The sequence below is a fragment of the Janthinobacterium sp. 67 genome, assembly GCF_002797895.1.
Taxonomy (GTDB): Bacteria; Pseudomonadota; Gammaproteobacteria; order Burkholderiales; family Burkholderiaceae_D; genus Janthinobacterium.
Genome location: NZ_PGES01000001.1, coordinates 2,393,787 through 3,316,532 on the forward strand (window position 1 = coordinate 2,393,787; position 922,746 = coordinate 3,316,532).

The window sequence follows — 922,746 nt, forward strand, 5'->3', positions numbered from 1 at the left end:
TGAAGGCACCGTGTTCGGCTTCCCGGTCACCACCGACAACGGTGAGTACACCATCGTTCAAGGTCTGGAAATCGATGCATTCTCGCAAGAGCGCATCAACCTGACCCTGAAGGAACTGACCGAAGAGCGCGAAGGCGTGAAACACCTGCTGGCCTAAGTCCAGTTTTGGCGGCGCGGCAATGCGCCGCCCGCCAAGAAGGCCGCTCCGCGAGATTCGCGGCGCGGCTGTTTTCTCAAGTAGTTTTTACCTGCAGAAATGCCTTAAGCATGCACCCTTCCGAGGTTTTATTCCAAGGCAAACGCCAGCCGCTGTTGCTCGCCGCTTGCGACCACTACGCCGGCTCCGAAAAGCTGATGCGTAAATCGATTGCTTTGCAACAAGAGCTTGGCCCCCTGTTCGACATCACCTTCGACTGCGAAGACGGCGCCAGCGCCGGCAATGAAGAAGCCCACGCGCTGATGATCGCCGGCCTGCTGGCCAGCGACGAGAACCAGTTCAACCGCATCGGCGTGCGCGTGCACGACGTCGACAGCCCGTTTTTCGCGCGCGACGTGGAAATCATCTGCGGCGCCGCATCGCGCCTGGCCTACATCGCCGTGCCCAAGGTCGCCGGCGTGCAGGACGCCATGCTGGCCATCGACCTGATCAACCTGCACGCGCGCCGCGCCGGCCGCGACAACCTGCCCGTGCACATCCTGATCGAAACGCATGGCGCGCTGCGCGACGCCTACGCCATCGCCGCCCTGCCGCAGGTCGAATGCCTGTCCTTCGGCATCATGGATTTCGTTTCGGCCCATTACGGCGCCATTCCCGCGGCCGCCATGCGCACGCCGGGCCAGTTCACGCACCCGCTGGTGGTGCGCGCCAAGCTCGAAGTGGCGGCCGCCTGCCACGCGCACGGCAAGGTGGCGTCGCACAACGTGACGACGGACGTGCGCGATTCGGCCGTGGTGGCGAACGACGCCCAGCGCGCGACGGCCGAGTTCGGCTACACGCGCATGTGGAGCATCCACCCGGACCAGATCAAGCCCATCATCAAGGCCTTCACGCCGCGCCTGTCCGAAGTCAACGAAGCGAGCAACATCCTCAATGAGGCGCTGCGCGCCAACTGGGGACCGATTGCGCAAAATGGCCGCTTGCACGACCGCGCCAGCTACCGATATTATTGGACCGTTTTGCAACGCGCCAAACTGGCGGGCCTCGGCCTGCCCGAGGCGGCCGCCGCATTACTCAACACCCCCTCTTCCAGCACCACTGAAAACTGACAGGAATTACACGATGTCCCTCTCCAAATTAGCCATTGCCTGCAGCGTCGCGCTGGGCGCCATGTCCCTCACGCTGGCGCCAGCCAGCTTCGCCGCCACGGCAGAGGCAAATCCCAAGGCCGTCAAGGCTGTCAAGGCCAAGCCAAAGGCCAAGACCGCCAAGGCCAAGGCAGCCGCCAAGGAAGCCCATCCGCTCGCCATGTCGGTCGCCGACAAGGAAGAGTCGGACGAACCGGATACCGCGGGCTCGGCTTCCACCGATTTCAATTGTGAACTTGGTAACAAAATTACCATCTACACCAATGCGACTGACGACAAACACATCGCCCTGCGCTGGAAGAAGCGCCTGCACCGCCTGAGCCGCGTCGGCACCACGACCGGCGCCAACCGCTTCGAGAACCGTCTGTACGGCCTCGTGTGGATCGGCATCCCGGCCAAAGGCATGCTGCTCGATTCCAAGCAGGGCCGCCAGCTGGCCAATGAATGCAAGGATGCGGAGCAAGCCAAGCCGGCGGCAGTGGTGGAAGCCGCGCCATCGCTGGGCGTGCTGCCGGCCGCCGGCGGCTGATGTGCGTAGCAAGGGCCTCTTCGGGGGCTCAGTCATGTTTTGTAATTTGAATAATCAATAAATAGACGATACCCAACAAGGAGAGGTCATGTCCCGCAACACTCTGAACACGCTCAAGGACTTTAATATTTCGGATAGCAAGAAGGGCAAGCTGTACTCCCTGCCTGCGCTGGAAAAAAGCCTGGGCATCAATGTCTCCCGCCTGCCAGTGTCGATTCGTATCGTGCTCGAATCGGTATTGCGCAACTGCGACGGCAAAAAAGTCACCGAAGAACACGTCAAGCAATTGGCGAGCTGGGGCCCGACCGCCGAGCGCACCGACGAGATCCCGTTCGTAGTGGCGCGCGTCGTGCTGCAGGACTTCACCGGCGTTCCATTGCTGGCCGACCTGGCAGCGATGCGCAACGTGGCCGCCAAGATGGGCATCAACGCCAAGAAGATCGAGCCTTTGGTGCCGGTCGACCTGGTGGTCGACCACTCGGTGACCATCGATCACTACCGCGAAAAGAAAGCGCTGGACCTGAACATGAAACTGGAATTCTCGCGTAACAACGAGCGTTACCAGTTCATGAAATGGGGCATGCAGGCATTCGACACCTTCGGCGTCGTGCCACCAGGCTTCGGCATCGTCCACCAGGTCAACCTGGAATACCTGGCACGCGGCGTGCACCACGCAGGCAAGAAAGCCGGCGACGTGTACTACCCTGACACCCTGGTCGGCACCGACTCGCACACCACCATGATCAACGGCATCGGCGTGGTCGGCTGGGGCGTGGGCGGCATCGAGGCGGAAGCGGGCATGCTGGGCCAACCGGTCTACTTCCTGACGCCTGACGTCATCGGCGTGAACCTGTCGGGCGCATTGCGCGAAGGCTGCACCGCCACCGACCTGGTACTGACCATCACCGAATTGCTGCGCAAGGAAAAAGTCGTCGGCAAGTTCGTCGAATTCTTCGGCGAAGGCACCGAGTCCCTGACCCTGACGGACCGCGCGACGATCGCCAACATGGCACCGGAATACGGCGCGACCATGGGTTTCTTCCCGGTCGACGAAGCGACCATCGATTACTTCAAGGGCACCGGCCGCAGCAAGGCTGAAATCGCCGCGTTCGAAGGCTACTTCAAGGCGCAAAACCTGTTCGGCGTGCCAAAAGCGGGCGACATCGACTACACCCGCGTGGTGGAACTGGACCTGGCATCGGTCGCTCCGTCGCTGGCCGGCCCGAAACGCCCGCAAGACCGTATCGAGATCGGCAACGTCAAGGCGAACTTCGCCGAGCTGTTCGCCAAGCCAACCACGGAAAACGGCTTCAACAAGAATCCGGCCGACCTGGCTGCCGTGTACGAAACGACGAACGGCGTGAAAGTGTCGAACGGCGACGTGCTGATCGCCGCGATCACCTCGTGCACCAACACCTCGAACCCGAGCGTCATGCTGGCTGCCGGCCTGCTGGCCAAGAAAGCCGTCGAAGCCGGCCTGAAAGTCGCTCCGCACATCAAGACCTCGCTGGCCCCTGGCTCGCGCGTCGTGACCGAGTACCTGACCGCTGCCGGCCTGCTGCCATACCTGGAAAAACTGGGCTTCGGCGTGACCGCCTACGGCTGCACCACCTGTATCGGCAACGCGGGCGACCTGACGCCCGAGCTGAACGCAGCCATTGCCACGCACGACATCGTCGCGTCGGCCGTGCTGTCGGGCAACCGCAACTTCGAAGCGCGTATTCACCCGAACATCCGCTCGAACTTCCTCGCTTCGCCACCGCTGGTCGTCGCTTACGCCATCGCCGGCAACATGACGCGCGACCTGATGACGGAACCGGTCGGCAAGGGCAAGGGCGGCAAGGACATCTACCTGGGCGACATCTGGCCGACCTCGGCTGAAGTGTCGGCCATGATGAAGTTCGCCATGAACGCCAAGGTGTTCAAGGACAACTACGCTGACGTCAAGGGCGCGCCAGGCAAGCTGTGGGAAAAAGTCACGACCGTGTCCGGTCAAGTCTACAACTGGCCGAAATCGACCTACATCGCGGAACCACCGTTCTTCGACAACTTCTCGATGACGCCAGCGGCAGTGGCCACCGGTATCGAAGGCGCGCGCGCACTGGGCGTGTTCGGCGATTCCATCACCACCGACCACATCTCGCCAGCCGGCTCGATCCAGGAAAACGGTCCTGCAGGCAAATGGCTGAAGGAAAACGGCGTCCTGAAAGCGGACTTCAACTCCTACGGCTCGCGTCGCGGCAACCATGAAATCATGATGCGCGGCACGTTCGCCAACGTGCGCATCAAGAACCGCATGATCCCTGCCAAGGCAGACGGTTCGGCGGTCGAAGGCGGCATCACGATCCACCAGCCTTCCGGCGAACAGATGTCGATCTACGACGCGGCGATGAAATACGTTGCCGAAGGCACGCCAACCATGGTCTTCGGCGGCGAAGAGTACGGTACGGGCTCGTCGCGCGACTGGGCGGCAAAAGGTACGCAACTGCTGGGCGTGAAAGCCGTGATCACCCGTTCGTTCGAGCGCATCCACCGCTCGAACCTGGTGGGCATGGGCGTATTGCCGCTGCAATTCATCGGCGACGACAGCGTGCAAACCCTGGGCATCACCGGCAAGGAAACCTTCGACCTGAAAGGCCTCGAAGGCGAAATCAAGCCACAGCAACTGGCTACCCTGGTGATCCACCGCGCCGACGGCTCCAGCCAGGAAGTCAAAGTCCTGCTGCGCATCGATACGCCGATCGAAGTCGATTACTACAAGCATGGCGGCATCCTGCCATTCGTGCTGCGTCAACTGCTGGCCGAGTAATCGATCAGTTGTGATGCAAGATAAAGGCGCCGGTTTCGACCGGCGCTTTTTTTCGTCCCTGCATCCTGTTCCGACTTGAAATTTCGACTATTGGCATGATCTAAGGACAGCTTACGTATTGCGTGCGGCTGAATCCTCTACAATACGGTTATAAGGGTTTATCATTGTTTGACTGATCCATTTTTTTCACTTTCCGAGACTCTTATCCCGCTATGCGTCGTCCTTCCAAAGATTCATCCCATAAACTGACTGCCGACAGCCAGCGCCTGGTCACCTTTGCCCAGGCGATCGTACAGGCAGCCAGCCGTCTCGAAGAGCGGTCCTGGGAACACAGCCTGGATACGCAGCTCCAGAAATTACTCAAAACCGGCCACCAGGACACCATCGACAACACCCTGGGCAGCCTGTTCAAGGAAGACTTGAACGCCTACGACGTGCTGATGGACTGCGTTGAAGCCGTCAGCGAATCGACCGTCATCGTGCATGAAGACGTGCGCTACGACGCCTTGCTCGTCGCCGTGCCCATCCTCGCGTGGACGCGCTTTTCCATCGCCTCCGGCCCCATGGCCGGCGACGCGCACGGCGTGCTGTCGGCGCATTTCGCCGCCCACCTGCTGGCCGACGGCACCAAGATGGCCATGGCGCCGACGCTCTACTCGATCGACCAGTTGCCGCGCAGCCACGTCGAGACCTATGCCAAGACGCAAAAGCTGGCCCTGGCCGCGCTGAAAGGCACGGCCGTCAAGCCCTCGGGCAAAGAGGCGGAAACGGCACCGTTCCTGGCCGACACGCGCTACCTGCTGGCGGCCGTCGTGGCCCCTGCCGGCGCCCCGCTGTTCCGCTGGCAGACGCCGGCCAGCCAGCTCGACTTCATCGCCGAGCGCAGCGCCGCCCTGGAACAATGGCGCACGCAGGCGACGCCGACGATTGCCCGCCTGCTGCCCGGCTGCGGCCTGGAACTGCTGCTGCCGGAAGCGTACTACGTGGCCTGCCGCGAAGCGGACAAGCTGATACGCCCCGTCTCCGTGCGCGCCGCCGTGCACTACCTGACGCATACCCTGGCCATCGAGCCGTCGGAATTGCGCGCCGTCATCGCCGGCTTCGGCGAGGAAGCTGCCGACGGCCAGGTGGACGAGTACCGCATCGCCTTCACCCTGCGCCAGGCGCCGGACGTCATCTACGGCATCGTCTGGCCTTTGTACGGCCAGGAAGACGAGGATGGCACGCCGATCGAAGGCCTGATCCAGGTCGGCATCGCCGCGCTGGACAAGCAAAAGACGCCCGCCGATGAAATCATCGAGCACCTGAACGCCGCCGGCGTGACGCAGATCAAGCGCCACGCGGAACGTTTTGTCGGTGAATACTGCGACGATTGCGGCGCGCCCCTGTTTGCCGACCCGGTCGGCGAGCTGGCGCATGCGGAGATGCCGGAAGATACGCCGCAGGGCACGGAACACTTCCATTAATGCGGGCTTGTCGGATTACGCGCTGCGCGCTAATCCGACCTACGATGCTGTCATAGGCCGTAGGTCGGATTAGCCGGCACAGCGTAATCCGACAGCAGCGTTGGCGCACAAAAAAAAAGGCGGAACCGAGGTTCCGCCTTTTTCATTGCAACGTCATTTACAACGCCATCACCACTGCGAAAACGGATGGCGGATCAGATTCGCGTTGTAATAGCGCGCGTCGCCCGACACTTCCGCGCCTATCCAGTCCGGCTTGTCGAAAGGCTGGTCTTCCGAGGCCAGTTCGATCTCGGCCACCACCAGGCCCGCATTGGCGCCCAGGAACTCGTCGACTTCCCACACCATGCCCGCGTGTTCGATGCGGTGGCGGACCTTTTCGATCAACGGCTGTTCGCACAGGCCGTCGAGCAGTTCGGCAGCGTCGGCCAGCGGAATCGGATACTCCCACTCGCCGCGCGTGGCGCCCACGTTCGCGCCCTTGATGGTCAGCATCGCCTGTTCGCCCTCGATGCGCACGCGCACCACGCGCTCGCGCGCGGACGACAGGTAACCCTGGCGCAGCAGCACCGCCTGCCCCAGGCCGCGCCAGGCATCGCCGGCCAGCAGGAATTTACGCTCGATCTCGACGCCCATGATCAACGCCGTTCAATCGAGCGACAGCAGGATGGGCTGCAGCATGGCTGCGCCCAGTGCCGCGCTGCGCGCGCCGTTCCAGCCCACGGCCGGATCGGGCAAGTCCGCGTTTTCCTTGAACGGCATTTCCAGGGTCAGCGCCAGGCAGCCGAAGTGGTGGCCGATGTATTTCGACGCCAGGGTCAGCATGTCCGACTTGTACTTGCTGGCCGCATAGCCGAACTTGTCCTGGAAGTCGGGGCTGGCCTGCTTGTAGCGCTCGATGAAGGCCTTCTGGTGCGCCGCTTGCGCCGGCGTGAAGTTTTCCAACATTTCATTGCCGGCCACAAAGTTGTACGGCAACGCTTCGTCGCCGTGGATGTCGAAGAACATGTCGACGCCCGTTTCGTGGATCTTGTTTTTCACGCACAGCACTTCCGGGCTCGATTCCAGCGATGGCGTCATCCATTCGCGGTTCAGGTTGGCGCCGGCCGCATTCGTGCGCAGGTTGCCGCGGATGGAGCCGTCCGGGTTCATGTTCGGCACGATATGGAACACGGCGCGCTGCAGCAGTTTTCGCGCGATCGGGTTGGCGTCGTCGAGCAGCGAGTCGATCAGGCCTTCGACGAACCATTCGGCCATCGATTCGCCCGGATGCTGGCGCGCGACGACCCAGATTTTCTTTTCCGCTTGCGGGTTGCCGATGGTGACCATGTTCATGTCGCGGCCGTCGACCGTGCTGCCCAGGTCGGATACGCGCGCCAGCGGATGCTCGGCCACTTCGCCCAGTAGGCGCAAATGGCGTTCCCACGAATACGGTTCGAAATAGGCGTAGTACACGCTGTCGAGTTCAGGCGTATGCGAGATCGTCATGACCTGGCCATCGAACGAGGTCGGCACGCGGAACCAGTTTTCGCTGTCGTAGCTGGCCACGGCCTGGTAGTCTTCATAGCCGGCCGGATAGGTGGCCTGGCCCGCGTTCAGGAAGCGCATCGTACATGCCTGTCCACGCGCGCCCTGCAGGCGGAAGTGGAACCACTGGTGGATGTCGGCGTGGCTATCCTTGCGCAAGTTCAGGTCGATGGCGCCGGCACTGGTGGCGCTCACCACGTCGATGGCGCCCGAGTCGAAGTTCTGGCTGATTTTAATGGTCATGTAATGATCCCGTCCTAGGTAAGTGTCCCGGCGCGGCCTCGTGGGCCACCGCCGTCGCGCTAAAAAACGCAGTGTAAGCTATCCCGCTATTTTCCGCCCTTTGACTCCGATCGCAAAGCCTGACCCGGCGATTTATGCACCATTCCGGGGCATCGATGGAAAAGTGCCGGGCAAAAGCGCGAAAAATCGGTCCGCTGTCGCATCTACCGGACAAAAAACTGAATTGTAACAATGTCAGAAACATTGGCGGCCCATCATCCCCCTATAATTCCTGCTTTCATAGAGTCGCCAGGAAAGAGTCGTGGACAAGAAGCTGACCAATATTCAAGAAAGAAAGTTACGCGAGGCACAAGCGCGGCGCGAGCACATCATCGACGTCGTCAAAGATCTCATCAAGAAGGGCGGCGCGCGCGCCGTCTCCATCCGCAAAGTGGCCGAGGCGGCCGGCTTTTCCACCACCGTCGTGTACGCCCTGTTCCGCGACAAGGCCACCCTGATCGCCCAGGCCATGGACAAGGATTTGCTGGAACTGGTGCGCGCCATGCGCACGGCCTGCGACACCAGCACTGACCCATGGGAACGCATCAGCCTGGTCGGCCGCGCCTACATCGAGTACGGCTTCCAGCATCCCGACGAATACTCGCTGATCTTCATGGAGCTGCGTCCGCACGCGGAAGTCGACGCCGTCGAAGTGGAACACGGCAATATCGAGCAAGACCCGTATGCCTACGCGCTGCACCTGTTCGGCGAGCTGGCGCAGGCGGGCCAGGTACGCCAGGATGAACCGGCGCTGCACACGATGACGCAAATCTTCTGGCAATCGCTGCACGGCCTCGTGTCGCTGCGCATCGTCATGGATGCGGGCGACCCATGGACGCCGCATCCGGAAATGAACGCGCACATCGACGACTTGCTCGCCGTCGTCACGGCAGGCATCCGCCTGCGCTTTGCACCGGCGGTCTGACCCTTAATCTGGCGCAACATGCGCCAGGCGAAAAAAAGGCAGGCGCGGTGCCGCAGCGCCCTGCCCTGTCCTTGCGCTGACGAGGATTTACTGCGCGGCCAGCATGCTCTGCGTTTCCTGATAGCGCACATGCCAGGCCAGCGCCTCTTGCAGGATGTGCGGCGTGTGGCCGCCGCGCTGGCATGCCGCGTCGTAATAGGCACGCAGCTGCGCGCGGTAATCGGGGTGCGTGCAGCGCTCGATGATCAACGGCGCCCGTTCGCGCGGCGCCAGGCCGCGCAAGTCCGCAAAACCCCACTCCGTCACCAGCACGTCGACGTCATGCTCCGTGTGGTCCACGTGCGAGACCATCGGCACGACGCTGGAAATGCGTCCGCCCTTGGCCGCCGATTTCGACACGAACATCGACACTTGCCCATTGCGCGCAAAGTCGCCCGAGCCGCCGATGCCGTTCATCATGTGCGTGCCGCACACGTGCGTGGAATTGACGTTGCCGTAGATATCGAACTCGAGCGCCGTGTTCAGGGCGATGATGCCCAGGCGGCGCACGATCTCGGGGTGGTTGCTGATCTCTTGCGGGCGCAGCACGATCTTCGAGCGGTAATGGTCGATATTGTCCATCAGCTTTTGATGCACGGCGGCCGACAAGGTGATCGACGAGGCCGAGGCAAACGCCAGCTGGCCCGAATCGAGCAGCTCGATGGCGCTGTCCTGCAGCACTTCCGAATACATGGTCATGTTCTGGAAAGGCGAACCGATCAGGCCATGCAGCACGGCATTGGCGATGGTGCCGATGCCCGCTTGCAGCGGCAGCAATTCCGGCCCCATGCGCCCGGCCGCCACTTCGCCTTCCAGGAAGGCGATCACGTGGCCGGCGATCGCCTGCGTTTCCGCGTCGGGCGGCAAGGCGTTCGACGGGCTGTCGGGGCTGTCCGTGATGACGATGGCGGCGATGCGGGCCGGGTCGATGGCGATGGCCGTGCTGCCCAGGCGCTGGTCGACGCGCGTGAGGGGAATCGGTTCGCGCCCCGGCAAGGTGTGTGGTATATAAATGTCGTGCAAGCCTTCCAGCGCCAGCGGCGTGGACAGGTTGATTTCGATGATCACTTGCGTGGCTTGCTGGGCAAAGGCGGCGGAATTGCCCACCGACATGGTCGGAATGATGGCGCCGGCCGCCGTGATGGCTGTTGCTTCGATGACGGCGATATCGACGGCGGCCAGGTTGCCTGAACGCAGCTGCTCGGCCGTTTCCGACAGATGCTGGTCGATGAACATGACCTCGCCCTTGTTGATCTTGCCGCGCAGCACAGGGTCGACCTGGAACGGCATGCGGCGCGCCAGCACGCCCGCCTCGGCCATCAAGCCATCGCTGCCATTGCCCAGCGAAGCGCCCGTGATCAGGGTCAGGCTTAATGGATCTTGCAGGGCGCGCTCGGCCAGCGCGCGCGGCAAGGCCTTGGCGTCGCCGGCACGGGTAAAACCGCTCATGCCGACACGCATGCCGTTATGGAACAATTTGGCTGCCTCATCGGCGCTCATGATTTTGCCGAGCAAGCCTGGGTGGCGGATACGGTCTTCGTACATCGGATGCTCCTGATCTTCTTCATATTCTCAAACTGGATGGCTGTCATACACCAGCCCCATAAGTGGAATCAGTATAAAATCGCGGTCACATGCATGGCATGAATTAATTTCGCCACATCCAGTCGATATTTTCATGGCTTGCCAACGCCGAGCACCTACCTTGGATATCCGTTCCCTGCGCTATTTCGTCGAAACCGTGCGCCTGTCGAGCTTTACGCAGGCGGCCGAATCGCTGCACCTGACCCAGTCGACCATCAGCAAGATGGTGCGCCAGCTGGAAGATGAAGTGGGGGCGCAGCTGCTGGTGCGCGACGGGCGCAAGCTGACCCTGACGGACACGGGCCGCATCGTCTACCAGCACGGCCAGGAAATGCTGGCGAACATGCGCCAGCTGACACTGGAAGTGCGCGACACGCAGGCCTTGCAGCGCGGCAGCCTGACGGTCGGCATCCCGCCCATGATCAATGTGCTGTTCACACCTGTATTAAAGGCCTTCCGCGCGCGCCACCCGAACATCAGCCTGACCCTGCAGGAAGATACGGGCCAGCAGATCGAACGCCAGGTGGCGGCCGGCGAGCTGGAAATCGGCATGACGGTGCTGCCAGCCGATCCGGAACTCGATCTGGTGGCCGTGGAAGTGGCCAACTACCCGATCTGGGCCCTGGCCGAGCCGGGCACGTTCCAGAAAAACCGCACGACCTTGCCCTTCAAGGCGCTGGCCGAACTGCCGCTGGTGTTATTGAAGGATGACTTCGCCCTGACGCGCAGCCTGCGCCAGCATTTCGCGCAAGCGGGCTTCGCGCCGACGATCGCGGCCCAGAGCGGGCAATGGGACTGGCTCGTGGCGATGGCGTCGGCGGGCCTGGGCGTGGCCCTGCTGCCCGAGCCCTTCATCCACCGCCTGGCCGGCGAACCGCTGGAGGCGGTGCGCATCGTCGAGCCTGAGGTGGCGTGGCAGGTGGCGCATGTCTGGAGCGGGCGCTATCTGTCGCATGCGGCGCGCGCCTGGCTCGAGGTATGCCAGGACGTATTGGGCACGCCGTTCGCCCCCTGACGAAAAAAGGGTGGCCGAAGCCACCCTTTTGCCTGATCACGCCACCTTGCTTACTTGGCGCTGTCGTTGTACATGCTGGCGTACTTCCAGCCGAAGTACAGAATGAAGGTGTAGCACAGGGCCGGCACGAGGAAGGACAGTTGCAGGTTGATGTGATCGGCCAGGAAGCCCTGGATGAACGGCACGATGGCGCCGCCGACGATGGCCATGCACAGGATGCCCGAACCTTGTCCCGTTTGCGCGCCCAGCTTGTTCAGGGCCATGCTGAAGATGGTCGGGAACATGATGGAATTGAACAGGCCGACGGCGATCAAGGCCCACATCGCCGTGTGACCGCTGGAGAACACGGCGACGAGGATCAGCGCGATGACGACGGCGGCGTTGAAGGCCAGAGTCTTGCCCGGGCTGACATAGCGCATCACGGCAAAGCCGACGAAGCGGCCCAGCATGGCGCCACCCCAGTAATAGCTGACGAAATAGGCTGCGTCGGCATGGCTGAGGCCAGCGATATGGCTCTCGCCCAGGAAGTTGATCAGGAAGCTGCCGATGCTGACTTCACCGCCCACGTACAAAAAGATGGCCAGCGCGCCCAGCACCAGGTGGCGGTGCGACCAGATCGAGACTTTATTGCCATCGTGCGCCAGGGCGGCCGCATCGTCGGCATGCGAAATCTTCGGCAGTTTTGCCAGCGCAAACAGCACGGCCAGGATCACCAGGGTGGCGGCCAGCACCAGGTACGGGCCTTGCACGGAGGCCGCTTCCTTGGCGCGGTAAGCCAGTTGCTCGGCCGCCGGCAGCAAGTCGAACTGCTGCACCGTCAGCACGGTGCCCGACAAGATCAGCATGCCGCCCAGCGCAGGCGCCACGGTGGTGCCCAGTGCGTTGAACGCTTGCGTCAAGGTCAAACGGCTCGATGCCGTCTGCGGGTCGCCCAGTTCCGTCACGTACGGGTTGGCCGCCACCTGCAGCACGGTGATGCCGGCCGCCAGGATGAAGAAGGACAACAGGAACAGCGCATAGCTGCCGGTCGACGCCGGGTAGAACATGGCGCAGCCTGCGGCCGCGATCAGCAGGCCGGCGACGACGCCGCGCTGGTAGCCGATCTTCTTGATCAGCATGCCGGCCGGCAGCGAAACGATGGCGTAGGCGCCAAAGAAGCAGAACTGCACCAGCATCGCCTGCACATACGTCAGGGTGTAGATCGAGCGCAGATGGGGAATCAGCACATCATTGAGCGATGTCAGCAGTCCCCACATGAAAAACAGCACCGTGACAATGATCAGGGCGCCCGTATTGTTTTGCGTGCCGGCCTGTGCGGACGGTACGCCCTGGCCTTGCTTTACGTATTCCATACCTTCTCCATTTTTCAATTCCAAGTTGATCTTGCCAGGCATGGAAGCGTTTCCACCCGGCAGCACCAGGACGCGCAAGCGCCACGCAGATATCAGCGTGGGCCATGACTGCCATCAGCAAAACAGGGGCAGGCATGGCGTCTCTTGCGCGCGGCAGGCGCACGGCCGACCGTTTCTCGCCAAAATGATGTCTTGTGGGCGCGGCACGCCTGCGGGCTGCGTCTGAAAACAACATTCAGGACAAAACAGTCTTGTAGTAAAACTACGATACTGCGCCCGCATTATGCCTTAAAGCCCCGTATTGCGCAGCTTTCGCAGCTGTTATTCTAAAAATGAATAGCCGACATTTGAAATCAAAAGTAGCCTTATAACTTGGAATCGCTATACTTATATTGCAGTGCAGCACAACGCGGCACGCCACATAAGGAGTCTGCCATGTCTACCGCATTTACTTACCACACCACGCAAAACAGCAATATCGTCGCCACCCTGGTCCACGCCGCCAAACGTGTTGGCGCCTGGCTGAACCAAAGCAGCGACCGCCGCGAACGCGCCTACGAAGAAGCGTACCTGGCCGAATCGACGGACCGTTACGACCTGGAATACCGCATGCGCGAACTGGCCCGTGCCAACCCGCAGCCAAGCTGGATGAGCGGTCTGAGCCGTTAATATTGCCGCAGTCCCCAGTCGCTCACCGGCTGTTGCAACATCGATAGCGCCATCCTGCTCGCCTTGCGCTTGAGCACAGGATGGGCTATACAGGCGGGATGCATACGCCCATGACCATTCTCGCCATCGCCGGCAGCCTGCGCGCTGCCTCGCTGAACACCGCCCTGCTGCGCGCCATCGCCGGGCTTGCGCCACCGCCATTCGACATCCGCATCTATTCGGGACTCGGTGAGTTACCGCTGTTCAATCCCGACCTCGACGCCGACAGCCTGCCGGCCGTGACGGACCTGCGCGACGCCATCCTGGCGGCCGACGTGCTGATGCTGGCCAGCCCCGAATACGCGCATGGCGTGAGCGGCCCCATGAAAAACGCGCTGGACTGGATGGTGGGAAATGAATCGTTCATCGACAAGCCGCTGGTGCTGCTGAACGCCTCGCCGCGCGCCACGCATGCGCAGGCGGCCTTGCGCGAAACGGTGCGCACCATGTCGGCGCGCCTGATCGACGACGCTTGCATCAGCCTGCCCCTGCTGGGATCGGGTCTCGATGCGGAAGGCATCGCCGCGGACCCGGCATTGCGCCGGGCCATCCTCGATATGCTGCAGTGCATCAGGTCATTTTCATGACCTTCTGCACGTTTTACTATCAATTCATCTAGTTTTACTACGTACTTCTACGGGCCGCTCAATGCGGGATCATGCCGGTGAACACGTAGGCCTGCAGCATGGTGATGATGCCGATGATGACGGCAAACAACAGGCTGTGCTTCAAGGTGAAGCGGAACAGGTCCGATTCCTTGCCCACGAGGCCGGTCGCCGCGCAGGCGACGGCGATCGACTGGGGCGAAATCATCTTCGCCGTCACGCCGCCCGTCGTATTGGCCGCCACCATCAGGGTGTCGGACACGCCGATCTGGTGCGCCGTCGTGTTTTGCAATGAGCAGAACAAGGCGTTCGACGAGGTGTCGGAACCCGTCAGGAAAACGCCCAGCCAGCCCAGGAACGGCGAGAAGAACGGGAAGGCGGCGCCGCTGCCGGCCAGCAGCAGGGCCAGGGTGGACGACATGCCCGAGTAATTGGCGACAAAGGCAAACGCCAGCACGAGACCGATCGACAGCACGGGACGGCGCAATTCCACGATCGTTTCCACAAACGCCTTCCAACCATCGCGCGGCTTCATGCGCAGCATCAGCATCGACAGCACGGCCGTCAGCAAAATCGCCGTGCCCACGGCCGACAGCAGATCGAGCTTGAACACGGCGTCGTACGCCTTCGGCTCCGCCACGATGGGCATGGTCTTCATCACCAGCTTGTCGAGATAGGGCACGTGGATCTTGATGACCAGGCCGGACAAGGCGCCGCCGGCGGCGAACAGGGCCTTGAAGCCGGGCAGGCTCCACACGGTGACGATGGCCGTCAGCAGGCCGAACGGCGCCCAGGCGCGCATGGTCTGCGCCATCGTGTAGGGCGAGGCGGCGCGGTTGCCGGCACCGCGCACGGCCCCAGCACCGCCGAAGCCGGACAGCGCAGCCGTACCGCCGCCGACGGCGTGCGCCACTTTCGCATTCTTTGGCTGCCACACTTTCAGGAACAGGGTCAGCGACACGAGGCTGACGAGGGCCGAGGTGATGTCCGGCAGTTCAGGGCCGATATGGTTGGACGTGAAATACTGCGTGACGGCAAAGCTCAAGCCCGTCACCAGGGCGGCCGGCCACACTTCGCGCACGCCGCGGAATCCATCCATCATGAACACCAGCCAGAACGGCACCAGCAGCGACAGCAGCGGCAACTGGCGGCCCGCCATGGCGCCGATCAGGAAGGGGTCGATGCCCGTCACCTGGCCCGCCACGATGATGGGGATGCCCATGGCGCCGAAGGCCACGGGCGCCGTGTTGGCGATCAGGCACAGGCCCGCCGCGTACAGCGGATTGAAGCCCAGGCCCACCAGCAAGGCCGACGTGATCGCCACGGGCGCGCCGAAACCGGCCGCCCCTTCCAGGAAGGCGCCGAAGGCAAAGCCGATCAACAGCACCTGCAGGCGCTGGTCGTCCGTGACCGACAGCACGGAGGCGCGGATGATGTCGATCTGCCCCGTTTTGACGACGATCTTGTACAGGAAGACGGCCGTGACGATGATCCAGGCGATCGGCCACAAGCCGTACGCAAAACCGTAGCCGGCCGCCGCCAGCGCCTGCGGCACGGGCATGCCATACGCAAAAATCGCCACGGCCAGCGCCAGCGCCAAGGTGACGGCGGCGGCCACGTGGCCCTTGATGCGCAGCGCCGCCAAGGCGATGAAAAAGAAAATGATGGGAACGGCTGCCGCCAGCGACGACAGCCACAAGCTGCCGAGCGGTGTATAAAGTTGGGTCCAGGTTTGCATGTCGGGTCTCCTCCGGTGGATGCGGGTTAAATGAAAAAACGGCTTTTGATGTAATTGTGTGTAGCGTGTTTTTTGCGGTGCTCCGGGAACGGGCTATTCTTCCTGTCCCCGTGCATTGAGCAGGTCGGCCAGGCTGCGCGGCGCCGGGGTCAAGGGCTTGCGGTGCTGCGTCCAGCCCAGCTGCTTGCGCGGTGCCAGCATGCGCAGCCGCGTGGCGGCCCAGCGGAACAATCGGTAGCTGGCGGGGTGTGCGAAGGCGCCGCTCCAGAAGCGCCAGATCAGACTTTCGCCGCGGCTGAACTTGGCGCCCTGCCCGCGCAGCGGATGGCTGACTTCCTCATGCGGATTACGGTTGGCCTCCGTGCGCAGGCGCACCAGCAGCTGCGGAATCGGGATGCGCACGGGGCACACTTCGCCGCAGGCGCCGCACAGGCTTGATGCAGTGGCCAGGTCCGCCGTCGCGTCGAGTCCCAGCAAATGCGGCGAGATGATCTTGCCGATCGGCCCCGGATACGTGGTGCCGTAGGCGTGGCCGCCGATGCGCGTGTAGACGGGACAGTGGTTCATGCAGGCGCCGCAGCGTATGCATTGCAGGGTGGCGCGCAGCTGCTCGTCGGCGTAGGCCTGGCTGCGTCCGTTGTCGAGCAAGACCAGGTGCACTTCGCGCGGCCCGTCCTTTTCACCGGCGCGGCGCGGGCCGGAAATCAGGTTGAAATACGTGGTGATGGCCTGGCCCGTGGCCGAGCGCGTCAGGAGGCTGGCCAGCGGCACGATATGTTCGAGCTTGGCCACCACTTTTTCCATGCCCATGATGGCGATGTGCACGTCCGGCACGGACGTCGTCAAGCGGCCATTGCCCTCGTTTTCCACCAGCCACAGGGTGCCCGTGTCGGCCGCCGCGAAATTCACGCCCGACAGGCCGATATCGGCGTCGACGAAGGCCTGGCGCAGGGCGCGCCGTCCAGTCTGGATCAGGCTGTCGACGTCTTCCGTGTAGGGCGCGTCGGGGATATGCTCGGCGAACAGGCCGGCGATATCCGCCTTCGTCTTGTGAATGGCCGGCATGACGATGTGCGACGGTTTTTCGCCGGCCAGCTGCACGATGTACTCGCCCATGTCCGATTCCAGGCACGTCATGCCGCGCGCTTCCAGATAGTGATTGAGCTCGATTTCCTCGCTGGCCATCGACTTGCCCTTGATGAAGCGCGTCGCCTGATTCCTCTCGGCGATGGCGTGGATGATGGCGTTGGCCTGTTCGCCATTCTCGGCCCAGTGCACGTGCACGCCCGCCGCCGTCAGCTTGTCTTCCAGCTGCACCAGCAAATCGGGCAGGCGCGCCAGCGCGTGCCGGCGCACGGCTTCGCCGATGTCGCGCAGGCGTTCCAGTTCGTCACCATCGGGGAATTGCGTCTTGCGCTTGTCCTGTAAAAAATCCATGGCGCCGCGAAAGCTCTGGCGCAGTTTCGGGTCGTCCAGCGCGGCGCGCGCGCGCGCGTGGAAGTCGGCCGGCGTGACGAATTGCAGGGGCTTGGCGTTCATGGCTGGCCTCCTTCATGGGCAGATAAATCATCGATGATCAACACCCACAACCAGCGCGGGCCGTGCGCGCCATAGGCCAGCGTTTGCTGGATGTCGGAGGTTTTCGAGGGGCCCGACACCAGCACCAGATTGGCCGGCATGCCGTCGCACCAGCGCTCGGCGCGCGCCGCCGCATGCAAGTCCACGTGCAGGCTGCTGGCGTACACGAGGCAGATATGCAGGGGCGGCGCCAGGGACACCGTGCGCGGCGTGGCCGCATCGGGCGCGATGACCAGGGTGCCCGTGGCGGCGATGCCGGAACGCGCGACGGTGAACCCCGCGTCGACGGTGTCGAACAGCTCACTTTTCCACTGCGCCAGCGGACGCGCGAATGACAACGTCTCCACGCCAGCCGGCAGGGCGGCGCGCAAGGCCTGCCCTTCGGCGCTGCCGGCATCGAGCAGCAAACGGCGCACGCCGTGTTCACCGAGGCGCTGCGCCAGCAAGGCGGGCCAGGCCTCGCTACTGATGCAATCGACCTCCGCATGCGAGGCGCGCAAGGCGGCCTGCATGGCGTCTATCCTGTCCCGTGCCGGCAGCGGCGCGGCGGCGCGGCGCGCCAGGTAGTGCTGGTCGATGGCCGCATCGATGGCATCCACCGCTTCGGGTGCGGCGGGCGCGGCGGCGCGCAGGCGCCCCAGCATGCGTTCGCGGGCGGTCAAGGCTGCGCTCATGCCGCGCCTCCCGTGCGGCGCCACAGGAAGCTGGCCATATGCTCGACGGCCAGCGGCGCGCCCTGGTGCTGCGCGGCGTGACCGATATTGAGCAGGCAGCCGCAGTCGGCCGAGACGAGCCGGTCGCAGGCCGTGGCGCAGGCCGAGGCGATCTTGTCGCTGACCATGGCGCCGGAAATATCGGGGTGTTTTAGTGAGAACGTGCCGCCGAAGCCGCAGCATTCGGATTCGCGCTGGTGTTCGATGCGCGTCACGCCGGGCAAGGCGTCGACCAGGGCCACGCCGTGGGTGCGCGTGCCCATTTCGCGGCGCGCCCCGCACGAGGTATGCAGCACCACCTTTTCATCGGCCTGCGCGGCGGCACCCATACCGCCAAGATCGAGCTGCAGCACGCAGACGAGAAATTCGCTCAGTTCATATACACGTTCGGCCAGTTCCGCCGCCTTGGGGCCGGCGACGGGATCGTCCTGGAACAGCTGCGGCCAGTGGTGGCGCATCATGCCAGCGCAGGAACCGGACGGCACGATCACGGGCCACGGCTGCGCAAACAGGTCGAGCTGGGCGCGGGCCACGGCGCGCGCCTGTTCCGGATTGCCGCTGCTGTAGGCGGGCTGGCCGCAGCAGCTCTGGCCGCGCGGATAATGCACCAGCAAGCCTTCCCGCTCCAGCAGACGCACCGCGTCGAGGCCCGCCTGCGGCACGAACAGGTCGACGAGGCAGGTGGCGAACAGGTACACCTGTGGCGGTGGCGATGGATAGTGGCGTGACTGGCGCGAGTCTGGCTGCGATTCTGGCGGCATGGCTGTGTCTCCCCGGCGCTCTGTGTGTTGCTGCGGCGCCGCTGTGTGTTGTTAAGAATGACCGGTTCACGCATAATTCCAGCTTCCGCAAGCCACTTCAAATTGCTCGGACCACTTTAAAACAACACCGGAAGACATCGATGGCGACAGGCATGCAAACGCGGGGCAGGGTCGAGATGGTGATGCGCAGGCTGGAAACGGCGCTGCTGGACGGCAGCTTGCCGGCGGGTGCGCAACTGCCGGCCGAGCGCCTGCTGGCGCAGCAATATGAGGTCTCGCGCAACACCGTGCGCGAAGCCGTGCAGCGGCTGGCGGCGCGGGGTCTCGTGCGCAGCCGTCGCGGCGCCGGCGTGTTCGTCACGGATCAATTACGCACCGGCATGGCTTCGCCGTGGAGCCAGCTGGTGGCCGACCACCCCGCCCTGCGCGACGACATCCTGGAATTTCGCCGCGTGCTGGAAGGGGCGACGGCCTACTTTGCGGCGCAGCGGGCCAGCGGCGGTGAGCGCGCGCAGATCATGGCGCTGCTGGCCGAACTGGAACAGGCACGCGCCAGCGACGACAAGCACGGCGAGGCGCAGGCCGACGCGCGGCTGCATGAAGTCATCGCGCAGGCCTCGCACAACACCATGTTTTTGCACCTGCACACCAGCATCATCGGCATGCTGCGCGAACACATCACCATCAATGGCACGGGCTTGCGCCAGCAGGACGAGGCCACCTCGCTGCACCTGCTGTCGCAGCACCGCACCCTGTGCGAGGCGATCTGCGCCAGCCAGCCCGAGGAAGCGCGCACGGCCATGCAAAGCCACATCGACTTCGTGCGCACGCGCGTCACCAGTGACGAATAAGGGCTGCTGGTAGGACCAATCTGATAGGCAGCATGATGGGCAACGCGTCGCGGCTTGTCGCAGGGTCGGGCAAGAATGGGGTCCCGATTCGCTATCCGACAGGTTTCCATGCATTTGCACCATGCAACTGACGATATCCGCATGCCGGCGCCGCTTCCCTTGCTGGCGCTGCATGCCGGCGCCAGCGCCACCCTTGCCACCGCGCTGCTGCCGCCCGGCGGCTGGCCGCTGGCCCTGGCCTGCTGCCTGGCCATCCTGGCCATGCTGCTGCGGGCCTGGCACGCGCCTGCCGCAAGGCCGGGCCGCCCCGCCTCCGCTACCGCGCTGCTGGCGCTAGACCTGCTCGTGTTCCTGCTCTGCTATGCATTGCGCGAGACCGATGCAAGCTGGCACGCAACCGCCTTTTGCATCCTGCTCGTCGCGCCCTATGCCGGCGTCACGCCGCATCTGCTGGCCGGCACCGGCCTGGCCATCGTGGCGAGCCTGGCCTGGCTCGGCATGCAGGATGACTTTCAAGCCGGCAACGCCGCCAACTTGCTGCTGCTCAACCTGACCGGCCTGTGCGCCGGCCATGGCCAGCAGCGCCAGCGCCGAGCACGCATCCTGCAACACGCCATCCTCGCCGAACAGGCCGTGCGCGACCACCTGACCGGCTGCTACAACCGCCGCTACCTCGACGAGCACCTGCTGGGCGCCGAACTTGCGCGCTCACAACGTCATGGCCTGTGCCTGACGGCCATCCTGTGCGATATCGATCACTTCAAGCGCATCAACGACGCCCACGGTCATGCCGCAGGCGATGCCGTGCTGCGCACCTTTGCCGCCCTGCTCGGCAACGCCACGCGCCATGGCATCGACAGCGTGGTGCGCCACGGCGGCGAAGAGTTCCTGCTGATCCTGCCCGAAACGGACCTGACTGGCGGCGTGCGCCTGGCCGAACGCCTGCGCGACGGCTTGGCACAGCACATCGGGACGACGGCCAGCTTCGGCGTGGTCACGCTCGCGTGTGCGCCGGACAGCCAGGCGCCCTGCGCTGCCACCCTGGTCAATGCTGCCGACCGCCTGCTGTACCAGGCCAAGCACGCGGGGCGCAATTGCGTCAGGGCAGCCATGCTGGACGCCCTGTAATTGCCATCGAATCAATGTTACCATTCGTTAACTTGTGTACTTATCAGTACACATCCTGCCATTGACATCGAACGGAACCACCATGTCTGAACACACGACCCGCCCTTCCACCATCATGCGCCAATGGCAAATGCTGCGCCTGATACCGCCAGCGCCACGCACCATCACCGTCGCCGAATTGCACGACAAGCTCAAGGCCATCGACTTTGCCATCGGCATCCGCACCATCCAGCGCGACTTGCTCGACCTGGCCGAAATTTTCCCGCTGACCATGCCAGCCGATAGCAAGCCGTTTGGCTGGTGCTGGATGGAAAATGCGGCGCGCATGGACATGCCGGGCCTGTCGACGCCGGCCGCGCTGACCCTGGCCCTGATGGAGCAGCACATGCGCCATGCGTTGCCGCCATCCACCCTGGACAGCATGCAGCCGTATTTCAGCGCGGCGCGCCAGACCCTGAACGCGGCCAGCGAGCGTGCCAGCGCGTCTGCCTGGCTGGACAAGATACGTGTCATCGCCCCCATGCAGCGGCTGCTGGCGCCCGACATCGACGAAGCTTGCCAACGCATCGTGTATGAAGCGCTGATGCAGAACCGCCAGCTCAAGCTGAGCTACAAGAAGCGCGACAACGACAAGCTCGTCAGCTATGACGCCGTCCATCCGCTGGCCATCGTGCAGCGCGGCCAGTTGCTCTACCTGGTATGCCTGTTTGCCGACTACAACGATGTGCGCACCCTGGTCCTGCACCGCGTGCAGCAGGCGGAAATGCTCTTCCTTACCGCGCGCGCGCAGCCAGGCTTCGACATCGATGCCTATATTGCTTCGGGCGCCATGGGCATCCGCGATGGCGAACCGCTGCTGCTCGAAGCCGTGTTTGCCCGTCGCAGCGGCGAGCACCTGTACGAGACACCGCTGAGCGCGGACCAGCAATTGCAGGAGCGCGCCGACGGCTCGCTGCACCTGACCGCCACCGTGCCCAGCACGCGCGAACTGCAATGGTGGTTGCTGGGCCTGGGCGATGGCGTGGAAGTGCTGGCCCCCGCCGCGCTGCGCGAACAGATGAAAAGCACCATCGCCAGCATGGCCAGCCGCTACGCCGCCTGACGATGGACCCCGGCGGCCGCAAAAACTGCTACCATCGCGCGCCGCCAACTGATCCCTCCCGCCATGACCGTCCTCGCCCACACCCATCCGCTGGTACGCCAGCTGGAAAACGACTTGCTGCCGCTGTTCCGCGCCGCCCTGCCCGCACTGGCGGCCGCCGCGCCACAGGCGCTCGCCTCCGTCTTCGCCTTTTCCAGCGGCACGGCCAGCGCCTTCCAGGATTATCACTTCGGCATTTCCTGCCTGCTCGACGACGTGTCCGACGATGCGCCGGAAGAAGTCGCCCTGCTGGTCAGCGTCACGGGCCTCGAGTCGGATGCCCGGCTCAGCGCCCAGGTCGTGTGGGGCCAGCCATCGGGCCGCGTGGAAATGCAGGCCGAACTGCAGGCGGATGACTTGCCTGCCTTGCATGCCGCCCTGCCCGGCTTGGTGGACGGCTTGCAGCAGGCAGCCAGCCGGGGCACCCCAGCCATATGACAGGCGCATGAAAAAGTGCCAAGAAACAACAACTTACGATTTCCGTAGCGCAACTTTATTGACTTCCACTGGCCCCACGCCCTATCCTTCCGGTTACGTTTGGTGAGAATGCCTGCCTGTTCATGCGAGCATGCACACTAGCCATCTTGCCTCCCCAAAAAAGTCCATTCCGCATTTTTATTGCAACCATCAGGGCAACGCGCCTGGACGGCCGCTGCCAGCAAATACGGAGCTGACTGCCATGCCATCGCACCACCATTTTCCTGCCATATCCTTGCTCGGCTGCCTCTTTTTTCTGGCCGCCCTGCCCGCGCAGGCCCAGACCACGGACAGCCCTGCCGCCACCTTCAGCGCCAATGCCAGCCTCACCTCGCAATACATTTCGCGCGGCTTTCGCCAGACCTGGGGCAAGCCCGCGCTGCAGGCGGGTGCCGACTACGCGCACCCGAGCGGCTGGTCGCTGGGTACGTGGGCTTCCACCGTCAGCGACCGCTATATCGAGGATGCGACCGTCGAATGGGACGTGTACGGCGGCTACGGCGGCACGGTGGGCGAACTGGGCTATAGCGTGCTCGCCTACTATTACAAATATCCGGGCGCCGTCTACCGCGCCACGGGTGTCAAGTACGACTATGGCGAACTGTCGCTGGGCCTCAGCTACAAGATGCTGTACGCCAAGTACAACCGCACGGTCACGCGCGACTTCTTCGGCATCACGAATGCGCGCGGCACGGGCTACCTGGACGTGGGCGCGAATGTCGACCTGGGCAATGCCTGGACCTTGAACCTGCACGCCGGCAATGGCCGGGTGGCGGGCACGGGCAACGCCATGTGGAACTGGCGCGACGCCAAGGTGGGTGTCACCCGGACCTTCGACGGCGGCTGGAGCGCCAGCGCCGCACTCACGCGCGCCTGGGGCGCCACCGACGCCTATGACCATTACACCCTGGGCATCCCGAATGCGGCCGGCCAGTTCGACACGTCGAACCCCGCCGCCGCCACCTTCGTGCTGGCCGTCAGCAAGACGTTCTGAACCGACATATCTCCCCATCAAGGAACAGCACCATGCAACTTTCACTGAACAGTAAAATCTGCGTCGCCGCCACCGCGCTCGCCGTCCTCAGCCTCGGCGTCACGGCGGCCGTGATCGGCTACAAGAGCAGCGCCAGCGCCGAAGCGGCCGCGCTGGACCTGGCGCGCACGTCGGCGCGCGAAGTGGCCGGTGCCTTGCAGGCGCGCATCGCCAGCAACCTGTCCAGCGTGTCCAGCCTGGCCGGCGCCATGCGCGGCACCAAGAGCGCCAGCCTGCCCCTGCAGCGCGAACAGATCAATGAACTGACCAAGGCAACGTTGACCAGTTCGGAAGACTTGCTGGGCTCGGCCGTGACGTGGGAGCCGAACGCACTCGACGGCAAGGATGCGGAGTTCGCCAACCAGAAACCGAACTACGACGCCAGCGGCCGCTTCATGCCCTACTGGACGCGGGGCGCCGGCGGCAAGCTGCAGGTCGAGCCCATCGTCTTCGACCCGAAACCGGGCGCCAACGACTGGTATGACGTGCCCAAGCGCACCGGCAAGACCTACTTTACGGAGCCGTACATCTACCCCGTCGATGGCAAGGATGTGCTGATGGCCTCGCTGGTGGCGCCCATCATGATCGACGGCAGCTTCAAGGGCACGGCCAGCGCCGACTTCATGCTCACGCGCCTGGCGAAAATCCTCGCCGACCTGAAAGTGATCGAAGGCGGCAAGCTGGCCCTGATTTCGAACGGCGGCCTGTACGCGAGCCACCCGCTGCCTGAGCGGCTGGGCAAGAAGGCGGACGACGTGCCGGCGGCCGGCCTGGACAAAGTGCGCCAGGGCCAGCCGTATGAATACGAGGACGGCAAGGGCTACATCCACTTGCTGCAGCCGCTGCACATCCACCCCGACATCGCGCCCTGGAGCGTGGAGCTGAATTTCCCGAAAAGCGTGGCCACGGCCTCGGCGCGCGACCTGATGGTCTATACCCTGATCGTCGCCCTGCTGTGCGCGGCGGCCACGGCAGGTATTCTGATCCTCGTCGTCAACCAGCTGACGCGCCCGCTGCGCACCCTGGGCCGCACCATGACGGATTTGTCGAGCGGCGACGCCGACCTGCGCGTCAAGCTGGAAGTCAAGGGCACGGACGAGCTGGCCATCATCGGCAAGGGTTTCAACCAGTTCGTGGAAAAAATCCACGCCGTGCTGCTGCAAGTGCAGGCGAGCGCCGACAACGTGGCGCGCGCCAGTGCGGAAATTGCGCAAGGCAATAACGACCTGTCGGCCCGCACGGAGCAGCAGGCCAGTTCGCTGGAAGAAACGGCCGCCTCGGTGGAGGAGCTGACGGGCACGGTGAAGGAAAACGCCGACCATGCGCGCCAGGCGAATCAACTGGCAGCCTCCGCATCCAGCGTGGCGCAAAAGAGCGGCGAAGTGGTCGGCAAGGTGATCGAAACGATGACGTCGATTAACGATTCGTCGAACAAGATCGTCGACATCATCAGCGTCATCGACGGCATCGCCTTCCAGACGAATATCCTGGCCCTGAACGCGGCCGTGGAAGCGGCGCGCGCGGGCGAACAGGGGCGCGGTTTCGCCGTCGTCGCCACGGAAGTACGCAACCTGGCGCAACGCTCGGCGGCTGCCGCCAAAGAGATCAAGCTGCTGATCGACGATTCCGTCGGCAAGGTGGCGGCCGGCAGCAAGCTCGTCGATGAGGCGGGCGCCACCATGGAACAGGTGGTCGACAGCGTGCGCCGTGTCACCGCCATCATGGCCGACATCAGCGTCGCCACCACCGAGCAAAGCGACGGCATCGCCCAGGTCAACCAGGCGCTGGCGCAGATGGATGGCGTGACGCAGCAGAACGCGGCCCTGGTCGAGGAAGCGGCGGCTGCCGCCGAAAGCCTGCAGGACCAGGCCAGCCATTTGGCCGACGTGGTCAGCGTGTTCAAGCTGGGTGCACAGCAACAAATGACACCGCAGGCAGTGCTGGCGGTGACCAAAGTAGCGCCGCCAGCCCGGCGCCTTGCCCCGGTCAAGCCGGCGCCCGCGGAAAGAACGGCAGCCAAGGCGCCGGCCGGTGATGACTGGGAAGAGTTTTAAGCCAGCAACGTGCGCATCGACAAGCTGAACCTGTCCATCCCCGCGTATAGCTTCAACGTCACGGGACCTGGCGTGCCATAGGGGAAGGAGGACGGCAAACACAATGCTGCATCGAATATGAAGGCGGCGCCAGCTGCCCGCTCGACGAAGGCATGCGCCCGGCGCAAACCATCAAGGGTGGCATCTTCTTGCGCGACAACAATCTCTACACCTTCTCGCATAACGGCAGCAGTTATGTGCCCGACATGCTGTACGTAAAAAATAAGCGCTGGACTTGCTGCGGCGCTCACGGCCTCGAGTCCGTCGGCGACGGTAGGTGTAGAATCGGACGGACATTGCAAAAGCACAAAGCTATCCTGTTTAAAAGGAGCTTGTCATGTCGCCCAACGCTTTCTCCCTGCCGTCCGACGCCGCGCTGGCCACCCTGCTACAGCCGCAGGACAGCGCTGTCACCCCCATCGAAGGCTTGCGGCGCCTGCGCGACGCGGGGCTGGACCAGCTGCCCCTGCCCGGCCACGGCGCCACCTTGCGGCGCTGGCAAATGCTGGCCGCCATCGCCGCCATCGACCTCTCCCTGCTCAAGCTGTATGAAGGCCATACGGATGCGCTCGCCATCCTGGCGGAACTCGGTGGCCCCGGCGTGCCGGCCGGCGGCAGCTGGGGCGTCTGGTGCGCGGACGTACCGGACGCGCGCGTGCGCTTGCGGCAGATGGCAGACGGCCGCCATGTGCTCGATGGACGCAAGGCCTGGTGTTCCGGCGCGCATGGCCTCGGCCATGCCTTGGTCAGTTGCTGGAACGACGATCACCAGGCTTGCCTTGCCACCGTAGACTTGTCGCAGCCTGGCGTGCACGTCACGGACGAAGGCTGGCAAGCCGTCGGCATGCGTGCCTGTGCCAGCGTGGACGTGACTTTTTCCGCCGCGCGCGCCTTTCCCGTCGGTACGCCAGGCGCCTATCCGAGCCGCCCCGGCTACTGGCATGGCGGCGCCGGCATCGCGGCCGCCTGGTATGGCGCCGCCTGCGCCATCGCCGGCCACCTGCATGCGCGCGCGCAGCACGCCGCCCCCGATCCCGTGCGCCTGGCGCAACTGGGCCAGATCGACTGCGCCTTGCGCGCCGCCGGTGCCCTGCTGCGCGAAGGCGCCGCCGAGATCGACGCGCATCCGCAACGCGACGCCACGGGCCTGGCGCTGCGCCTGCGCCTGGCCGTGGAAGACGCCGCCACCCTGGTGCTGCACCTGGCCACGCGGGCGCTGGGCGCCGGCCCATTGTGCCGCGACGCCCATTTCGCGCGTCTGGCGGCCGACCTGCCAGTCTTTCTGCGCCAGAGTCATGCGGAACGCGACCAGGCCGTGCTGGGCGGCATCGTCGCCGGCGCGGAAGAACATCCGTGGAAGCTGTGACGCGCGCGGACAAAAAAATGGCTCTGTCATCGGCAAGTAGGGGAAATGCCGGAATCTTCCTGTGGCCGTGCTGTCTGACTCTGCATACTCACTCTGCGGGAGCCAATCATGCGGCCAGCCGAATGGATCACCTTGATTGCGCAGTTTGTCCGGTTGAGCCAACGCCAGCGGCATATGGGCATTGCCCTGCTGCATGGCAACTCGCCACACGACGCGACCATCGCGCTGCTGGAAAGCGTGGCCCAGCCGCGATTGGCCTGTCCCGCCTGCCATTCAGACCACTTGCACCGGCACGGCCATGCGCACGGACTGCAGCGCTACCGCTGCGTTCCCTGCGGGCGCACCTTCAATGCCTTGACGGGCACTGCGCTGGCGCGCTTGCGCCACAAGACCTTGTGGCTCGCCTATGCCAATTGCCTGCTGGCATCGGATTCCGTGCGCAAGGCGGCATTGCAGCTGGGCGTGCACCGCAATACCACCTTTCGCTGGCGCCACCGGTTTTTATCGTTGGCAAAGACGGACCGGCCGCATGGCCTGCATGGCATCGCTGAGGCCGACGAGTTATATCTGCTGGAATCGGAAAAGGGGTCCAGAACAATGACGCGTCCGGCCCGCCGCCGGGGCGGCCATGCCCACAAGCGCGGCATATCGAACGAACAGGTCTGCATCCTGGTGGCGCGCGACCGCACGGGCCAGACGCTCGATTTCGTCACGGGCAAAGGAGCGCTAACCAAGGCGCAGTTGCACCACTGTTTGTTGCCCATGATCGACAAGGATGTCTTGCTGGTCACCGACGGCCATGCCGCCTACCGGGCTTTTGCCCGGGAAGCGGGCATCAGTCATCACGCCGTCAACTTGCGCGCCGGCATCCGCGTGCAGGGCGCCGCCCATGTGCAGAACGTCAATGCGTATCACAGCCGATTGCGACAATGGCTGGGGCCGTTTCATGGCGTGGCGACGCGCCACCTGCCGAACTACCTGGGGTGGCGCTGGATCCTCGACGCCGGGCGCATCCGTTCGCCGGAAACGTTATTGAAGGCAACACTGGGCGCATTCCCACATCTGACGGTGACATAGCCAAAAAAATCGCCGGACCGGATGAACTCCGGGCCGTCGATCAGTGCTGGCTGACTGATTACTTCAATGGCATGGCGATGCCGAACATCACCGACTGGGTACGCCCGCTATCGATGTTCAGATTGCTGTTGTAGTCCAGGGTGAGGGTCATGCCGTTCGACAGCAGCAGCTTGACGCCCAGCCCCGCCGTCCAGTTGCCCGTCTGCTGCGGTACCGTGCGGATCACGTACACGGGGCCGTCGGCCACTAGGTCGGCATATGCCAGGCGCGCATCGTCGGCACCCTGGAACTGGTGGCGATACTCGAGCCGCGCGCGCGGGAACCACGTGCCCAGGCCACCCACATAGATGCCCTCGGCCCGCACGCCGAGCGCGCCGATGCGCGAACGCACGGTCTGCTTGAAGTAGCTCAGGGCGTTGATGCCGCTGGCCTTTTCCGTGTACGGATCAAGTTTGGCCGACATCAGTTCCACTCGGCCGTAGGGCGACCACATCCAGGTGTCGTGGCGCATCTCGATGCCGCCAACCAGCGCGCCGAAGACCTGCTTGCCATCGCGCTCGCCCGTGGCGAAACCGCTGCCATCGCTGAGGTAGCGCGACGCGTCGTACTGCAAAGTGCCGTAGCCGAGCACGCCGTCGAGGAAGACACCCTTGCTCGGACGCAGGCTGCCATACACGGCCGCGACGGCGCTGTCGGCCGTGCTGCGGCTGCCGTTCTGGCCCACGTCGCTGCGGTCATGGCTGAAGCCGGCGCCCACGCCCAGGGTCGCCAGGTCGCTGAGACGGTAATCGCCGCCCACGCTCACGCCGTTGGTGCGGAAACGGAAGCCCGTCTCGCGGCCATTCACATAGTGCTGGCCGAAGTCGACCGCGCCACCGAGCCACAGAGACAAGGCCTGCTTCTGCGTGTCGGGTTTTTGCGGCATGTCCGGCAAGCCGCTGGTGGCACCGCTGACGTCCACCTGCTGCCGCGCATCGCTGCTGAAACCAGCGGCTGGCTGGCGCAAGGCCGCCTTGCGCATGAACGGTTTCACGGCCGTGCCAAACACGCGGTCCGCTTCGTCCGCCTGCCAGCGCGCCAGCGCCGCCGTCGGGTTGCCGCTGTCGTTCGGCGGCGTCAGGCTCAGGCCAAAGCTCGAGCGTCCCCAGCCATCGCCATGCAGGCTTTCCAGGCGCTGCGTGAAGTTCGACAGCTGTGCGCTGGCAAAGCGCCGCGCCGCATCGGCTTGCGCCGCCTGCAGGCCGATCACTTCCGGATCGACCGACGGGTCGCGCCGCGCCGTCACCGTCACGTTGACGACGCCCGGCTTCGAGGTGGCGAAGGCATTGCTGAGGGTATAGCTGACGACGGCCGCGCCGGCGAACTTGCCCGAGGCCGCAAAGCTCAGCTGGTACGACGGCTTGCCGGCCGTGCCCACATCGCGCACCACCACCTTGCCCGCTTCCGCCGGCGCCACGCTCAGCACATTCGCCGCCGTAAACGGGCCACCGGTGGCGCCCGCCGTCAGGTCGACAGTGACCGTCAGGCCAGCCACCACGGTGACGCTCTGGCTGAGCACTTGCGGCATCGGATTGACGGTGATGGTCGATTTCACCGGCGCCGACGTGCCGAACACGTTCGACACGGTGTAGCCGATGCTGATCTCGCCGCTGGTGTTGATGCCTGGCGTGTAGACGATGTCCATGCCGCTGACCGCTGCCGTGCCGCTGGCAGGCTGCGTCGTGATGGCCACGGCCGTGAATGGGCCGCCCGTGGCGCCTTCCGTCACGGGCAAGGTCACGGGCGTGCCGGCCAATACCGTCGCCGTCTTGGCGACAGGTGCCGGCACCGGTTGCGGCGCCACCACAAGGCTGAACGTGGCCGGAGCCGATACGCCGCCAGGGCCCGTCAGCGTATAGCTGAAGCTGTCCGGACCAAAGTAATCCTTGTTCGGCGTGTAGGTGACGATGAAGCGGCTGACAGCGGGAGCCGCGGCAGCGATGCCCCGCGCCAGGCCGGCCATGCGCGCCGACGAAACGATATCGACCCGTCCATGGCTGGGCGGCGTGACGATCGTCACTGCCGTGATGGGGCTGCCGTCGGTTGCATCAATAGTCAGGCTCACTTCCTGGTTCGCCGAGATGGTCGCCGCTTCATTGGCCACGGCCGGCGGTGCCTGGTTCACCTGCAGGGTCAAGGCATGCTGCACAGTGAACTGATGCGCGTCCTTCGCCTGCAAGATGAAGTTGTAGCTGCCCGCCACCGTCGGCGTGCCGCTGACGGTGCCGGTCGCCGCATCGAGCACCAGGCCGGTCGGCAAGGCGCCGCCGCTCACCGAATACGCATACGGCGCCACGCCGCCGCCTGCCGTGAATGGCTGGCTGTACGCATCGCCGGCGCGGATCGCCGCCAAGCTGGCCGGCGTCAGGGTCAGGGTTGGCGCAGCGACGGCCAGGGTATAACTGTTGGTGGCGCTGAACGGCGCCCCCACGCCCGTGCTGCTGTCCGTGACCTTGATGCTGACAGGGAAGCTGCCCGCCACATTGGTGGTGCCGGACAGCACGCCGGTCGCCGCATTCAGGGTCATGCCGGCAGGCAAGGTGCCGCTGCTGATGCTGAAGGTATGCGGCGCCGTGCCGCCCGCCGCCGTGAGGGTTGTGGTATAGGCCAACTCCGCCGTTGGATTGGGCAGGCTGGCTGGCGTCAGGCTGACCGTGGCTGACGCGACAGTCAGCGTATAAGCTTGCGTGCCGGTGAACTGGTGGGCATCTTCCGCCTGCACGGTCAACGTAAAACTGCCGGCCGCCGTCGGCGTGCCACTGAGCAAACCGCTGCCGTTCAGGGTCAAGCCCGCAGGCAGGTTGCCGCTCGACACCGTATAGGCATACGGAGCGACGCCGCCGCTGGCCGTCAATTGCTGACTGTAAAGCGTGGCGACTGTCGCCGCCGGCAAGGTGCTTGGCGTCACCGTGATGGCGGGCGCGCCAACGGCCAAGGTATAGCTGTTGGTGGCGCTGAACGGCGCGCCCGTCCCCGTGCTGCTGTCGCTAACCTTGATGCTGACAGGGAAGCTGCCGGCCACATTGGTCGTACCGGACAATACGCCCGTGGATGCGTTCAGGCTCAAGCCTGCAGGCAGGCTGCCGCTGGCCAGGCTATAGGTGTACGGCGCCGTACCGCCCGCCGCCGTCAGCGTCGCCGTGTAAACAGCTTCCGCCGTCGGATTGGGCAAGGTCGCTGGCGTCAGGCTGACATTGGCCGATGACACCACCAGAGTATAGCTTTGCGCGCCGGTGAACTGGTGCGCATCTTCCGCCTGCACGGTCAAGGTGACGCTGCCGGCCGCCGTCGGCGTGCCGCCGAGCAGACCGCTGCCGCTCAGGGTCAGGCCCGCTGGCAGGCTGCCGCCCGACACCGTAAAGGCATACGGGGCGATGCCGCCACTGGCCGTCAATTGCTGGCTGTATGCGGTGGCCACTTTTGGCGCCGCCAGCGTTGCCGGAGTCACCGCGATGGTCGGCGCGGCAACGCTCAAGGTATAGCTGTTGGTGGCGCTGAATGGCGCCCCCGTGCCCGTGCTGCTGTCGGTCACCTTGATGCTGACAGGGAAGCTGCCGGCCACATTGGTCGTCCCCGACAATACGCCAGTAGATGCATTCAGGGTCAAGCCCGCAGGCAAGGTGCCGCTGCTGATGCTGAAGGTGTATGGCGCCGTGCCGCCCGTCACCGTCAGGGGCGCGGCATATGTCGCTTCCGCTGTCGCATTGGGCAAGGTGGCCGGCGTCAGTGCAACAGTAGGGTTGCCCACCGTTACTGTCACGGTGGCCGGCGGCGAGGTGCCACTGACATTGGTGGCCTTATAGGTAAAACTGTCAGGGCCGGCATAACCGGGCGTCGGCGTATAGGTGATGCTGGTGCCGCTGGCCGTCGCCGTACCATGCGCAGCGGCGGAGGCCACGGCCACCGACGTCGCCGCGCCACCGCCCAAGCTCAACGTGATCGACGTGGGGCCGCTGCCGTAAGCTACCGTGGCGCTAACGGCGCCGGCAGTCGGCGCACCGGCCGCCACCGTGCCGGAATAGGCGCGCGAGCCCGAATAGGGACCGGCGCCGGTACTGCTGTCGGTCGCTGTGACGGTAAAGCTGTACGCGCCTGCCGCAGTGGGCGTGCCGGACAGGGTACCGTCCGCTGCCAGGACCAAACCTGCGGGCAGGCTGCCAGCCGTTTTGGCATAGGTGTACGTACTGGTTCCGCCGCTGGCGGCTATAGTCTGGCTGTAGGCAACACCGGACGTCATCGCCGGCAGGGTCGTCGGTGCGATGCTGATCGTCGGTGCCGCCACCGTGCCGGAATAGGCGCGCGAGCCCGAATAGGGACCGGCGCCGGTACTGCTGTCGGTCGCTGTGACGGTAAAGCTGTACGCGCCTGCCGCAGTGGGCGTGCCGGACAGGGTACCGTCCGCTGCCAGGACCAAACCTGCGGGCAGGCTGCCAGCCGTTTTGGCGTAGGTGTACGTACTGGTTCCGCCGCTGGCGGCTATAGTCTGGCTGTAGGCGACACCGGACGTCATCGCCGGCAGGGTCGTCGGTGCGATGCTGATCGTCGGTGCCGCCACCGTCAGCGAATAGGCACGCGCGCCGGAATATGGGCCGCTGCCCGTCGAACTGTCCGTTGCCCGCACGGTAAAGTTGAAGACGCCGCCCGCCATCGGCGTACCAGACAGCGCGCCGGTGGCGGTATTCAGACTCACCCCGGCCGGCAAGGCGCCGGCGCTGATCGCATAGGTGTATGGCGCGATGCCGTTCGCGGCCGTCACGTTCTGACTGTAGGTCGTCCCTAAGGTCGCTGCTGGCACGGTGCTTGGCGCAATCGTGATGGTGGGTCCGCCGACGGTGATCGTCACGGTGGCCGGTGCTGACGTGCCGCTGCCGTTGGTAGCGGTATAAGTAAAGCTGTCTGGCCCGCCGTAACCTGCCGTCGGCGTGTAGCTGATGCTCGTGCCGGTGGCAGTCGCCGTGCCATGCGCAGCTGTGGACGACACGGCCACCGAGGTCGCGATACCGCCGCTCAGGTTCAGGGTGATCGGATTGGCGCTACTGCCGTACGCCACCGTCGCGCTGACGGCGCCGGCAACGGGTACCGTCACGTAGGTGAACTGGTCCGCCGCACTGGTGGCGCTGGTGCCGCCCGTCGTGGTCACACGCACATCGACCGTGCCCGTGCCGCTTGGCGCCGTCGCCGTGATCTGCGTGGCGCTGTTGACGGTAAAGCCCGTCGCCGCCGTGGCGCCGAAGGTCACCGCCGTCGTGCCGCTAAAGCCCGTGCCGGTAATGATGACCGTGGCGCCCCCGGCAGTTGTGCCGGAGGTTGGGGAAATACCGCTCACCACCGGTGCGCCCACATACGTAAATTGATCGGCGGCGCTGGTGGCGCTGGTGCCGCCCGTCGTGGTCACGCGCACATCGACCGTGCCCGTGCCGCTTGGTGCCGTCGCCGTGATCTGCGTGGCGCTGTTGACGGTAAATCCCGTGGCTGCCGTGGCGCCGAAGGTCACCGCCGTCGTGCCGCTGAAATTCGAACCGGTGATGGTGACCGTGGTGCCGCCCGTCGAGGGACCCGCCGTCGGCGAAATGCTCGTCACCGTCGGTGTTGCCACGTAGGTGTACTGGTTTGCCGCGCTGGTGGCGCTGGTGCCGCCCGTCGTGGTGACGCGCACGTTCACCGTGCCGGCGCTGCCCGCTGGCGCCGTCGCCGTGATCTGCGTGGCACTGTTGACCGTGAAACCCGTCGCCGCCGTGGCGCCGAAGGTCACGGCCGTGGTGCCCGTCAAGCCCGTGCCCGTGATGGTGACGCTGGTGCCGCCGGCGGTAGGCCCTGCCGTCGGCGAAATGCTGGTGACCGTTGGCGCGGGAATATACGTGAACTGGTTGGCGGCGCCAGTGGCACTGGTGCCGCCAGCCGTGGTAACGGTGACGTTCACGGTGCCTGCGCTGCCGGCCGGTGCCGTCGCCGTGATCTGCGTGGCGCTGTTGACGGTATAGCCGGTAGCGTTGGTGGCGCCAAACTTCACCGCCGTGGCGCCCGTAAAGCCGGTACCGGTGATCGTGACGGACGTGCCGCCCGTCGTGGGGCCGGACGCAGGAGACACGCCGGTGATGGTTGGCGGCGGCTGGGCGTTGATCACCAGGGAATAGCTTCTGGACGTGTTGTACGGCCCGTTGCCGCCCGTGACATCCGTCGATTTCATCACAAAGTTATAGGTGCCCAGGGCGGTGGGTGTACCCGATAACAAGCCGCTGGACGACAAGTTCAGGCCAGGCGGCAAACTGCCCGACTCCACCACATACGTATAGGGCGCGGTGCCATTGGAAGTGGACATCTGCTGGCTGTAGGCCACAGACTGCCCGCCAGCCGTCAGCGTGGTCGGCGTGATGGACAAGATCGGTATGGCGATCGACACGGAATAGTTCTTGGTGACGGTCAGCGGCGTGCCGGCCGTCGAATCAGTGACCTTGACGCTGAACACATAGGCACCGGTAGCCGTCACGGTGCCGGAAATCACGCCGCTGGCCGATACGGTGATGCCAGGCGGCAAGGTGCCGGAATCAAACGCGTAGGTATAGGGCGCCACGCCGCCGCTAGCCGACATGGCCTGGCTGTACGGCACGCCGATCACGGGCGCCGTCAAACTGCCCGGCGACACGGTGAAGGCGGCGGAGGGAGGCAAGACGGTCACCGTAAAAGTCACGGCCTTGCTGTCCTCGTCCCACAGAACAAAGCTGTCGGACAGCGCCCCGTCGCCGTTATTGATATAGGTCGCAATACCGGTACCGTTACCGACAAGGCCGGTAATCGTGCCGTGCAGTGCCGTCGCGTCATTGTCCGTCAAGCCAAATTCGCTACAACTCGACAAATCAACCACATAGGAAGCCCCTGAAGCGACGGTAAAACTTCTCTGATTGGGAATACATTTCGTGCTCGGATCACCATTTGCAGCCTGTGCCGGGTTAATGCCGAGCGCCAGCATCATCAGGCACAGCGAAGCGCACCAGTGCACGAATCGGCCGGATACTGGCGGCCTGTCAGCGGCACGATCTGGCATTCGGCCCTTGTTTCGATCAAAAAAAGAAAGCAGGAAAGAAAATGCCGGGCGGGTGGCGACATCGTTGCAAGTGCGCAACATGATTTCTCCAATACAGAGTTTTTCAGATGAAAAAGGAAAGGGAATTCAGGCGGCTATCGAAGCCTGTCCAAGGCTCTTTTACAGGGCCAACAGCTGTTGACGCTTGCCATATGTCAACGTATGCTACTCCGAGATTTCAATAAAGTAACTATGACAAAAAGGGTTTTTCAAAAAACAATATTGATTGCAAACGGAAAATATTATTCCTTTCGCATTTGATGGCATTGCAACCGTGGGAGAGTGATGATGGCTGATGTATATCTGGGACAAATCATGATGAGCGGCTTTGGTTTTGTGCCGCGTGGATTTGCAGCATGTAACGGGCAATTGCTACCAATTGCGCAGAATCAGGCGCTATTTTCACTGCTGGGTACGTACTACGGGGGTAACGGCAGTACCACCTTCGCCTTGCCTAACTTGCAAGGCACCACCCCGGTCGGCGCAGGCAGTTCTGCGGACGGTTCCTGGCAGCCCAGCCCCTACCCGATCGGTACGCGTGCCGGTGCGGAAGCTATCACTTTGACATTAAGTCAGATTCCACCGCATACGCATGCGCTCAATGCCTCGACCGCTCCCGGCACCACGAAGAACCCCACCAACACGCTGTATGGCGGCAGCGGCGCGGAAGCCATCTATGGCACGGCGGGCCCGCAAGTACCCTTGAACAACCAGACATTGGCCCAGACAGGCGGCAACCTGGCGCATACGAATATGCAGCCATTCCAGGTACTCAATTTCAATATCGCCCTGAGCGGCACCTACCCTTCGCGCAACTAACGTGTCCGCCACTTCCCACGGAGCCCAGTCATGTCCACACCCTATGTCGGCGAAATCCGCCTGTTTTCCTTTCCCCGCATTCCCACCGGCTGGTTTGCCTGCGACGGCAGCCTGAAACCGATCTCCGAATACGAAGTGCTGTACATCCTGCTGGGTACCACCTACGGTGGCGACGGCGTCAATACCTTCGGCGTGCCCGACCTGCGCGGCCAGGTTCCCCTGCACCAGGGTACGGGCCCGGGCCTGACGCCACGCGTCATGGGGCAAAAAGGCGGCAGCGAAACGGTGACCTTGCTGCAGACCCAGCTTCCCGCGCATACGCACGTGGTCAGTGCGCTCAGCTCGCTGGCGACGGTGAATACGCCAGCGGCCAACACACAGCTGGCAGCCCCGGTCAATAACGACAAGATGTACACCAGCAGCCTGACTGGCCTCACCACCTATGCATTGGCGCCTGCGGCAACGGGCAGCGCTGGCGGCAACTTGCCGCATGAGAACACCATGCCCACCCTGACGGCGTCATTTTGCATCGCATGGGCAGGCATTTTCCCATCCCAGCAATAACATCAGGCAGGCAAGCGCAGCCCATCAAATCGATCAGGAGAACCTACCGTGACAACACCATACCTTGGCGAAATACAAGTCTTCGGTTTCAATTACACCCCCTACGGCTGGGCCAGCTGCAATGGCGCCACCCTGCAGATACGGCAAAATACCGCGCTGTTTTCATTAATTGGTACGCAATATGGCGGCGACGGGGTCAACACCTTCCAGTTGCCCAACTTCACGGGACGCGCGCCTTGCAGCCAGGGCCAAGGGCCGGGCCTGACACCACGCGTGATGGGCGAAACATTCGGCACCAACACGGTCCAGCTGGACGCCACGCAGATCCCCGCGCACACGCATCAACTGACCTTGAGCCGCCAGACCGATCCCAGCCTGCAACGCAACGTGCCGCAAACGGGCGATGGCCTGACCAGCATCACCGGTACGAACGCCTTCGTGCCGGCGGCAACGCCCAACACCACCTTGTCTCCCCAGGCAGTCGCCTCGGCCGGCAGCGGGCAGGCGCACGAAAATCGCCAGCCCATGCTGGCCCTCAATTTCTGCATCGCCCTGCAAGGCGAGTTTCCCGCGTTTGATTGACGGTTGAACGGCGGACAGGCGGCGCCACACGGCGCCCGCCTGGCCCGCCCGGCGTCCGCGCCGTTCGACAAGCAGCTCAGTTGAACACGGCCTGATACAGAAAACCGTGGCTGTCACGCGCCACCGGCACCAGGAATATCCCCACCTCGCCAAATGCATCATGCTGCAGCTGAAAGATTTTTTGGCTAAAGACGATGGCGGAGCTATGGTGGAACAATAAGCTGAACGGCGCGCGCAGCATGCCCTCCAGCGTAGCGGACTGCAAAGGACGCACCTCCTTCAGGATGAAAGCGGCATGCCCGTCGCTGACCGAGACAAATGTATCGTTGACGCGCGTGGCGAAGTGTTCCAGAGTCAATACATTCATCATTGCAGGTATTCCATTCCATGAGCGCTGTGACTGAAGCAATGATTTATTCTAATGCAAGCATTACCGCTTTGGCACAGCTTTTGGCATGAAATTCTCCCCTTCCGCGCGCGGCAACAATGCGGCGGCCCGGGCCATCAAGCCCGTCCGCCCACATCGTTTCGCCAACTAGCGCATAGCCTCCAGCAAGCCCGGCGCGAACTCGGCGCCATGCTTGACCTGCGCGGTGGACGCCTTCAGGGTGGCGCCAATCGGTTCGGCGCGGCCAGACAGGCATTGGCCCAGGAAGTTTTCCGTCACCGCATTGAAGGCGATGTTGTTGACGGGCCGGGCAAAGCCGTGGCCTTCATCGGGGAACAGCACATACGTGACGGGAATATTCTTCGCCGCCATGGCCGCCACGATCTGGTCCGACTCCGCCACGTTGACTCTCGGGTCGTTCGCGCCCTGGCCGATCAGCAGCGGACGCTGGATGTTGTGCGCAAAGTTCAGCGGCGAACGTTCCTTCAGCAGCGCCTTGCCCTCTTCCGTCGTCGGGTCGCCCATGCGCTTGTAGAACTGCTGCTTGCCCGCTTCCCAGTACGGCGGGATGGTTTGCAGCAAGGTAAACAGGTTCGACGGGCCGACGATGTCGACACCGCAGGCAAACGTCGTCGGCGTGAACGCCATGCCGGCCAAGGTGGCGTAGCCGCCGTACGAACCGCCCATGATGGCCACCTTGTCGGCCGTGGTCACGCCGCTCTTGACGGCCCATTGCACGGCGTCGAGCAGGTCGTCATGCATCTTGCGGCCCCACTGCAGGTCGCCGGCCGAGATGAACTGCTTGCCGAAGCCCGTCGAGCCGCGGAAGTTCACCGACAGCACGGCATAGCCGCGGTTGGCCAGCCACTGGTGGTAGCCGTTGTAGCCATAGGTGTCGCGCGCCCACGGGCCGCCGTGCACCAGCAGCACCATCGGCACGGCCTGCATGGCCTTGCCGCCGGCGGTGGCCTTCGACGCCTGCGGCAAGGTCAGGTAGGACACCAAAGTCAGGCCGTCGCGCGCCTTGATCTGCTGCGGATACATGGGCACCAGCGGCGCGCCTTCCAGTTCGGGCCGGGTCACGTATAAACGCGTGAGCTTTTTGGTCTTGCGTTCGTACAGCCAGCTCGATGGCGGCGCCGTGACGGCGTCGACGGACACCAGCCACTTGTCGTCGGCGTCCGTGCGCGACGTCACCGTGAACTGGCCCTGCGTGTTTTTCTTCAGGAAAGCCAGATCGGCTTTCAGTTCGTTCGTCAGCGGCAGATATTCCTGCTGCAGATAATTGACAGTATAGGCTTGCACCTGGCCCGTGCGCGTATCGTACAGCGCATCGGCGATGTCGGAACGCGGGTCTTGCGCCACCACCGTGCTCTTGCCGCTGGCCACGTCCTGCGCCAGCAGCGCCGAAGTATTGCGGCCGCGCGAATCGGTCCAGTACAGGGTCTTGCCGTCGACCGTAAACGCCAGCGGCGCCGTCGTCTGCGAGTCTTCCAGGCCCACTTCGGCCAGCGGCGTACTCTCGACCTTGCCATCGGTCAGGCGAAAATACTGCATGCCGCCATCGGCGCGCGCCTTGCTGCCGATGCGCAGGTTGAGCAGTTCGTCGGCCAGGTAGCCGCCATAGCCATCGTTCTGCTGCACCAGGGTCAGCTTGCCGCTGGCCAGGTCCAGGCTGTACACGTCGTGCCAGCGCGCATCGCGGTTATTGATGCCGACGAGGATGCGGTCCTTCACCTTGCTGCTGATCTGCACGATCCGCACGCGCGTCTTCTCGAACGGCGTGTAGTTGACCTGTTTGCCGCTCGCCACGTTCACGCCGTACAGCAGGAAATTCTCGTCGCCGCCCTTGTCCTGGATAAACAGCAGGGTCGTCGAATCGGGCGACCAGAAGCTGCTGCGGATGGGCCGCACTTTTTCTTCCGTCAACGGCCGCGCCTGTGCCAGGTCATTGGCCGGCGCCACCCACACATTGAGCACCCCGTCGCGCGGCGCGATCCACGACAGCCACCGCCCATCGGGGCTGAGCTTGCCGCCGGACTTGCTGGGATTGCCGAACAGCTTGGCCCGTTCGATCAGCGGCGTTTCCTTGACAGGGGCTTGGGCGTGCGCCGGCAGTGCGCCAGCGAACAACAGGACAGGCAGGACATAGCGAATCATGGATACCTCATGGTTGTGAAATGAAGGAAAACTTGATAATTGTGCATGTGCCTGCACATCATAGGCCAAAGCCATATCGCCGGGTTGATGACAGTGATGGAGGACGCAAATCGAGGGATGGGATGCGGGAAAGGGAGCATGGAATGCGATGCGGACGACCCCCTCAAGGCCGGGCCGCCCTCGATGGGCTAGGCCTGCGGCACAGCCGTCGTCGTTTTCTTCGCCTCGGCCAGTATCCATTGCGTGAATGCCTGGATGGGTTTTCCGCTCAAGCCGATGGGCTCGGGGAGGACGATGCAAAAGGTCTTGGAGATGGTTTTCCCATCGGGCCACGGAGCGGCCAAGCGGCCTTGCGCCAGCTCCGTTTCCACGTAAAGGCGCGGCACCAGGGCGACGCCGAGACCGGCCAATGCCGCCTCGATCAGCATGGCATGCAGATCGTAGCGCGCACCGGTCGCAGGATTGCCCAGCGCGACTCCAGTTTCCCTGGAATAACGTTCCCAGGCATCCGGGTTCTGCCGCCGATGCAGACGCGGCAGCGTGTCCAGTGCGGTTGCGCCTTTCAGAAGCGCGGGATGGCAAACCGGAACCAGCACCTCATGCGACAGTGGGTACGTACGCATTCCTGTCCAGGCCGGGTGCTCGAAATGGAGCGCGGCATCGAAGCCGCTGCCGGCAAGAACGAAGGGGTGCATGCGTTCGGTGAGATGCACAGTGATGTTCGGATGCTGCCGCTGGAATTGTGGCAGGCGGGGAATCAGCCACCGCATGGCGAACGTCGGGATGACGGCAATGTCGAGGCTGGCACCATCGATGGGTTGTCCCATCAGGTACTGGCTGTCGCGCTCCAGCCGGTCGAGCGATTCGCGCACTTGCGCCGCATAACGCTCGCCGTTCGGCAACAGCCGCACGCGATTGCCGACTCGTTCAAACAAGGTAACGCCAAGAAAGACTTCCAGCCGGCCAATCTGGCGGCTGATCGCCCCTTCCGTCAGCGACAACTCCGCCGCCGCCCGGGCGAAACTGCCATGGCGGGCGGCCGCCTCGAAGGCCATCAAAGCGGCGTTGCTGGGGATCTTGCGGCGCATGGGAGTTCCTGGGACGGAGCCAGGCAAACGGCTCACCTTGATGTTTAATCATGGAAGCATACCAAAAAATCGATTTATATGGCGAAACTCAGGGTGCACAATGACTGAACATCAACAAGGAAGGCCGGTGCGCAAAGCGTCCGGCCACGAACGATCTCATGATATATACCGTCGAATGCAGCTTTGCCGATCCCGCCAGCGAAGCGCAGTGGAATCATTTCTATAGCCTGGAAAAACTGCCCGCCCTCATTTCGGTGGGCGGCTTCCATACCTCGCAGCGCTTCAAGGCCTTGAGCGCCGGCTGCCCGGCCTACCTCGCCATGCATACGATCGACAGTCTCGATGTGCTACAAGGAGAAGAGTATCGCCAGAAAGGCGGCGGCAATTTCGCGCGCTGGCAGCAGCACATCAGCGACTGGCACCGCAATCTGTATGCCGGCCTTGAGCGCGCCCCGGCCATCGGCGCAGACGACTATCTGGTGACGAGTACGGTCGGCCCGGAACCGCTCATCGACATGGGCCTCGCGCCCTGTCGGATGCAGGCTGTTGCATTGGAAAGATTTCCCGAACATCGATGGGTGGCGAAGATGGAGCGCGCCATTGCCCCCGGCATGGAAGCGCTTCCCGAGGGCGTGCATCTGTATGCGCCCATGACCGCTCAATTGACGAATGGCAGCGATATCGCCGTGCACATTTCGCGGTAGAGGCCACATGCCCAACGTGACGATTTTCATGCCAACAGAAAAGATGCCGCCAGATACGAATCTGGCGGCGCTCACCGACCAATGTACGCAACTCTGCACAGGGATGCTTGAAGCCGCGCTGGAGAACGTGCACGTCATCTATGTCGGTGTCCGTCATGGCCGGGGGAATCCGGCTTATGCGGAAATCCGATACCGGCTTGTACCGTCCAGGACGAAAGCCGTCATGGAGGCGTTCATGGAAAGGCTGGAGGCCATCATCAAAGCAAATACGGGCCTGGCCGCACGCATCCGCTGTTTTGGCTATGCGCCCCCGGCCATCCATGCACGCAATTGATTATCAGATAGGAATACGGCAATGGATCACATACTATTTCCCAGCCAGCAGATAGGCGAGTTTTCGATCACGGCCATCAGTGACGGCTACCTGTCCGCCAGTCTGGATTTGCTCTCCAATATCGATAGGATGGATGCGTCAAAATTGCAGCAGGACGCGGGAGTGAACGATCCCTCTTCCATCCATATCAACTGCTATCTGGTGCGCGGCCTTGGCCGCACGATCCTGATTGATGCGGGTGCAGGCGGATTCAAGCACTGGGGCGGCAAGCTGAAAGTCAATCTTGCGCTGGCTGGCGCACTACCTTCCGACATCGACACGATACTACTGACGCATGCGCATCCCGATCATGTCGGCGGGCTGCTTGATGCGTCAGGAGAAGCCGCCTTTCCCGACGCGCAGCTGGTGGTCCACCAGCACGAGGTTGCTTTCTGGGAGGACGATGGCAATCTCAGCCGGGCAAGTGAGCGCGCTCGCGGCAACTTCCTGTTTGCCCGCAAGGTGTTTGACAAGTACCGGGAGAAGATGCGCCTGTTTACCGGGAACGAAGTTCTCCCTGGCATTAGTGCCATGCCCCTACCGGGGCATACCGCAGGGCATTCCGGTTATCGCATCGAATCCGCTGGCCGCAGTCTGTTGATTTGGGGGGATATTGTCCACTTCCCTCAAATCCAGATTGCGCGGCCCGAGGTATCCATTGCATTCGACCAGGATCCCCTGCTGTCGGCCGCAACACGCTCGACACTGCTCGATGTGGTCAGCGCCGACAACATCCTTGTCGCCGGCATGCACCTTGGCGAACTCGGCTTCGCACACATCCGGCGCAAAGGCGCTCTCTACAGGATAGTCTACGAAGCCTAGCGCCGGCGCGCGCACAGGCAGGTCAAGGCCTGCCGGCGAGTTGCTTCGTCCGCGGAAGCGACCCGGCGCCTTCACAGCCGTCGCTTGCCTGCGCGCAGATCTCCCAGCCGCCGCCCAGCGCCTTGTAGATGCTGACAACGGCAAGCCGCTGGTTGGTGCGGGCGACGGCCAGCGCACGCCGGCTGGCGAAGTCGGCCCGTTCCGCTTCGAGCACGTCCAGGTAGAGGCCGGCGCCTGCCGAAAATTGTAGCCTGGCAAGACGCGCAGCCTCGCGGTTTGCCGCCGACTCCAGCATCCGCAAGCCTAGCGTGCTGCCTGCCGTGTCATAAGCCTTGAAGGCATCGTCCGTTTCCTGGAGTGCGCGCAGGACGGCCCGGTCGTAGGCGATCAGGGCTTCCCGGGCGCGTGCCTCGCTGGCGGCGACGCGGGCGCGCACGCGCCCCGTGTCGAGCAGATTCCAGCGGATGACGGGGCCGAGAAAGCTCGATTGCATGCCGGCGTCGCCCATCGCATCGAGGCTGCCCGCGACGAGTCCGATGGAACCCGTTACCTGGACCTCGGGATACAGGCCCGCCGTCTCCACCCCGATGCGGGCGGTCGCCGCGGCAAGGTTGCGCTCGGCCTCCGCGATATCGGCGCGCCGCGCGAGGAGCCCGGCGGGATCGCCCACGGCAATCGTCCGCACCGTCAGCGCGTCCCTTGGCGGCGTGGCGGCGGGAAGGCTGAACGTCTGCGGCACTTCGCCAAGCAGGACGGCCAGTGCGTTGACGGAGGCCGCGCGGCGGCGCTCCAGTTCCGGCGCGGCCACCTCCACCGAGCGCAGCAAGGCCTCGGCACGGAGCCGGTCGAGTTCACTGGCAGTGCCTGCGCTCACCATGCGTTCGACCAGCGCCAGGCTGTCGCGCTGGCTTTGGGTGATGCTGGCCACGACAGCGAGTTCAGCTTCGATGCCGCCCAGCTCGAACCAGGTGGCAGCCACTGCGGCGGCGACGCCCGCCTGCACGCCGCGCAGCAAGGCCTCGCGCGAGCCCGCCTGCGCCTGGCCCGCCTCCACGGACCGCCGCACGCGGCCGAACAGGTCGATTTCCCAAGACGCATCGACGGTGCCGCGATAGCTTTCGCTCTGGCGCGGCTGGCCGGGCAGCGTTTCGCTCTTGCTCAGGCGGCGCTTCTCATACCCGAGCGCGGCGCCGCCTTGCGGCAGGAAGCCCTGCCTGTCTTCGCGCAGCAAGGCTTTTGCCTGCGCGAGCCGGGCGGCAGCGATGCCGACGTCGTGGTTGGCCGCCAGCGCCCGCTGGATCAGGGCGACCAGCGCCGGGTCGTCGAAGCTGCGCCACCACTCTACCTCGACCGCTCCCGGCACAAGACCGGCGTAGGCCTGGCCTGCGCTGCCGGAAAACTGCGATGCGGACAGCGGCGGCGGCAAGGGCGGCGCATAATCGGGTCCGACCGCGCAGCCGGCCAGCAACGTGAGCCCACTCAATGAGACTAAAATTGTTTGATACGGGCGATTCATGTCGTGCTCCTGTGCATGCTTGTCTGGGTCGTTGGCTTGTGGCGTTCGAAGCGGACCGCCAGGGCGCGCATCACCACATAAAACACGGGCGTGAGGAACAGTCCGAACAGTGTCACGCCCAGCATGCCGGCGAACACCGCGATGCCCATGGCCTGGCGCATCTCGGAGCCGGCGCCACTGGCGAAGACCAGCGGCACGACGCCGGCGATGAAGGCAAGCGAGGTCATCAGGATGGGCCGCAGCCGCAACCGGCAAGCCTCGATGACGGCATCGAGCGCGCTCGCCCCTTCCATTTCCAGGCTACGGGCGAACTCGACAATGAGGATGGCGTTCTTGGCGGCCAATCCGACAAGCACGATGAGCCCGATCTGCACGAAGATGTTGTTGTCGCCACCCGCCAGCCACACGCCGATGATGGCGCTCAGCAAACACATCGGCACGATCAGCAGGACGGCCAGCGGCAACAGCCAGCTGTTGTACTGCGCGGCCAGGATCAGATAGGCGAGCAGCACGCACAGCGGGAAGATGAACAGCGCCGAATCGCCGGCCAGCTTTTGCTGATAGGTAAGGTCGGTCCATTCAAAGCTCATGCCTTCAGGCAGCACCTCCTTGGCCAGCTGTTCCATGACCGCCACCGCCTGTCCCGAACTGACACCGGCCATCGCGCCGCCCGAGATGTCGGCCGAGGGATAGCCATTGTAGTGAACCACGCGGTCGGGACCGGAACTGGGCGTGACGGTGACGAACGACGACAAGGGCAGCATGTCGCCGGCCGCATTGCGCACCTGCAAGCGGCCGATGGCCTCGGCCTGCATGCGATGCTCCGCATCGGCCTGGGCCGTTACCTTGTAGGTCCGGCCGAAGCGGTTGAAATCGTTGACATAGAGGGAACCGAGATAGATCTGCAGCGACTCGAACACGTCGGCCAGGCGCACGCCCTGGCTCTTGACCTGGGTGCGGTCGATGGCGACCTCGAGCTGCGGGGCATTGACGTCCAGGCTGGTCATGAGTCCGGCCACCTGTCCCGACTCGCTGGCCTTGGTCATCAGGATATGCGTCTGCCGCACCAGGGCATCGAGCCCGGCGCTGCCACGGTCCTCGACCAGCATCTTGAAGCCGCCGGTCGCGCCAAGGCCGGGCACTGGCGGCGGCGGGAACACGCCGAGGAAACCGTCGGGAATGCCGGCGAACTTCGCCTGCAGGCGCCCGGCGATCGCATTCGCCGTGAGATCGGGCGTCGTGCGCGCCTTGAACGGGTCAAGCATGACGAACATGACGGCCGCGTTCGGCACGTTGACGAAGCCGTTGATCGACAAGCCGGGGAAGGCGACGACGCTTTCGACGCCAGGCTCGGCCAGCGCAATCCTGGACATTTCCTTGGCGACCGCGTCGGTCCGGTCCAGCGATGACGAGTTGGGCAACTGCGCGATCGCCACCAGATAGTATTTGTCCTGCATCGGCACGAAGCCGGGCGGCACGGCCTTGAAGCCGAAGAAGGTCAGCGCGAGCAGGCCGCCGTAGACGAGCAAGGCCACGCCGCTGACCCTGACGACTTTGCGCACCGTGTTGCCATAGGCATCCGGCGCGCGCTGGAACGGCCGGCCCAGCATCTGCAACAGGCGCTCGGCGCGGCCACGCAGGCTGCGCGGGTCAGGCACGGCGCCAGCCTTGCGGGGTTTGAGCAGCAGGCCGGCAAGCGCCGGGCTGAGCGTGAGCGAATTGACGGCCGACAAGATGGTCGAGATGGCGATCGTCAGCGCGAACTGGCGGTAGAACTCGCCCTGCAAGCCACTCAGGAAGGCGGTCGGAATGAACACGGCGGCAAGCACCGAGGTGATCGCGATGATGGGGCCCGTGACCTCATCCATGGCGCGCCTTGCCGCTTGCCTGGGCTCCTCGCCATTTTCGATGTGGCGTTCGACGTTCTCGACTACCACGATGGCGTCATCGACGACGATGCCGATCGACAGCACCAGGCCGAACAGGGACAGGGTGTTGAGCGAGAAGCCCATCAGATGCATGACGGCGAAGGTGCCGATCAGCGACACAGGTACCGCCATGAGGGGAATCAGCGACGCGCGCCAGTTGCGCAGGAACAGCACCACCACGATGACGACGAGAATGATCGCCTCGAGCAAGGTCGTTGCCACCGATTCCAGCGAGGCACGCACAAACACCGTCGGGTCATAGGCGATGCGCGAGCTCAGTCCTGCCGGGAAGTTTTCCTCCAGCCGCTGCATGGTATCGCGTACCGCCTGCGCAACGTCGAGCGCATTGGCGCCTGGGCTTTGAATGATTTGCAAGGCGACGGCCGGCTCGCCGTCCAGCAGGCTGCGCAGCGCATACGCGTCGGCGCCCATCTCGATGCGGGCCACGTCGCGCAAACGCGTCACCTGGCCTTCGGCGCCCGTGCGGATGATGATGTCGCCGAACTGTTCCTCGTCGGTCAAGCGTCCGAGCGTGTTGACCGTCACCTGGAAGGCGGCGCTGGAATCGGGCGACTGGCCGACGGAACCGGCGGCCACCTGCACGTTCTGTTCGCGCACGGCGGCAATCACCTCGCCGGCCGTCAGGCCGCGTGCGGCGATCAGGTTCGGGTCGAGCCATAGCCGCATGCTGTATTCGCCCGCGCCCCAGACGAGGACGTCGCTGATGCCGGGAATGCGGGACAGCTCGTCGCGCACCTGCAGGTAGGCGTAATTCGAGATGTACAGGGGATCGTAGCGCTTGTCGGGCGACAGCAGGTGCACCACCATCAGGATGTCCGGCGAGGTTTTCTGCGTGACGACGCCCTGCCGCTGCACTTCTTCAGGCAAACGCGGCAGCGCACGCGCGACCCGGTTCTGCACCTGGACCTGCGCCATGTCGGCATTCGTCCCCTGCGCGAAAGTGACGGTCAGGGTCATGCGGCCGTCGGTTGCCGATTGCGACGACATGTACTGCATGCCCTCGACCCCGGTGATGGCCTGCTCGAGCGGCGCCGCCACCGTTTCGGCGATCACCTTGGGATTGGCGCCAGGATAGGCGGCGCTCACCTGCACGGTCGGCGGCGTCACGGCAGGATACTCGCTGAGAGGCATCTGGAAGAAGGCGACGATGCCGGCGAGCACCATCAGGACCGAGAGGACGATGGCAAAGATCGGACGGTCGATGAAGAAACGTGGGAAGGACATTACGCGGCTCCCGAGGTTTTCGGCACGGCGACGGGCGTGCCGTCGATGCCGGCCGGCTGCGGCGTCACCTGCATGCCAGGGCGCACGAGACCCTTGACGACGATGCGCTCGCCCGGCTGCAGCCCCTGCTCGATCACGCGCAAACCGTCGACCATCGGACCAAGCTCGACGGGACGGAACTCCGTCTTGTCGCCTTTGCCCACCACCAGCACATAGCGGCGCCCCTGGTCCGTGCCTATCGATTGATCGGACACCAGCACCCTGGCTTGCTGCGCCCCCGTCTCCAGCCTGACCTTGGCAAACAGGCCGGGCGTGAGTTTCCCATCGGGGTTGTCGACCACGGCGCGGACGCGCACCGTGCCCGTGCCGCGGTCGGCGGCGTTGGCCAGGAAATCGACGCGGCCGGGACGTACATATGTCTTGTCCGTGGCCAATGCCACCATGACCTTGGCCGCCTGCGCCCCACGCGCGGTGGCGCTGGCGCGGCCGGCGGCGAGCGAGCGCAAATAGGTGCGTTCATCGACATCGAAATACACGTGCAGGGGATCGATGGAAACGATCGTCGTCAGGGGCGTCACGCCGCTGGCGACGTAGTTGCCCTCGGTCACCAGCACTTGGCCGACACGTCCGCTGATCGGCGCCGTGACGCGCGTAAAACTTAGCTCCAGCTGCGCGGCGTCGAGCGCGGCCTTGGCGGCGTCGACCTGTGCCTTGCCCGCATGCAGGGCCGCCGTCGCCACGTCGAGACGGTCGCGCGCGACAATCTTCGTGGCGAACAGCTGTTCAGCCCGTTCATGCTCGGCCTGCGCCAGCATCGACGCCGCCTCGGCCTCGCGCAGGCGCGCCGTGGCGGCATGCACAGCCGCCTGGAACACGCGCGGATCGATCACGAAGAGCTTGCTGCCCTTCTCAACAAAGCGGCCTTCCGGCACGCTCACGTCCTGCAGGTAACCGGCCACCTGCGGGCGCAACTCGACCCGCTTGACGGCGGTCAGCGAGCCGTTGAACTCGACGTACGGTGTTGCCTGGCGCACGATCACTTCGGCAACGGGAACGCCGGGCGGCTTGGCCGCAGCGGCAGGCGATGCCGTCTGCTTGCATCCGCTGACGGCAAGCGCGGTACCCAGCACCGCGGTAATCAGGGTTATTGGTGTGACTTTCATCATTGTGCCTTTCGCGACTGGAGTCGACATGGTTTTGTTGAGCTGAAACAACTCCCATGACCTTTATCCGACCTGACACACTAGGAAGGTCAAGCATTTTCAAGTTTGCGCGCTGTACCGGACGGAGTTGTTATCGACAATGTGCCGGGCGGGCGCCTGGCCGGGCGCAAGGGTGCGGACTTTGCCGTACTTGGGCAAGCTGATTGCGGTGCGCAGATTGCCCCGCCGCCGAGTTGCCCGGTTCGTTACAATGGGGATGAAACTGCCGGTCGAAATTGCCTTGGCGTCACCCCTATCACTTTGCGCATCAGGCGCCGAAGTGCCGTCGTATCGACATAGCCCACGCGCTCAGCCACTTGCTCAACCGTCAGTTTGCTCGTTTCGAGCAGCATGCGTGCCTTGTTGAGCCGTACGCTCTGCAGCAATGCCGACGTACTGCGCCCCGTGGCGAGGCGCACGTGCCGCGAGAGCGTGCGCTCGGACATGCAAAATTCCGCCGCCAACGCCGCAACGCCGGGCGGATCGGGCAAGGCGGACTCGAAACGTTCCACCAGCTTCGCGATCAATGCATTGCCATTGGCGAGCATGGCAGGAACGATGAATTGTGCCTGGGATTGTCTGCCATCGATCAACAGCGCGCGCGATACGGCGTCGGCAAGCACCGGGCTGAACTGCGTGCTCAACAGGTGCAGCATCAAATCGGTCTGCGCGAGCGCCGCTCCGGCGGTCACGACCGTTCAATCGCGTATCACCATGCGGTCGGCATCGACCACGCAGCGCGGCTCGAGCTGCTGCAATAGCGGCGCCAGCCACCATGACGTACTGACCCGTCGTCCTGCCAGCAGACCGGCGGACTGCAGCAGAAAAACGGCCGAGCACGACGCTGCCACGGTACCTCCTGCTTGCACATGCGCTTGCAAGGCCTGCACGGCCCGCAGCGCGTCGGGCTGCGCCAGGCGCTCCTTGATGGCGGGCGGACTCTCCAGGCCGAGGCCGGGAATGATCCAGGTAGAACCATCCGGACGAGCGGTTTTCGGCAGAATTGTGGCGTCGATGGTCATGCCGTGCCCAAGCTTGATGGCGCCCTGCGTTGTGACCACACGCCAACGCGGCGTCGCGCAAGCGGCAGTGGCAGCCAGCGACGCGGCGGCCGATAACATATCGAGGGTCAGCGCGACACTCGACGCAAAGGCGCCTGACAAGACCAGAACCGTGAAATCATGCATTGGCTGAAATAGCTCGAAATATGTCAAAACAGACACTGTGAGTCTGCATCAATCGAGGTTGTAATACAAGCTCCGATCCACACACAGAAAAGCTGACCATGCCTAACATTCTCGTCAAGATACCGAAAGGTGCATTTCCAAGCGAACATCGCGCCATCCTGGTACAAAAGCTCAACGACGCTGCCGCCGCCGCGGAGCAAATTCCCGACGACCCGCGGAAACGGTCAATGTGCTGGGTGCTCATCGACGAAGTGGAGCCAGGCGCTTGGACCTGCGGCGCAAGCGACATGAGCGCACGATTGCTGCCCTGCCTTGCCGTGATCTACGTTCCGGCCGGCGTCCTGGACGACGCGTCCCAGGCCATGTATGTCGATTTGGTCCACGCGGCGTTCCAGCAATCTCTGCCAGCGGCCGAGAAACGGCAGTTGGCGACATCCGTCATCCTCCACCATGTCGTCGACGGCACCTGGGGTGTCAATGACGCCATCTGGCGACTGCCCGACTTCGCACAGGCAGCAGGCTATGCGCACCTTCAGGCATTGCTTCCCCGCGCCTGACGCGGTCAAAACGCGGCCTGGCTGCGCCGGCACCATCCGGCGGCAGTTCGCTGCCGGACTCGATGGACGAGCCGGGCGCCATTGCATTACGCCACGACGACCGACTCCATTTGAGAGCAGACCGCCGCGACAGCGGTATCGGGGGCATGGTATCGAGTTCCAGTTCTGCCTTGGTAATGTCCCTTTAACCCCGGACCACACGAATAGGCCACCGCTCACCCGATGGAGCCATGATGTGACGGCAGGGTTGAGCTTGACGCGAGCGCTGGCACGCCCACCTGATCAATCTGGTGTAGGCGGTCGGAAGGCCTGAGCTATCAAGGCGTGCAAGCGAAATTCTCCGCCTTTTCGGGATCGCCATTGCCGCGGTAGCGCGCCACTTGCGGATACGGGCAAAGTGGGCGGGTCCGGCCCGGCCATGGCGTGTCCGGTCCGGCGCTGGCCTCGAGACGGTCCGGCGCGCGGCCGTGCTCCACCCAGTCCACCATCGCCGCCAGGGAATCGAACTGCGTCGTGGCCGGACCGCCCGAGCAGTGGCACATTCCCGGCACAGGAAACACCCGCGCGAACTCGCCGGCCCGGCCATGCTCGCGCCGGTTCAACTGCTCGAACCAGTCGAGCGTGTCGGCCAGCGAAAACACCGGATCGGATTCGCCATGCGGAACCATCAGGCGGCCGTGACGCGCCTTGAAGCGCGTCAGGTCGGTCGAGCGCGCGGAGATGTCTTCCCAGGCCGAGTGCCGGAATGGCGCCGCCACCGCCTGGACCTTGGCCGCCGCGCTGTCGAAGTCAAGTCCGACCTGATAGTCGGCCAGCGCCTGCGGTCCCGGCGGCAACATCACCGGCGGCGTGCTGAACACCGAGGCCAGCGCCTGGCCACCCAGCACCACGTTAAGCGGCGGCACCTGGCCATCTTCCGAGCCGATCTTCCATACGCGCCACGCCGGACTATCGATCCCGGACGGCCAGTACCAGCGGCTATAGAGAGACTGACCGGCGCTGCCCAACGGCCCGCGCATCGATTCGACCAGCGCGTCGATCTGCGTCACACTCAGGCAGCCGGCCGTCGCGCCACCGGCCGTACAGGTCTTTTTGCGCAGCTGCGCCAGCACCTTCGGATCGGTGCAGCGGTCCACGTCGGCGACCATCCCGTCGCGCAGGCCATCGTCGGCGTCGCAGGCGTCGAGGACGGCCTCGCGCACCAGCTTGAGCTGCACGCCGTTGAAGGCGGTATGCAGGCGCGACACGTCGAAGCCGGCGCCGCCGGGCGCCTGGATAACACGGCTGAAGGCGCGCGTGTCCCAGGCCTCCGCCAGGGCCGCCTTGGGCAGCGCGAAGCCCGGTGCGGAAGCGATGATGCCATCGAATATTTCGGGGTAGCGCTGGGCGAACGCCATGCCCTCCTGCCCGCCCTTGGAACAGCCGACGAAATAGTTATAGCGCGGTTTTTGTCCGTAGTACTGGCGCACCAGCCAAAGGCCGGCGTCGGCGCTGCGCTTGAGCGACGCGTGGCCGTAGTCGCTGCGCGCGGTCGGATCGGAACCGAACACCATCGCTCCGCCGCGCAGCGGGTCGTTGTTGCTGGCGTTGTCGTGGCCGGAGTCCTGGCTCAGCACCGCGTAACGCCGTTCGATGGCGGTGTCGTCGGCGCCATACAGCTTGCCGGTGGCGTCGCCGATGTCGCCGTTGCTGCCGCCACCACCCTGGAACAGGAAACGGTTGTTCCAGTCCGACGGCAGCCTCAGGCGGAAACGCAGGGAGTAACGCTGGCCGTCGGCCTGGCGCGCCGGCGTCTCGGCGATCAATTCGCAGTGGGCCGGCAATTTGGCCATGCGCGCGCCGCCCTGCTCCAGGCGGATTTCCTGGGGCTCGCCCTCGGCATGATAGATCGCCTGCCGCACGCGGAAAGTGCTGGAGGTACTGGACGGTGGCGCCTTGTCAGCCATCGCCAGGCAACGTTGCTCGAAGCTGGCGCCGAAGGACGGTGCGGTGGCGATGGCGCCCAGGCAGGCGAGCAGCACCGCGGCGGCAGGCGGGCGTTGTTTGTATCGAACGAAGCAGCGTGTCATGGTGTTATCCCGATGTGATTAACTTGATAAAAGCGAAGCCGGACGGCACCCCCTTGATTCGGCAGGGCGTGGCGTCAGGATTCGACGTGGCCGATTAAAAAGGCCACCGTCTTGGCGATGGCGCGCCGGGCTTCCGGGCTGGTGTCGGCCATCGTCTGATGCACGTGCGGCATGCCCTCGTAGGCATCGAGCGTCACGGCGACGCCGCCGGCGGCCATCGCCTGGTACAAGCGCACCGAGTCCGACAGCAAGACCTCGCGCAAGCCGCATTGCACCAGGGTCGGCGGATAGTTTTTGCTGTAGTTGCCATACACCGGCGAGGCGTACGGATTGCGCCGCTCGCCTGCGCCGACATAGGCGTCGCGGCTCGGCCGCAATGCTTCCTTGGAAACGATGGGATCGGCGGTGGCCAGGGTGAGCAAGGTGTCGCCCTGGAAGTCGAGATCGGCCCAGGGCGACCACAGCGCGGCGGCGGCCGGCAATGGTATGTTGCGGTCGCGCATGCGCAGCAAGGCGCCCGCCAGCAGGCCGCCGCCGGCCGAGTCGCCGAAGCAGCCGATCCGGCGCGGCGCGTAGCCATTGGCGTAGAGTGCGGAGAACACCTTGCCCACGTCGTCGGTGGTGCGTTCCCACTTCGCGCGCGGCGCCGTGGTGTAGTCGATCGAGACGACGCAAAAGCCCGTCGCCAGCGCCATTTGCGCCGGCGCCAGCAGCGTCGAGCCGGCCGTGCCGAGCGTGTAGGCGCCGCCGTGGGCATACACGATCAGGCAGTCCCGGCGCCGCACGTGCGGCGGCTCCAGCCATATCACCGGCACGCCGCCGAGCGTGTCCTTGCGCGATCGCACGCCGGTGGCGGCGACGCGCTCGCGGCTCATTTCCTCGAACATCGCCGCCAGGCGCTGGCGCAGGGCATCCCAGGCTTCCACATCGTCCGGCGACGGCAGCGCCGGTTTGGGGAAGGCCGCCAGGTCCGCGAACATCTTGGGCCAGCCGGCCGACACCGTCGGGGGCAGCGGTATCAGCCCCGGCGCCGCCGAGACTGGCGTCGCCGCCCGGGCCGCTCCGTGCGCCGCAACGGCGGCCGCCAGCGCGCCGCACGCGCTTAAAAAGGCGCGCCGTGGCGCCGTCTGCACTGCCTTGAAATCGGACTCGCTCATGCTGTTACTCCTTGACGGTAGGTGTGGCGGCGCGCCCGGTTGACGATCCCTTCTCGGGCAATCGGCTGAGCGCCGATTCCAGCACGCTTTTCATGCGCGCATAGCCCCGGTTGTTCGGATGGACGCCATCGTTCGAAAAGTCCGCGCGGAACGCGCCATCCGGCGCCGCCAGCACGGCATGGTAGTCGACGTAGACCAGGCCCTCGGTGACCGCCAGCGCCTTGAGCCAGCGGTTCAGCGACTCGATGCGCGCCGGCGTGCCGGGACTGGGCCGCCAGGGCATGCTGGCCGCCGGCGGGATGCTCGCCAGCAGCACGGCTATGCCCTGACGCTTGGCGATCGCCACCATGGCCTCGATGTTGTCCTGATAGCGCCGCGCCGAAGTGGGACCGGTGTTGCCGGCGATATCGTTGGTGCCCGCCATGAGGTGGACGAAACGGGGCCGCAACGCCACCACGTCGGCGGCAAAGCGCAACAGGATCTGCGGCGAGGTCTGTCCCGCGATGCCGCGATTGAGCCAGCGGTCGCCGAACACCCGGGCCGCCGACTCGGACCACAACTCGGTAATCGAGTCGCCCAGGAAGACACCGTCGACGGCGGTGCCGGCCGCCTTCACGACGGCGTTGGCGGCGGCGTAGCGGCACAGGTCCGGCCAGTCGAGCTGGCGCCGCGTCTCCTCGGCCCGCGCCCGCTGCGCCATGACCGGTCCGGTAAGCAGGCGCTCCAGTTCGGCGGGACGCATGGCGCCGGGCTCGATGAACATGTCGACCAGCGCGCGCGGCACGTCGGGCAGCGCCGGCAAGCCGTCGCAAGGTGCCTCGACCATGCCTTGCGTGTTCGGGGATGGCGTCGCGGCGGCCGCCGGCAGCGCGCAGCACAGCGCGGCGGCAGCGGCGGCCAGGCGCCTACGCGCCAGAGTTGTCAAGTGAGTCGTCATGATGATCCTCATTAAATAATGTAGCGACAAAATCGATGAAATTGCGCCGCCAGACGGGCCATGCATGCGCGCCATCGACCACTTGCCAACGGTGCGCGACGCCGCGTGCGGCCAGCCAGTCGGCGAAGCCACGGACGTCGTCGAACAAAAAGTCGTCGCGCCCGCAACTGAGGGACAGGTGCGGCACCGCCACCGGCGATGGCGCCTGCCGCAGGCAGGCCTCGAAGTCGCCCTCGAACATGAAGGTGGCGGGGCTGAACGCGCCGACATGGGCAAAGCGGTGCGGCGCGTTCAGACCGACGAACAGCGCCTGCGCGCCGCCCATCGACAAGCCGCCGACCGCCCTGCCCCGCCGCCCGACATCGACCGAGTAGCTCCGCTCGACCAGCGGCAACACCTCGTCGAGCAGACTGGCGCCCAACAGCTCGATATTGCGCAGCGCTACCCCGGCGGACGGCGGCGGCAGGTCGCTGGCCATGCCTGGATCGCAATGCCCGGACGGGCATACCACCAGCATGGGCCGGCAGCGGCCGTCGTGAATCAGCGCGTCGAGCATGACGTCGGCGCGGCCGGCGTTGAACCAGGCGCCGGCGGTATCACCCAGGCCATGCAGCATATACAGCACCGGGTAGGCGCGGCCGGAACGCCGGTCATAACCGGGCGGGGTGTAGACGTGGAACTCGCGGTCGCCGCCGATGGCGGCGGAGCGGTAACTATGGCGCGCCACCAGCCCGCGCGGCACGTCGCCATGCTGCCACGGCAACGCAGCGGCGTCGGGCTGGCCCGGCAGCAAGACCATGCTCTCCCCCAGGCCCGTGCTGGACGGCTTGATCCACGGGTTGGCGGGGTCGAGTACGGACACGCCGTCGATGACGAGCCGGTAGCAATACAGGTCTGGCGGCAGCACCGGGCTGCTGCCGCGCCAGATGCCGTCGGCGGCGCGGTCCAGCGGCAGCGGCACCGCCAGCGCGTCGAGCTCGACCCGCACCTGACGCGCCGCCGGCGCCTCCACCCGGAAAATCAGCGAGCCGTCGCCGCCCACTTCGGGCGAACGGATGGCTGGCCGAAAGACTTTACTTAGCATGCGCTGGACTCCGTTGGTTGGATATTGTTGAATGCGCGGTCACGTTCAATAAAAGGTGTAGCCGACACGCAGGCCGAAGCTGCGCCGCGGCATGTACGACGCGATACTGAGCGCCACGATCTGCGTGTTGGTGGTGTAGACCTTGCGGTCCTCGGCGTTGTAGACGTGGGCGTTGACGTTCCAGCGCCTGTCCTGGCTTTGCCAGTCGAGGTTGAGGTCGGTCTTGCTGTAGGCCTTGCGGTAGCCGAGCAGCGGATCGGTGCTGGAGAGGCTGTCGATGACCGAATGGCTGCCGCTCTGCCAATACGTCTGGATCGATGGCGTCCATTGCCCGTTGGCGCCCAGCTCGACGGTATGGGCGTAGCGCAGGCGTGCGCTGACCTTGGGCGCGTTGGGCAAGCGGCGGCCGCTGTTGTCGAGCGGGGCGGTGTTGATCGGCGTCGGCGCGAAATTGTTGTACAGCGCGTCGACGGCGTTGGCGTTGTCGATGCCCGGCGCGACGGTGCCGAACTTGGCGTCGAGCAGGGTAAGAAAGCCCTGCAGATGATCCTGGCGCGTGACCCTCCAATCGAGCTCGGCCTCGATGCCGCGCACGCGCGCGGTGGCCGCGTTGCCGGTCACGACGGTGTTGTTGCCCGACAGATTCTTGCCGATGGTGCTCACCTGCAGATCCTTGTAATCCATGCTGAAGGCCGTCAGATTCAGACCCAATGTGTCGCCCCGCAGCCGGCCACGCCATCCCGCCTCGAAGCTGGTCAGGGTCTCGGGCTTGTAGGTCAGGTACGGAGTCGCCACGTTCGGCGTGACGCCGCCGCCGCGATAGCCGGTCGACACGGTGGCGTACAACATGTCGGTTTTGCTCAGGTCAAACTCGGAGGTCACTTTGTAGCTGGTGTTGCGCGAGCTGGTGGTGCCGGAAGCGTTGACCGCCGGGCCGAACGGCACGCCGCACGGCAAGTTGGCCGCCAGCGCCTGCATGGTCCCGTACTGGCAAGCCTGGGTGTCGGTGTCGGTCAGCGCCGTGTCGCGCGTGCCTCGCAGGCCCAGGGTCATGCGCCAGACATTGGAGACGCTGTAGGTGGCTTGGCCGAAGGCTGCCCGGGAGGTATTCTTCAACGCGTTGTTGCGCACTGCCGCGTCGAGGTTGCCATAGCCGGACGGCAGGTTGCCCACACCGGGGGCGAAGGCGAAGCCCGGCGGCAGCACGCCCGCCAGCGGCGCCGGCAGCACGTTGCCGATGCGCACCCCATAGAGTCCGGTCTGCTTGTCACGGTAATCGTACAGGCCGCCGACCAGTTTGAGGCGGTCGCTCTCGTAATTGACGTTCAATTCGTGGCTGCGGGTGATGGTCTTGTTGTCTTTGTTGTAGAGACTGAAGATGCCGGAGTTGAGGTCGACGCCGTTGTTGACCAGCTTGGTCAAGCCGGCCAGGTAGGTCACCGTCCAATCGTCGTTGACGGCCCACACCAGCGATGAACGCAGCCCCGTCTGGGCCAGATCCTTGCGGATGCCGGTGCCAGTACCGCCGCCGCCGATGCCGCCGACGTTGGTGTCGACCGGCACGGTGACACGCTTGCCCAGGGTGCCGGCGGCGATGTTGGCGTCGGGGAAGTAGTTATAGGCGACGCTGTGGGCCGCCGCAATCGTGCCCTTGTCTTCCAGCTTGCTCAACGACACGTTCCATTTCAGGCTGTCGCTCAATTGCCAGGCCGCAGCCAGACGCGCGCTCGACAGGTCGACCTTGCCGTAGCGACTGGAGACCGCCCTGCCCGGCTCGTCACCATCGCTGGTACGCCGCAGTGCGGAGGCGCGCAGAAGCAGCGTCTCGGATACCGGCACATTCACCACGGCGCGCGCGGTCACGTCGTTGTGGTCGCCATAACTGACGTCGCCGAACAGTTGCTGGCGCGCGGTCGGACGCGCGGTGATCACATTGACGACGCCGACGGTGGCGTTGCGGCCGTACACCGTGCCCTGCGGGCCGCGCAGCGCTTCGATGCGGCCGACGTCGTACAACCCGAGGCTCAGCACTTGATAGTTCGGTTCGTAGATGCCGTCGACATGGACCGCGACCGTCGAATAACCGCCGAAAGAGGCGTTGCTGCCTATGCCGCGCATCGAGAAGCCGTTGCTGGCAACGGCCATGTTGGGCACCGACGAGGCGATGTCGGTCAGCGAAGTGATGCCCTGGGCATCCAGCGCCTTCTGGCTGACCACGCTGACCGCGAGCGGCGCCTTCGACAGCACTTCCGAACGGCGCTGGGCGGTGATGGTCACCGCTTCGAGCGTGCCCGTGTCGGCTGCCTTGACCGCGGCCTCCTGCGCGTGGGCGCCAGCGGCCTGCACCAGCATGGCGCACGCCAGGGAAAGGGGGGTGAGTTGAAACTTCATCTGGTCTCCTTGATTTTTTAGTTTCCGAGCTTGTCCTCGTGCTCGACGCGCCGCCACCCCGGTCGTACCGGGTTTTGATGGCTAGCAATCTGAATGTCGCTTTTGCGCAATCGATTGCTCACTATCGCATTTCCGGGGATTGCCTGCAATAACTTAATTTTTTGTTGTTAAAAGCTAACAATTCAAATGGGAAGAAACTTTTATAATGATTTTGAAGCTGAAAACGTGTATGCAGGAATGGGCATTTTGCGCAATCGGTTGCCTTTTCATCGGACACGTGCGTTGCGAAGGTTGGGCACGCCCGGTGTAAGATGCCCGGCGAGCGAGCATCGCCATTTTTAAATAGTTATCGGGATTCACAATGACTGACAAGAAGCAGCCGGACGACAGCTTGGTTTCACCTTTCCAGCGGCCATCGCGCACGCAGATGGAAGACATCGCGCGCATGGCCGGCGTGTCGCGCTCGACCGTGTCGCGGGTGCTGTCCGGAACCGGGCGCATCGGCGAGGAAACCCGCAAGCGCATCACCGAACTGGCCAAAACGAGCAATTACAGCGTCGATGCCAGCGCCAGGAATCTGCGCCTGAATCAAAACCGCACCATCTCGGTGGTGGTGCCGTACGACCCGGTCGAGCAATTGCCGCTGTCGGAACCGTTCTTTCTCACGCTGATCGGCAGCATCGCCGATGCCCTGACCGCATGCGGCATGGACATGCTGCTGTCACGGGTGTCGGCCGACCGTCTCGATCTGGCGGCGGAGGCGTACAAGGGAGGGCGGTGCCTCGGCTTTATCCTGATCGGCCAGTGGGGGCATCATGACCAATTGACGGCGATGGCCGTGCAAGGCTTGCCCTTCGTGGTGTGGGGCGCGCGGCTGCCCGGGCAATTGTACGGTTCGGTGGGCGGCGACGACGTGCAGGGCGGCTTCCTGGCGACGTCGCACTTGCTGGACGCGGGCGTGCGGCGCATCGCCTTCCTGGGCGACACGGCGCTGCCCGAGATCAGCCAGCGCCACACCGGCTATCTGCAGGCCCATCACGCGCGCGGGCTGGTTCCCGCCGCCGACCTGACGCTGGCGGCCAACCAGTCGCGCGAATCGGTGGTCGCCGCGATCACCGAGCGCTATCCGCGTGACGGCGGCTTCGACGGAATTTTCGCCTCCACCGACCCGATGGCGATGAACGCGATCGGCGCATTGGCGGCGCTCGGCAAAAAAGTGCCTGACGACGTGCGCGTGATCGGCTACGACGACATCATCACCGCCTCCAATTTTCAGCCGCCACTCAGCTCCGTGCGCACGCCGATGATCGACGCCGGCAAGGCGCTGGTCGACAGTCTGCTGGCGCAATTGTCGGGCACGCCGCCGCGGCAGTTGCAGCTCGCATCGTCGCTGGTGATACGGGAGAGCAGCGGCAGCGGACCGCGCGCCGCAAGCTAGCCGTTCGCGACCACTGGCATCACGATTTGCCCGCAGGTTCGCCCGCAGGTTCGCCCGCCCCTGTATGCATCCGCCACCAGATCGAGCCGGTCGGCTGACGCACCGCCCTGCCCTCGTCCTGGCGGCAGACGCCGTTCACTGCTGCCCCGGCACACCCTTGCGCAGCAGGATGTTGCCGTACTTGCGGCGCTCGCCGGTGACGACGATGGCGAAGGCGGCGCGCGAGCGTGCCAGAAACTCCTGGCGCCCAATGCGGGCGATCGCCGGCGTGTCCGGCCAGCAGCGGTCGATGGCGGCGCGAAAGTCGCGCTCCAGCTCCGGGTCGCAGCGGTCGTGCGCTTCGGGCTGCATCATCGCCACCGGCGCGGCGACGTAGTCGTCCAGGCACAGCAGCGGCAGCACGCCGGCCAGCAGCTCGGCAGCCGTGCTGCCGTCGCAGCGGATCACCAGGTCGTTGTTGCTGTGGCCCGGATAGTAGGCGTCGACCACAGCGATCTCGTCGCCATGGCCCATGCGCGCCAAGGCGTAGAGCAGCTCGGGGCTGACGCAGGGATGGATTCCAACAAGCATGTTCGTCTCCCTTATTCGCCGCTGGCGGTTTTTTTCATGTCGAAGTAGACGGCGACGATGATGATGCCGCCCTTGATCACCAGCTGGAAGTAGGAGTCGACGCCGAGGAAGGTCATGCCGTAGTTGATGATCCCCAGCGTCAGCACGCCCAGCACCATGCCGCCGGCGGTACCGATGCCGCCGCTTTGCGAGACGCTGCCGATGGTCACGGCGGCGATGGCGTCGAGCTCCATGCCCCGTCCGGTGAGGGCGTTGGCCAGGCCGAGCCGGCTCGACAGCAATACGCCGGCGATGCCGTACAGGACGCCCGCATACAGATACACCAGCACCAGTTCCCGCTTGACGTTGATGCCCGACACCCGCGCCGCGGCAGGGTTGCCGCCGATGGCGTACAGGCTGGCGCCCTGGCGCGTGTGGGCCAGCATCAGGTACACGGCGGCGGCGGCCAGCAACGCGAACAGCGCCAGGTGGGGCACGCCGAACAGCGCGCCCTGGCCGATTTCCTTGTAGGCGTCCGTCAGGCTGCCGACCACGTTGGCACGGGTGTAGATCAGCTGGCAGCCGAAGGCCACCGACATCGTGCCCAGCGTGGCGATGAAGGGCGGGATGCGCGCCAGCGCCACCAGCAGGCCGTTGAGCAGGCCGAAGGCGGCGCCGGTCAGCACGCCGGCCACGACCGGCAACCACAACGGGAACACGACACCCGGATACAGTGCGGCGGCGTAGTCGCTGTTCTGGGCGAACGAGGCGGCCACGCTACTGACCAGGCACACGACCGCGCCGATGGACAGGTCGATGCCGCGGGTGATGATGATCATGCCCACGCCCAGCGCGGCCAGGGCGCGCACCGACTCGGCCACGGCCAGATTCTTGATCGATTCCGGCGACAGCGAGGCGCCGTCGGTGAGCAGTGCCAGCGCCGTGGCCAGCACGACAAAGGTCAGCAGGTTGGTGCGCGCGCGCAGGTAGGCGAGCAGGCGGCGGCCCGGCGCTAGCGCCGGGGTGGGATGGGGCGCGGGTGCGCCGGGCGTGGCGGGCTCGCCGGCCGCCTTGGTCAGGGTGTTCATGCTAGATTGTCTCCGTATGGTGTGTGGGGTGTGGGACGGCGCGGGCGGCGCCGGCGTCATCGGTATTGCGTAGCCAGGCGCATGATCTCTTGCTGGCTGGCGTGGGCGCGTTCAAGGGTGCCGGTGTGGCGGCCCTCGCACAGCACCATGACGCGGTGCGACATGGCGATCAGCTCGGGCATTTCGGATGACACCATGATGATCGACTTGCCTTGCCGCGCCAGCTCGGCCATGACCGAGTAGATCTCGAACTTGGCGCCGACGTCGATGCCGCGGGTGGGTTCGTCCATGATCAGGATGTCCGGATCGGTCATCAGCCAGCGCGCGATCAGCACCTTTTGCTGGTTGCCACCCGACAGGCTGCCGATCGGCGTCTCCATCGAAGCGCTGCGGGTGCCGAGCTGGCGGTTCAGGCGCGCCGCCTCGGCGCCGGCGCGGGCATGCTGCAACGTGCGCCAGCGGCCTGTATAGCGTCCCAGAGAACAGATCACCGTGTTGCGGGTGATCGACAGCTGCGGGAAGATGCCGGAGCCGCGGCGGTCCTCGGTGACCAGGCTCATGCGCTGGGCTATGGCCTCGCCGCTGCTGCGGATGCGCACCACCCGGCCGTCGATCTCGATGCTGCCAGAGGCCACCCGGCGCAGGCCGAACAGGGCCTCGACGAACTCGCTGCGGCCGGCGCCGATCAGGCCGCCGATGCCGAGGATCTCGCCGCGGCGCAACTCCAGGCTGACCTGCTGGAAGGAGCGCGGGTCGGGCGAACTGAGCGCGGTCACCTTCAGGCGTGCCGCGCCTGGCACACTGTCGAGCGGGGGAAAGCGCTGGCTCGACTCGCGCCCGACCATCAGCTGGATCAATCGCTCCTCGTCGATCGCGCCAGCGTCGTAGGTGCCGAGCATGCGTCCGTCGCGCATCACCGATACCTCGTCGGCGATCTGGAAAATTTCGTGCATCTTGTGTGAAATGTAGACCACCGCCACGCCGCGCCGGGTCAGCTCGCCGATGATGCGGAACAGCTGCTCGGCCTCCTTGTCGGTGAGCGACGAGGTCGGCTCATCCATGACCACGACGGAGGCGTCGCAGGCGACCGCCTTGGCGATCTCGCACGCCTGCTGGTGTGAAATCGACAGCTCGCCGATGATGGCGTCCGGATCGATGTCCATGCCCAGCTTGCGCATCAGCGCGGCGGTGTCCGTACGCATCTTGCGATGGTCCAGCAGGCGCAGCGGCCCGACCCGGCGGGTCGGCTCGCGGCCCAGCCACAGATTACTGCGCACCGAACGCGCCGGTGCGTTGGCCAGCTCCTGATGGATCATCGCCACCCCGGCGTCGAGGGCGTCGCGGGAATGCTGGAACTGCCGCACCTGGCCACGCAGGCGCACCTCGCCCTGATCCGGTCGGACCATGCCGAACAGGCACTTCATCAGCGTCGACTTGCCGGCGCCGTTCTCCCCCATCAGCGCATGCACCTTGCCCGGGCGCAGCCTCAGCGTGACGCCGTCGAGCGCCTGCACGCCGGGAAAGCGCTTGCTGATGTTGTTCATCTCAATAACGTAAGGCTTGCCATCCATGTTCGTCCCCTCCAGTGACGCAGCGCGCGGCCGGCGGCGTGGCGCGCGCTGCCGGTGCGCCTCACTTCTTCGTGAAGCTCTTGTAATTTTCCTGCGTCACGGCCTTGAAGGGCACCAGGTAGACCTGCCCGATGATCGCCGCGTTGTTGGCGGGGGCTTCTTCGATGGCGACGGCCAGCGGCTTGTAGCCGCGCACCGTGGCGCCGCCGACGGCGCCCTTGGTGGCCATCAGATAGGCAAGCTCAAAGGCCGTCGCCGACTGCTCGCCGGCGTCCTGCAGCACGGTGGCGTAGAGTTTTTTCTCGGCCATCGAGCGCAGCGCCACCGGGGTGGCGTCAACGCCGATCACCGGCACCTTCAGCGAGGTACCGTCGCCGTCGACGTCGACGCCCGGCCGGGCCGGGTCATCGACGTACTTGGCGGTGACCAGCGACTCGACCGCGCCCAGCGCCATCGAATCGTTATTGGCCAGCACCAGGTTGAACTTGCCGCGGTAGGCGTTGAGCCAGGCGTCCATCTTTTGCTGCGCTTCCTCCGGCTGCCAGTTGGCGGTGTCCTTGGCCAGTACATTGACCTTATAGCCCTTCTGCTGCAGCGACGCCAGCACCGCCTGCGTGCGGTAGATCTGCGCCGGGTGACCCAGCTGGCCGAGCAGCATCAGCAGGTTGATCGACCTGCCGGGACCCAGCTTGGCGGGAAATTTCTTGAAGTAGTCGTCGACGATGCCGGCCTGAATCTGCCCTGCCACCGATTCGGGCGAAGAAGCGAGGAAGAAGTTGCGCCCCGTCTTGAGCGCCTTTACCGTCGGTGCCGTGTTGGAAAATGCCGCGCCGCCGCCCTTGGCCGCGATCGCCTGGGCGATCTGGTCGCTGCCTTCGGTCACCACCGGCACCACCACGAAATACTTGACGCCCTGGCTAAGCAAGGTGTTGAGCTGGTCGAGCTGGGTCGCCATGTCGCCGTGGGCGTCCATCAGTTTCAGCTCGGCGCCCTTGGCGGCGGCGATCTTTTTCAGATTGCTGCCGTAGTCGCCGAGGAACTGGTCGTCGAGGTTACGGATCAGGGCGCCGATCACCGGCTGGGCGGCTGCGGCGTTGCCGCCGAGCACGGTCAGTCCGGCCAGCGCCAGGGCGCTTACGAATGTTTTCATCTGTCTTGTCTCCATATAGGTAGTACTGGTCCGCCAAGTCGGCTGGTGCGGAGGCCGCGTCTGCGCGCGGTGTCATGAAACGGACTCGCCGCGATGCCGCGGCTTTCCTCATTTCAAGCTCCGAATAGATAGTACGACACATACAAGCGCTTGCGCAAGCGCTTGCGCGGCAAAAATAACCACTATTTCTGACAGTTGGCAATTTTTCCATCCTCTGCGCGCAAGCGCTTGCGCCTGGCCGTGCTATCCTGCACGACCAAACACAAAACAATGGAAGGGCCGCTCTTTGGCTAACATGAACGACGTCGCCCGGGTTGCCGGCGTATCCGTGTCCACCGTTTCTCACGTCATCAACGGGACCCGGCGGGTCGACCCGGAAACCGAGCAGGTGGTGCGTCTGGCCATCGCCTCGGCCGGCTACATCCCCAACTCGCTGGCGCGCTCGCTGGCGCGCTCGACCACGAGCACGATAGGCGTGGCCATCTCGACGTTCGCCAACCATTATTTTTCGGAAATCGTGCGGGCCATCGACACCGCCTGCGGCAAGGCCGGCCTGATGATGCTGTTTGCAGACACCCACGACGACCCCGAGCAGGAACTGCGCGTGGTCCAGGCCTTCCACCAGCGCCGGGTCGACGGCATCCTGATGGCGCCGACCAACGACGGCGCGCTGCGCTCGCTGAAGTACCTGGAGGCCAACCAGATCCCGGCGGTGCTGGTCGACCATCTGCTGCCGACACCATTCGACCAGGTCGGCGTCGAAAACACCGAGGCGATGCAGGCGCTGGTGGCGCACCTGATCGGACACGGCCACACCCGCATCGGCTACCTGTCCGGGGCGCAGTGGAACTCGACCAGCGGCGAGCGGCTGACAGGCTACCGCAGGGCGCTGGCGGCGGCCGGGGTGGCCATCGACGAGCGCCTGGTGGCATACGGCGAATCGAGCATCGAACCGGCGCGCCTGGCCGTGCACGCGCTGCTGGCCCTGCCCGACCGGCCCAGCGCCATCGTCTCCGGCAACAACCTGATGACCTTGGGCGCGATGCGCGCATTGAAGGAAGCTGGCGTGGCGATACCGGGGGAAATAGCCTTCGCCGGTTTCGATGACCTCGACTGGGCCGACCTGCACAGCCCCAGCCTGACTGTCACCGCCCAGCCGCTGGAAGACATCGGCGCGCGCGCGGTGAGCCTGCTGATCCGGCGCATGAGGGAGCCGGACGCGGCGCGCAGCGTGGTGCGCATGCCCGTGACCATGCGCATCCGCCGCTCGTGCGGCTGTCCTTAGGGTGCGCCTGTAACGGGGCTGCAGGTACCAGCACGTCGGTATCGCCGGTGCGCTCATCCTGCTCATGACATTGCGTGAGCAATTGGAGGGATCGATGTGGCATTACTCGGCATTATCCGACGCTGGCAAGGTCGCGGCGTTCACGAGGACATGAAGGGAGGGTCAATCGTCAAGAGGAAGAACCTGTTTCAACCCATGCCAAATGATTGCAAACAAGCCCATGTTTTCGTAGGGGGAAATGCAGGGGTAAAAAACTAGCACCAAAAGAAAAAGGCCACTCCGAAGAGTGGCCTAATTCCTTGAATCTAATGGTCGGGGCGAGAAGATTCGAACTTCCGACCCCATGCACCCCATGCATGTACGCTACCAGGCTGCGCTACGCCCCGACGAGGTGGGAATTATAGCAGACGCTTTTAGGTTTTTGCCATGCTTTGCGCATGATTCATGTCGAACTGCGCAAACTTTTTTGCATGGCCCGGCCAGACCCTCTATTCGCTCAGCAGCAGCGCCCTCAGGACGATGCGGAAACCGGCGATCAGCGGTTCGACCTTGACGTCCGGATGATGAATGAAGCGCACGGGCAAGCCCTGGTAGAGGGCCACCAGGGCATCGAGACGCCCTTGCAGCATTTCCTCGTCGGCCGGCAAGCCGCGCTTGATGCGCGCGTCGCGGACGATGGCAAGGAACAACTGGCGCGAGCGCACGTCCGCCGAGCGCAGCATTTCGGCGATCACCGGATTGCGCGACGCTTCGGCAAAAATCTCGAGCGGCATCAGCCACGTTTTCTGGTCCAGCGCCTCGAGCACGTGATCGCCCGCATTGTCGATCACGGACTGCAGCGGGTCTTCGCGCTGCGCCAGGTCCTGCATCAAGTTCGACACCCGCTCCGTATTCTGCATGACGAAGGCGGCGATGATCGCATCCTTGCTTTCAAAATAATTATAGATGTGGCCCGCGCTCATGCCGGCCGCTTTCGATATCTCGGCCATGCTGGCACCGTGGAAGCCGCGGCGGCTGAAGCAGCTTTCGGCCGCATCGAGCACCTGCTTGCGCCGCGTGTTGGCGCGCTCGGGGTCCGGATGCTTCTTTTCAACTTGGTTCATGATTTTCCAGTAGCGCGCCGGCCCTGCCCCTGCGAACAAGGGCAAGGCCGGCGTCGGCGTCCCCGTGGTTATTGGGCGCCGCCAGCCGCCGCGACGGCTGTCTGCTCAGGCTGCCAACCGCCGCCCAGCACCTTGTACAGGGTGACCAGGTTGGTCGACTTGGCCAGGCGCGCCGTGATCAGGCTTTGCTGCGCCGTGTACAGCGCGCGCTGGGCCACCAGGGCGTTCAGGTAGGACTCGGCGCCCTGCTTGTAGCGCGCGTCGTGGATGGTGTAGCTCTTCGTCGACGCCTCGACCAGCGATACCTGCGACTGCAGGCGCTCGTCGATGGTGCCGCGCTGGGCCAGCGCATCGGACACTTCACGGAAGGCGACCTGGATCGCCTTTTCGTATTGCGCCACGGAGATTTCACGCTGCACCTTGGCGATATCGAGGTTGGCGCGGTTCACGCCGCCATCGAAGATCGGCAAGCTGATCTGCGGCAGGAAGCTCCACGTGCCGCTGCCGCCCTTGAACAGGCCGGACAGGTTGTCGCTGACCGAACCCGCCGTCGCCGTCAGCGAAATGCGCGGGAAGAAGGCCGCGCGCGCCGCGCCGATGTTGGCGTTGGCCGCGCGCAGGGTGCGCTCGGCCGCCAGCACGTCGGGACGGCGTTGCAGCACGTCCGACGGCAGGCCGGACGGAATGTCCGCCAGGGCCGTCACGGCGCCGAACTCGCCTTGCGGCAGCAGGTCGGCCGGCACGGGGCCGCCCACCAGCAGCACCAGCGCGTTCTGGTCGAGCGCCACCTGGCTCGTGTAGACGGCCACGTCGGAACGGGCCGATTCCACGCTGGTCTGGGCATCGTACTTGTCCAGGCCCGACGTGGCGCCGGCACTGAAGCGGCGCACGGCCAGGTCATACGACGATTGCTGGCTCTTCAAGGTGTCTTGCGCCACGCGCAGGCGCTGCTGGTCGGCCACCAGGTTCAGATAGGTGCTGGCCACTTCGGCCACCAGGCTGATCTGCTGTGCACGGCGTGCTTCTTCCGTGCCCAGGTATTGTTCCAGCGCGCTGTCGGACAGGCTGCGCACGCGGCCGAAGAAATCCAGCTCGTAGGCCGACACGCCCAGGTTCGCCGTGTACTGGCGGTTGATCGACGCTTCGCCCGTCGGACTGGCGTTTTTCGAAATGCGCGTGGCCGACTGGCCGCCCGAGGCCGACAGGGTCGGGATCAGGGCGGCGCGTTCGATGCCGTAGGTGGCGCGCGCCTTCTCGATGTTCAGGATCGAGACGCGCAGGTCGCGGTTGTTGGCCAGCGCCAGTTCCAGTACCTGGCGCAAGCGCGCATCGGCAAAGAACTCGCGCCAGGCGACGTCCGCCACCGGCTTGGCGTCGGCGGCGGCCGCGTCGGCCTTGTAGGAAGGACCGGTCGGCCACGCCGTGGGCGCCGGCGCTGCCGGACGCTCGTACGTGGGAGCCAGGCTGCAACCGGCCAGCAAGGCCAGTGCCGCCATGGAGAGTAGCGTTTTTTTCATATTAATGCGCATCCTTAGAAAGCGTGACGGCTGGCGAACCAGGCGTCGCCGGCGTGGCGGGCGCGTCCGACTTCGAGAAGAAGCCGCGCACCAGCACGAAGAACACCGGCACGAAGAAGATACCGAGGAACGTGGCCGTCAACATGCCGCCCAGCACGCCGATACCGATGGCGTTCTGGCTGCCGGAACCGGCGCCGCTGGAGATCGCCAGTGGCAACACGCCCAGGCCGAAGGCGATCGAGGTCATCAGGATCGGACGCAGACGCAGACGCACCGCATGCAAGGTCGCGTCCAGCAGCGACATGCCCGATTCCTGCATTTCCTTGGCGAATTCGACGATCAGAATCGCGTTCTTCGCCGACAGGCCCACCACCGTGAGCAAGCCCACCTGGAAGTACACGTCGTTCGACAGGCCGAAGAACCACGTGCCCAGCACGGCGCCGATCACGCCCAGCGGTACCACCAGCAGCACGGAGAACGGAATCGACCAGCTTTCATACAGCGCGGCCAGGCACAGGAACACGATCAGCAGCGACAGCGCATACAGCTGCGGCGTCTGCGAACCGGATTCGCGCTCTTCCAGCGACACGCCGGTCCAGCTGAAGCCGATGCCAGGCGGCAGCTTGGCGACCATCTCTTCCATCGCGTTCATGGCGGCGCCCGTGCTTTGGCCCGGCGCCGGCGTACCGAGGATCTCTACCGACGGCAAGCCGTTGTAGCGTTCCAGGCGTGGCGAAGCGTAAATCCACTTGCCCGTGGCGAAGGCCGAGAACGGCACCATCTGGCCAGCGCTATTGCGCACGAACCACTTGTTCAAGTCTTCCGGCTGCATGCGCGATTCGGCATTGCCTTGCATGAACACTTTCTTCACACGGCCGCGGTCGAGGAAGTCGTTCACATACGAACTACCCCAGCCCACGCTCAGCACGCGGTTGATTTCCGAGATCTGCAAGCCCAGCGCGGTGGCCTTCTGCTGGTCGATGTCGATCTTGTACTGCGGCGTATCTTCCTGGCCGTTCGGACGCACGCCGACCATGGCCGGATTCTGCGACGCCATGCCCAGCAACTGGTTACGCGCCGCCATCAGGGCGTCATGGCCGACACCGCCGATATCCTGCAGCTGCATGTCGAAACCGGTGGCGTTACCCAGTTCCAGCACGGCAGGCGGAGCGAACGTAAACACCATCGCGTCCTTGATCTGCAACAGCTTGCCCATGGCGCGGCCGGCCACGGCCGGCGCTTTTTGCGCCACGTCCTTGCGCAGCGACCAGTCTTTCAGGCGCACGAAGGCGATACCCGTATTCTGGCCGTTACCGCCGAAGCTGAAACCTGCCACGGCAAACACGGAAGCGACGTTGTCCTTCTCGCTGTTCATGAAGTGGTCTTCGACCTGCTCGATCACTTTCAGGGTGCGCTCTTGCGTGGCGCCCGTCGGCAATTGAATCTGTGTAAACAGGATGCCCTGGTCTTCTTCCGGCAGGAAGGAGGTCGGCAGGCGCATGAAGATGAACACCAGGCCGGCCAGCAACAGCACGTACAGCAGCATCGAGCGGGCGCGGTGGCGGATCATGGCGCCAACCATGCCCTGGTACTTGTTGCTGCTGCGATCGAAACTGCGGTTGAACCAGCCGAAGAAACCCTTGTTCGTCGCGTGATGGCCCTTTTCGACCGGCTTGAGCAAGGTGGCGCACAAGGCGGGCGTAAACACCAGCGCGACGACGACGGACAGCACCATCGACGAAACGATCGTGATCGAGAACTGGCGGTAAATCACGCCCGTCGAACCGCCGAAGAAGGCCATCGGCACGAACACGGCCGACAGCACCATGGCGATACCGACCAGCGCGCCCGTGATCTGCGTCATGGACTTGCGCGTCGCTTCCAGCGGCGACAAGCCCTCTTCGCTCATCACGCGCTCGACGTTTTCCACCACCACGATCGCATCATCGACCAGCAGGCCGATGGCCAGCACCATGGCGAACATGGTGAGGGTATTGATCGAGTAACCGAAGGCATTCAGGATGCCGAAGGTACCGAGCAGCACGACCGGCACGGCCATGGTCGGGATCAGGGTGGCGCGGAAGTTTTGCAGGAACAGATACATCACCAGGAAGACCAGGATGACCGCTTCGACCAGGGTTTTCACCACTTCTTCGATGGACAGTTTCACGAACGGGGTCGTGTCGAACGCCACCTGGTAGCTCATGCCTTCAGGGAATTGCTTGCTCAGGTTGCCCAGCATGGCTTTCGCCGCATTGGCCGTATCGAGCGCATTGGCGCCCGTTGCCAGCTTGATCGCCACGCCGGTGGCCGCATGGCCGTTGTAGCGGGCCACGGTGTTGTAGTTCTCGCGGCCCAGTTCCATGCTGGCCACGTCCTTCAGGTACACCATGGCGCCGTTGGTCGTAGTTTTCAGCAAGATGGCGCCGAACTGTTCGGCCGTCTGCAAGCGGCTTTGCGCCGAGACGGTGGCGTTCAGCTGCTGGCCCTTGACGGACGGCGTGCCGCCCAGCTCACCGGCCGACACTTCCGCATTCTGCGCCTGTACGGCCGTGATCACGTCCGCCGGGGTCAGGTTGAAGCTTTGCAGCTTGGCCGGGTCGAGCCAGATACGCATGGCGTACTGCGAACCGAACAGGGTCACGTCGCCCACGCCCGGTACGCGGCTGAGCGGATCGACGACGTTGGCGGCCACATAGTCGCTCAAGTCGGTCTGGTCCATCTTGCCGTTTTCGGAAATGAAACCGAACACCATCAGGAAGTTCTTCGTCGCTTTCGACACGACCAGACCCTGTTGCGTGACAGCCGTCGGCAGCAGCGGCGTGGCCAGCTGCAGCTTGTTCTGTACCTGCACCTGGGCGATGTCGGGATTGGTGCCGCTGGTAAACGTCAGCGTAATGCTGATGCCGCCAGTCGCATCGCTCGACGAGGACATGTAGCGCAAGCCGTCGATACCCTTCATCTTTTGTTCGATGACCTGGGTGACGGCATCTTCCACGGTCTTGGCCGAGGCGCCAGGGTAGGAGCCGCTGATCGAAATCGACGGCGGAGCGATGCTCGGGTACTGCGCGATCGGCAGGCTGAGGATCGAAATCACGCCGGCAAGCATGATGACGATCGCGACCACCCAGGCAAAAATCGGGCGGTCAATGAAAAAACGGGCCATTAATATTCTCCTGAATTAGTGGGCGCTGGCAGCCGATGCTGCGGCAGAGGCGGCAGCGGCGGGCGCAGGAGCGGCTTCGGCCTTGGCCGGCACGGCAACGGCTGGGGCGCCTGGCTTGACTTTTTGCAAGCCTTCCACGATCACGCGGTCGCCTGCGGCCAGGCCGGACGTCACCAGCCAGTTGGTGCCGACGGTGCCGCTGGTGGTCAGCACGCGCTGCTCGACCTTGTTTTCCTTGTTCAGTATCATGGCCGTGGCCTGGCCCTTCTGGTTGCGCGTCACGCCCACTTGCGGCACGGTAATGGCTTTCTCATCCACGCCCGTTTCCAGCTGCGCACGCACGTACATACCTGGCAGCAATTCGCCTTTCGGGTTCGGGAACAGCGCGCGCAAGATCACGTTGCCCGTGGTCGGATCGACCGACACGCCGGCGAACTGCAGCTTGCCCGATTCGCTGTACTTGCTGCCGTCCGGCAAGATCAGATCGACCTTGGCCTGGCCTTCGCCCGCTTTTTTCAGCGAGCCGTCGGCCATCTGGCGTTTCAGGCGCAGCAGGTCGGTGCTCGACTGGGTCACGTCGACATAGATCGGGTCCAGTTGCTGCACGGTCGTCAGCGCGTCGGCCTGGCCTGCCGTCACCAGCGCGCCGGCCGTCACGGTCGAGCGGCTGGTGCGGCCGCTGATCGGCGCCGTCACGGTGCTGTAGCGCAGGTTGATGTTGGCCGATTCCAGCGCCGCGGTGGCGGACTCGACGTCTGCCTTCGCTTGCTCGAACGCGGCGACGGCATCATCGTATTCCTGGCGGCTCACGCCTTCGATGGCGACCAGTTCCTTGTAGCGGGCCGCTTTCGGGCCGGCCGTCAGCAAGTTGGCCTTGGCTTTCGACAGTGCGGCCTTGGCCGAATTGGCGGCAGCCTGATACGTGGCGGAATCGATCTGGTACAGGGCCGCGCCCGCTTTCACATCGCTGCCTTCGACGAACAGGCGCTTCTGGATCAAGCCACCGACTTGCGGGCGCACATCGGCGACCTGGTAGGCATTTGTACGGCCGGGCAATTCGGCACTCATCGGCAACGCGGCCGGATTAACAGTAAACACGACCACCTGTGGCGCTTGCTGCGCGTGAGGTGCTTCCTGTTTTTTACTGCAGCCGGCCATGATTACAGTGGCGCACAGAACGGCAATAGCGCCGCTCGTACGCGGCGACGTCAGGGAAAAGGTTGGTTGCATCTTGGACTTTCTGAAAAAGAAGCTGGCTAGTGTCGTTAGAAATGACTAAATTTATTAACGCAGATCAAAGAATGAACGATCATTCTAAAATCGTCAAGCATCGTTACAATTGAAACATAGTAACCATCAAGCGAATTAAATTATCAATGAGGCAATAAAATGAAGACAGCAACAGCGGCGGCACGCCAGAAAAGTCATCCTGGAACCTGGCGGGCGGTGGCAAAACGACAATGCGGAAAAGGTGGATTGAGTGAATACTGTAGCAGGGTCAAGATTTCTTTGCTGAACTAACCGAAGCGGACGCAACGCTATTCCTAGCGGCAGGCGCGGCAGAATAATTATTTACCAATGGTATCGAAAAGACATGTTCCGGCAGACGCGCTACTATATTGGCCACGGCGTGGCGAAGCGGGGTGCGATGATGACGGCACAGGCGCATGGATGGGCACAACACGATGGCGCGAACGGCCCGGACGCGCTGCTGTCAACGGGCGTGCCCGGTCTCGACGCCATTCTCATGGGCGGCCTGCTGGCCGAGCGCCTGTACCTGGTTGAAGGCGTGCCCGGCACGGGCAAGACCACCCTGGCGCTGCAATTTCTGGCCGACGGGGCGCGCAGCGGCGTGCCCGTGCTGTATATCGCCCTGGCCGAGTCCGAGATCGAACTGCGCGCCGCCGCCCTGTCGCACGGCTGGGACCTGGCCGGCATCGCCATCGAAGAAGTGGCGCCCAACGACGACATGCTCGACCCCGAGCGCCAGTACACGATCTTCCACCCGTCGGAAATCGAACTGGCCTCGACCAACCAGCGCATCCTGGCCGCCATCGAAAAACACCGCCCGGCCCGCCTCGTGCTCGATTCGCTGTCGGAACTGCAGCTGCTGGCGGAAAACCCCCTGCGCTACCGGCGCCAGGTCGTGGCCTTGAAACAATACCTGGCCAGCCGGCACTGCACCACCATGCTGATCGATGACCGTTCCGCGCTCGACGACGGCTTGCAAGTGCGTAGCGTGGCCCACTGCGTGATCTCGCTGGAGCTGCAAAACCAGGCATATGGCAATGACCGGCACCGCGTGCGTATCGTGAAATACCGGGGCGTGCCGTTTCGCGGTGGCGCACACGACTACAAGATCGCCCAAGAGGGCCTGGTCGTCTATCCGCGCCTGGTGGCGGCCGAGACGCGCCGCGACGGCGAGCACCGGCGCCTGTCGAGCGGCGTGCCCGAACTCGACGCCATGACGGGCGGCGGCCTGGAAGAAGGCATGAGCACCCTCATTTCCGGTCCCGCCGGCAGCGGCAAGTCCACCCTGGCCGCGCAATTCGTGCACGCGGCAACAAAGCGCGGCGAACCGTGCGCCATGTTCCTGTTCGAGGAAGCGCGCAGCAAGCTCCTGAGCCGGGCCGACAGCGTGGGCCTGCACCTGCAGGCGGCGCTCGACACGGGGCTGCTCAGCGCCCAGCAGATCGATCCGGCCGAACTGACCCCGGGCGAATTCGCCCAGGCCGTCGTCGACGCGGCGCAGCGGGGTGCCAGGGTGATCGTCATCGATAGCCTGAATGGGTACATGCATGCGGTGCCCGATGAACGCTTCCAGAGCACCTATCTGCACGAACTGCTCAATTACCTGAGCCAGCACGGCGTGGCCACCCTGCTCGTCGGCGTGCAGCAAAACATGCTGGGCACCTCGATGACGACGGCGGCCGACGCCAGCTATCTGGCCGACAGCGTCATCATGCTGCGCTATTACGAAACGGAAGGCGAGGTGCGGCAAGCCATTTCCGTCTTCAAGAAGCGGGGCAGCGCGCACGAGCGCAGCATCCGCCGCTTCGAGATCAGCCCGCAGGGCATCCGCATCGGCCCGGCCCTGGCCGGCTTTCACGGCATCCTGTCGGGCTTGCCCACCATCGGCGGCACGCCCTTCCCCTAGGAAACGCCATGGAGCAGCGCATCCTGATCTACGCGCCAGCCGGCCAGGATGCCGCCCTGGCCGGCACGGTATTGGCGGGCAGCGCCATTGCCAGCCATGCCTGCCGCTCGCCCGGCGAACTGGCCGAGCAGCTGGCGCTGGGCGCCGGCGGCGTGCTGACGGTGGATGAAGCCTTGCATGCGGGCGTCTACGCCGTGCTCGATGCCTATACCCGCCATCAGCCGGACTGGTCCGACTTGCCAATTACCCTGCTGACCCATGCGCGGCTCGATTCCCTGCCCTTGCGGCAAGCCATTGCCACCCTGGGCAACCTGACCCTGCTGGAACGCCCCGTCCACATCCTGACCCTGATCACCTCGGCCCACGCCATGCTGCGCGCGCGCCAGCGCCAGTACCAGGTGCGCGAGACGCAGCGGCGCAAGGACGAATTCATTGCCAGCCTCGGACATGAACTGCGCAATCCGCTGGCGCCCATCAAGTCGTCGGTGGCCTTGCTCAAGCACCTGTTTCCCGCATCGGAGCAGGTGGGCAAGCTGAGCGACGTGATCGAGCGCCAGGTAACGCACCTGACGCGGCTGGTGGACGACTTGCTCGACGTGGCGCGCATCACCAGCGGCAAGGTAGTGCTGCAACGCAAGGCGTTTGAACTACAGCAAGTGCTCGAACATGTCATCGAATTGTGCCAGCCTGCGGCCGGCAGCCGGCACATCGGTATCACGCTGGAATTGCCGCCGCATGCCGTGACCTTGCACGCCGACTATGCCAGGGTGGTGCAGATCTTTGCCAATATCGTGTCGAACGCCGTGAAGTTCACGCCGGAGGGCGGCCACATCCACATTACGGCGCGCCTGGAACAGGGGCAGTTGCAGGTGAGCATCGAAGACAATGGCATCGGCATCGCCCCGGACGCCATCGCGCGCATCTTTTCCATGTTCGAACAGGGGCGCACGGTGGCGGGCCAGATAAAAAGCGGCCTGGGCATCGGCTTGAGCCTGGCACGCCAATTTGCCGACATGCATGGCGGCAGCATCGAAGCCTGCAGCGACGGCCCGGGGCGTGGCAGCCGCTTCGTCGTCACCTTGCCGGCCAGCGCCGGCGCTGCCCGGGGCGCTACGATGGCCACGCCCGCCGCCGCCGGGAGTGAATCGCCCGGCAGCGCCAGCCAGCCCGTGCAAGTGTTGGTGGTGGACGACAACCGCGACGCGGCCGATTCCTTGCAAAGCCTGTTCCAGCTCGAAGGCTATGCGGCCACCGTCGCGTATGACGGCGCGCAGGCGCTGGCGGCCGTCGACATGGCGTGGCCGCAACTGGTTGTGATGGATTTGGGGATGCCGGACATGGATGGCTACGAGACGGCGCGCCAGATCCGCCAGCGCGCGCAGGGGCGCGACGTGCTGATGATCGCCCTGACGGGCTGGGGCCAGGGCGAAGCGCGCGCACGGACCGAGCAAGCCGGTTTCGACCATCACCTGACGAAACCGGTGGATTTCGACGCCATCACCGCCCTGCTCCGCGCGCACCTGGAGCGACAGGAAGGGACGGCTATGCGAACGGAGTGACGCTTACTTCCACTTGCCGCGCAATTCCTGCACCTTCTGTTGCAGCAACTCCGGCGTGGCGGCCTCGGGCGCCACGGGCATGCCCACGGCCAGCGACAAACGCGAGCGCAAGCCCGCCTTGAAGGCGCGCTCGAACAAATGGCCGTTGCGGTGGCTCAACAGATGACCCCACAAGCCGCGCAGCGCCAGCGGAATCACGGGCACCTTGCTGCGCTCGACGATCTTGGCGATGCCGCCCTTGAATTCGCTGATCTGTCCCGTGCGCGTCAATTTCCCCTCGGGGAAGATGCATACGAGTTCGCCTTCGTGCAGCGCCTGCGCGATATCGATGAAAGCCTTTTCCATCAGGAAGGGATCTTCCTTGGCTGGCGCGATGGGAATGGCCTTGGCCGTGCGGAAAATCCAGCCCATCAGCGGCATCTTGAAAATGCGGTGATCCATGACGAAACGGATGGGGCGGGGGCTGGCCGCCATGATGACGATGGCGTCCACATAGCTCACATGGTTGCACACGAGCACGGCCGCGCCTTCCGTCGGGATGCGCTCGCCATCGACGACTTTGACCCTGTGCACGGTCTGGATCAAAATCCACGCGAGGAAGCGCATGAGGAATTCCGGCACGAGGGAGAAGATATAGGCGGCCACCAGCGCATTCAAGATGGCCGTGACGAGGAACAGCTGCGGGATGGTAAAACCTTGGCCCAGCAGCACGATGGCCACGCCGGCGGCCGCCACCATGAACAGCGCGTTGAGGATATTCATGCCGGCGATCGTGCGCGAAATGTGTTTCGGGTCGCAGCGCGTCTGGATCAGGGCGAACAGGGGCACGATGAAGAAGCCGCCGAACACGCCGATCATGACGATGTCGATCAGGATGCGCGGCACGCCCGCCTGGCTGACAAACGCCAGCGCATCGACCACTTGCGTATTCGCATACGCATTGCTGGCGAAATACAGATCAATGCCGAACAGCGACAGGCCGATGGAGCCGAACGGCACCAGGCCGATCTCGATCTTGTGGCCGGACAACCTTTCGCACAGCAGCGAGCCCGTGCCGATGCCGACGGAAAACACGGTCAGCAGCAGCACGAATACGCTGTGGTCGCCATGCAGGAAATCCTTCGAGTAGACGGGGAACTGGGCGAGGATCAGGGCGCCGTAAAACCAGAACCAGGAATTGCCCAGCATGGCCAGGAAGACGGGCCGGTTCTTGCGCGAAAAATTCAGGTTGCGGAACGATTCGGCGACAAAATTCAGGCTCACCTTCAAGTCCGGCTCGGGCGCTGGCGTGCGCGGCACGCGGTAGCTGGCGATCAGGCCGAACACGGCCACGGCAATCGTCGCACCGGCCACCAGTTCCACGCCCAGCGGCTTGTGCACGATCAGCACGGCGCCGAGAATTTCGCCCAACAAGATACCGACGAACGTGCCCATCTCGATCAGGCCATTGCCGCCGACCAGTTCCTCGGGTTTCAGTTGCTGCGGCAGGTAGGCGTACTTGACGGGGCCGAACAGGGTCGAATGCACGCCCATGCCCACGACGGCGGCCACCAGCAGCCACAAGGTATGCGTCATCCAGCCGGCGGCGGCGACCGCCATGATGGCCAGTTCCATCCATTTCACGAAACGGGCCAGGCCCGCCTTTTCGAACTTGTCGGCCAACTGGCCCGCCGTGGCCGAGAACACGACGTAGGGCAGGATGAACAGGCCCGGAATCAGGTTGGTGATGGTGGACGGGTCGAGCGTGGTCCAGCTCAGCGCATCGTAGGCGAGGATCACCATCAGGGCCGTCTTGAACAGATTGTCGTTGAAGGCGCCAAAGAACTGGGTCCAGAAGAAGGGCCCGAAACGGCGCTGCGACAATAAGGAAAACTGGCTGCTTTGACTCATGGCATGGGGAACCGGCAATTAAGGAATTGCTAAAATACAGCACTATCTTGCGCACGACAATCTGAATGTCGTCATCTTGCTTGGCGTCAATACGGAAAGCGCCGCGCCGCGCCATGCTGGCCTCGCGTCTTGTTACTTTCCCTATCGCAACAGAAATCGCCTGTTTCTTGATAATAAGGTAATGTGCGCATACTGTGGGCGCCTTCGCCCTGACCATCCCGGAAAGCTGCCCCCATGTTTGGATTGATAACGCTGATCATATTTGGCTTGCTGATCACCGCCTTCGTGCAGGTGCTGCAATACCGCAGAAAGGTGGCCGATCTGGAATTGCTGACGGCCCGCCTGCGCAAGGAAGTCGACGGCATCCAGCAGCGCCTGCTGACACTGGAAGGCCAGGACCTAGCGCCAGCTCCCTCCTCTGCCGTGCCAGCCGCCGTAGCGCCAGTAGCAGTGCCGACTCCTGCTCCGGTTCCTGTTTCCGCGCCTGCGCCGCAGGCGGCCGTGATCGAGCCGGTCGAACTGGCAAAGGCCGCGCCTGCCGTTCCCGTGCCGCCGAAGCCATCGCCCCCCACTGCGCCAGCTCCCGCCAAACCTGCCCCAGCCGCCCCCAACACCCCGTCCTGGATCGCGCGCCCGGACGGCCTCGTTGCCAAGGCAAGGAACTGGCTGTTTACCGGCAACCTGGTCGCCAAGCTGGGCTTGCTGATCCTGTTCCTCGGCGTCAGCTTCCTGCTCAAGTACGTGTCGGCGCAGGTCACCGTGTCCATCGAACTGCGCCTGGCCGGCATCGCGCTGGCCGACATCGCCCTGCTGGCCTGGGCCTGGCGCATCCGCACCAGCCGCCCCGGCATCAGCCTGCCGCTGCAGGGCACGGCGCTGGCGATACTGATGCTGGTGACGTTCGGCGCCTTCCGCCTGTATGAACTGATCCCGGCCGGCATGGCGTTTGCCGTGCTGTTCGTGCTGACGGCGTTCACGTGTTTGCTGGCGGTGCTGCAAAACGCCGTCTGGCTGGCCGTCTTCGGCATCGTCGGCGGCTTTGCCGTGCCCCTGCTCGTGTCGACGGGCAGCGGCAACCATATCGGCCTGTTCAGCTATTACGCGCTGCTCAACGCGGGCGTCTTCGCCATCGCCCTGAAACGCGCCTGGCGCGTCCTGAATGTGCTCAGTTTTGGCTTTACCTTCGTCGTCGCCACCACCTGGGGCCTGCTGCGCTACTCGCCCGAGCACTACCTGTCGACGCAGCTGTTTTTGATCATCTTCGTGCTGTTCTATATCGGCATCGCGATTGCCTACTGCGCGCGCCAGGCGCCGCGCTTGAAACATTACGTGGATGGCACCCTCGTGTTCGGCACGCCGCTGGCGGCGATGGGCCTGCAATACGGCCTGGTGCGGCACTTTGACTTCGGCCTGGCGTTTTCCGCGCTGCTTGCCGGCTTGACCTACACGGGACTGGCCGTGGCCCTGTGGCGCAGGAACGGCTTCAAACTGCTGGCCGAAGCCTTCCTGGCGCTGGGCATCGTGTTTGGCACGCTGGCCATTCCGTTTGCATTGGATGGCCGCTGGACGTCCGCCGCCTGGGCGCTGGAAGGCGCGGGCATCGTCTGGGTCGGCTTGCGCCAGCGCCAGACCCTGGCCTGGGCCTTCGGCTTGCTGGTGCAGGGGGCCGCCTGGATTGCCTTCCTCATCGCCATGCAGGAACTCAATACGGCAGCGGCCCTGGACGCCAACATCTGGCTCGGCTGCGCGCTGCTGGCCGCCGCAGCGCTGGTGATGGCCTACAATTTCCGCCGCCATGGCAGCCACTTGCATCCGGAATTCATGCGCAGCCTGTCCGTGCTGTTCCTGACGGCGGCCACGGCCTGGCTGCTGGGCGGCATCTGGACCGAAATCCTGCTGCGCACGGCTGCCGCCACGCAACTGAACCTGCTGACCGTCAGCGCGCTGGCGGTGGCAGCCTTGCTGGCGGCGCTGGCGCGGCGCGAACAATGGCATGCGCCGCGCGCCCTGCTGCTGGCCGTGCAGGTGCTGGCCGGCATGGTCATGCTGAGCCGCGCCAGCTGGGCCTGGGACCAGCACCCTGCCAGCCTGTTCGACGGTTCCTTCCTCAGCGCCCTGCTGCTGGGCGCCGCCGCCTTTGCCAGCGCCCGCTTCCTTGCGCTGCGCGCACGCGGCGGCGACGAACTGCTGGCCCTGGTAGCGCGCCCCCTGCTGGTGTGGAGCGGCTTGCTGTGGTTTGCCGCCATCGTCGTGCCCTTCACCAGCTGGCTGCTGCGCTTGATCGACGGCGACCTGACGCTGCAGCCGCACGCGGGCGAACACTGGCTGGCGCTGTACCTGATCGCCGTGTGCGTCACGACGCCCGCGTTCGCCCTCCTGGCGCGGCGCCTCGACTGGCCACAGCTGCGCTGGTTCACTGTCGCCGCCTGGCTGGGCCTGGGCCTGTGGAGCGCCAACCTGCTGCTGGCGCTGTACCTGCGCGATTACCTGCCGACGGGCTTGAGCTGGCTGGCCTTGGGATGCGCGCTGGCGGCCGGCGAATACCTGCTGCTGGCCTGGCCAAAAGCGGGCTGGCAACTCGACGCGCGGGCGCTGCGCCTCTTGCATACCTTGCGCGCGGCCGCGCCATGGCTGATGCTGTGGCCCGTGGGCGCCATGCACGTGGGCGCCTTGCTGGCGCGCCACGAAGGCAGCGTCAGCCCCGCCTGGGCCCGCTATTTGCCGGCCTGGGCCATGATGCTGGTGCTGGCCTGGCTGATCCGCCGCTGCCGCGCCGGCGCCTGGCCGGTGGCGCCGATTGCAGCGTGGTACCAGCGCACCCTGATACCGCTGGGGGCGCTATGGTCGCTGCTCTTGATCGCCGCCTGGAATATTGTCGACGACGGCGCCATGGCACCCCTGCCCTACTTGCCGCTGCTCAATCCGCTGGACTTGAGCACGGGTTTTGCCGTCCTGCTGGCCATTGCCAGCTACCGCTTGCTGCCGGCAAAACAGTCACCGCTGCCCGCCCTGTGGCAGGCGCGCTTGCCCGTCGCGGCCGCCTGCTTGCTGTACGGCTGGTTCAACCTGATGCTGCTGCGCACCGTCTCGCACTATGTCGGCGTGCCCTACACCTTTGACGCCATGCTGGCCTCGCAGTTCGTGCAAGCGATGCTGTCGCTCGTGTGGAGCGTCACTGCCCTGCTGCTGATGCGCCACGCGGCACGCCAGCAGCGGCGCCAGCAATGGAGCCTCGGTGCCGTGCTGCTGGGCTTGGTTGTCGTGAAACTGTTCCTGATCGACCTGTCCAACGTGGGCGGCATCGAACGCATCATTTCCTTTGTCGGTGTCGGCTTGCTGATGGTCTTGATCGGCTACCTGGCCCCCTTCCCCAAGGCTGCCGCGCCAGCGCCAGCCGAACCGCAACCGGGAGCAGCATGAAAACCACACTCATGTTCGGCATTGTGTTGATGGCAGGCGCCGCGCTGGCCGCGCCGCCCCAGGACCGGCCACACGACTACGGCTGGAGCATGCCGGTGACCGTGCCGGCCGGCGCGGGCATCGTCCAGCTGTCATTGCCCAGGGAAGTCTACCTGCACGCCAGCTCGCCCAGCCTGGCCGACGTGCGCCTGTTCGATGCCGACGGCAAGCGCCTGGCCTACGCCATGGCGGCGCCGCCCGCGCAATCGGCCACGCAACGCAGCAACATTCCAGCCCGCATTTTCCCCGTCACGGGCGCGCAGCACACTGGCGATGGCTTGCAAGGCATCGATATCCGCACGGCTGACGATGGGCGCTTGCTGTCGGTCAGCACCCGCGCCGGTGCGGCGGCCAGCACGGCGGCGCTGCAAGCGCTGATCCTCGACCTGGGCAAACAAACGCAAGACAGGCGCATCGCCGCCTTGCGCTTCACACCACCGGCCCGCACGGACAATTACAGCGCCCAAGTGCTGCTGGAAGTGAGCGATGACCTGAAGCAATGGGACGCCATCGGCACCACCACCCTGAATTGGCTCAGCAACAGCGACACGCAAACCCTGGCCAACGACAGCATCGCCTTCGCGCCGCGCGCGTTTCGCTATGCGCGCCTGAGCTGGCAAGCGGGCGAACCGCTGGCCTTTGCGGCGATCACGGCGCAAGCCGTCAGCGAAACGGACATCGCCCCTCCGCGCGCCGCCGTCGTGCTGCAAGGCGCACCCGGCAAGCAGGCCAATGAATGGCGCTACGCCACTCCGTTCGCCATTCCTGCCGACAGCATCGCCCTGCAATTGACGCAGACCAACACGGTCCTGCCCGTGGCCTTGGGCGTGTATCGCCAGAACAGCTATGTTCCCCGGCACCGGCTGCACCTGCGCCAACAGGCACGCCCCGCGCAAGGCGCGTATTTCGATCCCCTGCTGAGCACCACGTTTTACCGCATCGGCCTCGACGGCAAGGAAAGGATCTCGGGCGACCTGGCCATGCCGGTGACGCAGACAAACGAGTGGGTGCTGCAGACGGCCACGGAACTCCCTTTCTCCGCCAGCAGCGCGCCCGCCCTGCGCCTGGGCTGGACGCCGGCCACCGTCGTCTTCCTGGCCAGCGGCAAGCCGCCTTATCAACTCGCGTTCGGCAACAGCAACGCCACCGCCGTCGCGCAGCCGCTGTCGCAGGTGGCGCCCGGCTTCAAGGCGGATGAATTGCTGGCGCTCAAGACAGCGAGCGCGGGTGCGCTCCAGCCCAATACCGGCGCGGCGGCGCCGGCTCCCGCCACAAAGGACGGGGCACCGTGGCGCCTGGCCGCGTTGTGGGCCGCACTGCTGCTGGGCGTAGGTGTGCTGGGCTTTTTTGCCTGGCGCCTGCTGTCGCAAATGAAAGAGGAACAAGGCAATACGGACAAACAGTAACCTTAGCCACAACGTTTGCCACTAGAACGCCCCACTCGCCGCCTCACTGCCGTAGCAGCGCCTTGAACGTCTGCGGCATCCAGGGACGCGCCGCCAGCATGAAGCTGATGGCCAGGCGCTCGTCGCCGGGCAGGCGCGCGTCTTCCTGGTGTTGCTGCGAGAATTCCACCGCCACTTGCTTCAGGCGTTCCAGCAAGGCGGCCGTGGATTTTTTCGACAACATCACGTTCACCAGGCGCAGCAATTCCGTCTCGCCATCGAACTGCGAATTCAAATAGTCGCCATAGGCTTCCTTTTTGAAATACGAATGGATGGGGCCATTCGGTATCCACGCAAACGTGCGCGCCACCAGCAGTTTGACCCGGTTATTCGGCAGCAGTTCCAGAAAACCGATCTTGTCGAGGCGCAGCAGGTATTTCACGGCTTGCGCTTCGCTGATGTCGTAGATGGCGACGATCTGTTCCAGCGGCAGCAAATTCAGGGCGGAGACGGCCACCACGAACAGCCGGGTGTCGTCGATGATTTCCTTTTCCTGCGCATACGTCAGGCGCGTGATCAGGGTGGGCGCGGCCTGGGCGGACTGCACGGCCAGCGCCAGCTGCTGGAAATCGCTGCCGATGGCGACCAGGATCTGGTCCAGGCGCTGCAAGGAGAATTGTTTCAGCGAGAACATGCGCTTGACGCTGGCTTCGGACATGCCGATGCGCTGCGCCAGTTCGGCATAGGTCACGGAACGCGCTTTCAACAGGCGCTTCAGGGCTTCGATCAGGGCGTGGGTTTGTGGCATCGCTATCCTTTGCAAACGGCAGAGCAATATAGTATCAAATAGTAATACCCAAAGTATGGCCGGCCACTACGAGTCGCGTTCCGATTGACCGCAGCGCCGCGCTAGACAATCATGCGCTTGCCAATCAGGCACATAAAGGAGATACCCATGAAACGCTTGCTGCCCCTCTGCTTGTCCTTGTCGCTGTTGACGTTCTCCGCGGCCGCTCCCGGCCTCGTCCACGCCGCCGCCTCCGAGAACCTGTCGAAAGGCTCGCAAAACCTCAGCGAGGGCTCCGCCGTCGTCGTCGCCGGTTCCATGTCGATGCTGGTCGCCTCGGGCCAGGTCGTCGTTGCCAGCGTGGAAACGGTGGGCGAAGGCATCGTCATCGTGCTCAAGGGCGCATCCGAAGCGGGCGGCGCCTCCATCCAGATGAGCGGGCAAGCGGCCAAGGGCCTGTCGCTGGCGGCCGGCACCGTGGTCAATGTGGTGGCGCTGTCCACCGGCCACATGCTGGTGCTGTCCGGCAAGGCCATCGCCTTCATCCCGAACGAACTGGGCAAGGCGCTGCTGCACCACTCCCAAGTGTAATCACCAATAAGGAACGGAAATCCCATGAAACATCTGCTTGCTACCGCCCTGCTGTGCGCCGCCACCATGACGCCGCTGGCCCAGGCCGCCAACTCCGACACCACCAACGCCTCCGACAACGCCAGCATGGCTTCGGCCATCGTGCTCGTCGGTTCCATGTCGGTGCTGGCCGCCGCCGGTGAAATCGTCATCGACAAGGTGGAAGACGTGGCTGACGGCAGCGTCCTCGTGCTCAAAAGCGCGGCCAGGGGTGCCTCGCAGGCAGCCACGGCTACCGTCAAGCTGAGCCAGAAGGCCACGCAAGGCCTGTCGCTGGCGGCCGGCACCGTGGTCAACGTGGTGGCCGTCTCGACGGGCCACATGCTGGTGCTGTCGGGCAAGGCCATCGCCTATGTGCCGAATGCGGCCGGCCAGGCGATCCTCCACCATTCGAAAGCGTGAACCCATGAAACGCCTGACCGCCATTATCATCAGCCTGGCCCTGGCCGGCGCCGCCCATGCGGGGCGCTCGTGCGAGGACAAGCCAACGGATGCCGCCACCCTCGTCAAGTCGATGGACCTGGCAAGCAAGACCCTGCAGGCGCTCGATGCTTCGGGCGCGCAGGTGGCGCTGGTGGCGCGCGTCGGCCAGGACCTGTCGAAATACAATTTGCGCTATTCGCATATGGCGCTGGCCTGGCGCGACCACCCGAAAGGACGCTGGCTGGTGGTGCATGAGCTCAACGAATGCGGCACGGCCCAATCGTCGCTGTACAACGAAGGCTTGGGCAATTTCTTCATGGATGATGTGTTCATATATGAAACCCTGATCGTGGTTCCCGGCCAGGATACGCAGCAGCAACTGGTGCGCCTGCTGGCGTCGAACACGCCCAAGCGCCTGCATGAGGCGCACTACAACATGCTGGCCTACCCGTTTTCCACCAAGTACCAGAACTCGAACCAGTGGGTACTGGAAACCCTGGCCGCCGCCAGCAACGAGCCCGGCAAGATCGAAACGCGCGCCGAAGCGCAAGGCTGGCTGCGCAGCGCCAGCTACGCGCCGCAAACGCTGAGCATACCGGCCGCCACGCGCCTGGGCGCGCGCATGTTCCGCGCCAATATCGCTTTTGACGATCACCCGTTCGAACGCCGCATGACGCGCCAGATCGACGTCGTCACCGTCGACTCCATCGTGCGCTTCATGCGCCAGCGCGAACCGCAGGTGCAGGAAATCGTGGTGCGGGGGAACTAAGGCCGTTGCAGCAGGCGAAACAGCGGCCCCGTCAGCAATACCAGCACCACCATGCGCGCCACGTGGAAGGCCGTGACGATGGGCACGCCCAGGTGCAGGGTCTTGGCCGTCAGCGACATCTCGGCGATGCCGCCGGGCGAGGTGGCCAGGATGGCCGTGCCGGGGTGGAGACCCAGCCAGTATGACAAGCCCAGTCCGAAGGCGGCGGCCAGCAACAGCATCAGGATGCTGCACAGGGCAACGCCGGCCAGGTAGCGCGGGGCAGTATGGAGGAAGGCGGGGCTGAAGCGCGTGCCCAGGGCGATGCCGATGAACAGCTGGCCCGCGCGTATCATCGATTCGGGCAGGCGCGACAGATGGAGGCCACAGGCCGTCAGCAGCAGCGCGGCCAGCAGCGGGCCGATGACCCAGGCGTTGGGCAACTGCCACCGTTTCAATGCAAGGGCCGCCAGCACGGTGATGCCGACCAGCAGCGCCAGCCCGCCGTAATCGACCAGCGCGGCGCCGGGCACGAAAGTCTCATGCCCTGCAGCCAGGCCATGGCTGCCCCAAAAGCGCACGCCGAACGGGATGATCGCCACCACCAGCATCATGCGCAGGCTGTGTGCGGCGGCGACCTTGCCCACGTCGGCGCCATGGCGCTCGCTCTGTACCGCCATTTCGGAGGCGCCACCGACGGCCATGGCAAAGAAGGCCGTCGCATCATCGACGCCGCAGAGGCGCCGCAGCAGCATGGCGCCAGACGCTCCCAGCGCCAGCGCGAACAGCACGGCGCCGGCGATCCACGGCGTATAAATAGTGAGGACGGCCAGCACGGGCGCCGTGAAGTACAGGCCCAGGGCCGTGCCGATGGCCCACTGGCCCGCCTCGCGCACGCGCACGGGGCAAGCCAGGTCGCTCCCCGCCAGGCGCAGCGCGGCCGTGGCAAACAGGGGGCCGATCATCCACGGCAGCGGCGTATGCAGCCACAGGCAGACGGCCGCGCCCGCCAGCCCGGCGGCCAGCGCCGCGCAGAACGGGCAATGGACTGCGCGCCAGCGTGGCCGCCAAGGCACCGTTAAAACACCCAGAGCTTGTCGGCCGGCATGTGCAGCCAGTACTTGCCCGCTTCGAGCTTGTGGCGCGAATACGCGCGCAGGCTGATGTTCTCGGCGCCGCCCCGTTCGAACAGGCATTCCCAGCGGTCGCCCAGGTACATGCAGGTCAGCAGCGGCAGCTCGATGGCGTTGTCCACCTGCGTGGCGCTGATCTTCACTTCCTCGACGCGTATCATGGTGGTCACTTCCGTTCCCACGTTGGCGCCGCGCGCCACGCCCTGCATGGAAGCGCCGTCGACCAGCAGGCGCACCTGATTGCCTTCGCGCTGCACCACCTTGCCGGGCAGGCGGTTGTTACTGCCCATGAATTCGGCCGTGAACAGGGTGTCCGGCGTTTCATACATGCTTTGCGGCGTGCCCTGCTGCTCGATCTTGCCGTTATTGAGCAGCAGGATGCGGTCGGAAATGGCCATCGCCTCGCCCTGGTCATGCGTCACCATCAGGGCCGACAGCCCCAGGCGCACGATCAGTTCGCGCAGGAAGGCGCGCGCTTCCTCGCGCAGCTTGGCGTCCAGGTTCGACAGCGGTTCGTCGAGCAGGATCACGGGCGGGTTGTACACCAGCGCGCGGGCGATCGCCACGCGCTGCTGCTGGCCGCCGGACAGCTGATGCGGATAGCGCTCGCCCAAGTGTCCCAGGCCCAGCTGCGTGAGCACTTCCTTCACGCGTCCGGCGATATCGGACGTGCCCATCTTGCGCAACTTGAGGCCGTAGGCGACGTTGTCGAACACGGTCTTGTGCGGCCACAGCGCGTACGACTGGAACACCAGTCCCAGGTTGCGCTGCTCGGCCGGCATCTCGAAGTGCTTCGCGCCATCGAAGACATTGCGCTCGCCGATCTCGATGGTGCCCGCCTTCGGGCTTTCCAGCCCGGCGACGGCGCGCAGCAAGGTGGTCTTGCCGCTGCCCGAAGGCCCCAGCAGGGCGACCACTTCGCCTTTTTTCAGGTGCATCGAGACACCTTTCAGGATCGGGTTGGCGGAGGCGCCGGTGCCGTAGTCCAGGTGCAGCTCATTGACGGTCAGTTCATTCATGATGTGGTCTCAGTCTTTGTATTTAGTTATGCAGCTTGACGCCAAAGCGCAGCGCGATGCCCAGGCCGATGGCCACCAGGGTGATATTGATGAAGGACAGCGCCGCCACCAGGTCGGTCGAGCCGCCTGCCCACAGCGACACCAGCATGGCGCCGATCACTTCCGTGCCCGGCGAGAGCAGGTACACGCCCGTCGAGTATTCGCGCTCGAAGATCAGGAACACCATCAGCCAGGCGCCCAGCAAGCCGTATTTGATCAGCGGCAGGGTGACGTCGCGCGTCACCTGGCCACGGCTGGCACCGACGGCGCGCGCCGCCTCTTCCAGTTCCGGCCCCACCTGCAGCAGCGCCGTGGAAATGAGGCGCATGCCGTAGGCCATCCACACCACCGAGTACGCAAGCCACAGGGCGAAGATCGTCGAGCGCAGTTCGCGCAGCACGGGGATCACATGGCCGCTCAGCCACAGGGCCACGCCGTTGTCCATGCCTTTCAATACCCCGTCGAGCCAGGCCGGCACGAACAGGAACACCCACAGGAACGACAGGCCGGCCAAGAGGCCCGGCACGGCACGCGGCACCAGCACGCTGTAATCGAGCAGGCGCGTGATGCCGTCCTGCTTGCGGTGCATGGCCAGCGCGATGAAGCTGTAGCAGCCGACGGCCAGTGCGCCGCCGACGACGCCGATCAGGATGGTGTTGACGATGCCGCGCACCAGCGATGGCTGGTCGAAGATATCGCGGAAATGCTGCAGGGTCAGCACGTCGGCCAGGTGCACGCCTTCGCCCCAGTACTGCACGAAGGAACGCAGCACGATGCCCGTCAACGGCAGGATGATGGTGAAGATCAGCCAGCCGGCCAGCAAGGCAAACGCCAGCCACTTCCAGCGGCCCAGCGGCATGGCCTTGCTGCGCGCGCCCTTGCCCTTGATCGACACGTATTTGTTGGCCGATTTGAGCAGCCAGCGCTGTATCATCACCAGCGGCATCGTCACCATCACCAGGCACACGGCGACGGCGGCCATCAGGTGGTACGACGGCGTGCCCAGTTTATTCGTCAGCTTGTACAGATAGGTCGGCAGCACCAGGTGGCCTTCCGGATCGCCGAGCACCAGCACCAGGCCGAATACTTCGAAGCCGAGGAAGAACACCAGCACGCCCGCATACGCCAGCGCCGGCATGATCATCGGCAGCGACACGTTGAGCATCACCTGGATCGGCGAGGCGCCGGCCACACGGGCTGCCTCTTCCACGTCCGAACCCAGGCTTTTCAGGGCCGACGAGGCGTACAGGTAGACGTGCGGCACGTGCGTCAGGCCGGCGATGATGACGATGCTGGTGAAGGAATATATATTCCAGGGCACGAAGCCGAGCAGCTCCTTGGCCCAGATCGAATAAAAGCCCACGGGTCCCATCGACACGACGTAGCCGAAGCCCATCACCATCGGCGAGACAAAGATCGGCACCAGCAGCATCGGTGCTACCCAGCCGCGGCCCGGCAAGTCCGTGCGCACCATCAGGAAGGCCAGCATGCCGCCCAGCGGCACGGCGATGACGGTCAGGCCAAAGGCCAGCATCAGGCCATTCTTGAAGGCCATGGCGAAATCGGGATCATCGAAGATGAAACGGTAGGAGTCAAAGCCGAATTCGCGCACCGGCATGAAGAAGGGCGCGTTCAAAAAGCTTTGATAGAAAATCAGGAACAGCGGCAGGAAAATGGCGACCACGGTGAGCGCCACGACCACGCCGCGCGGCCAGTTCAGGCGCGACAAGGGAGAGCGCGACCGGGCAGGCAGCGGCAAGATAGCAGTTTGCATGATGAATCCAATGAATGAAGGGTGCGGCATCCGTCCGCAGGCACGCGCCCGCGGACGGCCAGAACGGCATTATTTTTTGCCGGCTGTTTCTTTCCACTGCTTCAAGAAGGCCATGCGCTTGGCTGGCCCCAGGAATTGCAGGATGATCGGATGCACGGGAATCGGCTTGACGTTGGCCGCGCCGATTTCCTTGATCAGGTCCGCCGAAGTGGTCTCGCCCGTGACGTCGGCGCGGATGGCGAACAGCTTGGCGCCGTTGGCGATGATGGTCTGGCCGCGGTGCGACAGCACGTAATCGAGCCACAGCTTGCTGGCGTTGACGTTCTTCGCGTTCTTGTTGATGAACTGTACGCGCGACAGGATCAGCGTGTAATCCTTGGGCAGCACCACGCCGATCGACGGGTCGGTCTTGGCGCGCACCAGCGCATAGGAACCGAGTACGTTGTAGCCGATCAGGTTTTCACCCGACGAGATACGTTCCATCATCGTGCCCGTCGACGACTGCACGCGCACCTTGGCCGTGCCGAAGGCGTTTTCCAGCGCCAGGAATTGCGGATACTCCTTCGCATCCTGCGCCATGAACATGAAGCCCACGCCCGATTTTTCGATATCGTAGGTGGTGACCTTGTCCTTGAATTTCGGCGTGGCGATCAGCTTGACGAAATCGTCGTGGTTCTTCGGCACTTCCTTGGGGTCGAGCAAACGCTTGTTGTAGACGATGGCGGCCGGCTCGAACGTGGTGCCGTAAGCCTGGTCGTCCCACATGGCCCAGCCGGGAATCTTCGCCGCTTCGACCGACTTGTACTTGAGCGCGTAGCCATCGGAGGCGAGGCGCATCTGCAAATCCATCGCCGACGACCACATCACGTCGGCCGTGTTGCCGCCGGCGGCCACCTCGGAAATGAAGCGGTTGTACACTTCGGTGGAATTCATGTCGTTGTATTCGACGGAAATACCAGGATACAGGGCGCTGAAATCCTTGATCAGCGGAGCGGCGGCCTTGCTGTCCGTGGCGCTGTAGATCACCACCTTGCCTTCCTTCTTGGCCGCGTCGATGATCTTCTGGTAGTCGGCCGGATAACCTGCCGGTACCTGGGCGAAAGCGGCGCCGGTGGTACCGGCGAAAGCGGCGGCCAGGGCGATGGCGAGTAGGGTCTTGGTTTGCATGGTTAGTCTCCGTCTGTGATTGTTGTATGGTTTGCTATTGGCTTCAGCGCATCAGGCCCAGTTCGGCGGCCTGCCTGGAATAGCGTTCGACTGCCTGGTTCACGTACTGCGTCAATTTGTCGCCCGTCAGCGCGAACGGATACATGCCCGCCTGCGTGCGCCACTGGGCAAACTGCGGCGTGGCCATGGCACGGTCGAACGTGGCCACCCAGCGCTGGTAATCGGCTTCCGGCACCTGTGGCCCCATCCACAAGCCGCGGATGATGGGCCACACCACGTCGATGCCCTGCTCGCGCGCCGTCGGTACGCCGGCCAGCACGCCGGGCAGGCGTTTTTCCGACAGCACCGCCAGCACGCGCGCATGGCTGTCGCCCGCATTCAGGGTCGCTTCCGACGTATCGCCCGACATCACCTGCACGTAGTCGGCCTGCATCGCCGTGAAGATCTCGCCGCCGCCCTCCAGCGCCACGAAGCGCAGCACTTTCGGGTCGATGCCGGCCTGGCGCGCCACCAGCGCCATCTTCAGCCAGTCCTGGCTGCCGATGGTGCCGGACACGCCGATCAGCACCTTGTCGGGGTGGCGCTTGAGCGCCGCGATCAGGTCGGACAGGCTCTTGTAGGGCGAGTCGCTGCGCACGGCGATCATGCCGTAGTCGGCGCCCAGCGCCGCCACCCAGCGCACGTCGCGCGTCTTGGCGTTGCCGAACTTGCCTTGCGCCAGGTTCAGCAGCGAACCGCCCGAAAACACCACCAGGGTGTTGGCTTCGGCGCGCCGGCGCTGCGAACCCATTGAGCGCCACGCCACCGCGCCGATGCCGCCCGGCAGATAACTGATGCGCACCGAGGACGCGAACGGCGCCGCTGCCGCCGGATCGGGCTGCAGCAGCCCTTTCTGCGCCAGCTTGCAGGTCAGGTCCATGGCGCCGCCCGGCTTGGACGGCACCACGCAATCGACTTCAGGCACGGGCGCTGTTGCCAGCGCGGGCAGCGGCGCGGACAACAACAGCAGCGACAGGAACGCGGTGCGCAGCATGGTCATGCCTTAGAAGCGGTGCTGGATGCCGGCGATCAGGCCACGCTGCGTGTCGCCGAAACCGGCATCGTCGCGCGACAGGCTGACCAGCTGGTTGTGCTTGGCCTTGGCGTAGGCGCCGGCCACGTACAGGTCGGTGCGCTTGGACAGGGCATAGCGCACGCGCGCCACGTACATGATCGGATCGGCATCGAGGTTGGCGGCCACGTTTTTCACGTCCTGGTAGTAGATCACGCCCGTCAGGGTGATGACCGGCGTGGTCTTGTAGCTGACGCCGCCCCAGTACAGGGTGCCGCGCACGTCGGCCTTGCCGGCTGCAGCAGGATCGAGCTTGTAGTCGCGCGCCGCCGCCTGCACTTTCCACGGGCCGTCGTCGTACATGGCGCCCAGGTGGTACACGGTGGTCTTGTCGCGCGCGCCGCCGGCGATGGTGTTGCCGTTCACTTGTTCATACGTGGCCAGCAGGCTGACCGGACCGGTCTTGTAGGTGACGGCCGTCGACAGCTTGGCGCTGTCCGAGGTGCCCGTCGACTGTTCGCCGAAGCCGTACGATGCGCCGTAGCTGAAGTCGCCCGTCTTGCCCGAGTACTTGACCATATTGTCGAAGGCCGTCGTCATGCCGTATTTGCTCGGCCCCGTTGCGTTGCCCGAAGTAGCCCACGAGTAGAACGGCGCATACGCCATCGGATCGAATGGCAGCACGAAGTCGTATACGGTGGTGAAAGAGCGTCCCAGCACGACACGGCCGAACGCGCCTTCCAGGCCCACGTTGGCCTGGCGCTTGAACAGCGCGCCATCGGCCGCGCCCGTGTCGACCAGGATGCCGCCTTCCAGATTGAAGACGGCTTTCAGGCCGCCGCCCAGGTCTTCGCTGCCCAGGATGCCCCAGCGCGAAGTGTTCATGCCGCCCGAGCTCACCTGCGTCATCGAGCTTTTGTTCGGACCGGCGTTGCTGGTGTTGCTGATGCCGGCGTCCAGACGGCCGTACAGGGTCACGTTCGACTGTGCCTGGGCGGCGCCGGCTGCGGCGGCAAGAACGGCCATGGCGGCCAGCGAGAATGCGGTTTTCTTCATGTGGGATCCCCTTTAGATATAGTTATTGGTGATAAGCCTGATCAATTTCATGAATCAGGATCACACTATATGATCGCCATCCTTTCAATTGGCTTTCAGAATGACAGGTGTCGTCCGCCAGCCACAAGAGAGGCAAACATATTCATCGCCGCCCCTGTCGGTGGCGCGCCGACAGGCTTACACTGCACCAATTCAAACGAATGGCGGAGACCATGCGCATATTATTAGTGGAAGACCATCTGGAACTGTCGCACTGGCTGGCAAAGGCCCTGCGCGACGCGCACCTGACGGTGGAGACAGCCCACAACGGCGCCGATGCCGACGCCCTGCTGCATACGCAGGAATATTCCCTGGTGCTGCTCGACCTCTCCCTGCCAAAAATGGACGGCCTGGACGTGCTGCGCCGCCTGCGCGCGCGCGGCGGCACGCGCGGCAAGACTCCCGTCATGATACTCACGGCGCGCGGCGGCCTCGATGAAAAAGTGCAGGGCCTGAACCTGGGCGCGGACGACTACATGGCCAAGCCCTTCGAACTGGCCGAACTGGAAGCGCGCGTAAAAGCCCTGCTGCGCCGCAGCCAGGGCAACGAAGCGCTCGTGCACACCTGCGGCGCCCTCAGTTTCGACACCGTCACGCGCATGTTCAGCTATGGCGGCGCGGCGCTGGCCCTGACGCCGCGCGAACACGCCGTGCTCGAGGCGCTGATCACGCGCTCGGGGCGGGCCGTATCGAAGGAAAAGCTGTTCGACGAAGTCTTCGCGCTGGCCGACGACGCCAACCTCGATGCCATCGAACTGTACATCCACCGCGTGCGCAAAAAACTCGAAAACGGCGTGGAAAGCGGCTCGCCCGACGGCGCCGTCATCACCACCCTGCGCGGCATCGGCTACCTGCTGCAACCACGCAGCGCCATGGCGCCGGCCGCGTCAAAATGAACATCGCCAGGCAACGCCAGCCCCTGATCGAGCGTTTGCGCCGGCACTGGGCGCGGGGCCGCCCGCTGGGCAGCCTGCGCAGCCAGCTGCTGCGCTGGCTGCTCATCCCGCTGGTGATGCTGGTGCTGCTCGATGCCGTTTTTGTGTACCGCAACGCGCTCGACGCGGCCGACATGGCCTACGACCGTTCCCTGCTGGCGTCGACGCGGGCGCTGGCCGAGCGCGTCTCCATCGTGGGCGGCAAGGTGGTGGCCGACGTGCCCTACGTGGCGCTCGACAGCTTCGAGACCGACACCCTGGGCCGCATCTACTACAAGGTCACGGGCATCAATGGCGAGCTGGTGTCGGGCTATGGCGACTTGCCGCCCGTGCCGAAAAACGTGCCCCGCTCGCAGAATTATCCGGCCCTGGTGCGCTTCTACCACGCCGACTACCACGGCAAGCCGATCCGCATCGCCGCCCTGCTGCAACCCGTGTATGACGACTCGATGCGCGGCATCGCCCTGATCCAGGTGGGCGAGACGCTGGACGCGCGGCGCGGCCTGTCGAACCAGATCCTGTTCGATACCCTGATCTGGCAGGCGGCGATGATACTGGCAATGGGCGCCCTCGTGTGGTTCGCCGTGCGCCTGGTGCTGCGCCCGCTGATGCGCTTGAAAACGGAAGTCGAGACGCGCACCCTGTCCGACCTGTCCGACGTCGATCCCACGCTGGTGCACAAGGAAATGCGCCCGCTGGTGAGCGCCATGAACGGCTCCATGTCGCGCCTGCAGCAACTGATCGCCAGCCAGCGGCGCTTCATCGCCGATGCCTCGCACCAGCTGCGCACGCCCTTGACGGTGCTGAAAACCCAGGCCGAACTGGCCATGCGCGAATGCGACCGCCAGGCGGGCGCGCCGCCGGACATCGCCGCCCTGCGCGATATCGTGCGCTCGATCGCCACCACCACCGATTCGACCGTGCTGCTGGCCAACCGCCTGCTGACCCTGGCGCGCATCGAGCATGGCGGCGAGAATCTGGCCATGGACACCGTCGCGCTGCGCGACGTGGCGCAGCAGGTGGGACTGGAAATGGCCGTGGTCTCCGTCGGCAAGCATATCGACCTGTCGCTGGAAGCGCCCGACGAAGCGCACGTGCATGGCCAGGACCTGCTGCTGCACGAACTCGTGGCCAACCTGGTCGACAACGCCTTGCGTTATACGCCGCAGGGCGGCAGCGTGATCCTGCGCGTGCGCGCGGGCGGCCATGGAAACGAAACGGTGCTGGAAGTGGAAGACAGCGGCGCCGGCATCCCGCCTGCGGAACGCGAACGCGTGTTTACACCGTTCTACCGGGTCGGCGCGGCGCTCGAGAGCAACCCGGGCGGCGCAGGCCTGGGCCTGGCCATCGTGCGCGACATCGCGGCCCTGCACGGCGCACGGCTGGAACTAGCGACGGCGGCGAATGGGCATGGACTGAAGGTCGGCGTGTATTTCAGCGGCGCCCCGTGAGGGCCGGCGCATATATGCATTGCATATTGCGCGTTGCTCAAAAACAACAAATATTCTATTTGTAATATTTTTTAAATAATTGCCTTACATAAACATATTCATCCCTATACAATTCGGCTCCCATTAAGCGGTGAGATAGTCTCTCCGTATTAATTACCTAGGATTAATATGAAAAAGCAATTGTTTGCAGCAGTCATCGGCGCCGCCCTGGCATTCCCATTGTTCGCGCAAGCCCAAGGCGCCTACATCGGCGCTAACATCGGCCGTTCGGAAATGAAGCTGTCCATCGATCAAGAAGGTTCGACCAAGAAAAGCAATACCGGCTACAAGGCTTACGCTGGCTACGACTTCACGCAAAACTTTGGCGCGGAAGCTGGCTATGTCGACTTCGGTAAAGTAGACCGCACCATCGACGGCACGAAACTGGAAGCGAAAAACCACGCATTCTACGTCGCCGCGACCGGCACCCTTCCACTGAACGAACAGTTCTCGCTGTTCGCCAAGGCTGGCGTTGCGCAAAACCGCACCAAAATCACCATCAGCGAATTGAATTTCCGTGAAAGCGATTCGAAAAACAAAACCTCCGCCATCTTTGGCATCGGCGCTGCTTACAACATCAACAAAAACCTGTCGGCTGTTGCCGAATACGAAAACTTCGGCAAGGTAGCAAGCGAAGGCGGCGACAAATTGAAAGCCGACCTGCTGTCGATCGGCCTGCGCTACAAGTTCTAATTCACGCTTGCGTGAATCAGCCCCCCGCCGTTTTAATGGCGGATAAAAAACCGGCTGCAATAAACTGAACCCCAAAAGTTGGACACCAACTTTTGGGGTTTTTCATGTCGAAGTACAGTGAGCAATTTAAGCTCAGCATTATCGAGCAATATTTGTCCGGTTCGGTGGGGCATAAACAGATTGCCGACAAGCACAATCTTCATCATTCAACTGTGAGATTGTGGATTAAATTGCATGCAGCGCATGGCATTGGAGGTCTGGTAAAAAAGTTCAGCCATTACAATGCAGAGTTCAAACTCTCTGTGTTGCAGCATATGTGGGCCGCTGATTTGTCTTGCTGGCAAGCCGGCTTGCTTCCGTATGGCTATATCCTTGATCCAGTACAAGGCATGCCGCCTGCTGTTTGAACTCAGGGGAAAACGTACGTCTTTGCTTGCTCATCAAACACCTCTCCATGGCGAGCATTCTCGCCTAAATCAGTGTCCGGGTACATTAAACCACTACAGTTCAGCAAAGCCGGTTTTTTCATGGGCGCGTGGCGCGTCACTGACACCGATGTTAAGATCGCGCCCTGAAATCGACTGAAAGATCCCGCCATGATGACCAAAGAAGATGTGACCGAACTGTTTGCCAATATCGCCGAGAACGCGCCGTGGGATTTGTCCCGGCCGCTGCTGTGGGGCTATTACTTCACCAACCCCACGTCCGAACCGCTGGAACAGGCCGCCGCCCTGCTGGCGATCCAGGGTTACCGCCCCGTGGAACTGTACCAGCCGGAACTCGACGATCCGGCCGCGCCGCCCGTGTGGGTGCTGCACGTGGAAAAGGCCGAAGTGCACGGCGTCGACAGCCTGCACGCGCGCAACGGCGAACTGATGGCATTTGCGCAGGAAAACCGGCTGGCCAGCTATGACGGCATGGACGTGGGCCCGGTCGCCGCGCCTTGAACAGCGTAGGCGCAGGTCGGATTAGGTCCGAAGGGCCGTAATCCGACAGCATCATCGGCCATGCCAACAATGTTGTCGGATTACGTGCGGCCTTGCCGCACTAATCCGACCCACTGGCCATGACCACATGGACGTGGACGCCGTAATCCGACAACATCACGCATAAAAAAACGGCGCCTGCGGGCGCCGTTCTGCATGGCTCGCCGCAAACGATCAGCTGAGGTTTTCCAGGCGGATCTTGGTGACGGTGCCCACCACGCTGTTCAAGGCTTCCATCTTCTCGATGGCGGCCGTGACGTTCTTTTCCTGCGTCTGGTGCGTCAGCATGATGATGTCCGTATGCGTTTCGCCCTCGGCCGGCTCTTTTTGCAGCATGGCGTCGATCGAGATGCCGCGTTCGGCCAGGATGCGCGTCAGGTCGGCCAGCACGCCCGGCTGGTCGGCCACGTGCATGCGCAGGTAGTAGCTGGTGGTGATTTCCGACATTGGCAGGATCGCGATATCGGTCATCGCGTTCGGCTGGAACGCCAGGTGCGGCACGCGGTGTTCCGGGTCGGCCGTGGCCAGGCGCGTGATGTCGACCAGGTCGGCAATCACCGACGAAGCGGTCGGCTCGGCGCCCGCGCCGCGGCCCGAGTACAGGCTGGCGCCGACGGCGTCGCCATGCACCAGCACGGCGTTCATGGCGCCTTCCACGTTGGCGATCAGGCGCTTGGCCGGGATCAGGGTCGGATGCACGCGCAGCTCGATGCCTTCCACGCCGTTGACGGTGGCGCGCTTGGTGATGCCCAGCAGCTTGATGCGGTAGCCCAGCTGCTCGGCGTAGCGGATGTCAACGGCATTGAGGTTGCTGATGCCTTCCACGTAGGCCTTGTCGAACTGTACCGGGATGCCGAAGGCGATGGCCGACATGATGGTCGCCTTGTGCGCGGCGTCGACGCCTTCGATGTCGAAGGTGGGGTCGGCTTCCGCGTAGCCGAGTTCCTGCGCCTGTTTCAGCACGGTGGCGAAATCGAGACCCTTGTCGCGCATTTCGGACAGGATGAAATTGGTGGTGCCGTTGATGATGCCGGCGATCCATTCGATGCGGTTGGCCGTCAAGCCTTCGCGCAGCGCCTTGATGATGGGGATGCCGCCGGCGACGGCCGCTTCGAAGGCCACCATCACGCCCTTGTCCTGGGCGGCGGCGAAGATTTCGTTGCCGTGCACGGCCAGCAGGGCCTTGTTGGCCGTGACCACGTGCTTGCCATTGGCGATGGCCCGCATCACCAGGGTTTTCGACAGGTCGTAGCCGCCGATCAGTTCGACGACGATGTCGATCTCGGGATCGTTGACGATCAGGTGCGGGTCGTTGACGACCTTGCAGCCGCCGGCGACGAGCGCTTCGGCGCGCGCCACGTCGCGCACGGCGACGGCGACGACTTCAATGCCGCGGCCAGCGCGGCGCTTGATTTCTTCCTGGTTGCGTTTCAGGACGCTGAACGTGCCGTAACCGACATTGCCCAGGCCCAGCAGGCCGATCTTGATGGATTTCATAGTTGTGCTTGACTGCTCATAAGTGGCGCCCCCTAAGGCGGCGCCAGGTTGATCGAGATTGCTGCTGCTGGCTGATTCAGCCCCGGCCGTGACGCTTGCGGTAACCTTCGAGGAAACGCGCAATGCGCCCCATGGCCTCGGTCAAGTCATCGGAATTGGGCAGGAAGACGACGCGGAAATGGTCGGGCGCGATCCAGTTGAAGCCCGTACCCTGCACGATCAGGACCTTCGCTTCGGCCAGTAATTCATAGGCAAACTGCTGGTCGTCGGCGATCGGGTAGATCTCCGGGTCCAGGCGCGGGAACATGTACAGCGCGGCCTTCGGCTTGACACAGGTGACGCCCGGGATATCGGTCAGCAGCTTGTGCGCCAGATCGCGCTGTTTCAACAGGCGCCCGCCGGGCCCCACCAGGTCTTGTATGCTCTGGTAGCCGCCAAGCGCCGTCTGGATGGCAAACTGCCCCGGCGCATTGGCGCACAGCCGCATCGAGGCCAGCATGTTGAGGCCCTCGATGTAATCTTTTGCGTGGCGCTTTTCGCCCGACACCACCATCCAGCCGGAACGGTAGCCGCAGGAGCGGTAATTCTTCGACAGGCCGTTCATGGTGATGAACAGCACGTCGTCGGCCAGCGAGGCGATCGACACGTGCTCGGCTTCGTCGTACAGCACCTTGTCGTAGATCTCGTCGGCGAAAATGATCAGTTGATGCTGGCGCGCCAGTTCGACGATCTGCAACAGCACGGACACCGGATACAGCGCGCCCGTCGGATTGTTCGGGTTGATGACGACGATGGCCTTGGTCTGCGGCGTGATCTTGCGGCGCATGTCCTCGATGTCGGGATACCACTCGTTCTGCTCGTCGCACACGTAATGCACGGGATTGCCGCCCGACAGGCTGACGGCGGCCGTCCACAAGGGATAGTCGGGCGCCGGCACCAGCACTTCGTCGCCGCTGTTGAGCAGGGCGTTCATCGACATGACGATCAGTTCCGAAGCGCCATTGCCCAGGTAAATGTCTTCGATGGTGACGCCGGCGATGTTCTTGCCCTGCGTGTAGTGCATGACGGCCTTGCGCGGCGCGAACATGCCTTTCGAATCCGTGTAGCCGGCCGCATTCTGCAGATTGAGCATCATGTCGCGCACGATCTCGTCGGGCGGATCGAAGCCGAATACGGCCAGATTGCCGATATTGAGCTTGGTGATCTTGTGGCCTTCTTCTTCCATTTGCCTGGATTTTTCCAGGACCGGGCCGCGGATGTCGTAGCAGACGTCCGCCAATTTATTCGATTTCTGAATCGGTCGCAAAATAAATCCCTGTCGTGATGCGGCGCGGTGAGCAGAGCTTGCAGCATGGTCGCCGCGCCAGAACTATGAACCCGTGAAACTGCGATGCGAAAGACTGCAAGGCGAAAACAACCATTCTCGCCGAAAACAGGCCATTTTATCAAATTAAACATGGCGAACCGCAGCATTTGACGCCGATTCTGCCACGTTGGCCCATCCGGACACCAATCCGGCGGGCGCCATCTTCATCTTCCCTTAATCTTGCGCCATTACCATGGCGCAAGCATGCGGCGCCACTGTGGCGCCGAACATTGCGATTTGGAAAGGAAGTTGCTTTTTAGTCGCTCTTTTTTGTCATTTATGGCATGCTTGCGCCCTTGGCCGCGGCACCCAGTTTGGCCGCGCGCGCACCGATCAACCGACACGACCAGCCCCGATATCGCCATGAAACTCCACGCCAGCAGCACCCAACAATACCAGACTGTCACCGGCTATGACGAAAACGGCGTCGAGATCAATGCCCAGCCGTACAACTACAGCCTGATCGTCATGCCGGAAACAGCGCCGCGGGCCTGGGACGTCGCCAGTTTCGAAGAATTGACCGAGGCGCATTTCGCGCAAATCCTCGCCGACGCTCCCGACGTGGTCATCCTCGGCACGGGCGAACGCCAGCGCTTCGTGCACCCGAAACTGACGGCCGCGCTGACCATGCGCCGCATCGGCGTCGAATGCATGGATAGCCAGGCCGCCTGCCGCACCTACAATATCCTCATGGGCGAAGGCCGCAAAGTCACCCTGGCGCTGATCCTGGCCCCGGCCGCAGGCAAGGCCGCATGAAAATCAATGTCAACGAACTGCACTCGTCGCGGGTGCTGATGTGGTCCCTGCTGGGCATCTTCATCGTCGTCACCCTGTACGCATTGGGCGTGCGCACCCTGGTGCCGCCCGACGAGGGCCGCTACGCCGAGATGGCGCGCGAGATGTTCGTCACGGGCGACTGGATCACCACGCGTCTGAACGGCATCAAGTACTTTGAAAAGCCGCCGCTGCAAACGTGGATGAATGCGCTGACCTTCGCCGCCTTCGGCCTGGGCGAGTGGCAGGCACGCCTGTGGACTGGCCTGTGCGGCATCATCGGCGTGTGCATGACGGCCTACGCGGGCAAGAAAGTCTTCGGCCCGCGCGTGGGCCTGTATGCGGGCCTGGTACTGGCGTCGAGCCTGTTCTGGCTCGCTTCGGGCCAGATCAATTCGCTGGACATGGGCCTGTCGGGCATGATGACCCTCACCCTGGGCAGCCTGCTGGTCGCCCAGCGCGACGACGCCACGGCGACCGAGCGGCGCAACTGGATGCTGGCCTGCTGGGCCGCCATGGCGCTGGCCGTGCTGGCCAAGGGCCTGATCGGCATCGTCCTGCCGGGCGCCGTGCTGGTGCTGTATTCGCTGTGCGCGCGCGACTGGCGCATCTGGACGCGTCTGCACCTGGCCAAGGGCTTGCTGGTGTTCTTCGCCATCGCCACGCCATGGTTCGTGCTGGTCGCCCTGCGCAATCCGGAACAGCCGCATTTCTTCTTCATCCACGAGCATTTCCAGCGCTTCCTGATGAAGGGCCACAAGCGCGAAGGCGCCTGGTACTACTTCCTCGTGCTGCTCGTTCCCGGCATCCTGCCATGGATAGGCCTGCTGCCGCAAAGCCTGGCCGCCGCCTTCCAGCGCCAGGAAGGCGCCTTCCAGCCCCGTTTGATGCTGCTGGTCTGGGCCGTCTTCATTTTCTTCTTCTTCAGCTATTCGACCTCGAAGCTGCCTGGCTATATCGTGCCCATCTTCCCGGCGCTGGCCTTGCTGGTGGCGCTGTATCTGGAATCGGCATCGCGCCGCCAGCGCCTGTTCGCCGCCGGCCTGCTGTGCGTGCTGGGCGCGGCCATCCTGATCGGCGGGCCGATCGCGTTCGGCAAGGCCAGCGCGCGCGATCCGGCCGCCCTGATCGCCTTGAAAGGCTATCAGCCATGGCTGATGGCGGCCGGCTTCTTCGCCCTGGCAGGCGGCGCCCTGGCCCTGCTGCATGCACGCCAGCTGCGCCGCGACATGACGGTACTGACGATTGCCGGCGCCGGTTTCCTGGCCACGCACTGCATCCTGGCCGGCTCCGAACTGTATGGCCAGAACCGCGCGGGCACCGACATGCTGCCGCAGATCCAGGCCGAACTGACGGCCGATACCAAGCTGTATTCGGTCGGCATCTATGAACAGTCGCTGACGTATTACCTGCAGCGGCCCGTGATCCTCGTCGATTACTGGGATGAATTCACGTTTGGCCTGAAACAGCAGCCGGAACTGTCGATCCCGACCATCGAACCTTTCATCACGCAATGGACGAACGATGCCAACGCCGGCGTGCACGACATGGCCATTATCAGCCTGGACCGTTACAAGGAACTGCAACAACGTGGCGTGCCCATGCGTGTGATTGCCGAAGATGCGCGCCGCATGGTCATTGCCAATAAATAAATGGATAACGGGGCGCGACGCAGCACGGATCGCGCCTCCCGGCCCAGCTTGCCCCGCCCCCCGCATCAGCGAGATTTTTCACCGCTGAAGGGGCTGCGCCGCCATACTGACGATATAAAATAGCCATGCCTGCCAGCGTCTTTTGACCGCACTGGCAGCCTCGGCGACACTGATACCCTGACACAATACCGACCCAAGAACCGCGCCATGACCTCTACCCTGCCCTTTTTGCCCTTTTCCAAACCCACCATCGACGAGGCGACCATCGCCGCCGTCGGCGACGTGCTGCGCTCGGGCTGGATCACCAGCGGCCCGAAAGTGCAGGCCTTCGAAGCCCAGCTGTCCGAATATTTCGGCGGGCGTCCCGTGCGCACCTTCAATTCGGGCACCTGCACCATGGAAATCGCGCTGCGCATCGCCGGCATAGGCCCCGGCGACGAAGTCATCACCACGCCCGTGTCGTGGGTAGCGACGGCCAACGTCATCATCGAAGTGGGCGCCACGCCCGTGTTCGCCGATATCGACCCCGTCACGCGCAATATCGACCTCGACAAGCTGGAAGCGGCCATCACGCCCCGCACCAAAGCCATCATCCCCGTCTACCTGTCCGGCCTGCCCGTCGACATGGACCGCCTGTACGCGATTGCTGAAAAATACAATTTGCGGGTCGTCGAAGACGCGGCGCAAGCGTTCGGCTCCACGTGGAAAGGCAAGCGCATCGGTGCATTTGGCGACTTCGTCTCGTTCAGCTTCCAGGCCAACAAGAACATCACGACGGGCGAAGGCGGCTGCCTTGTCCTGAACAACCTGGAAGAAGCGAAGCTGGCCGAGAAATACCGGCTGCAGGGCGTCACCCGCAGCGGCGTCGACGGCATCGACGTCGACGTGCTGGGCGGCAAATACAACATGAGCGACATCATGGCCGCCATCGGCCTGGGCCAGTTCGCCAATATCGACGCCATCACGGCCCACCGCCGCGCGCTGGCGCGCCATTACTTTGAGCAATTCGGCAGCGACTTCGAAGCGCAGAGCGGCGCCCAGCTGCCCGTGCAGGATTTTGACAACAGCAACTGGCATCTGTTCCAAATCATCCTGCCCGACAACGGCCCCGGCACGCGCGCCGCCTTCATGCAGCAAATGGCACAACAAAACGTGGGAACGGGCTATCATTACGCACCGATCCACCTGTTTACCATGTACCGCGAACGCGGCTTTACCGAGGGCATGTTCCCCGTCTCGGAAAAGATCGGCCGCCTGACCGTGACCTTGCCGATGTTCTACGCCATGACGACACAGGACGTGGAACGCGCCGTCGCCACCGTCAAATCCATACTCATCAAATGAGCAGCGCGCCGATGAAACCTGAACTGTCCGTTATCATTCCGATCTACAACGAGCAGGATGGCCTGGCCAGCCTGTTCGCCCGCCTGTATCCGGCCCTCGATGCCCTGCAGACGAGCTACGAGATCATCTTCATCAACGATGGCAGCCGCGACAATTCGGTGGCCATCCTGGCGGAACAGTTCCGCCAGCGCCCCGACGTCACGCGCGTCGTCCTGTTCAACGGTAATTATGGCCAGCACATGGCCATCCTGGCCGGGTTCGAGGCATCGCGCGGGCAGATCATGGTCACGCTCGACGCCGACCTGCAGAATCCGCCCGAAGAAATCGGTAACCTCGTGGCAAAGATGCGCGAAGGCTACGATTACGTGGGCTCGATCCGGCGCAAGCGCCAGGATTCCGCCTGGCGCACCCTGGCGTCGAAGATGATGAACCGGCTGCGCGAGCGCATCACCAACATCAAGATCACGGACCAGGGCAACATGTTGCGCGCCTACGGCCGCAACGTGATCGACCTGGTCAACCAGTGTGCCGAAGTCAACACCTTCGTGCCCGCCCTGGCCTACACGTTTGCCCGCAAGCCCACGGAAATTACCGTCGAGCACGAGGAACGGGCAGCCGGCGAGTCGAAATACTCGCTGTACAGCCTGATCCGCCTCAATTTCGACCTGGTCACGGGCTTTTCCCTGATTCCGCTGCAAATCTTTTCGATGCTGGGCATGCTGCTGTCGCTCAGCTCCGCCGGGCTGGTGATCTATCTGCTGGCGCGCCGCTTCCTGTTCGGCGCCGAGGCGCAGGGCGTGTTCACCCTATTCGCCATCGCCTTCTTCCTGATGGGCGTGATCCTGTTCGGCATCGGCCTCGTGGGCGAATACGTGGGACGCATCTTCCAGCAAGTGCGCGCCCGTCCCCGCTACGTGGTGCAAACCATCTTGCAGGACGGCATGGTCCAGGCGGAAGCCGAGGCGCCATCGTACGTGCGCCTGGAAAAACGCCAGGTGGGCCGCTGATGGGCGCCCCGCGCGCCGTCGTCTTCGGCTACCACAATGTGGGCGTACGCTGCATCAAGGTGCTGCTGGCCGGCGGCGTCGATATCGCCCTCGTCGTCACGCACGAAGACAGCCCCACGGAAAACCTGTGGTTCGAATCCGTGGCGGACCTGTGCCAGGCCGAAGGCATCCCCTATATCACGCCATTGGACGCCCGCGCGCCCGAACTGCTGGCCCAGGTGCAGGCGGCAACACCGGACATGCTGTTCAGCTTTTACTACCGTCACATGCTGCCGGCCAGCATCCTGGAAGTGGCGCCCGCCTACAATATGCACGGCTCGCTGCTGCCGCAGTTCCGCGGCCGCGCGCCCGTCAACTGGGCCGTGCTGCAAGGCGCCACGGAAACGGGCGCCACCCTGCATGAAATGACGGTCAAGCCGGACGCCGGCGCCATCGTCGCGCAGACGGCCGTGCCCATCCTGCCCGACGACACGGCGTTTGAAGTCTTCGGCAAGGTCACCGTGGCGGCGGAGCAAACCTTGTGGGGCGTGCTGCCAGCCTTGCTGGACGGCACCGCGCCGCGCCAGCTCAACGATTTGCGCCAGGGCGGCTATTTTGGCGGACGCAAGCCCGACGATGGCCGCATCGACTGGAAGTTACCCGCGCAGCAGGTTTACAACCTGCACCGGGCCGTCGCGCCGCCCTATCCCGGCGCCTTCACCGAAGTCAACAATGTCATTTACATCATCGAAAAAGCCCGTTTAAGCAAGCATTCAGCAGGAAGTTTGCCACCGGGCTTGGCGGTAGTGGATAATTGCGTCTTTGGCGTCTGCGGAGACGGCCGCATGCTGGCCATTTCCGCGCTGAGGGCTGGCGGGGAGCCGATTTCGGCTCAGCAATTGCAAGCAAGTCTGACCGCCCGCGTCAGCACACACTGATATCACTCAAGAGAATCTCACATGAAAAAAGTCCTCATCTTAGGCGTCAACGGCTTCATCGGCCACCACCTGTCCAAGCGTATCCTGGAAACCACCGACTGGCATGTCTACGGCATGGACATGAACACGGACCGCATCACGGAATTGCTGGAAGATGACAACTACAAGTCGCGCATGCACTTCTTCGAAGGCGACATCACGATCAACAAGGAATGGGTCGAGTACCACGTCAAGAAATGCGACGTGATCCTGCCGCTGGTGGCCATCGCCACGCCGTCGACCTACGTCAAGCAGCCGCTGCGCGTCTTCGAACTGGACTTCGAAGCCAACCTGCCCATCGTCCGCTCGGCCGCCAAGTACGGCAAGCATCTGGTCTTCCCGTCGACCTCGGAAGTGTATGGCATGTGCCATGACGAAGAATTCGACCCGGAAAACTCGGAACTGATCTGCGGCCCGATCAACAAGCCGCGCTGGATCTATTCGAACGCCAAGCAGCTGATGGACCGCGTGATCTGGGGCTACGGCATGGAAGGCCTGAACTTCACCCTCTTCCGTCCATTCAACTGGATCGGCGCGGGCCTCGATTCGATCCACACGCCGAAAGAAGGTTCCTCGCGCGTGGTGACGCAATTCTTCGGCCATATCGTACGCGGAGAAAACATCTCGCTGGTCGACGGCGGCGCGCAGAAACGCGCGTTCACCTACATCGACGACGGCATCGATGCGCTGATCCGCATCATCGCCAACAAGAACGGCATCGCCAGCGGCAAGATCTACAACATTGGCAATCCGACCAACAACTATTCGATCCGCGATCTGGCCGGCATGATGCTGACCCTGGCCGCCGAATACCCGGAATACGCCGAAGGCGCGAAACACGTGAAAATCGTGGAAACGACCTCGGGCGCCTACTATGGCGCCGGCTACCAGGACGTGCAGAACCGCGTGCCGAAAATCACGAACACCTGCGAAGAACTGGGCTGGGCGCCGACCACCACGATGGCCGATTCCCTGCGCAATATTTTCGACGCCTACCGCAGCCAGGTAGCCCAAGCCAAAGCCCTGATGGATTAATGTTGAGCAAGCCGTTCCTGACCCTGAAAATCGACGTCGATACCTATCGCGGCACCCGCGAAGGCATGGGCAATCTGGTGCGCATGCTGGCCGCGCACCAGGCCAAGGCCACCTTTCTGTTCTCGCTGGGCCCCGACCACACGGGCTGGGCCCTGCGGCGCGCCTTGCGGCCCGGCTTTTTCAGCAAGGTGTCGCGCACGTCGGTGGTCGAACACTACGGCTTGAAAACATTGATGTACGGTACCTTGCTGCCGGGACCCGATATCGGCAAGCAATGCGCGGCGCAATTGCGCGCCGTGCGCGATGCCGGTTTCGAGTGCGGCATCCACACCTGGGATCACACCCTGTGGCAAGACAACGTGGCCAGGCGCAACGCCGCCTGGACCATCAACATGATGCGCAAGGCCGCCAATCGCTACGAGCAAGTGTTTGGCGCCAAGCCGCACACGCACGGCGCGGCCGGCTGGCAAATGAACGTCAGCGCCTTTGTCGAACACGACACGGCCGGCTACCGCTTTGCCTCCGATGGGCGCGCCATGCTCGACGCGCGCGGCGCCATGGCGCAGCCGTCGCAAGGCCCGCACCGCGTGCGCAACGGCAACACCATCCTGCAATGCGTGCAACTGCCCACCACCCTGCCCACCCTGGACGAGCTGCTGGGCTGCGAAATCGACGGCAAACTGATCACCACCGGCAATGTTGCCGCGCACATCCTGTCCTTGACGGCGGACAATCCGCGTGATCACGTGTATACCTTGCACGCGGAACTTGAAGGACAGAAACTCGCCCCCATTTTCGAACAGCTGCTGGCTGGCTGGAAAGCCCAGGGCTACCAGTTTGCGGCGATGGGCGATTATTATGAAAAGATAAAAGAGTCGGACTTGCCCGTGTGCCCCATCACCTGGGATGAGCTGCCCGGGCGTTCGGGACGCCTGATTGTGCAGGGCAAAGCGGCCTGAATGCTGTATTGTTGCATCTGGATGCGTTGCCAGATTAAAAAAACAGCGCTGATGATCACCGTTCAGGAGAGAACCTGTGGCTGATAGCCAATCCCTCGTTAGCATACCCGACTTTAGCGCCGCCATGACCAGCGGCAAAACCTTTCAATTGCTGGGCCGCCCGGCCAAGGCCACGGTGCTGTTTTTCTATCCGAAGGACAACACCCCTGGCTGCACCACTGAAAACATCGCCTTCCGCGATGCCTATCCGCAATTTGTCGCCGCCGGCGTGGAAATCTACGGCGTCAGCCGCGATTCCCTGCGCTCGCACGAAAGCTTCAAAGCCAAGCTGGAGCTGCCATTCGAGCTCATTTCCGACCCGGACGAAGCCGTTTGCCTGCTGTTTAACGTCATGAAGATGAAACAGATGTACGGCAAGACGGTCCGTGGCGTCGAGCGCAGCACGTTTGTGATTGACGCCCAGGGCCGATTGGTGAAAGAATGGAGAGGCGTGAAGGTCGCAACTCACGTGGAAGAAGTGCTGGAATTCGTAGCGCATCTGAATTGATCGTCCATGTTGATCCAATGCGTGTTGCCGGCTTCCAGCGAGCCTAGTTCAACCGCAGTTCAGTTCACGGTACCTATCGCCATTTTGAGTCAACGAAGCGCCTCCACCCACTCCGCCAGGCGGGCCTGCAGCCCGGCTATGGCGTCCATGACCGGCCTTGCTGCCGGCCTCCCGGCAGTTATTCGTCCTGTAGCATTGTTGTTCCCCTCGCATCCCCCCATGAGAAGTGCCGCCAGAAGCTGGCTGCCCATGGGAGATTCATTCCAGAAATTTTTTGATTGAGATCCTGATGCCACTGCCAAAATTACCGAGCAAGCCAGCCACCATCCTGGCCACCCAAGATTACCCAACCGCAGGCGCAGCGCGCCCGGCCACCAAAACCCCGGCAGCCAAGAAAGTGGCTGCACCGATCATTGAAGCGGCAATCGCCGACGTCGCCAAACCGGTCCGCAATGCGGCCACGAAGATCAAGCAAGTGGCGGCCCTGATGGTCGCCAAGCCGGCGCCTGCGCCAGCCGTCGCCGCGCCTGCGGCCGTTGCTCCTGCGGCGAAAGCCAAGCCTGCGGCAAAAAGCAAGGTCACGCCGATCAAGTCCGTCAAGCAAGCCGAGCAACCGCACCCGGCCAAGCACAAGCCTGTGGAAGTCCAGCTCAAGTCGTCCGCCAGCCGCGCCGCCGACCAGCGCGGCATCAGCAAGCTGTTCGTGCTCGACACGAACGTGCTGATGCACGATCCATCGTCGCTGTTCCGCTTCGAGGAACACGACGTGTATCTGCCGATGATGACCCTGGAAGAGCTGGACAACCATAAGAAGGGCATGACGGAAGTGGCGCGCAATGCACGCCAGGTCTCGCGCACGCTCGACGCCCTGATCAGCAACACGGACGACGACGCCATCGAACACGGCATCCTGCTGTCCAAGCTGGGCAACAAGGACGCCAAGGGCCGTCTGTTCTTCCAGACGCGCTTGCAAAGCGCCGACCTGCCGGCTGGCTTGCCAGTGGGCAAAGCCGACAACCAGATCCTCGCCGTCGTGCGCTCGCTCGAGTCGGAACAGGAAGGCCGCCCTGTCGTGCTGGTGTCGAAAGACATCAACATGCGCATCAAGGCGCGTGCCCTGGGCTTGCCGGCCGAAGATTACTTCAACGACCATGTGCTGGAAGACACGGACTTGCTGTACTCGGGCATCGTGCAATTGCCGGACGACTTCTGGAACAAGCATGGCAAGGACATGGAATCCTGGCAGGAAAGCAAGAACGGCTACAGTTCGACGTTCTACCGCGTGACGGGCCCGTTCATTCCATCCTTGCTGGTCAACCAGTTCATCTATCTGGAACCGAAAAACGGCGAAACGCCGTTCTACGGCCAGGTGAAACAGATCAACGGCAAGACGGCCGTGCTGCAAACCCTGCGCGACTTCAGCCACACGAAGAACAATGTGTGGGGCGTGACGGCGCGCAACCGCGAGCAAAACTTCGCGCTGAACCTGCTGATGAATCCGGAATGCGACTTCGTCACCCTGCTGGGCCAGGCCGGTACCGGCAAGACCCTGCTGGCCCTGGCCGCCGGCCTGGCGCAAGTGCTGGAAACCAAGCTCTACAATGAAATCATCGTCACCCGCGTGACGGTGCCGGTCGGTGAAGACATCGGTTTCCTGCCAGGCACGGAAGAAGAAAAAATGTCGCCATGGATGGGCGCCTTCGACGACAACCTGGAAGTGCTGAACAAGTCCGACTCCGATGGCGGCGAATGGGGCCGTGCGGCAACGCAAGACCTGATCCGCTCGCGCATCAAGATCAAGTCGCTCAACTTCATGCGCGGCCGCACCTTCGTCAACAAGTTCCTCATCATCGATGAAGCGCAGAACTTGACGCCGAAACAGGTGAAGACCCTCGTCACGCGCGCCGGTCCCGGCACGAAGATCCTGTGCCTGGGCAACATCGCGCAGATCGACACGCCATACCTGACGGAAGGCTCGAGCGGCCTGACCTACGTGGTCGACCGCTTCAAGGGCTGGACCCACAGCGGCCACGTCACCCTGGCCCGCGGCGAGCGTTCGCGCCTGGCCGACCACGCCAGCGAAGTACTGTAAATCGTAGCGGGCGGCGCGAGCCGCCCCGTCATTCGAAGCCCCGGCTGCAGCGATGCAACCGGGGCTTTTTTCATGTGCGCAGCTTTTCGTGGCGGCATGTTCTAATACCGCTCCTTTCTTTCAGGAAACCATATCCGATGGCTCCCGCCCTCCAGTTACTGCTCTGTTTCATCCTTTTCATGCTGATCCACATTTCCGTCATGGCCGCGTGCGCCCGCGCTATGGGCATCACCGTGCGCAGCATCAGCTATGGCGTGGGCCCGACTTTGCTGACCTGGGGGAAAGTGCACGTCAAGCTGCTGCCCCTGGCCGGCAATGTGGTGCTGAAAGATACGCGCGAGGAAACCTTGTATGACGATGATCGCTGCCTGGACGCCTATAACTTCCAGCCGCTGTGGAAGCAGGTGCTGCTGCCATTGAGCGGCGTGGGAGTGCTGCTGGCCTTGTCGCTGGGCATCCTGGAAGCCTCGGGCTGGGAGCGCTTTGCCGCTGCCTTCGGACAAATCATCCACGGTGCACTGGCACCGTTGTCGACGGCGCAGGCATTGCTGGGTGATGGAGAACGGTTTGTCCGCACGCACGGCTTTGCGCTCGTGTTCGCCCTGTTCTCGTTGAAACTGTGCGCGTTCAACCTGCTGCCGTTTGCCGGCCTGAACGGGGGCCAGGCACTGCTGGCCATCGCGCGCGGCGGCAAGCCGTACGTGGCGTGGGAAGAAACGGCGACAAAATGGCTATTGCTGCCGGGGCTGGCGATCTTGCTGGCGTGGGTGGTCGCGTTCGGCTGGTATGGCTGGAAAATCATGGCTACCTAGGCCGCTGGCGCTATTATTTTTTGGACACTTGTCGTATGCTCGCACCACCGTCTTGACGCCCCCGGCAAAGGAGCTGGCATTTTCTCATTCGACACTTGTGGCAAACACCTGGCCCTGTGGGCCATCCGCGCCTACCAGCACTACCTGTCACCATGGAAGGGGTTCTCCTGCGCCTACCGCGTGCTCACGGGACGCGACAGCTGTTCCGCCTACGGCGACAAGGTCATCGCGCGCCACGGCTTGCGCGCGGGCCTGCCTTTGTTGCAACGCCGCTTGCGCGCCTGCGGCGAGCGGCATCGCCAGCACCTCGCGCTGCATCCGCAGGCGCGGCGCAGTGCGCGCCGCCAGGCACAGGCAGGGTATTGCGATTGCGACATACCCATGGTCGACTGTGCCTGCGACTGCGCCGACGTGGCCAGCCTGGCTGATTGCTCCCGGCCGGGCCGAGGCAAGACATGGTTTCGCAACGACTATGCAGCCAGTGCCGCACTGAAACGGCAGCAGGAAGAACACCGCAAGAAGATACGGCAGGGACAGACCCCGGAAAGCTGAAATTTACACATATAAATGAAATATTCATTCATGAAATGAATAATACCCATTATCACTGTGAATTGGCCTGAAGAGAAACGGCGGCCTATACTCAAGCCGTCTCCCCTACTCTGCTTCCCATGCACACCCAGCTCAGCCCGCATACATCGCGGGCTTTTTGTTCCCGGCAATTGCCGTTTCGTCTTTCCCCTCTTAGCGATCACCGGCCCCGTGTTTCCCCGCCAGCCCAATCCCAAACCGGGAGCACAGCATGATCGTGCGCGAGCGTCCGTCGGCGCTAAGGCTGTTCCTCGTCGTACGCGGCTCCGTCCTGCCGCGCATCCGCATCACGCTGATCGTCAATACCCTGATCGCCACGCTCGTCACCTGGTGCCACGGCACCCTGTTCGACCACAAGGTGATCCTCACGACCATCCCGTTTACCCTGATCGGCTTGCCGCTGGCCATCTTCCTCGGCTTTCGCAACACGGCAGCCTACGACCGCTACTGGGAAGCGCGCAAGCTGTGGGGAGAACTGGTCTTGCGCAGCCGTAATTTCTCGCGCCAGTGCCAGACCATGATACGCAGCGACACGCCGGCCCACGCCAGACTGGGCCTGGAAGACGTGCGCGTGCGCATGATTTACCGCACCATCGCCTTTTGCCATGCGCTGCGCCACCAGCTGCGCGACACGCGCGGACCTGCCGACTTGCAGCCGCTGCTGCGCCCGGCCGAATGGGCAGCGGCCTGCAGGGCGGCGAACCCGTCCGACTACCTGATGCTGCAGATGGGTCACGACCTGGCCGACTGCGTCCGCCAAGGCCGCATCGACAGCATCCTCGCCACGCAGATCGATAACACGGTCTCCGCCATGGTGGGCGCAGGCGCTTCGTGCGAACGCATCCGCAGCACGCCGATTCCGTTTTCGTATTCGCTGCTGCTGCACCGCACGGCCTACCTTTACTGTTTCCTGCTGCCCTTTGGCCTCGTCGATTCGCTCGGTTTCATGACGCCGTTCGTCGTCGCCATCGTCGCCTACACCTTCTTTGGCCTCGATGCGCTGGGCGACGAGATCGAGGAACCGTTCGGCGAGGATGCCAACGATCTGCCCCTGTCGGCCATGTGCCGCGCCATCGAAATCAGCCTGCGCGAATCCGTGCAGGACGACAATGTGCCGCCGCCCATGCAAGCCGTCGATTTCCTGCTGAATTGATTCCTGCGGCAGCTTTCCCCTTGACCTTACCATCGGGGGAAGGCTTACAGTGGACACACTTAACCATTGAAGGAGTGCTTGCCATGTACCAGTTACAAGTTGAAAACATGAGCTGTGGCCATTGCGTCGGCTCGGTCACGAAAGCGGTGCAAGCCATCGATCCGCAAGCCCAGGTGCAGATCGACCTGGCCAGCAAGCGCGTCACGGTGGAATCGCCCGCCGAACTGGGCGCCATCAGCGCGGCCATCGTGGAGGCGGGCTTTCCCGTTACCAGCGCGCAATAAACCACACGCACACAAAATAGCCGGCCTTTGCGCCGGCTGTTTTTTTATCCGTCCAGTTCGGGGTAATTGCGGAAGATGCCGTCCTGGTTAAATGGGATTCTGCGCTTCGAGCGCAGGTAACGGGCAATGTTCGGCCGCGCCGCCACGGCATCGTGCAAGTCGGACAAGGCGGAATATTCGGGCGCAAGACGCGCCATGGCTTGCGGAAAGGCATAGCGCAAGCCGGCCAGCATCTGGAACAGCGACAGGTCGCCATACGTGAGTTTTGACCCCACCAGATACTGACCCCGGCTGTTCAGCAGCACTTGCGCGAAATAATCGAGAAACTTGGGCAAGCGTGCTTCTCGGAAATCCGCGCTGCGCAGCAGGGCTGCCTGTTTTTGCTCTTCGTAATATTGATTCACCGACAGCGGATGGTGCGTGTCGTGCACTTCCGTCAGCCAGTCGGCCATCGTCAGTTGCAGCTGGTTCAGCCACAAGCGGCCGCTTTCCGCGCGCGGCGCCAGGCCCAAACGCCGTCCCAGGTAGAACAGGATGTTCGTCGTCTGGCCGATCAGCAGCTCGCCATCGCGCAGCACGGGTGGCGCGTAGGCCGCGTGCGGCGTGCTGCCGCCGTCGAGGCAGGCCAGCATGGCGGGAACGCCCCGCCCCTGGCGTTCAGGCAAACGGGCGACGTCGCGGTACTCGGCGCCTGCCTCTTCCAGGGCCAGCCGGATGAATTCGCCGCGCCCCTGTATCGTGGGCCAGTAGTACAGTTCAAACGCCATACCCACCTCCGTCGATTTACCTCAATGGCAACATGCTGTCGCTTCCGTATCGCCGGCCAGGCCCAGGCTTTGCAGGATGGGGCAATCGGGCTTGTCGTCGCCGTGGCACGATTGCGCCAGGTGGGCCAGGGTATCGCGCATTTCCGTCAGTTCGGCGATACGCTGATTCAAGTCCGCCACGTGGGCCAGGGCGATGCCTTTTACGTCCGCGCTGGCGCGCTGGTCGTTTTGCCACAGCGACAGCAGTTCGCGGATCTGCTCGAGCGAAAAGCCCAGGCTCCGCCCGCGCTTGATGAAACGCAGGGCGTGCAAGTCATTCGGCGTGTAGATGCGGTAACCGGCGTCGCTGCGCGCGCTGGGTTTTAACAAAGTAATGCTTTCGTAATAGCGTATCATTTTTGCCGATACGCCCGTTTCGCTTGCCGCTTGGCCGATATTCATCCTATGACTCCTTGGTATGCGCACTGCGGGCTTTCCAGCGGCGCAGCAACAGGGCATTGCTGATCACGCTGACCGAACTGAAGGCCATCGCCGCGCCCGCCACCATGGGGTTGAGCAGGCCGAAGGCGGCCAGCGGAATGCCGATCAGGTTGTAAATGAAAGCCCAGAACAGATTCTGCCGTATCTTGCTGTAGGTGCGGCGCGAGATATCGATGGCGTCCGCCACCAGGGCCGGATCGCCGCGCATCAAGGTAATGCCGGCCGCGTGCATGGCCACGTCCGTGCCCGTCGACATGGCGATGCCCACGTCGGCGGCCGCCAGCGCGGGCGCATCGTTGATGCCGTCGCCCACCATGGCCACCTTCGCGCCCTCGCCTTTCAGCGCGACAATCTTAGCGGTTTTATCGGCCGGCAGCATTTTCGCCGCCACCGTGTCAATGCCCAGCAACTGCCCGACGGCGTCCGCGCTGCCCTGGTTGTCCCCGGTCAGCATCACCGTCTGGATACCGAGGCTATGCAAATGGGCAATGGCGGCCTGCGCGTTCGGCTTGACCTGGTCGGAAAAGGCGAACAGCCCCAGCAATTGCGTGCCCGAGGCCAGCCACGAAATCGTGTTGCCCGTGTTTTCCAGCGACAAGGCCTGTGCCGCCAAAGGCGTCATGTCTACATTCAATTCCTGCATCAGCCGCGTGCTGCCCAGCTTCAACTCCAGGCCATCGACGTGGGCCGCCAGGCCGCGGCCCGGCAAGGCCGACAGGGCCGTGGCTGGCAAGGGTTCGATATGGCGCGCGGCAGCCGCATCGAGCACGGCCGTAGCCAGGCTGTGCTCGCTGCCGCGCTGGATGCTGGCCGCCAGTTGCAACAGGCGGGCATCGTCGATGCCGTGCGCATGCAGGGCTGCCAGCGCGGGTTTGCCCACCGTCAGGGTGCCTGTCTTGTCGAACACGACGGTATTGACGGCGTGCGCCACTTCCAGCGCTTCCGCATCCTTGATCAGGATGCCGTAACGGGCAGCCACGCCGGTGCCGGCCATGATGGCCGTCGGCGTGGCCAGGCCCAGCGCGCAGGGGCAGGCGATGACCAGCACGGCCACGGCATTGATGATGGCGTTTTCCAGCTCGCCGGTGGCGAACCACCAGCCCAGCATGGTCAGCAGCGCCAGCACCAGCACCACGGGCACGAAAATCGCGCTGACCTTGTCGACCAGATGCTGGATCGGCGCCTTGGCCGCCTGCGCATCTTCCACCAGGCGGATGATGCGCGACAAGGTCGTCTCGCCGCCCACGGCTTGCGTGCGCACCAGCAACAAGCCGTCGGCATTGATGGCGCCGCCCGTGACCTTGTCGCCCGGGTGCTTATCGACGGGCAAGCTTTCGCCCGTGATCAGCGACTCATTGATCTGGCTGGCGCCTTCCACCACGACGCCATCGACGGCCACCCGCTCGCCGGGACGGATGACCACCAGGTCACCCACTTTGACTTGTTCCACGGGCAGATCGATTTCCACGCCGTCGCGGCGCACGCGGGCCGATTCCGGACGCAAGACTTGCAGCGCGCGAATGGCCGAGGCCGTCTGGCGCTTGGCGCGGCTTTCCAGCCATTTTCCCAACAGCACCAGGGTGATGACGACGGCCGACGCTTCAAAGTACAGGTGCGGCAGCATTTCGCCCGCCGTCAGCCACTGGTAGACGGACAGGCCGTACGCGGCGCTCGTCCCCAGCGCCACGAGCAGATCCATATTGCCGCTGCCGGCGCGGGCCGCCTTCCAGCCCGCCTTGTAGAAACGCGCGCCAAAGTAAAACTGCACGGGTGTCGCCAGCGCGAATTGCAGCCAGCCGGGCAACATCAGATGGATGCCGGCCCATTCGAGCAGCATGGGCAACATCAAGGGGAAAGCCAGCACGGCAGCGAACGCCACTTTCATGCCGTCGCGATTCGGCGCCACGGCGGGCGCGCTGGCCTGGCTGGCGGCGGGCACCCTGGCTTCATAGCCGGCCTTGCCGATGGCCGCGACCAGGCCAGCCGCATCGGCCTCGCCCGTCACCTTGACGCGCGCGCTTTCCGTGGCCAGGTTGACGCTGGCGGCCAGCACGCCAGGCACTTTCAGCAAGGCTTTTTCCACCCGGCCCACGCACGAAGCGCACGTCATGCCGGCAATGTTCAGGTCGATTTCGCGCTGCGCCACGCTGTAGCCGGCCTTTTCCACGGCAGCCTGCAAGGTGGCCAGCGGAATCGGCGTGCTGGACGTGACTTTGGCCATTTCCGTGGCCAGGTTGACGCTGGCCTGGCTCACGCCGGGCACGGCGGCCAGGGCCTTTTCCACGCGGCCCACGCACGAGGCGCAGCTCATGCCTTCGATGGCCAGCGCCTGCGCATGCGCGGCGGCGGGAGGGGAAGCGGCGGGAGCGAGTGCACTCTGGTTCATGGCAGATCCTGTACGAAAGATTGACTAATAAGGTCAGGATCTGCTATCCAACGATGGGAAGGTCAAGCCCTATTTCAAAGCAAACAGGGGCCAGTCCAAGAAATCTAGCGCACCACGCAGTCGATGGCGGCAGGCTTGGTGCCGCCTGCAGGACCGCCGCCGCTTGAGGCCGATGGCAAAAAGGCCGGCGGCAGCGTGAACTGCAGGCCTGGATTGACGGGCAACAGGGCGGGAGGTTGCCGGAAGTTGGGTGTGTAGCCAAACTGGCCCGGGGCAAAGTTTTGCGAGCCCACTGGATTCGTCACATGAATCATGCCGTCGATCACGTGCACATACAGGCCGGGAGCCATTCCCTGCCCTGCCGATGACGGCGCCGTCGGCAGCGGCGCCGAGGGAGCAACATAGCTGGCAACAAACGTCGTGCCGCGGATGCCGATGGTGGCAGCCGGCGTCTTCATCTCGAAGCGTTCCTTGTTGCGCTTGCCCAGCAAGCCCGTGACGGAGCGCAGGCCGCCCTTGAGCAAGCTGAAGATGGCGTGGTCGCCGTCGGGCTGCTCGGCCGTGTAGCTGAATTGCTCGATCACGAAACTGGTATTCGGTTTCAAGATGATTTCGCTATTGTCGATCAGCTTGATCAAGGCATAGGTTTCCTTTTCCGTCAGCAAGGTATCGCCCTGCTCGACCTCGGACTTGATGGCCAGGATTTTCACCTTGCCGTCCATCTTCTTGGCCATCAGCGGACCGCTCAATTGCATCACCGTGCCGGCCACCTGTCCGGCCCAGGCGTGCGCGCCCACGCACATCAAGGCCAGCCACAACAAGGCCTTAATTGCAGTACATTTTTTTAGTAGGTTCATCGAATTTGTATCCTGTTGGTTTATCTGTGGCACCGGCAACCTCCTTGCTGTCTTTCTTTTTATCGTCAGCCGTGGTGGGCGAAGTCGACGCGAGCGCATCATTGGCGCGGTCGGCTTGCTTGATGATGCGCAAGGCATCGTCGATGGCCGCGCTCGTGACGGTGTCGATCACGGGCTTGTCGATGGTCGTGGCGGGCAGGAAGATGGCGTCCGCCATGTTCACCGCGCCATTCGGTGCCAGCAGGGTCACGCCGCTGCGCTGGCGATTGACGCGCACGCCCGCGTCGCCCGTGATGCTGCCCGTTTTCGCCAGCACGCCGATGCTGCCCGCTGCCGGCAAGGTGACGCTGGCCGTGTCCGCAAAGCGCACATTGGTCCCCGCGATGGCGCTGAAATTGCCGGCGCCAGCGATAGTCGCATTGCCGCCGACGCGGATATCGCCGCCAGCCACCACGCTGATGTCGCGCGCGGCGGCCAGCTGCGCACCATCGCCCAGCAGCACGTCCGTGCTGGCATTGAGCGTGATGTCATTGCCCGCGATCTTGCCGTTGACGGTGACGGGGCTGTGCGCCGTCACGCTGACGTTGCCGCCATTCGCATTGATATTGCCAGCCGCGACGCCGCCCGTATTGTCGATGGCGATATTGCCCGCGCCCGTGACCAGCGTTCCCAGGGTCAAGGTGCCCGGCGCCGAGGTATTGTTCAGCGCAATGCCGCCCCCTGCGCTATTGCTGGCGGTAAAACTGCCCACCTGGTTGCCAGCATTGCCCAGCACGATGCCATCGCGCGCTTGCGCAGCCACGCTGCCGGCGAGCAGCGCGCCGTCCTGGGCGATGGCGCCGTTCAAGGCGCTCAGCTGTACGGTGTTCGCCGCCAGGCTGGCGAAGCGCAAGTCGCCAGCCGCTTGCGTGATGGCCAGCTGGCCCGCCAGCCGGATGGCGCCGGCAGTCTGATTGAAGCTGTTGGCGATGAGCAGGTTGCCATTGCCGCTCAGCAGGCCGCCGCCCTGCGCATAGCGGTCCGCCGACAGGCTGCCGTTCAGCAGCAAGCTGCCGCCGTTGATTTCCAGACCAGCCAGGCCGCCCAGCACGGAGCGGTCCAGCGCGCTTTCACCCAAGGTCAAGCTGCCGCCCGTCAACAGCAAACCCGTCGCCGAGTTCAGGTTTTTCAGAATGGTGTTGCCGGCCGCCGCGCTGTAGGTAACGGTGCCCTTGCTATTGCTAAAGTCGACGGCCAGCACGTTCGAGCCTTCCGGCACCACGCCGCCGTCCCAGTTGGCCGCATCGCTCCACAGACCGTTGCCGCTGCCGACCCAGGTGGACAATTGTTTTTGTGCAATCGATGCCTGCGCCGTGCCGCCCGTCGTCTCCAGGGTATAGTTGCCCGCATCGGCGCCCGCCAGACGGAAGCCGCTGGCCGTCACCAGTTTTCCGGCACCCGCGTTCTTGTCGGCAAAGCTGCCGCTGCCGCCCACCACGCTGACCACATCCTGACCCAGCACGCCGTTCGCCGACGCGCTGACGGTGGCGGAAGTCGTGCCGTCATACACCTTGCCGGCCGCGCTCACGCCTGCCAGGGTCAGGCTGGCGGGCGTGATACTGGCCAGCAAGCCTGTCGGCAAGACGATAAAATAATTGCCCGCATCGGCGCCCGTCACGGTCGCGCCGCTCAGCTGCACCGCCTTGCCGGCACCCACGTTCTTGTCCGCAAAGTTGGCGACTGCCGAGGCAGTCAAGATGTCGCCGGCGACACGGTCATCACCCAGGCTCAGCTGCGCAGCCGTCGTGCCATCGTAGACCTTGCCGCCCGCCACGCCGGACAGGTTCAGCGCGCGCGCACCAATGTCGGACGTGGTGCTGCCAGCATTGCTGCTCAGCACATAGTTGCCTGCATCGGTACCGCTCACGCCCACATTGCTTACATTGACGGCCTTGCCGGCACCCGCATTCTTGTTGCCAAATGCGGCATTGCCCGCCACCGTCAGGACGTCGCCCTGGATACGGTCGTCGCCAAAGCTCACCTGCGCGCCGGTCGTGCCGTCATACGTCTTGTTGACGCCATTAAAGCTCACGTTCAGGGTACGTGCCGCGATATCGGCCGTGGTGCTACCGACATTGCTGCCCAGCATATAGTTGCCCGCATCGCCACCGCTCAGCGCCACATTCGTGACATTGACGGTTTTTCCAGTCCCTGCGTTCCTGTTGCCAAAGGCGGCGCTGCCGCTCACGCTCAAGGTATCGCCCTGGATGCGGTCGTCGCCAAAGCCGACTTGCGCGCCCGTCGTGCCGTCATACGTCTTGTTGACGCCGTTGAAACTCACGTTCAGGGTACGCGCCGCGATATCGGCCGTGGTGCTGCCAGCATTGCTGCCCAGTACATAGTTGCCAGCATCGCCGCCGCTCAGCGCCACGTTCGTGACATTGACGGCCTTGCCGGTGCCCGCATTCTTGTTGCCAAACGCGGCATTGCCCGCCACCGTCAGGACGTCGCCCTGGATACGGTCGTCGCCGAAGTTCACCTGCGCGCCTGTCGTGCCATCGTAGGTCTTGTTGACGCCACTGATATTGACGTTCAAGGTGCGTGCCGTGATGTCGGCCGTCGTGCTGCCAGCATTTCCATTGAGCACATAGTTGCCCGCATCGGCACCCGTCAGGTGGCCGGTCGATACCTGATAATCGACCGTTTTGCCGGTGCCGACATTCTTGTCGCGGAAGCTGCCCTGCAAGCCTTCCATGCCGACCTGGTCGCCCGTCGCGAGACCTTCGAAGTAGCCGTTCAGGGCCGCCTGCAAGGTACCGTCGTAGACGCGGCTTTGCGCACCCGAGACGCCATAGTTCAGCAGGCGCGCCGTGATGGCCGCCGTACCGTCCGCCGTCGTCGCGGTCAGGCTGTAGTTGCCCAGTTCATTGCCGACCAGGGCCAGGCCGCTGGCGTGCACGGCCTTGCTGCCGCCCACGTTCTTGTCGAGGAAGGCGGCGCTGCCGCTGGCGCTGATGTTGTCGCCCGTCACCAGATTGCCCAGCACGAAACTGGCGCCGTCGTAACCGAGTGTGCCGTCATAGACCTTGCCGTTGCCGCCGATGCTCACCGTCAGCGCGCGCGGCGTGATGGCGAAGGTCGTCGTGCCGCCCAGGGTGATGTCGTACTTGGTCGACCAAAGGCCCGTCGCCGCATAGCTGCCCACGTTGCGCGCATTGCTGCCGTAGCCGAGGCTGCCATTGACGCCCGTGTCGCCATCAAGCAATCCCACATAGCCGATCGAGCCGAGGAAGGCGGCCAGCTGGCCATCGTAGACCTTGCCTGCGGCGTTGCCCGACAGGTTCACTTGCAGCGGCTTCAGGAAAGCCTTCAGCATCGGCGTCGTATAGCCTTCGTAGATGCGCCACACGCTGCTGAAATTGTAGTCGTTGAAGCTGGCCTGCTGCCGCATCTGCGCCGTACTGAGGCCGGTGGAGCCGCCGCCACCGGCCTGCACCAGCGACGTTTCATAATTGAAAAAACCATAGCTGAACGGGGAGCCGGCGGACACGCGGCCGGCCACCGCGCCCACGTCCGCATAGCCGTCGCCAGTCACGGCGCCGCTGCTGAAGACATGGCTGACGCTGCCCGTGCTTTCACCGACCAGCCCGCCCATGTTTTCCCTGGTCAGGATGGGATCGGCAGTGGCGGCCCGGCCCACGGCGCCGCTGGCGTACGCATCGTCGATGCTGCCGCCGTTCAGGCCCACCAGGCCGCCGATGCTGCGCGCGCCGCTGACATTGCCGGTGGCATAAGACTGGCTCAACGCGCCCTGGTTGTTGCCGACCAGGCCGCCGATCATTTCACGCGCGCCCGTCACCACGCCGGTGGCATACGAAGTCGCGATGCTGGCGCCGGACGCATTCCATCCCGCCAGGCCGCCGATGGCGCCGCCGCCATCGGCATTGACGCCGGTGACGGCGCCGCTGCTGCTGGACATGGTGACGGCGCCGCCGTTGCTGCCCACCAGGCCGCCGACATTGCGCTGGCCGCTGACGGCCACGCTGCTGTTCACGTTCTCGATAGTGCCGCTGACCACATTGCCGGCCAGCGCGCCCACGTTCGCCGTGCCGGCGACGCTGCCGCCGCTCAGGATCAGGTTGCGCAAGGTGCCGCCCTGCACGGTACCAAACAGGCCTGCCGCCGAACCTGGCACTTGGCTGCGGTCGATCACCAAATTGCTGAGCGTAAATCCGCCGCCATCGAACACGCCGGAAAAACCGCTGCCGCCGCCAATCGGCACGAAGCCTTGGCCATTGTTCCAGTTCACGGTGCCGCTGGCGTCGAGATTGCCGGCCAGGCGATAGTTGTTGCCTAGACCCAGGCTGGCAATGCCTTGCAAGCCGTAGATATCGGCGATCAGGTAGGGCGAGGAGGCGCCGTCGCCGCCGGTCACGCGCAGGAAGCTGGCGCCGCTGCCGATGGCAAAGCTTCTGGCGCTAAATCCTGGCAAGGCCGCCCCGTTTTGCACCCAGTTGCCGCCGTCGAGCACAAAGCTGCCGTCCACCGTCACGGCGCTTGTGGCCGTGATGGCGGAACCTGAATTGAGGTGCAGGTCGCCAGCCCTGGCAAGCGTATCCGATATCCGTATGCCAGCCGTGTTCGTGCCGTCGCCGATGGTCAGCGATGCGGCCGAGATGCCGGCCAGCTCGACCGCGTTCAGGCCGAGGGCTGTGCCCGATTTGGTGCCCAGGTCGATGCTGCGCGAACTGCTCAGCGGCTTGATGATCACGTTCGCGCTGCCGGCCGTGCCGCCAAAGTTGAGCTTCCCGTTAATGCCGATATTATCTGCCTGCAACGTCACTGTTTGGCCAACGTTACCGCTACCGAACAACTGGTCACCGCTGCCGGTCAGGTCGATAGTGCCGTCCTGGATATTGCTGGTCAGGGCCAGATTTCCGCTGCCCACATTGACCACGCCAGCACCGCCCACGCTGGCACCGGACAGGGCAACGCTGCCGCCATTCGTGCTGATCGGCGCGGCCAGGTTGACAATCGAACCGGCACCGTAAGGTGTGCCACTGCTGGCATCGTTGGCCAGCAGCGTGACGCTACCGCCGTTGGTGGTGATCGATGAGTTGACGTTGATCGTCTCACCCGCCCTGGCGGTCAAGCCTATGCCGGACTGCGTCATACTGATGGCGCTGTTGAAATTGATGCGATGCGTGGCTTGCAGCATGACATTGCTGCTGGCGCCGGAGATGAGGTCGGCGCCGATGTTGCTGCTGCCGGTGGCCGGCGCGTCGGCGAACTGGTCCACGTCGCCCAGCTGGCCGGCGCCGCCGGCCACCACATTGATATCATACGGATCAAGCAGCCAGTTGCCGCGCTTGCCACGCGCCGCGCCCGTATTGACGCGGATGCCGTCGACGGCCAGGTAGTGGCCGGACGTTTCCACGACACCGCCGTCGCCGCCTTGCGCGCCGCCGCGCGCGGAAATGCTGCCGTGCACCTGGGCCGATTCATTACCCCAGGCGATGACCTTGCCGCCATTGCCGCTGTCGATGCCATCGGCAGCGACGCTGGCATCCTTGCCGACGAGCACTTGGCGCGCATTCTGCACGGCCGCGTTCTTGCCCTGGTAGTCGCCGCCCAGCAAGACCGTGCCGCCGCCCGTGGCGCCGCTGGCGTCGACCTTCGCATTGCCCAGCAAGCCCACCTGCTCGCCCAGCACCTGGATGTCGCCGCCTTTGCCCGCCGCGCCCGTGGCGCTGGTGACGCTGCCCGCTTCGAGCAGCGCCTTGCCGCTGGCCTTGAGCACGATCTTGCCATGCTCGCCGACGACGGCGCTGTTGGCATTGAGCACGCCGCGCTGGCTGACCAGCGCGCCGGCCATGCCGATGCTGCCGCCCTGGGCGATGATCTGGCCCAGGTTCAGCGCCTGGTCGCTTGGTGCCGAGACGAGCACGCGCAATTGCGGATTGCCGGGGTCGGCCAGCTGCACGCTGCGCCCGGCCGCCAGGATCACTTCGCCGTTCGGCGCCGTGATGATGCCCGTGTTTTCCACGTTCGGCGCGATCAAGAGCACTTGCCCGCCCTTGCCCGCATTGATGGTACCCGCATTGCCGACGGCGCCGGCCACGCCGCCGGCCGTGAACTGGCGCTTGCCCGCCAGGAAATCCTCGTTCGTCATGCCCAGGCTGGACGCGACCAGCCCGTTCACGTCCACTTTCGCGCCCTGGCCGAAGACGATGCCGTTCGGGTTGATCAGGAAGACCTTGCCGTTCGATTCCAGGCTGCCCAGGATCTTGCTGGGGTCTTGTCCCGTGATGCGGTTCAGTACGGCGCTATTGCCGTTTTGCTGGATGAAGCGCGTGATTTCGCCCGCATGGATGGAAAAGCTCTGCCAGTTGATGATGGTGTTGGGCGTGTTCGTGATCGAAAAGATGTTGCCCTGCTGATTGAACGTCGCTTGGCCGTTGACCACCTGCGGCAAGGCGGGGTTGGCTTGCGCGGCGCCGAAACAGCCGGCCAGCAGCAGCGCCAGCGCCGTGCGGCGCAGGGGCGGCGCATAGGGTGGCGTCAGGATGAAAAGGGAGGCGTGCTGGACGTGGTTGTGCATGGTGTTCATCCTGATGCTAGTAGGCCAAGGCGAGGCGGAAATGCAGGCGGTTGGCGCCCCGCTGTCCCGTGTCGCCGCCATTGACGACATGGGCGTAATCGAGTTGCAGGTTGGCGTAGCGGCTCAGCAGCAAACGCAGGCCGAGGCCGCCGCTGCTGACGCCTTGCGACGCGCTTTCGCCGGGCAGCGCATGGTTGCGGCGCAGCCAGGCCGTGTCATGGAAGGCCAGCGCGCGGCATTGGAAGCCGAGCGCCTCGCCGCACCAGTTCGGCGTGTACAGTTCCAGGTTCAGGTTGACGCCCGAATCATTCGATACTTCGCGCTCGGCGAAGCCCCGCACGGACGACGCGCCGCCGGCGCCGAACTGCTCGCCCGGCACCAGCGCATCCGGCGTGACTTGCGCGTTGACGAGCGCGCGCCACTGCCAGTCGTTGGCCAGCACGCGCCCCGAGCTGGCGCTCAGGCGCAAGGTGTTGTAGGCGGCCTTGGCATGTGCGCGCACCCGGTCGAAATCGGCTTGCGCGCCGTGCTTGCCGCCGGGGATATTGTGCGCGAAGGTGACCGCCACGCTGGTCTCGCCCGTGGGCAAGGTCCAGTTGCCGATGTAGCTGACGCTGAGCGGATGCACGGTGACGTCGGCGCCCAGTTCCATGCCGAACAGCTGCACGCTGTTGCGGTACGCCTTGTAGTCGACGCCGTACACGAGCTTGGGTTCGAAGTCGCCGCTGCGGGCAAAATTCTGGTTGTAGCGGATGCCGGCCATGCTGCCCTGGCCGCTGACGGCCAGGTCGAAGATGCCGGCCGAGACGCTGCCCGAATCGACGTTCGAATAACTGGCGAAAAAGTCCATCGAGTCGCCCAGCGCATACAGGGGCAAATGGTAGCCGGCGCCATACACGCCCACCTTGTCCGGTTTTTCCAGGCTGCTCGTGTATTGCAGGCTGGCCACATGGTCGAGCCCGAACAGGTTGGCATGCTGGAGCACCACGCCCACGTGCGTCTTGCCCGTTTGCGCATTGCCCGTATTGTCCACGTTGAGCATGGCTTTCCACGGCTTTTCATCGGCCACCGTGACGATGGCGTCGATGGCGCCCGCCGGCTCGTCGGCTTGCAAACGCACTTCGATCTTGCGCGCCGGGTTTTCATTGGCCAGCCTCAGATTTTGCGACAGGGCCGGCAGGTTCGGCGTCTCGCCTTCGCGCAAGGCCGGCAAGGCGCGCCGCACGTTGGCCTCGTCCACATGCGTGTTGCCGCTGATGGCGAGCTTGCCCAGCGGCGTTTGCAGCACGTTCAGGCGCACCACGCCCTGTTCCAGTTCCTGTTCCGGCAATTGCACCTGCACGGCGCTGTAGCCGCGCTCGCGGTAGGCCGTTTCCAGCGCCTCGACGGCGCGGGCGATGTCGGAAAAATCGCGCTGCACTCCCGTAAAAGGCGCCAGCAAGGCTTGCACCTGCGCGGGCGCGAGCAGGGTATTGCCCTGGACGTCGAAGCGGCGGATCTCGAAGCGCGGCACGCCGTCTTCCTGCGCGGCAGGAGCGGCATCATCCATAGGAGCGGCAGCGCCGGCGGCGCCGACGGCGAACAGCAGCGCGGAACCCGCAAGCAGGTGCACCAAACGATATGTCATGTGAAGGATTTCTTGTGTAACAGGACAAGCGCGCGGCCCGCAGGCGCCAGCGTGTCCGGCAATGGGTTGAAGACAAATTTTAGACGGCTTTTAGTTTCCAGTCAGAAATTTCTAACATTTCTCCCTGATTTTTATCGCAACGCAACAAACAGCGCGCCCACGATGGTAAAAAGTGCCGCAACGGCCGGCCTATTTGCTGTGCAATTCCGTCACCCCATCCCAGCCGGCGGACGGCGGCGCATTGCGGTACTGCGCCAGGCGCGCCGCGTACAGGCGGTACAGGCCATCGTCGGGGAAGTCCGCCTGCAAGCTAGCCAGCTGCGCGCCCGCCGCCGCCCAGTCGCGCGCGCGCAGACTGGCCAGCGCCGCGTGCCAGCGCTCGAGCTGCGCCAGCTCGGCGGCAGGGGCATCGGCCAGCAGGCAGCGCGGCTCGAAGATGGCCACCGCTTCCTGCTTGCCGACCACTCTGACGCGGTCCAGCTCGCGGTACAGGAAATCCGGCGCCGCGGCGCGCGTGGCCTCGCCCACGACGATGCCCACGCCATACAGCTTGCTGGCCCCTTCCAGGCGTGCGGCCAGATTGACGCTGTCGCCCATCACGGTATAGGCGCGGCGGATGCGCGAACCCATGTCGCCCACATGCATGGGCCCCGTATTGAGGCCGATACCGATGCGCAGCGCCGGCCAGCCGCGCGCGCAAAACTGCCGGTTCAGCCGCGCCGCGCTGGCCTGCATCAGCAGCGCGCTGGCCACGGCGCGGCTGGCGTGATCGCCAAAGGCGACGGGCGCGCCCCAGAACGCCATCACGGCGTCGCCGATGTATTTGTCCAAGGTGCCGCCATGGCTGTCGCGGATATCCTCCGACATGGCCGTCAGGTATGCATTGATGTATTCGCGCAGCGCGGCCGGCGCCAGCTGCTCGGAAATGGCCGTGAAACCGCGCACGTCGGCAAACAGCACCGTCAGTTCGCGGTTTTCGCCTTCCATCGTGTAGCGCTGCGGATCGTCGGCCATCTCGGCCACCAGTTCGGGCGCCACATATTCGCCGAAGCGGGCCACCAGCGCGCGTCCCTTGCGTACCTCGAAAAAGTAGCCCCACGCCAGGTTGGCGATGAACAGCGCCAGGATCAGCAACAGCAGCACGGCGCCGCCCAGCACCAGGTCGTGCACGGCGTACAGGTACAGATTGATGCCGACGGCGGCCGCCAGCGCGCCCACGGTGGCCAGCATCACGCCAGCCGGCGGCAGCACGGCCAAGGCGCCCGCCAGCAGCAGGCCAAACAGCAGTATCTGCACCAGCTCCAGGGCCAGCGCATAGTCGGGCCGCGCCTTGAAGCGCCCGTCGAGCATGGACTTGATCAGGTTGGCGTGCACCTCCACGCCCGGATATTCGGCATTCACGGGCGTGGCGCGGATATCGTTCAAGCCGGGCGCCGTCGTGCCCACCAGCGCGATGGCGCCCTTCAGCAGCGCCGGCGCCACCGTGCCGGCCAGCACGTCGGACGCCGAGACATAGCGGAAGGCGCCGCCATCGGGGCCGCCCGCGCCGCGGTATTGCACCGTCGTCGTCAAGGCTTCGCCCACGGGGATCGCCAGCGCGCCGCGCGGCGTAAACAGCATGATGTGTTCGAGGCCGCCGCTGGCCAGTTCGCGCGCCGAGAGGGTATCGGCCGTGCCCGTGAAACGGGGAGCGATGGCGCGCGCCTGCAGGTAGACGGCGACGGTCGCCAGCGACAGCGACGGGTAATAGCCGTCGCCGATGCGCTGCAGCAGGGTCGAGGAACGCACGACGCCATCGGCATCGGTCAGCGCCGTGAAGATGCCGGCGCCCTGCGCGGCCGCCTGCAGGGGCGCGATATTGGCTTCGTAGCCGCGCGCCACGTAGGCCGTCACCGTGCGGCCGTTCAAATCGGCGACCGTGAAGGCGGGTTTGGGCAGCACACCCTTGCGCTGCTGCTCCGAGACGCTGTAGCCGAGCACCACGGGCTGGCCGCGCATGGCCTCGGCGAACAGGCCATCGTAGTCCATGGCCGGGCGCAGCTTTTCCAGCTGCGCCGGCAAGCCGGGCACGCCCGCCAGTGCGCCATGCGCCAGTCCTTGCAGCACGGCGTAGCCGGAACTGGTGTCCGCTTCGGGAAACGCAATATCGAAGCCCAGCGCGGCCACGCCGTAATGGCCGGCGAGCTGGCGCACCAGGCGCGCCTGGACGTCGCGGCTCCACGGAAAGCGGCCCACCTTGGCCAGGCTTTGTTCGTCGATGTCGACGATGACGATGCGGCGGTCCAGCTGCGGCGTCTCGGCACGCATGCGCCAGTCGCCCAGCATGGCGTCCAGGCGCGCGATGTTCTCGTTGCCGGCCAGGCACAGCACGGCCGCCGCCACAGTCAAGAGCACGCCCAGCAGCGAGCGCGCCCCATGCTTGCGCAAGGCCTGCGCCAGCTTCAAGGGGTATAGCCCGGAATGGCCGCCTCGTCGACGGCATCGATCTGGCTCGGATGCATGTGCTTTTCAGCGAAGGTCAGATAGACTTTGCTGCGGATAAAAACGTCGAACAGCTCCGGGTCGATATGCCCGTTCAGGCTGAAATTGCCGAGGATGCGCAAGGATTCGGACAGCGACTTGCCCTTTTTGTAGGGCCGGTCGCGCGCCGTCAGCGCCTCGAAAATGTCGGCGATCGCCATCAGCCGCGCCGGCACCGACATCTGCTCTTTCGTCAGCCCGCGCGGATAGCCCTTGCCATCCATGCGCTCGTGGTGGCCGCCCGCGTATTCGGGCACCTTCTGCAGGTGCTTGGGCCACGGCAGCGCTTCGAGCATGCGGATCGACACGCTGATATGGTTGTTGACGATGGCGCGCTCGGCCGCCGTCAGGGTGCCGGCGCGGATGGTCAGGTTTTCCGTCTCGTCGGCGTCGAGAAAGTCGCGCAGTTCGCCGTCGGCCGCGCGCCAGCGGCGCCTGGCGATCTGCCGCACGCGTTCCTGGTCGGCCTGCGCCATGCTTTCGCCGCCGATATTGACCGTGCGGATGAAGTCGCGTTCTTCGCGCAGCGCCGCCCGCTCCTGCTCCAGCGCGCGCGCGATGGCCTCTTTTTGCTGCGGCTGCGCCGCCTGCTGGCGCAGGGCCGCGATCTCGGCGTCGCGCAGCAGCACTTCGTAGCGCGTGTCGATCAGGGCGATGCGGTCGAAAATGGTTTCCAGCTTGGTGGCCTTGTCGACCACGTGCACGGGCGTGGTGATCTTGCCGCAGTCGTGCAGCAGACCGGCCAGCCACAGCTGCTTGCGCTCGTTGTCGCTGAGCCGGAAATCGGCCAGCGGCCCCGTTTGCGTGGCGTGCGCGGCGTCGGCCAGCAGCATCGTCAGCTCGGGCACGAACTGGCAGTGCCGCCCCGTGTAGGGCGACTTTTCATCGATGCCGATATTGATCAGGGTCACGAGCGATTCGAGCAGCTCTTCCAGCTGCGAAATGAGCAGCTGATTCGTCAGCGCCACGCCCGCCTGCGCGGCCAGCGCCTCGATGAAGCGCTGGTCGGTGGAGGAAAAGGCGCGCACCTGGCCCGTCTCGCCATCCTTGGCATTGACCAGCTGCAGCACGCCGATCAGGTCGCCCTCATGGTCGCTCATGGGCACCGTCAGGATCGATTGCGTGTGGTAGCCGTGGTGGCGGTCGAACTCGCGCATGCCGGAAAAGTTGAAGGCCTCGTCGCGGTAGACGTCGGCGATGTTCACGCTGCGGCGCATGTTCGCCGCATACGCGGCCACGGACGCCAGATTCGGCTGGTCCGCGCCATCGAACAGGGGCACGCCCGGCAAGCCCATGTCCGCGCCCTGCGCAATGCCCAGGCTGTCGTTGACGCTGATATCGAACGCCAGCTGGCGGCCCTCGAGCACGGGCCGGTACAGGGTGGCGCCGTCGGCGCCGCTCATGCTTTTTGCCAGCAGCACAATGCGCTGCAACAGCGCGCCGATATCGTGTCCCTCGCCGCCCAGGCCGTGGCCGAGCGCGACGCTGAGTTCGGTCAATTGCTCCAGTCTGTGGGCGATTTTCTCAGGGTGCAACTGAGGCATATTGGTGACAATCAGGTAATGGGCAAGCAAAAAAGGGGAAGTCGGCAAGCGCCAGTGTAACGGCCGTCCCGCGCACTGTACATTACTTACTCACAACAAAATGAAATAACTTTCCGTATCGCAACACACATAAATGTTGCCGCCAATCTCATTAATTAGAATAGAATCAACAATAATTACACCGTAACAAGGTACTGAATGAAATTCACGTTCAGGGGCGTGCGCGGCTCCATCCCCTCCCCCGGCCCGCGCACGGCGCGCTATGGCGGCAACACCACATGCATCGAAGTGCGCACCGATAACGACAGCCTGATCATCCTCGATGCGGGCAGCGGCATCTTTTCGCTGGCGCAGCAGCTGCCGCCCGGCCAGCCCGTCGATGCGCACGTCTTCATCACGCACAGCCACTGGGACCACATCCACGGCTTGCCCATGTTTTCGCCCCTGTTCGTGGCCGGCAACCGCATGCGCCTGCATGGCGCCTTTGACGGCATTAACGGGCGCGGCATCGAGCACGTGATGGCGGTGCAGCTGCAAGGCAGTTATTTTCCCGTCAGCGAAGCGGCCATGGCGGCCAGCATCGAGTACCGCACCCTGGCGCCCGGCGAAGCCGTCGACGTGGGCGGCGCGCGCGTGCGCGGCGCGGAAATGAACCATCCCGTCGTCAACCTCGGCTACCGCATCGACTGCGCCGGCGCCTCGCTGTTTTTCAGCGGCGACCATGAACCGTTCTACAACCTGCATCCACCCGGCCACACCGAACACGCGGCGTGCGCGGCGCGCAATGCGCAGCGCCAGGCCGGCATCGACGCGCTCGTCGCCGGCGTCGACGCGCTGATCATGGATTGCTCGTACACGCGCGAAGAATACCCGGGCAAGCAGGGCTGGGGCCACGGCACCTTCGACGCCGCCTTCGACCTGGCCCTGCGCTGCGGTGCGCGGCGCCTGTACTGCACCCACCACGAACCGACGCGCAGCGACGAGCAGCTCGAAGCCGTCTTTGCCGACGTGATGGGGCGTTACAGCAGCCGGCTCGACGGCTTGCAAGTATTCCTCGCCTGCGAGGGACTGACGGTGGAACTGGCCGGCGCATAAAAAAAGGGAGCCGCAAGGCTCCCTTTTTACTGGCGTCGGCTATCCATTACATTATATGGTGGCCGATCCACCAGGCGACTGCCGCGACGAACGCGGAGGCGGGAATCGTGAAGATCCAGGCCCAGACGATATTGCCCGCCACGCCCCAACGGACGGCCGACATTTTTTGCGACGAGCCGACGCCGACGATGGCGCCCGTGATGGTATGCGTGGTCGACACGGGAATGCCCAGCGCCGTCGAGACGAACAGGGTGATCGCGCCGCCCGTTTCGGCGCAGAAGCCGCCGACCGGTTTGAGCTTGGTGATCTTCTGGCCCATGGTCTTGACGATGCGCCAGCCGCCGAACAGCGTGCCGAAGCTGATGGCCGTGTAGCACGAGATGATGACCCACATCGGCGGCATCTGGTCCGCTGCGTTCGAATAACCGGCGGCGATCAGCAGCATCCAGATGATGCCGATGGTTTTTTGCGCGTCGTTGCCGCCGTGGCCCAGGCTGTAGGCGGCCGCCGATGCCAGTTGCAAGCGGCGGAACCATTTATCGACCTTGCGCGGCGTCGATCGGACAAAAATCCACGACACGATCAGCATCATGATCGAGCCGAAGACAAAGCCCAGCACGGGAGCGATGACGATGAAGGCGACGGTCTTCCACAGGCCGGCCGCGACCAGCGCGCCCGTACCGGACTTGGCGACGGCCGCGCCCACCAGGCCGCCGATCAGGGCGTGCGAGGACGACGAGGGAATGCCGTAGTACCAGGTAAACAAATTCCAGAAGATGGCGCCCATCAGCGCGCCGAAGATCACGTACTGGTCGATCACGGCCGGATCGATGGTGCCTTTTCCCACTGTGGCGGCCACGGTCAGCTGGTGGAACACGAAGATGGCGACGAAGTTGAACGTGGCAGCCATGGCAACGGCGGTCTGCGGTTTCAATACGCCCGTCGAGACCACCGTGGCAATCGCGTTGGCGGCATCGTGGAAGCCGTTCATGAAGTCAAACAGCAGCGCCAGGACGATCAACAGGCCTAGCACATAGATGCTGATTTGTATGGTCATTATAGTTTCTTTTCTGATTCTGGTTCAGGACAGGCCCAACGCTTACGCGTTTTCGACGATGATGCCTTCGATAATATTGGACACGTCTTCGCAACGGTCGGTCACGGTTTCCAGAATTTCGTAGATCGCTTTCAGCTTGATCAGGTTGCGCACGTCCGGTTCGTCGCGGAACAGCTTGGACATGGCGGCGCGCATCACGTGGTCGGCATCCGATTCCAGGCGGTCGATCTCTTCGCAGATGGCGACGATCTTGCGCGAGTTGTCCATGTTGTGCAGCATGGCCACGGCGTCGCGCACTTTTTCGGTACAGGCCAGCACCAGTTCGGCCAGGCGCTTGGCTTCCGGCGTAACGGCTTTCAGGTCGTACAGCGAGACGGTTTGCGCCGCATCTTCCAGCAGGTCGAGGATGTCGTCCTGGCGCGTGATCAGCTGATGGATGTCATCGCGGTCGATCGGCGTGATGAAGGTCTTGTGCAGCATTTCCACGGTGGCGTAGGTGACTTTGTCCGCCTGTTTCTCGATGCTTTCGATCGCATGCACGCGGTTTTCCAGGTCGTCGAAATTGGTCATCAGGCCGAGCATCTCTTTGGCGCCCTTGACGCACAGTTCCGCGTGCTGGTTAAACAATTCAAAAAACTTGCCCTCAGTGGGCATCAAGCGTCCAAACATGTCATTCTCCGTTAAGCATTGAGTCGTGTTATTTACTACAGAAAGCCGCCCCGTTGTCGGGGGCGGCCGATGGAATTGCCAGTGCTGCTGAGTCTTAGTCGCCTTGGTAAAGCGCCAGGCCACCACTGTAATTGCCAAATTTGGTGTACTGCCCCATGAAGGTGAGGCGGATGCTGCCGATTGGACCGTTACGCTGTTTACCGATGATGATCTCGGCCGTTCCCTTGTCGGGCGAGTCGGGGTTATACACCTCGTCGCGGTAAATGAACAGGATCACGTCGGCATCCTGCTCGATAGCGCCCGATTCGCGCAAGTCGGACATGACAGGACGTTTGTTCGGGCGTTGCTCCAGCGAGCGGTTCAGCTGGGACAGCGCGATCACGGGGCATCCGAGTTCTTTCGCCAGGCCTTTCAAGCCCCGCGAAATCTCGGAAATTTCCGTGGCGCGGTTGTCGCCCGGCGTATTGGCCGACATCAGTTGCAAGTAATCGACGATGATCAGGCCCAGCTTGCCGCATTGACGCGACAAGCGGCGCGAGCGGGCGCGCAATTCGATGGAATTGAGCGCGGGCGTTTCATCGATGTACAACTGCGCGTCGTTCATCTTCTGGATCGCATTCGTCAGGCGCGGCCAGTCTTCGTCGTTCAGGCGGCCAGTACGCAAACGGTGCTGGTCGAGCTGTCCGACGGAGCCGAGCATACGCATGGCCAGCTGGGCGCCGCCCATCTCCATCGAGAACACGGCCACGGGCAAGCCGCTGTCGATGGCCACGTTTTCGCCGATGTTGACGGAAAACGCCGTCTTGCCCATCGAAGGACGGCCCGCCACGATCACCAGGTCGCCCGGCTGCAGACCGGAGGTCATGCGGTCGAGGTCGATGAAACCGGTGGGCACGCCCGTGATTTCACTCTGGTTGTCGCGGCTGTACAGCTCGTCGATGCGCTCGACCACCTGCGTCAGCAGGGGCTGGATGGCGGTCCAGCCCTGAGCGCCGCGCGCGCCTTCTTCGGCGATGGCGAAAATCTTCGATTCGGCCTCGTCAAGCATCTGCTTGACTTCCTTGCCTTGCGGGCTGAAGGCCGTGCCGGAGATATCGTCGGCGACGGTGATGAGCTTGCGCAGCACGCCGCGGTCGCGCACGATCTCGGCGTAACGCCGGATATTCGCGGCCGATGGCGTGTTTTGCGCCATGGCGTTCAGGTAAGCGAGTCCACCCACGTCATCGGCCTTGCCGAGCTGGGTCAGGGTTTCAAAAACAGTAATGACATCGGCTGGCTTGGAAGCGTTAACCATCTTGACGATTTGCTCGAAGATGATGCGATGGTCATAGCGATAGAAATCCTCCGCATGCATGAAGTCGGCGATGCGGTCATACGCGGCATTGTCGCGCAGCAGACCACCGATGACGGATTGTTCTGCTTCGATCGAATGCGGCGGAATACGGAGGGAATCCAGTTGCGGATCAGAGGGGGCGTTCATGGCGCGAATTATACCCGCTTCGGCGTGCTGGCAAAAATAAAGGGCTGAAATTGAGCGAAAAAAAGGCCACAAAAAAGCCGGGCGAACCCGGCTTTTCATAGTGCGGCAATGCTTGCGGGCCAGGCCCGCAGACAATTACGCGTTCGCGTCTGGAACGACAGCGATAACAACTTCCACGACCACGTCGGTGTGCAGAGCAACCGAAACGTTGTGCTCGCCAACGATCTTCAGCGGGCCGGTAGGCATGCGGATTTGTGCTTTTTCAACAGCAAAACCTTGCTTGGTCAGCGCTTCAGCGATGTCGAAGTTGGTGACGGAACCGAACAGACGGCCATCGACGCCAGCTTTTTGAGCAACTTGAACGGTCAGGCCGCTCAGTTTTTCGCCCTGGGCTTGCGATGCGGCCAGTTTGGCGGCAGCAGCTTTTTCCAGTTCAGCGCGCTTGACTTCGAATTCAGCCACAGCGGTTGCCGTAGCACGACGTGCCAGGCGTTGCGGGATCAGGAAGTTACGTGCGTAACCGTCTTTGACTTTGACGACTTCGCCGAGGTTACCGACGTTAACAACTTTTTCTAACAGAATGATTTGCATAGTTCTTCTCCAGGAATATCTGACCGATTAAGCGTGGTGCAGATCGGTGTATGGCAGCAGCGCGAGGAAGCGAGCGCGCTTGATTGCGGTGTCGACTTGGCGCTGGTAGTGCGCTTTGGTACCGGTCAGGCGTGCTGGCATGATCTTGCCGTTTTCCTGGACGAAGTCTTTCAGCGTGTCGACGTCTTTGTAGTCGACTTGCTCAACGTGAGCTGCCGTGAAGCGGCAGAACTTCTTACGTTTGAACAATGGGTTTTGCTGTTTGCGTTTTTCTTTAAGCTTGAGCTTATTTTTGTCGAACTTTTTACCGAATGCCATGTCAGGCTCCTGTATCTAAAATGCGCTAGTCGGGAATGACTGCACTAAAATCAATGATGTGAAACACCAAACTCTTGCTGTTGCGGCTTTTTCTGGCCAGGAAACCCGTGAACTGATAGATCCCGCCCAAGCTTGCCTGACTGAACCGGCCTGAGATTTCGCCAGCGGCTAGCGCGGCAACATCAAACTCGGTCAAACGGGCAATCCCTGCTTCCATCTGCTGCGAACTGTGTTGCAATACTGCATTCACAATCGGCAGCCCTGCCGGGGTGTAGCGCAATATTTCGCGCTCGGCAATGATGGCGGTAACTTGTAGCTGGTTCAGCGCACGATCCTGGTCAAAAATTAAGCGGCTGCGGCTGGAGCGGCTGCTGGTGCTTCGGTGCGGTGGCTTTTGGCCGCGTCTTCGCGTTGTACCGATTTCATCATCGGCGAAGGAGCTGTTTCAGCTTTCTTCATTTTAACGGTCAGGTGACGCAACACGGCATCATTGAATTTGAATGCTGTTTCCAACTCGACCAGGGTCTCGTTGTCGCATTCGATGTTCAGGCAGATGTAGTGTGCTTTAGGCAGCTTTTGGATCGAGTAAGCCATTTGACGGCGGCCCCAATCTTCCACGCGGTGAACCGAACCGCCGCGGGTGGTTACGCTGGCTTTGTAGCGTTCGATCATCGCGGGCACTTGCTCGCTTTGGTCCGGATGGACGATAAAGACTATTTCATAATGACGCATGCAAACTCCTTCAGGTCGGATTGATAATCGCCCACCCCGGCGTCAAGACGGGTGTGGGAAGGTCAGCCGAAGATTATAACCGCCTTTCGCAAACTATTCAATCATTGCTTGCGCCGCGCCCGCCAAGCCGCCCCTTTCTTGCCCGGATAGCAGTATTTCTTTCAAAATCACGCAAAAAGGCCGAAATCCCCTTGCATAGTGCGCGATACTGTACAAAAATACAGACTGTTCATATAGACAGCATTTTAGTATGCACCCACCGCTCATGATCAAGCTGACAGCACGACAAGAACAAATCCTGAACCTGATCAAGGACGCGATTGAAAACACGGGTTTTCCTCCCACCCGTGCCGAAATCGCCAATGAACTGGGTTTCAAATCGGCCAACGCGGCCGAAGAGCATTTGCAGGCCCTGGCCCGCAAGGGCGCGATCGAGATTTCGCCCGGCACCTCGCGCGGCATCCGCCTGATCGGCGCGGCCGCCGAAGCGCCGCCGTCGAAAGTGCCGGCAGCGCTGCTGATGTCGCTGCCCCTGATCGGCCGGGTGGCTGCGGGCTCGCCCATCCTGGCGCAGGAAAACCTGGAAGCGAGCTACAACGTGGACCCTGCCCTGTTCTCGGCCAAGCCCGACTTCCTGCTCAAGGTGCGCGGCTGGTCCATGCGCGACGCCGGCATCATGGATGGCGACTTGCTGGCCGTGAAAAAAGTCGACAGCGCCAAGAATGGCCAGATCGTCGTCGCCCGCATCGGCGACGAAGTCACCGTCAAGCGCTACAAGAAGACGGGCTCCGTCATCGAACTGCTGCCTGAAAACCCGGACTTCAAGGTGATTACCGTGTCGCCGGAAGATGAGTTCGCCCTGGAAGGCTTGGCGGTAGGACTCATGCGCAGCTGGCATTAAGCTTTTAGCGTAAAAAAAGGGCCGCGACAGCATGACTGTCGCGGCCCTTTTTTACATTATGCGCGGCTGCTTATGCGTCCAGCGCATTGCTGAAATCCTCGAGCAGATCGGCCTCATCTTCGATGCCCACCGACACGCGGATCAGGGATTCGGCGATACCCATGCTGGCGCGACGCTCGGCCCCCATCTCGTAGAAAATCGTGTGGGCGACGGGAATGACGAGGGTGCGCGTGTCGCCGAGGTTGCTCGCTGGAATGGCCAAGTTCAAACGGTTGAGGAAATCGAAGCAGTCGATGCCGTCTTTCAGCTCAAAGCTGAACAGCGAGCCATAGCTGCGGAACAAGTCCGTCGCCAGCGCGTGCTGCGGGTGCGACGCCAGGCCCGGGTAATGCACGGCCGCCACTCTCGGGTCGGCGGCCAGCATGGTGGCCAGCGCCAGGGCGTTCGAGCAAGTGCGGTCCATGCGCAAGGCCATGGTTTCCGCGCCGACGGCGATATGGTGCGCCGCCTCCGGCCCCAGCGAGGCGCCGAAGTCGCGCAAGGCCTTGGCACGGATTTGCGCGATGCCCCATTGCGCGGGCGCCGCCTTTTTGTAATTCTCAAAGATATTCGGATATTGCGTCCAGTCGAACACGCCCGTGTCCGTCAAGCTGCCGCCCAGGGCATTGCCGTGGCCGCCGATCGATTTCGTCAAGGCATTGACCACCAGGCCCGCGCCCACGGCTTTCGGGCGGAACAGATATGGCGTCGTCATCGTGTTGTCGACGATGTACAAGATGCCTTTTTCGCGGCACAGGTCGCCGATTTTCTTCAGGTCGGCGATCTGCGTGCGCGGATTGGCGATGGTTTCCACGAACACGATGCGCGTGGCCGGCGTGATGGCGGCCGCCACGTTGGCCACGTCCGTGGCGTCGACGAAGGACACGCCGATACCCTGCCCCGTCACCGTTTGCCACAGGCTGTTGGTGTTGCCAAACAAGAAGGCCGACGACACGACATGGTCGCCCGCGCGCAGCAACGATTGCACCACGGCGCCGATGGCACCCATGCCGGTGGAGAAGCACAGGGTCGCCACGCCGTCTTCCATCTGGTTGACCTTGTCTTCCAGCGCGGAAACGGTCGGGTTACCCTGGCGGCCGTAGCGGAAGCCCGCTTCCTTGCCTTGGAACACGGACGCCAGCTGGCGCGCATCGGCGTAGCCAAAGGCAACGGAGGTATGCACGGGCTTGTGCAAGGAGCCGTGCTCGATGCCCTTGCGGCGGTCGTTATGCAGGATGGTGGTGGTGAAGCCGTAGTTTTTTTTGGTGGTCATGGTGGAAGTTCCAAAATACTCGTCTTGCCGCTTAACCCAAGGCAAGTGCTGGGGTCAGACCTGAAGGTCCGACCCCAAAAAAAGCCCGGCATCGGCCGGGCAGGTACTTATGCTTCCGTTGTCGCCAGGTTCAGGTTCAGTTGGGAACGTGGCGTATCTTCGGGCGCTGCCGCCTTCGGATGGTGGCGCGCATATTCCAGGCGGTCCAGGTATTCCTGCGACACGTCGCCCGTCACGTAGACGCCATCGAAGCACGAAGCCTCGAAGTTCGTCAGGGCCGGGTTGACGTCGGCGATGGCCTGCTTCAGCGCGCCGATATCCTGGTAGACCAGGTAATCGGCCGTGATTTCGCGGCACACCTCTTCCGTCGTGCGGCCGTAGGCGATCAGCTCGTCGCGCGTCGGCATGTCGATGCCGTACACGTTCGGGTAGATCACCGGTGGCGCGGCCGAAGCGAAGATGACCTTCGTCGCACCGGCTTCACGCGCCATCTGCACGATTTCACGGCTGGTGGTGCCGCGCACGATGGAATCGTCGACCAGCAGCACGACTTTGTCCTTGAACTCGGACGGGATCGCGTTGAGCTTCTGGCGCACGGATTTCTTGCGCGCCGCCTGGCCCGGCATGATGAAGGTGCGGCCGATGTAGCGGTTCTTGATGAAGCCTTCGCGGTACTCGATGTTCAGCGCCATGGCCAGCTGGATGGCGGCCGGACGCGAGGAATCGGGAATCGGCATGACCACGTCGATATGCACGCCCGGCAATTCGGCGCGGATCTTCTCGGCCAGGTATTCGCCCATTTTCAGGCGCGTGGCGTACACGGAAGCGCCGTCGATGACGGAGTCGGGACGGGCCAGGTAGACGAATTCGAACACGCACGGGTTCAGGCTGGCGTTGTCGGCGCACTGGGCGCTGTGCAATTGCTTGTCGGCGTCGATGAACACGGCTTCGCCGGGACCGATGTCGCGCACGAAGCGGAAACCCATGCCTTCCAGGGCCACGGATTCGGAAGCGATCAGGTATTCGGGACCTTGCTCCGTTTCATTGATGCCCAGGCACAGCGGACGGATGCCGTGCGGATCGCGGAAGGCCAGCAAGCCCACGCCGGCGATTTGCGCGACGGCGGCATAGCCACCCTTGACGCGGCGGTTCAGCACGGTAACGGCCTTGAAGATGGCTTCCGGGTCCAGGTTCAGGCCCGTCGTCGCTTCCTGGATTTCATGCGCGAGCACATTGAGCAGCACTTCCGAATCGGAATCGGTATTGATGTGGCGGCGGTCGTTCTTGAACATTTCCTGTTTCAACTGTTCCCAGTTGGTCAGGTTGCCATTGTGCGCCAGGGTGATGCCGAACGGCGCATTCACATAGAACGGTTGTGCTTCCTCTTCGCTCGACGATCCGGCCGTCGGATAACGGCAGTGGCCGATACCCGAGTTGCCTTGCAGCGAACGCATGTTACGCGTGCGGAAGACGTCACGCACGAGGCCGTTGGCTTTGTGCATGGAAAACATACTGCTGTGATTGGTCGCAATCCCTGCCGCGTCCTGACCGCGATGTTGCAGGAGCAACAATGCATCATAGAGCAATTGATTGACAGGTTGATGGGAAACGACGCCGACGATGCCACACATGGTGTGCTCCTAAACTGTGCTACTGATTTTAAAAAAATTCAAAATTTCACATGCTGCGCGTAAGCGGCAGGCAGATAAGGCTTGATGGCGCGCGCGCCCTGCTCCGCGAGCGGGCTGAACTGCGCGTTTTTCCAGAATGGCTGCTGCGGTATGGACGTCATGCCACACAAGATGACGGCGGTCAGCACGATCACAAGGCCCCGCGCCACGCCGAACAGGGTGCCCAGGGTGCGGTCGGCCAGGCTCAGGCCCGTCACCTTGACGAGCGCGTCGACCGTCATGGACAGCAATCCCATCAAAATGCGCACGCCGATGAACAGCACGACGAAGGCCAGCAGCAAACGGATGGCTTCGCCCGGCACGGCTTCCGGCAGGAATTTCGCCAGGGTGGCGCCATACGCGTTGGCAATGACGAAGGCCACGATCCAGCTGATCAGGGACAGTATTTCCTTGACTAGGCCACGCATCATGCTGATCAGCACGGACGTCACCAGCACGAACAGCACTAGGTAATCGAAGATCGTCACGCCGATTCAGCCTTGCAACATCACGCCGGTACCAGGCTGCCGCCCAGGCCCAGCTTTTGCAGCTTGGCGCGGGTCTTTTCAGCGTCTTCGCGGCTGCCGAACGGCCCCACGCGCACGCGGATGCGCTCGCCCGCCGGGCTGGACACCTTTTGCGTGTACGACTTGATGCCCGCGTCGCGCAGCTTGTCCTGCAATTCATCGACCTTGTCCTGCGTGGCCAGGGCCGCCACCTGCACCACGAACTTGCCGCCGCCGGCGTCGTGCGCCTTGTCCTGCGCTTTCTCTTGCGGCTTGCCTTCCAGAATCGCCAGCGCGCGCGCGGCATCGTCGGCCGATTGCGCCGGCTTGGCAGGCTTCGGCTCGGGCTTGGCTTCCGGTTTTACTTCATGCTTGGGCTCAGGCTTGGGTTCGGGCTTGGCCTCGTGTTTCGGCTCGGGCTTGCTTTCGTGCTTCGGTTCCGGTTTCGGCTCCACCTTGACCGGCTTGGGCTCAGGCTTGGGCTCCGGTTTCGGCTCCACATAGGCAGGCTTGACTGGTGCGGGCTGGGCGGCGGCCAGCACGGGCGCCGGTGCGGGAGTCGGCTTGGCCGCGGCCGGCAGCGGCGCATCGACGATTTCCTCGGACTGGTCCAGGCCATTCGCCGCAGCCCTGGCAGGGGCCGCCGGCACGGGCGCCGGCGCAGGCGCAGCCTTTTCCTTCGACGGAATGTCGATGGCGATATCGTTGAAGGGCGCCTTCGGCTCGGAGTCGAGCAGCATCGGCAGGCCGACAGCGACGCCCAGGGCCAGGGCGATGGCCCCGACCAGGCGGCGGCGTGCGCGCTTTTTTTCAGGCAAGACCGGGTCCGGCGCTTCCTTGCCGCCACGGCGCGATCCGCCGCCACCGGCCGTGTTGGCGGCGCGCTTGCGGGTCGGCGACTGTGCTTCGCCAGGGACATAAAAGCCGCTGTCTTCGCCAGAGGATTCTTGCTTGTTTTTAAACAGTTTCGAGAACAAGCCCATGCGTGATTTTCAGTCGAGTGCGTTTCAGTGAAGTGAGGATTTTCGGGCCTTCATCACGCCGGCAACGGTGAGGAAAGAACCAAAGACCACAATTCTATCATTCTCACCGGCCCGGCTCATTGCATTTGCAAAAGCTTGTGCCGGATCATCGAAAATAGACACAGTATGTTCGCTGCTGTCGGGCTTGTCTTCGAGCATGATCTGCACCTTGGCGGCCAGCTCGGAAGCCGTGGCCGCGCGCGGCGAAGGCAGGCCCGTCAGGCACCAGTGGTCGACGTGTTCGCGCATCGCGGCCAGTACGCCATCGATATCCTTGTCCTGCATGGAACCGAACACGGCATAGGTGTACGGGTGGAAACCCATGTTGCCGAGGTTCTGGTTCAGCGCCGACGCCGCATGCGGATTGTGCGCCACGTCGAGGATTACGCTGGGACGGCCAGGCAGGACCTGGAAGCGGCCCGGCAGTTCCACCGTCACGAGGCCCGTGCGCACTTCCTGCGCGCCCACGGGCAGTTTCAGCTTCAGCACCTCCAGCGCGGCCAGCACGGCCGTCGCATTGAGGATCTGGTTGGCGCCGCGCAAGCTTGGATACGCGAGCGAATTGCGGCGCTGCTCGCGCCCGCCGTAGTTCCACTGCTGCTTGTCGCCCGAATAATTGAAGTCGCGGCCCATCAGCCACAGGTCGGCGCCGATGGCCTCGGCATGATCGATCAAGGATTGGGGCGGCACGGGGTCGCTGCAGATGGCCGCCTTGCCCGGACGGAAGATGCCTGCCTTTTCAAAGCCGATCGCTTCGCGCGTGTCGCCCAGGTAATCCGTGTGGTCGATATCGACGCTGGTGACGATGGCCACGTCCGCGTCGATCACGTTGACGGCGTCGAGACGCCCGCCCAGGCCCACTTCCAGGATGGCCACGTCCAGCTGCGCCTGCGACAGCAGATGCAAAATCGCCAGGGTGGTGAATTCGAAATACGTCAGCGGCGTATCGCCGCGCACGGCTTCGACGGCGTTGAAGCTGGCGACGATCTGCTCATCGCTGGCCATCTCGCCCAGCACGCGGGCGCGCTCGTTAAAATCGAGAAAATGCGGCTTGATGTACAGCCCCACTTTGTAGCCTGCACGCAACAGTACGGATTCCAGCATGGCGCAGGTGGAACCCTTGCCATTCGTGCCCGCCACCATGATCACGGGGCAAGCAAACGCCAGCTGCATGCGCGCCTTGACGGCTTGCACGCGGTCCAGGCCCATGTTGATCTGGGTTTCCGAATGGCGGGTTTCCAGCATGGCAAGCCAGTCCGGCAAGGTGGTGGGGAGGTTTTGCATGGGAGACTTCTTGTGTAAGGATGCGCGAGGCAGAGAAACAGGCAACCCTAAACAACATCTGGGGTCGGACCCTCAGGGTCCGACCCCAGCGGTTCATGGGTTCGGGTAAATGGACATTATTCCATTCAATACAATCAAGCCAGGACTTCCACAGCCTGGTTTTGCAACAAGGCCAGCAGGCGGGCGATTTCTTCGCGCATCTGGCGGCGGTCGACGATCATGTCGACGGCGCCCTTGGTGACGAGGAACTCGGCGCGCTGGAAGCCTTCCGGCAGTTTTTCGCGCACGGTGTTTTCAATCACGCGCGGGCCGGCAAAGCCGATCAGCGCTTTCGGTTCGGCGATCACCACGTCGCCCATGAAGGCGAACGAGGCGGACACGCCGCCCATGGTCGGGTCGGTCAGCACGCTGATGAATGGCAATTTCTTTTCCGACAGCTTGGTCAGCATGGCCGTGGTTTTCGCCATCTGCATCAGCGACAGCAAGCCTTCCTGCATGCGCGCGCCACCGGTGGCGGTGATGCAAATGAACGGCACTTTCTGTTCCAGCGCGATTTGCGCGCCGCGCACGAAGCGCTCGCCCACGACGGAGCCCATGGAGCCGCCCATGAATTCGAATTCGAAGCAGGCCACGACCACCGGCAGGCTCATGATGGCGCCGCCCATGACGACCATCGCATCCGTCTCGCCCGTCGCTTCCATGGCGGATTTCAGGCGGTCTGGGTATTTCTTGCTGTCCTTGAATTTCAAGGTATCGACGGGCAGGATTTCCTGGCCGATTTCATAACGGCCGCCCGCGTCGAGCAGGCTGTCGAGGCGTTCACGCGCGCGGATGCGCATGTGGTGATCGCATTTCGGGCACACGTGCAGATTCGATTCCAGGTCCGTACGGTACAGCACGGCTTCGCACGACGGGCACTTGACCCACAGGCCTTCCGGCATGGTCTTGCGCGCGGCAGCATCAGAACGCTGGATGCGCGGTGGCAGCAGTTTTTCCAACCAACTCATATTTTCTCCTTGGGCCCTTGTAGGGGTAGCGTCGGTGGACGCCCCCGGCAGACGGTAAACGGCGACGCCCCCATAGGGCGCCACCAGAAATTTTATCTATTGCACAATTACAGGCAAATCAGTGGCCGAAGTGTAGCCGTTTATCGCCGGGCTGTCGAACTTTGCCGCCAACGCATCTTGCGTAAACGGCAAGCTTGCTCAGGCGTCCAGTGCGGCGCGGATGCCTGCCGTAAAGCTGCGCACGGCGTCGACGGCGCCGCCTTCCGGGGCATTTTCAATCTCCTGGATGATGCGGCTGCCGATGACGACGGCATCGGCCACCTTGGCAACGGCCTTGGCCGTGGCGCCATCGCGTATGCCGAAGCCCACGCCGATGGGTAATTTTACATGCTGGCGGATGGCCGCGAGGCGCTCCGCCACCTGTTCCGTATCAATGTTGCCGGCGCCCGTGACACCCTTGAGCGACACATAATAGCTGAAGCCGCCGCCAACCTTGGCCACTTGCGCGATGCGCTCTTCCGTCGAAGTCGGTGCCAAGAGAAAAATCAGGTCCAGGCCCGCTTCGCGCATGGCGGCCGCGAATTGCTCGCACTCCTCCGGCGGATAGTCGACGACGATGGCACCGTCGGCGCCGGCCGCTTGTGCGGCGGCAATAAAGGCGGCGCTGCCGATGCGTTCGATGGGATTCGCGTAGCCCATCAGCACCACGGGCGTCGTCTGGTTGGTTGCACGGAACTGGCGCACGTAGCCGAACACGTCGTGGATGCCGACGTTGAATTTCAAGGCCCGCTCGCACGCGCGCTGGATGACGGGGCCTTCGGCCATGGGGTCGGAAAACGGCACGCCCAGTTCCAGAATGTCGGCGCCGCCCTCGACGAGCGCGTGCATCAGGGGTACGGTGGCGTCGGGGCCGGGGTCGCCGGCGGTGATGAAGGTGACCAGGCCGGTCTTGTTGTTCGATTTCAAATTGGCGAAGGTGGTGGCGATACGGGACATGGTGAGCTTTCGTGGTGATGGATAGAGGAAGTAATTTCAACCCAGGAGCAAAGACCGGGGTCGGACCCTGAGGGTCCGACCCCGGCCGTTATTGAGGCCTTAGGAGAAATTGAGTCCCATGCGTTCCGCCACGGTATGCATGTCCTTGTCGCCACGGCCCGACAGGTTGGCCAGCACGATCTGGTCTTTCGGCAAGGTGGCCGCCAGCTTGGCAGCGTAGGCCAGCGCGTGCGACGATTCCAGGGCCGGGATGATGCCTTCGATATGGCAGCAGTCGTGGAAAGCCTGCAAGGCCTCGTCATCGGTGATCGACACGTATTGCGCGCGGCCCGAGTCTTTCAGCCACGCATGTTCCGGACCCACACCCGGATAATCGAGGCCGGCCGAGACGGAATGCGTCTCGATGATCTGGCCGTTTTCATCCTGCAGCAGATAGGTGCGGTTGCCGTGCAGCACGCCCGGGAAGCCGGCCGTCAGCGAGGCCGAATGCTTGCCCGTGTCCAGGCCTTCGCCGGCCGCTTCCACGCCGATCAGTTTCACGTCCTTCTGGTCGATATACGGATAAAAAATGCCCATGGCGTTCGAGCCGCCGCCGATACAGGCCAGCACGTAGTCGGGCTGGCGGCCCGTCATTTCCGGCATCTGCACCAGGCATTCCTCGCCGATCACGGACTGGAAGTCGCGCACCATCATCGGATACGGGTGTGGTCCCGCCACGGTGCCGATGATGTAAAAAGTGTTTTCGATGTTCGTGACCCAGTCGCGCATCGCTTCGTTCAGCGCGTCCTTCAAGGTCTTGGAGCCGGACTCCACGGGCACGACGGTGGCGCCAAGCAGTTTCATGCGGTACACGTTCTGCGCCTGGCGCTTGACGTCTTCGCTGCCCATGTAGACCACACATTCAAGGCCGAAGCGGGCGCAGATGGTAGCGGTGGCCACGCCATGCTGTCCCGCGCCCGTCTCGGCGATGATGCGCGGCTTGCCCATGCGCTTGGCCAGCAGGGCCTGGCCGATCACGTTATTGATCTTGTGCGCGCCCGTGTGATTCAAGTCTTCGCGCTTGAAATAGATCTGCGCACCGCCCGCCAGCTCGGACCAGCGCTTGGCGTGGTAGATCGGCGATGGGCGGCCAACAAAATGTTTCAGCTCGTAGCGGAACTCTTCAAGGAATTCAGGGTCGGCGCTGTAACGGGCGTAGGCGTCTTTCAGCTCGGCCAGCGCGTGCGTGAGCGTCTCGGCGACAAAGGAGCCGCCGTAGGGGCCGAAGTGGCCGCGCAGGTCGGGAAACGGATAATCGGTGGCGTGGAACAATGCGGCGGCTGCGCCGGGCGCTGTGGTGTGGTCATTCATGGTTGTTTCCTCTGGCAATGATGGCATCGGCATCCTGCACCGCGGCGATGAACGCGCGGACACGGGATGCGTCCTTGATGCCCTTGGACGCTTCGACACCACTGCTGATGTCGACGGCGTAAGGGCGCACGCGCACCACTGCGTCAGTCGCGTTTTGTACGCTCAAGCCACCACTTAAAACGACCCGAGGCGCGAGTTCTTCTGGAATGAGGGACCAATCGAATACCTTTCCTGCACCGCCATACGCATCCACATAGGTATCCAGCAAGAGGCTGGCAAACAAGGGACTGGCGGCGCGATAGCGCTGTTCGTATTCTAGCAAATCTTCAAAGCTGGTGTCAGGTTTCACCCTGAACACTTGCGTAAACGGCATATTCACGGCCGCGGCCAGCGCCGCGCTGTGCTCGGGCGTCTCGTCGCCATGAAATTGCAGCAGGGACAAGGGCGCAACGGCCCTGGTCGCCTGTATTTCTTCCACGCTGGCGTTGACGAACAGGCCTACCGCCGTCACATAGGGCGGCACGGCGGCGATCAGGGCAGCCGCCTGTTCGGGCGTCACGTAGCGGGGGCTTTTCGGATAAAACACGAAACCGATGGCGTCGGCGCCCGCCGCCACGACGGCCTGGATATCTTCGGCGCGGGTCAGGCCGCAGATCTTGATGCGTGTGCGTGGCATGGCTTTTCCTTGAAGTAAACGTCAGAACCAGGGCAAGGCACTGCTGCTGTCTTGCGGCAATGCCCACTTCGGATCGTAATCGATCTGCGCCAGGTACAGGCCGTCCGGCATGAAGGTGGGCGCGGCCGCGTGGCGGTCCTTGCTTTCCAGCAAGTGCCCGAGCCATTCCGGCTTTTCGCGCCCCGTGCCGATGTAGACGAGCGAACCGACGAGGTTGCGCACCATGTGGTGCAGGAAGGCATTGGCCGTTATCGTAAAGATCACGCAATCGCCGCGCCGCTCGATGCGGATGTCATGCATGAGCTTGACGGGAGACTTGGCCTGGCATTGCGCCGCGCGGAAGGCCGTGAAGTCGTGCCAGCCCAAGAGCGGCTGCACGGCCTGGCGCATCAGTTCCACGTCCAGCGGACGGAAAAAGAAGCCGGCGCGCCCTTCCACCAGTGGCGAACGGGTGGCGTTGTTGTACAACACATAATGATAGGTGCGCGCGCGGGCGCTGAAGCGGGCGTGGAAGAAATCGTTGACCGTCGGGTCGCCTTCGAGTTCCCTGGCCCAGCGCACGGCGATGGATTTGGGCAGGAAGGCGTTGACGCCGCGCACCCACGAGTGCACGTCGCGGCTCAGTTCCGTATCGAAGTGCACGACTTGCTCGAGCGCATGCACACCCGTATCCGTGCGGCCGGCGCAGGTGGTGGCCAGGCGCACGCGGGCAAACTGCTCCAGCGCGTTTTCCAGCTGGTCCTGCACCGTTTGCCCGTCTTCCTGTTTCTGGTATCCATGCCAGGCCGTGCCGTCGTACTGCAGGCCGAGGACGATGCGCTTCAATGGCGTTGCTGTCGTAATATTTTGCATCGAAGCATTATACCGGCGCGACAGCCTGCCGCGCCGGCGGGCATTGCTAGCTAAGCAGCGCCTTCATTGTGTTCGCCTTGGCGACCTGCTCTTCGCTACCGCCCTTGATGACCTCATCGATCAGCTCGCGCGCGCCTTCCTTGTCGCCGATTTCCTGGTAAGCGATCGCCAGGTCCAGCTTGGTATCCATTTCCATGTGGATGGCCGACAGCGGGTCGTCCACGCCCACGCTGGCCGTCTTGCCGTCGTTGAGGTCCAGGTCGATGCCGGACAGGTCGAACTCCTGTGCCGGCGGCATGGCTTCTGGCAAGCTCGCTGGCGTTTGCGCATCGTCGAACAGGCTGTCGATGGAAGGCTCGGCCGCCGCGACCGGCGCGGCAGCCGGCGCCACGGGCTCGTCGAGGTCGAAATGGGCCAGGTCGATATCCTTCAGCGGATCAGGCAGCGGCGCCAGGCCGGCACCCACGCCATTGACGGGGCCGGCAGGCGGCTCCAGGTCCAGGCCGAAATCCATGCTGGCGTCATAGTGCGCATCGTGCGCGGCGGAGACCGGCTTGCTGTCCGGTCCCGGCATGACGATCGGGTCGCCGGTGGTGACGGGCTCGAAATCGAGGCTGTCGAGGTCGAAATCGAGGGGATCGCGCGCATCGCGGGCCGTCACGGAGGACACCGGCTCGGCCGGCGGTGCTGGCGGCTCGTCGGGCAAGTCCATGCTCTGGCCATGCAAGTCGTCGCCGGCGCCCTTGCTCAGGCTGACGACGGCGTCGTCTTCCGTATCGCCATACAGGGGATTGGTGGGATCGAGCGCCAGGCCCAGCGCGGCCGCTTGCGGCCACTCTTCGCCCTGACCCCGCGTCAAACTGTACAGTTCGCTGGCCTGGTCTTCAAACGCGCGCACGTCGCTGCGGGCGGAATAGATTTCCAGCAGCTTCAGGCGGGCCGCATGGCGTTCCGGATGGATGCGCAAAGCTTCCTTGAGAATATCTTCCGCCTGGCCATCGCGGCCGTAGGCGATATACACGTCCGCTTCGGCGACCGGGTCCGTTTCATTCGCGTCGAGCATGCTGGCGCCCGCCGCGGCAGCCACGCCGGCAGCGACGGTGCCCGTGCCGAACAGGTGGTTGCTCGCTTCGGACTGCTGGTCTTCCGGCGCCAGGCCGGCTGGCGGCGCGACGGGCGCTTCCGGTTCGAAGACGGGGGCCACGCTCTCTGGCGCGGGCGGCGGCACGTCCTTGCGGCGGCGCGCGACCACCAGCGCCGCCACGGCGGCCAGCAAGGCGGCGATGCCGATGCCGATGGCGCCCAGGTGGTCATTGATCTTGTCGGTGATGGTCGGTTCCAGCGGCGACGGTTTCTTCGCCAGCGGCACCGGTTTCGCTTTCGGGACGGGCGGCTGCGCCTCGGCTGGCACGCTGGCAACAGCCGGCGAGCTTGCCAATGCACTGGCGGCGGTTTCGGCCGGCTTGGCGGGCGCGGGAGCGCTCTTGTCGGCCATGGCCTTGTTCTTGACCGCCATCAGCTTTTCCAGGTCGCTGACGTTCTTTTCCAGCTCCTTGACGCGGGCCGCCGCTTCATCGACCTGTTTCGCCTTGGCGATCTTGTCTTCCTCGCTGGCGACGGCGCTCTTGCCGGCCGACTTGGCCGCCGGCTCCGCCTTCGACAGTTTCAGCTTGTCTTGCGACTCGCTCACGGCCGTCGGCTTTTCCTGCACCTTGGTCGCGCCGATCTTGCCGGCCGTGCTTTGCGTCGCTTCCGCCGCCTTGGCCGGCTTGCTTTGCGACACCTGGCCCGCCAGCTTGTTGCGGTAGGCTTCGAAATCGATGGCGTGCGCCGTCACGATACTCTTCGCTTCGGCCGCGCCCGTGGCGCGCACGGAGTCCGCGCCCGGCACGGCCAGGATGCGCCCGGCCTGCATGCGGTTCATGTTCTCGCCCCTGAAGGCGTCGGGATTGGCGCGGTACAGGGCGACGAGCATCATGTCGAGCGAGACGCCCGCCGGCTTCAGTTCGCTGGCGATGCGGCTCAGCGTATCGCCCGTCCTGACCTTGTACTCGCCTGCCGCCTTTTTCGGCGCAGCATCGGCGGCCGCGGCAGCCGGCTTGGCCTTGCCTGGCTCGACTGGCGCCGTCACTTGCGCGCCGCGCGTCTGGCGCGCTTCGGGCGTGTCGAGCACGAATGCATATTCGCGCACCTGGCGGCCGCTCTTGCTGCTCAGTTCCAGCAGCAGGTCCACCATCGGTTCGGCCACCGGCTGCGCCGAACTGATGCGGATGAAGGGCTTGCCATTGCGGTTTTCCACGGCAAACGTCAAGGCATTCAGCGCAGGATTGAATTCCACGTTGGCCTGGCGGTAGGCGTCCGGCGGCGCCAGCTTGGCCAGCAGGCTGGTCGCCTCGCCTGGCTTGACGGCCGACAATTCGACCTCGGCGCGCAGCGGCTGGCCGGCGGCGGACAGCACCGTGATCTTGCCCAGCTCGGCTGCGGATGCCGCCGGTGACAACAACACCGCACAGGCGACAGCGCTGCTGAGTGTTTTAATGGCAAGGGAGGCGACCCGGGGACGAGTGTGTACAGGCATAGTTGGCGGCATCTTAGTTGACATGGGAAAACTGTTACTTTTCCAGAGGTATCAACATATCATCATGCCCAGAGCTATGCAAGCTCCGCATGGTTGAGCCTTGACGGGCTCGGGACGAAAAAAAAGCCGGGAAAACAACCCCGGCTTGATCTTGATCAGCAATTTGTGGCGATTACGCGTCGAGCAAAATACGCAGCATGCGGCGCAGCGGCTCGGCCGCGCCCCACAGCAACTGGTCGCCCACGGTGAACGCGGACAGGTATTCGCCGCCCATGCTCATCTTGCGCACGCGGCCGACGGGAATCGTCAGGCTGCCCGTCACGGCCGCCGGCGACAGGTCGCGCACGGACGCTTCGCGCGTGTTCGGCACGAATTTCACCCATTCATTGTTGCTGGCGATGATGTCGTTGATTTCATCGAGCGGCACGTCTTTTTTCAGCTTGATGGTCAAGGCTTGCGAATGGCAGCGCATGGCGCCGATGCGCACGCACAGGCCGTCGACGGGAATTTCCTTGGTGCCGAAATCGATGCCGCGACCGAGGATCTTGTTCGTTTCCGCGCCCGCCTTCCACTCTTCCTTCGACTGGCCGTTGCCCAGGTCCTTGTCGATCCACGGGATCAGGTTGCCGGCCAGCGGCGCGCCGAACTGCTTGATTTCGTCCGGGGAATAGCCGTGCTGGGTAGCCAGCACCTGGCGGTCGATTTCCAGGATGGCGGAAGCGGGATTGTCCAGCAGCGCCTTGACGGAACCGTTGATGGTGCCGAACTGCGTCAGCAGTTCGCGCATGTGCTGCGCGCCGCCGCCCGATGCCGCCTGGTAGGTCATCGACGTCATCCAGTCGATCAAATCGTGCTGGAACAGGCCGCCCAGGCCCATCATCATGCACGAGACGGTGCAATTGCCGCCGATATAGTTCTTGACGCCCTTGCCCAGCGCATCCTTGATGACGTGCAGGTTGACGGGGTCGAGCACGATGACGGCGTCTTTTTCCATGCGCAAGGTCGAGGCCGCATCGATCCAGTAGCCATTCCAGCCGCTGGCGCGCAGCTGCGGGAAGACGGCGCTCGTGTAGTCGCCGCCCTGGCAGGAAATGATGATGTCGCACTTGGACAGTTCGGCGATGTTGTTGGCATCCTTCAGGATGGTTTCATTCTTCGCCATGGCCGGCGCCGAGCCGCCCGTGTTCGAAGTGGTGAAAAACACCGGTTCGATGTGGGCGAAATCGCCCTCTTCCTGCATGCGTTGCATCAGGACCGAACCGACCATACCGCGCCAACCTACCAAGCCAACTAATTTCATTACCATTCCTCAAGATGAGACGGCGACTGCCGTCATTAGACTATTTTATCCCAGTGCTTTTACAACTGCATCACCCATGGCCTCGGTACCGACCAAAGTCGTGCCCGCTTCGTGGATGTCGGCCGTGCGCAAGCCCTGCGCCAGCACTTGCTTGACGGCGGCTTCCACCCGGTCCGCCTGCTCTGCGCGGTTCAGCGAATAGCGCAGCATCATGGCGGCCGACAAGATCGTCGCCAGCGGATTGGCGATGCCCTTGCCCGCGATATCGGGCGCCGAACCGTGCGATGGTTCGTACAGGCCCTTGTTGTTGGCGTCCAGCGAGGCCGACGGCAGCATGCCGATCGAGCCCGTCAACATGGCGGCCGCATCGGACAGGATGTCGCCGAACATGTTGCCGGTCACCATGACGTCGAACTTCTTCGGCGCCCGCACCAGTTGCATGGCCGCGTTATCGACATACATGTGGTCGAGCGCCACGTCCGGGTATTCCTTGTGCACGTCGGTGACGATGTCTTTCCAGAACTGGAACGTTTCCAGCACGTTCGCCTTGTCCACGCTGGTCAGGCGCTTGTCGCGCTTTTGCGCAGCCTGGAACGCCACGTGGGCGATGCGGCGGATTTCGCCTTCCGCATAGCGCATGGTGTCAAAACCTTCGCGCTGGCCCTTGAACGGACCATCCGGGCACTCGCGCACGCCGCGGGGCTGGCCGAAATAAATGTCGCCCGTCAATTCGCGGATGATCAAAATGTCCAGGCCGGACACCACTTCCGGCTTCAGGGTCGAGGCGCCCGCCAGTTCCGGATACAAAATGGCCGGACGCAGGTTGGCGAACAGCCCCAGGTTCTTGCGCAAGCCCAGGATCGCTTGCTCCGGACGGAACTGGCGCTCCAGGTTGTCATATTTATAGTCGCCGACGGCGCCGAACAGCACGGCATCGGCCGCTTTCGCCAGGGCCAAGGTACCTTCCGGCAAGGGGTGGCCATGGGCCGCATAGCCGGCGCCGCCCACGGGCGCCGTTTCCAGCTCGAACGATTCGCCCAGCACGTTCAAGACCTTGACGGCTTGCGCGACGATTTCAGGACCGATCCCGTCGCCGGGTAAGATTGCAATTTTCATGGAGTGATCTTTAGATGACGTTGGCCAGCCAGGGCTGATTGTTCAAATGGCGTTCTTCGAAGGCGCGGATGTCGTCGGCGTGGCGCAGGGTCAGGCCGATATCGTCGAGGCCATTCATCAGGCAATATTTGCGGAAGGCGTCGATCTCGAATGGATACGACACGGAACCATTGCTGGTGCGCACGCACTGCTGCTCCAGGTCCACCACCAGCTTGTAGCCGGGGAAAGCCTTGACTTCATTGAACAGGTGCTCGACCTGGCTTTCCGACAGCACGATGGGCAGCAAGCCGTTCTTGTAGCAGTTGTTGAAGAAGATGTCGGCAAACGATGGCGCGATGATGGCGCGGAAGCCATATTGATCGAGGGCCCACGGCGCGTGTTCGCGCGAGGAACCGCAGCCGAAGTTCTTGCGCGTCAGCAAAATGGAAGCGCCCTGGTAGCGCGGCTCGTTGAGCACGAACTCGGGGTTCAGCGGGCGGCGGCTGTTGTCCTGGCCCGGTTCGCCATGGTCGAGGTAGCGCCATTCGTCGAACAGGTTGGGGCCGAAGCCGCTGCGGTGGATCGATTTCAGGAATTGCTTCGGGATAATCGCGTCGGTGTCGACGTTGGCGCGGTCCAGCGGGGCCACCAGGCCTTCGTAAATCGTAAATTTATCCATGCTGTTTCTACTCGGTAAGACGCGCGGCGCAGGGCGCCCGCACGTCACGGTTTATTTTCCGCCGGCGCCAGTGACAACCTGGCCGACTTTCTGCACGTCGCGACCGATGCCGGAGACGGTGTTGCAGCCAGACAGGATGACGGTGGCGATGAGGAGGGCGAAGAGTTTTTTCATGATGATTTCGGTCTATGTGCTAATGGTTGCAAATTCCGTTAGTGTAAACCACCGGCAGATGCTGGGGTCAGTCCTACGGATCGGAATTTTTTCCACTGGAAAAATTCCCCCGGCGGGTCTGACCCCAAATTCATCGCAATCCCCGCACGTCGACAAAGTGGCCGGCGATGCCCGCCGCGGCCGCCATCGCTGGCGACACCAGGTGGGTACGGCCGCCCTGCCCTTGCCGGCCTTCGAAGTTGCGGTTCGACGTGGAAGCGCAGCGTTCGCCCGGCTCGAGGCGGTCCGCATTCATGGCCAGGCACATGGAGCAGCCCGGCTCGCGCCATTCGAAGCCGGCATCCTTGAAGATGCGGTCCAGTCCTTCGCGCTCGGCCAGGTCCTTGACGAGGCCGGAACCGGGCACGACCAGCGCCAGGGTAACGTTCGAGGCGCGGTACTTGCCGCGCACCACGGCGGCGGCGGCGCGCAAATCCTCGATGCGCGAATTGGTGCAGGAACCGATGAAGACCTTGTCGATGCGGATGTCTTCGATGGCCGTGTTCGGCTTGAGGTTCATGTAGACGAGCGCCTTTTCCATCGCATCGCGCTTGACGCTGTCTTTTTCCAGGTCGGGATCGGGCACGCGGCCATTGATGCCCGTCACCATTTCGGGCGAGGTGCCCCAGGTCACTTGCGGCACGATGTCGGCGGCATTGAGGGTGACGACGAGGTCGAAGCGGGCGCCCGGGTCCGAATGCAGGGTGCGCCAGTAGGCCACGGCGCGCTCCCAGTGAGGACCAGCCGGCGAAAACGGACGGCCCTTGACGTAATTGATGGTGGTGTCGTCCACGCCGATGATGCCGGCGCGCGCGCCCGCCTCGATGGCCATGTTGCACACCGTCATGCGCCCTTCCATCGACAGCGCGCGGATGGCCGAGCCGCCGAACTCGATACAGTAACCCGTGCCGCCGGCCGTGCCGATCTTGCCGATGATGGCCAGCACGATATCCTTGGCCGTCACGCCGGCAGGCAATGCGCCGTCGACTTGCACCAGCATGGATTTGGATTTCTTTTGCAGCAAGGTTTGCGTGGCCAGCACATGTTCCACTTCGGACGTGCCGATGCCGTGCGCCAGCGCGCCGAAAGCGCCATGCGTGGACGTGTGCGAATCGCCGCAGACGACCGTCATGCCGGGCAGGGTCGCGCCCTGTTCGGGGCCGATCACGTGCACGATACCCTGGCGCTTGTCGTTCATGTTGAAGTAGGTCAAGCCGTAGTGCTTGGCGTTCTTGTCCAGGGTTTCCACCTGCAGGCGCGAGACCGGATCGGCAATGCCGTCGACCCGGCTGGTGGTGGGCACGTTATGGTCGGCCACGGCCAGGTTGGCGGAAATGCGCCACGGCTGGCGGCCCGCCACGCTGAGGCCATCGAAGGCTTGCGGGCTGGTGACTTCGTGCAGCAGGTGCCGGTCGATGTACAAAATTGTCGTGCCATCATCTTCGGCCCGAACAACGTGGGATTCCCAGAGTTTGTCGTAAAGCGTCTTCATCATGATTTATGCAGCGTTGCCACAGCCTGTAGTAAGTGATCAAGTGATACCAGGTCATACGGTGATCCACGAGGATTATGCCATATATTGCGCGGCACAGAACCGAAACAGGCAAAATCGTGGGATTGGCGATACAAAGTTTGGCGGCATTGTTGGATATGAGCTGAAAATTGCCGATATTGGCTTGCCTGCGGCATTACAAGCCCATCCGCGCGCGGCCTGCCGAAGGACTGACGGCGGCGACAGAAATACATGTTTTTTCCTCAACCTTTCGTGTATTGTGTTTCAACAATCATGACCGGCGCATGCGCGCCATCACACAGGGGACTTCGATGAAACTGAACTTGTTGGCGCTGGCCGCCCTAACCCTGGCCGGCAGCCATGCGGCGGCGGCCACGCCGGGAGACACCTGCGTACAGGACTTGCGCGCCATGGCGCCCTTCCTGCTGGAAAACGACACGGGCGCGCGCCAGCACCTGGAACAAAAGGGACAGGCATATTTCGACCTGGCGCTGGCCACGGCCGCCACGGCGGCGGCCAACGCAGCCGATGGCAAGGCCTGCGATGCGATCCTGGAAAACTATGCACGCACGTGGCGCAAGGGCCACCTGCACGTAAAGCCAGGCAGCACGCTCGATATCGCCAAACCGGCGCCGGCGCGCCCCGCCGCACCGGGACAGGCAGCGCCATCAAAGGCACCGGCGCTGCAGATATTGTCGGACTCGACTGTGCTGCTGACCTTGCCCAGCTTTCACGGCAGCTACCGGGCCGCCATGGCCAGCCTGCTCGAGACGCACCGCGCGGCCCTGGCGGCGCGTCCCAACTGGATACTCGACGTGCGCCGCAACGGCGGCGGCAGCGACAGCACGTATACGCCGCTGCTGTCCTGGATCAGTTCGGATGAAATCGTCACGATGGGCGCCGAATGGCTGTCCACGCCAGCCAATATTGATGGCCAGGAAAAAGTCTGCGCGCTGCTGGCGCCCGGCGACGAGGCCTGCACCGCCTTTGCGGCCCAGGCCGTAGCGCAGATGCGCAGCGTCAAGCCTGGCCAATACGTGCCGCAGCAAAGCGGCGGCACCATCAGCTATACCCGCCTGGACACGCCGGAGCCGCGCCGGCCGGCGCGCGTGGCCATACTGGTCGACCGCGACTGCGCCAGCTCCTGCGAGGAATTCCTGCTGGCGGCGCGGCAAAGCTTTCATGTGAAATTAATCGGCCGCAACAGCTATGGCGCACTCGATTATTCGAACATGCGCCTGCACATCCTGCCGTCGGGCCAGCGCCACCTGCAATACGCCACCTCGCGCTCGGCCCGCCTGCCGCAACTGCAGGTGGACCTGGCCGGCATCATGCCCGACATCTATTTGCCGCCACCGAAGGACGAGGTGGGCCGCGCCGAGGAAGTGCTGCGCGTGCAGCGCTGGCTGGAAGGCGGCACGCTACGCCCGGACAATATTTGACACCGCTGGCGCCATTAAAAAAGCCCGCTATATCTAGCGGGCTTTCTAACGAATCAAGCAAGCCTCAGGCAGCTAAACGCACGCTACCCCGGCACCCATCCATCAGGAACGACAGGCCCACGACCAGCACCAGCTCGCCTTCGGCCGAGCGGGCCGTGCCCGTGATGCCTTCCACAGTGATGGCCGTCATCGGCTTGATGACCAGGTCGGCCGTGCCATCGACGGCTTCCACGGCCAGAATGTACGGCTGTGGCGCGGCGACGACAATGCCGACGCGCTCGCTGCACGATTCGTAGCCCAGCGAGCCGGCCAGCGACCGCACGGGCAATGGCCGGCCCTGGTCTTTCAGCACGGGCGCGCCGCCCACTTCCATGAAGGTTTCCGGCAATTCGACGACGCGCTGCACCACGGCCATCGGCAGCGCCAGCGCGGCGCCCGAGGTCGAGACCAGCATGGTCGGCACGATCGACAGTTCGATCGGCAGGCGGATGGCGAACTTCGTGCCCTTGCCCAGCATGGATTCGATGTGGATGGCGCCGCGGTTTTTCTCCACGGCCGTCTTCACCACGTCCATGCCCACGCCGCGCCCGGAAACGCTGGAGGCGACTTCCTTGGTCGAGAAGCCCGGCAGGAACACCAGCTGGAAGCATTCGTCGTTGCTCAACTGCGCGTTTTCGCTGATCAAGCCCTTTTGCTGGGCCTTGCTGCGCAGGAAGACAGGGTCCATGCCCTTGCCGTCATCCTGCAGCACGATCATGACGCTGTTCGCTTCCTGCCATGCCTTGAGTGAAATATACGATTTGGCGGGCTTGCCTGCGGCCAGGCGCGCTTCCGGCGATTCCACGCCATGGTCGAGCGAGTTGCGCAGCATGTGCACGAGCGGATCGTACAGGCTGTCCACGACGACGCGGTCGACTTCCGTCTCCGCGCCTTCGATGGTCAGCTCGACATCCTTGCCCAGGTCTTTCGCCAGTTCGCGCACGAGGCGCGGAAACTTCTGGAACAGACGGCCGACGGGCTGCATGCGCGTGGCCAGGGTGGCCCGCTGCAGTTCCGTCGAGTAGCGCGAAGCGCGTTCCAGGGTTTCCGCCAGGGTCGCCATCAGGGTGGCGGCCTGGCCTTCGAATTTGAATTGCAGCAAGCGCTCGAGCAGCACGGCGGCCTGGTTGGCGGCCTGTACGGATTCGCCGGCCACTTCCAGCAACGCGTCGAGCTTGACGGCGTCGACGCGGATGCTGTCTTCCTTGACGGGCGCGGCATGGCGCACTTCCGGACGCTCTTCGCGCCGTTCGTTGCCATCCCAGGCCTTGGCGGCCGGTTTGGCGGCGGCAGCGGCAGGCGCGGCGGCCACGGCGGCAGGCGCAGCGGCGACGGCGGACACGGGTGCGGCGGCGATCTGGCTAGCGGCCGGCACGACGGCGTTGTACATGGCTTCCCAGTCCAGGCCATCGGCGCTGGCGGTGGACACGGCGGCGGCAGGCGCCGCAGCAGGAACTTCGACGGTCTCGACAACGGGCACGGCCACTTCCGCCACCACGGCGGCGGCAGGCGCAGGCGCATCCATGCCCTTGCCTTCGATGGCGTTCGTCAGGATGTGTTCCAGCTCTTCCGGCATGGCCGGCAAGCTTTCCGGCGCGGAACCATTGGCCAGTTCCGTCAGCTGGTCGGCCACGAAACCGGACGCCTGCAGCGCCGCCTCGATGGCGATCGGGGTGACGGGCGCGGCGCCCGTGCGCAAGGCGTCGAACAGGTTTTCCGTCAGATGGCAGGCCGCCACCAGCGCGGGCAAGCCCATGAAACCGGCGCCGCCCTTGATGGTGTGGAAGGAACGAAACACGGCATTCAGTGTTTCCTTGTTGTCAGGATCGCGCTCGAGGCGCAATAAGTGCTCTTCAACATTAACTGCAAGATCCATCGCCTCGACGACGAAATCCTTGAGCATATCGTCCATTAGAATCCCAAATCCGCAAGAAGGTCGTCTACATTATCCTGGTCCAGCGCCACCGATGGCACGGACGGGCCCTGCATCAGCGGCACCGGCTTTTGCGCCAGTTTCTCGCGTACTTCGGCCGGCGCGTTGTCGCGCAGCAGCTGGGCCAGTTCGTTTTCCACCGTCTTGGTGATGTTGACCACTTTTTTGATCAGCTGGCCCGTGATGTCCTGGAAGTCCTGCGCCATCATGATTTCCAGCAAGCGCGCTTTTTCCGCTTCCGTTGCTTCGGCAACGGCTTGCGCGAACTGGCGCGAGTCGCCGGCCAGGGCCTTGAATTCTTCCAGGCTCAGCTTGCCGTCGAACAGGGCCGTCCAGCGGCCGTCCATGTCCTTGGCCTTCTTCGACAGCACGTCTTGCGCCGGCATGCCTTCATCGAGCGTGTTCAGGACCTTGTTGGCGGCCTGTTCCGTCAGGGTGGCGACGTATTCCAGGCGGTCCTGGGCGTCGACGATTTGCGACGACGCTTCCGTCAACGCCTTGTCGTAGCCCAGTTCGCGCAGCGAATCGTGCAGCAGGCGCACGATGCCGCCCAGGCGCTCGAACATCGGCTTGTCGGACTGGTCGACGGGGTCGGCCGCGTCGCCAGACGCGTCGGCGCTGGCCGCGGACGCCGCTTCCGGCGCGGCTGGCGTTTCGGCTGCGGCGGCTGCCGGCACGGCGGCGCTGGCCGACACGGAGTCGAACAGCGCGTCGAAATCGTCTTCCGCAATCACGGCGGGAGCGGGCGCGGCAGGCGCGGGCTGAGCCGCAGCCGCACTTTGCGCAGATACTTCATCGAATAATGCATCGAAATCATCAGCGGCGTTGGTCATATCCCTGCTTCTCCATAATTTGTCAAAATTCCGCCTGAACTGTGCGTTTTACAGACTGATACCCACAATTTCTCGATTAAGATGATTTGAGGCAATACCGCTGCGATGGTGCGAGTGTAGCAGGGCGCCGCCCTGTTGGTAAATCTCAAAACGCGCTTCCTGGTGCAAAGCTGATCCACAAGAGCTTTTCCGCCAGGAAATAAGTGTTCCTGCTGTTGTATTTTGAAATACTACCATTGGCGTGCGTGCAAGACCACGCGCCGCGCAAGAAATCCTGCTTCCGGGAACCGGTACAACAGCGCCGTGCGGACATCGTTGCAGCTAAACACGATCTTTCTGCCAATGTTGTCTATACTGAAGGTGCAGTTGTGTTGATAATTATCAAGTCTTTACATGAATACAATGCTGCCGCCGCGTCTACAATAAGAGGCGTTGCGGGCGCTCAGTCACCGTCAAAGGATCTGCCATGTATAAGAAAATTCTGATCGCCACGGACGGCTCCACCGTCTCCAACTTGACGGCCTGTGCCGGCGTTGCCTTTGCCGAACAAATGCACGCCGACATCCTTGCCGTGTACGTCGCACCCGAATACCAGTACCCGGTATACATCGAAATCATTCCGCCCAGCTATCCCAGCGAGGAGGAATACCGCATCGCCATGCGCAAGGCGGGCGCCGACCACTGGCAGCCCATCCTCGACGCGGCCGCCAAGCGGGGCCTGGAAGCGACGGGCCTGACGGCCTTTTCCGACAGCCCGGCCCTGAAAATCGTGGAAGTGGCGCAACTGCAGCATTGCGACCTGATTTTCATGGGCTCGCATGGCCGCAGCGGCTGGGGACAACTGCTGCTCGGCAGCGTGACCAACAAGGTACTGTCGCACTCGAAATTGCCGGTGCTCGTGCATAGGCTGATCAAGGAACCCCCATCGAAATAAGGGGGTACATGCCACAGGGCCGCCGCTGCCGGCAGCTGCATTAAACGGCAAACGTGCGGCCATTTCAGTTAAAATGACAACGTTTTTCGCCTCTCAACATTTGATAGTCCGGTGACGGACACCCCTGCAGATTGCACGCCTATGATACGTATTGTGATTGCCGACGACCACACCATCATGCGAGAAGGATTGAAGCGCATCCTTGACGGCGCGCCGGACATCGATATCGTGGGTGAGGCCATCGACGGCTTCGAGGTGCTCAATCACGTGCGCCAGGGCGGCTTCGACCTGCTGCTGCTCGACCTGTCGATGCCGGGCCGCAGCGGCGTCGACCTGATCCGGCAAATTCTCAGCGAAGCACCCAAGCTGGCCATCCTGATCCTTACCATGCACGAGGAAGAACAATATGCGGTGCGCGCCATCCGCGCCGGCGCGCAAGGCTATCTGACCAAGGAAAGCGCGGGCACCCAGCTCGTGGGCGCCATCCACAAGGTGGCGTCGGGGCGTCCCTACATCAGCGCCGAAGTGGCGGAGCAGCTCGTGCTCAACATCATGATGCCGAATGAAAGCTTGCTGCACAAACAGCTGTCGGACCGCGAGTTCGAAGTCTTTTCCCTGCTGGTGGCGGGCAAGTCGATCACGGAAATCGCCAACAACCTGCACCTGAGCGTCAAGACGGTGAGTACACACAAGACGCGCATCATGCAAAAGATGGGCATGAGTTCGCTGTCGGAAATGGTGCAGTACGCCGTTGCGCACCGCCTCTTATCCCCCTTCAAGACTTGAGCACGGCGGCGCGCGCCCGCGCATCGACCGTAGGAACAATCCTACTTCACCTACCGCAGCTCCTACTGCCATATTCAGCCACTGCTGATATTAATTGGATACGGTTGTTGGCATACTGAAACCAGTAATCAAGTTGCTGGGAAGTTATTTCATCACACAGCAAGTCGTCAGCGAATCGAGCTTTACCTGCCTGGACGCGCGCCGCCCCTTCCCTGCCCGCCGTCCTGCACACCCCGTCATTCAACTCTGAACTACCTGTCACCAGGAGATGAACATGCTGTCCACGCAAACGCCCGAAACCCGCGCTGCCGCCCCATCGCTGGCCCCCTCCTCCTCGATGGAAGCAGGGCGCCAGCGCCAGGGGCGGCTCTGGTCGAACCTGAAGGAGGTGTGCGACCTGCTGCATATCTCCAGCGCCTGCACCATCGCCGCCGACGAACTGCTGTTCCAGCACGTGCAATTCAAGACGGGCCAGCGCGTGCACACCATCGGCCAGCCGTTCGACACCCTGTACATCGTCAATTCCGGCTTCCTGAAAACCGTGCTCATCGATGAATTCGGCAATGAACAGGTATTAAGTTTTCCCATGAAGGGCGACATGCTGGGCGTCGACGGCATCCACTCGCGCCATTACTCCTCGGAAGCGGTGGCGCTGTCCGACTGCGACCTGATCCTGCTGCCGTTCAAGAAATTGACGGCGCTGGGACGCGTGCACCTGGAACTGGAAAACGTCATGTACGGCGTGATGAGCCGCGAACTGGTGCGCGAACAGGCAATGATCGGCATGCTGGGCGCCTTGAGCGCCGAAGCCCGCGTGGCGCGCTTCCTCGTCTCGCTGGCCGACCGCTTCGCGCAGATGGGCTACTCGAGCAAGCTGTTCAACCTGCGCATGACGCGCCATGAAATCGGCAGCTATCTGGGACTGACCCTGGAAACGGTGAGCCGCACCTTGTCCGCCTTCAATGAAATCGGCCTGATCACGGTTGACCAGCGCACCATCGGCATCAAGGATCCGGACGCCCTGAAAACCCTGCGCCGCCTGCCGCCCTCGCGCTCGCGCGCCAAGCAGCTGGCCGCCGCCAAGCTCAAGGCCGACACCACGGCGGCGGCCACCGCCTCGGCGCAATTGCTGGCCACTATTTAAGTCACCCCGCTTTCTTCCAGCTTGGCACAGGCTTGACCCGGCAAGGCGCGCACCGCCTTGCCGGGTCTTTTTTGCTGCCGCCTCCCCCTCCGTGCCGCGCCAGCGGCCGCCTTTGTACGACCTCCTCGTCGAAGGTGCCGTGCCGTCATAAAAAAGCGCGGATTCCCTACAAATAAACCTTGCTTTTCGGGCCACATTCAACAATAATGCAAATACGAATCATTCTCAACTGAGATAAAGAAAGCCCAACATGCAAAGCTCAAAACCAGCCTTGATCCAGGATGCCGCTACCGCCCACGTCCGTCCTCCCGTCAGCATGGCCCAGCCTGCGCGCCGCATCACCAGCGAAGCGCTGCTGCAGCAGGGCCGCGAAGTGGAGATTGAGCACAGCGGCAAGATCTATCGCCTGCGCGTCACCCAATTGAACAAGCTGATCCTGACTGCCTGAAGCAGCACGGCAGCCAGTCACCACACTCGCCAGCCAGTCGCGCCCCGTGCGCGCAGCCAGCCAAACCACCGCACAGGAGTGTTTGATGGCGCACGACCGACCTTCCCCGATGTTTCCTTCCCCGCAAGACCAACAGCCTGAATTGCTGCTGTCGGCCGTGCTGCACCTGATGTCGCACTACCATGCGGGCAGTCCGTGCGAGAAACTGGCCGGTGTCATCGAACGCCATCTGCAAGCGCTGGCCGGCTCGCCCGGCCTGAGCCCCGTGCTGCAAGCGACTTGCCAGCAACTGTCGCAGCAATGGGCCGCCCTCGTGGCACTGCACCAGCCCACGCCGCCGAAGACCACCTTGCTGGAGCGCCTGGCACGCATGCTGAGCGCCAAACGCCCTGCCTCGCCCCTGCCGCAATAATTCCTCTTCAACCTCCCCGCCGCCCAACAGGATACCGCCATGTGTGACAAAGATCAGTCCCTGCCCGTCATCAGCAATTGCGCCCACGCCGGCACGGAAACGGCGGCGCTCGCTTCGCGCCGCCGCCGGCTGTGGGAACTGTCGCACACCTGCCATTGTCCGCTGGTCGGTGTGGGCTTGCCATTGGGCTACCTGCGTAAACTGGTGGGCAAGATGACGGGCGGGCGCGTGCTGGCCGACGACTACGAAGTGCACGTGGGCGCCGTGACGGAATGCGGCGCGCGCAACCGCCTGTCCGAAGCGCTGCAAAAGGAACTCGAACGCCGCTACGCTCCCGTGATCCTGCGCTTTCGCGGCGCCAAGACGACGGAACAGGTAGCGCAACTGTGGCGCACGGCCGTCGCCAACGGCGACGTGTCGGGCGCTTTCTGGGCCGGCCTGACGCACCCGCGCTGCGATGCCGAGCTGGAAGAGCAGATGTGCCGCGACTTGCACATGATCCAGCACCAGGCCGGCGCCTGCGTGCGCGCCGACATGGGCAAATTTACGGCCTTGCAGGAAGAAAACGCGCGCCTGACACACGAACTGGCCAAGCTGCAACAACGCAGCCAGGCAGCACTGATGGAAAAGACGGGCGAGCTGGAACGCCAGGAAGCCGTGCTGCTGCGCACGCGTGCCGAGGCCATCGGCAAGGACAGCGTCATCGATGGCTTGCGCGCGGAACTGGCGCAATTGCAGGCCGCCATCCCCGCGCTGGAATCGCGCACGCGCCTGGTCGAGCGCCTGGCGCAAATGGACGAGCGCGAAAAGGAATTGCGCCAGCAAATCGCGGAATTGAAACAGGCCCAGCCGCGCCCGGCCGCTGTCGCGCCGCCACCGGCGCCGAAGCTGGAAGTGCCGACGGGCGGCAAGCTGAAGATGCCGATCCGCCTCGTCGATCAAAGCGTCTTGTGCGTGGGCGGACGCAGCGGCAATGTCGCCACTTACCGCGCCCTGATCGAGCGGGTCGGCGCGCAGTTCGCCCACCACGACGGCGGCCTGGAAGACAATGCCAACCTGCTCGACTCGAGCCTGGCTGCGGCCGACCTGGTGATTTGCCAGACGGGCTGCATCAGCCACAGCGCCTACTGGCGCGTGAAGGATTATTGCAAGCGCACGGGCAAGCGCTGCGTCTTCATCGACAACCCCAGCATCTCGAGCCTGGCGCGCGGCTTGCAGGAAGTGAGCGGGGAAATGGAAGCGGCACCGCAGGCCGCCACCCTGCCCTAAGCAGCCCCTTCCTGACTAATACACGTCGCGCCGGTAGCGCCCTTCGGCTGCCAGCGCGTCGAGTGCGGACCGGCCCAGTATCTCTTGCAGCGCCTGGTCGACGCCGCCTGCCATGCCGGCCAGGCTGCCGCAAATATAGATGGCCGCGCCTTGTTCCAGCCACAGCTTGACTTCATCGGCATTGCCGCGCAGACGGTCCTGCACGTAGGTCCGCTCAGCCTGGTCGCGCGAAAACGCCAGGTCCAGACGCGGCAGGTCGCCGCTGGCGTGCCAGCCTTCAATCTCGTCGCGATAATGGAAATCGTGGGCCACATTGCGTTCGCCAAAGATCAGCCAGTTGCGCCGCTGCCCTGCCAGCACGCGGCTTTTCAAATGCCCGCGCAAGCCGGCGATGCCGCTGCCGTTGCCGATCAAAATCAATGGCCGCTGGGCATTGTCTTCCAGACGGAAACGCCGGTGCTGGCGCAAGCGCAGCTGCACCACGTCGCCCACCTTGGCCTGCGCCGTGAGCCAGCCCGAGGCCAGGCCCAGGCTGCCATCGGGATGCGCATGCTGGCGTACCAGCAAGTGCACGCCGCCATCGCGCGGGATCGAGGCGATCGAATATTCGCGCGGCTGCGACGGGTCGGCGGGCGCCGTCACCTGCACCAGGTCGCCCGACTGCCACTCCGGCAAGCTGCCGGCCACGGGCGCCAGTTCCACGTGATAGATGGCGCCGCCGGCGCTGCCGGGATTCAACAGGCGCCGCTGCGTCAGCCGCCAGTCGCCAAACGCGGGCGCGCTCCAGTCGGGTGCGTCGCTGGTGCCGGCCAGGTGGCTCAGGTGCTGGAACCATTGCTCGATGGCGGCGCTGGCGCTGCGGTCCACTTCGATGCGCTCGAACAGGCGCGACGCGCCCTGCGCCGCCAGCCAGGCGTCGAGCGCGCGGCCGAAGCCGCAGAACTGGCCATAGCTGCGGTCGCCCAGGGCCAGCACGGCATAATGCAATTGCGACAGCGCAATCTCGCCCGTCATCAAGCGGCCCATGAAGGCGGCCGCATTGTCGGGCGCGTCGCCTTCGCCATACGTGCTGACCAGGAACAGGGCCCGCTCGGCCTGCTGCAGGTCGATGGCCGTCACTTCGGCCAGCGCGCACAGGCGCACGGGGATGCCGGCCAGCTGCAGGCTGTGCGCCGTTTGCGTGGCCAGTTCCTCGGCATTGCCCGTCTGGCTCGCATACGCCACCAGCCAGGCGGGACTGTTGGCCAGCGCCGCCTTGGCCGCATCGGACGTGCGGCGCTTGGCGCGCGCGCGCAGCCAGGGCGCCAGGCACACGCCCGCATAACTGAGGGACAGGGCGGCCAGCAAGGCCAGCCGCGTCGTATCGTGCGTAAAAATCATGGAATTAATCGTTCATTCGTCGAGCATGGCCAGCATGTGGCTGCTCAGCGTTTCATGGTAGCCGTGGCCGTCGCGCTGCAGGAAGCGCGCGGCCAGGCCCTGCTCTTCGGCCAGCGCCATGCCGGCCTCGGCACCCAGCACGGTCAGGGCCGTCGACCAGGCGTCGGCCGCCATGCATTGCTCGTGCACGACGGTGACGGAAGCGAGTTGATTGGCGATCGGCATGCCGCTGCGCGGATCGATCGTGTGTGAGAAACGCACCGTGCCGTCCTCGAAGAAACGCCGGTAGTCGCCCGACGTCGCCACGGACAAGCCGTGCAGCGCCAGCAGCATTTCCGCCGGATGCCGCGCATCATCGGCACTATCGGCGCCATCGACCTGTTCCAGCATGACCCACCACGGCTGGCCGTCGGGCTTGCTGCCGGCGCCGCGCAGCTCGCCGCCCACTTCGACCAGGTAATGCTGGATGCCCTGGCTGTCCAGGTAGCGGGCCAGGCGGTCCACGCCATAGCCCTTGGCGACGGCGGACAGATCCAGCTGCAAGCCGCCCGGCTGGCGTGCGCGGCGGGCCGGCAAGTCCAGTTCCAGGCGGCGGCGCTGGCGCTGCGCCAGCAACAGGGCCACGGTGTCGTGCTTGGGCGGAAGAAAACCGGGCTCGTCATAACGCTTGCGGGGACCAAAGCCCCACAGGTTGACAAGCGCGCCCGCGCACGGGTCGTACGCGCCGCCCGATGCTTGCGACACGTGCATGGCAAAGCCCAGCACCTCGCAAAATGCGGCGGGCAGGCTGTGCCAGCTGCCCGGCTCGGCCCGGTTGTAGCGGCCCAGGTCGGACTCGTCGCTCCAGTGGCTCATTTGCGCCACCACCAGGTCCAGCTGCTGCTGCAAGCCCTGCTGCAAGTCGGCGCTGCCCGCGCGTCCCGGCATGGCGGACTCGAGCAGGCGCACCGACCAGCTGGTGCCCATCGACAAGCCACGCAAGTCCCGGATCACGGCGCCGGAGGGCGCGGCCTGATCGGAAATATGCTGCGGCAGCAGGACCCGGCGCATCGGCGCTCTCGTGACGATGCCGCCGCTTACTGCGGCAACACTTCCACGGTGGCCGCGTACGTCATGCGGCGCTCGGGCATCACCGGCGGCTGGCCAGCCACGGCCGGTGCGGCCGCTGGCCAGGTGCTGCTCAGGTAATACATGCCGGCCGCCGGCACCGTAAACGTGATCTCGCCCTTGGCATCCGTGCTCTGGCGAATTTCACCGAGCACGCCACGGTAGCGCACGCCGCCTGGCACGAGGCTGAACGCCTGGTTCGCCGCCGGCTTGCCGTCGACGAGGAAGCGCCACGTGGCCTTCTCGCCCGCGCGCAAGTCATTCGGATGCGTGACGGGCACGAATTCCAGGCCCACGCCGGTCGGCTTGAACACTTCCGTGCTCGTTTCGCCATTGCTGAAGAAGGTTTCCAGTCGCGCTGCCGTGCGCGTGATTTTCAGCTCTTGCGCGTCGGCCGGCACTTCCTTCCTGAACGTCTCTTCGTTGCCACGGAAACGCTTCTGCTCGCCATTGAGCTTGTAGCTGCCCATGACGTTTTGCGACACGATGGCTGCCTTGTACGTGCCCGGCTTTTCCATTTTGACGTCGAAGACGCTGCGCAAACGGCCCGTAACCGTGTTCGCCGGCGTGACTTTCGCGCCGTCCGGACCGATCACCTGCAGCGCGTCCAGGCGCAGCGGCTGGTGGTCGATCTCGAACAGGCCGTCGGACACGGCCGCATCGACCGTCACCCAGGCGTCCTTGCTTTCCACCATCGTGCTCGATGGCACCATCCAGCCGCGGTGGGCGTGGGCGTTCATGGCCAGGCCGGCCAGGGCCACGGCGATCAGGGATTTGTTGAATTGCTTGAACATGATGTGCGCCTTATGGTTTGAGTTGGACGACGACATTGCCGAGTTCTTCCTTGCCCTTGCCAGGCACGGACTGGGCCGATTTCAGCGGCCACTGGAACGGCACGCGCACCAGTTCGCGTCCGCCCGCTTCGCGCGCCGCTTCCACCACCACCTGGTATTCGCCGGCCGGCAGCTTGTCGAGCAAGGCCTTGGCGCCAGGGAAAGTCAGGGTATGTTCGCCGGGCGCGCGCGTGGCGCCGCTGACGCCGTCTACGGGCATGGCCAGGTCGCGGCCGCTCTTGCGCCACCATTGACGCATGTCCTTCAGCCATTTCTCGCCAGCCTTGTCCTTCTTTTTCACGTCATACAGCACGGCCAGGTTGCCAACGACCTTCTGGTCCGCCGTTTCCAGCCACGCCGCCACGTAAGGACGGTGGTATTCCGCCACGTTCAATTGCGGCAGTTCAATCTTGAGGGACAGGTCGGCAGCCATCGCCGACGTACCGATCAGGGGAAGGCCAAGCGCCAGGGAGTAGCGTAATTTCATGGTGTGCCTGTAAAAAGGAAAAAACATCAGTGGATAAACAGCAAGGCGATCGCGCAAGGTATCAGGATACCGAGGCCCACCATCGGCCAGGTAAATGGCCGGTTGGCCGCATGGAACTTCAAAATCAATAGCCCCGTCAGGCAAAACACGATGCAGGCGCCAGCAAAGATATCGATGAACCAGCTCCAGGCCACGCCCGTGTTGCGGCCCTTGTGGACATCGTTGAGCCAGGACACCCAGCCCCGGTCCGTCAATTCATATTCGGCGGCCCCGTCTTCCAGGCCGATGCGCACCCAGGCGTCGCCCCCCGCCTTGGGCAGCGGCAAATACACTTCGTCGCTTGACCATTCGGCGGGACGCCCGCCCGCATTAAGCGACCACTGCTGCTGGAGCCAGGCTTCGGCGGCAGCCGGCATGGGCGCATTGGCGCCATCGTGCCTGGCGGCATAGGCGGCCAGTTCCGTGACGAGGGGCGCCGGCAGCTCGGCCTTCTGGCGCGTGATCGCCGGCTTCGCTTCGATCTGGCCGGCGTGGTTGAGGGTGATGCCCGTAATGGCGAACAGAAACATGCCCAGCAGGCAAAGCGCCGAGCTGATCCAGTGCCATTGGTGCAGATTCTTCAGCCAGACGGCGCGGCTGGCATTGTTCCTGGCCTTGTCGGCGGCGCCCGCACTATTCATGGTCCGCTTCCGGCAAGGAGCGGGCCAGGTGGCGCGACAAGTCAGTGTGCTTCATTCCCATCCTTCAATCAAAGTGTATGCTGATATTTTCAAACAAATGATAATGATTATCATTTATTAAGTCAAGACATGGGGCGCCCGCCGGGCCGGCGTTTTGTAACAGCTTTGAAACAAAGCTGGCCTGCTACGTAAGCTGCCGTACAGAACCGACTGCCACGCCCGCCTATGCTGTTGTTCAGGACAACCACCAAGGGAGCATCCCATGCAACAGTATTCCAGCGAACAACTGGCCAGCATCGCGGCCAAGATCAAGGACGTCAAATTCGGCATGCTGACCACGAGCGACGACATGCGCACGCTCACCAGCCGGCCGTTGACGCAGCAGCAGGTCGACAGCGAAGGGCAAATCTGGTTTTTTGTCTCGGACGATGCCGCCTACACGCGCGACTTGCCGAACAATCCGCAAGTCAACGTCAGCTTTGTCGACACGGGCGACAGCCTGTACGTCTCCGTCTGCGGCCATGCGCAGCTGCTGAAAGACCGCGCCAAGGCGGAGGAATTGTGGAACCCGCTGGTGAAAGCCTGGTTCCCGGGCGGACTCGACGATCCGAAGCTGTCGCTGATCAAGGTGACGATACAGTCGGCCGAATACTGGGATAGCAGCGCCAGCAAGATGATGCAATTCTATGAAATGGCCAAGGCCGCCATCACGGGCGAGCCGCCGAAGGATATGGGCGAACACGGCCGGGTCGATCTGTAGCAACACCAGCTTATTTTTAAGAAGGAGTGCGCATGCGGGAATGGCCAGCCGGCATGCGCGAACACATCTGCGGCTGGCCTTGCGGGGATGATCAGAAAGTCAGGATGGAAAGCTCACACGCCCGTAGTGCCCGTGGTGTCGGGCGCATCGTCGGCGCTCTGCCGGCTCTGGCCTGCGGCGCCGGACTGGTGATGGGGCAAGCGGTCGGCGCGCCGCACTTCGCCGATGGAAAACAGATCGTCGCCGATATCGAGGCCTTGCTCGCTATCGACCAGCACAAAGTTTTCGGCCGAGTCGGCCGTGCTTTGCTTGTTGCCTGCCATGGACGGCGCGCCACCCTGGCTATTGCCGGGCTGCGGCGTAGTGGAGTTGCCCATCATCTTCTCCCTGGTCGTGAGTACGTGAGTGCATGAGTAAATAAAAATTGACTGCGCGTTAAAAATTGACGGCGCGTGCGCCGTGGCCGGCGCTATTTCATCATAGTCCATGCCTGCTGCATTGCATCAAAAATTTGTGGTCGCCAGCGGTAGCCAAACAAGCGTGGCCCTGGCCAGCGGCGTGCCTGCTTGCCGCTGGCCAGGGCCATGCTAGTGCTTACCAGACACTACTTGTTGCGCGACCCCGAGCTGGAACCCGAACCGCCGCTTTGCTTGTTGCCACTGTCGCGGCCGCCATCCTGGTTCATGCTGGCATTGTCGCGCGAACCGCTGGAGCTGGAAGCGCTTTGCCGGTTGGCATCGTTCTTGTGGCTTTGGCTGCCTGCGCGGCGTGCCTCTTCCGACGTGAATTCATGGGCCGTGCCTTTTTCATGCGCGGCACGTCCGCCTTCGCTGGCGATTTCACGCTGCTGGGCGGGGTCCATGGAAGCGAAACCCCGTTTGCTGGTATCGCTTTGCTTGTTGCCGCCGCTACTGCTGCTACTGGTTTTATTACCTTGCTGTTTATTGTCGCTCGATGTGGCCATGATGATCTCCTTGATCGATGGAATCAGAAACAATGCAAAAAACAATGCAAACCATGCAAATCTTCCCCCTCGCATGGCAAGGGAACCGTCATCTTAGTGCGCGCATGGGCCACAAGAAATAGGAGGATGGCAAGAGCGCATGTAGGATGAGTCCCGCCTACGGTAGTGTAGTTACTTTTAGTTTTCCACCAAAAGTACCAGACACTCAGCAGTTTGCGGGCAGCGGGAAAATCGCCGCATCGGCCGTCACGTAGACGCGCTCGCCAACGCCCGGGCGCACCGCATGGCCCCCCGTGAAGGCGCCAAACGAAGGCAGGATGGCGCGCTCCTGGCCCAGCAGAAAACACGGCAGGCGCAAGCCGCCAATATCTCCGCGCAAGTGGAACACGGGATGCACGTGACCGGCCAGCACATAAGCGGGCGCCACGGTATCGGGATGATGGCAGAACGACAGCTTGCCCACCTGGTGCGGTTCATCGACCATGCGTATCTGCAGCGTGGCGGCCGGATCGCCCGCATGCGCATCGTGGTTGCCGCGCACCACCGTCAGGCGCAGGTCCCGATGGCGCGTGCGCCAGGCCAGCATGGCGGCCACGGTGGCGGGCGCATGCGCGGCGCGCGCGTGCAAAAAATCGCCGAGAAAGACGATTTCCTCGCAGGCGTAACTGGCCAGCAAGGCGTCGAGCGCCAGCAGGTTTTGCGTCGTGGTGCCGCGCGGCACGGGCACGCCCAGCGCGCGAAACGCGGCCGCCTTGCCAAAATGAATGTCGGCGATGACCAGCATCTTGCGCGCCGGCCAATAGATGGCCTTGTGCGCCAGCAACCAGACCATCTCGCCGGCCAGCTCCACCACGCAGTGCGCTTGCGAGCCGCTCATGCGGCTGCCTTTTCCAGCGCGCTGACCAGGCGCGCCACCCGGTCCGACAGCTTCTCCGTCGTCAGCTGTTCGCGGAAGCGCTCGACCATCAGGCCGAAGGCAAATGGCGAGGCCCGCTCCAGCGCTTGCAGGCTGATGCGCCGTCCATGCAGCTCGCGCAAGGTGGCGCGCAGGCGCGTCAATTCCAGTTCCTGTTCCAGCACTTCGCGCTGCGCCTGCGTGAGCAGCAGATTGGCCGCATCGTGCTTGCGGAACACTTCAAAGAACAGCGAAGACGACGCCTGCAACTGGCGCGCGCTTTTCGGCTGGCCCGGATAGCCCTGGAATACAAGGCCGGCGATGCGGGCGATTTCGCGGAAGCGCCGCTGCGACAGCTCCGTCGCATTCAGGCTGGCCAGCACGTCTTCGAGCAAGTTGTCCGTGCTGAACAGGGCAAGATCGGCGCCGCTGGCGCCCGTCAACAGCGGCGCAAAATCGATATCGTCCGCACCCAGCAATTCAAAGCCGTAATCGTTGACGGCGATCGACAAGGTTGCCGGCTGCACGCGCGCGATGCGGTAGGCCAGCAAGGACGCCAGGCCCAGGTGCACGGAGCGTCCCGCAAACGGATACACGAACAAATGATGGCCTTCGCGGCTGGAGAGGGTTTCGAGCAAGAGGGTCGCGCGCGTGGGCAGGCTCGACCATGCCTGCTGGATGGCCAGCAGCGGCGCCAGCGCGCGCATTTCCGGACCGCTGGTCTTGCCCTCCTGCGCCAGCTGCAACTGGTCCAGCACGGCATGCGCCAGTTCCGACGACAGCGGCATCTTGCCGCCCTGCCAGCGCGGCACGGCGCCGCGGCTGCCTATTGCGCGCCGCACATAGGCCGTCATCTCGTGCACGCGCACGAATTCCAGGATGCGCCCGCCAAACAGAAAATGGTCGCCCTGCTTCAGGCGCGCGATGAACGATTCCTCGATGCTGCCGATGCGCCCGCCACCGAGGAACTTGACCTGGATCGCCGCCTCCGACACGATGGTGCCGATGCTCATGCGGTGCCGCCGCGCCAGCGCCACGTCGGGCACGCGGTACACGCCTTCCTCGTCCGGCAGCACTCTCCGGTATTCCGGATACACGGTCAGGCTTTGCCCGCCGCGCGCGACGAAATCGAGCGCCCATTGCCACTCGTCCAAAGTCAGGTGGCGATACGACCAGGCCGCGCGCACTTCCGCGTACAGCTCCGGCGACGCAAAACCGCCGCCCAGCGCGATCGTCACCAGGTGCTGCACCAGCACGTCGAGCGGCTTGTCCGGCACGGGCCGCGCTTCCACGTGGCCCTGCGCCAAGGCAGCGCGGGCGGCGGCCGCTTCCAGCAATTCCAGGCTGTTGGTGGGCACCAGGGTCACGCGCGAAATGCGCCCCGGCGCGTGACCGCTGCGCCCGGCCCGCTGCACCAGGCGCGCGATGCCTTTCGCGCTGCCCACTTGCAGCACCCGCTCGACGGGCAGGAAATCGACGCCCAGGTCCAGGCTGGACGTGCACACGACGGCTTTCAGCTCGCCCGTTTTCAGGTGCTGCTCGACCCACTCGCGCACTTCGCGGTCCAGCGAACCGTGGTGCAGGGCGATCAGGCCCGCCCAGTCGGGCCGCGCATCGAGCAAATGCTGGTACCACAGCTCGGCTTGCGAACGCGTGTTGGTAAATACCAGGGTGGTGGCGCTACCCTCGATCTCGGCGATCAGGGGCTGCAGCATCTGGATGCCCAGGTGGCCGCCCCAGGGAAAGCGTGTGGGGTTGACGGGAATCAGGCTGTCGACGAGGATGCGCTTCTTGACTTTGCCTTCGACCAGCACGCCGGCGTTTTCCTCGCCCAGCAAGACGTCCTGCGCCTGCTGCAGATTGCCCAGGGTGGCCGACAGGCCCCACGTCATCAATGCGCCATGCCAGCGGCGCAAGCGGGCCAGCGCCAGCTGCACCTGCACGCCGCGCTTGCTGCCCATCAATTCATGCCACTCGTCGACGATCACGGTTTCCAGCAGGCCGAAACGTTCGCGGGCGTCCGCCTGGCTCAGCATCAAGGACAGGCTTTCCGGCGTCGTGACGAGCACATCGGGCCAGGCTTTCGCCTGCCGCGCCCGCTGCGCGGCGCTCGTGTCGCCCGTGCGCGCCTCGATGCGCCAGCCGGGCGCCAGTTCCGCGCCGGACGCCTGCAAGGCGCGCACCGTGTCGGCCGCCAGCGCCCGCATGGGCGTGATCCACAGCACGCGCAAGCCCTGCTTTCGTCCCTTGCGTTGTAGTCGCTCGGCGCGCAGCAAGGCGCCGAACCAGACGGCATACGTCTTGCCCGAGCCCGTGCTCGCATGCAGCAAACCCGATTGCCCCTGTGCGGCCGCGCGCCAGACGGCGCGCTGGAACGGGAACACGGCCCAGCCGCGCGCGGCAAACCAGGCATCGATGCGCTGCGCCAGCGCGCTTTTGCTCATGTGGCCTGGGCCAGCATGGCCTTCAGGGTGGCCAGGGTGTCCGCGTCGGCGACGGCCTTGTCGTCACGCCGGCGCAGGATGCGGGGAAAGCGCACGGCGATGCCCGCCTTGTGGCGGCTGGACGCGGCGATACCCTCGAAGCCGATCTCGAACACCATCGTCGGCTGGACGCTGCGCACGGGGCCGAATTTTTCTATCGTCGTCTTGCGGATGGCGGCGTCGACTTGCCCGATCTCCACATCCGTCAAGCCCGAATACGCCTTGGCGAACGGCACCAGCTTGCGCTCGCCTTCCGCTACGTCATCCCACACGGCAAACGTGTAATCCGTGTACAGCGACGCGCGCCGGCCGTGGCCCGCCTGGGCGTAGATCAGCACGGCGTCGATCGAATACGGGTCGATCTTCCACTTCCACCAGGTGCCCACGTCTTTCGTGCGGCCCACGCCATACGCGGCCGACTTGGCCTTGAGCATCATGCCTTCCACGCCGCGCGCCCGCGATTCGGCGCGGATGGCCGCCAGTGCCTCCCAGCTTGCCGCCGCTATGCGCGGCGACAAACGCAGCGCGTCAGAACCGATGCCGGCCACCACCGTTTCCAGCAGCGCGCGGCGCTCGAGCTGGGGCAGCTGGCGCACGTCCACGCCATCCATTTCCAGCACATCGTAGGCCACGAGCACGGCGGGCAGCCCGGCCAGCAGCTTGGGCGACACGCTCTTGCGGCCCATGCGCTGTTGCAAGTCAGCAAATGGCGCCGGCACGTCGCCCGGCTGCCAGACGAGGATTTCGCCATCGAGCACGGTGCCCTCGGGCAAAGCCAGCTGTGCCAGTTCGGGAAAGCGCTCCGTGATCAATTCCTCGCCGCGCGACCACAGCCAGTTCACGCCCTCGCGGCGCAGCAGCTGGGCACGCATGCCGTCGTATTTCCACTCGGCCAGCCAGTCGCCGATGTCACCGAGGCTCTGCGGCTCCGCCTGCAAGGGATGGGCGAGGAAAAACGGATACGGCTGGCCGCCGCGCAGCGCATGTTCGCCATCGGACTGCGCGGCGATCAGTTTGAGAAAGCCCGCGCCCGTGGGGCTGACCTTGCCATCGGTCCAGCCCATCAGGCGCTGGGCGATCAGCTTGCTGTCAACGGCGGCAATCGACGCCAGCGCGCGCGTCACCAGCAGTTTGGACACGCCCACGCGAAAGCCGCCGCCGATCAGTTTGATCAGCAGGAAGCGTTCGCGCGTTTCCAGCTCGTCCCAGTAGGCCAGCAAGTCGGCGCGGATGGTCTCGGGCGGCGCGCCGCGCAACGGTGCGATGCGCTGCTCGACCCACTCGGCCAGGCCGACGTCGCTGCGCCTGGCGGGCGCGGGCAGGATCAGGGCGATGGTTTCGGCTAGGTCGCCCACGGCGTGATAGGCCTCGTCGAACAGCCAGGCATCGAGGCCCGCCCGCTCGGTCGCGTACTCGCGTAGCAATTTGGTGGGCACGGCCTGGCGCGGCTTGCCGCCGGCCAGGAAATACACGGCCCAGGCCGCATTCTCGGGCGAGGCGCCGCGAAAATAGGCTTGCAGCGCCGCCAGCTTGCGGCTGGTGGAGGTGGTCTCGTCGAGTTCCGCGTACAGCCGGGCAAAGTCACGCATGGGCGGCGTCCTCCGCTGCCGTGGACGCACCGGGCACGCCGTCATCGGCCTCGTCGTCGCCATACTCCGTCTCGAAGCCGCCCGCCTGCCAGCCGTTCTGCTGCAGCCAGCGCACCATCACGGGAATCGAGCCGTGCGTGACGATGATGCGCTCGGCCTGCGTGGCCGTGATCGCTTGCATCAGGCCGGGCCAATCCGCATGGTCGGACAGGACGAAACCCCGGTCCACGCCGCGCCGCCGGCGCGCGCCGCGCAGCAGCATCCAGCCGCTGGCGAACGCATCGCTGTAGTCGCCGAAACGCTTCATCCACGGCGAACCGGCGGCCGACGGGGGCGCAATCACCATCGCCGTCTTCAGGGCCGCCTTGTCCGTCACGTCGCCCACCATCACGGTCGCGGGCAAGGCCACGCCCGATTCGCGGTAGACCTGCGTCAGCGCTTGCGCCGCGCCATGGCAGATGATGGGGCCGATGGAAGGGTCGAGCCCGGCCAGGATGCGCTGCGCCTTGCCGAAGGCATAGCAGAACAACACGCTGGTGCGCCCTTCGGCCGCATTCCTGCGCCACCACTGGTTGATGTCGTCATACACTTCCTGCGGCGCCTGCCAGCGGTAGATGGGCAGGCCGAACGTCGATTCCGTAATAAAAGTATCGCAGCGCACGGGCTCGAACGGTACGCAAGTGGGGTCGGGCTGTAGCTTGTAGTCGCCCGACGCCACCCACACTTCGCCACCGACTTCCATGCGCACCTGGGCCGAGCCCAGCACGTGGCCGGCCGGGTGCAGCGACACGCGCACGCCGTGGTGGTCGATGGACTCGCCATACGCGAGGCCCTGGATGGGCACGGCGCCCAGGCGCGCGCGCAATACTTGCTCGCCGGGCGCGGCGCACAGGTAATGCCGGTGGCCAACTCTTGCATGGTCGGCGTGCGCATGCGTGATGATGGCGCGCTCGACGGGGCGCCACGGGTCGATGTAAAACCGACCCGGCACACAGTACAAGCCTTCCTTGCGCACCACCACCATGTCTGCCATGCCCTGCCCCCTGCGTTAAAAAAGCGCGTTGGAATGGGCCGATTCTAGCGCGCTTGCGCCAGATCACTGTTCGGCAGCGCACCATGGCTTCACGAGGGGACGACGAACTCCGCCATGAAGGTGCGCGTGGTGTTTTCCGGAAAGGCAATGGTGATCTGGTCGCCAGCCACGGACAGCACGGTGCCGATCTGGTAGCGGGGCACGCGCACGCGGCTGCCGACGGCGATCTGGGGCGCCGGCGCTGGCGCAGGTACTTGAGCAGGCGCTGGCGGGAACTCGTCCAGGGAGATGGGTGCGGCCAGCGCGGGCGGCGACTGGCAATTGTCGCAGTTGCAGCAGCGCTCGAAATCGCCCGCATCGCCGAAGTAATCGAGCAGCAGTTTCCAGCGGCACAGGCCGCTTTGCGCGTACGCCACCATCTGCTCGAGCGCCTGCTTGTCGCGCTCCTGCTTGTCGACATAGATCTGCGCCAGCTGCGCATAGGAAGGCGTGGCGGGCGACGGCGCTGTCAAACGGTAGCCCAGCTTGCGGTCCTGGCGCAGCAGCTTGCCGTCTTTCAATAGTTTCAGACAGACCTTCAGGTGGCCGTCGGAAAACTCGGGCAGGTGCGCTGCCAGGGCAACGAACGCAAACGAAGCCGGCAAGTCTTGCGCGGCCGCCACGATGGTCGCCAGTTCTTCGGCCGTGGGATAGTGCTTGGCCAGGAAGAATTGCTGCACCCGCTTGTCTTCCTGAAAATACAGCAAGGTGCAGTCGGCGGGCAAGCCGTCACGCCCTGCCCGGCCCGATTCCTGGTAGTACGCTTCCAGGTTGGCCGGCACCTGCAAGTGGATGACGAAGCGCGTGTCGGGCTTGTCGATGCCCATGCCAAACGCGTTGGTGGCGACCATGATGCGGCGCTCGCCATTCATGAACAAGTCCTGGTTGTGCTTGCGCTCGCGCGCCGCCAGCTTGCCGTGGTAGCAGGTGGCGCTCTCGCCCAGTTCCCCCAGCCGCGCCGCCAGCTCTTCGACGGCCTTGACGGTGGCCGCATACACGATGCCCACGCCGGCTGTCTCGCGCAGCAGGCGCAGGACTTCGTCCTGCTTCTCTCCCGCATTCGTGACCTGGATCACGCGGTAGCGCAAATTGGCGCGGTAGATGCCCGTATTGATGACCTGCAACTTGCGCGCTTCCAGTTGCGTGTCGATATCGGCTATCACTTCCCCCGTGGCCGTGGCCGTCAGCGCCAGCACGGGCGGACGGCCCAGCACGCGCAGGGCGGCCGCGATTTCCAGGTAGGCGGGACGGAAGTCGTGGCCCCACTGGGAAATGCAATGGGCTTCATCGATGACGACCAGGCTGGGCGGCGCGCCGGCCAGCAGCGACAGGAAATCGGCGCTGGCCAGGCGTTCCGGCGTGCAAAAGATGATGAGCCTGCCGCCCTGGCCAATGCGGGCGATAGCGTCGTCCTCTTCGGCGCGCGACAGGCTGCTGTTGAGCTGCACGGCCGTGATGCCCAGTTCGTGCAGCTTTTCCAGCTGGTCCTTCATCAGCGAAATCAGCGGCGACACGACCACGGTGGCGCCCGGCAACAGCGCGGCGGGCAGCTGGTAGCACAGCGACTTGCCGCTGCCGGTGGGCATGATGGCCAGGGTATCGTGCCCGGCCAGCACGCTGTCGATGACGTCCTGCTGGCCCGCGCGCAGCCGCGCCACGCCAAAAACGGAGCGCAGCAGGCGCTGAATGTGTCGACCGGACTTGTTCGCAGTAGCCTGCATCATTGCCATCCCGAAAGTAAACCGCCATGCCGGCGCCCGTGCGCCTGGCTGCAGCTACTTTACGGCCGGGCCTGGCGCTCCGCCATAGGACGGGCGCCACAGCTGACGTAGGAATTCAGGAAGCAAAGAGGATGGCCCAGAACAGCATCAGCAAGCCGGCAATCGACACGCACCATACGAGCGTGCGCACGACGGGCACGCCAAACGCGTACAGGGGCAGATACAGCACGCGCGCGGCCAGGTAGAGGGCGGCGCCGTACAGGGTCAGCGCGCTTTCCTGCACCGTCACGTGGGCAATCAGCACGGCGGCGGCGAACAGGGGCAGGGTTTCAAACAGATTCGCCTGGGCCCGCCGCAAGCGGCCCGTGATCTTGCCCACGGGCGGCCCGTCGCCATCGCGCGCGCTCACGTTATAGGCCGTGCCCGTTTCGCGCGTGCGAAACAGCGCGGGCAGCAGGATTTGCACCAGCGCCAGCACGAGGGTACAGGCCAGCATCGTCAGTTCAGGAGTCATCCTTGCCTCTGCGTGTGAGACGGGCAAGCCGTGCCGGCGCATGCCCGTCAGGGTTGGTCGAGTGCCGCTTGCAACTCCAGCAAATCATAGGGCTTGCGCAAGACGCTGGCGGAAAAGCCCAGCTCATCCATCGACTCCTTGCCATAGCCCGTGGAAAAGATGATGCGCATGCCAGGTTTATCGCGCAATACCATGCGCGCCAGCGCGATGCCGGACATGCCGGGCAGGCTGACATCCGTAAACAGGATATCGAAGTCTTGCTCGTTGAGCAATTTCCACGCCGCCTCGCCATCGGACACGCCGCTGACCGTGTGGCCCAGCATGCCCACCAGTTCGCACACCATCAGCTGCGAATCGAGATTGTCTTCCACCACGAGTATCTTCATCGATGTCGGCATGTCCCCCTGCGGTTCTGGCGCATGCCCCGTCAAGTCCAGCCCCGGCGTGCCGCCTGCCAGCACGCTGGCCGCCAGGCCGCCACCCGCCTGGGTGCCGGCCACCGGCGCGCCGGACCGCTCGAACTGGCGCGCGCGCATTTGCTGCTGGCGGTTGGCCAGCACGTGGCGCAGCTTGCGCGCCAGCTCTTCGCGCCGGTACGGCTTGCTGAGCAATTCCACGCCCGCGTCGAGACGCCCCTCGTGCACGATGACGTCCTGCGCATAGCCCGACGTAAACAAGACGGCGATATCGGGCTGCAACTCGCGCGCCTGGCGCGCCATCTCCGTGCTGCTGACGGGACCGGGCATGATCACGTCCGTAAACAGCAAATCGATCTGCGCGCCGCTGTGCAGCACGGCCAGCGCGCTTTCGCCATCCTCGGCCTTGAGCACCTTGTAGCCGAGCGCGCCAAGCATGTCGACGACGGTCGTGCGCACGCCCACGTCGTCTTCCACCACGAGCACGGTTTCCGTGCCGCCCGTGACGACGCCGCTCAATTCCAGTTCCTCGTCCGCTTCCGCCATCAGGGAACGGGGCAAATAGATTTTGACTCCCGTGCCCACGCCAGGTTCACTGTAAATGCGGATATGGCCACGGCTTTGCGTGACAAAGCCATACGCCATCGACAAGCCCAGGCCCGTGCCCGCGCCTTCCGGCTTGGTCGTGAAAAAGGGCTCGAACGCGCGCTGCAGCACGGCGCCGCTCATGCCGCGGCCCGTGTCCGTCACCGACAGCATCACGTACTGGCCGGCCGGCACGTCGACCAGGTTGTGCACATACTGCTCGTCGAGCACGACGTTGCCCAGCTCGATGGTCAGCTTGCCCACGCCATCCATGGCGTCGCGCGCATTGATGGCCAGATTGAGGATGACGTTCTCGATCTGGCTGCGGTCGACCAGGGTATTCCACAGCCCGCCGCCGCCCACCAGCACGATGTCGATCGCTTCACCGAGGGCACGCCGCAGCAGCGCATCCATGTTGCGCACCACGCGCGCCAGGTCGGCCACCACCGGTTGCAAGGGCTGGCGCCGCGCAAACGCCAGCAGGTGCGACGACAGCTTGGCGCCCCGCTCGACGGCGGCAATCGCCGTATCGAGGCGCTGGCGCATCACGCCATCCGTGCCCGCCAGGTGCTGCAGCAAATGCAAATTGCCGGAAATGATTTGCAGCACATTATTGAAATCGTGCGCGATGCCGCCCGTCAGCTGGCCCACGGCTTCCATCTTTTGCGCCTGGCGCAAGGCGTCTTCCGCCTTCGTGCGCTCGTTCACTTCTTGTTCGACCCGGTGTTCCAGCGTTTCGTTCAATTCATGCAGCGCTTTTTCCACGCGGCGCCGGTCCGTGATGTCCGTCTTGACGGCGATCAAGGAACGCGTATGACCCTGCTCATCGACCAGGCGGCTGACATTGCTCGAGACCCACACTTGCGAGCCATCGGGCTTCAGGTAGCGCTTTTCCAGCGAGAACGACTCGCCCGTTTCCACCAGGCGCCGGAACAGCACGCTGTTGCCGGGCACGTCCGCCGGATGCATGATGTCGTTCATGTTCAGGCTCAGCAGTTCTTCGGCGGACCGCCCCAGCATGCAGCACAGGGCACCGTTGACCCTCTGGAAACGGCCATCGAGGCCCAGCTCGGACAAGCCCACCGAAGCCTGGCCGAAAATGGCGGCCATGCGTTCCTGGCTGGCGTTCAGTTCATCTTCGATCTGGCGCCGTTCCGTCACGTCGAACGACACGCCCACGTAGCGGCGCTGGCCCGGCATGCGGCCAGCCACCACCTCGCCCTGGCGCGCGATCCAGCGCAGCGCGCCGTCGGCAGGACGGCGGATGCGGTACTCCACGTATTCGAGGGGGTTGGGCGCCACGTCAAGCTTGCTGGGTCCGACCTTTTGCTGGTCGCGCGCGTCGACCAGGCTCACCAGCAGGCCTTCCGTCACTTCTTCCTCGTCGGCAATGCCCCACAGACGGCGGAAGGTGGGCGACACGAGCATCGCGCCCGTCTCGGGGAACCATTCGAAGGTGCCAATGCCGCCCGCCTGCTGGGCCAGGCGCAATCGCTCCTCGCCTTCCATGCGCTCGGTGACGTCGATGCCTTCGACGAGAATGCCCGTGACCACGCCCTCGTCATCCTTGATGGGCTGGTAGACGAAATCGATCTGGCGCTGGCCCGTCTGCCCGTCCGCCGTCCGCAGATCCACGGTCACCTGGCGCCCTTCGTACGCTTCGCCCGTGCGGTAGACCTGATCGAGCAGCGCAATAAAACCTTGCTCCTTGACTTCTGGCAAGGCCGCTTCGACCGTCTTGCCCAGCAAATCGCGGTGGCCGACCAGGCGCAGATAATGTTCATTCGCCAGTTCGAACACGTGCTGCGGTCCGCGCAGCAAGGCCATGAAGCTGGGCGCCTGCTGGAACAGGGCGCGCAGCAGCGCGCGCTCCTCGCCCAGGCGGCGGTTGGCCGCTCGCACGGCCTCGCTCTCGGCCTGCAAGGTCGTATTGAGTTTGCCCAGCTCGGCCGTGGCCAGCTTCAGCTGGCGCCCCTCTTCCATGCGCGCCGTCAATTCCAGCGCCGTGCACAGCACGCCGTCCACCTGGCCATCGGCGCCATGCACGGGCGTATAAAACAGGTCGAAGCAGACGTCGGCGCGCTGTCCGCCGCGCAACAGCGGCAAGCAGCATTCGCGGTGCACCTGCGTCTCGCCGCGCAGCCCCGTTTCGAGGATGCGCGCATTCCAGTCCCAGATTTCGGGCCAGATGCCCGGCACCGTGCCGCCCAGCGCCGCCGGATGGCGCTCGCCTGCGATCTGGATGTAGTCGTCGTTGTAAATCATCACGTGCTGCGGGCCCCACATCAGCACCATCGCCATCGGCGAATTGAGCACGATGTCGACGCTGGTGCGCAAATGGGCGGGCCAGCCATCGAGCGGGCCCAGGCTGGTGGCGGACCAGTCGTGCTGACGCACCAGCTCGCCCATGCTGCCGCCGCCGCGCGGCCAGGCTGGCGCGCTCATGTGGCCAGTCCCGCTTGCACGCACACCTGGCACTGGCGCGGGATGCGCACGGTCGCCAGCGTGCCCTGCGCGGCCGTCGAACTGATCTCGACCGTGCCGCCGTGGGCCTTGACGAACATGTTCACCGTGTACAGGCCCAGTCCCAGGCCCTGCCCCGTCCGGCGCTTCTCGCCCGCCTGCTGGAATGGCTCGAACAGGGTCGGCAGCAAGGCGGGGGGGATAACGCCGCGATTGGCGATGCGCAACTCGATGCGCTCGGCATCCCGTCCATCGAGGGCCAGTTGCACGGGCGCCCCCGCCTCGCCATGCGTGATGGCATTGTTTAACAGATTCGACATGACTTGCGACAGCAGGCCCGCATCGCATTGACCGTGCAGGTCGCCCACGCTGCTGACTTCGACAAGCGGGGCCTGCCCTGCCGTCTCGCACTCCTCGACGATGGCGCGCGCCAGCGCCAGGTAGTCGTGCGTGCTACTGCGCAACTCCATCGTGCCGGAACGGATGCGCGCCAGGTCCAGCAACTGGTCGACCATGCGCCCCATGCGCTTGGCGCTGCTTTCGATGCGCTGCGCCGTGACGATCACCTTCGGGTGGTCGCTCATCATCGGCAACAGCATGGCGCCGTTCATCACGACGGACAAGGGCGTGCGCAAGTCGTGGCCCAGCACGGCCGTGAACAGCTCGTTCAGGTGCAAGGCATGCTTGAGCTCGTCGAGCTGGGCCGACAATTCGCGCTTCTGCTGGTACAGCTGGACGAGCACGGCCACCTTGCTTTGCAAGGCTTTCACGTCGATGGGCTTGTACAGGAAATCGACGGCGCCCGCCTCGTAGCCGCGGAAGCTGTAGCTCGGCTCGCGCGACGCGGCCGTGAGGAAAATCAGGGGAATGCTGCGCGTGCGTTCGCTGCCGCGTATCAGCTCGGCCAGCTCGAAGCCATCCATCTGCGGCATTTGCACGTCGATCAGGGCCAGCGCCACTTCATGCGTCAACAGCAATTCCAGCGCTTGCGCGCCAGAGTTTGCCTTCAGGATGACAATACCGGGCCGTGCCAGCACGGCTTCGGCGGCGACCAGGTTTTGCGCGATGTCGTCAACGACGAGGATATGGATAGGTGCGGTCACGGGGTCATCTTCAGGCATCGCAACGGCAAGATGCCATCGTGTTTCGATATGGACATAAACATTGTTTCAATTCTCACATATATTACACGCACTACACCACTCCCATTCACTTGTGTTCGCCATTGCCCAACAATGCCAGGCTGGCCGCCATCTGCGGCAAATCGAGCACGCGGTCGGCGCCGGCCCGCTTGAGCGCGGCGGCCGGCATGATGCCACAACTGGCCCGCTGCGGGTCTTGCACCCAGGCACTGCCGCCCAGTTGCCGCACGCGCGCCAGGCCCGCCGCGCCATCGGCCGAGGCGCCCGTCAGGATGATGGCCAGCATGGTTCGCCGGTAAGCCAGGGCCGCCGTTTCCAGCAAGACATCGATGGACGGGCGCGAAAAATACACGGGTTCTTCCTGCGACAGGGAAAAACAGCCATCGGGTTCCACCTGCAGGTGGTAGTCGGGCGGCGCGAAATACACAACGCCGGCCCGCAGCGGCTCCTTGTCCTCGGCCTCGCGCAAGGGCAGCTGGCAACGTTCCGCATACAGCTGCGGCAACTGACTGGAGCGGCCCGGCGCCAGGTGCAGCACCACCACGACCGTTGCGCGGCAGGTCGCGGGCAAGGCGCGCAGCACGATGCCCAGCGCTTCCACGCCGCCGGCCGAAGCGCCGATGGCGATCAGGCGCAGGCCGGCGGGCGGCGGCGCAACGTCGCAGGTCGGCAGCATGTCAGGCACGCTGGAAAATGCGTTCGGCCGGGCTCAGCTCGTTGAAGCTGGCCGCATGGCGGCTGAAATGCAGGCTTTCCTTCATGCCCAAGCCCAGGAAGCCCCGGTTCACCAGCGCTTCATGGAACAGGCCCAGGCTGCGGTCCTGCAAGTCTTTATTGAAATAAATCATCACGTTACGGCAGGAAACCATGTGCACCTCCGAAAACACGCTGTCCGTCGCCAGGCTGTGGTCGGCGAAGACGAACTGGCGCCGCAAGCGCCGGTCAAAGATGGCGCCCTTGTAGGCGGCCGTGTAATAGTCGGACAGCGAGCGCTTGCCGCCCGCCAGCTGGTAATTCTCGCTGAACTGGGCGATGCGCTCGATCGGATAGATGCCCGCTTCGGCGGCGGTCAGCGCTTCGACGTTGATGTCGGTCGCATAAATCATGCTGCGCTCGAGCAAGCCCTCTTCTTCCAGCAAGATGGCCAGCGACCACACTTCTTCGCCGCTGCTGCAGCCGGCCACCCATATCTTGATGGAAGGATAGGTATGCAGGATGGGCACGACTTTTTCGCGCAGGGCACGAAAATACGCGGGATCGCGGAACATCTCGCTCACTTGCACCGTGAAAAACTGCAGCATCTGCGCGAACATGGCGGGCTCGTGCAAGATGCGGTCCTGCAATTGCGACAGGCTGGCGCAGCCGAAGCGCTCCATGGCCTGGCGCATGCGCCGGCGCAGGGAGGCCACGGAATAATCGCGGAAATCGTGCTGATAGCGCAGCAGTATTCCCTCAAGCAATAACTTCAGTTCTATATCGAAAATATCGTCATCTAACAACATCCACCTCATCGGATACCTGACCGTTGAACAGCGTGCAAAGCGCAGCGCGCAGTCACTGCCAAATGCTAGCAGATCGCCGGCAATTATCCTGTAGAGAAAGTTTCAGTTAGGTACGCTGGCGTACACTCGCGCGTTTTTTCTGGCTCTGTCATCGATAAATAGGGGAAATGCCGGAATCTTCCTGTGGCCGTGCTGTCTGACTCTGCATACTCACTCTGCGGGAGCCAATCATGCGGCCAGCCGAATGGATTACCTTGATTGCGCAGTTTGCCCGGTTGAGCCGACGCCAGCGGCAGGCAGGCATTGCCCTGTTGCATGGCAACTCGCCACACGACGCGACCATCGCGCTGCTGGAAAGCGTGGCCCAGCCGCGATTGGCCTGTCCCGCCTGCCATTCAGACCACTTGCGGGCAAAGGGGCGCTGACAAAAGCGCAGCTGCATCGCTGTTTATTGCCCGTCATCGACAAGGATGTCTTGTTGGTCACCGATGGCCATGCCGCCTACCGGGCTTTTGCGAGGGAGGCGGGCATCAGTCATCAGGTCGTCAACTTGCGCGCCGGCATCCGCGTGCAGGGCGCCGCCCACGTACAGAACGTCAATGCTTATCACAGCCGATTGCGACAATGGCTGGGGCCGTTTCATGGCGTGGCGACACGGTATCTGCCGAACTACCTGGGGTGGCGCTGGATACTCGACGCCAGACGCATCCGCTCACCCGAAACGTTATTGAAGGCAACACTGGGCGCATTCCCACATCTGACGGTGACATAGCCTTTTTTTTTCAGGCATCCACGCCCTTCATCCCTTCTTCCGTATAGCGCGCGCCGGCCGCCATGCCCAAGGGAAAGGCCGCGTTCATCGCCGCCAGTTCCGCCCCGTCCAGCTGCACGGCCAGCGCGCCGAGGTTGTCTTGCAAATACGCGATGCGCTTGGTGCCGGGAATCGGAATGATGTCGTCGCCTTGCGCCAGCAGCCAGGCCAGCGCCAGCTGGGCCGGGGTGCAGCCTTTCGTGCGCGCCATGTCCTTGACCTGCGCGACGATGGCCTGGTTGCGCGCCAGGTTCTCGGCCGCGAAGCGGGGATTGAAGTGGCGAAAGTCGCCCGCGTCGAGGCTGGCCGCATCGGCGATGGCGCCCGTGAGGAAACCGCGCCCCAGCGGGCTGTAGGCAAAGAAACTGGCGCCCACGCTGCGGCAGGCGGCCAGCACGCCCTGCTCCGGTTCGCGCGTCCACAGCGAGTATTCGCTCTGCACGGCCGCCACGGGGCAGATGGCCGCCGCGCGCCGCAAAGTGACGGCGCTCACTTCGCACAAGCCCACGGCGCGAATCTTGCCCTCTTGCCGCAGTTGCGCCAGCACACCCATCGACTCTTCCAGTGGCGTCTCCAGGTTCAGGCGGTGCAGATAGAACAGGTCGATGCGCTCGACGCCCAGACGCGCCAGCGACGCTTCGCAGGCCTGGCGGATGTAGGCCGGGGAATTGTCGACGCGGCGCGCATAGCTGCCCGCCTCGCGCGCCAGGCCGCACTTGCTGGCGACCAGGGCCTGGCCCGGGTGGCGCGCCAAAAAGCGCCCCAGCAATTGCTCGTTGTGGCCGAAACCGTAGGCGTCGGCCGTGTCGAACAGGGTCACGCCCGCCGCCAGGGCCGCTTCCAGGGTGGCCAAGGATTGCGCCTCGTCCGTGGCGCCATAGAATTCCGACATGCCCATGCAACCCAGGCCCAATGCCGAACTGCTCATACCGCTATTGCCGATGCGTCGTTGTTGCATGCTGCTCTCCTCGGTGGTTGACTCGATGCCGCCAGTCTGGACCGCGCCGGCTGGCAAGGGAATGCCCGATTTCGTGATACCTTTCTGGTATGAGAGCCCTCGATACCCATGCCTTGAGCCTGTTTTGCGCCGTCGCCCGCTGCCTGAACTTCCGCCAGGCGGCGGAGCAATTGCACATGACCCAGCCGCCATTGTCGCGCGCCATCAAGGGGCTGGAAGACAGGCTGGGCGCGCGCCTGTTCGAACGCGACACGCAAGGCGTGGCCTTGACGCCAGCGGGCCGTACCCTGCTGCCGCAGGCGCTGCACATCCTCGATTTGCTCGATATTGCACAGCAATCGCTGCGACAAGACAGCGCCCCCGCGCGCCTGCGCCTGGGCTTGACGAGTTCCGTGGCGGCCGGCCTGTTCCGTCCTTTGCTGGCGGCGCTGGAGGAGCAACTGGGCAATATCCGCCTGGAATTGACGGCCGCGCCGTCGCCGCGCCTGGTCGCCGCCGTGCGCAAGGGCCAGCTCGATGCGGCCCTGCTTGCGCTGCCCAGCGCCGCGTTCGAACTGGCAGTGCAGCCGCTGGCGCGCCAACCCATGATGCTGGCCCTGCCCGCCGGGCACCGGCTGGCGAAAAAGCGCAAGCTGAGCCTGCTTGACATCGCCCAGGAACCCATCTACTGGTTCGAACGGGCGCGCCAGCCCGCCTTTTTCGACCATTGCCAGCAAGTATTCCGCCGCCATGGCTTCGCGCCGCATTTCTTGCGCGAAGCGCCCGACCACCATGTGCTGCTCGGCGACGTGGCGGCCGGCAAGGGCATGGCGCTGCTGGCCGACTCGTTCCGCGCGCTGCGCATGGATGGCGTGGCCTACCGGCAACTGGCGGAGGGTGAGGAATTGGCGGCCGGCATCGGCCTGGCCTGGCAGCCTGATGCCGGTCATGCGGCCCTGCCACTGCTGCGCCAGCTGGCGCAGGAACACCTGACAAAGTAAGGGCCGCGCGCGGATGCGCCAGACGCGCTACCATGTCGCCTTCCCCATTTTCAAGCGCCACCACGACCATGACGTTTACCATCAGCGACGCCGCCTACGGCACCGACACCCCCGCAGCAAAACAAGCCATGTACGCGGACTTGCGCTCGCAGCTGCAAGGCTTGCTGTCGGGCGAGAGCGACCTGATCGCCAATACGGCCAACTTCAGTTCGCTGGTCTTCAACATCATGCCGGGCCTCAACTGGGCCGGCTTTTATTTCCTCAAGGGCGATGAGCTGGTGCTGGGACCGTTCCAGGGCAAGCCGGCCTGCATCCGCATCAAAAAGGGACGCGGCGTGTGCGGCACCACGGTGGTCGAAGGCAAGTCCATCTTGGTGCACGATGTGCATGCGTTTCCCGGCCACATCGCCTGCGACGTCAATTCCCGTTCGGAACTGGTGGTGCCCGTGTTTGCGCACGGCCGGACCATCGGCGTGTTCGACCTCGACAGCCCGTTGACGGGCCGTTTCGACGACGTCGACGCGCAAGGCGTGGAATCCTTGGTGCGCGTGCTGGAAGCGGCTATCGTTGCTGAATAACTAGTTGCCTGCCTTGACAGCGATGAATTCGCCCTTGCCGACGGTGGCCAGGCACGTCGTGTAGCGGCTGTCGGCGCGGATGGCCTCGATAAAGTCGGCCATGTCCGCGTAGTGCGAACTGGCGTTGTCGACCACCAGCACGCCGCCGGGCGCCAGCGCGCGGTCCAGCTGCGGCCACCACTGCGCGTATTGCTGGCGCGCGGAATCGAGGAAGATGAAATCGTAGGCGCCGTCCGCCGCATCGCGCAGCACGTCGCCCGCATCCGCCAGCAATTGCCCGATCACGCCCTGCAATTGCGCGCGCACGAAGTTGTCGTGCGCCATGTCGAACTTGTCCTGCGCCTTTTCCACCGTCACGACACTGCCGCCCAGCGCGTGTACGGCGCGTGCCAGCCACAAGGTGGAATAACCGTTCGAGGTGCCGAGTTCCAGCACCCGCCGCGCGCCGCGCGCATGCACCATCACGGCCAGCAATTCACCCGTGTCGCGCGTGATGTTGAGCATGCGGCTGGCGCGCGCCGTGTGCGCCGCATCATTGGACACGCCAAACGTTTCAAGTTCACTCAACAGTGTATCGATGCTGGGCATGGCGCCTCCTTGTTCAAAACACCAGCATAGCAAAAAAACTATGCCGGTGCGCGGCGCAGCGGACGTTTCAGGTATTGCACCATCACCACGCCCAGCAGGGTCACGCCGCCGCCGATCACATCGTAGCTGTGCAGGGTTTCACCAAGGAACAGCATGGCGATGATCACCGTGAAGACGGGCAGCAGATTCATCAAGGTCGTCGCGCGGCTCGGACCCAGCTTGGCCAGGCCATGCATCCATAAAAACGGCGCGATGATGGAGGCGGGGATGCCGGCAAACAGCACCAGCGGCAAGCCGGCGCCCGTGACGGACGGCGCGGACTGGCTCAGGTAATACACGAACAGCACGGGCACGGCGCACCAGACCTGGATCAGCAGAGAGTGCCAGTTATTCAGGGGAATCTTCCAGCGCTTGAGCAGCACGCCATAGCCCGCATACGACAAACACGCCAGCAACATCAGGGCGTCGCCCACGGCCGCGCCGTGCGCAATCAGGGCGGCCGGGTCGCCATGGCTGAGCAAGTAGGCGAGTCCCAGCAGCGACACGAGACCGCCAAACACGCCGCCCACGGTGGGCGTCTCGCCCAGCAGCAGCACGGACAGGCCCACGGCCAGCAGCGGCATCAGCGAGGCGAGGATGCCCATATTGGTCGCCGTCGTCGTTTGCGCGGCGATGTAGGCGAGGCACTGGTACATGACCATGCCCAGCATGCCCAGCACAAACAGCTTGCCCAGATACGGCCGCACCACGGCCCGCTGCTTCCACACGGCGCGGCCGAACACGAGCGCCAGCAGCACGCCGGCCAGCAGCCAGCGATAGAACGAGATGGCGGCCGGGTCGATCACGCCGACGGCCATCTTGCTGACGATGGTATTGATGGCCCAGATCAGCACGGCGATCACGGGTAACAGATAGTGCTTGGCTTGCATGTGGCGTACTCCAGTATTCAAGACCGCCATTTTCGCATGGTCTGATTCCATGGATATAATGAAAATCGGACAAACGATGCGAAGAACAGGACAAAGACACCATGGCCAGCAACCAGCATTTCCCCGCCGTTTCCGACGTCCTGCCCTATCCCGTGTATTTCCGCCTCGACGATTACCACGCGCACCAGCAATTCGATTACCAGAGCCATCCGTGGGGACAGCTCACGTATTGCTCCACAGGCGTGATGGAAATCATGGTGGCGGGCCAGCGCTACCTGTCGCCGCCCCAGTACGCCGTATGGATACCGCCCGAGACCTTGCACGACGGCTATATCCGCCAGGATGTCGTATTTCACTCCGCCTACATCGACGCCAGCCTGTGCGCGCAGCTGCCGGCCCAGCCGTGCGCGCTGGTATTGAGTCCCCTGCTCAAGGCCATACTCGGCGACTTCGCCGCGCGCAACGTCACCACGCCCGCCACCGAAGCCGACCAGCGCCTGGCGCAGGTGCTGGTCGACCAGCTGCGGCTGGCGCCGTGCAGCCGCAACTACCTGCCAGGCAGCGACGAGCCCGTCATCGCGGCGCTGCTGACGGCCCTGCAGGCGGAGCCGGGCAGTAACCGCTCACTGGCCGAGTGGGCCGCGCAACTGCACGTGACCGAGCGCACCCTGGCGCGCCGCTGCCAGCGCGAACTGGGCATGCCGTTCGGCGAATGGCGCCAGCGCCAGCGCTTCCTGGCCGCCCTGCCCCTGCTGGAAAAAGGCGACACCGTGCAGGCGATCGCGCTGGAACTGGGCTACAGCACGGCTTCCGCCTTCATCGCCATGTTTCGCCGCCAGGGCGGCGGCACGCCCGACCAGTTCCGCCGCGGCTTGCGCTGAAAAAGCGGATCGGCTTTGTCATGGTTTGTCATATGGGGATGCTAAAATTCAAACATCTTTCCAGAGAGCAAAAGGACGCGCATGAACCCCAGCACCGAGACGGCCACCGATATCCAGGGCAGCGAGGACATGCCCCAGGCATCCGCAATGGCCGTGACGGCGCCAGCGCCCATCAAGCTCGACAAGGAAGAGATACCGACGGTGCTGGGCAAGCTGCGCACCTTGGTGCAGGACAAGACGCGTTTCGAACCGCACGACATCACGCCGCTGGACGAGGAAGACGTGCTGCAGGAGTTTTCGCTGCAAGCGAACTACGCGCTCGAGGCGCGCTTCGAGCAGCGTGTTATCAATGGCTATTTCACGCCAGCGGGCAATGACTGCCGCTGTGGCTCGCACGAGGTGGGAGCGCTCGCTCACGCGCAGGAGAAGGAAAGGCTGCGCCGCGCGGCGGGCAAGCTCGACAATGTCTTGCGCCAGCCAGGCCAGGCCTACAACGGCGTCGAGGCGGGCGTCTACCTGCCGCACGCCGTCAAGTACTGGCACCTCGATACCTGCAGCAACTGCACCGGCAGCGGCCGCATCAGCTGCCACACCTGCTACGGCGCGACGACGGAAACATGCTGGAACTGCCACGGCGGGCGTACCGTCAGCTGCGACGGCTATGGCTGCTACGGCAGCGGCAAGGTGTCGTGCTCGTATTGCAGCGGCAGCGGCACCGTGTCAGAGCAAGTCACCGATTACATCACGGTGCAAGTACCCACTACCACCTACAGCAACGGCAGCTCGCACACCAGCTATCACAGCGAAACGCGGCCCCAGTACCGCACCGAATATCGCTCTTGCTACCATTGCAGCTACGGCAAGGTCAGCTGCAACACTTGCCACGGTTCCGGCAACATCAATTGCGGCACCTGCCGCGCCAGCGGCAGTGTCACTTGCCGCACCTGCAGCGGCGTGGGCGACTTGCGCTGCAACCCGTGCGACGGTTCCGGCAAGGTGGGCAAGGCGGCATGGGTCGATGTGCACGTGGCGCCTAGCTACAGCGTCAGCCTGCCCAAGCAGGCGCCCGACGACGCGCGCCGCATCCGCGACAAGGAGAGCGTGCACTCACTGGCGGCCATTGCCAGCAGCCTCGCCCTGGCGAAAGTGAGCATTTACAATGAAGACCAGCCGCAGGAAGTCGACGCCCTGTATGCGGCCAAGCTGCGCATCGTGCGCCTCGACGCCGCGTGCAACGCGGAAAAGCACCATCTGGTGGCGTACGGCACGGACTTGCGCTGGCTGACCCTGGACGACATTGTGGAAAAGCTGCTGCGCGGCGACCTCAAGGCGCTCAGCGACGCGCTGGCCGGCAGCGCCGACGACGGCCTGTTCTCGGCCCATGTACAGGGCTTACTCACGCCGCTGCGCGACGTGGCCGCCTCGGAACTGAATGCGGACGTGATCGAATCGGTGCTCAGCGGCGACGCGGACCACGCGCACGTCGATGTCGTCTCCGCCGACTATGCCAACAATGTGCGCACCTGCGTGCTCGGCGCCTTGCGCCAGGTCTACACGCGGCTGGCCAAGCAATTCTGGTGGAAAAGCGCGCTGGCCGCGCTGGCCGCCGCCATCGCCACCTGGTTCTTCGCCGGGCGCGGTGCGGCCGCCGTCGCCGGCTTGCTCGTCACGGGCGCCGGCTACTGGCTGTTCAACCGCAAGGTCAAGGCTGTGCTGAGCGAAGCGCTGGGCGGCGAGCGGCAAGCCGAACGGGCCATGGGCATCGCCGGCAAGGGACGCCGCAACCAGCTGGCGCAGGTGCTGATCCTCGCGCCCGCCAGCCTGGCCGTGCTGGCCGCCAGCTATGGCTTGCCCGTGCGCGTGCGCCCGGCTGCTCCACCGCCGCAAACGGCCATGACCTCGGCGCCCGTTGCGCCCCATGCGCCAGCCATCGTGCAGCAGGATGCAAGCAGCGCCAAGGCCGTCAAGCTGTACGAAAATGGCGACAAGGCGCAGGCGCTGGCCATGCTGGAAAGCCTGGTCGGCAAGGGCGACGCCGGTGCGTATGGCCTGTATGGCTGGATGCTGCTGATGGGCGAAGGCAAGCCCGGCCCCGTCACCGCGCCAACGGCGCAGCAGCGGCAAGCGCGCCAGGTGGCCGCCAAGCCCCTGATCGGCAAGGGTCTCGTGAAGAACGACAGCTATGCGCTGACGGCGAAAGGCGTGATGCTGGCCGAAGGCTGGCAGGAACCGCGCAACATGGCGCGCGGCCTCGATTTGCTGAAACAGGCCGCGAACAAGGGCAATGCGCAAGCCATGCACTTATTGGGCCTGTACCACGTGCGCGGCTACCAGATTCCCGTCAACCACAAGGAAGCGCGCAAATGGTTCACCCTCGCCGCCGACAAGGGCAGCGCGGGCGACATCTACAACCTGGGACTGATGGACTGGGAAGGCGCGGGCCTGGCGCGCCCCGACCGCGCCAGCGCCATGCAGCGCTGGAAGATCGCCGCCGCCATGGGAGAAGAACGGGCCATCAAGGCGGTGGCGCAAGGCAAACCTTAAGCTGCCGCCGCCAGTGCCTGCAAGGCCATCGGGTTCGGCGTCGGCTCGGCGATTTTCGTCAGCAGGTTGCGGTCAGTGTGGTGGAACGGTTCGTCCTTGCCGCGAATGAGCATGACCGTGTCCTCGTCGTAGCCCCACGTGCCATCGGCGTGGATATCGACCTTGATCCGGTATTCGACGGTGGTGAACGCGTGTTCGAGGAAGGGATTCGAGCAGATGCCGTACGCCGTCGAATCGCGCTTGGCCACCAGTTCGAAACTGGTGGCGTCGGCCGTCGTCGTGCCGGACGCCATGGCGATCTGGCCGCGCGGGATGGCCAGGGTCTGGATCACGGCGCCCGTGGCCGGTTCCCACAGCCAGTAGCCGACCTGCTCATGATACGTCTTGACTTGATCCGGCTTGGTGATGTGGATGTAGTAGCGCAAGCCGTAGAACAGTTGCGGGCCGTTGGTGACGGGGTCGATCGGCTGCAGTTCGATGCGCTCGACGAAGGCCTGCTTGCGCGGGCCGTCCGCTTTCGGCTTGACGTCCAGGCCGCGCGTGCCCGTCCAGATGCCGGCCATGCCCGTCAAGGGGCCCAGGTTGTTCAGGGTGTGCACGTCGGCGGACGGCTCGGTGTAGATATCTTCGGGAAAATCGCTCATGCGGAAGTCTTCAAAATGGGGCAACAGTGCTTGCCGCCATTGTAAGACGCAGGGCACTCTCAGGGAAAGAGCGCGATGTGGCGTTCGATGAACAGCAGGGCGGCGGCAGCCAGCGCGGAGCGCTGCGCTTCGAACACCGTTTCGTCGCGCGCCTGCAGCAGATTGGCGGCCACCTCGGGCAGGTCCAATGCCCCCCCGATGAACACCGCCACCGCGTCGATATTGGCGTACAGGGCGCTGTCAAAACCTTCCCAATCCACATAGGCCAGCCACTCGGCCAGCATCACCATGCCAGCGACGGGCGGTGCCAGGGCCGCGATGCGCTCCGCGCGCAGCACGCTGTCGCTGCCGATGCCTTCCTGCTGCAGCACGGCCAGCGCCACGTGCTGCAGCGCGTCTTCCGGATCGCGCCGGTATTTGTTCAGCAGGCGCTGCGTCAGCGTATAACGTTCGGCGTCGATGCCGCGCAGGGCGGCCGCCACGTCGCCGTCATGCAGCGCCAGGTGGCGCGCCGCGCAAGCGACATCCACGCCGGCTTTCGCGGCGACGATATCGGTGAGCTGCTGCCGGCGCGCGTCATCCATGCTTACACCAGCGGCTCGGTCGAACCGGTCAGGGTAAAGATTTCAAAGCCCGTGTCCGTGACGGCCAGCGAGTGCTCGAACTGCGCCGACAGCGAGCGGTCCTTCGTCACCGTCGTCCATTTGTCCGGCAAGACCTTGACCTGGTAGCTGCCCACGTTGAGCATCGGTTCGATGGTAAAAATCATGCCCGGCTCCAGCACGATGCCCGTGCCGGCGCGGCCATAGTGCAGCACCTGCGGCGTGTCGTGGAAGACCTGGCCCACGCCATGGCCGCAGAAGTCGCGCACGGAGGAAAAGCCCTGCGCCTTGGCCACCGCTTCGATGGCGGCGCCCACGTCGCCCAGGGTCGCGCCCGGACGCACGGTGTGGATGCCGGCCATCATGGCTTCATATGCCGTGTTGACGAGGCGGTTTGCCAGGATGGAGACGGCGCCCACCTTGAAGGTGCGGCTCGTGTCGCCGAACCAGCCGTTGAACTTCGGCGTCACGTCGATGTTGAGGATGTCGCCCACTTTGAGGATCTTGGTGTCCGACGGGATGCCGTGCGTGACCACGTGATTGACGGAGATGCAGCTGGCGTGCTTGTAGCCGTGGTAGTCGATGGTACCCGGGATGGCGCCGGCAGCGCGCATGAACTCTTCGCACAGGGCGTCGAGCTTGGCCGTCGATACGCCCGGTTTCACGAAAGGCGCGATGTAGTCGAGCGTGTCGGCGGCGATGCGGCCGGCCGCGCGCATGCCGATGAAACCTTCTTCATCGTGCAGGGGGATTTTCTTGCCGTGTTCAAGCTGGGTGGAATAGCGCATGGGGATTCTTTTCTTTGTTAGTGTGAGGTGGGGTGGGCGGCCCAGCCGCGCACGGCGTCGTGCGAGGCGCGCAGCATGGCGTCGACGCTGGCCGGTATCGGTCGCTCCTGGGTCAGGTAAGGCTTGACGACGGCCACGGGCGCGTCGATCAGCACGAATTTGAGCAGCATGTGATCGAGGTCCAGCTCCGTCGTGGCGGGCATGGACTCGGCGCAGCGGGCAAAGCAGGCGTCGAGCGCGGCCTGCTCTTCTTCCACGGCGGCCAGCAATTCCTCGCTGAGGCCGTTGCTGAAATCGGGGCTGTCCGCGCATTGCAGCAGGAAGCGCGCATACACGGGCTTGCGCCGGCACCAGTCCAGCAAGCCGTGCACGCCGGCCCAGGTGTCGCCGCCGAGCCAGCGGCTGGCCACTTCCTCACGGAAGTCGCTTTTCACGCGCAGCCAGGCGCGCGCCAGGATGGCGTTGCGCGAATCGAAGCGGTGATACACGGAGCCGATGGGCGCGCCGGCCTTGACGGCGATGGCGGCCATCGAGACGGCGCCCACGCCGCACTGGGCGGCGACGGCGATCGCGCTGTCGATGAAGTTGTTTTCGTTGAATTTGGCTAGTCTGACCATTCAAATAGAATACAGATTCTATTTGAATCCGTCAAGCGGCCCCAGATGCGCCGACAAGAGTTGCCCCGCTGCCTTACAATGGTATGCACGAACCGCTACAAGGAGAATCCGCTTGCTTACGCCCCCCTTCATCGCCTCCTCCCGCTTCGACGATCCACGCCTGGCGTTGGAACAAGTGCAAGCCATTTACCGCAGCAGCATCGAACATTTGCGCGATGCACTGCAGCGCTTTGTCGCCGGCGAAGACATGCACGAAAGAGTGCGCGCCTGCTACCCCTTCGTGCGCATCCAGACCGATACCGTGGCGCGCGCCGACTCGCCACTGGCTTACGGCTTTGTCGCCGGCCCGGGCGTGTTTGAAACCACCCTGACGCGCCCCGACCTGTTTGGCGATTACTACCTCGACCAGTTCACCCTGCTGCTGAAAAACCATAACGGCGGCCAGACGGTGTACCTGGAAGTGGGCGTCAGCGCCCAGCCCATCCCCGTGCATTTCTCGTTCGCCGAGCATGACCATATCGAGGGCAATATGGATGCGGGACGCCGCATGGCCATGCGCGACCTGTTCGACCTGCCCGACCTGTCGGCCATGGACGACGGCATCGCCAACGGCACGCACGAACCGGCGCACGGCGAAGCGCAGCCGCTGTCGCTGTTCACGGGACCGCGCGTCGACTACTCGCTGCAGCGCCTGCGCCACTACAGCGGCACCTCGCCACAGCACTTCCAGAACTTCGTCCTGTTTACCAATTACCAGTTCTACATCGACGAATTCATCCGCCTGGGCCACGCCATGATGGAGCGCGCGCCCGATGCGGCCGCGCCCTCGGACGACGATGGCTACATCGCCTTTGTCGAACCGGGCAACGTGGTCACGCGCAGGGTCGGCCAGACGGTAGCAAGCGAGGATGCGCTGGGCGCCGCGCCGCCGCGCCTGCCGCAGATGCCCGCCTACCATTTGCTGCGCGCGGACGGCAGCGGCATCACCATGGTCAATATCGGCGTGGGACCGGCCAATGCGAAGACCATCACCGACCATATCGCCGTGCTGCGCCCGCACGCCTGGCTGATGCTGGGTCATTGCGCCGGCTTGCGCACCACGCAAAGCCTGGGCGACTACGTGCTGGCGCATGCGTACGTGCGCGAAGACCACGTGCTCGACGAAGACTTGCCGCTGTGGGTGCCGATCCCGCCGCTGGCGGAAATCCAGCAGGCGCTGCAAACGGCCGTGGCGGAAATCACCCAGCTGACGGGGCATGACTTGAAACACATCATGCGCACAGGGACGGTGGCCAGCACGGACAACCGCAACTGGGAACTGCTGCCGCAGCGCACGCCGGAGCGCCGTTTCAGCCAGAGCCGCGCCATCGCGCTGGACATGGAAAGCGCGACGATCGCCGCCAACGGCTTCCGTTTCCGCGTCCCCTACGGCACCCTGCTGTGCGTGAGCGACAAGCCGCTGCACGGCGAAATCAAGCTGCCCGGCATGGCCAACCACTTCTACCGCGAACGGGTCGACCAGCATCTGCGCATCGGCATCCGCGCCGTGGAACTGCTGCGCCGCCAGGGCGTGGATCGCCTGCACAGCCGGAAATTACGCAGCTTTGCGGAAGTGGCGTTTCAGTAAGCGTGCGTCAGGGGAAAAACCGGGGATCGTAGCTCCATCGCCTGACGGTGCTGGCGGTGACCGCCGCGGCATCGGCATGGCGGGGGTTGAGCAAGACATTGTATTCGTCGGGCACGATCACGGAAGGCACCAGCAACAAGGCGGATTTTCCCGCTGCAATCCAGCCATCGCCAGCCCGCTTGCCCGACAAGCCGGCCGGTATGGCGTCCCAGCCGCCAGGAAATGGATCGAGTACCTGACGCGCACTCCACACGCCATCGGGAATGGCGATACGCACCAGGTAACGGTTGAATGGCAGGCCGCCGCCCCGCAGGTAATGCACGGTTTCCAGGGTGGCCAGGGCGATACTCGTCGAGCAATACACGACGGGCGCGCCCTTGCTGTTCCAGCGGCCACCCGTGATCCTGGCGCCGGTGCCGCTCAGGTCACTGGCGGCATAAGCTGGCGTCTCGACGGCAATACGCCAGAGCACGTTCATGCATAGGCCCCGCTCTGCGTCATGGACAGCAATTCCGCCACCAGTTTTTGCCCCTCGAAGGTGTCCATGTAGCTGGCCGGCGTGGCACCCGCCAGCGCAGGCAGCGGTTTGCTCAGCCAATCGGAGACCCAGCGCGCCGCGTCAAAACCGGCGGGATCGCCCGATTGTTCGACCATCGCCTGCACCATGCCAATCAGGGTTTCAATCCCCAGCACGCGCTCCGATTCATCCTTCGACAGCAAGCTGGCGTCTTTTTCCTTGCGGCTGATGGTGGCGCGCGACAGTCCCAGGCTGGACAACAGGAATTCCTTGCTCATGCCCATGCGCGCGGACAGCCGGCTGATCGTCGAGGCTGGAATACCCCGCCGTATCAGCGCAATGCGCGCATCAGTATCAAAACCGTACAGCGCCATGCCTTCGTACAGCGTCCTCGATTGCTGAGCCGGGACGGGAGCATCAATGTGTCGTTCCATAGTCACCTCCTTTAAGACGTTAGTATAGCTCAAATGAGGCAAGCCACAAGGAAAGCACAAGGTCAAAAAAATGCCGCTCAGCGCAAGCTGAACGGCATGAGCGGCGGCGCCGCACCGTATTCCAGGAGGTTTCTTACAGGAAGCGGTCCAGTATCTTGCGCGTCGTCTTGTCGATATTGAACATGTCGCGTATCAAAAAGTGGATGCCGTGGTTATCGGCGATCAAGAGCGAGGTGGCGCCGATGCGGCGGATGTCTTCCTCGCCTTTCAGCACGAACTGCGTCTCGCCCCGGTCCGTGTCGACATGCCAGGTGCACGGCGTGGCGAAGCTGGAAACGCTTTTCACGCGCGCGATCTCGGGCATGAATTCGCGCCCTTCCAGTTCTTCCTGCAGCAGGCTGCGCGCCGGTTCCGGCAAGGCGTCGAGGCGGTCGATCCACGCCACTTCCTTGCCATCGCCCAGCACCAGCGAAATGCCTTCCGACGGCGACTGGATGGGGAAGGCGCGCACGGGCGCCACGCCCTCAAAAACCTGGCCGTCCGCGTCCGTCATCACCAGCTTGCCGAAGGTGTCGCGGTGTAATGTAAAAGTTGTGCTGGCCATGCTTATTCCTTGTCGTCGAGCGCGAGTTCGTTGTTGCGCGCCTGTGCTTCGTAGAGGCGGAAATAGGCGCCCTCTTTCGCCATCAGTTCATCATGGCTGCCCACTTCAACGACCTGACCGCGGTCCAGCACCACCAGGCGGTCGGCGCGGTGCAGGGTCGACAGCCTGTGCGCGATGGCGATCGTCGTGCGGCCCTGTACCAGGTTGTCCAGTGCCTTCTGGATTTCCTTTTCCGTTTCCGAGTCGACCGACGATGTCGCTTCATCCATGATCAGGATGCGCGGATCGATCAGCAGCGCGCGGGCGATCGAGATGCGCTGGCGTTCGCCGCCGGACAAGCCCTGGCCACGCTCGCCCACCATCGAATCGTAGCCTTGCGGCAGGCGCAGGATGAATTCGTGCGCATGCGCGGCGCGCGCGGCGGCGATAATTTCCTGGCGCGTCGCGTGCGGCTTGCCGTAGGCGATATTCTCCGCGATGGTGCCGAAGAACAGGAACGGCTCCTGCAGCACCAGGCCGATGTTGCGGCGGTAATCGGAGACGGCGAACGAGCGGATGTCCACGCCGTCGAGCAGAATCGCCCCTTCCGACACGTCGTAGAAACGGCAGATCAGGTTGACCAGGGTGCTCTTGCCCGAACCGCTGTGGCCTACCAGGCCGATCATCTCGCCGGCCTTGATGTTCAGGGTGATGCCGCGGTTGACGGCGCGGTTGCCATAGCGGAAACCGACTTCGCGCAGGTCGATGCGACCTTCGATCTTGTCCAGTTTCACCGGTTGCGCCGGTTCCGGCACGCTCGACACATGGTCGAGGATGTCGAAGATGCGCTTGGCGGCCGACGCCGATTTCTGCGTCACGGAGACGATGCGGCTCATCGAGTCGAGACGGCCATAGAAACGCGTGCTGTAGGCGATGAAGGCGGTCAGCACGCCGACGGTGATTTCGCCGCGCGACAGCTGCCAGATGCCAAAGCACCAGATGACCAGCAAACCCATCTCCGTCAGGAACGAGACGGTCGGCGAGAACAGCGACCAGACCTTGTTCAATTTGTCGTTGACGGCCAGGTTGTGCGCGTTGGCGTCGCGGAAGCGGGCCGCTTCGCGTTTTTCCTGCGCAAACGCCTTCACCACGCGGATGCCGGGAATCGTATCGGCCAGCACGTTGGTCACTTCGCTCCACACGCGGTCGATCTTTTCAAAGCCCGTGCGCAGGCGGTCGCGCACCAGGTGGATCATCCAGGCGATGAAGGGCAATGGCGCCAGGGTCATGATGGCCAGCCACGGATTCATCGACCACAGGATCACGCCCGTCATGATGATCATCAGCACGTCGGAAGCAAAATCGAGCAGATGCAGCGAGAGGAAGACGCAGATGCGGTCACTGCCGCTGCCGATGCGCGCCATCAGGTCGCCCGTGCGCTTGCCGCCGAAAAATTCCAGCGACAGTTTCATCAGGTGTTCATACGTGGCCGAGCGCAAGTCGGCGCCCATGCGTTCGGACACCAGGGCCAGCACATAGGTCTTGCCCCAGCCCAGCAGCCAGGCCAGCAGGGCCGAACCGAGCAAGCCGCTCATGTAGTACACCACCAGCCACGGGTCGATGTGCTTGCCGTTTTGATACGGAATCAGCACATTGTCCATCAGCGGCGCCGTCAGGTACGGTGGAATCATGTGCGCGGCCGTACTCAGCAGCATCAGTATGAAGCCCAGGGCCAGCTGGCCGCGGTAGGGATGGGCGAAGCGCCACAGGCGGAACAGGGTCCAGGTCGATGGCGGCGTGTGCAGCACCTTGGCGCAGATCGGGCATTCTTCCTGCTCCGGCTCCAGCGGCGCCTTGCAGCTGGGGCACACTTCCTGTTCCGCTTCCAGCACGGGCTGGCCCGTCAGGTGGCTGTCGAGGCGCTCGACGAACTGTTCCAGCACGCGGATCGCATGCAGGTTCTGGCCCAGGGTGAAGCGCCACGACGCCAGGCGGCCGTGGTCGTCGAACAGTTCCAGGTGGCCGACGCCGGCGTGGTCGTGGTGCGTCAGGCGCAATCCGTGGCGGAAAGACCAACTTTTCCAGACGGTATCGCCCGGCGAACGGGCCAGCAACCGCTTCTCGGTGACAACTATTATGCCTTTTGTGAAACGTAATCGCGCATCGAGGTCAACCTCAACGCTACTTAAAACGTTCTCCCCTGGAGAAAGGTTGCTTTCCACTTCCGCCAGCCAGTGTTCCGGCAGCGAAGTGAGGGGAATAGTTGTTGCAGGAACACTCAGTTCAGTTGTCATCGTAAAGCATACTCCGGCTCGAGGCCAAGCCCTTCAGGGCGGGATTTGGGGGATGGGGCAGTCGCCCGATCAATGTTTGTGTACTGCGCGATGGCGAGGTGGATGCACCAGTGGCAATTTCCTGTATTGTATCGAATGGATGCCTGCCGGTAAGGAATGATGGCAAAACGAAGCAAAAAAATCAGCGGCCAACGTACAGGAGCAAGTATACAACAGCCCGCTGTTGCGCAAATGCTCCAGCTTGGCCCGGAGTCGGTATCTTTATAACAAGTATGGCAACAATTAGTAACAATTAGAATGGCAACACCAGCAGAATACGAGAAGCAAACGCGACAAGAGACCACTAAAAGTGGCACACTGCGCATACCCGGGATAAAGAACCAAGCAAGAGCCTGAAAAGACTCTGTAGAGCCAACATAAAGTATCTGGCGCCCAGACGCCTGGCTTGTTATCAAGAAACCACTTACATGATCAAGAAGAAGAACATCGAATTCGTCCGCGTCACCCACTTGCGCGGCCCCAACATCTGGACTTACCGCCCGGTGATTGAAGCCTGGGTCGACATCGGCGAACTGGAAGACTATCCATCCAATACCCTGCCCGGCCTGTACGAGCGCCTGGTGGCGTGGCTGCCCGGCATGATCGAGCACCGCTGCGGCGTGGGCGAACGGGGCGGCTTTTTCGAGCGCCTGCGCGAAGGCACGTGGTCGGCCCACATCCTCGAGCACGTGGTGCTGGAGCTGCAAAACCTGGCAGGCATGCGCACGGGCTTCGGCCAGACGCGTTCGACCAGCCAGCGCGGCGTCTACAAGATGGCCTTCCGCACGCGCGAAGAGCACGTGGGCCGCGCCGCCCTGGCCGCCGCGCGCACACTGCTGATGGCCGCCATCAACGATGAAGCCTACGACCTGGAAGCGGCCCTGGCGCCGCTGCGCGACATGGTCGATTCGCGCTGCCTGGGCCCGAGCACGGCCAGCATCGTCGATGCGGCCACCGAGCGCCGCATTCCTTCCCTGCGCCTGAACGACGGCAACCTGGTGCAACTGGGCCACGGCGCCGCGCAGCGCCGCATCTGGACGGCCGAAACGGACCGCACCAGCGCGATTGCCGAAGGCATCGCCAGCGACAAGGATCTCACCAAATTCCTGCTCAAATCGTGCGGCGTGCGCGTCCCTGAAGGCAGCCTGGTGCGCAGCGCCGAAGCGGCCTGGGAAGAAGCGCAGGACATCGGCGTGCCCGTCGTCGTCAAGCCCTATGACGGCAACCATGGCCGCGGCGTCTCGCTGAACCTGATGACGGAAGCGGACGTGAAGGCCGCCTACGCGCTGGCCGCGCGCAAGGGCGACAGCTCGGCCGTGCTGGTGGAAAGCTTCATCACGGGCGACGAACACCGTCTGCTCGTCGTCGGCAACAAGCTGATCGCGGCCGCCAAGGGCGAGTCGCTGTGGGTCGATGGCGACGGCACCTCCAGCGTGCTGGAACTGGTGAACGCGCAGATCAATATCGACCCGCGCCGCGGCGAAGGCGAAGACTTCCCATTGGGTACCGTCAAGCCGCACGAATCGGGTGAAATCGTGCTGGAACTGCAGCGCCAGGGCATGACCGCCCTGTCCGTGCCGCAGGCGGGCCAGAAAGTGCTGATCCAGCCGAACGGCAACGTGGCCATCGACGTCACGGACGACGTGCATCCGTCCGTCGTGCATGCGGCCCTGCTGGCCGCGCGCGTGGTCGGCCTGGACATCGCCGGCATCGACCTGGTCACCACCGACATCACGCGTCCGCTGGAAGAGCAGCGCGGCGCCATCATCGAAGTCAATGCCAGCCCTGGCCTGCTGGCGCACATCAAGCCGGGCGTGGGCCAGCCCCGCCCTGTCGGCGCGGCCATCGTCGACCACCTGTTCGCGCCCGAGGAAACGGGCCGCATTCCGCTGATCGGCGTGACGGGCACGCGCGGCGCCAGCCTGATCGTGCGCATGCTGTGCAAGCTGCTCAACCTGTCGGGCCTGCACACGGGCGCCGTCTGCAGCGAAGGCATGTATCTGGACCAGCGCAGAGTCGTCAGCAGCGATTGCGTGAACTGGGACGCGGGCCAGCGTTTGCTGCTCAACCGCACCGTGCAGACGGCCCTGTTCGAGAGCAATCCGCGCATGATCCTGGCCGAAGGCCTGGCCTACGACAAATGCCAGGTCGGCATCGTCACGGACATGGGCAGCCTCGATAGCGTCAAGGATTTCGACGTGCTGGATGAAGCGGGCCTGTACAAGGCCGTGCGCAGCCAGGTCGACGTGGTGGTGCTGACGGGCGTGGCCGTGCTCAACGCCGCCAACGCGCACGTGCTGGAACTGGCCGAACTGTGCGACGGCACCGTGACCCTGTATGCGCAGGATGGCGGCTTGCCAGCCATCGCGGCGCAACTGGCCGCCGGCCAGCGCGCCGTCTTCGTGCGCGGCAACCACATCGTGCTGGCCGAAGGCGGCATCGAAACGGTGTTGCTGTGCCTGGACCTGCTGAAACCGGCCACGGCCGGCAATGTCGACAGCGTGCTGGCCGTCGCGGCCGCCGCCTGGGCCATGAATCTGCCCGTCGATCTGATCTGCGCCGGTTTACGTACCTTCGACGCGGCTCCCGGCTGCATCGGCAACTGAGGCAAAGCAGCACTCAAGCCCGGCCAGGACGGCCGGGCCCACAAGAACACAACAGGATTACGGTTTAATTATGGAAGTATCTCGCGTACGGGCCTTGCGTGGCCCTAACCTCTGGAGCCACGACACCGCCGTGGAAGCCATTGTTTCCTGCACCACGCAGGAACTCGACATCGCCCAGCTGCCCGGCTTCGAAGCCCGCCTGCGCGCACTCTTTCCGCAACTGAGCCCGCTGCAACCGCTGGGCAACTACAACGCCGCGCCGATGGCGCAGGTGCTGGAACTGGCGGCGCTGGGCCTGCAGGCGCAAGCCGGCTGCCCCGTCACCTTCAGCCGCACCACGCCGACCCTGGAAACGGGCATCTTCCAGGTCGTCGTCGAATACTCGGAAGAAGCCGTCGGCCGCCTGGCTTTGGCCCTGGCGCAGCAGCTGTGCCGCGCCGCGCTCGACGATGCGCCGTTCGACCTGGCCGGCGCCCTGCAGCAGTTGCAGGAACTCGATGAAGACGTGCGCCTCGGTCCATCGACGGGCGCCATCGTCAACGCCGCCGTGGCGCGCAACATCCCGTTCCGCCGCCTGACCGAAGGCAGCCTGGTGACGTTCGGCTGGGGCAGCAAGCAGCGCAAGATCCAGGCCGCCGAAATGGACGGCACCAGCGCGATCGCCGAAGCCATCGCGCAAGACAAGGAACTGACCAAGAAGCTGCTGGACTCGGCCGGCGTGCCCGTACCGCAAGGCCGCGTCGCCATCGATGCGGACGATGCCTGGGCCGCCGCCTGCGAGATCGGCCTGCCCGTCGTCGTGAAGCCAAAAGATGGCAACCAGGGCAAGGGCGTCACCGTCAACGTCACCACGCGCGAACAGCTGACGGCCGGCTTTCTCGCGGCGCAGGAATTCCGCGACGATATCCTCGTCGAACGCTATCTGCCGGGCCACGATTTCCGCTTGCTCGTCATCGGCAACAAGATGGTGGCGGCGGCTCGCCGCGACCCGCCGCAAGTGGTGGGCGACGGCCAGCATACGGTGCGCGAACTGGTCGACCAGGTCAACCTGGATCCGCGCCGCGGCAGCGGCCACGCCACATCGCTGACGAAAATCCGCTTCGACGACATCGCCCTGGCCAGCCTGGCCAAGCAGGGCTACGTGGCCGACTCCGTGCCGCCGGTCGGCCAGCGCGTCATCCTGCGCAATAACGCCAACCTGTCGACGGGCGGCTCGGCCACCGACGTCACCGTCGACGTGCACCCGGAAGTGGCGGCGCGCGCCGTCGCGGCCGCACACATGGTGGGCCTGGACATCTGCGGCGTGGACGTGGTCTCCGACAGCATCCTGAAACCGCTGGAAGAGCAGAACGCCGGCATCGTGGAAGTGAACGCCGCACCGGGCCTGCGCATGCACCTGGCGCCGTCGTTCGGCAAGCCGCGCCCTGTGGGCGAAGCCATCATCGCCGCCATGTTCGCCGAAGGCGACGATGGCCGCATTCCCGTCGTTGCCGTCACCGGCACCAACGGCAAGACCACCACCGTGCGCCTGATCGCCCACCTGCTCACCACGTCGGGCCTGCGCACGGGCATGACCAACACGGATGGCGTGTACATCGAAGGACGCCAGATCGACAGCGGCGACTGCAGCGGCCCGCGCAGCGCGCGCAACGTGCTGCTGCACCCGGACGTGGACGCGGCCGTGTTCGAGACGGCACGTGGCGGCATGCTGCGCGAAGGCCTGGCTTTCGACCGCTGCCAGGTCGCCGTGGTGACGAACATCGGCGCGGGCGACCACCTGGGCCTGAACTACATCACTACCGTGGAAGACCTCGCGGTCCTGAAGCGCGTGATCGTGCAGAACGTGGCTGACAGCGGCGTGGCCGTGTTGAACGCCACCGACCCGGCCGTGGCCCGCATGGCCAAGAATTGCAGCGGCACGGTGACCTTCTTCGCCGCCGACAAGACGCATCCCGTAATGGCCACGCATCGCGCGCAAGGCAACCGCGTCGTGTACGTGGAAGACGGCAAGCTGGTCGCGGCGCAAGGCAAGGAACGCCACGAAATCGCCCTGTCGCAGGTGCCGATCACGCGCAACGGCGCCATCGGCTTCCAGGTCGACAACGTCATGGCCTCCCTGGCCGCCGCCTGGGCCGTGGGCCTGGACTGGAAAACCATCGCGCTGGGCTTGAAAACCTTTGCCAATGAAGCCGACAATGCGCCGGGCCGCTTCAACGTGTTCGATTACAAGGGCGCCACCCTGATCGCCGACTACGGCCACAATCCGGACGCCATCCTGGCACTGGTGCAGGCGGTGGAAAGCATGCCGGCCAAGCGCCGCTCGGTCGTCATCAGCGGCGCCGGCGACCGCCGCGACGAAGACATCCGCCAGCAGACGGAAATCCTTGGCGCCGCCTTCGACGACGTGCTCCTGTACCAGGACCAGTGCCAGCGCGGCCGCGCCGACGGCGAAGTCGTGGCATTGCTGCGCCAGGGTTTGAACGGCGCCAAGCGCACCAGCCATATCGATGAAATCAACGGCGAATTCGTCGCCATCGACAAGGCCCTGGCACGCCTCGGCGAAGGCGACCTGTGCCTGATCCTGATCGACCAGGTGGAAGAAGCGCTGGCGCACATCGCCAAGCGCGTCGCCGAAGCCTAAGCACAGCATCGCTGCGCACGAGGGCGGCCTGCGGGCCGCCCTTTTTCATCCCTGCGCCTCAGTCGGCACCGGCTTTCCCGATCGCCTGCGCGGCCAGCGCGCCGGCCCGCATCTCGCTGGCAAACAGCGTCGCCGCATGCGCGATGGCGCGGGTGGCACGCGCGAGGAAATGCGTCCAGTGCTGCTGCTCGAGCAGCAGCATCTCGATGCAGAACCACACCTGGCCGCGCTGCACATGGCCTTTCACCAGCTTGATGCGGCGGTTGACTTCATCGAGCGCGGCATGCACGCGCAGCAGCTCTTCCTGTGTATCGATACTCCACACATTCGGCAACAGCAGTTTTCCAAATTGCGCGTCATCGGCGTCAAAGCACAGGACATAGCCCATGCCTTCGAAACGGAAGACGATATCGCCATCGCTGTCGATCTGCGCCTGATATCCGTCCGCTTGCAAGTGCCGCAGCAACGGTTCGGTGATAGTGGATGCCAACATGGTGCTTCCTTTCATTGAGTGGGATGGCGACGCCCCGTCTGGTGCCGCTGCATCGCTACCTCAACGCCGCCGCCGGCAAAAAATACAAAACTATTTTCGCCACGTGTGGAGAGCGGGCAAGGCCGGCAGGCGCATGAATGCGGCAGGGATACCGGAATTGATATGGACATCGCAAAAGAAGTCATTTGTGGCGCAAAGTCATTCCCCCCTACCATGCTTCCTGAGCCAGTTCCTGCTCTGGCGGCGACTGCCGCAGCGTTCTCAACATAACTAAAATACAGGTGGAGACAAGATGATGCAATTGATGGCACCGGGCACCCGCACGTCCCGACAAAACACACGCTTGACCTTGAAGGCGACGGTGGCCGCCTTGGCCGGCGCCGGCCTGCTGAGCAGCGCTTCCGTACGGGCGCAACAGGCGCCCGCAGTGGAAACACCGGTGGAAGAAACGGCGGCGCCGGCGCCGGCCGACAATGCCGGCATGGCCGTCGTCGCCGTCACGGGCGTGCGCAGGGCGGCGCAAAGCGCGCAGACGATCAAGAAAAACAACGACCAGGTGGTCGACTCCATCGTCGCCGATGAAATCGGCAAATTCCCCGACAAGAACGTGGCCGAAATCCTCGGCCGCGTGACGGGCGTGCAGATCCGCCGCGAAGGCGGTGAAGCGGGCACCGTCATCATCCGCGGCTTGCCTGGCGTGGTGACCCTGCTCAACGGCCGCGAAATGTTCACGTCCGTGGGCCGCAGCCTGTACCTGGCCGACATCCCGACGGCCATGCTGCAGCGCGTGGACGTGTACAAATCGCAGGGCGCCGACATGGTCGAAGGCGGCACGGCCGGCGTGGTCGACGTGCGCACCAACCGCCCGTTCGATTTCAAGGGTTTTACGGCATCGGGCAACGTGCGCGCCGAACACCGCGACAAGTCCGGCTCGACGGACCCGAACGTCGGCGGCATGGTCTCGAACCGCTGGAAGACCCAATACGGGGAATTCGGTGCCCTGCTTGGCCTGTCCTACCAGCGCGGCAGGTACTATGACGAGACGATCTGGAACGCCGAACCCGTCAAGCGCCCCGACGCGGGCAACATCACGGGTCCCGATTCCGTCGGCATGATCCCTACCGTGGGCGACCGCAAGCGCTACGCGGCCAACGCCGCCTTCCAGTGGCGCCCGAACTCGCAGGTGGAAGTGTATGCGGAAGGCATGTCGACCCTGATCAAGCACGCCTTCGACAGCCAGTTCTTCGTCGGTTCGCTGCCCTGGGGCCAGACCCCGGACATCACCCTGATCCCCGGCACCAATCAGGCGGCCACGGTGGGCAAGATCGACGGCCCATGGTCGCCGTTCACGCTGGGCTCGACCCAGGCGCGGCGCGACCGCTCGATCGGTTCGCAAGGCGCCATCGGCGCGCGCTGGGACATCACGCCGCAGCTGCGCGCCACGACGGAGCTGGCGCGCACGGTGAGCAACTTCGAGCGCGAATTTCCCATCCTCGACTTCCTCGCCCATCCGACCAGCATCATCGGCAGCACGAACGTGAACGGCGGTGCGCAGATCAGCTACCCCGGCTACAACATGACGGATCCGAAGAACTACACCCTGCTCGGCTTCTACGACAATCACAGTCACGACGAAGGCAGCTCGACCGACTGGCGCGGCGACGTCAGCTACGACATGGACAGCACGGGCTTCTTCCGCGAATTCTCGGGCGGCGTGCGCCTGGCCAAGCGCAAGGCCGAATCGGTCCGCGAAAAAAATGGCCAGGGCGGGCTGACGTCGACGATCTATGCGGATGCGATTCCCGGCCTGGCGTGCACCTCGCACGAGAACACGGGCAACTTCGGCCTGCAAAGCTGGCTGACGCCATGCCGCGACTTCATGCTCAACAACACGGCCGCGCTGCGCCAGCTGTTTACGGGCAGCAGCGAACGCAGCCCAGACGATCCGATGACCCATTACAAGGATGTGGAAAAAACCAATGCCGTCTACGGCAAGGCGCGCATCGGCTTTGACCTGGCGCAAGTACCGGTCGACGGCACCCTGGGCGTGCGCGTGGTGCAGACCAAGCAGGACTTGCAAGGCAATTCCTCGCAAAACGGCACCATCACGCCCGTGCGCGTAAAAACCTCGGACACGGACGTGTTGCCCAGCATGACCTTGAAAGCCATGCTGCGCCAGGACCTGATCGCCCGCATGACGGCCGGCAAAGCCGTGCAGCGCCCGAACTTCGCCGACTTCAACCCCGGCGTGAGCCTGGGCCAGAGCCTGGAAATGGTGCGCCCGACGGGTAGCGGCGGCAATCCCGACCTCAAACCCGTGGAAGGCAGGAACCTCGACGTGGCGCTGGAATGGTATTTCGCCCAGACGGGTTCCGTCACGGCCACCGTGTTCCGCCACAACTTCAAGAATTACATCCTGTCCGGCTCGGCCAAGGAAACGTATGGCGGCATCGAGTACGACATCACGCGTCCGCGCAACACCTCGAAAGGCCATCTGCAAGGCCTGGAAATGGCGTACCAGCAGTTCTATGACAAGCTGCCCGGCTGGATGAGCGGCCTGGGCCTGCAGGCGAACGCCACCTACATGACGGGCGAACTGGAAGAATTGAACGGCAGCGTGCACCCGTTCACCGGCATGTCGAAGTGGTCGGCCAATATCGTCGGCCTGTACGAACAGGGACCGTGGTCGGCGCGCCTGGCCTACAGCTGGCGCGACAAATACGTCGACGACTACAACTACCGCGGCAAGGGCATCCACCTGACAGTGGCGCCAACCAAGACCCTGGACGCGTCGGTCTCGTACAAGCTCAACCCGAACACCACGGTGACCCTGGACGCGAACAACCTGCTCGATTCGACCTACCGCGACTACCACGACACGCCGGACTATGTGCGCGACGTGCGGCGCTATGACAAGGTCGTAGGTTTATCCGTCCGCTGGAGCTACTAGTGAACACCTGACCAAACCGGCTGCGCGGCGCGCTTTGCGGCCGGCGATGCACACGGCACTACAGTGCCGCTGCGCTTCTCGGCCACAAATCACTGCCGCTCGCGATGGTTTTGTCAGGCGTCGAAACGTCGTTGAAATACATGTCTTCTTCCTTGAGGAGTTTCAGCGCCAGCTGGCAACGGCTGGCGTTTTTTTGCCTTGAGGAATCTATCCGACACAGGAATTGATTTAACGCAAAGTGGCGGCGCCGGGGCGCTTTTATGCTGGCAGCTTGACCATCGAACCCGGCGGGGACAGCATGCGCGATGCACGGCACGTCGATACACAGCTATTTCAACCCGATATCCCCGTGCGGCTCGACATGCGCACGGCGGCGCTGGTCGAGCATGCGCTGGCCTTGCAGGAAATGGCCGGCACGGGCGCCGCCGCCCTATTTTTGCACTGCCACGACGTGCCGCTGCCCACCGCCTTGCGCGTGCTGACGACGGGACCGCACCGCAAACCGGCCGCGCCGCACCTGTTTGCCCGCCTGCGTCCGCGCACGGCCGCCCTGGCGCAAGGCGCGCCGCTACCGGCGCGCTGACGAATCCTGTACCATCGCCGCAACCTATCAAATGAGGCACGGCGATGCAGGCAGCGACACCCCACGATTCCTATGCGGCACTGATGGACCTGATCAAGGCGCGCCATGCGGAACTGAGCCCGCAATTCCAGGCCGGCGCCCGCTACCTGGCCGACCATCCGGACGAAGTGGCCGTGTCGTCGATGCGCAGCATCGCCGCGCGCGCGCAGGTGCAATCGGCCGCCCTCGTACGCCTGGCGCAGCAACTGGGCTTTGCCGGCTGGCCGGAACTGAAAGCCATCTTCGTCGAACGCCTGCGCGCGGGACAGGCCGGGTATGCGGCAAAAGCGGGCGCGCTGGCCGGCAAGGACGGGGACCTGGTCACCGAAGTGTTCACTGTGCAGCAGCGCAACCTGGTCGCCACGGAAAGCGCCAACCACGCCGCCCTGGAGGCCGCCGCCGCTCTGCTGCAGGCAGCGCCCCGCGTGCACGTGGCCGGTTTCCGCGCCGCCCACCCCATCGCCTACACCCTGCATTATCTGTACCGCTTGCTGCGCCCCAGCGTGCAGCTGCTGAGCGGCCAGGGCGGCACCCTGGAAATGGACTTGCGCGCCCTGCAAGCGGGCGAAGCCGTCGTCGTCGCCAGCTTCGCGCCGTATTCGAGCGAAGCGCTGCTGGTGGCGCAGGCGGCGCGCCAGGCCGGCTGCCAGGTGGTCGCCATCAGCGACAGCGCCATGTCGCCGCTGGCCCTGCTAGCCGACGCCAGCATCGTCATCGCCGTCGACAGCCCTTCGTTCTTCCCCTCCATCGTGGCCGGCGTCGCGGCCGTGGAAAGCCTGGTGGAATTGCTCGTGGCGCGCGCGGGGCACGATGCCGTACTAGCCATCGGCGCGGCGGAAAACCAGTTGCGGACGCTGGGTGCCTATGCAAAAACATCAAATGATGTAACTTAAAGATAAATACATCGAACGTTGCAATGCGGCGCAACGCAGCCTATAATCGGCCATCTCCTCCTTGCCGATAAGAAAGCGATGCCATGAGCCACGTCTTCCACCGCAGCCTGACCGCCAGCTATCCCGTCGCCGTGGGCGGCGACGGCCCTTACCTGATCGATGCCGATGGCAAGCGCTACCTGGACGCCTGCGGCGGCGCGGCCGTCTCCTGCCTCGGCCATTCGGATGCGGCCGTGATCGCCGCCGTGCAGCAGCAGATTGCCACGCTGGCGTACGCGCACAGCTCCTTTTTTACCACCGAACCGATGGAGCAGCTGGCCGACTTCCTCGTCGCCCGGGCGCCAGCCGGCATCGACAGCGTGTATTTCGTCTCGGGCGGTTCGGAAGCGGTGGAAAGCGCGCTCAAGCTGGCGCGCCAGTATTTCGTGGAACGGGGCCAGCCGCAGCGCCGCCACGTCATCGCGCGCCGCCAAAGCTACCACGGCAATACGCTGGGCGCGCTGGCCACGGGCGGCAACGCCTGGCGCCGCCAGCAGTTCGAACCGCTGCTCATTGGCGTCACCCACGTGTCGCCCTGCTACGCCTGGCGCGACCAGCAGGAAGCTGAAACGGATGGCGACTACGTGGCGCGCCTGGGCCAGGAACTGGAAGACCATATCGCCGCACTGGGCGCGGACAACGTCATGGCCTTCATCGCCGAACCCGTCGTCGGCGCCACGGCCGGCGCCCTGCCCGCCGTCGCCGGCTATTTTGCGCGCATGCGCGAGATCTGCCAGCGCCACGGCATCCTGCTGATCCTCGACGAAGTCATGTGCGGCATGGGCCGCACGGGCAGCCTGTTCGCCTGCGAGCAGGAAGGCGTCACGGCTGACCTGATCTGCATCGCCAAGGGCCTCGGTGCCGGCTACCAGCCCATCGGCGCCGTCATGGTGTCGCGGGAAATCCGCGACACCCTCCGCGCCGGCACAGGGTTCTTCCAGCATGGCCACACGTATATCGGCCACGCCACGGCCTGCGCCGCCGCCCTGGCCGTACAGCGGCAGATCGAGGAACGCGATTTATTGGCCAACGTGCGCGCCATGGGCGGCCTGCTGCAAGAACGGCTGCGCCAGCGTTTCGACGGCCATGCGCACGTGGGCGACATCCGCGGCCGCGGCCTGTTCCTCGGTCTGGAACTGGTACAGGATCGCAATACCAAGCAGCCGTTCGACCCGGTCCGCCGCCTGCACGCGCGCATCAAGGCGCAAGCCATGCAAAACGGACTGATGTGCTACCCCATGGGCGGCACCATCGACGGCCTGCACGGCGACCACATCCTGCTGGCGCCGCCCTACATCGTCGACGCCAGCCACGTCGATGAGATCGTCGGCAAGCTGGGCATGGCCATCGATGCCTGTGTGGCGTAACCGCGCATGCCTGTGGCAGAAACGCGCAAAGGCGACTGCCAGCAGTTTCTGTTCACTCCTTGCCAATATTAATTGACTTATTCTAAACAATCGTTTTAAATCAGGAAGTTACTCAAAATCAATCATCTTGGGCATTCAATCATCGCATTACCCCTTTTCGATGCTTGACGCCCACGTTGATGCACTCTGAAGCCAAGGTATATGGAACTGCTCGACTCCCTGCGTCAGCCCCCACTGCAAGACGACACGATCAGCGGACACTATGAAGTGCGCCGCTTGCTGGGCGAAGGCGGTTTCGGCCATGTATTCGAAGCGTGGGATGCCAAGCTGTGCCGTAGCGTGGCGCTGAAACGCCTGAAACCGCAAGCCGACGTGCTGCATCCGGAAAAACTGATCAATGAAGCGCGCCTGGCCGCTTCGCTCAGGCATGCGGCTTTCGTGCGCATTTTTGCCATCGAGGGCCAGGGCACGGGCCAGTCTATCGTCATGGAACTGGTCGAAGGCCAGACCCTGGGCCAGTTCATGCACAGCGGCAAGGCGGACCTGCAAACGGCGCTCGACATCGCCTACCAGATCGCCGACGCGATGGACGAGGCGCACGCCATGGACCTCGTCCACGGCGACCTGAAACCGTCGAACCTGATGCTGGAAGCGGACGGTCAAGTGCGCATCCTCGATTTCGGCCTGGCCCGCCACATCGACCCGCAAGCCACGCAAACGACGACCCTGTGCGACCTGCAAGGCACCATCGCCTACATGGCGCCCGAGCGCCTGATGGGCCGCCTGCCCGACACGCGCGGCGACGTCTACGCGCTGGGCGCCATGCTGTACGAAATGCTGGCCGGCCAGCGCCACTTCGCCCACCTGAACGGCCTGGCCCTGGCCTCCGCCCACATGCAGGCGACGGAACCGTGGCCCGACCTGCCGGACTCCGTCCCGCCCGCCATCAACGCCCTCGTGCGCGCGATGACGGCGCACGACCCGGCCGAACGGCCACGCACCATGCGCGACGTGCGCGAGGCGATAGATGGGCAGCGCACACTGGCGGTGCCAGCGCCAATACTGGCCGCCAAGACGGTTCCCGCCAAACCACCGGCCTCGATTGCGATTCGCCTGCAGGTGCCGGTCAAGCGCGCCGTGGTGGCCGCTGGCGCCGTTGCTATACTGACTCTGGCAGCGTGGCAAGGCCCTAGCCTGCTTGCAGCTTTGCGTGGTCATTACTCCACGGCGCAGTTTTCGGAAATGGCTGCGATGAAGGCTGGCATGGATGCCTTGCGAGCATTTGACCTCGACAGCAGCCAGAAAATACCCATTGAGCAGTTTACTGCCGTGCTACATCATAATCCGGCCAATGCGACCGCGGCAGCAGGACTATCCATTGCGTCGACTTTACGCTACCTGGGCGATGGTCGCGATGAGACTTGGCTACAGCGGGCAGATGTCAATGCGAAACAGGCACTGGCTGCGGATGACCAGCTAGCACTTGCCCACGTGGCCCAAGGCTGGGTCCACGAATACCATGGCAAGAATGAGGATGCGCTGCGTGAGGCAACCATTTCATTGAATTTGGAACCAAATAATTTCTTGGCACTGTACGGCAAGGCACGCCTGTATATCGTCAGTTACAAGTTTGAGCAGGCCAAGCAGGTATTAGACCAGGCCATCCTTGCCCATCCGCAGGAGTACTTGCTCATTACATTACTCGGCTATATGTACTATAAGAAAGGCGATTACGTTGGTGCGGAACAAGCGTTCCGTCAAAGCATACGCATGAACCCGCGCTCCCCCGCGACCTACGCCTATCTGAATGCCGCCCTGTTACGCCAGAATCGCGATGACGAGGCCTTACAAGTGCTGCAGCAAGGACTGCAAGTAAGCCCCTATTGGGAACTCTACTCCAATCTGGGCACATCCCTGTTTGCAAAAGGTGACTATCTGGGCGCAGTCCAAGCGTTTAAGAGTGCCGTATCGGAACGAAAAGGCGGGCCTGGCATCTATTTATTGTGGGCTAATCTGGCCGATGCCCAACGCTGGGTGCCTGCCCAAGTGGGGGCCTCGAAACAATCGTATCAGCGTGCCATTGCACTAGTACAGCCGATGCTTAAACGAATGCCAAACGACATCACACTGAATTCGCGAATGGCGCTCTATCAGGCCTACGCAGAGGAAAAGCAACAGGCGCTTGCCGGAGTACGGCATGCACTCAGCCTGGCGCCACAAGTAGCGGATGTGCAATTTCGCGCCGCCCTCACGCATGAACTGATCGGCAACCGTAGCGAGGCGCTTGATGCATTACTCAAGGCCAGCAAACTTGGCTACCCACGCAACCTGATCGAGTCCGCCCCCGATCTTTTAAACCTGCGGCGTGATTACCGCTATCAACAACTTCTTATCAACCTGGAAAGAGACAGTAAAAAATGACGCCTGTAAGCCCCTGGATGAAGTTATCCGTGCATTTTGATGCAGATCAGATTACCAATCAGCTCGACTACAGTTTCACCTCGTGCGACGGCACGGCCGATCCGCGCCATGGCCCCTACATGGGCGGCGTGCACTTCCAGAAGGGCCAGCATGTCTATCTCGACGTTACTTGCTGCGGCTCTAAGGACAGTGGTTTCACCTCGTTCCAGATCGTCGACTGCTGCATCGTTACCGTACCACAACTGACGCAGATCGGTCCAAAAGTACCGACTATCTACTCGCCACCATCGCCATTTTTGCAAGCAGTGGGCGCCACCTATCAGTTGCCGCTGGACTTCGAAATCCAGCAACTGCTGGGTGAACCAGAACGGCCGAACCTGCACCACATTCGCCAGGAATGGAAGCACAACCTGGACGTGGGTTACGCAAGCGGCCGCTGGGAATTGTCGTTTGTCATGACCGTACGCATCATGCGAGGCGAAGACGTCCAGCCAGAGCTGCGCGTGTTCTCCTTCGACCCAGAAAGCTCTGTTGGAGGCAACGGTAGCCTGTAACCGTGCCAGTATTCCGTCACGGCCCGGTGGCACCGTGCCCCCCCCCCAGGCCGGGATGTATATACTGCCTTCTTGAAGCATATACAGTGAATCAGACAGGGTGAACTGCGCATATGCGGTCGCAAGCATGCAAGCGGCATTTTATGGCATCACTGCATCAACGGCCTTATCCTTGGCCGTGCCCTCCCTGTTGCGCTTCCCTACTCCCAGCCGACCAAGGCAATTCCGCTTGCCTGGTGTCTCAACGGCACAGCCGCAACATGCTGCTTGCTCACATCCGCACGCAATACGCCGCCCTGCCCGCCGAAAGCGGTAAAATGACGGCCTTGAACCCAAGCTCCGCCACATGGCGCGGCCTAGAATGCACATAGCACCACACACAGCCCGGCAGGCATACGCCTCCCTGCCGCCGGACCAACGACAAAGAACACATGACCACCGTCCCAAAAGAAATCAACGCCGCCGCGGCAAAGAAAAATTCGGCTGAAAAGCTCACTCCCATGATGCAGCAATATTTAGGCATCAAGGAGAACCACCCGACGATGTTGGTCTTCTACCGCATGGGCGATTTCTACGAGCTGTTTTTCGAGGATGCGGAAAAAGCGTCGCGCTTGCTGGGCATTACCCTGACGGCGCGCGGCGTGGCCAGTGGCAACCCCATTAAAATGTGCGGCGTGCCATTTCATTCGCTCGACGGCTATCTGGCCAAGCTGGTCAAGCTGGGCGAGTCGGTGGCCATTTGCGAACAGATCGGCGACCCGGCCACCAGCAAGGGTCCCGTCGAGCGCAAGGTCATGCGCGTCGTCACGCCCGGCACCCTGACGGATGCGGACTTGCTGCCCGAAAAGGCCGAGCGCCCGCTGCTGGCCATGTGCAGCATCACGCAGCGCAAGACGGTCACGACGGGCCTGGCCTGGCTGTCGCTGGCCAGCGGAGCCTTGAAACTGATGGAGTTTTCCGGCGACAGCAGCACCGTGGCCGTGCGATTGCAGCAGGAACTGGAACGCATCGTGCCGGCTGAAATTCTCAGCGGCGACAATGGCAACCTGTTTGACGACTACGCGGGCACGCACATCAACCGCGTGCCGGACTGGCATTTCGACGTGGTGGGCGGCCACAAGGCCCTGCTCGACCAGTTGGGTGTGGCGACTTTGACGGGCTTTGGCGCCGATGGCCTCGGCGCCGCGTTCGGCGCGGCCGGCGCGCTGCTGCGCTATGCGCAGTCGACGCAGGGACGCGGTCTGCAGCACGTGCGCTCCCTGACGACGGAAACGGAAAGCGAATTCATCGGCCTGGACGCGGCCACACGCCGCAACCTGGAACTGACGGAAACCATCCGCGGCCAGGAATCGCCGACCTTGTTCTCCCTGCTGGATCATTGCCGCACCGCCATGGGTTCGCGCATGCTGCGCCACTGGCTGCACCATGCGCGGCGCGACCAGAACGTGGCGCGCGCGCGCCATGAAGCCATCGCCGCGCTGGCGCAAAGCGAAGCGGCCGCTCCGCTCGCCGCCACTCTGGCGCAAGTGCCCGATATCGAACGCATCACCACGCGCATCGCGCTGCTGTCGGCGCGTCCGCGCGACCTGGCCGCCCTGCGCGACGGCCTGCTGCAACTGCCGGCCCTGCGCGGCGACGTCGTCCGCTGTTATGGTCCTGGCCAGGGCGGCGAGAACGGCTTGCTGGCCACCATCCACACGGCCCTGGCGACGCCGGCCGCCTGCCTGGACTTGCTGGTGCGCGCCGTGGCGCAGGAACCGGCCGCCATGGTGCGCGACGGCGGTGTATTTGCCACCGGTTTCGATGCGGAACTGGACGAATTGCGCGCGCTGTCGGAAAACGCGGGCCAGTTCCTGCTCGACCTGGAAACGCGCGAACGGGCCCGTACGGGCATCGCCAACCTGCGCGTCGAATACAACAAGGTGCACGGCTTCTATATTGAAGTCACGCACGGCCAGACGGACAAGGTGCCGGACGACTACCGCCGCCGCCAGACCCTGAAAAACGCCGAGCGCTACATCACGCCGGAATTGAAGGTGTTCGAAGACAAGGCCCTGTCGGCGCAGGACAAGGCCCTCGTGCGCGAAAAAATGCTGTACGACCTGCTGCTGGCCGACCTGGCGCCGCACATCGGCACCTTGCAGACGATTTCGCAAGGCCTGGCCCAGCTCGACACCCTGAATGCGCTGACGGAACACGCGCAGCAGCACAACTGGGCCGCGCCGCAACTGGTCGACGAGCCGTGCATCAACATCGTCGAAGGCCGCCATCCCGTGGTGGAAAAGCAGATCGAGCGCTTCATCGCCAACGACTGCCGCTTCGTCAACGAGCGCCGGCTGCTGTTGATCACCGGCCCGAACATGGGCGGTAAATCGACCTTCATGCGCCAGGTGGCACTGATCACCCTGCTGGCCTACGTGGGCAGCTACGTGCCGGCCGCGTCCGCCACCATCGGCCCCATCGACCGCATCTTCACGCGCATCGGCGCCACCGACGACCTGGCGGGCGGACGCTCGACCTTCATGGTGGAAATGACGGAGTCGGCCGCCATTTTGAACGGCGCCACCGAGCATTCGCTGGTGCTGATGGATGAAGTGGGCCGCGGCACCTCGACCTTCGACGGCCTGGCGCTGGCATGGGCCATCGCGCGCCACCTGATCGACACAAGCCGCAGCTTCACCCTGTTCGCCACACATTACTTTGAGCTGACGCAATTGCCGGACAGCCACCCGAGCGCCGCCAACGTGCACTTGTCCGCCGTCGAGCACAAGGACAGCATCGTCTTCCTGCACGCCGTGCAAGCCGGTCCCGCCTCGCAAAGCTACGGCTTGCAGGTGGCGCAACTGGCCGGCGTGCCGCAACCCGTGATCAAGGCCGCGCGCAAGCACCTGGCGCGCCTGGAAGCGCAGGCGCTCGACGCCACGCCGCAGCGCGACCTGTTCGCCGCCCCGGCCGCCGATCCGTATGCGCAGGAGGAAGAAGAGGAAGCATCGGCGCCGCTGGCCGCGTTGAACGCGGCGCAGCAAGCCTTGCTCGACGCCATCGCCGACCTCGATCCCGATGCGCTCACGCCGCGCGATGCGCTCGAGCAGCTGTACCAGTTGAAACGGCTGGCCGCCGCATGACCTGCCGGCGCGGCGCGATCCACCTGCTGGCCGCCGGCTTGCTCGCTGCCAGCCTGCCGTGGCAAGCGGCGCTGGCCGCCCAGAGCGACCAGGCCGGCTTCGAGTTTGCCGTGCTGGGCCACTCCTTCAACGCGGGACCCGACGATGGCCCCCTGAAAAAAGCCATCGCCGACACGAGCGCCTTCAATGCATCGTTCGTCGTGGCCACCGGCATCAAGGCGGCCAGCGAATCGTGCAGCGACAAGCTGTACAGCCAGCGCAAGGACTTGCTCGACGCCAGCGGCCCGCCGCTGATCGTCTCGCTGTCGGCCAGCGATTGGGCCAACTGCCGCAACTCGCGCGGCAGGGTCAACGCCATCGAACGCCTGAACCGCTTGCGCGACGTGTATTTCGCCGACGACCAGAGCCTGGGCCAGCGCAAGCTGACCCTGTCGCGGCTGTCATCGACGGCGAAGTTCCGCAGCTATGCGGAAAACGCCCACTGGGAATACGGCGGCGTGCTGTTTGCCACCATCAACCTGCCCGCGAATAACAACCATTTCCTGCCGGAAGCGGGACGCAACAGCGAATTCGAAGACCGCCTGGTCGCCAACCGTTCCTGGCTGCAGCGCCTGTTCGCCATGGCGCAGCGCAAACAGCTCGACGGCATCGTGCTGTTTTCCGATGGCGACATGGGCGTGCTCGATGAAGACGACAATTCGTTGCTGCCCAGCTTCAGTTCGAAACAGGACGGCTTTGCCGGACCGCGCAAGCAGGTTCGTACCCTGGCGAAGAAGTTCAGCGGCAAGGTGTTGCTCGTCGATACGCAGCGCGATGGCGACGCGGACGGCAAGGAAGGGAAGAGTAAAAAGGCCGCGGCCAAGGCAGGCGGGCCGAAAATCAGCTGGAAAGGCGACCTGGGCCACGTCAGCATCGACAACGACTGGTCCGCCATCGCCGTACGGCCAGGCAAGACGCCATTCTTTGAGGTGCGTCAACGCGCCACGCGCCCATCGGCGCAAGCGCGGGTTAAGGCGTCGACTGTGCGCCGTTAATAACAGCGGCACAAACGAACAGGCCGGCATATAGCCGGCCTGGAACAAGCAGTATTAATGAATCGGATGCGTACGGAAGTGGTCGCCCTCTTCGCCTTCGCCTTCATCATCTTCATCGCCATGGTCATGGCCGTGTGCGCCATGCACGTGGCCATGGGCGATTTCTTCGTCGGTGGCGGCGCGCACGTCGGCGACGGTCAGCGAGAAGCGCAGCGCGATGCCGGCCAGCGGATGATTACCATCCAGCACGACCTTGTCGTCGGCGATGTCGGTGACCGTGAAGATCATCGCTTCTTCGTCCGGCGAATCGCTTTCCGGCATGCCTTCGAACTGCATGCCCACTTCCAGCGGCTCAGGCAGGCGGTTGCGCGGCTCGACCTTGACCAAGGCGGGATCGTATTCACCGAAAGCATCATCCGGTTCGATCTGGATCGTGTTGGAATAGCCAACTTCCTTGCCGTCGAGTTCTTCTTCGATCTTCGGCAGGGTGTTTTCATAATCACCGTGCAGGTAGACCATCGGCTGGCGGCCGTCTTCGATCAGATTGTCTTGCGCGTCTGACAGTTTGTAGTTGACAGTCACGACCGTATTTTTGGCAATCTTCATTATGCTTCCTTTCATTGTATAAGCTGGCAAATTATACCTTCACGCCGCCAACGGCAGGCGCATTCCTGCATTTCCGGTTGTTATAATGGGCGCATGAAAACATTAACTCTCCTCGGCGATATCACGCCGGCGCAATTCCTGCGCGACTACTGGCATAAAAAGCCCCTGCTGATCCGCCAGGCCGTACCCGGCTTCAAGGCACTGTTCGATTTCAAGGCGCTGGCCGAGCTGGCTACCCTCGACCACGTCGAATCGCGCCTGGTCAGCCATGCGGATGGCCACTGGAACATGCAGCAAGGTCCGCTGACCAGCCTGCCCTCAGTGAAACAGAAGGAATGGACCCTGCTGGTGCAGGGCGCCAACCTGCACAGCGCCAAGGCCGACGCCCTGCTGCGCCAGTTCCGCTTCCTGCCGGACGCGCGCCTGGACGACCTGATGGTCAGCTTTGCCACCGATGGCGGCGGCGTGGGCCCGCATTTCGATTCCTATGATGTGTTCCTGCTGCAAGGTCAGGGCAAGCGCCACTGGCGCATCGGCGCGCAGAAAGACTTGAGCCTGATCGACGGCTTGCCGCTGAAAATCCTCAGCAACTTCACGCCCGACGAAGAATTCACCCTGGAACCGGGCGACATGCTGTACCTGCCGCCCCACTACGCGCACGACGGCGTGGCCATCGGCGACTGCCAGACGTATTCGATCGGCTTCCGCTCGCCTTCGTTCCAGGAACTGGGCGAAGCTTTCCTGCAATTCATGGCCGACTCGATCGACTTGCCGGGCATCTACAGCGATCCAGACCTGAAAGCGTCGGGCAAGCCGGCGGAAATCCCCCGTGAAATGCTCAGCACCATCGCGGAAGAACTGAACAAGGTGCGCTTCACGGAAGAAGACGTGACGATTTTCCTCGGCGAACACCTGTCGGAACCGAAGCACAATGTGTTTTTCACGCCGCTGTCGAAACCGCTGACGGTGGGCCGCTTCGCGGACGCCGCGCAGAAAAAGGGTGTCGTGTTGTCGCGCAAGACGCTGATGCTGTATCGTGGCAAGAATGTCTTCATCAATGGCGAATCGTTTGCCATTGGCAAGGCCGATAAAGCGGCCCTGGAAACCCTGGCCAACGAACGCGCCCTGGATGGCGCCGCCGTGGCCCAGGCTTCCGATGACGTGATGGATGCCTTGTACACCTGGTATCAGGATGGCTGGATCGAACTGGCTTGAATGGGTGCGGCGTAGCAAAGTGGTATTACAGTAGGCAAAATAACAGCTTCTGCGCCAGCGCAATGAAACATATTATTTTTATATCGTTTTGTCGCGCTTTCGCAAAACACTTACACTTGCTTGCAATTTGCTTCGGCAAATATTGCGATATCACAAAATAGTTGCGAATTTGCCTCTTGCTCCTATTGCGACGCACCAAAAATCGCTATAATATTCGGTTAGGAAGTTTCCGTTGTCTGGCAGGCACCACCTGGTACGAAAAGCCTTCGAAGACGACCTAACGAGCGATAATTACCGGTAATTATTCATCGCAACAATGTTGATTTATTTTTTGAAATAATTAAGGAAAACAAATGAAAAAATCCCTGCTGATCGCCTCCCTGATGGTTGTTGCTCTGGCTGCTTGCAGCAAAAAAGAAGAAGCTCCTGCACCAGCACCAGTAGTTGAAACCCCAGCACCAGCACCAGCAGTTGAAGCTGCTCCAGCTGCTGCTGCTGACGCTGCTGCTTCGGCCGCTACCGACGCTGCTGCTGCTGCTTCGAGCGCTGCTTCGGCCGCTTCGGACGCTGCTGCTGCCGCTTCGGCTGCTGCATCGGCTGCTAAGTAATTTAGCACCCCGCAAGAAAGAAAGCCGGCCTTCGGGCCGGCTTTTTTGCGTCCGGCGTGTTATCCGCAGGATATGACGCCGGACGCAGGCAATAAAAAGGCTGGCCCGGTTTCCCGGGCCAGCCTTTTTTAATGCGCGGCAGGTTTGGATACCTGCCGCGTAGCTGACGCTTATTTCAACTGATCGTTCAGCAGACCCAGGATCTTCTCTGCCACTGGCGAAGTATCGGGTTTGCCTTCGTTGCTGAGGATGCTGACCAGGCTGGTCGAACCCGTGCCGGCCTTGACGAGAACGCGGTAGCGCTGCGCTTCCTTGTCCTTGTCGGACGACGAACCCCAGCTGAACAGTTTCGAGAAGAAACCATCTTTCTTGACGGCGTCCGGATCGACGTAACGCACGAAATACGTGCCTTGCGTGCGGTCGCGGTCTTCCACGGTGAAGCCGACGCGGTCCAGCGCCAGGCCGACACGGCGCCAGGCGCGGTCGAACGCTTCATCGACTTCGATGGCGCGCGCAGGCGTGGCGGTGTCGCCGACCAGCTTGGCGTGCTGCGGCTGCACGATGGCGGCGTCGACAGCCGTCTTCGCCTGCGCATCGTCGCTGGCCGCGCCCAGGCGCGTCATCAGCTTGGCCAGGAATTGCGCTTCCAGGCCCGGATCGTTCGGGCGAGCGGTCCAGGTGGTGGTTTCCTTGTCGCGGCCCGTAACGACCTCTTCCACGCCGCGGTGGCTGATGTAGATCTCGGTCGAACCGTCGGCCAGGCGCTCCACGCGGGTGCGGAACTTGTCTTTTTCACCGGTCGAGTACAGCGAGTCGAAAGCCTTGCCGATGGTGCTGCGGATAAAGTCCTGCGGCACCTTGGCGCGGTTTTCGTTCCACTCGGTTTCCATGATGCCGGCCGTCGGCTGGTCGACGGCGATGGAAAAGCCCGAATCTTCCCAGAACTGCTTCAGTTGCGGCCACAGCACTTCAGGCGACTGCTTGACGACCAGCCAGCGCTGGTTGCCCGCGCGCTCGACCTTCACGCCGCCTGCCGTGACCGGCACGACACCGACCACGCCATCGGCGCCCACGACGACAGGCGTACCGGCCGTGGCGTTGCGCTGCGCGTTGTAGCCGGAAGCGGTGGCCACGCCGTTTTTCGCATCGGGCAAGGAGTAGCGGTTGTCCTGCTGCAACTGCGTCAAGTCAGGCGGCACGTCCAGGGTGCCGGCTTTCTTGACCGACTTGTAGTCGACCTTGTCGCCGCCTACTACCGAACTGATCATGCCGCAGCCCGCGAGGCTGGCTGCGATGGCGCCGATGACGATGCCGCGGACGGCGATGGTGGCAGGCGCCGATTGGTTTTTCTTGCAATTAGTCATGTCGTAACTGGATAAGAAGCTAAGTAGCAGCTGGAATCAGGGAAGGTCCGGACTGGTCGAGTCCGGGCTTGAAGTTCGGCCTTAAGACAGGATACCGGCGTCGCGCAAGGCATCGCGCACGGTGGCATGGCAGTTTTCAGCCAGCGGCACCAGCGGCAAGCGTATGCCGGCAGGCATCAGGCCCATTTCAGCCATCGCCCATTTGACGGGCACCGGGTTGGGCTCGACAAACAGCTTCTGGTGCAGAGGGAAAACCTTGTTATTGATGGCGATTGCCGTGGCGCGCTCGCCCGCCATGGCCGCGACGCACAGTTCGTGCATGGCGCGCGGCGCGACGTTGGCCGTCACGGAAATATTGCCGTGGCCGCCGCAGAACATCAGCGCCATGGCCGTCGGATCGTCGCCCGAGTACACGGCGAAGTCCGCTGGGACCAAACGCAGCAGGTCGATGCCGCGGCCGATATTGCCGGTCGCATCTTTCACGCCAACGATATTCGGGATGGCGGACAGGCGCACGATGGTCTCGTTGCTCATGTCGGCAACCGTGCGGCCAGGCACGTTGTACAGGATGACGGGAATGTCGACGGCTTCGGCGATGGCCTTGAAGTGCTGGTACATGCCTTCCTGGGTAGGACGGTTGTAGTATGGCACCACTTGCAGGACAGCATCGGCGCCCGCTTCTTTCGCGTAACGCGTCAGTTTGATGGCCTCGGCCGTGGAGTTGCCTCCGGCGCCGGCGATGATAGGAATGCGTCCCTTGGCATGTTCGACGGTCAACTGTATCAGTTCGCAGTGTTCTTCCACGCTGACTGTTGCCGATTCGCCCGTTGTGCCAACGATGACGATGCCGTCCGTACCCTCGGCGATATGCCAGTCGATCAGCTTGCGCAGACCTGGAAAGTCCAGACTGCCGTCTGCGTGCATCGGGGTGACGATTGCTACAATGCTGCCCTTGATCATAGTAAGTTTATAGCGCCGATAAATAAAACAACGATTGTAGCGGATAGCCCGCGCCTGTGGTGCATTCTGACATAGTATGGCCGCTCAAAACGTCGGCAGCAGCGCTGCCAACCGTGGAAAATCCGGCCGGACGGCACAAATTCGTTGCACCAGAGCAGCTTTTGGCTGTTCCACGCGCCCATCCTCATACGCTACCACACGCAAGCCCTGCTGCACCGCCCAGGTCAGCATTTCGCCTTCCTTCAGCAGGAATTTCGGATTCGACGGCTTGCCGAACTGCTCATTGCCTTCGGCAAACGTTTCGTACAACAACACGCCATCGGGTGCCAGGCTGGCAACCATGGCGTCCAGCAGCGGCCGGTGCAGATAATTGGTGACGACGATGCCGGCAAAGCGGCCGGGTGCGAAGGGCCACACGGCTCCCGGCGCCTCCAGGTCCACCAGCGAAGTGGTGATGCCCGTGCCGGCCGCCTTTTCCAGCATTTCCGGATCATGGTCGAGCGCGATCACGGGGTGGCCCAGGCTCACCAGGTGGCGCGCATGGCGGCCTGCGCCGCAGGCCAGGTCCAGCACTTCGCCGCCCGGGATCAGGGGCGCCCAGCGGCGCAGCCAGCCGGAAATCGCTTCGGTTTCTAATATTGGTTCAGTGACTTGCATCGGTACTTCCATCAATTATTTGCGTATATCCAGTTGCTTGTTTCACGTCAACAGGGCCGTCAGCGGCGTGACCACGGTGACAAAAATGCCGATGACAAATTCGATCGCCGCCAGCAAGGCGCGGTTCAAGATGCCCGTATACATCAGCAGCACCAGGGCGCCGAACACATACAGGCTGTAGCGCTCGATGCTGGCGTAAGGGCGCGCCAGCTGCATCGGCAGCAAGCCCGTCATGATGCGTCCGCCATCGAGGGGCGGCACGGGAATCAGGTTAAAGACGAACATGGCCGCATTCACGCTGACGCCGGCGCCCGCCATCTTGCGGAAAAACATGCCCATTTCCGTCGGCGGCATAACGCTGAGCACGACAAAGGCGATCATCCAGCCCAGGCCCATGGCGAAATTGGCGCCTGGCCCGGCAAAGGCCACCCAGGCCATCTGCTTCTTCGGATTGCGCAGCCGGCTGAAATCGACGGGCACCGGCTTGGCATAGCCGAACGGCACCTGGATCGTGAAATACAGCATCAAGGGCAGCAAGATCGTGCCGAAAGGATCGATATGCCGGATGGGATTGAGGCTCAGCCGGCCCTCGTTCGAGGCTGTGGGATCGCCGAAATAGCGGGCCGCGTAGCCGTGCGCCGCCTCATGCAGGGAAATGGCAAACAGCACCGGCACCAGGTACACCGCAACGGTCTGGACTATCGTATTGAAATCACTCATGACCGCGATTCTACCAGAGGCGCCATAGCCTCTTTCTTACGTTGTCATTAAGAACAGATGAAGAGCGGCGCGGCAAGGACGCACCCTGCCCCTCTACAAGCCCAGCACGGCCGGGTCGCCGCGTCCCACGCGCACCACTTCCGGCTCCGGTCCCGTCAGGTCGATCACGGTGCTGGGGCCATGCGCGCAGACGCCGCCATCGATGATCAGGTCGACCAGCTTTTCCAGGCGCTCGCGGATGGTGTCGGCATCCGTCAGGCTCTCTTCGTCGCCGGGCAAGGTCAATGTCGCGCCCAGCAGCGGCTGGCCTAGCTCTTCCAGCAGGCATTGCACGATGCGGTGCTGCGGCACGCGCAGGCCGATGGTCTTGCGCGATGGGTGGCTGAGGCGGCGCGGCACTTCCTTGGTCGCTTCCAGGATGAAGGTGTAGGCGCCCGGCGTGGCCGCCTTGAGCAGGCGGAACTGGCGGTTGTCCACGCGGGCGTACACGCCCAGCTCGCTCAAGTCGCGGCACAGCAAGGTGAGATGGTGCTTTTCATCCACGCCACGGATGCGGCGCAGGCGCTCGACGGCGCCCTTGTCGTCGAGCTGGCATACGAGCGCGTAGCAGGAATCCGTGGGCAAGGCCACGACGCCGCCGGACTGGATGATTTGCGCCGCCTGCTTGATCAGGCGCAATTGCGGATTATCAGGGTGAATCTGGAAAAATTGACTCATGTGTAAGCGTTCTGGCGGACCAGCTTGTTAAGTTAGCATTATTGTACGCCGCGCAGCGCGGCGATGCGTTGTTCGATCGGCGGATGGGTGGCGAACAGCGCGCCCCAGCCACCATTGCCGCCGCTGATGCCCAGCGCCTGCATCGATTGCGGCAGCTCGCCCGGATGCACGCCGCCCAGGCGGGCCAGCGCGTGCATCATCGGCGTGGGACTGCCCAGCAGCTTGGCCGAACCGGCATCGGCGCGGAATTCGCGCTGGCGCGAGAACCAGGCAACGATGATGGAAGCGAGCAGGCCGAAAATGACTTCGCACACCATCACGGTCACAAAGTAACCGATGCCACGTCCGCCGCCCTCGCGGTTGTTATTTTTCAGCAGCACATTGTCGACGAAGAACCCCACGACGCGGGCCATGAAGACGACGAAGGTGTTCACCACGCCCTGGATCAGGGTGAGTGTCACCATGTCGCCATTGGCGACGTGGGCGATCTCATGGCCCAGCACGGCCTCGACTTCATCGCGGTTCATGCTTTGCAACAAGCCCGTGGAGACGGCCACCAGCGCCGAATTCTTGAAGGCGCCTGTGGCAAACGCATTCGCGTCGCCTTCGTACACGGCCACTTCCGGCATGGCGATGCCGGCCCGCTCGGACAGCGCGCGCACGGTATTGACCAGCCACAATTCCGTCGACGAGGTCGGGTTGTCGATCACGCGCGCGCCCGTGCTCCACTTGGCCATCGGTTTGCTGATCAACAGGGAAAAGATCGATCCCGTGAAGCCCACCACCAGCGAAAACACCAGCAGGCTGCCCAGGTTCAGGCTGCTGCCGCGCGCCGGATTGCCCACGCCCAGCAAACTGAGCACGAGCGACAGCACCAGCATCACGGCCAGGTTGGTGGCGATAAAAAGGACGATACGTTTCATGGGCAATGGCTCCGGAAAAAACAAGAATAACTAAAAGATAAGTATGCTGCCGCGACTTTTCAAGCCCGCGCGGCAGGCGCAGGCCAGCCGCGTCCTAGAACCAGTCGTGCCAGATGGGCGTAACGCTGGCAGGTAAAGGCGGCAACTTGGCAAAATCCACGCGCGATTCGCCCGGCGCATGGAAATCCGTGCCGCGCGAGGCGAGGAAGCCGTAGGCGTTGGCCAACTGCGCGTATTCCGGATACTGGTCCGGGCTATGGCTGCCCGTGACGACTTCGATGGCCACGCCGCCGAGCTGCTTGAATTCATCGAACAGCACGCCTTGCGCCATGTCGCTGAAACGGTAGCGGCCCGGATGGGCAATGACGGCCACGCCACCCGCGCCGCGTATCCAGCCCACCGCTTCGGCCAGGGTGGCCCAGCGGTGCTCGACGTAGCCAGGCTTGCCTTCCGACAGGTACTTCTTGAACACGTCGGGGATGTTCGCGCATTTCCCCATTTCCACGATGTAGCGGGCAAAGTGCGTGCGCGACATCAGGTCCGGGTTGCCGACGAATTTCAAGGCCCCTTCATAGGCGTCGGGGATGCCGGCCAGGTCCAGTTGGCGGGCGATTTCGCGGCCGCGCGCGTCGCGCCCCGAGCGCGTCTGGTGCAAGCCCTGCACGAGGCCCGGATTGTTTTCATCGACTTGCAAGCCCACGATGTGCACGGTTTCGCCGGCCCACGTAATGGAAATTTCCACGCCGGCCACGAAGCGCATGCCCAGGTCCAGTGCGGCCGCGCGCGCGGCGGCCACGCCCGACACTTCATCGTGGTCCGTCAGCGCCCACACGTCGACACCGGCCTTGCGTGCGTAGGCGGCCACGGCGGCGGGCGCAAGTACGCCGTCGGAAATATTCGAATGACAATGCAGGTCGACTTTAAGCATGTGAAAACAATACCCTGCACGGGCTCAGCATGGAAGAAGTTTTCATTGTACGCTGCTTGTCCAATCGCGCTGCGGCGTTCCCGACACACATCAGGCCAAAAAGGCTTCCACGAGACGCGCCAGTGCCGCCGGCTGGTCATGGTGCAGCATGTGGCCCGCGTCCAGCATCATCTCGCAGCGCACATCCTTGATGCAGGCCAAACGCCGGTCGATTTCGATGCGGGCCTGCTCCTTCGGCCCCATCCATTGCCACATATTCGTGTCATCGGCCTCCACCCACAGCACAGGTGCCGTGATGCGGCGCCAGCACGCCATCACTTCTTCCACCTGGTACAGGATGGGATTGACCCGCTTGTGCTGCGGGTCGCCCATGATGTCCCACTCACCCGCCTCGTTCTGCGCCGACCAGTGCTCGGCGAGGAAAGCGGCGCGTTCGTCCGGCAGGCGCGGGTTGGTCTTTTGCAGGCGCTCGGCCACAGCCTTTTGCGTGGGATAGCTGCGCATGGCGGGCGGCTCGCGCAATTCGTCCAGCCACTTGGCGTAGCGGCCCGGCGCCTGCTCCGGCCTGGTTGCCATCATGCCGAAGCCTTCCAGGTTGATGAAACGGCTGATGCGCTCGGGCCGCACGCCCGCGTACAGGCCGGCCACGTTGGCGCCCATGCTGTGACCGAGCAGCTTGACGGGGGCATCGGGCGAATAATGCAGCAGCATGGCGTCGAGGTCGGCCAGGTAGTCGGGGAACCAGTAAGTGTCCGATTGCGTGTAGTCGCTGAGGCCAAAGCCGCGCCAGTCGGGCGCGATCACGTGCCAGTCGCCTTGCAACTCGTCGACGACGAACTGGAACGAGGCGGCCACGTCCATCCAGCCATGCACCATGAACAGGATGGGCGCCCCTTCGCGGCCCCAGTGGCGCACGTGCGTGCGGGCGCCGCGGATGTTGATGAATTCGGAACGGGAAAGTTTCATGGGTTTCATCTCATTGCCTGCCTTGAAAGTGGCGCGAATGGCGCCACATGCTGTGTCTGTAGATAGTGCGGACATAAAAGTACGACCGTTCGATAATTATACCGGATTGACGGCCGGCGCCCGGACTTGCCCTGCAACAGCGTAAAATAGCGCAAAACTTCCGCGTCCGGCCGCGCCCGGCGCTTCCACCACCGCCACAGGCTAACGATGACACTCTACCAATTGGGCGCCGATGCGCCGCAGATTGATGCTTCCGCTTTTGTTGCCGACACGGCCAACGTGATCGGCAAGGTGACCCTGGAAGCGAATACGTCCGTATGGTTCGGCGCCACGATTCGCGGCGACAACGAACGCATTACCGTGGGCGCCAACAGCAATGTGCAGGAAGGCGCCGTGCTGCACACGGACCCGGGCTACCCGCTCGACATCGGATCGAACGTCACCATCGGCCACCAGGCGATGTTGCATGGCTGCACGATCGGCGATGGCGCCCTGATCGGCATCCAGGCCGTGATCCTGAACGGCGCGAAGATCGGCAAGAATTGTCTGGTCGGCGCGGGCGCCCTGGTCACGGAAGGCAAGGAATTTCCCGACAATATGCTGATCCTCGGCTCACCGGCAAAAGCCGTGCGGGCCCTGACGGCAGACGATATCACCAGGCTACAAGGCAACGCCGTGAACTATGTGCAGCGCGGCCAGCTATTTAATACGCAACTCAAGAAGATTGGATAAAAGTATGACGACTGAAACCACGGGCGCCGTCAGCGCTGCCGCCACCGGCCAGGATACCCTGCAAAAATTTATTTTCGACAACGCCGCCGTGCGCGGCCAGTTCATCGACGTCTCCCACACCTGGCAGGAAGTGGTGTCGCGCCACGCCTACCCGACGGCCGTGAAAAAAGTGCTGGGCGAAATGGTGGCTGCCGCCGCCCTGCTGTCGGCCAACCTGAAATTCAACGGCTCCATCATCATGCAAATCCATGGCGACGGTCCCGTGCGCCTGATGGTCGTCGAGTGCGACTCCGACCTGCGTTTGCGCGCCACGGCCAAGCTCGACCCGGACGCCGTCATTGCCGACGGCGCCACCGTGCCGCAACTGCTCAACGCCACGGGCAAGGGCCGCTTCATCATCACCCTGGACCCGGCCGACAAGGTGCCGGGCCAGCAGCCGTACCAGGGCATCGTGCCGCTGGACGGCGACGACATGGCGACCGTCATCGAAAACTACATGTTGCGCTCGGAACAGCTCGACACGCGTCTGTGGCTGGCCACGGACGACACCGTCTCGCGCGGCCTGCTGCTGCAAAAACTGCCCCACCATGGCGGCAAGGCCGAAGCGACACCCGTGTCGGAGGAAGATGCCCTCGACACGTGGAACCGCGCCGTGATGCTGGCGTCGACCCTGAAAGAGGAAGAAATCCTCGCTACCGACATCGATACCCTGATGCAGCGTTTGTTCTGGGAAGAAACGATCCGCGTCTTCGACCCGCTGCACCCGAGCTTCCACTGCACTTGCACGCGCGAAAAAGTGGGCAATATGCTCAAGATGCTGGGCGAGCAGGAAGTCAACGATACCCTGGCTGAAATCGGCCACGTGGGCGTGAACTGCGACTTCTGCGGCCAGCACTATGATTTCGACAAGGTCGATTGCGCGCAGCTGTTCATCACGGATGCGCCGGCCGAAGTCCTGATTCCGCCAGCCGCCAGCATCAACTAAGCTCGACCCAGCATTACAGTTTCGCCATCATCGTTCCGCGCCGCCCCTGAGGCGGCGCAATTGTTTCTGCTGTCATCTTCCCGTCATCAGTTCGTCATCAGCCCGTCACGCGCCGCCGTTACGCTGCGCAACTTGCATTACCCACACTACTTTCCACAGGCTGATGATGACCACCCACTTGACGCTGGCCTTGCGCCGCCATTCCTTCCACGTATTGCTGGGCGCTTGCGCCGCAGGCTTGAGTTTGCCTGCCCTGGCGCAAACGGCCGTGGCCGCCGCCGTGGCGTCCGCCGCCACCGAGATGGCCGCGCCTGCCGCTGCCGCCGACGACGGCGCACCGATAACCACCGTGGAGATTTCCTCGCGCAAGACGCGCTCCTCGGTCGCCCTGAGCAAGAATGAAATCCAGAAAATCCTGCCCGGCACGAATCCCCTGAAAGCCTTGCAAACCTTGCCTGGCGTCAGCTTCCAGACGGCCGATCCATGGGGCAACAACGAGCAGAACCTGTCGCTGTTCGTGCATGGCTTTTCCGGCCAGCAACTGGGCTACACCATGGATGGCGTGCCGCTGGGCGACCAGCAGTACGGCAACTACAACGGCCTGTCGCCGCAGCGCGCCGTCATCAGCGAAAACGTGCGCAGCGTCGTGCTGTCGTCGGGCGCGGGCGATTTGGCCACGGCCTCGACCAGCAACCTGGGCGGCACCATCGAAACCTATTCCAGCGACCCGCTGGCCACGCAGGGCGCCAGCGTGCAGCAAACGGTGGGCAGCCACCGCACTTCGCGCACGTTTGCCCGCTACGACACGGGCGCCTTCGGCGACGGCGGCAGCGCTTATTTTTCCATCCTGCACCATGAAGCGCGCGCCTGGGACTTCGATGCGCGCCAGGGCGGCGACCAGTTCAACGCCAAATACGTCAACCGCAGCGACGCGGGCAAGCTGACCCTGTTCTTCAATTACTCGGACAAGATCGAGCCGAACGAAGACAGCACCGTGCACGTGGCCGGCGAAACGAGCGCGCCGTACACGCGCCCCTTCCTGTACCCGGATTTCAAGGCGGCCCTCAATTATCTGTCGCCGACGGGCGCCACGCCTGCCGCCGACGGCAACAATTACCGCAATTACTACAGCGATGCGCAGCGCACCGATTACCTGGCCTACGCCAAGTTCGACGCCAACTTGTCCGAAGGCATGACGTGGTCGAACCAGGTGTATTACCACAAGGATGACGGCGCGGGCGTGGTGGCCGGCCCCATCGGCGTGGCCGGCTTGCCGGGCCTGTTCAGCGTGTACTATCCGAAACAGAATTTGAAGGAAGTCTTCGGCAACTCGGGCTATGCCGTGCGCACGACGGAATACGACATCAAGCGGGGCGGCTTCATTTCCACCTTGCGCAAGGAAATCGGCGAGCACCAGATCGAAGCGGGCCTGTGGCTGGAACAGAACCGCTCGTCCGCCTACCGCCGCTGGTACGCGCTGGACGTCAACAACCCAACGTCGCCTTACGACCGCCCCAGCAATCCTTTGATCACGCAATACGGCAGCGAGATCGACAACAAGGTGGTGCAGCTGCACTTGCAGGATGAATGGCGCATCCGCCCCGATATCGCGCTGCAGGCCGGCTTCAAGTCCAGCCTGCAGTTTGCCGATGGCCAATTCCCCGTGCAGCCGGCCAGGGGCGCCATCGCCGGCGGTTCGACGGCCTTGCCGGTCGGCACCATCAACACGAAAAAATGGTTCTTGCCGCAAGTGGGCGCGCGCTGGGATGTCACGCCGCAAGACCAGCTGTACTTCAATATCCAGAAAAACATGCGCCAGTTCGTCACCTATGGCGGCGGTGGCGCCTCGCCATGGAGCTTGTCGAGCCAGGCCGCTTTTGATTTGTTCAAGCGCGACGCCAAGCCGGAAACGGCCCTCACCTATGAAGTGGGCGTGCGCGGCAGCCATCCATTGAACCTGGGCGCCATCACGGCCATCGATGGCCAGGTCAACGTCTACCACGTCGACTTCAGCAACCGCTTGCTGCAGATCAGCCCGACGCCCGTGATTTCCTCGATCATCGGCGGCAACCCCGTGCTGGCCAACGTGGGCAGCGTGCGCACGGATGGCATCGACATCGCCGGCACCGTTCACTTCGGCAACAATTTTTCGTTCTACAATGCCCTGTCGTACAACCGTTCGCAGTACGCGGACAATTACAACAATGGCGCCGCGCTGGTCTTGACTGCTGGCAAGAACGTGCCCGGCTCGCCGGAATGGCTGAACAAGTTCGTGGCCTCGGCAACGTTTGGCGATATCGAAGTGCAGCTGACGGGAGACTATGTGGGCAAGCGCTACGCGACGTACACCAACGATTTGTCCGTGCCCAGCTATTTCCTGATGGGCCTGGGCGTGTCGGGCAAGCTGCCGGCCATGGCCAGCTGGCTGAAAAATCCGCGCTGGCGCCTGAACGTCAGCAACCTGGCCAACCGCGAAGGCGCGCTGAACGTGGTCGTGGGTGCAGCAGACAAAACGTATAACACCTTCCCGATCGCCCCGCGCCAGGGCTTCCTCACCTTGACGGCGGACTTCTGATGCGTACGCCAATCTTGCCGCAACGGCATTTTTCGCGCCGCAGCTTCGTCCGGGCGGCCGCCGGCGGCCTGGCGCTGGCCGCCGCGCCCGGCTTTGCGGCCGGCCTGCTGGCCACTCCACCTGCCCGTCCGCTCGTGTTCGCCCACCGGGGCGCCAGCGCCCTGCGTCCCGAGCACACCTTGGCGTCGTACGCCAAGGCCATCCTCGACGGCGCCGACTACGTCGAGCCGGACCTGGTCGCCACGCGCGACGGCATCCTCGTGGCGCGCCATGAAAGCAATCTGATCGACACCACCGACGTGGCGCGCCGTCCCGAGTTCGCCAGCCGGCGCGGCAAGAAGATGGTCGACGGCGAATGGCACGAAGGCTGGTTCGTCGACGACTTCACCCTGGCCGAACTGAAAACCCTGCGCGCCATCGAACGGCTGCCGAAGGTACGCACCGGCAACACCCTGTACGATGGACAATTCCAGATCCCTACCTGGGAAGAAATCATCGATTTTGTTGCAGCGCAATCAGCCGCCAGCGGACGCATCATCGGCCTCGTGCCCGAGCTGAAAAGCTCGACCTACTTCCGCGATGCGGGCCTGGCGCTGGAAGACCGTTTCCTCTCAACCCTGCTGGCGCACGAATACACGCGCCGCGCGCCGATTGAAATCCAGTCCTTCGAAGTGGCAAATTTGAAATACTTGCGCGAGAAGCTGGGACGGCGCGCCAACGTGCGCCTGATGCAGCTGGTGGTGGGCGGCGACGTGCGTCCGATGGACGTGGCCAAGGCGGGCGGCAAGCTGACGTTCGGGCAGATGACGACGCCGGCCGGCCTGCGCGACATCGCCGCCTATGCGGACGTGGTGGCGCCGCCCACGCGAGCAATCATCGCACTGGGCGCCGACCAGCGCCTGGCCCAGCCCTCGTCCATCGTTGACGATGCGCACCAGGCGGGCTTGCTGCTGCACACGTGGACCTTCCGTCCGGAAAACCGCTTCCTGGCGGCCGACTTCCGCGACGGCAACGGTGAAAACGCGCGCAACGAAGCCGGTTCCGTGGCCGAAATGCGGCGCTATATCGAAACGGGACTGGACGGCTTTTTCAGCGACGATCCGGGACTGGGACGCATCGCCGCCGGATAAACATTTCGTAACAAATTCTTTTTCAGGGCGTGGCCGGCGGCTACGCCCTTATTATTCGTTTCTTGAATTTCTGAAATTGGAATTTGGAATTAGACATATATCGCGAACTCCATTATTGTGCAATGCAACAACAGACCATTCATGGAGGGCATATGTCCACTTTTACCAACACCTACAGCAACGACAACGACAATTACTTCAGCAACCTGGGCCGCGCCACGCGCGCCTTCCTGGGCGCCCTGCTCGCTTCCAAGCCGTACAGCGCACTGGCACAGAAGGAAGTCATCGCCAGCAGCGTCACCGATGAAGAGCAGCGTTATGTGCGTCCAAGCAAGCGCGACATCGCCCTGCTGAACTCGGAAGCTGCCCGTTACGAAAACCTGATGCCGAACTTGGCTTCTGAACTGCGCTTCCTCGCTTCGCGCGGCTAAAAAATCACGACTAATTTAAAAGGAAATTTTATGATGTTTCTCGAAACCGCATTGATCGCCGTAGCCGTCGTCGTTACCGGCATCCATTTCTACCTGATCTCGACCGGCAAGGCCCGTTTCTGATCAGCAAGTAGCAAGGCAGTTGCAGTAATAATGTGATATGTCAGCCTGGCAATCGGTCCAGGCTGACAAGTGGGAAGTAGCAAGTACTCAGTGCGGCGCGGCAGCGTCCACCGGCGTTTCCATCAGTGGCGGGGTTTGTCCCTTGCGCACGATCTGCACGAAAATCTCATTCTGTTTGACCATGCCCAGCTCATAGCGGGCACGCTCCTCGACGGCGCCCGTACCATCTTTCAGGTCGCGCACTTCGGATTCGAGCTTGGCGTTTCGCGCCTTCAATTCCATATTCTTTTTATTGGCCACCGCCACCTGGGCTTCCATGTCGGCAACGCGCAGCCAGCCGCCTTTACCCAGCCAGAGGGGAAATTGGATCAGCAGCAGCAGGGCTGCCAGGGCGAGCGTAATCAGGCGCATGGGGTAGTCGGTTAACAAACCGGCCGGATATCTCCGGCCGGCCAGTGGGTTTTACATCAGCTTACTTCAGATTATAGAACGCATCGCGGCCAGGGTAGCTGGCGATGTCGCCCAGGTCTTCCTCGATACGCAGCAGCTGGTTGTACTTGGCCATGCGGTCCGAACGCGACATCGAGCCGGTCTTGATCTGCAGGGCGTTCGTGGCAACGGCGATATCGGCGATGGTCGAATCTTCCGTTTCGCCCGAGCGGTGCGAAATGACGGCCGTGTAGCCGGCGCGCTTGGCCATTTCGATGGCGGCGAAGGTTTCCGTCAGGGTGCCGATCTGGTTGATCTTGATCAGGATCGAGTTGGCGATGCCTTTCGAGATGCCTTCTTTCAGGATCTTGGTGTTGGTGACGTACAGGTCGTCGCCGACCAGTTGCACTTTCTTGCCCAGTTCGGCCGTCAGGATCGCCCAGCCGTCCCAGTCGCCTTCGTGCATCGCGTCTTCGATCGAGATGATCGGGTACTTGTCGCACCAGGTCGCCAGCAGGTTGGTGAACTCGGTAGCGGTCAGGCTCAGGCCTTCGCCTTCCATTTCGTACTTGCCGTTCTTGTAGAACTCGGACGCGGCGCAATCGAGGCCGATGGCGATCTGCGTGCCTGGCTCGTAGCCCGCTTCTTCGATGGCCTGGATGATCAGCTTGATGGCTTCTTCATGGTTGGCCAGCGATGGCGCGAAACCGCCTTCGTCGCCCACGTTGGTGTTCAGGCCCTTCTTGTGCAGGATCTTTTTCAGCGTGTGGAACACTTCCGCGCCGTAGCGGACGGCTTCCTTGAACGACGGGGCGCCCACTGGAATGATCATGAATTCCTGGATGTCCAGGTTGTTGTCGGCGTGCGCGCCGCCGTTGATGACGTTCATCATCGGCACTGGCATCTGCATGGCGCCCGAACCGCCGAAATAGCGGTACAGCGGCAAGCCTGCTTCTTCGGCGGCAGCCTTGGCAACGGCCATGGAAACGGCCAGGATGGCGTTGGCGCCCAGGCGCGATTTGTTTTCCGTGCCGTCCAGGTCGATCAGGGTACGGTCCAGGAAAGCCTGCTCATTGGCGTCCAGGCCCATGATGGCTTCGGAGATTTCGGTATTGATGTTTTCGCATGCTTGCAGCACGCCCTTGCCGAAGTAGCGCTTGGCGTCGCCATCGCGCAATTCCACGGCTTCGCGCGAACCGGTCGAGGCACCCGACGGCACGGCCGCACGGCCCATCACGCCCGATTCCAGCAACACATCGCATTCGACGGTCGGGTTACCGCGCGAGTCCAGGATTTCGCGACCGATAATATCAACAATAGCACTCATGTCATTCTCCAAAGTTAAGCGTAACAGGGGCTGCACACTGCGTTCTGATGCGCAATTGCACAAAGGGGGCAAAGAAACTCCCGGCGGTAACCATCGGGCCGGGAGCTGTCTTACGGGTAATACTGTCGCTATCGACCGGCGTTATTCAGCGACGGCGTTGGCTTCCTTGTGCGCCAGCGCTGCCTTGATGAACGAGGTAAACAACGGATGGCCGGTACGTGGCGTCGACTTGAACTCGGGATGGTATTGCACGCCCATATACCATGGGTGGGCATTATCACCCGTGCGCGGCAATTCCATGATTTCGCACAAATCTTCGCTCGGCGTGCGGGCCGAAACGATCAGGCCAGCCGCTTCGACACGGGCCAGGTAGTGATTATTGGCTTCGTAGCGATGACGGTGACGCTCGGTCACCACGCTGCCGTAGATCTCGGCGGCGAGGGTGCCCGGATTGACGGCGCAGGTCTGCGCGCCCAGGCGCATGGTACCGCCCAGGTCCGAGTTTTCATCGCGCAACTCGACTTTACCATCGTGGTTTTGCCACTCATTGATCAGTGCAACGACAGGTTGATCCGTATCAAGATCGAACTCGGTCGAATTCGCGTTCGGCATGCCTGCCTTGTTGCGCGCATATTCGATCAGGGCCACTTGCATGCCCAGGCAGATGCCCAGGTAAGGGATCTTGTTTTCACGGGCGAACTGGGCCGCCTTGATCTTGCCTTCCACGCCGCGCTTGCCGAAGCCGCCCGGTACCAGGATGGCGTCGTACTTGCCCAGGTTGTCGCAACCGGTCGTTTCGATTTCTTCCGAATCGATGTACTCGATGTTGACGCGGCTTTCCGTGTGGATGCCGGCGTGGCGCAGCGCTTCGATCAGCGACTTGTACGACTCGGTCAGTTCGACGTACTTGCCGACCATGCCGACGGTCACTTCCGCCTTCGGATGTTCCATCGTGTAGATCAGCTTGCTCCAGATCGACAGGTCGGCCGGTGCCGGATCGAGGTCCAGCGCGTCGCAGATGATCTTGTCGAGGCCCTGGTCGTGCAGCATTTGCGGCACTTTGTAGATGGTGTCGACGTCCCACACGGAAATGACGGCGTCTTCCTCGATGTTCGAGAACAGCGAGATTTTCGCGCGCTCGTCTTCCGGGATGGCGCGGTCGGCGCGGCACAGCAGCGCGTTTGGCAAGATGCCGATTTCGCGCAGCTTTTGCACCGAGTGCTGGGTCGGCTTGGTTTTCAGCTCACCGGCCGAGGCGATGTAAGGCACCAGAGTCAGGTGGACGAAAGCCGTGTTCTTGCGGCCGGCGCGCAGGCTCAGCTGACGCGCCGCTTCCAGGAATGGCAACGATTCGATATCGCCGACGGTGCCGCCGATTTCGCACAGGGCCACGTCGTAGCCTTCGGCGCCACGGCGGATGTAATCCTGGATTTCATTGGTGATATGCGGAATCACCTGCACGGTCTTGCCCAGATATTCGCCCCGGCGTTCCTTGCGGATCACCGATTCATAGATCTGGCCGGTGGTGAAGTTATTCACCTTTTTCATGCGGGTGGAAATGAAGCGCTCGTAGTGACCGAGGTCGAGGTCGGTTTCGGCCCCGTCGTCGGTGACGAAGACTTCACCGTGTTGCATAGGGCTCATCGTGCCAGGATCGACGTTGATATACGGGTCGAGCTTGAGCATGGTGACTTTAAGGCCGCGCGATTCGAGGATCGCGGCGAGGGAGGCGGCGGCAATCCCTTTTCCAAGGGAAGACACAACGCCACCAGTGACGAAGACAAATTTGGTCATTGCAGATGGTGCCGAACGGCACGTGCGGGAAATTGAAATTATACACTAAAGCCCGCCGGCGTCGCCCCCCGCGCGCGGAAATTTGCGCCAAATACCGACTATCCCTCCCCCTCCTGCTGTCTACGCACAACAAATGCGCGATGAGAAGAATTGAAATATTTCCCATTCAATATTTTGTGTGGGAGAGCGAACAGACCCTGCCGCACCCTGGCGGCAGACTGGCATTTTCAACAGGAGGTCCATCATGAGCTACGAAGAACGCGACGCCTACGGCATGTATGTCAACCGCGGCCACAAGGGTCCCGGCCCGGAACTGATGGGTGCCGACACCCTGATCGGCGACCATGTGCATAACGCCAAGGATGAGCATCTGGGCGAAATCAAGGAAATCATGATCGACATGCGCAGCGGCAAAATCGCCTACGCCGTCATGTCCCACGGCGGCGTTTTCACCATCGGCGAAAAGCTGTTCGCCGTGCCGTGGGAAGCGCTGCTGCTCGACACCGTCAACAAGCGCTTTATCCTCAACGTCGACAAGGAGCGCATCGAAAACGCACCCGGCTTCGACACGGATAACTGGCCGAACATGGCGGACCAAGCCTGGGCGACGTCGATCCATAGCTATTATGGAACGACGCCACGCGAGTATTAAGAGAGTATTAATTAACCCAAAACGAAGAGCTGGGGTCGTACCCTGCAGGGGGAATCCGGCCCAATGGGCCGGATTCCGATTCCGAAGGAAACGACCCCAGTATTTGCACTTGGGCTTAACTAAAACCGGTACTCCAGCCCCGCCACATACGTCCTGCCCCGCGCCGTACTCATCGGCGTATTGTCGTTCGACTGCGACGGCATCGAATTCAGGCGGTTCAGCGCTTCCGAATAATTCTTGTCCATGGCGTTCTGCACGGACAGGCGCAGGAACAGGTTTTTCGTCACCTGCCAGCTTGCATACAAATCGATCACGGCCGGGATCTTCGGATTGTCCACCTTCGCCACCTCCCCCGTCACGGCATCGGCTTCGTTGTCCGGCGACAGGCGGCGGTACGATCCCGTGTGCTTGATGATGGCGCCGATTTCCATTTTATTGTCCAGCAGGCGCGTGCCCACGTCGAGGTTGTAGTAGGTGCTGGGCAGTTCGCTGATGTCGGACGCGCCAAACCACGCGCTGGCGATCGAGGTGGGCTGGCTGGTCTTTTCACGCGTGTACGACAGGCGCGCATAGGCCGGGCCCAGCTGGTACTGCGCTTCCAGTTCCCAGCCGCGCGTATGCACGGGCGTGGCTGAGTTGATGTAGATATACATGTTCGTCACGTATTCGTCGACCGTTTCCCAGTCCGTGGCGATCACTTCCGCCATATTGCACTTGCGCCCGTTGTCGCACACGAGGAAGGACTGGCTGGTGATATAGCCATCGATCTTGCTCTTGAAATACAAGGCCTTGAAGTTCAGCGCATCGGTGGCGCTCAGCAAACCGTGCAGGCTGGAATTGAAGCCCAGCTGGTAGGTCGTCGCCTTTTCTCCCTTCAGGAAGGGGTTCATCGACGCCCCGCCGTCATTCGAGAAAAATACTTCCTGCGGATTCGGCCCGCGCATGGTGCGCTCGGCGCTGGCGAATGGCTGGAACCATGGCGTCACCTGCGCGGAAACGAGCAGCGAGGGATTGATCCCGTGTTCCTTCAACGCGATATGCGCCGCCCCTTGCGGGAAGCATTTCACGCGCTCGTCGCAGGCCGGCTTGTAGCCAGTCAATTCAAAACGCGTGTAATTGAGCCCCGCGTTGAGCTGAACAATGCCGCGGTTGTATTGCAGGCCCGCATACAGGCTGTCGATCTTTTGCTTGCCGGCCGGGCCAAAAGTATTGTTTTCAATCGACTGCCGGTTCGCGTCCGGATTGTCGGGATCGTCGACGAGGCTTTCCACGTGCTTGCTGTATTGATTGCGCATCCGCTTGCCGCCCACGGTCACCAGCGCGTCGCCGCCCGCCAGCTTGAAACTGCTCGTGTTGTTGACGTCGAACGCGTCGGCGCGGTTGGCCGTGCTCGTGTTGACGAAATTGATCAAGGCTTCCGGCATGTATTTCTGCTTGCCGCGGCTGCTGCTGGCCACCACATTGAGGTCGATCAATTCCGAAAACGGCGTGTAGTGATATTTCACATAGTAATCATCGCTACGGATATCGCGGCGCGTAAACGTATTGCGGTAATCGCGCACCGACAGTTCCAGCGCATGGAAGTCGCTCAGTTTCAGGTCCAGCTTGAGCAATTGCGACTTCGGCTTTTGTTGATAGAAACGGTTGTAGCCGAAGCCGAATTGCTCGCTGTCCGTGCCCTTGCCATTCTTGTAGTTGTTGCCGATCACGCTCGCGCTGGTGGCGGCCATGAAACCGACGCTGCCGCCATCGAAGGCGGGATTTTTCATGGCCACGGCCAGCATGGCGCTGCGCCCCACGCCGTTATTGCCAGCGGACATCTTCGTGCGCGCGCCCATCTTCTCGCCCGCAAACACCACGTCATCGACGCCGATGGTGCGGAAGTTGGCGCTGCCGCCCAGTGCATTGACACCGTCGCCGCCGACGGCATTACCGCGCGACACGTCCACGCCGATGATGAAATTCGGGTCGATCAGGGCGCCGAACTGGCTGCTGGGCACGCTACCATGCGCCACTTCCGACGGGGCGCTGCCATAGTAATTCTGCGTCACGCCATCGACCATGGTGTTGACCCGGCCAAAACCGGACAGGCCGCGGATGTTGACGCTGACAGCCCCTTGCGCGGGATCGATCTGGGTAAACGTGCCCGGCATGCCGCGCAGTATCTGGTCGACGGGCTGCAAGCGCGTATCGGCGCCGCGCGCGCTGACGGCGCCCGGTTTTTCCAGCGCCTGCTGTTCCACGGGCACCGTTTCACCCGAGACATTCAGTGGCGAAAACACGACCTTGCCACTGTCTTGTGCCTGTTGCGCCCATCCCTGCTGCGCGAGCAAGGCCATGCAGATGCCCACGGCCTGCGTCATTGTCTTGATATGCATACACCCTCGATTTCTTATGTGATTGAAAATTCAGCTGGCGCCGTGGCCGCTCCCGGCGTCGAGCTTGAACGACACGGGCAAGGTCACCGTCACCGTGCCCTGGTGCAGGACGTTGTCGGGCGGCGCCGGCAGCGGTTGCGCGCGCTCAAGCACTTGCAAGGCTTCGCGGTCGAGCAGCACCGTGCCCGATGAAGTGACCAGTTCGCTGGCCAGCAGCTTGCCGTCGCGGTCCACCTGGAAACGTACCCAGGCGGCGCCGGCCCGCTTGCGCTGGCGCGCATCACCCGGATAGCGCTTGAAATGGGCCAGATGGCCCAGCACGCGGCTTTGCCAGCTGGCCGGCGCGGCATTGGTCGACGGCGTATCGCTATCGAATGGCGCCGCCTGCGGACCACGCACGGCGGCGGGCGCTGGCGTGGCGCTGCTGCTGGCTTGCGCGGGTAATGACGCTTCCCTCACGGCATCCTTGCCCGGCTCCGTCGACGGACTGGTTTCTGCGTTCGCCTCTTTTTCCGCAACGACAATCTCTGGCGCGGCGGCGCGCGCCAGCACGGGCGCCGCCTCTTGCCGGATCGCACTCTTTGGCGCCCGGGCCGCGCTGGATGCTGCCGACTGGCGCGCTCCTGCCGCTGCCGCCTGCCGTGTTTCCGGCGACATCGCTTGCGCGGCAAATACCACCATCACGCTGGCGGGCGGCTGCGTGCGCACGACGGTGGCGGGCCGCCAGCCCGCCCACAGCAGCAGCGCCAGCGCGGCAGCCGCCACCAGCGACGTGGCGATGCCCCAGTTCAATATCGGACGCGGATTCATCCGCCCTCCCGGCCCACCAGGCCCACTTTCAGATAGCCGGCCTGGCGCAAGGCATCCATCACGCCCAGCACGTCTTCATAGGCCGCTTGCTTGTCGGCCTGGAAAAACAGGGTGCGCTGGCGGTCGCCGCCCGTCTGCGCGTCGAGCAGGCTGCCCAGCTGCTCGCGCGCCACGGGCGACTCGCCCAGGTACAGGCTGCGGTCGGCTTTCAGGGAAACGAACAGGGGCTTGTCGGGGCGCGGTTCCGGCTTGGCCGTGGCGGCCGGCAAGTCGATTTTCAGGTCGACGGTGGCCAGCGGCGAGACCACCATGAAGACGATCAACAGCACCAGCATCACGTCGATGAAGGGCGTGACATTGATCTCGCAGAGTTCCGGCATGTCGGCCGTGTCGTCGTCCGGCGTAGGAAACAGGGACGCCATGGCTCAGGCCTGCTGGCGCGTGTCGAGGTCGCGGCTCAGCATCAGCAGCACTTGCGCGGAAGCGGCGCGCAGCTGCGCCTTGTACTGGTTGATGCCCCGGCTCAAGACGTTATAGATGACGACGGCGGGAATGGCCGCCACCAGGCCCAGGGCGGTGGCCAGCAAGGCTTCCGCGATGCCGGGCGCGACAGTGGCCAAATTCGTGCTCTGGCTGACGGCGATGCCGATGAAACTGTTCATGATGCCCCACACGGTGCCGAACAGGCCGACGAAGGGCGCGACGGCGCCGATGCTGGCGAGCAGGCCGATGCCCTGCGTCATGCTGCGTACATTGTGCGCAATCCACTGTTCCTGGCGGAAACCGGCCCGCTCCTTCAGGGCCGGCGCCGGCGCGCTGGCGTGCGACAGCTTCAATTCCTGCTGCACATCGTCGAGCAGCCGTTGCGCCAGCACGGACGCCCCGCTCTTTGCCGCCGCGTCCGGCAAGGAGGTGGCCATCTTCAGCATGGCGACGGCTTGCGACGCTGCGCGCCGCGCCTGCAGCAGACTGGCGCCCTTCACCAGCAAGACCACCCAGGTGGCCAGCGCGGCGACCAGCAAGCCGACGAGCACGCTTTTGACGACCTGGTCGGCAGCGAAGAACATGCCCAGCGGCGACATGTCGTGCGGCAAGGCGGACGCTTGTGCCGTGGCATGCAACAGGGAAAGAACGACGCCGCAGGTAGCGGCTTTGGCTTTGAGACAGGAGATACGCATGGAAGCTTCAACAGGTAACAGGCATGGCTGCGCCAACGGCGCGCACGCGCATGCAAAAAAATCGGACGGACTACCTGGCTGCTGCGAAGAAGCTTGCTGGGGGAGAATGCCGGGCTGAACGCCCGGCGGAGGTGCTACGGCTTACTTGGCGCTGGCGACGGCGGGCGCAACAAGCGGCGTGAACCAGACGAAATCGGCCTGCGGCGCCTGGACTGCCGCGCCCTGCTGCGCCAGGACCAGCACCAGCGGCGCGGGGCCGCCCGTCAAATCCTGCACGTGCAGCGGCACGCCCAGGTCCTTGTGCGCATGGTAGGCGCCGGCGATCAGCACGGCAGGCGCGGGCGCGGCCAGCAGGCGCTCGGCCATCCGGCGGTCGCGCTGCTGCTGCACCGACAGCATGGCGGCCAGGCGCGGCTCGTCGATCTGGTTGTCGTGCATGACGCGGATGATGTCTTTCAATTTGTCATGCACCTTGCCATCGTTGGCCAGGTTCGAATGCTTGCCCTGCACGGCCGGCTTGTCGATGAACATTTGCTTGATCTCGCTGCGGTCCAGGTTGGCCGACCAGACGGGATACGGCGCGCGCATCACGGTCATGACCAGGTCGCCATATTGCGCCCACTTCCAGTTCGGCTGCCAGGCCAGCAGCTCGGCCACGTGTTCGGGGCGCACGACGGGGTCCGTCTGCAGCCATGGCTTGACCTTGTCCACCTTGGCTTGCTGGTCCGGGTTCAGCATTTCCAGCAGCACGCTGCCTTGCGGACGCTGGCCCTGCAACTGCTGCAACAGCCATTGCTCGATCTGGTGATGGCTGAGCTGGTCATGCTGCTCGCCCACGATGACCCGCGGCGCGGCGGCCAGCTGGGCCAGCAATTGCTCGGCAGTCAAGCGCTGGCCGCTGCGCAGGTCGACGATCTGGCCCAGCTGGCGCACGTCTTGCGCAGCGGCAGGCGCAACGGCGGTGGCGCCGGCACCGGTGACGGGCGTGACGCTGCCGCAGGCGCTCAGGGCCAGCACGCAGGCGGGCAGGACGGCGGCGAAGGACAGGGGAAATCTCATGGGCATGGCCTTTCGGGTGGAAGCACGCATTGCAAAATAACTACTGGCGGGCATTTTAATAGAAATGATTCTCATTTACAACCACTGCACGGCGCACCATGCGGAATTTTTTACAACTGGCAAAAGTGGTGCTTCAGTGAAATCCCCGGGCGCGGAGTAGAATAAAAAAAACGGAGGACTTGCGTGAATCAAACTGACCAGTTGGCGGTACTGAAAAAACCGCTGCCAGACTCTCTTGCTGCCGTACTTTCCCTGATCTTTGCCGACCGCTTTTCCATGACGCAAGCCATGCGCGCACACCATGGACGCGACGAGTCGAGCTATCCCCCCATGCTGCCGGACGCCGTCATCTTCGCCCATTCCACCGAGGAAGTGGCGGCCGCCGTCAAGCTGTGCAGCGCGCACGACGTGCCCATCATCGCCTACGGCAGCGGCACCTCGCTCGAAGGCCACGTGCTGGCCCTGCATGGCGGCGTGACGATTGATCTGTCGCAAATGAATCAGATGGTCGCCGTGCATGGTGAAGACTTGACGGCCACCGTGCAGGCGGGCGTGACGCGCAAGCAGCTCAATGAGGAAATCCGCGACACGGGCCTGTTCTTCCCCATCGACCCGGGCGCCAATGCGTCCTTGGGCGGCATGGCGGCCACGCGCGCCTCGGGCACGAATGCCGTGCGCTACGGCACCATGCGCGAAAACGTGCTGGCCCTGACCGTGGTGACGGCCGATGGCCGCATCATCAAGACGGGGACCAGGGCGAAAAAATCGTCGGCCGGCTACGACCTGACGCGTCTGTTTGTCGGCAGCGAAGGGACGTTGGGCATCATCACGGAAGTGACCGTGAAACTGTATCCGCTGCCGGAAGCGATCTCGGCCGCCGTGTGCTCGTTCCCCGGCACGGGCGACGCCGTCAGCGCCGTGATCCAGACCATCCAGATGGGTATTCCTGTGGCGCGGGTCGAGTTTCTCGATGAAAATGGCGTGAAAGCCATCAATGCCTACGACAAGATGGCGCTGCCGGAAAAACCCTTGTTGCTGTTTGAATTCCACGGCACGCCGGCCAGCGTGGCCGAGCAGGCGCAGCTGGTGCAAGCCATCACGGCCGAACACGGCGCCAGCGATTTCGAATGGGCCAGCCGCCCCGAAGACCGCTCGCGCCTGTGGGCCGCGCGCCATAATGCGTATTTCGCCCTGCTGCAGATGCGCCCCGGCAGCCGTGCCATTTCCACCGATTGCTGCGTGCCCATTTCCCGCCTGGCCGAATGCATCCTCGCCACCAAGGCCGATTGCGAGGCGCAGGGCCTCGTCTACGCCATCATCGGCCACGTGGGCGACGGCAATTTCCACGTGCAGATGCTGGTCGATCCCGACGACCCGGCCGATATCGCGCGCGCGGAAAAGGTCAACAGCGACATGGTCACGCGCGCCATCGGCATGGACGGCACGTGCACGGGCGAGCACGGCGTGGGCATGCACAAGATGGCGTTCCTCGTGGAAGAACATGGTGTAGGCGCCATCGACACCATGCGCGCCCTCAAGCACGCGCTCGATCCGAAGAACATCATGAATCCTGGCAAGATCGTGCGCTGGTAATCAATACCAACCCAAAAAGCAAATGCCGGGGTCGTACCCTGAGGGTACGACCCCAGTCTTTGTCGTTGGGGTGATTTTTACAATTCCATGCGCATCGGCACGAAGGCAATCCCGCCCGTCTCCACCTTCGGCCCCGTGGCGACAAAACCCAGGCTTTGGTACAGGGGCAAGGCATACATCGAGGAATTGACGGTAAAGGCCGTCACATCGCCCCTGGCCAAGGACGCATCGCGGGCTGCCTGCCACAAACGGCGCGCCATGCCGCGCCGGTGCAGGGCGCGCGGCACGAACATGTGGAACAGATGCGTGTTGTCGCGCATGGCCACGACGCCGGCCAGTTCGCCGTCGATATGCGCGAGCTGGTAATGATAGTTCGGCAGCGACAGGTAATTTTCGATGGCCGGCTGGCGGCAGTTTTCAATGAACTTTTCCGCCCCCGCACCGTCCGGATGCAGGGTCAAAAAGGGCATCAAGTCGTCAATCAGGGCGACGATGGCGGGCGCGTCGGCGACGAGGGCGGGACGCAGTGTCGGTTCGGGGAATGTTGTCATTCTTAAATAATGCCATGCCTTGGTCAAACAAGACAATTCTCAACAGAAATCACGGCTGCTGGTGCGCAAGCGTCCCAGCAGATGCGACATGTCGACCAGGCGCTTGGCCACCAGGTTGCGCACGATGCCCTCGCGCTGCCACACGCCGTACACGCCCAGCAGCGGCGCACTCAGCACTTCGCGCCGCTGGCTTTCCACCAGGTCGGGCCAGACGATGACGTTGACCGTGCCCGTCTCGTCTTCCAGTGTCATGAAGATGACGCCCTTGGCCGTCCCCGGCCGCTGGCGCACGGTGACGATGCCGCAGGCGCGCGCCACTTGCCCGCTCGTGTACGTCATCAGCGTGGACGCCGGCATGAAACGCTGTTCCAGCAATTGCCTGCGCAGCAGCGCCAGCGGGTGGCGGCCCAGGGTCAGGCCTTGCGCGCGGTAATCGCTGACGATGCTTTCGCCTTCCGTGGGCGCGGCCAGCACGGGCAAATCTTCCTCTTGCGTCGTGGTGCGCAGCAAATCCTTGTCGGGCACGGCGCCGGCCGCCTGCCACAGCGCCGCGCGCCGGTGGCCGGCCAGCGCGTGCAGCGCATTGCCGGCGGCCAGCACCTGCAAGTCATGACGATCCAGGCCGCCACGCCGCGCCAGGTCGGCCACGTCGACAAAGGCGGCGATGGCGCGCGCATCCTCGATGCGCCGGGCCGCCTCGGCACGCATGCCGAACAGGCTGTTCAAGCCCAGGCGCACGGCGGGCGGGGCGTCCTGCCCTTCCTCCAATGCCGCTTCCCAGGCGCTGACAGCCACGTCTGCGGGCAGCACTTGCACGCCATGCCGGCGAGCATCCTGCACCAGTTGCGAGGGACTGTAAAAGCCCATGGGCTGGCTGTTAAGCAAGGCGCACAGAAAGGCGGCAGGTTCGTGGCATTTCAGCCAGGAACTGGCATACGTCAGCAGGGCGAAACTGGCCGCGTGCGACTCGGGAAAGCCGTATTCGCCAAAGCCCTCGATCTGGCTGAAGATGGCCTCGGCAAACTTTTTCTCATAGCCATTGTCCACCATGGCATCGACGATGCGGTCATGGTAATTGTTCATGCCGCCCTTGCGTTTCCAGGCAGCCATGGCGCGCCGCAACTGGTCCGCTTCGCCGGGCGTGAAATCGGCCGCGATGATGGCCACCTGCATCACTTGCTCCTGGAAAATGGGAATGCCCAGAGTGCGTCCCAGCGCCTTTTCCAGGCCCTTCGGATACTCGACCGGTTCTTTCTGCTGGCGGCGCTGCAGATACGGATGCACCATGCCGCCCTGGATGGGGCCGGGGCGCACGAGCGCCACCTCGATGACGAGGTCGTAGAATTCACGGGGCCGCAGGCGCGGCAGCATGCTCATCTGCGCGCGCGACTCGATCTGGAACACGCCGATGGTGTCGGCCTCGCACATCATGTCGTAGGTGGCAGGGTCTTCGCGGGGAATATCCTGCAGGCGGAACTCCTCGCCACGCCGTGCACCGACCAGTTCCAGGGCGCGGCGCAGGGCCGACAGCATGCCCAGCGCCAGCACGTCGACCTTCATCAAGCCCAGTTCCTCGAGGTCGTTCTTGTCCCACTCGATGACGCTGCGTTCGGCCATGCTGGCGTTTTCAATCGGCACCAGGCGCGACAACTTCCCGTGCGCAATGACGAAGCCGCCCGGATGCTGCGACAGATGGCGTGGAAAGCCCAACAACTGCTGCGCCAGGCCGGCCCACTGCTGCGACAATGCCGCTTCCGGGTCCAGACCGCATTCGGCCAGACGCTCCAGCAGATCGCGCTTGCCGTCGAACCAGCGATGCGCCTTGGCCACTTTTTCCACGATGGCCAGGTCGATCCCCAGCGCCCGGCCGCTGTCGCGCAAGGCGCTTTTCGGCCGGTAACTGATCACCACGGCGGCCAGCGCGGCCCGCTCGCGCCCATATTTGCCGTAGATATATTGGATCACCTCTTCGCGCCGCTGGTGCTCGAAGTCGACGTCGATGTCGGGCGGCTCGTTGCGCTCGCGCGACATGAAGCGCCCGACCAGTGAATTGCCGCGCGCCGGATCCACTTCCGTGATGTGCAGGCAATAGCAGACGGCCGAATTGGCGGCCGATCCCCTGCCCTGGCACAGGATGTTTTGCGAGCGGGCAAAGCGCACGATGTCGTACACGGTCAAAAAGTACGCTTCATACGACAGCTCGGCGATCAGTTCCAACTCCTGCTCGATCTGCTCCTGCACGTTGGCTGGAATACCCAGCGGAAAGCGGATACGGGCGCCCGCATACGTTTCCTCGCGCAGATAGGTGGCCGGCGTGTGGCCGCCCGGCACCAGTTCGTCGGGATAGTCATAGCACAGGCTGCCAAGGGAAAATTCGCACAGCTTGGCGATGCGCACGGTTTCCGCCAGCGCTTGCGGCGGATACACATTGGCCAGGCGCAGGCGCGCGCGCAGATGCTGCTCCGCGTTTTGCGCCAGCGCATAGCCGCACTCGCTCACAGGCTTGCCCACGCGGATCGCGCACAAGGTGTCGAGCAAGGGCTTGCGCGAACGCACGTGCATGCACACGTGGCCGATGGCCACCACGGACAAGCCCAGCGCCTGCGCCGCCTCCTGCACGGCGCCGCGGTGCGCGTCATCCTGCGCCCGCTGCAGCAGGTTCAGGCCAATCCAGCTGCGCTCGCCGCCAAAGGTGGCCGCCATCCACGCGCCTTGCGCGCGCAGCGTTTCGGGCTGGGCCGGATAGCTGGGCAGCAAGATCATCAGGCAGCCGGGCAGCCCCCGCAAATGGGCAAACTCGGCCGAGGGCGCGGTGAAATCGTCTGGCGTCAGCAGATAGCGCCCCTTGGCCGCCCGCGTGCGCGCCATCGTGATCAGCTCCGACAAGTTGCCATAACCGTCGATGTCTTGCACCAGCGCCAGCAAGGACAGGGCCGGACTGCCATCGGCCTGCGTCAAATGAAAGTGCGCGCCGATAATCAGCGGAAACCCGGCCCGCTTGGCCGTCGCATGCGCCCGCACGACGCCCGCCAGCGAGCACTCATCCGTAATGGCCAGCCCCTTGTACCCAAGCTGGACGGCGCGCGCCACCAGCTCTTCCGCATGCGAGGCCCCATGCAGGAAGCTGAAATTGCTCAGGCAGTACAGCTCAGCATACTCGGGTAAGACGGCGCCCCACATGATCTACCTCAATACTGTATATAAACACAGTATATTATACTCATCTGCAATCGGACTTATCGTTTATGCTCGTGTTTTACCTTGCACATCGCGCGCCATGATCGTCCACTTATTAAAATGTTTCGGCGCCGCACCCGGTGGCGGCAATGCGGCGCTGGTCGTGGAAAATGACCATGGCAGCGAAACGGCGCGCCAGCAATTCGCCCGCGAGCGCAATGTGAGTGCCTGCGTCTTCCTCGACCGGCAAGCGGACGGCGGCATCGTGCTCGACTATTTTTACCCGCACACGCGCAGTCCCCTGTGCCTGCACGCCACCCTGGCCGCCGCGCACGTGCTGCTGACGGCGCTTGGCGCCCCGGCAGCCTTGACGGTCACCACGGCCATGCGCGGGCAAGCCTTGCGGCTGCTGCGCCGCGCAGAAAATTTATTCATTGGCCTGGCACAGCAGCCGGCGCCGGCCGTCATGGTGGAAAAATATGTGCCGTCGGAACTGATGGGCCAGCACATGCACTTGCTGTCGCCGCCCGTGGTCGCCTCCGTCGGCAGCCCGAAGCTGCTGCTGGAAGTGGCCGACAGCACCATCCTGCGCGCGCTGCGGCCGAACCTGGAACTGATCGCCGACTGGAGCGCCTTGCACAAGGTTAACGGCTGCTATGCGTATTGCCGCACGGGCGAGAACACATACGAGGGACGCAATTTCAACCACCTCGACCCGGCACTGGAAGACAGCGCCACGGGCGTGGCGGCGGGCGCGCTGTCAGCGCACAGGCAACAGTCGCTGCATCTGCATCAGGGCCACGTGACGCAGCAGCCGTGTCTGATCGAAGTGCAATACAGCCCTGCGGAAATCCTGGTGGGCGGCATGGTGCAGCGCAGCACCTGAACGGGGCATGCCGCACCAGTACAAGGCAAGCCGGGCAGCGGCGAAAAGATAATCAACCAGGAAACAACAGTTACTACAAATTTGTAATAACAAAACAAAGTATCGCTGGTGAATGATGAAATGATGGCACTAGAATCAAGTCACAATACCACTTGGAGATACTGCGTGCCGACCCTCACCACCTTGCGTAAAGCAGTCCTCATCAGCCTGTACGGCAGCGCCGCCCTGGCCGCCTTCAGTCCCGCCGCCATGGCGCAGAGCAACGATCCTGCGGCCACGGAAGGGCCCGTGCAAACGGTCAGCGTGGTCGGCTCGCGCCGCGTCGCCAGTTCCGCCACCGATACCATGGTGCCGGTCGATATCATTCCCATTTCCAAGGTAGCCGAGCAAGGCGGCCAATTCGACCTGGCGCAATCGTTGCAATACATCTCGCCTTCGTTCAATTCCACGCGCCAGACGGGCGCCGACGGGGCCGACCTGATCGATTCGGCCGCCCTGCGCGGCCTCGGCTCCGACCAGACCCTCGTACTGGTCAATGGCAAGCGGCGCCACACGACGGCGCTCGTCAACCTGTTCGGCGCGCGCAACCGCGGCAATACAGGCACGGACATGAATGCGATTCCCTTGTTGGCGATCAAGAACGTGCAAGTGCTGCGCGATGGCGCCGCCGCCCAGTACGGCTCGGACGCCATTGCCGGCGTGATCGACATCGAACTGAAGAAAAGCCTGGGTTGCGAAGCGGTGGCCGGCTACAGCCAGTATTCCGCAGGCGACGGCAAGAATTACATGACCTCCGCCTACTGCGGCATCGCGCTGGGCGACAAGGGCACGCTCGCCATCACGGGCGAATACCTGGACCGGGGCCGCTCGAACCGCGCCGATTCCGACAGCATGCGCATCATCGGCGACACCAAGTCCAAGAACAAAACCCTTTACGTCAATGGCGACTACGCCACCAGCGGCACGGGCAAGCTGTACTTCACGGCCGGCACGCAGACGCGCGACGCCTCGAGCGCCGCGTTTGGCCGGGGCGGCATCGGCAGCGACGACATTCCGTCGCGCAATTCGGCGGCCATGTACCCGGACGGTTTCGTGCCTTTCATTAACGGCAAGATCGACGACCAGTACGCCACCATCGGCCACCGCAGCCAGATCGGCGAATGGCATGCGGATTTCTCGCAAACCTATGGCTACAACAAGATGCGCTACGACATCAGCCATACCCTGAATGCCTCGATCGCCAACCGCGATCTGATGAACGGCGGCAAGGGCATCAGCGCCAGCAACTTTGACGCGGGCGGCTTTTCGTTCCAGCAGCTGACCAGCAACGCCGACTTCAGCCGCTACTACGACACGGTAATGAGCGGCATGAACGTCGCTTTCGGCGCCGAATACCGCAGCGAGGAATACAAGATCATGGCCGGTGAAGCGGCTTCCTACATCGACGCCGACGGCGTGGGCGTGGGCGGCAATGCGGGCAGCCAGGGCTTTCCCGGCTTCCAGCCCGGCGACGCCACCAAGGCCCGGCGCCACAGCATCGCCGCGTATGGCGACGTGGAACTGGACTGGACGGAACGCCTGAAAACCCAGGCCGCCCTGCGCTATGAAAAATTCAGCGACTTCGGCTCCACCGTGACGGGCAAGCTGGCCGCCAGCTATAAAGTGGCGCCGAACGTGCTGCTGCGCGGCTCGGCCAGCACGGGTTTCCGCGCGCCATCGTTGCAGCAAGTATATTTCTCGTCCACCTTTACCGACTTCATCGGCGGCGTGCCCACCGACGTGGTGCTGGCGCCGAACGGCGGCACCGTCGCCAACGCGGCCGGTATTCCCAAATTGAAAGAGGAAAAATCCACCAGTTTTACCTTGGGCACCACCTGGACGCCCACGCAAGCCATTTCCGTGACGGCCGACTTGTACAACATCAAGATCAAGGACCGCATCGTGCTGTCGGGCCGCTTCAATGCCGACAATTACCCTGACCTGGCCGCGCGCCTGGCCCTGCTGGGCGTGGGCGAGGCGCAATTCTTCGTCAACTCCATCGACACGCGCACGCGCGGCCTGGACCTGACGGCGTCGCACAAGGGCGAACTGGCAGGCAACCGCCTGACCACCTTCCTGGCCTTGAACTTGAGCAAGACGGAAGTGACGAAAGTCAAGACGCCCGCCTCGCTGACGGGCTTCGAGGATGTCCTGTTGTCCGAGCGCGAACGCCTGTTCATCGAACAGGGCGGCCCCCGTTCGAAAGCCACCCTGGGCTTCGACTACGTCACGGGCAAGCTGGAATCGGACTTGCGCATCATCTACTTTGGCCCGCAAACCCTGGGTACCTTCAGCGGCACGGCCGCCGGCGTGCCCAACGCCCATTACGCGGCCAAGACCTCGGCCGACTTGAGCTTTACCTACAGCATCAACAAAAATACCAAGCTGACCTTTGGCGGCAACAACATCTTCAACGTCAAGCCGACCACGCAAAACGCGGATGAAACGGACAACGGCTTCAAATACGACAGCGTGCAGTTCGGCCTGAACGGCGCCTCGTATTTCGGACGGCTGTGGGTGAAGTTCTGATCACCGTGTCCGCCTGAAAAAACAGCGGCTGCGCCAGCATGGGCAGCCGCTGTTTTTATGTCGGCATCACCATTCAATGCTCCTCGCCCGCATAGATCCACATGGGCTCTGTTTTCCCGGCGCGCACGAAACCCACGGATTCGTAGAACGCGATGGCCCTGCCGTCCGCCGTCAGCATTTGCTGGTGAAACCCCGCGTATCTTTCCAGCATGGCCGCCATCATCTTTCTGCCGACGCCCTGGCCTTGCGCCATGGGATCGACAAGCATATGCGGAAAGTAGACAACCAGATGGCCATCGGAAATGGCATTGCCGATGCCAATCAATTTGCCATCGGCACGGGCCGTCACCAGGCTGTGGGAATTGCGCAGCGCGGCCATCAACTCCCTGGGTTTTTCCGCGGACGACCAGTGATTGGCCTTGTAGAGGGCTATCACTTCTTGCTCAGCGATCACATCATTCATGGAAATTTGCATCGGCACGGCCTTCTTTATGGATGACGCTGACCTTCGCAACGGGACGGTCCCAGCGTTTCGATCACATCACCATCTATTGTATCGATCCACGCCCACAAGTTCTCACAGCTCATACACACCCATGCTCCAGTAGCGGCTGCCTTGCCTGTTGCGGGCAAGCCAGCCCAATGCCTGCAGTTCCTTGCCGATCAAACGATTCATGATGCCATGCCCGACCAGCAGCACAGGCCCTTTGGCGGCCAGCGCAACAAGCCGCCCGGCGGCAGCCCTGGCACGCTGCCGGGTGATCGTCAGCGAGTCCGACCCGCGCGCATAACCGCAAAGCCAGAGCAGGCGAAAAATCGCTGCCCAGGCTGGAGGCGGCAGCCAGGGCGCTTTCCAGAGGGCAAAGGGAAGCTCCGCTTCCGTGAAAATCGCCTCTTGCGTAAAGGGGAAATCGCCCAGCGCCCTGGCCGTCGAGCATGCCCTGGGCGCCGTACTGGCCACGATGGTCGACGCGGAAAACGCTGCCACGGGGCACTCCGCAGGGATGCCGCCTTCCTTGATCAGCGATTGATTGTAGAGATCAATCCACTGTGCCATTTGCATGGGCGCTATCCAGCCACCCTTGGCGAGTTGCGGCTCGCCGTGACGCATCAATGTTATTCGCATGTCGTCAGATCACCTCGCACATTTATCAGTCCGTTTCATTGCCCTGCCGCTCCCGGCCAGCACGGCCGTCATGAACAATCTTTGCCCTGCGGCGGAAAGCACGGATAATAGCGCCTAACTCATAAGCACTGTATTGGATTACCTCATGGAAATTAAAGTCAACTTTCTCGACAAGCTGCGTCTCGAAGCCAAGTTCGACGATTTTACGGTCATCGCCGACCAGCCCATCCGCTACAAGGGCGATGGCTCGGCGCCTGGCCCGTTCGATTACTTTTTGGCATCGTCGGCCCTGTGCGCGGCCTATTTCGTGAAGTTGTATTGCGATACACGCAATATTTCCACTGAAAACATCCGCCTGTCGCAAAACAATATTGTCGATCCGGAAAACCGTTACCAGCAGATTTTCAAGATCCAGGTCGAGTTGCCGGCCGATATCTCGGCCAAGGACCGCCAGGGCATCCTGCGCTCGATCGACCGTTGCACGGTGAAAAAAGTGGTGCAGACGGGCCCCGAGTTCGTGATCGAAGAAGTCGAGAACCTGGACGCCGATGCCCAGGCCTTGCTGGCCCTGAATCCGGCCCCTGGCGCGAATACCTATATCGTGGGCAAGGATTTGCCGCTGGAACAAACCATCGCCAATATGTCGGGCCTGCTGGCGGGCCTGGGCATCAAGATTGAAATCGCCTCGTGGCGCAACATCATTCCGAACGTGTGGTCGCTGCATATCCGCGATGCGCATTCGCCCATGTGTTTCACCAACGGCAAGGGTGCGACCAAGGAAAGCGCGCTGGCGTCGGCCCTGGGCGAGTATATCGAGCGCCTCAGCAACAACCATTTCTACGCCGGGTCGTTCTGGGGCGAGGACATCGCCAACGCGCCATTCGTCCACTACCCGAACGAGCGCTGGTTCAAGCCGGGGCGCAAGGATGCGTTGCCGAAGGAAATTCTCGATGAGTATTGCCTGGACATCTACAACCCCGATGGCGAGCTGCGCGGCTCGCACCTGATCGACACCAACTCCGGCAATGCCGAGCGCGGCATCTGCTCGCTGCCGTACGTGCGCCACTCCGATGGCGAGATCGTGTATTTCCCGTCGAACCTGATCGAAAACCTGTACGTCAGCAATGGCATGAGCGCCGGCAATACCCTGGTCGAAGCGCAGGTGCAATGTCTGTCGGAAATTTTTGAGCGGGCCGTCAAGCGCGAAATCCTCGAAGGCGAAATCGCCCTGCCCGACGTGCCGCAGGCAGTGCTGGCGAAATACCCGGGCATCGTGGCCGGCATCGCCGGCCTGGAAGAGCAAGGCTTCCCCGTGCTGGTCAAGGATGCGTCGCTGGGCGGCGTGTACCCGGTGATGTGCGTCACCCTGATGAACCCGCGCACGGGCGGCGTGTTCGCCTCGTTCGGCGCGCACCCGAGCCTGGAAGTGGCGCTCGAGCGCAGCCTGACGGAATTGCTGCAGGGCCGCAGCTTTGAAGGCCTCAACGACTTGCCGCAGCCGACGTTTGCCAGCGAAGCCGTCACCGAACCGAACAACTTCGTCGAACACTTCATCGATTCGAGCGGCATCGTCTCGTGGCGCTTCTTCAGCGCGAAAGCCGACTACGATTTTGTCGAGTGGGATTTTTCCGGCCACGGCGAAAACTCGAATGCCGAGGAAGCGGCGACCCTGTTCGGCATCCTCGCCGGCATGGGCAAGGAAGTGTACACGGCCGTGTACGACCAGCTGGGCGCCACGGCCTGCCGCATCCTCGTGCCCGGTTATTCCGAGGTGTATCCAGTCGAAGATCTGATCTGGGACAACACCAACAAGGCGCTGCTGTTCCGCGCCGATATCCTGAACCTGCATAAGCTGGACGATGCCGGCCTGGAAGACTTGCTCGATCGCCTGGAAAACAGCGAGCTCGACGAGTACGGCGACATTGCCACCCTGATCGGCATCGAATTTGACGAAAACACGGTCTGGGGCCAGTTGACGACCTTGGAATTGAAGCTGCTGATCCATCTCGCCCTGCAGCAGTTCGAGGAGGCGAAGGAACTGGTGGAAACCTTCCTGCAGTACAACGACAACACGCTCGAGCGCAAGCTGTTTTACCAGGCCATGAACGTGGTGCTGGAAGTGGAGCTCGACGACGCGCTGGAACTGGACGACTACGTCGTCAATTTCCGCCGGATGTTTGGCAACGAACGCATGGACGCGGTGCTGGGCTCGGTGGAAGGCAGCGTGCGCTTCTTCGGCCTGACCCCGACCAGCATGCAGCTGGAAGGCCTCGACAGGCACCAGCGCCTGATCGACAGCTTCAAGAAACTGCACACGGCGCGGGCCAAGGCGGCGGCCCGCTAGCATCACCACCTGGAAGCGATGCCATGGCCACACTGGAATTCTGGTTCGATTTCGGCAGCAACTACAGCTACCTGAGCGCCATGCGCATCGAAGCTCTGGCGCGTGAAAAGAAGGTGCACGTGATCTGGAAACCCTTCCTGCTGGGCGTCGTCTTCAAGGCGCTGGGCTGGCAGACATCGCCCTTCATCTTGCAAAAACTCAAGGGCGACTACACGTGGCGCGACATGGCGCGCCAATGCGAAAAGTACGCGTTGCCATGGCAGCAGCCGAGTTCCTTTCCCCGCACGGCCCTGTTGCCCATGCGTGTCGCCTTGATCGGCGCGGACCAGGGCTGGATTGCGCCATTCGCGCGCCGCATGATGGCGATGAATTTTGCTGCGGACCGCGATATCGACAACATCGAGGCCGTCAGCGAAGCCTTGGAGGAGCTGGGTCTCGATGCGCGCGCCGTCCTGGCGCTGGCTTTAACACAAGACAACAAGCTGCGGCTGCGCCACCAGACCGAGCAGGCACAAGCGCTGAACCTGTTCGGCGCCCCCAGCTTCGTCAGCGCTGGGGAATTATTCTGGGGCAATGACCGGCTCGAGGATGCACTGCTGCATGCAGCAGCCAGCCACCGTTAAGCTCAATTCCCCGCCAGCGCCGCGATCTCTTTGCGCATGTTGTCTATCGCCCGCTCGTTATACTGGTCGGCGAAATACGCGTCGCCAAACAGCTGGCCCGCCTGCGCCTTGGCGCTCAGGTGCTGCAGGGCCAGGCCCCGCTGTTCGTTGAAGCGCACGGGGTCCACGTGCGCGTATTCTCTTCCGATGGCTTGCGTATACGCTTGATACACTTCTTCATCCTGCCCCAGGATGGCCAAGTCGGCGCTGAGCATGGCGTCCTTCAGCGCGTGGCTGATGCCGGGTCCCTGGAAATGGTCCGTGGCGCGTATCAATTGCGCCACATCGAGGTTGTCGCCCGCATCAAGGCCGCTGGCCAGCCACAGCTGGGCACTGGCCTCTTCGCTCGAATACAGGGCGTCTTCGTCGTGGCTGTAGACGGCGTCGTGGAACCAGAACGCCTTCTTGACCAGCGCGCTGTCGCGCTTGGGCGCATAGGTATTGTCGGCCCACACGCGGATTTCGGACAGGCCGTGCACCAGATGGTCGAGGTTGTGATAGTGGCGGTCCGCGCCGCCATACGCCTGCGGCCCCGTCAGGTGCGCAAACCAGTGGTCGGCCAGGGCGATGTCGGCCTGCGACGCGGTGGCATAATTCCACAGCGCTTCCCACTCCTTGCGCAGACAGTCGAGTATCCACGCCTGGTAGGCCGGGCCGGGGACGAATTTCTTCATGGTCCAGTTCCAGCCGACGGGCCCTTCCAGCGCCTTGACGAAGCTGGAACTGACGGAGCCGAGGTCGCGCGGCGGCATCACGAAGATGGTCTTGGCGCCCTGCAGCACATCCACATTGGTTTGCTGGATCAGGTTTTCATAGTCGAAATCGGCCGTCGTGCGGATGCCGCGTATCAGGTAGTCGCAGCCATGCTTTTTCGCCGCGCGCGCCGTGTAGTCGCCCTTGACGATGACCACCTGCACATTGTCCCAGCCGCACTCGCGCGCGCTCTGCTCGATGATGCGCTTGCGGTCTTCAGCGGGAAATTGGGGGCGCTTGGCGGGGTTTTGCGACAGGAAGACGATCACCTCGTCGGCGAGCGAACGCGCTTCGCCGATCACCCACATATGGCCGTTGGTGATGGGGTCGAGGGTTCCTGAAAAGCCGATCTTCTGCATGCTGCGCTCCGTTTGCTTGATTGCTTATTGCGCAGACAATATATGCCAGCGGCGCGCGCGTCAATGCAACATGCCAAAGATCATGATCAAAACGCTATTTTTTCACGGCTTGCGGGAATTCCACGCGCACGCACAGGCCGCCCAGGCGCTCGGATTTGTCCAGCACCAGGCGCGCGCCGTGGCGCTCGGCGATGGCCTTGATGATGGCCAGGCCCAGGCCGCTGCCGTTGGCGTCCGTGCCGGGCACGCGGTAGAAGCGGCTGAAGACACGTTCGCGTTCCTCGGGCGGGATGCCGGGGCCGCTGTCCTCCACCGACAAGGTCACGCCGACGGGGCTGGCGCGCAGGTCGATGTCGACCGTGCCGCCCTGCGGCGTGTATTTGATGGCGTTGTCGACCAGGTTGCGCAGCATGATGTTGAGCGCGTCGGCCTGCCCCGCCACCTTGGCCGCGTCCATGTGATGCAGGCCCAGGTCGATCTTGCGCGCCTGCGCGATGCCGGCCATGTCGCCCAGCGCGCGCTTGACGACGTCGTTCAAGTCCACCGCCTGCAACTGGTCGCCGCTGGCGGCGCTCGCTTCCTGGCGCGCCAGCACCAGCAACTGCTCGACCAGGCGCGTGGCCCGCTCGATGCCGGCGCTCACGCGCGAAATGGCCAGGCTGCGCTTTTCCTGCGATTCGGCCCGCTCCAGGCTCAATACCTGCAGCTTCAATGCCGCCAGCGGCGTACGCAATTCATGCGCGGCATCGGCGACGAAATGCTGCTGCGCGTCGAATGCCGTTTTCACGCGGCCGAACAGCAGGTTCAGCTCATGCACGAGGGGACGCACCTCGTCGGGCAAGCCCGCTTCCGAAACGGGCGACAAATCGTCCGCCTGGCGCGCCGCCACCTGTTTGCGCACGCGCGAAACGGGCGCCAGCGAACCGCTGACGACCCACCACACGACGAGCATCAATATCGGCGCCATCAGCGCGATGGGACCGACCGTGCGCAGCGCCAGGCTGCCGGCCATGCGCTTGCGCACGGCCATGTCCTGGGCGATCTGCACGGTCTGGGAACTGGTTTGCACGGAGAAGATGCGGTAAGTGGTGCCGTTGGCCTTCACGTTGGAAAAGCCCAGCACGGCGCGCTGCGGCAGTTCCGCGCGCGTGATCGAACGGAACACCTGCACGCCGTCCGGCGTCCACACCTGCACCACCATGTCGTTGTTGACGGGGTCGGCCGGCAAGGCTTGCGCATGGTTGGCCAGCGGCGCGCCGGAGCGCAGCGACAGGGCCATCTGCTGCATGTGATAGTCGAATATCTGGTCGGCGTCATACAGGGCGCTGCGGTAGGCGATCGATGCCTGCGCCAGGGCCGCCATGATGATGGCCGCCAGCAAAAACCACAGCAGGCGGCCGCGCAGCGAGTGCGTCACCGTGACCTTCATCCTCATGCCTTGGGCACCATGTAGCCGAGACCGCGCACGTTCTGGATCAAGTCGCTGCCCAGTTTCTTGCGCAAGCCATGGATATACACTTCCACGGCATTGCTGTTGACTTCATCCTTCCAGCTGTACAGTTTTTCTTCCAGCTGCGCGCGCGACAGCACGATGCCGGGACGCGCGATCAATGCTTCCAGCACGGCCCATTCGCGCGCCGACAGGTTGACGGGATGGCCTTCGGCGATCACCTCGCGTGTCAGCGGATTGATGGAGACGCCCTGGTGTTCGAAGACCGGTTCCGGCCGCCCCGAGGCGCGCCGCAGCAGGGCGCGGATGCGCGCCAGCAGTTCGTCCAGATCATACGGTTTCAAGACGTAATCGTCGGCGCCCGCGTCGAGGCCGGCGATGCGCTGCTCGATGGCGTCGCGCGCCGTGGCCACCAGCACGGGCGTGTCGAGCTTGCGCAAGCGCATCGAGCGCAGCACGTCGAGGCCATCCTTGCGCGGCAAGCCCAGGTCCAGCAGCACCAAATCATAGGTCTGCGTCTGCAGGGCCGTATCGGCCATGTCGCCATCCTTGACCCAGTCCACCGCGTAATGCTCGGCGCGCAGCAAATCGAGCACCACCTCGCCGATCATCGTATCGTCTTCTACCAGCAATAAGCGCATGGCTTGCCTTTCTATCTCGTTACTCTTGTTTTCAGCCTAAACGCACCGGAATAAAAATCTTGTCGGGTCCGCGCTGTATCAGCAAGGCGACCGACTTGGCGGATTTTTCCACCACGTCGCGCACCTGCTCGACCGTGTTGACGGGGCGGCCATTGACCGACAATAGCACGTCGCCCGGCTGCACTCCGGCATTCGCGGCAGCGCCGCCCGCGTCTTCCACCAGCAGGCCGGCGCTGATGCCCGCCTCGCGTTTTTCATCCGATTGTAACGGACGCAGGGCCAGACCCAGCTTTACCTTGCCGGCGGCGCTGTCGCCCTTCGCCACTTCGGCCACCTTGTCGGCCGCATTGCCCAGGGTTGCCGTCAGGCTCACGATCTTGCCGTCACGCCAGACATCCATGGTGATCTTGTCACCTGGCAAGGACGTGCCCACCAGCGCCGGCAAGTCGGCCGAGCCGATGATGCGCTGGCCATTCACCTTGCGCACCACGTCGCCCGATTTCAGGCCCGCCTTGTCGGCCGGGCTGCCCCGCTCCACGTTGGCCACCAGCGCGCCTTCCGGCGTGGCCAGCTTGAACGAATCGGCAAAGCCCTGGTTCACTTCCTGCACCGTCACGCCCAGCTTGGCGTGGCTGGCCTTGCCCGTGGCAACGATCTGGTCCTTAATGCGGCCGGCCAGGTCGATGGGGATGGCGAACGACAGGCCCTGGAAGCCGCCCGTCTGGCTGTAGATCTGCGAATTGATGCCGACCACTTCGCCACGCGTATTGAACAGGGGGCCGCCCGAGTTGCCGGGGTTCACCGCCACGTCCGTCTGGATGAAGGGCACGTTGCTGTCGTCCGGCAGGGAACGGCCCTTGGCGCTGACCACGCCGGCCGTCACCGTGCTGTCGAAGCCATAAGGGGAACCGATGGCCAGCACCCACTCGCCCACTTTCAGGTCGCTCGAATGGCCGAGCGGCACGACGGGCAGGTTGTTGGCGTCGATTTTCAGCACGGCGATATCGGTCTTCGGATCCGTGCCCAGCACCTTGGCGCGGAATTCGCGGCGGTCGTTGAGCTTGACGGTCACTTCGCGCGCATCGCGCACCACGTGGGCGTTCGTCATGATGACGCCGTCCGGGCTGACGATGAAGCCGGAACCGAGGCCGTGCGTGGGCACGTCGCGGCCACCGCGCTGCCCGCCTTGCGGCCCCTGGAAGCGGCGGAAGAATTCGAAGAAGGGGTCGTTGCCGAAGTCGTCATTGCCGGCCTGGGCCGATGGGTCGTAGGCCACCTTGGTGCTGCCCGTGACGCTGATATTGACGACGGCAGGGCTGTTGCGCGCGGCGATCTGGCTAAAGTCGGGCAAGGCCACCAGCGGCGCGCTGGCGGCGGGCGCCACGGCGGCGGCCACAGGGGCGGCGGGCGAGCCAGCGGCGGCGTTCGCGCCGGCATTGTTCTGATGCACCACCATGGCGCCACCGGCACCCAGCACACCGATCGCGGCCAGCGCGGCTACGGTGCGTTTGATTTTCAGGGATGCGGTATTCGTTTGCTGTTCCATGAATTGCTCCTCATTCAATGAGATTTTGATGTATGCAATAGTGGGCCACGAGTCTTAGGCGGTGCTTAACATTTTTCCATTTGGAAACAGGCATTTGCGCCTTTAAGCATGGCTTAATCTGGCCTGCCGCACGCACCTTGCATGGCGCTCAATGAAGGGCCCGAACGGGCTCCAGACGTGACACTGGCCGGATCAACCGGCCAGTATTTTACTGCATGGGGAGGGAGAAAACCCTCCCGGCCGCCAAGGCGCCCGGAGGGACGCCGGGGTCAGCTCACCTCAGATCAAGCTGCCTGACGCTGTTCCAGGGTGCTGACGGTGGCGCCAGTGCTGGTGCCGATCTCGATCTTGCGCGGTTTCAGCGCTTCCGGCACTTCACGCACCAGGTCGATGGTCAGCATGCCGTTTTCAAACGTGGCGCCCGTGACCTTCACGTGGTTGGCCAGCTGGAAACGCTGTTCGAAATCGCGGGCAGCGATGCCGCGGTGCAAGAACGTGCGTTCGACGCCATCTTTCTGCTTGCGGCCCGTGACGTGCAGGGAGTCGCGTTCGGTGATGATGTCGATCTCTTCACGCGAGAAGCCGGCCAGTGCCATCACGATGCGGTACTTGTCTTCCGACACCAGTTCGATGTTGTACGGCGGATAGCTCGGTTGCGCATCGGCGCGTTGTTCGTTGAGCAGCTGTGCCAGGCGGTCGAAGCCAATGGCGGAACGGTAGAGGGGAGCAAGGTCAAAAGTACGCATGATAAATATCCTTTTCAAATGAAGCGATAAGAGAGGCGGACCTCACCGTGAGCATCCGCTTGTTACCGATATACGGCCTCTCCAGCCCCTTTCAAGGCCTTGAAATTGGCGAAAAACGCCCCAGAGACCGCTCAATTTGTAAGAAATTTTTACATGGCCAGCCCAGGGGGGTTTTGCATGACCGCCCCTATGCGCGGCCGGCTTTTGGTGTATGCTGGCGGCATGAACAATGACACCGACATCCAGCTCAGCGGCCCCTTCAAGGCCACCGACGGCTCCGGCCGTGCCCACGACATCAAGGCCATCCGCATCTTCGACGAAGGCTACGGCATCATCGACGTCTACGTCGATTTCGCCGCCCCGCTCGAAGCGGGCGCCTACAAGGACAAGACCCTGGTCGGCCACATCCTGGCCCGCCTGCGCAGCCTCGGCTACGTGGGCCCCGACTTCGGCCATGGCGACCTGGGCTTGCAAGACAAGAAACTGATCGTTCTGGAAGCGCCCGAGGAATTCTCGGCCTTTGCCGTGAGCAAGGGCTGGAAAGACTTATCAGCAGAGTTTGACGAGGACTGATCCTTCACCTTTTCAGCCAAAACGCCGCGTCTGCATTTGCAGAGGCGGCATTTTTTTTTAGCTAAAACAGTAATTAAATATCTAGGAAGACAATACTGGTACAGTAGAATCACCAGGCATTCTTTCAATTATTCAAATTCATGAAGGAGCCTGGCTATTTCCTCAGAAAATACACAATCCGTGACAGCATTTCGCCATCAAGCCGTCGCCGATCGCCAAGTTGACGAGCTCATCGGCATAATAAAAGGCGTACTTGCTGATAACGTGGTCACGCAAGACGAAGTGAAGTTTCTGTTAGCTTGGATGGAAGCCAATCGTAAAGTGGCATTGCTATGGCCAGCCAAAGCCTTGTATCCACGTCTGGCTGCTGCGCTTGCTGGAGGTGCCATGCAATCAAACGATGCTACAGAAATACTCAGCCTATTGAGAAATACGGTCGGTAGCGCAGTTATTCCAGACACACATGATCCCTCGGCGCAACCTAGTACACGTTTGCCGGTAAACAACAATTCTCCCGTCACATTCAAAGGGAAATATTTCTGTTTTACAGGAACATTTCAGTCTGGCACACGCTCGTGGTGTCAAGCACAAATCGAGCAACGTGGCGGCATCTGCCTGAGTGGGATCACCAAGAAACTCAATTATCTGGTGGTTGGTGTCACCGGCAATGAGAACTGGCTACATTCGACACATGGCAGAAAAATAGAAAAAGCGATTGCATATCAGGAGTCAGGTTGCGAACTCGCCATTCTGAGCGAAGAGCATTGGTATAGCCACTTGCACTACGTAGAATCTGCTGCAATTGTCTCAGAGGCTATTACAGCACCCGCAACTATAAATACAATCACCATTGCAAATGACATCGTCCCCATCATTACGGGGGATGGAAAATTCGGCATCGAAGTGGCAGGAGTATTTACGCATCAGGAACAAATAGCCCGAAGCGTTCTTACCTATGGTGCACAGTTTGCCAACAATAGCTTGCCAGCCATTCTGCGCCGGCATCCCGATGGTACGATATCGGTAGAAATGTCCGGCAGTATCACTGGTTACCTGTCCAAGTACATTGCCCGCGATTTTCTCGCCGCACTCGTCACTGGCGACCTAAACGAATACTCAGTATTTGAATGCTGTGCCCGCATCCTAATACACAATGGCTTGTACCAGGTATGGCTGGACCTGCCTGAAGATGAATAAAAGGCAGCCAACCATTAATCATGCATGGAGGTAAAACAACCTCATACCTTAAACCTCGCAGTCATCAGCCATCGATTACGTTAAATAGCGCGCGCTCCACGCGGCGATGACGTTGGCGACGTAGGCCGCGTCATCGCGCCCCGTCAACAGATGGTCGGCGTCGTCGAGCGAAACGAAGCTTTTCGGGTGCTTGGCCGCCGTAAAGATATCCATCGCATTCGACAAGCTGACCGTCGTGTCGTTCGGCGCGTGCATCACCAGCAGGGCGCGGCGCAGGCCGGCGATGTGCTCTTTCAGGCTGTGGCTGCCCGCGTCATCGACGAATTGCTGGCGGATGCGGAAGGGCCGCCCTTCCAACTGCACCAGCGCTTCGCCCTCGGTGGCGATTTTCTCGAGGTGGTCGCCAAACATGCGCGTCACGTAGGCAGGCGTGCCCGGTGCGGCCAGGGTCACCACGGCCGTCGCTTCCGGCACTTGCGACGCGGCGGCCAGCACGGCGGCACCGCCCAGGCTGTGGCCGATCAGCAATTGCGGCGCGGCGTGCCTGGCCCGCAAAAAGTCGGCGGCGGCGACCAGGTCGGCCACGTTCGACGAGAAATTCGTGGCGGCGAACTCGCCCTCGCTGGCGCCCAGCCCCGTGAAGTCGAAGCGCAGCACGGCGATGCCGTGTTCCGTCAAGCCTTGCGCGATGCGCCGCGCGGCCAGCACGTCCTTGCCGCAAGTAAAACAGTGGGCGAACAGCGCGTGGGCACGGATGGCGCCGTCGGGCGCATCGAGCCGCGCCGCCAGCACATGGCCGTGCGCGCCGGGAAAATCTTGCCTGGTCGATTTCATTGTCTCGTATCAAAGCTGCCGCGCAGCGCGGCCGATGGCGCATTGTAGCGCCGCCCGGCCACTGCCTGCGTTAATCCCTCTTCGGAATATTGACGCCTTTGGCAACGGCTGGCCTGGCCAGGAACGCATCGAGCACGCGCTGCACGTTCGGGAAATTTTCAAAACCGACAAGGTCGCCTGCGCCATAGAAACCCACCAGGCAGCGCACCCACGGGAAGATGGCGATGTCGGCAATCGTGTACTGGCTACCCATGATCCAGTCGCGGCCCTGCAGGCGCTGCTCGAGCACGCCCAGCAGGCGCTTGGCCTCGCCGATGTAGCGTTCCAGCGGACGCTGGTCCTCGTAATCCTTGCCGGCAAATTTATGGAAGAAGCCCACCTGGCCGAACATGGGGCCGATACCGCCCATCTGGAACATCAGCCACTGGATGGTTTCATAGCGCAGGCCCGCGTCCTGCGGAATGAACTTGCCCGTCTTTTCGGCCAGGTACAGCAGGATGGCGCCTGACTCGAACAGGGCCAGCGGCTTGCCGTCGGGACCGTTCGGGTCGAGGATGGCGGGAATCTTGTTGTTGGGATTGAGGGACAGGAACTCGGGCGATGTCTGGTCGTTCTGCTCGAAGCTGACCAGGTGCGGCTCGTACGCCAGGCCCAGCTCTTCCAGCAAAATCGAAACCTTGATGCCGTTCGGCGTCGGCAGCGAATACAGCTGCAAGCGTTCGGGATGCAGGGCAGGCCATTTTTGGGTGATGGGGAAGTCGGAAAGCTGTGTCATGGATATCCTTCGTTTCAATTAAGATGCGGCGCCGGGAAGCCAGTATAGCCAAGCACGGCAGTTTCAGCAGGACAGCGCATTCAGCCAAACAAACCATGCAAAAACCAGCGCGGCGCGGCGTCTTCTCCGCTGCCGGCGATGCGCTCGCGGTAGACCCAGTAATGAGCATGGTCGCGGCCTTCGGCGATGAAATAATCGCGCGCTTGCGACTGGCCCCACCAGCCCGCCTCTATGCGTTCGGCAACGGACACCATTTTCAAGGGCGAGCCATAAAACGGCCGGTGCTCGCGCATCAGCAGGGCGATGGGCTGGGCCAGCAGCCAGCCGGGACGGGGCATGCCGGCCAAGCCGGGCGGCAAGTCCGGCTGGGCGTTCCTGGCGCCAGGCTTGGTCGGCAGCGGCAGCCACTGGTTGGCCGCTTCGGGACGGTAATCGGCGCGTGGTGCTGCCTGCAAGACATTGTCGCTCCCCAGGCGCGCCACCAGCAATTCCAGCAAGCGCTGGCGCTCCTGCGGCGTGCCGCCCGGCTCGGGGAACAGGCTGTCGCTGGGCGGCGCCATCGGCTGCACCTGCAGCGCTTCCAGGGTCAGGCCGATCACGGGGGCGTCCAGCGCCAGCTGGGCCAGGCGCTCCTTGAGCAGGCGCACCAGATGCTCGTCGCGCCACACGGCCTCGCCCAGCGCCAGGTCGATGATGGTGGGAGGGCGCGCCACCCTGCCCCGCTCGTGCGCCAGCAACAGCTGGATGCGCTCGACGGCAAATTGCCGCGCGCACAGCCAGCCCGTCATTTGCTGCAGCAGGCGGCGCGCGCCGAACAGCAGCGCGTCGGCGTGCTCCACGCGGTCGAACAATTCCAGGCTGGCGCGAAACGTGGGCGGCGCTTCCAGCCACACGAACAGTTCCGTGCTGTGGCCATGCGCATCGTCGAGCATGTCGAGCAAAGCCCCGCCGCAACGGCGCTGCAAGCCGGGCCGGGGCAAGTGGCGCAGCTGCCCCAGGGTGCGGCAGCCGATGCCCTCGAACCAGTCGAGCCAGGGGCGCGCGGGCGGCAGCAAGGCGCACGGCAAGCGGTCGAGGCGGCGCACGAGACTGGCCATGCCCAGCACGCGGCCCTGGCGCGTACCAGCGCGCGCCAGCAGCCAGGCGCCGCGCGCCGTGGGCGCGCACGACAGCTGGGCCGTGTAGCCGAGTGCGCGCAGGCTGGCCGCGATGTGCCGGCACAGGGCGCGCACGCCGCCGAACAGGCGCAGGCTGGCGCCCGCATCGACCAGCAGGGTCGCTTCCTCGCCTTGGGCCACCAGCGGCGAATATTGCAGCAGCGCCAGCGCCACCGCTTGCAGGGCTTGCGCTTCCAGTTCAGGAGAGCGCTCGTGCAGGCGCGCCTGCGGCGCCAGCATCAGCGCGCCCGCGCGGCGCATGCCCGGCCGGATGCCGGCCGCCAGCGCCAGCGGCGACACGGCCATCACTTGCTCCTGCTCCAGTACCACGCCCAGGTGGTCAGCCGACCAGCGCGGGCAAAATACTTCGAGCGGGAGCCGGGGCAGGCACAGGCCGATCCAGAGTCGCATGACGCAGCAATAAAGAAGGTGGTTGCAGGGGCAGGAACAGGGGCGCGTCGCGCTGCGGTCCCCGGCGCTTGATGAAACCGATGTCGATACCGCCGGCGGCCGGGCGCACGGACAGGCGCAGCGGCGCCGGCGACGCATCCTGCGCGCCGTGCAGGGGGCGCAGCATGCAGAACAGGGTGTTGCCGCTTTGCGCGGCCAGGTGCAGACGGCGCAGGCTGTCGGCGCGCACGTGCTGCTGCCAGAACAGCAAGGCACCGCACGTACCGCTGCGCAAGATGTTTTCCGCCGCCCACAAGGCATCCTTGCTGCCGGCGCTTTTGAGCCACAGCAGCTGCGACGGCGCCAGCCCCTGCGCGGCCAGGGCCAGCGCTTGCGGCGGATGGGGCGGCTGCAGCAGCACGATGGGCAAGCCCTGCAGTTGCGCCAGCGCGGGCGCCAGCAGCCGCAATTCGCCGCTGCCCGGCTGCTGCACCAGCAGGTCGATCAGGCTGCCGCTGGGCCAGCCGCCACCGGGCAACTGCGCGGACAGGGCGGCAAAACCCGTGTCCAGGCAGCGCGTGGCGCCCTGCCCCAGCTGCGATGCACGCCATAAAGACGGGTGCAAGGCTTCCGGCGAGGCCATCAATTGAGAATGTTGCATCATTGGCTAGATAGATCAATACTGTATGCATATACAGTACTATCCAGGCCCGCTTTTGGCAAGGTTTATCTCACTGCCGCTGGCGCCGGGGCCGCTCCGCCATGTCCGAAAAACCCCGTTTTTGGTATCGATTGCTGTACCATAAGCACTCTCCTTACCGCTCGGCAATGCACCGGGCGGCTTCCTCCGTCCATAAGGAAACGCATTTGACCACCATCCAAATCATCAGCGCCATCGTCTTCGGCCTCGCGCTCATCCACACTTTTGCCGCCAAGTCGTTTGAAACCTTGTCGCGGCGCCATCCCCGCCATGCGGGCTTGCTGCACTTGCTGGGCGAAGTGGAAGTCGTGTTCGGCTTCTGGGCCTTCATCCTGATCATCATCATGGCCTTTGTCTCGGGCAGCGATGCGGCCATCGAGTATGCCGAGTCGCGCCATTACACGGAACCGCTGTTCGTCTTTGTCGTCATGGTCGTGGCCGCCTCACGCCCTGTGCTCGACGCCGTGCAGCGCCTGTTGAAAGGCGTGGCGCGCGTCATGCCGCTGCGCACGGAACTGGCCCTCGTCTGGCTGGGACTGGCGCTCGTGCCCCTGACGGGTTCATTGATCACGGAACCGGCCGCCATGACCCTGGCAGCGCTGATGCTGGCGCCGCAAATCTTCCGCCCGGGCATCCCCGAATGGCTGAAATATGGCGCGCTGGGCGTGCTGTTCGTCAACGTTTCCATCGGCGGCACCCTCACCTCGTACGCGGCGCCGCCCGTGCTGATGGTGGCCACCACGTGGAACTGGGACAGCGCCTACATGGCCAGCCACTTCGGCTGGAAAGCCGCCATCGCCGTGCTGATCAACGCCACGGGCGTGAGCATATTGCTGCGCAAATATCTGCACAGCAACACTTCCGACATCAAGCCGAAGGCCGGCGAGGTGGAAGCGCCAAAAGTGCCGCTGGCCGTCAGCCTCGTGCACATGATCGTACTGGCCGGCGTGGTGACACTGGCGCACCATCCCGTGCTGTTCATCGGCCTGTTCCTGTTCTTCCTCGGCTTCGTGCAGGCGTACGAACGCTATCAAAGCCCGCTGATCCTCAAGGAAGGCTTGCTGGTCGGCTTCTTCCTCGGCGGCCTGGTGGTACTGGGTGGCATGCAGCAATGGTGGCTGCAGCCCATCGTTTCGAGCCTGAAACCGCTGGCCCTGTTCTTCGGCGCCCTGGGCTTGACGGCCATTACCGACAATGCGGCCCTCACTTACCTCGGTTCGCTGATCGTCGGCATGACGGATGAAGCGAAATACATGCTGATGGCCGGCGCCGTGGCCGGTGGCGGCCTGACCGTCATCGCCAATGCGCCGAATCCGGCCGGCGTGGCCCTGCTGCGCCGCGGCTTCAAGGATGAATCGATCGGCGCCGTCGGCCTGCTGGCCGGCGCCCTGCTGCCGACGGCCGTGGCCGGCCTGGCCTTCCTGGCCCTGTAAGTCTTCACGGGGCGGCTGCCGGCCGCCCCTGCTCCCTTCAGTTTCCCGCCTCAGTTACCCTCATACACCAGGAAATGCAGCCGGTCATAGAACAGGCTGTAGGCATAGTCGAACGTGCCCACGCTGCGAAAACCCTTGTGCAGATACACTTGCAGCGCTTCGCTCTTTTCCCACACGGTCAGGGCGATGCGCGCGCAGCCCTTGCGGCTGGCCAGGTCGCGGATCTCATGGAACATTTGCCTGAATAAACCCTGGCCCCGGTATTTCTCGTCAATGGCCAGGCTGCTGACGAAACAGTCGTCGGCACGCGCATGCGCGAGCACGAAGGCATCATACGCATCGTCGAGCGCCTTCATGTCGTCGCGGTAATAGGAGACGGCGCCGCAGGCCTGGAACTCGTCCATCGTCGCGGCCGTGAAGAAGCCGATGAAGCGCCCGTCCTCGTCATGCAGGCCGTGGATGTGCGCCAGGTACGGATCGATGTTTTGCCGCCGCTGCAATTCGACGAATTGCAGATTGAGTTTATTGCCGAACGAGCAGTATTCCAGGTAGCTGGTGGCAAACAGCAGCTTCGCCATGCGGTTCTTCGTCTCGTCGTCCAGCAGTTCGCCCGGCACCAGCGTGAGCGGCGCATGCGACAGCAAATCCGCCTGCGCCTCGTCACTTGGCGGGGCGGCATCGCTGGCGGCCGGCATGCGGCTGCCGTGGCGGCCCACGGTGGGACGCCAGAAATTGCCGGCGGCAATATGCTGCGAACGGTGGGCCAGCAGGTAGCGGCAAAAGACGCTATTCACGCGGTCGAGCTGCGGGTCGTCCGACAGCACCGAGTAATAGTGAAAATGCTCGATGTCGGCCCGCAGCTGGGCCGCATACGCCATGCGCGGCACTTCCTCGATGTCGAACACGTCGACGATGTCGGGCAGGCGCAAAGGATCGTCGAGCCGCCAGCCGATTTCATCGAGCCGCGCCACGCAGCGGGCATACGCGCGCCGTTCCTCGTCGCTCAGGGGAATGTGCATGCCGGTAATGATATCGTCCAGCAAGCGCATGCCGCGGATACCGCCCGCCACCGCTTCGCGCGCGCCGTCATACAGCACGCCATAGCGCTGGTAGAACTCGGCATGGCTGAGCACGGTCACGCCCAGGTTTTTCTTCCATTCCGCATAGAACTGGCCAAACAGCTGCCCCTCGAATTGCGGGCAGGAACGGGGAACCTGCGCAGCGATGCCCGCATAGGCAAGGTTCACATTGCGCTGGATCTCGCGCAGCGCCGCATCGTTCTTCTTGGCGATCAGCATGCCCGTTTCATCGAGAAACAGATTCATCCAGCTGACGTGCCGTCGCTCCTCGCCCTCGCCTTCCCCGCGTTGGAAATAGTCGGGCACTTCCGGCTTCATCAGGAAAATCGTCGCCGGATTATGCGGAATCGTATCGACATCCATATACAGGCCGCCGTATTCGCACATGATGAGGATGCGGAAATAATCGGACAAGGTGGCGAAGTAGCGCTGCGTGTGCAGCGTGTCGAGGATGTCGAAGCGGGCCGGCGCGAAATCGAGCGCCAGCGCGCGCAGCGAGTTGATGTGCAGGGTCGTGCCGCCGATGGCGTAGCGACCTATCGTGTAGCGCCCGGCGCCGCCCGTGGGACTGAAGCGCTCGTCATTGCGTAGCTGCTGCGCATCCCACACCCACAGGATGGAGACGTACGGCGCGCCGCCGTTGCGCCGCACTTCTTCCAGCGCCGCGCCCCACTGCCCGATCGCTTCCGCTGCGATGGCCGGCAAGGGTCCGCCCATCCAGATGCGGTGCAGGTAGCGCTCGTCATCGCCGAGCGCGCGCGTGGGGATGCAGCTGAGCGAGGAGCAGCTTGCCGCGTTGAAATGGTTGAAATTCTGGGCGACGAAGCTGCGCAGGGCCGCGATGCCCGCCTGGTGCTCCGCGGCCAGTTGCCCCAGGTCGCTGCCGGCCGGCCGGACGTCGGCCAGCGTGATGTAATCGAGTTTCAGCCGGTGGATGCGAAACTCGTATTCGAGGTTGAAAATCTTTGCTTGATCGTGTTTCGAGGCCAGGTCATCTATTTTCATGGGCGCACCATTTTCCGCAGGAGAGTGTCAATAAACTTCGCAGGAGGTAAAACAAGGTCGAGAGCAAGCGCATCGTTGCGCCATCAGTGCCGGGCCAGCCGCACCCCGCTTTCCCGGCGTCCCGCCATGCCCCGCGTAAACAGCAGCAGGCAGGCCGTGATGACCACGATGACGGGGATATTGAGCAGCGCATACGTTTCCAGCGCATAGCCGAAGCGCTGGCACAGCACGTTGTACAACTGCAGCCAGGCGGACAGATAAATGCAGTACAGCAAGCTCATGGCGGCCGTCGTCAAGGTCATCGCCTCCTTGCTGGCCGTGATCGCGCTGCGTATCAACGCGCCGTTGAACAGGCCGAAGCCGATGGAATAGACAAACATGCAGGCGGCAAACACGCCGACGTGGTGGCGGCCCGCGCCGGCGCCCAGCATGCCGGCGGCCGCGACCAGCCCGCCCAGGCGCAGCAGGGAGACGAGGGGGAAATCCTGGCGCAGGCGCTGGATGGCAATGCTGCTGAGGACAAAGCCAGACAAGATCACGCATTGCAGGGCGATATACGTGGCGTACGAGGCGCCCATTTCCTGCAGCACGAAGATGGGCGAAAAGCCGATCCAGGCCGTCAGGGGCACAGTGGCCAGACCGGCCGTGAACATGCCGAACATGAAGCGCCCGTTGCTGAAAATGGCCGCATAGCTGCGCACGATGGCGGCCAGGTCCGGGCGCGTGACCGGCGGCGCCGTGCGCGGCATGGTCTTGAACAGGCCCAGCAAGGACAGCAGCGCCAGCAGGCCCGAGAGGAAAAAGACGTAGCGCCAGTCCAGCCGGCTGATGATGGCGCTGCCGAGGATGGGGCCGGCCAGCGGTGCGAGGATGGTGGTGCTCGACAGGATGCTGCTGAGCTTGACGGCCGCCATGTCGTCGAACAGTTCATGGATCATGGCATAGCCGACGAAGATGAAGCAGCAACCCATGCCCTGGATGAAACGCACGGCGAGAAATTGCTCGATCGAGGCCGTCAATGGCACGGCCAAGGTGGCCAGCAGGAACAAGGTATTGCCAGTGAGTACGAGCTTGCGCTTGCCGATGCAGTCGGCCAGGGGCCCCAGGAAAATCTGCAGCGAGCTGCCGCCCAGCAGATACAGGCTGAGGGACAGGGGAACGAACTTTTTCTCCGCCTGGAACTCCTCGACGATGCCCAGCATCGCCGGCATGATCATGTCGTTCGACAGATAGATGTTCAGCTCAAAGACGAGGAAAAACGCAAAAAACCACAGCAACTGCTTGGACTTGATGGACATGGCGCGTTCCGTAACGTGGGTGGCTGCCGTCAGTGCGTATCTGCCGTCGGGGCATGGGACGGCGGACACGGCTTCACACTGAAACGTGTACCAATTGTATACCAGTTCGTATTTTTAACGCCTATTTTTGTGTTTTTTAAATACCGCAGCAATACCACTTAAATGAAATACAGGGAGCTGCGGGATGTGGAATCTGCGCTGAAAAAGGCGCGGCCAGCGTGCCGGCGCGCGGCAGCGGCCCTGCGGAGGAAGGGAAAAGCGATGCGTACCAGTGCCTGTCGCACCGTTGCGGCGCGGCAGGCACTGCCGCTTACCGGCGGCGGTGGCTGGCGAAGAAATCGAGCAGCATCTTGCTGGCGTCGGGCTTGGCCTTGTCGTTGAATGGCAGGCTGGCGTCGCCGCCGCTCCACGCGTGCTCGAGGTGCTCGACCTGCGCCACGCGCAGCAGCACGTCCTTGCCCACCTGATACTCGTGCAGCGCATAGGCATGGGCAGGATTGCGCCCGCCCGCCGCGCCGCCGGGCAGGCGCTGCGCCGTCACCACGGTATCGGACGGCAAGCGGTTGACGCGCACGCTCTGGCGCACCAGCTGCGTCTGGTTGATGGGCCGCACCACCTTGTCGGCCAGCCCTTGCAGCAGGATGGTGGGCAGGCGGGGAAACGCGGGCTGGCGCGCCAACACTTCATCGATGGCCGCATCGGCACGGGCGCTAGCGCCATGCTGCATCACGCCCAGCGCGCCGATCAGGTTATGCCCGGCGCCAAACACGGGCCCGGAATGCAGGCCCAGCGCCGCGAACAGATGGGGATGGTTCAAGGCCACGATATGCGCCATGCCGGCGCCGGCGGAAATGCCGCAGATATAGATGCGCGCGCGGTCGATCGCATAGCGGGCCGCTACCTGCTCGATGGCGCCGACGATCAGGCGCACGTCGCCGCCGCCCTCCTGCGTCAGCTTGTCGTACCACTTCCAGCAGCGGCGCGCATGCGAGCGCAGCGATTGCTGCGGATACAGCACGGCGTAGCCCTTGCGCTCGGCCAGACGGTTCATGCGCGTGCCGTCGGCAAACTGCGTGGCGCTCTGCTCGCAGCCGTGCAGCATCACCAGCAGCGGCCGGCCCCGGCTGCGCATGGCGGCGCTCGGCGCCTTCTCGGGCAGGTACAGGAAATACGGCAGGCGCCGGCCCGGCAACTGCCCCAGTTCCGGCAGCGGCGCATAATGGGCGGCCAGCCACTTGCCCGGCGGGGGCGCCGTTCGCTTGCGCACGCGCGGCGGCGACAGGGGCGTGGCAAAGGGCGCCAGCGAGGGCGTCGCATCGCCAGCCGGCCTGGCACGCGGCTTGGCGATTGTTTTGGCCTTGCCCTTGGCCACGGGCTTGCTGCGGGGTTTGGCCGTGGGCTTGGCCGGCACGGGGCCGAACAGCACCTTGGCCAGCCGGGTCGCCGTGCGCTGCTGCGCCTTACCGGCGCGCAATAGCCCGCGCAGCCATTTGGTGGCGGGCTTTACCATGACACGCGGCGCGCGTGTCGTTGTGGAGCATACCGCAAGTTCATCCTACTGCAGCGTTGCGTCATCAGCATGTGCGGCTCCTCCTTGGAACGCATAGAGTACCGCAATTGGCTGACAGCACCGTACGTTTGCACACGGATAAAAGTGCCGCTGGCACCATTGAGGCAGATCAAACGCGACATAGTGCGTATGCTTAATCTGGATGTTCGATCAGCACTTCACACGAGGAGAGAACACCATGAGCTATCTGGACCGCGATATCCTGGGCATGTACCGCAACCACGACGGCCCGGGGCCGGCCCTGATGGGGGCCGATACCCTGATCGGGGACGATGTCTACAATCACAACGACGAGGAGCTGGGCGACATCAAGGAAATCATGCTCGACATGCGCACCGGCCAGATCGCCTATGCCGTGCTGTCCTTCGGCGGCGTCCTGGGCATGGGCGACAAGCTGTTTGCCGTGCCTTGGGAACGCCTGACCCTGGACACCGTCAACAAGCGCTTCCTGCTGAACGTGGACAAAGAATTGCTGAAAAACGCTCCCGGCTTCGACAAGGACAACTGGCCCGACATGGGCAGCGAAGCCTGGAACCAGCAGATGGAAGCGTTCTACGGCAGCGGCACGCGCTACGGCAGCATGGCAGGCAGCCACATGCCATCGGGCAGCGACCTGCGCGGCGGCGCCAGCCTGCAATCGGGCAGCGAAGGCAGCATGTCCGGCAGCTCCATGAGCGGCAGCCGCGCCGGCACGGGCAGCAGCCAGGGCGACCTGGGCTCGCGCTCCTCGCTCGGCGACGATGATGATCTCAATAGGCGCACTTGAGAAACCAGGTGAAGGCAGGTCGGGTAGATCAGGTAGGTCGGGTAGGTCGGATTAGCGGCGCAGCCGCGTAATCCGACACCACCGGCGACACTATTAACACCACTAAACCGCCAAACCGTAACCCGGCTGGCACCGCTAATCCTATCCACCGTCGCGCCAACGATATTGTCGGATTACGCGCGCCTTTCGGACGCGCTAATCCGACCTACCGCTGCATCGACTCCCATATCTTTTGCAGGCGCTTGGCCGACACCGGCATCGGCGTGCGCAATTCCTGCGCAAACAGCGACACGCGCAGCTCTTCCAGCATCCAGCGGAAGTCGACGAGTTTCGGGTCCGTGTTCTTGCCGGCCTGGCGGTCCTTGGCCTGGCGCAGATACGGCGCGGCGGCCGATTGCCATTCGGCCATGAGCTTGGTGTCGCGCGCAGGGTCGGCGCGCAGCTTTTCCAGGCGCACGTTGATCGCTTTCAGATAGCGGGGGAAATGCGCCAGCTGCGTGTACTCGTTTTCCGTCAGGAAGCGTTTATGTACGAGTCCCTGCAGCTGCGACTGGATATCGGTGGCGGCCGCGGCCGGGATATTTTGCAGGCGCTTGGGCAAGCCGTGGAATTCCGTCAGCACTTGCGACAGCAAACGGGCGATTTCATTGACCAGCAAGACGAGGCGCGACTTGCCCTCCGCCTGGCGCTTGGCGAACGAGGCGGCATCCAGCGGCAGCGGATCTTGCAGGCAGGCGATGTCGAGCGCCTTGTTGATGATTTGCTCGCGCAACTCTTCCTGCGAACCGAGGGCCATGAATTGCATGCCCATCTGCTGCAGGCCGGGAATGCTTTTCTCGACGTACTTGATCTGCTCCTTCATTTGCAGCGCGAACAAGCGGCGCAAACCGATCTTGTGCGTGCGGGCGGCCACGGTCGGGTCGTCAAACACTTCCAGGTCGCAATGCGTGCCCTTGTCCACCAGCGCGGGGAAACCGATCAGTGTCAGCTTGCCCTGCACGATTTCTAGCAGCTCCGGCAATTCGCCGAAGGTCCAGGCCGTCAAGCCCATGTGCTGCGAGACGGTGGCGTTGCCTGACGCCGGCGCGGCCGCAGCGGCTGCGCCCTTGGCCGGCGCGCCACCCTTGCCCGCCGCCGCGTTGACGGCGGCGCCCTGCGCTTGCGCCTGCAGCCGCGACGCCACTTGCGCGCCCGCCACCTTGGCACCCGGTGTGCCCGTGCCGGACACGCCCGATACTTCGGCCAGCTTCTGGAAACTCTGGCGCGCCTGGCCGCCGAATTCCGCTTGCAGGGTGGCCAGGTTGCGGCCCATGTCGAGCTGGCGGCCATGCTCGTCGATCACCTTGAAATTCATGAAGTGATGGGCAGGCAGGGTTTCCGGCTTGAAGTCCGTCGTCAGCACGTTGATGGTGATCTGCGTGCGGATATCAAGAATGATGGCGTCGACCAGGTCACCGCGGCCAAACACGCCCGCTGCATGCACGCGCTCGCAGAATTTCGCGGCGTAATCGGGCAGCGGCACGCAGTGGCGGCGCAGCTTTTGCGGCAGGGATTTCAACAGCAGGTGCACTTTTTCCTTCAGCATGCCCGGCACCAGCCATTCGCAGCGCTCGCGCGGCAACTGGTTCAAGGCATACAGCGGCACGCTCAAGGTCACGCCATCGCGCACGCTGCCCGGCTCGAAGTGGTACGTCAGGCCCATTTCCAGGCCCGTCACGGACATGGTTTTCGGGAACAGGTCGGTCGTCACGCCGGCCGCCTCGTGGCGCATCAGCTCTTCGCGGTTCAGATACAGCAGCTTCGGATTGTCGCGCGTGGCTTCCTTGTGCCATTTCTCGAAACCGGCGCCATTGCACACGTCCGCCGGCAGCAGCTTGTCGTAGAAGGCGGCGATCAGTTCATCGTCGACCAGCACGTCCAGGCGGCGCGATTTATGTTCAAGGTTTTCGATGTCCTTGATCAGCTTGTGGTTGTGCGCAAAGAAGGGCGCGCGCGTGTCGAAGTCGCCGCCGACGAGCGCGTCGCGAATGAAGATTTCACGCGCTTCCGGCAAGTTGAAATTGCCGTAGTTGATGCGGCGCTGGCTGTACACCACCAGGCCATACAATGTTGCCCGCTCGGACGCCGTTACCTGCGCCGAGCGTTTTTCCCAGCGCGGCTCGCCCCACGATTTCTTCAGCAAATGCACGCCGACTTTTTCCAGCCACTCGGGCTGGATCTGCGCCACGCAGCGCGCGTACAGGCGCGTCGTGTCGACCAGTTCGGCCGCCATGATCCACTTGCCCGGTTTTTTCAGCAGCGAGGAACCGGGCCAGATATGGAACTTGATGCCGCGCGCGCCCAGATAGCCGGCGCCCGGCTCGTCCTCGCCCTTGAAACCGATATTGCCCAGCAAACCGGTCAGCAAGGCCATGTGCAGGTTATCGTAGGTGGCCGGCGCTTCGTTCAAGCGCCAGCCCTGCTCCTTGACGATGGTCAGCAGCTGCGAATGCACGTCGCGCCATTCGCGCAAGCGCATCTGCGACAGGAAATTCGTGCGGCAATTGTCCTGCAGCTGGCGGTTGGTTTTCTTGTGCTCGATGGCGGACTCGAACCAGCGCCAGATTTTCAGGTAGCTCAAGAATTCCGACTTTTCATCGGCGAATTTCTTGTGCGCCTCATCGGCCGCCTGCTGGTGTTCCATCGGACGGTCGCGCGGGTCCTGCACGGACAGGGCCGAGGCGACGATCAGCACTTCCGTCAGGCACGCGTTATCGAGCGCGGCGAGTATCATGCGGCCCACGCGCGGGTCCAGCGGCAGCTTGGCCAGCTTGTTGCCCAGCGGCGTGAGTTTATTGACTTCATCGACGGCGCCCAGTTCCTGCAGCAACTGGTAACCGTCGGCGATCGCGCGCGCCAGCGGCGGCTCGATGAAGGGGAAGGTTTCCACGTCCGTCAGGTGCAAGGACTTCATGCGCAGGATGACGGCGGCCAGCGAGGAGCGCAGGATTTCCGGCTCCGTGAATTTCGGGCGCAGCAGATAATCCTGCTCTTCGTACAAACGGATGCAGACGCCGTCGGCCACGCGGCCGCAACGCCCGGCGCGCTGGTTGGCGGCGGACTGGGCGATCGGTTCGACCTGCAATTGCTCCACTTTATTGCGGTAGCTATAGCGTTTCACGCGCGCCAGGCCAGCGTCGACCACGTAGCGGATGCCGGGCACGGTCAGCGAGGTTTCCGCCACGTTGGTGGCCAGCACGATGCGGCGCGCATTGCTGGTCTTGAAAACGCGTTCCTGCTCTTCGGCCGACAGGCGGGCGAACAGGGGCAAAATCTCCACGTGCGGCGGATGGTGCTTGCGCAACGCTTCGGCGCAGTCGCGGATTTCGCGCTCGCCCGGCAGGAACACCAGCACGTCGCCCGAACCGATGCGGCACAGCTCTTCCACGCCATCGACGACGGCATCCATCAGGTCGCGCTTTTCACGCGCGGCGGCCGTCCTCTGTCCTGGCTTGTCGGCGTTCGCGCCCGAGCCGGGCATGGCCACCTGTTCGCGCTCGACGGGACGGTAGCGCACTTCCACCTGGTACAGACGGCCCGACACTTCGATCACGGGCGCCGGTTTTTCCGGCGTGCCGAAATGGCGCGCAAAACGTTCCGCGTCGATGGTGGCCGACGTGATGATGATTTTCAGGTCGGGCCGGCGCGGCAGCAGCTGTTTCAGGTAGCCGAGCAGGAAGTCGATGTTCAGGCTGCGTTCGTGCGCTTCATCGATGATGATGGTGTCGTAATTTTTCAACAACGGATCGGTCTGCGTCTCGGCCAGCAAGATACCGTCCGTCATCAGCTTGACGGACGCGCCCTTCGTCAGGGTGTCGGCAAAGCGCACCTTGAAACCGACCGTTTCGCCCAAGGGCGTACCCAGTTCCTGCGCGATGCGCTTGGCCGTCGACGAGGCGGCGATACGGCGCGGCTGCGTGTGGCCGATCATGCCCTTCTGTCCGCGTCCCAGTTCCAGGCAAATCTTCGGCAGTTGCGTCGTCTTGCCGGACCCCGTCTCGCCCGACACGATGATGACCTGGTTTTCCATCAAGGCCTTGGCGATTTCCGCGCGCCGGCCCGAGACGGGCAAGTCTTCCGGATACGTGATCGGTGGCAGCGGGTTGCGGAACGCCTTTTCCGCTTCGCGCGCGGCGCGGGCGGCATCCCGGCTTTCCCGGCTTTCCTGTCCCTCGCGCGGCGCGCGCTGCTGCTGTTGCTGCCGCTGTTGTTCTTTCGGCTGCTCCGCGCGCGCCGGCTGCCTTTGCTGGCTCACGGGCGGGCGCTGGCGGCCCTGCGCAGGCGTGGCGGCAGACGTGGAAACACCCCCGCTGACGGGCACATTTGCAACGTTGGAAGGAGGGGAAGACTTATTGCTGGCTGAAGACATTGTTTTTTTACAGGTATTTTAAGCGCGCACATCGCGCAGCGAATTATAATGCGCTTAATGGAAAACCCTACCCAATTCGTCCAATGGCTGCGCTCCGTCGCGCCCTACATCCACGCCTTTCGCGGCAAGACCTTCGTGGTCGCCTTCCCCGGTGAACTCGTCAGCGCCGGGGCGCTGCAGGTGCTGGCCCATGATTTGTCCCTGCTGCATGCGCTGGACATCAATGTCACCGTCGTCTACGGCTCGCGGCCGCAGGTGGCGGAACAGCTGGCCCTGCGTAACGTCGAAGGCCGCTTCCACAACGGCGTGCGCATCACGGACATCGCCGCGCTGGAATGCGCGAAAGAGGCCGCCGGCGAGCTGCGCCTCGATATCGAGGCCGCGTTCAGCCAGGGCTTGCCGAACACGCCCATGTCGCATGCGGCCATCCGTATCATTTCAGGCAACTTCATCACGGCGCGTCCGCTGGGCGTGATCGATGGCGTGGACCTGGAACTGACGGGCATCACGCGCAAGGTCGACGCCGAAACCATCCATTCCATCCTCGGTTCGGACGGCCTGGTGCTGTTGTCGCCGCTGGGCTTCTCGCCCACGGGCGAGGCGTTCAACCTCACCATGGAAGACGTGGCGTGCAGCGCCGCCATCGCCCTGCACGCGGACAAACTGATTTTCATTACCGAAACGCCAATGATGGAAGACGCGACGGGCGTGGAAATCCGCGAACTGTCGTCGCACCAGGCCGAAGCCGTGCTGATGGCAGGCTTCCTGCCCGACGCCACGGCGTTTTATTTGAAACATTGCGTCAAGGCTTGCCACAACGGCGTCGAGCGCTCGCACATCGTGCCATTCTCGATGGACGGTTCGGCCTTGCTGGAATTGTTTACCCATGATGGCGTCGGTACCATGATCAGCCATGAAAACCTGGAAAGCCTGCGCCAGGCCACCATCGAAGACGTGGGCGGCATCATCAAACTGATCGAGCCGCTGGAGGCGGACGGCACTTTGGTGAAACGTGGCCGCGAGCTGATCGAGCGCGAGATCGATTATTTCTCCGTCATCGAGCATGACGGCGTGATCTTCGGCTGCGCCGCCCTGTACCCGTTCCCCGCGCAAAAGATGGCGGAAATGGCATGCCTGACCGTCAATCCTGAAGTGCAAGCCCAGGGCGACGGCGAGCGCATCCTGAAACACATGGAAAACCGCGCGCGCGCCGCCGGCCTGAACAAACTGTTCGTGCTGACCACGCGCACCTCGCACTGGTTCAAGAAACGCGGCTTCGTGCCGGCCACCGTCGACGATTTGCCGAAGGACCGCCAGCATATGTACAACTGGCAGCGCAAGTCGCAGGTGCTCATCAAGACCCTGTAACCCTGAACAAAGAAAAAGCCCGGCATGCCGGGCTTTTTTACGTTGGAACCGTTATTTGATATTCAGCGGCGCAAACGATTTGACCAGGTCGTCGAGCGCCTTCAATTGCGCCAGGAACGGTTCCAGCTGGTCCAGCGGCAAGGCGCTGGGACCGTCGCAGCGGGCGTTGTCCGGGTCAGGATGGGCTTCCAGGAACAGGCCGGCGATGCCGACGGCCAGGCCGGCACGGGCCAGGTCCGCCACTTGCTGGCGGCGGCCGCCCGATGCGGCGCCACCAGGGTCGCGCTGCTGCAGCGCGTGCGTGACATCGAAGATGATGGGCAAGTCGTCGCACGTCTTCTTCATGACGCCAAAGCCCAGCATGTCGACCACCAGGTTGTCGTAGCCGAGGCAGGTGCCCCGGTCGCACAGGATCAATTGATCGTTGCCCGCTTCCTTGAATTTCTCGACGATATTGGCCATCTGGCCAGGGCTTAAAAATTGCGGCTTCTTGATGTTGATGACTTTGCCGGTTTTCGCCAGGGCCACGACGAGGTCCGTCTGGCGCGCGAGGAAGGCGGGCAATTGCAGCACGTCGACCACTTCGGCCACCTGCTGCGCCTGCCATGGCTCATGCACATCGGTAATCACGGGCACGCCGAACGCCGCCTTGACGTCCTGGAAGATGCGCATGCCTTCTTCCAGGCCCGGGCCGCGGTAGGAATGGATCGATGAACGGTTGGCCTTGTCGAAGCTGGCCTTGAACACATAGGGAATGCCCAGTTTTTGCGTCACGCGCACATATTCTTCGCAGGCGCGCATGGCAAGATCGCGCGATTCGAGCACGTTGATGCCGCCAAACAGCGCGAAGCTGCCCGTATTGCTGACGTCGATGCCATGGACTTTCACTGAGGTCATAGGGATTCCATATTGGTTAATTGTTACTACTTGCTTGGAAGAGGCGCTGCCAGCGGCTGGCGCGATAAGGCATCTTACTAGCTGGGGCGTCGCAGATCAAATTTGATCCAGCGCAAGGGCGCGGCAAACGGCGTGTCGCCAGGCCGCGACGGCCCCGCGAGGGCCGGCGCAAAGTGCCTTATAATCACGCTTTATCTCTACACTGATTCAGGAGCACAGATGGCCCGCACGATCCACTGCATCAAACTCAACAAGGAAGCCGAAGGACTGGATTTCCCGCCGTACCCGGGCGAACTGGGCAAAAAGATTTACGAATCCGTGTCGAAGGAAGCATGGGCTGCCTGGCTCAAGCACCAGACCATGCTGGTCAATGAAAACCGGCTGAACCTGGCCGACGCGCGCGCCCGCAAATACCTGGCCACACAGATGGAAAAGCATTTCTTCGGCGATGGCGCCGATGCGGCCATGGGTTACGTGCCGCCAACGGAGTAAGTTTTATCGCTTGCCCGTGACCACGTCACGGGCAGTTTCCCCTGCGTTTCACGCCCGCCCCCGCCGATTCACGGCCATCCTTCCCCGTTTCGTCGCACACCGCTCGCCGCCCATGCCACCCGCTGGCACAGTACGTCCATCGACAACCTCATTCCAAGGCGGACACCATGTTGCAGCAAATCTTCAGCCACACTCCCCTCTACGTCTGGGCCATCCTGGGCTTTCTCGTCTACCGGGGCGTGCTGGCCAGCCGGGCGCGCGAAGTGACCTTGCGCAAGCTATCCATCATTCCCCTGGTGATGCTGGCGCTGTCGCTGAGCGGCGTGCAGGGCAGTTTCGGCTTCGATGGCGTGGCGCCGTTCGCCTGGATAATCGGCGCCCTGGCCGGTGCGGCGCTGGCCTGGACGCTGACCGATGCGCGCAAGATCGTCGCCATACCCGAGCGGGCCAGCGTGCGGCGTCCCGGCAGCTGGGTGCCGTTGGCCCTGATGATGAGTATCTTCTGCATGAAATATGCGGTGGCCGTGACCCTGGCCATCGCCCCGGCCTATGCCCACGCGACCGGCTTCATCGCACCCGTGTGCCTCGCCTATGGCTGCTTCAGCGGCATCTTCCTCGGCGGCTTGCTGCGCACCATGGCTGTGTACCGGGCTGTGCAAAGTGAAGGCTGGGGTCAGACCCGGCGGGGGAATGCGCCCCAGTGAGGCGCATTCCGATCACGCAGTGACTGACCCCGGATTTCTGCTGCGTATCAGTATGCCAAAGTACGCACGCCTTCCGGCATGCCCAGCAGGCAGACATTGGCGCCGCGCACGGCAAACAGGCCGACGGCGATGACGCCGACGATCTGGTTGATCTGCTGTTCCAGCGCCACCGGGTCGGCAATTTTCAAGCCCAGCACGTCGATGATTTCGCCGCCATTGTCGGTAATAAACGCTTCCGTGCTGCCAGCTTTCAGGCGCAAGCGGGGCGTGCCGCCCAGCGCAGCCAGCTGGCGCGAGACGGCGGCGCGCGCCATCGGCACCACTTCCACGGGCAGCGGGAAGGCGCCCAGGGTTTCCACCAGTTTCGAGCCGTCGGCGATGCAGACGAACTGTTTCGCGACGGACGCGACAATCTTTTCACGCGTCAATGCCGCGCCGCCGCCCTTGATCATGGCGCCGCTGGCCGTGATTTCATCGGCGCCGTCGATGTAGACGGCGATCGATTCGACGTCGTTCAGGTCGAAGACGGGAATGCCATGGCCTGCCAGACGGGCGGCCGTCGCTTCGGACGACGCGACCGTCCCCCTGATGCGGTCCTTGATCTTGGCCAGTTCATCGATGAAAAAGTTGGCGGTGGAACCGGTGCCGACACCGATGATTTCACCGTCCACCACATAGTCTATGGCGGCGCGGGCTACGGCTTGCTTCAATTCGTCTTGGGTCATGGCAAAAAAAGGCTAAAGTGAGGAATACCGCTATTTTAACGGATTGCCGGGCCGGCCAGCCGGCCATGATGACGGGCCATGCGACGGGATACAACAGGCAAGCGGGAAAACTTTGCCCCAGAGCAATTCCCAAGCCGATTACTCTCTATGCCCTTTAAAATATGCGAAAATGGCACGATAGCCCGATATGACGTTCCAGGAATAGCACATGAATCACAGTAAACAGGTACTTGTTGTCGATGACAGCCGGGTTTCACGTTTGATGTCGCATCAGTTCATCCTCAGTAAACATGCCGACTGGCAAGTGATTGAGGCGGCGACGGGTGAAGAAGCCCTGGAAAAAGTCAAGACCGTCAGCCCTGTGCTGATATTACTGGATGTCAACATGCCCGGCATGGGCGGCGTGGCGGCGGCGGAACAATTGCGCGCGCTGTGCCCGCAAACACACATCGTTCTCGTTACGGCCAACGTGCAAAACGCCATCCGCAACCGCGCCACTGAACTGGGCGTCGGCTTCATGGAAAAACCGATCACGGAAACGCGCATTCACCAGCTGATCGAGTCACTGGGACTGTGAGCATGGTCAATCTCTCCGAACTCGAGAACGACGCCCTCGTGGAGATATTCAACATCGGGGTGGGCCATGCGGCCGCCGCGATGAGCGAGATCGTCAATGAAGAAGTCACCATGTCGGTGCCGTCGATCACCTTCCTGAACCGTGCAGACGCGGCTGCCTTGCTGGGCAGCAAGAAGGATGGCGAACGCATCTGCGGCGTCAGCCAGCATTACGATGGCGCCTTCGCCACCGAAGCCATCCTGATGTTCCCCGAAGACAAGAGCCTGGAAATCGTGCGCCTGATGGTGGGCGACGCCATGCCGCTGCAGGAGCTGACGGAGATGGAACAGGAGGCGATGAGCGAAATCGGCAACATCATCCTCAATTCCTGCGTGGGAACCCTGGCCAACCTGTTCGACAGTGAACTGCATGGCTCGCTGCCCCTGTACCACGTGGGCACCAGCGCGGAAATCCTGTCCTCGTTCGGCGGCCACGACGACGACGCCGTCGTGCTGATGCTGCATATCGACTTCGTGCTGTCCAAGCACCAGATCCACGGTTATGTGGCATTCGTGCTCGACCTGTCCGCCTTGCACGACCTGAAGCAGCAGGTCAGCCGCTATCTGGCCAAGGTCCTGGGACAGGCGTGACGATCATGCCGGATGCCTTGCACCGCCTCGCCCTGCTCGAAAGCATCATCGGCGCCGTCAACCTGGGCGCCATCGTGCTCGACGAGCAGCACCGGATCGTGCTGTGGAACCACTGGATGGCGCGCCACTCGGTGTGCCGGGCCGGCGCCGTGCTGGGCCAGGATTTTTTCGCCGTCTATCCGGAACTGCGCCACAAGCGCATCGCTTCGGCCATCACCCAGGCCCTGCGCGACAATTTCCAGTCACTGCTGTCACAAACCCTGCACAAGGCGCCGTTTCCCCTGTACACGCATGGCACGGCCGAAGGGCGGGAGCGCATGCAGCAGGCGATTGCCGTCACGCCGATCAATTTGCCCGGCTCGCCGCGCCACTGCCTGATCCAGATCAATGATGTCACCATCGCCGTGGGCCGCGAAAAGCTGCTGCGCGAACAAACCATGGTGCTGCGTTCGCAAACCTTTGCCGACGGCTTGACGGGCATTGCCAACCGCCGCCACTTCGACGTGGCCATCGAAAAGGAAATGCGGCGCGCCATGCGCACGGGCAGCCCCCTGTCGCTGCTGATGATCGACATCGACCATTTCAAGGATTACAACGACCATTACGGCCACCAGCAGGGCGACGATTGCCTGATACGAGTGGCGGCCGAACTGGCCGCCATGCTGCAGCGCCCTACCGACCTGCTGGCGCGCTATGGCGGCGAGGAATTTGCCGCCATCCTGCCAGACACGGACGCGGCGCAGGCGCTGCGCATGGCCGAGACGATCCGCCAGCATGCGGCCGGCCTGCGCATTCCCCACGCCAAGACGGGTAATGACCTCAAGCACATCACGGTCAGCATCGGCATCGCCACCCAGCATCCGCAGCAGCAGCCAGCCGTCGCCGCCCTGATCGGCGCCGCCGACCGCGCTCTGTACCTGGCCAAGGGCGCGGGGCGCAACCGCGTGATGGTACAGCCGCTGTAAAAAGGCTATGTCACCGTCAGATGTGGGAATGCGCCCAATGTTGCCTTCAATAACGTTTCGGGTGCGCGGATGCGCCTGGCGTCGAGTATCCAGCGCCATCCCAGGTAGTTCGGCAGATAGCGCGTCGCCACGCCATGAAACGGCCCCAGCCATTGTCGCAATCGGCTGTGATAGGCATTGACGTTCTGTACGTGGGCGGCGCCCTGCACGCGGATGCCGGCGCGCAAGTTGACGGCCTGATGACTGATGCCCGCTTCCCTCGCAAAAGCCCGGTAGGCGGCATGGCCGTCGGTGACCAACAAGACATCCTTGTCGATGACGGGCAACAGGCAGCGATGCAGCTGCGCCTGCGTCAGCGCCCCTCTGCCCGCAAGTGGTCTGAATGGCAGGCGGGACAGGCCAATCGCGGCTGGGCCACACTTCCCAGCAGCGCGATGGTCGTGTCGTGTGGAGAGTTGCCATGCAGCAGGGCAATGCCTGCCTGCCGCTGGCGTCGGCTCAACCGGGCAAACTGCGCAATCAAGGTGATCCATTCGGCTGGCCGCATGATTGGCTCCCGCAGAGTGAGTATGCAGAGTCAGACAGCACGGCCACAGGAAGATTCCGGCATTTCCCCTACTTGCCGATGACAGAGCCTAAAAAAGCAACGCAGGCCAAAGGATTCCAGTAGACATCTTTACGGCGTGTGCGTAGACTCGTCAGTGATTGCAGCAACAATAACAAGAATTTATCTGTGGTATCTATCCCTGCGCATGGCTCGCCATGCGGGACACGGCCAGGAGCGCTTGTGAATCTCGATCCTCCCCTCAGATCCGGCTTGCCGGGTGCCGGCATGGATACGACCATGGTGAACGGCATGCGCCTGCTGCTGTCGAGCGCCACCTTGCTGACCCTGTTCATCGATCCCGAAAGCGCCGGCAAGCTGAGCAAGATCACCTGGCTGATCTTTTCCGCCTACACCATGCACAGCCTGCTGCTCTACGCGCTGGCCGTCCTGGGCTTCAGCCTGCCTCAGGATATCTTGCTGTATTGGCTGGACGTGGCCTGGTATGCGCTGATCGTGTTTTCCACCAGCAGCCATAACAATTTATTCTTCCTGTTTTTTTTCTTTGCCATCCTGACCTCGTCGTTCCAGCGGGGCTTCGAGGAAGGCGCGCGCGTCACGCTGGCCTCGGCCGGCCTGTTCGCCGCCACGGCCCTGTTCGGCGAAACGGATGCGGAACTGTCGCGCCTGCTGCTGCGCACCACCTTCCTGCTGGCGCTCGGCTACATGATCGCCTACTGGGGCGGTTCGGCCATCACGCAGCGCAGCCACCTGGCGCTGCTGCGCGATGTCAGCCAGCTGTCCAATCCGCGTTTCGGCGTCGACCAGACCATTACCTCGGTGCTGGAAAAAACCCGCAGTTATTTTAACGGCCGCAGTTGCCTGCTGGTCATGCAGGACAAGGGGACCCGGGTCTGGTCGCTGCGCAGCGTGCTGCAAACGGCGACGGGCGTCGTGCACACCAGCTCGCTCCTCAGCGACGACGCGGCCAGTCCCCTGCTCGCTTTCCCGCACGATAAAATCGCCCTGTACAACCAGCCCGCCGGCCCGTGGCTGCCGTGGATAGGCGGCGCGCGCATGCTCGACCCGGACAGCGGACGCTGGCTGCGGCACGACGACGCGGCGGGCGCCCGCCTGGCGGAACTGCTCGAGGCGCACGCCTTCATCAGCGCGCCGCTGCCCCTGCGCAATGGCAAAGGGCGCATCTTCATCGTCTCCGCCACCAGCATGAGCAAGACGGACGCCCTGTTCCTCAGCCATATAGGCGCGCAGGCGTTTCCCGTCATTGAAAACATCGATTTGCTCGACCGCCTGGCGTCGCAGGCGGCCTCGCGCGAGCGCGAAAAGATCGCGCGCGACTTGCACGACACGGCCGTCCAGCCGTATATCGGCTTGCGCCACGGCCTGGCCGCCCTGCGCAACGAAGCCACGCCGGGCAATCCGCTGCTGCCGGAACTGGAAAAGCTGATCATCATGTCGGGCCAGGTAATCGCCGACCTGCGCAGCTACGCGCGCACGTTCAAGAACGGGCAAGTGCAAAGCGAGCCGGAACTGCTGGTCGCGCTGCGCCGCCAGGCCACGCAGATCCGCGAATTCTATGGCATCGACATCGCCCTGCAGATCGAAGGCGACCTGCACATCAACGACCGCCTGGCAGCCGAGGTATTCCAGATCGTCAACGAAGGCATGAGCAATATCCGCAAGCATACGTCGGCACGCCACGGCGCCGTCAAGCTGACCTGCGTGCAGGGCGCGCTGCACATCAGCATCGACAACGAATGCGCCGCCGCGCACGTCCCCGATTTCCTGCCCGACTCGCTGGCCGAGCGCGCCGCCGCCCTCGGCGGCACGGCCCGCGTCACGCACGGCATGCTGGGCAACACCTCCGTGCAGATCGAGATCCCCATATGAATGACTTACGCCACATGCCGCCGGCCAGCCACGTCATCAGCGTGATGCTGGTGGACGATCACAAGACCATGCTGTGGGGCCTGGAGCGGCTGATCGGCGGCGAGCACTCGGGCATGCGCGTGGTCGCCACGGCGTCCGACAGCAGCGAGGCGCTGGAGCAGGCGAAGGCGCTGCAGCCGGACGTGATCGTGCTGGACCTGGACCTGGGCGGCATCAGCTCGCTGGCCATCCTGCCCGCGCTGGCGCAGTGCGGCGGCACGCGTGTGCTGGTGCTGACGGCCAGCCACGACCAGGCCATCCTGGACCAGACGGTGCTCAAGGGCGCGCGCGGCATCGTCAGCAAGGATGCGCCGGCGGAAATGGTCCTGAAGGCCATTGAAAAGGTGTACCAGGGCGAGCTGTGGCTAGAACACGCGATGCTGGGACGCATGCTGACGCAACTGACCCAGCCCGGCGGCGGCTCGGCGCAGGCGATCGCCATCGCCAGCCTGACCCTCAAGGAACGAAAGATCATCGCCGCGCTGGTACACGGCAGCGGTACGCCGGCCAAGCTGCTGGCGGACCAGCTGTTCATCTCCGAACATACCTTGCGCAATCACCTGACGTCGATCTACCGCAAGCTGGGCGTGTACAACCGCCTGGAACTGTACGCCTACGCCACCAAGCACCAGCTGGGCCAGTTGCCGCCCGGCACCTGATCCCGCCGCTACCCTGCGCGGCCACGGCCGCGCACTCCCGCCCTGCTCCCCCTTCGCCAGCCGCTGCACGGCCTGCGCCCCTGCGCACGCATGTGCGCCAGACTCGACCATGACAATTGTCACGAAAAAAACAAGCAGTTCCTCCTTGCAATAAAAGGATGTTCTTCTGATGTAGATCAAGGTGCCAACTTCTATAGTGGTTTTACCGGAGTGCAAATCACCGCACGGCCCACCACGACACGGAGCACAGCATGCGCCTTGACAAGTTTCTTCCGACGTCCCTGATCGCCTATTTCCAGGGCAAGGAAAAAGCTGCGTTCTACCGCTATGCGCTCGTGGCGGCCCTCATGGCGGTGGTGTGCATCATCGGACTGCTGGCACTGGGCGAAAGTCCATGAACGCGCCAGGTCGTAGCACCAGGAAGCAACACCGCCATGCCGTTTCATCCACCGCTGTACCTTAACCACCACCAGGAGCTGTCATGAACCTCATCAAAAACTTTATCCGCGAAGAAGATGGCGTCACCGCAATCGAGTACGGCCTGATCGCTGCCCTGATTGCCGTCGTGATCATCGCCGCCATCACCATCGTCGGCACGCAGCTGAAAAAGACCTTCAGCACGATCGGCACCAAGCTGACCACCGCCAACTCCGCGGCAGCCTGAACACGGTAACCGGGCTGGAACAACGTCAGCCCGGTTACCGCCCAGTTAGCACCACAGGCCAGTTTTTCCTGCTTACCTATCAGAGGCCCATCGTGAAATCTCTCTTCAGCCGTTTATCCGACGACTCCGCCGTCACAGCGATCGAATACGCGCTGCTGGCGGGCCTGATCGCGGTAGTGCTGGTCATCACGATCACCCTGCTTGGCGACCAGGTCAAGCAGCTGTTTGTCTACGTCAAGGACCAAGTGGTCCTGGCCCTGTCATGAACGCCCTGCGCGCCTCGCTGCGCACCCACCGCGTCCTGCTGCTGATCGTGCTGCCATACGCCGCCGCGGCGATGCTGCTGGCCGGCGGCCTGCCCAGCGCATCGGAGATCCTCAACGTGCTGGCCGGCTTCCTCGTGGCCATCCTCACGGGTCCCGTCTTCATTCTGTGCGGCTACACCATCCACGTCATGGTGATGAAACGCCCGCACCGCCTGTGCCACTATCTGTACCACGACCTGCGCCGCTACCTGAGCAACGAGCGCCTGCTGCACGCGCTGCCGGCCATGCTGCTGATCCCCGTGTTCGCGTCCAGCTTTACCGTCTTCAAGAGCGCCATCCCGCGCCTGCATCCCTACACCTGGGATACCACCCTGTCCGCCTGGGACATCGCGCTGCATGGCGGCAAGGCCCCGTGGGAAAGGCTGCAGCCGCTGCTGGGCCATCCGCTGGTCACGGGCTTGCTCAACTTCAGCTACCACTTCTGGTTCTTCCTGTTCTACGCCATCCTGTACTGGCTCATCCTCGACACGCGCCGTCCGCTGCTGCGCATGCAGTTCCTGCTCAGCTTTGCGCTGACCTGGATCGCCCTGGGCAGCATCCTGGCCGTGCTGTTTGCCTCGGTCGGCCCCTGCTACTACGGCCACTTCCACAGCAGCGACCCGTATGCGCCACTGATGGCCTACCTGCATGAGGCCAACCAGCACGTCCCCGTCTGGGCCCTGCAGGTGCAGGAGATGCTGTGGCAAGGCTACCAAAGCAAGGGCGCGAACGGCGAACTGGGCATCTCCGCCATGCCCAGCATGCATGTGGCCACGGCCGTGCTGATGGCCCTCATGGGCTGGAACGTCAGCCGCGCCGCCGGGATCGCCCTGTCCGCCTTCGCCGTGCTGATCCTGCTCGGCTCCATCCACCTGGGCTGGCACTATGCGCTCGACGGCTATGTCGGTGCGGCCGGCGCGGCGCTGGTGTGGCGCCTGGTGGGGCGGATGCTGGGCAGCCAGGCCACGGTACCGGCCATGCACATGGCCACGGCGCCCTGCATGAGCAAGGAAGGACTGACATCATGAACGCCCACCTGCCCATGCTGCTGTGCCTGGCCGTACTGGCCACCCTGCTGGCCGCCGCCCTGTGGCACGACCTGCGCACGCGCCGCATCCCGAACCGGCTGGTGCTGTGGGGCACCCTGGCGGGATTGATCCTCAACAGCTTCGTGCCATCGGGCGCCGGCCTGTTCGACGCTTCCTTCGGCGGCCTGGGCCTGCTGCAGGCGCTGGCAGGCGCCGCTGCCGGACTGGCCCTGCTGCTGCCCATGTACCTGCTGCGCGCCCTGGGCGCCGGCGACGTCAAGCTGATGGCCATGTGCGGCGCTTTCCTCGGCCCCGACGCCGTGCTCGAAGCGGCCCTGCTCACCTTCCTGTGCGGCGGCGTGCTGGCCCTGGCCGCCGCGCTGGCGGGCCAGCGCCTGCGCCAGGTGCTAAAAAACACCTACCACATGATGCTGGGCGCGCTGCTGCACAGCCTTGCCGGCGGCGCCGCCACGATCGCCGAACCGCCGCCCGCCACCGGCAAGCTGGCCTACGCCTTCGCCATTGCCGGCGGCACCGGCTTGCAGGTGTTCCTGCAATACAACCACCTGTGGAGCCTGCGCTGAAACGCGCCGCTCCGACGACCCGCCACCATAGGACCTGACCATGAACGCCCTCGCCACCCTCTGCCACTCGCGCCACGCCAGCCTGTTCACCAGCATCGCCATGACTTGCCTGTGGACGTTCTTCGCCAGCGCCCACGTGCTGGGATTCCTGCACAGCGGCGACTGGAGCTATCTGCTGTTCTGCGCCGCCGAAACCCTGGCCGCCCTGTTCTTCATCGTGCGCTCGACTCCCGTCAGCGTCTCGACCGATGCGGGCGACTGGCTGCTGGCCATCGGCGCCACCTTCGCCCCCTTCCTGCTGTCCCCCGCCGACATGGCCATCTGGCCCGGCGCACGCTACCTGCTGGCCGTCGGCAGCCTGCTGCAGATCGCCGGCCTGCTGTCGCTGAACCGCAGCTTCGGCCTGGTGGCGGCGCAGCGCGAGATCAAGACGGGCGGCGTCTACCGCGTGATACGCCATCCGCTGTATGCCAGCTACCTGATTTCCCTGAGCGGCTACCTGCTGTCCAACACCTCGCCCGCCAACGCCGTCATCTATGTCGCGACGATGAGCATGATGGTGATGCGCCTGCTGCGCGAAGAGCGCTTCCTGTCCACCGACGTGCGCTATCGCGTCTACATGCGCCAGGTGAAGTACCGCCTGCTGCCTTTCATCTTCTGATATCCGGCCACCCGAGCGAGGAGTACCCATCATGCCTGACACCTATCCAGAACGCAGCGACGGCGGCGGCGTCGAACCGGCCGCCAAGCGCGCGCCACGCACGGTCGAGGAAACGGGATTGCCCTTCCTGTTCCTGGTCGAACTGCTGGTCAAGATACTCTTCCTGCGCGGCCAGATCGGCCTGCCCGCCCTGTCGACGCACGTGAAACTGGGCGCCGGCGTGCTCGAACCGCTGCTCACCTTCATGCGCGCCGAAAAACTGTGCGAAGCGCGCCGCAACGGCGGCAGCGGCACCGACGCCGACCTGTACTACCTGCTGGGCGACCAGGGCCGCCTGCGCGCCGCCGAGTACATGCGCCGCAATGCCTACAGCGGTCCCGCCCCCGTCACCCTGGCCGATTACAGCAACCAGGTGCTGGCGCAAAGCGTGGCGGACATGCAGGTCACCCGCGACGATGTGCAGCGCGAATTCCGCGACGTGGTGGCCAGTTCGGCCGTGCTCGACCAGCTGGGCGCGGCCATGAATTCCGGACGCGCCCTGTTCTTCCACGGCCCCGCCGGCAGCGGCAAGAGCTACCTGGCCGAGCGCCTGAACGGCCTGCTCAGCGGCGCCATCGCCCTGCCCCATGCCGTGATGGTCGACGGCGAAGTGCTGCCCTTCCTCGACCCCATGCTGCATACCCTGTCGCGCGGCGGCCCCGTGCCGTCCGACCCGCGCTGGGTACGCGCCGAGCGCCCCGCCGTGCTGACGGGCGGCGAGCTGACGCTCGACATGCTGGATCTGCAATTCGACCAGGGCAACCGCCTGTACCAGGCGCCGCCGCACCTGAAGGCCAACAACGGCATCTTCATCATCGACGACCTGGGCCGCCAGCGCTGCTCGCCCGTGGAACTGATGAACCGCTGGATCGTGCCGATGGCGCGCCACATCGATTACCTGTCGCTGCACACGGGCTACAAGTTCCCCGTGCCCTTCGACGTCATCGTCGTGTTCTCGTCGAACCTGGCGCCGCAGCACCTGGCCGACGACTCCTTCCTGCGCCGCATCGGCTACAAGATCCATGTCGGCCCCCTGAGCGCCTACCACTACCTGGCCGTGTTCCGCAGCACCTGCGCGCAGCTGGGCATCAATTTCGACGAAGCCTCGTACACCTACCTGCTGCACCTGCACAGCCAGTACGGGCGGCCCCTGCTGGCCTGCTATCCGCGCGACATCCTGGCGCAGGTCTGCGACCAGGCGCGCTATGAAGACCACGCGGCGCAGCTCAATCCGGAAGTGCTGTTCTGGGCATGGCAAAACTATTTCGGCAGCGATGACGACCTTGCAAGCACACATAACGGACCGGCAGCGGTCCAGCACAAAGGGGAAGCAAAATGAGAAACGCACGCGCTCTGACGATGATGGCCATCGCGGTCATCCTGGCGTTCGCCGCGGTCATCGTGGCCGCGCGCTGGATCAATGCCCAAGCCTCGGGCAACATCAACAAGGTGGCCGTGGCCCAGGTCGACATCAGCCTGGGGGCACGTCTCACGCCCGACATGGTGCGCATGGTGGACTGGCCATCGAACGCGCTGCCGCCCGGTGCCATCAACGATCCGAAACTGCTGGAAACGCGCGTCACGCGCACCAGCATCCAGCACGGCGAACCCATCATGGAAGGCAAGCTGGCGCCTCCCGGCACGCAAGGCGGCCTGTCGGCCGTCGTCGCCGAAGGCAAGCGCGCCATGACCGTGCGCGTTAACGACGTGGTGGGCGTGGCCGGCTTCGCCCTGCCCGGCAACTTCGTCGACATCCTCGTCAACACCCAAGGCGAAGGAGCCCGCAAGACGCCGGACCGCGATCCGAACATTTCCAAGATCGTGCTCGAACGCATACTCGTGCTGGCCATCGCCCAGGAATCGAACCGCGACGACACCAAGCCCAAGGTGGTCAACGCCGTGACGCTGGAACTGACGCCGGACCAGGCGGAAAAACTCGACCTGGCCCGCAGCGTGGGCACCCTGTCGCTGGTGCTGCGCAACCAGGTCGAGGACAAGCCCGTCAACACGGAAGGCGCCACCAAATCCAGTCTGCTCGATGAAAAAGTCGCCGTTGCCGCCCCCGCCGCCATGGTGCAAGCCAAGCCGCTGCCACGCCGCCGTCCCGCCGCCGCACCAACGGCACAGGCCGGCCCGCGCGTCGATGTCATCAAGGGGCTGGAACGCAGCTCCCAACAATTCTAACCTGCACCAGAGGAGTCACGCCATGAGCACATATTGCACAGCAAGCGGAAGCCGGGTACTCAGCCTGGCGCTTGCCCTCGCCATGATCGGCGCCCTGGCGCCCCAGGCACGCGGCGAACCCGTCGCCGCTGCCGCCACCGCCGTTGCCGCCGTTGCCGCCGACACGGGCACCGCCCGCGGCAGCCGGGCCGCCGCCCGGCCCAAGGCCACGCCGCCGCAAAGCGAATCGCGCGCCGGCCGCACCGAGATGGCGCCGCAAATGAGCCTGGCCGAAGGCAAGTCGACCCTGATGCGCCTGCCGTTCGCCGCCAGCCGCATGTCCGTCGGCGACCCGCGCATCGCCGACGTCATCCTGCTCAATCCCAACGAGGTATATCTGCTGGGCCGCTCCGTCGGCACCACCAACCTGATCCTCTGGAACAAGAGCAATGACGCCACCATCATCGACCTGGCCGTCGGCATCGACAGCAGCAGCCTGCAGGCCCGCATGGCCGAACTGCTGCCGAACGAAAAGATCCACGTCACGGTGGCGGGCGACACCCTGATCCTGTCGGGCATGGTCAGCGACGTCGTCAAGGCCGACCAGGCCCTGTCGCTGGCGAACGCCTACGTGCAGCGCGGCGCCCGCAGCGGCGGCGCCACCTCCGGCGCGGCACCAGCGGCCGGCGCCGCCGCGCCCGCCCCCGCCGCCACACCCGATGCGGGCACGCCGCGCGTGATCAACCTGCTGTCGATCGCCGCGCCGCAGCAGGTGATGCTGGAAGTGAAAGTGGCCGAAGTGTCGAAGGTGCTGGTCGACCAGCTGGGCGCCAGCCTGGGCATCAACAAGACCATCGGCAGCTGGTCGTATTCGCTGCTGTCCAGTCTGCTCAGCAACAATCCCAGCGGCTTGAGCGGCGCCAGCAAGAACAACTTCTTCAACCTCGACGCGCAAAAACGCGATGGCCTGATCAAGGTGCTGGCCGAACCGAACATCATGGCCATCAGCGGGCAGGAGGCCAGCTTCCTGGCCGGCGGCAAGATCTTCATCCCCGTCAGCCAGACCAACAATGGCGGCGTGCCCACCATCACGCTGGAAGAGAAGGAGTTCGGCGTGGCCGTGAAATTCACGCCCACCGTGCTCGAAGGGGGGCGCATCAATCTGAAGGTGGCGCCGGAAGTGTCGGACCTGAACAAGGACGGCATCGGCATCACGGCCACGGGCATCTCGGCCACGGCCGTCCTGCCTTCGTTTACGACGCGGCGCGCCACCACGACGGTGCAGCTGTTCGACGGCCAGAGCTTCGCCATCGGCGGCCTGATCAAGAACAACGTGACCAGCAATATCAAGGCCCTGCCAGGCCTGGGCGAAGTGCCCGTGCTGGGCGCCCTGTTCCGCAGCACGGACTTCCAGACGGACCGCTCGGAACTGGTCTTCATCATCACGCCGCACCTGGTCAAGCCGCTGCCGGCCGACTACAAGCTGCCCACCGACGGCTACATCCAGCCGACGCGCGGCGACATATTCATGCAGGGAAAAATGGAAGGCAGCGCACCCGCAGCGGCACCAATGCCTGCGGCAACGGCCCCCATGCAACCGCAAGCGGCCGCGCCCCAGCCTGCCGCCGGCTTCGACCTCAAATAGGAGAACACCATGAAAACCGCACATTGCCTGCCTTGCGCCACCCTGTTGTCGTTGCTGTCACTGCTGGCCGGCTGCGCCGCCACCACCACGCCCGTGCTCGATTCGCACTTCGGCGAATCGGTGGCCCTGCTCAAGGCGCAGCAGATCATGTATCCGGATGCCTACCGCAATACCGACCCGGTCAGCGGCATCGACGGCAAGGCCGGCGCCAGCGCCTACCAGCGCTACCAGAAATCGTTCGCGGCGCCGGAACCGCAACCGAATGTCTTCACCATCGGCGTGGGCGGACGCCAGTAGGCGCCGGTTCCGCCACGCACTCCCCCCAGGCCACCAGGAGACAGCCATGAACACCGCATTTCGCAGGCACGACAAGCAGCAGGGCGCGATCGCCATCGTGCTGGGGCTGACCCTGGTGGTGCTGTTTGCCATGGGCGGCCTGGTGCTGGACCTGGGCCACCTGTACATCGCCAAGACGGAACTGCAGAACGGCGCCGACAGCGCGGCCCTGGCCGGCGCCGTGGAACTCAACCAAAGCGCCACCGGCATCGACAATGCGCAGGCCAAGGCCATCGCCATCGCGCAAAAGAACCGCTACGACTTTTCCACCGCGCTGACCATCACGGCCGCCAACATCGAGTTCGGCCCCAGCCCGGACGGCCCCTGGTCATCCGGCGCCAGCGCCCGCACCAGCCCGGACGGACAGACCTTCATCCGCGTCGACACGGGCAGCAAGACCTTCGCCACCTACCTGATGGGCATCGCCGGCATCGCCAGCACCAGCACCTCGGGCGTGGCAGTGGCGGGCCGCTTCGTCAACGACGTCACGCCCATCGGCGTGTGCGCCGTCGATCCGGCCAACAAGACGGCGCAATACACGTATCCGGCCGCGCCGGCCGGCACGGGCCTGACGGAGCTGGTGGAATTCGGCTTTCGCCGCGGCGTCACCTACAATCTGTTCGGTCTCAATCCGCTGGGCGGCTCGTCCGATCCCTACCTGATCAACCCCGTCGACGCGCCGCCCGGCAGCTGCAGCGCCTCGCATTCGAGCGCCAACTCCACCGCGCCATTCATGTGCACGGGCAGCAGCGCCGTCATCACCAGCGGCACGGGCCAGGTCTACACGAACACGGGGCTGACGGCCTCGCTGGCCGCCTCGCTCAATTCGCGTTTCGACGATTATTCCTCGCCCTCCGTGTGCGATCCCGTGACGGCGCCGCCCGACACCAACATCAAGGAATATCCATGCGTGGGCGCCGCGTCGCCCTGTACCGCCACTGCCGCCAACTCGCCACCCACGGGCTGGATGGAACCGGGCGCCAGCACCCTGCCCAGCCAGCAGCCCGTCAGCCTGGCCGGCAACAAGCCGAATTACCAGCTGCCGTCGGCCGGCAGCGTGCCGGCCCCCTCGGCCACGTTCGCCCAGTTTTCCGGCTACGGCGTGCTATGGTCCTACGGCCCCGCCTACCAAAGCAATGGCGCCACCCCGGCCAAGGCCGGCACGGCGTACAGCGTGGCGGACGGCAACGCCAACCCCCTGTACAGCACGGCCAAGGCGAATTACTTCGACACGGCCAGCTACCCCGTCAGCCCCGGCGCAGGCTTTCCTGCCAGTACGCCGCCTTCGCCGTACAACCAGACCAGCGGCCCCACGTTCCAGGCGCCCTCGGTGGCCCATCCGGGCCAGCGCAACCGGCGCATCCTCAACGTGGTGCTGATCGACTGCCGCACGGCGCCCGTGGGGCCGGCCTCGTGCGGGACCATGAACGCGGTGGGCATCGGCAAATTCTTCATGACGATGAAAGCCGATTTCAGCGGCGGCACCAAGCGCCTCGACGTCGAGTTCGCGGGCCTGATCGAGCCCGTGCCGAATTCCGAAATCAAACTCTACAAGTGAGGCGGCCATGCGCAACCACTTTTCCCATCCCAGGCAGCACGGCGGCGCCGCCGTCGAATTCGGCATCGTGCTGGCCCTGCTGATCACCTTGCTGGCCGGCATCTTCGGCTTCGGCCGCGCGTTCTGGTACTACGACGCGCTGACCAAGGCCACGCGCGACGCGGCGCGCAACATGTCCGTCAAGGCCAAGGCCGGCATCGCCTCGCAGGGCGTGCCGGCGGCCAAACAGACGGTGGTCGACGCGGCCATCAGCGCCGGCATCAGCGACTTCGTCACGGCCAACGTGACGGTCACCTGCCTGGACGCGAGCTTCAACGACAGCAGCTGCACCGATGGCACGGCGCCGGGCGGCATCCGCGTCGAAGTCGTCAACTACACGCTGTCGGTGGGCCAGTACCTGCCCTTCGTGATCGGCGCGGCCAGCAGCTATGCCACGCCGCTCTCGCCGCGCACCACCATGCGCTACATGCTGTAAGGAGAACGCCATGCGCCACCTTCCACCTGCCCCCGGGACCGGCCGCCAGCGCGGCGCGGCCGCCGTCGAATTCGCCCTGGTGGCGCTGCTGTTTTTCACCCTGCTGTTCGGCATCCTCGAATTCGGCCGCATGCTGTACCTGTACAACACGGTGCAGGAAGTGAGCCGCCGCGCCGCGCGCGAAGCGGTGGTGCGCTGGATCGACCAGACGGACGCCGTCAAGACCCTGGCCCTGTTCGGCGGCACGGCCCTGCCGGCCGCGCCGGAACTGACGGCCGCCAACATCACCATCAGCTACCTGAACAAGAGCGGCGCCGAAGTGACCTTGCCGCCGAGCGACCCGGGCGACAACCTGTCGGCCTGCGGCGACAACACGCGCACGGCCAGCTGCATCGACAGCGTGCGCGTGTCGATCGACAACGTCAGCTATACGCCGATGGTCAGCCTGTTCGGTTTTCTCAATATTGCCGTGCCGGCCTCGGTGGTGGTCATGCACGCCGAAAGCCTGGGCTTCCAGATCAATTGAACACCTTACCGTACACTTTACCGGGGAGTACCAAGTGAATATCGTCATCGTCTCGAAGAATGAAGCCCAGCTCAAACGGCTGACCCGCCTGCTGCGCGAACGCAGCTCATCCGACCGCGTCGCCCTGCTGGCGAGCATACCGGATGTATTCGACAACGGCGCCACGCCGGAAGTGCTGCTGCTGGAGCAGGAACAGACGGGCGAGACGGAGCTGGAACAGCTCGAACTGCTGGGCGGGCGCCATCCGAACCTGGCCATCATCGTGCAATGCCCGCAGCAAAGTCCGCAATTCCTGCTGCGCTCGATGCGCGCCGGCGTGCGCGAAGTGCTGCAACCGGACGACGACGCGTCCCTGTGCGCCGCCTTGCGCCGCATCGAGGAAAAGCTGCAAAAGCAGGTCACGCGCAAGGGCCAGGTGCTGGCCTTCGTCTCGTGCAAGGGCGGCAGCGGCGCCACGTTCATCGCCGCCAACCTCGGCTACGCGCTGGCCGCCGGCGAGCAGCGCAAGGTGGCGCTGTTCGACCTGAACCTGCAGTTCGGCGACGCCGCCCTGTTCGTCTCGGACCACAAGCCGGCCGCCACCCTGTCGCAACTGTCGCAGCAGATCGTGCGCCTCGACGCCTCGCTGCTGGCCGCCAGCATGATCCAGATCACGCCCGCCTACAGCGTGCTGGCCGCCGCCGACGATCCGGCCCATGCGGCCGACGTCGAAGCCGACCATATCGACCGCCTGCTGACCCTGGCGCGCAGCCAGTACGACTACATCCTGCTCGACGTGGGGCGCGGCCTCGACCCCGTCAGCGTGCGCGCGCTGGACCGGGCCGACCTGATCTTCCCCGTGCTGCAGGCAACCTTGCCGTACGTGCGCGACGGCAAGCGCCTGCTCGACGTATTCCGCGGCCTCGGCTACCGCGAAGACAAGATCCGCCTGATCCTGAACCGCTATGCCAGCAGCGACAACATCCGCGTGGCCGACCTGGAAGCGGCGTATGGCAAGCACGTCTACAAATCCATCCCCAACCACTACGAGGCGGTGGCGGCCTCCGTCAGCCAGGGCGTGCCCATCCTCAAGCTGACGCCGCACAACGCCGTCTCGCGCGCCCTGCAGGAACTGGCCGCCAGCCTGGCCGGCGAAACCCCGCCCGCCGCGCAAAGCTGGGTTTCGCGGCTGCTGGCGCGCGCCTGATTCCCTACATTTACCGGAGACCGACCATGACTGCCGAAAAACTCACCCTGCGGGACCGCCTGGGCTATGCCCAGGATGACGCCAGCCAGAATGACGATGCCGCGCACCAGGGCGCATCGAGCCAGAGCTACCAGCAACTCAAGCACCGCACCCACCAGGCGCTGCTCGACCGCGTCGACCTGGAAAGCATGCAGCGCCTGTCGCGCGAGCAGATCCGCGAAGAGCTGAAGATCCTCGTCAGCGACGTGCTCACGGAAGACAATGTCGTGATCAACGAACTGGAACGGCGCTCGCTGATCCGCGACATCCAGGACGAGGTACTCGGCTTCGGCCCGCTCGAGCCGCTGCTGGCCGATCCCGGCGTATCCGACATCCTCGTCAACACCTACCGCCAGGTGTATGTCGAGCGCCACGGCCGCCTGGAGCTGAGCGACGTCTGCTTCACCGACGACGCGCATTTGATGAAGATCATCGACAAGATCGTCTCGCGCGTGGGCCGGCGCATCGATGAATCGAGCCCCATGGTCGATGCGCGCCTGCCCGACGGTTCGCGCGTCAACGCCATCATCCCGCCGCTGGCCATCGACGGGCCCGTGATGTCGATCCGCCGCTTCTCGGCCCAGCCCCTGCGCCTGGCCGACCTGCTGCTCAAGCACAGCCTGACGGAGGAAATGAGCACCACCCTGCAGGCGCTGGGCAAGGCCAAGGTCAACATCCTGATCTCGGGCGGCACGGGCAGCGGCAAGACCACCATGCTCAATGCGATTTCCGGTTTCATCAGCACGGCCGAGCGCATCGTCACCATCGAGGACGCGGCCGAACTGCAGATGCAGCAGCCGCACGTGGTGCGCCTGGAAACGCGGCCAGCGAACATCGAGGGCAAGGGCGAAGTGACGCAGCGCGCGCTGGTGCGCAACGCGCTGCGCATGCGCCCCGACCGCATCATCCTGGGCGAGGTGCGCGGCGCCGAAGCGCTCGACATGCTGGGCGCCATGAACACGGGCCACGAAGGCTCGATGGCCACCATCCACGCCAACACCCCGCGCGACGCGCTGACGCGGCTGGAAAACATGATCAGCATGGCCTCCGCGGCCCTGCCCGTGAAAGCCATGCGCCAGCAGATCAGTTCGGCCATCAGCGTGGTGGTGCAGGTGTCGCGCCTGACGGACGGCAAGCGCAAGGTCACGTCGATCCAGGAAATCACGGGCATGGAAGGCGAGATGATCACCATGCAGGAAATCTTCACCTTCCGCCAGACGGGCATCGGCGAAGACGGCACGGTACAGGGGCATTTCCATGCCAGCGGCGTGCGGCCGCGTTTCCTCGAACGCCTGCGCGCCTTCGGCATCAGCCTGCCGGAAACCCTGTTCGATCCCGCCCGCCAGTACCATTAAGGGGAGCATCATGGACTATCTCTATTACGTATTCGCCATCCTCACCTTCATCGCCGTGGTACTGCTGATCGAGGGCGTGTACCTGGCGTGGAACACTTCGCGCGGCCCGGAAGCGGAAAGGGTCGCGCGCCGCCTGCGCATCATGTCGGCCGGCGCGCATGGCGACGCGGGCAGCTCGATGATCAAGAAGCGCCTGCTGAGCGACACCCCGGCCCTGCAGCGCGTGCTGCTCAGCGTGCCCCGCGTGCATGCGCTCGACCGCCTGCTCGAGCAGTCTGGCCTGAGCTGGAGCGTGGCCAGCTTCGCCGGCGTGATGCTGGCCACGGCCGGCGCCGCGTTTTTGCTGCTCAGCTACATCAGCGTGCCGTGGCTGCTGCGCCTGCCGCTGGTGGCCGGCGCGGCCTTGCTGCCGCTGCTGGTCGTCTTGCGCGCCAAGGCCAAGCGCCTGCAGCGCATCGAGCAGCAATTGCCCGATGCGCTGGACCTGATGGCGCGCGCCCTGCGCGCCGGCCACGCCTTCCCCACGGCCCTGAAAATGGTCGGCGATGAAATGAACGCGCCGCTGGCCGTGGAATTTCGCGCCACCTTCGACGAAGTCAATTTCGGCATCGCCATGCAGGACGCCCTGATGAACCTGGCCACGCGCGTGCCCAGCACGGACTTGCGCTACTTCGTCATCGCCGTGCTGATCCAGCGCGAAACGGGCGGCAACCTGGCCGAGCTGCTCGACAGCATCAGCCGCATCATCCGCGAGCGCATCAAGCTGCTGGGACAGGTGCGCGTGCTGTCGGCCGAAGGCAAGCTGTCGGCCTGGATCCTGTCGCTGCTGCCCTTCGGCGCGGCGGCCATGATCCACCTGACCAATCCGCAATTCCTGGAAATGCTGTTCGTCGACCCGGGCGGACGCAAGATGCTCGTCGGCGCCCTGGTGATGATGGTGTGCGGCATCCTGGTCATGCGCAATATCATCCGCATCCGCGTCTGAGCCCGCAAGGAGAACTCTCATGAATCCCGTCCATTACGCCTTTCTCGCCCTGCTCTTCATCGCCGTCTTCGGCACCGTGCTGGTGGCCATGCGCAGCTTTGCCCCCGATCCACTGCGCCAGCGCATGGACAACGCCACCGGCAAGAGTGCGGCGGCGCCTGGCGTCTCCGCGCCCAGCCCCTGGCTGGCGCGCATGGTGCGCCTGAGCGGTCCGCTGGCCAAACTGTCGATTCCCGACCAGGGCTGGGAAGGTTCCGTGATGCGCCGGCGCTTCATGAATGCCGGCCTGCGCCAGGCGTCGGCGCCCATCCTGTTCTTTTCCGCCAAGACCATGCTGGCCATCGGCCTGCCCCTGCTGCTGTTCCTGGGACTGAGCGCGTCGGGCAGCCAGGTGGCGGGCAAAGCTCTCTTGTTCTGGCTGCTGATCGTGGCCGCCATCGGCTACTACCTGCCCAATATCGTGCTGGCGCAAATGATCAAGCGGCGCCAGCGCGACATCTTCGAAAGCTTTCCCGATGCGCTGGACTTGATGACGGTGTGCGTGGAAGCGGGCCTGGCCATGGATGCCGCGCTGGCCAGGGTGGCGGCCGAGATCGCCCTGAAAAGCGCCGTGCTGGCCGAGGAATTGCATCTGGTGATGCTGGAACTGCGCGCCGGCAACACCAAGGAGCGGGCGCTGCGCAACCTGGCCCTGCGCACGGGCGTCGAGGATGTCGACGCACTGGTGGCCATGCTGATCCAGGCCGAGCGCTTCGGCACCAGCATCGCCGCCTCGCTGCGGGTGCAGTCGGACCAGCTGCGCACCAAGCGCCGCCAGATGGCCGAGGAAGAAGCGGCGAAGATCGCCCTCAAGCTGCTGTTCCCGCTGATCTTTTTCATCTTTCCTTCGCTGCTGGTCGTCCTGATGGGACCAGCGTTCCTGCAAATCTACCGCGTGCTCCTGCCCAGCATGGGCAGCGGCAGCTGACCGGAGAACCGCCATGTCACAGCACACCACCCTGATGCTCATGCTCGCCTGCGCCGGCCTGCTGCCCGCCTGCGGCCACCTGCCCGGCCCCGCCAGCCAGGGCAACCATGCCGCGCCACCGCAGGCGCGCATCGATGACAGCCCCGCCACCCGCAGCGCCGCTTTCTGCAAGCTGGGCAAGCGCATGCAGGAACTGGGCGACCCGCGCGCGGCAATGGAGGCGTACCGCGAAGCGCTGCTATTGACGCCCGATTCGGCCGATGCCCGCAATGGCGCCGCCGTGCTGCACGCGCAACTGGGCCAGCTGGAAACGGCGCGCGGCATGCTGCAGGCGCTGGCGCAAGAGGCCCCGGCGGCCAGGACCTACAACAACCTCGGCTACGTGCTGTACCTGCAGGGCGATTACGCGCAGGCGGCCAGCGTGTTGCGCCAGTCGCTGCAGCTCGACAACGGCCAGCAGCCGGCGCGCGCCAACCTGGATCTCGCCATTGCGGCGCTGGCGCGCAGCGTAGGAACAGCCGATGCGGTCGACACCGCCGCAGAGGCCATCGCGCCCGACCTGGCGCCGGCACCTGCGCCAGCGGCGCCCGCCAGTCGCTTGCAGCTGACGCAGTTACAGCCGAATATCTTCACGCTGAGCTGGCGCGACGCGCCCGTGGCCGCGCGCACAGCCTTGCCGGCCCCGGCAAAACCGGTGGCGCCGGTGGCAACCCTGCCACGGCTGGAAGTCATCAACGGCAATGGCGCAACGGGGATGGCGGCGCGCATGCGCGGCATGCTGGGCGGCATGGGCATCAGCGTCCTGCGGCTGGGCAACCAGCGGCCATACGTGGTCCGGGCCAGCAGCATCGTCTACCGCCCCGGCCACGCCGAGGCGGCGGCCACACTGGCCCTGGCGCTGGGCGGCATGCCGCAAGTACAGGCATCGGACGACAGCGGCGTCGGCGCGGGCGCCGACCTGCGTATCTTGCTGGGCAAGGATGCGGTAGCCAGCCTGGCGGCGTCAGCGCGGCAGCAGTTGACGGTCGCCGGGATTGAGTAGAAAACCCTGCAGGATGTCCTGCAGCTGCGGCAGCTGCGCCACATAGGCGGGAATGCCCAGCTGGCGCGCGCCGAAGTAGTGGGCGATGATGTCGCCCTGCTGTTCCATGTTGAAGTCGGACAGGACGCCGCCCGCCTGCGCATCGTAGCGGTAGGCGCGTTGCCCGATGTAGCCGCCGCGCAGCGCCAGCAGCACGCCGTGCAGCAGCACGCTGTAGCCGAGCTGGTACTGCCACACGTGCACCATTTCGTGGATGAAGAACAGCTTGCCGCCATTGCCTTCGCGGGAAAAATCGTCGCGGTACTGGGCCGGCATGAAGTGCAGGCTGCCGCGCGGCGTCATGGCCGTGTTCTGGTCCTGCAAGCCGAACGGAAGAAAGGAGCCGCGCACGACGCGCACGCGCGCGTAGTCGATGGCGCCCTGGAAGACGCTGCGGGCCATGGCGGTTTCGCCGATGGTGAGGGGGCGGCGCAAGACTCGCATAAAGAATAGGGAAGAAAGCGCGGCAAGCGGGAAGCCTGCCGCGCGGGTACCGCTTAAACCGAACGCAGGCCGCTGGCAGCTTTCGCGATTTCAGTGATGCGGTCCCAGTTGCCGGCCGCGATCGCGTCTTTCGGCGTCAGCCACGAGCCGCCCACGCAGGCGACGTTTTTCAGCGCCAGGAACTGCGACGCCGTCTCTTGCGAGATGCCGCCCGTCGGGCAGAACGTCACGTCCGGCAGCGGGCCGTAGATCGCGTTAAGCATGCCGATGCCGCCCGCCGGCACGGCCGGGAACAGTTTCAGCTGCTGGAAGCCGTTTTCACGCGCCGCCATCACTTCGCCTGGCGTCATCACGCCTGGCAACAATGGCAGGCCGCTGCTTTTCGCCGCCGCCACCAGGGCGGACGTCAACCCTGGCGACACGCCGAAGACGGCGCCCGCATCGCGCGCCTGCGCGAATTCCTCGGGACGCGTCAGGGTGCCGACGCCGACGATGGCGCCCGGTACTTCCGACATGGCGCGGATCGCTTCCAGGCCGTGCTTGGTGCGCAAGGTTACTTCCAGCACGCGGATGCCGCCCGCCACCAGCGCGCGCGCCAGCGGTACGGCGTGTTCAGGATCGTCGATCGCAATCACGGGGATCACGCTCGAGGTGCGCATAATTTCCAGTAGTGTCATGGTCATCTCTTATTTCCTAGCCAAAAAGTCTTCATCGGAACCCGGTACGGTGTCACCGACATTGTCGGCGTCGTGCAAGGCGACGGTGGTGGGAATCGGCGACGGCAGGCCGAAGGTGGTGGCACCTTCTTCCGCCGCGCTGACGGTGGAACGGAACATGGAAAACAGCTCGCGGCCCATGCCGACGTGGTTCGGCGACAAGTCGGTCGTGACCAGCGAACGGGCATGCCAGACGTCGGCAGGCACCAGCGCCTCGAGCACGCCGGTAAACGCGTCGAGACGGATGATGTCGCCGTCGCGCACGAGACCCAGCGGGCCGCCGGCGAGGATTTCAGGCGATACGTGGATGGCGGCCGGCACCTTGCCCGACGCGCCCGACATGCGGCCATCGGTAACGAGCGCCACGTGGCGGCCCGCATCCTGCAGGTTGGCCAGCGCCGGCGTCAGCGCATGCAGTTCCGGCATGCCATTGGCGCGCGGGCCCTGGAAGCGCAGCACGGCCACGAAGTCGCGGTCCAGCGTACCGGCCTTGTAGGCGGCCATGAATTCTTCCTGCGAATTGAACACCAGGGCTGGCGCTTCGACCGTGCGGTGCTGCGGCTTGACGGCCGAGACCTTCATCACGGCGCGGCCCAGGTTACCGGCGACCAGGACCATGCCGCCGTCCGGCGCGAACGGGTTCGAGGCGGGGCGCAGCACATTCTCGTCGGCGCTGGCGGCCGGTGCATCTTTCCAGAAGACCTTGCCGTCTTCGCCGAGGAACGGTTCCATGCAGTGCGCGCGCAAGCCGTGGCCGAGGATGGTGTTGACGTCTTCGTGCAGCAAGCCCGCGTCCAGCAATTCGCGGATCAGATAACCGGTGCCGCCGGCCGCGTGGAAATGGTTCACGTCGGCGTCGCCGTTCGGGTAGATGCGCGTGAGCATGGGCACGATGGCCGACAGTTCATTGAAATCGTTCCAGTCGATGACGATGCCGGCCGCCTTGGCGATGGCCACCAGGTGCAGGGTGTGGTTGGTCGAACCGCCCGTGGCCAGCAAGCCCACGACGGCGTTGACGATACATTTCTCGTCGACGATATGGCCGACCGGCAGGTAGCTGCCGCTTTGCGCCGTGATGACGGCCGCGCGCTGGGCGGCGGCTTTTGTCAGCGCATCGCGCAGCGGCGTGTTCGGCGTGATGAAGGCGGCGCCCGGCAAGTGCAGGCCCATCACTTCCATCAGCATCTGGTTGCTGTTCGCGGTACCGTAGAAGGTACAGGTGCCGGCGCCGTGGTAGGCTTTCGATTCGCCTTCGAGCAAGTCTTCACGCGTGGCCTTGCCTTGCGCATACAGCTGGCGCACCTTGGCTTTTTCCTGGTTCGACAGGCCCGACGTCATCGGACCGGCCGGCACGAAGACGGCGGGCAAGTGGCCGAAGTGCAGCGCGCCGATCAACAGGCCCGGCACGATCTTGTCGCACACGCCCAGGTACAGGGCGGCGTCGAACATATTGTGCGACAGCGCCACGGCCGTCGACATGGCGATGGTGTCGCGCGAAAACAGCGACAGTTCCATGCCCGGCTGGCCTTGCGTCACGCCATCGCACATGGCGGGCACGCCGCCGGCGAACTGGGCGACGGCGCCCACTTCGCGCACGGCTTGCTTGATGATCTGCGGGAAGCCTTCGAAAGGCTGGTGCGCCGACAGCATGTCGTTGTACGAGGACACGATGGCCACGGACGGCTTCTTGTATTCCTTCAGCGACAATTTGTCGTTGGCGGGAAAGGCGGCAAAGCCGTGCGCCAGGTTGGTGCACGACAGGGCGCCGCGCTGCACGCCTTGGATGCGGGCCGCATCCAGGTGCGCCAGATAGGCGCCGCGCGATGGCCGGCTGCGCGCGATGATGCGCGCTGTTACGGATTCGACTACTGGATGCAGCGCCATATGGATTTCCTTAAAAATGAGTATTTCGTGAAATTTTACTACAAAACGGTGAAGAAGAAGCACTCTTGCATGGGCCGACAACAGAAATAAGCGACGGATTGCGGCGTATCAAGGCAAACCCAGGCCATATCGCGTATCGGCGCCTGCCAACATGGCTCTTATATGTCACTGGCGCAATCGCTAAAAAAAGCACAACAAAATCCGCTTCGCGTCACAAACTGTAGTGAAATTACGTTTTTCTGATGTATTATTCTCATACCAACGCCCGATCCGCTGTTCGCCACGACGAACGCGCCGCGCTCCTTTCAACCGAGACAAGCACCCAAGCCGACCGCCATGCGCCAGCCAGCACCCACTCCCGCCATCACCGCCACCGCCAGTTTCCAGTCCCTGCAAGCGCATAGCGCCAGCCTGCGCGACGTGCATCTGCGCCAGCTGTTCGCGGCCGACCCCGCACGTTTTTCCAGCATGACGGTCGATGCGGCCGGCCTGCTGCTCGATTACTCGAAGAACAGGGTCGACGCCACCGCCATGCGCCTGCTGATGGACCTGGCACGCGAGCGCGGCGTGGAAGCGCAGCGCGAAGCCATGTTCACTGGCGAGAAAATCAATCTTACCGAACATCGGGCCGTTCTGCATACCGCTTTGCGCGCGCCGCGCGGCACCAGGCTGGTCGTCGATGGCCAGGATATCGATGCCGACGTGCAAGATGTGCTGCAACGCGTCAAGACGTTTACGGACAAGGTGCGCAATGGCAGCTGGCTCGGCTACACGGGCAAGCCGATTTGCGACATCGTCAACATCGGCATCGGCGGCTCGGACCTGGGTCCGAAAATGGCGTGCCTGGCCCTGCGCTCCTACGCCAACCCGGGCCTGGAAATGCATTTCGTTTCCAACGTCGACGGCCACGACATGGAAGCGACATTGTCCAGGGTCGATCCGGAAACGACCTTGTTCATCGTGGCATCGAAAACTTTCGTTACGGCTGAAACCATGCTCAACGCCAACACGGCGCGCGCCTGGTTCCTGCTCGAAGGCGAAGAAAGCGACTTGGCCAAGCACTTCGTGGCTGTCTCGACCAACACGCAAGCCATCGTCGACTTCGGCATTTCACCGGACAATATGTTCCCGTTCTGGGACTGGGTCGGCGGCCGCTATTCCGTCTGGTCGTCGATCGGCCTGGCCGTGGCCCTGTCCGTGGGCTTTGAATACTTCAGCGATTTCCTCGCCGGCGCGCATGCGATGGACCAGCATTTCCGCCAGGCGCCGCTGGAACAGAACATGCCCGTCGTGCTGGCCATGGTCGGTTTCTGGAACCGCCAGTTCCTCGACTGCGGCTCCGTTTCCATCGCGCCGTATCACCAGGACTTGAGCCGCTTTGCCGCCTATCTGCAACAGCTGGACATGGAAAGCAACGGCAAGCGCGTCACCAAGGATGGCGTGCCCGTCGATGTGCCGACCGGCCCCGTCATCTGGGGCGATTGCGGCACGAATGCGCAGCATGCGTATTTCCAGCTGCTGCACCAGGGCACGGACATCACGCCCATCGATTTCATCGCCGCCCTGCGCGCCACGCACGATTTGCCGGGCCACCACGACGCTCTGCTGGCCAACTGCTTCGCCCAGTCGGAAGCCTTCATGACGGGCAAGACGGGCGAGGAAGTGCGTCTTGACTTGCAGGCGCAAGGCTTGCCGGACAGCGAGATCGAAGCGCTGGTGCCGCACAAGACTTTCCCAGGCAACCGCCCCAGCAACACCATTTTGATGGATCAGCTGACCCCGACCACCCTGGGCGCCCTGATCGCGCTGTACGAACACAAAACCTTCGTGCAAGGCGTCCTGTGGAACGTCAACAGTTTCGACCAGTGGGGCGTGGAACTGGGCAAGGTGCTCGCCAAGAAAATCCAGGCCGAACTGACGGGCGAAGCCCGTCCCGACCACCACGACAGCTCGACCAATGGCTTGATTGCCCTGGCGAAAGCCGCCAAGGCGGCGTACTAACTTAATTGAGGTTTATGAATATTTACGAAATCAAAGTAGTGAGCGACAAGCCCATGCAAGTGGGCGAATGCCCGCTATGGCATGGCAAGGAAGCGGCCCTGTACTGGGTCGATATCGATGGCCGCGCCGTGCACCGCTTGCACCCGGCCAGCGGCAAGCATGAGCAATGGAGCATGCCGACGGAACCGTCAGCGCTGGCCATCAATGCGGGCGGCGGCCTGATCGTGGCCTTGCGCAGCGGCTTTGCCCACCTCGACACGAAGACGGGCAGCCTGGCGGAAATCGCCCCGGCGCCTTTCGACATGGCCACCACGCGCTTCAACGATGGCAAGGTCGACCCGGCAGGCCGTTTCTGGGTCGGCACGATTTTCGAACCGCGCAACGCTGACGCTGCAGAGATGTTTGTGCTGGAAAAGGGACAAGTGCGCAAGGTCTGGTCGGGCGGCATGACCGTGTCGAATGGCCTGGGCTTCAGCCCGGACAAGCGCACCATGTACCACTCGGACACCACCACGCACCGCATCGACCGCTTCGATTTCGATGCGGCCTCGGGGGCCATTTCCGCGCCGCAACCGTTCCAGCGTTTTTCCACGGACAAGAAAGCGTTTGATTACGGCGGGCGCCCAGATGGCGCGGCCGTTGACAGCGAAGGCAATTACTGGTCGGCCATGTTTGAAGGCGGCAAGATCTTGCGCTTCGCACCCGATGGCCATCTGCTGGGCGAAATCAGCGTGCCCGTGCGCTGCCCCACCATGGTGACGTTCGGCGGGCCCGACCTGCGCACCCTGTACATCACCAGCGCCAGCCACAACCGTTCGGCTGCGGAGATCGCCGACTACCCGTTGACGGGCCACGTGCTGTCCGTGCGCGTGGACGTGGCGGGCCAGCCGGAAACAGCTTACCAGGCGTAATCCTTGCCAGTCACGTAGGTCGGATTAGCGGGGCAAAGCCCTGCGTAATCCGACACCATTGTTGAGCGTGGCGGCGTCGGATTACGCGCAGCTTCGCTGCGCTAATCCGACCTACCGGACTGCCCGTGCCCAGAGACGTGGCGGACCGGCCGTAATCGTTTGCCAGCAAGAAAAAGCGCCGGCACCCGCAAGGGTCAGGCGCTTTTTCTTGTGCAACGGCGTAGGTCGGATTAGCGGGACGAAGGCCCGCGTAATCCGACACCATTGTTGACCGTAGCGGTGTCGAATTACCGCGACAATACCTTGCGGATCGTCTCGGCCAGTTCAGCCGCCACAAACTTGGCCACATAGCCATCGGCGCCCACGCCCTTGACGTGGTCTTCGTTGGTCGAACCCGTCAGCGACGAATGGATCACCACGGGGATGTTGGAGAAACGGCCATCGTTCTTGATGTTGCGCGTCAAGGTAAAGCCATCCATTTCCGGCATTTCCAGGTCGGTCAGCACCAGCGCGACCTTGTCTTTCGCCGTCTTGCCTTCCGTCGCCGCCTGGGCCGAGATCGCCTGCAGGCGTTCCCATGCTTCCTTGCCCGTCTTGGTCATGATGAAAGGCACGCCCATCGCTTCGAGACCCTTTTCGATCAGCGAGCGGGCCAGCGAGGAATCGTCGGCCGCGAGGATCACGGCGCCGGCCGGCAAGCGCACTTGCGGGCCGATGCTGTTCTCGTCCACGTCCGGGTCGCCCGACGGCAGCACATTGCGCAGGATTTGCTCCACGTCCAGCACTTGCGCCAGGCGCGTCTTGTCCGTGTCGCCATCGAGGCGCGCGATGCTGGTGACGAGGCCGCCACCGACACTCGATTCGGCCGACAGCACCTGGTTCCATTCCAAGCGCACGATTTCATCGACCTCTTCCACGGCAAACGCCTGTGTCGAGCGGGCAAATTCGGTCACCATCAGGATCTTCAAGCCGCTGCTCTTGCAGCCGACCGCCATCGGCAAGTCGATCACGGGCACGATCTGGCCACGGATATTGACCACGCCCAGCATGTGCGGGTGCGAACCGGCCACGGCCGTGATGGCCGGCATTTCCATGATTTCGCGGACTTTGAACACATTGATGCCGAACAGTTCGCGGCTGGTCGAGTGATCGCTGGTGCCCAGCTTGAACAGGAACAGTTCGAATTTGTTATTGCCCGTCAGGCTGGTGCGTTCATCGACATCTTGCTGCATTGAATTCATTGTGTCCCCTTGAGCCGTCTTGTAAAGTTAAGTCGCCTGCCCCTGATGCTGCGGACAGTGCGGACTGCACGTCGCACGGACGTCGGATGGCGGGTTCGGGGCATGGCCGGCGCTAGCGGTGCAGTGTGTATCGTGCAATTTCATACAACCAATAGTTGCTATCGATTCGAGCTTGAATTATACGGTTTTTTACTTTCCTCAAAGCTACTTTACGCTGCCAACGGCGATACTGGCAGCATTTCTTGATTTGCCTGTTGCTACAGCGCAAATGATGATGGAGAGAACTAGAAATTTCCCTGGCAACCATGGTTGCTTTGAAAAGCCATGTGACAAGCACGACGCTGCGCCAGCGCCGGTGAACGGCATATAATGGCCATGCCGGCATCGCTGGCAGGCATAGCGGGCAAAATGGCGACGGCAGCGGCTGGAATGTAGTAAAATTTCTTGCAATTGCCTGTTCTACGTAGTAAATTTACACCATCGATTATAGTAGCGACAGACTGGCACTTCCGGTCGGTTTCCTCCCCGCTCCGGCCCTTTTACTTTTGCGACGACACTCACTTATGGCACTTACCGATTTTGACCTGGTCCTGTTTGGCGGCAGCGGCGATTTAGCAATGCGCAAGTTGTTGCCTGCAATGTATGCGCGCGACGTCGCGAACGATTTGCCGCCGACGGCGCGCATCATCTGTGTGGGCCGCCAGGACAGCGGCCAGGATGCTTTCCTGAAAATGGTGGAAACCAACTCGCGCCCGCATATCAAGGCCAGCACCCTGAATGCCGCCACCTGGAGCAAATTCTGCGCGCGCATCGTGTACGTGTCGCTCAACGCCAGCGATGCGGCCACGTATGCCCCACTGGTCGAAGCGCTGCGCGGCGATGCCGACCTGACGCGCGTGTACTACCTGGCGACGCCGCCCCATCTGTTCGCCCTGATCTGCGACAACCTGGAAGACAACGGCCTGGTGACGCCGAACTCGCGCGTGGTGCTGGAAAAACCGCTGGGCCGCGACCTGGCCAGCGCCAAGCAGATCAACGCCGAAGTGGGCAAGGTCTTCCAGGAATCGCAGATCTACCGTATCGACCATTACCTGGGCAAGGAAACCGTGCAGAACTTGCTGGCCCTGCGCTTCGGCAACATCCTGTTCGAACCGCTGTGGCGCCGCGAATGGATTTCCGACGTGCAGATCACCATCGCCGAGAAACTGGGCGTAGGCAACCGCATGGGTTACTACGACACCTCGGGCGCGCTGCGCGACATGCTGCAAAACCACTTGCTGCAACTGCTGTGCATCGTCGCCATGGAGCCGCCGACTTCGATCGCGCCGGACGCCGTGCGCGATGAAAAGCTGCAAGTGCTGCGCTCGCTGAAAAAATTCACGCCCACCACCCTGGCGCAAAACATCGTGCGCGGCCAGTACCGTGCCGGCCACGTGGACGGCGCCACCGTGCCGAGCTACCGCGACGAGCCCGATGCGCCGGAACATTCGCGCACCGAGACCTTCGTTGCCCTGAAGGCCGAAATCGACACCTGGCGCTGGGCCGGCGTGCCGTTCTACCTGCGCACGGGCAAGCGCATGGCCGACAGCCTGGCCGAGATCGTCGTGCGCTTCAAGCAGATTCCGCACTCGATCTTCAACCAGCCGACGTCGAGCTTCCAGCCGAACTGCCTGGTGATCCGTCTGCAGCCGGACGAAGGCCTGCGCATGAATCTGATGGCGAAGACCCCGGGCGACGGCATGCGCTTGAAACCGGCGGAACTGGAACTCGATTTCCGCGAATCGTTCAAGACCCCGCGCATGGACGCCTACGAGCGTTTGCTGCTCGACGTGCTGCGCGGCCAGCTGACCCTGTTCATGCGCGGCGACGAACTGGAAGCGGCCTGGGAATGGGTCGAACCGATTCTCGACAGCTGGGAACAGAACGACAGCGCGCCGATTCCGTACACGGCCGGCACCTGGGGCCCGGCGGCCGCCAGCGCCCTGATCGGCCGCGATGGCTTGCAGTGGCGTGAAGAAGCATTACCCGAGGATTAACAGGCAAGACAAGGGCCTGCCCGCAGATGGGCAGGCCCTTTACCTGTCATCCCCACACTCCTGAACACCTACCAGAAGACTACCCTGATGCTGCTTGATTCCATCCGCACCCAGCTCGATTCGCTCTCCAAGTCGGAGAAGAAGGTCGCGCTGGCCGTGCTTGACCAGCCTAACCAGACGGTCAGCCAGAACATCACGGCGCTGGCGAAAAGCGCGCAGGTGTCGGAACCGACCGTGGTGCGCTTTTGCCGCACCCTGGGCTATGACGGCTGGCATGAATTCAAGCTGAAGCTGGCGCAGGGCCTGGCCCTGGCCATGCCGGGCGCGAACGAGCAGCCGGCGCAGGATGACCTGGCGGCCGACCTGGTGAATAAAATCTGCAGCCGCTCGATCAACACCCTGCTCGACCTGCGCAACAACCTGAACCCGGAAGCGATCCAGCGCGCGCTCGACATCCTGTCGCGCGCCAGCAAGATCGAATTCTATGGCCAGGGCACGTCGGGCATCGTGGCGGCCGACGCACAGCACAAGTTCTTCCGCTCGGGCGTGCCGACGGTCGCCTACAGCGATCCGAACATCCACAGCATCGCCGCTGCCCTGCTGCGCGGCGGCGACTGCCTGGTGGCCATCTCGCAGCGCGGCAACAGCCCCGCCCTGGTACGCTCCGTGAAACTGGCGCGCCGCGGCGGCGCCGACGTCGTCGTGCTGGCCCCTTCGGGCACCCCGCTGGCCGACCTGGCGACCGTGCTGATCCCGATCGACCTGGTCTTCAACACCGATCCCTACACCCCGATTTCCGCGCGCCTGGCCTACCTGGTCGTGATCGACGTGCTGGCCGTGGGCCTGGCCCTGCAACGGGGACCGGAGTTCCGCAAGAAGATGCAGAATGCGCAGAAGGCGCTGCAGGAATTCGACATGCAGTTTGATTCTTTTATTGGCTGAGGGGTATAGTTCCGGAGTAGCAGCAGACGGCTGGGGTCAGACCCGGCGGGTCTGACCCCGACTCCGACCACTTTAACTATCATCTTTCGCCATGAACCAACTCGAACAACTGAAGCAATTTACTACCGTGGTGGCCGACACCGGCGACTTCCAATCGATCCAGGCCTACACGCCGCGCGATGCGACGACGAATCCGTCGCTGATCCTGAAGGCCGTGCAGAAGGATGAATACAAGCCGCTGCTGGAAAAGGCCGTGCGCGACCATCCGAACGCCTCGACCGCCGAAATCATCGACCGCCTGCTGATCGCGTTTGGCGTGGAAATCCTGCAAACCATCCCCGGCCGCGTCTCCACCGAGGTCGATGCACGCCTGTCGTTCGACACGGAAGGCACCGTCGCCAAGGGCCGCGACCTGATCGCCCTGTATTCGAACGCGGGCATCCCGCGCGAGCGCGTGCTGATCAAGATCGCCTCCACCTGGGAAGGCATCCGCGCCGCCGCCATCCTGGAAAAGGAAGGCATCCGCTGCAACATGACCCTGCTGTTCTCGCTGGCGCAGGCGATTGCCTGCGCCGAAGCGGGCGCCCAGCTCATTTCACCGTTCGTCGGCCGCATCTACGACTGGTACAAGAAATCGACGGGCATCGACTACATGGGCGCGGAAGACCCGGGCGTGCAATCGGTCCGCCGCATCTACAACTACTACCGCAAGTTCGGCTACAAGACCGAGGTAATGGGCGCGAGCTTCCGCAACACGTCGCAAATCCTCGAACTGGCCGGCTGCGACCTGCTCACCATCAGCCCCGACCTGCTGCAAAAGCTGGCCGACAGCGATGCGCCGGTGGAACGCAAGCTGAGCGCCGAAGCGGCGCCGTCGACCAACATCGTGCAAATGTCGCTGAACGAAGAAGCCTTCCGCTTCATGATGAATGAAGACGCGATGGCGACGGAAAAACTGGCCGAAGGCATCCGCGCCTTCTGCGTCGATTCCGGCAAGCTGAAACAGATGATCGCGGCACTGCGTTAATTCCGGCACGCGAAAAAAAAGCGGCGTCCGTGCATGGCACGGCGCCGCTTTTTTCATGCCCGCGCGATCAGGAGCAACGGAACGTGGCCACGCCCTGGTAATTGGCGCCATTGGCCAGCTGCGCCTTGTAGGCGGCGATCAGCAGATAGCGGCCGGCGCCGCCGTCGCCCAGCATCAGCTGCGCGCCCGTGCCGCTCGACAGGTAGCCGCCGATAATGCTGCTCGACGCGGCCGAAGCCATGCTCGTTGACGCGCTGACCTTGCCCGTGCTGCCACCGGCGCTGGCATCGATGGACAGCGCCACCTTGGCGCCGGATGCATCGAACGACACGCTGGCGGTACCGCTGGCCTTGCCGAAGTTGGCATCCGAGGAGACGCTGGCGCCACCCGTGTAGGCCGGCGCCGTGAACGTACCCGCGTCGCAGCTTGGCGTGCCGCTGGCAGGCAGCGCGGCGAGGGCATTGTAAGCAACGTAATGGGCGCTGGCGTTATTGCCAGGCAAGCTGGTGGCGCCAAAGGTGTTGGTAAACGTCCCCTTGAACCAGCGTCCCTGCGCGAAGCTGGCATCGCCGCTAATTTCGCGCGTGACGGCCGGATTGCCGGTGAAGACGATGCCATTGATGTCGCTCAGGGCGCCAGCAGCGTCCTGCACCAGTGAACCGGCCTTGCCACTGCTCTGCAAGCCGATCGAGGCAAAGACAAAACGGGCACTGTCGCCTTTGACAAAGCGCGCGCTGACGGCGCCCGTGTTTTCGCCAGTGGCTGTGGGCACGACAGGAACGACGGGCGCCACCGGATCGGCAGGCTTGGCCGTGTTCACGGCAACCGACGTGTCGGATGGGGAGGACGAGCCGCCACCACCGCAAGCGGCAAGCGAAGCGGCGATCAGGGTCAGAACAACAGCGTGATTCAGTTGCATACGATTCCAATAAAAAAAGCAAGACATAAGGAATCCTTGGCACATGCCAAAAATTCAACGTCCAATATTATGCAACATTTCTCAGGAGAATGGTTGCCTTAAAGAATTTTATTAATACTAACAATGCGACTATAGCTAGCGCGACTGTGTCGTGGCGCCGCGCTGGCGGTAAAATACCTGGCTACAGGCCGCCAACGACTACTCATGCAATCACCGATCACCATCCGCCTGGGCCGCCGCGCCCGGGCCCGCATCGCCGAAAACGGGGTGCGCGCCGCCGATATCGCCATCGTCCCTGCCGCCGCGGGCGGACCGAAAGGCTTGATCCTGCACCAGCTCGATTGCTGGCTGTTCGGCGATTTCCTGCCGCAGGCGCCGCGCCAGCGCCACTTCGTCGGCGCCTCGATCGGCGCCTGGCGCATGGCCGCCGCCGTGTTCCCCGATCCGGTGGCCGCGCAGCGCCGCCTAGTGCGCGAATACGTGGGCCAGCGCTATCCCGACAAGCCCGAGGCGGCGCACGTCAGCCGCACCTGCCGCGCCCTGCTCGACGCCGTGCTCGACGGCCAGGATGCGCAGCTGCTGCGGCATGCGCAACATAGCCTGTCGGTACTGGCCGTGCGCGGCGTCGGCGCGCTGGCGCAGCCGGGCAAATGGCGCGACCGGCGCGGCTTCCTGCTGGCGGCCGCCGGCAACGCCGTGGCGCGCGCGCGCCTGGCCGCCTCGCTGGAACGCGCCGTGTTCCATGCCGGACCGGACGGCGCCAGCTGGCTGCGCTCGCGCTTCGACGCCTTTCATTCCCATTTCGTGCCGCTGGCGCAAGACAACCTGCGCGACGCGCTGCTGGCCTCCGGCTCCATCCCGCTGGTGCTCGACGCGGTCACGGACATCGCCGGCGCGCCGCCCGGGCGCTACTGGGACGGCGGCCTGGTCGACTATCATCTGCACCTGCCCTACCAGCGCGAACCGGACCTCGTGCTGTATCCGCATTTTGCCGACCATATCGTGCCGGGCTGGCTGGACAAGGCCATGCCCTGGCGCCGCGCGCGCAGCGGCGATAGCGCACTCGACAACATGATCCTCGTCTCGCCCTCGCCCGCCTTCGTGGCCAGCCTGCCCAATGGCAAACTGCCGGACCGGCGCGACTTCCCCCATTACGGCCAGGACCACGCGGCGCGCATGCGCGACTGGCGCCGCGCCATCGCGGAAAGCGAGCGCATGGCGGCCGCCTTCGCCCGTTGGGCGGAGCAGCCGGACCTGCGCCAGGCGGGAAATCTGTAGCACGGGCGTGGCTGCAACAGGCGCCGAAACAAGCGCGCTTTTCCCTCGCTTCTTGGTCGCTTCTCAGTGCATACTATGTCGCACAGGCAATTAAATCCCCTCTGCGACAGGAGCTCCTACCATGCACGCCCTCTCCCACCTTCGTATCGGCACGCGCCTGGCTGCAGGCTTCGCGCTGGTGCTGTTGCTGTCCGTCATTTCCACCTCGTACGCGCTGTACAGCGCCAGCGTGAATGCCGAGGCGACGCGGCAAATGATGGAAAAACCACTGGCCAAGGAACGCCTCGTATCGGACTGGTACGTGCTGATCTATTCGGCCATCGCGCGCACCTCGATGATCGCCAGGAGCACGGATGAAACCCTGTCGAACGTGTTTGCCGACACCATCGCCGACAGCACGAAACAGGGCAGCGAACTGCTGAAGAAAATCGAGGCGCTGCTCGACAGCGACGAAGAAAAAGCCATTTTCAAGGCGTCCATCGCCGAACGCGTCAAGTACCAGGATGCCAAGACCCTGGTGATGAATGCACGCAAGGCCGGCAACGCGGCGCAGGCGGAAAGCACCTACCGCGACAGTTTTGCCCCCGCCGCCACCAGGTACCAGAACAACGTCAAGGCCCTGCTGTCGCAGCAGCGCCAGGCCATCGACGCGACGGCGCATGCGATCGAGGCGGCCAACGGGCGCAGCTTCACCCTGCTGCTGACCTTGTGCGCACTGGTGGTGGCGCTGGGCAGCGTCTGCGCCTGGCTGATCACGCGCTCGATCACGCAACCGTTGAAGGCCGCCGTGAAGGTGGCCGAAACGGTGGCCGACGGTGACTTGCGCACGCATTTCGGCAAAGCCGCCAGCGATGAAATCGGCGACCTGATGCGCGCGCTGCACGGCATGAACGAGGCGCTGCGCAAGGTGGTGTCGGAAGTGCAGACGGGCACCAATGCAATCGCCACGGCGTCGGGAGAGATCGCCGCCGGCAACCAGGATCTGTCGGCGCGCACGGAGCAGCAGGCCAGTTCGCTGGAAGAGACGGCGTCGTCGATGGAAGAACTGACCAGCACCGTCAAGCAGAATGCGGACAATGCGCGCCAGGCCAACCAGATGGCGGTGGCCGCGTCCGGCGTGGCCGAACGGGGCGGCAGCATCGTCAGCCAGGTGGTCGACACCATGGGCGCCATCGATACGGCATCGACGAAAATCGTCGACATCATCGGCGTCATCGACGGCATCGCCTTCCAGACGAATATCCTGGCCTTGAACGCGGCCGTCGAAGCGGCGCGCGCGGGCGAGCAGGGACGCGGCTTTGCCGTCGTCGCCACGGAAGTGCGCAGCCTGGCGCAGCGCTCGGCCGCTGCGGCGCGCGAAATCAAGACCCTGATCGGCGACTCGGTGGAACAGGTCAACAACGGTACGCGGCTGGTGCATCAGGCCGGCAGCACCATGGGCGAAGTGGTCGACAGCGTGCGCAGGGTCACCGACATCATGGCCGAGATCACCGCCGCCAGCGCCGAGCAAAGCATGGGTATCGACCAGGTCAACCAGGCCATCGCGCAAATGGACCAGGTGACGCAGCAGAATGCGGCCCTGGTAGAAGAAGCGGCGGCCGCGGCCGAAAGCATGCAGGACCAGGCGGCGCGCCTGGCGCAAGTGGCGGCCGGCTTCCAGCTCGAACACATGACTGCTACTGCGCCGGTGCGCGCCACGCGGCCGGCCAAGACCGCCATTGCCAGCACGCCAAGGCTCGCGCCACGCCCCCCTGAGGCCAAGGCAAGCAAACCGGCAGCGCCGAAGGCGGCCGGTGCTGCGGCGCACAAAACGCCATCGCACATCGCCGGCGACGACTGGGAAGAATTTTAAGCCCGGCTTTCAAGCACAGTTTCAAGCGCCGCGCCGGCGGCGGCAAGGCGCTTGAAACTATTTGACAGCGGCGCCAGGCGCGCCGATACTGGTTTCAGGTGGGACTGGCGCGCCACCGCGACATGAGACAGCCGGCGCCTCCAGGGAGAGACCATGCGCCCCTATCTTGTTGCCGCCCGTTGTTTCAAGCATCTGGGCGCCGCCCTGCTCTGCGGCGCTTTGGCGGCTTGCAGCGTCGCACCGCCCGCCAGCCTGCCCCCCATCTTCAACGACAGCGATTTCGCGCCGGCCGCCGCCATCGACGCCAGCCAGGTCTTTGCCATCGACGAGACCATGCGCCAGTATGTGGGCACGCAAGTGCGGCGCGAGGCGCGCAACAAGAATAACCGCGCGGCGCTCTATGACGCCCTGTACGACAAGAGCAGGCTGAAACTCGAATACGATGCGGCCCTGACCCGCAATGCGCGCGAAACGTTCGCCGCGCGCCAGGGCAACTGCCTGTCGCTGGTGATCATGACGGCGGCGCTGGCGCATGAACTGGGCTTGCAGGTGCGCTACCAGGAGGTGTTGGGCGAAGAAAGCTGGAGCCGCAGCGGCGACATGTATTTTGTCGCCGGCCACGTCAACCTGATGCTGGGCCAGCGCCTGGGCGAAAATAGTAAATACGATACCAAGGGCATGCTGGTGATCGACTTCCTGCCGTCCGGCGACGTGGCGGGCTACCACACGCGCGAAATCAGCGAAGCGACCGTGCTCGCCATGTACATGAACAACCGCGCCGCCGAAACCATGAGCGAGGGCCAGCTGGACCAGGCGTACTGGTGGGCCCGGGCGGCACTGCTGCAAGATACCTCGTTCAGCGGCGCCTACAACACCCTGGGCGTGATCCAGTTCCGCCATGGCGACCTGGCGCAAGCGCGGCGCACGCTCGCCCATGCGCTGCTGCGCGCGCCGGACAATACGGTGCTGCTGTCGAACCTGGCGCAGGCGCTGGAAGCGTCCGGCCTGCCCGATGAAGCGCTGCCGCTGCGCCGGCGCCTGCTGGCGCTGCAGCCGCAGCCGCCCTTCCACTATTTCAACCTGGGCAAGGCGGCCATGCAGCGTAACGATTACGTGCAGGCGATACAGCTGTTTTCACGCGAAATCGCGCGCGACCCGTACTACCATGAATTCCACTTCTGGCTGGCGCAGGCGTATGCGCGCCTGGGCCAGCTGGAGCAGGCCGGCAAGCAGCTGGAACTGGCGATGAGCAACAGCACCACGCGCGGCGACCACACGCTCTATGCGGCCAAGCTGCAGCGCCTGCGCGCCGTCACCTCGCATTAATCTTCCAGGAACATTTGCTGCAGGTCGTTCAAGAAGCACAATCCCCGTTCCGTCGGGCGGATGACCTGATGGTCGCGGTACAGCAAGCCTTTCGCTTCGGCCGCATTCAGTGGCTGCTCGATGGCGTTGAGAGCCACGCCCGTGCGCTCGGCAAACAGGTTCGGCGCAAAGCCCTGCGTCAGGCGCAAGGTATTCAACATGAACTCGAAACCCATTTCCTCGCGCGCCAGTTCGCGCTCTTCCTGCACCGGGTTGCCGGCCAGTACCGCGTCCATGTAGGCGCGCGGCTGCTTGTAGCGGGCCTGGCGCAGCACGCGGTGCGGGAACGATATCTTCGAATGCGCGCCCGCGCCGATGCCCAGGTAGTCGCCGAATTCCCAGTAATTGCGGTTGTGCCTGGCCTGGCGGCCCGGCTGCGCATAGGCCGACACTTCATAGCGGCCATAGCCCGCCTGCGCCGCGCGCGCGGCCACCATGTCGGCGATGTCGGCGCTCTCGTCGTCGTCCGGCAGCACGGGCGGATACTTGGCGAACAGGGTGTTCGGTTCCAGCGTCAGGTGGTACAGCGACAGGTGCGGCGGCGCGAACGCCAGCGCCGTGTCCAGGTCCTGGCGCGCCTCGTCCAGCGTTTGCGTGGGCAGCGCGTACATCAGGTCGAGGTTGAAATTGTCGAAGTTGGCGTGCGCGATCTCCACCGCGCGGCGCGCCTCGTTGTCGTCATGGATGCGGCCCAGCGCCTGCAGATGGCGGCCATTGAAGCTCTGGATGCCGATCGACAAACGGTTGATGCCGCTGGCCCGGTAAGACTTGAATTTTTCCGCTTCAAAGGTGCCCGGATTGGCTTCCATGGTGATTTCGCAATCGGGCTCCAGTGGCAGCAGGGTGCGCACGTCCGACATCAGGCGGTCCAGGCCCGCCGCCGACATCAGGCTGGGCGTGCCGCCGCCGATGAAAATCGTGTGGATCTTGCGGCCCCAGATCAGCGGCAGCGCCATTTCCAGGTCCAGCCGCAGGGCGGCCAGGTATTCGGCTTCCGGCAAGTCGCCGCGCACCTCGTGCGAATTGAAGTCGCAATACGGGCATTTTTTCACGCACCACGGGAAATGGATGTACAGCGACAGCGGCGGCAGGGCCGTCAGGTTCAGCGCGCCCGGCTGCAGGTATTTCAGGGCCGCCCCGGCCGCGCCGGAAATGCCTTCCTGCGGCGCGGGAGCGGCGCCGGGCCTGGCTGCCGACTTGGCAACGGCGCCCACCAGTTTGATCGGGATCATCGCAGCTTTTCCACCAGCGCGCGCAGGGCCTGGCCACGGTGCGACAGCGCGTTCTTTTCATCGGACGTCAGTTCGGCCGCGCACTTGCCCAGCGCGGGAATGAAGAAGTGCGGATCGTAGCCGAAGCCGCCGTTGCCGCGCGGCGTGGCGATCATCTCGCCATTCCAGCGGCCGTCGGCGATCACGGGCTGCGGGTCGTCCGCATGGCGCACGTACACCAGCACGCAATAGTAATAGGCAGACTTGTCGGCATGCGCCTCGAGGTCGGCGATCAGCTTGGCGCTGTTGGCCGCATCCGATTTCGGCTCGCCCGCATAACGGGCCGAGTACACGCCCGGCGCGCCGCCCAGCGCATTGACGCACACGCCGGAATCGTCGGCCAGCGCCGGCAAGCCCGTCAGGCGCGATGCGTGGCGCGCCTTTTGCAGGGCGTTTTCAACGAAGGTGTGGAACGGCTCGTCGCTTTCCGGGACGTCATACTCGCCCTGGGCGTGGACGGAAAAACCGATGGTCGAGAGCAGCTCGTTGAATTCCTTGAGCTTGCCGGCGTTGTTGGAGGCGAGGATGAGGCGTTGGGTCATGTCAGTAGTCCGGTTGAAGTGCCGACATTGTAAACCTTTTGCGTCCCCCTCACCTTGCCCCGCCGCTGCCGGAAAAATCGGCAGGTGTGGGCTTTTTGCCCGGCGCGGCGGGCAATGACATGTAAATCTGTGTAAAGATTACATGCCGAGGGCCTGCTTTTGCAGGGCGATCAGATCGGCGATGCCGCCCTGCGCCAGGTCCAGCAAGCGGTTCATGCCGGCGCGGTCGAAAGCGGCGCCTTCGGCCGTGCCCTGCACTTCGATGAAGTGGCCCGCTTCCGTCATCACCACGTTCATGTCCGTGTCGCAGCCCGAGTCTTCCACGTAGTCCAGGTCCAGCACCGGCATGCCCTGGTAGACGCCCACCGAGATGGCGGCGACAAAGCTTTTCACGGGAATGGCGGCGATCGCGCCGCGCGCCTGCAGCTGGGAAAACGCGTCATACGCGGCCACCATGGCGCCCGTGATCGAGGCCGTGCGCGTGCCGCCATCGGCCTGGATCACGTCGCAATCGAGGTGCAGGGTGCGTTCGCCGAAGGCCTGCAAATCGAAGGCGGCGCGCAGCGAGCGGCCGATCAGGCGCTGAATTTCCTGCGTGCGGCCCGACTGCTTGCCGCGTGCCGCTTCGCGGTCCATGCGCGTGTGCGTCGAACGCGGCAGCATGCCGTACTCGGCCGTCATCCAGCCCTGGCCCTTGCCCTTCAGGAAACCCGGCACCTTGTCTTCGATGCTGGCGGTGCAGATGACCTTGGTATCGCCGCACTCGATCAGCACCGAACCTTCGGCATGCTTGGTGTACTGGCGGGTGATGCGGATGGCGCGCAGCGCGTCGACGGCGCGGCCGCTCGGGCGGGATTCGAATGTCATGGGATGTCCTGTGTGATTGGGGTTGCGGCAGCGATTCTACCACCGCGCGCCCGTCTATTTGCGGCCATGCAACAGCGCAAGGCGCAATGGCAGGCGGTGCACACATGATCCATACAATCCTGCCCCGCCAAACACAATTTTCTTTACAATGCCGTAAAACGCACACTATTCAGCAATTTTCAGGCCATCGTGCTCTTCGGTCTGTTTTGCGGCGCGGGCGGTATTGCCTGCGCTGGCTGATTAAGTGTATAAGTGACTGTATACAAGATCAAATCGGGGAATCCTTTGAGCATTTCAAGCATGACAGGCTACGCGGTTGCCACCAGCGAAGGTGCTGCAGGCACACTGACAATTGAAATCAAGAGCGTCAACTCGCGCTTTCTCGACCTGCAATTCCGGATCAACGACGATCTGCGGGCCCTGGAGCCCGACTTGCGCGCCGCCGTCATGTCCGCCATCACGCGCGGCAAAGTCGAGGTACGCCTGAGCTTTGGCCGCAAGGCCGCGACCGCCGGCACGCAGGCGCTGAACCTGCCCCTGCTGACGGAGCTGGCGCGCCTGCAAGCCGAAGTGGGCCAGCATTTTGTCTCGGCCCCCGTCATGACGGTGGCCGAACTGCTGCGCTGGCCTGGCGTCATCGAAGAAGCGCAAGTGGGACAGGAATCGCTGCAGGCGGACGTGGGCGCGCTGACCCGCCGCACCGTGGCCGCCTTCGTCGAGAGCCGCAAGCGCGAAGGGGCGGCGCTCGAAGCCGTGCTGGTGTCGCGCATCGAGGCGATGGAAGCCATCGTCAAGCGCATCACGCCGCTGATCCCGCAAGTCGTCGCCGCCTTCCAGCAAAAAGCCATCGAGCGCATGCAGGATGCGCTGGGCCTGGCCAGCCAGGGCTCGAATTCGGCCCTGTCGCGCCAGGACGCCATGGAACGCATCCGCCAGGAAGTGATCTTGTACGGCATCCGCATCGACGTGTCGGAAGAACTGGCGCGCCTGTCGGCTCACCTGGGCGAAACGCGCCACATCCTCACCAAGGGCGGGCAAGTGGGCAAGCGCCTCGACTTCATGATGCAGGAACTCAATCGCGAAGCCAATACCCTGGGCGCCAAGGCGTCCGTCAAGGAACTGGCCGATGCGTCGATGGACTTGAAGCTGCTGATCGAGCAGATGCGCGAACAGGTGCAGAACCTGGAGTAAGCCATGACCGCACCACGCATCCTGACGCTCGCCAGCGTCACCCTGGCGCTGCTGGCGGCAGGCGCGCAAGCGCAACCTGCGCAGCAGCCGTCGCCGTATGCGGTTGAAGGCTGCACCTCCGGGTGTTTCGCTCTCAAGGAACGCGGCGCCGCCATCTACACGGGCGCCGACGCCGCCTCCTACCGCATCTGCTCGCGCAGCAACTTGGGCGCGGAAGTCTCGGTCGACAGCGCCATCGTGCGCATCAGCAACCGCGACTGCACCGATGTGAATGGACGGGCCATCGTTCTCAATAGCGGCGAAATCGCCCTGGGCCGGCTGCCCCGCTGAGGCAGGGCACGCAACTTACGTCAGGCGCGCTCCGGCGCGCCCCCTGTCGCTGGCGGCGATGACGACGCAGGCGACAAACAGCACGATGCTGTATTCCACGCCGCCGGCGCCATGCTCGCCCACGAACCAGCCCTTGGCCGCATGCACGATGACGATGCCGCCGACGCAGATCACCATCAGCCCGGCCGCCGCCCAGCGCATGTATTTGCCGGCGATGAGCAAACTGCCGCAAACGATTTCGACGACGGTAATCGCCCACACGACGGCCAGGCCGTACATGAATCCCTTGTCTTCCAGGAAACCGGCAAAGCGGGGAATGGTGCCGTTGGCGATGCGCACGATGGCATGCGCCATGAACATGACGGCGATGGCCACGCGCAGCAGCAGCATGGCCTGGGCAACACTGAGAAATGGGAAATTTTTCATGCACGCATCCTGTCGGCAAATAGTTATCAAGAAAAAACCATTCCAAATTAAATAACTATTTCTTCAGGATCACAAGCAAAATATGCGCAGGCCTGGCGGCATCGCGCATCGCGGGGCTGGCTCGCCGCCTTGCCTCTTGGTAAAATACCGAATTGGGCGGCGCCCATGCAAGCGCAAACGCCGCCATCACACGCATATGGAAAGATCCGCATGAGCCACCCTACCGCCTTCTCCGGCAGCCTGTTCGTGGTCGCCGCGCCATCGGGCGCCGGCAAATCGACACTGGTCAATGCATTGCTGGCGCAAGAGCCCGGCATCAAACTGTCGATCTCGACCACCACGCGCGCGCCCCGTCCGGGCGAGCAGCATGGCCGCGAGTACTATTTCACGACGGCGGAAGACTTTGTCGCGCGCGCCGACCAGGGCGAGTTCCTGGAATGGGCGGAAGTGCATGGCAATTACTACGGCACTTCGCGCATCATGGTGGAACAGCAAATGCTGGCCGGCACCGATATCCTGCTGGAAATCGACTGGCAGGGCGCGCGCCAGGTGCGCAAGCAATTTCCCCGCGCGGCCGGCATTTTCATCCTGCCGCCATCGATCGATGCGCTGGAAGAACGCTTGAACAAGCGCGGCCAGGACGAGCCGCACGTGATCACGCGCCGCCTGCTGGCGGCCGGCGGCGAAATCGCACACGCTCCCGAGTTCGAGTATGTTATTATCAATGAAGAGTTTACGGTCGCTTTGTCCGAACTGAGCGCGATCGTGAGAGCGGCCCGTTGCCGGTTTGCGCAACAAGCGGCCCGCAACGCATCGCTATTCGCCCAGCTGGGCCTGCACGCAGAGTAATCCAGCCTGCACGCCAGTTCATACACAGCACCACGCAAAAATTTTAGGAGTTACTATGGCCCGTATCACAATCGAAGATTGCCTGAAGCAGATCCCTAACCGTTTCCAGCTGACCCTGGCTGCGACTTATCGCGCACGCCAGTTGTTGCAAGGCCACACCCCTAAGGTGGAAGCCAAGGACAAGCCTACCGTAGTCGCACTGCGTGAAATCGCTGCCGGTAAAGTCGGCATCGAAATGCTGAAAAAGGTCCCGATGTAGTGGGAACCCGCGTGCCGGAACAGTGCTGACCCCTGGTTCTACCGTATCCTTTATTCACACTGTGAAGCAACGCGACGTTTTATGAGTCTGACCCCAGCCGACACGACTTCCGCAGCACTGCCGCCCCTGGCCCCGCGCCAGGCGGCAAAATCGCAGGGCGCTTCCGCGCCCGGCGTCGGCACGTCCGGCGGCAATCCCTCCGCAGTGCCGCCGGCACCCGCCTTGGGCGTGGCCTCCGTCAGCCACCTGGCCGACAAGCTGGCCGAATACCTGTCTCCCGCCGACCTGAAAAAAGTCAAGGAAGCCTACCGCTTCTCCGACGAAATGCACCTGGGCCAGATGCGCCGCTCGGGCGAGCCGTACATCTCGCATCCGATCGCCGTCGCTGAAATCTGCGCCGACTGGAAACTCGACGCGCAAGCCATCATGGCAGCCCTGCTGCACGACGTGATGGAAGACCAGGACGTCAAGAAGGATGAATTGATCGAGCGCTTCGGCGCACCGGTGGCGCACCTGGTCGACGGCCTGTCGAAACTGGAAAAGATCGAATTCCAGACCCAGATCGAAGCGCAGGCGGAAAACTTCCGCAAGATGCTGCTGGCGATGGCGTCCGACGTGCGCGTGATCCTGATCAAGCTGGCCGACCGCCTGCACAATATGCGCACCCTGGACTTCATGACGGCGGCAAAAAAACGCCGCATCGCCAGTGAGACCATGGAAGTGTACGTACCGATCGCGCACCGCCTCGGCCTGAACAATATCTACCACGAGCTGCAGGACCTGTCGTTCTCGCACCTGTACCCGATGCGCTACCGCACCCTGGCGAAAGCCGTCAAGGCGGCGCGCGGCAACCGGCGCGAAGTGGTCAACAAGATCATGGAAGCGGTGAAAAGCACCTTGTCCATGGCCGAACTCGAGGCCGACGTCACGGGCCGCGAAAAGACCCTGTACGACATCTATAAAAAGATGCGCAGCAAGCATTTGTCGTTCTCGCAAGTGCTGGACGTGTACGGCTTCCGCGTGGTGGTGAGCAGCTTTGCCGACTGCTACGTGACCCTGGGCACCCTGCACAGCCTGTACAAGCCCATGCCGGGCAAGTTCAAGGATTACATCGCGATCCGCAAGCTGAACGGCTACCAGTCGCTGCACACGACCGTCATCGGCCCCTACGGCACGCCCGTGGAATTCCAGATCCGCACGCAGGAAATGCACCGCACGGCCGAGTCCGGTGTGGCGGCGCACTGGCTGTACAAGAGCGGCGAATCGAACCCGTCCGACCTGCAGCAGCGCACCCATGCGTGGCTGCAATCGCTGCTCGACATCCAGCAGCAGACGGGCGACTCGGCCGAATTCCTCGAACACGTCAAGGTCGACCTGTTCCCCGATTCCGTCTACGTGTTTACGCCGAAGTCGAAGATCATCGCCCTGCCGCGCGGCGCCACGGCCATCGACTTCGCTTATTCGATCCACACGGGCATCGGCGACCAGACCGTGGCCGTCAAGATCAACAACGAAACCTCGCCCCTGCGCACCGAGCTGCACAACGGCGACATCGTGGAAATCATCACCGATTCCTCGTCGCGCCCCAGTCCGACGTGGCTGTCGTTCGTGCGCACCGGCAAGGCCCGTTCGGCCATCCGCCACCATCTGCGCACGATCAACCTGCCCGAATCGATCGCCCTGGGCCAGCAGCTGCTGTCGCAGGCGCTGCAGACGCTGAACATCGACGCCGACCTGCCAGCGCCATTGGTCGAACGCCTGCTCAACGAATCGAGCGCCAATTCCATGGACGAGCTGTATGCGGACATCGGCATCGGCAAGCGCATGGCCACCCTGGTGGCGCGCCACATCTTCGGTTTGATCGGCGGCGAAGCGGCCAGCATGCCGGTGGAACACAACAGCGGCAGCGAGCTCGACCCCGTCACCATCTGCGGCAGCGAAGGCGTCTCCGTGCAGCTGGCGCCATGCTGTTTGCCGATTCCCGGCGACCAGATCATCGGCCAGCTGCGCCGCGACCAGGGCTTGCTCGTGCACACGAGCGACTGTTCGCAAGCGAAGCGCCAGCGCGCCAAGGAACCGGACCGCTGGATCGCCGTACGCTGGGGAACCGAACTGAACCGCCGCTTCGACTGCCGCATCAAAGTGCTGATCAACAGCGAACGGGGCATCCTGGCCAGAGTCGCCGCCGAAATCGGCGAATCCGACGCCAACATCATCTACGTGGGCATGGACGAAGACAAGGACAACGTCCTCGACCAGCTGCGCTTCACCGTGCAAGTCAAGGACAGGGTCCACCTGGCCGCCCTGCTGCGCAATGTACGCAGAGTGGCCGGCGTGAACCGCATCCTGCGCGAACGTAACTAAGAATTGTTGGCAAAAAGCTGGGGTCAGACCCTCAGGGGGAATCCGCCCCAATGGGGCGGATTCCGATCGCGAAGCGACTGACCCTGGATCTCCGCTGCGGGCTACCGGCTTATTTCCGCAACTCGCTGTAAAAACGCTTGGTTTCCGGTGGCGGGCGTGAACCGAGTCTTGCGCGAACGCAATTAAACCCCACGGCAAATACTGGGGTCGGACCCTCAGGGTCCGACCCCAGCACTCACGCTTTGCGGGTTTGCAGTTCCCTCACAAATTTGGCACTTCCAACGACCGCATTGCCACGGCTGGCGGCACGCAATGCCTGAACAGCCGTTTCTTCGTCCGCATGAAATAAAGCAGCGTAGGCTTGCCGCCGCTCATCCGGATTGTTACCCATGCTTAAATAGAGTGGATGCGGCCTTACCAGGGCATCCTCGCGCCCCTCCGCATTACAACGATAGCTGGACCATCGGTAATGCCCCGGATAGCGCACCATGCCCGCACGCACGGGATTGAGCTCAATATAGCGCTGGCATACCAGTAAATAGGTTTCGTCTTGCACCACGCAGGATTTGTAGCGCCCGTCCCACAGCGGCCCGGTCCGACGGCGGCGCCAGTTGATGTAATGCGCATATTCTTGCCCCAAGGCTTTCATCATGCGCGACACGGCAAGAACGCTATCCGCCGAGAGCAACAGATGCACATGATTCGTCATCAGGACATAGGCATGCAGCGCGCAGCTTTGCGCATGTGAGTGCCGCTGCAGTTGTTGCAAATACCAAAGGAAATCGGCGGGATCAAAGAAGCAGATTTGCCTGTCCGCTCCTCGCTGCACCACATGCAAGGGCATACCAGGCACAAACAAACGCTGGACTCTGGCCATGATGAGACTCCCATCAAGAAAAGTCCCAGCGTGACAGGCTTATCAAGACGACCCCTGCGTCACCGCAAACTACCCCTCCCCCGGCGCCGGATACGTCACTTCCAGCAACTCCAGCTCCTGCTCGCCCAGCGGCGTGTTGAGGGTGATCACATCGCCCTCGCGGGCCTTGGTGATGGTGCGGGCCATGGGCGAGACCCAGCTGATCTTGCCGTTCAGAGGGTCGAACTCGTCGATGCCGACGATGGTGATGGTGTGCGTTTCGCCGTCGCTGGTGCGATAGGTTACCGTGGCGCCGAAAAATACCTGGTCGTTGCCATGGTGCACGCTGGGGTCGACGATGGCGGCCAGGTCCATGCGCTTGGTGAGGAAGCGGATGCGGCGGTCGATTTCGCGCAGGCGGCGCTTGCCGTAGATATAGTCGCCATTTTCCGAACGGTCGCCATTCGACGCCGCCCAATGGACGATGCGCACCACTTCCGGACGGTCGACGTCGATCAGCTGCAGCAGCTCATCCTTGATGCGCTGGTAACCGGCCGGCGTGATGTAGTTCTTGGCGCCGGCGGGAATGGCCAGCGCCAGCGCGGCCGCTTCTTCATCGTCGTCGTTGTCGGATTCTTTTACAAAGGCTTTATTCATCCGCCTATTGTAGCCCCGCCGGGGAGCGGCGGGCACACGGGATACGGGGGCGGGCGGGCTTTTTTGACGTATCATCGTGGCAATCGCGGCAAACCTGCGCCGCACACGGAGACGGATGAAAAAATTCTACAGAGTCAGGCGCTGGCTGTTCGCGCCGCTGGTCTACCTGGCCGCCATCTTTCTGCTGATCGAGGAGTGGCTGTGGGCGACCGGGGCGCGCATCATGCAGGTAATCGCGCAGTTTCCGCCCCTGCATGCGCTCGAAGCGTGGATCAAGCGCCTGCCGCCGTACTGGGCGCTGGCCATCTTCGTGCTGCCGGCCGTGCTGCTGTTTCCCGTCAAGCTGCTGGCCCTGCTGGCGATCGCGCGCGGCCATGCGTTTTCCGGCATCGGCGTGATCGTCATCGCCAAGCTGGGCGGCGCGGCCACCGTCGCGCGCCTGTATACGCTGACGCGCCCTACCCTGCTCAGTTTGCCGTGGTTCGCGCGCTGGCACGGCCTGTTCATGGAAACCAAGGACCGCTGGATCGCCCGCCTGCGCGCCACGCGCCCATGGCGCAGAGTCAGCCGCCTGTCCGCAGCGCTGGGCCGCGCCCGCCGCGCTTGGTGGCAACGCCTGCGTACGCGCGCCGCCGCCGGGCGCCACAGTTCGCGTCCGGCACGGGTGCTGCGCCGCTTCGTCGCCTTCTGGCGCGCCCGCCGCTGATGAAGAAAGGCCACTCCATGCACGACACTCCCCGGCTGGCGCCCGCCATGCGCGCGGCGGCGCCGGAAATCTACCTGTACGACGCGGCCAGCTTGCAATTGCTGGACGCCAACGATGCCGCCTGCGACAACTTGCAGTACGCGCGCAAGGAATTGCTGGCGATGACGCCGTTCACCCTGGCGCCGCAACTCGACGCGCAGCAGCTGGCCGCCGTGCTGGCCACCCTGGACGACAGCATCGGCGCGCAAGCCCGGCTGCACGTGCAGCAACGCCGCCGCGACGGCAGCCTGTATTCGCTGAGCCTGCACCTGTCGCGCGCCCACCGCCAGGGGCGTTCCCTGCTGCTGGCCGAGGGCGAAGACTTGCGCACGCCGCAGGCGACGGCGGCCGCCCTGGCGCAGGTGCAGTCGCGCTTCAACGCCATCGTGTCGAACACGCCGGGCCTCGTGTACCAGTTCTGCCTGCATGCGGATGGACGGGCCTCCTTCCCCTACCTGAGCGACGGCTGCCAGGCCCTGCTGGGCTTGAGCCCGGCACTGCTGCACGCGCGCCCGGAACTGTTCTACCAGTTGATCCTCGCCGACGACCGCGCCTCGTATCTGGAATCGATGCAGGCCTCGAAAAACGCCTTGTGGAGCTGGAACTGGGAAGGCCGCATCTGGATCGATGCCTGGAAGGACGTCAAATGGATCAACCTGCGCTCCACGCCGCGCGCGCTGGCCGACGGCACGGTGCAGTGGGAAGGCATCATGACGAACATCACGGAAAGCCGGCTCGAGCAGATCGAAGTACGCCAGTCGCGCGCCCGCCTGGCCGAGCTGACGGCGCACATCGACAAGGTCAAGGAACACGAACGCACGCGCCTGGCGCGCGAACTGCACGATGACCTGGGCGGCAACTTGACGGCCATCAAGATGGCGCTGGCCATGCTGGCGCGCCGCCTGCCGCCCGACGACCCGCAATTGCAGGAAAAGGCCGACTATGTCGACGCCCTGGTCGACCGCAGCATCGACGCCGTGCACCGCATTTCGCTGGACTTGCGCCCCTCCATGCTGGACCTGGGCCTGGTCGCCGCGCTGGACTGGCAAGTCAAGGAATTCGCGCGCCAGGCGGGCATCGAATGCCAGTTCATTTCCAACCGCCAGCACATCGAGCTCGAGCTGGACCAGGCGACCAGCCTGTTTCGCATCGCCCAGGAAGCGCTGACGAATATCGCCAAGCATGCGCAGGCAAGCAAGGTCACCGTGCGCCTGGCCCGGCAGCGCCAGCATATCAGCCTGTCGATCGCCGACAATGGCGTCGGCATGCGCCTGTCCGACCGCGCCAAGCCGCAGTCGTTCGGCATCCGCGGCATGGCCGAACGGGCCAGCGCGCTGGGCGGCACCCTGAGCCTGATGGATGGGCCGGGCGGCGGCACCGTCCTGAGCATAAAAATCCGGCTGACCACGCCGCGAGAGGCGATAATAGCGGCTGCAGCCAGCGCACCAGCGCAAAGCGGATCGCCATGAGGCCACAGGGCCGCCGCAGGGCGCAGAGATTCAGATAGGAAACAACGCAGTCATGAAAGAAAAAGCCACCATCCGGGTATTCATCGCCGACGATCATGCGATCGTGCGCGAAGGCTTGAAACAAATCCTCGCCGACACGAAGGACATCATCGTGGCCGGCGAAGCTGAAAATGGCCACGACGCCATCAAACTGTTCCGCGGCTCGAAATGCCAGGTGTTGCTGCTCGACATCTCCCTGCCCGACCGCAGCGGCATCGAGGTACTCAAGCAGATCAAGAAGGAAAAGCCGGAACTGGCCGTGCTGATGCTGTCCATGCACCGCGAGGACCAGTACGCCATCCGTTCGCTCAAGGCGGGCGCGGCCGGCTACCTGACGAAACAGAGCGCGCCGCGCGAGCTGGTCACGGCCATTCGCCAGGTAGCGCAGGGCTTGAAATACATCAGTGCCTCGCTGGCCCAGGAATTGGCCAACACGGTGGGCGAAGACCACGAAACGGCCCTGCACGACACCTTGTCGGACCGCGAATACCAGACGCTGGTGATGATCGCCTCGGGCAAGGCCGTGGGCGCCATCGCCGAAGAGCTGAAATTGTCCGTGAAAACCGTCAGCGAATACCGCGCCCGCCTGCTGGTCAAGATGAAACTCAAGAATAGCGCCGAACTGACGCATTACGCCATCCGCAACCAGCTGGTGGATTGACGCAAAGCGGCATGCACGCTGGCATCGGGCGAATTGACAGGACTTCTCCTTGCTTCTCGCACAATAAGTTCTTTGCCAACTCGCATATCATGAGGATAATGAGAAATATCTGAAAAGGCTGTGCCTACATGTCCAGTAAATTGCCATCTTCACCAGCAAGCGCTCCCGCTGGCGCCACGAATGCCGCCGCCGCGATGAACCCGGCCGATATCGCCCGCGAAGCGTTTCGCCGCCTGGCCACGCGCCGCATCGCCCCGACACCGAGCGCCTACCGCGATATCTACAATGAAATCGCCGGCATCAGCGAACCTGCGGACACGCCGGCCGCGCCGGGCGCCGTGCTGGCCGCCAGCGCACCAACGGAGAGCGGCGCGGAAAACGTCCTGACGCAATTTGCCGCCAAGATGAGCGAATCGGCGGGCGAACTGGGCGACTTCGGCCGGCGCTTCCAGCGCGCCCTGAAAGCGCGCGACTGGGACAGCTATGCGCGCACCCTGGCGCAGCTGGCGGAAAAACAGGTCAAGAAAGGCGGCGGCATCGAATTGCCGCCCTTGCCGGACGGCGAACAGACGCGCACCCTGCGTGAATTGCTCAGCCGCACCCTGGGCTTTGCCGTCGCCACCTTGCTGACGGGCACGCCCGCGCTGGTGGAAGAGGCCGAATCGCTGGGCGCGGCCATCAAGCAGGCCCATACGGAAGAAGCACTGAACGAAGCTGCCCTGCGCCTGAAGCAGCTGTGCTACCAGATCGAACTGAAAAGCGGCGACACGGCCGAGCAGCAGGAATTGCTGCTGCGCCTGTTCAAGTTGTTGCTCGATAACGTCAGCCAGTTGCTCGACGACGACAGCTGGCTGCGCGGCCAGGTCGATGCCGTGCAAAACCTGATCGCCGGCCCGCTCGACCAGCGCGCGCTGGAAGACGCCACGCGCAGCCTGAAGGAAGTCATCTACAAGCAAAGCCAGCTCAAACACAGCCTGTCCGACGTCAAGCTGACGGTCAAGAACATGATGATGACCTTCATCGACCGCCTGGGACAAGTGGCGGCCAGCACGGGCGACTTCCATGAAAAAATCGGCGGCTATTCGGAAAAGATCAGCCAGGCGGAAAATATCACCGAACTGAACAGCGTTCTCGACGAAGTCCTGCGCGAAACGCGCATGGTGCAGAACGAAGCCTTGCGCGCACGCGACAAGATGGTGCTGGCGCGCCAGGAAGTGCAGGATGCCGAGCAGCGCATCCACACCCTGGAAGCGAAGCTCCAGCATATGAGCGAACTGGTGCGGGAAGACCAGCTGACGGGCAGCCTGAACCGCCGTGGCCTGGACGACGTGTTCGAGCGCGAGACGGCCCGCTCCGACCGCCGCGGCACGCCGCTGTGCATCGCCATGCTGGACCTGGACGATTTCAAGCGCCTGAACGACACCTACGGCCACCTGGCCGGCGATGCGGCGTTGAAACACCTGGTCAAGATCGTCAAGGAAACCCTGCGCTCGATGGACGTCATCGCCCGCTTCGGCGGCGAGGAATTCCTCATCCTGCTGCCGGAAACGACGGTCGAGGCGGCCTCGTCGACGATGACGCGCCTGCAGCGCGAGCTGACCCGGCATTTCTTCTTGCACGACAATGAAAAAGTCTTGATCACCTTCTCCGCCGGCGTAGCCCTGCGCCTGCCCAACGAAGACCAGGCCGAACTGGTCAAGCGCGCCGACCGCGCCATGTACCAGGCCAAGCAGACGGGCAAGAACCGGGTGGTGGTGGCGGAGTGAACCCTGCCTGCGTCATGCCATGCCGTCCCGCCGCCAGGCCGGACGGCATTTTTAATGGCAAGAACAACAACACACATCTCTCCCCAGTACGCCGCGAGCATGCGCGCGATATAAAAATAAAACTATTTTTTACCCTAAAGTTTCCTTAAATCGTGTCGTCTAGCGCACGGTCAACGACAAACTGAAGGGCCAAAAATTAAAATTTAAAGCACTTTTCGCCATAAATTTTCCCGCAGAGCAACCGTTACCCTAAACAACAGCGGCTTGATTGTCCCGGAACAGCGGGGCAGGCCAAAGTGACTAGCACATAGCGCAATGTAGTACCTGTCTGGAGAATCATCATGGCTGCAGTAATTAATACCAACATCTCGTCCCTGAATTCGCAACGCAACCTGTCGACCTCGCAGTCGGCCCTGAGCACCTCGCTGCAACGCCTGTCTTCCGGCATGCGCATCAACAGCGCCAAGGATGACGCCGCCGGTCTGGCAATTTCCGACCGCATGACGTCGCAAATCCGCGGCATGACCCAAGCTACCCGCAATGCAAACGACGGCGTCTCGCTGGCCCAAACGGCTGAAGGCGCGTTGGCAAGCTCGGGCGACATCCTGCAACGTATCCGCGAACTGGCAGTGCAATCGTCGAACGCCACCAACTCGGCCAGTGACCGCCAGGCGCTGCAAACCGAGGTAGGCCAGTTGGGTTCGGAGCTGAACCGCATTGCCACCACCACATCGTTCAACGGCCAGGCGCTGCTGGATGGCACCATGGGCACCGCCAACTTCCAGGTCGGCGCCAACGCCAATCAGCTCATCTCCGCCACTGGCGCCAACTTCCTGACCAGCACTTACGGTAACAACCAAGTGCAAGGCAGCGGCGTGGCTCCAGGCACGGCAACGGCAATGGTTGCCGCCAAAACAATCGATGTAGCCGGCTCTACCGGCCTGGCAACCTACACCACGACAGCCACCGACACTGCCCGCTCCGTGGCCGCCGGCATCAATGCCCTGACCTCCAAGACCGGCGTCACAGCCACCGCCAGTACCGATCTGAACTTGACGATGGCCGCTGGCTCGCAGTCGTTCACGCTCCAATCGGATAACGCCACTGCCGTGACGATGTCCTTTACCGTGACCGGCACCGGCTCCACCGCCAGCGATTACGCCGCCGGCATCAACGCCATCAATGCGCAAACGGCGAACACCGGCGTCACCGCCCAGTACGATTCGGTCAAAGGCGGCATGAAGCTGACCAATTCGACCGGCAATGACATCAAGATCGTCAATGGTGCGGCAGCCAGTGGCGCGAACTCGTTCACGCCTTCAGGCTACAGCAACACTGGCGCACTGGTAGCAGGCTCGGCTACAGCTGCTGGCGCGACTGCGTTTGCCAACGGCACGCTGACCTTCGACTCGCCAGGCGGCTTCTCCGTCACCGATGCTGGTTCCGGCTTGGCCCTGAGCGGCACTTCGAAGCTGCAATCGGTTTCGTCGCTGGATGTCACTACCTTCGCTGGCGCGCAAACGGCCCTGAAAATCACCGATGCAGCGCTGGCCTCGGTGAACAGCCAACGCGCCCAGTACGGTGCATTGCAATCGCGCTTCTCGTCGGCCATCTCCAACCTGCAATCGACGACGGAAAACCTGTCCGCTTCGCGCAGCCGCATCGTCGATACGGACTTCGCGTCGGAAACTGCCAACCTGACCCGCGGCCAGATCCTGCAACAAGCTGGTACTGCCATGCTGGCGCAAGCGAACTCGCTGCCAAACGGCGTGCTGAGCCTGCTGCGCGGCTAATCTTCGATTAGTCAGGTAACAGCGTTGGACTTTGATTCCCCTGCCGGATTTTTTCGGCCGGGGAATTTTCACTAGGAGAGCACCATGACTATCGACACGATAGCGGCCGCCTCCGCGGCCAGGATAGACAAGAGTTATGCGTCCGCGGACACGCCGGCTGCACGCGCGGCAATGCCACGCGCCGCCACGGAAAACGAGACGGTTGCGCCAAAACAAGCCAGCAAGGAACCGAGCCGGGAACAGTTGAACAAGGCAGTGTCGGAGCTAAACCAATCGTCGCAAATAAAGACGCAAGGCATTGAGTTTTTCATCGACGAGGACAGTCAGCGCACGGTGGTCAAGATCATCGACCAGGAAACCAAGGAAGTGCTGCGCCAGATTCCCACCAAGGAAGCCCTGGAGCTGGCCAAGACCTTCGACTCGGCCAAAGGCTCCCTGATCAGCCAGAGCGCATGAGATGGGATTGCCCACGGACACACAGCATCGTGGCAATACGCATCGGCGGGACACCGGGGCCCGATAGCCTGACTATCCGGCCCCGCATTTTTACCATAATTGCAACGACATTTCCCGCCGCACACCCGATTTTTCACTCCTGCTGAAAACAGCGCGGTAAATCCCCCTCTCAAGTCCTGATTGATTCTGCCGATAACAGCTTATATTAGTGTTTTCCTAGGAGCATGCCGTGGCCATTACCCCTACAATCTCATCCGTTGGCATCGGCGCCGGCGCCAGCGGCCTGGATGTGAACTCCATCATCGACAAGCTGATGACGGCCGAGTCAGCGCCACTGGCCACTTTTGACAAGAAAACGGCTTCCTATCAAGCCAAGCTCAGCGCGATGGGTACCCTGAGCGGCTCCGTTGGTGCCTTTCAGGGATCGCTTTCCGCACTGACCAATTCGAATAACTTCCGTGCCGTCAGCGCCACTCCATCGGATCCGCTGGTGCTGTCGGCCAGCGCCGGCGCCAAGGCCGTGGCCGGCAGCTACAACATCAATGTTTCCCAGCTTGCCCAGGCGCAGACGCTGACGTCGGGCGGCATGGCCAGCAAGCTGTCCACCATCGGCAGCGGCGCCAAGACGACGGTTTCCTTCCAGCTCGGCTCGCTCGCTGGCGGCACCTTCGGCGTTTCGGGCACGGCACTGAGCGGCGGCGCTCTGCTCACAGGGATCAGCAATGGCTCGCTGAACATCAACGGCACGGCCATTCCGACCGATGCCGGCACCAAGAGCGCGCGCGCGCTGGCGGACGCCATCAATGCGAAGAGCAGCACCACGGGCGTGACTGCGACGGCCCAGCCGACGGCCAGCAATGCCGCCATGTTCACCGGTTTCGGCAATATCGCCACCGGTGCGGACGGCACCTATGCGCTGTCGGTTGGCGGTATCGAAATTGTGACCCAGGGCAACGGCGTCGCCGCAGGCGGCGGCATCACTGCTGCCTCGCTCGATACGACACTTGCCGGTCCGAATGCCGTCTCGAACGCGCTGGCGGCGGCGAATATTACCGTCACCGGCACCGCAGCCGGCGGCAACCTGCAGTTTACGCGCGCCGATGGTTCCAACCTCAATATTGAAGAAGTCGTCACGGGCAGCGTCATGGGCGGCATCGGGCATGCCGCCAGTGCTGTCAACGATGGCTCCAACGTCACCATCGCCAGTTCGATCACCCTGGCGTCGGGCAATGCCAGCCCCATCACCATCGCCGGCAGCAATCCGGCTGCCGCCGGGCTGACGGCTGGCACGGGCGGCGCCTACATGAATACGGGTTTCACCCAGGACGGCACTCAGGCAACGGGATCGGTGGTAATCGATTCCACCAACAACACCCTGCAAGGCATCCGTGATGCCATCAATAACGCGGGCCTTGGCGTCACCGCCAGCATCATTTCCGACGGCACCGACAAGCCATATCACCTGGTGCTCAGTTCGACCAAGACGGGCGCCAATTCAGCGATGAAGATTACGCTCAGTGGCAGCAACGGACAACCAGCTGACAGCGCCCTGAATGATTTGCTGTCTTACGATGCCTCTGGCACACAGAATCTGAAGCAGAACACCGCAGCGCAAAACACCAACTTCAGCGTCAACGGTATTCCTATCACCAGCAGCTCGAACAGCGTCGATACGGCAATCGAAGGCGTCACTTTGGGCATTACCAAGGTCGGCACGTCCAATTTATCGATAGCCAAAGATACATCGACGGTCAAGACCAGCATCACCGCCTTCGTCAAGGCCTACAACGATCTGAATACCGCGATCACCAAGATGACGGCTTACAACCCGGACACCAAGACCGGCGCCATCCTCCAGGGAGACGCGACTGTCCAGTCTATCCAGAGCCAGCTGCGCAGGCAATTGGGCGCGCCGATTACTGGCCTGAGCGGCGGACTGAGCAACTTAAGCCAGGTAGGCATTGCGTTTCAAAAAGACGGCAGCCTGACCTTGGATGCAAGCAAACTCGACAAGGCCATCGGCGCCAATTTCGGCGATATCGCCGGACTGTTCTCGGCCATCGGCAAAGTTAGCGACAGCAATGTCGCCTTCACCAGTTCCACCGCCGCCACCAAGCCCGGCACCTATGACCTGACCATCACCACCATGGCCAGCCAAGGTTCGCTCACATCGGATACGGTACTGCCAGCCAGTACCACGATCGCCAGCGATACCACCTGGAATGTCACGCTGAACGATACGGATCCCTCGGCGGCAAAAAATACTGCCAAGGTAACCATTCCAGCCGGCACCTACACCGCTGCGCAACTGGCTTCGATGGTGCAGTCCTCGATCAACGGCGTCAAGGCGTTTTCGGATAATGGATCAACCGTGTCCGCTTCGATCGATGGCACCGGCAAACTGGTGCTGGCCTCGAGCCGCTACGGCTCCGTATCGAACTTGGCATTAAGCAACGGTACAGGGACGGGCATAGAAACCCTGTTTGGCACCGCCAAGCCTGTCAAGGGCACAGACGTGGCCGGTACCCTGGGCGGCCAGCCTGTCACTGGCTCAGGCCAATCCCTGACAGGGGCACCTGGTTCGCCGGCCGACGGGTTGAAGATTGAAGTGACGGGCGGTGTCATCGGATCACGGGGCACGGTCAGCTTCTCGCAAGGCTATGCCTATCAGCTGAACAACCTGGCGACATCGTTCCTCGGCACGAACGGCATGATCACCAACAAGTCCAAAGGCATCAATGACAGCATCAAGTCGGTTGCCGACCAACGCGACAAGTTCAGCGCGAAACTGACCGACATCGAGGCGCGCTACCGTGCCCAATACACGCGCCTGGACGTGTCCCTGAACAAATTACAGGGTACGCAAACCTATCTGACCCAGCAGCTGGCCGCCATCGCCGCCAACCGTTAAGCGCCATCATCAGGAGAATTACATGTTTGGAACCCAACAACGCGGCGTCAATGCCTATGCCAAGGTCGGCCTGGAAACGGGGATCGGCTCGGCCTCGCCGCACAAGCTGATCGTGATGCTGTACGACGGCGCCCTGGTGGCCGTGCTCAGCGCGCAGATGCACATGAAGTCGGGAAATATTCCGGAAAAAGGCAAGTCCATCTCGAAAGCCATCCAGATCATCGACAACGGCCTGCGCGCCAGCCTGGACAAGGAAGCGGGCGGCCAGATCGCCGAAGGCCTCGACGCGCTGTACGAATACATGAGCGCGCGCCTGCTGATGGCCAACCTGAACAATGATATTACCCTGCTGGAAGAAGTGCAGCGTCTGCTGACCGACCTGCGTGAAACCTGGAATGCCATCGGTTCCACGCCGGCCGCCATCCCCGGCGCCGATTTGAAACGTATGCCCAGCCTTGCGAGCGCCTGACCCATGATGACCAATCAAGAAGTCCTGACCACCTACGAAACCATGCAGACCCTGACGGGCCGGATGGTGACCGCCGCCAGCAACGCCGACTGGGACGAGCTCGAAGCGCTGGAACAGCAAGTGAGCGCGCATGTCGAGGCGTTGAAGGCGAATGAAGAAAAAGTCGTGCTGGAAAGCGCGGGCCGCCAGCGCAAGGTCACCCTGATCAAGCAGATGCTGGAAGACGACCGCAAGATCCGCGACCTCACCATGCCGTGGATGGCGCAATTGTCCAAGCTGATCAACAGCACCGGCACCGAACGGCGCCTGGCCAGCGCCTACGGCCTCTAAGCGCCCACGGGGCAAGGTCACTCATGTTGCCGAAGATGGATGCGATCGGCATGACGCCCTTGACCCCGGTCAAGGTCACGCGGGCGGCAGATGCCGTCGCCGACCCGCGCCAGGCCGAGTTCCAGCGCTCGCTGCAGGGACTGATCGGCAAATCCATGCAGGGACAGGTGCTGGCCCGCATGGGCGACGGCAGCTACCTCGTGCGCGTGGCCGGCACGCCGGCCCGCATGCAGCTGCCCGCCGGCGCCCAGCCGGGCACGGAAATCCCGCTGACCCTGATCGGCATCAATCCCCGCCCCTCTTTTCAAATCGGCAATAACCGCGACCAGCCCGCCAGCGCCCTGCTGACCTATGCGGACGCGGACGCGGAGCCCGAAGCGGCGGAAACGCGCGGCCCCCAGGCCGGCGCCGCCCAGGCGGGCACGCGCGCCAGCAGCACGGCCGCCACCCTGCTCAGCCGTGCGCCCCTGACACCCGCCAATCTGCTGCCCGCCCTGGCTGGCGACACGCCCGCGCCCGAGCTGAGCACCACCGCGCGCGCCATCAGCACGGTGCTGAGCCAGGCGGAAAGCGTGCCCGGCGCACCCCTGTCGCTGGTCGGCAAGACGCCGCTGATGGCCACACCCGGCGCTGCTCCCGCCCAGGTGGCCCAGAAACTGCAGGATGCGGTCGGCAGCAGCGGTCTGTTCTATGAATCGCACGTGGCCGAATGGGCCGAGGGCAAACGCCCGCTGGCCTCGCTGCTGCTGGAGCCGCAGATGCAGAAGGCGGCCCAGGGCGACATGGCCAGGACGGGTACCGACCTGGCTTCGGCGCAACTGATCAATTTGCAGCTGCATACGCACGAACAGGCGCGCGTGCAGTGGCAGGGCGAAGCCTGGCCAGGCCAGAAGATGCAGTGGGATATCAGCCGTGATGCGCCGGAAGGGCAGCAGCACGAAGGACGCGATGGCGACGGGGAAGCGACGGCCTGGCGCAGCAATGTGCGCTTCCAGTTCCCCCTGCTGGGCGACCTGGCCGCGCATGTGGTCCTGCAGGGCGGCAGAGTCGCCATCCAGTTGCAGGCGGGCAGCGAAGGCAGCGCCGACACCTTGCGCCAGCATGCGGCGCGGCTCGAAGCGTCGCTCGACGCGGCGGGCTGGCCCTTGTCGTCCTTGACGATTGCCGGCAAGCCGGATGCGACAGGAGCAGACGATGCTTGACGACACCAGGCGCAAGGTGCCGCAGACGGCCGTCGCGCTGGCCTACCAGAGCGGCACGCCGGCGCCCAAGGTGGTGGCCAAGGGCAGCGGCCTGATCGCGGACCAGATCATCAGCACGGCGCGCGAACACGGCGTCTTCGTGCATGAATCGAAGGAGTTGGTGGCGCTGCTGATGGATGTCGACCTGGACCGCCAGATTCCGCCCGGCCTGTATCGGGCGATTGCGGAACTGCTGGCCTGGTTATATCATATTGAATCTGCGAATGGCGGGCCGATTCCGCCGCCGCCCGACACCAGCGTCAACCTCACCGATACATAGACAGGCATCAATGCAAGCACATATTATGGATTCCGGCCTCGAAAACTGGCATGATTTTGAAGTGGAATCGCGGCGGGAAATCATCGCCTTGCTGCGCGGCATCAGCGAAAAGAACCAGCTGATCCGCATGCTGATCCACGGTGAATCCGATGTGTGCGTCACGTCCATCCTGGAAGTCGATGCCGACCACAATACCGTCATCCTCGACCGTTCCGTGAATGCCGACCAGAACCGGCGCATGGTGGCCGCCACCGGCATTTCGTTTGAAACCTCGCTCGACAAGATCCGCATCCTGTTTGCCAGCGCCCTGGTGGAAGAGTGCAATTACGGCGGCACGCCCGCCCTGAAAATTGCCATTCCAGAAACACTGATCCGCTTGCAGCGGCGCGAGTACTACCGCATGACGACGCCCGTGAGCAATCCCGTGCGCGTCTCGATTCCCCTGCCGCCCTCGCTCGGTGGCGCCGACACGCTGTTCCCGCTGGCCGACATCAGCTGCGGCGGCATTGCCATCCTCGACAATAAACTGATGCTGGGCGAAACCATCGGCAGGGACTATCCCGGCTGCCGCATCGACTTGCCTGACGTCGGCATCGTCACCGCGACCTTGCAAATTCGCAATTCGCTGGACATGACCCTGCTGAACAACAAGCTGAACCGCCGCCTCGGCTGCCAGTTCGTCGACCTGCCGCGCAGCATGCTGGCGCACGTGCAGCGCTATATCACGCGTCTTGAACGCGAGCGGAATGCTCGCATGGCTGGGTTGGGCTGATATTCAGTTAAGTTAACCCAAAACGACGACTGGGGTCGAACGGGGACGCCGAGTCCCTGAGGGTTCGACCCCGGCCCTTGCGCTTGGGGTGCCATAATTTAAACCTGCATATTCATGATGTCATGATATGCAGAAACCAGCTTGTTCCGCACCTGCACCGTCGCCTGGAATTCGATGCTCGACTTTTGCATCGATACCATCACGTCCGACAGGCTGACCTTTTCGTCGCCCATGGTAAAACGCTGGCCCAGCGCCGATGACGCCTGTTGCGCGCCGCTCACGGAGTCGAGCGCGCTCTTGAAGGCATCGGCAAAATTCACCTTCGCCGCCGGCATCTCGGTCTGGATCGCCGGTATTTTCGCCTCCGGCCGCGTGGCCGCCGACTTCAGTTGCGCGATCATCGCCTCGATCCTGCTGCTATCGATACCGCCTGTTTTCACTTTGCCTCCCGATTCTGGTCTGCTTCATATCTGTTCCATGCCTGTTGCACCCAGAGAACAAAACCCTGGCTTGCAAGGCAACGACGGGTACAATAACTTCCGTCACATGTTGCCAGGGTTCCACAATACCAGCGCCAACGCCAGCCGCTCGGCCGAGCAGGCGGCAAAAGCGCCTTCTATTTGGACGATTGAAGCGCGTGACAGTGGCGGATAATTCTGCATATCGCCCCCTCCTCCTGTGGAAGCGGCCCCCACTCAATACCCAATATACGCGCCCCGGAAGGCAATCATGGCTGTAGCCGAAGAAATCGATGTGAACCGCATACCGCCGGAACCGGCGCCTGCCCGCTCGCCCGTGGAGTCCATCCAGGCGTTCGCCAAGACGCCGATGGGCAAGAATTTCCTGCGCGGCCTGGGCGTGGCGGCACTGGTCGCCATCGGCGTGGCGCTGTACATGTGGAACCAGCCGCCCGAATACAAGGTCCTGTTCTCCAATTACACGGACCGCGACGGCGGCGCCATCACCGCTTCGCTGGACCAGCTGGGCATCAAGCACAAGTTTTCCGAAGGGGGCGGCGCGATTCTCGTGCCGTCCGAGCAAGTCCACGATGCGCGCCTGAAACTGGCGGCGCAAGGCTTGCCCAAGGGCGGCAACGTGGGCTTCGAGCTGATGGAAAACCAGAAGCTGGGCGTGTCGCAATTTTTGGAACAGGTCAATTTCCAGCGCGCGCTCGAGGGCGAGCTGGCGAAATCGATCGAATCCGTCTCCGCCGTCGATACGGCCAGAGTCCACCTGGCCCTGCCGAAACCATCCGTCTTCGTGCGCGAACAGCAAAAACCGACGGCGTCCGTGCTGCTGAACCTGCACCCGGGCCGCGGCCTCGACCAGCTGCAAGTGAGCGCCATCGTGCACCTGGTGGCGTCCAGCGTGCCGGAATTGCTGCCAATCAATGTCACCGTCGTCGACCAGGCGGGCACCTTGCTGTCGAACCAGGAAAAGGACAAGGACCGCGCCAACGGCATCAAGAGCCTGGACCCGAACCAATTGAAGTACGTGCAGCAGTTGCAGCAAAGCGTGATCAAGCAGGTCGAATCGATCCTGCTGCCCATCGTCGGCGAAGGCAATGTGCGCGCCGAAGCGACGGCCGATGTCGATTTCTCGCAAAGCGAGCAGGCGGCCGAAACCTACAAGCCCAATTCGCCGCCGGAAGCGTCCACCATCCGCAGCCAGCAAACGAGCGAATCGACGGGCGCAGGCAATGCCAACCCGTCCGGCGTGCCGGGCGCGCTGTCGAACCAGCCGCCAGGCGTGGCGACGGCACCGCTGACGGCCGAGGCGCCGGGCGCACCGGGCGGCACGCCGACGGCGCCGACACAGAAGGAATCGACGACGAATTATGAAGTCGACAAGACCGTGCGCTACGAGCAGAAGTCCATGGGCGGCTTGCGCCGCCTGTCGGTGGCCGTCGTCGTCAACTATCGCCGCAGCTTCGACAAGGATGGCAAGGTCACGGTCAAGCCGATTTCCCCTGCCGAAATGGTCCAGATCAATAACCTGGTCAAGGAAGCGATGGGCTACAACAAGGAACGCGGCGACAGCTTCAGCGTGGCCAACTCGCCCTTCGACGGCATCGACCGCGCGCCGGAAGGCAAGCTCGAGTGGTGGCGCGACCCGGCCAACTTGCCGCTGGCCAAGGAACTGGCGAAATTCCTCATCACGGCCCTGATCCTGCTGTATATCTTCATCAAGATCGTGCGTCCGATGCTGCGCCCCGTAATGCGCAAGATCGACGATTTCGGCGCCCCGCCGCCCGTCATCGAGCCGGAACTGGAGAAGACGGACGAAGAAAACGAAGTCCTGCTCAGCGAAGCGGAGCTGGAAGAGCTGGAAGAAGACACTGCCCGCGGTTATCGCGAAAACCTGGCGATGGCCAGGAAACTGGCGCAGGAAGACCCGCGCGTGGTGGCCAACGTGATCAAAGCATGGATAGGCAATAATGACTGAGACAACGGGACTGCAAAAAGCGTCCATCCTGATGCTGGCACTGGGCGAGAGCGAAGCGGCCGAAGTGATGAAATTCCTCGGCCCGCGCGAAGTGCTGAAACTGGGCGCCGCCATGGCCACCATGAAGGGCATCGCGCACGAGCAGGTGGTCGAAGTGCTCGACGACTTCCGCGCGCAGACGGAACTCAATTCCACCGTCGGCCTCGATTCGGACGAATACATCCGGCAAGTGCTGACCAAGGCGCTGGGCGACGACAAGGCGTCCGTGCTGCTGTCGCGCATCCTGGGCGGCAAGGATGCGTCCGGCATCGAATCGCTGAAATGGATGGATTCGCAATCCGTGTCCGAGCTGATCCGCAACGAGCACCCGCAGATCATCGCCACCATCCTCGTCCACCTGGAACGCGACCAGGCGTGCGAAATCCTCGGCCATTTCACGGACCGTTTGCGCAACGACGTGGTGCTGCGCATCGCCACCCTGGACGGCGTGCAGCCGGCCGCCTTGCGCGAACTCAACGACGTGCTGACGAAACTGCTGTCGGGTAACGAAAACATCAAGAAATCGTCGCTGGGCGGCGTGCGCGCGGCGGCCGAGATCCTGAACTTCATGAGCGGCGAGCAGGAAGGCTCCGTCATGGACAACATCAAGAACTACGACAACGACATGGCGCAAAAGATCATGGACGAAATGTTCGTGTTCGACAACGTGATCGATATCGACGACCGGGGCATCCAGCTGCTGCTGCGCGAAGTGCAGTCGGAAATGCTGATCATCGCCCTGAAAGGCGCCTCGCAAGAGCTGCGCGACAAGATCTTCAAGAACATGTCGCAGCGCGCCGGCGAAATGATGCGCGAAGACCTCGAATCGAAAGGCCCCGTGCGCCTGTCGGAAGTGGAATCGCAGCAGAAACAGATCCTGCAGATCGTGCGCCGCCTGGCGGACGAGGGGCAGATTGTCCTAGGCGGAAAAGGCGAGGATTCGTTTGTCTAATTTGATTCCCAAAGAGCAGCAAACCGCCTACCAGCGCTGGGAAATGACCTCGTTTGGCGACGAACGTCCCAGCGTGGTGGCGGCGCGCAAGCTGCTGGAACCGGATCCGGAACCCGAGCTCGACCCGTTTGCGGAAATGCACGAGGAAGAGCTGGCCCCGCCGCTCGAATACCCGACGCAGGAAGAACTCGACGCCATCCGCGAGGAAGCGCGCGCCACGGCCTTCGAGGAAGGCCGCGCGGCCGGCTATGCGGAAGGCCATGCGGCCGGGCATGCCGATGGCCATGCCGAGTCGTATGCGCAAGGCAAGGCGGCCTCCGCCGTGGAACTGGCGCACCTGCAGACCATCGCCGTCGACTTCGGCACGGCCGTACACCAGGCCGACGAACTGATCGCCAACGACGTGATGGAACTGGCCCTGCAGCTGGCCAAGGGCATGCTCAAGACTGCCTTGCCCGTGCGCCCCGAACTGATGCTGCCCGTGGTGCGCGAAGCCATCGAATACTTGCCCGTGCTGCAACAACCGGCCTTGCTGATGCTCAACCCGGAAGATGCGCAAGTGGTGCGCGACGGCATCGGCGATGAGCTCGACAAGGGCGGCTGGCGCGTCATCGAAGACCCCAGCGTGGAACGCGGCGGTTGCAAGATCGACACGGCCAGCAACCAGATCGACGCGCAAAGCTCCACCCGCTGGCAGCGCCTGACGCATGCGCTGGGCAAGGACCTGGACTGGCTGGCGCCGTGAGCGATCCCGTCAAAGGCCCCACTGCCCATGCGGCGCGCTGGCGCGCCTACCTGAACGACTGTTCGGCCGTCGTCGGCTTCGTGGAACCGATGCAAATCTCGGGCCGGGTCACGCGCGTGGCCGGCCTGGTGATGGAAGCCGTGGGCCTGCGCCTGGCCGTCGGCGCCGCCTGCACCGTGCCGCTGCCCAATGGCGGCCGGGTCGAAGCGGAAGTGGTGGGCTTTGAAGGCGACCGCCTGTTCCTGATGCCGCAAAGCGACGTCGAAGGCATCGTGCCCGGCACGCGCGTGTTTTCCGTCGAACCGGCCATCCCCCGCCCCGGCAGCGTGGCGCACCCGCGTCGCCGCCCGAGCGACCGCGCGCGCCACCTGCCCGTGGGTCCGCAACTGCTGGGTCGCGTGCTCGACGGCGCGGGACGGCCGCTCGACCAGCTCGGTCCGCTGCACACGGTCGACAGCGCCCCCATCAATGTCCGCCCCGCCAATCCCTTGGGCCGCGCGCCCATCGTCGATACCTTGGACGTGGGCGTGCGCTCGATCAACGCCATGCTGACCGTGGGCCGTGGTCAGCGCATGGGCCTGTTCGCCGGTTCCGGTGTCGGTAAAAGCGTGCTGCTGGGCATGATGGCCCGCTACACGGAGGCGGACGTGATCGTCGTCGGCCTGATCGGCGAACGGGGCCGCGAGGTGAAGGAATTCATCGAGCAGATTCTCGGCGCCGAAGGTCTGGCCCGCTCCGTCGTCGTGGCCGCGCCGGCCGACACGCCGCCCCTGATGCGCCTGCAAGGGGCCGCGTATGCGACGGCGATTGCCGAACACTTCCGCGACCAGGGGCAAAACGTGCTGCTGATCATGGATTCGCTGACCCGCTACGCCATGGCGCAGCGCGAAATAGCCCTGGCCATCGGCGAGCCGCCCGCCACCAAGGGCTATCCGCCGTCCGTCTTCGCCAAGCTGCCCGTGCTCGTGGAACGGGCCGGCAATGGCGAAGAAGGCGGCGGCTCGATCACGGCCTTCTACACCGTGCTGACCGAGGGCGATGACCAGCAGGACCCGATCGCCGACTCGGCGCGCGCGATTCTCGATGGCCACATCGTGCTCAACCGCCGCCTGGCCGAAGCGGGACATTATCCCGCCATCGACATCGAGCAATCGATTTCGCGCGCGGCCCACTCGATCACCACGCACGAGCACCAGCAGCAGGCGCGCAAGCTGAAACAGCTGTATTCGCGCTATGAACGCAGCCGCGACCTGATCAGCGTGGGCGCCTACAGCGCCGGCACCGACCCCGTGCTGGACCAGGCCATCGCCCTGCATGAAAAGATCGAGGCGTTTTTGCAACAGCAAATCACGGAGCGGGTCAGCATGGACGAGAGCTTGGGGCAACTTACCGCTCTATTCGACTGATTAGGACTTGCATAGCGGGAATATAATCAGCCATGGCTTCTCCTTCCCAACTTGCAACCCTGATCGACCTCGCCCAGCGCGAAACGGACGATTGCGCCAAGCGCCTGGGCGCGGCCCTGAAAGCGCTCGACGATTGCCGCCAGAAGCTCGACATGCTGTCCGGCTACCGCGACGACTATGCCCAGCGCTTCGAGGCGAGCATGAGCAACGGCATCACGCCCATGGCTTACCGCAACTTCCAGGCATTCATGACCAAGCTCGACAGCGCCATCATGGGCCAGCAGCAAGTGGTCGAGCATGCGCAAGCGCGCAGCGACAATGAAAAGATGCGCTGGCAACTGGCCGAACGCAAGCGCATGTCCTACACCACCCTGAACAACCGGGCGCAGGAACAGGCGCTGAAGCTGGAAAACAAGCGCGACCAGAAGGCAATGGATGAGCACGCGGCGCGACAAGCCTATTACAAACGCTAAGCAACACTAAGGCAGCATCATGCAAACCCAGCCAACCCCGATTTCCCAGATTATCTCGCCGAACGCCACGCCGGGCGCCGCCAACCGCAGCCAGCCGTCCACCAGCGGCGCGGCGGGCGACTTCCAGCGCACCCTGAACCGCCAGATCGAACAACGCCAGGCCAGCCGCAACGTGGCGCAAACGCCAGCGCCAGCGCCGGCGGCCCGTCCTGCCAGCCCTGCGGCCACGCCAGCGCCCGCCAATGAAGCAAAGCCGGCGCAGGCGGGCACCGAGCAGGCGGCCAGCAGCGACCAGCCGCCCGCGCCAGTTGCCGAGGCCGCCACACAAGCCGCCGCCGATGGTTCCGGCACCACGGCCGAGGCCAGCGCGCCCGCAGCCCCCGTCGAGACAACACCGCCGCCAGCCGATCCGGCCGCCGCGATGCTGGCCCTCGTGGGCAGCATCCAGCTGGCCATCCAGCCGCCAGCGGCCAAGGCCGCGACGGAACTGCCCGTGCGCGCCGCCAGCGTCAAAGCCGACGGCAAGGGCCTGGCAACGGGACCATTGGCCGCCGCCACCGCCGCCGCAGTGCAAACCGACAGCGGCGACTTTGCCGACAGCCTGGGCAAGGCAGCCGCCACGCGTGGCGCCAGCGTGCCGGCAGGCAAGACCGAACCGGGCAAGCTGGCCATCGACGCGCAGCTGGCGGCGACCGCCAAGGCGGGCAGCGCCGCGGCCGAAGCTATCCTCAAGGAAATGCCTGCCGACCTGAGCCGCCTGGCGGCCCAGTTGCAGCCGAGCACGCTGCAACAGCCCGCGGCCGCCGTGGCCGTGCCGGCCGACAAGCTGACGGGCCGCGTCGGCACGCCGGCCTGGGACCAGCAACTGGGACAGAAAGTCGTGTGGATGGCGGCCGGCGGCGACCAGAGCGCCACCCTGACCCTGAATCCGCCCGACCTGGGGCCCGTGCAAGTGGTCCTGACGGTCACCAATGACCAGGCCGATGCCGCCTTCATGTCGGCCCAGCCGGAAGTACGCCAGGCGCTGGAAGCGGCCATGCCGCGCCTGCGCGAGATGATGAGCGAAGCGGGCATTGCCTTCGGCAGCGCCACCGTCTCGGCTGGCACGCCGGAACAGCAAAACAATGGCGAACGGGCCGCCTCGGGCGAACGCCGTGGCAATGGCCAGGGCGGCGGCATCTCCGGTGGCGAGATCGCCATCGCGCCGGCGGCAGGCGGACGCAGCCGGCCCAGCCTGAGTGCTGTGGATACCTTTGCCTGATGACAATTCGTCGTCCGCAGGCCACAGGCGCGCCCCACGGCATAACTTTTCGTATAAAAACAGCGAGTTGAAGGCGCTTCCTCCCTCTTTTCACCGCATCCTTCTGCGCAGAATTTGCCGATAATGACATAATGGCGTCGTGATCCACTTCCATGCACTCGAGTACCATTGAAAGCAAATCCAAAAATGAAAGCAGATCCGAAAGCAGATGCAGGCCTGGCCCCCGCCGGCGCCTCGAAAAAGAAGCTTCTGATCATAGTGCTGGCCGCGGTGCTGGTCGCCGGCGGCATTGGCGGCGGTGCCGCCTGGTACTTCCTGCATGGCAAGGCCGATAAAGAAGAAGCGGCGCCCAGCAAGAAGAAACATGCCGCTTCGAAAGCAGGTCCGCCCGTTTTCGTGCCCATCGATGCCTTCACCGTGAACTTGCAGCCGGAAAATGGCGAGCAATATCTGCAGATCGCGTTTACCCTGCAGGTGGGCACGCCGGAAGAGATGGATAGCATCAAGCTGAACATGCCGAAGGTGCGCAGCCGCTTGCTGTTGCTGCTGTCCGGCAAGAAGGCGTCCGAACTCAATACCGTGGAAGGCAAACAGCAACTGGCGGCCGAAATCATCAATCAGGTGAACCAGCCGTTCGAAGACAAAGGGCCGGAGCAGGACGTGACGGACGTATTATTTACCGCATTCATCATTCAATAAGCAGCCATGGCCGATAATTTCCTCTCCCAGGAAGAAGTCGATGCCCTTCTGAAGGGCGTCAACGGAGACCAGGACGACGCGCAGGCGCCGGAAGACGTCACGGGAGTTCGTACCTACAACCTGGCAACCCAGGAGCGCATCGTGCGCGGCCGGATGCCAACGCTGGAAATTATCAACGAGCGTTTCGCCCGGCTGCTGCGCGTGGGCCTGTTCAACTTCCTGCGCCGCAGCGCCGAAGTGTCGGTCGGTTCCGTGCGCGTGTCGAAATACAGCGAGTTCATCCGCAACCTGGTCGTGCCGACCAATCTGAACCTGGTGCACATGAAGCCGCTGCGCGGCACGGCCCTGATGGTCTTCGATCCGGGCCTCGTCTTCCTGCTGGTCGACAACCTGTTCGGCGGCGACGGACGCTTCCATACGCGCGTCGAAGGGCGCGACTTTACGCAGACGGAGCAGCGCATCATCCTGCGCATCCTCGACATCGTCTTCGAAGCCTATACCAAGTCGTGGGAACCGGTCTTCCCCGTCGAGTTCGAATATATCCGTTCAGAAATGAACACGCAGTTCGCCAATATCGCCACGCCGAACGAGGTGGTCGTAGCGTCCACCTTTACGGTGGAACTGGGCTCCGTTTCCGGACAAATCCACTTCTGCATGCCGTATTCGATGATCGAGCCTATCCGCGATTCGCTGACCTCAAGCCTGCAGGGCGAGGCGCTGGAAGTGGACAAGCGCTGGATCCGCCTGATGACGCAGCAGATCCAGATCGCCGAAGTCGAACTGGTGGCGTCGCTGGGCACGGCGCGCGTGTCGTTCGATGAAATCCTGAACATGAAGGTGGGCGACATCATCCCCCTGAATATTCCCGAGCTGATCGCCGCCACCGTCGACGGCGTGCCCGTGATGGATTGCACGTACGGCGTGTTGAACGGACAATATGCATTGAAGGTGGAGAAACTCCTCGCTAATGCCGATAACATGAACAACCACTAAACACCTGACCAAACCTACTGCGCGTCGCGCTTTGCGGCCTGCGATGCTCACCGTGCTCCAGCACGGTTGCGCTTCTTAGCCACAAATCACTGCCGCTCGCTACGGTTTTGCCAGGCGTTACAATTAATATATACACTGGCCGCTCGGCGGCCAACTCTGTACAACAGGAGAAACACATGTCTGACAACCAAGACGACCAAAGCGCGGAAGACGATTGGGGCGCGGCCATTGCCGAGCAGGCCAAGGCGGAAGCCGAAGCGCTGCAGAACCAGGCGGCCAATACGGCCAGCGCGGCCAGCGCCGCCGTGTTCAAGGACTTTTCCAAGCAGGCGTCGAAGTCGGAAACGCACAACGATATCGATTTCATCCTCGATATTCCCGTGCAGCTGACGGTCGAACTGGGCCGCACCAAGATCGCCATCAAGAACCTGCTGCAGCTGGCGCAGGGTTCCGTGGTCGAGCTCGACGGCCTGGCCGGCGAACCGATGGACGTGCTGGTCAACGGCTGCCTGATCGCCCAGGGCGAAGTGGTGGTGGTCAATGACAAGTTCGGCATCCGCCTGACCGACATCATCACGCCTTCCGAACGCATCCGAAAATTGAATAAATGAAGCCTGGCCTGTTGATTTCCACCGTGCTGCCGCTCATGGCGGCATGCAGCATTGCCCTGGCTGAAGCGCCGGCCGCGTCCGCGCCAGCGGCGGCTAGCGCCGCCAGCGCTTCCGTCGCCATGGCAAGCGAGACACCACCAGCCGCCGCAGCGCTGCCTGCCGCATCGCCGGCTGCCTCACCTGCAAGCTCGCCGGCCGCCGCCCTGCCCGCCATGCCGCCCGGTGCGCCGGCGACGATGGCGCCGGCAAGCTCGGCCGGCAGCCTGCTGCAAACCATCTTCGCGCTGATGTTCGTGCTGGCCCTGTTGATCGGCCTGGCCTGGTTCATGAAACGCTATGGCCCCAAGGTCATGGGCGGCAACAACAAGATGCGCGTCGTCAGCTCGCTCAACCTGGGCGGGCGCGAACGCATCGTCCTCGTCGAAGTGGCCGACCAGTGGATCGTCGTCGGCGCCTCGCCCGGCAGGATCAATGCGCTGGCCACCATGCCGCGCCAGGAAGGCGATCTGCCGCAGCTGGCCACGGCGCAAAACGGCCCCGCGGCCGCCAATTTTTCCGAGTGGCTGAAACAGACCATCGAAAAACGCAATGGGAAATAAGCAGCAGATGGCGTGGTCCACCTTGAAGACTCCCCTGACGTGGCTGCTGGCGGCCGCCGCCCTGGCCTTGCCGCTGTGGGCGCTGGCCGAGCCGGGCATCCCGGCATTTACCAGCACGCCGGCGCCGGGCGGCGGCCAGAATTATTCGCTGCCGGTGCAGACGCTCATCCTGATGACGTCGCTCACCTTTTTGCCGGCGGCCCTCTTGATGATGACCTGCTTTACGCGCATCATCATCGTGCTGTCCCTGCTGCGCCAGGCCATCGGCACGCAATCGGCGCCGCCGAACCAGGTGCTGGTGGGCCTGGCCCTGTTTTTGACCCTGTTCGTCATGGGCCCCGTGTTCGACAAGATCTATACGGATGCGTATCTGCCCTACCAGGAAAACAAGATCACCATGCAGCAGGCGATGGACAAGGGCGTCGATCCCCTGAAAACCTTCATGCTCAAGCAGACGCGCCAGGCCGACCTGGCCCTGTTCGCCAAGATGTCGCGCTCGCCCGCCCTGCAAGGCCCGGAAGACGTGCCGCTGCGCATCCTCGTGCCCGCCTTCGTCACCAGTGAACTGAAGACGGCCTTCCAGATCGGCTTTGCCATCTTCATCCCGTTTTTGATCATCGACATGGTGGTCGCCAGCGTGCTGATGTCGATGGGGATGATGATGATGTCGCCCGCGACGATCTCGCTGCCGTTCAAGCTGATGCTGTTCGTGCTCGTCGATGGCTGGCAATTGCTGCTGGGCTCGCTGTCTCAGAGTTTTTACTAGGGGAAGCAGATGACACCCGAAAGCGTCATGACCCTGGGCCGCCATGCGATGGAAATCACCCTGATGGTGGCCGCGCCCATGCTGCTCGTCGCCCTCATCATCGGCTTGATCGTCAGTATCTTCCAGGCGGCCACGCAGATCAACGAGGCGACCCTGTCCTTCATCCCCAAGCTCGTCGGCATCTTTGTCGCCATCGTCGTGGCCGGCCCGTGGATGCTGTCCGTCATGCTCGACTACATGCGCCAGGTATTTACGGGCATCCCGAACCTGGTGGGCTAGTGCCGCGATTGCTGCCATGCTGACCCTGTCCAGCATCGAACTGAACACGTGGATCGCAGCATTGCTGTGGCCGCTTAGCCGCATCCTCGGCCTGATCGCGGCCGCGCCACTGTTCGGCAACGCGGCCGTGCCGGCCACCGTCAAAGTGAGCCTGGGCGCGCTGCTGGCCATGATCATCGCCCCCACCGTGCCGGCCTTGCCTGCCGTCAACCCGATGTCCCTGCCCGGCTTGCTGATCCTCACGCAAGAGATGCTGGTGGGCCTGGCCATGGGTTTTTCCATCCGCATCGTGTTTTCCGCCATCGAAATGGCGGGCGAACTCAGCAGTCTGACCATGGGCCTGGGCTTTGCCTCGTTCTTCGACCCGCAAACCAAGGGCAGGTCGTCGGCCATCAGCCAGTTCCTCGTCATGCTGGCCACCTTGATGTTTTTGACCGTCAACGGCCACCTGGTCTTGCTGGCGGCGCTGGCGGAAAGCTTTGTCAGCCTGCCCATTTCGGCCAGCCCCATCAACGGCGGCGGCTTCCAGCAATTGGCGGCCTGGGGCGGAGAAATCTTCCGTTCCGGCCTGCAAATCTCGCTGCCCATCATCGCCGCCCTGCTGCTGACCAACGTGGCCCTGGGCATATTGACGCGGGCCGCGCCGCAGCTGAACATTTTCGGTATCGGTTTTCCCGTCACCCTGGGCGTAGGCTTGCTGGTGATCGGCATGGTCCTGCCCTACCTGGCCACGCCCTTCCAGAACATGTTCCTGCGCGGCATAGAAACGGCGCGTTTGCTGCCGCGCGGCTTTGCCACGCGCGACCGGCCACCGCCGCCGGCGCCGCCGAATCCCTTGCGCCCGGCGCCACCGGCGCCGCTGCCTGCCGCGCGCTGATCAGGGCTATCGGCCCAGCGCATGGCGCAGCAGCAGCGCCGACAGTACGAACATGGTCACGCCGATCAAGCCATCGAGCACTTGCCAGGCCCGGGGCCGCGCAAACCACGGCGCCAGCCAGCGCGCGCCATAGCCGAGCGAGGCAAACCACAGCAGGCTGGCCGCGCTGGCGCCCGCGATAAACCAGGCGCGCAGCGCGCCCGGCTGCTGGGCGCCGATGCTTCCCACCAGCAATACCGTATCCAGATAGACATGGGGATTGAGCAAGGTAAAGGCGGCCGCCTGCGCCAGGATGGCAGCCAGGCCGAGGCCGGCACCGCCCTCGGCAGCGTGCAGCTGCTGGGGACGGCGCGCGCGCCGCAGGGCTTGCCAACCGTAGACGGCCAGGAAAATGGCGCCGCCCAGCGCCAGCGCGCTGGCCAGCATGGGACGCTGCCCCAGCGCCCGGGACATGCCCAGGACGCCGGCGGCAATCAGCGCCGCGTCCGCCAGGGCACAGAACAGCACGATGGCGCCCACGTGGTCGCGGCGCAAGCCTTGCCGCAAGACAAAGGCATTTTGCGAACCGATGGCAACGATGAGTCCCAGGCCCAGGGTCAGGCCCTGCGCAAAGACGGAAAAAACCAGTGGTGTGGTGGCGGTCGAGAGTGTCATGCAACGATCTTGCCAGCCGCATGGAATGAAGGCAAACTACCTTTTCTACAGTCAGTTAAGAAAAACTTCATTCATGCTCGATTATGCCGCCCTCGCCGCACTGGCCGCCGTCATCCGCGAAGGCAGTTTCGAGCGCGCGGCGCGCGCCTTGCACGTGACGCCATCGGCCATTTCGCAGCGCATCCGCCTGCTGGAAGAGCGCGTCGGCTGCGCGCTGGTGATACGCGACCAGCCCTGCCGCGCGACGGAAACGGGCCGGCGCCTGTGCCAGCACGTGGACCAGGTGCAATTGCTGGAACAGGATTTGCAGGGCACCTTGCCGGCGCTGGCAGCGCAGGGCATGTCGCGCGCCAGCGTGCCCGTCGCCGTGAACGCCGACAGCCTGGCCACCTGGCTGGCGCCCGCCATCGCCGCCTTCGCGGCCGCGCATCCGGTGCTGCTGCAAGTGGCCGTCGACGACCAGGACCATACGGCCGAGTGGCTGCGCAGCGGCGCCGTGCTGGCGGCCGTCAGCGCCACGGCCCGGCCCGCCTCGGGTTGCAACAGCCGTCCGCTGGGCGCCATGCGCTACCTGGCGGCCGCCAGTCCCGCCTTCATGCTGCGGCATTTTTCCCATGGCGTGGGCGCCGCCAGCCTGGCGCTGGCGCCCAGCCTCGTCTTCAATGCCAAGGACGAGCTGCAGGCGCGCTGGGTGCGGCGCCTGTGCCACCGCCACGTGGAACTGCCACGCCACGCCCTGCCCTCGTCGCACGCCTTCGTCACGGCCGCGCTGGCCGGCATGGGCTGGGGCTTGCATCCGCAGACGCTGATCCAGTCCCATCTCGACAGTGGCAGCCTGGTCGAACTGCTGCCCGGCACGCCGCTGGACGTGTCCCTGCACTGGCATACGGCGCGCGCCGCCTCGAGCCTGCTCGACGGCTTGAGCGCCGCCATCCTGGCCGCCGCCCGCACGGATCTACTGCCGCTCTGACAGCTGGCGTCAGCGCTGGTCGCTGCTGAGTGCGAAGCGCCAGCGCCGCAGGTCGACGTTCAAGCGCAACTGGTGATGCCTGACCAGGTAGCGCACGCCGACGAGGGCCGCCGCCAGGCCCGACAAAGCGCCGATGCCCAGCGCCCAGCGCGGGCCGAAGGTGTCTGCCACCCAGCCCACGATGGGCGCGCCCAGCGGCGTGCCGCCCGCCGAGATGGCCAGCACGATGGCCATCACGCGGCCCCGCATGGCGGGCGCCGTCGACAGTTGCACGCTGCTGTTGACGCTGGTGGTAAAGGTTTGCGCGGCAATGCCGATGACCACCAGCATCATGCCGAACAGCCAGTAATTGGGCATCACGGCGGCCAGCGCGCACGCCAGGCCGAACAGCGCTGCCGCCCCCAGCAACAAGGCCAGGGTGGGCTGGCCGCGTCCCGCCGCCAGCAGGGCGCCGGCCACGGAACCGCAAGCCATGATCGAGCTGAGCACGCCATACTGGCCGGCGCCCGCATGGAAGGCCGTCACGGACATGGTCGAGAGGAAAATCGGGAAGTTCAAGCCGAAGGTGCCGATCAGGAACAGCATCAGCAGGATGGCCATCAGGTCGGGCCGCTGGCGCACGTAGCGGAAACCCTCGCCCAGGCTGGCGCGCGTGGCCTTCAGGCGCGGCGCGCGGCGAAGCAATTCCACGCGCAGCAGCAACAGCGAACCGATCACGGCGGCAAACGAGACGGCGTTGATGATGAAGACCCAGCCGCTGCCGACGCTGCTGATGAGCAAGCCGGCCACGGCCGGGCCCAGCATGCGGGCCGCGTTGAACGAGGTGGAATTGAGCGCCACGGCATTGGTCAGGTCTTCCTCGGCGACGATTTCGGAGACAAACGTCTGGCGCACGGGCGAATCGAAGGCCGTCACGCAGCCGAGCAGGAGGGCAAACACATACACGTGCCACAGTTGCACGAGCCCGCTAATACAGAGCAAGCCCAGGCCCAGCGCCAGCAATCCCATGGCCGCCTGCGTGCACAGCAGCAGTTTGCGCCGGTCGAGCAAGTCGGCCGCCATGCCCGTCAGGGGCAGCAACAGCAGTTGCGGGCCGAATTGCAAGGCCATGACGATGCCGACGGCGCTGGCATTGTGCTGCGTCAACTCACTGAGCACCAGCCAATCCTGCGCCGTGCGCTGCATCCAGGTGCCGACATTCGACACGAGGGCGCCGCCGGCCCAGATACGGTAATTGGGATTGCGTAGCGAACGGAATGTGTTGTTCATCTGCGGGGGTAAGGCCTCCTTGCCTTGGGTTTCAGGGTAGCAATGACGAGCTCATTGCGCCAAACGGTTGAGTAGCGCCACCGCCCTTTCCAGTTCGGTGACTTCGGCCGGCGCGAGCCGGGTTTCGATGGTGCGCGCCAGCCAGTCTTCGCGCGCGGCGCGGCTGGCCGCGATCCAGGCGCGGCAGCTGTCCGTCAGGGTCAGGATGGTTTGCCGGCCGTCAGCCGGATCGGGCGCGCCCGTCACCATCCGCGCTTCCGTCAAGGCTTGCACGGTGGCGGCCATCGACTGGGGCCGCATGCCTTCGGCGCGGGCCAGGCTGCTGGCCGTGGCGGGGCCGTCGCGCTCGAGACGGCTCAGGACGGATGCCTGCGACATGCTGACGTCGCCAAGGTGCGCTTCCTCGCGCAGGCGGCGGCGCAATTTGCCGATCAGGATGCGTAATTCTCCGGCCAGTTGCAGCACTTGTTCGTGGTCTTCTTGCGGGGTGCTCATGGTAGCCGTGTGGTGGATCAACGGGCTCCACTATAACAGATAGCCAGTTAGACTGCACAGTTTGCCTGTACATATTATCCAAGTGACCAGATTGCGGACGCAAAAAAGCCGGGGCGGGAGATGCACTCCCTGCCCCGGCCCGGCTGGCCGTCGTGCTGAAATGACGGCTTAGCTGATGTAATTGAACAGCGACAAACCCGAGATCGAGGTGAACGATTTCTGCGCCGCCTGCAGGGTCACCTGCTGCTGGCTGAAGGTGGAAATGGCTTTGACCATGTCCAGGTCTTGCAGGTCGGACAGGGTGGTGGCGTACTGGATGTCGAGGTCGTCGCCGGCACTGTCGAGGTAATCGAGTTCCTTCATGCGGGCGCCCACTTCCGCGCGCACGGACAGCACGTTGTCGTAGGCCGTGTCGAGGATATTATGGGCGGCATTCAAGCCGTTCGTCAGGCGCGCCTGGCCCGCATCGCCGCTGCCTGGCTGGCGCAGCACGCCGATCAGGTTTTTCACGGTGGTAAACAGCGATTCCTTGGCGCTCGGCTCCAGGGTGAAGCTGTCCTGGTCGGCCGGCTTGCCCGTGATGCTCACTTGCTGGCCGTCGAAGGTGATGGCGTCGCCCGCCTTGTAGGGAACGGGCACGGCGGGGTTCGGCACCGTCTGGCCCAGGGTGGCGTCGGTGACGGTATAGGTGGTGACGGCGTCCGTCCCCGTGCCCGTGACCTTGAAGTCGATCGAATACTTGTGCCCCGTCAATGCCGACGGGTCCGTCACCGTGCCGCCCGAGACCACGCCCGAGCCGCCGCGCGTGAAGTTGGCGGTGGCGGCGGCCGTGGTGAACTTGCCGTTGCCCGTCAGGTTGTTTTCAAACACGGCGGCGCCGGAATCGCTGGTGGCCAGGTAGCGCGCCGAACCGACCTGCAGTTCGCGCTGGCCCTGGTCGCCCACGTAACTGGCGCCCGTCGGCGTCTGGCTGAATGGCTGGGTCGTGGATTTATAGCCGGAAAACAGGTAGCCGCCCGCGCCGTCGGCCGTATTCGCGATGCCCAGCAAGTCCGTCAGCCGGCCTTCCAGTTCCCTGGCCAGGGTATCGCGATCGACGTCCTTCAGGGAAGGATTGCCGGCCTTGACGACCAGGTCCTTGACGTCGGCGATCAGCGACGTGGTGCTGGCCAGCGCCAGCTCTTCCTGCGACAGGAAATTCTTCGCGTTCGAACGGTTCGTCACGAACTGGGTATTGATCGATTGCGACTGCGTCACTTCGAGCGCGCGCGCCGAGGCGATCGGATCGTCGGCCGGCGTCAGGTTGCGGCGGTTGGACGACAGTTGCATCTGCGTGCGGTTCAAGGCGCCCTGCAGCGTATTGAGCTGCGAGCTGCCCTGGTCATAAATCATTCGTGTGCTGATGCGCATGATGCTGCCCTTCCAGAAAGCCGCCGCGCGCTGCGCCGCGGCAAAAAATTGATTAACGTCCCAGGCCGATCACCACGTCGAACAGGGTGCTGGCGATCTGCATGACCTTGCCGCACGCCTGGTAGGACTGCTGGTAACGCAGCAGGTTGGCGGCCTCTTCGTCGAGGTTGACGCCGGAAACGGCCTGCTGCTGGGTGCTAACCTGCTGCAGCAGGGCCAGGCTGGCCAGGCCGCTGACCTGCACTTCGCGCGTCTTGTTGCCCACGAAGCTGACGGTTTGCGCATACGAACCCTGGAACGTGGTATTGCCGCCATCGAGGATATTCTTCGTCTGCAAGCCCGCCAGCAGCGCCGCATTGCGGTTGTCGCCCACGCCGCCCGTATTGGGCTTGATGCTGAAGGTATCGCCCTGCGCCGGCGCACCCGTCATGCTGACGTTGATGCCGCCGAAGCTGAAGCTGTCGCCTTCCGTGTAGGGGATGTTGGCCGTGCCGGCCGGATAGGTCGTGGTGGCGCCATTCAAGCCCTTGACCGTCACCGCCTGGCCTGCGGGGAAGCCCGTCAGCGAGGTGGTCGCCTTGTCGTACGTCAAGGTCACGGGACCTGCCAGGGCATTGCCCGGGGCCAGGTAAGCCTTGTCGACGGAGCCGGCGCTGAGCTTGCCAGAACCCGTATTGGCGACGGGCGCCGACGTGGCGATGGGCGCCGCGGCGGCGATCTTGTTGCGGTCGGTGATCAGCACGTTCAGGCCGGCCGCGCCATTCGCCGTCGGCCGGATGACGTAATTGTCGCCCTGGGCGGCCGTGCCCGAGATCGAGAAATCGACGCCGTCGATGGTTTGCGGCCCCGTTTGCGGATACGGATTGATGATGGTGTGGGTACCGTCGGATTCGCGCGTCACCACATAGTTGCTGCCGTCGTATTTCAGGCTGTAATCGCTGGCCGTCAGCTTGGTCGGATCGCTGACCTTGGCCGACAGCACGGTGGTGCTGCTGGTGTTGTTGCCGCGGTCGGCGCCGATCACGGGGTCGGGTATCTTGAAGAAGTCGCCGCCCATGGCGCCATTCAAATCCTGGCCCAATTTGTGCTGGTCGTTGAAGGTGCTGGCCAGCGCGATGGCCACCTTGCCCAGCGAGTTCTGGACGTTGTCCAGGGTGCCGCTGCGAAATTCCAGCAGGCCGCCCAGCGAGCCGCCGGTCAGGGAACTGTCCGGCAGCACGGTGACGGTACTGCCCGTGACATAGCCCACCTCGATGCGGTTCGGGTCCGTGCGCGAAGGCGTGGCCGCCAGCTCGAAGCTGCGGTCCGCCACCACCAGGGGCTGGCCCGCGCCGATGGAAATGGTGACGGTATTGTTGGCGGCGGGCTGCACCGTCGCCTTGACGTATTTGTTCAATTCCGTGATCAGCTGGTCGCGCTGGTCCAGCAGATCGTTGGGCTGGTTGCTGGCGTCGACCGACAACTGGGAAATCGATTTGTTCAGGTCGGCCAACTGCTTGGCGTAGGTATTGATGACCGTCACGTTCGACGTGATCTGCGAATTGACGCCGTCGCCGATCTCCGTTAGGCGCGCGCTCAGGCCCTGGAAACGCGAAGCGAGCGAGCCGGCGCTCGACAGCAGCGCCTGGCGCGACGCGACCGACGAGGGATTGGCGCTGAAATCCTGCACGCCCTTGAAGAAATCCTGCATGGCGGGCGACAGGCCCGCCGTGGGATCGGCCAGCAGGTTGTCGATCTGGCTGATCTGCGTGTAATACGTATCGAGGGCGCTGGTCGCGCTTTGCGCGGCATTGACCTGGGTGGCCATGAAGCTGTCGTACTGGCGCTTGATCTGCGACACTTCCGTGCCCGTGCCGACGAAGCCATAGCCGGCAAAGTTGGACTGCGAAGTCTGCTGCAGCACCGTCTGGCGATTGTAGCCCGGTACATTCGCATTGGTGATGTTATGCCCGGTCGTCGACAGGCCCACCTGCGCTGCAAGCAAACCGCTCTTACCGATGCTGAGGAGATTCGAAGTCATGGTGTCTTATTGGTTACCGTCAAATGTATTTACGGCAGCCGCGGCGAAAACTTGAAGCGCGCGGCCTGCACAAGGGACAGGCGGGGGATTAGCCGACCAGCGAATTCTTGATAATTTTTGTCAATTTGGCAGCGTAATTCGGGTCCGTCGCGTAGCCGGCCTTCTGCAGGCCATGGGCGAACGTGCTGGCGTCGCCCGCGCTGGCCAGGACTTTTTCGTAGCGCTTGTTGTTGGTAATTAACTGCGCATAATCCTTGAAGCTGTCCGCATAGCTGTCGTAGGCACGGAACTTTTCCACCTTGCGCTGCGCCTTGCCATTCACGTATTCCGTGGTGACGGCTTCCGTCACCTTGCCCTTCCAGTCGCTGGAGGCCTTGATGCCGAACAGGTTGTGGCTGCTGCTGCCGTCGCGGGCGATGATTTCGCGCTTGCCCCAGCCCGTTTCCAGCGCCGCCTGGCCCAGCATGAACTTGGCCGGGATGCCCGTCGCGCGGCTCGCTTCTTCCGCATGCACGCCCAGCTTTTCCTGGAAGGCGCGCACGTGCGGCGCCTGCGTGGCGTTGGCCTTGTCGCTCAGCGTCTTGACGGTGGCGCCGCCTGCGCCATCCGTCAGGGCGCCCTGCTGCTGGCGGAACGCGGCCAGCGCCTGCGCCATGCTGGAGGAACGGGGCGACGGCGCTTCGGCGCCATCGGCGGCCAGCGCCTGGTTCGACGACGACAACTGGCGGATCAGCATGTCCGCCAGGCCCGTGCCCCGCTTGGCCAGGTTCTGGCTGGTCTGCTGGTCCAGCATCGAGGTGTACATCTTGCTTTGCTGGCTATCCATGATGCCGTCCTGCGGCGTGGCTTCGCGCATGCTTTTCATCATCATGTTGATGAACATGGCTTCGAATTGCGTGGCCGCCTCTTTCAGGGCGGCGGGGTCCTTCGCCTTGGCGGACTGGCGCAAGCCATCCATGCCCTTGACGTCATAGGCGGCGGTATTGCTGAGGTCGGTTTGGCTGATCATGGCAAGCCCATCAAATGATTTCAAGTTCGGCGCGCAGCGAACCGGCCGCCTTCATCGCCTGCAGGATGGCCAGCAAGTCTTGCGGCGAGGCGCCGATGGCGTTCAAGGCTTTCACCACGTCGGACAGCGAAGCGCCACCCTTGACCAGCATGACCTTGCCCGGTTCCTTCTTGATATCGATCTGCGCCGTCTGCGTAACCACCGTGCGTCCGCCCGACAATGGCGGCGGCTGGCTTACCTGCGGCTCGACATTGATGGTGACGGACAGGTTGCCGTGCGAAATGGCGCACGTTTCCAGGGTCACGGACTGGTTCATCACGACGGAGCCGGTGCGCGCGTTCATGATGACCTTGGCCGCCAGGCGGGCCGGATTGACTTCGATGCTTTCCAGCTGGCCCAGGAAGGACACGCGCTGGTCGCTGCCGCCCGGCGACTGCACCTGGATCACGCGCCCATCGAGCGCGGCGGCCGTGCCGGCGCCGTAGCGGCTGTTGATGGCGTCGACCACGCGGCTGGCGGTGGCAAAATCGGTGGCGTTCAATTCCAGGCGAATCGTGTTGTTGGCGCCCAGCGCCGAAGGCACGCTGCGCTCGACGGTCGCGCCGCCCGAGATGCGTCCCACGCTCAGGTGATTGATGACGACCGAGCTGCCGGCCGCCTGCGCGCCCACGCCGCCGACGAGCACGTTGCCCTGCGCCATGCCGTACACCTGGCCGTCGGCACCCTTCAATGGGGTCATCAATAAAGTGCCGCCACGCAAGCTTTTCGCATTGCCCATCGACGACACCGTCACGTCGAGCAGCTGGCCCGGCTGGGCAAACGCGGGCAAGGCCGTCGTCACCATCACGGCGGCCACATTTTTCAGCTGCAAACTCGTGCCTTGCGGCAAATTGATGCCCTGCTGCTGCAGCATGGCCGCCACGCTCTGGATGGTAAATGGCGTTTGCGTGGTCTGGTCGCCGCTGCCGTCGAGGCCGACGACGAGGCCATAGCCCATCAGCTGATTCTGGCGCACGCCGGCGATGCTGGCCAGGTCCTTGATGCGCTCGGCTTGCGCCACGGGCGCGAGCAGGGAGAGTGCCAGGCCGCACAGGGCCAGCAAGCGGGGAAAGGTCACGGTCGCCATGGTCAGAACGGCAGCAGGCTGAGGAAGAAGCGCGACGCCATCGAGGCCATTTCGGCGCGGTCGATCTGGCTGTTGGTGCGGTACTCGACGCGCGCGTCGGCCACCTGGGTCGATGGCACGACGTTGCCCGTGCCGATGGTGTCCGGATTGACCATGCCCGAGAAGCGGATGAATTCCGTGCCCTTGTTCATGGCGATCTGTTTTTCGCCGGCGACGATCAGGTTGCCGTTCGGCAGCACTTCAATCACCGTCACGCCGATCACGCCGGAAAAGGTGTTGCTGGCGGACTGGTTGTCACCATCGGCAAATTTCGTCGCGCCATTCGCCGCCACGGTGGCGCCGAAGCGGCCCTGGGCGATGCCGGGCGTGGAAAAGCCCACGCTGCCCGACTTGTTGCCGGAACTGGCGCCCGCCTTGACGGCATTCGTGCGCTCGGTGATGGCGATCGTCATGGTGTCGCCCACGTGGCGCGCGCGGCGGTCTTCGAAGGCGGGGCGGTAGGTCGACGGCTGGTAGATGGAGCCATTGTTGACGACCACGGGTTCCGGCATCGGCGCGCGCGTGGTGGTCGGATATTGCACGATGGACGTGGGCGTGATGGCGCAGCCGGACAGCAGGACTGCAGAGAACAAAGCGATGATGGGGTATTGCATGGCGAACCTCCGCTGCCATCCGGCAGCGGATGGCATGACGACTATGAAAATTAAAGTTGCGACAATTTCTGCAGCATTTGATCGGACGTGGTGATGGCCTTGCTGTTGATCTCGTAGGCGCGCTGCGTCTGGATCATGTTGACCATTTCCTCGGCCACGTTGACGTTCGACGTTTCGATATAGCCCTGCATCAGCACGCCGGCGCCGTTGGTGCCCGGGGTGTTGGTCTGCGCCACGCCCGAGGCGCCCGTTTCCATGTACAGGTTTTCGCCCTTCGACTCGAGGCCGGCCGGATTGACGAAGGTGGTCAGCTGCAGCGAGCCGATCTGCGATGGCGCCACGGTGTCGGGCAAGGTGACGGAAACGGTGCCGTCGCGCGCCACGGTCAGGCTCAGCGCATTGGTCGGCACGGTGATGGCGGGCTGGATGACGAAGCCTTCGGAAGTGACGAGCTGGCCGTTGCTGTCCGTCTGGAACGAGCCGTCGCGCGTGTAGGCGGTGGCGCCGTCCGGCAGCAGCACCTGGAAGAAACCGGTGCCGTTGACCATCACGTCGCGCGAATTGCCCGACGCCTGGGGATTGCCCTGGGTATGGATGCGCTCGGTAGCCACGGTGCGTACGCCCGTGCCGATCTGCAAGCCCGATGGCAGCTGGGTCTGCTGCGACGATTGCGCGCCAGGCTGGCGCACATTTTGATACAGCAAGTCTTCAAACACGGCGCGCGACTTCTTGAAGCCCGTCGTGCTGACGTTGGCCAGATTATTGGAGATCACGTCCATCTGCGTCTGCTGCGCTTCCAGGCCGGTCTTGGCTATCCAAAGGGAACGAATCATGTTTTTTCTCCAATAACAGCGCTAACCAGCCCTGTAGACTATTTCTATGCAAGCATTATGCGGTGGTCCCCATCAATTCAAAGCGAGGATCTGGGTAGCTTTCGCCGCGTTATTCTCGGCATTCTTCAATAAACTCATTTGCGTTTCGAACTGGCGCGCCAGGGCGATCATGCTGACCATGGAGTCGACGGGGCTGACATTGCTGCCTTCCAGTGCACCGGTGGTCAGCTTGACGGCCTGGTCGGCCTGGGCCACCGTGCCGTCCTTCAGGCGGAAGAGACCGTCGTCGCCGCGCACCAGTTGCTGCTCGGGCGGGTTGACCAGCTTGATGCGTCCCAGCACCGTCGATGGCCCCGGCGGCACGTCCGTGGAAATCGTGCCCACGGTGCCGTCGCTGGCGATGGATACCGTCACGCCGGGCGGAATGGCCATGGGGCCCGTATCGCCCTGCACCATCAGGCCCGACTGCGTTTGCAGCATGCCGTTTTCATTGAGCTTCAAGGCGCCGTTGCGCGTGTAGGCTTCGGAACCGTCGGCCGACTGCACGGCGATCCAGCCCCCGTTTTCCACGGCCACGTCGAGCGCGCGGCCCGTGTGCTGCATGGGGCCTTGCGTGAAATCGGAACCGACCGTCGAATCGACGACAAAGGCGCGCGTCGGCATCATGCCGTCGGCCACCACGGGCACGGCGCGGAACGAGTCAAGCTGGGCGCGGAAACCCGTGCTGGTGGCATTCGCCAGGTTGTTCGCCGTGGTCGCCTGCTTGTCCAGGATGTGCTTGGCGCCCGAGCCGGCGGTGTAGATGAGACGGTCCATGTGTTTCTCCGTGCAAAACGAAAGCTGGGGTCAGACCCGGCGGGGGAATGCGCCGCAATGCGGCACATTCCGGTCACGAAGTGACTGCCCCCGGTACCATTAACGCAGGTTAACCAAAGTCTGCAGGACCGAGTCCTGCGTCTTGATGGTCTGCGCATTCGCCTGGTAGGCGCGCTGGGCCGTGATCATGTTGACCAGTTCAGCCGTCAAGTCCACGTTCGACACTTCCACGGCCGAGGCCCGCAAGTCGCCCAGGCCGCCCGAGCTCGGCTCACCCGTCATCGGGCTGCCCGAGGTCGAGCTTTCCGCCCAGGCATTGTTGCCCAGCGGTTCGAGGCCATTCGGATTGGAAAACTTGGTCAGCACCACCTGGCCCAGGTCGCGCGTCTTGCCATTGTTGTACTGCCCCTGGATCACGCCATCGCTGCCCACGACGAAACGGTCCAGCTGGCCGGCCGCGTAGCCATCGGCCACGGTGCGCTTTTCGCTGGTGGAGGAACTGAGCTGCGTCGAATTGGTGAAGTCGACCTTGATCGCCAGGTTCGCGTTCGCGCCCGTGGCGGGGAAGACGGGCAGGTTGACCGTCACCGGCAAGGTTTGCGGCGGCGTCAGGGCCAGCATGGCGGCCTTGTCCAGGCTGCCGACGCTGTTGAATACCAGCGACGCGGACCGCACGGCGGGCACTTCCGTCACAGCGGAGATCCTGCCATCGATCTGGTCTGGCGTCAGACTGGAATTGACGCCGTCCGGCACGGCGCTGCCATAGGTGGCGCTGATGGCGGCCAGCTGGGCGGGGCTGGCGCCAGCCGCCGCCGCGGCGGTGCGTATGGCGGCACCGGCCGCATTGCCGTAGGCAACGGCGGCGGCCGTGATATTGGCCGGCACCAGCGGCACGGCCGTGACGGCGGCCTGGTAGGCGGCGCGTGCGGCCAGCGACGCGGCATCGGTTTGCGCCGCGGCCACTACTTTCGCGCTGGTAATTTCCTTGCCGTCAGTGGCCGTGTAGACGTCCCAGGTATTGGTGCCCGTCTTGACGTAGAAGTTGGACATGGTGTGCGAGTTGCCCAGCGAATCGTAAACGGGCACGGGGAATTGCTTGGTCCACGATTTTTGCTCGCCCACGGTAAACGGCACCACGGTCGGCATGGCCGAGTTGGAATCGAGGTTGACCTGGGTATCGACCTTGGTGGTCGCCTGCGGCGCCATGTCGGCCGGGTCGATCTGCAGCGGCACGGTGGCGCCGGCCAGGATCTTGCCGTTCGCGTCGGCCGGATAGCCGGTCAGCTGGGCTTTCTGCGCATTGATGATGAAGCCGCTCTTGTCGACCTGGAACTGGCCATTGCGCGAATACTGGATGGCGCCGTTCACGCTGGTGCGGAAGAAACCGCCGCCGTTGATGGCGATGTCGAGCGGATTGGACGAACTTTCCAGGTTACCCTGGTTGAACAGCTGCGCCACTTGCGACACGGATACGCCGATGCCCGGCTGGTTGCCGCCCACGCCATACAGCGAGTTGGCATAGATGTCGGCGAACTGCGCCTGCGATTGCTTGAAACCCACGGTGGCCGAGTTGGCGATATTGTTGCCGATGACGTCCAGCGATTTGGCGGCACCGTTCAAGCCGCTCAGGCCTTGTTGGAAAGACATTGTGTTCTCCTGGTAGAAAATAGGGGTAGAGGGTCTACGCTACAAATGAGCGGCTTACAAAATCTGCTTCACATCGGCCATGGTGATGCTGCCCACGCCAGGCACGTTCAATTTCACGCCGCCGGCGCCCGTCGACACGCTGGCGACCGAACCGAACATCAGCGCCGCCGCATCGGTCAGCTTGGCGCCGCCCCGCTTGGCTTCCACGGAAAACGTGTAGGCGCCGTCAGGCAGCACGATGTTTTTGCCGTCCTTGTCAAGCTCGGCCGTGGAACCGTTCCAGCCCAGCGGCAAGGTACCCGCATCCTGCGGTCCCAGGTCGATGGAATGGACTTCCTTGCCCGTGCTGTTGTAGATGATGACCTTGACGCTGTCGACCGGCGTCGCCAGGTCGACGCCCAGCAGGGCCGCGCTCTTGCTCAAGGTGATGTTCTTGCCTGCCGTGAGCACGCCGTGGCCGATGATATTGGCCGCCTGCATGGATTCGGCCTGCTGGTAACTGGTCTTGAGCGTTTCCAGCGTGGTATTGAGCTTGTTGACGCCCGTCACCGTGGACAGCTGGGCCAGCTGGCTGGTCAGCTGTGCATTGTCCAGCGGGTTCATCGGATCCTGGTTTTGTAGCTGGGTCACCAGCAGGGTCAGGAATTTATTCGTTTCTTCCTCGACGCTGCCTTTCGCGGCCGTCGTCTTCTTCGGATTCATCGTCGCCATCAGGTCGGTGACTTTGGCGGTGCTGGTATCGATGGTTGCCATAATGATCAGTCAGCCTTATTGGCCGATGGAGAGGGTTTTCAGGAGCAGCGACTTGGCCGCGTTCATGGTTTCCACGTTGGTCTGGTAGGAACGCGAAGCCGACAGCATGTTGACCATCTCGTCGACCGTGTTGACGTTGGGCATGGTGACGTAGCCCTTCTCGTCGGCGAGCGGATTCTTCGGGTCGTAGACCAGCTTCATCGGCGACGGATCCTCGATCACCTTCTGCACCTTGACGGCCGTGGCGCCGTTGGCCATGGGCACGGCCTCGAACACCACCTGCTTGGCGCGGTAGGCTTCGCCCGTGGCGCTGGTGGCGCTGTCGGCATTGGCCAGGTTGCTGGCCACCGTGTTCAGGCGCTGCGCCTGGGCGCTCATGGCCGAACCGGACACATTGAAGATATTAAACAGCGACATGATTATTGTCCTCCCTGGATGGCCGTCAGCATGCCCTTGATCTGCGAGTTGAGGAACGTCACGGCCGCCTCGTAGCGGATGGCGTTGTCGGCAAAGGCGTTGCGCTCGAGGTCCATGTCGACCGTATTGCCATCGACGGCGCCCTGGGCCGGCGCGCGGTACAGCAGCGGCGTGCCGTCGGCCAGGGTCTCGACCTTGCCGCCACCGGTCGCGCCCGCAGCTGCGGCCACGCCCTTGCCCGGCATATGCTGCGGCGCCGTGCCCTTCAGGGCTGGCGGCACGCCGTCCTTGCGCGCCATCGCGCCCTTCAGGGCGGCGGCGAAATCGACGTCGCGCGCCTTGTAGTTGGGCGTGTCGGCATTGGCGATGTTCGAGGCGAGCAATTCCTGGCGCGTCGAGCGCAGGCTCAGCGCCGCCTCGTTGAAGCGCATGTAATCGTCGAGTTTCCCTATCATGTCAGGCTCCGGAAAGATCTGCCACTGGCGCCCGAGATGGCGGAAGGATGGCGGTATAGTGATGACAGGAAACATAGTACGGCGCCCACCAGCAAGACCATCGCCGGATCAGACCGTACTTTTACCCCTTAATCGGCGCTTCGAACGGCGCGGCGCGCACTATCATGGCACTATTCCAGAGGCCTATCACCATGAAAACACCGCTTGCTTCCCTCTTCGCTCTTGCCGCCCTGCCACTGCTGGCCCAGGCGCAAAACGCCGGCCGGCAAACGCCGGAAGCGCTGCGCAACAGCGTGGAACAGTTCCTGCAGGTGCAAAGCAATGGTTTACCGGGCAAGGTGACGGTCACCGTCGGTGCCGTCGATCCGCGCCTGAACCTGGCCGCCTGCCCCGCGCCGCAAGCGTTCATGGCACCGGGCGCCCGCGCCTGGGGCAAGACCACCGTCGGCGTGCGCTGCACGGCGCCCAGCAACTGGACTATCTATTTGCAAGCGAACGTGGCCGTCGTCGGCGACTACGTCGCCAGCGCCGTGCCGCTGGCGCAGGGACAAGCCATCGACGCCAGCCAGCTGGTGACGATGCAGGGCGACTTGGCCGCATTGCCGGCAGGCATCGCCACGGACATTGCCCAGGTCGTGGGCGCCAGCACGAATATTTCCTTGCCGCCAGGCACGCCTATGCGCCTCGACACCCTGCGCCGCAAGCCGGTGGTGATGCAGGGACAGCTGGTGCGTGTTGTTTCCAGTGGAAACGGTTTCCAGGTGGCATCAGAAGGACGCGCCATCGGCAGCGCCGGCGATGGCCAGACGGTACAGGTACGCACGCAGAGCGGCCAGCAGATCAGCGGCGTGGCGCGGGCTGGCGGCATGGTGGAGGTCGCTTTTTAAACTCGAATGGACAGCGATATTGTGGTCCGGCGCACTAAAGTTTCGGAAGAAGGTGCCGATAATGACACATATCCCGGAGTTTTTTGACTTCGACCAGACGAGGATCACGCTGTGAAAATTACCGATAACACCATTAAAAGCAATCCCGGCCTGCCGGTGGCGCCCGCGAGTACCTCGGGCGCCCGGAATGCCGAGAAAGCCCAGGCAACACCGACGACGTCGGACAATGTACGCCTGTCGCCGCAAGGACAGGCATTGGCGGCCAGTGCAACTGCCGGCAGCGGCGCCGTGTTCGACACGAAAAAAGTCGAACGCATCAAGCTGGCGATCGCCGACGGCCAGTTCCAGGTCAACTCAGAAAAAGTGGCGGACGGTCTCCTCGACACGGTCAAGGACTTGCTGCACTCACGAAATAGATAGGTTCCCTCATGCAATCAGTGACTCCGTTTTCCAGCCTGCGCGACGAGCAACAGCTCATGACCACATTGCTGGCATTGATGAAAGAAGAACAGCGGCATCTGGTTGCCGCTGACATCGATGCAATCACGGAGCTCACGGCGCGCAAGACGGCACTGGTCGGACAATTGAGCCAGCTGGCGGCGCAACGCCACCAGGCACTGGCGGCAGCGGGTTTTATGGCCGCCGAAGCGGGCATGGAAGACTGGATGGTCGGCGCCAGCGAAGCGGAAGCGGCGCCGCTCTGGAAAGCCCTGCTCGAGACGACGCGCGAAGCGAAGGAGCAGAACCGGCTCAACAGCCTGCTGGTCAACAAGCACATGCTGCACACGCAAGGCGCCCTGAACGCCATGCGCCCCACGGCCCAAAGCGGCAATTTCTACGGCCCCAGCGGCCAACCGATGACGAACACGGCCAGCCGTCGCGTCGTGATCGGCTAAGTTCTCACTCGACGTTCACTACTCCAGGCCAGGAAACAGCAGCGACAGGCACAGCAACAAGCCATTGCTGCTCGCATGCGCCGCAGCCGCCGCCACATAGGCGGGCGCCACGCCCATGCTGCGCGCCGCCAGGTAGCAGGCCGCGAAGAAGCCGCCTGCAATGAAAGTCATGCCAGCGTGCAAAATGCCGGAACCACCCATGACATGCAACAGGGAAAACAGTGCCGCGCTGGCCAGCAGGCTGTATCCGGCACGCACCCTGTAGCGGCGCAACACCTCAAGCGGCAGCCACTGCCCGATGATCGTCTCGAACAGCGGTGCCCAGACGACGACCATCCAGAAGATCGTCGCCATGCCGGCGCCTTTCAGCGATGACGCAGCGGTGCCGCCCAGCTGCTCCGGCGAAAACAGTGCCATGGCTGCCAGCAACAACAATATGCAAATGAGACAATTCACGGCGCCTGCGCACAAGCCCAGGCATATGGCACCCCGCATGGGCCGCGCCGCCATGCGCGCCCGCAGCGCGGCCAGGCTCACAGATGGTTGCAATATTGGCAAATTCATCGTTTTCAACATCCGTGTGCCGCTCCTCATGCGTATCTTGCCCACCCAGGCAAATGTGCGGCCATCATAGCCCGGCGCGGCAGTCACAAACTACGCCAATTGTTGCAAGCCAATGCGGACACGGGAGCAGCAGCCATTCCCTCCAGAACGCCGCACACAGAAACAACAACGGCAGCCCTTCGAAGCCGCACCTTTGAGCGCGCTCAAACTTGAGACGGATGATGACTATATGCTAATCCCTAGCATACGCCGCACATCTCCAGGTGAGACTTTCCTCGCCGACACGAACATCGTTCCGCAGGCATAGCTAATCCATTTCACGCGTCCAGCCTGCGCTTTGCGCTGCGCCATGACGCACTCCACTTCAATCGCAAGTAGACAGGAGCATGATATGAACTCTCTCTCAGTAAGCAAGGCTGGCGCGGCGCTGTTGCTCGGCTGCACCCTTCTGGCGCCGGGCGCCCAGGCCGAAACGCAAGCCGTGTTCTACAACCATCTCGTCTCGACGGCCGTGGTGGCCGCGCCGCTGCTGGCGCAAGACACCTTGTTCGTCGACACCTTCACGACGGAGCGCGGCTCGCTGCTGCAAACGACCACGTTTACGATCGGCGCCGGCGTGCAGTCGTTCGTGGGGAATGCCGCCTGGCTGGTCACGGGCGCCAACGAAGTCGGTCCCCGCCTGACTGGCGTCAACATTGACTTGTTCGACTCCAGCAATAATCTCGTGCAATCGGATACCTTTGCCGGCATGCTGGGCGCGTTTGCCCATTCGACTTTCAACGGCCTGCTGGGGCCCGGCACCTACACCCTGGTGGCAAGCGGCACCGGCGTGCGTGATTCCGTGCTGGACATTTCCATCACGACGGCCGTACCCGAACCGGCCACCTATGGCATGCTGCTGGCGGGAATCGGCCTGATCGGCTATAGCATACGGCGCCGCAAGACGGCTGACTGAGCGGCATCCGGGCGTCTGCAAGCACTGCCATTGCCGGCAGACATGGGGCCGGCGAGGCGGCTCCATGCACGGACTGTGGCTTATGTACGGCTTAGTTTGTGCATGGCTTCGCTCATGCAGGAGCCGCTTCATGCAAGCGCTGGCTTAACACGGGCCAGATTGCGCAGGGGCGGGCTCACGCACTCAACCGTGTGCGGGCCGGCCCGTATGCTGGCGAAATTTCGCCGCGATGCCATTCGCCTTGATGAGGGCGGCGGCCTGCTGTTCCGGCGTCAGCTCGTTTTGCAGCCAGTGCCAGTACTCATCCTGGTAAGGGTTCGTCGTGCCCGGCGTAAGAATATCGCTGTACACCATGCGCAGGGCCAGCAGGTAGCCATACGCTTGCGGCGCGTCTTTCTGCACCACGTCGCCATCGCGCAGATACGCCATCATCAGGGTCGACACGCTGGTCAGCTCCGCCTCGTCCGCCTGCGCCGTCAGTTGGGCGATGGCTTGCCGTTTCCATGCCTGCACCAGCGGATCGTCGGGGCGGTTGCGCAGCGCGCTGCGGTCGCCGAACGGGCCTTCCGACAGGAACAGGGTAGCCGCGCCCGGCACGCCGGCCTTCGCGGCGGCGGCCAGGTAGCCGAGGCGGTCTTCGCGCTGGCGCTGCGTCAGGCCCGCGCACAGCTGCTGCTGGGCCGTCTTTTCTTCCGCCGTCATTTCGCGCCCCAGCTCGAATTCCAGCCCCGGCAAGCGGCTTTCCTGCTGGAAGACGATGCAGTCGTCGATCAGGTTGTAGGCCGCATACGCGTCTTCCGGCTTGCCGCTGGCGGCCAGGCGCGCAAGCTGCTGCGCCAGGGTCACGGGAGCAGGCCCGGCATCGGCGGCCGGAGTGGCGTCGATATTCAGATACGACGCCAGGCTGCGGCCCGGCGGCGCGCTGGCGACAGCGGTGGCGGCAGTGTCCGGCGCGTCGTCATCAGGCGCCGGCCAGTAAGCGAACGCCAGCACTGCCGCGATGGCGGCGGCGATGGCGATACCGGTCAGTTTGCTATTCATGATGAGGTGGCGCGCGTGATGGGAAACGCACGTTACCACAGGCGCGCGGCAGCGGGCCGCACGCCTCCGCACGCACGCGTCCCGCCTAGCCGCCGGCCTTTTTCGGCTGGTGCCCCAGTTTCACCAACGCGGCCAGGATGATGTCGACATGGTCGCCCTGCACTTCGATCACGCCATCCTTGACCGTGCCACCCGAGCCGCACTGCGTGCGCAGCTGCTTGCCCAGCAGGGCCAGCGCGATGGCGTCCAGCGCCAGGCCCTTGACCACGGTGACGCTCTTGCCGCCGCGCCCCTTGGTCTGGCGCGACACGCGCACCACGCCATCGCCGGCGGGCGCCGCCTTCGCTTGCGCCTTGCACGCGCATTGCGCCAGCGGCTGGCGGCAGGCGGGGCACATGCGGCCCGTTTCGGTGGAATAGACGAGACCGCCCTGGGAGCTGCTTTTCATGATGAAGAAATAAAAGAAAGAAGGCCGCGATTGTACCAAGCGGGGACGGTGCGGGATCAAGCGGGATCCCGCACCGTCCGGCGGCGCACGGCCGACGATGCTATTAACGCAAGGTAAGGAACACGGGATTCGCATAGAACCACAGGCTGCGGTAATTGCGGTCGTTGATATCATTGAAACGCTGGGTGCTGTCCGTCGTGCCCGTGCGCTGGTCGGCCAGCGGCTCGCCACCCTGCGTCAGGCCGGCGACATCGGTTCCCAGATTGGTGCCACGCAGACGGAAATACTGGTTCTTCGTCGCCGTCGTTTCGTAGCTCACGCTGTAGTAGCCGTCAGCCCCGAGTTTCCAGTCCGCGCTGGTAAAGCGCTTGAGCACCCGCGTGCTGGCATTGGCGGCAACATGGTAGGCCGGCGTGCCCGCCGCCGCCTTCGCTCCCACATCACCGACGATCAGGTCGACATGATCGACCACGGGCTTGACGCTGGCGGCCACGCCGCTGTCGACGGGCTTTTCGTAGTTGTTTTTGGCCGGGCTGCGGAAGCGGATGGTGATGGTGACTTTCTCGCCGCTGGCCACTTTCAGCTCTCCGCCCATCTCCTTGCGGTCGTCCTTGCTGGCCAGGTTGAAATCCAGCGCGTTGATCAGGTCGCCATAGGTGGAAAACATCTTGCCCGAACGCAAACCGGCCAGCAAGTCCTTCGCCAGCGGCGCACCCTGCGCGCCGTTGAACACATAGTTCTTCGCATATTCGCCAGGGAAGTAACCGCTGCTGTTGCCGCCGACGATCTTGAAGTGGGTATCCGAATCGGTCAGGTTCCAGATGCGGCGTCCCTCGCCCAGCAGCGCATCCCATGGCCCGCCCAGCTTGGCCACCACGTAATCGACACCGCCATATACGCGCAGCAGCGCATTGTCGTCCGTGTAGGCAGCCGTATAGCCGCCGCGGTCCGGCTCCATCTGGTTGCCGACCATGCCTTCGATGGCGAACATGATGTTGGGGGCGGCATCGTTAAAGGCGCGGAAATCGGCAATGCTGTAGCTGCCCTTGTTGCGCGACGGATGGTTGATGACGGCGTAGCTGGTTTCCGGGTAATTCTGCTTGAGCCAGTTGATGGCTTGCAGTGCATCGGCGGCCGTCCTGTTATAGCGGGCCTCGCCATATTTGCCTTTCCATGCCGCGACGTCGGCGGCGTCGAACATGGCCGCGTCGCGTGTGGTAAACAGATATTCGAACTCCTTCATGCCCCGGGTGCTGGTGCTGAGCTTGTCGGCGCCGTCGAACAGGCCGATGCCGATGTGATCATGGGTCGGCATGTCCCACTCGAAGCCGGAAAAGATCAGTTTGTCGGCGTAGGTGCCGGTGGCCTGCAGCGCCTGGACGCGTGGAATTTCATAGCGCTCGGCGCCGATGGACATCGGGATGGGCGCCGCCAGCGGCGCGCCCAGCGCGTCGCGCGTGGAGACGCGCAAATGGTTGGACAGCGCCATCCAGTCGAGTCCATACGTGGTGAACGACTTGGCCAGCACCTTGTCCAGCGTCTGGCTGACATCGGCGTCGGCCGATTGCGTGGTGTGGGTATGCAGGTCGCCGGCGATCCAGCGGCCGGCCGGTAGCGGCGGCACGCCGCCAGCGGGATCACTATCGCCGCCGCAAGCGGCAACGCTCAACAGGATGGCGATGGCCGAAGGAAGCAACGTTCTGGAGTAAGACATGGGATCGACCTGGAGGCTGAAAAGAAGTGCGACAGCCTAGCATTCCAGTATGACCAGCGAATGACACGCGCCCGGTCCGCCGGACTGGCGCCGGTCCGCAAGCCCGTCCTAGTTGGCCGGCGGCGCCGTCGGCACTTCCGTCACCGTTTCGGGGATGCCCGACAAGATCGTCACGGCGACCCGGCGGTTGCGCGCGCGCCCTTCCGCCGTGTCGTTGGGGGCCACGGGAATGTTGTCGGCGTGGCCGACGGCCGTCAGGCGCGACGCTTGCACGCCGCTGGCGATGAACAGGCGCACCACGGCGCTGGCGCGCGCGGCCGACAATTCCCAGTTCGAGGCGAAATTGGAATTGCTGATCGGCTGTACGTCCGTATGCCCTTCCACCTGCACGTCGTGCGTATCGTCCTTGAGCAGCACGGCAACGGCGCGCAGGGCCTGGTCCGACTCCGTCGTCAGGCGCGCCGCGCCCGGGTCGAACAGCACGCTGGCATTGATTTCCACGCTCACGCCGCGGCTCGTCTGCGTGACCCGCACCTTGCCTTCCTTGACCAGCGGCGCCAGCGTGGACGTCAGGTCTTGCGCCAGGCGCGTCATGTGTTCGCGCTCGCGGCGGATGGCTTCCGTGCGGCGTTTCAGGGCGGGGTTCGGCAGCGGGATCGCTTGCGGCGCTTCCATGACGATGGGCGGCGCACCCTTTTCCAGGCTGAAGGCCTGGCCGATGGCATTCTGGAAGACGCGGTACTTGCCTTCGTTGACTTGCGAAATCGCGTACATGACGACGAAAAAGGCGAACAGCAGGGTGATGAAGTCGGCGTACGAGATCAGCCAGCGGTCCTGGTTGTCCGGTTCCTCGTCATACTTCCTGCGCGCGCGCCGCATCATGGTCAGTGCTCGCTCAGTGCTCGTGAAGCAGGCTGGAAACGCGCTCTTCGATGATGCGCGTATGGTCGCCCGTGGCGATGTCGTACAGCACGGCGGCCGTGATTTCGTACTGCAGCACGCGGCGCGAGACGATGGCCTTGAGTTTGTTCGCCACCGGCAGGAACAGCAGGTTGGCCAGGCCCACGCCATAGATGGTCGAGACAAACGCCACGGCGATGCCGCTGCCCAGTTTGCTTGGGTCGGTGAGGTTTTCCATCACGTGTATCAGGCCCAGCACGGCGCCCAGGATGCCGATCGTGGGCGAATAGCCGGCCGCCGATTCCCACACCTTGACGGCCTGGCGCTCGGCCATCTCATAGGCGGAGATTTCCACGTCGAGCAGCTGGCGCAGCTTGTCGGGCGCGATGCCGTCGACGATCATGCGCAAGCCCTTGGCGTTGAAACGGTCGGCCGTGTTTTCCATCAGGCGCTCGAGCGCCAGCGGGCCGTCGCGGCGCGCCGTCAGGCTCCATTGCCCGATGTCGCGCGCCAGCGCGGCGCGCGTGTCGGCCGGCGGCAGGAAGACCCAGCGCAGCATTTCCAGGCCGCGCACGAAAGTACGCAGCCGCGTTTGCAGCAGTACGGCGCCGAAGGTGCCGATGATGACGATGGCAAAGGCGGCCGGCTGCAGCAGGGAGGCCATCTTGCCGCCTTCCAGTGCCTGGCCGACCAAGAGGCCCGCCAGCGCCAGCGCCAGCCCGATTACGCTGGACCAGTCCACGCCTGCTCCCTCAAGGTTGCGCGCAGGCGCGCGACGGCCTGGGTATGCAGCTGCGAGACGCGCGATTCCGACACGCCCATCACCGCGCCGATCTCCTTCAGGTTCAGCTCTTCTTCGTAGTACAGGCCCATGAGTATTTTCTCGCGTGGCGGCAGCGCATCGATGGCATCGATCACGGATTGCCGGAAATCGGTATCGAGCAGGGACCGCAAGGGGTCGCTGTCCTCGTCCACGCAGTGGCGGTCGAGGAAGCTGTCATTGCCGTCCGGGTCGTGAAAGTCTTCGTAGTACACGAGCTGGTGGCCGCCGCCGTCGCCCAGCATTTCCTGGTAGTCGGCCAGCGACATTTTCAGCAGTTTCGCCACTTCCGACTCGGTCGGCGGGTGGCCGAGGCGCTGCTGCAAGGTGCTCATCGCCTCCTCGATCTTGCGCATGTTCTGGCGCATGCTGCGCGGCAGCCAGTCGCTGGTGCGCAATTCGTCGAGCATGGCGCCGCGGATGCGCAGCACGGCATACGTCTCGAACTGCGCGCCATGCGTTTCTTCATAGCGGCTGATGGCATCGAGCAGGCCGATCATGCCGGCCTGGATCAGGTCATCGACCTCGACCGAAGGCGGCAATTTCGCCTTCATATGGTGCGCCAGACGCTTCACCAGCGGAATGTGCTCCGTCAGCAAATAGTCCTTGTTCGATTTCCCTTTGACCGTGTACATAGGCTGCTTATTGTTTTCTCGTCTTATCTGGTGCTACGGTTGGCTTCAGGCGCTGAACTGGTGGGCGCTCCCCGTCTGGTACAAGGTGCCGCCCAGCACCGGCGCCGCCGAACGGGCCAGCCGCTCGGCCAGTCCGCGAAACGCCACCGAGGCGCCGGCCAGCGGAAACGCATCGACCACGCTGCGGCCCAGGCGCGCCGCGCGGTGCAGATACTCATCGGCAGGCACCGAACCCATCGACGTCAGCTTCACGGCCAGGTAACGGCTCGCCGCCTGTGCCATATTATCGTATACCACTTTTGCCTCGGATTCGGAAGCGCCGGTGACGAGAATGCCGAACGGACGGCGTCCCAGTTCCTGGCTCAGGCGCTTGATCAGGCAGTAGGCCGCCTTGATCGAGGTGGCGCTGGTGGACACTTGCACGACGATATCGGACGACGCCATCAAGGGCACGGGGAAACAGGCGCCCTCTTCTGCCACGACGCCGTCGACGAGCACGATGCCGCTCTGGCGCGCCAGCACGTCGAAGGTCTTGCCCAGGCGGCGCAGTTCATCTTCGCCCGCGTAGTCCATGCTGTCCATCAAATGGTTGCGCGCGCCCAGGCTGGCCACGCCGAAGCCTTGCGGCACCTGATGGATGACCTGGTTCAAGCCGCACTGCTGGCGCGCCACGTCGCGCAGGCTGGCGCCGTGCGCCAGTCCCAGGCGCGCGGCCACGCCATCGCTGCCGCCGCTGGCGTCGAGCAGCAGCACGTCATTGCCGCCGTAGGCGAGCGAGGCGCCCAGGTTGACCAGCATGGCGCCCTTGTCGTCCTGCGGCGTGGCCGACAGGAACGTCATGACGCGCGGCTGCGGGCCGGCCAGCATGCGGCGCAAGCCTTCGGCCTGGTCGAAATCAAAATTAGCCAAGGTGCACCCCGCGCGCTTCATTGTTGCGGGCGGCCGCCTGCGCCATCAGCAGCGGCAGTTCGGCATCGGAAAACTGTGTGGCCGCCGAGTCGCGCTTGAGCTTGAAGGCGCGGTCGATCAGGTAACCGCGGTCGGCCAGGTACAGGTCTTCCGGCACGCGCTGGCCATTCGACACATAGAACAGGTTCAGCTTCTGGCGGATCACCACGTCGAGCACGTTGCCGATCGAGGCCGCTTCATCGAGCTTGGTCATGATGCAGCCGGCCAGGCCGCTGCCTTGATACGCGCGCACCACTTCGTTGAGGGTTTCCTGCGTCGCCGTGGAGTTCAGGCACAGCAAACGCTTCACGTCGGCGCCGGCGCCCGACAGCATGGCCACCTGCTCCGTCACCATCTGGTCGCGCTGGCTCACGCCCACCGTATCGATCAGCACCGTGTGCTTGTTCTTCAATTCTTTCAGGGCGATGCGCAAGTCCGCTTCATCCTTCACGGAATGCACCATCACGCCAAGGATCTTGCCGTAGATGCGCAGCTGTTCATGCGCGCCGATACGGTAGGCGTCCGTGGTGATCAGGGCCAGCTTTTCCGGGCCATGGCGCATCACGCAGCGGGCCGCCAGCTTGGCCGTGCTGGTGGTCTTGCCCACGCCGGTCGGGCCGACCAGGGCGAACACGCCGCCCTGCTCGAGCATGGCGTCTTCATTGGCCACCGTATTGAGGTTGCGGCTGAGGACCGTCTTGATCCAGCGCATGCTTTGCGCGCCGTCGAGGCCGGCGGGCAGCTTGTCGATCAGGTAGCGCGCCAGGCTGGCGGAAAAACCGGCGGCCAGCATTTCGCGCAGCACGACGGCTTTTTGCGGTTCGCGCTGCTGCGTCGAACCCCAGGAGATTTCCGCCAGCTGGGTTTCCATCATGCCGCGCATGGCGCGGATTTCATTCATCATGCCGCTCATCTCGGCGGCGGCGTTCTCTTTGACGTGCGCCAGCGCGCTGGCCATCATCTGCTGCATGCGGGCCATGTCCACTGGCTCGGAGGCAGCCTGGCGCGGCGCGGCAGGACGTGGCGCGGCCGGGCGCTGGGCCGGGGCGGCCGGACGCTGCGGCGTGGCGAACTGGGTCTGCAACTGGGGACGGGGCTGGGCCATTTCGGACGCGGCCGGCGGCGAAGCGAGCGAAGCGGCATCGTCATTGGCCAGCGCGAGGATTTCCACCACGCCATCGGCCTGGCGGTTCGACAGGATCACGGCATCGGGGCCCAGCGCTTCGCGCACCTTGCGCAGCGCATCGCGCGACGAGGCGCCCGTAAATTTCTTCACATTCATGACCGGCCTCCCAAGGCGGGGGTGGCGCAATATTGGCTGAACTGTGTGACCATCATCGACTCCTGTTGCTTGAGTGCTGTCTTCCACATGGACACAGATCACCCGGACAGTTTCCATTATTAGCGATGCTTGCAGGAAACGATCGAAGGAACAGGGCGGGAAAGTACCCGTTATTCAGTTTGCCGGGAGGAAATTGATGTTTTTCTTGACCCAAACGAAGGCTGGGGTCAGACCCGGCGGGTCTGACCCCGGTACTAATGAAGATAACTACTGCGCGCCCACCAGCGCCGTGACGCGGATCGTCTTGGTTTCCGGCACTTCCGCATGCGACAGCACCTTGAGTTGCGGCAAGGCGCGGCGCAGGAAGCGCGACAGCAGGGCGCGCAGCGGCGCCGGCACCAGCAGCACCGGCGTCAGGCCCAGCGCTTCCTGCTGCTGGGCAGCCAGGCCCGCCTGGTGGGCGATGGTGTCGGCCAGGCCCGGCTCGATGCCGGCGCCGTCGCCGCCATTGCCCATCGCCTGCATCAGCAAACGCTCGAGGCGGCTGTCGAGCGTCATCACGGACAGTTCGGCCGCGCCGGGGAACAGTTGCTGCACGATGGCGCGGCCCAGGGACACGCGCACCAGCGCCGTCAGCTCGTTCGGGTCTTGCGTGCTGACCGTGTACTCGGCCAGGGTTTCGATGATGGTGCGCATGTCGCGGATGTGCACGCCTTCGGCCAGCAGGTTCTGCAGCACTTTCTGCAGGGCCGACAGCGACAGCATCTTCGGCACCAGGTCTTCCACCAGGCGCGGCGCGTCCTTGCCCAGGTGATCGAGCAAGGACTGCACTTCCGCGCGGCCCAGCAACTCCGACGCATGCGAGGTGATCAGGTGATTCAGGTGCGTGGCCACCACGGTGCCCGCATCGACGACCGTGTAGCCCATCGATTGGGCCTGGTCGCGCAGGCTGGCGTCGATCCAGGTGGCGGGCAAGCCGAACGCAGGGTCGTTCGTGGCCAGGCCCGGCAAGGTGCCGCTGGCCATGCCGGGGTTGATGGCCAGGAACTGGCCGTTGAACGCTTCGCCCACGCCCACTTCCACGCCCTTCAGGGTTATGCGGTAGGCGGACGGCTTGAGTTCCAGGTTGTCGCGGATGTGCACGGGCGGCGCCAGGAAGCCCACTTCCTGGGCGAACTTCTTGCGGATGCCTTTGATGCGCTTGAGCAATTCGCCACCCTGCGTCTTGTCGACCAGGGGAATCAGGCGGTAGCCCACTTCCAGGCCCAGGGTATCGACGGGCATGATGTCTTGCCAGCTGGCTTCTTCCTGCTCGGGCGCCACGGTCGCTTGCGGCGCTTCGGCCGGCTTCTCGGCCGCCTCCTTCGCCTGCTCGCGTTTCTTGCTGATCAGATAGGCGGCTCCCGCCAGCATGGATGCCAGCAGGATGAAGACCATGTTCGGCATGCCGGGAATGAGGCCCATGCCGCCGATGATGCCGGCGGTAATATACAGCACTTGCGGTTTCGCAAACAGCTGGCCCACCAGCTGGGTGCCGATGTCCTGTTCGCTGGCCACGCGCGAGACGACGATACCGGCCGCCGTGGAAATGATCAGCGAAGGAATCTGCGCCACGAGGCCGTCACCGATGGCGAGCAAGGTGTAGTTCTTGAGCGCATCGGCAAAACCCATGTCGTGCTGCAGCAAGCCCACCAGCAGGCCGCCGATGATATTGATGACGGTGACCATGATGCCGGCGATGGCGTCGCCGCGCACGTATTTGCTGGCACCGTCCATGGCGCCGTAGAATTCCGCCTCCTGCGCCACTTCCGTGCGGCGGCGGCGCGCTTCGTCTTCGCCGATCAGGCCGGCGTTCAGGTCGGCATCGATGGCCATCTGTTTACCTGGCATGGCGTCCAGCGCGAAGCGGGCGCCCACCTCGGCGATACGGCCCGCGCCCTTGGTCACGACGGTAAAGTTGATGATGGTCAAAATAATGAAGACGACGATACCGACCGTGTAATTGCCGCCGATCAGGAAGTGACCGAACGCTTCAATCACCTTACCGGCCGCGTCGGCACCCGTGTGGCCTTCCGTCAGCACCACGCGCGTGGACGCCACGTTCAGCGACAGGCGCAGCATGGTCGACACGAGCAAAATGGTCGGGAACGCCATGAAGTCGAGCGGCTTGACCGTATACAGCGCCGTCAGCAGCACGATGATCGATAGCGCGATATTGAAACTGAAGAAGATGTCGAGGATGAAGGCGGGCAGCGGCAGCACCATCATCGCCAGCAGCATGATGATGATGACCGGCGCGGCGATGCCCTTGCTGGCGTTGCCTTTCAATCCGCTGAGCCAGGCTGGCATGGTCAGGCCGTTCATGGTGTGCTTCCTTTATTCTTGTCTGCCGCGTCTGCCGCGGGTTTGGTCTGCGACGCGGGGTCGAGCGGGTCGAGCTCGGGCGGCACGTCGAGTTTTTTCGGCTTGTCGGGGCGTTCGCCGTGGCCGCTGCCATAGCTGCGCAACTGGAACACATAGGCCAGCACTTCGGCCACGGCGCCATACAGCGCCTCGGGAATCTCGTCGCCGATGTCCGTGTGCTTGTACAGCGCGCGCGCCAGGGCGGGCGCTTCGAGGATGGCGACCTTGTGTTCGCCCGCCAGTTCACGGATCTTCGCCGCCACTTCGTCGATACCCTTGGCCACCACCTGCGGCGCGCCGCGCGAATTCTCGCCATACTTCAGCGCCACCGCGTAGTGGGTAGGATTCGTTACCACCACGTCGGCCGTCGGCACGTCGGCCATCATGCGGCGGCGCGACATTTCATGCTGCATCTGGCGTATCTTCGCCTTGATCTGCGGATTGCCGTCCGATTCCTTCGACTCTTGCTTGACTTCCTGCAAGGTCATTTTCATCTTGTTGGCGTAGTGCCACATCTGGTACGGACCGTCGATGGCGGCGATCAGGCCCAGCGCGCCGACGATCAGCAAAAAGGCCGTGATCAGCAGGCTGATCAGATGGGCCGAACCGGCGCGCAAGGATTCCACCGACAGGCCCAGCACGGCGTCCTTTTGATGCTGCATCACCATCCAGGCGACGACGCCGACGACGAGGGTCTTGGCGATGGCCTTGAGCAACTCCACCAGCGCGTTCTTCGAAAACATATTGCCCAGGCCGCGAATCGGGTTGAGCTTGCCAAAATTCGGGGTAAATGCCTTGGAACTGAACAGCCAGCCGCCCACCAGCACGGGCGAAGCCAGGGCGACGAGCATGATGGCTGCGGCGTACGGCAGACAAGTCAGCAAGACCGAGCCCACGTCATAGCCGATGCGCAACATCATCGCATCCGGATTGAGGATTTGCTCGCGGTCCAGCGTCAGTCCGGAAACCATGACGGCCGTCAGCCGCCGCACGATGGCGTCGCCGGCAAACCACAGGCAGCAGCCGGACGCCATCAGCACCGTAAACGTGGCCACTTCACGCGATCGCGGAACGTCGCCTTCCTCACGCGCCTGCTCGAGGCGCTTCGGTGACGCGGCTTCGGTCTTTTCTGCGTCGCTGTCTTCCGACATCAATCAACTCCGGTGAAGTCCTGCAGCCTGGCTAGGCGCAATACGGACTGGGCATGGAGCATTATCGGTTCCAGCGAGAGAATGCCATCGGGGGAACAGGGGGGCAATTCCCCTGTATTTCCTTTGCTCCTCAGAAACCTTAGCGCGACTTCCTGGCTTCCGCCTGCTTCACCGTCTGTTCGATGGCGCCAAACAGCGATTTGCCGTCATCACCCAGCATTTCCAATCGAACAACATCACCAAACAGCAGATACGGTGTGCTGGCGACACCATCGGCGATCATCTCCTGGTTACGTCGCTCAACGATACTGGAAAAGCCCTTCTTGACTTCCTTGTTGGCGACGCCGCCCGCGCTGACCACGCTGCCGGCGCGCGCATTGCGCGTCTGGCACAGATGGGCGAGCAATTGCGGGTAATTGAAGGCCATGTCGGCGCCCGCGTGGGGCTGGCCCGTCAATTTGCCGTTCAGGCTGCAGCGCAAGGCGTAATGCACCTTGCCGCCGCGCCAGGCGTCGCCCAGTTCGTCGGGCGTAATCGCCACGGGAGAACAGGCCATGGCCGGTTTCGCTTGCAGGAAGCCATAGCCGCTGGCCTGCTCGTCGGGCGCCAGGTTGCGCAGGGTGATGTCGTTAACCAGCATCAACAGCTTGATGTTCAGGTGCGCCTGGTCAGGCGTCGACCCCATGGCCACGTCGTCCGTGATGGCGGCGATGCCGGCCTCGTAATCGATGCCCCACTGCTCGTGCGCCAGGATAATGTCATCGTGGGCGCCGAGGAAATCGTCGCTGGCGCCCTGGTACATCCTTGGCGCATCGCGCAAATTGGCGGGCGTCTCGACTCCCGCCGCCTTGCAGGCCCGCTCGATCTGCTGCAGATAGGATGCGCCTGCCACGCGCAAGCTGCTGCGCGGCAAAGGCGCCATGCAGTTGGCAGGATCGAACTCGAAGGCGCGATGGCCGCGGCCGCTATTGATGGTCTGGTACAGCAAGTCGAGCTGGGGCGCGATGAAACTCCAGTCGTCGAGCGCCTTTTGCAGGGTCGAGGCGATGCCATCGGCCAGGTGGGCCGTTTTCAGGTCGCGCGAGACGACAGCCAGCTGGCCATCGCGCGTGCCATCTTTTAGAGTTGCTAATTTCATGTGCGGGAAACTTCGTCAGATGCGGGCAGTTGGAGGCTAAAGACGCCAAAAAGCCGGGACATCCCCGGCTTTGGCGATCAGGAAGAGATTACGCCAGCAGCGCTATTTGCTCAGGCGTGAGATAGCACCACTCGCCTTCGGCAATGCCCAGCGATTCCAGGGTCAGGCTGCCGATGGCGGAACGGTGCAGCGCGCTGCAATGGTTGCCGGCGGCGGCCAGCATGCGCTTGACCTGGTGGTATTTGCCTTGTTCGAGCACGATTTCCAGCTGGTGCTCTCCCCGCTTGATGCAGACGAGGGCCGCCAGCGGGGCCGGCTCATCGTGCAATTGCACGCCAGCCAATAGCTGCGCCACCAGTTCATCCGTCACGGGCTCTTGCGTGGTGGCCTGGTAAATTTTCGGAACGTGGCGCTTCGGCGACGATTGTGCATGGATAAACGGGCCATCGTCGGACATCAGCAGCATGCCGGTCGTATCGTGGTCGAGCCGGCCGACGGGCTGGACTTCGCGCCAGGTGAACTGTTCCGGCAGCAGGGTCAGCACGCCAGGATGATGGCTGGGCTTGCGCGAGCATTCGAAGTTGGCGGGCTTGTTCAGCGCCAGGTACAGGTGCGCGCGGTAGACCCACTCTTCTTCGAACACGTGCAGCACCAGGCCTTCAGTCTCGACGGTGGTGCGGTAATTGGTCTGGGTGACGCCATCGATGACGACATCGCCATCCTCGATAAGGGAACGACAGTATTTACGGGTGCCAAAACCCTGCGATTGCAGGATGCGGTCTAGGGATAATTTACTCATGGGCGTGACTTTACCAGAAGCGGCTGACAGCGTGAAGCGGCGCCGTAGCGCGCCTGCGCCAGGCTGCGGAGGTCGCAGCAGGCTTGCGCACGCACAGATAAGCTGAAGTACAAGGTGAGATTTCGATATAAATGGCCAATTCCTTTGAGAAATATCAAGCGCTCGGAATATCGCATTGATAGACTGAAACTTCGTTAGGAATCCGCCTAATGAGCTTTAGGAATAATAACCAAGCAACGACTCACAAGGACATTGTATGAAGCATATCGATACCATCGCCTTACAAGGCAGCATCGCCGACATGCGCCAACGCATCGCCGAGGAACAGGCGGCTATGCACAAGGTGAGACTGGGCGTGGCGCGCTGGAGCAGCGCCCCTGCGCCGCAGGATGAGGACGCCCCCCCATCGCCAGCGAGCCAGACGCATTGGCATGCCGAAGCGCAATGCCATTTCATGTGCTGGCTGGAACTGGGCGGTTTTGCGCACGCGGATGCGGATGCCGACGACGTGACCACGCCCCCCATGGCAAACACGGCGTCCGACAGAGGCTCCAGCAACAGCGTCAGCACCAGCGCTGCGGCAGCCCGTCAGGTCAACGCGTCTCCCCTGCCCGTCCACTGCAACGGCTGCGCCGTCTGAACCCGGCCCACCCGACCAGCCATGCCCCGCCCTCGCATGCCTGCCTTGCCGGCACATCCAGAGTACACATCCAGCGCCGTCAACCCATACGGCACGCACGACGCACAAAAGGAAACGGCGGCATTGCGCCGCCGTTCCCAAGCCCCATCGGGACTTTAGTGAGGAATGTAAATTCACTCAAAACCACATCTGCGATGCGGCGAGTAGTTCCAAGACCTGCCAATCAAGTTAGTACTGACAACATAGTTGATATATCGCCCCTCCTTGAAAAGAACTACGTCTTCACTATAGCCCAAGCGGCCCCATTTTCAAGCCAATTTACCACCTTATTGAAAACGATTCTCGATTGGATTGCCTGCCAGTCAAGAGTGATGTCCTCAGCGCAACGCCGGTTGTGACTGCTGTACGGCCGCCTTCATGGCGCCCGCACCCATGGCGGCGCCAAATTTCTTGAGCACCCGTTCCGGCAAGCCTTCGTGCTGCGTGTAGTCGACGATGTCTTCCGCCTTGACGACGTCGCGCGCCACGCTGTCAACCGTGCCGAAATCGTCGGCCAGACCCATTTCCACGGCTTTCGCACCCGTCCAGTACAAGCCGGAGAAGGTATCGGCCGTTTCCTTCAGGCGCTTGCCCCGCCCCGCCCGTACCACCTCGATGAATTGCTGGTGGATTTCATTGAGCATGCCTTGCGCATACGCCTTGTGTTTTTCCGTCATGGGGCTGAACGGGTCCATGAAGCCCTTGTTCTCGCCCGCCGTCAGCAAACGCCGCTCGACGCCCACCTTTTCCATCACGCCCGTAAAGCCGAAACCATCCATCAGCACGCCGATGGAGCCGACCACGCTGGCCTTGTTGACGTAGATGCGGTCGGCGGCCGCCGCGATGTAATAGCCGCCCGAGGCGCACATTTCATCGACCACCACATATAAAGGCTTGTCCGGATAGCCCTTGCGCAGGCGCTGCATCTCGTCGACGATCATGCCGGCCTGCACGGGACTGCCGCCGGGACTATTAATATGCAGCACCACGGCCACGGAGCCGCTATCGGAAAACGCCTTGTCCAGCGCGGGGATGACGACGGCGGCCGAACCGCTGCCTTCGGACTCGATGGCGCCGTTGATGTCGATCAGGGCCGTGTGGCGGCCCAGGGTTTCGCCGTCGTCGGCCGTGTTGTAGTCATAAAACACCCACAGGGCGAACAGCACGATCAGCAGACCGAAGACCTTGAAAAAGATGCTCCAGCGGCGGTGCGCGCGTTGCTCTTGCAAAGTGGCAAATACCAGCTTTTCCAGCACGTCGCGCTCCCAGTTCCCCGCAGGGGCGCCGTGACCGGCCGCTGGCGCGCTGCTGCCCAGCTTGTCATTCGTGTTATCGCTCATGATTCACTTTGCTTAAATTACAATAAGGCCGGCAACGGCTGGACATACTCGTCGGGCTGCCAGTACAGCTGGCCGTCGCGCTCGACCACGGCGATCGGACGCAAGCGCCCGCCCTTGCAGGGGCCGCCCGCGCAATAGCCGCTTTCCGGCACATAGATGGCGCCATGGGTCGAACACATCAGGTACAAGCCGCTGGACTCGAAAAACTCGCCCTCCGCCCAGTCCAGTTCGATGGGCACGTGGGCGCAGCGGTTCAGGTAGCCATACGCCTTGCCGCCGTGGCGCACGACAAAGCCCGTGGTCGTTTCGCCACCGGCCGAGACGGGAAAGCGCACGCCCTTGCCGCCATCGGCGACGGCGTCGGCGGCACAGATGAAAACGTCGACAACATCGCTCATCATGCGTGCTCGCTCAGCCATTGATGCAGATCGGCCACCGTGGCGGCCGAGTACAGGGGCTTGCAAGCCTGCAATTGCTCCACAGGATGCGCCCCATACTCTACGGCAATACCCGCCGCGCCTGCATTGCTTGCCATCAATAAATCATGACTGGTGTCGCCGATCATCACGGTACGACGCATGTCTTGCCCCAATTCGCGCGTCAGTTCCTGCAACATGGCCGGATGCGGCTTGGAAAACGTTTCATCGGCGCAGCGCGTCGCATCGAACAGGGACAGCAGCTTGACGGCATTCAGGGAACGGTTCAAGCCGACACGGCTCTTGCCCGTGGCCACCGCCAGGAAATACGCCTGCTGCGACAGTTCCTCCAGCATTTCGTAGACGCCGGGAAACAAAGCCAGCTCATGGTCGCGCGACAGATAGTGATAGCGGTAGCGCTCGGCCATGCGCGCATGGTATTTCGGCTCCACGTCCGGCATCACCAGCTGCATGGCTTCCTGCAAGCCCAGGCCGATCACGTGCGAAGCGAGCAACTCGGTGGGAATAGGCAAGCCCAGGTCTTTGGCCGATGCCTGGATACACTTGACGATGGTCGAGGTACTGTCTATCAGGGTACCGTCCCAATCGAAGACGATCAGATCAAATTGCTTTCTTGCCATGTTTCCCGACGATATAGCCGCCGGCTCCTTGAGAATGAATGATGGCGACTGACTACCTTGTGAGTAGTGTCGCGCGCACGCGGTGGATACTATACTTATCGTGCGGCAACGGCCAATGGTTTGCCCAAGCTTACCAAGAAACGCTCGCATTCGGCAGCCAGCGGCGCATTCAGGGTCATCGTCTTGCCGTTTTCCGGATGCACAAACGTGATCTGGTGCGCATGCAGGAACATGCGTTTCAGGGCGCCGCGCGTGCTGTCGGCTTTCAACAGGGCACGGTTGAGGGCGAAGTCGCCATATTTATCATCGCCGGCGATGGGGAAACCGGACGAAGACAGGTGCACGCGGATCTGGTGCGTGCGTCCCGTCTTCAATTCCGCTTCCAGCAAGGCGAAGTTGTGATATTTATGCAACAGTGAAAACACCGTGTGCGAGGCCAGGCCATCGGCCTGCACGGCCACCCGGCGTTCGCCTTCGGCCGTCGTATATTTGTGCAATGGCAACTTGATATGCTGGCGCGCATTCTTCCAGTCGCCGGCCACCAGCACGAGGTAACGCTTGTCCGTGACGCCGTCGCGCATCTGTTCGTGCAAATTCGTCAACGCGGAACGTTTCTTTGCCAGCAACAACAAGCCGGACGTGTCGCGGTCCAGGCGGTGCACCAGTTCCAAAAACTTGGCGTCGGGGCGCGAAGCACGCAATTGCTCGATCACGCCGAAGGACACGCCCGAGCCGCCATGCACGGCCACGCCCGCCGGCTTGTCGATGACGAGCAGCTGCGCATCTTCGAAGATGATCTTGAATTCGGCGGCCGGCGCGCCCGTAGGCGCCTTTTCGGCCACGCGCACGGGTGGAATGCGCACCACGTCGCCGGCGGCGAGACGGTACAGCTGATCGATACGGCCTTTATTGACCCGCACTTCTCCCGATCGCAATATCCGGTAGATGTGGCTTTTAGGCACTCCCTTGCACACTCTTAATAAGTAGTTGTCGATACGCTGGCCTGCTTCTTCTTCGGCGATCGTGACGAATTGCGCTTGCGGCTGAACCGGGGGTGTTGAAGGGGGAACAACATCATTTTGACTCTTCATTTACTATGTCTTCCCAGAAATCTCTCTAAGTCCTTCATTTTGAATATATAATTGTTTTTGCTGCGGCCCTGGCTGCTGCGAGTGTAAGAATAAAAGCACATTTTACACAGGGGCGTCTCCACCGGCCTCGCCAAATTGCAAATTCGGTGGAAAAAAATGTATATGCACCATCCCTGCGCGAATCAAGGTTGCACCGTAGTTGTAATCGGATAACGCGTGGAGATGCTGAAGTGAGTGTGGGATTATAAGGATAAGTACCCGTTAGCGCGACTTATCGAGTCGGGCTCGCGGGTTGATGAAGTTGATAACGCTTGCCGTTTTCGCCAAACCCCGTATGTGGCCAAATACTGAGGGTTGTCGATGATAGGCTGAGGCCAAGCCTCGCCATCGCGATCCCTGTAATGAGCCGGCTAACGATTTTGGCTCTGAATTTGCTGACCACTTGCATTCTCTGTCCCCGATGCAGTTCATTCTCATCCGGGCTGTTTCAGATGAGTTGCAAGTGTCCCGTGCACTCGGCATGACGATCGACCTCACCGCGCCTGTTGCGGCCGTAACGTATACCTCGTACGCGTTGTTGCTCCGCACGCCTGGGCATTTCCCCCGCCAGCACTCCCGTTCTCGCATATATCCCTGTACTTCGCCGCTTCCCCGGAAGCGGCTTTGAGATGGCCTACGGGTCGCGGAGTTATAAAAATGAAACGCATGTTGTTTAATGCCACGCAGCAAGAAGAACTGCGCGTAGCGATTGTCGACGGACAAAAACTGATCGACATCGATATCGAGACAGCCGGGCGCGAACAGCGCAAATCCAACATCTACAAGGGCGTGATCACGCGCATCGAGCCATCGCTCGAAGCGTGCTTCGTCAGCTATGGCGAAGACCGCCACGGCTTCCTGCCTTTTAAGGAAGTTGCCCGCACGTATTTCCGCGAAGGCGTCGACGTCCGTAACGCCTCCGTCAAGGAAGCGTTGCGCGAAGGCCAGGAAATCATGGTCCAGGTTGAAAAGGAAGAGCGCGGCAACAAGGGCGCCGCCCTGACCTCGTTCGTTTCCCTGGCCGGCCGTTACCTGGTATTGATGCCGAACAACCCGCGTGGCGGTGGCGTATCGCGCCGCGTGGAAGGCGAAGAGCGCCAGGAATTGCGCGAAACCATGGATAAACTGGACTTGCCAGCTGGCATGTCCGTGATTGCCCGCACGGCAGGCATCGGCCGCAACGTCGATGAACTGCAGTGGGACTTGAATTACCTGATGCAACTGTGGCGCGCCATCGAAGGCGCCGGCAAGTCGGCCAACGGCGCTTTCCTGATCTACCAGGAATCGTCGCTCGTCATCCGCGCCATCCGCGACTACTTCCAGCCCGACATCGGCGAGATCCTGATCGACACCGACGAGATCTACGACCAGGCGCACCAGTTCATGAGCCACGTGATGCCCGACATGGTGCACCGCGTAAAACGCTACAGCGACGACGTGCCGCTGTTCTCGCGCTTCCAGATCGAACACCAGATCGAAACGGCCTACAGCCGCACCGTGCCGCTGCCATCGGGCGGCGCCATCGTGATCGACCATACCGAAGCGCTGGTGTCCGTCGACGTCAACTCGGCCCGCGCCACGCGCGGCTCGGACATCGAGACGACCGCCTTCAACACCAACTGCGAAGCGGCCGAAGAAGTGGCCCGCCAGCTGCGTCTGCGCGACCTGGGTGGCCTGATCGTCATCGACTTCATCGACATGGAAGTGGCGAAGAACCAGCGCGAAGTGGAACAGCGCCTGAAAGACGCGCTGCACCATGACCGCGCCCGTGTACAAATGGGCAAGATTTCCCGCTTCGGCCTGATGGAACTGTCGCGCCAGCGCTTGCGCCCTTCGCTGTCCGAAGGTTCACACGTGACGTGCCCGCGCTGCTCCGGCACCGGCCACATCCGCGATACGGAATCGTCCGCCCTGCAGGTGCTGCGCATCATCCAGGAAGAGGCGATGAAGGAAAACTCGGCCACCATCCACGTGCAAGTACCCGTGGACGTGGGCGCCTTCCTGCTCAACGAAAAGCGCGGCGAAGTGCTGAAGATCGAGAACCGCCACCGCATCGCCGTGATCCTGATCCCGAACAAGCATCTGGAAACGCCGCACTACAAGCTGGAACGCATCAAGCACGACGATCCGCGTCTGGAAGACAGCCAGGCCAGCTACAATCTGGCGGAAAGCGCTGAAACCGACATGGCGTACAGCAAGCGCCAGAAGGAAGAAGCCAAGCCGCGCCAGGAAGCCGTCGTCAAGACGATCACCCCTGACCAGCCGGCACCGATGGTCGAGCGCAAGCCCGTCGAAGCGAAACCGGCTCCCGTGGCCGCGCCTGCCGCGCCACAGGGCCTGATCGCCAAGATCATCAGCTTCTTCACCGGCGCTCCGGCACCGGTGGCGCCCGCACCCGCCCCTGTCGCACCGGCCAAGCCGGCCGGCGCCGACCGTGGCGACCGCAACAGCCGTGGCCCGCGTGGCCGTGGCCGCAACGGCAAGCCAGGCCGCGAAGAACGCGAACCGGGCCAGGGCCGTCCAGCCCAGGACGATGCAGCGAAAGAAGCGGAAGCACTGGAAAAAGCGGCACGTCCGCCACGCCCACCGCGTCCGCCACGCGAACCGCGTGAAGCGCGCGAGAACGGCGATACGGCAGCAGCACCACGCGAACGCGGTGAACGCCCTGAACGCGCCGAGCGTCCGGAACGCGCGGAACGTCCAGAGCGCGCCGAGCGTCCGCCACGCCAGCCACGCGAAGCGCGCGAACCACGCGCCGACAAGGCTGTTGTTGCTGAAGTGAAAGCTGAAGAGCTGGCACTGGTTGGTGCCACCGCCAGCGCAGTCAACGTCGTCGTGACGTCGAACGGCCCTGAATTCGACGCCGCACCGGCCAATCTGCTGAAAGCGCCGGCGAATGCCGGCCCTGAAGGCGAAGAGACGGAAAGCGACGTGGAAGGCGAAGAACCGCGCCGCCGCCGTCGTCGTGGCGGCCGCAACCGCAACCGCCGCGACCGCGAAACGGGCGAGCTGATTGAATCGGCAAACGGTGACAACGAAGGCCAGGACGCGCCAGTGATCAGCTTTACGGTTGCTCCGGCGCCGGAAGCCGCCGCTGCCGCCGCTGCCGCCGTTGAAGCCGCCGCACCGATCGCCGTCGTCGCTGCCGCTACTGTCGTGGCCGTCGCTGCGCCAGTGGAAGCTGCTGCCGAAGCCGCACCAGCCGTCGTGACTGAAGTAGTCGAAGTAGTCGAAGTGGTCGAAGTGGTCAAGGCCGTGGAGATCGCCAAGGTCGAAGAAGTCGCTCCGGCTGCTGAAGTGATCGTGCCGCCAGCTCCTGTGGAAGCCGCCGTTGCTGCCGAACCAGCGCCAGCTGCCGAGTACAGCTTTGCCGAGAAGACGGAAGTTGCGCCGACTCCAGCTCCAGCGCCAGCGGAAGTGAACGCCGAAGCGGCACCAGCCGTGGAAACGCCAGCTGCCGTGGAAACCGTCGCCGTGGCGGAAGAAGCGCCAGCAGCCGCGCCAGCACCAGTAGCGGAAGCTGCCCCGGCGGTTGCCGAAGTTGCTCCTGCGCCTGTCGTTGCTCCCGCTCCTGCTCCGGCGCCAGCCCCTGTGGCGGCGCCGCTGGACTTGAGCGCAGTGCTCGGCTCGGCCGGCCTGACCCTGGCTGCCACCGATCCGGAAAAACTGCGCCTGGCGCAGGAAGCGGCCGCCAAGGCAGTCGCTCCGGTACGCAAGCCACGCGAACGCAAGCCATTGCCGCCGCAATCGGATGAGCCGTTGATCCAGGTCAACACGCAGCGTCCATAAGCGCGCCGGGTTCGCCCAGCCGCCAATGATGAAAGGGGAAGCTCAGGCTTCCCCTTTTTTATGTCCACTTTTTGCTGCCATCCGCCCGCCATGCACGAGAACGCCAATCTGCCTCCCGCCCCCGTCAGCCTGCGCAACGCCTTCTGGTACTGGCTCAAGCTGGGCTGCGTCAGCTTTGGCGGCCCGGCCGGGCAAATCGCCATGATGCATGCGGAACTGGTGGAAAAGCGGCGCTGGATTTCCGAGCAGCGTTTCCTGCACGCCCTGAACTACTGCATGCTGCTGCCGGGGCCGGAAGCGACCCAGCTGGCCATCTACATCGGCTGGCTGATGCACCGCACGCGCGGCGCCCTGGTGGCGGGCCTGCTGTTTTTGCTGCCCTCGCTGCTGGTGCTGATCGTCCTGTCCTGGCTGTATATGGCGTATGGCCACGTGGGCGCCATCGCCGGCGTCCTGTACGGCATCAAGCCGGCCGTCGTCGCCATCGTGGTGGCGGCCGCCTGGCGCCTGGGCCGGCGCACCTTGCGCAGCCCCGGTCTGATCGCCATCGCGGCGGCCGCATTTGCCGCCATCGCCGCGCTTCATCTGCCATTTCCGCTGATCGTGCTTGCCGCTGCCCTGCTGGGCATGGCGGGCGGGCGCTGGCTGCCCGCGCACTTTCATGCCAACGGCGCGTCGCATGGCGGCGCGGCCCGCTACGGCGCCGCCCTGATCGATGACGACACGCCCACGCCGGACCACGCGCGTTTCAGGTGGCCGCGCCTGCTGGCCACCTGCGCACTGGGCCTGGCGCTGGCTTTCTTTGTCTGGCTGGGCCTGGCACTGGCGGGCGGTACGGACCAGCCGCTGGCGCAGATGGGCGTGTTTTTCAGCAAGGCGGCCCTGCTCACGTTCGGCGGCGCGTATGCCGTGCTGCCCTACCTGGTGCAGGGTGCCGCCGACCATTACCACTGGATCACGAGCGCGCAAATGATGGATGGCCTGGCCCTGGGCGAAACGACGCCCGGCCCCCTGATCATGATCGTTGCCTTCATCGGTTTTGTCGGCGGCTGGAGCCATGCGGCAGGCATCGCGGGCGAGCAGCTGTGGCTGGCGGGCGTGTGCGGCGCGCTCGTCGCCAGCTGGTTTACTTTTCTGCCTTCGTTCATCTTCATCCTGGCCGGCGCGCCGCTCGTGGAAGCGTCGCGCGGCAATTTGCGCCTGAGCGCGCCCCTGACGGCCATTTCGGCGGCCGTGGTGGGCGTCATCGCCAGCCTGGCCCTGTTCTTTGGCCGCCACGTTTTCTGGCCGGACAACCCGCTGCCGCACTGGGACTGGCTGGCGACGCTCATCGCGCTGGCGGCCGGCGTGGCGCTGATCAAGTTTCAAATGGGCACCATCAAATTGCTGCTCGCCTGTGCCATCTTCGGCCTCGTGCTATCGTATCTGCCTTGAACGACTTTACGTAAGCGCATTACCTTTCATGGCTGACAAGATTATCTACCTCGCCGAGGCCCGCAATGGGGCCGTGGCGATACCCGAGCGCCTGGAAAGTCCCAGCGGCAACGTCGCCGACCGCCTGGGCAGGCCCCTGCACGACTTGCGCATCTCGATTACCGACCGCTGCAATTTCCGTTGCGTGTATTGCATGCCGAAGGATGTGTTCGACAAGAACCACGTGTATCTGCCGCACACGGATTTGCTGTCGTTCGAGGAAATCACGCGCGTGGCGCGCCTGTTCGTTGAACACGGCGTGGAAAAGATACGCCTGACGGGCGGCGAACCGCTGCTGCGCAAGAATATCGAAAAACTCATCGCCATGCTGGCCGCGCTGCGCACGCCGTCGGGCCAGCCGCTGGACCTGACCCTGACGACCAATGGTTCCTTGCTGGCCAGAAAAGCGCAGGCGCTCAAGGATGCGGGCCTGAACCGGGTCACCGTGTCGCTCGACTCGCTCGACGACGCCACCTTCAAGCGCATGAACGACGTCGATTTCGCCGTGGCCGACGTGCTGCACGGCATAGCTGCGGCGCATGCCGCCGGCCTGGGGCCCATCAAGATCAACATGGTCGTCAAGGCCGGCATGAACGAGCAGGAAATCGTGCCCATGGCGCGCCACTTCAAGGGTACGCCGTATATCCTGCGCTTCATCGAATACATGGACGTGGGCGCCTCGAACGGCTGGAACTTGCAGGAAGTCATCCCTTCGGCCGAAGTCGTGCGCCGCATCGCCGCGCACATGCCCTTGCTGCCCATCGACCCGAACTACACGGGCGAGACGGCGGCGCGCTGGCGCTATGCGGATGGCGGCGGCGAAATCGGCCTCATTTCCAGCGTCACGCAAGCGTTCTGCGGCGACTGCAGCCGCGCCCGCCTCTCGACCGAAGGCAAGCTGTACACGTGTCTGTTCGCCAGCAGCGGCCACGACTTGCGCAGCCTGCTGCGGGGCGGCCATAGCGATGCGGAAATATCCTCGGCCGTCGCGCAACTGTGGCGCGGCCGCGGCGACCGCTATTCGCAATTGCGCACCAGCCAGACGGATTTGACGGGCGGTGCACTTGAGCACGGTAAAAAGAAAGTGGAAATGTCGTACATCGGCGGCTGAATCCGGGGCGGCGCACGCCCCGCGCTGCTACCATGGCGCATGCACCAATTTTCCTACCTGACATGATCAACAAACACGACATTACCGGCCTGATCCTGGCCGGCGGCCTCGGCACGCGCATGGGCCAGCGCGACAAGGGCATGCTGCCACTGCATGGCCAGCCCCTGGCGCGCCACGTGCTGCAGCGCCTGGCGCCGCAGGTGGGCCAGCTGGCCATCAGCGTCCACGCCGATGCGGGCGAGTACGCAAGCTTCGGCCTGCCCGTGTGGCCCGATGCGCTGCCGGGCCAGCTGGGCCCGCTGGCTGGTTTACACAGCGGCATGCGGCACGCCGGCACGCCCTACCTGCTGACGGTGCCCTGCGATTCGCCATTGCTGCCACCCGACCTGGCGGCGCGCCTGGCGGCCGGTTTGATCGACGGCGATGCCGACCTGGCCATCGCCGTCACCGAGGAGATCGACCCGGCGACGGGCTTGGCCGTGCGCCGCCCGCACCCCGTCTTTTGCCTGGTAAAAACCTCGGCCCTGCCCCAGTTGGACTCGTATCTGCGCGCCGGCGAGCGCCGCATGCGCACCTGGCACGGTCCCTTGAGACTGGCCGAAGTACTGTTCGAGGACGGCGCCGCGTTCGGCAACATCAACACCCCGGACGAACTGGCCGCCCTGCAGGCGCAGGGATTGAGCGTGCCGATGGCGCAAGCCATCCTGGCCGACACGGTCGCGCCCGTCGCCGAGATCGAGGAACTGCCGCTGCCGCAAGCGTTCGAACGCATCCTGGCCGCCGACATCATCTCGCCCATCAGCGTGCCCGCGCACGACAATTCCGCCATGGATGGCTATGCGCTGCACGGGGCCGACCTGGGCGGTAGCGTGCCGTTGACCCTGGCCGTGGTCGACACCATCCTGGCGGGCCGACCCGGCACGGTCACCGTGCGGCGCGGGCAATGCGCGCGCATCATGACGGGCGCCGTCATGCCCGATGGCTGCGACAGCGTCGTGCCGCAGGAACTGGTGCGGCAAGCCAGCGAGCACAGCATCACCATCGCGCCGGACAGCATCCGCCCCGGCGACAACCGCCGCTTCAAGGGCGAAGACCTGATGCAGGGCCAGCCTGCGCTGCTGCAGGGCAAACTACTCGGACCTGCCGAACTGGGGCTGCTGGCCTCGCTGGGCATCGCCACGGTGCCCGTGCGCCGGCGCCTGCGCGTGGCCTTCTTTTCCACGGGCGACGAGTTGCGCTCGATCGGCGAGCCGCTCGACGCCGGCTGCATCTACGACAGCAACCGCTACACCCTGCTGGGCATGCTGACCCGTTTGGGCTGCGAAGTGCTCGACATGGGCATCGTCAAGGATAATCCGCAAGCGCTGGAAGCGGCCCTGCGCGGCGCCTGCGCCCAGGCCGACGTCATCGTCACCTCGGGCGGCGTGTCCAGCGGCGCGGCCGATTTTACGCGCGAGATCCTCGCCCGCCTCGGTGAAGTGGCTTTCTGGCACATCAACATGCGCCCGGGCCGCCCCATGGCCTTTGGCCGGATAGCCAGCCACGGCGACACGGCATTGCTGCTAGGCCTGCCCGGCAACCCCGTGGCCGTGATGGCCGCGTTTTATTTTCTCGCCCGCCCCACCCTGCTGCGTCTGATGGGCGCCGATGCGGACACATCCACCCTGCCGCTGCTGCAGGTGGCGGCGCAAGCGCCCATCCGCAAGAAACGGGGCCGCACGGAATACCAGCGCGGCATCGTCGAACGGGGCGCGGACGGACGCCAGCACGTGCGCGTGACGGGCGCGCAAGGCTCGGGCATCCTGCGCTCGATGACGCAAGCCAATTGCATGATCGTGCTGCATGAAGCGCAAGGCCACGTGGCGGCCGGCGACCTGGTCGACGTCGTGCTGTTCCATGGATTGATATGAAACTGCTGCTGGTGATGGCCCTGCTGCAGGGCATGACGGCATATGCAGGCGAAGTCCGCAGCAATGGCTACACGGCGCGCTTCGACGAACGCATCGAAACAGCGCCAGGCGACTTGCACGGCGAAACCGTGGGCGGCATCCGCCTCGTGCGCACCGCCGACCAGGCGCTCGTGTGGCAGGAAAACACGCCTTTGCGCCCCGGCTGCGGCAACGTTGCGGCCGTGACCGCCATTAATGATCGCTACATGGCCCTGTGCGGCCACCTGGGCGGACGCCATTACACGCAGAAGATCATCTTTACGCAAGGCAGCTCACTCTCCATGGCCAGCGTCGACCAGTACGATTCGCCCAGTCCCGTGCGCGTGGAGCGCAACGGATCGCTGGCCATCGACGTCCTGCGACGCGACCTCTTCCCTGGCGAACTGACGGGTCCGCATTACTTCCCCACTGTGTACCGCTTGCGCCACGATGACGCCATGTTCGGCTTCCTCCCCAGCTTTGATGGCGACGTCGCCGAGCGCTACTGGCTGCACTACCGGGCCACGCGCCAGGCGGCGCCGGCGGCTGAGGTGCTGCCAGAACTGCTGGCGTCGCTGCTGGCGGCCCAGTCCGGCAAGCAATCCATCTGCGCGGAACTGGACACCCTCGCCGCAGATTTGCAACAAGGGCGACAGTACGATGCACAAGGCGCGCGCACCTTGATGCGCACGTGGCTGCACAAGCTGCCCGCCGTTGGCTATCCCGCCTTCGATACGCAAGCCTGTCCAGACCGCATCTAACACGCATTTCCGGCCTCACCGCCGTCTGCCGACGGCGCGCCCGCCTCACCTTCACCTCATTCCCACCGGCCCGCCCTGCGCGGGCCGTTTGCATTTCCCCTTTGCACGAATTTTCCCTGTGCAGCAGGCGCTTGCCTATCGAGATAAAAATATTAACCATTTCCACTTACAATAGATCAATAAACACAACACTAATTGTAATAATTTTATTTATTAGTTGATATTGAAGTTTCTTCGGTGATAACATTCGGACTCGCATAAAAAGTTCAATTTTGATATTGTTTTCACGAGGAAACTAAGAATGAGACACAGCTCTTGGATCGCGGGAGTCAGCTTGCTGGGTGCGGCATGCCTGCTTGCCACCTTGTCCCTGGCGCCCTTGCCCGCCAGCGCGAAAGGCATCGCGCGCGCCGACGTGCTCGACAACTGCAACTGGAACCGTCCCGGCGTCGACCCGTTCATGGGTGACGTGGTCGCGGCCGTGGACCGCTATACGGATATCGCGCCGCCCGTGCGCGAACAATTGAAGGAGCGCATGCGCACGCGCCAGTACGATGAGATCGTCGTGATCAGCCGCGACGCCATCCGCGGCAAGGGCAATTACAACGCGCGCATCAGCGACATGCATTTCGGCCCGGGCCGTGTCTGCCGCAATGTCACGCGCGCGGGCTGGAGCGAGCAGATGCAGGAAAGGGGACTCGTGTATTGCGTGCAGGGCCAGTGCATCCTCGTGCCGACGATTTGCCGCAACGTCAGCCGTATCACGCAGGCGCTCGCATCGGCGCCGCCGGCGGCCGGTGCCGCGCCCGGCGGTGCGGCACCCGTCGCCGCCGTGCCCGCCGCGCCGGAAGCGGCAGGCGTGCCCGTGATCGACAATCCCGACGCCTTGCGCGGCGGTTCTTTCACGGGCGGCACCATGCCGCCCGCAGTGACCAGCATTCCCTTCCTGCCCTTCGATCACGTGCGTACCGTCGGCAGCATCACGCCGCCGGCCGGATTCGGCGGCGGAAGCGGCGGCGGTGGCGGTGGCGGCATGCCGCCAGACCAGGGCAGCAGCATCATCGTGCCGCCCACGGTGATCATCCCCACCTTGCCGCCCACCGGCCCGACAGTCTTGCCGGCCGTGCCGGAACCGCAAACCTGGGGCATGTTGCTGGCAGGACTGGCGTTTCTGGCCTTCGGTGCCAGAAAAAACCGTGCCGGCAAGCATGCCGCCTGAGGCGTAGCCAGCCGTGTGCGGACTTGTTACTATGGTGCATTCCAGACAAGGACCGCCATGCCCGACATCGATAGCCGTTCGACACGTCTCATTGCACTGCGCAACGAGGGCCGGCATGCGGAAGCGCTGCCGCTACTGCAACAGCTGTTCGCCGAGGCCGGGCAAACCCTGAATCCGGCGAGGTCGAGCTATTTCATGATCATGCTGGAGTGGAAGTTTTTGGCCGAGGCATACGCGCCGGCGTACGCCGCCCTGCAGGCGGAGCGTGATGCGCAAATCCAGTTGCTGCTGTCGGGCCAGCATGATTTCGGCCGCCACGACAGCCGCGCGCCGCAGGCAGGCAACACGTTTGGCCGCAGGTCGCGCTTCTCGCTCATCGCCGAAATGAACGACACGCTCGGCGATGCCCGTTCCACCGCCGAGCTGTTCGCCCAGCTGGACACATGCGCCCCCGAACTGGCGCGCCAGTACGCCTGGCAAGCCTTGCCAGCCGTCGTCGAAGCGGGCAATTTCGCGCTGGCGCAGCGTTATCACCGCGCCCCGCTGGAACACCTCGATATGGTCAATGCCCTGTCCGCCAGCCTGCCCCTGTTTCCTGCGCCGGACACGGCGCCGCGCCTGGCGGCGGAGTTGATGAATCTGGTAAAAGACGTGCGAATCGCCGCTGCCATACTGCGCGGACAGGGACAAGCCGCCGAGGCGGACGCACTGTGCGCCGCCTTGCCAGCCGGCCTGGCAAATGACGCCATGCGCGCGCTGGCACAGCGCGAACTCGATGCGCCGGGCAGCATCACCGCTGAACTAGTCAACCATCAGATGGCGCAGGAACAGCAAGACCAGCAGACTTAGCCGGCCGCTGCGGCGAACGAGGCGGCGCTATTCGGCGTCCGCCTTACCCAGCAGCAAGGCGGCCGCCTCGCCCGGCAAGGCTTCCACGGATTTCAATTTGCGCGCCATCTGCCGGCTGCGCACTTCCGCGCTTTCGATATTTTTCGCCGCCTTTTCCAGGGTCAGCCGGGTTTGCGACAGCACCTCGCCGAACTTGCCGAATTCCGTCTTCACGGCGCCCAGCACCTGCCACACTTCGGACGAGCGCTTTTCCAGCGCCAGGGTGCGGAAACCCATCTGCAGGCTGTTGAGCAAAGCCGTCAGGGTGGATGGCCCCGCGATGCTGACCCGGTGCACGCGCTGCAATTCGTCGGCCAGCCCCGGGCGGCGCAGCACTTCCGCATACAGCCCTTCCGTAGGCAGGAACAGGATGGCAAAGTCGGTGGTCAGCGGCGGCGCCAGGTATTTCTCGGCGATGGTTTTCGCTTCACCGCGCACGGCCCGCTCCAGCTCGCGGCCGGCCAGGGCCACGCCATCGGCATCGGCCCGCTCGGCCGCCTCGACCAGGCGCTCGTACTGTTCCTTGGGGAATTTCGCGTCTATCGGCATCCACACGGGCGGTCCGCCGTCGACCATGCCCGGCAGTTTCAAGGCGAATTCCACGCGCGCGCCGCTGCCCGGCACCGTTTCCACGTTCTTGGCGTACTGGTCGACAGTGAGTACCTGCTCCAGCAGCATTTCCAGCTGCACCTCGCCCCACGTTCCCCGCGTCTTCACGTTGGTGAGCACCCGCTTCAAATCGCCCACGCCCAGCGCCAGCTGCTGCATCTCGCCGAGGCCCTGGTGGACTTTTTCCAGCCGCTCCGACACTTGCTGGAACGAGGCGGACAGGCGCGTTTCCAGGGTCGCGTGCAGTTTCTCGTCGACCGTCTTGCGCATCTCTTCCAGGCGCGCGCCATTGTCGGCCTGCAAGTCGCGGATCTTGTTCTCGAGCGTGGCGCGCACTTCCAGCATGCGCTGCGCATTCGATTCCGTCAGCTGCGCCAAAGTTTGATTGGTACTCTCGGCAAAGCGCGCCAGGCTTTGCGCCTGTTCTTCGCGCCCGACCTTGCCCTGCGCCTGCATCTGCGTGCGCAGGCTGTCGAGCTGCTGCAGGGTGGCCGCCTGGAATTGCGCCAGGCCGGCCGCCAGGTCTTGCCGCGTCGCTTGCGCCGACGCCTGCAGTTGCAGCCGCACTTCGCGTTCGACCCGGTCGATGCGTTCCAGGCTTTGCTGCTGGTGCTGCTGCACCAAGGCCAGGGTGGTGGCGCCATCGCCGGCCGCGCCACGGGGGCGCAGCAAGATCAATAGCAACAGGACGATGGCGACGATGGCGGCGCCCAGCAGGCTGTAAAACTCGATTGGGCTCATGGGTGTCAGTCAGGTTTGTTGCGCATCCAGTCGGCCGTCTGATAGAACGATTCCATCAGGCGCACGCGCAAGGACTCTTCGATGCCCGTGTCTTCCATGGCCCAGGCCATGGCGCGCAGCCACTGGTCGCGCTCGCTGGTGCCGATGGCATACGGCAAGTGACGGGCGCGCAGGCGCGGGTGGCCGAATTTCTCGATATACAAATCCGGTCCGCCCATCCAGCCTGTCAAAAAGAAATACAGCTTGTCGCGCGAGCCGTCCGTCGACGGCGGATGCATGAGGCGGATGCCGGCGAACTCGTGCTCGAGCTCCATCAAGTCATAAAAACGGTCGACCATTTCGCGCAGCACGGGGGCGCCGCCGATGGTCTCGTACAGGGTGGGGGCAGTGGTATCAGTCATGGCCGCCATGATAGCGCAAGCGCCGGCGCCCCATGCGGCGCCGGCGCTCTCTGCCACAATAAATGGCGATATACTTGACCAATCAAGCTTTTATCAAATACCATGCAATTTTTAACGAGAGATAAAACAGCATGTCAACCACCGCCCAACCTCCTTTGCTACGCAATACCAACTTCCGCTGGCTGCTCGGTGGCGGCCTCGTGTCCATGCTGGGCGACCAGTTCAGCATGCTGGCCCTGCCCTGGCTCGTGCTGAGCCTGACAAACGATAGCCTGAGCCTGGGCATCGCCGTGGCCCTGATGGGTGCGCCGCGCGCCGTGCTCATCTTGTTGGGCGGCACCGTCGCCGACCTTTACTCGCCCCGGCGCGTGCTGCTGCTGAGTAAATATGCGAACGCCGCCATCCTGCTGGCGCTGTCCGGCCTGCTGATGCTGGACCAGGCCAGCCTGGCGCTCGCGTATGCGGCCGCGCTGGCGCTGGGTATCGCGTCCGCCTTCGCCATTCCCGCCGGCACGGCCATCGTGCCGCAAGCCGTGCCGCTGCAAACACTGCAGACGGCCAACAGCCTGCAGATGGGCGCACGACAGCTGTCCTTGCTGGCCGGCCCCTTGCTGGCGGCGCTCGTGCTCGGCGCCCACGATGGCGGGCAACAAACCGGCATGGCGGCGCTGGCCGCCGCCTTTGCCATCGATGCGCTGACGTTTCTGTTTTCCGCCTGGACCTTGCGGCAAGTCAGCCTGCGGCCACCGGCGGCCGCGGCGGCGCAGGGCATGTGGCGCGACATGGCGGCGGGCCTGGCCATGGTGTGGCGCGACATGGCCTTGCGCAGCTGCTATGCCTACTGGGCCGTGGTGGCCTTCTTCGTCATGGGTCCGTTGCAAGTGGCCTTGCCCGTGCTGGCCAGCGAACGCCTGCACGGCGCCCCGGCGCTCGGTTTATTGATGGGCACGCACGGCGCCGGCACCCTGGCCGGCATGCTGGCGTCCAGCCTGGGCGGCGCCTGGCTGCGCCGCCGCTTCGGCGCCGCCCTGCTGCTCGTCGATGCGGTCGTGGGCTTGCTGCTGATGGCGCTGGGCCAAATCGATACCGCCTGGCAGGGCGCGGCCTTGCTGGCCGTCACGGGATTGCTGGGCGGCTACGTGCAGGTGGCCATCTTTACGTGGATACAGCGGCGCGTGGCGCCCGCCATGCTGGGCCGGGCGATGGCCGTGTTCATGGGCATCTTCCTGGGATTGGCGCCCCTGTCGGCGGCGGCCACGGGCGCGCTGCTGCGCCACCTGAGCGTGGGCGAACTGTTCTGCGCCGGGGGCGCCCTGCTGCTGGCCGCCGCCATCGCCGCCGCCCTGTGCACGGATATTGCGCGCATCGCAAGCACCGACCACGTCACCCAAACTTGAGGAAACCACACCATGGATAAAACACAGCAAGCCGCCCTGAAGGCAGCTTACCGGCAACAAGCGCCCGCGCTGGGCATCATCGCGCTGCGACATGTGCCCAGCGGATGCACCCTGCTCGAACGCAGCCGCAACGCGCCCGGCGCGCTGAACCGCCACCGCTTCGAACTCGCGCTGGGCTCGCACCGCAATGCGCGCCTGCAGGCGGACTGGCGGCGCGACGGCGAGGCGGCTTTCCGCTTCGACATCATCGACACCGTCATGCCATCGGCCGATCCCGCTTTCGATGCGGATGCCGAGCTGGATGCCCTGCTGGCACTGCACCTGGAACAACTGCAGGAGCGGGGGCAGCCACGCTATTGAGCGCCCATGCTTTACACTTGCGCACTCACGCACCACGCAGCAAATGAAAAGGACGTCATGACCGATCACACTTCCCCGCCGCCGGACGGCGGCAGCGCGCTGGACTTTTGCCTGCGCCTGGCGCGCGCCCAGGCCATGCTGGTGCGCCGCTTCGACAGCACCCTGGGCAATCTGCATGGCCTGAGCTTTGGCGATTATCAATTGCTGTACCACTTGCAGCGGGCGCCCGGCGGACGCCTGCGCCGCATCGACCTGGCCGAGCGCCTGGCGCTGACGGCCTCGGGCATCACGCGCTCGCTGATGCCGCTGGAAAAAATCGGCCTCGTGGCGCGCCAGGCCGATGCGCGCGATGCCCGCGTCGGCTACGCCGCCATCACCGAGGCGGGACTGGCATTGCTGGCGCACGCGAATACGACGGCGCAGGCGCTGGGCCAGGAATTGCTGGGCAATGCCAGCGCGGAACAGCTGGCGCCCCTGTCCCTGCTATTGAACGGCATCGCCGGCAACCTGCCTGGCCAGGCCTGACGTTTACACCAGCGCCAGCTTGCGCAAACGCCGCGTCGATGGCCAGCGCGCCATGCTCGTCTCGTCGCGGATCGCGGCGCAGGCGGCCAGCACTCTGGCGCACTCGTCCTCGCGCAAGCCCGCATTCAGGGTCAGCCGCACCAGCGAACGGTTTTTCGGCGTGGCTGGCGCGCAGAACACGGCGCCATAAATGCCATGCCGTTCCAGCGCCTTGCGCAAAATTAAGGTATCGGGTTCGCTGCCCGCTTCCAGCGCGATGATCTGCTCGGTCCCGTCGCTGACGTTGTAGCCCAGATCCATCAGTCCCTGGCGCAGCTGCACGCTGTGGCGGCGCAAGGCGGCGCGGCGGACGTCGGCGACGCGGATGAAGTCGAGCGCCGCATCGAACCACGCCAGCTCGTGTTCGAGCAGGCAGGAGCTGAAGATGGCGGGCCGCGAGGCGGACAAAAAATACCCCTTGAAGCGGGCCGAACAGGTGATCAGCCCGGCCCGCCCCGCAAACGCCTTGGCCAGCGACGCCGTGCGGAAATGCACGCGCTCGGCCAGGCCCAGCTCCACCACCAGGCCCGCGCCCTGCGGGCCGTGGGTGCCCAGCGAGTGCGACTCGTCGACGATCAGCATGCTGCCGCTGCGCTCGGCGATGTCCACCATCTCCAGCAGCGGCGCCACGCTGCCATTCGTGCTGTACAGCGCATCGACGACGATGATGCCGGGGCCATGCTTGTCGAGCTGGCGCTGCAAATGGGCGCCATCGTTGTGCAGAAAAGCAACAGGCACGGCTTGCGCCGATTGCACGCCCTCCCACAGCGACGCATGGGCCTGCATGTCGAGGTACACGGGGATGCCGGGCCCGGCCAGGCTTTGCAGCAAGCCCACGTTGGCGGCCCAGCCCGACTGCGCCAGCACGCACGCTTCGCTGCCCAGATAGTCCGCGAATTTTTGTTCGAGCCGGTGCTGGCGGCTGCCTTCCTGCAGGAATACGGACGACATCAGCATCGCGCCGCCGCCCTGCAAGACGCGCGCCTGGGCCGCCAGCAGGGCCGCCTCGCCGGCGATGTTCAGGTAATCATTACCTGCCAGCATGACCGCACGGGCTGGCATGGCTTGCCATTCATGCAAGTGCTGGCCGCCGAGCAGCTTTTCAATGCGCTCGACGTAATGTTCATCCATGCGCGCACACACAAAGGCGGGCATCATTTGTTCGGCGCGGACGGCGGGGGATTGCAGGGGGGAAATGGCGTTTAACATAAGAACTCCTGATTGGTTGCGAGGGAACTACCGCGTCCAACATGCGCGAGCCATCCGGCAAGTGTTTGATACAGCTCAACAGTTATGTCGATATTGTGCAGATACAGAGGGAACCCGCCGATCATGGTGTATTGACCCGCCTCAACGAACACGCCCCCCTGACCATGATGCATGCGCAGTCCCCTTCCGGAAAACAGTGGCAAGGCAAGCTGCTCCAGCCTTTCCTGCATTTCCACGACGCCATCGAACACACGCCCGCGCGGCGCGCCCAGGTGCGTACGCTGGCGCTCATCGGTGCGCTGGGCATGCCCCTGTACTACGCGCTATGGCATTATTTCTTTCCACAAGAATACGAATCGCCGCTGCTGCGCACCGTGGCGGCCCTGCTGTTCCTGCCCGCGCTATGGCCTGACCGCTTCAGCAATACCTGGTTCAGCGTCTACCTGTTCCTGGGACTGACCTTTGAACTGCCGTTTTTCTTCACGTACATGTTCCTGATGAATCACGCCTCGCCCATGTGGATGCATTCGCTGCTGGTGGCGCTGGTCGTGCTGTTTCATTTCGATACGCGCATCGCCATGCTGGCCTACCTGAGCGGCACCTTGCTGGCCTGCCTGACGTTTGCCGTGGCCGGCGATCCCGCCTTCCTGCTCAACCGAGACGTCTTGGAACAATTGCCCGTGCACTGGTTCACGATTGCCGTGCTATCCGTGGTCAAGGTGGGGCGCAACGTGGGCGCGCAAGAGAAACTGGCAGGGCTGGCGGCCGGACTGGGCAGCGTGGCGCACGAATTGCGCACACCCCTCGTCAGCGTCGAGGCGAATGTGCGCGGGCTGCAGCGCAACCTGCAAGGCCAGCCGCCGGACGCTGCCAGCCGGGAAGCGCTGGCGCGCATCCAGTTCGAAGTGCGGCACATGCACCACATGATCGACCTGTTCCTGCTCAGCGCCAGCGCCGTCAACCGCAAGCTCGAAGCCAACGAAGCCGTGGCCATGCACGACAGCGTGGCGGCCGTGCTGCGCCGCTATCCGTTTACCAGCACGGCCCAGCGCGACATCGTCAAGGTCGACGTGCGCGCCGATTTCACGTTTCCCGGCCAGTCGGAACTGTGCGTGGTGATCCTGCTGAACCTGCTGCGCAATGCCTTGAAAAGCATCCACCGCGCCGGCAAGGGGCGCGTGCGCATCATCATCGATGGCGCCCATCCCGTGCCGCGCGTGCTGTTCATCGACACGGGCTGCGGCATCGCCACCAGCCGCCTGCCGCTGATCTTCGACCGCTTCTATTCCTATCCCTCGCACAACGGCAGCGGCATCGGCCTGGCCCTGTGCCGGCAAATCATGCAAGCCTGGCAGGCGCGCATCCGCTGCGTCGCGCGCGAAGGCGCCTACGCCATCTTCGTGCTGGAATTTCCCCAGCCCCTGCCCGTGCCCACGCACAGCCGTTTTCCATCCATCCACCGCGCGAGGTGACGCATGCAACTGCCCGTCTACACACATCCGACCCTGACCGTATTGATCGACGACAGCGATTCCTTCCTGAAAAGCCTGGCGTTCCAGCTCGATCCCTGCCTGGCGCGCAAGACGTTCCACGACACGAGCAGCGCGCTGCACTGGCTGCGCCAGAGCACGCAGCCGGGCGAGACGCCCCTGCACGTCAACTTCGACACGCAAAACCTGCCGCCCGACCAGTGCAACGTGGCGCTCGACATCGAACGCATCTGGCGCATCAGCGGCCAGGCGCAGCGCTTTGCCATGCCCTCCGTGCTGGTGGTCGATTATTCGATGCCGCAGATGAATGGCCTGGAATTCTGCCAGGCCGTGCGCGACCTGCCGTGCAAGAAGATTTTATTTACGGGGGCGGCCGATGAAAAGGTGGCCGTGACGGCCTTCAACCGGGGCTTGATCGACCGCTACATCAAGAAGAGCGACGACGATGCGCTCGACATCCTGGAACAGGAAATCCATGCCCTGCAGCGCGAATTCTTTATGCAGCAGACGGACACCGTGCGCGACTTGCTGATGCTGCACGACTACAGTTTCCTGCAAGACGAAGCGCTGGCCGCCGTCGTGCACGAGCTGTGCCAGCGCCATGGCTTTGTCGAATACTATATTTTCCCCAATCCCAGCGGCATCCTGTTCTTCACGCGCGACGGCCACGCCAAGCTGATGATCATCGAGACGGAACGTAGCCTGCACACGCAGTACGAAATGGCGCGCGACAGCGACGCGCCAGAATCCCTGCTGCTGGCGCTGCTGGAAATGCGCGTGATCCCCTACTTTTCCGACGCCGACAGCGACGGCATGTACGCGGCGCAGATCGGCGAGAACTGGTTCCGCTACTGCGCCGCGCCCACCATCTGCCTCGGCCGCGTGACGTACTTCTGGGCCCTGTTCGACGTGCCGGCGCACCAGCTGGGGCAACCGGTCATGTCCTATGCGCAATTCTTGCGCGCGGGGGCGGGCGACAGCGTCAGTGCTTAGCCTTCCCTCAAGGTTTGCAACGGCGGATGTTTCAAGACATTGCGCAAGCCCAGCCAGCCGCCGGCGATCGCGCACAGGGCGCCGGCCAGCAGGCCGAATGCCCACACGCCGGGCGCGAAGCTCCAGGCGAACTTGAACTGGTAGGTCGCCAGGGCCCAGCCCATGGCGGCCGCGCCCGATGCCGCCAGCAAGCCGGCCAGGGCGCCGACGAGCGAGAATTCGATCAGCAGCGCCTGCGCCAGTTGGCGCCGTGTGGCGCCCAGCGCGCGCAGCAATCCCGCTTCGCGCGTGCGCTCGTCCTGCGAACCCATCAGGGCCGCATACAGCACCAGCAAGCCCGACGCCAAAGTGAACGCGAAGAGGAATTCGACGGCCGTCACCACCTGGTCCAGCACGCCCTGGATCTGTTTGAGCACGCCGCCCACGTCGACCACCGTCAGGTTCGGATAGTCGCGCAGCAGAGCATTCCCCAGGTCCGCCTGCGCGGCCGGCAAGTGGAAGGCCGTGATCCACGTCTGCGGCGTGTCCGCCATGGCGGCCGGATTGATGATGACAAAGAAATTGACGCGCATCGAACCCCATTCCAGCTTGCGCAAACTGGTAATGGCCGCTTCCACGGGCTGGCCGGCGATGTCGAAGCGCAGCTTGTCGCCCAGTTTCAGCTTCAGGGTCTTGGCGATGCCCTCTTCCACCGACGCTTCGGCAGGCGCGCCCGCTGCGTTGCTGAACCACTTGCCGGCCACCAGCTTGTTTTCTTCCTGCATGGTGGACATCGTCGACAGGTTGAACTCGCGGTCGGCCAGGCCCTTGGCACGGTCATCCTCGTAGGTGGTTTCCGTGATCGCGTTGCCGTTCACGGCCACCAGGCGCCCCCGTATCATCGGATACAAGGGGGCATCGGCCACGCCGGCCTTGGCCAGGCGCGCGGCGATCGGGTCTTTCTGTTCCGGCAGGATATTGATCATGAAGCGGTTCGGCGCATCGGGCGGCGTGGCGTTGCGCCAGGCCACCATCAAGTCGCCGCGCACTACCGTCAGCAGCAGCAAGGCCATCAAACCCAGGGCCAGCGACACGACCTGGATGACGGTGGCGCCCGGACGGCGCTGCAAGGACGTGACGGCAAAGCGCCAGCCCTGGTGCTTGAAAGCGCCGCGCAGGGTTTTCAGCGACTTGATGCCCAGCCAGCCGGCCAGCGCGAACAGGGCGAAGCCGCCGAGGAAGCCGGCCGCCGTCAGCAGCGCCAGTTTCACGTCGCCCGCCTGCCACAAGAGCAGCACGACGAAGGCGGCGATGCCGAGGCCATACGTGGCCACGGCCAGCGCCTGCGGCGGCTCCTGTTCGCGGCGGATCACGCGGTTATGGGGCACATTGCGCAACTGCAAAATCGGCGGCAGGGCAAAACCCAGCAAGAGCAGCATGCCGGTGGCCACGCCCTGCAAGGCGGGCAGCATGGAAACGGGCGGCAAGTCGCTTTGCACCAGTTTTCCCAGCAACTCGAGCAGCACCAGGTGGCCGCCGAAGCCTACCACCACGCCGACGACGCTGCCGGCCAGCCCGACGAGCAGGAATTCGATCACGTACATGGCCGTGACCTGGTTTTGCGTCAGGCCCAGGCAGCGCAGCATGGCGCAGGCGTCCAGGTGGCGCAGCATGAAGCGGCGCGCGGCCATGGCCACGGCGACGGCGGCCAGCATGGCCGACAGCAAGCCGACGAGGGACAGGAAACGGTCGGCGCGGTCCAGGGTCGATTGCATTTGCGGGCTGCCCGATTCCAGCGACTCGATGCGCACGCCCTTGATGGCCTGCGTCTTGATCTGGCTTTCCAGCTTGGCTTGATATTGCGCAAGCTCGGCGGCCTTGGCCGGTGGCGCCGACAGCAGCAGCCGGTACGACACGCGCGAGCCGTTCTGCACCAGCGCCGTGGCGGCCAGGTCGCCCAAGGGCAGCATCACGCGGGGCGCGAAGTTCAAAAAGGACGCGCCGCGGTCAGGCTCGCTGGCGATCAGTTGCGTGACGGTAAATGCCTTGTCGCCCAGGGTCAGGGTGTCGCCCAGCTTCGCGTTCAGGCTGGACAGGATCGCCGCATCGACCCATACGGTGCCGGGCGCCGGCACCTGGTCCGTGGGCCGGCCCACGGCATCCTGCGCTTCGCTGGCGCTGGTCGTGATTTTCAGCTTGCCCCGCTGCGGGTAGCCGGGCGAGACGGCCTTGATGGACGCCAGTTGCGACAGCGATTGCTCGCCCTCGCCCGCCTGCGCCATGCTGGGAAACGTCACCGTGTCGGCCAGGATGAACCCGCGCTTCTGCGCCTCGGCGCGCCACGCGGCATTGACGGGCTGGTCGGCGTTGATAACGAGGTCGGCCCCCAGCAACTGGTGCGCATCGCGGTTCAGGCCCGCGCGCAGGCGGTCGACGAAGAAGCCGACGGCGGACAAAGCCGCCACGGCGACGATCAGCGCGACGAGCAGGAAACGCAGTTGCCCGGCGCGCCAGTCGCGGCCGGTCATTTTCAGGGAGAGGCGGAACATGGGCGGCGGGTCTTTATGCGAGTTGATTGTGATGCGTTATTGCGCGCTGCCGTGGGCGGCCGCGTGCTGGGCGAAATATGCATCGACGGTGGCGAGGAAGGCGTCTTTCTGTGCCTGCGGCAGAAAGGCGGCGATAAAACCGTTGCGCGCCAGGCGATGCGCGTGGGACAGGCCCAGTGGCAAGGCGTCGAAGATGGCGTCGAAATTGTCGTTCATGTAGCCGCCGAAATACGCGGGATCGTCCGAATTCACCGTCACCAGCAGGCCGGCGTCGAGCAGTTGCACCAGGTTATGGTCATGCATCTGGTCGAACACGCGCAGCTTGGTGTTCGACAGCGGGCACACGGTCAGGGCGATCTGTTCGCGCGCCAGGCGGGCCGTCAGTTCCGCGTCTTCCAGGCAGCGCACGCCATGGTCGATGCGTTCGACCTGCAAGTCGTCGAGCGCCGTGCGGATGTAGGCTGGCGGACCTTCCTCGCCCGCGTGGGCCACCAGGTGCAGGCCCAGCTCGCGGCAGCGGGTGTACACGCGCGAGAATTTCTCGGGCGGGTTGCCCACTTCCGACGAATCGAGGCCGATGCCGATGAATTTGTCGCGGTGCGGCAAGGCGTCTTCCAGGGTCTCGAACGCTTCTTCCTCGCTCAGGTGGCGCAGGAAGCACAGGATCAGGGCCGCGCTGACGGGGCTGTCCTGGCAGGCGCGATGGATGCCGTTGATCACGTCGGCCATGGCCACGCCGCGCGCCGTGTGGGTTTGCGGATCGAAGAAAATTTCCGTGTGCAAGACGTTATCGGCCTCGGCGCGCCGCAGGTAGGCTTGCGTCATGTCGTAGAAATCCTGCTCTTTCAAGAGCACGCTTGCGCCAGCGTAATAAATATCGAGAAAAGACTGCAAATCCGTAAAAGCATAGGCGCTGCGCAAGTGTTCCACCGATTCATAGCCCAGAGGCACGCCATTGCGCGCCGCCAGTGCGAAAATCAGTTCTGGCTCCAGCGAGCCTTCGATATGGATATGCAATTCGGCTTTCGGCATGCCGCGGACGATCGCGCGCAATGGGGAGTTCATCATGGGTGTTCCTTATAGGGTGACGATAAAAATGCTGGCTCGCGCACGCGCGGCGCGCGGGGCCATCAGACATGCAGGCATCTTAGCGCAAGATGGCCGGCCTCACCGGCGAGCGGCCGCCATGGCGCCAGCTGCGGCAGCGCCATGGCACGCACCGGCACGCGCTGGCGAATTGTCGTATGATGGTTTAAAAGGTATATAAAGGTTCATTGGAATCGATGAAAAATTTGATGATTTATCCAATTAAATCAACAATTTACAAACAAGTATTAAGGATATGCTGACATATCTTTTGACTTCCTGATCCTTTAGAGCAATAATTAATTTCATCGGGTAAAGGTAAGTGCAACAAGCGCTATCAACAGTGAAAAATAAGCCGGCTGGCCACGTCAGCACACGGCATCAAGCGCCAGTTTTTTGGTCCGGGCAATCCGGACTCGCAAAGACAGCCGGGCTTGAAACAACAATAAAAATCGGTACGGGGTACAGGAAAAGTTCAGACGGCAAGCCCAGGCGAGTGCCAGGCGGGCGGCCATGGTGACTGGCAGTTCAGGTTTACATTAAAGGACATTGACATGACCATTTTTGATAACTATGCAGCACGCTACGAGCGCACCCGCGAAGAGGAAATGTCGCTCACCGAATACCTGGCCCTGTGCAAGAAGGACAAGCTGACGTATGCCAGCGCGCCCGAACGCATGCTGGCCGCCATCGGCGAGCCGCAGCTGGTCGACACGCGCAACGACACGCGCCTGTCGCGCATCTTCGCCAACAAGGTGATCAAGATCTATCCCGCCTTCCGCGAGTTCTACGGCACCGAGGAAGTGATCGAGCAAGTCGTCTCGTATTTCCGCCACGCGGCGCAAGGCCTGGAAGAACGCAAGCAGATCCTGTATTTGCTGGGGCCTGTCGGCGGCGGCAAATCGTCCATCGCGGAAAAACTCAAGTCCCTGATGGAACACGTGCCCTTCTATTGCCTGAAAGGCTCGCCCGTCAACGAATCGCCGCTGGGCCTGTTCAACGAGGAAGAAGACGGCACCATCCTGGAAGAGGATTACGGCATCCCGCGCCGCTACCTGCGCAACATCCCCAGCCCGTGGGCCGTGAAACGCCTGCATGAATACAATGGCGATATCAATCAGTTCCGCGTCGTCAAGCGCTATCCGTCCGTGCTGAAACAGATCGCCATCTCGAAAACGGAGCCGGGCGACGAGAACAACCAGGATATTTCGTCCCTGGTGGGCAAGGTCGACATCCGCAAGCTGGAAGACTATGCGCAGGACGATCCGGACGCCTACAGCTATTCGGGCGGCCTGTGCCTGGCCAACCAGGGCTTGATGGAATTCGTGGAAATGTTCAAGGCGCCGATCAAGGTCTTGCACCCGCTGCTGACGGCCACGCAGGAAGGCAACTACAAGGGCACGGAAGGTTTCGGCGCCATTCCGTTCGACGGCATCATCCTGGCCCACTCGAACGAGTCGGAATGGAAGACGTTCAAAAACAACCGCAACAACGAGGCGTTTCTTGACCGTATCTATATAGTCAAGGTGCCGTACTGCCTGCGCGTGTCCGATGAAATCAAGATCTACGACAAGCTGGTGGCCAATTCCTCGCTCGTCAAGGCCCCGTGCGCGCCCGGCACCCTGCGCATGATGGCGCAGTTCGCCATCCTGTCGCGCCTGAAGGATCCGGAAAACTCGAGCATCTTTTCGAAGATGCTCGTCTACGATGGCGAAAACCTCAAGGATACGGACCCGAAAGCCAAGTCCATGCACGAATACGTCGATTACGCGGGCGTGGACGAAGGCATGAACGGCCTGTCGACGCGCTTTGCCTTCAAGATCCTGTCCAAGGTATTCAACTTTGACAATTCCGAAGTGGCGGCCAACCCCGTGCATCTATTATATGTACTGGAACAGCAGGTCGAGCGCGAGCAGTTCGCGCCGGAACTCGAGCAGCGCTACTTCTCGTATATTAAAGAGCACCTGGCGCAGCGCTACGTGGAATTCATCGGCAAGGAGATCCAGACGGCTTACCTGGAAAGCTATTCGGAATACGGACAAAACATTTTCGACCGCTACGTGACGTTTGCCGATTTCTGGATACAGGACCAGGAATACCGCGATCCGGACACGGGCGAAAGTTTCGACCGCGAATCGCTGAACAATGAACTGGAAAAGATCGAGAAGCCGGCGGGCATTTCCAATCCGAAGGATTTCCGCAATGAAATCGTGAACTTCGGCTTGCGCGCGCGGGCCTCGAATGGCGGCAAGAATCCCGCCTGGACCAGTTATGAAAAGTTCCGCACCGTGATTGAAAAGAAAATGTTTTCGAATACGGAGGAATTGCTGCCCGTGATTTCCTTCAATGCCAAGGCCAGCGCCGACGATGCCAACAAGCACGCCGACTTCGTGGCCCGCATGGTGGAAAAAGGCTATACGGCCAAGCAGGTACGCCTGTTATGCGAATGGTACTTGCGCGTACGCAAGTCGTCATAGCGCGGACAGCGAAGGCGCGCTCCCGCCTGACGACCGGCGGGGCGCGCAAGACGAGAGGCAAGGAGGCACCCTTTGACATATCTCATCGACAGGCGCTTGCAAAGCAAGAATAAATCCGCCGTCAACCGCGAGCGTTTCCTGCGGCGTTACAAGGGCCAGATCAAGGATGCCGTGGGGCGCGCCATCAAGGGGCGCTCGATCACGGACGTCGAGAATGGCGAGAAGGTCAGCATCCCCGTCAAGGACGTGGGCGAACCATCGTTTGGCCATGCGCATGGCGGCGTATGGGAAGTGGTCAATCCCGGCAACAAGGAATACCTGAAAGGCGACCAGATCGCCCGGCCGAAAGGCGGCGGTGGCGCCGGACGGGGCAAGGCGGGCAATAGCGACGAGACGACGGAAGACGATTTCATCTTCGAATTGTCGCGCGAAGAATTCATGAATTACTTCTTCGAAGACTTGGAATTGCCGCACATGGTAAAAACCCAGCTGACGACCACCACGGAATTCAAGAACCAGCGGGCCGGCTACAATATGTCGGGCACGCCATCGAACATCCACGTGCTGCGCTCCCTGCGCGGCGCACTGGGGCGGCGCATCGCCGTCGGCGGCGGCGCCCGCAAGCAGCTGGCGCAGGCCGAGGAAGACCTGGCGACCCTGCTGCATGAAGGCGCGCCCGACAGCGATCCGCTGGTGGTGGAACTGCGCCGCCTGATCCATCACCTGCACACGCGCTTGCTGGCGATTCCCTTCATTGACCCGTTCGACTTGCGCTACAGCAACCGCATCAAGGTACCCAAGCCCATGACGCAAGCCGTCATGTTCTGCATCATGGACGTCTCCGGCTCCATGGACGAATCGCGCAAGGACACGGCCAAGCGCTTCTTCATCCTGTTATATCTGTTCCTCAAGCGCGTCTACGACAAGATCGAGGTGGTCTTCATCCGCCACCATACGGCGGCGGCCGAGGTGGACGAGCATGAATTCTTCAATTCGCGCGAGTCCGGCGGTACCGTCGTGTCCTCCGCGCTGCACTTGCTCAACACCATCATCGACGAACGTTATGGCGCCGGGCAATGGAACAGCTACGTGGCGCAGGCGTCCGACGGCGACAACTGGGACAACGATTCCATGCTGTGCCGCCAGTTGCTGATCAATACCATCATGCCCAAGGTGCAGTACTACACCTATGTCGAGATCACCGACGGCCCGCAGCAAAACCTGTGGGAGCAATATGCGGGCGTGCTCGACCATCACGCCCATTTCGCCATGCAAAAGATCGTCACGCCGGCCGATATCTACCCGGTCTTCCGCGAACTGTTCAAGAAACAGGTGAAATGATGAGTGCAGCCTTTGACCGCGCCAGCAATACTCCGGGCGAACCGTTCGTGCGCCTGCGCCACCCGAACGCCCTGCCCGAGCAGTCGGAATGGACGTTCGAGCTGATCGAGCAAATCCACGAGGAAATCCGCAGGGTGGCGAAACAGTTTGGCCTCGACACCTATCCGAACCAGCTGGAAATCATCACGGCCGAACAGATGATGGATGCCTATACGTCGGTGGGCATGCCCGTCTCGTACAACCATTGGTCGTTCGGCAAGCACTTTCTGTCCACCGAGAAAAGCTACAAGCGGGGCCAGATGGGCCTGGCCTACGAGATCGTCATCAACTCGAACCCGTGCATCGCCTATTTAATGGAGGAAAACAGCCTGACCATGCAGTCGCTGGTGATCGCGCATGCGGCCTACGGCCACAATTCCTTCTTCAAGGGCAATTATCTGTTCCGCGCCTGGACGGATGCGGACGCCATCATCGACTATATGGTGTTTGCCAAGAATTACATCGCCGAATGCGAGCAGCGCCATGGCGTCGACGCCGTGGAATTGCTGCTCGACTCGTGCCACGCCATCCAGAACTATGGCGTCGACCGTTACAAGCGTCCGGCGAAACTGTCGATGGCAAAGGAATATGCGCGCCAGAAAGAGCGCGAAGCCTATGTGCAGTCGCAGATCAACCAGCTGTGGCGCACCCTGCCCCGGCGCGACGAAGACGAGGACGAGGACGACCAGCGCAAGGCCGCGCCCCGCTTTCCGCCCGAACCCGAGGAAAACCTGCTGTACTTCATAGAGAAGTACGCGCCGCTGCTGGAACCGTGGCAGCGCGAGATGGTGCGCATCGTGCGCAAGATTTCCCAGTATTTCTACCCGCAGCGCCAGACCCAGGTGATGAACGAGGGCTGGGCCACCTTCTGGCACTACACGATATTGAACCAGCTCTATGACGAAGGCGTGGTGGGCGACGGCTTCATGATGGAATTCCTCAAAAGCCATACCAACGTCGTCTACCAGCCCCCCATCGACAGTCCTTATTACAGCGGCATCAATCCGTATGCGCTGGGTTTTGCCATGATGAGCGACATCCGCCGCATCTGCGAGCACCCGACGGACGAAGACCGCGCCTGGTTCCCCGACATGGCCGGCAGCGACTGGCGCAAGAGCCTGGACTTTGCCATGCGCAATTTCAAGGATGAAAGCTTTATCGCCCAGTATCTGTCGCCGCGCCTCATCCGCGAATTCCACTTCTTTGCTGTCCTCGACGACGACAAGAATGAAAAGCTGGCCATTTCCGCCATCCACGACGATGCCGGCTACCGCTACGTGCGCCAGCAGCTGGCCGAGCAGTACAACCTGGGCAACCGCGAGCCGAACATCCAGGTCTGGTCCGTCAATACGCGCGACGACCGCGCATTGACCCTGCGCCACACGCAGTTCCAGCGCCGCCCGCTGAACCAGCAGGCGGCCGAGGTGCTCAAGCACGTGGCGCGGCTGTGGGGCTTCGACGTGCACCTCGATACGGTCGACCCGCAAGGCGTCGTCCTGGGCACCTTGAATTGCCGCAGGGAAAAGCGCAACCGGCGCGATGATCCCGTTGTCCGGCCATGAAATGATTTGTTGATAATAATCAATGGCAAGAATATAAGCGTTTCCTATGCCTACATAGGAATTCCGTATGGCCTGGCGGCCTCAAATGGGCCGCCAGGACCGCCTTTTTTGACCTGGGTGAAGACCGTTCCGCACTTGTTTGGTGCGCGCGTACGGCTAAGTGGTCTGGTTCCGGCGCAAAACATTTCCAAAAAGAAAGATTTTCCTCCAAATTTAGCGGTTTCCATATTGAATATCACGAAATATAATTCCGCCATATGGGCACATCGGAGAACTTAGCAGTGGTAGCCCAAAACGGCTGTAAAAAACCGATAAGACCGCCTTTTTTTCTGTCCGAAAGCGTGCAAAGATGGCATAAGCAAGTACGTTTTCAGGGCGCAAAAGCGCCAAAAATTTAACCGGTTTTAGGCGTTAAAAATCTGTGTAAAATAAAGAATTCGTATGTATAATTCGGCGACGTCCCGGATACGGCTGGAGCTTTGTGTCGTCATTTTGGGGTTCAGTTGCAAGACAAGAGATGGTATTTGGAGAAAGCAGGCATGAATTTTTCGAACGAGAAAAGTCCCAAGAACTACACAGGCATCACTATCGTTGTCCTGCTGCACGTTCTCGCGGCTTACGGGATCGTGACGGGCTTGGGCAAGCGGTTGGTCACCAAAATGATGGAACCGGTTGAAACCAAGATTATCGAGGAAGTCAAACCGCCTCCACCGAAGGATCTTCCACCGCCACCACCGCCGCCAGAAATGAAGGCGCCACCGCCGCCATTCATTCCGCCAGTCGAGGTGAACGTGCAGCAGCCGCCACCACAGCAGAACGTGATTGCAAATACGACTGCCGTGAAGCCAGCCACGAATGTATTGGCACCGCCATCGCCGCCTGCACAGCCTGCGCCAACTCCTGGACCAGCCAAATCGGTGCGTACACCGGCCGTGGTTGACTTCAGTGTCTGCGAAAAACCGGCTTATCCAAAGTCGTCGCAGCGCAACGAGGAAACCGGTGTGGTGACACTGTCGTTCCTGATCGGTGTAGACGGCAAGGTCGCTGATTCGAAGATCGTGAAGTCCAGCGGCTTCAGAGACCTGGACAAAGCCGCGGTGCAAGGTATCAGCCGCTGTACATTTAAGCCGGCAACAGTAGACGGCAAGCCGGAACAAGGCTGGCAGCAAATGCAATACGTTTGGTCGCTGGATTAAAACCCGAGACAGTTATCCCCTGTCTCACACTATGATTTCGTTGTCATTACGTTCAGCGATCTGTTATTTTTAATTTTGGAGGAAGCATGTTTAAGAATACCCGTTTGTCCGCATTTTTTGCCGCGGTTCTGTTGTCCGTTACCGCTACTACCGCTCTGGTAGCAGCTCCGGCATTCGCTGACGCGCCAGCATCGGCTGCCGCTTCGGCTCCAGCGGCAGACGCTGCAGCAGCACCAGTACCAGCTGCTGATGCAGCAGCTCCAGCAGCAGACGCAGCAGCTCCAGCCGCTGACGCAGCAGCTCCAGCCAAAACCGAAGAAGTCCACAACCCGTTCGGCCTGCAAGCAGTGTGGGACGGCGGCTTCGTGCCACGCGCCACCCTGATCATCCTGGCCATCATGTCGATCGGCAGCTGGTACATCATCATCACCAAGCTGATGGATCAAATGAAGATCTTCAAGCAAGCCAAAGAAACCGCTGCCAAATTCTGGAAAGCTCCTTCGATCGCTGCCGGTTCGGCAACCTTGACCGAAGGCTCGCCATTCCGCTTCATCGCTGAATCGGGCACCAAGGCAACGGCTCACCATGACGGCGCCCTGCTGGAACAAATCGACCTGTCGACCTGGGTGACGATGTCGATCCAGCGCGCTTCGGACAAAGTCCAATCGCGTCTGCAAGATGGCCTGTCGTTCCTGGCAACCGTTGGTTCGACCGCACCGTTTATCGGTCTGTTCGGTACCGTTTGGGGTATTTATGGCGCGCTGACCAACATCGGCATGACCGGTAACGCTTCGATCGACAAAGTTGCAGGTCCAGTTGGTGAAGCACTGATCATGACCGCTTTCGGTCTGCTGGTCGCCGTTCCTGCCGTTCTGGGTTACAACTGGCTGGTGCGTCGTAACAAAACCGCAATGGAAGACGTACGCTCGTTCAGCGCCGACGTTCACTCGGTACTGATCTCCGGCGCAATGTCGACCAGCGAAGCTGGCCGTGCTGCCGGCGCTAAAAAGATCGGATAAGAATCATGTCGATGTCCGTCGGCTCCGACAGCGGAGATGAAGATCAAGTAATGTCAGAAATCAACACGACGCCGCTCGTCGACATCATGTTGGTTTTGCTGATCATTTTCTTGATCACCAGTCCGGTTGTCCTCAAATTGCAGAAAATCGATCTGCCGATCGAGGCCAACCAAGCCCTTCAAAGCAAGCCAGAAAACGTCAACATCGTTGTCAACAAGGATGGCGAGATTTATCTGGGCCAGAAGAAACTGAAAGATACGAGCGAACTGTTCGATTATCTGAAAGTTGAAGCAGTGAAAGTACCGCAGCCGGAAGTACACGTTCGTGGCGACCAAGAAACACGCTACGAATCGATCGGCCGGGTTATTTACACGACCCAACGTGCCGGGATCCAGAAGGTCGGCTTCATCACCGAACCACCTGACAAGGGCTGATAGCAACTGGCGGCGGCGCCCCGGCAACAAGGGCGCGCCACTGCCGGAAGCTGACCGGGCGGCAGTTTCGCCCGGTGCTTCGTTGGACTTCTTAAAGGAAACACTATGAGTATGAATGTCGGTTCGGGAAGCGCTCCAGGCGCGGATCCGGAACCAATGATGGAACTGAACATGACGCCCCTCATCGACGTGATGCTGGTGCTGATTATCATGTTGATCATCACGATTCCTAAGCAAAACCACTCGGTGAACTTGAACATGCCGGTCGGCACCCCGCCGCCACCGACAACCGAACCAGTGGTCGTCACGATCGATGTCGATTTTGACGGTACGATCTTGTGGGACAATCAGGTCGTTCCTGACCGCGCTTCGCTGGAAGCCAAGCTGAGCAACGTTGCTGCGCAAGCAGACCAGCCGGAAGTGCATCTGCGTCCGAACAAGCTGGTGGAATACAAAGTCGTCGCCGGTGTGATGGCGTCGGCGCAGCGTCTGGGCGTGACCAAAATCGGTCTGGTCGGCAACGAGCAATTCCAGTAAGCTGCAGCAATCAGGTTCTCTTTACATCCGAATAGGCAGGACTTCCTGCCTATTCGCTTTTTACTGAAAGACTTTCTTATGTCCAAGTTTCGTCTCGCTCATCTCGGCCTCGTCATGGCCGCTATCGGTTTTACCGCAGCAACTCCCGTAATCGGCCTGGGCTCGCTGGCATACGCCGCGGACACCGTGCGTGCCGAAGTGGGCAAGCCACTGCAAGAAGCGCAAAAACTCGCTAGCAGCGGCAAAAACAAGGAAGCGCTGGCCAAGCTGCGCGAAGCTGACAGCGTCGGCGGCAAGACCGCCTTTGAAAGCTACCAGATCGAGCGCGTGCGCGCCTCGGCCGCTGCCGCCGCCGGCGACAACGGCACCGCCATCAAGGCTTTCGAAGCCGTCATCAATTCCGGCCGCCTGAGCGCCGCCGAAGCCCCCAAATTTACCCAAGCGCTGGCAGGCATGTACTACCGCGCCAAGGACTGGCCGAATACCATCACCTGGATCAAACGTTCGCTGAAAGACCGCGAAGATCCACAGATGCGCGAACTGCTGATCCAGACCTACTACGTCAGCGGCAACTACGCCGAAGCGGCGAAAGAACTGCAGTCGCGCGGCGGCAACTCGGAAGCGAGCCTGCAAATGCTGGCCAACATCCAGTTGAAACAGAACGACAAGGCCGGCTACGTGGCCACCCTGGAAAAACTGGCCGGCAGCTATCCGAAGACCAGCTACTGGGCCGACCTGCTGAACCGCGTGTCGGGCAAGCCTGGTTTCTCGCAGCGCCTGGGCCTGGACGTCCAGCGCCTGCGCCTGGCTAACGGCCTGTTCAGCAAGCCATCCGAATACATGGAAATCAGCCAGTTGGCCTTGCAAGCAGGCAATCCTGGCGAAGCGCTGAGCATCATCGAGCAGGGCTACAAAAAAGGCGTGCTGGGCACCGGCGCCGATGCCGCCCGTCACCAGCGCCTGAAAGACCTGGCCCTGAAGACCCAGGCCGACCTGAAGGCCAATGCCGCCAAGTCGGAAGCGGAATACGTCAAGAACAAGGACGCCGACAGCTTGAGCAAGCTGGGCTTCGCCCTGGTCTACGATGGCCAGGCAGAAAAAGGCCTGGGCTTGATGAATGACGCCGTGAAAATGGGCACCGCCAAGTATCCGGAAGAAGCCAAGCTGCACCTGGGCATCGCCTACATCCACGCCGGCAAGAAATCCAACGCATCGACCGCGCTGAAAGCCGTCAAGGGCACGGATGGTGCTGCGGACCTGGCCCGCTACTGGGCATTAATGAACAAGTAAGACAATATCGCCAAGATATTGTCGGGCAGCTAGTCGAGTGCCCGCCGCGAAAAGCGTTGCCAGCACACCCGCCGGCAACGCTTTTTATCATTTCAGCAGGGAAATTACCCCTGCGCCCGCCCTGCCGGGTGTGCATCCCTGAAACAGTCCGTATAATCCCCCTTTTGGCACAGTTTTTCATCAGATTCCTATGAAGGTATTCCGCGGACTTCCCAATGCCCAGGCACGAGCGCCTTGCGCTCTGACCATCGGCAATTTTGACGGTGTCCACATCGGCCATCAGGCCTTGCTGGCGCGCGTGCGCGAAGCTGCCACCGAACTCGGCATCGAAGCGGCCGTGATGACGTTCGAACCGCACCCGCGCGAGTTCTTTGCGCAGCGCGCGGGCGACCTGTCGAAGGCGCCGCAGCGCATCGCCAACCTGCGCGACAAGCTGCAATCGCTGGACGACGCCGGCATCGACCGTGTCGTCGTCGAGCACTTCAGCGCCCAGTTCGCCGCCCTGACGCCGCAGGAATTCACGGAAAAAGTCCTCGTCGACGGCTTGCACGTGAAATGGCTGATGGTCGGCGACGACTTCTGCTATGGCGCCCGGCGCGCCGGCGACGTGGCCATGCTGCAGGAAGCGGGCCGCCAATACGGTTTCCACGTAGAAACTCTGCCGACGGTGATGAATGGCAGCACGCGCATTTCCTCGTCGGCCGTGCGCCTGGCGCTGGCCGCCGGCGATTTCCCGCTGGCCACGCAATTGCTCGGCCATCCCTACGCCATTTCCGGCCATGTGATCCACGGCCAGAAACTGGGCCGCACCCTCGGTTTCCCCACCCTGAACCTGCGCGTGGCGCACCGCCCCGCCCTGTCCGGCATCTTCATCGTGCAGGTGCACGGCCTGGGGCCGGCGCCGCTGCCGGCCGTGGCCAGCCTCGGCGTGCGCCCTACCGTCGACGACAGCGGCCGCGTCTTGCTGGAAGTGCATCTGTTCGATTTCGCCCAGTCCTGCTACGGCAAGCTGGTACGCGTGGAATTCCTGGAAAAGCTGCGCGACGAAGAAAAGTACGACGACTTGCCCACCCTGACGGCCGCCATCGAGCGCGACTCGAACCAGGCGCGCGCCTACTTCGAGCAGCGCAGCGGCGCCATTACCGCCACCGACCGAATTTGACGCCGGCCAACTCCGCCGCCTGGCGGCACCCGCCGCCGCAAACCATTCAATATCATTAAAGAAGATTATGTCCGATCAAAACAAGCCAGCCACGCCCAAGCAGAACAAGAAGCCAGAAAGCAAATACCCGGTCAACATGACGGAAACCCCGTTCCCGATGCGCGGCGACATGGCCAAGCGCGAGCCGCAATGGGTACAGCAATGGCAAGACAAGAAAGTCTACGAGCGCGTGCGCAAGGCCGCCGCCGGCCGTCCGAAATTCATCCTGCATGACGGCCCGCCGTACGCGAATGGCGATATCCACCTGGGCCACGCCGTCAATAAGATCCTCAAGGACATGGTCGTCAAATCGCGCTCGCTGGCCGGCTTCGACGCGCCGTATGTACCGGGCTGGGATTGCCACGGCATGCCGATCGAGATCCAGATCGAAAAACTGCACGGCAAGAACCTGCCGACGGCCGACGTGCTGGAAAAAGCGCGCGCCTACGCCAACGTGCAGGTCGAGCGCCAGAAGAAGGATTTCATCCGCCTGGGCGTACTGGGCGAGTGGGACAACCCTTACCTGACGATGGCGCACGGCAATGAAGCGGACGAATTGCGCGCGCTGGGCAAGCTGCTGGAAAAAGGCTATGTCTACCGCGGCCTGAAACCCGTCAACTGGTGCTTCGACTGCCAGTCGGCCCTGGCCGAGGCGGAAGTGGAATACGCGGAAAAACGCGATCCCGCCATCGATGTCGGGTTCAAGTTCGCCGAGCCGGCCAAACTGGCGGCCGCCTTCGGCCTGCCATCGCTGCCGACCGATAACGGCTACATCGTCATCTGGACCACGACGCCGTGGACCATCCCGTCGAACCAGGCGCTGAACGTGCACCCGGAAGTCAAATATGCGCTGGTGAAGACCGAGCGCGATGGCCAGCCACTGCTGCTGATCCTGGCGCAAGACCTGGTCGTGGCCAGCCTGGCCCGCTTCAAGCTCGAGGGCACGACGATCGCCACCTGCGACGGCGCGGCCCTGGCCGGCATCAGCTTCCGCCACCCGCTGCATGCATCGGACGCGTTCTACGACCGTTTGTCGCCCCTGTACCTGGCCGAATACGTGACCACGGAAAGCGGCACCGGCGTGGTGCACTCGGCGCCAGCCTACGGCCTGGACGACTTCATCTCGTGCAAGGCGCACGGCATGAAGGACGACGACATCATCAAGCCCGTCATGGGCGACGGCAAGTTCGCCTCGACCCTGCCCCTGTTCGGCGGCATGACCATCTGGGAAGCGTCGAAGCCGATCTGCAACGCCCTGCGCGAAGCGGGCGCGCTGTTCGAAGTCAAGATGTTCGACCACAGCTACATGCATTGCTGGCGCCACAAGACGCCGATCATCTACCGCGCCACCTCGCAGTGGTTCGCCGGCATGGACGTGACACCAAAAGACGGCGGCGCGACCCTGCGCGAAACGGCCCTGAAAGGCATCGCAGAGACCGAGTTCTTCCCGGACTGGGGCCAGGCGCGCCTGCACGGCATGATCGCCAACCGTCCCGACTGGACCCTGTCGCGCCAGCGCCAGTGGGGCGTGCCGATGGCCTTCATCGTGCACAAGGAAACGGGCGACCTGCATCCACGCACGCCGGAATTGCTGGAGCAAGTGGCCAAACTGATCGAAAAAGACGGCATCGAGGCATGGCAGGCGCTGGACCTGCAAGACCTGATCGGCGACGAAGCGGCCATCTACGCGAAGAACAAGGACACCTTGGACGTGTGGTTCGATTCCGGCGCCACGCACCAGACGGTGCTGGGCGGCCCGCAAGGCCACGGTTCGCACTCGACGCAGCTGCAATTCCCGGCCGACCTGTACCTGGAAGGCTCGGACCAGCATCGCGGCTGGTTCCACTCGTCGCTGCTCGTGTCGTCGATGCTCAACGGCCGTCCGCCGTACAAGGCCCTGCTGACGCACGGCTTCACGGTCGATGGCGAAGGCAAGAAGATGTCGAAGTCGCTGGGCAATACGCTGGCGCCGCAAAAGATCTCGGACACCCTGGGCGCGGACATCCTGCGCCTGTGGATCGCCTCGACCGACTACACGGGCGAGCTGTCGATCTCCGACGAGATCCTGAAGCGCGTGACGGAATCGTACCGCCGCATCCGCAACACCCTGCGCTTCCTGCTGGCCAATACGTCGGACTTCAATCCGGCCACGGACGCCGTGCCGGTGGCGGAAATGTTCGAGATCGACCGCTATGCGCTGGCCAACATGGCATCGCTGCAAACGCAGATCGAAAACAACTACGCGCGCTACGAATTCCACCCGGTCGTGTCGAAGCTGCAGACGTACTGCTCGGAAGACCTGGGCGGCTTCTACCTGGACATCCTGAAGGACCGGTTGTACACCTCTGGCTTGAGCTCGCACGCGCGCCGTTCCGCGCAGACGGCCCTGTGGCACATCACGCAAAGCCTGCTGCGCCTGATGGCTCCTGCCCTGTCGTTCACGGCCGAAGAAGCATGGGCCGTCTTCGCCGGCAGCGAAGCGTATGCCGCCAGCGATGAAACCATCTTCACGCAAACCTGGTGGCAGCTGCCGGCGGTGGCGGATGCGGCCGAGCTGCTGGAAAAATACACGGCCCTGCGCGCCGTGCGCACGGATGTCACGAAACAGCTGGAAGACTTGCGCACCTCGGGCGCCATCGGTTCGTCGCTGCAAGCGGAACTGACAATCAAGGCCGCGCCGATGAAATACAAGCTGCTCACCACCCTGGGCGAGGACCTGAAGTTCGTCTTCATCACCTCGCAGGCAAGCGTGGTCGAAGTGCTTGAGGAAGCGGCAGAAGAGGTGGTCGTGGCCGCGTCGACGGCGCCGAAGTGCGAGCGCTGCTGGCACTACCGTGCGGACGTGGGCACGGACGCCGCGCATGCTACCCTGTGCGGCCGCTGCGTCAGCAATCTGTTTGGAAAAGGCGAATCGCGCCGCTTCGCCTAAAGCAGCAAACCGGGACGGGATGACTCCCGCCCCGCTCCCACCGCCGCTGCCCGCAAGAGTAGCGGCGGCTTTATCTTCCCTGGAAAAATATGGCCACTAAAAACCGTTTTTCATCGAAATCGTCATCCTCGGCGTCGCTCGTGCCCTGGCTGGGCATTGCCGCCATCGTCATCCTGTTCGACCAGATCACCAAGATCACGATCCTGAAGACCTTCCGCTACGCGCAAGAGATGGTCATCACCTCGTATTTCAACCTGGTGCTCGCATATAACAAGGGCGCCGCGTTCAGTTTCCTGTCCGACCAGGGCGGCTGGCAGCGCTATTTCTTCACCGGCATCGCCCTGGCGGCCGCCATCTACATCATCTATCTGCTGAAAAAGCACGCGGGCCAGCGCATGTTCTGCTGGGCCCTGGCGCTGATACTCGGCGGCGCGCTGGGCAACGCCATCGACCGCCTGATGTATGGCCACGTGGTCGATTTCCTCGACTTCCACTGGAAAAGCTGGGGCCACTTCCCCGCTTTCAATATCGCCGACAGCGCCATCTGCATCGGCGCGGCCCTGTTCATCATCGATGAACTGCGCCGGGTAAACAAATAAACACGCGGGAGAACGGCATGGAATTGTCCGGCAAAAAAATCGTCCTGGGACTGTCAGGCGGCGTCGCCTGCTACAAGGCGGCGGAACTGTGCCGCGCGCTGACCAAGGCCGGCGCCTCGGTGCAAGTGGTGATGACGGATGCCGCCAGCCACTTCATCACGGCCGTCACGATGCAGGCGCTGTCCGGCCACCCCGTGCACACGAGCCAGTGGGATGCGCGCATAGCCAACAACATGGCGCATATCGATCTGACGCGCCATGCGGACGCCATCCTGATCGCGCCGTGTTCGGCAGACTTCATGCGCAAGCTCGCGCACGGCGTGTGCGACGACCTGCTGTCAACCCTGTGCCTGGCCCGTCCCGCCCACCTGCCCCTGCTGGTGGCGCCGGCCATGAACGTGGAAATGTGGCAGAACCCCGCCACGCAACGCAATGTGCAGCAGTTGCGCGACGACGGCATCAAGCTGTTCGGCCCGGCCGCCGGCGAACAGGCATGCGGCGAAGTTGGCCTGGGCCGCATGCTGGAACCGGAGCAATTGCTGACGGAGCTGATCGCCGCCTTCCAGCCGAAAGTCCTGGCGGGCAAGCGCGTGCTGGTCACGGCAGGACCCACGTTCGAGGCCATCGACCCCGTGCGCGGCATCACCAATCTGTCTTCGGGCAAGATGGGCTATGCGGTGGCGCGCGCGGCGCGCGAAGCGGGCGCCGAGGTGCTGCTCATTTCCGGCCCCACGGCCCTGGACGCGCCATTCGGCGTGCGCCGCATCGACGTGCAAAGCGCGCAGCAGATGCATGACGCCGTGCTGGCCCACGTCGACGGCCAGCACGTCTTCGTCGCCGTGGCCGCCGTGGCCGACTGGCGCGTGGCCAACGCCAGCGACCAGAAGATGAAAAAGCAGGCCGACGGCTCCGTGCCCGAACTGCAGTTCGTGCAAAACCCCGACATCCTGGCCACCGTGGCGGCACGCACGAACCTGGCCGGCTACCCGTATTGCGTGGGCTTTGCCGCCGAATCGGAAAACCTCGTGGAATTCGGCTCGACCAAGCGCGAGAAAAAGGGCATTCCCCTCCTTGTCGGCAATATCGGCCAGAACACGTTTGGCCAGGACGACAACACCATCATCCTGTTCGACGAGGAAGGCCATACCGTGCTGCCGCGCGCCTCGAAACTGAACCTGGCGCGCCAGCTGATTTCGGAAATCTCGAAGCGCATTGCCAAGAATTCGCTGCTCAAATAATCCTTTTAAACGACTTAGCTTAGTTAGTTAGATTCATGAAAAATATCGACATCAAGATCCTCGACGCCCGCATGAAAGAACTGCTGCCGGCCTACGCCACGCCAGGCAGCGCCGGCCTGGACCTGCGCGCCTGCATCGATGAAGCCATCACTATCGAAGCCGGCCAGACGGTGCTCATACCCACCGGCCTGGCCATCCACATCGGCGACCCGTCGTATGCGGCCATGATTTTGCCGCGCAGCGGCATGGGCCACAAGAACGGCATCGTCCTGGGGAATCTGGTAGGCTTGATCGACTCCGATTATCAGGGCCAGCTGATGGTATCGACCTGGAACCGGGGCCAGAGCGCTTTCACGCTCAACCCCATGGAACGCCTGGCGCAGCTGATTATCGTGCCGGTGCTGCAAGTGGGCTTTAACGTCGTCGAGGAATTCGGCGACAGCGAACGCGGTGTTGGCGGTTTCGGCAGCACCGGCAAACATTAAGGACTTTTTTATGCCAGGTTTCCGCCATCTGATCCCAGCCCCAACCTCGCTGCGCCGATTGGCCACTCCTCTCCTGTTGGCCACTGCGGCCATCCTTGCCGGCTGCACCACGCCGGCGACGAATGTCAGCGGCCCGTTCAACATCGTGCCGGCGCCCGATGCGCCCGCGCCGACGGCGCAGCAAAAGGCGGCGCAGGAAGAACTGGTGAAGATGGTGGCGCTGCAGGACCGCCTGTCGAAAGTCTCGGCGCCCCTGCTGATCAACAATGCGGACCTGTGCAAGACGTATGCGCGCAACCTGCTGGGCTTCACGGCGCAGAACAAGTATTCCTACCCTGGCATCTATGCCGACGCGGCGCAGGCAGCGCTCGGCTACGGTGAACAGATGCAGGTGTCCGGCGTCTTGCCGGGCAGCGGCGCCGCGCGCGCCGGCTTGCGCAAGGGCGACGGCTTGCTGGCCGCCGAAGGCAAGCCGCTGCCGGCCGGCCCGAAAGCGGAAGGCCCGTTCGGCGCCATCGTCGGCCCGCTGGCCTCGAAAAGCGCGAGCCTGAACATGACCATCGCCCGCGACGGCCAGCAGCAGGACATCAAGATTCCCGTCACGCGCGCCTGCGCCTTCCGCGTCGCCCTGGGCAATGCGGACAATATCAACGCGTATTCGGATGGTTCGCGCATCATGCTCACGCGCGGCATGATCAACGCGGCGCAAAACGACGAAGGCATCGCCTTCGTCATCGCCCGCGAAATGGCCCACAACATCCTCGACCACGCGCGCAGCCAACGCACGGCAGGTACGGCCGCCACCATCATCGACAGCCTGGGCGCCGTGCAGCCCGACGTGTCGATGCTGACGGGCACCGCCGGCATCAAGGCCATGCCGCAGGAACTCGACGTGCAGGCCGACACCCTGGCCATCTACCTGCTGGCGCGCGCCGGCTACAACGTCGACAATGCCGCCCGCTTCTGGCAGCGCCTGGCCACGCAAGTGCCGGCCACGGTCGCCAACGGCTACACGGCCCTGCATCCGGGCACCAACTCGCGCATGGCGGCCATCAACCGCGCCGTCATCGACGTGCGCGCCAAGCAGGCGGCGAAGAAGCCGTTGAAGCCTTAACGCGACAGTTTAGTTCAGGCGCCCGGGAAATTCGGGAAATACGTTCCCATGATCCAGGTCAGGGCGCCGCAAAACACCACCGCCAGGAACAGGGCGATGAGCAGTTTGCCAAACTTGGGGATGCCGTCGTCTTGCGTTTTTTGGTCGTTCGACATGAAAACTCTCCGCAGGCTGTTGGAGAGCGTAGTATAGCCACAATATTGAAGAATATTCCATACTTTGCCGCGTACTTGCGGCTTTCCTTCCGCGCCCCATGGACAGCATCGACCTTGAAGTTCTGAAAACCAGCGCCGCCTGGCTCGCCGCAGGACACCGCTGCGAACTCGTCACCGTCATCAAGACCTGGGGCTCCAGCCCCCGCCCCGTGGGCGCCACTCTGGCCATCTGCGACGATGGCACGGTGGTCGGTTCCGTCTCCGGCGGCTGCATCGAGGATGATCTGATCGACACCGTGCGCGTGCACGGCATCGTGCGCACGCAGCCTGAAATCGTCAGCTACGGCATCAGCGCCGACGAAGCGCACCGCTTCGGCCTGCCCTGCGGCGGCACCATCGAACTGGCCATCGAACCGCTGCATGCGGGCAGCGGCGTGGCCGAACTGCTGGCGCGCCTGGAAGCGCATGAACTGGTCGAACGCCGCCTGGATCTCGAAAGCGGCGCCGTCACCCTGCGGCGCGCCACGCCGGGCGCGGTGCTGGCCCTGGAAGATGGCGTGCTCACCACGCAGCACGGCCCCCGCTGGCGCTTGCTGATCATCGGCGCCAGCCAGCTGTCGCGCTTCGTCGCGCAAATCGCCACAGCCATGGACTACCACGTCATCGTCTGCGACCCGCGCGAGGAATACCGGGGCGGCTGGAACGTGCCCGGCGTGCCGCTGCTGCACGCCATGCCCGACGACCTCGTGCTGGAATTGAAACTCGACAGCCGCAGCGCCGTCGTCGCCCTCACGCATGACCCCAAGCTCGACGACCTGGCCCTGATGGAAGCGTTGAAATCGCCCGCGTTCTACGTGGGCGCCATCGGCTCGCGCGCCAACAATGCCAAACGGCGCGAGCGGCTGCTGCAGTTCGACGTCAGCGCGGAACAGCTGGCGCGCCTGCATGGCCCCATTGGCCTCTACATCGGCAGCAAGACGCCGGCCGAAATCGCCATTTCCATCCTGGCCGAACTGACGGCCGTGAAAAATGGCGTGCCCGACGCCCTGCAGATCCAGCATGCGGCGGCCCTGAGCCCGCCCACCACCGACATCTGCGCCCGCTAAGGCAAAAAGCAAGAAACGCGGTGCGCCCGCAGCGCTTCCCTGATACGCTCCCTGATTTCCCGCCCACCATGACCCTGCTGCACTGGACCCTCCCCCTGCCCGCCGGCTACCGCCGCGACGACGTCATCGCCTTCCACAGCCGCGATGGCGAAGCCGTGGCGGAACAAGTCACGCCGACTGGCCTGCGCAAGGGCATCCTGCTGCACGGCGTGCCGGTCGTGCTGGACGTCGCTTTCACGGATGCTGCCGCCGTCTGCCGCGCCGAGGTCGATGGCGATGCGGACCTTCAAACACCGCTGCACGGCGCCTTGCTCAACATCCTCGGCCTGCGCATCGACCCGCAGCCGTTCGCGCAACTGGCCGCCGGCGACCCGCTGCTGGCGCCCCTGGTGCGCGCCAACCCGGGCCTGCGCATCGTGCAGTCGGCCAGCCCGTTCGAGGCGCTGACCTGGGCCATCATCGGCCAGCAGATCAACCTGCCGTTCGCCATTTCCCTGCGCCGCACCTTCATTCTGCAGGCGGGACGCCGGCACGACAGCGGCTTGTGGTGCTATCCCGAGGCGCGCGACGTGGCCCGACTGGCGGTGGAAGAGCTGACCAGCCGCAAATTCTCGCGCGCCAAGGCGGAAACCGTGCTGCGCCTGGCACGCCTCGTCGATGAGGGAGAACTGTCGCTGGAACTGCCCCCTTCCGGCGACGTGGCCGCCATATCGCAGGCGCTGCTGGCCGTGAAGGGCATCGGCCCGTGGACCGTCAACTACGCGCTGCTGCGCGGCTACGGCTATGCCGACTGCTCGCTGCACGGCGACGTGGCCATCCGCGCCGCCCTGCAAAAGCTGCTCGGCGAAGAGAGCAAGCCGGACATGGCGCGCACGGAACAGTGGCTGCGCCAGTACGCGCCGCACCGCACCATGGCGGCCGCCCACCTGTGGGCCAGCCTGCATGCAAAAAATAATCCGACGGCGGCGGAATAAACGGCGGGCGGCATGCGTCTATCCCTTGCAAGCCCTCAAAACCTCAAGGAGACCATCATGCGCTTTACCACTTTTGCCGCCACCGCCCTGTTCACCGCCTTGTCCGCCCCGCTGGCTTTCGCCGCTGACGTCATGCCCGCCAACGGCATGCTGGTCAACTCCAGCGGCATGACCGTCTACGTGTTCGACAAGGACGTCGCCGACAGCGGCAAGAGCGCCTGCAGCGGCGGCTGCCTGGTGGCCTGGCCCGCCGTCATCGCCACCGATGCGGCGCCCACCGCCCCGTACGGCAGCATCAAGCGCGAAGACAATGGCGCCATGCAGCTGACCTACAAGGGCAAGCCCCTGTACCTGTACAAGGAAGACAAGAAACCGGGCGACGTGGCCGGCGACAATTTCAAGAACGTGTGGCACGTCGTCAAGCCATAACAAAGCTGCGCCGCCATGACCGCGTTCGATGACAACCGCCAGCTGCAAGCGTGCCTGCCCGGCCTGCGCCGCTATGCGCGCGCGCTGGCGGGCGCCCTGCACGCGGACGACCTGGTGCAGGACACGGTGGAGCGGGCATGGCGCAAGCTCGACCAGCGCAGCGGCGAGATGCGGCCCTGGCTGTTTTCCATCATGCACAACCTGCACGTGGACCAGTTGCGCCGCCCCGGCCTGGCGCTGCAGGAACTCGACGATGACGCCCTGCTGCCCGCGCCCGAGCGCGCGCCGGGGCAGTTGATCGCCATCGGCGAAATGGATGCGGCGCTGGCCCGCTTGCCGCTGGGGCAGCGCGAAGTGATCCTGCTCGTCGCGCTGGAACAGATGCCCTACGAACAGGTGGCGGCCACCTTGGCCATCCCCGTCGGCACCGTGATGTCGCGTTTATCACGCGGGCGCGAGCGGCTGCGCGAACTGCTCGACGGCCGCCCCGTTGGCAGCCATGGCGCCCCCACCCTGAAAGTCGTGAAATGACAACGCAAGCCATCAGCGAAGCGCAATTGCACGCCCTGGCCGACGGCGTCCTGCCCGAGGAGCAGCAGGCGGCCATCGACGCCCACCTGCGCGCGCATCCCGAGGATGCCGCCAGGGTCGACGCCTGGCGCGAACAGAACCGGCAACTGCGCGCCCTGTTCGATCCCGTGCTGGACGAAGCCGTGCCTCCGGCGCTGCTGCAATCGGTATCGCCACCGGCGACAAACGGCGCCTGGCGCCGCCACGCCATGCAGACGGCAGCGGCCGTCGTGCTGGTGATCGCCGGCGGCGCGGGCGGCTGGCTGCTGCGCGGCGACGGTGGCGACATGCCGATCGCCAGCGCCAGCCCGATCTCCCTGGCGCGCAGCGCCGCCATCGCCCACGCCGTCTACACGCCCGAAGTGCGCCACCCCGTGGAAGTGGGGGCGGAACAGGAGGCGCACCTGGTGCAATGGCTGTCGAAACGCCTGGGCACGAAATTGCAGCCCCCCGCGCTGTCGCCGCTCGGTTATCGCCTGATCGGCGGACGCCTGCTGCCCGGCGATGGCGACGGCCCCGTGGCGCAATTCATGTACGAGGATGCCGGCGGCAAGCGCCTGACCCTGTACGTGGCGAAAGAGCGGGCCGGCAGGCAGGAAACAGCCTTCCGCTACACGCAGGAAAAGGACCTGAGCGTGTTTTACTGGATCGACGGCCAGCTCGGTTATGCCCTCTCGGCGAACCTGCCCAAGCAGGCACTGGGCAAGATCGCCGACGCCGTGTACGCGCAGCTGGAGCAGCCGCGCTGAAGCAGGTCGGACAAGGGACAAGCATCGCTACCCTTGACATGACGCGCGGTGAAACTGGGCGTCAGCCCAGCGCGCGTTTGAGCTCCGCATACGCGTCGACCAGCCGCTCCTTCGAATAGCCGCGATTGAGGCCGCTGGGATTGGGCAGTATCCACACGCGCACGCCGCCGAAGCGCTCCGCCTGTTCGCCCCATTCCAGCTGGCGCTTGCCCGTCATCGCCGCGTAGGCGGCCTTGCCCAGGAAGGCGATCCACCGCGGCTGCGTCACGGCCAGTTTGTCCCGCAGGCCCGCCGCCGCTTGCGCGAATTCGTCCGCCCCCACCTGGTCCGCGCGGCTGGTCGGGCGCCCGACGGCCGCCGTCAGCCCCAGTCCGAAAGCGAGCACGCTGGCATCGTCCTGCGGCGCCAGCAGATGCGGCGTGAAACCGGCCAGGTGCAGCACAGGCCAGAAGCGGTTGCCGCGGCCGAGAAAATGGTGGCCCGCGACGGCCGCGTCCACGCCGGGATTGAGGCCACAAAAAACCACCTGCAAGCCGGGCGCGAGGATGTCCGGCAAGCCATGCGCCGCTGCGATGTATGTCATGGAGAACTCCAATATCAGAAGCCGCAGTATGCCACCTGGCCCCACGGCCTGCAGAGCGCGGCGGCTGGTGCTACCATCCCCTACTGATGCGCTAATCCGTCCGGAGGATGGCCGTCGCGCTTTCCCGCACCATCCCCCACAGAGGAATACACATGACGACCCTGACCATCAATGGCAAGCAGCACGACCTTGCACTGCCTGAAGACACGCCCCTGCTGTGGGCCCTGCGCGACGAACTGGGCATGACCGGCACCAAGTTCGGCTGCGGCATGGCCCTGTGCGGCGCCTGCACCGTGCACCTCGATGGTGTAGCCATCCGCTCCTGCGTGACGCCGGTGTCGGCCGCCGCCGGCAAGAAGATCACCACCATCGAAGCCGTGGGCGAAGACAAGGTCGGCCTGGCCCTGCAGCAAGCGTGGCAGGAACACGGCGTGCCCCAATGCGGCTACTGTCAGGCCGGGCAGATCATGTCGGCCACGGCCCTGCTGCACAAGACGCCGGCACCGAACGACCAGCAAATCCGCGAAGCGATGAGCGGCAATATCTGCCGCTGCGGCACCTACACGCGCATCCACGCGGCCATCAAGCAGGCCGCCACCAGCATCAACGCAAAAGGAGCGGCCAAATGAGCATCCATGACACTCCCGCCGTCCATTCTCCCGCGCGGCGCAACTGGCTCAAGGCCGCCGGCGCGCTGGCCGGCCTGACTTTGGTGGCCGGCCCTTCCGGCCTCGTGATGGCGGCCGATGCCGTCAAATACGGCGGCGACAAGATGGCCGGCGGCGTGGTCGACGACACCCTCGTCTTCCTGTCGGTGGCCGCCGACGGCATCGTCACCATCGTGGTGCACCGCTCCGAAATGGGCCAGGGCATCCGCACCAGCCTGCCCATGGTGGCGGCCGACGAACTGGGCGCCGACTGGGCACAGGTGCGCGTACAGCAGGCGCCCGCCGACGAGGCGCGCTACGGCAGCCAGGATACGGACGGCTCGCGCAGCATGCGCCATTCGTTCCGCGCCATGCGCCACGTGGGCGCCACGGCGCGCCTGATGCTGGAAACGGCGGCCGCCGTGCGCTGGGACGTGCCCGTCACCGAGGTCAAAGCCGTCAATCATGCCGTCGTGCATGGGGCCAGCGGACGCTCGCTGTCGTTTGGCGCACTGGCCGAGGAAGCGGCCAAATTGCCGGTGCCGCCGCGCGCGCGCATCAGCCTGAAAACGGCGGACGAGCTGCGCTACATCGGCCAGACCAGCACGCGCGGCATCGACCTGCGCGACATCGTCACGGGCAACACCCACTTCGGCATCGACACGCGCCTCGACGGCATGGCATATGCCGTCATCGCCCGTCCGCCCGTCTTCGGCGGCAAGCTGAAAAGCGTGGACAAGACGGCGGCCCTGAAGGTGCCGGGCGTGCTGCGCATCGTCGAACTGGCGGGCAGTCCGCCGCCGGCCATGTTCAATCCGCTGGGCGGCGTGGCCGTCATCGCGCGTAACACCTGGGCCGCCATCAAGGGCCGCGAAGCGCTGGTGCTGGAATGGGAAGATGGCCCGAACGGCGATTACGACTCGAAGGCCTTCCGCAAGACGCTGGAAGCGGCCGTACGCCAGCCGGCCAGCCCCGCGCGCGACCAGGGCAAGACGGTGGCCACCCTGGCCGCCGCTCCCGCCGCGCGCAAACTGAGTGCCGAATACTATCTGCCCCACCTTGCCCACGCCACCATGGAGCCGCCCGCCGCCACCGTGCGCATCGCCGGCGGCAAGGCCGAAGTATGGGCCTGCGTGCAGGCGCCGCAAGCGACGCGCAGCAACGTGGCCACGGCGCTGGGCTTGTCGTACGACGACGTCACTGTGCACGTGACCCTGCTGGGCGGCGGCTTCGGGCGCAAATCGAAGCCCGATTTCGCCGTCGAGGCGGCGCTGCTGTCGAAAGCCATGGATGGCGCGCCCGTCAAGCTGACGTGGACGCGCGACGACGACCTGCAGCACGATTACCTGCACACGGTGTCCGTCGAGCGGCTGGAAGCGTCGCTGGACGCGAAAGGCATGCCGACGGCCTGGCTGCACCGCACGGCCGCGCCCACGATCACCTCGACCTTTGCGGCCGGCGCGAACAAGCAGGCGCCGTTCGAGCTGGGCATGTCGGCCATCAACGTGCCGTTCGCTATTGCGAACATCCGCGTCGAGGTGCCCGAAGTGCCGGCGCATACGCGCATCGGCTGGTTCCGTTCCGTGTCGAACATCCCGCACGCGTTTGCCATCCAGTCGTTCACGGCCGAACTGGCCCACGCGGCAAAGAAGGACCACCGCGACTACCTGCTGGCGCTCTTGGGCCCCGCGCGCAAGATCAACCCGGCCGACCTGTCCGACGGCTGGAACTATGGCGAAGACCCGGCGAAGTATCCGGTCGATATCGGCCGCATGCGTCACGTGATCGAGCTGGCGACGGCCAAGGCGGGCTGGGGCCGCAAGCTGCCCAAGGGACGGGGGCTGGGCCTGGCCGTGTCCTACAGTTTCGTCACCTATGTGGCGGCCGTGATCGAAGTGGAGATCAACGCGGCCGGCGAAGTCATCGTGCCCAGGGTCGACATCGCCATGGATTGCGGCCCGCAGATCAACCCGGACCGCGTGCGCTCGCAGATCGAGGGCGCCTGCATCATGGGCCTGTCCTTGGCCATGAGCGGCGAGATCAGCTTTAAAAATGGCCGGGTCGAGCAAAGCAATTTCCACGACTATAGCGTGCTGCGCGCCGCCGACGCGCCGCGCGTGATCCACACGCATCTGGTGCCTGGCACCCTGGACATGGAGCTCGGCGGCGTGGGCGAGCCGGCCACGCCGCCCATCGCCCCGGCCCTGTGCAACGCCATTTTCGCCGCCACGGGCAAGCGCATCCGCGCCCTGCCCGTGGGCATGCAGCTGGCGAAGAAAGGCTAGGAGCGCCGCGCCACTGGCAACTGCAGCAACAGCGCCGCAGCTGCCACGGCTGCGGCGCCGGCCGCCAGCAGCCACATGGGCCAGTTGAGCAGTAGCAGTACTGCGCCCATGGCGGCGCCGATGGCGCTGCCCAGGTAGAGCGCCGATTCGTTGAGGGCGATGGCCAGGTTGCCGTCACCCTGCCGCGCGCGCACGGCCAGCAGCTGCTGGTTTTGCGGCACTTGCAGGGCCCAGCCAGCCGCGCCCCACAGCGCAATCGGCGCCAGCATCAGCCAGGCCGACCAGCGGGCCGCCAGCGGCAGCGCGCACAAGGCCAGCGCCAGCAGCAGCAAGATGACGCAGGTCAGCTTCGGCGCCGCCACCTTGTCCGCCCATGGCCCGACCAGCACGCTGCCCACGATCCCCCCAACGCCCCACGCCCACAGAAAGGGCGTGACGGACATCGCCGCGCCCTGCGCGGACCACGCCAGCAGCGGCGCGATAAACGTGTACATGCCCAGGCTGGCGATGGCCGCCAGCAAGGACACGAGCAGGATGGCCAGCACCTGCCCATCGGCCAGCAAGGCCAGCTTGCGGCGCAGCGAGATGGCCGGTGCCGCCGGCAGCGCGGGCAGCTGCCACAGCAAGCCCGCCAGCGCCAGCCCGCCCAGGATGGCGACCAGCCACAGGGCCGCCGTCCAGCCCAGCTGCTGCGCCAGCAGCAAGCTCAATGGCACGCCCAGCACCGTGCCGCCCGCCATGCCGCCCATGATCAAGGCGATGGCCTTGCCCCGCTGCCGCGGCGCCGACACGCCCGCCGCCGCGGCGATACCGAGCGCCAGATAGACGCCCGCACCGATGCCGGCAATGGCCCGCCACGCGAGCAAACTGCTGAAACCGGGCGCCAGCGCGCTGGCCCCGTTCGCCAGCACGAACATGGCCAGCGCGGTCAAAAGGCCCGAGCGCTGCGCGCGCGCCGGCAGCAAGGCCACGGCCAGCGGCGAACCGAGGCCATAGGCCAGGGTGAACGCCGTCACCAGTTGCGCAGCCATCGCCAGGGAAACGGAAAACGCGCCGGCGATCATCGGCATCAAGCCCGCCGTCACATACGACGCCATGCCCAGCGCGAACGCACCGATGGCAATCAGGTAGACGGTGGCGGGCAGCGCGGCAACAGCAGATACAGGCGTGCGGGAAGATGAATAGTCAGACATGGGCCAGCCCTCAGGAAGAAAGCAGGCATTCTGGAATACAATATAAACAATTACAATTTAACTGTTTATGCTATTACTGGCAGCAACAGACTCACAGGAACAAGCTCACCATGCGCACTTTGGCCCGCACCCGCCACGAACTGGCCGCCTACCTGCAGGCGCGGCGCGCGCGGCTGTCGCCGGAAGACGTGGGTTTACCCGGCGGCGGACGGCGCAGGACACCGGGCTTGCGCCGCGAAGAAGTGGCGGCGCTGGCCGGCGTGGGCCTGACCTGGTACACGTGGCTGGAGCAAGGGCGCGACATCGGCGTCTCGAGCGCCTTTCTCGACAAGCTGGCCGAAGTGCTCAAACTGGACGCGGCAGAACGCCGTCACCTGTTCCTGCTCGCGCATGCGCGCCCGCCCGCCGAAGAGGGCAAGACCTTTTGCGTGGTGCCGCCGCCGGTGCGCCGATTGATGCACGAGCTGGCGCATCCGGCCTATGTGCTCAACCTGCGCTGGGACGTGCTGGCGTTCAATGCGGGCGCCGACACCCTGTTCGGCTTCGGCGCGCATGGGCCATCGCGCCGCAATCTGCTGTGGCTCTTGTTTACCGACCCGCTGCTGCGCTCGCGCTTCACGGCCTGGGAAGAGCAGGCGCCGCTGATGCTGTCGAGCTTTCGCCGCGACTACGCGCGCGCCACGCAGGAAGCCGATATCCACGCGCTGGTGGAGGAGCTGGAAAAAGTGTCGCCCGAATTCAAGCGATGGTGGCGCCGCCACGACGTGCATGCGCCGTGTGCAGGCGTGCGCCAGCTGACAATCGACGGCGAGCAGGTCGCCTATGAGCACACCTCGCTGACCATCGATGCGGACCGCCATCTGCGGCTGGTCGTGTATGCGCGCCAGGCGCCGGAGTAAACGGGACGCACAACGGGGCGCGCAACGAAAAAACCGCTGGCCCTCTTGCGAGGAACCAGCGGCTTCGAATTGGTTGCGGGGACAGGATTTGAACCTGTGACCTTCGGGTTATGAGCCCGACGAGCTGCCAGACTGCTCCACCCCGCAGGCGAATTATATACCAGTTTGCTGCACTGCGGGGAGCTAATCGCGGCAGGCGGCTGGACAAGCTGCATGGGCGGCCCGGAAATGGAAAAAGCCGCTGATCCTTTGCAAGAATCAGCGGCTTTCCGGTATTGGTTGCGGGGACAGGATTTGAACCTGTGACCTTCGGGTTATGAGCCCGACGAGCTGCCAGACTGCTCCACCCCGCACAAGAATTATAAGGGCAAACGGGTGGCTTAGGCAATAGCTATCTCAAATTCAACCGCAATAGACCAATCTAATGAATGCGCGGGCGATATGAGCGGCAGCCAATCGTGCCTGCACAGCTCGCCACGCGGCACGCAATCGGTGTACAGTAAGCGTTACACTAGACATCTCTTATCCTAAGCCTGCCCATGAAATTCTGTTCCGAATGCGCCCATCCTGTCAGCCTGTCCATTCCGGAAGGCGACAACCGTCCCCGCTATGTGTGCGCCAACTGCGACGCCATCCATTACCAGAACCCGAAAATGGTGGTCGGCTCGATTCCCGTCTGGGAAGAGGATGGCCAGTTGCAGGTCTTGCTGTGCAAGCGGGCCATCGAGCCGCGCCTCGGCTACTGGACCCTGCCGGCCGGCTTCATGGAAAACGATGAAACCACGTCCGACGCGGCCGAGCGCGAAACGGTGGAGGAAGCGGGCGCGAATATCGAACTGGGGCCCCTGTTTTCGCTGCTGAACGTGCAGCGCGTGCACCAGGTGCACCTGTTCTACCTGGCGCGTTTGCGCGACCTCAATTTCGCGCCCGGCATCGAAAGCCTCGACGTGCAGCTGTTTACGGAAGCGCAGATACCCTGGGACGACCTGGCCTTCCCCACCATCCGCGCCACCCTGGAACTGTTCTTTGCCGACCGCGTGAAAATCCGCGAAGGCGGCAGCTACGGCGTCCATACGGGCGACATCACGCGCCCGATGGCCCGCGCGGACGCAGAGTAAGCCACCACGCCGCATGATTCCCTGGCTCGATATCCACACCCCGTTCCCCGACGTCGCGCGCGCCCTGACCGACGAGGCACCCGGCCTGCTGGCGGCCGGCGCCGACCTGTCGCCCGCGCGCCTGCTCGACGCCTACCGGCGCGGCATCTTCCCCTGGTTTTCCGAAGGCCAGCCCATCCTGTGGTGGAGCACCGATCCGCGCATGGTGCTGATGACGGAAAACTTCAAGGTGTCCGACAGCCTGGCCAAGGCGATCCGCAAGGTCGAGCGCAGCGCCGCCACGGACGGGCGCTGGCAGCTGCGCTTCGACGGCGATTTCGAGGCCGTCATGCGCGCCTGCGCGGCGCCGCGCAAGGATGGCCCGGGCACCTGGATTTCGGACGAGATCATCGCCGGCTACACGGGCTTGCACAAGCTGGGCTACGCGCACTCGTCGGAACTGTGGCTGGACGGTGAACTGGTGGGCGGCGCGTATGGCGTGTCGATCGGACGCATGTTCTATGGCGAATCGATGTTCGCCCGCGTCTCGGATGGCTCGAAGATCGCATTGGCGCACCTCGTACGGTTTTTGCAAGCGCGCGGCGTGACCATGATTGACTGCCAGCAAGAAACCAGACACCTGGCCTCGCTGGGCGCGGCGCCCATTTCGCGCGCGCGCTTCCTGGCCCATGTGCGGATCGCCATTGAAGCAGCGCAAATCACGGATTGGCATGCTGCGCCACCGGCGTAAAAAAGCTATGATAGCTCCAGGCACACCGACAGGCACACCGCCGCGGACAGACCAGACAGGACCAGCATGACGCACCTGAACGAACTACCGTTTGCCACCCTGCAGTTCTACACGACGGCACCGTACCCGTGCAGCTACCTGGACGACCGCCAGGCCCGCTCGCAGGTGGCCACGCCTTCGCACCTGATCAACAGCGACGTGTATTCGGAACTGGTGCGCAACGGCTTTCGCCGCAGCGGCATTTTTACCTACCGCCCGTATTGCGACGGCTGCCAGGCCTGCATCCCCGTGCGCGTGGTGACGGGCGATTTCACGCCCAACCGCAACCAGCGCCGCGCCTGGAGCCGGCACGCCGGCCTGCAGGCGGGCGTGGCCACCCTGTCCTTCCTCGACGAACACTACGAGCTGTATCTGCGCTACCAGAGCACGCGCCACGCGGGCGGCGGCATGGACCAGGACAGCCGCGACCAGTACGCGCAATTCCTGCTGCAAAGCCGGGTCAATACCCGCCTGGTGGAATTTCGCGACGCCGACGGCACCCTGCGCATGGTCAGCATCATCGACGTGCTGGCCGACGGCCTGTCGTCCGTCTACACGTTCTTCGATCCGGACGTGCCGGGCGCCTCGTACGGCACCTACAACGTGCTGTGGCAAATCGCCCAGGCGCAGGAACTGGGCCTGCCCTACATCTACCTGGGCTACTGGATCGAACAGAGTCCGAAGATGGCCTATAAAATCAACTTCAAGCCGCTGGAAGCACGGATCAAGGGGCAGTGGGTGATCCTGTAAATTAAACCCAACGGCGAAGGGCCGGGGTCGGACCCTCAGGGTCCGACCCCAGTCTTTGCATCGGGGGTTTCCGTTTTATTTGCTCTTGTCCGGAAACGCAGGACGTGCAGGCCGCACGGGCGGATTTTTCGCCAGCTCGGCCTGGATCACTTCAATCGCCTTTTCCAGCTGCGGATCGCGGCCCGCAATGACGTCGGCCGGCGTTTGCTCGACTTCGATATCGGGCGGCACGCCCTCGTTCTCCACGCCCCAGCCGTTTTCGCGGGTCCAGAACGCCAGATTCGGCGCCGTGATGGTGCCGCCATCCATCAGCACGGGGAAGCCGAGGATGCCCACCAGGCCGCCCCAAGTCGCCTTGCCGATCAGCGGACCCATGTTATTTTTGCGGAACATCCACGGCAGCAGGTCGCCGCCCGAGCCGGCCGTCTCGTCGATCAGCATGGCGCGCGGACCCTGGATCGACGCGGACGGCGTCTTCATGTCGGCGCCGTAGCGCATCGTCCACCAGGCGATTTCCTTCTTCTGCAGGATCTCGATGTAGTAATCGGCCACGCTGCCGCCGCCATTGAAACGCTCGTCGACGATGATGGCCTGCCTGTCCGCCTGCGGGAAGAAATAGCGCTTGAAGTAGGTGTGGCCCAGGCCCGCCGTATTGGGCACGTACACGTAGGCCACCTTGCCGCCGGTTGCCGCATTCACCTTGCGCATATTGCCTTCGATCCAGTCGCGGTTGCGCAAGGCATCCTCGGTCGGCACGGGCACCACGGTGATCGTGCGCGCACCCTTGCCGTCGGCCGATGGCCCCACGGTCAGGTCGATGGCCTTGCCGGCCGTGTTCTCGAAGGCGCTGTACAAATTGGTGGGCGGCGCCAGCGGGCGGCTGTCGACGGCCAGCAGGTATTCGCCCGCCTTGACGTTCAGGCCCGGTTCCGTCAGCGGCGCGCGCAGGGCCGGATTCCAGTTCAAGCCGCCATACACCTTCCTGAAGCGGTAATGGCCATCGCTCACTTCGTAATCGGCACCCAGGAGTCCACCCGGCACCTTCTTCGCCTCGATGAAATCGTCGCCGCCACCGCCGCGGTGGTGGCCCACGGCCAGTTCACTGCACATCCACTGGATCAGGCGGTTCAGGTCCGCGCGGCTCGACAGCTCGGGCAGGAAGACGGCGTACTTGTCGCGCATGGCCTTCCAGTCCACGCCATGCATGCCCGGGTCATAAAAATAATCGCGGTTGATGCGCCATACCTCGTTGAAAATCTGCGTCCATTCGGCGCGCGGGTCCGCTTTCACTTCGATGGCGTCGACCTTGATCTTGCCTTCGCCCGGCATCAGCAGCTTGCCCGTGGCGGAGCCCATGGCCCAGTTGTCCTTCTGGCGGTACAACAGCTTCTTGCCGTCGGCGGAAACGTCGAAGTCGTCGGCGTCGGCCACCACGGTTTCCGCCTTGCGCTCCTTCAGGTCGAAGCGCTGCACGGCCTTCTTGCCATCGCTTTCGCGCAGCAAAAATATCTGCCCCGCGGCGCCGGCGGCCAGGCTGGAAAACTGCGCGGCCGGCAGCGGCAGGTCGACGATGCGCGTGGCGATGCCGTCGAAGTCGATGCTGATCGGCGCCACCGGCGCCACGACCACTTTCGGATCGTCGCGGCCCGTCTTCGGATCGATCTTCGGTTCAGTCTTCGACTCCGCTTCCGCCTTCGCCGTGTCTTTTTTCGCGTCCGTACCGGCGGCCTTTTCCTCGTCGCTCTCCTTGATCAGGGGCGACGGCAAGTCGCGCCGCAGCACGGCCATCCATACGGTGCGCGTCACCAGATTGTCTTCGTTCTGCTGCGAAAACCAGTTGTTGCTGGGGCCGGCATTCGTGGACGCGAAGAAGTACAGGTACTTGCCGCTCTTGTCGAACACGGGTTGGGCCACGTCGGACAGGCCATCGGTCACCGGCATCGACTTGTTCTGCTCGACGGAATAGATGTAGGCGCTGCGCGTGTAGGTGGGCGAATTGAGCGTGTAGGCCAGCCAGCGCGAATCGGGCGCCCACGAGGCGCGCATGCTCTTGTCGACGCCATACATCGGCTCCGTGGCGACCTTCTGCACTTTGCCCGTGCCGACGTCGATCACGTACATGCTCCAGCCATTGTCGGCAAACGCGATCTTCCTGCTGTCGGGCGACCAGACGGCATTGTCATAGAAGCCGCTGCCATTGAGCTTGAACTTGCGCACGGCGCCCTTGCCATCCTGCGCCCGCACGTGCAGTTCATATTCGCCCGACTCGTCCGAGAAATACGCGACCGAGCGGCCATCGGGCGACCAGATCGGCGTGCGCTCGTGGGCGCCGGCCGTCTGCGTCAGGTTGCGCACGTCGCCCTTGTCCGCGGGAATGGTGACGATCTCGCCCCGATACTCGAAGGCGATGCGCGCGCCCGACGGCGAGATCGACGCGTCGCGGATATATTTCGCATTCTTGACCCAGCGGGGGCGCGTCTGTCCCAGGTCGCTGGCCACGCCGATGGTCAGTTTGTGCGCCTGGCCGCTGGCGATGTCGAACGCGTGCAGGTAGCCCGCCTGCTCGTAGACGATGGTGCCGTTCGCGGCCGATGCGTTCAGCACGGGGAAATCCGTGTGCCGCGTCAGCTGGCGCACGGCCTTGCTCTTGACGTCATACGCGAACAGGTTGAATTCGCCGTTGCGGTCGGAGCGGAAGTAGACGGTGTCCTTGATCCAGATCGGGGCGACGTCGTTCGAGCGCGTCGTCGGCTGGGGGATTTTTTCAATCGACTTGTCGCTGGACGAAAACAGCCACAGCCAGGAATTGGTGCCGCCCCGGTAGCGCTTCCACTGCTTGAAGGCGGGCGCCAGCGGGTTGTAGGCGATGCGCTTGCCATCGGGCGAATACGTGGCGCGCGAGGCATTCGGAATCTCCAGCTGCGTTTCCACGCCGCCCGCTACCGGCACCGTAAACAGCTTCTGGAAGCGGTTGTTGAAGGCGGCGCGGGGCGAGGTAAACATCACGGACTGGCCATCGGGCGTGAACGACTGCGCCAGGTCCACGCCCGGGTGGAAGGTCAGGCGGCGCGGCACGCCACCGGCCGCCGCAATCACGTACACGTCGATATTGCCGTCGATATTCGCGCTATACGCGATCAGGCTGCCGTCGGGCGAGAACACGGGATGCGACTTGTCGCCCAGGTCGGAGGTCAGGCGCCGCGCGCCGCCGCCATCGAGGTTCGACAGCCACAAATCGCCCGCATAGATGAAGGCGATGTGGCGGCTGGAAACGGCCGGTTCGCTCAGCATGCGGGTGTCTTGCGTATTGGGCAGGGCCAGGGCCGGGTGGCTCAGCAGCAGTGCGCTGGCGGCCGCGATGGCCGTCAAGATGCGTGTCTTTTTCAATCGATGTCTCGCTTATGAAGTCAACAGAACAGAGAAAAAACAGGAAGGTCCGCGGCCCGATGCGAATTATGAATGAATTAATGTTGCATTAGACAAAAGAGAACTATACACCCGGCAGCCACGCGGAACACGGTAAAATACGGCACTTATTTCGCGCGCCGCCAGCCCTTCCCGGCGGCCCGCACACCTACTCAAAGCGCCCCATGTCTGAAAAATTCCTGTACTCCCTCGCCCGCCCGCTGCTGTTCTCGATGGATGCCGAAGCGGCCCATCATCTCACCCTGCCCGCCCTGAAACGCGCCAGTGCGCTGGGCCTGACGAAGCTGGCCGGCAAACCGGCGGCGGATCCGCGCACGGTGATGGGCATCACCTTCCCCAACCCGGTCGGCCTGGCCGCGGGCCTGGACAAGGATGGCGCCTACATCGACGCGCTGGCCGACCTGGGTTTCGGTTCCATCGAAGTGGGCACCGTCACGCCGCGCGCGCAGGCGGGCAATCCGAAACCGCGCATGTTCCGCCTGCCGCAGGCGCAGGGCATCATCAACCGCATGGGTTTCAATAATGGCGGCGTCGACGCCTTTGTCGCCAACGTGCAGGCGTCGAAGTTCTACCAGAACCGCGCCGGCGTGCTGGGACTGAACATCGGCAAGAATGCCGACACGCCCATCGAGCGCGCGGCCGACGACTATCTGCTGTGCCTGGAAAAAGTCTACCCGTATGCCAGCTATGTGACGGTGAACATCTCGTCGCCGAACACGAAAAACCTGCGCCAGCTGCAGGGCGCGTCCGAACTCGACGCCCTGCTGTCGCAGCTCAAGGAAGCCCAGGCGCGCCTGGCGGACAAACACAAGCGCTACGTGCCGCTGGCCCTGAAAATCGCGCCTGACATGGATGGTGAACAGGTGAAAAGCATCGCCGAGTCGCTCACGCGCCACAAGATCGACGGCGTCATCGCCACCAACACGACCCTGTCACGCAGCGCCGTCGAAGGCATGCCGCACGGCGCGGAAGCGGGCGGCCTGTCCGGCGCGCCCGTGTTCGAGCTGTCGAACAATGTCATCCGTCTGCTGAAGGCGGAACTGGGCGACGCGCTGCCCATCATCGGCGTGGGCGGCATCATGCAGGGCAGCGACGCCGTGGCCAAGTTCGAAGCGGGCGCGCAGCTGGTGCAGCTGTACAGCGGCCTGATTTACGCAGGCCCCGCCCTGATCAAGGATTGCGCCCGCGCGCTGCGCGGCAAGCAGGCAAAATGATCGCCAAGGTCAAGCTGGGTTCCAGCAGCCTGGAAGTGAGCACGATCTGCCTGGGCACGATGACCTTCGGCGAGCAGAATAGCGAAGCCGAAGCGCACAGCCAGCTCGATTACGCGCTCGAACGCGGTATCAACTTCATCGACACGGCCGAGATGTATCCGGTGATGGCCAGCGCGCAAACGCAGGGCAGCACCGAGCGCTACATCGGCAGCTGGCTGAAGAAAAGCGGCAAGCGCGACCAGATCGTCCTGGCCAGCAAGGTAGCCGGACCGAACTCGCGCATGCACTGGATACGCAAGGGCAAGACGGACCACGACGCCGTCAACATCCGCGCCGCCGTCGAGGACAGCCTGCGCCGGCTGCAGACGGAGCATATCGACCTGTACCAGTTGCACTGGCCCAGCCGCAACCTGCCCATCTTCGGCGCCAGCGTGTACAACCCGCGCAAGGAGCACGCCTCGGTCGCCATCGAAGACACCCTGGCCGTGCTGGGCAAGCTGGTCGACGAGGGCAAGATCGGCCACATCGGCGTGTCGAACGAATCGTCGTGGGGCGTGTGCGAATACATCAAGCAGGCCGAGCTGAAAGGCTTGCCGCGCATCGCCTCGATCCAGAACCTGTACAACCTGACGGCGCGCCATTTCGAGACAAGCTTGCTCGACGAAACCTGCCACCGGGAAAACGTCAGCTTGCTGGCCTACAGCCCGCTGGCGTTCGGCCAGCTGACGGCGAAATACCTCGACGATCCGCAAGCCAGGGGCCGCCTGACGATTTTCCCGCCCGGCTGGAGTCCCCGCTACGTGCGCCCCGCTACCATAGCAGCCGCCGCCCAGTATGCGGCGCTGGCCCGCGCGCACGGCTTGACGCCGGCGCAGCTGGCCCTGGCCTGGTGCTACTCGCGCTGGTTCGTGGCCTCGACCATCATCGGCGCCACCAGCGTGGCGCAGTTGCAGCAAAATATCGATGCCCATCAAGTCAGCCTGTCGCCGGACCTCGTGGCGGCCGTCGACGCCATCCACGCCAGTCTGCCCAATCCGGGCCAGTAAGCGCGCTCCGCCTGGCGGCGCAGGCCGCCGCCAGGCTCCCCCCCCTCTCATCGCAACTAGTCGTATTTATACAACAGCTGGCAATTTACTGCTGTGCAGCATTGCGGCCTTGCCCTGCGCGGTCGTATGCTGGAAACGAGGCCATATGCGCTACTCGCGCCATGTTGACGTCTTTCAGATATTTATTGCATATCGATAGACAGAACGATTCGTAAGCACGCCGCGTGCCCACTGTTAATCTGATTGCATCACCGGACCGCCATGGTCCGCGCAACCACCAACCGAAGAGATATCGTCGATGAGTTCAAGCACCGCCCGCTCCCAGCTTCCCGCCCTCCCCGTGAAAACCGTTATCGCCGCCAGCCTGGTCGCCTGCTTCAGCCTGCCGATGCAGGCGCAAGCGCAGCAAGAACTGCCGGCCGAAGGCGAATTGCAGTCGGTCGTGGTCACCGGCACCTTCGCCAAGAACCGCCGCACCATCGATTCCGAGTCGCCGATCGACATCCTCACGTCGCGCGACCTGCAAAGCACGGGTTCGGGCGAACTGGCCACCGTGCTGGCGCGCCTGCTGCCATCGCTGAACTTTGCCCGCGCCACGGGCGCCGACGCCAGCGACGCCGTGCGTCCGGCCCAGCTGCGCGGCCTGTCGCCAGACCAGACCCTGGTGCTGGTGAACGGCAAGCGCCGCTACACGTCGGCCGTCGTCAACGTCAACGGTTCGCTGGGCCGCGGCTCGGCGCCCGTCGACCTGAACGCCATCCCGCTGGCCGCCATCGACCACGTGGAAGTGCTGCGCGATGGCGCGGCGGCCCAGTACGGTTCCGACGCGATTGCCGGCGTGATCAACATCATCCTGAAAAAAGGCGCGGCCGGCGGCGACGTCGAAGTGAGCTATGGCCAGACGCAGGAACGCGACGGCAAGCAGAAATCCATCAAGGGCTCGGCCGGCTTCGCGCTCGGTGACGACGGCTGGGTGCGCGTCTCGGCGGAAGTGGCGGAACGCGATCCGACCAACCGCGCCGGCGCCGACTTCCGCAATCCGCTGGAGCCGCGCTACGGCAAGGTCAACCAGCGCTATGGCGATCCGGAAAGCAAGCCGGCGACGATTTTCCTCAACAGCGAATACCGCATCAATGACAACATCGACTGGTACGCCTTCGGCAACTATGGCAAGCGCGACACGTCGGCCGCCGCCACCTGGCGCACGGCGCTGATCGCGGACCCGAATAATTCGAAGCAGTTCGTCCAGCGCACGCCGCTGTTTCCGGAAGGCTTCCTGCCGCTGCAAAACAGTACCCTGACAGACCAGTCCATCGTCACGGGCTTGCGCGGCGAAGCGGCCGGCTGGCGCTGGGATGCCAGCCTCAATTACGGCAGCAACAAGTTCGAACTGGACCTGGACAACACGGTCAACCAGTCGCTGGGCGCAGCCAGCCCCACGCATTTCTATGCCGGCTCGCTGAAAAACGAACAGACCGTCTTCAACCTCGATGCGGCGCGCGAGTTTCCCGTGTCTTACTTTACGGGTCCGCTGACGGTGGCCGTGGGCGCCGAAGCGCGCCATGAAAAGTACAGCATCGGCGCCGGCGACGCAGCGTCGTACACGGGCGGCGGTTCGCAAGGCTTTGCCGGCTTCCGTCCCGCCAATGCGGGCAGCCACTCGCGCCACAACGAGTCGATCTATGTGAACCTGGAAGCGGAAGCGACGAAAAACCTGTCCGGCGGCGTGGCCCTGCGCCATGAGCGCTACAGCGATTTCGGCAGCACCACCTCGGCCAAGGGTTCGGCCCGCTATGCGTTCACGGACGCCCTGTCGCTGCGCGGCACCGTGTCGAGCGGCTTCCGCGCGCCATCGCTGGCGCAGCAGTACTACACCATCACCACCACCAACTTCCAGGTCGTCAACGGCGTCAACACGCCGATCGAGACGGGCACCTTTGCCGTCAACACGCCGCAGGCGCGCGCTCTGGGCGCACAGGATCTGAAACCGGAAAAGGCCCGCAACTACAGCCTGGGCCTGCAGTTCCAGCCCAGCCGCAACTTCACCACCAGCATAGACGCCTACCGCATCGACATCGACAACCGTATCCTGTTCTCGGCCAATCTGGTGCTCAACAATGCATTGAAAAGCGTCCTGGCCGCGCAAGGCACGCCTGTGGGCTCGGGACGCTACTTCACCAATGCCGTCGATACGCGCACGGAAGGCGTGGACATCGTCAGCACCTACCGCATCGACCTGCAGGACAAGAACCGCCTGGACCTCACCGTGGCGTACAACCACAACAAGAGCAAGGTTCAGAAAATCGCCGACAATCCCGCCATCCTGACGGCCAACAACCTGAAACTGATCGACCGCCAGAGCATCGACCGCATCACGGTGGCCTCGCCGAAGGACAAGTTCAGCCTGGCCGCCGACTACGGCTTCGGCATCTGGAATGCGCACGGCGTCGTGACGCGCTACGGCAGCTTCACCGTGCCGCAAAACGACGTCAAGCTGGACCAGACGTATGACCCGCAATGGGTGCTGGACGTGTCCGGTTCCGTGAAACTGGGCAAAAACTGGCGCCTCGTGGCCGGCATCGACAACGTCACCAACCGCTACCCGGCGCAAGTGACGAGCGCCGGCAACCTGAACGTCAACGGCACCCAGCCCTACAGCATCTTCGCGCCGAACGGTTTCAACGGCCGCTATTACTACGCCAAGGCTGGCTATAGCTGGTAAATAACGCTCTGCCATGCAAAAAGCCCGGAACGCATTGCGCGTTTCCGGGCTTTTTCATGTCTTGCGCCCGCAGGCGCATCAGGCTCAGGCTCAGGCGCGGCGGCGGCGCGCGGCAAAACCGACCAGGCCCAGGCCCAGCATCAGCATGCCGTAGGTCGCTGGCTCAGGCACGGCCGAGACCGAGTTGAACGCGCGGAAATTGCTCAGGCCACGCGGCAAGTTGGCAATGCTGAAAACCGTATTGGCGGCCAGCGGCGTATCCCAGTGGAACAACAGTTCGCCACGGCCATAATGCACGGCCAGGTAGTCGAAGCTGGAGTTGACGGTGAAGGAACCGGACTTGCTGCTGGCCAGGTCGCCCTGGGCGGCAAAGACCAGCGAGCCGGTGCCGCTCGATGGCAGACCAAACTTGCTGCTGACCAGGCTCTGGATGGCGGCCGCACTTTGCGGGCCGGACGGGTTGGCGCCGTCATAGACCCAAACCGAGTCCGCAGCCACGCTGCCGTAGGTGACGGTCTTGCCGCCCACCGCAAAGCCGCTCATGGCAGGATCGGTGATTTCCACCCAGCTCGCCGCTTGGGCCAATGGTGCGAGGCAAGCCGAGACAGCGAGGCAGAGACCCAGTACAGCACGTTTAGTCATGTTCATAGTTTCCCCTGTTAATAAATTTCAAAAATTACAATGTTGTTTATATTTTTATTACACTTCTTTGCGATTGGACAAAAGATATCATTCAGGAAATCAAAATGCAATAAAAGAAACATCTTCAGTCATTGAAAATTTCAATCGCTCTCATGCATTGATTGCATCAGCCCGCTTTGCGCGGCGTCATGCTTCGTGCAAGCCCGGCCGTGACATTGGCGGGCTGGACTGAAGTGTTGTTAATTCACACTGGCGCAGGCGCCGTTCAGGCAAGCCCGGCCTGCGTTATCGCACGCCGTCTTGCGCCAGCGCAGACAAACGCCATCCTTCCTGCCGGACGGCCCGTCGCCGCGCCCTATCATGCATGCTCCTGCCGACATCCATCACGGAGCACGCCATGCTGACTTTAAGCAAATTGAGTCCCTCCATCACCGACATGATCCGCTTCGACCATAGCCACGTGCTGCTGGCCTTCCATCAGTACACCACCAGCAAAAAGCCCGCCGTCAAAAAAGCCCTGGCCGACACCATCTGCAGCGCGCTGGAAATCCATGCGAACCTGGAAGAAGAAATTTTCTATCCGCAGATGCGCCTGCTCGACGGCGATGCGGCCGTACGCCAGAAAAGCGTGCCCGAGCACCAGGAAATGCGCCGCCTGATCGCGCAATTGCGCGCGACGGATGCCGCCGCCACGCGCCATGACGCCTTGCTGCTGGAACTGATGCGCGACGTGCTGCACCATGTGGCCGATGAGGAAACCGTGCTGCTGCCGGAAGCGGAAGCGCAGCTGACAGCAAGGCGCTTGAGCGAGCTGGGCGCGCAGATGAGCAAGCGGCGCATGGCCCTCGTCAAGCCGCAAGCGGGCAAGATCGCCGCCAATACACTGATCGGTTTTTCCGGCAGCACCGCCGCCTGGGTCATGGGGGCGGCCGGCGTGCTGCTGGCGGCCCGGCTGTTTTCCCGCAAGACGGCCTGAACTGGCCAGGCGAGTAGCCAGGCCGGCGGGCAATCGGCTACCATGGGAGTTCTTCGACTCCGATGACGGACCACCATGCCCAGCTGGCACTTGGCCGACGCCGCCGAACTGGCGGCGCGCCACCCCTATACTTTCTATAAATCGCCGCCCGAGGCCATTGCCCAGGTGCGACCGGGCGAGGTAGTCAAGCTGATCTTCGCCTTCCACAGCGACGACCCGCAGGCGCCGGGCGCCGAGCGCATGTGGGTGCTGGTCGATACGGTCGAGCCAAATGGGCACTTCACCGGCAAGCTCGACAACATGCCCGGCTACATCGCCGATTTGCATGCCAAAGACCCCATCGCCTTCGATGCGCGCCACATCATCAATACGCAGCACGACGATGACGACAACCTCGTCAACCGCTACGCGGGCCTGTGCTTCGTGACGAAAAAAGTGCTGGAAGACGGTGCGCCCGTCGGCTATCTGTACCGCGAGGAACCGGACAACGACGGCGACAGCGGCTGGCGCTTCACGGCCAACGACGAAAGCGACGACTACATGAACGACAGCGCCAACGTGGCCCTCGTGTCGCTGGGCGCCGTACTCAGCGTGGACGACCGTTTTATTGCGCTACTGGATGCGCCTGCCGGATCGGCCTATGCCTTCCACCACAGCACGCAACAATTCATGGCGGTGGACGAATGACGACAGATGAACTGAAGGATTTTTGCGCGGCCCGGCCCGGCGCGCAAGCCGTGCTGTACGGAGCGCCGTCGAACATCCTCGTGTTTGAAGTGGGCGGCAAGAAGTTTGCCTATTTCAAGACCAGCGCGCCCGAGCAGTGGCGCTTCAGCCTGCGCGTCAGCGCCGAACGCTTCGTCGAACTGACGGACATGCCGGGCGTCAAACCGGCCCGCTACATGGGCCGCTTCCACTGGGTGACCATCGTCGACGTGGCGCGCTTCCCCGCCGATTACCTGACGGAACTGGTGCGCGATAGCTACGCGCGCGCCTTGGCCAGCCTGACGCGCGCGCAAAGGGCCGAGCTCGCAGCGGCCTAGAGCGCTTCCTCTCCCGCCATGGCGCGGTCGATGTCTGCGCGCGTCAGGTCCGGCGCCAGTTGCAGGATGAACTCGTAGGCGTAGGCGCGCAGGTAGGCGCCGCGGCGCACGGCCAGGCGCGTCGTGTTGGTGGCGAACAGATGCGACGCTTCCACGGCCCGCAAGCCCTTGTCGCGGCCATGATCGAAGGCCATCGAAGCGACGATGCCCACGCCCAGGCCCAGCGCCACGTACTGCTTGATGACGTCGGAATCCATGGCCGTCAAAATGATGTCGGTCGCCACGCCCGCCTTGGCAAACGCGTCGTCGATATGGCCGCGCCCCGTGAAACCCTTGTCGTAGGTAATCAAGGGATACTTGGCCAGGTCTTCCAGGCGGATCGGCGAGTGATCGAGCAGCGGGTGGCCGTCCGGCACGACGATCAGATGGCTCCAGCGGTAGCACGGGAACGACACGAGGTCGGGGAACTGGCTCAAGCCTTCCGTGGCGATGCCGATGTCGGTCTTGCCCGACAGCACCCATTCCGCGATGTGCTCGGGCGCGCTTTGCTGCAGCGCGATGCGCACGTCGGGGAAGGCGGCGCGGAAGCTTTGCACCACTTTCGGCAGCGCATAGCGCGCCTGCGTGTGCGTGGCCGCCACGGATAGCGTCCCGCTGGTCTGGCCGCTGTATTCGAGGCTGGCCTGCTGCAGGTTTTCCGCCTCGATCAAGAGGCGGTCGACGATCTTCAAAATGCCCTTGCCCGGCTCCGTCAAGCCCGTCAGTCGCTTGCCGTTGCGCTCGAAAATCACGACGCCCAGCTCGTCCTCGAGTTCGCGGATTTGCCGGCTCACGCCCGGCTGCGACGTGAACAGGGCATTGGCCACTTCCGTCAGGTTATAGCCGCGGCGGGCCGCTTCGCGGATGGAGCGCAGTTGTTGAAAATTCATGGTGTTCCAGCCTCTCAGGTTCTTGTCGGTTCAACGAACACGTGCAGACGTTTCGGGCGCACGACCAGGGTCTCGCCTTCCTTCAGTTGCAAATGCGTAAAACGCTCGTTCGACATCACCGCTTCGATCAGCTCGCTGTTGTCGACGCGCTGCAAGTCCAGCTGGGCCAGCGGACCGATCGCATGCGCGCGGCTCAATTTCACGACGATGCCTTCAGCGCCCTGCGTGTAGCGGTCGATTTCCAGGTCGTGCGGACGCACATAGGCCGTGCCCTTACTGTCGCTCACGCCCGCATAATCGGGCACTTCGAAGCTGGCGTCGCCCGTCGCCATCACGCCGTCATGCACGCGGCCGTGGAACAGGTTGACGTTGCCCAGGAAGCCATACACGAAGGGCGACGCCGGGTGGTTATAGACTTGCTCAGGGGAACCGAGTTGCTCGACCGTGCCCTTGTTCATCAGCACGACCTGGTCGGCCACTTCCAGCGCTTCTTCCTGGTCATGCGTGACGAAAATGCTGGTCACGTGCAAGTCGTCATGCAGGCGGCGCAGCCAGCGGCGCAATTCCTTGCGCACCTTGGCGTCAAGCGCACCGAATGGTTCGTCGAGCAGCAGCACGCGCGGCTCGACGGCCAGGGCGCGCGCCAGGGCGATACGCTGGCGTTGCCCGCCCGACAGTTGCGGAGGATAGCGGTCGGCCAGCCAGTCCAGCTGCACCAGTTCCAGCAAATCTTTCACTTTGCGGCGGATCTGGTCTTCCGAAGGACGCTCGCTGCGCGACTTCACGCGCAAGCCGAAGGCCACGTTTTCAAACACGGTCATGTGCTTGAACAGCGCATAGTGCTGGAACACGAAACCGACTTGCCGCTCGCGCACATGGCGGTTCGATGCATCTTCCGCGTCCAGCAGCACCTGGCCGCTGTCCGGATGTTCGAGGCCGGCAATGATGCGCAGCAAGGTGGTCTTGCCGCAGCCGGACGGGCCCAGCAGGGCCGTCAGTTCGCCGGCGGGAAAGTCCAGCGAGATATTGTCGAGGGCGACGAAATCGCCGAAGCGCTTGTGGATGTTTTTAACTGCGATGGTCATGTCAGTGCTCCGTAGAACGTAAGGCGGAATCGTCGGCGTCGCTCTCGTTCAAACGCCACTCAATGAAAGCTTTCAGGGCCAGGGTCACCAGGGCCAGCAAGGCCAGCAGGGAGGCGACGGCAAATGCGGCGGCGAAGTTGTACTCGTTGTACAAAATTTCGACTTGCAGCGGCATGGTGTTGGTTTCGCCGCGGATATGGCCGGACACGACGGACACGGCGCCGAACTCGCCCATGGCGCGGGCATTACACAGGATCACGCCATACAGCAGACCCCACTTGATGTTCGGCAAGGTGACCCGGCGAAAAGTGTTCCAGCCCGACGCGCCCAGCACGATGGCGGCCTCTTCCTCTTCGCTGCCCTGCGACTGCATCAGCGGGATCAGTTCGCGCGCCACAAACGGGAAGGTGATGAAGATGGTGGCCAGCACGATGCCGGGTACGGCGAACAGGATCTTGATGTCGTGCGCCTGCAGCCACGGGCCGAACCAGCCCTGGGCGCCAAACATCAGCACATAGATCAGGCCGGAAATCACCGGGGAAACGGAAAACGGCAAGTCGATCAGGGTCAGCAGGATGCTCTTGCCGCGGAACTCGAACTTGGCGATGCACCAGGAGGCGGCCACGCCGAATACCAGGTTCAGCGGCACGGCGATGGCGGCCGTGATCAGGGTCAGCTTGATGGCGGAAATGGCGTCCGGATCGATGATGGCGGCGATGTACGCTTCCCAGCCCTTCTTGAACGCTTCCGCAAACACGGCCACCAGGGGCACGATGAGGAAGGCCGTCAGGAACAGCAGGGCGACGGCGATCAGGACCGTGCGCACCCACAAGGGTTCCAGCACGACGGGGCCGACGTTCGGCTCGAAGCGGCGCGCCGTCGGCAGCGCCTTGTCCACGCCAGCGGCGGCAGTCGTATTCGTACTCATGATTTCTTCGCCTTTCCGCGCGTCCATGCTTGCAGCAGGTTAATCGTCAACAACAGCAAAAAGGAGACCACCAGCATCACCACGGCGATGGCCGTGGCACCTGCGTAATCGTATTGCTCCAGCTTGGTAATAATGAACAGCGGCGTGATTTCCGACACCATGGGCATATTGCCGGCGATAAAGATCACGGAACCGTACTCGCCCGTGGCACGGGCAAAGGCCAGCGCAAAGCCCGTCAGCAGGGAGGGCAAAATCGTGGGGAAGATCACGCGGATAAACGTTTGCAGCGACGAGGCGCCCAGGCTGGCGGCTGCCTCTTCCAGTTCACGCTCCGCGTCTTCCAGCACCGGTTGCACGGTGCGCACGACGAAGGGCAAGCCGATAAAGGTCAGCGCCACCACCACGCCCAGCGGCGTGAACGCCACCTTGATGCCCAGCACGCCTTCGATGAACTGGCCGAACCAGCCGTTCGACGAATACAGGGCCGTCAGGGTGATGCCGGCCACGGCCGTTGGCAGGGCGAACGGCAAATCGACGAGGGCGTCGATGATGCGCTTGCCGGGAAATTTATAGCGCACCAGCACCCAGGCCAGGATGCCGCCAAACACCACGTTCAGCAGCGCGGCGATCAGCGAGGCGCCGAACGTCAGGCGGTAGGACGCCATCACGCGATCGGACGTGACGGCGCTGAAGAAGGCGTCCCACGTCATGGTGAAGGTCTTCAGGAACACCGACGACAGCGGAATGAGGACGATCAGAGCCAGGTAAAAGAGCGTGAAGCCCAGTGACAGCTTAAACCCCGGCATGACCCGAAACGGCGCTCCCCGCGCCTTGAACGGTGTTGCTGATGCTGCAGACATAGAAACCCCTTCTTATTACATTTTTGAGTTATAGGGCGCAATAATCACATGCAAGCGTTATAAAAAGAACTAACCATTTCTCATTTGCTTAGATGGATTTTGCATACTTGCTGGCGGAATCTATGGGCGAAAAAAAGGGGTCGGACCCTGTGGGTCCGACCCCGGCTTTTGGGGTGGGGTTGGGGTGGGCACACACTTAACCCAACACCTTGACGGCTGGGGTCTGACCCCGTTCTTACTTGTTCGGCTGCGGCGTGAGGCGTAAATACGGCTTGGCGGCCGTAAAGCCCTTCGGATACTTCTGCTTGATCACGTCCGGGTCTTGCACGGTCAATGGAATGATGACGTCGTCGCCATCCTTCCAGTTGCCGGGCGTGGCAACCGTATAGCCATCCGTCAGCTGCAGGGCGTCGATGACGCGCAGGATTTCGTTGAAGTTGCGGCCCGTGCTCAGCGGATACGTGAGGATCAGCCGCACTTTCTTGTTCGGGTCGATGATGAAGACGGAGCGCACGGTGGCCGTGACGGACTGTTCCGGGTGGATCATGTCGTACAGCACCGACACTTTCTTGTCGACGTCGGCGATGATGGGGAAGCCCACCACCGTGTTTTGCGTCTCTTCGATATCCTTGATCCAGCTCTTGTGCGACTCGGCCGCGTCCACGGACAAGGCGATGGCCTTCACGTTGCGCTTGTCGAATTCCGGCTTGAGCTTGGCCGTCAGGCCCAGTTCCGTCGTGCACACGGGGGTAAAGTCGGCCGGGTGGGAAAACAGCACCACCCAGGAATTGCCCGCCCACTCGTGGAACTTGAGCGGGCCGATCGAGCTGTCTTGTTCAAAATCAGGGGCGACATCGCCCAGGCGTAAAGTCATCGTGATCTCCTGTGAGGTTATGTGGCAATCGAATTGTCGAATCAGGCTGCCTGACGGTGGCGCTTGTCGCTTTGCGCCAGATCAAACAGCGTTTGTAATTGCGCCTGGCCGTAGACCCAGTCGCCAAGGCGCGACTCGGCGTTGATATGGCCCAGCGCACCGCCATCAATATACTTGCAATTCCAGCGCCGTGCCCACTGCGCCGCATGTTCGGCCGTCATCCACGGATCGGTCTGGCTGGCGATCAGGATGCCGGGGCAAGGCAGCCGCTTTTGCGGCAATGCCTTCGCCACGCCAAACTTGTCCGGGTCGGCCGGCCCCACCAGCAGCACGCCGGCCACGCCCTGCGGGTCGCGGGCCAGGCTGTGCGCCGTCGTCAGGCAGCCGAAGCTGTGGGCGACGATCAGGGTCGGGCGCGCATCCTGCCGCCGCACCTGGTCCAGGCGCGCCGACCAGGTGGCCAGGTCGGGCGCGTTCCAGTCGTCCTGCTCGACCCGCTCGAATTGCGGATACAGGCGCTGCCAGCGGCTCTGCCAGTGCTCGGGACCGCTGTTATGCAAGCCCGGCACGATCAGTACCCGGTAATCGGAAAAGCTGCGCAGCGCCATGATGTGTCCTTTTAGTAACGGTCTGGCAATCGTGCCATCCGGTATTACTTGGGCTGGTAGATCTGGTCGAAGAAGCCGCCGTCGGCAAAGTGCGCCTTTTGCGCGGCCGTCCAGCCGCCCGCCACTTGCTCGATAGTGAACAGGTTGACCTTGGCGAACTGCGACGCGTATTTCTTCGCCGCTTTGTCCGTTGCCGGACGGTAGTAATTTTTCGCGATGATGTCTTGTGCTTCATCCGTGTACAGATAGTTCAGGTAAGCCTCGGCCACCTTGCGCGTGCCGTGCTTGTCGGCAAACTTGTCGACGACGGCCACGGGCGGCTCGGCCAGGATGCTGACGGATGGCGTGATGATGTCGAACTTGGTCGGGCCCAGTTCCTTGACGGCCAGGTAAGCCTCGTTTTCCCAGGCGATCAGCACGTCGCCGATGCCGCGTTCGACGAAGGTGGTGGTGGCGCCGCGCGCGCCGGAATCGAGCACGGGCACGTTTTTATACAGTTTGCCGAGGAAATCCTTGGCCTTCGCTTCGTTGCCGCCCGGCTGGCGCAGCGCGTAGCCCCACGCGGCCAAGTGGTTCCAGCGGGCGCCGCCCGAGGTTTTCGGGTTCGGCGTGATGACGGAGACACCAGGCTTGATCAGGTCGTTCCAATCCTTGATGCCTTTCGGGTTGCCCTTGCGCACCAGGAAGACGATGGTCGAGGTGTAAGGCGAGCTGTTGTGCGTCAAGCGCTTTTGCCAGTCGGCGGCCAGCAGCTTGTGCTCGGCCAGCGCATCGATGTCATAGGCCAGGGCCAAGGTGACGACGTCCGCTTCCAGGCCGTCGATGACGGCGCGCGCCTGCTTGCCGGAACCGCCGTGCGATTGCTTGATCTTGACGTTGTCGCCCGTCTTGCCTTTCCACTCCTTGGCAAATGCCGTATTCACATCCTGGTACAGCTCGCGCGTCGGGTCGTACGACACGTTGAGCAGGGTGATATCGGCAGCCTGCGCCGTTTGCAGAATGGCAAACGCGCTGATGGCGGCGGCAATGATGATTTTTTTCGACAGCATCTAAGATCCCCGTGTGGTTGAACTTGCAGAGCCACCAGATTACGGCGCCATGGCCGCAAAGAGAACGAAGCGTTTCGCCGTTTGATATGCGTTTTTCACATATGGACGGCGCGCAGCGGGGATTTAGTGCTTAATAAAAACGGTTGAACAGGATGACGGACCAGGTGGCGAAGGCCAGGATGCAGGTCAGCAGCACGGCCGCGCTGCCGAAGTCCTTGGCGTTTTTCGACAGCGGATGGCGTTCGAGCGAAATACGGTCGACCACGGCTTCGATTGCCGAATTGATCAGTTCGACGATCAGCACCAGCAGCAGCACGCCGATCAGCACCAGCTTTTCAAACGCGGAAATGCGCAGCAGCAAAGCGATCACCGTGCCGACGAGGAACAGGCCCAGCTCCTGGCGGAACGCATGTTCATGACGCCAGGCCGCCTTCAAACCGTCGAGCGAGTAGGAAAAGGCGGAGAAAATCCGTTTCAAGCCGCTTTTGCTCTTGAATTCATTCACAGGTTGCATGGTTTTCCAAAGTTACACACGTGGTCACATTATGATGGCCGGCATAGGGATTGTGACAATTTTTTCGCTATCCATCTCGGAACATTTCACTATTTTTTCACATCATGGTATAAAGAAGGATGAATACTGCATTGCACCAAATCCATCATGAAAATTGAACCGGTCGCTGCCCCGAAGACGACGATCCAGGTGATCGAGCGCATGGTCGCCCTGCTCGACGCCCTGGCCAAATATTCCGACCCGGTCAGCCTGAAGGAATTGTCAAAAGTTTCCGGTCTGCACCCCTCGACGGCGCACCGCATCCTCAACGACATGGTGCTGACGCGCTTTGTCGACCGCATCGAACCGGGCACGTACCGGCTGGGCATGCGCCTGCTGGAACTGGGCAATGTGGTGAAAAGCCGCCTCAGCGTGCGCGAAGCGGCGCTGGACTTCATGCGCCAGCTGCACAAGAAAACCCAGCAAACCATCAACCTGTCCGTGCGCCAGGGCGACGAGATCGTCTATATCGACCGCGCCTTTTCCGAACGCTCGGGCATGCAGGTCGTGCGCGCCATCGGCGGCCGCGGGCCATTGCACCTGACCTCGACGGGCAAATTGTTCCTCTCCGTCGACGAACCGAAAGCCATCCGCGCGTATGCCACGCGCACGGGACTGGCTGGGCACAACAAGAATTCCATCACGGATCTGCAAAAGCTCGAACGCGAACTGAGCCTGGTGCGCGAACGCGGCTATGCGCGCGACAATGAAGAGCTGGAACTGGGCGTGCGCTGCATGGCCGCCGGCATCCGCGACGATTCGGGCAAGCTGATCGCCGGCCTGTCGATCTCGGCCCCGGCCGACCGTCTGCAGGATGAGTGGCTGGTGGACCTGGTGGAAACGGCGAACCAGATTTCAGTGACTTTGGGGTTTATTCCTCAGGACTAAAGCTGGGGTCTGACCCGACGGGTCAGACCCCGGTCAACGCCGCCATGGACATTTTTAGCCGCCGGGCAAGCTCATGTTGGCAGGTTTCAATGCTTCCAGCCACTTGCGCATGCGTCCCGCATCGGCCGTACGCGACTGTTTACCCTTGGAATCAAGGAAAACCATGATCACGGCCCGTCCTTCGATGACGGCCTGCATCATCAAGCAACGTCCAGCCTCATTGATGAAGCCCGTCTTTTGCAGGCCGATCTCCCAGCCCGGGTTGGCCACCAGGTGATTCGTATTGCCGAACTGCATGGGCTGGCCGCTGGCTTCGACGATGGCTTTCGGGTCCGTCGAGTACTCGCGCAGCAACGGATGGCGGAAGGCGGCCATGGCCAGCTTGCCCAGGTCGCGCGCGCTGGCCACGTTCATCTTCGACAAGCCGCTGGAATCGACATAATGCGTATCCATCATGCCCAGCTGGCGCGCCTTGCTGTTCATGGCGTCGACAAAGGCCGGCAAGCCGCCCGGATAATTGCGACCCAACGCCGAGGCGGCGCGGTTTTCCGAGCTCATCAGGGCGATGTGCAGCATATTCGCGCGCGTCAATTGCGAGCCCACTTTCAGGCGCGAGCTGCTGAACTTGGCCCGGTCGACGTCCTCGTCCGTGATCGTCAGCAATTCATCCATGTCCTGGTGCGCTTCGACCACCACCAGGCCCGTCATCATCTTGGTGATGGAGGCGATGGGCAGGGCAACATTTGAATTCTTTTCAAACAGCACTTCCGAATTGTTCTGGTCCAGCACCAGCGCCACGCTCGATTTGAGGTCGAGCGGATCGCGCGTGAGGTTCAGGCCGGCCAGGTCGCCCATGGTGGGCATCGGCGCGGCCATGGGAACGGCCACGCTGCTGACCTTTTGATAGATGACCTTGCGTTTGCCGCGCACCATGACGACCCGGCGCACGGTCTTTTCGCGCGGTGCGGCCGTCGCGCCCTTGCGCAGCACGACTTTGACTTTCTTGGTGTTGTGTTTCTTGGAGGCTGAGGATTTGCCGTTCGCTTCCTTGGCGTGCACGGCCGCAGCCGGCGCCAGTGCAAACAGCAGGGAAGCCAGGACACCCAGCGCAAGTTTAAACTTAGCCATTCGATAATTCCCCGTGAAGCTGTTGCCTAATTGCAGTGTAGCGAAATGCAGAGTAATCGCAAGCCCATTTAACAGTTAGGACAGTATTTATTGCAGTACTGAAAGACAAATCGTTGGCGATCAGCAAACAAGCTCATCCTTAATCGGCTGTTTGCTTGTGCTCATCGCTGGCATGTCTATTTGTCCATGAATTTAACAAAGCCGGCCAGCGGCTCGCGTTCCGTGCTCAGGCGGTTTTCGATCTTGTCCGGATCGGCATAGCCGAGGGCCATGCCGCACACCACCATTTCGCTGGCCGGCACGTCCAGCTCGTCGCGGATGATGTCATGGTAATGGATGAAGGCTGCCTGCGGGCACGTGTCGAGCCCACGCGCGCGCGCCGCCAGCATGATGTTTTGCAAGAACATGCCATAGTCGAGCCAGGAACCCTGCTCCAGCACCCGCTCGATGGTAAAGATCAGGCCGACGGGCGCATCGAAAAACTGGAAATTGCGCCCATGCTGGGCCGCCATGCCGGCCGTATCGCCCCGCTCCAGGCCCAGCAGCTGGTACAGGTCCAGGCCGATCTTGCGCCGGCGCTCGATGAACGGCGCCGTCCACTGGCGCGGGTAATAGGTGTACGACGCCGTGCGGGCGGGCGCATCGGGCACTTTCGGCGCCGCATACGCTTCCAGGATGCGGCGCGACAGGCGCGCGCGCGCCTCGCCCGACAGCACATACACTTTCCACGGCTGCATGTTGGCACCCGAGGGCGCGCGCGCCGCCACCTCCAGGATGCGCGCGATATCGTCCTGCGCCACCGGCGTGGGCAAAAAGGCGCGGATAGAACGGCGCGACAGAATGACGGCGTCGACGGCTTGCTGCGCCGCCCGGGTTTCAGATGCTTGCTTGTTCACTGCCCTGCTCTCCTGCTATAGCTTATCTATTTCTTGACCACAAACACGACGCCGATCACGGCCACCAGCATGCCGGCGATGCCCAGCATATTGAATGCTTCGCCAAACATCAGCCAGGCCATCACGGCCGTCGTGGGCGGCGTCAGGTACAGCAAGCCCGTCACTTTCGTCGCGTCGCTGCGGCGGATCAGGGCGAACAGCAGGAAGATGGCGCCGATGGACAGCACGAGTACCGACCACAGCAAGGCGCCGATGAAGTTCGCCGTCCATTGCACATTGCTGAAATGCAGGTCCAGCCCTTCGAAATACAGGACGAATGGCAAGACCACGACGATGGAAGCGGCAAACTGCACCACCGTGCCGGTGCGCAAGTCGAATTGCGGACAGTGGCGTTTTTGGTACATGGTGCCGGCCGTCATCGACAGCAAGGCGAATACGCACAGCAGCACGCTTTCCACGGTCAGGCCCACGAGGTTGATCTTCGCATACACGACGAGGGCCACGCCCAGCAAGCCAAAGAACAGGCCCAGCCACTGGCGCGGGCGCACGGATTCGCCGATCAGCGGTGCGGCGCAGGCCGTCAGCACGGGCTGCATGCCCACGATCAGCGCGGACAGGCCGGCCGGCATGCCCAGCTTGATGGCACACCAGACACCGGCCAGGTAACCGGCCTGCATCAAGATGCCGGCCACGGCGATCTGGCGGAACTGTCCCACGGGCCACGGCGCGCGCAACAGCAGCACCAGCGGCAGCAGAATCACCAGCACGCCCAGGAAACGCAGCAGCAAAAAGGTCAGCGGGGGGGCGTACGGCAGGCCAAACTTGGCCACGATAAAACCTGTGCTCCATAACAACACGAAGAAACCGGGCAAGGCCATCGGCGTCAGAGTGGTCAGAAGAGAGGCTTTGCCGCTGGCGCCAGCCGCGGCGGGAAGATTGGACATGGTATCAACTCGGGAAACAGGATCGGCACAGGGGCGCTGCGCCAGTGCGGGAGCCAAAGTCTAGCATGCTGCGCCGCAATCGTCCCCGTAGCCGCTGGAAACAATAGTTTAGACATAAACCATTGACACGCAGAAATCAAATATTTCTCTTTAGAAACAACGACTTTTGATCCAAATCTATTCAATTGTTGCATCGCACAAGAAACGCTTGACTTCGTTTTTTTTCACCGTAGAATAGAGTTTGTTGCGTTGCACAATTCTTGTTCAGCTTGAAAAATTTAGATTCACCTGCTTTCCCAAACGGTACACGCAGCATCAAATTAACCAGATTTCGATTTTTTGGAGATTTATATGTTTTCAATTCCTGAGCAATTTTCGTCCGCTACCAAAGCCAACCTGGAAGCCCAATTCGCCCTGTTCTCGTCGCTGACGGGCAAGGCCTTCGAAGGCATCGAAAAGATCGTCGAACTGAACCTGACGGCCGCCAAGGCGACCCTGGAAGAATCGACCGCCGCCGCCAAGCAATTGCTGTCGGCAAAAGATCCACAAGAATTCTTCTCGCTGAGCGCTGCTCAAGCCCAGCCTAGCGCCGAAAAAGCCATCGCTTACGGTCGTCACCTGGCTGCCATCACGTCCGGCACCCAAGCCGAGTTCAGCAAAGCAGCCGAATCGCAAATCGCTGAAACCAACCGCAAAGTGATTTCGCTGGTGGAAGAAGTCACCAAGAACGCGCCAGCCGGTTCGGAAAACGCCGTCGCCATCCTGAAAAGCGCCATCGGCAACGCCAATGCAGGCTACGAGCAATTCTCGAAAACCAGCAAGCAAGCCGTCGAAGCCATCGAAGCGAACCTGACGTCGGCCGTGAACCAGTTCACGCAAGCAGCTGAAAAAGTCGTGCCACGCGCTGCCGCCAAGTAATTCTTGCGTGACCGCTCCGGCGGTCCGCTGCACTGGCTCCTCCAGGCATCCATCCCGCACTTCCCCGACGGATGCCATTATGCCCCAGCCCAGCTGGGGCATTTTTTATGTCTGATCGTTCTTATTCCCCCAGATATGCCGCCTTCACGCGCGGGTCATCGAGCATGGCGGCCGCGTTGCCGCCCATGGTGACGAGGCCGGAATCCATCACATAGCCGCGGTGCGCCGCCTGCAGGGCCAAGCGGGCATTCTGTTCGACCAGCAAGATCGTGATGCCTTCGGACGACACCTTGCGGATCACCTCGAAGATTTTCTCGACCATGATGGGCGACAGGCCCATCGATGGCTCGTCGAGCAGCAGCAGCTTCGGATGGCTCATCAGTGCGCGCGCCATGGCCAGCATCTGCTGCTCGCCGCCCGACAGGGTGCCGGCCATCTGCGCCGCCCTTTCCTTGAGGCGAGGAAACACGTCGAACCACTTGGCGATATCGTCCTCGACACCGGCCTTGTCCGTGCGCGTGTAGGCGCCCATCATGAGGTTTTCGCGGATCGACATGCGGGTGAATACGCCGCGCCCTTCCGGCACCATGGCCAGTTTCCTTTCCACCAGATGGAACGATTTCGTGCCCTTGAGCGTTTCGCCCAGGTAGCTGATCGTGCCCTCGACCTTGCAGGCAGGCAAAGTCCCAGTGATGGCTTTCAAGGTCGTCGTCTTGCCGGCGCCGTTCGCGCCGATCAGCGCGATCAGCTCGCCCTGGTTCACTTCCAGGTCGATGCCTTTCACCGCCTTGATGCCGCCGTAGGCCACGTGCAAACCAGATACCTTCAATACATTCTTGTTCAAGCCATCGTTACTCATGCGTGCGATCCTCCCAGGTAAGCCTCGATGACGGCAGGATTTTGTTGTATTTCGGCCGGCAAGCCTTCCGCGATGCGCTTGCCGTATTCGAGCACCGTGATGCGGTCGCACAGTCCCATCATCAGTTTCACGTCGTGCTCGATCAACAGCACGGTCTTGCCTTCGGCCTTGATTTTCACCAGCAACTCGCGCAGGGCCAGCTTTTCCGTCGCGTTCATGCCGGCCGCCGGTTCGTCGAGCGCCAGCAGGGTGGGATCGGTGGCCAGCGCGCGGGCGATTTCCAGGCGCCGCTGGTCGCCATACGACAAAAAGCGCGCCGTGCGGCTGGCGAACTGGGCGATGCCGACGAAGTCGAGCAGCTCCATCGCCCGCTTGCGGATCGATGCCTCTTCCTCGCGCGCCGCCTTGTGGCGGAAGATGGCGCCGAACACGCCCTGGTGCGAACGCACGTGGCGCCCCACCATGACGTTTTCCAGCGCCGTCATGTCGCCAAACAAACGGATGTTCTGGAAGGTGCGCGCAATGCCCGCCTTGGCCACCTTGTGCGGCGCGGATGGCGAATACGGCTTGCCGGCCAGCTCGAAAGTGCCCGTGTCGGGCTGGTACAGGCCGGTGATGACGTTGAAAAACGTCGTCTTGCCGGCGCCGTTCGGGCCGATCAAGCCATAGATCTGCCCTTGCCGGATGGTGATGCCCACGTCGGTGAGCGCCTGCAAGCCGCCAAAACGTTTATTCACGCCGGCAATATTGAGAATGATCTGTTCGCTCATGCTATCCCTCCCTTAAGCGGACACGACGCCGGTGGATTTGTTCGGCTGGTCGACGTCGTGGTCGGGCCGGTCTTCGTGCTTCGGCGATGGCCACAGGCCGGCAGGACGGTTGAGCATGATCAAGACCATGGCCAGGCCGTACAGCAACTGACGCAGCACTTCCGCCTCGATCACCACGCGGCCGAACAGCGCCTGTTGGGCCGGTTCCACCACGTGGCGCAGCACTTCCGGTATCGAGGCGAGGATCACGCCGCCGAGGATCACGCCGGGGATGTGGCCGATGCCGCCCAGCACCACCATGGCCAGCACGGCGATCGATTCCGTCAGCGAAAACGATTCCGGCGAGACAAAACCCTGGAACGAGGCAAACATGGCACCGGCCACGCCGCCAAACGAGGCGCCCATGGAAAAGGCCAGCAGCTTGACGTTGCGCGTGTTGATGCCCATGGCCTTGGCGGCGATCTCGTCTTCGCGGATGGCCACCCAGGCACGGCCCAGGCGCGAATGCTGCAGGCGCTTGGTGACGAACACGACGGCGATGCACAGGAACAGGAACAAAAAGTAATAGGCGTTCACGGACGGCATGGAAAAGCCGGCCACCGTGACGGTGCTGTTGGTGCCTGCCTCGCCCGCCAGGTTGACGCCGAAGATGCGGATGGGGTCGATCAGATTGATGCCTTGCGGCCCATTCGTGAAATTGATCGGGTCATTCAAATTGTTCATGAAGATGCGGATGATCTCGCCAAAGCCCAGGGTGACGATGGCCAGGTAGTCGCCGCGCAACTTGAGCGTCGGCGCGCCCAGCAGGGCGCCGAACAGGCCGGCCACGGCTGCGGCCAAGGGCACGATGATCCAGATCGACAAATGAATGCCGTTTTCGCGGATTTCCGGCCCCATCAGCTGCACCAGGGTTTCGCCCAGCACCGGATATTGATTGACCACCGATTCGAGCAGGATGGCGAACTGGGGCGACGCCAGCAAGGCCGTCAGATAGGCGCCCACGGCATAGAAGGCGATGTAGCCGAGGTCGAGCAGGCCGGCAAAGCCGACGACGATGTTCAAGCCCAGGGCCAGCATGATGTACAGCAAGGCCATGTCGATGATGCGCACCCACGAGTTGCCGAACTGGGCGGCAAAAAACGGGAACACCATCAGCAGCGCGGCCAGGCCCAGCATGCCGGCGTAGGCTTTGGTCGGATTTTTCTTAGCGTCAAAGTCGAGTAGTGCCATGATTTAATCTCCCAGTTTTACATCAGGCACGGTCGGCCACACGTTCGCCCATGATGCCGGACGGGCGCAGGGTCAGCACGATGATCAGCACGACGAAGGCAAAGATGTCCTGGTAGTGGCTGCCCAGGAAGCCACCCGTGATGTCGCCGATATAGCCGGCGCCGAGGCTCTCGATAATGCCCAGCAAGATACCGCCCAGCATGGCGCCATAGATATTGCCGATACCGCCCAGCACAGCCGCGCAAAAGGCTTTCAGGCCGGGAATGGCGCCCATGGAAAATTGAATGGAGGCATAGTTGGCGCCCCACATCACGCCCGCCACGGCCGCCAGCGCGGCGCCGATGGCAAAGGTAGCCACGATGACCTTGTCGGAATCGACGCCCATCAGCCCTGCCACGCGGGGGTTTTCCGCCGTGGCGCGCATGGCGCGGCCCATCTTCGTTTTTTCCACCAGCAGCACCAGGCCGCCCATCGACAGCGCGGCCAGGGCCAGCAGCAGCACTTGCGTTTGCGAAATCACGGCGCCGCCTATGTTGATGGGGTCGGTCGACAGCAATTGCGGGAAGGGCAAGGGATTGCGCGTCCAGATCATCATGGCGAAGGTTTGCAGCAGGATGGAGACGCCGATGGCGGTAATCAGGGGGGCGAGGCGGGGGGCGTTGCGCAGGCGGCGGTAGGCGACCCGCTCGATGAGAATATTGACCAGGATACAGATGGGAATGGCGCCGAGGATGGCGGTGGCCAGTTTCAGGTAGCCGGGCCAGTCCGGCACATAAATACCCAGCAGCTTGAGGATGGTCAAGCCCACCATGGCACCGATCATGAGCACGTCGCCGTGGGCGAAGTTGATCAGGTTCAAAACGCCGTACACCATGGTGTAACCGAGGGCGACTAAGGCATACATGCTGCCCAACACCAAGCCGTTAATGATCTGCTGGATGAATGTATCCATGATTGCCCTATCAAATATGCATTTTCGGGAACAACTTCCGCCAGAACATGGGCCGCTGATACAAAAACGGCACCGGAGGAAGAATTCCTGCAGTGCCATCCCTGACCGTTCTCACCAGCATGGTGCACGCACTCAAAACGGGCGTGACCGTGCTTGGCTATAACGACAACACATTCAAGCTTGGAACAATCATAACGATCTTTTGCGAAAACTAAACTTGGAATAAAACGATCATTTCCGAATTAAATTCGGTTTTGAGGCGACTATTTCATCGATAGTCAGTCGCAGAACAGACTCAGGCGACGTCGCGCTTGATGCCGTCGAGGCCTTTCGGCATCGGGAACGTGACGGCTTCCTGCACCCCGTCGAGCGGACGCACGCTCTTCACGCCGCACTCTTTCAAGCGGTCGATAACGGCCTGCACCAGCACCTCGGGCGCCGAGGCGCCAGCCGTCACACCCACGCGCAGCTTGCCTTCCAGCCAGGCCGGGTCGATCTGCGAAGCATTGTCGACCATGTAGGCAGGCGTGCCCATCTTCTCGGCCACTTCGCGCAGACGGTTCGAATTCGAGCTGTTCGGGCTGCCGACGACGATCACCACTTCCACTTGCGGCGCCATGAATTTCACGGCTTCCTGACGGTTCGTGGTGGCGTAGCAAATGTCGCCTTTTTTCGGCTCGGCGATATTCGGATATTTCGCTTTCAAGGCCGCAATAATGTCGCTGGTGTCGTCAACTGACAACGTTGTTTGCGAAACATAGGCCAGGCTGTCCGGATTGGCAACCTGCAAGTTCGCCACATCGTCGAGCGTTTCCACCAGATGCATGCCCATATCGGCCTGGCCCATCGTGCCTTCGACCTCGGGATGGCCATCGTGGCCGATCATGATGATCTCGCGGCCTTCGCGGCGCATCTTGCCCACTTCCATGTGCACCTTGGTGACGAGCGGGCAAGTCGCGTCAAAAATGCTCAGGCCGCGCGATTCCGCCTCGGCACGCACGGCTTTCGACACGCCATGGGCGGAGAACACGAGCGTATTGCCAGCAGGCACGTCATCGAGGTCGTCGATGAAGATGGCGCCCTTGTTGCGCAAGTCGGCCACCACATAGGCGTTGTGGACGATTTCATGGCGCACGTAGATCGGCGCGCCAAATTGCTGCAAGGCGCGCTCGACGATTTCGATCGCCCGGTCGACGCCAGCGCAGAAACCGCGGGGCTGGGCCAGTAACAGTTCTTTATCCATCGCTACTCCTTACAGGACCGAAATGAGCTGGACTTCAAAACGCAGCGGCTGGCCGGCCAGCGGATGGTTGAAGTCGAACAGGGCCGAATCGTCGCGCATTTCGCGCAGCACGCCGGCAAAGCGGCCGCCGCCCGGCGCGGCGAAGTCGACCAGGTCGCCGATCTTGTAGTCGGCGCCCGGCACCGAGTTCTCGTCCAGCGTCGCGCGCGAGACGGACTGCACCAGCTCGGGATTGCGCTCGCCAAAGCCTTCGCCAGCGGCCAGCTCGAAGGTCTGGTGCGTGCCTTCTGACAAGCCCAGCAGACGCTGCTCGAGGAATGGCGCCAGCTGGCCCTGACCCAGCATCAAGGTCGCGGGATTTCCGCTGAAGGTCGTGACAATATCAGTACCGTCAACAGTAGCAAGACGATAATGCAGGGTGAGGTAAGCCGCTTCGGTGACGACTGCTGGTTGCTCGTTGGACATAGTAGTTTTCAGGTAACTGGTGCAAAACGATATTGTAAGCCACACTGGCCGCGCCTGCCCCATGGCTTCGTCAAAGAAGGCCATGCTGGGGCACGCGCCGATGACAAACAGGAGAACAGCATGGGCATCAAGGACTGGCCGGTCGGCGAACGGCCGCGCGAACGCCTGATCGAGGATGGCGCGCAATCGCTGTCGGACGCGGAATTGCTGGCCGTCTTCCTGCGCACGGGCGTGCGCGGCAAGAGCGCCGTGGAACTGGCGCGCGACACGGTCGAGCACTTCGGCTCCTTGCGGGGCCTGTTTGGCGCCAGCCTCGTGAGTTTTTCCGCCGTGCATGGCATGGGCAGCGCCAAGTTTGCCCAACTGCAAGCCGTGCTGGAACTGGCGCGGCGCGCCATCATCGAGGACTTGCAGGCCGGCCAGGCCCTCAATTCGCCGCACGCCGTCAAAGACTATTTGCGCCTGACGCTGGGCAACCTGGCGCATGAAGCGTTTCACGTGTTGTTTTTGGACGTCAAGAACCGCTTGATCACCACCCAGGAAATGTTTCGCGGCACCCTCACCCACACCAGCGTGTATCCGCGCGAAGTGGTCAAGCAGGCGCTGCTGCACAACGCGGCCAGCGTCATGCTGGCGCACAACCATCCGTCCGGCACCCCCGAGCCCAGCGAATCGGATCTGTTACTGACGCGCGCGCTGATGCAAGCGTTGTCGCTGGTCGACGTGCGCATCCTCGACCATTTCATCGTGGCCGGACGGCAAGTACATTCGTTCGCGGAACATGGACAAATCTAGGCCAGAGCCCGCTACAGCGCAGTTAACCATGTGTAAACAAGGACATACGTGACAAGGGCAGCAGGCTTGCCTAGCAGTAAACAACGCTGTTTACAAGTGCTTTTCCCCATGAGGAAAGGTAAAAGCCAAATTGTTAAATTATATCAACACAACATGACACAATTGTTTTTCGCAAGTCATTGATAAATCTGCTTATTTTGGATATACTCTCGTTTTTCCAATTTGGAATATCTTTAAGGAGTGCGCCATGGCACGTGTTTGCCAAGTCACTGGGAAGAAGCCGATGGTCGGCAACAATGTTTCCCATGCAAACAACAAAACCAAACGTCGTTTTTTGCCTAACTTGCAGAATCGTCGTATTTTTGTTGAATCTGAAAACCGCTGGGTCTCCCTGCGTTTGTCCAACGCCGGTCTGCGCGTCATCGATAAAGTCGGCATCGACGCCGTATTGGTCGATATGCGCGCTCGTGGCGAAAAAGTCTAATTAGCAGAATAAGGGAGCTATCATGGCAAAATCAGGCCGCGACAAAATCAAGTTAGAATCGACCGCCGGTACGGGTCACTTCTACACGACCACCAAAAACAAGCGTACGACGCCTGCGAAAATGGAGATCATGAAATTCGATCCTAAAGCACGCAAGCACGTCACGTACAAAGAAACCAAAATCAAGTAATTGATATTGTGTTCTGTAAAAAGAGCCGCTCCGATGAGCGGTTTTTTTTCGCCCTGCTTTTTACGCCCTTCCCTTTCCCTTTTGCCTGAACGAAAAAAAAGCCCTGGAAACCAGGGCTTTCATGTGCGGCAGCAGCTTACTCAGGCATAGCTGCGCAGGCGCAAGGAAAAATCCTGCAGCGACTTGATGCCCGACGCTTCGGCACGCGCGCACCAGTCTTGCAGCTTTTGCAGCAACTGTTCACGCGTAAAGTGCGAACGCTCCCAGATGGCACCCAGTTCCACGCGCATGTGGTGCATGGTTTCCAGCGCCTTGCTGTGCTGGAACAATTCGGACAGTTGCTCGTGGTGCGCATCGGCCAGCTTGCCCGGTTCGCGCTGCATCAGCTTGCGCGACGACTTCAGGAAGCGCTTTTCCAGCTCGGCCTTGTGCTTCAGGTGTTCCAGTTCTTCTTTCCAGGCATGCTTGATCGATTTTGCATACTTGGCCATCACGTCATAGCGGTTGGCGATGACGGACTGCAAGGTCTCGAAGTCCGCTTCCAGCTTGCCATGGGAAAACTTCGGTTCCGGCGCCAGTTTTTTCACCTTGGCCAGGCCCAGCATTTCCAGCGCGCGGATATACGCCCAGCCGATATCGATTTCATACCATTTCGACGACAGCTTGGCCGACGTCGCATACGTATGGTGATTGTTGTGCAACTCTTCGCCGCCGATCAAAATGCCGAAAGGAATGATGTTGGTGGCCGCGTCGGCGCAATCGTAGTTGCGGTAGCCCCAATAGTGGCCGATGCCATTGATGATGCCGGCCGCCGTGATCGGGATCCACACCATTTGCACGGCCCACACGGAAATGCCGATCACGCCGAACAGGACGAAGTTCACGAAGAACAGGATGACCACGCCCAGCCAGCTGTATTTGGTATACAGATTGCGTTCGATCCAGTCCGTCGGCGTGCCGTGACCGTACTTGGCCATGGTTTCCATGTTCTTCGATTCAGCACGGTACAGCTCGGCGCCTTCCCAGAACACTTTCTTGATGCCGCGCGTCACGGGGCTGTGCGGATCTTCTTCCGTATCGCACTTGGCATGGTGCTTGCGGTGGATAGCCGCCCACTCCTTGGTGACCTGGCCCGTCGTCAGCCACAGCCAGAAACGGAAGAAATGGCTGGGAATCGCATGCAATTCCAGCGCGCGGTGGGCCTGGTGGCGGTGCAGGTAAATCGTGACGCTGGCGATCGTGATATGCGTGACCACCATGGTGTACAGGAAAACTTGCCATGCGGACAGATCAGTAATGCCAGTTGCCATGAACTGCAAAACGTCGTGTAAAACGGAACTCAATGTCATTACTACTACTCCAAGTGGACAGGGCGAACGCACGGTCGCTCCAGTGACTCTGGAGGTCCGGCAGAGTTAATTTTAGGCGTGATTGTACGCCCTAATGGGTGCTATCAGGCAAAATCGGAGGCAGGCAGCGAGGTTAAGGCTGGGTGCCGGATGGGGCGGACTCACCGTCTGCCGCGCTGGCGAGCGGGGCAGGAGGCGTACCAACAATACGCAATTCGCGTTGCGGAAACGGTACAGTAACCTTATGTTCCTGCAAGGTGCGCCAGATGGCGCGGTTCACGTTCGACTTCACGCCGCCCGTGCCGTTTTCCGGATCCGCGATCCAGAAGCCGATCTGCACATCGAGGCCGTCGGCGCCGAAACGCACGAGGGTAGCCGATGGCGGATTACTTTGCGACACACGCGGCACCTTGGCCGTCGCCGCTTCCAGCAAGGGGAAGATGACGTCCAGGTCCGTTTCGTAACCCACCGACACGGCCGTCGACAGCCAGACCATGCGGTTGCTCAGCGACATGTTCTGCACGCCGCCGGAAATCAGCATTTCATTGGGCACGATGGATTCGACGCCATCGCCCCCCAGTAACACAGTATAGCGCGTATTGATCTGCGTGACCTTGCCCGTGAATTGGCCCACCGTGATCATGTCGCCGATGGTCAGGCTGCGGTCGAGCAGGATGATGAAACCGGACACGAAGTTGGCGGCGATCTTTTGCAAGCCAAAGCCCAGCGCCACGCCGAAGGCGCCGCCGAACACGGACAGCACCGTCAGGTCGATGCCCACGAGCGACAGGCTGACCAGCACGGAAACGAGGATCAGCACGGCGCGGCCCATGCGCGACAGCACCACGCGCAAGGACGTGTGCAGGCCCTGCATTTTCATCAGGCGCTCGTCGAGCGACGTGCCGGCCCACATGGCCAGCACCAGCAGCACGGCCACGGAAATAGCGGCTTGCAAGATGGCAGCCACGGATACTTTGTTGCGGCCCAGCGGCACGACGATACCTTCCAGGAAGGCATGCAGGTCCGGCCACAGGCCCGTGATGTACAGGGCCATGCCGGCCCACACCACGACCGTGAAGATCTTTTCCAACAACAACATGGTGGGACTGATCTCGCCATGGCGGGCAAAAATGCGGCGCAACACGTAAAAACCGAAGCGCACGAGCGCCATCGACGTGCACAGGGGAATCGCAATGCTGAGCAGATTCACCGACTGGAACTTGGCCAGGAAATGCTGTGCAATACCCAGCAGCATGGCCGCCAGCACGGGCGTCAGGATACGGATGAAGCTGTCCGTGCGCTGCAAGGTTTCCGGCGTGGCCGGCGTGGCGGCCGCTTCCGCCCGCTTGTGCAGGAACTCGCGCAACTGCCGCACCAGCAACCAGCTCAAGGCCAGGCAAGCGACGATGACCAGCGCCTGCCACAGGATGGCAGGTTGACGGAAATCGTCGACAAAGTCGGTGATCAGGTTGAGCAGCGGGGTTTCATTCATGGCGGTCGGAATCTGGAAGATGGTGCGGGGAGATCAAGGGGCGGGGCGCCCACAGCCTGTGCCAGACAGGCTGGCGCAAGTGCATGGCCACCGCTGCGATGCTGCGGCGGTGGCGCGTGAAAACTTACTCGGCTGCTTCAGCGTCAACGTCGTCGGCCGGTTTTTCATCGGCGTAGACTTTTTTCGGCATGACCTTGCGCTCGAACACGGCGGCGAAGAAGCCGTCGGTCTGGTGCAGGTGCGGCAACAATTTCAGGTAGTCGCCCATTTCCAGGTCGATCTTCTGTTCGGCCAGCACCTTGTTCATCGGCACCAGGGTGAAGTCCGGATGGGCTGCCAGGAATTGCTCGGCGATAAAATCGTTTTCTTCGTTCAGGAAGCTGCAGGTGGCGTACACCAGGCGGCCGCCGCCCTTGACCAGGCGCGCCGCGCCGGCCAGGATGGCTGCCTGCTTGGCTTGCAGCTCGACGATCGAGTTCGGCTGCTGGCGCCATTTCACGTCCGGATTACGGCGCAGGGTGCCCAGGCCGCTGCAGGGGGCATCGACCAGCACGCGGTCGATCTTGCCGGCCAGGCGCTTGATCTTGGCATCGCGCTCATGCGCGATCTGTACCGGATGCACGTTCGACAGGCCGCTGCGGGCCATGCGTGGCTTCAGCTTGGCCAGACGCTTTTCCGACACGTCGAATGCATACAAACGGCCCGTGTTGCGCATCAGCGCGCCCAGCGCAAGGGTCTTGCCGCCTGCGCCGGCACAGAAATCGACGACCATCTCGCCGCGCTTGGCGCCGACGATCTGCGACAGGATCTGGCTGCCCTCATCTTGCACTTCGATGGCGCCGCTCTGGAACAGGGGCAGGTTTTGCAATGATGGTTTTTTGATGACGCGCAAGCCCAGCGGCGCATATGGCGTCGGCGTGCTGAGGATAGGCGCTTCGGCCAAGGCCAGCATCACGTCGTCGCGCGTGGCCTTGAGCGAGTTCACGCGCAAGTCCAGCGGCGCCGGCGCGTTCAGCGCATCGGCCAGCTTCATGGTTTCCGCTTCGCCGAACTGGGCGATCAGCTTGTCGAACAGCCAGGTCGGCATGTTGGCGCGCATGTTCGCCGGCATCAGGCTGCGGTCGATCTGCGTGATGCGTTCCAGCCATTCCACTTCTTCTTCCGTCAGGCCGCCCAGCGAATCGGCGCCCACCGCTTCGGCCAGGCCGAGGATGGTCAGGCGGCGCATGGTCGGGCCACTGCCCGCTTCGGCGAAGTCCGTGAAGAACGATTTGTTGCGCAAGACGGCATAAATGCCTTCGGCGATGGCGCCGCGTTCGCGCGAACCGAGGCGCGGATGGTCGCGGAAATAGCGCGACAGGGTGGTGTCGGCCGGGGCCGTGAAACGTAAAATTTCGCGCAATACTTCTTCAGCATTGGCAAGTATCGCTGGTGGCAATCTCATTGTTATTCTTTCTAAAATATTTTATTGAGGGTCCACGCGGACCTGGCCATGCTCGACTGACAGTTTATCGTCAATGAACAGGCGGATGGCGCGCGGGTAAAGCAGATGTTCCTGTACCAGCACGCGCGCCGATAAGCTCTCTTCTGTGTCGCCTGGCAAGACGGGGACTGTCGCACTCGCCACGGCCGGGCCATGATCGAGCTCGGCAGTCACGAAATGCACGGTCGCGCCGTGTTCCGTGACACCCGCCTCGAGCGCCTGGCGGTGTGTCGCCATGCCCGGGAACAGCGGCAGCAGCGACGGGTGGATGTTGAGCATGCGCCCGGCGTAATGCTCGACGAAGGGCGGCGTCAGGATGCGCATGAAACCGGCCAGCACGACCAGGTCGGGGGCGAAGCCGTCGATCACGGCTTGCAGCGCCGCATCGAACTGTTCTCGGCTGGCATAATCCTTGTTGGCAACGACTGCGGTCGCTATCCCATGTTCCGCGGCAAAAACCAATCCCTGGGCGTCGGCCCGGTTACTGATGACGGCGGCAATACGGGCGGGCCATTGCTCGGCTTGCGCCGCGCGCACGACCGCTTCCATGTTGCTGCCGCGTCCGGAAATGAGGATAACGATATTTTTCATAGCGCGCATTGTACCCGCTATGGCGATGCGAACCAAGAAAGGCCGACGATATTGTTGCGCCGCAACATGCTCGCGCAACAAGCGCTTCCACCGGACGAGGCTGCCTTTCAGGCCGGAAAAAGGCTGACTTTACGCTACTACAACGAGAGTAAGTATTTACTCGAAGGAATAGAAGACGCGGAACGGGACTTTCTTCTCGGCCCAGTAGTCGGCCGCGTCGCGGAACACGTCGAGCAGGATCTCGCGCGCCTCCTTGTCGAATTTTTGCGTATTTGGCAATTGCTCGAGCACGACCAGGAAACCCGTCTGCGTGCCTGCCTTGAACATGGTGTCCGTCAGGCACAGGCGCAGCGCATCGAAATTCTTCGCCAGGTTTTTCGGAAACAGGAATGCTTCTGCAATAATGCCGATGACTTGTTGTTTGGTCTGTCCAGCGTTGCAATGCGCATATAAAAAGTGCTGCCCGAGACGGATCGCCTCGTCTTGTAATTCGGTCACGCGGAAGGCACGGATGGACTGGACAAGGTTGGGCGGCACGGTTAGTAACAAACTCATTTTTCCCTCAAATCGACCTGTTATGTATGGATCTCTTCTAGCTGCTCTTCTTATTGCATCCCCGCACGCGGGTCAATGCGCACGCGGTGATTCGATCTGTATCAACTTTTATGCGATTCAGTGCGATTTTATATAAGCCATACGCGTATTAGGGTAACGTGTTGTCCTGCATGAATCAACCCGAATATGATGTCAAACGCAAGATTTGTTACAAACCGCTGGTTTCAAGTCATTTCAACATCTTGTATCGATTGAAAGTGCATGTTACAGACTGTGGGGCAAGGGGCTTGGGCTGTTACATTTTGTTGCCATGCGAAACACTTGCCCCGGCCTGGCGGGATTACTATAGTCCCAAGTTGTAAAAAATACCCTGAAAGATTCTCTAGATAACGAGGTTACAAATGAACTTGCAAGCCAAATTGATGATGTCAGCCCTTTGTATCGGTGCATTGCCACTCGCCCAGGCCGCCGACTTTGAAGATTTCGGCAAGGTCGTACGCGTCGTGCCGCAAGTGGAACAGATCAACCGTCCACGCCAGGAATGCCGTACGGAATACGTGCAAGTCCAGGCCCCGCCGCAACAGCGCAGCGCTGGCGGCTCCATCGTCGGCGGTATCGCCGGCGCCCTGCTCGGTAGCCAGGTCGGTGGCGGGAATGGCCGCACGGCCGCGGCCGCTGCGGGCGCGATTGCCGGCGCCGTCGTCGGCGACCGCGTCGACAACCAGAACAACTACCAGGGCGGCGTGCAGGAACAAGCCGTCAAGCAATGCCGCCAGGTCGACCACTGGGAATCGCGCAACAATGGCTACCAGGTCACCTACGACTACCGCGGCCGCAACTACACGAGCATCATGTCCTACGATCCGGGCGAGCGCATCCGCTTGCGCGTATCGATCGAACCCGCTCAGCAGTAACACCTGACATAAGCTGCTGCGCGTCGGCATAGGCGGCCTGCGATGCTCACCGGCTCGGCGCCCCCGTACTAAGTACGGTTGCGCTTCTCGGCCACCTCTTCCTTCCGCTCGCGACGCTTCTGTCAGGCGTTGTTACTCATTATTAAAATGCCGATCCCTAAGGGTCGGCATTTTTTATGGCACGCTATAATGCGGCACACTTTCAGGCCGCCTTATGCTTATCAAACGAAAATCCATCGAACAAGTCGAATCCTCGCGCCCGGCGCGCAAGCCCCGCTATGCCCCTGTCACCCTGTCGGAAATGGATGGCGTGCGCTATCTGCATTTCGGCACGGAATGGGTGCAGGGCGCCATGCGCATCCGCAAGCCGGACTGGCCGGAACTCGAATACGCGCAGCAGATGATGGCGTGGATGCTGTGGATCGAACAGCCGCAGCGCCTCGCCCAGCTGGGCCTGGGCACGGCCGCGCTGACCAAGTTCTGCTACCGCCAGTTTCCGCAGGCGCAGGTCGAGGCCATCGAACTGAACCCGTCCGTCATCACCATCTGCGAATCGATGTTCAAGCTGCCGCCCAACGACGAGCGCCTGCACGTGCGCGAGATGGACGCGCTCGACTACGTCAACGATGACGCCCACCACGGCACCCTGGACGCCCTGCAGGTGGACCTGTACGACGCCACGGCGCGCGGTCCCGTGCTCGACAGCGCCGACTTCTATTCCGCCTGCTGCGCCTGCCTGACGCCGCACGGCATCATGACGGTCAACCTGTTCGGCGACCATCCCAGCTACGCGAAAAACATCAAGGCGATGAAGTTTGCGTTTGAACAGGTGATCTGCCTGCCGGAAGTCCATGATGGGAACGTGGTGGCGATCGCGTTCAAGACCAAAGTGGCACTCGATACCGAAGCGCAAGCCGCCCTGCTCGAGCGCGCAAAGCAGATCGTCGCCGAGACCAAGCTGCCCGCCAAATCCTGGGTCAAGGGCATCGTCAGCACCCTGTAAGCGCCGGTTTATCCAGGCAAGGCCGGCAGCCCGGAAAGGCGCCGGCCATGCCCGCTACCCCTCCTCCTCCCCTTGTCAACACGCCTCTGCAACTGCCGCAACTGCTGGCCTGGCTGCAGGAAGACGGCTTGCTCGACGCGGCGCAAGCGGCCGCCATCGACGCCCAGGCCGCGCTGTTGCCCGCGCCGCCCTTGCATCCGCTGTGCAGCATTGCCCACGGCGCGCTGACGCTCGACACCCTGTGCGCCTGGCTGGCGCAACGCTCCAGCTTGCCCTATGTGCGCATCGATCCCCTGCACATCGATTTCAGCCAGGTGGCCGACGTCATGACGGCCAGCTATGCGGCCCGTTTCAACATCCTGCCCGTGGAAAGCACGCTTGACCGCATCGTCATCGCCACGGCCCAGCCGTATGCGCTCGCCTGGCAGGCGCAATTGGGAAACCTGGCGCCGCGCAAGCTGAGCCTCGTCATCGCCAACCCGCTGCACATCGCCGACGCCATCGCGCAATTTTTCAGCCTGGCCAGTTCCGTCAAGGTGGCCCGGCAAGCGTCCACGCAAGACCTGGCGCTGCGCCAGAATGTCGAGCAGCTGGTGGAACTGGGGCGCAACAAGACCAGCGTCGACGCCAACGACCAGCACGTCGTGCGCATCGTCGACTGGCTGTGGCAATACGCGTTTGCCCAGCGCGCTTCCGACATCCATCTGGAACCGAAGCGCGACGCGGGCCTCGTGCGCCTGCGCATCGACGGCCGCCTGCACCAGGCCTATCAATTGCCGCCCGTCGTGCTGCTGGCCATGACGGCGCGCATCAAGTTACTCGGACGCATGGACGTGGTGGAAAAGCGCCGTCCGCAAGATGGCCGCATCAAGACGCGCAATGCGCAGGGCCAGGAAGTCGAACTGCGCCTGTCGACCTTGCCCACGGCCTTCGGAGAAAAACTCGTCATGCGCATCTTCGACCCGGAAGTGGCCGTCAAGAGCCTGGCAGAACTGGGCTTTCCGCCCGCGGATGCCGAGCGCTGGCGCCAGCTGACGGCGCGCACGCACGGCATCGTGCTGGTGACGGGGCCCACCGGTTCGGGCAAGACCAGCACCCTGTACAGCACCCTGAAGGCGCTGGCCAGCAGCGAAGTCAATGTGTGCACGGTGGAAGACCCCATCGAAATGGTCGAACCGGCCTTCAACCAGATGCAGGTGCAGGCCGAACTGTCGTTTGCCGATGGCGTGCGGGCGCTGATGCGGCAAGATCCCGACATCATCATGGTGGGCGAAATCCGCGACCTGGCCACGGCCGAGATGGCCATCCAGGCCGCGCTGACGGGCCATTTGGTGCTGTCGACCCTGCACACCAATGACGCCCCGTCCGCCGTCATGCGCCTGCTGGAACTGGGCGTGCCCGCCTATCTGCTGGAAGCGTGCCTGATCGGCGTGCTGGCGCAGCGATTGCTGCGCTGCCTGTGTCCGGACTGCAAACAGCTGGACGCCGCCCCCGACGCCGCTGCCTGGCAGCGCCTGACGGGCGGCCAGCTGGAGCGGCCGGCCACCGCGTACCGCCCCGTCGGCTGCGCCCTATGCCGGCACAGCGGTTACCTGGGGCGCGCCGGCATCTATGAACTGCTGAGCGTGACGGAAACATTCGGCCAGCTGGTCAAGGCCGGCGCCGACCTGCACGCGCTGCGGCGCCAGAGCCTGCTCGACGGCATGACGCCGCTGCGCATCGCCGGCGCCCGCAAAATCATCGATGGCACGACCAGCATCGACGAAGTGCAAAAGCTCACGGCTGCCCTGCATTAACAGGCCATCACTTTCTCGCAGGAATGCTTTGCATTCTTTTTCAACTGATATATAATGCGGCCTCTTTCGGGTCGTTAGCTCAGCTGGTAGAGCAGCGGACTTTTAATCCGTTGGTCGCAGGTTCGAATCCCGCACGGCCTACCACGAATGCGCAGTACTAAAAAGCCCATCCTCACGGATGGGCTTTTTTCGTTTCCGGCCCTCGCGGTTATACTGGTTCTTCGTCTTGCCAGCCCTGAAAGAAACGCATGAAACTTGCCGCCACCCTGCTACTTGCCACCGCCTGCCTGTCCGCCCAGGCGCAGCCGCCCATCGTCCTCGATGGCCAGTACAGCGCGCGCACGGACGAGATGAGTTTGCAGATCATCGGCAACCGCGTCTGCTTCGCACCCGACAAGGCGCAGTGGGGCCGTTTACCCCGCCCTGCCGCCACGCATGATGCGTGGTTTTGTTTTTCCAACGATGGCGAGGCGCGCCGGCTGCTGCGCGTGCCCGCGCACCAGGCCGACAATTGCGGCTGGCAGGCGCGTGCCCGCATCATCATCGATACCTATCAACCGTATGTCGAGCAAGGCGACGGCAACGACATGGCGCGCCTGGCCTCGGTGGTGAAGGTGGCGCAGCCGAACGCCATCGCCTGCGAATAATCAGTTTAGCTCGGTCAGTCGAGTTCGTACTCCTGCAGATAGCGGGCAAACAGTTCCCCATCGGACAACGGACACGCAAACCCCGCGCCCCAGTCGGCCAGCAGCAAACGCTCTTTCAAGGGCAGCAGCAACAGCTCGGGCATGGCGTCGCTGCACCACAGGTCGCACACGATGCCCTTGTCGTCCAGGCCGGCAAACAGGGTCTCCGTGTTCTCGCCGCCAAAGGCCAGCACGTTCCTGCATTCCACCCGGTACGTGCTGTAGCCCGTGTACACGGCGTCATAGGGCGGCAAGACATCGGCCAGCGCCAGCCGCAGCTGTTCAGCCGTGAGACCCAGCGCGCCCATCTGCGACGGCGGCGCCTCGGGCACGTACATTTGCGTCCAGCCGGCGCCGCTGCGGTGCGCGTCGGCAAACGCCTCTTGCTCGCCCATCTGCGTCAGACAGTGCTGCAAATTATCGAGCGGCAGCAGTTCGATCATGCAAAAATCGTCTTCGTGGTAGTACGCTTCCCGCATGCTTCAATTCTCCAGCAAATCTTGCAGTTGTACATTGCGCCGCGACGTCAGCATGGCCGCCCAGGTCTCGCTCGTCACGGATGGATAGCGCACGGCGCCAAAGTTCATCCAGGCATCGCGGTAGGCGAGCCACAGGCGCTGGGTGGCGCGGATGCCATCCTTGCCCACGGCGCCCGCATGGGTTTGCGCCGGCTTTTTCATCAGCTTGCCGTAGATGGCGTTGAGCTCCTTGTCCAGCGCCGCCGCCTGCTCCTTGGACACGCCGGCCGGCAGCTTGCCCGCTTCATATTCGCGCAAATCGTGGGCCAGCAAATCGAGCTCGGCCGTGCGGGCGGCGATGCTCAGGGCGGCGCGCGCCGTGCCGCTCAAGTCCGTTTCATTGGCCGCGCGCGCATCGGCAAACTTGCTTGCCGCCGCCTGCAGTTTTTGCAGCGACGCTTGCGCCGCGGCAGGCATTGCTTCGCTGACCTTGCCTGTCGCCTGCGTGCGCACTCTTTGTTTCTGGCGCGCATCGATGGTGCTGCACACGCCCATCATGTAGCCGCTCGTGATGTCGTCGCACAGGTCGATCATGCCGCGACCGCTGGCATTAATCTGCTGCAAGTGTTCGATGCGGCCCTGCATCTCGGCCGGGGCCGCATCGATGCTGCATGCATACTTGAGCGCCAGCAACGGGTCTTTTTGCACGCCCTGTCCATTCTGGTACAACATCATCAGGACGGCGCTGTTTTGCGTAGCCATGGCGCAATGGCGCGCGGGACGCCAGTCAGCCGGCTTGGGCGAGGACATACTCTTGGTATCGTAATACAGGTCCGTTGCCTGGCATTGCTGCAAGGATGCCGCGGCGGACGGCGCCGGCAAGTCGGCCGGCGGCGGCGCCGCATCCTTGACCTTCAGGCAACCCGCATACCAGGCCGTGCTTTCCGCGTGACCGACGCCCATGGCGCTCGTGTTCGGGTAGGGAGCGGGCGCAGCGGCAAAAACCGGGGCAGTCAGCAGGCAGCTCGCGCCCAGCAATATCGTTTTCAATAAAGGTAGACTAATTTTCATGGTCGGCCCAAGGTCGCGTCAGTAAAAGAACAAGTTTAACTGATCAGCCATGGCGCGCCCGCGCGATATGTTGCCATCCCGCCTGGTAAGTAACGGTACACAGCCTTGGCAGTGGGGGAAAGCATGGGCAATAATATTGCCCGCTGTACTTTTTTCACTACTCCGGACCACGCCCATGACCTCACCCCGTCTTCGCCGTTCCCTCGGCTCGCTGCTGATCGCAGCGGCCTGCGCCTCGCTTGCCCATGCCGCCGACAACAAAGCCACCACCCCAGTTGCCGCCGCGCAAACGCAAGCCAAACACGCCATCACGCATGAAGATGTGTGGCTGATGAAACGGGTGGGCGCGCCCGTCGCCAGCCCCGACGGGCGATGGGCCGTGTTTTCCGTGGTCGACAGCGCCTACGATAGCAAGGAGCAATGGTCGGACCTGTGGATCAAGTCGCTGCTGGATGACAGCCCCGCGCGCCGCCTGAGCTATTCCAAGGGTGGCGAAAGCGCCGTGGCCTGGTCGCCGGACAGCCGCCAGCTGGTCTTCGTTGCCAAGCGTGACGGCGATGAAGCGGGCCAGATTTACCGCCTCGACGTGGCAGCCGGCGGCGAAGCGCAACGGCTGACCTCGCTCACCCTGGGCGCGCGCATGCCGAAATGGAGTCCGGATGGCAAGCAATTGCTGTTCATCAGCGATATCTATCCAGGCAACAAGACGGAAGCCGACGTCAAGCAAAGCGCGAAAGAACGCAAGGACCGCAAGTACAGCGCCCGCTCGTATGAAACGACGGCGCCCCGCTATTTCGACAAATGGCTGACCGACAAGCAGGTGCGCCTGTTCGTCATGGATGCGCAAGCGGACGCCAAGCCGCGCGACATCCTGTCGGGCACGCAACTGGCGGCCCTGCCGGGCTTTGGCGGCGGCCAGGGCGACGAAGGGCAATCGCTGGACGCCATCTGGACGCCGGACGGCAAGGCCATCGTCTTCAGCGCGGCCACCAACCACGACGCGGCCCAGCGCGAAGCCGTCGTTTCGCAGCTGTATCTGCTGCCCGTGGCCGGTGGCGAAGCGCAGCGTTTGACGCAGGACAAGCACAGCTATGGCAGCCTGAAATTCGCCGCCGATGGCAAGACCCTGTTCGCCCTGAGCGACGCGGAAACGCCAGGCAAGGTGTATGACGTGAAGCGCCTGGCCAGTTTCGCCTGGCCGATGAGCGATCCGGCACCGACGATATTGACGGCCAAGCTGGACCGTTCGATTTCGCGCTACGTGCTGCCCGAAGGCGGCAAGCGCGTCGTCTTCAGCTATGAACATGCGGGCCTGGAAAAGCTGTACTCGATCGATGCCAAGGGCGGCGACGTGCGCGAAGAGCCATCCTTGCCGACGGGCACCATCAACTCGCTGAGCAGCGGCGGCAAGGCCATCGTGGGCGTGTGGGAGTCGTCCATCAACCCGCCGGAAATCTATGTCTTCAACGGCAAGCAGCCGAAGCGGCTGACGGCCTTCAACACGGACAAGGCGGATAAAATCGACTGGCAGGCGCCCGAGCACTTCTGGTTCACGACGGCTGACGGCCGCCGGATCCACAACATGCTCGTCAAGCCGGCCAACTTCGACCCGAACAAGAAATACCCGCTGTTTACCGTCATCCATGGCGGCGCGGCCAGCATGTGGCGCGACCAGTTCGTGCTGCGCTGGAACTATCATTTGCTGGCCAAGCCAGGTTATGTCGTGCTGCTGACCGACTACAAGGGTTCCACCGGCTATGGCGAGGAATTTTCGCGCTCGATCCAGTTCGATCCCTTGAAGGGTCCGGGCGATGAAGTCAACCAGGGCGTCGATGAAGCCATCAAGAAATATCCCTTCATTGATGGCACGAAACTGGCCGCCGGCGGTGCCAGCTATGGCGGCCACCTGGCCAATTGGCTGCAAGCGACCACCACGCGCTACAAGGCCATCGTCTCGCACGCGGGCGAAATGGACTTGATCATGCAATGGGGCACCAGCGACGGCGGTTTCGGCCGTGAAACGAATGCAGGCGGCCCTGTGTGGTCGAACCTGCCCGTGTGGCGCGAGCAAAGCCCCATCATGCAAGCGGGCAACCACGAAAAAGGCACGGGTTTCACGACGCCGATCCTGATCACCGTGGGCGAGCTCGATTACCGCGTGCCGGCCAACAATGCCTTGATGAATTTTGCCGTGCAACAGCGTCTGAACGTGCCGGCAAAACTGCTCGTGTTCCCGGACGAAAACCACTGGATCTTAAAGGGCGAGAACAGCCGTTTCTTCTATAGCGAAGTCGAAGGCTGGCTGGCCAAGTACTTGAAATAATCACGCCGCATGCTACTTGAAAAGCCAGGCTCCGCACGCGCGGGCCTGGCTTTTTTCATGCGGGCTGGGCGGCGGCCGCGGCCGCCTTCTGCCGCTGGATGGCCAGCACCATCAGCGCGGCCACGAGACAGGCGGCGCCGGCCGCGAACAGGGCCGGGTTGTAGGTCAGCATCAGGGTGCGGATGCGGCCCGCGCCATAGGCGGCCACGGCGGCGCCCAGCTGGTGGCCGGCGAATATCCAGCCAAACACCATGCCCGCCCGCTCCCGGCCGAATGTGGCGCCCACCAGTTTCACGGTCGGCGGCACGGTGGCGATCCAGTCGAGGCCGTAGAACATGGCGAACAGCGACAGGCCGTACAAGGTGAATTCCGAATACGGCAGCCAGAACAGCGACAAGCCACGCAAGCCGTAGCACCAGAACAGCAGTTTGCGGTTGTCATAGCGGTCCGACAGCCAGCCGGACAAGATCGTGCCGAACAGGTCGAACGCGCCCATCATGGCCAGCACGGACGCGGCCGGCACGGCCGACAGGCCCGAGTCGCCGCACAGGGAAATGAAGTGCGTCTGAATCAAGCCGTTGGTGCTGAGGCCGCAGATGAAAAACGTGCCGAACAGTATCCAGAAAGTGCGGTTCGCCGCCACGCTGCGCAGTATCAGGAATGGCGTGGCAAACGTCATTTTTACTGCCGGCGCCACCACCAGGGGCGTGGCCGGGTCGGCGCCATACGGACGCAAGGCCACGTCCTGCGGGCGGTTGCGCATGCACAGGAAAGCGAGCACGGCGACGATGGCGCACGCGGCAAACACGGGCATGACGGCCGTGCGCCAGCCGTAGTGCTCGATCAGCCAGGCGCCCACGGGCAGGAACAACAACTGGCCCGTGGCCGAACTGGCCGTCAGCACGCCCACCACGAGGCCCCGGTGCGTCTCGAACCAGCGGTTCGCCACCACGGCGCTCAAGACCAGCGCAGTCATGCCCGAACCCAGCCCCAGCAAGATGCCCCACAGGGCGACGAGGTGCCAGAATTGCGTCATGCGCGTGGCCAGCAGCATGCCGGTGGCGAGCAGGCCCAGCGCCACGCAGATGACGTTGCGCAAGCCGAAGCGCTCCATCAGGATGGCGGCAAACGGCCCCATCAGGCCAAACAGCACGAAGCGCACGGCCAGGGCCGAGGAAATCTGCTCGGCATCCCAGCCGAATTCGCGGCTCAAGGGCTGCATCAGCGCCCCTGGCAAGCCCAGCGCGGCGGACGAGGTTAATGCCGTCAGGAAAGTGATGGCGACGATGACCCAGGCAAAGTGCACGCCGCGCCGCTCCAGCCATTGCGAAAAGGGATAGGAAAGCATGCAGTCCTCATGAGAAAAGAGTTAGCCCAGCGCCGCCTGCTGGCGGGCTTTTCCCCATGTTATATTATGGTCGTAATTTATACAATCAAAAAAAAACTGAAGCCACACTGCCGCGTGCGGCTCCAGTCCTCGCTTTAACGTTGTGCAGAATGGGGCTTACTTTACCTTCAAGCCATTCTTCACATCCGTCACGCCTTCCACGCTGCGGGCCAGGTCGGCAGCTTTTTTCACTTGCGCCTGCGACGGCACGAAGCCGCTGAGCATGACGACGCCGTTGACCGTTTCCACGTGCACGTCGAGCGCTTTCAAGTCATTGTCCTTGACGAGGTCAGCCTTGATCTTGGTGGTGATGACGGAGTCTTCCACCGCCGTCTTGGTGCTGCCGGCCGCATTGCGCGTCACGCAGGCGGCCTTGGCCGTCGCATCCATGGCGTCGCAGTTTTCCTTCGTCGTGGCAGGCGGATTTTGCGCCACGTTGGTACCGGCCCTGGCGCCCGTGTTGGCATCGGCCAGTGCCGCATTTTTTGCCGCCTTGGCATCGTTCATGCACGTGTTTTTTTCGGCGCCCGTGCGGTCGCCGCACTTGGCCTTGGCCAGGTCATACTCGGCATTGGCGACGTCCTTGCGGGCCTTGCCCAGTTCGCGCGGCGTGTTGCGGTACTGGGCCACGGCGTCCGAGTCGGCCTTGGCGCGCGCCACCCGGGCCTCTTCCACGCAGACTTTTTTCGCGTTGCCGCTCTGTGCGTCACAGGCGGCCTTGGCCTGCTTGTAGTCGGCCGATGCCTTGTCCGTCAAACTCTTGTACGAGGCATCCTGCGCATACGCGGGCGCGGCGGCAAGCAGGGCGCTGGCACTGGCGGCCAGCATGAGTGCGATCATTTTGTTCATGATGGTTCCTCTCTGGTTAGTTGATGCCCAGATTAGACCCCTGCCGCGCACAAAGCTCCGTGCGACAGCACACGCTGACAGTCCATTCACATAAAAATCAGCGTTTATTTTTCCCCGCTCAAACCTTTTCGCCATAAAACTTGCGCCTGTTCAAATGGCGAAGCGGCCCCATCAAATGCACCTGCGCCATCGGCCAGCGCCAGCCATGCCTGCGTGGCGTGGGAACCGCCTGCCACCTCTCCCGCCGCGCGCACGCCGCGCATCCAGGCCAGCACATCGCCGTACTGTCCCGGATGGCGCGCATGCACCCAGGCCAGAGCCACCAGGTCCGCATAACCTTCTTCGCGGCGCGTCTCGCGCAACTCCTGCGCCAGCGGCGTCAACTTGCCGCGCTGTCGGCTGGGCGGCTCGACAAAGCCGCGCGGCAAGGCATGCCAGTCGCCCTGGGCGTAGCGCTGGCAGTGGCCGATCTCGTGCGCCGTCATCGCTTCCATCAGCAAGCCGTGGCGCGCGGCTGGCACGCCCTGCAAGACACTGTCCGCCTGCGCATTGCCGCGCAAGGACAGCACCAGCTTGCAGCGCCCTGCCTCGTAGCCCAGCGCCAGCGGCACGGCGCCGGGCGCATCCTGCGGCTGCACGATGATATCGATGGGCAAGCCCTGCGTGCGCGCGTACTCGATGACGGGCTTGCCCGCCTGCAGCCAGCGGGTTTCCAGATCGGTAAGCTGGGCGGCGGCGACGGCGGGCAAGGCAAGGGACGCACTCAACAGCGAGAACAATTTCAACATGGGATCAACAGGAGAAAGAAGGATTTACTACTGCAGAGTAAGCGGTGAAAATATTTCCACAAGGAAAAACTGGCAACTTTTCCTAAATAAAGACGAAAAAAAACCGGCGCTGTGCACCGGCTTTTCAGACTGACAATAGTCAGGCTGGGGTTTATTTCTTCGTGACTTTATCGAGCGCGCGGGCCGTGACGAATTCCGGGCGGATATCGTTGGGCACGGCCTTCATCTTGTCGAGCGCCACTTGCACTTCCGGACGGATGACCACGTATTTGCTCATCAGGTCTTTCGCGCGCGCATAGTCGCCCGTCGCCTCGATGGTCAAGAACTCACGGTCGAGGTCGATCACGGCCTGCTTGATCTTGCCGAAATCGACGCCGAACTTGCCGTCGCCCAGCGACACAAAACCACCCTTGTCGAGGATGTAATTCATCTGGATGGCCATGCCGCGCGCATGCGAATCCGTCAGGCCGAAATGCAGGGTGCGGAAACCGGAGGCGAGGAAAGTGTTGTACAGCTTGCGCTCGGCAACGTCGCCCTGGCCCAGGGTGTCCTTGAGCTGCCCCTTGTCCATCATGTAGCGCAGCGCGAACAGACCCGTGATATCGGCCTTGGCTTCTTCGATGGTCGAATACGCTTCCTTCAAGTCCTGGCGCGGCGTCGAAGGCTTGCCGTCGATGGTGGTGGCGTGCGGGCCCAGGCCGTGCATGATTTCATGCGCGAGGATGTGCGTGAAGAAGGAATTGAAATCGACGTCCTGCTGCGCTTCGGGCGTGAGCACCAGTTTCGAGATCGGCGTCAGGGTGGCCTTGAACTTGGCTTCCTGCACGTTTTTCAGCATCACGCGCTTGGAGCCGCGCGCGCTGATGATGCGCTCGTCGTTGGGCAAGTTGTAGGCAGCCGTCTGCACGGCCATGTTGCCGTCGCCCGCGCCATACACCTGGTTGACCACCACCATCGGCGCCAGCGCGCCCACTTTCGGGTTGCGGTACTGGGCGTCGAGCGGCAGGTTGTCTTCCAGCTCCTGCATGTGCTTGGCGAAGAAGTTCAGCTTCTGCGTTTCCGCCTGGTCGCGGATGTTCACGTAGGCTTCGAACGCGGCCTTGTAGCCGAACAGCTCGTCGTTGTACGTTTCGTACGGGCCGATGGTGATGTCGACGGGCGAATCGAGGTCCATCCAGGCGAAATCGGACGGCAGATAGTCGTTGTCGAGGAAAGCCTTGGCGCGCAGGGTGAGGAATTTCTTCAGCGACGCGTTATCCGTGGCGGCGGCCGCCTCGTCGAGCAGCTTGGCCAGCTGCTTGAGTTCCACCTTGTATTCATCCGAATACTTGACGGTCTGGTATTTGCCATCCTTGCCCGCACGTATCGTCGTGAAGAACCATTGCGCCTGCTGCTTGTCCTCTGGCGACAAGCCATTCATCCACGTTTCCAGGCTGGCCTTGGTGGCACCCTGCGGATAGAAATTGCCCGCTTCCGGCTTGTGCGCGGGAATCGCGATACCGGCATAGCTGGCCGGCATGAACGAGGCGTGGGCGTCGAGCACCGACCATGGTCCCTTGTTGATCCAGAAATAGTTCAGGCGGGCCTGGCCCAGGGCCGACTTGTCCTTCTTCAATGCCGCCCACAGCGCTTCGTTGCCGGACCAGCGCTGGCGCAGCTGCAGCACGTCGACCAGCTTGGCCGCCTCGACCAGCTTGGCGATGGCCTGACGGTCACCAAAGGACAGGTGCGTGACGTCGGCCGTCAGCGCGACGGGCGCATAGCGGGCGCTCATGGTGGTCAGTTGTTGCGCTGTCGCGGGGGAGCTTGGCGTTGCGGCGCAGGCACTGCCGACGGCGGCGGCCATCAGCAGGGGAATCAGGATGTTTTTCATGGGAACCTTTGGATAGTGCTGGGGTCAGACCCGGCGGGTCTGACCCCAAATTGAGGCAGCGTCTTTTCAAACAGCCTGCGATTGTCCCACCTGCCCCATGGCATGGCAAGCGGCTTACCAGACCTTGTACACCTGTCCCGTCTGCGCCCCTTCCACGCTGCGGCTGTAGGCCAGGGCCACTCTGCTGGCGGCGGCCGGCTCGAAGCCGTAGAAGAACGGGCCATACGCTTCCAGCGATTCTTCCAGCACCGTGGGGCTGACCACATTGATGCGCACGCCGTGCGCCAGTTCGATGGCGGCACCGCGCACAAAACCTTCCACGGCCGCATTCGTCATGCTGGCGGCCGCGCCGAAGCGGATCGGCTGCTCGGCCACGATGCCGCTGGTCAAGGTAATCGAACCGCCGTCGTTCAAGTATTCCTGCGCCACGAGGGCCACGTTGACCTGGCCCATCAGCTTGCTGTTCAGGCCCAGCTGGAATTGCTCGGGCGTGAATTCGGCCAGCGGGCCGAAATGCAGCTTGCCGGCCGTGACGACGACGGCGTCGACCTTGCCGATGCGCTTGAACAGGGCGCGCACTTGCGCGATGTCGCCCATGTCGGCCTGGTGCGTGCCCGTGCGGCTGCCCACTTCGATGATTTCATGGCGTTGCGCCAGTTGGGCGGTGACGGCCTTGCCGATGGTGCCGCTGGCGCCGATGATGACGATTTTCATGCTGCTTCCTTGTGTGGGTTGAACGATGCAGCCAGTATGCGCCGCTTATAAAAAGGAATAAATACGCTAGAATTTACAAGATTACTAACCCACAGTTTGGAATTGGGACCGCATGGATAAATTGCGCAGCATGGAGATTTTTGTCGCCGTCGCCGATGCGGGCAGTTTCACGGCCGCCGCCGAAGCTTTCCAGATGTCGCCCGTGATGGTGGGCAAGCACATCAAATACCTGGAAGAGCGGCTGGGCGCGCGGCTGCTGGCGCGCACCACGCGGCGGCAAAGCCTGACGGAAATCGGCCAGCAATACGTGGAACAGTGCCGCCAGATCCTGGCCAGCATCCATGCGGCCGAACGGGGTGCGGAAGCCATGCGCACGGCGCCGCGCGGCAAGCTGAAGATCACGGCGCCCGTGTCCTTCGGCAGCGAGTGCATCGCGCCGCTGATGGCCGACTATCTCGAAGCGTATCCGGAAGTGAGCCTGGAACTCAATTTGAATGACAGGACGGTCGATCTGGTGGAGGAAGGGTTCGATGCGGCCATCCGCATCGGCAAGCTGGAAGATTCCGCCATGGTGGCACGCGCCTTGCGGCCGTATGCGATGGTGATCTGCGCCGCGCCCGCCTACCTGGCCAGACACGGCACGCCGCGCACGCCAGCCGACCTGGCGCGCCACGAATGCCTGGACTTCATGCAGTGGACGCGCCACGTGCGCTGGCGCCTGGCCAGGAGCGGCGACGACGACGGCAGCCCCGTGCGCGAGAGCCGCTTCCGCTCGAACAATGGGCAGGCGCTGCGCGTGGCGGCCCTGCACGGCTTCGGCATCGTCATGCAGGCGGAAATCCTGATGGCCGGCGATATCGCCGCCGGCAGGCTGGTGCCGCTGCTGGCCGACTACGTGCCCGCGCCTCGCCCCATGCACCTCGTGTATGCGCGCGACCGCCAGCCCACGCCGAAGCTGACGACCTTCATCGATTTTCTGCTGGAACGCTACGGGCCGGCGGCGACACCGCCACCGGCCACGCTCACGTAATCGTCGTACCTAGTTCACCTTCGCGGCGGGCGCCGATGCCAGCTTGGCCAGCTCGCCATCCGGCTGCCAGCCGGCACCCAGGGAACGGGCCACGGCCACGGTGGCCAGCAGGCGCTGGGTCTTGATCTGCGCGGCGGCGCGGTCCGCCGCCAGCGAGCTGCGCTGCGCGTCCGTCACGTCCAGGTAGGTCGAGATGCCGCGCTCGTAGCGCGTGCGCGCCACCAGGTAGGCGCGCGCCGCCGCAGCCTGCGACAGCGCTTGCGCATCGCCCTGCAACTGGCGCTGCTCCACGTCGGACAGCGCATCTTCCACTTCACGCAAGGCCGTCAAGAGCTTCGTTTCATGGTTCGCCACGGCTTCCGCATAGCGCGCCTTGCTCAAATCCAGGTTGGCCTGGTTGCGGCCACCGTCAAAGATGGGCAGGGACAGGGCCAGCGGACCAAAGCTGAACTGGCGCGAACCGCCCTGCGCCAGGTCGCGCAGCTTTTCGGACGCGTAGCCGAAATTGCCCGTCAATTGCAGCGACGGGTAAAACGCGCCTTCGGCCACGCCCACTTGCGCGTTCGCCGCGCGCAGGCCCGCCACGCTGGACACGAGATCAGGACGGTGCGCCAGCAGGCTGGCCGGCAAGCCGACAGGGATGGCGGGCGGCAGCGGCAAGACGGACGGATCGGCGGCCACCGGCAATTGCAGCGCCGACGGCGGCTTGCCCGTCAGGGTGGCCAGGCTGTTTTCCAGCTGGTTGCGCTGGCGCTTGACTTCGTGCAGGTCAGCCTGCGCGTTCGACAGTTCCACTTTCGCGCGCGCCAGGTCCAGCTCATTCGTCAAGCCCGCGTTAAAGCGCGCCTCGACCAGGTCGGCCGATTCGCGGCGCGTGTCCAGCGCGCCGTTCAGGATCGCCATTTCCGCGTCCAGGCCGCGCAGCTGCCAGTAATTGCTGGCCACTTGCGACGACAGCATCAGCAGCACGCCGTCGCGGTCGGCCTGCGCCGCCAGCGCCTGAGAATCGGCCGCTTCGACCATGCGCTTGACACGGCCCAGCAAGTCGACTTCATACGACAGCGTGCCGCCCACGGAAAAATTATTGCCGCTGATGGAGCGGTTGCCCAGGGCCAGGCCCTGCGAAGTGTTGGCCGACGTGCGCGAGTTCGAGATCCCCGTGCTGACGTTCACGCTCGGGCCCTGGTTGGCGCGCGCCGTGCCGCTTTGCGCCAGCGCCTGCAGCAAGCGCTCGCCGGCCGCCTTCACGCTCGGGTTGTCCAGCAGCGCGCTCTGCTCGAGGCGGTCCAGGGTGGCATCGCCGTAGATGCTCCACCATTCTTTGGGCAGTTGAGCGGCATCGGCCGCGGCCGCGCCATGGCGGAAGGTGTCCGCGCCGGCGACGTTGGCTGGCGCCTTGAAATCCTGGCCCACGGTGCCGCAGGCGGACAACGCCACGGCGAGGGAAGCGGCCAGCGCGATTTTCGTCAATACTGTTTGCATGATGATTACCTTCTTGTTCTTGAGGTGCTGCACGTGCGGGCAGTGGGCGGTCAATGACCGCCGCCACCACCACCGGGAGCTTTGAGTTTGTCGGCCAGCCACAGGGGCACGATGCAGGCCAGCAGGATGGCGCCGACGAGGAAGAAGCCGTCGTTGTAGGCCATCACGTACGCTTCGCGGCGCACGATGCCGTCGATCGCCTGCAAGGCCTGGTTGCCGGCCGTGACGGCGTCATAGCCCTTGGCCATGAACGACGACGTCAGTTGGTCGATGCGCAGCTGCGTGGCGCTGGAATACGCATTGATCGCTTCGCCCAGGCGCTGCGAATGGAAATGCTCGCGGGTGCTCAGGGCCGTGGCCAGCAGGGCGATGCCGATGGAGCCGCCCAGGTTGCGCGTCATGTTGAACAGGCTCGAAGCGGACGCCATGTCTTTCGGCGCGATGCCCTTCATGGCAAAGTTCGACAGCGTCAGCATGACGAAGGGCTGGCCCAGCGCGCGCACCACCTGCGACCACAGCAGCTGGTCGTAGCCGGTGGAGGCGTCCATGTAGGCATTCATCATGCACGAGCCGCCGAACAGCAACAGGCCGAACGAGCACAGGATGCGGTTGTCCACCACGGACGACAGCTTGGCGACGAACGGCATGATGAACAGCTGCGGCAAGCCCACCCACATGATGACTTCACCGATCTGCATCGGCGAATAGCCGGCGATCTGGCCCAGGAACAAAGGCAGTAAAAAGGCCGAGCCGTACAGGCCCATGCCCGTCACGGCCGACAGCACGGTGGCAACGAGAAAATTGCGCTGGCCGTACAGGGCCAGATTGACGAACGGCTCGGCGCGCGTGGCGCTGGTGACGACCCAGCCCAGGATGCCCGTCAGGGCCAGCGCGGCGAACGCGATGATGAAACCCGAGTCGAACCAGTCCTTCGAGTTGCCCTCTTCCAGGAAGATGGTCAGGCAACCGAGGCCCAGGGCCATGAAGAAGATGCCCAGCCAGTCGGCTTTCCAGAACAATTTGAGCTGCATCGGCTCCTTGTCCAGGCCATAGATCATGCCGGCGATCAGCAGCACGCCCGGCACCCAGTTGATGTAGAAGATCGAGGGCCAGCCATACAGCTCGGAGAGATAACCGCCCAGGGTCGGACCCATGGCAGGCGCCAGGGTGGCCGTCAGGCCGAAGATGGCCATGCCGACGGCGCGCTTCGATGGCGGCAGCTTGAGCATCACCAGGGTGAACGCCATCGGGATCAGGGCGCCGCCCGTGAATCCCTGCAGCATGCGGAAGACGATCATGCTTTCCAGGTTCCAGGCCGCCCCGCACAGGGTGGAGAACAGCAGGAAGAAGGAGGTGGTGCCTATCATGTAGGCTCGCAGACCGAACACGCGCGCCAGCAGCGCCGTGAGGGGAATGACGATAATTTCCGCCACCAGGTAGGCCGTGGAAATCCACGAACCCTCTTCCTGGGTGGCCGACAGCGAGCCAAGGATATCCTTGAGCGATGAATTGGTGATCTGGATGTCGAGCACCGCCATGAAGGCGCCCAGCATGCCGGCGGCGACCGCCAGCCAGGTGCGCCCGGAGACTTTCTCGTCGATCACGGGAAACGCTGGCGGCTTCGCCAGCGTGGTGGAGGGGCTGCTCATGGAAGCTTAGCGCGTGGTGGACTGGGCGACGGGAGCGGCGGCGTGGCGCGCGGCCTTGTCCTGGGCCGCATTGGGCTGATTCACTTCCACTTCGGCGATCACCGACATGCCCGGCACCAGACGGCCATTCATGGCCTTGATGTCTTCCGGCTGGAAGACGATTTTCACCGGCACGCGCTGGACGATCTTGGTGAAATTGCCGGTGGCGTTATCGGCCGGCAGCAGGGCGAATTGCGCGCCCGAGGCGGGAGCGAAGCTGTCCACGGTGCCCACCAGTTTCTTGCCCGGCATGGCGTCGACGGTCACGTGCACGCTCTGGCCGCGGTGCAGGTCGGCCAATTGGGTTTCCTTGAAGTTGGCGGTGACCCAGACGTTGTCCTGCACGATGGCCGTCAATTGCTGGCCAGGCTGCACGCGCATGCCCGTTTCCACGTTGCGCTTGCCGATGCGGCCGGCGACGGGCGCCAGGATGCGGTTGTATTGCAGCTGTTGTTCCGCGTCCTTCAATTGCACGCGCAGCACGGCCACTTGTGCCTTGGCCACGTCGCGCGCAGCTTGCGCCGCACCGATCTGTGCCTTGGCGGCCGAAGCGCTGTCGCGGCGGGCGGCCAGGTCGGCCACGGCGCTCGAACGGGCCGCGTTGGCCGCGTCCAGTTCCGCTTTCGACACGGCTTTCATCTGGCTCGTGTACAGCTGGCCGAAACGCTCGGCGTCCTGTTTTGCGCGCAGCAATTGCGCGTCCGCTTGCGCCACTTGCGCCTGGGCGGCACTCGCTTGCGCCTGCACCTGCGCGATCTGCGCGTCCGCTTGCAGCACTTGCTGCTCGGCGCTGGCGATTTGCGCGGCGATCTGCTCGGTTTTCACGCGCTGGTCGAACGGGTCGAGTTCGGCGATCACGTCGCCCTCTTTCACGATCTGGTTGTCGTCGATGAAGACCTTGGTGACGACGCCGGAAATGCGCGCCGAGACGGGATGCACGTGGCCAGCCACGTAGGCGTTTTCCGTTTCCACGAAATAGTGGCTGCGGTACCACATGCGTGCGCCGGCGCCCAGCGCCACGAGGACGATCAGGCCGGCGATGATTTTCACGCGGTTGTTAGGGGGTGCGGAGCTGGCGGAAGCGGCGGGCGCGGAAGGGGCGGCCGGGGCCGCGGGTGGGACGGCGCTCAGCACTTTGTGCTCTGCTTGGCCTGGCTGGTTGGACATACTCGCTCCGGAAATGAAATGATATAGGTTCATTATTGGGCAAAGAAAAGCCAAAGTCAAGAAATGAAACGATTGCATTTCATTTTAATTTGCACTACAGTGTGAGCCATCACTTACCTTCCCACTTGTAAAGAGACCCAGACCATGTCCGATCCCGGCCTCCGCGACACCTTGCCTACCAATACAGAATCCGACGACGCGCAGGAGCTTTCCTGCTGCGGCAAGCCAGCCGGCCGGCCGCGCGCGGCCGACATGGAAGCGCGCATGGACAACCTGCTGCACACGGCCGGCTGCCTGTTTCTGGAAAAAGGATATGGAAAGGTGAGCCTGGAGATGATCGCCCGCGAAGCCCACGTGGCCGTGCGCACGATTTACGTGAAATTTGGCGGCAAGTCCGGCTTGTTCAACGCCGTGGTGGAATTGCGCCGCGCCGCCTATTTTTCAACCATGCCGGCGCTGGAAACGGATATGCGGCCCCTGCCCACCATCCTGGGCGAATTCGGCCTGCTGTTCGTGCAACTGGTCACCATGCCGGCAGCCATCCGCCTCAATCGCATGGTCGTGGCCGAAGCGGCCACGCACCCGGAACTGGCGGAAACGTTTTACAAAGTGGGACCGGGACAGACGCGCGAAATGCTGACCAAATTCTTCAGCCGCCCCGATATCGCGCCCCTGTTCCGCGCGGAACTGACGCCGGCTACGCTGTCGCTGCACCTGCTCAATTGCCTGCTGGGCGACCAGATGTCGCGCCTGCTGTTTCCACCGCCGGCACAACCGGACGTGGCGCAATTGCGTGCCAAGGTGGCCGTCAGTCTCGACCTGTTCCTGCACGGCACCTTGCGCCAGCCGCTGGCGGCCTGACGCGCGGCTCAGCCGGGGCGGCTGCAGTCTTCCGGCGCCGCCACGTCGGCAGGTGCATCGTTCAAGCCCAGCGCACGCAGGAAAGGCTGGGCTGCCGACGCGCCATCGACGGTGAGTGAAGACTCGCTTCCATCGTAGCGGTCCGGGCCATAGCGCATCAGGTCGAACGAGGTTTCAAAGCGCTGCGCCAGGAAATACGTGCGGAAGTAATCGAAGGAAAACGCCACCTGGCTATCTTCCCGCAGCAGCAAGCCATGCGCATACAGCGGCGCCAGCCAATCCCCGGCCGCCATGTTCCAGCCCTTCACGCCGCAATAGTCGCTGGCAAAGCGCTCCAGCTCCGCCTCGTTGAGGAAGACGGTCTTCGCTTCGAACATCACGAACGCCAGCTCGATGAGGAATTCGCGCGCATCGCCAGCCACGCCGGCGTTCACGCGCTGCTGCGCACCCGCCTTGCCCAGCAAGCCGTCGAGGTAGGCACGCTCGCCCGCCAGCTGCGGCAGCAGGGTGGCAAACACATACTCGGCATCCATCTGCCCCGTTTCCTGGCCATTCGGCGTGTACAGTACCGACAGGGCGAAGTTCCTGCTTACGTCATCGAATTCGCGCAGGGACACCGTCCACTGCGTGCCTGCCCTGCCGCCATCAGCCTCGCCCGTGCCGAACTCGAGCACGGAAAACGCCGCCATCTGGCCATTCGCACCGTACAGGCTGCCGGGATTGCTCTTGTACAAAATGCCCAGCGACTTCATCAGTGAACTGGCATCGCCCGTGTGCTGGTGGCCATGGAACACGGCGTGGATATTCTTGTAGTGCGCGCGCTGCTCGGCGCTGGCGTGCTCGTCGGCGGAGAAAAAGCTGAAGCCGGCACTGCCCAGCGCCGCAGCGGCGACACCCTGCGCGCGGCTGCCCGGCACCAGGTAGAAACGCGCGCCAGGCAGGCTGGCCGCCTGCAGCAAGGGGCGCAGGAAGTATTCGTAGACGTACACGGGCGTCGTGCCGGCACAGGCGTCGGGCGCCACCAGCTGGCCCGTGAAGAAAATCGCATCGATCCTCTTGCCCGTGGCCAGGATAGCGGCCACGTCCTGGTACAAGGCGTGCAGCATCACGGCCTGTTCTTGTTCGTCGGCCCGGCGCAAACGGACATCGGCGATATGAAGGGCGGTAAATTTTTTCATCGTTGCAAAGCTCTCTCAGTACAGCGGAATTTGACCGTATCCCACGCTGGCAACATTCCTGGAAAAATCACACGCTTCCGTTGAAGCAAAAGCAAAACATGATTACAGGCCTCCATTCTGCCACTTTTTCCATACGGCAATACTCACGAATTTTCACATGGGGCGGATCCGCCACGTTTTACCATGCTTCAGGTCAAGGGAAATAAAAAAAACCGGGAACATGTCCCGGTTTTTTGTACTGAAAGTTAACGTTTCATCAGCGCTTGCGCGGTGGCGGCAAGTCCGTGCACACGCCTTCGTACACTTCGGCGCGCTTTTGCCAACCTGCCGATCGATTCGCCCGGGGCCGGATGCGGATGGATGGTCTTGCCGATGCCGGTGCCGTCGCAGCCCATTTCGATGGCCAGCGCGATTTCGCCGCTTCATCGTTCACCTGTCGCCCGCGTGCGTGCCGACGATGATGTCGCCGGTGAGGTGTTTCATCGTAGTTGAATAATAAAAAACCCCGCAATCGCTTGCGGGGTTTTTAGTGTTACGGCACAGCGCTACGACATCAGCGCTTGCGCGGTGGCGGCAAGTCCGTGCACACGCCTTCGTACACTTCGGCGGCCATACCGATCGATTCGCCCAGGGTCGGATGCGGATGGATGGTCTTGCCGATGTCGGTGCCGTCGCAGCCCATTTCGATGGCCAGGGCGATTTCGCCGATCATGTCGCCCGCATGCGTGCCGACGATGGTGCCGCCGATGATGCGGTGCGTCTCAGCGTCGAACAGCAGCTTGGTGAAGCCCTCGGCGCGACCGTTGGCCACGGCGCGGCCCGAAGCTGCCCAAGGGAAGTGGCCCTTCTCGACCTTGATGCCCTTGGCTTTCGCTTCGTCTTCCGTGATGCCGGCCCATGCCACTTCCGGATCCGTGTAGGCGACCGATGGAATCACCTTGACGTCGAAGTGCGACTTCTGGCCGGCGGCAGCTTCCGCCGCCACGTGGGCTTCATGCACGGCCTTGTGCGCCAGCATCGGCTGGCCCACCAGATCGCCGATGGCGAAGATGTTCGGCACGTTGGTGCGCATCTGGCTGTCGACGTTGATGAAGCCGCGATCCGTCACTTGCACGCCGGCCTTGTCGGCGGCCAGCTTCCTGCCATTCGGGCTGCGGCCCACGGCCACCAATACCAGGTCGTAGACTTGCGGCGCCGGGGCCGTGGCACCTGCTTCGGCAGCTTCAAACGTGACCTTGATGCCTTCCGGCAGCGCTTCCACCGCGACAGTCTTGGTCTTGGTCATGATGTTGTCGAAGCGCTTCTCGTTGAACTTCTGCCACACCTTGACGGCGTCGCGGTCCGCGCCCTGCATCAGGCCATCCATCATTTCGACCACGTCGATGCGCGCGCCGAACGTGGAATAGACGGTCGCCATTTCCAGGCCGATGATGCCGCCGCCGATGACCAGCATGCGTTTCGGGATCTGGCGCAATTCCAGCGCGCCCGTCGAATCGACGATGCGCGGGTCTTCCGGCACGAAGGGCAGTTTCACCACGGACGAACCGGCCGCGATGATGGCTTGCTTGAACTGCACGATTTTTTTCGAGCCGTCGCCTGCCGTCACTTCGATGTGGTTCGCGGACAGGAACTGGCCCACGCCCGTGACGACTTGCGTCTTGCGCGCCTTGGCCATGCCGGCCAGACCGCCCGTCATGTTCGAGATCACGCCTTCCTTGTACTTGCGTACCTGGTCGATGTCGATCGTCGGCTTGGCAAACGTCACGCCCGTGTTGGACATGTGCGCCGTTTCATCGATGACGGAAGCGACGTGCAGCAGCGCCTTCGACGGGATGCAGCCCACGTTCAGGCACACGCCGCCCAGGGTGGCGTAGCGCTCGACGATGACCGTCGACATGCCCAGGTCGGCCGCGCGGAACGCCGCCGAATAACCGCCAGGACCGCCGCCCAGCACCATCATGTCGACGTCGATGTCGACCTGGCCGCTGTAATTGCCGGCCGGGATGGCGGCAACGGCTGCAGCTGGTGCCGCCGCGGCAGGAGCCGGTGCCGCCGCAGGTGCAGCAGCGGCCGCCGGTGCGGCTGCGGGAGCGGCAGCGCCGTCAAGTGCTTCCACCACCAGCAGCGCGCTGCCTTCGGCGATCTTGTCGCCGACCTTGACCTTGACTTCCTTGACGACGCCGGCGTGGGTCGATGGAATCTCCATGCTGGCCTTGTCCGATTCGACCGTGACCAGGGACTGGTCCACCTTGATGGTGTCGCCGACCTTGACCATCAGCTCGATGACTTCGACTTCCTTGAAGTCGCCGATATTCGGTACTTTTACCTCTACTGTGCTCATCAATCGCTCCTTACAGCAGAATTTTGCGCATGTCGGCCAGGACTTCGCCGAGGTACACGGAGAATCGCGCGCCCATCGCGCCATCGACCACGCGGTGGTCGTAGGACAGCGAGGTGCCCATCATCAAACGTGGTTGGAAGGCCTTGCCATCCCATACCGGCTTGATCGAGGCTTTCGACAGACCCAGGATCGCCACTTCCGGCGCATTGACGATAGGCGTGAAATGCGTGCCGCCGATGCCGCCCAGGGACGAGATCGTGAAGCTGGCACCCTGCATGTCGGCCGGTTTCAGCTTGCCTTCGCGCGCCTGCAGCGACAGTTCCGTCATTTCGCGGGCGATCTGCGAGACCGACTTCTGGTCCGCGCCCTTGATCACGGGGACCACCAGGCCGTTCGGCGTGTCGGCAGCGAAGCCGATGTTGTAGTACTGCTTGAGGATCAGGTTTTCGCCCTTGGCGTCGAGCGAAGCGTTAAACGCGGGGAATTTCTTCAGCGCGGCGACGGAAGCCTTGATGACGAAGGCCAGCATGGTCAGCTTGGCCGCATCCTTGTTCTTCGCATTGGCCGCGTTGGTGTCGACGCGGAACGCTTCCAGGTCCGTCACGTCCGCTTCGTCGAACTGCGTGACGTGCGGGATCATGACCCAGTTGCGGTGCAAATTCGGACCCGAGATCTTCTTGATGCGCGACAGCGGCAGCAATTCGGTCGTGCCGAACTTGCTGAAGTCCAGCGACGGCCATGGCAGCAGATCCAGGCCCACGCCCGAACCGCCTTTGGCGGCGACGGGCGCATTTGGCGCGGCGACGGCGCCCGACATCACGCCCTTGACGAAGTTCTGCACGTCTTCCTGGGTGATGCGGCCCTTCGGACCGGAACCGCCCACGCGGGCCAGGTCCACGCCCAGTTCGCGCGCGAACTTGCGGATCGATGGCGACGCGTGCGCCAGCTTGCCGTTGACGGCAGGCGCGGCGGCAGGAGCCGGTGCCGGGGCAGCGACCGGCGCCGAAGCGACGGCGGCGGCTGGCGCGGCGGCAGCTTGCGCGGCGGGTGCCGGTGCGGCAGCTGCAGGTGCGGCAGGAGCAGCGGCGCCCGTCGTTTCCACGACCAGCACCAGCGAACCCTTGGCAACCTTGTCGCCGACCTTGACTTTCAATTCCTTGACGATACCGGCGTGGCTCGACGGGATTTCCATGCTGGCCTTGTCCGATTCAACCGTCAGCAGCGACTGGTCGACCTTGATGCTGTCGCCGACCTTGACCATCAGTTCGATGACTTCGACTTCCTTGAAGTCGCCGATATCGGGCACGGTCACTTCGACCAGGGCCGGCGCGCCGGCAGGGGCGGCAGGTGCTGGCGCGGCCGCAGGAGCGGCGGCAGGTGCAGCTTCAGCAGCCGGTGCAGGGGCGGCAGCGGCAGGCGCAGGCGCCGAGGCGTCGTCCGCCACTTCCAGCAGCAGGACCAGCGAACCTTCGGCGATCTTGTCGCCCACGTTGACTTTCAATTCCTTGACGACACCGGCGTGGCTCGATGGAATTTCCATGCTGGCCTTGTCCGATTCGACCGTGATCAGGGACTGGTCGACCTTGACCGTATCGCCTGGCTTGACCATCAGTTCAATGATCTCGACTTCCTTGAAATCGCCGATATCCGGGACTTTGACTTCCACAATGCTCATAGCTTGCTCCGTTATTTTATTTGTCAGATGGACCCGCACACACGCCAGGGCGGCACTTTCGCACCGCCCTGGCATCATCGGGTCCGCACAACGATTACTGGGTCACCGGATTCGGTTTGTTCGCGTCGATGCCGTACTTGGCAATCGCCTGCTCCACCACCGACACGTCGATCTTGCCTTCGTCAGCCAGCGATTTGAGCGCGGCCACGGTGACATAATAACGGTTCACTTCGAAGAACTCGCGCAGCTTGGCGCGGCTGTCCGAGCGGCCAAAGCCATCGGTACCGAGCACTTTATAAGTGCGGCCCTTCGGCATGAAGGCGCGGATCTGTTCTGCAAACGCGCGCATGTAGTCGGTCGTGGCGACGATCGGGCCATCCGTGTCCTGCATCAGCGACGTCACGTAAGGCACGCGCTGCTCTTTCGACGGGTTGACCATGTTCCAGCGTTCCGCATCCTGACCATCGCGGGCCACCAGGGTCAGCGACGGCGCCGACCACACGTCCGCAGCCACGCCCCAGTCGTTGGCAAGCAATTCGGCGGCGAAGATCGATTCGCGCAGGATGGTGCCGCAACCGATCAGCTGTACGCGCAGCTTGGCGTCCGCCGGACCTTCCTGCAGCTTGTACATGCCTTTCAGGATACCTTCTTCCTGGCCTGGCTTGATGCCTGGCTGGGCGTAGTTCTCGTTCATGATCGTGATGTAGTAGAACACATCTTCCTGGTTGGCGATCATGCGGCGCAGGCCGTCCTGGATGATGACGGCGACTTCATGGCTGAAGGTCGGATCGTACGGCATGCAGGTCGGGATGGTCGCGGCGAAGATATGGCTGTGGCCATCTTCGTGCTGCAAGCCTTCGCCGTTCAGGGTCGTACGGCCAGCCGTGCCGCCCATCAGGAAGCCGCGGGCACGCATGTCGGCCGAAGCCCATACCTGGTCGCCGATGCGCTGGAAGCCGAACATCGAGTAGAAGGTGTAGAACGGGATCATGATGCGGTCGTTGGTCGAATACGACGTCGCCGCGGCGATCCACGAGCTCATGCCACCCGCTTCGTTGATGCCCTCTTGCAGGATCTGGCCGGCCTTGTCTTCGCGGTAGTACATGACCTGGTCCTTGTCGACCGGCTCGTACAACTGGCCTTTCGGGTTGTAGATGCCGATCTGGCGGAACAGGCCTTCCATGCCGAAGGTACGCGATTCATCGACCAGGATAGGCACGACGCGCTGGCCCAGGTTCGGGTCTTTCAGCAGGGTCGAAATGACGCGCACGAACGCTTGCGTGGTCGAGATTTCACGGCCTTCAGGCGTGGCTTCGAGCACGTTCTTGAACGCGTCCAGGCCAGGCACCGGCAGGGTTTCTTCCGCTTTCCGGCGGCGCTGCGGCAGGTAGCCACCCAAGGCCTTGCGGCGCTCGTGCAGGTAGACCATTTCCGGCGCGTCGTCGGCTGGCTTGAAGAACGGGATGTCGGCCAGCTTGTCGTCAGGAATAGGCAGCGAGAAGCGGTCGCGCATTTCGCGGATGGCTTCGTCGTCCAGTTTTTTCGTCTGGTGCGCCGTGTTGCGCGCTTCGCCGGACTTGCCCATGCCGTAGCCCTTGATGGTTTTCACCAGCAGGACGGTCGGCTGGCCCTTGTGTTCCTGGGCGATCTTGAAGGCCGCGTAGATCTTGTGCGGATCGTGGCCGCCACGGGTCAGGCGCCAGATGTCGTCGTCCGTCATGTTGGCAACCATTTCCAGCAGCTTCGGATGCTTGCCGAAGAAGTGCTTGCGCACGTAGGCGCCGTCTTTGGCCTTGTAGTTCTGGTATTCGCCGTCGACGGTTTCCATCATCACGCGCTGCAGAATGCCTTCCTTGTCTTGTGCCAGCAGGGCGTCCCAGCCCGGGCCCCAGATGACCTTGACGACGTTCCAGCCGGCGCCGCGGAATTCGCCTTCCAGCTCCTGGATGATCTTGGTGTTGCCGCGTACCGGGCCGTCCAGGCGCTGCAGGTTGCAGTTGACCACGATGACCAGGTTGTCGAGCATGTCGCGTGCGGCCAGGCCGATTGCGCCCAGGGATTCCGGCTCGTCCATCTCGCCGTCGCCGCAGAAGGCCCAGATCTTGCGGTTGTCGGTTTTCGCGATGCCGCGTGCGTGCAGGTATTTCAGGAAGCGCGCCTGGTAGATCGCCATGTGCGGGCCCAGGCCCATCGACACGGTCGGGAACTGCCAGAAGTCAGGCATCAATTTAGGATGCGGGTACGAGGACAGGCCCTTGCCGTCGACTTCCTTGCGGAAGTTCAGCATTTGCTCTTCGCTCAAACGGCCTTCGAGGAAGGCGCGCGCGTAGACGCCGGGCGAGGAGTGGCCCTGGATGTACAGCAGGTCGCCGCCGTGGTCGGCCGTCGGCGCGTGCCAGAAATGGTTGAAACCGATGCCCAGCATGTTCGCCAGCGAAGCGAACGAGGACAAGTGGCCGCCCAGATCGCCGTCGGCGCGGTTGGCCTTGACGACCATGGCCATGGCATTCCAGCGCATCCACGAACGCAGGCGCTCTTCGTATTCCAGGTTGCCGGGACAGTGTGCTTCTTGCTTGGTGGGGATGGTGTTGACGTAGGCGGTGGTGCTGGAGAACGGGATCTGGGCGCCGCGGCGGCGGGCCAGGTCAACCATGCGCTCCATCAGGTAATGCGCGCGTTCCGGACCTTCATTTTCCAGAACGGCTTCGAGTGCGTCCAGCCACTCCTTGGTTTCCTGCATATCCGGGTCGGTGCCGATCTGTGTCGTTACCTGGTTCAGTTGAGCTGACATCTGTTGAGTCTCCTTTGTGAACGCCCCACCCCGATTTTCCGGATCGCTGTCGGACGGTATTTCGCTGATTATTTACTATTAAGTCGGTTTAGTGTGGGGATTCTAACAGCGTATTTACTATTTTTCAAATTACGATATGGCATTTCGTATTGTGAAATTTACCTATGAAATTTATGCTGCACTGCCGCAAATTCCGCCCGGAAATTAGGATGAGCAGAGTGGCAAATAGCGCCGAAACCGGAAAACTTGCATGCCTTGGCTGCCCCTGCTCCACAAGCACACCAGCAAACCGAATTAAAACCCCGGTCGTCCGCACAGGCATGCCGGGCCAAGCGGGCCTGAAAAATGTCGAGGGCAAGGCGCAGCGACGCAGACAGTACGCCAGTACGGCAAGGAGCTGCAACGCCGCCATCGGCATTTTCTCAGGCCCGCGTCTCTGGCCCGCTTTTTAACGTTGCGGCATTGGCGCCAAAACCGCCCCTTTGCACCGCCCGGCTTTATAATCTGTCTTTTCCCTCCCACACAGCCTCCTACCATGCCAGCACAACTGATCGACGGAATCGCCCTCTCCCAAAAACTGCGCAGCGAGATCGCCACGCGCGCCGCCGCCCTCACGGCCAAGGGCACCCAGCCCGGCCTGGCCGTGATACTCGTCGGCGAAGACCCGGCCAGCCAGGTGTACGTCCGCAACAAGGTCAAGGCGTGCGGCGACGTGGGTTTCCACTCGGTGCTGGAAAAATATGAAGCAGACCTGTCCGAAGCGGACTTGCTGGCGCGTATCGCCAGCCTGAATACCGACCCGGCCATCCACGGCATCCTCGTGCAAATGCCCTTGCCCAAGCACATCAACCCGCACAAGGTCATCGAAGCGATCGCCACGACGAAAGACGTGGATGGCTATTCGGTCCTGAGCGCCGGCGAACTGATGACGGGCTTGCCCGGCTTCCGCCCGTGCACGCCATACGGCTGCATGAAACTGATCGAAAGCACGGGCGTGGACTTGCGCGGCAAGCACGCCGTCGTCATCGGCCGCAGCAACACCGTCGGCAAGCCGATGGCCCTGCTGCTCTTGCAAGCGAACGCTACCGTCACCATCTGCCATAGTGCGACCCCGGACCTGGGCCTGTACACGCGCCAGGCGGACGTGGTCGTGGCCGCCGTCGGCCGCCGCAACACCCTGACGGCCGGCATGGTCAAGCCGGGCGCCATCGTCATCGACGTGGGCATGAACCGCGACGATGAAGGCAAGCTGTGCGGCGACGTGGATTTTGCCGGCGTGAAGGAAGTCGCCTCCCACATCACCCCCGTACCGGGTGGCGTGGGTCCGATGACGATTACGATGCTCCTGATGAACACGGTCGAGGCCGCCGAGCGGATTTAAGAATCACCGGGGCGGCATGACCGCCCTTTTATATATGGAACCGACGATGAATACCAATCCCCTGCTTGATTTTTCCGGCCTGCCACGCTTCGACGCGATCACGCACGAGCATGTCACGCCTGCCATCGATACCCTTTTGGCCCAGGCGCGCGCCACGGTGGCGCAGCTGGAAGCGCCCGTGGAAGTAGTGAGCTGGGAAAACTTCGTCGCGCCCCAGGACCAGATCGCCGAAACCCTGGGCCGCGCCTGGAGCATCGTCAACCATTTGAATAGCGTGATCGATACGCCGGAGCTGCGCGCCGCCTACAATGCCAACCTGCCCAAGGTGACGGAATTCTGGACCGAGCTGGGCCAGAACGAAATCCTGTTTGGCAAATACAAGCAATTGCAGGCCAGCCCCGCTTTCGCCAGCCTGTCGCCGGCCCGCCGGCGCATCGTCGACAATGCCGTGCGCGACTTCCGCCTCGGTGGCGCCGAGTTGCCAGAAGATAAGAAAGAGCGCTTCGGCGCCATCCAGGAAGAACACGCGGCCGTCGCCACGCGGTTTTCCGAAAACGTGCTCGACGCCACCAATGACTACAAGTTGCTGGTCGAGAACGAGCTTGAGCTGGCCGGCCTGCCCGACGACGTGAAGGCCGCCGCGCGCGCCGCCGCCGAAAAAGCGGGCAAGCAGGGCTATGAATTCTCGCTGCACTTCCCGTCCTACTACCCGATCCTGCAATTTGCCGACAATCGCGCGCTGCGCGAAACCATCTACCGCGCCAACGCCACCAAGGCGTCGGACCAGGGCGAGGTCTTCAGCAAGAAAGAGGACTGGGACAATACGCAAAACATCGTCACCTTGTTGCGGCTGCGCAACGAAGAGGCACAACTGCTGGGCTACGCCAATTTCGCCGAAGTGTCGCTCGTCTCCAAGATGGCCACTTCGCCCGCGCAAGTCATCGCTTTCCTGGAAGACCTGGCCAAGCGCGCGCGTCCGTTCGCCGAAAAGGACCTGGCCGAACTGAAACAATTCGCCCGCGAAGAACTGGGTATCGCCGAGCTGCAGGCGTGGGACGTGCCTTACGCCTCCGAAAAGCTGCAGGAGCGCCGCTATGCGTTCTCGGCCCAGGAAGTCAAACAGTATTTCCCTGAGCACAAGGTGATCGACGGCCTGTTCCGCCAGATCCAGAACCTGTTCAACGTCGACATCAAGCCCGATGCGGCGCCCGTCTGGCACAAGGACGTGCGTTTTTACCGCATCGAGCGCGACGGCAAGCTGGTCGGCCAGTTTTACCTGGACCTGTATGCGCGCGCGGGCAAAAGCGGCGGCGCCTGGATGGACGACGCGCGCGGCCGCCGCGCCGACGCGCAACACGTGCAAACGCCGATCGCCTACCTGACCTGCAATTTCACGGAACCGGCCGTGGTGGCTGGCCAAGTCCAGCCTGCCCTGTTCACGCACGATGAAGTGATCACCCTGTTCCACGAATTCGGCCACGGCCTGCACCATATGCTGACCGTCGTCGACGAACTGGGCGTGTCGGGCATCGCCGGCGTCGAATGGGATGCCGTCGAACTGCCGTCGCAATTCATGGAAAACTTCTGCTGGGAATGGGAAGTGCTCGAACACATGACGGCGCATGCCGTCACGGGCGAACCGCTGCCGCGCGCGCTGTACGACAAGATGCTGGCGGCCAAGAATTTCCAGTCCGGCTTGCAAACCCTGCGCCAGGTGGAGTTCTCCCTGCTCGACATGCATCTGCACTATGACTACGACGCGGCCACGGGCCAGAGCGTGCAGCAGTTGATCGACGGCGTGCGCGCCAAGTTTTCGCTGCTCATCCCGCCCCCGTTCAACCGCTTCCAGAATGCCTTCGGGCACATCTTCGCCGGCGGCTACGCGGCCGGCTACTACAGCTACAAGTGGGCCGAGGTGCTGTCCGCCGACGCCTATGCAGCTTTCGAGGAAGCCAAGGCGCTGGGACCGTCCGCCATCACGGCGGCGGGCAAGCGTTACCTGGAAGAAATTCTGTCCGTCGGCGGCTCGCGCCCCGCGCTGGAATCGTTCACGGCCTTCCGCGGCCGCGAGCCGAGCATCGACGCCCTGCTGCGCCACAGCGGCATGGCCGCTTGATCGCCATGAGCCGCGTCGATTTTCACAGCAACGTGCCGGACAAGCTGGCCTATGCCTGCCGCCTGGCACGCAAGGCCTATATGGCTGGCAACAAGGTTGTCGTGCTGGTGGCCGACAGCGCCCAGCTCGACGCCTTGAACAGCGCCATGTGGACCATTTCCGCCACGGATTTCCTGCCGCACGTGCTGGCCGGCGATCCGCTGGCGGCGCAAACGCCCATCATCCTGACCGATGACGAAACGGCCGAGCTGCCGCACCACGACATCCTCGTCAACCTGTCGCAGTTGCCGCCCGCCAACTACGCGCAATTCCAGCGCGTCTTCGAGATCGTTTCCATGGATGAGCAAGATGCGCAGGCGGGCCGCCAGCGCTTCCTGCACTACCGCCAGCAGAACGTGCAGCCGACCCACTTCGTGGCAGGCAAGACATGAGCCAGCAGCCATTCGACCAGGGCATCCCCCTGCTGACGGAGGTGTTGCTGGGGCCGGAAGTGGCGGAAGCGGTGCCAACTGCGGCTGAGCCTGCCGTCGAGGAAGCGCCGGCGTTGCCGCCTGCGGTGGCGCAGCCCGACTGGGACGCCATCGAACAGCGACTGACGCAGCGCATCCTGCATCAGGTGCAGGGCAAGATCGACCATCTGCTGGAAGAGCGCATCGCCCATGTCCTGCAAACGGCCCTGCAAAACGCCCTGATCGGCATGCGCGGCGCCTTGCGCGAAGACTTGCAGCAGTCGCTGGAGCAGATCGTGGCGCATGCGGTCAGTCATGAACTGGGACATTTGCACCCACCCGCGCAGTAACTGCACGTCTGCCGTTGGCACCATTGCACCCACCGGCAAAAATCCGGGGTCAGACCCGACGGGTCTGACCCCAGCATTTCCGACCTACCCGACCTACCCTATTCTTCCCTCCAACGCCATTCTTTGGTGCGCTCGCGCCTGCGAAATCGGTGCATCGCGCCTCACTTTGGTGATTGTTGCGACAAAATGCAAAAAGCCCCAAAAGCGGCTTTGCGCCGCCTGTTTTTTGTTGTACCGTTCTTCACACGTACCGCCTGTCGAAGCGGTTTTCACGAGACGCCGCCGTATCTTTATCCATTGGAGAATGTTTATGCTGCTCAAGACCAAAGTCCTTCCACTCGCCATCGCCCTCGCCTTTGCCGGCCATGCGGGCGCACAGGAAATCATCAAGATAGGCCACGTCGCCCCGGTCTCTGGCGCCAGCTCCCACCTGGGCAAGGATAACGAGAACGCGGCCAATATGGCCATCGAGGATTTGAACGCCAAAGGCTTCAAGATCGACGGCAAGGCCGTGAAATTCGTGCTGGTGCCCGAAGATGACGCAGCCGACCCCAAGCAGGGCACGGCCGTGGCGCAGAAGCTGGTCGACGCCAAGGTCAACGGTGTCATCGGCCACCTGAACTCGGGCACGACGATTCCCGCCTCGCGCATTTACTTCAATGCCGGCATTCCGCAGATTTCGCCGGCCGCCACCAACCCGACCTATACCCAGCAAAAATTCAACACGGCCTTCCGCGTCGTGGCCAATGACAACAAGCTGGGGGGAACTTTGGGCGCGTATGCCGTGGGCAAGCTGCAGGCGAAGAAAATCGCCGTCATCGATGACCGTACGGCCTACGGCCAGGGCGTGGCCGAACAGTTCGTCAAGGGCGCCAAGAAGGCGGCGCCTGGCGTGCAAATCGTCGGCAAGGAATTTACCAATGCTAACGCGACGGACTTCAACGCCATCCTGACCAGCATCAAGTCGAAAAATCCCGACCTGATCTTCTTTGGCGGCATGGATTCCGTGGGCGGCCCCATGCTGCGCCAGATGAAGGCGCTGGGCATCAAGGCCAAGTTCATGGGCGGCGACGGCCTGTGCACGGAGCCGCTGGGCAAGCTGGCCGGCGACGCCGTGGGCGAAAACATGGTCACCTGCGCGGAAGCGGGCGGCGTGACGGGCGCGCAGCAAAAAGGCATGGACGATTTCCGCGCCCGCTACAAGCAGAAATACAATATGGACGTGCAGCTGTACGCGCCATACGTCTACGATGCCGTGATGACCATGGCCACCGCCATGCAGGATGCGAAGTCGTCGAAACCGTCCGTCTACCTGCCGTTCCTGGCCAAGGTGCACTACCAGGGCGTGACGGGCCCGATCTCGTTCGACGCCAACGGTGACATCAAGGATGGCGCGCTGACCTTGTTCACCTATCGGGACGGCAAGAAAACCAAGATGGAAGTGGTCAAATAATAGAACCTACTGCGCGGCGCGATTTGCGGCCTGCGATGCTCACTGTGCATTCGCACAGCTCCGCTTCTCAGCCACAACTCACATCCGCTCGCTACGGTTCTTGCTGTCCTGCCACGTAAGCCTGCAAACCTTCGGCCAGCGCGTCGAAGGTGGCGCGGCAGCGCAGGCTGCCGCGCAAGTCTTCATGCATGGTGACCCAGGTTTCCATCGGCAGCGAAAACGCTTGCGGCAATACGCGCCGCAGGGCCGGATCGCGCGCCGCCAGCCCCGCCTGGCATACGCCGATGCCGGCGCCTGCCCGTATCAGGGCCAGTTGCGCCAGGTCGCTGTCGCAGCGCCAGGCAAAATTTTCCCGCGTAAATCCGTTGAAAGCGGCGCCCGCATTGCGCACGAAGGGACTCGCCTCATCGTAGCCGATGACGGCATGCTGCGCCAGATCGCCCAATGCCAAAGGCGCGCCATGGCGCGCCAGGTAATCCGCGTGCGCATGCAGGCCCAGCTCGATCTCGCCCACCTTGCGCGCCACCAGCTGCTCCTGGCGCGGACGCAGCATGCGCACGGCGATGTCCGCTTCCCGGCGCAGCAAATCCTGCACCTTGTTGCTCAGCACCAATTCAATGACCAGGCCCGGATGGCGTGCGCGCAGGCGCGCCAGTATGGGCGGCAGCACCTCCACGCCCACCACCTCGCTTGCCGCGATGCGCACGACACCGGCAACGCCCTGCCCCTGGCCGCTGGCGGCGCGTTCCATCAGGGCGGCCGTATGTTCCATGGTTTCCGCATGGGGCCGCAGCGCCAGGGCCACTTCCGTCGGTAGCAAGCCCAGCTGGGAGCGCGTGAACAGGGTCGCGCCCAGCGCCTGCTCGAGCGCGGCGATATGCCGGCCGACGGTCGGTTGCGTGATGGCCAGCGCGCGTGCCGCGCCGGACAGTGAACCGTGCTTGAGCACGGCCAGCAGCGAACGGTAGTATTCCCAGGCAATCGAGGTAGTCATACATAAATGTATAGCCTGTGGACGATGCTAGTCAATTCCCAATTAGCCCTGCGCGGCAGATACTGGCTCAATCAACCACACGGAGGTCATAATGGACAAAACAGCATTGGTACTGGGCGCCACGGGCGGCATCGGCGGCGAGATGGTGCGCCAGCTCTTGGCGGCAGGCTGGCAGGTGCGCGCCTTGACGCGGGGAGAGATGCCATCGCCACGCGGCGATAACGTCGAGTGGCTGCGCGGCGACGCCCTGTCGCGCGCGGACGTGCAGGCGGCAGCCAAGGGCTGCGCCGTCATCGTGCACGCCGTCAACCCTCCCGGCTACCGGAACTGGGGCCAGCTGGTGCTGCCCATGCTCGACAACACCATCGCCGCGGCGATTGCCGAAAACGCCACCATCGTGCTGCCCGGTACCGTGTACAACTTCGGTCCCGACGCCTTTCCCGTACTGGCGGAAGACGCGCCGCAGCGCCCGCAAACGCGCAAGGGCGCCATCCGCGTGGAACTGGAAGCGCGGCTGGAATCGGCCGCCACGCAGGGCGCCAGGGTCATCATCGTGCGCGCGGGCGACTTCTTCGGCCCCCGCGCCGGCAATAACTGGTTTGCGCAGGGCCTCGTGAAACCGGGCCAGCGCGTGCGCAGCGTGCTGTATCCGGGCGCGCCCGGCGTGGGCCACCAGTGGTCCTACCTGCCCGACGTGGCGCGCACGATGGTGCAATTGCTGGCCGTACGCGCCAGCTTGCCCGCGTTTGCGCGCTTTCACATGGCAGGGCACTGGGACGACGATGGCCGGCAAATGACGGGCGCGATTGCCCGCGTGGTGGAGCAGGCAACAGGAGCTGCGCCCGCCATCCGGCGTTTCCCGTGGTGGCTGGTGACGCTGGCGTCGCCGTTCGTGGCGACCCTGCGCGAAATGCGCGAGATGCGCTATCTGTGGAAAACGCCCCTGTCCATGGACAATACACGGCTGCTGGCCGTGCTGGGCCAGGAACCGCATACGCCGCTGGACGAAGCGGTGCGGGCGACGTTGCAGGGCATGGGCAACCTGCATAAGGCAGCGGGCAAAAAAAACGCGCCGGGATTGCCGGCGCGCTAATTGCAGGTGCTGCGGCACAGATTATTTCTGTGCCAGTACCCATTTAACCAGGGTGTGGGCTTCCGCCTCGCTCACTTGCGGGTTCGCTGGCATCGGGATCGCACCCCAGGTGCCGGAACCGCCCTTCATGACTTTCGCCACGAGCTTGGCTTCCGCATCCTTTTGACCGGCATACTTGGCCGCCACGTCTTTATACGCAGGACCCACCAGTTTCGTGCTCACCGCGTGGCAAGCCATGCAGTTTTTTGCCTTCGCCAGGTCCGGATTGGCCAACGCTGCTTGCGATGCCAGAGCCGATACGGTCAATACACTCACCAACATAAAACGTTTCATTGTCTTTTCTCCAAAGTTACTTCCTGCGGCATTTTACTGTGTTTCCGCAGATGCACCACGAGCCCAGATCAAGCGTTTCAATGTAGTAACGCAATGTAGTAACGATTAGGCATTCATATTCTGCCCCATCTGCGCGTCCATGACCATGTTGTTTGTAAGGCGATGTAACGACAGGCGGCCCCGCATAGTCAAACGGAGCCGGCTGTCTTACTTGCGCAACAGATCAGCGCTTCTTCAATTGCGACAAGTCGCGCACGGCGCCCCGGTCGGCCGACGTCGTCAGGGCCGCATACGCCTGCAGCGCCTGCGAGACATAACGGTCGCGGTTGACGGGCAACCAGGCCGCGTCGCCCTTCGCTTCCATGGCGGCGCGGCGCGCGGCCAGTTCCGCATCCGTCACGCGCAGGTTGATACGGCGCTCGGGGATATCGATGTCGATGAAATCGCCCTCTTCCACCAGGCCAATGGCGCCGCCTTCGGCCGCTTCCGGCGAAGCATGGCCGATCACCAGGCCCGAGGAACCGCCCGAGAAGCGCCCGTCCGTGAACAGCGCGCACGCCTTGCCCAGGCCCTTCGACTTGATGTACGAAGTCGGGTACAGCATTTCCTGCATGCCGGGGCCGCCTTTCGGGCCTTCGTAGCGGATGATGACGACGTCGCCTTCGTGCACGGTATCGGCCAGAATCGCTTCCACAGCGGAATCCTGGCTTTCGAACACGCGTGCCTTGCCCGAGAATTTCAAGATGCTTTCATCGACGCCGGCCGTCTTGACGATGCAGCCCTTTTCGGCCAGGTTGCCGTACAAGACAGCCAGGCCGCCATCCTGCGAGTAGGCGTGGGCCTTGTCGCGGATGCAGCCCGTGCTGCGGTCCGTGTCGACGGCCGCGAAACGCTCCGACTGCGAGAACGCCGTCTGCGTCGGCACGCCGCCCGGGGCGGCGCGGAACAGTTCGTGCACGGCAGGGTCGTCCGTGCACTTGATGTCGTTTTGCGCGATGGCGTCGGCCAGGGTCGGCGCATGGATGGTCGGCAGAGTGGTGTTGAGCAGGCCGGCGCGCGCCAGTTCGCCCAGGATGCCCACGATGCCGCCCGCGCGGTGCACGTCTTCGATATGGTATTTGTCCGTCATCGGCGCCACCTTGCACAGGCACGGTACCTTGCGCGAGATGCGGTCGATGTCGGCCATCGTGAATTCCACTTCCGCCTCGTGCGCGGCGGCCAGCAAGTGCAGCACGGTGTTGGTCGAGCCGCCCATGGAGACGTCGAGCGCCATCGCGTTTTCAAACGCCGCCTTGGTGGCGATCGAGCGTGGCAGCACCGAATAATCATCCTGCTCGTAGTGGCGCTTGGCCAGTTCCACGATCAAACGGCCCGCGCGCAGGAACAGCTGCTGGCGGTCCGAGTGCGTGGCCAGGATGGTGCCGTTGCCGGGCAGGGCCAGGCCCAGCGCTTCGGTCAGGCAGTTCATCGAGTTGGCCGTAAACATGCCGGAGCAGGAACCGCAGGTAGGACAGGCCGAGCGTTCGATTTCCGCCACGTCGGCGTCGGACACGCTGCTGTCGCCCGCCTTGATCATGGCGTCGACCAGGTCCAGCTTGATGATCTTCTGGCTGCCGTTGACGACCTTGACGACCTTGCCCGCTTCCATCGGGCCGCCCGAGATGAAGACGACGGGGATATTGATGCGCATGGCGGCCATCAGCATGCCCGGCGTGATCTTGTCGCAGTTCGAGATGCAGACCATGGCGTCGGCGCAGTGGGCGTTGACCATGTATTCGACGGAGTCGGCGATCAGGTCGCGCGAGGGCAGCGAATACAGCATGCCGCCGTGGCCCATGGCGATGCCGTCATCGACGGCGATGGTGTTGAATTCCTTGGCCACGCCGCCGGCCTTTTCGATTTCGCGCGCCACCATCTGGCCCAGGTCCTTCAGGTGCACGTGGCCGGGCACGAACTGGGTGAACGAGTTGACGACGGCGATGATCGGCTTGTCGAAGTCGCCGTCCTTCATGCCGGTGGCGCGCCACAGGGCGCGGGCGCCAGCCATGTTGCGGCCGTGGGTGGTGGTGCGGGAGCGGTATTGCGGCATGATGGACCTTCCAAAAGTGTTGGTGCCTGACTGTGCGGGTTTTCAACAAAACCCTGCATGGGGGTACGCCAGATTGCCTTGCGCGCGCCCCACTGTCAAATATATGATGCACGTGTCTGTGATTCGATTTGGATATCACAGCAGTTATTCCTCATGGAAATGCATATGAATCTGGAACTGCGCCAGCTGCGCTATTTCGTCACCGTCGCCGAAGAGCTGCACTTCGGCCGCGCCGCCGCGCGCCTGCACATGACGCAGCCGCCCCTGTCGCAAACCATCATGGCCCTGGAAGAACTGCTGGGCGCGCCCCTGTTCGTGCGCACGCGCCGCGAGGTGCAGCTGACGCCGGCCGGCACGGCCCTGCTGCCCGAGGCGCGCCGGCTGCTGGCGCAGGCACTGGATTTACCCGCGCTGGTGCGGCGGGCCGCGCAGGGCGAGGCGGGGCGTCTGAGCCTGGCCTTCGTTTCCTCGGCCGACTACAGCGTGCTGCCGCCCCTGCTGCGCGCTTACCAGGCGGCCTATCCGCAAGTGCAGATCGCCCTGCAGGAAGCCACGTCCGACCTGCAGCTCGACGAACTGCAGGCCGGGCGCACGGATGCGGGCCTGCTGATCCCGCCCCTGCCCGAGAAGGCGAAAGGGGAACTCGACTACCTGCCCGTGCTGGCCGAACCGCTGGTGCTGGCCGCGCCCTCAGGCCTCGACATATTGACCGCGCCGGGCCCCGTGCGCCTGCGCGACGTGCCGCCCCTGCCCTTGATCATTTTTCCGCGCGCCATTTCTCCCGCCCTGCACGACGCCATCCTCGGCGTGTTCCGCGCGGCCGGCATCACGCCGCAGATCGGCCAGGAAGCGATACAGATGCAGACCATCGTCAGCCTCGTCTCGGCTGGCATGGGCATCGCGCTTGTGCCACAATCGGTATCGAATCTGATGCGCCCGGGCGTAGAATACAGGCCGCTGCAGGACGCCACGCCGCTGGTGGAAACGGGCCTGGCCTGGCGCCGCGACAATCCGTCCGCCGTGCTGCAAGGTTTTTTGGCGCTGCTGCGCAAGCAGATAGGCCACCCAGCGCAATAAATTAAGTGGCCGCTAAGACAAAAAACCGCAGCCGCCCCCATACTACGCAACCTTGGCTTTAAACAAAGAAAGAAACCCCATGCTGATACACCCGATGCCCGACCCGATAGCCATCCAGATCGGCCCGCTCGCCGTGCACTGGTACGGCCTGATGTACGTGCTGGCCTTTGCCCTGTTCATTATCCTGGGCAGAGTGCGCATCAAGCAGCCGCACATCGCCGTACTGGGCTGGAAGAAGGAAGACCTCGATGACATGCTGTTCTACGGCATGCTGGGCGTGGTGATCGGCGGGCGCCTGGGCGAAGTACTGTTCTACCGTCCCGAATACTTCATGCACAATCCGCTCGAGATCTTCATGGTCTGGCATGGCGGCATGTCCTTCCATGGCGGCTTCCTCGGCGTCATCCTGGCCATGTACCTGTGGAGCCGCAAGGCGGGCCGCAACCTGTTCGACGTGCTCGACTTCATCGCGCCGCTGGTGCCGCTCGGCTACGCGGCCGGCCGCCTGGGCAACTTCATCAATGCCGAACTGCCGGGCCGCATCGCGCCGGAAACCCTGCCGTGGGCCATGCAGTGGCCCGGCATTCCGTATCCCGTGCACCCGTCGCCGATCTACCAGATGCTGGTCGACGGCATTTTGGTGTTCATCATCCTGTGGCTGTTTGCGCGCAAGCAGCGCCCGCGCATGGCCGTGGGCGCCATGTTTACCCTGCTGTACGGCTGCGCGCGCTTCTTCACCGAATACTTCCGCACGCCGGACTGGGAAGTCGTGTGGCTGGGCGTGCCGATCACGTCGGGCCAGATGCTGTCCCTGCCGATGATCGTCGGCGCCATCGCCCTGCTGGTGTGGGCGTACAAAAGCCAGGTGATGGGCACGCCGCCCACCAAGGCCCGCCCGGCCAACACGTAACACCGCTGTTCCCCCGGTGGCGCGCCAGACAGGTGCGCCACTACCTCCTTCCGCAACATTTCCTTCAACGCAATAAAATTTCCTAGTGGAATAGACTTGCTGTTGACATCTCGGTATCATCGTTTTCATGCCGCCACCGGGAAATGCCTTGCCATGCTGCCTGTCGGACAAAAACTGACGTACTCGATTGCGCTGGGCGCCTGCTATGTGCTGGCGCAGCTGGCCTTGACGGCCTGGGCAGGAACGCGTGCCCCCTGGGTCAGCTATGCGTTCAACATTGTGGCTCCCCTGCTGGCGCTGGCCGCCTGTTGCCGCTGCGCCTATATGAGCGCGGCGGGCGCCGCCAGGACGGGCTGGGCCCTGTTCGCCGTGGCCATGCTGTTCTGGAGCACGGGCATGATATTGTCGGCCTGGCAGGATCTGAGCGGACAGGTGGCGTCCGACGCCACGTATTTTCCGATTTCGCCTATTTCATGTATGGCGCGCCCCTGCTGCTGGCCATGTCGTCCGTGACGCACGAGCATCCCTCGCGCACGCTGCAATGGCTGGACGCCGTGCAGGTGCTGCTGGCGACTTACCTGGCCTATACGGCCATCTTTTCCGTGTCGCCCTTCGACCAGCGCTCGATCGCGCCGATTCCCGCCAGCCTGCTGGTGCTGACCTACAACGTGGAAAACCTGGCCCTGGCCTGTTGCGCTTCGCTGCGCCTGCTGGCGCACCGCCGCGATGGCGGGCAAGGCCGCTTTTACCTGCTGCTGACGGTGTTCTTGTGGTGCTATGCGGGCTGCGCTGCCGCGTATAACTATCTGACCTTGCATGGCGTGACGCAAGCGTGGAGCGAAGTACTGCCGAGCCTGCCGTTCCTGCTGCTGGTGCTGCTGTCCAAGGGCGGCCCGGCGGCGCGGTCCGGGCCGGAAAGCGCCCGGGCGCAGCAAGCCCCGCAAAAGCTGACCCTGCTGATCGACAATTTCAGCCCCATCTTCTTTACGGCCGCCCTGCTGGGCCTGGGCTTTGCCGTCATGCGCGCGCATTTCTACCTGGCGGCGGCGTCGCTGTTCGTCGCGCTGCTGGTCCACGCATTGCGCTCGGCCACCCTGCAAAGCCGCTACATGCAAAGCGAACTGGCCTTGCGCGCCGCGCATGACAAACTGGAAAAGCTGTCGCTGACGGACGGCTTGACGGGCATCGCCAACCGGCGCTGCTTCGACCAGACCCTGCAGCTGGAATGGCAGCGCGCCGCGCGCAACCATCAAGGGCTGGCGCTGCTGATCATCGATATCGATTTCTTCAAAAGCCTCAACGACACCTTCGGCCACCCGTATGGCGACGCCTGCCTGGTGCGGATCGCGGCCGCCCTGCACTCGGCGCTGCCGCGCGCCAGCGACCTGGCTGCCCGCTTCGGCGGCGAGGAATTTGCCGCCATCCTGCCCGCCACCGACCACGCGGGCGCGCTGGCCGTGGCGCACAAGATGCAGGAAGCGATCGCCGCCGCCGCCATCGTCCACGCGCCGTCGCGCGGCGGCCTCGTGACGGCCAGCATCGGCCTGGCCTTGAATGATGGAGGACAGACGCCGGAACAATTGCTGGCCGCCGCCGACCAGGCCCTGTACCGGGCCAAGCAGAATGGCCGCAACCGGGTCGAGGGCTAAACTTTCAGCTTATTGGTAATCACTTTCCATTGCGCCGGCGTCACGGGCGTGATCGACAGCCGGCTGCCCTTCTTCAACAGCAGCATGTCTTCCAGTTCCGGCATCTGGCGCATTTCGGACAGGGGCAGCAGCGCCGTCTTCTTCAGGCCCCGCACGTCGACGCTGATCCAGCGCGGCTGTTCCTGCGTGGCCTTCGGGTCGAAGTATTTGCCGCCCGCTTCAAACTGGCTGTGATCGGGATAGGCGCCGCTGGCCACTTCGGCCACGCCCGCCACGCCCGGCTGCGGGCAGCTCGAGTGATAGAACAGCACGCCATCGCCCGGCTGCATGCCATCGCGCATGAAGTTGCGCGCCTGGTAGTTGCGCACGCCGAACCACGGCATGGTGTGCCGGGGCGCGGCCATCAGGTCGTCGATGCTCACTTCATCGGGTTCGGATTTCATCAGCCAATATTGTTTCATGCAGACTCCGTATCAAAGCGACAGACGTAAAAAAACGGTTGCGCATCGATGCTGCAACCGTTTTTCGTTTTCTTTCAAATTGGGCCCCGCCTGTGCCGCTATGCCGGCATCCCGAACCAAACGGTTCAAGGTGGTCACGTTAGTTCAATTTCGGGTTCGTCGAACGAGCGACGCTCACTCCCATCAAACAAAATTCGCAACCGATGCGCATAAATGGTTCAAGGAATATATGGCAATCGCGAACACCGCAGGGTAGACCCAAGTTTACTCCTTTGATCGCGCATCGCAAAGACAAATCGTCGCGTGCACGCTTAAAAAAGGTTTTCCTGGGGCGTCAAAGCGCTATCCAATACCGTGTGCATGGCCGAGATTTTCTGCTTCACTTCCAGGATCGTCAATTCGGACAGCGGACCTTGCGGCGACTTCACGGAGAGGAACTCCGCGGCCACGCCCAGGGCGGCCAGCACGGCGATGCGGTCGTTGCCCTTGACCTTGCCCGCGTCGCGGATGGCTTTCATTTTGCTATCGAGATAGATCGCCGCTTCGCGCAGCGCGCGCTCTTCGCCGTCGCGGCACACCATGCTGTAGGACTGGCCCATGATATTGACATCGACACGCGGCATTACGCTTCCTTCTCGTTCTCGGCAATATAGGCGCCCGCTTCCGAAGCGGCTTGCTCCAGGCCCGCTTGCACCAGTTCGGGAATTTTTTCCAGCAAGGCTTCCACCCGCTCCTGCGCCTCGCGCATGCGTTGCACGTACAGGGCGTTTTCGGCGGACAGGGCGGCGTTATCCTTGCGCAGTTGCGCGTTTTCACGGCGCAGCGCATGGGTCATTTCGGCCAGCAGGCCTATTTTGTCGGATAATTCGTTGAATTCGGAAATCATTCCGCCACTATAGGGCGGACGCTCCATGGGCGTCAATCGAATCACGCCGCTGTCACACATATTTACATCAATGCAGGGCAGTTGGCGGACAATACACACTTTTTCCGGCGCTTTTCGCCAACTGCGCGCATCTGCGGGCGCCGCGATGGCAGCGTTTTACTCGTCGACGTAATCGGCTTCGATATCGAGTCCGCCATAGCGGTTTTCGCAAGAGCGGCGCGTCAAGGTCTGTTGTCCGCCCTTGCCGTCAAGCACCATCGTCAAATCGCGGCAAGTACGGCTGTAGCTGCCGGGTTTGGCGTCCGTGCCCGAGGGCGTCAGGCGCACTGCCAGCGGCTGCGCATTGCCCAAGCCCTTGTTGCTCCACTGGCGGCTCTTGCCATCCTCTTCATCCTTCAGGGTGCGCACGGCCGCCTTCAGCAGCGCTGCCTGCTCTTTGGCATTCAGCTTGGCCACCGTCACGTCGGACAGGAAAGGCGGATACACGACGGGCGCCGGGTCCTTGCCCTGCACGTCCCAGCGGCCGCTGCTCTGCGAACAGGTGCGCCGGCTCAAGTCCTGCGTTTTACCAGCCGCCGTGACGACGAATGTCAGGTCGCGGCACACGTGCGCCTTCAGGCTGTGCTCCGTCATGCCCGAGTTGCTGAAGTTATAGCTGACTTTGACCATCACGCCGCGCTCGCCGCCGTTGTCCCACACGTGCGCTTCCTGGTCGTCGTCATCCTTGTTCAAGTCCTTGAACAGCTCGTTAAGCAGCATTTCCTTTTGCTGCGGCGTCAGGGTGGCCACCGTGATCTCGTCGGCGATGGTGGGCGTTTGCGCGGCGGCATTGCCCAGGCAGGCGAAACCGAGGACGGCGGCGCCCAGCAGGCGCAGGGCGGGACGGGAAAGAGTCGATGGCATGATGAGTGAGCTTTCAGGTGCGAATGGCGATATTGATATGCAATTCTAATCATCTTATCAAAATCCATAGCAAAACTCTGTTTCCTTTGCGTACAGGAACGCCGTCCGCCCGACGGGCATGCTAGAGTCGCGCCTGTTGCTGACGCCCGGGAACGAGGCTTGCGTTTGCGCAAACCCTGTGTAAATGCAGGCTGCGCGGAACAAGTATCAATATGTTCCCCTTGAATAAGCCCCCTACCGTCCCTATAATTAGCACTCGTTAGTAGAGAGTGCTAACAAACTCTTTCGTAGCAATCCTCAGGACATGATGGTGCATGCCGGACAACAGCAGGGAACGCTACGCGGTGGGCGACGCCGCGATGCACCACTGCTCAAGCCGGCACGCAACGATGCCATGGGGTTTGCTTGACCGTTGCGGGCTGCTTTCAACGGCGGTCACTGAAAGCACGCCTGGCGCTGTGCCAGGCATGTATTCATTCAGCAACACTTATCCATTGAACTTTAAGGAGTTTTGTATGAATCTGCGCCCATTGAACGATCGCGTCATCGTCAAACGCCTCGACCAGGAAACCAAGACTGCGTCCGGCCTCATCATTCCTGATGCAGCTGCTGAAAAACCGGATCAAGGCGAAGTCCTTGCCGTAGGCAATGGCAAGATTCTCGACGACGGCAAAGTCCGTCCTCTGGATGTCAAAGTGGGCGACCGCGTCCTGTTCGGCAAGTACGCCGGCCAAACCGTCAAAGTTGACGGCGATGAGCTGCTGGTCATGCGCGAAGAAGACATCATGGCGATCGTCGTCAAGTAATTGTTTCCACGTTTTAGATAACTCATTCCGAAATTTCTGGAGAATTGAACATGGCAGCTAAAGAAGTAGTATTCGGCGACGCAGCGCGCGCCAAGATGGTCGAAGGCGTCAATATCCTCGCCAACGCAGTCAAAGTCACCTTGGGCCCGAAAGGCCGCAACGTGGTCCTGGAGCGCTCGTTCGGCGCCCCTACCGTCACCAAGGATGGTGTGTCGGTAGCGAAAGAAGTTGAACTCAAAGACAAGCTCATGAACATGGGCGCGCAAATGGTCAAGGAAGTTGCTTCCCGCACCAGCGACAACGCCGGCGACGGCACCACCACCGCCACCGTGCTGGCACAAGCCATCGTGCGCGAAGGCATGAAGTTCGTTGCCGCCGGCATGAACCCGATGGACCTGAAGCGCGGTATCGACAAGGCTGTTGCTGCGACCGTCGAAGAACTGGCGAAAATCGCCCGTCCTTGCACCACGACCAAGGAAATCGCCCAGGTTGGCGCGATCTCGGCGAACTCGGACTACTCGATCGGCGAGCGTATCGCTGAAGCGATGGAAAAAGTCGGCAAGGAAGGCGTCATCACCGTAGAAGACGGCAAGTCGCTGAACGACGAGCTGGACATCGTTGAAGGCATGCAGTTCGACCGCGGCTACCTGTCGCCATACTTCATCAACAACCCGGAGAAACAAGTTGCCGTACTGGACAGCCCATTCGTCCTGTTGTGCGACAAGAAAATCTCGAACATCCGTGACCTGCTGCCGGTACTGGAACAAGTCGCAAAAGCTGGCCGTCCACTGCTGATCATCGCGGAAGACATCGAAGGCGAAGCGCTGGCCACGCTGGTTGTGAACAACATCCGCGGCATCCTGAAAACCTGCGCAGTGAAAGCACCTGGCTTCGGCGACCGCCGCAAAGCCATGCTGGAAGACATCGCTGTCCTGACCGGCGGCCAAGTGATCGCTGAAGAAGTCGGCCTGACCCTGGAAAAAGTGACCCTGGCCGAACTGGGCCAAGCGAAACGCATCGAAGTGGGCAAGGAAAACACCATCGTCATCGATGGCGCCGGCGAAGCTGCCTCGATCGAAGCACGCGTAAAACAAGTGCGTGTACAGATCGAAGAAGCGACCTCGGACTACGACCGTGAAAAACTGCAAGAGCGCGTCGCCAAACTGGCTGGCGGCGTTGCCGTGATCAAGGTTGGCGCAGCCACCGAAGTCGAAATGAAAGAGAAAAAAGCCCGCGTTGAAGATGCACTGCACGCGACCCGCGCTGCCGTGGAAGAAGGCATCGTGCCAGGCGGCGGCGTAGCCCTGCTGCGCGCACGCGCCAACATCACGGTCAAGGGCGACAATCCTGATCAAGACGCCGGTATCAAGATCGTCCTGCGCGCAATGGAAGAGCCACTGCGCATGATCGTGCAAAACGCAGGCGAAGAAGCTTCGGTCGTCGTGGCAGCCGTACTGGCTGGCACGGGCAACTACGGCTACAACGCTGCCAACGGCACGTATGGCGACATGGTGGAAATGGGCGTTCTGGACCCAGCCAAAGTGACCCGTTCGGCGCTGCAAAACGCCGCTTCGATCGCTTCGCTGATGCTGACGACCGACTGCATGGTCTGCGAAATCGCTGACGACAAAGCAGGCGGCGGCATGGGCGGCGGCATGGGCGGCATGGGCGGCATGGACGGCATGATGTAATGTCCGGCGGCCAGTCGCGCAGGCGACGGCGCGACCGGCCGCATACGCCGGGACAAGGCTGGCAGACCAAAAGCTGCCAGTACCTGCCCGGCGGCCCCGAAAGCCACCTTCTACGGAAGGTGGCTTTTTTTCGTCTTTCCCTAGCAATTCCAATGATTGCCCGCCTGACTGTTTTGCTTTAGCATGGCCGCCATCTTTCCTCTTTCGCACACCCGCCACCATGCCGCCACGCGCCTCCACTTCCAGAACCACCATCATCGCCGGCATCCTGGCCGGCTTGCTGGCCGCCGGGCTCGGCGCTTTCTACGTGCACGAGCAATCGGCGCCGCGCGATGAGCATGCCCCTGGCGCCAGCGCCGGCACGGCGGCACCGGAGAAGAACGCGCGCGCCGTCGATGCCTTGATGGCCTTACCGGAAATCAAGGCCTGGTCGGCGCATATCGAAAAGGCCTCGGGCGGCCGCGCCCACGGCGCCGTGATGGAAACGTCGCCGGAAGCACGCCTCATCGATGGCCAGCCCTACTATGACCTGAACTTTGTGGAAAACACGCCGGACGCGGCGCACCGCTGGGAGAGTTTCGTCGTCTCCCAGGATGGCAAGCGCATCCTCGTCGACGACGTCGTCAGCGGTGAGCTGATCAGCCTGGAACAATGGCGCAAGGACAACGCGCCCATGCAGCGCATCGCCACGCAGTAATTCCTGCGCCGGCCCCCTTGCCGCGGGACGCTTGCGTTGCAGCGCAAGCTTTACTTTCCGACATCGAAGCGCGATACTCGGCCACATGCCCGCCATCACTGTCCGCCCCCTCGCGCCAGACGACGCCAGCGCCTACCGCGCGCTGCGCCTGGCCGGCATCGCCGAATTGCCCGCCGCCTTCTGCACCACGCACGCGGCGGAAAGCGGCTTGCCGCTGGCACGGCTAGCCGAGCGCCTGCGCGCCACTTCCCACCAAATAATATTTGGCGCTTTCGACCAGGAACAATTGATCGCCATTGCCGGCCTGCGCCGCGAACCGATCGCCGTCGTGCATGACAAGGCCAGCCTGTGGGGCGTGTACGTGGCACCGCAGGCGCGTGGACTCGGCGCGGGACGGCAACTGGTGCAGGCGGCCATCGCGCACGCCTGCAGCGTGCCCGAGCTGGGCCGCGTGCGCCTGGCCGTGGCCCAGGACAATCACGCGGCGCTGAACCTCTACCTGGGCTGCGGTTTTAGCCTGGCGGACAGTCCCGCATCGGATGGCATGCTGCAAATGCAACTGCTGCTGCCCCGCCCTGCCCGTGCAAGTGCCGAAAGTAATGTCTTTATGAAAATCAATACCTTACAAATCCCTGCGAAATAGCGGACAGGCCGTTTTTTCTGTTGCAAGCAAACGCGGCAGGCCTTAGCATCGCGGCTTACAAAAAAAACTTGGGGAGAGCCAATGTCATCGGCCGAGACACAAACCGCCACGGGCAAAATGCCCCGGCAAATACCGTACATCATCGCCAACGAAGGCTGCGAACGCTTCAGCTTTTACGGCATGCGCAACATCCTGACGCCATTCCTCATCAGCACCTTGCTGCTGATGATCCCGATCGACCAGCGCACGGGCGAAGCCAAGCACGTGTTCCACACCTTCGTCATCGGCGTGTATTTCTTCCCGCTGCTGGGCGGCTGGCTGGCCGACCGCTTCTTCGGCAAGTACAACACCATCTTCTGGCTCAGCCTCGTGTATTGCGCCGGCCATGCCTGCCTGGCCCTGTTTGAAAACAGCGTCAACGGCTTCTATTTCGGCCTGTTCCTGATCGCCTTCGGTTCCGGCGGCATCAAGCCGCTCGTGGCCTCGTTTGTCGGCGACCAGTTCGACCAGACCAACAAGCACAAGGCCAAGCTGGTCTTCGACCTGTTCTACTGGATCATCAACTTCGGCTCCTTCTTCGCGTCCTTGCTGATGCCTATGTTCCTGCGCGACTTCGGTCCGTCGATCGCCTTCGGCATCCCTGGCCTGATGATGCTGGCCGCCACCATCGTCTTCTGGATGGGCGCCAAGAAATACGTGCACGTGCCGCCAGCGCCGCCGAATCCCGATTCGTTTACCCGCGTGGCCCGCACGGCCCTGCTGGCCCGCGTCGATGGCGGTTCGCGTCCCGGCCTGTACGTGGCCTACGTCGGCGTGATCGGCGCCCTGTATGCGTTCTACAGCATTCCCGAATGGGGCTTCGTGATTTCCGCGTGTACCGCGCTGGTCTTGCTGCTGGCCTTCGGCAGCATCGGCACGGCCATGCAGCTGGAACGCGCACGCGGCATCCATCCTGACGAAGCCGTCGAAGGCGTGCGCGCCGTGCTGCGCATCCTCGTCATCTTCGCCCTCGTCACGCCTTTCTTCTCGCTGTTCGACCAGAAGGCCTCGACGTGGATCGTGCAAGCGAACACCATGGAAAAACCAAGCTGGTTCCTGCCGGCGCAGATGCAGGCGCTGAACCCGATGCTGGTGATGCTGCTGATCCCGTTCAACAACCTGGTGCTGTACCCGATGCTCAACCGCTTCGGCTGGGAAGCGACGGCCCTGCGCCGCATGACGGCCGGTATCGGCTTTTCCTCGCTGGCGTGGATCGTCATCGGCTTGCTGCAGCTGGCCCTCGACAGCGGCAGCGCCGTCTCCATCATGTGGCAGATCCTGCCGTACGCCCTGCTGACGTTCGGCGAAGTGCTGGTCTCGGCGACGGGCCTGGAGTTTGCGTACAGCCAGGCGCCCGTCTCGATGAAGGGCGCCATCATGAGCTTCTGGAATCTGTCGACGACGGTGGGCAACCTGTGGGTGCTGATCGTCAACCGCAGCGTCATGAACGAAGGCGTGATCGGCAAGATCGCCGAAAGCGGCATCAGCGTGACGGCCTTCCAGATGTTCTTCTTCGCCGCCTTCGCCGCCGTGGCCATGCTGGCCTTCGGCCTGTATGCGAAGCGCTACAAGATGGTCGACAACTACCGCAAGACGGTGGTGCCGGGCAAAGCGTAATCATGCAAGTAGGTCGGATTAGCCCGAAGGGCGTAATCCGACAACGCCGCTGACAATATCGTCGGATTACGCATGGCGATGCCACGCTAATCCGACCCACGCGTCCTTCTTTTTTACGTCGTCACCGTCGGCCCATCGCGCCCCGTGCGCTGGCGGATCTGCGCGAGCTGCTGCGCCACGGCGATCAGCCCTGCCAGCGCTTCCTGGGTGGGAATATCGTGGCGGGCCGGATCGGCTTCGTAGCGCTCCAGGTACAGGCGCAGTGTGGCGCCTTCGGTGCCCGTGCCGGACAGGCGCAGCACGATGCGCGCGCCGTCCGTCATGATGATGCGGATGCCCTGCTGCGTGGCGACGGAACCGTCGACGGGGTCCGTGTAGCTGAAGTCGTCGGCCAGCGCCACCGTGTAGCCGCCCAGTGTCTGTCCCGGCAAGGCGGCCAGCTGGCCGCGCACGGCCTCCATCAGCTGCGCCGCGCAAGCGCTGTCGATGTCTTCGTAATCGTGGCGCGAATAATAGTTGCGGCCATACGTGGCCCAGTGCGCGCGCACGATGTCTTCCACCGATTGCTTCTTCTCTGCCAGCAGGTTGAGCCAGAACAGCACGGCCCACAGGCCATCCTTTTCGCGCACATGGTTCGAGCCCGTGCCATAACTCTCTTCGCCGCACAGGGTGGCCATGCCGGCGTCGAGCAGGGTGCCGAAGAATTTCCAGCCCGTCGGCGTCTCGTGGCAGGGGATGCCCAGCGCGCTAGCGACCCGGTCGGCCGCGCCCGACGTGGGCATGGAGCGGGCGATGCCTTTCAAACCGTCGCGGTAGCCGGGCGCCACGGTGGCGTTGGCGGCCAGGATGGCCAGGCTGTCCGAGGGCGTGACGTCGAAACGGCGCCCGACGATCATGTTGCGGTCGCCGTCGCCATCTGACGCGGCGCCGAAGTCCGGGGCATCGTCGCTGGCCATGCGCGTAATCAATTCCTGCGCGTTGACGGGGTTCGGGTCCGGATGGCCGCCGCCGAAGTCTTCCAGGGGCACGCCGTTGATGACGCTGCCCTTGGGTGCGCCCAGCATGCCTTCCAGGATGGCCGTCGCATACGGCCCGGACACGGCGTGCATGCCGTCGTAGCAGAGGCGCAAGCCGCCCGCGAACAGGGCGCGGATGGCATCGAAATCGAACAGCTGCTGCATCAGTTCCGCGTAGTCCGCGACGGAATCGATCACTTCGACGGTCATCTGCTCGATGCGCACGGTGCCCAGGGTGTCGAGGTCGATATCGGCAGCGTCGCTGATGCGGTATTCGGTGATGGCTTGCGTGCGCGCAAACATGGCTTCCGTGACCTTTTCGGGCGCCGGGCCGCCATTGGCGATGTTGTACTTGATGCCGAAATCGCCATCCGGGCCGCCCGGGTTATGGCTGGCCGACAGGATGATGCCGCCGCTGGCGCCATGCTTGCGGATCACGCAGCTGACGGCCGGCGTCGACAGGATGCCGCCCTGCCCCAGCAGCACGCGCGCATAGCCGTGCGCGGCCGCCATGCGCAGCACCGTCTGGATAGCCGCGCGGTTGTAGTAGCGTCCGTCGCCACCCAGCACCAGGGTCTGGCCACGGCAGTCGCCGAGCGTGTCGAAAACGCTCTGCACGAAGTTTTCCAGGTATTGCGGTGCGCTGAACATAGCCACCTTCTTGCGCAGGCCCGACGTGCCGGGCCGCTGGCCGGCAATCGGCGCCGTGTTGATGATTTGAATAGCCATGTTGCCTCCATATTAACTTCCCATGTTAACGCAAGTGGGGCAAGCGGCAAAGCGTTGTACGTCAGCGATGGTGCGGTAATACGCTTAAGCTGGCGGCACCATGCGGCACCTCACTCTTGCATGTCTCACAACCCCACATTATAATAAGAATAGTTCTCATTCACATTTAGACTCTCAACAGAGTGTGCACGCAGCCGCTACGCCAGTGCGCAGTTGAATGACACGCTGCGCCAGCCAGGCATCTCCGCCAAGCAAGCCTTCCCATATCAATAACGAAAGTAGAAGTTTCATGGCGCGAGCACGTTCGCTGGCCGGCACTGCCGCCGCGACGTCCCGATACTTCGCACCGCTGCGATAACCATGTTTCTCATCACGAACGAAGGGATACACCATGCACCTCACTTCCATCGCGCGCCTCGGCGCCCTCGCCACCGCCCTGCTGGGCGCGGCCCTCGTTTCCGGCACGGCCAGCGCACACCAGATCTGGCTGCAGCAGGACGGCAAGGCGGCCAGCGTGTACTTCGGCGAGTTCGGCGACAACCTGCGCGAAGCGTCGCCCGGCCTGCTCGACAAGTTCAGCATCAGGAACGTGACGTGGATTTCGGCGGCCGGCAACAAGTCCCTGCAGGCCAGCAAGACGGCCGGCGCCTTTGTCCTGAACGGCAAGGTGGCGGCCGGCGAAAGCATCATCGTCGAGGAAGACAACTACCCGTCGTGGGAAGAGAAAAAGGATGGCAAGGCCACGCGCACCGTGTGGATTCCCGCCGCGCGCCTGATCGCCGACGGCAAGGCGCAGACACCCGCGCTGACCCTGGACCTGGTGCCGACCGGCAAACCGGGCCAGTTCCAGGTCAGCTACCAGGGCAAGCCGCTGGCGCAGGCCAAGGTCAACGCCGTGGTGCAGTCGGGCTGGAGCAAGGAAGCGTGGAGCGATGCGCAAGGCCTGGTCAGCTTCCCGCTGCCATGGAAGGGCACCTATGTGCTGGAAGTGCAGCACACGGACAAGACGGCCGGCCAGCGCGGCGCGCAAGCCCATGACAAGGCCATGTTCGTGACCACCCTGAGCCTGGTGCAGCCGCAAGGCGTGACGCCGCTGCCGGCCGGTCCGGCCCTGCCGCCCAGCAAGGATCACGACTGACCATGCAAGCGCCAGCCATCACTAAAATGCCGCGCCTGCGGCTGTCCGCCGGCGCCGTGTACCGGCTCGGCGTGGCCTCGCGCAGCGTGGCGGCCATCGTCGGCGGCTACGTGCTGGCCGCGCTGGTCACCATGCTGCTGTCGGTGAGCCTGCCCATGGCCCGTTCCGAAGCCGTCATGACAGCCACCCTGCTGTCGTTTGCCATCTACACCTGCGCCGTACTGTGGGCCTTCGCCACGCGCAGCGCCCTGCGCGCCTGGCTGGGCCTCGCGATTCCCGCCGCCGTCATCGCCGCCATCCTGCAGTGGATGGACGCACTATCCTGGAGTCTCGCATGAAAGAAGGTTTCCGCCAGTCGATGGCATGGCTGCACACCTGGTCCGGCCTGCTCGTCTGCTGGATTCTATTGCTGGTGTTTTGCGCCGGCACGGCCAGCTACTACCGCAATGAAATCACCTTGTGGATGCAGCCCGAACTGCATGGCGCCGCCGCCAGCGAAGTGAGCACCGAGGAAGCGGCCAAGGTCGCGCAGCAGGCGATGGAAGAGCGGGCCACGGGCGCCACGCGCTGGTTCATCAGCCTGCCCGGCGAGCGCAGCGCCGCCACGCAGCTGGGCTGGAGCAAGCCATCGCAACCGGGCGAAAAGAAACGCGGACGGCGCGGCAATTTTCATAGCGAAAAAGCCGACCCGGCCACGGGCGAGGTGCTGTCCAAGCCGCGCGAAACGCGGGGCGGCGAATTCCTCTACCGCCTGCACTTCGACCTGCACTACATGCCGGCCATCTGGGCCCGCTGGATCGTGGGTTTCTGCGCCATGTTCATGTTCGTCTCCATCATCAGCGGCATCGTCACGCACAAGCGCATCTTCAAGGACCTGTTTACCTTCCGGCCGAAAAAGGGCCAGCGCTCGTGGCTCGACGCGCACAACGTGACGGCCGTGCTGGCCCTGCCCTACCACATCATGATCACCTACACGGGCCTCGTCACCCTGATGTTCCTGTACATGCCATCGGGCGCCACGGCCGCCTACAAGGGCGACCAGGACGCCTTCTTCGCCGAAGCCTTCCCGGGCCGCTCGGGCGACAGCAAGCCGGCCGGCGTGGCCGCACCGCTGACGGCATTGGCCCCCCTCGTGCGCCAGGCGGAACAGCACTGGGGCGGCGGCAAGGTCGAACGCATCTCCATCAGCCATCCGGGCGACGCCAACGCCACCGTGACGTTGACGCGCGCGGGCGGACGCGACATGTCGTCGAAGCAGCCGTCGATGGAATTCGATGGCGTGTCCGGCAAGCTGCTGTCGACCGACGGCGAGGCGCAGCCCGGCGCCGCCGCCACGCAAGGCGTGATGGTCGGACTGCACGTCGCGCATTTCGGCGGCCCGCTGCTGCGCGCCCTGTTCTTCCTGTCCGGCCTGGCCGGCTGCGCCATGGTCGCCACGGGCGCCCTGCTGTGGGCCGTCAAGACGCGCCAGAAGCAGGCCAAGGCGCTGGCCGCCGGCAAGCGCGCCAGCTTCGGCCTGCGCCTGGTCGAGGCACTCAACATCGGCGCCATCGCCGGCATCCCGATCGCCTTCGGCGTCTACTTCTGGGCCAACCGCCTGCTGCCTGTGGCGATGGAAGAGCGGCCGCAAGAGGAAATTGCCTGCTTCTTCGGCGCCTGGGCCCTGGCCGCCATCATCGCCCAGCTGCGCCCGTCGCGCGCCATGTGGCGCATGCAGCTGGCCGCCGGCGCCTTCCTGCTGGCGTCGCTGCCCGTGCTGAACGTCTTTACCACCGATTCGCATCTGGGCGTGACCCTGTTCCTGGGCCGCGGCCCCGTGGCGGTGGCCGCCTTCGACCTGGTGGTGCTGGTGCTGGGCCTGGGCCTCGCGTATGCGGCGTTCAAGTTGAAGCCGCTGCCCGTGAAGGCGGTCAAGGCCGCGCCGGTAAAACCGGCGCAGACGATGGAGGCCGCGTGATGGAGCCGCTGTCGAACTTCCTCGCGAATTTTCTCGTTTTAGCGCTGTGCTATGCGGGCCTGTCCTCGCTGTGCCTGGCGATGGACCGCCACTACGCCGACCTGCACGGACGCGGCGCCGAACCGCCCGCGCCGCTGCGCCGCCGCCTGCAGTGGACCGGCTGGCTGGCGCTGGTCGCCGGCCTGGCCTGGGCCATGCACATCGCGGGCGGCGGCTATGGCCTCGTCTACTGGGTCGGCAGCCTGACAAGCTGCGGCTTGCTGCTGATCTGGCTGCTGCCGTACGCGCCCCACCAAGCCATGCGCCTGGCGCGTATCGCCGGCAGCGCGGCCGTGCTGGCCGCCGTGATGCTCGCGGCGCTGTCCGTCACGCCGGGCTAGGCGACTTGAGCCGCGCCTCGATGTCCTCGGGCGCCACGGCGCGGCCAAGAAAATAGCCGAACGCTTCGTCGCAGCCCATCTCGGCCAGCAGTTCCAGCTGCTCGCCGCTTTCCACGCCGCCGGCGATGGTGCGCAATCCGAGCGTGCGCGCCATGGCCACGATGGCGCGCACCACGGCGCTATCGCCGCCCGGCTTGCCCAGGTCGTCGACGAAGCATTTTTCGATCTTCACGGCATCCGTGGGAAAGCGTTTCAGGTAAGTGAGCGAAGCGTCGCCCGTGCCGAAATCGCTGATAGCGATCGCCATGCCCAGCTGGCGGAACTGGCGCAGTATCAGTTCGCAGTTCTGGCTGCTGTCGATCAGGATGCCGGCGGCGATTTCCAGTTCGATGCAATGACCAGGCACGCCGGCCGCCTCCAGCGCGGCGGCGAAATTGCGCGCGATATCGCGCTGGTAGAACTGGCGCGCCGACAGGCTGACGGACACCGTCAGCATCTGCCCCTGCGCGATCCAGCTGCGCGCCTGCTCCACGGCCGTGGCCAGCACCCAGGCGCCCACGGGCAGGATCAAGGCGCTTTCCTCGAGCACCGGCAAAAAATCGAGCGGCATCATCAGGCCCAGTTCCGGGTGCCTCCAGCGCAGCAGCGCCTTCACGCCCGTGATCCGGCGCGTCTTCAAGTCCATGCGCGGCTGGTAGTACAGCACGAATTCATTGCGTTCGAGCGCGTGGCGCAGGGCCGTCTCGAGGATGGTGCGCGAATACGACTGCGTCTGCATGCGCGGCGCATAGCGCTGGCAGGTACCGGGCGCGTGGCGCTTGGCCGCATACATGGCCAGGTCGGCCTTTTCGATCAGCGCATTGACGTCGTCGTCGTCATCCGGGTACAGGGCCACGCCCACGCTGGCCGCCACCGACAGGCTGTATTCGCCGATAACGAAAGGCGCGGCGATGGCGCGGACGATTTTCTCGGCCACCCGCTCGGCATCGTGCGCCGCGCGCAGTTCCGTCAGCAGGATGATGAATTCGTCGCCGCCCTGGCGCGCCACCGTGTCGACCTTGCGCACGCACTGCTGCACCCGGCGCGCGAACTCCGTCAGCACCTGGTCGCCCACGTCGTGTCCCAGGCTGTCGTTGATGGATTTGAAGCGGTCGATGTCGACGAACAGCACGGCCAGCAGCCCCTGGTGGCGGCGCGCGTAGGCGATGCCGTGCTCGAAGCGGATCTGGAAATGCAAACGGTTCGGCAAGCCCGTCAAGCCGTCGTGGTGGGCGATGAATTCCAGCTGCTGCTCGGCGCGCCGGCGGGCCGACACGTCGTGCAGCAGCAGCACCGCGCCGCCCTGCGCCAGCGGCGCGCAGCTGTACTGCACGTCGATGCGCTTGCCGTCGAGATGGCGCAGCAGCACGGCGCCGCGCGCCACTTCCAGCACTTCCTGCCGCGCCACGCAGTCGCGCACCTGGCGCGCCGCATCGATGGGCGAGCCGTCATGGAACAGCGGCAGCAGTTGCGTCACGGGCTGGCCCGGGCCATCGTCGCCCAGCAGCCCGCCCATGGCGCTGGCGCGGGGATTCAGGTACTGCACCACGCCGTCATGGTCGGTGCCGATGACGGCCGCCGGCAAGGCATGCAGCAGCGCCAGCGCATCGGCCATGCGCCGCGCCTGCGCCGCCTGCAGCACCGCGCCCGTCGCATGGCGCATGCGCCACATGCGCGCCGCCCGCCACTGGCAGGCCAGCAGCACGGCGAGCACCATGGCCAGGGCCAAGCACAGCGCCAGCAGCAGCGCCGTCATGCGTCACCCGGCAGGCAAGAGATGGAAGACATGCTTTTCCTTTGCAACGCGCGCCGTGCGGCCGGGCGCAAATACATGCTGAAAGGAAATAATATAAGAATTTCGGCGCGATATTTGCCTGATGGGGCGCCGCTTGACTGGCATCAAGCGGCGCGTGGCGCGTGTGCTTCAGGCCAGCGACAGCTTCCTGGCCGGGGCGGCGCCCGCCGGTACGGCCATGCCGGGCGTGCCGTGCAGCTTGAAGATGCTGACGGCGTCGGCCAGGCTGGCCGCCTGCTGCTGCAGCGCGTCCGCGGCGGCGGCGGCCTGCTCCACCAGGGCCGCGTTCTGCTGCGTCACGCCATCCATCTGGCTGATGGCGATGCTGATCTGCTCGATGCCGTCGCGCTGCTCCACGCTGGCCACGGCGATCTCGCCGATGATGGCGTTCACGCGCTGCACGCTGCTCACCACGTCATCCATCGTGCGCCCCGCCTGGCCGGCCAGCACGCTGCCCTCTTCCACCGTGCGCACGGATTCGCCGATCAGCTGCTTGATTTCCATGGCCGCCGCGGCCGAGCGGTGCGCCAGGCTGCGCACCTCGGTGGCCACGACGGCGAAGCCGCGCCCCTGCTCGCCCGCGCGCGCCGCTTCCACGGCCGCATTCAGGGCCAGGATATTCGTCTGGAAGGCGATGCCGTCGATGACGGCGATGATGTCGACGATGCGCTTCGATGAAGCATTGATATGGCTCATGGTCTGCACCACTTGCGCCACGGCTGCGCCGCCGCGCAGCGCCACGTCGGACGCGCCGCCGGCCAGCTGGCGCGCCTGGTCCGCGTTGTCGTTATTCTGCCGCACGGTGGACGTCAGCTCGATCATCGAGGCAGCCGTTTCTTCCAGCGAACTGGCTTGTTCTTCCGTGCGCGAGGACAGGTCCATATTGCCGCTGGCGATTTCCGCCGAGGCCGTGGCGATGGCGTCCGTGCCGGTACGCACCCGTCCCACGATGGCGGCCAGGTTGCCGCTCATGGCTTTCAGTGCGCGCAGCAAGTCGCCGATTTCATCGCGGCTGCCATCGGCCACCACGGCGCGCAAGTCGCCGGCCGCCACCTGCTGGGCAATGCCCACGGCCGCACCCAGCGGTACCGTGATGCTGCGGATCAGCCACCACACGGTGACGCTGCCGACGACCAGAGTCACCAGTACGGTGGCCAGCATGGCGATGCTGGCGCTGCGGTGCGCGGCCGCGTCCTGTTCCTTCATCTGCGCCATCAGGCTGTGCGACTGCTTGCCGATGGCGGCCACGATGGCGTCGATCTGGCGCGTCGGTTCGCGGTCCATGCCCTTGACCAGCGCATCGACCACGTGGGCGCTGTCGGCACGCGCGCCATCGAATTTTTGCAGGGCCGCCAGGTAGCTCACGCCCAGCGCGTCGTGCGCCTGCAGCGCCTGCTCCACGGACGCCGTGTCGAGCCCCAGCGCCGCCATCATCGATTGCAGGCCTTTCAATTCCTTGCGCGTCTGCGCGCCGCTGGCGACGAACGCTTCGCGGTAACGCTGGAAGGCGGCCGCATCACCGCCGCGCAGCAGGATGTTTTTCCACTCCTGCACCTGGATCTTGAATTCCACCTGCGCGCTGCGCGCCGCATCGACGGCTTCCGTCAGGGCGACGGAGCGCTGCATGGCGTCCGCGCTGCGCGCGCTGGCCGCGTCGAGCGCGCTCCAGCCGCGCGCACCGACGAAGACCAGCGCAAGAAAGAAGAAGGCGCCCAACAGACCGAGGCGGACGGAGATTTTCAGATTCGCGAGTTGCATGTGTTTCTCCCAGCGGCAAGAACAGGATGGCAACAAAAGGCTGCCGAAAACTATCCAATTCTCACCCGATGGCCGAATCATGCAGCGCCCCCGGTGAAAAACCAAGCGGCGCTTTCGCTACAGAAACACTTTCAACATAGAAACAACAAATTACAAGGGAAGGTTGACTGCCTGACCATGGTGACGTGTTCGCAGCATGGTCAGGCCGGCAATCTTGCCGGTCGCTTCAGCGCGACACGGCGGCCGCTCCCGCGAACTCCTCGCGCAGCAGCGGATACAAACGCCGGTAGCGCGCCAGCCGTTCGTCCAGCACGGCGGAGGCCTGCGGCGCGATGGTCTCCTGCACGGGTGGCCGCGTGCACACTTGCGCGGGCGGCAAGCCCGTCACGGCCATCTGCGCCAGGCGCGCCGCGCCCATGGTGCCGCCAGCCGCGCCGTGGTCGTGGCGCAGCACGTTCAAGCCCGAGGCATTCGCGCACAGCTGGGCCCAGAAGCGGCTGCGCGAACCGCCGCCCACGAACGACGCTTCTTCCAGCTGCGTGCCGGCGCTGCGCAGGGCCGCATTGCCGTCGGCCATGGCAAAGGCCACGCCTTCCATCACGCTGTAGGCCAGGTCCGCCCGTCCGTGTTCCGTCGACAGGCCGAAGAATACGCCGCGCGCGCAAGCGTCGTTGTGCGGCGTGCGCTCGCCGCTCAGGTAGGGCAAAAAGACCGGTGCGGCGCCCGCCTCGACGTGTTCCGCCAGCTTCACCAATTCGCCGATGTCGGACGACTGCGTCAATCGCGCCACCCAGCTGAGGCTGGACGCGGCGCTGAGGATCACGCTCATCTGGTGCCAGCGCTCGGGCAGGCAGTGGCAGAACGCGTGCACGCCCTGGCCAGGATTGGGCGCAAAGCCATCACTGCCCGCGAACAGCACGCCGGACGTGCCCAGCGACAGCAGGCCGGCGCCCGGCTCCACCACGCCCAGGCCGACGGCGGCCGCCGCATTGTCGCCCGCGCCGCCGGCCAGCAGCACCGGATGCGCAATGCCCAACTCCTGGCACAGGGACGGCCGCACCTGCGCCGCGGCGGCGTTGCCTTCGACCAGGCGCGGCATGTGCTCACGCGTCAAACCGGTGGCGGCCAGCATGCGTTCGGACCAGTCGCGTCTGGCCACGTCCAGCCACAGGGTGCCGGAGGCATCGGACATGTCGGACACGTACTCGCCCGTCAGGCGCAGCGCCACGTAATCCTTGGGCAGCAAGACCTTGGCCGTGGCGCGGAACAGCGATGGCTCGTACTTCTGCAGCCACAGCAGCTTGGGCGCCGTGAAGCCGGGCATGGCCTGGTTGCCCGTGATGGCGCGCGACTCGGGCACCAGCGCCTCGAGCTCCACGCATTCGGCAAACGCGCGCGTGTCGTTCCATAACATGGCCGCGCGCAGCACGTGCTGCTGCTTGTCGAGCAAGGTGGCGCCATGCATCTGGCCCGACAGGGCGATGCCGCGCAAGCCGGAAAACGCCACCGGCTGCGCGGCGCGGATGGCGGCGATGACGTCCAGGGTGGCGTGCCACCAGTCTTCGGGATTCTGTTCCGACCATCCCGGATGGGGGCTGGAGACGCGCAAGGTCACGCCGGCGCTGGCGAGGATGGTCTGCGCATCATCGGTGAGGATGGCCTTGACTTCGGAGGTGCCGATATCGATACCGAGATATGTCATTTGATTCCAGAAGAAAGTTAAGAATGGCCGTCGACGGACGGCTCGGGCATGTTCATCAGCAGGCAGGAGCGGAACTTCGACGGCGACATCTGCTTGTGGGCCAAAAACTGGCGGTTGAAATTGGAAAGGTTGTTGAAGCCCGTGCGGTAGCAGATGTCGGTGACCTTCATGTCCGTGTTCATCAGCAGCTCGCAAGCGAGCGCGATGCGCTCCTGGTTCACGTACTGGATGAACGAAGTGCCCGTATGCTTGCGGAAGAAACGCGTGAATTTCAAAGTGTTCATTTCCGCCACGTCGGCCACGTCCTGCTCGCAAAAGTCGAGCGTGATGTTCTGCTTGATATAGGCCAGCACCAGGTTGATGGTCGACGACATGTAGCGGCCCGCCTGCGCCAGGTAAGCCACGCTGGCCAGCGCTCGCCGTTCGCGGCAGTCGCACAGTTCGCCGAACAGGCGCGTAAACAGTTCGACCCGGCGCAAGCCCTGCGCCGTCGTCAATTCCTTCATCAGCGGCACCAGGCGCAGGCCCAGCGCGTCGGGAAATTGCAAGCCCCTGGCCGCCTCGCCCAGCAGGGCTTTCAGGGGCGCCATTTCCGGAAACAGCAGCGCGCAGCGTTCGATGAAGTCGCCGGAAAACTGCAGCACCAGGTCGCGCTCGGGCAGGACCACGCCTTCCGGCAGTTCGCTGACCCAGTTGTGCGGCAGGTTCGGCCCCGTCAGGATCAGATTGCCCGCCCCGTAGCTGCCGATATGGTCGCCGATGAAAAATTTGCCGTTTGACGTGATGATGAAGTGGAGTTCGTACTCGGGATGGAAATGCCATTTCGCCACCGTGTGCGGAAAGCCGTGCGCCCACGCGCGAAACGATTCGTGGATCGGTTTGTGTATCAGTTCCAGGTCAGGCGTCACGGCAGTTTCCTTGCGCGGTCTCGTTGCCAGCTATTCTAACCACTTAGCTGAGCACTGAGCGCCAAAGCAAGTCCGCTGTCGGCGTCGAACAGATGCATGTGCTCTTCATCGAAGGCCAGCGCCAGGGTCTGGCCCACCTGCGCCGTGCTGCTGGCCACGTTCGCCGGCAGCAGCGCGGACAGGCTCAGGGCGCCGCACTGGAAGCTGATCAGCGCTTCGGCGCCCAGCAACTCGACCAAGTCGATCGCGCACGCCAGGCCATGCGTGCCTGCCTGCTCCTGCGGCAGCGCCGCGCGCAAGTGATTCGGCCGCAAACCGAACACCACGCGGCTGCCTGCCGCCAGCGCGGCGAAGCGGGGGGAAATCAAGGACCAGCGATAGCCGGCGCAGACGAGCACCGTTTTCCCGCCGTCTTTTTCGACGACGCCATCGATGAAGTTCATGGCAGGCGTGCCGATGAACCCCGCCGCAAACAGGGTGCGCGGATGGTTGTACAGCTGCGCCGGCGTGCCGATCTGCTCGATGTGCCCGCCCTTCATCAGCACCACCCGGTCGGCCAGCGTCATGGCTTCGAGCTGGTCGTGCGTGACGTACAGGGTGGTGGTGCGCAGGCGGCGGTGCAGGCGCTTGATGTCGGCGCGCAGCTGCGCGCGCAGCTTGGCGTCCAGGTTCGACAGCGGTTCGTCGAACAGGAACACTTGCGGCGTCTTGATCATGGCGCGCGCAATGGCCGTGCGCTGCTGCTGGCCGCCCGACATGGCGCGCGGCTTGCGCTCCAGCAGGCTGTCCAGGCTGAGGATGGCCGCCACCTCGCGCACGCGGCGCTCGATCTCGTCGTGCGGCACCTTCAGGCGGCGCAGGCCGAAGGCGATATTGTCGTACACCGTCATGTGCGGATACAGCGCGTAGTTCTGGAACACCATCGCCACGTTGCGCGCGCGGGGCGGCAAGTCGTTGACGATGGCGCCGCCGATGTGCAGCTCGCCGCCGCTGATGTCTTCCAGGCCCGCGATCATGCGCAGCAAGGTCGACTTGCCGCAGCCCGATGGCCCCAGCAGGACGATGAATTCGCCGTCAGCTATCTCCAGGTCGAACGGCTGCAGCACGGCCGTCTTCTCGTCATAAGTCTTGTGCAACTGCCTGCAAGCGATGTTTGCCATGGTTAGTCTCCTGCCAGTTCGATCTGGATCTTGACGTCGCGCGGATGGCCCTGGGCCGCTTCCTCGAACGCCTGCACGCCGTCGGCAAAACCGAAGGTGCGCGAAATGAAGGGCTTCACGTCGATCTTGCCCGAAGCCAGCAAGGCGATGGCGCGCGGGAAGATGTTCGCGTAGCGGAAGACGGATTCGATGCGCACTTCCCTGGCCTGGATGGCGACGATATCGAAGGGGACATTTTCGGGCGGCATGCCGACCAGCACCAGGCAGCCGTTCGGGCACAGCAGGTCGACGATGTTGTCGTAGGCACGCATGCTGCCGCTGGCTTCAAAGACGATGTCGGCGCCCCAGCCGTCCGTCAGTTCGCGCACCGTATCAAACAGGCTGGCCTGGCGCACGTCGACCGTGGTCACGGCGGGATTGTCGGCGAACAGGGCCAGCTTTTCCGGCACCAGGTCGGCCAGGATCACGCGCGAGCAGCCGCCCGCCAGCGCGGCCAGCGCATTCATGGCGCCGATGGTGCCGGCACCGATCACGACGGCCACGTCGCCCGGCTTGATGGCCGCCTTTTTCGCCGCCTGCAGGCCGATGGCCAGCGGTTCGACGATGGCGCCTTCGCCGAAGCTGACGTTGTCGGGCAGCTTGAAGGTAAAGGCGGCCGGATGCACGACGTACGGCGTGAGGCAGCCGTGGATGGGCGGCGTGGCCCAGAAGCGCACGGCGGGATCGAGGTTGTACAGGCCGCGCATGGTGGCCGGCGAATCGAACTGCGGCACGCCCGGCTCCATGCAGACCCGGTCCCCTACCTTCAGGTGCGTGACTTCCGCGCCCACTTCGGCCACCACGCCGGACGCTTCGTGGCCGAGCACCATCGGCGCTTCGACGGCGAAGGGGCCGATCTTGCCGTGCTTGAAATAGTGCACGTCGCTGCCGCAGATGCCCACGGTGTGTATCCTGATTTTCACGTCGCGCGGGCCGACGGCCAGCGGCAGGTCGATGTCGCGCAGGGTGATGGAATGCGCTTGTTCCAGTACGAGTGCTTGCATGATGGAATTCCTTATTTATGTTTGAGCATGGAGTTGAGCAGCCGTCCCAGGATGCCGACGAATAGCAGCGGCGGCAGCGCCAGCAGCACGGTCGAAGCGTTCACCACGCCCCACGGCACTTCCTGGCCCATCGAGGTAAAGGCCGACGCCACCACGGGCAGGGTCATGCTCTTCGACGAGGTGAGCGCCAGCGCGATCATCAGTTCATTCCAGACCAGCACGAAGCTGAAGACGATGCCGCCCATCAGGGTCTTCGACGCCACCGGCAGGGCCACGTGCCAGAACACCTGGTAGGGGCCGTAGCCGTCGAGCGCGGCCGCTTCCTCGATCTCTTTCGGGATGCGGGCAAACGCGGGAATCGACAGCCAGATGATGGTCGACAGGGTCACCAGCAGATACGTCACCACCATCGACAAACGCGAGTCGTACAGGCCCAGGTCGATCCAGATCGAGATCAAGGGAATGGCGACGGCGACGGGCGGCAAAAAGCGCAGCGACAACAGGAAGAACTGGATATCCTTCTTGGCCGGGATCGGATAGCGGGCGATCGCATACGCGGCCGGCACGCCCAGCACGGCCCCCAGCAGCACGGCCACGCCGACGATGGCCACGCTGTTGCCCAGTCCCGTCAGCACTTCGGGGCTGGCCAGCACCTGCTTGTAATTGGCCAGTGTCGGGCTGAAGAAAAAGCGCGGCACGGGCGTGACGATGTCCATCAGCTCCTTGAAGGAATTGAGCACGGCCCACAGGATGGGGAACAGCGCCACCAACACGATGACGGTGGTAATGGCGGTGGTGGTGATGGCACCAATGCCGCCCGGGGTGCGCAGCACCCTAAGACACCTGACAAAACCGTTGCGAGCAGATGTGAGTTGTGGCTGAGAAGCGGAACTGTGCGCATGCACAGTGAGCATCGGAGGCCGCAAATCGCGCTGCGCAGTAGGTTTGGTTAGGGTGTTCTTAGTCAGTTTTCCCATTTGGCGACCCGCTTCCAGAGTAAAGTGAAGATGACAGTCGTGGCCAGCATCATCAGCACGGCCATGCTGGACGCGTACGACACCTTGCCCATCAGGCCGATGCCCTGCGCATACGCGTACATGTCCAGGGTTTCCGTGGAGATGCCGGGGCCGCCCTTGGTCATCACGTAGATCAGGTCGAACGAGCGCAGCGACTCGACCATCTTGATGAACACGAGGCTCATGATGGGCACCTTCAGCATGGGCAGCGCGATGTAGGCATACACCTGGAGCGTGCTGGCGTAATCGAGGCGCGCCGCTTCCAGCGGTTCGCCGGGCAGGGTTTCCAGCAGCTTCAGGATGACGGCGCCGAAGAACAGGCCCCATTGCCAGATGTCGACCAGCGCCACCGCGTACAGGGCCGTGGCGGGATCGGCCAGCAGGGCCGTGCCGCCCAGGCCCACGCATTCGAGCAGCCAGTTCAAAATGCCCATCAGCGGCGAATACATGAACTTCCAGATGAAGGCGGCCGACACGCGCGGCAGCAGCACGGGCACGATCAAGAGCAGCGCGATGATGTCACGCGTGCGGCCCTTGACTTTCTCGAACAGGAACACGGCCAGCAGCACGCCGACGATCAGCGAGCCGGCCACGGTCACCACTTCCCAGATGGCCGACACTTGCACGGCATTGAGGAAGCGGCGGTCGCCGAACAGGCGGAGAAAATTGGCAAAGCCGACGTAATCGCTGTCGCTGTAGCGCAGCACGCGGTTTTGCAGGGCCAGGTTGATGGCAGCGATGCTGGGCACCAGGCCCAGTACCAGCAGGACCAGCAGCGGCAGGGTCAGGAAGACGGCCGGCAGCCAGGTGTGGCGTTTCTTGCGGATGGAGTGTGGCATAGGATGGCTTTCGAGCTTCATTTTTTCACCCAAAAGGCTAGGACCGGGGTCGGCCCCTGAGGGTCCGACCCCAGCGTTTCGCCGTTGGGGCTTGGAACCGTACTACCGCCTTATTTGCGTTTACTGGCCCGCTGCATCACCTCGGTCGCATACTCATTCGCCTCATCCAACGCGCTTTGCACGTCGCCACGCGTGCCCGTAAACACTTCCTCCAAAACGACACCCAGGTTGTCGCCGATGTCCGGCCACTCGGGGCTGGGCCAGATGGTGACGCGCGAGACGGGCGTGGTGTCCGTCAGGCCCGCCTGGATCTGCGGCTTGACGTGCTTGCGGAAGTAGTCGCTGTTGATGGTGCTGCTGCGGTTGTAGTCGCTGAAGACGTTGTCCTTCAGGCGCGCCTGCTCCTGCTCCTTGCCCGTGGCGAAGGCGATGAACTTGCCCGCCGCCTGGCGCGTGCATTCATCTTTCGCGCCGGTGGCGGAGATGGCCAGGCCGTGGCCATACGCGGCCGACGCCAGCGGCGATGGCGGACGCACGTAGCCGACCTTGTCGACCACCGAGGATTTTTTCGGGTCTTCCATCCAGTCGGCAAACGGCGTCGACTCGATCATGAAAGCCACCTTGCCCGACCTGAACGCTTCGAGCGCATTGCTCCAGTCGTAGGTGGCGCCACCGGGCGGCGAATACTTGAACAGTTCGCGGTACAGGGTGGTGGCTTTCACGGCCTGCGGCGAATTGAAGACCGGCACGCCATTGTTTTCCCACTTGCCGCCGGCGGCCAGCATGAACGGCGCCCAGCGCCACACATTCATGCCCGAGCCGCGCTGGCCCCGCGCCGCCCAGCCATACACGTTCGGCGGGCTGTTCATTTTCTTCACGGCGGCGACCAGTTCATCGAGTGTTTTCGGCACGGCGATGCCGGCCTTTTCCAGCAGGTCGCGGCGGTAGAACAGGAAATCGCTGCCGCCGATCAGGGGCGCGAAATACGCCACGCCCTTGTACGAGGCGACGGCGCGGCGGCCCGGCAGGAAGTCCTCGTAGTCGGCGTCCTTGGGCAGGTATTTGAGCAGGGGGACGACCCAGCCGGCCGTGGCGAATTCGGCCACGTTGGCTTCGTCGATGTAATAGACCTGGTAGGAGCCGGCCTTGGTGGAAGCGTCGAGCCTGGCCTTGGAGCGGCGGTCGTTTTCGCCGAAATAGCTGATTTGTACCTTGGTGCCGCTTTTCTTTTCGTACTCGGCGAGGGTCTTTTCCATCACCGTCAGGCCCAGGCTTTTTTGCGCCAGCACCTTGATCACGGGCACCGAGCAGCTTTGCGCCGAGGCGTCTGCAAACCCGGCGGACATGAGGGTGCCCCATGCAACAGCAGTCATGATTTTCATAACACGTCTCCATTTTTATAGTCCGGCGGTTTTCCACCGGTATGCCAACTATAAAAACAAAGCCCATCCGCCACCACTGCAAAAGCGGCGAGTTTTCAAATACTATTTTTCAGCAAAACGGCCTCCATGCCGGCCGCGATGGGCTGATCTTTTTTACCACACACAATATATAAAGCCGCTTGATTTATTAATTACCCGAGCGTATATTTGGCTCGGGCACCGCATTGACGGCCGCCCCCAGGCCGAGGCAATCGCCTCCCGGTAAAAAATAAATAGATTCTGGAGACAACACAATGAACGTCAAACAATGCATCGCACTGGCTATCCTGACGGCAGCCGGCGGCGCCGCCATGGCCGAGGAAGCAATCGTCGGCCTGATCACCAAGACCGATACCAACCCCTTCTTCGTGAAGATGAAAGAAGGCGCGCAGCAACGCGCAAAGCTGAAGGGCGCCAAGCTGTTGACGGCGGCCGGGCGCGCCGACGGCGACAACGCCGGCCAGGTCACGGCGATCGAGAACATGGTGGCCGCCGGCGCCAAGGCGATCATGATCACGCCGAGCGATTCGAAAGCCATCGTGCCGGCCATCAAGAAGGCGCGCGCGGCCGGCGTGCTGGTGATCGCCCTCGACAGCCCGACCGAGCCGCATGACGCCACCGATGCGCTGTTCGCCACCGACAACTACAAGGCCGGCTTGCTGATCGGCCAATACGCCAAGGCCGCCTTCGCCGGCAAGCCCGTCAAGATCGCCATGCTGGACTTGTTCCCCGGCCATCCGGTGGGGATAGCCCGCCACAACGGTTTCCTGGCCGGCTACGGCGCGCCGGGCATCAGCGCCAAGACGGTCGGGCCGGCGAAAACCGCCGACGTGGTGTGCATGGCGGACAGCTTCGGCGACCAGGGCAAGGGCCAGACGGCGATGGAAAACTGCCTGCAGAAAAATCCCGACATCAATCTCGTGTACACCATCAACGAACCGGCCGCCGCCGGCGCCTACAAGGCGCTCAAGGCCCTGGGCAAGGAAAAGAACGTGATGATCGTTTCGGTCGACGGCGGCTGCGCCGGCGTGCGCGACGTCAAGGCCGGCGTCATCGCGGCGACGGCGCAGCAGTATCCGCTGAACATGGCAGGCCTGGGCGTCGAAGCCGGCGTCGAGTACGCCAAGAACGGGAAGAAGGCCAGCGGCTACGTCGACACCGGCGTCACCCTGATCAGCGACAAGCAGCAAGCGGGCGTCGAGAGCCGCGACACGACGTTCGGCCTGAACTCCTGCTGGGGTAAATAAATCCACGCAAGCAGCCGCGTTCGGCAAGGCTGCCTGCCTTGCCGGCGCGCGGCCGCCTGCGCGTCGCCTTTTCCCCTCTTGAATATGGATAACAGATGCGTTCCACCGTTCCGACATTTATGCCGCCGCTCTCTAAACTGGGTCCGGTCATTGCCCTGCTCGCCGCCTGCGTGTTCTTTGCGTCGCAAAGCGACCGCTTCCTCAGCAGCCAGAATTTTTCCCTGATCTTGCAGCAAGTCATGGTCGTCGGCATCATCGCCATCGGCCAGACCCTGATCATCCTGACCGCCGGCATCGACCTGTCCTGCGGCATGGCCATGGCCCTGGGCTCGGTCATCATGACCAAATTCGCCGTCGACCTCGGCATGAACCCCTATCTCGCGATCGGGTGCGGCATCGCCGTCACCGTGCTGATCGGCTTCATCAACGGCGCGCTGGTCACCTCGATCAAGCTGCCGGCGTTTATCGTCACGCTGGGCACGATGAACATTGCCTTCGCCGTCACGCAGCTGTACTCGCAGGCCCAGACCGTCACCGGCCTGCCGGAAGCGATGGGATTTTTCGGCAACACCTTCCAGCTCGGCCAGGCCACCTTTACCTACGGCACCGTGCTGATGCTGGGCATGTACGTGCTGACCTGGCTGTACCTGCGCGAGACCGCGCCCGGCCGCCACCTCTACGCCGTCGGCAACAATCCGGAAGCGGCCCGCCTGACCGGCATCGCCACGAATAAAGTTTTGCTGGGCGTCTACATGATCGCCGGGATGTGCTACGGCATCGCCGCGCTGATGTCCGTGGCGCGCATGGGCGTGGGTGACCCGCAGGGCGGCCAGACCGACAACCTCGACAGCATCACCGCCGTCGTGCTCGGCGGCACCAGCCTGTTCGGCGGGCGCGGCTCGATCATGGGCACCCTGGTCGGCGTGCTGATCGTCGGCGTGTTCCGCAACGGCCTGACTTTGATGGGCGTGTCCTCGGTGTACCAGATCCTGGTGACGGGCATCCTGGTCATCCTGGCCGTGGCCACCGATCAACTGACACACAAGAAAGGTTGATGAACATGAAAACGCATGTGCAAGCCGTATTCCAGGCCCGCGGCCTGGTCAAGCGCTACGGCAGCGTGACCGCGCTCGACGGCACCGATTTTGATTTGTTGCCGGGCGAGATACTCGCCGTGATCGGCGACAACGGCGCCGGCAAATCCTCGCTGATCAAGGCCCTGTCAGGCGCCCTCGTCCCGGACGAAGGCGAGATGCTGCTCGACGGCAAGCCACTCCACCTCAAGTCGCCGATCGACGCCCGCCGCTACGGCATCGAGACGGTGTACCAGGACCTGGCGGTGGCGCCGGCCATGACGATCGCCGAGAACCTGTTCCTCGGCCGCGAACTGCTGCGCAAGGGCATGCTGTCGCGGTTTTTGCGCCTGATCGACAAGAAGAGCATGCTGGCCGAGGCGGAAGCCCATATGCGCGATTTGAAAATCGGCATCCGTTCGATGAAGCAAGCCGTCGGCACCCTGTCGGGCGGCCAGCGCCAGGGCGTGGCCGTGGCGCGCAGCACGGCGTTTGCCAGGCATGTCGTGATACTTGATGAACCAACCGCCGCACTCGGCGTAAAGGAGGGCAATATGGTACTGGAACTGATACGCAACGTGCGCGAGCGCGGCCTGCCGGTGATTTTGATCAGCCACAACATGCCGCACGTGTTCGAAATCGCCGACCGCATCCACGTGCAACGCCTGGGCAAGCGCGTCGCCGTGCTGAACCCGAAGCACATCAGCATGTCCGACACCGTGGCGGTGATGACGGGCGCCAAGAGCGCCGAAGACTTTCCGGAGGAAGCCCATGCTTAAGGGAATCGATCCGCTGCTCAGCCCGGAATTGCTGAAGATCCTGTGCGAAATGGGCCATGGCGAGGAAATCGTGCTGGTCGATGCCAACTTCACCAGCCAGACCCTGGGCCAGGGCAAGCCGCTGGTGCGCCTGCCCGGCATCGGCCTGCAGCGCGCCAGCGCGGCGCTGCTGTCGGTGTTTCCGCTCGACGCCATGGTGGACCAGCCGGTCGCCTTCATGAAGGTATGCCACACCGCCGACGGCTATCTGTCGGCGCTGCAGCGCACCATGCTCGAGCAGATCGCCGCCAGCGGCGCCGCCACGCCCGAGCAATGCGAGGCGGTCGAGCGCTTCGCCTTCTACGAACGCGTCAAGGGCGCCTACGCCATCGTGCAGACCGGCGAAATGCAACCGTACGCCAATTTCCTGTTCAAGAAGGGTGTGATCAGCGATCCGCTGGCGGGCTGAGGAACGTGCAGCCGGAATAAAACATAAAATATAAGGAGACAGCATGTCAAAGCACTTCCCTGTTCTCGCCTCTTGCCTTACCACCCTGCTGGTGGGCTGCAGCGGCGGCAACGACAGCGACAGCGGACCGCCGCAGTCCAGCCACCTGGAAACCTACCGTCCCCAGCTCTCGTACACCGCCGCCAAAAACTGGCTGAACGATCCGAACGGACTGGTCTATCACGACGGCGAATACCACCTGTTCTACCAGTACAACCCGAACGGCAATACCTGGGGCGACATGTCCTGGGGCCACGCCGTCAGCACCGACCTGCTGCACTGGAACGAGCTGCCCGTCGCCCTGACGGCCGAAAAAGACGCCGGCGGCAAGCTCACGCAAATGTTCTTCTCCGGCAGCGTGGTGGTGGACACCAACAATATCAGCGGCCTTGGCAGCGCCGGCAATCCTGCCATGGTGGCCGTCTACACCAGCGTGTACCCGCAAGGAAAAACGCTGGCCAACGGCCAGGTGCTCGCCCCCAATACCCAGGCCCAGTCCATCGCCTACAGCCTGGACCGTGGCCGCACGTGGACGCAGTACGCCGCCAACCCGGTGATTGCCGCGCCACCGGCCCCGTTTGAAACCGAAGGGCAGAATTTCCGCGATCCCAAAGTCTTCTGGTATGCGCCGGAGCAAAAATGGGTCATGGTTGCGGTGGCCTCGGAGAAGCACCAGGCGCTGCTGTTCTCATCCAAGAACCTGCGCGACTGGACCTACATGAGCGCCTTTGGCCCGGCCAACGCGGTCGGCGGCATCTGGGAATGTCCTGACCTGTTCGAGCTGCCCGTCGATGGCGACGCCAGCAAACGCAAATGGGTAATGAACATCAACATCAACCCCGGCTCGGTGGCCGGTGGTTCCGGGGCGCATTATTTTGTGGGGAAATTCGACGGTACGCGCTTTGTGGCCGACGCCAGCAGCGTGATCGACAAGAAGCCCCCCACGGGCACCGTCTACCAGGACTTTGAAGCGGCCAGCTTCGATGCCACCGGCTGGACCTCGACGGGCGACTTTGCGGGCAAGACGCCCGTGGTCCCCTCGCATGGCGTGGCCGACAACCAGGGCAGCCAGTTGCTCGACACCTACCGGCTGGGCAAGGATGACGGCGCCACGGGCACGCTCACCTCGCCCGCCTTTACCGTCACCAGCAAGTACATCAATCTGATGGTCGGCGGCGGGCGCCATCCGCGACTGGCCGGTGCGGGCGACGGCACGGTGCCTGCGGGAACCCTGCTGTTCCCGGGCGCCGGTTTTGAAGGCCCGGCCAATGCCACCTACGCCGACCTGGGCTGGACGCCCGCCGGCGACCTGGTGGGGCAAAAGGTTGCCGCCGGAAGCGACGCCGACCGGCAAGCGGCAGCCGGCAAGCTGGGCGCGGGTGTGTTCAATTCCTTCTTCGGGGCTGGCGACACGCCCAAGGGCAGCCTGACGTCGCCCACCTTCACCATCTCCAGGGCCTATATCAACTTCCTCATCGGCGGCGGCAACCATCCCTATGACAGCCCCAATCCGACGGCGGTGGTGCTCAAGGTCAACGGCAAGGTCGTGCGCAGCGCCACCGGGGCGGAATCCGAACTGAACTGGACAAACTGGGACGTGCGCGAGTTCGCCGGACAGCAGGCCCAGATCGTCATCATCGACGACAACGACGGGGCCTGGGGACACCTGCTTGCCGACGTGTTCGAGGCCTCGGACCAGCCGGCCAAGCCCGTCAGCGATGAAACGACGGTCAACCTGCTGGTCAACGGCCAGGTGGTCAAAAGCGCAACCGGCGCCAATTCGGAAACCCTGAACTGGCGCAGCTGGAACGTGGACGCCTACCGGGGCAAGAGCGCGCAGATCCAGGTGGTGGACAACAACACGGGCGGCTGGGGCCATATCCTGGTCGACCATATCGTCTTTTCGGACAGCGCCAAGGAAGAAGCCAACTGGCTCGACTACGGCGCCGACTTCTATGCCGCCGTGACCTGGAACGGCATACCCGATGGCAAGCGCATCGGCCTGGGCTGGATGAGCAACTGGGACTACGCTGGCAACACGCCCACCACCCCATGGCGCAGCGCCCAGACCTTCGCCCGGGAATTCACGCTGCGCACCATAGCCGGCCAGGCGCGGCTGGTGCAGCAGCCGGTGGACAACTTCAGCACACTGCGCAGCAAAGCGCTGTACAGCGCCCAGGACCGTTCCGTGGCCGCCGGCGTGCAAGCGCTGGCTATCTCTCCCGCCCCGGGCCAGGCCCTGGACATCGTGGCCAGGTTCCAGCCGGGCAGCGCCACCGGTTTTGGCCTGAAGGTGCGCACCGGCGCGAATGGCGAAGAAACCGTCATCGGCTATGACGCGGTGGCCGGCGAGGTCTACATCGACCGCAGCAAATCGGGCGACGCCAGCTTCAAGGCCAGCTTTGCCGCCCGCCATACCGCCCCGCTGCCCCTGCGCACCGGCACGGTGGACCTGCGCATCGTGGTCGATACCTCGTCGGTAATGGTATTTGCGGGCAACGAGGTGGTGTTGACCGACCAGATCTTTCCGCAACCATCCAGCAACGGCGTCGCGCTGTTCGCCGTGGGCGGCGCGGCAACGCTGAAAGATCTGACGATATGGCCTTTGAAGTCGATCTGGGCCAGGCGCTAACGCTGCACGGAAGCTCCAGCATCCGGAGCTCCACTGGCGGGGCGGCGCAGATGTAATAAAATGTCCTTCTTTTACGCCTGTAGAAACCGGACCCGCCCCGCCATGCCAGACAGCTTTACCGAAGAGGCGCCCGCGCCGCAAGCAGCCATCAATGATGTGCCATGGCTGCAGCCGCGCGGCTCGAACCAGATGGGCATGAGCCAGTTCAACGAGCGGGTGGTGCTGCAGGCCGTGCGCTTGCACGGCAGCATGCCGAAGGCCGACCTGGCCCGGCTGACCAACCTGAGCACGCAAACGGTTTCCCTGATCATCAACCGCCTGCTGGACGACGGCCTGGTCAGCAAGCGCGCGCCCGTGCGCGGCAAGGTCGGCCAGCCGTCGGTGCCCATCATGCTCAATCCGGACGGCGCCTTCTCGATCGGCATCAAGATCGGCCGGCGCAGCCTCGACGTGTTGCTGGTCGATTTCGTCGGCAAGACGCGCGAGCGCCTGTCGTTTCCCTATTCCTTTCCCGTCCCCGACACCGTGTTCGGCCAGATCGAGTCGGCGCTCACAAGCATGGCCGTGCTGCTGGGACCGAAGTTGCTGCCGCGCCTGTGCGGCGTCGGCATCGCCGCGCCGCTGGGCTTGGGCGGCTGGCAGAATCTGCTCGAGATGGCGCCGGAGCAGGCCAACGCGTGGGACAGCATCGACATCGGCCAGCGCGTGCAAACGATGACGGCGTTGCCGGTCGAGTTCGCCAAGGATACGGCCGCCGCCTGCGTCGCCGAACTGGTGCTGGGGCGCGGGCGCAGCATCAAGAACTTCCTGTACATCTTCGTCGACATCTTCATCGGCGGCGGCCTGGTCATCAACAGCCATTTGCACAGCGGCCTGCACGGCAACGCCGGCGCGGTCGGCTCCTTGCCGCTCGGCATGGCCACGGCCGGCGCCAGGCATCCGCCGGGCCAGTTGCTGGGCGACGCTTCCCTGTTCAACCTCGAGCAGTTGTACACCCTGGCCGGGCTGGACCCGGCCGCCGCCCACGACGGGCGCGCGCTGCAGGAACCGTTCATCACGCACACCGTGGCATGGCTCGACGACGCGGCGCGGGCCATCGCACTGAGCATCACCAGCGCCACCTGCCTGCTCGACCTGGAGGGGGTGATTATCGACGGCTCCTTCGACCGCGGCCTGCTCGAACAGTTGCTGGTCCAGGTCGAGCGCGCGCTGGAATGCTATAGCTGGGAGGGCATCGCCCGGCCGCAGGTGCTCGGCGGCACCGTCGGCTCCGACGCGCGCGCCGTGGGCGGCGCCTTCCTGCCCCTGTACGCGCATTTCGCGCCAGACCGCGACCTGTTCCTCAAGTAAAGGTCCTGTCGCGCTATTTTCTAGAGAGATTAAGGAAAACTCTTGCGATAGATATTGATGTCCTTGCCAACGATGGGCTGGCGCGAAAAGCGTTCGAAGCGCAAACCGAGCTTGTTGATCAGGTTGATCGAAGGCTGGTTCTGCGGCGACACAAGGCCATACACCGCCGGCAGGCACAGCACGTCGCGCGCATGGCGCAGCACGCTAGCTGCCGCCTCCCAGGCCAGGCCCTGGCCGCAGTACGCGGGCAGCAGCGCGTAGCCGATATCGGGACCCGGCATGGTGGCGCGCTTGATCAGGCCGCACATGCCGATCGCCACGCCATCGCCACGGTGCTCGACGATATAGAAAGAGTAGCCGAGTTCCTGCTGCTGCGCGATCGGGCCCGTTTCCAGCGCCGCGCGCGCCGCGTCCACGGTGTGGATGTGGCGGTCGCCGATGGTGGCCAGCCAGGTCGGCTCGTTCACCAGCCCGAGGAAAAACGCCCCATCATCGACGCTGGCGGTACGCAGACGCAGACGGGACGTCTCGATCACAGTGACAGCGCCGCTCATGCCGGCCACTGCATCGGGTCGGTCAGCAGCTGGTACATCACGTAGGCGTCGACATAGCCGAGCTGCGCGTGGCGGTAGGCCAGCGGCAAGGTGGCGACAACCGTGAAGCCCAGTTTTTTCCACAGGGTGACGGCGGCCAGGTTGGTGCTGACGACGAAATTGAACTGCATCGCCAGGTAGCCCGCGCGGCGCGCTTCTTCCATGCAGTGCACGCCCAGCAGGCGGCCCACGCCGACGCCCTGCGCGGCCGGGTCGACCATGAACGAGGCATTGGCCACGTGCGAACCATGGCCAGGCTGGTTCGCCACCAGCTTGTACATGCCCAGCAGGCGCTCGCTGCCCATCACGGCGACAAAGCTTTGCACGCCGGGACCGAACCAGTAGGCGTGGCATGCTTCGCGCGTCGTGTCGGCGGGGAAGGGATAGGTGTCGCCGCCGGCCACCAAGGTCTGGAAGATCGGCCACATGGCGTCGAAGTCGGCTTCGCAGGCCGGGCGGATATCAATTTCTTTCAAGGCGGTGCTCCCGATAACAAGTGATGGCTGATTGTATCAGCGGCCCAGGCGGAAGTTCACGCTGTCCGGACGCCCCGGCAAGTGCAGGCGCGATTGCGCGCGCGGCGCCTCGCTGACGATTTTCCCGCGGCGCAGCACCAGGCGCCGCGCCGCGCGCAGACGCAGCGCTTCCACGGTGCTGCCGCAATCGAGGATCAGCAAATCCGCATGGCAGCCCGGCGCGATGCCGTAGCCGTCGAGACCCAGGATGGTCGCCGGCGTCTCGGTGACGGCCAGGAAGCAGTCGTGCATCGCTTGCTGGCCCGTCATCTGCGCCACGTGCAGCCCCATGTGCGCCACTTCCAGCATGTCGCCCGAACCGAGGCTGTACCACGGGTCCATCACACAGTCGTGGCCAAACGCGACGGGGATGCCGGCGGCCAGCATTTCGGGCACGCGCGTCATGCCGCGCCGCTTCGGATACGTATCGTGGCGCGCCTGCAGGGTGATGTTGATGAGGGGATTGGCGATGGCCGCCACGCCCGCCTCGCGGATCAGCGGCAGCAGCTTGCTCACATAATAATTGTCCATCGAATGCATGGACGTCAGGTGCGAACCCGTCACCCTGCCCTGCATGCCAAGGCGCTGGCTGTGGAAGGCCAGGGTTTCGATGTGGCGCGACAGCGGGTCGTCCGACTCGTCGCAATGCATGTCGACCATCAGGCCCCGCTCGCAGGCGAATTCGCACAACAGGCGCACGGATTCCGCGCCGTCGGCCATGGTGCGCTCGAAATGCGGGATGCCGCCCACCACATCGACGCCCATGGCGATCGCGCGTTTCAGATTGTCGAAGGCGCCGGCGCTGCGCAGGATGCCGTCCTGCGGAAAGGCCACCAGCTGCAAATCGAGATACGGCGCCACTTGCCGCTTGACGTCGAGCAGCGCTTCCACGGCCAGCAGGCGCGGATCGCAGATATCCACGTGCGAGCGGATGGCCAGCAAGCCGCGCGCCACGGCCCAGTCGCAATACTGCAAGGCCCGTTCGATCAGCGCATCCTGCGTCAGCTGCGGTTTCAGTTCGCCCCACAACGCGATGCCTTCGAGCAGGGTGCCGGACGCGTTCACGCGCGGCAAGCCATAGCTGAGCGTGGCGTCCATGTGGAAGTGGGCGTCGACGAACGGCGGCGTGACGAGGTCGCCGGCGGCGTCGATCTCTTGCGCGCCCCGCACGGGCAAGGCGGGGCCGACGGCGGCGATGCGGCCGCCCTCGATGGCGATATCGATGGCGCGGCGCCCGTCGGGCAGGCTGACATTGCGGATGACAAGGTCCATGCGGACACTCCTTCGGTTGACTACGGTACCTGGCGCTTCGAGTAGATTGTCCTCTTGGCTTGCTCAAGGATGCTGCGGTGCACGAATATCGTCACTATCAAAAGCGTAGCCATAGATTCCCTGACAACGCTTTGCGCACGCGCAAACTTTTGGCAAATGCTGCCAGGCGCATGAATACCAGCATGCACGGGGCACACGCCCTTGAGAAAATAGCTTTCAACTAACTCGAATCACCGCTAGAATATTCATATTGCGTTGCATCATAAAAAGTCTATGATCAGCTGTTTAGCACGCTACCTACTTTACAAAACGCGGCCAACTCTGGTTTTCGGGATTTTGCAGAGCGTTTTGCCAGCATTTTAATCCGTACAAAGGAGTAAATATGTTTCCGCTTCCTGAACAATTTTCCAGCGCCGCCAAGTCGCAACTGGAAAGCCAGCTGCAAATCTTCAGCACCCTCACCAGCAAAGTCTTTGAAAGCGCCGAGAAAATCATCGCGCTGAACCTGAACGCCGGCAAGGCCGCCATCTCGCAGACGGCGGAGACGGCACAGCATCTGCTGGAAACGCAGGACCCGCGCGACTTCTTCAGCTACAGCACCAGCCAGGCGCAGCCAAGCATCGAGAGCGTGCTGGCCTACAGCCGCCAGCTGTTCGGCATCGCCTCGGGCACCCAGGCGGAATTGCTGGCCTCGGCCAAGGCTCGCCTCGATGCGGCGGCCCCTGCCGCCGCAACCGCTCCTGCTCCTGCTCCTGCCGCAGCCAAGCCCGCGCTGGCCGTCGTCGCACCTGCTCCAGCGCCAGCACCAGCGCCGGCAGCGGCGCCCGCCCCAGTTGCCGCCAAGCCGGCCGAAGTGGCCAAACCTGCCGAAGTAGCCAAGGCCACGCCAGCGCCAGCCGCTGTTGCCGCCCCGGCAGCCAAGCCGGCGGCAGCACCGGCCAAGGTTGCCGAGAAGGCCGCCGACAAGCCCGCCGTGAAAGCCGTCGAAGCGAAACCGGCAGCCAAGCCTGAAGCGGCCAAGCACGCACCTGCCCCCGCCGCGGCACCAGCGAAAGCCGCCGCGCCAGCACCGGCCAAGCCAGCCGCGAAACCATTTTCTTCGAGCAAACCGGCCGCCAAGCCGGCCAGCACCGCCGGCAAGACCGTGGCCAAGGCCGCCGTGAAGCACGCCGCTGCGCCGGCCGCCAAGCCGGCAGCCAAGGCAGCGCCCAAGGGCACGCCATCGAAACAGCTCGACATGCTGGGCGGCGGCAAAGGCAGCGGCCGCAAGTAAGCCGCGCGCACGGCACTGACGCAGCAAAACAACGGGCTACGGCCCGTTTTTTGCGTGCTCGTCCACAGCGCGCTTTTCCGCCTTGTTGTATCCTACGCGTACTTTCCGTCCGCGTGCCCGCCCTTCCGCCCCGCGACACCCCATTACTCAAAACAAAAGGTAACCATGAGTTTATCGAGGCTCATCGCCGGCTTCGTGCGTCAGCATTGGCCGGCGTATGCCGCCGCCGCCGTCATGCTGACAGGCGTGGCAACACTGACCGTCTGGATCCCGCGCCGCGTGGGCGCCATCATCGACGCGCTGGCCGCGCACCGCATGACGGCCGCCGAACTGTGGCTTGAGCTGCTGACCCTGCTCGCCGTCGGCGTCGTCATCTATTTCCTGCGCGTGGGCTGGCGCATCACCCTGTTCAAGGCCGCCTACCAGCTGGGCGTGATGCTGCGTACGCGCTTCTACACGCGCATGTCGCAGCAAGGCGCGTCGTTCTACCAGAACCAGCGCACGGGCGACCTGATGGCGCTGGCGACGAACGATATCGACGCCATCGAAATGGCCGCCGGCGAAGCCATGCTGGCCGGCTTCGACGGCACTTTGACCCTGCTGATGGTGCTCGGCATCATGCTGCTGGGCGTAGACTGGCGCCTGGCCTGCATCGCCCTCTTGCCCTTCCCCCTGATGGGACTGGCCTTCTGGCGCATTTCCAGCCATATCCACACGGCGTCGACGGATTCGCTGAAACGTTTTTCCGCGCTGAACGACCATGTGCAGGAATCGCTGTCGGGCGTGCGCACCTTGCGCGCGCTGGGCCTGGAAGAGCGCAGCAGCAAGCAGTTCTCCACGCTGGCCGGCCACGCGGCCAACGCCAGCCTGACGGCGCAGCGCTGGGAAGCGGCGTATGAACCGGCCGTGGGCCTGACCCTGACGGCGGCCACGGCGCTGACCCTGGGCCTGGGCGGCTACCTCGTGTGGCAAGACCAGCTGACCATCGGCGCGCTGACGAGCTTTTCCATGTACCTGGGCCAGCTGATCTGGCCCATGTTCGCCGCCGGCTGGGTACTCTCATTGATCGAACGGGGCCGCGCCGCCTGGCAACGCCTGCAGCCGATGCTCGACGCGCCGCTGGCCATCGACGACCATGGCAGCATCGCCACGCTGACGCCCGGCCCCCTGCAATTGCAGGACATCGGCTTTGCCTATGCGGGCCAGACGGCGCCGGCCCTGTCCGGCATTTCGCTGCTGTTGCAGCCGGGCCAGACCCTGGGCCTGGTCGGTCCCACGGGCAGCGGCAAATCGACCCTGCTGCGCGTGCTGCTGCGCCAGGTCACGCCGCAATCGGGCACGGCCACGTGGAGCGGCCAGCCGCTGGCCGCCTACACCCTGCATGCGCTGCGCGCGGCCATCAGCTGGGTGCCGCAGGAGTCCTTTTTATTCTCCGCCACCATCGCCGACAATATCGCGCTGGCCCGCCCCGGCGCCACGCGCGAGGAAGTGGAACGGGCGGCGCAGCTGGCCGACATCCATGCCGATATCTTGCAGTTCCCGGACGGTTATCAAACGCATGTGGGCGAAAAGGGCATCACCCTGTCCGGCGGCCAGCGCCAGCGCGTGGCGATTGCCCGCGCCCTCCTGGCCGACAACGGCTTGCTGCTGCTCGACGATGCGCTGTCCGCCGTCGACACGGGCACGGAAACGCGCATCCTGCAGCACCTGGAAGAATTGCGCCGCAAGCGCCCCGAGCGCAGCGCCATCATCGCCAGCCACCGCCTGAGCGCCGTCGTCAATGCGGACCTGATCCTCGTGCTGCGCGATGGCCACGTCACGGAAACGGGCAACCACGACGCGCTGATGCAGCGCGACGGCTGGTACGCCAGCCAGTGGCGCTATCAACAACTGGAGGCCAGCCTCGATGCCATCTAAGAACGACCAAGCCACCACCGCCACGCAATCCGTGCGCCGCCAGGCCGTGCAGGCGATCGGCCTGCTGCGCCGCGCCGCCGCGCCCGACCTGCGCCATTTATACTGGGCCACGTTCTGGCTGATCCTCGCCGCCGCCCTCGAAGTGACGGGCCCGATCCTGGGCAAGGCCCTGATCGACCAGCACCTGCTGCCGCGCCACCTGGACTGGACGCGCATGTCGCTGCTGCTGGGCGGCTGCCTGCTGACGGGCTGGGTCGCTTCCGGCCTGCGCTATTTGCAGCTGGTGCGCCTGTCCGGCCTGGCCATGCGCTCGGTGCAGCGCCTGCGCGAAACCGTCTACCAGCACGTGCTGCGCCTGCCGATGAGTTTTTTCGACCGCGCCATCACGGGCCAGCTGGTCAGCCGCGTCACCAACGACACGGAAGCGGTGAAATCGCTGTACGTGCAGGTGCTGTTCGTCATCCTCGACAGCTCCATCGTGCTGGTCGGCACCATGGCCGCCATGGCCTTCCTCGACTGGCGATTGATGCTGATCGTGCTGGCGCTATTGCCGGCCGTGCTGCTCATCGTCTTCCTGTACCAGCGCTGGAGCGCGCCGGCCGTCACGCGCGCGCGCGCCCTGCGCAGCGAGATCAATGGCCAGATCGCCGAATCGATCGGCGGCATGAGCGTGCTGCAGGCGAATAACGCGGAAAAGCGCTTCGGCGCGCGCTTCACGGGCATCAACCAGGACCACTACACCGCGCGCATGCAGGAATTGCGCGCCAACGCCTGGCTGCTGCGCCCCGCGCTCGACATGCTCAACATCGTGCTGCTGGCCGTCGTCATCTTCAGCTTCGGCCAGCGCGAAATGGGCGCCGTGGAAGTGGGCGTGCTGTATGCGTTCATCAGCTACATCGCGCGCGTGATCGAACCGCTGATTCAGATCACCATGCAATTCAGCCAGCTGCAGCAGTCGGTGGTGGCCACGGCGCGCGTCTCGGCCCTGCTGGACGAAGCGCAGGCGCTGGAACACGCGCCGGGCAAAACCGCTCCGGCCGCGCGCCATGCCGTCAACGATGGCAGGACGCCCGCCGTCGACATCGCGCGCCTGACCTTCGCCTACGTGGAAAACCAGCCCGTGCTGCACGACCTGTCGCTGACCATCCCGCAGGGCGCCTTCTTCGGCATCGTCGGCCACACGGGCAGCGGCAAGTCGACCCTGCTCTCCCTGCTGCTGCGCTTCTACCCCGTCACGCAGGGCAGTATCGCCATCAACGGCGTCGCCCTCGACAGCATCGACAACGAGCAGTTCCGCGCCGACGTGGGCCTGGTGCCGCAAGACCCCTTCCTGCTGGCCGCCTCGGCGCGCGAAAACATCGACATGGGCCGCGGCTACACGCAGCAGCAGATCGAGACGGCTGCGCGCGCCGCGCATGCGCACGACTTCATCGCGGCGCTGGAACACGGCTACGACACGCCGCTGGGCGAAGGCGGCTCGCGCCTGTCGTCGGGGCAGAAGCAGCTGATCGCGATTGCCCGCGCGCTGGCCGGCCAGCCGCGCATCTTGCTGCTCGACGAAGCGACGTCGCGCATCGATAGCCAGACGGAGCAGATCGTGCAGCTGGCCCTCAATGAATTGCGCGGCAAGGTCACCATCATCGCCATCGCCCACCGCCTGTCGACCATCCGCGAAGCGGACCGTATCATCGTGCTCAATCACGGCCGCATCACGGAAGCGGGGCCGCACGACGCCTTGATGCAGATCGAAGGGGGCTTGTACCAGCGCCTGTACCTGCTGCAGCAGCTGGCGCAGTAATAATGTTTTGTCAATGCCTGCCGTGTGCACTTTCACAAATTTCCGCGCACCGTATGATATTTCTTGATTGCAACAGAATATAATCTGCTCCAGACAGGTGGTCATTGCGGGAGCGGGACGTTGGCAGGCAGACAGAGACGGGCATCATGGCGAAAGGCGCATTGGCTGCTGGTATTGGCCTGCCTGCTGCCGCCTGCCGCGCACGCCCAGGTCGGCAACCTCGAGCAGTATCTTGCCGCCGTGCGCGACGATGGCCGCTTCGTGCCCGCGCGTGCCCTGGAACGCCTGCAAGAGGTGGAAACGCAGGCGCGCAGCGCTCCCTTGCCCTTGCGCGCGGAATTCCTTACCCAATTGAGCAACGCCCGCATGCGCCTGGGCCAGAACGACGTCGCCATGCAGCTGGCCGAGGAGCTGATCGCCTACGCCCGCATGAACAAGAGCGACGTGGCGCTGGCGAAGGGCATGCTCAACAAGGCCTACATCACGTTTGCCCGGAACGAGCGCCGCGCCTCGCACCTGCTGGCTTTTGAAGCGGAACGCATCGCCAATGGCACGGACGACCTGCCCGTGCGCGTGCAGGCCACCATCAGCGCGGGCCAGTCGTGGGCCGAGGAAGGCAATTTCCCATTTGCGCTGGCCAAGCTGCAGGCGGCCGTCGACCTGGCGCGCCAGAGCAAATCCCCGTCCAGCCTGGCCGCCGCCCTGAACGCCCTCACCCTGTTGTACACGCAGATGCGCGAATACGACAAGGGCTTCGAGGTGCTCGACGAATTGCTGGCCGTCTCCGGCACCCTGGCATCGCCGGGCCGCATGGCGCAGGCGAAGAATACGGAGTACGGGCTGGCGCTCGACGCGCAGCAGCCGCAGCGGGGCCAGCGCGCCCTGCTGGCGGCCCTGGCGCTGGAACGCCAGCTGGGCGCGCGCGGCATGGTCGCCGTTACCCTCGTCAATCTGTCGGACAGCTACCTGAAGGAAGGCGACTACGCGCGTGCCCTGCGCTTTGCGAATGAAGCCATCACGGCGGCGCGCCTCGTCAACGATGAACAGGTGGAGGCGACGGCGCGGCTCAATATCGGCCAGGCATTGATCGGCCAGGGGCGGCTGCAGGAAGGCAAGCAAAGCGTGGCCACGGGCCTGGCCTATTACGAACGCACGGCCAACCAGCCGGAAATGCAGGCCGTGCTGCTGGAATACGGCATGGCGCTGGAAAAGGCGGGCGACATGCGCGGCGCCGTCACGGCGTATCACCGCGAGCGGGGCATCTCGAACCAGCTGTTCGAGCAGCAGCGGCAAAAGGCCGTGTATGAATTGCAGGAAAAATATGAGGCGGAAAAGAAACAGCGCCAGATCGAGCTGCTGAGCAGGGAGAATCAGCTGAAGAGCACGGAAATCGACAACCGCCGCCTGCAGCAGCGCGTATGGTGGCTGCTGGCGCTGGTGCTGGCCATGGCGTCGGCCATCGTCGGCTTGCTGTACCGCAAGGTGCGCCACGCCAACGTGCAGCTGAAGGTAAAAAACCAGGAACTCAAGCGCCAGAGCTCGCGTGATCCGCTGACGGCCCTGTACAACCGCCGCCATTTTCAGGAATTCATGCGCAGCCATGCGGGCAAGCCGCAGCCATCCTATGCCGGCGCCGACGTCGTGGGCGCGCTGTTCCTGCTCGACGTCGATCATTTCAAGCACATCAACGACGGCTACGGCCATGCGGCGGGCGACCTCGTGCTAACGACGATCGCCGAAACCCTGCACGACGTGTTGCGCGAAACGGACATGATCGTGCGCTGGGGCGGCGAGGAATTCCTCGCCTTCCTGCCGGCCGTCGCCCGTGACGGGCTCGACGATATCGCCCGGCGCATCCTCAATGGCATGGCGGCGCAGGTCATCCATTACCAGGGGCAGGCCATCCAGGTGCACGTGTCCGTGGGATTTGCGCCCTATCCGCTGGCGCCGCTGGGGCGGCCGCTCACGTGGGAACGCAGCGTCAACCTGATCGACATGGCGCTGTACCTGGCCAAGGCGCACGGACGCAACCGGGCGTATGGCTTGCGCGGTTTTCAGAACGTGGAAAAAACGACGCTGGAAGCGGTGGAGCAAGACCTGGAACGCGCGTGGCGCGACGGCTTTGTCGATTTGAGCGTGGTGCTGGGGGGAACGGACGGGGTGGCAAAGACAGAGACGGCCGGGCCAGACGGCCAGGCCAGCGAAGGCGTCGCCGCAGCCGCCATTACCTGACGGCAGCTGCGGGGGGCGCTGAAGACGACGATTACTTGTGCGCGGCGTCCTGCATCTTTTCACCGGCTTTTTCCACTTTCTTGCCCACGGCATCGGCCGCTTCGCTCATTTTCTTGTCGGCGTCAGCGGCGACCTGGTCCATCTTGGCGCCCGTATCGGAAGCGGCCTGGCTCACGGCAGCATCGGCCTTGCTGGCGGCGGCCTTGATGTCGGCTTCAGCCTTGGCAGCGGCCGCATCGATCTTTTGGCCAGCCTGTTCCGCAGGACCTGCGGCGACATCGCTCTTCTTCTGGCAGGCAGCCAGAGCAACGACCATCATGCCGGCGGCACATACGGTCATCCAATTTTTGCTTACTTTCATGATATTCCCTTTCATTGTTATCAAAAGACACAGATCAGTTCGCAATATACACCTGCCTAAAATTTTCTAGCGTGCGCTAACGCACATAAAAACAGGCTTTTGTGGCGTAGTTGTAAGCAATGGTATCTTGATATCTTTCAGCCATGTTTTCCCTGTGCCGAAGGGGGAGCCGGATAGCCATCCGTCAGGGTGTGCAGGAAGGCGATCACGTCGGCGATTTCCGCTTCGTTCAGCGCCGGCGCCTGGCCCGGCTGGCGGTCGAACGGCGCCTCCACGTTCACGTTCGCCGCCAAGCCGGGCGGCAGGTCGTCGTATTTGCGCACCTTGCCGTGTTTATCCGTCGGATACCATTTTTGCGGCGCCGTATCGCGCTGCACGTAAAAGCGCAGCACCTGCTCCAGGCTGTCAAAGCTGCCGTTGTGAAAAAACACCTTGCGCAGGGCGACGTTGCGCAGGGACGGCGTCTTGAAGCTGCCGCAGTACTCCTTGTGCTCCATCAGGTCGGTACGGTCCGGGCCGCACAGTCCCATGTCGAAATACGCCGGGTCCGCGTTGGCCGGCAGCTTGCCATTGCGCGGCACGCCGATATTGATCAAGCCGTAATCCGTAAATTGAGGAAAGGCGCCGCCCGAAGTGAGCTGGCTGATGTGACAGGACGCGCAATTGCCCTTGCGTTCATCGTTGAACAGGGCCAGGCCGCGCGCTTCCTGCGGGCTCAACACGGCCTGCTTGCGCAGCACGGCGTCGTAATTGCTAGAGTACGGATAGAAGTCCGACGGGCTTTCCTGGAACACTTCCAGCGACATCAGCGCCCAGCGCAAGGCCTGGCCAGGCTGCTCGAAGATATCCGCGCCATACGTCTGGCGAAACTGCGCCGCCAGGGGGCCGGCCCGCAGCTTGGCGACGACGTCGGCCGCATCGCGGTTGCCCATCTCGCGCCTGGACAACAAGGGCGCCAGCGCCTGCTCATGGCCGGACTGGGCGCGCCCGTCCCAGTTGCGCCCGCCCGTGGGACCGGCGTCGACGCTGTCGTCGCCATCGTCGTCGTGATAGTGCTCGGTGAACGCGGGCGCCGTCTGCAGGTAGCGCAGCGAGGGCGCCGCGCGCGTGCCCGCATCCTTCAATTCCGGCCCGCCCAACTGCACCGCCAGCCCGTTCGGCGGGCCGTACGCGTGATCGGGGCTGTGGCAGCTGGCGCACGACATTTTGCCTGAGACAGACAGGCTGGGCTCGAAAAACATGGCGCGGCCCATGGCCGTCATCTGGGCCACGGAAGGCTGATGTTTCAGGGCGGGCGCGTAGGCGCCCGACAGATAGGCGGGCTTGGCTGCCGCTTCTTTCTGCGCCGCCGGATGGCAGGCGGCCAGCAGGCAGGCGGCTACAAAGGCAAGCAGCAATGTGGAATTCGTTTTCATCATGGGCTGGCAGCGTAGCAACGGCATGTGACGGCTGCGTGACAAAACCCTGCGAAACCTAATGTATCAAGTCCGTACATTACGTCATGTAACAGGCGCCGACATGTCATGGAGCTGACATATTGCCTGCCTAGCATGCGACGTTTTCCACCCAAAAGGCATGCACATGAAACCGCACTCCCGCCCCGTCTTACGTCCCCTGCCTATCCTGCTGTCGCTGGGCCTGGCCGCCTGCGGCAGCAACTATGCGATCACGCCCAGCACCACGGGCCAGGTGATCGGCAGCTACTATGAAAACGCCCAGGTGTGCCTGGAAAGCGCCACGGCCAAGCTCACGTGCGACGGCGCTTCCGCCGCCGTGCGCACGGCGGCCGACGGCAGCTACACCTTGGACGGCAAGGGCGCCGTGCTGGTGACCGTCGGCACGGACGCCATTCGCCATGAAGTCGTCGGCGACGCGGGCACCAAGGTCACGCAAAAACTGCTTCTGCGCGCACCCGCCGGGCACAGCGCCTTCGTCAGCGCCCTGTCGACAGAGCTGGCGCAAGTCATGGATGGCAATGGCGGCGACTTCGCCTCCGCCAGCGGCAAGCTGGCCGCGCGCCTGGGCGTGTCCGAAGCGGGCCTGGCGTCCGACTTCAACAAGGCCAGCGGCGACGAACTGGCGAAACTGAAGGCGGAAAACGCCAGCGTGACGGCCTTGATCGCCAGCGCCAGCGCACAGGCGGCGCCCGCCGACGCGCTGGCCGCCCTGAACGGCGCGCTGGCGCTGAACAATATCCAGACCATCGTCGTCATCTATGCGGAAAACCGCGGCTTCGACAATCTGTACGGCCTGTTCCCGGGCGCGAACGGCGTACCGGGCGTCAATCCCACATCGACGTCCTCGTACGTGCCGCAGAAAGACATCGACGGCAGCACCCTGCCCGTGCTGCCGCCCACCTGGGGCGGCATGACGGCCGCCGGCCAGAGCACCGTCATCACGCAGGCGCAATCGGCCAACCTGCCGAACAAACCGTTCCAGATCGACGACGCCAATAGCGCCCTGTACCTGCCGCAATCGGTGATCACGCGCGACCTCGTCCACCGTTTCTACAACAACCAGATGCAGATCAACGGCGGCGCCAACGACAAGTTCGCCGCGTATTCCGATGCGGGCGGCCTGTCGATGGGCTATTACGACGGCAGCAAGATGCAGCTGTGGGACATCGCGAAACAATATGCGCTGGCCGACAACCTGTTCATCGGCGCGTTCGGCGGCTCCTTCCTCACGCACCAGTACCTGATCTGCGCCTGCGCGCCGACCTACCCGAACGCCGATACTTCGGTGGCGAAAGGCTCGATCGCCAAGATCGACGTCGACGCCAACGGCAACTTCGTGCGCCTGACGCCATCCGCCACGGCCCCGACCACGGTCCTGAACGGCGCGCCCGCGTATGCCAACGACGGCGCGCTGACGCCGGCCGACAGCACGGGCATGTTCTACGCCGTCAATACCATGCAGCCGCCGTTCCAGCCCAGCAGCAACGCGCCCGCCTCGGGCGACAGCAGCAAGCTGTTTGCGGACACGGGCAAGGCCAACACCCTGCCGCCGCAAACGCAGACGAATATCGGCGACCTGCTCTCTGGCAAGAACATCGACTGGGCCTGGTATGCGGGCGCCTGGAAGGACACGACGGCCCTGGCCACGGCCAGCGCGCGCGCCGGCAGCTTCCCGAATCCGCCCAACTTCCAGTTCCATCACCAGCCGTTTAACTATTTTGCCAACATGGACCCCGTGAAGGCGCCCGCCTACCGCGCCGCCCACCTGCGCGACTTCGACAGCCAGTTCCTGGCCGACGCGGGCGCCGGCAAGCTGCCGCCCGTGGCCTTCTACAAGCCGCAGGGCAATTTGAACCAGCACGCGGGCTATGCCAGCGTGGCCGATGGCGACGCGCACATCGCCAGCGTCATCGCCCAGCTGAAGAAAAGTCCGCAATGGAAGAACATGCTGGTCATCGTCACCTACGATGAAAACGGCGGCTTTTATGACCACGCCACGCCGCCGAAGGGCGACCGCTGGGGCCCGGGCACCCGCGTGCCGGCCATCCTCGTCTCGCCGTACGTAAAAAAGGGTCTCGTTGACCACACGCAATACGATTCGGCCTCCATCCTGCGCGCCATCACGCACCGCTTCTCGCTGCCCGTGCTCGATGGCTTGAACACGCGCGACAAGGCGCTGGTGGCCAATGGCGGCAAGCCCATGGGCGACTTCAGCGCGGCGCTGGCGCTGGTGCCGCAAGAGTAAGCGTCGATTCACGCGACAACGCAACGCCCGCCGGGCCTGGCCGCGGCGGGCGTTTTACATGCTGGCGCTACTGGCCAGGGGCCGTATCGAGCAGCGAGCGTTCGAGCAATTGCGACAAGGCCGTGCGCAGCGCCTGCGTGCGCGCCGCCAGTTCCGGCCGCTTGTAGCGCTCGGCCGCGATCAGGCTGTTTTCCAGGCAGACGCGGTCGCCCCTGGCCAGGCAGGCGTCGGCCGCATCGAGCTGGGCGCTCGCCTGCGCCACTTTGACCTTGGCGTCGAGCTCCAGGGTGTCGGGATCGTCGCCCCAGCGTTTTACATAGGTGGCCAGGCGCGTCGCGGCCAGCTCCGGCTTGCCCGCGTCGAGCGCCTGGTTGACGCTGCCCTGCAGCGCCAGCCACGCCTGCGCCCGCTGCTGTTGCTTCTCGCAAGTCGCGGCGGACTTGGTGATGCTCGCCTGCAAGCGCTTGATCTGTGCGGCGGGCGCCTTCGCGCTTTTCAGCACGGCCAGCGCGCTGCGCGCCCCGTCCAGGTCGCACTGCGCCGCCAGCGCAGTGGCGGCCTCGACCTGTTCCGCCACGCTGGCCGGCTTGTCGGCCGGCTTGTTATAAAACCAGATACCGGTCAGCACCACCACTGCCGCGATCCACGTGCGCAGGCGCACGGGCGGGCGCGGCGGCGGCACCGAGCCTTTGCCGGCAAGCTTGGCGGGCGGCGCCTTGGCCGGCGCGGCGGGCGCTGGCGGGACGGGTGCTGGAGGGACGGCCTGGGGAGCGGAGACGGTCGGCACGGGCTGCGGCGCAGGAGCGGGCTGCGCCACGGGCACGGGTGACTGCATGCGCGGAGGCGCCGGGGGCGGCACCACCGCTTTCTCCAGAACAGGCGCTTGCGCCACCTGGCGCGCGCCGCAAAACGGGCAATGCGCCACGCGCAGGGGCAAGGTACGGCCGCAAGCGGCGTTGATGCAAACTTCGTTTACTTTTTCAGACACATTCCAACCTTTTCCTGGAGTCATTCCACTGCGTTCTGCCGCAATATTACCTTACGCAAGCGCGGCAACGGCGCACCCGCACCGTGTTCCAGGGCCTTGACGCCGATCAAAAAGCATCCGCCGCCGCGGCCTAAGCTAAAAGCATCGGCCAAGGACAAGGAGAACGCCATGTCAGCCCACCTGATCATCGAAGACGGCCAGCCCTGGTGGGACAGCGCCGATATCTGGGTCGTGCCGGGCAATGATCCGAATGGCCCGCCCGGCGCGCCCGTTGCCGGCACCGCCAACTACCTGTGGGGCCGCGTGCACAACACGGGCGACAGCGCCTCGAACGGCGTGCGCGTGGACTTTTACTGGGCCGATCCATCCGGCCAGATCGCCGTCGGCGCCGCCACGCAGATCGGTTCCGCCTTTGCCGACTTGCCGCCCGGTGCCACGCAGGAAGTGCTGTGCCTGGTGCCGTGGGTTCCCGTCATCGTCAATGGCGGCCACGAATGCCTGCTGGCCGTGGCCCACGGCCCGGGCGACATCAACCCGCTGCCCGATCCCCTGCCCAGCGGTTTCCTCTTCCAGCCCACCTTGCACGAGCAGATCGCCCAGCGCAATGTCACCGTCGTGCTGGCGGCAAGGCACGCGCAGCTGCTGACCATCGCGGTGGGAGCCCTGCCCCGCGAAACAAAAAAAGTGGAACTGCAGCTGGAGTATGGCGGCGAGCTGCCGGAACGCCTGCTGGCCACCCTGGGACTTGAACGGTGGCAACCCGCCAGGGAAGCGCACCTGATCGCGGGACTGGCGCGCACGCCCCATTGCAATGGCGATACGCCCGGCGAGCAAAAGCTGGCGCTGGATGTGCCGCGCGGCAAGGCACTGGCCGTGTACCTGAGCGTGCGCGCCCAAGCGTTGCCGCCACGCCAGTATGCGCTGCTGCGCGTGCTGGAAAGCCAGCAGGGCAAGCTCATGGGTGGCATCACGTACATCGTCACCGATCAGGAGAAAGAGCAAGCGCAAGAGCAGGCGCAAGAACAGCACAGCCCCGAGGAGCAAGCATCATGAGCGACACCCCCCTGCAGGTGCTGACGCGGCCGTTCGCGATCGAGCCCGTCACCAATATCATGCTGCCCGATGGCATCTTCGACAATGCCATCTATGGCTTGCGCATCGCCGCCCACGTCACCAACACGTCGGGCAGCGCGCTGACGAATGTCACCGTGTACCTGGAAAGCGTGGGCGACCCCGGCATCGTGCCCGTGGCACGTACCTTCTTCTTTGCCAGCATCCCGGCCGGCGCGGCCATGCTGGTGATGTGGGATGCCGACTTCCAGCATGCGGCGCCCGGCAAGCGCCTGGTCAGCTTTGTCGCCAAGGCGGACGGCTACACGCCGCACCGCTCGATCCAGCAGATTTTTGTGTCGCAAACGCGCTTCGACAGCGCCACCAACACCTACACGTGCACGGTCGAGGAAGGCACGCTGGAACTGTCCAAGCCGCAAGGCCACCTGCCCGGCAAGCGCTGGGGCAGCACGGGCACGGATGGAAAAGAGTGCCGCTGCCCGCCAGGCCTGGGGCCCATCGTGCCGACCGGCATGACGCTCGTCTGGACGCCGAACCCCGCCTACGCCGGCACGCATGGCGAGCTGCCGTTTTCCGACCCGTGGTGGAAGATACTCGCCATCATCATCGCCGTCATCGCCGCGCTGGTGGCCATCATTGCCGCCGCGCTCGGCGCTGGCAAGGCCAGCTTCAGCGTGGGCGGCACGTTCGAGGAAACGGACCCCAGCGTGCATTGCTGCACGCCCAAGGGCGCCGCCTCGGGCAAGCCGGAATTCACGGTGGCGGGCGTGGCGTCGGCCATCGCCTCGGGCGCCATCGTTGCCGCCTGCTCGGATGTGGCCGATCCCTTCTGGCGTGGCCAGGAAGCAACACCGCCGGCCGCCGGCGAACTGACCCTGGCCGAGCGCGTGGTGGCGAAGTGGGTCTTGCCGGAAGCGCCGAATGCGGGCCAGCCCTATCAGGCCGACATCAGCTGGCAATACGAACGTTTTACGACGGGCGCCACCTACGAGCATGCCGTGAACGAGACGCAAGTCAACGTGCACGTGGCGGGCCCGGTGGAAACGGATAGCCCGCCCGTGGTCCAGGCGTTCGAGCCATTGTGGCTGCGCGCCAGTTTCAGGCGCGACAATGGCAACGTCTTCCGCGGCACGGAACTGTATGCATTCGTGCTGTTCCAGGCGCCGCAGGGCCTGTTCTTCGTGGAACCGCTGACCGATGATGGCCTCGGTTTCGATCCGGGCGCCAACGACGGCGTGTACGCGGCCAGCCTGGACCTGAAGCGGGCATACCGGACCCTGCTGCAATTCGAGCAGGAAGTCTACGGCACCTGGCGCGTGTTTGTCTTTGCACAGGATGTCAACCTGACCAAGCCCGGCACGCCGCCCGAAATCGCCGCCCAGCACATCGGCGGCATGTTCGTCGCCAGCGCCATCGAAATCACCTTCGACGACACCCTGCCCTGCCCGCTCAAGGCGCGGGCAAATATCATCGTGGTGTAGTGATAAGCGAGGTCATGCGTAGGTCGGGTAGGTCGGATTAGCGTGGCAAAGCCACGCGTAATCCGACAACATTGTTGGCTCCCGTCTGCACACCACGAGCGACTGAGAAAATGCTCAGGGCTAGGCGCCGCCCCGAAGACAGTACTTCAGTACAGTGAGGTAAAAGCGGGGCAGGCAACATCTCCCCGGCCTTGTATCAGCCGCTCTTAAACTTTGACGCTTTCAGCCTTGGCAATGACCGTGCGCGGAATGATATCCGTTGCCGGACAAGTATCCATCGCATCCGAATACGCGAGCCAGCGCTGCAGGCTTTCCATGCGGCGGATGGTGATGCCCTTGCCATTGATGTAGCCGATCTGCTCGAAATTGGCAGGACTGGTGGTCAGTTTCGACACGGTGGGCGCATTGTCGATCAACCGGTCGTAGGCCTTGCGCGCCTTGTGCTCCCACTTGGCCAGCACGGGGTCGTCAAAGCGATTGCTTTCAAAATACACGGTGATGGTGCGGTCGTGGTTGGCGAAGCCGACAATGGCAGCTCCCTTGCGTATGGTCAACAGGACATCTTCCTTGACGCCTGTGACGGGAACGAAGACGGCGGCGCGCCCATCCGCATCCGGCCGCTCCATGGGGATATCTTGTCCGATTATGCTCATCGCATCACGCTCTTAGTCCTGGCTTGTCAGCCTGTTGTATTGATATGGCTCTGTGGAGCTGTGCCTGGCGTAGGCGGGCTCTACCGCGGCCCGCGCCCCGTCCAGGCCCGCCGTCAAGCGGTTTATCAATAATACATTGCCGTGTGGCACTACACAAGATCACCGCGCCACGGGCGGCGCTCCTACGCCCGATGGCGAATGGTGGCGCCTGCGGCAATCGCCTTATAATGCCGTGTTTACTTCACGCCCAATACCTCCGCACCATGACGCTTCCCGAAAACGACACCAGCCGGCTCGACGCCATCAGCGCCGCCGCCACCGAAGTGGCCGCGCAAAACGTGGCCGACCTGCTGGCCATGGCCATCTGCCATCGCCCGGACGAACAGTCCCTGATCGTCTGCGACAAGCGCAGCTGGCTCAACGTCGTGTTGACGGAAGCGTATCGACTGGCCTTGCCGGATGCGGCCTTTATCGATTTCGACGAAGTCACGCCCGACGCCGTGCTGGCCGCGTTTGCCGAACTGCCGGCCGGCAGCCTCGTCGTGCTGATACAGTCGACAAGCTTCCGCCTGGAAGCGTTCCGCATCCGCATCGAGCTGTTCAAGCGTGGCCTGAAAGTGATCGAGCACGTGCACCTGTCGCGCATGCCCGGCGTGCAGGGACTGCATTACATCGCCTCGCTGGCCTACGACCCCGCCTACTATCGCGGCGTGGGCCACGCCTTGAAAGCGCGCATCGACACGGCCCGCCACGGCATGGTCGACAGCGGCGGCGAGCAGCTCGTGTTCGCCTCGCCATTCGAGGGCGCCAAGCTCAATATCGGCGACTACAGCGGCATGCACAATATCGGCGGCCAGTTCCCGCTGGGCGAGGTGTTTACGGAAGCGCAGGACCTGGAAGCCGTGAACGGGCGCGTGCGCATCTTTGTTTTCGGCGACACGCACTTCATGGTCAACCGCCCCGATACGCCGATCACCCTGATCATCGACAAGGGCCGGGTGACGGGCACGGAAAACGCCACGCCGGAATTTTTGGCCATGCTGGACATCATCCGCGCACATGAAGGCGAAGTGTGGGTGCGCGAACTGGGCTTCGGCATGAACCGCGCCTTTTCGCGCGAACAGCTGGTCAACGACATCGGCACGTATGAACGCATGTGCGGCATCCATCTGTCGCTGGGCGCCAAGCACGGCGTCTACACGAAACCGCAATTCAAGCGCAAGGATGCGCGCTACCACGTCGACATCTTCGCCGTCACCGAAGCAGTTTATCTGGACGACGAGCGCGTGTACGCCGATGGCGCGTGGACGGTGGAACCCGTCGCCTTCAGCTGAAAAATCCCGCAGCTTCCAGCTCGCGGTCCCACGGCGGCACGGGCTGGTATTCGGCCACGAGGAAATCGATCAGCGCGCGCACCTTGGGCGACGGCTGCCGGCTGGCCGGATACAGGGCGCTCAGGTGATTCAGAGGCAGTTCCCAGTCCGTCAGCACGGGCACCAGACTGCCATCGAGCAGATTGCGCCAGGCGAGGAAGGTGGTGCTGTAGACGATGCCGAGACCCCGCTGCGCCGCCTGGTGCAGCACCAGGCCGTTATTCGCTGTAAAACCCGCCTGTACGCGTACGCTCACGTCTTCCCGTTCTTTCCCTTCTCCACGCTGGAAATGCCAGTTCGTGCCATCGGTCAGGTGGCTGAAATGCAGGCACTGATGCCGCAATAGCTCTTGCGGCGTCTGCGGCACGCCCCATTGCGCCAGGTAGGCGGGGCTGGCGCACAGCACGGCGCGGCACGGCGCCAGCGGGCGCATGGCCAGCGCGCTGCTGTCCGGGATGCCGCCCACGCGTATCGTCAAGTCAAATCCGTGGCGTATCGGGTCGAGCAGCGCATCATCGACAAACAACTCGGCCCGCACCTGCGGGTGCAGCAGGCTGAAACGGGCGACGGCGTCGGCCAGCCACGCGCTGCCGAAACTCGATGGCGCCTGGATGCGCAGCGGCCCGGCCAGCTCCGCCCCCGCTCCCGCCTGCGCCACGTGCGCCACCATGCGCGCCGCTTCCTGCGCCTGGCTGACGGTGGCCATGCACGGCGCCAGGTAGGCGCGGCCCGCGTCCGTCAAACTCACTTCGCGCGTGGAGCGGTGCAGCAGCCGCGCATGCAGGCGTTCCTCCAGCTGCATGATGGTCTTGCTGACCATGGCCCGCGTCAGGCCTAGGCGCTGCCCCGCCAGCGTGAAGCTGCGCTGGCGCGCCACCTCGACAAAGATTTCCATCGCTTTTAGTTGATCCATGTCAAAGATTGTCTGCGCTTTGACGACAATCTGTCAACCGCTGGGCGATTGTTTGCCGCCCTCGCCCATCCTACAATGGCGCTTTCCACTGACCTCCGGAGCCGCCGCCATGCTGACTACTGAACAACAAGAACAATACCAACGCGACGGCTACATCATCCTGCCCGGCTTCAAGGGCGCGGACGACATCGCCGCCCTGCGCGCGCGCGCCGAGCAGATTGTCAACGAATTCGACCCCAGCGTCAGCCAGTCCATCTTCACCACGCGCGACCAGGCAAAGAACACCAACGATTACTTTCTCGCGTCCGACAACACCATCCGCTGCTTCTTCGAGGAAGAGGCGTTCGACACGGACGGTCAGTTGAAGCAGGCGAAATCGCTGTCGATCAACAAGATCGGCCATGCCATGCACGACCTGGACCCCGTCTTCCGCGCTTTTTCGGCCGATCCGAAACTGGCCGAAGTGGCGCGCGACCTGGGCCTGGCGGACGCGCAGGTGTGGCAATCGATGTACATCTTCAAGCAGCCCGGCATCGGCGGCGAAGTGCGCTGGCACCAGGACGCCACGTATTTCGAGACCACGCCCATCAGCGTGACCACCTTCTGGTTCGCGCTGGAAGATGCCACCCTGGAAAACGGCTGCCTGTGGGCGGAACCGGGCGGACACCGCGGCCCCCTGCGCGAACGCTTCATCCGCAACGGCGACCAGGTAAGAGTGGAAAAACTCGACGCCACGCCATGGCCCGATGACAGCACGGCCGTGCCACTCGAAGTGAAGGCGGGCGCACTCGTCTGCTTCCACGGCTTGCTGCCCCACTACAGCGCGCCGAACCGCTCGCCCGTGTCGCGCCACGCCTACACCTTGCACGCCACCGACGGCCAGACGCAATATGCGGCCCACAACTGGATACAGCGCGACGACTCCTTCCCCGTTCGGGGCTTCGTCTGATGCGCATCGACGTCTTCGCCGCCCACTGGGGCAATAACGAGCTGCCGCCCGATGTCTTCATCGACAGGGTAGCGGCAGCCGGTTTCGACGGCATCGAGATGTCGCTGCCGCTGGACACCGCCCTGCGCGAAGAATGGACCAAGCGCATCGCGGATGCAGGCCTGGAACTGATCGCCGCGCAGTGGGAAACCGTGTTCCACAGCGACTTCGCGCTGCACCGCGCGGCTCTGACCGAGCTGCTGGAAAACGCCTGCCTGGCGCGCCCCGTGCTGGTCAACACGCACACGGGCAAGGATTTTTATACGCAGGCACAGAACGCAGAACTGCTCGACCTGGCCGCCGCCATCTCGGCCAGGCACGGCGTGCCCATCGTGCATGAAATCCACCGCAGCCGCTTTTCCGGCCACCCGATGCTGCTGCTGCCGTATCTGCGGCAGTATCCCGAGCTGCCATTGACGGCCGACTTGTCGCACTGGTGCTGCGCCTGCGAATCGCTGCTGGAAGACCAGCCGCAGACCCTGGCGCAAGTGCTGCCGCTGGTGCGCCACGTGCATGCGCGCGTGGGCCATGCGCAGGGGCCGCAAGTAGCCGACTTCCGCGCACCGGAAGCGAAACCTGCGCTCGACGCCCACCTGGCCTGGTGGGACGCCATCGTCGCCCTGCGCCGCGCGGCCGGCGCCGAGCGCATGACGTTCACGCCGGAATTCGGCCCCGCGCCCTACACGCAAACCTTGCCCTGGACGCAGCAGCCCGTGAGCGACGCGTGGGAACAGAACGTCGCCATGCTCAAGCTGCTGCGCGCACGCTATCCGACAGACTGAGGAGGCTGCGCAAAATTGGCCTGCACGAAATCGATGAAGGTACGGAGCGGCGCGGGCAGATGGCGCCGGCCCGCATAGTATAAAAACGGGCCGGGAAAGGGCATCGCCCAGTCTTCCAGCACTGGCTGCAGCTGGCCCGCATCGATATACGGCTGCAGCCACTCTTCAAACAGATAGACGAGGCCATGGCCGGCGATGGCCATGCTGACCGCAAAATCGGCCGCCGTCGGCGTGACGATCACGGGGCCGTCCGGCTCCACGCTCACTTTTTGCCCGTCGCGCTCGAACTCCCACGGTGGAATCGCGCCGCTGAGGAATTTCCCCAGCAGGCAGGCATGCCGCAGCAGGTCGCGCGGATGCACGGGCACGCCGCGCTGCGCCAGGTAGGAGGGCGCGCCCGCCACCGCGAAGCGCTGCGTGCGCGGGCCGATGGGGATGGCGATCATGTCCTGCTCCAGCCGTTCGCCATAGCGGATGCCCGCGTCGCAACCGCTGGCGACGACATCGACAAAATTATTATCGACCACCAGCTCGACCCTGATCTGCGGATGGGCGCGCAGGAACCCGTCAACCATGGGCTGCAGGAAGAAGCGCGCCGCGTTGACCGGCACGTTCAGGCGCAAGATGCCGCGCGGGCTGTCGCGCAAGTCATTCAGCACGTCGAGTGCGCTGCTCACCTCATCGAGCGCCGGGCGCAGGCGCGTCAGCAGCAGCGCACCGGCCGCCGTCGGCGTCACGCTGCGCGTCGTGCGTTCCAGCAGGCGGATACCCAGCTGCTGCTCCAGCCGCCGCAGCGCTTCGCTCATGGCGGACGCGGATTGCCCGCTGGCGCGCGCGGCCTGGCGAAAACCGTGATGCCGGGCCACCAGGGCAAAGGCGGACAAATCGGCCATGGACGGGTTGTCTGCATGCATGAGTAGCGCTTTCATTGTGCGTAAATGAGTACAGCCTGTACCGGATTGACCCGATTATCATACAGCGCAATCGGCCTTACGATGGCTGCTCCCTTACTCGACCACCACACAGGAGCTGCCATGCACACGTATTCCCCCGCCCGCGACCAATTCACGCCCGCCCATTGCGACATCCGATTCAACCGCCTCGGCTACGGCGCCATGCAACTGGCCGGCCCGCACGTCTGGGGTCCGCCGAAAGACCGCGCCGCCGCCGTCGCCGTGCTGCGCGAAGCCATCGAACTGGGCGTCAACCATATCGACACGTCGGACTTTTACGGCCCGCACGTCACCAACCAGATCATCCGCGAAGCGCTGCATCCCTACCGCGACGGTTTGACCATCGTCACCAAGATCGGCTTCGTGCGCGGCGCCGACCAGTCCTGGCTGCCGGCCGCATCGCCACAGCAGCTGCGCGACGCCGTGCACGACAACCTGCGCAACCTGGGCCTGGACGTGCTCGACGTGGTCAACCTGCGCGCGCCGGGCATGGACGGCGCGGACGGCTCGTCGCTTGCCGGGCCGCTGGACACCTTGGTGCAGCTGCAGCGCGAAGGCCTGGTGCGCCATATCGGCCTGTCCAATGTCGATGCGGCCCAGGTGGCCAAGGCACAGCGCATCAGCCCCATCGTCTGCGTGCAGAACCACTACAACCTGGCGCACCGCGCGGACGATGCGCTGATCGACTCCCTGGCCGCGCAAGGCATCGCCTATGTGCCGTTCTTCCCCCTGGGCGGCTTTTCGCCGCTGCAGTCCGATACCTTGAACCAGGTGGCGGCCGCCCTGCAAGCCACGCCAATGCAGGTGGCGCTGGCCTGGCTGCTGCAGCGCGCGCCGAACATGCTGGTCATTCCCGGCACCTCGTCGGTGGCGCATCTGCGCGAAAACGTCGCGGCCGGCGCGCTCACGCTGGACGCACAGGCGCTGGAAGCATTGAGGTCGCTTGCAACTAAGTAGCGCACTATATATACTGTGCCCATGGATACCACTACCACCCCCAACCCCTTGCACCAGGTGCCGCGCCTGGACGGCCAGTTGTGCTTTGCGCTGTACTCGACCTCGCTTGCCATGAACAAGCTGTACCGCAAGCTCCTGCGCAAGCTCGGTCTGACCTATTCGCAATACCTGGTGATGATGGTGTTGTGGGAGCGCGACGGCTTGACGGTGTCGGAAGTGGGCGAGCGGCTGTTCCTCGACTCGGCCACCCTGACGCCCTTGCTCAAGCGCATGGAGCAATCGGGCCTGCTGACGCGCACGCGGGCCGCCAGCGACGAGCGCCAGGTCATCATTTCCTTGACGCCGCAGGGCGACCAGCTGCGCCACGAGGCGGCCCTGCTGCCCGAAGCCATCCTGGCGGCCAGCCACTGCAGCGTGGAGCAGGTTGTGGACATGAAACAACAACTGAACCAGTTGCGCGACAGCCTGATGAAAAGTGAGTAAAAGCGCCGCTTTTCCGAGCAAAATCAGGCAAAGCATTCCCCTGACAGCGCCAGGCAAAAGCTGGCGCGAAATCCGCCTTTCTTTATTACAAATCGATACATGGATGGCCCCACCCTGCGTATAGAATAGTTGCCACTATTTCCTTACAACAACATCAGGGTGATCATGCGCATACCTTTCGGCTCCGTCGCTTCGCTGGCTCTGTGCTTTACCATGTCGGCCTTCGCCGCCGAACCATTCGACGACAAGTTCCGCCAGCTCGAAGAAGTGCTGCCCACCCCGAATACCTACCGCACCGCCTCCGGCGCGCCGGGCCACGCCTACTGGCAGCAGCGCGCCGACTACACGATCCGCGCCACGCTCGATGAAGCCAGGCGCGAAATCACCGGCAGCGGCACCATCACTTATCACAACCAGTCGCCCGACACGCTCGGCTACCTGTGGGTGCAGCTGGACCAGAATATCTACAAGCCCGACTCCGATGCGCGCCGCATGGCCACGGCGCCCTCGCGCCAGGCGTGGGCCAGGACGACGGGCGAAGACACGATGAAATTCGAAGGCTTGCGCGGCATCCTCGCGCGCGGCGACTTCCAGGGCGGCGTCCATATCCGCCGCTTGACGGGCGCCGATGGCCAGCCTTTGAAGCACGTGATCAACCGCACGATGATGCGCATCGACTTGCCGCAGCCCTTGAAACCGGGCCAGGATTTCGTCTTCCAGATCGACTGGGACTATCGCATCAACGAACAGAAGGTGCTGGGCGGGCGCGCCGGCTATGAAGTCTTCGACGACAAGAACGCCCTGTTCGAAGTGGCGCAGTGGTTCCCCCGCATGGCCGCCTATTACGACGCGGCCGGCTGGCAGCACAAGCAGTTCCTCGGCTCGGGCGAATTCACCCTGGAGTTCGGCGACTACGACGTGCGGCTGACGGTGCCCGCCGACCATATCGTCGCCTCCACGGGCGAGCTGCAAAACCCGCAGGACGTGCTGTCTGCCACGCAGCGCGAGCGCCTGGACAAGGCCCGCGGCAGCGACAAGCCCGTCGTCATCGTCACGCAAAAGGAAGCGGAAGCGGCCGAAAAATCCGTGAGTCGCGCGCAAAAGACGTGGCACTTCAAGGCGTCCAACGTGCGCGACTTCGCCTGGGCCTCGAGCCGCAAGTTCATCTGGGATGCGCAGGGCTACAAGAAAGGCGGCAGCGACGTGATGGCCATGTCCTACTATCCGAAGGAGGGCAATCCGCTGTGGGAAAAATACAGCACGCAAGCCATCGTGCACACGATCGAGCAGTACAACAAGTACAGCATAGCCTACCCGTACCCGACGGCCATTTCCGTCAACGGTCCCGTGGGCGGCATGGAGTATCCGATGATCTCGTTCAACGGCCCCCGTCCGGTGAAAGACAAGAAGACGGGCGAGCTGACGTATTCGAAGCGCACCAAGTATGGCCTGATCGGCGTGATCATCCATGAAGTGGGCCACAACTACTACCCGATGATCATCAACTCGGACGAGCGCCAGTGGACGTGGATGGACGAGGGCCTCAACACCTTCGTGCAATACCTGGCGCAGCAGGCGTGGGAAGAAAACTATCCGGCTTCGCGGGGCGAGCCGCGCGAGATCGTCGATTACATGCGTAGCCGCGACCAGGTCCCCATCATGACCAATTCCGAATCCTTGCTGCAGTTCGGTAACAACGCCTACGCCAAGCCGGCGGCGGGCCTGAACATCCTGCGCGAAACCATCCTCGGGCGCGAGCTGTTCGACTACGCTTTCAAGGAATATGCGCAGCGCTGGAAGTTCAAGCGCCCCACGCCCGCCGACTTTTTCCGCACCATGGAAGACGCTTCCGGCACGGACCTCGACTGGTTCTGGCGCGGCTGGTTTTATACGACCGACCCGGTCGACATCAGCATCGACGGCATCAGCGAATACGGCGTGAGCTCGAAAGATCCGGCCACGGAAAAAGCGTGGAAAAAGGCGCAAAAAGACGCCCAGCCGGAATCCGTCACGAGCCGCGCCAACAAGGGCATGCCGCGCCGCGTCGATGCGCATCCGGAGCTCAAGGATTTCTACAACCAGCACGACGACTTCACGGTGACCAACAAGGAGCGCAACGCCTACGCCGAAGCGCTGGCCGCCCTGGAACCGTGGGAAAAGGACTTGCTGAAACAGGGCAAGCACCTGTACCTGGTCGACCTGTCGAACGTGGGCGGCATGGTCATGCCGCTGATCCTCGAGATCGAACTGAAAAGCGGCAGGAAGTACATCGAGCGCGTGCCGGCCGAAGTATGGCGCTACTCGCCGAAGAAAATCACCAAGGTCGTCATCACCGATGAGCCGATGGTGGGCCTGGTGCAGGACCCGTACTGGGAAACGGCCGACATCGACACGAGCAACAACAGCTGGCCGCGCAAAATTACGCCATCGCGCCTGGAACTGTTCAAGAGCGAGAAGTCGCCCAAGGATAACCTGATGCGCGATTTCCATACGCCGCTGAAAGGCCAGAACGGCGGCTCGTCCAAGGGCGACGAGGCATGAAGCGCTGGCGCGCGATGGGCGCCGCCTTGCTGGCCTGCGCCAGCATGGCGGCCGGCGCCCACAACTTCCACATGGGTATTGCCGACATCAGCTACAACGCGGCCAGCGGCAGCACGGAAGTGGTGCACACCTACACGGGCCACGACGTCGAGGCGCTGCTGACGAATCTGTACCAGCGCCAGTTCGACCTGGGCCAGGAAGACAGCGAAGCGGCCCTGCGCCGCTATGTCGAAAAACAGTTTTACCTGGTGGGACCGGACGGCAAGCGATTGCGCCTGAACTGGGTCGGCATGAAGGTCAATGCCGACAACGTGGTGATCTTCCAGGAGATCGAACGCACGCGCCTGGCCCCCGCCACGCGCATCCACAACCAGCTGCTGACCGACTTCCTGCCCAGCCAGCGCAATACCCTCAACGTGCAGGACAGCGGCGCCATCCAGACGCTGGTTTTCGACCGCCAGAACACGGAACTGCCGATCCGCTAAGTCCATGACGCCACGCTACCTTCCCCTCCTCCTCGCCACCCTGTTTTCAGCCACCGCCGCCCACGCCGACGACATCTTCCAGCGCGTGCTCGTCGACGGTTCGCGCCTGAACCAGCTGGGCGTGGCCGATTCGGCCAACGCGGGCAGCGTCACGCAACGGCAGCTCGATGCGCGCACCAGCTACCGGCCCGGCGAATTGCTCGAAGCCGTGCCGGGACTGATCGTCAGCCAGCATAGCGGCGAAGGCAAGGCCAACCAGTTCTACCTGCGCGGCTTCAACCTTGATCACGGCACGGACTTGCGCACCACCGTCGACGAGATGCCCGTCAACCAGCGCAGCCATGGCCACGGGCAGGGCTGGACGGACCTGAACTTTTTGATCCCCGAACTGGCCATGCGCCTCGATTACAAAAAGGGGCCGTATTCGGCGGCGCAAGGCGATTTTTCCTCGGCGGGCGCGGCATCCGTCGTCTACGCGAACCGCCTGACGCAGGGCGTCGCCAGCGTGGGCGTCGGACAAAACGGCTTTCGCCGCGCCCTGCTGGCCGACTCCAACGATGCGGGCGACGGCAGCCTGCTGTACGCGCTCGAAGCGCAGCGCAACGACGGCCCGTTCACGCAGCCGGACCGCTACCGCAAGCTCAATGGCGTGCTGCGCTACAGCGAAGGCTATGCCAACAACGGCTTCAACGTCACGGCCATGGCGTATGACGCCAACTGGAACGCCACCGACCAGATTCCGTTGCGCGCCGTGCAGGACGGCACCCTGGGCCGCTTCGACGCCATCGATGCCAGCGACGGCGGCAAGGCGCAACGCTACAGCCTGTCGGGCACCTGGCGCCAGACGACGGACGACGTATCGTCCAAAGTCAGCGCGTATGTGATCGCCAACCGCCTGGCCCTGTTCTCGAATTTTACGTATGCGATGGACGACCCCGATAACGGCGACCAGTTCGCCCAGCCCGACCGGCGCGTGACGGCCGGCCTCGACGCCAGCCGCACCTGGCACCGCCACACGGACGGCGGCAGCAGCGACACCACCATCGGCGTGCAGCTACAGAACGACAATATCCATAATGGCCTGTACCACACGCGGCAGCGGCAGATCGTGTCGACCACGCGGCAAGACCATATCGTCGAATCGAGCATCGGCGTGTATGGCGAAAACAGCACGCGCTGGTCGCGCTGGCTGCGCACCGTGGCCGGCCTGCGCGCGGATGCCTACCGCTTCGACGTGCGCAGCGACCGCGCCGCCAATTCGGGCAAGGCCAGCGACCATTTGTTCAGCCCCAGCCTGAGCGTGATCGCCGGGCCGTGGCGCGATACGGAAGCGTATCTCAACATCGGTAATGGTTTTCACAGCAACGACGCGCGCGGCACGACGATCACGGTCGACCCGAAAACGGGCGAAGCGGCCGACAAGGTCACGCCGCTCGTGCGCTCGCGCGGACTGGAACTGGGCTTGCGCAGCGCCGCCATCGCCGGCCTGCAAACGTCGCTGTCGCTGTACCGGCTGGACTTCGATTCCGAGCTGCTGTTCATCGGCGACGCGGGCGCCACCGAGGCGGGCCGCCCCAGCCGCCGCTACGGCATCGAGTTTTCCGGCTACTACAAGGCGGCCGGCTGGCTGTCGCTGGACCTGGATCTGGCGTATGCGCGGGCACGCTCGCGCGGCAGCGATCCGGCCGGCGACTTCATCCCCGGCGCCATCGAAGGCGTAGCCCAGCTGGCCATGACGGTGACGCCGCGAGGTCCGTGGTCGGGCTCCCTGCGCCTGCGCTATTTCGGTCCGCGCCCGCTGATGGAAGACAACAGCGTGCGCTCGTCGGCCAGCGTGGGCTTGAACGGGCGCATCGCCTACCAGATCGGCAAGACCTTGCGCGTGGAGCTGGAAGGCTACAACCTGGCCAACCGGCGCGACTCGGCCATCGATTACTACTATGCTTCGCGCCTGCCCGGCGAGGCGCAAGCCGTCGACGATATCCACTTCCATCCGGTGGAATCGCGCTCGCTGCGCCTGACCCTGGTAAAGAATTTTTAAGTAAACAAGAATAATTCTTATCGGACTGCACAGGAAGCGCCGCGAAGTCGTAGAATGCCAGGCTAGATAAACTGATACAGGCCCGTTCCGGCCCGCACCGCCATGAGCACTGCCGCACCGATCTTTACCGACCCGTCCCGCCTCAAGGACGCCTTGCGCGACGACGGCTATGCCGTCCTGCGCCCGCAGGACGTGGCCGCGCTGGCCGGCTGTCCGCTGGACGCATTGCGCGCGCTGGAACCGAGCTGGAATACCCTGGCGCTGGACAATTACCTGAAGGATGGCGGCCGCTATCGCCGCCGGCGCCACTCGTGCTTCGTGCAGGATGGCGAACGCCTGGCCCAGACGGCGCACCGTCCGCACTGGCAGCCGGTGGAATACAACGCCCTGCACGGCGGCATGCACCGCCTGTTCGAACCGGTCGAAGCGGCTATCGTCGCGCAAGCGGCCTGGCAGCAGCTGATCCGCGCGCTGGGCGACGCCTGCTCGCAGGTCAAGGGCAGCCAGCCCTGGTTCATCGAGGCGCACCAGTTCCGCATCGATACGACGGACGGCATCGGCCGCCCCACGCCGGAAGGCGCGCACCGCGACGGCGTCGATTTCGTCGCCGTGCTGCTGGTCGGGCGCGAACAGATCAAGGGCGGCGAGACGCGCATCTTCGAAGCGGACGGCCCCAACGGCAAACGCTTTACCCTGACCGAACCGTGGTCGCTGCTGCTGCTCGACGACGCGGCCGTCATCCACGAATCGACGCCGATCCAGCCCCTGGGCGAACATGGCCACCGCGACACGCTCGTGCTGACCTATCGCGCAGGCCAGTTCCAGGGCGAAAACTGACAGGCGGCCACAGCATTCCCTGTGGCCAAAATAGTTACTTGGAAGTTACTTTTGCAGACCTAAATCCGATATAGTCATACGATGTCGATATTGCGCGCTCACGGCGCCCAGCATCACCACACTGAAATCCTAGGAGAGGTCTGTGGACTCCAACAACCAAATCAAGCCTGACGAAATCGAGATCCTGATCGTCGAGGACAGCCCGACCCAGGCGGAGCGCTTGCGCCGCCTGATCCAGTCGCTGCACTACAACGCGCGCGTGGCGGCGAATGGCCAGCTGGCCCTGGCTGCCATCCGCGAGCGCAAGCCGCACCTGGTGCTGTCCGATATCGTCATGCCTGAAATGAATGGCTACGACCTGTGCCGCGCCATCAAGTCCGACCCGACCCTGCGCGACATCCCCGTCATCCTCGTCACCTCGCTCAACGACCCGAAGGACATCATCCGCGGCATCGAGTGCGGCGCCGACAATTTCATCCGCAAGCCCTACGCGGAAGACTACCTGCTCAACCGCATCAGCCACATGCTGATGAACCAGAAGCTGCGCAAGAACCAGAACGTGGAAATCGGCATCGCCCTGTACCTGGGCGACCAGAAGCATTTCATCAATGCGGAACGCCAGCAAATCCTCGACCTGCTGATCTCCACCTATGAACAGGCGGTGCAGGTCAATGGCGAACTGCAGGCGCGCGAACGCCAGGTGATCGAACTGAACATGCGCCTCGCGCACCATGCGGCCGAGCTGGAAACCATCAACCGCGAAATCGCCCTGAAAAACCTGGAACTGGCCGAAGCGAGCCGCATGAAGTCGGCCTTCATCGCCAATATGTCGCATGAATTGCGCACGCCGCTCAACGCCATCATCGGCTTCACCGGCGCGCTGCTGATGAAACTGCCCGGCCCCCTGACGCCCGACCAGGACAAGCAACTGAACACCATCCGCGCCAGCGCGCGCCATTTGCTCTCGCTGATCAACGACATCCTCGACGTGGCCAAGATCGAGGCGGGCAAGCTGACCCTGTCGATCGAACCCGTGCACTGCCAGGAACTGATGGGCGACGTGGCCGACACCCTGCGCCCCCTGGCCCAGCAAAAGGGCCTGGCGCTGGAACTCGAACTGGGCGAGCCAGGCCAGCCGCCCGCCATCATCGACACGGACCGCCGCGCGCTGACGCAAATCCTCATCAACCTGCTCAACAACGCCATCAAGTTCACGGAACAGGGCACGGTGCGCATCAGCCTGGCCCAGCGCGACGAAGACGGCGTGCTGGTGACGGAAATGAGCATCGCCGACAGCGGCGCCGGCATCAAGGAAGAAGACCAGGCCAAGCTGTTCCAGGCCTTCTCGCAGCTCGATTCCACCTCCACGCGCCACGTGGAAGGCGCGGGACTGGGCCTGTACCTGTGCCAGAACCTGGCCAACGCCATCGGCGGCGCCCTGTTCTTCAACAGCGACTACGGCCATGGCAGCACGTTTACGCTGGCATTGCGCAGCAAGGCCTGAGCTTTCTGTGCGCCGCAACATGAAATACTGACTTTTTGACATCAAAGCGAGACCGATACAGTAGTTCTACGGTATTGCACTGCACCATTTTCAGCGCTATAGTAGAACCGTCTCCTCCAATTCGTTCTCCGAACATTGGATTCAGCCCGCGAATACAACCGCGGGCTTTTTTTTGCCTGCGTTTTTCATTCTCTTCATCATTCCTTAACTAAATCAACCGGCTTAGTTATATCAATCGTTTGAGATATATGCTTAAATCTCCGGCATGATTGAAAAACACATTTCCCCAGCACCAGCCGCCGACGATGGGCGCAAACCCCGCTCCGATGGCGAACAGTCGCGCGAGCGGCTGCTCCATAGCGCCATCCGCCTGTTTGCCGAACAGGGCTACGCCAGGACGTCCACGCGCGAACTGGCGCAGGCGGCCGGCACCAACGCGGCCGCCATCAGCTACTATTTTGGCGACAAGGCGGGCCTGTACCGCGCCGCCTTCGCCCAGCAGTCAGCGAACCCGCAAGACAATATCGCGCTGTACGACCAGCCGCACTTCACCCTGCGCCAAAGCCTGGAAGGCTTTTATGCGCAATTGCTCGCCCCCATGCAGCAGGGCGAGATCGCGCGCGACTGCATGCGCCTGTGGTGCCGCGAGATGCTCGAACCGACGGGCCTGTGGGCGCGCGAGATCGACGAGAACATCCGCCCCGAACACGAAGCGCTCACGCGCGTGCTGGCGCGCCATTTGGGCGTCCCCGACAGCAGCGACGACATGCACCGCCTGGCGTTTTCCATCGCCTCGCTGGCCCTGCAGCACATGGTGGGCGCCGACGTGCTGCAAACCTTGCGTCCGCAATTGCTGGCAACGCCGTACGCTCTCGACACCTGGCTGGCGCGCATGACCGACTACGCGCTGGCCATGGCCGAGGTGGAGCGCCGGCGCCTGGCCCAACCCTCTTCACCCGATACCGCTCAACGACAAGCAGAAGGACCAGCATGACGACTATTCGACGTACCGTTCAACGCGCCCTGGCCGCCAGCATCGTGCTGGCGCTGGGCGGCTGCGCCCTGCAGGGGCCGCCCGCGGTGGTGGCCGCCGGCGTGCCCGAGCAATGGCAGGCACCGCTGCCGCACAACGGCAAGCTGACGGACCTGGCCAGCTGGTGGCAGGGCCAGGGCGACAGCCTGCTGGTGGAATTGATCAGCGACGCGCAGCAGGTCAGCCCCACCATCGCCGCCGCCCGCACGCGCATCGTGCAGGCGCGCGCCGACAGCATCGCCAGCGGCGCCGCGCTGGCGCCCACGCTCGATGCGACAGGCAGCGTGGTGCGTACCAGCCAGCAATCGGCCCAGCCCAGCGGCACCACCTCGCAGGCGGCGCTGCAGGCGTCGTGGGAAATCGACGTGTTCGGGGCCAACCGCGCCACGCGCGGCGCGGCGCAGGAGCGCTACGACAGCGCCCGCGCGGGATGGCATGAGGCCCGCGTCTCGGTGGCCGCCGAAGTGGCGAACCAGTACTACGCCTTGCGCACCTGCCGGCAATTGCAGGCCGTGTCCGAACAGGATGCCGTCTCGCGCCGCGACTCGGCGCGCCTGACGGAACTGAGCGCAGGCGCCGGCTTCCAGCCGCCCGCCAACGCCGCCCTGGCCCGCGCCAGCGCGGCCGAAGGCGCCAGCCGCGCCATCGAACAGCGGGCTGCCTGCGACGTGAATGTCAAGGCGCTGGTGGCCCTGTCGGCCATGCCGGAAGACGCGCTGCGCCAGAAACTGGCCGCCAGCCCCTTTGTTGCACCCTCGCCCGTGGCGATTGCGGAACTGCCGGCGCAAACCCTGGGCCAGCGTCCCGACGTCTACAGCGCCGAACGCGAAGTGGCGGCCGCCAGCTTTGAAGTGCGCGGCGCGCAGGCGCAGCGCTATCCCCGCCTGAGCCTGGCCGGTTCCATCGGCAAGGGCAATATCCGCGCCGGCGGCACCAGCATCACGGCCAGCACCTGGAGCATCGGCCCGCTGGCCGTCAGCCTGCCCATCTTCGACGGCGGCACGCGCCGCGCGCAGATCGATGCGGCCACGGCGCGCTACGACGAAGCCGTGGTGAAATACCGCGCCGGCGTGCGCCAGGCCGTGCGCGAAGTGGAAGAAGCGCTGGTCAACCTGGCCAGCACGGACGAGCGCAGCAGCCATGCAAAGACGGCCCTGGAAGGCTACCGCGTGTCGTTCGCCGCCACCGAGGACCGCTACAAGAATGGCCTGGCCAGCCTGATCGAACTGGAAGACGCGCGCCACACGCGCCTGGCCGCCGAAAACACGGTGGTCAACCTCGAGCGCGAGCGCAGCGCCGCCTGGGTGGCGCTGTACCGCGCCGCCGGCGGCGGCTGGAGCAGCAGCGCCATCGCCAACAATACCCCCTGACGGATACACAACATGAAAAAACTGACCTTGAAACCGATGGCGTTCGCGCTGGCCGCCCTTTGCGTGATGCTGGGCGCCGGCGTGTCCCTGTACTCCCCCTCCTCCACGGCGGCGGACGACGCCAAGGATAAGAACGCGGCGCAAAAACCGGCGCTGACCGTCACCACGGCCAAGCCGCAGACGGCCAGCCTGCCCATCAAGCTGAACGCCAACGGCAACGTGGCCGCCTGGCAGGAAGCCGTCATCGGCAGCGAATCGAACGGCCTGCGCCTGACCGACGTGCGCGTGAACGTGGGCGACGTCGTGCGCGCCGGCCAGGTGCTGGCCGTGTTCTCGAGCGACACGGTGAACGCCGACGTGGCGCAGGCGAAGGCCGCCGTGCAGGAAGCGCAAGCCAATGCCGCGGAAGCGGCCGCCAACGCGCAGCGCGCCCGCTCGCTGCAAAGCACGGGCGCCATCAGCGCGCAGCAGATCAGCCAATACCTGACGGCCGAACAGACGGCCAATGCGCGCATCGCGTCGGCCAAGGCGCAGCTGGCCTCGCAGCAGCTGCGCCTGAAATACACGCAGGTGGTGGCGCCCGACAGCGGCATCATCTCGTCGCGCTCGGCCACCGTGGGGTCGGTGGTGGGCGCCGGCACGGAACTGTTCCGCATGATCCGCCAGGGCCGCCTCGAATGGCGCGCCGAAGTGACGGCCACCGAACTGCTGAACCTCAAGCCCGGCACCCTGGCGCAGGTGAAGGCGGCCAACGGCAGCGTCTTGACAGGCAAGGTGCGCATGATCGCCCCTACCGTCGATCCGCAGACGCGCTCGGCCCTCGTCTACGTGGACCTGCCCGCCAGCACGGGCAGCAATGCGCCATTCAAGGCCGGCATGTACGCCAGCGGCGAATTCGAACTGGGCACCTCGGGCGCCCTGACCGTGCCGCAGCAGGCGATCGCCGTGCGCGATGGTTTCAGCTATGTCTTCCGCCTCAATCCCGACCAGCGGGTCAGCCAGATCAAGGTGCAGGCCGGACGGCGCCTGAGCGACCGCATTGAAATCCTTGGCGGCATCACGGCCGACACGACGATTGTCGTCAGCGGCGCCGGCTTCCTCAATGACGGCGACCTGGTACGCAACGTGCAAACCCCGGTGGCGGCAGCTGCCAAGCCGGCCACGGCAAAAAAGTAAGGAGAGGCCATGAATTTTTCCTCCCTCTCGATCAAGAATCCGATCCCGGCCATCATGCTGTTCGCGCTGCTGACCCTGGCCGGTCTGCTGGCCTACAAGGCCAATCCGGTGCAGGATTTCCCCGACATCGAACTGCCCATCGTCACCGTCAGCGCCGTGCTGCCCGGTGCCGCGCCGGCCCAGCTGGAAACGGAAGTGGCGCGCAAGATCGAAGACTCCGTCGCCACCTTGCAAGGCGTGAAGAACATCTACACCAAGGTGCTCGATGGCGTCGTCACGGTGACCGTCGAATTCATCCTGGAAAAGCAGATCGCCGAAGCCGTCAACGACGTGCGCGACGCCGTCGCCCGCGTGAAAGCGGACATGCCGGCCGAGCTGCGCGACCCCACCGTCACCAAGGCTTCCACGGCCGGCAGGGTCGTGCTGACCTTTATCGCCACGGCGAAGCCCGGCGTGGACAATCCGCTCGATGCGCCCGACCTGTCGTGGTTCGTCGACAATACGGTGGCCAAGCGCCTCTTGACCGTGCCCGGCGTGGGCGCCGTCACCAGAGTCGGTGGCGTCTACCGAGAAATCCAGGTGGAACTCGACGAGGCCCGCATGGCCGCATTGAAGGTGTCGGCACTCGACGTGTCGCGCCAGCTGCGCCTGGTGCAGCGCGAAGCGCCCGGCGGCCGGGGCGACATCAGCGGCGCCGAACAGTCGGTGCGCACCATCGCCACCGTCAAGACGGCCGATGAACTGTCGCGCGTGGAAGTGCCGCTGCCGGACGGCCGCCACGTGCGCCTGGACCAGGTGGCGACCGTGCGCGACACCATCGCCGAACCGCGCGCGCTGGCCGAGCAGGATGGCAAGACCGTCGTCGCCTTTGAAGTATTCCGCACCAAAGGCGCCAGCGAAGTGGCCGTCGCCAGCGGGGCGCGCGCCGCCATCGCCGACCTGCAGAAGGAAAACCCCAGCGTGGTGCTGCAGCAGTCGATCGACAATGCCTTCCCCGTCGAGGAAAACTTCGAAGGCTCGATGGAGCTGCTGTACGAAGGCGCGCTGCTGGCCGTGCTGGTGGTGTGGTGGTTCCTGCGCGACTGGCGCGCCACCCTGGTGGCCGCGGCCGCCCTGCCCCTGTCCGTGATGCCGGCCTTCCTCGGCATCTACTGGTTCGGCTACACGCTCAACACCGTCACCCTGCTGTCGCTGGCCCTCGTCGTCGGCGTGCTGGTCGACGACGCCATCGTGGAAATCGAAAACATCGAGCGCCATCTGCGCATGGGCAAGTCACCGATGGAAGCGGCCATGGAAGCTGCCGACGAAATCGGCATGGCGGTGATCGCCACCACATTCGCGCTGGTGGCCGTGTTCCTGCCGACGGCCTTCATGAGCGGCATTCCCGGCCTGTTCTTCAAGCAGTTCGGCTGGACGGCCGTGCTGGCCGTGCTGGCGTCCTTGGTGGTGGCGCGGCTGCTCACGCCGATGATGGCGGCCTATATCCTGCAACCGCTGCCGCACAAGGAAGAGCAGGATGGCTGGCTGATGACGCGCTACTTGCGTGTCATGCGCTGGTGCCTGAACCACCGCGGCACCACGGCCATCGCCGCGGCCCTGTTCTTCGTCGGCGCCATCGCGCTCGTGCCGCTGCTGCCGACCGGCTTCGTGCCTGCCGCCGACCGCGCACAGACGCAGATCAACCTGGAACTGCCGCCCGGCTCCACCCTGGCTGAAACGCAGGCCGTGGCGGCCCTGGCGCGCGACGCGGCCATGCGCACGCCAGGCATCCAGGGCGTCTTCAGTTCCATCGGCGGCGGCTCCAGCGGCGACGCTTTCGCCCCCGGCGCGGCGGCCGAGGCGCGCCGCGCCGTGCTGACCCTGACCACCGTGCACCGCACGGAGCGCAAGGAATCGATGGCGGACCTGGAAACGCAGCTGCGCCACAAGCTCGATACCATTCCCGGCGCCCGCTTCACGGTGGGACCGCCCGACACGGGCGTCAAGATGCAGCTGGTGCTGCGCTCGGAAGACCCGGTGGCGCTGATGGCAGCGGCGCAAAAGGTCGAGCGCGAATTGCGCGGCTTGAAAGGCATCGGCAACGTCAATTCCAGCGCCTCGCTGGTGCGCCCGGAAATCATCGTGCGCCCCGACTTTGCGAAAGCGGCCGACCTGGGCGTGACGGCGGCGGCCATCGGCGAAACCGTGCGCGTGGCCACGGCGGGCGACTACGACACGGACCTGACGAAAATGAACCTGCCCGAGCGACAGGTGCCGATCCGCGTCAAGCTGCCCAACAGCGTGCGCGCCGACTTGGCCGCCATCGAGCGCCTGACCGTGCCCGGCAAGAATGGTCCCGTGCGCCTGGCGAACGTGGCCACGGTGACGATGGAAAGCGGCCCGGCGCAGATCGACCGCTTGAACCGCAGCCGCAACGTGACCCTCGACGTGGAACTCGGTTCGCGCACCCTGGGCGAACTGAATGAAGAGGCGCGCGCGCTGCCGTCGATGAAGAATCTGCCGCCGTCCGTGAAGATCGCCGAACTGGGCGACGCGCAGGAAATGGCGTCGCTGTTCGCCAGCTTCGGCCTGGCCATGCTGATCGGCGTGCTGTGCATCTATTGCGTGCTGGTGCTGCTGTTCAAGGACTTCATGCAGCCGGTGACCATCCTGGCGGCGCTGCCGCTGTCGATCGGCGGCGCCTTCGTCGCCCTCTTGATCACGGGCAGCGCCCTGTCGATGCCGTCGATGATCGGCCTGATCATGCTGATGGGGATCGTCACCAAGAACTCCATCCTGCTGGTCGACTATGCGATCCTGGCGCGCCAGGCGGGCATGAACCGCTTCGACGCGCTGGTCGACGCCTGCCACAAGCGCAGCAGGCCGATTTTGATGACGACGATCGCCATGGGCGCCGGCATGATGCCGCTGGCGCTGGGCTGGGGCGCCGACCCCAGCTTCCGTTCGCCGATGGCCATTACCGTCATCGGCGGCCTGATCACGTCGACCCTGTTGAGCCTGCTGGTGGTGCCGGCCGTGTTCACCTACATCGACGACCTCGAGCACCTGCTCAAGCGCGGCATGGCGAAACTGCGCCGCCAGAAGGCGCCGCTGCGGCGCGACGACAAGGTGGCGCTGGAAAAATAAGCGCCGCCATTATTTGCAAAATCGCCCCCTGCGGGCAAGGAAGCGAGGGACCGGCCGGCAGGCCGCGCTCCCTCGCTTTCATCTATCTGGCATACTGCGCCCATTCTCCATGAACGCAATCTGCCCTGCCTATGAATTACCGCACCCCGCTCGTCCTGCTGATGGTTTCCGCGCTGCTCGGCGCCTGCTCGGACAAGACCGCCCCCGCCAGCGCCGGCCTGGCAGCTGACGTGGTCACCGACGTTCCCGCCGCCGCTGCCGCGGCAGACACGGCATCGGCCGAACACGTGCCGCCGCCGGCCGCCACCGCCCCTCGGACGGAAGCGATGAACACGCCCCAGGCGCGCGAACGCGAAGTGGGCATGATGCGCGCCGTCTTCGGCAAGGACTACCGCAGCGACAGCGAAGATGCGCTGGCCGACCTGTCCGATCCCGACAACCACGTCGACAAGCTCAGTTACGTGGTCAGCGCCGTCAGCCACAAGCTGCTGCCCGATGGCCGCGCCATCCTGGTGGCGAATGCGGAAACGGCCAACACGGAAGGCACGGCCGAATCGGCGCATGCCTCGCCGGGACTGTTGAACGTCTTTTTCCTGGCGCCCAAGGGTCAGCCGGAAGACGGCCAGTGGCAAGTCGTGAAACGCCTGGAAAACATCGCCGGCCTGGGATCGTCGGGGCAGCTCGGCGAGGTCCACTGGGTCATGCTGGGCGCGAACAAGCCGGGACTGGCGATCCGCCATGGCTATACGGGCCAGGGTTACACCATCACGCAACTGGCCCTGTTTGAAATCGGCGACGACAAGGTCACCTCGCTCGATGGCGGCATCGACCTGTATTCGGACAATATGGGCGCCTGCGGACCGGATACGGACGAGTGCTGGATGGTCAAGGGAAACTGGCGCTTCGCGCCGGCGCGCAATGGCGGCGCCTATGACGACTTGCTGATCGATTTCAAGGGTGCCACCGAGAAGATCAAGCCCGGCGTCGCGGTCAAGCCGGACGAAGACCCGCCGCGCATCGCCACGCCCCTGAACGGCCACGCGCGCTATGGTTTCGATGGCAAGGGATACAAACTGGTCGAGGGCAAGAACCCGGTGCCCGGCGTCTAATGGGATCAGACCCGCCGGGTCTGATCCCACGTAAGCCAGCTACTTGCGCGCCGCCTCCAGGCGCGCCAGCAGCGGCGCATACATGGAACGCGTATGGCTGCTCCAGCGCGCCATGGCGCTGTCGATATCGAGCAGCAAACGCTCCGACAACACCTTGTCGCCCTGCTGCAGCGCCCAGATCGCGCACTCGGCGCGGCATTCGAAGCTGTTGTAGCGCGTCAGCGCGTCGTCGAATTCCGCCTTTGCTTCCACTTGTCGCCCGCTTTGCGCCAGCGCGCGCGCCGTCAGCAGGGACACCATCTCGGGACGAAAATGCATATCCGTGCGGCGGATGAATTCCAGGTGCGTCAGCGCGTCGGCGCCCCGTTCGCACTCCAGGTAGGCGCGTGCCGCGCCCAGGCGAATTTCCAGGTCCGATGAAAACGCTCCCTGCAGGCAGGCTTCGTACGTCGATGCCGCTTCGCGCGCATTGCCCGCTTCCAGCTGTGCGCTGGCAAGACGCATCTGATTTTGCGCCGTCGGCGTGTACTCGAAGGCCGCTTTCGCCTCGCGCAATTCGCGGTTCGGATCGAGCACCTGCACGGCTACCGACGCGACCTTGCGCGCGCCTTGCGGCAGGCGCGAATTGGGCAGGTAGATGGCGAAGAAATACACCACGCTGCCCAGCAGCGGGAACATGAATAAAATGAGCAGCCAGTACAGCTGCTGCCCGTTGCGCACCACGTGGATCGCAAAAAATACCGCGATCAGGATATGGATGCCTATGCCAAAAATCGTCATGCTGCGACCTCGTTCGTGATGGAAGCGGCTGGCACCATGCCGCCGCTTTTCCAGGCCAGATAGTACACCGGCGCTGCAGCTATTGTCCGCCGCCAGCCGACCAGCCGCCGCCCATGGCCCGGTACAGGTCGACCGAGGCGACGAGGATGCGCGTCTTCAGTTGCAGCAGTCCCACGTCCGCGCTGTACAGGGTGCGCTGGGCGTCGAGCTCCTCCAGGTACGAGGCATAGCCATTGCGGTAGCGGTTGTGCGCGATGCGCAAGGTGTCGGCGGCAGCGGCGCGGCGCGCGTCGTTTTCCACGGCTTGCTGCTGCAGCCGGTAGATGGCGCCCAGGCTGTTTTCCGTTTCGGCGAAGGCATTGCGCACCACGTTTTCATACGCATACACGAGCTGGTCGCGCTGCGCGCCGGCCGCATCCGTCTGCGCCTGCACCCGGCCGCCATCGAACAGGGGGCCGGCCGCCAGCGCCGTCAGGCGCCACAGGGCAGTCGGCGCATGCAGGAAATCGGTCAAAGTCGTCGCTTGCCCGCCGCCGACGGCCGTCAGCTTGAACGAGGGCAGCAGCTGGTCGCGCGTGGCGGCCAGGCTGGCGTTGGCGGCCGCCAGGTTGTGTTCCGCGCGCGCGATGTCGGGCCGCCGGCGCAGCAATTCCGACGGCAGGCCGGCCGGCACGCCGGGCGCCGCCAGCTCGGCCAGCGGCAAGCCGCGCGCGATGGGGCCGGGATTGCCGCCGACGAGGACGGCCAGCGCGTTTTCCTGTTCAAATATCTGCCGCTGCAGCTGCGGCACCTGCTCGGCCGCCGCATGGTATTCCGATTGCGCCTGCAGCCATTCCAGACGCGAGCTGTAGCCCACCTCGAACTGCTTGCGCGCCAGCTCGCGCGACTGTTCCCGCAGCTGCAGGGTCGATTGCGCCAGCGCCAGCTGCGCGTCGAGTCCGCGCAGGTTCAGGTAACTCGTCGCCACGCTGGCGGCGATCGACAGGGCCGCCGCATCGAGGCTGGCCTGCTCGGCGCGGTAGCTCTCGCCGGCCGCATCGCTCAGGCTGGCCAGCCGGCCCCACACGTCGATTTCATAGCTGGCCTGCAGTTCGGTCTGGAAGACGTTCGTCACATACGGCTTGCCGCTGGACGCCAGGGTGCGCGTGCGCGTGGGCGAGCCGTCGAAGGCCAGGTTCGGTGCCCGGTTCGCATCGGCCTGCGCCAGGCGCGCCCGGTATTCCTGCACGCGGGCGCGCGCCACGCGCAAGTCGCCATTGCGCGCCAGCGCCTCGCCTACCAGGTCGCTCAAGACCGGATCGCCAAAGGCTTGCCACCACAGCTGCTCGACATGCGCGCCGCCAGAAGCGCCATCGGCAGCAGGCGCGCGCCAGCCGGACGGCAGCTGCAATGCCGATGCGGGCTGCGGCGGGGCGTGGGCGGCGCAGCCGGCCAGCGCCAGCGCGGCGGCCATCAGCACCAAACGGCGCTTCATGGCTTGGCCTTCTTCGGTGCAGGCGGCGGCGCCGGATTCTCCGCCGAGTCGTTCAGCACGGCGGACGTGTCGACGCTGACCACCACCGACATGCCCGGCACGAGCCGGCGCGCATTCGCCTGGCCCGGGTCGATACGGATGCGCACGGGAATGCGCTGGGCGATCTTGAGGTAGTTGCCCGTCGCATTATCGGCCGGCAGCACGGAAAACTCGGAACCCGTGGCCGGCGAAATGCGTTCCACCTGTCCCGTCAGCACGGCGCCGTCGAGCGCGTCGACGTGGAAGGTGGCGCTCTGCCCTTCCTGCACGCCGTTCATCTGCGTTTCCTTGAAATTGGCGATCACCCACATCTGGCGCGGCACCAGCGCCATCAGCTGCGCGCCCGAATTCACGTAGGCGCCCTGGCGCACCGTCACCTGACCCAGCTGGCCGTCGGACGGCGCCACGATGCGCGTGTTATCGAGGTCGATCTTGGCCGCCTTGACGGCCGCCTGCGCGTTGGCCACGGCCGCTTCCAGCGCCTGCTTGTTGACCACCACGCTATGCACGCTTTGCTGGGCGATGTCGAGATTGGCGCGCGCCTGCGCCAGCGCCGCCGCCATCTGCGCCTGCGTGGCGCGCGACTGGTCGTGTTCGCGCTGCGACAGCGAACCGTCGGCCACCAGCTGCTCCACGCGATTGAGGTCGGCGCTGGCCTTGCGCGCCTGCGCTTCCGCATTCGCCAGCGCCGCCTCGCTGACGGAAATGCCCGCCTGCGCGCTGGCCTTTTGCTGCGTCCAGTTCGACAGCGCCGCCTGTTGCGCGGCCAGCTGGGCCTGCGCCTGTTCGTAGCGTTGCTGGTAGATGCGGTCGTCGATGCGCACGAGCAGCTGGCCCTCCTTGACGTCCATGAAATCCTGCACCGTCACTTCCACCACATAGCCGGACAGCTGCGTGCCGATGATGGTCACCTGCCCCCGCACGGTGGCGTTTTCCGTCGTCACGATGGGACTGGTGAACGGCGGCAGACGCCACGCGTACAGCACGATCAGCACGCCCACCAGGGCCACGGCGGCAAAGGCCAGCGCCGACAGCCACTGGTGGCGGCGGTCCGGCTGCGCCGTGGAGGCGGCGGGTGCCGGCGCTGGCGTGGGCACGGCGGCAGGCGTTGTCGGTGCTGGTGGCGGCGTATTATTTTCTGTCATTGCTCGGTTCCGAATTGGTAATGGGGACGATGGCCATGGCCGTCTGCGCATCGCGCACGGGGCCGACCAGGCGGCGCGCGCCGGTGGTGATGCGGGTCCAGGACTGGCTGACCAGCATCCAGATCAGGGTGGCGATGGCAACGCCGGCGATCATCAAAAAAACGTCGTTATAGGCCAGCACATTGGCTTCGCGCGTGGCGACGGCGCCCAGCCGCGCCACGCCCTGGGCGCTGCGCAAGGCGGGGTCCATCAGCACGCCGCCATAGCTTGACGCGCCCGACTGCACGCGCGCGGCCACCTGCGGGTCGAGCATGGTGAGATGCTCGACCAGGTAGCTGGAATGGTACTTTTCGCGCGCCGTCTGGATGGTGCCGACGATGGCCGCGCCGAGCAGGCCGCCCAGGTTCTGCGTCATGGTAAACATCACGGAAAAACTCACGAGGTTGCGCGGTTCGGCGATCACGGCGCCCATGCCGGCCACCATGGTGGGGCCGAGGAAATACGTGCCGCCGAAGGCCAGCAGGAACTGGCTCACATACATGTTGACGGGGCGCGTCTGGCTGGTGGCGTGCGCGTCGATCAGGGCACCAAAGGCGATCAGCAGCAGCGCGAACATCAGCGAGCGGTTCAGGGTCGCCGGATTGATCGTCAGGGCGCTCACGACGAGGCCCGCCACGCTGCCGAGCAGCACCACGATGAACAGGTTCTGCATCTGGTCCGTGTTCAGGCCCAGCGCCTGCAAAAAGCCCACGGCGCCCGTCGATTCGGACAGCACGATGCGAAACAGCAGCACCGATAAAAACAGCTTGGCGATCTTGCCCGTCGTGAGCCAGCGCGTGTTGAGCAGCGGACGCGCGCGGTTATGCTCGATGGCCAGCGAGGCGGCGATCAGCACGATGGAGCACGCCAGGCACACGCCCACCCATTCGGACTCCATCCACCACGCCGTGCGCCCCTGCGCCAGCACGGCGCACAACAGGGCCACGCCGGGCGCGAACAGGATGAAAGTAAGGAAGTCGAGCGGCTCGAACGTCTGCACGCGGTCGCCGGGCGGCAGCTTCAGGGCCAGCACGCAGCCCAGCGCCAGCAGGGCCAGTCCCAGTTCGAACAGGTACAGGCCGTGCCATTCGCCGATCTGCAGCAGTTCGGACGTAAAGATGCGCGCCAGCGGCAAGGCCAATTGGGCAAAGCCCAGGCCCAGCACCACACCCTTCAGGCGGTGCCGCGCGGGAAACGCCTGCAAGGTGTAGTACAGCCCCAGCACCCCCAGCGCGCCGCCCACCATGCCATGCGCGGCCCGCACGGCGATCGCCGACGACAGGGTATTCGCATACAGGTGGGCAAACGTCACCACCGCGTACAGCACGAGGAACGCTTCCGTAAACAGGCGCAGGCCGAACTGCTGGCGGAACTTCACCAGCAGCAGATTCATGGAAACGATGGTCATCACGTAGGCGGCCGGCAGCCACTGCATCTGGTAGGCATAGGCGCCCAGCGAACCTTGCAGGTTCAAGATGTTGGCCGTCACCAGGCCGTTGCCCAGTCCCCCCGTCAGCGCGACGATCAGGCCGACGATGAAATACGCGACACGCTTGGGCGTCGAATGTTCGGGCATCGATGGCGACCCGGGCAAGGTCGGGCGTTCGCCCGGCCCCCAGGTGCGCGGTGTGTACTTGTCCATGCGGTAATCGCGATCCGGTTTGCTGAAGCCGTTCCTTGCTGCTGTTATGCAGATAGTGGCAAATGAACAGTTCTAGTCAGCAGCATATCACCGCGGGACGTTTTCATTGTTTACATTCTTGCGCACTGTTGCGCGCCTTGCGGAGACAGGGCAAGCCAGGCCCGCCCTGTGCTCCGCTCAGGCGCGCCTCACACCCGCGGCGGATCCGTCTCGCGCGCAAACGCCCGGTGCGCGGCGAGCACCTTCTTGAACGCCGCCACGGCTTTCACCACGTCGGCGGAAGGCGCGACGATGATGGCGGGGTCCGGCTTGCCATCGGGCAGAGTCACTGGTATGCCCGCCTTGTCCAGCAAGTCCTTGCCGGCGCCGATGGCCAGCATCGGCTTGCAGTGGCGGTATTGCAGGCGCAGGAAGTCGAGCGCGTGGGCGTCGCTGCCCAGTTGCTGCACGGCGCCCTGGCCATCCGGCACCACGACGGCGTCGAACAGCACGCCAGGACCCGCTTCGAGCGAGATTTCCACGGCCAGCGGCGCGCCGCCGCTCGTGTCGACAGTTCCCAGGTGGCTGCCCGCCAGGCGCGGCACGGCGCCGTCGGCCAGCAGCGCGGCATAGATATTGCGCACCTGCGCGCCGTCGCTGCCCGCCCCCACGAGAATGGCCACGCGCAGGGTATGGATGCCCGTCTTGCCGGGGCGGAAAAAGAGCGACAGGGCGGGCGACGGCGGATACGCGGGCAGCGGTTCCAGCGAGGCGCGCGGCATGGCCGGCGGCAGGGCCAGGCCCAGGCCATCGGCCAGGCGCTGCGCCAGGGTCTCGTCGACGTTGCGCAGCATGGCGACGATGCGCTGGCGGATGGCCACCGTCTGCACCTTGCTCAGCTCAAAACGGAACGCGTGCACAATGTGCTCTTGTTCGACAGGCGTCTGGCTGATCCAGAACAGGCGCGCCTGGGCATAATGCTCGGCGAATTTCTCGGGCTTGCCGCGCACCTTGTCGCCTTCGGCGGACGCGGGAAAACTGTTGAAACCTTTCGCGCCCGCCTGGAACGGACAGCCGCCCGCCAGCGAGTTCGGTTCGTACGCGACCCGGCCCCGGTTGATGGCCTGGCGGTGCATGCCGTCGCGCTGGTTGTTGTGCACGGGCGCCAGCGGCGCATTGATGGGAATTTCGTGGAAGTTGGGGCCGCCCAGGCGCGTCAGCTGGGTATCGACATAGGAATGGATGCGGCCCTGCAGCAGCGGATCGTTACTGAAATCGATGCCGGGCACGATGTGCGCCGTGCAGAACGCCACCTGCTCCGTCTCGGCAAAAAAATTGTCGGGATTGCGGTTCAAGACCATTTTCCCGACGGGGATGAGCGGGACGACTTCTTCGGGAATCAGCTTGGTCGGGTCGAGCACGTCGAAGGGAAACGCTTCCGCCTGCGCTTCCGTGAAGACCTGGAAGGACAGCTCGTATTCGGGATACTCGCCGCACTCGATGGCTTCCCACAGGTCGCGCCGGTGGAAGTCGGAATCGGCGCCGCTGATCTTGACGGCTTCGTCCCACACGAGCGAATGCGTGCCGGCCATCGGCGACCAGTGGAATTTGCAGAACACGGACTGGCCCTTGGCATTGACGAGCCGGAAGGTATGCACGCCAAAGCCCTGCATCATGCGATAGCTGCGCGGGATGGCGCGGTCCGACATGACCCACATCAGCATGTGCGTGATTTCCGGCGACAGCGAGGCGAAATCCCAGAAGGTGTCGTGCGCGCTGGCCGCCTGCGGCATGCCATGGTGCGGCTCGGGCTTGACGGCATGGACCACGTCGGGGAACTTCATCGCATCCTGGATGAAGAAGACGGGGATGTTATTGCCGACCAAATCCCAGTTGCCCTCGTCCGTATAAAACTTCACGGCGAAGCCGCGCACGTCGCGCGCCGTATCGGTGGAACCGCGTTCGCCGGCCACCGTGGAAAAGCGCACGAAGACGGGCGTGCGCTTGCCCGCCCTGGCGAACGGCGCGGCGCGCGTCAGCTTGCTTTGTTCCTTGTAGCATTCGAAGTAGCCATGGGCGGCCGAACCGCGCGCATGCACGACCCGTTCGGGGATGCGCTCATGGTCGAAATGCGTGAGCTTTTCACGCAGAATGAAATCTTCCATCAGGGTGGGGCCGCGCAAGCCCGCCTTCAAGGAATTCTGGTTGTCGCCCACGGGCACGCCCTGGTTCGTCGTCAGCACGCAGCCGCTGTCGTCGCTGCGCGCGCCGTCGAGCGAGGCGTTGCGCGCATTTTCGCCCAGCGCGGGCTGGCCATCGCCCGTCTTCGGCGACGCTGTCGTTTCGCCCGTGGTGCTGGCCGTGGCCAGCGGTTCGCCCGCCGCCACATGCACGCCTTCGGCCGGCGTGCGCGCGGCCTCGCCATACTGGCCTTCTTCCTTGGGATTGACGGCCATGGCGGCGGACAACTGCTGGCCGGCGGCCGTCTTTTGCAGCAGGGCGCGGGTCACGTCATTGTCCGCGCCCAGGCTGTGCGGCGCATTGCTGTCGGATGGGCCGGACATGCTGCTCATGACGGAGCCAGCACCGTCCGTGGACGGCGTTTTCTTGTTGGTAGCCATTACGTCTCCTGTGAGTAGTTTGCCCCGGGAGAACGCTACAACTCCCTCATTCAGCGCACGAACAGGGCAATCAAAATAATGATGGGAATAGGTATGCCGATCAACCACAACAAAATGGAGCGCATCATCACTCTCCTTTACTGCTTGTTACTACCTTGTGCGCGTGGGCGTCGGCCCGCCGCGCCATGACGGCGAAGGGAACGGCGCCCACGACAAATCCTTTCCAGGAAGGCGCGGAACTTATTTACGCGAACCCAGCAGTTTGGACAGGCCATAACCGGCCGCAGCGGCAATCAGCAGGGACACGGCCGGGCGCTCGCGCACATAGTCGCGGCCCGTTTCGCCGGCGCGCTGGCAGGCGGCGCCCAGCTGTTTGCCGCGCGCCATCAGGCGTTCGGAAGCCTTGTTCACGCTGTCGCTGACCTGGCTGATGCGCTCACCCACCTGGTCCACGCCGTCGTGGGCGCGCGTGGCCACCTTGTCGGCCAGGGGCTGGGCCTGGCTTGCCACCTTGTCGATGGTGCGGTGCAAGTCCTGGCGCGCATCCTGGGCATTGCCATTCATATCGGAGCTGGTTTTTTCAATCGCGTTCATGATGGTTTCCTTTAACAGTGAATAATTTCAACCATGCTCGATGCCGTGACCGAATCATGATTCTCCTCGCTTCGGGGAAAAAGAAGCGGCTAAACGCTGCCGGGCTGAGCCATATCAAACACAGGATCAGCGGCAAGCTGTTGGCACTACCTTAACTGCCCCCGCCATGCGCCACCGTGCGCTGCCACACCTTGAGGCGCAGACTTAAATGCCTGTTGGAAATAACAATCCCCGCCAGCCTGGTGGGGTGGACGGGGATCGGGGTGAGACGGAGTTATTTAGGCGCAGGTCGGGTTAGCGGAGCGTAGCCCGACACATCGTTGACATCACCGCTTACGCCCGCAACCGCGCATCGAGCGAATAGCGTCCCGCGCCGCTGATGGCGAGCGTGCCGAAGACGATGATCAGCAGCCAGCCGAACTGGCCATCGGCGATGCTCCAGTCCGGGTGCACGAGCAGCATCGACACGCCCAGCAGGAACAGCAATGGCAGACAGGCCAGGCGCGTCAGCAAGCCGGCGGCGACCAGCAGCGGGCAGACGATTTCCGCGAACAGGGCGCAGTACAGGGTGACGGCGCGGCCCAGGTGCAGCGGGTCGTCGATGTGCGCCAGCTCATCGGAAAAATGCAGCAGCTTGGGCAGACCGTGCACGTGCAGCACCAGCAGCGCGCCCGTCAGGCGCGCAAACAGCATACCCGCATCGGGCAAAAAGGGGCCGGCCAGCGCCGCCATCCAGTTTTTCTTCATGATCGCTCCAGTGGGAAAGCCAGTCGGCGCGGCGCGCCGCTGCCAGCCATCATAGGCAGGCGGGCGCCTGGACGCGACTGGTCTTTTGGCAGAGGCGCCGGCGCGCGCGAAGGCCTAGACTGGCCGATGCCATCACTGGTCCAGGCCGTAACCGGCCTCCCTCCCCCATCCCCGAAGGAAATGCATCATGTCGAAGAAAATCGAAGCCGAAGAAGTCACTTCCCGCCGCAAGCTGCTCGTCAGCGTCGCCGGCGTGGCCGCCGGTGCGGGCCTGCTGGCCGCCGGTGGCGCCAGCGCCGCCGCCAAGCCTGCCGCTGCCGCCGCCACCGCGCCGGGCAAGCTCACCGTCAACAGCGTCACCGTCAAGGACGGCACCGTCATCCACTTCAAGGACTGGGGCACGGGCACGCCCGTCGTCTTCAGCCACGGCTGGCCGCTGCAGGGCGACGCCTGGGAAGACCAGATGATGTTCCTGGCCAGCCACGGCTACCGCGTGATCGCGCACGACCGACGCGGCCACGGCCTGTCGAGCCAGCCATGGCAGGGCAATGACATGGATACCTACGCCGACGACCTGGCCACCCTGCTCGACGCGCTCGACATCAAGGGCGCGACCCTGGTCGGCCATTCGACGGGCGGCGGCGAAGTGGCGCGTTATATCGGCCGCCATGGCGAAAAGCGCGTGGCCAAGGCCGTGCTGGTGGGCGCCGTGCCGCCGCAGATGGTCAAGTCGGATACCAATCCGGGCGGTCTGCCGATGTCGGTGTTTGACGGCATCCGCGCCGGCGTGCTGGCCGACCGTTCGCAATTCTTCAAGGACCTGACCGTGCCGTTCTTCGGCGCCAACCGTCCCGGCAACAAGGTCTCGCAAGGCATGCGCGACACCTTCTGGCTGCAGGGCATGCAGTGCGGCATCAAGAACGCCTACGATTGCATCAAGCAGTTTTCCGAGACCGACTTCACGGCCGACCTGAAGAAAATCTCCGTGCCGACCCTGGTGGTACACGGCGGCGACGACCAGATCGTGCCGATCGACGCGTCCGGCAAGGCCGCGGCCAAGCTCATCAAGAACGCCAAGCTGGTCATCTATGAAGGCGCGCCGCACGGCTTGCCGGCCACCCACAAGGACCGCCTGAACGAAGACTTGCTGGCCTTTATCAAGTCCTGATCCGTTCTTCGCTTCCCGCACCGCCGGCCCGCCCGGCGGTGTTTATCGTCCCCGCCGCCTAAAAAAACCGCCCGCCTCCCCCATTCGTATAACTGCCTTGCCTGACGGCGCGTGCATACTTGTTGCAATGCGGCATACGCCGCGACAGCGACAGGAGCACGGCGATGGCCAGCATGTATTATTCCCATCAGAAGCACGACGCCGGCCTGGCACAGGCGCAACGCCTGGGCGGCATGGACGGCATGGGCGAATTTGCCGCATCGGTCGCGCACGAGGTGCGCCAGCCGCTGGCGGCCATCGCGCTCAATGCCGATGCCGCCTTGCGCTGGCTCGATCACGATCCTCCGCGCCTCGACGAGGCACGCGCGGCGCTGGCCCTCGTAGCCAGCGCCGGCAGCCACGCCAGCGCCGTGCTGCGCAGCGTGCATGGGCTGGCCTGCAAGGCGCCGGGCAGCCACGATCATTTTGTGGCCGACGACGCCGTGCAGGACCTGCTGCCGCTGCTGCGCGCGCCATTGCAGCGCCACGCCATCCACCTGGAAACCCAGCTGGCACCTGGCCGCCCGCTGCTGCACGCCGACCCGGTGCAATTCCGGCAAGTCCTCCTGAACCTGCTGATGAACGCCATCGAAGCCCTTCGCGATACGAGCGGCCGCCCGCGCACGGTGCTGCTGTCTTCGCAACTGGATGGGGGCGTGCAGCATTTCAGCATCGCCGACAATGGCACCGGCATCGCGCCGCAGGCGGCAGGCCGCCTGTACGATGCCCTGTATTCCAGCAAGCCGGACGGCATGGGCATGGGCCTGGCCATCTGCCGCCGCATCGTCGACGCGCATGGCGGCCGCCTGTGGCATGCGCCCGGCGCACCCCACGGCAGCGTCTTCCACTTCACCCTGCCAGCTCAATGAAGACAACCATGGACACGACCATTCCCCCGGCCGATGCGCCGATTACCCTCCTGATCGCCGACGACCACCCGCTGATCCTGGCCGGCCTGGCCTCGCTGATCGCATCACTGCCTGGACTGCGCCTGCTGGGCCAGGCCGGCACGGGCCTCGCCGCCGTGGAGCTGTACCGGCAATTGCGGCCCGACGTGGTGCTGATGGATTTGAACATGCCGGAGATGCATGGCGTCGAGGCGATCGAGCGCATCTGCGCGGACGACCCGCAAGCGAAGATCGTCATCCTCACCACCTACCAGGGTGAGGACAGCGTGCACCGGGCCTTGCGCGCCGGCGCGCGCGGCTACCTGCTGAAGGACTCCGGCTTCCTGCAACTGACGCAATGCATCGGCCAGGTGGCCGGCGGCAGGCAATACCTGCCGCCCGAACTGGCGGCGCAGCAGGCCGGCCGCATCGAGGCGAACCGCCTGTCGAAACGCGAGCACGACATCCTGCTGCACCTGTCCGCGGGCATGAGCAACAAGATGATCGCGCGCAGCGCCGGCATCGAGGTGGGCACCGTCAAATTCCACGTGAATAATATTTTGACCAAGCTCAACGTATCAAGCCGCACCGAGGCGGCCACGGTGGCCGCCCGGCGCGGCTTGCTGGGCGCATTCTAGCTGCCGGGAACCGGGGTCAGGCCCGCCGGGTCTGACCCCGGCATTTACGCCGCATCATCATCCAACTTTGCCGCGGCCTTGGCCAGCGTTGGCTTCGCTTCCACGCCGCTGATTTTCGGCACGCATTCACTGCGCAGCCACGACACCGTCACGGCTTCGCCCGCCATCAGGCGCTTGACGCTGGGGACGATCTGTTCGCCGATCAGCATGCCCAGCAGGCCGATCAGGGCAATGGCTGGCGGCGCCGGCGAGCGTACCTGCAAGACGGCGTAGATGATGCCAACGAGCAAACCCACGGCCAGCGAAATCACATATAACTTCATGGCGCATTCCTTTCGATGAAAAAAAAACGCCGCGCGCGGTCAGGCGCGCGGCGCATGGCACAGCCGCGCGGCGATTACTTGGCCGGCACCGGCGCCAGGGTGGCGTGTTCGCCGTGGATGCGCTGCGGCGCCTTGTGCACCATCGTGTAGGCGTAGTCGACGCCCATGCCGTAGGCGCCCGAATGTTCGCGCACGATGGCCATGACGGCGTCGTAGGTTGCCTTGTGCGCCCAGTCGCGCTGCCATTCCAGCAGCACCTGCTGCCACGTCACCGGCACCACGCCGGCCTGGATCATGCGCTGCATGGCGTAGTCGTGCGCTTCCTTCGAGGTGCCGCCCGATGCATCGGCCACCATGTAGATTTCGTAGTCGCCTTCGAGCATCGCGCACAGGGCGAAGCTGTTGTTGCACACTTCCGTCCACAGGCCCGACACGACGACTTTCTTCTTGCCGTTGGCGGCCAGCGCATCGCGCACCTTCTGGTCATCCCACGAATTCATCGAGCTGCGCTCGAGGATATCCTTGCCCGGGAAGACGTCGAGCAGTTCCGGATAGGTGTGGCCGGAGAAGCTTTCCGTTTCCACCGTGGTGATGATGGTGGGGATGTTGAACACCTTGGCGGCCTTGGCCAGGCCCACGGTATTGTTTTTCAGCGCCTGGCGGTCCATCGACTGCACGCCGAACGCCATTTGCGGCTGCTGGTCGATGAAAATGATCTGGCAATTGTCGGGGGTAAGGACTTCCAGTTTCGGATTGGTCATGATGTCATCCATGAAAAAAAGGGTTGAGTGGGTACTGCCGTGCATCGTATGCCTGGCGCCGCGCCCGCACCACTATCTAAATATAGGCTGGCATGGTGATTGCCTATGGGAAATACCCCCTGCAGCAGGGCGGGCGCTGCGGTAAAATACCTTTTGCTCACCATGCTCCGACGACTCTTGATCGCTAACTCCTCTTTGCCAGACAACACCATGCGCAGCGATACGGCACCGATACGCGTCCTCATCGCCGACGACCACCAGTTGCTGCTCGACGGTATCGCGGCCCTGCTGCGCGCCTTTCCCGGCGTGGTGCTGGTGGGCCAGGCCACCGACGGCCAGCAGGCGGTGCGGCAATTTGACGCGCTGCTGCCCGATGTCACGCTGATGGATTTGCAGATGCCGGTCATGAGCGGCCTTGACGCGATTGGCGCCATCCGCGCGCGCCATCCGCAGGCGCGCATCATCGTGCTGACCACCTACAAGGGCGACACGCAGGTGCTGCGCGCCATCCGTGCGGGCGCGTGCGGCTATGTGCTGAAAAGCGCGCTGCGCCACGAATTGCTGGCGGCGATACAGAACGTGCACGCGGGGCGGCGCCACATCACGCCCGAGATCGAGGCGGAGCTGGCCCTGTATGCGTGCAGCGACGTGCTGTCGAACCGCGAACTGGACGTGCTCAAGCAGGTCGCGCAAGGCAATTCCAACCGCGAAACGGGCGCCCTGCTGCAGATCAAGGAAGAAACCGTCAAGGCGCACATGAGCACCATCCTGGCCAAGCTGGGCGCCAGGGACCGCACCCACGCCGTCACCATCGCGCTACGGCGCGGCATCCTCGACGCCTGAGCGGCGCCAGCGCCGCCACCAGCGGCGCAGCGGGCCTTGCGCCAGCGGCCAGGCGCGGCGCGCCGGCACCCGCAGGCGCCATTGCGTGCCGCCCCCGTCGCGCCCGCCCACGGACAGGCGCGCACCGAGTTTCGCGGCGCGCTCGCGCATGCCGGGCATGCCCCAGTGTCCGGGAATCTGTCCGTTCGCCGCCACCACGGGCGGCAAGCCCTGGCCATCGTCGCGCACGAGCAGTTCGATGCCTCCGCACGCATAGCGCACCGTCACCTCGACCACCTGCGCGCGCGCATGCCGGAAGGCATTGCGCAGCGCCTCGCTGGCGATGCGGTAGATCTCGTGCGCGGCGCGCGCATGCAGCATGCGCGCCTCGCCGTCCTCCGCGTAGCGGAACACGATGCCGTGCTGCGCCGCCAGCCGTTCGCCTTCGCGCTGCAGGATGGCGCTCCAGCGCGCGCCGGCATCGTCGCCGGCGCGCAGGTCGTGCACGTGGTCGCGCCCCTCGCCCAGCATGCGGTCGGCGTCGTCGAGCGCGCGCAGCATGGCGGCGCGCGCGGGATCATCCTCGGCGATGGCCATGCTGGCATTGTGAAAGTGCAGGATCATCGCCTGCGTGCCCTGCAGCAGGGTATCGTGCAGTTCGCGCGCGATGCGTTCGCGCTCGGCCTGCTGCGCCTCCATCCGCGTCTGCAGGCGCGCGGCGTGCTCGCGCAGCCGCCAGCGGTAGGCGCCATACGCGGCCGCCAGCAACGCCGCCGCGCACAGGCTGCGGAACCACCAGGTCTGATAAAAGGCAGGCAGCACGCGGAACGGCAGTTGCGCCACCGCGCTGGCCACGCCGTCGCCATTGATGGCCATCACCTGGAAGCGGTAGGCGCCCGGCCCCAGGCCCGTGTATTGCGCCTGGCGCCGCTCGTCCGCATTCTGCCAGTCCCTGTCGTAGCCTTCGAGCCGGTAGCGGAAGCGCAGGCGGGCCGGTGCGCCCAGGCTGCTGGCGTTGTAGGCGAACTGCACGCCGCGCGTGCCGCCCGGCAGGCGCGCATAATCGGCGACGGCGACGCGCTGGCCATCGACCATCAATGCCCCGATCTCCGTCTGCGGCGCCGGCAGCGGCGGCGCCGGCTGGCGCGGGTCGATCCAGAACGTCGCGCTCTGGCGCGAAAACCAGATTTTGCCATCGTCCGCTTCGGCGATCGAACCGTTATGCAGCAAGCTCATTTTGCCGTTCAAGCCATCGGCGCCATCGTACAACTGCGCCTGCATGGAATGCGACGGGTCGCGCAGGGCCTGCGCCACCTCGGCGGCGGCCGCGCGCACGGCGCCATTGCCCGTATTGAGCCACAGGCTGCCGTCGCGCGCGCGCAGCATGCCGACCACGCCATCGAAAACGCCGGCCGACGCCGCGCGCAGCGATACGAAGCGCCCGTCGCGCCACAGCGCCAGCCCCTGCTGGCCGCCCGCCAGCAGCTGGCCGCCCGTCTCGAGCAGCGCCGGTACCTTGCCCAGGTCCATGCCCTGTGCGGGGCCGTAGCTGGCCAGGCGCCCGCCGTCCAGCACCGCCACGCTGCCGTCCGGATAGGACAGCCACAAACGGCCGGCCGCATCGGCCAGCAACGCCAGCGGCACCTTGCGCCCGCCCTCGGGCAAGGCCGGTTCGCGCCGCCATGCGCCGTCCGCGTACTGGAATACGCCGGCGCCGCTGAAAATCGCCCACAGGCTGCCGTCGGGCGCGTTCACCGCCATGCGCACCCGTTTCAAGGCGGCCGCTTCCGGCGGATAGGCAATCGTCTCGAGCACGCGGCCATCGTCGCCATCGAGCCGCAGCAAGCCGGCACGGGCGCCGACGCGGATGCCGCGCGGCGCCGCCATGATGGCCGTGATCGGTCCCAGCGCGGGCGCGCGCAAGACCTTGCCGTCGTGCGCCGCCAGCATCAGCGGCGTATCGCCCTCCTTCGACAGCCACATGCGCCCGCCGGTGCCGGGCGACAGCTGCTGCGCACGGAAGGCTTCGGGCGCCTCGGGTCCCGCGCGCGCGCTGAGGATCACGGGCGCGGCCTGGCGGAAGCGGTCCAGGCCAGCATACGTGGCGACCCAGACATTGCCTTCGTTGTCGTCGCACAGGGAACCGATCAGCACATTGCTCAAGCCGTCGCGGGGCAGGAACGATTCCGTGTCGCCGCTGATGCCCAGCTGCTGCGGCCCCAGCGCGCCGGCGCTGCGCGTGCGGTGCAAGCCGAACTGGCTGTCGAACCACAAGGTGCCCTGACGGTCGACCAGCATGCTGCCGCTGGTGCCGCTCGTATCGCGGTAGATCCAGCGGTGGTCGAGCCGGTCGTAGCGCTCGAGCGAGTCGATGATGCGGATGCCGCGCAGCTCCAGCAGATACAGGCGGCCGTCCGGTCCCTGCTGCGGCGGCGCGCGCAAGTCGAGGCGGCCCACGGGCGGCGCGAAGCGCGCCTGGCCCGGCTGCCAGATAAACAGGCCCCGTTCGCTGAACACGCCCAGCCTGCCGTCCCGGTCCGCGAACACGGCGGAGGCTTTTTGCGCCGTGTAGCCCTGCGCCGGACCCATCGCCTGCCAGCGCCGGCCGTCGAAGCGCGACACCCCGGCCACGCCGGCGGCCCACACGGCGCCCGTGGCGTCGATGGCGAAACCCCAGACGGAACCGGGCCGCACGCCCTGCGCCTCGCCGTAATTGCGCACCACGCCATCCTTGACATGGCTGATGCCGCCCACTTGCCACCCCACCCACATGCCGCCGTCGGCCGCGCGCTTGAGGGCCAGGGTCACCGTATCGGGAAACGCGCCCTGGCGCGCGCGCAAGGGCTCGAAACGCAGGCCGTCAAAACGCACCAGGCCCGAATGGGTGCCCAGCCACAGGAAGCCATCGCCGCCTTGGGCGATGACGCTGATATCGTCCGGCGCGCCATCCCTGGACGTCCAGCTGGTGTGCTGCAGCTGGTGGATGCCGCGCGCCGCGTCGATGGCCAGTCCGGGAGGACTGAACAACAGCAGCAGCCAGCACAGCGCAGCCAGGACGGGCAGGCGCACGGCCGGTCAGGCGGCAGGCACGGCCGCGCGGCCGCTGCGGTGCTGCACGATGATCAGGCCGGCGAGCAGCAGCAAGGGCACGGCCAGCGCCACGAAGCCGACAGCCAGGTAGGCAAAGGCGGCGGCGATGGCGCCCAGGGCGAACGCTGCCAGCGGCCAGAAGAACTTGCCACAGCGCGCATGGGTGGCGGCATCGGCCGCGCCGCGCAACACGTCGACGGTGTCGATGACGATCTGCGTCACGTTTCCCGTCATCATGGAGGTGGGTGCCAGGTGCGCCAGCAGCAACCGGCTGGTGGCGCTGTGCACGCCCATGGCGGCCGTGCCCAGCAAACCGGCCACCATGGCCATGGAACTGACGTCCTTGCCGATCGGTTCGGCCAGGATGCCAAACACCATGAAGCCGGCCAGCAAGGCCCACTGCAGCAGCATGGCCAGGGTCAGCGACGGGCCGGCGCGGCGCTCGACGGCCAGCACCATCAGGCGCGTGACGGCCACGCCGGCGATAAAGGCGGGAAAAGCGAGAAACTTCAACAGGATGGACACGCGCGATGCGTCCGCCAGGGCGGCGCCGATCAGCACGAAGTTGCCCGTGACATGGGCCGTAAACAGGCCAAAGAGGGCAATAAAACCCAGGGTATCGACATACCCGGCTAAAAATCCCAGGCTGGTGCCGAACAAGCGGCTGTGTGGTGGCTGATCCATCGAATGACTCCCGATACCGTGCAATGCACTAAAAAAAACAAAAAACGCGCCAGGGAAGCGCCCCGGCGCCACTGCCTGCATGGTAAGCCATGCGGCCGGCGGCCGCCCCCGCCATTCGGCCAGTGCGCCACGCTTCACCTGATCTTTTGGCCCGTGTTCAAGCCTGGAACGTCCGCTACACTGGCCGAAGTGACTTTCGCGCCGCGCACGCCGGCCTCCCCGCACCGCAACCATGGAGCTGCACCATGCCAGAACATACCCTCCCCGCCGCCGCCCCCTTGATACTGCTCAACGGCTGTTTCCATACCGTCGATAAAAGCTGCCCGCAAGCGAGCGCGGTGGCCATCGCCGACGGCAAATTCCTCGCCGTGGGCGATGCCGATGACGTCATGCGCCATCGCACGCCCCACAGCCGCGTGGTCGACCTCGGTGGCCGCACGGTGATTCCCGGCCTGAACGACTCGCACCTGCACCTGATCCGCGGCGGCTTGAACTACAACCTGGAATTGCGCTGGGAAGGCGTGCCCTCGCTGGCCGACGCCCTGCGCATGCTGAAGGAACAGGCGCTGCGCACGCCGAACCCGCAGTGGGTGCGCGTCGTGGGCGGCTGGAACGAATTCCAGTTCGCGGAAAAACGCATGCCGACCCTTGATGAAATCAATGCGGCCGCGCCCGACACCCCCGTCTTCATCCTGCACCTGTACGACCGCGCCCTGCTCAACCGCGCCGCCCTGCGCGTGGTCGGCTACGACAAGAATACGCCGAACCCGCCCGGCGGCGAAATCGTGCGCGACGCGGCCGGCAATCCGACCGGCATGCTGATCGCCCGCCCAAACGCCATGATTTTATATGCGACCCTGGCCAAGGGTCCAACCCTGCCGCGCGAATTGCAAGTCAATTCCACGCGCCAGTTCATGCGCGAACTGAACCGGCTTGGCCTGACCAGCGCCATTGACGCGGGCGGCGGCTTCCAGAATTATCCGGAAGACTACGCGGTGGTCGAGGAACTGGCGCAAAAAGAGCAGCTGACGATACGCATCGCCTACAACCTGTTCACGCAAAACAAGGGCCGCGAACTGGAAGATTTCGAGAAATGGACGGAGATGGTCACGCCTGGCCAGGGCGACGATTACTACCGCCACAACGGCGCCGGCGAAATGCTGGTCTTTTCGGCCGCCGACTTCGAGGATTTCCTCGAGCCGCGCCCTGACCTGGCGCCCGGCATGGACGACGAACTGGAAAAGGTCGTGCGCCACCTGGTCTCCAAACGCTGGCCGTTCCGCCTGCACGCCACCTATGACGAATCGATAGCCCGCATGCTGACGGTGTTTGAAAAGGTCAACCGCGATATCCCGTTCGACGGCCTGCACTGGATGTTCGACCACTGCGAAACCATCACGCCGAAAAACATCGACCGGGTCAAGGCGCTGGGCGGCGGCATCGCCATCCAGCACCGCATGGCCTTCCAGGGCGAATACTTTGTCGACCGCTACGGCGCGGAAGCGGCCAAGGCCACGCCGCCCATCGCGCGCATGCTGCAAACGGGCGTGCCCGTCGGCGGCGGCACGGACGCGACCCGGGTCGCCAGCTACAACCCGTGGACGGCGCTGTACTGGCTCGTATCGGGCCGCACCGTGGGCGGCTTGCGCCTGTACGACGCGGGCAGCCGTTTGTCGCGCGATACGGCGCTGGAACTGTGGACGGCGGGCAGCGCCTGGTTCTCCAGCGAGCAGGGCAAGAAGGGCCGCATCCAGGAAGGCATGCTGGCCGACCTGGCCGTGCTGAGCGCGGACTTTTTCAGCATCGATGAAGAGGCGATCAAGTCCATCGAATCCGTGCTCACCATCGTCGGCGGCAAGATCGTCTACGGCCAGGCGGAATTTACGCCACTGGCGCCACCTCCGATTCCCGTGCTGCCCGATTGGTCGCCCGTGAAAAACGTGGCCGGCCACTACCGCGCCGCGCCACCGCAAAAAACCGGCGTCATGCAGCAGCACCAGTGCCAGGGCGCCTGCGGCGTGCACGCTCACGCCCACGACGTGGCGCGCAAGAGTTCCGTGCCCGTCTCCAGCCACTCCGGCTTCTGGGGCGCGCTGGGATGCAGCTGCTTTGCGTTCTGAGGTGCGTATGACGCGCGTGTTTTCATGCGCTGCCGGTGCCCTGGCACTGGCGGCGGCACTGCCCGCCGCGGCACAGGAAAATGTGCAGTTGTACGGCCGCCTGAACGTGGCGCTCGAAGCGCTGCATGCGTCCGGCGGCGGCGACGGCGTGCAGCGCGTCTCCAACAACCGTTCGGTACTCGGTGTTCGCGGCAGCGAAGACCTGGGCGGCGGCTGGCAGGCGCTGTTCCAGGTCGAGGGCACCTTGTCGCCCGACACGGGCGCCGGGTCCATCGCCGCGCGCGACACGCGCGTCGGCATCGCCGGGCCGTGGGGCACGCTGTTTGCCGGCAACTGGACCCTGCCCTACAACAGCGCCACCTCCGCGCTCGACCCGTTCTACCCCACCACGGCCGGCTACATGAGCCTGATGGGCAACGGTGCGGGCGCCACCGAAAACAATACCAGCAACGCGTACTCGTTCGACCGGCGCCAGCAGAACAGCGTGCATTACTGGACGCCGCAGTGGCAGGGCTGGTCGCTGCGCGTGGCGCGCGGCATGGCGGAAGAACGGCCGGCCAGCGGCGCGCATCCGTCACTGACGTCGGCCGCCCTGCTCTACGACGGCGGCGCCCTGTACGCCACCGTGGCGCATGAAGAGCACCGCGACTACCAGGGACGCGCACTGTCCGACCGTGGCAGCAAGCTGGCCATCGCGTGGCGCGTTGACAGCGCCACGCAGCTGGCGGTGGCAGTGGAAAGCCTGCGCTATGCCACGGCGACGGGAGAGCTGCGCCGGCGCACGGCGTATATCTCGGCCACGCGCCAGTTCGGCCGCCATGGCCTGCGTGTCGGCCTGGCCCACGCGCAAAGCGCCAGCGGCAGCGCGCTGGAAACCATCGGCACCGTGCGCGCGGGAGACGGCACGGGCGCCACCCACGCCACCATCGGCTACGACTACCAGCTGTCGAAACGCAGCAGCCTGTATGCCTACTACACGCGGCTGGCCAATGGCCGCAACGGCATCGCCGGCTTTGCCATCAACGGCCTGGGACGCGATGGGGAAACGCAGGGCGCCACCCTGTCGGGCCTGGTGCTGGGGATCAGGCACAACTTCTGAGGCACGGTTTTCGTGGACAGCCCTGCGCGCGGCGCGTACAGTCTGCGTTCCACAACCAGGGCAGGCATCTGCGAACAGACACCATGAAGCAAGCATCAGCACCGGCGCTTGGCGACTGGGTCAAGTGCGCCGAACCGGTACACGGAATCGAACGCATCGAGGCGTGGTTCCAGGGCAAGGCCTATGCCATGCACCGCCACGACACCTACGCCATCGGCCGCACGCTGGCCGGCGTGCAGCGTTTCAGCTATCGCAGGGGTCAGCGCGACAGCCTGCCCGGCAATACCATGATCCTGCATCCCGACGAGGCCCACGATGGCCAGGCCGGTACCGAGGCCGGCTTCCGTTACCGCATGCTGTATATCGAACCGGCGCTGTTCCAGGACGTGCTGGGCGGACGCGCCTTGCCCTTCATCGAAGGCGGCGTGTCGACCGATCCCCGCCTGGCGGCGGCCACCTGCGCCCTGCTGCCGCACGACGGCCATCCGCTCGAAGCGCTGGAACAAAGCGAGGCGCTGGCCGAACTGGCGCATGCGCTGGCGGCGGCGGCCGGCACGCCGGCGCAGCGTCCAAAAGGCGACTACCTGGCGGCGCGGCGCGCGCGCGACTACCTGCAGGCGCACTGCACGCGCGCCGTCACCCTGGAGGAACTCGAAGCGGCGACGGGACGCGACCGCTGGAGCCTGTCGCATGACTTTCGCGTTTTCCATGGCACCAGCCCATACCGCTATCTGACGATGCGGCGCCTGGAAATGGTGCGGCGCCTGCCCTTGGGTGGCGCCACGCTCGCCTCGGCCGCCATGGCGGCAGGCTTTGCCGACCAGAGCCACATGACGCGGCATTTCCTGAAAACCCATGGACTCACGCCCGGCCGCTGGCTGCGTTACGCTGGCGGCGCCAGCACACGCTGAAAACACCCACGATCGTTCAATACGGCTGGCAAGCGCCTGCGTATTCTGGCTGCATCGCCACTTGAACGGAGTACAGCATGCCAGACACCACCACCACGCGCGGCCAGGGCCAGTCCATCGACCTGGCAGGCAAGATCGACCTGATCGACGGGCATTGGCAGCCGCGCGTCATCGCCGAAATGAATGACTACCAGTTCAAGGTCGTCAAGGTATTCGGTCAATTCCAGTGGCACCGGCATGCCGATACGGATGAAACCTTCATCGTGCTGGACGGCGAATTGCGCATCGCCCTGCGCGGCCCTGGCTATGCGCAAGGACACGCCATCGTGCTGACTGCCGGCCAGATGGCGGTGGTGCCCAAGGGCGTGGAACACAAGCCGTGCGCCCTTGCCGAAACGAGGCTGCTGCTGATCGAGCCGCGCGGCGTGGTCAACACGGGCGACGGCGGCGCGGGCGAGCGCACGGTGGAGAACGATCAGTGGATATGACGCCGGAAGGATGACAAAAACAAAAAACCCGCTGACTTTTGCAAGTGAGCGGGTTTTCTGATGAAACTTGGTGCCGTTGGCCGGAATCGAACTGGCGACCTTCACATTACGAATGTGCTGCTCTACCAACTGAGCTACAACGGCGAAGACCCACATTCTACAAACAATGCACAAAATTTGCTAGTGTCAACGCGAACTTTTTTGCATTTTTTTAGCGGCCCGGCTGCGGGCCGCTGAAAATCGTGGGAAAGTGCCGTTTTTTTACTCAGCGTGGTAGGCCGTGACGCGGGCCACTTCGTCCTTCGAGCCGAGGAAGACGGGCACGCGCTGGTGCAGCTTGTGCGGGACGATGTCCATGATGCGCTGCTGGCCGTCGGTGGCGGCGCCGCCAGCCTGTTCGACGATGAAGGCCATCGGGTTCGCTTCGTACATCAGGCGCAGCTTGCCCGGCATCGACGTGTCGCGCAGGTCGGCCGGGTACATGAAGATGCCGCCGCGGTTCAGGATGCGGTGCACGTCGGCCACCATCGAGGCGATCCAGCGCATGTTGAAGTTGGTGCCGCGCGGGCCCGTGTCACCGGCCAGCAGTTCGTCGACATAGCGCTTCACGGGCGGATGCCAGTGGCGCGCGTTCGACATATTGATGGCGAATTCCTTCGTCGTCGGCGGAATCTGCATATTGCTTTGCGTGAGGACCCACGAACCCATCTCGCGGTCCAGGGTGAAGCAATTCACGCCATTGCCGAAGGTCAGCACCAGCATGGTTTGCGGGCCGTACACGGCGTAGCCGGCCGCCACTTGCTTGGCGCCTGCCTGCATGAAATCCTTTTCCGTCGGCTCGCCCATGCCTTCCGGCGCTTTCAGCACGGAGAAGATGGTGCCGATGGAGACGTTGACGTCGATGTTCGACGAGCCATCCAACGGGTCGAACAGCAGCATGTATTCGCCCTTCGGATAGCGGTTCGGGATCGGGTGGATCGACTCCATCTCTTCCGACGCCATGGCCGCCAGGTGGCCGCCCCATTCATTCGCTTCCAGCAGGATCTCGTTGGAGATGATGTCGAGCTTTTTCTGCACTTCGCCCTGCACGTTTTCCGTGTCGGCCGTGCCCAGCACTTCACCGAGCGCGCCCTTGCTGACGGCATGGCTGATGGTCTTGCAGGCGCGCGCGACGACTTCGATCAGCAGGCGCAGTTCGGCCGGAATGCTGTTGTTCGAGCGCTGCTCTTCAACCAGGTATTGCGTAAGACTGATGCGTTTCATGAATTCCCTTAGTTAGTTTTAAATATGTCTCGTTCGGTGCCTGTCGGCTTACGCGCCGCTGGCGCTAAGCCGACCTACAAATAATGAATCCCGTTGCATACGTAGGTCGGATTAGCCCGCAGGGCGTCATCCGACGTGCAATCAATTGGCCAGCGCCTTGCTGACCACTTCCATCACGTCGTTCGACAAGCTGGCCTGGCCGGCGACTTTTTCCAGCGCGTCGCGCATGGGGCTTTGCAGCGCGGGCACGTAACGGCGCCAGCGGTCCATCGAGCGCGCCAGGCGGGCCGCCACTTGCGGGTTCAGGGCGTCGAGGGCGATGACCTGCTCGGCCCAGAAGGCGTAGCCGCTGCCGTCTTGCGCATGGAACTGCGATGGATTGCCGTTGGTGAAATTGAAGATCAGGCTGCGCGCGCGGTTCGGATTTTTCAGGGTGAAGGCCGGATGCGTCATCAGCTGGCGCACGGCTTGCACGTCGGTCGTGGGCGCGGCGGCCTGCATGGCGAACCACTTGTCGACCACCAGCGCCTCGTTCTCGAAGTCGGTATAGAAACTGGTCAGGGCCGCCTGCGCATGCGGCTGCGAGCCGGAATGAATCAGCGCCGCCAGCGCCGCGGCGCGGTCCGTCATGTTGCCGGCATTGTCGAACTGCAGACGCGCCAGGTCCAGCTCTTGCGCGCCTGGCGCGATCAGCAGATACGACAGGGCCAGGTTCTTCAGCGCGCGCTTGCCGGCCGACAGGGCGTCGGGGCTGTACTCGCCCGGCGTCTGGTTGGCGTGGTACTGCGCCAGCAGTTCCGGCTTCAGGGCCGCGGCAATCGTGCGGCGCATGAACTGGCGCGCCGCGTGGATCGCTTGCGGGTCGACTTGCGCCATGCGCTCGGCGATGATGGTTTCCGACGGCAGGATCAGGGCCAGCTCGCGGAAGGCGGGATCGAGCGTGTCGTCGGCCAGCAAGGCGCGCTGCGCTGCGATGAAGGTGTCGTCCAGCGCCAGGGTCTCGCCGGCGGCAACGGCGGCCGTCAGTTTCAGCAGGCGCTCCATGGCCAGGCGTTGGCCCGCTTCCCAGCGGTTCACGGGGTCGCTGTCGTGGCGGAACAAGTGCAGCAACTCGGCGTCCGTATAGCCGTATTCGAGCACCACGGGCGCGGAAAAGTCGCGCAGCAGCGACGGCACGGGCACTTCCATCACGTCCGTGAAGCGGAAAGTCTGCGACGCCTGCGTCAATTCCAGCACGACGCTGGTGGCGCCATGGGCTGCCACGCCATCGACGTGCAGCGGCATATCGCGGCCATCGGCAGCCAGCAAGCCGACGGTGACGGGAATGTGGAACGGCAGTTTTTTCGGCTGGCCCGGCGTGGCGGGGCAGCTTTGCGCCAGGGTCAGCTCGAACGTCCGGCTGGCCGCATCGTAGCGCGTGGAAGCGCTGACGATGGGCGTGCCGGCCTGGCTATACCAGCGTTCGAATTGCGTGAAGTCGCGGCCATTCGCGTCGGCCATGGCGGCGCGGAAGTCGTCGCACTGGACGGCCTGGCCATCGTGGCGTTCAAAATACAGGTCCATGCCCTTGCGGAAGCCATCGCGGCCCACGAGGGTCTGGTACATGCGCACCACTTCGGCGCCTTTTTCATAGATAGTAACGGTATAAAAGTTATTGATCTCGACAAAGGAGTCGGGACGCACGGGATGGGCCATCGGACCCGCGTCTTCAGGGAACTGCGCCTGGCGCAGGGTGCGCACCTGGTCGATGCGCGTGACGGCGCGGCCCGTGTCCGTGCCGATCATGTCGGCCGAGAATTCCTGGTCGCGGAAGACCGTCAAGCCTTCCTTCAGCGACAGCTGGAACCAGTCGCGGCACGTCACGCGATTACCGGTCCAGTTGTGGAAGTATTCATGGCCCACCACCGCTTCGATGCCCGCGTAATCGACGTCGGTCGCCACGCGCGAATTGGCCAGCACGTACTTGGTGTTGAAGATGTTCAAGCCCTTGTTTTCCATGGCGCCCATGTTGAAGTCGCCCACGGCGACGATCATGAAGCGGTCCAGGTCCAGTTCCAGGCCGAAGCGTTCCTCGTCCCAGCGGATCGAATTTTTCAGCGACTGCATGGCGTAGTCGGTCTTATCGAGGTTGCCCTCTTCCACCCACACTTGCAGCAGCACTTCGCGGCCCGACTTCAAGGTGTAGCGCTCTTCCTGGCACACCAGGCGCGCGGCGACGAGCGCGAACAGGTACGATGGCTTCTTGAACGGGTCTTCCCACTTGGCGTAATGGCGGCCGTCGCCCAGGTCGCCCTCTTCGATCAGGTTGCCGTTCGATAGCAGCACCGGATATTGTTCCTTGTCGGCGCGCAGCATGACCGTGTACTTGGCCATCACGTCCGGGCGGTCCGGGAAGAAGGTGATGCGGCGGAAGCCTTCCGCTTCGCACTGCGTGAAGAAATTATGGTTCGATACGTACAGGCCCGACAGCGAGGTATTGTCCTGCGGCGCCAGCACGGTCTCGATATCGAGCAGCACCTCGTCCGGTGCCTTGGGGATGGTCAGCATGCCGGCCGTCAGCTTGTACTGCGACGGTTTCAGCACCTTGCCATTCAGGCGCACCATCACCAGTTCGATGTGTTCGCCGTGCAATTCGATGCTGCGGCTGGTACTGGCCCGGTTGTGGCGCATGCGGATCCGGCTCGCCACCACTGTGCGGGCGGGATCAAGATCGAAACCAAGTTCGACGCTGTCGACCAGGAAGCTGGGCGGCGTGTAATCTTTGCGGTAAATCGTCTGAGGGCTGTCTGTGCGCATAGGGATTTGGGTGGGAGCGGAGGCAAAAGCCTATTTTACCAACACCAGCCCCCGATAGTCGCGATTCGGCTCAGGAATGTTGGATTCCCTTACAGGCCGACATGCTCCGTAACATTCTGTAATAATGAATAGAAACAAATAGAACTATTCTTATAATACTAAGCGATGAATTGTGTCTACTATCAGGAGGTCATGCAATGAAACGTTATCTCACCATCATGATGGCCGCATTGACCGTGTTGCTGACCGGATGCGCCACCACCATACGCAGCGATGTGACCGTCTTCCATGAATGGCCTGCGCAATTGCAGGACAAATCATATGTATTCGAAGCGCCAGTGGCGGAAAACGATACGCTGGAATACCGCAGCTACCAGAACCTGGTGCGCGCGGAACTGGCAAAACACGGCTTCGGCGAAGCTTCCGGCCCTGCGGCAGCCAATTTGCGCGTAGCAATGGATTTCTCCACCGTCGATTATCCTGAGCGCGTGCTGCAGACCACGGACCCATTCTGGTATGGCCCCGGCTACTGGCCTGGCCGCTATGGCTACCGCTACGGCGCATGGCCAGGCTATGGCCGCTTCGGCTACAACCCCTACTGGTATGGCCCGCTGGACGTGGAAGAAAGCGTGCGCCACAAATACGAACGCGAATTGCGCATCACGATCAACGACCGCAACGGCAAGAAACTGTACGACGTGACCGTGCAATCGACCAGCAACAAGCGCGCCACGTCGCAAGTGATGCCGGCCATGGTGGCCAGCGCCTTTGCCGATTTCCCCGGCCAGAGCGGCGTGCCCCGTAAAGTCGAAGTCAAGATAGAGTAATGACGCGGCAATACAAAAAACCGGCTGGCGCAGCAATGCACCAGCCGGTTTTTTTTCACCTAAGAATAATACGCCTCGGCGGCAAAAGTCAGTGCGCCGATCAGGGCCACGGCCAACAACAGCACGATCAGCAGGCGGCCGAACTTCGGTGTGCCGTCACTGCCGCCGCTCATGGCACGATGACGGTCGAACCGGTCGTCTTGCGCGCTTCCAGGTCCGTGTGCGCCTGGGCGATATGGGCCAGGCTGTAGCGCTGGTTGATCTCGATCTGCACTTCGCCGCTGCTGACGACGCCGAACAGCGAGGTGGCCATCTCTTCCAGGTTGGCGCGGTTCGAGGCATAGCTGAACAGGGCCGGACGCGTGAGGAACAGCGAACCGCGCGAGGCCAGCTCGCTCAGCGTAAACGCCGGCACGGGGCCAGACGCGTTGCCGAAGCTGACCATCATGCCCAGCGGCGCCAGGCAGTCGAGCGAGCCGATGAACGTATCCTTGCCGATGGAATCGTAGACGACGGAGACACCCTTGCCGCCCGTGATCTCGCGCACGCGCTCGACGAAGTTTTCCGTGTTGTAGTTGATGACGTGTGCCGCGCCATGCGCCTTGGCCAGCGCCACCTTGTCATCGGAACCGGCCGTGCCGATCAGGTTCACGCCCAGCACTTTCGCCCACTGGCAGGCGATCAGGCCCACGCCGCCCGCGGCCGCGTGGAACAGGATGGTGTCGCCCGCCTTCAGGGCCACCGTGCGGTGGAACAGGTATTGCACCGTCAAGCCTTGCAGCATCATGGCGGCCGCCGTATCGAAAGCGATGCGCTCGGGCAGTACCAGCAGCAGAGCCGCCGGCAGGTTGCGCTGCTGCGCATACGCGCCATTGATGCGCGCCGCATACGCCACCCGGTCGCCGACCTTCACTTCCGTGACGCCCTCGCCCACCGCCTCGACGATGCCCGCGCCCTCGACGCCGAGACCATTGGGCAGCGGCTGCGGGTACAGGCCCGTGCGGAAATACACGTCGATGAAGTTGAGGCCGATGGCCTCGTGTTTCACGCGCGCCTCACCGGGACCGGGCGGCGGCAGTTCCACGTCCACGTATTCCATCACTTCCGGGCCGCCCGTGCGCTGCACGCGGATGGCCTTGGTGGTAATCGTTGCGCTCATGCTATCTCCTCGTATAGGTGGATCAGGCGGCCGCGCTGGCGCGCGCCTGCAGCTGCGACAGCACCAGGTGCGCCGACGACAGATTCGTTGCGCACGCCACGTTGTGCACGTCGCAGGCGCGCACCAGGGCGTTGATGTCCGGCTCGTGCGGCTGCGGCGTCATCGGGTCGCGCAGGAAGATCACGCAATCGATCAAGCCTTCCACCAGCAGCGAGCCGATCTGCAAGTCGCCGCCGAACGGACCCGAATGCTTGCGCTCGACCGCCAGCCCCAGTTCATTGATCAGGCGCCCGCCCGTGGTGCCCGTGGCCGACAGTTCGCAACCCTTCAAGAAATCCAGGTATTCGCCCGCCAGGGTAATCATGTCATCTTTTTTCTTGTCGTGGGCAATCAGGGCGATGCGTGTTTTCATGGTGAGGACTTTTCAGTGGGTGGAGGAATTATTTCTTTTTCGACAGCAAGTAAATACCGGCCAATACCAGGCTGGTGCCAGCCAGTTGCCAGTTGGTGATCGGTTCGTCGAGGATCATGGCGCCCAGGAACAGGGTCGACACGGGGCCGATCATGCCCGCCTGCGAAGCGACGGGCGCGCCGATGCGCTCGACGGCGATCATTGTCATGAAGACGGGCATCACCGTGCAAAAGATGCCATTGAGCAATGACAAACCATACACGGGCATGGGCTGTATCAGCAGTTCGACAGGGCGCAAAATGAAAAACTGGGCGATGCAGGCAAAGCTGGCCACGCACATCGCGTAGCTGACCAGACGCATCGAACCGATGCGTTTCACCAGTTCACCCGAGCCCAGCAGATACACGGCATACGAACAGGCCGAGCCCAGCACCAGGGTCGAACCCAGCGCCACATTGCTGGCCCCGCCCTGCAAGTCGTGCACGAACACGAGCACGATGCCGCAGTAGGAGGTGAGCAAGGCCAGCCACTGCAGGCGGCTGATGCTCTGCTTGAAGTACACGGTGGTAATCAGGAGCACGAAGGTGGGCGTGAGGAACAGGATCAGGCGCTCGAGCCCCACGGAAATGTATTGCAGGCCCAGGAAATCCAGATAGCTGGACAGGTAATAGCCGACGAGACCCAGCCCGACGAGGCGCAGGCGGTCGCGGTTTGATAACGGCGGCTCCGTGCGCATCTTCCAGTACGCGATGACGGCGAACACGGGCAGCGAAAAGATCATCCTGAAGGCGATCAGGGTAACGGCGTCGATCTGGTAGCGGTACAGCAGCTTGGCGACGATGGCCTTGGTGGAAAACAGCACCGCCCCGCCCACGGCGATGGCCAGGCCACCGAGGTAGACGGAACGGGGAAGCGAAGACGGGGTTGCTTGCGGGGAACTGGAGCTCATGTCCAGATTGTAAGGCAAAAGCCAAAGACGGCTGCAACGCCCATGCCGGTGGCGCAGGTCGGGGTAGATCGGGTTAGCCCAAAGGGCGTAATCCGACAACAACCACATGGCAAGCCAACACCACCAGCCGCGCCAACCATGTTGTCGGTTTACGCGCGGCTTTGCCGCGCTAATCCGACCTACGCTTGCCCCCCCCAAAAGCGCACAGGTCAGGCGTAGGTCGGGTTAGCCCAAAGGGCGTAACCCGACAACATCCCAGTGCAGCATTTAGGAGACAACCACCGCCGCCGCGCCCGCCGTCACCGTCGCCGTCGTCACGCGGGCAATCACGTTCGACGGTGCCGCCGTACCGATCAGCTTATTCACCTGCTTGAACTGCGCCACCAGCTTGCCCGGCGTTACAGTGACCACCGTGTAGCCCTGCGCATCCGTGTTCAGATGCTTGATCCACGGGTTGTTGCCCAGGCCGGACAATTGCTGCGCCAGGCCCAGCAGGGTCGTGCTGAAGTCAGTGCTCGCTTTCAAGCCGGCCTGCACGGCGGCGACCGTCGCGTCCAGTTGCGCTTCCGGTACGCCCTTGGCGGCCAAGGCGCCGCGCAGCTGCACACGCAATTGCTCCAGCAGGCTGTCGACGGTGGGCGCCGCCTTGCCCATGGTGTAGTCGAGCAGGTTGATGTCGAGATTGACCGTGCCCAGGCCCGTGACGGGAATGGCCAGCGGATAGCTGACGAGGGTGCCGATATCGCCCATGCTGCCGGCCGCCGACTTCAGGTAGCTGAAGAAAGAGTCCGAGCTGACGCCGGCCGACACCAGGTCCACCATGACGGGCGTGCCGCCGCCTGCCGCGTCGAAATCGTCGCTGACGGTGCCGGCAAAGAACGAGTGGATATCGCCGGTCAGCGCCACCACGTTGCCGATGGCGTTCGTTTTCAGATGCGCCATCAGGTTCTTGCGCTCGCTGTTGTAGCCGTCCCACTGGTCGCAATTGAGCAGGAAGCGCGTGAAGAATGGCGCCAGCGCCGCTTGCTGGCCCGATGCGGCGACAAAGCTCGAGGCCGCGCCCTTGGCCTGCACGTCGGGCTTGATCCAGCCGAAGGCGATCACTTGCGCGGCGGCGGCCGGCGAGGCGCTGTTGTAGGCGGCCACCGTGATGCCGGCCTGGGCCGCGCTCAAGCCGGCGCCCACGGCAGCGGCGCCCTGGGCGCTGGCGTTCGCTGCCGCGCCGGCAATGGCCATGGCCGCCGCTTGCGCCACGTTTTGCGCCGCGCCCGCCGTGGAAGCTGCCACGATGGCGGACGCCAGCGGCACGCTGCCGCCCACCAAAGGCAGGGTGCTGGCGATGGCCTGGCCCACCTTGCTCATGGCGCTCAGCGCCAGCAAGGTGGCGATCGCATCCGTGCCATTCAAGCCCATGCGCAGCAGGGACACTTCATTGCCCCACAGTTTCCAGGTGGAGGTCGCCGCCTTCATCTTGCTTTTCCACCAGTCGCGCTGCGTGCTGCCCAGCATGCCGACAGCGGCCAGCGGGTCGGCGCCGGCCTTGGTGGCGGCCGCCATTTTCTGCCCTTCCACGCTGTCGAACAGCGCTTGCGGCACCAGGTAGCGGCTGCCGATGCTGCCCAGCGGCTTGCCCGTGGCCGGGTTGATGGTCGACTCGGCGATCGCATGGTCGGCGCGGTACAGGCGCTCGTCCGTCATCACCAGCTGCATCAGTTTGCCGAACTGGAAATCGCGATAGATCTGGATGTTCTGGAACGTGGTCGCGGCGCCATCGAACGTGACGTCGGCCGGCATGTATTCGAACCAGGCCTGGTTGGCGCTGCGGCGGCGGACCGGCTGGTGCAGATCGCTGCCGTCAAGCGCCACGATGCCTTCGTAGGTGGACGCATCCTGCCAGGCGTCGTCCGTGAATTCATGGTCATCCCAGATGGCGATGAAGGCAAAGCGCTCGTGCACGGCTTGCAGGCGCGCATCGGTGCGGTATTTCTTGTACAGGTAGCGGTAATCGGCCACGGTGGTCGCGTATTTCGCGCCGGACGTGCCGCTCTTGAACGTGCCGTCCGGCAGTTTCAGCTGGTCGTGGCGGCTTTCCACGGCCCCGCTCTGGAAGCCCTCGCCCACCGTTTCATAGATGTAGTCGCCCAGGTGGACGATGAAATCGAGGTTTTCATTGGCCGCGATGTGCGACAGCGCGCCCCAGTGGTTGATGCTCCAGTCCTGGCACGTCAGGTAGGCGAACTGCAGCTGCGCCACGTCGCTAGTGGCGGCGGGCGCCGTCTTGAAGCGGCCCACGTTCGAGCGCACGTCGCCGGCGATGAACTGGTAAAAATACACCTGGCCCGGCTGCAGGCCCGTCACCTTGTGGCGCAGGGTATTGTCGAAATCGGCTTTCAGGGGCAGTTTCGCGTCGACGATGGGCGTGCCGGCCAGGACCGTGTTGCCGCCCAGGGCGGCCGTATTGTCGGCGGCGCTGACGATCAGGCGCACGGCCACGTCGGCCTTGCCGGCCACGGCGGGCGCGACGGCGTCGAAACTGGCGGGCACGACGCGCGTCCACAGCATGGCGCTGTCGGCGCGCGGGTCGCCCGAGGCCACGCTTTGCGGGAATTTCCAGTCGCCGCCCGAGGCCAGCGGCACGCCGGGATCGCTGTAGTCGGTGCTGCCGCAGGCGGCCAGGCCGACGGTGGCCACGGAGACGGTAATGAAGCCGCCCAATTTCAGAAATTGCCGTCTGTCCATTTGACTTGCCATGATGTCGCGCCCTCGATATGGTGAAAGCGCGTCACTTTAGCAACAGATTGTGTCATCCTGATGACGGGGCCATGCCGCTTCGCAAGGGGCCGATATGCTAAAATATCGGCCACAATTGAACACCCGTCTAAGGAAGATTCGACATGGCAGGACATAGCAAATGGGCCAATATCAAGCATAAAAAGGCTGCCACCGATGCCAAGCGCGGCAAAATCTGGACGCGCCTGATCAAGGAAATCACGGTTGCGGCCCGCATGGGCGGTGCCGACGCCATCACCAATCCGCGCCTGCGCCTGGCCGTCGACAAGGCGGCTGATGCCAATATGCCGAAAGACAACGTCCAGCGCGCGATCAACCGCGGCAGCGGCGGCGTCGATGGCGCCAACTACGAAGAAGTGCGCTACGAAGGCTACGGCGTGGGCGGCGCGGCCGTCATCGTCGAATGCATGACCGACAACAAGGTGCGCACGGTGGCCGAAGTCCGCAACGCCTTCAACAAGAACGGCGGCAACATGGGCAACGAAGGCTCCGTCGCCTTCATGTTCCAGCACTGCGGCCAGCTGCTGTTCGCGCCGGGTACCGACGAGGACAAGCTGATGGAAGCGGCCCTGGAAGCGGGCGCCGACGACGTCATCGCCGATGAAGAAGGCGGCTTTGAAGTGGTGACGCCCGTGCACGATTTCGCCGCCGTCAAGGAAGCGCTGGAAGCGGCCGGCTTCAAGGCCGAAGTGGCCGAAGTCATCATGAAACCGGCGACGGAAACCGTGTACGCGGGCGACGACGCCATCAAGATGCAAAAGCTGATCGATGCGCTGGAACTGCTGGACGACGTGCAGGAAGTGTTTACCAACGCGTTAATAGAGAATTAATCACTCTGTACTCAAGGGCGGCACCGCCGCCCTGCAACCCACATTGAACGAACGGTCCCTATGAAAATTCTGGTAGTCGGCTCTGGCGGCCGCGAACACGCCCTGGCCTGGAAACTGGCCCAGTCCGAACGCATACAGATGGTGTATGTCGCGCCGGGCAACGGCGGCACCGCGCGCGATGCGCGCCTGGTCAATCTCGACATCAGCGATCCGCAATTGCTGGCCGACTTCGTTCAGCAGGAACACATCGGCCTGACGGTCGTCGGCCCGGAAGTGCCGCTGGCGGCCGGCATCGTCAACCTGTTCCGCTCGCGCGGCCTGAAAATCTTCGGCCCGACGAAAGAAGCGGCGCAGCTGGAATCGTCGAAGGACTTCGCCAAGGCCTTCATGCAGCGCCACGGCATCCCGACGGCCGCCTACCAGACGTTCTCCGACGTCGCTCCGGCGCACGCCTACATCGACGCCATGGGCGCGCCCATCGTCATCAAGGCCGACGGCCTGGCCGCCGGCAAGGGCGTCGTCGTTGCCATGACCCTGGAAGAAGCGCACCAGGCGGTCGACATGATGCTGTCCGATAACCAGTTCGGCGACGCCGGCGCGCGCATCGTCATCGAGGAATTCCTCGCCGGCGAAGAAGCGAGCTTCATCGTCATGTGCGACGGCAAGAACATCCTGCCGCTGGCCACCAGCCAGGATCATAAACGCCTGAAGGACCACGACCAGGGCCCGAACACGGGCGGCATGGGCGCGTATTCGCCGGCGCCGATCGTCACGCCGGCCATGCATGCGCGCGTCATGCGCGAAATCATCGTGCCGACCATCCAGGGCATGGCCAAGGATGGCATCACGTTCACGGGCTTCCTGTACGCGGGCCTGATGATCGACGACAAGGGCACGCCGAAGACGCTGGAATTCAACTGCCGCATGGGCGACCCGGAAACGCAGCCGATCATGGCGCGCCTGAAAACGGACCTGGTCACCGTCATGGAACACGCCGTCAACGGCACCTTGGACGCCGTGGAACTGGAATGGGACCGCCGCACGGCCGTTGGCGTCGTGATGGCCGCCGCCGGTTACCCGGACGATCCCGTCAAGGGCACGGCGATCGGCGACATCCCGGCCGAAACGCCGGACTCCGTCACCTTCCATGCGGGCACCCGCATCGACGGCGAACGCCTGGTCACCAACGGCGGCCGCGTGCTGTGCGTGGTGGGCTTGGGCGACAGCATCAAGATGGCGCAGAAGCAGGCGTATGAAACCGTGGAAAAAATCCATTTCGACGGCGCGCAGTACCGCCGCGACATCGGCTGGCGCGGCCTGAAGCACTAAGCAGGCCGCTTGCGGCAAACGGCGGGGCCGGCGCGGAAGTCATCCGCCCCGGCCCCGTTTGCATGGGCGCGCCGAAAAAACGGGCCTTGCGCTAAGATGCGGCCCATGCCCAGCCACATCCATCCTTCCCTCGCCCAGGTGCGCCGGCTCGGCCTGATCACGGCCGAGGAACTCGACGACGCCATCGCCGAACTCGACATCATCGAACTGCAGCGCAAGCACAACGAAGAAGAGGATATCGACGTGCCGGAACTGGCCGCCGGTGCGGGGCCCGTCGACACCCTGGCATGGCTGCTGCGCACGGACCTGCTGCCACAGGACGCCTTCCTGCAGCGGGTGCGCGAGCTGCCGCGCCAGCATGACGGCGCGGCACTGCTCGAACGCCAGCAACTGGCCGCCGATGCGCTGCGGCAGGTGAACCGCCACGCCATCGACGCCCTGTACGACGAAGACGTGATCGACCAGTGGCAGCGCGACGCCGCGCACGCCAGCCTGCCGACGGACCGCCTGCTCGCCTCGCCAGTCGCCGCCTTGCGCGACATGCTCCGGCGAGGCACCTTGTCCGCAGCCCAATTCGAGGCCCTGCGCCTGCGCACCCGCCAGCGCGGCTCCGAGCTGGCCCGCATCATCGTCGACGCCGCCGCGCGCCAGGCCCGCCGCGAGCGCCCCGCGCATGCGCGCCCGGGAACGTGGGTGAAAGCCGCGCTGCTGGTGCTGCTGCTGGCATTGGCGGCCAGCGCCATTATCAGCAAGCAGGCGCCCTCTCCCGCCGCCATCGCCGGGCACGGCATAGCGCGGCCTGACCTGCAACAGAACGCCGCGCACGCCGTCGAAAGCACACGTCCGCCCGGCGCCGGGCCGGAGCTCTCCATCACCGTGGTGCAGGACGACGCCCCGCCACCGGCGCCCTGAGCCACAACGCACTTCCCGCGCAGGCAGCCATGATGGCATACTGCCGTTTTGCCACCAATGCGGGGAAACCATGGCCTGGAATGAAGGATATGTGTCGGATATCGAGTACACCAACGGTTTTTACAGCGACCTGAGTCCGCATCACCTCAATTTCAGCTGCATCCTGCACGGCGTCGAGCCGGTGCCCCTGGATCAGCCCTACACCTATTTTGAACTGGGCTTCGGCCGCGGCCAGACGCTCAACGTCCTGGCGGCCGCCAATCCCAACGGCCAGTTCTACGGCAACGATTTCAATCCCGCGCATGTCGCCGGCGCACGCGCCCTGGCGGCAAAAGCACAGCTGGACAATCTGACCCTGCTGGAAAACAGCTTCGAAGAATTGGGTCAGGGCCGCGTGCCCGGTCTGCCGCAGTTCGACTTCATTACCCTGCACGGCATCTACACCTGGGTCAACCGCGAAAACCGCCAGCACATCGTCGACTTCATCGCCCGCTACCTGAAACCGGGCGGCATCGTTTCGCTCAGCTACAACGCCATGCCTGGATGGAGTTCCGCCCTGCCCCTGCAACGCCTGCTGCTGGAGTTTTCCAACAGCTTTCCCGGACGCAGCGACCTGCAGATCCAGGCTGGCATCGCCTATGTGCAGCAGTTGCAGAACCTGCAGGCGGGCTACATCACGGACAATCCCGCACTCGCACCGCGCCTCAATGCGCTCATCAACAGCGATCCCCATTACAGCGTGCATGAATACCTGAACCAGGACTGGGAACCGCTGTACCACACCGACGTGATGCGCGATGTGGCGCGCGCCAAGCTCGATTTTGCCGGCTCCGCCGACCTGCCTTTTGCCTTTCCCGAGCTGTACCTGAACGCCGACCGGCAAGCCACCATCGACTTGCTGCCCGATGCGGCCATGCGTGAAACGATGAAGGATTATTTTCTCGATACCAGTTTCCGCAAGGACGTGCTGGTGCGGGGCGCGCGCCGCATGGGCGCCGCGCGCCAGGCGGAATGCCTGGCCGATGTGCACCTGGTCATGCTGGTGCCGCGCGCAAAAATGACCTTTAGCTTCCAGACCAAGGTTGGCGTAGTGACGGGAAACGAGCAGGTCTACGGCGCCGTCTGCGACGCGCTGGCAACCGGCCCGCATAGCCTGGCCGAATTGGCCGCACTGCCCTCATTGCCCGGACAAAGCATGCAAAGCCTGGCGGAGGTGGCAGCCATGCTGGTCACCGGCGGCCAGGTCGTGATGTATTTCCCGGATGTGGCGCAAAGCGGCAGCGACGACGCCGCCGCGCACCGCCTGAACCGGGCCATCGGCGCACAGTTGCGCTATGGCGACGACTACCGCATCCTGTGCTCGTCATTGGCTGGCAGCGGTATCAACATGGAATTCATCGACCGGCTGCTGTTTTCTCTGCTGACCCAGGAAGGCGAGCAACCGGACCTGGCCAGCTTGCAGGCGCAGGCGGCCAGCGCCATGGCGCGCTGCGGGCGCCGCCTGCTCAAGGACGGCGCGGCATGCGACGACGAGGCGGCGCACCAGCAGCTGCTCAACGCCGCCATCGACGAGTTCCTGCGTGAGAAACTGCCCGTGCTGCAGCAGTTGCGCATGTTGTAAGGGGCGCCAGCCGCAAAACCACAGCGCCAGCGCCGGCCTATCACAAAAACGCGTAACAGGGTACAATCCGTCCTTACTTTTTTATTTCGGCCTCGTCGGCCCACGCGATGTCGTCAACTCCCTCCCCTTCGGCCGTCAAGGCTTATCTGCTCGATTTGCAAAGCCGTATCGTGCAGGCGCTCGAAGCGCAGGACGGCAAGCCCTTCCTGACCGATGCCTGGCAGCGCCCCGAGGGCGGCGGCGGCATTTCGCGGCTGATCGAGGAAGGCAATGTGTTCGAGCGTGGCGGCGTGAATTTTTCGCACGTCACAGGCGCCGCATTGCCGCCATCGGCAGCGGCCGCGCGCCCTGAATTGGGCGGCAAGGCGTGGGAAGCGATGGGCGTGTCGCTGGTGCTGCATCCGCGTAATCCCTACGCGCCCACGGTGCACATGAACGTGCGCTTTTTCACCACCGTGAATGCCGATGGCGCACCCGTATGGTGGTTCGGCGGCGGCATGGATTTGACGCCGTATTATGGCGACACGGGCGACGTCAAGCATTTTCACCAGGTGTGCCATGACGCGCTGGCGCCGTTTGGCGACGAGCTGCATCCGAAGTTCAAGCAGTGGTGCGACGATTATTTCTACCTGAAGCACCGGCGCGAAGCGCGCGGCGCAGGCGGCATCTTCTTCGACGACTTCAACGCCCTGGGCTTTGACGACAGCTTTGCCATGATGCGCAGCGCCGGCGACGCCTTCATCGACGCCTATGTGCCGATCCTGGCGCGCCGCAAGGACACGCCCTACGGCGAACGCGAACGCGATTTCCAGTGCTACCGGCGCGGACGCTACGTCGAGTTCAACCTGGTCTTCGACCGCGGCACCCTGTTCGGGCTGCAGTCGGGCGGACGCACCGAGGCGATCCTGATGTCGATGCCGCCCGTCGTCAAGTGGCGCTACGACTGGCACCCGGAAGCGGGCAGTCCCGAAGCGGCGTTGTATACTGACTTCCTCGTGCATCGCGACTGGCTGCAGGCGTGAAGGAAAGCGGTACGGCGTGCGTGGCGCTGCTCGGCGGCAGCTACGATCCGGTGCACATGGGCCATGTCGCGCTGGGCGCGCATTTTTCCAGCCTGCTGCACGCCGATGAACTGCGCGTGATTCCGGCAGGCGCGCCCTGGCAAAAGGATAAACTGGGCGCCACCGGCCAGCAGCGCGCCGAAATGGCCGGCCTTGCCTTTGCCGGCCTGCCCCTGCCCGTGGTGATCGACCGCCAGGAAATCGAGCGCAGCGAACATGGCCAGGCCAGCTACACCATCGATACCTTGCGCCAGGTACGCGCCGAGCTGGGACAGCGCGCTTCCATCGTTTTCCTGATGGGCGCCGACCAGCTGCAGCGGCTCGCGACATGGCGCGAATGGCAGCAATTATTTGAATACGCGCATATCTGCGTCGCGGCCCGCCCCGGCTTCGCGCTGAATGACACAGCAGTACCGCAAGTGGTCGCCGACGCATTTTCGCGCCGCCTGGGGTCTCTGGAAAGCATCCGCAACACGCCGCACGGTCTGACTTATCTGGCACAGGACTTCGCGGTGGATATCTCCGCCACCGAAATACGTGCGGCATTACAACGGGGGAATCGGGCGAACTCGCTTGTTTCCCCGCTAGTGCTAGACTATATTGAACAACATAATTTATACAAAAGCTAAATGGACATCAAAAAACTGCAAACCCTCGTCGTCGACGCCCTTGAAGACGTCAAAGGCCAAGACATCGCCGTCTTCGAAACGAGCCACCTGACCAGCCTGTTCGACCGCATCGCGATCGTCTCCGGTACCTCGAACCGTCAAACCAAGGCGCTGGCCGCCTCGGTGCGCGACAAGGTCAAGGACGCCGGCGGCCAGATCATCGGCATGGAAGGCGAGGACACCGGTGAATGGGTGCTGGTCGATCTGGGCGACATGATCGTCCACATCATGCAAGCGCCTATCCGCGCCTACTACCGTCTGGAAGAAATCTGGGGCGACACCCCGGTCAAGCTGGGCGCCGCCAAGCGCGCGCCGAAAAAAGCGGCCGGCGACGAGCCGAAAAAGGTCAGCGGCCATCTGGCGGCAAGCAAGGCCAATGTGGAAGCGACGCCCGTGATCGAGAAAAAGGCGCCGGCCAAGAAAGCCACGGCCGCCACCGCCGCCAAGAAAGCCCCGGCCAAGAAAGCCGCCGCTTCCAAAGCCGTCGGCAAGACCGTGAAAGTCGCGCCGACCAAGACCGAAGCGGCCGCCGTGAAAGCGCTGAAAGCGCTGCCGGAGAAAAAAGTACGCGCCCCACGCGCGGCCAAGCCGGCAGCCGATGCTGCACCGGCAAAAACCGTGATCAAGCGTATCAAAAAAGTCGAAGCGTAAGCCTCGATGCAGCTCATCATCGCTGCGGTCGGCCATAAAATGCCGGCCTGGATAGAGACGGGCTTCGCGGAATACGCGAAGCGCATGCCACCGGAATTGCGCATCGTGCTGAAAGAAATCAAGCCGGTGGAGCGTTCCGGCAGCAAGACCGCCGCCACGGCGATGGCGCTCGAACGCGAGCGCATCGAAGCCGTCTTGCCCAAGGGCGTGCGCATCATCGCCCTCGACGAACGCGGCAAGGACCTGACCAGCGTCGGCCTGTCGCAGCAGTTGATGGCGTGGCAGCAGGATGGCCGCGACACCGCCTTCCTGATCGGCGGCGCCGACGGCCTCGATCCGCAACTCAAGGCACGTGCCGAAGGCATGCTGCGCATTTCCAGCATGACCCTGCCGCACGGCGTGGTGCGCGTGATCCTCGCCGAGCAGCTCTATCGGGCCTGGTCGATCACGCAAAACCACCCCTATCACCGCGTCTGAACTCCCCCATGAAAACGGCTGATCACAAGATCTACCTCGCTTCCAAAAGTCCGCGCCGGCGCGAACTGCTGCGCCAGATCGGCGTCGATTTCGAATTGCTGCTGCTGCGCAGCGACGGCCCGCGCGGCGCCGACGTCACCGAGGAAGTCTTCCCCGGCGAATCGGCGCTCGACTATGTCGCCCGCGTGTCGAATGAAAAAGCCGCCTTCGCGTGGGACCTGGTGCGCCGCCGCCACCTGACCCCGCGTCCCGTGCTGGCGGCCGACACCACCGTCACCATCGACGGCGTCATCCTCGGCAAACCGGCCGACCGCGCGGAAGCGGTGGCGATGCTGCAGCAGCTGTCGGGCCGCACGCACGAGGTGCTGACCTCGATCGCCGTGCACTACAAGGATTTCGCCGAGCAGCGCACGCAGGTGTCGCAAGTGCGCTTCGGCGTGCTCTCGCCCGCCTCGATCGCCGCCTACTGCGCCACGCCGGAACCGTACGACAAGGCCGGCGCCTACGGCATCCAGGGCAGCGCCGCGCTGTTCGTCGAGCACATCGAAGGCAGCCATTCCGGCATCATGGGCCTGCCCCTGTACGAGACCGCGCAATTGCTGCGTGAAGCGGGTTTGCCCCTGCCCTGATCCCGGGTATGATGTCATTCGTTGCCTCCACTCCCGCGCCCCCATGAACGAAGACATCCTGATCAATATCACGCCGCAAGAAACGCGCGTCGCCCTCATCCTGCAGGGCGCCGTGCAGGAATTGCACATCGAGCGCACGCTCACGCGCGGCCTGGCCGGCAATGTGTATTCCGGCAAGGTGGTGCGGGTATTGCCGGGCATGCAATCGGCCTTCATCGACATCGGCCTGGAGCGCGCCGCCTTCCTGCACGTGGCCGACATCTGGGAAGCGCGCGGCCACGACGGCCAGAACGCCACGCCGGCGCCGATCGAAAAAATCCTCTTCGACGGCCAGGTGCTGACGGTGCAGGTGATCAAGGACCCGATCGGCACCAAGGGTGCGCGCCTGTCGACGCAGATTTCCATCGCCGGGCGCATGCTGGTGTACCTGCCGCAGGATAAACATATCGGCATTTCGCAGAAGATCGAGAAGGAAGCGGAGCGCGAGCAATTGCGCGTGCGCCTGCAAAGCCTGCTGCCGCCCGATGAAAAGGGCGGCTACATCGTGCGCACCATGGCCGAGGACGCGTCCGACGCGGACCTGAAGGCGGACGTCGACTACCTGCGCAAGACCTGGAGCACGATCACGCACGGTGCGCGCACGCGGCCCGCCACGAGCCTGCTGCACCAGGACTTGAGCCTGGCGCAGCGCGTGCTGCGCGACTTCGTCGGCGATGAAACGGCCACCATCCAGGTCGATTCGCGCGAAAACTATGTGAAACTGCGCGAATTCGCGGAAATCTACACGCCCAGCGAACTGACGCGCCTGCAGCACTACACGGGCGAGCGCCCGCTGTTCGATTTATATGGCGTGGAAGAAGAGATCCTGCGCGCGCTGGGCCGCCGGGTCGACCTGAAGTCGGGCGGCTACCTGATCGTCGACCAGACGGAAGCGATGACTACCATCGACGTCAACACGGGCGGCTTCGTCGGCGGGCGCAATTTCGCCGACACGATTTTCAAGACCAACCTGGAAGCGGCGCACGCCATCGCGCGCCAGCTGCGCCTGCGCAACCTGGGCGGCATCATCATCCTCGACTTCATCGACATGGACAACGCCGAGCACCGCAACGCCGTGCTGGCCGAACTGAAACGCACCTTGTCGCGCGACCGCACCAAGGTTTCGGTGAGCAACTTTTCGCCGCTGGGTCTGGTGGAAATGACGCGCAAGCGCACGCGCGAATCGCTGGCCCACATTCTGTGCGAACCGTGCCCCGCCTGCGCCGGCAAGGGCCAGGTAAAAACCTCGCGCACGATCTGCTATGAAATCCTGCGCGAACTGCTGCGCGAAGCCAAGCAGTTCAACCCGCGCGAATTCCGCATCCTCGCCTCGCAGGAAGTCGTGGATCTGTTCCTCGAAGAAGAATCGCAGCACCTGGCCATGCTGGGCGACTTCATCGGCAAGAAAATCTCGCTGCAGGTGGAGAATGCCTACCATCAGGAGCAGTACGACGTGATTTTGATGTGACTTCTTATAAGTAATTGAATTAACCACATAAATTTGACATATCGATCAAGATTCGCGAATAATCAGCGAGTGCAACGGTGCGGGCATTGCCACCAAAAATCGGATGGGATAGGCCGGCATCGCGCTGGTGGCGATCTGGGCAAGCTCGCCGTCGTGGAGGAACTGGCGCCGTCACAACGTCACGGTTCAACGGCAGCTAACGCTTCATCTAATCTCGGTAGCAAATACCGTGTCCGCAATGTTTACCTTCGTCGCTAGCGCATGAGTGTATATGGGCATCTCATGCTCTGTCTGGGCAAGCCAGAGGTGTGTGTCGCGACATGTGTTGTGAATTATAATTACGCCATGTGTTTGTGTATCCGGCAGTCATCAAGGCTATTACGTAAAGCCCTAAGCAGAGGCAACTGTTTTTGCATCCAAGACTGTTGACTTTTTAATCTTTTACAATCATTTCTTGGTACTCGATTAAAGTGCAAAAAATTAATACAAGATCGATTTTCATCAAGTGATATCGACCTTAAGCGCCCTCAGTCTTGAGTTGTCGCTGTACGTCATGAATGCGATATCGACTGAGAGAATTTACGCAAGGCAACTACCCATATCCCAACGGCAAGCATATTGCTGGTGTTGCTGCAGCGTCAAAGAGAAATTAACTGAAGAAAATAAGAGAGAGTTATGCGTTTAGTTCCAACAATTTTATGCGGTGGTGTGGGCTCGCGCCTTTGGCCTGTCTCCCGTGATCTGCATCCAAAACCTTTCATTCGCCTGGCGGATGGACAAAGCCTTTTGCAAAAAGCCTTCCTGCGTGGCGCAGTGTTACCAGATGTCGAGGAAATTCTGACCGTCACCAATCGTGAACTATTCTTCAAGACCAAAGACGAATTCGGTGAAGTCAATCAGACACAGCTACCGACTTCATTTATCCTCGAACCCTTTGGCCGCAATACCTCAGCAGCCATTGCAGCTGCATCACTCCATGTATCCGAGACGTATGGTGCTGATGCCGTCTTGTTGGTTCTGGCCGCAGATCATCTGATCGCTGATCAAGCAGCGTTCGTCGACGCCGTCGCTGACGCAGCCGTACTTGCGCAGCAGGGTAATCTGGTCACGTTTGGCATCCAGCCAGATGCGCCTGAAACCGGCTACGGCTACATTGAGGCAGAGGGCAGCAAGGTGTTGCGCTTCGTAGAAAAGCCATCGCATGAGAAAGCTGTAGAGTATCTCCAGTCCGGGCGATTTTTGTGGAACTCCGGTATGTTTTGCTTTACTGCCGGCAGCATGTTGGAAGCAATGGAGCAGTACTGTCCAGACATTCTCTTGACGACGCGCACATGTATGGCGCAGGCCCGTAGTGTCGAAGGCAAGGGCGTGAAGGAAATCGAACTTGATTCCGGCAGCTTTGCAAAAGTTCCTGACAACTCCATCGACTATACCGTCATGGAAAAATCAAGCAAAGTTGCAGTGGTTCCGTGTAACATTGGCTGGAGCGATATTGGCTCTTGGAGCGCACTGGCCGACCTTTCCGCGCCAGATGCGAACGGCAATCGCATCGATGCTCAGGCATTCTTGCATGATGTTACTAATTGCTATATCCACAGCGACAAACGAGTCATTGGTGCGGTCGGCATCGATAATCTCATCATCGTCGATACTCCCGATGCCTTGCTCGTGGCCGATAAATCTCGCACGCAAGATGTCAGGCATCTCTATGCAAAACTGAAATCGCAAGGGCACGATGCACACAAACACCATCTCACGGCGCACCGTCCATGGGGCACTTACACCGTGCTTGAAGAAGATGCCAGCTTCAAGATCAAGCGCATCGAGGTAAAACCCGGTGCCTCTTTATCGCTGCAAATGCACCATCATCGCAGCGAGCACTGGATCGTAGTCAGTGGCATGGCGAAAGTGGTCAATGGTGATACTGAACTGTTCGTCAGAACTAATGAATCCACTTATATTCCTGCGGGCCACAAACACAGGCTGGAGAATCCGGGTATGCTAAGTCTTGTGATGATCGAAGTACAAAGCGGCGAATACCTTGGGGAGGACGATATCGTGCGCTTCCAGGATACTTATGGACGCGTCTAAGGAGTTTCACCAGCTACAACGCTGACTCTTATCAGCGGCGGGCGATCACATCAATGCAAAGATCGTCTACCGCATCTGCCGCGCTTATGCTCCGTTCATGCAGCGGTAACGGCCGTTATCGACACCGATGTGCATCTGCAAGAAGGTCATACCCTCTACCTGCCGCTATATGCACCAGCAAGTGCAGGGACAATCTGGGCAGGCCGGCGTACTTAGCCAAGCGCTAACCGGCCGAAGCGACGACGCATAAAAACCAATATATCAACCTTCCGTCAATTCGCCCACGGACGCTGCCGCTAGTCCGGCTGCCGCCGGGATTAGTATCCCATTTGACTCGAATATCGATAGCAGCATCCGCGCGGCAGCGAACAGTTGCAAAAGTTATCTACGTGCGAGACCGATACACTCAATTGCTCCGGTCGCGTTTTTTGAGGAGGTTCATCCGTATATCGGCCCAGCTCAGGCAGGATCGAGGTAAAACACGGCATACACCTTCAAGGGCGTCGTTTCCGTCGCCTTTTCCGAGCGCACGACGGAGCAATCGTCGGCGGCCAGGCTGCGCCAGTTCTGGATGCCGGCCTTGGCGAACATGGCGTGCGCGGGAGCATTCGCGGCCAGGTCCAGCACCAGGCAGGCGTTGCGCGGGCCGGCGCCATAGTTGACGGCGCGGATCTCGATGCCGAAGGTCGTCATCCACGGTTCCCACAAGCCCTTTTCCTTGCCGGCCGCGATGCGCTCGAGCATCTCGCCGAACGTCAAACCTTTTTTGACGGTATCGCGCAGTGCTTGCAGCGATGGCGCCAGGCGCGGGTCGGGCTGCTTGTTGCCGGCGCGAATCTCGGCGATCGCCTTCAGTTCCTTGATGATGGCCGCATCGCGCTCCGTATAGTCGCGCATGCGCGCGTAGAAGTCGGCGTCCAGGAAGGGATTGACGGTCAGCTTGGCGACGCCCTCTTCGCGGCGTTTGGGGGAAGGCGTATTGGTTTTGGTCATGGCGGTAGAGGGCAAGAGAAACGATGAGGGGCGCCAGTTTAACATCATGGCGCGCCGGCGGCGGCGTCAGCGCCGCTTTAATGTTGCGCCCGGCGGGTGCGGGGCGGCCACGGTGGCGCGCGCGCCAGGGCGCATGAAGCCGCGCCGCGGCCCGAACAGGAGGACGGCGCCCGCATACAGTCCCGCCAGGGGAAAGCGCACTTCCCTGAGCAACTGGTGGAAAATGGCGATCGACTGCGCGCGGGTGACGGGAATGTCGGCGCGCCACTGGCACAGCACGTCATGCACGAGGCTGGCGTGATAGGTCGCCGGCAAGCCCAGGTGTTGCGCGCCATCGGGCGTGCCCACATAAAACAGGCCGAGCACGCTGATACAGGGCGAACAGCCATCCCAGGCATAGCCGGTGCGGATGCGGATCGCCGATTCGCGGATGGTGACCCACTCGTTTTCAAACTCTATGCCGTCAAGCAAGGGCGAACAATAGCCATAGTCGCTGTCCAGCGCATAGCGCCAGGCGTTGCCGGGCATGCCGAAGTTCTTCGGCATCAGCGGCCTCCCTGCCGGGCTTGCGTTGCTGTCGGTTGCATGGCGTTGTCTTGATAATTATCAATATCAAGATTTAAACATACTCCAGCAAAAGAAGCACAACAAGTGGCAGACTCAGGCGCGCGGCGCGGCCGTCGATTCGCGCACCACCAGTTCGGGTTTCAGGCGCACGTCGAGCACCGGCGAATCGGGCGAGTCTATGGTTTGCAGGATCAGGCGGGCCGCTTCCGTGCCAATGCCGTGGTGGCGGATGCGGATGGTGGTGAGAGGGGGACGGATCATGTCCATGTAGGGCATGTCGTTGTGCCCCACGACGGAAATATCTTCGGGACAACTCAAGCCCAGCTCGCGGATGGCGTCGTAGCAGCCGAGGGCCACCAGGTCGCTACCCGTCACCACGGCCGTCGTTCGCGGCGAATGGCGCAACAGTTCCAGCAATGCCTCCTTGCCGCATTCGCGCGAATAGCCGCTGCTTTCAAAGACGAACGCTTGCGAGGGATCGAGTTCGCTGGCCTGGATGGCGGCCAGGAAACCGAGGCGGCGCACGTGGCCCGTGGACAAATTTTCCGGGCCGGCGATGTGCGCGATATGGCGGTGGCCCAGCGCCAGCAAGTGTTCGACGGCCAGGCGCATGCCGACCACGTCGTCGCTGACGACGCAGGAGGCGACGCCGTTTTCATCGCTGCGGTTGACTGTGACGACGGGTACGTTCTGGTCGATGCACATCTTGATGACGGGATCGTCGCGGCGCGCCGTGGCCAGGATCAGGCCATCGACCTGCTGCCCCAGCAGGCGGTTGATGACGAACAGCTGCTCTTCCTCGTCGGCGCCCACGTTGGTGACGATGGCCAGGTAGCCATGCTTGCGCAAGCCTTCTTCGATGCCCAGCAGGATCGGCGGGAAAACAGCGTTGGTAATGTCGGGCAAGACCACGCCGATGATGCGCGACTTGCGCGTCACCAGGGTGGAGGCGGCGCGGTTGGGCCGGTAGCCGAGCCGGCCCGCTTCGGCCAGCACGCGCGTGGCCACCTCGGCGCTGACCATTTGCCGCGTTGCCGGGTTCATCACGCGCGACACGGTGGAAAAGTGCACGCCGCTGGCCCGCGCAACGTCGCTTAAGGTGGGGTTCTTGTTTGTCATGGGCTTCCCGGATAGCAATAGCGTGATTTTATCGCAAAAAATGCCCATTCCGTCAAAAACCGAGCAAACGCTTGCATTGAATTAATGCCACTGCCCAAAGCGGTTTTGTTGTGCTTAAGTACAATCCAGCCTTGACATCGTGCAAACGCTTGCATACCATGGCTCGGACTTACCACTCGGGCCTGGTTGCCCTTCCCAGAATTCCTATGTCTACTTCGCACAGCAAGCACGCCGAACAGAACGGCGAGACCTTCAACCTGAAAGAAGCCGCCCTCGCCTATCACGCGGAACCCCGCGCAGGCAAGATTTCCGTCACGCCAACCAAACCGCTGGGCGACGCGCGCGCCCTGACCCTGGCGTACTCGCCGGGCGTGGCGTTTGCCTGCGAAGCCATCGTGGAAGATCCGCGCACGGCCGGCACCTACACCTCGCGCAGCAACCTGGTGGCCGTGATCACGAATGGTACGGCCGTGCTGGGCCTGGGCGATATCGGCCCGCTGGCCAGCAAACCGGTAATGGAAGGCAAGGCTTGCCTGTTCAAGCAGTTCGCCGACGTCGACGTGTTCGACATCGAACTGGCCGAGAACGATCCCGACCTGTTCATCGACACCGTCGTGCGCATGGAGCCGACCTTCGGCGGCATCAACCTGGAAGACATCAAGGCGCCCGACTGCTTCTATATCGAGCAGCAATTGCGCAAGCGCATGAACATTCCCGTCTTCCACGACGACCAGCACGGCACGGCCATCATCGTCGCGGCCGGCATCCTGAACGGCCTGGAACTGGTGGGCAAGGACATCGGCAACGTCAAGGTGGCCGTCTCGGGCGCGGGCGCCGCCTCGATCGCCTGCCTGGACCTGCTCGTCTCGCTGGGCCTGAACAAGTCGCTGCTGAAAGTATGCGACAGCCAGGGCGTGATCTACCCGGGCCGCGATGCCAACATGGAAGAGAACAAGGCGCGCTACGCGAATGACACGAGCGACCGCGACCTGGCCGATGCCATGGTCGGCGCCGACATCTTCATCGGTGTCTCGAAGGGCGGCGTGGTGAGCGCGCAGATGGTCGAATCGATGGCCGCCAAGCCGCTGATCTTCGCGCTGGCCAATCCGCACCCGGAAATCGCCCCGGAAAAAGTGCACGCCGTGCGCGACGACGCCATCGTGGCCACGGGCCGCTCGGACTACCCGAACCAGATCAACAACGTGCTGTGCTTCCCCTACATCTTCCGCGGCGCGCTCGACGTGGGCGCCACCACGATCAACGAAGAAATGAAGCTGGCCTGCGTGCGCGCCATCGCCGCGTTGGCCAAGGAGCCGCTGCCGGGCCACGAGAGCAGCGCCCTGACGCCATTGCAACTGATCCCGTCGCCATTCGACGAGCGCCTGCGCAGCTGGGTCGCGCCTGCCGTGTCGCAGGCGGCGATTGCCACGGGCGTCGCGACGCGCGTGCCAGCGGTTGCCTGATCGGCACAAAAAAGATTCGCCATAGTTAGCAAAGTTACATTAAGTTACCATTGCTTACAAAAAAAACCATGGCCAAAACCATGGTTTTTTCGTTTATATCCTTGGGTTTGGCCAGATAGTTCTAAAAAAGCAATTTGCACGTCGGCGTTTTTGCATGAACCTTCGATTACAATGACGTCTACTTTATGTTGTTACAGTTGCCATAACGGCGATGATGTGTTCCCAAGGATATTCATGCTCGGCCTGACTTCTGTTTGTGTCTTTCTTTTCTCAGCGTTGGCGCTGGCCTTCAACAGCGGATATTCACTCGGCGCCTTGGTTCTTCTGCTAGCCAGTACCTATCTGCTCTGGAAACGTCCACGCCTGAATCTGCAACGTCGCGATTACCTGTTGCTCGGCACCCTGCTGTTGTATTTCTCCATTTTCACAGCCAATATGCTGTACCACGCCGACCCGGCACGCGAACTCGACATCCCGCTGCGCGCGCTGCTGGCCACTCCTGTATTGCTGTTACTGCTCGCCTATCCGCCTCGCGCGGCTGCCTGGTGGGGTGGCGTGGCCATCGGTGCCATCGCAGGAGCGGCACTTGCGTTTTGGCAATTGACCGTACTGCACATGGAACGTCCGCAGGCGGCAACCAGCAACGCCATTCACTTTGGCAATGCCAGCATGCTGCTGGGCATGCTGGCCCTATGCGGGCTGAGCTGGGCTCGTGAACAGCGCCATCGCAGAGTTTGGACGACACTATTGCTCACCGGTGCCTTGGCTGGCATCCTCGGCTCCATCGTCAGTGGCAGTCGCGGCGGTTGGCTGGCATTGCCCGTGTGCGGATGCATATTTGCCGCCCAGTATTCGAAAGGCCGAGGCAAGCACTATATGGCCGGCCTGCTGACATTATTCATAGCGGTAGCCGCGCTCGCATACTCGCTTCCAAATTCGCCTGTGCGTGAACGTGCAATCATTGCCATTGATGACTTGAAAAAATTTGAGTACAACGGCAATGTCAGCACATCAATCGGGCAACGGATAGAGATGTGGCGGACGGCAATAGCCTTGTCAGATAAAAATATATGGTTCGGCATGGGGCGCAATGGCTACCTGGCCGCGAAACAGCAACTGGTGGCAGAGGGAAGCATGAGCAAGACGGTGCTCGACCATACCAATGCGCACAATGACTACTTCGATGCCCTGGTCAAGCGCGGCACTTTCGGCCTGCTAACGCTGCTCGCACTATTCTTTATACCGCTGACGCTATTTGCGCGCGCATTGCGTCACAGTCCGCCCGCAGCCCGTCCGTATGCGTTGGGTGGTGTCATCCTTTGTACCTGCTACCCGATTTTTGGATTAACGACGAGCTCGTTAACCCTAAATATCGGCATCATCATGCTCGTCTTCCCGATGGTGATACTGTGGGCTCTGTTGCGCCAGCAAGAGCGCACTGCCTGAGTTCGTTTTCCGCCTGACCGTTTTTGCCGCCCCCTGCAAGGAACCATACCGATGCTCACGCCCGACCTGAAGCGCCTCACCGCGCTGCACGCGCCCTACAAGAAACACCTGGGCATGGCCCTGCTGGCGATGGTCGTCACGGCGGGCACGGAACCGCTGCTGCCGTATGCGCTCAAACTGCTGCTCGACAATGGCTTTGGCGGCAAGGTGAGTTTTTCCTTCTGGCTGGTGCCGCTGATCGTCATCGGCATCTTTGCCATGCGCGGCGCATCGACGTTTGCCAGCAGCTACCTGATGAGCTATGTCTCCACGCGCATCCTCAACGAATTGCGGCGCAGGATGTTTGCCAGCATGCTCAACTTGCCCATCGACTTCTACAACACGCACACGGTGGGCAAAGTCATCAACTCCATCATGTTTGAAGTGCAGCAGATCATCGAGATGGTGACCAAGGTGTTTACTTCGATCGTGCGCTCCTCGCTGACCGTGCTGGGCCTGCTGGCGTGGCTGCTGTACCTGAACTGGGCACTGACCCTCGTCACCCTGGTGCTGCTTCCCGTACTGACCATCGTCGTGCGCACCACGGGCAAGCGCCTGAAAAAACTCAACCGCGATTCGCTGGCCGTCAATGCCGAGCTGACCCAGGTCATCGAGGAAACCACGCGCGCCCAGCAAGTGATCAAAATCTTCGGCGGCCAGGCCTACGAGAAAGCCCGCTTTGAAGAGCGCGCCGAGCAATTGCGCCGCTACAGCATGCGCATGACGACGACCTTTTCCGCCACCGTGCCCATCACGCAAGTGATCACGGCCGCGGCCGTGGCCCTGGTCATCGTCATGGCCCTGTTCCAGTCCGAGCAGGGGCAAATCACGGTCGGCGGCTTTGTTTCCTTCATCACGGCCATGCTGATGCTGCTGACACCGTTGAAACAGCTGGCCGAAGTCAACGGCCCCCTGCAGCGCGGCATGGCCGCCGCCGAGGAAGTCTTCCTGCTGATCGACAAGACACCGGAACGCACGGGCGGCAAGCCGCTCGCTGGCCGCAGCAAAGGCCACATCGAGTTCAAGGACGTGAGCTTTGCCTACCCCGGACATCCGGAGCCGGCCCTGCAGCACATCGACCTGAACATCGCGCCAGGACAAACGGTCGCCTTCGTCGGCATGTCCGGCGGCGGCAAATCGACCCTGGTCAGCCTGCTGCCCGGCTTTTACTCGGCCAGCAGCGGTGAAATCTTGCTCGACGGACAAAATATCGATGCCATCGCCCTGAGCAGCCTGCGCAGCCAGATCGCCATGGTCAGCCAGCAAGTGGTGCTGTTCGACGATACGCTGGCCGCCAACATCGCGTATGGGGATGCGGCACCGGACCGCCAGCGCGTCGAAGCGGCCGCTGCGGCCGCCTTCCTGTCGGACGTCATCGACGGTTTGCCCGACGGTCTGGAAACGCGCCTGGGCGACAACGGCTCGCGCCTGTCCGGCGGCCAGCGCCAGCGCGTGGCCATCGCCCGCGCAATCTACAAGGATGCGCCCATCCTGATCCTCGATGAAGCCACCTCGGCACTGGATACGGAGGCGGAACGGGCCGTGCAAGCGGCCCTGGAGCACCTGATGCAAGGAAAAACCACCTTAGTTATTGCTCATCGGCTATCAACAATTGAACGCGCGGACCGTATCGTGGTATTGTCACATGGGAAAATAATGGAAACCGGCAGTCACCAGCAATTATTGGATGCCAACGGCGCGTATGCCAATCTGCATCGCCTGCAATTTTCCCAGCAAGTGGTATGACACCATCGAATGAATACCTGAAATCGTACTGATACATGACGCCTTTGATTCCCGCCGAACTTCTACAAAAGTCGGAAAAAATTCTGTTCATCGCCCATCTGGCGCTGGGAGACTTTACCTACCTGCAAAATGGTTTCCGCGCCTTTGCCGCGGCCTACCCCCACATCCAGATCCACCTGTGGGTCGACGAAGTACGGCGCACGTCCGACGCCAAACAATGGGAAAGCTTGCGTACCTATTCGCTGTACGACTGGGTAGAACAGTCGGGCCTGTTCGCCAAGGTGTACCGCAAGACCTACAGCCCTGCGCTATACGAAGAATCACTGCGCGAAGCCCAGGCGGAGCAGTATCCTGTCGTCGTGTCGCTGGCCCACGTACGGCCACAGCAATATGCGGACCTTGCCCGCGCGATCAGCCCGCACGGACTGGTGATCGGCACGCGCAAACCGTTCAGCCCGCTTCGCCCCTGGCATTACCTGGCCTACCGCAAGATCGACGCCGTACTGGCCTCGTATGCGGGGCAAGATGCCGGCGAGCACCATATCAGCAGCGTGTATGCGGACTGGTTCCATCAGTTGACGGGACTCGACATTCCCGTGGCCGAACGCTATCCCTTCGTGCACATACCCGAGCACGCATTGCAGCAGGCGCAGGAGCAACTGGCCGCCTGGGGCTTTGCGCCGCGCCAGGGCCCGCTCGTGCTCTTGAATCCGTTTGCCAAGTCGCACAAGCGCGGCTGGCCCCTGGAACGCATTGCCGAACTGATTTCACGCATGCAAGCGATGCCGAAATGGCAGCATGCCTGCTTCCTGATCAATGCCATGCCGCAGGAACTGGCCAAGGTGAATGCCGTCGTACAGGCGCACAACTTGCCGCGCACGCAAGCCTTCAGCGCCGTCGACAACTTTTTCCAGCTGCCGGCCATGCTGGCGCAATGCGACCTGATCATTTCGGTGGAAACGTCGATCATGCACCTGGCGAACGCCGTGCATGTGCCCGTCGTGGCATTGATGCGCAAGAAGAATCCGGAATGGGCGCCCTTCGACAGCGCCAACAGCACCGTCATCACGGTGGCGCGCCGCAGCGACTGGGTCAAGGCGATTTCAAGCGATCAGGTATTGAAGACCATCGCCTAGAGAACGCTTCAGTGGCTAGCCGGTGCCCAGCATGCTGATGCGCACCAGGTCGGCCACATTATCGACACCGAGCTTGTCCATCAGCCGCGCCTTGTGCACTTCCACGGTGCGCACGGAAATGCCCAGCGCCGGGGCGATATCGCGGTTGTGCTGGCCCGTCACCACCAGCTGCATCACTTCACGCTCGCGCGGCGTCAGGGCGCGCAGCAAGGCGAGTCCCTCCACCTGACGCTGCAACTGGCCGCGCGCATGGGCCTCACGCGAAAACGCTTCATCGATGGCGGCCATCAGCTTGTCGTGGTCAAACGGTTTTTCCAGGAAATCGCTGGCCTGCGCCTTGAATGCCTGGCGTGCCAGCGCCACGTCGCCGTGCCCCGTGATGATAATGATGGGCAGCATGCATTTGAGCTCCAGCAAGCAGCGCTGCAGGCTCAAGCCATCCATGCCCGACATGCGGATATCGATCAGCAGACAGCCGGCCCATTCGGGCCGCCAGCTGTGCAGGAAATCCTCGCCGCAGGAAAACAGGGCCGTGCGGTAACCGCGTATGCCCAACAGCAAACCCAGCGCATCGCGCACGGCGGGATCGTCGTCCACGATAAACACCGTCAAATTACTTGTCACCATACTCTCCCTTGGCGGCCGCACTGGCGTGCGCCAGGGGCAGGATAAAACGAAAAATACCATGCTTGCCCACTTCGGCCCACAGCTGGCCGCCATGCGCTTCGACGATGCTGCGGCTGAGCACCAGGCCCAACCCCAGGCCGCTGGCCTTGGTCGAGACGAAAGGTTCGAACAGGCGCGCGGCCAGGCTGTTGGAAATGCCCGGCCCGCTATCTTCCACGGACAGGCGCAGCCGGCTCCCTTCGAGCGGCTCGGCCGACACCGTGATGCGGCGCTGGCCGCGCGGCTGGCCCATCACCGCATCCTGTGCATTGGCCAGCAAGTTACGCAGGACCAGCTCGATTTGCAGGCGGTCCGCGTTGACGGCCAGCGGCGACGGCGGTGCCAGCACTAGCTCGATGCCATGTTCATGGAACAGCGGCGTGAACTGGCGCGCCAGGCCATCGATCAGGCCGCTAGCCTCGACGGCCTCGAGCTGCATCGCGCCGGTACGGAAAAAGTCGCGCAGGCGACGCACCACGTCCGCGGCGCGTCCCGATTCCACGATCATGTGCCCGATGGCGCTTTGCAGCAAGGCGCCATTCTCGCCCCGTTCCACGAGGTATTCGCAGGCCTTGCCATAGGTCGACAAGGCCGTCAGCGGCTGGTTCAGCTCATGCGCGAGAGCGGCTGCCATTTCGCCGGCGGCCGCCAGGCGCATCGTGTGTTTCAGTTCGTCAGCCACCTGCCGCATTTCATCGACGACGATGCCGATAAAAAAGCCCACCAGCGCCAGCACGGCGTCGAGCAATTGCAATTCATAAAACTGGATATCGACCGCATGCGTCCATTTCACCAGGGTGATGATGCATAACTGCAATACAAACACGGCCAGCATGGCACCATGCAAGCCCTGGCGCGAGGCGGCCCAGATGACGGGAAGAAACAGGAAATAGAAATGCTTGTATTCGGAACGCACGATGGAACCGAAGACGCTCCACAGCACGAAGCTGGCCAGGGCCAGGTAGGCCGGGGTTTCCCAGCGCCAGACAGCGGCATGCAGGCGCGCCCGCCCGCGCTCGCTGAACAGCACCCAGATCAGCGGCATCGATACCAGCATGCCGACCGTGTCGCCGATGCCGAAACGCCAGACGGCAGTGCTCCACTCACCGGACGGTATGCGCCCCGTGAGCGACAGCAAGGAAATATAGCCGAGCGCATTGAGCGTAGTGCCCAACAGCACGATGAGGACCCAGGCGCTCAGGCGGCGCCGGTTGTCGAAGATGTCGCTGCTGGTGAAACTGCGGCGCAGGACGGCGCCGATACCGCCATAGCCGAGCACCAGCCACGCCGAACAGAGCAAGGTCAGGGGCAGCCCTGCCGGCATGCCGCGCACCAGCACCTCGCCGGCCACCAGGGCAATAAACCAGGGCAGCGCCGCCTTGCGGCCGTGGATCAGCCAGAATACCAGGCCCAGCGCGGGATCGGGATTCCAGGGGGTGATGTTCAGCCCGTACATCGGGTCGATGTACGTGGCCCAGTCAAACAGCAGATACAGGCCGACAAAGGCGGGATACGGCAGGTAGCGGGACAGGAATGGGCGCATAACGGTGTTTTTTAACTGTACAGCATTATGCATCGCAAGCGTGCGCCACGCCATGCCATCTTGCGTTATAGGCACATGAAATAATTTCCGTGCAACATCGCAAGGCGCGCCAGCGCGGTCACGCTACGGCCAAGGGCAAGCGCACCTCCACCAGCAAGCCCAGGCCGCCATTACCGCTGTGCAGCTGAATCGTGCCGCCATGCTGGCGTACGACGGAAGCGACGATGGACAAGCCCAGGCCGCTGCCTGGCTGCGCCTGCTGCGGCGCGCGGAAAAAGCGGTCGAACACGCGGTCATACAGCGCAGGCGCGATACCCGGTCCCTGATCGGCCACATGCAACACGGCCTGCCCCCGCTCCGCATGCAGCGACACCGTCACGCTGCTGCCGCGCGGGCTGTACTTGATGGCGTTTTCCACCAGGTTGTCGATCAGCGAAACGAGGCTCTCGCGCTGTCCGGGCACGCTGAGCGAGACGCTGGCCTGCAATTCGAGTTCGATATCGCCCGCCTGGGCCAGGCCGGACAGGGCCGCCAGACGGTCTTGCAGCAAGCTATCGAGCGCCTGCCGCCGCGGCAACTCGCCCGCGCCCGCCTGCACCTCGCTGCGCGTCAGCTGCAGCAACTGCCCCACCAGGCGCGCGGCCCGGTTGCCGCTGTTTAAGATACCGTCCAGCAGTTCTTGCTGGCGCGCATCATGTACCTGGCTCTGCAAGGCCTCGACATTCACGCGCATGGCCGCCAGCGGCGTGCGCAGCTCATGCGTGGCATCGGCGATGAAGCTGCGTTCGCGCGCGGCGCTGGCATCGACCCGCTGCAGCAGCGCATTGATATTGTCGACCAGCGCCGCCAGTTCGCCATGCGGCGGCTTGAACGCCAGCGGCCGCAAATCCTGCGGCCCGCGCGCCGCCACCTCCTGCGCCAGCTTGCGCCACGGCCGCATGGCAAGGCGGATCGACAGCCAGGCCGGCACCAGCAGGAATGGCAGACTGATCAGCAGCGGCAGCAGATAGTAGCCGCGTGAATTAATCGTGATAAACAATTGCCATGCGCCTCCCGCTTCCAGCACCGTCACGCGCGTGCTGCCCTCGTCCAGGCTGCGGCTGCGCCAGGCCTGGCCCTTGATGTACACCACCTCCATCTGCTCCGGACCGGCGCTGCGGATACCGCTGGGCGCATCGGGCGACTTGTAGACCAGCTTGCCTTCGCGCCAGACGAGGATGCGCGGCGCCAGTTCCGGCACCCGCCCCGTTTCAAACTCCTCGCGCAAGGCTTCGTCGATGGCGCGCAAGCTTTGTTCCTGGCGCTGCGGCTGCTCGGCCAGGTTGTCGGCCACGCTGATAATGGCGTGCAGGACGCCGCGGCTCACATTGCTCGCTTCGTCCGCCCCCTCGACCATCACATACGCCACGGCCAGGCTCCACACCATGGTCAGCATCAGCATTTGCGCGATCATCAGGCGGCGCACCAGGGTGGGCCGGCGCAGCATGGCCCAGAAACGCCCCATCATGCGCCGGCACCCGGCGCGGTGGACGTCTCGCCCTGCTGGTCGATGACATAGCCGACGCCGCGCACGGTACGGATATAGCCTTCGCCTATCTTGCGGCGCAGGTTACCCATATGCACATCAAGGGTGTTGCTGGCATTGGCCAGCCCGCCGGGCAGGATGTGTTCTTCCAGCACGCGGCGCGTGATGACCCGGTTGGCGCGCATCAGCAAGGTCTTGAGCAAGGCATATTCACTGGCCGTCAGTTCCACGGAACGGCCGTGCACGCTGACACGGCGCGTGGGCACCTGCAGCAGCAGGCCGCGCAATTCGATGGTGTCGCCGTCGAAGCCATAACTGCGGCGCGCCAGCGCGCGCACGCGCGACAGCAGTTCGGCCAGCACGAAGGGCTTGACCAGGTAATCGTCGGCGCCGCCATCGAGGCCCCGCAAGCGCTGTTCCACCGTATCGCGGGCGCTGAGGATGAGCACGGGCAAACGGGCTGCGCGCAGCCGCGCCAGCAAATCGAGGCCATCGCCATCGGGCAAGCCCAGGTCCAGCAGCACCAGTTCGCAACTGTCGTGCTCGATGCTGCGCGCCGCATCCTCGAGGCTGCGCACCCAGACCACCTGCATGCCCTGGTCGCGCAAGGCGATCCGCACGCCATTGCCCAGGTCCATATCGTCTTCAATCAGCAGTATTTTCATGGTGAGTATTAAACCACCGCAAGCTGAAGAATGGGTAAAGAACCCGCCTTCATGCAATCTTAATAAAAGGCTCATTTTTCCTTCATGGCAAGGACAGATACTGTCGCCAGTCAATCGAGCCACTCCGGACTCGGTTCTCCACCTGACGGAAAACTCCATGCACGCATCTACAACCTTGTTGACCTCGCTGGCACTGGCCTGTGGCCTGAGCTTGAATCCCCTGGCCGCCGCGGCGGCCGAACCGGCGGCGGAAAATGTCTTCACCATCGGCGGCGGCGTCGCCGCCGTGTCCAGCTATTCCGGCGCCGACAAGCTGTCGGCCTCGCCCCTGATCATTCTCGATTATGCGATGGCCAATGGCCTGTTCTTCAGCACCTCGCGCGGCATCGGCTATGGCGGCGAGGTCGGCGCCTTCAGCTACAGCGCTGCATTGGGCTACCGCGGCAACCGCGAAGACCACAAGCGCAAAGGCGCCAATGGCTGGGGCGGCAGCGATTACCTGAAGGGCATGGGCGAAGTCAAAGGCAATGCCAGCGCCCTGCTGAGCGCCGGCTATTCCCCCTTGCCGGGCCTGTCGCTGACCGTCTCGAGCGACATTCCCCTGTCGAACCGCGAAAACGGCGCGAACGTGCATTTCGGCGCCAGCGGCCAGGTTTACGGCAGGTCCGACGCCCAGGGCGTGCAGAAGGACAGCGTGACCATCGCCGGCCAGCTCGCCTGGGGCGAGCGCAAATACGTGCAGACCATGTACGGCGTGACGGCGACCCAGGCAGCAAATACCTCGTTCAAGCAATACACGCCAAAAGGCGGTTTCTATGAAGCGCAAGCCACGGTCAACTGGGAGCACCGCATCGATGCGCGCTGGGGCGTCAATACGCTGATCGGCGTCGAGAGCCGCCTGGGCGACGCGGCCAAGAGCCCCATCGTGCAACGCAAGACATCGCCGATCGGCGCCGTGTACGTCACCTACCGCTATTAAAATCGGCGCCGCATAAGGGAAGCCCGTACGCTGTTTCGCCAATTTACACGGGACGGGGGCCTGGATAAGATGGCATGGTTTTTCCACCACGGCCTTCTCTTTCATGCATGCATCGTGCCTTGCCACGCAACGCCACCGCGCCCCGGACAGCGCCGCGGGTGCCTGCGGCAAGCCGGGCCAGGATACCTTGCAGCTGCTCCTGCCCGTCAAGCGCGCCAGCGACATCGTCTACGGCGCGCGCTATGCCAGGCGCCTGCAGGAATGGGGCATCAAAGTCCGCGTCAGCCTGTTGCACGTAACAGCGGCGCCGCGGCGCCAGGCCGATGAGCTGCCCCGGCACAGCGCCGGCGAGTGCCAGGCGATTGACCTGGCCACGCAGCACATGATGCACGAGGCGGGACTCTACCTGAGCCGTTCCCATATCGCCTTCAGCACCCACATTTTCGCCGGCGAGCTGCTGTTTACGATACTCGATACGGCCGAGCTGCTGGGTTGCCACGAAGTGGTCTTGCCGGCGCACCGGCGCAGCGGCTGGCCGCGCCGTTTTTCAGGTGGACTGGCCGGCAAGCTGGCGCGTGGCAGCCGCGGCACCACCATCCTGCTGGCAAACCACGAGGGCGTCAGCAGCCCGGTACCCGTCTGAGCCGAAACGGCTTCGACGTTCTCCCTTTATCATGGACATGCGCACGATGATGCCAACTATTACCCTGTCTGACGGCTTGATGGCGATGCCGAACGGCATGCGCCGCTGGCGCGAAATGCTCAAGCTGCACCTGCGCGCCCGCGTGCAGCAGCGCGAGACCCGCCTCTGGCTACAACTGCTGAACTCGCATCCGGCTTTTCATGACTTGGTACAAGCGTATCCGCACATGATCCACAAGGTCTACCGTCCTTACCTGAGCCTGACCCTGAATTGCCAGCAGCGCGTGGAATTGCTGGCCGAGCACTACCACTTCATCTTGCAGCAAGGCTGGGGCAAGCTGATGGGCCAAGCGGCCCACGGCCCCGTGCGCCTGGGCACGGTGGCGGGCAAGTCGGGCGCGCCCTACCATTTGCAACTGTGTTCGCTGCACCCGATGGACCGCGAAGGCGAGATGGTGCTGCAACTGATGGCCGACGACGACGTGCTGTATTCGATCGCCTTTTCCTTCTTCGGCAGCCAGCTGCGCGCCACCCTGGGCATGCGCATCGGCTGCCTGCAGGGCCCGAAGGGCGAAGACAGCGCGCACCGCGTGCGCGAAGCAACGCGCGACCTGCATGGCATGCGGCCCAAAGCCCTGATGGTGCGCCTGGTGCGCCAGCTGGGATACGAACACGGCTGCCGCAAGATACTTCTTGTCGGCAATATCAACCGCGCCGTGCACCATTCCGCCAAGAAAGGCCGTTTGTTTGCCGACTACAATGCGCTATGGCAAGAACTAGGCGCGCAAGTGCGTCAGGACGGGGATTTCGAGTTGGCGTGCGAAAACCTGCCTTTGCCGGCGCTGGAAGACATTCCTTCCAAAAAACGCTCGGAAGCGCGCAAGCGCCATGAACTGACACTGGCCATGATCGCCAGCCTGCGCAGCGGCCTCGACGCCCACCGCAGCCAGGTGCAGGCCGCCACGGCAGGCGCGGCGGCCGCCGCCGGCGAGGTACGGCAAGCGGCCATGCTCGACGAGGACGAGGACTACGCTTCCGCCATCGCCTGAGCGCCTTCCCTCTTGCGGCACACGCTACAACCCGTGCACGGCACAATCCTGTTACGCTAGCGCTATCGGTATGCATTACGGTGCGCCGGTTCCCCCAACGCTTACTAGGAGGCATTCATGCGCGTAGATATTTACCGCCGGGCCGAGCACGACGGCATTTTTTCCTACCTCGCCGTGCCGGAAGGAAAGCTTATTCCGGAAGAAGTGACCAATACCGACTGGCAACTCGAAGTACGCGCCAGCGAAGTGGCCGACGATGCCGAGATCTTGCCCAACTACCATATCGAACAGCCGCACCAGCAGATCGCCGCCAAAGGCTATGCGATCACGGGCCTGAAAGACATGTAAACGAAAAAAGCCAAACCAGCATGTCTGCGGTTTGGCTTTGTTTTTGGCGTTGTCATATGCGCCCGGTGGTGCCGGTCAGTATTCGACCGCCACCTCTTGCGCGCCCAGCATTTGCTCGAGTGCCATCTGCAATTCATCCGATGGCGCCACTTTCCACTCGTCCCCAAACTGCAGCACGCAACTGACGCCCTGCGGGCTGACCCGCGCGGCGATCGGCAAGCCCGTCTCGGCACGGTGCGGCAGGATCACGTCGCGGATGCGCTTGGCATCCAGGGTGGCCGGCAAGGTCAGGCCCAGCTGGCGGCCATACTGCACGCGCGCGGCGATGATGTCGAAGGCGCTCTCGGCCGTGATGCGCAAACCGCCCGAAAAACGGTCTTCCGACACCTTGCCGACCACGGCCAGGAATTCATCTTCCTTGAAGATTTTCCGGTTGGCGTCGAACAATTCGCCGTACACCGTCACTTCCACCGTGCCGCTCTTGTCGTCCAGGGTGACGATGAGTATCTTGCCCCGTTGCGTCATCTGCGTGCGCAAGCCCGTGATGACGCCGGCCATCATGCGCGGTTCGCGCGACGGCGACAGTTCCGACAATTTCGTGCGCGCGAAGCGGCGCGCCTCGGGCGCATACGAATCGAACAGGTGGCCGGACAAATAAAAGCCCAGCGCGATCTTTTCTTCCGTCAGCCGCTGTTTATCGCTCCACACGGGCACCTTGACGTACTCGGGCGGCGCCACCATGTCGCTGTCGTCGCCGCCGAACAGGCTCACCTGGTTGGCCGCCTTGGCGGCCTGGTCCGCGCATTCCATCGCGAACGCCACGGACGCGAGCAGGATGGCGCGGTCGACCTTCAGGCAATCGAAGGCGCCGCTGCGGATCAGCGACTCGATGGTGCGGCGGTTGATCTGTTTTTTATCCACGCGCTTGCAGAAATCGAACAGGCTCGTAAAGGGACCGCCCGCCTCGCGCGCGGCGATGATGGCTTCGATGGCGTTCTGCCCGGAACCTTTCACGGCGCCCAGGCCATAGCGGATCTGCGTGACTTTCTTGCCGCTCACGGACGGCGGCGCGCCGCTCGGCGTGAAACGGTAATCGGATTCGTTGATATCCGGCGGCAACAAGGTCAGCTTGCAGATCTCCAGCGAGTCTTCCACCAGGATCTTGATCTTGTCCGTGTCGTCCATGGCCAGCGACAAGTTGGCTGCCATGAAGGCGGCCGTGTGGTGCGCTTTCAGATACGCCGTGTGGTACGACAGCAAGGCGTAGGCGGCGGCGTGCGATTTGTTAAAACCGTAGCCGGCGAACTTTTCCATCAAGTCGAAGATCTCGTCGGCCTTTTCCGCCGTCAAGCCATCTTTCGCCGCACCGGCGCGGAAGATCTCGCGATGCTCGGCCATCTCTTCGGCTTTCTTTTTACCCATGGCGCGGCGCAGCATGTCGGCGCCGCCCAGCGAGTAGCCGCCGACGATCTGCGCCATCTGCATCACCTGCTCCTGATACACCATGATGCCGTAGGTTTCGGACAGAATCGATTCCGTGCGCGGATCGGGATAGTCGAAGCGTTCACCGTGCTTGCGCTTGCAAAAATCTGGAATCAGGTCCATCGGGCCCGGACGGTACAAAGCCACGAGCGCGATAATGTCCTCGAAGCGGTCGGGACGCGCGTCTTTCAGCATGCCCTGCATGCCGCGCGACTCGAGCTGGAACACGGCCACGGTCTTGGCCTTGGTCAGCAGGTCGTAGGACGGCTTGTCGTTCAGCGGCAAGGTCGCCAGGTCGAAGTTCGCCTGCGCGGGATCGAGCTGCTTGATATAGCGCACGGCGCGGTCAAGAATCGTCAGGGTCGTCAGACCCAAGAAGTCGAACTTCACAAGGCCGACGGCCTCCACGTCATCCTTGTCGTACTGCGACACGACGCCCGAGTCGCCGCCCTGCGTGTACAGCGGGCAGAAATCCGTCAGCTTGCCGGGAGCAATCAAGACGCCCCCCGCGTGCATGCCGATATTGCGCGTGATGCCTTCGACTTGCTGCGCCAGGTCCAGCAGCTGCTTGACCTCTTCCTCGTTTTCCAGGCGCTCCTTGAGCAGCGGCTCTTCTTCGATGGCGTCGGCGATCGACACGGGCTTGCCCGGCTTGAACGGGATCAGCTTGGAGATGCCGTCGCAGAAGTTGTAGCCGAAGTCCATCACGCGGCCCACGTCGCGGATCGCGCCCTTGGCCGCCATGGTACCGAAGGTGGCGATCTGCGAGACGGCCTCCTTGCCATACAAATCCTTGACGTGCTGGATGACCCGGTCGCGCCCTTCCTGGCAAAAGTCAATATCGAAGTCGGGCATCGAGACGCGTTCGGGATTCAAAAAGCGCTCGAACAGCAGGTTGTACTGCAATGGGTCGAGGTCGGTAATGAGCAGCGAATACGCGACCAGGGAACCCGCGCCCGAGCCGCGGCCCGGGCCGACGGGCACGCCGTTTTCCTTGGCCCACTGGATAAACTCGGCCACGATCAGGAAGTAGCCGGGGAACTTCATGTTGCAAATCGTGTCCGTCTCGAACTTCAAGCGCGACTCGTAGCGCGGACGCTCCTTCTCGCGGCGCTCGGGATCGGGATACAGCTGCAACAAGCGTTTTTCCAGGCCCGCCTGCGATTCGGCGACGAGGAACTGGTCGATCGTCATGCCGGGCGGCGTGGGAAAGTTCGGCAGCTGCGGCTTGCCCAGGGTCAAGGTCAAATTGCAGCGCTTGGCGATTTCCACGGAATTGGCCAGCGCGGCCGGCAAGTCGGCGAACAGTTCGGCCATATCGGCCTGCGACAGGAAGCGCTGGCTGTCATTGAAGCGTTTCACGCGCTTGGCGTTGGCCAGCATTTCGCCTTCGGCGATACAGGTGCGGGCTTCGTGGGCAATAAATTCTTCTGGAGAAATGAATTGCACGGGATGCGTGGCCACCACGGGTAAGCCCAGCTTGGCCGCCAGCGCCACCGCGTGGCGCACCTGCGCTTCCTGGTTGGCCTGGCCGCCGCGCTGGATTTCAATGTAGAAATGGCCGGGGAAAATCTCGGCCCAGCGCTGGGCGTTGCGTTCGGCCAGGGCCAGGTTGCCATTCTCGATGGCGATACCGACGTCGCCGAAGTGCGCGCCGGACAGTACGATCAAGCCGTCGGCCGCGCTTTCGCCCGGGTACAAGTCGTAGGTATTCGTCGCCAGCGCCTGCAGCCACTCGATGCGCAGCTCGGCGCGGCCCTTGTACTGGTTCGTCAGCCAGGCCGTCGACAGCAGTTCGCACAGTTGCAGATAACCCATGCGGTTTTTCGCCAGCAGCAGCAGCCGCGACGGTTTTTCGCGGTTGTCGTCATTCGTGATCCACACGTCGACGCCGACGATGGGCTTGATGCCCTTGCCGCGCGCTTCCTTGTAGAACTTGACCATGCCAAACAGGTTCGACAGGTCGGTGACGGCCAGCGCCACCTGCTTGTCCTTCGCGGCCGCCTTGACCACGTCGTCGATGCGCACCAGGCCATCGACGATCGAGTACTCCGAGTGCACGCGCAAATGGACGAAAGCAGGACCGGGCTGCATCGCTTGCTGTGAACCTGCCGGAGTGCCGGCCTCTTGCATTACCATTTCCATCCTGTGTACCGTTTCGTGCAAAATTCAATGGGGTCTATTCTACCGCGTCGCGGGTGCGGACCGGGTATCCCGTCCGGCCTGTCGGGCTTATAATATCGGCTGTTCAGTCTAAGCCGATCGCCATCATGCAAGCCATCAACCCAGCAACACCCGCCGTTTCCGCCGCCGCCAGCCCGCTGGCCGCCACGTTTGTCAATATCGCCGCGTATAAATTCATCACGCTCGACGATACGGAAACCATGCGTCCCTTGTATCAGGAGCAATGCCTGGCGCTGGAACTGAAGGGCACGATCCTGCTGACGCCGGAAGGCATCAATATGTTCCTGTCGGGCACGCGCGAGCATATCGACAACTTCCTCGCCTGGGTGCGCAGCGACGCGCGCCTGGCCGATCTGGAATGGAAGGAAAGCTTGTCGAACGAGCAATCGCACAAGCGCATGCTGGTCAAGCTGAAAAAGGAAATCATCACCATGCGCATGCCGCTGATCAAGCCGGAACTGGGCCGCGCCCCGTCCGTCGATGCGCACACGCTCAAGCGCTGGCTCGACGCCGGCGTCGACGATGCGGGCAAACCCGTGGTCATGATGGAAACGCGCAACGCCTTTGAAGTGGACGTGGGCACGTTCAACAACACGCTCGACTACCGTATCGACAAGTTCACGGAATTCCCGGCCGTCGCCGCCGCGCACAAGGACGAACTGGAAGGCAAGACCGTCGTCACCTTCTGCACGGGCGGCATCCGCTGCGAAAAGGCTGCCATCCACATGAAGGAAATCGGCTACGACAGCGTGTACCAGCTCGACGGCGGCATCCTCAAGTATTTTGAAGAAGTGGGCGGCGAGCACTACACGGGCGACTGCTTCGTGTTCGACTACCGCACGGCGCTGAACCCGAAACTGGAACCGACGGAAACCGTGCAGTGTTTCGTCTGCCGCGCCGTCGTCACGCCGCGCCAGCAGCTGGCGCCGGAATATGTGTATGAGGTGTCTTGCCCGCATTGCTTTGACAAAAAACAGGCGTAGGCGCCGGTACGGCGCATCGCGCGCAGAGTGGACTCTTGACGAAGGAAAGCTAAAAATGCAATTTTTTAACAAGTTCGACCGGTTTTATACGACCAGTGTTACCAGCCCGTTTCCAGACCGCCTCAACGGACGTCACGCTGCGATTATTGCCCGCAATAGCGATCAACTGGCGGGCAAGCGGATCCTCGATATCGCCAGCCATGACGGGCGCTGGACTTTCGCCGCCCTGCAGGCCGGAGCGGCGCATGTGACGGGAATCGAACCGCGTCAGGAATTGATTGACAATGCCATCGCCACCTTCGATCAGTATGGCATCGATCGGTCGCGCTACACCTTCCACTGCGGCGACGTGTTCGAACACCTGCAGGCACAGACTTACGACGTGGTCCTGTGCCTGGGCTTTTATTACCATACGGTCCGCCACGCGGAATTGCTCGACCGCATCGAGCGCACGGGCGCCACCTTTGTCATTATCGATACGGAAGTCATCCCGCCCGAAGGCAATGCAGGCTCGGCCGCTAGCGACGATAGCCGCTTGGTGTTCAATAACCCCAACAGCATACAGCTGCTGCGCGAACCGGTCGATGACCAGCAGATGGCGTGCAGCGACTCCCTGACCCGCAATGGCCATACTCTGGTGGGCCGCCCGTCGCGCGCCGCCGTCGAGTATCTGGCCAATCATTTCGGCTACACATCGCAGAATTATGACTGGGCAGCCTACTTCGCGGACCATCCCGAACACAGCGCGACGATGAACGATTACCACAAAGGCTGGCGCGAGACGTTTTACCTGTCCCGCAAATAAGCGGGCCCGGCCACGTTGCGGCCGCATGCGCCGCAACGTATCAGGCCGGCTGCTCTTCGCTGACCAGGCAGATATCGCCCTGCCAGGACACATAGCCCGATGATTTGATGTGCCACTTGAAGACGCCTGCGGCGATCTGGTCTTCCGAGGTGACGACTGGCGCGCTGAAGCGCACTTCCGAGGCAAATTCCTGCGTCAGCTCCAGCACGCCGTCATGTTCGCCCTGCTGCGTCAGCACGCGCCATGGCAAGGGATTATCATTGTCATTGCGGTTATTAAAACGGATGTAGATGTGTTTTTTTGACATTTTCTTTCTCCTTGATAAAATCAGTTATGCAGGACCAAAGGCAACGACTGCGCGGTCCGGCCCTCAGCCCAGCGTTTTGATGCCAGCCAGCAGCAACACGCCTGCCAGCGCCACCTGCAATCCCCGCGCTGAAAAATAGCGCGATAAAAAACTTCCTGCGAGAACGGCGGGCACCGAGCCTGCCAGCAAGCTCAGCAACATGTGTCCATCCACCAGACCGGCCCACAGATAGCCGCAGCCGGCGATCACGGCCAGCGGAATCGCATGGACGATGTCCGTGGCGACGAGCCGGTGCGGCGGCATCTGGCCCGGATACAGGCACAGCAGCAACACGCTGCCCAGCGCCCCGGCGCCCACCGAGGTCAGCGCCACGCAAATGCCGAGCCCGGCCCCGGCGGCGATCGTCAACGCTGCCTGGCGGCGTGCAGCGGCAGGCCGCGCCGTGCGGGCGCGCGCAGCAGCCATCGTCAATAAACGGGGGGCCAGCAGCAAGCCGCCGGCCGTCAGCAACACCAGCGCGCCCACCAGGTGCGTCAGCCAGTCCAGTTTGTGCACTTTCACGCCAGCGGACACCAGTAGCACGACCACCAGCGCCAGCGGCAGACTGCCGATCCACAAGCGGCGCGCAACGCGCCAATCGACATTCCCGCCGCCCTGATGCACGGCGGCGCCAAACACTTTGGTGATGGCGGCAAACCACAGGTCCGTGGCAATCGCCGTGACCGGCGGCACATTAAAAAACAGGAGCAGCAGCGGCGTCATGACGGCACCGCCTCCCACGCCGGTCAAGCCAACGAGCAAACCGGTCAGGGCGCCGGCCAGCGCATAACCAGCGTCAATCATGGCCGGTGGCTGCCGCACAGGCAGCGATAAAATGTGGATTGAGCACATCGGCTTTGCCGTAGCGCAAAGGTTCACCGGTCAGCGTGGTCACCTGGCCACCAGCGGCCTCGACAATCGCATGCGCAGCCGCTGTATCCCATTCGCAAGTTGGCCCCAGGCGCGGATAGAGGTGTGCAGCGCCTTCGGCGATGCGGCACAACTTGAGGGAACTGCCTGCCTGCACTACTTCGCACGGCCCCAGCGCGGCAATAAAGGCGTGGGTTGCTGCATTCATATGACTTTTGCTGGCGACGATACGCAGCGGCATGCCATGCGCAGGCAGCGCCGCGCAAATCGCCGTGCTGCCGGCCGTATCCACGCGAAACGCGCCCAGGTCTTTTGCGCCCCAGTATGTTTGCTCCAGCGCTGGCGCCACCACGACACCGAAAACCGGGCAGCCATCCGAGACCAGCGCTACATTGACCGTAAACTCATCATTGCGCGCCAGGAACTCCTTGGTACCGTCGAGCGGATCGATCAGCCAGAAATCCCCCTTCTTCGCTGGCGCATGCGCAGCAGCGTCGGTATCTTCCTCGGAAATCACTGGCACATCCGGCGTCAGCTCGGCCAAGCCACGTATCAGCACGGCATGCGCCAGCAAGTCCGCCTGCGTTAGAGGGCTGGCATCGGCCTTGAAACGCACGCCCAGGTCGGCGGAGCGATAAATATCCATGATGGCCACCCCGGCCTGTTGGGCCAGTGCGACAACGGATTGCATCATTTCACTGCTGAGGATTTGTCGCATTACGTATTTTTCCATAATTTTTACATGCATATGCTATCATCAAATCTGAAAAACGCGAATTTAAATATTTAATAGCAAATTGCGACAAGCGAGGATTGCATGACACGGCCACACACACCTCTGTTCAACCTGGATACCGACCGCATCTGGGATACTGAAAGCGCCTTCCTGCAACTGCAGGCCTTGGGGGCCGCCGACACCAAGCGCACCGCGGAGCGCCTGCTGCACAAGCTGGAAATGCTTCCTGCGGCACTTGGCACCAGTGCCATTCGCGATGAAAACGGCGCAGCCCCGATCCCGGCCGTGCTGGAGTGGGAAATCGCACAGGCGCGCAGCAAGCGCATCTTGCCGGTCTTTGCCCAATTGGCGAAGTTGCCTGGCGGCCAGGAGTGCCTGCACTTCAATGATGCGCGCGGTGCCCGCTATTGGCTGCCACTCGGGGACGCCATCCCGAGCCAAAACAGCATCGCCACCGCGTTTGCACGCCTGCAAGAGCATCTCGGCAAGCCGCTCGCCCTCTTCCCGCACGGTCAACTTACCAAGCTGTGCCGCGATATGCCGCTCAGCCCCGGCATCGGCATATGCCTGCTCAGCTATCCCACCACCACGCCGAATGTCAATCGCGGCCCGGTCCTGCCGACCTCGCGCCATTTGAAGCGGCTGGAGGCAGAGAGCATCGACATCCTGCGTGAAGCCGTCGCGGCGGGTGGCAATCCATGCATGCTGTACTCGCTGGGCAAGGATAGTTCCGTCATGCTGCATCTGGCGCGCAAGGCCTTTTACCCCTCCCTGCCGCCCTTCCCGCTATTGCATGTCGATACCCGCTGGAAATTTCAGGAAATGTATCAATTCCGCGATGCCATGGTACGCGCGAACGGCATGGAAATACTCGTGCACACCAATCCTGAAGCGATTGAAAAAAACATCAATCCTTTCGACCACGGCGCGACGCTGCATACGGACATCACCAAGACGGCGGGCCTGAAACAGGCACTGGATAAATATCAATTCGACGTGATCTTCGGCGGCGCGCGCCGCGACGAGGAAAAATCACGCGCCAAGGAGCGCATCTTCTCGTTTCGCTCGGCAAGCCACGGCTGGGATCCAAAGAACCAGCGCCCCGAACCCTGGAACCTGTACAACACCAGCAAGAACAAAGGCGAGAGCGTCCGCGTATTCCCCTTGTCGAACTGGACCGAGCTGGATATTTGGCAGTACATCCACCAGGAAGGCATACCCGTGGTGCCGCTGTACTTTGCCAAGGAGCGCGCTGTCGTACAACGCGACGGCATGTGGGTCCTCGTCGACGACGCACGCATGCCCCTGCTTCCTGACGAACTCTTTTACAAAAAAATGGTTCGATTCCGTACTCTCGGCTGCTACCCTTTGACCGGGGCAATCGAGTCGACGGCCGCGTCTTTGCCCGAAATCATTATGGAGCTGGTACATGCCAGGAATTCGGAGCGCCAGGGGCGCGCCATCGATAACGATGCATCTGCAAGCATGGAAAAAAAGAAACAAGAAGGATACTTTTAATGTCTCGCCCAAAAAAAATAACGCCAGCACCTGCAGCCAATCTGCGACCGCAGACACATCTCGATACGCTCGAAGCACTGCAGAAGCAGCAAGATAACCAGGAACTGCTGCGCTTCATCACATGCGGCAATGTCGACGATGGCAAAAGCACCTTGATCGGGCGCCTGCTGTGGGAGTCCCAGCAATTGCTTGACGATCAATTCAGCTCGCTGCAAAAAGAGTCAAAGAAGTTTGGCACGCAGGGGGACGAGATCGACTTTGCCTTGTTGGTCGATGGCCTGGCCGCGGAGCGGGAACAAGGCATCACGATCGATATCGCCTATCGCTTCTTTGGCACCAGCCAACGCCGCTTTATCGTCGCCGATACGCCTGGGCATCAGCAATACACGCGCAATATGGTGACCGCAGCGTCGACGGCCGATGTCGCCATCCTGCTCATCGACGCGCAAAAAGGCATCCAGACCCAGACCCGCCGCCATGCTTTTCTGGCGTCGCTGATGGGCATACGCCATATTGTGCTGGCGATCAATAAAATGGACTTGGTACAGTTCTCGCAGGAAATATATACGCAAATAAACGAAGCGTTCGCGGCATTTGCCGCTTCGTTCAAGTTTGCCAGCGTGACGGCCATTCCGCTCAGTGCGCTCAAGGGCGACAACCTCAGCCAGCGTTCACCGCACACGCCATGGTATGCGGGCCCTACGCTGCTCGGCTATCTGGAAACGGTCAAGCCCGAGCCATCTGCAGGCAAGTCCTGGGTCTTCCCCGTGCAATGGGTCAACCGCCCCGACTCCTCGTTCCGCGGCTTCAGCGGCACGGTAGCGCAAGGCGCGATATGCGTCGGCGACGAAATCCGCGTGGCGGCCTCCGGACAAACCAGCCACATCGCGGAAATCGTCACCATGGATGGGGCGTTAGCGCAAGCCAGCCAGGGCGACGCGGTCACGCTGCGCCTGGCAACGGAAATCGACGTGTCGCGCGGCGATATCCTGTCGCTTGCAGCCTCCCCGCTGGAAATGACGGACCAGATGGAAGCAACGCTGATCTGGACCGACCAGGATGCCGGCCTGATGGGACGCAACTACAACATCAAGCTGGCCACGCAGAGCGCGGCGGCATCCATCACCAACATCAAGTATGAAATCGACGTCAATACGCTGACACATCATGCTGCCAAACAACTCAAGCTGAACTGCATCTCGGTGTGCAACATCGCTCTCAGCAAGCCCATGGTGTTCGACAATTACGAGCAGTCAAAAACATTGGGCAGCTTCATCCTGACCGACCGTTTTACCCATGCCACCGTCGCCATCGGCATGGTGCGCCACAATCTGCGCCGCGCCCAGAACGTCCACCGGCAGGCACTCTCGATCCAGCGCCCGGCGCGGGAAAAGCTGAATGGACATAAAGGCAAGGTCATCTGGTTCACCGGCCTGTCGGGCTCAGGCAAGTCCACCATCGCCAATGCGCTGGAAGTGGCGCTGCATGCCGAAGGCAAACGCACCTACCTGCTCGACGGGGACAATGTGCGCCAAGGCCTGAACAAGGATCTCGGCTTTACCGATGCCGACAGGGTGGAAAACATACGCCGCATCGCCGAAGTGGCCAAGCTGATGCTCGATGCGGGCTTGATCGTGCTCACGGCATTCATCTCGCCCTTCCGCCGCGAGCGTGAAATGGCGCGTGAATTGATCGGTCCCGACAATTTCGTGGAAGTCTATGTCGATGCGTCGCTGGAGGTGTGCGAACGCCGCGACCCCAAGGGCCTGTACAAAAAGGCAAGGGCCGGAAAACTACCCAATATGTCGGGCATCGGCAGCCCGTACGAAACACCGGGGACGCCGCAGGTCACCATCAATACAGACACTATGCCGATCGAGCTCTGCGTAGAGACATTACTGAAAGAGTGCTTTGACTGATACTGTCACAGTCCGGAGGATCTTGCTCTTGCCCGTAGCAGCAATGATGTAAACAACACGCCGTCACTGACAAGTCGCGGGAATGCTCCCGCGACTTGAGCAACGCTTTACTTCCCTACGGAAACTACCCCGCATACATCCAGCGCAGTGTTTCCTCTAATGGCCGCAAGGCCAGTGGCCCCGTATGGACCTGCAACTTCGCATTGCTGCCCACCAGCCGCGCCACCTCGTTGCCACGCACAAAGGCAGGATTCACGTGGACATTGATGCGATAGCCGGCAATATCTGCCATCAGATCGAGCACCTGTTGCAACGTATATGCCACGCCAGAACAGATGTTGAAAGTATGTCCCGCCGCCGCATCACCGAGCGCCACCAACTTGCCGTAGCTGTCGGTAACCATGCGCACATCCGAGAAATCGCGTGCCACATTCAGGTTGCCCAGTTCAATGTCGCGCGCGCCGCTGCGGAAATGCGACACAATCTTAGGCAGCAGGAAATTCTCGTGCTGCCCCAGCCCCGTATAGTTGAATGGCCGCACCAGCATGACAGGCAGGCGGTCCATCCACAGGCGGGCCATGTATTCCATCGCCAGCTTGCTTACCGCGTAATCATTGGCTGGCGCCGGCATGACATCCTCGGTAATCGGCTCGACGTCCGTATTGCCATAAATATTCGCGCTGGAAGCGAGCAATACGGCAGACGGCTTTTTGTCAAGGCTGGCCAGCGCAGTGAGCAGATTGCGCGTACCGACAATATTCACGCGATAAATCGCCTCGACGTCCGCATGGGCGACAAAGGCGATAGCAGCCAGGTGCACGACCACATCGGGCTGCACCGCCTCGACCATGCGCGCCACCGCGTCGAGGTCGGCCAGGTCAACAGCGACAAGGTCGCCGCCGCTGTCCTTGGCCGACAGTACCGTGCCGAAAACACGGTAGCCCGCATCGGCAAGTACCTGCGCCATATAGCGTCCGGTAAAGCCATGTATGCCCGTAATCAACGCGCTTTTTTCTGCCCCATCGGCGGGCAGCGCGGTAGTCTTCCCGCTCATGGCATTCACCTTAGAAAGAAAAACCAGCTGTATTACGGCGCAGGTCGGCATCGACCATCATCTGGCACAGCTCTTCGAGCGTGGTCTTGGGTGCCCAGCCAAGTTCGCGGGTTGCCTTGGCCGGATCGCCAATGAGCAGTTCCACCTCGGCAGGACGATAGAATTTCGGACTCACGCGCACCAGCGTCTTGCCGCTGCTGCTGCAACGTCCGGTTTCATTCTCGGCCGTACCCTGCCATTCGATCTGTACACCGACCGCCTTGAAAGCCATCGTGACAAAATCACGTACGGTCTCTGTCCGGTTGGTAGCCAAGACGAAAGTATCAGGCTGGTCCGCCTGCAGGATGCGCCACATGCCTTCCACATACTCCTTGGCATAACCCCAGTCGCGCTTGGCATCCATATTGCCCAGTTCCAGCACATCAAGCTGGCCCAGCTTGATCTTCGCCACGGAATCGGTGATCTTGCGCGTGACAAATTCACGTCCGCGCAGAGGCGACTCATGATTGAAGAGAATGCCGCTGGCGCCGAAAATACCATACGATTCACGGTAATTGACCGTCATCCAGTGCGCGTACAGCTTGGCAACGCCGTATGGGCTACGCGGATAAAACGGCGTGTCTTCCACTTGCGGTATCGCTTGCACCTTGCCAAACATCTCCGATGTCGACGCCTGGTAGAAACGGATCTTCGGATTCACGATGCGGATCGCTTCGAGCAGGAAAACCGGACCGATGCCCGTGATACCTGCCGTTGTCACTGGCTGGTCGAACGACACGCCGACAAAGCTCTGCGCCGCCAGATTATAGATTTCGTCGAAATCGCCGGCTTGCAACAGGCGGATGCTCGAACCGAGGTCAGTCAAGTCATATTCGACCAGCGACAGCTTCGGATGATTTTGAATGCCCAGTTCCTCGATGCGCCAAAAATTGACCGAACTGGTACGACGATACGTACCGGTTACCGCATACCCCTTCTCCAGCAGAAGTTGCGCAAGATAGGCGCCATCCTGGCCAGTGATACCGGTGATTAGGGCTTTTTTGGTATGGTATGTAGTATTCATTAATATTTTCGCTCAACCCAAATTAGTATCTAAAACAACAATTATTTCAAATGTGAAACATTCCAACAGTATAAAATAACGAAGAACCAGCTTATTTCCATTGGCATTCATCCATGAAGAACGCTGCACAGTATATAACAAATGCCTTGCAATTCCTCATACTCCCGAACACCAACTTTCATTTATGGCAACATCGTTGTGCATACAGACTATTCTTACGCATCCACATCCTGAAGAAATAAGTGCACTAATGACAATAAAATTGCAGTCTGACGTCGTGCCTAGAGGGCAAAACATGGATGCAATTACCTTTATAAAAACATTTATATATGAGCATCTTTTCTCATTTTTCACTTGCCAAAGTGTATGTTAAAGTGCTGCTCTTCGAAGAGTCAAAGTAGCGCCCGTCCGCACTGACACCAGAGCAGCAAAAGCATTTTTTTGGTAATTTATTTAAATCATGGATATATTAATCTGCGCCGAAATTAGTAACGACGTCAAAAAATGAAAATTGAAACCAACCATTTATCTTCCTCCTCGCCTTCATTGCCAGCAATCCATCCAAAATATCGGGCTGACATAGATGGATTACGTGCCATTGCTGTACTTGCTGTCGTCCTTTTTCACGCATTTCCTTCCTTCATAAAAGGAGGTTTTGTCGGCGTTGATATTTTCTTCGTCATTTCCGGATTCTTGATATCCACCATCTTATTTTCCAGCCTTGACCAAGGGCGCTTCAGTTTTATCGATTTTTATAGCCGTCGCATAAAACGCATATTTCCTACCTTATTAATTGTCCTTATCTTCTGCTACGCATTCGGCTGGGTCTCGCTATTACCAGATGAATTTGAACAATTGGGCAAACACATCGCCGGTGGTAGCGGCTTCATATCCAATTTTCTGTACTGGAAAGAAAGTGGATATTTTGACAATTCCGCAGACACGAAACCACTACTGCATCTTTGGTCCCTCGGCGTGGAAGAACAGTTCTATATCGTCTGGCCCTTGTTCCTATGGTTTGCCTGGAAACGACGGATCAACCTGCTGGCAATCACACTACTCTTCCTGGCAGCATCGTTCATACTGAACATCTGGAAGATAGGCAGTGATCCGGTCCTGACGTTTTACTCGCCACAGACCCGTTTCTGGGAATTACTCGTGGGCGCGATACTTGCTTATATTGCATTATATAAAAACAATCTGCTGAATTATCTTGGCCCACGCCCTGACCAGAAAACGTCTGCGCAAAAAAAACACCGTGTGATACTGCAGCTTCCAGCCATCTTAGGCATGGGACTAATTGTCGTTGGGCTATTGATCATGGACAAGGGAAAACAGTTTCCCGGCTGGTGGGCCATACTCCCAACTTTGGGAACTTTTTTAATCATCGCCGCAGGTCCGCATTCCTGGCTGAACAAATTTCTTCTTTCGCATCCGCTCCTCAAATGGTTCGGACTGATCAGCTTCCCCTTGTATTTGTGGCATTGGCCGTTACTCGCATTCATGCGCATTGTCCAAAGCCAACCGCCATCATTTGAGATGCGCCTTGCAGCCGTGTTGCTGGCAATATTGCTGGCCTGGCTAACTTATACGCTTATCGAGAAACCTATCCGCTTCGGAAAAAACGGAAATACAAAACTCGTGGCCTTAATCGGCATCATGATTTGCGTTGGCGCACTGGGTTTCTATACCAAGCAAAGCAAAGGTTTACCAAGTCGCAACGTCGTTAAAGTGAATCCTGACAAAAACTCAGGGGTCAACGGCGGCGACCTGGGACAATCCGTCATCGAGTGCGGCATCAGTGACAATACCGAAAAGGCCTTGTTTGGAGACTGCAGACGCGACGTCCGCGGTGTCGCCAAATATGCCCTGCTCGGCGACAGCAAGGCGGCGGCGCTGTATGGCGGCCTGGTACGCACTTCCGATGAGAAAGGCCGTTGGATGTTTATTGGCGGCAATGGTCCGAACGGTGCACCAGTACCTGTTCTGTCCAGCAACCCTATGTACGAAGGACATCAGAGGCTGTTAAAGATTGCTCTAAATGCAATCAACAGCAATGAAAAAATTGAAACAGTAGTGATCGTTGCGGCAGCGCGTGCCCTATTCCAGCTGAAAAATGATTATTCGATTGAGGACTTACCTGACAGTAAAAATTACGCCGCCGCTCTGGCTGGCCTGCAAGCCACGACAGAACAAATTATTCATGCGGGGAAAAAAGTGATGTTAGTCATCGATAATCCGACGCTGCCCGATCCACGAGAATGTATCGGCCGGGCAACTAGCGTCAGCCTGTTGAATAAGGGTCTAATCAAACAAGTCAACCCTCGCTGTGAAATCCAGTTAGCCCGTCAGACGGAGCTGGCGCAAAACTATCGCCAGCTACTGAAGGCGGTTCAGGCAAAGTACCCGGAGAAGGTTGCTATCTTCGACACCTATCCGTATCTGTGCGATGTTGCCAGCGGAAAATGCCAACCCTTCAAGGATGGCCGTCTGCTGTACAGTTACAGTGACCACATATCTGACTATGCCGCTGGACTAATAGGAAAAGATATTAATCAAGCACTATAAGAAAATGGCCGATTACTCGGCCATTTTCAATTGCATCTGTAGCCTGGAAGACGAAAATGTCTTCCTTGTCCCTCATGGACGGAATCTGGCAAGTTCCGCCTGCATTTGTTCCCAAGTAAAAAATTTACGCTTCTCGTAGTACAAGGGGCCGGCATGCGGCCGCTCGTCCAAACGCTGCAGGCTGACCGCCTGCAACTCTTGCAAACCATTGAACAAATAATGCGTGAGTACAAATGGCAAAAGTCCAATCCAGGTCACTCGCTGTGACGGATATGCAAGGCAGTAACGCAGAAAACGCAAACGGTTCCGCATCGAAATAACCGACTTCGTGCTTGGACCATTCGCAGGTAGCGGCTTTAAAACCGAGAAAAAAGGCCCAGGACAATTCTTGCCGTTATACAGGGAGAATTGGCGCAGCGAGGCTCCAAGGCCATTTTTATGACTCACATGGGCGGCGACCGCATGCAATGCGTCATGATCATGATGCCCCCCCTCCCATGCTGGGAAATAAATGACATCAATACCCGGGTAGGCTAGCAAAGTGTCTTGCAGCCAGTTGGCTACGCTAAGCATATGGTACGGCAGCTTCGCGTCACCGATACCGAGGAATTCCCCAGCAAAAATCACACCGTCAGGGGGGATACCCAGCGATCCGAGCACACGTAACGATTCTTCGTTACGCGTACTCGCAGGCACAGTCGCGCTCGCACCGTCCGTTAGATAGGCACACAGTACCTGTCGCCCTGCCAGCCGCTCGTTCAGTATCTGCTGGAAGACGCCAAACTCATCGTCTTGATGGGCGAACAGGAAGAGCGCCGTTGATGGCTTCTGGTGGTCAGTAGGCATCAAAATCCAGGAAAGAAAAACCGACGCTACCAGCTTCGAGCTTGTCCATCCGGCCGCTCAGAGAGCGGTAAATGAAATTCAGCGGTGACGGTTTGAAACGATCAGGAATGGCGACATAGGTAGCGCTGCGGGAGATGGCCGCCGGAACCAGGCCGACAAACAGGCGCAATGGCGACATCATCGGCGGCGGACTCAGTATCAACTCGCTGCCATCGACAGGCGGCAGTTCCGCATAAGCGGGCAGCCAGGGCTTGACCGACGGGGCAAAGAACTCCAGCATGCCATGCGAGCGGCGCGCGTGGACGCGGTTCTGCGGATTGGCGCAACGCCAGTTCAGGCTGGCCGCCGAGTGCACGCGCTCGAACTGGCCCAGGGCCTGGCCTGCCACCGCACGCCGCACGGCGCCGATGCCGACCTGCGCCTGCAAGGGTTCCACCAGCTGGAAGCCCAGCTTGCGAATGAAGCCCGGGGTACTGTTGGCATTGGCAACGCCATAGATGGCATCGATGCCCTGGCTTTGCGCCGCTTCGTAGGTCATCTCCGCGAGCTTGGTAAACAGGCCCTTGCCTTGGTAGGTAGGATGCGTCGCGGTATTCAGCGACAGCGCTACCCGCACAAGCTGGCCACCAACGCTGGCCATCGCGGGGATGGTCACATAATGGGCAGCAAGCACATCGCCATCCCAGGCATCGAAGCCAATGACGGAACCATCCGGATTATCGTGATAGAGCCAAGTAAGATAGGCATTGCTGAATTTGTCCACACCAGGAAAACAGGCATTGAACAGCGATACATATTTTTCGATGGCGGCAGTATCGTGCTGAACGGGGGCGAAGGTGATCATTTAAAGACCCAATATTTACTAAGAAGAAAACCGTTCGCAGCAACGAACGGTAGCGAACAAATCTTGCCGAGAATAACGCCCAACCCCATGACATTATCCGACAGATAGACAAACCCCAGCGTAATCACATAATTAATGCCGACGACGACGAGAAAACGGCAGGCTTTCTGCACCGATGCCCTGGATTTGAACGTCAGATTCTGATGAAACAGATAATTCACAATCAAGCCGGCCAGGAAGCCACCAGCAACGGCCAGCGGCGGCGTGAGACCCGCCACCAGCAAGGCTTTCAGGATACCGATATCCACCACGGCGGACAGCACCCCGCCGCCGACGAAAATAGAAAAATGACGCAGCCGCGCTAGCGAAATACTCATTTTTCCTCGCCGATTACTGCTGCGGCACGGCGGCCGCGGCGATGCCATGGCGTTTTGGGTACGGAGTTGATATCAAAGGCAAGGAAGGCCAGAATCAGCTGCAGTCCCATCAGTATCGGCAGGGCCGACAGCATGACGGTACCGGCGGGCGTTGCGGTGCCTTCGCGGGCGGCGGACAGCCAATGGCTCAGGCCATACACCGTGCCAAATCCCGTCAGCAACAAGCCTAGTGGCAATTCGACCGAGGCAATCGAAAGGTCGCGCAAATAATAATTGTAAAAAATTCGCTTCGTGAAATTACGACAATGCTTGATGATAAACTCGCCGACAATCTTCGAGATCTTCAGGTTGCTCACCTCGTCGCCATAGCTGGCGTCCATGGGCACGTCCTGCACGACCGCGCGCAGGGTGTTCAATCGGAACAAGATATCGGTTTCAAAAAAGTAGCGCTTGCTGATTTTATCGAAGGGCAAACGTTTCGCCACGTCGACATGGATAGCCGTATAGCCATTGGTGGGATCGAACAGATCCCAGTAGCCGGAAGAAATTTTCGTCATGAAGGACAGCACGGCGTTGCCGAACAGGCGGATCGCTGGCATCGAGCGGATTTCTTCAAGATCATAGAACCTGTTTCCCTTGGTATAGTCGGCTTCGCCGCGCAAAACAGGGCCGGCAAAATCCGGCACCAGGGCCGGGTCCATCTGGCCATCGCCGTCGATCTTGACGATGACGCCAGCGCCATCGGCAATCGCCGCGCGATAACCGGCCATCACCGCGCCACCGACACCTTGGTTCACTTCATTGCGTAGCACCACTACGCGTGGATCCACATTATGCTTTTCGATGAAGTCGCCGGAACCATCGGGACATTTGTCATCGATGGCGTAAATGCGCCACACTTCTGGCCCGATCGCCGCGATGACTCCCAGTACGTGATTGGTGACGCGGTAGCAGGGAATGACCACGGCAATATGACGGGAATCGCTAAACATATATTTCATAAAATTATCCGAAAAAACTTACACTACAGGCAGGCGATACCGAAGGTTGCAAATCACTTCGGCAAACGCTCGACGCTGATCCTGGAAATCGCAACACCGAGAATGCGGGCGGAATCGGCAGGCTTGAAAACGCCAGACTCGAAGACCAATCGGTCTGTCGGTTTGGATACATTCACCACCAGTTCAATTTCCTTGCCGGCATTGGAAAACGACAATACCTGGACCTGATCGCCAATTTTCAGCCGCAGCGGCGCCTTCAGGTTTTCATCCAGGCTCCAGCCAAACAGCTTGATGCGCAAGTGGCCTTGCAGCAAGCGCGGCAACAGGACTTCGGCGACAGTTTCGCTGCTCCAGGCACCCCACTCTTCCGGCGCATTAAAGCCCGTCAGCAGCAGGCCATTGCCCGGCGCCTGCGCCAAGGCCCATGGTGAAACTTCACCGACACTCAACACGGTTTTAGGCCCGGCCTGGCGCTGGACGGCCGGTACAGCTGCCGCCACTGGCGCACTGGCAACGCGATTTGCAATGGCGATGGCAGCACTTCCGGACTGCAGCGGAATCAGGCGCATCTTGCCCACTGTCAGCGATGCGGCATAGTCAAAGTCCAGTTGATACTCACCATCGAGCACCACCCAGTCGGCACCAGCGATATCCTGTGCCGAGATACGCGCTCCAGCCGCCTGCGTGATCACCTTGGGCGCGTTGCCCAGGCCAAAGAGCAGATACGATGCGCGGCCATAACGCTCTTCCGAGACGACAACGCCCCTGCCTATCTGCTTATCGCCCAACAGCAGGCCCAGCGCACGTCCACTGCGGCTGATCTCGGCAGTGCCATGCAAATGGGAAGCGAGCCATGCGTAGCTCTGTAAACATCCGACGCCCAGGATCAGAAACAGCTGCACAGCCAATATCCGTGGCAGCCATTGACGCCGATAGATGGAGGCGCCCAGGCCGCCGATCAGCACGACAAACAGCAGCATGCCGATGTAGGGAAGCGCCCCCCCAAACGACCATTGGAACCAGTTTTGAGGATTGAAGAACGCGAAAAACAGCGGATTATCCCAAGGGAAGATCTTAAATTTTGGAATAACGACAAACATGCCCAACAAGAGCGCGGCCCCCAGCAGCAGCAAGGTGGCCTTCTTCGCCCGCTCGGACAGCTCGGCAAGGGCAAAAAAATACAAGGCCGGCAACCAGATCAAGGCAGCGCTCAAGTAGCGGCCGTGCAGACGCATGGCCTCGCCCTCGCTCAGTGCCGCTGCGCCGGCCGTAAACCACGCCGTCATGGCCAGGTGCGAAGCGACCATGGTGATGACAAAAATGGCCAGCGCGGTCTTCTCGGGCGTGCTGCTGCTGCGTCGCCGTAAACAGATGACCAGATGACTGGCGCTCCAGACCAGCACCGGGGAAAAAATCAGGGCAATGACAGTCGCATTTCCCAACAGATAATACAAGGCACTGAAAAGCCGACTGAACACAGAGACCTGGGCGACCGGGTTATCCAGATACCGGCCATAAAACTTCAAACCGAGCGCAACGGTAGGATCGAAAGACCAGTTCCCGGTGCTCGCGAAGGCCAGTGAGATCAACACGACATAAGCGGTAAACAGCATCAGTACGCCATTACGCAGCACCTTGGCCAGGCGGCGCGGACCGGCACCCGCTGCCCACAGCAATGGCAAGGTGGCCAGGGCCGCCAGGAGCATGGCCACCGCATGCGGTTTGATTAATATCGCGGTGCCCAATGCCCCGCCAGCCAACACGCTGCCACGCAGGCAGTGCTGCGGATAAACCCGCGCCAATGCAAAGCCGAGAATGGCAGCCAGCAGCATCAGGTCGACTTCCGGCATCACGGCGTACAGATAGATATGCGCCGGAAACAACAGGCAGGCAATAATGCCCGGCAACATGCGCTGTGCGCCAGCCACGGGCAGCACCGTGCGCGCGATCAGCCAGACGGCGGCCAGGTACTCGATGGCATGCAACACGCGATAGGCAGCAAGAAAATGCTCGCCAAACAGGCGTGTGCTGATATGCACCAAGGAAAAATACACAAAATTGGAAACCCGTTGCAAGCCTGGGTCAAGGCTGTACAGCGCGGCTAATTGATTGTTGAACTTACCGCTGATGTAAAAGGCGTATTCATCGGAGGCAAAAATCGGCCCCCCCACGCTGACGGAAAAAATCACGTAGCAGGCAAAAGCGAAGAGCAAGACGGCGGGTATCGATAGTCTCAATCGATTGTTACTGATCATTCTGATTTCATTTTCTGGTCCGCCGCGGTCGACCAGGGCAGGATGTTATTCTTTTCAGCAGTCTGGCGATCGCTGGTAACTGGACGTGCTTAGCTGCCGACAGCCACCATCGGCCGTCGGCACAGCTGTTTAGCCAGCAATAACGAGGATGCTATTCGGATTGCAGGTGGTGGCGGCAGTACCATTGACTTCCAGGACATTGACTTTATATTCGCCTGGTACGGCAGCAGACATATCGATATTCGCTTCCCAACCAGCATCTTGCAGCACAGGATTGTTATGTGCACCGGCAACATCTGGACGTTTCAGGCCACGCTGGGCAGCGGCGTACAGTTTCACTGGACCATCCAGTTCAATAAACACCGGACCCGGGGCTACCGTGGCCTTGACGTCGGCCGCCCAGCCGTTCAAGGAAACTTTGGTCTTGTCTGCGATTTTATTCGACAGGCCGTGTTCGTTACCATTCAGGCGATCAAACGAACATGTTGTCACCGCAGCCAATTCAGCTGGCAGCGATGCGGGACGGGTTACGTCAGCCTTGGTAAAGACTGGCGCGACAGCGGCAGGTGCCGCAGGAGCACCCGCAGCCGGCGCGGCCGGCTCTGTTTTTTCAGAGCAAGCAGACAAGGCCAGAACAACTGCAGTAGTTAAAAGCAAAGATTTCATGAGATTCTCAAATAAAGTTAGGGCCTGAATCCAGGCGGGAGTTTTCTTGTATCGGTCAACAGACAGAAAGGGAGACAGCCTCCCTTTCATTACATCAGCTATTACCTCAAGGCACTACGAATAGTATCCAAACGGTCAATGTAATTCAATCCTATTGGTCGGTAAGCGAATCGGTTTTGCATATGTAGACGCGCCAGGTTACCCATGGCACGGCCTTTTGCGGGCGAATCAACCAATTCAGTCATCAACGCCACCGCCTGGTCGTAGTTCGGGTCGGCCCAAACTTGGTCCTCGTGGTGTGGATACTCATCTTTTTGTACGGGAATGAGCTTGTAATCCACGCTGAACGATACTTCCGGCAACATGAAGTCCATATTGCCCGAATACGCCGTGGCGATGACGGGACGACCCAGCACCATCGCTTCGGCAATGCCGAAACCATAGCCTTCCGATCGATGCAACGACAGGAAACAGTCGCAGCAACGCACGAGATTCTTCACCTCGTTGCTCGACATCACTTGCTGGATCAAGGTGACATTGGCATGCAGGTCAAGGACGTTTTGCTGCAGCGCCGTGAAGGCGGCAGGATTGGTTTCCACGCCGTTGACCTTGATGACCAGATGCGCCTTCGAATATGGACGCTTGGCGAGCAAGGCGCGGAAGGCACGCAACACTCCCTCAGGGTTCTTGCGCGACGAGTAGGAGCGCAGATCATAAAAGAAGAGGAACGTATAGTCGGTCTCCGGAATGGAGAAATAGCGGCGTCCAAGATAAGCGCTCAGGGACACTTCACACGACAGCGGCATGTGGTAAATCGGCTTGCGGCAGACCTTTTTCAGGCCCTCCAGGATAAATTCCGATGGTGCCCATATTTCGTCAAAGCGGTCCAGTTGCGCTGCCCACTCCTTGGGATAGCGCGGCAGTTCCCACAAGGGATAAATGATGTTATAGCCGGACCATGGCTCGTGATAGTTCAGCTGCTTCCACACCTGCTCGACCTCGTTGCCATTGATATGGAACACATTGATCTTCGCGGCGCCATCGCGGAACGACGGCGCCAATTCGGCCTGATCGTCCGCATTGGGCTGTTCCAGCTTGTAGATATCGAGTAATTGCGGCGCCTGTCCAACCTTGCGCAACGAACGGAATGTCGCGCGCACGTGTTCGCCCATGCCAATCGGGGCGTAGGGGTGGCCTACCAGGCAGACGTCGTTGTCGTTTTTCTTATGCATGCTCATTACTTATTTACCATCGTTGTTTTTGCCCAGCAGACGCCCCGCCTCGCGGGCATTGCGCACAGCTTCCAGATACGTATGTCCGAAGCGGCGGTCCGGCTCCAGATAAGCACCCTCGGCCCATTCGTTCCATGCATTGACGAAGACCAGGCGTTCATCACCAAAGTGCTGCTTGCGCGTCTCGTCGATCGTTTCCTCCAGCCAGCCCTGGAACGCGCCCGGTGTCGCATGTTCAAAGCAGAAACTGTTGCCTTGACGGCGAGCCGTATTGTCCCAGCCCGGCATCACCCCTTTGAAACGGGTATAGGCAGGCGCTTCACGGGTGGCATAACGAACGGCCAGGTCGCGATAATCGGCCACGCTGCCGGCAAAGTTCGGATTGAGAATCTCTCCGCTCGGCGCCTTTTGCTCCGCCAGCCCTTGCGGTGGGAACTCGACCGCTGCATCGCAGCCAAAGGTCGATGGATGCGTATTCGAATGCACCAAGTCGAAGGACTCTACCATCGCGATATAAATCTCGCCGATGCCCTGCTCGCGGCAAATGGTACGCCAGCGCGCCGCCGTTTCAGCAAAGTTAGGGAACAGCGTTACGCGATAGATCAGCAATAAAGGCCGGCCATCGATCTTGATATAGCGCGCATCCTTGAAGAAACGGATCAGGTCATTAATGACCGCCTTGTCATCGTCGACCGTGTGCGACTGCGCCATCAACACTTCATGTTCCTGGCCATCCCAGCGGCGTGTCCAGTTCTCGTTCGCCCAGCACAGGCAGAAAGGCAGCTTCGGCTCATCGGATAAAAGCAACTGCTCGACCGGACGCTCGAGCAGGCGATGACCATCGAACCAGTAATAGTAGTAGCAGAAGCCGTGCACGCCATAACGCTGAGCAAGCTCGGCCTGTTGCTGCATGACCTCGATCAGGCGCAAATCGTAATAGCCCAGATCGGCGGGAACGCGCGGCTGGTAATGGCCGACGAAATTGGGCTGCGCCTTGCTGACATTGGTCCACTCCGTGAAGCCCTTGCCCCACCATTGATCATTTTCCACAATCGGGTGATATTGCGGCAAGAAGAAGGCGATCAGACGAGGAATCATGGCGCTATCGAGTGGCGCGGACCATTTCTGCTTCAGCGTCGACAGATTTTTGTTGATGCAGCGCATCTTGAAGGCATTATCGCCATCGGCCGTCGTTTTCGACAGATGATGAATAATGGTGGCAGCCGGATTGTAGTAAATATCATAGCCGGCATCGCGCACGCTCAGGCACATGTCCGCGTCTTCACAATAGCAGGGCAGGAACTCATCGGAGAAACCGCCGATCTTGCGCGCCAACTCGGTCGGCAGCAGCAGGCAGGCGCCGGACACGTAGTCGACACGACGCAGGTAAGAGTAGCGCGGCAGTTGCGGATCGTCATTCAGCCCGATCATCGTCGCTGCACCATCGGGCGTAAATGCCACGCCAGCCTCTTGCAAATGGCCACTTGGATAGACGAAACGTGGGCCTACTGCCCCCACGTTCGGTTTGTTCTTGAAAGTTGCCAGCAAGGTAGCGAGCCAGCCAGCCGTCACTTGCACGTCATTATTCAGATACAGTACGTAACGTCCTTTGACATCGCCCAACACGCGATTGCAATTACGCAAGAAACCCAGATTGCTGTCGCTGCGGCTGTAGCGGATATTCGCCACCAAAGACATCAGCTCCTCGGTCTCGTCCGTCGACGCATCATCGGCCAGAAGCACTTCGAATGTCACATCGTTTTCCACATGCTGCGCAATCGACGCCAGACATTCCAGGGTCAGTTTGACATTATTAAAAACTGGAATAATGATCGAGACATCCGGCATCGATACCACGGCAGGCAATGCGAGGGACTTGGCGGTGCGGCGCAAATCGGCATGCTTGATGTCGATCATGTCGAATGGTGTCGGAGCAACATTTCCAAGACGGTTAGCCTTGACTTGCGCAATATTGGCCTTCACGGCAGCATAGTCCTGCCATTCCCATACGCCGTCGGCAACCGGCAGCGCAGGGTTGCTTACGGCGCTTTTCTGATCGCCGTGCTGCACTGGCGCCGCTGGCTGTGCAGGTACGGCCGGCGCGGCCCAGTTGCGCTGGATCTGCTGGAACTCCAGCCAGCGCTGATAGGCCTCCGAACGCTTCAAGGCAAAGCCGAAGTGACGGAAAACGCCGTTCTTCAAGCGCTGCTTGTTCATTGGCGTCAAAGGCAATGCACGATACGATGCAACGGCCATGCCGAACAATGCCCGGCGCGCTTTGCGCGGAGCTGCCGAGACCTTGCGCAGGGGCGCAGTGATACGCCAGCTACGCGAAGCATGGGTTTGCTCAATTTGTTGCTGCAGCGACAAATTAACGTTGCGTAAGTGATCGTAGTCAGACTTCAGGGAATGATGGTGCGACGCGATCGCATCATGCTCTCCAGACAGGGTAGCGACGCGGTGATCGGCGCTGCCGACGGCCAGTTCCAGCTCCTGGATATGGCACTGATGACAGAATACCTGATGCTTCAACGCATCGACGGCCTGCTCGAGCTCCAGCATGCGGTGCTGCTGTGCCAGTTGCTCCTGCGTGGTCACGGTATGGTGATGCGCCGCGGCCTCTGCCAGCTCGGCCTCGACCATGGACGCGCGTTCGCGCTGTATGGCAGCTAATTCGGCCTCGTGATACCGCAATTCCTCGCGCAGCGTCGCCAGGATATTTTCGCGTTCATGTAAAGTTTCACTCAAAGTCGTTGCATCCATTTGCAATTGCGCATTCTTCTTTTCAAATTCTTCGACCAACATTTGCCGCTCGACCAGTATCCCGTCACGTTCCTGCAATTCGTGGCCAAGCTCCATTACCCGCTGGATGTGCACGTCCAACTGGTGCTCCCTGCTTCGAAGCTGATTATCATGCTCGCTCATGAGCTGCTGCAATTCCGCCAGATGACGATCGCGCTGTTCCACTTTCTGATGCAAGGCACCGATCTCGCCCTCGCGGTCTTTCGCCAGGAACGCGGCGGCATGCTCACGCTGGGACAGGCGGTCAGCCAGGCGCAGGGCAACCAGCATACGATCAAACTCCTGACCCCAGCGAACAATCTCCGCCTCCACCTCTGGCTCGCCGAACGCTCGCTTGCCCATGGCCAAGTCCCTGAGCATGGAATAAATTTCATACACCAATGGCGGGCAACGACCATCAAGCAACAGGTCTTCCGGCGCATAAACGGTATGGCGCAGTTCCTGATCGAGGAACTCATTGAGGTAGTCTTCAAGCGCCCCGGCATCCATCTGCAAATTGAAGGAACTTGCCAGGCGCATCAGCTCCGTATCAGGAGACTGCATGACCTGGTCATAGTCGATCACGACCCTCGGTTTGCCTGCGCTGTATGTCAAGCTTGGAATGACATGACCCAGCCATAGCAGATAGCTCTGTTCGAGTTCCATGGCGTCGCGCTTGGCGAGTGACTGCGCGACACTCAGGGGGTGCCGCAACGCAATAATATAGGAGACATCGATACCGCAATAGGCAAAAACCTCGCGCCAGAATGGCAGCAATTTGGCAATGCGCGGGTCTTTAAAACCAAATAATGGCGCATCGGCCAGCTTGCTGCGCAAGAGTTCAACGGCACGCAAAAAATAACCCTGCTTTTTCAAGGTATCGACATCGGCGGCATTAATGGCTGCCAGGCTACTCCAGGCCCCGCCCAATTCCGCGAGCACTTCATTGTCAAAGGTATTGAGGTCGATATCTTCCCAAAATCCCTTGGCGTTATTCCCTTCGATCGCGGGAATTAATCGTGTTCCTAGGTCGATACCCATAACGCGCAAGCCACGAGTGATCGTGCTCGTACCGCTACGATGCATACCCAGGACAATAAACAGCCTGTTTTTTTTAACTTCTACCATTTCTGCTTTCTTTATACTGTTTATTTATTGCAGTTCTATTTCTGGATAGCAACCAAAATCCACAATTCCCGTAGCCAGATCAGCAGCATTTGATTGCACCCGGAACATGGCAATATCAATCAAGCGATGCAAATAGGTATCGTCCCCACCCAGCTCTCCCGTGACACCGGCATTGAGGAAATAGACGCCAGGATTCAGAGAGCAAGTAAATCGGAATTCCACTTTATACACGGCGCCTGCTGCCACCTTCGCCAGCGCGCCATCGAAAGAGCGGGCGGATGCGGCACCACCGAGTTCGATTCCATTCAAGGTTTTGATCAGCATGCCAAAACGCATGTTGCGAATCTCTTCCTCGACGCGGACAAAATAGACATAACGATATGTCCTGCCACGGATCAGGTTATTCACCTGCTTGTCGCCAAGCGTCCTGATCTCCACCTTTTCAATATAGGCGCCGCGCGATTCATATTCGATCGTGCTGGTCGGCTTCAGTCCACTATCAAAGCTTTCCTGTTCTTCCGCCTGCTGCTCCAGCACCATGGCATGTTCATTGGGCGCAGCATCCGTAGCCGAATTGGAACGGACTTCCTCTGCCCGCCGGATTTGTTCGCGGATGAGGTCTTGCTTGTCGGCCGGCGCATATAATAACTTCTGGTAACGCCCGACGATCTGCTTGGGCGCCCCTTCCAGTAACTTGTCACCCGCATCCATCAGGATAGCGGTATCGCACAGGTCAACGATCGTGCTGCCCGAATGGGACACAAAGAGAATTGTCGCCCCCTTTGCGCGGATCGCTTCGATACGCGCAAAACACTTGCGCTGAAACAGCTCGTCGCCAACGGACAGCGCTTCGTCGACGATCAGGATTTCAGGGTCGACGTTGATGGCCACGGCAAAGGCCAGGCGCACCATCATGCCGCTGGAATAAGTCTTGACTGGCTGTGAAATGAAGTCACCGATATCGGCAAACGCCACGATTTCATCAAATCTGGCATCAATCTCGGCCTCAGTCAATCCAAGCACGGTAGCGTTCAGGTAAACGTTTTCCTTGCCTGTGAACTCGGGGTTAAAACCGGATCCCAGTTCCAGCAATGCCGCGATGCGGCCTCGCGTGGTCACGCTGCCGCCCGTCGGATTGAGGGTGCCGCATATGATCTGTAGCAAGGTCGACTTGCCACTGCCGTTGCGGCCCACAATACCCACGGTCTCGCCGCGCCGAATATCAAACGAGACGTCTTTCAAGGCCCAGAATTCGCGATAATACTTCTTGCGGCTGCGCATGAACATTTGCATCAGGCGGTCGCGCGGCTTGTCGTAAATCTGGAAACACTTGCTCAGATTCTTGACTGAAATTGCAATATCATCACAAGACATCGGCAAATCCTTTCCGTGTCTTTTGGAACCATGCAAAACCCAGCATGGCGATTATCGCGGAAGCGGCCAGGTACATCATCAAGAATCCCATGTCCGGCAAACGCCCCCAGAACAGCACTTCGCGTACCTGCTCTATCACCGGTGTCATCGGATTCAGTTGCAACAAGGGACGGTATTGCTCGGGCAAGCTGCTGGTGCTGTAAAAGATAGGCGAAAGGAACATCAGCACGGTCGTGACAATGCCGATTACCTGAGAAACATCACGCAAATACACACCCAACGATGCAAGCGCCCAGCTCAACCCCAGCACAAACAAAATCAGCGGCAGTATCACCAACGGCAATAACAATACCGTGGCATGCGGCATGCCGAAAAGGAGCAGATAGGCCACCATCCATACTATCAGGCTGATAATGGTATGAAACAGTGCCGAACCCAACGCGACTAAAGGCAGCACTTCCAAAGGAAACACCACCTTCTTGACATAGTTGACATTATTCAAAATCAAACCCGGGGCACGGTTGATGCATTCCGCGAAAAGATTAAAAACGATCAGTCCGGAAAAAAGCACCAGGGCAAATTCGGTTTTTGAATCGCTGCCCCCGGCCCAGCGCGACTTGAACACGACGCTGAAGACAAACGTATATACGGCCAGCATCAGAATCGGATTAAAGAAAGACCACAGGATGCCCATCATGGAACCACGGTAGCGTCCGACCACTTCTCTGCGCACCAGTGCCGAAATCAACGCACGGTTTTTCCATGCGCTTCCCACCAGATGGATGGGCGACGTCGAGAAATTCTGCATCAGGCAAAAACCTGCGCCTGGGTGAACAAGCTGCCTTGCGCATCCTTGGCAGACAGCGATGGCACGGCATCGCCGATTGTCCAGTCGATCTGCAGCGTCGGATCATTCCACGCGATACAACGCTCATGCGCGGGCGCCCAGTAATCGGTTGTCTTGTACAGAAATTCTGCCGTATCGCTCAACACTACAAAACCATGGCCGAAGCCTTCTGGCACCCACAACTGCCTTTTATTTTCGGCACTCAACACTTCCCCCACCCATTTACCAAAGGTAGGCGAGCTTTGACGCAGATCGACAGCGACGTCGAATACGGAGCCACTGACCACCCGTACCAGCTTGCCTTGCGGCTGCTGGATCTGGTAATGGAGGCCACGCAAGACATGCTTGACCGAACGGCTGTGGTTATCCTGCACAAACGTGACAGGACGCCCTACCGCAGCATCAAACTGGGCTTGATTGAAGCTTTCAAAAAAAAATCCCCTGTCGTCGCCAAAGACCTTGGGTTCGAACAGGACAACCTCGGGGATTGCTAAGTGCGTGGCGTTCATTAGTAAACCGTTTCTTTCAATATGCGCTGCAGGTACTTGCCATAATTATTTTTTGCCAGCGGCTGGGCCAATTTCTCCAACTGCTCACCATCAATCCATTGGCGCCGGAATGCAATTTCTTCCGGGCAGGCAACCTTCAGGCCCTGACGGTGCTCGATGGTTTGAATGAAGTTGCTCGCTTCGATCAGGCTCTCATGCGTGCCCGTGTCAAGCCAGGCATAGCCACGGCCCATGATCTCGACATCGAGTTCACCACGCTCCAGATAGATGCGATTGACGTCGGTAATTTCCAACTCGCCGCGCGGTGATGGCTTCAGGCTGGTGGCGATGTCAATGACTTGCGCATCATAGAAATACAGGCCCGTCACCGCATAATTGCTTTTTGGCACAAGCGGTTTTTCCTCCAGACTGGTTGCCCGCCCTGCAGCATCAAAATCAACGACGCCGTAGCGCTCGGGATCCTGGACATGGTAGGCAAACACCGTCGCGCCGGAAGTGCGCGCAGAAGCATGTTCGAGCTGGCCCTGCAAATCATGTCCATAAAAAATGTTATCACCCAAGACCAACGCGCTGGGCGATCCACCAAGGAACTCCTTGCCGATGATGAAAGCCTGTGCCAGGCCGTCAGGGCTGGCCTGCACGGCATAACTGAGGTTGAGACCCCAGCTACTGCCATCACCCAGCAATTGCTGAAAACGCGGCGTATCCTGCGGCGTCGAGATGATCAGAATTTCCCTTATCCCGGCGAGCATCAAGGTGCTCAAGGGATAGTAAATCATCGGCTTGTCATAGATAGGCAGAAGTTGCTTTGAAACAACCTGCGTGACTGGATAAAGGCGGGTGCCTGATCCGCCTGCCAGAATAATACCCTTACGTTGACTCATGATTATTTCTCGAAAAGTTCAGTTAGCATACGAGTAACGCCATCTTCCCACTGCGGCATCGTCAAGCCAAATGCGGCTTGCAGCTTGTCTATCGCGAGGCGCGAATTCTTGGGGCGCGGCGCTGGCGTGGGAAATGCGTCGCTGGCGACAGCCGAGATGGCATCCTGTGCTACCTTGATGGCAACCCCGTTGCGCCGGGCGAACGAGATGACAAAATCGGCATAGCCGTGCCAGGAGGTGCTGCCGGATGCCACCAAGTGATACAAGCCACCCAACGCGGGCTGCGTTTGCGCGGCACGAATCGCATGGCTGGTGACATCGGCAATCAAATCGGCGCCGGTCGGCGCACCAAGCTGATCGTTGACCACAGCCAGCGCATCGCGCTCGGCAGCGAGACGCAGCATGGTCTTGGCAAAATTGCCGCCGCGGGCAGCATACACCCAGCTGGTTCGAAAAATCAGGTGCCGGCAGCCGGACGCCTGAATCTCGCGCTCACCGGCCAGCTTCGTCTTGCCATAAACACTCAGTGGATGTACCGCATCCGACTCGCACCAGGGCTGGATACCACTGCCGTCAAAGACATAATCAGTAGAATAATGAACCAATAAGGCATTGGTACGTGCGGCTTCACGGGCCAGCACACCTGGCGCTGCCGCATTGATTGCATGACAAGCACCCTGATCGCTCTCGGCCTTGTCGACAGCCGTATACGCTGCGGCATTGACGATCACATCGGCTTGCACCGCGCGCACCGTGGCGGCAAGGCCCTCCAGATCCAGGAAGTTACCGCACATATTGGTACTTCCAGTGCCCAGAGCAACAACTTCACCGAGCGGTGCGAGACTGCGCTGCAACTCCCAACCTACCTGGCCGCCTTTGCCAAACAACAGAATTTTCATGCTTGACGCCCGGAGTAGTTCTTGTCGAGCCAATCGCGATAGTTTCCGGACTGCACGTTAGCAACCCATGCCTGATTTTCCAGATACCACTGGACAGTCTTGCGGATGCCCGTATCAAACGTCTCGGCCGGCTTCCAGTTCAATTCACGTTCGAGCTTGCCAGCATCGATGGCATAGCGGCGGTCGTGGCCCGGACGGTCCGTGACATAACTGATCTGTTCGCGATAGCTGCTGCCGTCGGCACGCGGACGCAACTCGTCGAGCAAAGCGCAAACGGTGTGCACAATCTCCAGGTTCGGCTTTTCATTCCAGCCGCCGACGTTATAGACTTCGCCGCTCACGCCTGCCGCAAGTACGCGGCGAATGGCGCTGCAATGGTCCTTGACGTACAGCCAATCGCGTATCTGCTGGCCATCACCATAGATAGGCAACGGCTTTCCGGCCAGCGCATTGACGATCATTAACGGGATCAGTTTCTCGGGGAAGTGATACGGACCATAGTTATTCGAACAATTCGTCGTCAGGACCGGCAGGCCATACGTATGATGGTAGGCGCGCACCAAGTGATCACTGGCCGCCTTGCTGGCAGAGTATGGGCTGTTTGGTTCGTAACGATGCGTTTCCGTGAATGCTGGCGCGTCGTTGGACAAGGAACCGTAGACTTCATCGGTCGACACATGCAAGAAACGGAAAGCCGCCTGCAATTCGGCAGACAAACCTTTCCAATAGGAACGAGTTGCCTCAAGCAAATTAAATGTGCCGACAATATTGGTCTGTACAAATTCACCAGGACCAAGAATCGAACGATCCACATGGCTTTCCGCCGCAAAATTCAAGATCGCGCGGGGCTGGTGTTCGTTTAGCAAACGCGTCAGGAGTTCACCATCCGCAATATCACCTTGCACAAATACATGGTTTTTGTTATCTAGCACAGAGGCAAGATTCTCCATATTACCGGCATAACTCAGTTTATCAAGATTAATAACCATCTCATCGGATTGAGCCAGCCAATCCAATACAAAGTTACTACCAATAAAACCTGCTCCGCCTGTTACGAGTATGCTCATTTTTAAATCTTTTTAAATAGTGCCGCAACGATTAAACCCATATTGCCCAGCATAGTTTGACGATAAATACCTGCACGCTTGAGTCCAATCAGGCGCGGCAAAAACCATCGATCACGTGATTGAGCCAAACGGTCCAAAATAATACGATTCTCGGGAGTCAACATATGGCGCATTTTTTGCAATGCTTCGATATGCTGATCATTCCATTCACGAAAGTGCCCCTGGAGCAGCATTCTTATCCGTGAAAAACGAGCCAGCCAGTTCGAATTCATGCCGACGATATTGCCTTCGTGCTGGCGATAGCGCAACGACGGGTACGCATCATAAAATACGCGCCCCCCACATCCGCTGATCACCATATAGATCCACCAGTCATGCGTCAGCACGGACACCTCACTACAAGCCTGACGCAATAAAGTGCGCGCTGCGGAGTTGAATACCATGGTATTTCCCCCGCCGATATTCTGCATCAGCGCATTCGAAAATCCTGGCTTTTTTTGAAACAGCGGCGACAGACCAATATCTTGGTTCTCGGAATTAACCAGCCGAGTACGGCTACAATATAAAGCCGGTATGTCCGCTGGCACGGAATTCAACCAGTCCACAGCCCGCTGAAGTTTATCCTCTTCCCAAATATCGTCCTGATCAGAATAGGCAAAATAATCGGCCTCGATATCAGCTTTACAAGTCAAGGACAAAAAGTTGGCAGAAAAACCCTCTGCCGGCCCGAAATGCACCGACAGACGCTCTTCACCCCACTTCTGTTGATAACTGGCGAGAATATCGTGGGTGGCATCGCGCGAGCCGTCGTCAGATGCCCATACTTCCCAGTTGGAATGACTCTGCGCCTCGAACGAATCGAGCTGCTCCGCGAGAAAATTCTGCCCATGATAAGTACACAGCAAAATAGCAATTTTTGGCGCAGCGCTCACCGTTATAGGCGCACCCTTGAACACGTCGCTCTTCACTACCATATTCGGTGCGGTCACGCCGTGCTGCTCATGATGGTCAACGATGTAATGCCTGTCGTTTGAGATCATTCTATTGACTTGATTCACTTACCGCCTCCACCAGTGACCTTCCAGATATCCTATGCGGGCCACGCTTGGCGCACCCGTCCAACGGAAGTATCACAGATGTCGGAATTTTTTTAAAAGGCTGTAACATCATGTAACAATGCAAACACCTTCAGAATTCTAACAGCATCAATAAATAGTGGCAAATTAATTTGCTATAATTGCAACAAAATTGAAATGGAGAACAAACAAATTTATTAAATACAACACAAGTTGCCAGCCAATACATATGGAAGGCATGGGTATAAATTAATAAAAATTTCGAATGGGGAATTCCCATTAGAAAAATGGCAAATGGCTTTTAAATAATACACGAGTGCGCAGGCGAGTGGCGCAGGGGAGAAAAGCATGCGCGCCGTCACGGCGCGCATGAATTTTTTATTACTTCGTCAAGCCTCCGAGCAGAGCAGCAAGCTTCTGCTTCGCTTTTGGCGCAGGATGGTTGTCACTCACCGCCTGCGCAAGCGCTTTGGTAGGTTCATACGGTTTGAGGAACCACGGATCGACCTTGTCGCGCCGCGCACCGGGACCAAACGAAGGACGGCTGGCGCGGTCGCCCGGACGGCTCACCGAACGCGTGTCGGCATCACCCGCGTAGCGACTCTCAGGTGAACGTGCAGGACGCGCATCGCCACCTTCGCTGCGGCGCGGTGGACGGCGCTCGCTGTCGCTGCTGCGGGACGGAGCAGGATTGAAGCCCGTCAATTCGCCGCGCTTGATGCTTTGCTTGATGAGTTTTTCGATATCGGCCAGCAAGCGCTCGTCTTTATCGGAATAGATCGAAATGGCGTCGCCCGAGGCGCCGGCGCGGCCCGTGCGGCCGATGCGGTGCACATAATCTTCCGCGTTGTACGGCAAGTCGAAGTTGATGACGCAAGGCAGGTCGGAAATGTCCAGGCCGCGCGCCGCCACGTCGGTGGCCACCAGCACGTCGATCTCGCCCTTCTTGAACGCTTCCAGCGCCGCCATGCGTTCCTGCTGGCTCTTGTCGCCGTGAATCGCCGTGGCGCTCATGCCTTCCTGCTCCAGCACGCGGGCCAGGCGCGAAGCGCCGATCTTGGTGTTCGAGAATACAATGACCTGCTTCAAGTCGCGCTGGCGCAACAAATGGGCGACCAGGGCATGCTTCTGGTCTTCCGTCACCTTGTAGACCACTTGCGTGACCTTGTCGGCCGTCTGGTTGCTGCGCGCCACTTCGATCGTCAGCGGATCGTTGAGGAAGGTGGCGGCCAGTTTCTTGATTTCTGGCGAGAACGTGGCCGAGAACATCAGGTTCTGGCGCTGCTTCGGCAGCAAGTTGATGATGCGTTGCAAGTCCGGCAGGAAGCCCATGTCCAGCATGCGGTCCGCTTCGTCCATGACCAGCATCTGTACCTGGCTCAGGCTGATGTTCTTTTGCTCGATATGGTCGAGCAAGCGGCCCGGCGTGGCGATGACGATTTCCACGCCGCCGCGCAGGATGACGGTTTGCGGCTTCATGTCCATGCCGCCGAAGACGACCGTCGAACGCAGCGGCGTGTGCTTGGCGTAAGCCTTGACGTTTTCAGCCACCTGCACCGCCAGTTCGCGGGTTGGCGTGAGGATCAGCGCGCGCACCGGGTGGCGCGCCGGCGACATGCTGCTGCTGGCATGCGCCATCAGCAACTGGATGATCGGCAAGGAAAAACCGGCCGTCTTGCCGGTGCCCGTTTGCGCGGCACCCATCACATCGCGGCCTTGCAGCACGACGGGAATCGCTTGTTCCTGGATCGGTGTCGGATGGGTGTAGCCCTGGTCGGTCAGTGCGCGCTGGATTTCAGGCGCGAGGCCGAAGTCGGCAAAGGTCAGGCTGGGAGCAGCGGATGCGGCAGGTGCTGGTGCAGGCGCAGCGGCGACAGGCGCCGCTTCAGCGGCAATCGCCGGGCTGGGCGTAGGAGTCGATTCGGTTTCAGACATAAATTTTCTGGTGTGCCTCCGCACTGCGGAAGCCATGCTTTCTCAATAAACAACATTTCGGGGCACAGGCAGCTCCGTCTTGCAAGCCATGGATCATTGTTCTTGCGGCACCTCCGTGCTCCGGGACATGCTGGAAGGCGTATGCGGGAGCGTCGAAGAGATGTGCGGCGATGGCGGCGGAGATCGCGCCGGCGGAACATCGCGCGCAGAAGATACAATATCAGTGCTGTAAACGATACCCTAATTCACCGCAACTGTACACGGAAACCGTGATTTTTGAGCAAAAAGCGTTCCAGCAATGGCACGCCAGGATGCCGTATGATGCCTGATTCTATTCCTGCTCCGATGCCTGCTGCTCCACTCCCTGCCCTCACCATGCCCACCCCGCCCTTAGCCCACGATCCGCAACCGCAACCACCCAGCAAACCGGGCAATGACGAGTGCTGCCACAGCGGTTGCACCTTTTGCGTGCTGGAAATGTACCAGGAAGACCTGGCCGCCTACGAAGAGGCCCTGAAGGCATGGCAGCAGCGCCAGCAAGCCGCTGCCGCGCCCGCCACCCGGGGCGTCAGAAAACCGCGCAAGCGCGCCTGACTTCATTACATCAAAAGCTTTCCCACTCATCCACTGGCGCCGCGCGACGCGCCGTGCTGGCCAATTGACGCGGCGCCGCTGCCGGCGTCACGGCTGCCGACGCCTTGACGGTGACGGGTGCGCGCGGCCGGCTCGCGGCGGCGCTGGCCACGTCGAGCTTGAAGACGCTGACCACGGCGCTCAGGCTGGCGGCTTGTTCCTGCATCGATTCGGCCGCTGCGGCCGCCTCCTCCACCAGGGCCGCATTTTGCTGCGTCACCTGGTCCATCTGGGCGATGGCCTGGTTGACTTGCTCGATACCGGCGCTCTGCTCGCTGCTGGCGGCCGTGATCTCGCTCATGATGTCCGTCACGCGGGTGATGCTGGCAACGATGTCATCCATCGTGCGGCCCGCCTGGTCCACCAGTTTCGATCCCGCCTCGACTTTCTCGACCGAATCGCCGATCAGGACCTTGATATCCTTGGCCGCCGCGGCCGAGCGTTGCGCCAGGTTGCGCACTTCCGTGGCCACGACGGCAAAGCCGCGACCCTGTTCGCCCGCACGCGCGGCCTCGACGGCGGCATTCAGGGCCAGGATATTGGTCTGGAAAGCGATGCCATCGATGACGGCGATGATGTCGACGATCTTGCGTGACGATTCATTGATCGACGCCATCGTGCCCACCACTTCGCTGACGACCTTGCCGCCTTCGATGGCGATGCTCGACGACGTCTGCGCCATGGTATTGGCCTGGCGCGCATTGTCCGCATTCTGTTTCACGGTCGACGTCAGCTCTTCCATCGACGAGGCCGTTTCTTCCAGCGAACTGGCCTGCTCTTCCGTGCGCGACGACAAATCCTGGTTGCCGGCGGCAATCTGGCTCGACGCCGTGGCGATGGTATCGGTGCCGCTGCGCACCTGACCCACCAGATTCTGCAGACTGGCGTTCATGTCTTTCAGGGCCTGCATCAATTGCCCCGTTTCGTCTTGCGATTGCACAACGATATGCGCAGTCAGATCGCCGGCCGCCACCTGGCGCGCCACACCGACGGCCTCGGTCAGCGGACGCGCCACGCTGCGCGCCACCCACAATGCCAGCAGCATGCCGATGACAACGATGCCCACCAGCAAGCCGATCAGGCTGGCGCGCGTGGCCGCATAGGTTGCATCGGCGCTGGCGCTCGAGCGCACGCCGCCATCCGTATTAATCGACACCAGTTTATCCAGGGCCGCCATCATGTCCGTCATGACCTTGGCGGACGGTCCCACGGCCAGCGCGCGCGCCTCTTCCTTTTTCATGTCGCGCGACAGGCTCAACATGCTTGCATGCAGGCGCATGAATTCATCGTTGAGCACCAGGAAGCGTTCGAACACTTCCTTCTCGCCTGCTGAGGAAATCAAGCCGCGGTATTTATCGCTATCGGCCTTCAGCTTGGCCTGCGTTTCCGTCATGCGCGTTTCGTTCTGCGCCATGTCGGCATCCTGCGCGGCCAGCATGTGCGCCAGTTCCCAACGGCGGAAATCGCTGACATCGCTGCGCATATTCATGGCCGTCAGCACGCTGGGCATCCAGTTGTCGGACAGGTCGGTCGACGCCTCATTAATACGCGCCATGGAAAAGATCGCCGACACGCCCAAGGCCGCCGTCAACAGCAGCACGGCGCCAAACGACAAGATCAGCCTGGTGGCAATTTTCAGATCAAAAAACCATTTCATGCGTTGCTTTCCTTCATTAAACAAACGGGACAAAAGTGAGCAGTGATGGAGAGCAAGCTCATCCCGACACACACGTTAAATTTCCGCAAAGCAACATTTTATCACCGTCGTACTGCAACGCAGAGTAGTTTGACTGCTGCAGACGGCCAAAGTTCGCGCGTCGCGCGCAAGGTGGCATTTTTTCCAAAGTACCGTTATTTCCGCAGGGACAATACAGCAACGGGCGTAGGAGTCGGATGACAAGAGGCAATGTTCCTAGCCTACATAAGCACGTCGGCTCATCCGATGCCCACCGGCGTCCCCCGGTCATATAGTGGATACAAGATTCAGCACAACGCTAGCAAGCCAGAAAAGCAGCGCCATCCAACAAAATCAGAAGACGAGGCCCTAACATGTACAAAGCTTATAGCAACCTGACCCCAGCAACGAATAACCACGCAGTCGCCCAGCACAACTGGCAAGCCGCTCCCGCCACACCGATGATCAGCATCACGGGCGCCCAACAGAACGAATTGCTGCGCGCCTTGTCGCGCACCGATCTGGAGCGTTTGTTTTGCCAGTTGGAACTGGTCGCTCTTCCTGCCGGCAAGCACTTGTTCGATTGCGGCGGCAAGATTGAATACACGTACTTCCCCACCAACGCCATCGTTTCCCTGCTGTACGTGATGGAAGACGGCGCCACCACCGAGATCGCCGTCGTCGGCCGCGAAGGCGTCGCCGGCGTGGTGCTGTACGAAGCCGAACGCGCCACCTGCACGGCCATCGTGCAAACGGCCGGCTACGGCTACCGCCTGAAAACGGCCTTCCTGCGCGAAGTGTTCAATGAAGGCGGCGCGCTGGCACAATTGCTGATGCGCTACACCAGCGCCATGTTTGCGCAAATGGCACAGAACGTGGTGGGCGGCCGCCATTGCAGCATCGAACAGAAACTGTGCCGCTGGCTGCTGGACCGCCTCGACCGTTCGCTGTCGAACGAGCTGAAGGTCACGCAAGACACCATGGCCAACATGCTGGGCGTGCGCCGCGAAAGCATCACCGTGACGGCCCGCAAGTTGCAGGATGAAGGCTTGATCCAGTACCGCCGCGGCACCGTCGAAGTGCTGGACCGCGAAGGACTGGAAGCGGCCGCCGGCAATTGCTACAAGGCCGCCCGTGCCGGTTTCGAACAATTCCGCAGCGGCATCAGCGCACACAATTAAGCCACATCGCAAGGTGGTGCGACAGGAAAGCAACACCTTGCACCACCATTCGCCACTTCATCTTGCCTTGTAAGAATCCAGCCTCTATTATTCTTGCTGAAATTACCCAATGGAAACTTTAGTTTCCATTGGGCATATTTATCGCGTGATTAGACCAACAACTGGAGTCAACAAGCATGAAACAGCATCACCTGATCGCCGCCCTGCTGACAGGCATGTTCTGCGCAAGCCAAGCCCAGGCAGAAATGGCGATCGCCGCCGACCTGGGCACGACCGGCATCGGCGCGCACCTGAGCGTGCCGCTGCAATCGAATCTGAATGCCCGTTTTGGCGTCGGCTTCCTGAATTACTCCTACGACTCCAGCACCGACGATGTGGACTACAAGCTGAAACTCAAACTGCGCACCTTCGACGCTCTGCTCGACTACTTCCCCATGGATGGCGCCTTCCGCGTGAGCGCCGGCGTCGTGTACAACGGCAATAAAATCGATGCCAAAGGCAAGCCGAACAAAAGCGGAAGCTACACGCTGAACGGCCACACCTATACGGCAGCCAGCGCTGGCCAGCTGGACGGCACCATCGATTTCCGCAAGGTCGCCCCCTACATCGGCATCGGCTGGGGCAACTCGGTGAAAGAAGCCGGCTGGGGTATTTCCAGCGACATCGGCGTATTGCTCCAAGGTTCGCCTAAAACCTCGCTGCGCAATACCGGCTGCGACCCGCTGGTGTGCGCCGCCCTGAAAACGGACGTTGCCGCTGAAAACGACAAATTGGCCGACAAGGTCAAGGATTTCAAGGCGTATCCGGTGCTGCGCATCAGCGCCAGCTACCGCTTCTAAGCTGGCGCCAACCCCGCCTGGCACGATATCGAGGCACGCTACAGCGTGCCTTTTGCATCTCCCGGGCTCCTGAAACGCCGCAGGCCTGGCATTGCGGCGGGGCGCCTGGTCCGCGCCTGGAACCACACAGCACCACATAACCAGCCACCAGCCGGCATCAACTGTTCATTGCGTCTCCCATCCGCACTGTTGCATACCCTGCCAGCAGACGCCTTGCCGGTACAATATTGCCATCCCCAACCTGGCGCGCCCCGCAGCACATCACATGGCGCCGGCACCATGAAAGAATCAATGGAAGACATCAATTGCGAAGGCTTGCCGCACATCCGCGTACTGGCGGGCGAAAACTCCAGCGGCCCCGTGTATGAAACCCTGCCCGCGCGCCAGATCGACGAGCACGTCTACGAACTGCTGGCCTCGCCAGGCCTGACCCTGAATTTGGCGCGCGGCGACATCATCAGCATCGCCGACCCGCTCGCTCCCGCCGAAGTGCTTAAGCGCGGCGGTAACTTCTGCATCCAGATCTATGCCGACGACGTGTCGCAAGAGGCAGTGGACCAGCTCGAACGCGATGTGCAAGAGCAGCTGGGCGGCACCCTGGACGGCCAGTACAAGGGCAACCTCACCTTCAGCGTGCCGGGGCACCACGGCATCTACAGCGTCAACGGTCCCTTCGACGCCTTCCGCGAAGCGACAGGCGTGGAGTGGTACTTCGCCAACATCTACGTCAACCTCGATGACGACGATGATGAGACCTTGCTCAACTGGTGGGTGGATATGTAAGGTTGCCCGTGCGCCAGGCAGGGCCATGACACGCGTCAATGCTCCGTATTGCCCTGGCGCACATCAAGGTGCCTGTCCGCATCTTGCGTACGCTCTCTCTACCGTCAGCCACAGAGAGAAACGCCATGCCCTACATTGCGATTGCCGACTATGCAAAGCAAAAAGAAATCGCGGGAAATGGCGAGTGCGTCACCTTGGTCAGAAACCTCACAGGCGCCCGTGCCTCATCGCTTTGGCGTGAAGGCGACAAAGTGACTGATCTGCTGGAAAAAGGTAGCATCGCAAAAGGGACGCTGATTGCCACCTTCGTCAATGGTCGCTATCAGAATCTGCGGCATGGCAACCATGCGGCGCTCTTCATTCGCCAGGTGCCTGGCGGTATTGAAATTTTCGACCAGTGGCGCAACCACAAACCCAGCGCCCGCGTGATCCACTTTGGCCGTTCTGCTGCGGGAGCATCGAATCGCCCCGAGCGCTATTCGGTGGTCGAATGAAACCGCTCGCACTGCTGGCATTTTCCATCGCGGGCATGGCTATGCAGTACGCTGCCGCAGCCCCCGTTGTCTCCGTTTCTTGCCCGCAAGCGGCGCCCTCTACCTGGAACCGGCCCACCGCCAGGCTCGACAGCGTGCGCGTGCTGTCCTATCCGGCGAATCAGCCGCCGGTGGACGGCGGAGCCTTGCCCATCCTGGCCCCGATCAGGGAGTGGACAAGTGCTGGCACCTTATATCAACGCTGGGATATCAATTTCGATGCCCCACGCTATCTGTTTCAAGTGGACTGCCTGTATGCCGGTACCGAACGGTACCTGCGCTTGGATTTGCCCGGAATCAAACAGTGCATTGCAGCCATTCAACAGCGAACGAAAATGGTCAGATTTCAGTGTAAATAGTGCGCTGGACCGAATTTCTCATGCATGCTCATGGGAAAAACGGAGTGCGTGTGACAAGTCTGGCAGCGGTTGCAGCGGATCGCCCGCACAGGGCACGGCCAACCGAACTCATCGCTACGTGCTACGATGCAAGACAAGTTCCTTTCAATGACACGCCATGAAATACAAGCTATTCCTGTTCGACCTCGACGATACCCTGCTCGACTTCCGGGCGTCCGAAAAACGTTCATTCCTGCACACCATGCACGAACTGGGCTTGCGCGATGGCATCGACGCGCTGTTTTCCCAGTACCAGGCGATCAACGTCGACCTGTGGAGACGTTTCGAAACGGGTGACGTGACCAAGGATTTCCTGAAAGTGGAACGCTTCCGCAAGACGTTTGCGCTGAACGGCATCGCCATCGATCCGGAACTGGCCAGCCGTCTGTATCTGGACTCCCTGCCGGACACGGTCGTGCTCATCGATGGCGCCAAGGAAGTGTGCGAGACGCTGTCGCGTATCGGCGAAGTGGGCATCATCACCAACGGCGTCGAGTCTATCCAGAACCGCCGCATCGCCGCCTCCGGCCTGAGCGACTACATATCCTTCGTCGCCACCTCCGAAGCGTGCGGCCACGCCAAGCCGGACGTGCGCTTCTTCGAATATGCGGCCAACATGGCGCGCGCATTCAGCAAGGATACGACCATCATCGTCGGCGACCGCCTGGACGCCGACATCCTCGGCGCCAACCGCTACGGCATCGACAGTTGCTGGTTCAACCCGGACAGCATGGCCAATACCTCGGCCGCCATCCCCACCTATGAAGTGGCCAGCCTGCACGACATCGTGCCGGCGCTGGACGCGCTAACGGTCAACTTGAAACAGGCTTGATATCAACAAGCGCACCACCTGAAATACGCAGGGAGAATACGGAAACGATTAAACTGATGCCGCTGTCTGGCATCAATCGCGCGTCAGCGCTTCCAGCAATTCAATCTCGAAGATCATATTGGAATGCGGCGGTATCAACCCCACCTGCCGCTCGCCATACGCCAGCGCCGCCGGCACCCACAGCTTGCGCTTGCCACCGACCTGCATGCCTTGCAAACCCAAAATCCAGCCCTGGATGACCTTGTTATTGCTCAACACACAGCGGAAAGGCTCGCCCCGCTTGTGCGACGAGTCAAACTCCGTGCCATCCTCCAGCCAGCCCCGATAGTGCGCAGTCACCAGCGCGCCGCGCGCAGCCGCCTTGCCGTCACCCACCACGATATCGTCAATCTTCACTTCAGCCGTCATCTCATTCCATCCTTCGTCTATCGTCATGCCGCGATTGTACGGCAGCATGAAAAAAGCCCCGGCAGTCACCCGCCGGGGCTTGTTCTATTCTTGCTAAATTCTGGTGGGCCTCCCGTGAGTCGAACACGGCACCAACGGATTATGAGTCCGCTGCTCTAACCAAGCATGAGCTAGAGGCCCGGGGACTGCGGCGTGGCGGCGCTGTTGATGCCCGCCTCGCGCGGCCGTTTTGGAAACGGACACGCGAGGATAGGGGTATCAGGGGCGTACGTCAAGCCCTATTGGCTTCTAGTTGCCTTCCAAGAAGCTTTTCAGCTTGTCGGAGCGCGATGGATGGCGCAGCTTGCGCAGCGCCTTGGCTTCGATCTGGCGGATGCGCTCGCGCGTCACGTCAAATTGCTTGCCCACTTCTTCCAGGGTATGGTCGGTGGACATCTCGATGCCGAAACGCATGCGCAGCACTTTCGCTTCGCGTGGCGTCAGGGAATCGAGCACGTCCTTGACCACGCCTCGCATGGACGCGTGCAGGGCCGCGTCGGCCGGCGCCAGGGTGTTGTTGTCCTCGATGAAGTCGCCCAGGTGGGAATCGTCATCGTCGCCGATCGGCGTTTCCATCGAGATCGGTTCCTTGGCGATTTTCATGATCTTGCGAATCTTGTCCTCGGGCATTTCCATCTTGATCGCCAGGGTGGCCGGATCGGGTTCCGCGCCCGTTTCCTGCAGGATCTGGCGAGAGATGCGGTTCATCTTGTTGATCGTCTCGATCATGTGCACGGGAATACGGATCGTGCGCGCCTGGTCGGCGATCGAGCGCGTGATGGCCTGGCGGATCCACCAGGTCGCATAGGTCGAGAACTTGTAGCCGCGGCGGTACTCGAACTTGTCGACCGCCTTCATCAGGCCGATATTGCCTTCCTGGATCAGGTCGAGGAATTGCAGGCCGCGGTTTGTGTATTTCTTGGCGATCGAAATCACCAGGCGCAAGTTGGCCTCCGTCATTTCGCGCTTGGCCTTGCGCGCCTTCATTTCACCGGCCGCCATCTGACGGTTGATGTTGCGCAAGTCCGGCAGCGGCAGTACGACCCTCGCCTGCAGGTCGATCAGGCGCTGCTGCAGTTCCTTGACGGTCGGAATGTTGCGGCCCAGGATGGCGCTGTACGCGTGTCCTGCGTTGACTTCGCCATCGACCCAGTCGAGGTTGGTTTCATTGCCAGGGAAGACCTTGATGAAGTGGGCGCGCGGCATGCCGCAGCGGTTCACGGCCACGTCGAGGATCTGTTTCTCGATATGGCGCACTTCGTCGACCTGGCCGCGCAGGGTGTCGCACAGCTTTTCCACGACCTTGGCCGTGAAGCGGATGCCCAGCAACTCTTGCGAAATGGCTTCCTGCGCCTTGGCGTACGGTTTCGAGTTGTAGCCTTCTTTTTCGAAGGCGCGGCGCATCTTGTCGAACTGCTGCGAAATGACGGCGAATTTTTCCAGCGCCGTGCGTTTCAGGGTTTCCAGCTGTTCGGCGGAGAAGCCGGCGGCGCCCGAAGCGCTCGCTTCTTCTTCCTCTTCTTCTTCCTCTTCTTCCGCTTCGCCTTCTTCCTCGTCTTCTTCGACGGGGGCGGCTACGACAGGGGCGGCGGCGACCGGCTCGTTTTCATCGACGAGGCCGTCGACGATTTCGTCGATCTTGATCTCTTCGTTGGCGATGCGGTCGGCGGCGGCGATGATCTCGGCGATCGTCACGGGGCAGGCGGAAATGGCCTGGATCATGTCTTTCAAGCCATCTTCGATGCGCTTGGCAATCTCGATCTCGCCTTCGCGCGTCAGCAGCTCGACCGAGCCCATCTCGCGCATATACATGCGCACGGGGTCGGTGGTGCGGCCGAAGTCGGAGTCGACGGTCGACAATGCGGCCTCGGCGGCCGCTTCCGCCTCGTCGTCGCTGGTGACGACGGCAACGTTATCGGACAGCAACAACGTTTCCGCATCGGGCGCGTGCTCGTAGACAGCGATACCCATGTCATTGAAGGTACCGATGATGCCTTCGATGGCTTCCGGATCGACTATATTTTCGGGTAAGTGATCGTTGATTTCCGCATAGGTCAGGAAACCGCGCTCCTTGCCGAACTTGATCAGGGTCTTGAGTTTCTGGCGCCGGCGCTCGAGTTCTTCCTCGCTCGCTTCCGTGTCGGACGAGAACGCGTCTTTGAGCAGCGCGCGCTCCTTCGCCTTGCGGTCCTTGGCCTTGGCCTTGTCGACGGCCTTCAGTTCGGCCCGTTCGACGGCGTTCAGCGCGGCGACTTCATCATTTTCTGGCTGGAATTCTTTTGGCTTGCGGCCGCGGCGGCCTGGCACTTTTACCGACGGCAAGACATAACCGGACGTATCGATCGCGGCCAGGGTGGCGGCGTCGGTGGTCTGGCTGACCACAGGCGGCGCGCTGGCGACGCGCGCTTCTGGCCGGTCGAGCGCCTTTTCGGCTTTCGTGGTAACTTTAGTGGGCTTTGCAGCCGCTTTGGATTCGGGTTTCTTGATTGGCACAGGCGCTTTCGATTACACAACGACTTGCTTTACGGTGGATTAGGATAAAGTTTGCTGCCAGTTCCCTGTCTACCTGCGGGAACCACCATCTTCGAACCTGCCGACTGCGCAAATTCGACACTGTTACGTTACTTACACCTCATCGGCCACGATCCGCGGGAAGCGCAGCAATTCCTGTCCACCGGCTGTTGCCAGCCGCCTCGGCAAAAATTCCTGCATCGACCGCGTTGGGAGCGAGAGCCTGGCGCGGCTTGCCAGCGTCTGCGAGCTTTGCCCGCAACGCCGAAAGCGCCTGTTGGCCCTGGCTGCCGACACGATCCACCGCGCCGATCAAGAGCCTAACTTACTGAAAACAAATACTATTTACGAAACAGAACTAGCTTGCCAAAGCACACAATACTTAGCATTTAATTATAGCACGCGAAAAATGTTTTTCCAGTGCGCGCCATACCCTCAGGACAAGGTTATCGATTCACCAACTCGGCATCGCGCTCGCGTTCCAGCGCCCCCTGCTCCTGCATGATTTCGCGGTAGCGTACACCAATTTTCTCGGATGGCAAACCCGAGGCAAACAATTGCTGCAATTCCGCCTTCAAGGCATTCAATTTGATCTCGCGGATGGTGCTCACCAACCACGACAATTCACTGTCGTAATCGGACTCCGTGCCGGCCGCGATCTCGCCGATGATCTCGTCGTATTCGCTGCCCAGCTCCTTCAATTGCTGCGCCAGCGCGGCAAAACTGCCGTGCTCGCCCAGCGCCTGCCCCACGGCCACCAGTTGCCCCAGGCTGTGCGCCGCATCGGGCCCCAGGTGCTGGAAGGCGGCCAGGGCGGCCTCGTCGATGCGCATCGTCAGCGGCGGATGCGCCACCAGCATGCGCATGATCTTCAATTCCAGCCCGACAGGCACGGGGCGGCCCGATTTCGGCGGCGCACGGTGCGCCACGGCAACGGGCTTGGCCAGCTCGAACAGGGCTTCGATCTCGGCCGGCGTGGACTGCGTCAGCTGGGCCAGGCCGCGCACGATCTGCAGGCGCAGGGACGACGGCGCCATCAGCTGCAGCAGCGGCTTGGCGTCGAACTGCACGCGGGCGCGCCCTTCCGGTTCCGACAAATCATGCTCGCCCGACACTTCTTTCAGCAGAAATTGCGACAGCGGCATGGCTTCATGCACCTGCTGCTCGAAACCTTCGGCGCCGAATTCGCGGATATAGCTGTCCGGGTCATGTTCCGAGGGCAAAAACAGGAATTTGATGGTTTTATTGTCCGACACGTGGGCCAGGCTCGCTTCGAGCGCGCGGCGGGCGGCGCGGCGGCCGGCCTTGTCGCCATCGAAGCTGAAAATCACGTTATCGGTCTGGCGCAGCAGTTTTTGCACATGGGTCGGCGTGCACGCCGTGCCCAGGGTCGCCACTGCCTGCGGGAAACCCATCTGCGCCAGCGCCACCACGTCCATGTAGCCCTCCGTCACCAGCACGTAACCGGCGTCGCGGATGGCCTGGCGCGCCTCGAACAGCCCATATAGTTCGAAACCCTTGGAAAACAAGGGGGTTTCCGGCGAATTCAGGTATTTCGGTTCACCATGGTCGAGCACGCGGCCGCCAAAGGCGATCACTTGCCCCTTCGTATTGCGGATCGGGAACATGATGCGTTCGCGGAAACGGTCATAGCGCTTGCGGTTATTGCCTTCTTCATCGACCTTGTCGATCACGAGACCGGCCTCGGCCAGGGCCACCACGTCGTAGTCGGGGAAGACGGAGCGCAGATTATCCCAGCCGCCAGGCGCAAAACCCATGCCGAAGCGAGCGGCCACTTCGCCCGTCAGGCCCCGGTTCTTGAGGTAGGCGATGGCTTCCGGCGCGTGGCGCAATTGCCCGCGGTAATAATCGCAGGCCTGCGTCATGGCGTCGGACAGGGCCAGGCTTTGCGCCTGGATCTGCGCGCGCTGGGCTGGCGGAATCTTGTCATCCGCTTCCGGCACGACCATGCCCACGTTCTGCGCCAGGTCCTTGACGGCGTCGACAAAGCCCATGCCCGAATACTCGATCAGGAAGCCGATCGAGGTGCCATGCGCGCCACAGCCGAAGCAGTGATAGAACTGCTTGGTGGGGCTGACGGTAAAGCTGGGTGACTTTTCACTGTGGAACGGGCACAAGCCCATGAAATTGGCGCCACCTTTTTTCAGTTGCACATAGCGCCCCACGACATCGACGATATCGACGCGGTTGAGCAAATCGGAAATGAAGGATTGAGGTATCACTGGCTAGGGCGGGTCTTGTTATAGGTCAGACTATACTACCGCACGTGGCCTGAGGTTGAGCCAGGTCAACGTGTGGGCTGTTAACAGGCTGCCAGCGCGACGGCTGACAGCCTTTGTTCCTGCTTTATATGCGGCTTAGGCAGCCGGAGTCAATGCCTTCTTGACCAGAGCCGACACCACCGTCATGTCGGCGCGACCAGCCAGCTTCGGCTTGACGATGGCCATGACCTTGCCCATGTCTTGCGGACCGGCGGCGCCCGAGGCGGCCACGGCGGCAGCCACTTCGGCCGCCACTTCCTCGTCCGACAGGCCGGCAGGCATGTAGCCGATCAGGTGCACGAGCTCGGCTTTTTCGATGTCGGCCAGGTCGGCGCGGCCACCGGCTTCGAACTGGGTGATCGAATCCTTGCGCTGCTTGATCATCTTTTCCACGATGGCCGTCACGTGGGCATCCGTCAGTTCGATGCGCTCGTCGACTTCCTTGCGCTTGATTTCCGCCAGCAACAGGCGAATCGTGCCCAGCTTGCCCGTTTCCTTGGCGCGCATGGCGTTTTTCATGTCTTCGGTAATTTGTTCTTTCAAGCTCATGGCAATCCTCGTTGGTCAGTAGGTGGGTGCTCGTGCGCGGCTACCATCAGCGGGCCACAAAAGCGAAAACCCGCTGCGGCGAACCGGAGCGGGTATGCGACTCATCTGAAGTATCACTCCAGGCGAATCAAAACAAAACCCGTGGCGAACAAGGCGCCGTACTACCCGGGTTGGTTCTGACTGAACAGTCTTAGAATAATTTTTTCGGCAGTTGTTGGCTGCGGATGCGTTTGTAATGACGCTTGACAGCAGCTGCCAGCTTGCGCTTGCGCTCAGCTGTTGGCTTTTCGTAGAATTCGCGAGCGCGCAATTCGGTCAGCAGACCCGTTTTTTCGATGGTGCGTTTGAAGCGACGCATTGCGACTTCGAACGGCTCGTTTTCTTTAAGGCGAATAGTGGTCATGTAAAATTCAAACCGTTGAGGTGGTGTATAGGAAGAGATAGATAGTAGCAGCTTTTATTCGGAAAGGGAAGCCCCTCCCCCACTTGCGTGCGGCATGCAGCCTGAGATTGCCGCCCGGCTGTGGCGTAAACCACGCACCGGGGTGGGCGCACGGGGCGCCAGAACCCCATCCTACAGACTTGCTTACTGCAAGGCAATACCTGCCGCCACGCCCGAAGCCCAGGCCCACTGGAAGTTGTAGCCGCCCAGCCAGCCCGTCACGTCGACCGATTCGCCGATGAAATACAGACCCGGCACTTTATTAGCCATCATGGTCTGCTGCGACAGTTCGCGCGTATCGATGCCGCCGCGCGTCACTTCGGCCTTGCGGTAGCCTTCGGAACCGTTCGGCACGATGGACCAGGCATTGATGGCTTGCCCCAGCTTGCGCAGCTGCGCATCGGGCATGTCGGCGATGCGCGCGTCCGGTGCCAGGCCGTTGACGGCCAGCAGGCAGTCGGCCAGGCGCTGCGGCAGCCATTGGGCGACGATATTGCCCAGCTGCTTCTTCAGGGTGCCCTTGCCTTCGATCAAGGTCTGCGCCACGTCCACTTCCGGCAGCAGATTGATGACGATGGGCTCGCCCGGCAGCCAGTAGCTGGAAATCTGCAGGATGGCCGGACCCGACAGGCCGCGGTGCGTGAACAGCAAGTCTTCGCGGAAACGCGCGCCCGTCGCCTTGCGGCCTTTCAGGCTGCCCGTTTCCACATCCACTTCCAGGGCGATGCCGGACAATTCCGCGAACGGCGCCCAGCTGGCCGCATCGAACGTCAGCGGCACCAGGGCCGGACGCGGTTCGACCATCGTCAAGTCGAATTGCCTGGCGATGCGGTAGGCAAAATCCGTGGCGCCGATCTTCGGGATCGACAGGCCGCCCGTGGCGATGACGATGCTGGCCGTCTCGATGTCGCCGCTGTCCGTCTGCAGCACGAAGCCGCCATCCGCTTGCTGGGCAACATTGTCGATCTTGCACGGCATGCGCCAGTGCACGCCGCCAGCGGCGCACTCGTCCTTGAGCATGTCGATGATCTGCTCGGCCGATTCATTGCAAAACAGCTGGCCCTTATGCTTCTCGTGGTAGCCGATCCGGTATTTTTTCACGAGCGCGAGGAAATCCTGCGGCGTGTAGCGCGACAGCGCGCTCTTGCAGAAATGCGGGTTTTCCGAGAGGAAATTCTGCGGGGTGGCGTTGATATTGGTGAAATTGCACCGTCCACCACCGGAGATGCGGATCTTTTCGGCCAGCTTGGCCGCGTGATCGATCAACACCACGCGCTTGCCTTGCTGGGCGGCCACAGCCGCACACATCATGCCGGCCGCGCCCGCGCCGATCACTGCCACATCAAATTGTTTTGCCATAAGAATTCCGGTCACCGCTGATTACAAAGACGCCATTGTAAACTGCGGCGACGCGGCTAGCGCGGCCGTGCCGCAATCTGCCGCGATGCCGTCAAGCATTGCGCCACCTGCTCGGCGATCGACGGTGGCACGGGCACCTCGCCGCGCAGCACGGCCGCGATCCAGTCCGCCGTGGTGGCCGCATCGCGCTCGGCCGGCAAATGCGGCAACTCTTCCACCAGCAACTGCTTTTCCACCAGTACCGTGCGTTCGCTCCCGTGAAACCAGTCGATCTGCTGCGCCTTGTTGGCATTGGCCACCGTCTCGCCTTCCGTGCCGCGCATGAGGAAAGCGTCGCCGCGCGCGGGATCAGATGCAGTGAGGAAATATTCACCGAGCATTTCCAGGTATTCAGGGTGCGTGTACGACACCAGGCGCAGGGCCGGGCCGGCGAACGGCTGCATGATTTTCACCAGGGTATGCGTGGAATTGCGCACGCCCAGCACGCGCCGCAGGGACAGCATGTGGGCCAGGCGCGGCGCCAGCGCCTCGATGGGCAGGAAGGCGGCTTGCCCCCGCGCCATGGCGACCTCGGCTTGCGCATGGTCCGTGGAAGCGGGCACGCCCAGCGCGGCCAGCACTTCGGCCGTCGTGATGCGGCCCGGGTCGCTGCTCACGCCATGCACGAGCACGGGTGCGCCCGCGCGCGCCAGCAGTAGCGCCAGCAAGGCCGTCAGGTTGGCCATCTTGCGCGCGCCGTTGTAGCTGGGAATGATGATCGGGGCAAATTCACCGGCCGGCGCGGCCAGCGGGGCAAATGAGGCTTCGGCAGCGTCGAGGAAGCCGGCGATCTCGTCCACGGATTCGCCCTTGATGCGCATGGACAACAAAATGCCGCCCAGCTCCAGGTCCGACACGCGGCCCTCGAGCATGGCGCGGTACAGGGCGCGGGCATCGTCCCGCGTCATGCTGCGCGCGCCGTTCTTGCCGCGTCCTATTTCCTTGATGAAACGTGCTGCGGGGAATGGCTCGCCGGCCACATCGGTATGGGGTATGGAAACTGTCGTCATGGCGCCAGCTTACACGGATTTTTCCCCTTGCAGACGGGCTGGAAGACGCCATGGACGACTATGCAACAGTCTTTCCAGCTATTTTTTTACGAATTTGCTTCGCGCCTGCATCCAGACGCGCCACCGCTGCGTATAAGACTGCACAGGGGGACTCATCATGGAACACGCGATCAAACGGGAAACGGCCTTCGTCGGCATCGAAACAAGCAAGCTGCTGCTGAAAGCCGTGTTGCTGTCGGGCAACGAAGTGCTGTGCAAGGTGCTGGAAAACGACGTGGCCGGCTACCGCTGGCTGCGCAGCTGGCTGCAAAGGAACGACGTGCCCGTCATCGGCTTGCGCGTCTGCATGCGCCTCGATATGCCGTACAGCGAGACGCCCGCCCGCATGCTGGCCGACATGGGCATGGTGGTATGCGATGCCCAGCCCGCCCAGCTGGACGACTATCTGCGCGGCCAGGGCTTGCCCGATGACGCGGCGCACAGCGCCGTGGTGCTGGCCAACTACTGCGCGCACAGGCGCCCCGCGCGCTGGACGCCGCCCTCGCCCGCCTACGTGGAACTGCGCCTGTGGCTGCGCCGCCTGCACGCCATCGAAGGCGTGCGCCAGCAGGAATCGGCGCGCCTGAATGCGCATCTGCAAGCCGGCCAGCATGCACTGCACGCCCTGCTGCGCCAGCAGATCGCCTGCCTGGACGCGCAGATACGCCAGCACGAAAGCGCCATCCTCGCGCATGTGCGGCGCCACCCAGGCCTGCCCCGGCCGCCCGAGCTGGCCGGCAACTACCAGCGCATCGCCCGCTACAGCGTTGGCGCCAGCCTGGCCGGCGGCCACTGAGCGCATGGGGGCCGGCAGCGTGCCGGCCCTGCCATAAAAACAACTGAACCATTGCCGTTTTGGCCCCATCCCCGCCGCCAGGCCGCATTTCCGCTACACTATTGCCTCTTAAAGAACGCAATCGCGAAAGCCGAGCCAGAATCATGAATACGCCAGACATCGAAAATATCAACGTCACCTCTTTCGCGCCCATGCCGACACCGGCCGAACTGCACGCCAAGCTGCCCCTGTCGGAGAGCGCCTTCGACACCGTCAGCCGCGGCCGCGAAGCGCTGCGCAACATCATCGACCGCAAGGACCAGCGCCTGTTCGTCGTCGTCGGCCCGTGCTCGATCCACGATCCCGTCGCCGGCCTCGATTACGCGCGCCGCCTGAAAGCGCTGCAAGAGGAAGTCAAGGACACGATGCTGCTGGTGATGCGCGTGTATTTCGAAAAACCGCGTACCACCACGGGCTGGAAAGGCTATATCAACGACCCGTACATGGACGATTCGTTCAAGGTCAACGAAGGCATGGAAAAGGCGCGCCAGTTCCTGCTCGACGTGTGCGAACTGGGCCTGCCCACCGCCACCGAAGCGCTGGACCCGATCTCGCCGCAATACCTGGGCGACCTGATCGCCTGGACCGCCATCGGCGCGCGCACGACGGAATCGCAGACGCACCGCGAAATGTCGTCGGGCCTGTCGACCCCGGTCGGCTTCAAGAACGGCACCGATGGCGACATCAGCATCGCCATCAACGCGATTTTATCGTCGGCGCACCCGCACTCCTTCCTGGGCATCAATGGCGAAGGCAACGTCGCCATCGTGCGCACGCGCGGCAACGCGTACGGCCACGTCGTGCTGCGCGGCGGCGACGGCCGTCCGAACTACGATTCGGTCTCGATCGCCATCGCCGAACAGGCGCTGGCCAAGGCCAAGCTGCCGGCCAATCTGGTGGTCGACTGCTCGCACGCGAACAGCTACAAAAAGCCGGAACTGCAACCGCTGGTGATGGGCGACGTGGTCAACCAGATCCGCCAGGGCAACCGCTCGCTGGTGGGCGTGATGATCGAATCGAACATCGTCGGCGGCAACCAGAAGATCCCGCAAGACCTGTCGCAACTGACCTACGGCTGTTCCGTCACCGACGGCTGCATCGACTGGGACACGACGGCGACCATGCTGCGCGATGCGCATGCGCATCTGGTCAATCGCCCAAAATAATGCCGGCGATGTTGTCGGATTACGGCGCTTTGCGCCTAATCCGACCTACGAATTGAGCCGCGCAGGTCGGCTTGGCGCACAGCGCGCAAGCCGACACCAGCACGAGGCATATCATGCCATCTGCACATGCGGCAGCAGCGCAAACGAGCCCGCCAGCGCCTGCTCGGCCTTGCTGGCCGGGACATTGAGCTCCTTCAAGTCCAGGTAGATGCGCCCGTCCAGGATGCGCACGGCGTACGTACGCGCCATGCCCTGCACGGGCGCCACCAGGCGGCCCGAATCGAGCTCGATGATCCAGCTGTTCTTCGGCCCCATCAGGTTTTTCTCCATCAGCACCCCCTGCGCGAGCGGGCCGCCCAGGCAGGGCACCGTGTCGAGCAGCGCATACACCGTATCGTCAGCCGCGCGAAACAGCGCCACGCCCGGTAAATCCTGCCACGCCAGTCCCCGCTGCACCATGCGCGCGCCCGCCAGCGGCATGTCCTTCAGGCGGCAAATCATTTTCCATTGTTCCGACATCGCTAGCTCCCTCGAGAAAGGTACACGCTAGTCTAAGCAAGAGCGGTGCCAGTGCCGGCACAAGCGAAGAATGGCCAAAATCCGCAGCAAAACGGCGCCGCGCCGCACTGCGCAAGTGCACACTGCCGCCGAAATGGTGCGCCGGCCGCACGGTGGAGTGCCCGGCTTTCCTTTACAATGGCGGATTACTCCTCCCTATTTAGCACCTTCATGATTGTTCTTGGCGTCGAATCCTCCTGTGACGAAACCGGCCTGGCCTTGTACGACACGCAACGCGGCCTGCTGTCGCACGCCCTCTATTCGCAAGTCGCCATGCACGAGCAATATGGCGGCGTGGTGCCGGAACTGGCGTCGCGCGACCATATCCGCCGCGCCATCCCGCTGCTCGAAGAAACCCTGGCCAAGGCCGGCATCACCCTGCCAGAGATCGACGCCATCGCCTACACGCAAGGTCCTGGCCTGGCTGGCGCGCTGCTGGTCGGCTCCTCCGTTGCCTGCAGCCTGGGCCTGGCCATCAACAAGCCGGTGCTGGGCATCCACCATCTGGAAGGCCATCTGCTGTCGCCCTTGCTGGCGTCCGAGCCGCCGGAATTCCCGTTCATCGCCCTGCTGGTGTCGGGCGGCCATACGCAGCTGATGCGCGTCGACGGCGTGGGACAATACACGATGCTGGGCGAAACGCTCGATGATGCGGCCGGCGAGGCGTTCGACAAGTCGGCCAAGCTGCTGGGCCTCGGCTATCCGGGCGGCCCCGCCATTTCGCGCCTGGCCGAATTCGGCGATCCGCTCGCATATAAACTGCCGCGCCCCATGCTGCATTCGAAGGATTTCAATTTCAGTTTCTCGGGCCTGAAGACGGCCGTGCTGACCGTGGTGAAAAACCATGACGAAAAAGTCATCGCGAATATCTGCGAGCAGGACAAGGCGAATATCGCGCGCGGCTTCGTCGACGCCATCGTCGACGTGCTGACGGCCAAATGCGTGTCGGCCCTCAAGCACACGGGCTTGAAACGCCTGGTGATCGCCGGCGGCGTGGGCGCCAACGCGCAATTGCGCGCCTCGCTCAACGCGGCGGCCGCCAAGAAGCGCTTCAAGGTGTATTACCCGGAGCTGGAATTCTGTACCGACAACGGCGCCATGATCGCCTTTGCCGGCGCCATGCGCCTGCAAATCAATCCCGACGCCGCCAAGCACGATTACTCGTTCAACGTGCGCCCGCGCTGGCCGCTGGACGAGATCCGGGAAATTTAATCTAGAACCCCTAAAGCGAAGGGCTGGGGTCAGTCCTTCAGGATCGGAATGTACCCCATTGGGGCAAATTCCCCCTGAGGGTCTGACCCCGGTCGTTGCTATGGGGTTTTACTCCGCCAGCAAAAAATTCCGTCTCAATACCACGCTACCCTCCGCCACTGTTTCATCCTTCAATCCCACACCCGACAACTGCCGGCTGAACGCCTGCGACAGCAAATAATGCAGCCGGTACGCCGCCTGCGCATATGCCAGCCCCTCCGGACGCACGTTCGAAATGCAGTTGCGGCGCTCGTCCAGTAAACCCACTGTCGGCGCCCACGTCAGGTACAGGCCCAGGCTGTCCGGGGAACTCAAGCCCGGGCGCTCGCCGATCAGCACCAGCACGGCGCGTGCCCGCAATAACTCACCCACCTCGTCGCCAATGGCCACCCGTCCCTGCGCCACGATGTGCAGCGGCGACAGGGTCCACGCCTCCAGCGCCAGCCGTTCGCGCAGGGCCGCCAGGAAGGGCGCCGCGTGGCGCTGCACGGCCAGCGCCGACAGGCCGTCGGCCGCCACCAGCGCCAGGTCGACTCCCTTGCCACCTCCGGCCAGCCGCGCGCGTGAAACCTCGTCGAGCCGGCGTCCCAGGTCGGGCCGTTGCAGATAGTCGGCGCGCGTGGCGGCCGCGCTGTGCAGCGGCACGCAGTCTTGCCCTTGCGCGGCCAGGACGCGTGCCAGAACGTCGCCATCGAGCGCCAGGTGCACGGCGTCGCGCGCCTGCGCGTGGGCCAGCTGGAACGCCAGCTGCGCCTTGGTCGGCACGCTCACGCCGCGCCGTCCCAACGCGATGCGCGCCGCCGTATGCGCGCGCAGCGCTTGCCAAGGAATGGCTTCGTCCATGCATCCTCCTAGTCGTCCAGGCGCAGCAGGGCCGCCTGGAAGGCCGGCGCCAGCGCTTCGCTCAAGCGGCCCTGCGTATCCGTGATCCGCATGCGCGCCAGCCAGGCCGCAAATTCCGGCGCAGGGCGCAGGCCCAGCACCCGGCGCGCATACAGGGCGTCGTGGAACGAGGTGCTCTGGTAGCCGAGCATGATGTCGTCCGCGCCCGGCACGCCCATGATGAAATTGCAGCCGGCCACGCCCAGCATGGTCAGCAAGGCATCCATGTCGTCCTGGTCCGCCTCCGCGTGGTTGGTATAGCACACGTCACAACCCATGGGCAGCCCGAGCAGCTTGGCGCAGAAATGGTCTTCCAGCCCCGCACGCATGATCTGCTTGCCGTCGTACAGATATTCGGGGCCGATGAAGCCGACGACGGAATTGACCAGCAGCGGCTGATACGCGCGCGCCACCGCATAGGCGCGCGCTTCGCACGTCTGCTGGTCCATGCCATGGTGGGCGCCGGCCGACAGCGCGCTGCCCTGCCCCGTCTCGAAATACATGACGTTGTTGCCCACCGTGCCGCGCCCCAGCGACAGGGCCGCCGCCCGCCCCTCGGCCAGCAGAGACAAATCGATGCCGAAGCTGCGGTTGGCCGCCTGCGTGCCCGCCACCGACTGGAACACCAGGTCGACGGGAGCGCCGCGGCGTATCGCCTCGATGGTATTGGTAATGTGCGTGAGCACGCAGGACTGCGTGGGAATTTCATACTGCTCGATGACGGCGTTGAGCAGGTGCAGCAGCGACACCACCTGCGCCACATTGTCGGTGGCGGGATTGATGCCGATGACGGCGTCGCCGCTGCCCAGCAACAGGCCATCGAGCATCGACGCGGCAATGCCTGTGGCGTCGTCCGTCGGGTGGTTCGGCTGCAAGCGCGTGGACAAGCGGCTTTCCAGCCCCAGGGTATTGCGAAAGGCCGTCACGACCCGGCACTTGCGGGCCACCAGCACCAGGTCCTGCAGGCGCATGATTTTCGAGACGGCGGCCGCCATTTCCGGCGTGATGCCGGCGGCGACCTGGGACAGCGTTTGCGTGTCCGTCGCATCATCGAGCAGCCAGTCGCGAAAGTCGCCCACGCACAGGTGGGAAATCGGTGCAAAGGCGGCGCGCGCATGCGAGTCGATGATCAGGCGCGTGACCTCGTCCTCTTCGTACGGCACCAGCGCCTCGTTGAGGAACAGCGATAGCGGCACGTCGGCCAGCGCCAGCTGCGCCGCCACCCGCTCGCGCGCGCTGGCTGCCGCCACGCCGGCCAGCACGTCGCCCGAACGCAGCGGCGTGGCCTTGGCCAGCAGCTCCTTCAGGCTGGCGAACGCATAGGTATGGCTGTCTATCGTATGGCTGAAGCGGGGCATGGTTCGGTTCCTCCCATGCCCCATTCTACGCCAGGCTACAGGCTGCGCAGTGCCCCTTCCAGCTGCGGATGACGGAAGGCAAAGCCGTCGGCCAGCAAGCGGCGCGGCGCGACCCTTTGGCCTTCCACCAGCAAGTCGGCCTGCTCGCCCAGCAAGGCTTGCATGACGAAGGCCGGCGTGGGCATGAAGCTGGGGCGGTGCAGCACGGCGCCCGCCACCTGGGCGAAGCGGCGCTGCGCTATGGCTTCCGGCGCGCAGAAGTTGTATGCGCCGCTCACGGCCTGTTCTTCGCTGCGGCGCGCCAGATGGGCGATGCCGCGGATCACGTCGCGCACGTGCACCCACGTGACCCACTGTTTGCCGCTGCCCAGCGGGCCGCCCACGCCGAAACGGACCGGCAAGAGCATCTGCGGCAGCGAACCCTGGTGGCCGAAGACGAGGCCAAAGCGCATGCAGCCCACCTGCACGCCATAGCGTTCCGCTTGGCGCGCGGCCGCTTCCCATTCCTGGCACAGCTGCGACATGAAGATGGCTTGCGGTGCGCTCTCCTCCGTCAATTCCGTGTCGTCGCCATGCGGCTGCACGCCGTAGTAGCCGATGGCCGATGCCGACAGCAGCACCCGTGGCTTGTGCTGCGCGCGGGCGATCCACGCCACCAGGTCCTGCGTCAGCGCCACTCTGCTGCGGCGCAGGGCCGCCTTGCGCGCGTCCGTCCAGCGATGCCCGACGATGCGCGCACCGGCCAGGTTGACCACCATGTCGATGCGCTGCGCATCCGACAATGCGTCGAACGACTGGATGCAACGCACCTGGCCATCGAAGGTCCACGCGGCCTGCTTGGGCTGGCGCGTCAGCACCGTCACGGCATGGCCATCGGCCAGCAAGGCGGTCACCAACTGCTGGCCGATGAAACCCGTGGCGCCCGTCACCAGCACGGATTGCGGCGTGCTGGCAAAGCGCAGGTGTTCCTCTTGCTCTGCCGTCTCCTGCACCTTGCGCCGTCCCAGCTGCCACACGGCATACGCGTCGCGCAGGCCGGACAAGCCCACGCCCACGCCGCACAGGGCGAGGAAGACGCTGAGCCAGCCATACGGCTGCCACACGAGGGCCGTCGGCAAGGTGGCCCATTCGCTGCTGTTCAGGGCCAGCAAGGCGATGAAGGCGCCCGCGTTAATCGCCAGCACCGTGTGCGTGACCCGCTCCGTGGCGGGCAGGAGGCGCGTCTGGTCTTCGACGACGAAGTCCCACAGGGTCAATACGATTTCCACGCCAAACACGATGACCAGCACCCAGGCCCAGGCGCCATGCCACTCCCACGCGGCCAGGCCCACGAACAGCAGGCTGTAGATCAGGGCGCGCGTCGCATGGATCGTCAATTCGAGCCGCGCGGACGCCTTTTGCGGCAGCGCTTCCGTGATTTCATGGTGGTAGATGGTGTCGAAGGCGCCCAGGCAGCCTTGCGCGGCCATCAGTTGCAGGGCCAGCAGATGCGTATTCATGGTGTCTCCTCGTGATTTTGCGGTGCGGCCGATTCGCGGAACACGCCCGCCTGGGTGAACGTGGTGCCGAACAGGGCGTGGCGGATCTCGATGCGGATGTTGAACTGCTGCGGCGTCTCGTTGCGGTGGCACAGATAGGTCTTGCCGGGCGTGAGCACGCCCGGCAGCGGCAGGCGCCAGCCGAAAAGATCGAGAAAATAGCCGTCGCTGGTGAAGTGCAGATTGCCGTCCTCGACGTGCAGCACCAGCTTCATGCCCAGGCCCATGCCCACGTATTCGAGCACTTCGCCTTTCGCGCTTTCCGCCATGTAGGACGTGAAGCGGATCGGCGCGCGCCCATGCAGGCGGTAGGTGCGCTGCTTGAAAATGAACGGGCAGCCGGGGCGCGAATAGACTTCGATATCGACGGGGAAGTCGTGATCGTCATGCGGGATCAGAGCGCCATCGATGAAGGGGCGCGTGAGCCAGCCGAGGAATTTTCCCAGGCGCGAGCTGGTCAGTTCACTGAGCTCACCCCGGTAATACAGGGGCTGGCCCGGCGCGGGATTTTTCTCGAAGCGGCGGCGGATATCCGGGTGCAGCGTGAGCCACTGCGCGCCCATCACCTTCTTGAACAGTTCTCCTTCCGAGGGGCCGTTCATGATTTTGCGCGCTTGCCAGCTTTGTCTTCCGGGCTGAGGAACTTGGCCACCTTGCCCCCCATCGACAGCATGCGCTGCAGGGTCGCCGGCGGCAAATTCTTGTAGTCGCTATAGGTGCTGCTGAGCATTTCCAGGAAGGCCAGCACCTCGCCCATGCGTTCCAGGGTGGCCGGTGGAATGGCCGCATCGTGCTCGCCCTCGATCGCGCATTCACGCAGCACCGTCAGCGTGGGATCGATCTCGCGCCGCTTGCGCTCCTCCATGATGACGCGGAAGATTTCCCACACATCCTGCAGGGCGACGAAATGGTCGCGCCGGTCCCCCATCACGTGCGTACTGCGCGCCAGGCCCCAGCTTTGCAATTCCTTCAGGCTGTTGCTGACGTTGGAGCGGGCCACGTTCAGGCTGGCCGCGATGTCTTCCGCCGTCAACGGTTCATTGGCCAGGAACAGCAGCGCGTGGATTTGCGCCACCGTACGGTTGACGCCCCAGCGGGTGCCCATTTCGCCCCAGTGGAGGATGTACTTTTGAGTAGTCGGGCTCAGTTCCATGGCTTTCTCTTATTTCTGTCGTTACAGAAATGTAAGACGAAACAGAAACCGAGTCAAGCCCGATTCGTCAAGACTTTGCGGGTGGCAGGCCCATGGCGCGCAGGAACTGCTGCTGCGAGGCGTGCAGCTGGCCGTAACCGAGTTCGCGGTAGACGAGGCCGTGGCGCGGCGCCAGTTCGGCCAGGATGCGCGCCAGCGCCGGGTAGTGGCGGTGATTCCAGGTGGGGAACAGATGGTGCGTCAGGTGCAGGTTCAAGCCGCCGAGCCAATAACCGAGCCAGCGCAGCGCGCGCGGTTTCGGCGTCCAGTCGCAGGCCGTATAAAACGTGTGCTGGTACCAGTCGTGCGGCAGGGTACCGTCCTGGCCCGGCTGGAAGAATTCCACTTCGGCCCAGTGCGTGCCGAGGATCAGCGCCACCAGCGCGCACGAGGCGATCATCTGGCCCAGGAAATACGCGCCCAGCACCACGTTCCAGGCGAGGCCGTGCTGCTGCAGCACCCACATGGGCAGCGCCAGCACCAGCGCCACGTGACCCAGCTTCCAGCCGAGGAACGACAGCCAGCCGCGCCAGCCCTGCAGGCGGCTGTGCGCGGCCACGGGCGTCTTGCCGAAGCGGTCCAGCCAGTCGCCATACCAGTTCAGGTACGGCAGCGACAGGGCCGCCACCACGGGCCAGTACAGGTACTGGTAGCGGTACTGGGGCGACCAGCTTTGGAACGGCGTCTGGCGCAGGAAGGGGTTCGGTTCCGTGTCGAGGTCATAGCCTTCCACGTTCGCATACGTGTGATGAAAGTGCACGTGGCGGATGGTCCAGAAATCCGTGTCCACGCCCACGGGCAAGCCCACCAGGCGTATCAGCACGCGGTTCAGGAAACCGCGGCGGAAGATGGCGCTGTGGGCCGCATCGTGCAGGGTATTCATGGCCAGCGCCATGGCCGCGACCAGGCAAGCGACGTAGCTGGCGACAAACGGCCAGGTGTCGTCGGCATTCAAGGCCAGCGCATACAGGCCCACCGTCAGCGCGGCCAGGAACATGGTTTTCGCATGCAGGCGCGCGTCGCCGAAGCGGTGCCTTCCTTCGTCCGCCAGGTAGGCGTCGGCGCGGGCGCGCAATTCGCGGCGGAAGGCGGAATCGCGGGCGGGCTGGAAGCGCAGCGGCGGCAACGAAGGTACAGGCTGCGTCACGCGCGCGTCCCCGCTGCGGCAGGCAACCACAAGCGGCGCGCGCCATCGAGGCCATGCGCCAGCAGCGCGGCCAGAAACACCATGCCCCATATGTCGCGCGCGCCATACCAGCCCAGGTACAGGGCCGGCATGGCCAGCGCGATGGCCACCCAGGCGATGGCGCCCCAGCGGCGCGCATCGGACAGGCCGCCCAGCGCCAGGGTGCCGCCGAAGATCAGCGCGAACAGGATCGCCTGCTGTGCGCCGGCCAGCACCGCCTCATGGTTGACGTAATAGATCACGAGGCCGAACAGGATCACGCCGCCGATGCCGATGAACAGCTCGGGCACGTGGAAAGTGCAGCGCGACTGCCAGTGGGGAAAGCGCGCGCGCAGCCATGTAAATAGTTTGCCGTTGCTGGCCAGCAGCGGGTTGTGCGTGGGTGTCATGCCCTTCACGCCATAGCGCATTTCCACACCCTCGAGTTCGGGCTGGAAGCTGCCAAACAGCCTGTCCCACAGCAGCAGGGTGCCGCCGAAATTGCGGTTGATGTAGCGTTTATCCGTGCCGTGGTGCACGCGGTGGTGCGAGGGCGTGACCATGAATTTATCGAGGATGCCCGACTTGTTTACCAGCGCATTGTGGTTGTAGAACTGCACCGTGTAATGCAGGGACGAGACGACAAGGAAGATTTCCAGCGGCACGCCCAGCACGGCCAGGATGGCGATGAAGGGGAAATTCGTCAGCGACGAATACCAGGAATTGCGCACGCCCAGCGACAGGTTGAAATGCTCGCCCTGGTGATGCACCACGTGCACGGCCCACAGCAGCGGGATTTTATGGTGCAGCCGGTGCATCCAGTAAAAGCACAGGTCCCAGGCAAAAAACGCGAATATCCACTGCGCCACCACGGGCCACTGGTCGACGACGTGCAGGTTCACATGGCGCAGCAGCAGGGCGAAGGCCGCCACTTCCACGCCGCGAAATACCCACATCAGGATATGGCCGGAATTGAGATTGAAGATCACGTCCTTCCACGGCACGGGTGTCTTGCGTACCCATTTGAGTATCAGCAGTTCGGCCAGCACGAAGGCCAGCATGATCAGGAACGACAGGGCAAATGGATTCATCATGGTGCGGTTTTGATGGAAACGGCGCGGCGGGCAGCCAAGGATACCTGCATTTTCGCCAGCATGCCGCCGGCGATGCCAACAGCCAGGCCGGCGGCCAGGTCGATGCTCACGTGCCGGCGCAGCGCGATGATGGCGTAGCAGATGGCCACGCCCAGCACCAGGGCCAGCGCGGAACGCAGCGGCTGGCGTTTGTCGCACAGGGCCCACACGCACAGCAAGGTCAGGGCACCGTGCAGCGACGGCAGGCAGTTTTGCGTGGAATCCGCCGCCTGCAGCATGCGCAGCGCCTGCGTGCTCCAGGCGCCGCCCTCGCCCACGGGCGGGTAGGCGAGCGTGGTCGGATACAGCAGGAACACCACGCCGCACAGGACGGCGGAAAGCGCCATGGCGCGCGCCAGCCAGCGCACGCGGGCCGCATCGGCCGCCAGGTAGGCGTACGGGATCAGGATGAAGAAAGACAGGTACAGCCAGATGGCAGAGTCGCTGTAGGGAATGGCGCGGTCGATGGCCGTCTCGGGCAGCAGTACCCCCTGTCCTTGCAGCACATCGCTGGAAAAATACACGAGGCCGACGCTGCCCCAGCCGGCCAGCAAGTGCAGCAGGCGGGAATACGGCGTCATGGTGTCTACAGATTTCATGCGGTGGCAAGACGCCGAATGCGGCGCCGTTTCATGGTGGGGTCAAAGGGAGGCAGTTCGCCGCTCGCCGTCCAGGCCAGGCCGCCGGTGGCCACGCCCAGGCCTTGCAGCACCGTTTCAAGATGCGCGCGCAGGGCGGCCAGGCCCGCATCGTCCAGCGCCGCGTGCAGCTGCAGGGCAGCGTCGCCCGTTTGCGCCAGGCGATAATCGGCGTCCAACGGCAAGGCTTGCGCAAACGCGCGCGTCAGCACATCGGCAAACACGGCAACCGGTTCACCGCCGTTCGCCGACGGCAAGGATGGCAAGAGCAGCATATCGTCGCAGCGCCCTTCGATGCCGTCGATGGCGCGCGTGGCGCGGCCGCACGGGCATGGCGTGGCGCGCGCGATCAGGATATCGTCCAGGCGATAGCGCACGATGGGTTGCGTGATGCGCGTAAAGTCCGTAATCACGGGCACGAAGCGCCGCTGTTCTGGATCGAGCCACTGCGGCTCGATGTGCACGTATTCCTCATTCAGATGCAGCACGCCGTGCTCGCAGCTGCTGGCGAGGAAACCTTCCGTGGCCTGGTAGATTTCATGCACGGCGCCGAACGCCTGCACGATCAGCGCGCGGTCCTGCGCTTCCAGCACTTCGGCCACGGAGATGACTTTTTTCGGCGCCAGCGCCAGGCTGCCGTCGATGACGCGGAGCGCCAGTTGGCGCAGCACCTGGGCCGGCGCGACGATGACGGAGGGCCGGTATTGCGCCAGCCGCGCGCACAGCGCGTCGAACGGTTCGAACAGATCGTAAAACGCAAAGGTCAGCCACGGCGAGCGCACGGCCGTGTACAGATTGCTGTTCGCGCGCAGGAACAGCGCCACGCGCTCGCCGGAAAACAGGCCGTCGGGCAGCGCCTTGGCCAGCATCACGCCCGCCCATTGCGCCTTTTCGCGCGGGCTGACGGTAAACACGGCGCGCTTCGACGAGGTACCCGAGGACAGGCCCACCGTGATGTCGCCGACGGCCGACGTGAAGTCGCGGCTATGCTCGGCCGCCATGGCCGCATCCATCGCCTGCGCCAACGTGATTCCTTCGGTATTCATGGCGTCGAAATGCTCGAGCATCAGCGCCTTGTTCATCGTCGGCCACTGCGCCAGCGGCAGGTGGCGGTACGGGGTGAAGTAGCTACTGCGCGCGCACAGCGTGTCGATGAAACGGGCCAGTTGCCGCTGCTGGTAGACGGCCAGCTGCGCGCGGTCCGCAAAGCGCAAGCGGCGCGTACGCCAGTACGACAGCAACAGCCAGACGATACGCTTCACGGGCGGCCCGCCACGGCAATGTAGTCGAGCGTATCTTCATGCGTGATGCGGATCTGCGCATTGCCCGAGCGGTGCAGCTGGTGCAGCCGGTTCAGGGTGGCGTAATACGGCGCGCGCTTGTGCTGGATGATGAACGACAGTTCCGACGGTCCGCGCAGCTGCTGGAAACTTTCCGGCACCCAGGCCGCGTCCGACGCCAGCAGGGTCCAGCCGCCATCCTGCAGCACGAAGGCGCCCAGATGACCGATGGCGTGGCCGGGCAAGTCGACGATGTAGATTTCTCCCGTGCCGCTGACGTCGCGCCCGTACGTGAAGGGCAGCAGGGCCGCCGGCAAGGCCGTCTCTGGCACGCTTTCCACGAAATCCAGGCGGTCGGCAATGTCGGACGGCAGCAGCTCGGGCACGAAGGCCTGGCGCACGGCGGCCACGCCGGACAGGCCGCGCACGGCATCCCAGCCCGTCTTGGACGCCATCAGGCACGCGCCGGGAAAGTCGCGCAGGCCGGCGATATGGTCGGCGTGAAAGTGCGACAGCAGCAGGGTGTGGATATCGCCGGGCGAGACGCCATGGGCGCGCAACTGACCCTGTAGCGACTCGTTCTCGTCGAAGAAAATCGGCGTCACCCACGCATACATGCGGTACACGCCTTTCGACGTGGCGGCGCGGAAGTGTTCGGCGTAACCGGTGTCCCACAGGTACAGGCCCGCGCGCGTCTCGATCAGGTAGGCGCGCGAGGGGAAGCAGCGGCTGGCCAGCCCGCTGCCTTTCAAGACCATGCACGAAGGATGAGTACAGTGGCCGACGCGAAACGCGGTAATCCTAGCCATTGCGCTCCTTGCCCACCTTGTGCGCCGCCGCTTCCTGGCGCATCCACTGCGCCGTGCGGGCGATGCCGTCCTGCAGGCTGACGACGGGACGGTAGCCGAGCACCTTGCGCGCCTTGGCGTTATCGAGCGTCATGTCGAAACTGAGCGCGCCGATGCTGTAGGGCGTCAGCGACGGCTCGCGGCGCGTGAAACGCGAGGCGAACTGCATCAGGCGCGCGACCATCGCCAGCACGCGGTATGGCACGCTGACGATCTCGAACGGCTGCTGCAGATGATCGCAGAACAGGGTGCGCAAGATGTCGCACAGGCGCGCCGGCTCGCCATTCGTGATGTTGAAGGCGGCGCCCGAAGCGATGGTCTTGTGCACGGTGGCCAGCCACATCGCATGCACGACGTTGTCCACATAGGTGACGTCGATGGTAGCCGCGCCGCCATTGGGCAGCGGCAGCTTGCCGCCGCGCTCCTGCAGCACCCTCGCCAGGCGCGGAATCAGGACCTGGTCGTGCGGCCCGAAGATGGCGCGCGGGCGCAGGATCACGCACGTCATGCCGCGCTGGCGGTCGACGCACTCCTGCACCAGCTTTTCCGCCATCGCCTTGCTGCGCGCATAGGCGTTGACGAAGGCGTCGGGACGGAAGGTTTCCGGCACCTCGTAGCGGTTGCGGTAGTCGAAATAGATGGCCGGGGTGGAAATGTGCACGAAGCGCGCCACGTGCAGGCTGGCGGCCGCGCGCAGCAACTGGGCCGTGGCCGTGACGTTGGCGGCGATGAAGTCGCGCTCCGCGCCCCAGGGCGAGGACAGCGCGGCGCAGTGCCAGACGGTGTCCATGCCGCGCACCAGTTCGTCGACCTGGCGCGGCGTCGCCTGCGCCAGGTCGAGCGCGACGAATTGCGCGCCCATGCGTTCGAGTTCGCGGCCCACGGCGGCGTTGCGGCCCGTGGCGCGCACTTCCACGCCCTGCGCCAGCAGGGTGCGCACGGCATTACGCCCCAGCCCGCCCGTCGCTCCCGTGACCAGTATCCGCCTCATCACACCACCTTCACAGGTCAAGTATCATGCCGCCGATGGTCAGGCCAGCGGCCGTGCCCATCATCAGCAAACGCTGGCCTGCCACGGCCCGCCCCGTCATCACCGCCTCGTGCAGGGCGGTGGGCAAGGACGCGGCCACCTGGTTGCCATGCGTTTCAAAGATCTTGATGATTTTAGCATCGGGAACGTCGAGGATGCGCGCCGCATGCGCAAGACCCAATGGGCTGGCCTGGTGCGGCACGACCACGTCGACCTTGTCCAGTCCCGCGCCCGATTCGGCCATCAGTTCCGTCAGGAAATCCGGCATCACCTTGACGGCCAGGCGGAACACGGCCTTGCCATCCATGCGGAACAGGTAGTCGCCCGGTTCGCAGCCGTTGCGCGGATTGCGCTCGGTGCCGCCGCCGCGAATTTCGCAGTAGCGCCGCCCTTCCGGATACGTGCCCATCTTGTAGGCCCGGATGCCGGCGCTGCCGTCGCCCCGCTCGACGATGACGGCGGCGGCGCCGTCGCCAAAGATCATCGACGCTTCCGGCTCGCTCCAGTCGACGCCGCGCGAGGCGAGGTCGGACGAAACGATGGCGATGCGGCGGTAGGCCCCGCCTGCCAGCATGGACGCGGCCACGCGGAAAGCGGCCATGAAGCTGAGGCAGCTGGCGTTGACGTCGAAGCTTTGCGTACCGGGCGGCAAGCCCGCGTGTTCGGCCACGAAGCAGGCCGTGTTCGGCAAGGCCTGCTCGGGCACGCCGCAGGCGCAGATCAGCAAGTCGATGTCGGCCGGACGCAGGCTGGCATTCTTCAGCGCGTCGAGCAGGGCGACGGCGCCCAGCTGGCTTTGCGATTCATCGGGCGCGGCGACAAAGCGCGACAGCACGCCGCTCTTGCGCAAGGTATAGCCGGCCGGGTGGCCCAGTTTCAGGTCCAGGCTGTCGGAAGTGACGCTGTGGACGGGCACGGCTTTGCCCGTCGCGATCAGGCGAACTGGAATCATGTTGGCCTTAAAAAAGTAAAGTAAATACGATTGATGTAGGGTTTATGCGCTAATCGCGTGCCAATGGCGGCAATGCAACGCCGCAGTTCTTGCAGAAATTGGCATCGTCATCGAGCCCTTCTTTCAGGCACGTGGGGCAGGTACGCGTGGTGACCAGCTTGGAGCTGCGCTGTACCGTCATTTCCGCGCTGATAATGCCGGTAGGCACTGCCAGGATGCCCCAGCCCAGCAACATCATCAGCGAGGCGATGGTGCGCCCGATGTCGGTCTTCGGCGTGATATCGCCGAAGCCCACGGTGGTCATGGTGCTGATGGCCCAGTATATCGACGTGGGAATACTGCTGTAACCATTCTCCGGCCCTTCCACGACATACATCACAGTACCCAGCAGAAAGACCACCATCATGACAAAAGACAGAAAAATGAGGATCTTGCGCCGGCTGGCCAGCAAGGCCCGCCCCAGCACCGTGTATTCATGCACATACGAGGTGAGCTTGAGGATACGGAACATGCGCAGCAGGCGCAAAATGCGCACGTCGATCAGCACGTGCGCGCCCGGCAGCAGCAAGCCGATGTAGGTCGGCACGATGGCCAGCAAGTCGATGATGCCGAAAAAACTCTTGGCGTAGCGCACCGGATGCTGCAGGCACGCCAGGCGGGCGAAATATTCGATGGTAAATAAAATGGTGAAAAACCATTCGAGCGCCGTCAGCCAGGTGCCGTAGCGCTCGGCCACGGAGGCGACACTGCTGAGCACGACCACCGTCACGCTGATCAGGATGGCGGCGATCAGCAGCAAGTCAAAAGCGCGACCCGTGCGCGTTTCCGCCTCGAAGATGACGGTGTACACCCGCTCGCGCCAGCCCCGCTCGGGCTTGCCAAATTTTTGCTGCGTTTCCTGCGCCGCCAGCTGCTGCGGCGTCAGGGGCGCCGCTCCGCTCTTCGTCGCGGCTTTCATGTGGTTGATATGCTCATATACTATTATTGTATAGATAATTGACAAAGCACGGCGACACGCACTGTTGCGCTACGGCAGCACTACGACAGCTTCTTCGCCAGCAGCACGGCATTGCGCCGGTCGCGCTCGGCCTGCACGATGTCCGTCGTGCGCGCTTCCGACAGGCCCACCGTGTGCAGCACGGTGGCCGTCAGCTGCAGCGCCGACTCCAGCGCCTCGGGCACGACCAGGGTGGCGCCCGCCTGTATCAGGGCCACGGCATGCGCCTCGTCGCGGGCCCGCGCATACACGGGCAGCAGCGGATATTCGCGGCGGATCGATTTCACGGCATGCAGCACGGACGCCGCATGGTCCATCGTCAGCACGACGGCGGCAGCCCGGTCCGCATTGACCTTTTGCAACAATTCCGCGCGCGACGCATCGCCGAAATACACGGGGAAACCGCGCGGATGCAGGGTCGTCACCAGGCGCGCATCGTTTTCAATCGCCACATACGCGATATCCTGCTCCGTCAGCACCTTGGCCAGCAACTGCCCTACCCTGCCGAAACCGGCGATGATGACGGTGCTGCCCTGCGGCGGCAGCGCGCCGTGCGCCAGGTCGGCCAGCTGATGGTGGTGACGCTGTTCCCACCAGTTGCCGAACGCGCGCGCCGCCTTGGCCAGCGCCGGCGTGGCAAACAGGCTCAGGCCCACCACCAGCATGACGAACTGCGCCACTTCCGGAGCGATCAGCTTGGTGCCGAGCGCATACGCGACGACGATGAAGGCGAATTCGCCGCCCTGCCCCAGCAGCACGCCCGTTTCCACGGCGCGCCCCCAGTGAAAGCCGCCGATGCGGAAAATCACGCTGATGACGAGGGTTTTCAAGGCAAACAGGCTCAGCACGGCCAAGGGAATCAGCACGGGCGACTTGAGGATTTCGCGCACGTCGATCTGCATGCCCACGGACATGAAGAACAGGCCCATCAGCAATCCCTTGAAGGGCTCGATCGTCACTTCCACTTCGTGGCGAAATTCCGTTTCCGCCAGCAGCAGGCCGGCCAGCAAAGCGCCCAGCGCCATCGACAGGCCCGCCAGATACGTCAGGCCCGCGATGCCCAGGGTGCTGAGCAGGGTCAATGCCATGAACACGTCGGGCTGGTGCTTCTTGACGAAGAACTGGAACAGCGGGCGGATCACACGGCGTCCCAGCAGATAGATCAGCAGGATGGCGCCGGCCGATTTCACGGCCGCAAAGCTGAGCAGATAGGCCAGGTCGTCGCTGCGCCCGCTGGCGAACACGTCGATCAGGATGAACAGCGGCACCACCATCAAATCCTGGAACATCAAGATGGAAAAGCCCGCCTGGCCGGCCGGCGTCTGCAGCGAACGCTGGTCGGTCAGCAACTGCATCACGACAGCCGTCGACGACAGCGACAGCACCAGGCCCAGCACGATGGACGCTTCCAGCGACAGGCCAAAGTAATACGCCACGCCGCCGATCAGGCAGGCGCTGACGGCCACCTGTCCCACGCCCGCGCCGAATACCCAGCGCCGCAGCGCCCACAGCCGCTCCGTCGACAGTTCCAGGCCAATCATGAACATCAGGAACATCACGCCCAGCTCGGCCAGGCCACTGACCTGCTCGGCACGCACGAACGAGAAATACGTGAGCCACGTGAACTCGCCGGCCCACAGGCCGAAGCCGAAGGGGCCAAACAGGGCGCCGACGGCCAGGAAGCCAAGCACCTGGTTGACTTTCAGGCGTTGCAATAGCGGAATAAAAATCCCGGCCAGGGCGAGAAACAGCAGGGTTTCTCGCAAATACGGTAAGGCGTGTTGCTCTTCCAAGATAGTCCTAACTAAATATCATTCTTGCTGAATTGGCAGTGTCGCATGTGCAGCCACGGCGAAGTAAGCACACACATGACATTTTCCTTTAAGGCAACATAGCCGTTCTCTATTTCGGCGGCGCCAGCATGTCGGCGCGGGGACGGTCCCAGCCCGGCACATAGGCAGGACATGGCCGGCTGCGGAACTGCTGCAATTCGACGGTCGTGAAATTGGGCTGCATGCCGGGATTGAAACGCACGTCCGTCAACTTGTCCGCATTCAACCTGGGCATGCGGGCAAAGCGGAACCAGGCGTCCACATAGCAATTGTCTTCCTGCAAGGCGCGCAAGGCGGCCAGGCTGCCCGCCGCCCGGGCGGACACGGCGATGCCGGGCGCCAGTTGCTGCTGCTTCTTGCCCATCTCGGCCAGCCCGGCCGGGCAGGCGGCGGGCGCCAGCGATGCGGGCAGCAGGCTCAGGGTGCCGCGCCGCAGGGTATACACGTCCGTCTTGCTGTCGAGCGAGACATAGATCCAGCACAGCGGATTGCTGGGGAAGGCCGTCATCGACACGTCCCACACGCGCGTGCCGGGATCGAGCCGCTGCACGGCCGCCTCGATGCGCGTACGGCCGAGGGCGGAAGCCACGCCCTGGGTGCCGATGAAGGTGGCGGCCAGCGCGAAAGCCAGCAGCAGCGGTCCCCGCCCCCGCTCGCCAGCCCGTCCCTGCAGCACGGCCAGGATCACGCCCAGCCCCAGCAGCACGGCCAGCGAGACGGGCGCCAGATAGGTTTTATAGGTGAAGAAACACAGGGCCGCCGCCAGCCCCGCCAGCAGCACGCTTTTGACGATGCCGTAGCGCAAGGACATGATCACGGGCACGCCCAGCAGCACCCAGAACATGGGTTCGACAATGAAGACCATGTCGCCATACAGCCAGCGGCTGTCGAACGGATAAAACGGGTGCAAGCCATAGGAATTGAGGAAATCCATGCCCATGTGCAAGCAGAATCCCAGCAGCAGACAAGCGGCCAGGCCGATGCGGGCGGGCACGCTTTCCTTGAGCAGCCGGCGCGCGCCCGGCCATAGCAGCCAAAGCAAGGCTAGCAAGATCAGCGCCTGGGGCAAGGCCAGCAGCAAGGTGTGCGTGTGGCCACGGTGGTGCAGCATGTAGCCGAAGGGGCGCGGCAACAACCGGGTCAGCACCAGGTCCAGGTCGGGCGCGTTGCTGGCAAACCATGCCGTAAACAAAAACAGCGCGCGCCGGGTGCGCTGTGCGGGGGCTTGCGGCTCGGGCGGCAGGCTGCGGTGTACCAGTTCGCCGACCCCGAGGCCGATGACCGAATGCGTAATATTATCCATCGGGCAATTTTACAGGATGCGGCCACCCCAAGAGCAAAGGCTGGGGTCGTACCCTCAGGGTACGCCCCCGGATTCTGCCATTGGGTTTGTTCAATCAAGCCGCTAAAGCGCCTGTAAATCTTCCCCGCGCATGCCGACCAGCAAGGCGCGGCCGTCGGGCAGCACGCGGAATTCTCCATAGCGGGCTTTTTCCCAGCGCGCCGCTTCGCCTTCCTTGAAGAACCAGGCATCGCTGACCAGTACCCAGTTGCCATCCTTCGGCGTCAGTTCGAGCAGGAATTCGCCGGGTGCCAGCGCTTCCTTGGTGTAGGGACGCAGCAGTTCCGCCACCCCGCGCGCATCGCGCCTGGCCACGACAAAGGGCCGGCCGGGCGCACGCTCCACGCTGGCCAGGGTGCTCAGCACGCCGAGGCCCTGGAAATTGAGACGCATGTAGTCGCCCTGCATCAGCGAACGGGGATCGACGGGCGCCAGTTCCACGAAGATAGGCTCACCCTTGGCAATGAGCTGTTCTTTTTGCCAGATGCCGCCATTGGCGACCAGCAACACCAGCAGCAAGCCGCCCAGCACGCCCAGGCGCAAGAAGCGGCGTTCGACCGCCACACCCGCCGGCTTGCTTTCCACCAGATGCAGCACGGCGCCGCGCATGGCCAGCCACGACAGCGCGCACAGCACGGCGCCCGCTATCGCCAGCAGCGCGGCCTTGCTGGCCAGTGGCCAGGCCAGCTGGTAATAAAAGCTGCCGATGATCCACGCCGCCGCCAGCGCGGCCGCCACGGCCACGCGCGAACGCCCGCTCGTCACGCAATACGCAAGGATCAGCAGCACGGGCCCCAGCGCCGGCATGAACCAGGCCAGCACGACCAGCACCAGCGCCACGCCGATGGCGGGCAACTGGCGCAATGCGGGCCAGCGCCATCCCGTCCAGGCGGCGGCGGCCGTGGCCAGCACGAGCGACACGCCATTCAAGGCCTGCGCATACCATGCAAGACCCTGGTGCCGCGTCACTTCGCGCGCCACTTCGCCGGCAAAGCCACCGCCCATCGCGCCGCCGAGCATGAAGGTCATGCCCGACCAGAAGACCAGCCCCAGCAGGATTGCCAGGACCCACCCCGTCGACAGCGATTCCAGGAAGGCGGCGACGGATGCGCCGCGGCCGTCGTTGAAGGCTTGCTTCTGCAGCCAGTGCACGCCCAGCCACAGTGCCAGGGCCAGCATCCAGGCGAAATACAGTTCCGTGGGATCGTTTTCGAAAATCCAGTCTCGCGTGCTGTCGATGATCCCCAGCCCCAGCAAGCCGCAGGCGACCAGTCCCAGCAACACGCGCAGCCAGTCGCGCGGCAAGGCGGCGGCCACCACCAAACACGCCAGGCACAGCATCAATGACGCCGTCTGCGTGGAATAGTCGCGGTACAGGGCATAGCCAAGCAAGCCGCCGCCCACGAGCAGGCAGGGCACGGCCAGTTGTTCGACGAACAGCGCCACGCCGCGCGTGCGGATCAGCAGCACGGCCACCACCAGCACGATGGCGGCCACGACATACGCGCCGGGCCCCTGGCGCACGATGCTTTCCAGGCCCACGCCCAGCGCAATCATCAGGGGAATGGCGGCCAGCCAGGCGCCGAAAGCCGTCATCAGCACCAGCGGCCACGGCCGAACATCCTGCACGGGGCGGCTGGCGCCGGGCGGCAACAGGCCGGCGCGCGTGGCGTCGTCGATCAGGGTGGCGAGCGCATCGGTTCGTTGAATATTGTTATTGCTCATGCCGCCTCCCGGCGCGTGCGCCACAGTATGCCTTGCACGGTCAGCGCCAGCAGCACGGCAGCGAGCAAGCCCAGCACGGTCAGCGCGCCGACGCCATCGCCATGGCCGTTGAACAGCACGTGCGTCAGGCCGCCCACCAGCAAGGTGTTGATACCGAGCGCGACGGCGCTCAGGCCGAACACATCAAAAAACTTGCGCGTGGCCAGCAGGACGCCGGCGACGGCCAGCAAGCCGAGACCGGCCCAGTACGGCGATTCGATCTCATTGCCGAACAGGGCGCTGACGGCCGTGCCCGTGATGAGGATGGTGGCCAGCACCAGGCCCAGGCGCAAGGCCCAGTTGCCGGCCCCCGTCCAGCGCGCCAACAGGGGCGAGACAAAGGCACAGGCCAGCAGCACGGCCAGCCAGCCGCTGACGAAAATGCCCAGGTCGGCCGAATCGATGCGCCAGCTGTGGCGCGCCTGCGCCTGCATCCACAGGGTGGCGGCCGTCGACAGTACCAGCATCCACGGCGTCCACAGCACGTCGCTGCGCGCGACCAGGCACAGGGGCAAGGCCAGCACGGCCCACAGGGCGAACAGTTGCCACGGATCGGCGCCCGTCTGGTAGGTCTGGCCGAAATACGCGAACAGGCCGCCGATGGCCAGCAAGGCCAGCAGCAGCAAGGGGACTCGCGCCTTGGGCACGGCAAACGCGCCCAGGCAGGCGGCGGCAAACACGCCTTGCAGCAGGGCAAAGCGGCCCATGCGGCCGAAGTCTTCCCAGTTGGCGGCCACCCAGCAGATCAATCCCATGCCCAGCAAGGCGGCGCCCAGCACGGCCACGCCGCGCGGCAGCCAGTGCGCCAGGCGCGCCGGTTCGCGCTGGAAACCGGCCACTTCCTCCAACTGCCGGGTTTGTTGGGCATCGAGCGCATGGGTCGAGGCGAGTTGGTACACGGCGAGGCGTAAATCCATCGTCTGCTTTCTTTGTCGGGAAATAGGGGGAGGCAGGTCAGCGCTCGACGCTGACGCCGCGCCAGAAGGCGACGTGGCCGGCAATTTGCTTGGCGGCATCCTTGGGCTGGGGGTAATACCAGGCCGCGTTGGCATTGACCTGGCCGTCGACGACGAGGTCGTAATAGCTGGCCGTGCCCTTCCACGGGCAGACGCTCGTGTGGCTGCTGGGACGCAGGTAGTCCTGCGTCACCTTTGATAAAGGAAAATATATATTGTTTTCAACGACTTGCACCTGCGCATCGGTCGCTTGCGCGATGACGGCGCCATTCCAGCGGGCTGTTGGCATTTGGCTATCCTCCTTCTGCGCCGAGTGTAGCGCAAAAAGTCTGCCATGGCGCGCGCCATTGGTACCTGGTTCAGGCGCCGGCGATGATCTGGCGCAAGGCTTGCTCGAACACTTCGGGCGGCTGGCCGCCGGAAATCAAATGGCGCTCGTTGATGATGATGGCGGGCACCGAGTTGATGCCGTTCTGCTGGTAGAACTGTTCCTGCGCGCGCACCTCGTCCGCATAGGCGTTCGATGCCAGCACTTCGGCCGCTTTGGCGGTATCGAGTCCCACCTTGCCGGCCACGGCCAGCAGCACTTCATGCGAGGACGGATCCTGGCCTTGCGTGAAATAGGCGTCGAACAGCGCCATCTTGAGTTCCTTCTGGCGCCCTTCCAGGGCGGCCCAGTGCAGCAGACGGTGGGCGTCAAACGTGTTGTAGATGCGGCCGCGCTTGTCCATGGCGAAGGTAAAGCCCAGTTGCTCGCCGCGCGCGCGGATCGCTTCGCGCGACTGCGCCATCTGTTCGGGCGTGGAACCGTATTTGCGGACGATGTGTTCGCCGATATCCTCGCCTTCGGGCGGCATATTGGCGTTCAGCTCGAAGGGCTGGAAGTGGATGTCGGCCTGGACGGTGCCGTCCAGCTTGGCCAGCGCCTGCTCCAGCGATTTCAGGCCGACCACGCACCAGGGGCAGGAAACGTCGGAAACGAAATCGATACGGACGGGAGTGGGTGTGGCGGAGGAGGTTGAAACAGTCATGGTGGGCAGCCTTTGCGCGAGTCGGTGGCGGCCGCACCGCGCGGCGCCGCAAGCACAGCATATGCGTGCGGCGCGCGGGAAATCAAGCGCTTACTTTTTCTTGACGGGCGCCTTGGCCGCATCCTTCTTGCCGCCGATCTTGCTTTCCTTGCCAGAGAGCAAGTTCGCGATATTCTGGCTGTGGCGGTAAGCGAGCAGCACGCTCATGACGATGACGGCCAGCAAGATGGGATCGACGCCGAACAGCAAGCCATAGTAAAACGGCGCGAACAGGGCCGCCACCAGGGCTGCCAGCGAGGAATAGCGAAACGCGTAGGCAATGATCAGCCAGGTAGCCAGGGTCGCCAGTCCCAGCCATGGATTGATGCCCAGTAGCACGCCAAGGGCCGTGGCCACGCCCTTGCCGCCGACAAAGCGGAAGAACACGGGCCACAGATGGCCGAGGAAGACGGCGATGGCCACCAGGGCCACGGCCGTATCGCCCACGCCCAGCGCGCCGGCAAAGTGGTCGGCCAGGAACACGGCCAGCCAGCCCTTGGCGCCATCGCCCAGCAGGGTCATGATGGCCGCGCCCTTGTTGCCGCTGCGCAGCACGTTGGTGGCGCCCGGATTTTTCGAGCCATAGGTGCGCGGATCGGCAATGCCGTAGACCTTGCTCATCACCACGGCAAACGATATCGAGCCGAGCAAGTAAGCGGCCACTGTCATTGCCACGGTTGTGATTACTGGATTCATTTCTTCCCTTTATTGTGTTTATTACACCAGCATCGAGGCTGGCGCAGCAGAATATACACCAGCGCCCAATCCAAGGACAGGGCGGGGACTGGTTTTCTTAATCCTGCAAGGCGCACTGCACCGGCTTGGCTTGCAGCAAATCAACAAGCACCTGCGGCGCCAGCGAGACGAGAAAACCGCGCCGCCCGCCATTGATATAGATGCGCGGCAAGACCAGGATCGATTGCTCCACGTACACGGGCATGGCCTTCTTCGTGCCGAACGGCGACGTGCCGCCTATCAAGTAGCCGGAATGGCGCTGCGCCACCTCGGGCTTGCACGGCTCGACGGACTTGCAGCCGATGCCGCGCGCCAGGTTCTTGGTCGACACCTTGCAATCGCCATGCATGAGCACGATCAGCGGCTTGGCCGCCTCGTCCTGCATCACCAGGGTCTTGATCACGTCGTGCTCGGGCACGCCCAGCTCGCGCGCCGACACGCTGGTACCGCCGTGCTCTTCGTACGGATACGGGTGTTCTTCAAAGGAAACTTGATGCTTGCGCAGCAACTGCGTCGCCTGGGTTTCGGAAATATGCTCTTTTTTAGCCATGCGTGATACGCTGATCGTTCAGTGAGGAGTGCTAATTATGCAGGAAGAAATCCGCTTTGCCACATTCAATGTCTGCAACCTGGCCCCCGCCGGGGCGAAATTGTATGACAACCTGGAACCGTTGAGCCCGGCGCAATACGAAGCCAAGGCGGAATGGACGGCGCGGCAGATCGACCTGCTCGACGCCGACGTGATCGGCTTCCAGGAAATTTTCTCGCAAGCGGCCCTGCGCGACGTGCTGTCGCGCACGCGCCATTACCGCGAAGCCGCCTTGGCCGGCTACGATGCGATCGATATTGCCGGACGCATGCTGCCCACGGTGGCGCTCGTGTCGCGCCTGCCGCTGGTGGGCGCCGGTGTTGCCTGGGCGGATTTTCCGGCCGGCGTGAGCGTCTCCGCCGAGGACAAGGCCTGCCGCTTCGCCCGCGCGCCCCTGCATGTGCAAATCATCTTGCCTGGCGGCCAACTCACGGACGTGGTCGTCGTGCACTTGAAATCGCGCCGGCCCGACTACCGCCATGGCGACGGCAACGATGCGGCCGCCTACGCGCTGGCCAACCTGCGTTCGCTGCAGCGGCGCGGCGCGGAAGCCGTGGCCCTGCGCGTGCTGGCAAGCGAACTGGGCCACAGCGGCCGGCCCCGCATCGTGCTGGGCGACTTCAACGACATCGCCAATGCCGTCACCACGGCCATCGTCATGGGCGCGGGCGCGCCGTGCGAACCGGGTACCGAGATGCGCGCGCGCCTGTACGACGCCAACGCCATCCAGCAGCGCCAGGACGCCCTGCGCCACGTGGGCTACACGAATATCCACGACAGCGCCTACATGACGATCGACCACATTCTCGTCTCCGAACATTTTCATCCCGCCTCGCCGCGCGCCATCGGCATGCTGCAGGAAGTGACATATCTCAACGATCATTTGCTGCTGGGCTTGCCTCACGCATCCGACCATGGCCAAGTGCTGGCGCGTATCAAGCTGCTGGGAAACATTCATTAGTTCAATAGTCTCGCCAGCGCGCTGCCCTCGACTTGCGCGCTGGCAAAGCGCCCCTGGTATTGCTGGCAGCCCAGTGCCCGCAGATACGCCAGTTGCTGCGCCGTTTCCACGCCTTCGGCGATCACCGTCAATTGCAGCTCGCGCGCCATGGCGATGATGGTGGCGGCCACCGCCGTATCGGACTCGCCGGCCGCGCCGTCTGCCACGGCGGGCAGGAACGAGGGGTCGATCTTGAGTTTATCCACCGGGTAATGGCGCAGATTGGCCAGCCGCGAATAGCCGGTGCCGAAGTCGTCGATGGCCAGCCTGGCGCCCAGCGCGCGCAGCTGCGCCAGCACGCCGGCCAGGCGCGCGCCGCCTTTCATCAGCAAGGATTCCGTCACTTCCAGTTCCAGGCTGGCGGCGGGCAAACCCGACACGTCCAGCGCCTCTTGCACGCTGAGCAATAAATTATTGTGCAGGCATTGCGCCGGCGACAGATTCACGCCCACTCTCCAGGCATGGCCCGCATCGTGCCAGGCGCGCGCGCGCAGGCAGGCGTGGCGCAGCACCCAGTTACCGATCGACACCATCAAGCCGCATTCCTCGGCCACGGCGATGAAGCGCTCGGGCGGCAGTTCGCCCAGCTGCGGGTGGCGCCAGCGCAACAGCGCTTCCGCGCCGAGGATTTGCCCGCTGGCAACGTCGAGCGCGGGCTGGAATTCAAGCACGAATTCGTCGCGGCCCAAGGCTTCGCGCAAGCCCTGCTCCAGGCTGGCCCGCTCGACGATTTGCGCATTCATCTCGGCATTGAAAAACTGGAAATTGTTGCGCCCGTTTTCCTTCGCGTGGTACATGGCGATGTCGGCGTTGTGCACGAGGGTATCGATGCCGTCGCCATCGCTGGGAAAGATGGCCACGCCGATCGACGTCGACACATGCAGTTCGTATTCGCCCAGCTGGTACACCTGCGTCACGGCATGCAGCAGGCTGGCCGCCACGTGGGCCACCTGGTCGATGCCGCCCACCTCGGCCAGGATGATGACGAACTCGTCGCCGCCATGCCGGCTGACCGTATCGACGCCGCGCACGCAGCGCACGAGGCGCCGCGCCACTTCCTTGAGCAGCAAGTCGCCCACGTGGTGGCCCATGCTGTCGTTGATGTGCTTGAAGTGGTCAAGATCGAGATACAAAATGGCCAGCATGCTCAGCTTGCGCCGCGCGGCCGCCAGCGCCAGCGACAGCCGGTCCAGCAGCAGCACGCGGTTCGGCAGGTCGGTGAGGAAATCGTGCTCGGCCAGGTGGCGCGTGTGTTCCTCGTTTTTCTTGCGCTCGCTGATATCGCTGAGGATGAGCAGGTAATTGCTCAACTGCCCCTGCGAGTCGCGGATGGCCGTCAGTGACAGCCAGGCCGGATACCGCCCGCCCGCCTTGCGCTGGCCCAGGATGTCGCCTTGCCAATAGCCGTTCGCCTCGACCTCGTCCCACACGTGGTCGAAAAACGCGGGCGCGTCCGGCTCCACGCCGTGCAACACAAAAGGCTTGCCCAGCATGTCGTCCAGGCTGTAGCCGCTGATCTCGCTGTACGCGGGATTCATGCTGACGACTGCCTGCTGCGGGTCCAGCACGACGATGGCTTCGCGCGCATGCTCGACCACCTGCGCCGACAGATACAGGGCCCGTTCGGCCAGTTTGCGCGAGGAAATATCGCGGATCACGGCGTAAAACAGATAGCTGTGGTCGAGCGTGACGGACGTGAGCAGCACTTCGCCCCAGAACAGCTCGCCCGTGCACGTCTGATAGCGCCAGTCGTAGCGGCAGTTGCCGTCGGCATGGGCCTGCGCCGCCAGCTGCGTGCCGCGCAACGAGGACAATACGCCATCGGGCTGGCGCAAGGGCGAAAAGTCGCTGAGGCGGCGCCCCAGCAGCCGCTGCCGGTCCTCGCATCGGAACAGGGCAATGGCGGCCGGGTTCGCCTCGGCGATATGCTCGTCGCGCAGCAGCAGGATGGCGTCGGCCGATTTCTCGTACAGCTGGCGGAAATTGTCGCCCATCAGCAGCAAGGCGCCCTGCGCAGCTCCATCCTGGCTGCTGGCCGTGACGTCGACATCGATGCAGACCACTTGCCGCACACGCCCGGACTGGATGACAGGAAATGCGGTGGAACAGATGCAGCGCGGCGCGGCGCCGTCAGCGCCCAGCTTCCACAAACGCGTGCCGCGCGCCTTGCCGCTCTCCCACACGGCCGCCAGTTCGCCGGCAACTTCCTCGCCTGCGGTGGCGGCGCCCGGCAGCGCGGCGGCCACCCTGGCCCACGGCTGGCCCAGCGCCAGCTCGGCGGCCACGCCATACAGGCGCGCCGCACCAAAGCTCCAGTAACGCACGATGCCGTCGCGGTCGATGCCGCGCACGGCCAGGCCCGGTGCCTGCTCGACGGCGGCAACGATGGTGGAGAGCAAATCGAGCGCCTTGCCGGCCGCCCCCGCCTGCGGTTCGGCCGCGGCCAGCAAACGGCCCGGCGACGGGGCGGCTCCGGCAATCCGATCAGACATCAGGCCCCCTCGTGGCGCGGCCGCGCGGCAACCGGCGGGCGTATGGCCTGTCCGGTGGCGCAACCATCCTGACCATTCTTGCGCGCCGGCGAATCGGCTTCTTGAGGATGCGCAAGCATCGTGACGCGCACGGCGGGCATGCTGGCATTGGTCTCCGGTCGCCGTTTTTTGCATTCCAGCCCCGATTTTGTGCAATCTGTCGCATGGCGATGGCGGCCGGACTTGAATCTTCCTAAAGTGGCAACATGCGCATCGCCGTGGACGGCCGCAGCGGCAGGCGTGCTGCCTGCGGCCGCCACGGCGATGCGCTACCCGAATTCCCCCGGCCTGCCGCAGGCCGGCCGCACCGAGACCTGGCGCCGAAGCCCTGCGCCGCTCCTGACTAAAAAACTATGAAAAACGAGACCCTGCCCCCCGCCTCTCCCCTTGCCGCCACGCGCCGCCGGCGCTGGCGCACGCCCGTCCTGATCCTCGTCGTGCTGGGCCTGGCCGGCGGCGGCTGGACGGTGATGCAGTCGAAGCAGCAAGCCGCCAAGGCGGCCGAGCAGCAGGCGAGCAAGAAGAAGGAGCAGGAAAAGACGCCCGTGCATGAACTGGCGCAGGGCGACGTGGCCGCCATCGATGCGCGCGCCCTCAGTATCAGCTTGCCCCTTTCCGGTTCGCTGGCGCCCGTGACCCAGGCCACCATCAAGGCCAAGGTTTCCGGCGTCATCGAGGCAACGACCTTGCAGGAAGGCCAGCAGGTAACCAATGGCCAAATCCTCGTGCGCCTGGAAGCGGCCGACCTGCGCGCCCGCCTGACGCAGCAGCAAGCCATGCTCGACGAAGCGCAGGCACGCCTGTCAATGGCGAGCAAGAACGAGGCGAACAGCCAGGCGCTGCTCAAGCAAAAATACATTTCGCAAACGGCCTACGACACGACGCAAAACTCCGTCGACCTGGCGCGCGCCAACGTCAAGTCCGCCGCCGCCATGCTCGACATCGCCCGCATCGCGCTGGCCGACACGATAATCCGCGCCCCGATGGCTGGCATCGTCAGCAAGCGCCATTTGCAGGCCGGCGAAAAAGTCTCGCCCGACATGCCCGTCTACACCATCGTCAACCTGGCGCAGCTGACCCTGGAAGCGCCCGTGCCCAGCGCGGACATCCCCCGCATCAAGCTGGGCCAGGATGTGCACTTCAAGGTCGATGGCTTCGGCGCGCGCGACTTCGCCGGCAAGGTCACGCGCATCAATCCCACCACCGAGAGCGGCTCGCGCGCCATGCTCGTCTACATCGCCGTCGACAACGCCGATGGCGCGCTGCGCGGCGGCATGTTCGCCAAGGGCAGCATCGTCACCGAGCGCTCGCCCGTGGCGCCGCTGGTGCCGTTGACGGCCGTGCGCAATGAAAAGCAGGGCCCCGTCGTGTATGCGCTGGTCAACAACAAGGTGGTCGCCCAGCCCGTCACACTGGGCTTGCGCAACGAGGATGAAGGCTATGCGCAAGTCACATCGGGCCTGGTGCCGGGCGCGAAAGTCATCGTCGCCAAGCTCGATGGCGTGAAACCCGGCCACGGCGTGACCTTCGCCGCACAGCCAGGCGCGCCGGCCGCGCCGGCTGCCGTGCTGGCACGGAAGGACTGAGCCATGTGGATGACCAAAGTCAGTATTCAAAACCCCGTCTTCGCCACCATGGTCATGGTGGCGCTGGTGGTGCTGGGCATCTTCTCCTACCGGGGCCTGGGCGTGGAGAGCATGCCCAGCGTGCAGTTCCCGTTCGCCGCCATTGAAGTGAACTACCCGGGCGCCTCGCCCGAAGCCGTGGAAAACGACATTACGCGCCCCATCGAGGACGCCGTCAACACCGTCAGCGGCATCAAGACCATCCGCGCCAACTCGTGGGAAGGACGCGCCGGCGTCTACCTGGAATTCGAGCTGTCGACGAATATGGACAAAGCCATGCAGGACTTGCGCGACAAGGTGGCTCTCGTGCGCCCGCGCTTTCCGAAGGAAGCGAAGGACCCGTTCATCGCGCGCGCCGAAGGCGACAACGAGCGCCCCATCGCCACCATCGTGCTCACGTCCACCGGGCACGACCTGCGCTCGCTGTCGACCATGACGGAGCAGATCATCAGCAAGCGCTTCCAGGGCGTGGCCGGCGTGGGGCAAGTCAAGCTGCGCGGCTTGCGCGCGCGCCAGATCCTCATCAGCATGAAGCCGATCGAGCTCAATGCCCAGGGCATCGGCGTCGATGAAGTGATACGCGCCATCCAGGCGACGAATACCAATCTGCCGGCCGGCTCCATCAGCCATGGCGCGGCCGAACAACTGGTGCGCGTGGAAGGCAAGATCAAGGATGCGCGCGAATTCGGCAAGATCATCGTCGCGCGCCGCGCCGTCGGTCCCGTCTACCTGGACCAGGTGGCCACCGTCGTCGACGGCGAGCAGGAGGAACTGTCGATCTCGCGCATGAACGGCAAGCAGGCCGTGACCATGGAAATCACCAAGGTGCAGGACGCCAACGTGGTGGAAGTGGGCACCGGCATCCTGAAGGTGGCGGCGGACCTGCAAAAAACCTTGCCACCAGATATTTCCCTGCGCGTGCTGGATGACGAATCGGAGCGCGTGCAAAGCCAGCTCAATAACGTCAAGCGCACCATCATCGAAGGCGCCGTGCTGACCATGGTGATCGTCTTCCTGTTCCTGCATTCGTGGCGCTCGACCATCATCACGGGCCTGACCCTGCCGATTTCCGTGCTGGCCAGCTTCATCGCCATGAAAGCGTTTGGTTTTACCCTGAACTTCCTGACGCTGATGGCGCTGTCCCTGTGCATCGGCCTGTTGATCGATGACGCCATCGTCGTGCGCGAAAACATCGTGCGCCACCTGGGCATGGGCAAGAACCACTACAAGGCGGCCAACGACGGCACCAATGAAATCGGCCTGGCCGTGATGGCCACCACGTTCGCCATCGTCGCCGTGTTCGTCCCCGTCGCCTTCATGGACGGCATCATCGGCCGCTTCTTCCTGCAGTTCGGCATCACCGTGGCCGTCGCCGTGCTCGTGTCGCTGTTCGTCAGCTTCACGCTCGACCCCATGCTGTCGTCTGTCTGGCGCGACCCCGTCAAGGACCGCTTCAAGTACGCGCCGTGGCTGGGCCGTTTCATGGCCTGGATCGAGACGGGCATCGACCGCCTGCACGTCTGGTACGGCAAGGTGCTGAAAGTGGCGCTGCGCTGGCGCAAGACGACACTGGCCACGGCCGTGGCCCTGTTCGCGGGCAGCCTGATGCTCGTGCCCATGATCGGCGGCGAGATGTTCCCCGAGACGGACCAGGGCTGGGTCAACCTGCGCTTCAAGACGCCCGTCGGCTCCAGCCTCGAATACACGGATAGCAAAGTGCGCCAGATCGAAACGGCCCTGAAGGAATTCCCCGAGATCGACAGCCTGGTGGCCAATATCGGCACGCCCGATGGCCGCAACGCGGCCGAAGTGAACCTGAAACTGACCGACATCAAGACGCACAAGCGCCGCTCGCAGCAGGAACTGGAAAAGCTGATCCGCGAACGCCTGGCGCCGATTGCCGGCATCACCCTGTCCGTCGGCCAGCGTCCCATCTTCATCGCCATCCTCGGCACGGACGAAGGCAAGCTCGATGCCGTGGCGCACACCTTGATGGACAAGATGCGCAACATCAAGGGCCTGGCCGACATGGAGTACAGCCAGGAAGGCGCCAATCCGTCGACCACCGTGAAGATCAATAACGAACTGGCCAGCGACCTGGGATTGTCGGTGCAGCAGATCGGCAATGCCCTGCGTCCTTTTGTTGCGGGCGACACGGTCAGCCACTGGCTGGCATCCGACGGGCAGAACTACGACGTCAACGTGCAGCTGCCCAAGTCGGGCCGGCAAAAGGTGGCCGACCTGGCCGACCTGTCGCTGGCCTCGAGCAAACTCGATGCCAACGGCAAGCCCGTCATGATTCCGCTGCGCCAGGTGGTCGACTTCGTGCCCTCATCGAGCCCGCAAGTGCTGAAACGCCAGGCCTTGCAGCGCAGGGTCGCCATCTATGCGGGCGTGCAGGGCCGTCCCGCCGGCGACGTCGACGCCGACGTGCAGAAGGCCATCAAGTCCATCGACCTGCCGCCGGGCGTGCGCTTCGACGTGGCCGGCAATGCGCAGCAGATGGCCGAAACCATGGGCGGTGCCATGATGGCGCTGGGGATCGCCGTGATCTTCATCTACCTGGTGCTGGCCTCGCAGTTCGGCAGCTTTTTGCAGCCGATCGCCATCATGGTGTCCTTGCCGCTCTCCCTGATCGGCGTGCTGGCCGCGCTCCTGATCACGGGCAGCACCCTGAACATCTTCTCCGTGATCGGCTTCATCATGCTCATGGGCCTCGTCACCAAGAATGCGATTTTGCTGGTCGACTTCACCAACCAGCGCCAGCGCGAAGGCCTGGGGCAGTTCGAGGCGCTGATGGAAGCGGGGCAAGTGCGCTTGCGCCCCATCCTGATGACGACCCTGGCGATGGTCTTCGGCATGCTGCCGATGGCCATCGGCATGGGCGACGGCGGCGAATCGCAGGCGCCGATGGGCCGCGCCGTCATCGGCGGCGTGATCACCTCGACCCTCTTGACGCTGGTGGTGGTGCCCGTCGCCTACACGTACCTCGATAGCCTGGGCAAGCGCGCCGCGCGCTTCTTTGGCGGCGGCGAGCATGCCCACGCGGATGCCGACGACGCCAAGGCACACGCCCACTGATCCACCGGTCGCCTTCACCGTCCCCGCATTGGCGGGGACGACGCGGCGGCTTCCTGAAGAGAGCTTCAGTTGACCAAAGCGGCTACGCTGGCTAGACTGTCCCCGTTATCAATTGTATGGAGTGACTCGTGGGTGCTTGTTCCAGTGACAGTAGTCGATTGACCATCGGCGATCGGCCTTAGGCAAGACGCGCGCATTCCGCCGCCCTGCCCTCGGCAAGGTGCGGTTTCAACAGCGGCAGTCTTCTCTCGCCGCACTTCCCTCCTCATCGTTCCACCGTTGTCGTCTGCTGCCCCCAATCCGGGCGGATTATTTTCGCCTTTGCACTCGCCTGTTCCTCCCCAGCCGGGAGAAACTGATGGTGGTATTTGACTTTGCGCTGCGCGTTGCCGCGGCATTGACCCTGGGCGCCATGATCGGCGCCGAACGCCAGCTGCGCCAGCGCATGGCGGGCCTGCGCACGAATGCGCTGGTGTCCGTCGGCGCCTCGCTGTTCGTCATGGTTTCCGTGCTCGAAGGCGATGCCTCGGGCCACATGCGCATCGCCGCGCAGGTCGTGTCGGGCATTGGATTCCTTGGCGCCGGCGTCATCATGCGCGAAGGCATGACGGTGCGCGGCCTGAACACGGCCGCCACCCTGTGGTGCTCGGCCGCCATCGGCATCCTGTGCGGCCTGGGGTTTGCGCTGGAAGCGGCCATCGGCACGGGCTTCGTGCTGGTGGCCAACCTCGTGCTGCGCCACCTGGCGCAGCGCATCAACACCCACGGCAGCGAAGCGGGCATCGAGACGGAAAGCATCTACCGGGTCACGGCCGTGTGCGAGGCGGAGCAGGAAGTCCAGGTGCGCAAGCTGATGCTGCGCCTGATCAGCGGCATGCCGGCACTGATGCTGCAATCCTTGCACAGCGAGGATGCGGCGCACGCGGGGCGTATCGAAGTGCGGGCCGACCTGCTCACGCCCTTGTCCAGCCTGGGATTGCTGGAGCAGATCGTCAGCCAGGTGAGCCTGGAAGGCAGCGTCTCGGCCGTGCGCTGGGCGCTGGTCAACAACGCGGAATTTGTCGCAGAACGAGGAGTGTGATGATGAAAAAATTCTTCCATTGGTTTGCCCGGCGCGCTCCCGTCGTGGCCACCTACCGCCTGACCGTTACCTGCCCTGCGGCGCAAGCGGACCATGTCGCGCGCCTGCTGCTGGCCGAACTGAAAGGCGCGGGCCTGGCGCCGTCGCAGATGCTGCGCAGCTGGGACGAAGCCCGGCAAGTGGTGCAGCTGATCGCCACGGTGCTGTGCCAGGCCGTGCAGCGCGCCGTGCTGGTGCGCTTCGTCAACCGCGCGGGCGCCTGGCCGCAAGTGCGGCAAGTGCGCTGGGAAGGCGTCGCGCCGTCAATCTGAGACGGGCAGGCGCATGAGAAACAGCGCACCGCCTTGCGGGCGGTTTTGCGCCTCGATGCTGCCGCCATACGCGTGCACGATGGCTTGCGACAGGGCCAGGCCCAGGCCGAAACCGGGCGCCTCGCCCGCGCGCGCCTTGGCGCCCCGGTAAAAACGCTCGAACAGATGCGGCAAGTCTTCCACGCCGATGCCGGGGCCCGCGTCAGCCACGCCGACGAGCGCATGTCCGCCCTCGCGCGCCACGTGCACGGTGATGACGCTGTCTGGCGGCGAAAACTTCACGGCGTTATCGAGCAGGTTGGCCAGCACCAGGTCCACGGGGCCGGCCGCCACGCGCGCGTGCACGGCCACGCTGGCATCGAAGACGATGCGAATGCCGCGCTGCGCGGCCGCCTTTTCCAGGCGCTGCGCGGCCGCCTGCACGAGGGGATTGAGGGCGATGGTTTCCACGGCATTGCGCTCCTGGCCCACGTCCAGGCGCGTGAGCATCAACAGTTCTTCCACCAGGGTCGTCAGGCGCTGCACTTCATCGAGACACGACGCCAGCGCGTCGACATATTCGGGCGCTTCGCGCGGGCGGCGCAGGGTGATTTCGATTTCCGTGCGCAGGCGCGACAGGGGCGAGCGCAATTCGTGCGAAGCGTCTGCCGTGAAGCGCCGCTGCGCATCGTAGCCATGTTCCAGCCGGTCCAGCATGGCGTTCAGGGTATCGACCAGGCGGCCGATCTCGTCCTGCGTGCCGGGATGGGGCAGGCGCTGGTGCAGGCTGGCCTCGCCGATCGAATGGGCCTGGTCCACCACGTCGTCGATGGCGCCCAGCACGCGACGCGTGAGCATTTCGCCGGCCAGTCCCACGGCCGCCAGCAAGGCCAGCGCCATGGCGCCAAACAGCACGGTGGCCGCGGCCAGCACGTGGTCGGCGTCGTCGAGCGAACCGGCCACCTGCACGGAAAGACCCGCGCCGGACGAAGGCACGGGGATCGACACCATGCGCAGCGGCTCTTCGCCGAACTTGGGCAGGGTCTCGAAGACGGTCTCGCCGGCCGCCAGGCGCGCCAGCAGGGCGGACGGCGCCGGCAGCTGCGCCGCTTCCAGGTTGCGGCTGCGCGCCAGCACGCGGCCTTCGCCATCGATGATCTGCACGAGGCGATCGAGTCGCGTCAAGGACGGCGGCGCCACGCCCGGCGCCACCTCGTGCACTTGCACGGGCTGGCGCGGCGCGGCCGGCAGCATGGCCATTTCCGTCTCGCCCAGCGCCAGCAGGGCCGCATCGAGCTGGCCGTGCACGGCGCGCGACAAGCCCCAGTAGCCGGCCAGCGCCGTACAGGCGACGATGGCGAGGATGACGGCCAGGTGCACCAGCAGCAAGCGCTTGCGAAAGCTAGCCACCGTTGTTTTCCGCCAGGCGGAAACCGCGTCCGCGCACCGTGTGGATCAAGGGCGGCAAGCCCGGCGCATCCACTTTTCCGCGCAGGTTGCGCACGTGGACGTCAATCAGGTTATCGATGCCGATCAGGTCCGCCTGCCAGATCTGCTCGGCCAGGCGCGCGCGGCTGACCACCTCGCCCGCCTGGCGCAGCAGGATCAACAGAATCGCATATTCCTTCGGCGTCAGCACCAGCGGCATGCCGGCCCGCGTGGCCTGGTGGCTGACGGGATCGAGCGTCAGATCGGCCAGCGCCAGCACCAGCGGGCGGCTGATGTCGGAGCGGCGCAGCAAGGCCCGGATGCGCGCCAGCAGCTCCTCGAATTCGAACGGCTTGGTAAGGTAATCGTCGGCGCCCGTGTTCAGGCCCGCCACGCGGTCGGCCGTGGCGTCGCGCGCCGTGAGCATCAGCACGGGCGTCTGGATGCCGCGCGCGCGCAAGTCGCGGCAAAAATCGATGCCCTGCTTGCCCGGCAACATCCAGTCCAGCACGATCGCATCGTAGTCGACGGCGTAGCTTTCATCCTCGCCCTCTTCCGCGCTGTGCGCCATGTCGACGACAAAACCTTCTTCCTGCAAGCCGCGGGCCAGCAGGCGCGCCGCCTTGCGGTCGTCTTCCACCAGGAGGATTCTCATGCCTGCCTTTCGCGTCGCACCTTGTTTTCCATGCTGGCATTTTACCGCGCCGCAGCGTGCGCACACGGAACCTGAAGAATGATTCAGGCGTTCTTGGGCGCTTCTTCAGGAGCACATTGCTATGCTTTTCCGGCGCTGTACTGATACTGCCCGCGCCCCCTCTGACCGCCCGCCTGGGCACGGCATCCACGCATGCCCCATCACCATCAATAACAAGGAAACAAGGGATGAACACGACCACCCGCAACGCCCTGGGCGCCAGCTGCGCCCTCGCTCTCGCCTGCTCGGCCCTGGCCGGCTGCGCCAAGCCTGTGCCGGCGGCCACGCCGCCCGTCCAGGCCATGCACCTGGACGACGGCAGCATCGCCGTCGACAAGATGTCGCCGCTGCGCCAGCGCCTGCAGATCGCCGCCGTGCAGGAACAGGAGATCGCCACGCAGACGCAGGCGCCCGGCAGCATCGAGGCCATGCCGGAAAAACTGGTGAAAATCACGCCGCCGCTGGCCGGGCGCATCACGCGCTTGCAGCGTTCACTGGGCGACAGCGTGAAGGCGGGCGACCCGCTGTTCACGCTCGATTCGGCGGAACTGAGCGCCGCCTACGCGGACGACAGCAAGGCGCGCTCCGCCCTGCTGCAGGCGCGCCAGGAACTCGAGCGTCAGAAAACCCTGTTCGAAGCGGAAATCGCCGCGCGCAAGGAGTACGAAGCGGCCCAGGCGGCCTACGACCAGGCCGGCAGCGACGCCCGGGCCAGCGCCGACAAGCTGGCCCAGTACGGCGCCGACGCGCGCGGCACACGCCGCGCCCGACGCGATTACGTGCTGCGTTCGCCCATCGCGGGCACCGTGATCGCCATGGAAGGCGCCCAGGGCGGCTACTGGAACGATATCAACGCGCCCGTCATGACGGTGGCAGATCTGTCCACCGTGTGGCTGTCGGCGAATGTCGCCGAAAAGGACCTGGCCCAGGTGGCCGTGGGCCAGACGACCCGCATCACGGTCGATGCCTGGCCCGGCAAGGCTTTCGAGGGCAAGGTCGCCTACGTGGGCGCCGTGCTCGATCCCGAGACGCGCACGGTAAAGGCAAGAGTGGCCATCGACAACCGCGCCGGCGCCTTCAAGCCGGGCATGTTCGCCCACGCGGGATTCGCCGGCGCCAGCCGCCGCGCCCTCCTCGTGCCGGCCGCCGCCGTGCTGCAAAGCGGGCCATCGACGCGCGTGATGGTCGAGCGCAGCCCGCTGGTGTTCACGCCGCGCACGGTGGAAGTGGGCGCCAGCCACGACGGGCAAGTGGAAATCGTCTCGGGCCTGAAGGCTGGCGAACGCATCGTCGTCAAGGAAGGAGTGCTGCTCAATGATTGACCGTGTCATCGCCACCTGCTGCCAGCGGCGCGGCATCGTCTGGCTCGTGCTGCTGTTCGTCGCCGCCTATGGCGTGTATTGCTGGAAGCAGCTGCCCATCGAGGCCTATCCCGATATCGCCGACGTCACCTCGCAGATCGTCACGCAGGTGCCGGGCCTGGGCGCCGAGGAAATCGAGCAGCAGATCACGATCCCCCTCGAGCGCGCCCTGCTCGGCACACCGGGCATGCACGTGCTGCGCACGCGCAGCCTGTTCGCGCTGTCCTTGATCACGGTGGTGTTCGAGGATGGCAGCGACGGCTACTTCACGCGCGAACGGCTGCAGGAGCGCCTGGCCAGCGTGAACCTGCCCTACGACGCCAAGCCGGGACTCGATCCCTATACGTCGCCCACGGGCGAGATCTACCGCTATACGCTGGAATCGACAACGCGCTCCCTGCGCGAACTGTCCGAGCTGCAGTTCTGGACCGTGATCCCGCGCCTGCAGCAGGTGCGCGGCGTGGCCGACGTGAGCAATTTCGGCGGCCTGACGACGCAATTCATGCTGGAACTCGACCCCGCAAAACTGGACAGCTACGGCTTCTCGCTGGCGCAGGTCAAGGACGCCATCAACGCCAACAACATCAGCGGCGGCGGCAGCGTCATCGACCGCGGTCAGCAATCGTACGTGGTGCGCGGCGTGGGTTTGCTCCATTCGCTAGCCGACATGGGCAACGTCGTCGTCAGCAGCAAGGACGGCGTGCCCGTACTGGTAAAAGACCTGGGCAAGCTCGCCTACGGTAACGTGGAGCGGCGCGGCATCCTCGGCAAGGATGACAACCCCGACACCATCGAAGGCATCACCCTGCTGCTCAAGGATTTCAACCCGTCCGAAGCGCTGGCCGGCATCCATGCGGCCGTGGACGACTTGAACGCCCACGTGCTGCCGAAGGACGTCAAGGTCGTGCCCTACCTGGACCGCAGCTCGCTGATCGACGCCACCCTGCACACGGTGGGATTTACCTTGGGTGAAGGCATGCTGCTGGTCGCCCTCGTGCTGCTGCTGTATCTGGGCAGCCCGCGCGCGGCCGCCATCGTCGCGCTGACGATCCCGCTGGCCCTGCTGATCGCCTTCATCTTCATGCACCATTTTAAGATTCCCGCCAATTTGCTGTCCTTGGGGGCGATCGACTTCGGCATCCTCGTCGACGGTTCCGTCGTGGTGCTGGAAAACATGCTGCGCCGCCGCGAACGGGAGCAGGAACGTCCCCTCACCCTGCAGGACGCCGTCGACGCGACCCTGCAAGTGGCGCGACCCATCATGTTCGGCATGGCCGTCATCATCGCCGCCTACCTGCCCCTGTTCGCCTTCCAGCGCATCGAATACAAGCTGTTCTCGCCCATGGCGTATGCGGTCGGCGCGGCGCTCGTGGGCGCGCTCGTGGTGGCGCTCGTGCTGATCCCCAGCCTGGCCTGGCTGGCCTTGCGCAAGCCGCGCCGCATGCCGCACAACCGCGCGCTGGACGCTCTGGCGGGCGCGTATGGCCGCTTCCTCGAACGCATGGTGGGCAGGAAGCGCTGGGTGGCGATGGTGTGCGCAGGATCGCTCGCGGCGCTTGCCATCCTGGGCGCCAGCATCGGGCGCGATTTTTTACCGTACCTCGATGAAGGTTCCTTGTGGCTGCAAGTGCAGATGCCGCCCGGGATCACCCTGGACAAGGCGTCCGAAATGGCCAGCGAACTGCGCCGCGCCGCGCTGGAATTTCCGGAAGTGTCGACCATCGTCACGCAGACGGGGCGCAACGACGACGGCACCGATTACTGGACGCCATCGCACATCGAAGCGAGCGTGGGACTGCATCCGTACAAAAGCTGGAAGTCGGGCATGAGCAAGCAACAATTGATCGCCAAGATGCACGAACGCTTCGCCCGCATGCCTGGCATCAGCGTGGCCTTCATGCAGCCGATGATCGACGGCGTGCAGGATAAATTGTCGGGCGCGCACAGCGACCTGACGGTGAAAATCTTCGGCAGCGACCTCGATGAAGTGCGCGCCATCGCCGGCAAGGTGGCACGCGTCTTGAAAGGCGTCCCCGGTGCTTCCGACGTGGCCGTGGACGTGGAGCCGCCCCTGCCCAACCTGAAGGTGGAACTGGACCGCGCCAAGGCGGCCCGCTACGGCATCAACGCGGCCGACGTGGCCGACCTGATTTCCACCGGCATCGGCGGCGCGCCCGTCGGCCAGGTCTACGTGGGCGAGAAAAGCTACGACATCGCCGTGCGCTTCCCGCCGGCCCTGCGTTCCAGCCCCGACGCCATCGCCAATTTGATGCTCAACGCCGCCAACGGCGCGAGGATCCCGCTGGCGCAGGTGGCCACCATCAGCACCACCTCGGGCGAAAGCGTGATCGTGCGCGAAATGGGACGGCGCCACATCATCGTGCGCCTCAACGCCCGCGGACGCGACCTGGCCGGCTTCCTGGCCGAGGCGCGTCCGCTGGTGGCGCAAGCCGTGGCCAGCGAGCACCAGCGCATCAGCGTCGAATGGGGCGGCCAGTTCGAGAACCTGCAGCGCGCGCAAAGCCGTTTGGCGCTGATACTGCCGATGACCCTGGGTGCCATGTTTTTGCTGCTGTTTGGCCAGTTCCGCAACCTGCGCCAGCCCGCGCTGGTCTTGCTGGCAGTGCCGCTGGCCATGCTGGGCGGCCTGGCCGCGCTGCACCTGCGCGGCATGACCTTGAACGTGTCGAGCGCCGTCGGCTTCATCGCCCTGTTCGGCGTGGCCGTCCTGAATGCCGTGCTGATGCTGGCGCAGATCAACCGCTTGCGCAGCGAGGAAGGCAAGAGCCTGCGCGACGCCGTGCTCGAAGGCGCGCGCGACCGCATGCGCCCCGTGCTGATGACGGCCACCGTGGCCGCCCTGGGCTTGACGCCGGCCATGCTGGCGACGGGCCTGGGCAGCGACGTGCAGCGTCCGCTGGCGACCGTCGTCGTGGGCGGCCTGGTGACGGCGACGGCACTGACCCTGCTGCTGTTGCCGGCCCTGTACTACCTGATCGAGGCGCACCTGCAAAAACGCCAGACGCATACCGAAGGAGAGACCCATGACACGTTTTAATCTGCTGCTGGCGGCCTGGCTGATCGCGCCCGGTGCCGTGGCCGCGCCCTTGAGCTTTGACACCTACCTGTCCGCCGTGGAAAGCCACAGCCTGGAATTGCAGGCGCAGCAGGAAGACATCACCTCGGCCAAGGCCGGCATCGGCATCGCCGGCCTGCGTCCCGATCCCGAGTTCACCTTGGGCGCGACGCGCGAAACCGTGCGCAGCGTCGAGCACCGTCCCGTCACGTGGAACCCGGCCATCAGCATGGCCATCGAGACGGGCGGCAAGCGCGCCGCGCGGTTAAAAGCGGCGCACAGCAATGTCGCGCTGGCCGAGGAAACGGTTGCCGGCTTCAGGAGCGAGCTGTATGGGACCGCCGCCGCCGCGTTCACGCAAGCGTGCCGCACGCGCGACGTCCTCGCGCGCAAGGAGCAGACCATGGCGGCCCTGTCAAAAGTGGTCGAGGCGAACGCCGTGCGGCGCAAGGCGGGCGACGTGGGCGGCATCGAGCTGCTGCAGTCGCGCGTGGAACGCGACCAGTTCCAGGCCGAGCTGGCGCAGGCGCGCAGCGAGGCGGACAGCGCCATGTTGAATTTGTCGCCGCCGCTGGGGCGCCAGTTCGACGCGCTGTTTCCGGACGCGCAGCTGGCCTGCGACTTCGCCGCATATGAAAACAGCGATGCCAGCGCGCTGGTGCCGCAGGCGCTCGAGGCCCGCAGCGACGTACGCATCGCCCGCGCCACCGTCGACCATCTGCGCGACGGCGCGGCGCTCGTGCGTGCCAACCGCGCCATCGACCCGACCGTCACCGTGGGCCTGGCCGCCGCGCGCGGCTACCATGAGGGCTTTGACGCCAGCGGCAGCCCCGTCGACGGTTCGCCCCGCTCGCGCGCACTGTCCATCTCGCTGGCCATCCCCATTCCCCTGTCGCGGCGCGACAAGGGCGACGTCGTGCAGGCGGAAGCAAGTGTCACGCAGGCGATGCTGGCCCTGCGCCAGGCGGAGCTGACGGCGGAAACGCAGGTGCGCACGGCGCAGCGGCAACTGCGTGCGGCGCAGGACAGGCTGGCGCGCTACCGCGACGGCGTGCTGGTCGATGCGCAAAAGGTGGTCGATGGCATGCGCCTGTCCTACTTCAGCGGCAATGCGTCGCTGCTGGAATGGCTGGCGGCGCAGCGTTCGGCCGATGAGGCCTACCAGGGCTATGTGCAGGCGCGCGCCGATGCGGCCATCGCCAGCACGCAGCTGCAACTGGCGATCGGCCAGCGGCCGAGCTTGTAGCGGGGAGAAAGTAGAACGAGGAGTTACCGGCGCGGCGAGGATGCCGCACCGGTCGTCAAGAACGGGGAATTACTGGGGCTGGGCAGGCGCGTCGCCGGCGTCGTCGGCATCGTCCGCTTCCGGCTCATCACTTTCCGCACCCTCGGCACCCTCTTCGCCTTCGGCCGGCTTCGGATTGTTTTTCGCTTCCAGCTTGCGCCTGGCTTTTTCCTCGGCTTTCTTCTTCTTTTCCAGCTCTTTTTGCCGTTTTTCGTATTGGAAATTTGTCTTGGCCATTTACTACCTCTTTAGTTTTTAAATGTTACAGATAAGCACATAAGACACATTATGACGCAGTTGGAGCAAACACCAAATGTTTAGCCGCGTGGATGATGCTGCGCGTGCAGCAGTTTCAGCCGTTCGCGGGCCACATGCGTGTAAATCTGGGTGGTGGAAATATCGGAGTGCCCCAGCAGCAATTGCACGACACGCAAGTCGGCGCCATGGTTGAGCAAGTGGGTGGCGAACGCATGGCGCAGGGTGTGCGGCGACAGCGGCGCCGTGATGCCGGCGCTCAGCGCGTGCTTCTTGATGATGACCCAGAACATTTGCCGCGTCATGGCGCCGCCGCGCCGCGTGACGAACAGCGCGTCGTCCATCTGCCCGTCGAGGATGATGCCGCGCGCTTCCTTCAGGTAACGCTCGATCCACAGCCGCGCCTGCTCGCCGAACGGCACCAGCCGCGTCTTGCTGCCCTTGCCCGTGATGCGCAGCACGCCATCGTTGAGGCTCAATTCCACGGATTGCAAGTCCACCAGCTCCGACACGCGCAAGCCGCTTGCATACATGAGTTCGAGCATGGTGCGCTCGCGCAGCCCCAGCGGCGTGCTCACGTCGGGCGCCGCCAGCAGCGCTTCCACCTGCGCTTCGCTCAAGGTATGCACGAAGCGCGCGGGCTGCTTGGCCGACACCATCTTCAGGCACGGGTCGGCCGCGATATGCTTGTGCCGCAGGGCCAGCTGGTAAAACCGCTTGAGCACGGACAGGCGCCGGTTCGACGACGTCGCCTTGCTCTCGTCGTGGCGGGCGGCGAAATACGCCTCGATGTCGGCCGTCGATACTTCGTACAGGCCTTCGCGCCCGGGCCGCGCCACTTCCAGCCAGCGCGCAAACAGCCGCATGTCGCGCCGGTAGGCGTCGAGCGAGTTCTTCGACAAGCCGTCTTCCAGCCACAGGCTGTCGCAGAATTCATCGATCAGGGTGGCGTTGTCGGGCGCCAGCAGGCTGTTCATCATAGGTAAGCCGCCACGCCCTCATGCGCCAGCAGCCAGCGCTTGACGCCCAAATGAAATCCCGTCGCGTCGTCGTGATGGGCAAAGCCGCCCAGGCCGCCAGCGGCCGTGACCCGGTGGCAGGGGATCACCACGGGAAACCAGTTGGCGCCGCAGGCCTGGCCCACGGCGCGCGGCGCCGAGCCGATCAGGCGCGCCACGTCGCCATAGGTGCGCACCTGGCCGCGCGCAATGCCGCTGATCGCCGCCCACACCCGTTGCTGGTAGGCGCTGCCCAGCGTGGCCAGCGGCAGGTCGAAGACATGATCGGGATCGCGGAAATAACGCGCCAGTTGCTGGCAGGCCCGCTCGGAGACGGCATCGAGCGCGTCTTTTTCGGCAAAATGCGGCGGCAGGTAGACCAGTTCGCATATCTGGCCATCGTGCGCGCGCACGCCCATGGCGCCAAACGGCGCGGCCACGATGGCCGTGAACAGCTCGCTGCCCTGTTGTTTTTTCATCTGCTGATCATTGTTCAAGTGTGGCAAATATACAACCTGCCGGCCCCGGAAACGGCGCCATGGGAATTATGCACCGACTTTGGGCGTGCCGGCGGACGTTTCCTGCGCACGAAAAAAAAGCGCACCAGCCGGTGCGCTTCAAATATTGCTTCACGTTCCCGGTCGTTTGGGTCCGCCGGTGCCGGCTTGTGGCCGCAGACAGCTATGACTCAACAACTTCTGTGAAACGTGTGTCTCCTCAATATATCCCCGGTATCAATACCGTTCTTATAGACCACTCCCCCACTAACCTTGTTGCCAATTCTGTATTTCAGCCTTGCTACCGGGGCGCATATGCATATACGTGTTTCCCCTTAAGGCTGCCCATCATAGCGCATTTATTCGGCCGTATCGACTTTTTTTGCACCATGACGGGGACAACTGTTTTAGTTGTAAATTAAATTTGGCAGCCACAGCGAGATTTGTGGTACGTAGGTGATCAGGGCCAGGAAGCCCAGCATCGTCAGCAGCCATGGCATCACGGCCACGGTCAGCTCCGAGATGCCCATCTTGGTGATCCCGGACGCCACGTACAGGTTCAGGCCCACGGGTGGATGGCACATGCCGACCTCCATATTGACCACGATCAGGATGCCGAAGTGCACGGGATCGATACCCAGCTTCATGGCGACGGGGAACAGGATGGGCGCCATGATGAGCACGATGGACGACGGCTCCATGACGTTACCTGCCACCAGCAGCAGCACGTTGACCACCAGCAGGAAGCTGATCACGCCCAGACCCTTGCCCGTGATCCATTCGGCCATCGCTTGCGGGATGTTTTCACTGGTCATCAAGAACGAGAACAGCACGGCGTTGGTGATGATGTACAGCAGCATCGCCGACATGGCGGCCGAATCGAGCAAGACCTTGCCCACCTGCTTGATCTTCAAGTCCTTGTAGACGAAAACGGCGATGTAAAAGGCGTACACGGCGGCCATGGCGGCCGCTTCCGTCGGGGTGAAGGCGCCCGAATAAATGCCGCCCATGACGATGACGATCAGCAGCAAGCCCCAGGCGCTTTTCTTGAACGTGACGAAGCGTTCCTTCCAGCTGGCCTTCTGCATGCGCGGATAGTTGTTCTTGCGCGCCAAAAACCACGTGGTCAGGCCCAGCAGCATGGCCAGCATCAGGCCGGGAATCACGCCCGCCATGAACAGTTTTCCCACCGAGGTGTTCGTGCTGACGGAATACATCACCATCACGATCGACGGCGGTATCAAAATGCCCAGCGCGCCCGAAGTGGTGATGACGCCGGCGCCGAAACCGCGCGGATAGCCCTGCTTGACCATGGCCGGCAGGATGATGGAGCCGATGGCCACCACGGTGGCGGGGCTGGAACCGGAGACGGCCGCAAACAGCGCGCACGCCATCACGCCGGCCAGCGCCAGGCCGCCATGCCAGTGACCGACCATCGAGCTGGCGAAGTTGATCATGCGCCGCGCCACCCCGCCATGCGTGAGGAAGTTACCGGCCAAAATGAAGAAGGGGATGGCCATGATTTCGAATTTCTCGATGCCCGTGAAAATCTTCAGGGCCACCGATTCGATGGGCACGCTGGTCATGGTAAACAGGAACGTCAGTACCGTCAGGCCCAGCGAAATGGAGATCGGCATGCCGGTCAGCATCAGCGCCAGCAGCAATACAAAAATAATCAGCGCGTTCATGCCTTGGCTCCTTTTTCTTCCGCCGTCAATTCCTCTTCCAGGCCCTCGACGTGCGAGTGGTCATGCTTGGGCAAGGCGCCCGTCCTGATGAAATGCACCATCACTTGCAGGAAGCGGAAGCACATCAGGTAGGAGCCGAGCGGCACGGCCAGGTAGACGAGCCACATGGGAATTTCCATGTCGGCCGAGGTCTGGTCCGTGTGGCCGATCGACCACACGAAGCTGGCGCCCAGGGTCCCCACTATGCCCGTAAACAGGGCGCCGGCGGCCAGGCCGAAGACGATGAAGCGGTCGCGCCAGCGCGGGTTCATGCGGTTGATCAGCACGTCGACGCCCACGTGGATGCCCGTGCGCACGCCATACGCGGCGCCGAACTTGGCCATCCAGACGAACATGTAGATGCACAGTTCCTGGGCCCAGCTGGTATTGATTTGAATCAGGAAGTCTTGCAGGCCCGGTATCGGCAGGCCCGCCAGGTAGCGGTGCACGACCGCGACAAAAATGATGAAGGTGGCCGCGCCCATCAGGGACGCGATCAGCCACTCTTCCAGGTGATCCAGAAATTTCATGGTGGACTTTCAAAGAATGCGGGTACACGGACTCCGGCGCAGGACGCGCAGGAGTCATTCAAGCCAGTGGCAGGGAGGCCCTGCCTGGCGCGCCAGGCGGCGCGCCACAGCAGCTGCTTACTTCGCGCTTTCCTTGTTGATGGCCGAGATCAGATCCTTGCCGATGCGCCCTTCCATGGCCTTCTGCACGGGCGCCAGCGCCTTGCGCCACTCGGCCTGTTCCTGCACCGTCAGGGTATAGATCTGCGTCTTGCCCGCTTTCTTGATGGCGTCGAGGGCCTGGTCGTTGTCGCGCTGGGCGATGGCTTTTTCAAACGTGGTCGCCTCGCGCATGGCTTTTTCCAGCTGCGTGCGGATATCGGGCGGCAAGCCATCCCAGAATTTCTTGTTGACGATGACGGCATAGCCCAGGTAGCCGTGGTTCGACACGGTCACGTGCTTTTGCACTTCATGCATCTTTTGCGTGTACATATTCGATGGCGGATTTTCCGTGCCGTCGACCACGCCCGTCTGCAGCGCCTGATACACTTCCGAGAAGGCCAGCACCTGCGGATTGGCGCCCAGCGCGCGCATCTGCGCGTCGAGTACCTTCGACGACTGGATGCGCATTTTCAGGCCCTTGAAGTCGGCCGGCATGTGCAGCGGCTTGTTGGCCGACATCACCTTGAAGCCGTTGTCCCAGTAGGCCAGGCCCGTGATACCCTTGGGTTCCAGTTTCTTTAGCAGGCTCTTGCCGATTTCGCCTTCGGTGACGTTGTACAGCGCCGTCTTGGTGGGGAAGATGTAGGGCAGGTCGAAGGCTTCGAATTCCTTCACGCCCAGCGGGCCGAACTTGGCCAGCGAGGGCGCCAGCATCTGCACGGCGCCCAGCTGCAGCGCCTCGAGTTCTTCCTTGTCCTTGTACAGCTGGCTGTTCGGGTACAGTTCGACCTTGACCTTGCCGTTCGTGGCTTTTTCGGCCAGCTGCTTGAAGCGCTCGGCGGCCTGGCCTTTCGGCGTGTCGGTCGCCACGACGTGGCTGAACTTGATGACGATGGGCGCTTGCGCGTAAGCGTGGACGCCGGCGGTGGCGCCGATGGCGGCGCACAGCGCGACGAACAGGGTTTTCATTGGTGGCAGTTGCATTTTTGTCTCCTGAATGGTTTTTAAAAAAACTTTATTATTTGTCTATTTGGATATTGTGCCAAAGAAACTGCCGCGGCTATTGTGGTTAACCACAATAGCCGGTTCCCGATAAGCCGCTACCCTGCCAGCCATGCCGACTCCCCCCACCCTTGCGCGCCGCTTCAAGCTATCGAGCCCGATGCGCTGGCTGCTGCCCGTCATCCTGCTGCTGCTGTTCCTCTCCATCCTGTTCTGGCTGCCGTGGCAGGCGCGCCAGATGGAAAGCAACGAGCGCCAGGAGCAGCTGATCGCCGATACCCTGTGGGTGGAACAGACCATCCGCTTCCAGCTGGCGCGCAACGAGGAAAGCCTGTTCAACCTGGGCGTGGACATCGCCAGCGGCTCCCTGTCGGCGGAAAAAGTGCACGAACGGCTGCAGCAGATGTTGCGCAATGGCCGCGAACTGCAGCGCGTGCTGTGGCTCGACACCAGCGGCAAGGTGCTGGCCACCAGCGACAACAGCCTGCCGCATGCGCTGTCGTTTGCGCCGGCCTCGCTGACGGCGGCCGACAATGCGCGCCGCTTGCACCGGGGCCAGTACGCCCAGCCTTCGCAGCAGACGGGCTTTCCCGATGCGCCGCCGGGCGCCATGCTGATGGATTACCACCAGCCCCTGTTCGATGGCCAGCGCTATGTCGGCAGCCTGGTGGCCACCTACCAGATCAGCAGCCTGCTCGATGAAATGGTGCCGTGGTGGTTCGCCCAGGATAACCAGATTTCGCTGATCGACCGCGACGACAAGGTGCTGGCGCGACGTGCCGCCGCCGGCCCCGGTCACGGCGTGTACACGCACAAGCGCGCGCTCGACGTGCCCGGCGCCAGCATCACCCTGTTTACCGACAGCGTGAAAAGCCAGCCCAAGCTGCTGCCCAATCTGCTGGTCGGCTCCGTCATCGCCCTGTCGCTGGGCTTGCTGTGGAGCTTGCTGGCCTTGTGGCGGCATATTTCGCGCCGCCTGGTGGCCGAAGGCGCGCTGCGCCAGCAGATGCTGTTTCGCACGGCGATGGAAAACTCGCTGGTGACGGGCATGCGCGCGCGCGACCTGGAAGGCAGAGTCACCTACGTCAATCCCGCGTTTTGCCAGATCGTCGGCTATCCGCCCGAGGAAATCCTGGGCCGTTTGCCGCCCATGCCCTACTGGGTGCCCGAGGCGCTGGAGGAATACCAGCAGCGCTTCGTCAAGGCCCTGGCCGGCAATCCCACGCCGCAGTTCGAAACCTATTTCCAGCGCCCGGATGGCACGCGCGTGCCCGTGCTGATCTTCGAAGCGCCCTTGGTGGACAAGAACGGCCAACAGACGGGCTGGATGGGATCCGTGCTCGACATCTCGGACCGCAAACGGGTCGAGGAACTGAATCGCCAGCAGCAGGAAAAGCTGCAAACGAGCTCGCGCCTGGCCACCATGGGCGAACTGGCGTCGATGCTCGCGCACGAATTGAACCAGCCGCTGGCGGCCATTTCCAGCTACACGACGGGCGCCCTGAATTTGATCCGCCGCGCCATCGAGCATGACGCCCCCGTCGATCCGGGCACTTTGAAGCCGGCGCTGGAACAGGCCAGCGCGCAGGCGCAGCGGGCCGGCCAGATCATCCGCAGCGTGCACGATTTCGTGCGCAAGAGCGAGCCGCAGCGCCAGGATATCGCCATCCGCACGCTGATCGACGGCATCCGCGCGCTGATCGACCTGCAGGCGCGCAAATACTATGTCACCATCCAGGAAGAGCTGCCGCCGGACCTGCCGCTGCTGCGCGCCGATCCCGTGATGATCGAGCAAGTGCTGCTGAACCTGACGCGCAACGCCATCGAGGCCATGCAGGACGCGGCGCCGGGACGGCGTATCATGCGCCTGCGGGCCAGCCATGACGCGCAGCAGGGCATGGTGACGGTGGACGTGATCGATCATGGCCATGGCATCCCGCAGGACGTGGCCGAGCGGCTGTTTTCGCCGTTTTTCTCGACCAAGTCCGAAGGCATGGGCATGGGCCTGAACATCTGCCGCACCGCCATCGAATTTCACGGCGGCGCGCTGACCTTCGGCGCCAACCCCGCCGGCGGTACCATCTTTACATTCAGCGTGCCGGCCGCGCCAAGCGCGCCGCACTAACTAATAACGCATAACGACAAGCCGGAGACTTCATGCTACACATCATCGACGACGAAGAGGTCGTACGCGACTCCCTGTCCTGGCTGGCCGCCTCGCGCAGCATCGAATCGCGCAACTACGCGAGCGCCCAGCAATTTCTCGATAGCCTCGATGGCAGCTTCGACGCCGCCGGCGACTGCGTGCTGCTCGACGTGCGCATGCCCGACATGAACGGCATCGCCCTGTTCGACCAGCTGGTCAAGCGCGACCTGACGGCGCGCCTGCCCGTGATTTTTCTCACCGGCCACGGCGACGTGCCGATGGCCGTCGACAGCCTGAAACGGGGCGCCTTCGATTTCTTTGAAAAACCGTTCAACGACAACGACCTGATGGACCGGGTACAGCAAGGCTTGGCCAACTCGCGCCAGGCAGGCGAACTGGCCGCCGTGCACGCGCGCCTGGCAACCCTGTCGACGCGCGAACGCGAAGTGCTGGACCTGATTTTGGCGGGCAAGATGAACAAGGTGGTGGCCGACAAGCTGGGCATCAGCATGCGCACCGTGGAAGTCCACCGCGCGCATATCTTCGACAAGATGCAGGTCAAGACGGCGGTGGAGCTGGCGGGATTGTTGAAGTAGACCTGAAACCCTAGTTCTTGACGCCGGGGTCGGACGGGGATGCCGAATCCCTGAGGGTCCGACCCCAGTCGTAGGTCGGGTTAGCGCAAAGCGCGTAACCCGACACCACCTGCGGCGTCACGCAGCATCATGCCCGTGGCGCTCTTTCACCCCCGTGCCGCCAGCGGTGATGTTGGATTACGCGGCGCTCACGCGCCGCTAATCCAACCTACGCCATGCTGCGCAATGCAGGTCCGGCGTAGGTCGGGTTAGCGCAAAGCGCGTAAGCCGACGCCACCCCCTATCACTCATCATGGTGTTCATGATGCTCGGCCGCCCCATGCTTCCAGTAGCTGGCCACATGCAGATGCTGCTTCGGCACCCCGGCCTCAATGAAATGCCCGCGCAAGCCCTGCACCTGCGCATGCTCGCACGCCACCCACACATAGCCGTCGCCGTCTGACGGCAGCGTGACCTGACGCAGCGCTTCCAGCAGCAGCGGCCCCTTGCGGCCATTGCGCGCCACCCAGCGCACGTCCAGCTGCGCCGCGCAATCGAGCGCGATCTGCTCGCCGTCTTCGACGATCTCGATCACGGCAATGGCCCGCGCCGTGGCCGGCAACTGCTCCAGGCGGCGGGCGATGGCCGGCAAGGCCGTCTGGTCGCCCACCAGCACATACCAGTCGAAATCAAGCGGCACCAGCATGGAGCCGCGCGGTCCGCCCACGCCCAAGGTCTGGCCGGGCGCGGCTTGCGCCGCCCAGCTGGCCGCGGGGCCGTCGCCATGCAGCACGAAGTCGATTTCCAGCTCGCGCCGCGCGGCGTCGTAGCGGCGCGGCGTGTAGTTGCGGGCGATGGGGCGCGCGCCCTCGGCATACTCGATGGGATTGGCGCCATTGCCCAGCACGGGAAATACGGGGGCGGCCTGCCCCGGCGCGGGGAAGAACAGTTTCACGTGGTCGTCGTGCGCCGGCGAGACAAAGCCGTCCAGGTCGTCGCCGGCCAGGGTGATGCGGCGCATGTGCGGCGTGATCTGCTCGGTGCGCACGACGGTGAGCACGCGCAGTTTCAAGTCATGCCGCACGCGCTCGATGGCGTGCGGGCGTGGTGCTGTTGTTGATACAGTAGTCATTGGGTGTCCTTGTAAAGTGGGCTCAGTGACCATCGACGATGGCGTTGGCCGCCTGTTCCAGCACGGCGGAGACGCGCTCGGCTTCCGCGTCGCTCCAATTGGTCTTGTTCAGCAGCAGCGCATGCTTGAGGGTGTGCATGGCCTGGTGCACGCGCTCTGGCAAGGCCTTGCGCGCCTGGACGCGGGCAAACATGTCGAGGCGGGCCAGGATGCCGTCGACCTGGGCGCGGTTCTCGTCCAGATACGCGCGGCCCAGGTCCGTGATCGTGTAGAGCTTCTTGCCGCTGGCGCTTTCGGAAGACGTGACGTGATCCTGCTCTTCCAGCAAGGTCAGGGTCGGATACACGGCGCCCGGGCTGGGGGCGTAGGCGCCGCCGCAACGCTCTTCGATGGCCTTGATGATTTCATAGCCGTGGCGGGGGCTGATTTCGATCAGCGCCAGCACGATCAGCGGCAGGTCGCCGCGGCCGAAGACGCGTTCGGCCCGTTCGCCGCGCCCACCGCGCCCGCCAGGACCACCGCCCATGCCGCCCATGCCATCACCGCGCTCGTCGAAGCCGCGCGGACCGCGGCCGTGCATGGCGTATTCGTGGCGGTGTTCGCCATGGTGGTGGTGATGCTGGCCGCAATGGCCGTGATGATGATGGCCGCCGTGGCCGTGTTCTGCGTGGTGTGAGTTTCTCATGTTTTCTCTTTAAAGATATATCGTTAGTAGGTATCGCCATTTTATAACGATATATCGATAAGTCAAGGAGAAATTTGTTATGCTCGTCTTTTCCCTATTCACACGCCGATGCCATGCCTGAAAAAACCGTTGCTGAAAAAATGTATGTGAAAAATGCCAAGGCCCTGGCCGTGCTCAATGACGGCGGCGAACACGGGGAATTGCTGGCGCAGCTGCCGGCCGAGCGGCGAGTGAGTGAAGCAGAGCGCGCGGACTGGATACTGCTGTTCGCGCGCAGCCGCGCGGAACTGGAGCAGTTCCTGCCGGTGGCACAGGCGCGCCTGGCGCCCGGCGGCGCCGTCTGGGTGGCGTACCGCAAGGGGGGAATCAAGGCGGGCAGCGACATCCATCGCGACGATATCCGCGACTTTGCACAAACAATAGGACTCGACAGCGTGGCGATGGTTGCCATCGACGCGGATTGGTCTGCCCTGCGCCTCAAGCAGGTGTAGGCGAAGTCTAGGCGACGCCGTGCAAGGCCAGCGCCCATTCGACGTGTTCGCGCACGATGGCCGATGGATGCTCGCGGCGCGACAGCAGGGCCGCGACGATGTCGGCCTGGCCCTTCGCCTTCGTGGCCGCGTTGCCCATGCCGACGGCCAGGTTGCGCAGCCAGCGCTCGTGGCCGATGCGGCGGATCGCGCTGCCTTCCATGCGGCGGTTGAATTCCTCTTCCGTCCAGGCGAACAGCTCCACCATGCCAACGCTGCCCAGGCTGTGGCGCTCGTCGAAGTCCGGCACGACGGCGCGCTGGGCGAACTTGTTCCACGGGCAGACGGTCTGGCAATCGTCGCAGCCGTACACCTTGTTGCCGATCAGGGGGCGCATCTCGACGGGAATGGCGCCCTTCAATTCGATCGTCAGATACGAGATGCAGCGGCGCGCGTCGAGCTGGTACGGCCCCAGGATGGCTTGCGTCGGGCACACCGTGATGCACGCCGAGCACTGGCCGCAGCGCGGCGTTTCCGGCGGATCGACGGGCAACGGCACGTCGATGAGGATCTCGCCGAGGAAAAAGAAGGAGCCGCCCTGGCGGTTGATGAGCAAGGTGTGCTTGCCGCGCCAGCCCAAGCCCCCTTTTTGCGCCAGCTCCACTTCCATCACGGGCGCCGAATCGCTGAAGACGCGGTAGCCGAAGTCACCGATCTCGCCCTTGATGCGGTCGGCCAGCTGCTGCAGGCGCGAACGCATCACCTTGTGATAATCGCGGCCCCGCGCGTACACGGAGATCACGGCCGCTTCAGGGTCGGCATCGCGCGCCGCCTCGCGTTCGCGCCAGTCCGGCCCCAGCGCGGGCGGCAGATAATTCATGCGCGCGCTGATGGCGCGCACCGTGCCCGGCACCAGTTCGGCCGGGCGCGCGCGCTTCATGCCGTGGCTGGCCATGTAATCCATTTCGCCGTGATACCCTGCAGCTAGCCAGGCTTGCAGGGGCGCCTCCATGTGCGACAGGTCGACGTCGGCGATGCGCACCTCGGCAAAACCCAGCTCGCGCCCCCATCCCTTGATGGTGCGCGCCAGGACGGCGAGATCGGTGACGGTGGCGGACATAGGGGACTTTACGGAAAACGAGAGGCGCGCGGGCGGTTACAATGAGAGCAGCCTCCATTTTATGCGATACCGAAGATAATGACCGAACACTTCAAAGCCCACCTCCACGACGAAGCCGGCACCGCCGCGCTGGGCGCCGCGCTGGCGCGCGCGCTGGCGCCGGGCCTGGCGATCTACCTGCACGGCGACCTGGGCGCCGGCAAGACGGCCCTCACGCGCGCCCTGCTGCACGCGGCCGGCCATGCGGGCCACGTGAAAAGCCCCACCTACACCCTGTCCGAACCGTACACGGTGCGGCTCGACGGCCAGAGCGTCAACGTCATCCATTTCGACCTGTACCGCATGGGCAGCGCCGAGGAATTCCTCGACGCGGGCTTTCGCGAAGACTTCGACGGCCGCAATATCTGCATCGTCGAATGGCCGGAAAAAGCCGAACCGGTGCTGCCGCCGGCCGACCTGAATATTTATTTGAACGTTGCGGGTACAGGACGTGATGTAGAATTGCAAGCGTCTTCTGAATTGGGTCTGTCATGCCTTCACCGTCTCAAATTCGCCCCGAACCTTTGATCTCCTCGCCCATCACCCGGCGCACGGTCCTCAAGGCCGGCGGCACCCTGCTGTTGTCCGTGTTCGCGCCCATGTCGGCGATGGCGGCGCAAATTCTCGCCGTGCGCGTCTGGCCGGCCGAAGACTATACGCGCGTCACCCTGGAAAACGACAGCATCCTCAAGGCGACCCACTTCATCGTCAAGGACCCGGAACGCCTGGTGGTCGACATCGAAGGCCTGGAACTCAATCCCACCTTGAAGGGCCTGGTGGCGAAGATCCAGTCGAACGACCCGTACATCAAGCAGGTGCGCGTGGGCCAGAACCGGCCCAACGTCGTGCGCCTGGTCTTCGACCTGAAAGAGGAAGTCACGCCGCAGCTGTTTACCCTGCCGCCGGCCGGCTCCTACAACCACCGGTTGATCTTCGACCTGTATCCCGTGCGCGAACCGGACCTGATCGCGCAGATGATCGAAAAGGGCGACTGGTCGAGCGACCCGGCCAAGCCGCCCATGGCCGACACGCATACGCCGCCGCCCGCGCTGCCCCTGCCCGAGAGCGGCAAGCCGCCCGTGGCCGTCGCGCCGGTAACGCCGGTCGTGCCGCCCGTGCCCGACGTGCGCCCGGAACAGCGCCCCGAAGCGCGTCCACAGCCGGGCCAGAAAGTGGTGCGCATGATTACCATCGCCCTCGATCCCGGCCACGGCGGCGAAGACCCGGGCGCCATGGGCAGCCGGGGCAGCCGCGAAAAAGACGTGGTGCTGGCCATCGCCAAGCGCCTCAAGACCAAGCTGGAATTGCAGCCGAACATGCGCGTCATGCTCACGCGCGACGCCGACTTCTTCGTCCCGCTGGGCATGCGCGTGGAAAAGGCGCGCAAGGTGCAGGCCGACCTGTTCGTCTCCATCCACGCCGACGCCTTCATCCAGCCGACGGCGCGCGGCTCGTCCGTCTTCGTGCTGTCCGAAAAGGGCGCCACCTCGACGGCCGCGCGCTGGCTGGCCAACAAGGAAAACCAGGCCGACCTGATCGGCGGCGTGAACGTGAAGAACCACGACAAGCAGCTGGCCAGCGTGCTGCTCGATTTGTCGACGACGGCGCAGATCAATGACAGCATGAAGCTGGGCAAGGCCGTACTGCGTGAAATCGGCGGCATCAACCGCCTGCACAAGGGTTCCGTCGAGCAGGCCGGCTTCGCCGTGCTCAAAGCGCCCGACATCCCTTCCATCCTGATCGAGACGGCCTTCATTTCGAACCCGGAAGAAGAAGCCAAGCTGACCGACAACGGCTACCAGGACCAGATGGCCGACGCCATCGTCACGGGCATCAAGAATTACTTTGCCAAGAATCCGCCGCTGGCGAAAAGCCGCCTGACCTGACATGAAAGCCTAGCATGAGCGAGAGTATCTTTGGCCAGCTGCCAGCCGTGACCATCCGCGCCGCCGACGGCGCGCAGGCGACCGTTACCCTGTACGGCGGCCACCTGGTGTCGTGGCAAACCAGCGATGGCCAGGAGCGCCTGTTCTGCAGCAGCGCATCGAGTCTCGACGGCAGCCGCGCCATCCGCGGCGGCGTGCCCGTGATCTTCCCCCAGTTCGGCGCGCGCGGCACGGGCATGCGCCACGGCTTTGCGCGCGTGGCGACGTGGCAGCTGGACTCGACGGGCGAAGCCGATGGCGCCGCATGGGCGCAATTTGTCCTGACCCAGGCCGATTTGCCGGAAGCGATCGCCGCCAGCTGGCCGTGGGCCTTCACCCTGCGCCTGCGCGTGGCCGTCAAGGCGCAGGCGCTGGAGCTGGACCTGTCCGTTCACAACACGGGCGAGCAGGCGTTTCCGTTCTCGGCGGCCCTGCATACGTATTTTGCGATCGATGATTTGAGCGAAGCGCGCATCAAGGGCTTGCAGCGCGTGCGCTATTCGGACGAGACGCCGCAAGATGCCTTGCAGGCGGAAGAAGTACTGCAATTTTCGGACAAGCTTGACCGCATCTACTACCAGCTGCCGGGCGCCTTGAGCCTGCAGTCTGGCGGCCATACCTTGCGCCTGGAGCAGCAGGGCTTTACGGACGCCGTCGTGTGGAACCCGGGCGCGCAAGACGCGGCCGCCCTGCCCGACCTGGCCGACGGCGAGCAGCCGCGCTTCATCTGCATCGAGCCGGCCCTGATCCAGCCCGACCTGCTGGCCGCCGGTGCCGAATGGACCGGGCGCCAGCAGCTGTCATTTATTTAATTTGATTCCTTGATGATGCGTCCATTGCCCGGCTGGATCGGGCGCGCATTCAGGGGATACAAACGGCTGAACAGCGCCATCTGCGCCGGCGACGCCTGCACCGGCTGCTTCATCACCATCCACAGCACGCCTTCGCTGCAAGGCGGCTCCGTCATCGATCCCATGTAGGTGTAGTAATCGCGCCGCGCCGGCAGCATCTCGGCCGGGTCGAGCAGAATGGTCGGCTGCATGGTCTCGAATTTTTCCAGCGGCAGGTTGTTCCACACGGTCTGGATGGTCGCTTGCGGCGCACCGCGTTCCAGCAGCAGCGCCAGCACGGCTTGCCGCCCTTCCGCGTCGCGGTGCACGAGGTGCACCACCATCTCGAACGCCTTGCCATTGATGCGCTCTTCGGACGGACGGTGGAAATGGAATTGCTGCAGCTCGAACATGCGGTTCTGCACCGTGATGTAATTGCCGCCGCTCACACCCACCTGCACCGTGTGGCCATTGTCGACCACGTTGAATGACGACGGATGGTAGTCAAAGCTGATCTGCTCGAGTTCCACCTTCATGCCATCGCGGATATCGATCGGCGACTGGCGGTTGCCATTGCCGCACTTGCCCCAATCGACATTGATCTTGCTCCAGTTGGCCGGGCCGCTGTCGCCCTCGTACGACCAGTGCGTGCCGCGCGGCACGGGCGGCGGTGGCGGCGGCGCGGCCTTCACCACGGCGGCGCGCTTGGCGCGGGCGGCGGCGCGGGCCGCCTGGGTGGCGCGCATTTCCGCCAGGCGCGCGGCGATGCGTTCGGACAGGTCGACTTCGGCCGCTTCTTCCTTCTCGCGCGCCGTGGGCGCGACGACGACAGGCGTCTTGGCCTCCTTGCCCTTCACCGATTCGGTCAGGGTTTTCATGGCGGCCGCGCGCGCCGACGCCGACATGGGCGCGGATGCGGTGGCGCTCGCCGGGGCGGGGGCATCTTTGGCGCTTGCCATGGCCGCCATCGCGGCAAGGCTGCAAGCTAACAGGGCGCTCAAATGTCGCATGGAAATCCAGAAAGTGAGAATACCCTCTGGTTTACGGCTGGAAAGCAACAAAACTTGAATCAGGGCAGGAGCAAAACAGAAGTAGCGAAGAGAAAACGGGATCCAGGGCCAGCTGCGGACGGCGCCGCAGCATGCTTGCCCTGGATCTTTGCAGCAATTACGCCGACTTGCCGACCATGCGCTTGTAGAGTTTCCACAAGCCGCCCAGCACCACCGGCACGACGGCGGCGCCGACACCGATCAGCACGATCAAGGTCAGGTGGTCGCGGATCCACGGGATATTGCCGAAGAAGTAGCCGGCCGTCACCAGACCGACCACCCACAACAGGGCGCCCGTCACGTTGTACATCTGGAAGCGCGTATGCGTCATGTCGGAAATGCCGGCCACGAACGGGGCGAAGGTGCGCACCACCGGCACGAAGCGGGCCAGGATGATGGTCTTGCCGCCGTGCTTTTCAAAGAATTCATGCGTGCGGCGCATGGCGTCCTTGTTGATCCAGCGGTAATCGTGGGTAAACACCCTTTGCCCGATGGCCTCGCCTATCCAGTAATTGAGCGTGTTCCCCGTGACGGCGGCCGTCACCAGCAAGGCGATCAGCAAGCCCAGGTGCATCTGTCCCGTCGCGCAAAACGCGCCGGCGATAAACAGCAAGGTATCCCCAGGGAAGAAAAACAGCACCACGAGGCCTGTCTCGCAAAAAATAATGGCAAACAGCACCGCATACACGAGGGTACCGTACTGCTCGATCAAGAGACCCAGCGTCTTGTCGACATGCACGATCATGTCGAGGAATTGCACAAAATCCATATATTTTTCCCTAAAGGTAGCGGCGGAATCATACACCACCCGGCCAGCGCAACGGCAGTCCCCGGGCCGATATTTCTGCATTAATTATGCGGCGCCCTTGCGCGTGTGGCAATTTAAGTAAAGGTTAAGGAAAAGCCATATCGGCAGGCAAGTGCCAGGATTGCCATCGGCAATGTTTTTCCAACGAAATATTGCCATTCCGGTATACACTTTCCGCACGGCGCAACCCGCGCCGACCAGGAGAAAACATGTATCGACACCCACTGAGCGGCCTGACCATGGCCACCGTACTGGGCCTTGCACAGCTGGCTGCCCACGCGGCGCCCGTCCAGATCAAGGCACCCGCCGAATTGCCCGCCAAAGCGACCTTGGCCGACGTGATCAAGGCCTCGAAGCCGTCCGACTGGCGCCCGCTGGACCCGGACAACACACTGTACCTGGACATTCCCGCCGGCCGCGTGGTGATCGAACTGGCGCCGGACTTCGCGCCGAAACACGTGGCCAACATCAAGGCCCTGGTGGCGGAACAGTATTACGACGGCCTGGCCATCACGCGCGCGCAGGACAACTGGGTGGCACAGTGGGGCGATCCGAACGAGAAAAATCCCAAGCCGATCCAGCATGCGCAGCGCACCCTGCCCGGCGAATTCACGGTACCGCTGAAAAACGTCAAGAGCTTCACGCGCCTGCCGGACGCCGACGGCTATGCGCCGCAAGTGGGCCATTCGAACGGTTTCCCATCCGCGCGCGATCCGAAAACGGGCACGGCCTGGCTCACGCATTGCTATGCCACCGTGGGCGTGGGCCGCGACAGCGCCAGCGACAGCGGCGGCGGCACGGAGCTGTACGCCGTCATCGGCCAGTCGCCGCGCCACCTGGACCGCGACATCACCGTCGTCGGCAGGGTCGTCTCCGGCATGCCATTGCTGTCCACCCTGCCACGCGGAACGGGCCCCATGGGCTTTTATGACAGCCCCGAGAACAACGTGCCGATCAAGGCCATCCGCCTGGCCGCCAGCGTGCCTCCCGAACAGCGTGCGAACCTGGAAGTGATGCGCACCGACAGCGCAGCCTACCAGGCCGTGCTGGAAGCCCAGCGCCACCGCGGCGGCCCGTGGAGCAAGGTCACGGCCGGCCACGTCGACGTGTGCAATGCGCCGATACCGGTGCGGGAGGTGGGGAAATAAAGCAACCCGAAAGGCAAGTTCTGGGGTCGTACCCTCAGGGTACGACCCCGGCCTTCGTTTGGGTTTCGGGCATCAGCACAGCAGCGCCTCCACTTGCGAACCCGTTATAATCAGCGCATGAACGCTCCCATCACGCCCCACCGCCCTATCCAGGCCTTGCCTGACCAGCTGATTTCGCAAATCGCCGCCGGCGAGGTGGTCGAGCGGCCGTCCGCCGTCGTCAAGGAACTGCTGGAAAACGCGCTCGACTCGGGCGCCACGCAGATCACGGTGCGGCTGGAAGAAGGGGGCGTGAAACGCATCGCGATTACCGACAACGGCCGCGGCATCGACAAGGATCAGCTGCCGCTGGCCCTGGCGCGTCACGCCACGTCGAAGATCGCCTCGCTGCACGACCTGGAAAACGTGGGCACGCTGGGCTTTCGCGGCGAGGCGCTGGCGTCCATCGCCTCGGTGGCCGCCGTCACCGTGACCTCGCGCACGATGGATGCGGCCCATGCGTGGGAAATCGTCGGCTCGCACAATGGCAGCGTCTCGCCGTCGTCGGGCGCGCACGGCACCACGGTCGACGTGCAAGACCTGTATTTCAACACGCCCGCGCGGCGCAAATTCCTCAAATCGGAGCAGACGGAATACGGCCACTGCGCCGAAGTCGTGCGCCGCATCGCGCTGGCGCGCCCGGACGTGTCGTTCTCGCTGTCGCACAATGGCCGCACCATCGACCAGTGGAATATCAGCGAGCTGGCCAAGCGCAGCGCCCACATCCTCGGCAACGACTTCGCCGAAGCGCGTCTGGCGCTGGACGAGTCGGCCGGCAGCCTGCGCATCCACGGCTTTGCCGGCTTGCCGACGGCATCGAAGGCGCGCGCCGATGGCCAGTTCTTTTATGTCAACGGACGCTTCGTGCGCGACAAGCTGCTCGTGCACGCCGTGCGCATGGCCTACCAGGACGTGCTGCATGGCGACCGTTTTCCATCGTACGTGCTGGCGCTCGACCTCGACCCGGCCCTGGTCGACGTCAACGTGCACCCGTCGAAGATCGAAGTGCGCTTCCGCGACAGCCGTTCCGTACACCAGTTCGTCTTCCACGCCGTGCAGCGCGCGCTGGCGCAGACGTCGGCCACGGCCTTCGGCAGCGTGCCTGCCCCCCTGCCGGCCGCTTCCAGCCTGAGCGGCGATACGGCGGGCGCGGGCTTGGGTGGCCCCGGCATCTGGCGCCGCGAGCAGACGCAGACCTCGTTCGGCGCGCAATTCACGAACACCTTTGCGCCCGCCTCGCCCGGCGCGGCCCGTCCCTTCTTTGCCGACGCGCCGGGCGTAGCCCAGGACACGGCGGCCTATGGCGCCCTGTTCGGCGGCGGCGCAGGTGCCGCCAACTCGCCGATCACGCAGGTGGAACCGTATATCGCCTCGCCCGAAGCGATGGCGCGCGAAGAGTATCCGCTGGGTTTTGCCCTGGCCCAGCTGCACGGCATCTACATCCTGGCCCAGAACACCAAGGGCCTGGTGCTGGTCGACATGCACGCGGCGCACGAGCGCATCCTGTACGAGCAGCTGAAAAACGCGCTGCAGGCGCAAGTGTCGGGCCAGGACATGCAGGTACAATCGTTGCTGATCCCCGTCACCTTCTATGCGGACGCCATCGAAGTGTCGACGGCGAATGAAAACCAGGAGACCTTGAAAGCGCTGGGCTTCGACATCGCCGCCCTGTCGCCCACCACCCTGGCCGTGCGCAGCGTGCCGACCCTGCTGAAAAACGCGGACGCGCAAACCCTGGCGCGCGACGTGCTGCGCGACGTACGCGAATACGGCGGCTCGCGCGTGCTGATCGAGCGCCAGAACGAATTGCTGGGCACCCTGGCCTGCCACACGGCCGTGCGCGCCAACCGGATCTTGTCGATACAGGAAATGAACGCCCTGCTGCGCCAGATGGAGAGCACGGAACGGGCCGACCAGTGCAACCATGGCCGGCCGACCTGGGTGCAGGTCGAGATCAACGCGCTCGACAAACTGTTCCTGCGCGGCCAATAATTCCAACCCCAACGGCAAGGGCTGGGGTCGGACCCTCAGGGTCCGACCCCGGTATTTTGACGTTGGGGTGTGCATCACACAAAACATAGAGCACCATGACAAACACTCCACACCTCCCCCTGGCCGTCGCCATCATGGGCCCCACGGCCAGCGGCAAGACGGCCAGTGCGCTGGCCATCGCGCAAGCGATCCCGTCGGAGATCATTTCCGTCGATTCCGCCCTCGTCTACCGGGGCATGGATATCGGCACGGCCAAGCCGTCGAAGGAAGAACTGGCCGCCGTACCGCATCATCTGATCGACATCATCGACCCGCTCGACGCCTATTCCGTGGCGCAGTTCCGCAACGACACCCTGCGCCTGGTGAGCGAAATCTCCGCGCGCGGCAAGCTGCCGCTGCTCGTCGGCGGCACCATGCTGTACTTCAAGGGCCTGGCCGATGGCCTCGACGACTTGCCCGGCGCTGATCCTGCCTTGCGCGCCCAACTGGAAGAAGACGCGGCCGCCATCGGCTGGCCCGCCATGCATGCGCGCCTGGCGCAGCAAGACCCCGTCACGGCCGCGCGCCTGGCGCCGCAGGACGCGCAGCGCATCGGCCGCGCGCTGGAAATCATTGCCCTGTCCGGCCAGCCCATGTCGGCCCTGCTGGCCCGGCGCGAAAAGACCGTGCTGCCGTTCCGGTTGCAATCGTTCGCGCTGGAACCGTCGGACCGCGCCGTGCTGCATGCGCGCATCGCCACGCGCTTCGACCTGATGCTGAAAGACGACGCCCTGCTCGATGAAGTGGATGGGTTGCGCCGGCGCGGCGACCTGCACCCGGGTTTGCCGTCGATGCGCTGCGTGGGCTACCGCCAGGCCTGGGACTACCTCGATGGCCGCATCGACCGCGCCGCCTTGCGCGAGACGGGCATCATCGCCACGCGCCAGCTGGCCAAGCGCCAGCTGACCTGGTTACGGGCTATGCCGGAACGCATCGTCATCGACTGCCTGGGCCCTGATCCGGCCTCGTCCATGCTGGCACAAATTGTCCCTTTGCTGAAATAAGCATCGCCACACAACAACTGGCCAAGCGCTAGGCTCGACTTAGGCTACGCTCAATGCCGGAACGCATTGTCATCGATTGCCTGGGCGCTGATCCGGCCTCGTCCATGCTGGCGCAGATCCAGCCGTTGATGAAATAATCATGAACGCTGTAACACACAAAAAATCCACAGATTTTTCATGGCCAGCATTGACAAGGAAATGGGAAGACTGGATAATGCTCGGCTGTTGGGTGATATAGCTCAGTTGGTTAGAGCACAGCATTCATAATGCTGGGGTCGGTGGTTCAAGTCCACCTATCACCACCAAAGAACATCGATCAGGTTTCCCCTGGTCAAAACGAGCATCCGGTCTGACCGGTCTGTTTGGTGATATAGCTCAGTTGGTTAGAGCACAGCATTCATAATGCTGGGGTCGGTGGTTCAAGTCCACCTATCACCACCAAGAATTTGCAGTATGAAGAACCCGCCCCTGCCCCGTGCAGCGGCGGGTTTTTTCATTTCCGCCATCAGCGCGCATGCGGCCTGCGCGCAACACTGTCCCCTCCTCATGCAATCGGGGATTGTGGCAAGCCGTCTCTGCCGCTTACAATGAGAATAATTCTCATTTATATTACTCATCCCCCATGTCCGCCATCCAGCCCAGCCTGCAACAGCAAGTGCACACGCTTTACAGCGAGCATCACGGCTGGCTGGTCGGCTGGCTGCGCAAGAAACTCAGCTGCCCGCATGGCGCGGCCGACGTGGCGCAAGACACCTTTTTACGCATCATCGCCTCGCGCGACGCCCTGTTCGGCATGCGCGAGCCGCGCGCCTACCTGTCGACGACGGCCAAGCGCTTGCTGCTCGACCGCTCGCGCCGGCAAGTACTCGAACGCAGCTACCTGGCGGAACTGGCCCTGCTGGCCGACAGCCTGCCCGGCGCACCCTCGCCGGACGATATCCTGATGGCCGTGCAGGCGCTCGGGCAGATCACCACGGCGCTGGACGGCCTGTCCGCCAAGGCGCGCGACGCCTTTTTGCTGCATTACCTGGAAGAGCAGCCTCAGGCCGCCGTCGCCGCGCAGCTGAACGTCTCCACACGCATGGTGCAAAAATATCTGGTGCAAGCCCTGCTGGCCTGCCGCCACGCCTGCCCGGCCATGGCGGCATGAGCGGCCCGCGCGCCGATATCGCCGCCGAGCAGGCTGCCCGCTGGATCGTGCAGCTGAGCGCGGACGACCCGGCCGAACGCGACATGGCGCGGGCCGGCTTCGCTGCATGGAAGGCGGCCGATCCGCTGCACGCGACAGTGGCCGCCGGCATGGAAAACCTGCTGCGTCAATTGCATGCCGTGCGCGAGCCGGCCGGCGGCGACCATCGCCCCGCGCGCGCCGCCCTGGCCGCCATCACGCCCAAGCGCCAGCGTCTGCGCCAGCTGGCCGCCGCCAGCGCCGTGGCCGTGCTGGTGCTGACGGGCGCGCTGGTCCTCGGCGAGCGCCCCGCCTACCTGCTGGCCGACCTGCGCAGCCCCACGGGACAATGGCAGACGCACACCCTGGCCGATGGCAGCCGCCTGACCCTGGCCGGCGGCAGCGCCGTCAACGTACGCTTCAATGCGGGCGAACGGCATGTAGAGCTGGTGCGTGGCGACATCCTCGTCGAGGTGGCCAAGGATGCGCAGCGCCCCTTCATCGTCGACAGCGGCCAGGCGGCGATCCGCGCGCTGGGCACGCGTTTCACGGTTCGCAAGGAAGACGGCGCCACCATCCTGAGCATGCTCGAATCGACAGTATCGGCGCAGGTGCCGCAACATCGGGCCGTCGTGATGCAGGCGGGCCAGCGCGCGCGCATCACGCGCGATGGTGTCGGGTCACTGACAAGCATCGATGCGGCCAGCGTGCAGCAAGCGTGGCGCGCGCACCAGCTGGTGGTCGACGACTTGCCGCTGGCCGACGTGCTCGACGAACTGGCGCGCCACCGCCCCGGCCAGCTGCACTACGACCGGGCGCAGATCGACGGCATCCGCGTGGCGGCCGTGCTGCCGCTGGACGACACGGACAAGGCGCTGCAGCTGCTGATCGACAATTTCCCCCGGCTGCGCATCCGCATGCTGACGCGCTATCTGGTGATGGTCGACGCTCCCGTAAAAAAATAACGATATTTTTTGCGTTCGCGGTTCCACTTTGCGCATCTCGTGCGTCAAGGCAGCTGAGATCAATCCAAAAAGGCTGTCACCATGTCCGCTCCTGCCGTTCCCGTTTCGCCCCTGAATCCCTTGCGCACGCGTTTGCGTCCGCTGGCCCTGGCGGCCATGCTGCTGACCGGCGCCGGCCTGCACGCCCAGGCCATCGCCCAGGCCGTGCCGGCTGTCGCCAGCTACACCATTCCCGCCGGCCCACTGGCCGGCACCCTGAACCGCTATGCGCAGCAGGCGGGCGTGTCCATCGTCATCGACGCGGCCAAGGTGCAGGGTTTGACCAGCGCCGGCCTGCAAGGCAGCTACGCCATTGACGACGGCTTTGCCGTGTTGCTGCGCGGCAGCGGCTACGCCATCGGCAAGACCGCCACCGGCTATGTGCTGGTGGCCGCACCGGCATCCGCCCCCACGGCGGCGGCCAGCGCCGCTTCGGCGGCCGAGCGCACCATGCCCTCGATTACCATCGTCGGCCAGGCCGAGCAAGGCGCCACCACGGAAGGCAGCGGCTCCTACACGGCGCGCAAGCTCACCCTCGGCAAGGGCGAGCAATCGATGAAGGACATGCCGCAATCGGTCAGCGTGCTGACGCGCCAGCGCCTGGACGACCAGGGCATCACGGATTTGCGCGAAGCGGTCAACAACGTCACCGGCGTGGTGGGCGTGCATGGCGTGGGACCGGGCGTGGTGATCACTTCACGCGGCTTCCAGATCGACCAATGGCAGTACGATGGCGTGCCGATCGACCGCAACACCTATGCGCTGGGTAACTGGGGCCAGGAAAACATGGTCATCTACGACCGCCTGGAAGTGCTGCGCGGGGCATCGAGCCTGCTCGAAGGCACGGGCAGCCCGGGCGGCTCCGTCAACCTGGTGCGCAAGCGCCCGCTGGCGACGCGCCAGGTCGCGCTCACGGGCCGCGCCGGTTCGTGGGACCATTACGGCGCGCAGCTCGACGTCAGCACGCCGCTGAATGCGCAAGGCAGCCTGCGCGGGCGCGCCATCGTCGATGAAGACGACAGCCACTCCTTCATCGACCAGGTGTGGAGCAGGAACCGCACCGTGTATGCGGCGCTCGACTACGACCTCGGCCCCGCGACCACAGTCGGCCTGGCCGTGAGCAACGTCAACGGGCGCGGCCGCCCGATGTTCATCGGCCTGGCGCGCTACGCCGACGGCGGCGAACTGGGATTGCCCCGCTCGACCTATACGGGCGCCGACTGGAACCGCAGCAAGGTCGAACAGACCACCGTCAACCTGGACCTCGAGCACCACTTCAACAGCAGGTGGACCTTCAAGACGGCCGCGCTGGGCGTCAATGAACGCACCAATTCGACCCACCAGCGCATGGCCGGCACCATCAAGGCCGATGGCAGCGGCTCCATGTACGGCGACTTCTCCACCGATTTCAAGAACCAGAAGCGCGGCATCGACGCCTTCGTGCGCGGCAAATTCGATGGCCTGGGCATCGCGCAGGAAGTCGTCGTGGGCGCCAGCTATGTGAAGTTCCATTCCGACGACCGCTATGCGCGCGCCTGGACGCAGGGCGCGCAGATCTTCAATATCGACCACCACCGCCCGTGGCAGGACTTCGACACCATCGCCGCACGCGGCGTGAGCTCCCGCAGCACCTACGACATGCGCCAGAAGGGCCTGTACGGCACCTGGAACGGCCAGTTGACCAGCAACCTGAAAGCGCTGCTGGGCGGGCGTTTCAGCTGGTATGACTTCGAGTATGCCCCCAAGGGCGGCACGGCGGACAGCACCAGGGTCACGGCCAAGTTCACGCCATCGGCGGCCCTGATGTATGCGCTGACGCCGCAATGGTCCACCTACGCCAGCCATGCGGGCGTGTTCCAGCCGCAGACGAACCGCAACGCGGCGGGCGGGGTTCTCAAACCGATCACGGGCGACAGCTATGAAGCCGGTATCAAGGGCGAACTGCTGGACGGCAAAGTCAACACCTCGCTGGCCGTCTTCCGCTACGAGCACAAGGACCGCGCCGTCAACGACTACGCTGCCGGTTTCGCCTGCGACGGCTGGTACTGCTCGCGCGCCTCGGGCAAGGTGCGCAGCCAGGGCCTGGAAGCGGAAGTGTCGGGCGAAGTGGCGCGCGGCCTGCAGCTGTCGGCCGGCTATGCCTACACGACGACGACCTACCTCGACGACCCGGACAACAAGGGCGAGGTCTTTTCGACATGGACGCCCAAGCACATGTTGCGCCTGTGGTCCGGCTATACCCTGCCCGGCGAGTGGAGCAAGTTCAGCGTCGGCGCCGGCGTGAACATGCAAAGCCACACGCTGGACTTCGGCCGCTCGTTCGACGTGGCCGGCTTCTCGCTGTGGAACGCGCGCCTGGCCTGGCAAGCCACGCCGCAGCTGTCGCTGGCCGTCAACGTCAACAACCTGTTCGACAAGCGCTACGTGATCCCGTCGTATAACGACACGGGCGGCAATAACCACTTCGGCGACCCGCGCAACGTGCAGCTGACCCTGAAGTACACGCCGAAGTGGTAGAAGGATAGGAAGGCCGGGGGCCGGCGCGATGGCCGTGGCGCGACATTCAGTTCGCGCCGCGGCCGGGATTTTCGGCTAAGATGATGGCGCGGCGTTGCGCCGCACCGCATCGTGCATCGGCCTCTCATTCATCTACACCGTCAATGGAACAAAAAGACAAGTCTTGGGTCACTTCGGTGGACGTCGCCAAACGGGCCGGCGTCTCGCGCTCCGCCGTCTCGCGCACGTTCACGCCCGGCGCCAGCGTGGCGCCCGAAACGCGGGCCCGCGTGATGGAAGCGGCGCAGTCGCTGGGCTACCAGGTCAACATCCTGGCGCGCAGCATGAACCAGGGACAAAGCAACCTGGTGGGCGTCGTCATCACGGGCTTCACGGACCCGTTCCGCGTGGCCCTGCTGGGCGAAGTCACGCGCAGCCTGAGCGAACATGCGCTGGTGCCGCTGCTGATGAATGCGGAAGACCCCGAGCGCCTCAGCGAATTGCTGCGCATTCTCCTCAGCTACAAGATTTCCGGCGTCATCATGACGTCCGGCTCGCCGCCGTCCGCCGTCGCGACGGAATACCTGCAGCGGCAGGTGCCGGTAGCGATGATCAACCGCGCGCGCGACCTGAAAGGCGTGGACGTGGTCAACAGCGACAACCGCAACGGCGGCGAACTGGCGGCCAGCACCCTGCTCGACGGCGGCGCCAGGCGGCTGGCTTTCGTCAACACGCGCGCCAGCAGCTTCAGCGGCATCGCGCGCGGCAAGGCCTTCCTCGAGCACCTGGCGCCGGCGGTGGCAAAGAAACGCTGCACGGCCGGCGAATACCTGGCCGACGCCATCGGCTACCAGGCAGGCCAGGAAGCGGCCGACGCCCTGCTCGCCTCGGGCAAGCTGCCCGACGGCGTCTTTTGCGCCACCGACCTGATCGCCTGCGGCTTCATCGACGCGGCGCGCAGCAAGTACGGCATCGACGTGCCGGCACAATTGCAGGTGATCGGCTTCGACGACATTCCCATGGCCGCGCTGGACGCCTACCAGTTGACCACCATCCGCCAGGACGCGGGCGAACTGGCGCGCCGCGCCGTCAAGAGCCTGGTCGAACGCATGGAAAAATTCGCCATGCCGGGCCGCCTGAAGGAAGTGCCCGTCACCCTGGTGCGCCGCGGCACGACACGCTGAGCCATCGAACAAGGCAGATGGCGCAACGCCGTCTGCCCGCCCGCCACCTCCCGCCGTTCCCCGTTTTCCACAGTTTTTCATCCCCCGTCCGTACTTGTTGACATCAAAAAAAATCCGGGTTACTGTTTGCACACGTGTACTGCACACGTGTGCAATTTTCTTCAGACAGGCCGGTTCCGGCCACACCACTACAAAAAGCGCCCCGGCCACGGAGGCGCCATCAAGGAGACTGTTATGTTGAACCACGTTCTAAGAATCGCCCTGTTCGGCATCGGGGTGACAGGCCTGGCGGCTTGCACCACGCCCGCCGGCACGCAGCACAATACGGCCGCCACAGTCGCGGCCGACCCGAAGCTGGCGAAGATCGGCCAGATCGTCGTCGTGTACATGGAAAACCGCAGCTTCGACCACCTGTTCGGCACCTTCCCCGGCGCCGACGGCATCGCCAATGGCCGGTCGCCCGACACCACCACGCAAACCGGCCCCGATGGCAAGCCGTATGCCATGCTGCCCGCCGTGGCGCTCGACAAGGGCGGCCTGGACTCGCGCTTCAGGGCCGACATCGCCAACGCGCCCTTCCACATGGAGCCGAGCGTCTCGCTGGGCGACAAGACGGCCAGTCCCGTGCACGCGTTCTGGACGCACAAGCGCCAGATCAACGACGGCAAGAACGACCGCTTCGTCGTCGAGGGCAATACGGGCGCCCTGCCCATGGGCTATTTCGACGGCAGCAAGCTCAAACTATGGGCACTGGCGCAGCGCTACACCTTGGCCGACCGTTTCTTCCAGTCCGCCTATGGCGGCTCCTTCCTCAACCACATGTGGCTGACCTGCGCCTGCACGCCCGTGTTCCCGAACGCGCCCAAGTCCATCGTCGCCCAGGACGAGCGCGGCACGGGCCACAAGAAGGGAGAAGAGGCGGAAGTGACGCAGGACGGCTACGCCGTCAACACCATGCAGGGTCCGCTGCTATTCGACCCGACCAAGAAGCAGACCTTCCTGCCGCCGCAAACCATGCCCACCATCGGCGACCGCCTGACGGACAAGGGTATCTCGTGGGTCTATTATGCGGACGGCTACGACATCGCCGTCGCCTCGACCAAGTCGGGTAAGAAGGCCGACGATTTCTCGTATCACCACCAGCCGTTCACCTACTTCAAGCGCTTCATCGACAGCCCGCAGCAGCGCGCCACGCACTTGAAGGACCGCTCCGACATGCTCGCCGACGTCCAGGCGGGCAAGCTGCCGCCCGTCTCGTTCTACAAGCCCATGGGCAAGAAGAACATGCATCCGGGGATGGACAAGTCGAGCGTGGCGGCCGGCGACGACGAAGGCGTGGCCATCATCAGCGCCATCATGGAAGGCCCGCAATGGAAGGACACCGTCATCATCGTCACCACCGATGAAAATGGCGGCTTCTGGGACCACGTGGCGCCGCCCAAGGGCGACCGCTTCGGCCCGGCCACGCGCATCCCGGCGCTGGTCATCTCGCCCTTCAGCGAAGGCGGCCATATCGACCATACCGAGTATGAAACCGTGTCGATCCTGAAGTTCATCGAGGAGCGCCACGGCCTGGCGCCGTTGGGCGAACGCGATGCGCGCGCCAACAGCCTGGCCAAAGCCCTCAAGCTGTAAGGTCCATTCCCCTGCCTGTCTCCCCCGGGTGCGCCGTCCTGCGCGGCGCCCCCAGGCAACTCACATCCAAAGGAAACGCCATGCTGCACGCACGCCATCTTCCCCTGTCCCTCCTGATGCTCTCCCTGGCCGCCTGTGGCGGCGGCGACACCGTCCCTCCCGTGACGCCGCCGGTGACGCCGCCCGTCACGCCACCGCCCGCCACCTACTACCAGACCAAGACGCCCTACACGCCGCAGCAGGACGCGGCCACCTACGAAGCCGCGCCGGCCGGCTACGCGCCCGTGTTCACCGAACTGGTGGCGCGCCACGGCTCGCGCGGGCTGTCGAGCATGAAATACGACGCGGCCTTCTACAACGTCTGGCAAAGGGCGGCCGCCGACGATGCGCTCACGCCGCTGGGGCAAAAACTCGGCGCCGACATCCTGAAACTGATGAAGGCCAATGCGCTGCTCGGCTACGGCGTGGACGGCATCACGGCGCCCGGTTACGGCAACCTGTCGCAGACGGGCATCAATGAACACAAGCAGCTGGCCGTGCGCATGCTGGCGCGCCTGCCCACCCTGTTTGCGCAGCTGGGCGCGAACGCCGCCAGCGCGCCGCGCCAGATCGTCACCATCAGTTCCGGCGTGGACCGCGCCAAGGACAGCGCCGCGTATTTTGCGCAGTCGCTGGCCGCCACGGCACCAGCCGTCGCGCCGCTGATCACCCTGCCGCCCGCGCCCGCCGGCTACCCGGCCGGCAAGCCCGTGGCGCAGCCCGATGGCACCAACCGCTTCCTGCTGTATGCGCACAAGCTGGTGCCGAAGACGGACCTCGTCACCGATCCCCTCGACCGCCATTACCCGACTTACCAGGATAGCCAGGCCTATCAGGCCTACCTGGAAAGCCCCGCCTTCCTGGCCAAGTACACAGCCATCGACACGGATGCCACGGCGCGCACCCTGGGCCGCGAAGTGCTGGAACGCCTGTTCAGCAAGGCCTTCGTCGACAAGATCGACAACGGCACCTACCGTTTCGCCAATACGGGCACCTACAGTTTCACCAGCGACGACGGCAAATTCACCAACACCGTCACGGGTGACGGCGGCACCACCATCAAGGGCCTGGCCGACGCCGCCTCGGTGCTGTACAACCTGTACGCCATCATGGCCGGCATGACGAGCGAAGTGAAAGCCGACTTCGTGCAGTACATGCCGTCGGACGCGGCCAAATACCAGGCCTTCGTACAGGATTACCAGGACTTTTACAACAAGGGTCCCGGCACCACGGAAAGCGCCGGCGTCACCTGGAACTACGTGCGCGCGCTGCGCGACGACTTCTTCACGGAAGTGGACGCCATCGCGCGCGGCGACCTGTCGCACGGCGCCAAGCTGCGCTTCACGCACGCGGAAGCCATCATCCCGCTGGCCACGGCCATGGGTTTGAAAAGTGTCGTCGGCGCGCTGCCGGCGGCGCAGACCTACAGCTATGACAACAGCAGCTGGCGCGGCCTGTACGTGGCGCCGATGGCGGCCAACATGCAGTGGGACGTGTACCGCGATGCCGGCGGCAATGTGCTCGTGAAAATGCTGTACAACGAAAAGGAAACGGACTTCCTGGCCGCCTGCGATGACGCCCGCTTTGCTGCCGGCAGCCATTTCTATGTATATGCGAAACTGAAGACCTGCTACGGCCACGTGGCGCAGTAAGTACGGAGCAGGCGGGCAGCCGTGCCCGCCTGTCTGGCGTTTGATGCTAGGCTACGCCTGGTAATCAATCACGTCACCCGCGGATCGCCATGCCCCCACCTTTTCCCCTGTCCAGCATGCTGCTGGCCCTGTCCCTGCACGCCAGTCCCGTCCTGGCCGTCGAAGGCCATTACCAGACCAAGACACCGTATGCGCCGCAGCAGGATACGGCCACCTATGCCGCGCCGCCGGCCGGCTTCCAGCCCATCTACACGCAACTGGTGGCGCGCCACGGCGCGCGCGGGTTGACCGGCATGAAGAGCGACGCGGCCCTGTATGCGATGTGGCGGCAGGCCGCCGCGCAGGATGCGCTCACGCCGCTCGGGCGCGAACTGGGTCCCGACATCCTGGCCCTGATGAAGGCCAACGCGCTGCTTGGTTATGGCGTGGCCGGCATCGAGAAACCCGGCTATGGCAATCTGTCGCAGACGGGCATCGAGGAACACCGGCAACTGGCCGTGCGCATGCTGGCGCGCCTGCCCGCCCTGTTTGCGCAAGTGGGGCAGGACGCCGCGACGGCGCCGCGCCAGCTCGTCACCATCCATTCCGGCGTGGACCGCGCGCGCGACAGCGCCCGTTTCTTCACGCAGTCGCTGCTCGAGCACGCGCCCGCCCTGGCTCCCTTGCTGTACCTGCCGCCCGCCCCGGCGCCGTCTCCGCAGGGACGCCAGGCGGTAGCGCAAGCCGATGGCATCAACCGCTTCCTGCTGTATGCGCACAAGCTGGCGCCGCGGACGGATCTTGTCGCCGACCGCGACCACCCGTATTACGCCACCTATGCCGCCAGCCAGGCCTACCAGTACTACGAAAGAAGCAAGCAGCTGCATGCGCTGATGGACGCTCCGGCCAGGCTGCCGGAAGCGACCGCGCATGCGCGCCACGTGCTCGAGCGGCTGTTTGCGCCCGCCTTCCTCGACCAGCTTGAACGCGGCGCCGCCAGCTATGCGGACACGGGCATCTACACCTTCACCAGCGCGGACGGCCAGCTCACGCGTACCATGACGGGTGGCGGCAAGACCGTCATCCGCAGCCTGAATGCGGCCGCGACGAAACTGTATGAGCTGTATGCGATCGCCGCCGGCATGCGCCATGAAGTGCCGGCCGATTTCAGCCGCTACATGCCCGCCGAGGACGCGCGCTACTACGCCTATATCGCCGACCACGAGGATTTTTACCAGAAAGGGCCGGGCACCACGGCCAGCGCGGGCGTGACATGGCGCTTCGCGCTGGCCTTGCGCGAGGATTTTTTCAATGAAGTCGACGCGCTGGCCAGCGGAGATGTGCGCCACGCGGCCAAGCTGCGCTTCACGCACGCCGAAATGATCATTCCGCTCGCTTCGGCCCTGGGCTTGAAAGAAGCGCTGGCTGCCTTGCCGGCATCGGACAGCGACAGCCAGGCCGGCCTTCGATGGCACGGCCAAGCTGTTTCGCCGCTGGCGGCCAACATGCAGTGGGATGTGTACCGCAACGATGCAGGCCAGCTGATCGTGCGCCTGCTGTACAACGAAAAGGAAACGGACTTCCAGGCCCGTTGCGACGGCGCGCGCATCGCGCCCGGCAGCGTCTTCTACGACTACGCGAAACTGAAAACCTGCTACGGCCACGTGGCGGCGCGCCAGGCGCCGCCACCGGGCTAACCTTACTTCAGGGTCGGCATGGCAAACTCGGCGCCAGCCTTGGTCGATGCCGGCCAGCGCTGGGTCACGGCCTTCTGTTTCGTATAAAAGCGTACGGATTCCGGGCCATGCGCATGGTGGTCGCCAAACAGGCTGCGCTTCCAGCCGCCGAAGCTGTGGAAAGCCATCGGCACGGGAATTGGCACGTTCACGCCCACCATGCCCACCTGCACCCTGTGCGTGTATTCGCGCGCCGTGTTGCCGTCGCGCGTGTAAATGGCCGTGCCGTTGCCGTACTCATGCGCGTTGACCAGGTCCAGCGCCGTCGTAAAGTCCGGCACGCGCACGATGCACAGCACGGGGCCGAAGATTTCTTCTTTATAGATCGTCATCTCGGGCGTGACGTGGTCGAACAGGCTGCCGCCGAGGAAAAAGCCCTGTTCATGGCCGGGCAGCACGAAACCGCGCCCGTCGCAGATGAGTTTCGCGCCCTCTTCCACTCCCTTGGCGATGTAGCCGGCGATCTTGTCCTTGTGCACTTGCGTCACCACCGGGCCCATTTCCGCTTGTACATCCATGCCTTGCGTGATTTTCAAGGCGGCAATGCGCGGCACCAGGGCTTCCACCAGCTGGTCCGCCACATTGCCCACCGCCACGACGACGGAAATGGCCATGCAGCGCTCGCCGGCCGAGCCAAACGCGGCGCCCATCAGCGCGTCGACCGTCTGGGGAATGTCCGCGTCGGGCATGACGACCATGTGGTTTTTCGCGCCACCCAGGGCCTGCACGCGCTTGCCCTGCGCGCAGCCGGTCGCGTAGATGTATTCGGCGATCGGCGTGGAGCCGACAAAGCTGACGGCGCGCACGTCCGGGTGGTGTAATAAACCGTCGACGGCTTCCTTGTCTCCCTGCAGCACGTTGAAGACACCGTCCGGCAAGCCCGCGTCCGTGAGCAATTGGGCCAGCAGCAGGCTGGCCGACGGGTCGCGCTCCGACGGTTTCAAGACAAAGGTATTGCCGCAGGCAATGGCCATCGGGAACATCCACATCGGCACCATCACGGGAAAGTTGAACGGCGTGATGCCGACGCACACCCCGAGCGCCTGGCGGATGGACCAGGCGTCGATGCCGCCGGCCACCTGTTCGCTATATTCTCCCTTCATCATCTGCGGGATGCCGCAGGCGAACTCCACCACTTCGATGCCGCGCGTCACTTCCCCCTTGGCATCCGTAAACACCTTGCCGTGCTCCGCCGTGATCAGGGCGGCCAGTTGATCCGAGTGTTCTTCCAGCAATTCCTTGAACTTGAACATGACGCGCGCGCGGCGCAGCGGTGACGTTTGCGACCAGGCGGGAAAGGCCGCGTGGGCGGCCGCCACGGCCGCGTTCAGTTCGGAAGGCGTCGCCAGCGCCACTTTCGCCGTCACGGCGCCGGTGGCGGGATTGAAGACGTCGCTCGTGCGCTCGGTGCGCGAAGCCATGGGTTTGCCACCAATAAAGTGGCCGATCTGTTGCGTTGTCATTGGGATTCCTTTATTTGGTATGCATCAGCCACTCATGGGCCGGGTCGTTCTTGAAATGCCAGACCCGCTTGGGGCCGGCCATCACGTTCAGGTAATAGCCATCGTAGCCATACGGCACGGTCACAGGATGGTACCCCCTGGGCACCATCACCACGTCGTGGTTTTCCACGGCCATGGCTTCGTCGATGGAACGGTCATCCGTATAGACCCGTTGAAAGGCAAAGCCCTGTTCGGGGTTGAGGCGGTGGTAATAGGTTTCTTCCAACGAACTTTCCAGCGGCACATTGTCGCTGTCGTGCTTGTGCGGCGGATAGCTCGACGAATGGCCCGACGGCGTGATCACCTCGACCACCAGCAAGCCATCGGCTTCTTCCGTTTGCGGCAGGATGTCGCACACATAGCGGGTATTGGCGCCCTTGCCGCGCACGGAGCGCGTCATGGAAGCTGGCTCGATCAGGCGCGCCGGACGGTGGGTGGTGCCCGGTGCGCTGCACAAGGCCACTTCCGCGTCGCTCACAGCCGTGACGCTGACCGTGGTTGCTATCGGGACATACACGGCGTACGGCGAACGGTCTTCAAACACGCTGGCGCGTCCGCCGATGGCTTCCCAGGCTTGATCGCCCGCCCGCACCGTGACCGTGCCCGTCAGCACGACGATGCACAGTTCGCGCTTGCCCGTGTCCAGCTGCAAGGACTCGCCCGCTGGAAGACGGTGCGCGGCAAACCCCACATGCGTCCAGCCGGCCGATTCGGGTGTCACCTCGACGATGGTCTGGCCTTGGCCTGCTTTCACCAGCAGCGGGCTGCTCATGCCGCCTCCCGACCCAGACGGGGAATCGCCTCGACGAGCTTGGCCAGGTAATCGTGGCCCATCTTCGCGTATGCATAGCTGGGCGCGACGGCCGGGTCCTGCTCCGCCTCCACCACCAGCCAGCCTTCGTAGCCGTGCAGATACAGGCGCGTGAGGATGGCGGGGAAATCGATGCTGCCGTCGCCCGGTACGCTGAAAGCGCCATTGATGACGGCCTGCAGGAAACTCCAGTGGCCATTGCGGGCCAGTTTCACGACGTTCGGGCGCACGTCCTTGCAATGCACGTGACAAATCCTGTCGATGTGTTTGTTGAGCACCGCCAGCGCATCGCCGCCGGCAAACGTGATGTGGCCCGTGTCGAACAGCAAGCCGACCTCGGGGCCCGTCAAGGCCATCAATTGGTCCACGTCGGCCGGCGTTTCCACGTAGGCGCCCATGTGGTGGTGGTAGGCCAGGCGTACGCCGTGGTCGAGCAAGTGTTTTGCAAACGCCGTCAATTTGTCGGCGTAATCCTGCCATTGCCGCTGCGACTGGAAACGCGGGCGTTTATACAGCGGGCGCGCTTCGCCCTGGATGGCGTCGGCCACTTCGCCGTAGACCATGACGGTGGCGCCGCTGTCGGCCAGCAGCCGTAAATGCGATGCCACGGCGGCGATCTCCTCTTCCACCGACCGGTGCGCCAGGCGTCCCGAATACCAGCCGGAAACACAGGCGAGATGGTATTTGCCTAGCACGGCGTTCAGGGATGGCGCATCCTTGGGAAACTTGTTGCCCAGCTCAAAACCCACGTAGCCGATCTCGGCGCCCTCTTTCAATGCCGTTTCCAGCGGCGTCTCGCCGCCCAGGCTCGGCAAATCGTCGTTCATCCACGAGATCGGGTTGATGCCGATCTTCACATTCCATGTATTCATCTCAATTCCTTTGTTTCAGGCGGTCAAGTTCATAACGGGTGCGCGCAAGCTGCACGGCTGGCTGGGTGGACACTTCCGGTACGGCCACTTCCCACCAGCAACCGCCCTCCTCCGTCGTGCGCGTGTCGTCCGTATCGATGCAGATCAGATACGTGCGCGGCGCGGCGCGGGCGCGCAGCATGGCCTGTTCCAGCTCGGCGATATTGGCCACGTGTTCGGACAGCGCGCCCAACGATTGCGCATGCAGGGCGAAGTCGATGTGCGGGGCGCTGTCGGGCAACATATTGTTGAAGGAAGGATTGCCGCAGGCCTGCTGCAGGCGGTTGATGCAGCCATAGCCCCGGTTGTCGAGCACGACGATGATGAGTTTTTTGTCGAGCATGACGGAGGTGGCGATTTCCGAATTCATCATCAGATAGCTGCCGTCGCCCACCATGACGATCACCTCGGCATCGGGTTTGGCCATCTTGACGCCGAGGCCGCCGGCGATCTCGTAACCCATGCACGAGTAGCCGTATTCCATGTGATAGCCGCCCGGCGTGCTGGTACGCCAGAGTTTATGCAGTTCGGCCGGCAAGGTGCCCGCCGCGCAGACGACGATATCGTTGCCGGTGGAATCCACGGAAGAGCGCTGCACGGCGCCGATGACTTCGCCGTCGTACGGCAAGCCGGCCACCTCGCGTTTTCCCGTGATGGACGCCACGGTGTCGCGCCACGCGTTCCCTGCCTGCTGCGCCCGGTCCAGCCACTGGCCCGCGCTGTTCCAGCTGCCCAGCAGCCGCGACAGGCCTTGCAAGCCCAGTGTCGCGTCCGCCTGCACACCGAGGCCGCGGCGTTTCAGGGCGTCAACACCGTTGACGTTCAGGCTGACGAGTTGCGCCTGCGCAAACAGGGAATTCGACCCGGTCGTGAAATCCTGCAGGCGCGTGCCGATGGCCAGCACCACATCCGCCTGCGCCGCCAGCGCGTTCGCGGCGGGCGAGCCCGTCACGCCGATGGCGCCCAGCTGCAGCGGATGGTCCCATGGCAGAGAACTTTTGCCGGCCTGGGTTTCGGCCACGGGAATGCCATGGCGTTCGGCAAACGCCTGCAGGGCGGCGCTGGCCTGGCCGTACAGCACGCCGCCACCGGCGACGATCAGCGGCTGTTTCGCGTGTTTCAACAACGCCGCCGCTTCGTCCAGTTCCTGCTCGACAGGCGGCACGGCACGAAAACGCACGGTGCGCGGTTCAAAGAAATCGGCCGGATAGTCATACGCCATCGTCTGCACGTCTTGCGGTAAAGACAAAGTCACGGGGCCGCAAGCGGCCGGGTCCGTCAAGGCGGCAATGGCACGCGGCAAGGCGGTCAGTAACTGCTCCGGATAGACGATGCGGTCGAAATAACGCGACAGCGGCTTGAACGCATCGTTGACGGAAACGCTGCCATCCGTGGCATCTTCCAGCTGCTGCAGCACCGGGTCGGGCGCGCGCGAGACGAACACGTCGCCGGGCAGCAAGAGCACAGGCAAACGGTTCACGTGCGCCAGGGCGGCTGCCGTCAGCAAGTTGGTCGCGCCCGGGCCGATGGAACTGGTCACCGCCATCATGCGCCGGCGCATGTGGGCTTTGGCATAGGCGATGGCGGCGTGCGCCATCGCCTGTTCGTTGTGGGCGCGGTAGGTGGGGAATTGTTCGCGGTACTGGTACAGCGCCTCGCCCAGGCCCGCCACGTTCCCGTGGCCAAAGATGGCAAAGGCGCCGCCGAACAGCGACTGACCATCGTCCGTACGCAGCGCGGCCAGGTAGCGTACCAGCGCCTGCGCCATGGTCAAGCGTACGGTTTTGTGTGGGATGGCGCTCATGCCGCACGCTCCAGGCGGTTGCGTGTACGCTGCCACAGGGCAATGAGCTGTTCGAAGTTGGCGCGCACGGCGGCGATCAGGCCGGCATCGTCGAGTTCGCCGGCCAGCCAGCGGCGGCTTGGTTCCTGGAAGATGGTGCGGCCCACCATGAAACCCTTGCACGTGGTGCTGGCACTGGCTTGCTCGAAACTGGCGGCCAGGGCGGCGATCGGCGCGTTCAAGCCCAGCAACACGACGCCACGGCAATACGGATCGCGCTCGTGCACGAGGGCATCGATGGCTTGCCATTGCTGGGCTGACATGCTTTCCAACTTCCACCATTCCGGGTAAATGCCCAGGTTGTACAGGCGCTTGACGGCGCGATAAACGGTATCGTCATGCTGCGGCAAGGACTTGGCAGGGATAATTTCCAGCAGCAACTCATGGCCCGTGATTTGCGCCGCGTCGTACAAGCCCTTGATCTGCGCTTCCTGCTCCAATCGGTTTTCCGGCGTATCGTCCGGATGCAGCTGCACCAGGCACTTGATCACGTGTTCCCTGGGCCACTGCGTCAACCGCGAAGCGAGCGAGCGGCCCCAGTCGAATTGCAGCGGGTTCGAGCCCGGCATCTCGACGGGACGGCCTATCCACCAGCCGCGCCCCGTCGCGTCGTTGAGCGCGTCGGCGCCATAGCGGTCATCGATGAGTACGCCTGTGCCGCCCTGCAAGCCACGCGCCGCTTCCGTCTCGCCCACGGCTTGCACGAACAGTTGCTTGAGCCGTGAAATCCGCGCTTCATCGCTGACACCCTGCTGGGCCAGCTCGAAAAATTGCGTGCGGTGGTCAAAGGCAAATACGCACAGCTCGCTCCACTCTTTGCGCGCGACCGTCGCGCGGTGCAGGCGCGACAAGGTGGCATCCTGGTCCGGCTGCGTCAGCTTGGCGGCATTGGCGAGGAAATAGTCGAGCTCGACGGGCGACGGCATGGCCGGCGCGCAGCCGTGGCGCGACACGACGAGGGCGCCGCAGCCATTCGCATAGCGGCAGCATGCCTCGTAATCCTCGCCGCGCAGCCAGCCTTTCAAAAAGCCCGACAGAAACGCGTCGCCCGCGCCCAGCACGTTCAGCACTTCCACACGCACGCCCTGATAATTGAACGCGTCATCGAGACCGGCAGGGATGACCGACTCGATGACGGCGCAACCGAGCGGCCCGCGCTTGACGACCAGGATGGCGCTGCTCACCGCGCGCACGGCGCGCAAGCTGGCCATGATGTCGGCCCCGCCGCCGGCGATCATGAATTCCTCTTCCGTGCCGACGATCAAATCAAAATGAGGCAGGATGTCTTGCAAGTGTGCGGTCACGCCTTCGTTCGAAACGAAACGCGTTTCGCCATCGGCCTTGCCCGACAAGCCCCACAGCACGGGCCGGTAATCGATGTCGAGCACGGTGCGCACCTTGTTGGCGCGGGCCAATGTGAGTGCCTGCGTGCTGACGGCGTGCATGGCAGCCGTGGAGAAATGCGTGCCGGTGATCAACAGCGCTTTGCTCGACGCAATGAAGGCCGCATCCACCGACGATGCGTCGATGGCCATGTCGGCGCAATTTTCGCGATAGAAAATCAGCGGGAAGGTGTTCTTGTCCTTGATGCCCAGCATGACCAAAGCCGTGAGGCGGTCGCGGTCGATGCCCACGTGGCTGACGTCGCACCCCTCCTTGGCCAAAGTGTCGGTGAGGAAACGGCCCATGTGGTCGTCGCCCACTTTCGACAGCATGGCGGACTTCAAGCCCAAGCGGGCCGTGCCGAAGGCGATGTTCGCCGACGAGCCGCCCAGGTATTTGGCGAAACTGGTGGCGTCTTCCAGGGGGCTGCCGATCTGCTGCGCGTACAGGTCCACGGCCAGGCGGCCCAGGCAGATCACGTCGAGCGCGCGGCCCTGGGCAAATTCAGTCGTATTCTTCATCACATGCTTTCCTTATGACAGTTGCACGATGCGCTGTTCGCGCCACGACACGGTGGCCGCTTCGGCCAGTTCCAGCGCTTTCAAGCCATCGTGGACGGTGGTGCGCAACGGTGCGCCGTGGGCAAAGGCATCGAAAAAATGCGCCATTTCGCTGGCGTAGGCGGCGCGGTAGCGTTCCAGGAAAAAATCTTCCGGCTTGTCCACGCTGACGTTCACCGAACCATAGGCCGTCACTTCCGTCGGTTTGTGGTTGCCCGCCTGCAGCATGCCGGCGCTGCCCAGCACTTCGAAACGCTGGTCGTAGCCATAGGCGGCGCGGCGCGTCGTGTTGATCTGACACAAGCGGCCTTTTGCCGTGCGGATGGTGACGGCCGTGCAATCGAGGTCGCCCGCCGCGCCGATGGCGGGGTCGACGAGGCAGCTGCCCGTCGCATGCACCGTGACGGCTTCATCGTCGAGTATCCAGCGGAAGATGTCGAAATCGTGGATCAGCATATCCTTGAAGATGCCGCCCGACACCTGGATATAGCTGACGGGCGGCGGGCCCGGGTCGCGGCTGGTGATGATGAGCAATTCCGGCGTGCCGATCTCGCCCGCTGCGATGCGCTGCTTGACGGCGGCAAACGTGGGATCGTAGCGGCGCTGGAAGCCGATCATGCACAGCACGCCAGTGTCGTTGACGGCAGCGGCGGCGGCGCGTGCGCGCTCGAGGGTCAGGTCGACGGGTTTTTCGCAAAAGATGGCCTTGCCGGCGGCCGCTGCGCGCACGATCAGGTCCGCATGCGTATCCGTGCTCGAGGCGATCAGCACGGCCTTGACTTCAGGGTCGGCCAGCACGGCCTCCACGCTGGCGACGCTGGCGCCATGCAGGGCCGCCACTTCCGCCGCCGCGCCCGCATGCAGGTCGACCACGTATTTCAGGCGCACGCCAGGCTGGCACACCAGATTGCCGGCGTGAATGCGGCCGATGCGCCCGGCGCCGAACAATGCCACTTGAATCATTTCCATCTCCTTGATAGTCGGGAATACGCTGCCCGAAAATGCACACGTGTGCAAATCCGGGCAAAAAAGTTAAAACAGGTGGATGACGCCCAGCATTACACCGCTGAGCTTGGCACCCTTCTTGGTGGCGGCGAAGGCATTGCCGCCAAACGTGTAGTTGGCGTTCTTGTCGTTATTCGTCTGCGTGTAGTAGGCGTAGACGGTGCTGCGCTTGGACAGGTAATACTCGTAGCCCAGGGTCGCCTGCTTGGCGCCGCTGTCGTCGCCGCGCACGAGGGTGGTCGCCTTGACGGTCACGCTGCTGCCGTTGGGCGCGCTGCCCGACACATCGCCTGCCACGCCGAAACGGCCGATGAAGGAACCGCCGCCCGCCTTGTAGGCGCCCGTGATGGTGAAATAGTCGCGCTGCAAGTCGCCGCCGGCCACGTCATACACCATGCGGTTCCAGGCCACGCCCACGTCGCCGCCGCCGAAGTTGTAATTGCCCACGGCGCGGAACATTTTTTCGCTGAAGCCGGGGCGCAAATCCTTGTGCTTTTCATAGCCGACGGCGCCCTTGATGGGACCGTTCACGTATTGCACGATGCCCGAATAGATGCGGTCGCCGTTCGATGCCTCGTTTTCGCTGGCACGGTAAATCGTGGCGCTGAAGCCTTGCAGCACGGGCGTGCGGTAACTGACGGCGTTCGAGCTGCGGCGGTTGAAGCCTTCGCCGCCCAGCTGCGAAATGTTGGCGTCATCCTGGATGCCTTCGCCCACGAAGCGATTCGTGTAGCCGTTGATCTGGCGGATCGGCGTGGCGAAGCGGCCCAGCGCGATACGGCCATAGGCGGGGTTTTCCAGCCCGACAAAGGTATCCTTGCTATTGATGGCACCCGTGCCATCGTCGAGCTTGGCGTTGCCCTCGATCTGGAAGAAGGCCGTGTTGCCATTGCCCAAGTCTTCCCGTCCCCGGAAACCGATCTTCGAGGAATTGTCCGATACGCGCGATACCGATTCGCCATTCGGCGCCGTGGCCGAGCTCGACGTTTCGATACGGTCGAAGCCCGCATGGATACGGCCGTACACAACGACGCTCGATTCGGCCAGCACGCAGCCTGGCGCGGCCAGCAACAATACGGCGGCGATCTTGTTCAACCGCATGGTGTTCATCTGGTTTTTCATCTCGTTTTTCATCCCGTCTCCTGCTTGTTTTTATGGTGGTGGATTACTCATGATGCTCAACAGTGTGTTGCCACTACATGCGTCCCTCGCCGGACGCCTGCCCTCCCTTTCAATAAAATGTGTTCATGCGCAGCGCGGCAAGGCCAGCGCCGCCAGTTGCGGATACAAACGGGGACCGCCCACGAGGATGGGGTTGCCCTTTTCCAGGCCGTTATCGGCCAGGAAATCATTGCAGCGCCCGCCCGCTTCATTGACGAGCACGATGCCGGCCAGGCAATCCCAGGAATTAATGTGCGGCTCGAAATAGCCGATCAAACGCCCGGCCGCCACATAGGCGATCATCAAGGCGCCGGAACCGTTGCGGATGAACATGCCGCCCTCTTCCAGCACGTCGAGCAGGAAGGGCAGGAAAGTGCCGGTACCCACGCGGTGCGAAAAGCCCACGCCCAGCACGCCGCCCTGCAAGCTGGCCACGTCGTTGACGCGCAGCCGCGTTTCGCCGGCCTTCCCCGCCACATGCGCGCCCTGCCCCTGGCAGGCGTGGAACAGCTCGTCCGCATTCGGGTCGTACACGGCGCCGATGGCGGGCTTGCCGTCGACCAGCACGCCAATCGACACGCACCAGGCCAGCATGCCGTTGACGAAACAGGCCGTGCCGTCGATGGGGTCGATGACCCACACGCAGCGCGCATCGGAAGCCCCGCCGCCCCGCTCCTCGCCCACCACGGCGTCGGCCGGGAAACGCTCGGCAATCTGCGCGCGCAGGAAATCCTCCACCATGCGGTCGGCGATGCTGACCATGTCCTGCAAGCCCTTTTCCTCGATCACCAGTTCCGTGCGGCGCTGGAACATGCCCAGCGCAATCTCGCCCGCCTGGCGGATGATGTGCCGGGCGTAGGCATAGCGTTCCAGGGTCGCCGCGTCGGCCAGTACCGCTGCCTGTGTCATATCTGTCATGCTTGTCCTCCAATGATGGCTGCGCCATGTTCGTGTACGGTCATGGCGACCGATGTGCCTTGCGTGAAAACCTGGCTCAAGTCGTGCGAGACGGCAAACAGTTCACCGACCGGCGTATCGAGCGTGTATTGCATTTCGCGTCCCAGGTAGGTGGCGCGCGCCACGCGCACCACCATGGCGCTGTCGGGCTGCGCGGGCGACAGCAGGATTGCTTCCGGACGCACGGCGAAACTCGCTTCGCCGCTGCGCTGGCTGCGGCATGGCAGGCGCAGCCGCAGCTTGCCCATGACGCAGACGGCCTTGCCGTCGGCCACCGATTCGATCACGCCATCGACGATGTTCGCGTTGCAGATGAAGTCGGCGACGAACTTGTCGGCCGGCGACTCGAACAGCTCGTGCGGCGTGCCTTTTTGCGCGATCACTTGCCGGTTCATGACAATGATCTGGTCGGAAATGGCCAGCGCCTCTTCCTGGTCATGCGTGACGTACACGGCTGTGAGACCCAGCTTGACCTGGATGTCGCGGATCTCGTCGCGCACGCGGCGGCGCAGTTTCGTGTCGAGGTTCGACAGCGGTTCGTCCAGCAGCAGCACCTTGGGCTGCAGCACCAGCGAACGGGCCACGGCCACCCGTTGCTGCTGGCCGCCCGACAGCTCGTTCGGGAAGCGCGCGGCAAAGTCGGCCAGGCCCACCAGGCGCAGGCTTTCCTGCGCCCGTTCCACGGCACGCGGCTTGGTCTCGCCCGAGACGGTGAGGCCGTAGCACACGTTGTCGAGCACCGTCATGTGCGGGAACAGCGCGTAGGACTGGAACACCATGCTGACGTCGCGCTCGGCGGCGGAGGTCAAGGTGACGTCTTCGCCGGCCAGCAGGATGCGCCCGGCGCTGACGCGCTCCAGGCCCGCGATCAGCCGCAAGGTCGAGGTCTTGCCGCAGCCGCTGGGACCCAGCAGGGTGACCATGGTGCGCGGCGCGATCGTGAACGACACGTCGTTGACGGCCAGGGCCTTGCCGTAGCGCTTGGTGACCTGATCGAATTCCAGCGCGGCGACGGCCGTTTCTTGGGTAGTAAAGTGGTTCATGCGTAGCTCTTTTCCAGGTTGGGAACGGCGGCCGGCAGCGTTTTTTCGGCGCTGACGCGGCGAAGGCGGCGCTTGCCGACCAGCAAATGAATCAATTGGATGCACAGCAGGATGATGACGATCAGCACCGTGGCGTAGGCAATCGCCGTGCCGTAGTTACCGTTCGACACCAGGCCGATGATGTAGGACGTGGCCATGTCGTAATCGGCGCTGACAAGGAAGACGACGGCCGAGATCGACGTGATCGAGCGCACGAAGCCATACACGAGGGCCGAGGCGATGGCCGGGCGCAGCAGCGGCAGGATGACCTTGCGCATGGTGGTCCAGCTGCTGGCGCCCAGGGTGATCGACGCCTCGTCCAGGCTGCCGTCGAGCTGGCGCATGGCGGCGATGCCCGTGCGCAATCCCATCGGCATGTTGCGGAAGACAAAGCAGAGGATCAAAATCGTGGCCGTGCCCGTCAACTCGATCGGCGCCGAGTTGAACGCGAGAATATAGCTGATGCCGATGACGGTGCCGGGAATGGCAAAGCTGAGCATGGTGCCGAACTCGAACGCGCTTTTCAGGGCGAATTGCTGGCGCACCAGCAGCCAGGCCGACAGGATGCCGACGAAGGCCGTCAACGGTGCGGCGATGGCCGAAATCGTCAGGGTCGTAAACAGCGACGGCCAGGCCTGGCCCGTCCAATGCCAGCCGGAAGCGCCCGCCGTGATGCCGAAGGCGTCGATGTAATGGCGCAAGGTAAAGGCGTTGTCCTGGCCCCAGTTATTCACGAAGCCGCCCGCCACCACCGTGCCGTAGATCAGGGCCGTGAAGGCGAACCATGGCAGGGCGATGGTCCACAAGGTGGTTTTCAGGCGCGGGTTGAGCGAGGCGTGGCCGCCATGGTCGGCCTTGCCCGTCACCGTCACATACGATTTCTTGCCCAGCCACAGGTTCTGGATGAAGAAGGCGCCCACGGCAAAGGTCAGCAGCACGATGGCCAAGGTCGCCGCGCGGCCCTGGTCGTTCGAGGCGCCCACCACGGAAAAGAAGATTTCCGTCGACAGCACGTGGAAGTTGCCGCCCAAGACCATCGGGTTGCCGAAGTCGGCCATGCTTTCGATAAAGCACAGCAGGAAGGCATTGGCGATGCCGGGACGCATCAGCGGCAGCGACACCTTGACGAAGGTTTGCCAGCTGCTGGCGCCCAGGGTGCCCGACGCTTCTTCCAGCGAGGGGCTGACGCCTTCGACGACGCCGATCAATGTCATGAAGGCGATCGGCGCGAAGGCCAGCATCTGCGATAGCCACACGCCCGTCATGCCGTACAGCCAGCGGCTTTGCTCGATGCCAAACAGCTCACCGACCAGGCCCGTGATGGCGCCGTTGCGGCCGAACAGCAGGATCAGGGCCAGGCCCAGCACGAAGGGCGGCGTGACGATCGGCAAGATGGTGATGGCGCGCATGGGACGTACCCAGCGGCCATTGGTGCGCGTCACCAGCAGGGCGAAGACGAGGCCGAGGAAGGTGGCCGACACGCCCGTCAGCAAGGCCAGCGCCAGGGTATTCCAGGCCACGCCGCAGCGGCCGGGACCGGACACGCAATTGAGGCTCCAGATGCCAGGGTCGGCCAGGCGGCGCGCCAGGGCGGCGGCGCCCGTGCCGCCATCATCCATGGGCTGGCCGGCGCTGACGAGGATCAGCGCGACGGGGAACAGCACGAACAGGGAAATGAGGCAAATGATGAGGCCGATCGCGCCGGCCACGAAGGCGTCGCCACGGCAGACGCCGCACGCGGCGGCGCCCGAGGTGAGGAGGAACAGCAGGCACAGCGCCAGCAGCAGCGCGCCGAAGCCCAGGCCCGTGCCAGCGGCCAGCGGTCCCCAGCCCAGCCACGCCAGCCACAGCAGGCCGGCGCCGCCGATGGCGATCTGGCCCAGACCCAGGGTCTTGCGGTGGGGATTGCCGGCCACCAGCGCGGCGCTGGCGGCGATCAGGGCGAAGAACACGCCCAGCGGCCAGGCGCCGAACGACAGCACGTGCAGCACGGCCGGCGCGCCACGTTCACTGAAGAACTGGCCGTCGCGCAGCCATTCGCCGGCGAACAGTCCCGCTTCCTGCTGCTGCCAGGGCAACAGGCACAACGCTGCCAGGGCAAGCAGCAGCCAGCCGTAAAATATCTTTTTCATGAGGTCTCTATCCAGCTAAGTAGGCCCGCCGGCATGGCCGTTGCGGCATGCGGCAGGCTCGGTACGATGACAGTCTTTACGCGTTAATTGCCGGCCGAGTAGATCTGCGTGGTCCACCGTTGCAGCAGGCGCTTGCGCGTGTCCGAGGCGCCATACTTGGCGAAGTCGTAGTTGATGGTCTTGATGTTTTCCAGGCGCGGCGAGGCGGCGGGAATCGTGGCGGCCGTGTTCGACGGAATCTGGAAGGCCAGCGCTTTGACGGCTTCGCTCTGCACGTCGGGACGCAGCGCGAATTCATAGAATTTTTTCGCCTGCTCCATGTTTTTCGCGCCCTTGACGATGCTCATCGAGCCGATCTCGTAACCCGTGCCTTCGCAGGGCGGCAAGACTTTCACGGGAAAGCCGGCCACGGTGAGTTTCATCAGGTCATGCATGAAGCCGATGGCCACGCCCGCTTCGCCGCGGCCCACGTCCTCGCCGGGCGCCACGCCCGCGTTCGGATACTTGCTGACGTTCTGGCCCATCTTGGCAAGGAAATCGAACGCTTCCTCTTCCCCCATCAGCTGCACCACGGTGGCCAGCGCGTTGTAGGCGGCGCCCGAGGAGTTCGGGTTGGCCATCTCGATCTCGCCCTTGTAGGCGGGCTTGACGAGGTCTTTCCAGCATTGGGGCGGCGGCAGGTTTTTCTTCTTCAGCACGTTTTCGTTGTAGGCCAGGCCCAGGATGCCGATGTAGATGCCGACGGTGCGGTACTTGGCCGTCTCGGCCTGCTTGAGCGCCCACGGCTGCAGCTTGGGCAGGGTGGGCGACTTGTATTCTTCCGTATAGCCTTCGGCGGCCGCTTGCAGGTGCGGATCGCCCGTGCCGCCCCACCAGATGTCCGATTTCGGGTTCGACGCTTCGGCGCGGATCTTCGCGTAGGCTTCACCCGCGCTCTTCCTGATCATCGATACCTTGATCTTGCTTTCCGCCTCGAAGCGGTTCTTCATCAGCTGACACCATTCCATGTCGGCCGAACACAGCACGGACAGGCGTTCCTCGGCGGCCATGGCCGTCATCGGCAGGGCCAGGCTTATAGCAATCGCAACATTGCGCATCTTCATCGTCTCACTCCAAGTTTGTTGTCGTTGTGGTACTTCAGACCGCACCGCTATCTTGCGGTGTCACTGTCCCGGATGTGCTTTCCAGGGGTTTGCACTGCATTGCACACGTGTGCACACCTTACCACCAGCCGATTTTGACTGTCAACAAGAATCTCGGCAGGCGTGCGGCGTGGTGTTTTACCGACAAAAAAGGCTATGTCACCGTCAGGTGTGGGAATGCGCCCAATGTTGCTTTCAACAGCGTTTCGGGTGAGCGGATGCGCCTGGCATCGAGTATCCAGCGCCACCCCAGGTAGTTCGGCAGATAGCGCGTCGCCACGCCATGAAACGGCCCCAGCCATTGTCGCAATCGGCTGTGATACGCGTTGACGTTCTGCACGTGGGCGGCGCCCTGCACGCGGATGCCGGCGCGCAAGTTGACGGCCTGGTGACTGATGCCCGCTTCCCGGGCAAAAGCCCGGTAGGCGGCATGGCCATCGGTAACCAGCAAGACATCCTTGTCGATGACAGAGCCATAAAAAAAAAGCCGCCAGCTGGGCAGCTGGCGGCTTTCGTGGATTCTGCTGGCGCGGGCGTTTATTCCCACGCTTCCTTGCCCGTGCGTGGCTTGCCCACCATCAGCAGCGCGCCCAGGGTCAGCACGGCCGCCAGCGACAGGTAGTAGCCCACGTATTGCAGGCCGTAGTTGGTCGCCAGCCAGGTGGCGATGTACGGCGCCAGCGAGGCACCGAGGATGCCCGCCAGGTTGAACGTCAGCGAAGCGCCCGTATAGCGCACTTCGGGCGGGAACAGCTCGGACAACATCGTGCCCAGCGGTCCGTAGGTCATGCCCATCAGGCCCAGGCCGACGGCCATGAAGACGGTCACTTCCCACGTCACGCCCGAGCCGAACATCGGCGCGAGCACGAGGCCGAAGATGGCGATGGCGACGGAGACCCAGATCAGGGTGGCGCGGCGGCCACGGCGGTCAGCCAGCACGGCCGAGAATGGAATCGTCAGGGCAAAGAACAGCACGGCAAACAGCTGCACGACGAGGAATTCCTTGCGCGTGAAGCCCAGCTTGGTCGTGCCCCAGCTCAGCGCAAACACCGTCATCAGGTAGAACAGCACGAAGGTGGCCAGGGCGATGATGGTGCCCAGGAACAGCATGCGGCCATGCTGGCGGAACACGGTGGCGACGGGCAGCTTGACGACTTCGTTCTTGTCGATGACTTTCTGGAAGTCCGGCGTTTCCGTGATCTTCAGACGCACGTACAGGCCGACGATGACCAGCAGCGCGCTGGCCAGGAACGGGATGCGCCAGCCGTAGCTGAAGAACTGCTCATCGGTCATGGTTTCGCTCAGCAGCAGGAAGATGCCGCCCGACAGGAAGAAGCCGATCGGCGCGCCCAGCTGCGGGAACATGCCGTACCAGGCGCGTTTGCCCGGTGGCGCGTTCTCGGTTGCCAGCAGCACCGCGCCGCCCCACTCGCCGCCCAGGCCCAGGCCCTGGCCGAAACGGCACAGCGCCAGCAGCAGCGGCGCCAGGGTGCCGATGGCGGCATACGTCGGCAGCAAGCCGATGATGACGGTGGAAATACCCATGGTCAGCAAGGCTGCCACGAGGGTCGCCTTGCGGCCGATGCGGTCGCCGAAGTGGCCGAACACGGCCGAACCGATGGGGCGGGCGAAGAAGGCGATGGCGAACGTGGCCAGCGACTGCAGCACGGCGGCCGACGGGTCGCCGGCGGGGAAGAACAGTTTCGGGAACACCAGCACGGCGGCGGTGGCGTAGATATAAAAGTCGAAGAACTCGATGGTGGTGCCGATCAGGCTGGCGAACAGCACCGTGCCGGGGGAATTTTTCTTGGGGGGGGTGCTCATTTACTGCGCTCCTTGGGGAGGGTGTCTAAAGGCCATTCTCTGGATGTTTTTTCAGGCAGCAGCACAGCACGTTGTCTAGGCGCGCGGTTCACATATCATAGCTGTGCTCGGACGTAATTGCTGCGAATTTGCTATTAAATTCGCAAACAAATTCCACGCCGCAACACGCCGTTGTTAACGGCAGACAACGGTGTACCAACGCGCGCTAACGCGCCGCGATCAGTGCTGATTTAGAGAAACAACGGTCGTGCGCCATCCGGTTACCCGGGGCACGGCAGGAAAGGCGTCAGGGGATGGGCGACGTGTATCAAGCCCGGCGTATCGCCAGGCATTCCGTACCAGACCCGCGCGTCGGCATCGCGGCATCGGTCATTTGTGGTGAATCCTTGCCTGCGGCCCCTCCGGGTGGAGCGGGCCGGCGATCATCGCGCTGCATCACTCAGGATGCGGTTGATCTTGCTGTAAGCGGCTTATGATACGCGCAGTGGTGCGGTGCGGCAAGAAATGATGCAGTACAAACCCCAACAGCAAGGACTGGGGTCGGACCCTCAGGGTCCGACCCCGGCATCTGCCGTTGGGTTTAAAACGACCTACGCATCAATCAATGCAAAAGCCTGCTCGATCTCGCGACTGTCGAGCGGGCGCACGAGGCGCGCCACTTCCTGGCCATCTTTCAAAAAAACCAGGGTCGGCCACAGTTTCACCTTGAACGAACGCCCCAAGGCGCGGCCGGGGCCGTCTTCCACGCGGATATGCGGCACGCCGGGGTGCTGCGCAAACGCGGCGGCCAGCGGCGCCTGGGTGGCGCGACAGTGGCCGCACCAGCCCGTGCCAAACTCCAGCAGGGCCGGGCCCGTCAAGGCGTCGATCTCGGCGCGCGTCGGTTGTGCTACGCAATACGTGTCGTGCATCATGCCCGTCTCCTTGAGAACTTAGACCACTTTCACGCGCAAAGTGCCCAGGCCATCGATGGCGCCCACCAGCTCGTCGCCGCGCTGCACGGCCGCCACGCCGGCCGGCGTGCCCGTGTAGATCAGGTCGCCCGGTTGCAAGGTAAAGTAAGTGGACAGATCGGCAATGGTTTCGGCCACGTTCCAGATCAGCATGTCGATGGTGCTGGCCTGGCGCAACTCGCCGTTCACGTGCAGGGTGATGGCGGCATGGTTGACGTCGCCCGCCTGCGCGGCCGGGGTGATGGGGCCGATGGGCGCCGAGTGCTCGAAGGCCTTGCCCGTATCCCACGGACGGCCCAGCTTTTTCGCCGCGCCCTGCACGTCGCGGCGCGTCATGTCCAGGCCGATCGCATAACCCCACACGTGACTCAGCGCATCAGCTACGCCGATGTCGCTGCCGCCCTTGCCGATGGCCACCACCAGTTCCATCTCGTGCTGGAAATCCTGCGTCTGCGCGGGATACGGCAGTTCGCCCGTCGTGCCGGCAGGCACGGGCAGAACGGCATCGTTTGGTTTCATGAAGAAGAACGGCGCCTCGCGGCCCGTGTGGCCCATTTCCTTGGCGTGGTCGACATAGTTGCGGCCCACGCAATAGATGCGGTGGACGGGAAAGCTGTCGGCGCTGCCGATGACGGGAACGCTGGGCTGGATCGGTGCGGCAATGACATACGACATGGAAACTCCTGATCGGCGCGATAAAAAGACGGTGATGAAAAAGGGACACCGCAGTGTCCCCCATTTTACGACAACGTTACTTCAGCAGTCCCGAGCGGCTCGGGTCCGGCATGCGGATGGCGACGATGAAGGAAATCAGGCACATGACGGTCACGTACCAGTAGAAATACTCTTCCACGTGCCAGGCCTTGAACTGCAGCGCCACGTATTCGGCCGAACCGCCGAACATGGCGTTGGCGACCGCATACGACAGGCCCACGCCCAGCGCGCGCACTTCGACAGGGAACATTTCCGCCTTGATCAAGCCGCTGATCGACGTATAGAAGCTGATGATGGCCAAGGCGATGATGATCAGGCCAAACGCCGCGTACGGGCTGGTGACGTCTTTCAAGGCATGCATGATCGGCAGCACGCACAGGGTGGCCAGGCCGCCGAAGAACAGCATCGAGGTACGGCGGCCGATGCGGTCGGACAGGGCGCCGAACACCGGTTGCAGAATCATGTACACGAGCAGAGCGCAGGTCATGACGGCGCTGGCCGTCTTGGTATCCATGCCGGCCGTGTTGACCAGGTATTTCTGCATATAGGTCGTAAACGTGTAGAACACGAGCGAGCCGCCGGCCGTAAATCCGAGCACGGTGATGAAGGCGCGCTTGTGCTTGAGCAAGCCGCGCAGGCTGCCCGCATCCTTGTCCTTGCGCTCGCTGGCAGTGGTCGTTTCCGTCAGCGATTTACGCAGGTTCAGCGAGACGAGGGCCGCCAGGGCGCCAAACACGAACGGGATGCGCCAGCCCCAGGCACGCAATTCTTCCAGGGTCAACAGTTGCTGCAAGACCACCAGCACCAGCAAGGCCAGCAACTGGCCGCCGATCAGGGTCACGTACTGGAACGAAGCGAAGAAGCCGCGCTTGCCCGACTCCGACACTTCGCTCATGTAGGTGGCGCTGGTGCCGTATTCGCCGCCCACGGACAGGCCCTGGAACAATCGCGCCACGAGCAGCAGGAACGGTGCGAAGGCGCCGATGGTGTCGTAGGTCGGCATGACGGCGATCATCAGGGAGCCGCCGCACATCATCAGCACGGAAATCATCATCGACTGGCGGCGGCCGTATTTGTCGGCGATGCGGCCGAACAGCCAGCCGCCCACGGGGCGCATGAGGAAGCCGGCGGCGAAGATGCCGGCCGTCTGCAGCAGCTGCGTCGTCGGGTTACCGGAAGGGAAAAAGGCGTGCGAGAAGTACAGCGCGCAGAACGAGTAAATGTAGAAGTCGAACCATTCGACCAGGTTACCGGAGGAAGCGCCAATGATGGCCTTGATGCGCTGCCGGGAAGTCAGCTGCGCAACGTCATGCGGAGTATCGTGGGATGTCATATCAATCTTCTTGTTCGTGTGAAAAAGCCAACGCCAGCCAACTTGCCCGGGCTGGTTTTGCATCATACGCCCTTGACCAGGGTCAAAAAGCCGTCCGGCATACGGGTTAATACGTATGCCGGGCAACTTTTTTCGCCTGCGGACGCATGGAATCAGACCCGTTCCAGCACCAGCGCGATGCCCTGGCCCACGCCGATGCACATGGTGCAGAGCGCATAGCGGCCGCCCGTGCGATGCAGCTGGTTGACGGCCGTCATGGCCAGGCGCGCGCCGGACGCGCCCAGCGGGTGGCCCAGGGCGATCGCGCCGCCGTTCGGGTTGACGCGCGCGTCGTCGTCGGGCAAGCCCAGCTGGCGCAGCACGGCCAGGCCTTGCGCGGCAAACGCTTCGTTCAATTCGATGACGTCGAAGTCGGCCAGGGTCAAACCCGTCATGGCCAGCACTTTCAGGGTGGCGGGCGCGGGGCCGATGCCCATGATACGGGGCGCCACGCCAGCCGTGGCCATGGCCACGACACGCGCGCGCGGCGTCAGCCCAAAGCGGGCCGCGTTCGCCTCGTCGGCCAGCAGCAGGGCCGCCGCGCCATCGTTGACGCCCGAGGCATTACCGGCGGTAATCGTGCCATCGGCGCGCACGACGGGTTTCAATTTTGCCAAGGTCTCCAGCGTGGTGGCGCGCGGATGCTCATCGCGGGCGACAACGATGGGATCGCCTTTCTTTTGCGCGATGCTGACAGGGCAGATTTCGCTGTCGAACAGGCCCGCCTGCTGCGCCGCCAGCGCCTTGACCTGACTGGCCAGCGCGAACGCATCCTGGTCCGCGCGGCTGATGCCGAAGTCGACGGCCACGTTTTCCGCCGTTTCCGGCATCGAGTCGACGCCGTACCGCGCTTTCATCAGCGGGTTGATGAAGCGCCAGCCGATGGTCGTGTCTTCCATTTTCATGCCGCGCGAAAAAGCGCTGTCGGCCTTGCCCATGACGAACGGCGCGCGGCTCATGCTTTCCACGCCGCCGGCGATCATCAAGCCCGCTTCGCCGCTCTTGATGAAGCGCGCGGCGCTGCCGATGGCGTCCAGGCCCGAGCCGCACAGGCGGTTCAGGGTGGCGCCCGGCACGCTGTCGGGCAAGCCCGCCAGCAAGGCGGCCATGCGCGCCACGTTGCGGTTGTCCTCGCCCGCCTGGTTGGCGCAGCCGTACAGCACGTCGGTAACAAAAGTCCAGTCCACGTCCGGATTGCGCGCCATCAAGGCACGGATGGGCACGGCGCCCAGGTCGTCGGCGCGCACGCCGGCAAGTCCTCCGCCGTAGCGGCCGAATGGCGTGCGCTGGGCGTCGCAGATAAAAGCGTGGGTCATGTTCTTTCCTCCAAGAAAGTGATTTGCGTATTGATGCTGAATTAACGTCCGTCCGTCAGCGGCACGGCCGTCAACGCTTGCAACTGCTCAAAACTCAAGCCATCGACCAGTTCGACGACCACAGCGCCATTCGGCCCCAGGTCGAACACGGCCAGGTCGCTGTAGATGCGGCTGACGCACCCGATGCCCGTCAGCGGATAGGTGCAAGCCTGCACCAGCTTGCTTTCACCGGTCTTGGTCAGCAGTTCCATCATGACCCAGGTTTTTTTCGCGCCGATGGCCAGGTCCATGGCCCCGCCCACGGCGGGAATGGCGTCCGGCGCGCCCGTGTGCCAGTTGGCCAGGTCGCCCGTGGCGGACACTTGAAACGCGCCCAGCACGCAGATGTCGAGGTGGCCGCCGCGCATCATGGCGAAGCTGTCGGCATGGTGAAAATAGCTGCCGCCGGGCAGCAATGTGACGGGCTGCTTGCCCGCGTTGATCAGGTCGTAGTCTTCCTCGCCCGGCGCCGGTGCGGGGCCCATGCCGATCACGCCATTTTCGCTGTGCAGGATGATCTCCGCGCCGGCCGGCAAATGGTTCGCCACCAGGGTCGGCAAGCCGATGCCCAGGTTGACGACGCTGCCTTCATGGATGTCGGCCGCCACGCGTGCCGCCATCTGGTCTCGATTCCATTTGTTCATTTGATACTCCTCAGGCTGCTTTGAAGCCGGCGGGGCCGGTGGCCGTGCGCGGCACTTGCACGATGCGCTGCACGAACAGGCCCGGCGTGATGACGTGCTCGGGATCGATGCTGCCCAGCTCGGCAATTTCATGCACGGAGGCAATGCTGACCTTGGCGGCCATGGCCATGATGGGACCGAAGTTGCGCGCCGTCTTGCGGTAGGTCAGGTTGCCCCAGCGGTCGCCCTGCTCCGCCTTGATCAGCGCGAAATCGGCGTGGATCGGCGACTCGAACACATACATGCGGCCGTCGATCTCGCGCGTTTCCTTGCCCTTGGCCAGCTCCGTGCCATAGCCCGTGGGCGTAAAAAAGCCGCCGATGCCGGCGCCGGCGGCGCGGATGCGTTCAGCCAGGTTCCCCTGCGGCACCAGCTCCAGCTCCAGCTTGCCCGAACGGTACAGGGCGTCGAAGACGTGGGAATCGGCCTGGCGCGGGAACGAGCAGATGATCTTGCGCACTTGCCCGTTTTTCAGCAGCGCGGCCAGGCCCGTGTCGCCATTGCCCGCATTGTTGTTGACGATGACGAGGTCGCGCGCGCCTTGGGCGATCAAGCCGTCGATCAGCTCGGCCGGCTGGCCGGCGCCGCCGAAGCCGCCAATCATGACGGTGGCGCCATCGTGGATATCGGCCAGCGCATCAAGCACGCTGGAACGCAGTTTGTCGATCATTGCTGTCTCCTCCCAATCAAATTCATCCACAATTTGTTCGCATAACGAACAAATATTCGTATTTAGAACTTATTCGTGAGAATATGCCTGATCGGGGCGCTTGTCAATTTGCCGTTTTCGCCGGCGCCATGGCTATAATTGCCACCTTGACCAATTGGAATTGCCATGACCGCACGCAGCAGCACCTCCGTTCCCGCCGAAGAAACCGTCGATGCCGACGGCGCGCCGCGTCCCGGCGACAGCTATGTGCAATCGTTCGCGCGGGGTTTGGCCGTGCTGCGCAGCTTTGGCGCGGACGCGCCGCAACAGACCCTGAGCGAAGTGGCGGAGCGGGCGCAGCTGACGCGCGCGGGCGCGCGGCGCATCCTGCATACGTTGCTGCATCTCGGTTATGTGGAAGCGGATGGACGGCTGTTCCGTTTGACGCCCAAGGTGCTCGACCTCGGCTACGCCTACCTGTCGTCCTTGCCCGTGTGGACGCAGGCGCAGCCGCTGCTGGAAGAACTGATGCAGACCTTGCGCCAGTCGTGCTCGGCTACCGTGCTCGACGGCGACGACATCGTGTATGTCGTGCGCCTGTCCGCGCACCGCACCATGTCGATCAACCTGGGTATCGGCAGCCGCCTGCCCGCCTACTGCACCTCGATGGGACGGGTTTTACTGTCGGGCCTGGCGCCGGATGCGCTGCGCGAACGGCTGTCGAAGATGGCGTTGCTGAAAATCACGCCGACGACCAAGGTCGATATCGACGTCCTGATGGAAGAGATTGCGCAAGTGCGGCGCCAGGGCTGGTGCCTGGTGCAGGAAGAGCTGGAACAGGGCTTGATCGCCTTGGCCGCGCCCGTGTTCGACCGGGCCGGCAAGGTGGTGGCGGCGATCAACGTCAGCGGCCAGACGGCGGGGCCGTCCGTGGCGCATCTGCTGGAACACAGCTTGCCGAAACTGCTCGAGACGGCAAGCCGGGTCAGCGCCCTGGTGCGGGTGCAGCAGTGATTATTTCTTGAACTTGGCGCACGGGTCCGGACGCGGCTGCGCCGGCATCGTTTGCGTCAGGTCGAACGTGCCCTTGAAACCGCTGCCGCCCTGCTCCAGGTAGCCGATGCTGCGCACGTTCAGTTGCGGGTCGGCCAGCTTCAGCCAGCGGGGCACGCCGATATCCTTGCGCACATGCTCATTGCCGGCGATCAGCACCACGTCGCGCGGCGCCTGGTCGCGGATCAGCTTGGCCATCCAGATATCGCGCGCCACTTGCGCGTTGACGACGCCGCCAAGCATCATGTCGGGCAGCATATTGCAGCGGGCCGCCTGCACTTCCTTCTTTTGCCCTTCCAGGATATCGGCCGGCACGGGCGCGGCCAGGTAAGTGGCCATCATGGCCGGCGGCATCGACCATTGAATGCCGTCGCGCACGATGCGCGAGGCGTCGGCCGGCGACAGATTGCCGGCGACCAGGGTCAGCTGGTAGCTGATGACGAGGTCCAGCACGGGCCGGTACAAGCTCCAGTCCCAGCGCGGCTGTTCCATCACGCGGATGATGCAGTCGGGGTCGGCGCATTCGCGTGCGGCGCGCGTCAGCAAGGCCTGGTTTTCGCGGTCGAACTGCTCCATGACGATCACGGGACGCCAGCCGGCCGCCAGACGGCGGCGCAATTCCTCAACCCGCAGGCGCTGGCCTTGCGCATTGTCAGGGACTTCACCGAGCAGCAGCACTTGCGGATTGGGCAAGGCATCGGCCACGGGCACGGGAGCGGGCGGGGCGTCCTTCTTCAGCAGGCTGCCGCAGGCGGCAAGCGCCAGCATGCTGCACAACAAGGTGGCGCGCACGCCGGCACGGAAAATCACGGTCTTCATGTATGCGGGTATCCAAAGTGGCGATGCGCCAGATTGTACCGTCTCAGGCATGCGCCGGCGCCTTGCGGCGCTCCAGCACTTCAAACACGGCCATGCCTGCCAGCATGGCGCCGGCAAACATCCACGCCTTCGGCTGGCCCGCCAGCAGGGAGACAAGAGCGGGACCGGGACAGAAACCGGCGATGCCCCAGCCCGCGCCAAAGGCCAGGCTGCCCAGCAGCAAGCGCCGGTCGATGCGCCGCGATGCCGGCAATTGCATGGCTTCGCCCAGCAGCGACTCGGTTCTCCGCCGCGCCAGCCAGAAGGCCGGCAGGGCCACGCCGATGGCACCGCCCATCACCAGCGCCAGCGATGGATCCCAGGCGCCGGCCAGGTCGAGGAAACCGAGCACCTTGGCCGGATTGGACATGCCGGAGACGATCAGACCCAAGCCAAAGACGAGGCCGCTTAACAGGGAAAGAATCAGTTTGTTCATAGGTGGCGCAACAGATAGACGGTGAGGAAGCCGGCCGCCATGAAGGCGCAAGTGGCCGCCAGCGAACGCGGAGACAGGCGCGACAGGCCGCACACGCCGTGGCCGCTGGTGCAGCCGGCGCCATAGCGCACCCCGACACCCACCAGCAGGCCAGCCACGAGCAAGGCCGGCGTGCCCGCGTCGATCTGCACGGGCGGCAAGGCTTGCCACATCGGGTACAGCAGGGGCGTGCCGACCAGGCCGGCAAGAAAGGCGATACGCCAGCCCAGGTCGCCACTGCGCGGGCGCAGCAAGCCGCCGAGGATCCCGCTGATGCCGGCGATGCGGCCATTGAACAGGATCAAGAGCGCAGCCGCCAGGCCGATCAGCATGCCGCCGGCCAGCGAAGCCCATGGTGTGAAGTGTTGCCAGGCTATCGTCATGGCAGGCTCAGTCCGCTTCGTCGTTGAACGCAGGCTGCGGCGCGCAAAATTGCGCGTACAGCACTTGCAGCACGGCCAGCACGGGGGCGCTGGCGACGCGGTAATAAATCTGCTTGCCTTCGCGCCGCGTGGCCACCAGCATCTCTTCGCGCAGCACACCCAGCTGCTGCGACAGGGTCGGCTGGCCGATGCCCACTTTTTGCTCAAGGTCGCTGACGCAATGCTCGCCCTGCGACAGCTGGCACAGCAGCATCAAACGGTCGGCATTGCCCATGGCCTTGAGCAGCGAGCTGGCCTTGTAGGCCGAGCCACGCATGGCGTCGAGGTTGTATTCGGCGTGTTGTGTTGCGGCTGTCTCCATCTTGCCCTCCCACAGGCGGTCATATTGATGATCGTGCGATAAACAATATATTAATCAATATATTGTTTTCCTGCTGGCGATTCGCACAAAAAAACAACAGTGTTTTTCGGCGATAGCGTGCTCGTTCAAAGTGGGCGGCAACGATCATGTTTACGCTATCAAAATGACAAATATTCGTAATAAACAGGAAATAAGCGTATCAAAATTGTCACGATCTATGCTGTAATGGGAGGACAGCAGAAAAACCATGATACGCCCCCGTACGGGCGAATTGTCCGTCCATGCGCAAGCCGGCTTCGGCTGCGCCGCACGGTGAACAACAGGGAGAGCACGATGAGAATCCATCAGCCGTTATGCCTGGCCTTGCTGGCGCTATCGGCCAGCACATGGAGCATGGCGGCAGTCAGCGATACCGCGGCCGGCAAGCTGCAGGAAGCCGGAGAACACGTGACGATCGATGAAAGCATCAGCTTGAATAACAACCCCGGCTGGGAAACGCCGGACTTGCCGTATGCACGCCTGCTGGCCAGCAGCAGCGCGACGGCGGCACCTCACTGGAGCGCCAGTGGCGCGCGCCACGTGGCGCTGGCACCGCCCAGGCCCGTGACGGCCGCGCCCGCACAGCAAGCCAACGTGGCCGCCCCCGTGCCGGAAGCGAGCATGTACTCGATGCTGCTGGTGGGATTGGGCCTGGTGGCCTTGAGCCTGCACGGCGAAAAACAGGAAAAATTCGATAACTGACGGTGCCGGCACTGGCAAGGCGCTGCCGCAAAACATTCCGCCTGGTGCGGAATGTTTTGTTATGGCGCCATCATTTGTCCAGCAGGCGGCAAACCCGTTCGATATTCCCCACCGGAATACCCGACTTCAGGGCGCGCGCAATGCAGCCCGCCTTGTCCGGGCCCGAGGCGGAAATGAGCACGAAGGCCGTCACCACCACGCTGATGGCGACGAGCACGATCAGGACACCCTTGACGATATCCCAGTTCATGGCGTTTCCATGGAAGGCATCAGTGCTCCTTGGCCGAGGTGGGGGACGCATCCGCGCCGTTCAGCAGCGCATGCAGTTTTTGCATGGTGGCCCAGTTGCGCGAGGTGACGCCGTCGCCCAGCAGCACGCCCAGCGCCGCCACCACCTTGCTGGCCAGCACGCCATCGGGACACCAGGCATACGCGGCCCAGCGCCCCAGCGCCAGCGCTTCCGGCTGCCACGGCTGCTGCAACAGCGGCGCCAGGCGCTGGACGTCGGCCGGATTGTTCAGCACCAGGGTCAGCAGACGGGACGCATCGGCCGCCGGCGCCAGGCTGTTTTGTTCGAACAGCTCGGCAAACTGGCTGGCCGACAGCACCGTCACCCTGGCCGCCACGCCCAGTTTCAGCACCAGCGCTTCCTCGATGCGCGAAGCGGCCTCGGCCGGTGTAACCGTGCCCCCGTCATACACGACGTTGCCGCTGTTGAGTACCGTGCGCACCTGCGCAAAACCCAGGTCGCCCAGCAACTTGCGCAGGTCGGCCATGGCCACGCGCTTGGCGCGTCCCACATTGATTCCGCGCAACAGCGCCACTTGCTGACTGTTTTCCATCTGTGTCATGTTGTCTCCTTGCCTATGCCTGGCTGTTGGTGCTTTCCGGCAACGGCGTCACCGTGGGCAAGCGCAGCAGGAACGTCGCGCCCTGCCCCAGGATGCTGCTGACCGTGATGGTGCCGCCAAACTGCTTGGCAATCAAGTTGAACACGATATTCAAGCCCAGTCCCGTCCCCCCCTGCCCGCGCCGCGTGGTGACAAACGGATCGAACACGCGGTCGAGCATGTCGGGCGCGATACCGCGGCCGTTGTCGCGCACCTGCATGGCGATCGCATCGCCGTCGCGGCGCACTTCAATATGGATGTTGCCGGCCGTGTCCGCATCAAACGCGTGCTCGACGCAGTTCAACACCAGGTTGGTCAGCACCTGCGCCAGCGCGCCCGGATAGCTGTCGAGCATGATGTCAGGCGGGCAATCGATATCGATGCTGATGCGCGTCTTTTTCAGGGTCGGCTGCAAGCTCGAAATCACCTCGCCGATATAGTCGCGCAATTCGAACAAACGGCGCGCCTCGCTGACCTGGTCGACGGCGATCTGCTTGAAGCTGTGGATCAGGTGCGCGGCGCGGTAGGCATTGTTCATGATCAGCCGCGCGCTTTCGCCGGCCGTTTCCAGGTAGCGCACGATATCGGTCTTTTTCACGCCGCCGCCGGCCACGGCCGCGCTGATGTCGTCGGTGGCTTCCTTCAGCACCGAGGCGCTGGTCAGGGCGATGCCGACCGGGGTGTTGATTTCATGGGCCACGCCGGCCACCAGGCTGCCCAGCGAGGCCAGGCGTTCCGACTGCAGCAACGATTCCTGCGCCCGGCGCAGTTCGTCCATGGCTTGCGCCGTTTCCTGCTGCGAACGGCGCGCCATGTCTTCCGCCTCGCGGCTGCCCTCGATGATGGACTTGAGCTTGCGCTGCACGGCATTGAAGCCGCGGATCACGTCGCCCAGTTCGTCGCGCCGGTTTTCCGGTAGCTCTTCGACCTCATCGCTGCCGCGCGTGGCCAGGTCGAACAAGCCGTCGCGCAACTGTTTCAGGGGGCCGAAGACGATGCGCAGGCTCAGCGCCAGGGCGCCCACGAGGATGATGTCCAGCAGCAACACTTCCACCACCTTGCGCCGCACTTCGCCCCGCAGGGCCGCGTCGATCTGCTCGCGGCTGAAGTTGACGATGACCTTGCCGACGATCACCGGCTTGCCGCCGCTGGCCGCCGCCACGGCGTCGCGGAACACGAGCGGCGCCTCGACGGGTGTGCCGCCCATGGCCACGTCGGCGCTCAACGGCACCAGGGTACCGGCCGCGTCGCGCACTTCGCCGGCAAACAGGCCGACCGACGCGTCGTAGACGCGGATGCCGACCAGTTCGGGCGGCAGCATTTCGGCCGAGACGATGCTGTCGACCTTGGATTTGTCGAGGTCCCACAGGGCGGAAGGCAAGCTGGTCTGCAAACGCGTGAGCACGCCGCTGCGCAGGCGCGCGCTGCCCGATTCGAGTTCTTGGCTCAGTGTATATTGGGTATAGCTGCCGGAAATGCCCAGCACCAGGGTGACGATCACGACAAAAAGCAGGGTCAGCCGGACTTGGATACTCACCATCAATCAACACTCCCCGGGCCAGGCCAGCCGCCAGCCCGCGGCGCGGGCGCAGAGACGTCAGCAATACAAGAGCCTGGATCAAATGTACGATATGACATGCTTATTGGCAAGATTTACAGCATCCCCACTGTCGATAGGAACTTTGATGCAGGTTGAGACATTGCGCCATGGCAATGGTAATATCCCGCAATCATCTAAGGAGTCGTCATGGCGGTCACGCATCAACATCTACCCCTGGAACAAGTTCGTCCCGGCATGATCTTGTCGGATGTCTTGCTCGATGCGCATGGACAAGTGCTGTTGCCGCAAGGCGCGGTATTGACGGAAAACATGCTGGCTCTGATGCCCCGCCACAACATCGACATGCTGCCCATCCAGGCGCCGCCCCCTACTCCGGAAGCCATCGCCGCACAGCAGGCGGCCGACAGCGAACGGCTGGCCTATCTGTTCCGCAAGCATGATCCCGACGATCCGGCGGATGCGGCCACCACCTTGCTGCGCAGCTATGTCACGGCTTACCGCCTGGGTACGGGAGAGGCCGCATGAGCACCCAGCTGACGCTCGACGATATCGTCGCCCACCTCGATGACCTGCCTTCCTTGCCCGCCGTCGTGATGGAACTGCTCGACAGCATCGACCAGGAAGACGTGGATATTTCCGTGCTGGCCAAAAAAGTGTCGTACGACCAGGCGCTCACGGCAAAAACCCTGCGCCTGGCCAACTCGTCGCACTATGGCTTGCAAGTGAAGGCCACCACCATCCAGCAGGCGATCACTTACCTGGGCTTCCAGACGACGCGCAGCCTGATCACGTCGGCCGCCATCACGGGCTGCTTCCCGGAAGGTCTCTGCCCCGGTTTCGACGACAAGGCCTTCTGGCGCCATTCGGTGGCGACGGCCGCCTGCGCCAAGGTGCTGGCGCGGCAGATTCGCTTCAACCAGGATTACGCGTTCACGGCCGGCTTGCTGCACAACATCGGCCGCCTCGTGCTGGTCAGCAGCTTTCCCGCCCACTATGCGCAAGTCATCGCGCACCAGGCCGCGCACGATTGCAGCCTGCTCGAAGCGGAGCAAACGGTGCTGGGCGTGGACCACGTGCAGGCGGCCGTGGCCCTGGCCGAACACTGGAATTTTTCCGATACCATGCGCTTGGCGCTGGGCAACTACCTGCAGCCGGAAGCGCCGGGGGCAGGCTTTCTCGCCTCGCTGATCCACGTGGCCAATGCCATCGTTTGCGCGCTCGACCTGGCGCAGGCGGGCGACGACATGGTGCCGCGCGTCTCGCCGGTGGCCTGGGATGCGCTGGGTCTGGGCGAAGACGCGTATCTGCAACTGTTCCGCGAAACGGAGCTGCGCTACGACGAAATCACCACGGCATTGCTGAGCTGAACAACGCTGCAAATGCAAACGGCTCTCGCTGCGAAGCGAAAGCCGTTATGCGTACTGCAATACGTCCATGTAAGCCGGTCTGCTGCCCGGTCCACGCCAGCCTGTTGCCGCCAGCAGCTATGCAAGCGGCACAGTCAGCGTACAACCGCCACATCAGTGCGCGTAATTCGATTCTTGCGCATCGCCGCGGTCTTCCGCTTTTGGACGGCCCTGGGCGTCGGACAGACGATACTTGGTGCGGCGGTCGCCCATCAGGTCGCGCAGGTCGCGGATGCTCATGCCCGTCACTTCATGCATGCGTATCAGCAGCGAGGCGCCGACCGGCAAGCGGTGGTGGCGAATCTTGCTGATGACCGGTGGCGCCACTTCAAGCAGACGCGACAAGGCTGCATCGTTCTTCAGCTGCATCTTGCTCAGCAGAATATCCAGCAGGTGGTTGGGGTTGTAACTTTCTTGCGATGCTAATGCATGATGTGCCATGATTTTTCCTCGTCTGGTGAATGTAGAAAATAATGCCGATACGAACTTAAGGCTGGCTTAGAGTGTTTAAATAAACGTCTTGCCCACTTATTCAGCCTTCCCCCGCCCTTCCTCCTTATCGCACTGCCCGCACAGGACTCGCACAGCCACGCCCAGCCAACGTACGCAACTTGCCGCGTGAGTGAAAAGCACTGCAACCCACCAAAATGAATTGCATATAAGACAATATACTAGCCCAAACACGCGGCATCTGCGCCTCGCGCAAACTTCCTGATTGTTAAATATCAATCAAGCTGCTGGTTGGCTTGGCAACGATGCTATTTCAACACATTAGGATGCCAGCGGGCGCACACAAGGCTTTGCAGCAACTTGTTACAAATCAATGGTGACGTATGGCAATAAATGCGTTTGGGCATCACGACACATGGCGACATATGCAGGCGGCAACCTTGTCGACAAGGTCAGCACGACATGGCCCGCCCCGGCGATTTACGCTAAACTATGGCCTGAACTTGCAGCGAGCCTGCCACCGGGCAGCCAGAGGCGCCCGGCCGGTCATCCGCCGCGCCCCACCCTGAGCGGCCCCCTGCGCTGCAGCATCCTGCCCAACCATCCTGTTTGCCGCCACATTTACCGATAAGCGCCCGACTCCATGCAGAAAAAAGTATTCATTAAAACCTTCGGCTGCCAGATGAACGAGTACGACTCGGACAAGATGGCCGACGTGCTGGGCGCCTCCGATGGCCTGGTGCGCACGGACACGCCGGAAGACGCCGATGTGATCCTGCTCAATACCTGCTCCGTGCGCGAAAAGGCGCAGGAAAAAGTGTTTTCCGACCTGGGCCGCCTGCGCGAACTGAAACTGGCCAAGCCGCACCTGCTGATCGGCGTGGGCGGCTGCGTGGCGTCGCAGGAAGGCGACGCCATCGTCAAGCGCGCGCCGTATGTCGACATGGTGTTCGGCCCGCAAACCCTGCACCGCCTGCCGCAGATGATCGAACTGCGCCGCGCCAGCGGCGATGCGCAGGTGGACATCAGCTTCCCGGAAATCGAAAAATTCGACCACATGCCGCCGGCCAAGGTGGAAGGCGCCTCGGCATTCGTCTCCATCATGGAAGGCTGCAGCAAATACTGCAGCTACTGCGTCGTGCCCTACACGCGCGGCGAGGAAGTGTCGCGCCGCTTCGAGGACGTGCTGACGGAAGTGGCGGGCCTGGCCGCCCAGGGCGTCAAGGAAATCACCCTGCTGGGGCAAAACGTGAACGCCTACCGGGGCGCGATGGAAGGCGGCGAGATCGCCGACTTCGCCCTGCTGCTCGAATACGTGGCCGACATCCCCGGCATAGCACGCATGCGCTTCGTCACCAGCCATCCGAAGGAATTCACGCAGCGCCTGATCGACGCCTACGCGAAGATCCCGCAGTTGGTCGACCATTTGTATCTGCCGGCGCAGCACGGCTCCGACAAGATCCTCGGCGCCATGAAGCGCGGCTACACGGGCCTCGAATACAAGTCCATCATCCGCCGCATCCGCGCCGTGCGCCCGAACATGGCCATTTCGTCCGACTTCATCGTGGGATTTCCTGGCGAGACCCAGGCCGACTTCGACGCCATGATGAAGCTGATCGCGGACGTGGGCTTCGACAACAGCTACAGCTTCATCTTCAGCAAGCGTCCCGGCACGCCGGCCGCCAGCCTGGAAGACGATACGCCGCATGAAGTGAAACTGGCCCGTTTGCAGCAGCTGCAGGCCGCCATCGACGCCAACACGCGCAAATACAGCCTGGCCATGGTGGGCACCGTGCAAACCATTCTCGTCGAAGGCCGCTCCAAAAAGGACACCGATGACAGTGAGCTGCAGGGCCGCACGGAAAACAACCGCGTGGTCAATTTCGACGCCGGCCCGGACGCGCTGCAGCTGGTCGGCCAGCTGGTCGACGTGCGCATCACCGAGAGCCATTCCTACACCCTGCGCGGCGAACTCGTCGCCAGCGCCCCCGCATTGAAAAGAGCCAGTTGAAAACCAAAGCCCCGATACAGCCGCATTACTTCATCCCCGAGCCGCTGGACAACACGCGCCTGGCGCACCTGTGCGGACCGCTCGATGAAAACCTGCGCCAGATTTCCGCCGCCCTCGACGTGACGATCTTCCGCCGCGGCGAGAAATTCATCGTCGGCGGCAGCAATGCCGAACGCGCCGTGGAAATCCTCGAGCAGTTCTACGCCATCGCCAACAAGGTCGTGCCGCTGGAAGAAGTGCAGCTGGCCCTGGTGGAACAGCGCGCGGGCCTGTCCGCCGCGTCGGAACACCATGCCAACGCGCCCGCCAGCACCTTCGTCGAGCCGGACATCGCCAGCCCCGTGCTGAAAACGCGGCGCTCCGACCTGCGCGGGCGCACGCCGCACCAGATCGCCTACCTGCGCGACATCCTCGAACACGACATCAGCTTCGGCGTGGGTCCGGCCGGCACGGGCAAGACCTATCTGGCCGTCGCCTGCGCCGTCGACGCGCTCGAACGCGACGCCGTCAAGCGCATCATTTTGACGCGCCCCGCCGTCGAAGCGGGCGAGCGCCTGGGCTTCTTGCCGGGCGACCTGGCGCAAAAGGTCGACCCGTATCTGCGTCCCCTGTACGACGCGCTGTATGACTTGCTGGGTTTTGACCGCACGCAGAAGCTATTTGAAAAACAGGTGATCGAGATCGCCCCGCTGGCCTACATGCGCGGGCGCACCTTGAACCACGCGTTCGTCATCCTCGATGAAGCGCAAAACACCACCGTCGAACAGATGAAGATGTTCTTGACGCGCATCGGCTTTGGCAGCAAGGCCGTGGTGACGGGCGACGTGACCCAAGTCGACCTGCACAAGAGCCAGGCGAGCGGCTTGATCGACGCCGTGCATGTGCTGAAAGACGTGCGCGGCATCGGCTTCACGCAATTTAACAGCACCGACGTGGTGCGCCATCCGCTCGTCGCGCGCATCGTCGATGCCTATGAAACGGCGCAGGCGGCCAGCGCCGACGCCGCCCACCTGCCCTCCCTATTGAAACCAGCCGCCGCCAAAAATGTCCGAAAAAAATAAACTGTCCCTGTCCGTGCAATACCCGGACACCCGCCTGGAAACCCTGATCACGCGCCCGAAAGTGCGCCGCTGGGTCAAGGCGGCCCTGTTCGCGCCCGCCGAATTCACCATCCGCTTCGTCGACGCGGAAGAAGGCCGCACCCTGAACCGCGACTACCGCGAAAAGGACTATGCCACCAACGTGCTGACCTTCGCCTACAACGAAGGCGAAGAACTGGGCGACGACGAGCCGACGCGCGCCGACATCATCCTGTGCACGGACGTGCTGGAAAAGGAAGCGGCGGAACAAAAGAAGAGCGTGGAAGAGCACACGGCCCATTTGATCGTGCACGGCGTGCTGCACGCGCAAGGCTACGACCACATGGATGACGAGGAAGCGGCCGAGATGGAGGGCCTGGAAACGGACATCCTCGCGAAACTCGGCATCAGCGATCCCTACGCGGACCAAAAATAAACCGCGCAGACCCGGTAGGTCGGGGTAGGTCGGGTTAGCCCGCAGGGCGTAACCCGACAACACCCCACATGCCGCAATGGCGCCATCAACCACACACGCAACAAGGACACACTATGGGCACTTGGGCCACCGACGCCTTCGGCAACGACTACGCCATGGACTGGGCGCAGGACTTGCACGAATATAAAACCCTGGAACTGGTCGAGACGACGCTCGACAACGTCATCGACAGCCAGGAAGCGGAGCTCGAGGCGCCGTTCGCCGCCGAGGCGCTGGCCGCGCTGGAAGTGATCGCGCGCCTCTTGGGCCAGCCTGGCGAGGGCGCGGACGACCCGGCCACCGTCGAGGTGGACGAATGGGTGGCCGCCTGCAAGAAGAAGGTCACGCCGCCGCTGCTGGAAAAGGCGCGCCTGGCCTTCGAGCGCATCACGGCCGAATCGTCGGAACTGCGCCAGCTGTGGCAGGACAGCGAGCATTTCACCGACTGGCAGGCCGACGTGGCGGCCTTGCGCGCGCGCGTGCTGGGCCCGGAAGCGGCCTGAAAGATCGCGCAACGGCGCACTTCGGCGTATTAAATTTGCATCAAAAGCGGGGAAATCCGGTATGACCCCACTTTTGGTGTATCCTATATCCCTTCGCAACAACGGCTCACGCCTCCTATGCCCGAGCACCCTAGTGGCGTCAGAACTGACGTCAAGCCCCACCGGTCACTGTTTGAACGCCTGACCGCACTCATTTCCCCCGAGCCAGAGAACCGTGCAGAATTGCTCGATGTTCTACACGATGCGCACGAACGCAAGCTGATCGACGCCGACGCCCTGTCGATGATCGAAGGCGTGTTCCAGGTATCGGATCTCTGCGCGCGCGACATCATGATTCCCCGTTCGCAAATGGATGTCATCGACATCAGCAAGCCGATCGAGGAATGGATGCCGGAAGTCCTGTCCACCGCCCACTCGCGCTTCCCCGCGATCGAAGGCGAGCGCGACAAGGTCATCGGCATCCTGCTGGCGAAAGACTTGCTGCGTTATTACGCAGAAGAAACTTTCGACGTACGCGACATGCTGCGCCCCGCCATCTTCATCCCCGAATCGAAACGCCTGAATGTGCTGCTGCGCGATTTCCGCGCCAACCACAATCACATGGCCATCGTCGTCGATGAATACAGCGGCGTCGCCGGCCTGATCACCATCGAAGACGTGCTGGAACAGATCGTCGGCGACATCGAGGACGAATACGACTTCGACGAAGCCGAAGACAACATCCTCTCGCTCAAGGAAGGCCAGTTCGGCCCCCGCTGGCGGGTCAAGGCATTGACCGAACTCGAACAGTTCAACGAAGAAGTGGGCAGCCACCTGGTCGACGACGACGTCGACACCATCGGCGGCCTCGTCTCGAAGTACCTGGGCCGCATGGCGCACAAGGGCGATATTTTCGACCTGGGCAATCTGCGCTTCGAGGTGCTGCGCGCCGATGCGCGCCAGGTGCACGTGCTGCTCGTCGAGCGCCTGCCCAACGTGCCGGAACTGGAACTCTGACATGCGCGTGCTGTAAATGCGTTTCAGACGCGCCGATCCCAACGCCCCCGCCAAACCGCCCCGCAGCACGTGGGCGCGCATGCTGACTGCCGCCATCGCCGGCGCCGTCGCCGTGCTGGCGTTCGCCCCTTTCGGCTACTGGCCGCTGCAAATCCTCAGCCTGGGCGTGCTGTTCTACCAGGTGCTGCGCGCTTCGGACGTCAAGGCCGGCGCGCTGATCGGCTGGGCCTACGGCTTCGGCTGGTGCGCGGCCGGTACGCACTGGCTGTACATCTCCATGCACCGCTATGGCGACATGGCCGCACCGATCGCCGCCATCGCCGTGGCCCTGCTGGCCCTGCTGATGGCCATTTACGTGGCCCTGGCCATGGGCGCGGCCGCCTGGCTGCGCCAGCGCTGGGTGCTGTCCCTGCCCGCCATGACCTTGCTGGTGCTGCCCGCCACGTGGACCCTGTTCGAATGGACGCGCGGCTGGCTGTTTACGGGTTTCCCGTGGCTGGCCACCGGCTACGCCCACAATACGGGCCCGCTGGCCGGTTTTGCCCCCATCGTCGGCTCGTATGGCCTGGGCTGGCTGGCGGCGCTGTCGGCCGGCGCCCTGCTCTTGCTGACGCACCGCACGCGCTGGAGTGCGCTGGGCGGCATCATCGCGCTGTACGCGGCCGGCATCGGCTTGCAATACGTGAACTGGACCCACCCTGTCGGACGCCCGATCACGGTGCGCCTGTTGCAGGGGAACGTGCCGCAGCAGCAGAAATTCGACCCCGGCTTCGTGCTGGGCGCCCTGCAGATGTACCAGAGCGCCATCACCAGCGCGCCGGCCGACCTGATCGCCACGCCGGAAACGGCCGTTACCGTGCTGCCGCACCAGCTGCCACCCGGCTATCTGGATAGCCTGGCGACGTATTCGCAGCAGACGGGCAGCACGATTCTGGTCGGCATGCCCGTGCTCGACGAGCAGCAGCGCTTCTACAATGCGGCCGTGGGCATCACGCCCAACGGCACAGAAGGCCCCTACTACCAATACCGCAAGCACCACCTGGTGCCGTTCGGCGAATTCGTGCCGCCCGGCCTGCACTGGTTTGTCGCCATGATGGCCATCCCGCTGGGCGACATGGGCCGCGGCGCGGAAGTACAAGCGCCTTTGCCCGTGCGCGACCAGCTGGTGCTGCCGAATATCTGCTACGAAGACCTGTTTGGCGAGGAAATCGCCGGCCAGCTGGCCAGCGCCCACCGCCGCGGCAAGCAGTCGGCGTCAGTGCTGCTCAATATCTCGAACCTGGCCTGGTTCGGCGACTCGATCGCCATCCCGCAGCATCTGCAGATTTCGCAGATGCGCAGCCTGGAAACGGGACGCCCGATGCTGCGCTCGACGAACACGGGCGCCACCGCCGTCATCGACGGCAAGGGCGTCGTGCAAAGCCTGCTGCCGCCGGAACAGCAGGCCACCCTGGCGGCCAAGGTGCAAGGCATGGGCGGCATGACGCCATACATTCTGTACGGCAATAAACTGGTGCTGGCCCTGGCCGCGCTGGCCTTGCTGACGGCCTTCCTGCTGTCGCGCGCCGCCCGCCGTGGCAGCGCCGCGCAGCAATAAGCGGCCGATATTGCCCGAAGAGTCACAGTGGGCCCGTAAAAACCGCTAAAATTAGCAAAACCCCGGCCCGGACGCGCTGCCAAGCATGCGTCCGGGCTTCAAGCAAACCTTAACAAAGCGCAGCCTCCCGCGCGGCGAACTCATACGATGCTCACATTTCAACAAATTATCCTGACCTTGCAAACCTATTGGGACAAGCAAGGTTGCGCCCTGCTCCAGCCTTACGACATGGAAGTCGGCGCCGGCACTTTCCACACCGGTACCTTCCTGCGCGCGATCGGCCCGGAACCTTGGCGCGCCGCGTATGTGCAGCCGTCGCGCCGCCCGAAAGATGGCCGCTATGGCGAAAACCCGAACCGCATGCAGCACTACTACCAGTACCAGGTGGTGTTGAAGCCGGCGCCGGAAAACATCCTCGACCTGTATCTGGGTTCGCTGGCCGCCCTGGGCCTGGACTTGAAGCAGAATGACGTGCGTTTCGTCGAAGACGACTGGGAAAGCCCGACCCTGGGCGCCTGGGGCCTGGGCTGGGAAGTCTGGCTGAACGGCATGGAAGTAACGCAGTTTACCTACTTCCAGCAAGTGGGCGGCCTCGATTGCAAGCCCGTGCTGGGCGAGATCACCTACGGCATCGAACGCCTGGCCATGTATCTGCAAGGCGTGGAAAACGTGTATGACCTGGTGTGGACCGAGTGGGAAGAGAACGGCACTACGAAAAAACTGACCTACGGCGACGTCTTCCACCAGAACGAAGTGGAGCAATCGACCTACAACTTCGAGCACGCGAATACGGACCTGCTGTTCGAACAGTTCGGCAACTACGAAGCGGAAGCGAAGCGTTTGATCGAGCTGCAACTGACCCTGCCCGCCTACGAAAAGATCATGAAAGCCTCGCACAGCTTCAATATGCTGGACGCGCGCGGCGCCATCTCGGTGACGGAACGCGCCGCCTACATCGGCCGCGTACGTACTCTGTCGCGCCTGGTGGCGCAAGCGTATTACGACTCGCGCGAGCGCCTCGGTTTCCCGATGCTGCCCGCCGCAGACCAACCCGCCGCCGCTTGATCGCCTAGCTCATACACCGCCGTACCAGACAAGAACACCATGAACCAAACACTGCTCATCGAACTGCTGACCGAAGAACTGCCGCCGAAAGCGCTGGCCAAACTGGGCGCCGCCTTCACGGCCGGCATCGTCAACGGCCTGAAAGCGCGCGACTTCCTCGAAGCCGACAGCGTCGCCACCAGCTACGCCTCGCCGCGCCGCCTGGCCGTCTCCATCACCAATGTGCGCGAAGTCTCGCCCGACAAATCGATCCGCGAAAAAGTCCTGCCCGTCTCCGTGGCGCTGGACGCGAACGGCAACGGCACGCCGCCGCTGGCCAAGAAACTGGCCGCGCTGGGCTTCCCCGACCTGACGGTAGCCGACCTGGAACGCGCCGTCGACGGCAAGGCTGAAAGCTTCTTCTACACCTACACGGCGCCGGGCAGCCAGCTGGCCGCCGGCGCGCAGGCGGCCTTGACGGAGTCTTGCGCCAAGCTGCCGATTCCAAAACTGATGAGCTATCAGCGCCCGGACGGCACCACCGTGCAATTCGTGCGCCCGGCCCACAGCCTGATCGCCCTGCACGGCATCAATATCCTGCCATTGACCCTGCTGGGCTTGACGGCCGGCCGCAGCACCCTGGGCCACCGCTTCCTGACCGACGGCGAACCGATCGCCATCGCGCACGCGGAAAACTACGCGCCATCGCTGATCCTCAACGCCAGCGTCATCGCCAGCAACGAGGAACGCAAGGAACGCATCCGCGCCCAGCTGCTGGACAAGGCTGGCGCCGATCAGGTCTTGATGCCTGAAGCGCTGCTCGACGAAGTGACGGCCCTGGTCGAATGGCCGGTCGTGTATGAATGCCACTTCGAGGAAGAATTCCTGGCCGTGCCGCAGGAATGCCTGATCCTCACCATGCAGACGAACCAGAAATATTTTGCGCTGACGGACAGCGAAGGCAAGCTGCGCTCGCGCTTTTTGATCGTCTCGAACATCGAGACGGACACGCCCGAGCACATCATCGGCGGCAACGAGCGCGTCGTGCGCCCGCGCCTGTCCGACGCCAAGTTCTTCTTCGAGCAGGACAAGAAGAAAACGCTGGCATCGCGTTTGCCGCTGCTGGCCAACGTCGTCTACCACAACAAGCTGGGTACGCAAGCGGCACGCACAGAGCGCGTCAAGTCGCTGGCTGGCGCCATCGCCGCCAAATTGGACTACGACGTGGCACTGGCCGAACGCGGCGCCCTGCTGGCCAAGGCCGATCTGCTGACCGACATGGTGGGCGAATTCCCCGAACTGCAAGGCATCATGGGCACGTACTACGCGCGTCATGACGGAGAACCGGAAGAAGTGGCGCTGGCCGCCTCCGAACACTACCAGCCGCGCTTTGCCGGCGACGCCCTGCCGTCCACCGCCACCGGCACCGCCGTGGCGCTGGCCGACAAGCTCGAAACCCTGGTCGGCATCTGGGCCATCGGCCTGGCGCCCACGGGCGACAAGGATCCGTTCGCGCTGCGCCGCCACGCGCTGGGCGTGCTGCGCATGCTGCTGGAAAAACGCCTGCCGTTGTCTATCAAAGGCTTGCTGGCGGATGCGGCGGCGCAGTTCGCGGCCGTGCCCGGCTTCAAGGACCCGGTCGCGGACGTCACCACCTTCATGCTCGACCGCCTGCGCGGCATCCTGCGCGAACGCGGTTTCTCGCCGAATGAAATCGAAGCCGTCGTGGCACAGAATCCGGACCGCCTGGACGACATCGTGCAGCGCCTGGAAGCCGTGCAGGCGTTCGCCGCCCTGCCGGAAAGCGCCTCGCTGGCAGCGGCCAACAAGCGCATCACGAACATCCTGAAAAAGAACGAGGAAGCGCTCAAGCTGGTTGCCGATAGTGGCGTCAACGTGGCGCTGCTGCAGGACGAAGCGGAGAAAAAACTGGCCGCCGCCGTCTCGCGCGTGCAGCCGGAAGTCGACGCGGCCTTCGCCAAGGGCGACTTCACCAGCACCCTGCAAACGCTGGCGCAGCTGCGCGACGACGTCGACGGCTTCTTCAACGACGTGATGGTGATGGCCGAGGATGTCGCCCTGCGCAACAACCGCCTGGCCTTGCTGTCGTCCCTGCACGGCATGATGAACCGCGTGGCCGACATTTCCAAGCTGGCGGCATAATGGGTACTCCGGCGCTGAAACTGATTATTCTCGACCGCGACGGCGTCATTAATCATGACTCGCCGGACTTCATCAAGTCGCCGGCCGAATGGCTGCCGATCCCCGGCTCGCTCGAAGCGATCGCCCGCCTGAACCAGGCCGGCTATCGCGTGGTGATCGCCTCGAACCAGTCGGGCATCGCGCGCGAATACTTCGACATGACGGTGCTGAACGCGATCCACCAGAAGATGCACACGCTGGCGCAGCAGGTGGGCGCCGATATCGATGCCATCTTCTTTTGCCCGCACGCGGGCGCGGACAATTGCGACTGCCGCAAGCCGAAACCGGGCATGTTCCATGAAATCTCGCAGCGCTACAACACCAGCCTGAAAGGCGTGCCCACGGTCGGCGATTCGCTGCGCGACCTGCAGGCCGGTTTCATCAGCGGCTGCGTGCCCTACCTGGTCTTGACGGGCAAGGGCGAAAAAACCAACGAGACGGGTGGCCTGCCGCCCGGCACCCAGGTCTTTCCCGACCTGGCAGCCGTCGTCAGCCACCTGCTCAAGACGCCAGCCGCACCGGCGCCCACCGTGGCATTCAGCATCTAATCTTCGGAGAACCGCATTGCGTAATATTTCCCTGTTCCTGCGATCCCTGCTGTTCATGATCATCATGATCGTGGCCACCATCGTCTGGGCCTGCGTGTGCTTTTTTGCCGCGCCATTGAGCTACAACAAGCGCTATTGGGTCACCTCGCGCTGGAACGTGTTTATCCTGTGGTGCGCCAAGGTCATTTGCGGCATCCGCTATGAAGTCAAGGGCGCCGAGAACTTCCCCGACGCGCCGGCCATCGTGCTGTCGAAGCACCAGTCGGCATGGGAAACCATCTTTTTGCTTCCCAGCCTGCCACGCCCGCTCGTGTATGTGTTCAAGAAGGAGATTTTGTACATCCCCTTCTTCGGCTGGGCCATGGCGCTGCTGCGCATGATCCCCATCGACCGCAAACAGGGCAAGCACGCGTTCAAGAGCGTCGTCGCGCATGGCAAGCGCCGCCTGGCCGATGGCCAATGGATTATCATGTTCCCTGAAGGGACCCGCATTCCCGTGGGCCAGGCGGGCAAGTACAAGAGCGGCGGCACGCGCCTGGCCATCGCCACGGGCGCCGTGGTGGTGCCGATTGCGCACAATTCAGGCGAGTGCTGGCCCAAGCAGTCATTCCTCAAACGCCCGGGACTGATCACCGTCTCGATAGGCAAACCGATTTCGCCGGAAGGGCAAACCCCGGACAGCATGATGCAACAGGTGGAAAATTGGATAGAATCAGAAATGCGCGTCATTTCGCCTCACGCCTACAACGCTGGCTAGACGGCATCAGCGCGGTCATCCAGGAGCCGACGCTGCGCCAGCAGATGAAGACCATCAAGGTCGGCGACCAGCAACTGGATTTGTTCGCGCATGACGTCTCGACCAGCACGCCCCCGGCGGTGCGCCCCACGGCACCGCCAGCGCCGCCCGTGGCGCCACCGGTAGTGGCGCCCGCGCCGCCCATCGTTCGCCCTGCCCCGCCTCCCCTGCCTTCCCCGCCACGCACCGCCGATGGCCCGCCATTGCGCCAGCTGCAGCTGGGCAGCCACCTCGTCGAATTCGCCCTGCGCCGCTCCACGCGCCGTTCCATCGGCTTCATGATCGACGATAACGGCTTGCGCGTGACGGCGCCCAAGCGCGTCACCCTGGCCGAGATCGACAACGCCATCCGCGCCAAGCAAGGCTGGATCGTCTCGAAACTGCTGGAACGGGGCGAGCGCAAGGTGCAGCGCCAGCAGCGCCCGCCCGTGGCCTGGGTCGACGGCGCCGTACTGCCCTACCTCGGTGGCGAGATCACCTTGCGGCTGCACCAGGCGCCGCGCCACCGCGCCAGCTTCCAGCGCGAGACGAATGAGCTGCACGTATGGGTCACCCCCACGGGCAGCGAGCAGCAATTGAAGGAAAAAGTGAAAGGCTGGTTCCAGCACGAAGCGCGCCAGCTGTTCGAGGCGCGCCTGGACCTGTACGCGGACAAGCTGGGCGTGCGCTACGATTCACTGTCGCTGTCGTCGGCCGGCACGCGCTGGGGCAGCTGCACCATCGAGCGCAAGATCCGCCTGAACTGGCGTTTGATCCACTTCGCCCTGCCGCTGATCGACTACGTGGTGGCGCACGAGCTGTCGCACCTGCTGGAAATGAACCACAGCCCCCGCTTCTGGGCCACCGTGGAATCGATTTATCCCGACTACGATGGGGCCAAGCAGGCGCTCAGAAAGCGCTCGCAGGAGTTGCCTATTTTGTTCACGTAGGCGCCTGTCGGATTAGGCCGCAGGCCGTAATCCGACACCATTGTTGGCCGCACGTCCATCACGGCAGCAGCGGTTTGATAGCCGCGATGGTGCGTGGCGTGGCGCCCCGGTGCTGGTTGGCAAACGCCAGCGCCTTTTGGCCCATCGACGCCAAACGCGCGCGATCCTGCAGCAAGGCCGCCGCCTGCGCCATCAGCGCATCGGCATCCGCCACCAGCGCGGCGCCGCCGGCCGCAATCGCCTGCTCGGTCACGAGCGCAAAGTTGAAGGTGTGGGGGCCGATCAGCACGGGCTTGCCCAGGGCAGCTGGTTCGATCAGGTTCTGTCCGCCCAGCGGCAGCAGGCTGCCCCCCACGAAAGCACAATCGCAGGCCGCGTAGTACGCAAACATCTCGCCCATCGAGTCGCCCAGCAGCACCTGCGTGCCCGCCGCAACGGCGTCGCCTTGCTGCAAAGCCGATCTGCGCTGCACGGCCAGGCCCTGCGCCGCGATCAATTTTTCCACTTCGTCGAAGCGCTGTGGATGGCGCGGCACGATCAGCAGCAGTACCTCAGCCGGCAAACTGGCGCGCGCCAGCGCTTCGAGGATCAGCGGCTCTTCCCCTTCGCGCGTGCTGGCGCACAGCAGCACGGGACGCTGGCCGATGGCTGCGCGCAGTGCCGCCCCCGTCGCCAGCGCCGCCTCGGGCACGACGACGTCGAACTTGATGCTGCCCGTGACGACCACGTCCTGCACGCCCAGCTGGCGCACGCGATCGGCGTCGTCCTGCGTCTGCGCCGCCACCAGGGTGATGCCGCGCGCCGCGTCGGCGATCAGTTTGCCCAGGCGCTGCGCCTTGCCCAGCGAGCGCTGCGACAGGCGCGCGTTGGCCAGCACCACGGGCACTTTGTAGCGATTGCATTGATGGATCAGATTCGGCCACACTTCCGTCTCCATCAGGATGCAGATGCGCGGCGCGAAATGGCGGATGAAACGGGCCGGCATGGCGCCCGTGTCGTAGGGCAGATAGCTTTGCACGAGGCGCGCGCCGTGCTTGGCGAACAGCACCTTGCCCGTGGCGCGCCCCGTCGGCGTCATGTGCGTGAGGACGATGCGGCACGCGGGCCAGGCGGCCAGCAAGGCATCGATCAGCGGCTCGGCCGCGCGCGTCTCGCCGACGGAGACGGCGTGCAGCCAGATGGTGTCCGTGGCAAGTGCCGGCTGGCGCCCGTAAAAGCCCAGGCGTTCGCCCCAGTGCTGGCGGTAACCGGGTTCCTGGCGTCCGCGCAGCCACAGCCGCGCCAGCACCAGGGGCAAGGCCAGCCACCAGGCAAGGGTATAAAGAAGTCGCATGATTATTGAATGTTAAAGTCAGGCGGGAGGGTACTCTGCCAGCAGTCGCCGTGCGGCGGCCAGCACTTCCGGCACGCCGGGCGGCGCACCCTTGTCGCCCAGATTGATGATTTTCGGCGACCAGTTGCCTTCCGTTTTCCACAGCGGCGAATCGGCATAGATTTCCACCGTCGGGCGCACGAAGGCGGCGGCGATGTGCGTCAAGCCCGTGTCGACGCCGATCACCAGCGCCGCGTGGCGCGCCAGCAGGGTGGCGTCGCCCATCGACAGTTTCGGCAGCACGCGCGCGTTGGGCAGGCCGGCCGCCAGCACTTCCGCCTCCGCCTTTTCCTTGGGCGAACCCCAGGGCAGCAGAATCGGCATGGGAGCGAGCGCCTGGCCCAGGGCGATCCAGTGTTCCGGCGCCCACTTCTTGGCGTCTCGCGCCGTGCCGTGGAAATACACGCAATACGGTGCCTCGCCCATCCAGTCCGGGCGCGGGTCGCTGTTCGACACTTCCGGCAAGCCGAAATCGGCCGGCGTATCGACCGTGTAGCCGAGTGCCGCGCCGGCCACCAGGCGACCGCGCGCTACCGCATGCGTGCGCGGGTCGAGCGGAATGCTCTTGGTATGGAACAGGCGCGAAATGCCTTCGTAGCCGGAACCTTCGCTGCCATTGGCCAGGCCGACCTTCTGTCCGCCCGGCGCCAGGCGCGCGGCGCCCATGATGATGCCCGTCTTGAGCAAGCCCTGGGTATCGAACACATAATCGTAGCGCGTCTGGCGCAGGCTGCGGAAGAAGGCGGCGATTTCCGCGCGCGTCTCCTTCTTGCCCAGGCTCTTGCGCCAGCGCCGCAGCGCGAACGGGAAGATCGTATTCACGCGCGGGTTCAGGCGCACCAGGCTCGTGTAGCCCTCTTCGACCACCCAGTCGATGGTCGCGTTCGGGAAATGGCGGGCGATGTCCGCCACCATCGGCAGGTTATGCAACACATCGCCCAGCGAAGACACCCGCACCAGCAGGATTTTCAAGGGCGCCCGTGCGCCAGGTTGACCGGCCATGCTGTCAGAACGGCAGGACGGCGTCAGGCTTGGCAGCCAGGATCACGCTCTTGAACTGGCCCTGGATGCGCGCCAGCGCTGCCGGCGTTTCCGCCTCGAAGCGCATGACGATCACCGGCGTGGTGTTCGACGAGCGGGCCAGGCCGAAGCCGTCCGCGTATTCCACGCGCAAGCCGTCGATGGTGATGATCTGTTCATTGCCAGGGAAAACGGCGTCGCGGCGCAGCATGTCCATCAGCGCGACGTTCTCGCCTTCCTTCAGCTCCAGGTGCAGTTCCGGCGTGCTGTCGGACTGCGGCAGGGAATTGAGCAAGGCCGAAGGATCGGCTTCGCGCGTGAGGATTTCCAGCAGGCGCGCGGCCGAATACAGGCCGTCGTCGAAACCGTACCAGCGGTCCTTGAAGAAGATATGGCCGCTCATTTCGCCGCCCAGCGGGGCACCCGTCTCGCGCAGCTTGGCTTTCACCAGCGAGTGGCCCGTCTTGTACATCAGCGGCACGCCGCCATGCTTGCTGATCCACGGTGCCAGGTGGCGCGTGCATTTGACGTCGTACAAAATCTGCGCGCCAGGGTGGCGGGTCAGCACGTCGGCGGCAAACAGCATCATCTGGCGGTCAGGGTAGATGATCTGGCCATCCTTGGTGACCACGCCCAGGCGGTCGCCGTCGCCGTCGAAGGCGATGCCGATTTCGGCATCCGTCTCGGCCAGGCAGCGGATCAGGTCTTGCAGGTTTTCCGGATGCGCGGGATCGGGATGGTGGTTCGGGAAATTGCCATCGACTTCGCAGAACAGTTCGATGACTTCGCAGCCCATGCCGCGGAACAGGTCGCCCGCGAAGGCGCCCGCCACGCCATTGCCGCAATCGACGGCGATCTTGATCGGGCGCGCCAGTTTGACGTCGCCCAGGATGCGCTCGAGGTAGGCGGCGCGGATATCGTGCGTGGCATAGCTTCCCGGCTTGGCGCTGGCGCTGCCGTCGTGCGCGACGATGCTGTGATACAGCGCCTGGATCGCTTCACCGTGGATCGCTTCGCCGGCCAGCACCATCTTGAAGCCGTTGTAGTCGGGCGGATTGTGGCTGCCCGTGACCATGATGCCGGAGCGCGTGTCGAGCACATTCGTGCCGAAGTAGACCATCGGCGTGGCCACCACGCCCAGGTCGATCACGTCGACGCCTGCCGCTTGCAAGCCCTGCGCCAGCGCCGCCGTCAATTCCGGTCCCGACAGGCGGCCATCGCGGCCGATCACTACCCGCTGCTCGCCCTTTGCCAGGGCTGCCTGGCCAAATGCCTGGCCGATCTTGTGCGCCACGCTGGCATCGAGGGTTTTAGCGATAATGCCGCGAATATCGTAGGCCTTGAAGATCGTTCTGGACAATGGAAGCATGGTGTGGGCGGTATGAGTAAAGGGATAATAAAGGGATAAATAAGGGAATAAACAAGTCCCTAGCAAGGTGCAGCGCGCGGCTGGCCGCTTGCTGCTGCGCCAAGAGTATACCGAATTATACGCGCAGCAGATCGATGGACTTGCCCGATTCCACCCACTGCCTGACCCACAGCGGCTGACGGCCGCGGCCTGTCCATTGCTCACTGGCATTGTCCGGATGACGGTAACGCACCGCGACTTTACCCGTGCGCGGGTGCAAGCCATCGAGTATCAGCTGTTTCAGCGGAATGCCAGCTTGCTGCGCGATCGCCATGATCTGTTCGCGCGCCTTGTTCAAATCTTCACGTTCGCGGCCGTTTAATTCGTGCTGAACCTGGTCTTGCAATTTGCGCAGCTCCAGCATTGTCAATGTTGATAAATTCATATGCCACCTTTAACATTAATATGAATTAAAAAATGCATGAATATACACTATTCACGTTATTTCTTCTTATTCATAATCATCCAGCGTGGCGACTTGAATCGGATGATGCGGAAATATAACCAGACGTACGACACCATGAATAAAATGGAACAGAAAATCAATAAACCGGTATGCCGCCAAAGCAAGGTCGCTGGAATCACGGCCGTCAGCGAAAACAGCCACAGATAAGGTGACGTCATCGAATTGCGGCGCATCAGCGCCCGCGCCTCCTTGCGGCCTACGGTCCACTGCACAATACGGCGGAAAATCAGGCTGTGCAGATGTATGCCGTCCGGCATCACCGGTGACTTCCCTTGAATAAATGCGCGTCGATAGGCCGAGAAAAGGGTTTCAAATGCGGGATAAATCAGCAGTAGCACGGCGTACCAGGTCGATACATCAGGATTGCGCATCACCAGCAGCAGGGTCAACTCACCGAGCATGAAGCCAATAAAATAGGCGCCACCATCACCGAGGAAAATCAAGCCGACCGGATAGTTCCAGATCAAAAAACCAGTAACGGCACCGGCCACCAGCAGGGCCAAGACCAGGATGAAGGAATCGTTGACTTGCAAGCCAACATAGGCGAGCGACAGGAACATGCAGATGGAAACCACGCTGGCCAGGCCATTGAAGCCATCGATAATATTGATGGCATTGGCAATCCCAGCCACGGCCAGCACTGTGATGGGCAAGCTCAGCCAGATCAAGGGTATCGCCCAGCTGGAGAAAGGGAAATCGATGCGGTCGATGCGCGCATCGATCAGAAAATAGGCCAGCAGCGCACCTGCCATGGTCAGCAGCAAGCGCCCCACGGGGCTGACTTTGCCCGTAAAGTCTTCAATGATGCCGCCAGCAAACGCGATGCCTGAGCACAACAGCAAGGACAGCATCCATTGCGTCATGGACGGCAGGCGCCAGATCGACACGAGCGCGCTGAACACCACTGCCAGGAAGATCGCCAGCCCGCCAATGCGTGCCACTGAATGGGAGTGCACTTTTTGCACGCCATGAAAATCAGAATCGAGTGCCGACCTGTGCAATCGCACCTGTTTAATAATCAACAGGGTCAACAACGCGGATGCGACAAAGCTCACGATAAAAGAAAACATTTTTATTATCAACAAAAAATCGGGCTCGCCACTAAAAAGCCATCGATAAGGTAAAAAATACGAGAAATTACGCCATACAGCCTTTAATGGCATTGTACCGACTTTGCGAATAAATCCCTATTTTCAAGCCGCCCGTCGACGCCGCCACGGCTGCTGCTATCTCAAAAAATGCCATATATCCAGTATTGCCAATAAAAAAAACCGTGTTTTTCGCCAAAAAGATACACATGCACGGCCCGCCACTTTGCCGCATTTTTGGCGCCGGAAAAATATTAATTTATAGGAAATATTCTCCATCCCGCTTGCGCGAATGTGTTCCAGCGTCGGAAATGCTAGCAAGGAAGTCCATGATTGCTAACAGCTTTTACCATTTGATACATTAACAATAGACTCTTTGACAATGCAACATGTAGCAGGCGGTTTTGCATGGCGGGCACGCCATTCGACACGCAAGCGTGCAACTTCAGGCATGATTCTGATTCTACTGAAAGTCTGGCGCCATCCGGGTACGTTTGCCGTCCAGCCCGATCCTCTGCCAAAAAAAATACCACACCGCTCATGAAAACCTACTTTATCGGCGATCTGCAAGGCTGCCATGCACAAACCGTCGAACTGATCGAACGGATACAAGCGGCAGCGGATGGCCCGTACCGCCTGCTGTTCGCGGGCGACCTGATCAACCGTGGCCCGGCCTCGCTGGCCACCCTGCGCCACGTGCATGCGCTGGCGCGGCAGGGCCTGGCCGACAGCGTCCTGGGCAACCATGACTTGCACCTGCTGGCCGTGGCCAACGGCATCCGGCCCGAGCATGCGTCCGACACCCTCGCCGAAATCCTCGAGGCGCCCGACCGCGAGGAGTTGATCGACTGGCTGCGCCAGCGGCCGTTGGCACTGGAACACGACGGCCATGTGCTCGTGCATGCGGGCTTGCTGCCGCAATGGAGCGCGGCCCAGGCCCTGTCCCTGAGCGGGGAAGTGTCCACCATGCTGCGCAGCGACGACTGGGTATCCTTCCTGCGCACCATGTACGGCAACGAGCCGACCGCCTGGCGCGACGACCTGCAGGGCGCCGACCGGCTGCGCTGTATCGTCAACGCCATGACGCGGCTGCGCTTTTGCACGCCCGACGGCGCGATGGACTTCAAGATGAAGGAAAGTGGCAGTCCGCCGCCCGGTTCCGGCCTGCTGCCCTGGTTCGACGTGCCGGGCCGGCAAAGCGCCGGCGACACCATCGTCTTCGGCCACTGGTCGGCGCTGGGACTGCAGTTGCGGGAGCGCCTGATCGGCCTCGATAGCGGCTGCGTGTGGGGCGGAAAACTGTCGGCCGTGTGCCTGCAAGACCGCTCCTTGCTGCAGGTCGATTGCCCCGCCTTCCGGCAGCATAGCGGCAAGCGCTGAGCACGGCGCATATGCTTAGTCGAAATCGGTCGTTGGCCTTGCCGCGCATGGCACGTATGATGGCGCTTTTGCCTGTGCGATCCCATGCATCCTGATACCGACAGACTGGCGCGCTGGCTGCTCGGCAGCCTGGAACTCGACACCGCCGTCCTGCACGTGGGCCAGTACTGCGGCCGCTGGCGCGCCTCCACGGCGGGCCGGGAACTGGGCAGCTTCCACCTGGTGCTCGACGGCCACTGCCATCTGCACCTCGATGGCGCGGCGCCTATCGCCCTCGGCCCGCGCGACGGCGTCTTCCTGCTGCGCGACCTGCCGCACTTCCTCAGTCCCCACAGCGATCCGCTGCAGGCGGTCAGCGCGCAGGCGATGCTGCCGCTGCAAGCGCCCACGGAGCAGCCTGCGACGGCGCTGGCCTGCGGCTTCTTTCAATTTCGCGGCGCCCTCTCCGCCCTGATCGTCGACTCCTTTCCGCCGTATCTGCTGATACGCGGCGACGCGCCCGCCTTCAGCGCCGCCGCCGCGCTGTTCGACCTGATCCTGGCGGAAGCGGGCGGCGACCCGGAACAGCCCTCGCCACTGATCGCGCGCTTGGTCGAACTGCTGTTCTTTTACCTGATCCGCCACGTGGCGCAGGGCGAGCAGGTGGCGGCCGGCCTGCTGTCGCTGCTGCACCAGCCCGCATTTTCGCCGCTGCTCGAACGCATGCTCGACGCGCCCGCCGACGACTGGTCGATCGAGAACATGGCCAAGGCCGCGTGCATGTCGCGCGCCAGCTTCTGCAAGCATTTCGCCAGCGCCAGCGGCCACTCGCCGGCCCAGTTCCTGCTCCTGCTGCGCATGAAGATCGCCGCGCGCCGCCTGCACGACGGCGTCTCCGTCGAACGCGCGGCCGAACTGGTGGGCTACCGCTCGCACGCCGCCTTCACGCGCGCCTTCAAGCGGGTCACGGGCGAGCAGCCGGGCACCTATCGGCGCGACCAGCGATTGCGCCAGCTGGCCAGCTAAGCGCCAGCTGAAATCAAGGATCGCACAATCGCAGACGAACGAGCACAAAAGGACGACGCTGACGTCTGTTGCGTGCACGGCATGGCCGATATAATGGCCGGGTGACTTACCAACTTAGCAAGGTACCCCATGTCCCGTCTGACGCTGCACACCCTCGATACCGCCCCGGCCGATAGCCGCCCCTTCGTGGAAAAGGCCATCGCCAACAATGGCTTCCTGCCCAACCTGATCGGCGTTCTGGCCAATGCCCCGCTGGCACTGGAAACCTACCTGACCGTCTCCGGTATCAATGCGCGCGCCAGCTTGAGCCTGATGGAACGCGAAGTGGTGCAGATCACGGCCGCGCGCATCCACGGCTGCGATTTCTGCATCGCCGGCCATAGCGCCATCTCGCTGAAAAAAGCAGGCCAGACACCGGACACGGTGCGCGCCCTGCAGCACGGCCAGCCGACGGGCGATGCGAAGCTGGACGCCGTCGCCGCCTTCGCCACGGCCGTCATCGCCACGCGCGGCGCCGTCAGCGACGTGGAATATCAAACCTTCCTGGCCGCCGGCTACAACGAGCAGCAGGCGCTCGAAGTCGTGCTGGGCATCAGCCTGGCCACCCTGTGCAATTTCTCCAACAGCCTGGCCGGCACGCCCGTCAATCCGCAATTGACGCCCTACCTGCCTGGCGCCGTCTGACATGGCGAACCTCACTCACTGGCTGCACATGCATGCCGACCAGCTCGACCAATCGTCGGAGCTGGCTGAAACCGTTTTGCCTGCCCTCGCTGGCGACAAGCTGCTGGCCATCGGCGTGCCGCAGGAACACGGCGGCGCGGGCGGCGACGTGCGCGACGCCATCGACGCCATCGCCAAAGTGGCCGAGCAATCGGTGACGGCGGCCTTTGTCTTCTGGGGCCAGCGCTGCTTCATCGAATTCCTGCTGCAAAGCGAGAACCGCGCGCTGGCCGAGCGCCGCTTGCCCGGCCTGCTGGCAGGCACGCAGGCGGGCGCCAGCGGCCTGTCGAACGCCATGAAATTCTTGTCCGGCATCGAGCAGCTGCAAATCACGGGCGCGCGCCACGCTGACGGCTTGCTCGTCGACGGCGGCCTGGCCTGGGTGACGAACTTGCGCAAGGCGGGCTTTGTCGCGGCGGCGGCCGTGGCGCCGGACGACGGCGCGCCGCCCGTCATCGTCGCCTTCGACAGCGGCAGCGCAGGCGTCAAGCGCAGCGACGACCTGGACCTGATCGCCCTGCGCGGCAGCAATACGGCATCCGTCAAGCTGGCGCAGGTGCACATCCCCGCCGCCGACATCATCAGCGACAATGCGCCGGCCTGGCTGCCGCAGGTGCGCCCATCGTTCCTCGGCATGCAGTGCGGCCTGTCGATCGGCCTGGCGCGCGCCAGCCTGGCCAAGGCGGCGCAGATTTCCGCCGGCTCGCGCAACCAGCTCACGCCGCGCATCGAAGCGCTGCAAGCGACACTGGAAAGCGCCGTCGCCACCCTGCTGGCCGGCGTGCACGATGGCCGTTTCAAAAAAGAAGCACCGGCCATGTTCCGCCTGCGCATACAGCTGGCCGGCGTGCTGCAGCAAGCCTTGATGCTGGAACTGCAAGCCATGGGCGGACGCGCCTACCTGAATGCCGAGCAGCAGGGCTTTGCCCGCCGCTGGCGCGAATCGTCGTTCATCCCCATCGTCACCCCCAGCCTGACGCAGTTGCAATCGGCCTTGCAGCTGTTCGACAGCCAGCAGGCGGCCAAGGCGGCGGGAGCATCGGCATGAGCGTTGCCGATTGGGCCTTGCAGGCGCAGGATCTGAGCTACGCTTACCCCGGCACGGCGCCCGTGTTCCAGCACGTGTCGCTGGGCGTGCGCAAGCGCGAAATCGTCTGCCTGCTTGGCGGCAGCGGCTGCGGCAAATCAAGCCTGCTGCGCGTGCTGGCCGGCTTGCAGCCGCCGTCCACGGGCGAGATCCAGTTCCTCGACGCTCCCATGCGCGAACCGGACCCGCGCAGCGCCCTCGTCTTCCAGCAAGCCAGTTTGCTACCCTGGCTGAACGTCACGGGCAATGCCGGTTTCGGCCTGGACTTCAAGCACCAGCCGCAGCTCACGCGCGAGGCGCACCAGGCGCGCGTGGCGCAAGCCATCGAAGCGGTCGGTTTGAAAGGACGCGAAAAACTGTATCCGTCCGCGCTGTCGGGCGGCATGGCCCAGCGCGTGGCCCTGGCCCGTGCGCTGGCGCGCGAACCGGAACTGCTGTTCGCCGACGAACCGTTTTCCGCCCTTGATGCCATCACGCGCGCCGAAATGCAATCCTTGCTCGTCGACGTGGTGCACCGCTGGCACACGGCCGTGCTGCTCGTCACGCACGATATCGACGAAGCGATTCTCGTGGCCGACCGCATCTTGCTCATGGGCGGCAAGCCGGGCAACATCGTGCGCGAATGGAACGTCGCCATCGACCAGCCACGGATCGGCCACAGCGCCGACGTCATCGCCCTGAAGATGGACATCCTCGACGCCCTGCAGGCGCTGCAAAAGCAGGACCAAGCGCCCGCCTTTGCTTCCAATTAATCGACCGGAACTCTCCCATGACATTCGAAGACCACAACAAACCCCTGCACATCTGCGCCTCGTCCGATTGCGACTGCGGCCTGACGCGGCGCGATTTCCTGCGCATGTCGGCCCTGGCCACGGCCAGCGTTGCCTCGCCGCTGCTGTTCGCCGGCGACGCCATGGCCCAGCAAGGCCCGAAAGGCGACGACCAGCCCGTGAAAATCGGCTACCTGCCGATCACCGACGCCACCCCGCTGCTCGTCGCCCACGCGCGCAAGCTGTTCGAAGCGGAAGGCTTGCAGGCGGAAACGCCGCGGCTGTTCCGCAGCTGGGCGCAAATCATCGAAGCCTTCGTGGCCGGCCAGGTCAACGTCATCCACTTGCTGTCGCCGGCCACCTTATGGGTGCGCTACGGCGCCAAGTTCCCCGCCAAGGTCGTCGCCTGGAACCACGTCAACGGGTCCGCGCTGACGGTGGCCAACGAGATCAACAAGGTTTCCGACCTGGGTGGACGCACGGTCGCCATCCCGTTCTGGTACTCGATCCACAACATCCTGCTGCAGCAGATCCTGTCCTCGAACGGCTTGACGCCGGTGACGCGCGCGCGCAACGCGGCCATCAAGCCGAATGAAGTGAACCTGGTCGTGCTGGCACCCGCCGAAATGGTTTCCGCCCTGGCCAGCAAGTCGATCGCCGGATACATCGTGGCGGAGCCCTTCAATGCGGCGGCGGAAAACGCCGGCATCGGCAAGATCCTGCGCTTCTCGGGCGACGTGTGGAAAAACCATGCATGCTGCGTTACTTTCCTGTCCGAGCGCGACATCAACACACGTCCCGAATGGGCGCAAAAGGTCACCAACGCCATCGTCAAGGCGCAGCTGTGGACGCGCACGAACCAGGTCGACACGGCCAAGCTGCTGTCGAACGTGGGCGAGCACCGCTACACGCCGCATCCGCTGCAGGTGCTGACCAAGGTGCTGGCCACCACCGATTACGCCGGCTACGAAAAGCAGGGCCTGATCGTGCACAAGAACTGGCAGCAGCGCCGCATCGACTTCCAGCCATATCCGTTCGCCTCGTACACGGAAGAACTGGTGCGCGCCATCGGCCGCACCAAGGTGGAAGGCGATACGCGCTTCCTGGCCAATCTCGATCCGAAATTCGCCGCGCGCGACCTGGTCGATGACCGCTTCGTGCGCAAGGCCATCACGGCGGTCGGCGGCCCGGCCGCCTTCGGCTTGCCGGCCAACCTGCTGCGCAGCGAAACCGTGGCGGTCTGACGATGGCAAGCAAGCTGTTCACGAAGTTCGGCCTGCCCCTCGTGGGGCTGGCCTGTGCCTTGCTGCTGTGGTCCATGGGCGTGACGGCGCTGGAGAAATCCACGCCGATTGCCACCGCTTTTGCGCCCTTGCCCACGGCGCTGGCGTTCAAGGAGATGGTGGGCGGCGCGGATATCTGGCTGCACGTGGTATTGAGCCTGCAGCGGGTGGCCGTGGGCCTGGGACTGGCCATCGTCATCGGCGTGCCGCTCGGCGTGCTGGTGGCCATGTCGAAAAGCTTTTCCGGCGCGGCCATGCCGCTGTTCCAGCTGCTGCGCATGATTTCGCCGCTGTCGTGGATGCCGATCGCCGTGATGGTGCTCGGTGTCGGCGACGCGCCCGTGTACTTCCTGCTGGCGTTTGCGGCCGTCTGGCCTATCCTGCTCAATACGGCGGCCGGCGTGGCGCGGCTCGATCCGAACTGGCTGCTGCTGGCGCGCAGCCTGTCGGCCACGCGCAGCGAGATCGTCTTCAAGGTGATTTTGCCGGGCATCACGGCCGACATTCTGACCGGCGTGCGCCTGGCCATCGGCATCATCTGGATCGTGCTGGTGCCGGCGGAAATGCTGGGCGTGTCGGCGGGCCTCGGCTACTTCATCCTCGACACGCGCGACCGCCTCGCGTATTCGGAACTGATGGCCGCCATCGTGCTGATCGGCATACTCGGCTTCATTCTCGATTACCTGGCCCGCGCCGCGCATGCGCGCTGGCTGCACGTCAAGAACTAAGCGGCCTTGTCCAGCGGCAGCGCGGCGGCCACGGCCGCCTGCGTTGCCGCCGCCAGTTCGCGCCGGTGCGCGCCTGTCGTCGCCACCGGCGCCAGACAGGTCAGGCGCGCCGTGATGGGCGGGCCGCTCAGTATCGCCACCATGCTTTGCGCAAAGCTCATCTCGCCGATAAAGTCGACGGCGTGGTGCAAGGCCCCCTGGTCATCCACATACACGAGCGCGAACGGCTGCACCGGCACGTGCGCGTCGATGGCCGCCTCGAACAAATTGGCGTGAAACGGCAGGATCTGTCCTTGCGCGGCGGTCGTGCCTTCGGGGAAAAACGCGATGCGCTCGCCCGCCGTCAACCTGTCCACCAGGCCCTGGAAAATCAGACGCAGGTCACGCTTGCTGCCGCGCGAAATGAAGATGGTGCCGGCGCGCCCCGCCAGCCAGCCGAGGATGGGCCAGGCACGAATTTCCGCCTTGGCGACGAAACGGCAGGGGTGGACGGCGTTGATGACGAAGATGTCGAGCCACGAGACGTGGTTCGCCACCACCATCGCATGGTCGAGGGCCGGCACGCTGTCGGCCGGCTGCGCCACGTGCACGCCGCAAATGTCGAGCAGCTGCGTCGACCAGCGGCGGATGCGCCGGTTGCGACCTTCCAGGTCCAGCCAGGGAAAGACCACGGCGCTTTCGGCCATGCCGCAGCTCAGGTGGATGGCGATGCGCGCGAGGCGGTAGGTAAGCAGAAGTTTCAAATGACACCAACAAATTAAATAAGGCTCTCGACCCCAAGCAAAATCTGGGGTCAGACCCGGCGGGTCTGACCCCGGCTTCGACACCTTCGCTGGTGCACTAGCGGCAATTAACGCTGAAACGCCACCTGTCCGGCAACGATGGTCGCCTTGACGATGCCGCTCAGCTCATAGCCGAGGAAAGGCGTGTGCTTGCCCTGGCTGGCCAGCGAGGCCGACGACACGGTCCAGCGCGCGGCGGGATCGAAGACGCAGATGTCGGCCGCTTCGCCCACGGCCAGGCTGCCGGCCGGGATGCCGGCGACACGGGCCGCGTCGGACGTGACCTTGGCCACGGCGCGCGCCAGCGGACGTGCGCCCGCTTGCGGCTGGTTCAAGGCATAATCGTCGGCCCATTTCAGGGCCAAGGACAGCAGCAGTTCCAGGCCTGTGGCGCCGGGCGACGCTTCGCCGAACGGCAGCAATTTTTCATCGTCGTCGACAGGCGTGTGGTCCGAGCACATGGCGTCGACCGTGCCGTCAAGCAGGCCGGCGCGGATCGCATCGCGGTCGCGCTGGCTGCGGAACGGCGGCGTGACCCTGGCGTTCGGGTCGAAGAAGCCGATGTCGGCGTCCGTCAGGTGCACGTGGTGCACGCCCACGTCGCAGGTGACGGGAAGACCTTCCGCTTTCGCCGCTCGGATCAGTTCCAGGCCCGCCGCCGACGAGATGCGGCACAGGTGCACGCGCGCGCGGCTGGCGCGCATCAATTCGAAAATCGTGTGCAGGGCGATGGTTTCCGACATCACGGGCACGCCGGACAAGCCCAGGCGCGAGGCCAGCGGGCCGCTGTGGGCGATGCCGCCGCGGCCGATGTGCGGGTCTTGCGGGCGCAGCCAGACCGTGTAGCCGAAGGTGTTCGCGTACTGCATGGCGCGCAGCAGCACGGTCGTGTCTTCGATCGGCTCTTCGGCCTGCGCGAAGCCGATGCAGCCTGCTTCCGTCAGTTCCGCCATTTCCGTCAGCGACTGGCCTTTCAAGCCCATGGTCAACGCGCCCAGCGGGTGCACGTGGGCCTTGTTCTGCGTCTTGGCGCGGTATTTCAGCATCTCCACCAGGCCCGGCTCGTCCAGCACGGGATCGGTATCGGGCGGGCACACCAGGCTCGTGACGCCGCCTTGGAGGGCCGCCTGCAATTCCGATTCCAGGGTCGCCTTGTATTCGTAACCCGGCTCGCGCAGGCGCGCGGACAGGTCGACCAGGCCGGGGGCAACCACCAGGCCGGCCGCGTCAAACGTCGTGTCGGCGGTGAAGCCGGCCGGGGCGCTGCCCACGGCCAGCACCTTGCCGTCGGCGATAAACAGGTCTTGCAAGCCATCGATGCCGTTGGCAGGGTCGATCAAATGGCCGTTCTTGATATGTAGTGTCGTCATGCTCGCTTACTCGTCCTTGGGCTATCAGCCCTGATTACCAGCCAAAATACTCATCACCGCCATGCGCACGGCGATACCGAAGGTCACCTGCGGCAGGATCACCGCCTGCGGACCGTCGGCCACGGCCGAATCGATTTCCACGCCGCGGTTCATCGGGCCCGGATGCATGACGATGGCATCCGGTTTCGCCAGCGCCAGGCGCTCGGGCGTCAAGCCGTAGCTCTTGAAATATTCCTGCGCCGACGGCAGCAGCGCGCCGCTCATGCGCTCGTTTTGCAGGCGCAGCATGATGATCACGTCGACGCCTTTCAAGCCTTCATCCATGTTGGTGAAGGTGCGCACGCCCATCTGTTCCAGGCCGCCCGGCAGCAGGGTGTGCGGGCCGATGGCGCGCACTTCCGGCACGCCCAGCGTGGTCAGCGCATGGATGTCGGAACGGGCCACGCGGCTGTGCAGGATGTCGCCCACGATGGCCACCGTCAGGTTGGTGAAATCCTTCTTGTAGTGGCGGATCGTGTACATGTCGAGCAAGCCCTGGGTCGGGTGCGCGTGGCGGCCATCGCCCGCGTTGACGACGTGGACGTGCGGCTGCTTGGTATCGATCAGGTGCTTGGCGATCAGGTAGGGCGCGCCCGACTGCGCGTGGCGCACGACGAACATGTCGGCATGCATGGCCGACAGGTTGTCGATGGTGTCGAGCAGGGACTCGCCCTTGCTGGCCGACGAAGCCTGGATGTTCAGGTTGATGACGTCGGCCGACAGCCTTTTTGATGCGATTTCAAAGGTGGTGCGGGTGCGCGTGGAGTTTTCAAAGAACAGGTTGAAAACGCTTTTGCCGCGCATCAGCGGGACCTTTTTCACGTCGCGGTCGGAAATACCGACGAACGAGGAAGCCGTGTCGAGGATGTGGTTGACGATAGACTTCGGCAAGCCTTCAATCGTCAGCAGATGTTGCAGTTCGCCGTGTTTATTCAGTTGCGGATTAAGCATGGTGGGTATCTAAGGTGAGCGTGAATTTTCCATCGTCGACTTGCTTCAGGACCAGGGCCTGGCCCGCTGGCACGGCAGTGTAGGCGGCCACGAAATCGGCGGCCACCGGCAGCTGGCGTTCGCCGCGGTCGACCAGGGCCGCCAGCATGATCTTGGCCGGGCGGCCATAGTCGAACAATTCATTGATGGCCGCGCGCGTCGTGCGGCCCGTGTACAGCACATCGTCGACCAGCAGGATGGTGGCGCCGGCCACGTCGAAACCGATTTGCGTCGGCTTGACGTCCGCATGCAAGCCCTTCTGGGCGAAGTCGTCGCGGTAGAACGAGACGTCGAGCACGCCCAGGCGGTCGAGCAGGTTCAGGTCGCGCGCCAGGCGTTCGGCCAGCCAGGCGCCGCCCGAATGGATGCCGACGATGGCCACGTTGGGGATGCCCGCCAGGCCGCTCTGCACTTGCTGCAGCAAGACCGCATACAGGGCCTCGGCGTCGAGTTGGGAAGGATTCGTAGGTTGCGGCATGGAGTTCTTGATCATTCAGGAATGGGCCAAAAAGGTCAGATTATTAATAATTCGCGTCGAAATACTGTTGCAGGATGATGGCAGCGGCGCGGTCGTCGATGACTTCGCCGCGCCTGGCGGCGATGACGGCCGAGGAATAGCGCTCGTCGACCAGTTCCACGGGCAGGTTGAAACGGCCGTGCACCTGGTTGGCGAAACGGCGGCAGCGCGCGCTCATCTCGTGTTCCGTGCCATCGGGATGGCTGGGCAGGCCCACCACGATGCGGCTCGCGCCCCACTCCTTGATCAGGCTATCGATGGCGGCGAACTTCGGCTCGTTCGCCGTGGCCGTGATCACGCTGAGCGGCTTGGCCTGGCAAATCATGGTATTGCCGATGGCAACGCCGATGCGTTTCAAGCCGAAATCGAAGGCGAGGATGGTGTCGATGGCGTCACCGCTCATGCGTGGCCAGCCTCGCTCGCCAGCATGAGGGGGTCGATGCCCAGCAATTTGATGGCCGCCACGTAGCGCTGCTCGATGGGGAAATCGAACAGGATGTCGGCCGAGGCGCCCACCGTCAGCCAGCCGTTGCGGCCGATCTCGTCTTCCAGCTGGCCCGGGCTCCAGCCCGAGTAGCCGATGGAGACGAGCATGCGCTCGGGACCATCGCCCTTGGCGACGGCTTCGAGCACGTCGATCGAAGTGGTAAACGCCACTTCATCGGTCACCGTCAGCGACGAGGAGTAGCGCGCGCCCGGCGTATGCAGCACGAAGCCGCGGTCATCCTGCACGGGGCCGCCGAACATGATCGGTTCATTGATGATGGGCGTGTCGCTGCCGGCCGCCAGTTTCAGGTCGATGCGGTCGAACAGCACTTCCATGGTCATGTCGGTGGGCTTGTTGATGACGACGCCGAGCACGCCGTTTTCATTGTGTTCGCACACGTACACGACCGTGCCGCCGAAGATCGGATCTTGCATGGCCGGCATCGCAATGAGGAAATGGTTGGCCAGATTCAGGGTGGAGGAACCGGTCGCGGCCGGTTCTCCCACACCCTGCATCAGACGATGTCCTGGTAGAGTCTGGTCGATTTTACTCTTTTTCATACGCGATGCTCTCTCTGTGGGCTTGCTGGCAAGTCTCGCTTACCCCGCTATCGTACGCCTGGCGCAAGCTGCCGCGAATCTTGGGCGGCGCGCACCGTGGTGCCAGGCGTTATTCTTGTTATCTTATAAATTAATGATCAATTCGCTATGCTTGCGGGCGCATTTCGATGCCAATTGTAAAATTGATTGCAAAATCGCTGTCGCACATAAAGCGCCACGAACATACCCGGTAGTTTACACTGAATTGCCGCCGCAGCGACGCCAAAGGCACGACGCGAGCGGCCATAAAGCCCTGTTGGCGGCAAAAAATAGCCTATCTTTGACACTGAACACGCGAAATAATGACAATCAAGACTTCCCTGGTGTGGTTCCGGCGCGATCTGCGCGCGTTTGACCATGTTGCACTGCATCACGCCCTGCGCCAGAGCCAGGCCGTGCATTGCGTCTTCGTGTACGACACCGCCATCCTGGCTGCGCTGCCGCGCCGCGACCGTCGAATCGATTTCATCCATGCCAGCGTGGCCGAGCTGGCCAGCGAGCTGCGCCAGCTCGGTGGCGACCTGATCGTGCTGCACGCGGACGCGGCCGAAGCCATCCCGCGCCTGGCGGCCGAATTGAACGCCGACGCCGTCTTTGCCAACCACGACTACGAGCCGCAAGCGATCGCCCGCGACGCCACGGTGGCGGCCGCGCTCACGCGCGACGCGCGCCTGTGGTTCAGCTTCAAGGACCAGGTGATCTTTGAAAAGGACGAAGTGCTGACCTTGTCGGCCAAGCCCTACACCGTCTACACGCCGTACAAGAATGCCTGGCTGAAGAAAATGCGCGCCGAACCCGGCTGCCTGGCGCCGTTCGACATCGAGCCGCACGCGGCCAGCCTGGCGCCGCCGCGCGCCGGCACGCCGGCGCCCCTGCCCACCCTGGGCGAACTGGGTTTCGAGGCGAGCAACCTGGCCGAACTGGCCATTCCCACCGGTATGTCGGGCGCCAGCACGCTGTTTGACGATTTCCTGGCGCGCGTGGCCCGCTATGACGTGGCGCGCGATTTCCCCGCCCTGAAGGGGCCGTCCTACCTGTCCATGCATTTGCGCTTCGGCACCGTGTCGCTGCGCTACCTGGTGCGCACCATCGTCGACCTGATGGACCGGGGCGGCGGCGGCGATGGCGCGCCCGTGTGGCTGGCAGAACTGATCTGGCGCGATTTCTACGCCATGATCTTGTACCAGAACCCGCACGTGGAAGGCGGCGCCTTCAAACCGGCCTACGACGCCATCGCCTGGGCAACCGGGCTTGAGGCCGATGCCGCCTTTGCCGCCTGGTGCGAGGGGCGCACCGGCTACCCGCTGGTGGACGCGGCCATGGCGCAGCTGAACCAGACGGGCTATATGCACAACCGCCTGCGCATGGTCACGGCCTGCTTTTTGATCAAGGATCTGGGTATCGACTGGCGCCGCGGCGAAGCGTACTTTGCGCTGCACCTGAACGACTTCGACCTGGCCTCGAACAACGGCGGCTGGCAATGGGCTTCGTCGTCGGGCTGCGACGCGCAGCCCTACTTCCGCATCTTCAATCCCATTACGCAGTCGGAAAAATTCGATGCGGGCGGGCGCTTCATCCGCCGCTACCTGCCGCAACTGAAGGCGCTGGGCGACAAGGAAATCCACGCGCCCTGGCTGGTGCCGCGCATGCTGCTCGAGCAAAAAAACATCGTGCTGGGACGCGATTATCCGGAACCGCTGGTGCAGCACGACGAGGCGCGCAAGGAGACGCTGGAACGCTATGCCGTGGTGAAGGTGGTGGCGTAGTCAGGTAATTGATTGGCATTACGGTGATGTCGGGTTACGCGCTGCGCGCTAACCCGACCTACCCGACTTGCGTCGTCAATCAACAGGCGTAGGTCGGATTAGCGGGGCAAGGCCCAGCGTAATCCGACAACATTGTTGGCATTGGCGCCGGTTACGCCACGCCGTCGCTCAACAACCGCCCCACCTCCGCCAGCAATTCGTCCTCCTGGAACGGCTTGCCGAAATACGCATTCACGCCCAGCTCGAACGCGTGCGCGCGGTGCTTGTCGGCGCTGCGCGAGGTGATCATGATGACGGGAATGGCGCGCGTCTTGTCGTCGCTGCGCACATTGCGCGTCAAATCAAAACCGTCCATGCGCGGCATTTCCACGTCGACCAGCAGCATGGCCGGCATGGCGGCCGCTTCCAGCGCATGCAGCTGCTCCAGCGCATCGAGGCCATCCTTGGCCAGCATTACCTGGTAGCCTTCACGCTCGAACAGGCGCTGCATCACGCGGCGCACCGTCAGCGAATCGTCGACCACCATCACGCGCACGGCTGGCGCTTCCAGCGCGCTCGTAGCGGCATGCTGCTCGCTGCTGGCCAGCGCATACTGCGACAGCAGTTCCGGATGGTGCTCGAGGTGCTGCGCCAAAGCCACCGGATTGAGGATCAGCACGATGTCGCCCGTGCCCAGCACCGTGGCGCCGGCGATGCCCGGCATGCGCGCCAGCTGCGGGCCCACGTGCTTGACCACGACTTCGCGGTTGCCCAGCACGTCATCGACCTGCAAGGCCAGCCTGTCATTGCCATTCCGGAGCAACAGCACGGGCGCATGGCGCTGCGTGGCCTGCGCCGCCGGCGTCTCGCCCAGCATGGCCGACAAATGATGCAGCGCCAGCGACTGCCCGTGCGACTCGATGCGCCCGGCCGCCCGCACCTGCTCCAGCTGCTCGCCTTTCAGGTGCAGCACCTGCTCCACCAGCACCGATGGCAAGGCATACGTCTTGCCGCTGGCCGCCAGCAGCACCACCTGGGTGACGGCCAGGGTCAGCGGCAGGTGGATGGTGAAGCGCATGCCCAGGCCCGCCTGCGTCAGCGTTTCCACTCTTCCGCCCAGGGCCAGCGCTTCGGAGCGCACGATATCCATGCCGAAACCGCGCCCGGCCAGTTCCGTCAGGCTGTCGGCGGTGGAAAAACCGGGCGTGAAAATCAGCTCGGCCGCCTGCGCGTCGGTCAATGGCGCGTCCGTCGCCACCAGGCCGGCGCCGTGTGCCTTGGCGCGGATGCGTTCCAGGTCCAGCCCCGCGCCATCGTCAGAAAAGCTGATCGCCACTTCATTGCCCTGCTGGCTGACCTGCACCAGCAGCTCGCCCGTTTCGCTCTTGCCCGCGGCCAGGCGCGCATCGCGCGGCTCGACGCCGTGCACGATGGCGTTGCGCAGCAAGTGTTCGAAGGGTGCGGCCATGCGTTCGAGCACGCTGCGGTCGATTTCCACGCCACCGCCGCGGATGTCGAGGTTGACGCGCTTGTCGACTTCCTTGGCGCTTTGCCGCGCCACGCGGAACAGGCGTTCGGCGATACTGGCAAACGGCACCATGCGGATCTGCATCAGGTCGCGCTGCAGCTCGCGCGTCAGGCGCGCCTGCAGCACCAGATCGTCCGTCACCGCGTCGACGCTGTGGCGGAGGTTTTCGTGGAACGAGGCCACGTCGTTGACGCTTTCGGCCATCATGCGCGTGAGTTCCTGCAGGCGCGTAAAACGGTCGAATTCGAGCGGGTCGAATTCGCGCTCGCTGCCGACGGCCATGCGCGAGGCGATCTGCGATTCGGCCTGCATTTCCACTTCGCGCAGCTGGCGCCGCAAACGGGCCAGGTTGTCGGAAAACTCGGACAGCGAAGCGCCGAGCACGCCCACTTCATTTTCCATTTTGGAGCGCGTGATCGACACTTCGCCGGCCTGGTTCACGAGGCGGTCGAGGATATCGGCGCGCACGCGCACCAGGGCCGCCTTCGGTTCGGCGGCCGGCGTGTCTTCCATGCCCGGCAAGGGCAGCAAGGGCTGCTGCAATTGCTCGAACAGGTGCAGCGCATGGTCGTAATGGGCCAGCAACTCCTCGAAGGCCTGCGGCGTGGCGGTGCCCGCGTGCAGCATGTTTTCGATATGCGTCTCGATTTCATGCGCGTGCTGGCCCAGGCGCATGGCGCCGGCCATGCGCGCGCTGCCCTTGACCGTGTGCAGGGTACGCAGCAGCATCTGCGCCTGGCCGCTGTCGTGCGGCTGCTGCTGCCAGCTGCGCAACGCCTCGCCGATGCGCGGCAGCAGGTCGGCGCCCTCTTCCAGGAAGACGGACAATAAATCGAGGTCAAGTTCATCGCTGATGCCGGCGCTGGCCGCCAGCAGCGCAGCCGCATCGGCCGGCATGATGGCGGGCGCCGGCGCTTCCGGCGCCGCGTGTTCCAACGGCGGCGCGTGCTCGAAACCGGCGTCGAACAGGTCGTCGCTGTCCTGCACTGGCGCCGGCAATTCGGCAGCCTCCGGCTGCAGCGCGTCGGCGACGATGCTCGCATACGTCGCTTCGAACAGGGTCTCGAGCTGCGGCGGCGGGACTTCGGCGACCGGCTCGGCGGGCTGCGCCGGCGCGCCGACGATGCTGGCGTAAGCGGCCGCGAACAGGGCGTCGAGCCGCTCTTCCTTGCCCTCGCCGGGCGGCGCCGTCAGGGCGCGCCACAGGGTGTTGAGCGCTTCGATCATGTCCGGCTGCGTTGGCGCCAGGTCGCCCAGCGCAAACGCCTGCAGCATTTGCCCGATGCGCTGCGTGGCCTGTTCCAGCACGTCGTGCTGTTCGGCGCGCAGGCCGGCCAGCGGCGGCACCACCGTTTCGATCACCGTTTCGAGCGCGTGCGCCAGGTCGCGCAGGGACTGGAAGCCCACCGTGCCCGACGTTCCCGCCAGCGTATGCACGGCTTGCAGCGCTTCCGCGCTGACGGCGCGCTGTTCATGGCGCCATTCGCCGAAATCGCGCGTGAGCACGCGCAGCAATTCGTCCGTCTCGGCCAGGTAGATGTTGTACAAGGGTAGACTGATGCGCAGGTCGCCCACATGCTTGAGGTGATCGTCCGGCGCTTCGTGCAGCGCGGGCGCCGTGGCCAGGGGCAGTCCGATCACATTGCCATTGCTGGCCACCGGCGCGGCCGGGCGTGGCTTGCGCAGTTCGAACGGTCCGCCTTCGCGCACGCGCTCGGCCGCCGCCAGCAGCATGCCGGGCTCGCGCTCGCGCCCCGCGCCACCTTCCAGTTGGGCCACCCACTCGCTGAGCTGGTACCAGCCGTAATTGAGCAAGGTAAACAAGTCGTCGCTGACGGGCCGCGCCTCGGCCAGCCAGGTATTCATGACGCGTTCGATGGCGCCGGCCGCTTCGGCAAACTGCGCCAGGCCGATCATGCGGCTGCTGCCTTTCAGTGTGTGGAAGGAGCGGCGCAGCATGGCCAGGTGGTCGCCGCTGGCGGCCTGCTCGCGCGGCAGGGCCAGGGTGGTGTCGATGAAGGCCAGCACTTCGCGCGCTTCGGCGATGAAAATGTCGAGCATCTCCGCGTCGACATCGGTCACTGCCGGCGCGGCATCCATGCCGGCAGGCGCGGCGGGCGCCAGGGCCTGGTCAAGCAAGGGAACGGGGCCGGCGGCGGCGACTTTTTCAAATGGCAGGGCGCGGAAGGTGCCGGCGGCCGCGTCGAAATGGAAACGCCCGCTGGCCGCCTGCGCGTTGCGGCCCAGCATATCGGCAAAAAAGCCCAGCGCGCTGACATTTTGCGCGATCTCGTCGAGCGCCTCGGCGCGCGCATCCGCGTTGGCTTCCGCCTTGGCGTCGGCACCGGCCAGCTGCCGCACGGCCGCATCGACCTGCAGCACGGCGGCGCGCGCGTCTTCCTGTGCCAGCCCGGCCAGCTGCTGCTGCAACTGCTCCAGCACGGGCGCGACGCCATCGAGCGCCCCCGCCGTCCCCGTACCAACCGCATCCGCGTAATACGCATTGAGCACTTTTTCCACCTGGCGCAAGCCCGTCTTCATTTCCTCGGCCAGCGCGGCCACCGTCTGGCCCTGTTCGATCTGTCGCGACAGCTCGCCTGCAGTAACAGGCGGCGGCGCTTCGCCAGCCAGCAGCGCCTGCAGGCGCGCGGCGATGGTTTCCGCGTTGCCCGCGAAATCGTCGGGCAGGCGGCGCAGCTGCTCCAGGCCCGTGTCGGCAAACAGCAGCGCCATGCCGATTTCATTTTCCAGGGCCGCGCTGCGCCCGCTGGCCACGGCTTGCCGCGCCACGGCCGCGCATTCGCGCAGCAGGCTGGCCAGGGCCGGCTGCTTCAAGGTCTCCACATGCGCCGCCACTTCTTGCAGCGACGTGTCGAAATCCGTGCCCAGGGCCGGATCGAGGTCGGCTTGCGCCAGGCGGCTCCAGCTGGCGCGCGCCTGCGCCAGCGCCGCGCGGGCGCCTTGCAAGGCGTCCTGGTCGACCTGGCCGTAGCGCCGCGCTTCCACATCGGCGGGCAGCATGCCTTCCAGGGCGAAGGCGGCGCGCAGCTGGCGGGCCTCCGGCGTCGGTTCGTGTGCCGCGGCGATGAAGAACAGGGCATCGCGCAGCATTGATTCAGGCAGGCTGGCCGTCCCCTGTGCCAGGCGGCGCAATTGCAGGTTGATCAGGCCGAACAGCTGCTTGACGTTGAGCGTGCCCATGCCCTCGCCGCTGGCCGCCAGCCCGGCAAACGCCTGCATGGCGAACCAGAAGGTGCGCGCCGGCGCGTCCTGCTGCGCGTCGGCCACCAGGGTCAAGGTGGCGTGCAGGTCGCCCGCATGCTGGCGCCGCGCCGCGTCATCCTGCGCCTTCAGGAAGGGCAGCAAGGATTTTTCAAAGCGCCCGCGCCAGGCCGGGTAATCGCGCACCGGGGGCGATTGCGCCAGCGCGATGGCATGCCCTTCCAGCGGCGACGCTGGCGGGAAAAACAGGTCGGCCGGGTGGATGCGTTCGGCGCCCAGCATGGTTTGCAGGTCGCGGTAATAGGGGAACAAGCGCGCCGGCTGCGGCTGCGTGCCGGCCACCAGGTCTTCCAGGTATTCGCCCAGGGCCTGATACAGTTCGGCGACGACCTGCGCATGGTCCAGCGTGTATTCGAGGCTGCCGTCGCGAAAGCGCGCCAGCGCCTGTTCCGCGGCGTCCGTCAGCAGGCTGGCGCCGGCCACGTCCACCATCACCAGCGCGCCATGCGCCTGGTGCAGGTGCGAGCGCGCATGCTGCAGGGCCGTGGCGCGTTCCTCGCGCTCGCGGCCACCCGCCTCGAACAGGGCCGTTTTCGAGCGGCCCAGCGCTTCGCGGATTTCCACCATCACCCACGACAGAGGTTCGCTGTCGAACGGCTTGGACTGCTGCGGACTATCTGGTTTGCTCATGCATGCCTCGGTAAGGAAATCGCCTGGACTGGCGCGGCGTTCAGGCGGCGACGCGGAAGCGCGACACCGAATTTTTCAGTTCCTGCGCCAGCATCGACAGTTTATGGATCGACTGCGCCGTTTGCTGCGTGCCGTCCTGGGTATGCTCCGTCACGCTCAGGATATGCTGGATATTCAAGGCCACGCCGCTGGCCGAACCGGCCTGCGTGCCCGTGGCGAACGAAATGCCCTGGATCAGTTCCGCCAGGTGTTTCGAGACCTGGCTGATGTCGTTCAAGGCCGCGCCGGCCGCGTCGGACAGGCGCGCGCCCTCGACCACGCCCTGCGTCGACGTTTCCATCGCCCGCGTCGCATCCTGGGTATCGGCCTGGATGGTGCGCACCAGCGCGCCGATCTGCTTGGCGGCGGCGGCCGAGCGTTCGGCCAGGCGCTGCACTTCCTCGGCGACGACGGAAAAGCCGCGCCCCGCTTCGCCGGCCGATGCGGCCTGGATGGCGGCGTTCAGCGCCAGCACGTTGGTCTGCTCGGTGATGTCGGAAATGAGCTCGGTGATCTCGCCGATTTCCTGCGACGATTCGCCCAGGCGCTTGATGCGCTTGGAGGTATCCTGGATCTGCTCGCGGATTTCATGCATGCCCTTGATGGCGTTTTCCACCGCCGTCGAACCCTGCTGCGCGGCCGCCACCGACTGGCGCGCCACGTCGGCCGAGACGCTGGCCGACTTCGACACGTCGGTAATCGCATTGGCCATCTTGACAACGGTGGCGCTGACGCCCTGGATTTCGCGCGACTGCTGCTGCGAGGCGATCAGCAGCTTGCTCGAGATGCTTTGCGCCTGCGTCGAAGCGCGGTTGACCTGTTCCGCCGTCGCCGTCACCCGCCCCACCAGGCCGCGCAATTCCTCGACCGTGTAGTTGACGGAATCGGCGATGGCGCCCGTGATGTCTTCCGATACGGTGGCCTGCACCGTCAGGTCGCCGTCGGCGACCTTCTGCAATTCGTTCATCAGGCGCAGGATGGCCGCCTGGTTCTGCTCATTCCTGGCCTTCGCCACTTCCTCTTTTTCCTGCGACTGCAGGCGCCGGATTTCCGCTTCCTGGCGCCGCCGCTCGGCGTCGCGCGTGCGGTTGACGGAGTCCTGCAGCAGCACCCTGCCGATGCCGGCCGCCGCGATCAGGGTCAGCAACACGCCGCCGACCATCATCCAGAAGGCGACGCCCAGGGTTTCCTGGTTCGCGTGGTACATCTGCTGCAGCAGGGTCAAGCGCTGGCGCAGGTCTTCGTTCTCGTTGAAGATCAGCTGTTCGGCGCTTTTCGCCGAGCTGAATTTGTCAAGCCGGTCGAGGATCGACGAGACCAGCTTCTGGTAGGTGTCGAAACTGGCTTTCAGCGCCACCAGCCGGTCGCGCAGTTCGGCGTCGCGCGTGGGCGCCAGCTGCAGCGACACGCTGCCATTGAGCAAGCCTTCGACGGCGGTGCGAAAATACGTCGTGTCGCGCCCCAGCGAAAATGCCGTTTCCGAGCTGATGCTGCCCGACGAGAGGAATTCGCTGGCGCTGCGGCTCATGCGCTGGCTCAGCATCATCAGGCGGCCGATGACGGCCAGGTCGCGCGCATTGCCGCCGCGCTGCACCTTCAGGGCCCCGATTTCCTCGGTCTGCGCCAGCAGCGCCGGCGACAGCGCATTCAATTGCTGCAAGGTCTTGTCGAATTCGCCCAGCTCCGGCTTCAGGCGCAAGATGGTGCTGGCCGCGCGGTCGCTGCTGGCCCACTTCTTGCGCGCGTCGGCCACCGCCGCCAGCAGCGCGGAACGCGACTCGCCGATATCGCGGCCGTGGTACGTGCCGCCGCGCAGCATCAGGCGGAAATCCTGGTTCAGTTCATTGCGGCTTTCCTCGAGCTGGCGGAACGCTTCCGGATTGCCTTGCACGGCGTTCGGCGCGGCCTTGCCGATGCGCTGAGAATGCATCAGCGCATCGCTGGCCAGCTGCGTCTGCGCCGAGGCGATATTGCCGCTGCGCGTATTGAGGCCGACGAACAGCAGGCTGGCGGCCAGGCTCAGGGCCATCACCGTCGACAGGATGCTCAATTGTTTTTGCAGCGGCAGGTGGCCGATCAGCGGCAGCTTCAAGTCGCGGGCCGGCGCGCTGGCCAGCGACTTGCGCCGTCCCAGCGCATCGCGCAGACGCAGCGGCAAATCGGCCGCCGATGCCGGCTCGCCAGGCGCGTGCTCCGCTTCGGGCAGGCCGGCCGCCAGGATGGGGGAATTGGCGCCCATCAGCACATATCCTTGTGGACAGCGAGGCCGCCAAAGCCGGCATCGAGAAAGCGCTCCGATTGCGCCAGCTGGGCCAGGTCCAGGCGCAGCCACTGCTGGCCTTCGCTGTCGCGCAGCGTTTGCGCCGCCCAGGACGGCTGCACATCCGGCAAGGGCACGGATTGCATCGCGCGTAGCTGGCGCAAGCCCAGTACGCGTTCGACCAGCAAGGCGCAATTGAGGCCCAGGCGCGGAGAAAAGGTGATGATGCGGCAGTGATGACCGGGCGCGCAGGCCGGTCCGCCCATGTAGCGGGCCAGGTCGACGACGCCCGTCAGGCGTCCGCGCAGGGCCGCCAGGCCCAGGTACCAGTCCTGCGCCAGCGGCACGCCTTGTATCTGCACGCCGGAGGCAATGACGATTTCACCGAGCTGCGTCAGGTCGAGCAGGCAGGGCCGGCCGCCGAGCATCACGCCCAGGTCCTTGCGCGCGGCCAGCGCGCCGCTGCGCGCGGCCTGTATCCGCTCGATCAATTGCAGCTGATACTGGCGCAAGCGCCCCTGCCGCGCGCCCGTTCCCAACGTTGGCATGGCGGCAGGCGGAAAGGCCGCGGTGGGCACGCCGGGACCTGGCATCGTGTGCATGCTCAGGAAATCGCGGCGATCTTGGCCAGCAGCTCGGCTTCGACCACGGGCTTGACGAGGTAATCGCGCGCGCCCTGGCGCAAGCCCCAGATGCGGTCCGTTTCCTGGCTCTTGCTGGAACAGATAATCACCGGCACGTCCTGCAGTTCGGGATCGCGGGCGATGGCGCGCGTGATCTGGAAGCCATTCGCACCGGGCATCACCACGTCCATCAGGATCAGGTCGGGCCTGGCCTGCTTCAGCTGCGCCAATGCGTCGGCGCCGTCCTGCGCCGTCAGCACGGCGTAACCGGCGCGCACCAGCATCTCGCTCAGGTAGTAGCGTTCTGTCGGCGAGTCATCGACGATCAGAATTGTGTGTATGGCCATCTGCTTCCTTGCTGCGTTGTAATCAATAAATCACTACTCAAAATACCCGGCCAGGTGCCGCCGCACGGCTTCCAGCAGCGCCTCGCGCCCCAGCGGCTTGACCAGGCAGGCGCTGGCGCCAGCCATGGCGCCGCGCGCGCGGTCGAACAAGCCCTCCTTCGACGACAGCATCAGCACCGGCGTGGCGTGATGCGCGGCGCTGGCCTTGATCAGCGCACACGTGCGGTAGCCGTCCAGGCGCGGCATCACGATGTCGCACACGATCAGCGCCGGCTGGCAGTCGGCGATCTTGGCCAGGGCCTCGAAGCCGTTTTCCGCCACCACGACGCAATAACCGGCTTCGCGCAAGACCTTCTCGGCCGCGCTGCGTATCGTCGCACTGTCGTCGATGACGAGTATCGTCACGCCCTCGCAGGCACCATCGGACGATACCGCGGGCAGGAAAGGACGCGTCATGTGATTATTCGATAATCTTTCATACCATAGCACAGGCGTGCCGCCATTTCATGGGCGGCAGCGGCGTGCTTGCGCATCATGCTTGATTAAATGGCCACCATCTCGAAATCGTCCTTGCGCGCACCGCACTCAGGGCAGGTCCAGTTCATCGGCACATCGGCCCAACGCGTGCCGGGAGCGATGTCTTCGTCGGGCAGGCCGGCCGCTTCATCATAAACCCAGCCGCAAATAAGACACATCCACGTTTGGAATTGCTGCGTTGTTTCGTTGCTACTCACGTTCTGCCACCCTTCAATCAAGTAAAATGCTGAATTAGGTATCTTAATCTACCCGCCGTGCAAAACCAAACTTCTCCCCTCATATTAAGCTTCGGCGTGTCCGATCCGGTCGGCGCGATCGGCATCCAGGCCGACCTGGCCACGTTTTCAGCCTTCGGCTGCCATGGCCTGTCCGTCACCACGGGCCTCCTGATCAGCGACACGGCCCGCGTGGAAGACGTGCAGGCGGTCGACCCGGACTGGGTTTCCGACCAGGCGCGCGTGCTGCTGGAAGACATGTCCGTCGCCGCCATCAAGATCGGCGCGCTGGGCAGCGTGGAAAACGTCACGGCCATCGCCGAAATCGTCTCCGACTATCCGGACGTGCCGCTGATCCTCGATCCCTTCATTTCGGCGCTGCCGGAACAGGGCATGGACGACGAAGATATCCTGACGGCCGTGCGCCAGCTCCTGATTCCGCAAACGACCCTGCTGGTGCTCTCGCCGGTGGAACTGGAGCGCCTGGCCGAGACCTGGCGCGACGCCGACCCCGACGACACTTTGCAAAACGACGTCGACTACCTGGTGGCGCTGGGCTGCGAATACGTGCTCGTCACCGGCATGCCGGCCGACGCCAGCAAGTCCGGCACGGCCGAAGGCAAGCTGCGCGCCAATACCCTGTTCGGCGAGGACGGCGTGGTGCGCCACGACGAATGGCAGCACCTGCCCGGCATCTTCAACGGCGCCGGCAGCACCCTGTCGGCGGCGGCCACCGCCCTGCTAGCCCTGGCGGAAAACGAAGACGACGTGCCGCAGGTGGTCGTGGCGGCGCAGGAATTCACGGCCGGCGCGCTGGCCCACGCGCAGCGCCACGGCATGGGCAAGCTGGTGCCGAACCGGCTATTCCGGCAGCAGCGCCAGCGCGGCGCCCAATAAGCACAGACCAGACGACACAGACAACGATCCACTTTCAAGGCACGATTATCATGACGACGACTTCACAGAACGACATCCTGTTTGCCCGCGCACAAAAAACCACGCCAGGCGGCGTCAATTCGCCCGTGCGCGCCTTCCGCTCCGTCGGCGGCACGCCGCGCTTCATCACGCGCGCCGAAGGCCCGTATTTCTGGGACGCGGACGGCAAGCGCTATATCGACTACATCGGCTCCTGGGGCCCGGCCATCGTCGGCCACGCCCATCCGGAAGTGGTGAAAGCGGTGCAGGATGCGGCCGCGCTGGGCCTGTCGTTCGGCGCGCCGACGGAAGGCGAAGTGCTGATGGCCGAGGAAATCACGCGCCTGGTGCCATCGATCGAACAGGTGCGCCTGGTGTCGTCGGGCACGGAAGCGACCATGAGCGCCCTGCGCCTGGCGCGCGGCGCCACGGGCCGCGACAAGATCGTCAAGTTCGAAGGCTGCTACCACGGCCACGCCGATTCGCTGCTGGTGAAAGCGGGCAGCGGCCTGCTCACCTTCGGCAACCCGACGTCGGCCGGCGTGCCGGAAGATTTCGTCAAGCACACCCTGGTGCTCGACTATAACAACGTCGAGCAGCTGAAAGACGCCTTCGACAGCTTCGGCGCGGACATCGCCTGCGTCATCGTCGAACCGGTGGCCGGCAACATGAACCTGGTGAAAGCGACGCCGGAATTCCTGCAGGCGATGCGCGAACTGTGCACGCAGCACGGCGCCCTGCTCATTTTCGATGAAGTCATGTGCGGCTTGCGCGTGGCCCTGGGCGGCGCGCAGGCGCTGTACGGCATCAAGCCCGATCTCACGGCGCTGGGCAAGGTGATCGGCGGCGGCATGCCGGTGGCGGCCTTCGGCGGCAGTGCGGCGCTGATGCACAACATGGCGCCGCTGGGCGCCGTCTACCAGGCCGGTACCTTGTCGGGCAACCCGGTCGCCGTGGCGGCCGGCATGGCCACCCTGAAATTGATCCAGCAGCCGGGCTTCTACGAGCAGCTGGGCGCGACGGCCAAGCGCCTGGCCGAAGGCCTGACCGCCGCCGCCAAAGAAGCTGGCGTGGTCTTCTGCGCCGACTACATCGGCGGCATGTTCGGTATCTATTTCAGCGCAACGCCGCCGACCAGCTACGCGGAAATGATGGCCGGCGACCGCAGCAAGTTCAACGCCTTCTTCCATGCCATGCTGGACGAAGGCGTGTACTTCGCGCCCGCCGCCTTCGAAGCGGGCTTCGTCTCGGCGCAGCACGATGATGCCGTCATTGACGCCACCATCGCCGCCGCGCGCAAGGTGTTTGCCAAACTGGCATAAGCGTTTTATACGGTCGCGGTGTCCATCACCGCGGCCACCAGCGCCGGCAGGCTGGCCATGTCATTGAAGACGACATGCGCGCCGGCCGCCTTCAGGCGCGCTTCCTGGCCGGGCGCGATATGCCCGCCGCCGATGAATCCCAATACCGTCATGCCCGCCGCCACGGCGGCCGTCACGCCCGTGACGCTGTCTTCCAGCACCAGGCACTGGCCTGGCGGCACGCCAAAGGCGGCAGCCGCCGCCAGGTAGACACCCGGGTGCGGTTTGGCATGACCGACCAGGTCCGGCGTGAACACGCGCTTGTCGAACAGCGGCGCCATGCCGGTGCGCTCGAGCGCCGACAGCACGCGCGCGCTGACGCTGTTCGACGCGACTGCCTTGGGCAGCGGAATGGCGGCCAGCGCCTGCGCCACGCCGGGCACGGCGCGCAATTGCGCATCGCAAGCCGCATCGACGGCATTGCCGATGGCCATGATCTCGTCGGCCGGCAATTGCGGCAAACCCAGTTCCTTGTAGATATCCTGCATCAGCGGCACCAGGCGCTGGCCCAGGCGCGGCTCGATCAAGCCTTGCAGGGTGACGCCCTCGGGCAGGTTCGGCAGACGCGGCCCCAGCAATTCCAGCAACGCTTGCAGGGCCACGGCTTCGCTGTCGATCAGCACGCCATCGCAGTCGCTGATCAGATGGGTAAAGCGCGGTGGGGTGGTGGCGGTATCAGGCATGGACTCTCCAGAAAGCAATGGTGACGGGAAATGCGGCGGCCAGCCGGCCAAGGCCGGCATCGTAACGATCATAGGTGGAACAGGCGGACGCTACCACGCAGAAAACGTCACGATGACGATACTTTTCTGCACGGCAGGCGGTAGGCATCAATCGGCAATCATCAATACCAATTCAATACCACGCAATACCAGTGATTATCGCCGATTTTTGAAATTGCTGCGCTCGTCCTGAAACCGGAGCGCGGAGCACCCCGGCGATGCTGCGATACGGCTTATTTCAGCCAGCCGCGGTGGCGGAAGTACAGGAAGGGCGCGATGGCGCTGGTGATCATGAGGCCCCAGGCCCAGGGATAGCCGAACGACCATTCCAGTTCCGGCATCAGCTTGAAGTTCATGCCGTACACGCTGGCGATCAGGGTCGGCGGCAGGAAGGCCACGCTGGCTACCGAGAAGATCTTGATGATCTTGTTCTGGTTGATGTTGATGAAACCGACGGTGGCATCCATCAGGAAGTTGATCTTGTCGAACAGGAAAGACGTATGGCCGTCCAGCGATTCGATGTCGCGCAAAATCTGCCGCGCTTCCTCGAACTGCTCGGAATTCAATAAGCGGCCGCGCATCAGAAAGCTCACGGCGCGGCGCGTATCCATCATGTTGCGGCGGATACGGCCATTCAAATCTTCCTCGTGGGCAATCGCGTTCAGCGCTTCAGCCGCGTGCGCATCGGTAAATTCCTTTTGCAGCACGCGCGTGCTGACTTCTTCCAGGTTCTGGTAGATGCCTTCGAGCACGTCGGCCGAATATTCGGCATCGGTGGCGTACAGGTCGAGCAGCACGTCCATGTAATCGGCAATCGAGCCTGGCCGCGAACGGGCGCGCATGCGCACCAGGCGGAACACGGGCAAATCGTCCGTATGCATGGAAAACAAAATTTTGCGGGCAAGAATGAAAGCGACCGTGATGACGCGCGAGGGGCCGTCGTCTTCTTCGCGCAAGAAATCCGTGCGCAGGTGCAAGTCGCCGTTTTCCGCTTCGTAATAGCGGGCCGACGCTTCGATATCCTTGACTTCGTCTTCGCCCGGCAGGGTGACGTTGTAGATGGCCTTGACCCAGGCCCGTTCATCATCGGTAGGGTCGGTCAGGTCGACCCACACCGGTTCGGCATTTTCGAGGTCTGCGCGGCTGTCGATCGGCACCTGGTTGAGCCGGCCATTCTGTAATACAAAGACATTGATCATGCGCGCTCTCAGCCGGATGTGGGGTTATCGTGATGTGCTGGCGCTGGCGCCAAAAATGAAAACAGCGCAAGTGTACCCGCAAAGGCCTTTTCACGACCACCCCCGGCACCGCTTTTTCACGGAAAAAGTGCGGCGCTGCACCAAGGGAGACGATTAAGATGCCGCCCTGCAATAATGCCAATTCAGCAGCCTTGACTTAATGCAAACGAACGAGGCCGCCTTCAAGGCAATTCCGCCGCCCCCATGCGGCGCAGGATCACGCCCGTGCGCCGGTTCAAATACCCGGTATCGCGGTGGCGGTCGTAAAAACGGGGATTCGGCAGCATCACGGCCAGTTTCGCCGCCTGCCCGGCGCTCAAGCCCGCCGCGCTGACCCGGTAATAGTGGCGCGCGGCCGCTTCGGCGCCAAAGGTGCCCGTGCCGAATTCCACCACGTTCAGATAAATCTCGAAAATGCGCTGTTTCTCCATCAGACTTTCCAGCATGTAGGTGATGATCAGTTCCTGGCCCTTGCGCACATAGCTGCGCGAACCGGACAGGAACAGATTCTTCGCCAGCTGCTGCGTGATGGTCGAGCCACCGGCCACGACCTTCTGCTTCTTGCTGTTTTTTTCATACGCCTTTTGCAAGGCTTCCCAGTCCACGCCTTCGTGCTCGGAGAAATTCGCGTCTTCCGAAGCGATGATGGCCCGTTTCAGGTTGTTCGAGATGCGTTCGTACGGCACCCACGTCTGCTGGATCGTGGCCTTGGGATTCTTGTCCTGCAAGACAGACAACTGTTCGCGCATGAAGGCCGTGCTGGACGGGTTATGGTCGACCCACCACCAGATTTGCAGGAAGAAATACAGTTGCACGACGATAAAGGCCAGCACGGGGACGATGAACAGCCACTTGATCCAGCCGTAGCGGCTGCCACGAGCCTTGCCCTTCTTGCCGCCGCTCACAGGGCACTGCGCAGCTGCGCCAGCAAGTCCTGCGTCTGCGGCCGCACGCCGCGCCACACATAAAACGCTTCGGCCGCCTGCTCCACGAGCATGCCCAGGCCGTCGCGCACCTGCGCGCCATGTTGGGCGGCAAAGTCCATGAAGACAGTAGGCTGGGCGCCGTACATCATGTCCAGCGCCAGGGTATGGGGGCAGAAGATACCGGGCGGCACGGGCGGCAAGTCGCCCGCCAGGCTGGCCGAGGTGGCATTGATGACGATATCGAAGACGCCATCGGGCTGCGCAAAGCCGCCGGCGCGCAGCTGAGCGGGGTGCGCCAGCGCATCGGCGAACTGCGCCACCAGCGCCTCGGCCGTCGCCACAGTGCGGTTGGCAATGAAGATTTCCTGCGGTCCCTGTTCCAGCAAGGGCAGCACGACGCCGCGCGCGGCACCGCCCGCGCCCAGCAGCAGGACGCGCTTGCCGGCGACCTTTACGCCCGCGTTGCGCACGATGTCGGCCACCAGGCCCGCGCCATCGGTATTGTCGCCAAGAATGGTGTCGCCATCGAAACGCAGGGTATTGACGGCGCCGGCCGCCTGCGCGCGCGGCGTCAGCTCGGTGGCCAGCGCGCACGCGTCCAATTTAAAGGGTACGGTCACGTTCGCGCCCTTGCCGCCCTCGGCGGCAAAGCTGCGGGCCGCCAGCGCAAAGCCATCGAGCGGCGCCAGCCGGCGCTCGTAGACGATGGGCTCGCCCGTCTGCAGGGCAAACGCGGCGTGGATCAGTGGGGACTTGCTGTGGGCGATGGGATTGCCGAAGACACAATATTGATCAGGACTCATTGCTTGCTTGTTCAATTACTACCGCCAGTCAGGTTAGCTTCCATTTTTTCTTCGCGCGTAAATTTGAAGCGGGTGATGACGACCCACAGGTCATCCTTGTCGCTCGACAACATATTCGGTGGAAAACGGCCGAATGGCGCCGAGCGGCGCACGATGGCCAGGGCCGCCGCGTCCAGCGCCGGATTGCCCGAGCTTTTCTCCACGCGGACGCCGCCCTCTTTCTGGTAAATCGTGCCGTCCTGGAAGATGGGGATATAGACGACGAGTTCGCCATACATCTTGCGGCCATTCTTTTGCGGGAAATTCAGGGTGCCGATTTCCTCGATGCGCTTTTGCAGGGTCTTGTAATACATGGCATAGCCGACCTCTTGCGTGCTGGGCGTAATGAAGGTCTTGCGGGGGCGCTTGTTCTGGTCTTCCACGGTCTGGCTGATCTCGGCCGCCATGCGGGCGATGGCCTTGCTGCTTTCCATCAAGTCCGAACCGGTGGCCAAGGGATTGGGCTTGTCCTTTTCCGTGACGGGCGCGGCGCTGTAGGGCGTGGGCTTGGCCGCCTGCGTCAGCAGTTCCTGCTGTTTTTGTTCCAGTTCGGCGATGCGCCGGGCGCTGGCCTTGACGCTGTCGCCCTCTTCCACCTTGCGCATGTCGGGCAAGGGCGACTTGGCGCGGCCCTTGTCGGCTTGTCCGCCACCGTCGAGATTGGCTTGCGCCAGGGCATCGGCCTTCAGCGGCTTGTTCGCATGCTTGGCGTTGACCAGGATCACTTCCAGGCCGGGATCGGTGGCCACGGCCCGCTGCGGCGCCGGGGCGACAAAATGCATCGCCAGCAAGGCGCCGTGCGCCAGCAGCGAGACCGCCACGGCGATCATCAGGAAACGATTCTCTCGGAAAGACTTCACGCGCAACCCAGTTCCTTACAAGCACAAGATACAAGATGGCTGAATTCTACGTCAAAGGGCGGCGCCGGCAACAGTTTTCAGCACCGCCTTGTGGCGTGACGATGGCCTTACTTGACCTCGGGTTCGCTGACTACGTCTTCGCTGGCCAGTTCCGCCACTTCCGCATCGGCGTCGCTGACCTGGTTCGCCGCTTCCGGCGATGGTTCGGCCGCCACGTCGCCCTCGTCCGCCACATCGTCGCCCGCCTCTTCTTCGTAGTCGAGCTCGGCGTCGGCCGCCGCATCGGGCACGGCGGCGATTTCCAGCAGGCGCGCTTCGATGCTGAGGTCGACCTCATCCCAGCGCAGCAAGTCCAGTTTCACCTGGGCGCCGCGCGCCACCGACGGCATGCCCGGCAGCTTGATGACCAGCGGAATGTCGACCAGGCGCAGGATTTCGTCTTTCAGCACGACGGCGTCGACCTGGCGCGCGTTTTCCTGGTGCAGCCAGCGCAAGCACCAGTAGCGTTCCATGTTCGACTGGAAGTCGCCATACGCGGCGTACGCGGCATCAAACGCCGAAACGATGGCGAACAAGTTCGCGTCGCGCGGCTTGAACGGGGCCACCAGCGGCGCCGTCACGCCATGCTCGGCGCAGGCGATGATTTGCCACTGGTTCACCAGATCCGTATAGCGGCGCAAGGGCGAAGTGCTCCACGCATATTGATCGACGCCCAGGCCCTGGTGCGGCGCCGCATGGGTGACCATGCGCACCTGCATTTTTGCCGCCCAGCTATTGCCGCTGCCGCCACCCTGGCTGCGGTAAATGCCGGGCACGCCATGGTCGTGCAGCATCTTGCCCCAGGTGCTGTTGGCAAAAATCATCAGTTCGGCGACGATCTTGTCGAGCGGCGCGCCACGCTTGCGGCGCGCCACGGTGACGATGTCGTTTTCCACATAGAAGTTGAAATCGACGCGGTTATTCTGTTCCGGCTTCAGGCCAAACGCTTCGCGCTTCTTCATGCGCCCCTGTTCCAGCTGTTGCGCCCATTGCCACAGCACGGCAAAATCGGCCTTGTGCGGATACTCGCCTTCGCCGCTGACCAGGGTTTCCTCGTTGACCAGGTCGTCGAGCTGGTTATGGCGCAAGTTGCTGGCAATCGGCACCAGCTCGGCGCGCGTCTGCGTGCTGACGACGGCCCAGTCGGCTTTCGGGTCCAGGGTCGCGTACAGCGACAGGGCCGGGCACGTCGTGCCTTCCGCCAGCGTAAACGCGTTGACGATTTCATCGGGCAGCATGGTGATCTTGTCGCCCGGCATGTAGACGGTCGACATGCGTTGGCGCGCCATCTTGTCGATCACGTCTTCCGGACGGATGCCCAGGCCCGGCGCGGCGATGTGGATACCCACTTTCACGGTGCCATCGGGCAAGGGCTGCACGGAGAAGGCATCGTCGATCTCGGTCGTGGTCACGTCGTCGATCGAGAAGGCGGCCACGTCGGCCAGCGGCAGCTTGGCCGTCACGGACGGCACGGGCACGCTCGGGAAACCGGCGCCTTTCGGGAAATTCTCAAACAGGAACTTCGACAGGTGCAAGTCTTTCGGCGACGCAATGCCACCGACGGCCAGCATCAGGCGTGGCGGCGTCGTGTGCAGTTCCGTGCACGCCGCTTCCAGTGCCTTGTATTCGATGGTGTTCTTGTCGGGCTTGAACAGCAGTTGCAGCACCATGGGCTGCATCGAGGCCGGCAGGCGGTTCTGCTTCAGCTCTTCCACGTAAGCGGCCTGCACCAGCGCCTGCTGCTTTTTCTTTTCGATGCCGGCCAATGCCGCCTTCAGCGATGCTTCCGGCGCCGCCTTGTAGCGGCCACGGCCCTTCTTGTAGAAATACACGGGCGCCGAATGCAGGGCCAGGATCAGGCCGGCCGCTTCCGGCGGCAACGGTGCGTGGCCGAAGTACTCGGCGCCCAGCTCGGCAAAGCCAAACTCGTCTTCGCCTGCCACTTCCCACAGGAAATCGAGATCGATGTCGGCGGCAACGGCCTTGGCTTGCTCGAGCAGCTCGGCCGGGGCCGGCTTTTCATATTGCAGCAACACATCCTTGACCTTGACCTTGGTGCGCTTGCCGCTGGCCATTTCGACCTGGTACGCTTCACCCGCTTGCGACAGGACCGTGCCGACCTTGAAATCGCCGGATTCTTCAAAAAATAGATTCATTATTATGCTTTGTTCATTAATGTGTCGGTTGCAACGGTGCGAGTGACGGACGTCAACTCCAGCACCGCCGGCAAAAATACTTCGGTTACCAGCAGCAATCCCTGGTGACGCTGATACAGGCAGCGGCGGGCAAAAAACAGCGCCTGCCCGTCGGCGCGCCGCCCTTCCCGCGCCAGCGCCGCCTGCGCCCGCTGCACCAGCGGGTGGCCGGCGCGCAAGCGGGCAAATTCCAGTTCGCCGCGGCGCACCATGCGGTCGCCAAACAGGGTCGTGCCCAGCGAACGCTCGCCCAGCGCGGAAAACAAGGGCCAGTCCGTGGCCGTCGCCTGCATGGGCACGACGGTATGGCCAAACACGGCCGGTTTGTCATCGCAACGCAGCAGCACTTCGCGTTCCCACACGCGGCCCGCGCGGTGCAGACCGATGATGGCGGCCTCGTCGCTCAGACAACGTGCCGTTTCCTGATGCAAACATTGCACGCGAAATGCCTGGCTATGCGCTTTCAGCTTGGCCGTCAGCGAACCGCCGCCCGTGAGCCAGTGGCGCAAGGCGGGTGGCGCATTGACGGCGTTCACGTGCGCATGCCATTGCGCCTGCCGCAGCGAACCCGGCCTCACTGGGCAGCGTCCGCATCGATGCCGCAAAAGGCCAGCACGGGCGCCACATAATCGGCAAATTCGCTGATGCCATGGTCGCTGCCGTCGATGACCAACTGCCGCGCCCCCTGATAATGCGCCACCATGTCGCGGTAGTCGAGCACTTCATCGCCGGTGGCGGCAATCAGGAAATAGCGTTGCGGCTCAGTAATTTTCTCTACGGCAAACGTGCGCAGCTCGGCTATGTATTCGCGCTTGAACTCGAAGGGCTTGTCCGAATGGAATTCCGTCGTCACGCCCACATGCTGTTCCAGGTCGATCAGGGGCACGATGGCAGGATTGAGCAATACGGCGCGGCAACCGAGCTGCTCGGCCAGCCAGGTGGCGTAATAGCCGCCCAGCGAGGAGCCGACTATCGTCAGCTCTGCCGGCGCCACGTCCTTGACCAGCGACAGGGCCAACTCGATGGCAAGCTTGGGCGAAGCCGGCAATTGCGGGCACAGCCACTGTGCCTCGCGGCCCAGCGCCTGCATCTGCGCGGCCAGCAGGCGCGACTTCATCGACAGGGGCGACGAGCGAAATCCATGCAGGTACAGAATCATCGGCCCAGGGCCTCCAGCAATTTCTGGTGCACGCCGCCAAAGCCGCCATTGCTCATGACCACGATCTGGTCGCCGGGACGGGCGCTGGCCGCCACGGCCGCCACCAGGGTATCGATGTCTTCGTAGGCGCTGGCAATCTTGCCCAGCGGCGCCAGCGCGTCGCCCAGGCTCCAGCCCAGCGCTTGCTGACTGCCGAAACCGAAGACCAGGTCGGCATCCTTGAGGCTGCCTGGCAGCGCATCTTTCATGGCGCCCAGCTTCATGGTGTTCGAACGCGGTTCCAGCACGGCCAGGATGCGGGTGCCGCTGCCGACCTTCTGGCGCAGGCCGCCCACGGTGGTGGCAATGGCCGTCGGGTGGTGCGCGAAATCGTCGTACACGGTGATGGCGTTGACGACGCCGCGCACTTCCATGCGGCGCTTGACGCTTTCGAACGTGGCCAGCGAGGCACAGGCCTGGGCAATCGGTACGCCCACGTGGCGCGCGGCGGCGATGGCCGCCAGCGCATTGCTGCGGTTGTGCTTGCCAGTAAGCGCCCACGCCACGTGGCCTTCCTGCTTGTCATTGAAGAACACGTCGAAGCTGCCATCGGCCTGCTCTTGCAGTTGCCAGTTGGCATCTTGACCAAAACTTTCCTTTTCACTCCAGCAACCGCGCGCCAGCACGCGCTGCAGCGACGCTTCGTCGCCGTTGAACACGAGGCGGCCGATGCCGGGCACGGTGCGCACCAGGTGGTGGAATTGCGTCTCGATCGCGTGCAGATCGGGGAAGATGTCGGCGTGATCATATTCCAGGTTGTTCATGATGGCCGTCTTCGCGTGGTAATGCACGAACTTGCTGCGCTTGTCGAAGAAGGCCGTGTCGTATTCGTCCGCTTCGATGACGAAGAAGTCCGACTCGGCGCTCTTGCCGTCGATCATGCCGCTGAGGCGGGCGGAAATGCCAAAGTTCATCGGCACGCCGCCGATCAGGAAGCCCGGCGCGTAGCCCGCGTCTTCAAGTATCCAGGCCAGCATGGCCGAGGTGGTCGTCTTGCCATGCGTGCCGGCCACGGCCAGCACCCACTTGTTGCGCAAGATGTGTTCGCCGATCCACTGGGGGCCGGACACGTACGGCAGGCTACGGTTGAGGATTTCTTCCACCAGCGGGTTGCCGCGCGAGACCACATTGCCAATCACATACAAATCCGGGTTCAGCTTGGCCTGTTCCGGGTCGAAACCCTGGATCAGTTCGATTCCCTGCGATTCCAGCTGGGTGCTCATCGGCGGATACACGTTGGCATCGCAACCGGTAACTTTATGGCCGGCTTCCTTGGCCAGGACAGCCAGGCCGCCCATGAAGGTACCGCAAATGCCGAGAATATGAATATGCATGTGATCAGTGCGAAAGGCGCACGCTTAGTAAGTAAGACGGTGAGATAAAAAACAGCAAGTGCAGGATTTTACCTGACGCCATGACTTTTTCCGCTTCGGAGTATCATCTCGCTCATGACGAACGATGCATTTGACGATAGCGCGCAGCTGCGCCTGGAAATCGCCGCCGCTGCCGCGCGCCTCGTGGCGCAGGATGGCGCCGACTATGGCAGCGCCAAGCGCAAGGCGGCGCGGCAAGTCCTCGGCGACGCGCCGAACCGGCCCAATATCCTGCCTGACAACGACATGATCGAGGAGCAGGTGCGGCAATACAATGCCCTGTTCCTGGCCGACAGCCAGCCGGCGCGGCTGTTCCAGCTGCGCACGATCGCGCTGCAGGTGATGGAAGCGTTGCAACAATTTCATCCCCTGCTCAGCGGCCCCGTGCTCAATGGCACGGCCGGCCCCCACGACGAGATCTATCTGCAGCTGTTTGCCGAGAGCGCCAAGGATATCCACATCTTCCTGCTGAATAAAAATGTCGTGCTCGACATGTCGGAAAGCCCGCATTTCAAGGGAGCGCGTTATGATGCGGTCGAGACAGCCAGTTTCTTGTGGAAAAACGAAGGCGTGCACGCGGCCATGTATGAACTTGACGATATGCGCGGCGCGCTGAAAACCAAGGCGGATGGCAAGGTGCTGCGCACCGATATTGCCGGGCTGCGCAGCCTGCTGGCAGCCAGCCTCGCCGATGGCGCGCCGGCTGCCGACTAACATTGATATAGATAAAGATATGACAAAAAAGAATTGGATCGCCTGTGCCATCGTGGCGCTGATGTTTGGCGGCATGGGCGCCTACGTCGGTTTGAGCAAGGAAAAAGCCAAAGCAGCGGGGCCGCTGACGACCACCATCGCGCCGGGCGCGACGGGTCCCGTCAACGAGTTGTATGCGCTGTCGCTGCCGGACGCGGCGGGCGCCACGCAAGCCTTGTCGCAATGGAAAGGCAAGAATGTGCTGGTCAATTTCTGGGCGCCATGGTGCCCTCCGTGCGTGGAAGAAATGCCGGAGTTATCCGAAGTACAAGGCCACTATGCGGGTAAAAACCTGCAGGTGATCGGCATCGGCATCGATTCGGCCAGCAATATTGCCACTTTTGCCAGCAAGTTCAAGATCGCCTATCCCGTGTATGTCTCGGGCATGAGCGGCACCGACCTGTCGCGCCATTTTGGCAATGCCACGGGCGGTTTGCCCTTTACGGTGCTGATCGGCGCCGATGGCGAAGTCAAAAAGACCTATCTGGGCCGCTTGAAATTTGATCAGTTGCGCGCCGATCTGGATAAATTGTAAATTCGGAGCGTGCTTTTTTCTCTTGCCAATGCGTATCTTTGGCGGCAAAATGCGGAACTTTCGCTAAAACGGTCTTCCATACATGGCAAAAAACCTCCTTCTGCTCAACGGTCCCAACCTGAATTTGCTGGGAACGCGCGAGCCTGAGGTCTACGGCGCCAGCACCTTGGCCGATATCGAGCAGGCAGCAATGGCGCAAGCCATGGCGGCCGGCGCCGACCTGGTCTGCTTTCAAAGCAACCACGAAGGCGCGCTGATCGACCGCATCCATGCCGCGCGAGCGGAAGGGATCGATGCCATCGTCATCAATCCGGGCGGCCTGACCCATACCAGCGTTGCCTTGCGCGATGCGCTGGCCGGGGTCGCCATCCCGTTCGTGGAAGTCCATATCTCGAATATTTATCAGCGCGAAACGTTTCGACATCACTCATTTCTCAGCGCGATCGCGCAGGGGACGATCTGCGGGCTAGGTATCGATGGATATCGGTTTGCCATCGACTTTGCGCTTAAAAAACGTTAATCTACGCGATCTGCACGCATTTAGCGCGGCGATAGGTTCTTGGACATCACCGCATCACTCAAAAAACAAACTACATTCCTAGGGGTTTTACATGGATCTACGAAAACTCAAGACCTTGATCGACCTGGTCGCCGAATCGGATATCGCAGAGCTGGAAGTTACCGAAGGCGAAAGCAAGGTTCGCATCGTCAAATCGTCGGCCATGCCGCAAAACCAGATGGTCATGATGCAGCCGCAAGGCATGCAAGCCCAATACCAGCCAGCCGCGCCAGCCGCCGCTCCTGCTGCGGCAGCCGCCGTCGTGGTCGCCGCCGAGCCAACGGGCTATGTGGTCAAGTCGCCGATGGTCGGTACCTTCTACCGCTCCTCCGCTCCTGGCAGCGCCGCCTATGTTGAAGTGGGCTCGACCGTCAAGGAAGGTGATACCCTGTGCATCATCGAAGCGATGAAGCTGCTCAATGAAATCGACTCCGACAAAGCCGGCGTCGTGACCCAGATCCTGGTCGAAAACGGCCAGCCGGTCGAATTCGGTCAACCCTTGTTTGTGATCGGCTAAAACCCAGTCCACACGGCCGGCAACGGCCGTTTGCAGTTTTAGCCCCTCACACTTGTTGTTTCGCCGGCTCGCCGGCTCTCACAGACATACGCGAACCTACCATGTTTGAAAAAATCCTGATTGCCAACCGTGGTGAAATTGCCCTCCGTATTCAGCGCGCCTGCCGCGAAATGGGCATCAAAACGGTTGTAGTCCACTCCGAAGCCGACAAGGACGCGAAATACGTCAAGCTGGCCGACGAATCCGTTTGTATCGGGCCGGCACAGTCCGCCCTGAGCTATCTGAACATGCCCGCCATTATCAGCGCCGCTGAAGTGACGGATGCACAAGCGATTCACCCAGGCTACGGTTTCCTGTCGGAAAACGCCGACTTTGCCGAACGCGTCGAGAAATCGGGCTTCGTCTTCATCGGCCCCCGCTCGGAATCGATCCGTTTGATGGGCGATAAAGTATCGGCCAAGCAAACCATGATCAAGGCCGGCGTACCCTGCGTCCCGGGCTCGGAAGGCGCGTTGCCGGACGATCCGAAAGCGATCGTGCAAATTGCCCGCAAGATCGGCTACCCGGTCATCATCAAGGCTGCCGGCGGCGGTGGCGGACGCGGCATGCGCGTCGTGCACACGGAAGCGGCCCTGATCAACGCCGTGGCGATGACCAAGACGGAGGCCGGCACGGCTTTCGGCAACCCTGAAGTGTATATGGAGAAGTACCTGGAAAATCCGCGCCACGTGGAAATCCAGATCCTCGCCGACGAACACAAGAACGCCGTCTGGCTGGGCGAGCGCGACTGCTCCATGCAGCGCCGCCACCAGAAAGTGATCGAAGAAGCACCCGCGCCGGGCATCCCGCGCAAGCTGATCGAGAAAATCGGCGACCGTTGCGCCGAAGCTTGCCGCAAGATCGGCTACCGCGGCGCCGGCACGTTTGAATTCCTGTACGAAAACGGCGAGTTTTATTTCATTGAAATGAATACCCGCGTGCAAGTGGAGCATCCCGTCACCGAGATGATCACCGGCATCGACATCGTGCAAGAACAGATCCGCATCGCCGCCGGCGAAAAACTGCGCTACCGCCAGCGCGACGTGCTGCTGTCGGGCCACGCCGTCGAGTGCCGCATCAATGCGGAAGATCCATTCAAGTTCACGCCGTCACCAGGCAAGATCGTCTCGTGGCATGCACCGGGCGGCCCCGGCATCCGCGTCGATTCGCACGCCTACGCCGGCTACTACGTGCCGCCGCATTACGACTCGATGATCGGCAAAGTGATCGCTTACGGCGCCACGCGCGAGCAAGCGATCCGCCGCATGCAGATCGCCCTGTCCGAAATGGTGGTCGAAGGCATCAACACGAACATCGCCCTGCACCGCGAACTGATGATCGACGCGCGCTTCATCGAAGGCGGCACCAATATTCACTATCTGGAACAGAAGCTGGCCGACATGCCGGACCTGGGCAAGAATCTGAATAGCGGCAGCCCCAGCATCGCCAAGAAATCCGAAATCAAGGCGGGCGCATGAGCTGGACGGAAATCGTCATCGAAATCGCCCGTGACAACGCCGAGGCCATGTCCGACGCGCTGATGGAAGCGGGCGCCCTGTCGGTGTCGGTGGAAGACGCCGATGAAGGCACGGAAGCCGAGCAACCGCTGTTTGGCGAACCCGGCATGGAACCGAAGGAAGCGGCGTGGGAACGCAGCCGCGTCGTGGCGCTGACGGACGTCGACGCCGACCAGGCCGCCATCGTGGCCGCTGCCGCGCAAGCGGTCGGCATGGCGGAAGCGCCAGCGTTCACCGTGCGCCCCGTGGAAGAGCAGGACTGGGTGCGCCTGACGCAGTCGCAATTCGCGCCTATTCACATCGGCAAGAATATCTGGGTCGTGCCCAGCTGGCACGAGGCACCGGATCCTGACGGCCTGATCCTGGAACTGGACCCGGGCCTGGCCTTCGGCACGGGCAGCCACCCGACCACGCGTCTGTGCATGGAATGGCTGGAAGCCAATCCGGCCCCAGGCAAGACCGTGCTCGACTACGGTTGCGGTTCCGGCATCCTGGCCATGGTGGCCAAGAAACTGGGCGCGCAAACGGTGGCCGGCGTCGATATCGACCCGCAAGCGATCGAATCGGCGCGCGACAATGCAGAACGCAACCAGTGCGACATCGAATACTTCTTGCCAGACACGTTTGCCACCTCGGCACACGCCGCGGCCAAGTTTGACATCGTCGTCGCCAACATCCTGTCGAGCCCATTGAAGCTGATGGCGCCGATGCTGTCCGGCCGTGTCGCCGATGGCGGCGCCCTGATCCTGTCCGGCGTGCTGGCACGCCAGGCGGAAGAAGTGGCCGCTGCCTACGCACCGTTCATCGAGCTGGGTGTATGGGCCGAGCAAGACGGCTGGGTGGCCCTGCATGGCCGCCTGGGTGCAACGCAAGCGCCTGCGCCCCGCGCGGAAGGTGCATAAGCACAGCAATGGCCCTCGCCACCAAATGCCCCCATTGCAACACGATATTTCGGGTCGCTGCTGACCAATTGAAGTTACGTGGGGGCATCGTGCGCTGCGGCACGTGCAGGGAAGTGTTTGACGGCAATGCCGCGTTGGTCGATCCAGCCGCGGCATCGCCGTTTTTAACATCGGCCCCCGGCACTGCCGTCCCGCTGCCGGACAGTTACCCTTCCGACAACAGCCTGCCGTCCGTCACGGACGACGAACCCATCTATTCCCTCGACTTCGACACCTCATTCGACCCGTTCGGCATCTTGCCGGAAACGGCGCAGCTGAAGGACGACGCCAACGATGGCGAGCACATCGAGCTGGACCTCAACGTGGGCCTGCCCGACGAGGCGCCGGCCGCCACGCCCGTTGCCGAGCCGCTCGATGTACCGGAACCTGAAGAAACACCGGCAGAGCCGCCCGAAGCACCGTTGCCCCAGCCGATGGCGCCCTTCAAGCGCCGCCAGGTCGATGACGCGCCCGCCTTCGCCACATATTTGCGCGACAGCCGCCGCGAACCGAACCTGGAAGCGGTGGCAACCCCGATCATCCCAACCGAAAAAGTCAGCCTGGACAAGCCTGCCCCCGCGCGCCGGGAACCCACGCTGGCCGACCACTCGTTCGCAGCGCTGCCCGCCGACGCCAGGGAAGAGCCAGTGCTGCCCCCAGCCGATGACGAGCCGGCCTTCGTCACCCAGGGACGGCGTCGCGAACAGAGCGGCAAGGCCTTGCGCGTGGCCATGGCCGCCGGCTCGGCAGTGCTGCTTTTGCTGCTATTCCTGCAAGTAATGACCACCTTCCGCAATCCGCTGGCGGCGCAGTTTCCGCAGTGGAAGCCGACCCTGGTGGCGCTGTGCAAGCTCAGTGCTTGCCAGGTCGACTTGCCCGCGCAGATCGAGGCGCTGGCCATCGAGCAGGGCGAGTTGCAAACCATCAAGGAACAAACCTTTTCCTACGTCTCGCTGCTGCGCAACCAGAGCCGCAGCGTGCAAGCCTGGCCCAGCATCGAACTGACACTCAACGACGCCAACGACAAGCCCGTCTTGCGCCGCGTGATCGCGCCGCGCGACTATCTGCCAGCCAATATCGACGTGAGCAAGGGCTTTGCGCCGCGCTCGGAACAAACCATCAAAGTGTATTTTGCATTAGACCAGCTTACGGCGTCTGGCTACCATATCGCCATCTTTTACCCTTAACCGACACTATCATGACCAAAACATCGCTGATCTGCGGCTCGCTTGCCACCGACACCATCATGCAATTCCCCGGCCGCTTCGGCGAATCCCTGCTGGCCGACCAATTGCACAAGGTAAACGTGTCCTTCCTCGTGCCCACCATGCGCACGGAGTTCGGCGGCTGCTCGGGCAACATCGCCTACAGCCTGAAAATGCTGGGCGGCGACCCGCGCATCGTCGGCGTCATGGGCCAGGATAGCGCCGCCTACCTGGAGCGCCTGCAAAAGCTGGGCATTTCCACCGCCAACATCCTGATCAAGGCCGACAGCTACAACGCGCAGTGCTTCGTCACGGCCGATGCCGACAATAACCAGATCAACGCTTTCCACCCGGGCGCCATGTCGTTTGCGCATGAAAACCCGATTGCCAATGCGGGCCCGGCCAAGGTCGCCATCATTTCGCCAGACGGCGACCAGGGCATGCTCAAGCACGCTGCCGACCTGGCCGAGCTGGGCATCCCCTTCATGTTCGACCCGGGCCAACAGTTGCCACGTTTCAATGGCGAACAGTTGATCGACTTCATCAACAAAGCCACGTATGTGTCGGCCAACGATTATGAAATGGAAATGTTGATGGAACGCACGGGCTTGACCCTGCCGGACATCGCCAGCCGCCTGGAAGCGCTGATCGTCACGCGCGGCGAAAAGGGTTCGGAAATCTATACGGACGGCAAGCGCATCGACATTCCTGTCGTGACCGCCAAGGAAGTGCTGGACCCGACCGGCTGCGGCGACGCCTACCGTGCCGGCTTGCTGTTCGGCATCACCAACGACCTGGGCTGGGAAACCAGCGGCCGCCTGGCCAGCCTGCTGGGCGCCATCAAGATCGCCACCCAGGGCGCGCAAAACCACGTATTTACGCCGGAAAGCATCGCCGATCAGTTCGAAGCGGCCTTCGGTTACCGCTATTAATCCAGCAAAGCCCGATTAAGGCTGGGGTCGGACCCTGAGGGTCCGACCCCGGTATCTGCATTTGGGGTTCTAAACTGCCAACCAGATCCCCTCTCGTTTTACCTCACCACAATAATCATCCCCACCAGCACTTGCGCGATCTGCAGCAGGATCAGCGCGACCAGCAGCGACAAATCCAGACTGCCGACGAGCGGCACGACCTTGCGGATCGGACGCAGCAGCGGTTCGTTCAGGGCCCGTACGAACGGCGCCAGCGGCGCATGCGGGTTAACCCAGCTGAAGATGGCTTCGATGATCAGCAAGGCCATGAAACCGTAGAGTATCCATTGCAGGAAGCGTTGCAGCGACTTGAGCAGCACCACTTCGACGGGATAGCCGGAAATAAACAGGACCGAGCTGGCCAGCAGCACGATCAGGAAGGCGCCGATCAGGCTGGCCCAGTCATACCCGCCCACGCCCGGCACCACGCGGCGCAGGGGGCGCACCAGCCAGTCGGACAATTGAAACGTGAATTGCGCCACCGACGAGGGCGGCCGCACGCGCACCGCCTGCATCCAGAAGCGCAGCAGCAACACGCCGCCCAGCAAGGTAGCGATGGTATCAACGATCAATGTAAGGATAACGATCAGCACGACTAATTCTCCAAAAAAAAACCGCTGTGTGATTGAGTCACACAGCGGCGTGTTGCCTCATCCAGGCACCCGTATCGTAGAAATTACGATGGGCGGGTGCTGGTTGGGAATGGCCAGGCTGCAGCCGGTGCCAACACGGTTTTTGCTACAGGTGCGATAGGCGCCGATGGCTTGGCGACAGGAGCTGCCTTCTTCGGTGCGGCCTTTTTAGGCGCGGCCTTCTTGGCGGCTGGCTTGGCGGCCACGGCGGCTGGTGCCGCTGGAGCTGCTGCCGGCGCTGCGGCTGGTGCGGCTGCCGCGACTGGCGCTGCGGCTGCTGGCTTGGCGGCAGGTTTCGCTGCTGCTTTTGCTGCCGGCTTGGCTGCCGGTTTGGCGGCTGGCTTGGCGGCTGGCTTGGCGGCTGGCTTCGCTGCAGCTTTTGCTGCTGGCTTGGCTGCCGGTTTCGCTGCGACCTTGGCAGCAGGTTTCGCTGCTGGCTTGGCTGCCGCTTTTGCTGCTGGCTTGGCTGCTGGCTTGGCTGCTGCCTTTGCCGCTGGCTTCGCTGCTGCTTTTGCTGCCGGCTTCGCTGCTACCTTGGCCGCTGGCTTGGCTGCTGCTTTGGCTGCTGGCTTCGCTGCAGCTTTTGCTGCTGGCTTGGCTGCTGCTTTTGCGGCTGGCTTGGCTGCTGCCTTGGCGACGACTTTTTTCGCTGCTGGCTTGGCTGCCGCTTTGGCTGCCGGCTTCGCTGCTGCCTTGGCTGCAGGTTTCGCTGCCGCTTTTTTCACTGCTGGCTTGGCTGCGGCTTTTGCTGCTGGCTTCGCTGCTGCTTTGGCGGCTGGCTTGGCTGCTGCTTTTGCTGCCGGCTTCGCTGCTGCTTTTGCTGCCGGCTTCGCTGCTGCTTTGGCGACGACTTTTTTCGCTGCTGGCTTGGCTGCCGCTTTGGCTGCTGGCTTCGCTGCTGCCTTGGCTGCAGGTTTCGCTGCCGCTTTTTTCACTGCTGGCTTGGCTGCTGCTTTTGCCGCTGGTTTGGCTGCGGCTTTTGCTGCTGGCTTGGCGGCCGGTTTGGCTGCGGCTTTTTTCGCGACAGGCTTGGCTGCTGCCTTGGCGGCCGGTTTCGCTGCGGCTTTCGCTGCTGGCTTGGCTGCAGGTTTCGCTGCAGGTTTCGCTGCAGGTTTTGCCGCTGCCTTGGCCGCTGGTTTCGCTGCGGCTTTTGCTACTGGCTTGGCAGCCACTTTTGCTGCAGGCTTGGCTGCGGCTTTGGCGGCTGGTTTTGCTGCTGGTTTCGCTGCGGCTTTGGCAGCTGGTTTAGCGGCAACCGTCTTCGCTGCGGCTGCCGGCTTCTTCGCGGCAGGAGCAGCCTTGGCGGCTGGTTTCTTTACTTCTGATTTCTTAGCGGCTGTTGCCATTTGTCTCTCCTTCATCTGAGATGAGAAATTTAAGCTACAAGATTTAAACCCGTCCGACCCACCACAGGGATAGGCCAGGCGAATTATTCATCGGCACAAACGGTCGTTTGCGCTAATGAATTCGGCACCAGCTGAACTGCTGCAACTCCTCACGTTTGCAGCACTTCAGCCATCGTCGGTGCCACCCTGCTTTATCTCGCAGCTGGTGGCAAAGTCTGAATTCGGTCATTCGTTTTCGATGCCGTGCGTTTTTTCGCTCCTCGCATCGCGCTCGCCACAACACCGATACGTCAAATAAAAAACCGCCATGCCTGAAAAAATTCGGGCACGGCGGCAGACGAAAACGGTGTGGTTTTGTGCATATCCGTGTAAATCTGTATCCCTGTTTTGCGAGGTTTTTTCGCTACCGCGCTGGTTAAAAAACCCCGCATTCTAACGCTCGCATTTGCAATCTCATAAAGTACACGAAAACCTTGTCAATGCGCAACCGGCACGACACGTTTTCGCCCGCTTTTTTGCACGATACGCGTGCTATCGCACAATCGCGCGGCAAATGCCGCCGCCAGCGTCTGCGGAAATGATTTTTTGGCTTCGTGATGCGGCCATTCGCGGCATCCGAAAATCCTGGCGCAAGCGTCGTCGCATGGCCCGATGAAGCACGCATTTTTCCGCCGCGATGCACGCGAAAAAAAAGCGCCGTCACGATGACGGCGCTTCCTGGCGTTGACTGAAAAAGGATTACTCCCAGTTCAGCGCACCACCCGTTTGGTACTCGGTCACGCGCGTCTCGAAGAAGTTGCGTTCCTTCTTCATGTCGATCATTTCGCTCATCCACGGGAATGGATTTTCTTCCTGGGCGAACAGCGGCTCAATGCCGATCTGCTGCGCGCGGCGGTTGGCGATGAAGCGCAAATAGCCCTTGAACATCGGCGCGTTCAGACCCAGCACGCCGCGCGGCATGGTGTCTTCCGCGTACGCGTATTCCAGTTCCACGGCTTTCATGAACAGGTCCTTGATCTCTTCGCGGCAGGTCGTCATCCACGGCGGCGGGTTTTCCATCTTGATCGTGTTGATCAAGTAAATGTCCCGCCACAAAAGAAAAGCGCCGTCAGATGACGGCGCTTCGGCAAAACGGGATAAGGCACCCCGCCTTGTATTTTTACTTCAGTACTGGCTTATTCCCAGTTCAACGCACCACCCGTTTGATACTCGGTCACGCGCGTCTCGAAGAAGTTGCGTTCCTTCTTCATGTCGATCATTTCGCTCATCCATGGGAATGGATTTTCTTCCTGGGCGAACAGCGGCTCGATGCCGATCTGCTGCGCGCGGCGGTTGGCGATGAAGCGCAGGTAGCCCTTGAACATCGGCGCGTTCAGACCCAGCACGCCGCGCGGCATGGTGTCTTCGGCGTACGCGTATTCCAGTTCCACGGCTTTCATGAACAGATCCTTGATCTCTTCGCGGAAGGCGGCCGTCCACAACTGCGGATTTTCCATCTTGATCGTGTTGATCAAGTCGATGCCGAAGTTGCAGTGCATCGATTCGTCGCGCAGGATGTACTGGTACTGCTCGGCCGCGCCCATCATCTTGTTCTGGCGGCCCAGCGCCAGGATCTGCGTGAAGCCGACGTAGAAGAACAGGCCTTCCATCAGGCAGGCAAAGACGATCAGGGATTTGAGCAGCTTCTGGTCGTTTTCCACCGTGCCGGTGACGAACGCCGGATCGGTCAGGGTGTTGATGAACGGGATCAGGAATTCATCCTTGTCGCGGATCGACTTGACTTCGTTGTAGGCGTTGAAGATCTCGCCTTCATCCAGGCCCAGCGATTCGACGATGTACTGGTAGGCGTGCGTATGGATCGCTTCCTCGAACGCCTGGCGCAGCAGGTACTGGCGGCACTCGGGCGCCGTGATGTGGCGGTAGGTGCCCAGCACGATGTTGTTGGCGGCCAGCGAGTCGGCCGTCACGAAGAAGCCCAGGTTGCGCTTGACCAGGCGGCGCTCGTCGTCCGTCAGGCCGTTCGGGTTTTTCCACAGCTCGATGTCGCGCTGCATGTTCACTTCCTGCGGCATCCAGTGGTTGGCGCAGCCGGCCAGGTATTTGTCCCACGCCCATTTGTACTTGAACGGCACCAGCTGGTTGACGTCCGTCTTGCCGTTGATGATGCGCTTGTCGTCCGCATTCACGCGGCGCGCCACTTGCTCGGCGTTCGCTTCGGACGGCTCGGCACCTGCCGGCAGGTTCAATTCGGTATTACCCAGTGGCGCTTGCTGCGCCGGACGCGGCACAGCTGCCGACGTGGTTTCATCATCCCATGACAACGACATATTCTTCTTCCTTTCCATGCCGGCGAGCCGGCGGTCCGCAACAGGCCCGTTGTATCGGACAATGCGGACATTGACAACATTGAATCAGCCCGGAAGCTCCGGGCTGACAACTAAAATCTTACTGGCAGGCTTCGCATTCTTCGAAACCGTCATCACCTGGGCGCAGGTAGCAAGCTTCGCCATCGGCGTCGTCCGCTGCCGCCGCCACTACCGGCGCCACGGCCACCGCTGCTGCCGCCACGACCGCTGCCTGGGCGCTTTGCGCGCTGGCCGACATGCCGCCATCGACTGCCACGGCGTTCAGGGCGCCTGTACGGGAGGTCGATTTCTCCATGTGGGTGGCGGCGATGGTACGCAGGTAGTAGGTGGTTTTCAGGCCACGCAGCCATGCCAGCTTGTAGGTCTCGTCCAGTTTCTTGCCCGATGCGCCAGCCATGTAGATGTTCAGCGACTGGGCCTGGTCGATCCACTTCTGGCGACGCGAAGCCGCTTCCACCAGCCAGCTTGGCGACACTTCGAAGGCGGTGGCGTAGATGTCGCGCAGGTCTTGCGGGATGCGGTCGATCTTCACCAGCGAGCCGTCGAAGTACTTCAGGTCGGAGATCATGACTTCATCCCACAGGTCGCGCGCCTTCAGGTCGCGCACCAGGTAGCCGTTGATCTCGGTGAATTCGCCCGACAGGTTCGATTTCACGTACAGGTTCTGGAACGTCGGTTCGATACAGGCCGATACGCCGATGATGTTCGAAATCGTCGCCGTCGGGGCGATCGCCACGCAGTTCGAGTTGCGCATGCCGAACTTGGCGATGCGTTCGCGCACCGGGGTCCAGTCCATGGCCGACGAGGAATCGACTTCCAGGTAGCCGCCGCGCTCTTCGGCCAGCAGTTTGACCGAGTCCTGCGGCAGGATGCCGCGGTCCCACAGGGAACCGGCGTACGATTCATAGCGGCCGCGCTCTTCGGCCAGTTCCGTCGACGCCAGGTAGGCGTAGTAGCAGACGGCTTCCATCGAGGTGTCGGCGAACGACACGGCGGCGTCCGAGGCGAACGGCACGCGCATCATGTGCAGGCAGTCCTGGAAACCCATCACGCCCATGCCGACCGGACGGTGGCGCATGTTCGAGTTGCGCGCCTTGTCGACGGCGTAGTAATTGATGTCGATGACGTTGTCGAGCATGCGCATGGCGGTACGGATGGTCTTGGCCAGCTTGACGTGGTCGATCTTGCCTTCCTTCATGTGCGCCGGCAAGTTCACGGAACCGAGGTTGCAGACGGCGATTTCGTCAGGGCCCGTGTTCAGCGTGATTTCCGTGCACAGGTTCGAGCTGTGGACGACGCCGACGTGCGACTGCGGGCTGCGGATGTTGCAAGGATCCTTGAACGTGATCCATGGGTGGCCCGTTTCAAACAGCATCGACAGCATCTTGCGCCACAGGTCCAGCGCGGCGATCTTCTTGAAGACGCGGATTTCGCCGGCGGCGGCCTTGGCTTCGTAGCCCAGGTAAGCCTGTTCAAAGGCCTTGCCGACCTTGTCGTGCAGGTCCGGCGTGTCCGACGGCGAGAACAGGGTCCAGTCGCCTTTTTCCATGACGCGCTTCATGAACATGTCGGGAATCCAGTTCGCCGTGTTCATGTCGTGCGTGCGGCGGCGGTCGTCGCCCGTGTTCTTGCGCAGGTCGAGGAATTCCTCGATGTCCATGTGCCAGGTTTCCAGGTAGGCGCAGACGGCGCCCTTGCGCTTGCCGCCCTGGTTGACTGCCACGGCCGTGTCGTTGACCACTTTCAGGAACGGCACCACGCCTTGCGACTTGCCGTTCGTGCCCTTGATGTGGGCGCCCAGGGCGCGCACTGGCGTCCAGTCGTTGCCCAGGCCGCCGGCGAACTTGGCCAGCAGCGCATTGTCCTTGATGGCGTCGTAGATGCCTTCCAGGTCATCGGAGACGGTGCTCAGGTAGCACGACGACAGCTGCGAGCGCAGGGTGCCCGAATTGAACAGGGTCGGCGTCGAGCTCATGAAGTCGAACGAGGACAGCAGGCTGTAGAACTCGATGGCGCGCGCTTCGCGGTCCGCTTCGTTCAGCGCCAGGCCCATGGCCACGCGCATGTAGAACGCCTGCGGCATTTCGATGCGCACGTCCTGGATGTGCAGGAAGTAGCGGTCGTACAGGGTTTGCAGGCCGATGTAGCCGAACTGCAAGTCGCGGTCGGCGACGATGGCTTTGGCCAGGCGCTCCAGGTCGAAACTGGCAAGTACCGGGTTCAGCAGCTCGGCGGCGATACCCTTGGCAATGTATTGCGGGAAATACGTCAGGTATTCGCTAGCAGCGGCCGCTTGCGGCACTTCCTTGCCGAACACTTCCTTGCGCACCGTGTGCAGCAGGATGCGGGCCGTGACCTGGCTGTAGGCCGGGTCTTTTTCCATCAGCGCGCGCGCCGCCAGGATGGCCGACTTGTGCAGCTCTTCGACGGGCACGCCGTCGTACAGGTTTTTCACCGTTTCAGCCAGGATGGCGTCGGCATCGACGTGCTTTTCCAGGCCGGCGCAGGCGGCGTTGATCAGGTCGCGCACTTCCTGCATGTCCAGCAGGCGGCGCACGCCGTTATCCAGCACGTTCAATTGTGGCGCGGTCACTTGCGCGGACGCGCCTTGCGCTTCCTTCTGCAGGCGGCGCTCTTCCATGTGCTTGGCGCGGTACAGCACGTAGGCACGCGCCACGTCGTGCTCGCCCGAACGCATCAGCGACAGTTCCACCTGGTCTTGCACGTCTTCGATATGGAAGGTGCCGCCGCCCGGATGGCGGCGCACCAGCGCGGCGACGACGCCGTCGGTCAGTTGTTCCACCAGTTCGCGGATGCGTGCCGAGGCTGCGCCCTGGCCGCCGTTAACGGCCAAAAACGCCTTGGTCATGGCGATGGCGATCTTCGAAGGCTCAAATGCCACCACCGCGCCGTTGCGGCGGATGATGCGATAGTCGCCCAATGCCGCGCCCGTGCTCGCCACGCTGTTGGCCGCGCCTGGCGCTGGCGATACTGGCGTTGGATGGATGGAAATATCTTGTGGTGATTGCATTGAAGCTCCCGTTGTCAGCTAAAGTCAGCCTGCAGTTTTGCTGCCGCGTGTGTTGTTGAATAGAACGCCCGATGGTCAGGGCTTCTTCAGATATTTGTTGCTAAATAGTAAATTCATAGTGCATAAAACAGCTCAGTAATCCATCTCGCCACACCGCACTGCCCGGCTGGCGCAAAACACGATCAAGGGTGATAAACCGCCAGTTCCAGTGCTGTATCAGCAATCCGGGTAGCTTTGACAATAATTCTGAAAACGTCTGTGATGGCACTACATATAGTCTTTACTTCCAACTTCTGCACTAATTGTAGTGCCCATCGGAGGGGGATGCAATAGTTTTCCGGCATCCGCCGGCGTAATTTTTTGTATTTTCATATACGATTTCGGTTGACTTTTCAGGGCATGGATGGAAAGCCCAATCCCCGCGAAGTAAGCGCTAACGCAGGCTGCCCGCGCAGGGTTTCCATCCAGCATTTTTGATAAAAATGCCAGTCAAAGAACGGCCCCGGATCCGTCTTCCTCCCCGGCGCGATATGTTCGTGACCGCGCACCTGGGACAGCCCGTGGCGCGCCACCAGCGCCGCCGTCAGCGCCGCCAGCACATGGTATTGCCGCTGCTGGAAAGGCAGGTCGTCCGCGCCTTCCATTTCGATACCGATGGAATAGCCATTGCACTGCGGGCGTCCTTCGAACATGGACACGCCCGCATGCCAGGCACGTTGATCAGTAGAAACATATTGCAACAGCGCACCATCGCGCCGCACAAAAAAGTGCGCCGACACCTGCAAGCCACGCAGGTCGGCGAAAGAAGGATCGGCATTATAATCTACCCGGCCCGTAAACAAGTCCGACACATGCGGTCCGCCAAAGTGGCCGCCCGGCAAGCTGATGTTATGGATCACCAGCAAGTCGACTTGTGCCCCGTCCGGGCGCGCATCGTGGTACGGCGAATCGTAGCGCAGCGCGCCGTCGCACCAGCCGTCTTCATCTATCTTCCATATACTCATCAAATAGGGCTTCCTGTATCGTCAATTTCTGCATGCGGTAGCGCAACTGGCGCACGCTCAGGCCCAGCTGGCGCGCCGCCCGTGCGCGGTGGTAGCGGGCCTGCACCAGCGCCCGCACGATCATGTCGCGCTCGGCCTGGCGCAAATACACGTCCAGCGGCAGGACGGGGGCCACGCCATGCGCCGCCATGCCGGGCAGGCTCAGTTGCCGTTCCGGCAAGGCCGGCACCGCCGGCGCCGCCCGCAACGGCGTGCCGCCCGCCATGGATGGCAAGGCCAGCCCGTCGAGCGCGATCACGCCGCCGTCGGCAAAGGCCAGCGCCCGCTCCAGCACGTTTTCCAGCTCGCGCACATTGCCGGGAAACGCATACGCACCCAAGGCCGCCAGCACGGGCGGCGCCAGGTTCACGGCACGATGCGGCGACAGGCGCGCGAGGATCACCTCACATAATACCTGCAGATCGCCGCGCCGTTCGCGCAGCGGCGGCAGCGCCAGCTCGATCACATTCAGGCGGTAAAACAGGTCCTGGCGAAACGTGCCGGCGGCCACGCCGCGCGCCAGGCCATGCTGGCTCGCGCACAGGATGCGCACGTCGACGGCTTCGTCGCTACTGCCGCCCAGCTTGCGCACGCGGCGCTCCTGCAGCACGCGCAACAGTTTTACCTGCATGGCCAGCGGCAGATCGTCCACTTCGTCGAGCAGCAGGCTGCCGCCGTGGGCCGCCTGGAACAAACCCTGGCGTTCGTGCAGCGCGCCCGTATAGGCGCCCGGCCGGCAGCCGAAGAATTCGGCCTCCATCAGCGCTTCGGGAATGGCGCCGCAGTTGACGGCGATAAACGGGAAGCCGGCGCGCGCGCCCTGCGCATGAATGGCGCGCGCCGCCAGTTCCTTGCCCGTGCCCGATTCGCCGCGGATGGCCACCGGCGCGCCACAGCGGGCGATGCGGCCGATCTGCGCGCGCAGCGCCTGCATGGGCAGCGAGTTGCCGCTCAGTTGCGGCGCCGGCGGCATGCCGGTGGCGGTCACGGTATCCGGACCAGGATTGGGACGGGACATGGAAGCGCGCCTTTCCGCAATGGCGGCGCCGAACCGCCTCATGCAGATGCTACGCCGGACGGAGGCCGGACGACGTTACGATACGGATGAGCAACGCGAGCGTACCTGCGGGCCTGCCTTTACAAGGTGGCGTGCGCGTGGCTGCAGTAATCGTGGCCCTTGGCCTGCACGTTTTCGGAGGCCGGGTAGTACACGCCGCAATGGGCACAGCACAGCATCAGCTCGGCATCAGGCAATTCCTGCGGCCGCGCGGGCTGCGCAAACGGATTCGGCTGCTGCTGTTGCTGCGCGCGGGCGCGCTGCTGCATGCCACGGAGCTTGCTGCGGATCGCAAACAGCACCAGGAACACCAGCGCCAGCCAGAATAAAACACGTGTCATGCGAATCCTCGGTGTAAAACCACTTCCAGTACAAAACGACTGCCGACATAGGCCAGCAGCAAGGTGGCGAAACCGGCCAGGGTGAAACTCAAGGCCGTCTTGCCGCGCCAGCCACGGAAGCGCCGGCCTGCCAGCAGCGAGGCGAACAGCAGCCACGACAGCATGGTAAACACGGATTTGTGATCCCAGTTCAAGGCCTTGCCAAACAGTTGTTCGGAAAACACGATGCCCGACAGCACGGTCAGGCTGAGCAAAATAAAACCCAGGCCGATCATGCGGAACAGCAGCTTTTCCATCGTCAGCAGGGCTGGCAGCTGGTCGAGCGCGCTGCCGATGAAGCCGCGGCTTTCGCTGCGCGTATGCAAGCGCGATTCCTGCAGCGCCATCAGCACGGCGTGGAAGGCGGCAATCGTCAGGGTGCTGTAGGCGAGCACGGCCACGGCAATATGCCAGCCGAAGACGGCCGACTTGCCTTCCATGCTGACCTGGCTGCCGGGAAAGGCCCAGGCCAGGCCGATGGCGAGGACGGCGCTGGGCATGACCATGCGGCGCAATCCGTCCAGGCTGAAATTGCGGTTCTCTATCCAGTAAGCGCCCACTGACACCCACAGCGCGGCCGACAGCATGGCGGAAAAGCCGAAGCGCAAGGTCCCCGGCGCCATCAGGTCGAACCACAGGGTGGCGGCGTGGGCCAGCCAGGCGACGCCGGTCAGGCCGGCAATGAGCCGGGCACGGGACGAGGGAAGCACCGCGCACGCCGCGTACAACAGGGCGGCGATGAAAAAGAAATAGATCTGCATAGTTTAAGTTTACACCATAGCCGGCAAGCGCGATTCAAGCGGCAGTATGGGCTGCAGGCAATTCGCCGCCAGCCGATACCGCAAGCCTGCCATGATATCGCGCCTCGGGCGCGGCGGGGTGGCGCACCCTCAAGATTTTGGCAATCTTTCGCACCACCTGTACATATTAGTATGTCGCAAAAAAATGATGGCCCGCTTAAACGGGCCATCGGGCCTTGCCTATCTCCCCGTTTACTTCACGTTCAGGCTCTTTTTCGCCTGCTCCAGCAAGTCCGTCTTGACCCAGTCCTTGGCCACGGGCGGCTTCGTCATGCGGCCCACGCCCGTTTTCACCATCACGTCCGTGGTTACCTGGATATGCTCGGGCGAAATGTCGTACGAATATGGCGAATTGCTGATCGCGTCGTCGAAGTCATCCTTCGTGATCTGACCGCGGAACACGACTTCGCGCACATATTTTTCCGCCGTCGCCTTGTTGTCGATAAAGGTTTTCGTTGCTTCGACGAAGCAACGCATGAATTTTTCCGCCACGGGACGACGTTCCTTGTAGAACTTTTCCGTCATGACCATGGTCCGCACAGGTTCGCCGATCGGCGTATCGTACGGTTTGATGACTTCCGTACCAAAACCCTTGTTGATGGCCTGCGACGACTGCGGCTCGGACTGCATCATGGCGTCGATATTCTTGCCCATCAGCGCCTGGTTCAAGTCGGCGTAGGCGAGGAACACCAGTTGCACGTCCTTGCCCTTGGTTTCGGAATACGTCAGGCCCGCCTGCGCCAGCTCGGCCAGCAGCAGCACTTCCTGGATGCCGCCGCGCGTCACGCCCACGCGCTTGCCCTTGAGTTCCTTGACGCTGGCGATCTTTTGCCCCGTGCCCGCCACCAGGCGCGCGCCGCCCTTGGCAAAACCGGCCACGACATAGATGGGCGCGCCGCCGGCGCGGCCGGAAATGGCCGCCTCGGATGCCGTCGCGCCCACGTCCAGCTCGCCGGCGATGATGGCCTGCATCACGTCGAGGCCCTTGGCGAAGATATGCTCTTCGACCTTGATGCCGCACTTGGGCGCGATTTCCTTGATGTACGAGACGGCGCCGTAATGGGCGAATTTCAAGTTACCCAGGCGCACGACTTCCTGCGCCTGCGCCTGCACGGCGCCCATGCCGAAGGCCAGCATGAGGGCGGCGGCGATACCGGTCTTCAACGTTGATTTTTTCTGCATCGGGTTCTCCTGTGGTGGTTGGTATGTGCCCGCAAGGGCAAAAAACACGAAACACTGCTTTTTTATTATGAGGAGATAGTACCGCGTGTTGGAGCCAAGGCAACATTTTTTTGCCGGCAGCCACGCCGCCGGCCTTGTTGCCACTGTCTGACATTACGGTCCCGCCAGCGCCACGACCGGATCGAGTCCCGACGCCTTGCGCGCCGGCATGAAGCCAAACACCAGCCCCGTCACCACGGCGCAGGCAAACGCGCCGGCGATGGCGCTGAGCGAAAAGATCACCGGCACGTCCCAGACCAGCAGCAAGCCGGCCACCGTCACGCCGACCACGATGCCGGCCACGCCGCCCACCACCGACACCAGCACGGCTTCCGTGAGGAACTGGCGCAGGATGTCGCGCCGGCGCGCGCCCGTCGCCATGCGGATGCCGATTTCGCGCGTGCGTTCGCGCACCGTCATCAGCATCACGTTCATGACGCCGATGCCGCCCACCACCAGCGAGACGGCCGCGATCAGGCTGAGCATCATGGTCATGTTGTCCTGCGTCTTCGCTTCGGCGGCGATCGACGCGGCCGCGTTGCTGATGCCGTAGTCGCGGATGCGGTGGCGCTCGAACATGGTGGCGTCGACCGCCGCTTCCACCTCCGTCACGCGCTTGACGTCGTCCACCGCCATCACCGTGTACGTGGGCTCGCGCTGGCCGAAGACGCGGATGCCAGCCGTGGAAAACGGCAGCAGCAGCACGTCGTCTTCATCTTTCTCGCCCGTCAGCGCGCCCTTCGCGCTCATCACGCCGATCACCTGGAACGGCACGTTGCCGATCAGGATGCTCTGCCCCACGGGATTGGGCACGTCGGGCATCAGTTTTTCCGCCAGGTGCGCGCCCAGCACGGCCACGGTGGCCATCTCGCGCTCGTCTTCCTCGGTAAAGAAGCCGCCCTTGGCCACGGGCCAGGTCTGAATCTGCGGCAGGGCCGGCCCCGTGCCGCGCACATAGGTCTGCACGTCGAGGTTGCCGTGGCGTATCACCTTGTTGCCCGTGACATTCGGCAGCACGTGGGAAATGCCCGGCACGTCCTTGAGCGCATCGAGGTCGGCCAGGGTGATGCTGCGCCCGGGGATGCGCGAACTTTCGCCGCGCGACGCCATGTACAGCAGATTCGAACCGAAGGCGCCCAGTTGCGCCATCACCTGCTGGCGCGTGCCCAGGCCGATGGCCAGCATGACGATCACGGAAGCGACGCCGATGACGATGCCCAGCAGGGTCAATCCCGTGCGGAAGCGGTTGATCCACAGCACGCGCCAGGCCGCGCGGGCCGCGTCGAGCAATTCCGTGCCCAGCGACGCCCCTGTATCGTGGGCGGCGCGCGACATGTCCAGCGGCGGCAGGGCCGTCGACGTGGCGGGAATGGCAACGGCGCCCGAGTCCGCCACGATTTCGCCATCGCTGATCTCGATTACGCGGCGCGCCTGGGCCGCCACCTTGCGGTCATGCGTAATGAGGATAATGGTGTGGCCCGCGTCGGCCAGTTCGCCCAGCAGGGCCATGACTTCGGCGCCGCTGCTGCTGTCTAACGCCCCCGTCGGTTCATCGGCGAGGATGATGCGCCCGCCATTCATCAGCGCGCGCGCGATCGACACGCGCTGCTGCTGCCCGCCCGACAACTGGTTCGGCCGGTGATCCAAACGCTCGCCGAGGCCCAGGCGCTTGAGCAGCGCTTCCGAGCGCGCATGGCGGGCCGCGGCGGGCATGCCCGCGTAAAGGGCCGGCACTTCCACGTTTTCGCGTGCCGATTCCGTGGCGATCAGGTGATAACCCTGGAAGACGAAGCCGAACGCTTCGCGCCGCAGCCACGCCAGTTCATCGGGATTCAGGCTGGCCACGTCCTGGCCGGCGAAGCGGTACGTGCCGTCGCTGGGACGGTCCAGGCATCCAAGAAGATGCATCAGGGTCGACTTGCCGGAACCGGACGCGCCGACGATAGCGACGAATTCGCCGGCGCCAATCGACAAGGTCAGGCCGCGCAGCACTTCCACGGCCGGCGCGCCATCGTGGCCGCCGTAGCGCTTGCGGATGCCGGCAAGTTCAATCAGTGGCGCCGGCTGGCCGCCTTCTCCGGCTTGTCCCAGCGACCTGGCCTCGCTCATCGCGCTCACAGCTGGAACCTGCTGCTGCCGCTGCCGGCCGGCTGTTCGCCCGTGACCAGCAATTCGCCTTCGCGCAAGCCTTGCAGCACTTCCGCGCTGAGGCGGTTGCGCACGCCCACGGTGACGGCGCGCGTATCGACCTTGCCGTCCGCATCCATCACGCGGGCCGTGAACTGCCCCGGCTTGGCGCCTTCTTCCGTCGACGGTCTCAGGGCCGGCAAGGGCACGGCCAGCACATTGTTCGCCGCCGCAGTGACGAACACCACTTGCGCCGTCATCTGCGGCATCAGTTCGCCATCGGCGTTATCAACGTCGAACAGCACTGTATACAAGATCACCTTGCTGCTCGACGGCGCCAGGGCCGTGCCGGCGGCGGAACCGCCGGGCACCGGCGGCGCGGGCAGCACTTGGCGCACCTTGCCGCTCCAGCGCCGCTGGTCGCCGCCCAGGGTGGTGAAATACACGGGCATGTCCGGGCGCACGCGGCGCACGTCCGCTTCCGACACTTCCGTCCACACCGTCATGGCCGACAGGTCGGCGATGCGCAGGATGTTCGGCGTCTGATACGTGGCGTTCAGGGTTTGCCCTTCCTTAGCATCGAGGCCCACGACCTTGCCGGCCATCGGCGCGTAGATGCGCGTATAGCCGAGGCGCGCCTCGTCCGCCTTCAGGCTGGCCTGGGTCTGGGCTATCTGCGCCCTCAGGTGGTCGATCTTGGCGCCGGCCGAGGCCAGGGTGGCTTCGGCCGTTTCCAAGTCGGCCAAGGGGGTCGAATCGAACTTGGCCATCTGCTTCTGGCGCACGTGCTGCTGGCCCGCCAGGCGGTGCTGCGCCTGCTGGTCGGCCAGCTGCGCGCGCAAGCCCGCCAGCGCGGCGCGGCCCGCATCGACCGTGGCCTGCTGCACGCTGGGGTCGATCTCGGCCAGCAACTGGCCTTTATCGACGTCGCTGCCCGGCTGCACGTGCAGCCGCGTGATCTGGCCCGACACCTGCGCGCCCACGTCGACGTAGGTTTGCGGCTGCAGGGTGCCGATGGCCGTGACGCTCGCTTCGATGTTGCCGCGCTTGACGGGCGCCGTGTCGAACACGGTGCTCGGGCCGCGCGTGGCCCACAGGGCGCCGGCGCCGAACAGCGCCAGCAAGACCACGCCGCCCAGGATGCGGGCGCGGCGCGTAGGCAGGCGGGCCGCCATCAGGCAGCCGCTTTCAGTACATTCAAAACATCAATCGGTGTCGCCAGGCGTGAAAAGTGCATCGGTCTATCCTTGAAAATGGCGGTGAATATCACCGCATGAACGTCACAAGACCTGCCAGCGCGGCGACGGCTGCCAGCAGGGAACTACACAACAGCAAGCGGGGCGCATACGGCAGCAGCAGGGCCACCAGCAGCGCGCCGGCCGATAGGAAACCGAGCCAGGCGACGACGCCGACGGTGGCGCTCCAGCCGGCCACGCAGGGCCAGATGGCCAGCGCCAGCAGGACCGCGCCCGCCAGTTGCAGCGCGCGCCGCACGTTCGGCGCCGCGTCCCTGCCCCAGACCTGCCCATGGTGGCGGTCCATCGCCAAGCAGAGGCTGGCCATGCCCGCATACGACAGGCCCAGCGCGCACAGGATGGCAGGGATCATGACTGTCCTTCCGTATTGATTTGCAGGCTGGCCGTGGGCGCGGCGCTTTCCCTGGCCGCGGCCTTTTTCACGGGCTTTTCCTTGCGCTGGCGGACTTTCCACGCGCCCCAGGCGGCCAGCAGGCCGAAGGCCATGCCGCCCAGTTCCACGCCGGCGCTTTCCCAATCGCCGCGCGCGACCTGCGCCGCCAGATTGTCACCCGTGCTCAGTACATTGAGCACGGGCAGCAGCAAACACAGGGCGGCCAGCAAGCCCAGTTGCTCGATCCACGCGCGCTTTTCCGCGCGCAGGCAGGCGTGCGCCAGCATCACAAACCACACGCCAAAGAAGGCGCGCAATTCCCAGCCGGCGCGGTGTTCGACGCCGACGGGGATCAGGCGGTTGGCCCACAGGAAGCCCACGCAGGCGATGGACAGGCCGGCAATGGCCGCCACGTTCAGGCAGGCGACGATGCGGTACACGCGCTGCGTATAGGCGCCGAACTCGCCGCCGGACTTCTGGCGGCGCTTGACCATGAAGAGGATGGCGCCCGTGCCCATCATGGCAGTGCCAGCCAGGCCGCAGAAGAAGTACAGCCAGCGCATCGGCGTGCCGCCAAAGCCCGCCATGTGCAGGTTCGACATGACGGCGCGCGTCAGGCCCGCGCCGCCCGTATCCGATTCGCCGGGCCGGCGCAAGGCGACCTGTTCGCCCGTGGCCAGCGCATAGCAGGCCCTGCCCGTATTGGCGCTGAGGCGTTCCATCGTGTCCGTCTCTTCATTCCAGCCGTACATGCACACGCGCATGGAGGCGTCGTTCGGGTTGTCCAGCACCACGGCGCGGATGTCCTGGCCGATGGCCTGTTCGGCGCGCAGCGCGAACGGTTCCAGCGCGGGAATGGCCAGCGGCTGGCCAGTCTTGACGGGCTTGCCCACATCGTTCCAGTCGGCCAGGAAGGCCTTCTTGGCGTTGTCCATGCCGTATTGCGCCGCCACGGGGGCCGGCACGTAGTCATCGCTGAAGAAGGCCAGGCCCGTGTAGGCGATCATGAACTGGAACGGCAGCGTCAGCACGGCCACCGCGTTGTGCGCGTCGAGCCACGAGCGCTGGCCCTTGGCCGGGCGGAAGGTGAAGAAATCCTTGAAGATGCGCTTGTGCGTGATGACGCCGCTCACCAGCGCCACCAGCATGATCATGGTGGTGATGGCAACGATCCACACGCCGATGCGTCCCGCGTGCAGCTCGTAATGAAAATCGACGAAATGGTGGCCGCCGATGGTGTCGCGCTGCGTTGCCTCGCGCGCATGTTCGATGACGGCGCCCGTCAGCGGGTCGAGATCCGCCGAGCCATAGCCGCCGGCGGGCTGGAACCAGTAGGCGGACAGGCCGTGGCCGGGACGCTGCACGGGCCAGATTTCCCACATGTCCGCCTTCGGGTGTTCCTTCGTCATGAAGTCGAGCGCCAGTTCCAGGCGGTGCCCACGATCTGTGACCTTCGGCAGCGGCGGATCGTTCGCATGGGCCGCCTCTTCCAGTGCATGTTCGGGCGTCATCCAGTGGGTGATCGGTTCGTCGAAGACGGCCAGGGTACCGGTCAGGAAAATGGCGAACAGCAGCCAGGAAATCCACAGCCCGCTCCATGTATGCAGCCAGGCCATGGCTTGGCGCAAGCCGCCCTGCTGCGGCGTCTTGGCCACTTTGTCTACCTTGACGGCGTTCATGCGGCACCCCGCGACAGCAGCAGGCCAAGGCCGCCGCAGGCGATGGCCGGCAGCAGCATGCCCAGCCAGGCGCGGCGCAGGTCCTGCACGGCAAAGACCCAGATGACGGCGCAGGTATAGACGACGAAGGCGCTCAGGGTGGCCGTCAGCACGGCTTCGGCGCGCGACAGCGGCAGCACGGCCGCCAGCAGCACGGCCACGCCGGACGTCAGTGCATAGCCGCCAAAGACGGCGGCGAGCACGCGCGAGAACAACATCATGTGGGTCGCTTTCATCATCGCGGCGCTCCCTGCGGCATACGCTGGCGCGCGCCATCGCGGGCCAGATTCAACTGCACTTCCATAAGCCAGGCATCCTTCATCAAGATAGATCATTCAAAAGCGGTTGTTTACAGTTTGTAGTTCAAGGTCAGCATCAGGTTGCGCGGCGTGCCCACCATGTTGCCGAAGACATCGGAATAGATGCTCTGGTAGTAGTGCTTGTCGAGCACATTGTTGACATTCAGGCGCAGCTCGGCGCGGCTGTCGATCTGCCACGCCGCGTTCAAGCCCACGATCGCGTAGCGGCCCTGGCGCAGATGGTAGGTGCCGTCGTCTGACTCCGTCGCGCCCTGCCCGTACACGGAAGCGCCCACGCGCCAGCCCTGCGCCGCGCCGGACAGGCGGTAGCTGGTGGCCAGCTTGAGCTGCTGGCGCGGATAGCGGCTGTTGAAATCCTTGCCGATATTGGCCGGATCGCTGTCGCGCTTGAATTGCGCCTTCACATACGTAAAACCGGCCGACAGCTGCCAGTCCGGCGTCAGCGCGCCCGCCACGTCGAGCTCCGCGCCTTCGCTGCGCACTTCGCCCGACGCGCGCTGGCAATAGCCCCAGGTGCTGCCCGGGCACGGGTTCGGGCCGGCCAGGTCGTCCACGCCACGGTTTTGCTGGCGGATCTGGAACACGGCCGCGCTGGCATTGAGGGCGCCGCCGAAGTATTCGCCCTTCACGCCCGCTTCATAGTTGGTGCCGCTGATCGGCTTCAATGGCTGCGCATGGGCGTCGGTGGCCGCCTGCGGCTGGAAGATTTCGGTCCAGCTGGCGTACACGGAATGCTGCTTGTCGAGGTCATACACGACGCCGGCGTACGGCGTGAATTCGCGCGCCACCGAGTAGCCGGCATCGTCCTTGTACCAGCTCACGCGCCCGCCCAGCACCAGCGACAGCGGGTCGGCCAGGCGCATGCGGGTGCCCGCATACACGCCGCTTTGCTCGGTGATGCTGGCCGTGCGCCACTGCGCGTAGTTGATGACGGGACGCGCCACGCTGCCCGCATCCCAGTGGAACGGGTCGAGCACCGGCGCCGCCGCGCCCCAGCTGTATGGCGCCCAGCCGCCATAGCTGTTTTTCGACGAACGGCGGTGGCTGGCGCCGACGGTCAGCTCGTGCTCGCGGCCGAACAGGCTGTAGCTGCCGCTCGCATAGGCGTCATAGCTGGTGTTGGCCAGCTCGGCGCGGTAGCTTTGCGAATTGAAGCGCAGGGTGTCGCCGCGGCGGTTGATGCCGGAAAACGTCGTGTCGATCTCGGGCGTCTTGCGCGTGGCCGCCAGCTTGGCCTTCCAGCCATTGGCGAAGCGGTGTTCCAGTTCGGCGAAGATGGTCTTGTCCGTCTGGCGCCAGTCGTCGAAATCGCTGCCCAGGTAAGTGGAACGGGGCAAATTCAAAAAGCGTCCGTCGGCGGCCGTCACCACGCCCGTCGAGACGCCGTCGTTGTCCGTCTTGCGGTAGTGCGCGCCCACCGTCAAGGTGGTGTCGGGGCGCAGATCCGCTTCGATGATGCCGTACAGCTGGTGGTTGCGGCCATGCAGCACGTCGACAAAATCCTTCTTGTCCTGCACCGTCACGACCATGCGCCCGCGCAGGGTCTTCGCTTCATTGAGCGCATTGGCCGCATCGGCTTCCAGGCGGTAGTTCCTCCAGCTGCCCACGCTCGCCGAGAGTGACGCTTGCGGCGTGGCCGTCGGGCGCTTGCGCACCATGTTGATGGCCGCGCTGGGCGTGCCGCTGCCCGTCATCAAGCCCGTGGCGCCGCGCACCACTTCGATGCGGTCGTAGATGGCCAGGTCGTCATTGTCGCCATTGAAGGTGTTGTTCGCGCCCAGGCTGGTGGGCAAGCCATCGAACAGGATGTTATCGACGGGGAAGCCGCGTGCGCTGAAACTGCCCGAATCGCCCGTAAAGTTACCCTTTTGCATGACCAGCCCCGTGATCGACTGCACCGCGTCGTCCAGGGTCGTGATGCCCAGGTCGTCGATCTGCTGGCGCGTCAGCACGCTGACCGACTGCGGCGTCTCGCGCAGAGACAGGTTCAGCTTGGTTGCCGTATTGCTCACGCCCGTCGTGTAGGAGCCGCTGCCCTCTGTTGTCGCATCGCGCCCCGCCGTGACGGACACGCCGAGCATGGTCTGCTCGGCGGCGGGGGTGGCTGGCGCCTGCTGCGCGATGGCCGGCAGGCTGGCGGCAAGGCACAGGGCCGCAGCCGCTTGCGCCAGCGGACGCAATGCGCAGTGAGAGGATGGCAAACTGACAAAATTCAAAGCGTGAGACATGCAAGTTCCTGATAGTAGTGGCGTCATCAGACGGTGAAAAACAGGCGCCCTACTCTGTAGGTGCCGCGAAAACGAAAAACGGGCAGCCGGATGGCTAAATATTTTTTAATGACATGGCCGGTTCGACCGTCACCCAGTAGCGCGTGCGGCTGCGCACCTGCACCGGCAATGAGTTGGGCAGCATGTTCAGGATGCGCTGGGTGTCGGCCAGCGGGAACACGCCCGACAGGCGCAGCTGCGCCACCGCCGGTGCGCAGTCGATCACGCCGGGGCGGTAGCGGGCCAGTTCGGCCAGGAAATCGCCGAGGCTCACGTCGTCGACGATCAGCTGTCCGCGCGACCAGGCGTCCGCATACGCACCGAGGGCGTGCGGCGCATCGGGCGCCTGGCGGGAAAATGCCACGCCGTGCCCGGCCGCCAGCAGCAAGGGTGCGCCGCTGCCGTCGCGGGGACGGATTTCAACGGCGCTGTCAAACACGTCCACGGCGCTGTAGCCATCCTGCTGGCGCACGGCAAAGCGCGTGCCCAGCGCGCGCACCAGGCCTTCGCGCGTGGCCACCACCAAAGGCGCGCCGCTGCCGGCGCCATGGCCGCTGGCGACGAGTATCTCGCCGGCCAGCAGTTCGATCAGGCGGCGGCTGGCGTCGAAACGCACGTTCACGGCCGATCCCGTATTCAGGCTGAGCACACTGCCATCGTCCAGCGCCACCTCGCGCCGCTCGCCCGTGGCCGTGCGATAGTCGGCGCGCAGGGTGCGCACGCCATCCCAGGCATCCGTCTGCGCGGCCAGCATGGCGCCGCCGGCCGCCACGCCCAGCCACGCCAGCAACTGGCGCCGCTTGCCGTTGACGGCTTGCTGCTGCGTGCCGGCCAGCGCCTGCGCGGCCGCACCGCGGTGCAAGCCGTCGAAGCGCCGCGACACGGCCTCGATATGCCGCCAGGCCCGCGCATGCTCCGGGTCCGCCTCGCGCCAGCGCTGCCAGGCGGCCTGCCGCGCCGCGTCCATCTCGCCCGACATCAGCATGGTCAGCCACTCGGCCGCCTGCTGTTGCACGTCCTCGCGGATGGCCGCCGGGGCCGCAACACTCCCCACCTTGCTCATGCCGGCAGCGAGAAAAATACCTGGCGGTTGGCGCGCGTCAGGTATTGCTTGACCGAACTGGCCGACACGTTCAGGCGCGCGGCGATCTCGGTATAGCTGAGTCCCTCCAGTTGCGCCAGCAAGAACGCCGTGCGCACGGGCGCGGGCAAGCCGTCGAGGGCCTGGTCGATTTCCTGCAAGGCTTCCAGCGCCAGCAACCGTTCTTCCGGCGCGGGCGCCACTTCCGGCGGCAGGCAAGCGAGCGCTTCCAGATAGGCGTCTTCCAGCACTTGCCGGCGGTAGCGGTGCGCCACCAGGCGGCGCGCGATGGTGGCCAGGAAAGGCCGCGCTTCGCGGATCCGCGGCGCGGCATCGGCCGTCAGCACGCTGACGAAGGTGTCTTGCGCCAGATCCGCCGCCTCGCCCGCATTGCCCAGCTTATGCCGCAGCCAGCCCTGCAGCCAGCCGTGATGGCTGCTGTAGAGCGCGTGCAGGTCTTGTTGCTGTGCAAAATCGGCGGCCGACATGGCATCCCTTTCCGCCCGGGCGTACGGTGCCCGAGAATGTAAATAAGAATTATTCTCATTCTAACCGCGTTCCTGCCGTTCATGCAATCTCGGCATTGCCAGAAATACCAAGTAATTCAAACGCCGGCCAACCGCCAGGCGGTGCAGCGCGGGACCGCCAGCCACCCGCGATAAGGTAAAATGGCGGCCATCGTCCGGCTTGCGCCGCCCACTCCCAAGCTTTTCATTGCAGGTTCATCATGCTAGATAATCTCACCCAACGGCTTGCCAAAGTCGTCAAGACCATGCGCGGCGAGGCGCGCCTGACCGAAGCGAACACCGCCGACATGCTGCGCGAAGTGCGCCTGGCGCTGCTCGAAGCCGACGTCGCCCTGCCCGCCGTGCGCGAATTCATCGCCAAAGTCAAAGAAAAAGCCATGGGCGAGGATGTCATTTCCTCGCTCACGCCAGGCCAGGCCCTGGTAGGCGTGGTGCAGCGCGAGCTGGCCGCCCTGATGGGCGCCGACCTGGGACCGGAAGCGTCGCAGATCAGCTTTGCGCAGCAGCCGCCCGCCATCATCCTGATGGCCGGTCTGCAGGGTGTGGGTAAAACCACCACCGTCGGCAAGCTGGCAAAGTACCTGAAGGAAGAAAAGAAGAAGAAAGTGCTGACCGTCTCGGCCGACGTGTACCGTCCCGCCGCGATCGCCCAGCTGCAATCGGTCACCGCCCAGGTGGGCGCCGACTTCTTCCCGTCCACCAGCACGGACAAGCCGGTCGATATCGCCCTGGCCGCGCTGGACTGGGCGAAAAAGCATTACCACGACGTGCTGATCATCGATACGGCGGGCCGTCTCGGTATCGACGAAGAGATGATGCGCGAAATCGCCGCCGTCCACGGCGCCGTGAAACCGATCGAAACCCTGTTTGTCGTCGACGCCATGCTGGGGCAGGACGCCATCAACACGGCCAAAGCCTTTAACGATGCGCTGCCGCTGACCGGTATCGTGCTGACCAAGCTCGATGGCGATGCGCGCGGCGGTGCGGCCCTGTCCGTGCGCCACATCACGGGCAAACCGATCAAGTTTGCCGGTGTCTCGGAAAAACTCGACGGCCTGGAAGCGTTCGACCCGACCCGCATGGCCAACCGCATCCTGGGCATGGGCGACATCCTCGCCCTGGTGGAAGAGGCGCGCAAGGGCGTCGACAGCAAGGCGGCGGCCGACCTGGCGCAGAAGATCAAGGTCGGCGGCAAGTTCGACATGAACGATTTCAAGGCGCAACTGGGCCAGATGAAGAAAATGGGCGGCATGGCCAACCTGATGGACAAGCTGCCGGCCCAGTTCCAGCAGGCGGCAGGCGGCAAGAACATGGATCAAGCCGACAAACAGGTGCGCCGCATGTGCGGCATCATCGATTCGATGACGCCGCAGGAACGCGCCAAGCCTGAACTGATCAAGGCCACGCGCAAGCGCCGCATCGCCGCCGGCGCCGGCGTGCAGGTGCAGGAAGTGAACCGCATGCTGACGCAATTCGAGCAGATGCAGACGATGATGAAGAAATTGTCGGGCGGCGGCATGATGAAGATGATGCGCAGTATGAAGGGCATGATGCCGGGAATGAGGTAAGGCTTCAAAATCCGCTGCGCGGTGGTCTTTGCGGCCGGCGATGCTCACCGTACTTTAGTACGGTTGCGCTTCTCGGCCACAAATACCATCCGCTCGCTGTGATTTTGAAGGCCTTTTTTACGCCGCGTGAGGCGTAGTTCAAGTCAAAAAACATCGTTCTAAATAATGCCGGATTGCATTTTCATGTGTCCGGCATCCTTTCTTTCCTCCCCCGCAGCGCCCCTGCCCGCATAGCCAGCAACCATGCCATTTACGGGCAAAAACGCCATTCCGCGCCCCCAAGCGGTGCGCCCGGGAGACAGGCGCGTCATTTCGCTGCTTTTTCCTCGTGAAAACGTGAAAAACACTTGCATACTAGGTAAATCCACACCAATATTAGCCGTGCGATTAATTGCGCAATTTCCCATGTGTTTGTTAAGGAGGCTCGAAGATGGCAACAGCCAAAAAAACCCCAGTAGCAGCGCCAGCCAAAGCAGCAGCAGCCAAGCCTGCAGCCGCCAAGAAAGCAGCACCCGCAGCCAAAGCGGCAGCTAAACCTGCAGCGGCGAAGAAAGCGGCAGCACCGGCAACACCACGCAAGCCAAACGCAGCATTCATGAAAGCAATGACGCCATCGAAAGATCTGGCCGCCGTTGTTGGCGCAGCTCCACTGCCGCGCACGGAAGTGACCAAAAAGGTATGGGATTACATCAAAAAACTCGATCTGCAAGATCCGGCCAACCGCCGCATGATCAATGCGGACGACAAGCTGAAAGCAGTTTTCGGCGGCAAAGCCCAAGTCTCCATGTTTGAAATGACCAAACTGATCTCCGATCATTTGAAATAATCAGATACGCACAGGGCGTCTACGCCGTGTGAGTGCCCCGCCGCATCCGCGAGCGGGGCATTTTTTTTGGGGTCAGACCCTGTCGGGTCTGACCCCGGCCGTTGCGGTGGGGTTTAAAAAACATGAAACCCGACCCCAGCCCATCACCCGGCCGGCTTGAATTCCCACTTGCTCCAAGCCGCCCTGACCGCATTCGGATACTCGGCCCTACCCCGGCTGCCGTTGTACCGCCCCAGCGCCAGGTACAAATCGCCCTTTTCCATGTCCAGGTACATGCGCAGGATCGCGCAGCCGTAGCGCAGATTCGTCTGCATGTGAAACAGCTTGCTGCGGTCATGGTCGCCGATGACGCCCGTCCAGAACGGCATCACCTGCATGTAGCCGCGCGCGCCGGCCAGCGAGACGGCATATTTGCGGTAGGCCGACTCCACCTGGATCAGGCCCAGCACGAGGGCCGGCTCGAGGCCCGCGCGGCGCGATTCGTACCATACGGTTTCCAGGAATTCCGTGCGCAGCTGGGCGTCCGGCAGCTTGCGCTGCAGGCGCGACGACATCTGCGACAGCCATTGCTGGTAGCGCTGCAAGTCGGCGGGCGTGGCAAATTTGGGTTGCGGTGGGCGTTCGTCGCGGATCGCATGCGACAGCGCCAGGCGGACGGAGTCGGCCAGCGCCTCCTCCTTCTGGTTGCCGGCCTGCGCCGGAGAGACGCAGGCCAGGCAGGCGGCCAGCGCGAGCGCGCCAGCCGTCTTGCTTACCGATAGACGCTTCACTGCGCCATTTTGCCCTGGATGAAGGCGACGATCTCGTCCGGCGCCACGCCGGTCGCTTCCGCATCGCGGCGGCCCTGGTATTCCAGTTTGCCTTCTTTCAGGCCGCGCTCGCCGATGACGATGCGGTGCGGCACGCCGATCAGCTCCCAGTCGGCGAACATGGCGCCTGGACGCAAGCCACGGTCGTCGACGATGACATCGACGCCAGCGCCTTGCAGGGCCGCGTACAGCTTCTCCGTCTCTTCCTTGACCAGTTCGCTGCGGTCCATGCCCATCGGGCACAGCACGACCTCGAACGGCGCGATCGACGCGGGCCAGATGATGCCCTTGTCGTCGAAGTTCTGCTCGATGGCGGCGCCCAGGATGCGCGTCACGCCGATGCCGTAGCAACCCATCTGCAGCGGCGCAGGCTTGCCGTTTTCATCGAGGAAGGTGGCTTTCATGCTTTCCGAGTACGCCGTACCCAGCTGGAACACGTGGCCCACTTCGATGCCGCGCTCGATGGCAAGCGCGCCCTGGCCGTCCGGCGAAGCGTCGCCGGCGACGACATTGCGCAAGTCGGCCACGATGGCAGGCTCGGCCACGTCGCGGCCCCAGTTGGCGCCCGTGTAGTGGAAACCGGCCTCATTCGCGCCGCACACGAAGTCGCTCATGTGGGCGACCGTGCGGTCCGCCACCACGGTGACCGGGGCCTTCGTGCCGATCGGACCCAAGTAGCCGGGAATCGTGCCGTAGACTTCCAGGATTTCCGCTTCCGTCGAGAAACGGTGACCGGCCAGGCCGGCAACCTTGCCCACCTTGATCTCGTTCAATTCATGGTCGCCGCGCAGCAGCAGCATGAAATGCTGTTTCGTGACTTTCTCGTCCTTGCCCGTCGTTTCCACCGTCAGGGCGATGGTTTTCACGGTCTTCGACAGCTCGATACCCAGCAAGGCAGCCACGGTTTCGCACTTGACGGTGTCCGGCGTGGCCGTTTTCGTCAGCGCCTGGGCGGCGGCCGGGCGCTCGCCCGCTGGCGGCAGCGCTTCGGCCGCTTCCATGTTCGCGGCGTAGTCGGACGTCGGGCAGTACACGAGCGCGTCTTCACCCGTGTGGGCGATGACGTGGAATTCGTGCGAACCGGAACCGCCGATGGCGCCGTTATCGGCCGCCACGGCGCGGAATTTCAGGCCGAAACGCGTGAAGATGCGAGTGTAGGCGTCAAACATGACCTTGTACGACGCTTGCATGCCGGCCAGGTCGCGGTCGAACGAGTAGGCGTCCTTCATCGTGAATTCGCGGCCGCGCATCAGGCCGAAGCGTGGGCGGCGCTCGTCGCGGAACTTGGTCTGGATGTGATAAAAATTCAACGGCAGCTGGCGGTAGGACTTGATTTCCGTGCGCACGACGTCCGTGATGACTTCTTCCGACGTCGGCTGGATCGCGTATTCGCGGCCGTGGCGGTCTTTCACGCGCATCAGTTCGTCGCCCATCTTGGTCCAGCGGCCCGTCTCTTGCCACAGTTCGGCCGGCTGCACGAGCGGCATCAGCAGTTCGATGGCGGCGGCTTTGTTCATCTCGTCACGGATGATGGCTTCCACCTTGCGGATCACGCGCAAGCCCATCGGCATGTAGGTATAGATGCCGGAACCGAGGCGTTTGATCATGCCTGCACGCATCATCAATTGGTGGCTGACGATTTCCGCGTCAGAAGGTGCATCTTTAAGTGTGGAAATAAAAAAACGGGAGGCGCGCATAACGGTGAATTCTTTTTAAAAAGAGAGGGTTATAATCAACCTAATTTTAAAGGATTAGCTGGCTGATGCGTCCATACTTTACACAAATGCGCTCAATTGGTGCGATTCCGGCGCTTTTCGCACCCCGAAAAGGTCACCGGCTTGCGAAGTTGTGGGTAAATATGTAAAAAAGGACGCACTGTCGCAGAAAGTTTGAGGTGCATTATGCTCGACCGTGAAGGGTTTCGGCCCAACGTCGGCATCATCCTGCTAAACGCCCAGAACGAGGTGTGGTGGGGCAAGCGGGTGCGCGAGCACTCATGGCAGTTTCCGCAAGGCGGTATCAAATATGGCGAAACACCGGAACAAGCCATGTTTCGCGAACTTGAAGAGGAAATCGGACTCAGACAGGAACACGTCAAAATTGTCGGCCGCACCCGCGACTGGCTGCGCTATGAAGTGCCAGACCACTTCATCAAGCGCGAGATTCGCGGCCATTACCGTGGCCAGAAGCAGATTTGGTTTCTGCTGAGAATGTGCGCGCGCGATAACGACGTCAATCTGCGCCTGACCGACCATCCCGAGTTCGACGCCTGGCGCTGGCATGAGTACTGGGTCCCGCTCGATGTCGTGATTGAATTTAAACGCGATGTGTACCAGCGCGCCTTGCAGGAGCTGTCCCGCTTCCTGACCTGGCCCGTGCATGGCAACGCACAGCAAGTGCACCGCCACACGTCGCGCTACCTGCGCCAGCCCCATGCGCCACGGGCACAGGACGGTACGGCACCGGCCAAGCCTTGCGACGGCATTGCCGCCGAAGGGTGTACGCCGGAGCTGATTCTGCCGGGCAAGGGATAGCCCGCCGCAATGAACGCACTCTCCCACGCAAAAGGGGCAGCCTGAACAGGCTGCCCCTTTTTTCATGCCGGCAGGAACACCCTGCCGGTCAGGCTGGCTTAGTTTGCTGCCGGTGCTGGCGCAGCGGCGGGTACGTCCAGGGTGATGGCCTTCAGACCCAGGATATTGCTGCTGTAGTGGCGGATCTTGTTGGCCAGGGCCGGGTCGCTGTTCAGCTTTTGACCGTACGACGGCACCATTTCCACCATCTTCGCTTGCCATTCCGGCGTGGCCAGGCGGCTCTTGAATGCCGTTTGCAGCACCTTGATCATGATCGGCGGCGCGGTCGAAGCGCCTGGCGATGCACCCAGCAGGGCAACGATGCTGCCATCGGCGGCGCCCACGACTTCCGTGCCGAACTGCAGCAAGCCGCCTTTGACAGGATCATCCTTGACGATCTGCACGCGCTGGCCCGCGTTTTGCAAGGTCCAGTCTTCCATCTTGGCGTTCGGCAAGTATTCGCGCAGGGTCTTCAACCGGTCTTCCGGCGTGTTCATGACCTGTTCCACCAGGTATTTCGTCAGCGGGATGTTGTCGTAGCCGGCTTGCAGCATCGGTTTTACATTGCCCGTGCCGATCGAGGCAGGCAAGTCGATCCACGAACCGTTTTTCAGGAACTTGGTCGAGAAGGTGGCAAACGGGCCAAACAGCAGGGCTTTCTTGCCATCGATGATGCGCGTGTCCAGATGCGGCACGGACATCGGCGGCGAACCGACGGACGCCTTGCCGTAGACCTTGGCCGCATGCGCCGCCACCAGTTCCGGATTGGTGGTCACCAGCCATTGGCCGCCGACCGGCACGCCGCCGTAGCCCTTGGCTTCAGGAATGCCCGATTTTTCCAGCAGCGGCAGCGAACCGCCGCCGGCGCCGATGAAGACGAATTTGGCGCGCATGGTTTTTTCCTTGCCGGCGTTCAAGTCTTTCACCGTCACGTTCCACACGCCATCGGCGCCGCGCTGGATGTTTTCCACCTGGTGGCGCAGGTGCAGGACCATGCCGTGGCTGTCCGTCAGGTATTTCACGAGACCGCGCGTGAGGTTGCCGAAATTGACGTCGGTACCGATTTCCATGCGTGTCGCCGCCACTTTCTGGCCCTTGTCACGGCCTTGCATGACGAGCGGCGCCCATTGCTCGATCTGCGCCTGGTCTTCCGAGTACAGCATGCCCTTGAACAGGTTTTCCTTTTGCAGCGCGGCATAGCGCTTCTTCAAGAAGGCAATATTGTCGTCGCCCCACACAAAGGCCATGTGCGGCACATTGTTGATGAAAGTTTGCGGCGCGCCCAGGTGCTTATTGGCTACCTGATAAGCCCAGAACTGCTTGGAAATTTCGAATTGCTCGTTGATGGCAACGGCTTTCTTGGTCTCGATGCTGCCATCGGCCGCTTCCGGCGTGTAGTTCAGTTCGGCAAACGCCGAGTGGCCCGTGCCCGCGTTGTTCATCGCGTCCGAGCTTTCGGCGGCCACGGAATCGAGGCGCTCGACCATTTCCATCGTCAGCGACGGATCGAGTTCCTTGAGCATGCTGCCCAGGGTGGCGCTCATGGTGCCGGCGCCGATCAGCAGCACGTCGACCGGTTTTTCGGACGAGGCCGGAGGGGTCTTGTTACATGCCGCCAGGATCAGGCACGACATCAAAAGTAATAGCGATTTACGCATACGTAACTCCGTTTATGAATACTGAAGGATGATTCTTGCGCGCCACCGTGGCGGCACCATCGCTGCATGGAATGCAAACAGCCAGCCAGCCGGAACGCCAGGGCGGCCGGACAGGTCAAGGTCGATGGTGATAGGCATGCTGCCGCGCTCCGGGATAAACCAGGAGCAATATCTGGTGGCAAAGGTGCGGGCAATGGAAGCACGGAGTGACAATAAAATCGCCATCGTGTCCAGAGCAAATATCAAGAGCGGCGATTTTATCACCGTTATTTGGCGCCGCCGGGCCGTGGCGGTAGTGGATAATACTTACTGCAGGGTATTAAATTTCGGTGACTATCGGGTCATGAAAGCGGACGCCGGACGGCAAAAAGGGCATCCTCGATGCCCTTCGTTGACGTACGCGGTACAATGCCGGCTGCCCCATAGCCATATCATTCAGCCATGTTCAACCCCTCTTCCGACGACGTGCGCCGCTTCTTTTGCGACACCTTGCGCAAGCACCGCGCCCATGAAATCCTCACGCCGATGGAAGCCATCGCGCTCGACTGGATACTCGAACACCCCGAGTATGAAAACGAGCTGTCCGACGTCGAAGCGGCGCTGGCGCGCGATTACTCCGTCGAAGGGGGCCAGGCCAACCCCTTCCTGCACCTGTCCATGCATCTGTCGATCACGGAGCAGGTACAGGTGGACCAGCCGCGCGGCATCCGCCCGGCCGTCCAGCAGCTGACCCAGCGCCTCGATTCGGCCCATGCGGCCCAGCACGAGGTGATGGAATGCCTGGGCCAGATGATCTGGGCTTCGCAGCGCTCGGGCTTGCCGCCGGATACAGAGGCTTATATCGACTGCGTCCGCAGGCGTTAACCGGGCCGCACCGCCTGCGGCTGCCGTACAGCTGCTTTCGGCGCCTTGCCCATCAAGCCCAGCACCACCTGCAGCGCCATGGCGATGGCGCCGACGATGAAGACCACGTCGCCGAAAGTGCGTATCCAGCGCAGGTTCTGCAACAGCGGCTGCTGCATGAATGCCTCGCTGCGCGCATACCACAGGCCTTCCGTCACGCTGGCGTGGAACTGGATGATGCCAATCGGCAGCAAGCTGGTAAAGATCATCAGCACCAGTCCCGCGTTCAAGCCCCAGAACGCCGTCTTCATCAAGGCAGGGCTGAAGCGGTAATCGGGACGCAGGTAGCGCAGCACCAGCAAGGTAAAGCCCAGCGCCAGGAAGCCGTACACGCCGAACAGCGCCGCATGCGCATGCACGGGGGTCGTGTTCAAGCCCTGGATGTAGTACAGGGCGACGGGCGGATTGATCATGAAGCCCAGCACACCGGCGCCCAGCATGTTCCAGAAGGCGACGGCGACAAAGCACATCATGGGCCAGCGCAGGTTTTCCATCCATGGCGCGCGTTCCTTCAAGCGCCAGTTTTCCCACGCTTCATGTCCCAGCACGATCAGCGGCACCACTTCCAGCGCGCTGAAGCTCGCGCCGATGGCCATCACGGGCGTGGTGGTGCCGGCGAAGTACAGGTGGTGGAAGGTGCCGGGTATCCCGCCCAGCATGAACAGCGACGCCGATGCGAGGCTGGCCGCCGTGGCCATGCGCACCGACACCAGGCCCAGGGTCGAGAAGATGAAGGCCAGCGCCGTCGTGGCGAAGACTTCAAAGAAACCTTCCACCCACAGGTGCACCACCCACCAGCGCCAGTATTCCATCACGGACAGGTGCGTGCGCTCGCCGTAGAACAGGCCGGCGCCATAGAACAGGCCGATGGCGCCCACGGACGCGGTCAAGAGCGCCAGCAGGTTCTTGTCGCCGCCCGGCTTGCGCAGGGCCGGCACGACGCCGCGCAGCATCAGCACGAGCCACAGCAAAATGCCCACGTATTTACCGATCTGCCACAGGCGTCCCAGGTCCACGTATTCATAACCCTGGTGGCCGAGCCAGAAATTCCACTCGGGCGGCATCACTTGCGCAATGGCTAGGTAATTGCCGATGAAGGAGCCGACGACGACCGCGACGAGGGCCCAGAACAGCACGTCGACACCGAGGCGCTGCCACTTGGGGTCCTTGCCGCCATTGATCAAGGGCGCGAGGAACAGGCCGGCGGCCAGGAAGCCCGTGGCGATCCAGAACAGCGCGGCCTGGATATGCCAGGTGCGCGTGAGCGCATACGGGAACCAGCGCGACACGTCGATGCCGTAGAACTGCTGCCCTTCCACCGTGTAGTGCGCCGTGAAGCCGCCGATGAAGACCTGGAAGATGAACAGCGCCACCACGAGGAACAGATATTTTCCCAGTCCCCGCTGCGAAGGCGTCAGCGCGAACGTGGTGAGCGGGTCGCGCGGACCGGCCGCCGGCAGCGCTTCATCGTGGTCGCGCAGGAAGGCCCAGCCCCAGACGAGGAAGCCCACGCCGGCCAGCAGCACCACCACGCTGGCGACCGACCAGACGAGGTTTTCGCCGCTGGGCTGGTTGCCGATCAGCGGTTCGTGTGGCCAATTGTTCGTATAGGTCACTTTCTGGCCAGGACGCTCGGTGGCGGCGGCCCATGCCGTCCAGAAGAAGAATTGCGTCATCTGCGCGCGCCGCTCGGCGCTGGGCAGGGTGTTTTCCTTCATGGCGAAATGCTCGCGGCTGGCGTGCAGCGCCGGCGCGTCGGAGAACAGCTGGTCATAATAGTGCGCCGTGTTGGCAATCGCTTGCACGCGGCGCGGCGACAGGCGCAACACTTGCGCATCATCGGTGCGATTGCCCCGGTATTCGAGCTTGAGCGCTTCGCGCAGCGCCGCCTGCGCGGGGCCGTCGAGCGCCGCGTAGGCCTTGCCATGCTGCTCTTGCGCGGCCAGTTCCAGCCAGGCCGTCAGTTCGCGGTGCAGCCAGTCGGCCGTCCAGTCGGGCGCCTGGTAGGCGCCGTGGCCCCAGATGGAACCGAGCTGCATGCCGCCGACCGATTGCCAGGCCGTCTGGCCGTCGAGGATGCCCTCGCGGTCGAACAGTTGCCGGCCATCCTGCGCCAGCACTTGCGCGGGGATGGGCGGCGCCTGCCGGTACACTTCGGCGCCGTAGTAGCCAAGCAGCGAAAACGTCACGATCAGCACACCGATCAGGGTGAACCAGAGTTTTTTATATTGACCCATGGGTCTTTCCTTTGTCAGTGCACCACGGCCGGCGCAAAGCGCTCGAACAGGATATTGTTTTCGGTATGGATATGCGCCATCAGATCCTCGCGGAAGGTGCGCAAGCCCGTGTACAGCGCGCGCCAGGTGGTGCAGGCGCCGCCAGGTGCGGTGATATCGTTCGTCATTTCCTCCATCGCGCGCAAGGCCACGCCATGGTCGTCGTGCTCCATGCGCATCACGTTGATGGGCGCGCCGGCCCGTGGGCCCTGGCCGCGCACGATCATGGGGAACAGCACGTCTTCTTCCTTGCGCATATGGCTTTCCAGTTCCTGCGCCATGGCCGACAGGTGTTCCGCCAGCCCGTGCGGACAGTCGGCGCGGTCGCCATGCACCTGCTCGACCTTGCGCGCCAGGCGTATCAGTTCGGGCAGCTGCTCGCGGTGCACGGCGTGGTAGCGCAACAGGATGTGTTCCACCAGCTCGGTGGCCGAAGCTTCCTGCCAGTCACGCTCGCCGCTGGCGTCAGTCCGCCCTGCCAGCACTTGCAACTCCTTGACGATGGGCGCCGTGTCCACGCCGGCCGCTTCGGCCGCCGCGCGCAGGGTCTTGTTGCCGCCGCAGCAGAAATCCAGGCGGTGGGCATCGAACAGGCGCGTGGCGCCGGGGATGCGGCGGGCCAGCTGGCCCAGGGATTGATCGATCATGTCCATAATGGTTCCTTGAGGATGAATGGGGTTTATTGATGGGCACCAGCGTGGTAGACGCCGGGCACCGGTTCGCCAGTCACTTCCAGCACGCCCACGGCGCCCTTGCCGGCGCGCGACAGCGCATGGTCGACCAGCAGATAGCTGCCAGGATGCTGTACCTTGAGTTCGACGATGGTCGCGCCGCCCGGTGCCACAAGCGTCGTTTGCACGTCGTGTTTCGGGCTGCTGATCGAGCCTTCGCTGTACACCTTGTCGAAGATCTCGCCGATGATGTGGAACGATGAAATCTTGTTCGGGCCGCCGACGCCGAAATAGATGCGCACCGTCTCGCCGACTTTCGCCTGCAGTTTGTGCGTCTTGCTCAGGGCGCCCACTTCGCCGTTGAAGACGTAGTAGTCGGGCAGCTCATTGGCCATTTTTTCCAGGTTCGCTTCCTGGTGCACGGGTGCGCCGTGCGGACGGCCCGTGTACATCTCGCCCTGCATCACGTAATACTCGCGGTCGACTTTTGACAAGCCGCCTTCCGGTTCGACCAGGATCATGCCGTACATGCCGGCCGCGATATGCTGCGGCACCAGCGGCGTGGCGCAGTGGTACACGAACAGGCCGGGATTGAGCGCCTTGAAGGTGACGGTTTTTTCCTGGCCCGGCGCCACCTGCGTATGCTGCCCGCCGCCATGGCCACCCGTCACGGCATGCAAGTCGATCGAGTGGATCATCTTGCTGTCCTTGGCGTTGAACAGGGTCAGTTCCACCGTGTCGCCCACCTTCGCGCGCAGCATGGGGCCGGGCACCTGGCGGTTGAAGGTCCAGTAGGTAAAACTGGTGCCGTCATCGAGCTTGCCCGGCAGTTCCACCGTCTCCATCCGGTATTTCAGGGTTTGCGGCGCACGCGCGCCAATGGCGGACGGCACGGAGGCGGGATTGGCCGCCACGTTGACGGCAGATGGGTCGGGGCCGCGCATCGGCGATGGCGCGGGCGTGTACAGGGCCAGCGCGGCGGCCTGGCTCGATTCGCTGGCCGCCTTCGGCGCCGCCGTCTCGGCCAGCGAGGTACCGCTCACTTCCAGCTTGCCTTCCATGCCGATCTGGCGGTGGCCGGGGATCGAGCAGTAATAAGTGAACGTGCCCGCGCGCGTGACCTTGAAGCGCACGGTGGTGCTGCCGCTGTTGGCGCTGAACTTCGCGGATGCGACGTTCAGTTCCGGGATCAGCAGATCGTGCTCGGCGCCTTCGCCGCTTTTCAGCACCAGTTCGACCGTGTCGCCCACCTTGGCCGCCAGCACGGGGTTGACCTGGCCCTTGGCGTCGATGAACACCATCTTGCCGTCGACGATATTGGTTTGCAGTTCATAGCGCTTGAGCGCGGCGGCGGCCGAGGGTTGGCTGACAGCGGCGGCGGTGGCAGGGAGGCTCACCTGGGCTTGCACGGACAGGGGCATGGCCAGTACGCAGACGGCGGCGGCAATGGCGCGGAGGGAGGGAGTCGTTTTCATCAAGCTTTCCTTGGTCTTGTATGCCGGTTCGGCACCCTTACCCAGGCAATCCGTGTGCCAGGAAAAACTTGTTTTAAATCAACGATTTGAAAAATGCAGGGTCGATATGACCCTCTTTGGGCGTGGTCCGTTGTACCCTGCATGGTAATTATGACCACCACCGCCATCCACCTGCTGCTGCTCACCGACCTGGTCGCCGACCTGCCCGTGGCCGTGCGCCTGCAGCGCCTCGTCGGCAGCCTGCGCGCCCACTTCGGCTGCGAAGCCGTGGCCTTGCTCAAGCTCGACGGCGAGCATTTGCGCCCCGTGGCGATGGCCGGCCTGGCCAGCGACGCGCTGGGACGCCGCTTCGCCGTCGCCGACCATCCACGCCTGGCCGCCATCCTGCAGCGGCGCGGCGTACTGTGCTTCCATCACGACAGTTCCCTGCCCGATCCCTACGATGGCCTGATCGCCGAGCGGGCCGGCGAGCCGCTGCCCGTGCACGACTGCATGGGCATGGCGCTGGACCTGGAAGGCGAACGCTGGGGCGTGATCACGCTCGACGCGCTGCAGGTGGGCACCTTCGACGGGCAGGCGCAGCGCGACCTGGGCGAACTGGCCTGCGCCATCGAGGCGGCCGTGCGCGTGACGCGGCTGGAAACGGAAATCCGCGCCCTGCGCCTGTCGGGCGGCGCCATGCTGGCCGATGCGCAGGCGCCGCGCGAGGAACACGATTTCGTCGGCCAGAGCGGCGCCATCACGCACTTGCTGCACGAATTGCAGGTGGTGGCCGATTCCGAACTGCCCGTGCTGCTGCTGGGAGAAACGGGCGTCGGCAAGGAATTGTGTGCGCACCGCCTGCACCGGCTGTCGCGCCGCGCGGGCAAGCCTTTGATCCACGTCAATTGCGCGGCCTTGCCGGAATCGCTGGCCGAAAGCGAATTGTTCGGCCATGTGCGCGGTGCGTTTTCCGGCGCCGTCAGCGACCGGCCCGGGCGCTTCGAGGCGGCCGAAGGGGGCACCCTGTTTCTCGATGAAGTGGGGGAATTGCCATTGTCGATACAGGCCAAGCTGCTGCGCACCTTGCAAAATGGCGAAATCCAGCGCCTGGGCGCGGACCGGCCGCGCCGCGTCAACGTGCGCGTGATCGCCGCCACCAACCGCAGTCTGCGCGAGCATGTGCGCGACGGCACGTTCCGCGCCGACCTGTATCACCGTTTATCCGTGTATCCCGTGCCGATTCCGCCGCTGCGCGAGCGGGGCAATGACGTGCTGCTGCTGGCCGGCGGTTTCCTGGAACTGAACCGCGCGCGCCTGGGCTTGCGCAGCCTGCGCCTGTCCGCTGCGGCGGAAAACGCCTTGTGCCACTACCGCTGGCCCGGCAACGTGCGCGAACTGGAACATGTGATCAGCCGGGCCGCGCTGAAAGCCGTGATACGCGGCGCGGACCGCAAGGACATCGTGACCCTGGAAACGGACATGCTCGACCTCGATGCGCTGGAAGCGCCGGCCGGCGCGGATACGCAATTGCCGGCGCCAGCCGCCTGTGGCACGCCGGCGGCGCCGCTGCTATCGATGCATCAGATCGTGGAAGCGAGCCAGCGCCAGGCCATCCGGCAAGCGCTGGTGCTGCATCAGGATAACTGGGCCGCCGCGGCGCGGCAGCTGGGGCTCGACGCAAGCAATCTGCACAAGCTGGCGCGCCGCGTCGGACTGAAGAACACCTAACCAAACCTACTGCGCGTCGGTATAGGCAACCTGCGATGCTCACTGTGCTTCAGCACAGTTCCGCGTCTCGGCCGCCTCTCCCTTCCGCTCGCTACGGTTTTGTCAGGTGTCAGAACAACCAATCAATCCGGCGCTACAACTCAGCGGTGAGTCACCAGGCTGGTCGGCAAACTGTGCAGGTAGGCGGCCAGGTCCTTGATGTCCTGGTTGCTCAGCGGTTTTACCTGGCCCGTCATGATGGCGTTGTTGCGGCCGTTGGCCTTGTCGCCCCGCTTATACGCGGTCAACGCGTGTTCCAGGTAATCGCGGTGCTGGCCCGCCAGTTTCGGGTACGACGGGTCGATGGGCGAGCCGTAATCCTTGCCGTGGCAGGTGGCGCAGCTGTATTTTTCGGCCAGGGCCTTACCGGTATTGATATTGCCGGCGGCGCTGGCGGAAAACGAGACGGTGGCGCAAACGAGGGCGGCGAGTAGTGTTTTCATCATCTGGCTGGTCCTCAGTTCGGCTTGGCTTGTTGCGCATAATACGCGGCGACATCGGCGATATCCTGGTCCGACAGGCTGCTGGCGATGCCCTTCATGCTGGGGTGCTTGCGGTCGCCCTTCTTGTAGGCTTGCAGCGCATTCTCGATATATTTTGCCGGCTGGCCGCCGATCATCGGTACCTGGAATACTTCAGGGAAGGTTGCCTTGTAACCGGGAATGCCGTGGCAGCCGATACACATTTCCACCTTGGCAGGGGCTGCCTTGGCGTTTCCTACAATGTCAGCCGCTGTGACGGCATTTGCTATGCCGGCAAGCACGAGAAGTGCAAATATTTTTTTCATAGTGGCAATGTGAACAATGGTAATCGGAGAAACGCCAGAGCTGGTTTTTATTGATTTTATGAGTTGACAATTAAGGTTGCCAATTAATCTGCTGCTTGCCGATTCTAGCCAAGATATTCTTGCAAGTCCACCTATAAAACCCGCATTGTAGGCAGGCAGGCACAGGCCGTCCGCGTGACGCTGGGCCGCAGTTCTGTTTATACTCACCCTTTCCCCACTTTGGCAGACCGCTCATGCAAGCACAGCACACCCAGCAAGGCCAACGCTTCGAAGGTTCCGACAGCTACGTCGCCACCGCCGACCTGAAACTGGCCGTGAATGCGGCGCTGACCCTGCAGCGCCCGCTGCTGATCAAGGGCGAGCCGGGCACGGGCAAGACCATGCTGGCCGAGGAAGTGGCCGCCGCGCTGAACATGCCGCTGATGCAATGGCATATCAAATCGACCACCAAGGCGCAGCAGGGCCTGTACGAATACGATGCCGTCTCGCGCCTGCGCGATTCGCAGCTGGGCGACGAGCGCGTGCGCGACATCCAGAACTACATCGTCAAGGGCGTGCTGTGGCAGGCCTTCACGGCGCCCGAACCGGTGGTGCTGCTGATCGACGAGATCGACAAGGCCGACATCGAATTCCCGAACGACCTACTGCGCGAACTGGACCGCATGGAATTCTATGTGTACGAGACGCGCGAAATGGTCACGGCGCGCCACCGCCCGCTCGTCATCATCACCTCGAACAACGAGAAGGAATTGCCGGACGCCTTTTTGCGCCGCTGCTTCTTCCACTACATCAAGTTCCCGGACAAGGACACGATGGAGCAGATCGTCGCCGTCCACTACCCGCACCTGAAACAGGAATTGCTGGCGCAGGCGCTGCAAACCTTCTATGAAGTGCGCGACGTGCCGGGCCTGAAGAAAAAACCGTCGACGTCGGAATTCCTCGACTGGCTCAAGCTCCTGCTGGCCGAGGACATTCCGGCCGAAGCCTTGCGCAGCAAGGACAACAAGGCCGTCGTGCCACCGCTGCATGGCGCGCTGCTGAAAAACGAGCAGGACGTGCACCTGTTCGAGCGCCTGATGTTCATGTCGCGCACCAACCGCTAAGGAGCACCGGTGAACGACATCAGCCCCGACAAGGTCTTCGTCCCCCTGGAACTGCACGGCATCCGCCTCGAAGCGCTGGCGCCGCACCATGCGGCCGGCTTGCGTGCGGCGGCCATGGATGGCGAACTGTGGAATCTGCGCGTCACCTCCGTGCCCGAGCCGGACCAGGTGGACCAGTACATTTTCAAGGGCATCGAGATGCGCCCTTCGCGCTTCGCCTTTGCCGTCGTCGACGCGGCCAGCGGCGAGGTGCTGGGCACCACCAGCTACCACGACGTGGTGCCCGAGATCAAACGGCTGGAAATCGGCTACACCTGGTATGCGAAGCGCTGCCAGCGCAGCCACGTCAACACCACCTGCAAATTGCTGCTGCTGACGCACGCCTTCGACACGCTCGGCTACGCGCTGGTGGGCCTGCGCACCGATAATTTCAACCACGCCTCGCAGGCGGCCATCGAACGCCTGGGCGCGAAAAAAGATGGCGTGCTGCGCCACCATGGGCTGCGCCGCGACGGCACCGTGCGCGACACGGTCATGTACAGCATCACGCGCGGCGAGTGGCCGGAAATCGCCGCCCATCTGCGCTACAAGCTGGCGCAGCGCCCCATCGCGGCGCTGCCCCGCGCGGGAGGTGAAGGGACCGCGGCAGGGATACAGGCATCGCCATGCTGATCGATTTCTTCTTCACGCTCAAGGATGCGAAGATTCCCGTCTCGATCAAGGAATTTCTGACCTTGCTTGAGGCGCTGCAAAAGAACGTCATCGACGCCTCGATGGATGATTTCTACTATCTGGCGCGCCTGACCCTGGTCAAGGACGAAGCCCATTTCGACAAGTTCGACCGCGCCTTTGCGCAGTACTTCAAGGGCGTCAGCGCGGCCTTCGACACGAATGCGGCGATTCCGCTCGACTGGCTGCTGAAACGCATGCAGCGCGAGCTGTCCGAGGAACAGAAGGCGCAGCTGGAAAAATTCGGCTACGACAAGCTGATGGACCGCCTGAACGAGCTGCTGAAGGAGCAGAAGGAGCGCCACGAGGGCGGCGGCAAGTGGATCGGCACGGGCGGCACCTCGCCGTTCGGCAATGGCGGCACGAACCCGGAAGGCATCCGCATCGGCGGCAAGGGCGGCAACCGCACGGCCGTGAAAGTGTGGGAAGCGCGCAGCTACAAGGACTACGACGGCGAGCGCGAACTCGGTACGCGCAACATCAAGGTGGCCTTGCGCCGCCTGCGCAAGTTCGCGCGCGAAGGCGCGGAAGACGAACTGGCGCTCGACGCCACCATCGCCGCCACGGCGAACAATGCGGGCTACCTCGACATCAAAATGCGGCCCGAGCGCAAGAACCGCATCAAGGTGCTGATGCTGTTCGATGTGGGCGGCAGCATGGACGACCATATCGAGCGCACCGAGGAACTGTTTTCGGCGGCGAAGACGGAATTCAAGAACATGGAATTCTTTTACTTCCATAACTGCGTCTACGATTACCTGTGGAAGAACAACCGGCGCCGCAACGCCGAGCGCTTTCCCACCTGGGACGTGCTGCGCAAATACCCGCCCGACACCAAGCTGATCTTCGTCGGCGACGCCACCATGAGCCCCTACGAAATCCTGCAGCCGGGCGGCAGCGTCGAATACAACAACGAGGAAGCGGGTTCCACATGGCTGGCGCGCTTTACCCAGGCGTTCCCGAAATTCATCTGGCTCAATCCCGAGTCGGAGGGATTGTGGCAGTACCGCCAGTCCATCGGCGTGATGCGGCAGTTGATGAACAACCGCATGTTCCCCCTGTCGATCGACGGGCTGGAACGGGGCATGCGTCTGCTCAGTAAATAAAAACGCATAACAAAAAGTCCATGGCGGCAGGGGGCCGCCATGCCGTACACTGCGACACGGCACTACCGTGCGGAGCATCTCCGCCGCGGGCGGGTACCATACGCTGGTACCAGTCCTGCCCTACCCTGCTGCATCCTGTGCGCGGCCGCCATGGCCGCGACACTGTTCGATTGCGCACATCGTGCGCGCCTTCTGCTCCGGTAGAATCGGCGCATCGCTCTGCGCAAACAATGCACCATCGCTGCACCACGACATAGCCGCGCCAGCCCCCGTGCTGCCGGCCGGTGCCAGCGCCATTTTCAAAGGAATGAGCATGCAAAGTCTGATCTCGATCGCCGCCGACCTGTCCTGGCCGTTCGCCATTACCCTGGCCTGGGTAGTGGGTGAATTCGGCCACCGCTGGACGGGCCTGCCGCGCATCAGTTTTTACGGCGTGATCGGCTTCGTCCTCGCGCAAACGCAGGTGGGCATCCTGCCGCAGACGGACGCCGGCCCCATGCTGGTGCTGGCCGACGTGGCCTTCGGCCTGATCCTGTTCGAGGTGGGCTACCGCATCAATCTGCGCTGGCTGAAGAACAATCCGTGGATCGCCGTCACGGGCCTGGTCGAATCGCTGCTGACCTTTGCCGTCGTCTACTTCATCGGCATCGAATTTGGCAGCACTTCGATGACGGCGCTGCTGCTGGCATCGCTGGCCATGTCCACCTCGCCGGCCACCATCATGCGCGTCATCAACGAGGAACGCAGCTCGGGCCAGGTCACGGAACGCATCGTCCACCTCACGGCCTTGAATTGCGTGCTGGCCGTCTTCACGTTCAACATCATCGTCGGCTTCTGGATGTTCCAGAGCTCCACCGACCTGATCGAGGCGAGCAGCAGCAGCGCCGCCGTGCTGGCCGCCTCGGTGGCCGCCGGCACCGTCTTCGGCATCGTCGTGCCGGCCATGCTGCGCCGCCTGGGCAATATGGCGCAAGACGCTACCGTGGCGTTCGCGCTGTCGGTGATGCTGCTCGTCGCCCTCACCTACACCACCAGCCTGTCGCCGCTGCTGGCCACGCTCACCTTCGGCCTGGTGGCGCGCCACCGCCGTGTCGCCTTCAGCCAGGCGCAGCGCAATTTCGGCGCCATGGGCGAGCTGTTGACGGTGCTGCTGTTCGTGTATGCCGCCTCGACCCTGGAATGGGCCAGCGTGACGGCCGGCGCGGGCCTGGCCCTGGCCGTCGTCGGCGGACGCTTGCTGACGAAGGTCGCCGGCGTGGCCGCGTTTTCGCACGTGAGCGGCATTTCCTGGCGCAAGGGCGTGCTGACGGGCGTGGCGCTGACGCCCGTTTCCGTCTTCATCATCCTGCTGCTCGAACACGCGCGCCAGCACGGCGTGAACTTCGGCGACGAATTGAACGCCCTGGCCGCCATCACCCTGGGCCTGGAACTGGTCGGCCCCGTGCTGGTGCAGCGCGTGCTGATGCTGGCCAAAGAAACCCACGAAATCAAGGAGCGCTAAATGCCGCTGGAACCCTTTGGCCAATCGGCCGCGCTGACCTTCGGCGTCGAACTCGAACTGCAACTGGTAAATCTGTCGGACTATGACTTGACGGCCGCCAGCCCCGACCTGCTGCATCTGCTGAACAAGAAACCGTTCCCCGGCAACGTCACGCCGGAAATCACCGAGAGCATGATCGAGATCAATTCGAGCGTACACACGCACCACGGCCCCCTGCTGGAGCAGTTGCAGGAAATCCGCGACACCTTGATCACGGCCGGCGACAAGCTCAATATTGGCATCGCGGGCGGCGGCACGCACCCGTTCCAGCAATGGTCGTCGCAAAAGATCTTTTCCAAGCCCCGCTTCCAGGAGATTTCGGAGCTGTACGGCTACCTGGCCAAGCAGTTCACCATCTTCGGCCAGCACGTGCACATCGGCTGCGCCTCGGGCGACGACGCCATGTTTTTGCTGCATTCGCTGAACCGCTACATCCCCCACTTCATCGCCCTGTCGGCTTCCTCGCCCTACGTGCAGGGCCGCGACACCCTGTTCGACTCGGCCCGCCTGAACTCCGTGTTCGCCTTCCCCATGAGCGGGCGGGCGCCGTTCACCCTGAGCTGGGACCAGTTCTCCAACGAGTATTTCGCCAAGATGGAGAACACGGGCATCATCAAGAGCATGAAGGATTTTTACTGGGATATCCGTCCCAAGCCGGAATTCGGCACCATCGAACTGCGCGTGTGCGACACGCCGCTGACGGTGGAACGGGCCGCCGCGCTGGCCGCCTACCTGCAGGCCCTGTGCCGCTACCTGCTCGAACGCCGCGAAACCCCGCCGGTGGAAGACGATTACCTCGTGTATAACTACAACCGCTTCCAGGCTTGCCGCTTCGGCCTCGATGGCGCCATCACGCATCCGAAAACCTACGAGACGATGTCGCTGCGCGAAGACATCATGACCACCCTGCGCAAGATGGAACCGCACGCCGAGGCGCTGGGCAGCACGCCGGCCCTGAAACACCTGTCGGACGTGGCCAAGCAATGGAGCGACGCGCAATACCTGCGCAAGCAGCGCAATGTGCAGGGCAGCGCCGAGGGCATGGTCGATTCGGCGATCAGATGTTTTCGCGGTGAGCCGATGAACTACTGACGCTGCCCGAACGTAGGCCGGCTGGCGCCGCCAACGGTGTTGTCGGATTACGGTCCTTCGGATCTAATCCGACCTACCCGCGGCCCCCGACAACGCATGAATTACTGATGTTGCTCCCTCTGGAACCGAAGGCCGGATTAGCGGCATAGCCGCGTAATCCGACAACATTGCGAGCGCTGGATAAAAAATACATGACGGGCCCGGGTCGGTTCCAGACGGGCTTTTACGGCGAACCGCGCAATGTCATGTTCACCGTGCGCACGAAGTTTTAATCAGCTGCCATACAGCGCCAGCGCCCAGGCTGGCGGGCGCAGTTCCAGCGCCAGGGTCAGGTAAGCGGGATCGAAGCGCGCCGCCAGCAAATACACATTGGCGGCGCCCTTCGGCTCCCAATTCCCCGTAAAGCCCTTTTCGCCGGCCGCCACGCGCTTGCGGTCGAAGGGCACGGCGCTTTTCGCGAATTCCTCGTGCGTCTTTTTGCCCTGCGCGTACGGCGCCAGCCAGGCCAGCGCCTCGGCCAGGCGCCGCGCTTCCGGCGCGCCATACCAGTCGTCGCCATGCGCCTGCGCCATCAGGGCCGTCGTCAGCAGCGGCTCCAGGCTGTAGGTGGTGTAGTGCAGGGCGTCGCGCTGCTCGAAGTCGAAGGGCACGCCACCGGCGCCGATATTGCGCGGCACGTGCGCCAGGAAGCGCTCTTTCGCGCGCGCGATCAGGAGTGAGTCGCCCGTCACGTACGCGGCGGCCGTGCCGATCTTGATGCGGTGGCTGTGCCAGTTGTTGCGCGCCGTGGACGGGCCGCCCACCTTGATGGGATCACTCAGATAGCCGTTCGCCAGGGTGCGGCAAAACGCCTGCACCTGTTCGCGCTCGACGCCGTTCAAGCGTTCCTGCACCAGGTCAAAACCCATCAGCAGGCTGGCCAGCTCCGTCTCGTCGACGGGGCCGAACGAGGGTGCATAGCTGCCGGTCCAGGCCAGCAGCAGCTGGCGCGCCGCCTCGAAATGCGCCATCTCGCCCGACAGCCGCCAGGCCAGGGCCTGCAAGCGCGCCTGGCGCCAGTCTTCCTGCGCCTGCTGGCTGGTCTCGCGCCCGCCCTCTCCCTTCAGCAAGCCGCCCGTGCGCACTTCGGCCATCAGATGCACGGGCCGCGCCGCATCCTTGCGCGCCGCCTTGAGCACCTGTTCGGCAATGGCCGGCGCCACCTGCGCCTTGAGCGTGCGGGCCCGCGCGGCGGAGGTCAGCGCAAACGGCAGCGGGCCGTCGTGCGGGCGCGGCGCCGCGCGCAAGCCAACCAGGGGAAGTGCCAGCAGGCCGGCCAGCAGCGTGCGCCGGCGGATCAGGTGCGCACTCAAAACCGCGTCTCCCGCGCCGCGCGCAAGAAATTATCGAGGATGGGCGTGCAATCGAGCAGCTCGACGCCGCCCGCCGAATGGAATTCCGGATGCCACTGCAAGCCCATGACAAAGCGCGCCCGCTGGTAGCGGATGGCTTCGACGATATTGTCCCCTTGCGAATACGCTTCCACGGTGACGTCGCGTCCCAGGTCCTTGACCGACTGATGATGGATGGAATTGACGAGCGCCTCGCCCGCCTTCGGGAACATGCCCGCCAGTGACGAGCCTTTCGGGAAGACGATGGTGTGGCGGTGGCGGTCATACAGGTCGTTCACGTGCGAGGCGGCGCCTTCCACGTCGGAGGCGATGTCCTGGTACAGGGTGCCGCCAAAGCCCACGTTGATCAGTTGACAGCCGCGGCATATGCCCAGCACGGGCTTGCCCGCATCGACGAATTCGTGCAGCAGCTCCAGTTCGTACAGGTCGCGCGCGCGGTCGCCGTTCCATTCAGGCCGCGTGGCAGCCTCGGAATACGTCTGCGGCGAGACGTCGGCGCCGCCCTGCAGCACCAGGCCATCGAGGTGGCGCGCATAGTGGCGCAAGGTGATGTTACTCGGATGTAGCTGGCCGCTCGTATTGACGGTCGGGATCATGAACACCAGCACGTCGCGCGACATGACCCACTGGGCGATCGACTCTTCCAGGTATTGCAGGTTCTTGCTGCGCAGGCCAGTGGCGCCCGGCTCCGGATGGAAAATGCGCGCCGATATACCGATGCGCAGGGTGCGCCGCATGAAATCGCGGCTGGCCTTGTCGCGCATGGAGCGGTAGCGCGACGAGATCACCCGCCAGGCCAGCGCCAGCGGCGTATCGTTGTCCTTCAGGTAGCGGGGGGCGGCGTCGCGCGCACGGTGCTCGTCATCGGGCGCCCGGCGGCCGACCCTGTCGGGCCGCGCCGGTGCCGGTTCTGGCGCCGCTGGGTCGGTGGACGGGGGCTGCTGGGGATCTTTTTCGTCTGACATGGCGGGGCTGACTGAAAGCGGAGAACGGTTTCAATATAAACCCCCGCCTCCGAAAGCACGATTCAATTTTGTAACAAAAGCGTACTCGCGGGGCATTCACGCAACAGCCGGACGCCCGGCGCATACGATCCGTTTACGGTGGCGGCCCCGCTTTTTAGAGAATCTTTACGCCCCCGCTGCTAATCTTGAACGTATCTCAACCACCGCTGCAGAGCCACCATGGAACCCCATTCACGCCTGTCCCCACGTCACGCGCTGCCCCACCGCCATCCCCGCCTGCCCACCTTCCTCATGCACATCACGGTCGACAAAGCCTGCCTGGCCGAGCTGCGCCAGCTGGTCGTCAAAACGTGCGGCGGCATGCTGTCGTTCATGCGCGTCGAGGCGGTTGACCACGCCGAACGCATGAAAGTCTGGCTGTGCGTGACGGAACCTGCCCTGCGCCTGACGATGGACGCCGTCATGCGCCTGCTGCCGGCGGCGGAATTTGGCCGCATCAGCCAGGGGAAATCGCTATGAACCAGTATGCCTGCGACCAGGCGATGTCCTCAATGCGCATCACCGCGCACTTCCAGGGCATCTGGGTGCCGATGGTCACGCCCTTCCTTGATGACGATGGCGGCATCGACTTCGACGCCGCACAGCGGCTCGCGTGCGAGCTGGCCGCCAGCGGCATCGATGGCCTCGTGGTGTGCGGCACCACGGGCGAAGCGGCCATGCTGAGCGCCGCCGAACAGACCATGCTGCTCGACAGCGTGCTCGAAGCCGTCGGTCCCCGCTTCCCCGTCGTCATGGGCATAGGCGGCAGCGATACGCGCAAGGTCGTCGCCACGGTGCAGCGCTACAACGACCATCCGCTGGCCGGCCTGCTGGTCTCCGCACCCGCCTATGTGCGCCCTTCGCAGGACGGCATCGTGCGCCACTTCCAGGCCATCGCCGGCGCCACCGACCAGTCCATCGTGCTGTACAACGTGCCGGCCCGCACGGGCGTCAATATCGAACCGCGGACGGCCGCCCTGCTGGCGCGCGACTCGCACTTCGTCGCCATCAAGGAAGCGGGCGGCAAGCTGCAGCAGCTGGGCGAACTGCTGCTCGACACGCGCCTGGACGTCTTGTGCGGCGACGATGCGCTGCTGCTGGCCAGCCTGTCCATGGGCGGCCACGGCGCCATGTCGGCCGCCGCCCAGGTGCGCCCCGACCTGTATGCGCAGCTGTACCACCTCATCAAGCAGGGCCGCCACGGCGCCGCCGGTGCCCTGTTCAAGACCATGCTGCCCGTCATTCGCCTGCTGTTTGCCGAACCGAATCCCGCTCCCGTCAAAGCAACGCTGGCCATGCAGGGCAAGGTGCGCGGCGCCTTGCGCCTGCCGATGACGCCCATGTCTTCCGCCGGCCAGGACGCCCTGGCCGCGGCACTCGAGCCCCTGATGGAACTGCCCGCATGGACGGCCAGCGAGAAGGAGGAAGCACGCGAAGGCTGCCTGCTGCAGCTGGTCTCCCCTGCCAACATCATGCCAGCCGTGCGCCAAGATGATCATCGCCATCACGGATGAACGCGGGGGGATGGAGAAATCCATCCTGGCCGGGCGGCTGGCCGCCTCGCGCGCGCTGGCCGGCCGCAAGGTCTTGCTGCTCGATGCCGATCCGCGCCAGGGCGCCATGGAGCAAGCCATGAATATGCACGACGGCGCCATGCGCGGCAGCCTGACGCGGCCGCGCCTGATGGCGCGCGCCATCAGCGCCAAGGGCTTGCAGCCGGAGCTGGAACACCTGGTGCACTGCTACCACGACATCGTCATCGACAGCGAAGGCCGCGATTCCATGGGCAGCCGTTCGGCCCTGATCGCCGCGCGCGTGCTGGTGGTACCGCTCGACGGCGTCATCGACGCCGCCGCGCAATCAGGCCTGGCGCGCCGCATCGCGCACGCGTGCAGCGTCAATCCCGGCCTGCGTGTGCTGCTGGCAGCGGACACGCAAGCGGCGCCCGCCCATGACCTGGCGGCGCAAATTCCCGCCGCCCGCGTGGTCAGCCTGGGGCAGCTGTACTGCGCCGTTTTCGATAACCATCAGCGCGCAGCATAGCTCTCGACAGCTGGGGTCAGACCCGAAGGGTCTGACCCCGTGGCGCAAAAAAGGCGGCGCATGCGCCGCCTCTTCCTCTGTCAATTAAAACGTCTTGCTGACCGTCAGCTGCAGCGCCGTCTTGCCCATGAATTTGCCATTCACGGGCGAGGCATAGGCGGATTTGCCCGCGTTCGTGCCGATCACGGCCAGTGCACCCGAAACAAAACCGAAGTCGCGCGTGACGCCCACTTTCCAGTCCGTGTAGCTTGATGCGTCATTGTTCTTGACCTTCTGGTGGCCTGCGTGCAGGTTGCCGGTCCAGCCGTTCGTCAGGTCGATATTCGCGCCGATGTCCAGGTAGCCGCTGTTCTTGCTGTTGACGATGCCGAACAGGTTCGAGACGGCGTGCGAATACTTGACGTAGGCGGGGCCATACGACAACTGGCCGTAGACTTCCTGCGTGTCCGCGTCGGCCAGGCCGGCGACATGCTTCAAGCCGTTGTCCGCGTACACATAGGCGAGCACGCCCACGTCATAGCCGACATCGCTGCCCAACTGGCCGCGCTTGCCCGCATACAGGTCCACTTCCACGCCGCCGCTGCCGCCCGCGTCCTTGGTCCACTTGATGGTGGAGGCCCAGGCGCCCGCATACAGGCCCGTCGGATTGTTGACGTAGTCGACGCCACCCTGCAGCGCCGGCTTCAAACGCGTCTGCGAAATGCCACGATAACGGTAGTCGGACACGCCGGCCACGTTGAAGCTCACTTCATTATCGGGCTTGGCCTCGTCCGCGTGGGCCAGGCTGCCCGTCAAGGCTGTGGCGACGGCAAGTGCAAGTAGCATTTTGTTCATGGTTTTTCTTCTTCATCGGTGGTATGGGCCTTTGCCAACATGGCGCAGCTGGCCCGCCGCTGCAAAATTTTGGGTAAAGCGTCCCCCTGGTGCGCGCGGCGCCTGTTTTCAAACAGGGGGCATAAAAGGTCTTAGAGCGGCAGCAACAGCCGGTAGCCGACGGCCGTTTCCGTCAGCAGGTACTGCGGCTGGGCCGGATCGGCTTCCAGCTTCTGGCGCAGATGGCCCATGTAGATGCGCAGGTAGTGGCCGTTTTCACTGTTCGACGGCCCCCACACTTCGCGCAGCAGCTGCGGATTGGTGACCACCCTGCCCGCGTTTTTCACGAGCACGGACAGCAAACGGAATTCCGTCGGCGTCATGTGCACCAGCTGCCTGTTGCGCGTCACCAGCCGGTCCTTCAGGTCGACGCGCACGTCGCCGAACTGCACCACGCCGTCGTCGCTGGCGGCAGGCTGGCGCTGGCGGCGCAGGGTGGCGCGCACGCGGGCCAGCAATTCGCCCACGCCGAACGGCTTGCTCAGATAGTCGTCCGCGCCCGCGTCGAGCGCACGGATCTTGTCCTGCTCGTCGACGCGCGCCGACAGCACGATGATGGGCACGGCCGACCATTTGCGGATGTCGGCGATGAAATCGATGCCGTCGCCATCGGGCAGCCCCAGGTCCAGCACGATCAGGTCGGGCCGGCGCGTGCCCGCATCGATCAAGCCCCGCTGCATGGTGGCCGATTCGAAAATCTGCCAGCCCTCGTCTTCCAGCGCGGCGCGCACGAAGCGGCGGATCTGCGGTTCATCCTCGACCAGCAAGGCGGTGGCGGAAGGTTCGTTCATATTGGTTTTCCTGTTTCAAAGTCGTTCGCGTCATCGAGTTCGAGCTCCGGCGGCGCCGGGGGCGTGCCCAGCGGCAGGCTGAAGACGATGGCGGCGCCCTGTCCCGGCGCGTGCGGCTGCGCGTGGATGGTGCCGCCGTGGGCTTCGACGATGGCGCGGCAAATGGCCAGCCCCAGCCCGACACCCGGCTTGTTCGATTCGCGCTCGCCGCGCGTGAATTTTTCAAAGATGGCTTCTTCGCGGCCGGGCGGCAAGCCCGGGCCGTCATCCAGCACCGTTACCTGCAAAAACTGGCCATGCACCCCGGCCGCGACCGTGATGGTGCTGCCGGGCGGCGTGTACTTGGCCGCGTTTTCCAGCAGGTTGCACAGCACGCGCTCGACCAGCACGGCGTCGTAGCGCACCAGCGGCAAGTCCGGCGCCAGCTGCGTCAGCACGGCATGCTGCTGCAATTGCGGGCCGCTGGCGCGCAGCGCGCTGCCCACCACTTCTTCCAGCGCCTGCCATTGCAGATTCAGGCGTACCTGGCCGCTCTCGATGCGCGCCATGTCCAGCAAGTTCGCCACCAGGGCGCTCATGCGCACGGTTTCGGACTGCAGCGAGCGCGCCATGTCCAGCTGCGCGGGCGACAGCGCAGGCCGGGACAAAGCCAGCGATTCGGCCAGCCCCACCAGCGACGTCAAAGGGGTGCGCAAGTCGTGCGACAGGGCCGCCAGCAGCGAATTGCGCAGCCGCTCGGACTCCATCTGCAGCAGCGCGCCCTGGGCCACGTCGATGTAGTGCACGCGCTCGAGCGCGATGGCCGCCAGGGCGGCAAAGGTATCGAGGTGCTGGCGCTGTTCCGGCACCAGCAGCCAGCGTCCGCGCTGCGCGCCCTCGAGCGGCAGCAGCGCCAGCACGCCGCGCGTGCGCATCGGTGCGATCAGCGGCAGGTAGAAAATGGGCGACGCCGGCAAGGTATCGGTGCCCGTCCCCGCCGCCTGCGCATGGTCGAAGGCCCACTGGGCGATGCCGATATCGAGCGCCTCTCCGCCGTTCGCAGCTTGCAAGCTGCCTTCATCATCGGGCAGCAGCAGGGTGGCGCGTGCGCGGAAAGCCCGTTCGATGGCGCTTTTCGTGATGTCGAAAATCTGCTCCGTCTGCAGCACGCCGGACAGCTCGCGCGAGAATTCATACAGGGCGCGGGCGCGCGCTTCGCGGTGCGAGGCCACGCGCGCCTGGAAGCGCAGGCCCGCCGTCAGGTGGCCCGTGATCAGGCCCACGGCCAGCATCACGCCAAACGTGATCACATACTGGAAATCGCCCACGGCAAACGAGAAACGGGGCGGCACGAAGATGAAATCGAAGCTGGCCACGCCCACCAGGCTGGCCAGCGCCGCCGGCCCGCGCCCCAGGCGCACGGCCACCAGCACCACCGTCAGCAGGGACAGCATGGCGATATTGGCCAGGTCCAGATAGGGCTGCAAGGGGAGCAAGGCAAGGGCCGTGGCCAGGCTGGCGCCGGCGGCCAGGATGTAGCGCCAATGGCGCGATGGCCGGCGCGGCGCTTCCGCATCGTCGCCGGCTGCGCGCCGGGGCGCCGCATCGGCTGGCGGCAAGCCCACTTCGATCAGATCGATATCGGGCGCCAGGCTGGCCATGCGCGCGGCCGGCGGCGCCTGCCACAGGCGCGCCAGCGCATTGAAGTTGGCACGGCCACGGCCCACGATGACTTTCGAGATATTCGCGCTGCGCGCATACTCGACCACGGCGCCGGCGATGTCGGCCGACGGCACGATGGCAGTGCGCGCGCCCAGGTCCTGCGCCAGTTTCAGGGTTTTCAAAATACGCTCGCGCTGGCCCGCCGGCAGGCGCTGCAAACGCGGCGTTTCCACGTACAGCGCATGCCATTCCGCGTTCAGCTGGCTGGCCAGGCGCGCCGTGCTGCGGATCACGTGTTCGCCCCCCGCGTGCGGTCCCACGCAGGCCAGCAGCGCGGCGCCCGTCTTCCACACGGGATTGATCGATTTTTCGACACGGTACGCTTGCACGTCGTCCTGCACCCGGTCCGCCGTGCGGCGCAAGGCCAATTCGCGCAAGGCGATCAGATTGCCCTTGCGGAAAAAATGCTGCGACGCGCGCTCGGCCTGCAGCGGTTGATACACCTTGCCCTGCTTCAGGCGGCGCAGCAGTTCGTCGGCGGGGATATCGACCAGCACCACTTCGTCGGCGCGGTCGAATACCGTGTCGGGCAGGGTTTCGGCCACGCGCACGCCCGTGATCCCGCCCACCACGTCGTTCAGGCTTTCCAGGTGCTGCACGTTCACGGTCGACAGCACGTCGATGCCGGCCGCCAGCAATTCCTCGACATCCTGCCAGCGTTTCGGATGGCGCGAACCGGCCACGTTCGAGTGGGCCAGTTCATCCATCAGTATCAACGACGGCGCGCGGCGCAACGCTTCGTCGAGGTCGAACTCGTACAGGGTCTTGCCCCGGTACTCGATGGCCTTCAGGGGCAGCACGGGCAAGCCGTCCAGCTGGGCCGCCGTATCCTGGCGCCCATGCGTCTCCACCACGCCCACCAGCAAGTCCTGGCCATCGGCCAGCAGCTTACGGGCGGCGGCCAGCATCGCATAGGTCTTGCCGACACCGGCCGAAGCGCCAAAATAAATGCGCAGCCGGCCGCGCGCGGCTTTCTTTTCCTGCGCCTGCACTTGCGCCAGCAGGGCATCAGGGTCGGGGCGTTGGCTGTCGTTGGGGAGCATGGGCATCTTTTAATTGTCGATTAGCCCAAGAACAAGGGCTGGGGTCAGGCCCGACGGGTCTGACCCCGGTATCATCTTACTTTGCAGCCGCATCGAGCGCCAGATTCAGTTCCAGCACATTCACGCGCGGTTCGCCGAAAAAGCCGATATACGCGGTCTTCTGCACCTTGGCGATGGCGTTTTCCACCTGCGCCAGCGGCATGGCGCGCACGCGGGCCACGCGCGGCGCCTGGTACAGGGCGCCGGCCAGGCTGATTTCCGGATCCAGGCCGCTGCCCGACGCCGTCACCAGGTCGACGGGAATCGGATTGCGGTTACCCGGGTCGACTTCCTTCAGGGCGGCGATGCGCGCCTTGACGGCGTCCACCAGGGCCGGATTGGTCGGTCCCTGGTTGGAGCCGCCCGAACCGGCGCCGTTGTTCGCCATCGGCGCGGTGGCCGATGGACGGCCCCAGAAATACTTGGGCGAGGTGAAGGACTGGCCGATCAGGGACGAGCCGACAGGTTTTCCGCCACGCTCGACGATGCTGCCGTTGACTTCATCGTTGAAAGCCAGCTGTCCGATGCCGGTCGCGGCGAAGGGGTAGACAACGCCACAGATCACGGTCAGCGCGGCAAACAGGACCAGGGCGGGACGTACGATGGTGCTCATGATGGTTCCTTTAGACTAAATTGAGTGCGGACAGCAGCATGTCGATCAGCTTGATGCCGATGAAGGGCAGGACGATGCCGCCCAGGCCATAGATCAGCAGGTTGCGGCGCAACAGGCTGGCCGCGCCGATGGCCCGGTATTGCACGCCCTTGAGCGCCAGCGGAATCAGCACGACGATGATCAGGGCATTGAAAATCACGGCCGACATGATGGCCGACGCGGGGCTGGCCAGGTGCATGATGTCCAGCGCCTTCAATTGCGGATAAGTGCCCACGAAGGCGGCCGGGATGATGGCGAAGTACTTGGCGATGTCGTTCGAGATCGAGAACGTCGTCAGCGAGCCGCGCGTCATCAGCATCTGCTTGCCGATTTCAACGATTTCCAGCAGCTTGGTCGGATTCGAATCGAGGTCGACCATATTGCCCGCCTCCTTGGCCGCCTGCGTGCCCGAGTTCATGGCCACGGCCACGTCGGCCTGGGCCAGCGCGGGCGCATCGTTGGTGCCGTCGCCCGTCATCGCCACCAGGCGGCCTTCGGACTGGTAGCTGCGTATCAGTTTGAGCTTGTCTTCCGGCGTCGCTTCGGCGAGGAAATCGTCCACGCCCGCTTCGGCGGCAATGGCGGCCGCCGTCAGCTTGTTGTCGCCCGTGATCATGACGGTCTTGATGCCCATGCGGCGCAGTTCCGCGAAGCGCTCCTTGATGCCGCCCTTGACGATATCCTTCAGTTCCACGGCGCCCATGACACGGCCATCGTCGACCACCACCAGCGGCGTGCTGCCGCGGCGCGCGATGTCGTCGACGGCGCGCGCCACTTCATCGGGATACGGCTGGCCCAGCGCTTCCACATACTTTTTCATGGAATCGGCCGCGCCCTTGCGCAGCTGGCGCACCTGCTGCTCGCCCGCGATATCGACGCCGCTCATGCGCGTTTGCGCCGTGAAGGGCACGAAGGTGGCGTGCAGGCTGGCCATCTCGCGTTCGCGGATGTTGAACTTCTGCTTGGCCAGCACGACGATGCTACGCCCTTCCGGCGTTTCATCGGCCAGCGAAGCCAGCTGCGCCGCGTCGGCCAGCTGCTGCTCCGTCACGCCGGGAGCCGGCACGAAGCTCGACGCCTGGCGGTTGCCCAGGGTGATGGTGCCCGTTTTATCGAGCAGCAACACGTCGACGTCGCCGGCCGCTTCCACGGCGCGGCCCGACGTGGCGATCACATTGGCCTGCATCATGCGGCTCATGCCGGCCACGCCGATGGCGGACAACAGACCGCCGATGGTGGTCGGGATCAGGCATACGAGCAACGCGATCAGCACCGTGATCGTCACGGGCGTGCCACTGCCGGCCGCCGCCACGGAAAACAGCGAATACGGCAGCAGGGTCACGGTGACGATCAGGAAGACGATCGACAGGGCCACCAGCAGAATCGTCAGGGCGATCTCGTTCGGCGTCTTCTGGCGCTTGGCGCCTTCGACCATGGCGATCATGCGGTCGATGAAGGCTTCTCCGGGATTGACGGAGACGCGCACCAGCAGCCAGTCCGACAGCACGCGGGTGCCGCCCGTGACGGCGGAAAAGTCGCCGCCCGACTCGCGGATGACGGGCGCCGATTCGCCCGTGATGGCGCTTTCGTCGACGGAAGCCACGCCCGCCGTCACTTCGCCGTCGGCGGGAATCACGTCACCGGCTTCGACCAGCACCGTCATGCCTTTGCGCAGATCGGTGGCCGGCGTGGGCAGCCAGGAGGTGCCGTATTTTGGCGTCTGCATTTTCTTTGCCATCACCGTCTGCTTGAGGGCGCGCAGCGAGGCCGCCTGCGCCTTGCTGCGGCCTTCGGCCAGCGCTTCGGCAAAGTTCGCGAACAGCACGGTAAACCACAGCCACACGGCGACGGCGACGATGAAGCCGAACGGCGCTTCGCCCTGGCCACCGCTGATCCCGGCCTGGGTCGCCAGCAGGGTCGTGATGATGCTGCCCACGTAGACGACGAACATCACGGGGCTGCGCCACTGCGTGCGGGGGTCGAGTTTTTTGAACGCATCGACGACGGCGGGGCCGATCAGTGCGGAATCGAACAAGGTCAGGCTTGTGCGTGACATTTTATTAGCCTCTGGTGAAAAGTTGCAGGTGTTCGACGATCGGGCCCAGGGCCAGCGCGGGAACGTAATTCAATACACCGACGAGCACGACGACGCCGATCAGCAGGCCGATGAACATGGGGCCGTGCGTGGGCATGGTGCCGGCATTGGCCGACAGGCGCTGCTTGGCCGCCAGCGAACCGGCCACCGCCAGCACGGGCACGATCACGCCGAAACGGCCGAACCACATGGCGATCGCCAGCATCACGTTGTAGAACGGCGTGTTGGCGGACAGGCCCGCAAACGCGCTGCCGTTGTTGTTGGCGGCCGACGTGAAGGCATACAGGATTTCGGAAAAGCCATGCGCGCCCGGGTTGGCCACGCCGATCTTGCCCGGTTCGACCATCACGGCGATCGCCGTACCCGTCAAGACCAGGGCTGGCGTAATCAGGATGGCCAGCGACACCATCTTCATTTCATAGGCCTGGATTTTCTTGCCCAGGTATTCAGGCGTGCGCCCTATCATCAGGCCGGCGATGAAAACGGCCAGGATGGCGAACATCAGCATGCCGTACAGGCCCGTGCCCACGCCGCCGAAAATCACTTCGCCGAACTGCATCAGCAGCAGCGGCACCATGCCGCCCAAGGGCATGTAGGAGTCGTGCATGGAGTTGACGGCGCCGCACGATGCGGCCGTCGTCACCGCCGCGAACAGGGTCGAGGAGCTGATGCCGAAGCGCGTTTCCTTGCCTTCCATATTGCCGCCCGATTGCAGGCTGCTGGCCTGCTGGTCCACGCCCAGCGCTTGCAGGGCGGGATTGGCCTGCTGCTCGGCGCTCATCACGCCGGCCGACATGACGACGAAGATCAGGGTCATGGCGGCCAGCACGGCCCACCCCTGGCGCAGGTCGCCCACCATGCTGCCGAAGGTGAAACACAGGCCGGCGGGGATGATGAAGATGGCCAGCATCTGCAGGAAGTTCGACAGCACGGTGGGGTTTTCATACGGATGCGAGGAATTGGCGTTGAAGAAGCCGCCGCCATTCGTGCCCAGCAGCTTGATCGATTCCTGCGACGCGACGGGGCCCATGGCGATCGTCTGCGTCGTCGCCACTTGCGCTTCCATCACGGGCTTGCCGGCAGTGTCCAGCACGGGCTGGCCGTCGGCCGTCAGCTTCGGCGTTTCATACGCCACGTGGTCGAGCAGGGTCACCTCCTTGTAGGCGGAAAAATTCTGGATCATGCCTTCGCCCATGAAGACGACGGACAGGGCCAGGGACAGCGGCAGCAGGATATACAGGGTCGAGCGCACCAGGTCGACCCAGAAATTGCCGATCGATTTGCCCGAGCGCGAGGCGAAGCCGCGCACCAGCGCGAAGATCACGGCGATGCCGGTGGCCGCCGAAAAGAAGTTCTGGCACGCCATGCCCAGCATCTGGGTCAGGTAGCTCATGGTCTGTTCGCCGCCGTAGCCCTGCCAGTTGGTATTGGCGACGAAGCTGACGGTGGTATTGAACGAGGAATCGGGGCTGACGGCGCCCAGGCCCTGTGGATTCAACGGTAAAAAGCCCTGCAGGCGCTGCAGGCCGTAGACGAAGACCGCGCCCACGGTGTTAAAGACGATCAGGGCGATGGCATAGCTTTTCCAGCCCATGGCCTTGTCGGCGGGCAGGCCGGACCAGCGGTACAGCAGGTTTTCCAGCTTTTGCAGCCAGCCCAGGCCGCGTACGGGCGCATCGCCGGCCACCTTGGCCATGTACAGGCCCAGCGGATAGCCGGCGGCCAGCAGCACGGCCAGGAAAGCCACCAATAACAGTATCGATTGCGTCGTCATCACAGTTCCTCCGCCTTCAGCAGCGCCACCAGCAGGTACACGAGCAGGCCAGCCGAGACGACGGCGCCCAGCACATAAAACGCGTTCATTTGACGCTCCCTAATTTGTCGCAGGCGACGGCAAAGCCGGCCGCCAGGACGAAAAACACGGCAATCAAGCCGAGATACACGAGATCCATTCCCACCCTCATTCAGGTTTGTTTTGATAGTGAGCAGATTAGCCAAAAGGGTCTAAAAAATTCGTAAAGACTGGGGAGGCGGCTGTAAACAAGATGTAAAAACGGGGGCTTTACCGCATAAAATCCAGCACAATTGGCGCAAAACCACGCGCGCGGCGCACCGTTGTTGCCTTGGAGTAGCGCTATTGCCCGCCGATCAAGATAGAATGCGCGAGCGTCCGCACAA

The 922,746-nt window shown here is 63.4% G+C and carries 812 protein-coding genes, 8 tRNA genes, 1 other RNA gene and 7 pseudogenes (1 of these 828 cut by a window edge); 388 read left to right on the plus strand and 440 right to left on the minus strand.

Annotated elements, in window-relative coordinates; all coding sequences use genetic code 11:
* The 5 genes from CLU90_RS10795 to CLU90_RS10815 form a co-directional block, all read left to right on the plus strand.
* Positions 1-157, plus strand: partial view of a malate dehydrogenase gene (locus tag CLU90_RS10795; protein WP_034752084.1) — the end only. Its footprint begins 833 nt before the window's first position; 157 of the gene's 990 nt are visible here — the last part of the coding sequence; the start codon falls outside the window, past its left edge; the stop codon is at positions 155-157.
* A gap of 110 nt (positions 158-267) precedes the next feature.
* The gene (locus CLU90_RS10800) at positions 268-1,266 is read left to right on the plus strand and encodes an HpcH/HpaI aldolase/citrate lyase family protein (RefSeq protein WP_092710374.1); all 999 of its coding nucleotides are present in this window, start codon (positions 268-270) and stop codon (positions 1,264-1,266) included.
* 13 nt (positions 1,267-1,279) lie between these two features.
* A complete protein-coding gene (locus CLU90_RS10805; protein WP_092710377.1) occupies positions 1,280-1,834 on the plus strand; it encodes a hypothetical protein in 555 nt (184 codons plus the stop codon).
* Positions 1,835-1,922: 88 nt separating this feature from the next.
* Positions 1,923-4,643, plus strand: a complete 2,721-nt coding sequence (gene acnA, locus CLU90_RS10810; RefSeq protein ID WP_092710380.1) for an aconitate hydratase AcnA — start codon at positions 1,923-1,925, stop codon at positions 4,641-4,643.
* A gap of 212 nt (positions 4,644-4,855) precedes the next feature.
* The gene (locus CLU90_RS10815) at positions 4,856-6,109 is read left to right on the plus strand and encodes a DUF2863 family protein (protein WP_100427908.1); all 1,254 of its coding nucleotides are present in this window, start codon (positions 4,856-4,858) and stop codon (positions 6,107-6,109) included.
* 168 nt (positions 6,110-6,277) lie between these two features.
* On the opposite strand, the gene CLU90_RS10820 is transcribed toward CLU90_RS10815, so the two are convergent.
* On the minus strand, positions 6,278-6,742 hold the full coding sequence (locus CLU90_RS10820) for a CYTH domain-containing protein (protein WP_100429432.1): 465 nt from the start codon (positions 6,740-6,742) through the stop codon (positions 6,278-6,280).
* Between the two features lie 12 nt (positions 6,743-6,754).
* Positions 6,755-7,876, minus strand: a complete 1,122-nt coding sequence (locus CLU90_RS10825) for a M14 family metallopeptidase (protein WP_100427909.1) — start codon at positions 7,874-7,876, stop codon at positions 6,755-6,757.
* A 301-nt stretch (positions 7,877-8,177) separates the two neighbouring features.
* On the opposite strand from CLU90_RS10825, the gene CLU90_RS10830 reads away from it, so the two are divergent.
* Positions 8,178-8,840: a TetR/AcrR family transcriptional regulator gene (locus CLU90_RS10830; RefSeq protein ID WP_092710387.1), complete on the plus strand. Its 663-nt coding sequence runs from the start codon at positions 8,178-8,180 to the stop codon at positions 8,838-8,840.
* A gap of 87 nt (positions 8,841-8,927) precedes the next feature.
* Here the strand turns inward: CLU90_RS10830 and CLU90_RS10835 are convergent, their stop codons facing one another.
* Positions 8,928-10,424: a succinate CoA transferase gene (locus CLU90_RS10835; protein ID WP_100427910.1), complete on the minus strand. Its 1,497-nt coding sequence runs from the start codon at positions 10,422-10,424 to the stop codon at positions 8,928-8,930.
* Positions 10,425-10,584: 160 nt separating this feature from the next.
* On the opposite strand from CLU90_RS10835, the gene CLU90_RS10840 reads away from it, so the two are divergent.
* Positions 10,585-11,478 (plus strand): LysR substrate-binding domain-containing protein, encoded by an 894-nt coding sequence (locus tag CLU90_RS10840; RefSeq protein WP_100427911.1) that lies wholly within the window; start codon positions 10,585-10,587, stop codon positions 11,476-11,478.
* 50 nt (positions 11,479-11,528) lie between these two features.
* Here CLU90_RS10840 and fucP read toward each other — a convergent pair whose 3' ends face one another.
* Positions 11,529-12,830 (minus strand): L-fucose:H+ symporter permease, encoded by a 1,302-nt coding sequence (gene fucP, locus CLU90_RS10845; protein ID WP_092711279.1) that lies wholly within the window; start codon positions 12,828-12,830, stop codon positions 11,529-11,531.
* 435 nt (positions 12,831-13,265) lie between these two features.
* Between fucP and CLU90_RS10850 the strand changes: the two genes are divergently transcribed.
* Positions 13,266-13,499, plus strand: a complete 234-nt coding sequence (locus tag CLU90_RS10850) for a DUF3563 family protein (protein WP_080698581.1) — start codon at positions 13,266-13,268, stop codon at positions 13,497-13,499.
* A 110-nt stretch (positions 13,500-13,609) separates the two neighbouring features.
* Positions 13,610-14,125 (plus strand): NADPH-dependent FMN reductase, encoded by a 516-nt coding sequence (locus CLU90_RS10855; protein ID WP_232731158.1) that lies wholly within the window; start codon positions 13,610-13,612, stop codon positions 14,123-14,125.
* Between the two features lie 58 nt (positions 14,126-14,183).
* On the opposite strand, the gene CLU90_RS10860 is transcribed toward CLU90_RS10855, so the two are convergent.
* The 4 genes from CLU90_RS10860 to CLU90_RS10875 form a co-directional block, all read right to left on the minus strand.
* Positions 14,184-15,881 (minus strand): lactate permease LctP family transporter, encoded by a 1,698-nt coding sequence (locus CLU90_RS10860; protein ID WP_100427913.1) that lies wholly within the window; start codon positions 15,879-15,881, stop codon positions 14,184-14,186.
* Between the two features lie 93 nt (positions 15,882-15,974).
* Positions 15,975-17,420: a LutB/LldF family L-lactate oxidation iron-sulfur protein gene (locus CLU90_RS10865; protein WP_100427914.1), complete on the minus strand. Its 1,446-nt coding sequence runs from the start codon at positions 17,418-17,420 to the stop codon at positions 15,975-15,977.
* On the minus strand, positions 17,417-18,133 hold the full coding sequence (locus tag CLU90_RS10870) for a LutC/YkgG family protein (RefSeq protein ID WP_092710403.1): 717 nt from the start codon (positions 18,131-18,133) through the stop codon (positions 17,417-17,419). The genes CLU90_RS10865 and CLU90_RS10870 overlap by 4 nt, the downstream gene beginning before the upstream one ends.
* Positions 18,130-18,933, minus strand: coding sequence for a (Fe-S)-binding protein (locus CLU90_RS10875; RefSeq protein ID WP_100427915.1), 804 nt, complete (start codon positions 18,931-18,933; stop codon positions 18,130-18,132). The genes CLU90_RS10870 and CLU90_RS10875 overlap by 4 nt, the downstream gene beginning before the upstream one ends.
* 140 nt (positions 18,934-19,073) lie before the next feature.
* Here CLU90_RS10875 and CLU90_RS10880 point away from each other — a divergent pair, with 140 nt between their 5' ends.
* The 6 genes from CLU90_RS10880 to CLU90_RS10905 all read left to right on the plus strand — a co-directional run bounded on the left by CLU90_RS10880 (position 19,074) and on the right by CLU90_RS10905 (position 25,617).
* Positions 19,074-19,784, plus strand: coding sequence for a FadR/GntR family transcriptional regulator (locus tag CLU90_RS10880; RefSeq protein ID WP_175539213.1), 711 nt, complete (start codon positions 19,074-19,076; stop codon positions 19,782-19,784).
* A 141-nt stretch (positions 19,785-19,925) separates the two neighbouring features.
* On the plus strand, positions 19,926-20,912 hold the full coding sequence (locus CLU90_RS10885; protein ID WP_232731159.1) for a GGDEF domain-containing protein: 987 nt from the start codon (positions 19,926-19,928) through the stop codon (positions 20,910-20,912).
* An 82-nt stretch (positions 20,913-20,994) separates the two neighbouring features.
* Positions 20,995-22,014: a helix-turn-helix transcriptional regulator gene (locus CLU90_RS10890; RefSeq protein WP_100427916.1), complete on the plus strand. Its 1,020-nt coding sequence runs from the start codon at positions 20,995-20,997 to the stop codon at positions 22,012-22,014.
* Positions 22,015-22,077: 63 nt separating this feature from the next.
* On the plus strand, positions 22,078-22,491 hold the full coding sequence (locus tag CLU90_RS10895; protein WP_100427917.1) for a hypothetical protein: 414 nt from the start codon (positions 22,078-22,080) through the stop codon (positions 22,489-22,491).
* A 241-nt stretch (positions 22,492-22,732) separates the two neighbouring features.
* Positions 22,733-23,524, plus strand: a complete 792-nt coding sequence (locus tag CLU90_RS10900) for a TorF family putative porin (protein WP_100427918.1) — start codon at positions 22,733-22,735, stop codon at positions 23,522-23,524.
* Positions 23,525-23,556: 32 nt separating this feature from the next.
* The gene (locus CLU90_RS10905) at positions 23,557-25,617 is read left to right on the plus strand and encodes a methyl-accepting chemotaxis protein (protein WP_100427919.1); all 2,061 of its coding nucleotides are present in this window, start codon (positions 23,557-23,559) and stop codon (positions 25,615-25,617) included.
* On the opposite strand, the gene CLU90_RS10910 is transcribed toward CLU90_RS10905, so the two are convergent.
* On the minus strand, positions 25,614-25,907 hold the full coding sequence (locus CLU90_RS10910) for a hypothetical protein (RefSeq protein ID WP_157808803.1): 294 nt from the start codon (positions 25,905-25,907) through the stop codon (positions 25,614-25,616). The genes CLU90_RS10905 and CLU90_RS10910 overlap by 4 nt on opposite strands.
* 86 nt (positions 25,908-25,993) lie before the next feature.
* Between CLU90_RS10910 and CLU90_RS10915 the strand changes: the two genes are divergently transcribed.
* Positions 25,994-27,022, plus strand: coding sequence for an acyl-CoA dehydrogenase (locus CLU90_RS10915; RefSeq protein WP_100427921.1), 1,029 nt, complete (start codon positions 25,994-25,996; stop codon positions 27,020-27,022).
* A 108-nt stretch (positions 27,023-27,130) separates the two neighbouring features.
* On the plus strand, positions 27,131-28,099 hold the full coding sequence (locus tag CLU90_RS10920; RefSeq protein WP_100427922.1) for an IS1595 family transposase: 969 nt from the start codon (positions 27,131-27,133) through the stop codon (positions 28,097-28,099).
* Between the two features lie 58 nt (positions 28,100-28,157).
* Here the strand turns inward: CLU90_RS10920 and CLU90_RS10925 are convergent, their stop codons facing one another.
* On the minus strand, positions 28,158-34,967 hold the full coding sequence (locus tag CLU90_RS10925) for a putative Ig domain-containing protein (RefSeq protein ID WP_198511193.1): 6,810 nt from the start codon (positions 34,965-34,967) through the stop codon (positions 28,158-28,160).
* Between the two features lie 537 nt (positions 34,968-35,504).
* Here CLU90_RS10925 and CLU90_RS10930 point away from each other — a divergent pair.
* From CLU90_RS10930 to CLU90_RS10940, 3 genes are read left to right on the plus strand one after another with little or no spacing between them, the layout of a single operon-like run.
* A complete protein-coding gene (locus CLU90_RS10930; protein WP_314607724.1) occupies positions 35,505-36,038 on the plus strand; it encodes a phage tail protein in 534 nt (177 codons plus the stop codon).
* Positions 36,039-36,068: 30 nt separating this feature from the next.
* A complete protein-coding gene (locus tag CLU90_RS10935; RefSeq protein WP_092710429.1) occupies positions 36,069-36,602 on the plus strand; it encodes a phage tail protein in 534 nt (177 codons plus the stop codon).
* 48 nt (positions 36,603-36,650) lie between these two features.
* A complete protein-coding gene (locus CLU90_RS10940; RefSeq protein ID WP_092710431.1) occupies positions 36,651-37,184 on the plus strand; it encodes a phage tail protein in 534 nt (177 codons plus the stop codon).
* A 76-nt stretch (positions 37,185-37,260) separates the two neighbouring features.
* Here the strand turns inward: CLU90_RS10940 and CLU90_RS10945 are convergent, their stop codons facing one another.
* The 3 genes from CLU90_RS10945 to CLU90_RS10955 all read right to left on the minus strand — a co-directional run bounded on the left by CLU90_RS10945 (position 37,261) and on the right by CLU90_RS10955 (position 40,820).
* A complete protein-coding gene (locus CLU90_RS10945) occupies positions 37,261-37,554 on the minus strand; it encodes a DUF6916 family protein (RefSeq protein WP_232731160.1) in 294 nt (97 codons plus the stop codon).
* Between the two features lie 165 nt (positions 37,555-37,719).
* Positions 37,720-39,732 (minus strand): S9 family peptidase, encoded by a 2,013-nt coding sequence (locus tag CLU90_RS10950; protein WP_100427924.1) that lies wholly within the window; start codon positions 39,730-39,732, stop codon positions 37,720-37,722.
* 188 nt (positions 39,733-39,920) lie between these two features.
* A complete protein-coding gene (locus CLU90_RS10955; RefSeq protein WP_100427925.1) occupies positions 39,921-40,820 on the minus strand; it encodes a LysR substrate-binding domain-containing protein in 900 nt (299 codons plus the stop codon).
* Positions 40,821-40,978: 158 nt separating this feature from the next.
* On the opposite strand from CLU90_RS10955, the gene CLU90_RS10960 reads away from it, so the two are divergent.
* From CLU90_RS10960 to CLU90_RS10970, 3 genes are read left to right on the plus strand one after another with little or no spacing between them, the layout of a single operon-like run.
* Positions 40,979-41,524 (plus strand): sugar ABC transporter, encoded by a 546-nt coding sequence (locus CLU90_RS10960; protein ID WP_100427926.1) that lies wholly within the window; start codon positions 40,979-40,981, stop codon positions 41,522-41,524.
* A 7-nt stretch (positions 41,525-41,531) separates the two neighbouring features.
* A complete protein-coding gene (locus CLU90_RS10965; RefSeq protein WP_100427927.1) occupies positions 41,532-41,858 on the plus strand; it encodes a hypothetical protein in 327 nt (108 codons plus the stop codon).
* 21 nt (positions 41,859-41,879) lie between these two features.
* The gene (locus CLU90_RS10970; RefSeq protein WP_100427928.1) at positions 41,880-42,719 is read left to right on the plus strand and encodes an MBL fold metallo-hydrolase; all 840 of its coding nucleotides are present in this window, start codon (positions 41,880-41,882) and stop codon (positions 42,717-42,719) included.
* A gap of 22 nt (positions 42,720-42,741) precedes the next feature.
* On the opposite strand, the gene CLU90_RS10975 is transcribed toward CLU90_RS10970, so the two are convergent.
* The 5 genes from CLU90_RS10975 to CLU90_RS30185 all read right to left on the minus strand — a co-directional run bounded on the left by CLU90_RS10975 (position 42,742) and on the right by CLU90_RS30185 (position 49,833).
* On the minus strand, positions 42,742-44,235 hold the full coding sequence (locus tag CLU90_RS10975) for an efflux transporter outer membrane subunit (RefSeq protein ID WP_100427929.1): 1,494 nt from the start codon (positions 44,233-44,235) through the stop codon (positions 42,742-42,744).
* Positions 44,232-47,408 carry an efflux RND transporter permease subunit gene (locus CLU90_RS10980; RefSeq protein WP_100427930.1) on the minus strand — a complete coding sequence of 1,059 codons (3,177 nt, stop codon included), beginning with the start codon at positions 47,406-47,408 and terminating at the stop codon, positions 44,232-44,234. Before CLU90_RS10980 ends, CLU90_RS10975 begins: the two co-directional genes overlap by 4 nt.
* Positions 47,408-48,574 carry an efflux RND transporter periplasmic adaptor subunit gene (locus CLU90_RS10985; RefSeq protein ID WP_269799995.1) on the minus strand — a complete coding sequence of 389 codons (1,167 nt, stop codon included), beginning with the start codon at positions 48,572-48,574 and terminating at the stop codon, positions 47,408-47,410. Before CLU90_RS10985 ends, CLU90_RS10980 begins: the two co-directional genes overlap by 1 nt.
* Positions 48,575-48,816: 242 nt before the next feature.
* Positions 48,817-49,302 carry a helix-turn-helix domain-containing protein gene (locus CLU90_RS30180; protein ID WP_332870863.1) on the minus strand — a complete coding sequence of 162 codons (486 nt, stop codon included), beginning with the start codon at positions 49,300-49,302 and terminating at the stop codon, positions 48,817-48,819.
* 6 nt (positions 49,303-49,308) lie between these two features.
* On the minus strand, positions 49,309-49,833 hold the full coding sequence (locus CLU90_RS30185) for a DJ-1/PfpI family protein (RefSeq protein ID WP_332870864.1): 525 nt from the start codon (positions 49,831-49,833) through the stop codon (positions 49,309-49,311).
* A 62-nt stretch (positions 49,834-49,895) separates the two neighbouring features.
* Between CLU90_RS30185 and CLU90_RS10995 the strand changes: the two genes are divergently transcribed.
* Positions 49,896-50,354 carry a tautomerase gene (locus CLU90_RS10995; RefSeq protein ID WP_100427932.1) on the plus strand — a complete coding sequence of 153 codons (459 nt, stop codon included), beginning with the start codon at positions 49,896-49,898 and terminating at the stop codon, positions 50,352-50,354.
* Between the two features lie 317 nt (positions 50,355-50,671).
* On the opposite strand, the gene CLU90_RS11000 is transcribed toward CLU90_RS10995, so the two are convergent.
* The 5 genes from CLU90_RS11000 to CLU90_RS11020 all read right to left on the minus strand — a co-directional run bounded on the left by CLU90_RS11000 (position 50,672) and on the right by CLU90_RS11020 (position 57,992).
* On the minus strand, positions 50,672-52,423 hold the full coding sequence (locus tag CLU90_RS11000) for a tannase/feruloyl esterase family alpha/beta hydrolase (protein ID WP_100427933.1): 1,752 nt from the start codon (positions 52,421-52,423) through the stop codon (positions 50,672-50,674).
* A gap of 74 nt (positions 52,424-52,497) precedes the next feature.
* Entirely contained in the window at positions 52,498-53,580 is a 1,083-nt protein-coding gene (locus CLU90_RS11005; protein WP_100427934.1) for an alpha/beta hydrolase fold domain-containing protein, read from the minus strand.
* A gap of 4 nt (positions 53,581-53,584) precedes the next feature.
* Positions 53,585-54,517 (minus strand): GDSL-type esterase/lipase family protein, encoded by a 933-nt coding sequence (locus CLU90_RS11010; RefSeq protein WP_157808804.1) that lies wholly within the window; start codon positions 54,515-54,517, stop codon positions 53,585-53,587.
* Complete coding sequence (locus tag CLU90_RS11015; RefSeq protein WP_100427936.1) at positions 54,486-55,601, minus strand: alpha/beta hydrolase; 1,116 nt, start codon at positions 55,599-55,601, stop codon at positions 54,486-54,488. The genes CLU90_RS11010 and CLU90_RS11015 overlap by 32 nt, the downstream gene beginning before the upstream one ends.
* Positions 55,602-55,646: 45 nt before the next feature.
* Positions 55,647-57,992 carry a TonB-dependent receptor gene (locus CLU90_RS11020; RefSeq protein WP_100427937.1) on the minus strand — a complete coding sequence of 782 codons (2,346 nt, stop codon included), beginning with the start codon at positions 57,990-57,992 and terminating at the stop codon, positions 55,647-55,649.
* 361 nt (positions 57,993-58,353) lie between these two features.
* On the opposite strand from CLU90_RS11020, the gene CLU90_RS11025 reads away from it, so the two are divergent.
* The gene (locus tag CLU90_RS11025) at positions 58,354-59,430 is read left to right on the plus strand and encodes a LacI family DNA-binding transcriptional regulator (protein ID WP_232731161.1); all 1,077 of its coding nucleotides are present in this window, start codon (positions 58,354-58,356) and stop codon (positions 59,428-59,430) included.
* A gap of 135 nt (positions 59,431-59,565) precedes the next feature.
* Here the strand turns inward: CLU90_RS11025 and CLU90_RS11030 are convergent, their stop codons facing one another.
* From CLU90_RS11030 to CLU90_RS11045, 4 genes are all read right to left on the minus strand, one after another.
* Positions 59,566-60,000 (minus strand): RbsD/FucU family protein, encoded by a 435-nt coding sequence (locus CLU90_RS11030; protein ID WP_092710474.1) that lies wholly within the window; start codon positions 59,998-60,000, stop codon positions 59,566-59,568.
* An 11-nt stretch (positions 60,001-60,011) separates the two neighbouring features.
* On the minus strand, positions 60,012-61,067 hold the full coding sequence (locus CLU90_RS11035) for an ABC transporter permease (protein WP_092710476.1): 1,056 nt from the start codon (positions 61,065-61,067) through the stop codon (positions 60,012-60,014).
* A 56-nt stretch (positions 61,068-61,123) separates the two neighbouring features.
* Positions 61,124-62,638 (minus strand): sugar ABC transporter ATP-binding protein, encoded by a 1,515-nt coding sequence (locus CLU90_RS11040; protein ID WP_100427938.1) that lies wholly within the window; start codon positions 62,636-62,638, stop codon positions 61,124-61,126.
* 61 nt (positions 62,639-62,699) lie between these two features.
* On the minus strand, positions 62,700-63,788 hold the full coding sequence (locus CLU90_RS11045; RefSeq protein WP_198511194.1) for a substrate-binding domain-containing protein: 1,089 nt from the start codon (positions 63,786-63,788) through the stop codon (positions 62,700-62,702).
* Positions 63,789-64,083: 295 nt separating this feature from the next.
* Between CLU90_RS11045 and CLU90_RS11050 the strand changes: the two genes are divergently transcribed.
* Positions 64,084-65,073, plus strand: coding sequence for a LacI family DNA-binding transcriptional regulator (locus CLU90_RS11050; protein WP_232731162.1), 990 nt, complete (start codon positions 64,084-64,086; stop codon positions 65,071-65,073).
* Positions 65,074-65,382: 309 nt separating this feature from the next.
* On the opposite strand, the gene CLU90_RS11055 is transcribed toward CLU90_RS11050, so the two are convergent.
* From CLU90_RS11055 to CLU90_RS11075, 5 genes are all read right to left on the minus strand, one after another.
* Positions 65,383-65,459: transfer RNA gene (locus CLU90_RS11055), tRNA-Pro, on the minus strand.
* Between the two features lie 102 nt (positions 65,460-65,561).
* Positions 65,562-66,176, minus strand: coding sequence for a TetR/AcrR family transcriptional regulator (locus CLU90_RS11060; protein WP_100427939.1), 615 nt, complete (start codon positions 66,174-66,176; stop codon positions 65,562-65,564).
* A 68-nt stretch (positions 66,177-66,244) separates the two neighbouring features.
* Positions 66,245-67,693 (minus strand): AdeC/AdeK/OprM family multidrug efflux complex outer membrane factor, encoded by a 1,449-nt coding sequence (adeC, locus tag CLU90_RS11065; RefSeq protein WP_100427940.1) that lies wholly within the window; start codon positions 67,691-67,693, stop codon positions 66,245-66,247.
* 1 nt (position 67,694) lies between these two features.
* Complete coding sequence (locus CLU90_RS11070) at positions 67,695-70,859, minus strand: efflux RND transporter permease subunit (RefSeq protein WP_092710494.1); 3,165 nt, start codon at positions 70,857-70,859, stop codon at positions 67,695-67,697.
* A gap of 15 nt (positions 70,860-70,874) precedes the next feature.
* Positions 70,875-72,089, minus strand: a complete 1,215-nt coding sequence (locus tag CLU90_RS11075; RefSeq protein ID WP_100427941.1) for an efflux RND transporter periplasmic adaptor subunit — start codon at positions 72,087-72,089, stop codon at positions 70,875-70,877.
* A gap of 421 nt (positions 72,090-72,510) precedes the next feature.
* On the opposite strand from CLU90_RS11075, the gene CLU90_RS11080 reads away from it, so the two are divergent.
* Both CLU90_RS11080 and CLU90_RS11085 read left to right on the plus strand, forming a co-directional pair.
* Entirely contained in the window at positions 72,511-74,016 is a 1,506-nt protein-coding gene (locus tag CLU90_RS11080; RefSeq protein ID WP_092711289.1) for an ATPase domain-containing protein, read from the plus strand.
* An 8-nt stretch (positions 74,017-74,024) separates the two neighbouring features.
* Complete coding sequence (locus tag CLU90_RS11085; RefSeq protein WP_092710500.1) at positions 74,025-75,575, plus strand: hybrid sensor histidine kinase/response regulator; 1,551 nt, start codon at positions 74,025-74,027, stop codon at positions 75,573-75,575.
* A gap of 3 nt (positions 75,576-75,578) precedes the next feature.
* On the opposite strand, the gene CLU90_RS11090 is transcribed toward CLU90_RS11085, so the two are convergent.
* Complete coding sequence (locus CLU90_RS11090) at positions 75,579-77,465, minus strand: MFS transporter (RefSeq protein WP_035820937.1); 1,887 nt, start codon at positions 77,463-77,465, stop codon at positions 75,579-75,581.
* A 234-nt stretch (positions 77,466-77,699) separates the two neighbouring features.
* Here CLU90_RS11090 and CLU90_RS11095 point away from each other — a divergent pair, with 234 nt between their 5' ends.
* Positions 77,700-80,885 carry a DUF2339 domain-containing protein gene (locus tag CLU90_RS11095; RefSeq protein ID WP_092710503.1) on the plus strand — a complete coding sequence of 1,062 codons (3,186 nt, stop codon included), beginning with the start codon at positions 77,700-77,702 and terminating at the stop codon, positions 80,883-80,885.
* Positions 80,882-82,330: a DUF3999 family protein gene (locus tag CLU90_RS11100; RefSeq protein WP_092710506.1), complete on the plus strand. Its 1,449-nt coding sequence runs from the start codon at positions 80,882-80,884 to the stop codon at positions 82,328-82,330. Before CLU90_RS11095 ends, CLU90_RS11100 begins: the two co-directional genes overlap by 4 nt.
* Before the next feature lie 43 nt (positions 82,331-82,373).
* Here CLU90_RS11100 and CLU90_RS11105 read toward each other — a convergent pair whose 3' ends face one another.
* Positions 82,374-83,117 carry a helix-turn-helix domain-containing protein gene (locus tag CLU90_RS11105; protein WP_139178163.1) on the minus strand — a complete coding sequence of 248 codons (744 nt, stop codon included), beginning with the start codon at positions 83,115-83,117 and terminating at the stop codon, positions 82,374-82,376.
* A gap of 147 nt (positions 83,118-83,264) precedes the next feature.
* On the opposite strand from CLU90_RS11105, the gene CLU90_RS11110 reads away from it, so the two are divergent.
* From CLU90_RS11110 to CLU90_RS11120, 3 genes are read left to right on the plus strand one after another with little or no spacing between them, the layout of a single operon-like run.
* Positions 83,265-83,687 carry a hypothetical protein gene (locus CLU90_RS11110; protein ID WP_092710509.1) on the plus strand — a complete coding sequence of 141 codons (423 nt, stop codon included), beginning with the start codon at positions 83,265-83,267 and terminating at the stop codon, positions 83,685-83,687.
* Between the two features lie 24 nt (positions 83,688-83,711).
* On the plus strand, positions 83,712-84,128 hold the full coding sequence (locus CLU90_RS11115) for a hypothetical protein (RefSeq protein ID WP_092710511.1): 417 nt from the start codon (positions 83,712-83,714) through the stop codon (positions 84,126-84,128).
* 4 nt (positions 84,129-84,132) lie between these two features.
* Complete coding sequence (locus CLU90_RS11120) at positions 84,133-84,918, plus strand: DUF2145 domain-containing protein (protein WP_092710514.1); 786 nt, start codon at positions 84,133-84,135, stop codon at positions 84,916-84,918.
* Here CLU90_RS11120 and CLU90_RS11125 read toward each other — a convergent pair.
* The 6 genes from CLU90_RS11125 to CLU90_RS11150 all read right to left on the minus strand — a co-directional run bounded on the left by CLU90_RS11125 (position 84,915) and on the right by CLU90_RS11150 (position 92,136).
* Complete coding sequence (locus CLU90_RS11125; RefSeq protein WP_092710516.1) at positions 84,915-85,973, minus strand: AbrB family transcriptional regulator; 1,059 nt, start codon at positions 85,971-85,973, stop codon at positions 84,915-84,917. The two genes, CLU90_RS11120 and CLU90_RS11125, sit on opposite strands and share 4 nt — an antisense overlap.
* 2 nt (positions 85,974-85,975) lie before the next feature.
* Positions 85,976-87,049, minus strand: coding sequence for an ABC transporter ATP-binding protein (locus CLU90_RS11130; RefSeq protein WP_100427942.1), 1,074 nt, complete (start codon positions 87,047-87,049; stop codon positions 85,976-85,978).
* Between the two features lie 22 nt (positions 87,050-87,071).
* Positions 87,072-88,862 (minus strand): ABC transporter permease, encoded by a 1,791-nt coding sequence (locus tag CLU90_RS11135; RefSeq protein ID WP_092710520.1) that lies wholly within the window; start codon positions 88,860-88,862, stop codon positions 87,072-87,074.
* Between the two features lie 69 nt (positions 88,863-88,931).
* Positions 88,932-90,029: an ABC transporter substrate-binding protein gene (locus tag CLU90_RS11140; RefSeq protein WP_092710523.1), complete on the minus strand. Its 1,098-nt coding sequence runs from the start codon at positions 90,027-90,029 to the stop codon at positions 88,932-88,934.
* Between the two features lie 43 nt (positions 90,030-90,072).
* Positions 90,073-91,068 (minus strand): Bug family tripartite tricarboxylate transporter substrate binding protein, encoded by a 996-nt coding sequence (locus CLU90_RS11145; protein ID WP_092710525.1) that lies wholly within the window; start codon positions 91,066-91,068, stop codon positions 90,073-90,075.
* Between the two features lie 3 nt (positions 91,069-91,071).
* Positions 91,072-92,136 (minus strand): porin, encoded by a 1,065-nt coding sequence (locus tag CLU90_RS11150; protein ID WP_092710527.1) that lies wholly within the window; start codon positions 92,134-92,136, stop codon positions 91,072-91,074.
* A gap of 212 nt (positions 92,137-92,348) precedes the next feature.
* Between CLU90_RS11150 and CLU90_RS11155 the strand changes: the two genes are divergently transcribed.
* The 4 genes and pseudogenes from CLU90_RS11155 to CLU90_RS29890 form a co-directional block, all read left to right on the plus strand.
* Entirely contained in the window at positions 92,349-93,071 is a 723-nt protein-coding gene (locus CLU90_RS11155; RefSeq protein WP_092711293.1) for a response regulator, read from the plus strand.
* Positions 93,068-94,561: a sensor histidine kinase gene (locus tag CLU90_RS11160; protein ID WP_232731163.1), complete on the plus strand. Its 1,494-nt coding sequence runs from the start codon at positions 93,068-93,070 to the stop codon at positions 94,559-94,561. The genes CLU90_RS11155 and CLU90_RS11160 overlap by 4 nt, the downstream gene beginning before the upstream one ends.
* Before the next feature lie 168 nt (positions 94,562-94,729).
* On the plus strand, positions 94,730-95,293 hold the full coding sequence (locus tag CLU90_RS11165) for an outer membrane beta-barrel protein (RefSeq protein WP_092710529.1): 564 nt from the start codon (positions 94,730-94,732) through the stop codon (positions 95,291-95,293).
* A gap of 104 nt (positions 95,294-95,397) precedes the next feature.
* A pseudogene (locus CLU90_RS29890) lies at positions 95,398-95,571 on the plus strand (transposase); the annotation flags it as partial.
* A 67-nt stretch (positions 95,572-95,638) separates the two neighbouring features.
* Here the strand turns inward: CLU90_RS29890 and CLU90_RS29690 are convergent.
* Positions 95,639-95,734: pseudogene (locus CLU90_RS29690) on the minus strand (transposase); the annotation flags it as partial.
* Positions 95,735-95,889: 155 nt separating this feature from the next.
* Between CLU90_RS29690 and CLU90_RS11175 the strand changes: the two are divergent.
* Positions 95,890-96,240, plus strand: coding sequence for a ribonuclease E inhibitor RraB (locus CLU90_RS11175; protein ID WP_092710534.1), 351 nt, complete (start codon positions 95,890-95,892; stop codon positions 96,238-96,240).
* Positions 96,241-96,453: 213 nt separating this feature from the next.
* On the opposite strand, the gene CLU90_RS11180 is transcribed toward CLU90_RS11175, so the two are convergent.
* Positions 96,454-97,776: a homoserine dehydrogenase gene (locus CLU90_RS11180; protein ID WP_100427943.1), complete on the minus strand. Its 1,323-nt coding sequence runs from the start codon at positions 97,774-97,776 to the stop codon at positions 96,454-96,456.
* Positions 97,777-97,852: 76 nt separating this feature from the next.
* A complete protein-coding gene (locus CLU90_RS11185) occupies positions 97,853-99,082 on the minus strand; it encodes a pyridoxal phosphate-dependent aminotransferase (protein WP_100427944.1) in 1,230 nt (409 codons plus the stop codon).
* A 423-nt stretch (positions 99,083-99,505) separates the two neighbouring features.
* Here CLU90_RS11185 and CLU90_RS11190 point away from each other — a divergent pair, with 423 nt between their 5' ends.
* From CLU90_RS11190 to CLU90_RS11250, 13 genes are all read left to right on the plus strand, one after another.
* A complete protein-coding gene (locus tag CLU90_RS11190; RefSeq protein ID WP_092710540.1) occupies positions 99,506-99,898 on the plus strand; it encodes an Mth938-like domain-containing protein in 393 nt (130 codons plus the stop codon).
* On the plus strand, positions 99,895-101,568 hold the full coding sequence (locus CLU90_RS11195) for a glycosyltransferase family 39 protein (RefSeq protein ID WP_100427945.1): 1,674 nt from the start codon (positions 99,895-99,897) through the stop codon (positions 101,566-101,568). The genes CLU90_RS11190 and CLU90_RS11195 overlap by 4 nt, the downstream gene beginning before the upstream one ends.
* Positions 101,569-101,775: 207 nt before the next feature.
* Positions 101,776-102,912 (plus strand): DegT/DnrJ/EryC1/StrS family aminotransferase, encoded by a 1,137-nt coding sequence (locus CLU90_RS11200; protein ID WP_100427946.1) that lies wholly within the window; start codon positions 101,776-101,778, stop codon positions 102,910-102,912.
* An 11-nt stretch (positions 102,913-102,923) separates the two neighbouring features.
* Positions 102,924-103,919: a glycosyltransferase gene (locus CLU90_RS11205; protein WP_092711297.1), complete on the plus strand. Its 996-nt coding sequence runs from the start codon at positions 102,924-102,926 to the stop codon at positions 103,917-103,919.
* The gene (locus CLU90_RS11210; protein ID WP_100427947.1) at positions 103,919-104,836 is read left to right on the plus strand and encodes a formyltransferase; all 918 of its coding nucleotides are present in this window, start codon (positions 103,919-103,921) and stop codon (positions 104,834-104,836) included. Before CLU90_RS11205 ends, CLU90_RS11210 begins: the two co-directional genes overlap by 1 nt.
* Positions 104,837-104,857: 21 nt before the next feature.
* Positions 104,858-105,910, plus strand: a complete 1,053-nt coding sequence (locus CLU90_RS11215; protein ID WP_070290550.1) for a bifunctional UDP-4-keto-pentose/UDP-xylose synthase — start codon at positions 104,858-104,860, stop codon at positions 105,908-105,910.
* A complete protein-coding gene (locus CLU90_RS11220; protein ID WP_100427948.1) occupies positions 105,910-106,869 on the plus strand; it encodes a polysaccharide deacetylase family protein in 960 nt (319 codons plus the stop codon). The genes CLU90_RS11215 and CLU90_RS11220 overlap by 1 nt, the downstream gene beginning before the upstream one ends.
* 76 nt (positions 106,870-106,945) lie before the next feature.
* Complete coding sequence (locus CLU90_RS11225; RefSeq protein ID WP_092710554.1) at positions 106,946-107,416, plus strand: peroxiredoxin; 471 nt, start codon at positions 106,946-106,948, stop codon at positions 107,414-107,416.
* Positions 107,417-107,705: 289 nt separating this feature from the next.
* Positions 107,706-109,508, plus strand: a complete 1,803-nt coding sequence (locus CLU90_RS11230; RefSeq protein WP_092710557.1) for a PhoH family protein — start codon at positions 107,706-107,708, stop codon at positions 109,506-109,508.
* 137 nt (positions 109,509-109,645) lie between these two features.
* The gene (locus CLU90_RS11235) at positions 109,646-110,320 is read left to right on the plus strand and encodes a site-2 protease family protein (protein ID WP_100427949.1); all 675 of its coding nucleotides are present in this window, start codon (positions 109,646-109,648) and stop codon (positions 110,318-110,320) included.
* Positions 110,321-110,434: 114 nt separating this feature from the next.
* Positions 110,435-110,872 carry a membrane protein insertion efficiency factor YidD gene (gene yidD, locus CLU90_RS11240; protein ID WP_269800060.1) on the plus strand — a complete coding sequence of 146 codons (438 nt, stop codon included), beginning with the start codon at positions 110,435-110,437 and terminating at the stop codon, positions 110,870-110,872.
* A gap of 250 nt (positions 110,873-111,122) precedes the next feature.
* Positions 111,123-112,064 (plus strand): bestrophin family protein, encoded by a 942-nt coding sequence (locus CLU90_RS11245; RefSeq protein ID WP_100427951.1) that lies wholly within the window; start codon positions 111,123-111,125, stop codon positions 112,062-112,064.
* Positions 112,065-112,147: 83 nt separating this feature from the next.
* Positions 112,148-112,348 carry a heavy-metal-associated domain-containing protein gene (locus tag CLU90_RS11250; RefSeq protein ID WP_034750458.1) on the plus strand — a complete coding sequence of 67 codons (201 nt, stop codon included), beginning with the start codon at positions 112,148-112,150 and terminating at the stop codon, positions 112,346-112,348.
* 44 nt (positions 112,349-112,392) lie between these two features.
* Here CLU90_RS11250 and CLU90_RS11255 read toward each other — a convergent pair whose 3' ends face one another.
* From CLU90_RS11255 to CLU90_RS11295, 8 genes are all read right to left on the minus strand, one after another.
* Positions 112,393-113,115, minus strand: coding sequence for a glutathione S-transferase (locus CLU90_RS11255; protein ID WP_198511196.1), 723 nt, complete (start codon positions 113,113-113,115; stop codon positions 112,393-112,395).
* A gap of 21 nt (positions 113,116-113,136) precedes the next feature.
* Complete coding sequence (cueR, locus tag CLU90_RS11260; protein WP_092710574.1) at positions 113,137-113,556, minus strand: Cu(I)-responsive transcriptional regulator; 420 nt, start codon at positions 113,554-113,556, stop codon at positions 113,137-113,139.
* 1 nt (position 113,557) lies between these two features.
* Positions 113,558-115,981 carry a heavy metal translocating P-type ATPase gene (locus tag CLU90_RS11265; RefSeq protein WP_100427953.1) on the minus strand — a complete coding sequence of 808 codons (2,424 nt, stop codon included), beginning with the start codon at positions 115,979-115,981 and terminating at the stop codon, positions 113,558-113,560.
* 104 nt (positions 115,982-116,085) lie between these two features.
* On the minus strand, positions 116,086-116,838 hold the full coding sequence (locus CLU90_RS11270) for a FecR family protein (RefSeq protein WP_232731165.1): 753 nt from the start codon (positions 116,836-116,838) through the stop codon (positions 116,086-116,088).
* Complete coding sequence (locus tag CLU90_RS29275) at positions 116,807-123,418, minus strand: YDG domain-containing protein (protein WP_157808805.1); 6,612 nt, start codon at positions 123,416-123,418, stop codon at positions 116,807-116,809. The genes CLU90_RS11270 and CLU90_RS29275 overlap by 32 nt, the downstream gene beginning before the upstream one ends.
* Before the next feature lie 16 nt (positions 123,419-123,434).
* A complete protein-coding gene (locus tag CLU90_RS11285; RefSeq protein ID WP_100427954.1) occupies positions 123,435-125,045 on the minus strand; it encodes a ShlB/FhaC/HecB family hemolysin secretion/activation protein in 1,611 nt (536 codons plus the stop codon).
* 189 nt (positions 125,046-125,234) lie between these two features.
* Positions 125,235-127,370, minus strand: a complete 2,136-nt coding sequence (locus CLU90_RS11290) for a CHASE2 domain-containing protein (protein WP_442906740.1) — start codon at positions 127,368-127,370, stop codon at positions 125,235-125,237.
* A gap of 116 nt (positions 127,371-127,486) precedes the next feature.
* The gene (locus CLU90_RS11295) at positions 127,487-129,109 is read right to left on the minus strand and encodes a GAF and HD-GYP domain-containing protein (protein WP_092711303.1); all 1,623 of its coding nucleotides are present in this window, start codon (positions 129,107-129,109) and stop codon (positions 127,487-127,489) included.
* Between the two features lie 198 nt (positions 129,110-129,307).
* Between CLU90_RS11295 and CLU90_RS11300 the strand changes: the two genes are divergently transcribed.
* Complete coding sequence (locus CLU90_RS11300) at positions 129,308-130,204, plus strand: MBL fold metallo-hydrolase (RefSeq protein WP_100427956.1); 897 nt, start codon at positions 129,308-129,310, stop codon at positions 130,202-130,204.
* A 46-nt stretch (positions 130,205-130,250) separates the two neighbouring features.
* Here the strand turns inward: CLU90_RS11300 and CLU90_RS11305 are convergent, their stop codons facing one another.
* The 7 genes from CLU90_RS11305 to rpsF all read right to left on the minus strand — a co-directional run bounded on the left by CLU90_RS11305 (position 130,251) and on the right by rpsF (position 135,051).
* Positions 130,251-131,264, minus strand: coding sequence for an inorganic phosphate transporter (locus CLU90_RS11305; RefSeq protein ID WP_092710588.1), 1,014 nt, complete (start codon positions 131,262-131,264; stop codon positions 130,251-130,253).
* Positions 131,265-131,303: 39 nt separating this feature from the next.
* Complete coding sequence (locus CLU90_RS11310) at positions 131,304-131,930, minus strand: DUF47 domain-containing protein (protein ID WP_010400015.1); 627 nt, start codon at positions 131,928-131,930, stop codon at positions 131,304-131,306.
* A 94-nt stretch (positions 131,931-132,024) separates the two neighbouring features.
* Positions 132,025-133,410: a replicative DNA helicase gene (locus tag CLU90_RS11315; protein ID WP_034750488.1), complete on the minus strand. Its 1,386-nt coding sequence runs from the start codon at positions 133,408-133,410 to the stop codon at positions 132,025-132,027.
* A 135-nt stretch (positions 133,411-133,545) separates the two neighbouring features.
* Positions 133,546-134,001, minus strand: a complete 456-nt coding sequence (rplI, locus tag CLU90_RS11320) for a 50S ribosomal protein L9 (RefSeq protein WP_034783456.1) — start codon at positions 133,999-134,001, stop codon at positions 133,546-133,548.
* 27 nt (positions 134,002-134,028) lie between these two features.
* Positions 134,029-134,319 (minus strand): 30S ribosomal protein S18, encoded by a 291-nt coding sequence (gene rpsR / locus CLU90_RS11325; RefSeq protein WP_010400024.1) that lies wholly within the window; start codon positions 134,317-134,319, stop codon positions 134,029-134,031.
* Positions 134,320-134,344: 25 nt separating this feature from the next.
* A complete protein-coding gene (gene priB, locus CLU90_RS11330; RefSeq protein ID WP_092710591.1) occupies positions 134,345-134,644 on the minus strand; it encodes a primosomal replication protein N in 300 nt (99 codons plus the stop codon).
* Between the two features lie 20 nt (positions 134,645-134,664).
* Positions 134,665-135,051 carry a 30S ribosomal protein S6 gene (gene rpsF / locus CLU90_RS11335; protein WP_010400028.1) on the minus strand — a complete coding sequence of 129 codons (387 nt, stop codon included), beginning with the start codon at positions 135,049-135,051 and terminating at the stop codon, positions 134,665-134,667.
* Between the two features lie 265 nt (positions 135,052-135,316).
* Between rpsF and lexA the strand changes: the two genes are divergently transcribed.
* The gene (lexA, locus tag CLU90_RS11340; RefSeq protein ID WP_034750502.1) at positions 135,317-135,952 is read left to right on the plus strand and encodes a transcriptional repressor LexA; all 636 of its coding nucleotides are present in this window, start codon (positions 135,317-135,319) and stop codon (positions 135,950-135,952) included.
* Between the two features lie 70 nt (positions 135,953-136,022).
* Here lexA and CLU90_RS11345 read toward each other — a convergent pair whose 3' ends face one another.
* The 16 genes from CLU90_RS11345 to leuC form a co-directional block, all read right to left on the minus strand.
* Entirely contained in the window at positions 136,023-137,264 is a 1,242-nt protein-coding gene (locus tag CLU90_RS11345) for a cystathionine gamma-synthase family protein (RefSeq protein WP_092710594.1), read from the minus strand.
* Positions 137,265-137,371: 107 nt separating this feature from the next.
* The gene (gene purF, locus CLU90_RS11350; protein WP_092710597.1) at positions 137,372-138,895 is read right to left on the minus strand and encodes an amidophosphoribosyltransferase; all 1,524 of its coding nucleotides are present in this window, start codon (positions 138,893-138,895) and stop codon (positions 137,372-137,374) included.
* 38 nt (positions 138,896-138,933) lie between these two features.
* Entirely contained in the window at positions 138,934-139,422 is a 489-nt protein-coding gene (locus tag CLU90_RS11355; protein ID WP_100427957.1) for a CvpA family protein, read from the minus strand.
* Positions 139,423-139,442: 20 nt separating this feature from the next.
* Positions 139,443-140,423, minus strand: a complete 981-nt coding sequence (locus tag CLU90_RS11360) for an SPOR domain-containing protein (RefSeq protein ID WP_100427958.1) — start codon at positions 140,421-140,423, stop codon at positions 139,443-139,445.
* A 24-nt stretch (positions 140,424-140,447) separates the two neighbouring features.
* Complete coding sequence (gene folC, locus CLU90_RS11365) at positions 140,448-141,746, minus strand: bifunctional tetrahydrofolate synthase/dihydrofolate synthase (RefSeq protein ID WP_092710603.1); 1,299 nt, start codon at positions 141,744-141,746, stop codon at positions 140,448-140,450.
* Between the two features lie 134 nt (positions 141,747-141,880).
* Positions 141,881-142,753 (minus strand): acetyl-CoA carboxylase, carboxyltransferase subunit beta, encoded by an 873-nt coding sequence (accD, locus tag CLU90_RS11370; RefSeq protein WP_086136250.1) that lies wholly within the window; start codon positions 142,751-142,753, stop codon positions 141,881-141,883.
* Between the two features lie 198 nt (positions 142,754-142,951).
* Positions 142,952-143,749: a tryptophan synthase subunit alpha gene (gene trpA / locus CLU90_RS11375; RefSeq protein WP_092710606.1), complete on the minus strand. Its 798-nt coding sequence runs from the start codon at positions 143,747-143,749 to the stop codon at positions 142,952-142,954.
* Positions 143,750-143,848: 99 nt separating this feature from the next.
* On the minus strand, positions 143,849-145,099 hold the full coding sequence (gene trpB / locus CLU90_RS11380; RefSeq protein WP_034750528.1) for a tryptophan synthase subunit beta: 1,251 nt from the start codon (positions 145,097-145,099) through the stop codon (positions 143,849-143,851).
* Entirely contained in the window at positions 145,092-145,775 is a 684-nt protein-coding gene (locus tag CLU90_RS11385) for a phosphoribosylanthranilate isomerase (protein WP_092710609.1), read from the minus strand. The genes trpB and CLU90_RS11385 overlap by 8 nt, the downstream gene beginning before the upstream one ends.
* 21 nt (positions 145,776-145,796) lie before the next feature.
* On the minus strand, positions 145,797-146,627 hold the full coding sequence (truA, locus tag CLU90_RS11390) for a tRNA pseudouridine(38-40) synthase TruA (RefSeq protein ID WP_175539216.1): 831 nt from the start codon (positions 146,625-146,627) through the stop codon (positions 145,797-145,799).
* Between the two features lie 46 nt (positions 146,628-146,673).
* A complete protein-coding gene (locus tag CLU90_RS11395; protein ID WP_232731166.1) occupies positions 146,674-149,133 on the minus strand; it encodes a FimV/HubP family polar landmark protein in 2,460 nt (819 codons plus the stop codon).
* 244 nt (positions 149,134-149,377) lie between these two features.
* Positions 149,378-150,505, minus strand: a complete 1,128-nt coding sequence (gene asd / locus CLU90_RS11400; RefSeq protein ID WP_082127896.1) for an aspartate-semialdehyde dehydrogenase — start codon at positions 150,503-150,505, stop codon at positions 149,378-149,380.
* A 45-nt stretch (positions 150,506-150,550) separates the two neighbouring features.
* Positions 150,551-151,621: a 3-isopropylmalate dehydrogenase gene (leuB, locus tag CLU90_RS11405; protein WP_092710619.1), complete on the minus strand. Its 1,071-nt coding sequence runs from the start codon at positions 151,619-151,621 to the stop codon at positions 150,551-150,553.
* A gap of 10 nt (positions 151,622-151,631) precedes the next feature.
* On the minus strand, positions 151,632-152,279 hold the full coding sequence (gene leuD / locus CLU90_RS11410) for a 3-isopropylmalate dehydratase small subunit (RefSeq protein ID WP_046685799.1): 648 nt from the start codon (positions 152,277-152,279) through the stop codon (positions 151,632-151,634).
* 51 nt (positions 152,280-152,330) lie between these two features.
* The gene (locus tag CLU90_RS11415) at positions 152,331-152,453 is read right to left on the minus strand and encodes a lipoprotein (protein WP_010400408.1); all 123 of its coding nucleotides are present in this window, start codon (positions 152,451-152,453) and stop codon (positions 152,331-152,333) included.
* A gap of 130 nt (positions 152,454-152,583) precedes the next feature.
* Entirely contained in the window at positions 152,584-153,987 is a 1,404-nt protein-coding gene (leuC, locus tag CLU90_RS11420; RefSeq protein ID WP_092710622.1) for a 3-isopropylmalate dehydratase large subunit, read from the minus strand.
* On the opposite strand from leuC, the gene CLU90_RS29280 reads away from it, so the two are divergent.
* Positions 153,986-154,282: a hypothetical protein gene (locus CLU90_RS29280; protein WP_157808806.1), complete on the plus strand. Its 297-nt coding sequence runs from the start codon at positions 153,986-153,988 to the stop codon at positions 154,280-154,282. The genes leuC and CLU90_RS29280 overlap by 2 nt on opposite strands.
* 34 nt (positions 154,283-154,316) lie before the next feature.
* Positions 154,317-155,447, plus strand: a complete 1,131-nt coding sequence (locus CLU90_RS11425) for a S41 family peptidase (RefSeq protein ID WP_157808807.1) — start codon at positions 154,317-154,319, stop codon at positions 155,445-155,447.
* Between the two features lie 64 nt (positions 155,448-155,511).
* On the opposite strand, the gene CLU90_RS11430 is transcribed toward CLU90_RS11425, so the two are convergent.
* Together CLU90_RS11430 and CLU90_RS11435 are read right to left on the minus strand one after the other, a co-directional pair.
* Positions 155,512-157,398 (minus strand): chemotaxis protein CheA, encoded by a 1,887-nt coding sequence (locus tag CLU90_RS11430; RefSeq protein ID WP_100427960.1) that lies wholly within the window; start codon positions 157,396-157,398, stop codon positions 155,512-155,514.
* Positions 157,398-158,252 carry a protein phosphatase CheZ gene (locus CLU90_RS11435; RefSeq protein ID WP_100427961.1) on the minus strand — a complete coding sequence of 285 codons (855 nt, stop codon included), beginning with the start codon at positions 158,250-158,252 and terminating at the stop codon, positions 157,398-157,400. The genes CLU90_RS11430 and CLU90_RS11435 overlap by 1 nt, the downstream gene beginning before the upstream one ends.
* Before the next feature lie 203 nt (positions 158,253-158,455).
* Between CLU90_RS11435 and CLU90_RS29285 the strand changes: the two genes are divergently transcribed.
* The 7 genes from CLU90_RS29285 to CLU90_RS11465 all read left to right on the plus strand — a co-directional run bounded on the left by CLU90_RS29285 (position 158,456) and on the right by CLU90_RS11465 (position 163,245).
* Positions 158,456-158,737: a hypothetical protein gene (locus CLU90_RS29285; protein WP_157808808.1), complete on the plus strand. Its 282-nt coding sequence runs from the start codon at positions 158,456-158,458 to the stop codon at positions 158,735-158,737.
* Positions 158,719-159,186: a universal stress protein gene (locus CLU90_RS11440; RefSeq protein WP_092710636.1), complete on the plus strand. Its 468-nt coding sequence runs from the start codon at positions 158,719-158,721 to the stop codon at positions 159,184-159,186. The genes CLU90_RS29285 and CLU90_RS11440 overlap by 19 nt, the downstream gene beginning before the upstream one ends.
* A gap of 141 nt (positions 159,187-159,327) precedes the next feature.
* Positions 159,328-159,972, plus strand: coding sequence for a response regulator (locus tag CLU90_RS11445; protein WP_100427962.1), 645 nt, complete (start codon positions 159,328-159,330; stop codon positions 159,970-159,972).
* 337 nt (positions 159,973-160,309) lie between these two features.
* Complete coding sequence (locus CLU90_RS11450; protein WP_034783488.1) at positions 160,310-161,116, plus strand: Crp/Fnr family transcriptional regulator; 807 nt, start codon at positions 160,310-160,312, stop codon at positions 161,114-161,116.
* 250 nt (positions 161,117-161,366) lie between these two features.
* Positions 161,367-161,564 (plus strand): hemin uptake protein HemP, encoded by a 198-nt coding sequence (gene hemP, locus CLU90_RS11455; RefSeq protein WP_034750559.1) that lies wholly within the window; start codon positions 161,367-161,369, stop codon positions 161,562-161,564.
* Between the two features lie 85 nt (positions 161,565-161,649).
* Positions 161,650-161,976: a hypothetical protein gene (locus tag CLU90_RS11460; protein WP_100427963.1), complete on the plus strand. Its 327-nt coding sequence runs from the start codon at positions 161,650-161,652 to the stop codon at positions 161,974-161,976.
* A 39-nt stretch (positions 161,977-162,015) separates the two neighbouring features.
* Positions 162,016-163,245, plus strand: coding sequence for a DUF2325 domain-containing protein (locus CLU90_RS11465; RefSeq protein ID WP_100427964.1), 1,230 nt, complete (start codon positions 162,016-162,018; stop codon positions 163,243-163,245).
* A 15-nt stretch (positions 163,246-163,260) separates the two neighbouring features.
* On the opposite strand, the gene CLU90_RS11470 is transcribed toward CLU90_RS11465, so the two are convergent.
* The 5 genes from CLU90_RS11470 to CLU90_RS11490 are packed head-to-tail and all read right to left on the minus strand — an operon-like array spanning position 163,261 to position 167,732.
* Positions 163,261-164,625 (minus strand): sulfite reductase subunit alpha, encoded by a 1,365-nt coding sequence (locus CLU90_RS11470; RefSeq protein WP_100427965.1) that lies wholly within the window; start codon positions 164,623-164,625, stop codon positions 163,261-163,263.
* 12 nt (positions 164,626-164,637) lie between these two features.
* Positions 164,638-165,675, minus strand: coding sequence for an FAD:protein FMN transferase (locus CLU90_RS11475; protein ID WP_100427966.1), 1,038 nt, complete (start codon positions 165,673-165,675; stop codon positions 164,638-164,640).
* A gap of 26 nt (positions 165,676-165,701) precedes the next feature.
* Complete coding sequence (locus tag CLU90_RS11480) at positions 165,702-166,526, minus strand: DUF4198 domain-containing protein (RefSeq protein ID WP_100427967.1); 825 nt, start codon at positions 166,524-166,526, stop codon at positions 165,702-165,704.
* A 10-nt stretch (positions 166,527-166,536) separates the two neighbouring features.
* Complete coding sequence (locus CLU90_RS11485) at positions 166,537-167,052, minus strand: DUF2271 domain-containing protein (RefSeq protein WP_070221103.1); 516 nt, start codon at positions 167,050-167,052, stop codon at positions 166,537-166,539.
* 26 nt (positions 167,053-167,078) lie between these two features.
* Entirely contained in the window at positions 167,079-167,732 is a 654-nt protein-coding gene (locus CLU90_RS11490) for a PepSY-associated TM helix domain-containing protein (RefSeq protein WP_100427968.1), read from the minus strand.
* Positions 167,733-167,994: 262 nt separating this feature from the next.
* On the opposite strand from CLU90_RS11490, the gene CLU90_RS11495 reads away from it, so the two are divergent.
* Complete coding sequence (locus CLU90_RS11495; RefSeq protein WP_034750577.1) at positions 167,995-168,492, plus strand: pyridoxamine 5'-phosphate oxidase family protein; 498 nt, start codon at positions 167,995-167,997, stop codon at positions 168,490-168,492.
* A gap of 113 nt (positions 168,493-168,605) precedes the next feature.
* Here the strand turns inward: CLU90_RS11495 and CLU90_RS11500 are convergent, their stop codons facing one another.
* The 12 genes from CLU90_RS11500 to CLU90_RS11555 all read right to left on the minus strand — a co-directional run bounded on the left by CLU90_RS11500 (position 168,606) and on the right by CLU90_RS11555 (position 183,838).
* Positions 168,606-168,872, minus strand: coding sequence for a hypothetical protein (locus CLU90_RS11500; protein ID WP_034750581.1), 267 nt, complete (start codon positions 168,870-168,872; stop codon positions 168,606-168,608).
* Between the two features lie 224 nt (positions 168,873-169,096).
* Complete coding sequence (locus CLU90_RS11505) at positions 169,097-169,456, minus strand: KGG domain-containing protein (RefSeq protein ID WP_034750907.1); 360 nt, start codon at positions 169,454-169,456, stop codon at positions 169,097-169,099.
* Positions 169,457-169,661: 205 nt separating this feature from the next.
* Positions 169,662-170,333: a ligase-associated DNA damage response endonuclease PdeM gene (gene pdeM, locus CLU90_RS11510; protein ID WP_100427969.1), complete on the minus strand. Its 672-nt coding sequence runs from the start codon at positions 170,331-170,333 to the stop codon at positions 169,662-169,664.
* A complete protein-coding gene (locus CLU90_RS11515; RefSeq protein WP_100427970.1) occupies positions 170,330-172,795 on the minus strand; it encodes a ligase-associated DNA damage response DEXH box helicase in 2,466 nt (821 codons plus the stop codon). The genes pdeM and CLU90_RS11515 overlap by 4 nt, the downstream gene beginning before the upstream one ends.
* Positions 172,792-174,423, minus strand: coding sequence for an ATP-dependent DNA ligase (locus CLU90_RS11520; RefSeq protein WP_100427971.1), 1,632 nt, complete (start codon positions 174,421-174,423; stop codon positions 172,792-172,794). The genes CLU90_RS11515 and CLU90_RS11520 overlap by 4 nt, the downstream gene beginning before the upstream one ends.
* Positions 174,416-175,456, minus strand: coding sequence for a ligase-associated DNA damage response exonuclease (locus CLU90_RS11525; protein ID WP_100427972.1), 1,041 nt, complete (start codon positions 175,454-175,456; stop codon positions 174,416-174,418). The genes CLU90_RS11520 and CLU90_RS11525 overlap by 8 nt, the downstream gene beginning before the upstream one ends.
* A gap of 89 nt (positions 175,457-175,545) precedes the next feature.
* Positions 175,546-177,216, minus strand: coding sequence for a RecQ family ATP-dependent DNA helicase (locus tag CLU90_RS11530; RefSeq protein WP_100427973.1), 1,671 nt, complete (start codon positions 177,214-177,216; stop codon positions 175,546-175,548).
* A gap of 115 nt (positions 177,217-177,331) precedes the next feature.
* Positions 177,332-177,730: an MAPEG family protein gene (locus tag CLU90_RS11535; RefSeq protein ID WP_100427974.1), complete on the minus strand. Its 399-nt coding sequence runs from the start codon at positions 177,728-177,730 to the stop codon at positions 177,332-177,334.
* Positions 177,731-177,777: 47 nt separating this feature from the next.
* Entirely contained in the window at positions 177,778-181,176 is a 3,399-nt protein-coding gene (locus CLU90_RS11540; RefSeq protein ID WP_100427975.1) for a hybrid sensor histidine kinase/response regulator, read from the minus strand.
* Positions 181,173-182,297, minus strand: a complete 1,125-nt coding sequence (locus CLU90_RS11545; RefSeq protein ID WP_092711305.1) for a hybrid sensor histidine kinase/response regulator — start codon at positions 182,295-182,297, stop codon at positions 181,173-181,175. Before CLU90_RS11545 ends, CLU90_RS11540 begins: the two co-directional genes overlap by 4 nt.
* A gap of 106 nt (positions 182,298-182,403) precedes the next feature.
* Positions 182,404-183,012, minus strand: coding sequence for a chemotaxis protein CheB (locus CLU90_RS11550; RefSeq protein ID WP_100427976.1), 609 nt, complete (start codon positions 183,010-183,012; stop codon positions 182,404-182,406).
* 1 nt (position 183,013) lies between these two features.
* Positions 183,014-183,838 (minus strand): CheR family methyltransferase, encoded by an 825-nt coding sequence (locus tag CLU90_RS11555; protein WP_198511197.1) that lies wholly within the window; start codon positions 183,836-183,838, stop codon positions 183,014-183,016.
* A 230-nt stretch (positions 183,839-184,068) separates the two neighbouring features.
* Here CLU90_RS11555 and CLU90_RS29895 point away from each other — a divergent pair, with 230 nt between their 5' ends.
* On the plus strand, positions 184,069-184,263 hold the full coding sequence (locus CLU90_RS29895) for a hypothetical protein (RefSeq protein ID WP_232731168.1): 195 nt from the start codon (positions 184,069-184,071) through the stop codon (positions 184,261-184,263).
* Positions 184,242-184,610: pseudogene (locus CLU90_RS29900) on the plus strand (IS1595 family transposase); the annotation flags it as partial. The gene CLU90_RS29895 and the pseudogene CLU90_RS29900, both read left to right, overlap by 22 nt.
* A 10-nt stretch (positions 184,611-184,620) precedes the next feature.
* Here CLU90_RS29900 and CLU90_RS11565 read toward each other — a convergent pair.
* Positions 184,621-185,607, minus strand: a complete 987-nt coding sequence (locus tag CLU90_RS11565) for an aldo/keto reductase (protein ID WP_092710678.1) — start codon at positions 185,605-185,607, stop codon at positions 184,621-184,623.
* 89 nt (positions 185,608-185,696) lie between these two features.
* Here CLU90_RS11565 and CLU90_RS11570 point away from each other — a divergent pair, with 89 nt between their 5' ends.
* Together CLU90_RS11570 and CLU90_RS11575 are read left to right on the plus strand one after the other, a co-directional pair.
* Positions 185,697-186,587, plus strand: coding sequence for a LysR family transcriptional regulator (locus CLU90_RS11570; protein ID WP_232731169.1), 891 nt, complete (start codon positions 185,697-185,699; stop codon positions 186,585-186,587).
* 68 nt (positions 186,588-186,655) lie between these two features.
* Complete coding sequence (locus CLU90_RS11575) at positions 186,656-187,165, plus strand: GAF domain-containing protein (protein WP_100427977.1); 510 nt, start codon at positions 186,656-186,658, stop codon at positions 187,163-187,165.
* Here CLU90_RS11575 and CLU90_RS11580 read toward each other — a convergent pair whose 3' ends face one another.
* Both CLU90_RS11580 and CLU90_RS11585 read right to left on the minus strand, forming a co-directional pair.
* A complete protein-coding gene (locus CLU90_RS11580; protein WP_100427978.1) occupies positions 187,166-187,753 on the minus strand; it encodes an O-methyltransferase in 588 nt (195 codons plus the stop codon).
* Positions 187,754-187,791: 38 nt separating this feature from the next.
* The gene (locus CLU90_RS11585) at positions 187,792-188,682 is read right to left on the minus strand and encodes a DMT family transporter (protein WP_092710690.1); all 891 of its coding nucleotides are present in this window, start codon (positions 188,680-188,682) and stop codon (positions 187,792-187,794) included.
* A 101-nt stretch (positions 188,683-188,783) separates the two neighbouring features.
* Between CLU90_RS11585 and CLU90_RS11590 the strand changes: the two genes are divergently transcribed.
* Together CLU90_RS11590 and CLU90_RS11595 are read left to right on the plus strand one after the other, a co-directional pair.
* Positions 188,784-189,563, plus strand: a complete 780-nt coding sequence (locus CLU90_RS11590; protein ID WP_100427979.1) for an AraC family transcriptional regulator — start codon at positions 188,784-188,786, stop codon at positions 189,561-189,563.
* An 81-nt stretch (positions 189,564-189,644) separates the two neighbouring features.
* Entirely contained in the window at positions 189,645-192,107 is a 2,463-nt protein-coding gene (locus CLU90_RS11595; protein ID WP_100427980.1) for a tetratricopeptide repeat protein, read from the plus strand.
* On the opposite strand, the gene CLU90_RS11600 is transcribed toward CLU90_RS11595, so the two are convergent.
* Genes CLU90_RS11600 through CLU90_RS11615 form a run of 4 tightly spaced genes read right to left on the minus strand, consistent with a single transcriptional unit; the run spans position 192,104 to position 194,758 of the window.
* The gene (locus CLU90_RS11600) at positions 192,104-192,751 is read right to left on the minus strand and encodes an FABP family protein (protein WP_034750633.1); all 648 of its coding nucleotides are present in this window, start codon (positions 192,749-192,751) and stop codon (positions 192,104-192,106) included. The two genes, CLU90_RS11595 and CLU90_RS11600, sit on opposite strands and share 4 nt — an antisense overlap.
* Before the next feature lie 59 nt (positions 192,752-192,810).
* Positions 192,811-193,335 carry a hypothetical protein gene (locus CLU90_RS11605; protein ID WP_100427981.1) on the minus strand — a complete coding sequence of 175 codons (525 nt, stop codon included), beginning with the start codon at positions 193,333-193,335 and terminating at the stop codon, positions 192,811-192,813.
* A gap of 2 nt (positions 193,336-193,337) precedes the next feature.
* Positions 193,338-194,141 (minus strand): type I methionyl aminopeptidase, encoded by an 804-nt coding sequence (map, locus tag CLU90_RS11610; RefSeq protein WP_092710701.1) that lies wholly within the window; start codon positions 194,139-194,141, stop codon positions 193,338-193,340.
* Between the two features lie 17 nt (positions 194,142-194,158).
* Positions 194,159-194,758: a TetR/AcrR family transcriptional regulator gene (locus CLU90_RS11615; RefSeq protein WP_100427982.1), complete on the minus strand. Its 600-nt coding sequence runs from the start codon at positions 194,756-194,758 to the stop codon at positions 194,159-194,161.
* 112 nt (positions 194,759-194,870) lie between these two features.
* On the opposite strand from CLU90_RS11615, the gene CLU90_RS11620 reads away from it, so the two are divergent.
* A complete protein-coding gene (locus CLU90_RS11620) occupies positions 194,871-196,385 on the plus strand; it encodes an AMP nucleosidase (RefSeq protein WP_100427983.1) in 1,515 nt (504 codons plus the stop codon).
* A 7-nt stretch (positions 196,386-196,392) separates the two neighbouring features.
* Here CLU90_RS11620 and CLU90_RS11625 read toward each other — a convergent pair whose 3' ends face one another.
* The 4 genes from CLU90_RS11625 to CLU90_RS11640 all read right to left on the minus strand — a co-directional run bounded on the left by CLU90_RS11625 (position 196,393) and on the right by CLU90_RS11640 (position 200,213).
* A complete protein-coding gene (locus CLU90_RS11625) occupies positions 196,393-196,863 on the minus strand; it encodes an RES family NAD+ phosphorylase (RefSeq protein ID WP_092710710.1) in 471 nt (156 codons plus the stop codon).
* Positions 196,860-197,336, minus strand: a complete 477-nt coding sequence (locus CLU90_RS11630; RefSeq protein ID WP_232731170.1) for an antitoxin Xre-like helix-turn-helix domain-containing protein — start codon at positions 197,334-197,336, stop codon at positions 196,860-196,862. The genes CLU90_RS11625 and CLU90_RS11630 overlap by 4 nt, the downstream gene beginning before the upstream one ends.
* Positions 197,337-197,469: 133 nt before the next feature.
* Entirely contained in the window at positions 197,470-197,940 is a 471-nt protein-coding gene (locus CLU90_RS11635) for a cyanophycin metabolism-associated DUF1854 family protein (RefSeq protein WP_100427984.1), read from the minus strand.
* 2 nt (positions 197,941-197,942) lie between these two features.
* Positions 197,943-200,213, minus strand: coding sequence for a cyanophycin metabolism-associated ABC transporter (locus CLU90_RS11640; RefSeq protein WP_100427985.1), 2,271 nt, complete (start codon positions 200,211-200,213; stop codon positions 197,943-197,945).
* A 467-nt stretch (positions 200,214-200,680) separates the two neighbouring features.
* Here CLU90_RS11640 and CLU90_RS11645 point away from each other — a divergent pair, with 467 nt between their 5' ends.
* Positions 200,681-202,858, plus strand: a complete 2,178-nt coding sequence (locus CLU90_RS11645) for a cyanophycin synthetase (protein WP_100427986.1) — start codon at positions 200,681-200,683, stop codon at positions 202,856-202,858.
* Positions 202,859-202,928: 70 nt separating this feature from the next.
* Positions 202,929-205,499, plus strand: coding sequence for a cyanophycin synthetase (gene cphA / locus CLU90_RS11650; RefSeq protein ID WP_100427987.1), 2,571 nt, complete (start codon positions 202,929-202,931; stop codon positions 205,497-205,499).
* Between the two features lie 58 nt (positions 205,500-205,557).
* On the opposite strand, the gene CLU90_RS11655 is transcribed toward cphA, so the two are convergent.
* The gene (locus tag CLU90_RS11655) at positions 205,558-205,992 is read right to left on the minus strand and encodes a hypothetical protein (protein WP_092710725.1); all 435 of its coding nucleotides are present in this window, start codon (positions 205,990-205,992) and stop codon (positions 205,558-205,560) included.
* A 292-nt stretch (positions 205,993-206,284) separates the two neighbouring features.
* On the opposite strand from CLU90_RS11655, the gene CLU90_RS11660 reads away from it, so the two are divergent.
* The 8 genes from CLU90_RS11660 (at position 206,285) to CLU90_RS11695 (ending at position 218,997) form a co-directional block, all read left to right on the plus strand.
* The gene (locus tag CLU90_RS11660) at positions 206,285-208,942 is read left to right on the plus strand and encodes a TonB-dependent receptor (protein WP_232731171.1); all 2,658 of its coding nucleotides are present in this window, start codon (positions 206,285-206,287) and stop codon (positions 208,940-208,942) included.
* Positions 208,943-209,213: 271 nt separating this feature from the next.
* Complete coding sequence (locus tag CLU90_RS11665; RefSeq protein WP_139178173.1) at positions 209,214-209,525, plus strand: hypothetical protein; 312 nt, start codon at positions 209,214-209,216, stop codon at positions 209,523-209,525.
* Positions 209,526-209,569: 44 nt separating this feature from the next.
* Positions 209,570-210,457, plus strand: coding sequence for a MurR/RpiR family transcriptional regulator (locus tag CLU90_RS11670; RefSeq protein WP_100427988.1), 888 nt, complete (start codon positions 209,570-209,572; stop codon positions 210,455-210,457).
* An 83-nt stretch (positions 210,458-210,540) separates the two neighbouring features.
* Complete coding sequence (locus CLU90_RS11675) at positions 210,541-211,863, plus strand: aspartate aminotransferase family protein (RefSeq protein WP_100427989.1); 1,323 nt, start codon at positions 210,541-210,543, stop codon at positions 211,861-211,863.
* A 201-nt stretch (positions 211,864-212,064) separates the two neighbouring features.
* A complete protein-coding gene (locus tag CLU90_RS11680; protein WP_100427990.1) occupies positions 212,065-214,284 on the plus strand; it encodes a serine/threonine-protein kinase in 2,220 nt (739 codons plus the stop codon).
* Positions 214,281-214,838 carry a hypothetical protein gene (locus CLU90_RS11685; protein WP_157808809.1) on the plus strand — a complete coding sequence of 186 codons (558 nt, stop codon included), beginning with the start codon at positions 214,281-214,283 and terminating at the stop codon, positions 214,836-214,838. The genes CLU90_RS11680 and CLU90_RS11685 overlap by 4 nt, the downstream gene beginning before the upstream one ends.
* Before the next feature lie 431 nt (positions 214,839-215,269).
* Positions 215,270-217,963: a DNA mismatch repair protein MutS gene (gene mutS / locus CLU90_RS11690; protein ID WP_100427992.1), complete on the plus strand. Its 2,694-nt coding sequence runs from the start codon at positions 215,270-215,272 to the stop codon at positions 217,961-217,963.
* Positions 217,960-218,997 (plus strand): hypothetical protein, encoded by a 1,038-nt coding sequence (locus CLU90_RS11695; protein ID WP_100427993.1) that lies wholly within the window; start codon positions 217,960-217,962, stop codon positions 218,995-218,997. The genes mutS and CLU90_RS11695 overlap by 4 nt, the downstream gene beginning before the upstream one ends.
* 54 nt (positions 218,998-219,051) lie before the next feature.
* Here the strand turns inward: CLU90_RS11695 and CLU90_RS11700 are convergent, their stop codons facing one another.
* The gene (locus tag CLU90_RS11700) at positions 219,052-219,603 is read right to left on the minus strand and encodes an FKBP-type peptidyl-prolyl cis-trans isomerase (RefSeq protein ID WP_034750672.1); all 552 of its coding nucleotides are present in this window, start codon (positions 219,601-219,603) and stop codon (positions 219,052-219,054) included.
* 93 nt (positions 219,604-219,696) lie between these two features.
* Between CLU90_RS11700 and CLU90_RS11705 the strand changes: the two genes are divergently transcribed.
* A complete protein-coding gene (locus CLU90_RS11705; protein WP_100427994.1) occupies positions 219,697-220,818 on the plus strand; it encodes a cupin domain-containing protein in 1,122 nt (373 codons plus the stop codon).
* A 353-nt stretch (positions 220,819-221,171) separates the two neighbouring features.
* A complete protein-coding gene (locus tag CLU90_RS11710) occupies positions 221,172-221,426 on the plus strand; it encodes a hypothetical protein (protein WP_071650198.1) in 255 nt (84 codons plus the stop codon).
* Between the two features lie 170 nt (positions 221,427-221,596).
* On the opposite strand, the gene bamC is transcribed toward CLU90_RS11710, so the two are convergent.
* The 8 genes from bamC to CLU90_RS11750 form a co-directional block, all read right to left on the minus strand.
* Positions 221,597-222,790: an outer membrane protein assembly factor BamC gene (bamC, locus tag CLU90_RS11715; protein ID WP_100427995.1), complete on the minus strand. Its 1,194-nt coding sequence runs from the start codon at positions 222,788-222,790 to the stop codon at positions 221,597-221,599.
* Between the two features lie 81 nt (positions 222,791-222,871).
* Positions 222,872-223,750: a 4-hydroxy-tetrahydrodipicolinate synthase gene (gene dapA, locus CLU90_RS11720; RefSeq protein WP_034750679.1), complete on the minus strand. Its 879-nt coding sequence runs from the start codon at positions 223,748-223,750 to the stop codon at positions 222,872-222,874.
* A gap of 84 nt (positions 223,751-223,834) precedes the next feature.
* Complete coding sequence (locus tag CLU90_RS11725) at positions 223,835-224,407, minus strand: class I SAM-dependent methyltransferase (protein WP_092710756.1); 573 nt, start codon at positions 224,405-224,407, stop codon at positions 223,835-223,837.
* A 42-nt stretch (positions 224,408-224,449) separates the two neighbouring features.
* On the minus strand, positions 224,450-225,127 hold the full coding sequence (locus CLU90_RS11730) for a site-2 protease family protein (RefSeq protein WP_092710760.1): 678 nt from the start codon (positions 225,125-225,127) through the stop codon (positions 224,450-224,452).
* Between the two features lie 93 nt (positions 225,128-225,220).
* Positions 225,221-225,844, minus strand: coding sequence for an L-threonylcarbamoyladenylate synthase (locus CLU90_RS11735; protein WP_046685844.1), 624 nt, complete (start codon positions 225,842-225,844; stop codon positions 225,221-225,223).
* Between the two features lie 38 nt (positions 225,845-225,882).
* Positions 225,883-226,767, minus strand: coding sequence for a protease HtpX (gene htpX / locus CLU90_RS11740; RefSeq protein ID WP_092711314.1), 885 nt, complete (start codon positions 226,765-226,767; stop codon positions 225,883-225,885).
* 94 nt (positions 226,768-226,861) lie between these two features.
* On the minus strand, positions 226,862-227,695 hold the full coding sequence (locus tag CLU90_RS11745; protein ID WP_092710763.1) for a 3',5'-nucleoside bisphosphate phosphatase: 834 nt from the start codon (positions 227,693-227,695) through the stop codon (positions 226,862-226,864).
* 90 nt (positions 227,696-227,785) lie between these two features.
* A complete protein-coding gene (locus CLU90_RS11750) occupies positions 227,786-228,661 on the minus strand; it encodes an alpha/beta fold hydrolase (protein WP_100427996.1) in 876 nt (291 codons plus the stop codon).
* Positions 228,662-228,868: 207 nt separating this feature from the next.
* On the opposite strand from CLU90_RS11750, the gene CLU90_RS11755 reads away from it, so the two are divergent.
* The 5 genes from CLU90_RS11755 to CLU90_RS11775 all read left to right on the plus strand — a co-directional run bounded on the left by CLU90_RS11755 (position 228,869) and on the right by CLU90_RS11775 (position 234,514).
* Entirely contained in the window at positions 228,869-229,393 is a 525-nt protein-coding gene (locus CLU90_RS11755; RefSeq protein ID WP_100427997.1) for a gamma carbonic anhydrase family protein, read from the plus strand.
* 4 nt (positions 229,394-229,397) lie between these two features.
* On the plus strand, positions 229,398-230,378 hold the full coding sequence (hslO, locus tag CLU90_RS11760; protein WP_100427998.1) for an Hsp33 family molecular chaperone HslO: 981 nt from the start codon (positions 229,398-229,400) through the stop codon (positions 230,376-230,378).
* Between the two features lie 163 nt (positions 230,379-230,541).
* Positions 230,542-232,953 carry a TonB-dependent receptor gene (locus CLU90_RS11765; protein WP_232731172.1) on the plus strand — a complete coding sequence of 804 codons (2,412 nt, stop codon included), beginning with the start codon at positions 230,542-230,544 and terminating at the stop codon, positions 232,951-232,953.
* Positions 232,953-234,083, plus strand: a complete 1,131-nt coding sequence (locus tag CLU90_RS11770; RefSeq protein ID WP_100427999.1) for a glycerophosphodiester phosphodiesterase — start codon at positions 232,953-232,955, stop codon at positions 234,081-234,083. Before CLU90_RS11765 ends, CLU90_RS11770 begins: the two co-directional genes overlap by 1 nt.
* 152 nt (positions 234,084-234,235) lie before the next feature.
* Positions 234,236-234,514, plus strand: coding sequence for a hypothetical protein (locus CLU90_RS11775; RefSeq protein WP_092710778.1), 279 nt, complete (start codon positions 234,236-234,238; stop codon positions 234,512-234,514).
* 210 nt (positions 234,515-234,724) lie between these two features.
* On the opposite strand, the gene ftsB is transcribed toward CLU90_RS11775, so the two are convergent.
* The 3 genes from ftsB to CLU90_RS11790 form a co-directional block, all read right to left on the minus strand.
* On the minus strand, positions 234,725-235,048 hold the full coding sequence (gene ftsB, locus CLU90_RS11780; RefSeq protein WP_092710781.1) for a cell division protein FtsB: 324 nt from the start codon (positions 235,046-235,048) through the stop codon (positions 234,725-234,727).
* Positions 235,049-235,109: 61 nt separating this feature from the next.
* Positions 235,110-236,393, minus strand: a complete 1,284-nt coding sequence (gene eno, locus CLU90_RS11785) for a phosphopyruvate hydratase (protein ID WP_034750709.1) — start codon at positions 236,391-236,393, stop codon at positions 235,110-235,112.
* Between the two features lie 141 nt (positions 236,394-236,534).
* Entirely contained in the window at positions 236,535-238,187 is a 1,653-nt protein-coding gene (locus CLU90_RS11790; protein ID WP_092710784.1) for a CTP synthase, read from the minus strand.
* 244 nt (positions 238,188-238,431) lie between these two features.
* On the opposite strand from CLU90_RS11790, the gene CLU90_RS11795 reads away from it, so the two are divergent.
* On the plus strand, positions 238,432-238,839 hold the full coding sequence (locus tag CLU90_RS11795) for a PRC-barrel domain-containing protein (RefSeq protein ID WP_092710787.1): 408 nt from the start codon (positions 238,432-238,434) through the stop codon (positions 238,837-238,839).
* Positions 238,840-238,958: 119 nt separating this feature from the next.
* Here the strand turns inward: CLU90_RS11795 and CLU90_RS11800 are convergent, their stop codons facing one another.
* The 5 genes from CLU90_RS11800 to CLU90_RS11820 form a co-directional block, all read right to left on the minus strand.
* Positions 238,959-241,217, minus strand: coding sequence for a TonB-dependent receptor domain-containing protein (locus CLU90_RS11800; protein WP_100428000.1), 2,259 nt, complete (start codon positions 241,215-241,217; stop codon positions 238,959-238,961).
* Between the two features lie 30 nt (positions 241,218-241,247).
* Positions 241,248-242,027 carry an energy transducer TonB family protein gene (locus CLU90_RS11805; protein WP_100428001.1) on the minus strand — a complete coding sequence of 260 codons (780 nt, stop codon included), beginning with the start codon at positions 242,025-242,027 and terminating at the stop codon, positions 241,248-241,250.
* On the minus strand, positions 242,024-242,449 hold the full coding sequence (exbD, locus tag CLU90_RS11810; protein ID WP_100428002.1) for a TonB system transport protein ExbD: 426 nt from the start codon (positions 242,447-242,449) through the stop codon (positions 242,024-242,026). The genes CLU90_RS11805 and exbD overlap by 4 nt, the downstream gene beginning before the upstream one ends.
* Positions 242,450-242,452: 3 nt before the next feature.
* Positions 242,453-243,205 (minus strand): tonB-system energizer ExbB, encoded by a 753-nt coding sequence (gene exbB, locus CLU90_RS11815; RefSeq protein ID WP_100428003.1) that lies wholly within the window; start codon positions 243,203-243,205, stop codon positions 242,453-242,455.
* 141 nt (positions 243,206-243,346) lie between these two features.
* Positions 243,347-244,264, minus strand: coding sequence for a ChaN family lipoprotein (locus CLU90_RS11820; RefSeq protein ID WP_100428004.1), 918 nt, complete (start codon positions 244,262-244,264; stop codon positions 243,347-243,349).
* Positions 244,265-244,447: 183 nt separating this feature from the next.
* On the opposite strand from CLU90_RS11820, the gene CLU90_RS11825 reads away from it, so the two are divergent.
* On the plus strand, positions 244,448-245,857 hold the full coding sequence (locus CLU90_RS11825; RefSeq protein ID WP_100428005.1) for an FAD-binding oxidoreductase: 1,410 nt from the start codon (positions 244,448-244,450) through the stop codon (positions 245,855-245,857).
* Positions 245,858-245,934: 77 nt separating this feature from the next.
* On the opposite strand, the gene CLU90_RS11830 is transcribed toward CLU90_RS11825, so the two are convergent.
* Both CLU90_RS11830 and CLU90_RS11835 read right to left on the minus strand, forming a co-directional pair.
* The gene (locus CLU90_RS11830; RefSeq protein ID WP_232731173.1) at positions 245,935-246,408 is read right to left on the minus strand and encodes a GNAT family N-acetyltransferase; all 474 of its coding nucleotides are present in this window, start codon (positions 246,406-246,408) and stop codon (positions 245,935-245,937) included.
* A 39-nt stretch (positions 246,409-246,447) separates the two neighbouring features.
* Entirely contained in the window at positions 246,448-249,588 is a 3,141-nt protein-coding gene (locus CLU90_RS11835) for an error-prone DNA polymerase (protein WP_100428006.1), read from the minus strand.
* A 97-nt stretch (positions 249,589-249,685) separates the two neighbouring features.
* Here CLU90_RS11835 and CLU90_RS11840 point away from each other — a divergent pair, with 97 nt between their 5' ends.
* Together CLU90_RS11840 and CLU90_RS11845 are read left to right on the plus strand one after the other, a co-directional pair.
* Positions 249,686-250,471 carry a PhzF family phenazine biosynthesis protein gene (locus tag CLU90_RS11840; RefSeq protein ID WP_100428007.1) on the plus strand — a complete coding sequence of 262 codons (786 nt, stop codon included), beginning with the start codon at positions 249,686-249,688 and terminating at the stop codon, positions 250,469-250,471.
* Between the two features lie 123 nt (positions 250,472-250,594).
* Entirely contained in the window at positions 250,595-253,039 is a 2,445-nt protein-coding gene (locus tag CLU90_RS11845; RefSeq protein ID WP_442906741.1) for a TonB-dependent receptor plug domain-containing protein, read from the plus strand.
* A gap of 73 nt (positions 253,040-253,112) precedes the next feature.
* Here CLU90_RS11845 and CLU90_RS11850 read toward each other — a convergent pair whose 3' ends face one another.
* A complete protein-coding gene (locus CLU90_RS11850) occupies positions 253,113-253,502 on the minus strand; it encodes a GNAT family N-acetyltransferase (protein WP_198511198.1) in 390 nt (129 codons plus the stop codon).
* Between the two features lie 114 nt (positions 253,503-253,616).
* Positions 253,617-254,165: a histidine phosphatase family protein gene (locus CLU90_RS11855; protein WP_092710820.1), complete on the minus strand. Its 549-nt coding sequence runs from the start codon at positions 254,163-254,165 to the stop codon at positions 253,617-253,619.
* A 145-nt stretch (positions 254,166-254,310) separates the two neighbouring features.
* On the opposite strand from CLU90_RS11855, the gene CLU90_RS11860 reads away from it, so the two are divergent.
* Both CLU90_RS11860 and CLU90_RS11865 read left to right on the plus strand, forming a co-directional pair.
* Positions 254,311-256,509, plus strand: a complete 2,199-nt coding sequence (locus CLU90_RS11860; RefSeq protein ID WP_100428010.1) for an OsmC domain/YcaO domain-containing protein — start codon at positions 254,311-254,313, stop codon at positions 256,507-256,509.
* 23 nt (positions 256,510-256,532) lie between these two features.
* Entirely contained in the window at positions 256,533-257,132 is a 600-nt protein-coding gene (locus tag CLU90_RS11865) for a 2-hydroxychromene-2-carboxylate isomerase (protein ID WP_100428011.1), read from the plus strand.
* 2 nt (positions 257,133-257,134) lie between these two features.
* Here CLU90_RS11865 and coaD read toward each other — a convergent pair whose 3' ends face one another.
* The 5 genes from coaD to CLU90_RS11890 form a co-directional block, all read right to left on the minus strand.
* Complete coding sequence (gene coaD, locus CLU90_RS11870; RefSeq protein ID WP_100428012.1) at positions 257,135-258,283, minus strand: pantetheine-phosphate adenylyltransferase; 1,149 nt, start codon at positions 258,281-258,283, stop codon at positions 257,135-257,137.
* A gap of 94 nt (positions 258,284-258,377) precedes the next feature.
* On the minus strand, positions 258,378-259,712 hold the full coding sequence (locus CLU90_RS11875) for an ATP-binding protein (RefSeq protein ID WP_034750754.1): 1,335 nt from the start codon (positions 259,710-259,712) through the stop codon (positions 258,378-258,380).
* A 2-nt stretch (positions 259,713-259,714) separates the two neighbouring features.
* The gene (locus tag CLU90_RS11880) at positions 259,715-260,374 is read right to left on the minus strand and encodes a response regulator (RefSeq protein WP_034750756.1); all 660 of its coding nucleotides are present in this window, start codon (positions 260,372-260,374) and stop codon (positions 259,715-259,717) included.
* A gap of 31 nt (positions 260,375-260,405) precedes the next feature.
* Positions 260,406-261,920 carry a Do family serine endopeptidase gene (locus CLU90_RS11885; protein ID WP_100429438.1) on the minus strand — a complete coding sequence of 505 codons (1,515 nt, stop codon included), beginning with the start codon at positions 261,918-261,920 and terminating at the stop codon, positions 260,406-260,408.
* Positions 261,921-262,204: 284 nt separating this feature from the next.
* Positions 262,205-262,666, minus strand: a complete 462-nt coding sequence (locus CLU90_RS11890) for an Hsp20 family protein (RefSeq protein ID WP_092710832.1) — start codon at positions 262,664-262,666, stop codon at positions 262,205-262,207.
* Positions 262,667-262,888: 222 nt separating this feature from the next.
* Here CLU90_RS11890 and CLU90_RS11895 point away from each other — a divergent pair, with 222 nt between their 5' ends.
* The gene (locus CLU90_RS11895) at positions 262,889-263,239 is read left to right on the plus strand and encodes a hypothetical protein (protein ID WP_034783462.1); all 351 of its coding nucleotides are present in this window, start codon (positions 262,889-262,891) and stop codon (positions 263,237-263,239) included.
* A gap of 180 nt (positions 263,240-263,419) precedes the next feature.
* Entirely contained in the window at positions 263,420-264,436 is a 1,017-nt protein-coding gene (locus CLU90_RS11900; RefSeq protein ID WP_100428013.1) for a BRCT domain-containing protein, read from the plus strand.
* Between the two features lie 75 nt (positions 264,437-264,511).
* Here the strand turns inward: CLU90_RS11900 and CLU90_RS11905 are convergent, their stop codons facing one another.
* From CLU90_RS11905 to imuA, 4 genes are all read right to left on the minus strand, one after another.
* The gene (locus CLU90_RS11905) at positions 264,512-265,270 is read right to left on the minus strand and encodes an alpha/beta hydrolase family protein (RefSeq protein ID WP_100428014.1); all 759 of its coding nucleotides are present in this window, start codon (positions 265,268-265,270) and stop codon (positions 264,512-264,514) included.
* A 70-nt stretch (positions 265,271-265,340) separates the two neighbouring features.
* Positions 265,341-266,045 carry a glutathione S-transferase N-terminal domain-containing protein gene (locus CLU90_RS11910; RefSeq protein WP_100428015.1) on the minus strand — a complete coding sequence of 235 codons (705 nt, stop codon included), beginning with the start codon at positions 266,043-266,045 and terminating at the stop codon, positions 265,341-265,343.
* Between the two features lie 80 nt (positions 266,046-266,125).
* Positions 266,126-267,613: a Y-family DNA polymerase gene (locus CLU90_RS11915; RefSeq protein ID WP_100428016.1), complete on the minus strand. Its 1,488-nt coding sequence runs from the start codon at positions 267,611-267,613 to the stop codon at positions 266,126-266,128.
* A complete protein-coding gene (gene imuA, locus CLU90_RS11920) occupies positions 267,543-268,253 on the minus strand; it encodes a translesion DNA synthesis-associated protein ImuA (RefSeq protein WP_092711324.1) in 711 nt (236 codons plus the stop codon). Before imuA ends, CLU90_RS11915 begins: the two co-directional genes overlap by 71 nt.
* A gap of 206 nt (positions 268,254-268,459) precedes the next feature.
* Here imuA and CLU90_RS11925 point away from each other — a divergent pair, with 206 nt between their 5' ends.
* Positions 268,460-269,725, plus strand: coding sequence for a putative Na+/H+ antiporter (locus tag CLU90_RS11925; RefSeq protein ID WP_092710845.1), 1,266 nt, complete (start codon positions 268,460-268,462; stop codon positions 269,723-269,725).
* Between the two features lie 50 nt (positions 269,726-269,775).
* Here the strand turns inward: CLU90_RS11925 and CLU90_RS11930 are convergent, their stop codons facing one another.
* The 3 genes from CLU90_RS11930 to CLU90_RS11940 all read right to left on the minus strand — a co-directional run bounded on the left by CLU90_RS11930 (position 269,776) and on the right by CLU90_RS11940 (position 274,617).
* Positions 269,776-271,809 (minus strand): GNAT family N-acetyltransferase, encoded by a 2,034-nt coding sequence (locus CLU90_RS11930; protein ID WP_100428017.1) that lies wholly within the window; start codon positions 271,807-271,809, stop codon positions 269,776-269,778.
* Between the two features lie 83 nt (positions 271,810-271,892).
* The gene (locus CLU90_RS11935) at positions 271,893-273,107 is read right to left on the minus strand and encodes an MFS transporter (RefSeq protein ID WP_100428018.1); all 1,215 of its coding nucleotides are present in this window, start codon (positions 273,105-273,107) and stop codon (positions 271,893-271,895) included.
* Between the two features lie 310 nt (positions 273,108-273,417).
* Positions 273,418-274,617, minus strand: coding sequence for an extracellular catalytic domain type 1 short-chain-length polyhydroxyalkanoate depolymerase (locus CLU90_RS11940; protein WP_100428019.1), 1,200 nt, complete (start codon positions 274,615-274,617; stop codon positions 273,418-273,420).
* Positions 274,618-274,855: 238 nt separating this feature from the next.
* Here CLU90_RS11940 and CLU90_RS11945 point away from each other — a divergent pair, with 238 nt between their 5' ends.
* On the plus strand, positions 274,856-275,443 hold the full coding sequence (locus tag CLU90_RS11945; RefSeq protein ID WP_100428020.1) for a PRC-barrel domain-containing protein: 588 nt from the start codon (positions 274,856-274,858) through the stop codon (positions 275,441-275,443).
* A gap of 205 nt (positions 275,444-275,648) precedes the next feature.
* On the opposite strand, the gene hrpA is transcribed toward CLU90_RS11945, so the two are convergent.
* Complete coding sequence (hrpA, locus tag CLU90_RS11950; RefSeq protein WP_100428021.1) at positions 275,649-279,851, minus strand: ATP-dependent RNA helicase HrpA; 4,203 nt, start codon at positions 279,849-279,851, stop codon at positions 275,649-275,651.
* 57 nt (positions 279,852-279,908) lie between these two features.
* Between hrpA and argA the strand changes: the two genes are divergently transcribed.
* Entirely contained in the window at positions 279,909-281,219 is a 1,311-nt protein-coding gene (gene argA / locus CLU90_RS11955) for an amino-acid N-acetyltransferase (RefSeq protein ID WP_046685875.1), read from the plus strand.
* A gap of 51 nt (positions 281,220-281,270) precedes the next feature.
* Here the strand turns inward: argA and kdsA are convergent, their stop codons facing one another.
* Positions 281,271-282,116, minus strand: a complete 846-nt coding sequence (gene kdsA, locus CLU90_RS11960; RefSeq protein WP_034750794.1) for a 3-deoxy-8-phosphooctulonate synthase — start codon at positions 282,114-282,116, stop codon at positions 281,271-281,273.
* A gap of 219 nt (positions 282,117-282,335) precedes the next feature.
* Here kdsA and CLU90_RS11965 point away from each other — a divergent pair, with 219 nt between their 5' ends.
* Together CLU90_RS11965 and CLU90_RS11970 are read left to right on the plus strand one after the other, a co-directional pair.
* On the plus strand, positions 282,336-282,608 hold the full coding sequence (locus CLU90_RS11965; protein ID WP_034750797.1) for an oxidative damage protection protein: 273 nt from the start codon (positions 282,336-282,338) through the stop codon (positions 282,606-282,608).
* A gap of 167 nt (positions 282,609-282,775) precedes the next feature.
* Entirely contained in the window at positions 282,776-283,312 is a 537-nt protein-coding gene (locus CLU90_RS11970; RefSeq protein WP_092710863.1) for a DUF6622 family protein, read from the plus strand.
* Positions 283,313-283,359: 47 nt separating this feature from the next.
* On the opposite strand, the gene rpiA is transcribed toward CLU90_RS11970, so the two are convergent.
* Entirely contained in the window at positions 283,360-284,037 is a 678-nt protein-coding gene (gene rpiA, locus CLU90_RS11975; RefSeq protein WP_092710866.1) for a ribose-5-phosphate isomerase RpiA, read from the minus strand.
* Between the two features lie 208 nt (positions 284,038-284,245).
* On the opposite strand from rpiA, the gene CLU90_RS11980 reads away from it, so the two are divergent.
* The 3 genes from CLU90_RS11980 to CLU90_RS11990 are packed head-to-tail and all read left to right on the plus strand — an operon-like array spanning position 284,246 to position 286,208.
* The gene (locus CLU90_RS11980; protein ID WP_100428022.1) at positions 284,246-284,614 is read left to right on the plus strand and encodes a response regulator; all 369 of its coding nucleotides are present in this window, start codon (positions 284,246-284,248) and stop codon (positions 284,612-284,614) included.
* A gap of 2 nt (positions 284,615-284,616) precedes the next feature.
* Positions 284,617-285,243, plus strand: a complete 627-nt coding sequence (locus CLU90_RS11985) for a chemotaxis protein CheC (protein WP_092711326.1) — start codon at positions 284,617-284,619, stop codon at positions 285,241-285,243.
* Positions 285,240-286,208, plus strand: coding sequence for a diguanylate cyclase (locus tag CLU90_RS11990; RefSeq protein ID WP_092710872.1), 969 nt, complete (start codon positions 285,240-285,242; stop codon positions 286,206-286,208). The genes CLU90_RS11985 and CLU90_RS11990 overlap by 4 nt, the downstream gene beginning before the upstream one ends.
* A gap of 5 nt (positions 286,209-286,213) precedes the next feature.
* Here CLU90_RS11990 and CLU90_RS29905 read toward each other — a convergent pair.
* Both CLU90_RS29905 and CLU90_RS29910 read right to left on the minus strand, forming a co-directional pair.
* Positions 286,214-286,582, minus strand: a pseudogene (locus CLU90_RS29905) (IS1595 family transposase); the annotation flags it as partial.
* On the minus strand, positions 286,561-286,755 hold the full coding sequence (locus CLU90_RS29910) for a hypothetical protein (protein WP_232731175.1): 195 nt from the start codon (positions 286,753-286,755) through the stop codon (positions 286,561-286,563). The pseudogene CLU90_RS29905 and the gene CLU90_RS29910, both read right to left, overlap by 22 nt.
* A 240-nt stretch (positions 286,756-286,995) precedes the next feature.
* On the opposite strand from CLU90_RS29910, the gene CLU90_RS12000 reads away from it, so the two are divergent.
* From CLU90_RS12000 to CLU90_RS12090, 20 genes are all read left to right on the plus strand, one after another.
* On the plus strand, positions 286,996-288,663 hold the full coding sequence (locus CLU90_RS12000) for a sensor histidine kinase (protein WP_139178178.1): 1,668 nt from the start codon (positions 286,996-286,998) through the stop codon (positions 288,661-288,663).
* Positions 288,660-289,361, plus strand: a complete 702-nt coding sequence (locus CLU90_RS12005; protein ID WP_232731176.1) for a response regulator — start codon at positions 288,660-288,662, stop codon at positions 289,359-289,361. Before CLU90_RS12000 ends, CLU90_RS12005 begins: the two co-directional genes overlap by 4 nt.
* A 251-nt stretch (positions 289,362-289,612) precedes the next feature.
* A complete protein-coding gene (locus CLU90_RS29290) occupies positions 289,613-289,759 on the plus strand; it encodes a hypothetical protein (protein ID WP_157808810.1) in 147 nt (48 codons plus the stop codon).
* A gap of 83 nt (positions 289,760-289,842) precedes the next feature.
* Positions 289,843-290,025, plus strand: coding sequence for a Flp family type IVb pilin (locus tag CLU90_RS12010; protein WP_092710879.1), 183 nt, complete (start codon positions 289,843-289,845; stop codon positions 290,023-290,025).
* Positions 290,026-290,117: 92 nt separating this feature from the next.
* Positions 290,118-290,291 (plus strand): Flp family type IVb pilin, encoded by a 174-nt coding sequence (locus tag CLU90_RS12015; protein ID WP_092710882.1) that lies wholly within the window; start codon positions 290,118-290,120, stop codon positions 290,289-290,291.
* Entirely contained in the window at positions 290,288-291,358 is a 1,071-nt protein-coding gene (locus CLU90_RS12020; protein ID WP_100428024.1) for a phosphatase PAP2 family protein, read from the plus strand. Before CLU90_RS12015 ends, CLU90_RS12020 begins: the two co-directional genes overlap by 4 nt.
* Positions 291,355-291,942, plus strand: a complete 588-nt coding sequence (locus tag CLU90_RS12025; protein ID WP_198511201.1) for an A24 family peptidase — start codon at positions 291,355-291,357, stop codon at positions 291,940-291,942. Before CLU90_RS12020 ends, CLU90_RS12025 begins: the two co-directional genes overlap by 4 nt.
* A 40-nt stretch (positions 291,943-291,982) precedes the next feature.
* Positions 291,983-292,603 carry a methyltransferase family protein gene (locus CLU90_RS12030; RefSeq protein ID WP_100428025.1) on the plus strand — a complete coding sequence of 207 codons (621 nt, stop codon included), beginning with the start codon at positions 291,983-291,985 and terminating at the stop codon, positions 292,601-292,603.
* Positions 292,604-292,634: 31 nt separating this feature from the next.
* Positions 292,635-293,981, plus strand: a complete 1,347-nt coding sequence (locus tag CLU90_RS12035; protein WP_198511202.1) for an ATP-binding protein — start codon at positions 292,635-292,637, stop codon at positions 293,979-293,981.
* Complete coding sequence (gene cpaB / locus CLU90_RS12040) at positions 293,978-294,826, plus strand: Flp pilus assembly protein CpaB (RefSeq protein ID WP_092710891.1); 849 nt, start codon at positions 293,978-293,980, stop codon at positions 294,824-294,826. Before CLU90_RS12035 ends, cpaB begins: the two co-directional genes overlap by 4 nt.
* Positions 294,827-294,848: 22 nt before the next feature.
* Positions 294,849-296,450, plus strand: coding sequence for a type II and III secretion system protein family protein (locus CLU90_RS12045; RefSeq protein ID WP_100428026.1), 1,602 nt, complete (start codon positions 294,849-294,851; stop codon positions 296,448-296,450).
* Between the two features lie 9 nt (positions 296,451-296,459).
* A complete protein-coding gene (locus tag CLU90_RS12050) occupies positions 296,460-296,747 on the plus strand; it encodes a hypothetical protein (protein WP_092710897.1) in 288 nt (95 codons plus the stop codon).
* Between the two features lie 46 nt (positions 296,748-296,793).
* Positions 296,794-298,344 carry a Tad domain-containing protein gene (locus CLU90_RS12055; RefSeq protein ID WP_100428027.1) on the plus strand — a complete coding sequence of 517 codons (1,551 nt, stop codon included), beginning with the start codon at positions 296,794-296,796 and terminating at the stop codon, positions 298,342-298,344.
* A 7-nt stretch (positions 298,345-298,351) separates the two neighbouring features.
* A complete protein-coding gene (locus CLU90_RS12060; protein ID WP_092710903.1) occupies positions 298,352-298,819 on the plus strand; it encodes a TadE/TadG family type IV pilus assembly protein in 468 nt (155 codons plus the stop codon).
* A 10-nt stretch (positions 298,820-298,829) separates the two neighbouring features.
* Positions 298,830-299,345 carry a TadE/TadG family type IV pilus assembly protein gene (locus CLU90_RS12065; protein WP_100428028.1) on the plus strand — a complete coding sequence of 172 codons (516 nt, stop codon included), beginning with the start codon at positions 298,830-298,832 and terminating at the stop codon, positions 299,343-299,345.
* 34 nt (positions 299,346-299,379) lie between these two features.
* Positions 299,380-300,531, plus strand: a complete 1,152-nt coding sequence (locus CLU90_RS12070) for an AAA family ATPase (RefSeq protein ID WP_092710910.1) — start codon at positions 299,380-299,382, stop codon at positions 300,529-300,531.
* Between the two features lie 26 nt (positions 300,532-300,557).
* Complete coding sequence (locus CLU90_RS12075) at positions 300,558-301,925, plus strand: CpaF family protein (protein ID WP_092710913.1); 1,368 nt, start codon at positions 300,558-300,560, stop codon at positions 301,923-301,925.
* A 10-nt stretch (positions 301,926-301,935) separates the two neighbouring features.
* Positions 301,936-302,910, plus strand: a complete 975-nt coding sequence (locus CLU90_RS12080; RefSeq protein WP_092710916.1) for a type II secretion system F family protein — start codon at positions 301,936-301,938, stop codon at positions 302,908-302,910.
* Between the two features lie 19 nt (positions 302,911-302,929).
* Positions 302,930-303,877, plus strand: coding sequence for a type II secretion system F family protein (locus tag CLU90_RS12085; protein WP_100428029.1), 948 nt, complete (start codon positions 302,930-302,932; stop codon positions 303,875-303,877).
* 13 nt (positions 303,878-303,890) lie between these two features.
* Entirely contained in the window at positions 303,891-304,919 is a 1,029-nt protein-coding gene (locus CLU90_RS12090; protein WP_100428030.1) for a LytR C-terminal domain-containing protein, read from the plus strand.
* Here CLU90_RS12090 and CLU90_RS12095 read toward each other — a convergent pair.
* The 3 genes from CLU90_RS12095 to edd form a co-directional block, all read right to left on the minus strand.
* Positions 304,881-305,393, minus strand: coding sequence for a type IV secretion protein Rhs (locus CLU90_RS12095; RefSeq protein ID WP_100428031.1), 513 nt, complete (start codon positions 305,391-305,393; stop codon positions 304,881-304,883). The genes CLU90_RS12090 and CLU90_RS12095 overlap by 39 nt on opposite strands.
* A 62-nt stretch (positions 305,394-305,455) precedes the next feature.
* Positions 305,456-306,085 (minus strand): bifunctional 4-hydroxy-2-oxoglutarate aldolase/2-dehydro-3-deoxy-phosphogluconate aldolase, encoded by a 630-nt coding sequence (locus CLU90_RS12100; RefSeq protein ID WP_092710928.1) that lies wholly within the window; start codon positions 306,083-306,085, stop codon positions 305,456-305,458.
* Between the two features lie 3 nt (positions 306,086-306,088).
* Positions 306,089-308,002, minus strand: a complete 1,914-nt coding sequence (gene edd / locus CLU90_RS12105) for a phosphogluconate dehydratase (protein WP_100428032.1) — start codon at positions 308,000-308,002, stop codon at positions 306,089-306,091.
* A gap of 336 nt (positions 308,003-308,338) precedes the next feature.
* On the opposite strand from edd, the gene pgi reads away from it, so the two are divergent.
* Both pgi and CLU90_RS12115 read left to right on the plus strand, forming a co-directional pair.
* Positions 308,339-310,003, plus strand: coding sequence for a glucose-6-phosphate isomerase (gene pgi, locus CLU90_RS12110; RefSeq protein ID WP_100428033.1), 1,665 nt, complete (start codon positions 308,339-308,341; stop codon positions 310,001-310,003).
* 14 nt (positions 310,004-310,017) lie between these two features.
* Positions 310,018-310,914, plus strand: a complete 897-nt coding sequence (locus tag CLU90_RS12115) for an SMP-30/gluconolactonase/LRE family protein (RefSeq protein WP_092710937.1) — start codon at positions 310,018-310,020, stop codon at positions 310,912-310,914.
* Positions 310,915-311,201: 287 nt separating this feature from the next.
* Here CLU90_RS12115 and CLU90_RS12120 read toward each other — a convergent pair whose 3' ends face one another.
* A complete protein-coding gene (locus CLU90_RS12120; RefSeq protein ID WP_034750860.1) occupies positions 311,202-312,155 on the minus strand; it encodes a chemotaxis protein in 954 nt (317 codons plus the stop codon).
* Positions 312,156-312,718: 563 nt separating this feature from the next.
* Between CLU90_RS12120 and zwf the strand changes: the two genes are divergently transcribed.
* The 3 genes from zwf (at position 312,719) to tal (ending at position 316,160) form a co-directional block, all read left to right on the plus strand.
* Positions 312,719-314,191 (plus strand): glucose-6-phosphate dehydrogenase, encoded by a 1,473-nt coding sequence (zwf, locus tag CLU90_RS12125; RefSeq protein ID WP_046685898.1) that lies wholly within the window; start codon positions 312,719-312,721, stop codon positions 314,189-314,191.
* An 87-nt stretch (positions 314,192-314,278) separates the two neighbouring features.
* A complete protein-coding gene (locus tag CLU90_RS12130) occupies positions 314,279-315,133 on the plus strand; it encodes an SIS domain-containing protein (RefSeq protein WP_034750862.1) in 855 nt (284 codons plus the stop codon).
* Between the two features lie 91 nt (positions 315,134-315,224).
* Complete coding sequence (gene tal / locus CLU90_RS12135; RefSeq protein WP_034753971.1) at positions 315,225-316,160, plus strand: transaldolase; 936 nt, start codon at positions 315,225-315,227, stop codon at positions 316,158-316,160.
* 67 nt (positions 316,161-316,227) lie between these two features.
* Here the strand turns inward: tal and CLU90_RS12140 are convergent, their stop codons facing one another.
* Positions 316,228-317,079 (minus strand): hypothetical protein, encoded by an 852-nt coding sequence (locus tag CLU90_RS12140; protein WP_157808811.1) that lies wholly within the window; start codon positions 317,077-317,079, stop codon positions 316,228-316,230.
* Positions 317,080-317,283: 204 nt separating this feature from the next.
* Here CLU90_RS12140 and CLU90_RS12145 point away from each other — a divergent pair, with 204 nt between their 5' ends.
* The 3 genes from CLU90_RS12145 to CLU90_RS12155 all read left to right on the plus strand — a co-directional run bounded on the left by CLU90_RS12145 (position 317,284) and on the right by CLU90_RS12155 (position 321,535).
* Positions 317,284-318,357 (plus strand): patatin-like phospholipase family protein, encoded by a 1,074-nt coding sequence (locus CLU90_RS12145; protein WP_100428035.1) that lies wholly within the window; start codon positions 317,284-317,286, stop codon positions 318,355-318,357.
* 121 nt (positions 318,358-318,478) lie between these two features.
* Complete coding sequence (locus CLU90_RS12150; protein ID WP_100428036.1) at positions 318,479-320,209, plus strand: methyl-accepting chemotaxis protein; 1,731 nt, start codon at positions 318,479-318,481, stop codon at positions 320,207-320,209.
* Positions 320,210-320,362: 153 nt separating this feature from the next.
* Complete coding sequence (locus CLU90_RS12155) at positions 320,363-321,535, plus strand: tetratricopeptide repeat protein (RefSeq protein WP_100428037.1); 1,173 nt, start codon at positions 320,363-320,365, stop codon at positions 321,533-321,535.
* Here the strand turns inward: CLU90_RS12155 and hemW are convergent.
* From hemW to rph, 3 genes are all read right to left on the minus strand, one after another.
* Positions 321,532-322,806, minus strand: a complete 1,275-nt coding sequence (gene hemW, locus CLU90_RS12160) for a radical SAM family heme chaperone HemW (RefSeq protein WP_100428038.1) — start codon at positions 322,804-322,806, stop codon at positions 321,532-321,534. The two genes, CLU90_RS12155 and hemW, sit on opposite strands and share 4 nt — an antisense overlap.
* Positions 322,803-323,387 (minus strand): RdgB/HAM1 family non-canonical purine NTP pyrophosphatase, encoded by a 585-nt coding sequence (rdgB, locus tag CLU90_RS12165; RefSeq protein WP_092710955.1) that lies wholly within the window; start codon positions 323,385-323,387, stop codon positions 322,803-322,805. Before rdgB ends, hemW begins: the two co-directional genes overlap by 4 nt.
* A gap of 138 nt (positions 323,388-323,525) precedes the next feature.
* A complete protein-coding gene (gene rph, locus CLU90_RS12170; protein ID WP_092710958.1) occupies positions 323,526-324,254 on the minus strand; it encodes a ribonuclease PH in 729 nt (242 codons plus the stop codon).
* 300 nt (positions 324,255-324,554) lie between these two features.
* On the opposite strand from rph, the gene CLU90_RS12175 reads away from it, so the two are divergent.
* Both CLU90_RS12175 and CLU90_RS12180 read left to right on the plus strand, forming a co-directional pair.
* Positions 324,555-325,445 (plus strand): YicC/YloC family endoribonuclease, encoded by an 891-nt coding sequence (locus CLU90_RS12175; RefSeq protein WP_092710961.1) that lies wholly within the window; start codon positions 324,555-324,557, stop codon positions 325,443-325,445.
* 3 nt (positions 325,446-325,448) lie between these two features.
* Positions 325,449-325,775: a hypothetical protein gene (locus CLU90_RS12180; RefSeq protein WP_092710964.1), complete on the plus strand. Its 327-nt coding sequence runs from the start codon at positions 325,449-325,451 to the stop codon at positions 325,773-325,775.
* A 15-nt stretch (positions 325,776-325,790) separates the two neighbouring features.
* Here the strand turns inward: CLU90_RS12180 and CLU90_RS12185 are convergent, their stop codons facing one another.
* Complete coding sequence (locus CLU90_RS12185; protein ID WP_100428039.1) at positions 325,791-326,201, minus strand: DoxX family protein; 411 nt, start codon at positions 326,199-326,201, stop codon at positions 325,791-325,793.
* Between the two features lie 210 nt (positions 326,202-326,411).
* Here CLU90_RS12185 and gmk point away from each other — a divergent pair, with 210 nt between their 5' ends.
* From gmk to CLU90_RS12200, 3 genes are all read left to right on the plus strand, one after another.
* Entirely contained in the window at positions 326,412-327,050 is a 639-nt protein-coding gene (gene gmk / locus CLU90_RS12190; protein WP_077407781.1) for a guanylate kinase, read from the plus strand.
* 55 nt (positions 327,051-327,105) lie between these two features.
* Positions 327,106-327,309 carry a DNA-directed RNA polymerase subunit omega gene (gene rpoZ / locus CLU90_RS12195; protein WP_010400723.1) on the plus strand — a complete coding sequence of 68 codons (204 nt, stop codon included), beginning with the start codon at positions 327,106-327,108 and terminating at the stop codon, positions 327,307-327,309.
* Between the two features lie 81 nt (positions 327,310-327,390).
* Positions 327,391-329,673: a RelA/SpoT family protein gene (locus CLU90_RS12200; RefSeq protein ID WP_092710970.1), complete on the plus strand. Its 2,283-nt coding sequence runs from the start codon at positions 327,391-327,393 to the stop codon at positions 329,671-329,673.
* Positions 329,674-329,908: 235 nt separating this feature from the next.
* On the opposite strand, the gene CLU90_RS12205 is transcribed toward CLU90_RS12200, so the two are convergent.
* Both CLU90_RS12205 and greB read right to left on the minus strand, forming a co-directional pair.
* Positions 329,909-330,550 carry a transposase gene (locus tag CLU90_RS12205; protein ID WP_100428040.1) on the minus strand — a complete coding sequence of 214 codons (642 nt, stop codon included), beginning with the start codon at positions 330,548-330,550 and terminating at the stop codon, positions 329,909-329,911.
* A 69-nt stretch (positions 330,551-330,619) separates the two neighbouring features.
* A complete protein-coding gene (gene greB, locus CLU90_RS12210) occupies positions 330,620-331,186 on the minus strand; it encodes a transcription elongation factor GreB (RefSeq protein WP_092710976.1) in 567 nt (188 codons plus the stop codon).
* A 115-nt stretch (positions 331,187-331,301) separates the two neighbouring features.
* On the opposite strand from greB, the gene CLU90_RS12215 reads away from it, so the two are divergent.
* The 12 genes from CLU90_RS12215 (at position 331,302) to CLU90_RS12270 (ending at position 344,118) form a co-directional block, all read left to right on the plus strand.
* Positions 331,302-331,892 carry a hypothetical protein gene (locus CLU90_RS12215; protein WP_100428041.1) on the plus strand — a complete coding sequence of 197 codons (591 nt, stop codon included), beginning with the start codon at positions 331,302-331,304 and terminating at the stop codon, positions 331,890-331,892.
* A 17-nt stretch (positions 331,893-331,909) separates the two neighbouring features.
* Positions 331,910-333,400, plus strand: coding sequence for a sensor histidine kinase (locus tag CLU90_RS12220; RefSeq protein ID WP_232731177.1), 1,491 nt, complete (start codon positions 331,910-331,912; stop codon positions 333,398-333,400).
* A 52-nt stretch (positions 333,401-333,452) separates the two neighbouring features.
* On the plus strand, positions 333,453-334,100 hold the full coding sequence (locus CLU90_RS12225; protein WP_034753998.1) for a response regulator: 648 nt from the start codon (positions 333,453-333,455) through the stop codon (positions 334,098-334,100).
* Between the two features lie 194 nt (positions 334,101-334,294).
* Positions 334,295-335,866, plus strand: a complete 1,572-nt coding sequence (locus tag CLU90_RS12230) for a diguanylate cyclase (protein WP_092710983.1) — start codon at positions 334,295-334,297, stop codon at positions 335,864-335,866.
* Positions 335,867-336,207: 341 nt separating this feature from the next.
* Positions 336,208-337,659 (plus strand): flagellin N-terminal helical domain-containing protein, encoded by a 1,452-nt coding sequence (locus CLU90_RS12235; RefSeq protein WP_100428042.1) that lies wholly within the window; start codon positions 336,208-336,210, stop codon positions 337,657-337,659.
* Positions 337,660-337,743: 84 nt separating this feature from the next.
* Positions 337,744-338,115, plus strand: coding sequence for a flagellar protein FlaG (locus CLU90_RS12240; protein ID WP_100428043.1), 372 nt, complete (start codon positions 337,744-337,746; stop codon positions 338,113-338,115).
* 229 nt (positions 338,116-338,344) lie between these two features.
* Positions 338,345-341,026, plus strand: coding sequence for a flagellar filament capping protein FliD (gene fliD, locus CLU90_RS12245; RefSeq protein ID WP_232731178.1), 2,682 nt, complete (start codon positions 338,345-338,347; stop codon positions 341,024-341,026).
* Between the two features lie 22 nt (positions 341,027-341,048).
* Positions 341,049-341,495, plus strand: a complete 447-nt coding sequence (fliS, locus tag CLU90_RS12250) for a flagellar export chaperone FliS (protein ID WP_092710992.1) — start codon at positions 341,049-341,051, stop codon at positions 341,493-341,495.
* Between the two features lie 3 nt (positions 341,496-341,498).
* A complete protein-coding gene (locus CLU90_RS12255; protein WP_092710995.1) occupies positions 341,499-341,825 on the plus strand; it encodes a flagellar protein FliT in 327 nt (108 codons plus the stop codon).
* 23 nt (positions 341,826-341,848) lie between these two features.
* Positions 341,849-343,027 carry a flagellar hook-length control protein FliK gene (gene fliK / locus CLU90_RS12260; protein WP_100428044.1) on the plus strand — a complete coding sequence of 393 codons (1,179 nt, stop codon included), beginning with the start codon at positions 341,849-341,851 and terminating at the stop codon, positions 343,025-343,027.
* On the plus strand, positions 343,020-343,346 hold the full coding sequence (locus CLU90_RS12265; protein WP_034787205.1) for an EscU/YscU/HrcU family type III secretion system export apparatus switch protein: 327 nt from the start codon (positions 343,020-343,022) through the stop codon (positions 343,344-343,346). The genes fliK and CLU90_RS12265 overlap by 8 nt, the downstream gene beginning before the upstream one ends.
* Positions 343,347-343,371: 25 nt before the next feature.
* Positions 343,372-344,118 (plus strand): flagellar brake protein, encoded by a 747-nt coding sequence (locus CLU90_RS12270; protein WP_092711001.1) that lies wholly within the window; start codon positions 343,372-343,374, stop codon positions 344,116-344,118.
* Positions 344,119-344,216: 98 nt separating this feature from the next.
* Here the strand turns inward: CLU90_RS12270 and fliE are convergent, their stop codons facing one another.
* Entirely contained in the window at positions 344,217-344,519 is a 303-nt protein-coding gene (gene fliE, locus CLU90_RS12275; protein ID WP_232731179.1) for a flagellar hook-basal body complex protein FliE, read from the minus strand.
* A gap of 328 nt (positions 344,520-344,847) precedes the next feature.
* Here fliE and fliF point away from each other — a divergent pair, with 328 nt between their 5' ends.
* The 13 genes from fliF (at position 344,848) to fliR (ending at position 356,263) form a co-directional block, all read left to right on the plus strand.
* Positions 344,848-346,563 (plus strand): flagellar basal-body MS-ring/collar protein FliF, encoded by a 1,716-nt coding sequence (gene fliF / locus CLU90_RS12280; RefSeq protein ID WP_100428046.1) that lies wholly within the window; start codon positions 344,848-344,850, stop codon positions 346,561-346,563.
* A complete protein-coding gene (gene fliG / locus CLU90_RS12285; protein ID WP_034787109.1) occupies positions 346,556-347,554 on the plus strand; it encodes a flagellar motor switch protein FliG in 999 nt (332 codons plus the stop codon). The genes fliF and fliG overlap by 8 nt, the downstream gene beginning before the upstream one ends.
* 43 nt (positions 347,555-347,597) lie before the next feature.
* Positions 347,598-348,299 carry a flagellar assembly protein FliH gene (locus CLU90_RS12290; RefSeq protein ID WP_092711338.1) on the plus strand — a complete coding sequence of 234 codons (702 nt, stop codon included), beginning with the start codon at positions 347,598-347,600 and terminating at the stop codon, positions 348,297-348,299.
* An 89-nt stretch (positions 348,300-348,388) separates the two neighbouring features.
* Positions 348,389-349,705 (plus strand): flagellar protein export ATPase FliI, encoded by a 1,317-nt coding sequence (gene fliI, locus CLU90_RS12295; RefSeq protein ID WP_232731380.1) that lies wholly within the window; start codon positions 348,389-348,391, stop codon positions 349,703-349,705.
* A gap of 32 nt (positions 349,706-349,737) precedes the next feature.
* The gene (gene fliJ / locus CLU90_RS12300; RefSeq protein ID WP_092711014.1) at positions 349,738-350,178 is read left to right on the plus strand and encodes a flagellar export protein FliJ; all 441 of its coding nucleotides are present in this window, start codon (positions 349,738-349,740) and stop codon (positions 350,176-350,178) included.
* Positions 350,179-350,197: 19 nt separating this feature from the next.
* Positions 350,198-351,439 carry a flagellar hook-length control protein FliK gene (locus tag CLU90_RS12305; RefSeq protein WP_100428048.1) on the plus strand — a complete coding sequence of 414 codons (1,242 nt, stop codon included), beginning with the start codon at positions 350,198-350,200 and terminating at the stop codon, positions 351,437-351,439.
* 186 nt (positions 351,440-351,625) lie between these two features.
* Positions 351,626-352,138 (plus strand): flagellar basal body-associated protein FliL, encoded by a 513-nt coding sequence (gene fliL / locus CLU90_RS12310; protein WP_100428049.1) that lies wholly within the window; start codon positions 351,626-351,628, stop codon positions 352,136-352,138.
* Between the two features lie 6 nt (positions 352,139-352,144).
* Complete coding sequence (fliM, locus tag CLU90_RS12315; protein WP_034754035.1) at positions 352,145-353,131, plus strand: flagellar motor switch protein FliM; 987 nt, start codon at positions 352,145-352,147, stop codon at positions 353,129-353,131.
* Between the two features lie 176 nt (positions 353,132-353,307).
* Positions 353,308-353,742, plus strand: coding sequence for a flagellar motor switch protein FliN (gene fliN, locus CLU90_RS12320; protein ID WP_034754038.1), 435 nt, complete (start codon positions 353,308-353,310; stop codon positions 353,740-353,742).
* Positions 353,739-354,341 carry a flagellar biosynthetic protein FliO gene (gene fliO / locus CLU90_RS12325; protein ID WP_100428050.1) on the plus strand — a complete coding sequence of 201 codons (603 nt, stop codon included), beginning with the start codon at positions 353,739-353,741 and terminating at the stop codon, positions 354,339-354,341. Before fliN ends, fliO begins: the two co-directional genes overlap by 4 nt.
* Before the next feature lie 7 nt (positions 354,342-354,348).
* Positions 354,349-355,107, plus strand: coding sequence for a flagellar type III secretion system pore protein FliP (gene fliP, locus CLU90_RS12330; RefSeq protein WP_442906742.1), 759 nt, complete (start codon positions 354,349-354,351; stop codon positions 355,105-355,107).
* 9 nt (positions 355,108-355,116) lie between these two features.
* On the plus strand, positions 355,117-355,386 hold the full coding sequence (gene fliQ / locus CLU90_RS12335) for a flagellar biosynthesis protein FliQ (protein WP_034754044.1): 270 nt from the start codon (positions 355,117-355,119) through the stop codon (positions 355,384-355,386).
* Positions 355,387-355,402: 16 nt separating this feature from the next.
* Positions 355,403-356,263 carry a flagellar biosynthetic protein FliR gene (gene fliR, locus CLU90_RS12340; protein ID WP_092711028.1) on the plus strand — a complete coding sequence of 287 codons (861 nt, stop codon included), beginning with the start codon at positions 355,403-355,405 and terminating at the stop codon, positions 356,261-356,263.
* A 6-nt stretch (positions 356,264-356,269) separates the two neighbouring features.
* Here fliR and CLU90_RS12345 read toward each other — a convergent pair whose 3' ends face one another.
* Positions 356,270-356,917: a LysE/ArgO family amino acid transporter gene (locus CLU90_RS12345; RefSeq protein ID WP_100428052.1), complete on the minus strand. Its 648-nt coding sequence runs from the start codon at positions 356,915-356,917 to the stop codon at positions 356,270-356,272.
* A gap of 73 nt (positions 356,918-356,990) precedes the next feature.
* Between CLU90_RS12345 and CLU90_RS12350 the strand changes: the two genes are divergently transcribed.
* Positions 356,991-357,887, plus strand: coding sequence for a LysR family transcriptional regulator ArgP (locus tag CLU90_RS12350; RefSeq protein ID WP_100428053.1), 897 nt, complete (start codon positions 356,991-356,993; stop codon positions 357,885-357,887).
* A gap of 9 nt (positions 357,888-357,896) precedes the next feature.
* Here CLU90_RS12350 and CLU90_RS12355 read toward each other — a convergent pair whose 3' ends face one another.
* The 13 genes from CLU90_RS12355 to flgB form a co-directional block, all read right to left on the minus strand.
* Entirely contained in the window at positions 357,897-359,156 is a 1,260-nt protein-coding gene (locus tag CLU90_RS12355; RefSeq protein WP_100428054.1) for an MFS transporter, read from the minus strand.
* 51 nt (positions 359,157-359,207) lie between these two features.
* Complete coding sequence (locus CLU90_RS12360) at positions 359,208-359,651, minus strand: MarR family winged helix-turn-helix transcriptional regulator (RefSeq protein WP_092711041.1); 444 nt, start codon at positions 359,649-359,651, stop codon at positions 359,208-359,210.
* A 168-nt stretch (positions 359,652-359,819) separates the two neighbouring features.
* Entirely contained in the window at positions 359,820-361,061 is a 1,242-nt protein-coding gene (flgL, locus tag CLU90_RS12365) for a flagellar hook-associated protein FlgL (protein ID WP_175539221.1), read from the minus strand.
* Positions 361,062-361,113: 52 nt separating this feature from the next.
* The gene (gene flgK / locus CLU90_RS12370; RefSeq protein WP_092711047.1) at positions 361,114-363,081 is read right to left on the minus strand and encodes a flagellar hook-associated protein FlgK; all 1,968 of its coding nucleotides are present in this window, start codon (positions 363,079-363,081) and stop codon (positions 361,114-361,116) included.
* A gap of 88 nt (positions 363,082-363,169) precedes the next feature.
* On the minus strand, positions 363,170-364,090 hold the full coding sequence (gene flgJ / locus CLU90_RS12375) for a flagellar assembly peptidoglycan hydrolase FlgJ (RefSeq protein WP_092711050.1): 921 nt from the start codon (positions 364,088-364,090) through the stop codon (positions 363,170-363,172).
* A 10-nt stretch (positions 364,091-364,100) separates the two neighbouring features.
* Positions 364,101-365,216, minus strand: coding sequence for a flagellar basal body P-ring protein FlgI (locus CLU90_RS12380; RefSeq protein WP_092711053.1), 1,116 nt, complete (start codon positions 365,214-365,216; stop codon positions 364,101-364,103).
* Positions 365,217-365,218: 2 nt separating this feature from the next.
* Positions 365,219-365,869 carry a flagellar basal body L-ring protein FlgH gene (locus tag CLU90_RS12385; RefSeq protein WP_092711056.1) on the minus strand — a complete coding sequence of 217 codons (651 nt, stop codon included), beginning with the start codon at positions 365,867-365,869 and terminating at the stop codon, positions 365,219-365,221.
* Positions 365,870-365,919: 50 nt separating this feature from the next.
* On the minus strand, positions 365,920-366,702 hold the full coding sequence (gene flgG / locus CLU90_RS12390; RefSeq protein ID WP_092711059.1) for a flagellar basal-body rod protein FlgG: 783 nt from the start codon (positions 366,700-366,702) through the stop codon (positions 365,920-365,922).
* Positions 366,703-366,774: 72 nt separating this feature from the next.
* Entirely contained in the window at positions 366,775-367,518 is a 744-nt protein-coding gene (locus CLU90_RS12395) for a flagellar basal body rod protein FlgF (protein WP_092711061.1), read from the minus strand.
* Between the two features lie 99 nt (positions 367,519-367,617).
* Positions 367,618-369,165, minus strand: coding sequence for a flagellar hook protein FlgE (locus CLU90_RS12400; RefSeq protein ID WP_092711064.1), 1,548 nt, complete (start codon positions 369,163-369,165; stop codon positions 367,618-367,620).
* A gap of 54 nt (positions 369,166-369,219) precedes the next feature.
* Positions 369,220-369,918, minus strand: coding sequence for a flagellar hook assembly protein FlgD (locus tag CLU90_RS12405; protein ID WP_092711067.1), 699 nt, complete (start codon positions 369,916-369,918; stop codon positions 369,220-369,222).
* A 15-nt stretch (positions 369,919-369,933) separates the two neighbouring features.
* Entirely contained in the window at positions 369,934-370,335 is a 402-nt protein-coding gene (flgC, locus tag CLU90_RS12410; RefSeq protein WP_092795705.1) for a flagellar basal body rod protein FlgC, read from the minus strand.
* A gap of 2 nt (positions 370,336-370,337) precedes the next feature.
* Positions 370,338-370,790 carry a flagellar basal body rod protein FlgB gene (gene flgB, locus CLU90_RS12415; RefSeq protein ID WP_100428055.1) on the minus strand — a complete coding sequence of 151 codons (453 nt, stop codon included), beginning with the start codon at positions 370,788-370,790 and terminating at the stop codon, positions 370,338-370,340.
* Positions 370,791-370,981: 191 nt separating this feature from the next.
* Between flgB and flgA the strand changes: the two genes are divergently transcribed.
* The 3 genes from flgA to CLU90_RS12430 all read left to right on the plus strand — a co-directional run bounded on the left by flgA (position 370,982) and on the right by CLU90_RS12430 (position 372,573).
* Positions 370,982-371,677 carry a flagellar basal body P-ring formation chaperone FlgA gene (gene flgA / locus CLU90_RS12420; RefSeq protein ID WP_100428056.1) on the plus strand — a complete coding sequence of 232 codons (696 nt, stop codon included), beginning with the start codon at positions 370,982-370,984 and terminating at the stop codon, positions 371,675-371,677.
* A gap of 111 nt (positions 371,678-371,788) precedes the next feature.
* Entirely contained in the window at positions 371,789-372,097 is a 309-nt protein-coding gene (gene flgM / locus CLU90_RS12425; RefSeq protein WP_034787161.1) for a flagellar biosynthesis anti-sigma factor FlgM, read from the plus strand.
* An 8-nt stretch (positions 372,098-372,105) separates the two neighbouring features.
* Complete coding sequence (locus CLU90_RS12430) at positions 372,106-372,573, plus strand: flagella synthesis protein FlgN (RefSeq protein WP_100428057.1); 468 nt, start codon at positions 372,106-372,108, stop codon at positions 372,571-372,573.
* Between the two features lie 18 nt (positions 372,574-372,591).
* On the opposite strand, the gene CLU90_RS29295 is transcribed toward CLU90_RS12430, so the two are convergent.
* On the minus strand, positions 372,592-372,990 hold the full coding sequence (locus tag CLU90_RS29295) for a CPBP family glutamic-type intramembrane protease (RefSeq protein ID WP_157808812.1): 399 nt from the start codon (positions 372,988-372,990) through the stop codon (positions 372,592-372,594).
* Between the two features lie 538 nt (positions 372,991-373,528).
* Here CLU90_RS29295 and CLU90_RS12440 point away from each other — a divergent pair.
* Entirely contained in the window at positions 373,529-374,092 is a 564-nt protein-coding gene (locus CLU90_RS12440; protein ID WP_100428058.1) for an FxDxF family PEP-CTERM protein, read from the plus strand.
* A gap of 183 nt (positions 374,093-374,275) precedes the next feature.
* On the opposite strand, the gene CLU90_RS12445 is transcribed toward CLU90_RS12440, so the two are convergent.
* The 12 genes from CLU90_RS12445 to CLU90_RS12500 form a co-directional block, all read right to left on the minus strand.
* Positions 374,276-375,133 (minus strand): hypothetical protein, encoded by an 858-nt coding sequence (locus CLU90_RS12445; RefSeq protein WP_100428059.1) that lies wholly within the window; start codon positions 375,131-375,133, stop codon positions 374,276-374,278.
* 85 nt (positions 375,134-375,218) lie between these two features.
* The gene (locus CLU90_RS12450; protein ID WP_092711344.1) at positions 375,219-375,581 is read right to left on the minus strand and encodes a translation initiation factor Sui1; all 363 of its coding nucleotides are present in this window, start codon (positions 375,579-375,581) and stop codon (positions 375,219-375,221) included.
* A gap of 103 nt (positions 375,582-375,684) precedes the next feature.
* Positions 375,685-377,295 (minus strand): S-layer protein, encoded by a 1,611-nt coding sequence (locus CLU90_RS12455; protein ID WP_100428060.1) that lies wholly within the window; start codon positions 377,293-377,295, stop codon positions 375,685-375,687.
* 108 nt (positions 377,296-377,403) lie between these two features.
* Entirely contained in the window at positions 377,404-378,174 is a 771-nt protein-coding gene (gene motD, locus CLU90_RS12460; RefSeq protein ID WP_092711346.1) for a flagellar motor protein MotD, read from the minus strand.
* 16 nt (positions 378,175-378,190) lie between these two features.
* The gene (locus tag CLU90_RS12465; protein WP_046685945.1) at positions 378,191-378,937 is read right to left on the minus strand and encodes a flagellar motor protein; all 747 of its coding nucleotides are present in this window, start codon (positions 378,935-378,937) and stop codon (positions 378,191-378,193) included.
* On the minus strand, positions 378,919-379,650 hold the full coding sequence (locus CLU90_RS12470; protein WP_010400804.1) for an RNA polymerase sigma factor FliA: 732 nt from the start codon (positions 379,648-379,650) through the stop codon (positions 378,919-378,921). The genes CLU90_RS12465 and CLU90_RS12470 overlap by 19 nt, the downstream gene beginning before the upstream one ends.
* Before the next feature lie 45 nt (positions 379,651-379,695).
* The gene (locus CLU90_RS12475) at positions 379,696-380,559 is read right to left on the minus strand and encodes a MinD/ParA family ATP-binding protein (RefSeq protein ID WP_092711087.1); all 864 of its coding nucleotides are present in this window, start codon (positions 380,557-380,559) and stop codon (positions 379,696-379,698) included.
* On the minus strand, positions 380,552-381,880 hold the full coding sequence (flhF, locus tag CLU90_RS12480; protein ID WP_034754102.1) for a flagellar biosynthesis protein FlhF: 1,329 nt from the start codon (positions 381,878-381,880) through the stop codon (positions 380,552-380,554). The genes CLU90_RS12475 and flhF overlap by 8 nt, the downstream gene beginning before the upstream one ends.
* Before the next feature lie 267 nt (positions 381,881-382,147).
* Positions 382,148-384,244, minus strand: a complete 2,097-nt coding sequence (flhA, locus tag CLU90_RS12485; RefSeq protein ID WP_092711089.1) for a flagellar biosynthesis protein FlhA — start codon at positions 384,242-384,244, stop codon at positions 382,148-382,150.
* Positions 384,241-385,434 carry a flagellar biosynthesis protein FlhB gene (gene flhB, locus CLU90_RS12490; RefSeq protein WP_034754106.1) on the minus strand — a complete coding sequence of 398 codons (1,194 nt, stop codon included), beginning with the start codon at positions 385,432-385,434 and terminating at the stop codon, positions 384,241-384,243. The genes flhA and flhB overlap by 4 nt, the downstream gene beginning before the upstream one ends.
* Before the next feature lie 139 nt (positions 385,435-385,573).
* Positions 385,574-386,572 (minus strand): fumarylacetoacetate hydrolase family protein, encoded by a 999-nt coding sequence (locus CLU90_RS12495; RefSeq protein ID WP_100428061.1) that lies wholly within the window; start codon positions 386,570-386,572, stop codon positions 385,574-385,576.
* 88 nt (positions 386,573-386,660) lie between these two features.
* Positions 386,661-387,371 (minus strand): pseudouridine synthase, encoded by a 711-nt coding sequence (locus CLU90_RS12500; protein ID WP_100428062.1) that lies wholly within the window; start codon positions 387,369-387,371, stop codon positions 386,661-386,663.
* A 256-nt stretch (positions 387,372-387,627) separates the two neighbouring features.
* Here CLU90_RS12500 and CLU90_RS12505 point away from each other — a divergent pair, with 256 nt between their 5' ends.
* Positions 387,628-388,011, plus strand: coding sequence for a hypothetical protein (locus CLU90_RS12505; RefSeq protein ID WP_100428063.1), 384 nt, complete (start codon positions 387,628-387,630; stop codon positions 388,009-388,011).
* A 377-nt stretch (positions 388,012-388,388) separates the two neighbouring features.
* Here the strand turns inward: CLU90_RS12505 and CLU90_RS12510 are convergent, their stop codons facing one another.
* From CLU90_RS12510 to CLU90_RS12525, 4 genes are all read right to left on the minus strand, one after another.
* Positions 388,389-389,390 carry a S49 family peptidase gene (locus CLU90_RS12510; protein WP_100428064.1) on the minus strand — a complete coding sequence of 334 codons (1,002 nt, stop codon included), beginning with the start codon at positions 389,388-389,390 and terminating at the stop codon, positions 388,389-388,391.
* Between the two features lie 17 nt (positions 389,391-389,407).
* Positions 389,408-389,791, minus strand: coding sequence for a Rieske (2Fe-2S) protein (locus CLU90_RS12515; RefSeq protein ID WP_175539222.1), 384 nt, complete (start codon positions 389,789-389,791; stop codon positions 389,408-389,410).
* Positions 389,788-390,447, minus strand: a complete 660-nt coding sequence (locus tag CLU90_RS12520; RefSeq protein WP_100428065.1) for an HAD-IA family hydrolase — start codon at positions 390,445-390,447, stop codon at positions 389,788-389,790. The genes CLU90_RS12515 and CLU90_RS12520 overlap by 4 nt, the downstream gene beginning before the upstream one ends.
* A gap of 95 nt (positions 390,448-390,542) precedes the next feature.
* Positions 390,543-391,538, minus strand: coding sequence for an RluA family pseudouridine synthase (locus CLU90_RS12525; protein ID WP_100428066.1), 996 nt, complete (start codon positions 391,536-391,538; stop codon positions 390,543-390,545).
* Positions 391,539-392,234: 696 nt separating this feature from the next.
* Here CLU90_RS12525 and CLU90_RS12530 point away from each other — a divergent pair.
* The 7 genes from CLU90_RS12530 (at position 392,235) to CLU90_RS12565 (ending at position 402,707) form a co-directional block, all read left to right on the plus strand.
* Positions 392,235-395,366: an Rne/Rng family ribonuclease gene (locus CLU90_RS12530; RefSeq protein ID WP_100428067.1), complete on the plus strand. Its 3,132-nt coding sequence runs from the start codon at positions 392,235-392,237 to the stop codon at positions 395,364-395,366.
* Positions 395,367-395,426: 60 nt separating this feature from the next.
* The gene (gene chrA / locus CLU90_RS12535) at positions 395,427-396,800 is read left to right on the plus strand and encodes a chromate efflux transporter (RefSeq protein WP_232731180.1); all 1,374 of its coding nucleotides are present in this window, start codon (positions 395,427-395,429) and stop codon (positions 396,798-396,800) included.
* Positions 396,801-396,828: 28 nt separating this feature from the next.
* Positions 396,829-397,950 (plus strand): GTP 3',8-cyclase MoaA, encoded by a 1,122-nt coding sequence (gene moaA / locus CLU90_RS12540; protein WP_100428068.1) that lies wholly within the window; start codon positions 396,829-396,831, stop codon positions 397,948-397,950.
* Positions 397,951-398,012: 62 nt separating this feature from the next.
* Positions 398,013-399,860 carry a molybdopterin molybdotransferase MoeA gene (gene moeA / locus CLU90_RS12545; protein ID WP_232731181.1) on the plus strand — a complete coding sequence of 616 codons (1,848 nt, stop codon included), beginning with the start codon at positions 398,013-398,015 and terminating at the stop codon, positions 399,858-399,860.
* Positions 399,857-400,639, plus strand: coding sequence for a hypothetical protein (locus tag CLU90_RS12550; protein ID WP_100428070.1), 783 nt, complete (start codon positions 399,857-399,859; stop codon positions 400,637-400,639). The genes moeA and CLU90_RS12550 overlap by 4 nt, the downstream gene beginning before the upstream one ends.
* Before the next feature lie 301 nt (positions 400,640-400,940).
* Positions 400,941-401,858 (plus strand): MHFG family PEP-CTERM protein, encoded by a 918-nt coding sequence (locus CLU90_RS29300; RefSeq protein WP_157808813.1) that lies wholly within the window; start codon positions 400,941-400,943, stop codon positions 401,856-401,858.
* Positions 401,859-401,915: 57 nt separating this feature from the next.
* Positions 401,916-402,707, plus strand: a complete 792-nt coding sequence (locus tag CLU90_RS12565) for a hypothetical protein (RefSeq protein ID WP_100428073.1) — start codon at positions 401,916-401,918, stop codon at positions 402,705-402,707.
* 27 nt (positions 402,708-402,734) lie between these two features.
* Here CLU90_RS12565 and rmuC read toward each other — a convergent pair whose 3' ends face one another.
* Positions 402,735-404,096 (minus strand): DNA recombination protein RmuC, encoded by a 1,362-nt coding sequence (rmuC, locus tag CLU90_RS12570; RefSeq protein WP_092711113.1) that lies wholly within the window; start codon positions 404,094-404,096, stop codon positions 402,735-402,737.
* 5 nt (positions 404,097-404,101) lie between these two features.
* Positions 404,102-404,497: a group II truncated hemoglobin gene (locus CLU90_RS12575; protein WP_100429440.1), complete on the minus strand. Its 396-nt coding sequence runs from the start codon at positions 404,495-404,497 to the stop codon at positions 404,102-404,104.
* A gap of 131 nt (positions 404,498-404,628) precedes the next feature.
* Here CLU90_RS12575 and CLU90_RS12580 point away from each other — a divergent pair, with 131 nt between their 5' ends.
* The 3 genes from CLU90_RS12580 to CLU90_RS12590 are packed head-to-tail and all read left to right on the plus strand — an operon-like array spanning position 404,629 to position 406,779.
* Positions 404,629-405,894, plus strand: coding sequence for an MFS transporter (locus CLU90_RS12580; protein ID WP_100428074.1), 1,266 nt, complete (start codon positions 404,629-404,631; stop codon positions 405,892-405,894).
* 12 nt (positions 405,895-405,906) lie between these two features.
* Positions 405,907-406,254, plus strand: a complete 348-nt coding sequence (locus CLU90_RS12585) for a GIY-YIG nuclease family protein (protein ID WP_092711117.1) — start codon at positions 405,907-405,909, stop codon at positions 406,252-406,254.
* Between the two features lie 57 nt (positions 406,255-406,311).
* Positions 406,312-406,779, plus strand: a complete 468-nt coding sequence (locus tag CLU90_RS12590; protein ID WP_092711119.1) for a MarR family winged helix-turn-helix transcriptional regulator — start codon at positions 406,312-406,314, stop codon at positions 406,777-406,779.
* Positions 406,780-406,782: 3 nt separating this feature from the next.
* On the opposite strand, the gene cqsA is transcribed toward CLU90_RS12590, so the two are convergent.
* Positions 406,783-408,027 carry an alpha-hydroxyketone-type quorum-sensing autoinducer synthase gene (gene cqsA, locus CLU90_RS12595; protein ID WP_092711121.1) on the minus strand — a complete coding sequence of 415 codons (1,245 nt, stop codon included), beginning with the start codon at positions 408,025-408,027 and terminating at the stop codon, positions 406,783-406,785.
* 131 nt (positions 408,028-408,158) lie between these two features.
* Between cqsA and CLU90_RS12600 the strand changes: the two genes are divergently transcribed.
* Complete coding sequence (locus CLU90_RS12600) at positions 408,159-409,499, plus strand: sensor histidine kinase (RefSeq protein WP_232731182.1); 1,341 nt, start codon at positions 408,159-408,161, stop codon at positions 409,497-409,499.
* A 3-nt stretch (positions 409,500-409,502) separates the two neighbouring features.
* Entirely contained in the window at positions 409,503-410,510 is a 1,008-nt protein-coding gene (locus tag CLU90_RS12605) for a response regulator (RefSeq protein ID WP_092711123.1), read from the plus strand.
* Here the strand turns inward: CLU90_RS12605 and CLU90_RS12610 are convergent.
* Both CLU90_RS12610 and CLU90_RS12615 read right to left on the minus strand, forming a co-directional pair.
* Positions 410,507-413,038, minus strand: a complete 2,532-nt coding sequence (locus CLU90_RS12610; protein WP_100428075.1) for an ABC transporter permease — start codon at positions 413,036-413,038, stop codon at positions 410,507-410,509. The two genes, CLU90_RS12605 and CLU90_RS12610, sit on opposite strands and share 4 nt — an antisense overlap.
* Before the next feature lie 36 nt (positions 413,039-413,074).
* On the minus strand, positions 413,075-414,106 hold the full coding sequence (locus tag CLU90_RS12615; RefSeq protein ID WP_092711127.1) for an adenosine deaminase: 1,032 nt from the start codon (positions 414,104-414,106) through the stop codon (positions 413,075-413,077).
* A 572-nt stretch (positions 414,107-414,678) separates the two neighbouring features.
* Here CLU90_RS12615 and CLU90_RS12620 point away from each other — a divergent pair.
* The 14 genes from CLU90_RS12620 (at position 414,679) to CLU90_RS12685 (ending at position 431,585) form a co-directional block, all read left to right on the plus strand.
* Entirely contained in the window at positions 414,679-416,601 is a 1,923-nt protein-coding gene (locus CLU90_RS12620; RefSeq protein WP_034754154.1) for a PrkA family serine protein kinase, read from the plus strand.
* 72 nt (positions 416,602-416,673) lie between these two features.
* A complete protein-coding gene (locus CLU90_RS12625) occupies positions 416,674-417,942 on the plus strand; it encodes a YeaH/YhbH family protein (protein ID WP_100428076.1) in 1,269 nt (422 codons plus the stop codon).
* Positions 417,942-419,543: a SpoVR family protein gene (locus tag CLU90_RS12630; protein ID WP_046686270.1), complete on the plus strand. Its 1,602-nt coding sequence runs from the start codon at positions 417,942-417,944 to the stop codon at positions 419,541-419,543. Before CLU90_RS12625 ends, CLU90_RS12630 begins: the two co-directional genes overlap by 1 nt.
* 539 nt (positions 419,544-420,082) lie before the next feature.
* Positions 420,083-420,739, plus strand: a complete 657-nt coding sequence (locus CLU90_RS12635; protein ID WP_086146759.1) for an energy transducer TonB — start codon at positions 420,083-420,085, stop codon at positions 420,737-420,739.
* Positions 420,740-420,825: 86 nt separating this feature from the next.
* Positions 420,826-421,758, plus strand: coding sequence for a MotA/TolQ/ExbB proton channel family protein (locus CLU90_RS12640; RefSeq protein WP_198511204.1), 933 nt, complete (start codon positions 420,826-420,828; stop codon positions 421,756-421,758).
* Positions 421,759-421,763: 5 nt separating this feature from the next.
* Positions 421,764-422,192: an ExbD/TolR family protein gene (locus CLU90_RS12645; protein ID WP_034754165.1), complete on the plus strand. Its 429-nt coding sequence runs from the start codon at positions 421,764-421,766 to the stop codon at positions 422,190-422,192.
* Between the two features lie 105 nt (positions 422,193-422,297).
* A complete protein-coding gene (locus tag CLU90_RS12650) occupies positions 422,298-422,729 on the plus strand; it encodes an ExbD/TolR family protein (protein WP_176741207.1) in 432 nt (143 codons plus the stop codon).
* Positions 422,730-422,807: 78 nt separating this feature from the next.
* Positions 422,808-424,019, plus strand: coding sequence for a hypothetical protein (locus CLU90_RS12655; protein WP_092711131.1), 1,212 nt, complete (start codon positions 422,808-422,810; stop codon positions 424,017-424,019).
* A 190-nt stretch (positions 424,020-424,209) separates the two neighbouring features.
* Positions 424,210-425,181, plus strand: coding sequence for a bifunctional riboflavin kinase/FAD synthetase (locus CLU90_RS12660; RefSeq protein ID WP_034754171.1), 972 nt, complete (start codon positions 424,210-424,212; stop codon positions 425,179-425,181).
* Between the two features lie 67 nt (positions 425,182-425,248).
* Entirely contained in the window at positions 425,249-428,149 is a 2,901-nt protein-coding gene (ileS, locus tag CLU90_RS12665) for an isoleucine--tRNA ligase (RefSeq protein WP_100428077.1), read from the plus strand.
* An 89-nt stretch (positions 428,150-428,238) separates the two neighbouring features.
* Positions 428,239-428,748 (plus strand): signal peptidase II, encoded by a 510-nt coding sequence (lspA, locus tag CLU90_RS12670; protein ID WP_034754175.1) that lies wholly within the window; start codon positions 428,239-428,241, stop codon positions 428,746-428,748.
* A 17-nt stretch (positions 428,749-428,765) separates the two neighbouring features.
* A complete protein-coding gene (gene coaBC / locus CLU90_RS12675) occupies positions 428,766-429,986 on the plus strand; it encodes a bifunctional phosphopantothenoylcysteine decarboxylase/phosphopantothenate--cysteine ligase CoaBC (protein ID WP_100428078.1) in 1,221 nt (406 codons plus the stop codon).
* A 35-nt stretch (positions 429,987-430,021) separates the two neighbouring features.
* On the plus strand, positions 430,022-430,471 hold the full coding sequence (gene dut, locus CLU90_RS12680) for a dUTP diphosphatase (protein WP_034785229.1): 450 nt from the start codon (positions 430,022-430,024) through the stop codon (positions 430,469-430,471).
* Between the two features lie 10 nt (positions 430,472-430,481).
* Positions 430,482-431,585: a M48 family metallopeptidase gene (locus CLU90_RS12685; protein WP_092711139.1), complete on the plus strand. Its 1,104-nt coding sequence runs from the start codon at positions 430,482-430,484 to the stop codon at positions 431,583-431,585.
* A 14-nt stretch (positions 431,586-431,599) separates the two neighbouring features.
* Here the strand turns inward: CLU90_RS12685 and CLU90_RS29695 are convergent, their stop codons facing one another.
* A complete protein-coding gene (locus CLU90_RS29695) occupies positions 431,600-431,740 on the minus strand; it encodes a hypothetical protein (protein WP_175444556.1) in 141 nt (46 codons plus the stop codon).
* 98 nt (positions 431,741-431,838) lie between these two features.
* Here CLU90_RS29695 and CLU90_RS12690 point away from each other — a divergent pair, with 98 nt between their 5' ends.
* The 5 genes from CLU90_RS12690 (at position 431,839) to CLU90_RS12710 (ending at position 435,568) form a co-directional block, all read left to right on the plus strand.
* Positions 431,839-432,846 carry an XdhC family protein gene (locus tag CLU90_RS12690; protein WP_092711141.1) on the plus strand — a complete coding sequence of 336 codons (1,008 nt, stop codon included), beginning with the start codon at positions 431,839-431,841 and terminating at the stop codon, positions 432,844-432,846.
* 68 nt (positions 432,847-432,914) lie between these two features.
* Positions 432,915-433,820, plus strand: coding sequence for a DNA-3-methyladenine glycosylase family protein (locus CLU90_RS12695; protein ID WP_100428079.1), 906 nt, complete (start codon positions 432,915-432,917; stop codon positions 433,818-433,820).
* A 57-nt stretch (positions 433,821-433,877) separates the two neighbouring features.
* Positions 433,878-434,249 (plus strand): COG4315 family predicted lipoprotein, encoded by a 372-nt coding sequence (locus tag CLU90_RS12700; RefSeq protein WP_100428080.1) that lies wholly within the window; start codon positions 433,878-433,880, stop codon positions 434,247-434,249.
* Between the two features lie 15 nt (positions 434,250-434,264).
* Positions 434,265-434,780: an RNA polymerase sigma factor gene (locus CLU90_RS12705; RefSeq protein WP_100428081.1), complete on the plus strand. Its 516-nt coding sequence runs from the start codon at positions 434,265-434,267 to the stop codon at positions 434,778-434,780.
* A complete protein-coding gene (locus CLU90_RS12710) occupies positions 434,777-435,568 on the plus strand; it encodes an anti-sigma factor family protein (protein ID WP_100428082.1) in 792 nt (263 codons plus the stop codon). Before CLU90_RS12705 ends, CLU90_RS12710 begins: the two co-directional genes overlap by 4 nt.
* Before the next feature lie 61 nt (positions 435,569-435,629).
* Here CLU90_RS12710 and mug read toward each other — a convergent pair whose 3' ends face one another.
* Positions 435,630-436,151, minus strand: a complete 522-nt coding sequence (gene mug, locus CLU90_RS12715; RefSeq protein ID WP_100428083.1) for a G/U mismatch-specific DNA glycosylase — start codon at positions 436,149-436,151, stop codon at positions 435,630-435,632.
* Between the two features lie 152 nt (positions 436,152-436,303).
* On the opposite strand from mug, the gene CLU90_RS12720 reads away from it, so the two are divergent.
* Positions 436,304-436,780, plus strand: coding sequence for a (2Fe-2S)-binding protein (locus CLU90_RS12720; protein WP_092711152.1), 477 nt, complete (start codon positions 436,304-436,306; stop codon positions 436,778-436,780).
* Entirely contained in the window at positions 436,777-439,083 is a 2,307-nt protein-coding gene (locus tag CLU90_RS12725; RefSeq protein ID WP_100428084.1) for a xanthine dehydrogenase family protein molybdopterin-binding subunit, read from the plus strand. Before CLU90_RS12720 ends, CLU90_RS12725 begins: the two co-directional genes overlap by 4 nt.
* On the opposite strand, the gene CLU90_RS12730 is transcribed toward CLU90_RS12725, so the two are convergent.
* A complete protein-coding gene (locus tag CLU90_RS12730; protein WP_100428085.1) occupies positions 439,080-440,276 on the minus strand; it encodes an MFS transporter in 1,197 nt (398 codons plus the stop codon). The two genes, CLU90_RS12725 and CLU90_RS12730, sit on opposite strands and share 4 nt — an antisense overlap.
* Before the next feature lie 110 nt (positions 440,277-440,386).
* Between CLU90_RS12730 and CLU90_RS12735 the strand changes: the two genes are divergently transcribed.
* Positions 440,387-441,175 (plus strand): helix-turn-helix transcriptional regulator, encoded by a 789-nt coding sequence (locus tag CLU90_RS12735; protein ID WP_092711158.1) that lies wholly within the window; start codon positions 440,387-440,389, stop codon positions 441,173-441,175.
* A gap of 70 nt (positions 441,176-441,245) precedes the next feature.
* On the opposite strand, the gene CLU90_RS12740 is transcribed toward CLU90_RS12735, so the two are convergent.
* A tRNA-Met gene (locus tag CLU90_RS12740) sits at positions 441,246-441,322 on the minus strand.
* Between the two features lie 129 nt (positions 441,323-441,451).
* Positions 441,452-441,528, minus strand: a tRNA-Met gene (locus CLU90_RS12745).
* Between the two features lie 186 nt (positions 441,529-441,714).
* On the opposite strand from CLU90_RS12745, the gene CLU90_RS12750 reads away from it, so the two are divergent.
* From CLU90_RS12750 to CLU90_RS12760, 3 genes are all read left to right on the plus strand, one after another.
* Positions 441,715-442,293 (plus strand): NUDIX hydrolase, encoded by a 579-nt coding sequence (locus tag CLU90_RS12750; RefSeq protein ID WP_092711160.1) that lies wholly within the window; start codon positions 441,715-441,717, stop codon positions 442,291-442,293.
* A gap of 13 nt (positions 442,294-442,306) precedes the next feature.
* Positions 442,307-443,023 (plus strand): leucyl/phenylalanyl-tRNA--protein transferase, encoded by a 717-nt coding sequence (gene aat / locus CLU90_RS12755; protein WP_092711162.1) that lies wholly within the window; start codon positions 442,307-442,309, stop codon positions 443,021-443,023.
* Positions 443,024-443,089: 66 nt separating this feature from the next.
* Positions 443,090-443,812 carry an arginyltransferase gene (locus CLU90_RS12760; protein WP_092711164.1) on the plus strand — a complete coding sequence of 241 codons (723 nt, stop codon included), beginning with the start codon at positions 443,090-443,092 and terminating at the stop codon, positions 443,810-443,812.
* A 75-nt stretch (positions 443,813-443,887) separates the two neighbouring features.
* On the opposite strand, the gene CLU90_RS12765 is transcribed toward CLU90_RS12760, so the two are convergent.
* Positions 443,888-447,199 (minus strand): S41 family peptidase, encoded by a 3,312-nt coding sequence (locus CLU90_RS12765; RefSeq protein WP_100428086.1) that lies wholly within the window; start codon positions 447,197-447,199, stop codon positions 443,888-443,890.
* A gap of 203 nt (positions 447,200-447,402) precedes the next feature.
* Here CLU90_RS12765 and CLU90_RS12770 point away from each other — a divergent pair, with 203 nt between their 5' ends.
* The 3 genes from CLU90_RS12770 (at position 447,403) to CLU90_RS12780 (ending at position 452,220) form a co-directional block, all read left to right on the plus strand.
* Positions 447,403-448,452 (plus strand): quinone-dependent dihydroorotate dehydrogenase, encoded by a 1,050-nt coding sequence (locus CLU90_RS12770; protein WP_092711168.1) that lies wholly within the window; start codon positions 447,403-447,405, stop codon positions 448,450-448,452.
* The gene (locus CLU90_RS12775) at positions 448,452-449,498 is read left to right on the plus strand and encodes an aldo/keto reductase (RefSeq protein WP_092711356.1); all 1,047 of its coding nucleotides are present in this window, start codon (positions 448,452-448,454) and stop codon (positions 449,496-449,498) included. The genes CLU90_RS12770 and CLU90_RS12775 overlap by 1 nt, the downstream gene beginning before the upstream one ends.
* A 298-nt stretch (positions 449,499-449,796) precedes the next feature.
* On the plus strand, positions 449,797-452,220 hold the full coding sequence (locus CLU90_RS12780) for a TonB-dependent receptor plug domain-containing protein (RefSeq protein WP_100428087.1): 2,424 nt from the start codon (positions 449,797-449,799) through the stop codon (positions 452,218-452,220).
* Between the two features lie 90 nt (positions 452,221-452,310).
* On the opposite strand, the gene CLU90_RS12785 is transcribed toward CLU90_RS12780, so the two are convergent.
* Positions 452,311-452,862, minus strand: coding sequence for a PEP-CTERM sorting domain-containing protein (locus tag CLU90_RS12785; RefSeq protein ID WP_232731183.1), 552 nt, complete (start codon positions 452,860-452,862; stop codon positions 452,311-452,313).
* A 397-nt stretch (positions 452,863-453,259) separates the two neighbouring features.
* Between CLU90_RS12785 and CLU90_RS12790 the strand changes: the two genes are divergently transcribed.
* The 3 genes from CLU90_RS12790 (at position 453,260) to CLU90_RS12800 (ending at position 454,881) form a co-directional block, all read left to right on the plus strand.
* Complete coding sequence (locus CLU90_RS12790; protein ID WP_198511205.1) at positions 453,260-453,838, plus strand: hemerythrin domain-containing protein; 579 nt, start codon at positions 453,260-453,262, stop codon at positions 453,836-453,838.
* A gap of 75 nt (positions 453,839-453,913) precedes the next feature.
* The gene (locus CLU90_RS12795; protein ID WP_100428088.1) at positions 453,914-454,525 is read left to right on the plus strand and encodes an immunity protein Imm33 domain-containing protein; all 612 of its coding nucleotides are present in this window, start codon (positions 453,914-453,916) and stop codon (positions 454,523-454,525) included.
* Positions 454,522-454,881 carry an MmcQ/YjbR family DNA-binding protein gene (locus CLU90_RS12800; protein WP_100428089.1) on the plus strand — a complete coding sequence of 120 codons (360 nt, stop codon included), beginning with the start codon at positions 454,522-454,524 and terminating at the stop codon, positions 454,879-454,881. The genes CLU90_RS12795 and CLU90_RS12800 overlap by 4 nt, the downstream gene beginning before the upstream one ends.
* Here CLU90_RS12800 and CLU90_RS12805 read toward each other — a convergent pair.
* The 8 genes from CLU90_RS12805 to CLU90_RS12840 form a co-directional block, all read right to left on the minus strand.
* Complete coding sequence (locus CLU90_RS12805) at positions 454,878-455,810, minus strand: CysB family HTH-type transcriptional regulator (protein ID WP_092711179.1); 933 nt, start codon at positions 455,808-455,810, stop codon at positions 454,878-454,880. The genes CLU90_RS12800 and CLU90_RS12805 overlap by 4 nt on opposite strands.
* Before the next feature lie 14 nt (positions 455,811-455,824).
* Positions 455,825-456,895, minus strand: coding sequence for a sulfate/molybdate ABC transporter ATP-binding protein (locus CLU90_RS12810; RefSeq protein ID WP_034747519.1), 1,071 nt, complete (start codon positions 456,893-456,895; stop codon positions 455,825-455,827).
* 1 nt (position 456,896) lies between these two features.
* Positions 456,897-457,823 carry a sulfate ABC transporter permease subunit CysW gene (gene cysW, locus CLU90_RS12815; protein ID WP_232731184.1) on the minus strand — a complete coding sequence of 309 codons (927 nt, stop codon included), beginning with the start codon at positions 457,821-457,823 and terminating at the stop codon, positions 456,897-456,899.
* The gene (gene cysT, locus CLU90_RS12820; protein WP_442906743.1) at positions 457,820-458,629 is read right to left on the minus strand and encodes a sulfate ABC transporter permease subunit CysT; all 810 of its coding nucleotides are present in this window, start codon (positions 458,627-458,629) and stop codon (positions 457,820-457,822) included. The genes cysW and cysT overlap by 4 nt, the downstream gene beginning before the upstream one ends.
* Before the next feature lie 289 nt (positions 458,630-458,918).
* Positions 458,919-459,557 (minus strand): peroxiredoxin, encoded by a 639-nt coding sequence (locus CLU90_RS12825; RefSeq protein WP_034747512.1) that lies wholly within the window; start codon positions 459,555-459,557, stop codon positions 458,919-458,921.
* Between the two features lie 41 nt (positions 459,558-459,598).
* Positions 459,599-460,165 carry an RBBP9/YdeN family alpha/beta hydrolase gene (locus CLU90_RS12830; RefSeq protein WP_034747509.1) on the minus strand — a complete coding sequence of 189 codons (567 nt, stop codon included), beginning with the start codon at positions 460,163-460,165 and terminating at the stop codon, positions 459,599-459,601.
* 44 nt (positions 460,166-460,209) lie between these two features.
* Positions 460,210-461,214, minus strand: coding sequence for a sulfate ABC transporter substrate-binding protein (locus tag CLU90_RS12835; RefSeq protein WP_100428091.1), 1,005 nt, complete (start codon positions 461,212-461,214; stop codon positions 460,210-460,212).
* A 130-nt stretch (positions 461,215-461,344) separates the two neighbouring features.
* Positions 461,345-461,728, minus strand: a complete 384-nt coding sequence (locus CLU90_RS12840) for a diacylglycerol kinase (RefSeq protein ID WP_100428092.1) — start codon at positions 461,726-461,728, stop codon at positions 461,345-461,347.
* Between the two features lie 147 nt (positions 461,729-461,875).
* Between CLU90_RS12840 and CLU90_RS12845 the strand changes: the two genes are divergently transcribed.
* Positions 461,876-462,655 carry an IclR family transcriptional regulator gene (locus CLU90_RS12845; protein WP_046685991.1) on the plus strand — a complete coding sequence of 260 codons (780 nt, stop codon included), beginning with the start codon at positions 461,876-461,878 and terminating at the stop codon, positions 462,653-462,655.
* Positions 462,656-462,709: 54 nt separating this feature from the next.
* Here CLU90_RS12845 and pbpG read toward each other — a convergent pair whose 3' ends face one another.
* From pbpG to CLU90_RS12860, 3 genes are all read right to left on the minus strand, one after another.
* Positions 462,710-463,783, minus strand: coding sequence for a D-alanyl-D-alanine endopeptidase (gene pbpG / locus CLU90_RS12850; protein WP_092711189.1), 1,074 nt, complete (start codon positions 463,781-463,783; stop codon positions 462,710-462,712).
* Between the two features lie 176 nt (positions 463,784-463,959).
* Positions 463,960-464,679, minus strand: a complete 720-nt coding sequence (locus CLU90_RS12855; protein WP_092711191.1) for a nitroreductase — start codon at positions 464,677-464,679, stop codon at positions 463,960-463,962.
* Positions 464,680-464,705: 26 nt separating this feature from the next.
* Positions 464,706-465,623: a DMT family transporter gene (locus tag CLU90_RS12860; RefSeq protein WP_100428093.1), complete on the minus strand. Its 918-nt coding sequence runs from the start codon at positions 465,621-465,623 to the stop codon at positions 464,706-464,708.
* Positions 465,624-465,974: 351 nt separating this feature from the next.
* Between CLU90_RS12860 and CLU90_RS12865 the strand changes: the two genes are divergently transcribed.
* Positions 465,975-466,541, plus strand: coding sequence for a phasin family protein (locus CLU90_RS12865; protein ID WP_092711195.1), 567 nt, complete (start codon positions 465,975-465,977; stop codon positions 466,539-466,541).
* A 121-nt stretch (positions 466,542-466,662) separates the two neighbouring features.
* On the opposite strand, the gene CLU90_RS12870 is transcribed toward CLU90_RS12865, so the two are convergent.
* The 6 genes from CLU90_RS12870 to CLU90_RS12895 form a co-directional block, all read right to left on the minus strand.
* Positions 466,663-467,385, minus strand: a complete 723-nt coding sequence (locus tag CLU90_RS12870) for an ABC transporter ATP-binding protein (protein WP_100429444.1) — start codon at positions 467,383-467,385, stop codon at positions 466,663-466,665.
* 11 nt (positions 467,386-467,396) lie between these two features.
* Positions 467,397-468,170: an ABC transporter ATP-binding protein gene (locus CLU90_RS12875; RefSeq protein WP_034785170.1), complete on the minus strand. Its 774-nt coding sequence runs from the start codon at positions 468,168-468,170 to the stop codon at positions 467,397-467,399.
* A 12-nt stretch (positions 468,171-468,182) separates the two neighbouring features.
* Positions 468,183-469,400: an ABC transporter permease subunit gene (locus tag CLU90_RS12880; RefSeq protein WP_100428094.1), complete on the minus strand. Its 1,218-nt coding sequence runs from the start codon at positions 469,398-469,400 to the stop codon at positions 468,183-468,185.
* Between the two features lie 22 nt (positions 469,401-469,422).
* Positions 469,423-470,352: a branched-chain amino acid ABC transporter permease gene (locus CLU90_RS12885; protein ID WP_092711201.1), complete on the minus strand. Its 930-nt coding sequence runs from the start codon at positions 470,350-470,352 to the stop codon at positions 469,423-469,425.
* A gap of 295 nt (positions 470,353-470,647) precedes the next feature.
* A complete protein-coding gene (gene ispH, locus CLU90_RS12890; protein WP_092711203.1) occupies positions 470,648-471,595 on the minus strand; it encodes a 4-hydroxy-3-methylbut-2-enyl diphosphate reductase in 948 nt (315 codons plus the stop codon).
* A 9-nt stretch (positions 471,596-471,604) separates the two neighbouring features.
* A complete protein-coding gene (locus CLU90_RS12895) occupies positions 471,605-472,060 on the minus strand; it encodes an FKBP-type peptidyl-prolyl cis-trans isomerase (RefSeq protein ID WP_092711205.1) in 456 nt (151 codons plus the stop codon).
* A 120-nt stretch (positions 472,061-472,180) separates the two neighbouring features.
* Between CLU90_RS12895 and radC the strand changes: the two genes are divergently transcribed.
* From radC to rpmG, 3 genes are all read left to right on the plus strand, one after another.
* Positions 472,181-472,855: a RadC family protein gene (gene radC / locus CLU90_RS12900; RefSeq protein WP_092711207.1), complete on the plus strand. Its 675-nt coding sequence runs from the start codon at positions 472,181-472,183 to the stop codon at positions 472,853-472,855.
* A gap of 247 nt (positions 472,856-473,102) precedes the next feature.
* Entirely contained in the window at positions 473,103-473,339 is a 237-nt protein-coding gene (rpmB, locus tag CLU90_RS12905; protein ID WP_010400928.1) for a 50S ribosomal protein L28, read from the plus strand.
* A gap of 22 nt (positions 473,340-473,361) precedes the next feature.
* The gene (gene rpmG, locus CLU90_RS12910; RefSeq protein WP_010400929.1) at positions 473,362-473,529 is read left to right on the plus strand and encodes a 50S ribosomal protein L33; all 168 of its coding nucleotides are present in this window, start codon (positions 473,362-473,364) and stop codon (positions 473,527-473,529) included.
* 140 nt (positions 473,530-473,669) lie between these two features.
* On the opposite strand, the gene CLU90_RS12915 is transcribed toward rpmG, so the two are convergent.
* The 5 genes from CLU90_RS12915 to CLU90_RS12935 form a co-directional block, all read right to left on the minus strand.
* Positions 473,670-474,839 (minus strand): DesA family fatty acid desaturase, encoded by a 1,170-nt coding sequence (locus CLU90_RS12915; RefSeq protein WP_442906695.1) that lies wholly within the window; start codon positions 474,837-474,839, stop codon positions 473,670-473,672.
* 172 nt (positions 474,840-475,011) lie between these two features.
* Complete coding sequence (locus CLU90_RS12920; protein WP_092711211.1) at positions 475,012-476,370, minus strand: mechanosensitive ion channel family protein; 1,359 nt, start codon at positions 476,368-476,370, stop codon at positions 475,012-475,014.
* Between the two features lie 124 nt (positions 476,371-476,494).
* A complete protein-coding gene (locus CLU90_RS12925; protein ID WP_092711213.1) occupies positions 476,495-477,814 on the minus strand; it encodes an RsmB/NOP family class I SAM-dependent RNA methyltransferase in 1,320 nt (439 codons plus the stop codon).
* Between the two features lie 21 nt (positions 477,815-477,835).
* Positions 477,836-478,444 carry a phosphoribosylglycinamide formyltransferase gene (gene purN, locus CLU90_RS12930; protein ID WP_092711215.1) on the minus strand — a complete coding sequence of 203 codons (609 nt, stop codon included), beginning with the start codon at positions 478,442-478,444 and terminating at the stop codon, positions 477,836-477,838.
* A 156-nt stretch (positions 478,445-478,600) separates the two neighbouring features.
* Positions 478,601-478,999: a barstar family protein gene (locus CLU90_RS12935; protein ID WP_034747450.1), complete on the minus strand. Its 399-nt coding sequence runs from the start codon at positions 478,997-478,999 to the stop codon at positions 478,601-478,603.
* Between the two features lie 401 nt (positions 479,000-479,400).
* On the opposite strand from CLU90_RS12935, the gene CLU90_RS12940 reads away from it, so the two are divergent.
* The 5 genes from CLU90_RS12940 (at position 479,401) to CLU90_RS12960 (ending at position 483,359) form a co-directional block, all read left to right on the plus strand.
* The gene (locus CLU90_RS12940; RefSeq protein WP_034747447.1) at positions 479,401-479,913 is read left to right on the plus strand and encodes a glycine zipper 2TM domain-containing protein; all 513 of its coding nucleotides are present in this window, start codon (positions 479,401-479,403) and stop codon (positions 479,911-479,913) included.
* A gap of 214 nt (positions 479,914-480,127) precedes the next feature.
* Positions 480,128-480,916 (plus strand): spermidine synthase, encoded by a 789-nt coding sequence (locus tag CLU90_RS12945; protein WP_100428095.1) that lies wholly within the window; start codon positions 480,128-480,130, stop codon positions 480,914-480,916.
* A 47-nt stretch (positions 480,917-480,963) separates the two neighbouring features.
* Entirely contained in the window at positions 480,964-482,712 is a 1,749-nt protein-coding gene (locus CLU90_RS12950) for a GspE/PulE family protein (protein WP_232731185.1), read from the plus strand.
* Between the two features lie 68 nt (positions 482,713-482,780).
* Positions 482,781-482,856: transfer RNA gene (locus CLU90_RS12955), tRNA-Lys, on the plus strand.
* Between the two features lie 104 nt (positions 482,857-482,960).
* Positions 482,961-483,359 carry a hypothetical protein gene (locus CLU90_RS12960; protein ID WP_100428096.1) on the plus strand — a complete coding sequence of 133 codons (399 nt, stop codon included), beginning with the start codon at positions 482,961-482,963 and terminating at the stop codon, positions 483,357-483,359.
* A gap of 14 nt (positions 483,360-483,373) precedes the next feature.
* On the opposite strand, the gene CLU90_RS12965 is transcribed toward CLU90_RS12960, so the two are convergent.
* Together CLU90_RS12965 and CLU90_RS29700 are read right to left on the minus strand one after the other, a co-directional pair.
* Positions 483,374-483,877: a hypothetical protein gene (locus CLU90_RS12965; RefSeq protein WP_100428097.1), complete on the minus strand. Its 504-nt coding sequence runs from the start codon at positions 483,875-483,877 to the stop codon at positions 483,374-483,376.
* A 3-nt stretch (positions 483,878-483,880) separates the two neighbouring features.
* Positions 483,881-484,927, minus strand: a complete 1,047-nt coding sequence (locus tag CLU90_RS29700) for a lysozyme inhibitor LprI family protein (protein ID WP_198511206.1) — start codon at positions 484,925-484,927, stop codon at positions 483,881-483,883.
* Between the two features lie 175 nt (positions 484,928-485,102).
* Between CLU90_RS29700 and CLU90_RS12975 the strand changes: the two genes are divergently transcribed.
* Positions 485,103-487,250, plus strand: a complete 2,148-nt coding sequence (locus tag CLU90_RS12975) for an alpha/beta hydrolase family protein (protein WP_100428098.1) — start codon at positions 485,103-485,105, stop codon at positions 487,248-487,250.
* A 55-nt stretch (positions 487,251-487,305) separates the two neighbouring features.
* On the opposite strand, the gene CLU90_RS12980 is transcribed toward CLU90_RS12975, so the two are convergent.
* From CLU90_RS12980 to CLU90_RS13000, 5 genes are all read right to left on the minus strand, one after another.
* On the minus strand, positions 487,306-488,598 hold the full coding sequence (locus CLU90_RS12980) for an MFS transporter (protein WP_100428099.1): 1,293 nt from the start codon (positions 488,596-488,598) through the stop codon (positions 487,306-487,308).
* A gap of 156 nt (positions 488,599-488,754) precedes the next feature.
* Entirely contained in the window at positions 488,755-489,486 is a 732-nt protein-coding gene (locus CLU90_RS12985) for a BON domain-containing protein (protein ID WP_100428100.1), read from the minus strand.
* 104 nt (positions 489,487-489,590) lie between these two features.
* Positions 489,591-490,274 carry a hypothetical protein gene (locus CLU90_RS12990; RefSeq protein WP_100428101.1) on the minus strand — a complete coding sequence of 228 codons (684 nt, stop codon included), beginning with the start codon at positions 490,272-490,274 and terminating at the stop codon, positions 489,591-489,593.
* Positions 490,275-490,425: 151 nt separating this feature from the next.
* Positions 490,426-492,147: a dipeptidyl-peptidase 3 family protein gene (locus tag CLU90_RS12995; protein WP_100428102.1), complete on the minus strand. Its 1,722-nt coding sequence runs from the start codon at positions 492,145-492,147 to the stop codon at positions 490,426-490,428.
* Positions 492,148-492,261: 114 nt separating this feature from the next.
* Positions 492,262-492,861 (minus strand): short chain dehydrogenase, encoded by a 600-nt coding sequence (locus CLU90_RS13000; RefSeq protein ID WP_100428103.1) that lies wholly within the window; start codon positions 492,859-492,861, stop codon positions 492,262-492,264.
* A gap of 112 nt (positions 492,862-492,973) precedes the next feature.
* Here CLU90_RS13000 and CLU90_RS13005 point away from each other — a divergent pair, with 112 nt between their 5' ends.
* A complete protein-coding gene (locus tag CLU90_RS13005) occupies positions 492,974-493,891 on the plus strand; it encodes a LysR family transcriptional regulator (RefSeq protein WP_100428104.1) in 918 nt (305 codons plus the stop codon).
* A gap of 9 nt (positions 493,892-493,900) precedes the next feature.
* Here the strand turns inward: CLU90_RS13005 and CLU90_RS13010 are convergent, their stop codons facing one another.
* From CLU90_RS13010 to CLU90_RS13020, 3 genes are read right to left on the minus strand one after another with little or no spacing between them, the layout of a single operon-like run.
* A complete protein-coding gene (locus CLU90_RS13010; protein ID WP_232731186.1) occupies positions 493,901-495,373 on the minus strand; it encodes an efflux transporter outer membrane subunit in 1,473 nt (490 codons plus the stop codon).
* Between the two features lie 50 nt (positions 495,374-495,423).
* Positions 495,424-497,022 (minus strand): DHA2 family efflux MFS transporter permease subunit, encoded by a 1,599-nt coding sequence (locus CLU90_RS13015; RefSeq protein WP_092711239.1) that lies wholly within the window; start codon positions 497,020-497,022, stop codon positions 495,424-495,426.
* A gap of 6 nt (positions 497,023-497,028) precedes the next feature.
* Positions 497,029-498,228, minus strand: coding sequence for an HlyD family secretion protein (locus CLU90_RS13020; RefSeq protein ID WP_092711241.1), 1,200 nt, complete (start codon positions 498,226-498,228; stop codon positions 497,029-497,031).
* A 144-nt stretch (positions 498,229-498,372) separates the two neighbouring features.
* Between CLU90_RS13020 and CLU90_RS13025 the strand changes: the two genes are divergently transcribed.
* The gene (locus CLU90_RS13025) at positions 498,373-499,089 is read left to right on the plus strand and encodes a TetR/AcrR family transcriptional regulator (RefSeq protein ID WP_100428105.1); all 717 of its coding nucleotides are present in this window, start codon (positions 498,373-498,375) and stop codon (positions 499,087-499,089) included.
* A gap of 8 nt (positions 499,090-499,097) precedes the next feature.
* Here CLU90_RS13025 and CLU90_RS13030 read toward each other — a convergent pair whose 3' ends face one another.
* From CLU90_RS13030 to aceE, 4 genes are all read right to left on the minus strand, one after another.
* A complete protein-coding gene (locus tag CLU90_RS13030) occupies positions 499,098-500,267 on the minus strand; it encodes a hypothetical protein (protein ID WP_100428106.1) in 1,170 nt (389 codons plus the stop codon).
* Positions 500,268-500,820: 553 nt separating this feature from the next.
* On the minus strand, positions 500,821-502,608 hold the full coding sequence (lpdA, locus tag CLU90_RS13035; RefSeq protein ID WP_100428107.1) for a dihydrolipoyl dehydrogenase: 1,788 nt from the start codon (positions 502,606-502,608) through the stop codon (positions 500,821-500,823).
* A 10-nt stretch (positions 502,609-502,618) separates the two neighbouring features.
* Positions 502,619-504,283: a dihydrolipoyllysine-residue acetyltransferase gene (gene aceF / locus CLU90_RS13040; protein WP_100428108.1), complete on the minus strand. Its 1,665-nt coding sequence runs from the start codon at positions 504,281-504,283 to the stop codon at positions 502,619-502,621.
* A gap of 94 nt (positions 504,284-504,377) precedes the next feature.
* Complete coding sequence (gene aceE / locus CLU90_RS13045) at positions 504,378-507,074, minus strand: pyruvate dehydrogenase (acetyl-transferring), homodimeric type (RefSeq protein WP_092713680.1); 2,697 nt, start codon at positions 507,072-507,074, stop codon at positions 504,378-504,380.
* Between the two features lie 535 nt (positions 507,075-507,609).
* Between aceE and folD the strand changes: the two genes are divergently transcribed.
* The 5 genes from folD to CLU90_RS13070 all read left to right on the plus strand — a co-directional run bounded on the left by folD (position 507,610) and on the right by CLU90_RS13070 (position 512,823).
* Entirely contained in the window at positions 507,610-508,455 is an 846-nt protein-coding gene (folD, locus tag CLU90_RS13050; protein WP_100428109.1) for a bifunctional methylenetetrahydrofolate dehydrogenase/methenyltetrahydrofolate cyclohydrolase FolD, read from the plus strand.
* A gap of 46 nt (positions 508,456-508,501) precedes the next feature.
* On the plus strand, positions 508,502-510,571 hold the full coding sequence (locus CLU90_RS13055; protein WP_100428110.1) for a M3 family metallopeptidase: 2,070 nt from the start codon (positions 508,502-508,504) through the stop codon (positions 510,569-510,571).
* A gap of 5 nt (positions 510,572-510,576) precedes the next feature.
* Positions 510,577-511,002, plus strand: a complete 426-nt coding sequence (locus CLU90_RS13060) for a DNA polymerase III subunit chi (RefSeq protein WP_092714176.1) — start codon at positions 510,577-510,579, stop codon at positions 511,000-511,002.
* Positions 510,999-511,370 (plus strand): hypothetical protein, encoded by a 372-nt coding sequence (locus tag CLU90_RS13065; RefSeq protein WP_092713684.1) that lies wholly within the window; start codon positions 510,999-511,001, stop codon positions 511,368-511,370. Before CLU90_RS13060 ends, CLU90_RS13065 begins: the two co-directional genes overlap by 4 nt.
* A 310-nt stretch (positions 511,371-511,680) precedes the next feature.
* Positions 511,681-512,823 (plus strand): branched-chain amino acid ABC transporter substrate-binding protein, encoded by a 1,143-nt coding sequence (locus CLU90_RS13070; RefSeq protein WP_092713687.1) that lies wholly within the window; start codon positions 511,681-511,683, stop codon positions 512,821-512,823.
* Positions 512,824-512,914: 91 nt separating this feature from the next.
* On the opposite strand, the gene CLU90_RS13075 is transcribed toward CLU90_RS13070, so the two are convergent.
* Positions 512,915-513,817 (minus strand): LysR family transcriptional regulator, encoded by a 903-nt coding sequence (locus CLU90_RS13075; protein ID WP_092713689.1) that lies wholly within the window; start codon positions 513,815-513,817, stop codon positions 512,915-512,917.
* 91 nt (positions 513,818-513,908) lie between these two features.
* Here CLU90_RS13075 and CLU90_RS13080 point away from each other — a divergent pair, with 91 nt between their 5' ends.
* Positions 513,909-514,910 (plus strand): NAD-dependent epimerase/dehydratase family protein, encoded by a 1,002-nt coding sequence (locus tag CLU90_RS13080; protein ID WP_100428111.1) that lies wholly within the window; start codon positions 513,909-513,911, stop codon positions 514,908-514,910.
* A gap of 21 nt (positions 514,911-514,931) precedes the next feature.
* Here CLU90_RS13080 and CLU90_RS13085 read toward each other — a convergent pair whose 3' ends face one another.
* Both CLU90_RS13085 and ilvD read right to left on the minus strand, forming a co-directional pair.
* Positions 514,932-515,243, minus strand: coding sequence for a c-type cytochrome (locus CLU90_RS13085; protein WP_092713693.1), 312 nt, complete (start codon positions 515,241-515,243; stop codon positions 514,932-514,934).
* Positions 515,244-515,466: 223 nt separating this feature from the next.
* Positions 515,467-517,332 carry a dihydroxy-acid dehydratase gene (gene ilvD, locus CLU90_RS13090; RefSeq protein WP_092713695.1) on the minus strand — a complete coding sequence of 622 codons (1,866 nt, stop codon included), beginning with the start codon at positions 517,330-517,332 and terminating at the stop codon, positions 515,467-515,469.
* A gap of 165 nt (positions 517,333-517,497) precedes the next feature.
* Between ilvD and CLU90_RS13095 the strand changes: the two genes are divergently transcribed.
* The 4 genes from CLU90_RS13095 to CLU90_RS13105 all read left to right on the plus strand — a co-directional run bounded on the left by CLU90_RS13095 (position 517,498) and on the right by CLU90_RS13105 (position 520,968).
* Entirely contained in the window at positions 517,498-518,409 is a 912-nt protein-coding gene (locus CLU90_RS13095; RefSeq protein WP_100428112.1) for a LysR family transcriptional regulator, read from the plus strand.
* Between the two features lie 79 nt (positions 518,410-518,488).
* Positions 518,489-519,319 carry a prolipoprotein diacylglyceryl transferase gene (gene lgt, locus CLU90_RS13100; RefSeq protein WP_092713699.1) on the plus strand — a complete coding sequence of 277 codons (831 nt, stop codon included), beginning with the start codon at positions 518,489-518,491 and terminating at the stop codon, positions 519,317-519,319.
* Between the two features lie 153 nt (positions 519,320-519,472).
* The gene (locus CLU90_RS29305; protein ID WP_157808814.1) at positions 519,473-519,832 is read left to right on the plus strand and encodes a hypothetical protein; all 360 of its coding nucleotides are present in this window, start codon (positions 519,473-519,475) and stop codon (positions 519,830-519,832) included.
* The gene (locus tag CLU90_RS13105) at positions 519,793-520,968 is read left to right on the plus strand and encodes a GGDEF domain-containing protein (RefSeq protein WP_157808815.1); all 1,176 of its coding nucleotides are present in this window, start codon (positions 519,793-519,795) and stop codon (positions 520,966-520,968) included. The genes CLU90_RS29305 and CLU90_RS13105 overlap by 40 nt, the downstream gene beginning before the upstream one ends.
* Here the strand turns inward: CLU90_RS13105 and CLU90_RS13110 are convergent.
* From CLU90_RS13110 to CLU90_RS13130, 5 genes are all read right to left on the minus strand, one after another.
* Complete coding sequence (locus CLU90_RS13110; protein ID WP_100428114.1) at positions 520,965-521,429, minus strand: EVE domain-containing protein; 465 nt, start codon at positions 521,427-521,429, stop codon at positions 520,965-520,967. The genes CLU90_RS13105 and CLU90_RS13110 overlap by 4 nt on opposite strands.
* Before the next feature lie 79 nt (positions 521,430-521,508).
* Positions 521,509-521,686: non-coding RNA, 6S RNA (gene ssrS, locus CLU90_RS13115), on the minus strand.
* 54 nt (positions 521,687-521,740) lie between these two features.
* On the minus strand, positions 521,741-522,052 hold the full coding sequence (locus tag CLU90_RS13120; protein WP_034747344.1) for a cell division protein ZapA: 312 nt from the start codon (positions 522,050-522,052) through the stop codon (positions 521,741-521,743).
* A complete protein-coding gene (locus CLU90_RS13125) occupies positions 522,052-522,315 on the minus strand; it encodes a DUF904 domain-containing protein (RefSeq protein ID WP_092713705.1) in 264 nt (87 codons plus the stop codon). Before CLU90_RS13125 ends, CLU90_RS13120 begins: the two co-directional genes overlap by 1 nt.
* 156 nt (positions 522,316-522,471) lie before the next feature.
* Positions 522,472-523,218: a hypothetical protein gene (locus CLU90_RS13130; RefSeq protein WP_092713707.1), complete on the minus strand. Its 747-nt coding sequence runs from the start codon at positions 523,216-523,218 to the stop codon at positions 522,472-522,474.
* Positions 523,219-523,733: 515 nt separating this feature from the next.
* Between CLU90_RS13130 and groES the strand changes: the two genes are divergently transcribed.
* The 5 genes from groES (at position 523,734) to CLU90_RS13155 (ending at position 528,711) form a co-directional block, all read left to right on the plus strand.
* Positions 523,734-524,024, plus strand: coding sequence for a co-chaperone GroES (groES, locus tag CLU90_RS13135; protein ID WP_010400979.1), 291 nt, complete (start codon positions 523,734-523,736; stop codon positions 524,022-524,024).
* Positions 524,025-524,074: 50 nt separating this feature from the next.
* Positions 524,075-525,715: a chaperonin GroEL gene (gene groL, locus CLU90_RS13140; protein ID WP_100428115.1), complete on the plus strand. Its 1,641-nt coding sequence runs from the start codon at positions 524,075-524,077 to the stop codon at positions 525,713-525,715.
* Between the two features lie 220 nt (positions 525,716-525,935).
* A complete protein-coding gene (locus CLU90_RS13145; RefSeq protein WP_232731187.1) occupies positions 525,936-526,412 on the plus strand; it encodes a hypothetical protein in 477 nt (158 codons plus the stop codon).
* A gap of 85 nt (positions 526,413-526,497) precedes the next feature.
* Positions 526,498-527,055, plus strand: a complete 558-nt coding sequence (locus CLU90_RS13150) for a GNAT family N-acetyltransferase (protein WP_092713709.1) — start codon at positions 526,498-526,500, stop codon at positions 527,053-527,055.
* A 117-nt stretch (positions 527,056-527,172) separates the two neighbouring features.
* Positions 527,173-528,711, plus strand: a complete 1,539-nt coding sequence (locus tag CLU90_RS13155) for a POT-type proton-dependent oligopeptide transporter (RefSeq protein ID WP_198511207.1) — start codon at positions 527,173-527,175, stop codon at positions 528,709-528,711.
* Between the two features lie 113 nt (positions 528,712-528,824).
* Here CLU90_RS13155 and CLU90_RS13160 read toward each other — a convergent pair whose 3' ends face one another.
* Positions 528,825-530,456, minus strand: a complete 1,632-nt coding sequence (locus CLU90_RS13160) for an alpha-D-glucose phosphate-specific phosphoglucomutase (RefSeq protein ID WP_100428117.1) — start codon at positions 530,454-530,456, stop codon at positions 528,825-528,827.
* A 391-nt stretch (positions 530,457-530,847) separates the two neighbouring features.
* On the opposite strand from CLU90_RS13160, the gene CLU90_RS13165 reads away from it, so the two are divergent.
* From CLU90_RS13165 to CLU90_RS13180, 4 genes are read left to right on the plus strand one after another with little or no spacing between them, the layout of a single operon-like run.
* Positions 530,848-531,594, plus strand: coding sequence for a DUF4198 domain-containing protein (locus CLU90_RS13165; RefSeq protein ID WP_100428118.1), 747 nt, complete (start codon positions 530,848-530,850; stop codon positions 531,592-531,594).
* 2 nt (positions 531,595-531,596) lie between these two features.
* Entirely contained in the window at positions 531,597-531,932 is a 336-nt protein-coding gene (locus CLU90_RS13170; protein WP_092713718.1) for a DUF3649 domain-containing protein, read from the plus strand.
* Entirely contained in the window at positions 531,929-533,551 is a 1,623-nt protein-coding gene (locus CLU90_RS13175) for a PepSY-associated TM helix domain-containing protein (protein WP_100428119.1), read from the plus strand. The genes CLU90_RS13170 and CLU90_RS13175 overlap by 4 nt, the downstream gene beginning before the upstream one ends.
* Entirely contained in the window at positions 533,551-533,931 is a 381-nt protein-coding gene (locus CLU90_RS13180; protein WP_100428120.1) for a DUF3325 domain-containing protein, read from the plus strand. Before CLU90_RS13175 ends, CLU90_RS13180 begins: the two co-directional genes overlap by 1 nt.
* Here the strand turns inward: CLU90_RS13180 and CLU90_RS13185 are convergent.
* The 9 genes from CLU90_RS13185 to CLU90_RS13225 form a co-directional block, all read right to left on the minus strand.
* The gene (locus CLU90_RS13185; protein ID WP_100428121.1) at positions 533,918-535,726 is read right to left on the minus strand and encodes a putative bifunctional diguanylate cyclase/phosphodiesterase; all 1,809 of its coding nucleotides are present in this window, start codon (positions 535,724-535,726) and stop codon (positions 533,918-533,920) included. The two genes, CLU90_RS13180 and CLU90_RS13185, sit on opposite strands and share 14 nt — an antisense overlap.
* A 168-nt stretch (positions 535,727-535,894) precedes the next feature.
* Complete coding sequence (locus CLU90_RS13190; RefSeq protein WP_100428122.1) at positions 535,895-537,523, minus strand: methyl-accepting chemotaxis protein; 1,629 nt, start codon at positions 537,521-537,523, stop codon at positions 535,895-535,897.
* A gap of 226 nt (positions 537,524-537,749) precedes the next feature.
* The gene (xylB, locus tag CLU90_RS13195) at positions 537,750-539,225 is read right to left on the minus strand and encodes a xylulokinase (RefSeq protein ID WP_100428123.1); all 1,476 of its coding nucleotides are present in this window, start codon (positions 539,223-539,225) and stop codon (positions 537,750-537,752) included.
* A 17-nt stretch (positions 539,226-539,242) separates the two neighbouring features.
* On the minus strand, positions 539,243-540,133 hold the full coding sequence (locus CLU90_RS13200) for an AraC family transcriptional regulator (RefSeq protein WP_092713730.1): 891 nt from the start codon (positions 540,131-540,133) through the stop codon (positions 539,243-539,245).
* Positions 540,134-540,168: 35 nt separating this feature from the next.
* Positions 540,169-541,293: an ABC transporter ATP-binding protein gene (locus CLU90_RS13205; RefSeq protein WP_100428124.1), complete on the minus strand. Its 1,125-nt coding sequence runs from the start codon at positions 541,291-541,293 to the stop codon at positions 540,169-540,171.
* Between the two features lie 2 nt (positions 541,294-541,295).
* Positions 541,296-542,336: an NAD(P)-dependent alcohol dehydrogenase gene (locus tag CLU90_RS13210; RefSeq protein WP_092713734.1), complete on the minus strand. Its 1,041-nt coding sequence runs from the start codon at positions 542,334-542,336 to the stop codon at positions 541,296-541,298.
* Between the two features lie 11 nt (positions 542,337-542,347).
* A complete protein-coding gene (locus CLU90_RS13215) occupies positions 542,348-543,166 on the minus strand; it encodes a carbohydrate ABC transporter permease (RefSeq protein ID WP_442906744.1) in 819 nt (272 codons plus the stop codon).
* Positions 543,167-543,300: 134 nt separating this feature from the next.
* Positions 543,301-544,191, minus strand: a complete 891-nt coding sequence (locus tag CLU90_RS13220; RefSeq protein ID WP_092713738.1) for a carbohydrate ABC transporter permease — start codon at positions 544,189-544,191, stop codon at positions 543,301-543,303.
* A 110-nt stretch (positions 544,192-544,301) separates the two neighbouring features.
* Complete coding sequence (locus CLU90_RS13225; RefSeq protein WP_092713740.1) at positions 544,302-545,573, minus strand: ABC transporter substrate-binding protein; 1,272 nt, start codon at positions 545,571-545,573, stop codon at positions 544,302-544,304.
* 293 nt (positions 545,574-545,866) lie between these two features.
* Between CLU90_RS13225 and CLU90_RS13230 the strand changes: the two genes are divergently transcribed.
* The 6 genes from CLU90_RS13230 (at position 545,867) to CLU90_RS13255 (ending at position 553,180) form a co-directional block, all read left to right on the plus strand.
* Positions 545,867-546,859: a sugar ABC transporter substrate-binding protein gene (locus tag CLU90_RS13230; protein ID WP_100428125.1), complete on the plus strand. Its 993-nt coding sequence runs from the start codon at positions 545,867-545,869 to the stop codon at positions 546,857-546,859.
* Positions 546,860-546,954: 95 nt separating this feature from the next.
* Positions 546,955-547,914 carry an ABC transporter permease gene (locus CLU90_RS13235; RefSeq protein ID WP_046686049.1) on the plus strand — a complete coding sequence of 320 codons (960 nt, stop codon included), beginning with the start codon at positions 546,955-546,957 and terminating at the stop codon, positions 547,912-547,914.
* Positions 547,914-548,711 (plus strand): ATP-binding cassette domain-containing protein, encoded by a 798-nt coding sequence (locus tag CLU90_RS13240; protein WP_100428126.1) that lies wholly within the window; start codon positions 547,914-547,916, stop codon positions 548,709-548,711. Before CLU90_RS13235 ends, CLU90_RS13240 begins: the two co-directional genes overlap by 1 nt.
* Positions 548,704-549,159 carry an RbsD/FucU family protein gene (locus CLU90_RS13245; protein WP_100428127.1) on the plus strand — a complete coding sequence of 152 codons (456 nt, stop codon included), beginning with the start codon at positions 548,704-548,706 and terminating at the stop codon, positions 549,157-549,159. The genes CLU90_RS13240 and CLU90_RS13245 overlap by 8 nt, the downstream gene beginning before the upstream one ends.
* A gap of 43 nt (positions 549,160-549,202) precedes the next feature.
* Positions 549,203-551,830: a glycoside hydrolase family 32 protein gene (locus CLU90_RS13250; protein ID WP_100428128.1), complete on the plus strand. Its 2,628-nt coding sequence runs from the start codon at positions 549,203-549,205 to the stop codon at positions 551,828-551,830.
* Positions 551,831-551,932: 102 nt separating this feature from the next.
* Entirely contained in the window at positions 551,933-553,180 is a 1,248-nt protein-coding gene (locus tag CLU90_RS13255; RefSeq protein ID WP_100428129.1) for an ROK family transcriptional regulator, read from the plus strand.
* Between the two features lie 29 nt (positions 553,181-553,209).
* Here CLU90_RS13255 and CLU90_RS13260 read toward each other — a convergent pair whose 3' ends face one another.
* Genes CLU90_RS13260 through CLU90_RS13270 form a run of 3 tightly spaced genes read right to left on the minus strand, consistent with a single transcriptional unit; the run spans position 553,210 to position 555,560 of the window.
* Positions 553,210-553,734, minus strand: a complete 525-nt coding sequence (locus CLU90_RS13260; protein ID WP_092713755.1) for a GNAT family N-acetyltransferase — start codon at positions 553,732-553,734, stop codon at positions 553,210-553,212.
* Positions 553,731-554,249 (minus strand): GNAT family N-acetyltransferase, encoded by a 519-nt coding sequence (locus tag CLU90_RS13265; protein WP_092713757.1) that lies wholly within the window; start codon positions 554,247-554,249, stop codon positions 553,731-553,733. Before CLU90_RS13265 ends, CLU90_RS13260 begins: the two co-directional genes overlap by 4 nt.
* Positions 554,250-554,285: 36 nt before the next feature.
* On the minus strand, positions 554,286-555,560 hold the full coding sequence (locus tag CLU90_RS13270) for an amidohydrolase family protein (RefSeq protein ID WP_100428130.1): 1,275 nt from the start codon (positions 555,558-555,560) through the stop codon (positions 554,286-554,288).
* A gap of 382 nt (positions 555,561-555,942) precedes the next feature.
* Between CLU90_RS13270 and CLU90_RS13275 the strand changes: the two genes are divergently transcribed.
* From CLU90_RS13275 to CLU90_RS13290, 4 genes are all read left to right on the plus strand, one after another.
* Positions 555,943-556,833, plus strand: coding sequence for a phasin family protein (locus tag CLU90_RS13275; RefSeq protein WP_100428131.1), 891 nt, complete (start codon positions 555,943-555,945; stop codon positions 556,831-556,833).
* 165 nt (positions 556,834-556,998) lie between these two features.
* Positions 556,999-558,750: an ABC transporter ATP-binding protein gene (locus CLU90_RS13280; RefSeq protein ID WP_100428132.1), complete on the plus strand. Its 1,752-nt coding sequence runs from the start codon at positions 556,999-557,001 to the stop codon at positions 558,748-558,750.
* Entirely contained in the window at positions 558,740-560,548 is a 1,809-nt protein-coding gene (locus CLU90_RS13285) for an ABC transporter ATP-binding protein (RefSeq protein ID WP_100428133.1), read from the plus strand. Before CLU90_RS13280 ends, CLU90_RS13285 begins: the two co-directional genes overlap by 11 nt.
* A 174-nt stretch (positions 560,549-560,722) precedes the next feature.
* The gene (locus tag CLU90_RS13290) at positions 560,723-562,780 is read left to right on the plus strand and encodes a sensor domain-containing diguanylate cyclase (RefSeq protein ID WP_332870865.1); all 2,058 of its coding nucleotides are present in this window, start codon (positions 560,723-560,725) and stop codon (positions 562,778-562,780) included.
* Between the two features lie 31 nt (positions 562,781-562,811).
* On the opposite strand, the gene CLU90_RS13295 is transcribed toward CLU90_RS13290, so the two are convergent.
* On the minus strand, positions 562,812-563,120 hold the full coding sequence (locus CLU90_RS13295) for a hypothetical protein (protein WP_232731188.1): 309 nt from the start codon (positions 563,118-563,120) through the stop codon (positions 562,812-562,814).
* Positions 563,121-563,278: 158 nt separating this feature from the next.
* On the minus strand, positions 563,279-564,559 hold the full coding sequence (locus tag CLU90_RS13300; protein WP_100428134.1) for a cytochrome-c peroxidase: 1,281 nt from the start codon (positions 564,557-564,559) through the stop codon (positions 563,279-563,281).
* Positions 564,560-564,722: 163 nt separating this feature from the next.
* On the opposite strand from CLU90_RS13300, the gene acpA reads away from it, so the two are divergent.
* Entirely contained in the window at positions 564,723-566,843 is a 2,121-nt protein-coding gene (gene acpA, locus CLU90_RS13305; protein WP_100428135.1) for an acid phosphatase, read from the plus strand.
* Positions 566,844-566,910: 67 nt separating this feature from the next.
* Here the strand turns inward: acpA and CLU90_RS13310 are convergent, their stop codons facing one another.
* Positions 566,911-567,831 (minus strand): hypothetical protein, encoded by a 921-nt coding sequence (locus tag CLU90_RS13310; protein WP_100428136.1) that lies wholly within the window; start codon positions 567,829-567,831, stop codon positions 566,911-566,913.
* Positions 567,832-567,999: 168 nt separating this feature from the next.
* Between CLU90_RS13310 and CLU90_RS13315 the strand changes: the two genes are divergently transcribed.
* Together CLU90_RS13315 and CLU90_RS13320 are read left to right on the plus strand one after the other, a co-directional pair.
* The gene (locus tag CLU90_RS13315) at positions 568,000-568,884 is read left to right on the plus strand and encodes a hypothetical protein (protein WP_157808817.1); all 885 of its coding nucleotides are present in this window, start codon (positions 568,000-568,002) and stop codon (positions 568,882-568,884) included.
* Positions 568,881-570,383 (plus strand): choice-of-anchor X domain-containing protein, encoded by a 1,503-nt coding sequence (locus CLU90_RS13320; protein ID WP_092713780.1) that lies wholly within the window; start codon positions 568,881-568,883, stop codon positions 570,381-570,383. Before CLU90_RS13315 ends, CLU90_RS13320 begins: the two co-directional genes overlap by 4 nt.
* Positions 570,384-570,589: 206 nt before the next feature.
* Here the strand turns inward: CLU90_RS13320 and CLU90_RS13325 are convergent, their stop codons facing one another.
* Positions 570,590-571,009, minus strand: coding sequence for a hypothetical protein (locus CLU90_RS13325; RefSeq protein ID WP_092713782.1), 420 nt, complete (start codon positions 571,007-571,009; stop codon positions 570,590-570,592).
* 290 nt (positions 571,010-571,299) lie between these two features.
* On the opposite strand from CLU90_RS13325, the gene CLU90_RS13330 reads away from it, so the two are divergent.
* On the plus strand, positions 571,300-572,370 hold the full coding sequence (locus tag CLU90_RS13330; protein WP_100428138.1) for a hypothetical protein: 1,071 nt from the start codon (positions 571,300-571,302) through the stop codon (positions 572,368-572,370).
* Here the strand turns inward: CLU90_RS13330 and CLU90_RS13335 are convergent.
* Positions 572,363-573,322 (minus strand): LysR family transcriptional regulator, encoded by a 960-nt coding sequence (locus CLU90_RS13335; RefSeq protein ID WP_232731190.1) that lies wholly within the window; start codon positions 573,320-573,322, stop codon positions 572,363-572,365. The genes CLU90_RS13330 and CLU90_RS13335 overlap by 8 nt on opposite strands.
* A 109-nt stretch (positions 573,323-573,431) precedes the next feature.
* Here CLU90_RS13335 and CLU90_RS13340 point away from each other — a divergent pair, with 109 nt between their 5' ends.
* On the plus strand, positions 573,432-574,271 hold the full coding sequence (locus CLU90_RS13340; RefSeq protein WP_100428140.1) for a phytanoyl-CoA dioxygenase family protein: 840 nt from the start codon (positions 573,432-573,434) through the stop codon (positions 574,269-574,271).
* Positions 574,271-575,092, plus strand: a complete 822-nt coding sequence (locus CLU90_RS13345) for a sugar phosphate isomerase/epimerase family protein (RefSeq protein WP_092713790.1) — start codon at positions 574,271-574,273, stop codon at positions 575,090-575,092. Before CLU90_RS13340 ends, CLU90_RS13345 begins: the two co-directional genes overlap by 1 nt.
* Here CLU90_RS13345 and CLU90_RS13350 read toward each other — a convergent pair.
* The gene (locus CLU90_RS13350) at positions 575,077-576,006 is read right to left on the minus strand and encodes a LysR family transcriptional regulator (RefSeq protein WP_198511208.1); all 930 of its coding nucleotides are present in this window, start codon (positions 576,004-576,006) and stop codon (positions 575,077-575,079) included. The genes CLU90_RS13345 and CLU90_RS13350 overlap by 16 nt on opposite strands.
* A gap of 120 nt (positions 576,007-576,126) precedes the next feature.
* Between CLU90_RS13350 and CLU90_RS13355 the strand changes: the two genes are divergently transcribed.
* The 12 genes from CLU90_RS13355 (at position 576,127) to CLU90_RS13410 (ending at position 592,707) form a co-directional block, all read left to right on the plus strand.
* Entirely contained in the window at positions 576,127-577,002 is an 876-nt protein-coding gene (locus tag CLU90_RS13355; RefSeq protein ID WP_100428141.1) for an aldo/keto reductase family oxidoreductase, read from the plus strand.
* 21 nt (positions 577,003-577,023) lie between these two features.
* Complete coding sequence (locus CLU90_RS13360; protein WP_092713796.1) at positions 577,024-577,485, plus strand: MarR family winged helix-turn-helix transcriptional regulator; 462 nt, start codon at positions 577,024-577,026, stop codon at positions 577,483-577,485.
* A gap of 165 nt (positions 577,486-577,650) precedes the next feature.
* Positions 577,651-580,026, plus strand: coding sequence for a M1 family metallopeptidase (locus CLU90_RS13365; RefSeq protein ID WP_100428142.1), 2,376 nt, complete (start codon positions 577,651-577,653; stop codon positions 580,024-580,026).
* Complete coding sequence (locus CLU90_RS13370; RefSeq protein ID WP_100428143.1) at positions 580,023-580,511, plus strand: DUF6702 family protein; 489 nt, start codon at positions 580,023-580,025, stop codon at positions 580,509-580,511. The genes CLU90_RS13365 and CLU90_RS13370 overlap by 4 nt, the downstream gene beginning before the upstream one ends.
* A gap of 4 nt (positions 580,512-580,515) precedes the next feature.
* Complete coding sequence (locus CLU90_RS13375; RefSeq protein ID WP_100428144.1) at positions 580,516-582,552, plus strand: TonB-dependent receptor; 2,037 nt, start codon at positions 580,516-580,518, stop codon at positions 582,550-582,552.
* Positions 582,553-582,654: 102 nt separating this feature from the next.
* Positions 582,655-583,389: a 2OG-Fe dioxygenase family protein gene (locus CLU90_RS13380; protein ID WP_092713804.1), complete on the plus strand. Its 735-nt coding sequence runs from the start codon at positions 582,655-582,657 to the stop codon at positions 583,387-583,389.
* 142 nt (positions 583,390-583,531) lie between these two features.
* Positions 583,532-584,893 carry a hybrid sensor histidine kinase/response regulator gene (locus tag CLU90_RS13385; RefSeq protein ID WP_100428145.1) on the plus strand — a complete coding sequence of 454 codons (1,362 nt, stop codon included), beginning with the start codon at positions 583,532-583,534 and terminating at the stop codon, positions 584,891-584,893.
* Positions 584,894-585,158: 265 nt separating this feature from the next.
* Positions 585,159-585,887, plus strand: coding sequence for a CerR family C-terminal domain-containing protein (locus CLU90_RS13390; protein WP_092713808.1), 729 nt, complete (start codon positions 585,159-585,161; stop codon positions 585,885-585,887).
* Positions 585,884-587,296, plus strand: a complete 1,413-nt coding sequence (locus CLU90_RS13395; protein WP_232731191.1) for an efflux transporter outer membrane subunit — start codon at positions 585,884-585,886, stop codon at positions 587,294-587,296. The genes CLU90_RS13390 and CLU90_RS13395 overlap by 4 nt, the downstream gene beginning before the upstream one ends.
* A gap of 12 nt (positions 587,297-587,308) precedes the next feature.
* Positions 587,309-588,472, plus strand: a complete 1,164-nt coding sequence (locus CLU90_RS13400; RefSeq protein WP_100428146.1) for an efflux RND transporter periplasmic adaptor subunit — start codon at positions 587,309-587,311, stop codon at positions 588,470-588,472.
* A gap of 9 nt (positions 588,473-588,481) precedes the next feature.
* Entirely contained in the window at positions 588,482-591,598 is a 3,117-nt protein-coding gene (locus CLU90_RS13405; protein WP_100428147.1) for an efflux RND transporter permease subunit, read from the plus strand.
* 131 nt (positions 591,599-591,729) lie between these two features.
* Positions 591,730-592,707, plus strand: coding sequence for a hypothetical protein (locus CLU90_RS13410; RefSeq protein WP_100428148.1), 978 nt, complete (start codon positions 591,730-591,732; stop codon positions 592,705-592,707).
* Between the two features lie 39 nt (positions 592,708-592,746).
* Here CLU90_RS13410 and CLU90_RS13415 read toward each other — a convergent pair whose 3' ends face one another.
* The 7 genes from CLU90_RS13415 to CLU90_RS13445 form a co-directional block, all read right to left on the minus strand.
* Complete coding sequence (locus CLU90_RS13415; protein WP_092713818.1) at positions 592,747-593,487, minus strand: hypothetical protein; 741 nt, start codon at positions 593,485-593,487, stop codon at positions 592,747-592,749.
* Positions 593,488-593,566: 79 nt separating this feature from the next.
* Positions 593,567-594,961 carry an efflux transporter outer membrane subunit gene (locus CLU90_RS13420; RefSeq protein WP_100428149.1) on the minus strand — a complete coding sequence of 465 codons (1,395 nt, stop codon included), beginning with the start codon at positions 594,959-594,961 and terminating at the stop codon, positions 593,567-593,569.
* Positions 594,958-596,145 (minus strand): HlyD family secretion protein, encoded by a 1,188-nt coding sequence (locus CLU90_RS13425; RefSeq protein ID WP_232731192.1) that lies wholly within the window; start codon positions 596,143-596,145, stop codon positions 594,958-594,960. The genes CLU90_RS13420 and CLU90_RS13425 overlap by 4 nt, the downstream gene beginning before the upstream one ends.
* Complete coding sequence (locus CLU90_RS13430) at positions 596,132-597,826, minus strand: MFS transporter (RefSeq protein ID WP_175539293.1); 1,695 nt, start codon at positions 597,824-597,826, stop codon at positions 596,132-596,134. The genes CLU90_RS13425 and CLU90_RS13430 overlap by 14 nt, the downstream gene beginning before the upstream one ends.
* Before the next feature lie 188 nt (positions 597,827-598,014).
* The gene (locus CLU90_RS13435; protein ID WP_100428150.1) at positions 598,015-600,426 is read right to left on the minus strand and encodes a catalase; all 2,412 of its coding nucleotides are present in this window, start codon (positions 600,424-600,426) and stop codon (positions 598,015-598,017) included.
* Positions 600,427-600,666: 240 nt separating this feature from the next.
* Positions 600,667-601,020: a DUF883 family protein gene (locus CLU90_RS13440; RefSeq protein WP_100428151.1), complete on the minus strand. Its 354-nt coding sequence runs from the start codon at positions 601,018-601,020 to the stop codon at positions 600,667-600,669.
* A 333-nt stretch (positions 601,021-601,353) separates the two neighbouring features.
* Entirely contained in the window at positions 601,354-601,767 is a 414-nt protein-coding gene (locus CLU90_RS13445; protein WP_198511209.1) for a DoxX family protein, read from the minus strand.
* A gap of 187 nt (positions 601,768-601,954) precedes the next feature.
* Here CLU90_RS13445 and CLU90_RS13450 point away from each other — a divergent pair, with 187 nt between their 5' ends.
* The 3 genes from CLU90_RS13450 (at position 601,955) to CLU90_RS13460 (ending at position 604,499) form a co-directional block, all read left to right on the plus strand.
* Complete coding sequence (locus CLU90_RS13450; RefSeq protein ID WP_100428152.1) at positions 601,955-602,935, plus strand: alpha/beta fold hydrolase; 981 nt, start codon at positions 601,955-601,957, stop codon at positions 602,933-602,935.
* A 164-nt stretch (positions 602,936-603,099) separates the two neighbouring features.
* Positions 603,100-603,843: a sensor histidine kinase gene (locus tag CLU90_RS13455; RefSeq protein WP_100428153.1), complete on the plus strand. Its 744-nt coding sequence runs from the start codon at positions 603,100-603,102 to the stop codon at positions 603,841-603,843.
* 8 nt (positions 603,844-603,851) lie between these two features.
* Positions 603,852-604,499 (plus strand): response regulator, encoded by a 648-nt coding sequence (locus CLU90_RS13460; RefSeq protein ID WP_100428154.1) that lies wholly within the window; start codon positions 603,852-603,854, stop codon positions 604,497-604,499.
* Between the two features lie 44 nt (positions 604,500-604,543).
* Here CLU90_RS13460 and CLU90_RS13465 read toward each other — a convergent pair whose 3' ends face one another.
* Together CLU90_RS13465 and CLU90_RS13470 are read right to left on the minus strand one after the other, a co-directional pair.
* Positions 604,544-604,822, minus strand: coding sequence for a XapX domain-containing protein (locus CLU90_RS13465; RefSeq protein ID WP_034747181.1), 279 nt, complete (start codon positions 604,820-604,822; stop codon positions 604,544-604,546).
* 74 nt (positions 604,823-604,896) lie between these two features.
* The gene (locus CLU90_RS13470; protein WP_035828118.1) at positions 604,897-605,583 is read right to left on the minus strand and encodes a hydrolase; all 687 of its coding nucleotides are present in this window, start codon (positions 605,581-605,583) and stop codon (positions 604,897-604,899) included.
* Between the two features lie 210 nt (positions 605,584-605,793).
* Between CLU90_RS13470 and CLU90_RS13475 the strand changes: the two genes are divergently transcribed.
* Entirely contained in the window at positions 605,794-606,426 is a 633-nt protein-coding gene (locus tag CLU90_RS13475; RefSeq protein ID WP_092713834.1) for a response regulator transcription factor, read from the plus strand.
* On the opposite strand, the gene CLU90_RS13480 is transcribed toward CLU90_RS13475, so the two are convergent.
* Positions 606,400-609,474 carry a sensor histidine kinase gene (locus CLU90_RS13480; protein WP_100428155.1) on the minus strand — a complete coding sequence of 1,025 codons (3,075 nt, stop codon included), beginning with the start codon at positions 609,472-609,474 and terminating at the stop codon, positions 606,400-606,402. The genes CLU90_RS13475 and CLU90_RS13480 overlap by 27 nt on opposite strands.
* A 6-nt stretch (positions 609,475-609,480) precedes the next feature.
* Positions 609,481-610,179, minus strand: coding sequence for a YoaK family protein (locus tag CLU90_RS13485; RefSeq protein ID WP_092713839.1), 699 nt, complete (start codon positions 610,177-610,179; stop codon positions 609,481-609,483).
* 245 nt (positions 610,180-610,424) lie between these two features.
* Between CLU90_RS13485 and CLU90_RS13490 the strand changes: the two genes are divergently transcribed.
* From CLU90_RS13490 to CLU90_RS13505, 4 genes are all read left to right on the plus strand, one after another.
* Entirely contained in the window at positions 610,425-612,299 is a 1,875-nt protein-coding gene (locus tag CLU90_RS13490) for an amidohydrolase (protein WP_100428156.1), read from the plus strand.
* A 7-nt stretch (positions 612,300-612,306) separates the two neighbouring features.
* Positions 612,307-613,398, plus strand: coding sequence for a porin (locus CLU90_RS13495; protein WP_100428157.1), 1,092 nt, complete (start codon positions 612,307-612,309; stop codon positions 613,396-613,398).
* Between the two features lie 83 nt (positions 613,399-613,481).
* Positions 613,482-614,309: an AraC family transcriptional regulator gene (locus tag CLU90_RS13500; RefSeq protein ID WP_100428158.1), complete on the plus strand. Its 828-nt coding sequence runs from the start codon at positions 613,482-613,484 to the stop codon at positions 614,307-614,309.
* 77 nt (positions 614,310-614,386) lie between these two features.
* Positions 614,387-614,797: a cupin domain-containing protein gene (locus CLU90_RS13505; protein ID WP_058050509.1), complete on the plus strand. Its 411-nt coding sequence runs from the start codon at positions 614,387-614,389 to the stop codon at positions 614,795-614,797.
* 68 nt (positions 614,798-614,865) lie between these two features.
* Here the strand turns inward: CLU90_RS13505 and CLU90_RS13510 are convergent.
* The 3 genes from CLU90_RS13510 to pepN all read right to left on the minus strand — a co-directional run bounded on the left by CLU90_RS13510 (position 614,866) and on the right by pepN (position 618,856).
* Positions 614,866-614,941 (minus strand) — tRNA-Thr (locus CLU90_RS13510).
* A 117-nt stretch (positions 614,942-615,058) separates the two neighbouring features.
* Positions 615,059-616,060, minus strand: coding sequence for a class 1 fructose-bisphosphatase (locus CLU90_RS13515; protein WP_100428159.1), 1,002 nt, complete (start codon positions 616,058-616,060; stop codon positions 615,059-615,061).
* A gap of 141 nt (positions 616,061-616,201) precedes the next feature.
* Positions 616,202-618,856 (minus strand): aminopeptidase N, encoded by a 2,655-nt coding sequence (pepN, locus tag CLU90_RS13520; protein WP_092713925.1) that lies wholly within the window; start codon positions 618,854-618,856, stop codon positions 616,202-616,204.
* Between the two features lie 197 nt (positions 618,857-619,053).
* On the opposite strand from pepN, the gene CLU90_RS13525 reads away from it, so the two are divergent.
* Entirely contained in the window at positions 619,054-619,683 is a 630-nt protein-coding gene (locus tag CLU90_RS13525) for a DUF4136 domain-containing protein (protein ID WP_092713927.1), read from the plus strand.
* A gap of 169 nt (positions 619,684-619,852) precedes the next feature.
* Here CLU90_RS13525 and CLU90_RS13530 read toward each other — a convergent pair whose 3' ends face one another.
* The 4 genes from CLU90_RS13530 to CLU90_RS13545 all read right to left on the minus strand — a co-directional run bounded on the left by CLU90_RS13530 (position 619,853) and on the right by CLU90_RS13545 (position 624,942).
* Positions 619,853-620,842, minus strand: coding sequence for a quinone oxidoreductase family protein (locus CLU90_RS13530; RefSeq protein WP_092713929.1), 990 nt, complete (start codon positions 620,840-620,842; stop codon positions 619,853-619,855).
* Positions 620,843-620,864: 22 nt separating this feature from the next.
* Entirely contained in the window at positions 620,865-621,254 is a 390-nt protein-coding gene (locus tag CLU90_RS13535; RefSeq protein WP_034786684.1) for a methylglyoxal synthase, read from the minus strand.
* Positions 621,255-621,282: 28 nt separating this feature from the next.
* Entirely contained in the window at positions 621,283-622,203 is a 921-nt protein-coding gene (locus CLU90_RS13540) for a DMT family transporter (protein ID WP_092713931.1), read from the minus strand.
* A 267-nt stretch (positions 622,204-622,470) separates the two neighbouring features.
* Complete coding sequence (locus CLU90_RS13545; RefSeq protein WP_100428160.1) at positions 622,471-624,942, minus strand: alkaline phosphatase D family protein; 2,472 nt, start codon at positions 624,940-624,942, stop codon at positions 622,471-622,473.
* Between the two features lie 155 nt (positions 624,943-625,097).
* Here CLU90_RS13545 and CLU90_RS13550 point away from each other — a divergent pair, with 155 nt between their 5' ends.
* The 11 genes from CLU90_RS13550 to CLU90_RS13600 all read left to right on the plus strand — a co-directional run bounded on the left by CLU90_RS13550 (position 625,098) and on the right by CLU90_RS13600 (position 636,769).
* Positions 625,098-625,823: a YebC/PmpR family DNA-binding transcriptional regulator gene (locus CLU90_RS13550; protein ID WP_100428161.1), complete on the plus strand. Its 726-nt coding sequence runs from the start codon at positions 625,098-625,100 to the stop codon at positions 625,821-625,823.
* Between the two features lie 60 nt (positions 625,824-625,883).
* Complete coding sequence (purD, locus tag CLU90_RS13555; protein WP_046686096.1) at positions 625,884-627,152, plus strand: phosphoribosylamine--glycine ligase; 1,269 nt, start codon at positions 625,884-625,886, stop codon at positions 627,150-627,152.
* A gap of 105 nt (positions 627,153-627,257) precedes the next feature.
* A complete protein-coding gene (locus CLU90_RS13560) occupies positions 627,258-628,064 on the plus strand; it encodes a hypothetical protein (protein WP_157808818.1) in 807 nt (268 codons plus the stop codon).
* 70 nt (positions 628,065-628,134) lie between these two features.
* The gene (locus tag CLU90_RS13565) at positions 628,135-629,685 is read left to right on the plus strand and encodes a class I SAM-dependent methyltransferase (protein ID WP_100428163.1); all 1,551 of its coding nucleotides are present in this window, start codon (positions 628,135-628,137) and stop codon (positions 629,683-629,685) included.
* Between the two features lie 107 nt (positions 629,686-629,792).
* Positions 629,793-630,707, plus strand: coding sequence for an oxygen-dependent coproporphyrinogen oxidase (gene hemF / locus CLU90_RS13570; RefSeq protein ID WP_092713939.1), 915 nt, complete (start codon positions 629,793-629,795; stop codon positions 630,705-630,707).
* Between the two features lie 20 nt (positions 630,708-630,727).
* On the plus strand, positions 630,728-631,375 hold the full coding sequence (nadD, locus tag CLU90_RS13575; protein ID WP_269800014.1) for a nicotinate-nucleotide adenylyltransferase: 648 nt from the start codon (positions 630,728-630,730) through the stop codon (positions 631,373-631,375).
* Positions 631,376-632,065, plus strand: a complete 690-nt coding sequence (gene rsfS / locus CLU90_RS13580; RefSeq protein WP_092713943.1) for a ribosome silencing factor — start codon at positions 631,376-631,378, stop codon at positions 632,063-632,065.
* Positions 632,066-632,071: 6 nt separating this feature from the next.
* On the plus strand, positions 632,072-632,542 hold the full coding sequence (gene rlmH, locus CLU90_RS13585; RefSeq protein WP_034747108.1) for a 23S rRNA (pseudouridine(1915)-N(3))-methyltransferase RlmH: 471 nt from the start codon (positions 632,072-632,074) through the stop codon (positions 632,540-632,542).
* An 8-nt stretch (positions 632,543-632,550) separates the two neighbouring features.
* On the plus strand, positions 632,551-633,171 hold the full coding sequence (locus tag CLU90_RS13590) for a Maf family protein (RefSeq protein WP_100428164.1): 621 nt from the start codon (positions 632,551-632,553) through the stop codon (positions 633,169-633,171).
* 43 nt (positions 633,172-633,214) lie between these two features.
* The gene (rng, locus tag CLU90_RS13595; RefSeq protein ID WP_034747098.1) at positions 633,215-634,678 is read left to right on the plus strand and encodes a ribonuclease G; all 1,464 of its coding nucleotides are present in this window, start codon (positions 633,215-633,217) and stop codon (positions 634,676-634,678) included.
* A 675-nt stretch (positions 634,679-635,353) separates the two neighbouring features.
* Positions 635,354-636,769: a mannose-1-phosphate guanylyltransferase/mannose-6-phosphate isomerase gene (locus CLU90_RS13600; RefSeq protein WP_100428165.1), complete on the plus strand. Its 1,416-nt coding sequence runs from the start codon at positions 635,354-635,356 to the stop codon at positions 636,767-636,769.
* A 459-nt stretch (positions 636,770-637,228) separates the two neighbouring features.
* Here the strand turns inward: CLU90_RS13600 and CLU90_RS13605 are convergent, their stop codons facing one another.
* From CLU90_RS13605 to CLU90_RS13615, 3 genes are all read right to left on the minus strand, one after another.
* Positions 637,229-637,762 carry a hypothetical protein gene (locus tag CLU90_RS13605; protein WP_232731194.1) on the minus strand — a complete coding sequence of 178 codons (534 nt, stop codon included), beginning with the start codon at positions 637,760-637,762 and terminating at the stop codon, positions 637,229-637,231.
* A 66-nt stretch (positions 637,763-637,828) separates the two neighbouring features.
* Positions 637,829-638,308: a hypothetical protein gene (locus tag CLU90_RS13610; protein ID WP_092713953.1), complete on the minus strand. Its 480-nt coding sequence runs from the start codon at positions 638,306-638,308 to the stop codon at positions 637,829-637,831.
* A gap of 114 nt (positions 638,309-638,422) precedes the next feature.
* Positions 638,423-639,448 carry a LacI family DNA-binding transcriptional regulator gene (locus CLU90_RS13615; protein ID WP_092713955.1) on the minus strand — a complete coding sequence of 342 codons (1,026 nt, stop codon included), beginning with the start codon at positions 639,446-639,448 and terminating at the stop codon, positions 638,423-638,425.
* Positions 639,449-639,654: 206 nt separating this feature from the next.
* Here CLU90_RS13615 and CLU90_RS13620 point away from each other — a divergent pair.
* The 4 genes and pseudogenes from CLU90_RS13620 to CLU90_RS13635 form a co-directional block, all read left to right on the plus strand.
* Positions 639,655-640,893 (plus strand): annotated as a pseudogene (locus tag CLU90_RS13620) (malic enzyme-like NAD(P)-binding protein); the annotation flags it as partial.
* 252 nt (positions 640,894-641,145) lie between these two features.
* Entirely contained in the window at positions 641,146-642,357 is a 1,212-nt protein-coding gene (locus CLU90_RS13625) for an O-antigen ligase family protein (RefSeq protein ID WP_092713959.1), read from the plus strand.
* A 51-nt stretch (positions 642,358-642,408) separates the two neighbouring features.
* Positions 642,409-644,142, plus strand: a complete 1,734-nt coding sequence (msbA, locus tag CLU90_RS13630) for a lipid A export permease/ATP-binding protein MsbA (protein WP_092713961.1) — start codon at positions 642,409-642,411, stop codon at positions 644,140-644,142.
* A 35-nt stretch (positions 644,143-644,177) separates the two neighbouring features.
* Entirely contained in the window at positions 644,178-645,278 is a 1,101-nt protein-coding gene (locus CLU90_RS13635) for a glycosyltransferase family 9 protein (RefSeq protein WP_100428167.1), read from the plus strand.
* 15 nt (positions 645,279-645,293) lie between these two features.
* On the opposite strand, the gene CLU90_RS13640 is transcribed toward CLU90_RS13635, so the two are convergent.
* From CLU90_RS13640 to CLU90_RS13655, 4 genes are all read right to left on the minus strand, one after another.
* Positions 645,294-645,905, minus strand: coding sequence for a response regulator transcription factor (locus tag CLU90_RS13640; protein WP_100428168.1), 612 nt, complete (start codon positions 645,903-645,905; stop codon positions 645,294-645,296).
* Complete coding sequence (locus tag CLU90_RS13645; protein WP_100428169.1) at positions 645,892-647,487, minus strand: ATP-binding protein; 1,596 nt, start codon at positions 647,485-647,487, stop codon at positions 645,892-645,894. The genes CLU90_RS13640 and CLU90_RS13645 overlap by 14 nt, the downstream gene beginning before the upstream one ends.
* 118 nt (positions 647,488-647,605) lie before the next feature.
* Complete coding sequence (locus CLU90_RS13650) at positions 647,606-648,994, minus strand: sensor histidine kinase (protein WP_100428170.1); 1,389 nt, start codon at positions 648,992-648,994, stop codon at positions 647,606-647,608.
* Positions 648,991-649,677 (minus strand): response regulator, encoded by a 687-nt coding sequence (locus tag CLU90_RS13655; RefSeq protein ID WP_100428171.1) that lies wholly within the window; start codon positions 649,675-649,677, stop codon positions 648,991-648,993. Before CLU90_RS13655 ends, CLU90_RS13650 begins: the two co-directional genes overlap by 4 nt.
* Positions 649,678-649,834: 157 nt before the next feature.
* Between CLU90_RS13655 and CLU90_RS13660 the strand changes: the two genes are divergently transcribed.
* From CLU90_RS13660 to CLU90_RS13675, 4 genes are all read left to right on the plus strand, one after another.
* On the plus strand, positions 649,835-650,656 hold the full coding sequence (locus CLU90_RS13660; RefSeq protein ID WP_157808819.1) for a MipA/OmpV family protein: 822 nt from the start codon (positions 649,835-649,837) through the stop codon (positions 650,654-650,656).
* 103 nt (positions 650,657-650,759) lie between these two features.
* A complete protein-coding gene (locus tag CLU90_RS13665; protein ID WP_100428172.1) occupies positions 650,760-651,299 on the plus strand; it encodes a universal stress protein in 540 nt (179 codons plus the stop codon).
* A 46-nt stretch (positions 651,300-651,345) separates the two neighbouring features.
* The gene (locus CLU90_RS13670; protein WP_157808820.1) at positions 651,346-652,347 is read left to right on the plus strand and encodes a VirK/YbjX family protein; all 1,002 of its coding nucleotides are present in this window, start codon (positions 651,346-651,348) and stop codon (positions 652,345-652,347) included.
* 117 nt (positions 652,348-652,464) lie between these two features.
* The gene (locus CLU90_RS13675; protein ID WP_092713976.1) at positions 652,465-652,695 is read left to right on the plus strand and encodes a DUF6139 family protein; all 231 of its coding nucleotides are present in this window, start codon (positions 652,465-652,467) and stop codon (positions 652,693-652,695) included.
* 75 nt (positions 652,696-652,770) lie between these two features.
* Here CLU90_RS13675 and dnaE read toward each other — a convergent pair whose 3' ends face one another.
* Positions 652,771-656,310, minus strand: a complete 3,540-nt coding sequence (dnaE, locus tag CLU90_RS13680; protein ID WP_100428174.1) for a DNA polymerase III subunit alpha — start codon at positions 656,308-656,310, stop codon at positions 652,771-652,773.
* 137 nt (positions 656,311-656,447) lie between these two features.
* Between dnaE and CLU90_RS13685 the strand changes: the two genes are divergently transcribed.
* Entirely contained in the window at positions 656,448-657,344 is an 897-nt protein-coding gene (locus CLU90_RS13685) for a sulfurtransferase (RefSeq protein ID WP_100428175.1), read from the plus strand.
* Between the two features lie 55 nt (positions 657,345-657,399).
* Positions 657,400-658,149, plus strand: a complete 750-nt coding sequence (locus tag CLU90_RS13690; RefSeq protein WP_157808821.1) for a class I SAM-dependent methyltransferase — start codon at positions 657,400-657,402, stop codon at positions 658,147-658,149.
* A gap of 40 nt (positions 658,150-658,189) precedes the next feature.
* Here the strand turns inward: CLU90_RS13690 and CLU90_RS13695 are convergent, their stop codons facing one another.
* From CLU90_RS13695 to cysQ, 3 genes are all read right to left on the minus strand, one after another.
* On the minus strand, positions 658,190-658,456 hold the full coding sequence (locus tag CLU90_RS13695; RefSeq protein WP_092713984.1) for a hypothetical protein: 267 nt from the start codon (positions 658,454-658,456) through the stop codon (positions 658,190-658,192).
* Positions 658,457-658,519: 63 nt separating this feature from the next.
* The gene (locus tag CLU90_RS13700; protein WP_092713986.1) at positions 658,520-659,299 is read right to left on the minus strand and encodes a sulfite exporter TauE/SafE family protein; all 780 of its coding nucleotides are present in this window, start codon (positions 659,297-659,299) and stop codon (positions 658,520-658,522) included.
* Positions 659,292-660,083, minus strand: coding sequence for a 3'(2'),5'-bisphosphate nucleotidase CysQ (gene cysQ / locus CLU90_RS13705; protein ID WP_092713988.1), 792 nt, complete (start codon positions 660,081-660,083; stop codon positions 659,292-659,294). The genes CLU90_RS13700 and cysQ overlap by 8 nt, the downstream gene beginning before the upstream one ends.
* A gap of 633 nt (positions 660,084-660,716) precedes the next feature.
* Between cysQ and cysD the strand changes: the two genes are divergently transcribed.
* Both cysD and cysN read left to right on the plus strand, forming a co-directional pair.
* On the plus strand, positions 660,717-661,619 hold the full coding sequence (cysD, locus tag CLU90_RS13710) for a sulfate adenylyltransferase subunit CysD (protein ID WP_232731386.1): 903 nt from the start codon (positions 660,717-660,719) through the stop codon (positions 661,617-661,619).
* Positions 661,619-663,538 (plus strand): sulfate adenylyltransferase subunit CysN, encoded by a 1,920-nt coding sequence (gene cysN / locus CLU90_RS13715; RefSeq protein WP_092713990.1) that lies wholly within the window; start codon positions 661,619-661,621, stop codon positions 663,536-663,538. The genes cysD and cysN overlap by 1 nt, the downstream gene beginning before the upstream one ends.
* Before the next feature lie 124 nt (positions 663,539-663,662).
* On the opposite strand, the gene CLU90_RS13720 is transcribed toward cysN, so the two are convergent.
* Positions 663,663-664,592 carry a GDP-mannose 4,6-dehydratase gene (locus CLU90_RS13720; RefSeq protein WP_100428177.1) on the minus strand — a complete coding sequence of 310 codons (930 nt, stop codon included), beginning with the start codon at positions 664,590-664,592 and terminating at the stop codon, positions 663,663-663,665.
* A 10-nt stretch (positions 664,593-664,602) separates the two neighbouring features.
* Positions 664,603-665,655 carry a GDP-mannose 4,6-dehydratase gene (gene gmd, locus CLU90_RS13725; protein ID WP_100428178.1) on the minus strand — a complete coding sequence of 351 codons (1,053 nt, stop codon included), beginning with the start codon at positions 665,653-665,655 and terminating at the stop codon, positions 664,603-664,605.
* Positions 665,656-666,159: 504 nt separating this feature from the next.
* On the opposite strand from gmd, the gene CLU90_RS13730 reads away from it, so the two are divergent.
* Positions 666,160-668,223: an acyltransferase family protein gene (locus tag CLU90_RS13730; protein WP_100428179.1), complete on the plus strand. Its 2,064-nt coding sequence runs from the start codon at positions 666,160-666,162 to the stop codon at positions 668,221-668,223.
* Positions 668,224-668,295: 72 nt separating this feature from the next.
* On the opposite strand, the gene CLU90_RS13735 is transcribed toward CLU90_RS13730, so the two are convergent.
* From CLU90_RS13735 to CLU90_RS13810, 16 genes are all read right to left on the minus strand, one after another.
* Positions 668,296-669,069: a PIG-L deacetylase family protein gene (locus tag CLU90_RS13735; protein WP_100428180.1), complete on the minus strand. Its 774-nt coding sequence runs from the start codon at positions 669,067-669,069 to the stop codon at positions 668,296-668,298.
* Positions 669,059-669,913, minus strand: a complete 855-nt coding sequence (locus CLU90_RS13740) for a GNAT family N-acetyltransferase (RefSeq protein ID WP_092713998.1) — start codon at positions 669,911-669,913, stop codon at positions 669,059-669,061. Before CLU90_RS13740 ends, CLU90_RS13735 begins: the two co-directional genes overlap by 11 nt.
* The gene (locus tag CLU90_RS13745; protein ID WP_092714000.1) at positions 669,910-670,290 is read right to left on the minus strand and encodes a GtrA family protein; all 381 of its coding nucleotides are present in this window, start codon (positions 670,288-670,290) and stop codon (positions 669,910-669,912) included. Before CLU90_RS13745 ends, CLU90_RS13740 begins: the two co-directional genes overlap by 4 nt.
* Positions 670,287-671,282 (minus strand): glycosyltransferase family 2 protein, encoded by a 996-nt coding sequence (locus tag CLU90_RS13750; protein ID WP_442906698.1) that lies wholly within the window; start codon positions 671,280-671,282, stop codon positions 670,287-670,289. Before CLU90_RS13750 ends, CLU90_RS13745 begins: the two co-directional genes overlap by 4 nt.
* A gap of 62 nt (positions 671,283-671,344) precedes the next feature.
* Positions 671,345-673,546 carry a DUF7024 domain-containing protein gene (locus tag CLU90_RS13755; RefSeq protein ID WP_139178281.1) on the minus strand — a complete coding sequence of 734 codons (2,202 nt, stop codon included), beginning with the start codon at positions 673,544-673,546 and terminating at the stop codon, positions 671,345-671,347.
* Positions 673,547-673,675: 129 nt separating this feature from the next.
* Positions 673,676-674,212 carry a hypothetical protein gene (locus tag CLU90_RS13760; RefSeq protein ID WP_139178283.1) on the minus strand — a complete coding sequence of 179 codons (537 nt, stop codon included), beginning with the start codon at positions 674,210-674,212 and terminating at the stop codon, positions 673,676-673,678.
* A gap of 101 nt (positions 674,213-674,313) precedes the next feature.
* Entirely contained in the window at positions 674,314-675,444 is a 1,131-nt protein-coding gene (locus CLU90_RS13765; RefSeq protein WP_198511211.1) for a glycosyltransferase family 4 protein, read from the minus strand.
* Between the two features lie 9 nt (positions 675,445-675,453).
* On the minus strand, positions 675,454-679,353 hold the full coding sequence (locus CLU90_RS13770; protein WP_100428181.1) for a glycoside hydrolase family 99-like domain-containing protein: 3,900 nt from the start codon (positions 679,351-679,353) through the stop codon (positions 675,454-675,456).
* Between the two features lie 24 nt (positions 679,354-679,377).
* Positions 679,378-680,727, minus strand: coding sequence for an ABC transporter ATP-binding protein (locus CLU90_RS13775; protein ID WP_198511212.1), 1,350 nt, complete (start codon positions 680,725-680,727; stop codon positions 679,378-679,380).
* Positions 680,717-681,535, minus strand: coding sequence for an ABC transporter permease (locus CLU90_RS13780; RefSeq protein WP_100428182.1), 819 nt, complete (start codon positions 681,533-681,535; stop codon positions 680,717-680,719). Before CLU90_RS13780 ends, CLU90_RS13775 begins: the two co-directional genes overlap by 11 nt.
* Complete coding sequence (gene rfbC, locus CLU90_RS13785; protein WP_100428183.1) at positions 681,535-682,083, minus strand: dTDP-4-dehydrorhamnose 3,5-epimerase; 549 nt, start codon at positions 682,081-682,083, stop codon at positions 681,535-681,537. Before rfbC ends, CLU90_RS13780 begins: the two co-directional genes overlap by 1 nt.
* Complete coding sequence (gene rfbA / locus CLU90_RS13790) at positions 682,083-682,967, minus strand: glucose-1-phosphate thymidylyltransferase RfbA (protein ID WP_092714012.1); 885 nt, start codon at positions 682,965-682,967, stop codon at positions 682,083-682,085. Before rfbA ends, rfbC begins: the two co-directional genes overlap by 1 nt.
* A gap of 2 nt (positions 682,968-682,969) precedes the next feature.
* Entirely contained in the window at positions 682,970-683,866 is an 897-nt protein-coding gene (gene rfbD / locus CLU90_RS13795; protein WP_092714014.1) for a dTDP-4-dehydrorhamnose reductase, read from the minus strand.
* The gene (rfbB, locus tag CLU90_RS13800) at positions 683,863-684,933 is read right to left on the minus strand and encodes a dTDP-glucose 4,6-dehydratase (protein ID WP_092714016.1); all 1,071 of its coding nucleotides are present in this window, start codon (positions 684,931-684,933) and stop codon (positions 683,863-683,865) included. Before rfbB ends, rfbD begins: the two co-directional genes overlap by 4 nt.
* 2 nt (positions 684,934-684,935) lie before the next feature.
* Positions 684,936-685,991 (minus strand): glycosyltransferase family 2 protein, encoded by a 1,056-nt coding sequence (locus CLU90_RS13805; protein ID WP_232731195.1) that lies wholly within the window; start codon positions 685,989-685,991, stop codon positions 684,936-684,938.
* A 399-nt stretch (positions 685,992-686,390) separates the two neighbouring features.
* Positions 686,391-687,944 (minus strand): DEAD/DEAH box helicase, encoded by a 1,554-nt coding sequence (locus CLU90_RS13810; protein WP_100428184.1) that lies wholly within the window; start codon positions 687,942-687,944, stop codon positions 686,391-686,393.
* A 375-nt stretch (positions 687,945-688,319) separates the two neighbouring features.
* Between CLU90_RS13810 and CLU90_RS13815 the strand changes: the two genes are divergently transcribed.
* On the plus strand, positions 688,320-688,538 hold the full coding sequence (locus CLU90_RS13815) for an oxidoreductase-like domain-containing protein (protein WP_092714021.1): 219 nt from the start codon (positions 688,320-688,322) through the stop codon (positions 688,536-688,538).
* Between the two features lie 10 nt (positions 688,539-688,548).
* Here the strand turns inward: CLU90_RS13815 and CLU90_RS13820 are convergent, their stop codons facing one another.
* Positions 688,549-690,234, minus strand: coding sequence for a methyl-accepting chemotaxis protein (locus tag CLU90_RS13820; protein ID WP_100428185.1), 1,686 nt, complete (start codon positions 690,232-690,234; stop codon positions 688,549-688,551).
* A gap of 479 nt (positions 690,235-690,713) precedes the next feature.
* Between CLU90_RS13820 and CLU90_RS13825 the strand changes: the two genes are divergently transcribed.
* The 6 genes from CLU90_RS13825 to CLU90_RS13850 all read left to right on the plus strand — a co-directional run bounded on the left by CLU90_RS13825 (position 690,714) and on the right by CLU90_RS13850 (position 694,818).
* A complete protein-coding gene (locus tag CLU90_RS13825) occupies positions 690,714-691,433 on the plus strand; it encodes a Crp/Fnr family transcriptional regulator (protein ID WP_092714025.1) in 720 nt (239 codons plus the stop codon).
* A gap of 176 nt (positions 691,434-691,609) precedes the next feature.
* Entirely contained in the window at positions 691,610-692,272 is a 663-nt protein-coding gene (locus tag CLU90_RS13830; RefSeq protein ID WP_175539305.1) for a hypothetical protein, read from the plus strand.
* A 279-nt stretch (positions 692,273-692,551) separates the two neighbouring features.
* A complete protein-coding gene (locus tag CLU90_RS13835; protein WP_232731196.1) occupies positions 692,552-693,055 on the plus strand; it encodes a DUF4265 domain-containing protein in 504 nt (167 codons plus the stop codon).
* Positions 693,056-693,180: 125 nt separating this feature from the next.
* Entirely contained in the window at positions 693,181-693,549 is a 369-nt protein-coding gene (locus CLU90_RS13840) for a BPSL0067 family protein (RefSeq protein WP_100428187.1), read from the plus strand.
* Positions 693,546-693,947 carry a hypothetical protein gene (locus tag CLU90_RS13845; RefSeq protein WP_139178285.1) on the plus strand — a complete coding sequence of 134 codons (402 nt, stop codon included), beginning with the start codon at positions 693,546-693,548 and terminating at the stop codon, positions 693,945-693,947. The genes CLU90_RS13840 and CLU90_RS13845 overlap by 4 nt, the downstream gene beginning before the upstream one ends.
* Positions 693,948-694,104: 157 nt before the next feature.
* Complete coding sequence (locus tag CLU90_RS13850; protein WP_100428188.1) at positions 694,105-694,818, plus strand: YjjG family noncanonical pyrimidine nucleotidase; 714 nt, start codon at positions 694,105-694,107, stop codon at positions 694,816-694,818.
* 72 nt (positions 694,819-694,890) lie between these two features.
* Here the strand turns inward: CLU90_RS13850 and CLU90_RS13855 are convergent, their stop codons facing one another.
* The 8 genes from CLU90_RS13855 to ybiB form a co-directional block, all read right to left on the minus strand.
* The gene (locus tag CLU90_RS13855) at positions 694,891-695,274 is read right to left on the minus strand and encodes an FKBP-type peptidyl-prolyl cis-trans isomerase (RefSeq protein WP_442906699.1); all 384 of its coding nucleotides are present in this window, start codon (positions 695,272-695,274) and stop codon (positions 694,891-694,893) included.
* A 53-nt stretch (positions 695,275-695,327) separates the two neighbouring features.
* Positions 695,328-695,406 (minus strand) — tRNA-Ile (locus tag CLU90_RS13860).
* Positions 695,407-695,514: 108 nt separating this feature from the next.
* On the minus strand, positions 695,515-697,758 hold the full coding sequence (gene rpoD / locus CLU90_RS13865) for an RNA polymerase sigma factor RpoD (protein WP_092714054.1): 2,244 nt from the start codon (positions 697,756-697,758) through the stop codon (positions 695,515-695,517).
* 464 nt (positions 697,759-698,222) lie between these two features.
* The gene (gene dnaG, locus CLU90_RS13870) at positions 698,223-700,019 is read right to left on the minus strand and encodes a DNA primase (RefSeq protein WP_099666643.1); all 1,797 of its coding nucleotides are present in this window, start codon (positions 700,017-700,019) and stop codon (positions 698,223-698,225) included.
* A 135-nt stretch (positions 700,020-700,154) separates the two neighbouring features.
* Complete coding sequence (locus tag CLU90_RS13875) at positions 700,155-700,607, minus strand: GatB/YqeY domain-containing protein (protein ID WP_070223119.1); 453 nt, start codon at positions 700,605-700,607, stop codon at positions 700,155-700,157.
* 190 nt (positions 700,608-700,797) lie between these two features.
* A complete protein-coding gene (gene rpsU, locus CLU90_RS13880) occupies positions 700,798-701,010 on the minus strand; it encodes a 30S ribosomal protein S21 (protein WP_008451879.1) in 213 nt (70 codons plus the stop codon).
* 183 nt (positions 701,011-701,193) lie between these two features.
* Positions 701,194-702,408, minus strand: coding sequence for an NAD(P)/FAD-dependent oxidoreductase (locus CLU90_RS13885; protein ID WP_092714059.1), 1,215 nt, complete (start codon positions 702,406-702,408; stop codon positions 701,194-701,196).
* Positions 702,409-702,464: 56 nt separating this feature from the next.
* Entirely contained in the window at positions 702,465-703,457 is a 993-nt protein-coding gene (ybiB, locus tag CLU90_RS13890) for a DNA-binding protein YbiB (protein WP_100428190.1), read from the minus strand.
* Positions 703,458-703,614: 157 nt separating this feature from the next.
* On the opposite strand from ybiB, the gene CLU90_RS13895 reads away from it, so the two are divergent.
* Complete coding sequence (locus CLU90_RS13895) at positions 703,615-704,292, plus strand: hypothetical protein (protein WP_092714063.1); 678 nt, start codon at positions 703,615-703,617, stop codon at positions 704,290-704,292.
* 143 nt (positions 704,293-704,435) lie between these two features.
* Positions 704,436-705,497 (plus strand): 3-deoxy-7-phosphoheptulonate synthase, encoded by a 1,062-nt coding sequence (locus CLU90_RS13900; protein WP_092714065.1) that lies wholly within the window; start codon positions 704,436-704,438, stop codon positions 705,495-705,497.
* A gap of 111 nt (positions 705,498-705,608) precedes the next feature.
* On the opposite strand, the gene CLU90_RS13905 is transcribed toward CLU90_RS13900, so the two are convergent.
* Positions 705,609-706,016 carry a nitrite reductase (NAD(P)H) small subunit gene (locus CLU90_RS13905; protein WP_092714067.1) on the minus strand — a complete coding sequence of 136 codons (408 nt, stop codon included), beginning with the start codon at positions 706,014-706,016 and terminating at the stop codon, positions 705,609-705,611.
* A 210-nt stretch (positions 706,017-706,226) separates the two neighbouring features.
* Between CLU90_RS13905 and tsaD the strand changes: the two genes are divergently transcribed.
* Positions 706,227-707,267 carry a tRNA (adenosine(37)-N6)-threonylcarbamoyltransferase complex transferase subunit TsaD gene (gene tsaD, locus CLU90_RS13910; RefSeq protein ID WP_092714069.1) on the plus strand — a complete coding sequence of 347 codons (1,041 nt, stop codon included), beginning with the start codon at positions 706,227-706,229 and terminating at the stop codon, positions 707,265-707,267.
* A gap of 108 nt (positions 707,268-707,375) precedes the next feature.
* Here the strand turns inward: tsaD and eutC are convergent, their stop codons facing one another.
* From eutC to ybaK, 21 genes are all read right to left on the minus strand, one after another.
* On the minus strand, positions 707,376-708,149 hold the full coding sequence (gene eutC / locus CLU90_RS13915; RefSeq protein WP_100428191.1) for an ethanolamine ammonia-lyase subunit EutC: 774 nt from the start codon (positions 708,147-708,149) through the stop codon (positions 707,376-707,378).
* Positions 708,150-708,157: 8 nt separating this feature from the next.
* Complete coding sequence (locus tag CLU90_RS13920; protein WP_100428192.1) at positions 708,158-709,546, minus strand: ethanolamine ammonia-lyase subunit EutB; 1,389 nt, start codon at positions 709,544-709,546, stop codon at positions 708,158-708,160.
* Between the two features lie 35 nt (positions 709,547-709,581).
* Positions 709,582-711,045 (minus strand): TIGR01777 family oxidoreductase, encoded by a 1,464-nt coding sequence (locus tag CLU90_RS13925; protein WP_100428193.1) that lies wholly within the window; start codon positions 711,043-711,045, stop codon positions 709,582-709,584.
* A complete protein-coding gene (locus tag CLU90_RS13930; RefSeq protein WP_198511213.1) occupies positions 711,042-711,686 on the minus strand; it encodes a DUF4166 domain-containing protein in 645 nt (214 codons plus the stop codon). Before CLU90_RS13930 ends, CLU90_RS13925 begins: the two co-directional genes overlap by 4 nt.
* Positions 711,683-712,237 (minus strand): GbsR/MarR family transcriptional regulator, encoded by a 555-nt coding sequence (locus tag CLU90_RS13935; RefSeq protein ID WP_100428194.1) that lies wholly within the window; start codon positions 712,235-712,237, stop codon positions 711,683-711,685. The genes CLU90_RS13930 and CLU90_RS13935 overlap by 4 nt, the downstream gene beginning before the upstream one ends.
* A gap of 67 nt (positions 712,238-712,304) precedes the next feature.
* Positions 712,305-713,423, minus strand: a complete 1,119-nt coding sequence (locus CLU90_RS13940) for a fatty acid desaturase family protein (RefSeq protein WP_232731197.1) — start codon at positions 713,421-713,423, stop codon at positions 712,305-712,307.
* Entirely contained in the window at positions 713,420-714,535 is a 1,116-nt protein-coding gene (locus CLU90_RS13945) for a sterol desaturase family protein (protein ID WP_092714079.1), read from the minus strand. Before CLU90_RS13945 ends, CLU90_RS13940 begins: the two co-directional genes overlap by 4 nt.
* Positions 714,532-715,155, minus strand: a complete 624-nt coding sequence (locus tag CLU90_RS13950; protein WP_092714081.1) for a phosphatase PAP2 family protein — start codon at positions 715,153-715,155, stop codon at positions 714,532-714,534. The genes CLU90_RS13945 and CLU90_RS13950 overlap by 4 nt, the downstream gene beginning before the upstream one ends.
* Positions 715,156-715,169: 14 nt before the next feature.
* A complete protein-coding gene (locus CLU90_RS13955) occupies positions 715,170-716,474 on the minus strand; it encodes a F390 synthetase-related protein (RefSeq protein WP_092714084.1) in 1,305 nt (434 codons plus the stop codon).
* Positions 716,471-717,301, minus strand: coding sequence for an MBL fold metallo-hydrolase (locus tag CLU90_RS13960; RefSeq protein WP_175539309.1), 831 nt, complete (start codon positions 717,299-717,301; stop codon positions 716,471-716,473). The genes CLU90_RS13955 and CLU90_RS13960 overlap by 4 nt, the downstream gene beginning before the upstream one ends.
* Positions 717,294-718,331 (minus strand): NAD-dependent epimerase/dehydratase family protein, encoded by a 1,038-nt coding sequence (locus CLU90_RS13965; RefSeq protein ID WP_092714088.1) that lies wholly within the window; start codon positions 718,329-718,331, stop codon positions 717,294-717,296. Before CLU90_RS13965 ends, CLU90_RS13960 begins: the two co-directional genes overlap by 8 nt.
* A gap of 10 nt (positions 718,332-718,341) precedes the next feature.
* Positions 718,342-719,322, minus strand: coding sequence for a 3-oxoacyl-[acyl-carrier-protein] synthase III C-terminal domain-containing protein (locus tag CLU90_RS13970; protein ID WP_092714090.1), 981 nt, complete (start codon positions 719,320-719,322; stop codon positions 718,342-718,344).
* A gap of 49 nt (positions 719,323-719,371) precedes the next feature.
* On the minus strand, positions 719,372-720,280 hold the full coding sequence (locus CLU90_RS13975) for an ion transporter (protein ID WP_100428195.1): 909 nt from the start codon (positions 720,278-720,280) through the stop codon (positions 719,372-719,374).
* 80 nt (positions 720,281-720,360) lie between these two features.
* Positions 720,361-722,112, minus strand: coding sequence for a cation:proton antiporter domain-containing protein (locus CLU90_RS13980; RefSeq protein ID WP_092714094.1), 1,752 nt, complete (start codon positions 722,110-722,112; stop codon positions 720,361-720,363).
* Positions 722,113-722,221: 109 nt separating this feature from the next.
* Entirely contained in the window at positions 722,222-723,454 is a 1,233-nt protein-coding gene (locus CLU90_RS13985) for a metal-dependent hydrolase (RefSeq protein WP_100428196.1), read from the minus strand.
* Positions 723,455-723,556: 102 nt separating this feature from the next.
* Positions 723,557-725,218, minus strand: a complete 1,662-nt coding sequence (locus CLU90_RS13990; RefSeq protein WP_157808822.1) for a GDYXXLXY domain-containing protein — start codon at positions 725,216-725,218, stop codon at positions 723,557-723,559.
* On the minus strand, positions 725,215-726,174 hold the full coding sequence (locus CLU90_RS13995; protein WP_100428198.1) for a DUF2157 domain-containing protein: 960 nt from the start codon (positions 726,172-726,174) through the stop codon (positions 725,215-725,217). The genes CLU90_RS13990 and CLU90_RS13995 overlap by 4 nt, the downstream gene beginning before the upstream one ends.
* 37 nt (positions 726,175-726,211) lie before the next feature.
* Positions 726,212-726,502, minus strand: coding sequence for a DUF427 domain-containing protein (locus tag CLU90_RS14000; RefSeq protein WP_092714102.1), 291 nt, complete (start codon positions 726,500-726,502; stop codon positions 726,212-726,214).
* A 70-nt stretch (positions 726,503-726,572) separates the two neighbouring features.
* On the minus strand, positions 726,573-727,244 hold the full coding sequence (locus tag CLU90_RS14005) for a DsbA family oxidoreductase (RefSeq protein ID WP_100428199.1): 672 nt from the start codon (positions 727,242-727,244) through the stop codon (positions 726,573-726,575).
* Between the two features lie 90 nt (positions 727,245-727,334).
* A complete protein-coding gene (plsY, locus tag CLU90_RS14010; protein WP_232731198.1) occupies positions 727,335-727,979 on the minus strand; it encodes a glycerol-3-phosphate 1-O-acyltransferase PlsY in 645 nt (214 codons plus the stop codon).
* Positions 727,980-728,076: 97 nt separating this feature from the next.
* On the minus strand, positions 728,077-728,568 hold the full coding sequence (gene ybaK / locus CLU90_RS14015) for a Cys-tRNA(Pro) deacylase (protein ID WP_100428200.1): 492 nt from the start codon (positions 728,566-728,568) through the stop codon (positions 728,077-728,079).
* Positions 728,569-728,605: 37 nt separating this feature from the next.
* Between ybaK and CLU90_RS14020 the strand changes: the two genes are divergently transcribed.
* A complete protein-coding gene (locus tag CLU90_RS14020) occupies positions 728,606-729,568 on the plus strand; it encodes an endonuclease/exonuclease/phosphatase family protein (RefSeq protein ID WP_100428201.1) in 963 nt (320 codons plus the stop codon).
* Here the strand turns inward: CLU90_RS14020 and CLU90_RS14025 are convergent.
* Entirely contained in the window at positions 729,565-732,099 is a 2,535-nt protein-coding gene (locus tag CLU90_RS14025; RefSeq protein ID WP_100428202.1) for a sensor domain-containing protein, read from the minus strand. The two genes, CLU90_RS14020 and CLU90_RS14025, sit on opposite strands and share 4 nt — an antisense overlap.
* 392 nt (positions 732,100-732,491) lie before the next feature.
* On the opposite strand from CLU90_RS14025, the gene CLU90_RS14030 reads away from it, so the two are divergent.
* The 4 genes from CLU90_RS14030 to CLU90_RS14045 all read left to right on the plus strand — a co-directional run bounded on the left by CLU90_RS14030 (position 732,492) and on the right by CLU90_RS14045 (position 738,236).
* The gene (locus CLU90_RS14030) at positions 732,492-733,724 is read left to right on the plus strand and encodes an efflux RND transporter periplasmic adaptor subunit (RefSeq protein WP_100428203.1); all 1,233 of its coding nucleotides are present in this window, start codon (positions 732,492-732,494) and stop codon (positions 733,722-733,724) included.
* Between the two features lie 3 nt (positions 733,725-733,727).
* Positions 733,728-736,844 carry an efflux RND transporter permease subunit gene (locus CLU90_RS14035; RefSeq protein WP_100428204.1) on the plus strand — a complete coding sequence of 1,039 codons (3,117 nt, stop codon included), beginning with the start codon at positions 733,728-733,730 and terminating at the stop codon, positions 736,842-736,844.
* Positions 736,845-737,205: 361 nt separating this feature from the next.
* Positions 737,206-737,925, plus strand: coding sequence for an MgtC/SapB family protein (locus CLU90_RS14040; protein WP_198511323.1), 720 nt, complete (start codon positions 737,206-737,208; stop codon positions 737,923-737,925).
* The gene (locus CLU90_RS14045; protein WP_157808823.1) at positions 737,925-738,236 is read left to right on the plus strand and encodes a hypothetical protein; all 312 of its coding nucleotides are present in this window, start codon (positions 737,925-737,927) and stop codon (positions 738,234-738,236) included. Before CLU90_RS14040 ends, CLU90_RS14045 begins: the two co-directional genes overlap by 1 nt.
* On the opposite strand, the gene CLU90_RS14050 is transcribed toward CLU90_RS14045, so the two are convergent.
* The gene (locus CLU90_RS14050) at positions 738,228-739,625 is read right to left on the minus strand and encodes a sensor histidine kinase (RefSeq protein ID WP_100428206.1); all 1,398 of its coding nucleotides are present in this window, start codon (positions 739,623-739,625) and stop codon (positions 738,228-738,230) included. The two genes, CLU90_RS14045 and CLU90_RS14050, sit on opposite strands and share 9 nt — an antisense overlap.
* Positions 739,618-740,298, minus strand: coding sequence for a response regulator transcription factor (locus tag CLU90_RS14055; protein ID WP_100428207.1), 681 nt, complete (start codon positions 740,296-740,298; stop codon positions 739,618-739,620). Before CLU90_RS14055 ends, CLU90_RS14050 begins: the two co-directional genes overlap by 8 nt.
* A 227-nt stretch (positions 740,299-740,525) precedes the next feature.
* Between CLU90_RS14055 and CLU90_RS14060 the strand changes: the two genes are divergently transcribed.
* From CLU90_RS14060 to CLU90_RS14070, 3 genes are read left to right on the plus strand one after another with little or no spacing between them, the layout of a single operon-like run.
* Complete coding sequence (locus tag CLU90_RS14060) at positions 740,526-741,659, plus strand: efflux RND transporter periplasmic adaptor subunit (protein WP_100428208.1); 1,134 nt, start codon at positions 740,526-740,528, stop codon at positions 741,657-741,659.
* Positions 741,652-744,756 (plus strand): efflux RND transporter permease subunit, encoded by a 3,105-nt coding sequence (locus CLU90_RS14065; RefSeq protein WP_100428209.1) that lies wholly within the window; start codon positions 741,652-741,654, stop codon positions 744,754-744,756. The genes CLU90_RS14060 and CLU90_RS14065 overlap by 8 nt, the downstream gene beginning before the upstream one ends.
* Positions 744,743-746,020 carry a TolC family protein gene (locus tag CLU90_RS14070; protein ID WP_100428210.1) on the plus strand — a complete coding sequence of 426 codons (1,278 nt, stop codon included), beginning with the start codon at positions 744,743-744,745 and terminating at the stop codon, positions 746,018-746,020. The genes CLU90_RS14065 and CLU90_RS14070 overlap by 14 nt, the downstream gene beginning before the upstream one ends.
* Before the next feature lie 69 nt (positions 746,021-746,089).
* On the opposite strand, the gene CLU90_RS14075 is transcribed toward CLU90_RS14070, so the two are convergent.
* The 6 genes from CLU90_RS14075 to CLU90_RS14100 all read right to left on the minus strand — a co-directional run bounded on the left by CLU90_RS14075 (position 746,090) and on the right by CLU90_RS14100 (position 751,176).
* Entirely contained in the window at positions 746,090-746,296 is a 207-nt protein-coding gene (locus CLU90_RS14075; RefSeq protein ID WP_092714130.1) for a hypothetical protein, read from the minus strand.
* Positions 746,297-746,376: 80 nt separating this feature from the next.
* Positions 746,377-747,294 (minus strand): site-specific tyrosine recombinase XerD, encoded by a 918-nt coding sequence (gene xerD, locus CLU90_RS14080; protein ID WP_442906700.1) that lies wholly within the window; start codon positions 747,292-747,294, stop codon positions 746,377-746,379.
* The gene (locus CLU90_RS14085; protein ID WP_100428211.1) at positions 747,291-747,791 is read right to left on the minus strand and encodes a methylated-DNA--[protein]-cysteine S-methyltransferase; all 501 of its coding nucleotides are present in this window, start codon (positions 747,789-747,791) and stop codon (positions 747,291-747,293) included. The genes xerD and CLU90_RS14085 overlap by 4 nt, the downstream gene beginning before the upstream one ends.
* A 425-nt stretch (positions 747,792-748,216) precedes the next feature.
* On the minus strand, positions 748,217-749,497 hold the full coding sequence (locus CLU90_RS14090) for a TRAP transporter large permease (protein WP_092714132.1): 1,281 nt from the start codon (positions 749,495-749,497) through the stop codon (positions 748,217-748,219).
* Positions 749,494-750,066 (minus strand): TRAP transporter small permease, encoded by a 573-nt coding sequence (locus CLU90_RS14095; RefSeq protein ID WP_100428212.1) that lies wholly within the window; start codon positions 750,064-750,066, stop codon positions 749,494-749,496. Before CLU90_RS14095 ends, CLU90_RS14090 begins: the two co-directional genes overlap by 4 nt.
* A 117-nt stretch (positions 750,067-750,183) precedes the next feature.
* A complete protein-coding gene (locus CLU90_RS14100; protein ID WP_100428213.1) occupies positions 750,184-751,176 on the minus strand; it encodes a TRAP transporter substrate-binding protein in 993 nt (330 codons plus the stop codon).
* Positions 751,177-751,321: 145 nt separating this feature from the next.
* Between CLU90_RS14100 and CLU90_RS14105 the strand changes: the two genes are divergently transcribed.
* Positions 751,322-753,334: a sensor histidine kinase gene (locus CLU90_RS14105; RefSeq protein ID WP_232731199.1), complete on the plus strand. Its 2,013-nt coding sequence runs from the start codon at positions 751,322-751,324 to the stop codon at positions 753,332-753,334.
* A 32-nt stretch (positions 753,335-753,366) separates the two neighbouring features.
* Complete coding sequence (locus CLU90_RS14110) at positions 753,367-753,951, plus strand: response regulator transcription factor (RefSeq protein WP_099401532.1); 585 nt, start codon at positions 753,367-753,369, stop codon at positions 753,949-753,951.
* A gap of 283 nt (positions 753,952-754,234) precedes the next feature.
* On the opposite strand, the gene CLU90_RS14115 is transcribed toward CLU90_RS14110, so the two are convergent.
* Both CLU90_RS14115 and CLU90_RS14120 read right to left on the minus strand, forming a co-directional pair.
* Positions 754,235-755,062 (minus strand): siderophore-interacting protein, encoded by an 828-nt coding sequence (locus CLU90_RS14115; RefSeq protein ID WP_100428215.1) that lies wholly within the window; start codon positions 755,060-755,062, stop codon positions 754,235-754,237.
* Positions 755,063-755,084: 22 nt separating this feature from the next.
* Entirely contained in the window at positions 755,085-755,642 is a 558-nt protein-coding gene (locus tag CLU90_RS14120; RefSeq protein WP_232731200.1) for a PadR family transcriptional regulator, read from the minus strand.
* Positions 755,643-755,860: 218 nt separating this feature from the next.
* On the opposite strand from CLU90_RS14120, the gene CLU90_RS14125 reads away from it, so the two are divergent.
* Positions 755,861-756,238: a DUF3052 family protein gene (locus tag CLU90_RS14125; protein ID WP_092714146.1), complete on the plus strand. Its 378-nt coding sequence runs from the start codon at positions 755,861-755,863 to the stop codon at positions 756,236-756,238.
* Between the two features lie 7 nt (positions 756,239-756,245).
* Here CLU90_RS14125 and queG read toward each other — a convergent pair whose 3' ends face one another.
* Positions 756,246-757,337 (minus strand): tRNA epoxyqueuosine(34) reductase QueG, encoded by a 1,092-nt coding sequence (gene queG, locus CLU90_RS14130; protein ID WP_100428216.1) that lies wholly within the window; start codon positions 757,335-757,337, stop codon positions 756,246-756,248.
* A 78-nt stretch (positions 757,338-757,415) separates the two neighbouring features.
* Here queG and tsaE point away from each other — a divergent pair, with 78 nt between their 5' ends.
* Genes tsaE through CLU90_RS14145 form a run of 3 tightly spaced genes read left to right on the plus strand, consistent with a single transcriptional unit; the run spans position 757,416 to position 760,113 of the window.
* The gene (tsaE, locus tag CLU90_RS14135; RefSeq protein WP_092714150.1) at positions 757,416-757,904 is read left to right on the plus strand and encodes a tRNA (adenosine(37)-N6)-threonylcarbamoyltransferase complex ATPase subunit type 1 TsaE; all 489 of its coding nucleotides are present in this window, start codon (positions 757,416-757,418) and stop codon (positions 757,902-757,904) included.
* On the plus strand, positions 757,868-759,262 hold the full coding sequence (locus CLU90_RS14140; protein WP_100428217.1) for an N-acetylmuramoyl-L-alanine amidase: 1,395 nt from the start codon (positions 757,868-757,870) through the stop codon (positions 759,260-759,262). Before tsaE ends, CLU90_RS14140 begins: the two co-directional genes overlap by 37 nt.
* 14 nt (positions 759,263-759,276) lie before the next feature.
* Positions 759,277-760,113, plus strand: coding sequence for a D-hexose-6-phosphate mutarotase (locus CLU90_RS14145; RefSeq protein ID WP_100428218.1), 837 nt, complete (start codon positions 759,277-759,279; stop codon positions 760,111-760,113).
* On the opposite strand, the gene CLU90_RS14150 is transcribed toward CLU90_RS14145, so the two are convergent.
* Positions 760,110-761,090 (minus strand): carbonic anhydrase, encoded by a 981-nt coding sequence (locus CLU90_RS14150; RefSeq protein WP_232731201.1) that lies wholly within the window; start codon positions 761,088-761,090, stop codon positions 760,110-760,112. The two genes, CLU90_RS14145 and CLU90_RS14150, sit on opposite strands and share 4 nt — an antisense overlap.
* Positions 761,091-761,298: 208 nt before the next feature.
* Entirely contained in the window at positions 761,299-761,949 is a 651-nt protein-coding gene (locus CLU90_RS14155; protein WP_086136992.1) for a VTT domain-containing protein, read from the minus strand.
* A 248-nt stretch (positions 761,950-762,197) separates the two neighbouring features.
* Here CLU90_RS14155 and CLU90_RS14160 point away from each other — a divergent pair, with 248 nt between their 5' ends.
* The 12 genes from CLU90_RS14160 to CLU90_RS14220 all read left to right on the plus strand — a co-directional run bounded on the left by CLU90_RS14160 (position 762,198) and on the right by CLU90_RS14220 (position 777,064).
* On the plus strand, positions 762,198-763,136 hold the full coding sequence (locus CLU90_RS14160) for a peptidylprolyl isomerase (RefSeq protein WP_100428219.1): 939 nt from the start codon (positions 762,198-762,200) through the stop codon (positions 763,134-763,136).
* A gap of 117 nt (positions 763,137-763,253) precedes the next feature.
* Positions 763,254-765,167 carry a DNA mismatch repair endonuclease MutL gene (gene mutL / locus CLU90_RS14165; RefSeq protein WP_100428220.1) on the plus strand — a complete coding sequence of 638 codons (1,914 nt, stop codon included), beginning with the start codon at positions 763,254-763,256 and terminating at the stop codon, positions 765,165-765,167.
* A gap of 95 nt (positions 765,168-765,262) precedes the next feature.
* Complete coding sequence (gene miaA / locus CLU90_RS14170; protein WP_100428221.1) at positions 765,263-766,210, plus strand: tRNA (adenosine(37)-N6)-dimethylallyltransferase MiaA; 948 nt, start codon at positions 765,263-765,265, stop codon at positions 766,208-766,210.
* A 228-nt stretch (positions 766,211-766,438) separates the two neighbouring features.
* Positions 766,439-766,515, plus strand: a tRNA-Met gene (locus tag CLU90_RS14180).
* 59 nt (positions 766,516-766,574) lie between these two features.
* A tRNA-Met gene (locus CLU90_RS14185) sits at positions 766,575-766,651 on the plus strand.
* A 181-nt stretch (positions 766,652-766,832) separates the two neighbouring features.
* On the plus strand, positions 766,833-767,360 hold the full coding sequence (locus CLU90_RS14190; RefSeq protein ID WP_100428222.1) for a sigma-70 family RNA polymerase sigma factor: 528 nt from the start codon (positions 766,833-766,835) through the stop codon (positions 767,358-767,360).
* Complete coding sequence (locus CLU90_RS14195) at positions 767,357-768,343, plus strand: FecR family protein (protein WP_100428223.1); 987 nt, start codon at positions 767,357-767,359, stop codon at positions 768,341-768,343. Before CLU90_RS14190 ends, CLU90_RS14195 begins: the two co-directional genes overlap by 4 nt.
* Before the next feature lie 81 nt (positions 768,344-768,424).
* On the plus strand, positions 768,425-770,899 hold the full coding sequence (locus CLU90_RS14200) for a TonB-dependent siderophore receptor (protein ID WP_100428224.1): 2,475 nt from the start codon (positions 768,425-768,427) through the stop codon (positions 770,897-770,899).
* Between the two features lie 176 nt (positions 770,900-771,075).
* Entirely contained in the window at positions 771,076-772,062 is a 987-nt protein-coding gene (locus CLU90_RS14205; RefSeq protein ID WP_332870866.1) for a LacI family DNA-binding transcriptional regulator, read from the plus strand.
* A 234-nt stretch (positions 772,063-772,296) separates the two neighbouring features.
* On the plus strand, positions 772,297-773,697 hold the full coding sequence (locus tag CLU90_RS14210; protein ID WP_100428226.1) for an alkaline phosphatase family protein: 1,401 nt from the start codon (positions 772,297-772,299) through the stop codon (positions 773,695-773,697).
* Positions 773,698-773,777: 80 nt separating this feature from the next.
* Positions 773,778-775,388, plus strand: coding sequence for a histidine-type phosphatase (locus tag CLU90_RS14215; protein WP_100428227.1), 1,611 nt, complete (start codon positions 773,778-773,780; stop codon positions 775,386-775,388).
* A gap of 89 nt (positions 775,389-775,477) precedes the next feature.
* Positions 775,478-777,064, plus strand: a complete 1,587-nt coding sequence (locus CLU90_RS14220; RefSeq protein ID WP_232731202.1) for a histidine phosphatase family protein — start codon at positions 775,478-775,480, stop codon at positions 777,062-777,064.
* Between the two features lie 2 nt (positions 777,065-777,066).
* Here the strand turns inward: CLU90_RS14220 and CLU90_RS14225 are convergent, their stop codons facing one another.
* The 19 genes and pseudogenes from CLU90_RS14225 to CLU90_RS14315 all read right to left on the minus strand — a co-directional run bounded on the left by CLU90_RS14225 (position 777,067) and on the right by CLU90_RS14315 (position 799,163).
* Entirely contained in the window at positions 777,067-778,566 is a 1,500-nt protein-coding gene (locus tag CLU90_RS14225) for a CoA-acylating methylmalonate-semialdehyde dehydrogenase (RefSeq protein WP_100428228.1), read from the minus strand.
* Between the two features lie 10 nt (positions 778,567-778,576).
* The gene (gene iolB, locus CLU90_RS14230) at positions 778,577-779,377 is read right to left on the minus strand and encodes a 5-deoxy-glucuronate isomerase (protein ID WP_100428229.1); all 801 of its coding nucleotides are present in this window, start codon (positions 779,375-779,377) and stop codon (positions 778,577-778,579) included.
* Positions 779,374-780,288, minus strand: coding sequence for a myo-inosose-2 dehydratase (gene iolE, locus CLU90_RS14235; RefSeq protein WP_100428230.1), 915 nt, complete (start codon positions 780,286-780,288; stop codon positions 779,374-779,376). The genes iolB and iolE overlap by 4 nt, the downstream gene beginning before the upstream one ends.
* A gap of 1 nt (position 780,289) precedes the next feature.
* Positions 780,290-782,131 carry a 3D-(3,5/4)-trihydroxycyclohexane-1,2-dione acylhydrolase (decyclizing) gene (iolD, locus tag CLU90_RS14240; protein ID WP_100428231.1) on the minus strand — a complete coding sequence of 614 codons (1,842 nt, stop codon included), beginning with the start codon at positions 782,129-782,131 and terminating at the stop codon, positions 780,290-780,292.
* Positions 782,128-784,074 carry a bifunctional 5-dehydro-2-deoxygluconokinase/5-dehydro-2-deoxyphosphogluconate aldolase gene (locus tag CLU90_RS14245; protein ID WP_100428232.1) on the minus strand — a complete coding sequence of 649 codons (1,947 nt, stop codon included), beginning with the start codon at positions 784,072-784,074 and terminating at the stop codon, positions 782,128-782,130. The genes iolD and CLU90_RS14245 overlap by 4 nt, the downstream gene beginning before the upstream one ends.
* 12 nt (positions 784,075-784,086) lie before the next feature.
* A complete protein-coding gene (iolG, locus tag CLU90_RS14250) occupies positions 784,087-785,076 on the minus strand; it encodes an inositol 2-dehydrogenase (protein WP_100428233.1) in 990 nt (329 codons plus the stop codon).
* Positions 785,077-785,145: 69 nt separating this feature from the next.
* Positions 785,146-786,252 (minus strand): porin, encoded by a 1,107-nt coding sequence (locus CLU90_RS14255; protein ID WP_100428234.1) that lies wholly within the window; start codon positions 786,250-786,252, stop codon positions 785,146-785,148.
* A gap of 111 nt (positions 786,253-786,363) precedes the next feature.
* On the minus strand, positions 786,364-787,197 hold the full coding sequence (locus CLU90_RS14260; protein ID WP_100428235.1) for an inositol monophosphatase family protein: 834 nt from the start codon (positions 787,195-787,197) through the stop codon (positions 786,364-786,366).
* On the minus strand, positions 787,194-788,279 hold the full coding sequence (locus CLU90_RS14265) for an ABC transporter ATP-binding protein (RefSeq protein ID WP_100428236.1): 1,086 nt from the start codon (positions 788,277-788,279) through the stop codon (positions 787,194-787,196). The genes CLU90_RS14260 and CLU90_RS14265 overlap by 4 nt, the downstream gene beginning before the upstream one ends.
* Positions 788,276-790,450, minus strand: coding sequence for an ABC transporter permease (locus CLU90_RS14270; RefSeq protein ID WP_100428237.1), 2,175 nt, complete (start codon positions 790,448-790,450; stop codon positions 788,276-788,278). Before CLU90_RS14270 ends, CLU90_RS14265 begins: the two co-directional genes overlap by 4 nt.
* Before the next feature lie 83 nt (positions 790,451-790,533).
* Positions 790,534-791,553, minus strand: a complete 1,020-nt coding sequence (locus CLU90_RS14275) for an ABC transporter substrate-binding protein (protein ID WP_100428238.1) — start codon at positions 791,551-791,553, stop codon at positions 790,534-790,536.
* 193 nt (positions 791,554-791,746) lie between these two features.
* Positions 791,747-792,061: pseudogene (locus tag CLU90_RS14280) on the minus strand (IS1595 family transposase); the annotation flags it as partial.
* Between the two features lie 68 nt (positions 792,062-792,129).
* Entirely contained in the window at positions 792,130-793,416 is a 1,287-nt protein-coding gene (locus CLU90_RS14285) for an MFS transporter (RefSeq protein WP_092711392.1), read from the minus strand.
* A 590-nt stretch (positions 793,417-794,006) separates the two neighbouring features.
* On the minus strand, positions 794,007-794,327 hold the full coding sequence (locus CLU90_RS14290) for a thioredoxin family protein (RefSeq protein WP_442906746.1): 321 nt from the start codon (positions 794,325-794,327) through the stop codon (positions 794,007-794,009).
* Positions 794,328-794,348: 21 nt separating this feature from the next.
* Positions 794,349-795,044, minus strand: coding sequence for a fumarylacetoacetate hydrolase family protein (locus CLU90_RS14295; protein WP_092711396.1), 696 nt, complete (start codon positions 795,042-795,044; stop codon positions 794,349-794,351).
* Positions 795,045-795,120: 76 nt separating this feature from the next.
* A complete protein-coding gene (locus CLU90_RS14300) occupies positions 795,121-796,416 on the minus strand; it encodes an MFS family transporter (protein ID WP_100429460.1) in 1,296 nt (431 codons plus the stop codon).
* Positions 796,417-796,568: 152 nt separating this feature from the next.
* Entirely contained in the window at positions 796,569-797,771 is a 1,203-nt protein-coding gene (gene pcaF, locus CLU90_RS14305) for a 3-oxoadipyl-CoA thiolase (RefSeq protein WP_100428239.1), read from the minus strand.
* A 41-nt stretch (positions 797,772-797,812) separates the two neighbouring features.
* Positions 797,813-798,454 carry a 3-oxoacid CoA-transferase subunit B gene (locus tag CLU90_RS14310; RefSeq protein WP_100428240.1) on the minus strand — a complete coding sequence of 214 codons (642 nt, stop codon included), beginning with the start codon at positions 798,452-798,454 and terminating at the stop codon, positions 797,813-797,815.
* Positions 798,455-798,464: 10 nt separating this feature from the next.
* Entirely contained in the window at positions 798,465-799,163 is a 699-nt protein-coding gene (locus CLU90_RS14315) for a 3-oxoacid CoA-transferase subunit A (protein ID WP_092711404.1), read from the minus strand.
* 165 nt (positions 799,164-799,328) lie between these two features.
* Here CLU90_RS14315 and CLU90_RS14320 point away from each other — a divergent pair, with 165 nt between their 5' ends.
* Positions 799,329-800,156, plus strand: a complete 828-nt coding sequence (locus tag CLU90_RS14320) for an IclR family transcriptional regulator domain-containing protein (RefSeq protein ID WP_100428241.1) — start codon at positions 799,329-799,331, stop codon at positions 800,154-800,156.
* On the opposite strand, the gene CLU90_RS14325 is transcribed toward CLU90_RS14320, so the two are convergent.
* From CLU90_RS14325 to CLU90_RS14340, 4 genes are read right to left on the minus strand one after another with little or no spacing between them, the layout of a single operon-like run.
* Entirely contained in the window at positions 800,157-801,014 is an 858-nt protein-coding gene (locus CLU90_RS14325; protein WP_100428242.1) for a ChaN family lipoprotein, read from the minus strand.
* Positions 801,015-801,057: 43 nt separating this feature from the next.
* Entirely contained in the window at positions 801,058-801,489 is a 432-nt protein-coding gene (locus tag CLU90_RS14330; RefSeq protein WP_092711410.1) for a YeeE/YedE family protein, read from the minus strand.
* Positions 801,486-801,911 (minus strand): YeeE/YedE family protein, encoded by a 426-nt coding sequence (locus tag CLU90_RS14335; protein ID WP_100428243.1) that lies wholly within the window; start codon positions 801,909-801,911, stop codon positions 801,486-801,488. The genes CLU90_RS14330 and CLU90_RS14335 overlap by 4 nt, the downstream gene beginning before the upstream one ends.
* Before the next feature lie 7 nt (positions 801,912-801,918).
* On the minus strand, positions 801,919-802,272 hold the full coding sequence (locus tag CLU90_RS14340; protein ID WP_092711414.1) for an ArsR/SmtB family transcription factor: 354 nt from the start codon (positions 802,270-802,272) through the stop codon (positions 801,919-801,921).
* 333 nt (positions 802,273-802,605) lie between these two features.
* Between CLU90_RS14340 and CLU90_RS14345 the strand changes: the two genes are divergently transcribed.
* Positions 802,606-803,013, plus strand: coding sequence for a PEP-CTERM sorting domain-containing protein (locus CLU90_RS14345; RefSeq protein ID WP_157808824.1), 408 nt, complete (start codon positions 802,606-802,608; stop codon positions 803,011-803,013).
* 70 nt (positions 803,014-803,083) lie between these two features.
* Here the strand turns inward: CLU90_RS14345 and CLU90_RS14350 are convergent, their stop codons facing one another.
* From CLU90_RS14350 to CLU90_RS14360, 3 genes are read right to left on the minus strand one after another with little or no spacing between them, the layout of a single operon-like run.
* The gene (locus tag CLU90_RS14350; RefSeq protein ID WP_034746783.1) at positions 803,084-803,263 is read right to left on the minus strand and encodes a hypothetical protein; all 180 of its coding nucleotides are present in this window, start codon (positions 803,261-803,263) and stop codon (positions 803,084-803,086) included.
* 19 nt (positions 803,264-803,282) lie between these two features.
* Positions 803,283-803,864, minus strand: coding sequence for a DUF1697 domain-containing protein (locus CLU90_RS14355; protein ID WP_100428245.1), 582 nt, complete (start codon positions 803,862-803,864; stop codon positions 803,283-803,285).
* Positions 803,865-803,877: 13 nt separating this feature from the next.
* Entirely contained in the window at positions 803,878-805,443 is a 1,566-nt protein-coding gene (locus CLU90_RS14360; RefSeq protein WP_092711420.1) for a sensor histidine kinase, read from the minus strand.
* A gap of 207 nt (positions 805,444-805,650) precedes the next feature.
* On the opposite strand from CLU90_RS14360, the gene CLU90_RS14365 reads away from it, so the two are divergent.
* Positions 805,651-805,989: a hypothetical protein gene (locus CLU90_RS14365; RefSeq protein ID WP_232731203.1), complete on the plus strand. Its 339-nt coding sequence runs from the start codon at positions 805,651-805,653 to the stop codon at positions 805,987-805,989.
* Positions 805,986-806,831, plus strand: a complete 846-nt coding sequence (locus tag CLU90_RS14370) for an HDOD domain-containing protein (protein WP_100428246.1) — start codon at positions 805,986-805,988, stop codon at positions 806,829-806,831. The genes CLU90_RS14365 and CLU90_RS14370 overlap by 4 nt, the downstream gene beginning before the upstream one ends.
* A gap of 153 nt (positions 806,832-806,984) precedes the next feature.
* On the opposite strand, the gene CLU90_RS14375 is transcribed toward CLU90_RS14370, so the two are convergent.
* Positions 806,985-807,311, minus strand: a complete 327-nt coding sequence (locus tag CLU90_RS14375; RefSeq protein WP_034746769.1) for a hypothetical protein — start codon at positions 807,309-807,311, stop codon at positions 806,985-806,987.
* A gap of 652 nt (positions 807,312-807,963) precedes the next feature.
* On the opposite strand from CLU90_RS14375, the gene miaB reads away from it, so the two are divergent.
* The 11 genes from miaB to CLU90_RS14430 all read left to right on the plus strand — a co-directional run bounded on the left by miaB (position 807,964) and on the right by CLU90_RS14430 (position 819,500).
* Complete coding sequence (miaB, locus tag CLU90_RS14380) at positions 807,964-809,331, plus strand: tRNA (N6-isopentenyl adenosine(37)-C2)-methylthiotransferase MiaB (protein ID WP_100428247.1); 1,368 nt, start codon at positions 807,964-807,966, stop codon at positions 809,329-809,331.
* Positions 809,328-810,392 carry a PhoH family protein gene (locus CLU90_RS14385; RefSeq protein ID WP_100428248.1) on the plus strand — a complete coding sequence of 355 codons (1,065 nt, stop codon included), beginning with the start codon at positions 809,328-809,330 and terminating at the stop codon, positions 810,390-810,392. The genes miaB and CLU90_RS14385 overlap by 4 nt, the downstream gene beginning before the upstream one ends.
* Positions 810,376-810,846 carry an rRNA maturation RNase YbeY gene (ybeY, locus tag CLU90_RS14390; protein ID WP_100428249.1) on the plus strand — a complete coding sequence of 157 codons (471 nt, stop codon included), beginning with the start codon at positions 810,376-810,378 and terminating at the stop codon, positions 810,844-810,846. The genes CLU90_RS14385 and ybeY overlap by 17 nt, the downstream gene beginning before the upstream one ends.
* A 113-nt stretch (positions 810,847-810,959) precedes the next feature.
* A complete protein-coding gene (locus tag CLU90_RS14395; protein WP_100428250.1) occupies positions 810,960-811,388 on the plus strand; it encodes a DUF4259 domain-containing protein in 429 nt (142 codons plus the stop codon).
* 117 nt (positions 811,389-811,505) lie between these two features.
* Positions 811,506-812,384 (plus strand): HlyC/CorC family transporter, encoded by an 879-nt coding sequence (locus tag CLU90_RS14400; RefSeq protein ID WP_092711434.1) that lies wholly within the window; start codon positions 811,506-811,508, stop codon positions 812,382-812,384.
* 16 nt (positions 812,385-812,400) lie between these two features.
* A complete protein-coding gene (gene lnt / locus CLU90_RS14405) occupies positions 812,401-813,981 on the plus strand; it encodes an apolipoprotein N-acyltransferase (RefSeq protein WP_232731204.1) in 1,581 nt (526 codons plus the stop codon).
* A gap of 147 nt (positions 813,982-814,128) precedes the next feature.
* On the plus strand, positions 814,129-815,046 hold the full coding sequence (gene glyQ / locus CLU90_RS14410) for a glycine--tRNA ligase subunit alpha (RefSeq protein WP_034746745.1): 918 nt from the start codon (positions 814,129-814,131) through the stop codon (positions 815,044-815,046).
* A 39-nt stretch (positions 815,047-815,085) separates the two neighbouring features.
* Entirely contained in the window at positions 815,086-817,188 is a 2,103-nt protein-coding gene (gene glyS, locus CLU90_RS14415) for a glycine--tRNA ligase subunit beta (protein ID WP_100428251.1), read from the plus strand.
* The gene (gmhB, locus tag CLU90_RS14420) at positions 817,188-817,775 is read left to right on the plus strand and encodes a D-glycero-beta-D-manno-heptose 1,7-bisphosphate 7-phosphatase (RefSeq protein ID WP_100428252.1); all 588 of its coding nucleotides are present in this window, start codon (positions 817,188-817,190) and stop codon (positions 817,773-817,775) included. Before glyS ends, gmhB begins: the two co-directional genes overlap by 1 nt.
* Before the next feature lie 16 nt (positions 817,776-817,791).
* Entirely contained in the window at positions 817,792-818,532 is a 741-nt protein-coding gene (locus tag CLU90_RS14425) for a lysophospholipid acyltransferase family protein (protein ID WP_034746739.1), read from the plus strand.
* A gap of 44 nt (positions 818,533-818,576) precedes the next feature.
* Positions 818,577-819,500 carry a M48 family metallopeptidase gene (locus CLU90_RS14430; protein WP_092711438.1) on the plus strand — a complete coding sequence of 308 codons (924 nt, stop codon included), beginning with the start codon at positions 818,577-818,579 and terminating at the stop codon, positions 819,498-819,500.
* Between the two features lie 58 nt (positions 819,501-819,558).
* On the opposite strand, the gene waaA is transcribed toward CLU90_RS14430, so the two are convergent.
* From waaA to CLU90_RS14455, 5 genes are all read right to left on the minus strand, one after another.
* The gene (waaA, locus tag CLU90_RS14435) at positions 819,559-820,833 is read right to left on the minus strand and encodes a lipid IV(A) 3-deoxy-D-manno-octulosonic acid transferase (RefSeq protein WP_100428253.1); all 1,275 of its coding nucleotides are present in this window, start codon (positions 820,831-820,833) and stop codon (positions 819,559-819,561) included.
* 18 nt (positions 820,834-820,851) lie between these two features.
* Positions 820,852-821,874, minus strand: coding sequence for a lipopolysaccharide heptosyltransferase I (gene waaC / locus CLU90_RS14440; protein WP_100428254.1), 1,023 nt, complete (start codon positions 821,872-821,874; stop codon positions 820,852-820,854).
* A gap of 4 nt (positions 821,875-821,878) precedes the next feature.
* A complete protein-coding gene (locus CLU90_RS14445) occupies positions 821,879-823,261 on the minus strand; it encodes a phosphomannomutase/phosphoglucomutase (protein WP_100428255.1) in 1,383 nt (460 codons plus the stop codon).
* Positions 823,262-823,376: 115 nt separating this feature from the next.
* Positions 823,377-823,685, minus strand: coding sequence for an H-NS histone family protein (locus CLU90_RS14450; RefSeq protein ID WP_100428256.1), 309 nt, complete (start codon positions 823,683-823,685; stop codon positions 823,377-823,379).
* Between the two features lie 56 nt (positions 823,686-823,741).
* A complete protein-coding gene (locus tag CLU90_RS14455; RefSeq protein WP_100428257.1) occupies positions 823,742-824,836 on the minus strand; it encodes a glycosyltransferase family 4 protein in 1,095 nt (364 codons plus the stop codon).
* Positions 824,837-825,394: 558 nt separating this feature from the next.
* Here CLU90_RS14455 and CLU90_RS14460 point away from each other — a divergent pair.
* The 7 genes from CLU90_RS14460 to CLU90_RS14490 all read left to right on the plus strand — a co-directional run bounded on the left by CLU90_RS14460 (position 825,395) and on the right by CLU90_RS14490 (position 831,830).
* Positions 825,395-826,234: a symmetrical bis(5'-nucleosyl)-tetraphosphatase gene (locus tag CLU90_RS14460; RefSeq protein ID WP_100428258.1), complete on the plus strand. Its 840-nt coding sequence runs from the start codon at positions 825,395-825,397 to the stop codon at positions 826,232-826,234.
* Between the two features lie 84 nt (positions 826,235-826,318).
* A complete protein-coding gene (locus CLU90_RS14465) occupies positions 826,319-827,239 on the plus strand; it encodes an AraC family transcriptional regulator (protein ID WP_100428259.1) in 921 nt (306 codons plus the stop codon).
* Positions 827,240-827,368: 129 nt separating this feature from the next.
* Positions 827,369-827,923, plus strand: a complete 555-nt coding sequence (locus CLU90_RS14470) for a carboxymuconolactone decarboxylase family protein (RefSeq protein ID WP_100428260.1) — start codon at positions 827,369-827,371, stop codon at positions 827,921-827,923.
* 1 nt (position 827,924) lies between these two features.
* Positions 827,925-829,010 (plus strand): acyl-CoA dehydrogenase family protein, encoded by a 1,086-nt coding sequence (locus CLU90_RS14475; RefSeq protein ID WP_100428261.1) that lies wholly within the window; start codon positions 827,925-827,927, stop codon positions 829,008-829,010.
* A complete protein-coding gene (locus tag CLU90_RS14480) occupies positions 829,007-829,801 on the plus strand; it encodes an ABC transporter ATP-binding protein (protein WP_092711458.1) in 795 nt (264 codons plus the stop codon). Before CLU90_RS14475 ends, CLU90_RS14480 begins: the two co-directional genes overlap by 4 nt.
* A gap of 17 nt (positions 829,802-829,818) precedes the next feature.
* Complete coding sequence (locus tag CLU90_RS14485; protein ID WP_100428262.1) at positions 829,819-831,063, plus strand: ABC transporter substrate-binding protein; 1,245 nt, start codon at positions 829,819-829,821, stop codon at positions 831,061-831,063.
* A 2-nt stretch (positions 831,064-831,065) separates the two neighbouring features.
* Complete coding sequence (locus CLU90_RS14490; protein ID WP_058048317.1) at positions 831,066-831,830, plus strand: ABC transporter permease; 765 nt, start codon at positions 831,066-831,068, stop codon at positions 831,828-831,830.
* Here the strand turns inward: CLU90_RS14490 and CLU90_RS14495 are convergent.
* The 6 genes from CLU90_RS14495 to CLU90_RS14520 form a co-directional block, all read right to left on the minus strand.
* A complete protein-coding gene (locus tag CLU90_RS14495) occupies positions 831,827-832,573 on the minus strand; it encodes a lysophospholipid acyltransferase family protein (protein WP_100428263.1) in 747 nt (248 codons plus the stop codon). The genes CLU90_RS14490 and CLU90_RS14495 overlap by 4 nt on opposite strands.
* 107 nt (positions 832,574-832,680) lie before the next feature.
* Positions 832,681-833,982: a dihydroorotase gene (locus tag CLU90_RS14500; RefSeq protein WP_100428264.1), complete on the minus strand. Its 1,302-nt coding sequence runs from the start codon at positions 833,980-833,982 to the stop codon at positions 832,681-832,683.
* Between the two features lie 24 nt (positions 833,983-834,006).
* Positions 834,007-834,972, minus strand: a complete 966-nt coding sequence (locus CLU90_RS14505; protein WP_034746695.1) for an aspartate carbamoyltransferase catalytic subunit — start codon at positions 834,970-834,972, stop codon at positions 834,007-834,009.
* Positions 834,965-835,489 carry a bifunctional pyr operon transcriptional regulator/uracil phosphoribosyltransferase PyrR gene (gene pyrR, locus CLU90_RS14510; protein WP_092712181.1) on the minus strand — a complete coding sequence of 175 codons (525 nt, stop codon included), beginning with the start codon at positions 835,487-835,489 and terminating at the stop codon, positions 834,965-834,967. The genes CLU90_RS14505 and pyrR overlap by 8 nt, the downstream gene beginning before the upstream one ends.
* 43 nt (positions 835,490-835,532) lie before the next feature.
* Positions 835,533-835,931 carry a Holliday junction resolvase RuvX gene (gene ruvX / locus CLU90_RS14515; RefSeq protein WP_217916667.1) on the minus strand — a complete coding sequence of 133 codons (399 nt, stop codon included), beginning with the start codon at positions 835,929-835,931 and terminating at the stop codon, positions 835,533-835,535.
* On the minus strand, positions 835,928-836,530 hold the full coding sequence (locus CLU90_RS14520; protein ID WP_034746689.1) for a YqgE/AlgH family protein: 603 nt from the start codon (positions 836,528-836,530) through the stop codon (positions 835,928-835,930). Before CLU90_RS14520 ends, ruvX begins: the two co-directional genes overlap by 4 nt.
* A 386-nt stretch (positions 836,531-836,916) precedes the next feature.
* On the opposite strand from CLU90_RS14520, the gene CLU90_RS14525 reads away from it, so the two are divergent.
* Positions 836,917-838,380 carry a cryptochrome/photolyase family protein gene (locus CLU90_RS14525; protein ID WP_092711466.1) on the plus strand — a complete coding sequence of 488 codons (1,464 nt, stop codon included), beginning with the start codon at positions 836,917-836,919 and terminating at the stop codon, positions 838,378-838,380.
* A gap of 151 nt (positions 838,381-838,531) precedes the next feature.
* Here CLU90_RS14525 and CLU90_RS14530 read toward each other — a convergent pair whose 3' ends face one another.
* The 6 genes from CLU90_RS14530 to CLU90_RS14555 form a co-directional block, all read right to left on the minus strand.
* Positions 838,532-843,799, minus strand: coding sequence for a hybrid sensor histidine kinase/response regulator (locus tag CLU90_RS14530; protein ID WP_100428265.1), 5,268 nt, complete (start codon positions 843,797-843,799; stop codon positions 838,532-838,534).
* 40 nt (positions 843,800-843,839) lie between these two features.
* Positions 843,840-846,077 (minus strand): methyl-accepting chemotaxis protein, encoded by a 2,238-nt coding sequence (locus CLU90_RS14535; protein ID WP_092711470.1) that lies wholly within the window; start codon positions 846,075-846,077, stop codon positions 843,840-843,842.
* The gene (locus tag CLU90_RS14540; RefSeq protein ID WP_332870867.1) at positions 846,077-846,700 is read right to left on the minus strand and encodes a chemotaxis protein CheW; all 624 of its coding nucleotides are present in this window, start codon (positions 846,698-846,700) and stop codon (positions 846,077-846,079) included. Before CLU90_RS14540 ends, CLU90_RS14535 begins: the two co-directional genes overlap by 1 nt.
* Before the next feature lie 2 nt (positions 846,701-846,702).
* The gene (locus CLU90_RS14545) at positions 846,703-847,068 is read right to left on the minus strand and encodes a response regulator (protein ID WP_034780235.1); all 366 of its coding nucleotides are present in this window, start codon (positions 847,066-847,068) and stop codon (positions 846,703-846,705) included.
* A gap of 33 nt (positions 847,069-847,101) precedes the next feature.
* Positions 847,102-847,524 carry a response regulator gene (locus tag CLU90_RS14550; RefSeq protein ID WP_092711472.1) on the minus strand — a complete coding sequence of 141 codons (423 nt, stop codon included), beginning with the start codon at positions 847,522-847,524 and terminating at the stop codon, positions 847,102-847,104.
* A gap of 86 nt (positions 847,525-847,610) precedes the next feature.
* Complete coding sequence (locus CLU90_RS14555) at positions 847,611-847,763, minus strand: rubredoxin (protein WP_038488910.1); 153 nt, start codon at positions 847,761-847,763, stop codon at positions 847,611-847,613.
* Between the two features lie 96 nt (positions 847,764-847,859).
* Between CLU90_RS14555 and thiD the strand changes: the two genes are divergently transcribed.
* Complete coding sequence (gene thiD / locus CLU90_RS14560; RefSeq protein ID WP_034746671.1) at positions 847,860-848,717, plus strand: bifunctional hydroxymethylpyrimidine kinase/phosphomethylpyrimidine kinase; 858 nt, start codon at positions 847,860-847,862, stop codon at positions 848,715-848,717.
* Between the two features lie 50 nt (positions 848,718-848,767).
* Positions 848,768-850,057 carry a glutamate-1-semialdehyde 2,1-aminomutase gene (gene hemL, locus CLU90_RS14565; RefSeq protein ID WP_035822102.1) on the plus strand — a complete coding sequence of 430 codons (1,290 nt, stop codon included), beginning with the start codon at positions 848,768-848,770 and terminating at the stop codon, positions 850,055-850,057.
* 5 nt (positions 850,058-850,062) lie between these two features.
* Here the strand turns inward: hemL and CLU90_RS14570 are convergent, their stop codons facing one another.
* Positions 850,063-850,779 carry an HAD family hydrolase gene (locus tag CLU90_RS14570; RefSeq protein ID WP_092711474.1) on the minus strand — a complete coding sequence of 239 codons (717 nt, stop codon included), beginning with the start codon at positions 850,777-850,779 and terminating at the stop codon, positions 850,063-850,065.
* Between CLU90_RS14570 and CLU90_RS29310 the strand changes: the two genes are divergently transcribed.
* On the plus strand, positions 850,778-851,011 hold the full coding sequence (locus CLU90_RS29310; protein ID WP_139178195.1) for a hypothetical protein: 234 nt from the start codon (positions 850,778-850,780) through the stop codon (positions 851,009-851,011). The genes CLU90_RS14570 and CLU90_RS29310 overlap by 2 nt on opposite strands.
* A 40-nt stretch (positions 851,012-851,051) precedes the next feature.
* Here the strand turns inward: CLU90_RS29310 and corA are convergent, their stop codons facing one another.
* The gene (gene corA / locus CLU90_RS14575; protein ID WP_034746658.1) at positions 851,052-852,017 is read right to left on the minus strand and encodes a magnesium/cobalt transporter CorA; all 966 of its coding nucleotides are present in this window, start codon (positions 852,015-852,017) and stop codon (positions 851,052-851,054) included.
* On the opposite strand from corA, the gene CLU90_RS29315 reads away from it, so the two are divergent.
* Positions 852,016-852,174, plus strand: a complete 159-nt coding sequence (locus CLU90_RS29315) for a hypothetical protein (RefSeq protein WP_157808825.1) — start codon at positions 852,016-852,018, stop codon at positions 852,172-852,174. The two genes, corA and CLU90_RS29315, sit on opposite strands and share 2 nt — an antisense overlap.
* Positions 852,175-852,238: 64 nt before the next feature.
* On the opposite strand, the gene mtgA is transcribed toward CLU90_RS29315, so the two are convergent.
* From mtgA to mpl, 7 genes are all read right to left on the minus strand, one after another.
* Positions 852,239-852,961, minus strand: a complete 723-nt coding sequence (gene mtgA, locus CLU90_RS14580; RefSeq protein ID WP_092711476.1) for a monofunctional biosynthetic peptidoglycan transglycosylase — start codon at positions 852,959-852,961, stop codon at positions 852,239-852,241.
* Positions 852,958-853,785, minus strand: coding sequence for a shikimate dehydrogenase (gene aroE / locus CLU90_RS14585; protein WP_092711478.1), 828 nt, complete (start codon positions 853,783-853,785; stop codon positions 852,958-852,960). Before aroE ends, mtgA begins: the two co-directional genes overlap by 4 nt.
* A gap of 11 nt (positions 853,786-853,796) precedes the next feature.
* On the minus strand, positions 853,797-854,654 hold the full coding sequence (locus CLU90_RS14590; RefSeq protein ID WP_092711480.1) for a TonB family protein: 858 nt from the start codon (positions 854,652-854,654) through the stop codon (positions 853,797-853,799).
* 137 nt (positions 854,655-854,791) lie between these two features.
* Entirely contained in the window at positions 854,792-856,879 is a 2,088-nt protein-coding gene (locus CLU90_RS14595) for an RNB domain-containing ribonuclease (protein WP_092711482.1), read from the minus strand.
* Between the two features lie 2 nt (positions 856,880-856,881).
* On the minus strand, positions 856,882-857,496 hold the full coding sequence (locus CLU90_RS14600) for a chorismate--pyruvate lyase family protein (RefSeq protein WP_092711484.1): 615 nt from the start codon (positions 857,494-857,496) through the stop codon (positions 856,882-856,884).
* Positions 857,493-858,077, minus strand: coding sequence for a YqiA/YcfP family alpha/beta fold hydrolase (locus CLU90_RS14605; protein WP_092711486.1), 585 nt, complete (start codon positions 858,075-858,077; stop codon positions 857,493-857,495). Before CLU90_RS14605 ends, CLU90_RS14600 begins: the two co-directional genes overlap by 4 nt.
* Positions 858,074-859,450 (minus strand): UDP-N-acetylmuramate:L-alanyl-gamma-D-glutamyl-meso-diaminopimelate ligase, encoded by a 1,377-nt coding sequence (mpl, locus tag CLU90_RS14610; RefSeq protein WP_092711488.1) that lies wholly within the window; start codon positions 859,448-859,450, stop codon positions 858,074-858,076. Before mpl ends, CLU90_RS14605 begins: the two co-directional genes overlap by 4 nt.
* A gap of 114 nt (positions 859,451-859,564) precedes the next feature.
* On the opposite strand from mpl, the gene CLU90_RS14615 reads away from it, so the two are divergent.
* The 8 genes from CLU90_RS14615 (at position 859,565) to CLU90_RS14650 (ending at position 866,487) form a co-directional block, all read left to right on the plus strand.
* A complete protein-coding gene (locus CLU90_RS14615) occupies positions 859,565-860,203 on the plus strand; it encodes a hypothetical protein (RefSeq protein WP_092711490.1) in 639 nt (212 codons plus the stop codon).
* Between the two features lie 19 nt (positions 860,204-860,222).
* The gene (locus tag CLU90_RS14620) at positions 860,223-860,777 is read left to right on the plus strand and encodes a TlpA family protein disulfide reductase (protein ID WP_092711492.1); all 555 of its coding nucleotides are present in this window, start codon (positions 860,223-860,225) and stop codon (positions 860,775-860,777) included.
* Positions 860,778-860,859: 82 nt separating this feature from the next.
* The gene (aroQ, locus tag CLU90_RS14625; RefSeq protein ID WP_034746628.1) at positions 860,860-861,297 is read left to right on the plus strand and encodes a type II 3-dehydroquinate dehydratase; all 438 of its coding nucleotides are present in this window, start codon (positions 860,860-860,862) and stop codon (positions 861,295-861,297) included.
* Positions 861,298-861,388: 91 nt separating this feature from the next.
* Positions 861,389-861,853, plus strand: a complete 465-nt coding sequence (gene accB, locus CLU90_RS14630; RefSeq protein ID WP_046684231.1) for an acetyl-CoA carboxylase biotin carboxyl carrier protein — start codon at positions 861,389-861,391, stop codon at positions 861,851-861,853.
* 101 nt (positions 861,854-861,954) lie between these two features.
* A complete protein-coding gene (accC, locus tag CLU90_RS14635) occupies positions 861,955-863,370 on the plus strand; it encodes an acetyl-CoA carboxylase biotin carboxylase subunit (RefSeq protein ID WP_092711494.1) in 1,416 nt (471 codons plus the stop codon).
* Positions 863,367-864,311, plus strand: coding sequence for a 50S ribosomal protein L11 methyltransferase (gene prmA / locus CLU90_RS14640; RefSeq protein ID WP_092711496.1), 945 nt, complete (start codon positions 863,367-863,369; stop codon positions 864,309-864,311). Before accC ends, prmA begins: the two co-directional genes overlap by 4 nt.
* 8 nt (positions 864,312-864,319) lie before the next feature.
* Positions 864,320-865,537 (plus strand): DUF3426 domain-containing protein, encoded by a 1,218-nt coding sequence (locus tag CLU90_RS14645; protein WP_175539234.1) that lies wholly within the window; start codon positions 864,320-864,322, stop codon positions 865,535-865,537.
* Between the two features lie 11 nt (positions 865,538-865,548).
* On the plus strand, positions 865,549-866,487 hold the full coding sequence (locus CLU90_RS14650) for a carbohydrate kinase family protein (RefSeq protein ID WP_034746615.1): 939 nt from the start codon (positions 865,549-865,551) through the stop codon (positions 866,485-866,487).
* Positions 866,488-866,585: 98 nt separating this feature from the next.
* Here CLU90_RS14650 and CLU90_RS14655 read toward each other — a convergent pair whose 3' ends face one another.
* Positions 866,586-867,119, minus strand: coding sequence for a YggT family protein (locus CLU90_RS14655; protein WP_034780256.1), 534 nt, complete (start codon positions 867,117-867,119; stop codon positions 866,586-866,588).
* Positions 867,120-867,372: 253 nt separating this feature from the next.
* Between CLU90_RS14655 and CLU90_RS29320 the strand changes: the two genes are divergently transcribed.
* Positions 867,373-868,407, plus strand: a complete 1,035-nt coding sequence (locus CLU90_RS29320; protein ID WP_157808826.1) for a hypothetical protein — start codon at positions 867,373-867,375, stop codon at positions 868,405-868,407.
* An 835-nt stretch (positions 868,408-869,242) separates the two neighbouring features.
* On the opposite strand, the pseudogene CLU90_RS14665 reads toward CLU90_RS29320, so the two are convergent.
* The 16 genes and pseudogenes from CLU90_RS14665 to CLU90_RS14740 all read right to left on the minus strand — a co-directional run.
* A pseudogene (locus CLU90_RS14665) lies at positions 869,243-869,587 on the minus strand (ribonucleotide-diphosphate reductase subunit beta); the annotation flags it as partial.
* A gap of 92 nt (positions 869,588-869,679) precedes the next feature.
* Positions 869,680-870,831 (minus strand): ribonucleotide-diphosphate reductase subunit beta, encoded by a 1,152-nt coding sequence (locus CLU90_RS14670; protein ID WP_034780261.1) that lies wholly within the window; start codon positions 870,829-870,831, stop codon positions 869,680-869,682.
* 118 nt (positions 870,832-870,949) lie between these two features.
* Complete coding sequence (locus CLU90_RS14675; protein WP_100428266.1) at positions 870,950-873,901, minus strand: ribonucleoside-diphosphate reductase subunit alpha; 2,952 nt, start codon at positions 873,899-873,901, stop codon at positions 870,950-870,952.
* Positions 873,902-874,293: 392 nt separating this feature from the next.
* Positions 874,294-874,905: a 1,6-anhydro-N-acetylmuramyl-L-alanine amidase AmpD gene (gene ampD / locus CLU90_RS14680; RefSeq protein ID WP_092711503.1), complete on the minus strand. Its 612-nt coding sequence runs from the start codon at positions 874,903-874,905 to the stop codon at positions 874,294-874,296.
* Complete coding sequence (locus CLU90_RS14685; protein ID WP_332870868.1) at positions 874,883-875,962, minus strand: sigma 54-interacting transcriptional regulator; 1,080 nt, start codon at positions 875,960-875,962, stop codon at positions 874,883-874,885. Before CLU90_RS14685 ends, ampD begins: the two co-directional genes overlap by 23 nt.
* A 119-nt stretch (positions 875,963-876,081) precedes the next feature.
* Positions 876,082-876,342 carry a PP0621 family protein gene (locus CLU90_RS14690; protein WP_092711507.1) on the minus strand — a complete coding sequence of 87 codons (261 nt, stop codon included), beginning with the start codon at positions 876,340-876,342 and terminating at the stop codon, positions 876,082-876,084.
* On the minus strand, positions 876,339-877,142 hold the full coding sequence (locus CLU90_RS14695; RefSeq protein ID WP_092711509.1) for a cytochrome C assembly family protein: 804 nt from the start codon (positions 877,140-877,142) through the stop codon (positions 876,339-876,341). The genes CLU90_RS14690 and CLU90_RS14695 overlap by 4 nt, the downstream gene beginning before the upstream one ends.
* A 231-nt stretch (positions 877,143-877,373) precedes the next feature.
* Positions 877,374-878,363, minus strand: a complete 990-nt coding sequence (locus CLU90_RS14700) for an ABC transporter substrate-binding protein (protein ID WP_442906701.1) — start codon at positions 878,361-878,363, stop codon at positions 877,374-877,376.
* A 153-nt stretch (positions 878,364-878,516) separates the two neighbouring features.
* A complete protein-coding gene (locus CLU90_RS14705) occupies positions 878,517-880,511 on the minus strand; it encodes a MacB family efflux pump subunit (RefSeq protein WP_100428268.1) in 1,995 nt (664 codons plus the stop codon).
* A 5-nt stretch (positions 880,512-880,516) separates the two neighbouring features.
* Positions 880,517-881,704, minus strand: coding sequence for an efflux RND transporter periplasmic adaptor subunit (locus CLU90_RS14710; protein WP_100428269.1), 1,188 nt, complete (start codon positions 881,702-881,704; stop codon positions 880,517-880,519).
* 91 nt (positions 881,705-881,795) lie between these two features.
* A complete protein-coding gene (locus CLU90_RS14715; protein WP_100428270.1) occupies positions 881,796-882,137 on the minus strand; it encodes a DUF3325 domain-containing protein in 342 nt (113 codons plus the stop codon).
* Positions 882,134-883,837: a PepSY-associated TM helix domain-containing protein gene (locus tag CLU90_RS14720; protein ID WP_198511214.1), complete on the minus strand. Its 1,704-nt coding sequence runs from the start codon at positions 883,835-883,837 to the stop codon at positions 882,134-882,136. Before CLU90_RS14720 ends, CLU90_RS14715 begins: the two co-directional genes overlap by 4 nt.
* Positions 883,834-884,115: a hypothetical protein gene (locus CLU90_RS14725; RefSeq protein ID WP_100428271.1), complete on the minus strand. Its 282-nt coding sequence runs from the start codon at positions 884,113-884,115 to the stop codon at positions 883,834-883,836. Before CLU90_RS14725 ends, CLU90_RS14720 begins: the two co-directional genes overlap by 4 nt.
* A 110-nt stretch (positions 884,116-884,225) precedes the next feature.
* Positions 884,226-886,424 carry a TonB-dependent siderophore receptor gene (locus CLU90_RS14730; RefSeq protein WP_198511215.1) on the minus strand — a complete coding sequence of 733 codons (2,199 nt, stop codon included), beginning with the start codon at positions 886,422-886,424 and terminating at the stop codon, positions 884,226-884,228.
* Between the two features lie 94 nt (positions 886,425-886,518).
* The gene (locus tag CLU90_RS14735) at positions 886,519-887,526 is read right to left on the minus strand and encodes a FecR domain-containing protein (protein WP_198511216.1); all 1,008 of its coding nucleotides are present in this window, start codon (positions 887,524-887,526) and stop codon (positions 886,519-886,521) included.
* The gene (locus tag CLU90_RS14740; RefSeq protein WP_092711523.1) at positions 887,523-888,032 is read right to left on the minus strand and encodes a sigma-70 family RNA polymerase sigma factor; all 510 of its coding nucleotides are present in this window, start codon (positions 888,030-888,032) and stop codon (positions 887,523-887,525) included. The genes CLU90_RS14735 and CLU90_RS14740 overlap by 4 nt, the downstream gene beginning before the upstream one ends.
* Before the next feature lie 239 nt (positions 888,033-888,271).
* Between CLU90_RS14740 and ffh the strand changes: the two genes are divergently transcribed.
* The gene (gene ffh, locus CLU90_RS14745; protein WP_034746567.1) at positions 888,272-889,639 is read left to right on the plus strand and encodes a signal recognition particle protein; all 1,368 of its coding nucleotides are present in this window, start codon (positions 888,272-888,274) and stop codon (positions 889,637-889,639) included.
* A gap of 430 nt (positions 889,640-890,069) precedes the next feature.
* Positions 890,070-890,465 carry an SWIB/MDM2 domain-containing protein gene (locus CLU90_RS14750; RefSeq protein ID WP_071650146.1) on the plus strand — a complete coding sequence of 132 codons (396 nt, stop codon included), beginning with the start codon at positions 890,070-890,072 and terminating at the stop codon, positions 890,463-890,465.
* A gap of 143 nt (positions 890,466-890,608) precedes the next feature.
* Here CLU90_RS14750 and CLU90_RS14755 read toward each other — a convergent pair whose 3' ends face one another.
* Positions 890,609-891,235: a lytic transglycosylase domain-containing protein gene (locus CLU90_RS14755; RefSeq protein ID WP_092711525.1), complete on the minus strand. Its 627-nt coding sequence runs from the start codon at positions 891,233-891,235 to the stop codon at positions 890,609-890,611.
* Positions 891,232-892,971 carry a proline--tRNA ligase gene (locus CLU90_RS14760; RefSeq protein WP_092711527.1) on the minus strand — a complete coding sequence of 580 codons (1,740 nt, stop codon included), beginning with the start codon at positions 892,969-892,971 and terminating at the stop codon, positions 891,232-891,234. The genes CLU90_RS14755 and CLU90_RS14760 overlap by 4 nt, the downstream gene beginning before the upstream one ends.
* Positions 892,972-893,175: 204 nt before the next feature.
* Here CLU90_RS14760 and CLU90_RS14765 point away from each other — a divergent pair, with 204 nt between their 5' ends.
* Positions 893,176-893,808, plus strand: coding sequence for an RNA pyrophosphohydrolase (locus CLU90_RS14765; protein WP_092711529.1), 633 nt, complete (start codon positions 893,176-893,178; stop codon positions 893,806-893,808).
* A 98-nt stretch (positions 893,809-893,906) separates the two neighbouring features.
* Here CLU90_RS14765 and mqo read toward each other — a convergent pair whose 3' ends face one another.
* Complete coding sequence (gene mqo / locus CLU90_RS14770) at positions 893,907-895,505, minus strand: malate dehydrogenase (quinone) (RefSeq protein ID WP_198511217.1); 1,599 nt, start codon at positions 895,503-895,505, stop codon at positions 893,907-893,909.
* Positions 895,506-895,946: 441 nt separating this feature from the next.
* Here mqo and CLU90_RS14775 point away from each other — a divergent pair, with 441 nt between their 5' ends.
* Positions 895,947-896,369 (plus strand): DUF1841 family protein, encoded by a 423-nt coding sequence (locus CLU90_RS14775; RefSeq protein ID WP_034746547.1) that lies wholly within the window; start codon positions 895,947-895,949, stop codon positions 896,367-896,369.
* Here the strand turns inward: CLU90_RS14775 and CLU90_RS14780 are convergent.
* From CLU90_RS14780 to nirK, 3 genes are read right to left on the minus strand one after another with little or no spacing between them, the layout of a single operon-like run.
* Positions 896,366-898,645 (minus strand): nitric-oxide reductase large subunit, encoded by a 2,280-nt coding sequence (locus tag CLU90_RS14780; protein WP_092711533.1) that lies wholly within the window; start codon positions 898,643-898,645, stop codon positions 896,366-896,368. The genes CLU90_RS14775 and CLU90_RS14780 overlap by 4 nt on opposite strands.
* A gap of 14 nt (positions 898,646-898,659) precedes the next feature.
* The gene (ytfE, locus tag CLU90_RS14785) at positions 898,660-899,337 is read right to left on the minus strand and encodes an iron-sulfur cluster repair protein YtfE (RefSeq protein WP_100428273.1); all 678 of its coding nucleotides are present in this window, start codon (positions 899,335-899,337) and stop codon (positions 898,660-898,662) included.
* A 26-nt stretch (positions 899,338-899,363) separates the two neighbouring features.
* Complete coding sequence (gene nirK / locus CLU90_RS14790) at positions 899,364-900,830, minus strand: copper-containing nitrite reductase (RefSeq protein ID WP_092711537.1); 1,467 nt, start codon at positions 900,828-900,830, stop codon at positions 899,364-899,366.
* A gap of 150 nt (positions 900,831-900,980) precedes the next feature.
* On the opposite strand from nirK, the gene norR reads away from it, so the two are divergent.
* Positions 900,981-902,540, plus strand: a complete 1,560-nt coding sequence (gene norR / locus CLU90_RS14795; RefSeq protein ID WP_092711539.1) for a nitric oxide reductase transcriptional regulator NorR — start codon at positions 900,981-900,983, stop codon at positions 902,538-902,540.
* 140 nt (positions 902,541-902,680) lie between these two features.
* Here norR and CLU90_RS14800 read toward each other — a convergent pair whose 3' ends face one another.
* Together CLU90_RS14800 and CLU90_RS14805 are read right to left on the minus strand one after the other, a co-directional pair.
* Positions 902,681-903,022, minus strand: a complete 342-nt coding sequence (locus CLU90_RS14800; RefSeq protein ID WP_092712191.1) for a c-type cytochrome — start codon at positions 903,020-903,022, stop codon at positions 902,681-902,683.
* A gap of 14 nt (positions 903,023-903,036) precedes the next feature.
* Positions 903,037-903,366, minus strand: a complete 330-nt coding sequence (locus CLU90_RS14805; protein WP_046684254.1) for a c-type cytochrome — start codon at positions 903,364-903,366, stop codon at positions 903,037-903,039.
* Between the two features lie 233 nt (positions 903,367-903,599).
* On the opposite strand from CLU90_RS14805, the gene CLU90_RS14810 reads away from it, so the two are divergent.
* The 5 genes from CLU90_RS14810 to CLU90_RS14835 all read left to right on the plus strand — a co-directional run bounded on the left by CLU90_RS14810 (position 903,600) and on the right by CLU90_RS14835 (position 908,936).
* Complete coding sequence (locus tag CLU90_RS14810) at positions 903,600-904,469, plus strand: AAA family ATPase (RefSeq protein WP_034746522.1); 870 nt, start codon at positions 903,600-903,602, stop codon at positions 904,467-904,469.
* Between the two features lie 9 nt (positions 904,470-904,478).
* A complete protein-coding gene (locus tag CLU90_RS14815) occupies positions 904,479-905,141 on the plus strand; it encodes a GNAT family N-acetyltransferase (protein WP_092711541.1) in 663 nt (220 codons plus the stop codon).
* The gene (locus tag CLU90_RS14820; protein ID WP_100428274.1) at positions 905,135-906,304 is read left to right on the plus strand and encodes a vWA domain-containing protein; all 1,170 of its coding nucleotides are present in this window, start codon (positions 905,135-905,137) and stop codon (positions 906,302-906,304) included. Before CLU90_RS14815 ends, CLU90_RS14820 begins: the two co-directional genes overlap by 7 nt.
* Positions 906,305-906,617: 313 nt before the next feature.
* Positions 906,618-907,805: a cation:proton antiporter gene (locus tag CLU90_RS14830; RefSeq protein ID WP_046684256.1), complete on the plus strand. Its 1,188-nt coding sequence runs from the start codon at positions 906,618-906,620 to the stop codon at positions 907,803-907,805.
* Positions 907,806-908,936 carry a YbdK family carboxylate-amine ligase gene (locus tag CLU90_RS14835; RefSeq protein ID WP_046684257.1) on the plus strand — a complete coding sequence of 377 codons (1,131 nt, stop codon included), beginning with the start codon at positions 907,806-907,808 and terminating at the stop codon, positions 908,934-908,936.
* Positions 908,937-909,208: 272 nt separating this feature from the next.
* Here the strand turns inward: CLU90_RS14835 and CLU90_RS14840 are convergent, their stop codons facing one another.
* Together CLU90_RS14840 and CLU90_RS14845 are read right to left on the minus strand one after the other, a co-directional pair.
* Positions 909,209-910,288: an alginate lyase family protein gene (locus CLU90_RS14840; protein WP_100428276.1), complete on the minus strand. Its 1,080-nt coding sequence runs from the start codon at positions 910,286-910,288 to the stop codon at positions 909,209-909,211.
* Positions 910,285-911,292 carry a gamma-glutamyl-gamma-aminobutyrate hydrolase family protein gene (locus CLU90_RS14845; protein ID WP_092711550.1) on the minus strand — a complete coding sequence of 336 codons (1,008 nt, stop codon included), beginning with the start codon at positions 911,290-911,292 and terminating at the stop codon, positions 910,285-910,287. The genes CLU90_RS14840 and CLU90_RS14845 overlap by 4 nt, the downstream gene beginning before the upstream one ends.
* Before the next feature lie 219 nt (positions 911,293-911,511).
* Between CLU90_RS14845 and CLU90_RS14850 the strand changes: the two genes are divergently transcribed.
* The 3 genes from CLU90_RS14850 to CLU90_RS14860 are packed head-to-tail and all read left to right on the plus strand — an operon-like array spanning position 911,512 to position 913,374.
* Positions 911,512-911,811 carry a hypothetical protein gene (locus CLU90_RS14850; protein WP_232731206.1) on the plus strand — a complete coding sequence of 100 codons (300 nt, stop codon included), beginning with the start codon at positions 911,512-911,514 and terminating at the stop codon, positions 911,809-911,811.
* Positions 911,808-912,845: a 4-hydroxy-tetrahydrodipicolinate synthase gene (dapA, locus tag CLU90_RS14855; protein ID WP_100428277.1), complete on the plus strand. Its 1,038-nt coding sequence runs from the start codon at positions 911,808-911,810 to the stop codon at positions 912,843-912,845. The genes CLU90_RS14850 and dapA (CLU90_RS14855) overlap by 4 nt, the downstream gene beginning before the upstream one ends.
* Positions 912,823-913,374 carry a ParA family protein gene (locus tag CLU90_RS14860; RefSeq protein WP_100428278.1) on the plus strand — a complete coding sequence of 184 codons (552 nt, stop codon included), beginning with the start codon at positions 912,823-912,825 and terminating at the stop codon, positions 913,372-913,374. Before dapA (CLU90_RS14855) ends, CLU90_RS14860 begins: the two co-directional genes overlap by 23 nt.
* Positions 913,375-913,458: 84 nt before the next feature.
* Here CLU90_RS14860 and CLU90_RS14865 read toward each other — a convergent pair whose 3' ends face one another.
* The 7 genes from CLU90_RS14865 to kdpF form a co-directional block, all read right to left on the minus strand.
* Positions 913,459-914,208 carry a TorF family putative porin gene (locus CLU90_RS14865; protein ID WP_092711556.1) on the minus strand — a complete coding sequence of 250 codons (750 nt, stop codon included), beginning with the start codon at positions 914,206-914,208 and terminating at the stop codon, positions 913,459-913,461.
* A 131-nt stretch (positions 914,209-914,339) separates the two neighbouring features.
* Entirely contained in the window at positions 914,340-915,038 is a 699-nt protein-coding gene (gene kdpE, locus CLU90_RS14870; RefSeq protein ID WP_092711558.1) for a two-component system response regulator KdpE, read from the minus strand.
* Complete coding sequence (locus tag CLU90_RS14875; protein WP_092711560.1) at positions 915,035-917,782, minus strand: DUF4118 domain-containing protein; 2,748 nt, start codon at positions 917,780-917,782, stop codon at positions 915,035-915,037. Before CLU90_RS14875 ends, kdpE begins: the two co-directional genes overlap by 4 nt.
* Before the next feature lie 76 nt (positions 917,783-917,858).
* Entirely contained in the window at positions 917,859-918,434 is a 576-nt protein-coding gene (gene kdpC, locus CLU90_RS14880; RefSeq protein ID WP_100428279.1) for a potassium-transporting ATPase subunit KdpC, read from the minus strand.
* Positions 918,435-918,444: 10 nt separating this feature from the next.
* On the minus strand, positions 918,445-920,529 hold the full coding sequence (gene kdpB, locus CLU90_RS14885; RefSeq protein WP_092711564.1) for a potassium-transporting ATPase subunit KdpB: 2,085 nt from the start codon (positions 920,527-920,529) through the stop codon (positions 918,445-918,447).
* A gap of 4 nt (positions 920,530-920,533) precedes the next feature.
* Positions 920,534-922,342 (minus strand): potassium-transporting ATPase subunit KdpA, encoded by a 1,809-nt coding sequence (gene kdpA, locus CLU90_RS14890; protein ID WP_092711566.1) that lies wholly within the window; start codon positions 922,340-922,342, stop codon positions 920,534-920,536.
* Positions 922,342-922,431, minus strand: a complete 90-nt coding sequence (gene kdpF, locus CLU90_RS14895; RefSeq protein WP_034746483.1) for a K(+)-transporting ATPase subunit F — start codon at positions 922,429-922,431, stop codon at positions 922,342-922,344. Before kdpF ends, kdpA begins: the two co-directional genes overlap by 1 nt.
* Between the last annotated feature and the right edge of the window lie 315 nt (positions 922,432-922,746).

Coding starts and splice junctions, on each gene's coding strand:
- CLU90_RS10800 (WP_092710374.1), top strand. CDS start 268: ATGCACCCTTCCGAGGTTTTATTCCAAGGCAAACGCCAGCCGCTGTTG.
- CLU90_RS10805 (WP_092710377.1), top strand. CDS start 1,280: ATGTCCCTCTCCAAATTAGCCATTGCCTGCAGCGTCGCGCTGGGCGCC.
- acnA (WP_092710380.1), top strand. CDS start 1,923: ATGTCCCGCAACACTCTGAACACGCTCAAGGACTTTAATATTTCGGAT.
- CLU90_RS10815 (WP_100427908.1), top strand. CDS start 4,856: ATGCGTCGTCCTTCCAAAGATTCATCCCATAAACTGACTGCCGACAGC.
- CLU90_RS10820 (WP_100429432.1), bottom strand. CDS start 6,742: ATGGGCGTCGAGATCGAGCGTAAATTCCTGCTGGCCGGCGATGCCTGG.
- CLU90_RS10825 (WP_100427909.1), bottom strand. CDS start 7,876: ATGACCATTAAAATCAGCCAGAACTTCGACTCGGGCGCCATCGACGTG.
- CLU90_RS10835 (WP_100427910.1), bottom strand. CDS start 10,424: ATGTACGAAGACCGTATCCGCCACCCAGGCTTGCTCGGCAAAATCATG.
- fucP (WP_092711279.1), bottom strand. CDS start 12,830: ATGGAATACGTAAAGCAAGGCCAGGGCGTACCGTCCGCACAGGCCGGC.
- CLU90_RS10850 (WP_080698581.1), top strand. CDS start 13,266: ATGTCTACCGCATTTACTTACCACACCACGCAAAACAGCAATATCGTC.
- CLU90_RS10855 (WP_232731158.1), top strand. CDS start 13,610: ATGACCATTCTCGCCATCGCCGGCAGCCTGCGCGCTGCCTCGCTGAAC.
- CLU90_RS10860 (WP_100427913.1), bottom strand. CDS start 15,881: ATGCAAACCTGGACCCAACTTTATACACCGCTCGGCAGCTTGTGGCTG.
- CLU90_RS10865 (WP_100427914.1), bottom strand. CDS start 17,420: ATGAACGCCAAGCCCCTGCAATTCGTCACGCCGGCCGACTTCCACGCG.
- CLU90_RS10870 (WP_092710403.1), bottom strand. CDS start 18,133: ATGAGCGCAGCCTTGACCGCCCGCGAACGCATGCTGGGGCGCCTGCGC.
- CLU90_RS10875 (WP_100427915.1), bottom strand. CDS start 18,933: ATGCCGCCAGAATCGCAGCCAGACTCGCGCCAGTCACGCCACTATCCA.
- CLU90_RS10880 (WP_175539213.1), top strand. CDS start 19,074: ATGGCGACAGGCATGCAAACGCGGGGCAGGGTCGAGATGGTGATGCGC.
- CLU90_RS10885 (WP_232731159.1), top strand. CDS start 19,926: ATGCCGGCGCCGCTTCCCTTGCTGGCGCTGCATGCCGGCGCCAGCGCC.
- CLU90_RS10890 (WP_100427916.1), top strand. CDS start 20,995: ATGTCTGAACACACGACCCGCCCTTCCACCATCATGCGCCAATGGCAA.
- CLU90_RS10895 (WP_100427917.1), top strand. CDS start 22,078: ATGACCGTCCTCGCCCACACCCATCCGCTGGTACGCCAGCTGGAAAAC.
- CLU90_RS10900 (WP_100427918.1), top strand. CDS start 22,733: ATGCCATCGCACCACCATTTTCCTGCCATATCCTTGCTCGGCTGCCTC.
- CLU90_RS10905 (WP_100427919.1), top strand. CDS start 23,557: ATGCAACTTTCACTGAACAGTAAAATCTGCGTCGCCGCCACCGCGCTC.
- CLU90_RS10915 (WP_100427921.1), top strand. CDS start 25,994: ATGTCGCCCAACGCTTTCTCCCTGCCGTCCGACGCCGCGCTGGCCACC.
- CLU90_RS10920 (WP_100427922.1), top strand. CDS start 27,131: ATGCGGCCAGCCGAATGGATCACCTTGATTGCGCAGTTTGTCCGGTTG.
- CLU90_RS10930 (WP_314607724.1), top strand. CDS start 35,505: ATGATGGCTGATGTATATCTGGGACAAATCATGATGAGCGGCTTTGGT.
- CLU90_RS10935 (WP_092710429.1), top strand. CDS start 36,069: ATGTCCACACCCTATGTCGGCGAAATCCGCCTGTTTTCCTTTCCCCGC.
- CLU90_RS10945 (WP_232731160.1), bottom strand. CDS start 37,554: ATGATGAATGTATTGACTCTGGAACACTTCGCCACGCGCGTCAACGAT.
- CLU90_RS10950 (WP_100427924.1), bottom strand. CDS start 39,732: ATGATTCGCTATGTCCTGCCTGTCCTGTTGTTCGCTGGCGCACTGCCG.
- CLU90_RS10955 (WP_100427925.1), bottom strand. CDS start 40,820: ATGCGCCGCAAGATCCCCAGCAACGCCGCTTTGATGGCCTTCGAGGCG.
- CLU90_RS10960 (WP_100427926.1), top strand. CDS start 40,979: ATGATATATACCGTCGAATGCAGCTTTGCCGATCCCGCCAGCGAAGCG.
- CLU90_RS10965 (WP_100427927.1), top strand. CDS start 41,532: ATGCCCAACGTGACGATTTTCATGCCAACAGAAAAGATGCCGCCAGAT.
- CLU90_RS10970 (WP_100427928.1), top strand. CDS start 41,880: ATGGATCACATACTATTTCCCAGCCAGCAGATAGGCGAGTTTTCGATC.
- CLU90_RS10975 (WP_100427929.1), bottom strand. CDS start 44,235: ATGAATCGCCCGTATCAAACAATTTTAGTCTCATTGAGTGGGCTCACG.
- CLU90_RS10980 (WP_100427930.1), bottom strand. CDS start 47,408: ATGTCCTTCCCACGTTTCTTCATCGACCGTCCGATCTTTGCCATCGTC.
- CLU90_RS10985 (WP_269799995.1), bottom strand. CDS start 48,574: ATGATGAAAGTCACACCAATAACCCTGATTACCGCGGTGCTGGGTACC.
- CLU90_RS10995 (WP_100427932.1), top strand. CDS start 49,896: ATGCCTAACATTCTCGTCAAGATACCGAAAGGTGCATTTCCAAGCGAA.
- CLU90_RS11000 (WP_100427933.1), bottom strand. CDS start 52,423: ATGACACGCTGCTTCGTTCGATACAAACAACGCCCGCCTGCCGCCGCG.
- CLU90_RS11005 (WP_100427934.1), bottom strand. CDS start 53,580: ATGAGCGAGTCCGATTTCAAGGCAGTGCAGACGGCGCCACGGCGCGCC.
- CLU90_RS11010 (WP_157808804.1), bottom strand. CDS start 54,517: ATGACGACTCACTTGACAACTCTGGCGCGTAGGCGCCTGGCCGCCGCT.
- CLU90_RS11015 (WP_100427936.1), bottom strand. CDS start 55,601: ATGCTAAGTAAAGTCTTTCGGCCAGCCATCCGTTCGCCCGAAGTGGGC.
- CLU90_RS11020 (WP_100427937.1), bottom strand. CDS start 57,992: ATGAAGTTTCAACTCACCCCCCTTTCCCTGGCGTGCGCCATGCTGGTG.
- CLU90_RS11025 (WP_232731161.1), top strand. CDS start 58,354: ATGACTGACAAGAAGCAGCCGGACGACAGCTTGGTTTCACCTTTCCAG.
- CLU90_RS11030 (WP_092710474.1), bottom strand. CDS start 60,000: ATGCTTGTTGGAATCCATCCCTGCGTCAGCCCCGAGCTGCTCTACGCC.
- CLU90_RS11035 (WP_092710476.1), bottom strand. CDS start 61,067: ATGAACACCCTGACCAAGGCGGCCGGCGAGCCCGCCACGCCCGGCGCA.
- CLU90_RS11040 (WP_100427938.1), bottom strand. CDS start 62,638: ATGGATGGCAAGCCTTACGTTATTGAGATGAACAACATCAGCAAGCGC.
- CLU90_RS11045 (WP_198511194.1), bottom strand. CDS start 63,788: ATGAAAACATTCGTAAGCGCCCTGGCGCTGGCCGGACTGACCGTGCTC.
- CLU90_RS11050 (WP_232731162.1), top strand. CDS start 64,084: ATGAACGACGTCGCCCGGGTTGCCGGCGTATCCGTGTCCACCGTTTCT.
- CLU90_RS11060 (WP_100427939.1), bottom strand. CDS start 66,176: ATGAACCAAGTTGAAAAGAAGCATCCGGACCCCGAGCGCGCCAACACG.
- adeC (WP_100427940.1), bottom strand. CDS start 67,693: ATGAAAAAAACGCTACTCTCCATGGCGGCACTGGCCTTGCTGGCCGGT.
- CLU90_RS11070 (WP_092710494.1), bottom strand. CDS start 70,859: ATGGCCCGTTTTTTCATTGACCGCCCGATTTTTGCCTGGGTGGTCGCG.
- CLU90_RS11075 (WP_100427941.1), bottom strand. CDS start 72,089: ATGCAACCAACCTTTTCCCTGACGTCGCCGCGTACGAGCGGCGCTATT.
- CLU90_RS11080 (WP_092711289.1), top strand. CDS start 72,511: ATGACGGCACAGGCGCATGGATGGGCACAACACGATGGCGCGAACGGC.
- CLU90_RS11085 (WP_092710500.1), top strand. CDS start 74,025: ATGGAGCAGCGCATCCTGATCTACGCGCCAGCCGGCCAGGATGCCGCC.
- CLU90_RS11090 (WP_035820937.1), bottom strand. CDS start 77,465: ATGAGTCAAAGCAGCCAGTTTTCCTTATTGTCGCAGCGCCGTTTCGGG.
- CLU90_RS11095 (WP_092710503.1), top strand. CDS start 77,700: ATGTTTGGATTGATAACGCTGATCATATTTGGCTTGCTGATCACCGCC.
- CLU90_RS11100 (WP_092710506.1), top strand. CDS start 80,882: ATGAAAACCACACTCATGTTCGGCATTGTGTTGATGGCAGGCGCCGCG.
- CLU90_RS11105 (WP_139178163.1), bottom strand. CDS start 83,117: ATGCCACAAACCCACGCCCTGATCGAAGCCCTGAAGCGCCTGTTGAAA.
- CLU90_RS11110 (WP_092710509.1), top strand. CDS start 83,265: ATGAAACGCTTGCTGCCCCTCTGCTTGTCCTTGTCGCTGTTGACGTTC.
- CLU90_RS11115 (WP_092710511.1), top strand. CDS start 83,712: ATGAAACATCTGCTTGCTACCGCCCTGCTGTGCGCCGCCACCATGACG.
- CLU90_RS11120 (WP_092710514.1), top strand. CDS start 84,133: ATGAAACGCCTGACCGCCATTATCATCAGCCTGGCCCTGGCCGGCGCC.
- CLU90_RS11130 (WP_100427942.1), bottom strand. CDS start 87,049: ATGAATGAACTGACCGTCAATGAGCTGCACCTGGACTACGGCACCGGC.
- CLU90_RS11135 (WP_092710520.1), bottom strand. CDS start 88,862: ATGCAAACTGCTATCTTGCCGCTGCCTGCCCGGTCGCGCTCTCCCTTG.
- CLU90_RS11140 (WP_092710523.1), bottom strand. CDS start 90,029: ATGCAAACCAAGACCCTACTCGCCATCGCCCTGGCCGCCGCTTTCGCC.
- CLU90_RS11145 (WP_092710525.1), bottom strand. CDS start 91,068: ATGACCATGCTGCGCACCGCGTTCCTGTCGCTGCTGTTGTTGTCCGCG.
- CLU90_RS11150 (WP_092710527.1), bottom strand. CDS start 92,136: ATGAAGAAAACCGCATTCTCGCTGGCCGCCATGGCCGTTCTTGCCGCC.
- CLU90_RS11155 (WP_092711293.1), top strand. CDS start 92,349: ATGCGCATATTATTAGTGGAAGACCATCTGGAACTGTCGCACTGGCTG.
- CLU90_RS11160 (WP_232731163.1), top strand. CDS start 93,068: ATGAACATCGCCAGGCAACGCCAGCCCCTGATCGAGCGTTTGCGCCGG.
- CLU90_RS11165 (WP_092710529.1), top strand. CDS start 94,730: ATGAAAAAGCAATTGTTTGCAGCAGTCATCGGCGCCGCCCTGGCATTC.
- CLU90_RS11175 (WP_092710534.1), top strand. CDS start 95,890: ATGATGACCAAAGAAGATGTGACCGAACTGTTTGCCAATATCGCCGAG.
- CLU90_RS11180 (WP_100427943.1), bottom strand. CDS start 97,776: ATGAAATCCATCAAGATCGGCCTGCTGGGCCTGGGCAATGTCGGTTAC.
- CLU90_RS11190 (WP_092710540.1), top strand. CDS start 99,506: ATGAAACTCCACGCCAGCAGCACCCAACAATACCAGACTGTCACCGGC.
- CLU90_RS11195 (WP_100427945.1), top strand. CDS start 99,895: ATGAAAATCAATGTCAACGAACTGCACTCGTCGCGGGTGCTGATGTGG.
- CLU90_RS11200 (WP_100427946.1), top strand. CDS start 101,776: ATGACCTCTACCCTGCCCTTTTTGCCCTTTTCCAAACCCACCATCGAC.
- CLU90_RS11205 (WP_092711297.1), top strand. CDS start 102,924: ATGAAACCTGAACTGTCCGTTATCATTCCGATCTACAACGAGCAGGAT.
- CLU90_RS11210 (WP_100427947.1), top strand. CDS start 103,919: ATGGGCGCCCCGCGCGCCGTCGTCTTCGGCTACCACAATGTGGGCGTA.
- CLU90_RS11215 (WP_070290550.1), top strand. CDS start 104,858: ATGAAAAAAGTCCTCATCTTAGGCGTCAACGGCTTCATCGGCCACCAC.
- CLU90_RS11220 (WP_100427948.1), top strand. CDS start 105,910: ATGTTGAGCAAGCCGTTCCTGACCCTGAAAATCGACGTCGATACCTAT.
- CLU90_RS11230 (WP_092710557.1), top strand. CDS start 107,706: ATGCCACTGCCAAAATTACCGAGCAAGCCAGCCACCATCCTGGCCACC.
- CLU90_RS11235 (WP_100427949.1), top strand. CDS start 109,646: ATGGCTCCCGCCCTCCAGTTACTGCTCTGTTTCATCCTTTTCATGCTG.
- CLU90_RS11245 (WP_100427951.1), top strand. CDS start 111,123: ATGATCGTGCGCGAGCGTCCGTCGGCGCTAAGGCTGTTCCTCGTCGTA.
- CLU90_RS11250 (WP_034750458.1), top strand. CDS start 112,148: ATGTACCAGTTACAAGTTGAAAACATGAGCTGTGGCCATTGCGTCGGC.
- CLU90_RS11255 (WP_198511196.1), bottom strand. CDS start 113,115: ATGGCGTTTGAACTGTACTACTGGCCCACGATACAGGGGCGCGGCGAA.
- cueR (WP_092710574.1), bottom strand. CDS start 113,556: ATGAATATCGGCCAAGCGGCAAGCGAAACGGGCGTATCGGCAAAAATG.
- CLU90_RS11265 (WP_100427953.1), bottom strand. CDS start 115,981: ATGAACCAGAGTGCACTCGCTCCCGCCGCTTCCCCTCCCGCCGCCGCG.
- CLU90_RS11270 (WP_232731165.1), bottom strand. CDS start 116,838: ATGAACCTACTAAAAAAATGTACTGCAATTAAGGCCTTGTTGTGGCTG.
- CLU90_RS29275 (WP_157808805.1), bottom strand. CDS start 123,418: ATGCACAACCACGTCCAGCACGCCTCCCTTTTCATCCTGACGCCACCC.
- CLU90_RS11285 (WP_100427954.1), bottom strand. CDS start 125,045: ATGACATATCGTTTGGTGCACCTGCTTGCGGGTTCCGCGCTGCTGTTC.
- CLU90_RS11290 (WP_442906740.1), bottom strand. CDS start 127,370: ATGCTGGGCGACTGGCGCATGCGTGCCGAGACGCCGCAGCTGGACCGC.
- CLU90_RS11295 (WP_092711303.1), bottom strand. CDS start 129,109: ATGCCTCAGTTGCACCCTGAGAAAATCGCCCACAGACTGGAGCAATTG.
- CLU90_RS11300 (WP_100427956.1), top strand. CDS start 129,308: ATGAAATTCACGTTCAGGGGCGTGCGCGGCTCCATCCCCTCCCCCGGC.
- CLU90_RS11310 (WP_010400015.1), bottom strand. CDS start 131,930: ATGTTTGGACGCTTGATGCCCACTGAGGGCAAGTTTTTTGAATTGTTT.
- CLU90_RS11315 (WP_034750488.1), bottom strand. CDS start 133,410: ATGAACGCCCCCTCTGATCCGCAACTGGATTCCCTCCGTATTCCGCCG.
- rplI (WP_034783456.1), bottom strand. CDS start 134,001: ATGCAAATCATTCTGTTAGAAAAAGTTGTTAACGTCGGTAACCTCGGC.
- rpsR (WP_010400024.1), bottom strand. CDS start 134,319: ATGGCATTCGGTAAAAAGTTCGACAAAAATAAGCTCAAGCTTAAAGAA.
- rpsF (WP_010400028.1), bottom strand. CDS start 135,051: ATGCGTCATTATGAAATAGTCTTTATCGTCCATCCGGACCAAAGCGAG.
- lexA (WP_034750502.1), top strand. CDS start 135,317: ATGATCAAGCTGACAGCACGACAAGAACAAATCCTGAACCTGATCAAG.
- CLU90_RS11345 (WP_092710594.1), bottom strand. CDS start 137,264: ATGACCACCAAAAAAAACTACGGCTTCACCACCACCATCCTGCATAAC.
- purF (WP_092710597.1), bottom strand. CDS start 138,895: ATGTGTGGCATCGTCGGCGTCGTTTCCCATCAACCTGTCAATCAATTG.
- CLU90_RS11360 (WP_100427958.1), bottom strand. CDS start 140,423: ATGGGCTTGTTCTCGAAACTGTTTAAAAACAAGCAAGAATCCTCTGGC.
- folC (WP_092710603.1), bottom strand. CDS start 141,746: ATGCAAAACCTCCCCACCACCTTGCCGGACTGGCTTGCCATGCTGGAA.
- accD (WP_086136250.1), bottom strand. CDS start 142,753: ATGAGTTGGTTGGAAAAACTGCTGCCACCGCGCATCCAGCGTTCTGAT.
- trpA (WP_092710606.1), bottom strand. CDS start 143,749: ATGTCCCGTATCGCCACCACCTTCGCCAATTTGAAATCGAACAACAAG.
- trpB (WP_034750528.1), bottom strand. CDS start 145,099: ATGAATGACCACACCACAGCGCCCGGCGCAGCCGCCGCATTGTTCCAC.
- CLU90_RS11385 (WP_092710609.1), bottom strand. CDS start 145,775: ATGCCACGCACACGCATCAAGATCTGCGGCCTGACCCGCGCCGAAGAT.
- truA (WP_175539216.1), bottom strand. CDS start 146,627: ATGCAAAATATTACGACAGCAACGCCATTGAAGCGCATCGTCCTCGGC.
- asd (WP_082127896.1), bottom strand. CDS start 150,505: ATGAAATTAGTTGGCTTGGTAGGTTGGCGCGGTATGGTCGGTTCGGTC.
- leuB (WP_092710619.1), bottom strand. CDS start 151,621: ATGAAAATTGCAATCTTACCCGGCGACGGGATCGGTCCTGAAATCGTC.
- leuD (WP_046685799.1), bottom strand. CDS start 152,279: ATGGATAAATTTACGATTTACGAAGGCCTGGTGGCCCCGCTGGACCGC.
- CLU90_RS11415 (WP_010400408.1), bottom strand. CDS start 152,453: ATGAAAAAACTCTTCGCCCTCCTCATCGCCACCGTCATCCTGTCTGGC.
- CLU90_RS29280 (WP_157808806.1), top strand. CDS start 153,986: ATGATTTATGCAGCGTTGCCACAGCCTGTAGTAAGTGATCAAGTGATA.
- leuC (WP_092710622.1), bottom strand. CDS start 153,987: ATGATGAAGACGCTTTACGACAAACTCTGGGAATCCCACGTTGTTCGG.
- CLU90_RS11425 (WP_157808807.1), top strand. CDS start 154,317: ATGAAACTGAACTTGTTGGCGCTGGCCGCCCTAACCCTGGCCGGCAGC.
- CLU90_RS11430 (WP_100427960.1), bottom strand. CDS start 157,398: ATGGACGATATGCTCAAGGATTTCGTCGTCGAGGCGATGGATCTTGCA.
- CLU90_RS11435 (WP_100427961.1), bottom strand. CDS start 158,252: ATGACCAACGCCGCTGATGATTTCGATGCATTATTCGATGAAGTATCT.
- CLU90_RS11440 (WP_092710636.1), top strand. CDS start 158,719: ATGTATAAGAAAATTCTGATCGCCACGGACGGCTCCACCGTCTCCAAC.
- CLU90_RS11445 (WP_100427962.1), top strand. CDS start 159,328: ATGATACGTATTGTGATTGCCGACGACCACACCATCATGCGAGAAGGA.
- CLU90_RS11450 (WP_034783488.1), top strand. CDS start 160,310: ATGGAAGCAGGGCGCCAGCGCCAGGGGCGGCTCTGGTCGAACCTGAAG.
- hemP (WP_034750559.1), top strand. CDS start 161,367: ATGCAAAGCTCAAAACCAGCCTTGATCCAGGATGCCGCTACCGCCCAC.
- CLU90_RS11460 (WP_100427963.1), top strand. CDS start 161,650: ATGGCGCACGACCGACCTTCCCCGATGTTTCCTTCCCCGCAAGACCAA.
- CLU90_RS11465 (WP_100427964.1), top strand. CDS start 162,016: ATGTGTGACAAAGATCAGTCCCTGCCCGTCATCAGCAATTGCGCCCAC.
- CLU90_RS11470 (WP_100427965.1), bottom strand. CDS start 164,625: ATGATTTTTACGCACGATACGACGCGGCTGGCCTTGCTGGCCGCCCTG.
- CLU90_RS11475 (WP_100427966.1), bottom strand. CDS start 165,675: ATGCGCCGGGTCCTGCTGCCGCAGCATATTTCCGATCAGGCCGCGCCC.
- CLU90_RS11480 (WP_100427967.1), bottom strand. CDS start 166,526: ATGTTCAAGCAATTCAACAAATCCCTGATCGCCGTGGCCCTGGCCGGC.
- CLU90_RS11485 (WP_070221103.1), bottom strand. CDS start 167,052: ATGAAATTACGCTACTCCCTGGCGCTTGGCCTTCCCCTGATCGGTACG.
- CLU90_RS11490 (WP_100427968.1), bottom strand. CDS start 167,732: ATGAATAGTGCGGGCGCCGCCGACAAGGCCAGGAACAATGCCAGCCGC.
- CLU90_RS11495 (WP_034750577.1), top strand. CDS start 167,995: ATGCAACAGTATTCCAGCGAACAACTGGCCAGCATCGCGGCCAAGATC.
- CLU90_RS11500 (WP_034750581.1), bottom strand. CDS start 168,872: ATGATGGGCAACTCCACTACGCCGCAGCCCGGCAATAGCCAGGGTGGC.
- CLU90_RS11505 (WP_034750907.1), bottom strand. CDS start 169,456: ATGGCCACATCGAGCGACAATAAACAGCAAGGTAATAAAACCAGTAGC.
- pdeM (WP_100427969.1), bottom strand. CDS start 170,333: ATGAGCGGCTCGCAAGCGCACTGCGTGGTGGAGCTGGCCGGCGAGATG.
- CLU90_RS11515 (WP_100427970.1), bottom strand. CDS start 172,795: ATGAGCAAAAGCGCGCTGGCGCAGCGCATCGATGCCTGGTTTGCCGCG.
- CLU90_RS11520 (WP_100427971.1), bottom strand. CDS start 174,423: ATGCGTGACTTTGCCCGGCTGTACGCGGAACTCGACGAGACCACCTCC.
- CLU90_RS11525 (WP_100427972.1), bottom strand. CDS start 175,456: ATGGCAGACATGGTGGTGGTGCGCAAGGAAGGCTTGTACTGTGTGCCG.
- CLU90_RS11530 (WP_100427973.1), bottom strand. CDS start 177,216: ATGCAGGCTACTGCGAACAAGTCCGGTCGACACATTCAGCGCCTGCTG.
- CLU90_RS11535 (WP_100427974.1), bottom strand. CDS start 177,730: ATGACTCCTGAACTGACGATGCTGGCCTGTACCCTCGTGCTGGCGCTG.
- CLU90_RS11540 (WP_100427975.1), bottom strand. CDS start 181,176: ATGAGCGCGCCAGCCTGGCCGCGCGGCGGCGGCAGCATGGGCGAGCTG.
- CLU90_RS11550 (WP_100427976.1), bottom strand. CDS start 183,012: ATGCTGCCGACCTGCGACGTTGCGCCGCCGCCCGCCGGCCTGCGCCTG.
- CLU90_RS11555 (WP_198511197.1), bottom strand. CDS start 183,838: ATGTTGTTAGATGACGATATTTTCGATATAGAACTGAAGTTATTGCTT.
- CLU90_RS29895 (WP_232731168.1), top strand. CDS start 184,069: ATGCGGCCAGCCGAATGGATTACCTTGATTGCGCAGTTTGCCCGGTTG.
- CLU90_RS11565 (WP_092710678.1), bottom strand. CDS start 185,607: ATGCAACAACGACGCATCGGCAATAGCGGTATGAGCAGTTCGGCATTG.
- CLU90_RS11570 (WP_232731169.1), top strand. CDS start 185,697: ATGAGAGCCCTCGATACCCATGCCTTGAGCCTGTTTTGCGCCGTCGCC.
- CLU90_RS11575 (WP_100427977.1), top strand. CDS start 186,656: ATGACGTTTACCATCAGCGACGCCGCCTACGGCACCGACACCCCCGCA.
- CLU90_RS11580 (WP_100427978.1), bottom strand. CDS start 187,753: ATGCCCAGCATCGATACACTGTTGAGTGAACTTGAAACGTTTGGCGTG.
- CLU90_RS11585 (WP_092710690.1), bottom strand. CDS start 188,682: ATGCAAGCCAAGCACTATCTGTTACCCGTGATCGCCGTGCTGATCTGG.
- CLU90_RS11590 (WP_100427979.1), top strand. CDS start 188,784: ATGGCCAGCAACCAGCATTTCCCCGCCGTTTCCGACGTCCTGCCCTAT.
- CLU90_RS11595 (WP_100427980.1), top strand. CDS start 189,645: ATGAACCCCAGCACCGAGACGGCCACCGATATCCAGGGCAGCGAGGAC.
- CLU90_RS11600 (WP_034750633.1), bottom strand. CDS start 192,751: ATGAGCGATTTTCCCGAAGATATCTACACCGAGCCGTCCGCCGACGTG.
- CLU90_RS11605 (WP_100427981.1), bottom strand. CDS start 193,335: ATGGATGACGCGCGCCGGCAGCAGCTCACCGATATCGTCGCCGCGAAA.
- map (WP_092710701.1), bottom strand. CDS start 194,141: ATGCGCTATTCCACCCAGCTTGAACACGGCAAGAAAATCCCCCTGCAC.
- CLU90_RS11615 (WP_100427982.1), bottom strand. CDS start 194,758: ATGGTCAGACTAGCCAAATTCAACGAAAACAACTTCATCGACAGCGCG.
- CLU90_RS11625 (WP_092710710.1), bottom strand. CDS start 196,863: ATGAACGTGCTCTGGCGTATTGCCGTCGAGACGCCAGCTTATGCCGCC.
- CLU90_RS11630 (WP_232731170.1), bottom strand. CDS start 197,336: ATGGAACGACACATTGATGCTCCCGTCCCGGCTCAGCAATCGAGGACG.
- CLU90_RS11635 (WP_100427984.1), bottom strand. CDS start 197,940: ATGGCCAGCACAACTTTTACATTACACCGCGACACCTTCGGCAAGCTG.
- CLU90_RS11640 (WP_100427985.1), bottom strand. CDS start 200,213: ATGACAACTGAACTGAGTGTTCCTGCAACAACTATTCCCCTCACTTCG.
- CLU90_RS11645 (WP_100427986.1), top strand. CDS start 200,681: ATGATCAAGAAGAAGAACATCGAATTCGTCCGCGTCACCCACTTGCGC.
- cphA (WP_100427987.1), top strand. CDS start 202,929: ATGGAAGTATCTCGCGTACGGGCCTTGCGTGGCCCTAACCTCTGGAGC.
- CLU90_RS11655 (WP_092710725.1), bottom strand. CDS start 205,992: ATGTTGGCATCCACTATCACCGAACCGTTGCTGCGGCACTTGCAAGCG.
- CLU90_RS11660 (WP_232731171.1), top strand. CDS start 206,285: ATGATGCAATTGATGGCACCGGGCACCCGCACGTCCCGACAAAACACA.
- CLU90_RS11670 (WP_100427988.1), top strand. CDS start 209,570: ATGCAGGCAGCGACACCCCACGATTCCTATGCGGCACTGATGGACCTG.
- CLU90_RS11675 (WP_100427989.1), top strand. CDS start 210,541: ATGAGCCACGTCTTCCACCGCAGCCTGACCGCCAGCTATCCCGTCGCC.
- CLU90_RS11680 (WP_100427990.1), top strand. CDS start 212,065: ATGGAACTGCTCGACTCCCTGCGTCAGCCCCCACTGCAAGACGACACG.
- CLU90_RS11685 (WP_157808809.1), top strand. CDS start 214,281: ATGACGCCTGTAAGCCCCTGGATGAAGTTATCCGTGCATTTTGATGCA.
- mutS (WP_100427992.1), top strand. CDS start 215,270: ATGACCACCGTCCCAAAAGAAATCAACGCCGCCGCGGCAAAGAAAAAT.
- CLU90_RS11695 (WP_100427993.1), top strand. CDS start 217,960: ATGACCTGCCGGCGCGGCGCGATCCACCTGCTGGCCGCCGGCTTGCTC.
- CLU90_RS11700 (WP_034750672.1), bottom strand. CDS start 219,603: ATGAAGATTGCCAAAAATACGGTCGTGACTGTCAACTACAAACTGTCA.
- CLU90_RS11705 (WP_100427994.1), top strand. CDS start 219,697: ATGAAAACATTAACTCTCCTCGGCGATATCACGCCGGCGCAATTCCTG.
- CLU90_RS11710 (WP_071650198.1), top strand. CDS start 221,172: ATGAAAAAATCCCTGCTGATCGCCTCCCTGATGGTTGTTGCTCTGGCT.
- bamC (WP_100427995.1), bottom strand. CDS start 222,790: ATGACTAATTGCAAGAAAAACCAATCGGCGCCTGCCACCATCGCCGTC.
- dapA (WP_034750679.1), bottom strand. CDS start 223,750: ATGATCAAGGGCAGCATTGTAGCAATCGTCACCCCGATGCACGCAGAC.
- CLU90_RS11725 (WP_092710756.1), bottom strand. CDS start 224,407: ATGCAAGTCACTGAACCAATATTAGAAACCGAAGCGATTTCCGGCTGG.
- CLU90_RS11730 (WP_092710760.1), bottom strand. CDS start 225,127: ATGAGTGATTTCAATACGATAGTCCAGACCGTTGCGGTGTACCTGGTG.
- CLU90_RS11735 (WP_046685844.1), bottom strand. CDS start 225,844: ATGAGTCAATTTTTCCAGATTCACCCTGATAATCCGCAATTGCGCCTG.
- htpX (WP_092711314.1), bottom strand. CDS start 226,767: ATGAAACGTATCGTCCTTTTTATCGCCACCAACCTGGCCGTGATGCTG.
- CLU90_RS11745 (WP_092710763.1), bottom strand. CDS start 227,695: ATGCTTAAAGTCGACCTGCATTGTCATTCGAATATTTCCGACGGCGTA.
- CLU90_RS11750 (WP_100427996.1), bottom strand. CDS start 228,661: ATGAAACTTTCCCGTTCCGAATTCATCAACATCCGCGGCGCCCGCACG.
- CLU90_RS11755 (WP_100427997.1), top strand. CDS start 228,869: ATGACACTCTACCAATTGGGCGCCGATGCGCCGCAGATTGATGCTTCC.
- hslO (WP_100427998.1), top strand. CDS start 229,398: ATGACGACTGAAACCACGGGCGCCGTCAGCGCTGCCGCCACCGGCCAG.
- CLU90_RS11765 (WP_232731172.1), top strand. CDS start 230,542: ATGATGACCACCCACTTGACGCTGGCCTTGCGCCGCCATTCCTTCCAC.
- CLU90_RS11770 (WP_100427999.1), top strand. CDS start 232,953: ATGCGTACGCCAATCTTGCCGCAACGGCATTTTTCGCGCCGCAGCTTC.
- CLU90_RS11775 (WP_092710778.1), top strand. CDS start 234,236: ATGTCCACTTTTACCAACACCTACAGCAACGACAACGACAATTACTTC.
- ftsB (WP_092710781.1), bottom strand. CDS start 235,048: ATGCGCCTGATTACGCTCGCCCTGGCAGCCCTGCTGCTGCTGATCCAA.
- eno (WP_034750709.1), bottom strand. CDS start 236,393: ATGAGTGCTATTGTTGATATTATCGGTCGCGAAATCCTGGACTCGCGC.
- CLU90_RS11790 (WP_092710784.1), bottom strand. CDS start 238,187: ATGACCAAATTTGTCTTCGTCACTGGTGGCGTTGTGTCTTCCCTTGGA.
- CLU90_RS11795 (WP_092710787.1), top strand. CDS start 238,432: ATGAGCTACGAAGAACGCGACGCCTACGGCATGTATGTCAACCGCGGC.
- CLU90_RS11800 (WP_100428000.1), bottom strand. CDS start 241,217: ATGCATATCAAGACAATGACGCAGGCCGTGGGCATCTGCATGGCCTTG.
- CLU90_RS11805 (WP_100428001.1), bottom strand. CDS start 242,027: ATGAATCCGCGTCCGATATTGAACTGGGGCATCGCCACGTCGCTGGTG.
- exbD (WP_100428002.1), bottom strand. CDS start 242,449: ATGGCGTCCCTGTTTCCTACGCCGGACGACGACACGGCCGACATGCCG.
- exbB (WP_100428003.1), bottom strand. CDS start 243,205: ATGCGTATCTCCTGTCTCAAAGCCAAAGCCGCTACCTGCGGCGTCGTT.
- CLU90_RS11820 (WP_100428004.1), bottom strand. CDS start 244,264: ATGAGATTTCCCCTGTCCTTCGCCGCCGTCCTGCCCGCCTGCGTGCTG.
- CLU90_RS11830 (WP_232731173.1), bottom strand. CDS start 246,408: ATGACAACATTCCCCGAACCGACACTGCGTCCCGCCCTCGTCGCCGAC.
- CLU90_RS11835 (WP_100428006.1), bottom strand. CDS start 249,588: ATGTGGGGCGCCGTCTTACCCGAGTATGCTGAGCTGTACTGCCTGAGC.
- CLU90_RS11840 (WP_100428007.1), top strand. CDS start 249,686: ATGATCGTCCACTTATTAAAATGTTTCGGCGCCGCACCCGGTGGCGGC.
- CLU90_RS11845 (WP_442906741.1), top strand. CDS start 250,595: ATGGCACTAGAATCAAGTCACAATACCACTTGGAGATACTGCGTGCCG.
- CLU90_RS11850 (WP_198511198.1), bottom strand. CDS start 253,502: ATGAATGATGTGATCGCTGAGCAAGAAGTGATAGCCCTCTACAAGGCC.
- CLU90_RS11855 (WP_092710820.1), bottom strand. CDS start 254,165: ATGCGAATAACATTGATGCGTCACGGCGAGCCGCAACTCGCCAAGGGT.
- CLU90_RS11860 (WP_100428010.1), top strand. CDS start 254,311: ATGGAAATTAAAGTCAACTTTCTCGACAAGCTGCGTCTCGAAGCCAAG.
- CLU90_RS11865 (WP_100428011.1), top strand. CDS start 256,533: ATGGCCACACTGGAATTCTGGTTCGATTTCGGCAGCAACTACAGCTAC.
- coaD (WP_100428012.1), bottom strand. CDS start 258,283: ATGCAGAAGATCGGCTTTTCAGGAACCCTCGACCCCATCACCAACGGC.
- CLU90_RS11875 (WP_034750754.1), bottom strand. CDS start 259,712: ATGAAGGTCACGGTGACGCACTCGCTGCGCGGCCGCCTGCTGTGGTTT.
- CLU90_RS11880 (WP_034750756.1), bottom strand. CDS start 260,374: ATGCGCTTATTGCTGGTAGAAGACGATACGATGATCGGCGAGGTGGTG.
- CLU90_RS11885 (WP_100429438.1), bottom strand. CDS start 261,920: ATGGAACAGCAAACGAATACCGCATCCCTGAAAATCAAACGCACCGTA.
- CLU90_RS11890 (WP_092710832.1), bottom strand. CDS start 262,666: ATGCGTACTTTTGACCTTGCTCCCCTCTACCGTTCCGCCATTGGCTTC.
- CLU90_RS11895 (WP_034783462.1), top strand. CDS start 262,889: ATGAACAATGACACCGACATCCAGCTCAGCGGCCCCTTCAAGGCCACC.
- CLU90_RS11905 (WP_100428014.1), bottom strand. CDS start 265,270: ATGAAATCGACCAGGCAAGATTTTCCCGGCGCGCACGGCCATGTGCTG.
- CLU90_RS11910 (WP_100428015.1), bottom strand. CDS start 266,045: ATGACACAGCTTTCCGACTTCCCCATCACCCAAAAATGGCCTGCCCTG.
- CLU90_RS11915 (WP_100428016.1), bottom strand. CDS start 267,613: ATGCGACTCTGGATCGGCCTGTGCCTGCCCCGGCTCCCGCTCGAAGTA.
- imuA (WP_092711324.1), bottom strand. CDS start 268,253: ATGCAACATTCTCAATTGATGGCCTCGCCGGAAGCCTTGCACCCGTCT.
- CLU90_RS11930 (WP_100428017.1), bottom strand. CDS start 271,809: ATGAAAATAGATGACCTGGCCTCGAAACACGATCAAGCAAAGATTTTC.
- CLU90_RS11935 (WP_100428018.1), bottom strand. CDS start 273,107: ATGTCCATCAAGTCCAAGCAGTTGCTGTGGTTTTTTGCGTTTTTCCTC.
- CLU90_RS11940 (WP_100428019.1), bottom strand. CDS start 274,617: ATGGTAAAGCCCGCCACCAAATGGCTGCGCGGGCTATTGCGCGCCGGT.
- CLU90_RS11945 (WP_100428020.1), top strand. CDS start 274,856: ATGAGCTATCTGGACCGCGATATCCTGGGCATGTACCGCAACCACGAC.
- hrpA (WP_100428021.1), bottom strand. CDS start 279,851: ATGTCTTCAGCCAGCAATAAGTCTTCCCCTCCTTCCAACGTTGCAAAT.
- argA (WP_046685875.1), top strand. CDS start 279,909: ATGGAAAACCCTACCCAATTCGTCCAATGGCTGCGCTCCGTCGCGCCC.
- kdsA (WP_034750794.1), bottom strand. CDS start 282,116: ATGACCTCAGTGAAAGTCCATGGCATCGACGTCAGCAATACGGGCAGC.
- CLU90_RS11965 (WP_034750797.1), top strand. CDS start 282,336: ATGGCCCGCACGATCCACTGCATCAAACTCAACAAGGAAGCCGAAGGA.
- CLU90_RS11970 (WP_092710863.1), top strand. CDS start 282,776: ATGTTGCAGCAAATCTTCAGCCACACTCCCCTCTACGTCTGGGCCATC.
- rpiA (WP_092710866.1), bottom strand. CDS start 284,037: ATGACCCAAGACGAATTGAAGCAAGCCGTAGCCCGCGCCGCCATAGAC.
- CLU90_RS11980 (WP_100428022.1), top strand. CDS start 284,246: ATGAATCACAGTAAACAGGTACTTGTTGTCGATGACAGCCGGGTTTCA.
- CLU90_RS11985 (WP_092711326.1), top strand. CDS start 284,617: ATGGTCAATCTCTCCGAACTCGAGAACGACGCCCTCGTGGAGATATTC.
- CLU90_RS29910 (WP_232731175.1), bottom strand. CDS start 286,755: ATGCGGCCAGCCGAATGGATCACCTTGATTGCGCAGTTTGCCCGGTTG.
- CLU90_RS12005 (WP_232731176.1), top strand. CDS start 288,660: ATGAATGACTTACGCCACATGCCGCCGGCCAGCCACGTCATCAGCGTG.
- CLU90_RS29290 (WP_157808810.1), top strand. CDS start 289,613: ATGCGCCTTGACAAGTTTCTTCCGACGTCCCTGATCGCCTATTTCCAG.
- CLU90_RS12010 (WP_092710879.1), top strand. CDS start 289,843: ATGAACCTCATCAAAAACTTTATCCGCGAAGAAGATGGCGTCACCGCA.
- CLU90_RS12020 (WP_100428024.1), top strand. CDS start 290,288: ATGAACGCCCTGCGCGCCTCGCTGCGCACCCACCGCGTCCTGCTGCTG.
- CLU90_RS12025 (WP_198511201.1), top strand. CDS start 291,355: ATGAACGCCCACCTGCCCATGCTGCTGTGCCTGGCCGTACTGGCCACC.
- CLU90_RS12030 (WP_100428025.1), top strand. CDS start 291,983: ATGAACGCCCTCGCCACCCTCTGCCACTCGCGCCACGCCAGCCTGTTC.
- CLU90_RS12035 (WP_198511202.1), top strand. CDS start 292,635: ATGCCTGACACCTATCCAGAACGCAGCGACGGCGGCGGCGTCGAACCG.
- cpaB (WP_092710891.1), top strand. CDS start 293,978: ATGAGAAACGCACGCGCTCTGACGATGATGGCCATCGCGGTCATCCTG.
- CLU90_RS12045 (WP_100428026.1), top strand. CDS start 294,849: ATGAGCACATATTGCACAGCAAGCGGAAGCCGGGTACTCAGCCTGGCG.
- CLU90_RS12050 (WP_092710897.1), top strand. CDS start 296,460: ATGAAAACCGCACATTGCCTGCCTTGCGCCACCCTGTTGTCGTTGCTG.
- CLU90_RS12055 (WP_100428027.1), top strand. CDS start 296,794: ATGAACACCGCATTTCGCAGGCACGACAAGCAGCAGGGCGCGATCGCC.
- CLU90_RS12060 (WP_092710903.1), top strand. CDS start 298,352: ATGCGCAACCACTTTTCCCATCCCAGGCAGCACGGCGGCGCCGCCGTC.
- CLU90_RS12065 (WP_100428028.1), top strand. CDS start 298,830: ATGCGCCACCTTCCACCTGCCCCCGGGACCGGCCGCCAGCGCGGCGCG.
- CLU90_RS12075 (WP_092710913.1), top strand. CDS start 300,558: ATGACTGCCGAAAAACTCACCCTGCGGGACCGCCTGGGCTATGCCCAG.
- CLU90_RS12080 (WP_092710916.1), top strand. CDS start 301,936: ATGGACTATCTCTATTACGTATTCGCCATCCTCACCTTCATCGCCGTG.
- CLU90_RS12085 (WP_100428029.1), top strand. CDS start 302,930: ATGAATCCCGTCCATTACGCCTTTCTCGCCCTGCTCTTCATCGCCGTC.
- CLU90_RS12090 (WP_100428030.1), top strand. CDS start 303,891: ATGTCACAGCACACCACCCTGATGCTCATGCTCGCCTGCGCCGGCCTG.
- CLU90_RS12100 (WP_092710928.1), bottom strand. CDS start 306,085: ATGACCATGACACTACTGGAAATTATGCGCACCTCGAGCGTGATCCCC.
- edd (WP_100428032.1), bottom strand. CDS start 308,002: ATGGCGCTGCATCCAGTAGTCGAATCCGTAACAGCGCGCATCATCGCG.
- pgi (WP_100428033.1), top strand. CDS start 308,339: ATGCGCCAGCCAGCACCCACTCCCGCCATCACCGCCACCGCCAGTTTC.
- CLU90_RS12115 (WP_092710937.1), top strand. CDS start 310,018: ATGAATATTTACGAAATCAAAGTAGTGAGCGACAAGCCCATGCAAGTG.
- CLU90_RS12120 (WP_034750860.1), bottom strand. CDS start 312,155: ATGAATTCAATGCAGCAAGATGTCGATGAACGCACCAGCCTGACGGGC.
- zwf (WP_046685898.1), top strand. CDS start 312,719: ATGGCACTTACCGATTTTGACCTGGTCCTGTTTGGCGGCAGCGGCGAT.
- CLU90_RS12130 (WP_034750862.1), top strand. CDS start 314,279: ATGCTGCTTGATTCCATCCGCACCCAGCTCGATTCGCTCTCCAAGTCG.
- tal (WP_034753971.1), top strand. CDS start 315,225: ATGAACCAACTCGAACAACTGAAGCAATTTACTACCGTGGTGGCCGAC.
- CLU90_RS12140 (WP_157808811.1), bottom strand. CDS start 317,079: ATGCAACTGAATCACGCTGTTGTTCTGACCCTGATCGCCGCTTCGCTT.
- CLU90_RS12145 (WP_100428035.1), top strand. CDS start 317,284: ATGCAATCACCGATCACCATCCGCCTGGGCCGCCGCGCCCGGGCCCGC.
- CLU90_RS12150 (WP_100428036.1), top strand. CDS start 318,479: ATGCACGCCCTCTCCCACCTTCGTATCGGCACGCGCCTGGCTGCAGGC.
- CLU90_RS12155 (WP_100428037.1), top strand. CDS start 320,363: ATGCGCCCCTATCTTGTTGCCGCCCGTTGTTTCAAGCATCTGGGCGCC.
- hemW (WP_100428038.1), bottom strand. CDS start 322,806: ATGATCCCGATCAAACTGGTGGGCGCCGTTGCCAAGTCGGCAGCCAGG.
- rdgB (WP_092710955.1), bottom strand. CDS start 323,387: ATGACCCAACGCCTCATCCTCGCCTCCAACAACGCCGGCAAGCTCAAG.
- rph (WP_092710958.1), bottom strand. CDS start 324,254: ATGACATTCGAATCCCGCCCGAGCGGCCGCGCCGTCGACGCGCTGCGC.
- CLU90_RS12175 (WP_092710961.1), top strand. CDS start 324,555: ATGACAGGCTACGCGGTTGCCACCAGCGAAGGTGCTGCAGGCACACTG.
- CLU90_RS12180 (WP_092710964.1), top strand. CDS start 325,449: ATGACCGCACCACGCATCCTGACGCTCGCCAGCGTCACCCTGGCGCTG.
- CLU90_RS12185 (WP_100428039.1), bottom strand. CDS start 326,201: ATGAAAAATTTCCCATTTCTCAGTGTTGCCCAGGCCATGCTGCTGCTG.
- gmk (WP_077407781.1), top strand. CDS start 326,412: ATGAGCCACCCTACCGCCTTCTCCGGCAGCCTGTTCGTGGTCGCCGCG.
- rpoZ (WP_010400723.1), top strand. CDS start 327,106: ATGGCCCGTATCACAATCGAAGATTGCCTGAAGCAGATCCCTAACCGT.
- CLU90_RS12200 (WP_092710970.1), top strand. CDS start 327,391: ATGAGTCTGACCCCAGCCGACACGACTTCCGCAGCACTGCCGCCCCTG.
- CLU90_RS12205 (WP_100428040.1), bottom strand. CDS start 330,550: ATGGCCAGAGTCCAGCGTTTGTTTGTGCCTGGTATGCCCTTGCATGTG.
- greB (WP_092710976.1), bottom strand. CDS start 331,186: ATGAATAAAGCCTTTGTAAAAGAATCCGACAACGACGACGATGAAGAA.
- CLU90_RS12215 (WP_100428041.1), top strand. CDS start 331,302: ATGAAAAAATTCTACAGAGTCAGGCGCTGGCTGTTCGCGCCGCTGGTC.
- CLU90_RS12220 (WP_232731177.1), top strand. CDS start 331,910: ATGCACGACACTCCCCGGCTGGCGCCCGCCATGCGCGCGGCGGCGCCG.
- CLU90_RS12225 (WP_034753998.1), top strand. CDS start 333,453: ATGAAAGAAAAAGCCACCATCCGGGTATTCATCGCCGACGATCATGCG.
- CLU90_RS12230 (WP_092710983.1), top strand. CDS start 334,295: ATGAACCCGGCCGATATCGCCCGCGAAGCGTTTCGCCGCCTGGCCACG.
- CLU90_RS12235 (WP_100428042.1), top strand. CDS start 336,208: ATGGCTGCAGTAATTAATACCAACATCTCGTCCCTGAATTCGCAACGC.
- CLU90_RS12240 (WP_100428043.1), top strand. CDS start 337,744: ATGACTATCGACACGATAGCGGCCGCCTCCGCGGCCAGGATAGACAAG.
- fliS (WP_092710992.1), top strand. CDS start 341,049: ATGTTTGGAACCCAACAACGCGGCGTCAATGCCTATGCCAAGGTCGGC.
- CLU90_RS12255 (WP_092710995.1), top strand. CDS start 341,499: ATGATGACCAATCAAGAAGTCCTGACCACCTACGAAACCATGCAGACC.
- fliK (WP_100428044.1), top strand. CDS start 341,849: ATGTTGCCGAAGATGGATGCGATCGGCATGACGCCCTTGACCCCGGTC.
- CLU90_RS12265 (WP_034787205.1), top strand. CDS start 343,020: ATGCTTGACGACACCAGGCGCAAGGTGCCGCAGACGGCCGTCGCGCTG.
- CLU90_RS12270 (WP_092711001.1), top strand. CDS start 343,372: ATGGATTCCGGCCTCGAAAACTGGCATGATTTTGAAGTGGAATCGCGG.
- fliE (WP_232731179.1), bottom strand. CDS start 344,519: ATGATCGCGCAACTGAAGTCGGCGGCCACGCGGCCGGAGGCGAAAATA.
- fliF (WP_100428046.1), top strand. CDS start 344,848: ATGGCTGTAGCCGAAGAAATCGATGTGAACCGCATACCGCCGGAACCG.
- fliG (WP_034787109.1), top strand. CDS start 346,556: ATGACTGAGACAACGGGACTGCAAAAAGCGTCCATCCTGATGCTGGCA.
- CLU90_RS12290 (WP_092711338.1), top strand. CDS start 347,598: ATGACCTCGTTTGGCGACGAACGTCCCAGCGTGGTGGCGGCGCGCAAG.
- fliI (WP_232731380.1), top strand. CDS start 348,389: ATGCAAATCTCGGGCCGGGTCACGCGCGTGGCCGGCCTGGTGATGGAA.
- fliJ (WP_092711014.1), top strand. CDS start 349,738: ATGGCTTCTCCTTCCCAACTTGCAACCCTGATCGACCTCGCCCAGCGC.
- CLU90_RS12305 (WP_100428048.1), top strand. CDS start 350,198: ATGCAAACCCAGCCAACCCCGATTTCCCAGATTATCTCGCCGAACGCC.
- fliL (WP_100428049.1), top strand. CDS start 351,626: ATGAAAGCAGATCCGAAAGCAGATGCAGGCCTGGCCCCCGCCGGCGCC.
- fliM (WP_034754035.1), top strand. CDS start 352,145: ATGGCCGATAATTTCCTCTCCCAGGAAGAAGTCGATGCCCTTCTGAAG.
- fliN (WP_034754038.1), top strand. CDS start 353,308: ATGTCTGACAACCAAGACGACCAAAGCGCGGAAGACGATTGGGGCGCG.
- fliO (WP_100428050.1), top strand. CDS start 353,739: ATGAAGCCTGGCCTGTTGATTTCCACCGTGCTGCCGCTCATGGCGGCA.
- fliP (WP_442906742.1), top strand. CDS start 354,349: ATGGCGTGGTCCACCTTGAAGACTCCCCTGACGTGGCTGCTGGCGGCC.
- fliQ (WP_034754044.1), top strand. CDS start 355,117: ATGACACCCGAAAGCGTCATGACCCTGGGCCGCCATGCGATGGAAATC.
- fliR (WP_092711028.1), top strand. CDS start 355,403: ATGCTGACCCTGTCCAGCATCGAACTGAACACGTGGATCGCAGCATTG.
- CLU90_RS12345 (WP_100428052.1), bottom strand. CDS start 356,917: ATGACACTCTCGACCGCCACCACACCACTGGTTTTTTCCGTCTTTGCG.
- CLU90_RS12350 (WP_100428053.1), top strand. CDS start 356,991: ATGCTCGATTATGCCGCCCTCGCCGCACTGGCCGCCGTCATCCGCGAA.
- CLU90_RS12355 (WP_100428054.1), bottom strand. CDS start 359,156: ATGAACAACACATTCCGTTCGCTACGCAATCCCAATTACCGTATCTGG.
- CLU90_RS12360 (WP_092711041.1), bottom strand. CDS start 359,651: ATGAGCACCCCGCAAGAAGACCACGAACAAGTGCTGCAACTGGCCGGA.
- flgL (WP_175539221.1), bottom strand. CDS start 361,061: ATGCGCATCAGCACACGAATGATTTATGACCAGGGCAGCTCGCAGCTC.
- flgK (WP_092711047.1), bottom strand. CDS start 363,081: ATGACTTCGAATCTCCTCAGCATCGGTAAGAGCGGTTTGCTTGCAGCG.
- flgJ (WP_092711050.1), bottom strand. CDS start 364,090: ATGATCAGCCAAACCGACCTCAGCAATACCGCCGCCTATGACGTCAAG.
- CLU90_RS12380 (WP_092711053.1), bottom strand. CDS start 365,216: ATGGCGACCGTGACCTTTCCCCGCTTGCTGGCCCTGTGCGGCCTGGCA.
- CLU90_RS12385 (WP_092711056.1), bottom strand. CDS start 365,869: ATGCAATACCCCATCATCGCTTTGTTCTCTGCAGTCCTGCTGTCCGGC.
- flgG (WP_092711059.1), bottom strand. CDS start 366,702: ATGATTCGTTCCCTTTGGATAGCCAAGACCGGCCTGGAAGCGCAGCAG.
- CLU90_RS12395 (WP_092711061.1), bottom strand. CDS start 367,518: ATGGACCGTCTCATCTACACCGCCGGCTCGGGCGCCAAGCACATCCTG.
- CLU90_RS12400 (WP_092711064.1), bottom strand. CDS start 369,165: ATGTCTTTCCAACAAGGCCTGAGCGGCTTGAACGGTGCCGCCAAATCG.
- CLU90_RS12405 (WP_092711067.1), bottom strand. CDS start 369,918: ATGGCAACCATCGATACCAGCACCGCCAAAGTCACCGACCTGATGGCG.
- flgC (WP_092795705.1), bottom strand. CDS start 370,335: ATGTCGCTGTTTAATATCTTCAATGTGTCCGGTTCGGCCATGAGCGCC.
- flgB (WP_100428055.1), bottom strand. CDS start 370,790: ATGATAGGGAAACTCGACGATTACATGCGCTTCAACGAGGCGGCGCTG.
- flgA (WP_100428056.1), top strand. CDS start 370,982: ATGAAAACACCGCTTGCTTCCCTCTTCGCTCTTGCCGCCCTGCCACTG.
- CLU90_RS12430 (WP_100428057.1), top strand. CDS start 372,106: ATGCAATCAGTGACTCCGTTTTCCAGCCTGCGCGACGAGCAACAGCTC.
- CLU90_RS29295 (WP_157808812.1), bottom strand. CDS start 372,990: ATGGCACTGTTTTCGCCGGAGCAGCTGGGCGGCACCGCTGCGTCATCG.
- CLU90_RS12440 (WP_100428058.1), top strand. CDS start 373,529: ATGAACTCTCTCTCAGTAAGCAAGGCTGGCGCGGCGCTGTTGCTCGGC.
- CLU90_RS12445 (WP_100428059.1), bottom strand. CDS start 375,133: ATGAATAGCAAACTGACCGGTATCGCCATCGCCGCCGCCATCGCGGCA.
- CLU90_RS12450 (WP_092711344.1), bottom strand. CDS start 375,581: ATGAAAAGCAGCTCCCAGGGCGGTCTCGTCTATTCCACCGAAACGGGC.
- CLU90_RS12455 (WP_100428060.1), bottom strand. CDS start 377,295: ATGTCTTACTCCAGAACGTTGCTTCCTTCGGCCATCGCCATCCTGTTG.
- motD (WP_092711346.1), bottom strand. CDS start 378,174: ATGCGGCGCGCGCGCAGGAAGTATGACGAGGAACCGGACAACCAGGAC.
- CLU90_RS12470 (WP_010400804.1), bottom strand. CDS start 379,650: ATGTACACGGTCAAAGGGAAATCGAACAAGGACTATTTGCTGACGGAG.
- flhF (WP_034754102.1), bottom strand. CDS start 381,880: ATGAATGTGAAGAAATTTACGGGCGCCTCGTCGCGCGATGCGCTGCGC.
- flhA (WP_092711089.1), bottom strand. CDS start 384,244: ATGAACGGCCTGACCATGCCAGCCTGGCTCAGCGGATTGAAAGGCAAC.
- flhB (WP_034754106.1), bottom strand. CDS start 385,434: ATGTCGGAAGACAGCGACGCAGAAAAGACCGAAGCCGCGTCACCGAAG.
- CLU90_RS12495 (WP_100428061.1), bottom strand. CDS start 386,572: ATGAAATTAGCAACTCTAAAAGATGGCACGCGCGATGGCCAGCTGGCT.
- CLU90_RS12500 (WP_100428062.1), bottom strand. CDS start 387,371: ATGAGTAAATTATCCCTAGACCGCATCCTGCAATCGCAGGGTTTTGGC.
- CLU90_RS12505 (WP_100428063.1), top strand. CDS start 387,628: ATGAAGCATATCGATACCATCGCCTTACAAGGCAGCATCGCCGACATG.
- CLU90_RS12510 (WP_100428064.1), bottom strand. CDS start 389,390: ATGAGCGATAACACGAATGACAAGCTGGGCAGCAGCGCGCCAGCGGCC.
- CLU90_RS12515 (WP_175539222.1), bottom strand. CDS start 389,791: ATGATGAGCGATGTTGTCGACGTTTTCATCTGTGCCGCCGACGCCGTC.
- CLU90_RS12520 (WP_100428065.1), bottom strand. CDS start 390,447: ATGGCAAGAAAGCAATTTGATCTGATCGTCTTCGATTGGGACGGTACC.
- CLU90_RS12525 (WP_100428066.1), bottom strand. CDS start 391,538: ATGAAGAGTCAAAATGATGTTGTTCCCCCTTCAACACCCCCGGTTCAG.
- CLU90_RS12530 (WP_100428067.1), top strand. CDS start 392,235: ATGAAACGCATGTTGTTTAATGCCACGCAGCAAGAAGAACTGCGCGTA.
- chrA (WP_232731180.1), top strand. CDS start 395,427: ATGTCCACTTTTTGCTGCCATCCGCCCGCCATGCACGAGAACGCCAAT.
- moaA (WP_100428068.1), top strand. CDS start 396,829: ATGGCTGACAAGATTATCTACCTCGCCGAGGCCCGCAATGGGGCCGTG.
- moeA (WP_232731181.1), top strand. CDS start 398,013: ATGATCAACAAACACGACATTACCGGCCTGATCCTGGCCGGCGGCCTC.
- CLU90_RS12550 (WP_100428070.1), top strand. CDS start 399,857: ATGAAACTGCTGCTGGTGATGGCCCTGCTGCAGGGCATGACGGCATAT.
- CLU90_RS29300 (WP_157808813.1), top strand. CDS start 400,941: ATGAGACACAGCTCTTGGATCGCGGGAGTCAGCTTGCTGGGTGCGGCA.
- CLU90_RS12565 (WP_100428073.1), top strand. CDS start 401,916: ATGCCCGACATCGATAGCCGTTCGACACGTCTCATTGCACTGCGCAAC.
- rmuC (WP_092711113.1), bottom strand. CDS start 404,096: ATGAGCCCAATCGAGTTTTACAGCCTGCTGGGCGCCGCCATCGTCGCC.
- CLU90_RS12575 (WP_100429440.1), bottom strand. CDS start 404,497: ATGACTGATACCACTGCCCCCACCCTGTACGAGACCATCGGCGGCGCC.
- CLU90_RS12580 (WP_100428074.1), top strand. CDS start 404,629: ATGTCAACCACCGCCCAACCTCCTTTGCTACGCAATACCAACTTCCGC.
- CLU90_RS12585 (WP_092711117.1), top strand. CDS start 405,907: ATGGATAAAACACAGCAAGCCGCCCTGAAGGCAGCTTACCGGCAACAA.
- CLU90_RS12590 (WP_092711119.1), top strand. CDS start 406,312: ATGACCGATCACACTTCCCCGCCGCCGGACGGCGGCAGCGCGCTGGAC.
- cqsA (WP_092711121.1), bottom strand. CDS start 408,027: ATGTTAAACGCCATTTCCCCCCTGCAATCCCCCGCCGTCCGCGCCGAA.
- CLU90_RS12605 (WP_092711123.1), top strand. CDS start 409,503: ATGCAACTGCCCGTCTACACACATCCGACCCTGACCGTATTGATCGAC.
- CLU90_RS12610 (WP_100428075.1), bottom strand. CDS start 413,038: ATGTTCCGCCTCTCCCTGAAAATGACCGGCCGCGACTGGCGCGCCGGG.
- CLU90_RS12615 (WP_092711127.1), bottom strand. CDS start 414,106: ATGATGAACTCCCCATTGCGCGCGATCGTCCGCGGCATGCCGAAAGCC.
- CLU90_RS12620 (WP_034754154.1), top strand. CDS start 414,679: ATGACCATTTTTGATAACTATGCAGCACGCTACGAGCGCACCCGCGAA.
- CLU90_RS12630 (WP_046686270.1), top strand. CDS start 417,942: ATGAGTGCAGCCTTTGACCGCGCCAGCAATACTCCGGGCGAACCGTTC.
- CLU90_RS12635 (WP_086146759.1), top strand. CDS start 420,083: ATGAATTTTTCGAACGAGAAAAGTCCCAAGAACTACACAGGCATCACT.
- CLU90_RS12640 (WP_198511204.1), top strand. CDS start 420,826: ATGTTTAAGAATACCCGTTTGTCCGCATTTTTTGCCGCGGTTCTGTTG.
- CLU90_RS12645 (WP_034754165.1), top strand. CDS start 421,764: ATGTCGATGTCCGTCGGCTCCGACAGCGGAGATGAAGATCAAGTAATG.
- CLU90_RS12650 (WP_176741207.1), top strand. CDS start 422,298: ATGAGTATGAATGTCGGTTCGGGAAGCGCTCCAGGCGCGGATCCGGAA.
- CLU90_RS12655 (WP_092711131.1), top strand. CDS start 422,808: ATGTCCAAGTTTCGTCTCGCTCATCTCGGCCTCGTCATGGCCGCTATC.
- CLU90_RS12660 (WP_034754171.1), top strand. CDS start 424,210: ATGAAGGTATTCCGCGGACTTCCCAATGCCCAGGCACGAGCGCCTTGC.
- ileS (WP_100428077.1), top strand. CDS start 425,249: ATGTCCGATCAAAACAAGCCAGCCACGCCCAAGCAGAACAAGAAGCCA.
- lspA (WP_034754175.1), top strand. CDS start 428,239: ATGGCCACTAAAAACCGTTTTTCATCGAAATCGTCATCCTCGGCGTCG.
- coaBC (WP_100428078.1), top strand. CDS start 428,766: ATGGAATTGTCCGGCAAAAAAATCGTCCTGGGACTGTCAGGCGGCGTC.
- dut (WP_034785229.1), top strand. CDS start 430,022: ATGAAAAATATCGACATCAAGATCCTCGACGCCCGCATGAAAGAACTG.
- CLU90_RS12685 (WP_092711139.1), top strand. CDS start 430,482: ATGCCAGGTTTCCGCCATCTGATCCCAGCCCCAACCTCGCTGCGCCGA.
- CLU90_RS29695 (WP_175444556.1), bottom strand. CDS start 431,740: ATGTCGAACGACCAAAAAACGCAAGACGACGGCATCCCCAAGTTTGGC.
- CLU90_RS12690 (WP_092711141.1), top strand. CDS start 431,839: ATGGACAGCATCGACCTTGAAGTTCTGAAAACCAGCGCCGCCTGGCTC.
- CLU90_RS12695 (WP_100428079.1), top strand. CDS start 432,915: ATGACCCTGCTGCACTGGACCCTCCCCCTGCCCGCCGGCTACCGCCGC.
- CLU90_RS12700 (WP_100428080.1), top strand. CDS start 433,878: ATGCGCTTTACCACTTTTGCCGCCACCGCCCTGTTCACCGCCTTGTCC.
- CLU90_RS12705 (WP_100428081.1), top strand. CDS start 434,265: ATGACCGCGTTCGATGACAACCGCCAGCTGCAAGCGTGCCTGCCCGGC.
- CLU90_RS12710 (WP_100428082.1), top strand. CDS start 434,777: ATGACAACGCAAGCCATCAGCGAAGCGCAATTGCACGCCCTGGCCGAC.
- mug (WP_100428083.1), bottom strand. CDS start 436,151: ATGACATACATCGCAGCGGCGCATGGCTTGCCGGACATCCTCGCGCCC.
- CLU90_RS12720 (WP_092711152.1), top strand. CDS start 436,304: ATGACGACCCTGACCATCAATGGCAAGCAGCACGACCTTGCACTGCCT.
- CLU90_RS12725 (WP_100428084.1), top strand. CDS start 436,777: ATGAGCATCCATGACACTCCCGCCGTCCATTCTCCCGCGCGGCGCAAC.
- CLU90_RS12730 (WP_100428085.1), bottom strand. CDS start 440,276: ATGTCTGACTATTCATCTTCCCGCACGCCTGTATCTGCTGTTGCCGCG.
- CLU90_RS12735 (WP_092711158.1), top strand. CDS start 440,387: ATGCGCACTTTGGCCCGCACCCGCCACGAACTGGCCGCCTACCTGCAG.
- CLU90_RS12750 (WP_092711160.1), top strand. CDS start 441,715: ATGAAATTCTGTTCCGAATGCGCCCATCCTGTCAGCCTGTCCATTCCG.
- aat (WP_092711162.1), top strand. CDS start 442,307: ATGATTCCCTGGCTCGATATCCACACCCCGTTCCCCGACGTCGCGCGC.
- CLU90_RS12760 (WP_092711164.1), top strand. CDS start 443,090: ATGACGCACCTGAACGAACTACCGTTTGCCACCCTGCAGTTCTACACG.
- CLU90_RS12770 (WP_092711168.1), top strand. CDS start 447,403: ATGTCTGAAAAATTCCTGTACTCCCTCGCCCGCCCGCTGCTGTTCTCG.
- CLU90_RS12780 (WP_100428087.1), top strand. CDS start 449,797: ATGAGTTCAAGCACCGCCCGCTCCCAGCTTCCCGCCCTCCCCGTGAAA.
- CLU90_RS12785 (WP_232731183.1), bottom strand. CDS start 452,862: ATGACTAAACGTGCTGTACTGGGTCTCTGCCTCGCTGTCTCGGCTTGC.
- CLU90_RS12790 (WP_198511205.1), top strand. CDS start 453,260: ATGCTGACTTTAAGCAAATTGAGTCCCTCCATCACCGACATGATCCGC.
- CLU90_RS12795 (WP_100428088.1), top strand. CDS start 453,914: ATGCCCAGCTGGCACTTGGCCGACGCCGCCGAACTGGCGGCGCGCCAC.
- CLU90_RS12800 (WP_100428089.1), top strand. CDS start 454,522: ATGACGACAGATGAACTGAAGGATTTTTGCGCGGCCCGGCCCGGCGCG.
- CLU90_RS12805 (WP_092711179.1), bottom strand. CDS start 455,810: ATGAATTTTCAACAACTGCGCTCCATCCGCGAAGCGGCCCGCCGCGGC.
- CLU90_RS12810 (WP_034747519.1), bottom strand. CDS start 456,895: ATGACCATCGCAGTTAAAAACATCCACAAGCGCTTCGGCGATTTCGTC.
- cysW (WP_232731184.1), bottom strand. CDS start 457,823: ATGAGTACGAATACGACTGCCGCCGCTGGCGTGGACAAGGCGCTGCCG.
- cysT (WP_442906743.1), bottom strand. CDS start 458,629: ATGCCGGGGTTTAAGCTGTCACTGGGCTTCACGCTCTTTTACCTGGCT.
- CLU90_RS12825 (WP_034747512.1), bottom strand. CDS start 459,557: ATGACTTTACGCCTGGGCGATGTCGCCCCTGATTTTGAACAAGACAGC.
- CLU90_RS12830 (WP_034747509.1), bottom strand. CDS start 460,165: ATGGCGCTGCGCAGCTTTTCCGATTACCGGGTACTGATCGTGCCGGGC.
- CLU90_RS12835 (WP_100428091.1), bottom strand. CDS start 461,214: ATGCTGTCGAAAAAAATCATCATTGCCGCCGCCATCAGCGCGTTTGCC.
- CLU90_RS12840 (WP_100428092.1), bottom strand. CDS start 461,728: ATGCAACCTGTGAATGAATTCAAGAGCAAAAGCGGCTTGAAACGGATT.
- CLU90_RS12845 (WP_046685991.1), top strand. CDS start 461,876: ATGAAAATTGAACCGGTCGCTGCCCCGAAGACGACGATCCAGGTGATC.
- pbpG (WP_092711189.1), bottom strand. CDS start 463,783: ATGGCTAAGTTTAAACTTGCGCTGGGTGTCCTGGCTTCCCTGCTGTTT.
- CLU90_RS12860 (WP_100428093.1), bottom strand. CDS start 465,623: ATGTCCAATCTTCCCGCCGCGGCTGGCGCCAGCGGCAAAGCCTCTCTT.
- CLU90_RS12865 (WP_092711195.1), top strand. CDS start 465,975: ATGTTTTCAATTCCTGAGCAATTTTCGTCCGCTACCAAAGCCAACCTG.
- CLU90_RS12875 (WP_034785170.1), bottom strand. CDS start 468,170: ATGAGCGAACAGATCATTCTCAATATTGCCGGCGTGAATAAACGTTTT.
- CLU90_RS12880 (WP_100428094.1), bottom strand. CDS start 469,400: ATGGCACTACTCGACTTTGACGCTAAGAAAAATCCGACCAAAGCCTAC.
- CLU90_RS12885 (WP_092711201.1), bottom strand. CDS start 470,352: ATGGATACATTCATCCAGCAGATCATTAACGGCTTGGTGTTGGGCAGC.
- ispH (WP_092711203.1), bottom strand. CDS start 471,595: ATGGATAAAGAACTGTTACTGGCCCAGCCCCGCGGTTTCTGCGCTGGC.
- CLU90_RS12895 (WP_092711205.1), bottom strand. CDS start 472,060: ATGTCCAACGAGCAACCAGCAGTCGTCACCGAAGCGGCTTACCTCACC.
- radC (WP_092711207.1), top strand. CDS start 472,181: ATGGGCATCAAGGACTGGCCGGTCGGCGAACGGCCGCGCGAACGCCTG.
- rpmB (WP_010400928.1), top strand. CDS start 473,103: ATGGCACGTGTTTGCCAAGTCACTGGGAAGAAGCCGATGGTCGGCAAC.
- rpmG (WP_010400929.1), top strand. CDS start 473,362: ATGGCAAAATCAGGCCGCGACAAAATCAAGTTAGAATCGACCGCCGGT.
- CLU90_RS12915 (WP_442906695.1), bottom strand. CDS start 474,839: ATGGCAACTGGCATTACTGATCTGTCCGCATGGCAAGTTTTCCTGTAC.
- CLU90_RS12920 (WP_092711211.1), bottom strand. CDS start 476,370: ATGAATGAAACCCCGCTGCTCAACCTGATCACCGACTTTGTCGACGAT.
- CLU90_RS12925 (WP_092711213.1), bottom strand. CDS start 477,814: ATGAGATTGCCACCAGCGATACTTGCCAATGCTGAAGAAGTATTGCGC.
- purN (WP_092711215.1), bottom strand. CDS start 478,444: ATGAAAAATATCGTTATCCTCATTTCCGGACGCGGCAGCAACATGGAA.
- CLU90_RS12935 (WP_034747450.1), bottom strand. CDS start 478,999: ATGAGTTTGTTACTAACCGTGCCGCCCAACCTTGTCCAGTCCATCCGT.
- CLU90_RS12940 (WP_034747447.1), top strand. CDS start 479,401: ATGAACTTGCAAGCCAAATTGATGATGTCAGCCCTTTGTATCGGTGCA.
- CLU90_RS12945 (WP_100428095.1), top strand. CDS start 480,128: ATGCTTATCAAACGAAAATCCATCGAACAAGTCGAATCCTCGCGCCCG.
- CLU90_RS12950 (WP_232731185.1), top strand. CDS start 480,964: ATGCCCGCTACCCCTCCTCCTCCCCTTGTCAACACGCCTCTGCAACTG.
- CLU90_RS12960 (WP_100428096.1), top strand. CDS start 482,961: ATGAAACTTGCCGCCACCCTGCTACTTGCCACCGCCTGCCTGTCCGCC.
- CLU90_RS12965 (WP_100428097.1), bottom strand. CDS start 483,877: ATGCGGGAAGCGTACTACCACGAAGACGATTTTTGCATGATCGAACTG.
- CLU90_RS29700 (WP_198511206.1), bottom strand. CDS start 484,927: ATGAAAATTAGTCTACCTTTATTGAAAACGATATTGCTGGGCGCGAGC.
- CLU90_RS12975 (WP_100428098.1), top strand. CDS start 485,103: ATGACCTCACCCCGTCTTCGCCGTTCCCTCGGCTCGCTGCTGATCGCA.
- CLU90_RS12980 (WP_100428099.1), bottom strand. CDS start 488,598: ATGCTTTCCTATCCCTTTTCGCAATGGCTGGAGCGGCGCGGCGTGCAC.
- CLU90_RS12985 (WP_100428100.1), bottom strand. CDS start 489,486: ATGAACAAAATGATCGCACTCATGCTGGCCGCCAGTGCCAGCGCCCTG.
- CLU90_RS12990 (WP_100428101.1), bottom strand. CDS start 490,274: ATGTTGAAATTGTTCTCGCTGTTGAGTGCGTCCCTTGCCTTGCCCGCC.
- CLU90_RS12995 (WP_100428102.1), bottom strand. CDS start 492,147: ATGAAAAACATCCTGATTCCCCTGCTGATGGCCGCCGCCGTCGGCAGT.
- CLU90_RS13000 (WP_100428103.1), bottom strand. CDS start 492,861: ATGAAAATCGTCATCATCGGCGCCAGCGGCACCATCGGCAAGGCCGTC.
- CLU90_RS13005 (WP_100428104.1), top strand. CDS start 492,974: ATGGATAAATTGCGCAGCATGGAGATTTTTGTCGCCGTCGCCGATGCG.
- CLU90_RS13010 (WP_232731186.1), bottom strand. CDS start 495,373: ATGCAAACAGTATTGACGAAAATCGCGCTGGCCGCTTCCCTCGCCGTG.
- CLU90_RS13015 (WP_092711239.1), bottom strand. CDS start 497,022: ATGAGCAGCCCCTCCACCACGCTGGCGAAGCCGCCAGCGTTTCCCGTG.
- CLU90_RS13020 (WP_092711241.1), bottom strand. CDS start 498,228: ATGTCCAACCAGCCAGGCCAAGCAGAGCACAAAGTGCTGAGCGCCGTC.
- CLU90_RS13025 (WP_100428105.1), top strand. CDS start 498,373: ATGTCCGATCCCGGCCTCCGCGACACCTTGCCTACCAATACAGAATCC.
- CLU90_RS13030 (WP_100428106.1), bottom strand. CDS start 500,267: ATGAAAAAATTTACCGCCCTTCATATCGCCGATGTCCGTTTGCGCCGG.
- lpdA (WP_100428107.1), bottom strand. CDS start 502,608: ATGAGCACAGTAGAGGTAAAAGTACCGAATATCGGCGACTTCAAGGAA.
- aceF (WP_100428108.1), bottom strand. CDS start 504,283: ATGAGCATTGTGGAAGTCAAAGTCCCGGATATCGGCGATTTCAAGGAA.
- aceE (WP_092713680.1), bottom strand. CDS start 507,074: ATGTCAGCTCAACTGAACCAGGTAACGACACAGATCGGCACCGACCCG.
- folD (WP_100428109.1), top strand. CDS start 507,610: ATGCCAGCACAACTGATCGACGGAATCGCCCTCTCCCAAAAACTGCGC.
- CLU90_RS13055 (WP_100428110.1), top strand. CDS start 508,502: ATGAATACCAATCCCCTGCTTGATTTTTCCGGCCTGCCACGCTTCGAC.
- CLU90_RS13060 (WP_092714176.1), top strand. CDS start 510,577: ATGAGCCGCGTCGATTTTCACAGCAACGTGCCGGACAAGCTGGCCTAT.
- CLU90_RS13065 (WP_092713684.1), top strand. CDS start 510,999: ATGAGCCAGCAGCCATTCGACCAGGGCATCCCCCTGCTGACGGAGGTG.
- CLU90_RS13070 (WP_092713687.1), top strand. CDS start 511,681: ATGCTGCTCAAGACCAAAGTCCTTCCACTCGCCATCGCCCTCGCCTTT.
- CLU90_RS13075 (WP_092713689.1), bottom strand. CDS start 513,817: ATGACTACCTCGATTGCCTGGGAATACTACCGTTCGCTGCTGGCCGTG.
- CLU90_RS13080 (WP_100428111.1), top strand. CDS start 513,909: ATGGACAAAACAGCATTGGTACTGGGCGCCACGGGCGGCATCGGCGGC.
- CLU90_RS13085 (WP_092713693.1), bottom strand. CDS start 515,243: ATGAAACGTTTTATGTTGGTGAGTGTATTGACCGTATCGGCTCTGGCA.
- ilvD (WP_092713695.1), bottom strand. CDS start 517,332: ATGCCGCAATACCGCTCCCGCACCACCACCCACGGCCGCAACATGGCT.
- CLU90_RS13095 (WP_100428112.1), top strand. CDS start 517,498: ATGAATCTGGAACTGCGCCAGCTGCGCTATTTCGTCACCGTCGCCGAA.
- lgt (WP_092713699.1), top strand. CDS start 518,489: ATGCTGATACACCCGATGCCCGACCCGATAGCCATCCAGATCGGCCCG.
- CLU90_RS29305 (WP_157808814.1), top strand. CDS start 519,473: ATGCTGCCTGTCGGACAAAAACTGACGTACTCGATTGCGCTGGGCGCC.
- CLU90_RS13105 (WP_157808815.1), top strand. CDS start 519,793: ATGTATGGCGCGCCCCTGCTGCTGGCCATGTCGTCCGTGACGCACGAG.
- CLU90_RS13110 (WP_100428114.1), bottom strand. CDS start 521,429: ATGAAACAATATTGGCTGATGAAATCCGAACCCGATGAAGTGAGCATC.
- CLU90_RS13120 (WP_034747344.1), bottom strand. CDS start 522,052: ATGCCGCGTGTCGATGTCAATATCATGGGCCAGTCCTACAGCATGGTG.
- CLU90_RS13125 (WP_092713705.1), bottom strand. CDS start 522,315: ATGATTTCCGAATTCAACGAATTATCCGACAAAATAGGCCTGCTGGCC.
- CLU90_RS13130 (WP_092713707.1), bottom strand. CDS start 523,218: ATGCCATCGACTCTTTCCCGTCCCGCCCTGCGCCTGCTGGGCGCCGCC.
- groES (WP_010400979.1), top strand. CDS start 523,734: ATGAATCTGCGCCCATTGAACGATCGCGTCATCGTCAAACGCCTCGAC.
- groL (WP_100428115.1), top strand. CDS start 524,075: ATGGCAGCTAAAGAAGTAGTATTCGGCGACGCAGCGCGCGCCAAGATG.
- CLU90_RS13145 (WP_232731187.1), top strand. CDS start 525,936: ATGCCGCCACGCGCCTCCACTTCCAGAACCACCATCATCGCCGGCATC.
- CLU90_RS13150 (WP_092713709.1), top strand. CDS start 526,498: ATGCCCGCCATCACTGTCCGCCCCCTCGCGCCAGACGACGCCAGCGCC.
- CLU90_RS13155 (WP_198511207.1), top strand. CDS start 527,173: ATGCCCCGGCAAATACCGTACATCATCGCCAACGAAGGCTGCGAACGC.
- CLU90_RS13160 (WP_100428117.1), bottom strand. CDS start 530,456: ATGGCTATTCAAATCATCAACACGGCGCCGATTGCCGGCCAGCGGCCC.
- CLU90_RS13165 (WP_100428118.1), top strand. CDS start 530,848: ATGCACCTCACTTCCATCGCGCGCCTCGGCGCCCTCGCCACCGCCCTG.
- CLU90_RS13170 (WP_092713718.1), top strand. CDS start 531,597: ATGCAAGCGCCAGCCATCACTAAAATGCCGCGCCTGCGGCTGTCCGCC.
- CLU90_RS13175 (WP_100428119.1), top strand. CDS start 531,929: ATGAAAGAAGGTTTCCGCCAGTCGATGGCATGGCTGCACACCTGGTCC.
- CLU90_RS13180 (WP_100428120.1), top strand. CDS start 533,551: ATGGAGCCGCTGTCGAACTTCCTCGCGAATTTTCTCGTTTTAGCGCTG.
- CLU90_RS13185 (WP_100428121.1), bottom strand. CDS start 535,726: ATGACGGCGCTGCTGCTGGCGCTGTGCTTGGCCCTGGCCATGGTGCTC.
- CLU90_RS13190 (WP_100428122.1), bottom strand. CDS start 537,523: ATGCAACTCGCGAATCTGAAAATCTCCGTCCGCCTCGGTCTGTTGGGC.
- xylB (WP_100428123.1), bottom strand. CDS start 539,225: ATGACATATCTCGGTATCGATATCGGCACCTCCGAAGTCAAGGCCATC.
- CLU90_RS13205 (WP_100428124.1), bottom strand. CDS start 541,293: ATGGCAAACATCGCTTGCAGGCAGTTGCACAAGACTTATGACGAGAAG.
- CLU90_RS13210 (WP_092713734.1), bottom strand. CDS start 542,336: ATGCAAGCACTCGTACTGGAACAAGCGCATTCCATCACCCTGCGCGAC.
- CLU90_RS13220 (WP_092713738.1), bottom strand. CDS start 544,191: ATGCCACACTCCATCCGCAAGAAACGCCACACCTGGCTGCCGGCCGTC.
- CLU90_RS13225 (WP_092713740.1), bottom strand. CDS start 545,573: ATGAAAATCATGACTGCTGTTGCATGGGGCACCCTCATGTCCGCCGGG.
- CLU90_RS13230 (WP_100428125.1), top strand. CDS start 545,867: ATGAACGTCAAACAATGCATCGCACTGGCTATCCTGACGGCAGCCGGC.
- CLU90_RS13235 (WP_046686049.1), top strand. CDS start 546,955: ATGCGTTCCACCGTTCCGACATTTATGCCGCCGCTCTCTAAACTGGGT.
- CLU90_RS13240 (WP_100428126.1), top strand. CDS start 547,914: ATGAACATGAAAACGCATGTGCAAGCCGTATTCCAGGCCCGCGGCCTG.
- CLU90_RS13245 (WP_100428127.1), top strand. CDS start 548,704: ATGCTTAAGGGAATCGATCCGCTGCTCAGCCCGGAATTGCTGAAGATC.
- CLU90_RS13250 (WP_100428128.1), top strand. CDS start 549,203: ATGTCAAAGCACTTCCCTGTTCTCGCCTCTTGCCTTACCACCCTGCTG.
- CLU90_RS13255 (WP_100428129.1), top strand. CDS start 551,933: ATGCCAGACAGCTTTACCGAAGAGGCGCCCGCGCCGCAAGCAGCCATC.
- CLU90_RS13260 (WP_092713755.1), bottom strand. CDS start 553,734: ATGAGCGGCGCTGTCACTGTGATCGAGACGTCCCGTCTGCGTCTGCGT.
- CLU90_RS13270 (WP_100428130.1), bottom strand. CDS start 555,560: ATGGACCTTGTCATCCGCAATGTCAGCCTGCCCGACGGGCGCCGCGCC.
- CLU90_RS13275 (WP_100428131.1), top strand. CDS start 555,943: ATGTTTCCGCTTCCTGAACAATTTTCCAGCGCCGCCAAGTCGCAACTG.
- CLU90_RS13280 (WP_100428132.1), top strand. CDS start 556,999: ATGAGTTTATCGAGGCTCATCGCCGGCTTCGTGCGTCAGCATTGGCCG.
- CLU90_RS13285 (WP_100428133.1), top strand. CDS start 558,740: ATGCCATCTAAGAACGACCAAGCCACCACCGCCACGCAATCCGTGCGC.
- CLU90_RS13295 (WP_232731188.1), bottom strand. CDS start 563,120: ATGACCGTATGTGCCGCCGGCATGATGGTCGTTGCTCTGGCTGCCTGC.
- CLU90_RS13300 (WP_100428134.1), bottom strand. CDS start 564,559: ATGATGAAAACGAATTCCACATTGCTGCTTGCCTTTGTAGCCGCCTGC.
- acpA (WP_100428135.1), top strand. CDS start 564,723: ATGAAACCGCACTCCCGCCCCGTCTTACGTCCCCTGCCTATCCTGCTG.
- CLU90_RS13315 (WP_157808817.1), top strand. CDS start 568,000: ATGTCAGCCCACCTGATCATCGAAGACGGCCAGCCCTGGTGGGACAGC.
- CLU90_RS13320 (WP_092713780.1), top strand. CDS start 568,881: ATGAGCGACACCCCCCTGCAGGTGCTGACGCGGCCGTTCGCGATCGAG.
- CLU90_RS13325 (WP_092713782.1), bottom strand. CDS start 571,009: ATGGAGCGGCCGGATGCGGATGGGCGCGCCGCCGTCTTCGTTCCCGTC.
- CLU90_RS13330 (WP_100428138.1), top strand. CDS start 571,300: ATGACGCTTCCCGAAAACGACACCAGCCGGCTCGACGCCATCAGCGCC.
- CLU90_RS13335 (WP_232731190.1), bottom strand. CDS start 573,322: ATGGATCAACTAAAAGCGATGGAAATCTTTGTCGAGGTGGCGCGCCAG.
- CLU90_RS13340 (WP_100428140.1), top strand. CDS start 573,432: ATGCTGACTACTGAACAACAAGAACAATACCAACGCGACGGCTACATC.
- CLU90_RS13345 (WP_092713790.1), top strand. CDS start 574,271: ATGCGCATCGACGTCTTCGCCGCCCACTGGGGCAATAACGAGCTGCCG.
- CLU90_RS13350 (WP_198511208.1), bottom strand. CDS start 576,006: ATGCATGCAGACAACCCGTCCATGGCCGATTTGTCCGCCTTTGCCCTG.
- CLU90_RS13355 (WP_100428141.1), top strand. CDS start 576,127: ATGCACACGTATTCCCCCGCCCGCGACCAATTCACGCCCGCCCATTGC.
- CLU90_RS13360 (WP_092713796.1), top strand. CDS start 577,024: ATGGATACCACTACCACCCCCAACCCCTTGCACCAGGTGCCGCGCCTG.
- CLU90_RS13365 (WP_100428142.1), top strand. CDS start 577,651: ATGCGCATACCTTTCGGCTCCGTCGCTTCGCTGGCTCTGTGCTTTACC.
- CLU90_RS13370 (WP_100428143.1), top strand. CDS start 580,023: ATGAAGCGCTGGCGCGCGATGGGCGCCGCCTTGCTGGCCTGCGCCAGC.
- CLU90_RS13375 (WP_100428144.1), top strand. CDS start 580,516: ATGACGCCACGCTACCTTCCCCTCCTCCTCGCCACCCTGTTTTCAGCC.
- CLU90_RS13380 (WP_092713804.1), top strand. CDS start 582,655: ATGAGCACTGCCGCACCGATCTTTACCGACCCGTCCCGCCTCAAGGAC.
- CLU90_RS13390 (WP_092713808.1), top strand. CDS start 585,159: ATGATTGAAAAACACATTTCCCCAGCACCAGCCGCCGACGATGGGCGC.
- CLU90_RS13395 (WP_232731191.1), top strand. CDS start 585,884: ATGACGACTATTCGACGTACCGTTCAACGCGCCCTGGCCGCCAGCATC.
- CLU90_RS13400 (WP_100428146.1), top strand. CDS start 587,309: ATGAAAAAACTGACCTTGAAACCGATGGCGTTCGCGCTGGCCGCCCTT.
- CLU90_RS13405 (WP_100428147.1), top strand. CDS start 588,482: ATGAATTTTTCCTCCCTCTCGATCAAGAATCCGATCCCGGCCATCATG.
- CLU90_RS13410 (WP_100428148.1), top strand. CDS start 591,730: ATGAATTACCGCACCCCGCTCGTCCTGCTGATGGTTTCCGCGCTGCTC.
- CLU90_RS13415 (WP_092713818.1), bottom strand. CDS start 593,487: ATGACGATTTTTGGCATAGGCATCCATATCCTGATCGCGGTATTTTTT.
- CLU90_RS13420 (WP_100428149.1), bottom strand. CDS start 594,961: ATGAAGCGCCGTTTGGTGCTGATGGCCGCCGCGCTGGCGCTGGCCGGC.
- CLU90_RS13425 (WP_232731192.1), bottom strand. CDS start 596,145: ATGACAGAAAATAATACGCCGCCACCAGCACCGACAACGCCTGCCGCC.
- CLU90_RS13430 (WP_175539293.1), bottom strand. CDS start 597,826: ATGGACAAGTACACACCGCGCACCTGGGGGCCGGGCGAACGCCCGACC.
- CLU90_RS13435 (WP_100428150.1), bottom strand. CDS start 600,426: ATGGCTACCAACAAGAAAACGCCGTCCACGGACGGTGCTGGCTCCGTC.
- CLU90_RS13440 (WP_100428151.1), bottom strand. CDS start 601,020: ATGAACGCGATTGAAAAAACCAGCTCCGATATGAATGGCAATGCCCAG.
- CLU90_RS13445 (WP_198511209.1), bottom strand. CDS start 601,767: ATGAAGAAAAACTGGATGGCGGCGCTGGCCGGCCCCTTTTTGCCCGAT.
- CLU90_RS13450 (WP_100428152.1), top strand. CDS start 601,955: ATGTCGAAGAAAATCGAAGCCGAAGAAGTCACTTCCCGCCGCAAGCTG.
- CLU90_RS13455 (WP_100428153.1), top strand. CDS start 603,100: ATGGCCAGCATGTATTATTCCCATCAGAAGCACGACGCCGGCCTGGCA.
- CLU90_RS13460 (WP_100428154.1), top strand. CDS start 603,852: ATGGACACGACCATTCCCCCGGCCGATGCGCCGATTACCCTCCTGATC.
- CLU90_RS13465 (WP_034747181.1), bottom strand. CDS start 604,822: ATGAAGTTATATGTGATTTCGCTGGCCGTGGGTTTGCTCGTTGGCATC.
- CLU90_RS13470 (WP_035828118.1), bottom strand. CDS start 605,583: ATGACCAATCCGAAACTGGAAGTCCTTACCCCCGACAATTGCCAGATC.
- CLU90_RS13475 (WP_092713834.1), top strand. CDS start 605,794: ATGCGCAGCGATACGGCACCGATACGCGTCCTCATCGCCGACGACCAC.
- CLU90_RS13485 (WP_092713839.1), bottom strand. CDS start 610,179: ATGGATCAGCCACCACACAGCCGCTTGTTCGGCACCAGCCTGGGATTT.
- CLU90_RS13490 (WP_100428156.1), top strand. CDS start 610,425: ATGCCAGAACATACCCTCCCCGCCGCCGCCCCCTTGATACTGCTCAAC.
- CLU90_RS13495 (WP_100428157.1), top strand. CDS start 612,307: ATGACGCGCGTGTTTTCATGCGCTGCCGGTGCCCTGGCACTGGCGGCG.
- CLU90_RS13500 (WP_100428158.1), top strand. CDS start 613,482: ATGAAGCAAGCATCAGCACCGGCGCTTGGCGACTGGGTCAAGTGCGCC.
- CLU90_RS13505 (WP_058050509.1), top strand. CDS start 614,387: ATGCCAGACACCACCACCACGCGCGGCCAGGGCCAGTCCATCGACCTG.
- CLU90_RS13515 (WP_100428159.1), bottom strand. CDS start 616,060: ATGAAACGCATCAGTCTTACGCAATACCTGGTTGAAGAGCAGCGCTCG.
- pepN (WP_092713925.1), bottom strand. CDS start 618,856: ATGCGCACAGACAGCCCTCAGACGATTTACCGCAAAGATTACACGCCG.
- CLU90_RS13525 (WP_092713927.1), top strand. CDS start 619,054: ATGAAACGTTATCTCACCATCATGATGGCCGCATTGACCGTGTTGCTG.
- CLU90_RS13530 (WP_092713929.1), bottom strand. CDS start 620,842: ATGAGCGCAACGATTACCACCAAGGCCATCCGCGTGCAGCGCACGGGC.
- CLU90_RS13535 (WP_034786684.1), bottom strand. CDS start 621,254: ATGAAAACACGCATCGCCCTGATTGCCCACGACAAGAAAAAAGATGAC.
- CLU90_RS13540 (WP_092713931.1), bottom strand. CDS start 622,203: ATGAGCTCCAGTTCCCCGCAAGCAACCCCGTCTTCGCTTCCCCGTTCC.
- CLU90_RS13545 (WP_100428160.1), bottom strand. CDS start 624,942: ATGGACAGACGGCAATTTCTGAAATTGGGCGGCTTCATTACCGTCTCC.
- CLU90_RS13550 (WP_100428161.1), top strand. CDS start 625,098: ATGGCAGGACATAGCAAATGGGCCAATATCAAGCATAAAAAGGCTGCC.
- purD (WP_046686096.1), top strand. CDS start 625,884: ATGAAAATTCTGGTAGTCGGCTCTGGCGGCCGCGAACACGCCCTGGCC.
- CLU90_RS13560 (WP_157808818.1), top strand. CDS start 627,258: ATGCCCAGCCACATCCATCCTTCCCTCGCCCAGGTGCGCCGGCTCGGC.
- CLU90_RS13565 (WP_100428163.1), top strand. CDS start 628,135: ATGGCCTGGAATGAAGGATATGTGTCGGATATCGAGTACACCAACGGT.
- hemF (WP_092713939.1), top strand. CDS start 629,793: ATGTCGTCAACTCCCTCCCCTTCGGCCGTCAAGGCTTATCTGCTCGAT.
- rsfS (WP_092713943.1), top strand. CDS start 631,376: ATGGACATCAAAAAACTGCAAACCCTCGTCGTCGACGCCCTTGAAGAC.
- rlmH (WP_034747108.1), top strand. CDS start 632,072: ATGCAGCTCATCATCGCTGCGGTCGGCCATAAAATGCCGGCCTGGATA.
- CLU90_RS13590 (WP_100428164.1), top strand. CDS start 632,551: ATGAAAACGGCTGATCACAAGATCTACCTCGCTTCCAAAAGTCCGCGC.
- rng (WP_034747098.1), top strand. CDS start 633,215: ATGAACGAAGACATCCTGATCAATATCACGCCGCAAGAAACGCGCGTC.
- CLU90_RS13600 (WP_100428165.1), top strand. CDS start 635,354: ATGCGTTTAGTTCCAACAATTTTATGCGGTGGTGTGGGCTCGCGCCTT.
- CLU90_RS13605 (WP_232731194.1), bottom strand. CDS start 637,762: ATGACCAAAACCAATACGCCTTCCCCCAAACGCCGCGAAGAGGGCGTC.
- CLU90_RS13610 (WP_092713953.1), bottom strand. CDS start 638,308: ATGCCGAAGAACTTCGGCATGCCCGGCAACGCCTGGCGCTATGCGCTG.
- CLU90_RS13615 (WP_092713955.1), bottom strand. CDS start 639,448: ATGACAAACAAGAACCCCACCTTAAGCGACGTTGCGCGGGCCAGCGGC.
- CLU90_RS13625 (WP_092713959.1), top strand. CDS start 641,146: ATGCTCGGCCTGACTTCTGTTTGTGTCTTTCTTTTCTCAGCGTTGGCG.
- msbA (WP_092713961.1), top strand. CDS start 642,409: ATGCTCACGCCCGACCTGAAGCGCCTCACCGCGCTGCACGCGCCCTAC.
- CLU90_RS13635 (WP_100428167.1), top strand. CDS start 644,178: ATGACGCCTTTGATTCCCGCCGAACTTCTACAAAAGTCGGAAAAAATT.
- CLU90_RS13640 (WP_100428168.1), bottom strand. CDS start 645,905: ATGGTGACAAGTAATTTGACGGTGTTTATCGTGGACGACGATCCCGCC.
- CLU90_RS13645 (WP_100428169.1), bottom strand. CDS start 647,487: ATGCGCCCATTCCTGTCCCGCTACCTGCCGTATCCCGCCTTTGTCGGC.
- CLU90_RS13650 (WP_100428170.1), bottom strand. CDS start 648,994: ATGATGGGGCGTTTCTGGGCCATGCTGCGCCGGCCCACCCTGGTGCGC.
- CLU90_RS13655 (WP_100428171.1), bottom strand. CDS start 649,677: ATGAAAATACTGCTGATTGAAGACGATATGGACCTGGGCAATGGCGTG.
- CLU90_RS13660 (WP_157808819.1), top strand. CDS start 649,835: ATGCACGCATCTACAACCTTGTTGACCTCGCTGGCACTGGCCTGTGGC.
- CLU90_RS13665 (WP_100428172.1), top strand. CDS start 650,760: ATGCATGCATCGTGCCTTGCCACGCAACGCCACCGCGCCCCGGACAGC.
- CLU90_RS13670 (WP_157808820.1), top strand. CDS start 651,346: ATGATGCCAACTATTACCCTGTCTGACGGCTTGATGGCGATGCCGAAC.
- CLU90_RS13675 (WP_092713976.1), top strand. CDS start 652,465: ATGCGCGTAGATATTTACCGCCGGGCCGAGCACGACGGCATTTTTTCC.
- dnaE (WP_100428174.1), bottom strand. CDS start 656,310: ATGCAAGAGGCCGGCACTCCGGCAGGTTCACAGCAAGCGATGCAGCCC.
- CLU90_RS13685 (WP_100428175.1), top strand. CDS start 656,448: ATGCAAGCCATCAACCCAGCAACACCCGCCGTTTCCGCCGCCGCCAGC.
- CLU90_RS13690 (WP_157808821.1), top strand. CDS start 657,400: ATGCAATTTTTTAACAAGTTCGACCGGTTTTATACGACCAGTGTTACC.
- CLU90_RS13695 (WP_092713984.1), bottom strand. CDS start 658,456: ATGTCAAAAAAACACATCTACATCCGTTTTAATAACCGCAATGACAAT.
- CLU90_RS13700 (WP_092713986.1), bottom strand. CDS start 659,299: ATGATTGACGCTGGTTATGCGCTGGCCGGCGCCCTGACCGGTTTGCTC.
- cysQ (WP_092713988.1), bottom strand. CDS start 660,083: ATGCGACAAATCCTCAGCAGTGAAATGATGCAATCCGTTGTCGCACTG.
- cysN (WP_092713990.1), top strand. CDS start 661,619: ATGTCTCGCCCAAAAAAAATAACGCCAGCACCTGCAGCCAATCTGCGA.
- CLU90_RS13720 (WP_100428177.1), bottom strand. CDS start 664,592: ATGAGCGGGAAGACTACCGCGCTGCCCGCCGATGGGGCAGAAAAAAGC.
- gmd (WP_100428178.1), bottom strand. CDS start 665,655: ATGAATACTACATACCATACCAAAAAAGCCCTAATCACCGGTATCACT.
- CLU90_RS13730 (WP_100428179.1), top strand. CDS start 666,160: ATGAAAATTGAAACCAACCATTTATCTTCCTCCTCGCCTTCATTGCCA.
- CLU90_RS13735 (WP_100428180.1), bottom strand. CDS start 669,069: ATGCCTACTGACCACCAGAAGCCATCAACGGCGCTCTTCCTGTTCGCC.
- CLU90_RS13740 (WP_092713998.1), bottom strand. CDS start 669,913: ATGATCACCTTCGCCCCCGTTCAGCACGATACTGCCGCCATCGAAAAA.
- CLU90_RS13745 (WP_092714000.1), bottom strand. CDS start 670,290: ATGAGTATTTCGCTAGCGCGGCTGCGTCATTTTTCTATTTTCGTCGGC.
- CLU90_RS13750 (WP_442906698.1), bottom strand. CDS start 671,282: ATGTTTAGCGATTCCCGTCATATTGCCGTGGTCATTCCCTGCTACCGC.
- CLU90_RS13755 (WP_139178281.1), bottom strand. CDS start 673,546: ATGATCAGTAACAATCGATTGAGACTATCGATACCCGCCGTCTTGCTC.
- CLU90_RS13760 (WP_139178283.1), bottom strand. CDS start 674,212: ATGAAATCTTTGCTTTTAACTACTGCAGTTGTTCTGGCCTTGTCTGCT.
- CLU90_RS13765 (WP_198511211.1), bottom strand. CDS start 675,444: ATGCATAAGAAAAACGACAACGACGTCTGCCTGGTAGGCCACCCCTAC.
- CLU90_RS13770 (WP_100428181.1), bottom strand. CDS start 679,353: ATGGTAGAAGTTAAAAAAAACAGGCTGTTTATTGTCCTGGGTATGCAT.
- CLU90_RS13775 (WP_198511212.1), bottom strand. CDS start 680,727: ATGTCTTGTGATGATATTGCAATTTCAGTCAAGAATCTGAGCAAGTGT.
- CLU90_RS13780 (WP_100428182.1), bottom strand. CDS start 681,535: ATGCAGAATTTCTCGACGTCGCCCATCCATCTGGTGGGAAGCGCATGG.
- rfbC (WP_100428183.1), bottom strand. CDS start 682,083: ATGAACGCCACGCACTTAGCAATCCCCGAGGTTGTCCTGTTCGAACCC.
- rfbA (WP_092714012.1), bottom strand. CDS start 682,967: ATGAGTCAACGTAAGGGTATTATTCTGGCAGGCGGATCAGGCACCCGC.
- rfbD (WP_092714014.1), bottom strand. CDS start 683,866: ATGAAAATTCTGTTGTTTGGCAAAGGCGGCCAGGTAGGTTGGGAGTTG.
- rfbB (WP_092714016.1), bottom strand. CDS start 684,933: ATGAGCATACTCGTAACAGGCGGAGCAGGTTTTATTGGTAGTAACTTT.
- CLU90_RS13810 (WP_100428184.1), bottom strand. CDS start 687,944: ATGTCTGAAACCGAATCGACTCCTACGCCCAGCCCGGCGATTGCCGCT.
- CLU90_RS13815 (WP_092714021.1), top strand. CDS start 688,320: ATGCCCACCCCGCCCTTAGCCCACGATCCGCAACCGCAACCACCCAGC.
- CLU90_RS13820 (WP_100428185.1), bottom strand. CDS start 690,234: ATGAAATGGTTTTTTGATCTGAAAATTGCCACCAGGCTGATCTTGTCG.
- CLU90_RS13825 (WP_092714025.1), top strand. CDS start 690,714: ATGATCAGCATCACGGGCGCCCAACAGAACGAATTGCTGCGCGCCTTG.
- CLU90_RS13830 (WP_175539305.1), top strand. CDS start 691,610: ATGAAACAGCATCACCTGATCGCCGCCCTGCTGACAGGCATGTTCTGC.
- CLU90_RS13835 (WP_232731196.1), top strand. CDS start 692,552: ATGAAAGAATCAATGGAAGACATCAATTGCGAAGGCTTGCCGCACATC.
- CLU90_RS13840 (WP_100428187.1), top strand. CDS start 693,181: ATGCCCTACATTGCGATTGCCGACTATGCAAAGCAAAAAGAAATCGCG.
- CLU90_RS13845 (WP_139178285.1), top strand. CDS start 693,546: ATGAAACCGCTCGCACTGCTGGCATTTTCCATCGCGGGCATGGCTATG.
- CLU90_RS13850 (WP_100428188.1), top strand. CDS start 694,105: ATGAAATACAAGCTATTCCTGTTCGACCTCGACGATACCCTGCTCGAC.
- CLU90_RS13855 (WP_442906699.1), bottom strand. CDS start 695,274: ATGCTGCCGTACAATCGCGGCATGACGATAGACGAAGGATGGAATGAG.
- CLU90_RS13875 (WP_070223119.1), bottom strand. CDS start 700,607: ATGAGCTTGAAAGAACAAATTACCGAAGACATGAAAAACGCCATGCGC.
- rpsU (WP_008451879.1), bottom strand. CDS start 701,010: ATGACCACTATTCGCCTTAAAGAAAACGAGCCGTTCGAAGTCGCAATG.
- CLU90_RS13885 (WP_092714059.1), bottom strand. CDS start 702,408: ATGGCAAAACAATTTGATGTGGCAGTGATCGGCGCGGGCGCGGCCGGC.
- ybiB (WP_100428190.1), bottom strand. CDS start 703,457: ATGACGACAGTTTCCATACCCCATACCGATGTGGCCGGCGAGCCATTC.
- CLU90_RS13895 (WP_092714063.1), top strand. CDS start 703,615: ATGGAACACGCGATCAAACGGGAAACGGCCTTCGTCGGCATCGAAACA.
- CLU90_RS13900 (WP_092714065.1), top strand. CDS start 704,436: ATGAATACGCCAGACATCGAAAATATCAACGTCACCTCTTTCGCGCCC.
- CLU90_RS13905 (WP_092714067.1), bottom strand. CDS start 706,016: ATGTCGGAACAATGGAAAATGATTTGCCGCCTGAAGGACATGCCGCTG.
- tsaD (WP_092714069.1), top strand. CDS start 706,227: ATGATTGTTCTTGGCGTCGAATCCTCCTGTGACGAAACCGGCCTGGCC.
- eutC (WP_100428191.1), bottom strand. CDS start 708,149: ATGGACGAAGCCATTCCTTGGCAAGCGCTGCGCGCGCATACGGCGGCG.
- CLU90_RS13920 (WP_100428192.1), bottom strand. CDS start 709,546: ATGCCCCGCTTCAGCCATACGATAGACAGCCATACCTATGCGTTCGCC.
- CLU90_RS13925 (WP_100428193.1), bottom strand. CDS start 711,045: ATGAATACGCATCTGCTGGCCCTGCAACTGATGGCCGCGCAAGGCTGC.
- CLU90_RS13930 (WP_198511213.1), bottom strand. CDS start 711,686: ATGAACGGCCCCTCGGAAGGAGAACTGTTCAAGAAGGTGATGGGCGCG.
- CLU90_RS13935 (WP_100428194.1), bottom strand. CDS start 712,237: ATGGAACTGAGCCCGACTACTCAAAAGTACATCCTCCACTGGGGCGAA.
- CLU90_RS13945 (WP_092714079.1), bottom strand. CDS start 714,535: ATGATGAATCCATTTGCCCTGTCGTTCCTGATCATGCTGGCCTTCGTG.
- CLU90_RS13950 (WP_092714081.1), bottom strand. CDS start 715,155: ATGACGCCGTATTCCCGCCTGCTGCACTTGCTGGCCGGCTGGGGCAGC.
- CLU90_RS13960 (WP_175539309.1), bottom strand. CDS start 717,301: ATGGCTAGGATTACCGCGTTTCGCGTCGGCCACTGTACTCATCCTTCG.
- CLU90_RS13965 (WP_092714088.1), bottom strand. CDS start 718,331: ATGAGGCGGATACTGGTCACGGGAGCGACGGGCGGGCTGGGGCGTAAT.
- CLU90_RS13970 (WP_092714090.1), bottom strand. CDS start 719,322: ATGATTCCAGTTCGCCTGATCGCGACGGGCAAAGCCGTGCCCGTCCAC.
- CLU90_RS13975 (WP_100428195.1), bottom strand. CDS start 720,280: ATGAAAGCCGCGACGAAGAGCGGAGCGGCGCCCCTGACGCCGCAGCAG.
- CLU90_RS13985 (WP_100428196.1), bottom strand. CDS start 723,454: ATGGATAATATTACGCATTCGGTCATCGGCCTCGGGGTCGGCGAACTG.
- CLU90_RS13990 (WP_157808822.1), bottom strand. CDS start 725,218: ATGAGCAATAACAATATTCAACGAACCGATGCGCTCGCCACCCTGATC.
- CLU90_RS13995 (WP_100428198.1), bottom strand. CDS start 726,174: ATGGATTTACGCCTCGCCGTGTACCAACTCGCCTCGACCCATGCGCTC.
- CLU90_RS14000 (WP_092714102.1), bottom strand. CDS start 726,502: ATGCCAACAGCCCGCTGGAATGGCGCCGTCATCGCGCAAGCGACCGAT.
- CLU90_RS14005 (WP_100428199.1), bottom strand. CDS start 727,244: ATGACTGTTTCAACCTCCTCCGCCACACCCACTCCCGTCCGTATCGAT.
- plsY (WP_232731198.1), bottom strand. CDS start 727,979: ATGAATCCAGTAATCACAACCGTGGCAATGACAGTGGCCGCTTACTTG.
- ybaK (WP_100428200.1), bottom strand. CDS start 728,568: ATGGCTAAAAAAGAGCATATTTCCGAAACCCAGGCGACGCAGTTGCTG.
- CLU90_RS14020 (WP_100428201.1), top strand. CDS start 728,606: ATGCAGGAAGAAATCCGCTTTGCCACATTCAATGTCTGCAACCTGGCC.
- CLU90_RS14025 (WP_100428202.1), bottom strand. CDS start 732,099: ATGTCTGATCGGATTGCCGGAGCCGCCCCGTCGCCGGGCCGTTTGCTG.
- CLU90_RS14030 (WP_100428203.1), top strand. CDS start 732,492: ATGAAAAACGAGACCCTGCCCCCCGCCTCTCCCCTTGCCGCCACGCGC.
- CLU90_RS14035 (WP_100428204.1), top strand. CDS start 733,728: ATGTGGATGACCAAAGTCAGTATTCAAAACCCCGTCTTCGCCACCATG.
- CLU90_RS14045 (WP_157808823.1), top strand. CDS start 737,925: ATGATGAAAAAATTCTTCCATTGGTTTGCCCGGCGCGCTCCCGTCGTG.
- CLU90_RS14055 (WP_100428207.1), bottom strand. CDS start 740,298: ATGAGAATCCTCCTGGTGGAAGACGACCGCAAGGCGGCGCGCCTGCTG.
- CLU90_RS14060 (WP_100428208.1), top strand. CDS start 740,526: ATGAACACGACCACCCGCAACGCCCTGGGCGCCAGCTGCGCCCTCGCT.
- CLU90_RS14065 (WP_100428209.1), top strand. CDS start 741,652: ATGATTGACCGTGTCATCGCCACCTGCTGCCAGCGGCGCGGCATCGTC.
- CLU90_RS14070 (WP_100428210.1), top strand. CDS start 744,743: ATGACACGTTTTAATCTGCTGCTGGCGGCCTGGCTGATCGCGCCCGGT.
- CLU90_RS14075 (WP_092714130.1), bottom strand. CDS start 746,296: ATGGCCAAGACAAATTTCCAATACGAAAAACGGCAAAAAGAGCTGGAA.
- xerD (WP_442906700.1), bottom strand. CDS start 747,294: ATGATGAACAGCCTGCTGGCGCCCGACAACGCCACCCTGATCGATGAA.
- CLU90_RS14085 (WP_100428211.1), bottom strand. CDS start 747,791: ATGAAAAAACAACAGGGCAGCGAGCTGTTCACGGCCATCGTGGCCGCG.
- CLU90_RS14090 (WP_092714132.1), bottom strand. CDS start 749,497: ATGAACGCGCTGATTATTTTTGTATTGCTGCTGGCGCTGATGCTGACC.
- CLU90_RS14095 (WP_100428212.1), bottom strand. CDS start 750,066: ATGAAATTTCTGGATCACCTGGAAGAGTGGCTGATCGCGTCCCTGATG.
- CLU90_RS14100 (WP_100428213.1), bottom strand. CDS start 751,176: ATGAAAACCCTGTTCGTCGCGCTGTGCGCCGCCATCGGCGCCACCGCC.
- CLU90_RS14105 (WP_232731199.1), top strand. CDS start 751,322: ATGCCGACTCCCCCCACCCTTGCGCGCCGCTTCAAGCTATCGAGCCCG.
- CLU90_RS14110 (WP_099401532.1), top strand. CDS start 753,367: ATGCTACACATCATCGACGACGAAGAGGTCGTACGCGACTCCCTGTCC.
- CLU90_RS14115 (WP_100428215.1), bottom strand. CDS start 755,062: ATGACTACTGTATCAACAACAGCACCACGCCCGCACGCCATCGAGCGC.
- CLU90_RS14120 (WP_232731200.1), bottom strand. CDS start 755,642: ATGCACGGCCGCGGTCCGCGCGGCTTCGACGAGCGCGGTGATGGCATG.
- CLU90_RS14125 (WP_092714146.1), top strand. CDS start 755,861: ATGCCTGAAAAAACCGTTGCTGAAAAAATGTATGTGAAAAATGCCAAG.
- queG (WP_100428216.1), bottom strand. CDS start 757,337: ATGTCCGCCACCGTCACCGATCTCGCCGTCCTGGCGCGCACCATCAAG.
- tsaE (WP_092714150.1), top strand. CDS start 757,416: ATGACCGAACACTTCAAAGCCCACCTCCACGACGAAGCCGGCACCGCC.
- CLU90_RS14140 (WP_100428217.1), top strand. CDS start 757,868: ATGCCTTCACCGTCTCAAATTCGCCCCGAACCTTTGATCTCCTCGCCC.
- CLU90_RS14145 (WP_100428218.1), top strand. CDS start 759,277: ATGAGCGAGAGTATCTTTGGCCAGCTGCCAGCCGTGACCATCCGCGCC.
- CLU90_RS14150 (WP_232731201.1), bottom strand. CDS start 761,090: ATGGCAAGCGCCAAAGATGCCCCCGCCCCGGCGAGCGCCACCGCATCC.
- CLU90_RS14155 (WP_086136992.1), bottom strand. CDS start 761,949: ATGGATTTTGTGCAATTCCTCGACATGATCGTGCATGTCGACAAGACG.
- CLU90_RS14160 (WP_100428219.1), top strand. CDS start 762,198: ATGTATCGACACCCACTGAGCGGCCTGACCATGGCCACCGTACTGGGC.
- mutL (WP_100428220.1), top strand. CDS start 763,254: ATGAACGCTCCCATCACGCCCCACCGCCCTATCCAGGCCTTGCCTGAC.
- miaA (WP_100428221.1), top strand. CDS start 765,263: ATGACAAACACTCCACACCTCCCCCTGGCCGTCGCCATCATGGGCCCC.
- CLU90_RS14190 (WP_100428222.1), top strand. CDS start 766,833: ATGTCCGCCATCCAGCCCAGCCTGCAACAGCAAGTGCACACGCTTTAC.
- CLU90_RS14195 (WP_100428223.1), top strand. CDS start 767,357: ATGAGCGGCCCGCGCGCCGATATCGCCGCCGAGCAGGCTGCCCGCTGG.
- CLU90_RS14200 (WP_100428224.1), top strand. CDS start 768,425: ATGTCCGCTCCTGCCGTTCCCGTTTCGCCCCTGAATCCCTTGCGCACG.
- CLU90_RS14210 (WP_100428226.1), top strand. CDS start 772,297: ATGTTGAACCACGTTCTAAGAATCGCCCTGTTCGGCATCGGGGTGACA.
- CLU90_RS14215 (WP_100428227.1), top strand. CDS start 773,778: ATGCTGCACGCACGCCATCTTCCCCTGTCCCTCCTGATGCTCTCCCTG.
- CLU90_RS14220 (WP_232731202.1), top strand. CDS start 775,478: ATGCCCCCACCTTTTCCCCTGTCCAGCATGCTGCTGGCCCTGTCCCTG.
- CLU90_RS14225 (WP_100428228.1), bottom strand. CDS start 778,566: ATGACAACGCAACAGATCGGCCACTTTATTGGTGGCAAACCCATGGCT.
- iolB (WP_100428229.1), bottom strand. CDS start 779,377: ATGAGCAGCCCGCTGCTGGTGAAAGCAGGCCAAGGCCAGACCATCGTC.
- iolE (WP_100428230.1), bottom strand. CDS start 780,288: ATGAATACATGGAATGTGAAGATCGGCATCAACCCGATCTCGTGGATG.
- iolD (WP_100428231.1), bottom strand. CDS start 782,131: ATGAGCGCCATCCCACACAAAACCGTACGCTTGACCATGGCGCAGGCG.
- CLU90_RS14245 (WP_100428232.1), bottom strand. CDS start 784,074: ATGAAGAATACGACTGAATTTGCCCAGGGCCGCGCGCTCGACGTGATC.
- iolG (WP_100428233.1), bottom strand. CDS start 785,076: ATGATTCAAGTGGCATTGTTCGGCGCCGGGCGCATCGGCCGCATTCAC.
- CLU90_RS14255 (WP_100428234.1), bottom strand. CDS start 786,252: ATGAAAAACGAGATGAAAAACCAGATGAACACCATGCGGTTGAACAAG.
- CLU90_RS14260 (WP_100428235.1), bottom strand. CDS start 787,197: ATGACAGATATGACACAGGCAGCGGTACTGGCCGACGCGGCGACCCTG.
- CLU90_RS14265 (WP_100428236.1), bottom strand. CDS start 788,279: ATGAACCACTTTACTACCCAAGAAACGGCCGTCGCCGCGCTGGAATTC.
- CLU90_RS14270 (WP_100428237.1), bottom strand. CDS start 790,450: ATGAAAAAGATATTTTACGGCTGGCTGCTGCTTGCCCTGGCAGCGTTG.
- CLU90_RS14275 (WP_100428238.1), bottom strand. CDS start 791,553: ATGAAGATGCGCAATGTTGCGATTGCTATAAGCCTGGCCCTGCCGATG.
- CLU90_RS14285 (WP_092711392.1), bottom strand. CDS start 793,416: ATGAGCACCCCCCCCAAGAAAAATTCCCCCGGCACGGTGCTGTTCGCC.
- CLU90_RS14290 (WP_442906746.1), bottom strand. CDS start 794,327: ATGCACGACACGTATTGCGTAGCACAACCGACGCGCGCCGAGATCGAC.
- CLU90_RS14295 (WP_092711396.1), bottom strand. CDS start 795,044: ATGTCGTATGTCATTGCCGCACCGATCCAGCCCAGCGTTCCCGTCATC.
- CLU90_RS14300 (WP_100429460.1), bottom strand. CDS start 796,416: ATGACATCCCACGATACTCCGCATGACGTTGCGCAGCTGACTTCCCGG.
- pcaF (WP_100428239.1), bottom strand. CDS start 797,771: ATGACCCACGCTTTTATCTGCGACGCCCAGCGCACGCCATTCGGCCGC.
- CLU90_RS14310 (WP_100428240.1), bottom strand. CDS start 798,454: ATGAACAAATGGAATCGAGACCAGATGGCGGCACGCGTGGCGGCCGAC.
- CLU90_RS14315 (WP_092711404.1), bottom strand. CDS start 799,163: ATGATCGACAAACTGCGTTCCAGCGTGCTTGATGCGCTGGCCGATATC.
- CLU90_RS14320 (WP_100428241.1), top strand. CDS start 799,329: ATGACCGCACGCAGCAGCACCTCCGTTCCCGCCGAAGAAACCGTCGAT.
- CLU90_RS14325 (WP_100428242.1), bottom strand. CDS start 801,014: ATGAAGACCGTGATTTTCCGTGCCGGCGTGCGCGCCACCTTGTTGTGC.
- CLU90_RS14330 (WP_092711410.1), bottom strand. CDS start 801,489: ATGAACAAACTGATTCTTTCCCTGTTAAGCGGCCTCGTCTTTGGCTTG.
- CLU90_RS14335 (WP_100428243.1), bottom strand. CDS start 801,911: ATGACGATAGCCTGGCAACACTTCACACCATGGGCTTCGCTGGCCGGC.
- CLU90_RS14340 (WP_092711414.1), bottom strand. CDS start 802,272: ATGGAGACAGCCGCAACACAACACGCCGAATACAACCTCGACGCCATG.
- CLU90_RS14345 (WP_157808824.1), top strand. CDS start 802,606: ATGAGAATCCATCAGCCGTTATGCCTGGCCTTGCTGGCGCTATCGGCC.
- CLU90_RS14350 (WP_034746783.1), bottom strand. CDS start 803,263: ATGAACTGGGATATCGTCAAGGGTGTCCTGATCGTGCTCGTCGCCATC.
- CLU90_RS14355 (WP_100428245.1), bottom strand. CDS start 803,864: ATGACACAGATGGAAAACAGTCAGCAAGTGGCGCTGTTGCGCGGAATC.
- CLU90_RS14360 (WP_092711420.1), bottom strand. CDS start 805,443: ATGGTGAGTATCCAAGTCCGGCTGACCCTGCTTTTTGTCGTGATCGTC.
- CLU90_RS14365 (WP_232731203.1), top strand. CDS start 805,651: ATGGCGGTCACGCATCAACATCTACCCCTGGAACAAGTTCGTCCCGGC.
- CLU90_RS14370 (WP_100428246.1), top strand. CDS start 805,986: ATGAGCACCCAGCTGACGCTCGACGATATCGTCGCCCACCTCGATGAC.
- CLU90_RS14375 (WP_034746769.1), bottom strand. CDS start 807,311: ATGGCACATCATGCATTAGCATCGCAAGAAAGTTACAACCCCAACCAC.
- miaB (WP_100428247.1), top strand. CDS start 807,964: ATGCAGAAAAAAGTATTCATTAAAACCTTCGGCTGCCAGATGAACGAG.
- ybeY (WP_100428249.1), top strand. CDS start 810,376: ATGTCCGAAAAAAATAAACTGTCCCTGTCCGTGCAATACCCGGACACC.
- CLU90_RS14395 (WP_100428250.1), top strand. CDS start 810,960: ATGGGCACTTGGGCCACCGACGCCTTCGGCAACGACTACGCCATGGAC.
- CLU90_RS14400 (WP_092711434.1), top strand. CDS start 811,506: ATGCCCGAGCACCCTAGTGGCGTCAGAACTGACGTCAAGCCCCACCGG.
- lnt (WP_232731204.1), top strand. CDS start 812,401: ATGCGTTTCAGACGCGCCGATCCCAACGCCCCCGCCAAACCGCCCCGC.
- glyQ (WP_034746745.1), top strand. CDS start 814,129: ATGCTCACATTTCAACAAATTATCCTGACCTTGCAAACCTATTGGGAC.
- glyS (WP_100428251.1), top strand. CDS start 815,086: ATGAACCAAACACTGCTCATCGAACTGCTGACCGAAGAACTGCCGCCG.
- gmhB (WP_100428252.1), top strand. CDS start 817,188: ATGGGTACTCCGGCGCTGAAACTGATTATTCTCGACCGCGACGGCGTC.
- CLU90_RS14430 (WP_092711438.1), top strand. CDS start 818,577: ATGAAGACCATCAAGGTCGGCGACCAGCAACTGGATTTGTTCGCGCAT.
- waaA (WP_100428253.1), bottom strand. CDS start 820,833: ATGCGACTTCTTTATACCCTTGCCTGGTGGCTGGCCTTGCCCCTGGTG.
- waaC (WP_100428254.1), bottom strand. CDS start 821,874: ATGGCCGGTCAACCTGGCGCACGGGCGCCCTTGAAAATCCTGCTGGTG.
- CLU90_RS14445 (WP_100428255.1), bottom strand. CDS start 823,261: ATGCTTCCATTGTCCAGAACGATCTTCAAGGCCTACGATATTCGCGGC.
- CLU90_RS14450 (WP_100428256.1), bottom strand. CDS start 823,685: ATGAATTTATCAACATTGACAATGCTGGAGCTGCGCAAATTGCAAGAC.
- CLU90_RS14455 (WP_100428257.1), bottom strand. CDS start 824,836: ATGTTTTCTTTTATCGTGAGCTTTGTCGCATCCGCGTTGTTGACCCTG.
- CLU90_RS14460 (WP_100428258.1), top strand. CDS start 825,395: ATGAAAACCTACTTTATCGGCGATCTGCAAGGCTGCCATGCACAAACC.
- CLU90_RS14465 (WP_100428259.1), top strand. CDS start 826,319: ATGCATCCTGATACCGACAGACTGGCGCGCTGGCTGCTCGGCAGCCTG.
- CLU90_RS14470 (WP_100428260.1), top strand. CDS start 827,369: ATGTCCCGTCTGACGCTGCACACCCTCGATACCGCCCCGGCCGATAGC.
- CLU90_RS14475 (WP_100428261.1), top strand. CDS start 827,925: ATGGCGAACCTCACTCACTGGCTGCACATGCATGCCGACCAGCTCGAC.
- CLU90_RS14480 (WP_092711458.1), top strand. CDS start 829,007: ATGAGCGTTGCCGATTGGGCCTTGCAGGCGCAGGATCTGAGCTACGCT.
- CLU90_RS14485 (WP_100428262.1), top strand. CDS start 829,819: ATGACATTCGAAGACCACAACAAACCCCTGCACATCTGCGCCTCGTCC.
- CLU90_RS14490 (WP_058048317.1), top strand. CDS start 831,066: ATGGCAAGCAAGCTGTTCACGAAGTTCGGCCTGCCCCTCGTGGGGCTG.
- CLU90_RS14500 (WP_100428264.1), bottom strand. CDS start 833,982: ATGACGACACTACATATCAAGAACGGCCATTTGATCGACCCTGCCAAC.
- CLU90_RS14505 (WP_034746695.1), bottom strand. CDS start 834,972: ATGCTTAATCCGCAACTGAATAAACACGGCGAACTGCAACATCTGCTG.
- pyrR (WP_092712181.1), bottom strand. CDS start 835,489: ATGCCGCAACCTACGAATCCTTCCCAACTCGACGCCGAGGCCCTGTAT.
- ruvX (WP_217916667.1), bottom strand. CDS start 835,931: ATGAGCGGTGACGCCATCGACACCATCCTCGCCTTCGATTTCGGCTTG.
- CLU90_RS14520 (WP_034746689.1), bottom strand. CDS start 836,530: ATGCAGGGTGTGGGAGAACCGGCCGCGACCGGTTCCTCCACCCTGAAT.
- CLU90_RS14525 (WP_092711466.1), top strand. CDS start 836,917: ATGACAATCAAGACTTCCCTGGTGTGGTTCCGGCGCGATCTGCGCGCG.
- CLU90_RS14530 (WP_100428265.1), bottom strand. CDS start 843,799: ATGAGCAAACCAGATAGTCCGCAGCAGTCCAAGCCGTTCGACAGCGAA.
- CLU90_RS14535 (WP_092711470.1), bottom strand. CDS start 846,077: ATGGGCGCCAATTCCCCCATCCTGGCGGCCGGCCTGCCCGAAGCGGAG.
- CLU90_RS14540 (WP_332870867.1), bottom strand. CDS start 846,700: ATGCACACGATGCCAGGTCCCGGCGTGCCCACCGCGGCCTTTCCGCCT.
- CLU90_RS14545 (WP_034780235.1), bottom strand. CDS start 847,068: ATGGCCATACACACAATTCTGATCGTCGATGACTCGCCGACAGAACGC.
- CLU90_RS14550 (WP_092711472.1), bottom strand. CDS start 847,524: ATGACGCGTCCTTTCCTGCCCGCGGTATCGTCCGATGGTGCCTGCGAG.
- CLU90_RS14555 (WP_038488910.1), bottom strand. CDS start 847,763: ATGTGTCTTATTTGCGGCTGGGTTTATGATGAAGCGGCCGGCCTGCCC.
- hemL (WP_035822102.1), top strand. CDS start 848,768: ATGACGACGACTTCACAGAACGACATCCTGTTTGCCCGCGCACAAAAA.
- CLU90_RS29310 (WP_139178195.1), top strand. CDS start 850,778: ATGGACTCTCCAGAAAGCAATGGTGACGGGAAATGCGGCGGCCAGCCG.
- CLU90_RS14570 (WP_092711474.1), bottom strand. CDS start 850,779: ATGCCTGATACCGCCACCACCCCACCGCGCTTTACCCATCTGATCAGC.
- CLU90_RS29315 (WP_157808825.1), top strand. CDS start 852,016: ATGCGCGCTCTCAGCCGGATGTGGGGTTATCGTGATGTGCTGGCGCTG.
- corA (WP_034746658.1), bottom strand. CDS start 852,017: ATGATCAATGTCTTTGTATTACAGAATGGCCGGCTCAACCAGGTGCCG.
- aroE (WP_092711478.1), bottom strand. CDS start 853,785: ATGAGTCCTGATCAATATTGTGTCTTCGGCAATCCCATCGCCCACAGC.
- CLU90_RS14590 (WP_092711480.1), bottom strand. CDS start 854,654: ATGATCGCCGTGGCGGTCTCGCTGCTGGCGCACGGCGCCTTGCTGGCG.
- CLU90_RS14595 (WP_092711482.1), bottom strand. CDS start 856,879: ATGAATCTATTTTTTGAAGAATCCGGCGATTTCAAGGTCGGCACGGTC.
- CLU90_RS14605 (WP_092711486.1), bottom strand. CDS start 858,077: ATGATTCTGTACCTGCATGGATTTCGCTCGTCGCCCCTGTCGATGAAG.
- mpl (WP_092711488.1), bottom strand. CDS start 859,450: ATGCATATTCATATTCTCGGCATTTGCGGTACCTTCATGGGCGGCCTG.
- CLU90_RS14615 (WP_092711490.1), top strand. CDS start 859,565: ATGACGAACGATGCATTTGACGATAGCGCGCAGCTGCGCCTGGAAATC.
- CLU90_RS14620 (WP_092711492.1), top strand. CDS start 860,223: ATGACAAAAAAGAATTGGATCGCCTGTGCCATCGTGGCGCTGATGTTT.
- aroQ (WP_034746628.1), top strand. CDS start 860,860: ATGGCAAAAAACCTCCTTCTGCTCAACGGTCCCAACCTGAATTTGCTG.
- accB (WP_046684231.1), top strand. CDS start 861,389: ATGGATCTACGAAAACTCAAGACCTTGATCGACCTGGTCGCCGAATCG.
- accC (WP_092711494.1), top strand. CDS start 861,955: ATGTTTGAAAAAATCCTGATTGCCAACCGTGGTGAAATTGCCCTCCGT.
- prmA (WP_092711496.1), top strand. CDS start 863,367: ATGAGCTGGACGGAAATCGTCATCGAAATCGCCCGTGACAACGCCGAG.
- CLU90_RS14645 (WP_175539234.1), top strand. CDS start 864,320: ATGGCCCTCGCCACCAAATGCCCCCATTGCAACACGATATTTCGGGTC.
- CLU90_RS14650 (WP_034746615.1), top strand. CDS start 865,549: ATGACCAAAACATCGCTGATCTGCGGCTCGCTTGCCACCGACACCATC.
- CLU90_RS14670 (WP_034780261.1), bottom strand. CDS start 870,831: ATGTCGTTGTCATGGGATGATGAAACCACGTCGGCAGCTGTGCCGCGT.
- CLU90_RS14675 (WP_100428266.1), bottom strand. CDS start 873,901: ATGCAATCACCACAAGATATTTCCATCCATCCAACGCCAGTATCGCCA.
- ampD (WP_092711503.1), bottom strand. CDS start 874,905: ATGAGTATATGGAAGATAGATGAAGACGGCTGGTGCGACGGCGCGCTG.
- CLU90_RS14685 (WP_332870868.1), bottom strand. CDS start 875,962: ATGTCCCGTCCCAATCCTGGTCCGGATACCGTGACCGCCACCGGCATG.
- CLU90_RS14690 (WP_092711507.1), bottom strand. CDS start 876,342: ATGACACGTGTTTTATTCTGGCTGGCGCTGGTGTTCCTGGTGCTGTTT.
- CLU90_RS14695 (WP_092711509.1), bottom strand. CDS start 877,142: ATGCAGATCTATTTCTTTTTCATCGCCGCCCTGTTGTACGCGGCGTGC.
- CLU90_RS14700 (WP_442906701.1), bottom strand. CDS start 878,363: ATGCAGAAAAAATCAACGTTGAAGACCGGTATCGCCGCCGCCCTCATG.
- CLU90_RS14705 (WP_100428268.1), bottom strand. CDS start 880,511: ATGAGCGAGGCCAGGTCGCTGGGACAAGCCGGAGAAGGCGGCCAGCCG.
- CLU90_RS14710 (WP_100428269.1), bottom strand. CDS start 881,704: ATGGCGGCCCGCCTGCCTACGCGCCGCGCCCGCATCCTGGGCGGCGTG.
- CLU90_RS14715 (WP_100428270.1), bottom strand. CDS start 882,137: ATGATCCCTGCCATCCTGTGCGCGCTGGGCCTGTCGTATGCGGGCATG.
- CLU90_RS14720 (WP_198511214.1), bottom strand. CDS start 883,837: ATGAACGCCGTCAAGGTAGACAAAGTGGCCAAGACGCCGCAGCAGGGC.
- CLU90_RS14725 (WP_100428271.1), bottom strand. CDS start 884,115: ATGATGAAAGCGACCCACATGATGTTGTTCTCGCGCGTGCTCGCCGCC.
- CLU90_RS14730 (WP_198511215.1), bottom strand. CDS start 886,424: ATGTCTCACGCTTTGAATTTTGTCAGTTTGCCATCCTCTCACTGCGCA.
- CLU90_RS14735 (WP_198511216.1), bottom strand. CDS start 887,526: ATGAGCAAGGTGGGGAGTGTTGCGGCCCCGGCGGCCATCCGCGAGGAC.
- CLU90_RS14740 (WP_092711523.1), bottom strand. CDS start 888,032: ATGTCGGCCGCCGATTTTGCACAGCAACAAGACCTGCACGCGCTCTAC.
- ffh (WP_034746567.1), top strand. CDS start 888,272: ATGCTAGATAATCTCACCCAACGGCTTGCCAAAGTCGTCAAGACCATG.
- CLU90_RS14750 (WP_071650146.1), top strand. CDS start 890,070: ATGGCAACAGCCAAAAAAACCCCAGTAGCAGCGCCAGCCAAAGCAGCA.
- CLU90_RS14760 (WP_092711527.1), bottom strand. CDS start 892,971: ATGCGCGCCTCCCGTTTTTTTATTTCCACACTTAAAGATGCACCTTCT.
- CLU90_RS14765 (WP_092711529.1), top strand. CDS start 893,176: ATGCTCGACCGTGAAGGGTTTCGGCCCAACGTCGGCATCATCCTGCTA.
- mqo (WP_198511217.1), bottom strand. CDS start 895,505: ATGCGTAAATCGCTATTACTTTTGATGTCGTGCCTGATCCTGGCGGCA.
- CLU90_RS14775 (WP_034746547.1), top strand. CDS start 895,947: ATGTTCAACCCCTCTTCCGACGACGTGCGCCGCTTCTTTTGCGACACC.
- CLU90_RS14780 (WP_092711533.1), bottom strand. CDS start 898,645: ATGGGTCAATATAAAAAACTCTGGTTCACCCTGATCGGTGTGCTGATC.
- ytfE (WP_100428273.1), bottom strand. CDS start 899,337: ATGGACATGATCGATCAATCCCTGGGCCAGCTGGCCCGCCGCATCCCC.
- nirK (WP_092711537.1), bottom strand. CDS start 900,830: ATGAAAACGACTCCCTCCCTCCGCGCCATTGCCGCCGCCGTCTGCGTA.
- norR (WP_092711539.1), top strand. CDS start 900,981: ATGACCACCACCGCCATCCACCTGCTGCTGCTCACCGACCTGGTCGCC.
- CLU90_RS14800 (WP_092712191.1), bottom strand. CDS start 903,022: ATGAAAACACTACTCGCCGCCCTCGTTTGCGCCACCGTCTCGTTTTCC.
- CLU90_RS14805 (WP_046684254.1), bottom strand. CDS start 903,366: ATGAAAAAAATATTTGCACTTCTCGTGCTTGCCGGCATAGCAAATGCC.
- CLU90_RS14810 (WP_034746522.1), top strand. CDS start 903,600: ATGCAAGCACAGCACACCCAGCAAGGCCAACGCTTCGAAGGTTCCGAC.
- CLU90_RS14820 (WP_100428274.1), top strand. CDS start 905,135: ATGCTGATCGATTTCTTCTTCACGCTCAAGGATGCGAAGATTCCCGTC.
- CLU90_RS14830 (WP_046684256.1), top strand. CDS start 906,618: ATGCAAAGTCTGATCTCGATCGCCGCCGACCTGTCCTGGCCGTTCGCC.
- CLU90_RS14835 (WP_046684257.1), top strand. CDS start 907,806: ATGCCGCTGGAACCCTTTGGCCAATCGGCCGCGCTGACCTTCGGCGTC.
- CLU90_RS14845 (WP_092711550.1), bottom strand. CDS start 911,292: ATGTCAGACGAAAAAGATCCCCAGCAGCCCCCGTCCACCGACCCAGCG.
- CLU90_RS14850 (WP_232731206.1), top strand. CDS start 911,512: ATGGAACCCCATTCACGCCTGTCCCCACGTCACGCGCTGCCCCACCGC.
- dapA (WP_100428277.1), top strand. CDS start 911,808: ATGAACCAGTATGCCTGCGACCAGGCGATGTCCTCAATGCGCATCACC.
- CLU90_RS14860 (WP_100428278.1), top strand. CDS start 912,823: ATGATCATCGCCATCACGGATGAACGCGGGGGGATGGAGAAATCCATC.
- CLU90_RS14865 (WP_092711556.1), bottom strand. CDS start 914,208: ATGAACAAAATGCTACTTGCACTTGCCGTCGCCACAGCCTTGACGGGC.
- kdpE (WP_092711558.1), bottom strand. CDS start 915,038: ATGAACGAACCTTCCGCCACCGCCTTGCTGGTCGAGGATGAACCGCAG.
- CLU90_RS14875 (WP_092711560.1), bottom strand. CDS start 917,782: ATGCTCCCCAACGACAGCCAACGCCCCGACCCTGATGCCCTGCTGGCG.
- kdpC (WP_100428279.1), bottom strand. CDS start 918,434: ATGAGCACCATCGTACGTCCCGCCCTGGTCCTGTTTGCCGCGCTGACC.
- kdpB (WP_092711564.1), bottom strand. CDS start 920,529: ATGTCACGCACAAGCCTGACCTTGTTCGATTCCGCACTGATCGGCCCC.
- kdpA (WP_092711566.1), bottom strand. CDS start 922,342: ATGACGACGCAATCGATACTGTTATTGGTGGCTTTCCTGGCCGTGCTG.
- kdpF (WP_034746483.1), bottom strand. CDS start 922,431: ATGAACGCGTTTTATGTGCTGGGCGCCGTCGTCTCGGCTGGCCTGCTC.